This window comes from Roseibium sp. R5, assembly GCF_055755305.1.
This window is the reverse complement of record NZ_CM146910.1, coordinates 3701809-4624554: the sequence shown is the minus strand read 5'-3', so window position 1 is coordinate 4624554 and position 922746 is coordinate 3701809. Positions and strand designations below refer to the sequence as shown.

822 protein-coding genes and 7 tRNA genes (2 of these 829 cut by a window edge) are annotated in these 922746 nt (G+C 56.7%); 485 read left to right on the top strand and 344 right to left on the bottom strand.

All coding sequences use genetic code 11. The features are described from left to right. A protein-coding gene (ettA, locus tag AC0J4F_RS21545) for an energy-dependent translational throttle protein EttA (protein ID WP_133951076.1) crosses the window boundary here: on the top strand, positions 1–194 show its 3' end. Its footprint begins 1459 nt before the window's first position; 194 of the gene's 1653 nt are visible here — the last part of the coding sequence; its start codon lies beyond the left edge, outside the window; the stop codon is at positions 192–194. An 88-nt stretch (positions 195–282) separates the two neighbouring features. Here ettA and AC0J4F_RS21540 read toward each other — a convergent pair whose 3' ends face one another. After that, a complete protein-coding gene (locus AC0J4F_RS21540; RefSeq protein ID WP_473024643.1) occupies positions 283–849 on the bottom strand; it encodes a hypothetical protein in 567 nt (188 codons plus the stop codon). A 130-nt stretch (positions 850–979) separates the two neighbouring features. Here AC0J4F_RS21540 and AC0J4F_RS21535 point away from each other — a divergent pair, with 130 nt between their 5' ends. From AC0J4F_RS21535 to AC0J4F_RS21520, 4 genes are all read left to right on the top strand, one after another. Continuing rightward, on the top strand, positions 980–1630 hold the full coding sequence (locus tag AC0J4F_RS21535; RefSeq protein WP_473024642.1) for a DUF6338 family protein: 651 nt from the start codon (positions 980–982) through the stop codon (positions 1628–1630). A 3-nt stretch (positions 1631–1633) separates the two neighbouring features. Further along, entirely contained in the window at positions 1634–1849 is a 216-nt protein-coding gene (locus AC0J4F_RS21530; protein WP_133951070.1) for a hypothetical protein, read from the top strand. 224 nt (positions 1850–2073) lie between these two features. Then, entirely contained in the window at positions 2074–2877 is an 804-nt protein-coding gene (locus AC0J4F_RS21525) for a hypothetical protein (RefSeq protein ID WP_473024641.1), read from the top strand. A 152-nt stretch (positions 2878–3029) separates the two neighbouring features. Further along, positions 3030–4226, top strand: coding sequence for an extracellular catalytic domain type 2 short-chain-length polyhydroxyalkanoate depolymerase (locus AC0J4F_RS21520; RefSeq protein WP_473024640.1), 1197 nt, complete (start codon positions 3030–3032; stop codon positions 4224–4226). Between the two features lie 28 nt (positions 4227–4254). Here the strand turns inward: AC0J4F_RS21520 and AC0J4F_RS21515 are convergent, their stop codons facing one another. The 4 genes from AC0J4F_RS21515 to AC0J4F_RS21500 form a co-directional block, all read right to left on the bottom strand. Continuing rightward, the gene (locus tag AC0J4F_RS21515; protein ID WP_473024639.1) at positions 4255–4614 is read right to left on the bottom strand and encodes a hypothetical protein; all 360 of its coding nucleotides are present in this window, start codon (positions 4612–4614) and stop codon (positions 4255–4257) included. Positions 4615–4716: 102 nt separating this feature from the next. After that, positions 4717–4899: a hypothetical protein gene (locus AC0J4F_RS21510; RefSeq protein ID WP_473024638.1), complete on the bottom strand. Its 183-nt coding sequence runs from the start codon at positions 4897–4899 to the stop codon at positions 4717–4719. A 296-nt stretch (positions 4900–5195) separates the two neighbouring features. Next, positions 5196–5990 carry a substrate-binding periplasmic protein gene (locus AC0J4F_RS21505; protein WP_473024637.1) on the bottom strand — a complete coding sequence of 265 codons (795 nt, stop codon included), beginning with the start codon at positions 5988–5990 and terminating at the stop codon, positions 5196–5198. A 224-nt stretch (positions 5991–6214) separates the two neighbouring features. After that, positions 6215–6904, bottom strand: coding sequence for a substrate-binding periplasmic protein (locus tag AC0J4F_RS21500; RefSeq protein ID WP_473026457.1), 690 nt, complete (start codon positions 6902–6904; stop codon positions 6215–6217). Between the two features lie 316 nt (positions 6905–7220). Between AC0J4F_RS21500 and AC0J4F_RS21495 the strand changes: the two genes are divergently transcribed. Together AC0J4F_RS21495 and AC0J4F_RS21490 are read left to right on the top strand one after the other, a co-directional pair. Further along, positions 7221–7838 (top strand): MOSC domain-containing protein, encoded by a 618-nt coding sequence (locus AC0J4F_RS21495; RefSeq protein WP_473024636.1) that lies wholly within the window; start codon positions 7221–7223, stop codon positions 7836–7838. Between the two features lie 77 nt (positions 7839–7915). Further along, a complete protein-coding gene (locus AC0J4F_RS21490) occupies positions 7916–8290 on the top strand; it encodes a RidA family protein (RefSeq protein ID WP_133951237.1) in 375 nt (124 codons plus the stop codon). Positions 8291–8296: 6 nt separating this feature from the next. On the opposite strand, the gene AC0J4F_RS21485 is transcribed toward AC0J4F_RS21490, so the two are convergent. Then, complete coding sequence (locus AC0J4F_RS21485; protein ID WP_473024635.1) at positions 8297–8986, bottom strand: substrate-binding periplasmic protein; 690 nt, start codon at positions 8984–8986, stop codon at positions 8297–8299. 227 nt (positions 8987–9213) lie between these two features. Then, positions 9214–10464 (bottom strand): poly(ethylene terephthalate) hydrolase family protein, encoded by a 1251-nt coding sequence (locus AC0J4F_RS21480; protein ID WP_133951056.1) that lies wholly within the window; start codon positions 10462–10464, stop codon positions 9214–9216. A gap of 303 nt (positions 10465–10767) precedes the next feature. Here AC0J4F_RS21480 and AC0J4F_RS21475 point away from each other — a divergent pair, with 303 nt between their 5' ends. Beyond that, entirely contained in the window at positions 10768–11010 is a 243-nt protein-coding gene (locus AC0J4F_RS21475; protein WP_133951054.1) for a hypothetical protein, read from the top strand. Between the two features lie 3 nt (positions 11011–11013). Here AC0J4F_RS21475 and AC0J4F_RS21470 read toward each other — a convergent pair whose 3' ends face one another. Then, complete coding sequence (locus tag AC0J4F_RS21470; protein ID WP_133951052.1) at positions 11014–11331, bottom strand: DUF2293 domain-containing protein; 318 nt, start codon at positions 11329–11331, stop codon at positions 11014–11016. Positions 11332–11438: 107 nt separating this feature from the next. Here AC0J4F_RS21470 and AC0J4F_RS21465 point away from each other — a divergent pair, with 107 nt between their 5' ends. Beyond that, complete coding sequence (locus tag AC0J4F_RS21465; protein ID WP_473024634.1) at positions 11439–12065, top strand: helix-turn-helix transcriptional regulator; 627 nt, start codon at positions 11439–11441, stop codon at positions 12063–12065. Between the two features lie 13 nt (positions 12066–12078). Here the strand turns inward: AC0J4F_RS21465 and AC0J4F_RS21460 are convergent, their stop codons facing one another. Continuing rightward, on the bottom strand, positions 12079–14046 hold the full coding sequence (locus AC0J4F_RS21460) for a putative bifunctional diguanylate cyclase/phosphodiesterase (RefSeq protein ID WP_473024633.1): 1968 nt from the start codon (positions 14044–14046) through the stop codon (positions 12079–12081). A 427-nt stretch (positions 14047–14473) separates the two neighbouring features. Here AC0J4F_RS21460 and cyoA point away from each other — a divergent pair, with 427 nt between their 5' ends. The 7 genes from cyoA (at position 14474) to AC0J4F_RS21425 (ending at position 20981) form a co-directional block, all read left to right on the top strand. Next, on the top strand, positions 14474–15412 hold the full coding sequence (gene cyoA, locus AC0J4F_RS21455) for a ubiquinol oxidase subunit II (RefSeq protein WP_473024632.1): 939 nt from the start codon (positions 14474–14476) through the stop codon (positions 15410–15412). Then, on the top strand, positions 15412–17454 hold the full coding sequence (locus tag AC0J4F_RS21450; RefSeq protein WP_473024631.1) for a cbb3-type cytochrome c oxidase subunit I: 2043 nt from the start codon (positions 15412–15414) through the stop codon (positions 17452–17454). Before cyoA ends, AC0J4F_RS21450 begins: the two co-directional genes overlap by 1 nt. Continuing rightward, on the top strand, positions 17451–18065 hold the full coding sequence (gene cyoC, locus AC0J4F_RS21445) for a cytochrome o ubiquinol oxidase subunit III (RefSeq protein WP_473024630.1): 615 nt from the start codon (positions 17451–17453) through the stop codon (positions 18063–18065). The genes AC0J4F_RS21450 and cyoC overlap by 4 nt, the downstream gene beginning before the upstream one ends. A 9-nt stretch (positions 18066–18074) precedes the next feature. Continuing rightward, on the top strand, positions 18075–18389 hold the full coding sequence (gene cyoD, locus AC0J4F_RS21440; protein ID WP_473024629.1) for a cytochrome o ubiquinol oxidase subunit IV: 315 nt from the start codon (positions 18075–18077) through the stop codon (positions 18387–18389). A gap of 99 nt (positions 18390–18488) precedes the next feature. Then, positions 18489–19334 (top strand): helix-turn-helix domain-containing protein, encoded by an 846-nt coding sequence (locus AC0J4F_RS21435; RefSeq protein ID WP_209177321.1) that lies wholly within the window; start codon positions 18489–18491, stop codon positions 19332–19334. Between the two features lie 69 nt (positions 19335–19403). Next, a complete protein-coding gene (locus AC0J4F_RS21430) occupies positions 19404–20045 on the top strand; it encodes a DsbA family protein (RefSeq protein WP_473024628.1) in 642 nt (213 codons plus the stop codon). Positions 20046–20168: 123 nt separating this feature from the next. Beyond that, the gene (locus tag AC0J4F_RS21425) at positions 20169–20981 is read left to right on the top strand and encodes a substrate-binding periplasmic protein (RefSeq protein WP_473024627.1); all 813 of its coding nucleotides are present in this window, start codon (positions 20169–20171) and stop codon (positions 20979–20981) included. Between the two features lie 37 nt (positions 20982–21018). On the opposite strand, the gene AC0J4F_RS21420 is transcribed toward AC0J4F_RS21425, so the two are convergent. Beyond that, entirely contained in the window at positions 21019–22671 is a 1653-nt protein-coding gene (locus AC0J4F_RS21420; RefSeq protein WP_473024626.1) for an FMN-binding glutamate synthase family protein, read from the bottom strand. A 281-nt stretch (positions 22672–22952) separates the two neighbouring features. On the opposite strand from AC0J4F_RS21420, the gene AC0J4F_RS21415 reads away from it, so the two are divergent. Beyond that, positions 22953–23765, top strand: coding sequence for a substrate-binding periplasmic protein (locus tag AC0J4F_RS21415; protein WP_473024625.1), 813 nt, complete (start codon positions 22953–22955; stop codon positions 23763–23765). A gap of 17 nt (positions 23766–23782) precedes the next feature. On the opposite strand, the gene AC0J4F_RS21410 is transcribed toward AC0J4F_RS21415, so the two are convergent. Continuing rightward, complete coding sequence (locus tag AC0J4F_RS21410; protein ID WP_133951032.1) at positions 23783–25090, bottom strand: glycosyltransferase; 1308 nt, start codon at positions 25088–25090, stop codon at positions 23783–23785. A 211-nt stretch (positions 25091–25301) separates the two neighbouring features. On the opposite strand from AC0J4F_RS21410, the gene AC0J4F_RS21405 reads away from it, so the two are divergent. Continuing rightward, the gene (locus tag AC0J4F_RS21405; protein ID WP_473024624.1) at positions 25302–26078 is read left to right on the top strand and encodes a substrate-binding periplasmic protein; all 777 of its coding nucleotides are present in this window, start codon (positions 25302–25304) and stop codon (positions 26076–26078) included. A 53-nt stretch (positions 26079–26131) separates the two neighbouring features. Beyond that, positions 26132–26557, top strand: coding sequence for a secondary thiamine-phosphate synthase enzyme YjbQ (locus AC0J4F_RS21400; protein WP_473024623.1), 426 nt, complete (start codon positions 26132–26134; stop codon positions 26555–26557). A 9-nt stretch (positions 26558–26566) separates the two neighbouring features. On the opposite strand, the gene AC0J4F_RS21395 is transcribed toward AC0J4F_RS21400, so the two are convergent. Beyond that, on the bottom strand, positions 26567–27319 hold the full coding sequence (locus AC0J4F_RS21395) for an SDR family NAD(P)-dependent oxidoreductase (protein ID WP_473024622.1): 753 nt from the start codon (positions 27317–27319) through the stop codon (positions 26567–26569). 299 nt (positions 27320–27618) lie between these two features. On the opposite strand from AC0J4F_RS21395, the gene AC0J4F_RS21390 reads away from it, so the two are divergent. Beyond that, the gene (locus AC0J4F_RS21390) at positions 27619–27741 is read left to right on the top strand and encodes a hypothetical protein (protein ID WP_473024621.1); all 123 of its coding nucleotides are present in this window, start codon (positions 27619–27621) and stop codon (positions 27739–27741) included. 171 nt (positions 27742–27912) lie between these two features. Then, on the top strand, positions 27913–28470 hold the full coding sequence (locus AC0J4F_RS21385) for a hypothetical protein (protein ID WP_473024620.1): 558 nt from the start codon (positions 27913–27915) through the stop codon (positions 28468–28470). Positions 28471–29019: 549 nt separating this feature from the next. Here AC0J4F_RS21385 and AC0J4F_RS21380 read toward each other — a convergent pair. Beyond that, entirely contained in the window at positions 29020–29463 is a 444-nt protein-coding gene (locus AC0J4F_RS21380; protein WP_133951021.1) for a hypothetical protein, read from the bottom strand. Between the two features lie 157 nt (positions 29464–29620). Between AC0J4F_RS21380 and AC0J4F_RS21375 the strand changes: the two genes are divergently transcribed. Both AC0J4F_RS21375 and AC0J4F_RS21370 read left to right on the top strand, forming a co-directional pair. After that, positions 29621–30199, top strand: coding sequence for a hypothetical protein (locus AC0J4F_RS21375; RefSeq protein ID WP_473024619.1), 579 nt, complete (start codon positions 29621–29623; stop codon positions 30197–30199). Between the two features lies 1 nt (position 30200). After that, positions 30201–31472 (top strand): DNA-packaging protein, encoded by a 1272-nt coding sequence (locus AC0J4F_RS21370; protein ID WP_473024618.1) that lies wholly within the window; start codon positions 30201–30203, stop codon positions 31470–31472. A gap of 161 nt (positions 31473–31633) precedes the next feature. On the opposite strand, the gene AC0J4F_RS21365 is transcribed toward AC0J4F_RS21370, so the two are convergent. Then, a complete protein-coding gene (locus AC0J4F_RS21365) occupies positions 31634–32071 on the bottom strand; it encodes an SRPBCC family protein (protein ID WP_473024617.1) in 438 nt (145 codons plus the stop codon). A gap of 148 nt (positions 32072–32219) precedes the next feature. Between AC0J4F_RS21365 and AC0J4F_RS21360 the strand changes: the two genes are divergently transcribed. The 12 genes from AC0J4F_RS21360 (at position 32220) to AC0J4F_RS21305 (ending at position 38682) form a co-directional block, all read left to right on the top strand. After that, complete coding sequence (locus tag AC0J4F_RS21360) at positions 32220–33413, top strand: phage portal protein (RefSeq protein ID WP_473024616.1); 1194 nt, start codon at positions 32220–32222, stop codon at positions 33411–33413. A 13-nt stretch (positions 33414–33426) separates the two neighbouring features. After that, complete coding sequence (locus AC0J4F_RS21355; protein ID WP_133951010.1) at positions 33427–33624, top strand: hypothetical protein; 198 nt, start codon at positions 33427–33429, stop codon at positions 33622–33624. A gap of 28 nt (positions 33625–33652) precedes the next feature. Then, the gene (locus AC0J4F_RS21350) at positions 33653–33862 is read left to right on the top strand and encodes a hypothetical protein (RefSeq protein WP_473024615.1); all 210 of its coding nucleotides are present in this window, start codon (positions 33653–33655) and stop codon (positions 33860–33862) included. Continuing rightward, complete coding sequence (locus tag AC0J4F_RS21345) at positions 33862–34350, top strand: HK97 family phage prohead protease (protein ID WP_473024614.1); 489 nt, start codon at positions 33862–33864, stop codon at positions 34348–34350. Before AC0J4F_RS21350 ends, AC0J4F_RS21345 begins: the two co-directional genes overlap by 1 nt. Next, complete coding sequence (locus AC0J4F_RS21340; protein WP_473024613.1) at positions 34350–35672, top strand: phage major capsid protein; 1323 nt, start codon at positions 34350–34352, stop codon at positions 35670–35672. The genes AC0J4F_RS21345 and AC0J4F_RS21340 overlap by 1 nt, the downstream gene beginning before the upstream one ends. 148 nt (positions 35673–35820) lie before the next feature. Next, positions 35821–36390, top strand: a complete 570-nt coding sequence (locus AC0J4F_RS21335) for a head-tail connector protein (protein ID WP_473024612.1) — start codon at positions 35821–35823, stop codon at positions 36388–36390. Then, entirely contained in the window at positions 36387–36707 is a 321-nt protein-coding gene (locus AC0J4F_RS21330; protein WP_133951001.1) for a head-tail adaptor protein, read from the top strand. Before AC0J4F_RS21335 ends, AC0J4F_RS21330 begins: the two co-directional genes overlap by 4 nt. Further along, entirely contained in the window at positions 36704–37120 is a 417-nt protein-coding gene (locus AC0J4F_RS21325) for a DUF3168 domain-containing protein (RefSeq protein ID WP_473024611.1), read from the top strand. The genes AC0J4F_RS21330 and AC0J4F_RS21325 overlap by 4 nt, the downstream gene beginning before the upstream one ends. A gap of 25 nt (positions 37121–37145) precedes the next feature. Then, positions 37146–37559, top strand: coding sequence for a phage major tail protein, TP901-1 family (locus AC0J4F_RS21320; protein WP_133950998.1), 414 nt, complete (start codon positions 37146–37148; stop codon positions 37557–37559). A gap of 25 nt (positions 37560–37584) precedes the next feature. Continuing rightward, complete coding sequence (locus tag AC0J4F_RS21315) at positions 37585–37932, top strand: gene transfer agent family protein (RefSeq protein WP_133950996.1); 348 nt, start codon at positions 37585–37587, stop codon at positions 37930–37932. Then, positions 37932–38156 (top strand): phage tail assembly chaperone, encoded by a 225-nt coding sequence (locus AC0J4F_RS21310; RefSeq protein WP_473024610.1) that lies wholly within the window; start codon positions 37932–37934, stop codon positions 38154–38156. Before AC0J4F_RS21315 ends, AC0J4F_RS21310 begins: the two co-directional genes overlap by 1 nt. Beyond that, entirely contained in the window at positions 38149–38682 is a 534-nt protein-coding gene (locus tag AC0J4F_RS21305; protein ID WP_209002478.1) for a phage tail tape measure family protein, read from the top strand. Before AC0J4F_RS21310 ends, AC0J4F_RS21305 begins: the two co-directional genes overlap by 8 nt. A gap of 22 nt (positions 38683–38704) precedes the next feature. Here the strand turns inward: AC0J4F_RS21305 and AC0J4F_RS21300 are convergent, their stop codons facing one another. Next, positions 38705–38959, bottom strand: a complete 255-nt coding sequence (locus AC0J4F_RS21300) for an HP1242/YdcH family protein (RefSeq protein ID WP_040451743.1) — start codon at positions 38957–38959, stop codon at positions 38705–38707. Between the two features lie 98 nt (positions 38960–39057). Between AC0J4F_RS21300 and AC0J4F_RS21295 the strand changes: the two genes are divergently transcribed. The 8 genes from AC0J4F_RS21295 (at position 39058) to AC0J4F_RS21260 (ending at position 47854) form a co-directional block, all read left to right on the top strand. Further along, a complete protein-coding gene (locus AC0J4F_RS21295) occupies positions 39058–39693 on the top strand; it encodes a DUF2460 domain-containing protein (protein ID WP_133950992.1) in 636 nt (211 codons plus the stop codon). A gap of 15 nt (positions 39694–39708) precedes the next feature. Beyond that, positions 39709–40599 carry a DUF2163 domain-containing protein gene (locus AC0J4F_RS21290; protein ID WP_473024609.1) on the top strand — a complete coding sequence of 297 codons (891 nt, stop codon included), beginning with the start codon at positions 39709–39711 and terminating at the stop codon, positions 40597–40599. Then, positions 40589–41053 (top strand): C40 family peptidase, encoded by a 465-nt coding sequence (locus AC0J4F_RS21285; protein ID WP_473024608.1) that lies wholly within the window; start codon positions 40589–40591, stop codon positions 41051–41053. The genes AC0J4F_RS21290 and AC0J4F_RS21285 overlap by 11 nt, the downstream gene beginning before the upstream one ends. Then, entirely contained in the window at positions 41053–44940 is a 3888-nt protein-coding gene (locus tag AC0J4F_RS21280) for a baseplate multidomain protein megatron (protein ID WP_473024607.1), read from the top strand. The genes AC0J4F_RS21285 and AC0J4F_RS21280 overlap by 1 nt, the downstream gene beginning before the upstream one ends. Further along, positions 44933–45658 carry a DUF2793 domain-containing protein gene (locus AC0J4F_RS21275; RefSeq protein ID WP_473024606.1) on the top strand — a complete coding sequence of 242 codons (726 nt, stop codon included), beginning with the start codon at positions 44933–44935 and terminating at the stop codon, positions 45656–45658. The genes AC0J4F_RS21280 and AC0J4F_RS21275 overlap by 8 nt, the downstream gene beginning before the upstream one ends. A 60-nt stretch (positions 45659–45718) precedes the next feature. Further along, positions 45719–46609 carry a glycoside hydrolase family protein gene (locus tag AC0J4F_RS21270; protein ID WP_473024605.1) on the top strand — a complete coding sequence of 297 codons (891 nt, stop codon included), beginning with the start codon at positions 45719–45721 and terminating at the stop codon, positions 46607–46609. Between the two features lie 150 nt (positions 46610–46759). Further along, positions 46760–47140 carry a VOC family protein gene (locus AC0J4F_RS21265; protein WP_055671179.1) on the top strand — a complete coding sequence of 127 codons (381 nt, stop codon included), beginning with the start codon at positions 46760–46762 and terminating at the stop codon, positions 47138–47140. Positions 47141–47152: 12 nt separating this feature from the next. Continuing rightward, a complete protein-coding gene (locus AC0J4F_RS21260; protein ID WP_133950978.1) occupies positions 47153–47854 on the top strand; it encodes a helix-turn-helix transcriptional regulator in 702 nt (233 codons plus the stop codon). Between the two features lie 14 nt (positions 47855–47868). Here the strand turns inward: AC0J4F_RS21260 and AC0J4F_RS21255 are convergent, their stop codons facing one another. Beyond that, a complete protein-coding gene (locus AC0J4F_RS21255; protein ID WP_473024604.1) occupies positions 47869–48894 on the bottom strand; it encodes a LacI family DNA-binding transcriptional regulator in 1026 nt (341 codons plus the stop codon). Positions 48895–48979: 85 nt separating this feature from the next. Between AC0J4F_RS21255 and AC0J4F_RS21250 the strand changes: the two genes are divergently transcribed. Then, a complete protein-coding gene (locus AC0J4F_RS21250; protein WP_473024603.1) occupies positions 48980–50158 on the top strand; it encodes a phytanoyl-CoA dioxygenase family protein in 1179 nt (392 codons plus the stop codon). 20 nt (positions 50159–50178) lie between these two features. On the opposite strand, the gene AC0J4F_RS21245 is transcribed toward AC0J4F_RS21250, so the two are convergent. Further along, a complete protein-coding gene (locus AC0J4F_RS21245) occupies positions 50179–50928 on the bottom strand; it encodes a DUF1194 domain-containing protein (RefSeq protein WP_133950972.1) in 750 nt (249 codons plus the stop codon). 116 nt (positions 50929–51044) lie between these two features. Here AC0J4F_RS21245 and AC0J4F_RS21240 point away from each other — a divergent pair, with 116 nt between their 5' ends. The 13 genes from AC0J4F_RS21240 (at position 51045) to AC0J4F_RS21180 (ending at position 65195) form a co-directional block, all read left to right on the top strand. Next, positions 51045–52574, top strand: coding sequence for a glycoside hydrolase family protein (locus AC0J4F_RS21240; RefSeq protein WP_166672772.1), 1530 nt, complete (start codon positions 51045–51047; stop codon positions 52572–52574). Further along, complete coding sequence (locus tag AC0J4F_RS21235; RefSeq protein ID WP_166672771.1) at positions 52575–53330, top strand: HAD-IIB family hydrolase; 756 nt, start codon at positions 52575–52577, stop codon at positions 53328–53330. 69 nt (positions 53331–53399) lie between these two features. Then, entirely contained in the window at positions 53400–54725 is a 1326-nt protein-coding gene (locus AC0J4F_RS21230) for a glycosyltransferase (protein WP_209002477.1), read from the top strand. A gap of 141 nt (positions 54726–54866) precedes the next feature. Then, complete coding sequence (locus tag AC0J4F_RS21225) at positions 54867–55109, top strand: hypothetical protein (protein ID WP_133950970.1); 243 nt, start codon at positions 54867–54869, stop codon at positions 55107–55109. Between the two features lie 59 nt (positions 55110–55168). Further along, a complete protein-coding gene (locus AC0J4F_RS21220; protein WP_133950968.1) occupies positions 55169–55837 on the top strand; it encodes a response regulator in 669 nt (222 codons plus the stop codon). Continuing rightward, positions 55827–57257 carry an ATP-binding protein gene (locus tag AC0J4F_RS21215; RefSeq protein WP_473024602.1) on the top strand — a complete coding sequence of 477 codons (1431 nt, stop codon included), beginning with the start codon at positions 55827–55829 and terminating at the stop codon, positions 57255–57257. The genes AC0J4F_RS21220 and AC0J4F_RS21215 overlap by 11 nt, the downstream gene beginning before the upstream one ends. Positions 57258–57423: 166 nt before the next feature. Continuing rightward, a complete protein-coding gene (locus AC0J4F_RS21210; RefSeq protein ID WP_133950964.1) occupies positions 57424–57861 on the top strand; it encodes an RT0821/Lpp0805 family surface protein in 438 nt (145 codons plus the stop codon). 169 nt (positions 57862–58030) lie between these two features. Next, positions 58031–59512 (top strand): hypothetical protein, encoded by a 1482-nt coding sequence (locus AC0J4F_RS21205; protein ID WP_133950962.1) that lies wholly within the window; start codon positions 58031–58033, stop codon positions 59510–59512. Between the two features lie 112 nt (positions 59513–59624). Continuing rightward, positions 59625–60761, top strand: a complete 1137-nt coding sequence (gene ccmI / locus AC0J4F_RS21200; RefSeq protein ID WP_133950960.1) for a c-type cytochrome biogenesis protein CcmI — start codon at positions 59625–59627, stop codon at positions 60759–60761. Positions 60762–60824: 63 nt separating this feature from the next. Then, entirely contained in the window at positions 60825–61274 is a 450-nt protein-coding gene (ccmE, locus tag AC0J4F_RS21195; RefSeq protein WP_133950959.1) for a cytochrome c maturation protein CcmE, read from the top strand. 64 nt (positions 61275–61338) lie between these two features. Next, the gene (locus tag AC0J4F_RS21190) at positions 61339–63327 is read left to right on the top strand and encodes a heme lyase CcmF/NrfE family subunit (protein WP_133950957.1); all 1989 of its coding nucleotides are present in this window, start codon (positions 61339–61341) and stop codon (positions 63325–63327) included. 13 nt (positions 63328–63340) lie between these two features. Beyond that, a complete protein-coding gene (locus AC0J4F_RS21185; protein WP_133950955.1) occupies positions 63341–63832 on the top strand; it encodes a cytochrome c-type biogenesis protein in 492 nt (163 codons plus the stop codon). A gap of 127 nt (positions 63833–63959) precedes the next feature. Next, positions 63960–65195: a bifunctional alpha/beta hydrolase/OsmC family protein gene (locus AC0J4F_RS21180; protein ID WP_473024600.1), complete on the top strand. Its 1236-nt coding sequence runs from the start codon at positions 63960–63962 to the stop codon at positions 65193–65195. Between the two features lie 21 nt (positions 65196–65216). Here the strand turns inward: AC0J4F_RS21180 and AC0J4F_RS21175 are convergent, their stop codons facing one another. After that, positions 65217–66296, bottom strand: coding sequence for a DUF2336 domain-containing protein (locus AC0J4F_RS21175; protein WP_473024599.1), 1080 nt, complete (start codon positions 66294–66296; stop codon positions 65217–65219). A gap of 215 nt (positions 66297–66511) precedes the next feature. Then, entirely contained in the window at positions 66512–67513 is a 1002-nt protein-coding gene (locus AC0J4F_RS21170; protein WP_209173254.1) for a DUF2336 domain-containing protein, read from the bottom strand. A gap of 122 nt (positions 67514–67635) precedes the next feature. Here AC0J4F_RS21170 and AC0J4F_RS21165 point away from each other — a divergent pair, with 122 nt between their 5' ends. The 5 genes from AC0J4F_RS21165 (at position 67636) to AC0J4F_RS21145 (ending at position 75245) form a co-directional block, all read left to right on the top strand. Next, a complete protein-coding gene (locus AC0J4F_RS21165; RefSeq protein ID WP_473024598.1) occupies positions 67636–68280 on the top strand; it encodes a glutathione S-transferase in 645 nt (214 codons plus the stop codon). Between the two features lie 181 nt (positions 68281–68461). Continuing rightward, on the top strand, positions 68462–69991 hold the full coding sequence (locus tag AC0J4F_RS21160; RefSeq protein WP_473024597.1) for a Do family serine endopeptidase: 1530 nt from the start codon (positions 68462–68464) through the stop codon (positions 69989–69991). Between the two features lie 161 nt (positions 69992–70152). Further along, entirely contained in the window at positions 70153–70839 is a 687-nt protein-coding gene (locus AC0J4F_RS21155) for a response regulator transcription factor (protein ID WP_008190545.1), read from the top strand. Then, positions 70823–72280 (top strand): sensor histidine kinase, encoded by a 1458-nt coding sequence (locus tag AC0J4F_RS21150; protein ID WP_473024596.1) that lies wholly within the window; start codon positions 70823–70825, stop codon positions 72278–72280. Before AC0J4F_RS21155 ends, AC0J4F_RS21150 begins: the two co-directional genes overlap by 17 nt. Positions 72281–72302: 22 nt before the next feature. Then, positions 72303–75245, top strand: a complete 2943-nt coding sequence (locus AC0J4F_RS21145) for a bifunctional [glutamine synthetase] adenylyltransferase/[glutamine synthetase]-adenylyl-L-tyrosine phosphorylase (RefSeq protein WP_473026456.1) — start codon at positions 72303–72305, stop codon at positions 75243–75245. A 67-nt stretch (positions 75246–75312) separates the two neighbouring features. Here AC0J4F_RS21145 and AC0J4F_RS21140 read toward each other — a convergent pair whose 3' ends face one another. Further along, entirely contained in the window at positions 75313–75567 is a 255-nt protein-coding gene (locus tag AC0J4F_RS21140; protein ID WP_133950943.1) for a hypothetical protein, read from the bottom strand. Between the two features lie 123 nt (positions 75568–75690). Between AC0J4F_RS21140 and AC0J4F_RS21135 the strand changes: the two genes are divergently transcribed. After that, on the top strand, positions 75691–76575 hold the full coding sequence (locus AC0J4F_RS21135; protein WP_473024595.1) for an alpha/beta fold hydrolase: 885 nt from the start codon (positions 75691–75693) through the stop codon (positions 76573–76575). A 118-nt stretch (positions 76576–76693) separates the two neighbouring features. Here AC0J4F_RS21135 and AC0J4F_RS21130 read toward each other — a convergent pair whose 3' ends face one another. Both AC0J4F_RS21130 and pepN read right to left on the bottom strand, forming a co-directional pair. Further along, positions 76694–79066: a PAS domain-containing sensor histidine kinase gene (locus AC0J4F_RS21130; protein ID WP_473024594.1), complete on the bottom strand. Its 2373-nt coding sequence runs from the start codon at positions 79064–79066 to the stop codon at positions 76694–76696. 157 nt (positions 79067–79223) lie between these two features. Then, entirely contained in the window at positions 79224–81869 is a 2646-nt protein-coding gene (gene pepN, locus AC0J4F_RS21125; RefSeq protein ID WP_473024593.1) for an aminopeptidase N, read from the bottom strand. A gap of 266 nt (positions 81870–82135) precedes the next feature. On the opposite strand from pepN, the gene AC0J4F_RS21120 reads away from it, so the two are divergent. The 11 genes from AC0J4F_RS21120 (at position 82136) to AC0J4F_RS21070 (ending at position 95872) form a co-directional block, all read left to right on the top strand. Continuing rightward, entirely contained in the window at positions 82136–83134 is a 999-nt protein-coding gene (locus tag AC0J4F_RS21120; protein WP_133950935.1) for a hypothetical protein, read from the top strand. Between the two features lie 248 nt (positions 83135–83382). Further along, entirely contained in the window at positions 83383–84381 is a 999-nt protein-coding gene (locus AC0J4F_RS21115) for a hypothetical protein (protein WP_473024592.1), read from the top strand. A gap of 116 nt (positions 84382–84497) precedes the next feature. Beyond that, on the top strand, positions 84498–84995 hold the full coding sequence (locus AC0J4F_RS21110; RefSeq protein WP_133950929.1) for a class I SAM-dependent methyltransferase: 498 nt from the start codon (positions 84498–84500) through the stop codon (positions 84993–84995). A gap of 27 nt (positions 84996–85022) precedes the next feature. After that, complete coding sequence (locus AC0J4F_RS21105) at positions 85023–86201, top strand: CaiB/BaiF CoA transferase family protein (RefSeq protein ID WP_473024590.1); 1179 nt, start codon at positions 85023–85025, stop codon at positions 86199–86201. Between the two features lie 5 nt (positions 86202–86206). Further along, the gene (locus AC0J4F_RS21100) at positions 86207–86812 is read left to right on the top strand and encodes an NUDIX domain-containing protein (protein WP_473024589.1); all 606 of its coding nucleotides are present in this window, start codon (positions 86207–86209) and stop codon (positions 86810–86812) included. Between the two features lie 104 nt (positions 86813–86916). Next, positions 86917–88797 carry an adenylate/guanylate cyclase domain-containing protein gene (locus AC0J4F_RS21095; RefSeq protein WP_473024588.1) on the top strand — a complete coding sequence of 627 codons (1881 nt, stop codon included), beginning with the start codon at positions 86917–86919 and terminating at the stop codon, positions 88795–88797. Between the two features lie 190 nt (positions 88798–88987). Beyond that, the gene (locus AC0J4F_RS21090) at positions 88988–90874 is read left to right on the top strand and encodes an ABC transporter ATP-binding protein (RefSeq protein WP_209177379.1); all 1887 of its coding nucleotides are present in this window, start codon (positions 88988–88990) and stop codon (positions 90872–90874) included. Beyond that, positions 90871–92757 (top strand): ABC transporter substrate-binding protein, encoded by a 1887-nt coding sequence (locus AC0J4F_RS21085; protein WP_473024587.1) that lies wholly within the window; start codon positions 90871–90873, stop codon positions 92755–92757. The genes AC0J4F_RS21090 and AC0J4F_RS21085 overlap by 4 nt, the downstream gene beginning before the upstream one ends. A 254-nt stretch (positions 92758–93011) precedes the next feature. After that, positions 93012–94037: an ABC transporter permease gene (locus AC0J4F_RS21080; RefSeq protein ID WP_209173272.1), complete on the top strand. Its 1026-nt coding sequence runs from the start codon at positions 93012–93014 to the stop codon at positions 94035–94037. Next, on the top strand, positions 94034–95215 hold the full coding sequence (locus AC0J4F_RS21075) for an ABC transporter permease (RefSeq protein ID WP_473024586.1): 1182 nt from the start codon (positions 94034–94036) through the stop codon (positions 95213–95215). The genes AC0J4F_RS21080 and AC0J4F_RS21075 overlap by 4 nt, the downstream gene beginning before the upstream one ends. A gap of 60 nt (positions 95216–95275) precedes the next feature. Beyond that, positions 95276–95872 (top strand): class I SAM-dependent methyltransferase, encoded by a 597-nt coding sequence (locus AC0J4F_RS21070; RefSeq protein ID WP_133950913.1) that lies wholly within the window; start codon positions 95276–95278, stop codon positions 95870–95872. 59 nt (positions 95873–95931) lie between these two features. On the opposite strand, the gene AC0J4F_RS21065 is transcribed toward AC0J4F_RS21070, so the two are convergent. Together AC0J4F_RS21065 and AC0J4F_RS21060 are read right to left on the bottom strand one after the other, a co-directional pair. Then, a complete protein-coding gene (locus AC0J4F_RS21065) occupies positions 95932–96528 on the bottom strand; it encodes an SOUL family heme-binding protein (protein ID WP_447234478.1) in 597 nt (198 codons plus the stop codon). A gap of 92 nt (positions 96529–96620) precedes the next feature. After that, a complete protein-coding gene (locus AC0J4F_RS21060; RefSeq protein ID WP_133950910.1) occupies positions 96621–97994 on the bottom strand; it encodes a hypothetical protein in 1374 nt (457 codons plus the stop codon). Positions 97995–98143: 149 nt separating this feature from the next. Between AC0J4F_RS21060 and AC0J4F_RS21055 the strand changes: the two genes are divergently transcribed. Next, positions 98144–98380 carry a hypothetical protein gene (locus AC0J4F_RS21055; RefSeq protein ID WP_473024584.1) on the top strand — a complete coding sequence of 79 codons (237 nt, stop codon included), beginning with the start codon at positions 98144–98146 and terminating at the stop codon, positions 98378–98380. 115 nt (positions 98381–98495) lie between these two features. Here AC0J4F_RS21055 and AC0J4F_RS21050 read toward each other — a convergent pair whose 3' ends face one another. Further along, the gene (locus tag AC0J4F_RS21050) at positions 98496–98834 is read right to left on the bottom strand and encodes a DUF1330 domain-containing protein (protein ID WP_473024583.1); all 339 of its coding nucleotides are present in this window, start codon (positions 98832–98834) and stop codon (positions 98496–98498) included. Between the two features lie 39 nt (positions 98835–98873). On the opposite strand from AC0J4F_RS21050, the gene AC0J4F_RS21045 reads away from it, so the two are divergent. Next, on the top strand, positions 98874–99773 hold the full coding sequence (locus AC0J4F_RS21045) for a LysR family transcriptional regulator (RefSeq protein ID WP_473024582.1): 900 nt from the start codon (positions 98874–98876) through the stop codon (positions 99771–99773). A gap of 8 nt (positions 99774–99781) precedes the next feature. Here the strand turns inward: AC0J4F_RS21045 and AC0J4F_RS21040 are convergent, their stop codons facing one another. After that, positions 99782–100567: a helix-turn-helix domain-containing protein gene (locus tag AC0J4F_RS21040; protein ID WP_473024581.1), complete on the bottom strand. Its 786-nt coding sequence runs from the start codon at positions 100565–100567 to the stop codon at positions 99782–99784. 111 nt (positions 100568–100678) lie between these two features. Between AC0J4F_RS21040 and AC0J4F_RS21035 the strand changes: the two genes are divergently transcribed. After that, entirely contained in the window at positions 100679–101107 is a 429-nt protein-coding gene (locus AC0J4F_RS21035) for a hypothetical protein (RefSeq protein ID WP_133950901.1), read from the top strand. A gap of 240 nt (positions 101108–101347) precedes the next feature. Here AC0J4F_RS21035 and AC0J4F_RS21030 read toward each other — a convergent pair whose 3' ends face one another. Genes AC0J4F_RS21030 through nthA form a run of 4 tightly spaced genes read right to left on the bottom strand, consistent with a single transcriptional unit; the run spans position 101348 to position 103440 of the window. After that, on the bottom strand, positions 101348–101809 hold the full coding sequence (locus AC0J4F_RS21030; RefSeq protein WP_133950899.1) for a methyltransferase family protein: 462 nt from the start codon (positions 101807–101809) through the stop codon (positions 101348–101350). Beyond that, complete coding sequence (locus AC0J4F_RS21025) at positions 101806–102159, bottom strand: nitrile hydratase accessory protein (protein WP_473024580.1); 354 nt, start codon at positions 102157–102159, stop codon at positions 101806–101808. Before AC0J4F_RS21025 ends, AC0J4F_RS21030 begins: the two co-directional genes overlap by 4 nt. Continuing rightward, positions 102146–102805, bottom strand: coding sequence for a nitrile hydratase subunit beta (nthB, locus tag AC0J4F_RS21020; protein ID WP_133950897.1), 660 nt, complete (start codon positions 102803–102805; stop codon positions 102146–102148). The genes AC0J4F_RS21025 and nthB overlap by 14 nt, the downstream gene beginning before the upstream one ends. Beyond that, positions 102802–103440 (bottom strand): nitrile hydratase subunit alpha, encoded by a 639-nt coding sequence (gene nthA, locus AC0J4F_RS21015; RefSeq protein WP_133950895.1) that lies wholly within the window; start codon positions 103438–103440, stop codon positions 102802–102804. Before nthA ends, nthB begins: the two co-directional genes overlap by 4 nt. A 219-nt stretch (positions 103441–103659) precedes the next feature. Here nthA and AC0J4F_RS21010 point away from each other — a divergent pair, with 219 nt between their 5' ends. Then, complete coding sequence (locus tag AC0J4F_RS21010; protein ID WP_473024579.1) at positions 103660–104157, top strand: peptide-methionine (S)-S-oxide reductase; 498 nt, start codon at positions 103660–103662, stop codon at positions 104155–104157. Positions 104158–104263: 106 nt separating this feature from the next. On the opposite strand, the gene AC0J4F_RS21005 is transcribed toward AC0J4F_RS21010, so the two are convergent. From AC0J4F_RS21005 to AC0J4F_RS20975, 7 genes are read right to left on the bottom strand one after another with little or no spacing between them, the layout of a single operon-like run. Continuing rightward, positions 104264–104569, bottom strand: a complete 306-nt coding sequence (locus AC0J4F_RS21005) for a DUF3088 domain-containing protein (RefSeq protein WP_473024578.1) — start codon at positions 104567–104569, stop codon at positions 104264–104266. Then, the gene (locus AC0J4F_RS21000) at positions 104566–105378 is read right to left on the bottom strand and encodes a polysaccharide deacetylase family protein (protein ID WP_473024577.1); all 813 of its coding nucleotides are present in this window, start codon (positions 105376–105378) and stop codon (positions 104566–104568) included. Before AC0J4F_RS21000 ends, AC0J4F_RS21005 begins: the two co-directional genes overlap by 4 nt. Positions 105379–105395: 17 nt before the next feature. Next, entirely contained in the window at positions 105396–106196 is an 801-nt protein-coding gene (locus AC0J4F_RS20995) for a methyltransferase domain-containing protein (protein WP_473024576.1), read from the bottom strand. Between the two features lie 57 nt (positions 106197–106253). Beyond that, complete coding sequence (locus AC0J4F_RS20990) at positions 106254–107411, bottom strand: glycosyltransferase family protein (RefSeq protein ID WP_473024575.1); 1158 nt, start codon at positions 107409–107411, stop codon at positions 106254–106256. A gap of 5 nt (positions 107412–107416) precedes the next feature. Next, entirely contained in the window at positions 107417–108562 is a 1146-nt protein-coding gene (locus AC0J4F_RS20985) for a glycosyltransferase family 4 protein (protein ID WP_473024574.1), read from the bottom strand. Between the two features lie 26 nt (positions 108563–108588). Then, positions 108589–109809 carry a glycosyltransferase family 4 protein gene (locus tag AC0J4F_RS20980; protein ID WP_473024573.1) on the bottom strand — a complete coding sequence of 407 codons (1221 nt, stop codon included), beginning with the start codon at positions 109807–109809 and terminating at the stop codon, positions 108589–108591. A gap of 46 nt (positions 109810–109855) precedes the next feature. After that, positions 109856–111073 carry a glycosyltransferase family protein gene (locus AC0J4F_RS20975; protein WP_473024572.1) on the bottom strand — a complete coding sequence of 406 codons (1218 nt, stop codon included), beginning with the start codon at positions 111071–111073 and terminating at the stop codon, positions 109856–109858. A gap of 230 nt (positions 111074–111303) precedes the next feature. Here AC0J4F_RS20975 and AC0J4F_RS20970 point away from each other — a divergent pair, with 230 nt between their 5' ends. From AC0J4F_RS20970 to AC0J4F_RS20945, 6 genes are all read left to right on the top strand, one after another. Further along, the gene (locus AC0J4F_RS20970; protein ID WP_133950877.1) at positions 111304–113889 is read left to right on the top strand and encodes an ABC transporter transmembrane domain-containing protein; all 2586 of its coding nucleotides are present in this window, start codon (positions 111304–111306) and stop codon (positions 113887–113889) included. Positions 113890–113982: 93 nt separating this feature from the next. Further along, on the top strand, positions 113983–114441 hold the full coding sequence (locus AC0J4F_RS20965; RefSeq protein WP_166672764.1) for a cyclic nucleotide-binding domain-containing protein: 459 nt from the start codon (positions 113983–113985) through the stop codon (positions 114439–114441). A gap of 11 nt (positions 114442–114452) precedes the next feature. Then, entirely contained in the window at positions 114453–115277 is an 825-nt protein-coding gene (locus AC0J4F_RS20960; protein WP_133950873.1) for an MBL fold metallo-hydrolase, read from the top strand. 306 nt (positions 115278–115583) lie between these two features. Continuing rightward, positions 115584–116759 carry a helix-turn-helix transcriptional regulator gene (locus AC0J4F_RS20955; protein WP_473024571.1) on the top strand — a complete coding sequence of 392 codons (1176 nt, stop codon included), beginning with the start codon at positions 115584–115586 and terminating at the stop codon, positions 116757–116759. 77 nt (positions 116760–116836) lie between these two features. Continuing rightward, positions 116837–118192: an adenylate/guanylate cyclase domain-containing protein gene (locus AC0J4F_RS20950; protein ID WP_473024570.1), complete on the top strand. Its 1356-nt coding sequence runs from the start codon at positions 116837–116839 to the stop codon at positions 118190–118192. A gap of 166 nt (positions 118193–118358) precedes the next feature. Next, positions 118359–119126 carry an SDR family NAD(P)-dependent oxidoreductase gene (locus tag AC0J4F_RS20945; protein WP_473024569.1) on the top strand — a complete coding sequence of 256 codons (768 nt, stop codon included), beginning with the start codon at positions 118359–118361 and terminating at the stop codon, positions 119124–119126. A gap of 115 nt (positions 119127–119241) precedes the next feature. Here the strand turns inward: AC0J4F_RS20945 and AC0J4F_RS20940 are convergent, their stop codons facing one another. Next, positions 119242–119475, bottom strand: a complete 234-nt coding sequence (locus AC0J4F_RS20940; protein WP_133950865.1) for a hypothetical protein — start codon at positions 119473–119475, stop codon at positions 119242–119244. Then, entirely contained in the window at positions 119465–119854 is a 390-nt protein-coding gene (locus AC0J4F_RS20935; protein ID WP_209173297.1) for a VOC family protein, read from the bottom strand. The genes AC0J4F_RS20940 and AC0J4F_RS20935 overlap by 11 nt, the downstream gene beginning before the upstream one ends. 97 nt (positions 119855–119951) lie before the next feature. Here AC0J4F_RS20935 and soxR point away from each other — a divergent pair, with 97 nt between their 5' ends. Beyond that, a complete protein-coding gene (gene soxR / locus AC0J4F_RS20930) occupies positions 119952–120419 on the top strand; it encodes a redox-sensitive transcriptional activator SoxR (protein WP_133950862.1) in 468 nt (155 codons plus the stop codon). A 125-nt stretch (positions 120420–120544) separates the two neighbouring features. On the opposite strand, the gene AC0J4F_RS20925 is transcribed toward soxR, so the two are convergent. Next, positions 120545–120802 carry a YjhX family toxin gene (locus tag AC0J4F_RS20925; RefSeq protein ID WP_133950860.1) on the bottom strand — a complete coding sequence of 86 codons (258 nt, stop codon included), beginning with the start codon at positions 120800–120802 and terminating at the stop codon, positions 120545–120547. Between the two features lie 278 nt (positions 120803–121080). Then, positions 121081–121335: a hypothetical protein gene (locus AC0J4F_RS20920; protein WP_473024568.1), complete on the bottom strand. Its 255-nt coding sequence runs from the start codon at positions 121333–121335 to the stop codon at positions 121081–121083. A gap of 194 nt (positions 121336–121529) precedes the next feature. Between AC0J4F_RS20920 and AC0J4F_RS20915 the strand changes: the two genes are divergently transcribed. After that, positions 121530–121835 (top strand): hypothetical protein, encoded by a 306-nt coding sequence (locus tag AC0J4F_RS20915; RefSeq protein WP_209173301.1) that lies wholly within the window; start codon positions 121530–121532, stop codon positions 121833–121835. A gap of 177 nt (positions 121836–122012) precedes the next feature. On the opposite strand, the gene AC0J4F_RS20910 is transcribed toward AC0J4F_RS20915, so the two are convergent. The 3 genes from AC0J4F_RS20910 to AC0J4F_RS20900 all read right to left on the bottom strand — a co-directional run bounded on the left by AC0J4F_RS20910 (position 122013) and on the right by AC0J4F_RS20900 (position 124196). Then, a complete protein-coding gene (locus tag AC0J4F_RS20910; protein ID WP_473024567.1) occupies positions 122013–122528 on the bottom strand; it encodes a DUF3299 domain-containing protein in 516 nt (171 codons plus the stop codon). Positions 122529–122545: 17 nt separating this feature from the next. Next, positions 122546–123748: an agmatinase family protein gene (locus AC0J4F_RS20905; protein WP_473024566.1), complete on the bottom strand. Its 1203-nt coding sequence runs from the start codon at positions 123746–123748 to the stop codon at positions 122546–122548. 205 nt (positions 123749–123953) lie between these two features. Further along, a complete protein-coding gene (locus AC0J4F_RS20900) occupies positions 123954–124196 on the bottom strand; it encodes a DUF6455 family protein (RefSeq protein WP_420340627.1) in 243 nt (80 codons plus the stop codon). A 231-nt stretch (positions 124197–124427) separates the two neighbouring features. On the opposite strand from AC0J4F_RS20900, the gene fliK (AC0J4F_RS20895) reads away from it, so the two are divergent. From fliK (AC0J4F_RS20895) to AC0J4F_RS20870, 6 genes are all read left to right on the top strand, one after another. Beyond that, on the top strand, positions 124428–127091 hold the full coding sequence (fliK, locus tag AC0J4F_RS20895) for a flagellar hook-length control protein FliK (protein ID WP_473024565.1): 2664 nt from the start codon (positions 124428–124430) through the stop codon (positions 127089–127091). A gap of 8 nt (positions 127092–127099) precedes the next feature. Next, entirely contained in the window at positions 127100–127396 is a 297-nt protein-coding gene (locus AC0J4F_RS20890; RefSeq protein ID WP_422024488.1) for an EscU/YscU/HrcU family type III secretion system export apparatus switch protein, read from the top strand. A 230-nt stretch (positions 127397–127626) separates the two neighbouring features. Further along, the gene (gene gatB / locus AC0J4F_RS20885) at positions 127627–129108 is read left to right on the top strand and encodes an Asp-tRNA(Asn)/Glu-tRNA(Gln) amidotransferase subunit GatB (protein ID WP_133950842.1); all 1482 of its coding nucleotides are present in this window, start codon (positions 127627–127629) and stop codon (positions 129106–129108) included. Between the two features lie 456 nt (positions 129109–129564). After that, a complete protein-coding gene (locus AC0J4F_RS20880) occupies positions 129565–130173 on the top strand; it encodes an amino acid ABC transporter permease (protein WP_473024563.1) in 609 nt (202 codons plus the stop codon). Then, complete coding sequence (locus tag AC0J4F_RS20875) at positions 130170–130880, top strand: amino acid ABC transporter permease (protein ID WP_209002472.1); 711 nt, start codon at positions 130170–130172, stop codon at positions 130878–130880. The genes AC0J4F_RS20880 and AC0J4F_RS20875 overlap by 4 nt, the downstream gene beginning before the upstream one ends. A 37-nt stretch (positions 130881–130917) precedes the next feature. After that, a complete protein-coding gene (locus AC0J4F_RS20870) occupies positions 130918–131706 on the top strand; it encodes a transporter substrate-binding domain-containing protein (protein WP_473024562.1) in 789 nt (262 codons plus the stop codon). Positions 131707–131787: 81 nt separating this feature from the next. Here the strand turns inward: AC0J4F_RS20870 and AC0J4F_RS20865 are convergent, their stop codons facing one another. After that, a complete protein-coding gene (locus tag AC0J4F_RS20865; RefSeq protein WP_473024560.1) occupies positions 131788–132120 on the bottom strand; it encodes a MazG-like family protein in 333 nt (110 codons plus the stop codon). Positions 132121–132267: 147 nt separating this feature from the next. Between AC0J4F_RS20865 and AC0J4F_RS20860 the strand changes: the two genes are divergently transcribed. After that, entirely contained in the window at positions 132268–132723 is a 456-nt protein-coding gene (locus tag AC0J4F_RS20860) for a GNAT family N-acetyltransferase (protein WP_473024559.1), read from the top strand. A 117-nt stretch (positions 132724–132840) separates the two neighbouring features. On the opposite strand, the gene AC0J4F_RS20855 is transcribed toward AC0J4F_RS20860, so the two are convergent. Further along, positions 132841–133263: a DUF2147 domain-containing protein gene (locus tag AC0J4F_RS20855; RefSeq protein ID WP_133950830.1), complete on the bottom strand. Its 423-nt coding sequence runs from the start codon at positions 133261–133263 to the stop codon at positions 132841–132843. Positions 133264–133545: 282 nt separating this feature from the next. Between AC0J4F_RS20855 and AC0J4F_RS20850 the strand changes: the two genes are divergently transcribed. Together AC0J4F_RS20850 and AC0J4F_RS20845 are read left to right on the top strand one after the other, a co-directional pair. Next, a complete protein-coding gene (locus tag AC0J4F_RS20850; RefSeq protein ID WP_473024558.1) occupies positions 133546–134304 on the top strand; it encodes a substrate-binding periplasmic protein in 759 nt (252 codons plus the stop codon). Positions 134305–134733: 429 nt separating this feature from the next. Beyond that, positions 134734–134973, top strand: coding sequence for a hypothetical protein (locus AC0J4F_RS20845; protein WP_055671222.1), 240 nt, complete (start codon positions 134734–134736; stop codon positions 134971–134973). A 94-nt stretch (positions 134974–135067) separates the two neighbouring features. Here the strand turns inward: AC0J4F_RS20845 and AC0J4F_RS20840 are convergent, their stop codons facing one another. The 3 genes from AC0J4F_RS20840 to AC0J4F_RS20830 all read right to left on the bottom strand — a co-directional run bounded on the left by AC0J4F_RS20840 (position 135068) and on the right by AC0J4F_RS20830 (position 136159). After that, the gene (locus AC0J4F_RS20840) at positions 135068–135325 is read right to left on the bottom strand and encodes a DUF930 domain-containing protein (protein ID WP_473024557.1); all 258 of its coding nucleotides are present in this window, start codon (positions 135323–135325) and stop codon (positions 135068–135070) included. Positions 135326–135397: 72 nt separating this feature from the next. Next, a complete protein-coding gene (locus AC0J4F_RS20835) occupies positions 135398–135772 on the bottom strand; it encodes a hypothetical protein (RefSeq protein ID WP_473024555.1) in 375 nt (124 codons plus the stop codon). A 72-nt stretch (positions 135773–135844) separates the two neighbouring features. Continuing rightward, positions 135845–136159 (bottom strand): transporter substrate-binding domain-containing protein, encoded by a 315-nt coding sequence (locus AC0J4F_RS20830; RefSeq protein WP_133950822.1) that lies wholly within the window; start codon positions 136157–136159, stop codon positions 135845–135847. 371 nt (positions 136160–136530) lie between these two features. Between AC0J4F_RS20830 and AC0J4F_RS20825 the strand changes: the two genes are divergently transcribed. Then, positions 136531–136620, top strand: a tRNA-Ser gene (locus AC0J4F_RS20825). Positions 136621–136726: 106 nt separating this feature from the next. Here AC0J4F_RS20825 and AC0J4F_RS20820 read toward each other — a convergent pair. From AC0J4F_RS20820 to hsdR, 6 genes are all read right to left on the bottom strand, one after another. Further along, a complete protein-coding gene (locus AC0J4F_RS20820) occupies positions 136727–137728 on the bottom strand; it encodes a restriction endonuclease (protein WP_473024554.1) in 1002 nt (333 codons plus the stop codon). Continuing rightward, positions 137670–138293: a hypothetical protein gene (locus AC0J4F_RS20815; protein ID WP_473026455.1), complete on the bottom strand. Its 624-nt coding sequence runs from the start codon at positions 138291–138293 to the stop codon at positions 137670–137672. The genes AC0J4F_RS20820 and AC0J4F_RS20815 overlap by 59 nt, the downstream gene beginning before the upstream one ends. Positions 138294–138319: 26 nt before the next feature. Next, the gene (locus tag AC0J4F_RS20810; RefSeq protein ID WP_473024553.1) at positions 138320–138574 is read right to left on the bottom strand and encodes a winged helix-turn-helix domain-containing protein; all 255 of its coding nucleotides are present in this window, start codon (positions 138572–138574) and stop codon (positions 138320–138322) included. Then, entirely contained in the window at positions 138567–139901 is a 1335-nt protein-coding gene (locus tag AC0J4F_RS20805) for a restriction endonuclease subunit S (RefSeq protein ID WP_473024552.1), read from the bottom strand. Before AC0J4F_RS20805 ends, AC0J4F_RS20810 begins: the two co-directional genes overlap by 8 nt. Continuing rightward, a complete protein-coding gene (locus AC0J4F_RS20800; RefSeq protein ID WP_473024551.1) occupies positions 139898–141361 on the bottom strand; it encodes a class I SAM-dependent DNA methyltransferase in 1464 nt (487 codons plus the stop codon). The genes AC0J4F_RS20805 and AC0J4F_RS20800 overlap by 4 nt, the downstream gene beginning before the upstream one ends. Before the next feature lie 66 nt (positions 141362–141427). After that, complete coding sequence (gene hsdR / locus AC0J4F_RS20795; protein ID WP_473024550.1) at positions 141428–144841, bottom strand: type I restriction-modification system endonuclease; 3414 nt, start codon at positions 144839–144841, stop codon at positions 141428–141430. A gap of 270 nt (positions 144842–145111) precedes the next feature. On the opposite strand from hsdR, the gene AC0J4F_RS20790 reads away from it, so the two are divergent. The 6 genes from AC0J4F_RS20790 (at position 145112) to AC0J4F_RS20765 (ending at position 148523) form a co-directional block, all read left to right on the top strand. Beyond that, positions 145112–145600, top strand: a complete 489-nt coding sequence (locus tag AC0J4F_RS20790; protein WP_473024549.1) for a BRO-N domain-containing protein — start codon at positions 145112–145114, stop codon at positions 145598–145600. Positions 145601–145804: 204 nt separating this feature from the next. Then, positions 145805–146347, top strand: coding sequence for a recombinase family protein (locus AC0J4F_RS20785; protein WP_473024548.1), 543 nt, complete (start codon positions 145805–145807; stop codon positions 146345–146347). Positions 146348–146544: 197 nt separating this feature from the next. After that, positions 146545–146787, top strand: coding sequence for a hypothetical protein (locus AC0J4F_RS20780; protein ID WP_473024547.1), 243 nt, complete (start codon positions 146545–146547; stop codon positions 146785–146787). Next, positions 146777–146998, top strand: a complete 222-nt coding sequence (locus tag AC0J4F_RS20775; protein WP_473024546.1) for a hypothetical protein — start codon at positions 146777–146779, stop codon at positions 146996–146998. Before AC0J4F_RS20780 ends, AC0J4F_RS20775 begins: the two co-directional genes overlap by 11 nt. Before the next feature lie 66 nt (positions 146999–147064). Next, positions 147065–148069, top strand: coding sequence for an AAA family ATPase (locus tag AC0J4F_RS20770; RefSeq protein WP_473024545.1), 1005 nt, complete (start codon positions 147065–147067; stop codon positions 148067–148069). Positions 148070–148241: 172 nt separating this feature from the next. Continuing rightward, positions 148242–148523, top strand: coding sequence for a hypothetical protein (locus AC0J4F_RS20765; protein WP_473024544.1), 282 nt, complete (start codon positions 148242–148244; stop codon positions 148521–148523). A 29-nt stretch (positions 148524–148552) separates the two neighbouring features. Here the strand turns inward: AC0J4F_RS20765 and AC0J4F_RS20760 are convergent, their stop codons facing one another. The 8 genes from AC0J4F_RS20760 to AC0J4F_RS20725 form a co-directional block, all read right to left on the bottom strand. Continuing rightward, a complete protein-coding gene (locus AC0J4F_RS20760) occupies positions 148553–149839 on the bottom strand; it encodes a tyrosine-type recombinase/integrase (RefSeq protein WP_473024543.1) in 1287 nt (428 codons plus the stop codon). 257 nt (positions 149840–150096) lie between these two features. Next, positions 150097–150366 carry an amphi-Trp domain-containing protein gene (locus tag AC0J4F_RS20755; protein ID WP_133950820.1) on the bottom strand — a complete coding sequence of 90 codons (270 nt, stop codon included), beginning with the start codon at positions 150364–150366 and terminating at the stop codon, positions 150097–150099. Positions 150367–150381: 15 nt separating this feature from the next. Next, positions 150382–151662, bottom strand: coding sequence for a metallophosphoesterase family protein (locus AC0J4F_RS20750; RefSeq protein WP_133951209.1), 1281 nt, complete (start codon positions 151660–151662; stop codon positions 150382–150384). A 49-nt stretch (positions 151663–151711) separates the two neighbouring features. Next, positions 151712–152416: a histidine phosphatase family protein gene (locus tag AC0J4F_RS20745; RefSeq protein WP_133950818.1), complete on the bottom strand. Its 705-nt coding sequence runs from the start codon at positions 152414–152416 to the stop codon at positions 151712–151714. Then, complete coding sequence (locus AC0J4F_RS20740) at positions 152413–153486, bottom strand: HprK-related kinase B (RefSeq protein WP_473024541.1); 1074 nt, start codon at positions 153484–153486, stop codon at positions 152413–152415. Before AC0J4F_RS20740 ends, AC0J4F_RS20745 begins: the two co-directional genes overlap by 4 nt. Continuing rightward, positions 153483–154364, bottom strand: a complete 882-nt coding sequence (locus AC0J4F_RS20735; protein WP_473024539.1) for a GAK system ATP-grasp enzyme — start codon at positions 154362–154364, stop codon at positions 153483–153485. Before AC0J4F_RS20735 ends, AC0J4F_RS20740 begins: the two co-directional genes overlap by 4 nt. After that, positions 154357–155991: a phosphotransferase gene (locus AC0J4F_RS20730; RefSeq protein ID WP_473024538.1), complete on the bottom strand. Its 1635-nt coding sequence runs from the start codon at positions 155989–155991 to the stop codon at positions 154357–154359. Before AC0J4F_RS20730 ends, AC0J4F_RS20735 begins: the two co-directional genes overlap by 8 nt. Further along, a complete protein-coding gene (locus tag AC0J4F_RS20725; RefSeq protein WP_473024537.1) occupies positions 155984–156442 on the bottom strand; it encodes an NUDIX domain-containing protein in 459 nt (152 codons plus the stop codon). Before AC0J4F_RS20725 ends, AC0J4F_RS20730 begins: the two co-directional genes overlap by 8 nt. Positions 156443–156593: 151 nt before the next feature. Here AC0J4F_RS20725 and AC0J4F_RS20720 point away from each other — a divergent pair, with 151 nt between their 5' ends. Beyond that, a complete protein-coding gene (locus AC0J4F_RS20720) occupies positions 156594–157481 on the top strand; it encodes an NUDIX hydrolase (protein ID WP_473024536.1) in 888 nt (295 codons plus the stop codon). A 186-nt stretch (positions 157482–157667) separates the two neighbouring features. On the opposite strand, the gene AC0J4F_RS20715 is transcribed toward AC0J4F_RS20720, so the two are convergent. Next, a complete protein-coding gene (locus AC0J4F_RS20715; protein WP_473024535.1) occupies positions 157668–158657 on the bottom strand; it encodes an NAD(P)H-dependent flavin oxidoreductase in 990 nt (329 codons plus the stop codon). A 284-nt stretch (positions 158658–158941) separates the two neighbouring features. Here AC0J4F_RS20715 and AC0J4F_RS20710 point away from each other — a divergent pair, with 284 nt between their 5' ends. The 16 genes from AC0J4F_RS20710 (at position 158942) to AC0J4F_RS20635 (ending at position 176757) form a co-directional block, all read left to right on the top strand. Then, complete coding sequence (locus AC0J4F_RS20710; RefSeq protein ID WP_473024534.1) at positions 158942–160174, top strand: branched-chain amino acid ABC transporter substrate-binding protein; 1233 nt, start codon at positions 158942–158944, stop codon at positions 160172–160174. A gap of 82 nt (positions 160175–160256) precedes the next feature. Continuing rightward, a complete protein-coding gene (locus tag AC0J4F_RS20705; RefSeq protein WP_473024533.1) occupies positions 160257–161189 on the top strand; it encodes a branched-chain amino acid ABC transporter permease in 933 nt (310 codons plus the stop codon). After that, a complete protein-coding gene (locus AC0J4F_RS20700) occupies positions 161186–162448 on the top strand; it encodes a branched-chain amino acid ABC transporter permease (protein ID WP_133950804.1) in 1263 nt (420 codons plus the stop codon). Before AC0J4F_RS20705 ends, AC0J4F_RS20700 begins: the two co-directional genes overlap by 4 nt. After that, positions 162445–163224 (top strand): ABC transporter ATP-binding protein, encoded by a 780-nt coding sequence (locus tag AC0J4F_RS20695; protein WP_133950802.1) that lies wholly within the window; start codon positions 162445–162447, stop codon positions 163222–163224. Before AC0J4F_RS20700 ends, AC0J4F_RS20695 begins: the two co-directional genes overlap by 4 nt. Before the next feature lie 8 nt (positions 163225–163232). Further along, positions 163233–163928, top strand: coding sequence for an ABC transporter ATP-binding protein (locus tag AC0J4F_RS20690; protein WP_473026454.1), 696 nt, complete (start codon positions 163233–163235; stop codon positions 163926–163928). Between the two features lie 176 nt (positions 163929–164104). Next, positions 164105–164392, top strand: coding sequence for a GIY-YIG nuclease family protein (locus AC0J4F_RS20685; protein ID WP_133950800.1), 288 nt, complete (start codon positions 164105–164107; stop codon positions 164390–164392). A 298-nt stretch (positions 164393–164690) separates the two neighbouring features. Beyond that, positions 164691–166778, top strand: a complete 2088-nt coding sequence (locus tag AC0J4F_RS20680; RefSeq protein WP_473024532.1) for a 3-hydroxyacyl-CoA dehydrogenase NAD-binding domain-containing protein — start codon at positions 164691–164693, stop codon at positions 166776–166778. Between the two features lie 11 nt (positions 166779–166789). Then, on the top strand, positions 166790–167968 hold the full coding sequence (locus AC0J4F_RS20675; RefSeq protein WP_473024531.1) for an acetyl-CoA C-acyltransferase: 1179 nt from the start codon (positions 166790–166792) through the stop codon (positions 167966–167968). Positions 167969–167978: 10 nt separating this feature from the next. After that, positions 167979–169175 carry an acyl-CoA dehydrogenase family protein gene (locus AC0J4F_RS20670; RefSeq protein ID WP_473024530.1) on the top strand — a complete coding sequence of 399 codons (1197 nt, stop codon included), beginning with the start codon at positions 167979–167981 and terminating at the stop codon, positions 169173–169175. A 12-nt stretch (positions 169176–169187) separates the two neighbouring features. Continuing rightward, a complete protein-coding gene (locus AC0J4F_RS20665) occupies positions 169188–170321 on the top strand; it encodes an acyl-CoA dehydrogenase family protein (protein ID WP_473024529.1) in 1134 nt (377 codons plus the stop codon). Positions 170322–170324: 3 nt separating this feature from the next. Then, complete coding sequence (locus AC0J4F_RS20660) at positions 170325–171107, top strand: oxepin-CoA hydrolase, alternative type (RefSeq protein WP_133950789.1); 783 nt, start codon at positions 170325–170327, stop codon at positions 171105–171107. 61 nt (positions 171108–171168) lie between these two features. Then, the gene (locus AC0J4F_RS20655; RefSeq protein WP_133950787.1) at positions 171169–172689 is read left to right on the top strand and encodes a class I adenylate-forming enzyme family protein; all 1521 of its coding nucleotides are present in this window, start codon (positions 171169–171171) and stop codon (positions 172687–172689) included. Positions 172690–172861: 172 nt separating this feature from the next. Then, positions 172862–173929 (top strand): C4-dicarboxylate TRAP transporter substrate-binding protein, encoded by a 1068-nt coding sequence (locus AC0J4F_RS20650; RefSeq protein WP_133950785.1) that lies wholly within the window; start codon positions 172862–172864, stop codon positions 173927–173929. Positions 173930–173990: 61 nt separating this feature from the next. Beyond that, positions 173991–174488, top strand: a complete 498-nt coding sequence (locus AC0J4F_RS20645) for a TRAP transporter small permease (protein WP_473024528.1) — start codon at positions 173991–173993, stop codon at positions 174486–174488. A 50-nt stretch (positions 174489–174538) separates the two neighbouring features. Further along, entirely contained in the window at positions 174539–175879 is a 1341-nt protein-coding gene (locus tag AC0J4F_RS20640; RefSeq protein ID WP_133950781.1) for a TRAP transporter large permease, read from the top strand. A gap of 83 nt (positions 175880–175962) precedes the next feature. Next, complete coding sequence (locus tag AC0J4F_RS20635) at positions 175963–176757, top strand: IclR family transcriptional regulator (protein WP_133950779.1); 795 nt, start codon at positions 175963–175965, stop codon at positions 176755–176757. 50 nt (positions 176758–176807) lie between these two features. On the opposite strand, the gene AC0J4F_RS20630 is transcribed toward AC0J4F_RS20635, so the two are convergent. From AC0J4F_RS20630 to dctP, 5 genes are all read right to left on the bottom strand, one after another. Further along, complete coding sequence (locus AC0J4F_RS20630) at positions 176808–178331, bottom strand: malonate--CoA ligase (RefSeq protein ID WP_133950777.1); 1524 nt, start codon at positions 178329–178331, stop codon at positions 176808–176810. Continuing rightward, positions 178312–179589: a malonyl-CoA decarboxylase gene (locus tag AC0J4F_RS20625; protein WP_133950775.1), complete on the bottom strand. Its 1278-nt coding sequence runs from the start codon at positions 179587–179589 to the stop codon at positions 178312–178314. Before AC0J4F_RS20625 ends, AC0J4F_RS20630 begins: the two co-directional genes overlap by 20 nt. Further along, positions 179586–180902, bottom strand: a complete 1317-nt coding sequence (locus tag AC0J4F_RS20620; RefSeq protein WP_133950773.1) for a TRAP transporter large permease — start codon at positions 180900–180902, stop codon at positions 179586–179588. The genes AC0J4F_RS20625 and AC0J4F_RS20620 overlap by 4 nt, the downstream gene beginning before the upstream one ends. After that, entirely contained in the window at positions 180902–181450 is a 549-nt protein-coding gene (locus AC0J4F_RS20615; RefSeq protein WP_133950771.1) for a TRAP transporter small permease, read from the bottom strand. Before AC0J4F_RS20615 ends, AC0J4F_RS20620 begins: the two co-directional genes overlap by 1 nt. A gap of 68 nt (positions 181451–181518) precedes the next feature. Continuing rightward, the gene (gene dctP / locus AC0J4F_RS20610; protein ID WP_208326742.1) at positions 181519–182505 is read right to left on the bottom strand and encodes a TRAP transporter substrate-binding protein DctP; all 987 of its coding nucleotides are present in this window, start codon (positions 182503–182505) and stop codon (positions 181519–181521) included. A gap of 139 nt (positions 182506–182644) precedes the next feature. On the opposite strand from dctP, the gene AC0J4F_RS20605 reads away from it, so the two are divergent. Continuing rightward, positions 182645–183301 carry a GntR family transcriptional regulator gene (locus AC0J4F_RS20605; protein ID WP_133950769.1) on the top strand — a complete coding sequence of 219 codons (657 nt, stop codon included), beginning with the start codon at positions 182645–182647 and terminating at the stop codon, positions 183299–183301. 199 nt (positions 183302–183500) lie between these two features. Further along, a complete protein-coding gene (locus AC0J4F_RS20600) occupies positions 183501–184487 on the top strand; it encodes a GlxA family transcriptional regulator (RefSeq protein ID WP_473024526.1) in 987 nt (328 codons plus the stop codon). 113 nt (positions 184488–184600) lie between these two features. Here AC0J4F_RS20600 and yghU read toward each other — a convergent pair whose 3' ends face one another. After that, complete coding sequence (yghU, locus tag AC0J4F_RS20595; RefSeq protein WP_420338129.1) at positions 184601–185476, bottom strand: glutathione-dependent disulfide-bond oxidoreductase; 876 nt, start codon at positions 185474–185476, stop codon at positions 184601–184603. Between the two features lie 293 nt (positions 185477–185769). Between yghU and AC0J4F_RS20590 the strand changes: the two genes are divergently transcribed. Next, entirely contained in the window at positions 185770–186546 is a 777-nt protein-coding gene (locus AC0J4F_RS20590) for a DUF3108 domain-containing protein (RefSeq protein WP_473024525.1), read from the top strand. A 48-nt stretch (positions 186547–186594) separates the two neighbouring features. Here the strand turns inward: AC0J4F_RS20590 and AC0J4F_RS20585 are convergent, their stop codons facing one another. The 10 genes from AC0J4F_RS20585 to AC0J4F_RS20540 form a co-directional block, all read right to left on the bottom strand. Further along, positions 186595–187026, bottom strand: coding sequence for a universal stress protein (locus tag AC0J4F_RS20585; protein ID WP_133950761.1), 432 nt, complete (start codon positions 187024–187026; stop codon positions 186595–186597). Further along, positions 187023–189662 carry a TRAP transporter permease gene (locus tag AC0J4F_RS20580; RefSeq protein WP_133950759.1) on the bottom strand — a complete coding sequence of 880 codons (2640 nt, stop codon included), beginning with the start codon at positions 189660–189662 and terminating at the stop codon, positions 187023–187025. Before AC0J4F_RS20580 ends, AC0J4F_RS20585 begins: the two co-directional genes overlap by 4 nt. Before the next feature lie 182 nt (positions 189663–189844). Beyond that, positions 189845–190813: a TAXI family TRAP transporter solute-binding subunit gene (locus tag AC0J4F_RS20575; RefSeq protein ID WP_208326741.1), complete on the bottom strand. Its 969-nt coding sequence runs from the start codon at positions 190811–190813 to the stop codon at positions 189845–189847. Positions 190814–190865: 52 nt separating this feature from the next. After that, positions 190866–191729: a MurR/RpiR family transcriptional regulator gene (locus AC0J4F_RS20570; RefSeq protein ID WP_133950757.1), complete on the bottom strand. Its 864-nt coding sequence runs from the start codon at positions 191727–191729 to the stop codon at positions 190866–190868. A gap of 181 nt (positions 191730–191910) precedes the next feature. Continuing rightward, positions 191911–192288 carry a hypothetical protein gene (locus tag AC0J4F_RS20565; RefSeq protein ID WP_209177453.1) on the bottom strand — a complete coding sequence of 126 codons (378 nt, stop codon included), beginning with the start codon at positions 192286–192288 and terminating at the stop codon, positions 191911–191913. A 75-nt stretch (positions 192289–192363) separates the two neighbouring features. Then, positions 192364–192702 carry a slr1659 superfamily regulator gene (locus AC0J4F_RS20560; RefSeq protein ID WP_055671004.1) on the bottom strand — a complete coding sequence of 113 codons (339 nt, stop codon included), beginning with the start codon at positions 192700–192702 and terminating at the stop codon, positions 192364–192366. A gap of 31 nt (positions 192703–192733) precedes the next feature. Continuing rightward, on the bottom strand, positions 192734–193279 hold the full coding sequence (locus tag AC0J4F_RS20555; protein ID WP_286182966.1) for a slr1658 superfamily regulator: 546 nt from the start codon (positions 193277–193279) through the stop codon (positions 192734–192736). A 3-nt stretch (positions 193280–193282) separates the two neighbouring features. Continuing rightward, on the bottom strand, positions 193283–195679 hold the full coding sequence (locus AC0J4F_RS20550; RefSeq protein WP_209173348.1) for a SpoIIE family protein phosphatase: 2397 nt from the start codon (positions 195677–195679) through the stop codon (positions 193283–193285). Next, complete coding sequence (locus AC0J4F_RS20545; protein WP_473024524.1) at positions 195676–196854, bottom strand: methyltransferase domain-containing protein; 1179 nt, start codon at positions 196852–196854, stop codon at positions 195676–195678. The genes AC0J4F_RS20550 and AC0J4F_RS20545 overlap by 4 nt, the downstream gene beginning before the upstream one ends. Further along, a complete protein-coding gene (locus AC0J4F_RS20540; RefSeq protein ID WP_209173349.1) occupies positions 196851–197366 on the bottom strand; it encodes a hypothetical protein in 516 nt (171 codons plus the stop codon). The genes AC0J4F_RS20545 and AC0J4F_RS20540 overlap by 4 nt, the downstream gene beginning before the upstream one ends. Before the next feature lie 386 nt (positions 197367–197752). On the opposite strand from AC0J4F_RS20540, the gene AC0J4F_RS20535 reads away from it, so the two are divergent. Beyond that, entirely contained in the window at positions 197753–198685 is a 933-nt protein-coding gene (locus AC0J4F_RS20535; protein ID WP_473024523.1) for a PP2C family protein-serine/threonine phosphatase, read from the top strand. On the opposite strand, the gene AC0J4F_RS20530 is transcribed toward AC0J4F_RS20535, so the two are convergent. Together AC0J4F_RS20530 and AC0J4F_RS20525 are read right to left on the bottom strand one after the other, a co-directional pair. After that, complete coding sequence (locus tag AC0J4F_RS20530; RefSeq protein WP_133950743.1) at positions 198676–199119, bottom strand: ATP-binding protein; 444 nt, start codon at positions 199117–199119, stop codon at positions 198676–198678. The genes AC0J4F_RS20535 and AC0J4F_RS20530 overlap by 10 nt on opposite strands. 43 nt (positions 199120–199162) lie before the next feature. Next, complete coding sequence (locus AC0J4F_RS20525) at positions 199163–199519, bottom strand: STAS domain-containing protein (RefSeq protein ID WP_166672760.1); 357 nt, start codon at positions 199517–199519, stop codon at positions 199163–199165. Positions 199520–199739: 220 nt separating this feature from the next. On the opposite strand from AC0J4F_RS20525, the gene AC0J4F_RS20520 reads away from it, so the two are divergent. From AC0J4F_RS20520 to AC0J4F_RS20455, 14 genes are all read left to right on the top strand, one after another. Continuing rightward, complete coding sequence (locus tag AC0J4F_RS20520) at positions 199740–201476, top strand: TssA family type VI secretion system protein (protein WP_473024522.1); 1737 nt, start codon at positions 199740–199742, stop codon at positions 201474–201476. Positions 201477–201663: 187 nt separating this feature from the next. Further along, entirely contained in the window at positions 201664–202182 is a 519-nt protein-coding gene (gene tssB / locus AC0J4F_RS20515) for a type VI secretion system contractile sheath small subunit (RefSeq protein WP_473024521.1), read from the top strand. A gap of 80 nt (positions 202183–202262) precedes the next feature. After that, a complete protein-coding gene (gene tssC, locus AC0J4F_RS20510) occupies positions 202263–203750 on the top strand; it encodes a type VI secretion system contractile sheath large subunit (RefSeq protein WP_473024520.1) in 1488 nt (495 codons plus the stop codon). A gap of 81 nt (positions 203751–203831) precedes the next feature. After that, positions 203832–204245 carry a type VI secretion system baseplate subunit TssE gene (tssE, locus tag AC0J4F_RS20505; protein ID WP_473024519.1) on the top strand — a complete coding sequence of 138 codons (414 nt, stop codon included), beginning with the start codon at positions 203832–203834 and terminating at the stop codon, positions 204243–204245. Between the two features lie 22 nt (positions 204246–204267). Then, positions 204268–206016, top strand: coding sequence for a type VI secretion system baseplate subunit TssF (tssF, locus tag AC0J4F_RS20500; protein WP_473024518.1), 1749 nt, complete (start codon positions 204268–204270; stop codon positions 206014–206016). Next, complete coding sequence (gene tssG / locus AC0J4F_RS20495) at positions 206013–207122, top strand: type VI secretion system baseplate subunit TssG (protein WP_133950729.1); 1110 nt, start codon at positions 206013–206015, stop codon at positions 207120–207122. Before tssF ends, tssG begins: the two co-directional genes overlap by 4 nt. Further along, the gene (tagH, locus tag AC0J4F_RS20490) at positions 207119–209053 is read left to right on the top strand and encodes a type VI secretion system-associated FHA domain protein TagH (protein WP_473024517.1); all 1935 of its coding nucleotides are present in this window, start codon (positions 207119–207121) and stop codon (positions 209051–209053) included. The genes tssG and tagH overlap by 4 nt, the downstream gene beginning before the upstream one ends. Continuing rightward, entirely contained in the window at positions 209050–209541 is a 492-nt protein-coding gene (gene tssJ, locus AC0J4F_RS20485; protein WP_133950724.1) for a type VI secretion system lipoprotein TssJ, read from the top strand. Before tagH ends, tssJ begins: the two co-directional genes overlap by 4 nt. Positions 209542–209672: 131 nt before the next feature. Further along, positions 209673–211007 carry a type VI secretion system baseplate subunit TssK gene (gene tssK / locus AC0J4F_RS20480; RefSeq protein ID WP_133950722.1) on the top strand — a complete coding sequence of 445 codons (1335 nt, stop codon included), beginning with the start codon at positions 209673–209675 and terminating at the stop codon, positions 211005–211007. 11 nt (positions 211008–211018) lie between these two features. Continuing rightward, positions 211019–211942 (top strand): type IVB secretion system protein IcmH/DotU, encoded by a 924-nt coding sequence (icmH, locus tag AC0J4F_RS20475; protein WP_473024516.1) that lies wholly within the window; start codon positions 211019–211021, stop codon positions 211940–211942. 11 nt (positions 211943–211953) lie between these two features. Beyond that, positions 211954–215568, top strand: a complete 3615-nt coding sequence (gene tssM / locus AC0J4F_RS20470) for a type VI secretion system membrane subunit TssM (protein WP_473024515.1) — start codon at positions 211954–211956, stop codon at positions 215566–215568. Between the two features lie 54 nt (positions 215569–215622). After that, positions 215623–216360 carry a type VI secretion system-associated protein TagF gene (tagF, locus tag AC0J4F_RS20465; protein ID WP_473024513.1) on the top strand — a complete coding sequence of 246 codons (738 nt, stop codon included), beginning with the start codon at positions 215623–215625 and terminating at the stop codon, positions 216358–216360. A gap of 61 nt (positions 216361–216421) precedes the next feature. Next, the gene (locus tag AC0J4F_RS20460) at positions 216422–217117 is read left to right on the top strand and encodes a PP2C family protein-serine/threonine phosphatase (protein ID WP_133950715.1); all 696 of its coding nucleotides are present in this window, start codon (positions 216422–216424) and stop codon (positions 217115–217117) included. Continuing rightward, positions 217110–218069 (top strand): serine/threonine-protein kinase, encoded by a 960-nt coding sequence (locus AC0J4F_RS20455; protein ID WP_473024512.1) that lies wholly within the window; start codon positions 217110–217112, stop codon positions 218067–218069. Before AC0J4F_RS20460 ends, AC0J4F_RS20455 begins: the two co-directional genes overlap by 8 nt. 12 nt (positions 218070–218081) lie before the next feature. Here the strand turns inward: AC0J4F_RS20455 and AC0J4F_RS20450 are convergent, their stop codons facing one another. From AC0J4F_RS20450 to AC0J4F_RS20410, 9 genes are read right to left on the bottom strand one after another with little or no spacing between them, the layout of a single operon-like run. Beyond that, on the bottom strand, positions 218082–219848 hold the full coding sequence (locus tag AC0J4F_RS20450) for a hypothetical protein (RefSeq protein WP_473024511.1): 1767 nt from the start codon (positions 219846–219848) through the stop codon (positions 218082–218084). A gap of 17 nt (positions 219849–219865) precedes the next feature. Further along, complete coding sequence (locus tag AC0J4F_RS20445) at positions 219866–220216, bottom strand: hypothetical protein (protein ID WP_473024509.1); 351 nt, start codon at positions 220214–220216, stop codon at positions 219866–219868. 5 nt (positions 220217–220221) lie between these two features. Beyond that, entirely contained in the window at positions 220222–222108 is a 1887-nt protein-coding gene (locus AC0J4F_RS20440; protein ID WP_473024508.1) for a tetratricopeptide repeat protein, read from the bottom strand. 34 nt (positions 222109–222142) lie between these two features. Next, entirely contained in the window at positions 222143–222784 is a 642-nt protein-coding gene (locus AC0J4F_RS20435; protein WP_473024507.1) for a DUF3540 domain-containing protein, read from the bottom strand. Positions 222785–222809: 25 nt separating this feature from the next. After that, positions 222810–223886, bottom strand: a complete 1077-nt coding sequence (locus tag AC0J4F_RS20430) for a hypothetical protein (protein ID WP_473024506.1) — start codon at positions 223884–223886, stop codon at positions 222810–222812. A gap of 33 nt (positions 223887–223919) precedes the next feature. Continuing rightward, entirely contained in the window at positions 223920–225449 is a 1530-nt protein-coding gene (locus AC0J4F_RS20425; protein ID WP_473024504.1) for a type VI secretion system Vgr family protein, read from the bottom strand. Between the two features lie 31 nt (positions 225450–225480). Next, positions 225481–225885 (bottom strand): PAAR-like domain-containing protein, encoded by a 405-nt coding sequence (locus tag AC0J4F_RS20420; RefSeq protein ID WP_081450578.1) that lies wholly within the window; start codon positions 225883–225885, stop codon positions 225481–225483. After that, a complete protein-coding gene (locus AC0J4F_RS20415) occupies positions 225885–227006 on the bottom strand; it encodes a pentapeptide repeat-containing protein (protein ID WP_473024503.1) in 1122 nt (373 codons plus the stop codon). Before AC0J4F_RS20415 ends, AC0J4F_RS20420 begins: the two co-directional genes overlap by 1 nt. Then, positions 226999–230214, bottom strand: a complete 3216-nt coding sequence (locus AC0J4F_RS20410; RefSeq protein WP_473024502.1) for a DUF2169 family type VI secretion system accessory protein — start codon at positions 230212–230214, stop codon at positions 226999–227001. Before AC0J4F_RS20410 ends, AC0J4F_RS20415 begins: the two co-directional genes overlap by 8 nt. A 518-nt stretch (positions 230215–230732) precedes the next feature. Here AC0J4F_RS20410 and AC0J4F_RS20405 point away from each other — a divergent pair. The 4 genes from AC0J4F_RS20405 (at position 230733) to AC0J4F_RS20390 (ending at position 237500) form a co-directional block, all read left to right on the top strand. After that, positions 230733–231245, top strand: a complete 513-nt coding sequence (locus AC0J4F_RS20405) for an Hcp family type VI secretion system effector (protein WP_133950695.1) — start codon at positions 230733–230735, stop codon at positions 231243–231245. A gap of 215 nt (positions 231246–231460) precedes the next feature. Beyond that, positions 231461–234208: a type VI secretion system ATPase TssH gene (gene tssH, locus AC0J4F_RS20400; protein WP_473024501.1), complete on the top strand. Its 2748-nt coding sequence runs from the start codon at positions 231461–231463 to the stop codon at positions 234206–234208. Positions 234209–234325: 117 nt separating this feature from the next. Then, positions 234326–235945 carry a sigma-54-dependent Fis family transcriptional regulator gene (locus tag AC0J4F_RS20395; protein ID WP_473024500.1) on the top strand — a complete coding sequence of 540 codons (1620 nt, stop codon included), beginning with the start codon at positions 234326–234328 and terminating at the stop codon, positions 235943–235945. 106 nt (positions 235946–236051) lie between these two features. After that, positions 236052–237500: a serine/threonine-protein kinase gene (locus AC0J4F_RS20390; RefSeq protein ID WP_473024499.1), complete on the top strand. Its 1449-nt coding sequence runs from the start codon at positions 236052–236054 to the stop codon at positions 237498–237500. A 13-nt stretch (positions 237501–237513) separates the two neighbouring features. Here AC0J4F_RS20390 and AC0J4F_RS20385 read toward each other — a convergent pair whose 3' ends face one another. Beyond that, positions 237514–238287, bottom strand: coding sequence for a MinD/ParA family ATP-binding protein (locus AC0J4F_RS20385; protein ID WP_133950687.1), 774 nt, complete (start codon positions 238285–238287; stop codon positions 237514–237516). Positions 238288–238313: 26 nt separating this feature from the next. After that, the gene (locus AC0J4F_RS20380) at positions 238314–238739 is read right to left on the bottom strand and encodes a hypothetical protein (RefSeq protein ID WP_209173374.1); all 426 of its coding nucleotides are present in this window, start codon (positions 238737–238739) and stop codon (positions 238314–238316) included. A 149-nt stretch (positions 238740–238888) separates the two neighbouring features. Here AC0J4F_RS20380 and AC0J4F_RS20375 point away from each other — a divergent pair, with 149 nt between their 5' ends. Both AC0J4F_RS20375 and AC0J4F_RS20370 read left to right on the top strand, forming a co-directional pair. Further along, entirely contained in the window at positions 238889–239515 is a 627-nt protein-coding gene (locus AC0J4F_RS20375; protein WP_133950683.1) for a LysE family translocator, read from the top strand. A 158-nt stretch (positions 239516–239673) separates the two neighbouring features. Further along, a complete protein-coding gene (locus AC0J4F_RS20370; RefSeq protein WP_473024498.1) occupies positions 239674–240474 on the top strand; it encodes a hypothetical protein in 801 nt (266 codons plus the stop codon). A gap of 90 nt (positions 240475–240564) precedes the next feature. On the opposite strand, the gene metG is transcribed toward AC0J4F_RS20370, so the two are convergent. The 3 genes from metG to AC0J4F_RS20355 all read right to left on the bottom strand — a co-directional run bounded on the left by metG (position 240565) and on the right by AC0J4F_RS20355 (position 244718). Next, positions 240565–242085, bottom strand: a complete 1521-nt coding sequence (metG, locus tag AC0J4F_RS20365) for a methionine--tRNA ligase (RefSeq protein WP_209002468.1) — start codon at positions 242083–242085, stop codon at positions 240565–240567. A gap of 359 nt (positions 242086–242444) precedes the next feature. Continuing rightward, entirely contained in the window at positions 242445–243440 is a 996-nt protein-coding gene (locus AC0J4F_RS20360) for a YeiH family protein (RefSeq protein WP_473024497.1), read from the bottom strand. Positions 243441–243455: 15 nt separating this feature from the next. Further along, positions 243456–244718, bottom strand: coding sequence for a cytochrome c peroxidase (locus AC0J4F_RS20355; RefSeq protein WP_209002467.1), 1263 nt, complete (start codon positions 244716–244718; stop codon positions 243456–243458). A 57-nt stretch (positions 244719–244775) separates the two neighbouring features. Here AC0J4F_RS20355 and AC0J4F_RS20350 point away from each other — a divergent pair, with 57 nt between their 5' ends. Next, positions 244776–245270, top strand: coding sequence for a tetratricopeptide repeat protein (locus AC0J4F_RS20350; protein WP_473024496.1), 495 nt, complete (start codon positions 244776–244778; stop codon positions 245268–245270). Between the two features lie 50 nt (positions 245271–245320). Here AC0J4F_RS20350 and AC0J4F_RS20345 read toward each other — a convergent pair whose 3' ends face one another. The 7 genes from AC0J4F_RS20345 to AC0J4F_RS20315 all read right to left on the bottom strand — a co-directional run bounded on the left by AC0J4F_RS20345 (position 245321) and on the right by AC0J4F_RS20315 (position 251865). Further along, complete coding sequence (locus tag AC0J4F_RS20345) at positions 245321–246124, bottom strand: ORF6N domain-containing protein (RefSeq protein WP_133950673.1); 804 nt, start codon at positions 246122–246124, stop codon at positions 245321–245323. 141 nt (positions 246125–246265) lie between these two features. Further along, the gene (locus tag AC0J4F_RS20340) at positions 246266–247324 is read right to left on the bottom strand and encodes a TRAP transporter substrate-binding protein (RefSeq protein WP_133950671.1); all 1059 of its coding nucleotides are present in this window, start codon (positions 247322–247324) and stop codon (positions 246266–246268) included. 27 nt (positions 247325–247351) lie between these two features. Continuing rightward, the gene (locus AC0J4F_RS20335) at positions 247352–248641 is read right to left on the bottom strand and encodes a TRAP transporter large permease (protein ID WP_133950669.1); all 1290 of its coding nucleotides are present in this window, start codon (positions 248639–248641) and stop codon (positions 247352–247354) included. After that, positions 248641–249231: a TRAP transporter small permease gene (locus AC0J4F_RS20330; protein ID WP_133950667.1), complete on the bottom strand. Its 591-nt coding sequence runs from the start codon at positions 249229–249231 to the stop codon at positions 248641–248643. Before AC0J4F_RS20330 ends, AC0J4F_RS20335 begins: the two co-directional genes overlap by 1 nt. A 74-nt stretch (positions 249232–249305) precedes the next feature. Beyond that, on the bottom strand, positions 249306–249821 hold the full coding sequence (locus AC0J4F_RS20325; RefSeq protein WP_133950665.1) for a flavin reductase family protein: 516 nt from the start codon (positions 249819–249821) through the stop codon (positions 249306–249308). Beyond that, positions 249821–250711, bottom strand: coding sequence for an aldo/keto reductase (locus tag AC0J4F_RS20320; RefSeq protein ID WP_473024495.1), 891 nt, complete (start codon positions 250709–250711; stop codon positions 249821–249823). Before AC0J4F_RS20320 ends, AC0J4F_RS20325 begins: the two co-directional genes overlap by 1 nt. After that, complete coding sequence (locus AC0J4F_RS20315) at positions 250711–251865, bottom strand: LLM class flavin-dependent oxidoreductase (protein WP_473024494.1); 1155 nt, start codon at positions 251863–251865, stop codon at positions 250711–250713. The genes AC0J4F_RS20320 and AC0J4F_RS20315 overlap by 1 nt, the downstream gene beginning before the upstream one ends. A 146-nt stretch (positions 251866–252011) precedes the next feature. Here AC0J4F_RS20315 and AC0J4F_RS20310 point away from each other — a divergent pair, with 146 nt between their 5' ends. The 4 genes from AC0J4F_RS20310 to AC0J4F_RS20295 all read left to right on the top strand — a co-directional run bounded on the left by AC0J4F_RS20310 (position 252012) and on the right by AC0J4F_RS20295 (position 258065). Beyond that, positions 252012–252722 (top strand): GntR family transcriptional regulator, encoded by a 711-nt coding sequence (locus AC0J4F_RS20310; protein WP_473024493.1) that lies wholly within the window; start codon positions 252012–252014, stop codon positions 252720–252722. 38 nt (positions 252723–252760) lie between these two features. Further along, positions 252761–253885: a Gfo/Idh/MocA family protein gene (locus AC0J4F_RS20305; RefSeq protein WP_473024492.1), complete on the top strand. Its 1125-nt coding sequence runs from the start codon at positions 252761–252763 to the stop codon at positions 253883–253885. A gap of 261 nt (positions 253886–254146) precedes the next feature. Continuing rightward, positions 254147–256825 carry an SH3 domain-containing protein gene (locus AC0J4F_RS20300; RefSeq protein ID WP_473024491.1) on the top strand — a complete coding sequence of 893 codons (2679 nt, stop codon included), beginning with the start codon at positions 254147–254149 and terminating at the stop codon, positions 256823–256825. A 511-nt stretch (positions 256826–257336) separates the two neighbouring features. Beyond that, positions 257337–258065 carry an imm11 family protein gene (locus tag AC0J4F_RS20295; protein WP_473024489.1) on the top strand — a complete coding sequence of 243 codons (729 nt, stop codon included), beginning with the start codon at positions 257337–257339 and terminating at the stop codon, positions 258063–258065. Positions 258066–258296: 231 nt separating this feature from the next. Here AC0J4F_RS20295 and AC0J4F_RS20290 read toward each other — a convergent pair whose 3' ends face one another. Continuing rightward, positions 258297–258758 (bottom strand): Lrp/AsnC family transcriptional regulator, encoded by a 462-nt coding sequence (locus AC0J4F_RS20290; protein ID WP_055670961.1) that lies wholly within the window; start codon positions 258756–258758, stop codon positions 258297–258299. Between the two features lie 104 nt (positions 258759–258862). Here AC0J4F_RS20290 and AC0J4F_RS20285 point away from each other — a divergent pair, with 104 nt between their 5' ends. Further along, positions 258863–260344 (top strand): aminotransferase class V-fold PLP-dependent enzyme, encoded by a 1482-nt coding sequence (locus tag AC0J4F_RS20285; RefSeq protein WP_473024488.1) that lies wholly within the window; start codon positions 258863–258865, stop codon positions 260342–260344. A gap of 15 nt (positions 260345–260359) precedes the next feature. Beyond that, entirely contained in the window at positions 260360–261148 is a 789-nt protein-coding gene (locus AC0J4F_RS20280; RefSeq protein ID WP_133950653.1) for a class II glutamine amidotransferase, read from the top strand. On the opposite strand, the gene AC0J4F_RS20275 is transcribed toward AC0J4F_RS20280, so the two are convergent. After that, on the bottom strand, positions 261138–261518 hold the full coding sequence (locus AC0J4F_RS20275; RefSeq protein WP_473024487.1) for a SpoIIAA family protein: 381 nt from the start codon (positions 261516–261518) through the stop codon (positions 261138–261140). The genes AC0J4F_RS20280 and AC0J4F_RS20275 overlap by 11 nt on opposite strands. 281 nt (positions 261519–261799) lie before the next feature. On the opposite strand from AC0J4F_RS20275, the gene AC0J4F_RS20270 reads away from it, so the two are divergent. Then, the gene (locus tag AC0J4F_RS20270; protein WP_473024486.1) at positions 261800–262819 is read left to right on the top strand and encodes a hypothetical protein; all 1020 of its coding nucleotides are present in this window, start codon (positions 261800–261802) and stop codon (positions 262817–262819) included. 61 nt (positions 262820–262880) lie between these two features. Here AC0J4F_RS20270 and AC0J4F_RS20265 read toward each other — a convergent pair whose 3' ends face one another. The 4 genes from AC0J4F_RS20265 to AC0J4F_RS20250 form a co-directional block, all read right to left on the bottom strand. Beyond that, a complete protein-coding gene (locus tag AC0J4F_RS20265) occupies positions 262881–263504 on the bottom strand; it encodes an HD domain-containing protein (RefSeq protein WP_133950647.1) in 624 nt (207 codons plus the stop codon). A gap of 49 nt (positions 263505–263553) precedes the next feature. Beyond that, positions 263554–264126: a helix-turn-helix domain-containing protein gene (locus AC0J4F_RS20260; protein ID WP_473024484.1), complete on the bottom strand. Its 573-nt coding sequence runs from the start codon at positions 264124–264126 to the stop codon at positions 263554–263556. Between the two features lie 49 nt (positions 264127–264175). Next, the gene (locus tag AC0J4F_RS20255; RefSeq protein ID WP_473024483.1) at positions 264176–264538 is read right to left on the bottom strand and encodes a VOC family protein; all 363 of its coding nucleotides are present in this window, start codon (positions 264536–264538) and stop codon (positions 264176–264178) included. A gap of 631 nt (positions 264539–265169) precedes the next feature. Beyond that, positions 265170–265796 (bottom strand): DapH/DapD/GlmU-related protein, encoded by a 627-nt coding sequence (locus AC0J4F_RS20250; protein ID WP_473024482.1) that lies wholly within the window; start codon positions 265794–265796, stop codon positions 265170–265172. A gap of 385 nt (positions 265797–266181) precedes the next feature. On the opposite strand from AC0J4F_RS20250, the gene phnC (AC0J4F_RS20245) reads away from it, so the two are divergent. The 5 genes from phnC (AC0J4F_RS20245) to AC0J4F_RS20225 all read left to right on the top strand — a co-directional run bounded on the left by phnC (AC0J4F_RS20245) (position 266182) and on the right by AC0J4F_RS20225 (position 271671). Further along, a complete protein-coding gene (gene phnC, locus AC0J4F_RS20245; RefSeq protein WP_209173395.1) occupies positions 266182–267015 on the top strand; it encodes a phosphonate ABC transporter ATP-binding protein in 834 nt (277 codons plus the stop codon). Between the two features lie 55 nt (positions 267016–267070). Beyond that, positions 267071–267988, top strand: a complete 918-nt coding sequence (gene phnD / locus AC0J4F_RS20240) for a phosphonate ABC transporter substrate-binding protein (protein ID WP_306146715.1) — start codon at positions 267071–267073, stop codon at positions 267986–267988. A gap of 71 nt (positions 267989–268059) precedes the next feature. Beyond that, entirely contained in the window at positions 268060–268908 is an 849-nt protein-coding gene (phnE, locus tag AC0J4F_RS20235) for a phosphonate ABC transporter, permease protein PhnE (protein WP_133950635.1), read from the top strand. Positions 268909–268923: 15 nt separating this feature from the next. After that, positions 268924–270258 (top strand): phosphonate ABC transporter, permease protein PhnE, encoded by a 1335-nt coding sequence (gene phnE / locus AC0J4F_RS20230; RefSeq protein WP_473024481.1) that lies wholly within the window; start codon positions 268924–268926, stop codon positions 270256–270258. 213 nt (positions 270259–270471) lie between these two features. Beyond that, entirely contained in the window at positions 270472–271671 is a 1200-nt protein-coding gene (locus tag AC0J4F_RS20225) for a lytic murein transglycosylase (protein WP_473024480.1), read from the top strand. 19 nt (positions 271672–271690) lie between these two features. On the opposite strand, the gene AC0J4F_RS20220 is transcribed toward AC0J4F_RS20225, so the two are convergent. Next, positions 271691–273208 (bottom strand): diguanylate cyclase domain-containing protein, encoded by a 1518-nt coding sequence (locus tag AC0J4F_RS20220; RefSeq protein WP_473024479.1) that lies wholly within the window; start codon positions 273206–273208, stop codon positions 271691–271693. Positions 273209–273452: 244 nt separating this feature from the next. Between AC0J4F_RS20220 and parA the strand changes: the two genes are divergently transcribed. The 4 genes from parA (at position 273453) to AC0J4F_RS20200 (ending at position 283507) form a co-directional block, all read left to right on the top strand. After that, positions 273453–274094: a ParA family partition ATPase gene (parA, locus tag AC0J4F_RS20215; protein WP_040453249.1), complete on the top strand. Its 642-nt coding sequence runs from the start codon at positions 273453–273455 to the stop codon at positions 274092–274094. A 180-nt stretch (positions 274095–274274) separates the two neighbouring features. Then, on the top strand, positions 274275–279728 hold the full coding sequence (locus tag AC0J4F_RS20210) for an alpha-2-macroglobulin family protein (protein WP_473024478.1): 5454 nt from the start codon (positions 274275–274277) through the stop codon (positions 279726–279728). A gap of 24 nt (positions 279729–279752) precedes the next feature. Continuing rightward, on the top strand, positions 279753–281879 hold the full coding sequence (pbpC, locus tag AC0J4F_RS20205; RefSeq protein ID WP_473024477.1) for a penicillin-binding protein 1C: 2127 nt from the start codon (positions 279753–279755) through the stop codon (positions 281877–281879). A 452-nt stretch (positions 281880–282331) separates the two neighbouring features. Then, positions 282332–283507, top strand: a complete 1176-nt coding sequence (locus AC0J4F_RS20200; protein ID WP_166672754.1) for a porin — start codon at positions 282332–282334, stop codon at positions 283505–283507. A gap of 158 nt (positions 283508–283665) precedes the next feature. Here the strand turns inward: AC0J4F_RS20200 and AC0J4F_RS20195 are convergent, their stop codons facing one another. Next, positions 283666–284580 carry an alpha/beta fold hydrolase gene (locus AC0J4F_RS20195; protein ID WP_473024476.1) on the bottom strand — a complete coding sequence of 305 codons (915 nt, stop codon included), beginning with the start codon at positions 284578–284580 and terminating at the stop codon, positions 283666–283668. A 274-nt stretch (positions 284581–284854) separates the two neighbouring features. Here AC0J4F_RS20195 and dapA point away from each other — a divergent pair, with 274 nt between their 5' ends. Both dapA and smpB read left to right on the top strand, forming a co-directional pair. Beyond that, positions 284855–285733 carry a 4-hydroxy-tetrahydrodipicolinate synthase gene (dapA, locus tag AC0J4F_RS20190; RefSeq protein WP_473024475.1) on the top strand — a complete coding sequence of 293 codons (879 nt, stop codon included), beginning with the start codon at positions 284855–284857 and terminating at the stop codon, positions 285731–285733. Positions 285734–285775: 42 nt separating this feature from the next. Next, entirely contained in the window at positions 285776–286255 is a 480-nt protein-coding gene (gene smpB / locus AC0J4F_RS20185) for an SsrA-binding protein SmpB (protein WP_133950617.1), read from the top strand. 283 nt (positions 286256–286538) lie between these two features. Here the strand turns inward: smpB and AC0J4F_RS20180 are convergent, their stop codons facing one another. The 3 genes from AC0J4F_RS20180 to AC0J4F_RS20170 all read right to left on the bottom strand — a co-directional run bounded on the left by AC0J4F_RS20180 (position 286539) and on the right by AC0J4F_RS20170 (position 288654). Continuing rightward, positions 286539–286925: an acyl-CoA thioesterase gene (locus AC0J4F_RS20180; protein ID WP_473024474.1), complete on the bottom strand. Its 387-nt coding sequence runs from the start codon at positions 286923–286925 to the stop codon at positions 286539–286541. Between the two features lie 65 nt (positions 286926–286990). Further along, positions 286991–288154, bottom strand: a complete 1164-nt coding sequence (locus AC0J4F_RS20175; protein WP_473024473.1) for an iron-containing alcohol dehydrogenase — start codon at positions 288152–288154, stop codon at positions 286991–286993. A gap of 92 nt (positions 288155–288246) precedes the next feature. Then, positions 288247–288654, bottom strand: coding sequence for a DUF2000 family protein (locus AC0J4F_RS20170; RefSeq protein ID WP_473024472.1), 408 nt, complete (start codon positions 288652–288654; stop codon positions 288247–288249). A gap of 16 nt (positions 288655–288670) precedes the next feature. On the opposite strand from AC0J4F_RS20170, the gene AC0J4F_RS20165 reads away from it, so the two are divergent. Further along, entirely contained in the window at positions 288671–289552 is an 882-nt protein-coding gene (locus AC0J4F_RS20165; RefSeq protein ID WP_473024471.1) for an AraC family transcriptional regulator, read from the top strand. On the opposite strand, the gene parC is transcribed toward AC0J4F_RS20165, so the two are convergent. Next, positions 289549–291801: a DNA topoisomerase IV subunit A gene (gene parC / locus AC0J4F_RS20160; protein WP_473024470.1), complete on the bottom strand. Its 2253-nt coding sequence runs from the start codon at positions 291799–291801 to the stop codon at positions 289549–289551. The genes AC0J4F_RS20165 and parC overlap by 4 nt on opposite strands. Before the next feature lie 294 nt (positions 291802–292095). On the opposite strand from parC, the gene AC0J4F_RS20155 reads away from it, so the two are divergent. After that, positions 292096–294144, top strand: a complete 2049-nt coding sequence (locus tag AC0J4F_RS20155; protein ID WP_473024469.1) for a putative bifunctional diguanylate cyclase/phosphodiesterase — start codon at positions 292096–292098, stop codon at positions 294142–294144. 13 nt (positions 294145–294157) lie between these two features. On the opposite strand, the gene recO is transcribed toward AC0J4F_RS20155, so the two are convergent. From recO to rpoZ, 9 genes are all read right to left on the bottom strand, one after another. Continuing rightward, the gene (gene recO / locus AC0J4F_RS20150) at positions 294158–294913 is read right to left on the bottom strand and encodes a DNA repair protein RecO (protein ID WP_473024468.1); all 756 of its coding nucleotides are present in this window, start codon (positions 294911–294913) and stop codon (positions 294158–294160) included. Positions 294914–294974: 61 nt separating this feature from the next. Further along, entirely contained in the window at positions 294975–295874 is a 900-nt protein-coding gene (era, locus tag AC0J4F_RS20145; RefSeq protein ID WP_473026453.1) for a GTPase Era, read from the bottom strand. 120 nt (positions 295875–295994) lie between these two features. Continuing rightward, positions 295995–296702 (bottom strand): ribonuclease III, encoded by a 708-nt coding sequence (gene rnc / locus AC0J4F_RS20140; protein ID WP_473024467.1) that lies wholly within the window; start codon positions 296700–296702, stop codon positions 295995–295997. Positions 296703–296750: 48 nt separating this feature from the next. After that, positions 296751–297503 (bottom strand): signal peptidase I, encoded by a 753-nt coding sequence (lepB, locus tag AC0J4F_RS20135; RefSeq protein ID WP_473024466.1) that lies wholly within the window; start codon positions 297501–297503, stop codon positions 296751–296753. A gap of 113 nt (positions 297504–297616) precedes the next feature. Further along, the gene (acpS, locus tag AC0J4F_RS20130) at positions 297617–298048 is read right to left on the bottom strand and encodes a holo-ACP synthase (protein WP_473024465.1); all 432 of its coding nucleotides are present in this window, start codon (positions 298046–298048) and stop codon (positions 297617–297619) included. Positions 298049–298102: 54 nt separating this feature from the next. After that, on the bottom strand, positions 298103–298591 hold the full coding sequence (locus tag AC0J4F_RS20125; RefSeq protein WP_473024464.1) for a DUF2062 domain-containing protein: 489 nt from the start codon (positions 298589–298591) through the stop codon (positions 298103–298105). 149 nt (positions 298592–298740) lie between these two features. Next, entirely contained in the window at positions 298741–299322 is a 582-nt protein-coding gene (gene pyrE, locus AC0J4F_RS20120; RefSeq protein ID WP_473024463.1) for an orotate phosphoribosyltransferase, read from the bottom strand. A gap of 31 nt (positions 299323–299353) precedes the next feature. Then, positions 299354–301594 carry a RelA/SpoT family protein gene (locus tag AC0J4F_RS20115; protein WP_209173414.1) on the bottom strand — a complete coding sequence of 747 codons (2241 nt, stop codon included), beginning with the start codon at positions 301592–301594 and terminating at the stop codon, positions 299354–299356. A 103-nt stretch (positions 301595–301697) separates the two neighbouring features. Further along, entirely contained in the window at positions 301698–302099 is a 402-nt protein-coding gene (rpoZ, locus tag AC0J4F_RS20110) for a DNA-directed RNA polymerase subunit omega (RefSeq protein WP_133950589.1), read from the bottom strand. Positions 302100–302479: 380 nt separating this feature from the next. Between rpoZ and AC0J4F_RS20105 the strand changes: the two genes are divergently transcribed. Both AC0J4F_RS20105 and AC0J4F_RS20100 read left to right on the top strand, forming a co-directional pair. Continuing rightward, positions 302480–303070, top strand: a complete 591-nt coding sequence (locus tag AC0J4F_RS20105) for a LabA-like NYN domain-containing protein (protein ID WP_447234364.1) — start codon at positions 302480–302482, stop codon at positions 303068–303070. Between the two features lie 10 nt (positions 303071–303080). Beyond that, on the top strand, positions 303081–303740 hold the full coding sequence (locus tag AC0J4F_RS20100) for a uracil-DNA glycosylase (protein WP_473024462.1): 660 nt from the start codon (positions 303081–303083) through the stop codon (positions 303738–303740). Between the two features lie 6 nt (positions 303741–303746). Here AC0J4F_RS20100 and AC0J4F_RS20095 read toward each other — a convergent pair whose 3' ends face one another. The 4 genes from AC0J4F_RS20095 to hemB form a co-directional block, all read right to left on the bottom strand. After that, entirely contained in the window at positions 303747–304526 is a 780-nt protein-coding gene (locus tag AC0J4F_RS20095; protein WP_133950583.1) for an arginyltransferase, read from the bottom strand. A gap of 30 nt (positions 304527–304556) precedes the next feature. After that, a complete protein-coding gene (locus tag AC0J4F_RS20090) occupies positions 304557–306395 on the bottom strand; it encodes an SLC13 family permease (RefSeq protein ID WP_473024461.1) in 1839 nt (612 codons plus the stop codon). A 155-nt stretch (positions 306396–306550) separates the two neighbouring features. Then, on the bottom strand, positions 306551–307066 hold the full coding sequence (locus AC0J4F_RS20085; RefSeq protein ID WP_473024460.1) for an RDD family protein: 516 nt from the start codon (positions 307064–307066) through the stop codon (positions 306551–306553). Positions 307067–307329: 263 nt separating this feature from the next. After that, positions 307330–308325: a porphobilinogen synthase gene (gene hemB / locus AC0J4F_RS20080; protein WP_473026452.1), complete on the bottom strand. Its 996-nt coding sequence runs from the start codon at positions 308323–308325 to the stop codon at positions 307330–307332. Between the two features lie 267 nt (positions 308326–308592). Between hemB and AC0J4F_RS20075 the strand changes: the two genes are divergently transcribed. From AC0J4F_RS20075 to AC0J4F_RS20045, 7 genes are all read left to right on the top strand, one after another. Continuing rightward, entirely contained in the window at positions 308593–309732 is a 1140-nt protein-coding gene (locus AC0J4F_RS20075; RefSeq protein WP_473024459.1) for an isobutyryl-CoA dehydrogenase, read from the top strand. Between the two features lie 54 nt (positions 309733–309786). Further along, entirely contained in the window at positions 309787–310818 is a 1032-nt protein-coding gene (locus AC0J4F_RS20070; protein WP_473024458.1) for an enoyl-CoA hydratase/isomerase family protein, read from the top strand. Between the two features lie 18 nt (positions 310819–310836). Then, positions 310837–311256, top strand: coding sequence for a DUF6163 family protein (locus AC0J4F_RS20065; protein WP_133950576.1), 420 nt, complete (start codon positions 310837–310839; stop codon positions 311254–311256). Between the two features lie 115 nt (positions 311257–311371). Further along, entirely contained in the window at positions 311372–312262 is an 891-nt protein-coding gene (gene mmsB / locus AC0J4F_RS20060; RefSeq protein WP_473024457.1) for a 3-hydroxyisobutyrate dehydrogenase, read from the top strand. Between the two features lie 156 nt (positions 312263–312418). Further along, on the top strand, positions 312419–312934 hold the full coding sequence (gene ldtR, locus AC0J4F_RS20055) for a transcriptional regulator LdtR (protein WP_008190274.1): 516 nt from the start codon (positions 312419–312421) through the stop codon (positions 312932–312934). 384 nt (positions 312935–313318) lie between these two features. Then, positions 313319–314545 carry a L,D-transpeptidase family protein gene (locus AC0J4F_RS20050; protein WP_209177522.1) on the top strand — a complete coding sequence of 409 codons (1227 nt, stop codon included), beginning with the start codon at positions 313319–313321 and terminating at the stop codon, positions 314543–314545. Positions 314546–314657: 112 nt separating this feature from the next. Further along, positions 314658–314891 (top strand): DUF6898 family protein, encoded by a 234-nt coding sequence (locus AC0J4F_RS20045; RefSeq protein ID WP_133950570.1) that lies wholly within the window; start codon positions 314658–314660, stop codon positions 314889–314891. Between the two features lie 76 nt (positions 314892–314967). Here AC0J4F_RS20045 and AC0J4F_RS20040 read toward each other — a convergent pair whose 3' ends face one another. Genes AC0J4F_RS20040 through AC0J4F_RS20025 form a run of 4 tightly spaced genes read right to left on the bottom strand, consistent with a single transcriptional unit; the run spans position 314968 to position 318350 of the window. Continuing rightward, positions 314968–315789 (bottom strand): GGDEF domain-containing protein, encoded by an 822-nt coding sequence (locus AC0J4F_RS20040; RefSeq protein WP_133950568.1) that lies wholly within the window; start codon positions 315787–315789, stop codon positions 314968–314970. Then, the gene (locus AC0J4F_RS20035; protein WP_133950566.1) at positions 315786–316184 is read right to left on the bottom strand and encodes a DUF1987 domain-containing protein; all 399 of its coding nucleotides are present in this window, start codon (positions 316182–316184) and stop codon (positions 315786–315788) included. Before AC0J4F_RS20035 ends, AC0J4F_RS20040 begins: the two co-directional genes overlap by 4 nt. A gap of 18 nt (positions 316185–316202) precedes the next feature. After that, entirely contained in the window at positions 316203–316754 is a 552-nt protein-coding gene (locus AC0J4F_RS20030; protein ID WP_133950564.1) for a SiaB family protein kinase, read from the bottom strand. Between the two features lie 9 nt (positions 316755–316763). Continuing rightward, the gene (locus AC0J4F_RS20025; RefSeq protein WP_473024456.1) at positions 316764–318350 is read right to left on the bottom strand and encodes a SpoIIE family protein phosphatase; all 1587 of its coding nucleotides are present in this window, start codon (positions 318348–318350) and stop codon (positions 316764–316766) included. A 360-nt stretch (positions 318351–318710) separates the two neighbouring features. Between AC0J4F_RS20025 and glyA the strand changes: the two genes are divergently transcribed. From glyA to AC0J4F_RS19980, 9 genes are all read left to right on the top strand, one after another. After that, a complete protein-coding gene (gene glyA / locus AC0J4F_RS20020; protein ID WP_422024387.1) occupies positions 318711–320018 on the top strand; it encodes a serine hydroxymethyltransferase in 1308 nt (435 codons plus the stop codon). A gap of 28 nt (positions 320019–320046) precedes the next feature. After that, a complete protein-coding gene (nrdR, locus tag AC0J4F_RS20015; protein WP_133950560.1) occupies positions 320047–320523 on the top strand; it encodes a transcriptional regulator NrdR in 477 nt (158 codons plus the stop codon). A gap of 14 nt (positions 320524–320537) precedes the next feature. After that, positions 320538–321665, top strand: a complete 1128-nt coding sequence (gene ribD / locus AC0J4F_RS20010) for a bifunctional diaminohydroxyphosphoribosylaminopyrimidine deaminase/5-amino-6-(5-phosphoribosylamino)uracil reductase RibD (RefSeq protein WP_473024455.1) — start codon at positions 320538–320540, stop codon at positions 321663–321665. Position 321666: 1 nt separating this feature from the next. After that, on the top strand, positions 321667–322278 hold the full coding sequence (locus tag AC0J4F_RS20005) for a riboflavin synthase (protein ID WP_473024454.1): 612 nt from the start codon (positions 321667–321669) through the stop codon (positions 322276–322278). A 168-nt stretch (positions 322279–322446) separates the two neighbouring features. After that, positions 322447–322896: a 6,7-dimethyl-8-ribityllumazine synthase gene (ribH, locus tag AC0J4F_RS20000; RefSeq protein ID WP_133950554.1), complete on the top strand. Its 450-nt coding sequence runs from the start codon at positions 322447–322449 to the stop codon at positions 322894–322896. Between the two features lie 5 nt (positions 322897–322901). Next, entirely contained in the window at positions 322902–323435 is a 534-nt protein-coding gene (gene nusB / locus AC0J4F_RS19995) for a transcription antitermination factor NusB (RefSeq protein ID WP_473024453.1), read from the top strand. Positions 323436–323437: 2 nt separating this feature from the next. Continuing rightward, entirely contained in the window at positions 323438–324436 is a 999-nt protein-coding gene (gene thiL, locus AC0J4F_RS19990) for a thiamine-phosphate kinase (RefSeq protein ID WP_473024452.1), read from the top strand. Positions 324437–324571: 135 nt separating this feature from the next. Next, positions 324572–325795, top strand: a complete 1224-nt coding sequence (locus AC0J4F_RS19985) for an MFS transporter (protein ID WP_473024451.1) — start codon at positions 324572–324574, stop codon at positions 325793–325795. Between the two features lie 217 nt (positions 325796–326012). Beyond that, positions 326013–328151 carry a sodium-translocating pyrophosphatase gene (locus AC0J4F_RS19980; protein WP_473024450.1) on the top strand — a complete coding sequence of 713 codons (2139 nt, stop codon included), beginning with the start codon at positions 326013–326015 and terminating at the stop codon, positions 328149–328151. Between the two features lie 78 nt (positions 328152–328229). Here the strand turns inward: AC0J4F_RS19980 and AC0J4F_RS19975 are convergent, their stop codons facing one another. Next, positions 328230–328667: an outer membrane protein assembly factor BamE gene (locus AC0J4F_RS19975; RefSeq protein ID WP_008197254.1), complete on the bottom strand. Its 438-nt coding sequence runs from the start codon at positions 328665–328667 to the stop codon at positions 328230–328232. A gap of 114 nt (positions 328668–328781) precedes the next feature. Between AC0J4F_RS19975 and AC0J4F_RS19970 the strand changes: the two genes are divergently transcribed. The 6 genes from AC0J4F_RS19970 to AC0J4F_RS19945 all read left to right on the top strand — a co-directional run bounded on the left by AC0J4F_RS19970 (position 328782) and on the right by AC0J4F_RS19945 (position 333233). Next, the gene (locus tag AC0J4F_RS19970; protein WP_473024449.1) at positions 328782–329327 is read left to right on the top strand and encodes a ubiquinol-cytochrome C chaperone family protein; all 546 of its coding nucleotides are present in this window, start codon (positions 328782–328784) and stop codon (positions 329325–329327) included. Between the two features lie 25 nt (positions 329328–329352). Further along, positions 329353–329931: a YceD family protein gene (locus AC0J4F_RS19965; protein ID WP_473024448.1), complete on the top strand. Its 579-nt coding sequence runs from the start codon at positions 329353–329355 to the stop codon at positions 329929–329931. 204 nt (positions 329932–330135) lie between these two features. Beyond that, positions 330136–331200, top strand: coding sequence for a phosphate acyltransferase PlsX (plsX, locus tag AC0J4F_RS19960; RefSeq protein WP_209177536.1), 1065 nt, complete (start codon positions 330136–330138; stop codon positions 331198–331200). After that, positions 331197–332174: a beta-ketoacyl-ACP synthase III gene (locus tag AC0J4F_RS19955; RefSeq protein WP_133950538.1), complete on the top strand. Its 978-nt coding sequence runs from the start codon at positions 331197–331199 to the stop codon at positions 332172–332174. Before plsX ends, AC0J4F_RS19955 begins: the two co-directional genes overlap by 4 nt. Before the next feature lie 142 nt (positions 332175–332316). Continuing rightward, complete coding sequence (locus AC0J4F_RS19950) at positions 332317–332622, top strand: integration host factor subunit alpha (RefSeq protein ID WP_040451807.1); 306 nt, start codon at positions 332317–332319, stop codon at positions 332620–332622. Between the two features lie 8 nt (positions 332623–332630). Continuing rightward, on the top strand, positions 332631–333233 hold the full coding sequence (locus AC0J4F_RS19945) for a MerR family transcriptional regulator (protein WP_133950536.1): 603 nt from the start codon (positions 332631–332633) through the stop codon (positions 333231–333233). An 8-nt stretch (positions 333234–333241) separates the two neighbouring features. Here AC0J4F_RS19945 and AC0J4F_RS19940 read toward each other — a convergent pair whose 3' ends face one another. The 3 genes from AC0J4F_RS19940 to AC0J4F_RS19930 all read right to left on the bottom strand — a co-directional run bounded on the left by AC0J4F_RS19940 (position 333242) and on the right by AC0J4F_RS19930 (position 337175). Continuing rightward, positions 333242–334549, bottom strand: coding sequence for a hypothetical protein (locus AC0J4F_RS19940; protein WP_133950534.1), 1308 nt, complete (start codon positions 334547–334549; stop codon positions 333242–333244). A gap of 118 nt (positions 334550–334667) precedes the next feature. After that, the gene (locus tag AC0J4F_RS19935; protein WP_473024447.1) at positions 334668–335867 is read right to left on the bottom strand and encodes a glycerophosphodiester phosphodiesterase family protein; all 1200 of its coding nucleotides are present in this window, start codon (positions 335865–335867) and stop codon (positions 334668–334670) included. A 72-nt stretch (positions 335868–335939) separates the two neighbouring features. Then, positions 335940–337175: a cytochrome P450 gene (locus tag AC0J4F_RS19930; RefSeq protein WP_473024446.1), complete on the bottom strand. Its 1236-nt coding sequence runs from the start codon at positions 337173–337175 to the stop codon at positions 335940–335942. A gap of 276 nt (positions 337176–337451) precedes the next feature. Here AC0J4F_RS19930 and AC0J4F_RS19925 point away from each other — a divergent pair, with 276 nt between their 5' ends. After that, on the top strand, positions 337452–337637 hold the full coding sequence (locus tag AC0J4F_RS19925; RefSeq protein WP_133950528.1) for a hypothetical protein: 186 nt from the start codon (positions 337452–337454) through the stop codon (positions 337635–337637). Positions 337638–337698: 61 nt separating this feature from the next. Here AC0J4F_RS19925 and AC0J4F_RS19920 read toward each other — a convergent pair whose 3' ends face one another. The 3 genes from AC0J4F_RS19920 to AC0J4F_RS19910 all read right to left on the bottom strand — a co-directional run bounded on the left by AC0J4F_RS19920 (position 337699) and on the right by AC0J4F_RS19910 (position 340394). Next, positions 337699–338361 carry an SOUL family heme-binding protein gene (locus AC0J4F_RS19920; protein WP_473024445.1) on the bottom strand — a complete coding sequence of 221 codons (663 nt, stop codon included), beginning with the start codon at positions 338359–338361 and terminating at the stop codon, positions 337699–337701. A 135-nt stretch (positions 338362–338496) separates the two neighbouring features. Further along, the gene (locus AC0J4F_RS19915) at positions 338497–339657 is read right to left on the bottom strand and encodes a matrixin family metalloprotease (protein WP_473024444.1); all 1161 of its coding nucleotides are present in this window, start codon (positions 339655–339657) and stop codon (positions 338497–338499) included. Positions 339658–339947: 290 nt separating this feature from the next. Beyond that, positions 339948–340394, bottom strand: coding sequence for an ABA4-like family protein (locus AC0J4F_RS19910; protein WP_473024443.1), 447 nt, complete (start codon positions 340392–340394; stop codon positions 339948–339950). Positions 340395–340480: 86 nt separating this feature from the next. On the opposite strand from AC0J4F_RS19910, the gene AC0J4F_RS19905 reads away from it, so the two are divergent. Further along, a complete protein-coding gene (locus AC0J4F_RS19905; RefSeq protein ID WP_473024442.1) occupies positions 340481–340927 on the top strand; it encodes a MarR family winged helix-turn-helix transcriptional regulator in 447 nt (148 codons plus the stop codon). A 532-nt stretch (positions 340928–341459) separates the two neighbouring features. On the opposite strand, the gene AC0J4F_RS19900 is transcribed toward AC0J4F_RS19905, so the two are convergent. After that, a complete protein-coding gene (locus AC0J4F_RS19900) occupies positions 341460–342632 on the bottom strand; it encodes a trypsin-like peptidase domain-containing protein (RefSeq protein ID WP_473024441.1) in 1173 nt (390 codons plus the stop codon). Between the two features lie 758 nt (positions 342633–343390). On the opposite strand from AC0J4F_RS19900, the gene AC0J4F_RS19895 reads away from it, so the two are divergent. Further along, positions 343391–344580, top strand: a protein-coding gene (locus tag AC0J4F_RS19895; protein WP_473023626.1) for an IS3 family transposase whose coding sequence is annotated in 2 segments (ribosomal slippage) — positions 343391–343682 and positions 343682–344580 — 1191 coding nt in all. Because the reading frame shifts where the segments join, the coding sequence is not laid out codon by codon here. A 78-nt stretch (positions 344581–344658) separates the two neighbouring features. Here AC0J4F_RS19895 and AC0J4F_RS19890 read toward each other — a convergent pair. After that, positions 344659–345069, bottom strand: a complete 411-nt coding sequence (locus tag AC0J4F_RS19890) for a GIY-YIG nuclease family protein (protein ID WP_473024440.1) — start codon at positions 345067–345069, stop codon at positions 344659–344661. An 82-nt stretch (positions 345070–345151) separates the two neighbouring features. After that, complete coding sequence (locus AC0J4F_RS19885) at positions 345152–346624, bottom strand: hypothetical protein (protein ID WP_473024439.1); 1473 nt, start codon at positions 346622–346624, stop codon at positions 345152–345154. 379 nt (positions 346625–347003) lie between these two features. On the opposite strand from AC0J4F_RS19885, the gene AC0J4F_RS19880 reads away from it, so the two are divergent. Beyond that, entirely contained in the window at positions 347004–347693 is a 690-nt protein-coding gene (locus AC0J4F_RS19880; RefSeq protein ID WP_473024438.1) for a uracil-DNA glycosylase, read from the top strand. Between the two features lie 68 nt (positions 347694–347761). On the opposite strand, the gene AC0J4F_RS19875 is transcribed toward AC0J4F_RS19880, so the two are convergent. From AC0J4F_RS19875 to AC0J4F_RS19850, 6 genes are all read right to left on the bottom strand, one after another. Then, positions 347762–348661: a site-specific integrase gene (locus AC0J4F_RS19875; RefSeq protein WP_473024437.1), complete on the bottom strand. Its 900-nt coding sequence runs from the start codon at positions 348659–348661 to the stop codon at positions 347762–347764. A 217-nt stretch (positions 348662–348878) separates the two neighbouring features. Further along, positions 348879–348955, bottom strand: a tRNA-Pro gene (locus tag AC0J4F_RS19870). Positions 348956–349092: 137 nt separating this feature from the next. Then, entirely contained in the window at positions 349093–350361 is a 1269-nt protein-coding gene (locus AC0J4F_RS19865; protein ID WP_473024436.1) for an O-antigen ligase family protein, read from the bottom strand. After that, entirely contained in the window at positions 350358–351971 is a 1614-nt protein-coding gene (locus AC0J4F_RS19860; RefSeq protein WP_473024435.1) for an undecaprenyl-phosphate glucose phosphotransferase, read from the bottom strand. Before AC0J4F_RS19860 ends, AC0J4F_RS19865 begins: the two co-directional genes overlap by 4 nt. Next, positions 351971–353200 carry a glycosyltransferase gene (locus AC0J4F_RS19855; protein ID WP_473024434.1) on the bottom strand — a complete coding sequence of 410 codons (1230 nt, stop codon included), beginning with the start codon at positions 353198–353200 and terminating at the stop codon, positions 351971–351973. The genes AC0J4F_RS19860 and AC0J4F_RS19855 overlap by 1 nt, the downstream gene beginning before the upstream one ends. Before the next feature lie 105 nt (positions 353201–353305). Continuing rightward, positions 353306–353863: a polysaccharide biosynthesis/export family protein gene (locus AC0J4F_RS19850; RefSeq protein WP_040451812.1), complete on the bottom strand. Its 558-nt coding sequence runs from the start codon at positions 353861–353863 to the stop codon at positions 353306–353308. 196 nt (positions 353864–354059) lie between these two features. On the opposite strand from AC0J4F_RS19850, the gene AC0J4F_RS19845 reads away from it, so the two are divergent. Further along, a complete protein-coding gene (locus AC0J4F_RS19845) occupies positions 354060–356420 on the top strand; it encodes an exopolysaccharide transport family protein (RefSeq protein WP_133950514.1) in 2361 nt (786 codons plus the stop codon). A gap of 36 nt (positions 356421–356456) precedes the next feature. Here the strand turns inward: AC0J4F_RS19845 and AC0J4F_RS19840 are convergent, their stop codons facing one another. Further along, positions 356457–357659 (bottom strand): GNAT family N-acetyltransferase, encoded by a 1203-nt coding sequence (locus AC0J4F_RS19840; protein WP_133950512.1) that lies wholly within the window; start codon positions 357657–357659, stop codon positions 356457–356459. Between the two features lie 153 nt (positions 357660–357812). Here AC0J4F_RS19840 and AC0J4F_RS19835 point away from each other — a divergent pair, with 153 nt between their 5' ends. Beyond that, positions 357813–358886 carry a polysaccharide deacetylase family protein gene (locus tag AC0J4F_RS19835; RefSeq protein WP_133950510.1) on the top strand — a complete coding sequence of 358 codons (1074 nt, stop codon included), beginning with the start codon at positions 357813–357815 and terminating at the stop codon, positions 358884–358886. Positions 358887–358918: 32 nt separating this feature from the next. On the opposite strand, the gene AC0J4F_RS19830 is transcribed toward AC0J4F_RS19835, so the two are convergent. Next, a complete protein-coding gene (locus tag AC0J4F_RS19830) occupies positions 358919–359131 on the bottom strand; it encodes a DUF2842 domain-containing protein (RefSeq protein ID WP_040451813.1) in 213 nt (70 codons plus the stop codon). Between the two features lie 136 nt (positions 359132–359267). On the opposite strand from AC0J4F_RS19830, the gene AC0J4F_RS19825 reads away from it, so the two are divergent. Further along, positions 359268–360395, top strand: coding sequence for a COX15/CtaA family protein (locus AC0J4F_RS19825; protein WP_133950508.1), 1128 nt, complete (start codon positions 359268–359270; stop codon positions 360393–360395). 71 nt (positions 360396–360466) lie between these two features. Here the strand turns inward: AC0J4F_RS19825 and AC0J4F_RS19820 are convergent, their stop codons facing one another. From AC0J4F_RS19820 to AC0J4F_RS19805, 4 genes are all read right to left on the bottom strand, one after another. Continuing rightward, positions 360467–361747 carry an O-acetylhomoserine aminocarboxypropyltransferase gene (locus AC0J4F_RS19820; RefSeq protein ID WP_133950506.1) on the bottom strand — a complete coding sequence of 427 codons (1281 nt, stop codon included), beginning with the start codon at positions 361745–361747 and terminating at the stop codon, positions 360467–360469. Positions 361748–361887: 140 nt separating this feature from the next. Then, positions 361888–362040, bottom strand: a complete 153-nt coding sequence (locus AC0J4F_RS19815; RefSeq protein ID WP_209177551.1) for a hypothetical protein — start codon at positions 362038–362040, stop codon at positions 361888–361890. 759 nt (positions 362041–362799) lie between these two features. Further along, entirely contained in the window at positions 362800–363330 is a 531-nt protein-coding gene (locus AC0J4F_RS19810) for a CoA-binding protein (RefSeq protein WP_306147309.1), read from the bottom strand. A 5-nt stretch (positions 363331–363335) separates the two neighbouring features. Continuing rightward, positions 363336–364157, bottom strand: coding sequence for an enoyl-CoA hydratase (locus AC0J4F_RS19805; RefSeq protein ID WP_420338036.1), 822 nt, complete (start codon positions 364155–364157; stop codon positions 363336–363338). 102 nt (positions 364158–364259) lie between these two features. Between AC0J4F_RS19805 and AC0J4F_RS19800 the strand changes: the two genes are divergently transcribed. After that, positions 364260–365147 carry a DUF1194 domain-containing protein gene (locus AC0J4F_RS19800; protein WP_473024433.1) on the top strand — a complete coding sequence of 296 codons (888 nt, stop codon included), beginning with the start codon at positions 364260–364262 and terminating at the stop codon, positions 365145–365147. Positions 365148–365158: 11 nt separating this feature from the next. On the opposite strand, the gene AC0J4F_RS19795 is transcribed toward AC0J4F_RS19800, so the two are convergent. Continuing rightward, positions 365159–365500 carry a hypothetical protein gene (locus tag AC0J4F_RS19795; RefSeq protein WP_473024432.1) on the bottom strand — a complete coding sequence of 114 codons (342 nt, stop codon included), beginning with the start codon at positions 365498–365500 and terminating at the stop codon, positions 365159–365161. A gap of 217 nt (positions 365501–365717) precedes the next feature. Between AC0J4F_RS19795 and AC0J4F_RS19790 the strand changes: the two genes are divergently transcribed. Next, positions 365718–366404, top strand: coding sequence for a DUF2161 family putative PD-(D/E)XK-type phosphodiesterase (locus tag AC0J4F_RS19790; RefSeq protein ID WP_208326740.1), 687 nt, complete (start codon positions 365718–365720; stop codon positions 366402–366404). A 22-nt stretch (positions 366405–366426) separates the two neighbouring features. Here AC0J4F_RS19790 and AC0J4F_RS19785 read toward each other — a convergent pair whose 3' ends face one another. Then, positions 366427–368613 (bottom strand): putative bifunctional diguanylate cyclase/phosphodiesterase, encoded by a 2187-nt coding sequence (locus tag AC0J4F_RS19785; protein ID WP_473024431.1) that lies wholly within the window; start codon positions 368611–368613, stop codon positions 366427–366429. 305 nt (positions 368614–368918) lie between these two features. On the opposite strand from AC0J4F_RS19785, the gene AC0J4F_RS19780 reads away from it, so the two are divergent. Continuing rightward, positions 368919–369905, top strand: coding sequence for a calcium/sodium antiporter (locus tag AC0J4F_RS19780; protein ID WP_473024430.1), 987 nt, complete (start codon positions 368919–368921; stop codon positions 369903–369905). 15 nt (positions 369906–369920) lie between these two features. On the opposite strand, the gene AC0J4F_RS19775 is transcribed toward AC0J4F_RS19780, so the two are convergent. Then, a complete protein-coding gene (locus tag AC0J4F_RS19775) occupies positions 369921–371213 on the bottom strand; it encodes an MFS transporter (RefSeq protein ID WP_473024429.1) in 1293 nt (430 codons plus the stop codon). Between the two features lie 85 nt (positions 371214–371298). Then, positions 371299–372027, bottom strand: a complete 729-nt coding sequence (locus AC0J4F_RS19770) for a spermidine synthase (protein ID WP_473024428.1) — start codon at positions 372025–372027, stop codon at positions 371299–371301. A gap of 195 nt (positions 372028–372222) precedes the next feature. Here AC0J4F_RS19770 and AC0J4F_RS19765 point away from each other — a divergent pair, with 195 nt between their 5' ends. Continuing rightward, positions 372223–373206, top strand: coding sequence for a LysR family transcriptional regulator (locus AC0J4F_RS19765; protein WP_473024427.1), 984 nt, complete (start codon positions 372223–372225; stop codon positions 373204–373206). Positions 373207–373344: 138 nt separating this feature from the next. Further along, positions 373345–375780, top strand: a complete 2436-nt coding sequence (locus tag AC0J4F_RS19760) for a GcvT family protein (protein WP_473024426.1) — start codon at positions 373345–373347, stop codon at positions 375778–375780. A gap of 32 nt (positions 375781–375812) precedes the next feature. Here AC0J4F_RS19760 and AC0J4F_RS19755 read toward each other — a convergent pair whose 3' ends face one another. From AC0J4F_RS19755 to AC0J4F_RS19725, 7 genes are all read right to left on the bottom strand, one after another. Continuing rightward, positions 375813–377849 (bottom strand): ASKHA domain-containing protein, encoded by a 2037-nt coding sequence (locus tag AC0J4F_RS19755; RefSeq protein WP_473024425.1) that lies wholly within the window; start codon positions 377847–377849, stop codon positions 375813–375815. A gap of 121 nt (positions 377850–377970) precedes the next feature. Beyond that, positions 377971–378924 (bottom strand): methyltetrahydrofolate cobalamin methyltransferase, encoded by a 954-nt coding sequence (locus AC0J4F_RS19750; RefSeq protein WP_209173542.1) that lies wholly within the window; start codon positions 378922–378924, stop codon positions 377971–377973. Further along, positions 378925–379818, bottom strand: coding sequence for a methylenetetrahydrofolate reductase (locus tag AC0J4F_RS19745; protein ID WP_473024424.1), 894 nt, complete (start codon positions 379816–379818; stop codon positions 378925–378927). Then, on the bottom strand, positions 379811–380113 hold the full coding sequence (locus tag AC0J4F_RS19740) for a virulence factor (RefSeq protein ID WP_209173544.1): 303 nt from the start codon (positions 380111–380113) through the stop codon (positions 379811–379813). The genes AC0J4F_RS19745 and AC0J4F_RS19740 overlap by 8 nt, the downstream gene beginning before the upstream one ends. A 103-nt stretch (positions 380114–380216) precedes the next feature. Further along, a complete protein-coding gene (locus AC0J4F_RS19735) occupies positions 380217–380894 on the bottom strand; it encodes a DUF1638 domain-containing protein (protein WP_473024422.1) in 678 nt (225 codons plus the stop codon). A gap of 6 nt (positions 380895–380900) precedes the next feature. Then, positions 380901–381605 carry a corrinoid protein gene (locus AC0J4F_RS19730; RefSeq protein WP_133950482.1) on the bottom strand — a complete coding sequence of 235 codons (705 nt, stop codon included), beginning with the start codon at positions 381603–381605 and terminating at the stop codon, positions 380901–380903. Between the two features lie 210 nt (positions 381606–381815). Continuing rightward, on the bottom strand, positions 381816–383486 hold the full coding sequence (locus tag AC0J4F_RS19725; RefSeq protein WP_473024420.1) for a formate--tetrahydrofolate ligase: 1671 nt from the start codon (positions 383484–383486) through the stop codon (positions 381816–381818). 201 nt (positions 383487–383687) lie between these two features. Here AC0J4F_RS19725 and AC0J4F_RS19720 point away from each other — a divergent pair, with 201 nt between their 5' ends. Then, the gene (locus AC0J4F_RS19720; RefSeq protein WP_473024419.1) at positions 383688–384248 is read left to right on the top strand and encodes a helix-turn-helix domain-containing protein; all 561 of its coding nucleotides are present in this window, start codon (positions 383688–383690) and stop codon (positions 384246–384248) included. Between the two features lie 122 nt (positions 384249–384370). Here the strand turns inward: AC0J4F_RS19720 and AC0J4F_RS19715 are convergent, their stop codons facing one another. Beyond that, the gene (locus tag AC0J4F_RS19715) at positions 384371–384649 is read right to left on the bottom strand and encodes a hypothetical protein (RefSeq protein WP_473024418.1); all 279 of its coding nucleotides are present in this window, start codon (positions 384647–384649) and stop codon (positions 384371–384373) included. A 236-nt stretch (positions 384650–384885) separates the two neighbouring features. On the opposite strand from AC0J4F_RS19715, the gene AC0J4F_RS19710 reads away from it, so the two are divergent. Beyond that, the gene (locus tag AC0J4F_RS19710) at positions 384886–386073 is read left to right on the top strand and encodes a glycine C-acetyltransferase (protein WP_473024417.1); all 1188 of its coding nucleotides are present in this window, start codon (positions 384886–384888) and stop codon (positions 386071–386073) included. Next, a complete protein-coding gene (gene tdh, locus AC0J4F_RS19705; RefSeq protein ID WP_473024416.1) occupies positions 386070–387107 on the top strand; it encodes an L-threonine 3-dehydrogenase in 1038 nt (345 codons plus the stop codon). The genes AC0J4F_RS19710 and tdh overlap by 4 nt, the downstream gene beginning before the upstream one ends. A 204-nt stretch (positions 387108–387311) precedes the next feature. On the opposite strand, the gene AC0J4F_RS19700 is transcribed toward tdh, so the two are convergent. Both AC0J4F_RS19700 and AC0J4F_RS19695 read right to left on the bottom strand, forming a co-directional pair. Further along, a complete protein-coding gene (locus AC0J4F_RS19700) occupies positions 387312–387515 on the bottom strand; it encodes a YgaP family membrane protein (protein ID WP_040453271.1) in 204 nt (67 codons plus the stop codon). Between the two features lie 126 nt (positions 387516–387641). After that, positions 387642–388853 carry a winged helix-turn-helix domain-containing protein gene (locus AC0J4F_RS19695; protein ID WP_473024415.1) on the bottom strand — a complete coding sequence of 404 codons (1212 nt, stop codon included), beginning with the start codon at positions 388851–388853 and terminating at the stop codon, positions 387642–387644. 156 nt (positions 388854–389009) lie between these two features. On the opposite strand from AC0J4F_RS19695, the gene AC0J4F_RS19690 reads away from it, so the two are divergent. The 3 genes from AC0J4F_RS19690 (at position 389010) to AC0J4F_RS19680 (ending at position 391639) form a co-directional block, all read left to right on the top strand. Beyond that, positions 389010–389849, top strand: a complete 840-nt coding sequence (locus AC0J4F_RS19690; protein ID WP_473024414.1) for a substrate-binding periplasmic protein — start codon at positions 389010–389012, stop codon at positions 389847–389849. Between the two features lie 29 nt (positions 389850–389878). Continuing rightward, complete coding sequence (locus AC0J4F_RS19685) at positions 389879–390634, top strand: sulfite exporter TauE/SafE family protein (protein WP_473024413.1); 756 nt, start codon at positions 389879–389881, stop codon at positions 390632–390634. A gap of 150 nt (positions 390635–390784) precedes the next feature. Further along, positions 390785–391639, top strand: a complete 855-nt coding sequence (locus AC0J4F_RS19680) for a substrate-binding periplasmic protein (protein WP_473024412.1) — start codon at positions 390785–390787, stop codon at positions 391637–391639. 73 nt (positions 391640–391712) lie between these two features. On the opposite strand, the gene AC0J4F_RS19675 is transcribed toward AC0J4F_RS19680, so the two are convergent. Then, a complete protein-coding gene (locus AC0J4F_RS19675) occupies positions 391713–392747 on the bottom strand; it encodes a GlxA family transcriptional regulator (RefSeq protein ID WP_209173553.1) in 1035 nt (344 codons plus the stop codon). A 459-nt stretch (positions 392748–393206) separates the two neighbouring features. Here AC0J4F_RS19675 and AC0J4F_RS19670 point away from each other — a divergent pair, with 459 nt between their 5' ends. From AC0J4F_RS19670 to AC0J4F_RS19650, 5 genes are all read left to right on the top strand, one after another. After that, positions 393207–394019: a ferredoxin--NADP reductase gene (locus AC0J4F_RS19670; protein WP_473024411.1), complete on the top strand. Its 813-nt coding sequence runs from the start codon at positions 393207–393209 to the stop codon at positions 394017–394019. A 261-nt stretch (positions 394020–394280) separates the two neighbouring features. Then, positions 394281–396113 (top strand): N-acetylneuraminate synthase family protein, encoded by a 1833-nt coding sequence (locus AC0J4F_RS19665; RefSeq protein ID WP_473024410.1) that lies wholly within the window; start codon positions 394281–394283, stop codon positions 396111–396113. After that, positions 396098–397129, top strand: a complete 1032-nt coding sequence (locus AC0J4F_RS19660; protein WP_133950457.1) for a GDP-mannose 4,6-dehydratase — start codon at positions 396098–396100, stop codon at positions 397127–397129. The genes AC0J4F_RS19665 and AC0J4F_RS19660 overlap by 16 nt, the downstream gene beginning before the upstream one ends. A 21-nt stretch (positions 397130–397150) precedes the next feature. Then, positions 397151–397840: an acylneuraminate cytidylyltransferase family protein gene (locus AC0J4F_RS19655; RefSeq protein ID WP_133950455.1), complete on the top strand. Its 690-nt coding sequence runs from the start codon at positions 397151–397153 to the stop codon at positions 397838–397840. Between the two features lie 22 nt (positions 397841–397862). Next, the gene (locus tag AC0J4F_RS19650; protein ID WP_209002456.1) at positions 397863–398741 is read left to right on the top strand and encodes a methyltransferase domain-containing protein; all 879 of its coding nucleotides are present in this window, start codon (positions 397863–397865) and stop codon (positions 398739–398741) included. 8 nt (positions 398742–398749) lie between these two features. Here the strand turns inward: AC0J4F_RS19650 and AC0J4F_RS19645 are convergent, their stop codons facing one another. The 3 genes from AC0J4F_RS19645 to AC0J4F_RS19635 all read right to left on the bottom strand — a co-directional run bounded on the left by AC0J4F_RS19645 (position 398750) and on the right by AC0J4F_RS19635 (position 403502). Continuing rightward, positions 398750–400603: a tetratricopeptide repeat protein gene (locus AC0J4F_RS19645; protein ID WP_473024409.1), complete on the bottom strand. Its 1854-nt coding sequence runs from the start codon at positions 400601–400603 to the stop codon at positions 398750–398752. A 329-nt stretch (positions 400604–400932) separates the two neighbouring features. Next, a complete protein-coding gene (gene gph / locus AC0J4F_RS19640; protein ID WP_166672749.1) occupies positions 400933–401607 on the bottom strand; it encodes a phosphoglycolate phosphatase in 675 nt (224 codons plus the stop codon). A gap of 125 nt (positions 401608–401732) precedes the next feature. Next, the gene (locus tag AC0J4F_RS19635) at positions 401733–403502 is read right to left on the bottom strand and encodes a methyl-accepting chemotaxis protein (protein ID WP_473024408.1); all 1770 of its coding nucleotides are present in this window, start codon (positions 403500–403502) and stop codon (positions 401733–401735) included. Between the two features lie 240 nt (positions 403503–403742). Between AC0J4F_RS19635 and rpiA the strand changes: the two genes are divergently transcribed. From rpiA to gor, 3 genes are all read left to right on the top strand, one after another. Continuing rightward, positions 403743–404441, top strand: coding sequence for a ribose-5-phosphate isomerase RpiA (gene rpiA / locus AC0J4F_RS19630; RefSeq protein ID WP_473024407.1), 699 nt, complete (start codon positions 403743–403745; stop codon positions 404439–404441). 51 nt (positions 404442–404492) lie between these two features. Beyond that, entirely contained in the window at positions 404493–405005 is a 513-nt protein-coding gene (locus AC0J4F_RS19625) for a DUF2059 domain-containing protein (RefSeq protein WP_209002454.1), read from the top strand. 234 nt (positions 405006–405239) lie between these two features. After that, the gene (gene gor, locus AC0J4F_RS19620) at positions 405240–406616 is read left to right on the top strand and encodes a glutathione-disulfide reductase (RefSeq protein WP_473024405.1); all 1377 of its coding nucleotides are present in this window, start codon (positions 405240–405242) and stop codon (positions 406614–406616) included. 75 nt (positions 406617–406691) lie between these two features. Here gor and AC0J4F_RS19615 read toward each other — a convergent pair whose 3' ends face one another. The 3 genes from AC0J4F_RS19615 to AC0J4F_RS19605 form a co-directional block, all read right to left on the bottom strand. Continuing rightward, entirely contained in the window at positions 406692–408221 is a 1530-nt protein-coding gene (locus tag AC0J4F_RS19615; RefSeq protein ID WP_473024404.1) for a sensor domain-containing diguanylate cyclase, read from the bottom strand. A gap of 290 nt (positions 408222–408511) precedes the next feature. Continuing rightward, complete coding sequence (locus AC0J4F_RS19610) at positions 408512–410050, bottom strand: diguanylate cyclase domain-containing protein (RefSeq protein WP_473024403.1); 1539 nt, start codon at positions 410048–410050, stop codon at positions 408512–408514. Positions 410051–410216: 166 nt separating this feature from the next. After that, positions 410217–411404, bottom strand: coding sequence for an aminotransferase class V-fold PLP-dependent enzyme (locus AC0J4F_RS19605; RefSeq protein ID WP_133950440.1), 1188 nt, complete (start codon positions 411402–411404; stop codon positions 410217–410219). Between the two features lie 49 nt (positions 411405–411453). On the opposite strand from AC0J4F_RS19605, the gene AC0J4F_RS19600 reads away from it, so the two are divergent. After that, a complete protein-coding gene (locus AC0J4F_RS19600) occupies positions 411454–412047 on the top strand; it encodes a gamma-glutamylcyclotransferase family protein (RefSeq protein WP_473024402.1) in 594 nt (197 codons plus the stop codon). Between the two features lie 163 nt (positions 412048–412210). Further along, a complete protein-coding gene (locus tag AC0J4F_RS19595; protein ID WP_473024401.1) occupies positions 412211–413665 on the top strand; it encodes an alpha/beta hydrolase family protein in 1455 nt (484 codons plus the stop codon). Between the two features lie 59 nt (positions 413666–413724). On the opposite strand, the gene AC0J4F_RS19590 is transcribed toward AC0J4F_RS19595, so the two are convergent. After that, positions 413725–414459: a VIT1/CCC1 transporter family protein gene (locus AC0J4F_RS19590; protein WP_473024400.1), complete on the bottom strand. Its 735-nt coding sequence runs from the start codon at positions 414457–414459 to the stop codon at positions 413725–413727. 275 nt (positions 414460–414734) lie between these two features. Between AC0J4F_RS19590 and AC0J4F_RS19585 the strand changes: the two genes are divergently transcribed. The 5 genes from AC0J4F_RS19585 (at position 414735) to gltX (AC0J4F_RS19565) (ending at position 421330) form a co-directional block, all read left to right on the top strand. Further along, positions 414735–416117: a class II 3-deoxy-7-phosphoheptulonate synthase gene (locus tag AC0J4F_RS19585; protein WP_306146831.1), complete on the top strand. Its 1383-nt coding sequence runs from the start codon at positions 414735–414737 to the stop codon at positions 416115–416117. A 259-nt stretch (positions 416118–416376) separates the two neighbouring features. Then, entirely contained in the window at positions 416377–416850 is a 474-nt protein-coding gene (locus AC0J4F_RS19580) for a response regulator (RefSeq protein ID WP_133950432.1), read from the top strand. 119 nt (positions 416851–416969) lie between these two features. Continuing rightward, positions 416970–418637, top strand: a complete 1668-nt coding sequence (locus AC0J4F_RS19575) for an NAD+ synthase (protein ID WP_473024399.1) — start codon at positions 416970–416972, stop codon at positions 418635–418637. A gap of 24 nt (positions 418638–418661) precedes the next feature. After that, positions 418662–419885, top strand: coding sequence for an MFS transporter (locus AC0J4F_RS19570; protein ID WP_209173571.1), 1224 nt, complete (start codon positions 418662–418664; stop codon positions 419883–419885). Between the two features lie 83 nt (positions 419886–419968). Beyond that, positions 419969–421330, top strand: coding sequence for a glutamate--tRNA ligase (gene gltX / locus AC0J4F_RS19565; protein WP_133950426.1), 1362 nt, complete (start codon positions 419969–419971; stop codon positions 421328–421330). On the opposite strand, the gene AC0J4F_RS19560 is transcribed toward gltX (AC0J4F_RS19565), so the two are convergent. Together AC0J4F_RS19560 and AC0J4F_RS19555 are read right to left on the bottom strand one after the other, a co-directional pair. Beyond that, complete coding sequence (locus tag AC0J4F_RS19560) at positions 421293–422630, bottom strand: DUF2865 domain-containing protein (RefSeq protein WP_209002449.1); 1338 nt, start codon at positions 422628–422630, stop codon at positions 421293–421295. The two genes, gltX (AC0J4F_RS19565) and AC0J4F_RS19560, sit on opposite strands and share 38 nt — an antisense overlap. A 129-nt stretch (positions 422631–422759) precedes the next feature. Then, positions 422760–423224 carry a MarR family winged helix-turn-helix transcriptional regulator gene (locus tag AC0J4F_RS19555; RefSeq protein WP_473024398.1) on the bottom strand — a complete coding sequence of 155 codons (465 nt, stop codon included), beginning with the start codon at positions 423222–423224 and terminating at the stop codon, positions 422760–422762. A gap of 401 nt (positions 423225–423625) precedes the next feature. On the opposite strand from AC0J4F_RS19555, the gene AC0J4F_RS19550 reads away from it, so the two are divergent. Both AC0J4F_RS19550 and AC0J4F_RS19545 read left to right on the top strand, forming a co-directional pair. Further along, positions 423626–424849, top strand: coding sequence for an MBL fold metallo-hydrolase (locus AC0J4F_RS19550; RefSeq protein ID WP_473024397.1), 1224 nt, complete (start codon positions 423626–423628; stop codon positions 424847–424849). Positions 424850–424988: 139 nt separating this feature from the next. Continuing rightward, on the top strand, positions 424989–425504 hold the full coding sequence (locus tag AC0J4F_RS19545; RefSeq protein ID WP_040451832.1) for a CreA family protein: 516 nt from the start codon (positions 424989–424991) through the stop codon (positions 425502–425504). Between the two features lie 23 nt (positions 425505–425527). On the opposite strand, the gene AC0J4F_RS19540 is transcribed toward AC0J4F_RS19545, so the two are convergent. The 3 genes from AC0J4F_RS19540 to AC0J4F_RS19530 all read right to left on the bottom strand — a co-directional run bounded on the left by AC0J4F_RS19540 (position 425528) and on the right by AC0J4F_RS19530 (position 427968). Continuing rightward, positions 425528–425887 carry an ArsR/SmtB family transcription factor gene (locus AC0J4F_RS19540; protein ID WP_008188976.1) on the bottom strand — a complete coding sequence of 120 codons (360 nt, stop codon included), beginning with the start codon at positions 425885–425887 and terminating at the stop codon, positions 425528–425530. 64 nt (positions 425888–425951) lie between these two features. Then, positions 425952–426140 carry a sugar transporter gene (locus AC0J4F_RS19535; RefSeq protein ID WP_133950422.1) on the bottom strand — a complete coding sequence of 63 codons (189 nt, stop codon included), beginning with the start codon at positions 426138–426140 and terminating at the stop codon, positions 425952–425954. Between the two features lie 139 nt (positions 426141–426279). After that, positions 426280–427968 (bottom strand): L,D-transpeptidase family protein, encoded by a 1689-nt coding sequence (locus AC0J4F_RS19530; RefSeq protein WP_473024396.1) that lies wholly within the window; start codon positions 427966–427968, stop codon positions 426280–426282. Positions 427969–428244: 276 nt separating this feature from the next. Here AC0J4F_RS19530 and cysS point away from each other — a divergent pair, with 276 nt between their 5' ends. The 5 genes from cysS (at position 428245) to rarD (ending at position 433285) form a co-directional block, all read left to right on the top strand. Next, positions 428245–429672, top strand: a complete 1428-nt coding sequence (cysS, locus tag AC0J4F_RS19525; protein ID WP_473024395.1) for a cysteine--tRNA ligase — start codon at positions 428245–428247, stop codon at positions 429670–429672. A 79-nt stretch (positions 429673–429751) separates the two neighbouring features. Then, positions 429752–430231: a GFA family protein gene (locus AC0J4F_RS19520; RefSeq protein WP_166672748.1), complete on the top strand. Its 480-nt coding sequence runs from the start codon at positions 429752–429754 to the stop codon at positions 430229–430231. After that, a complete protein-coding gene (locus AC0J4F_RS19515; RefSeq protein WP_473024394.1) occupies positions 430228–430734 on the top strand; it encodes a GFA family protein in 507 nt (168 codons plus the stop codon). The genes AC0J4F_RS19520 and AC0J4F_RS19515 overlap by 4 nt, the downstream gene beginning before the upstream one ends. Continuing rightward, positions 430731–432326, top strand: coding sequence for a citramalate synthase (cimA, locus tag AC0J4F_RS19510; protein ID WP_473024393.1), 1596 nt, complete (start codon positions 430731–430733; stop codon positions 432324–432326). Before AC0J4F_RS19515 ends, cimA begins: the two co-directional genes overlap by 4 nt. A gap of 26 nt (positions 432327–432352) precedes the next feature. Beyond that, complete coding sequence (gene rarD, locus AC0J4F_RS19505; RefSeq protein WP_166672747.1) at positions 432353–433285, top strand: EamA family transporter RarD; 933 nt, start codon at positions 432353–432355, stop codon at positions 433283–433285. Between the two features lie 12 nt (positions 433286–433297). Here rarD and AC0J4F_RS19500 read toward each other — a convergent pair whose 3' ends face one another. Together AC0J4F_RS19500 and AC0J4F_RS19495 are read right to left on the bottom strand one after the other, a co-directional pair. Beyond that, positions 433298–434557 carry a GGDEF domain-containing response regulator gene (locus AC0J4F_RS19500; protein ID WP_473024392.1) on the bottom strand — a complete coding sequence of 420 codons (1260 nt, stop codon included), beginning with the start codon at positions 434555–434557 and terminating at the stop codon, positions 433298–433300. A gap of 159 nt (positions 434558–434716) precedes the next feature. Then, positions 434717–435352 (bottom strand): LOG family protein, encoded by a 636-nt coding sequence (locus AC0J4F_RS19495; RefSeq protein WP_235812920.1) that lies wholly within the window; start codon positions 435350–435352, stop codon positions 434717–434719. A 196-nt stretch (positions 435353–435548) separates the two neighbouring features. Here AC0J4F_RS19495 and AC0J4F_RS19490 point away from each other — a divergent pair, with 196 nt between their 5' ends. From AC0J4F_RS19490 to AC0J4F_RS19480, 3 genes are all read left to right on the top strand, one after another. After that, positions 435549–437192, top strand: a complete 1644-nt coding sequence (locus AC0J4F_RS19490; protein WP_473024391.1) for a LysM peptidoglycan-binding domain-containing protein — start codon at positions 435549–435551, stop codon at positions 437190–437192. 135 nt (positions 437193–437327) lie between these two features. Continuing rightward, positions 437328–437717, top strand: a complete 390-nt coding sequence (locus AC0J4F_RS19485; RefSeq protein ID WP_473024390.1) for an ArsR/SmtB family transcription factor — start codon at positions 437328–437330, stop codon at positions 437715–437717. A 40-nt stretch (positions 437718–437757) separates the two neighbouring features. Further along, on the top strand, positions 437758–439713 hold the full coding sequence (locus AC0J4F_RS19480) for an ABCB family ABC transporter ATP-binding protein/permease (RefSeq protein WP_473024389.1): 1956 nt from the start codon (positions 437758–437760) through the stop codon (positions 439711–439713). 51 nt (positions 439714–439764) lie between these two features. On the opposite strand, the gene AC0J4F_RS19475 is transcribed toward AC0J4F_RS19480, so the two are convergent. Then, complete coding sequence (locus AC0J4F_RS19475) at positions 439765–439947, bottom strand: hypothetical protein (RefSeq protein WP_133950405.1); 183 nt, start codon at positions 439945–439947, stop codon at positions 439765–439767. Between the two features lie 96 nt (positions 439948–440043). On the opposite strand from AC0J4F_RS19475, the gene AC0J4F_RS19470 reads away from it, so the two are divergent. The 5 genes from AC0J4F_RS19470 (at position 440044) to AC0J4F_RS19450 (ending at position 444129) form a co-directional block, all read left to right on the top strand. Beyond that, a complete protein-coding gene (locus AC0J4F_RS19470) occupies positions 440044–440994 on the top strand; it encodes a LysR family transcriptional regulator (RefSeq protein WP_133950403.1) in 951 nt (316 codons plus the stop codon). Positions 440995–441152: 158 nt separating this feature from the next. Next, positions 441153–441857 carry a phosphatidylserine decarboxylase gene (locus AC0J4F_RS19465; RefSeq protein WP_473024388.1) on the top strand — a complete coding sequence of 235 codons (705 nt, stop codon included), beginning with the start codon at positions 441153–441155 and terminating at the stop codon, positions 441855–441857. 69 nt (positions 441858–441926) lie between these two features. Continuing rightward, positions 441927–442739, top strand: coding sequence for a CDP-diacylglycerol--serine O-phosphatidyltransferase (gene pssA / locus AC0J4F_RS19460; protein ID WP_371932239.1), 813 nt, complete (start codon positions 441927–441929; stop codon positions 442737–442739). 21 nt (positions 442740–442760) lie between these two features. Further along, positions 442761–443267: a GNAT family N-acetyltransferase gene (locus tag AC0J4F_RS19455; protein ID WP_473024387.1), complete on the top strand. Its 507-nt coding sequence runs from the start codon at positions 442761–442763 to the stop codon at positions 443265–443267. 112 nt (positions 443268–443379) lie between these two features. After that, complete coding sequence (locus AC0J4F_RS19450; RefSeq protein ID WP_473024386.1) at positions 443380–444129, top strand: SDR family oxidoreductase; 750 nt, start codon at positions 443380–443382, stop codon at positions 444127–444129. A gap of 18 nt (positions 444130–444147) precedes the next feature. Here the strand turns inward: AC0J4F_RS19450 and AC0J4F_RS19445 are convergent, their stop codons facing one another. The 4 genes from AC0J4F_RS19445 to AC0J4F_RS19430 form a co-directional block, all read right to left on the bottom strand. Next, positions 444148–445101 (bottom strand): helix-turn-helix domain-containing GNAT family N-acetyltransferase, encoded by a 954-nt coding sequence (locus tag AC0J4F_RS19445; RefSeq protein ID WP_133950394.1) that lies wholly within the window; start codon positions 445099–445101, stop codon positions 444148–444150. Positions 445102–445227: 126 nt separating this feature from the next. Further along, positions 445228–448803, bottom strand: coding sequence for an efflux RND transporter permease subunit (locus AC0J4F_RS19440; RefSeq protein WP_133950392.1), 3576 nt, complete (start codon positions 448801–448803; stop codon positions 445228–445230). Continuing rightward, positions 448800–449903 (bottom strand): efflux RND transporter periplasmic adaptor subunit, encoded by a 1104-nt coding sequence (locus AC0J4F_RS19435; RefSeq protein ID WP_473024385.1) that lies wholly within the window; start codon positions 449901–449903, stop codon positions 448800–448802. The genes AC0J4F_RS19440 and AC0J4F_RS19435 overlap by 4 nt, the downstream gene beginning before the upstream one ends. Before the next feature lie 22 nt (positions 449904–449925). Beyond that, positions 449926–450483 carry a PadR family transcriptional regulator gene (locus AC0J4F_RS19430; RefSeq protein WP_166672746.1) on the bottom strand — a complete coding sequence of 186 codons (558 nt, stop codon included), beginning with the start codon at positions 450481–450483 and terminating at the stop codon, positions 449926–449928. A 271-nt stretch (positions 450484–450754) separates the two neighbouring features. On the opposite strand from AC0J4F_RS19430, the gene AC0J4F_RS19425 reads away from it, so the two are divergent. Then, positions 450755–451129 carry a hypothetical protein gene (locus tag AC0J4F_RS19425; RefSeq protein WP_133950386.1) on the top strand — a complete coding sequence of 125 codons (375 nt, stop codon included), beginning with the start codon at positions 450755–450757 and terminating at the stop codon, positions 451127–451129. A 574-nt stretch (positions 451130–451703) separates the two neighbouring features. Beyond that, the gene (locus AC0J4F_RS19420; protein WP_473024384.1) at positions 451704–451982 is read left to right on the top strand and encodes a hypothetical protein; all 279 of its coding nucleotides are present in this window, start codon (positions 451704–451706) and stop codon (positions 451980–451982) included. A 29-nt stretch (positions 451983–452011) separates the two neighbouring features. On the opposite strand, the gene AC0J4F_RS19415 is transcribed toward AC0J4F_RS19420, so the two are convergent. Next, positions 452012–453397, bottom strand: coding sequence for a mannose-1-phosphate guanylyltransferase/mannose-6-phosphate isomerase (locus AC0J4F_RS19415; RefSeq protein WP_473024383.1), 1386 nt, complete (start codon positions 453395–453397; stop codon positions 452012–452014). A gap of 160 nt (positions 453398–453557) precedes the next feature. Here AC0J4F_RS19415 and AC0J4F_RS19410 point away from each other — a divergent pair, with 160 nt between their 5' ends. Genes AC0J4F_RS19410 through AC0J4F_RS19400 form a run of 3 tightly spaced genes read left to right on the top strand, consistent with a single transcriptional unit; the run spans position 453558 to position 455667 of the window. Next, on the top strand, positions 453558–454436 hold the full coding sequence (locus AC0J4F_RS19410; protein WP_473024382.1) for an ATP-binding cassette domain-containing protein: 879 nt from the start codon (positions 453558–453560) through the stop codon (positions 454434–454436). Continuing rightward, a complete protein-coding gene (locus tag AC0J4F_RS19405) occupies positions 454429–455253 on the top strand; it encodes a metal ABC transporter permease (RefSeq protein WP_473024381.1) in 825 nt (274 codons plus the stop codon). The genes AC0J4F_RS19410 and AC0J4F_RS19405 overlap by 8 nt, the downstream gene beginning before the upstream one ends. A gap of 3 nt (positions 455254–455256) precedes the next feature. Next, complete coding sequence (locus AC0J4F_RS19400) at positions 455257–455667, top strand: Fur family transcriptional regulator (protein WP_306146869.1); 411 nt, start codon at positions 455257–455259, stop codon at positions 455665–455667. Here the strand turns inward: AC0J4F_RS19400 and AC0J4F_RS19395 are convergent. Beyond that, a complete protein-coding gene (locus tag AC0J4F_RS19395) occupies positions 455664–456149 on the bottom strand; it encodes a DUF3429 domain-containing protein (protein ID WP_473024380.1) in 486 nt (161 codons plus the stop codon). The two genes, AC0J4F_RS19400 and AC0J4F_RS19395, sit on opposite strands and share 4 nt — an antisense overlap. A 38-nt stretch (positions 456150–456187) precedes the next feature. On the opposite strand from AC0J4F_RS19395, the gene AC0J4F_RS19390 reads away from it, so the two are divergent. The 7 genes from AC0J4F_RS19390 (at position 456188) to AC0J4F_RS19360 (ending at position 462944) form a co-directional block, all read left to right on the top strand. Further along, on the top strand, positions 456188–456361 hold the full coding sequence (locus AC0J4F_RS19390; protein WP_473024379.1) for a hypothetical protein: 174 nt from the start codon (positions 456188–456190) through the stop codon (positions 456359–456361). A gap of 43 nt (positions 456362–456404) precedes the next feature. Beyond that, positions 456405–457538: a Gfo/Idh/MocA family protein gene (locus AC0J4F_RS19385; protein WP_473024378.1), complete on the top strand. Its 1134-nt coding sequence runs from the start codon at positions 456405–456407 to the stop codon at positions 457536–457538. 121 nt (positions 457539–457659) lie between these two features. Then, positions 457660–458235, top strand: a complete 576-nt coding sequence (locus tag AC0J4F_RS19380; RefSeq protein ID WP_473024377.1) for an NnrU family protein — start codon at positions 457660–457662, stop codon at positions 458233–458235. Positions 458236–458443: 208 nt separating this feature from the next. Continuing rightward, the gene (locus tag AC0J4F_RS19375) at positions 458444–459121 is read left to right on the top strand and encodes a tetratricopeptide repeat protein (RefSeq protein ID WP_473024376.1); all 678 of its coding nucleotides are present in this window, start codon (positions 458444–458446) and stop codon (positions 459119–459121) included. Continuing rightward, positions 459118–460470 (top strand): outer membrane protein assembly factor BamB family protein, encoded by a 1353-nt coding sequence (locus AC0J4F_RS19370; RefSeq protein WP_209002445.1) that lies wholly within the window; start codon positions 459118–459120, stop codon positions 460468–460470. Before AC0J4F_RS19375 ends, AC0J4F_RS19370 begins: the two co-directional genes overlap by 4 nt. A 160-nt stretch (positions 460471–460630) precedes the next feature. After that, positions 460631–462058: a ribosome biogenesis GTPase Der gene (der, locus tag AC0J4F_RS19365; RefSeq protein WP_133950366.1), complete on the top strand. Its 1428-nt coding sequence runs from the start codon at positions 460631–460633 to the stop codon at positions 462056–462058. Positions 462059–462143: 85 nt separating this feature from the next. Then, positions 462144–462944: an inositol monophosphatase family protein gene (locus AC0J4F_RS19360; RefSeq protein WP_133950364.1), complete on the top strand. Its 801-nt coding sequence runs from the start codon at positions 462144–462146 to the stop codon at positions 462942–462944. A gap of 22 nt (positions 462945–462966) precedes the next feature. On the opposite strand, the gene AC0J4F_RS19355 is transcribed toward AC0J4F_RS19360, so the two are convergent. The 11 genes from AC0J4F_RS19355 to AC0J4F_RS19305 form a co-directional block, all read right to left on the bottom strand. Further along, complete coding sequence (locus AC0J4F_RS19355) at positions 462967–463338, bottom strand: VOC family protein (protein WP_209173608.1); 372 nt, start codon at positions 463336–463338, stop codon at positions 462967–462969. A 165-nt stretch (positions 463339–463503) separates the two neighbouring features. Further along, positions 463504–464232 carry an SDR family NAD(P)-dependent oxidoreductase gene (locus AC0J4F_RS19350; RefSeq protein ID WP_133950360.1) on the bottom strand — a complete coding sequence of 243 codons (729 nt, stop codon included), beginning with the start codon at positions 464230–464232 and terminating at the stop codon, positions 463504–463506. Between the two features lie 16 nt (positions 464233–464248). Further along, positions 464249–465721, bottom strand: coding sequence for an amidophosphoribosyltransferase (purF, locus tag AC0J4F_RS19345; protein ID WP_133950358.1), 1473 nt, complete (start codon positions 465719–465721; stop codon positions 464249–464251). 84 nt (positions 465722–465805) lie between these two features. Then, on the bottom strand, positions 465806–466420 hold the full coding sequence (locus AC0J4F_RS19340) for a CvpA family protein (RefSeq protein ID WP_133950356.1): 615 nt from the start codon (positions 466418–466420) through the stop codon (positions 465806–465808). Positions 466421–466489: 69 nt separating this feature from the next. After that, positions 466490–467884: a DNA repair protein RadA gene (gene radA, locus AC0J4F_RS19335; RefSeq protein ID WP_209173612.1), complete on the bottom strand. Its 1395-nt coding sequence runs from the start codon at positions 467882–467884 to the stop codon at positions 466490–466492. Between the two features lie 15 nt (positions 467885–467899). After that, positions 467900–469042 carry an alanine racemase gene (alr, locus tag AC0J4F_RS19330; protein WP_473024375.1) on the bottom strand — a complete coding sequence of 381 codons (1143 nt, stop codon included), beginning with the start codon at positions 469040–469042 and terminating at the stop codon, positions 467900–467902. 177 nt (positions 469043–469219) lie between these two features. After that, positions 469220–470704: a replicative DNA helicase gene (locus AC0J4F_RS19325; RefSeq protein WP_306146881.1), complete on the bottom strand. Its 1485-nt coding sequence runs from the start codon at positions 470702–470704 to the stop codon at positions 469220–469222. Positions 470705–471061: 357 nt separating this feature from the next. Beyond that, a complete protein-coding gene (rplI, locus tag AC0J4F_RS19320) occupies positions 471062–471646 on the bottom strand; it encodes a 50S ribosomal protein L9 (protein WP_133950348.1) in 585 nt (194 codons plus the stop codon). Positions 471647–471776: 130 nt separating this feature from the next. Continuing rightward, positions 471777–472025 carry a 30S ribosomal protein S18 gene (rpsR, locus tag AC0J4F_RS19315; RefSeq protein ID WP_133950346.1) on the bottom strand — a complete coding sequence of 83 codons (249 nt, stop codon included), beginning with the start codon at positions 472023–472025 and terminating at the stop codon, positions 471777–471779. A gap of 6 nt (positions 472026–472031) precedes the next feature. Continuing rightward, on the bottom strand, positions 472032–472481 hold the full coding sequence (gene rpsF / locus AC0J4F_RS19310; RefSeq protein WP_133950344.1) for a 30S ribosomal protein S6: 450 nt from the start codon (positions 472479–472481) through the stop codon (positions 472032–472034). Positions 472482–472726: 245 nt separating this feature from the next. Then, positions 472727–473461 carry an MOSC domain-containing protein gene (locus tag AC0J4F_RS19305; RefSeq protein ID WP_473024374.1) on the bottom strand — a complete coding sequence of 245 codons (735 nt, stop codon included), beginning with the start codon at positions 473459–473461 and terminating at the stop codon, positions 472727–472729. 224 nt (positions 473462–473685) lie between these two features. Here AC0J4F_RS19305 and fabD point away from each other — a divergent pair, with 224 nt between their 5' ends. From fabD to gmk, 7 genes are all read left to right on the top strand, one after another. After that, complete coding sequence (gene fabD / locus AC0J4F_RS19300; RefSeq protein WP_133950340.1) at positions 473686–474630, top strand: ACP S-malonyltransferase; 945 nt, start codon at positions 473686–473688, stop codon at positions 474628–474630. A 78-nt stretch (positions 474631–474708) separates the two neighbouring features. Next, a complete protein-coding gene (gene fabG, locus AC0J4F_RS19295) occupies positions 474709–475446 on the top strand; it encodes a 3-oxoacyl-[acyl-carrier-protein] reductase (RefSeq protein ID WP_473024373.1) in 738 nt (245 codons plus the stop codon). 248 nt (positions 475447–475694) lie between these two features. Further along, entirely contained in the window at positions 475695–475928 is a 234-nt protein-coding gene (locus AC0J4F_RS19290) for an acyl carrier protein (protein ID WP_008194310.1), read from the top strand. An 89-nt stretch (positions 475929–476017) separates the two neighbouring features. After that, positions 476018–477283, top strand: a complete 1266-nt coding sequence (gene fabF / locus AC0J4F_RS19285; RefSeq protein WP_133950336.1) for a beta-ketoacyl-ACP synthase II — start codon at positions 476018–476020, stop codon at positions 477281–477283. Between the two features lie 112 nt (positions 477284–477395). Continuing rightward, positions 477396–478499 carry an endolytic transglycosylase MltG gene (gene mltG, locus AC0J4F_RS19280; RefSeq protein WP_133950334.1) on the top strand — a complete coding sequence of 368 codons (1104 nt, stop codon included), beginning with the start codon at positions 477396–477398 and terminating at the stop codon, positions 478497–478499. 69 nt (positions 478500–478568) lie between these two features. Then, a complete protein-coding gene (locus AC0J4F_RS19275; RefSeq protein WP_133950332.1) occupies positions 478569–479462 on the top strand; it encodes a YicC/YloC family endoribonuclease in 894 nt (297 codons plus the stop codon). Between the two features lie 7 nt (positions 479463–479469). After that, on the top strand, positions 479470–480165 hold the full coding sequence (gmk, locus tag AC0J4F_RS19270) for a guanylate kinase (protein ID WP_133950330.1): 696 nt from the start codon (positions 479470–479472) through the stop codon (positions 480163–480165). 40 nt (positions 480166–480205) lie between these two features. Here the strand turns inward: gmk and rsmA are convergent, their stop codons facing one another. The 6 genes from rsmA to lptF all read right to left on the bottom strand — a co-directional run bounded on the left by rsmA (position 480206) and on the right by lptF (position 487844). Further along, a complete protein-coding gene (rsmA, locus tag AC0J4F_RS19265; RefSeq protein ID WP_133950328.1) occupies positions 480206–481057 on the bottom strand; it encodes a 16S rRNA (adenine(1518)-N(6)/adenine(1519)-N(6))-dimethyltransferase RsmA in 852 nt (283 codons plus the stop codon). A gap of 15 nt (positions 481058–481072) precedes the next feature. Next, positions 481073–482107, bottom strand: coding sequence for a 4-hydroxythreonine-4-phosphate dehydrogenase PdxA (gene pdxA / locus AC0J4F_RS19260; protein ID WP_133950326.1), 1035 nt, complete (start codon positions 482105–482107; stop codon positions 481073–481075). A gap of 5 nt (positions 482108–482112) precedes the next feature. Next, positions 482113–483033 (bottom strand): peptidylprolyl isomerase, encoded by a 921-nt coding sequence (locus tag AC0J4F_RS19255; protein ID WP_209002443.1) that lies wholly within the window; start codon positions 483031–483033, stop codon positions 482113–482115. 154 nt (positions 483034–483187) lie between these two features. Then, complete coding sequence (locus tag AC0J4F_RS19250) at positions 483188–485560, bottom strand: LPS-assembly protein LptD (protein WP_133950322.1); 2373 nt, start codon at positions 485558–485560, stop codon at positions 483188–483190. A gap of 5 nt (positions 485561–485565) precedes the next feature. Then, positions 485566–486660 (bottom strand): LPS export ABC transporter permease LptG, encoded by a 1095-nt coding sequence (lptG, locus tag AC0J4F_RS19245; RefSeq protein ID WP_133950320.1) that lies wholly within the window; start codon positions 486658–486660, stop codon positions 485566–485568. After that, complete coding sequence (gene lptF / locus AC0J4F_RS19240; protein WP_133950318.1) at positions 486657–487844, bottom strand: LPS export ABC transporter permease LptF; 1188 nt, start codon at positions 487842–487844, stop codon at positions 486657–486659. The genes lptG and lptF overlap by 4 nt, the downstream gene beginning before the upstream one ends. A gap of 236 nt (positions 487845–488080) precedes the next feature. Here lptF and AC0J4F_RS19235 point away from each other — a divergent pair, with 236 nt between their 5' ends. The 5 genes from AC0J4F_RS19235 (at position 488081) to AC0J4F_RS19215 (ending at position 492381) form a co-directional block, all read left to right on the top strand. Next, complete coding sequence (locus AC0J4F_RS19235) at positions 488081–489580, top strand: leucyl aminopeptidase (RefSeq protein ID WP_473024372.1); 1500 nt, start codon at positions 488081–488083, stop codon at positions 489578–489580. A 458-nt stretch (positions 489581–490038) separates the two neighbouring features. Continuing rightward, on the top strand, positions 490039–490491 hold the full coding sequence (locus AC0J4F_RS19230; RefSeq protein ID WP_473024371.1) for a DNA polymerase III subunit chi: 453 nt from the start codon (positions 490039–490041) through the stop codon (positions 490489–490491). Beyond that, positions 490488–491198, top strand: coding sequence for a class I SAM-dependent methyltransferase (locus tag AC0J4F_RS19225; RefSeq protein WP_473024370.1), 711 nt, complete (start codon positions 490488–490490; stop codon positions 491196–491198). Before AC0J4F_RS19230 ends, AC0J4F_RS19225 begins: the two co-directional genes overlap by 4 nt. Before the next feature lie 318 nt (positions 491199–491516). Beyond that, positions 491517–491951 (top strand): peptidoglycan-binding protein LysM, encoded by a 435-nt coding sequence (gene lysM, locus AC0J4F_RS19220; protein WP_473024369.1) that lies wholly within the window; start codon positions 491517–491519, stop codon positions 491949–491951. 34 nt (positions 491952–491985) lie between these two features. Next, complete coding sequence (locus AC0J4F_RS19215; RefSeq protein WP_473024368.1) at positions 491986–492381, top strand: rhodanese-like domain-containing protein; 396 nt, start codon at positions 491986–491988, stop codon at positions 492379–492381. Between the two features lie 265 nt (positions 492382–492646). Here AC0J4F_RS19215 and AC0J4F_RS19210 read toward each other — a convergent pair whose 3' ends face one another. Beyond that, positions 492647–493351: an HAD family hydrolase gene (locus tag AC0J4F_RS19210; RefSeq protein WP_133950305.1), complete on the bottom strand. Its 705-nt coding sequence runs from the start codon at positions 493349–493351 to the stop codon at positions 492647–492649. A 393-nt stretch (positions 493352–493744) separates the two neighbouring features. Here AC0J4F_RS19210 and AC0J4F_RS19205 point away from each other — a divergent pair, with 393 nt between their 5' ends. Further along, positions 493745–494737, top strand: coding sequence for a hypothetical protein (locus AC0J4F_RS19205; protein ID WP_133950303.1), 993 nt, complete (start codon positions 493745–493747; stop codon positions 494735–494737). 220 nt (positions 494738–494957) lie between these two features. On the opposite strand, the gene abc-f is transcribed toward AC0J4F_RS19205, so the two are convergent. Then, a complete protein-coding gene (gene abc-f / locus AC0J4F_RS19200) occupies positions 494958–496844 on the bottom strand; it encodes a ribosomal protection-like ABC-F family protein (protein WP_473024367.1) in 1887 nt (628 codons plus the stop codon). A gap of 121 nt (positions 496845–496965) precedes the next feature. Continuing rightward, a complete protein-coding gene (locus AC0J4F_RS19195; protein WP_133950295.1) occupies positions 496966–497841 on the bottom strand; it encodes a DUF4344 domain-containing metallopeptidase in 876 nt (291 codons plus the stop codon). 233 nt (positions 497842–498074) lie between these two features. Between AC0J4F_RS19195 and ndk the strand changes: the two genes are divergently transcribed. The 6 genes from ndk (at position 498075) to AC0J4F_RS19165 (ending at position 504723) form a co-directional block, all read left to right on the top strand. Beyond that, entirely contained in the window at positions 498075–498497 is a 423-nt protein-coding gene (ndk, locus tag AC0J4F_RS19190) for a nucleoside-diphosphate kinase (protein ID WP_133950293.1), read from the top strand. A gap of 282 nt (positions 498498–498779) precedes the next feature. Continuing rightward, positions 498780–499913 (top strand): YHYH protein, encoded by a 1134-nt coding sequence (locus AC0J4F_RS19185; protein ID WP_473024366.1) that lies wholly within the window; start codon positions 498780–498782, stop codon positions 499911–499913. A gap of 86 nt (positions 499914–499999) precedes the next feature. Then, positions 500000–500437 carry an EF-hand domain-containing protein gene (locus AC0J4F_RS19180; protein WP_473024365.1) on the top strand — a complete coding sequence of 146 codons (438 nt, stop codon included), beginning with the start codon at positions 500000–500002 and terminating at the stop codon, positions 500435–500437. A 109-nt stretch (positions 500438–500546) separates the two neighbouring features. Further along, a complete protein-coding gene (locus tag AC0J4F_RS19175) occupies positions 500547–502643 on the top strand; it encodes a molybdopterin-containing oxidoreductase family protein (RefSeq protein WP_473024364.1) in 2097 nt (698 codons plus the stop codon). Between the two features lie 456 nt (positions 502644–503099). Then, positions 503100–503528: a hypothetical protein gene (locus AC0J4F_RS19170; protein WP_473024363.1), complete on the top strand. Its 429-nt coding sequence runs from the start codon at positions 503100–503102 to the stop codon at positions 503526–503528. After that, positions 503521–504723, top strand: a complete 1203-nt coding sequence (locus AC0J4F_RS19165) for an HlyD family secretion protein (protein WP_473024362.1) — start codon at positions 503521–503523, stop codon at positions 504721–504723. The genes AC0J4F_RS19170 and AC0J4F_RS19165 overlap by 8 nt, the downstream gene beginning before the upstream one ends. A 206-nt stretch (positions 504724–504929) precedes the next feature. Here the strand turns inward: AC0J4F_RS19165 and AC0J4F_RS19160 are convergent, their stop codons facing one another. Next, on the bottom strand, positions 504930–505355 hold the full coding sequence (locus tag AC0J4F_RS19160; RefSeq protein WP_473024361.1) for a DUF983 domain-containing protein: 426 nt from the start codon (positions 505353–505355) through the stop codon (positions 504930–504932). Between the two features lie 154 nt (positions 505356–505509). Then, positions 505510–506904 (bottom strand): aminotransferase-like domain-containing protein, encoded by a 1395-nt coding sequence (locus AC0J4F_RS19155; protein WP_473024360.1) that lies wholly within the window; start codon positions 506902–506904, stop codon positions 505510–505512. 177 nt (positions 506905–507081) lie between these two features. Between AC0J4F_RS19155 and AC0J4F_RS19150 the strand changes: the two genes are divergently transcribed. Beyond that, positions 507082–507969: an amidohydrolase family protein gene (locus AC0J4F_RS19150; protein WP_473024359.1), complete on the top strand. Its 888-nt coding sequence runs from the start codon at positions 507082–507084 to the stop codon at positions 507967–507969. 19 nt (positions 507970–507988) lie between these two features. Here the strand turns inward: AC0J4F_RS19150 and AC0J4F_RS19145 are convergent, their stop codons facing one another. The 4 genes from AC0J4F_RS19145 to purM all read right to left on the bottom strand — a co-directional run bounded on the left by AC0J4F_RS19145 (position 507989) and on the right by purM (position 510944). Continuing rightward, entirely contained in the window at positions 507989–508183 is a 195-nt protein-coding gene (locus AC0J4F_RS19145) for a hypothetical protein (protein ID WP_133950273.1), read from the bottom strand. A gap of 105 nt (positions 508184–508288) precedes the next feature. After that, positions 508289–508960, bottom strand: coding sequence for a hypothetical protein (locus AC0J4F_RS19140; RefSeq protein ID WP_473024358.1), 672 nt, complete (start codon positions 508958–508960; stop codon positions 508289–508291). A 205-nt stretch (positions 508961–509165) separates the two neighbouring features. Continuing rightward, positions 509166–509816: a phosphoribosylglycinamide formyltransferase gene (gene purN, locus AC0J4F_RS19135; protein WP_473024357.1), complete on the bottom strand. Its 651-nt coding sequence runs from the start codon at positions 509814–509816 to the stop codon at positions 509166–509168. A 51-nt stretch (positions 509817–509867) separates the two neighbouring features. Beyond that, positions 509868–510944, bottom strand: a complete 1077-nt coding sequence (purM, locus tag AC0J4F_RS19130) for a phosphoribosylformylglycinamidine cyclo-ligase (protein WP_473024356.1) — start codon at positions 510942–510944, stop codon at positions 509868–509870. 216 nt (positions 510945–511160) lie between these two features. On the opposite strand from purM, the gene AC0J4F_RS19125 reads away from it, so the two are divergent. The 4 genes from AC0J4F_RS19125 (at position 511161) to AC0J4F_RS19110 (ending at position 516967) form a co-directional block, all read left to right on the top strand. Then, a complete protein-coding gene (locus tag AC0J4F_RS19125) occupies positions 511161–512276 on the top strand; it encodes an AI-2E family transporter (protein ID WP_473024355.1) in 1116 nt (371 codons plus the stop codon). A gap of 10 nt (positions 512277–512286) precedes the next feature. After that, positions 512287–512967, top strand: a complete 681-nt coding sequence (locus AC0J4F_RS19120) for a P-loop NTPase family protein (protein ID WP_473024354.1) — start codon at positions 512287–512289, stop codon at positions 512965–512967. A 100-nt stretch (positions 512968–513067) separates the two neighbouring features. Next, entirely contained in the window at positions 513068–515290 is a 2223-nt protein-coding gene (locus AC0J4F_RS19115; RefSeq protein ID WP_133950261.1) for an RNA degradosome polyphosphate kinase, read from the top strand. A gap of 153 nt (positions 515291–515443) precedes the next feature. Further along, the gene (locus AC0J4F_RS19110) at positions 515444–516967 is read left to right on the top strand and encodes a Ppx/GppA phosphatase family protein (RefSeq protein WP_473024353.1); all 1524 of its coding nucleotides are present in this window, start codon (positions 515444–515446) and stop codon (positions 516965–516967) included. Between the two features lie 95 nt (positions 516968–517062). On the opposite strand, the gene rnd is transcribed toward AC0J4F_RS19110, so the two are convergent. Beyond that, positions 517063–518241, bottom strand: coding sequence for a ribonuclease D (gene rnd, locus AC0J4F_RS19105; protein ID WP_133950257.1), 1179 nt, complete (start codon positions 518239–518241; stop codon positions 517063–517065). 139 nt (positions 518242–518380) lie between these two features. Here rnd and AC0J4F_RS19100 point away from each other — a divergent pair, with 139 nt between their 5' ends. Next, positions 518381–519007: a nucleotide-binding protein gene (locus AC0J4F_RS19100; RefSeq protein WP_473024352.1), complete on the top strand. Its 627-nt coding sequence runs from the start codon at positions 518381–518383 to the stop codon at positions 519005–519007. Positions 519008–519056: 49 nt separating this feature from the next. Here AC0J4F_RS19100 and AC0J4F_RS19095 read toward each other — a convergent pair whose 3' ends face one another. Together AC0J4F_RS19095 and bktB are read right to left on the bottom strand one after the other, a co-directional pair. Next, entirely contained in the window at positions 519057–520385 is a 1329-nt protein-coding gene (locus tag AC0J4F_RS19095; protein WP_473024351.1) for an MFS transporter, read from the bottom strand. A gap of 291 nt (positions 520386–520676) precedes the next feature. After that, the gene (gene bktB, locus AC0J4F_RS19090; protein WP_133950251.1) at positions 520677–521858 is read right to left on the bottom strand and encodes a beta-ketothiolase BktB; all 1182 of its coding nucleotides are present in this window, start codon (positions 521856–521858) and stop codon (positions 520677–520679) included. A gap of 274 nt (positions 521859–522132) precedes the next feature. Here bktB and AC0J4F_RS19085 point away from each other — a divergent pair, with 274 nt between their 5' ends. The 3 genes from AC0J4F_RS19085 (at position 522133) to AC0J4F_RS19075 (ending at position 524905) form a co-directional block, all read left to right on the top strand. Further along, entirely contained in the window at positions 522133–522678 is a 546-nt protein-coding gene (locus tag AC0J4F_RS19085) for a heme NO-binding domain-containing protein (RefSeq protein ID WP_473024350.1), read from the top strand. Continuing rightward, positions 522675–524417 carry an ATP-binding protein gene (locus AC0J4F_RS19080; protein ID WP_133950247.1) on the top strand — a complete coding sequence of 581 codons (1743 nt, stop codon included), beginning with the start codon at positions 522675–522677 and terminating at the stop codon, positions 524415–524417. Before AC0J4F_RS19085 ends, AC0J4F_RS19080 begins: the two co-directional genes overlap by 4 nt. A gap of 104 nt (positions 524418–524521) precedes the next feature. Next, a complete protein-coding gene (locus tag AC0J4F_RS19075) occupies positions 524522–524905 on the top strand; it encodes a VOC family protein (protein WP_133950245.1) in 384 nt (127 codons plus the stop codon). 30 nt (positions 524906–524935) lie between these two features. Here the strand turns inward: AC0J4F_RS19075 and AC0J4F_RS19070 are convergent, their stop codons facing one another. Continuing rightward, the gene (locus AC0J4F_RS19070) at positions 524936–526093 is read right to left on the bottom strand and encodes a D-alanyl-D-alanine carboxypeptidase family protein (RefSeq protein WP_209002439.1); all 1158 of its coding nucleotides are present in this window, start codon (positions 526091–526093) and stop codon (positions 524936–524938) included. Between the two features lie 791 nt (positions 526094–526884). On the opposite strand from AC0J4F_RS19070, the gene AC0J4F_RS19065 reads away from it, so the two are divergent. The 5 genes from AC0J4F_RS19065 to AC0J4F_RS19045 all read left to right on the top strand — a co-directional run bounded on the left by AC0J4F_RS19065 (position 526885) and on the right by AC0J4F_RS19045 (position 533494). Beyond that, a complete protein-coding gene (locus AC0J4F_RS19065) occupies positions 526885–527697 on the top strand; it encodes a type 2 periplasmic-binding domain-containing protein (RefSeq protein WP_133950243.1) in 813 nt (270 codons plus the stop codon). Between the two features lie 101 nt (positions 527698–527798). Then, on the top strand, positions 527799–528608 hold the full coding sequence (locus AC0J4F_RS19060) for a type 2 periplasmic-binding domain-containing protein (protein ID WP_133950241.1): 810 nt from the start codon (positions 527799–527801) through the stop codon (positions 528606–528608). A 199-nt stretch (positions 528609–528807) separates the two neighbouring features. Then, a complete protein-coding gene (gene aspS, locus AC0J4F_RS19055) occupies positions 528808–530589 on the top strand; it encodes an aspartate--tRNA ligase (protein ID WP_473024349.1) in 1782 nt (593 codons plus the stop codon). Between the two features lie 326 nt (positions 530590–530915). Next, positions 530916–532685, top strand: coding sequence for an ABC transporter ATP-binding protein (locus AC0J4F_RS19050; protein ID WP_473024348.1), 1770 nt, complete (start codon positions 530916–530918; stop codon positions 532683–532685). Positions 532686–532909: 224 nt separating this feature from the next. Further along, entirely contained in the window at positions 532910–533494 is a 585-nt protein-coding gene (locus AC0J4F_RS19045; protein ID WP_473024347.1) for a hypothetical protein, read from the top strand. A gap of 66 nt (positions 533495–533560) precedes the next feature. On the opposite strand, the gene AC0J4F_RS19040 is transcribed toward AC0J4F_RS19045, so the two are convergent. Further along, positions 533561–534730, bottom strand: a complete 1170-nt coding sequence (locus AC0J4F_RS19040) for a hypothetical protein (protein ID WP_473024346.1) — start codon at positions 534728–534730, stop codon at positions 533561–533563. 426 nt (positions 534731–535156) lie between these two features. Between AC0J4F_RS19040 and AC0J4F_RS19035 the strand changes: the two genes are divergently transcribed. The 4 genes from AC0J4F_RS19035 (at position 535157) to AC0J4F_RS19020 (ending at position 541856) form a co-directional block, all read left to right on the top strand. Beyond that, entirely contained in the window at positions 535157–536800 is a 1644-nt protein-coding gene (locus tag AC0J4F_RS19035; RefSeq protein ID WP_473024345.1) for an EAL domain-containing protein, read from the top strand. A gap of 247 nt (positions 536801–537047) precedes the next feature. Then, positions 537048–537599, top strand: coding sequence for a TetR/AcrR family transcriptional regulator (locus AC0J4F_RS19030; RefSeq protein WP_473024344.1), 552 nt, complete (start codon positions 537048–537050; stop codon positions 537597–537599). Positions 537600–537610: 11 nt separating this feature from the next. Further along, positions 537611–538705 (top strand): efflux RND transporter periplasmic adaptor subunit, encoded by a 1095-nt coding sequence (locus tag AC0J4F_RS19025; RefSeq protein WP_209002436.1) that lies wholly within the window; start codon positions 537611–537613, stop codon positions 538703–538705. Between the two features lie 34 nt (positions 538706–538739). After that, positions 538740–541856, top strand: a complete 3117-nt coding sequence (locus AC0J4F_RS19020; protein ID WP_473024343.1) for an efflux RND transporter permease subunit — start codon at positions 538740–538742, stop codon at positions 541854–541856. Between the two features lie 107 nt (positions 541857–541963). Here AC0J4F_RS19020 and AC0J4F_RS19015 read toward each other — a convergent pair whose 3' ends face one another. Beyond that, complete coding sequence (locus AC0J4F_RS19015) at positions 541964–542176, bottom strand: hypothetical protein (RefSeq protein ID WP_473024342.1); 213 nt, start codon at positions 542174–542176, stop codon at positions 541964–541966. Between the two features lie 38 nt (positions 542177–542214). Then, positions 542215–542397: a YdcH family protein gene (locus AC0J4F_RS19010; RefSeq protein ID WP_133950226.1), complete on the bottom strand. Its 183-nt coding sequence runs from the start codon at positions 542395–542397 to the stop codon at positions 542215–542217. Positions 542398–542529: 132 nt separating this feature from the next. On the opposite strand from AC0J4F_RS19010, the gene AC0J4F_RS19005 reads away from it, so the two are divergent. The 3 genes from AC0J4F_RS19005 (at position 542530) to AC0J4F_RS18995 (ending at position 544769) form a co-directional block, all read left to right on the top strand. Continuing rightward, positions 542530–543465 carry a hydrogen peroxide-inducible genes activator gene (locus AC0J4F_RS19005; protein WP_133950224.1) on the top strand — a complete coding sequence of 312 codons (936 nt, stop codon included), beginning with the start codon at positions 542530–542532 and terminating at the stop codon, positions 543463–543465. Positions 543466–543541: 76 nt separating this feature from the next. Beyond that, complete coding sequence (locus tag AC0J4F_RS19000; protein ID WP_040453314.1) at positions 543542–543862, top strand: antibiotic biosynthesis monooxygenase family protein; 321 nt, start codon at positions 543542–543544, stop codon at positions 543860–543862. A 139-nt stretch (positions 543863–544001) separates the two neighbouring features. Continuing rightward, entirely contained in the window at positions 544002–544769 is a 768-nt protein-coding gene (locus AC0J4F_RS18995; RefSeq protein ID WP_422024154.1) for a substrate-binding periplasmic protein, read from the top strand. Positions 544770–544871: 102 nt separating this feature from the next. On the opposite strand, the gene AC0J4F_RS18990 is transcribed toward AC0J4F_RS18995, so the two are convergent. Then, entirely contained in the window at positions 544872–545582 is a 711-nt protein-coding gene (locus AC0J4F_RS18990) for a substrate-binding periplasmic protein (RefSeq protein WP_473024341.1), read from the bottom strand. A gap of 355 nt (positions 545583–545937) precedes the next feature. After that, a complete protein-coding gene (locus AC0J4F_RS18985) occupies positions 545938–547419 on the bottom strand; it encodes a protein adenylyltransferase SelO (protein ID WP_473024340.1) in 1482 nt (493 codons plus the stop codon). Between the two features lie 308 nt (positions 547420–547727). Here AC0J4F_RS18985 and AC0J4F_RS18980 point away from each other — a divergent pair, with 308 nt between their 5' ends. Together AC0J4F_RS18980 and AC0J4F_RS18975 are read left to right on the top strand one after the other, a co-directional pair. Beyond that, positions 547728–548717 (top strand): fatty acid desaturase, encoded by a 990-nt coding sequence (locus AC0J4F_RS18980; RefSeq protein ID WP_473024339.1) that lies wholly within the window; start codon positions 547728–547730, stop codon positions 548715–548717. A 122-nt stretch (positions 548718–548839) separates the two neighbouring features. Next, positions 548840–549184, top strand: a complete 345-nt coding sequence (locus AC0J4F_RS18975; protein WP_473024338.1) for a cupin domain-containing protein — start codon at positions 548840–548842, stop codon at positions 549182–549184. Between the two features lie 57 nt (positions 549185–549241). On the opposite strand, the gene AC0J4F_RS18970 is transcribed toward AC0J4F_RS18975, so the two are convergent. The 5 genes from AC0J4F_RS18970 to AC0J4F_RS18950 all read right to left on the bottom strand — a co-directional run bounded on the left by AC0J4F_RS18970 (position 549242) and on the right by AC0J4F_RS18950 (position 554837). Next, positions 549242–550066, bottom strand: coding sequence for an outer membrane protein (locus AC0J4F_RS18970; RefSeq protein ID WP_473024337.1), 825 nt, complete (start codon positions 550064–550066; stop codon positions 549242–549244). Between the two features lie 23 nt (positions 550067–550089). Next, positions 550090–551121: a formylglycine-generating enzyme family protein gene (locus AC0J4F_RS18965; RefSeq protein ID WP_473024336.1), complete on the bottom strand. Its 1032-nt coding sequence runs from the start codon at positions 551119–551121 to the stop codon at positions 550090–550092. A 121-nt stretch (positions 551122–551242) separates the two neighbouring features. Further along, complete coding sequence (locus AC0J4F_RS18960) at positions 551243–552928, bottom strand: alkaline phosphatase family protein (RefSeq protein WP_473024335.1); 1686 nt, start codon at positions 552926–552928, stop codon at positions 551243–551245. A gap of 8 nt (positions 552929–552936) precedes the next feature. Then, positions 552937–553173, bottom strand: coding sequence for a hypothetical protein (locus AC0J4F_RS18955; protein WP_133950206.1), 237 nt, complete (start codon positions 553171–553173; stop codon positions 552937–552939). 62 nt (positions 553174–553235) lie between these two features. After that, positions 553236–554837: an arylsulfatase gene (locus tag AC0J4F_RS18950; protein ID WP_133950204.1), complete on the bottom strand. Its 1602-nt coding sequence runs from the start codon at positions 554835–554837 to the stop codon at positions 553236–553238. A gap of 320 nt (positions 554838–555157) precedes the next feature. Here AC0J4F_RS18950 and AC0J4F_RS18945 point away from each other — a divergent pair, with 320 nt between their 5' ends. Both AC0J4F_RS18945 and AC0J4F_RS18940 read left to right on the top strand, forming a co-directional pair. Continuing rightward, complete coding sequence (locus tag AC0J4F_RS18945) at positions 555158–556534, top strand: cytochrome ubiquinol oxidase subunit I (RefSeq protein WP_133950203.1); 1377 nt, start codon at positions 555158–555160, stop codon at positions 556532–556534. Positions 556535–556540: 6 nt separating this feature from the next. After that, positions 556541–557551, top strand: coding sequence for a cytochrome d ubiquinol oxidase subunit II (locus tag AC0J4F_RS18940; RefSeq protein ID WP_133950201.1), 1011 nt, complete (start codon positions 556541–556543; stop codon positions 557549–557551). 18 nt (positions 557552–557569) lie between these two features. On the opposite strand, the gene AC0J4F_RS18935 is transcribed toward AC0J4F_RS18940, so the two are convergent. The 4 genes from AC0J4F_RS18935 to AC0J4F_RS18920 form a co-directional block, all read right to left on the bottom strand. Further along, on the bottom strand, positions 557570–559159 hold the full coding sequence (locus tag AC0J4F_RS18935; RefSeq protein ID WP_473024334.1) for a cation:proton antiporter domain-containing protein: 1590 nt from the start codon (positions 559157–559159) through the stop codon (positions 557570–557572). Positions 559160–559388: 229 nt separating this feature from the next. After that, entirely contained in the window at positions 559389–560204 is an 816-nt protein-coding gene (locus AC0J4F_RS18930; protein WP_133950197.1) for a type 2 periplasmic-binding domain-containing protein, read from the bottom strand. Positions 560205–560456: 252 nt separating this feature from the next. Beyond that, complete coding sequence (locus AC0J4F_RS18925) at positions 560457–561149, bottom strand: RES family NAD+ phosphorylase (RefSeq protein WP_473024333.1); 693 nt, start codon at positions 561147–561149, stop codon at positions 560457–560459. A gap of 3 nt (positions 561150–561152) precedes the next feature. After that, positions 561153–561566 (bottom strand): antitoxin Xre-like helix-turn-helix domain-containing protein, encoded by a 414-nt coding sequence (locus tag AC0J4F_RS18920; protein ID WP_473024332.1) that lies wholly within the window; start codon positions 561564–561566, stop codon positions 561153–561155. Between the two features lie 44 nt (positions 561567–561610). Between AC0J4F_RS18920 and AC0J4F_RS18915 the strand changes: the two genes are divergently transcribed. Then, on the top strand, positions 561611–561910 hold the full coding sequence (locus AC0J4F_RS18915) for a hypothetical protein (protein WP_473024331.1): 300 nt from the start codon (positions 561611–561613) through the stop codon (positions 561908–561910). A gap of 5 nt (positions 561911–561915) precedes the next feature. Here the strand turns inward: AC0J4F_RS18915 and AC0J4F_RS18910 are convergent, their stop codons facing one another. Further along, on the bottom strand, positions 561916–563631 hold the full coding sequence (locus AC0J4F_RS18910; protein WP_473024330.1) for an AIPR family protein: 1716 nt from the start codon (positions 563629–563631) through the stop codon (positions 561916–561918). Between the two features lie 14 nt (positions 563632–563645). Continuing rightward, positions 563646–567314: a vitamin B12-dependent ribonucleotide reductase gene (locus tag AC0J4F_RS18905; protein ID WP_473024329.1), complete on the bottom strand. Its 3669-nt coding sequence runs from the start codon at positions 567312–567314 to the stop codon at positions 563646–563648. Between the two features lie 641 nt (positions 567315–567955). On the opposite strand from AC0J4F_RS18905, the gene AC0J4F_RS18900 reads away from it, so the two are divergent. The 3 genes from AC0J4F_RS18900 to AC0J4F_RS18890 all read left to right on the top strand — a co-directional run bounded on the left by AC0J4F_RS18900 (position 567956) and on the right by AC0J4F_RS18890 (position 571121). Next, complete coding sequence (locus AC0J4F_RS18900) at positions 567956–568645, top strand: response regulator (RefSeq protein ID WP_428526161.1); 690 nt, start codon at positions 567956–567958, stop codon at positions 568643–568645. Between the two features lie 215 nt (positions 568646–568860). Beyond that, positions 568861–569247: an NADH:ubiquinone oxidoreductase subunit NDUFA12 gene (locus AC0J4F_RS18895; protein ID WP_133950189.1), complete on the top strand. Its 387-nt coding sequence runs from the start codon at positions 568861–568863 to the stop codon at positions 569245–569247. A 182-nt stretch (positions 569248–569429) separates the two neighbouring features. Further along, on the top strand, positions 569430–571121 hold the full coding sequence (locus tag AC0J4F_RS18890) for a hypothetical protein (RefSeq protein ID WP_473024328.1): 1692 nt from the start codon (positions 569430–569432) through the stop codon (positions 571119–571121). Here AC0J4F_RS18890 and aat read toward each other — a convergent pair. From aat to AC0J4F_RS18865, 5 genes are all read right to left on the bottom strand, one after another. After that, positions 571118–571804 (bottom strand): leucyl/phenylalanyl-tRNA--protein transferase, encoded by a 687-nt coding sequence (gene aat, locus AC0J4F_RS18885; RefSeq protein ID WP_473024327.1) that lies wholly within the window; start codon positions 571802–571804, stop codon positions 571118–571120. The genes AC0J4F_RS18890 and aat overlap by 4 nt on opposite strands. A 295-nt stretch (positions 571805–572099) precedes the next feature. Next, positions 572100–573443: an acetyl-CoA carboxylase biotin carboxylase subunit gene (accC, locus tag AC0J4F_RS18880; protein WP_473024326.1), complete on the bottom strand. Its 1344-nt coding sequence runs from the start codon at positions 573441–573443 to the stop codon at positions 572100–572102. Between the two features lie 15 nt (positions 573444–573458). Continuing rightward, positions 573459–573929 carry an acetyl-CoA carboxylase biotin carboxyl carrier protein gene (accB, locus tag AC0J4F_RS18875; protein WP_133950181.1) on the bottom strand — a complete coding sequence of 157 codons (471 nt, stop codon included), beginning with the start codon at positions 573927–573929 and terminating at the stop codon, positions 573459–573461. Positions 573930–574219: 290 nt separating this feature from the next. Next, complete coding sequence (locus AC0J4F_RS18870; protein WP_473024325.1) at positions 574220–574996, bottom strand: DsbA family protein; 777 nt, start codon at positions 574994–574996, stop codon at positions 574220–574222. Between the two features lie 53 nt (positions 574997–575049). After that, entirely contained in the window at positions 575050–576516 is a 1467-nt protein-coding gene (locus AC0J4F_RS18865) for a M48 family metalloprotease (protein WP_209002491.1), read from the bottom strand. A 205-nt stretch (positions 576517–576721) separates the two neighbouring features. Here AC0J4F_RS18865 and AC0J4F_RS18860 point away from each other — a divergent pair, with 205 nt between their 5' ends. Further along, positions 576722–577882 carry a pyridoxal phosphate-dependent aminotransferase gene (locus AC0J4F_RS18860; protein ID WP_473024324.1) on the top strand — a complete coding sequence of 387 codons (1161 nt, stop codon included), beginning with the start codon at positions 576722–576724 and terminating at the stop codon, positions 577880–577882. An 86-nt stretch (positions 577883–577968) separates the two neighbouring features. Here AC0J4F_RS18860 and AC0J4F_RS18855 read toward each other — a convergent pair whose 3' ends face one another. Beyond that, complete coding sequence (locus AC0J4F_RS18855) at positions 577969–580728, bottom strand: Rne/Rng family ribonuclease (RefSeq protein ID WP_473024323.1); 2760 nt, start codon at positions 580726–580728, stop codon at positions 577969–577971. 654 nt (positions 580729–581382) lie between these two features. On the opposite strand from AC0J4F_RS18855, the gene AC0J4F_RS18850 reads away from it, so the two are divergent. The 3 genes from AC0J4F_RS18850 (at position 581383) to prfB (ending at position 586584) form a co-directional block, all read left to right on the top strand. After that, the gene (locus AC0J4F_RS18850) at positions 581383–582690 is read left to right on the top strand and encodes an N-acetylmuramoyl-L-alanine amidase (RefSeq protein ID WP_473024322.1); all 1308 of its coding nucleotides are present in this window, start codon (positions 581383–581385) and stop codon (positions 582688–582690) included. 182 nt (positions 582691–582872) lie between these two features. Then, complete coding sequence (locus AC0J4F_RS18845) at positions 582873–585326, top strand: penicillin-binding protein 1A (RefSeq protein ID WP_473024321.1); 2454 nt, start codon at positions 582873–582875, stop codon at positions 585324–585326. A gap of 126 nt (positions 585327–585452) precedes the next feature. Further along, a protein-coding gene (gene prfB, locus AC0J4F_RS18840; RefSeq protein WP_473024320.1) for a peptide chain release factor 2 occupies positions 585453–586584 on the top strand; the annotation gives its coding sequence in 2 pieces (ribosomal slippage) (positions 585453–585521 and positions 585523–586584; 1131 coding nt in all). Between the two features lie 55 nt (positions 586585–586639). Here prfB and AC0J4F_RS18835 read toward each other — a convergent pair. The 3 genes from AC0J4F_RS18835 to bcp form a co-directional block, all read right to left on the bottom strand. Continuing rightward, positions 586640–587989, bottom strand: coding sequence for a M23 family metallopeptidase (locus AC0J4F_RS18835; protein WP_133950165.1), 1350 nt, complete (start codon positions 587987–587989; stop codon positions 586640–586642). 84 nt (positions 587990–588073) lie between these two features. Continuing rightward, positions 588074–588910, bottom strand: a complete 837-nt coding sequence (locus tag AC0J4F_RS18830) for a ferritin-like domain-containing protein (RefSeq protein WP_473024319.1) — start codon at positions 588908–588910, stop codon at positions 588074–588076. A gap of 43 nt (positions 588911–588953) precedes the next feature. Continuing rightward, positions 588954–589421, bottom strand: coding sequence for a thioredoxin-dependent thiol peroxidase (gene bcp, locus AC0J4F_RS18825; RefSeq protein ID WP_133950161.1), 468 nt, complete (start codon positions 589419–589421; stop codon positions 588954–588956). Between the two features lie 223 nt (positions 589422–589644). On the opposite strand from bcp, the gene AC0J4F_RS18820 reads away from it, so the two are divergent. After that, positions 589645–592935, top strand: coding sequence for an AsmA-like C-terminal domain-containing protein (locus tag AC0J4F_RS18820; RefSeq protein WP_473024318.1), 3291 nt, complete (start codon positions 589645–589647; stop codon positions 592933–592935). A 63-nt stretch (positions 592936–592998) separates the two neighbouring features. Here the strand turns inward: AC0J4F_RS18820 and tyrS are convergent, their stop codons facing one another. After that, positions 592999–594252 (bottom strand): tyrosine--tRNA ligase, encoded by a 1254-nt coding sequence (gene tyrS / locus AC0J4F_RS18815; RefSeq protein ID WP_133950157.1) that lies wholly within the window; start codon positions 594250–594252, stop codon positions 592999–593001. A 304-nt stretch (positions 594253–594556) separates the two neighbouring features. Here tyrS and AC0J4F_RS18810 point away from each other — a divergent pair, with 304 nt between their 5' ends. From AC0J4F_RS18810 to AC0J4F_RS18780, 7 genes are all read left to right on the top strand, one after another. After that, positions 594557–594826 (top strand): tyrosyl-tRNA synthetase, encoded by a 270-nt coding sequence (locus tag AC0J4F_RS18810; RefSeq protein WP_133950155.1) that lies wholly within the window; start codon positions 594557–594559, stop codon positions 594824–594826. A gap of 236 nt (positions 594827–595062) precedes the next feature. Continuing rightward, complete coding sequence (gene phnC, locus AC0J4F_RS18805) at positions 595063–595887, top strand: phosphonate ABC transporter ATP-binding protein (protein ID WP_133950145.1); 825 nt, start codon at positions 595063–595065, stop codon at positions 595885–595887. 23 nt (positions 595888–595910) lie between these two features. Further along, a complete protein-coding gene (gene phnD / locus AC0J4F_RS18800) occupies positions 595911–596918 on the top strand; it encodes a phosphonate ABC transporter substrate-binding protein (protein ID WP_133950143.1) in 1008 nt (335 codons plus the stop codon). 81 nt (positions 596919–596999) lie between these two features. Then, entirely contained in the window at positions 597000–597905 is a 906-nt protein-coding gene (gene phnE / locus AC0J4F_RS18795; RefSeq protein WP_133950141.1) for a phosphonate ABC transporter, permease protein PhnE, read from the top strand. Positions 597906–598011: 106 nt separating this feature from the next. Further along, a complete protein-coding gene (locus AC0J4F_RS18790) occupies positions 598012–598491 on the top strand; it encodes an ATP-binding protein (protein ID WP_133950139.1) in 480 nt (159 codons plus the stop codon). Positions 598492–598545: 54 nt separating this feature from the next. Next, positions 598546–599586 carry a DmpA family aminopeptidase gene (locus AC0J4F_RS18785; RefSeq protein ID WP_473024317.1) on the top strand — a complete coding sequence of 347 codons (1041 nt, stop codon included), beginning with the start codon at positions 598546–598548 and terminating at the stop codon, positions 599584–599586. Between the two features lie 94 nt (positions 599587–599680). Beyond that, the gene (locus tag AC0J4F_RS18780) at positions 599681–600460 is read left to right on the top strand and encodes a substrate-binding periplasmic protein (protein ID WP_473024316.1); all 780 of its coding nucleotides are present in this window, start codon (positions 599681–599683) and stop codon (positions 600458–600460) included. Between the two features lie 230 nt (positions 600461–600690). On the opposite strand, the gene glnA is transcribed toward AC0J4F_RS18780, so the two are convergent. Together glnA and AC0J4F_RS18770 are read right to left on the bottom strand one after the other, a co-directional pair. Then, a complete protein-coding gene (gene glnA, locus AC0J4F_RS18775) occupies positions 600691–602100 on the bottom strand; it encodes a type I glutamate--ammonia ligase (RefSeq protein WP_133950135.1) in 1410 nt (469 codons plus the stop codon). Between the two features lie 132 nt (positions 602101–602232). After that, positions 602233–602571: a P-II family nitrogen regulator gene (locus AC0J4F_RS18770; protein ID WP_008195509.1), complete on the bottom strand. Its 339-nt coding sequence runs from the start codon at positions 602569–602571 to the stop codon at positions 602233–602235. Between the two features lie 420 nt (positions 602572–602991). Here AC0J4F_RS18770 and AC0J4F_RS18765 point away from each other — a divergent pair, with 420 nt between their 5' ends. Continuing rightward, positions 602992–604503 carry an NAD(P)H-hydrate dehydratase gene (locus AC0J4F_RS18765; protein WP_473024315.1) on the top strand — a complete coding sequence of 504 codons (1512 nt, stop codon included), beginning with the start codon at positions 602992–602994 and terminating at the stop codon, positions 604501–604503. A 93-nt stretch (positions 604504–604596) separates the two neighbouring features. Further along, a tRNA-Leu gene (locus tag AC0J4F_RS18760) sits at positions 604597–604681 on the top strand. A 248-nt stretch (positions 604682–604929) separates the two neighbouring features. Here the strand turns inward: AC0J4F_RS18760 and AC0J4F_RS18755 are convergent. Both AC0J4F_RS18755 and AC0J4F_RS18750 read right to left on the bottom strand, forming a co-directional pair. After that, positions 604930–605688 (bottom strand): hypothetical protein, encoded by a 759-nt coding sequence (locus tag AC0J4F_RS18755; protein WP_473024314.1) that lies wholly within the window; start codon positions 605686–605688, stop codon positions 604930–604932. Between the two features lie 661 nt (positions 605689–606349). Next, a complete protein-coding gene (locus AC0J4F_RS18750) occupies positions 606350–607213 on the bottom strand; it encodes a hypothetical protein (protein ID WP_473024313.1) in 864 nt (287 codons plus the stop codon). Positions 607214–607515: 302 nt separating this feature from the next. Between AC0J4F_RS18750 and AC0J4F_RS18745 the strand changes: the two genes are divergently transcribed. Together AC0J4F_RS18745 and AC0J4F_RS18740 are read left to right on the top strand one after the other, a co-directional pair. Continuing rightward, on the top strand, positions 607516–608313 hold the full coding sequence (locus AC0J4F_RS18745; RefSeq protein ID WP_473024312.1) for an ABC transporter ATP-binding protein: 798 nt from the start codon (positions 607516–607518) through the stop codon (positions 608311–608313). Between the two features lie 8 nt (positions 608314–608321). Beyond that, complete coding sequence (locus tag AC0J4F_RS18740; RefSeq protein WP_473024311.1) at positions 608322–609860, top strand: permease; 1539 nt, start codon at positions 608322–608324, stop codon at positions 609858–609860. A gap of 102 nt (positions 609861–609962) precedes the next feature. Here AC0J4F_RS18740 and AC0J4F_RS18735 read toward each other — a convergent pair whose 3' ends face one another. From AC0J4F_RS18735 to AC0J4F_RS18710, 6 genes are all read right to left on the bottom strand, one after another. After that, on the bottom strand, positions 609963–610397 hold the full coding sequence (locus tag AC0J4F_RS18735; protein ID WP_473024310.1) for a hypothetical protein: 435 nt from the start codon (positions 610395–610397) through the stop codon (positions 609963–609965). Positions 610398–610613: 216 nt separating this feature from the next. Beyond that, the gene (locus tag AC0J4F_RS18730) at positions 610614–611438 is read right to left on the bottom strand and encodes a phosphodiesterase (RefSeq protein ID WP_473024309.1); all 825 of its coding nucleotides are present in this window, start codon (positions 611436–611438) and stop codon (positions 610614–610616) included. Between the two features lie 74 nt (positions 611439–611512). After that, a complete protein-coding gene (locus AC0J4F_RS18725) occupies positions 611513–612772 on the bottom strand; it encodes an extracellular solute-binding protein (protein WP_133950117.1) in 1260 nt (419 codons plus the stop codon). A 128-nt stretch (positions 612773–612900) separates the two neighbouring features. After that, a complete protein-coding gene (locus tag AC0J4F_RS18720; RefSeq protein ID WP_473024308.1) occupies positions 612901–613836 on the bottom strand; it encodes a carbohydrate ABC transporter permease in 936 nt (311 codons plus the stop codon). After that, positions 613833–614753, bottom strand: coding sequence for a carbohydrate ABC transporter permease (locus AC0J4F_RS18715; RefSeq protein ID WP_306146994.1), 921 nt, complete (start codon positions 614751–614753; stop codon positions 613833–613835). Before AC0J4F_RS18715 ends, AC0J4F_RS18720 begins: the two co-directional genes overlap by 4 nt. After that, positions 614753–615907, bottom strand: coding sequence for an ABC transporter ATP-binding protein (locus AC0J4F_RS18710; RefSeq protein WP_473024307.1), 1155 nt, complete (start codon positions 615905–615907; stop codon positions 614753–614755). The genes AC0J4F_RS18715 and AC0J4F_RS18710 overlap by 1 nt, the downstream gene beginning before the upstream one ends. Positions 615908–616022: 115 nt before the next feature. On the opposite strand from AC0J4F_RS18710, the gene AC0J4F_RS18705 reads away from it, so the two are divergent. Continuing rightward, positions 616023–616922 (top strand): LysR family transcriptional regulator, encoded by a 900-nt coding sequence (locus AC0J4F_RS18705; protein WP_473024306.1) that lies wholly within the window; start codon positions 616023–616025, stop codon positions 616920–616922. Positions 616923–617086: 164 nt separating this feature from the next. On the opposite strand, the gene AC0J4F_RS18700 is transcribed toward AC0J4F_RS18705, so the two are convergent. The 3 genes from AC0J4F_RS18700 to AC0J4F_RS18690 all read right to left on the bottom strand — a co-directional run bounded on the left by AC0J4F_RS18700 (position 617087) and on the right by AC0J4F_RS18690 (position 620957). Beyond that, entirely contained in the window at positions 617087–617284 is a 198-nt protein-coding gene (locus AC0J4F_RS18700) for a hypothetical protein (RefSeq protein WP_209175855.1), read from the bottom strand. 210 nt (positions 617285–617494) lie between these two features. Next, on the bottom strand, positions 617495–618031 hold the full coding sequence (locus AC0J4F_RS18695) for a hypothetical protein (RefSeq protein ID WP_473024305.1): 537 nt from the start codon (positions 618029–618031) through the stop codon (positions 617495–617497). Between the two features lie 496 nt (positions 618032–618527). After that, a complete protein-coding gene (locus tag AC0J4F_RS18690) occupies positions 618528–620957 on the bottom strand; it encodes a putative bifunctional diguanylate cyclase/phosphodiesterase (RefSeq protein WP_473024304.1) in 2430 nt (809 codons plus the stop codon). A 280-nt stretch (positions 620958–621237) separates the two neighbouring features. On the opposite strand from AC0J4F_RS18690, the gene AC0J4F_RS18685 reads away from it, so the two are divergent. The 8 genes from AC0J4F_RS18685 (at position 621238) to AC0J4F_RS18650 (ending at position 631453) form a co-directional block, all read left to right on the top strand. Beyond that, the gene (locus AC0J4F_RS18685; protein WP_473024303.1) at positions 621238–622023 is read left to right on the top strand and encodes an alpha/beta hydrolase; all 786 of its coding nucleotides are present in this window, start codon (positions 621238–621240) and stop codon (positions 622021–622023) included. Between the two features lie 249 nt (positions 622024–622272). Beyond that, positions 622273–623622: a trigger factor gene (gene tig, locus AC0J4F_RS18680; protein ID WP_133950099.1), complete on the top strand. Its 1350-nt coding sequence runs from the start codon at positions 622273–622275 to the stop codon at positions 623620–623622. A gap of 204 nt (positions 623623–623826) precedes the next feature. Next, the gene (locus AC0J4F_RS18675; RefSeq protein ID WP_209177711.1) at positions 623827–624468 is read left to right on the top strand and encodes an ATP-dependent Clp protease proteolytic subunit; all 642 of its coding nucleotides are present in this window, start codon (positions 623827–623829) and stop codon (positions 624466–624468) included. A 238-nt stretch (positions 624469–624706) separates the two neighbouring features. Next, positions 624707–625972 carry an ATP-dependent Clp protease ATP-binding subunit ClpX gene (clpX, locus tag AC0J4F_RS18670; protein WP_133950095.1) on the top strand — a complete coding sequence of 422 codons (1266 nt, stop codon included), beginning with the start codon at positions 624707–624709 and terminating at the stop codon, positions 625970–625972. 338 nt (positions 625973–626310) lie between these two features. After that, positions 626311–628740, top strand: a complete 2430-nt coding sequence (gene lon / locus AC0J4F_RS18665) for an endopeptidase La (protein ID WP_209175851.1) — start codon at positions 626311–626313, stop codon at positions 628738–628740. A gap of 187 nt (positions 628741–628927) precedes the next feature. Beyond that, complete coding sequence (locus tag AC0J4F_RS18660) at positions 628928–629203, top strand: HU family DNA-binding protein (protein WP_008192569.1); 276 nt, start codon at positions 628928–628930, stop codon at positions 629201–629203. A gap of 255 nt (positions 629204–629458) precedes the next feature. Further along, a tRNA-Val gene (locus AC0J4F_RS18655) sits at positions 629459–629534 on the top strand. Positions 629535–629788: 254 nt separating this feature from the next. Next, positions 629789–631453: a Na/Pi cotransporter family protein gene (locus tag AC0J4F_RS18650; protein WP_473024302.1), complete on the top strand. Its 1665-nt coding sequence runs from the start codon at positions 629789–629791 to the stop codon at positions 631451–631453. Between the two features lie 59 nt (positions 631454–631512). On the opposite strand, the gene AC0J4F_RS18645 is transcribed toward AC0J4F_RS18650, so the two are convergent. Continuing rightward, the gene (locus AC0J4F_RS18645; protein ID WP_209002432.1) at positions 631513–631887 is read right to left on the bottom strand and encodes a potassium channel family protein; all 375 of its coding nucleotides are present in this window, start codon (positions 631885–631887) and stop codon (positions 631513–631515) included. A 345-nt stretch (positions 631888–632232) separates the two neighbouring features. Here AC0J4F_RS18645 and AC0J4F_RS18640 point away from each other — a divergent pair. The 21 genes from AC0J4F_RS18640 to AC0J4F_RS18540 all read left to right on the top strand — a co-directional run bounded on the left by AC0J4F_RS18640 (position 632233) and on the right by AC0J4F_RS18540 (position 651672). Further along, positions 632233–632309, top strand: a tRNA-Asp gene (locus tag AC0J4F_RS18640). Positions 632310–632351: 42 nt separating this feature from the next. Next, positions 632352–632428, top strand: a tRNA-Asp gene (locus AC0J4F_RS18635). A 462-nt stretch (positions 632429–632890) separates the two neighbouring features. Beyond that, positions 632891–633256, top strand: a complete 366-nt coding sequence (locus tag AC0J4F_RS18630) for an NADH-quinone oxidoreductase subunit A (RefSeq protein WP_133950091.1) — start codon at positions 632891–632893, stop codon at positions 633254–633256. Beyond that, entirely contained in the window at positions 633247–633825 is a 579-nt protein-coding gene (locus AC0J4F_RS18625) for a NuoB/complex I 20 kDa subunit family protein (RefSeq protein WP_040451925.1), read from the top strand. The genes AC0J4F_RS18630 and AC0J4F_RS18625 overlap by 10 nt, the downstream gene beginning before the upstream one ends. Before the next feature lie 87 nt (positions 633826–633912). Beyond that, positions 633913–634518, top strand: a complete 606-nt coding sequence (locus tag AC0J4F_RS18620; RefSeq protein ID WP_473024301.1) for an NADH-quinone oxidoreductase subunit C — start codon at positions 633913–633915, stop codon at positions 634516–634518. 11 nt (positions 634519–634529) lie between these two features. After that, positions 634530–635714, top strand: coding sequence for an NADH-quinone oxidoreductase subunit D (locus tag AC0J4F_RS18615; RefSeq protein ID WP_133950087.1), 1185 nt, complete (start codon positions 634530–634532; stop codon positions 635712–635714). A gap of 81 nt (positions 635715–635795) precedes the next feature. Further along, positions 635796–637052 carry an NADH-quinone oxidoreductase subunit E gene (locus AC0J4F_RS18610; RefSeq protein WP_473024300.1) on the top strand — a complete coding sequence of 419 codons (1257 nt, stop codon included), beginning with the start codon at positions 635796–635798 and terminating at the stop codon, positions 637050–637052. A 9-nt stretch (positions 637053–637061) separates the two neighbouring features. After that, on the top strand, positions 637062–638363 hold the full coding sequence (gene nuoF, locus AC0J4F_RS18605) for an NADH-quinone oxidoreductase subunit NuoF (RefSeq protein ID WP_133950083.1): 1302 nt from the start codon (positions 637062–637064) through the stop codon (positions 638361–638363). Between the two features lie 26 nt (positions 638364–638389). Beyond that, positions 638390–640453 carry an NADH-quinone oxidoreductase subunit NuoG gene (gene nuoG / locus AC0J4F_RS18600; protein WP_133950081.1) on the top strand — a complete coding sequence of 688 codons (2064 nt, stop codon included), beginning with the start codon at positions 638390–638392 and terminating at the stop codon, positions 640451–640453. 16 nt (positions 640454–640469) lie between these two features. Next, on the top strand, positions 640470–641528 hold the full coding sequence (nuoH, locus tag AC0J4F_RS18595) for an NADH-quinone oxidoreductase subunit NuoH (RefSeq protein ID WP_133950079.1): 1059 nt from the start codon (positions 640470–640472) through the stop codon (positions 641526–641528). Positions 641529–641539: 11 nt separating this feature from the next. Next, positions 641540–641776, top strand: a complete 237-nt coding sequence (locus tag AC0J4F_RS18590) for a hypothetical protein (protein WP_133950077.1) — start codon at positions 641540–641542, stop codon at positions 641774–641776. A 20-nt stretch (positions 641777–641796) separates the two neighbouring features. After that, complete coding sequence (gene nuoI / locus AC0J4F_RS18585; RefSeq protein ID WP_008193406.1) at positions 641797–642282, top strand: NADH-quinone oxidoreductase subunit NuoI; 486 nt, start codon at positions 641797–641799, stop codon at positions 642280–642282. A gap of 91 nt (positions 642283–642373) precedes the next feature. Further along, complete coding sequence (locus tag AC0J4F_RS18580; protein ID WP_133950075.1) at positions 642374–642988, top strand: NADH-quinone oxidoreductase subunit J; 615 nt, start codon at positions 642374–642376, stop codon at positions 642986–642988. Between the two features lie 97 nt (positions 642989–643085). Further along, positions 643086–643394: an NADH-quinone oxidoreductase subunit NuoK gene (nuoK, locus tag AC0J4F_RS18575; protein ID WP_008192836.1), complete on the top strand. Its 309-nt coding sequence runs from the start codon at positions 643086–643088 to the stop codon at positions 643392–643394. A gap of 6 nt (positions 643395–643400) precedes the next feature. Continuing rightward, a complete protein-coding gene (gene nuoL / locus AC0J4F_RS18570; RefSeq protein WP_133950073.1) occupies positions 643401–645410 on the top strand; it encodes an NADH-quinone oxidoreductase subunit L in 2010 nt (669 codons plus the stop codon). Next, positions 645410–646927 carry an NADH-quinone oxidoreductase subunit M gene (locus AC0J4F_RS18565; RefSeq protein WP_209177719.1) on the top strand — a complete coding sequence of 506 codons (1518 nt, stop codon included), beginning with the start codon at positions 645410–645412 and terminating at the stop codon, positions 646925–646927. The genes nuoL and AC0J4F_RS18565 overlap by 1 nt, the downstream gene beginning before the upstream one ends. A gap of 24 nt (positions 646928–646951) precedes the next feature. Further along, the gene (gene nuoN / locus AC0J4F_RS18560; protein WP_209175843.1) at positions 646952–648391 is read left to right on the top strand and encodes an NADH-quinone oxidoreductase subunit NuoN; all 1440 of its coding nucleotides are present in this window, start codon (positions 646952–646954) and stop codon (positions 648389–648391) included. A 15-nt stretch (positions 648392–648406) separates the two neighbouring features. Beyond that, positions 648407–649192, top strand: a complete 786-nt coding sequence (locus tag AC0J4F_RS18555; RefSeq protein WP_473024299.1) for a biotin--[acetyl-CoA-carboxylase] ligase — start codon at positions 648407–648409, stop codon at positions 649190–649192. Positions 649193–649237: 45 nt separating this feature from the next. After that, positions 649238–650917, top strand: a complete 1680-nt coding sequence (locus AC0J4F_RS18550) for a ribonuclease J (RefSeq protein WP_133950065.1) — start codon at positions 649238–649240, stop codon at positions 650915–650917. 55 nt (positions 650918–650972) lie between these two features. Further along, a complete protein-coding gene (mce, locus tag AC0J4F_RS18545; protein WP_133950063.1) occupies positions 650973–651377 on the top strand; it encodes a methylmalonyl-CoA epimerase in 405 nt (134 codons plus the stop codon). A gap of 4 nt (positions 651378–651381) precedes the next feature. Further along, on the top strand, positions 651382–651672 hold the full coding sequence (locus AC0J4F_RS18540) for a DUF1467 family protein (RefSeq protein ID WP_133950061.1): 291 nt from the start codon (positions 651382–651384) through the stop codon (positions 651670–651672). A 76-nt stretch (positions 651673–651748) separates the two neighbouring features. Here the strand turns inward: AC0J4F_RS18540 and AC0J4F_RS18535 are convergent, their stop codons facing one another. After that, positions 651749–652780, bottom strand: a complete 1032-nt coding sequence (locus AC0J4F_RS18535) for a hypothetical protein (RefSeq protein ID WP_133950059.1) — start codon at positions 652778–652780, stop codon at positions 651749–651751. 947 nt (positions 652781–653727) lie between these two features. Here AC0J4F_RS18535 and proS point away from each other — a divergent pair. The 4 genes from proS to dnaE all read left to right on the top strand — a co-directional run bounded on the left by proS (position 653728) and on the right by dnaE (position 661193). Beyond that, a complete protein-coding gene (proS, locus tag AC0J4F_RS18530) occupies positions 653728–655056 on the top strand; it encodes a proline--tRNA ligase (RefSeq protein WP_473024298.1) in 1329 nt (442 codons plus the stop codon). 80 nt (positions 655057–655136) lie between these two features. Then, positions 655137–656441 carry a lipoprotein-releasing ABC transporter permease subunit gene (locus tag AC0J4F_RS18525; protein ID WP_133950055.1) on the top strand — a complete coding sequence of 435 codons (1305 nt, stop codon included), beginning with the start codon at positions 655137–655139 and terminating at the stop codon, positions 656439–656441. Between the two features lie 10 nt (positions 656442–656451). Next, positions 656452–657168, top strand: coding sequence for an ABC transporter ATP-binding protein (locus AC0J4F_RS18520; RefSeq protein WP_473024297.1), 717 nt, complete (start codon positions 656452–656454; stop codon positions 657166–657168). Positions 657169–657749: 581 nt separating this feature from the next. Continuing rightward, positions 657750–661193, top strand: a complete 3444-nt coding sequence (gene dnaE / locus AC0J4F_RS18515; protein WP_473026451.1) for a DNA polymerase III subunit alpha — start codon at positions 657750–657752, stop codon at positions 661191–661193. Positions 661194–661223: 30 nt separating this feature from the next. Here the strand turns inward: dnaE and AC0J4F_RS18510 are convergent, their stop codons facing one another. Beyond that, the gene (locus AC0J4F_RS18510; RefSeq protein WP_133950050.1) at positions 661224–661622 is read right to left on the bottom strand and encodes a VOC family protein; all 399 of its coding nucleotides are present in this window, start codon (positions 661620–661622) and stop codon (positions 661224–661226) included. A 314-nt stretch (positions 661623–661936) separates the two neighbouring features. On the opposite strand from AC0J4F_RS18510, the gene rpsB reads away from it, so the two are divergent. The 14 genes from rpsB (at position 661937) to lpxB (ending at position 676502) form a co-directional block, all read left to right on the top strand. After that, positions 661937–662746, top strand: coding sequence for a 30S ribosomal protein S2 (gene rpsB, locus AC0J4F_RS18505; protein ID WP_473024296.1), 810 nt, complete (start codon positions 661937–661939; stop codon positions 662744–662746). A gap of 154 nt (positions 662747–662900) precedes the next feature. Continuing rightward, positions 662901–663818, top strand: a complete 918-nt coding sequence (tsf, locus tag AC0J4F_RS18500) for a translation elongation factor Ts (protein ID WP_133950046.1) — start codon at positions 662901–662903, stop codon at positions 663816–663818. A 70-nt stretch (positions 663819–663888) separates the two neighbouring features. Beyond that, entirely contained in the window at positions 663889–664611 is a 723-nt protein-coding gene (gene pyrH, locus AC0J4F_RS18495; RefSeq protein WP_008192166.1) for a UMP kinase, read from the top strand. Between the two features lie 105 nt (positions 664612–664716). Continuing rightward, positions 664717–665280 carry a ribosome recycling factor gene (frr, locus tag AC0J4F_RS18490; protein ID WP_008196500.1) on the top strand — a complete coding sequence of 188 codons (564 nt, stop codon included), beginning with the start codon at positions 664717–664719 and terminating at the stop codon, positions 665278–665280. A 33-nt stretch (positions 665281–665313) separates the two neighbouring features. Continuing rightward, complete coding sequence (locus AC0J4F_RS18485) at positions 665314–666081, top strand: isoprenyl transferase (protein ID WP_133950044.1); 768 nt, start codon at positions 665314–665316, stop codon at positions 666079–666081. Positions 666082–666096: 15 nt separating this feature from the next. Continuing rightward, entirely contained in the window at positions 666097–666939 is an 843-nt protein-coding gene (locus AC0J4F_RS18480; protein ID WP_133950042.1) for a phosphatidate cytidylyltransferase, read from the top strand. 8 nt (positions 666940–666947) lie between these two features. After that, on the top strand, positions 666948–668159 hold the full coding sequence (locus AC0J4F_RS18475) for a 1-deoxy-D-xylulose-5-phosphate reductoisomerase (RefSeq protein ID WP_133950040.1): 1212 nt from the start codon (positions 666948–666950) through the stop codon (positions 668157–668159). Positions 668160–668258: 99 nt separating this feature from the next. Beyond that, positions 668259–669395 (top strand): RIP metalloprotease RseP, encoded by a 1137-nt coding sequence (gene rseP / locus AC0J4F_RS18470; protein WP_133950038.1) that lies wholly within the window; start codon positions 668259–668261, stop codon positions 669393–669395. 194 nt (positions 669396–669589) lie between these two features. Continuing rightward, complete coding sequence (gene bamA, locus AC0J4F_RS18465) at positions 669590–671947, top strand: outer membrane protein assembly factor BamA (RefSeq protein ID WP_209177734.1); 2358 nt, start codon at positions 669590–669592, stop codon at positions 671945–671947. A gap of 100 nt (positions 671948–672047) precedes the next feature. After that, positions 672048–673085 carry a UDP-3-O-(3-hydroxymyristoyl)glucosamine N-acyltransferase gene (gene lpxD / locus AC0J4F_RS18460; protein ID WP_473024295.1) on the top strand — a complete coding sequence of 346 codons (1038 nt, stop codon included), beginning with the start codon at positions 672048–672050 and terminating at the stop codon, positions 673083–673085. 66 nt (positions 673086–673151) lie between these two features. Beyond that, complete coding sequence (fabZ, locus tag AC0J4F_RS18455; RefSeq protein WP_008192525.1) at positions 673152–673616, top strand: 3-hydroxyacyl-ACP dehydratase FabZ; 465 nt, start codon at positions 673152–673154, stop codon at positions 673614–673616. A gap of 6 nt (positions 673617–673622) precedes the next feature. After that, entirely contained in the window at positions 673623–674411 is a 789-nt protein-coding gene (gene lpxA, locus AC0J4F_RS18450; RefSeq protein WP_473024294.1) for an acyl-ACP--UDP-N-acetylglucosamine O-acyltransferase, read from the top strand. 13 nt (positions 674412–674424) lie between these two features. Further along, on the top strand, positions 674425–675309 hold the full coding sequence (locus tag AC0J4F_RS18445; RefSeq protein WP_133950030.1) for a UDP-2,3-diacylglucosamine diphosphatase LpxI domain-containing protein: 885 nt from the start codon (positions 674425–674427) through the stop codon (positions 675307–675309). Then, positions 675306–676502, top strand: coding sequence for a lipid-A-disaccharide synthase (lpxB, locus tag AC0J4F_RS18440; protein WP_473024293.1), 1197 nt, complete (start codon positions 675306–675308; stop codon positions 676500–676502). The genes AC0J4F_RS18445 and lpxB overlap by 4 nt, the downstream gene beginning before the upstream one ends. A 64-nt stretch (positions 676503–676566) precedes the next feature. Here lpxB and AC0J4F_RS18435 read toward each other — a convergent pair whose 3' ends face one another. After that, positions 676567–677106 (bottom strand): helix-turn-helix transcriptional regulator, encoded by a 540-nt coding sequence (locus tag AC0J4F_RS18435; RefSeq protein WP_473024292.1) that lies wholly within the window; start codon positions 677104–677106, stop codon positions 676567–676569. 218 nt (positions 677107–677324) lie between these two features. On the opposite strand from AC0J4F_RS18435, the gene AC0J4F_RS18430 reads away from it, so the two are divergent. Next, positions 677325–678818 carry a multicopper oxidase domain-containing protein gene (locus AC0J4F_RS18430; protein WP_473024291.1) on the top strand — a complete coding sequence of 498 codons (1494 nt, stop codon included), beginning with the start codon at positions 677325–677327 and terminating at the stop codon, positions 678816–678818. Between the two features lie 50 nt (positions 678819–678868). Here the strand turns inward: AC0J4F_RS18430 and AC0J4F_RS18425 are convergent, their stop codons facing one another. After that, positions 678869–679762, bottom strand: coding sequence for a LysR substrate-binding domain-containing protein (locus AC0J4F_RS18425; RefSeq protein ID WP_473024290.1), 894 nt, complete (start codon positions 679760–679762; stop codon positions 678869–678871). 140 nt (positions 679763–679902) lie between these two features. On the opposite strand from AC0J4F_RS18425, the gene AC0J4F_RS18420 reads away from it, so the two are divergent. Then, a complete protein-coding gene (locus AC0J4F_RS18420) occupies positions 679903–680598 on the top strand; it encodes a type 1 glutamine amidotransferase domain-containing protein (RefSeq protein ID WP_473024289.1) in 696 nt (231 codons plus the stop codon). Between the two features lie 69 nt (positions 680599–680667). Here the strand turns inward: AC0J4F_RS18420 and AC0J4F_RS18415 are convergent, their stop codons facing one another. Beyond that, positions 680668–682560 carry a PhoX family protein gene (locus AC0J4F_RS18415; RefSeq protein WP_473024288.1) on the bottom strand — a complete coding sequence of 631 codons (1893 nt, stop codon included), beginning with the start codon at positions 682558–682560 and terminating at the stop codon, positions 680668–680670. 375 nt (positions 682561–682935) lie between these two features. Next, positions 682936–683478: a phosphoribosyl-AMP cyclohydrolase gene (locus tag AC0J4F_RS18410; protein ID WP_473024287.1), complete on the bottom strand. Its 543-nt coding sequence runs from the start codon at positions 683476–683478 to the stop codon at positions 682936–682938. Positions 683479–683739: 261 nt separating this feature from the next. Between AC0J4F_RS18410 and AC0J4F_RS18405 the strand changes: the two genes are divergently transcribed. The 4 genes from AC0J4F_RS18405 to AC0J4F_RS18390 all read left to right on the top strand — a co-directional run bounded on the left by AC0J4F_RS18405 (position 683740) and on the right by AC0J4F_RS18390 (position 687876). Beyond that, positions 683740–683931: a helix-turn-helix domain-containing protein gene (locus AC0J4F_RS18405; protein ID WP_008189317.1), complete on the top strand. Its 192-nt coding sequence runs from the start codon at positions 683740–683742 to the stop codon at positions 683929–683931. 192 nt (positions 683932–684123) lie between these two features. Continuing rightward, positions 684124–685143, top strand: a complete 1020-nt coding sequence (gene adhP, locus AC0J4F_RS18400; protein WP_473024286.1) for an alcohol dehydrogenase AdhP — start codon at positions 684124–684126, stop codon at positions 685141–685143. Between the two features lie 28 nt (positions 685144–685171). After that, positions 685172–686896 carry a cation:proton antiporter gene (locus AC0J4F_RS18395; protein WP_473024285.1) on the top strand — a complete coding sequence of 575 codons (1725 nt, stop codon included), beginning with the start codon at positions 685172–685174 and terminating at the stop codon, positions 686894–686896. Then, positions 686893–687876, top strand: coding sequence for a universal stress protein (locus tag AC0J4F_RS18390; protein WP_473024284.1), 984 nt, complete (start codon positions 686893–686895; stop codon positions 687874–687876). Before AC0J4F_RS18395 ends, AC0J4F_RS18390 begins: the two co-directional genes overlap by 4 nt. 47 nt (positions 687877–687923) lie before the next feature. Here AC0J4F_RS18390 and AC0J4F_RS18385 read toward each other — a convergent pair whose 3' ends face one another. The 3 genes from AC0J4F_RS18385 to gltX (AC0J4F_RS18375) form a co-directional block, all read right to left on the bottom strand. Continuing rightward, the gene (locus AC0J4F_RS18385) at positions 687924–688241 is read right to left on the bottom strand and encodes a hypothetical protein (RefSeq protein WP_473024283.1); all 318 of its coding nucleotides are present in this window, start codon (positions 688239–688241) and stop codon (positions 687924–687926) included. 199 nt (positions 688242–688440) lie between these two features. Continuing rightward, on the bottom strand, positions 688441–689733 hold the full coding sequence (gltA, locus tag AC0J4F_RS18380) for a citrate synthase (RefSeq protein ID WP_133950011.1): 1293 nt from the start codon (positions 689731–689733) through the stop codon (positions 688441–688443). A 233-nt stretch (positions 689734–689966) separates the two neighbouring features. After that, entirely contained in the window at positions 689967–691391 is a 1425-nt protein-coding gene (gltX, locus tag AC0J4F_RS18375; RefSeq protein WP_133950009.1) for a glutamate--tRNA ligase, read from the bottom strand. Between the two features lie 134 nt (positions 691392–691525). On the opposite strand from gltX (AC0J4F_RS18375), the gene AC0J4F_RS18370 reads away from it, so the two are divergent. Then, a complete protein-coding gene (locus AC0J4F_RS18370; RefSeq protein WP_473024282.1) occupies positions 691526–694018 on the top strand; it encodes a ComEC/Rec2 family competence protein in 2493 nt (830 codons plus the stop codon). A 69-nt stretch (positions 694019–694087) separates the two neighbouring features. On the opposite strand, the gene lexA is transcribed toward AC0J4F_RS18370, so the two are convergent. Next, entirely contained in the window at positions 694088–694801 is a 714-nt protein-coding gene (lexA, locus tag AC0J4F_RS18365; protein WP_133950005.1) for a transcriptional repressor LexA, read from the bottom strand. Between the two features lie 452 nt (positions 694802–695253). Between lexA and AC0J4F_RS18360 the strand changes: the two genes are divergently transcribed. The 3 genes from AC0J4F_RS18360 to AC0J4F_RS18350 all read left to right on the top strand — a co-directional run bounded on the left by AC0J4F_RS18360 (position 695254) and on the right by AC0J4F_RS18350 (position 697731). Beyond that, positions 695254–695673 (top strand): hypothetical protein, encoded by a 420-nt coding sequence (locus tag AC0J4F_RS18360; protein ID WP_473024281.1) that lies wholly within the window; start codon positions 695254–695256, stop codon positions 695671–695673. 77 nt (positions 695674–695750) lie between these two features. Then, positions 695751–696940, top strand: a protein-coding gene (locus AC0J4F_RS18355) for an IS3 family transposase (RefSeq protein ID WP_473023626.1) whose coding sequence is annotated in 2 segments (ribosomal slippage) — positions 695751–696042 and positions 696042–696940 — 1191 coding nt in all. Because the reading frame shifts where the segments join, the coding sequence is not laid out codon by codon here. A 311-nt stretch (positions 696941–697251) separates the two neighbouring features. Then, the gene (locus AC0J4F_RS18350) at positions 697252–697731 is read left to right on the top strand and encodes a hypothetical protein (RefSeq protein ID WP_473024280.1); all 480 of its coding nucleotides are present in this window, start codon (positions 697252–697254) and stop codon (positions 697729–697731) included. Between the two features lie 38 nt (positions 697732–697769). On the opposite strand, the gene AC0J4F_RS18345 is transcribed toward AC0J4F_RS18350, so the two are convergent. Continuing rightward, positions 697770–698660, bottom strand: coding sequence for an IS1595 family transposase (locus tag AC0J4F_RS18345; protein ID WP_473024279.1), 891 nt, complete (start codon positions 698658–698660; stop codon positions 697770–697772). A gap of 151 nt (positions 698661–698811) precedes the next feature. On the opposite strand from AC0J4F_RS18345, the gene AC0J4F_RS18340 reads away from it, so the two are divergent. The 13 genes from AC0J4F_RS18340 to AC0J4F_RS18280 all read left to right on the top strand — a co-directional run bounded on the left by AC0J4F_RS18340 (position 698812) and on the right by AC0J4F_RS18280 (position 714223). Next, positions 698812–700641 (top strand): two-component system sensor histidine kinase NtrB, encoded by a 1830-nt coding sequence (locus AC0J4F_RS18340; RefSeq protein ID WP_473024278.1) that lies wholly within the window; start codon positions 698812–698814, stop codon positions 700639–700641. A 4-nt stretch (positions 700642–700645) separates the two neighbouring features. Next, entirely contained in the window at positions 700646–701254 is a 609-nt protein-coding gene (locus tag AC0J4F_RS18335) for a response regulator transcription factor (RefSeq protein WP_473024277.1), read from the top strand. Between the two features lie 123 nt (positions 701255–701377). Further along, positions 701378–702190, top strand: a complete 813-nt coding sequence (locus AC0J4F_RS18330) for a neuromedin U (protein ID WP_473024276.1) — start codon at positions 701378–701380, stop codon at positions 702188–702190. A 60-nt stretch (positions 702191–702250) separates the two neighbouring features. After that, positions 702251–703834, top strand: coding sequence for an arylsulfatase (locus AC0J4F_RS18325; RefSeq protein WP_133949982.1), 1584 nt, complete (start codon positions 702251–702253; stop codon positions 703832–703834). Positions 703835–703917: 83 nt separating this feature from the next. Beyond that, positions 703918–705423, top strand: a complete 1506-nt coding sequence (locus AC0J4F_RS18320) for a DUF1214 domain-containing protein (RefSeq protein WP_473024275.1) — start codon at positions 703918–703920, stop codon at positions 705421–705423. A 110-nt stretch (positions 705424–705533) separates the two neighbouring features. Beyond that, a complete protein-coding gene (locus AC0J4F_RS18315; protein ID WP_133949978.1) occupies positions 705534–706073 on the top strand; it encodes a hypothetical protein in 540 nt (179 codons plus the stop codon). Next, entirely contained in the window at positions 706070–707794 is a 1725-nt protein-coding gene (locus tag AC0J4F_RS18310) for an arylsulfatase (protein ID WP_133949976.1), read from the top strand. Before AC0J4F_RS18315 ends, AC0J4F_RS18310 begins: the two co-directional genes overlap by 4 nt. Positions 707795–707933: 139 nt before the next feature. Continuing rightward, a complete protein-coding gene (locus AC0J4F_RS18305; RefSeq protein WP_133949974.1) occupies positions 707934–708221 on the top strand; it encodes an antibiotic biosynthesis monooxygenase in 288 nt (95 codons plus the stop codon). 90 nt (positions 708222–708311) lie between these two features. After that, positions 708312–709145 (top strand): MORN repeat-containing protein, encoded by an 834-nt coding sequence (locus AC0J4F_RS18300; protein ID WP_133949972.1) that lies wholly within the window; start codon positions 708312–708314, stop codon positions 709143–709145. Between the two features lie 80 nt (positions 709146–709225). Continuing rightward, the gene (locus AC0J4F_RS18295) at positions 709226–709606 is read left to right on the top strand and encodes a peptidoglycan-binding domain-containing protein (protein ID WP_133949970.1); all 381 of its coding nucleotides are present in this window, start codon (positions 709226–709228) and stop codon (positions 709604–709606) included. Positions 709607–709691: 85 nt separating this feature from the next. Beyond that, positions 709692–710012: a hypothetical protein gene (locus tag AC0J4F_RS18290; protein ID WP_473024274.1), complete on the top strand. Its 321-nt coding sequence runs from the start codon at positions 709692–709694 to the stop codon at positions 710010–710012. A 56-nt stretch (positions 710013–710068) separates the two neighbouring features. Beyond that, positions 710069–711490 carry an MltF family protein gene (locus AC0J4F_RS18285; RefSeq protein ID WP_473024273.1) on the top strand — a complete coding sequence of 474 codons (1422 nt, stop codon included), beginning with the start codon at positions 710069–710071 and terminating at the stop codon, positions 711488–711490. A 42-nt stretch (positions 711491–711532) separates the two neighbouring features. Then, a complete protein-coding gene (locus AC0J4F_RS18280) occupies positions 711533–714223 on the top strand; it encodes an AsmA family protein (protein ID WP_473024272.1) in 2691 nt (896 codons plus the stop codon). A gap of 408 nt (positions 714224–714631) precedes the next feature. Here the strand turns inward: AC0J4F_RS18280 and AC0J4F_RS18275 are convergent, their stop codons facing one another. From AC0J4F_RS18275 to AC0J4F_RS18265, 3 genes are all read right to left on the bottom strand, one after another. Next, on the bottom strand, positions 714632–715870 hold the full coding sequence (locus tag AC0J4F_RS18275) for an LssY C-terminal domain-containing protein (protein WP_473024271.1): 1239 nt from the start codon (positions 715868–715870) through the stop codon (positions 714632–714634). A 427-nt stretch (positions 715871–716297) separates the two neighbouring features. Next, the gene (locus AC0J4F_RS18270) at positions 716298–718250 is read right to left on the bottom strand and encodes a multiheme c-type cytochrome (RefSeq protein WP_473024270.1); all 1953 of its coding nucleotides are present in this window, start codon (positions 718248–718250) and stop codon (positions 716298–716300) included. 410 nt (positions 718251–718660) lie between these two features. Continuing rightward, positions 718661–718840, bottom strand: coding sequence for a hypothetical protein (locus tag AC0J4F_RS18265; RefSeq protein WP_133949958.1), 180 nt, complete (start codon positions 718838–718840; stop codon positions 718661–718663). A gap of 408 nt (positions 718841–719248) precedes the next feature. Between AC0J4F_RS18265 and AC0J4F_RS18260 the strand changes: the two genes are divergently transcribed. Further along, positions 719249–720001 carry a DUF1194 domain-containing protein gene (locus tag AC0J4F_RS18260; protein ID WP_473024269.1) on the top strand — a complete coding sequence of 251 codons (753 nt, stop codon included), beginning with the start codon at positions 719249–719251 and terminating at the stop codon, positions 719999–720001. A 32-nt stretch (positions 720002–720033) separates the two neighbouring features. On the opposite strand, the gene bchJ is transcribed toward AC0J4F_RS18260, so the two are convergent. Together bchJ and bchE are read right to left on the bottom strand one after the other, a co-directional pair. After that, entirely contained in the window at positions 720034–720627 is a 594-nt protein-coding gene (gene bchJ, locus AC0J4F_RS18255) for a bacteriochlorophyll 4-vinyl reductase (RefSeq protein ID WP_473024268.1), read from the bottom strand. A gap of 1 nt (position 720628) precedes the next feature. Further along, positions 720629–722284, bottom strand: coding sequence for a magnesium-protoporphyrin IX monomethyl ester anaerobic oxidative cyclase (gene bchE, locus AC0J4F_RS18250; RefSeq protein WP_473024267.1), 1656 nt, complete (start codon positions 722282–722284; stop codon positions 720629–720631). Positions 722285–722675: 391 nt separating this feature from the next. Between bchE and AC0J4F_RS18245 the strand changes: the two genes are divergently transcribed. The 7 genes from AC0J4F_RS18245 (at position 722676) to AC0J4F_RS18215 (ending at position 729800) form a co-directional block, all read left to right on the top strand. Continuing rightward, the gene (locus AC0J4F_RS18245) at positions 722676–724286 is read left to right on the top strand and encodes a glutamate synthase-related protein (protein ID WP_473024266.1); all 1611 of its coding nucleotides are present in this window, start codon (positions 722676–722678) and stop codon (positions 724284–724286) included. 31 nt (positions 724287–724317) lie between these two features. Continuing rightward, positions 724318–726294 (top strand): thiamine pyrophosphate-dependent enzyme, encoded by a 1977-nt coding sequence (locus tag AC0J4F_RS18240; protein WP_473024265.1) that lies wholly within the window; start codon positions 724318–724320, stop codon positions 726292–726294. A 422-nt stretch (positions 726295–726716) separates the two neighbouring features. Continuing rightward, positions 726717–726890: a hypothetical protein gene (locus AC0J4F_RS18235; protein WP_473024264.1), complete on the top strand. Its 174-nt coding sequence runs from the start codon at positions 726717–726719 to the stop codon at positions 726888–726890. Next, on the top strand, positions 726887–727954 hold the full coding sequence (locus AC0J4F_RS18230; protein WP_473024263.1) for a Rieske 2Fe-2S domain-containing protein: 1068 nt from the start codon (positions 726887–726889) through the stop codon (positions 727952–727954). The genes AC0J4F_RS18235 and AC0J4F_RS18230 overlap by 4 nt, the downstream gene beginning before the upstream one ends. Further along, the gene (locus AC0J4F_RS18225) at positions 727951–728712 is read left to right on the top strand and encodes a hypothetical protein (protein WP_473024262.1); all 762 of its coding nucleotides are present in this window, start codon (positions 727951–727953) and stop codon (positions 728710–728712) included. The genes AC0J4F_RS18230 and AC0J4F_RS18225 overlap by 4 nt, the downstream gene beginning before the upstream one ends. Then, the gene (locus tag AC0J4F_RS18220) at positions 728709–728957 is read left to right on the top strand and encodes a hypothetical protein (protein ID WP_473024261.1); all 249 of its coding nucleotides are present in this window, start codon (positions 728709–728711) and stop codon (positions 728955–728957) included. Before AC0J4F_RS18225 ends, AC0J4F_RS18220 begins: the two co-directional genes overlap by 4 nt. A gap of 51 nt (positions 728958–729008) precedes the next feature. Further along, positions 729009–729800 carry a hypothetical protein gene (locus tag AC0J4F_RS18215; RefSeq protein ID WP_473024260.1) on the top strand — a complete coding sequence of 264 codons (792 nt, stop codon included), beginning with the start codon at positions 729009–729011 and terminating at the stop codon, positions 729798–729800. Between the two features lie 161 nt (positions 729801–729961). Here the strand turns inward: AC0J4F_RS18215 and AC0J4F_RS18210 are convergent, their stop codons facing one another. Further along, positions 729962–731371, bottom strand: coding sequence for a nucleotide sugar dehydrogenase (locus tag AC0J4F_RS18210; protein WP_473024259.1), 1410 nt, complete (start codon positions 731369–731371; stop codon positions 729962–729964). A gap of 506 nt (positions 731372–731877) precedes the next feature. Between AC0J4F_RS18210 and AC0J4F_RS18205 the strand changes: the two genes are divergently transcribed. Together AC0J4F_RS18205 and AC0J4F_RS18200 are read left to right on the top strand one after the other, a co-directional pair. Next, entirely contained in the window at positions 731878–732720 is an 843-nt protein-coding gene (locus AC0J4F_RS18205; RefSeq protein WP_473024258.1) for a hypothetical protein, read from the top strand. Between the two features lies 1 nt (position 732721). Further along, on the top strand, positions 732722–733300 hold the full coding sequence (locus AC0J4F_RS18200) for an NUDIX hydrolase (RefSeq protein WP_473024257.1): 579 nt from the start codon (positions 732722–732724) through the stop codon (positions 733298–733300). A 33-nt stretch (positions 733301–733333) separates the two neighbouring features. Here AC0J4F_RS18200 and AC0J4F_RS18195 read toward each other — a convergent pair whose 3' ends face one another. The 17 genes from AC0J4F_RS18195 to pdxR form a co-directional block, all read right to left on the bottom strand. Then, complete coding sequence (locus AC0J4F_RS18195; RefSeq protein WP_473024256.1) at positions 733334–734854, bottom strand: sigma-54-dependent transcriptional regulator; 1521 nt, start codon at positions 734852–734854, stop codon at positions 733334–733336. Then, positions 734851–738351: a PAS domain S-box protein gene (locus tag AC0J4F_RS18190; RefSeq protein ID WP_473024255.1), complete on the bottom strand. Its 3501-nt coding sequence runs from the start codon at positions 738349–738351 to the stop codon at positions 734851–734853. Before AC0J4F_RS18190 ends, AC0J4F_RS18195 begins: the two co-directional genes overlap by 4 nt. A 133-nt stretch (positions 738352–738484) precedes the next feature. After that, the gene (locus AC0J4F_RS18185) at positions 738485–740389 is read right to left on the bottom strand and encodes a hypothetical protein (RefSeq protein WP_473024254.1); all 1905 of its coding nucleotides are present in this window, start codon (positions 740387–740389) and stop codon (positions 738485–738487) included. 13 nt (positions 740390–740402) lie between these two features. Next, positions 740403–741911, bottom strand: coding sequence for an MBOAT family O-acyltransferase (locus AC0J4F_RS18180; protein ID WP_473024253.1), 1509 nt, complete (start codon positions 741909–741911; stop codon positions 740403–740405). A 3-nt stretch (positions 741912–741914) separates the two neighbouring features. Continuing rightward, the gene (locus AC0J4F_RS18175; protein ID WP_473024252.1) at positions 741915–743141 is read right to left on the bottom strand and encodes an SEL1-like repeat protein; all 1227 of its coding nucleotides are present in this window, start codon (positions 743139–743141) and stop codon (positions 741915–741917) included. Further along, positions 743138–743353, bottom strand: coding sequence for a hypothetical protein (locus tag AC0J4F_RS18170; RefSeq protein ID WP_133949920.1), 216 nt, complete (start codon positions 743351–743353; stop codon positions 743138–743140). The genes AC0J4F_RS18175 and AC0J4F_RS18170 overlap by 4 nt, the downstream gene beginning before the upstream one ends. Continuing rightward, complete coding sequence (locus AC0J4F_RS18165) at positions 743346–744638, bottom strand: hypothetical protein (protein WP_473024251.1); 1293 nt, start codon at positions 744636–744638, stop codon at positions 743346–743348. Before AC0J4F_RS18165 ends, AC0J4F_RS18170 begins: the two co-directional genes overlap by 8 nt. A gap of 448 nt (positions 744639–745086) precedes the next feature. Next, on the bottom strand, positions 745087–746679 hold the full coding sequence (locus AC0J4F_RS18160; protein WP_473024250.1) for a glycosyltransferase: 1593 nt from the start codon (positions 746677–746679) through the stop codon (positions 745087–745089). Next, positions 746676–748196: a hypothetical protein gene (locus tag AC0J4F_RS18155; RefSeq protein ID WP_473024249.1), complete on the bottom strand. Its 1521-nt coding sequence runs from the start codon at positions 748194–748196 to the stop codon at positions 746676–746678. Before AC0J4F_RS18155 ends, AC0J4F_RS18160 begins: the two co-directional genes overlap by 4 nt. Positions 748197–748541: 345 nt before the next feature. Beyond that, on the bottom strand, positions 748542–750767 hold the full coding sequence (locus tag AC0J4F_RS18150; RefSeq protein ID WP_473024248.1) for a DUF4114 domain-containing protein: 2226 nt from the start codon (positions 750765–750767) through the stop codon (positions 748542–748544). Between the two features lie 262 nt (positions 750768–751029). Then, positions 751030–752325 carry an NAD(P)/FAD-dependent oxidoreductase gene (locus AC0J4F_RS18145; RefSeq protein WP_473024247.1) on the bottom strand — a complete coding sequence of 432 codons (1296 nt, stop codon included), beginning with the start codon at positions 752323–752325 and terminating at the stop codon, positions 751030–751032. 12 nt (positions 752326–752337) lie between these two features. Continuing rightward, positions 752338–753960 (bottom strand): GMC family oxidoreductase, encoded by a 1623-nt coding sequence (locus tag AC0J4F_RS18140; RefSeq protein WP_473024246.1) that lies wholly within the window; start codon positions 753958–753960, stop codon positions 752338–752340. A 12-nt stretch (positions 753961–753972) separates the two neighbouring features. Continuing rightward, a complete protein-coding gene (locus AC0J4F_RS18135; RefSeq protein ID WP_473024245.1) occupies positions 753973–754830 on the bottom strand; it encodes an ABC transporter permease in 858 nt (285 codons plus the stop codon). Positions 754831–754841: 11 nt separating this feature from the next. Beyond that, positions 754842–755708 (bottom strand): ABC transporter permease, encoded by an 867-nt coding sequence (locus AC0J4F_RS18130; protein ID WP_209175785.1) that lies wholly within the window; start codon positions 755706–755708, stop codon positions 754842–754844. After that, positions 755708–756829 (bottom strand): ABC transporter ATP-binding protein, encoded by a 1122-nt coding sequence (locus AC0J4F_RS18125; RefSeq protein ID WP_473024244.1) that lies wholly within the window; start codon positions 756827–756829, stop codon positions 755708–755710. The genes AC0J4F_RS18130 and AC0J4F_RS18125 overlap by 1 nt, the downstream gene beginning before the upstream one ends. 149 nt (positions 756830–756978) lie before the next feature. Beyond that, positions 756979–758055, bottom strand: a complete 1077-nt coding sequence (locus AC0J4F_RS18120; RefSeq protein WP_209175783.1) for an extracellular solute-binding protein — start codon at positions 758053–758055, stop codon at positions 756979–756981. Between the two features lie 497 nt (positions 758056–758552). Continuing rightward, the gene (pdxR, locus tag AC0J4F_RS18115) at positions 758553–760040 is read right to left on the bottom strand and encodes a MocR-like pyridoxine biosynthesis transcription factor PdxR (protein WP_473024243.1); all 1488 of its coding nucleotides are present in this window, start codon (positions 760038–760040) and stop codon (positions 758553–758555) included. Positions 760041–760169: 129 nt separating this feature from the next. On the opposite strand from pdxR, the gene AC0J4F_RS18110 reads away from it, so the two are divergent. Together AC0J4F_RS18110 and AC0J4F_RS18105 are read left to right on the top strand one after the other, a co-directional pair. Next, a complete protein-coding gene (locus tag AC0J4F_RS18110) occupies positions 760170–761276 on the top strand; it encodes a mandelate racemase/muconate lactonizing enzyme family protein (RefSeq protein ID WP_473024242.1) in 1107 nt (368 codons plus the stop codon). A gap of 2 nt (positions 761277–761278) precedes the next feature. Further along, the gene (locus AC0J4F_RS18105; protein ID WP_473024241.1) at positions 761279–762772 is read left to right on the top strand and encodes an aldehyde dehydrogenase family protein; all 1494 of its coding nucleotides are present in this window, start codon (positions 761279–761281) and stop codon (positions 762770–762772) included. A 78-nt stretch (positions 762773–762850) separates the two neighbouring features. Here AC0J4F_RS18105 and AC0J4F_RS18100 read toward each other — a convergent pair whose 3' ends face one another. Then, positions 762851–763717: a PPC domain-containing DNA-binding protein gene (locus tag AC0J4F_RS18100; protein WP_473024240.1), complete on the bottom strand. Its 867-nt coding sequence runs from the start codon at positions 763715–763717 to the stop codon at positions 762851–762853. Further along, positions 763714–765294 carry an acyl-CoA synthetase gene (locus AC0J4F_RS18095; protein ID WP_473024239.1) on the bottom strand — a complete coding sequence of 527 codons (1581 nt, stop codon included), beginning with the start codon at positions 765292–765294 and terminating at the stop codon, positions 763714–763716. Before AC0J4F_RS18095 ends, AC0J4F_RS18100 begins: the two co-directional genes overlap by 4 nt. Before the next feature lie 158 nt (positions 765295–765452). Here AC0J4F_RS18095 and AC0J4F_RS18090 point away from each other — a divergent pair, with 158 nt between their 5' ends. After that, positions 765453–766262 carry an alpha/beta hydrolase gene (locus AC0J4F_RS18090; protein WP_473024238.1) on the top strand — a complete coding sequence of 270 codons (810 nt, stop codon included), beginning with the start codon at positions 765453–765455 and terminating at the stop codon, positions 766260–766262. 3 nt (positions 766263–766265) lie between these two features. On the opposite strand, the gene AC0J4F_RS18085 is transcribed toward AC0J4F_RS18090, so the two are convergent. Both AC0J4F_RS18085 and AC0J4F_RS18080 read right to left on the bottom strand, forming a co-directional pair. Then, on the bottom strand, positions 766266–766616 hold the full coding sequence (locus AC0J4F_RS18085) for a PilZ domain-containing protein (protein WP_422023893.1): 351 nt from the start codon (positions 766614–766616) through the stop codon (positions 766266–766268). Positions 766617–766642: 26 nt separating this feature from the next. Further along, entirely contained in the window at positions 766643–767188 is a 546-nt protein-coding gene (locus tag AC0J4F_RS18080) for a hypothetical protein (protein ID WP_473024237.1), read from the bottom strand. A gap of 179 nt (positions 767189–767367) precedes the next feature. Between AC0J4F_RS18080 and flgB the strand changes: the two genes are divergently transcribed. The 30 genes from flgB (at position 767368) to AC0J4F_RS17930 (ending at position 792265) form a co-directional block, all read left to right on the top strand. Further along, positions 767368–767748, top strand: a complete 381-nt coding sequence (flgB, locus tag AC0J4F_RS18075) for a flagellar basal body rod protein FlgB (protein ID WP_040451983.1) — start codon at positions 767368–767370, stop codon at positions 767746–767748. 19 nt (positions 767749–767767) lie between these two features. Beyond that, on the top strand, positions 767768–768184 hold the full coding sequence (flgC, locus tag AC0J4F_RS18070; protein WP_473024236.1) for a flagellar basal body rod protein FlgC: 417 nt from the start codon (positions 767768–767770) through the stop codon (positions 768182–768184). Positions 768185–768186: 2 nt separating this feature from the next. Next, entirely contained in the window at positions 768187–768525 is a 339-nt protein-coding gene (gene fliE / locus AC0J4F_RS18065; RefSeq protein WP_133949892.1) for a flagellar hook-basal body complex protein FliE, read from the top strand. Positions 768526–768592: 67 nt separating this feature from the next. Further along, complete coding sequence (flgG, locus tag AC0J4F_RS18060; RefSeq protein ID WP_473024235.1) at positions 768593–769381, top strand: flagellar basal-body rod protein FlgG; 789 nt, start codon at positions 768593–768595, stop codon at positions 769379–769381. Between the two features lie 17 nt (positions 769382–769398). Further along, positions 769399–769857, top strand: a complete 459-nt coding sequence (gene flgA, locus AC0J4F_RS18055; RefSeq protein ID WP_473024234.1) for a flagellar basal body P-ring formation chaperone FlgA — start codon at positions 769399–769401, stop codon at positions 769855–769857. A gap of 3 nt (positions 769858–769860) precedes the next feature. Beyond that, positions 769861–770958, top strand: a complete 1098-nt coding sequence (gene flgI / locus AC0J4F_RS18050; RefSeq protein ID WP_133949886.1) for a flagellar basal body P-ring protein FlgI — start codon at positions 769861–769863, stop codon at positions 770956–770958. Positions 770959–771102: 144 nt separating this feature from the next. Further along, positions 771103–771654: a MotE family protein gene (locus AC0J4F_RS18045; protein ID WP_473024233.1), complete on the top strand. Its 552-nt coding sequence runs from the start codon at positions 771103–771105 to the stop codon at positions 771652–771654. A gap of 8 nt (positions 771655–771662) precedes the next feature. After that, the gene (flgH, locus tag AC0J4F_RS18040; protein WP_133951126.1) at positions 771663–772358 is read left to right on the top strand and encodes a flagellar basal body L-ring protein FlgH; all 696 of its coding nucleotides are present in this window, start codon (positions 771663–771665) and stop codon (positions 772356–772358) included. Between the two features lie 17 nt (positions 772359–772375). After that, positions 772376–772873, top strand: a complete 498-nt coding sequence (locus AC0J4F_RS18035) for a flagellar basal body-associated FliL family protein (protein WP_209002424.1) — start codon at positions 772376–772378, stop codon at positions 772871–772873. Continuing rightward, positions 772873–773613, top strand: coding sequence for a flagellar type III secretion system pore protein FliP (fliP, locus tag AC0J4F_RS18030; RefSeq protein ID WP_133951123.1), 741 nt, complete (start codon positions 772873–772875; stop codon positions 773611–773613). Before AC0J4F_RS18035 ends, fliP begins: the two co-directional genes overlap by 1 nt. A gap of 385 nt (positions 773614–773998) precedes the next feature. Beyond that, on the top strand, positions 773999–774913 hold the full coding sequence (locus tag AC0J4F_RS18025; protein WP_133949884.1) for a flagellin N-terminal helical domain-containing protein: 915 nt from the start codon (positions 773999–774001) through the stop codon (positions 774911–774913). 156 nt (positions 774914–775069) lie between these two features. Continuing rightward, positions 775070–776716, top strand: a complete 1647-nt coding sequence (gene fliF / locus AC0J4F_RS18020; RefSeq protein ID WP_133949882.1) for a flagellar basal-body MS-ring/collar protein FliF — start codon at positions 775070–775072, stop codon at positions 776714–776716. Then, positions 776716–777357 carry a hypothetical protein gene (locus AC0J4F_RS18015; RefSeq protein ID WP_473024232.1) on the top strand — a complete coding sequence of 214 codons (642 nt, stop codon included), beginning with the start codon at positions 776716–776718 and terminating at the stop codon, positions 777355–777357. Before fliF ends, AC0J4F_RS18015 begins: the two co-directional genes overlap by 1 nt. Further along, positions 777357–778781: a MotB family protein gene (locus AC0J4F_RS18010; protein WP_473024231.1), complete on the top strand. Its 1425-nt coding sequence runs from the start codon at positions 777357–777359 to the stop codon at positions 778779–778781. Before AC0J4F_RS18015 ends, AC0J4F_RS18010 begins: the two co-directional genes overlap by 1 nt. After that, a complete protein-coding gene (locus AC0J4F_RS18005) occupies positions 778778–780013 on the top strand; it encodes a chemotaxis protein (RefSeq protein WP_473024230.1) in 1236 nt (411 codons plus the stop codon). The genes AC0J4F_RS18010 and AC0J4F_RS18005 overlap by 4 nt, the downstream gene beginning before the upstream one ends. Then, complete coding sequence (fliK, locus tag AC0J4F_RS18000; protein ID WP_473024229.1) at positions 780010–781320, top strand: flagellar hook-length control protein FliK; 1311 nt, start codon at positions 780010–780012, stop codon at positions 781318–781320. The genes AC0J4F_RS18005 and fliK (AC0J4F_RS18000) overlap by 4 nt, the downstream gene beginning before the upstream one ends. Continuing rightward, positions 781286–781852: a transglycosylase SLT domain-containing protein gene (locus tag AC0J4F_RS17995; RefSeq protein WP_473026450.1), complete on the top strand. Its 567-nt coding sequence runs from the start codon at positions 781286–781288 to the stop codon at positions 781850–781852. The genes fliK (AC0J4F_RS18000) and AC0J4F_RS17995 overlap by 35 nt, the downstream gene beginning before the upstream one ends. A gap of 174 nt (positions 781853–782026) precedes the next feature. Further along, the gene (locus tag AC0J4F_RS17990; RefSeq protein WP_473024228.1) at positions 782027–783310 is read left to right on the top strand and encodes a flagellar hook protein FlgE; all 1284 of its coding nucleotides are present in this window, start codon (positions 782027–782029) and stop codon (positions 783308–783310) included. A 35-nt stretch (positions 783311–783345) separates the two neighbouring features. After that, on the top strand, positions 783346–784818 hold the full coding sequence (gene flgK / locus AC0J4F_RS17985) for a flagellar hook-associated protein FlgK (protein WP_473024227.1): 1473 nt from the start codon (positions 783346–783348) through the stop codon (positions 784816–784818). A 5-nt stretch (positions 784819–784823) separates the two neighbouring features. Then, entirely contained in the window at positions 784824–785870 is a 1047-nt protein-coding gene (locus AC0J4F_RS17980; RefSeq protein WP_133949870.1) for a flagellar hook-associated family protein, read from the top strand. Positions 785871–785919: 49 nt separating this feature from the next. After that, on the top strand, positions 785920–786270 hold the full coding sequence (gene flaF / locus AC0J4F_RS17975; protein ID WP_473024226.1) for a flagellar biosynthesis regulator FlaF: 351 nt from the start codon (positions 785920–785922) through the stop codon (positions 786268–786270). Between the two features lie 4 nt (positions 786271–786274). Beyond that, entirely contained in the window at positions 786275–786742 is a 468-nt protein-coding gene (flbT, locus tag AC0J4F_RS17970; RefSeq protein ID WP_209175761.1) for a flagellar biosynthesis repressor FlbT, read from the top strand. An 11-nt stretch (positions 786743–786753) separates the two neighbouring features. Then, a complete protein-coding gene (gene flgD / locus AC0J4F_RS17965; RefSeq protein WP_473024225.1) occupies positions 786754–787158 on the top strand; it encodes a flagellar hook assembly protein FlgD in 405 nt (134 codons plus the stop codon). Between the two features lie 15 nt (positions 787159–787173). After that, positions 787174–787440: a flagellar biosynthesis protein FliQ gene (gene fliQ / locus AC0J4F_RS17960; protein WP_133949862.1), complete on the top strand. Its 267-nt coding sequence runs from the start codon at positions 787174–787176 to the stop codon at positions 787438–787440. Between the two features lie 188 nt (positions 787441–787628). Continuing rightward, on the top strand, positions 787629–789719 hold the full coding sequence (flhA, locus tag AC0J4F_RS17955) for a flagellar biosynthesis protein FlhA (protein ID WP_473024224.1): 2091 nt from the start codon (positions 787629–787631) through the stop codon (positions 789717–789719). Continuing rightward, positions 789716–790492: a flagellar biosynthesis protein FliR gene (fliR, locus tag AC0J4F_RS17950; RefSeq protein ID WP_353621262.1), complete on the top strand. Its 777-nt coding sequence runs from the start codon at positions 789716–789718 to the stop codon at positions 790490–790492. Before flhA ends, fliR begins: the two co-directional genes overlap by 4 nt. 5 nt (positions 790493–790497) lie before the next feature. Next, positions 790498–790878 carry a flagellar biosynthesis protein R gene (locus AC0J4F_RS17945; RefSeq protein WP_473024223.1) on the top strand — a complete coding sequence of 127 codons (381 nt, stop codon included), beginning with the start codon at positions 790498–790500 and terminating at the stop codon, positions 790876–790878. Between the two features lie 102 nt (positions 790879–790980). Continuing rightward, positions 790981–791412 (top strand): rod-binding protein, encoded by a 432-nt coding sequence (locus AC0J4F_RS17940; RefSeq protein ID WP_473024222.1) that lies wholly within the window; start codon positions 790981–790983, stop codon positions 791410–791412. Further along, a complete protein-coding gene (locus AC0J4F_RS17935; protein ID WP_473024221.1) occupies positions 791412–791810 on the top strand; it encodes a hypothetical protein in 399 nt (132 codons plus the stop codon). Before AC0J4F_RS17940 ends, AC0J4F_RS17935 begins: the two co-directional genes overlap by 1 nt. Continuing rightward, positions 791807–792265: a hypothetical protein gene (locus AC0J4F_RS17930; protein WP_133949852.1), complete on the top strand. Its 459-nt coding sequence runs from the start codon at positions 791807–791809 to the stop codon at positions 792263–792265. The genes AC0J4F_RS17935 and AC0J4F_RS17930 overlap by 4 nt, the downstream gene beginning before the upstream one ends. Positions 792266–792359: 94 nt before the next feature. Here the strand turns inward: AC0J4F_RS17930 and AC0J4F_RS17925 are convergent, their stop codons facing one another. After that, a complete protein-coding gene (locus tag AC0J4F_RS17925; RefSeq protein WP_473024220.1) occupies positions 792360–793232 on the bottom strand; it encodes an ATP-binding protein in 873 nt (290 codons plus the stop codon). 86 nt (positions 793233–793318) lie between these two features. Here AC0J4F_RS17925 and AC0J4F_RS17920 point away from each other — a divergent pair, with 86 nt between their 5' ends. From AC0J4F_RS17920 to AC0J4F_RS17890, 7 genes are all read left to right on the top strand, one after another. Then, positions 793319–793450, top strand: a complete 132-nt coding sequence (locus AC0J4F_RS17920) for a hypothetical protein (RefSeq protein WP_473024219.1) — start codon at positions 793319–793321, stop codon at positions 793448–793450. 23 nt (positions 793451–793473) lie between these two features. Then, the gene (gene yajC, locus AC0J4F_RS17915; RefSeq protein ID WP_133949848.1) at positions 793474–793806 is read left to right on the top strand and encodes a preprotein translocase subunit YajC; all 333 of its coding nucleotides are present in this window, start codon (positions 793474–793476) and stop codon (positions 793804–793806) included. A 70-nt stretch (positions 793807–793876) separates the two neighbouring features. Beyond that, positions 793877–795487: a protein translocase subunit SecD gene (gene secD, locus AC0J4F_RS17910; RefSeq protein WP_133949846.1), complete on the top strand. Its 1611-nt coding sequence runs from the start codon at positions 793877–793879 to the stop codon at positions 795485–795487. Positions 795488–795504: 17 nt separating this feature from the next. Next, on the top strand, positions 795505–796455 hold the full coding sequence (gene secF / locus AC0J4F_RS17905; protein ID WP_447234087.1) for a protein translocase subunit SecF: 951 nt from the start codon (positions 795505–795507) through the stop codon (positions 796453–796455). Then, complete coding sequence (locus tag AC0J4F_RS17900; protein ID WP_473026449.1) at positions 796455–796844, top strand: Mth938-like domain-containing protein; 390 nt, start codon at positions 796455–796457, stop codon at positions 796842–796844. The genes secF and AC0J4F_RS17900 overlap by 1 nt, the downstream gene beginning before the upstream one ends. A 28-nt stretch (positions 796845–796872) precedes the next feature. Beyond that, entirely contained in the window at positions 796873–797724 is an 852-nt protein-coding gene (locus AC0J4F_RS17895; RefSeq protein WP_473024218.1) for a phytoene/squalene synthase family protein, read from the top strand. A gap of 30 nt (positions 797725–797754) precedes the next feature. Beyond that, positions 797755–798276 carry a GrpB family protein gene (locus AC0J4F_RS17890; RefSeq protein ID WP_473024217.1) on the top strand — a complete coding sequence of 174 codons (522 nt, stop codon included), beginning with the start codon at positions 797755–797757 and terminating at the stop codon, positions 798274–798276. 16 nt (positions 798277–798292) lie between these two features. Here AC0J4F_RS17890 and trmFO read toward each other — a convergent pair whose 3' ends face one another. Beyond that, positions 798293–799711, bottom strand: a complete 1419-nt coding sequence (gene trmFO / locus AC0J4F_RS17885; protein ID WP_473024216.1) for a methylenetetrahydrofolate--tRNA-(uracil(54)-C(5))-methyltransferase (FADH(2)-oxidizing) TrmFO — start codon at positions 799709–799711, stop codon at positions 798293–798295. Positions 799712–800180: 469 nt separating this feature from the next. Here trmFO and AC0J4F_RS17880 point away from each other — a divergent pair, with 469 nt between their 5' ends. Both AC0J4F_RS17880 and AC0J4F_RS17875 read left to right on the top strand, forming a co-directional pair. Then, on the top strand, positions 800181–800798 hold the full coding sequence (locus AC0J4F_RS17880) for a hypothetical protein (RefSeq protein WP_473024215.1): 618 nt from the start codon (positions 800181–800183) through the stop codon (positions 800796–800798). Positions 800799–800885: 87 nt separating this feature from the next. Continuing rightward, positions 800886–801527: a hypothetical protein gene (locus tag AC0J4F_RS17875; RefSeq protein WP_133949834.1), complete on the top strand. Its 642-nt coding sequence runs from the start codon at positions 800886–800888 to the stop codon at positions 801525–801527. Between the two features lie 116 nt (positions 801528–801643). Here the strand turns inward: AC0J4F_RS17875 and AC0J4F_RS17870 are convergent, their stop codons facing one another. The 3 genes from AC0J4F_RS17870 to uvrA all read right to left on the bottom strand — a co-directional run bounded on the left by AC0J4F_RS17870 (position 801644) and on the right by uvrA (position 805697). After that, positions 801644–801793: a DUF1127 domain-containing protein gene (locus AC0J4F_RS17870; protein ID WP_008194643.1), complete on the bottom strand. Its 150-nt coding sequence runs from the start codon at positions 801791–801793 to the stop codon at positions 801644–801646. 584 nt (positions 801794–802377) lie between these two features. Further along, a complete protein-coding gene (locus AC0J4F_RS17865; RefSeq protein ID WP_082429181.1) occupies positions 802378–802530 on the bottom strand; it encodes a DUF1127 domain-containing protein in 153 nt (50 codons plus the stop codon). A gap of 239 nt (positions 802531–802769) precedes the next feature. After that, entirely contained in the window at positions 802770–805697 is a 2928-nt protein-coding gene (gene uvrA, locus AC0J4F_RS17860) for an excinuclease ABC subunit UvrA (RefSeq protein ID WP_133949832.1), read from the bottom strand. A 504-nt stretch (positions 805698–806201) separates the two neighbouring features. Here uvrA and AC0J4F_RS17855 point away from each other — a divergent pair. Further along, positions 806202–806753: a single-stranded DNA-binding protein gene (locus AC0J4F_RS17855; RefSeq protein ID WP_133949830.1), complete on the top strand. Its 552-nt coding sequence runs from the start codon at positions 806202–806204 to the stop codon at positions 806751–806753. Positions 806754–807084: 331 nt separating this feature from the next. Then, entirely contained in the window at positions 807085–809061 is a 1977-nt protein-coding gene (locus AC0J4F_RS17850; RefSeq protein WP_133949828.1) for a L,D-transpeptidase scaffold domain-containing protein, read from the top strand. A gap of 220 nt (positions 809062–809281) precedes the next feature. Here AC0J4F_RS17850 and AC0J4F_RS17845 read toward each other — a convergent pair whose 3' ends face one another. Then, entirely contained in the window at positions 809282–810469 is a 1188-nt protein-coding gene (locus tag AC0J4F_RS17845) for a zinc ABC transporter substrate-binding protein (protein ID WP_473024214.1), read from the bottom strand. Between the two features lie 181 nt (positions 810470–810650). On the opposite strand from AC0J4F_RS17845, the gene AC0J4F_RS17840 reads away from it, so the two are divergent. After that, positions 810651–811496: a PaaX family transcriptional regulator C-terminal domain-containing protein gene (locus AC0J4F_RS17840; protein ID WP_166672734.1), complete on the top strand. Its 846-nt coding sequence runs from the start codon at positions 810651–810653 to the stop codon at positions 811494–811496. Positions 811497–811531: 35 nt separating this feature from the next. Here the strand turns inward: AC0J4F_RS17840 and AC0J4F_RS17835 are convergent, their stop codons facing one another. Continuing rightward, positions 811532–812437, bottom strand: coding sequence for a GGDEF domain-containing protein (locus tag AC0J4F_RS17835; RefSeq protein WP_133949822.1), 906 nt, complete (start codon positions 812435–812437; stop codon positions 811532–811534). A 266-nt stretch (positions 812438–812703) separates the two neighbouring features. On the opposite strand from AC0J4F_RS17835, the gene AC0J4F_RS17830 reads away from it, so the two are divergent. Further along, the gene (locus AC0J4F_RS17830; protein WP_473024213.1) at positions 812704–814755 is read left to right on the top strand and encodes a trypsin-like peptidase domain-containing protein; all 2052 of its coding nucleotides are present in this window, start codon (positions 812704–812706) and stop codon (positions 814753–814755) included. A 719-nt stretch (positions 814756–815474) separates the two neighbouring features. Here AC0J4F_RS17830 and AC0J4F_RS17825 read toward each other — a convergent pair. The 4 genes from AC0J4F_RS17825 to AC0J4F_RS17810 form a co-directional block, all read right to left on the bottom strand. Beyond that, positions 815475–816254, bottom strand: coding sequence for an IclR family transcriptional regulator (locus AC0J4F_RS17825; RefSeq protein ID WP_133949818.1), 780 nt, complete (start codon positions 816252–816254; stop codon positions 815475–815477). A gap of 9 nt (positions 816255–816263) precedes the next feature. Next, the gene (locus AC0J4F_RS17820; protein ID WP_473024212.1) at positions 816264–817622 is read right to left on the bottom strand and encodes a TRAP transporter large permease; all 1359 of its coding nucleotides are present in this window, start codon (positions 817620–817622) and stop codon (positions 816264–816266) included. Continuing rightward, positions 817622–818290 carry a TRAP transporter small permease gene (locus tag AC0J4F_RS17815; protein WP_209175743.1) on the bottom strand — a complete coding sequence of 223 codons (669 nt, stop codon included), beginning with the start codon at positions 818288–818290 and terminating at the stop codon, positions 817622–817624. The genes AC0J4F_RS17820 and AC0J4F_RS17815 overlap by 1 nt, the downstream gene beginning before the upstream one ends. Positions 818291–818404: 114 nt before the next feature. Beyond that, positions 818405–819634, bottom strand: coding sequence for a TRAP transporter substrate-binding protein (locus AC0J4F_RS17810; RefSeq protein ID WP_133949812.1), 1230 nt, complete (start codon positions 819632–819634; stop codon positions 818405–818407). Positions 819635–819743: 109 nt separating this feature from the next. Here AC0J4F_RS17810 and AC0J4F_RS17805 point away from each other — a divergent pair, with 109 nt between their 5' ends. The 4 genes from AC0J4F_RS17805 (at position 819744) to AC0J4F_RS17790 (ending at position 824943) form a co-directional block, all read left to right on the top strand. Continuing rightward, positions 819744–821354, top strand: coding sequence for a GMC family oxidoreductase (locus AC0J4F_RS17805; protein ID WP_473024211.1), 1611 nt, complete (start codon positions 819744–819746; stop codon positions 821352–821354). Positions 821355–821400: 46 nt separating this feature from the next. Then, positions 821401–823173, top strand: coding sequence for a sulfoacetaldehyde acetyltransferase (gene xsc, locus AC0J4F_RS17800; protein WP_473024210.1), 1773 nt, complete (start codon positions 821401–821403; stop codon positions 823171–823173). A 310-nt stretch (positions 823174–823483) separates the two neighbouring features. Beyond that, positions 823484–824119 carry a sulfite exporter TauE/SafE family protein gene (locus AC0J4F_RS17795; RefSeq protein ID WP_473024209.1) on the top strand — a complete coding sequence of 212 codons (636 nt, stop codon included), beginning with the start codon at positions 823484–823486 and terminating at the stop codon, positions 824117–824119. 545 nt (positions 824120–824664) lie between these two features. Then, positions 824665–824943 (top strand): hypothetical protein, encoded by a 279-nt coding sequence (locus AC0J4F_RS17790; protein WP_166672733.1) that lies wholly within the window; start codon positions 824665–824667, stop codon positions 824941–824943. 704 nt (positions 824944–825647) lie between these two features. Here AC0J4F_RS17790 and AC0J4F_RS17785 read toward each other — a convergent pair. Continuing rightward, positions 825648–826325 carry a LytR/AlgR family response regulator transcription factor gene (locus tag AC0J4F_RS17785; protein WP_473024208.1) on the bottom strand — a complete coding sequence of 226 codons (678 nt, stop codon included), beginning with the start codon at positions 826323–826325 and terminating at the stop codon, positions 825648–825650. Positions 826326–826357: 32 nt separating this feature from the next. Further along, the gene (locus AC0J4F_RS17780; RefSeq protein WP_473024207.1) at positions 826358–827452 is read right to left on the bottom strand and encodes a sensor histidine kinase; all 1095 of its coding nucleotides are present in this window, start codon (positions 827450–827452) and stop codon (positions 826358–826360) included. 293 nt (positions 827453–827745) lie between these two features. Here AC0J4F_RS17780 and AC0J4F_RS17775 point away from each other — a divergent pair, with 293 nt between their 5' ends. Further along, the gene (locus AC0J4F_RS17775; RefSeq protein WP_473024206.1) at positions 827746–834693 is read left to right on the top strand and encodes an autotransporter outer membrane beta-barrel domain-containing protein; all 6948 of its coding nucleotides are present in this window, start codon (positions 827746–827748) and stop codon (positions 834691–834693) included. A 169-nt stretch (positions 834694–834862) separates the two neighbouring features. Here AC0J4F_RS17775 and AC0J4F_RS17770 read toward each other — a convergent pair whose 3' ends face one another. Beyond that, a complete protein-coding gene (locus AC0J4F_RS17770; protein WP_166672730.1) occupies positions 834863–835606 on the bottom strand; it encodes an HD domain-containing phosphohydrolase in 744 nt (247 codons plus the stop codon). A gap of 297 nt (positions 835607–835903) precedes the next feature. Between AC0J4F_RS17770 and AC0J4F_RS17765 the strand changes: the two genes are divergently transcribed. After that, entirely contained in the window at positions 835904–836566 is a 663-nt protein-coding gene (locus tag AC0J4F_RS17765) for a GNAT family N-acetyltransferase (protein ID WP_133947522.1), read from the top strand. Between the two features lie 87 nt (positions 836567–836653). On the opposite strand, the gene AC0J4F_RS17760 is transcribed toward AC0J4F_RS17765, so the two are convergent. Then, positions 836654–842890 carry a DUF4347 domain-containing protein gene (locus tag AC0J4F_RS17760; protein ID WP_473024205.1) on the bottom strand — a complete coding sequence of 2079 codons (6237 nt, stop codon included), beginning with the start codon at positions 842888–842890 and terminating at the stop codon, positions 836654–836656. Between the two features lie 651 nt (positions 842891–843541). Between AC0J4F_RS17760 and AC0J4F_RS17755 the strand changes: the two genes are divergently transcribed. From AC0J4F_RS17755 to AC0J4F_RS17745, 3 genes are all read left to right on the top strand, one after another. Beyond that, positions 843542–843940, top strand: a complete 399-nt coding sequence (locus tag AC0J4F_RS17755; protein ID WP_473024204.1) for an MCP four helix bundle domain-containing protein — start codon at positions 843542–843544, stop codon at positions 843938–843940. Beyond that, complete coding sequence (locus AC0J4F_RS17750) at positions 843937–845535, top strand: methyl-accepting chemotaxis protein (RefSeq protein ID WP_473024203.1); 1599 nt, start codon at positions 843937–843939, stop codon at positions 845533–845535. The genes AC0J4F_RS17755 and AC0J4F_RS17750 overlap by 4 nt, the downstream gene beginning before the upstream one ends. A 301-nt stretch (positions 845536–845836) precedes the next feature. Next, positions 845837–846469 (top strand): tyrosine-type recombinase/integrase, encoded by a 633-nt coding sequence (locus AC0J4F_RS17745; protein ID WP_133949989.1) that lies wholly within the window; start codon positions 845837–845839, stop codon positions 846467–846469. A 282-nt stretch (positions 846470–846751) separates the two neighbouring features. On the opposite strand, the gene AC0J4F_RS17740 is transcribed toward AC0J4F_RS17745, so the two are convergent. Then, a complete protein-coding gene (locus tag AC0J4F_RS17740) occupies positions 846752–848677 on the bottom strand; it encodes a DUF3604 domain-containing protein (RefSeq protein WP_133949991.1) in 1926 nt (641 codons plus the stop codon). 572 nt (positions 848678–849249) lie between these two features. On the opposite strand from AC0J4F_RS17740, the gene AC0J4F_RS17735 reads away from it, so the two are divergent. The 3 genes from AC0J4F_RS17735 to AC0J4F_RS17725 are packed head-to-tail and all read left to right on the top strand — an operon-like array spanning position 849250 to position 852074. Further along, on the top strand, positions 849250–850188 hold the full coding sequence (locus AC0J4F_RS17735; protein ID WP_133949993.1) for a hypothetical protein: 939 nt from the start codon (positions 849250–849252) through the stop codon (positions 850186–850188). 30 nt (positions 850189–850218) lie between these two features. After that, a complete protein-coding gene (locus AC0J4F_RS17730) occupies positions 850219–851064 on the top strand; it encodes a peptidylprolyl isomerase (protein ID WP_473024202.1) in 846 nt (281 codons plus the stop codon). Further along, positions 851061–852074: a HupE/UreJ family protein gene (locus AC0J4F_RS17725; protein ID WP_473024201.1), complete on the top strand. Its 1014-nt coding sequence runs from the start codon at positions 851061–851063 to the stop codon at positions 852072–852074. Before AC0J4F_RS17730 ends, AC0J4F_RS17725 begins: the two co-directional genes overlap by 4 nt. A 79-nt stretch (positions 852075–852153) precedes the next feature. Here AC0J4F_RS17725 and AC0J4F_RS17720 read toward each other — a convergent pair whose 3' ends face one another. The 4 genes from AC0J4F_RS17720 to AC0J4F_RS17705 form a co-directional block, all read right to left on the bottom strand. Then, complete coding sequence (locus AC0J4F_RS17720; protein WP_473024200.1) at positions 852154–852426, bottom strand: hypothetical protein; 273 nt, start codon at positions 852424–852426, stop codon at positions 852154–852156. 63 nt (positions 852427–852489) lie between these two features. After that, complete coding sequence (locus tag AC0J4F_RS17715; protein ID WP_473024199.1) at positions 852490–852981, bottom strand: site-specific integrase; 492 nt, start codon at positions 852979–852981, stop codon at positions 852490–852492. Beyond that, positions 852978–853784, bottom strand: coding sequence for a DUF6538 domain-containing protein (locus tag AC0J4F_RS17710; protein WP_473024198.1), 807 nt, complete (start codon positions 853782–853784; stop codon positions 852978–852980). The genes AC0J4F_RS17715 and AC0J4F_RS17710 overlap by 4 nt, the downstream gene beginning before the upstream one ends. Before the next feature lie 171 nt (positions 853785–853955). After that, positions 853956–854029 (bottom strand) — tRNA-Gln (locus tag AC0J4F_RS17705). A gap of 661 nt (positions 854030–854690) precedes the next feature. On the opposite strand from AC0J4F_RS17705, the gene AC0J4F_RS17700 reads away from it, so the two are divergent. The 4 genes from AC0J4F_RS17700 (at position 854691) to AC0J4F_RS17685 (ending at position 859815) form a co-directional block, all read left to right on the top strand. Continuing rightward, complete coding sequence (locus tag AC0J4F_RS17700; protein ID WP_473024197.1) at positions 854691–856067, top strand: Ppx/GppA phosphatase family protein; 1377 nt, start codon at positions 854691–854693, stop codon at positions 856065–856067. Then, a complete protein-coding gene (locus AC0J4F_RS17695; protein WP_209175734.1) occupies positions 856064–856774 on the top strand; it encodes an RlmE family RNA methyltransferase in 711 nt (236 codons plus the stop codon). Before AC0J4F_RS17700 ends, AC0J4F_RS17695 begins: the two co-directional genes overlap by 4 nt. Before the next feature lie 188 nt (positions 856775–856962). Next, on the top strand, positions 856963–858465 hold the full coding sequence (gene guaB, locus AC0J4F_RS17690; protein WP_133947515.1) for an IMP dehydrogenase: 1503 nt from the start codon (positions 856963–856965) through the stop codon (positions 858463–858465). Positions 858466–858522: 57 nt separating this feature from the next. After that, positions 858523–859815, top strand: coding sequence for an RsmB/NOP family class I SAM-dependent RNA methyltransferase (locus AC0J4F_RS17685; protein ID WP_473024196.1), 1293 nt, complete (start codon positions 858523–858525; stop codon positions 859813–859815). A gap of 6 nt (positions 859816–859821) precedes the next feature. Here the strand turns inward: AC0J4F_RS17685 and AC0J4F_RS17680 are convergent, their stop codons facing one another. Further along, positions 859822–861078: a tetratricopeptide repeat protein gene (locus AC0J4F_RS17680; protein WP_473024195.1), complete on the bottom strand. Its 1257-nt coding sequence runs from the start codon at positions 861076–861078 to the stop codon at positions 859822–859824. 193 nt (positions 861079–861271) lie between these two features. On the opposite strand from AC0J4F_RS17680, the gene guaA reads away from it, so the two are divergent. Further along, positions 861272–862846 (top strand): glutamine-hydrolyzing GMP synthase, encoded by a 1575-nt coding sequence (gene guaA, locus AC0J4F_RS17675; RefSeq protein WP_473024194.1) that lies wholly within the window; start codon positions 861272–861274, stop codon positions 862844–862846. Between the two features lie 130 nt (positions 862847–862976). Continuing rightward, positions 862977–863429 carry a hypothetical protein gene (locus tag AC0J4F_RS17670; protein WP_133947507.1) on the top strand — a complete coding sequence of 151 codons (453 nt, stop codon included), beginning with the start codon at positions 862977–862979 and terminating at the stop codon, positions 863427–863429. Between the two features lie 4 nt (positions 863430–863433). On the opposite strand, the gene AC0J4F_RS17665 is transcribed toward AC0J4F_RS17670, so the two are convergent. Both AC0J4F_RS17665 and AC0J4F_RS17660 read right to left on the bottom strand, forming a co-directional pair. Then, the gene (locus AC0J4F_RS17665; protein ID WP_209181063.1) at positions 863434–863760 is read right to left on the bottom strand and encodes a TraR/DksA family transcriptional regulator; all 327 of its coding nucleotides are present in this window, start codon (positions 863758–863760) and stop codon (positions 863434–863436) included. Positions 863761–863872: 112 nt separating this feature from the next. Continuing rightward, complete coding sequence (locus AC0J4F_RS17660) at positions 863873–864592, bottom strand: class I SAM-dependent methyltransferase (RefSeq protein ID WP_473024193.1); 720 nt, start codon at positions 864590–864592, stop codon at positions 863873–863875. Positions 864593–864901: 309 nt separating this feature from the next. Between AC0J4F_RS17660 and AC0J4F_RS17655 the strand changes: the two genes are divergently transcribed. Continuing rightward, positions 864902–865270 carry a hypothetical protein gene (locus AC0J4F_RS17655; protein WP_473024192.1) on the top strand — a complete coding sequence of 123 codons (369 nt, stop codon included), beginning with the start codon at positions 864902–864904 and terminating at the stop codon, positions 865268–865270. 4 nt (positions 865271–865274) lie between these two features. Here the strand turns inward: AC0J4F_RS17655 and AC0J4F_RS17650 are convergent, their stop codons facing one another. Beyond that, positions 865275–865910, bottom strand: coding sequence for a MarC family protein (locus AC0J4F_RS17650; RefSeq protein ID WP_209175726.1), 636 nt, complete (start codon positions 865908–865910; stop codon positions 865275–865277). A 212-nt stretch (positions 865911–866122) separates the two neighbouring features. Between AC0J4F_RS17650 and gyrA the strand changes: the two genes are divergently transcribed. After that, a complete protein-coding gene (gyrA, locus tag AC0J4F_RS17645; protein ID WP_133947497.1) occupies positions 866123–868945 on the top strand; it encodes a DNA gyrase subunit A in 2823 nt (940 codons plus the stop codon). 79 nt (positions 868946–869024) lie between these two features. Here the strand turns inward: gyrA and AC0J4F_RS17640 are convergent, their stop codons facing one another. Together AC0J4F_RS17640 and AC0J4F_RS17635 are read right to left on the bottom strand one after the other, a co-directional pair. Beyond that, the gene (locus tag AC0J4F_RS17640) at positions 869025–869237 is read right to left on the bottom strand and encodes a hypothetical protein (RefSeq protein ID WP_133947495.1); all 213 of its coding nucleotides are present in this window, start codon (positions 869235–869237) and stop codon (positions 869025–869027) included. A 256-nt stretch (positions 869238–869493) separates the two neighbouring features. After that, positions 869494–869910, bottom strand: a complete 417-nt coding sequence (locus tag AC0J4F_RS17635; protein WP_133947493.1) for a phosphopantetheine adenylyltransferase — start codon at positions 869908–869910, stop codon at positions 869494–869496. Positions 869911–870070: 160 nt separating this feature from the next. Between AC0J4F_RS17635 and coaD the strand changes: the two genes are divergently transcribed. The 5 genes from coaD (at position 870071) to tgt (ending at position 874056) form a co-directional block, all read left to right on the top strand. Continuing rightward, positions 870071–870574 carry a pantetheine-phosphate adenylyltransferase gene (gene coaD / locus AC0J4F_RS17630; RefSeq protein WP_133947491.1) on the top strand — a complete coding sequence of 168 codons (504 nt, stop codon included), beginning with the start codon at positions 870071–870073 and terminating at the stop codon, positions 870572–870574. Positions 870575–870634: 60 nt separating this feature from the next. Then, entirely contained in the window at positions 870635–871171 is a 537-nt protein-coding gene (locus tag AC0J4F_RS17625; protein ID WP_133947489.1) for a peptidylprolyl isomerase, read from the top strand. Positions 871172–871224: 53 nt separating this feature from the next. Continuing rightward, positions 871225–871686 (top strand): peptidylprolyl isomerase, encoded by a 462-nt coding sequence (locus tag AC0J4F_RS17620; protein WP_085955881.1) that lies wholly within the window; start codon positions 871225–871227, stop codon positions 871684–871686. A 142-nt stretch (positions 871687–871828) separates the two neighbouring features. Further along, the gene (gene queA / locus AC0J4F_RS17615) at positions 871829–872911 is read left to right on the top strand and encodes a tRNA preQ1(34) S-adenosylmethionine ribosyltransferase-isomerase QueA (RefSeq protein WP_133947487.1); all 1083 of its coding nucleotides are present in this window, start codon (positions 871829–871831) and stop codon (positions 872909–872911) included. After that, positions 872908–874056 carry a tRNA guanosine(34) transglycosylase Tgt gene (gene tgt, locus AC0J4F_RS17610; RefSeq protein ID WP_473024191.1) on the top strand — a complete coding sequence of 383 codons (1149 nt, stop codon included), beginning with the start codon at positions 872908–872910 and terminating at the stop codon, positions 874054–874056. Before queA ends, tgt begins: the two co-directional genes overlap by 4 nt. A 25-nt stretch (positions 874057–874081) precedes the next feature. Here tgt and AC0J4F_RS17605 read toward each other — a convergent pair whose 3' ends face one another. Both AC0J4F_RS17605 and galU read right to left on the bottom strand, forming a co-directional pair. After that, the gene (locus AC0J4F_RS17605; protein ID WP_133947483.1) at positions 874082–874516 is read right to left on the bottom strand and encodes a DUF4864 domain-containing protein; all 435 of its coding nucleotides are present in this window, start codon (positions 874514–874516) and stop codon (positions 874082–874084) included. Between the two features lie 203 nt (positions 874517–874719). Continuing rightward, positions 874720–875613: a UTP--glucose-1-phosphate uridylyltransferase GalU gene (gene galU, locus AC0J4F_RS17600; RefSeq protein ID WP_133947481.1), complete on the bottom strand. Its 894-nt coding sequence runs from the start codon at positions 875611–875613 to the stop codon at positions 874720–874722. Positions 875614–875970: 357 nt separating this feature from the next. Between galU and kdsA the strand changes: the two genes are divergently transcribed. The 3 genes from kdsA (at position 875971) to AC0J4F_RS17585 (ending at position 879377) form a co-directional block, all read left to right on the top strand. Then, positions 875971–876822, top strand: a complete 852-nt coding sequence (kdsA, locus tag AC0J4F_RS17595; RefSeq protein ID WP_473024190.1) for a 3-deoxy-8-phosphooctulonate synthase — start codon at positions 875971–875973, stop codon at positions 876820–876822. A gap of 127 nt (positions 876823–876949) precedes the next feature. Further along, entirely contained in the window at positions 876950–878224 is a 1275-nt protein-coding gene (eno, locus tag AC0J4F_RS17590) for a phosphopyruvate hydratase (RefSeq protein ID WP_133947477.1), read from the top strand. A gap of 205 nt (positions 878225–878429) precedes the next feature. Next, positions 878430–879377, top strand: a complete 948-nt coding sequence (locus AC0J4F_RS17585; protein ID WP_209002220.1) for a hypothetical protein — start codon at positions 878430–878432, stop codon at positions 879375–879377. A 10-nt stretch (positions 879378–879387) separates the two neighbouring features. Here AC0J4F_RS17585 and AC0J4F_RS17580 read toward each other — a convergent pair whose 3' ends face one another. The 4 genes from AC0J4F_RS17580 to AC0J4F_RS17565 all read right to left on the bottom strand — a co-directional run bounded on the left by AC0J4F_RS17580 (position 879388) and on the right by AC0J4F_RS17565 (position 884868). Next, positions 879388–880062, bottom strand: a complete 675-nt coding sequence (locus AC0J4F_RS17580) for a DsbA family oxidoreductase (protein WP_473024189.1) — start codon at positions 880060–880062, stop codon at positions 879388–879390. A gap of 109 nt (positions 880063–880171) precedes the next feature. Continuing rightward, positions 880172–881194, bottom strand: coding sequence for a PleD family two-component system response regulator (locus tag AC0J4F_RS17575; RefSeq protein ID WP_473024188.1), 1023 nt, complete (start codon positions 881192–881194; stop codon positions 880172–880174). A 209-nt stretch (positions 881195–881403) separates the two neighbouring features. Next, positions 881404–883038 carry an AMP-binding protein gene (locus tag AC0J4F_RS17570; protein WP_473024187.1) on the bottom strand — a complete coding sequence of 545 codons (1635 nt, stop codon included), beginning with the start codon at positions 883036–883038 and terminating at the stop codon, positions 881404–881406. 24 nt (positions 883039–883062) lie between these two features. Further along, positions 883063–884868 carry an extracellular solute-binding protein gene (locus tag AC0J4F_RS17565; protein ID WP_473026448.1) on the bottom strand — a complete coding sequence of 602 codons (1806 nt, stop codon included), beginning with the start codon at positions 884866–884868 and terminating at the stop codon, positions 883063–883065. Between the two features lie 259 nt (positions 884869–885127). On the opposite strand from AC0J4F_RS17565, the gene AC0J4F_RS17560 reads away from it, so the two are divergent. Then, on the top strand, positions 885128–885832 hold the full coding sequence (locus tag AC0J4F_RS17560) for an invasion associated locus B family protein (protein ID WP_133947469.1): 705 nt from the start codon (positions 885128–885130) through the stop codon (positions 885830–885832). A gap of 150 nt (positions 885833–885982) precedes the next feature. Here AC0J4F_RS17560 and hspQ read toward each other — a convergent pair whose 3' ends face one another. From hspQ to AC0J4F_RS17545, 3 genes are all read right to left on the bottom strand, one after another. After that, positions 885983–886306: a heat shock protein HspQ gene (hspQ, locus tag AC0J4F_RS17555; RefSeq protein WP_133947467.1), complete on the bottom strand. Its 324-nt coding sequence runs from the start codon at positions 886304–886306 to the stop codon at positions 885983–885985. A gap of 104 nt (positions 886307–886410) precedes the next feature. Next, positions 886411–887454, bottom strand: coding sequence for an HpcH/HpaI aldolase/citrate lyase family protein (locus AC0J4F_RS17550; RefSeq protein WP_422023767.1), 1044 nt, complete (start codon positions 887452–887454; stop codon positions 886411–886413). An 86-nt stretch (positions 887455–887540) separates the two neighbouring features. After that, positions 887541–888437: an LpxL/LpxP family acyltransferase gene (locus tag AC0J4F_RS17545; protein ID WP_166672646.1), complete on the bottom strand. Its 897-nt coding sequence runs from the start codon at positions 888435–888437 to the stop codon at positions 887541–887543. A 259-nt stretch (positions 888438–888696) separates the two neighbouring features. Here AC0J4F_RS17545 and AC0J4F_RS17540 point away from each other — a divergent pair, with 259 nt between their 5' ends. Together AC0J4F_RS17540 and AC0J4F_RS17535 are read left to right on the top strand one after the other, a co-directional pair. Further along, positions 888697–889674, top strand: coding sequence for an AEC family transporter (locus AC0J4F_RS17540; protein ID WP_133947461.1), 978 nt, complete (start codon positions 888697–888699; stop codon positions 889672–889674). Between the two features lies 1 nt (position 889675). Then, the gene (locus AC0J4F_RS17535; protein WP_473024186.1) at positions 889676–890080 is read left to right on the top strand and encodes a DUF1801 domain-containing protein; all 405 of its coding nucleotides are present in this window, start codon (positions 889676–889678) and stop codon (positions 890078–890080) included. A 22-nt stretch (positions 890081–890102) separates the two neighbouring features. Here the strand turns inward: AC0J4F_RS17535 and AC0J4F_RS17530 are convergent, their stop codons facing one another. After that, positions 890103–891305 (bottom strand): UbiH/UbiF family hydroxylase, encoded by a 1203-nt coding sequence (locus AC0J4F_RS17530; protein WP_473024185.1) that lies wholly within the window; start codon positions 891303–891305, stop codon positions 890103–890105. A 215-nt stretch (positions 891306–891520) separates the two neighbouring features. On the opposite strand from AC0J4F_RS17530, the gene AC0J4F_RS17525 reads away from it, so the two are divergent. From AC0J4F_RS17525 to AC0J4F_RS17465, 13 genes are all read left to right on the top strand, one after another. Then, entirely contained in the window at positions 891521–892447 is a 927-nt protein-coding gene (locus AC0J4F_RS17525) for a DUF2182 domain-containing protein (RefSeq protein ID WP_473024184.1), read from the top strand. A gap of 183 nt (positions 892448–892630) precedes the next feature. Beyond that, positions 892631–893347 carry a CDP-alcohol phosphatidyltransferase family protein gene (locus tag AC0J4F_RS17520; protein WP_306147185.1) on the top strand — a complete coding sequence of 239 codons (717 nt, stop codon included), beginning with the start codon at positions 892631–892633 and terminating at the stop codon, positions 893345–893347. A 152-nt stretch (positions 893348–893499) separates the two neighbouring features. After that, positions 893500–894477: a quinone oxidoreductase family protein gene (locus AC0J4F_RS17515; RefSeq protein WP_473024183.1), complete on the top strand. Its 978-nt coding sequence runs from the start codon at positions 893500–893502 to the stop codon at positions 894475–894477. Between the two features lie 12 nt (positions 894478–894489). Beyond that, positions 894490–895440 carry a LysR family transcriptional regulator gene (locus tag AC0J4F_RS17510; RefSeq protein WP_422023755.1) on the top strand — a complete coding sequence of 317 codons (951 nt, stop codon included), beginning with the start codon at positions 894490–894492 and terminating at the stop codon, positions 895438–895440. Positions 895441–895541: 101 nt separating this feature from the next. Then, the gene (gene uraH / locus AC0J4F_RS17505; protein WP_473024182.1) at positions 895542–895892 is read left to right on the top strand and encodes a hydroxyisourate hydrolase; all 351 of its coding nucleotides are present in this window, start codon (positions 895542–895544) and stop codon (positions 895890–895892) included. 3 nt (positions 895893–895895) lie between these two features. After that, positions 895896–897377 (top strand): xanthine dehydrogenase small subunit, encoded by a 1482-nt coding sequence (gene xdhA / locus AC0J4F_RS17500; protein ID WP_473024181.1) that lies wholly within the window; start codon positions 895896–895898, stop codon positions 897375–897377. Next, positions 897361–899700 carry a xanthine dehydrogenase molybdopterin binding subunit gene (xdhB, locus tag AC0J4F_RS17495; protein WP_473024180.1) on the top strand — a complete coding sequence of 780 codons (2340 nt, stop codon included), beginning with the start codon at positions 897361–897363 and terminating at the stop codon, positions 899698–899700. Before xdhA ends, xdhB begins: the two co-directional genes overlap by 17 nt. Beyond that, positions 899697–900686: a xanthine dehydrogenase accessory protein XdhC gene (xdhC, locus tag AC0J4F_RS17490; RefSeq protein WP_473024179.1), complete on the top strand. Its 990-nt coding sequence runs from the start codon at positions 899697–899699 to the stop codon at positions 900684–900686. Before xdhB ends, xdhC begins: the two co-directional genes overlap by 4 nt. 62 nt (positions 900687–900748) lie before the next feature. Continuing rightward, the gene (locus tag AC0J4F_RS17485) at positions 900749–902308 is read left to right on the top strand and encodes an ABC transporter ATP-binding protein (protein WP_473026447.1); all 1560 of its coding nucleotides are present in this window, start codon (positions 900749–900751) and stop codon (positions 902306–902308) included. After that, positions 902308–903402, top strand: a complete 1095-nt coding sequence (locus AC0J4F_RS17480) for an ABC transporter permease (protein WP_306147192.1) — start codon at positions 902308–902310, stop codon at positions 903400–903402. The genes AC0J4F_RS17485 and AC0J4F_RS17480 overlap by 1 nt, the downstream gene beginning before the upstream one ends. Then, positions 903395–904309, top strand: a complete 915-nt coding sequence (locus AC0J4F_RS17475; protein ID WP_473024178.1) for an ABC transporter permease — start codon at positions 903395–903397, stop codon at positions 904307–904309. Before AC0J4F_RS17480 ends, AC0J4F_RS17475 begins: the two co-directional genes overlap by 8 nt. Positions 904310–904410: 101 nt before the next feature. Beyond that, positions 904411–905475, top strand: a complete 1065-nt coding sequence (locus tag AC0J4F_RS17470; RefSeq protein ID WP_306147193.1) for a BMP family ABC transporter substrate-binding protein — start codon at positions 904411–904413, stop codon at positions 905473–905475. A gap of 203 nt (positions 905476–905678) precedes the next feature. Next, the gene (locus AC0J4F_RS17465; RefSeq protein WP_473024177.1) at positions 905679–906632 is read left to right on the top strand and encodes a patatin-like phospholipase family protein; all 954 of its coding nucleotides are present in this window, start codon (positions 905679–905681) and stop codon (positions 906630–906632) included. An 18-nt stretch (positions 906633–906650) separates the two neighbouring features. Here AC0J4F_RS17465 and AC0J4F_RS17460 read toward each other — a convergent pair whose 3' ends face one another. Continuing rightward, on the bottom strand, positions 906651–908315 hold the full coding sequence (locus AC0J4F_RS17460; protein WP_473024176.1) for an alpha/beta hydrolase: 1665 nt from the start codon (positions 908313–908315) through the stop codon (positions 906651–906653). A gap of 278 nt (positions 908316–908593) precedes the next feature. On the opposite strand from AC0J4F_RS17460, the gene AC0J4F_RS17455 reads away from it, so the two are divergent. Then, positions 908594–910555: an EAL domain-containing protein gene (locus AC0J4F_RS17455; RefSeq protein ID WP_473024175.1), complete on the top strand. Its 1962-nt coding sequence runs from the start codon at positions 908594–908596 to the stop codon at positions 910553–910555. Between the two features lie 16 nt (positions 910556–910571). Here the strand turns inward: AC0J4F_RS17455 and AC0J4F_RS17450 are convergent, their stop codons facing one another. The 9 genes from AC0J4F_RS17450 to AC0J4F_RS17410 form a co-directional block, all read right to left on the bottom strand. After that, the gene (locus AC0J4F_RS17450; RefSeq protein ID WP_473024174.1) at positions 910572–911582 is read right to left on the bottom strand and encodes a HupE/UreJ family protein; all 1011 of its coding nucleotides are present in this window, start codon (positions 911580–911582) and stop codon (positions 910572–910574) included. Beyond that, positions 911575–912453: a hypothetical protein gene (locus tag AC0J4F_RS17445; RefSeq protein WP_473024173.1), complete on the bottom strand. Its 879-nt coding sequence runs from the start codon at positions 912451–912453 to the stop codon at positions 911575–911577. Before AC0J4F_RS17445 ends, AC0J4F_RS17450 begins: the two co-directional genes overlap by 8 nt. Positions 912454–912462: 9 nt before the next feature. Further along, entirely contained in the window at positions 912463–913071 is a 609-nt protein-coding gene (locus AC0J4F_RS17440; RefSeq protein WP_473024172.1) for a hypothetical protein, read from the bottom strand. A gap of 2 nt (positions 913072–913073) precedes the next feature. Further along, a complete protein-coding gene (locus AC0J4F_RS17435; RefSeq protein WP_473024171.1) occupies positions 913074–913670 on the bottom strand; it encodes a HupE/UreJ family protein in 597 nt (198 codons plus the stop codon). A 161-nt stretch (positions 913671–913831) separates the two neighbouring features. Continuing rightward, positions 913832–916072 (bottom strand): TRAP transporter permease, encoded by a 2241-nt coding sequence (locus tag AC0J4F_RS17430; protein ID WP_473024170.1) that lies wholly within the window; start codon positions 916070–916072, stop codon positions 913832–913834. 102 nt (positions 916073–916174) lie between these two features. After that, entirely contained in the window at positions 916175–917164 is a 990-nt protein-coding gene (locus tag AC0J4F_RS17425; protein ID WP_473024169.1) for a TAXI family TRAP transporter solute-binding subunit, read from the bottom strand. Between the two features lie 259 nt (positions 917165–917423). Next, entirely contained in the window at positions 917424–918767 is a 1344-nt protein-coding gene (locus AC0J4F_RS17420; RefSeq protein WP_133947419.1) for a sigma-54-dependent transcriptional regulator, read from the bottom strand. Next, complete coding sequence (locus AC0J4F_RS17415; RefSeq protein WP_473024168.1) at positions 918764–920644, bottom strand: ATP-binding protein; 1881 nt, start codon at positions 920642–920644, stop codon at positions 918764–918766. The genes AC0J4F_RS17420 and AC0J4F_RS17415 overlap by 4 nt, the downstream gene beginning before the upstream one ends. 30 nt (positions 920645–920674) lie before the next feature. Continuing rightward, complete coding sequence (locus tag AC0J4F_RS17410; RefSeq protein WP_473024167.1) at positions 920675–922288, bottom strand: FAD-dependent oxidoreductase; 1614 nt, start codon at positions 922286–922288, stop codon at positions 920675–920677. A gap of 279 nt (positions 922289–922567) precedes the next feature. Here AC0J4F_RS17410 and fumC point away from each other — a divergent pair, with 279 nt between their 5' ends. Then, positions 922568–922746: the beginning of a class II fumarate hydratase gene (fumC, locus tag AC0J4F_RS17405; RefSeq protein ID WP_473024166.1), read on the top strand. Its footprint extends 1219 nt past the window's final position; the window shows 179 of its 1398 coding nt (coding positions 1–179); it begins with the start codon at positions 922568–922570; the stop codon falls past the right edge of the window.

Genomic DNA, 922746 nt, shown 5'->3' with positions numbered 1-922746 from the left:
GCTGCGCCGTCGTGATCTCGCACGACCGGATGTTCCTCGACCGTCTGGCAACGCACATGCTCGCCTTTGAAGGCGACAGCCATGTGGAGTGGTTTGAAGGCAACTTCGAAGACTACGAAAAAGACAAGGTCCGCCGCCTTGGCGCCCACGCCGCTGACCCGCGCCGCATCAAGTACAAGCCGCTGACACGTTAAGTAGGCGCGGTAATTATAAAGCTTGTAGAGCTTGTTGAAGAAGGCGGGGCTTTGCTCCGCCTTTTTTGTTGCTGGGTCAAGGGCTTTTTTACTCCCATTCACACTCCGGTGGCCCCATGTCTGCGCGCCATTTTTTTACCGGCACTGACCGGAAATTGGTGCGGATTGGCTGGCCGTCCTTGAAGCCCTTGCCGGTCAGAAGATTGACGTCGCACTCTCCGGTCAAGACATCGCCATTCGGGTCAACAGCCAGCGTGTCATAGAAGGAGTAGGTGTAGCCGCCGACCACAAACCGGCCGTCGCGGTGAACAATGGTGAGCCTCTGCTGCCACCGGTGGCGGCCAATGGCAATGTTTTCGGATTGGAGCCGGAGCGCTCCATTTTCCGCCGTGGATAAGGACGCGTCAGTGCCCCCAATACCGGTCACTGCAATCCCGGGGGCATACGCTTCAAGAGTGAAATCCCAGCCATCCCGGCTGAAGAGATACAGATCTGCATCTTCTTCTCCCGTCACCAGCACAGCCTTGTAGTAGTTGCTGTCTTGATACCCGCTGACCGCGGACAGGACGCTCGCAACGCTCACTTTTGGCTCGTCTGCAGAAGCCCCAAAGGTGAGAAGAAACGTCGAAAGGATGATCGCTGATAGCTTGGCCATGATGTCTCTCCGATTGAGGCTGCACAAGTCTAATCCACAAAACTCAAAAGCGAAGCGTCGATTTACAGTGTCCAAAAATCCTTAAAATTGTTAATGTCGTTTCAAATCTCCCCTGGGTTGCGGGGTCGGCATGATTGACAGTTTCGAGGCGTTTTCCGTTCTGCTCCTGATCCTTCCGGGCATTCTGGGCTTTTTCGTCTACAATCAGGTGTCGGATTTCAAGGTGAAGGACACATTGCCGTCGGTGTCCTGGGTGATCTTCTTTTTGCTGGCAACGCAGATCACATCCATCGGGTTGTTCGGCCAGAGCTTCTTTCCCGATCTGGCTTCCGAAACCAAGCCGGGCGCGCAGCAGAAGATTACGGCCTATCTCGGCGACATCTCGGCAACGCCCCTGGTCGTTGCAGCTGCTTACGGCATCCTGTTCGGATTCTTGAAAAACTACTCCGTCAGCCACCGCATTCTCAAAACCTTGAATTTCTCAAAGCGGATCAGCAGCCGCCAGCCGTGGAACGAAGTGTTTCACCAGCGGCGCGGCGTTTGGGTTGTGGTGCGCTTCAAGGACGGCACGGCGCTCTCCGGCTGGCCGCATTATTACGCCGATGACCAGGGCGGGGAGACACAGCAACTCTATTTGAAGCAAGCCGTCTGGTTTATGCCGGTGGGTGAAAGCAAGACCTTCGTCCCCTCAGCCGGCACGCAAGTTCAGCAAGTTCCGGCTGGCGAAGTTCTGTTGCCGGACATGTCGAATGTCGTCGCGATCGAGTTGGAGGAGGACTAAGCCATGGTGGATCGCAAGAAACCGAAGGATGATCAAAAGAGGGTCGTGAACGAGCCAATTCCGGGTGGTGTTTTACCTGGGCTCGGTGGCGGGCATGGGCCGTCGCATGACGATGTGGCGCCCTTGAGTGTGAGTCAGGGAGATGCACCGAAGGGACCCAGAAAAGTGCCCGGCGGCGGGACGCCCTATACGCCGCCATCCGGAACATCGACCGAATAAGGCGTGAGAATTCTCTCTGCTGAGGACCGGCCAAGACGTAAGTAAGGAGCACGCTCTCCTGTGTCTCCTGCTGTGGGGAGCCTTTGGCCGACCTTACGAAATCTTCATCGCAGCGCCGTCTTTTCGGTGCAATTGGCGCAAAGAGTGCTCTCCATCACATGTACGCCAAAGGACATTTGCCACTCTGCTGGCAGGAACCAAAGGTGTTTCGATAGGAGGGTTACATGAAATTTGCTTTGCCCGTATCTGCCATGCTGGCGGGAAGTCTCTTTTGCGGTTTTGCGTTTGCCCAATCCCAGACCGCAGCGCCTGTTCAAGGCGATCCGGCGCCGCCGCCAGCTTATGATTATGTCCAGCAGGCCGGCGCCATGACCTTTGACGGGTCAACGCTAACCCTGAACGATGCGAACACAGGTGTCCTGTTCTTTTCCGAACGCCCTTATCGTCTTGGCGGTCAGGTCAGCAACGCTGATTTTTCTGAATACTGGAACGCGGGCAACACGTTTGCCGACGTGCCACCGAATGCGGTGGTCAGCGTTTTGAGTGAGACCAGCACGGCACCGGCGCTTGTTGAACTGACATCGGCGAAGACCGAAGGCTCGAGCGTTGTCTATGACGTGAAGGTCCTGCGCGGTGATTTGCCGGAAAGTGCGACCGGTGTGGCGCTCTTTATCGACCACGGACCTCGGCCGCATCATCACGGCACGACAGCAACCGCCCACGGCGCTGCGCCGGGCAGCGTTGGTTTTGAGCCCTATGGCCCCTATTGCTATCACGCACCGCAAGATCCGCGCTGCCGGGCCTGGCATCACCCGGTTCACCCGTACCATCCGTATTATCCGCCTTACGGCCCGTACTATCATCCGGGCGCAGCTTATGCAGCGGGTGTTGCAACAGGGGCAGGGATCGCGAATGCCAACAAGCAGCCGACCTACTACTATTACCCGATCCCGACAGGCGCGTTGCCGCCGAACTGCTGGATCAACTCGCAGCACACGCAAATGGTGTGCACGGTTCCGATCCAGTAGTTGAAACAAAACAGTTGGTGCAGATCGCCCCGCGACAGATTCCGTGGGGCGATCTTCTTATGCGCTGCACAAATATATTGTGCGCTGCCGTTGCGTGAGGGCGCCCTTCCTGCTAGCGTTCAATTCCTGATTGAGCGTGTCAGGAGGATACAATGCGGAAGTCCGTCTGCCGGTCCAAATTCTCTGCACTGTCTTTGCCGATCGTTCTCGCCCTCGGGTCGGCGGCGTTTGTAACGCCGTTCATGAATTCGGTGGCAACTGCAGACCCACTTCCCAAACTGACCCTGGCTGTGCAGGATACGACAGTTTCAGGGCTGTCCAGCGGCGCGTTCATGAGTGTGCAGCTGCAAACGGCCTTTTCCAGCAACATCTCCGGTGCGGGCATTGTCGCCGGCGGGCCCTATGGCTGCGCCGTTGTCCAGTCCTGGTGGAATGCGTTTGTCTATTATCGCGCGTTGAAGGCGGTTGGCGTTTGCATGGACAATGCTCCGTCAGCACCCGACCCGGCCGAGGCCCTGGAGGTGATGCGCGACAATTCCGGGAAAATTGATCCGATTGCCGGAATTGCAGATGACCGCATTTATCTGTTTCACGGCGACGCTGACGAGACGGTACATGGCCCGACGATGGATGCCTTGAGACAGGTCTACGCGGATCTCAATGTGCCGGCAGAGAGCATTCGCTATGTCGATGACATCAATGCAGGCCACGGGTTTCTGACAGCGGCCGATGCCGAAAACACCTGTCCGGCCGACCCTGACGCTGCAAAGGCGGATCTGACCTGCGGTGTGGTGGCCTGTTCCACGACCGCGCCCGACTATTTGAACAGCTGCGACGCGCCCCAGGGATCAACGGAGAAGATCGAGCAGGCGCGGGATATTCTCAACTGGCTATACGGCCCGCTCGCTCCGGCAACGGCGCCTGTCGATGCCAATTTCAAGACATTCGATCAGTCGCTATATACCAACGGCGCGGCCGGAATGGGAAATACCGGATTTGCCTATATTCCAACGGCCTGTTCTGAGGGAGAAAGCTGCCGACTGCATATCGCGCTGCATGGCTGTGAGCAGACCAGCGGCCAGATCGGTGAGAAATACGCCCGGCTCACCCAGTTCAACCGCTGGGCCGAGAGCAACCGCATTGTTGTGCTTTATCCGCAGGCGGAGGTCATTCCGGGCAATTTTTTCAACGGCTACGGTCTTGCGGGCGGCAACCCAAAGGGATGCTGGGATTGGTGGGGCTACAGCAGTTCTGATTTCTTGACCAAGGACGCGCCCCAAATGGCGGCAATCGCAAAGATGGCGGAGGCACTTGGCGCGCCGATTGCCGAAACCTCACCGCTCAATTGACGAAGCGTCGGTTGGTCCGCGATTGCTGTCAGGCGATGTTGAGAAACCGGATGATGTCTTCCGAGCTTTGTGTGATGTCGTCCGAGATCTTCTTGATTTCGTCCGTCAATGCCCGGAATTCTGAGCCATGAGATCCGGCCCTCGTGGCTGAAATCTTTGCGTTCAGCGCGATCATGCGGGATATCTTTGAGGCGCGTTGGATGTCCTCAACCGCAGTGCGGACCCGGTCAATCTCAAGTGTACGTTGTTCATCGCGTGTGGCTGTGGCTGCCTGGAAATCCGCTTCGAGCGCCCCGACGATCTTTTGCAAGATCGCGAGGGTGTCGGTCAGGACAAAAGTGGAAAAGTCTTCAAGCTCCTTCTGCCGCCGTGTTTTGCCAGCTTCCAACGTAGCTATGGTGTGCCGGGTCTCACTGACAAACCGGTTGATGACCGCGTGCCCTTCAATTCCGTCACGGCCATTCAGTATCGCGGCAACCTCCGCGCAGTCTCAATGGGGCAAACCGAGGTCTTTGTCACCCTCGCACAGGATCTTAAAACCGGTATCAAAGTCATCGGCGGCGGCCTTCAGCATATCCAGGTGATGATCAGAGGTGGTGAGCCTGTCCGATGGGCCATCCGTTTGCCGTGCGTTCAAAACGACAGACAGGAAACCAACCCGCTGTGACAACATCCGTTAGCGTCCAGCAATGTTGATCAGTCGTGCGAAGGTGTTCTCGTTGAAATCCGCCTGTGCCATGAAGAATGCTCAGCTTTGTATACGTTGACAAAGCGTACCGTCCTGACTTGTGCAGCGCGAAGAGGAAATCTTGTGCAGGTTGCATAAATGTTGACTATCAGCCAAGGGTATCAATCCAATGGCGTTGTCAAAACCACTTATGTTCAAGGTCTTAAGGGCTAGGTTTCTGCGCCAGTCCGGTTTTGTGAAAAACCGGGCAGTCGAACAAGATCGGGAAAAGTACGGCGGTGCTATATTGTGCCGTCAGTCCAGTTCATGATGATCTTTTGGATCGTGCCATCGGCGGTCATCTGTTTCAGGACACGGTCCATGTCGGCAATGAAGGTATCGCCGTCCTCCGCGCTCCAATGCTGGCTGTAGCCGATATGGGCGGTTTCCGTTTGGACTTCCCGGATCGGTTTGATCTTGTCGAAGTTGTTGGACTGGATGGAGATTTCGACTGCCTCTTGCTGTTGCACATAACAATCCGCCCGACCGAGCTGCAGAAGGCGCAGATTGGCATCGGTCGTTTGTTCTTCAATCAACTGTATTTTTCCAGCTGACACCATTTCAAAAAAGGCACTGCCTGGGGTGGCAAATCCGGCATTGTTGCTGAAGAGCAGCCCTGCGTAGTCCTTGGGGTATTCCCAATGGTCTTGAGCAACGCCTTCCCGGCAATAAACATAAATCGTTTCTGTCGCCATGGGCGTTGAAAAATGGCGGATCCACGGCCTGCGGATTGGCTTGTGATAGGTGCCGACCAGCCCATTCACCTTGCCGCTTTGCACGAGGAATTTGGCCCGTGTCCAGGGCGCAGACGTCAGCTCGATCTTGTAAGCCGGCAGCCGTTTGTCCGCCTCTTTGATAATTTCCGCGTAGATCCCGGCGGGTCCGGTCTCTTCGGCCGTCATGAAGGGGGCATAGTCCGCGTCTTGAACGAGCGTGACCAGCCGCACGTCATCATCTGCATCAGCATACACTGTGCCTGCGCACAGCGTCGCGACAGCGATACAAATGGTCAGAAGGCTTTGTCGTACGGTTTTCATAGGTGTTGAATGACCTGTGGTGCGTACGCAGGTGTCATTCTGGAGGTTCTCACTGGCTTTTTGTTGTTTTGACGTTGCAAAATTGCCGAGCCTGTCCCGTATGTCGATCAGTGTGATTACGTAGCGATAGTTTTTATTTCAAGAAATTACGAAACATCGTAAGTGTCAATTATCCATAAACGCGACCGTCTAGATGTGATGACATTGCGGTGAGGCCGGTGGTTTCAACTTCCTATGAATTTCGCGATGATCCGGTCAATCGTGCCGTCAGCCTTCATAGCCATCAGCGTTTCATCCATGGCCTTGATAAAGGCATCTGCGTTCGGCCCGGTCCACTTGTCGGAATACCCGATATAGGCAGCTTCCAAGGAAGCCGTCCCTGCAATCTGAACATTCTTGATGTTCTTCTCCCGGATCAGGACTTCCGTGGCGATGCGCTCCACGACGTAGCAATCAATCCGCCCGAGCGCGAGTTTGTCCAGGTTCTGCTCAGTTGTTTGCGCTTCTTCCAACTTGATCACGCCCTGCTCGACGAGCTCAAAGAAGCGGTCTCCGGGCGCCTTGTAGCCGGCGACATTGCCGAACAGGAGGCCTTTGTAATCGTCCGGATAGATCCAGCCGGGCTGCGCAATCCCGGAACGGCAAAAGATGCTGACTTCTTCAAAAAAGATGGGCACGGACCAATGGCGGATCCACGGCCTGTCCGTCGGCTTGTAGTAGCTGCCAACAAGACCTTGCGCATACCCGTTTTCGACAAGAACCGTCGCGCGCGTCCAGGGAACCGCCTGAACCGAAAGGTTGCTCGCGTCCATCCGGCGTTGCGCTTCGAAAAGGATCTCGGCATAGAGCCCCGCTGGCATACCGTTTTCGACGGTCATGTAAGGCGCGTAGGCATTGTCCTGCAAAAAAAGCACCTGATCGGCGGCGAAAGCCGGCGGTAAAGCAGCCAACAAGAAGCCCAACCCGCACATGAGAGCGCGGAAGAGATTTCTGCCGGATCGGCGGCACTGCAAGACGAGCAACAACAGCGGTTCCTTTCAGTTCGTCCCAGAAAACCACGGCGGTCTTATTTGTTCGTTACTTTCGCAAGTAGATCAGAAAATTGTCCCTGCGCAAGGCTGACCACCGGCTTCCATCAATCATTTGCATGAACTCATCACAGGCTTTTGCTGGCGGTCAACGTTCCATTCCAGTACGTAGCTGGCAACACATGATCGAAGGACTGACACCATGGCCGACCGAGATACCTGCCTTGCCGATACACTGGACGTTACCCGCAAGTTCAAGATTGCCGGGCACGTGGAAGGCGTTTTCGGTACCCCGGTGACGGAAGACTTTCAGACCGAACCGGTCGAGCGTCTGGCCCTGACATTCGAGGGAGTGCCAGGGGATCGCCATGCCGGGTTCACCCGCAAATCCGGGGGGCGGGAGCCGTGGTACCCGCGCGGAACCGAAATGTGCAACGAACGGCAGATCTCCATCCTGTCTTTAGAAGAACTGGCAATCATCGCTGAGCGCATGGAAATTCCCGAACTCAAGTCCGAATGGATTGGCGGCAACATTACGCTCTCCGGCATTCCCAATCTCTCGCTGATCCCCCCGCGCACACGTCTTGAATTTGAGGGCGGTGTGGTGATCCGGGTCGATGGTGACAACGCCCCGTGCCGCTTTGCCGGATCGGCAATCGATCGCCAGTTCCCTGAGCGCAGCGGTCTTGATCTTCTGTTCCCGCAAAAGGCCCGAAGGCTGCGTGGCTTGGTCGGATTTGTCGAAAAGCCGGGTACGATTGCTGCGGGAGCGGCGGTAACCGCGCACATTCCGGAGCAGTGGATTTATCCAAAGGCTTGAGTCTTGGTTGGCAATCCGCTTGTCTTCTCATTCCAGCCAATAATCAGGGAAGCTCAGCCGTGCTGCCAATTCATCACATGATCGATCAAGGACCGCGCCCAGTTGCGCCGTTTTCGCATGCCGTGGAAGCCGACGGTTGGGTCTTTGTGACCGGTCAGATGCCAACCGATCCAGATGCCCCGGATGCGCCTTTGCCGGCTGGCATCGAGGCACAGACTGCCCGGGTGATGGACAATCTGAAGATCGTGTTGGAGGGGCTCGGACTGGGATTGGAAAATGTGACCTTCGCCCGGGTCTATCTGACCGAATTCGAACGCGATTATGCGCAGATGAACGAAACGTACCGCTCCTACTTCGAGGAGGGCAAGTTGCCGGGACGGACCTGCATCGGTGTAACCGCGCTTGCTGTCGGCGCGTTGGTGGAGATCGACCTGGTCGTGCGTCGTCCGTGAGTCTTGTCAGGAGTTGATGTCGCCGGAGGCCGCTTCAGCATCGCGGCAGTCCGGCACCGCCGCATCGAACTTGGTCAGGAAACCCGGGTTGAGTTGAAGAAAGTCATTCGAAAAATAGACCGAAAGCGGTTTGTCCTGCTGCACCTCTGAGCGGAATTCGCTCAAAACTCCGCGGGTGTCCAATATGCTCTCCATAACCAGGTTGTTGGCGAGCACAGCGTCCACACGGCCGGCCAGCAGCATTTCCAGAAGAGCATTCGTGTCTCTGGGCGGAAAATCCGTTGTGCGATACCCGTTCCGGCGGAGCCACGTTTGCATGTTCGCGCCGAGAAAGCTCGACGTCAGCATGGACAAGAGATTGGCTGGATCTTTCGGACTGAGGATTTGATCTTTGAGGAGATACCACGTCCATGTCTGCCGGGCGATGATCGCGCTGGCCGTTGCATAGGCATCGCGCCGAGCATTTTGGGACGCCGCGAAAAAGCCGTCCGCATATCCGTTTTGAACCTCCAGCTGCGCGCGTTTCCAAGGCAGCACGTGGATTTCAAACGCACGATCAATTGCATCGAGAGCGCAGGAAACGACACGAACCGCGATCCCGTCAAAGCTCCCATCGGGCTGAACTGATCCGTACGGGGGAAGGTCGTGCGTCGTTAAGATGACCGGTCCGGTTTCGGCTGCCGATGGCCGAGGCATGACGCTTGAAGCCACCGCGCTGGTGAGCGAAAGCACCAAGGCCAAATGGCAAGCCCAGCAGATCCTAGCTCGAGTCCGGTAAGATCGGAACACAAAGTTCCCCGACGTTCGAATCTTCAAAAACCAAAGGATTTTTATCCTGATTGAACGTCAGAGTAAAAGGGGTGCTTGCATGTCAGGTTAACAAGCGGCGGCCTGTTCCGCACACCGCCTGTCAAAATCCGATGTTATTCGCCTTTTGAGCGGGTTTCGAACATCAGGCCCTTTGCGGACCTGTCCGGGAAGCCCTGCCAATAGGTGTGCTCCGGTTTGTCCGTGCCGTCGTCATTGCGGGCAAAAACGCCATCTTCTGCTGTCTCGATCAGGTCCAGATAGGCAGCCTTATCCGTGTCGTTCTTCACGTGGAGATCCATGAAGGCCGTCGCGAAGTGCTGCATGATGTTGTTCATCCGCACCGTGTCCCACACAGCATCTGCATAGTGTTCAAACGGCGCCCAGCCGAGTTCGTCGCTGAAGGGATAGGATTCCATCGGTGCGGGCATGGGAGCTGCCGCATTATGATTGGCGCTGAGGAAGGTCAGAAGATGCCGGTCGGTTCCACTGCTTTCCTCCCAGATCTTGCGGATGCCGGTTTCATACTGGGAAACATCGTCGACGCTGCCGGCAACATAAAGCGCGGGGACGCGCACACCGGAAAGGCCCTCAGCGTCCCAAAAATCCCGGTTTCTCCCCCATGGACCGATGGCGACAATCGCCTTGAGACGCGGATCGATCAGCGCTTCGTGCTCCGCGCTGCCAGCCTTGTGCATGCCCAAAAGCCCGTCCGGCGCGCCCCACTCATAACCGATGGATTTATCGGTTACACCGCCGCCGGCAGAGATGATCGCGCCATAGCCGCCCATGGAGTAACCGATGAGACCGGTGCGGTTGGTATCGATCAGACCTACAAGTGGCGAGTTATCGTCCTTGGCAAGCCGGTCCATCTCATTCAGCACGAACATCTGATCAAGCGGCCGGTTCACCAGCGTGGATCCAAAGGCCGCCTTGTCATGATATAGGCTGTCGGTGTGGTCGATTGAGACCGCGACATACCCTTTGGTGGCCAGGTTTTCCGCCAGATGGCTCATCAGGAACCGGTTGCCCGGATAGCCGTGTGAAATCAGTATAAGCGGGTAGGGGGCAGAGGCCTTGGCAGGTGTAGCATCCGGTTTGGAGATCCCGCGAATGTCGGCCTCGCGCTGTCCGTCCCGAAGGATGACCCGCATTGGTTCGGGGGCATCATGCGCTTCAGCCGGATAAAAGACCTCCACTGTCAACGGGCGGTCATACCGTTCCGGCGTTTCATCGGCCGCAATCCGGACGATGTCATACTGATCAGGATTGGTGAGCTGCAGCGTCATCCGCCCGACCTCGTACGCGCCATGAGCTGCAAGCTCCGGCGCATCAGGGCGGACGAGGTCGATTCTGTTTTCAGACATGGCTTCAGCCGAAACAAGACTTGTGAAAGTGGCGGCAACCAAAAGGGATTTTGGGGACAATCGGGGCACGGTGTTGGGTCTCCGGAGCATCGTAATAACTTACAATCTGCAACTTAAAGCCCAACCTATGAATGGCAAGGGTCATCAGCGTGCTGATAGTTCGCAGGCGACAAAAATTAAGGCAAGGAGAGGCATCGAAGCTGCCAGAATGCCGCAGCGAACGGGCGTTTTGTCACAGTGCGGGATCAGTCTGCCGAGCTTACGTGAAACCACGTACATAATGACAAGGAAGGGCCTGATCGCGTGTCTACAAAAACTGCCGAACAAGAACTGCTTATCATCCGCCTGCTCTTGATCATTCCGGTGCTGAACTGGTTTGTGAAGGACGCGATGTATGGCGAGGACGATGCCAAATACTGGTTCGTCGGAAACCTGGCGATGGTTTGGGCCGTCTGTATCTTTCTGTTCGGCTATCCAGCGATCATTCTCCCTGCACTGGCGATGGTTCCAATGGCGTTCCTCTGGATTCTCGACGTTTGCCGGTAGGAGCTACGCCTCGTCGTCCGCTTCCGCAGAGACCCGCTTCTGACTTCCCCAAGTCTCAAGCATGTCGTTCATGGCATCCAGTACGAAAAACCGGGCGGAGTCCCGGTCATATCCGTCATCGAGCAGGGCATCATAGTCCGTGTGCTCATGCCGAATGCGGCTGGTGGCCGCTTGCCACACGGCAATGGACGGCGGCAAGTGACGCAGATGACCGGCAAGGGCGCCCTCAAGAATCGCTTCCGCATCCGCCATCGGCACACGTGGCAGTAATAAGCGCAGTGCCTTGCGCATGTCTTTCTGTCGTTTTGTCCCGGCCACCATGCATGTCCGGTAGCACGTTTGGCCAAATACGAAAACGTGCGGTCCGGTTTGAAAGTTAGATAAGAGATCCTTTTCTTTATCTGAGTGCTGACTATATTCATGCCATCATGTCAGACCGCACCCGCATAAGACTGCTGAATGCATTGAAAGCTGCCGGACCCCAAACGGCAGCAGAGCTTGCCGAGGAACTCAACGTCACATCCGTTGCAGTCCGCCAGCATCTAGACGGCTTGCTGGAGGCGGAACTTGTTGAATTTGAGGACCTGAAAGGCTCGGTCGGCCGCCCGAAACGGGTTTGGTCCTTGAGCGCAAAAGGTCACGGCCAGTTCCCCGACAATCACGCAGCCCTAGTCTCGGGGCTTCTGTCCGGGGTGACCGACATCTATGGCCCGGATGGTCTTGAAAAGCTCATCGCCCACCGCGAAGACCAAAGCCGCAAACTCTATTCCGAGGTTCTCGGGCAGGAACAGGAGCTTCGGGGAAAAGTTGCCGCACTTGCCGATTTGCGGAGCAAGGAAGGCTACATGGCCGAGGTGCAGCGGGATGGCGATGCGTTTCTGTTGATCGAAAACCACTGTTCGATCTGCGCAGCGGCAACAGCCTGCCAGGAATTCTGCCGGTCAGAGCTCAATCTGTTTCAATCGATCCTCGGAGACGACGTTCAGGTTGAGCGCAGGGAGCATCTGCTATCCGGCGATCGCCGCTGCGTCTACCGGATTGCGGCTGCGTCCTAAGGTTTTGCCAAGGCTAGTTTGCGCTGGAGCGCAGCAGGTCGTTGTGTTCGGCGCTGATTATTGGAAGGCCGGCGATCATGCCAGTCTCATCAATGCTTTGCTTGATGTCGGCAAAGGGCTTCGGCGGGCAGAAATGATAGCCTTGAGCGAACCGGCACTGTAGCTGTTGAAGCGCTTCGGCCTGTCCCGCATCCTCAACACCCTCGGCAACGCAGGTGATCTGCATGGACCGGCAGAGGTTCAGGATGGATGCCACGACACCGCCTGTCATTGGATCATCAAGACACGCGACGAAGCTGCGATCGATCTTGACGCAATCGATCGGCAGGCGGTGCAGATATCCAAGACTTGAATATCCGGTGCCGAAGTCGTCCAAAGCCAACCGGCACCCGGCATCGCGCAAACGCGTCAAGCACGCTTCCGCCGCCTCGTAACTTCCAATGACCGAGGTCTCGGTGATCTCGAACGTGATCCGTGTCGGATCTACTTTGCGTTCCGCGATGATATCCAGCAGTTTAGATACCGTTTCATGGGACGTGATGTCATGCGCTGACAGGTTGAAGGACATGCGCAGCGTTTCGGGCAGCGCTTCGATCTGCCTGATCGCCATACAGAACAGCTGGATGGTCAGCCTTTGGATCTGACCGGTTCGCTCGGCCACTTGAATGAAAACATCCGGCGGGATGCGGCCAAGTTCCGGGCTGTTCCAGCGTGCTAGGGCTTCAAAGCCGATGATGGTCTGTTTCGAAAGCGCGACGAAAGGCTGGAAGCGGACCTCGAACTCGGCTGCAATATCGGCACATTGCAGAGCACTTTCGATGGCCCGTTCCGACCGGATGCGGGCTTCGTGATCAGCAGAATAGACGGTGACCGAACCGCGCGCCGTTGTTTTGGAATTGTAGAGCGCGTAGTCGGAGCGGTCGAACAGCATATGGGTGGTTGTGCCGGCATCCGGATAAAACGCGATGCCGCAAGAGGCTCCGATTGCAACGGATATCTCGCCAATCTTGAACGGCTGTTGCAGGCTCTCACACAGCGCCTTTGCAACATCTGCGGCGGTTTCCGGCGGTCCAAGATATAAAAGACCGAATTCATCCCCGCCCAGCCGGCTGATCTCCAGATCCTGTACCCCAAGCGCTTCCATGCGGTCGCCGACAGCCATGAGCAGCTGGTCGCCGACTTGGTGTCCGTAGGTGTCGTTGACCGGCTTGAACTGATCCAGGTCGATCACGCCGACGGCAAAAACGGCATCGGTCCCGGCAACGCTCTCGATCTGGCGGTCGAGCCGGTTGAAGAAATACCGGCGGTTGGGCAAGTTGGTCAGGAAGTCGGTTTGGGAGAGCCGCTCGTTCTCCGCATTGAGACGTTCCGTTTCCTGATGTTTGGCTGCCAGTTCGGATCGGGACTTGATCAGGTTTGAAAAGGCCTCGTAACCGTTGAGCAGCACTTTCAGAATAACCAGGCACACCAGAAAGATGTTCATGGCAATCGCCGTATAAACGTCCTGGCCTTTGCTCAGATAATAGACCAGATAAGGCGCCGTCACGATGAGCATCACCATGATCGCCGCTTGTGGCAAATGCATCAGACAGAAAATACAGCCGATCACAGTGATCGCGATGAAAAGGGCAACGTGACCCTGCTCAATCGCAGTTCCGTAGCTTTCAAGGCTCAAGGACCACGTGATGTAGACAATCGAGACCATGCTCCCCAAAACAACGGTTTGCCGCAACTTGCGCACCGCCTGTTGCGGTCCGAGTTCGATACCCCTGGACCGGACCCAGGAGAGCAGCCTGAATGTTGTTAAAATCAGCATCGGTATGAGAACACCGATTGTCACATAACCGGGGGCAACGTCGCGGTGCGTGTACGCAACGGCAATCGCGTTGACCATGAGCAAAAGATAGAGAAGCGGGATTTGGGAGTTCAGTTCCCGGCACTGGGCCTGCGCAAGTTCGGTGTCCCGGGGATCAATGGTCATCCAACGGGCAAAGTCTTGAAGTTTTTTCGTTATCGCCCGCAATGCATCGAAATCCTTGTGCCTGAAAAACAGCTCAAATCGGTCTCTTAGTAAAAACACAGAGGACCACCGTTATTCAGAAATGATTGATATAACGTAACGGTACTGATTCGATTATGCTTGATGAAATTAGAAGTTCAACGTCAAAGGTTCTTTCGGGAAGAAAAACTGTAAAAAGTACTTATAAGAACGCAGATTTGAGTTTGTTAGGTTCTTAAGATTTTGTTGACCTTGTTGACATGATGTTTCCCCAACATCGAAAAGGAACCTTCTCTCGCGTCAACGCCTTGCGCTGAAAAAATCTGCGGCATAGTCTTTTTAAATCAAATCGCTTTGCCTCAAGTCGTTGGTGCGCCATTCATTCATCAACCCGCCCAAGGACCCGGCAATGCCTGCGGGGGATGTTGGTGTGAGTGGATCTGGAACGCCTCTGCATTGGGCCCGGCAATTGGCAGCCGCGGCCGCCATCGCTTTCCTTGTTTCCGGTTGTGCGCTCTCCGAAGCGCCGATCCTTTATCCGCAAGGACCGATCGCTCTCGCGCAGCGGGATCTTTTGTTCACGGCCTTTTGGCTGATGATGATCGTTGCCATCCCGGCGATTCTCCTCACGCTCTTGTTTGTCTACCGGTACCGGTCGCGGCATCACAGCACCGCGGCCTATACGCCGGAGTGGGAGGGGTCCTGGAAAATCGAGGCCGTTGTCTGGCTTGTTCCGGCCGCGATCATCATTGTTCTCGGCACACTGGTCTGGCGCGACACGCACAAGCTTGATCCCTACAAGGAGCTTGCCTCGGACAAGCCGCCCTTTGAAGTTCAGGCAATCGCGCTCGATTGGAAATGGCTCTTTGTCTATCCGGAGTTGGGTGTTGCCAGTGTCAATGAGCTGGCCTTTCCGGCCGATCGGCCACTGTCCATCAAAATCACCTCCGACACCGTGATGAACTCACTGATGATCCCGGCGCTTGGAGGTCAGATCTATGCAATGGCGGGCATGCGGACGGAAATGAATCTGCTCGCCGATGGTCCGGGCACCTTCAAGGGCCGCAACACCATGTATTCCGGCGACGGTTTCTCAGACCAGCACTTTCTGGCGCATGCCCTGACGGGGGCGGACTTCACCGCCTGGAAAGACAAGGCAACCGGTTCGCCGGATGCCCTGGATGCCAAGACCTATTTGGAAGTCGCCAAACAGAGCGTTGCAAACCCGGTTGCCTATTATTCAAGTGTTGAGCCGAACCTATTTGGCCTGATCCTGCGCAAATACGCGCCGATTGTCGGCCCGCTGGAAAGCGAAGCTGCGGAACTGATTTGCCGGGGGGCTGCCTGATGCTGGGACGTTTGACGATAGACGCGCTGCCCTTTTACAGCTGGGTGGCCATGGGCGGGGCGGCCGTAACCGTTGGCGGCGGGATCGCAGCCTTTCTGTTGATCACGTACCTGCGCGCCTGGAAGGTTCTGTGGACCGACTGGCTGACAAGTGTCGATCACAAGAAGATCGGCATTATGTACGTCGTGCTTGCACTCATCATGCTGGTGCGCGGCTTTGTCGATGCGCTGATGATGCGCGCCCAGCAGGCGATCTCTCTCAACAACGAAGGCTATCTGCCGCCCGAGCATTTTGAGCAGATCTTCTCCTCGCACGGCACCATCATGATCTTCTTCGTAGCGATGCCGTTTCTGACCGGTCTGATCAACCTGATCGTTCCGCAGCAGATAGGTGCCCGGGATGTGTCGTTTCCTTTTTTGAATTCCGTCAGTCTCTGGCTCACGGCGGCAGGAGCCGCGCTGGTCCTGATCTCTCTTGTGGTGGGCAAGTTCTCTCAGGCCGGCTGGACGGGGTATCCGCCGTATTCCGGCATCGAATACAGTCCCGGCGTTGGCGTCGACTATTGGATCTGGGCGCTGACCTTAAGCGGCGTCGGCACCACCATGTCCGGGATCAACTTCATCGTCACAATCGTCAAGAACCGCTGTCCGGGCATGACCTATATGCGCATGCCCATGTTCACCTGGACGGCACTTTGCATCTCGATCCTGATTGTCTTTGCTTTCCCGGCCCTGACCGTGGTTGCCCTGCAGCTCTGGCTGGACCGGACACTGGGCTTCCATTTCTTCACCAATGGCGATGGCGGTAACATGATGATGTTCGCCAACCTGCTTTGGATCTGGGGACACCCGGAGGTCTACATCCTGATCCTGCCGGCCTTTGGAATTTTCTCCGAAGTGGTGGCGACCTTCTCCAGAAAAAGGCTCTTCGGCTACACATCGCTGGTCTATGCGACCGCCTGCATCGCCTTGCTCTCCTTCACGGTCTGGCTGCACCACTTCTTCACGATGGGGGCCTCGGCCAATGTGAATGCCATCTTCGGTATAGCCACGATGATCATTGCCGTGCCCACAGGCGTGAAGATCTTCGACTGGATGTTCACGATGTATCGGGGGCGGATCGAGTTCCATCCGGCCATGGTGTTCACCATCGGTTTCATGGTGACCTTCGTCATCGGCGGAGTGACAGGCGTGTTGCTGGCGTTGCCGCCCGCCGATTACCTGATGCACAATTCCACGTTCCTGGTGGCGCATTTCCATAACATGCTCATTCCCGGCGCTCTGTTTGGGTATTTCGCAGGGCTGAACTACTGGTTCCCGAAGGCCTTCGGCTTCAAGCTGGACGCCAAATGGGGCATCCGGTCTTTCTGGTTCTGGTTTATCGGGTTTTATCTCGCCTTCATGCCGCTTTATGCCCTTGGGTTCATGGGCATGTCCCGGCGGATGGAGCATTACGCGGATCCAGCCTGGCAACCCTTCCTGGTGGTTGCCGCGCTGGGCGCCGTCTTCGTGCTTTGCGGCATCATCTGTATCGGCATTCAGCTTTATGTTTCCGCGCGCCAATGGGGATCGTCCCGCGACATCACCGGGGATCCGTGGAACGGCCGGACCTTGGAATGGGCAACATCGTCCCCGGCCGCGCCTTACAATTTCGCGGTCGTTCCAACGGTCACCGATATCGATGCATTCCATGAGATGAAGATGCGCGGCACCGCCTATCAGAGGCCGGAGCGCTACGAGCCTATTGTCATGCCGAAAAGCACGGGCCTCGGCGTTGTCTTGGGCGGGCTCTCCTTCATTATGGGATTTGCTGCTGTCTGGTACATCTGGTGGCTGGCGGCGCTGATGCTGGTTTTGTGTTTGATATGCATCGGGATCCGGGCCTGCGATGACACCAGCGAGTATGTGATGTCAGCGGCCGAGGTTGAGGCAATTGAGACCGCCTGGCTCTCCGGGATCACACCGGCTGACATGCATGACATGCGTGATTTTGAACCGCGCGGGGCTGCGTCCGGAATGGCGCTGTCGGGGAGAGCGTTATGAGCGAGATGCTGACCATCAGGAACGACGCTGACCTCTTGGAGGAAGAAGAGCATCATTCGCTTCGCGGACGGGAGTTCGGCTTCTGGCTGTTCCTGATGGGTGATGCCGTCATTTTCGCGCTGCTTTTTGCGACCTACGTTGTCTTGTCCGGCAACTCGGCGGCCGGCCCGACCTCGCAACAGGTCTTCGACCTCAGCCACACGGCCATCGAGACCGCGTTGTTGTTGGTCTCCAGCCTGACCTTCGGCATTGCCAGTCTGGCCATGGACAAGGGGCATGGGCGCGCCGTCATCCTCTGGCTGCTGATTACACTTGGACTTGGGCTCGGGTTCCTCGCCATGGAGTTTCTGGAATTCCGCGGCATGATCCTGCAAGGGGCAGGGCCGGACGTCAGCGGGTTCCTCTCGGCATTTTTCACGCTCGTCGGGATGCATGGCGCGCACGTTGCCATGGGGGCAGTCGGCATCCTTGTTATGATCGGTCAGGTTATGACCAAAGGACTGACGTTGCCGGTCCGCTCCCGGCTCAACCGCTTGGGGCTGTTCTGGCATTTTCTTGATATCGTCTGGATCGGGATCTTCTCGGTCGTCTATTTGCCCGGTGTGATGTAGGAGGCTGACATGGACCACACGGACCACACAGAACATCGCAGCCTTGGCACCTACCTGACCGGCTTTGCACTTGCGATTGTGCTGACGGCGATCCCTTTCGGCCTGGTCTGGACGGGCGCACTCACCGGACCGGCGGTCTACGGTGTGATTGCAGCGGCCGCTGTCATCCAGGTGCTGGTGCACCTGGTGTTTTTCCTGCACCTCAATTTCAGGTCGACCCCGGGGGAGAACCTCTTCTTTCTGGCCTTCGCAGCCGTTCTGATCTGCATCATGGTCGGCGGCAGTCTCTGGATCATGTTCGACCTGCATCACCGGATGATGTGACGGTCTGAATTACGTGTTTGACGCCTGAGTTCGAACGACACTCTGTTGGTTTTTGCAACGAATGTGGTTTTACCTCAACAGCTGTGGTACCCACACCGCATGGATAAAAGAGACCGGGCCGAACTGTTTCGCGAGCGTTTGAGCGCGGCGCTCAGAGAGCGGGAACTGAACCGCTCAGACCTCGCGCGTGCAGCTGAGCTCGACCGGTCCACGGTTTCCCAGCTTTTGTCCGAAGAGAGCCCACGCTTGCCCAATGGCCAGGCGCTTGCGGCCATCGCTTCTGCCCTAAGTGTGTCCGCCGATTGGCTTCTGGGCTTGTCGGCGCACAAGGGCGCGGCTGCGGAAATCCTCGATCAAGCCGTTCAAGTGGCCGAAACCGAACGTCATCCGGTCGATGTGCATTTGCTCGCCTGGTACCGGGACGCGGTGGGCGCCAAGATCCGTCATGTTCCGGCGAACCTGCCGGATGTCTTGAAGACAGAGGCCGTTCTGGCGCACGAATATGCTGGTGAAACCTTTCGGACACCCGGACAGGCCATCACCGGTACACGCGATCAGCAGGCGTTGTTGAACCGCGCAGAATCGGACATGGAAATTTGTGTTTCGAAAGAGGCTCTGGAAGCATTTGCCCGGGGCGAGGGCATGTGGTCGGATTTGCCGGATGCCGTGCGCCGGGAGCAGCTGAAGGTCATGGGCGAAACCCTGGAAAGATATTACCCGTCTCTCAGGCTGCATCTTTTTGGTGCGAGCGACCGGTTTTCAGCCCCGTTTACGGTGTTTGGTCAAAAATGGGCTGCGCTGTATCTGGGTCAGCGCTATCTCACCTTTTCCAACACACGTCACGTGCAGCTGTTTTCCCGGCATTTCGATGATCTGGTCCGCCACGCTCTCGTGCGATCTCACGAGGCCAGTGACTTTGCAACGAAACTGTCTCTCGGGATTTGAACCGGAATTTAAGCACCAAAGGTAAATCCAGATTTTGAACCGCCTTTCGCGAAAGAAAGACCCTACGGCATGGCAACCATCGAATATGTCTATTCCGCGCATTCCGCATTTGCGTATCTCGGCTCCTCTGAGATCATGCGGATTTGCGCTGATCACAACGCGGTTTTGGTCCATCGGCCGGTGCTTTTGTCGCCTGTCGTGGAGGCTCAAAGAAGCCCGGCCTTCCGCCAGCGGACACAGGCGCATGTCGACTATTTCTTCGGTCGCGAAATCGAACGTTGGGCCGAGTACCGGTCCGTGCCGATCATCCGCAAGCGCCCGACCTTTCACGATGCAGACTACAGCCTGGCCTCGGGCATGATCATAGCGCTGGGCGAAACGGGCCCAGAGACCGACCGGATGGCTCACGGACTTTTGGAGGCGCATTGGAATGAGGATTTGGACCTTTCAGACCGTACGGCCCTTGAGGCTGTGGCGGTGAAACTGGGGTTCGCCGCCAAGGAATTGCTGGAAGAAGCTGCAAGCCCGAGCGTTCAGAACAAGCTCATGGAAAATTCCGAGTGGGCCAAGGAAAAGCAGGTTTTTGGGTCCCCAACCTACATTGTCGATGGTGATCCATTTTATGGTCAGGATCATCTCTCACTGGTGGAGCGCGCTCTTGAAAAACCCTTCGCGCCATTGGATTGGGTCAATCCGCCTGTTGATGGGTAGGACGCCGGTCAGACGAAAACTCTTTCGTAAATTTGCGCCGTGTTAAGTGTTTTGCCGTTACGTGAATTGTTTCAGGTCGTCTGTTGTGCGTTTGTACAGGCGTCCCTCACGCCGGAGACTGTCATGGTATCGGTCCGCCTCGGGCTGGTTTTATTCTTCGCAAGCATCTCCAGTGCATTGGCATCAGATCCAAACTGCACACGCGTAACCGCGTCTGCACACCCCGATTATCCGCCTTATCATTGGCGCGAGGGCGGGCGGATCGTTGGGGCAAGCGTTGACCTCAACAAAATGATCTTTCAGGAACTCGGTGTCTCGTTTGATGCGGTCTTCACCGGGCCCTGGAAACGCGTTCTGAAGACCGCTGAAAACGGCGATATCGATTTCTTGATGTCGCTGAAAAAAACGGATGAGCGATCAACGTTTTTGGACTTTACCGACACCCCCGCGTTCGAGAACCCGTTTACGGTGTTCACGTTGCGCAACCGGAGCTTCCCACTCACGGTATGGGAGGAACTGAAGGGCAGGTATGGCGCGAAAAACGCCGGAGACCGCTATGGAGAGCCTTTCGATTCCTATGTCGCCAATGTTCTGGAGTTGTCCGACAATTTCTCTTTCCAGGATAACGTCAACCAGCTGCTGGTCGGTCGGATCGACTACATTATCCATGGCCGCTACGTCGGCCAGGCGCAATTTGGCGCCATACAGGGCGGTGAGGACATTGTGCCGTTAGACTGGAACGTGATGAACGGCTTTGTGCACAGTGGTTTTACGCTGAGTTCTCCTTGTCGGAATCTGAAGAACAAGGTGAGCGAGCGGTATGGCGAACTGCTGGCCGACGGGACAGCGGACCGGATCATCTCTGAAAACATCGGCCGATGGATTCTCCGAAGCCGGAATTACGAGCTGCGAAAGAAAGTCGTCGATATCGACTAAAACATCCGGCTAGCCATGTGTCGGTCCCACCTTTTCTTTAGTGATGACCGAGGTGATGGTGATACTGCGCCTTGGCAACTTCCAAGGTTTTTGCGGGTTCGAAACTGCCGGCATCGGCCATCGCCCAATAAGTGGAATACCCCGCAATATCGTGGGTTGGGTCGAGCAACGCACCCGGTTTCACCCAGGTCAGCGCAGCGCTGGCCGGCAGGATTTCCCGCAAACCGGCTCGAAGATAGAAATGCTCCGGCTTGAAGTCCCGTGGATGAGACAGCCCGGCTGCAGCTGTGAACTCAACGAGCGACTTGATGGTATTGCGGTGAAAGTTCGCAACCCGGGTGGCCTTGTCCGGAACATCCAACGCCTGCTGGCGTTTCGGGTCCTGGGTTGCGACGCCTGTCGGACACTTGTTGGTATGGCAGCTCTGCGATTGGATGCAGCCGACCGCGAACATGAAGCCGCGGGCCGAGTTCACCCAGTCCGCGCCAAGTGCCATGGTTCCGGCGATGTCAAAAGCGCTGATCAGTTTGCCACTCGCGCCAATGCGGATGTCATCGCGCAATCCCGCGCCGACAAGGCTGTTGTGAACGAACGCCAACCCCTGGCGCAGTGGCGTGCCGAGCCTGTTGGCGAACTCGACGGGGGCTGCCCCCGTGCCACCTTCCGCACCGTCCACAACGATGAAATCCGGTTTGATCCCGGACTTGAGCATCGCTTTCACGACCGCCATGAATTCCCACCGGTGTCCGATGCATAGTTTGAAGCCGACAGGTTTGCCACCGGAAAGCTCGCGCAGGGTCTTGATGAAGTCCAGCAATTCCATCGGTGTCGAAAACGCAGAATGGCTCGCTGGTGAAATGCATTCCTTGCCGACCGGAATACCGCGGGCTTCCGCGATTTCCTCGGTCACCTTGGCGCCGGGCAGAACGCCGCCGTGGCCGGGTTTTGCGCCCTGACTCATCTTGATTTCGATCATCTTGATCTGTGGGTTGGCGGCCTGTTTCTTGAACTTTTCCGGATCAAAGCCGCCATCGTCGGCGCGGCAGCCAAAATAGCCGCTGCCCAGCTCCCAAACCAGATCTCCGCCGCCTTCGCGGTGGTAGCGGGAAACACTTCCCTCGCCGGTGTCATGGTAGAAGCCGCCCGTCTTGGCACCTTTGTTCAACGCCAGGATGGCGTTGCCGGAAAGTGACCCAAAGCTCATGGCGGAGATATTGAATATCGAAGCGGAGTAAGGCTGTTTGCACTCCGGACCGCCGATCTCGACACGCAGCTCTTCGACCCTTCCATGGGACTGCGGACAGACCGAATGGTTCACCCAACCGTAGTTGATGTCATAGACGTCAAGCTCGGTGCCGAAGGGGAGCACGCCTTCGATGTCCTTTGCCCGGTCGTAGACCATGGTGCGGCGCTCGCGGGAGAACGGCCGGCCATCCTGATTGCTTTCAAAGAAGTACTGCCGGAGTTCAGGTCGGATGGCTTCGAACATGAAGCGGAAATGGCCGGCAACCGGATAGTTTCTCAAAATCGCATGTTTCGTCTGGGTGACGTCCAGTATGCCGACAATGGTCAAGACGGCAAAAACCGCAAAAACCCAAAGGATATGAGGGTTGACTGCGAAGCTGAGGATGAAGGTCACAACTGCGGCGGCACTACAAAGCGCAAACACCGTATAGCGGGCTGGAAACAAGAGACATTCTCCCTCTGGCAATCCTGAGGGGCAGTCTAGTCAGTCTCCTTGTCAAAAGGAAAGGGGGCATCTCATCTTTGATGAGCTTGGCCGCACGATTCAGAACATGCATCGCGCGGCGAGGTTTATGTATTTAATGCCATTGAGAAATATGTCGATTGCGGGCCCTTGGCCGTGTCCCGAATAATCACGGAACAGATTTGAGCCCCGAAGCGCTGACTCATTCATTGGCGGTCCGTCACTCCGAATACCGGTTCGGGCAACGTTTGCGATGAGGTGACATGAAACGAGTGTTGGGCGCGATAACCGCAGCCATCTTGACCGTCAGTGCGTGGCAAGCTTCGGCACAAACACTTGTTCTGGACCTGGAAAACGTAGAGTACTTTCCCTGGCAACTGCCGGATGGGACCGGGGCCGACATTTTCCTCATAGAGACGGCGGCCCGAAATCTGGGTTATGCGGTTGATCTCCGGCCCGTGCCTTGGAGGCGCTGCCTCAACGAGGCCGGTTCGAACGCCATCGACGGTTGTTTTTCGGCCAGCTTCGAGGTGAGCCGCATGGACCTTGGGGTCTATCCGATGGTGGACAACCGTCCGGATACCTCAAAAGCTCTGCACGCTGACAGTTACTCGCTCTACGTTCCAACAGAATCGGATGTCCGCTGGACTGGGTCAGGGTTTGAAAATCTGTCCGGCGATATTGGTGCCATCTACGGCTATTCGATTGTGACAATGCTCCAAAATCAGGGCGTCGGGGTTTTCATGGCCGACCGGCTCGGTCAACTGTTCCAGCTCCTTTTGCGCGACCGCCTGGATGGTGTCGCGGCGCTTACCGCACACGCAGATCACTTGATCGAACAAACGCCGGAGCTGAATGGATGGGTTCGGAAAGTAGGACCGCCCTTGGACGAAAAACATTACTACCTGTTGTTTTCACATGGCTTTGCCAAGAACAACCCGGAGGTCGTTTTAGCCCTTTATGATGAGATCAAACGGGTTCGGAAATCCCCTAAATATCGGGAAAACTATGAGCATATCCGGCGCACGCATGTTGAGCCGCACACTTTGAATTACGACCCTCCCGGTGGCCTTTAAGCAGAGATCAGACGAAGTCAGGCGCTTTTTGCTCGTGCATGAACAGCCGGAACACGGGACATGATTTCCTCTGCCGCGCCCTCTGCGCCGGGCTCGAGCGCCATGATGCCGGCGGCGGCCTTGGCACCCATTGCGTAGGCCGGAGCATCCAGCGCATAGAGCGCCTTCACCAGCAAATCTGGCGTGAGTTTCTTTTGGCTGATCGGCGCCGGACCAGCGCCAGCTGCATGAACACGTTGCCCCCAGAAAGGCTGATCGGCAAAGACCGGGCAGACAAGGGAGGGCTTGCCCCAGCGCAAGGCTTCATGGGTTGTCCCGGCACCGCCATGGTGGATGATGCTGCTGCATTTTGGAAACAGCCAGCTGTGCGGGGCCTTGTCGATCAAAAATACCTTGTCCTTCAAGACCTCCGGCAGGGTGTGCCCGGTGAGGCCGCCCCAGCCGCGCGCCAAAATGGCCCTCAGTCCGGTTTGGGTGAGTGAGCGCATGATCAGCCGGGTCAGCTCTTCCGGGTTCCGGCTCGGCATGGAGCCAAAGCCGATATAGACCGGCGGCGGGCCGTCCTCCAGAAACTGCATCAGCTCGCGGTCTGGTGTGTAGGTGTTTGCGGGCCGCATGAACCAGTAGCCGCTCAGCCAGGACGTTTCCGGCCAGTCTTTCGGTCTCGGCACCAGCGCAGATGAAAACCCTTGCAGGCACAGCGCTTTGGAGCCATCCGGCATATGCCCGTCGATCATTTCGCCGGAGTGTTCGAATTCCGCGGTTGCTTCGGCGCGCAGCGGTTTCAGCATGGGAGACAGACCCAGCGACATAAGTTTGCGGGCAGCCAGATAACTGAGACGGTTTCCCAGTTTACCGAGTGCGGGCAATCCAAACAGGGAGACCGGAAAATCCCCTGTGGGCGCCACGACCGGTTGAAGCGCGGTCGGCAAAGCGGGGACATTCAGCCGCCGGGCCACCAGCGTCATCACCGTGGCCTTGAGATTGAAGAGGATCAGATCCGGTTTTTCCTCCAGACCGATCCTCCACAAACACCGGACGACCTTCTTCTGATCTTCCATGGTGGTGCGGGCGACCTTGATCTTGCCGCGGAAGGTAAACATCGCCTCGCGCGTCACCGGGTCACCCAAAAGGGCTTCAAAATCGATCGCAACCGCGCGCGGTTGCGCCCCCACCTTGCCGATCATCGTGTCAAAGCCGCGCCCCGTCGCCACGACGACATCGGCACCAAGACGCACCAGTTCACCGGCAAGCGCCACATAGGGCTGAACGTCGCCGCGAGTTCCGAGCGTGGCAATCAGGATTTTCGGCTTTGAAGCGTTCATTGGTGAAATTCCCAATAGGAAGGTGCCTCTTTTGGATGTTTTTTGGCCACTCTGCAATCAGGAAGAGGTGTAAAATCTTCAAAATATCTGGAAAGTGTCAGCTACCGTTGGGGCATTATCAAATCAATGACATGTTGAGGAATGAATTTCCGGTTTTGTTAAGGGCAGGGGATTTAGGGATTCTCTGAAGGACAAGCAGAAAAGGCAATGCATGGCCCTGGAACTGAGTTCGATGACAGCGCTGCGCTTCGCCCGGCGCGCAGTGACTGCCGTTGCGGTCGTGAGCATTCTTGCTTTTGCGGTGTCCGGTTCGGCACTGGCAACGCCGCGCATCGACATTGTCACCGAAGATTATCCGCCCTACGAAATGGCTGTGGAGCAGGACGGTCTGCGCGGTTTCGATTATGAGGTCGCCACCGAAGCCTTCCGCCGCATGGGCTATGAAGCCAACATCCTGTTCCTGCCCTGGAAGCGGGCGCTGAACGAAGCGGAGACGGGCCGGGCGGCCGGTATCCTGACTTGCGCCCATCATCCTGACCGGGAGCGGTTCATTCTTTTCTCGGAACCGATCAGTGTCTTCACCAACGGTTTTTTCGTCCGAAAAGCGCATGAGGGGCCGGACATTCAGACCGTTGAGGATGTGGTTGGTCAGCCGGTGGCGTCCATGGCGGGATATGAAAGCCTGGCGGTTTTGCAGAACCTGGGCGCCAAACCGATCGAAGCACAAACGACCGAGCTTGGCCTCAAGATGCTGGCGGCCGGCCGGTTTGATTATCTGATGGGCGCGCGGGAACCGACGGAGTACATCATCCGCCGCGAAGAGATGAGCGGTCAGTTTGAATTCATCGCGCTGACCACCCGGGATTTCCACTTTTGTTTTTCAAAGAGTTATGAGGGCGTTGAGGACCTGATCGGCCCCTTCAATGAAGCCTTGGCAGAAATGCGCGCAGATGGCACCTATGATGCCATCCACGACAAGTACCGGTAGGGGTCGGGTCAACCGTTCCGGCCACAACTCATTTGAAGACTTTGAAGGCTTCCATGCAGACCCTGTTCTCCCTGAAAACCTCCGGCCAGGGGCTTTTTGAGTTCACCCGGTCCGTCAGCAGCTGGCTTATGGAGGACGGCGCAGGCGACGGATTGCTGACCCTGTTTGTGCGCCACACGTCCTGCTCGCTCCTCATTCAGGAAAACGCTGATCCGGATGTGCAGGTGGATCTGAAAGCCTATTTCAGCCGTCTTGTACCGCCGGCGAGCGATCCTGCGATGCGCTATCTCACGCACACGCTGGAGGGCCCGGACGACATGCCGGCGCATATCAAGGCCGCCGTTTTGCCCGTCAGCCTGTCGATCCCGGTCTCGGGCGGCGAAATGCTGCTTGGCACCTGGCAGGGGATATATCTCTTTGAACACCGCGACCGGCCGCACCAACGCCAAGTGGCGGCGCATTTTCTGGGCGACCGGTAGCAACGCCCCCTATGTCCGCAGGGCGGGCAGGCCGACGCCGGTGCTGTCAAACCCGCCGTCGGACGCAATCACCTGACCGGTGACGTAGCTCGCCTCTTCAGAGCACAAGAAGGCGATGACAGAGGCGATTTCGGCCTCCGAGCCATAGCGGTTCAGCGGGATCGCATCGTGATAGGCGTCGATGATTTCCTGGGTGTGCACGGCCATGGCGAGCTTGGTGCGGACCGGACCGGGGCAGACGCAATTGGCGCGGATGCCGTATTCGCCAAGTTCGGCCGCCTGCTGCTTTGTCAGGTGAATGACGGCGGCCTTCGACGTGCCATAGGCCACCCGCAAGGTGGAGGCGCGGAGGCCGGAAATCGACCCGATATTGACGATCGCTCCACGCGTTTTTTTCAGGTGCGGGACAGCTGCCTGCGAGACCATGAAGACCCCGTCCAGATTGGTCGCCATCACCGTGCGCCACAGGCTCAAATTCGCCTCTTCGATCGGCCCGAAATTGGCAACGCCCGCATTGTTGACCACCGCATCCAGCCGCCCGAAATGTTCGATGATCTTGGTCATCATCTCATCGACGTCATCGGGGATAGAAACATCAAAGATGAAGGCCGAGCCCGCGTTGATCCCGGCAGACGCGGTCTTCAGCTCCGCCCCGTCGCGGTCGACCATCGCCACCTTCCAGCCCTTTTCGATCAGGAGCTTCGTGGTCGCCAAACCAATCCCGCGCGCCGCGCCGGTCACAAGGGCAATCTTTTCTGTCATTTTTTTGAGGCTTGGGTTTGAGGGAGCGGATAGGGCGGAGGACCGACGCTAGCGATGAAGAACGAAGTGGTCAAACCGCTAATCATTGGCGAGCGTCAAACGGCTAGCCTGCCGGCGGATTGACGATGCCGCAAACGCCTAAGTAGAAGGCGCGCAGGCTTCTACGTAAGCGCAAGAACAAGCTATAATTGATACGCGTCTCTGATTCGCAACCCACAAGCTTTTGACGGCTTGAAGCGCGTGGGGCTCTTCAGGGAGTGCGGCCCGGCCGCATGCCTAGGCAGAGAAGGAGACTTATCATGCCTAAGACGCAGAAGCGGGGACGCGATGCCAAGAACGGGAGATTCATCCCGGTCAAGGTTGCTGAACGCCGGAAGGCAACAGCTATCGTTGAAACCGTGAAAAGCAAAAAGAAGAAGTAGTTTCGGCTACCCTTCTTCCGGGCGGTGTTTCTTGACCGGATTGCCGCCCGGTTTCTTTTTTGGACTAGGAGTGGTTAACCAATCGTTAACTTTCGGTTCAGGCTGCGTCTTGAGCATTCGCTTTAGGATCTCATCGCCCTTTTTTGATCTGGCTTTTTATCGGTGTCTGACATGAATAATGAAATCTCATATGATGGCGACAACAGAGCTTATATTGCCTTGGGCCGCTTTATCTCCGTATTTGCAAACATGGACTTTCAACTCACTATTCACCTCAGTCTAATGACAAATTTAGGCGAGCAAAGTGCGAATGTCCTTCTCCAGGGTATGCGCATGTCCGTAAAGTTGCAAAAGTTAAAACAGGCCGCAAAGCTCGCTGATCCTGTTTTCAGAGAATATGCCCCGATCTATAATAAGTTCTCAGAATACAATGAGTTCCGAAATAAGATTGTTCATTGGTCTCACATTTTCGAGCAAGAAGGGCAGAGTTTTGACATTACGGACCCAACAAGAAACGCTCAAAAAACCCTTGCCGCACATCGGATATCCGTTAATCCAGATGATCTAGTTTTGATCGCTGAATGGATCTGGCAGTCTCTCAGCTTCTTTTACCCGTTCGTCTCTGGGAAGAAAGAACTGCTTCCAGAAGGTTATGATGTAGAGCGTCTGCTTCGGGACGCCCCTCCGGTCCCGAAAGACCGAGATACCAGTCTTCGTACGCTTTTATAAAAGCTTCTGCGATTTCGTCCTTCGAGTATTTTTGATCTGGCTCTTCTGCCTGTTTTTCTTCGTTTGCCATGTTTCCGCACGTCACGTTTAGAAATAGGAAAATATTCCTTGACACCGTACCGGTGATGTGGCATGGTTTTGTCATGATCCCAAAGTTGCGGATCGGTTGAGGCTTCCGGCGATTGGGTGGAGGCCTTTTTTGTTGGGCGCATCAGCCGAATGGGCTGAGGAAGCAAAACGAGCGGAGAGGGTCAGAGGATGGCAGATTATCCAGGTCCCGCTGCCGCAAGGCCGGTTTCAGTCTCATGGGCCTCAGTATCTCACAGGCGCGCTGGGCGTGGATAAGTTTTTGAGAGCGGCCCCGCTCGCTGCCGTACCGGCCCCGAGCCGGGACCACACGATGGGCCGGGAAAGCGACGAGGGCCCCGGATTAAGTCCTGGGCGGCAAAGGGATAGCAACGGGACGGGTGCCCAGACAGCAAACCGATCTGTGTCTGTATCAACCGCCAGCCGCCGGTTTTTTTTATGCCTTCGGAAAACCCGATTCGATCAGCGCATGGATACGCAGACCTTGATGATGCCTTTGTTGTCCCAAAGGGCAACGTCCTTGTCGTTGATCCGGAACGCATATGTGCCGGCAGGATCCCTCGTATTTAGCGCAAGGGCTGCAAACTCTGCGAAAGGGACGATCCGCCCGGCCTGGTCGCGCACCAGCATTTCGCCAAAGGCGTAAGATTGATCGAACTTGTAGCCGTAAAGCGGACCGAGCGCGGCAGCGTCCTTGCCGGAGTAACCGCGCGGGCCGACGGGTTTGTAGAGCCCGTTGATGACCGTCCATGAGCCGGAATAGGCAACCTTGCGGATTTTGCCGTTTGGCAGGTTAAGCGACTGCCAGCCTTTTTTGGAATTGACCGACGCACAATAATCGGCTGCCAGGGCCGGTGGTGCGGCAAGCAGGACGAGCGGCAAAAGAACAAGGACAGCGCGTAGCATCAAGATATGGTTCCGTTAGGGCATGCAATTTCACAATGGCCGAGGCCCGAGGCAATCGCAAGGGTCGGCTCTTGGCTGCCGTGACGACGATCAATGGAGTTTGTCAGCAGTCTGGAACCGGCATCCACCGGTTTTTTTGTGCCTGGAGGAAACTGGATTGAACGAATGCGGAGGATCGAACGTGAAGGCGCGGTTCTCAGGGCAGGGCCTCGCTGACACGCTGAAGCGCGAGAAAGCTCTGAACCGGAAACGGCAGAAGCAGTCGAAGCAGCAGGTGTGCACCGTCTCGGCAGTCTCCGGAGAAGGCGGTGGCCCCTCAGACTCCGAGGGGATGGGAAAATCCCGGTTCTCTGATCCCGGATCTCCACTTTGTTCCGTCCGGGAGGGCGAATGGGCGGTGTTGAAAGCTGACAGGAGTGAGCAGAAAACGCCGGAAAGCCCGCAGGACATGGCCGCGCGGCTCTACCGGGCGTTTGCGGGACAAATGGATCAGCTGGATGCGCGGCTTGCGTACCTGTTTCAAGAGGCTGGCGCGGGGCCGCCAACCGGCGGGATCCAGGAAATCGACAAGACGGTGAAGACCCTGGCAAGCCTTGCCAAGACCTTGACCGCCCTGATGGACTTGAAAACGGATGTGAAACCGGACGGGGAGGGCGATAACCTTGACGACCGGGAGGAGTTGCGCGCGGCACTTGCGCGCCGTCTTGAGCGATTGTGCGAGGCTGGGGCGGATTGAGGTGGTTCTCTCTGCGCTTTCGGCGGATGATCTGAAATTCCTGACCTACGACTGGCCGGTCTTTGCCCATGCGCACCAGTTGCCGCCGGAGACCGATTGGGCGGTCTGGCTGCTGATGGGCGGGCGCGGGGCCGGGAAGACACGGGCAGGAGCCGAATGGATCCGGGCGCGGGCGCTCGGGCACGGCTGGTGCGAACCGGGCTTTGCCGGGCGGATCGCGTTGGTCGGCGAAACCTATGCGGATGTCCGTGAGGTGATGGTGGAAGGGGTCTCCGGACTTCTGGCCGTGCACCCCGGTGCGGAGCGGCCGCAATGGACGCCAAGCCGCCGCCGGCTGGAATGGCCGAACGGCGCAGTGGCGCAGGCCTTTTCCGCTGAAGACCCGGAGGCCTTGAGGGGGCCGCAATTCGACATCGCCTGGTGCGATGAACTTGCCAAATGGACGTATGCCGAGGAGACCTTCGACATGTTGCAGTTCGGGCTGAGGCTGGGCCGCAAACCCCGCCAGTTGATCACGACAACGCCGCGGCCGGTGCCGCTCCTGAAACGGCTGATGAAACAGGCGGGCACCGCCATCACCCATGCCCCGACCAAGGCCAATGCGCTGTTTCTGGCGCCGGGCTTTCTGGAGGCGGTGGTCGGCCGATATGGCGGCACGCGCCTTGGCCGGCAGGAACTGGACGGCGAGCTTATCGAGGACCGGCCGGATGCGCTCTGGTCGCGGGATGGACTGGAGGCCGCAAGGGTCGCAGCAGCACCGGAGGATCTGACGCGCATCGTCATTGCGATCGACCCGCCGGTGACGGCAACGGCCAAGGCGGACGCTTGCGGCATTGTCGCCGCGGGGCTCGGCAGTGACGGCAAAGCCTATGTTCTGGCCGACCGCAGCCGCCGCCCGGCAAAACCCGCGGATTGGGCCGAGGCGGCCATCGGGCTCTGGCACGGATTGAAGGCCGATTGCCTGATCGCCGAGGTCAACCAGGGCGGCGACATGGTCGCACAAGTGATTGCGAGCGCCGATCCATCGGTGCCGGTGAAACAAGTGCGGGCATCGCGGGGCAAGTTCTCAAGAGCCGAACCGGTCGCCATGCTCTACGATCAGGGCAAGGTGCACCATGCAGGCACGTTTCCCGAGCTGGAAGACGAGATGGCCGACTTCGGCCCGGGCGGGCTGTCCAGCAAACGCTCTCCTGACCGGCTCGACGCCCTCGTCTGGGCGGTCTCAGACCTGATGCTGGGCCCCAGGGCCGAACCGAAAGTGCGCGGGCTTTAGACTACCCCACTCAGCCGCCCCGGACCTGATCCGGGGCCTGAGTTGCTCCGGATATGGTCCCGGATCAAGTCCGGGACAGTGGAGAGGCAGAGGTTATCCGGAAAAACAGACGTGGTTCCAAACGGCTACTTGAATAGTGGCATGCACTTTGATCTGCAACCTCACTTGCCGAGCAGCGTCAGGCAATAGCGTTCCAGGTTGGTCAGATGCATGGTCCAACCGGCCGCGTGGGCGTCACGCAAAGAACCGGACGCGTTTTCGGCAAGATCGTGCCAGCCGCTGTGGACGAGGGTGAGACGCGCCCCGTTGCGCTCAGCGAGGATCGACAGTGTCAGGAGCGTCGCCCCAGACCAATCGTTATCCGCCCAAGTCCAGGCGAGGGTCGTGGGCGGATCGAATGTGACAATGGTGCCGGAGGTGATCGTCTGGTGGCCCTCGTTGGTCCAGACTTCGCGGAACGCACCGCCCGCACGTGGCTCCAAAGAGATGTGAGGTCCGAACCAGGCGGACAGATGCTGAGCCTCGGTCCAGAGTGACCAGAGAACAGCGGGGGCGACCGGAAAACCGCGTTCGATCTGAATCACGTTCTGATTGGTCATCTCACGCTCTGCCTCCTGAGGGAGCAAAGAATAGCAGCTTTGGCGTCGGTGCGAAGCGGCGCGTTTGAATCCGTTTGCCAAGTCCCTGAATCGGTTTCTCAAAGCCTTGACTCAGCGCTTTAACAGGCGCGGAAAGGATCAATATTTCATGCGCTTAAGAAAGGCACTTGAATCACTTTGGGGTGTAGATCCCGCAGCGGCACTTGAGGAAAAAGCCTCCCGCACCGGGCCTCTGCTTGCGATCCAGGGGACTGCGCAGCCGGTCTGGAGCCCGCGCGATTATGCGGCTCTGGCGCGGGAAGGTTTTGCGAAAAATCCTGTGGTGCACCGCGCTGTCCGGCTGTTGTCGGAGACGGCCGCCGCTGTGCCGCTGCTGCTCTTTGAAGGGGATAAGGAGCTGTCGGAGCATCCGTTGCTGGCACTGCTCGCCCGGCCCAATGCCCATGAAACCGGCGCTGATTTTCTGGAGGCGCTTTACGGCTATCTGCTGGTCTCCGGCAACGCCTATCTGGAGCAGGTGCCGGTCGATGGTGTCCCGCGCGAACTTTATGCGCTGCGGCCGGACCGGGTGAAGGTGGTGCCGGGATCCCATGGCTGGCCGGAGGCCTTCGACTACACCGCCGCGGGCCGCACCGTGCGCCTGGCTGCAGAAGCGGACGCCGGAGAAGAGGCAGCCTCGGTCCGGCATTTGAAGCTGTTCCATCCGCTCAACGATCACTACGGGTTTGCGCCGGTTGAAGCTGCACAGATGGCGCTCGACATTCACAATGCGGCGGCAAGCTGGAACAAGGCACTGCTCGATAATGCCGCCCGGCCCTCCGGCGCATTGATCTATGGGGCGGGCGATGCGCTCAACCTGACAAGCGATCAGTTCGACCGCCTCAAGGCCGAGCTGGAAGACGGCTATCAAGGCGCGCGCAACGCCGGACGGCCCCTGCTGCTGGAAGGGGGGCTCGACTGGAAGCCGATGGGGCTCACCCCGAAGGACATGGATTTCATCGAGGCGAAAAACCAGGCCGCCCGGGAGATCGCGCTCGCCTTTGGGGTGCCGCCAATGCTGCTCGGCATTCCGGGCGACAACACTTACGCCAATTATCAGGAAGCGGGCCGGGCGTTGTGGCGCGGGGCGGTCCTGCCGCTGGTGCGGCGCACGGCAGGCCATCTTGCCAGTTGGTTGGGACCAGCCTTTGGCCAAGGGTTGCGCCTGGAGCCGGATCTCGATGCGATCGAGGCCTTGTCGTCGGAGCGGGAGGCCTTGTGGCGGCGCGTCGGTGCGGTCGCTTTCTTGTCGGACGACGAAAAACGCCAGGCCGTCGGCTACGGCGCACGGGCCGGCACATAAGGGGAGGCGCAGGATGATTGAAGACTTGACCGCTCACGTTATGGCGCGCGGGGATTTGGCCCATCTTGCGCTGTTTTTGTGGGCTGCGACGGCGACCTTGATAGGCCTCGTGCTCGTCCGCGAGCTCGCCCTGTCCAATCAGCGCTTTTCCGACTTCGTCAGCGAGGTCGCCCGGCTGAACCGTTATCTCGCCGAGCTCGGAACGCTTTAAGGCCAATACATCTTAAAAGGAGGGCGGAATGAGCCTTCAAAGCAACTCCCTGGACAGCGGGAGACCGCAGTGCCGTGCCCGCAGCTCGAAAACAACGCTGCTGCAGCGGTTTGGCGCCAAGGCATCCGGTCACCGGACCGAGCATTTGCCGGTTTTCCGGGATTTTTCGGGCCGTTTGTTTCATCTCGCCATTCAGGTGAGGGAAGACGTCAAACCCGCTCGTGGAGGCGGTGCTTGATGGCCGGAGCCGTAAGGGCCCCGGTGCGGATTGCCGGTTATGCCAGCGTCTTCGGAAAGCCGGATGGCGCTGGCGACACGGTTCTGCCAGGTGCGTTCCGGAGGAGCCTCCGACAGCGTCCGCCGGCACGCGTTGCGCTGTTGTGGCAGCACGATCCGGCCCGCCCGCTCGGCCGTTGGACGCGGTTGATGGAAACACAACACGGGCTATGGGCCGAAGGGGACCTTGCCCCGGGCGTTGTCGCAGCCTTCGAGGCGGCGAACCTGATCCGGGCAGGGGCTCTTTCCGGGCTTTCCATCGGCTTCAAGGCGCGCACCGCCCGCAGACCGCACCGCGGATCTGGCCGGGACCTGCAAGACATCGATCTCTGGGAGATTTCCCTCGTCACTTTCCCGCAAGTCGACGAGGCACGAGTCCGGCTTTTGACACCGCCTCCGAACACATCAACCCCACGCACACCGCACATTGGATCAAGGGAGTATTTGTGATGACAGGACCTTCAGACTGGACGCCCGATGACCTGCCGCTGGAAACAAAGGCGGACATGCCCGGCGGAATGCCGCCAGTTCCGGCTGCTCCAACCGCCGATACCTCAGGCGGAGATGACGTTGCCCGGACCTTTGACGTGTTCTTCCGGACTTTCGAGAGCTACCGGGCGGTCAATGATGCGCGCCTTGCGGAAATTGAAAGCCGGGGCAGTGCGGACGTGATCTCGCTGGAAAAACTCGACCGGCTGGATGCAGCCCTCGACGCCACACAGCGGCGTCTGGATGATCTGACCTTGAAAAGCCGCCGCCCTCAGATCGGCAGGCAGGGTCCGCGTCAGATGACATCGGCGGCCTTGGAACACAAGGCGGCCTTTGAGGCCTATGTGCGTTCCGGCCGGGAACAGCCCTTGCGTCCGCTGGAAGTCAAAGCCCTGTCGGCCGGATCTGATCCGGATGGTGGCTATCTGGTGCCGGAGGAAACGGAAGCCGGGATCATGCGCCGCCTGTCGCAGGTCTCTCCCATCCGGGCGATTTCCGGCAACCGGCAGGTCTCATCCTCAACCTACAAGAAGCCCTTCGCTGTAACTGGCCCGCAGTCCGGATGGGTTGGTGAAACCGCCGCCCGGCCGCAGACGAACAGCCCGCAACTGGCTGAACTGACATTCCCGGCGATGGAACTCTATGCGATGCCTGCCGCGACATCGACCCTGCTGGATGATTCGGCTGTCGACATGGATCAGTGGATCGCGGAAGAGGTGGAAGCCGCCTTTGCCGAACAGGAGGGAGCGGCCTTTGTCAATGGCGATGGCGTCAACAAGCCGCTCGGCTTCCTTCAGGCACCGCGTGTTGCCGAGAGCAGCTGGACCTGGGGTTCGCTCGGCACGATGCCCACCGGCACAGCCGGAGCGTTCCCGGCATCGGATGCCGGAGATACGCTCATTGACCTCATCTATTCCTTGAAGAGCGGCTACCGGCAAAACGGCCGGTTCGTCATGAACCGTAAGACACAGAGCGAAATCCGCAAGCTGAAGGACGGCGACGGGACCTACCTGTGGCAGCCGCCTGCCGGTGTGGACGGGGCGGCGACCTTGCTGAATTTCCCAATCACGGAAGCTGAGGACATGCCGGACATTGCCAATGACGCCCCCGCGATTGCTTTCGGCGATTTCCGGCGCGGCTATCTGGTGGTGGACCGTATGGGCGTGCGTCTGTTGCGTGATCCTTATTCCGCAAAGCCCTATGTGCTGTTTTACACCACTAAACGGGTCGGCGGCGGCGTTCAGGATTATGACGCGATCAAGCTTTTGATGTTCTCCGCATAAAACTGGTCACACAGGGCTCACGTTTTCTTGCCTTGTAAGTCCTACCTAGCAGACCCACATCCTTCAATGAACGATGAGGGTCGTTCCTCCCCAGACTTGGCGCCGCACTCCTTTGGACCTGCGGCGCCTTCTTTTTTGGGAAACGCCCATGACATCGATCCGTTTGAATGATCCGGCCATAGAACCTGTGGCGGTCGAAGAAATGCGCGCGCATCTCCGGCTGAACGGCAGCGAAGAGGACAGCAGCCTTTCAGGCTTTCTCAAGGCCGCCCGCACGCACATCGAACAAGCCACCCGGCGCGCTCTGATTTCCCAGTCCTGGCGACTTTACCTGGATGGTTGGCCGGTTGGCCGTATTGTCCGTCTGCCCGTGTCGCCGGTTCAGTCCGTTGATCAGATCACAGTCTATGACCGCGACGGCAATGCCTCCCAGCTTCAGTCTTCTGATTGGCAACTCGACCGCTCCACACAGCCTGAGCGCGTCAAAATAAAACTTGGGGTCGGGCTCCCCGCCTCAGACATGATGGCGGCTGAAATTGATTTCACAGCCGGATATGGCGCGGCCGCCTCCGATGTTCCTGAAAACTTCCGGCAGGCCGTGCGCCTTTTGGCCGGGCATTGGTTCGAACACCGGGAGGCCGGAACGGATCTGGCTGTTGCCAGCCTGCCGCAAGGGCTCGACCGGCTGTTGTCGACCGTCCGGGTGCCACTCTTATGAGGGCCGGGGCTTACCGTGTGCCGGTGATCTTGCAGCGGCCTTTGGAGACCCGATCCGCTTCGGGGGACACAACGACCACTTACGAAGCTGCCGGATCCGTGTTCGCCGCGCTTCGCCTGAAAAGTCAGAGCGAGCGCTTCGCGAACAGCCGGACGGCAAGTTCCAAATTCTGGGAGATCCGCTTGCGGCCCTTTTCCGGATTGGCTGGTGGCTGGCGGATCCTTTCTGGTACTCGCGTTTTCCGGGTTTTGTCGGTCTGCGATCCAACCGGCCTGAGACGGGAACTTCTATGTGAGACCGAGGAGGAAAGCCCATGAGCCTTTCCAGCGTTCAAACAGCGCTGCGGGCCGGTTTGTTTTCCCTGCTCAAGGCTGATGGCGTCCTGTCCGGTTTGCTGGGGCCGGACCGGATTTTTGAAACACCGCCGCGGGCAGATGCCTTTCCCTACCTCGTGCTGGAAAGCTTTGAGACCAGGCCGCTGCTTACGGAGATTGGCGAGGGTATGGTGCACTCACTGGCCCTAAGCGTGTTCTCCCGCAAGCTCAGCCGGGACGAAGCGGCCGAGGCTGCAGGCCGTGCGGCAGAGGTCCTGATGATTGGGCCGGTATCCTTGACCGGAAACAGGCTTGTGAACCTCACCATAACGAACGTGCTCAGCCGCAAGCTGCGCGACGGACGGGGATATCAGGCATCGAGTTCCTTAAGGGCGGTCACCGAGCCGCTTACCTGAGATGACCTTCTGACAGGAGAACGCCATGGGCGCACAGCGCGGACGTGATCTGCTCTTGAAACTGGATGCTGCATCCAACGGCACGTTCGTCACCGTGGCGGGCCTTCGGGCGCGGCAGGTGGCGCTGAATGCCACGACTGTCGACATCACCACATCCGACAGCGCGGGCCGCTGGCGCGAGCTTCTGGAGGGGGCCGGAACCCGAGCGGCAAGCCTGTCCGGTTCGGGTCTATTCCGGGATGCGCAGAGTGATACCGCCGTTCGCCAGCTCTTTTTCGACGGTTCGATCCGCCCCTGGCAGGTTGTCGTTCCGGACTTCGGAACGCTGGAGGGCCAGTTTCAAATCACCAGTCTGGAATATGCCGGCCGTCATGACGGTGAGGTGACCTTCGAACTGGCGCTGTCCTCCGCGGGGCAGGTGAGTTTTACCGCCGTTTGAGGGATGCAATTCGGGGAGAGAAAAGATGCCAAACAGATTCCGTGGAGAGATATCCGCTCAACTCGATGGCCGGACATGGACGTTGGTTCTGACGCTTGGTGCGTTGGCCGAGCTGGAGGCAGCCTACGAGTGCGAGAGCCTTCCAGCCCTGCTTCAGAGGTTTTCACCGGACAGCTTGTCTGCATCCGACATGATCGTTTTGTTGGGGGCCGGCTTGAGAGGTGCAGGCCACGATGTCACCAATGATCAGGTGGCGATGATGCAGGCCGCTGGCGGTGTCGCCGGATTCGCCGCGATCACGGCGGATCTCCTGACGGCCGCGTTTGGTGCCCCCTCTACGGAAGACGACGAACCGCGGGCGGAAGCATCTTAATGCTGCCCTGGGCGGATCTCTTGCGGATAACTGCAACGCGCTGGGCTTGGAAGCCGGCCGAGTTTTGGGCGGCGACGCCGCGGGAACTTGAGGCTGTGTTGGGCCTTGGCCACCCTGCGGATGGCCTCAAACGATCCGAATTGGACCAGCTGATCAGAACCCATCCGGACACAGCAACATGCGGCCGTGCCGGAGACCAGAAGGAAGGGAGATCTCATGACTGACCGTGATCTGGATCTTGATGTCCCGCTGGCGGACCTCGAGGAGTTCCGGACGAAGATGATGGAGATCGACCGCAGCGCTCAAAACATTTCCCGCAGTCTTGTCGGCGGCCTCAAGTCGGCCCTTGTGGATGGCAAATCGCTCGAAAGCGTCTTCAAGAAGATCGCGTTGTCCGCGTCCTCCCGGGTGCTGAATTCAGCGCTCGCACCTTTGGAAAAGGCGGCAGGCAGCCTCTTCGACACAATTATCCCGTTTGCCAAGGGCGGGGTGGTCGGCGCTCCGGCGCTGTTCAATATGGGAAATGGCGTGTCCGGTTTGATGGGCGAAGCCGGTCCGGAGGCGATTCTGCCCCTTGCCAGAGGAGCGGATGGGCGCTTGGGGGTCAGGTTCGCGGAGGGCGGCCGGTCCCCCATGCCAGCAGTGCAGGTAAATGTGACTGCGCAGGATGCCGAAAGTTTCCGGCGGTCAGAAGCTCAGGTCTCGGCGATGGTGGCCCGCGCCGTCGGACGGGGACGACGCGGGCTCTAACACCGGCCTGAAAAGGAGGGGCTCAGGAACCGGCGTTTGCCGCAGCCGCAAGCATGGCGGCAATCTGGTCTTTCAGGTGAAGGCGCTTCTTCTTCAGGTCTTCAAGAACTTCATCGGATGCAGGTGTCACATCGGTTTCGATGCGGTGCACTTCGCGGTTGATGGTGTGATACTCTTCGGCCAGGCGGGCGAAATGGGCATCGGTGGTCTTCAATGTGTGGAGCGCGTCTGCCGCGTCCGGGAATTCTTCATGCAGTTCGTGAGGAACGTGACTCATTCTATTTTGCCTCCTTTAGAGGCCCCCAAAGTGCCGCCGCCAGCTTCCAAACACCTTGAGACAGATCAATCAAAGTCCGATTTGCGACGGAGATTTTCATGGACGCCTTTCTGAATGAGAGTTTTCCGGGAAGTATTGCCTTTGGAGTGCTCGGCGGGCCGGAGCGCCGGACCGAAATTGTTCCGCTGGCGACCGGCTACGAGACCCGCAATGCGCGCTGGGCGGACAGCCGCCGCCGTTATGATGCGGCAACCGGTGTGCGATCGCTCGCGGACTTGAGGGCGATCCTGGCCCTGTTTGAGAAGGCCCGCGGCCGGCTATACGGCTTCCGCCTGCGCGATCCCTTTGACCATGCGAGTTCAATGGCGGGCAATCCGCCTCAAGCCGTGGATCAGTCCATCGGGGAAGGAGACGGCAGCACGGTCCGGTTTCCCTTAACCAAGACATACGGGAGCGGTGATCTGGCCTATCGCCGGGCCATCCGGTTGCCGGTTGCAAGCAGTGTGCGGGTAGCAGTGGCCGGGGTAGACCAAACCGCCGGGATGGACTTTGAGGTCGATGCGTCGACGGGCGACATCGTGTTTTCCGAAGCGCCGTCCTTAGGGAGTTCCGTCACAGCCGGTTTCCTGTTCGACGTGCCGGTCCGGTTCGACACCGACCGCCTGGACCTCAGCCTGACCCATTTCGAAGCCGGCGACATTCCCTCGATCCCTTTGGTCGAGATCCGGCTCTAAAGCCACGGGAAAACCATGAAAACTCTGCCGCCAAACCTGGCCGCGCATCTTGCGGGCCGGATTACCACTATTGCGACCTGCTGGATCGTCACGCGCGCAGATGGCGTCCGGCTCGGGTTTACCGATCATGACCGGGCCTTGAGCGTGGAAGGCGTTGTCTGCCAGCCGCAAAACGGCCTTTCACCATCGGCGATGAGCGATGGGCCGGAGTTCGCCACCGGGGGCGGGGATGTCTCTGGAACGCTGGAAAACTCGGCGCTTTTGGAGACGGATCTGGAAGCAGGCCTGTGGGATAATGCGGACGTCCGGGTCTTTCTGGTCAATTGGCAAACGCCGTCAGATCATGTCTTGCTAAGGCGCGCCCGCATCGGCGAGGTCGGCCGTGCGGGGTCGGTGTTCCGGGCCGAGCTCCGGGGGCTGGCGCATCTTCTGGAGAGCCGGCAGGGGCGGGTGTTTGCCCGCATTTGCGATGCGGATCTTGGCGACAGCCGGTGCAAGGTCGATCTGACCAATCCGGCCTATCGGGCAACGGCCACGGTGACAGTCGCACAACGTGAATGGCTCCGCGTCACCGGGCTGGAGACCTATGCAAATGGCTGGTTCAGCCGGGGCAGGGTGACGGTGTTGACTGGACCGCTTGCCGGATTTGCATCGGAGGTTGCCAGTCACCGGCAGGAAGGTGCCGTGTCGGTTCTGTCGCTGTTCCAGCCGGCACCCGAGGCACTTGCACCGGGAATGGAAGTCGAGGTCCGGGCTGGCTGTTCCAAGGATCTGGAAACCTGCCGGACAAAGTTTGCCAATCATCTGAATTATCAGGGGTTTCCGCATATGCCGGGGAGCGATTTCGCCTTGTCCTATCCAAACCGCAACACCGGCCTCAACGATGGCAGCGCCCGTGTCGAGTGACGCTATGGGGACCGGCCGGAGGGCGGTGCTTGCCGAGGCGCGCCGCTGGATCGGCACGCCCTACCGCCATCAGGCAAGTTGCCGGGGCGCGGGCAGCGATTGCCTGGGGCTCCTGCGCGGCATCTGGCGCGCGCTTTATGGGGACGAGCCGCAGGCCTTGGCGCCCTATTCGGCGGACTGGGCGGAGACCGGCGGGCGCGAAACGCTGCTTGAGGCCGGACGGCGTTGGCTTTTGGAGATCGCGCCGGAGGCCACCGAGCCCGGCGATGTTCTTGTGTTCCGCTGGCGGGACGGCATGCCGGCCAAACATGTCGGCATCCTGAGTGCTCCGCTTCAAGCCTCCCCCCGTCTCATCCATGCCTATGAGCGGGTCGGAGTGATCGAAAGCCCGCTGGTGCCGAGCTGGCAGCGGCGGATCGCAGCAAGTTTCACCTTTCCGAAGGAGACCGTCTGATGGCAACGCTTGTGCTTGCAGCTGCCGGAAAGGCCGCCGGGGCCGCCTTTGGTCTGGGCGGGTTTGGCGGGGTGATCGGCAAGGCGGCGGGCTCGCTTGCCGGAAATCTGATCGATCAGTCCCTGTTTGGCGGCGGGGCCTCACGGGACATTGAAGGCAGCCGGTTGGCGGATCTTTCCGTGCAATCGTCCAGCGAGGGCGCATCCATCCCGAAGGTCTATGGCCGGGTGCGCCTCTCAGGGCAGCTGATCTGGGCGACCAACTTCGAGGAAGTCGTCACCACGGAAGAGCAGGGCGGCAAAGCGGGCGGCAGCCGCAGCACCGCGACTGTCACCAGCTACAGTTATTTTGCCAATTTCGCCGTGGGCCTGTGCGAAGGAAAAATCGCCCGCGTCGGCCGGATCTGGGCGGACGGCAAGGAGCTCGACACTCGGCAAATCACATTTCGGCTCTATTACGGGTCGGATGATCAGATGCCCGATCCGCTGATTGCCGCGCTTCAGGAGCCGGCGCCTGCTTACCGGGGCACGGCCTATGTCGTCTTTGAACGGCTGGATCTGGAACCCTTCGGCAACCGCTTGCCGCAATTGAGTTTTGAGGTGATCCGGCCGGTCGAACCGCTGGAAAACCAGGTCCGGGCAATCACGATCATTCCAGGCGCCGGGGAGTTCGCTTACGCGCCGGGTGTGGTCTCCGAGGTGTTGGGCCCCGGCGAGCAGCGGCCCATCAACCGGCATATGGTTGCGAGCACCTCTGACTGGAACGAATCCATCGAGGAACTTCGGGCGCTGTGCCCCAATCTCAAGCGCGTTGCGTTGGTTGTCGCCTGGTTCGGCGATGACCTGCGCGCCGGATCCTGCACCGTCCGGCCGAAGGTGGAAGCCAATGGCACGGTCACTGTGGGCGATGTCTGGCGTGTTGCCGAGCTTGAACGGGACGAGGCCGACGAGGTGTCACGCATCGACGGGCGGCCTGCTTATGGCGGGACACCGTCCGACAGCAGCGTGATTGCTGCCATTCAGGATCTGAAGGCGCACGGTCTTGAGGTCCTGCTTTATCCGTTCATCATGATGGACGTGCCAACGGGCAACGGTCTGCCGGACCCCTATGGAGACACCGAGCAGGCACCTTACCCCTGGCGTGGGCGCATCGTTCCGGTGGGTCCGGTTGCGGCGGATGTTGCAAGTTTCACAGGGACGGCCTCGGCGGCGCATTTTTCCGTCAGCGGCGGCACGGTTACCTACAATGGACCGGATGAATGGTCGTTCCGTCGGCATATCCTCCATTGCGCGGCGCTTGCAAAGGCGGCAGGCGGGGTGGAAAGCGTTCTGGTCGGCACGGAAATGCGCGGCCTGTCCCGTGCGCATGCCGGTGGGGGCAGTTATCCGTTCGCCGACCAGCTGCGCTTGCTTGCGTCAGACGTCAGGGCGCTTGTCGGCAGCAACGTCAAAATCTCCTATGCGGCGGACTGGTCCGAATATGGAGCGCATCAGGTCTCTGATACCGAACTCCGTTTTCCGCTCGATACGGTCTGGGCATCGCCGGAGATCGACTATATCGGCATCGACAACTATCTGCCCTTGAGCGATCTGCGCGATGACGGCGATCCGGGCGGTGGTTTCAGTGGCTATGACCTTGCGAACCTGCGTGGTGGCATCAAGGGCGGGGAATATTACGACTGGTACTATGCCAGCAGCGCGGACCGGGCCACGGGCACCCGCACCGCCATCACGGACGGCGCCTACAACAAGCCCTGGGTTTTTCGGACCAAGGACATCTGGAGTTTTTGGCAAAATCCGCATTACGAGCGGGTGGGCGGTGTTGAGGACGCAGCCCCGACCGGCTGGGTGCCGCAATCCAAGCCTGTCCGGTTTACCGAGCTTGGCTTTCCGGCCATCGACCGGAGCGCCAACCAGCCGAATGTTTTCGTCGACCCGAAGTCATCGGAAAGCGCGTTCCCTTATTTCTCGCGCGGCTTTCGCGATGATGTCAGCCAGCGCCGGGCGCTGGAAGCCTCGCTCAGCTGGTGGTCGAACAGCCATCCGGAGTTCGAAGCGGGCGACAATCCCGTGTCTCAAGTATATGACGGGCCGATGGTGGATCCGGACGGGATTTATCTCTGGACCTGGGACGCGCGCCCGTTTCCGGCCTTTCCGATGTTCTCCAACGTCTGGGCCGATGGGGGCAACTGGCGGCTCGGGCACTGGCTCTCCGGCCGGCTCGGCGGCATCTCCATTCAAGGCCTGTGCAAGGCGGTGCTCGCCGACTACGGCGTCTTGGAAGAGGATGTAAAGGTCTTCGGTCTTGCGGGTGGTCTCGATGGATACACGTTGAGCGGCCCTGTCAGCGCGCGTGATGTACTGGAGCCCGTGCTGACCGCGTTCTCCGGACAGGCCTCGGACCGGGGCACGCATATCGAGCTTTCGACTGTTCTGCCGGAAACAGTGACCACCCTTCACGCGGACGGCCTTGCCGACCCGGGCCCGGAGGACAGCCTGCTCTCGCGGACACGGGCACAGGCGAGCGAACTCTCCGCTGAAGTCCGCTTCGGGGCAGATGATCCTGTCAGCGATTTCCGCCGCCGGGTTTCCGCGTCCCGCAGACTGGAGGGCGGCAGCCGACAGGTGGAAACGCAGATCCTGCCTGCATGCTCCATGCCCGAACCCTTGAGCATAGCGGCAGACCGGCGTCTCCACCGGATTTGGTCGGAACGCGAACGGCTGTCGTTTGCCGTTGGCCCTGACCGGATTGATCTGGAACCGGGCGACGTCGTAGCCTTGAGCGGCACGCCGACCGCCACATTTGACCCGCCGCTCACCGTGCGCGTGACATCGATTGAAGATACCGGGATCCGCCGGATCGAGGCGGTGCGGATAACGGCGGAGCTGTCGCCGGCTGCAGGCGGTCCGGATGCCCCCGGCGGCGGGTATCAGAATTCCGACTTGAGCCCGCCTTATGTCGTGTTTCTGGACTTGCCAAAACTTAACGCCGGCGATCCGGACGATGCCGTGCGCATTGCTGCATACGCCAAACCCTGGCCGGGCGGACTGACTGTGATGCGCAGCGCCTCGGAGGCCGGTTTTGCAGCCATCATCAGCATTCCCGCGCCAGCAAGTATCGGAACCTTGACCGCGCCATTGGCACAGGGGCCGATGTGGGTGTTTGACCGCGCAAACACTCTGGAGGTCACGCTCCTTGACGGCCAGCTGCAGAGCCGGAGCGAGAGGCAAGTCCTGGCGGGCGCGAACGCGGTGGCTGTGCGCTGCCAGTCCGGAGGCTGGGAGATCCTGCAATTTGTCACCGCCGAACTAATAGCGCCGAAGACCTACCGGCTCAGCACCTTGTTGCGGGGGCAAAGGGGCACGGATACCGAGATGCTGAGCGGTGCGGCTTTGGGGGGCGATGTGGTGTTGCTCGCAGAAGACAGGACACCGCTGGTGCCAATCTCCGGCGATCAATCCGGCCTGAGCCTCAACTATCGCATTGTGCCGGAGGGGCGGGCGCTGGACGATCCGGCTGCGGTGGCAGTGAGCCACGCGAGTACCCAGCGGGCGGCCAGGCCCTTGGCCCCGGTTCACCTCAAGGCCCGGCGGACGGGGAGAGGCATTGTCCTTAGCTGGATCCGCCAGACGCGGGACAGCGGTCTCAGCTGGGAACAGGCCGAAGTGCCGCTTGGCGAAGAGTTTGAAGCCTATGAGATTGACATCCTGACAGACCAGGGCGCGGTTCTGCGCACGCTGACCTCCGACAACTCAACTGCCCTTTATCCAGGCGCCGAAGAACTTGCTGACTTCGGCGGAACACTCGGTGAAATTCATTTTGCCGTTGCCCAGCTCTCCCAACGCACCGGGCGCGGTTATGAGCGAAAGGCTGTCCGTCATGTCTGAGACTTTACGTCTTGCCCTCCCGTTGCTGGCGGCCGCACAGGCCCAGAAACATGTCACCCACAACGAGGCGCTCCTGACGCTCGACGCGCTCAGCCAACCGGTGGTGCAGTCCCGTGACCTGACTGCGCCACCTGCCGCCAATGAGGGGGATCTTTATCTTGTTGCCCCGGGCGCTACGGGTGACTGGGCGGACCGGGACGGGGAGCTGGCCGAGTGGCGCAATGGAGCCTGGGCGTTTCATGCGCCCTTTGAGGGGCTCGCCATCCATGTGCTGGCGGAGGGGCTGGACCTGAAGTACCTCGCCGGGACTTGGCGGGACATGGGTGGCCCGCTCTCCGAAACGCGCATTCTGGCGCGCGGTAGCTTCGGGGCGCAAAGCGAGCACCGGGTGATCGAGGCAGAGCTGTCCGCGCTGTCCGGGGCCTTTGTCGAGACAGGGTTGATTATCCCAAGCCGGGCGATCGTCTTTTGTGTCTCTACCCGCACGGTGACCGCAGTCACCGGGGCATCGTCCTACGACTGCGGTTTATCAGGCGAGCCGTCCAAGTTCGGCGGTTCCTTGGGGATAGCTGCGGGCAGCAGCAATCTTGGCGTGATCGGGCCAACGGCGTTTTACGCCGATACCGCTGTCCGGCTTACGGCGAACGGCGGTGCGTTTGGCGGCGGCACAGTCCGCCTTGCGGTGCACTGCTTCTTTCCCATTGCCCCAGCTGCGTGAGCGATCACAGCGAACTCATCACCGCGTCTTTGACTTGAACATCCAATCCGGGAGAAACGCATGAAAGTCAGCGATCAGGGGCTCGCCTTTCTGGCGGCACATGAGGGCTATGTTTCGCGGGGCTATCTGGACCCCGCCGGTGTGGTCACCATTGGCTACGGCTTCACCATGCGCAGCCGGATCTTTGCCGGCTGGTGGCGCAAGCGGCATGGCCGAGGGCTGGCGGTCGGGGACCGGATCTCGCGGGATCAGGCCAACAAGCTGCTGCTGACACTTCTGGATGAGGAATATGCACCGCCCGTGCGCAAAGGTCTTCCCGGTTTGCCGCAGACCCAGTTCGATGCTTGTGTCTCGGTGGTCTACAATCTCGGCAGCCGGGCGCTTTCCTGGCGTTGGGCGCAGCAATTGAAGATGGGCAAGGTCTCTGAAGCCGCCCGCCTCCTGACGCAAACGGGCCTGACGGCCGGCGGCCAGCGCCTGAAAGGGCTCATCAAACGCCGAACGGCGGAAGCACGGCTCCTGGAACACGGCGACTATGGCCTTGCCTCGGCCGCAGCACCGCCAGCGCCGGGAAGCGATATCCTGGAGCTGCAGCGCTCCTTGAAGATGCTCGGCTTTGATCCGGGGCCAATCGACGGGTTTTTTGGGGCTCAGACAAAGGCAGCTGTCAAGGACTTTCAAAAGGCCTATCCGCCCTTGGCCGTTGATGGCATCCCCGGACCTGCCACCCGCTCCGCCCTGGAGCGGGCCATCGCCCTTCGAAACGGCACCGGCCTTGTCGGCATCCTGACACTTCTCACCGGCAGCGGGCTGCTTCTGGAAGATCTGTCTGGCGCACTAGCCGCGCTCATCCTCACTGGTGTTCCCAGCCTCAGCGCCATTCTCCTATGGCTCTGGCAACGGCGCGGCGCGATTTTTCTATGGCTCAAGGAAAACTTGAGCAGTTTTTGAACGCAGTCTGAGCAAATTCAAACGGCCGCTACCGAGTGCGGGTTGTGGCTTTCTAAGAGATGAGCAAAATTTCCTGAAACCTCCTGACAGGAAGCTGTCAGGAGGGGGCTGATAGGGTGCTTCCTGTTACCGCAATTCAGGAGCATTCCGATGACTTTCAAACCTCAGCATTTCAACGTCTGGATGGAAATTCCCGTTTCTGATCTGGACAAGGCGATTGTCTTCTACAACAACGTCTTCCAGACAGAATTGAACCTTGTCACTGATATGGGGCCAAATCCTTTTGCCATGTTCCCGACCAGCGAAGAAAACGGAGTTGCCGGGCATCTTTACCCGGGCACACCGGCTGAAAAGGGCACAGGTCCTACCATCCACATTGCCTGCCCGGACACGCTGGAGGAGACAATGGAACGGTTTGCCAAGGCAGGCGGTGAGGTCATTTCCGATCCGATCCCGATCCCGGCCGGCCGGTTTGCCTACGGCATTGATCCGGACGGCAATTCCATTGGCATGTTCGCCGTCAACAGCTAAGGCGGCACCCGCATGAGACGCGCCGACCGCCTGTTTCAGATTGTTCAGTATCTGCGCGGCGGCCGCCTCGTTCGGGCGCGCCAGCTGTCCGAATGGCTGGAAGTCTCTGAGCGGACCATCTACCGCGATATCGCCGACCTTCAGGCCTCGGGCGTGCCCATCGAGGGCGCGGCCGGGGTCGGCTATATTCTGCGCGATGGCTACGATCTGCCACCTCTGATGTTCACCCGCGATGAAATCGTAGCGCTTTTGGCCGGAGCCCGGATCATCCGGGCCTGGGGCGGGGCAGCAATGGCCCGCGCCGCCGAAGAGGCCATGGTCAAGATTGACGCCGTTATCCCCGAGCGGATGCGCGTGCGCCAGAACGAGATCGAAATCCACGCTTTCGCCCCGGAAATGACCGAGGACGTGCGCGCCCTGATCGACTTTCTGGAGCTTGCCGCCGACAACCGGAAACGCCTGTCGATTTCCTATTCGGACGCCAAGGGGCAGACCTCGGACCGTGTGCTCCGGCCCCTCGGCCTCTGGTTTTGGGGCAAAGTCTGGACGCTGGTGGCCTGGTGTGAACTGCGCAATGATTTCCGAATGTTCCGCCTGGACCGCATGGCGGATGTCAAGGACACAGGCGAAAAGTTCCGGCCGGAACCCGGCACGACCCTCAAGGATTTTTATCGCCTCATGGAGGCGGAAGGCCACGGCAAACCGGATCCATAGAAAAAGCGCGTTGCTTACGCATAGTCTGCCGGCAGGTTCATTGGGGTGACAATCTGGATGTCACTTTCCAGCTGCGATGGCGCCTCCGCGAGCCCGTGGAAGGCGAGACACTGCCGGAACGCCGCTCGCATGTCGCATTTCAAATCATGATAGAGCACAACTGACAGTCTGTTTTGGGCAAGAAGCTCAAGATTGTCCTCATCCAAATCATGCGCGATAAAGGTGGTTGGCTGGAGCCCCATGCCTTCCAGAGCGGCGAGGATGGCCCGGTTTCCGCCTCCCATGGAATAAACGCCATCAATCCGTTTCTGATTGAAAACCTGCCCGGTTACTTCCTTGCCGGTCGCCGGATTGTGTCCGCCGCCGCCGCTGGCATCCAGCAGCTGAATTGAGGGACGCAATGCGCGCATCTGGTTGCTGAACCCTTCATATCGGTGTTCTTCTCCCTGGAAACTGTGCTGGCTCAGTGTGGTCAGCACAGTGGCTGCGTCGGCCGGCAGCCACTTGTGCATAAGATAGGCGGCGGTTTGACCGGCCCGAATGTTGTTCAGACCGGCATAGGCCAGACGACCTGAGCCCGGATTGTCAGTGAAAATGGTGACCACCGGAATACCTCTGTCCGTCAGGGCGTTGATCGCCGCGCGAACGAGGTCGGTGTCGCGGGCCTTCAGGCACACACCCTGGCTTCCCCGCCGGGCGATCCTCTCCAGTTCCAAAGCGCAGTCTTCTGGTGTCATCGTCTCAAACAGCTTGAACCTTGGCCGGATTGCGATGGGTTTGAATTCTCTCAATACCGCTTCGCTGGCTCGTTGGATTTCGCGACTGAAACGCGTGGGAGCTTCCACCAGAACATCCAGAAAAATGCGTCTTCCACGGGCGGCCAGCTGCCCCTCCTGACGGCTGAGCTCCTCAATCGCATCCTGCACCCGGTGTCGGGTCTGCGGACTGACATGAGCCCGATTGTTGAGGACACGGTCAACGGTCGCGGTGCTCAAACCGGACTGAAGTGCAATCTCCTTCACTGGAAAGCGATGTGTCATTTGATGGATTCTTGATGGATTTCTTGTCCGTTCGCAAGTCTCATGACTGGTAAGCTCCTCAAAAGATCCAGTCAGGGAGGACACCATGGATCAGCAGATAACCCCTACCGGTTACTTCGACGAGACAAGCTGTGACTTGGACGCCTTCATCGCCTTAACCGGCCGTCAGCTTGACAAGGCCAACGTTTCACATGCGGATCGTGTTCTGAAGAATGTTCCCGTTTATCGGATCAATGACCTGCAGAATTCACTTCAGGGTGAGAGCAGCCGGCGCCGGCTGATGGCCGAGTGGGCGACAGTGCTCAAGGATCTCTCCGGTGTTCTTGTTCTGGAAGGGGCCTACCCCGACACGGGGCCGATTGACCAGGCAACAGATGTTTACAATCAGATCATTGCGGAGGAAAAAGCCCAAAGTGTCGGAGGTGCTGACCATTTTGCCGCCGCTGGGTCGAATGACCGGATCTGGAATTCATTGCAAAAACTGTGTCTGGCAGCTCCGGATGTCTTTGCGGACTACTTTGCAAATTCCGCGATTGATGCCGTATGTGAAGCCTGGCTCGGGCCAAACTATCAGATGACAGCACAGGTCAATCTGGTCCGCCCCGGTGGCGCTGCGCAACAAGCCCACCGGGATTACCATCTCGGATTTCAGACCGCCGCCGAGTGTGCCCGCTATCCGGCTCATGTGCATGATCTCTCACCGGTCATGACGCTGCAGGGGGCTGTTGCGCATACGGACATGCCGGTGGAAAGCGGGCCGACCAAACTCCTGCCGTTCTCCCAGCTCTACCGCCCGGGATATGCCGCTTACCGCCTGGAGGCGTTTAAGAGCTACTTCGAAGGCGCCCATATTCAGCTCCCCCTGTCGAAGGGGGACGCGGTGTTTTTCAACCCGGCGCTGTTTCATGCCGCTGGTGCCAACACAAGTTCAAACATCCAACGCATGGCAAATCTTCTGCAAATTTCCTCCGCGTTTGGCCGGGCCATGGAAAGCGTAGACCGTATGGCAATGTGCCGCGCACTGTATCCGGTGCTGCTGGATAAAGTTCTGTCGGGGACGATTGAACCGCAGGCCTTGGAAGCAACGGTTTCGGCCTGTGCGGAGGGATATTCTTTTCCCACCAATCTCGACCGTGATCCTCCCGTTGGCGGGTTGGCACCAGAAACCCAGAAACAGTTGATGTTGCGGGCCTTGGGTGAGAGATGGTCTTTCGCCAAACTTGAGAATGCACTGACTGAACAAGCAGGGCGCCGCCAGGCATAGCTTTGGTGAGAGGACTTGGCCTAGTCAGCCGACGCCAGACCGCTGCCGATGATTTCGCGGATGAGCTTGCGTTTCATCGCCTCGGCATAGTCATCATAGGTGCCGGCGACCTCGACAAATGCACCGGGGCCGCGGATCACCTCGGCGTAGTAGTAGTCGACCGGTACGGAATCCGGTCCGGCAATTACCAGGCCGTTGACCGTGATGCCGTTGAAGTCAAACGCCTTGTAGGCGCTGTCGGGGCCAAACCCGTCATTGTTGATGCCATCGCCAGCAACATCGATCACCTTCCGGCGGCAATGGGCGGGGGCCTGTTTCATCAAAACGGCCGCATGTCCCAGCGCATAACCAAGAGCGGTCGGAAACTCTGTGTAGCCGCGGCCGGCTTGCCGAAGAATGTTGGAAGCTGCAGACGCGCTGGCGCCGTCATTGATGAACCGCCAGCTCAGTTGCTCGACCTGTTGATAGCGGCCGCTCCACTCAAAAGCTGTGACATATATTCCGCCAACCACTTCGATGGCGTTGACAACATCCGGGTCCAAAAACGCATCGGCGAGCCCGTTAATCTGGAGTTGATGCTCCCGGGCGTCGACACTGGCGGAACTGTCCATTGCCAAAACAAGCGCCACGGAACATGCCTGCGCCACGCCGCCAGACGCAATTTGCAGGACGCCGGCGAGGCCGCAAACAATTCCGGCCTTTAGGACGGCTTTCAAACGGTGGCGCGTTTGTCCGAATGGCAATGCGCTTTTGAGATGAAGTTGGGCCATGGTTGCAGGGTAACTGGTTTTCCTGTTGCAAAGAACAAGCATTGTTTCATGTTGCGTTGCAAAATAAGTTCCGGCTACACTTGAAGAAATCAAAACAGCCGGGGTACGCTCGGGGCATGTATGCATCCCATGGTTTCTTGAGATCCGACATCGGCGATGTCGATGTGGTCTATCACGACGGCCTATTTCATCTATTTCATCTCGTTCTGCCCAATCACGACTTTATTGCACACGCCGTGAGCCCGGACGGGATGACGTGGCGGCGTGTCAAAAACGCGCTGTTCGTCGGGGAACCGGGCGATTGGGACGATGACATGCTGTGGACCATGCATGTGACCCCGGATCCCGAACGGCCCGGCAGCTGGCGGATGTTCTACACTGGTCTTGCGCGGTCGGAATTCGGGCGCGTGCAACGGGTTGGTCTTGCGCGGTCTAAGGATCTTTATCACTGGGAGCGCTCGACCTCGAAAACCTATCCGATCGAGGTGCCGGGGCCACATTACGAAAGCTCGATCGATGAAGGCCGGCAATGGGTCAGCTTCCGCGATCCATTCTATTTTCAGGATCCCGATACAAAAGAGCGGCTGCTTCTCGCCTCTGCTCGGATCAAGGACGGGCCGATCATCCGGCGGGGCTGTGTGTCGCTCGCCGTTGAGGAAGCGCCCGATCAGTTCGTTTTTGAAGCACCGCTTCACCGGCCCGGTTTGTATGATGATGTGGAGGTACCGAACCTCTTTAAGCTGGACGGCCGGTATTACCTGATGGGCTCGATCCGCGAGGACATCAAAATCCATTATTGGTATGCCGATCAGCTCCGCGGACCCTATGAAAACTTCTTCGACAATGTCTTGATGCCGTCGGGAAACTATGCGGGGCGCATCTGTAAAAACGGTGGCGATTTGCTGCTGTTCAACTTCTTCTCAAAGACGGAAGTCGTTTACGGCCGGGAGAGCGTCAAAAAGCTGCTGCCCCCGCCGAAGGAACTGGTGACGGATGCAGCTGGCCGGCTGAAAGCTAAGTCTTTTTCAGGCTTCAACGATCTGGTGACGCGCAGCGAGAGTGTAACCGCCTCCTATCAATGCAAAAAGCTCTACGCCAATCCGCATGCTTCGGTGATTGACCGCGAAGACGGCCTGCATCTGTCTTGCAAGAGCGGGTACGAGGCTTTTCTAATGCCCGGCCTTCACCAGGATTTCCGGCTGCGGGCCGAACTGACTCTTGAGGGTTTGGGCAAGACCGGTCTTGTCTTGCGCATGAATGATGAGGGGGACGGGTATTACCTGTCGCTCGATCTGGTCAACGGCATCGCCCAGATGCGGGCCTGGGGCGCCAATCCGACACCGGAGTTTGAGCACGCTTTCCGATATGCACCGCTGCAAGAAGCCCATTTCCGGGGCAACGCGCATGGGCCGTGGCAGGTCGAGGTGGTCGCTCACGGGATGTATGTTGAGTTTTCCGTCGACGGGTATGTGGTGTTGTCGCTGGTTGATGACAGTTTCGCCGAGGGCGGGGTCGGGTTTTACACCGAGAGCGCTGCGGTTTGCCTCAGCCATTTGACGATAGAGACGTTAAGCCGGCCCGTCACGGAAGCTGCGGCAGAGCAGGTTTACACCGCCACATATTTTGCCCCTGAAGAGGAGGCCTGAGTGCGCGCGGAAAATGACAATTCAAAACCGCTTCTACTGGTCTCGGACATCGATGACACGCTGACCGGGGACCCCGCCGCGCTTCGCCGGCTGTGGCAGGTTTTGGAGCGGCACCGCGGTCGGCTCAAGATCGCGTTGAATTCCAGCCGGCCAGCGCCCAGTGTCGATGAAACGCTCCGGTCCTATTTCCCGGCGACTTTCGCGCCAGATGCTGTGATTACCGGTTTGGGGACAGAAATCCGGTTACAGGGCACGTTGTTGTCCTCATGGTCGCAGCAGTTCGACGCCTGGCCGGATGTTCAGATCCGCGAATCGGTGCTCAAGATGGGCCATACGCCGCACGACGCGGTGTTTCAAACGCCGGGCAAGGCGAGTTTCGCGGTGCCCGGTCGGGAGCGGGCGGACTTGGTTATCCAGCGCCTCAAAGACGCCGGGTTTTCCTTCAAACATATTTTTTCCGGCAAGAGCGATCTCGACATTCTGGCGCCAGAGGCAGGCAAGGACGCCGCCATGCGCCATCTGGCAGACCATCTCGGGATCGCCTTGCAAGATACGATTGCAGCCGGAGATTCCGGCAACGATCTGGCCTTGTTTGAAGCCGCAGGTAAAGCCATTGCTGTCGGCAACGCCCGCCCGGAACTGTTGGCTGCGATGCCGAAAGACAAGACCTATCACGCCGCAGCCCATCATGCGGCCGGCGTTCTTGAAGGATTGGCTGCGTTCAATGCCATTCCACGGTCAGACGTTGAAAATTAGTTCGAGCCTTACACTTTACTGAAACAAACACGGCACAATCAAAAAGAACTGCCTGGGAAAGACGGAGACTTGAAACACAACAAAGGTTGGTACGACATGAACAAGCAGAACGTTGGTTCGCTTTTGATGATTTCCTTGCATGGCTATGTGGCCGGAACGCCGGAACTCGGCAAGCCGGACACGGGCGGGCAAGTGGTTTTCGTCCTCGAGCTGGCCAAAAGGTTCGCGCGGCTTGGCTACCACGTTGATGTGATGACGCGGCAATTTGAAGATCAGCCAGCCGAAGACATCATCAATGAAAACCTGCGCGTGGTTCGAATTCCCTTCGGCGGCAAAGACTTCATCCGCAAAGAGGACATGCACGACTGGTACGGTGATTTCGTCACCAACGCACTTGCCATGATCCGGCACCGCGGACTGCAGTATGACGTGATCAACTCGCATTATTGGGATGCTGGTGTTTCGGGTCAGAAGATTGCCGAAGAACTCCAGATCCCGCACATCCACACGCCCCATTCGCTTGGCTGGTGGAAACAGCACGACATGGAAGGCGCAGATGCTGCCGAGATGGCCGGATACCGGTTTGATGAGCGGATCCAGAAGGAGTTTGTGCTCTATCGCAATTGCGACCATGTGATCGCGACGACCGAACAGCAGGTCGATCTGATTGCCGAACACTATCAACTGCCCAAGGATCATATCTCGATGATCCCTCCGGGGATCGATGAGGCCCGCTTCACGCCTGCAACACCGTCACGCGTTGCCACCGTCCGGCAGAAACACGACATTCGCGAGACCGACATTTACGTTGTCGGGCGTGCTGCGGAGAACAAGGGCTATGATCTGATTATCGAGGCGCTCCCAAGCCTTTTGAAAATGCAACCGGACGCCCGGCTTGTGCTCGCAGCAGGTGCAAATTCCGACAGCGACAATGCGCTCTTGGGTCAGTGGAAACAGCGGGCGTCGGAGCTGGGCGTTTCGGACAAGATTAGCTGGCGCGGTTATGTCGCCGATGAAGACCTCGCCGATTTTTACCGCGCGCCTGGCATTTTTGCGCTGCCGTCCCGCTACGAGCCCTTCGGCATGACCGCTGTGGAAGCCATGGCCTGCGGGACACCGACAGTGGTGACTATTCATGGGGGGCTGTTTGAGCAGCTGGAGTTTGGCCGTCACGCTCTTGTTGCTGACCCAAAACGCCCAGAAGAATTTGCAACCATGTTGAACATGCCGATGCAGTATGCGTGGGTGCGGGAGACCTTGTCGGTGGAAGGGGCGCGGTTTGCCCGCCGCGTCTTCGGTTGGACCGGGATCGCCCGGCGTACACTCCAGGTGTTTGACCATTTCAAGGGGCGTTACGACGATCTGCAGACCGACGAACTCACCTTGGCGAACTGACCGCAGATTGGTTTGATGGCCGTGCAAGCTGATCCGTTTGCCAGTGATCTGAAAAACGGTTCAGCTTGCGTTCAGCTTGGTTTGGTTACACCTTGCGCATCAACTGCTGATGTCTTGAGGATTCGACTTTTGAAAGTCTTTGTGACCGCCCTGTTTTTGTTGTTGGCCGTAACTGGCGCCGCAAGCGCAAACTGCCTGTCGCAGGCCGAAGCGCGTGCCGTGGTGGCCAGCGGCCAGGCGCAGCCGCTCGGTGCGGTAGCCGGGCAAGCCGGCGGCGAAATCATCAAGGCGCAGTTATGCCGCCAGGGTGGTGGATATGTGTATGTCTTGTCTGTTTTAAAGAACGGACAGGTGACCAATGTCACAGTCAACGCGAACCGTTGACCGGTATACCCAGCGCTTATCAAACACCCGACACTCCCCCAGCCAGCAAATGAAGACCGATGCGCCTGCTAATTGTTGAAGACGACAAAGACCTGAACCGCCAACTTATGACCGCGTTGGAAGAGGCCGGCTATGTGGTGGACAGCGCATTCGACGGCGAAGAAGGACATTTCCTCGGAGACACCGAACCCTATGATGCGGTTGTCCTTGATCTTGGGCTTCCGACGCTGGACGGCTTGTCAGTCCTCGAAAAATGGCGGCGCGACGGGAAGACAATGCCCGTTCTGATCCTCACCGCCCGTGACCGCTGGTCCGACAAGGTGGCTGGAATTGATGCCGGTGCGGATGATTACGTCGCAAAGCCCTTTCATATGGAAGAAGTTCTGGCGCGCGTTCGGGCCCTGGTACGCCGGGCTGCCGGTCATGCCTCCAACGAGCTTACCTGCGGCAACGTCCGGCTGGACTTGAGAGCTGGCCGGGTCACGGTGGATGGTTCTCCGATCAAGCTCACCTCCCATGAATACCGGCTCTTGTCCTACCTCCTGCACCATCAGGGGAAGGTGATCTCCCGGACGGAGTTGACCGAGCACCTCTACGATCAGGATTTCGACCGTGATTCCAATACGGTCGAGGTCTTCGTTGGCCGTCTGCGCAAGAAGATCGGTGCCGACATGATCGAAACCATCCGCGGCCTCGGGTACCGTCTGGGAGAGGCCCGTGACGACTGAGAACGCGGAAGGTGCCGGTGAGCCGGCTCCGGAGCCCGTAAAGCCGCAGCGCTCCCTTGCGGGCCGTCTCGTTCTGGTGGCGGCCGTATGGTCGACGCTGGCACTTGCGATTGCCGGTGTGTTTCTTGTCAGCCTCTATCAACGGGCCAGCGAGCGCTCGTTTGATGCTCAGCTCGAAATCCACATCAAGGCCCTTGTTTCGGAAATGCTGGAGACCAGCGACGAGACTGTTTTGCGTGCAACGCCTCAGGTCCAACAGCCGACTTATCTTGGCGATCCGCGGTTTTCCTTGCCTCTGTCCGGCTGGTATTGGACCGTTCGCCAGGCGGATACAGGAACGGTCCTCTACGCCTCTGAATCTCTGGTTGGAGATCCACTTGCAGTGCCTGCATTGGGGGAGGCGGAGGCTGGAGCCGGTTTTGTTGCCGGACCGACAGGCGATGAAATCCGTGTTTTGCAACAGCGCATCGCCGTAGGGGAGACGCCGTACGTCATCGCTGTTGGGGCTGCGACTGCGGGCTTTTGGGCCGATATTCGCGAGTTCGCACGCCTCGCCGCACTGACGCTTCTCATCGTCGGGCTTGGACTGGTTTTGGCCACGTTTCTGCAGGTCCGTGTCGGGCTACGGCCGCTCGTTCGATTGCGGTCTTCCCTAAGCGCCGTGCGCCAAGGGGAGGTAGAGCGGATCGACGAAGCTTTGCCACGTGAGATCGCTCCGCTTGCTGTGGAGCTGAACTCGCTCATCGGCTCCAACAAGGAAATCGTTGAGCGTGCCCGAACCCATGTCGGCAACCTGGCTCACGGTCTCAAGACGCCTCTTTCCGTGATCTCCAATGAAGCCCGCGCATCGGAAGGCTCGCTGGCGGAGAAGGTCATCGAACAGACGGAGGTGATGTCGACCCAGATCCAGCATCATCTGGAACGTGCCCGGATGGCCGCACAACGTCGGGTGATCGGGGTGTCTTGTGAAGTGCAGCCGGTCTTGGACAGGCTCGTGCGGGCGATGAATAAAATTTACCGGGAGCGGGATGTTCGCCTTGATGGTCTTGAAGATGCCACGTTGCGGTTTCGCGGAGAGGGGCAGGACCTTGAGGAAATGTCCGGCAACCTCATCGACAATGCCTGCAAATGGGCAAAATCTGCGGTGCAGGTGACGGCAACACCCATCGCGGACGCATCGAGTGCCCGTGGGATGGTCGAAATCCGTGTCGAGGATGATGGCCCGGGCTTATCTGAGGAGCAATGTGCTGAAGCTGTCAAGCGTGGCCGCCGCCTGGACGAGACTGTCCCTGGAACTGGGCTCGGCCTCTCGATTGTGGCAGATTTGGCAGCGCTTTATGGAGGTCGGCTGGAACTTGGGCGGTCTTCGTTGGGGGGATTGAGGGCGCGGTTGATCCTGCCCTTGCTTGGCGACAACTGATGCCCTAACGGAATGGTTTGCAGATTTTTAAATCGCCTGTGATCAGATGTGATGCAGGTCACAGGCAATGTTTCTATATCGTGGCCAAGTTCGGCCACAAAGTCACGTTACCACTGAGTCGCTATCCGGTGACTTGGTCCACAAAGCCGATTTGGAGACTAGGTGCATGAAATTGCGCAGCGCCCTTTGTTTGCTCACAGCCACTCTTTTGGGAGGATGCTCCATCGCATCCGGCGCAAATGGCGTGGGCGGATGGGGTTCGTCTTTCGGTGATCCGAGAGGCAACGTCTCGGGCACGGAAGCAAGCGCCGCGATCTCCGTATTGGTGAACAATGAATTCGGTGAAGCGCTGGAGCCTTCTGACAGGCGTGCCGCGGAACAGGCACAGGATCGGGCTCTGCGAGCACGCGGTGTTGGTGTGTCGGTTGCCTGGCAAAATGACCGGACCGGCCGCAGCGGTCGTGTTCTCCCCGGGCCTGTATATTCCGTGAACGAAACGGAATGCCGTGAATTCACCCATGAAATGGTTCTCCAGGGTCGTGTTCTCCAGGCGCGCGGCACGGCGTGTGAGATGGATCGCGGTGACTGGAAGGTTATCGGCTAATAGCCGGGCAGACTTTCCGAAACACGCCCCTGAATTCTTTCAACAATCCTGAAATAGCAAGTGTTCGCTGCAATTCGTGTCGCGTAACGGCATCGTGTTTTCTACATACTTGTTTAAGGTTCGCCGTTTACCATGGATAAAGAAACATTGGCTGCCATAGATCTCGTGAATGACACAGCTGGACCAGCTACAGGCTAAAATCAGGACCTATCTTAGCAGCCTCAGTCCAAAGGCGATTGAGGCGCTTGTGCGTAATCTTGAGCGCGCGAAGGCCCAGGCCGATGCCGATCCGCACATTGAGCTGGTGCTCAACTCAGCCCTTGCGATCCTGCGCAAACCATCGACACACCCCCTCGATTCCGAAGGCAATGAACACCGCCGCGGTCAAATCCAGCGCATGTTCTTTACGTCCCTTGACGGATTCCTGATCGACGAGTTTTTGCCGAACCGTCAGGAAGGCCGCATCCATCGCGGCATGTTGAACAAGGTTTGGAAATGGCTCGGCCGGGACGTTATGCCGACAGACGTTCAGCTTGTGCTTGAGCAGGCGGGGAATGCCGCCGTCAGCGGCGAACGGGTTGATGGCTTGGTGCAGGCATTGAGAACCCGGTCGGCGGATGCGATCGGTGAAGCCTTGAGGCGCGGTGAAATCGATGAACGCGAACACCGCCGCATGGGGATCGAGCTTGGCGGTGAGCGCGGCATCTCCGAGCTTCGCGACATTCACAAGGTCTTCTCATCCGAGCGTTGGCTCATGCCGTTCCTGGAAGCCATGCCCGACCGGATCAACGAACGGCGCTTAAAGCAGGACCACGATGTCCTGCGCATGGTTGATAAGTGTTCGGAGCGTTTTCCGGACCATCTTCCGCTGGTCGCCGCCGCTCTTGTCGACCGTGCTGACAAGCCTTCAGCCTTGTGTGCATTTGCCGGCCGGCTTGCCGGGGATGATGATCCGAAGGTGATTGCAGGGTCGCAGTTTGCGCCGTTTGTTGATGTGGTCATGAGCGAGGCCGAACGCCTGAACATCCTTGCGGTGGATCACCGCAACAACAATCCCGATCCGGTGGCATTTTCAAACGCCTTGTCGGACTATAACTCGCTGGTCCGAGGGATTGAACGCGATGTCGATTTGACCGTAACGGGCAAGTGGCACAGCCGGTTAGCTGACACAAAGCGCAGCATTTCTGATGTCGTCACTCGGGAACTGCACAATGCCCACACGGCCGTCCGCCGGGCCCTTCAGGTTCCAAAGCTGGACGATGACGGTAAGTTGATCTTGGACCAGACGGCAATCAATGACGCCGTACGGGCTGTACGTGTTGTCAACATGGTGCGTCATGGATCTGAGACGTTCGCGGTCAATGATATCAGCAAACGCACGCGCCAGACGGTCGAGCAGACACTCGAAATCGTGACCAGATCTTTGATCACCGATCTTGGCAAGGCAAAAAGCCCGCAATTGGAAGCGCATCAGGCCGCCGCCGACGTAGCGATCATGTTGTCGGAGATCTATTTCGGGGCGGAGTATGCCGACCAATTGCGGCGAAGCCGCCATGCGGCCCTTGCAAAGGCCAAGACGCGCGCAGGCGATGAAGCCGCTGCCGCGTCGCCTGAACGCCGGTTGATCAATAAGGCATTGAAACGGGCTTGATTCCGAACCTCTGGATGGTGCGCTGAGTGCTGTTCGCAGGTTCTAAACCGCGACCGCCAGTCACACACGCATTTACTTGCATTTCGACACATTCGGTTGTCTATATGCATCCATGATTTTTTGGATCCTGATCTCAGTTTTGACCGCGCTGGCGGCCCTTTCTGTTCTTGTGCCGCTGACGCGGTCGCGGTCTTCTGTTGAGGAAGCTGCGGCACAAGCTGACGCAGCTGTTTACAAAGAACAATTGGCAGCAATTGATCGAGACTTGTCGGACGGCCTGATCGACGCAGAGGCCGCTGAAGCAGCTCGTACCGAAACAGCTCGCCGGTTGCTCTCCGTGCATGACCGGAAGGACGAGCCGCGCCCGGTCACTGTCTCAAAACTCCGGATCCGATCCGTTCAGGTCATTGCGCTTGTTGCGTTGCCGGCCGCTGCCCTTGGAACATATCTCGCTCTCGGATCGCCTGACTTGCAAGACCAGCCGCTTGCAGCCCGCTTGTCGGCCCCTGCTGATGAGCAACCGGTCGAACTGCTGGTTGCCCGGGTGGAACGCCACTTGGCGGAAGATCCTGAAGACGGTCAGGGCTGGGCGGTAATCGCGCCTGTTTACATGCGGATGGGCCAGCCGGATTCTGCAGCACGTGCCTATTCCAATGCGATCCGGATCCTTGGTCCAAGACCAGACTGGCTGACGGACATGGGTGAAGCCATGACCGTGTCCAATGAGGGTGTCATTACCGAGCTGGCACGGACGGCTTTCCAGCAGGCCGTCGATCTGGAGCCGACAGCAGTTAAACCTCGGTTTTTTCTCGCGCTGGCACTGACCCAGGAAGGGAAAACGGATGAGGCCGTTAACGCTTGGCAGAGCCTTCTGGAAGGAGCTGATCCTCAGGCAGCATGGGTGCCGGTTGCGCGGCGGGAATTGGCCGGATTGACCGGAGAGACACCAGAACTGCTTCCAGCTCTGCGAGGTCCAAGCAAGGCTGATGTCGAGGCCGCCGGTGAGATGAGTGATGATGATCGCCAGAAGATGATCACAACCATGGTCCAGGGCCTTGCTGCACGGATTGATGCCAATGGCGGAACTGTTGCAGAATGGGGCCAGTTGATGCGCGCTTACATGGTCCTAGGTAAACGGGACGAAGCGTTCGACACCTATCGGCGCGCTGAAAAAGTTTTTGCGGAAAGACCGGCCGAATTGGCCAGGATCAAAGACGCAGCAGTCACTCTGGGGTTGAGTGGGTCATAGAGATAGCAGCAAGGTCCTATAGGGGCAGGAGCTTGCGGGCAGGCAACGTTAGACGGAACTAAAATGACTCGGAAACAACGGCGTTTGACACTGATCGGATCCGCGGGGGCCGTTCTGGCTGTCGCACTTGGATTGATCCTGTTCGCGCTGAATGATCAGATTGTTTTCTTTCAAAGCCCAAGCGATATCGCGAGCCAGCAAATTCCTGAAGGACAGAGAATTCGTCTTGGCGGACTGGTTGAAGACGGGTCTGTCGAGCGCTCTGATGACGCAAACGTGAAGTTCCGCGTGACCGATACCGCGCATTCTGTGGCGGTGACCTATCAGGGCATTCTGCCGGATCTGTTTCGTGAGGGGCAGGGCGTCGTAACCGAAGGCGTTTTGACGCCAGACGGGGTTTTCGTTGCCGACAGCGTGCTGGCCAAGCACGATGAGAACTATATGCCCAAGGAAGTGGCGGAAGCTCTGAAAGGTCAGGGCCATTGGCAGGGCGGAGAGGGCGCTGCCAACTAATGCTGTCAGGCGCTCAGCCTATGACGCAGCCAAAGACATAACCTGAGGGACGGGACGCAGGACAATGTTGGTCGAACTCGGACACTACGCTCTGGTATTGGCGTTTGCTTTGACACTGGTTGTGTCGGTGGTGCCGTTATGGGGCGCCTTGAAAGGCGATGGCCGCCTGATGGCAGTCGCTACACCGGTCTCCGTGACCGTCTTCTTTCTCGTGCTTGTTTCGTTTGCGGTTCTGACCGTGGCTTATGTTGCTTCGGATTTTTCCGTCGTGAACGTTTATGAGAACTCGCACTCGGCAAAACCGCTTCTTTTCAAGATCACCGGTGTCTGGGGCAATCATGAAGGCTCCATGCTGCTCTGGGTGCTGATCCTGGTCTTCTTCGGAGCTCTGGTCGGGGTGTTTGGCGGCAATCTTCCGGACGACCTGAGAGCCACCACGTTGGCTGTTCAGGGCTGGATTTCCGCCGGGTTCCTGCTGTTTATGCTGGCAACGTCCAACCCGTTCAACCGGTATGAAAATCCGCCGATCGAAGGCAATGACCTCAACCCGATCCTGCAGGACATCGGATTGGCGATCCACCCGCCGTTGCTCTACGTCGGCTATGTCGGTTTCTCGATCACATTCTCCTTCGCAGTTGCCGCGCTCATTCTGGGGCGCACAGACGCGGCCTGGGCCCGCTGGGTCCGGCCGTGGACACTTCTGGCGTGGAGCTTCCTCACCCTCGGCATCGCCATGGGCTCCTACTGGGCTTACTACGAGCTCGGCTGGGGTGGCTGGTGGTTCTGGGATCCGGTTGAAAACGCATCTTTCATGCCGTGGCTTGCCGGAACAGCGCTGCTCCACTCCGCGATCGTTATGGAAAAAAGGGAAGCGTTGAAGGTCTGGACGGTGCTCCTGGCGATCTTCACCTTCTCGCTGTCGCTGCTTGGGGCCTTCCTGGTCCGCTCGGGCGTTTTGACCTCGGTGCACGCATTTGCCACCGATCCGTCGCGCGGCGTCTTTATTCTCGGGCTTCTGTGCCTCTTCATCGGCGGCTCGCTGTCTCTCTTTGCCTGGCGTGCGCCGATGCTGAAACAGGGCGGCTTGTTTGCCCCGATCAGCCGGGAAGGCGGGCTGGTTCTCAACAATCTCTTCCTGACAGCGGCCACCGCTGCAGTTCTGGTCGGGACGCTGTATCCGCTGGTTCTGGATGCAATCACCGGCGAAATGATCTCGGTCGGTGAACCGTTCTTCAATCTGACCTTCGGACCGTTGATGGTGCCGCTCTTGATGGCTGTTCCGTTCGGGCCAATCCTGGCCTGGAAACGGGGGGACCTTCTGGCAGCGTCCCAGCGGCTTTATGCGGCGTTTGGGCTCGCGTTGCTGATGACCCTCTTCACCTTTTGGCTCTGGGGCATGGAGCGGGTGCTTGCCCCTCTGGGTGTCGGATTGGCCGTCTGGGTGATGGCCGGGGCAATTTCTGAGATTGTCACGCGGGTCAAGTTCTTCGAAATCGGTCCGAAGCGCGGGTTTGCACGTCTGTATGGTCTTCCGGGCTCGGCCTGGGGAACCGCGACCGCGCACTTCGGCATCGGCGTCACCGTGCTTGGCATTGTGACATCCTCTGCCTTCCAGGAAGAGCAGGTCCGGACAATGCGGCCCGGCGATACGGTGAACGTGTCGGGATATGAGCTGACGTTTGACGGCGCGGTGCCGCGCCGCGGGCCGAACTTCGTAGAGGAAGTTGGGCACTTCACGGTTCGTGAAGGCGGTGCCTTCGTCGCCGAAATGGAACCGTCCAAACGGGTATATACCGCGCGCCAGATGCCGACCACCGAAGCGGCAATCCATACGATTGGCTTTTCGCAGGTCTATGTCTCCTTAGGAGAACGGCGCAATGACGGCGCGGTGGATGTCCGGGCCTATTACAAGCCGCTGATCACGCTCATCTGGATCGGCTGCGTGATCATGGCTCTCGGCGCGGCCTTCTCCATGGCGGACCGCCGCTTGCGGGTCGGGGCTCCGAAACCGGCTGCCAAACGCAAACAACCTGCCAGCGTTCCGGCGGAATAGGAGACTGATCCCGATGAAACGGCTCCTTGCCTGTCTTTCGCTGGTCTTATGTGTCCTGTCTGGGCCCGCGCTTGCCATCTCACCGGATGAAATCCTGGAGGATCCGGCGCTAGAAACACGGGCACGGGCTTTGTCGGCCGAGCTGCGCTGCATGGTCTGTCAAAACCAGTCGATCGATGACAGCGACGCGCCGCTCGCCAAGGACCTGCGGGTTCTGGTGCGCGAGCGTCTGGTTGCCGGGGACTCAGATGCGCAGGTCATCGATTTCCTGGTCGACCGGTATGGCGAGTTTGTTCTTTTGAAGCCGCGATTTGCCTGGCACACGTTCTTTTTGTGGGCCGCCGGGCCCCTTGCTTTGATTGCCGGTATAGTAGCCATCGTGATCACGCTGCGCCGCAGACAAACGACAGCTGCTGCGGTGGGAGCAAACCAGCCGGTGCCGAAATTGTCGGAAGAAGAGGAAAAGCGCTTGAAAGCGCTGCTGTCTTCAAAAGATCAGAATTGATCCGAACGGCATCCGCTCAGATCATCCTGTGTGAACGCACTGGTCACGGCCTTGACACCAAGGCGTGACTTGTTTGCCCTTAAGCTCTCCTTACCTGTGCAGGGAAACAAGACTGGAGGGCCGGGCGTTGGCACAACAAGCACAAAAACTGGAATTTGAAGGATCGCAGGGCGCACACCTTGCTGCGCGGCTGGATCTGCCGGCTGGGCCCATCCGCGCCTTTGCGCTGTTCGCTCATTGCTTCACCTGTTCCAAGGACATCGCTGCCGCACGGCACATCGCCGGCGCATTGAGCGCAGAAGGCGTTGCCGTTTTGCGGTTCGACTTTACCGGACTTGGCGGCAGCGGCGGCGATTTTTCCTCAACCGGGTTTTCCTCCAATGTCGAAGACTTGAAGGTCGCGGCTGATTTCCTGCGCAAGAATTATGAAGCTCCGCAGCTTCTGATCGGCCATTCGCTTGGCGGCGCGGCCGTTCTGTCGGTCGCCAAAGACATCCCCGAAGTGCGGGCGGTCGTCACGATTGGTGCGCCATCGGAAGCCGGTCATGTCGTGCATAATTTTGCTCATGCGATCGATGATATTAAGGAGCAGGGCGCCCTAGAGGTTGATCTTGCCGGTCGGCCCTTCACGATCCGGCGCGAGTTTCTGGCGGATTTGGAACGCCAAGCGGTGCTCTCACACACGGCAGAACTCGGAAAAGCACTTCTGGTCATGCATGCGCCGCTGGACGAAACGGTCGGCATCGACAATGCCAGCGAAATCTTTCTCGCCGCCAAACACCCAAAAAGCTTTGTGTCGCTGGACAAGGCCGATCACCTGCTGTCCCGCAGTCAGGATGCGGAATACGCGGCAAAAGTCATTGCCGGATGGTCCAGCGGCTATCTGGATCCGATTGTTGAACCGGCCGCCAGCGCAAAAGGCGACGGCGTGGAAGTCATCGAAACCGGGCAGGGCAAGTTTCAGGCACTCGTCGCCAGTGGACATCACCGGCTGATCGCCGATGAACCGGAAAGCTTTGGCGGCTTTGACAGCGGCCCGTCGCCATATGGTTATCTCTCCGCGGCGCTGGGAGCGTGCACGGTCATGACGCTGCGCATGTATGCCGATCGGAAGGGGCTGGACATCGACCGGATCGGGACGACGGTGCTGCATGACAAGGTCCATGCAGCGGAGTGCGAGGACTGTTCGGAAGAACAGAAGACCCGCGGTGGCAAAATTGACCGTTTTGAGCGGTTGATCACGCTAGAGGGCGATCTCGATGCAGCAACCCGGACACGGCTGCTCGAGATCGCGGACAAGTGCCCCGTTCACAGGACGCTGGAAGCCGGGGCAGCTGTCGTCACCCGCGAAGTCGAAACCTGAGCGCTGCTATGCCATTTCAAGTTACGCAGCCTCGACGTTAAGCGTGGCCAGCCGGATTTTCATGAACGACAACAATCGACGGGCGTCGCGCGATGACAGCGTTTGATAATCTGCAACCCAGTTGTCGACAGTGGTTGCCGGTTGTTTGTTTTGAACCGTCCTGGCTTTCGACACTGCCCTGTACTCGGCCTCAGTCAGATCAAGTGCCTTGCAAAGAACAGCTGCACCGGCGGCGTCGTAGCGCAGAAGCATGTTCGTCACATATTTCTGCTCAAGCCCGGCTATTTCGGACACAAGGAAACAGATCTCGAACAGATTGTTGGACAAGGCCAGTTGAGTGATTGCCTTGCCCAACGTCAATTCCTCGTCCCTGATGTCCTTTAGCATGACCTTGGCGTTGATCCGCGATGCCTTGCGCTGAAGTGTTGTTGCAGTGACTGCCCGGCTGGCTTTCTGGAAGAGCTCGTGGACAAGCTCCTCGTTCTGATGACGCAAGGCGTGAATGGCGTCTTGTTGTTTTGGTGGCATGTGGCTGATGAGTTTTTCCAAATCGGCTTCCGTGATATCTGATCGTTCGATCATGGATTCCCGGATGGTCTCATCGCTCTCGGCCAGTTTGACGAGGATACGGGCCCCCCACTTTGAAATCTCTGCACCAGAGTTGGCGGCAACGGATCGTTTGACTGGCTGCTCTCCGCGTTCCAGCAAGACATCCGTTACGTTGGACTCAAGATGGTGCCTTTGAGAGATTGCCAACAAATGATCTTGGCTCATGGTCTTGGCGAGCTTGAGAATATCGTCGGTCTGAAGGGCTGCTGATGTCGTAAGCATGGGCCGGGCAATGTCGATCTTCTCCCGCGCGAGCGATACCGCCAACCCGCGCGAGGCCTTGCGGACGGGTGCCAGCTTTTCTGAGATCTTTTTCTTCTGCTGCTGCTCCATCAACGGCAGCATGTTTTCCAGCAGGAGATTGAAAAGGGCGATCTCTTCGACCTGATAGCTGTCGGCGCCTTTGATAAAGAGCTCGGTAACATGATGAGCGAGCTTGTGTCGTTTTTCAGGTGTGGTGTTGTTGGCAAGTTCAATAAGTTTTTCAAGCATTGGGTGCGCGCCTACTGTGGGAGTAGGATAAATACCGTGCTGTGAGTTTATAGAACGCTAAGGCGTCTAAGTAATCGTGAGTGTTGATGGCTTAATCATAAATAACATTGAAATTAATCACGATCATCTATTGCTTGCGATCAAGCGGTAGAACCTAACCGTTCGGGTCCGGCCAATATAGATGCTCTGCAAAGGGAGACAGGAACTGAAGCAGGTCAGGCAGCTTCTGCGCGTTCGGTTGCCTTGAGCTTGATTTTCATCAGGTTCAACAGCCGGCGGGCGTCGGTATCATCCAGCATGTGGTAGTTTGTCAACCATTTGCTGCCGGTGCTCTCCGGAAACTTCAGGTGCTTGCAACGCTCCTTGCAGATTGCCTGGAACTCCTTGGCACCAAGGCCCGTTGCCCGGCAGATGGTCGCAATCCCGGTGCTGTCGAACCGGACCATCAGGTTGTGGACATACTTCATCTGCATGCCGGAGAAGAAGGAAAGCAGGGCGACCACATCGAAGAGATTGTGTTCCACACTGCACTGGTAGACCGCTTTGTTGAGTGTTGTCTTGCCCATCTTGATGCCCATGACCCAGGCTTTCGGGCTGATTTTTGAGGGGCGGCGCTGCAGTTCGCTGCCGGCTGCGATTTCACCATCATCCTTGAAGAGGTCTTCCAAAAGCTCTTCGTTGGACTTGCGCAGGTGGCGGATCCGGTCGCCCATCTGTTTGGGCATGTCTTTGACCAGCGCCTCAAACTCCGGCATCTCAATCTCTGCGCCAAGATTGCAGGCAACGGTTTGCTTGACGTCCTTGTCTCCACGCGAAATCAGGATCTTGGTCACGTCTTTACTGACGTGGTCGCGTTTGGCGAGCGCGAGGAGAAAGTCCTGGCCTTTGGTTTGGGCCAGCTTGACGATATCTGCTTCCGAAAGCGAGGTGGAGCGCTCCAGAACCGCCTGGGCGATCGGGATTTCCTCGTTTGCAAGCGCTGCGGCAAGGGTTGAGGACATGGCAGAGACGTCTGCCAGCTTGTCTGACATCTCCTGCTTGGCTTCATCGCCGAGAGAGGTATAGACGCCTTCCAGCATGGAATTCAGCAACTTGGTCTCTTCGGAGGTGGTGGTAGCGTCATCACGCGCTGCGAGCAGCCCGGTCATATGAGCTGCCAACTCGTGCTTTTTCTGCGAGGAGCTTGCCTTTGCAAGTTTAAGAAGCGAATCGTCCATAACAAATCCTACCAACAGCAAATATTGCCGGAAGTTGTAAAAAAAGATCTAAGCAAGGCGTTCCGCAAGGGCAGATCCGCGGGCTGCTTGACCGCGGGGAGCGGATGCGCGATGGGAACGTTATGACCGATCAGCCAATACTCTATTCTTTCCGGCGCTGCCCTTACGCGATGCGGGCAAGGCTCGCAGTGATGTCCAGCGGAATGACCGTGGAATTGCGGGAAATTGTACTGCGCGACAAGGCACCCGAGTTCCTGGAAACATCTCCTTCTGCAACGGTCCCGTGTCTGAAGTCGGGGACGCAGGTGATTGATGAAAGCCTCGACATCATGGTCTGGGCATTGGAGCAATCCGACCCGGACAATTGGCTTGAACCGGAAACGGGAAGCCTGGACGAGATGCGTGCCTTGATCGAAACCTGTGACGGGCCGTTCAAAACCCACTTGGATCGCTACAAATACGACACACGGTATGCAGATGCGGACAAGACGTCTGAGCGGTCCGCAGCGTCCGAGTTCCTGAAAGAGCTGGACCGTCGGCTTGACGGCTCCGCTTGGTTGTTCGGAGCGCAGCCTTGTTTGGCAGACTTTGCGATTTTACCCTTCGTCAGACAGTTTGCGAATGCGGACCGCGACTGGTTCGATTCTCAAGACTGGGACAACCTGAAAACATGGCTGGTCACTTTCGAGAAATCTGACGGGTTCGCGGCCATCATGCCGAAGTTTTCCAAGTGGGAAAACGGTGACACGCCAGTTCTTTTTCCGTGATTCGTCAGTTATTTAAGCCGTTGCCCGGCTGAGCTGCTAGCAACCTTACAAAAACGTAATCCATCCGACAGGCGCCTGTAAGGGAGCCTTTCCTATCTTCAGTATCGACCAGGAAACGCACGTCCCCGCGTGGTCCTGAATGAATTGACCTCCAGTCAAACTGTCGAAAAAGGAAGAATAGATGGAAAATCGTCGGTCAAGCTCCCCTTTGCGGTCTCGCCGCGCCAAACTGCTGGCCGGTGCAGTCGTACTTGGTGCGGCCGGTCTCATGACCGTGCAGACCATCGTGCCGGCGCAACTGGCACAAGCAACGCCAGTCCGGATCGATAACGCCGCACCTGCCGATTTCTCTGATGTCGTCGGAGCCGTGAGCCCGGCTGTTGTCAGTGTGCAGGTCAAACAGGCTGCAGAGCCCCGGATGATGAATTTCAACGGCGGCAACAACTTCCGTGACTTCTTCGAGGATCTGCCGAACGGCCATCCGTTCGAGCGTTTCTTCCGTGACTTCGGCGAACGTGGCGGCGAAGAAGGCCGGCCGCAACGCCGCGCGCCGCGCCAATACGGCATGTCCCAGGGGTCCGGCTTCTTTATCTCCGCTGACGGGTTTGTTGTGACCAACCAGCACGTGATCGACAAGGGTACTGAATTCACAGTGATCGATCATGAGGGCGAAGAGTATGACGCTGTCCTGATCGGTGCTGACAAGCGCACGGATCTTGCGCTTTTGAAAATCGAAGGCGGCAAGGACTTCACCTATGTTGACTTTGCGGACGAAGCTCCGGAAGTCGGCGAGTGGACCGTTGCCATCGGCAACCCGTTCGGTCTCGGTGGATCGGTAACAGCAGGTATCGTGTCTGCACGTGGCCGTGATATCGGGGCAGGTCCCTATGATGACTTCATCCAGATTGATGCTCCGGTGAACCGCGGCAACTCCGGTGGTCCGGCGTTCAACATGAACGGTGAGGTCATTGGCGTGAACGCTGCGATCTTCTCGCCGTCCGGCGGCAACGTCGGCATTGCATTCGCCATCCCGGCCTCCACGGCTCAGGATGTCATCATGGAACTGAAGGACGGTGGCACGGTCGTGCGCGGCTGGCTCGGTGTTCAGATCCAAAATGTGACGGATGACATTGCCGAAAGCCTTGGTCTTGATGAAGCGCAAGGTGCAATCGTTTCTGAAGCCCAGGAAGGCAGCCCCGCCGCCAAGGCAGGTCTGAGGTCCGGTGACACGATCCTGGAAGTAGAAGGCGCGAAGGTCGACGGCCCGCGTGATCTATCCAAGATCATTGCCGCCTATGACCCGGACACCACAGTGGAAATCACCGTTTGGCGCAACGGCAAGGAGCAGGACATCGATGTGACCCTCGGTCGCCTGCAAGATCAGCAGCAAGCTGCGGCCCAGCCGGAAGCTGTGGAACCTGAAAACACCAGCCTGGACGACATGGGTCTTGTCCTGACGTCCAAGGCAGATGCGGGCCTGGAAGGCAGTGGCGTCCTGATCGCCGACATTGATCCGGACAGTCCGGCCGCTGAGAAACGCCTCAGCCGCGGTGATGTGATCCTTGAAGTTGCCGGCATGCCCGTTAACTCGCCGGAAGACGTCATCAAGGCGGTCAAGAAAGCGGAAGAAGATGGCCGTAAGGCAGTCTTGTTCCGGGTCGAAAGCAACGACAACACCCGGTTTGTGGCCCTGCCCATGAACCTGGCCTGATCAGGGCCGGTCCTGCACCGGCATCTGAGAGCAAGACCGGTCTGCCCTCTGCCCCCAACCCCGACGGGCCGGTCTTGCAAATTGATGGCTGGCAACAGTGTTCACATCCGCATTGTTGCCAGCCCTTTTCTTTATCCTCTCACTCGCGGTAAAAGAGAGCCATGTTGCAGATTCTTGTGATTGAAGACGACCACGAAGCAGCCAACTACCTTGCCAAGGGGTTGAGCGAGCTTGGTCACAGGGCGGACAAGGCGGACGACGGGGAGACCGGTCTGCAAATGGCGCTTGATCGCGACTACGACATCTTGATCGTCGATCGCATGTTGCCCAAACGCGATGGCCTCGCCGTGATCGAGGAACTGCGGAAAAGCGGCAATCATACGCCGGTCCTGATCCTGTCAGCACTCGGTCAGGTCGATGACCGCGTCACCGGCCTGAAGGCCGGTGGAGATGATTATCTGCCCAAGCCTTATGCTTTCACAGAATTGCAGGCACGCGTCGAAGCGTTGGCACGGCGTCCGAAGTCTGCCAGCCAGGTGGAGACAACCTACACGGTCGGCGACCTGACGCTGGACCGAATGGCCCACTCTTGCCGCCGCGGTGACATGGAAATCCCGCTACAGCCACGCGAGTTCCGTTTGCTGGAATATCTGATGCAGCACGCGGGCCAGGTTGTGACCCGGACAATGCTTCTGGAGAATGTCTGGGAGTATCATTTCGATCCTCAGACCAATGTCATTGACGTCCACATTTCGCGTCTGCGCGGCAAGATCGACAAAGGGTTCGACGTACCGCTGCTCCACACGATTCGCGGTGCCGGATACACCATCCGTGACACGGCTCACTAGGTTTACCCGGACAACAGCATTCAAGCTGTCACTGCTTTATATCGCAGTGTTCACGCTGTTGTCGGGTTTCCTGCTTGTCTACATTTCCGAAAACACTGACCACCTGATGTCGGAACAGGTGGTTCAGACCATCGACGCCGAGCTCAAGGGCTTGTCGGATATCTATGTTCGCGGCGGTGTGCGCGATCTGGTGGAGACGATCGACCGGCGGTCGCGCCATCCAGATGCCAGCCTCTACCTTCTTGTTGATTTTGCAGGCAATGCCCTTGTTGGCAACATCGCCCGCCTTCCAACCACTGTTCTGGAAGAGGCCGACGGCGGTATCCGCCGGGTTCACTACACTCGCTTAGGCCAGGACAGCCCGGACACGCAACGCCAGGCAATGGTCCGGACCTTTGAGCTGCGCGGCGGATTTCGTCTGCTGGTCGGTCGTGACCTTGGCGAACAACTTCGGTTTTCTCACCTTCTCGGCAATGCACTTCGCCTTTGGCTGATCGTTGTCGTCGCCATGGGGGCGATCACATGGCTTTTTGTCAGCCGGCGCGTGATGAAGCGGATCGACGAGATCACCGACACCAGCCGGACGATCATGACCGGCGATCTGACCGGACGATTGCCGATTGCCGGCAATGATGACGAGTTTGACCGGTTGGCCGTCAGCTTGAACACGATGCTCGACCGGATCGAGCTTCTAATGCGGTCCATGAAGGATGTGACCGACAACATCGCCCATGATCTTAAGACGCCGCTCACCCGCTTGCAGACCCGCGTGGAGACAGCCTTGCGCCAAGCGGAAGGGCAGAACTGCTACAAAGGGGCCCTTGAAGAAACGCTCAGTGAAACTGACCACTTGCTGAGGATCTTCAACGCACTTTTGCGGATCGCCCGGATCGAATCCATGGCGCCTGGAGAGGTCATGGAGCGGACTGATATCAACAACCTTATCAATGAAGTCTCAGAGCTCTACGAGCCGCTGGTTGAAGATGAAGGGGGCGTGTTGGAGACCCAAGTGTCCGACGGTCTCGAAGCCATCTGCCAAAAAGATCTGGTGTTTCAGGGGCTGGTCAACCTGATCGAGAATGCTCTGAAATACGGACGCCCGAAGGATGGAGAGTTCCGGATCAGGATTTCTGCCGAAAAGCATGAGGGCCGTGTGGTGTTGAGTGTTTCCGACACAGGCCCCGGAATCCCTGAAAAGGATCAGGATCGGGTCAAAGACCGGTTTGTCCGTCTTGATGAAAGCCGCTCGGAGCCCGGAACTGGTTTGGGATTGAGCTTGGTCAAGGCCGTTGCCCGCTTGCATGGTGGAGAGTTGCAGCTCACAAATGGGGACCCGGGCCTTGTCGCCCGGATCGATCTTACCCGGGCCAAACCGGGAAGCAGCGGGAGCAGCAATGGGCACGGCGGAAAATCAGACGGGGCAGAGCCAAAACCGGAATGAGCCGGGGCAACACCAGCCGCTTATGGCGCGGATTTCGATCATTCCGCCCGTTGCAGACCCTGATCACGCGCAGCTTTTCCTGAACGATATCCTTGCCCAGCCCGAGGCCGGCGCAGATGTGAAAGCGCTGCTTGAGGACAAGCCCGATCTTGCGCGGCTGCTGCTTGGCGTCATCGGAAACTCGCCGTATTTGCGAGACCTGATGACGGCCAATGCCGCACGATTGCTGAGTATCCTCACCGATTCACCTGAACGGCGGCTCGCAGACTTGCTCGAAGCAGCGCAGGAAACGACCGCTGAAGACGAGGCCGGGATCACACGGGCGCTTCGCCTGTTGAAACAAGATCTGGCTTTGACGCTGGGACTGGCCGACATCGGGGGTGCCATAGATCTTGATCAGGTCACCCACGCACTTGCAGGCTTTGCAGATGCAGCGCTGACTGCATCGATTCGGTTCTGCCTCAATGACTTGACCCGGCGCGGCAAGTTTGAGCCTAAGGATCCGGAGAAACCGGAAGTCGACTCAGGCCTGATTGTGCTCGCCATGGGCAAGCATGGTGCAAATGAGCTGAACTACTCCTCCGACATTGACCTCATTGTGCTGTACGAGCCGGACAAGGCGCCAATGGCTGGATCCGCCGAGGCCCCGGTAGAGTTTGTGCGGCTGACCCGGCGTCTGGTGAAAATCATGCAGGACCGGACGGCGGATGGGTACGTGTTCCGCACAGACCTGCGTTTACGCCCGGATCCGGGGGCCACACCGCTCGCCATGTCGGTTCCCGCAGCTCTTGTCTATTACGAGTCGCTTGGCCAGAACTGGGAGCGCGCGGCGCTTATCAAGGCGCGGCCCTGTGCCGGGGATATTCCGGCTGGTGAGGCTTTCTTGAAGGAAATCGTGCCGTTTATTTGGCGCAAGTATCTCGACTTTGCAGCGATTGCCGACGTGCAATCGATCAAGCGCCAGATCCACATGCACAAGGGCCATGGCGCAATTGCGGTTGCTGGTCACAACGTCAAACTTGGCCGTGGCGGCATTCGCGAGGTCGAGTTCTTTGTTCAGACCCAGCAATTGATCGCCGGGGGGCGCAATCCGGAACTGCGAGGCCGCCGGACCCTCGACATGTTGCAAGGGCTGACCCAGGCCGACTGGATCCGCCCAAAGGCACGGGATGAACTCACCAGCGCCTACCGGTTTTTAAGAACCGTCGAACACCGCATCCAGATGCTCAATGACGAGCAAACCCAGCTTTTGCCCAAAGATATCGAAGGTTTGACCCGGATCGCGTCCTTGATGGGATACGACACGCTGGATGGCTTCAAGACGGATCTGCTTGGTCATTTCCAGAACGTTCAGCATCACTATGCAGAGCTGTTTGAAGATGAGCCAGGGCTCTCGTCCGAGACAGGCAACCTGGTGTTTACAGGCGATGACCACGATCCGGACACGCTGGAAACCCTGTCGAAGCTTGGCTTCCAGCAGCCAGCGGAAGCTGCCGTCATCGTCAAGGCGTGGCATTTCGGGCGGTATCCGTGTACCCGCTCGACAAAGGCCCGCGAACGTCTGACAGAGATGCATCCGGCTTTGTTGACTGCTCTTGCAGCCACGGACAACGCAGACGCAGCGCTCCGCGCTTTTGACAGTTTCATGGCCAAACTGCCGGCCGGGGTGCAGCTGTTCTCACTTCTGCGCTCCAATCCGCAACTCCTCACACTGCTCGCGACAACCATGGGCGCGGCGCCGCGCATGGCGGACACGGTGTCCAAACGGGTGCATGTCTTGGACGCGGTTCTGGATCCGGCATTTTTTGGTGCCATGCCAAGTGTTGACGAGTTCCGCTCCGGATTGGACCGGACATTGTCACAGTCGCAGTTCTATGAAGAGGCTCTTGATCGGGCCCGCATCTTCGCGCAGGAGCAGCAGTTCCTCATTGGTCTGCGATTGATCTCCGACACGCTATCTGCGGACCGGGTCGGTTTTGCGCTCGCTCGTCTTGCTGAGGTCGTGGTCGACCGGATCATGACGCAAGTAATCGCCCATGTTGGCGAGACCCATGGAACCGTGCCTGGCGGGGAGGTGGCTGTTCTTGCCATGGGCAAGCTCGGCGGTCGTGAAATGACTGCGGCTTCTGATCTGGACCTGATCCTGCTTTATGAAGCCCCTGAGGACGTCAAACAGTCTGACGGAAAACGGCCGCTTGCCATCAGCCAGTATTACACGCGCCTGACCCAGCGGCTGGTCACGGCCTTGTCCGCGCCAACAGCAGAAGGGTCCCTCTACGAAGTTGATTTCCGCCTGCGCCCATCCGGCAATGCGGGACCGCTTGCCACCAATCTGGACGGCTTCATTGCCTATCAGGAAAAGGATGCCTGGACCTGGGAACACATGGCTTTGACACGGGGGCGGGTGATCGCGTCGACGTCCGACGCTTTCAGGCAAAAGATCCAGGATAGCATTTGCGGGACATTGGTTCAGCCGAGAGACCTGAAAAGCCTGGCCGATGATGTCCGCTCGATGCGGGCGAAAATTGAAAAGGAAAAAGGAACCAACGACATCTGGGACTTGAAACAGGTCGCCGGCGGCCTGGTCGATATTGAGTTCATCGCACAGTTCCTGCAGCTCGCTAATGCACATGAGAGCCGAAGTGTTCTGGCTCAAGGAACCGAACAGGCTTTGGAGAACTTGCGGGACAGCGGCTTTCTGGAAAGTGGAGATGCCGGAAACCTTCTGGAGGCCTTGCGGCTCTATCACCGCCTAACCCAGGTTCTGCGGTTGGCTTTGTCTGGAAAATTTGTTCCTGCCGATGCCCCGCGCGGTGTGCTCGATCTACTGCTTCAGGCTTCGGGCAGTCCGGCGTTTGAGCGCCTGGAGGCTGAGTTGAATGAGATGCAGCAAGGTGTACGGGCCATCTTTGAACGGCTTGTTGGCCCGGTCGAAATCATCGAGGCCGCGCCAACATCGCAGTAAGTAAATACCCCTTTGCCGTGATCGCTGGTCATAGGCCGCGCTCAGAGGCAATGGGGCAGAATTGGTGTTATCCGCGGCCTGCGTTCATGCCGCCGTCGTGTTCCTGACCGAAGAAAGTGCCGCCCAGCTGGCCGCCAGTGCTCGAATTTTCCGCGACTTTCTTGATGCGCTCGGCTTCTTTTTTGATTTCAGCTTCGCGTTTTTCAAAGTCTGTCATCATGTCTCCTTTCAGTTTCATGGACTGAATAAACGCGCGAAGCCGAACTTCGTTCCAAAGAAATCCAGGGTGTGGCCTGTAGATGCCTATAAGTGGTGGTTTCATCTGGTGCACTTAAGGCTTGTTAGCGTGCGCGCGCTCGTGTAGGGACAGCATCGTCCGGCGGCCTCAGTCTCAGCGCGCATTAAAAATTTGCGTGATCCATTTGTAATTGCCGGAGTATTTCAATTGACTTTCCCGACATCTAACGCGATCCGCAATCCGGAGCGCACAGCGAAGCTTTCCTTGCAAAACGGCCGCAGACTGGCCTGGTCCGAGTGGGGGCCGGAGACCGGACAGCCGATCCTGTTCATCTCAGGGGCCGGAACTGCTGGGTCGCTTGGCTGTGGTGCTGACTGTCTCGATGAACTGAACATTCGCCTGATCGCTCCCGACCGGGCGGGCCTTGGCGGCTCTGACCCGGACCCCGGCAAAACCCTGCAAAGTGCGGCTGATGATTTTGCTGAAATGATCGGACATCTCGGCGTTGGTGCAATCCCTGTTGCCGCCGTCTCGCAGGGCGTGCCTTTCGCTCTGGCGCTTGCGGCCGGTGGGCCGGTCAGCCGGCTGGCAGTGGTCTCCGGGCAGGACGAACTGTCCCGGCCGGAGTTCTTCGGTAACCTGCCAGATCAGCTTCAGCAGATGGTGCGGGATGCCAAGCACAAACCCAAGGCATTGATTGCCATGCTCGAAGGCTTTGCCGATCCGGATACCTTTTTAGAGTTCATCATCTCAACCAGCTCTGAGTTGGATCAGGCGGTCTATTCGTCCGAACCGTTTCACTCGGCCTTCAAATCCGCTCTGCAACGTGGGTTTGCGCAAGGGCCGACCGGCTACGCCCTTGATACGGTTGCCGCGATGGGACCATGGACATTCAATTGGGACGCAATCAGCTGTCCCGTGGATCTTTGGTACGGCGGCAAGGATGCAAGCCCGGTTCACTCGCCTGATGGCGGAGCGCTGATGGCATCCCGCCTCAAGCACGCGAACCGGCATTTCTTTGAGGACGAGGGCGGTTCACTGCTCTGGACGCGATCACGGGATATTCTCAAAGCGCTCGTTTCGAAAAAATAGCCAGCCCAGCCGCTGACAAAAACCTAGACCGCGGAGACCGTCACGCTCTGCGGTCGTATCTTTCGGATAATCGGGCTGTTTCGTTGGCAGCCTAGGCTGGAAGATCCAAGGTCTTGGATCAGGCAGACTGTGCGATCTGAGTGCTGTCGGTGCGGGCCAGTGGCAGCGAGAAGCTGACGACCGTCCCCTTCTTGACCTCAGATTCAATGGCCAATTTTCCGCCGTGCAATTCAACCAGGGAGCGGGCAATTGCAAGGCCCAGTCCGGACCCCTGGTGGGTCTTGGTGAACTGGTTCTCTACCTGAACAAACGGCTTGGCCAACCGCTCGATATCGCGCTCCGAGATGCCAATTCCGGTATCGGCCACCTCAAAGCGGACCTTGTCGCCGCGCGGTCGGGCCTTCAGGGTGACGGTTCCATTGTCCGGTGTGAACTTGACTGCATTGGCGAGAAGGTTGAGCAGCACCTGTTTCAGCGCGCGTTTGTCGACATCGACGTGGAGATTGTCGGCAACGTCTGCAGAAATGGCGATGTTCTTTTCCGTAGCGGCGCCCGTGATGATCCGCGCCGCGTCTTCCGCAGCTTCGCTTGCGTTGACCACTTCGGTTTCGATCGACATCCGGCCGGCCTCGATCTTCGACATGTCGAGGATGTCGTTGATCACATTCAACAGGTAGGTGCCGGATGAATAGATGTCCTTGCAGTAATCCGCATACCGGTCTGTACCGAGCGGGCCGAACATCTCCTGAGTCATGATGTCAGAGAAGCCGATGATCGCATTCAGCGGAGTTCGCAGCTCATGTGAGATGTTGGCAAGGAATTCGGACTTCGCCTGGTTGGCGGCTTCCGCGCGCGTCTTTTCTTCCTGATACTTTTCGGCCATTTCGGAAAGTTGGCGGGTCTGAACTTCAAGGATCTTGCGGGAGCGCTGCAAGTCCGTAACCGAAGCTTTCAGGCGTTTTTCTGATTCCGTCAGGCGCTCTTCGTGCTTTTTCAGCGCTGTGATGTCCGTACCCACAGAAACGAAGCCGCCGTCCTTGGTCCGGCGTTCAGAGATTTGCAGCCAGCGACCGTCTTCCAGCTGTGCCTCATAAGATCCTTCTGGCCCGCCCTGACGTTTGCTGAGTTGGATTGGCTGCGGAGAAGCCGGCCCATTTTCGGCTGCGGCGAGAACATCCTTGTAAGGGGTTCCGGGCTTGACGGCGCTTGGCGGCAGATTGTGCAGGGACTGATAGTTGGAGTTGCAAATCACCAACTCGTTGCGGGTGTTCCAAAGGACAAACGCCTCGGAGATTGTCTCGATTGCATCGCGCAGGCGTAAGTCCGCCATCTGGCTCTGCTCTGCAAGCAAATGCTGCTCGGTTATGTCGAGGCAAATGCCGATAAGGTGCGGTTCGGCCCGGCCTGGATCAACCTGGATTTCGCCCCGGGCCCGCAGCCAAATCCAGCTGCCGTCAGCGTGGCGCATGCGGAATGTCTCGTCGACCAGCGTTTCACCGCTCTCCAGGAGGTGTTCGGCAAGTCCGAGAAGGTCGATGTCATCCGGGTGCGTTAGGTCGGAGACTTCCGAAAAGCTCAAAATGTCATCCTTGGGCTCTCGGCCGAGGAGTTCATAAAGGGACGAAGACCAGAACATGCGGCCGCGCGAGAGATCCCAATCGAAGAGACCGCAGCGGCCGTGGGTGAGGGCAGTGTCTATGCGGGCCCGTGTCGCCGCATAATTCTCGTCAGCCTGTTCGGCGCGCGAGGCTTGGCTAAAGAATCCATAGATAATGGCCAGAAGCACCAGCGATACGCCGACATACAAGGTGACATTCGCAGAAAGTGAACCGCGCCAGTCTGCGAACACGACCGACTCCGGCTGCAACACCGCAATCATGCCGAGTTGACCGTCGAGATGGCGCACAGTTGCAAGCACGGGTTCCGGGCCGTCACGGCCGGTCAGGTTCACCGGAATGGACAGAACGCCTGCGCGTTCGCCAAATACTGTCAGAGGTTGCGCCGGACCGAGCAGGTCGGTCAGCGGGCGGCCCTCCAAAGAAGGTTGGAGCGGTGCGGACGCTGCGATGTTGCCGTTCGTGTCTGAGATCAGGAAGATGCGGCCCTTGCTGGTCGCGCCAGTTGGCAAGCTGTCTGCAAGGATGCGCTTCAGTGTCGTCCGGTAGCCCGCCGCCGGAAGGTCTTTCCCAGATGCATTGAGCGGAGCTGCGACAACCGAAGCCATGAGGCTGAGGGTGGTCTCCGCGTCTGTGCGGGCGGCTTCATGTTGCCCGACCAGTTCGCCAGTCCGATACATGGCAAGGAAAACGAGAAACAGGATGGCGAGAGCGGGGATCAGCCGCCGCATCATGCTGTCAGAGCGTTCTAGGTGATTATGGGCGGAAGACACGAAGTTGCGCCAAAGCGCTCTTTGTGCGCCTGCGCTGGTTTTACGTCCTGAATCCTTAGCGCTGCGCCGCCCGGTAGCGGAGCCCGCAAATGCTCTTGACATAGGAAGTGTGCCTCAATTCCGCCGCTCCGAAGCCGAGCTCCGAATCACTTCCATTTGAATCAAATCGTCAGTATTTGTCTAGAGTCGCAGAAGAAGAAAATGGTTAACAAGGCGCGCTTTTACCAGAGCTCTTGTTAACGGTTCCAAATATAGCAACTTACTGCAATGTCCTGTCGACAATGTCCCGGCAGTCTCTCGACAGTTCTTCGCTTGAAGAAACCCTCAAGAGGGCAGATTCAGCAAGGGTTGATCTCCGGCCTTCCAAAGCTCTCCAGGAGCGGAAGCTTGTCAGTAATCGCGAGGCGACCTGCGGATTTCTTTTGTCAATCTCTAGAACTGATTCGGCAATAAGCATGAAACCCTTGCCGTCCGTGCGTGAGAACTGTGTCGGGTTGCCGGTGGCAAAGGAGTGCAGCACGGCGCGGACCCGGTTCGGATTGCTGGGCTCATAAAGCGGATCGGCGATCAAGTCTTGCACCACTTGAAGCGTGTCATCGCGCGGGGCTGTCGCGCGTGCGGCGAACCATTTGTCCATGGCAAGGGCGCTCGTCTTGTGGCGGGTGCGAAATTCTTGAAGGGCTTCTATTGCGCCATCGAAGCCGCGGTGCACGAGTAAGGTCAGCGCCATGATCCGGTCGGTCATGTTGTTGGCGTTTTTAAACCGGTCATTGGCCAGGGCAACAGCATCCGGGTTGCTTGAGTGGGCATGATAGTGCAGGGCCCGATTGGACAGGGCGCGTTTTCCGGCAGAGGCTGCGCTCGGGGAAAAGACGCTGTCTTTTGCGTGATCCCGCGCCAACGGCAACAGAAGGGATTGCAGCTCATCCGCGATTTCCGCAATCAAGCCGGATCGAGCGGTATGTATGGCATCCGGATCAACGTTGTTGCCGATCTCCTGGGCAGTGTCTGTTTCGCTTGGCAGCGTCAGCGCCTGGGCTTTGAGCGCAGGGTCGAGACGGTCATCCTCCAGCACGGTTTGCAAAACCGCGACAAGATCTGCAGCGCTTGCGAAATCCGTGTTGCGGCGGACAGCTTCAGTACGCGCAAGAAGGGTCTGTGTGGCCAACGTCTGGACGGCTTGCCAGCGATTGTAGGGGTCGCTGTCGTGCTTTGCCAGGAACGCCAAGTCGTCAGCCGACTGGTCCTGGGTCAGGCGGACCGGAGCAGAGAAGCCGCGTAACAGGGAGACCTCCGGGGCGTCAGGTACATTCTGGAAGGTGATCCTTTGCGTCGGTTTCTTAAGCAGAATAACGTCGTCAACGATATCCTTTCCATCTGCCGTCGAGACCTCAAGATCCTGACCATTGGGTCCAAGAAGACCAAATTTCAGTGGGATCGCGGCCGGCTTTGCCAATTTTTGTCCCGGCAATGGCGGGATCTCCTGGGAGAGAGTCAGCGTGAAGCTTTTGTTGTCTGGATTGTGGGCGGTTTTGACGGACACGGTCGGTGTGCCGGCCTGTTCGTACCAGAGTGAAAACTGCTCAAGATCAGTGCCCGTAGCATCTTCGAAACACTTCAAGAATGCTTCGATCGTGGTGGCTTCGCCGTCGTGCCGGTCGAAGTACAGGTCCAATCCGGACCGGAAGCCGTCTTCGCCGAGCAGCGTTTGCAGCATCCGGACGACTTCGGCGCCTTTTTCATAGACCGTCGCGGTGTAGAAGTTGTTGATTTCCTGATAGGAACGCGGCCTCACCGGATGGGCCAGCGGGCCGGCATCTTCAGGAAACTGGTGCATCTTCAGGAGTTTTACGTCCGCGATCCGTTTTACCGGACGCGAGCGCATGTCGGCTGAAAACTCCTGGTCCCGGAAAACGGTGAGGCCTTCCTTCAGGCACAGCTGGAACCAGTCCCGGCAGGTGATCCGGTTGCCGGTCCAGTTGTGAAAGTACTCGTGGGCGATCACGGCCTCGATGTTGGCGTAATCCTGATCGGTGGCCGTCTCCGGATCGGCAAGCACGTACTTGTCGTTGAAAATGTTGAGGCCCTTGTTTTCCATCGCGCCCATGTTGAAGTCCGACACGGCAACGATGTTGAAGACGTCAAGATCATATTCTCGGCCGAAAGCCTCTTCATCCCAGCGCATGGATCGTTTGAGCGAATCCATGGCCCAGTCGCAAAGCGCTTCCTTGCCATGTTCAACGAAGATGTTGAGCTCGATCGGGTTGCCGGACGCGGTGATAAAGCTGTCCGTGATCTTGGCAAGATCACCGGCCACCAGAGCAAACAGGTAGGCCGGTTTGGGGTGGGGATCGTGCCAGACGGCAAAATGCCGATCGGTGCCCGCAACCAAGCCAGTCTCAATCAGATTTCCATTCGAAAGCAGGATCGGACACGCATCGCGCGGGGCTTCCAGCCGGACTGTGTAGACACTGAGGACATCCGGGCGGTCCAGAAAATAGGTAATACGGCGGAACCCGTCGGCTTCACATTGGGTGCAGTAGGTGCCGGATGACCTGTAGAGCCCCATCAATTGCGTGTTCGCGTCCGGATTGAGTTCAGTGGTTATGGTCAGTGTGAACGCGTCACCGGTTGGCGGTGTCAGTTCAAGCGCAGATGGTGTTACGTCGTACGCGTTGCTTTGCAGAGCTTCCCCATCAACTGCGATCGACAGCAGTTTGAGGTTGTCGCCATCCAGGATGAGAGGCGTGCCGGGTTTCGTATCCGGTTGGCAGGCAATCTTGAGCTCAGAAATGACCTTGGTGGCCGTGGGATCCAAGAGAACATTGAGGTTTGCGGTTTCAATGCGATAGGCCGGCGGCTGGTAGTCTTCCAGCTTGATGAGTGTCGGCGTTTCAGATGGCATTCATGTCTCCGCGTGCGTCTCTGCCGGATCGGGAAGTTCAATATGCTCCCTTGCAACGTTCGCTTACGTTCGTCAATCGTCCGGCCTTGGCTCGAGACTGGATGATGTGTGGTCTATGTGCTAGTGTTTTAAAATAGTTAAGTAAAATCAATTGTTTCAATGTTGTTCTGAAGTCGATTGCGGTTTGCGGAACAATATGGGATTGCCGACGTGACGATCTCCGTGCCATCGTTTCCGCGGGCTGATCCTTTGCTGGGAGGTGTGCGGTGTCAGACGAAAACACAAACGATTCAGGATCTGACTCAAAGATCGATTACAACACCAAGCACGTCTACTTTTACCTGCCCAAAGTGCCGACAGAGGATGGGGAAGTTGCCGACAACATCGACCTTGGGGCGATGTTACGCCTCGGCGGGTATTGCGATCTGGAGCAGCAAGCTCACAAGCTTCCGGCAGACGAGCTTCATTACTACCCTCAAAAATATATCGATACGCAAGGGGCTGGCAGCGAAAACATCTTCAAGAAATCCGCCGGCAGCAGCACCGAGTCCAGCCACGGCATTCTAATGGCCTGTGACGGGCATTTTCTTTTGAAAGCTGCCGAAAAGATGTTCGTCGAAACCGGGGACCACCATCTGCAGGTCAATGGCGATTATGAGCACGACACCACCGGCAGCGTGAATGTTCAGTCCGGCGATATCATGACCTTGAAGAGCGGTACCAACAAGAAGCTGACGCTCAACGCAGGCGACAAATCCGGCGATATGGAATTGCTCGCCAACAACAAGACAGAAACGGTGCAGGGCGACAACAACAATAATACGTCGGGCAATAAAAGCGACTCTACGAAAGGAAACAACACGATCACCACGTGGGGGCTGACGATGACCTATAGTCTCGACGTGGCTTATTCCGCGTTTGCAGCGGGGCAGATCGTTACGTCCTCCTGGGGGCTCCAGCTTTATCTCGCAACCCTTGTCAAGGTTTATCCGGTTTCCGAAGTTGTACTTGCCGGCATGCGGTTTCAGGCAACTGGTCTTAATATGGCAAGTGTCCAGACCCAGGTCGGCTACAAGGCATTGTCGGTCGAAAGCCGTATCGCTAACCTTCGAAGTGATCTGACGAAACTCGATGGTATCGGAATGAAGATCCAGCAAACCGACCTGGAGGAGTCAGACCACATTCTCAAAGTCCGATCGGAAATCGCCCGGGTGAACAGCGGCGAAGTGGAAGCGAGCACGAAGGGTGTTGTGGTCTTCGTATAATTCAGGTTTCCCCATGAGAACATTTGAGACCGGTGCTTCGCTTGGCTTCATTGGTGCTGCCTGAAGCTCACTCCTGTCGTGTCGAAGTTGGGTTCGAACCTAGTTCGTTCTCAATTTTAGGTGGTCAAGCCAGTTGCGTTCTATCCATGCTGAATGCAGACAATAGCAGTATTTAATCGACCGATTGCTCGCACAACGATGCCTGTGCCATCGTCTCGGTGGGCTGTATCTAAGCTGGGAGGCATGCGGTGTCTGACGGAAACACAAACGATTCAGGATCTGACTCAAAGGTCGATTACAACACCAAGCACGTCTATTTTTACCTGCCGAAAGTACCGACGGAAGATGGTGAGGTCCCGGACAATATCGACCTTGGGGCGATGTTGCGGCTGGGCGGATATTGCGACTTGGAGCAGCAAGCCCAGAATGTCCCTTCAGATCAACAACATTATTATCCGCAAAAACACATCGAATCTCAGGGCGCCGGTAGTGAAAACATCTTCAAAAAATCAGCGGGGAGCAGCGATCAGTCCAGTCATGGCATTCTGATGGCCTGTGACGGGCATTTTCTTTTGAAAGCTGCCGAAAAGATGTTCGTCGAAACCGGGGATCATCATCTTCAAGTCAATGGAGATTATGAGCACGAAACAACCGGCAGCGTGAACGTTCAGTCCGGTGATATCATGAGCCTCAAGAGCGGCACCAACAAGACACTGAAGCTCAATGCAGGCGACAAGACCGGCAACATGGAATTGCTCGCCAACAATAAGACGGAAACGGTGCAAGGAAACCGCACCACAACAACATCTGGAGATAATTCCGACACCACATCCGGTAATGACAGCAAGATCACATGGGGGTTCACAAAGAAGATCAATGGCGGTGTCAACTGGACTGCGTTCATCGAGGGGCAGCTGGTCACGGCTACATGGGGTCTTCAGGTTTATTTGGGAACACTCATAAAGGTCTATCCGGTTTCCGAAGTCGTGCTGGCCGGGATGCGGTTTCAGGCAACCGGTCTTAATGTAGCAAGTGTTCAGACCCAGGTTGGTTATAAGGCATTGTCCGCTGACACCTTCGCGGCAAAGGTCAGTAACGTTCTTACTGGCTTGGTCGATCAGCAGATTCGGATCACTCAGGCGACGTTAACAACGCAGCAGCGAGCAGTGCAGGCCAACGTGGATGAGCTTCAAGCCCGGCAAGTCGAAATGGACGCGAACCTGGTCGGTGTCATCGCATTCCTTTGAGCCTCTCCATCCGACCCAGGGCGCCCGGCCGTTTCCAAGTCTGCCCGTTCAGCTTTGACCTTGCTGGCCAGCCGGTCTATGCAGTGCAAACACTTTGCACAGTCAGGACTTTTTGCATGAGCCGCTTGGACAGTTTTATCCGCCGGATGACCTCTCAGAAGATCATTCTTGAGTACCTTGTCGACAAGGTGAACGAGGTTGAAGGGCCCATTCTGGAACTGGGTCTGGGCAATGGCCGGACATACGATCACTTGCGGGAAATCTATCCGAACAAGGAAATTTTCGTTTTCGATCATGCCTTGACGTGTCATCCGAGCTGCGCACCGGATGCCGAGCACATGATCCAGGGCGACATTCGGGACACACTCGCGTTCTGCGGTCCACGCGTTGGCGGCAAGGCCTCTTTTGCGCATATTGATATCGGATCCGGCGACCCGACCACGGATCTGGCGACCGTTCATTGGCTCGCGCCGATGATTGACGAGCGGATGGCGGTTGGCGGTTACATCCTGACCGGTCTGGAGCTCAAACTTCCCAATTTCGAGTATTTGCCGAACCCAGAGGGGATCAAGGCGGACCGGAACTTCATCTACCGCAAGACTTCCGAAGCTTAATAACAGCGGACATCAAGGACATACCAAATGACTGCGCCGCTTAAAGGCATCAAAGTCGTCGAACTGGCCCGGATTTTGGCGGGGCCGTGGATTGGTCAGACGCTTGCGGATCTCGGCGCCGACGTCATCAAGGTCGAAGCCCCACAGGGCGACGACACGCGTGGCTGGGGCCCGCCGTTCCTGACCACAGAAGACGGTGAGCCGAGCGATGCGGCTTATTTTCATTCCTGCAACCGCGGCAAGCGCTCGATCACGGTCGATTTCCGGACCGAGGAAGGTCAGGAGATTGTCCGCAAACTCGTTGCTGATGCAGACGTCTTGGTCGAGAACTTCAAGGTTGGCGGACTGGCCAAATACGGCCTTGATTATGAGAGCTTGTCAGAGGTCAATCCGAAGCTGATCTATTGTTCTGTCACCGGCTTTGGTCAGGACGGGCCTTACGCCCACCGTGCCGGATATGATTTTATGATCCAGGGTATGGGCGGCATCATGGATCTCACCGGCGATCCGGATGGGTCCCCGCAAAAGATCGGCGTTGCCTTCGCTGACATCTTTACCGGCCTTTACGGTGTGATCGGCGTGTTGGCCGCGCTCCGACGCCGCGATGAGACCGGGGAGGGCGAATGGGTCGACATGGCGCTTTTGGACGCCCAGGTCGGTGTTCTGGCAAACCAGGCGCTCAATTATTTCGTGACTGGCAAAACCCCAAAGCGGCTGGGCAATGCGCACCCCAACATTGTGCCGTATCAGGTCTTTCCTGCCAGTGATGGCCACCTCATCATCGCGGTCGGCAATGACGGGCAATACAAGCGCCTGTGCGGTGTGCTCGGCCGGCCGGAGCTTGCCGACGATCCAAAGTTTGCAACGAATGCCGCCCGGGTTGCATCCAGAACGGAGTTGGTTGTGATCTTGACAGAAGAGACAGCGGCGCGGGCACGGGACGATCTCTTGGCAGCGCTGGAAATGGAAGGGGTTCCGGCTGGTCCGATCAACTCCGTGCAAGATGTCTTTGAAGACAAGCAGATCAATCACCGGGAGATGAAAGTCGATCTACCGGCAACGGATGTGGATGGCGGGTCTGTGACATCAGTCCGGACGCCGATCCGCTTCAAGAATGGATCGCTTGTTCTGGAACGGGCTGCGCCAGCGCTAGGTGAGCACACCGCGGAAATTCTGGCTGAGCTTGGTTTGTCGGACAAAGGCTGATCTGCATGAGTGTGCCGGTGAAGGGCTCTGACTTCCTCAAGATCATCGACGAAGAGCTTTTGTCGGACAATTGGGGCACGGTGACCAAGTATACGCTCGACTATCGGCGCCGGGACGGAACCTGGCAGCGGCAGACTCGTGAGGTCTACGATCGGGGCCATGGCGCGGCGTGCTTGTTGCACAATCCGGAAACAGGCTGTGTTCTTTTAACACGTCAATTCCGCTTGCCCGTTTGGCTCACTGATGGTTCCGCAGCGTTCATCGAGGCACCGGCCGGCCTGCTTGAAGGTGCGCACCCGGAGGAGCGGATGCGTGCGGAGTTGATGGAAGAAACCGGCTTTGAAGTGTCGGAGCTGGAACATCTCTTCGATCTGCAAATGAGCCCCGGGTCCATTACGGAGGTCTTGTCCTATTTCCGGGGCAGCTATCAGGAGCGCCACCGGACAGGCGAGGGAGGTGGTGCTGAAAGTGAAGGAGAGGACATCGAAGTGCTCCATGTTCCACTGGAAGAGGCGCTTCAGATGGTGTCCGATGGCTGTATCCGGGATGCCAAAACGGTGATTCTCTTGCAGGATCTGGCACTGCGTAAACTACGAGCCGCAAAAGACTGAAGCCGTTGGGGAAACAATCGGATGGTATTCTTCGCGGCGGCTGCCTTAATTTGAAGGCAACTGTCAGGCATTACGATCTTAAGGCAAACTCAGGACGGAGCCAGATGGCGCTGAATTTTCGCAAACCCCGGCGTGTCCGGCTGCAGCTGACGACGATCGTCGGGCTCGGCTTCGGTGGGTTTGTGGCATTGGCCATAGGGTTGGTCCTGGCCCTTTCGGTAGTCGCGAATTTCCAGAACACCTTCTCCTTGTTGAACGACAAAACGATCTTGAGCACGCAATCGCTTGAGACACAGGTGCGCACCCATTTCAAGTCGGTTGAAAATGCGGTGATCGGTTTGAAGCCTTTCTTCGAAGACGGCACTTTATCGATCGAGGATCGCAACCGGATCTACGAAGATTTTTCCATTGCACTGCAGACCAACACGGACCTGACCACGCTGGCGATCACTTATTCAGATGGCCGACGTCTCGGTGTCTATCGGGCAAAAAACGGCAAACTGTGGCGGATCAATTCGGACGCGCCGCCGCCCGGCATGAGAGATGAAGTCGTCCCGGTGCTCTCCGCTGACAGCCCACCGACATGGGGCCCGATCATGCGGCATGAAGTGGGGCTCTTTGCCAACGTCTCCGCGCCGTTGGTGCATGATGGTGAAATGTTTGCCGTGCTGACGGCGGCAACCACGATGGAAAACCTGTCGATCATCGTTGCCAGCCAGGATGAGGGCGTCAACAACACCGTCTTCATCCTCGATGGCAACGGAGATGTCCTGATGCACTCCGATGCGGACTGGATTCAGACCGGCGGCAGCATTTCCGAAAACCTGCCGGGGTCATGGGACACAATTGGTGACCCGGTCTTGGCTGCAATGGGCGATGAAACAAAACTCGAAGAGTTTGAGCGCGCTTCAGAGCTCGGGATCGACGTTTCAATCATTGAAGCGGCCGAAGATGAGTATTTGATGATGCGCCGGATAGTCCCTGGCTTCAGTGATCAGCCTCTGACGGTTGGGCAATATTATCTTGGCGCGACGGTTTCGCGGGAGGTGAGGCGATTGGCAGGATCCGGCTTTGTCGGACTGGGCGCTTTGGTCATCTCCGTCCTCATCGCGATCTGGATGGGACGCCGGGTCTCCAGACCGCTGCGCAACCTTGCGCGTCAATCCGAGCGGGTCGCGACCCTGTCGCTTCAAGACGTTGAGCCACTGCCGCGCAGCCGGGTCGTGGAGATGGATCAGGTTGCCTCTGCCTTCAATGCGATGGTGGAAGGCCTCAAGGCCATGAACACCTATGTGCCGCGGTCTTTGTTCATCAAGCTCATGCGTCTCGGCGGGCAAAAGGCAGCCGAGGCCCGCAAGGCGGAGCTGACGATCCTCTTTACCGACATCGTGGGTTTCACGGCGCTTTCTGAAAATATGAGCGCTGAACAGGCTGCGGCGCTTCTCAATCAGCATTTTGCGATTTTGGTCGATGCGGTGGAGAGCGAGGGTGGCACGGTCGACAAGTTTATGGGTGACGGGATGCTGGCATTCTTCGGCGCGCCGGATGACCAGCCGGATCACGCAGAAGCAGCCGTCCGGACAGCCCGGCGCATTGCAGCCGCCCAAATGCAGGCAAACGAAACGGCCAAAGCCGAAGGTGGTGTGACGCTGAGGATGCGGATCGGGATCCACACGGGACCGGTGCTGGTTGGCAATGTTGGCGCTCTGGACCGGTGGAACTACACGGTGGTCGGCGACACCGTGAACGCGGCGGAACGGCTGCAGCATTTGGGCAGGGAAGTGGCCGGTGAGCCGGAGATAACAATTCTGGCAAGCGCAGAAACCGTATGCCGGTTGCCGAATGAACACAGCCAGACAGAGGTCGGCGAACATTACCTGCGTGGCCGGTCCGGGCGGATGGAAGTCTACTGGCTTGCGCCAAGGGCGACCGACGTGTTGCCCGCAAATGAAGCATCGAAAGCGCCGGTTTCCGCAGCGGAGTAACCGCCTTCAATTCGTAACGTGTGTGTAAGTTGCGCGTATGATAGGCATTATCAGGTTGACGTGATCTAGATCACAGCACCGCTTCCGGATTATTGCGTTGCTAATACAGCGTAAATTTGGTTGTCTTTGTTTCGCAACACAGGCTGGGTAAGCATCAGTGCGATAACCTTGGCCCGGGAGGAATTTGACGGTGAATGTTCTCTCCATCGAGGGATTGACGGTAGAGTTTAATACTGCCGAGGGACGGACCAAGGCGGTCAACGATGTTTCCTTCGTGGTCCCGGAGAACAAGACAGTTGCACTTGTCGGGGAATCGGGTTCTGGGAAGACGGTTATCTCCCAGACAATTATGGGCCTTTTGCCGTCGATCGCTTCGGTGACATCGGGAAAAGTGATCCTGTCCGATCCGACAGGCGCAGAACCGCCGGTCGACATTGCCTCGCTGGACCGCAAGGGGCCGCAGATGCGCCATCTGCGCGGCAACCGTGTTGCGATTATCTTTCAGGAGCCGATGACCTCTCTGTCGCCGTTGCATACGATTGGCGATCAGATCGGCGAGGCCGCAAAACTCCACCGCGACGTGTCCGCACCGGAAGCGCGCGAACTGACCCAGGAAATGTTGCGTCTGGTTCAGTTTCCAGATCCCGCAAGGGCCCTGGACACATACCCGTTCGAGTTGTCCGGTGGTCTGCGTCAGCGTGCCATGATTTCCATGGCGATGATCTGCAATCCGGCACTTCTAATTGCCGATGAGCCCACCACTGCATTGGACGTGACGATCCAGGCGGAAATTCTCAAGCTTATCAAGGATGTGCAGTCCGAACTTCGAATGTCGGTTTTGATGATCACCCACGACTTCGGGGTGGTGGCCAATATGGCCGATGAAATTGCCGTGATTTATCATGGTCGGATTATGGAAAAAGGCACAGCCGAGCAGCTGTTTGGCAACCCTCAGCACGACTACTTGAAGGCGCTGCTGAACGCTGTGCCCGGATTCCATATGGACAAGTCCGAACGATTGGTCCCCATCAGGCCGATTGAAGTGAAGTCGGAAGACCTGACCCGAAACCGCCCAAAATGCGATGTCCTGCCGGGCGAGACCTTGATGGAAATGCGCGGTGTCACCAAGGAATTCACCCTGCGCAAGGGGTCGCTGTTCAGCGGCAAGCCAAAGACGCTCAAGGCGCTGGATAACATCAACCTGACCATCAAACGCGGCGAATGCCTGGGGCTCGTGGGCGAGTCCGGTTCGGGCAAGACCACGGCCGCAAAGGCGATCCTGCGTGCCCTTCATCTGGAACGTGGCGAAGTCGTTTATAACCGTGGCAAGGGCCTGGAAAACATAGCTGATCTCACCGGCGATGATCTGATGGACTACCGGCGGCGGGTTCAGCTGATATTCCAGGATCCGTTCTCGTCGCTCAACCCGCGCATGACCATCAACGATATTCTGGCGGAGCCGTTTGAAGTCCATGGGATCGGTACAGCGGAAGAGCGCTCTGAGCGTGTCCGCAGCCTGATAAGCCTCGTCGGTCTTGATCCGCGGTTTCTGCGGCGCTATCCGCATTCGTTTTCCGGTGGTCAGCGCCAGCGGATAGGTATTGCCCGAGCGCTTGCGCTCAATCCGGAGTTCATCCTGTGCGATGAGCCGACATCGGCCCTGGATGTGTCAGTGCAGGCGCAGATCCTGAACCTCCTTCAGGATCTGAAGCGCGATCTCAATCTGACATACCTGTTTGTCAGCCATAACCTTGCGGTCGTTGACTATATTGCCGACCGGATCGCTGTGATGTGCCGTGGACGGCTGGTGGAGCTTGGAGAAACGCGCGAAGTCGTGTCCAATCCGCTTCACCCTTACACAAAAGCCTTGTTGTCTGCGGTGCCCGAACCGGATTTATCGACGCCGCTTGATTTCTCGGCACTGGATGCCAATCGCGCATCCGAACCGCACCTGTGGCCGGAGCCATTCCGCGTCACCAATGAAGATGTTCCATCGTTATTTGAGATGGAACCAGAGCATTTTGTCTGTGCACCCGGTCTTAAGAATGCCGGAGCACTTGAGGGGACTGCAGCATGAAACTGAAACGCATTCTTGGTGGAGGTGTCTTCCTTGCCGCTTTTGCGCTGGCCGGGCCATCGTCCGCGCTGGATCTTGAAGAAACTCCTGGCCTGGATCCGAAGCTTCCGCCTGTGGCGGAACGGGTGCCATCAGAGCCGCTGATCGTGGATCTGGAAGCCAAGGGCCGGACGGTTGGCGAACATGGTGGCAAGCTGAACACACTGATTGGCCGGTCCAAAGACGTTCGCCTCATCAATGTGTGGGGCTATGCGCGTCTCATGGGTTATACCGAAGACTTGGAGCTGGTGCCGGACCTTCTGGAAAGCGTTGATGTGGAAGAGGGACGCATCTTTACACTGAATACGCGGGAGGGGCACAAATGGTCTGATGGCCACCCATTCGGTGCGGAAGATATCCGGTATTATTTTGAAGATGTTGTCAGCAATCCCGAGCTGACACCATCAGGCCTGCCGCCGTTCCTGCTGGCCGACGGAAAAGGACCAAAGTTCGAAGTTCTTGACGAAACAACTGTCCGGTTCACCTGGGATGCGCCGAACCCGCTGTTTCTGACAGAGCTGGCCAAGGCGCGCCCGCCGTTTATCTACCGGCCTGCGCATTATCTGAAACAGTTCCATGAAAAATACGGCGATCCGGAGACCATCGCGGCGGAAGCTGAGAAGGTAAAGGCCCGCAGCTGGGCACCGCTGCACAACAAGAAGGACGACATGTACAGCGCGCGCAACGTCGACCTTCCCAGCCTTCAGCCCTGGGTGCGCAGGGACGACAGCAGCGACCTTCGGTTCATTCTGGTGCGGAATCCATTTTACCACCGGGTCGACTCGACAGGACAGCAGTTGCCGTACATTGATGAAATCATCATGACGGTTGCCGACGGAAAGCTCATTCCGGCCAAGACACAGGCTGGGGAGACCAATCTTCAGGCACGGAACCTCAACTTCTCAGACATTACGGTGCTGAAAAAGGGCGAGAAGCTGAACGACTACATCACAGCGCTCTGGTCCAATGCCAAAGGCTCGGAGATGTCGATCCTGCCGAACCTCACGGTCAAGGATCCGGTTTGGCGGGAATTGATGCGCGACACCCGGTTCCGCCGCGCTCTATCGCTCGGTATTGATCGGGTTTTGTTGAATCGGGTTCTGTTCTTCGGGCTTGGAACGCCGGGCAATGACACGGTCTTGAGCCAGAGTCCGCTGCATCAGCCGGAGTTCACCACCAAGTGGGCGGAACATGATGTCGATCAAGCCAACGCCCTTCTTGATGAAATCGGTTTGACCGAGCGCAACAAGAATGGCATCCGGCTGATGAGCGATGGCCGTCCGCTTGAGATCATCGTGGAGACATCCGGCGAAGACGAAACACAGTTGGATGCGCTCGAGTTAATCGCGGAAAACTGGGCCGAGATTGGCGTCAAACTGTTCGCCAAGCCGAGCCAGCGTGACAACCTACGGGAACGCGCGATTACCGGCGAACTCGTGATGTCGGTCTGGTGGGGCATGGAGAACGGCATCCCGACCGCGGACATGAGCCCGAATGACCTGGCTCCGGTTCAGTCGGAGAGCCTGACCTGGCATGCCTGGGGCGATCACTACGAAACCAAGGGCGTGGGCGGCGAACCAATGGATTGGGCACCGGCGCAACGCCTGATGGAGCTCTATCAGTCTTGGCTGGTGTCGAAAACGAGCGAAGAGCGCGAAAAGATCTGGCAGGAAATGCTGCAGATCCATGCTGACGAAACCATTCGCATCGGCTTGGTGTCGGGAGTACGCCAGCCGGTCGTGATCAAGGGCGTTAAGAACGTACCCCTCGAAGGCATCTACGGGTGGGATCCGGGCGCACACTACGGCATTCATCGGATGGATGAATTCTATATGGACGAATAAGGTTTGCTGAAAGATGCCGGGCCGGTTCGATGGAACCGGCCCGGTCTAGAACAGCGCAAGAACAGAGCGCTGTTCTGATAGTTGGAGGCGGCAAGAGAGCCAGCGGAGTTGTCAAAGCACCGTTGTCAACGAACCGCCTCAATAACCGGCAGTTTGGCTTTCTGCTGGGTTGGCATTTGGGTCTTAAGCGTCGCCCGGCTCCCGGAACTTTTCGGAGCCATGAAGCGGAAGATCCGAGGCTGAGGGGAAATTAGGTGCTGTATTACATTCTGCGCCGGATCTTGATGATGATCCCGACTTTGTTCGTGATCAGCTTTCTGGTGTTCTTCATCATCGAGTTGCCGACGGGCGATTACATTTCGAACCAGATCGCCGCGCTGAAAACGTCCGGCGAGCAATCGTCTATTGCGAAACTTGAATTCCTGCGCAAGGAATTTTCCCTCGATCGCCCATTCTTCGAGCGGTACCTGATCTGGGTGGGACTTTGGCCAGGTCCACATGGGCTGGATGGCTTGCTGCAGGGCAACTGGGGCTGGTCGTTTGAGTTCGACAAGCCGGTGGCGGAAGTGGTTGGACCGACTTTGCCGCTGACAATTGTCCTGAATTTCGCGACCATTCTGTTCGTGTACGTGATGTCTTTTCCGATCGGCATTTACTCGGCAACGCGGCAGTATTCCTGGGGTGATTACGGTTTCACCTTTATCGGATATGTGGGCCTGGCGACGCCCAACTTTCTGCTCGCGCTGATCCTGCTTTACTTCTTCAATCAGTGGTTTGGCTTGTCTGTCGGCGGGTTGATGGCACCGGAGTACATCGACCAGCCTTGGAGTTTCGACAAGGCGATGTCAGTCCTGGCACACCTTATCGTCCCGACCATCGTGATCGGGACGTCGGGGACGGCCGGTATGATCCGGCGCCTGAGGGCCAATCTGCTCGATGAATTGCACAAGCAATATGTAACAACAGGCCGGGCAAAGGGCCTGAAAGAAGGCCAGCTCCTGATCAAATATCCGCTGCGGATGGCCATCAATCCGTTCATCGCGGACATCGGCAATCTTATTCCGTCGCTTGTATCGGGATCTGTGATCGTGTCGGTCGTGATGAGCTTGCCGACCGTCGGCCCGGTCCTTCTGTCCGCGCTGCAGTCTCAGGATCAGTTCCTAGCCGGATTTGTCTTGCTGTTCGTGGCTGTCCTGACCCTGATCGGCATGTTGATTTCCGACCTGCTGCTGGCCGTGCTCGACCCAAGAATTCGTCTCGGTGGGAGGGCCTCGTCATGAGCGACGACCTCAAGAACAAGACACCGGTGCGCGACGTTGAGCATTATGTGGATCCGGAGCCGTTCAATCCGGCTGTGGTCGAAGAGCTCAGTCCGGAACAGGAGCGGTTCTACCAAGCCTCCCAGTGGCAAATCATGTGGTGGAAGTTCAAACGCCACAAACTGGCTGTTTGGTCCGGCGTTGTCCTTTTGATTTTCTACCTCTGCGTCCCTTTTGCCGAGATCATTGCGCCCTATGCACCGGACACGCGGGACAGCTATCATCTCTATGCCCCGCCGCAGCCATTGCATCTGTTCCATGAGGGGCAGTTTGTCGGGCCGTTTGTTTATGGACTGAAATCTGAAATCAATATGGAAACGCTCCAGTGGGAGTATTCTCCTGATCTGGAAAAAGTGCAGCCACTCCGCTTCTTCTGTTCAGGGGACGACTACGAATTTTGGGGTTTGTTCCCGGCAACGTTCCATCTGTTTTGCCCAGCTGACGGCGGCACGGCATTTCTCCTCGGGACCGATCGGTTGGGCCGGGATCAGTTCTCAGGACTGGTGTATGGTGCGCGTCTGTCGCTGACGATCGGCTTGGTTGGCGTTACCATCTCTATTGTGCTTGGCCTGTTCTTTGGCGGTATTGCCGGCTACTTTGGCGGCATCGCGGACACGCTCATCCAGCGGCTGATCGAAATCATGCGGTCGCTTCCCGAGTTGCCGCTTTGGATGGCATTGTCTGCGGCCTTGCCCGTGACCTGGAGCCCTGTATGGGTCTATTTCGGCCTCACGATTATCCTTGGACTGCTCGATTGGCCCGGGCTCGCGCGCGCCGTCCGGTCCAAGCTTCTGTCTCTCCGCGAAGAAGAATACGCCAAGGCTGCGGTGATGATGGGAGCCAAGCCAAAGCGGGTCATCACGCGTCACCTCTTGCCCGGCTTCACCAGCCACATCATTGCCTCGGCCAGCTTGTCGATCCCGGCAATGATCCTTGGCGAGACGGCTCTCTCGTTCCTCAACCTCGGACTTCGAAGGCCGGCCATCTCCTGGGGCGTTCTACTGAACGAGGCGCAAAACATTTCTGTCGTAACCGTCTATCCCTGGCTGATGGCACCGGTGATCCCGATCATCATTGTGGTTTTGGCCTTCAATTTCCTCGGTGATGGTTTGCGCGACGCGGCTGATCCCTATAAGTGATCACGAGATAAATTATTATGCGGCGGGCCTAAAGGGTCCGCCCCGTCTATTGGAGCAATCATGTCGAATAATGCGAGCACCGCCGAAGGCTGGGATGAGGAATACGTCGCCGGGCGCTGGGCCTTTTTGCGGTCACTTCCCGAAAGCGGCCGGTACGGCATTATCGGCATGTGGCTCAACCTGACCAACTCGATTGAAGAGGTGCTGGACATCGGTTGCGGGGAAGGGCTGCTCTATGAACGGCTCCAGCCGATGGGCGTCAAGCGGTACGTCGGCATGGATCTGTCTCCGGCGTCGCTTAAGATTGCCAATGTCGATCCGGAAATCGCGTCCTTGCGCGCTGGCGACATGCACACTTTTGAACCGGAAGCAAATGAACGGTTCTCAGCCATTGTCTTCAATGAAGTCCTTCACTTTGCCGAAGATCCGGCGGCCGTTGTTGAGCGCTACCTGCCGTACCTCAAGGACGACGGCGTGATCGCGCTGTCGATGTACTCTCCGAACAAACCGAACTCCGGTGCCAACAAGCTCATTGCGAAGCTGTGGGATGCCACGGATGATGCGAGTAAATGGGACGTGCTTGACGATTATCGGCTGACGTCGGACAAAAAGGGCAGTGTGACCTGGCGTATGCGGTTGGTGAAACCGGTCGCCTGATCCGGATCCCATATGTTGAGAAACGAGAGCCGCTCTTGGAGACAGGGACGGCTTTTTTGCTATCCGGAGATCCGGATCTGCACCTCGTTGCGCCGGAAGGGCGGTGGGGTCAACGGATCGTTGAAAAACGCAAAGGTTGGCGGCCCCAGGGCCGTGAGCCCTTCTTCTTGCAAGAACGCTTCAAGTCTTGCCTGATGCTCTTTCAGATTTTGCGGAGACCATCGCCCGGAAAACCGGATCGTCGCAACCGTCGCATCCGAGATCGGGACTATGGAAACCCTAGAATCCTCTGGCTTCGGCGCAGTTTCTGGTGAAAAATCGGACGGCAGATAGAACGCGACCGTCCAGCTTTCCGCATTCGTTGGGCTTTGGATGACGGGTGCTGTCATCGAGATCTTGTCGGCCGCGCCGTTGTTTCCCGAGATGTAGCGAAACAGGATCCGGAATGCGTCTCGGGCCGCTTCGTCCCGGTCACCCAGGACAGTGACCTCTGCAGCGGCCGCTGATTTGTACTGCCGGATTTCAATTGGACCGTGGGACGCAACCAGTGTGAATTGCGGCTGCTCCAAAAACCTCGACATGTTGGACCAGAGCAGTGTTCCGATACCACCGAGTAGAAGGAGTGTGCCAAGCGTGATTGCAAAATACTTCAACATGGGATGTCTACGAGCTACGCGCCGAAAAGGACCACTTATTGATGGGTGCCGACCCGGCAATCCGCTCTGAACGAGTAGAAACGATCCTATTCTCAGTCCGGAGGTGACCATCCGGCCTGTTTGAGATAGCCGGCCACTCGGTCCGGGTGGGCTTGGTCCCGCATGATACGCGCAATGACCTCGTCGATCGGAATGGGCCAGGTGTCCATCAAGATTTTGGCATGTCTTTGCGCCGTCTCGGTGTGGCCCAGGGCTTGGTGTGCGGCAATCTTGAAGGCCAGCATGCCAGAGCTGACGGGCTCCCCTTGTTCGGCTGCAATCTGAAGTGCCTGAAGGGTCTCTGCGTAGTTGCCAAGAAAGAAGTTGGCGACTGCATAGACATTCCGATTCGCGGTGCGGTGGAGTTTCTCTTGAGCCTCAATGAGGGGCCGAGACAGGTCCAGCGCCAGCTGGAAGTCACCATTTGCCAGGGCCACCGTGCCATAAATCTCAAGAATATGAAGATCCGCTGGCGCCATAGCGTTTGCCCGCGCGGACAGCCGGCTTGCTTCTGCATAGTCCCCATTCGCCATGGCGGCCCAAGAGGCGGCAGACTGCGACCAGGGATCGGTCGGATCCAACGCCACGGCCTTCTCCGCATAGGACCGCGCTTGGGATTTGAGCGTTTCCTTCTGATCGCCGGCCGGGCTCAGCAAAGCAAGTGTCCCGGTGGTCTGGGCCGCGCCCGCATAGCCCCCCGTATAGTCCGGGTCGAGGCGGATAGCTTCTTTGAAAAAACCTAGCGACAGCCGCTGCCGCTCAACGTCGAAGATCGGAAAAATGAGAGCGCGCGCCTGCTCCGCCATATTGACGGCTTGCAGCGCAGCCGGAGACTTCTCCAGGATGGCTTGCCTCTCAACCAACCTGTCCGAAGACGCGCTGATCTCGCTCGAATGAGTGTGAAACCCATAAATGAAAAACGTTGCGCCAAAGGCCGTTAGCATAATAAGCGCTGCTCCTGCCACCCAGTATGGCAGTGCGCGGTGGTGCTGCGGTTGATCGGAGAGGAGAGGGCCGGGAGCGGGTGAAGGGGCGTCGGTTTCGACAAGCGCTGCATCGGATACTGTTTCGAACCGCGGCATGTATCCGCCACTGTCAATATGGATGCGCACCTTCGCATTCCGCCCTTCATCCTCATAATATTCGGCAAGCCGTCGGCGGAGCCGGCGTGCGTCGACCCTTACGACATTTTCAGGGTCCCCGTCGGTCTCGGCACGCCGCCCATAAACATCTTGAGCGATGGTTTTCCCCCGGATGCCATCGCCGCGTCCGTGAACGGTTTCAAGGACGACATATTCCAGGAAACTCTTGAGACGATCCGCGTTCCAAAAGGTGGCGCTCGCTAGGATCTCCGACAAAGCTGACAGAACCTGCGCCGAGTCACCGTGAAATTCACTGGATTCAATTGTGGGGTCGGTCTTTGCCATTATAGCGATATGTTTGCATCAAACGGCGTTGAATAACAATAGAAAATGACGTTGCGGCAGTTTCGCGTCACGGTTTATGTCACCGTGTTTCACTTGTCTTATGGGTTGTACACCGCGATCTTGCTCCACACAGGAGATTCCGGCGGTTCATGTCATATGCGGAGCAGATCAAATCGTTGTTTCCCGAAGATTGGCCCATTGTTCTGGAAAATTGTGCGGCCAATCCGGAGATCGAGGAGATTTGTTCAGACCTTGCCCGGCTCGCTAAGGACCTTGAAACGGCGGAAGACAACATTGCATTCATGTCGAGCAACCTGAAGCAGGATGTGCTGAAGACTATGGAAGCTCTGGCTCAGGAAATCAGGCAAAAACTAAACCTGAGCTGAAAAACAAAAAAGTGCGATTGTGGCCCCATCCTGACAAACGCATTCCTCCTGAGATGACTGCCGGGCATCTGCGTCACTGCAGCTGCCCGGCTTTTTTCATTTGTTTCCAAGCTCTTTAGTTCGGGATCACGACAATCGTGGATCTGCCACCCTTGTTCCGCAGGGCATGCACATCAGCGAGATCGGGGTCGTTGATCCATGCTTTTGCTGCATCCGCATCCGGGAACGATAGAAGTGCAGCGATATTGGGCGCGTCTCCAGCGGTCTCAAGGACGATCGGCTCCGGATCAACGGTTACCAGGGCACCGCCATGTCTGGCGAGCGCCGCCGGGGCCTTTTCGCGATAGGCGCCAAGGAGCTCCCGGTCGGTGATTGTGATCATGGCAAGGGCGTGGGTGGTCATGAGAAAGTCTCCGTTGATTGCGACACGCACAACATAAGAACTGTCGGTCATGATAAAAATTCTTCAATTGCAGACGCATGATGTGCAAAAATGCACGCCATGGAAAAGTGGGACGACCTGAAATTTGTTCTGGCGATTGCCAAGGCCGGGAACATCACCAAAGCAGCGCGCGGATTGAAAGTCACCCATTCAACCGTTTCGCGGCGCCTTGCAAGCCTGGAAGCAGAGCTTGGAACGCGGTTGTTTGAGCGCATACCTGAAGGGTTCCTGCCGACAGCGGCTGGGCAGGAGGCTTTGAACGTCGCTGGGCGTGTGGAGCGCGAAATGCTGGCGCTCGATACCAGCATCACAGCGCAAGACGCGGAACTGGAAGGCCCGCTTCGCATCACCGCACCGCAATTGATGTTCCAGGTTCAGCTTGCTGACATCATGAAGGCCTTTGCCGAGAACCATCCCCGGATCCAGATGGAGATGATTGGGGCCAACGAGATCCTGAGCCTTCACCGGCGCGAGGCGGATGTGGCGGTCCGGGTGACCAACAGGCCGGACGAAGCCTTGTTTGGCCGGCTCGCAACGCGTCAAAAGCGGACCTATTACATCTCAAGGGACCATGCGCGCCAATTCGGAGAGTCGCTTGCGGCCAATCCGTCAAACGCCGAGATCGGATGTCTCGTCTTCAAATGGGCCTCGCAAAGCGTGCCCAAGCGCATTCTCGCCCGATTTCCGAATTCCTATGTGAGTGTCATGGCTGATGACATGATCGCGGCCCACGCAGCTGCCCGCGCAGGCCTCGGCATGGTCCACATGCCATGCTTTATGGGCGATCCGGACCCGGATCTGATACGTGTTCCCGGTCTGAAACCCGAGCATTACCTTGATATCTGGTTGTTGACGCACCCGGACCTGAAAAATGTTGCCCGTATCCGGGCATTCATGCGCTTTGCGGCAGATGCGTTCGCCAAAAAGAGCCACTTTTATGAAGGTGACTGATGAGCGGGTCAGTGAGCCCGCGCCAGAAACCAGGTTCGTGTCGCATCATCCGCCGGTAAAAGTGTTTCGATGCGGATGTCATCGAGAGCAGCATCGGAACTCATTCCGATGGTCGCGATCATGGAAAACAGGCTGAGCTCCGCGCCGTCAACATCGATCTTGAGGGCAAGAACCGGCTCGGGCGGGCCATCAGGAACGGCCTCCATCGCCGCTCGGACACCGGGCAAATCCAAGAGGTCCTTCAAAAGGTCCTGGGCTTCCTGATCATTCGGCCGGCGGGCGGCCTCCATCTCGACGATGCGCAGCAGTGCCCGGGCGCTGTCGGTCCAATTGCGCAGACGGTGCTTGACCGGTCCGGGGCTTAATATGGCCCGCAGGATATTCATCTCGGTGGTGTTTCCAAGAAAGGCAAAGAAGGACTGTGCCGAGAGATTGGCCTTTTGCACCGTCCAGATGCGGTCAACACTGAACGCAGGAAATGGCTCATGACCGGTCAGAACATGATCGATGGAGGCCTGGACCGCCGCGCGGGTTTCTGCGCTCCATCTCTGGTCCATTGAGGGGGCGGCATATCCGGCAGACACCAGCATCGTGTCTACCTCCGCCACAGGCATGCCAAGCGCCAAGCCGAGCTGCGAGATGGCCATTCGGCTGGGTTTTGACCGGCCGGTTTCCAGAAAACTGATGTGACGCTGGGAAAGCCCGGCTTCCAGAGCAAGGTCAAGTTGGCTGAGCCGCCGCCGCGATCGCCAGGTTTTCAGGAGTTCGGGAAACTTCGAGGCTGTCTGTGTCATGCACTGACTATTCCGGTATGTCGGCGGCTTGTCCATTACCTCCAAGGTAATTGAGATCAGTCACGGCTTCGGCATCCTTTGGGGCGTACACGCTTACAGGAGACTGGAAAAATGACTGCAGAACAATTTGGAAAACGCGTTCTGGCCGCCAATGCCCTTTTTTGCGCGGCCTGTGGATTTGCCCTGATCATGTTGCCGGGCGTCTTGACGGAATTGATGTTCAACACCTCCGGCAGTTGGTTGTTTACTGGAGCGCTTGCCCTTGGGGCCGGTTTGGTGGCGACTGCTGCGGTTCTCCTTTGGGCCAGCCGGGACACGGCTCGAATGCCACAACGGCTCTATCTGTTTGCGGCCCTGGATGCGGCATGGGTGCTTGCAAGTGCCGTCATTCTTTTGGAGTTTGCGGCGGCATTCACGGCACCAGGCTGGTATATCGTTGCCGGCATCGCACTGATCGTTGCCGATTTTGCTGTGGCCGAGTTTCTGGCGGCGCGCAAACTCTCAACACCGGCGCATCGCTACCAACGCGCCGATGCATGACATTGCACTAAACAAGTTGACCGGGCCGCAGATCCCTGCGGCCATGGAGGCCAAGCAACCTGCCAAAGGAGCATTCCCGGACGCAGTGAAGCGGAGATCCGGGATCGAGATTACTGATACCTTTTCGAAAACAGGATCATGTTCGATAGTTGGCACCGGCTCGAGGCCGGTGCAGCACAGGTGCAGACCGTTGAAAAATGTTTCTCCACCCGCCTTGGCCGCAGATCCCTGCGGCCTTGATCAGATCCAACGGCGGACTTTTGTGAGATAGTCCAGATAGTCTTCGCCGAACTTGTCTGCCAGCCGCGTTTCTTCCGGTTTGATCTGAAACTCGGTCATATACCAGATGAAGAGCGGGCCGACCGCAATCAGGGTCAATGTGCCCCAATAGATCCCGGCCGCAAGCAGAAACAGCAGAAGGCCGAGATACATCGGGTTCCGGCTGATCCGGTAAAACCCACTCGTGACAAGGGTGGACGCTTCTTCCGGGTGCATCGGGTGCACGGTGGTCTTGGCCTTCAGAAACGCCAGGACAGCTTGAGCGCCCAGGAGGCCGCCCATGAGAATAATGATCAGAGCAATCGGTGTGTTGAATGGCGGTGCGACAGAGGCAAACGGCAGAACGATGTGTCCGGCGTAAAGAAGCCCGAGGCAGACAAGGAAAACGACGGGCGGCGGGACTTTCAGTTCCAAGGCACTCACCTCTTCAGCTCAATTTGCTCGCCATGTGCCGTAGTCCGCGCAGCCTGGTCCCAAGCATCCCGCAACCCCTGCAGCTGGCCCGCCGCGGCGATCCCCTTGCGGCTCAGCAACGTTTCAAAGGCGTTCAGCCAGTGATCATAGTAGCCAAGGGACGTGCCGCTGCCGTCGCCGTCCTTCGCAAGCTCCGCCCCAAGGGTTTCGGCCCATTCATTCCAGGAAAACATGCCGGTTTCATGTGCTTTCACTGTCATTGCAAAGACGCGGGCCTCCCAAGGCTCGGAAAAGACCGGTCCGCCGTCCTGATCGAGTGGCAGTTTCGGTGTCGCAAGCACGGGATCAGGCAAGGTCAAGATAGGGCTCCCACAGATCGATGCGCAGGGTGAGGCCCGGATCGCTGTCCGGCCCCCAGATGTCGGCGCCCTTGAACAGCACCCCGTAGAGCCATGTTGGCTGTTCGCCGCGCCCATGGGCGTTGGTGTCCGGGAAAACGTGAACACCATGCACGGCGTCGATGACTCCGATGGTGTCGCGGGCGTAGCGGGGCAGGCGGGTATGGCCTTCCGGGTGCATGCGCTTGGTGCGGATGCTGTCGCCGGTCTTGAAGCGCGCCGGTTGATGCTGCGGCCGGTCCGCCGGTCCGCCCTTTGCAAGAACCCCGGCGACGTTCCCGGCCTTCAGAACCTGTTTGACCGGTCTGGCCGGGGCTTCCATATGTCCGCTTATCAGCTCCGCCGCCGTGACTAGCCCCTTGTCGAGACAGAGCTTTTCAAGCCCCCGTGTCCAGATTTCGTAGTAGCTGGAAGTGAGATAGACCGGCGGCGGCAGGGTCTCGCGCGCATGGCGGGAAGTGTCGATGTTCCAGGTGCCCGTTGCGCCCATGGCAAGGGTGACGGCGAACGCCCGTTCCTCCCACTTGGCGTGGAAATTCGGCTCGTTTTCTTCCAGCTCGATGGGGCCGAAACCCATTTGCCCGCCAAGATCCTGGGCCCCGTTCATCGCGTTGCCTCCAGATCGGAAGGCACCAAGGCGAGGCCGGTGCCGATCATGCTGTCCCGGGTGACGAGTTCTGCCAGTTGCTCTTCGGACCAGCCGTCGGTTCCAGACGGGCGTTCGGGGATCACGAGATAGCGAATTTCAGCGGTGGAATCCCAGACACGGATCTCCTTGTCCTCCGGTAGACTGACGCCGAATTCGAGAAGAACCCCGCGCGGGTCGCGCACCGCACGGGAGCGGTAGGGGGCGGATTTGTACCAGACCGGCGGCAGGCCCAGAACGGTCCACGGGTAACAGGAACACAAGGTGCAGACGACCATGTTGTGGGTGTTTGCGGTATTTTCGACCACGACCATGTGTTCGCCTTGCCGGCCGGTAAAGCCGAACTCGGCAATAGCGGCGGTGGCATCTGCGCGCAAGCGCTCCAGATACGCCGGATCCGACCAGGCCCGGGCGACCACCTGCGCACCATTCTTGGGGCCGATCTTGGTCTCATAGGTCTCGATCAGCTCATCAAGGGCGGGCGGATCGACATACCCCTTTTCTGTCAGAAGCGTTTCCAGCGCCCGCACCCGGAGCTCAATCTCGGAAAGTTCGGAATGGTCGTGATCGTGGTCATGGTCGTGATTGTGCGCCATGAGGGCTCCATAACAAATGTGGTGCTTTACCGTTGAGAAGTTCCTGCGTTGGATCTGGAGCTTAAGGCGGTAGACGGAGAGCGCCAAGAGGGCATCAATCAAAATTCGAGGATCTCGATTGGGGGCAACTTCGTCACGGCGTTTTGCGTTTCTCCTTTTCCCCGGCAAAGTGGCCGTCATACGGGAGACGGAACCATTGCAGACACTGGGGAGACCTCAATGAAACTCGGGCTCGGCGGCGGGTGCCACTGGTGCACCGAGGCCGTCTTTCAGACCCTTGCCGGGATTTCGAATGTCGAGCAGGGCTTTGTCCACTCCGACCCGCCGAACCATGCCTGGTCGGAAGCTGTAATGGTGACCTTCGATCCGGTGGCGTTGCCGATGGAGGTGCTGATCGAGGTCCATCTGCGCACCCACTCGGCCACCTTTCACCACAAGATGCGCGGCAAATACCGCAGCGCGGTCTATACCTATGATGCGGGCACCGGTGTCCGCGTTTCCCAAATCCTGCACGACCTCCAGAAGCATTTTGAGGAACCGCTGGTCACCAAGGTGCTCACTTTGTCGGCCTTCAAGCCGTCTGATGAGCGCTTTCAGAACTACTATCTGAACGGCCCCGAACGCCCGTTCTGCAAGACTTACATTGACCCAAAACTCAGTCTCTTGAGACGCGACTACGCCGCCATCCTGCGCAAGGACGGCGAGGCGGCGGAGTAGGGGGGAACCACACACACTGTTGTCATCCCGGATCTTCGCTACGCTTGTCCGGGATGACGGCACAGAAAGAGCATTCTTATTCCTCCAGCTCCATCGCAACAATCGTCTACGGATGAGGCTCCGGAAATCCGTGACGTTCTGACAGCGCTTCCAGAATGGAATCCTTGTCGTCGATGAAACCGCCGTCGTCCAGGATCAGTACCGGCAGGCTCTGGTTTTCTTTGCCAAGAAGCTCAACGAGCTCCGCGCGCGGCCGTGGCCAGGCGATGCGTTTGACGTCCAGGTCCGCTCCAATTTCGGGGAAGGACGTCAACACACCTTCCATCAAGGCGCAGTGCCAGCAGTAGAAGGTCATGTCCGGATAGGCCGGATCTTCAAAGCCAGGGGTCAACAGGTACAGCGTGTCGGTCATGCGGCTGTGCCTTTTGATGGTTCAGCTAAGCGAGTGCAGCCAAAAAGATCTTTCACCTCCGGCCACTCAGCCCCTGGGTGATGCGCGGCAATGGTGAGGAACTCATGCAGGAAGTCCCAGCAGCCCGCGTCATGAACAAGGTGATGGGTCAGCAGGCCGAGCGGCTCGTCCGGGTTGGTGCGGCGGCGGCAAAGTTCCAGATCGAACTTGCGGAAGGCGCTGCCCCAGCCGATGAACCGGACTTCCCGTTTCCACTTGATTATGTCGACGTGGCACTGAACCTGATGGGCTTTCGGGAAATTGTGCCAGGTGAAGGTGGACAGTCCCGGTAGGCCGAGGTTGGGCAGGGCGCGTGAAACGGTCGGAGAAATCCGGTTCCAGGGCGGTACGATGGCTGGAATGAATTTCTCACCAAAGAGTAGTTCCAGCTTGGCCTTGCCTTCGGTCAGTTGTGCACCGAGTTCCTCAAGATCACGGCGGAAGCCAAGCTCGGCAGCCCGCTCGCCCAAATCCTTGCGCTGGAAATTCTTGTGCTGCCAGCCGTGTTGCAAAACCGGGGCGTGACGCTCGTCCTTCAGCCGGTCCGCCAGGGCCGCAGTTGCCTGTTTCGGGATCACCGCGAGGGCGACATCGACATCATGGGTGTTGGCAAGTTGGAGCAACTGCTCCAGCTGTGGCGTCGGCTCGATTGCATCATCATCGCGCCACCAGAACCGGACGGTGCGGCGACGTTCGGCAAACCAGTCGAGGTGAGCGGTCAAAGATGCCTTGAAGCGATCAAGTTCGGTGAGGGAAGAGGGAGCAGTCACAGGGTTTCCAAGTAGGTTCACGGCGCATCGGCGGTGAAGAGAAAATAGCTGATGGTCGCAAAGATCGCATTCTGCGTCTTGAGGTCATGGAGTGCGGTTTGCCAGGCCTCATTTTCGCTGGTGGATATCTTGCCGGCCTGACGGGCGTTGACGGCAAGGCTTGAGAAGTAGCTGGCGGCAAGCTCCTGGGGAAAGATCAGCGCACGCGATGAAATATCGATGTTGGCGAACCCGAGATCCTTTAGCGCCATAACCAGCGGTCCGGGCAAAAAGCTGTTTTCAACGGCGGTCTCAATCTCGTGGTCCAGAACACGTCGGGTGAGCGCCCGGTCCGATATGTTGATCGTGTTGGTGGAAAAGTCCGGTTCGATCAAGGCGATCTTTCCGGAGGGGTTAAGAACCCGGCGCATTTCGGAAAGTGCTGCCCTGAAATCGCTCAGATAAATCAGGATCCGTTCAGCGCGGACACAGTCGAAGCTGTTGTCGCCATAGGGCAGAGCGGTTGCATCGCCGGTCTGATAGGCGATTGACTGACCGGCAGCTTCGGCGCGCCGCTGCGCTTCCTTGATGAAGTCGGCGCTCTTGTCGAGGCCGGAAACAAAGCCTTTGGCCCCTGCCACATTGGCGAGACGTTGGGTTTCCAGACCAAAACCGCAGCCGACATCGAGGATGGATTTTCCTGCAGCCACACCGCCGCGGACCCTGGCGAGGTCCTTCAGCTCCTGCAGTTCGGCGATCCCGTCGAAGGCCTCCAAGGCGGAGATATAGGCGTTGACGCTGTCCACGTCGTTCAAGGCCTTGAATTTGCTCAATTCCATGACCTGTTCTCCTATGGGTGCGACGCTGTCAAAGGTGACCGGTTCACAAGGCAATGGTCAAGCAGCGCGTGCCTTGAGCAAATCCATCAGAATGTCCGCGCTTCGGTCGGCACCGCCCAAAAGCACCTTGTGCGAACTGCGCGGCAAGGCCAACGCATCGTCTGCCGCAGCCGCCAGCCGTTCCGGCGTCAGCATGTCTTCGCTGGCAACCACGACGCGGCCATGGTTTGCCAACGCCTTGGCGCGCTGCTCCTGTTCGGTTTCCGTTGCGAGCGCAAACGGCACGATCACGGAGGGAACCCCGGCTTCCAGAACATCCAGCACGGTGTTGTAGCCGCCCTGACTGATCGAAAGCCGCGCACGGTTCAAAAGGCCTGGAAAATCGGGACGAGCCCGTTCCACGATGACACCTTCGCCCGCGCGGGCCTTGTAGGCTTGGAATTCGTCTTCCGGCACATTGTGACCGGCGAGTATGCGCCAGGTACAGTCTTCGGCACGCCGGGACAGGGGGCGGGCATCAATGGCCGCGCTCAAGAGGCTCTCGGACATGGCTCCGCCGCCACAGGAGACAACAACCTCGTCCTCGCCGTCGCCTTCCGGCGGCTCCGGCCGGTCGCCTTCGCGCACGACATAGCCGGTGTAAGCCAGAAGATCCTCGATCTTGTGGGCGAACGGGAAACTGTCGGCCAGCGTGATGAAATCCGGGTCGGCGTGGATCAGCACCTTGTCGAAATAGTCGCGCGCCTTGTTGGCCATCCATTCCTCTTTCCAGAGCTGCTGCTTGGGGACCAGAATGTCGCGGATGGAGCTTGCGATGATTGGCGGGTTGGACCGCGCCTTGGCCGTGTCCATCAGGACCGAGAGCTCGAACTCGAACTGCCGGCGCCCAAAAGGATAAGTTTCGGTCAGGAGAAGATCGTAGGGCTTGGCCCCAAAGGCCTTAAGTGTTTCGGCCGTGCGCATGGCGCGCCACTCATCATCCAGATCCTTGCCGTCCAACGTAATCAGCCGGGAAAACTCCGCATTTGCCGTCTTGGCACCTGGAAGTTCCAGAACCTCCAGTCCTTCGACATCAAGGGTCGGCGGGATCTGGTTGCCGGAGGCGAGCGTCACGTCCACGCCGCGCTCTGCGAGTTTCTTGCCGATCGCCGTTGCCCGGACCACATGGCCCGTCCCCAGAAGATGTTGAACATAAATGAAAGCAGTCAGCGGCATGATGATCAAAGATCCCCGGATCGATCGGACGAACGTTTGTAGTGGTCTAGTGCGCAATTCAGAAAGGCGTCAAGGCGCCGGGCCCCTGCATCCAGAGAATGCGTTGCAAACATGCTGGCTCTTGCTGCTTGTCCGAACGCCCGGATACGGCCCGGATCGGTCAGCAGTTGGCGCAGTCTTTCAGAAAAGGCTGGCGCATCGCCTTCCGGAGCGAGCAGGCCGGTCGAGCCGTTTGCCACGATTTCCGGCACGCCAAGCGCATCGCCGGCAACAACGCCAAGGCCGGAGGCTTGGGCTTCCAAAAGCACGAAGCCGAAGCTCTCGCGGATCGCAGGCCAGACGAAGAGGTCGTGCTTGGGATATTCCGCTATGACTTGTTCCGGCGGCAAGGCTCCCAGCCAGGTAATTCTGTCCTTGGGAAGCTGGTCCAAAATCGCATCACGGTTTGGCCCATCGCCAATGATGGTCAGATGCCAAGGCAGGTCGGATAGCTGCCTGAGGGCAGCTGCCAGAACTTCGTAGGACGCCGTCTTGTCACCTTCGCGCATCATGCCGACCGCCAGCAATTTTAGAGGAGGCTGTGGTATTGGCCGCGCTGATTGGGACTCCGCAAATGCTGAAAGATCCAGAAAGGGAAGAACCGTGCGTAGGCGCTGCGCTGGATCGGTTCCCGTCTCTTCAAAAAAGGGCAGCAGCCGGTCCCGGTCCCAGTCATGAAGCGCGGCGATCCCGTCTGCGCGCGCCAAGGCTTCATCGGCCCCTTGAAATCCAATGGCCCAAGGGCCGGTACGCCGTTTGCGCGCCCGGCTCGCCTCGATCACCGCATAGGGAATTCCAAACCGGTCCGCCAGTATAGGTCCGATCCAGTCCGGGGCCTTGTGATAAAGGTGATAGGTCAGAAAAATGTCTGGCCGGTAGCCATGGGTTTCCCAGGCATCCCCAACGCGCTCTGCTTCTTGCAAGGCAGCCGATTTGACGGACAGAAGTTCGGCATCACCGCCGTTCTTGCGCCAGGCCCGAAAGCGGGTTGCCGTGCGAACCTCATGCCCGCCAAACTCCAGCGCCTTCACGATCAAACGGCCCATGGTGCGATCGCCGGACGGCGTTGGATCGTCCAACGGCTTCATCGGGGCTGTGAAGGCGATCTTCACGTGAAGACCTCAAATCTCATAATGCTCTACAATAACTTGCGGAACTTCTCCGCCAAATGATCGAGCCCTGGCTCGGTCGCAAAGTTGGTCCGAACATTGTTGGCCGAGGCTTTGCCAAGCCGGTCCCGCTCACCCGGGTTTTTAATCAGGTCTTCCAGTGCCTTGGCAAGGGTCTTGGGATCGGCAGGCGGGACAAGACGCCCTGTCTCGCCGTCGGTGATCAGCTCCGGAATGGCCGAAACGCTTGTCGACAGGCAGCAAATTCCCATGGACTGGGCTTCCACCAGCACGTTCGGAATGCCGTCCCGGTCACCGGATTTGGTGAGTTTGGAGGGCAGGACAAAAAGGTCCGCCTTCTGACAGGAACTGATGACTTCCTCACGCGGTTGCGCTCCGCGCCAGGTGATTTTGTCGCCCAACCCGAGACGGTCTGCGCGTTCCTTCAATTTCTCCGAAAGCGCGCCGCCGCCGATATGCGTGAAATGCCAGTTGAGGTCCGCAGGCAGTTTTGAAAGGGCAGTCAGAAGATCGTTGTAGCCTTTCTTTTCCACCGCACGGCCAACGGAAATCAGCTGAACCGGAGCGCCGCTGCCGTCCCTTGTGGATTGCTCCTCGGACGGCATTGGAAAGCAGCAAAAATCCAGGCCGTGATAAACCAGCTCAACCTTGTCCGGATTGCTGCAAAGGCTTTTCAGGTACTTCGCGTTGACGCCGGTACAGGTCACGCCCCACTCAGCATCATCAAGTTTCGTTCGCAGATCCCATTCCGGGCTGGTCCAGATGTCTTTAGCGTGCGCGGAAAAGGACCAGCGACGGCCGGACAAATGCGCCGCATAGCGCGAAGCCGAGCAAGGCGTGTGCAGATAATGCGTGTGGATCCAGGTGATGTCCTCGGGCAATTCATGTGCGAACACGCAACCCTGCGCCCATCGGCGTTGCCGGTTGGCGTTGCTTTCGCGGGCGAAATCCGCATCGAACAATGCCTTTGCCGCTTCATAGGTCGGTTGCGCTTCTGCCCACTTTTTGGCGCGGGCAACGCGCCCCGGATCGTCTTTCACGTATTCGGGCAAGTACATGACCTCTGCCGAGATCTGGCGGTGCAGGTCATGAATGTATGGGTCATAGGGCTGGCGAAGTGCGACGATCAGAAAGTCGATGCCCCGCCTTTCCAGGCCAAGAATTTCCTGGGCAATAAAGGTTTCGGAAAGGCGTGGATAGCCTTTCATCACAACAGCAATTCGGGACATTTGGTTGACTTCGGATCGACGGGATTAAACGGGGCGTGGGCAGCGGTTAGAAGTTTACCAGCTTGGGGGCAAGCGTTTCCTGCCGTTCAGCGAAAATGTCTCCAATACGTTGGCCGATGGCATCGAGACCGCCAAGCAGATTGTCGACACCGGCCGTGCTGGGCGGCGCCATTTGCGGCAACTCCGACAAGGCTTCGGCCATCAGGTCGACATCCGGATACCGCTCAATCGGCAGAACCTTCAACAATTTACTTTGCTCGGCGCGCTCCGCCCGGATGGCCTGCTCACGGCGTGGCACCACACGCGGAACCATCAAAGTTGGTTTATCGAAGGACAGGATCTCGCAGAAGGTGTTGTAGCCGCCCATGCCCACAATGGCCGTCGCGTTCGCGAGATACGGCTCAATCTGCGGCGTAAACCGCAACACTTCGACATCGCGAAGATGTTCTGCGCGTTCTGTAAAATCGGCCGCTGCCGCAGCCGGCATGAACGGGCCAAGCACAATTAGCGCCGGGAACAGAGGGCGTTGCCGTGCCTCATATGCACGCATGACCCAATCAACCATTTCAACGCCATCGCCCCCGCCGCCCGGCGTCACAAGGATGTAAGGCTCTTCTTCAAACGGCGCCGGTGCCGGCTGGTCTTCCGCCGACTTCGGCAAGCTACGCCGCAGGTAGCCGGTGTAACGGAGCTTGTCCGTGATCGTTGGCGACACTTCCATGCCGTCGAGGGGGTTACAAATGCCCTCAGGTCCATAGACCCAGATCTCGTCATAGAGATTTTCCAGGGCTGGATAGACGTTCTTGCGATCCCATTCTTCAGTGAGCGTCTCAGCGTCGTCCATGACGTCACGCAAGCCGAGAACGAGGCGTGTATCCGTTTTCTTCAAGGCCTCCAGAGTGCCGAGCACTTCACCGCGCAGGCCGGTCGGCTCTTTGTCGACAATAAAGATGTCCGGATCAAAAACTTCGGCTGTGTGCTCAATGATCGAGGAGCGGATCGCGAGCGTCTGGTCGATATTGATGTGCAAGGACAGAGGTGTGTATTCGCCGTTGCGCAGTTTGATGACACCGGGAATGCGGACGAAATCGACGCGGGAGCGGAACTCGAAGCTGCCGATGATCGGCGAGCCGGACAGGATCAGGACAGACAGGGTGCTGAAGTCACCAACGAGGGATTGGGCAATTGCGCGGCAGCGTCGGAGATGTCCCAGCCCAAACGAGTCGTGGCTGTAAATCAGGATCTTCGGTGTCGTGGAACTCATACTGCCCCTGGAATTGTAATGCGGCCCCGCAGGCTTTATGTCTCATAAGGACCGCGGTTGTCACGTCCAGATATCAGATCATCGGATGACTATCGACAGGAAGCGGTTCAAAGATTTAAAGATTAAGTGGCAGGGACCGATCAGGGTTGGCGCGTTAATTTATTGTTTTTTGGTGTATCAACACCAACGCGCCTGCCGTAATGTTGTGCCGGACCAAGTCGGATAAGCTGATGGAAAAAAGCCTTTTTAGCTTCATTTGGAAGTACAGCTCACGTCAGCAAATCTACATTCTCATGGTCACGGTGCTGACCTATCCCGTCATTTACATCCTTCTTGAACTGCCGAAACTGATCATCAACGACGCCGTGGAAGGGGACAATTTTCCGCGGACATTTTTCGGCTTCGACTTCGACCAGATCCCGTATCTGTTCCTTTTGTGCTGCATATTTCTGTTTCTGGTCGTTGTTTCCAACGGTCTGAAATTTTACCTCAACGTCTACAAGGGACGGCTTGGCGAGCGGATGCTGCGCCGCTTGCGCTTTGAACTGTTTCAGCGCGTGCTCAGGTTCCGGCTGCCGCACTTTCGAAAGGTGAGCTCCGGCGAGATCATTCCGATGATCACGTCAGAGGTGGAAGACGTCGGCGGGTTCGTCGGCGAAGCGTTTGCTCTGCCCGCTTACCAGGGCGGCATGCTGATTGTGCAGCTCGGCTTCATTTTCATGCAGGACCCGTTGCTTGGCCTTGCTGCCGTAGCGTCCTATCCGGTACAGGGCTATATCATTCCGATCTTGCAGCGGAAGGTTGCCCAGCTTTCCCGCAAGCGTGTGAAGAACATCCGGGTCATTGCCGACAAGGTGGGTGAGGGGATCACGGGCGTTGCGGAAATCCACGCCAACGACGCATCCGCCTGGCACTCTGCAGACCTCTCTGATCGCCTCTACGAGAACTTTAAGATCCGGTATGAAATTTATAACCGGAAGTATTTCATTAAGTTTCTCAATAACTTCATGAACCAGCTGACGCCGTTCTTCTTCTACATGATCGGCGGGTATCTTGTGATCCAAGGCGACCTCAGCATGGGCGCTCTGCTGGCGGTGATCGCGGCCTATAAGGACCTCGCTGGCCCCTGGAAAGAGCTGCTCGCCTACTATCAGATGACGGTTGACGTTGGCATCAAGTATCAGACCGTTGTTGAGAACTTCGACCCGGTCGACATTCACGACACCGATCGGCTGACCAATGATGAAACCGTGGATCTGAAAGGCGATGTGAAGTTCGAAAACGTCACGTTCTCTGGCGGCGCGGCTGGCCAGGAGGTGACAGATATTACCTTGAAGGTACCGGAGGGAACGGCTTGTGCGGTGATGGGGCCGGATGGCTCCGGGCGGGCCGAAGTGTTGCAGCTTGCCGCCGGATTGGTTTCGCCTTTGACAGGTAAGGTCTATATCGGAGACCACGACCTGGACAAGCTGACGGATTCCACACTTGGCCGGGAGATCGCCTATGTCGGTGGCGCGGTGCATGTGTGGACCGGGACGATCCGCGAAAACCTCTATTACGGCCTCCGTCACCGGCCGTTGACGAAAGTCGAGCGCACGGGTGAGGAACTGAAGGTTTACAAACGCAGTCTGAGTGAGGCGGCCGAAACCAAAAATCCGTCCTACGACCTCGCCGCGGACTGGCACGATCTCAAAAAGGCCGGTGTCACCGATATTGACGCGCTTGATTTGAAGGCACTTGAGCTGCTGGGCGCGGTCCAGCTGGATGCGGATATCTACCGTCTCGGCCTTCAATCGCGTTTTGATCCGTCCATGAACGATACGTTCGCCGAACGCATCTTGAATGTCCGTAAGGAATTGGTGGCCCGGATCGCGGCCGACCCAACCCTCGCGGGCCTTGTGGAGTTGTGGGATCCGTCCACCTTCAACGCCAGCGCCAGCCTTGCTGACAACCTGTTCTTCGCGGTGCCGTCCGATGCGGAAATCACGATGGATCAGGTGCCGGATCTGCCGGTCGTGAAGAGCTTCCTGTCGAGCAATGGATTCGACAAAAAGCTGCAGGATATCGGGGTCCAGATTGCAGAAACCATGCTGGAGCTCTTCTCCAACGTGTCGGGCAGCAGCGGCCTGCTTGGGTCGTATTCCTTCATCACGCAGGAAGAATTGCCCGAGTTCGAGCGCATGGTGCGCATTGCCCGGTCTGGACAAACCCGGCCCGGCCTCTCGGAAAACGACAAGTCACGCCTCACGGGCCTCGCGTTCAAACTGGTCCCAGCCCGTCACCGCTTGGGCGTGATGACCGACGAACTCAAGGCCGAAATCATTGCTGCCCGCGCAAAGTTCCTGGAGACCGTCGTCAAGGACAACGATGAGTTCCTTGCCTTCGATCCGGAGGTTTATCTGCCGCCGCTGACAATTGAAGACAATCTTCTCTTCGGCCGTCCACGTGTCGATCGGCGTGACGCGCGCCGGCGCATCGACGCCGTTATCCGCTCAATCGTTGAAGAGACCGGCCTACGCCAACCGATCATCTTTGCAGGCTTTGGGTTCCACGTCGGCGTTTCAGGCTCGCGGTTGTCTGCGGGCCAGCGACGGCGGATTGCGCTAGTCCGCGGCCTTCTGAAAAACGCGCCGACAACCATTCTCGATGATGTCGCGACCGGTATGACGGAGGAAGACAAGGCCTTGCGTGAAAACCTCAGGAGCATATTGTCCGGAAGGACGCTTCTATTCGGGACTTCCAACGCAGATATCGCCGCTGAATTCGAGCATCGCTACACCCTGGATCAGGGGCGGCTGTCGGAGAGTGAAACATAATAATAAGCCGAACAGGCAGTCATTCGGCTGAACAGGCCGGTACCAAGGGGAATAACACGAAAAGAGCCGCTCAACCGGCTCATGGAGACAAATGTGACGCTGGAAACCGAAGTCGAAGCACTGCGAAAAGTGCCTTTGTTTCACGGCATTGATGACACGAAACTGCGTTTGCTGGCATTCATCAGCGACCGAACCGAGTTTCAAACCGGTGAGCGCCTCTGCACACAAGGGGAGGAGGGTGACAGCGCCTTTATCATCTTGTCCGGAGACGCGGACGTTCTCGTCAACACACCTGCGGGGGAGAAAAAAGTGGCCCAGGTGTCGGAGAACTCGATCGTCGGCGAGATCGCCATTCTCTGCGACGTTCCGAGGACGGCAACCCTGGTTGCCGCCAACAGCATGGACGTCCTGATGGTATCCAAAGACGATTTCTTAAAGCTTTTGAATGAGTTTCCGGATATTTCTCTTGAGGTGATGCGGACCCTGGCGATGCGTCTGGAACGGACGACCCGGGATCTGGCTGAAGCCCGCCAAGGAAACAGCGGCGGGTAGGGAGTAGCAGGTTGGCAGAGAATTTTTCGCTTCGTTGTTGGGGAGTCCGAGGGTCCACACCGACACCCGGCCAGAAAACTCTGCGCTATGGCGGTGAAACTTCCTGCTTTGAATTGCGAGCAGGAGATGCGCTGGTTCTGATTGATTGCGGCTCGGGCGCCCGAAACCTCGGGATGGATCTCTGTTCTGCCGGTTCCAGATCCTTCGATCTCCTGTTTACGCACACGCATTTGGATCACATCTGCGGTTTGCCATTCTTCAAGCCCGCTTATGATCCGAATTTTTCTGTCACCGCCTGGGCCGGTCACTTTCAGGACGACACATGCCTGATGGATATCGTCAGCCGCATCATGTCGCCGCCGATCTTCCCCGTTGCTGCCAAGACCTTGAAAGCCGTGGAGTTCAAGACGTTCCGGGCAGGAGATGTGCTGCCGCGCCGTGATGAACTTGTGATCCGGACAATCCGCTTGAATCATCCTGGTGGAGCCTGCGGCTATCGGTTTGATTTCAAAGGCAAGTCCATTTGCATCATCACGGATCATGAACACGGAGATCCGGACGTTGACGCGGCGTTGCCTGCCTTCGTCGAAGGCGCGGATGTCATGATCTACGATGCGATGTACACCGATGCGGAGTATGAGAAGTTCAAGGGATGGGGCCATTCGACCTGGCAGAAGGCCGTGGAACTGGCAAAAATTGCGAAGGTCAAAACGCCGGTCCTCTTCCATCATGATCCGACCCGCTCCGACGAAGATCTAGATGAAATCGGCCTTGCGGCAAAAGCGGCCCATCCCGGCACACTTGTTGCCAGTGAGGGCATGATCCTGGCGCCCTGAAATCAGGTGTTCTGATTGTTCGTGTCCGAATAAAAAAATGGCGGCCGAAAAGGCCGCCAACTTCTCAATATGATTTGCAAGTAAGTGATCCGTACTTTTCAGATTTCGTGCCTGTGGGAGCACGAGTGAAATCCGGGACCACGAAACCTCGGGAAATGCCCCTTCAACAGCTACATGATCAACGAGATCATCTTCAATTTATACAACTGTAGATGTGACGGCATGACCCAAATGGGCTATGCAATAGAAAAAGTGTCATTGATAATATCGCGGCAGTCACTTGGGGAATGAGGGGGTGTGCGGCAGGTGTCTGTCACGGTAGAGCAGTTCGCGGAGTTGTCTAATCTGGTCATCGCCGCTGCGATGGAGCCGGGGCGCTGGCAAGACGTTGCAGATGCCTTGGGCCGGGCAGTGGGGCCGCAAGTCTGCACCCAGATCATCGGCTATGACACCCACACCAATTCGGCTCCCCTGGCCGTGGCTTCCGGCTATGATCCGGATATCTTGAAGCTCTACCAAGAGCATTATCACCTTCAAAACCCATACGCTGTCCGTTTTGAGGACATGCGCGTTGGTGACGTGGTTCCAGCCGCGATGCTTTGCAATCCGAACGACATGATTCGGACCGCGTTTTATTCAGACCTCCTGCGTCCGATGGAGGATATTTACTGTGGTGGCGGTACTCTTCTCTTCCGCGAAAAGGGACGGGTGTTTGTGTTCGGCGGCAATATGCGCGCAAAGGATCAGGATCGTTATGAGGACACCTGGTTGTCTTTGTGCGCCAATATTGCACCGGTCATGCGCCAGTCCTTGGAGGTCAACCGCATGATCGCCGGACTGTCCTTTGAAAACTGGGCTTTGAGCCAGCACAATCTTGGATCGCAGACCGCACTCGTCCTCATTGATCCGAATTGCCGGATCCATTATGCGAGCGCCGAAGCTGAACGCATTCTCCAAGCGGGCGACGTTATGAAAACCGGTTTGTCTGGCAAATTGCAGTTTGCATGTGAAGAGATGCATCACGCCATTACCCAACAGACGGGATCGCAAACAGCTCGTTGTGGTTCGGTTGTGCGAAGTTTGGCATTCGAAACGGATCGGGGGCAACGCTGGACTTGCCGGAGCGTCGGTGTGGACCTCAGCAAACTTGATTGGTCGCCCTTTGGCAAAGTTTTCAATCAGCAAGGCCCGGCTCTTCTGATCGCTCTTAAACCGGAGACCTGCCGCCTGGACGTCAACAAGATGATCCAGAGCGCGCTCGGATTGAGTGAGATGGAAGCAGACACGGCGCTTTATCTGGCCGAAGGGATGACAGCTGCGGAAATTGCGGAAAGCCGCGAAGTGAGCATCCACACCGTCCGGAATCAGATCAAGGCGGCGTTATCCAAATGCGGCTGCCGCCGCCAGGCCGACCTCGTTATTGCGGTTGACCGGCTCCGGACAACGGGCGCCCACACTGCACCCCTGTCGCCGATCACATAAGCTCACATTCCAGCGGTCACTGCTTGCCATCCTGACTGTCAGCGGCAACATTCAGGCCAGATACAATCGGACCGCTCATGGCAAGACTTAGAGAAACGATCAGATACATCCTGCGCGGCGGGCCGCCCATCGATGGCCTACCTGATCGAGTGCAAGCGGAAATCCGTGCCCGCGAGGCCGCATCTGAGCGGTTGATCGGCTGGGTTCAGCTGGCTTTGGTGCTTTTTTTTGCATCGCTTTATATGCTTGCACCGAGAGCTGAAGGGTCGGCCGGTTTTAATTTCGTCCCGATTGCGCTCGGCGCCTACTTCCTGTTCACCGTCACCCGCCTGGCGCTTTCCTACCGGTTCGAGCTGCCCGAGTGGTTTTTGTTGATCTCGATTTGCGTCGACATGGCGCTTCTGGTTGGACTGATTTTCTCCTTCCATATCCAATACGACCAGCATCCGACCTTTTATCTGAAGACCCCAACCTTGATGTATGTGTTCCTGTTCATTGGCTTGCGGGCACTGCGGTTCGATCCGAGGTTTGTTTTGACGACCGGCCTGGTGGCTGTCGTCGGTTGGATCGGGCTCGTGGCCTATGCAATTTTCTCCGACATGGGCGGGATGCGGGTCACCCGCAACTATGTTGAATACCTCACCGGCAACAGCATTTTGCTTGGGGCCGAGCTCGACAAGACCATGGTCATCCTGGCGGTGACGGTGCTGCTCTCCGCAGCGCTTTATCGTGGAAGGTCGATGCTGTTTGAGGCGACACGGGATCACAGCGCAGCCATGGATCTCAAACGTTTCTTTTCTCCCGAAGTGGCGTCCTCCATTACGGAAGCCCATCAGGCGCTGGAAGCGGGCGAGGGAAGCTTGCGTGAGGCGGCGATCCTTTACGCCGATATCCGCTCTTTTACGTCCACATCGGCGGTCCTGCCGCCTGAAGCGGTGCTGGCGGTTTTGGCCGAGTACCAGAACCTTGCGGTTGAGGTGATCACCCGGGAAGGCGGGCAGGTCGACAAGTTTTTGGGTGATGGCATTCTGGCGACCTTTGGCGCCGTCTCACCGTCGGAAACCTATGCGGCCGACGCCTTGCGCGCAGCGCAGGCGCTTGTGGCGGCGGTCACTGAGGCCCAGGACCGGTTCAAATCGGCGGGCTGGCCGTCCGATCTTCGGGTTGGCACGGCCGTGGCCGCAGGTCCGGTCACCGTTGGCGTTATCGGGTCGAAAAACAGGTTGGAATTCACCGTGATCGGCGATGCCGTTAATCGTGCCGCCAAGCTGGAAGATGCCAATAAGGCTCAGCAGAGCAGTGCCTTGACCGACTGTGTGTCGCTGGATCTTGCTCGGGCGCAAGGCTATGCCGGGGATGCCGTCGACATTCGTCCATCCAGCAACGTCGGCGGCGTATCCGGCCCGGTCGATCTTGCCGTGCTGGCAAGATAACCCGAAGTTCTGCAATCGGCTTGGTGCTGCTTCCCCAGTCTTCGAGCGCAAATCCGCTTGACGGACCGTTGAAACTCAGACACTTTGCCTTCCAAATTGACGTTTTCGTCAATCAAAGTAATTAAATCTGTTGAAAATCAATAGATTAAAGAATTGGAGGGCTTTGATGAAGCTGGATCAGTCTATGGCAGCGGTCGTCACTGGCAGCGCATCCGGTCTTGGCGCGGCCACTGCACGCATGTTGGCGGCCGAGGGCGTGAAAGTTACCTTGTTCGACCGCAACGGCGAGCAGGGTGCACAGGTCGCGAAGGAAATCGGTGGTGTTTTCGCCGATGTCGACGTGACCGATCAGGCGAGCGTTGAAGCAGGCTTCGATGCTGCCCGCGCCGCGCATGGCCAGGAGCGTATTTTGGTCAATTGCGCCGGGATCGCGCCGGTTGGCAAGACAACATCGCGCGGCGAACCGCACCCGATGGACATGTTTGAAAAAGTCATCTCGGTCAACCTGATCGGCTCTTTCCGGTGTATCGCACTGGCGTCGACTGGTATGTCCTCGCTGGACCCGGTGACTGCTGATGGTGGACGCGGTGTTGTCGTCTCCACGGCCTCTGTGGCAGCTTTTGATGGTCAGATCGGCCAGGTCGCTTATGCGGCCTCCAAAGCCGGAGTTGCTGGAATGACGTTGCCGGTCGCCCGGGATCTGTCCAAGCTGGGCATCCGGGTCATGACCATCGCGCCGGGGATCTTTGAAACGCCGATGCTGCTCGGGTTGTCTCAGGAGGTTCAGGACTCGCTTGGTCAACAAGTGCCGTTTCCGTCCCGTCTGGGCCGGGCGACGGAATATGCGCAGCTGGTCAAATCGATCTGCGAAAACGACATGCTGAACGGTGAGACCATCCGTCTTGACGGTGCCATCCGTATGGCGCCGCGATAAGCGGTCTGCCAAGCAAGATAAGCGAGAGGTCACAGCTCTGAACGACCGAGGTGTGACGATCTCAAGAGGTGCAGGGCCATTGCCGCTGGCCAAGTGCCAACGCAGCCCCGCAACGTTATATCTGGCGCACCTTTTTGAAGAGTGCGCCGAAAAGACTGCCGAAGGCCGCGGAAACGTGGCCGCCAAATCTGGCCTGAACGGTCTGAGAGTTCACCAGGTGGGGAACGAAATCACGGCGGATCTGTCCGTCTTCGAGAAACCCATCGGCCCGCAAGGCCGAGTAGGTTTCCGGTGAAAAAGCCCGCGGCACCGATGGTCCGAGCACGTGCCGGTCAAGCTCACTCCGCATAGCTGACCACCTCGAACTCGATGCCATCATCATCATCGAAGTAAAATCGGCGGCCAGGCTCATAATCGGCGTGGTTCTTGGTTTCGTAGCCCCCCGCCTTGATCAGGGCTTCGGTGGCATCCAGATCGTCGACCACGACCGCGATGTGATTGAGCCCACCACGGATGCCGTAGGTTTCGCCCGGCATGGCAGCTGTTTCCTTCGGCGGGTTGTAAGCTGCGATGTAACTGGTCTCATTGCCGATGTGGTAGGTGATGCCGCCTCCGAGGCTATCGCCCTTCCAGCGAACCTCCCAACCGAACCAGTCCTTGAGCCGCCTTGCTGTGGCTTCCGGGTCACTCACGGTGACATTCACGTGTTCCAGAAATGCGCCTGACATGGTGTGTCCTTTCACGTTGACTTGTGATGGACACCAGAGATAATTCCTCAAGTTAAGTTGAGGTCAAGAGGAAAAAGTCAATTTTTTGGAGAGGCTTGTGAAAGGCACAGATACGCTGTCCATCGGGGAGCTGGCAGAACGGACCGGATTGGCAGTGTCCGCAATCCGGTTTTATGAAACCAAGGGCCTGGTCGCGCCCGTCCGGACCGAGAGCGGGCAACGCCGGTTTATGCGGGCCGATATCCGGCGGTTGTCCTTTGTACTGGTGGCGCAGGAATTCGGGTTTTCGATTTCCGAGATCGCGGCGCAAATGGAGAAGCTGCCGGACAACCGGGCACCGACCAAGGCCGACTGGACCCGGATCAGCCGGGACTTTCGAAAACACCTTGATGCCAGGATCGAAGGCTTGACCGCTTTGCGGGACAAGCTGGACGGCTGTATCGGCTGCGGCTGCCTGTCGATGAAAAAATGCCAGCTCTATAATGCCGGCGACGCTGCCAACCGCCATGGCCGCGGCCCGCGCTATCTTATGGGAGACCGGCCGGACTTGCCGGAGGAGCTCTGAGCTCTTGCATGCCTTCTTGCACATGGTTTCGTTTGTCGTGGCTAGCTGTCCCGGACCTGATCCGGGACCTGCCTTGGGCCAGAGGGGTGGCCCCGGCGCTGAGGCCGGGGCGGTGAGGGAAGCGGTTACCGGTTGTCGAGCTGAGACCTGACACGTTTGAGGCCAAGGTTCGTGATCCGGTAGGGGCCGCTGTTTTTCGAAGAGATCAGACGCCGGTACTTCAGCTTCTGGAAAAGCTGCTGCGAGCAACCGCCCCAGAACCAGCCATCGCGTGTGATCGTCTCGTATTTCAGAACACGGCCGTCCTCGTCCTTCTCGGCAAGGATATAGCCGCCCTGAGCCAGCAGGTGCAGCACCCGCTGTTCGGCTTTGGAAATGTCCATTGATGTTGATTTTCAGTCTTTGAGCAAAAGAAACCTGTCACCGCAGCAAACGCATGCGGTGTGGTGCTTTTGTTGTCCCGGCTGGTTGGGAGCCTTCTGGTGAAAGTCGAAGGTCCTGAAACGAGCCGGGTTTACCGGGACTCGCGAGTTCCGCGCATAAAACCTCTCAAAGATTGCGCGCTGTCGATATCACGGTGACTATGCTGCAACAAGAGACTGAAAGAGACTGGCGGTCAGATGCCTGTCGTGTGTTGCAATCCTGCAAGCGAGCAGATTGCTCAGCTGCGTTCCGCCGGCCAGTAGCCGCTCTTTTCATCGCGCTCAATTGCGATCGCCTCAACCTCATCGGAACCGCAGCGGGAACACTTGAGGGATTTGGTGAGCGAGGAGAGTGTGTCTTCCAGCGCGTAGTTGGTGAGTTTCAGATAGCGAAACCGGCTGCAATGTGAGCACACGATGCCAAGCCGCCGATCGCTGGTTTCCAGCATCTCGACCGTTTCATCTGCATTGGCTTTGGCAGGGCTTGAGGTCATACAGTCAGATGTGTCCAATAGCTGCCGGAGGCTTCAAGTGGTCCGGGCGTGAAAGCGTGAGGGGTTACGTAACGGCTTTTCTTCGATTGTAAAGCTTTGCCGGCCATTTGGCCCAAACCACTACCCAACCGGAAAAGCTCGGCTGCGACGCAATTGCGCTCGCTTTTTGATGGCTGCACGGCTAAGACAGCGCCATGATGACGCTTTCTGATACATGGATCGATCTGTTCACGCTTTCCGGGCTTTTAAACCCGTTTGCGCTGTTGATCGGGGTTTACCTTGGCTGGCGCGCCGATCAGCCGGTGAAGCTGTGGATCGCCGGGTTTGCGGCTGCTGCCCTGTCGCTGATGCTTGAGACTGCGGTGGGTTTGCTGCAATTGCCGCAACCGATCTCCCAGGATGCGGGCGCCCTTGCCATGTTCCCGTTCCGGTTCATAGGCGGTGCGGCAGCAGGTGCGGTGGCCTATTGGCTCAACCGCCGGCGCCGGTCGGCTGAATAAGTCCGGAGAGCAGGTCCCGGCTCAGGGCCGGGACGGCGGAAATCGATACTCTCAGCTTTTTGAGTAGCTTGCGTCCAACGCCCAATTGGCGCCGCCCCGGACTTGATCCGGGGCCATTCTACGGCCGGCCTCGACCTCCAACAGCACGGTATGCCGTGCTGTCTTGGTATACGAATCTCAGTTGGTGGCGCTGACTTCGGGTATGGTGGCCTGTGTCACTGATGTGGCTTGAAGCGTGTAGTTTGCCGTTGCCAGGTGTGTCTTGGCCCGTTCGCGCCGCAACACGCCTGTCACCCAGACAGGGTCTGCATTCACGTCCAAACCGTCTGGAAAACGCACCGAAATCACCTGGTCCGGCAGGGGCGGCGGTGGATGTGTGCAATCCTGGCGGAGGGGCGGAATGAGCAGAAACTCCTTCACATCCTTGAATTCAAACTCCAGCGGATGCGCATATCCGGCAATGCGAACGGTTTTCCCGTCAAGGTCAGCCGATCCGGGCGCGCATTTTTCGTACTGGCGTGAGAGCAGTCGGGCGGAGGCCGCTTGCTGCGTGCATTTCTGCTGAGTCAGATAGTTTTCCAGCAATGCGCTGCAGGATGATGGCCGGTCTGCCCGCAGTTCATCCCAAGTGACGGTCATAGGCTCTGCCACGGCAGAGCCGCACCAAAGCCCAAGCAGAAAAGCTCCGGTCATGAGACGGCGATCAGTTCTCACCTTGCCCATGCGTGACCGTAAGCGGGCTGAGATAATGCGGGTCGGTCAGGCCTTGTTTGCGCATGGCAATGCCGGTCAGACACTCGCGGATGACCCTGTTTGCATTCAGTGCAGAGACGTAGGTCGGGTCCATCAAGGGGGGCGAGCTCGACCAGCTCGAAGCCAACCACATTTGATTCTGCGCACAGCCGCCGAACGATCGGGAACACCTCGCGCGGCATCAGCCCACCGGGTTCTGGTGTGCCGGTTCCGGGAACGAAGGCCGGATCCAGAGTGTCGATGTCGAAGGAGACAAAGATGTATTCCGGCCCGTCATTTGCCTCTTTGATCACGTCTTCCATGACGGCATCGAACCCGCGGCGTTCAATTTCGGCCATGGTGTGATAGCGGAACCCGTTGTCGCGCATCCATTCGAAAGCTTTTTCATCCGGATAGTAGCCGCGCAGCGCGACCTGGATGAAGTTCTTGCCCTGAACGAGGCCCTCTTCAATCAATCTGTAGACCGGCATCCCGTGATTGATCAGATGTCCCATGCCGTATTTGCCGGCATCATAATGAGCATCGAAGTGCACGACACCGACATTGCCCTTGCCGTAAACATCGGTAAGCGCGGCAACATCCGGATACATCAGTGAATGATCGCCGCCGATGATGAAGGGAATGACCCGGCTGCCGTCCTCATGCTGTACTTCAGCTGCTTGGCGAACAAAAGACCGGACTGCATGGATTGTGCGTTCCGTACTCATCATGTCATTGGGCGCATTGCCATAATCAACGACGGTCATGTCCGTGAGCGGGTCGACCATCACATGCATGTGTGGCTGACGTGCGCCGTACCCAAGATAGATCGACGAGTTCCGAACCGCATTGGGCCCGCGGGAGGCACCGCGGGCACCGCTGCCCATATCAGTGAACGCGCCCATGATCGCGACGTCAACTTCACCGGCAGCAAGATCTTCAGGGGTGAAAGCCAGCGGTTGATGCAGGAACGTCGGGAGTTGCATGTAGCCTTGGCCAAAGAAGCGCTGCGGATCGACAATTCCGGGTTCGCGATCTTCCCTTAGACCTTCATAGCTCGGGAGAGGCGTCCGCCAGGCGTTGAAGCTCGGGTCCTGTGTGTCCAGTGGGACGACCGGCTGTTCGCCTTCTCGAATGGGGGCCGCATTTTCCTCGTATTCATGGCCATAGACCTGAGCCAAGGCTGGTCCGCCCAATAGCGGCAGAATGACGAGGCTTGAAAGTAAAGACAGTCCTTTGCCAATGATGCAGCACCTCCCAGATAGCTGACGAAGCGTAACACGCTGAAAAAACAGCGCCAGTCGCTAAAAAGTCCAAAGTGCCGCCGGATCTGTCCTTCGCCAGGTTTCCATCGCCGAGTGGCGACGGGAAAGGCGCGCGTTTGGTTCAGATCTTCAGCCAACTTTCAAAGAGAACGGCGTTCGGGCAGTCCTTGAGCGGGGCTTTTGCGCCATCTTCGTGATGCTCCAGCCAATGGCGGCACTTTTCGGTTTCCTGACAGCTCATGCAACGGCGGGCAGCCGTTTCCATGTCCACATCGGCTTGCACACCCTCTGGCAAGCCTTTCATCGCGCCGATGGTGTCCAGCATGCGGCCCATCAATTCGGCGCGTTCGTTCAATCGGTCCATCCAGTTCACAGGGAACTCCTCTGTCCTCTGGGCCTGGCAGCTTATGCCGCTTGGCAAGCCCGTGAAGTTGTTGGCGGGATCCCGTCCTGATCCGATCCATTCTGAGGGCGAGGATGGAGACATCTTGCAGTCCCCGCCTTGATCAGGGTCAACTCTCGCCAAGCTTTAAGAAAGCAGCCATACTCGGCGCGTTAGAGTCGGTGTGCTCAGACTGACCCTGGAGACGGTGTCATGGTGGAAACGGTCAGCGCACAGCCGCTGCCAGCAAATACGCAAGGTGGAGCTGCCCCCCAGGCCCTGGAGCCGGGCACCGAACTGCGTGCGAAGGTGGAAGCCAATCTTCCGGGCGGTGTCGTCCGCTTGTCGTCTGATGCCAAATCGATCGATCTTCGCGTGCCGTCTCCCTTGCCTGTCGGAAGCAATGTTACGCTCTCGGTTTCCGGCACCCGGCAACAGCCCGCTGTTGTTCTAACGCCCGACGGCAGTACGGCGAAACCTGCAACACCAACGCCGCCGCAAAACACCGGTCAGACGGTCGCGCCCCAGCCCACAACAGCAAATCCGCAAACTCCGGCATCCCAACCGGCTGCATCCGCGCCGCTGCCTCAGGCAAATCCTCAGGTGCCGCAACAAACACAGCAACCAACGCAACAGCTGCCGCAACAACCGGCGCAGCAGACTGGCCAGCAGTTGCCGCAACAAGCGCCTCCACCAACCGGGCAGCCGACCTTGCCACGGCCCGCACCTGTTTTGGCTCAGTTCCTTCAGGCAACCGGCGTTCTGCCGCAACCCGCCCAACCGGGCGGTGCTGTTCAGCCCCAACTTCCCGGCCAGATCCTGACCCAGCCTGCCGCACCGGGCCAACCCGCTGTACCAAATCAGGCCCAGGTTCCCGGGCAATTGCCGGCAAGTGCGGTTCTCCCCCAACCGGGGCAACCAGCAACCCCTTCAGGCAGCGGACAGGCTCCTCTGCCGGCACAAGGGGCGGGAGCCGGTGGTCCGGTTGCCGGTGCGCCAATCATAAGCACTGGGCAGGGCACCGTCGTTCCGCCGTTGCCTTCTGGCGGTCCGGCCCCTGGAACGCCGGGCGCTCCAGTCAGCGCGCAATCCGGCCCACAGACTGCGGTCTCCGTGCCTTCCGGGACTGGTGGACCGACCCCTTCGCAAGGAGCCAGTGCGCCACTACTAGGAGGATTGGTATCCGGCGCGCAAGCGACCGCGGCGCAAGTCTCTGGCCCGCAAGCGTCTGGTCCGCTGCAAGCTGGTGCGACTTCGCCAACGCAGGTGCCAGCAGGAAGTTCGACGCTTGCCGCAGCACAGGCAGGCACCCAGTTGCCAGCCGCCGGCGGGGCTCCACTGCAATCGCCCGGCACTGGCCCGATACCGACCGCACCGGTGACACCGCAGACCGGGCAGCCGTTGCCCGCCGGTTTACCAGCTGGGGCGCCAACCGGTACAGGAGCGCCCGGCGTTCCCCCCGCTTCGGGCCGGCCTGCCGCGGGTCAAGCGATCCCGCAGACTGGTGCTTCTCCAACATCTGTGACATCAGCCTCAGCGCAAGCGGGCGTTTCCACCCAAGCGTCAGCCTTACCCCCGCAAGGAGCGCCGCCGGGTGGGGTGATCTCTCAAACAGTATCAACTGCAGGGCAGGGTGGCACTGTTGGAGCCGGATCCGTTCCACCTCCCGCCGCGGGCGGGCCACAGGGCGCGGTGCAGCCGGGCGGGCAGGCTTTGCCTCAGCCCGCAGTCAATCAGACTGTTGTGGCTCCTCAATCAAATTCAACGCCCGCATCTGGGACAGCGGCCCAGAGCGCCAATGTTCAAGCGGCTCCCCCTCCGCCGGTCAGCGCCAGTGCGCAATCGCAGGCACAGGCTTATGTTTCCGCAAAACCTGGCATGGCAACGCCCGGTCAACCGGCCATTGCCTCTCAAGGGAGCGGTCCGGCAGCTTCAACGCCGGTCCAGCAGGCCGCGGCGGCCTTGCGACAGCCTTTGGCAGAACAGCAGGCCAGCCTCGGCAATCTTTTTGCTCAAATCGGGTCCTTGATGTCGGCGCAGGCGGCCGGAAAGGCCTCCGTTCCTGACGCGGTGCAAAAGGCCATGCAGCAGATTTTGGGACTGCGCCTGAACTCCGGACAACCAATGACCGGACAGTCCTTGCAGCAGGCCGTCCGCTTGTCCGGTCAGGGCGGGGAGGGACGGTTGCCGTTGCCAGCAGGCGCGCAACAGTCTCCTGTGCCCGATCTGAAGACCGCTCTTTTGGCATTTCGCGGCTTGCTGCAAAGCCTGGGTGCGGAACCTGCTGTCCGGTTTCCAGCACGCCAGCCAGCTCCGGCCTCCCGCTCTTCTGGTCCCCAAGGCCAGGCCCCGCAAACCTCAAGTGGCTATTGGGCCGGGTCCGCGCCGCAAAATCTGCAGTCGCTGCTTCAGGAAACAGACGCTGCATTGGCGCGCATGCGTCTCACTCAATTGACCAACGCCGGTCTCGCAGGCGATGACGGCCCGCAGGCCGCAGCCGCCAAGCCCATGGACACCGTTCTGGAGTTGCCGCTGGCGCTCGGCCAGGACACGGCGGTCATGCAAATGCAGATTGGCCGCGATGGCGGGGGCAACAGCGCAGACGAGGATGAAGAACCGGCCTGGCGGCTGCGATTTGCACTGGATCTCACCGCAACCGGTCCGCTCGAAGCGGCCGTGAGCCTTCGGGGCGGTGGGACTTACATCTCCCTTTGGGTGGACCGCAAGGAGACACTTGATTTGCTGGCGGGTCTTCAGGAAACGATGGAGGCGGCCTTCGCCGATGCCGGGCTGGACCTTCAGGAACTGCGCTTCATCCGCGGCCTTCCGCCAAAAACTGCTGCCAAATATGGCGCCCTCATCAACCGCCAATCGTGAGAGTGTCCATGACCACGCCGACGAAACCCGAAAAAATCGCAGTTGCTCTGGAATATGAAGATGGCGGCGCGCCGGTTGTCAGCGCCAAGGGAACGGGCACGGCGGCCCAGCGGATCGAGGACATAGCCCGGGAGGCCGGAGTGCCGATCGAGCAGAACCCGATGATGGCCGAGGCGCTGTCGCAGATTGAAGTCGATCATGAAATCCCGATGGAGCTTTATCAGGCCGTCGCCGTTCTGATCGGCTTCATCATGCGCACCGGTCAAGCGCAGCACCCCAAGGCGCCGGGCGAGACAGAAACCTGATCACGACGACGCAGCGTCAATGGTCAAGCCGCGGTCAATTTGCTTAGGAGAGAGGCACCGACAGGCCTCGCTCTCCGCTCCTTGTGCGAAAGCGCCAGCTTCGGGCAAGGAAAGCCTTGCAGTAAAACCAATTCCCGACTAGGCATCAGGGCTGCAAAAACCAGCGCTCCGGCTGTCCGGCCGTGACCTTCCAAGCGAGCGCTTTTGACGAACACAGGATTGAACGCCCCATGACGATTGTCGACGTACGCACTCCCGACCCGAAGAAATTCATCAAGGGCGCGACCGGCGACTGGGAAATCGTGATCGGCATGGAAGTCCATGCCCAGGTCACCTCCGACGCCAAGCTCTTTTCCGGCGCCTCGACCGAATTCGGACAGGATCCGAACAACAACGTTTCGCTTGTCGATGCGGCGATGCCCGGCATGCTGCCGGTGATCAATGAGGAGTGCGTCCGCCAAGCAATCCGCACGGGCCTCGGCCTCAAGGCGGAGATCAACCTGAAATCCGTCTTCGACCGCAAGAACTACTTCTATCCGGATCTGCCGCAGGGCTACCAGATCTCCCAGTTCAAGCAGCCGATCGTTGGCGAGGGCAAGATCCTTCTGGATATGCCGGATGAGCAGGTCGAGATCGGCGTTGAGCGTCTGCACCTGGAACAGGATGCTGGCAAGTCCCTGCACGACCAGCACCCGTCCATGTCTTTTGTCGACCTGAACCGGTCAGGCGTTGCCTTGATGGAGATCGTGTCCAAACCGGATCTGCGCTCGGCCGATGAGGCAAAAGCGTATCTCACCAAGTTGCGCACCATCCTGCGCTACCTCGGTACCTGTGACGGCAACATGGATCAGGGTTCCATGCGCGCCGACGTCAACGTGTCGGTCCGCCGTCCGGGCGGCGAATTCGGCACGCGCTGCGAGATCAAGAACGTCAACTCCATCCGCTTTGTCGGCCAGGCGATTGAATATGAAGCACGCCGCCAGATGGCGATCCTGGAGGATGGCGGCACCATTGATCAGGAAACCCGTCTGTTCGACAGCGTGAAGGGCGAGACCCGGTCCATGCGCTCCAAGGAAGAAGCGCACGACTACCGCTACTTCCCGGACCCGGACTTGCTGCCGCTGGAATTCACGCAGAGCTTCGTCGATAAGCTGGCCGCTGACTTGCCAGAACTTCCGGACGACAAGAAGGCCCGGTTCGTCAAGGATTTTGGTCTGACCGCCTATGATGCCGATGTTCTGGTTGCCGAAAAGGCGTCAGCAGACTTCTTTGAGGAAGTTGCCAAGGGCCGCGATGCCAAATTGGCCGCCAACTGGCTGATCAACGAGCTGTTCGGCCGCCTGAACAAGGAAGGCAAGGATCTGGAGACCTCTCCAGTCTCAGCTGCTCAACTTGGCGGGATCATTGATTTGATCAAGGCGGGCACAATCTCCGGCAAGATCGCCAAGGACGTCTTTGAGATCGTCTGGACAGAGGGCGGTGACCCGGCCCAGATCGTTGAAGACCGCGGCATGAAGCAGGTGACAGACCTTGGCGCCATCGAGGCGATCGTTGACGAAATCATTGCCGCCAATCCGGACAAGGTCGAGCAGGCCAAGGACAAGCCGAACCTCGTCGGCTGGTTCGTCGGCCAGGTCATGAAAGCCTCAAAAGGCAAGGCCAACCCGCAAGCGGTAAATGATCTTTTGAAGCAGAAGATCGGCCTGGAATAAGGTTCGCTTTTTTCGGGAAAATGAAGAAAAGGCTCCGGATTTTCGGGGCCTTTTTTGTTTTTGGGTAGAACTACCGGCCGCGGCTGCCAATTCTCCTCGGAATCCACTTTAGTCGGTCTAGGCGATCTCATGGACATCTGCGCAGGCGGATGGTCCTTTGCACCGTCGCTGTATTCAACCTGAAAGAATATAGTATGACGATATTTGTTAAATTGTATGCAAAGTGATCACGTGTTGCCCAACAATTGGGCCAAACCTGTCAGCCCGATACCGAAACACTAGCAGAAACGCTTAGTCCTGCGGGTGGCACAAGTATTGCCAAGCGAACCGTATCCAAACGGGGGCGCTTGATGACAACGAGATACGGCGAGCCGGACCTGGATCATGTTTGATCTCAGGTTTTTCGAAATTTATCGCAATCCAGAATATTTGCTGCTTTTGGGAGAAGGCGCGGCCATGAGCGCCACGTTGACAATCGGCGGCGGCATGGCGGGCTTTCTGTTCGCGGCACTCCTGGCCGCCGTACGTCATTACAAGATCGCTTTTTTCGCCGAGATTGCCGCAGTCTATGTGGAGTTTATCCGCAACACGCCACTCATCGTACAGATGTTTTTTGTGGCCTTCGGATTGCCGCTGCTTCTTGGATATCAGTGGCCCTTCTGGGCCCATGCATTGCTCGCGTTGACGCTCAATTTCTCAGCCTATTTTGCGGAAATTTTGCGGGCCGGGCTTGCAGGTTTGGGGGCGGGGCAAGCGGAAGCTGCTGATGCGCTTGGGCTACCGAAATGGCTCGGGTACGTGAAAATCCTGTTCCCACAGGCGGTAGCGTCGATGTTCCCGTCGCTCAACAGTCAGTTCATCTTTTTGTTTTTGACAACCGGCGTGATCTCCGAAATCGGCGTGACCGATTTGACTTGGGCAGGGCTGTTCATCGACAGCCGCAGTTTTCGATCCTTTGAAGTCTTTTTCACCCTGACGATCATCTACATTCTGATGTCCTTGATGTTCAAAGGTCTGCTTGGGGTGCTTTACGGCCGCCTGTTCAAATGGAAGGTGGTCAGATGAAGGACGCTTTTGTCGCCGTTTTTGGCAAACCTTTCGGGATCGTCCTGTTTCAGCTTTTGGAAGCGACCCAGTTTACGATCTATCTGTCCCTGATCGCCTTTGTCGGCGGTGGCCTCATCGGGTTGGCGGTGACCGCCGCTCGGGTGTCGCCCTACAAGCTGATCGACCGGACTTTCATGGCCTATACGTGGCTCTTCCAGTCGGTTCCGCTCTTGATGCTCTTGTTCCTGCTGGGGCTCGGAGCCCCGCGGCTTTTTGAAATCCAGATCGATCCCTGGCTTGCCGCTGGCATAGCGTTGACGCTCTACACCAGCGCTTACTTGTCAGAGGTGTGGCGCGGGGCCATTACGGCTATTCCCGACGGCCAGCGGGAAGGAGGAAAGGCGCTCGGTTTGACGCTTTTCCAGATCATGCTTTTGATCATCCTGCCGCAAGCCTTCCGTCTGGCAATCGCCCCGACCGTCGGGTTCATGGTCCAGATCATCAAGGGAACGTCGCTCGCCTATATCATCGGGTTCCACGATCTGATGACCATTGGCAAGCGGTGGGCGAACTCTCCGGTGCCCGGCACTCAACCATTCATCATCTATCCGATGATGGCGATGATCTACTTCTCGCTTTGTTTTCCGTTGTCCTTGTGGGCCCGGCGTCTTGAAAAGCGCCTTGGGTCCGCATCGTCCAAAGGTGGGGCAACCGCTGCTGCCTAAAGCCTCCCAAATCACCACCAAACCAGGGAACTCAAACATGTTCAAGAAACTTGCAGGAGCGGCTGGTATAGCCATTACAGCCCTGACACTGGCAATTGCACCAGCGTCTGCCGAACTGAAGGACATTCTGGAAGCGGGTACAGTCAAAATAGCCATTCCTGAAAATTTTCCGCCTTTCGGTTCGCTCGGCGCGGAAGGTGAGTATGTCGGCTATGATGTTGATGTCGCAAAAATGATCGCAGAAGACCTCGGCGTTGAACTGGAACTGGTTCCAGTGACTTCAAAACAACGCATTCCGTTCCTGGAGACCGATCGGGTGGATCTGGTCATCTCCACTCTGGGCGCAAATCCTGAACGCGCCAAATCCATCTGGTTTTCTCATGCCTACGCTCCCTTCTTTTCGGGTGCCTTTGCACAACCGGATGTCAGCGTGACAACCATTTCTGATTTTGCCGGCAAGAAAATCGCGGTGACCGGCGGGACGCTCGAAGATCTCGCGATCACTGAGGACGCTCCGGAAGGGGCGGAGATCATCCGTTTTGGTGACAACGCCGCCACGATCGCAGCATACGTTTCCGGTCAGGCAGATGTCATTGTCACCGGTAACATGGTTGCTCTCGGCATCTCCAATGACAATCCGGATTTCGACCTCGAAACCAAATTCGTGATCGCGAACTCTCCGTCGTTTATTGGCGTGAAAACAGGCAACATCGACCTCTTGCAGTGGGTCAATGTGTTTGTTCTGCACAAGAAGCTGAACGGCAAATTGAATGAACTGTCTGAAACATGGCTGAAAACACCCCTGCCGCCGCTCCCGACGCTGTAAATTTCAGGCCAGCTATCAAAAAAAACGCGCGTTGCAAAGCGCGCGTTTTCCTTTGGCAATCTGCTCGGCGTTCAATTTCGTCTAGTCGGTAGCCGGCAACCGTGTTTCCAGTCCGTACTTTTTCGAGGTCGCATTGAATTTCCTCGTGACCGCAGCGCCAAGATCGATGCCCATCTGATCGGCGAGCAGATCGAGGGCAATGATTGCATCAGCCATTTCATTGGCGACATCTTGAAGATCTGCTGTGGAGCCCTTGATGCCACGGGTTCCGCGCAAATATTTCTTCAAGGCTTCCGCGACTTCCCCGAATTCCCCGGCAACTTCCAGCCCGCGAAAGGCGACGTCGGCCTGATCATTGCCGGGCCACTCTTTCTGGCGGGTGATGTTGGCCTCACGCAGATCGGAAAATTTCATGGGTTTGGCTCCAAGAGTGTGGGTAAGCAGATAAAAGAAGCGGCAGCGCACACCCCTTCGCAAGGCTCAAGCGACTTGTCAATTTGCCGGACATGGGAATCGGGGTACCAACGCCGCAGGTCTTTTTGCCAAACGCCAGCGATACCCATGATCAAAATTGAAAAAGCCACCCATAGCCACTTGGCCGATATTGTTGCCATCATCAATGCCGGGGCGACCAGCGTCCGGAAGGGCAAGGAGTTCGGCAATACTGAGGAGTATCGACCGGCGTTCGAGGCTATGCTGGCGGCTCCCGAAATGGACATCTACGTCGCGCTGGATGCGGCAGGCGAGGTGATCGGCACCTACCAGATCCATTTTCTCAAAGGTCTTGCGTTTCAGGGCCGGCCGCGGGTGGAATTGGAAAGCGTCCATGTGCGTGCGGATCAGCGGGGCTCCGGCGTTGGCAAGCTCATGATGGCCCATGCCGAGAGACTTGCTGTCGAGGCTGGGGCGTGTCTCGTTCAGCTCACGTCAAACAAGGAACGCGAAGGCTCCCATCATTTCTACAAGCGTCTCGGCTATGATCAGAGCCATTTGGGCTACAAGAAAATGCTTATCTGACCAGCGCTTCAAAAGGAAATGCCCGCCGCCCGGTCCGAAAATGCGCCACACATTCAAAAGCGGACAGAGCAAGCGGGCTGTGGCCAAACCTTTGAACTTGGCAAAGCAGTCGGCGTCTTACTTCACGCGGCTCCAGGTCTCGCCTTTACAGATCAAACCGCCCATGACGCAGCCTTCCAGCTTCAGCTTGTTGGCAGACGTCAGTTTGATGAAACCGGTATAGGTCTTGCCGTCTTCCGCGTTATAGACTTTGCCCTTCCACTGACCATCTGTACCGGTCGGCTTCATGGATTGAACGATCTGAACGCCAAGCAGCGGGCGGCTGCGTTTGGAAGCGTCGGGGTTTTGCGTGTCATTCCGCGGATCGCGCAGCCAGATGAGCTTGCCGCATAGCGCGCCACCGCAGGAGCTGATGCGGATTTTTGACGCTCCGTTTGGGCGTTCCCAGTCGCCCTTGGCATCGTCGGCAAAAGACGGTGCAGTGGTAGCTGCGAGCAGTCCGGCAGCCACAAGCGCGGCCGCGGCGTTGAATTTCAACATATGTTCCTCCCAAAGCGGAATAACTTCCGTTTACGGAAAGGGAATGTATCGTGGTATTTCCAGGTTGCATACCCGTAACGTAACGTCATATGCGCGACTTTTTGCAGTGCTGCGTACACGAGCACGCAATATTTTGGTCCAAGAGGCACGGGCGAAATGTCATGCAGCGCTATGGAAGCGTCCTGCTGATCTTTAAACTGGCTAATTTTAGCAGGATTGAAAACCGGGGGCGGGGACCATGTAATAGGGTATCAATCGTCCTCCGTAATTTGGGCAGGCAGCTTGTACATTCGAAATGCCGTCGGTCTTGTCGTCATAAGCCTGACCCTCTTCGGGGTCAGCACAAAACCCTTGCATGCCAACCCAATCCGAGCGGCCACCGACGAATGGCCGCCATTTCGCATTTTAACCGACGAGGGTTTTACCGGGCTGGACCTTGATCTCATCCACGAGGTCGGGAAACGGATTGGAACAGAGATTGACGTGGTGAGAATGCCGTGGGGCCGGGGGCTGGCGTCCATGCAAACCGGGGCGGTCGATGTCATGACCGGCTTGGCCTACCGCAAGGAGCGGGCCGAATACATCGCTTACACGGACACACCCTATTATGCGTGCGAGACGGCCTTTTATACGCCCGCGTCCCGCCCGGTCAGCATTACCTCTTATGAGGACTTGCGCGAGCATACGGTTGGGTTCGTCCTGCATTCCGCCTATTTCGAACAGTTTGATCAGGACACAACGCTCGACAAGCTGGGTGTTGCGGCCGAAAACATTCTTATAGATATGACCAAGCGCGGGCGCCTTGATGTGATGATCGGCACCGACTGCCAGGTGGACTATTACCTCAAGACCCAAGGGCTCGGAGACCGGATCGTCAAAACCGAGTACCGCCCGGGCAATACGGTCAATCTGTTTCTCGGCGTTTCCCGGCAATCTGAGTGGGCAGAGCGGGTGGATGAGCTCAATACCATCGTGAAAGACCTGGTCGATGAAGGCGTCGTCGATGCGTTTGCCCGCCGGTACTACGACAATCCGTCCTAAGTCGTCTCACTGATCACCATCACGACCTGATCCAACAGGGGCTTTTCCAGCGTGTGGGGCAATCCCTTTACGCCTTGAAGACAGCTCTCTTCACGGCTTGTGTTTCTCCTGTTGTTGGCTGAAAAAAATGCTCAATCGATCTTTTGGTGAATCCAATATGAATCCATCCTGTCAAATTTTGCGATAATGTTATTGAAAACACACAGCAATTCGTAACGCTATGGTTGTCATCCGGTAAATTTCAGACTTACTTAAATTATTGTTCGGATTTCATTAAATCTGTTTTTTAACTGCCTCTTTAAGCGCTCCTGATGAAGTAACCCTCATGAAACGGCGGGAAAAGCTTCAGATAAGCTTTCGTTTCTAGGGAAGTCTTTTAGAAAAAAAGGGGAGAGCGTTATGGCTCGCTATGAAATACATTCCGACGACATGGCCATCATGGGTGAAAAGCCGATGACGGCTGAAATTCTGTTCCAGATGGGCCTGGACAGCGCCTGTGGCCGTCACGGCACGACAGACCTCGTGACAGCGCACAAGTGGTTCAACATTGCGGCTTTGAAGGGCAACCAGGAAGCCGTGCGCTATCGCAAGGAAATCTCCGGTGAAATGAGTTCCTCCGAGATCGCAGAAGCGCAGCGCTCTGCGCGCGAATGGCTGTCGATGCATTGATTGCGTGCAAGGCTGCCGGCCAAACGGCACCTTCATCCAACGGTCTATCCTGACGCGGCGCAGATGTTATCGCCGCGTCACCACATTTCAGCACTCAATGAACTGCAGCCAGTCCATGGTCGGCCCAGAGGGTTTCGGGGACCGGCGGACCGAGGACAAATTGAAAATCCATCACCCGATCGCCCGCCTTGTTCAACTGGCATCGGTAGGTGAGTTCATACCAGTTTCCCTGGCTGCGCACAGCGCCCGCCGGAGCGAAGAGTTCCAGACCGTTTTGAACCGTAGCCTTAAGGGCATAGGGCACCAGCCGGTCTGGTCGAAGCCCTTGCGAATGCGCCCCCACTTGCTCCATCGCTTCCAGAGCGCAGAACTGAAGCCGTGAATTGCCAACACCATCAACATTCGATCTTTGCTAAAAGCGCCTTCAGTTCATGACCCGGTGGCGGTTGAGAATCTGTTCGTAAGTGCCATCCGCTTTGATTGCCTCAAGACCGCTCTTTAAAGACTGGATGAGCTCCGGGTCGCTGTCTTTGTTGATGGCCATGTAAAGACCGCCGCTGATATCGTCCAGCCGATAGATCCGATCAAACAAAGCCGGATCGATGTCTTCCAAATCGAGGTAGTACTGGAAAGCGGCTTCGTCGAAGGCGATAAGATCCAGCCGGCTGAGCGCCAGTTTCCGGATGTTCAAGACATCTTCACCCACGATATCGAGATTAGTGAAGTTCTGGCTCTTAAGATATTGGTAAATCACGTCTTCGACTGAAACGCCGATGCTGTAATCCTTTGCATCGGACAATGACTCGACCGTCAGATCCGTCCTGCTCGCCAGTTTGTAAAGGGACGTGTTGTAGGGTGCGATGACGCCGATCTACTCAAAAAGATCTTCCCGTTCCGGGATCCGGCCGATCGAAAAGATCACCGTGTTCTTGGTGTTCTGCGCGGTCAGGTAGGCCCGAGCCCACGGCAAAAACAGGAATTCGGCGGTCAGTCCGGCTTGTGAAAGAACCGCCTGGACAACCTCGCTGGAGAGACCTTGGGCAAGGCCATTGTCCGAATAGTTGTAAGGCGGAAACTCCTCTGTAACGATCGTCAGGTCCTGCGCCCGGACCGGGAGCGCAAAGCACATGAGGATCAAGGCCGCGCGCAGATGGCGCGCCAGTGAGGAAAGATACGCGGAAACCATGGCTCAATACCGCCGCAAATCTTGAACGCCCGCAAGCTGTGAAATCTGTCAGGAACCGCGGTTTTGGTATCGAGTTGGCACTTTGCGTGCCGGGATAATTCACGCGCAATCGAACCTGCGCGCGGCCAAAACCCCAAAATATCTTGAAACAAACAGGCGCGTCCTGGCGAAGTTGACCGCCTGAAATCAATCTCCCGGATCCGGCACTTCTAAGTTACCGTTGCAAGACTTTCGGGATTGGCGGTCAAACAGGCAGGAACCGCACCGTGTGTGCCGGGGGAAGACAGAACCGGTGTCTGTTCGTGGAAAAACTGGGCCAAGTCAAAAATCCCCTTGAACTCATGGATTTTTGTTCGTACACGGGGCCTACCGGAGAGGTGGCCGAGTGGTCGAAGGCGCTCCCCTGCTAAGGGAGTAGGCGGGCAACCGTCTCGAGGGTTCGAATCCCTTCCTCTCCGCCACTTTCGTTCGGTCTCTTGATTTTGTTAAAAATCAATCACTTAGACAGTAGTGATTTTGAGCGCCCACACACGTTTTCCCCACACGCTTTGGAGTGTCAGACCGGCTCTACCCGTCTTCTGTGAAGAAGTCCTCGTCCAGCCGCTGGATATGAATCGTTTGCTGCGTCCGTGTACCGACACCGTGTTCGATCATCAGGTCGGCCAGTCTATAGCCGTCGATCAGGATGACCCTCTGGGGCAGATTGTGGGCATACTCCACGGCTCCTCTTGAGAAGCCCGAGGTGGTCACGAAGACGCCTTTGGTCGCTCCGAGGCCCACCAGCGAGCCGACGAAGCCCTGCACTTCGGGTCGGCCAATGGTATTTCCTTCGGCATACCGCTTGGCCTGGACGTAGATTCTGTCAAGGCCCAGCCGGTCCTCGTTGATGATCCCATCGACACCGCCGTCCCCGGACCGGCCCAGCTGTTCGGCAGCGTTCTTGTGGGAGCCGCCATAGCCCATGGCCACCAGAAGGTCGACAATCAGCTTCTCGAAGAAGGCCGGAGTGTTCTCCCGGATGCGGTCGAGGAGATCCGCCCTCAAGGCGGCGTTTAGGGACCGGTAGGCCTCGCCGATCTGCTCTTCCGGTGTCGAGGATGACCCCGCCATCAGATCTGAAGAGGGCTCTTCCGTTGGCTTCCCGTCGTTGTCTCCGGAGGATTGTCCATTCCTGCCGTAGAACTCGGCAAAGACCGGGATCTGCATCAGGCTTTGCGTGTCCAGTTTCTCCGGATTGCTGGCCAGAAACCGTCTGCCCGCCTCGGAGGCAATGAAGCGGCCACGAGCGGGGCTGTCGATCAGACCGGCCTTGCTCATGTAGAACTTCGCCCAGTGGACCCGGTTATGCAGCACCCGTTGGCGGCCGCTTGTGAGCAGTTCCTCGCGGTCTTCCGCGCTCAGCCCGAAGTCATCGGCAATCCTGTCCGCCAGATCCGGCACCCGCTGTTCGCTTTCTGCCGCATAGCGTAGGACCGGGAGCATCAGCGATTGATAGTCGGGAATGGTCATCTCAGCGCCCTCTGGCAAGGCCGGGAAAGCCTTTATACCACTCGCTGTGTTCACCGCCATGGTTGTCCATTCCCGGCTTCGTCAGCGCCCCCCTTGGCGCCGCATAGCTGTCGATGCGCCGGACCGGGTTCTCCCGCCAGTTGAGGTTCACCGCCCACAGCCTGGGGAAGAAGTAGAGGGAGTTGTAGGGCAGATGGTCATGGATCCACCATGCCAGCTTGCGCCAGTCACCCTCCTCTTGATGCCGGTCCCACACCCACGGCACGACCACACAAGCCGTCGCGCCCATGTGACCATCTGCGTCCCGGTAATCCCAGATGTGGCGGGCATGGTTCGAAACGTTGCTGCCGCAGTTGTGGCCGTGGTCGTTGCCATAGCCATTCACTTCCGGAGACCGGTAAGCGGAGCGGATGGCGACATGGCCGAAGGTTGCACGGAGCGGCTCCAGAAGCTCATGGCAGAGCCTTGTGCCCGCCTCGATGGCCAGATCGGGATGATGGGGGATGTTCGGTATGCCGTAGAAACTGGAGATCTCCGAATAAAGAAAATCCCGCATGTAGAAGTTTTCAGACAGACGAACACGGCCCAAGTCCTCAAGAGCTTTCATCGAGCCCGGTTTTTTCATCCCCACCTCTTGTACATCATGTTTCATCAAGCCGTCTTTAGGGCCCAAGTGCCGCGCCTTGATCCGTCAATGGTTCCCTCGCGGCGCAGATCCCATCGTGCGAACCGGACTTTCTTTTCAAATAGAGGCTCACCATCTGGTGTGGTGCCATTGAGGTCCGTCTCAGGGATCGGACAATTGGATGCAACCCATGCATAGACCTGCCTCGGGGCGCTTGGCCCTAGTTGTGTGAGCGCGGTCACAACCCAGTCTTTATACGTTTCGCGAGTAACATCAGCCATTCGCCTTCCTCCGGCCCCGCTTGGGCTTGGGTTGAGCGGCGCGGTCGGCCTTGATGCGCTCAAGGAGGGTGCTGGCGGGTTCGTCGTTGGGGTCCTGGGGGACGAGTTCGCCCCGGAAGGCCTTGGCGAGGATGGCCTCGTCCAGCTTGTCGGTCAGCTCCAGCGCTCGTTTGGCCTCCGCCGCCAGCCGGTCGGCCTTTGCGAAGTGCTTTTTAATCACAGCAACACAATCCTGCTGGGTGCTCATTGACCATTGCGGAAGCTGTAATGCTTTGAACCGCTTTTGGGTAAGGTTTAGGCCACTATCGTTGCCACCTGTTTTGAGACGCTCGATTTCCAACATCAGTTCTGGTGAATTCATCAGAAACACAAAAAGCTCGGGATCAAAGTTTTCAGTCAAACGCAAGCGGTAGGCCTTGTCGCAGAGCATGAGATTTGGTCGAGTTTTAGCCACGTAGCAACATACGCCACATCGAACACGTGGCCCGGCGCGAGTGATCAGAATATCGCCTTCGTTAATTTGTAAGTGATGGCGGGGCTCTAGAAATTCCGGAAGAAGCTTGTTCTCCTCTGGGAAGAAGTCGATGGCCTGAATGGAAGTTGTCGTGATCACCGCCCATTGATCGTCTACAGTTGCGGGGACACGTTCACACTTCGGGCTCCAACCTTGGTCGAGTTCGGCGGTTATTGCATCGACAGAAACAACCTTGAGGGGTTCATCTGACTGTAGCTTCGTCAGCTCCCCCGAGAATGCCTTGGAGAGCACTGCCTGTTTGTAGCGGGTGACGAGGGTGTCGATGCGGGAAAGGTCCTTGCGGGCGCGGGCGGAGCGGGCGCTCAAGGCGTCCAGCTTGGCGACAATCCGCTTCTGCTCGGCCAGGGGCGGGAGGGGGAGCTTGGTTTCTTCGAACTTTCCCTTTGTTACATGGCGTAGTCCGACACCTCCGTGCGCCTTGCCAATCAGCTCTTCGAGCTTAAAATTTATCGCAGTCTTGAAGAACTGCCGATCAAGGTTCTCATCGTTGAAATTCACTTTGAAGATGTGCTGGTTGAGGACAGCTTTCCCCTTATTCCAGACATGCGCACCAAACGAGGTTCCGGGGGTTCCCGACCATGCGAAGAGAAGTTGGCCATCATCAATCAAAAACTTGGGCTCGACCTCGCCGCCAAAGTGATTGTAAGACGCATTAGGTTTATTGAGGTTTTGTATCCGTACAATTGGAAGGCCTTCAGAAGACCAATCACTTGGTTTAAATGCCTTTCCATTGATAAGGTCGCAAAGGCTGCCGACTTCCGCCTCAACCCACCCCCTCAGTAGCTCGCTCATTCCGCCGCCTCCGGCGTATCGACCGTGTCCACCTCTTCCAGCTCGGTACTCAGTGCCTCGATTTCCACCATGGCCGCCTGAAGGTGTCCAAGGATCGCCGCCGCGATGTCTTCCGGCTCCGTCAAGCCCTCCTCGGCTTCCTCTTCCGCCTCGCGCAGCCAGGAAATGTCCAGATTGTCGCCCCGGGCTGCTATATCTTCGCGTGAGAAACACCGCCAGCGGCCCTCTTCGCCCCGATCCTCGCCCCGTTCTTTCCCGTGAGGATCGGGGCCAAAGGCTGTCTCGAAGTCCTTGAAGTGGTTTTCTGTCAGCTGGTTGGTCTTGCCGAATTTAGGCATCTGGGCTCTGAGGTCATAGACCCAGACTTCGTCCGTGTTGCCGCTCTCGGTCTTGCCTCTGGTGAAGAAGATGACGTTGGTCTTCACACCTTGGGCATAGAAGATGCCGGTGGGCAGACGCAGGATGGTGTGCAGGTCGCACCAGTCCATCATCATCTGACGCAGCGCCTTGCCGCGTCCGTCCTCGAACAGGACATTGTCCGGAACGACAATCGCCGCCCGGCCGCCCGGCTTCAAGGACCGGATGCAGTGCTCAACAAACGGTAGCTGGTAGGAGGAAACGGCAGCTGTCACCGTCAGATCGTCCCGTGTCGGGGCTCCGCCCGCCGGGCCAAAGGGTGGATTGGTCAGGATCAGATCGGCCTTGCCCAGGCCCTTGCCCTTGTCGGACAGGGTGTCGCCAAGATCGACATGATCACTGTCGAGATTGTGCAGATAAAGGTTCATCAGGAGCAGGCGCAAGGTGCCCGGCACGTTCTCCAGCCCGTGAAAGGCCTGATGTTTCTGGAAGGCCTGTTCCTTTTCGGAGAGATCGAAATAATCGTCCGTTGCCGCCCGCATGTGCCTGTCGGCGGCGATCAGAAATCCGCCGGTGCCGGAGGCCGGGTCCTGAATGACCTCGCCGGGTTTGGGCTGCATCAGGCGGACCAGCACCTCGATCAGGACACGCGGGGTGAAATATTGTCCCGCGCCACGTTTTGTTTCTTCCGCGTTTTTCTGGAGAAGCCCCTCGTAGAGATCACCGAACTGGTCCCGTTCTTCGGAATACCAGTCAAGATCGTCAATGGCGGTGACGATGGTTGTCAGGTTCTGCGGCTCGCGGATGAAGGTAGAGGCGTTGTCGAAGATCGCCTGGACCATGCGCGGATGTCCGGCCTCCGGGTCGCCCAGTTTGGTCAGCGCTTCGCGGTAGACCCTGAGTTTTTGCAAGGGTTCGGCCTTGACCAGAGCGTCCCAGCGGTATTCTGGCGGTATGTTGCCGTCTTCGCGGTCGCGCTCGGCCATCATCTTCAAAAACAGGAGATAGGTCAGCTCGGTGACGTATTGCTGGTAGGTGATCCCGTCCTTGCGCAGGACCGCGCAGAGGCGCCAGAGTTTCTGGACGATGGCATTGGCGTTCATGGCTGTGTCATTCTTTGTTTGAAAGCGTTCGGGATGGCTTAGCGGGTCTCAAGGCAGCTGACCAGATCAGGCCGCCGGGTTCCCCCAGATGGCGTCGTTGAAGTCCTGAAGGACGCTGGCGAGATCGCCATCGAATTCCTTGGAAATGCGTTTGAACCCGCCCTTTTCAGAGAACTCTCCGGCGTCGAGTATCGACGCATCTGCGACTGGTTTGTATCGCAACTGCCGACCAATGCGCCGGAGCCAGTCCTTTTGACGTTTGGTCCAGTCGCGCGAGGCCTCGATCTTCTCGATGGCCGCATCCACCCGTTTCTCGTAGGGCACCAGGGGATCGCCCAGCGCGGCCTGGCGGACAAAGCCGATGATATGCGCCGCAATGTCGGCATTCCGTGCCTTGCCATAGGCAGCCCTTAGCATCCGCTCGGAGTAGTTCTGCTCGTCCAGCATGGCGGCGAGGTCGGAGAGTTCCTTGCGGGTGAGGTCCCGGGGCTTCTGGGTGACGGCTACCAGGGCCGGGATCTTGTTCATGTTGTCGCGCACATACCGCTCGAAGCCCTCGATGTAGTCTTCCGGCTTGGTGTTCTTGCCGAAAATTTCTTCGATGCGCTTGAGCTCGTCTTCATGAGGCGAAACCACAACAGGGTCTTGTGGTTGTTTAGCTTTCTTCTGGTTGCGCTCCAGCATTTCCAAAGCGCGAGGATAGGTTTTCAACCATTCCGACACCTCTGCGCCTGATCTGGTCGACAGATCATGGATGGCGGTGTCCGGATGCTGGCCGGTGTAATACTCGAAACTTTCCCGGGTTTCGTCATCAAGGCGGCTGGCGAGGCTACGCATCTTGACCACGACCTGTCCCGCAACCCACTTGGCATCCTCCTCGTCCGGAGCGTTAAAGAGGTCTGTAACCAGCTGGCTCAATGGAACATTCGGCTTAACCACTACGGGCCGCATGTCCGACATTTCTTGCAGTTCGGCGTATAGATCGACCGCATCGAAGATCTTGAAGTGGTCCTTGCCAATGTCGGAGCAGAGGCGCGTTGCGCGGCCAATCATTTGGTCATACAGGATTCGACTCTTGACCCGACGCAGGAACACGAGGTTGCAGATCGACGGCACATCCACGCCTGTCGTAAGAAGATCTACCGTGACAACGTACTTCGGGTAGGAATCATTTTTGAACCGGAGAATCCAGTCCTGGGCCTTATCGGTTTTTCCTGTAATCTTCTGAACCAGGCCTTGCGGAACGGCAGAGGTACCGTACTCGTCGATCAGCTGCTCAGTTAGGAGTCGGACCACATCATCTGCATGGTCGTCCCGCGCTGCGTAGATCAGCGTCTTGCCAGGAGCATCCGGAGGAATTTCTCGGGCGAGAGCCTGACAAACAGCACGGTTGAAGTTCTCCGAGTAAACTCGTCTGTTGAAGGCCGCCAGATCATAGTCAAGTGTTACTTCGTCTTCGAGAGTGAAAAGGTCGATCTCACCGGTCTTACGGTCGATAATCTCAACTTCCTCGCCGCCTTCGAAATGAATGCCTGCCTCAGAAAGAGCCGTGACAATCCGCCTAGGAGGCAAATGATCGATCAAATAGCCCTCAATGACCGCCTGACGATAGCCGTAGTGATAAACCGGGTGGCCGAAGATTTCCCGTGTGTGTAGTGCCGGGGTGGCCGTCAGCGCGACCTTCACAGCATCAAAGTAGTCGAGCACCTGCCGATAGGCGGACTGGTAGTCTTCCAAGGTGCGGAAGGTGATGTCCGCTTCCCGGAGTTCGGCATCCAGCGTGTAGCCTCTGTGGGCTTCATCAACGATGATGCAGTCATAGGTGCCGGGCGTGGGCCGCTTGGTGACATCGTCTTCATTCAGGATGCGGGCAATCAGCGACTGAACGGTCGCCACTTGAACCCGCTGCTCAGGCTCGGGCATCTTCTGATCCAGACCCGCGACACCATAGATCTGCGCGAAGTTGAGCATCCCTTCCAGCTCAGTGGTCTCCAGCGCATCTTCAGTCTGTTTTCCCAGCGCCTTTCGATCCACCAGGAACAGGATACGGCGGAAGCGGGAGTGCTTCAGCAGCCGGTACATGAGCGCGATACTGGTCCGTGTCTTGCCCGTCCCGGTGGCCATGGAGATCAGGACATCGCGTTGGCCGTTCTCGATGGCTTCTTCAATCGCCTCGATGGCCTCTTCCTGATAGGGGCGTAGCTTGCCCTTTCCGAACCTTTCCTCTGCGAGCCCTTGAGCTGCCGCGTCAACGTCCGTCTCTAGCTTATCCATGAGATCGGATGGCGAGAACCACTGTGGCAGAGCATCGGGCTGGTTTTTCTGATGGCGCAGATCGCAATGCCAGATGCCAGATTTGGTCTTCCATTGCCGGACAAACGGTCGGCCATTCGTGGCGAACGCAAAGGGGACCCGGTAGGGATCATCCAGTCCGTGCTTCCAGGGGGCACCAACCACCAGGTTCTCAGGATTGAGATGAATGCCCTTCGCATAACGCAGCGCCTGGGTCAGAACACCAGGAACATCCGCTGCCTCACGCTTGGCTTCGATGACACCGACACAGACTTCACCGACGAACAAGGCATAGTCCACGGGGCCGGTCTCGGTTGGCCATTCGGAGATGGCAAGGTTTCTGCCTTTCTCCGGACGTGCTCCCTTGGAATGGGTGAGGGTGTTGCTATCGGCTTCCCAGCCCATGTCGATCAGCTGGACATCGATGAGAAGGCGGGTGTCGGCCTCATCTAATTCCAGATTACTGGCGGCTTCCCGACCAGCCTGTTTGATCTCAAGCTGCAGTTGTTCAGGATCTGTCTCCGCCTTCTTCTGAAGCTCTGCGAGTTGTTTGGCGAGATCTGCTGCTGTGGCTTCCTGTTCCAGCGCTGACTGTTCCCAAACGGCGCTGTCCTCTGTGGCTTGGCGGGCCAGCTCTTCGAGAGCTTCGCGAGCTTTCTTGTGTTCTTCCGTCTCCTGCTGGGCAGATGCGAGCGCCGCTTCTTTTGCCCGGACTTCGTTACGAAGCTCTTCCAGGCTGGCCTTGAGGCTCTCATCTGCTTCTTTAGGATCGCGCGGAGGAACGAAAGGTCCTGGCTTGAACCCCGGATCCCGTCCAAAGGACCGGCGGTACCAGACGCCCAGCGCCCGGCAGAACTTAAGTGCGGAGAGAGCCTCTGAAGGGGTTCCGGCTAGATCGTGAGCAGCTACGTTGCCGCGTTTGCGGACAGCATGGAAGACATCAGCGACCTCGCGGGGCAACACCTGACGGGCCGTGAGCTTCCGCAGGAGGTCGTGCGTGGTCTCGCGCAGATCCGGCTCGTATTCACCGGACATCGCTGCGACTTCCTTGACCATGAACTCCGCGAACTGGCGGCTCTTGATCAAGGACGTGTTGGCGTCTTGTGCAAAGAAATGCTCGGCCAAAGTGCCCAGCTTGTGGAGCTGCGGGCTCAGAGCTTCAAGATGATCAAAATTCGTGGACGGCATCGAAGAACCAATTCAGAGCAATGAGTTACCATTGCCTGACCTTGAGGTGGTGTCAACACTGTCTTCAACCGTTGGCATTTATCCGGCGTTTGAATATTTCTCCCGGATTTGCGACCGCTTCTCACCGGGAGCGGAAACACAAATGCCCCCCGTACCCCCTTGTGCTTGAGCTATCCCACATCCGCTTGTTTCTGCAGCTTTCGATTAAGTCGGACGTACCGGCAAAAAAACCGCCATCCCCCAACTTTACGAAACACGACAGGAAACCCAATGATCGAAGTCTTCACTTTCAACTTCAAAGGTCACGACCTTCACACCATCGTTCAGAATGGTGAATATTGGCTGGTCTTTAGCAGCATTCTCGATGGTATGGGCATAGGCGATAGGGGGTTCGCAGGACTTCCAGAAGCGGAACTGCGCTACTTCGACCTGGAGGATATCTCGCAGGACTGGACTGAACCAATGACTGGAGAGTGGACTGCAGTCTCTGAATATGGCGCCTATCTTTTGACCCACCTCATGTGCCCAAGCAAGTCATGGGAATTTCGTCAATGGTTGGCGCGAGAAGTTACCAGCACAATGGATGCCTATTTGTCTTCGCACCACGAAACTTGCATTGGCGCTGACGTTTCCAACGCGGCCGGCAACTCAGATGTTCTCATGGACAAGTGCGAGAGAGATATACGGGCAGTGAAAGAGGCTTTCATTAAAACAGTACTCTCACAAAGCACTGAGAAGCATCTGACCACTCAGGTATGATGCATCAAGAAGCTGACCTCCGTCGCGAAACAGCGGCGGGGGAGGTTCCGGCTTGGAGCTGGCCTGAAGTCGGTTGAGATCTCATATGAGTGTACGCTATCGAGACGTCTGACTGAGACGTGAAACATGTACCAAAAGGGTTGACCTGAGGATTCTGAGACAATACCTAAATGACCTCTAGACGCTAATGAGACGGAGGTCGCTTTGACCAAGTACGGTTATGCACGTGTCAGCTCGACAGATCAGGACCTGACAATCCAAGTTGACGCTTTGAAGGATGCGGGCTGTTCGATCATCCGCGAAGAGAAGGTCAGCGGCACTACGAGAGCGGGACGGCAGGAACTCGAAACCCTGCTGGAGTTCCTCCGCGACGGTGACACCCTTGTGGTTACACGCATCGACCGCTTGGCACGTTCGATTGGAGATCTGCAAGACATGGTTCGAGCTCTGAAACAGCGCGGTGTCGCTCTTCAAGCAACCGAACAGCCCATCGATACAACGACAGCGGCTGGTAAGGCGTTCCTGGACATGCTTGGTGTGTTCGCAGAGTTCGAGACCAACCTACGTCGGGAAAGACAGCTTGAGGGAATTGCCAAGGCGAAGGCCAAGGGTGTCTACAAGGGACGGAAGCCGAGTGTCGACGCAGAGAGAGTAAAGGCCCTTCGAGCGGATGGACTTGGGGCGTCTGAGATCGCCCGACAACTCGGTATTGGACGAGCGTCAGTCTACCGAGCTCTGAGGCCATGATCGGAGCGTTATCAGGTTAATCACACTCGGGAAACGCCTGATTGCCTTAGTCGGTCCTTCCGAGAGAGCGGCCCGGCTTTTTGCAGCCGTTTTCTCAAGTCGACCACAAAGGTCATCTGATCCAATCCATTGGCCCCGTTGTTCTGCAGCGGGGTCTTTTTTGTGACCAGATTGGCCGAAACCACAAAGAGGACCTGATGAAGCCTTCCCGTTTCACGATCCGGGCCAGCGAAGTGATGTGTCAGCAGATCGAAGAGATCAAAGTGCTGATGCGATCTCTCCGGCCAGGGACATTTCCCACTACTGCAGATGCCATTCGCTTTGCACTCCGGCAAACGTCAGAACAAGTCGACCGCCCCGGCGTCACCTCAGACAGCAGCACCAACCCCTGTCATGGCACTGGTATTGTTCGAGTGCTCGTTGACTGCAATGCCAACTGACCCAAGGCATGTGGTCAGCATCTCCATGTACGCCAACAAGGACGGTCGGACTCTGGTGCACCTTGTCCGAGACACCTTGGAGACGATGACCAAAAAGAAGTGGTCACTCACAGAGACAGTCCGCTTCTGCGTTGAGGAGCAGGGACGACACCTGCTCTCCGATCTCGTCGACATTCTCAAAGAGCCGTCCAACAGGCCGGACAGCACATAAAAACCTCAAAATAATCAACCTTATGACCCTGCCTCACGGCGGGGTTTTTCGTATGGATCAGATGAAATGACAAAACGCGATCCCCGAGTTCGCCCAATCAGTGAGATGATGAAAGACTTACCACCACGCCCGGAACCAATACTGGGAACGTGGTTTGCCCCCGGACATCAAGTGATGCTGTACGCGCCATCTGGTGTCGGCAAGACCTTCCTGTCTATGTCGATTGCATTGGCAATATCCGGAGGTGGTTCATTGATGGACTGGGCTGCTGATCAGCCTCGACGAGTACTCTACGTGGACGGTGAAATGGATGTTCACGATCTCGCAGACCGCACACAACAGCTCGTTTCCGTGCTTCCTGGGATTGATAAAGAACAGGCGACGGCCAATCTGCAGCTCCTCGCCTTTCGCGATCAGTTCCCTGACAGCTGGTTTCCGGATCTCAACGAGACCAAGCATCGTGATTGGTTGATCGAGACAGCAGACGAGGAACAAGTGGATCTTGTCGTTCTGGACAACTTCTCCACCCTCGTGACCGTTGAGGATGAAAATGCTGCCAGTGCAATGAACCCGATCCTTGATGTCATGCGGCATTTACAGCGTCTAGGCTGTGCGGTGTTACTTGTGCATCACGCCCGCAAGAATGGCGGCGGCGACGGGTCTTATCGAGGTTCCCAAAAGCTCTCTGTTACGTGCAACACGATCATTCGCCTCGAACCATCTACGAGTGATGCAGTGGACGGGGCAGCTTCATTCAAGATGGTTTGGGAGAAGGTGAGAGCCCGTCGGACAGAAGAGGTGCAGGACCGTCAGGTTACTCTGAGCGATTTCGGCTGGACATATGAGATCTCCAACAAACCCGAACTCCTAGAATACGTCCGGGCGGTTCGTTCGAGAGAGCATCCAACTGCTGAAAGCATCGCTCACGCTCAGGACGTGTCAAAGGGCACCATCTCCAAACGGAAGAAGGCGGCAATCGCGGCCGGTTTGATCACGCTGGAAGAGATCACCAAGTGTCATGACGAGGCCCGCGAGCTGCTTGATGAAGAAGATGATAACGATGACTTCTGACCAGTGCGGTGATCCGTGAGGGGGGCGTAGCCCTCACTTATAGGCCATACGTTTCCAGTTTCTATGTCTTACTAGGTGTGGAAACTGGAAACCTCTTTTATTTACAATGTGATAGAGACGTCTTGGCGGCGGGGGTTTCCACTCCTTCCTCTCTTTTTTGGAGCAACATACTTTGCATAAAACAGTAATCGTCCCAACCAGTGTTGAAGGACGCACATTCCAGGTGAATGAAAGCCAGTTGAACCAACTGCGAAACGACGGTTGGTCGATGAGTTTCTACATCGCAGATAACGGCAAAGGCAGGAAATATGTTCGTGATTACCGTAAGGGCAATAGAAAGCCAGAGCTGGTTGCCAGGGCGCTTGTCCCAACATCCAATGGGCGCATCGTCTACCTGAATGGTGATAGCCTGGATCTGCGGCAGCAAAACCTAGTGGTATCTGGCGGATGGTAGGGGAACTCCAGTTCGTCTGTCAGACGATGTCATCGGGTTGCGGTCTTCTTTGGATACGCCAGCTTGGCAATGGCTTCGGTCAACGTCGAAAGCGAATTGCCGCCGGAGTAAAGGCCATAGGTAATGGTCTTCTTCTCGTGACCAACGATGTCAGCCGTCACGTTCTCAGGAACTCCTGCCTGTTCTAACTGCGTGATGACGGTTTTGCGAATTGAGTGAAACACATGCTCCGGACCGAAGCCGAGCTTGCGCTTAAGATTGCCGAACCGCTTTCCTATGGCGTTGCTCCGGTCTCCGTACTTGTTTTCAGTGAGACCTGATAAGACATAGCCGTCTGTGCTCGACTGCGTCAGGCGATCCAGTGCTGGTTTGAGCTTCGGATGGACAGGTACCTTACGTCGACCGGCGTTGGTCTTGTCCTCCGTGATCTGAATATGGTCATCGGCAACATGTTCGAGTTTTAGTGAGCATAGTGACTCGATCCGGCAACCGGTCCACATGGCCAGTCGAATAAGGTCTGCAAGGCTGTCATCTCCTTTGTGCATGGCAGCGTCAAGCAGCCAGGAAACCTCAGACGGTGCAAACGGTCGTCTGGATTTTTCGCTTGAGCGTTTTGAGTTGTTCTTGGTCGATAAGCTCTCGAATGGGTCTTTTTCAGCAGATACGAGCTCTATGTCTTGAAGGTAACCCCAGTACCCGCGAACTGCGCCCACGATCCTCTGCATTGTTTTGGGCTTCAAGCCTTCGGCGAGCCGCCCCTGATACCAGGCAGTTACAGAGCGTCTTTCAATGTCATTCACATACGTAAAAGCTGCGGCGAAGTTCTGAAGGTCGCTTCGATACATGTTGATTGTTTTTTCTTGAAGAGAGCTTCTGGTAGCCAGCCATTCTTCAATCTTCTCGTCTGTCCGAACGAGCTGGCCAGTCGCAATCCCGTAGAAGCGCCTGGAGTCATTGACCTCCTCCTGGTCCTCAAAGTCAGGATGCTCTGGATCCATTATCTTCGCGCCGAACCTATACTCATCAGCCTTGTCCGATATCAACCACTCAAGGTTGTCTTTCTCTTCCGGCTTAGCGTTTAGGAACTGATCACGCCAGTACAGTGCATCACGTTCAATTGCATCGGTGGAGTTTGATCTCGCCGTCTCAATCTGAAGTAACCACTTCTGCTCCAGCAAGGCAGCTCGACGTTGTGCTTCTCTGAGGTCTTCCGTCTTGAGCGAGGCGCAGAAGCGCGTTTTTTTGAGTGCCTCTTGTGCGTCTTTAGGGATGTCGTGCAGGGCATACCAGCGGCGGCGGCGTTGTTCTATGTACATAGTGATTTGGAGTGTCTAGACGGTGAGAAAATAATGCGCTGTGAGTGGTGCTTCCACACACGTTTTCCCCGCACATATGATCTAAAATAACAATAAAATCAATAGTGACAGGGCGTTATGTGCGGCCTTCTGATAGTCCCTTCCTCTCCGCCACTTTGTGTCCAGACCTACACGGATATTCGCGCGCCGCGCCCGAGGAAACGGGTGTAGGACGTTCATGATCTGTTGCTTATCGAGCGGGCGTCGGTTTTCAGCTCTTAGCGCACTTTCAGATCGCTCTTTGGCTTTGGGGTGTCGGCGGTTTCGGTCCAGGTGAGGCGGAGATCGATGCGGTTGGAGCCGCCGGAGCGCTCGGCGCGGACCCGCACCGTGATCAACCCGTCCGGTTCCAGAACGATCTCTTCATCGCCATCGCTCAAGGTTAGTTCGCCTTTGCCAATGCCCTTGGTCACCGCCTCCAAAAGCGCCTTGATGGACTTGCGGCTTTGAAGGGACTCGTGGCGGAAACTTCCATCACCGTTTTGCATCTAGGCACTCTTTTCTCAAAGATGATGTTCTGGCTTGAAATGTTTGACCCTTGGATAGTCGGAACTCAAGCCCACAACGTCGCCTGAGGGGAAAATAAGCGTTGCGCCCGCACCGATGCCGGTGAGGCCTTCCAGACGCCGGGAGGTCCGGTCCAGCGTGATGTCGCCCTCCAAGTGCAACAGCCCGTTCTTGGACAGGATCCGCTGGCCTTTATGGTTGTTGACGTGGCCCTGAACGATCATCTTGATGCCCGCCTGATGCAGAAGCTCAACGCCTGAGGCCGTCAGTTGTCCGTCAACCGGCCGGTATTTGGTGCGAACCAGATTGGCAACCGGGCCGGAATAAAAGGCAAATGGATCATCTTCGGCTTCCAGCCGGTAGCGCGCGTTGACAGCGGCGGGGCCGTCTTTGGCCAGCAGTGCGCACATGGTGTCATCGATCCCGGCATGCAGAAAGACGATGGATCCGATCTGTTCGACCACATCCATGGCCGAATAAAACCAGCTGTAGGCACCGTCCGGGCTCAAAAAGAGATCCCGGCACCGCAGGGACGCGGCATAGACCTCGCGCATGGTGAGGCCTTCCGTGTCCGCCTGTTTGGCAAACTGTTTTGCCTTTTTCTTCAGCTTCTTGAGCTCTTTTTCGATCCCCAAGGGCGTCAGATACGGCGCGGCCGCGGCGGGGAACGTTTCTTTCCAGCTTTTGGACGGAAAGATCCGCTCACGGCACTCCGCCTCGTCCGGCAGGTTTGCCAGGTCTTCCGGTGTCACGTAACGTGTGTTGATTTCGGCTAAGAGCGGCAGGATCTTGCGGCCCATGCGGACAAAAAGATGCTCGGTCAGCGGGGCCTTCGGCAGGGTCAGTGCCCGGATCGCAAGGCGCAGCCGGAGATCATGATTTCCCGCAAGCAGACGGACGTCGGCACCCAGATCAAACAGGCGTTTCAGCGCGTTCAGCATGTCGAGGTTGGACGGACCCTTATCGAGGCAATCGCCCCCGACGATGATTTTCGCCATCCGGCCGAAGGGCGTCAGGACAAACCCGTCGTTAAGGCGGCGGACCGCACCGGCTGAAACGAGGGAGCGCAAAAAGCCGTCGGCATCGGCATGCGGATCGGAGATGAAAACAACCGGTTTCTCCGGCCAGGTCCAGGTGCCGTGTGAGGCGGCTGCGATCAAGCTGTCGCGAACCGCGCCGGCATTGCCGCCTGAATGATCCTCATGGACCGGCCAGCGTTCAAGGTTGCGGGGAAGCGCTGCGAGTTCACCCGCATCATCGAAGACAGGGGGCAGCATTGGGTGCGATCTTGCTGCGCGACCGGTTTGTACTGCCATGATTGAAGGCCTAATCGAGCGTCTTATCCGTTAGCTGGCGAATCTTCCACGTGCCGCCAGTTTGGGCCCATGTACCATTTTCTATGTGACAGAGATGTAACGGCCGGGCGTGGTGCATGCTGTATTGAGCGATCTGGTCACGGGTCAAGACACCGAGCAGGTGCGCCGCGTGCCGGAAAGAAGCGCCATGGCCAAAATGCAGCGTCACCGTTCCAGCGGGTTGCTGAGCAGTTGTGCGGGTCAAATGATCTGCCACCCGCTGTCCCGCCATTATCAGCGATTCCGCACCTTGCAGCGGCAGGCAATAGTCGCTGTCCGATTTCCATGCCACGGGAGGCGTGTCAAAGCGGGGGTCTTCGGTAAGGATCGTTTCAATCTCCTCGAGCGTCAGGTTTGCTGCGCTGCCGACCGAGCGTTCCGCCAGGGAAGGTGTCTGCTCGATGGTCAAGGTGTGTCCGTGTTTGATCAGGACATCACACGCGAGCCAGGCCGTCTGCCAGGCCCGTAGCTGACAGGACGAATAGACGATCGGATTGAGTGTCAGGCGTTGGTCTGAAAGCCACGCGGCAAGATCTTCGCCGCAGACTTCGGCTTGCGTTTTGCCCTTCTCTGTCAGGGGAAAGGGCTGCAGGGCACTGGGCACATTCTTGCGCTGGTGGTAGTCTCCGTGGCGGATCAAAACCGCGAAGGGGCCAGTGGCAGCCGATCCGGTCATGCAAAGAGGTCCTTGCCCGCGGCGGCCAGTGCATCGAAATCGATGGCGCCGGTCGCTTCGCGAATCCGGACACTCTTGAGCTGCCGGAGATAAGCGTCCGGATCCAGCGGTTCGTCATCGCGCAGGAAGACACCATTGGCATCCTGAAAGAACGGACCGGCACTTTTCATGATCGCACCCAGGAGATCGGGCCGCTCTGTGAGGTCTGCATCCACGAGGCGCGTTGGCTCAGTCGAAGAGCGGCTCCAGTTCAACACCCAGAATTCGGTGAGGGGCGCCGTGAATGACATGCGGTCCGGGCCATAGACCTCGCTGATGAAAAGATCATGTTTTTCTTCCAGCTGCCAAAGGTCTTCCGGTGGCATCTGCTGCAGCTCTTTTTTTCGTTCCTCGGACAGCAAGGGGGCCAGGCGCGGATTGTGCAAGATCGTGCCGGGGTTGATGCGCGGATTTTTGGGAATGCCGAGACCTTCGGTGCTATTCGGTGTTGCGCGCACCATGAGCCTGTCGTTGGTGACAAAGCGGGTCGGTTCGAGATCCATCATGCGCAAGATGGCAGTGGATTTTCCACCACCGGACAGCCCGGCAATTGCCAGGCCTTGTCGCCCATCGGTCACCGCAGCGGCGTGGCAGATCTCCCAGCCGTCCCGCTTGCAGATGTTGAGGATTTGCGTGTTGATGAAGTTGATGACCTGATTGGGATAGGCGAGGCAGGGCCCGAACGCGATTAGAGCTTCCGAGGATTGCAGGAAGGTCATGCCCGAGCGGATCTTGTGCACCAAACGGCCGTCATCCAGATCGACATACGCGTCCTTGCGTCCGGTTTTACCCGGTTCGCGCGCCCAGTCGATCCAGTCCGGAGGGGCGTTGAGACTTTGTCCTTCCAGTACGTCGATTGTGGCTGCAACCGGCCCGGCTTCTGCGAGCGCTTCTTTCAGGTGGTGACGCAGCTCTACGGCCATCGGCACCTCGCAACGGACTGCAAGGCGCACCGGACCGGTTTCAAGATAAAGCGTTTCCGGCAAACCGTCGCGGTTTAGCTCAGCAAGAACATCGGTGGCAGTCCTCATTGCGTCACCTTTGCAATCACATGATCGGCAAGGGCTGCGGCTGCATCGACACCACAGCCTTCCTTGGCTCCGCGATAACCGCCGAAGGCAGACACTTCAAAGACGATTGGGCCATCGTCGGTCAGTGCGACATCGACGGTTGTGAAATCAAGGCCGAACGGCGCTTGTGCTTTTCTGGCAAGCTCGATCAGGTCGGCATTTGGTTCAAAAGGCGCATATTTGCCGCCGCTGTGGATCGTTGTGTTCCAGCTATCGGATTGGCTGACCCGAGCGTAGGTGCATAAGTAGTCGCCGCCCAGAAACACCATTCCGAGATCCTGGCCGGAAAGGTTCAGTTTTTGCTGGATGTACATCACTGGATGGTCTTCAGCGAACGCGGCGATCTCGGTCCGGGCGTTGGCGCCCGCTTCGATAATGCACATGCCGCGTGCCTTGGTGGAATACAGCGGCTTGAAGACGGCCGCGCCATAGCGCTCCACCGCAGCTTCAGCAGCTTTCAGATCTTCGGTCACAATCGTTGCCGGCATCGGCGCACCGGCCGCGCGCAGGGAAACCGTGCAGGCAAGCCGGTCGATCAGCCGCAATACGGCCTCAGGGCGGGAGAAGATCTTGACGCCGCGGCTTTCGGCAAAGCGCAGCAGCTCTAGCCGGTCAAGCGCATGGGGGCTGTAGATTTCGCTGATCTTCTTGATAATGAGCCCGTCAAGCGCGCAAAGATCCTGTCCCTGGTACATGACAGAACCGGTTTCCAGATCGAGCGTCACGGCTGCCATGTCGATCACCAGACGGTAGCCGGTTTTGGCCGCGATCACATCGGCAAGGGCTTCTGTGGACCATTTGCCGGGTATGCCAACGACCCCGATCTTGATGTCAGTCAACGAACAACTCCTTGATGGGCAGTTTGAACCGCTCTTCCTTGCCCTCCGGACACTCCAGCGCTTGTTCGAGCAAGAAACGGGCGCGGATGAACATGCGCCGCGCGTGGGATTTGTCGAACACGAACCGCGTGGAGGTGGCAAAGCTGCGCGCAAGGCCGAGGGCGAGGCGGTACTCATAGGTCCGGTCTTTCTGGGACCGGGCGAATTTTGCGGCGACCGATTGCAGGTCGCAGGCGACTTTGGCGAGTCGGCGGCGCACCGGAATGTCCTGGATTTGCAGCCGGTAGTTGGAAATCATGAAGACGGAGACGTCCTGAACGTAATCCATATAGCGGGAACGGTGCAGGTCGATGAAATGCAGCTTCTTTTCCGCTGGGTCATAGATGACGTTGTCGAGATTGAAGTCGCCGTGGATGTGCACGGAGAAGGCCGCTTCCAATTTGTCTTCGCGCTCCGCGGCTTCCCGGACAAGTTCGTCAAAACCCTTCAAACGCAGCCCACCGAAACGTTGCGGTTCAGCACGGAATTCCGGATGAACGCGGTAAACCTCGGGCAGGCGCCGGGACAACTGGCGCATGGAGGCCATGACGGCGGGTTCTTCCATGCGTGTGCTGCGCCAAACATCGTTCAGGGTCTTGGCCAGCTTCTTCTGGGCTTCCGCCAGAAGGGCGTCGTTTTCGTTGAGGACCAGCTGTTCGAATGTGTAGCCCGGCAGATGCTCGATCAAAAGGGCGGCTGACTGACCCCGCTTTTGATAGGACAGGATTTTGGGGGCCAGTCCCGGATAGATCGCGTGCCAGCTTTTCACGCCCGCCCGTTCTTCGCGCACCTTGCGCAATTCCCCGTCCTTGAAGACCGCATTGACGGGTTCCCCGTTTTCGCTGCGCGAACGCACGGAAGAGATCGCACTGCCGGACCGGGTTTCCGCCAAGGGGACCATGTCGACCGGTTCATCGTCCTTGGTCGATGGCAGGAGGCTTTTCAGCGTGAAATAGCGTTCGAACTGGACCGGTTGACCAAGATTGACCGACAGGATGGCTTCGGAGATCGACTGGAGCGCGTCACCGATGCGCCGGACTTCGTTGGCAACCAGCAGGCTATTGGCAAGATCGGCTGTGTGCTTGGACTTGCGCATGTCCTCGGTCAGTGTACGGAACACCCGGTCGTACAGGTCCTCCATCTTTTCACGGATCTGCCCGATCCGAACCGCGGATTTGCTGTCAGACCGGGCAAGGGCCGGCTGAATAAGTTTCAGGCTGTCGCGAACCTGTTTAAGCACTTTGGCATAGGTGTCGCCTCTCAAATACGCCTTGCGGTCCACAGTCTCAGCGTATGTCAGGCTGCGACGGGCAAGGCGGCTGATCAGGTCAAGGTTCTGCGCGATCAGTTCGACGTTCCGCAGCAGGTTCTGCTGTTCGGAAGTGACTTTCTTTTGAGACAGAATTTGCGTGCTGGCTTTGGTCAATTTCGAGGCGAGATTGTAGGAATAGCCCGCGCGCAAAATGACCTTTTGCGCGGCTGCCTGGTTTGGGGACTTGAAATAGTCCTGCATCCCGGCGAGCTGGCCATCGATCTCCACGCTCAAGAAATAAAGATTTTCGTCAATGGATCGGGGGAGTTTAGCCATCAAAAACTCCCAGATAGACCGGTGCCGTGGTGGTCAGCGCTGCAGCGTAAGCCGGGCGGAACTCCGCCGCTCTTGAAACCGGAGAGGCCCAGATCGTCCCGACCTGAGAAGGGTCGGGATGGGGACCCATGACCGGCATATAGTCGTCAGGAACGTTACACGCGAACAGCAGCTCCAACTGGTGCCGCTTCCCCTCCGTTTTGGCTTTGAAAACTTCGGCGACATGCAAAAGGGGGCCTACGGTCACGGTCGTACCGACTTCTTCAGCGCATTCCCGGATCAGAGCCTCTGCTGCCGTCTCGCCCGGGTCCTGCTTTCCGCCCGGCAAGGTCAGATAGGCCGCAGCACCGCGCTTTTGCTTCACCTGTACCAAAAGATCTCCGTTTCGATAAATGACGGCCCGGACAGTTGGGCGGATCGGTTCCAGAACTTTGGTCTGTTTCAGTTTCATGGCGGTGTACAGTGGCTCTGAGAAGGAAACGTGACAGCAATTCAGAACCGTTGATAACACCGAATCGTTGGGCTGGTCTAAATGGTTCAAGATCCTGTGCCAACACACCGTGATAGACTGATGGGCAGCCTGTCGGTGGAGACGATTTGAGATGACGAAAAACGCTACGGAGTTGTTGCTTCTCTGCGCCGGCGCTGGGGCCAAGGATCGGGACGGCGCAAAAAGGAGACGGCCTCTGCGCACCAAGGGAAAACGCCAGGCCCAGAAGATCGGCGCCTGGATGGGGCAGCACGGCTTGCGGCCTTTAAAAACTCTCACGACAACCGATGAACGCGCCAATGCGACCGCGCAAAAAGCGCTGAAGGCTGGCGGCTGGCCCGCGCAGGGGGTGGTTCAATTACCAGATCTCACGAAAGGTGTCATGCCGACGGTTGCCGATGACGACCGTGTGTTACTGGTTGCGCCCAAAAAGACGGTCGCAGATCTGCTCAACTCTCTTGGGGTTCAAGAAAACCTGTCTCCGGGCGTTCTTGTTCGCCTTGAGAAAACTCTTACGGGCACCGAAATCCGTCAGGTCATCGACCCGCAGGATTTGCCGGATCTCTTTCCCTATCCCGGCCCGGATGGTCCGGAACGCCGGGAGCGGCCGGCCTATTATTACACCCAGTCTGCCGTCATTCCGTTCCGCCGAACGCCGGAGGGCAAGGAAGTCCTGATAACAGGTTCATCGAGTGGACGGCATTGGGTCGTCCCGAAAGGCATTGTCGATCCGGGCCTAAGTCCTGCGGAATCGGCCGGAGTGGAAGCCCGCGAAGAAGCCGGTGTCGAGGGCAACGTCGGCGCTGGTCCCCTTGGAACCTTCACTTACGAAAAGTGGGGGGCGGTGTGCGAGGTTGAGGTCTATGCGATGGAAGTTACCCGTATCCTGCCGGCAGATGCCTGGGAGGAAAGCCACCGGCAACGCACATGGGTGCCAGCGGAAACGGCCGCAGCCATGCTGTATCAGAAGGCGTTCGGGCCGCTCATCGCGCAGCTCTGATTTGTCAGCGTGGTGCCTTGGCCGCGTTCTGATAGGCCTCTCGTAACTCCCGCTTCGGGTTCTGCCGATGTCGTTGCCCCACACACATGCGCAATGCTGTCCCGGCTTCGAACCGGGACCACGGTCTTCAGGCCCCGGCTCGGGGCCGGGGGCGGCAGCAGATGAGGGTCTGGGATCTGGACCAGATCAGGTGAGGTCCGAGCAAATCCGTTGTTTGGCTTCTCGGTATTCCTGTTCGATCCGGTCGACAACCTTGCCCGCCGGAACGATCGACTTGAGCGCCCCGATGCCCTGACCCGCGCCCCAGATTTCCTTCCAGGCCTTGGCCTTGGACGATCCGGAGCTGAAGTTCATTGATGAGGGATCGGCAGACGGCAAGTTGGCCGGATCGAGACCGGCACGGGAAATCGATGGCGCAAGGTAGTTGCCGGACACACCGGTAAAGAGCGACGATGTGACAATGTCTTCCGCGCCGCTTTCGACCAGCATTTGCTTGTATTCAGCCTGCGCGTTGGCTTCCTCGGTCGCGATAAAGGCGGACCCGATATATCCGAGATCCGCGCCAAGCGTCCGGGCGGCAAGCAGTGCTTCGCCTGTGCTGATGGAGCCGGACAGAAGTAGCGGCCCATCAAACCATTCGCGGATCTCACGGATAAGCGCAAACGGGGATTGCTGGCCTGCATGACCGCCGGCCCCGGCCGCGACGGCGATCAGGCCGTCGGCGCCTTTCTGGATCGCCTTCTTGGCGAAGGTGTTGTTGATGATATCGTGCAGCGTGATCCCGCCGCAGGAATGCGCTGCTTCGTTGACTTCAACCCGCGCCCCGAGCGACGTGATCCAGATCGGCACCTTCCAGCGGGCGCAGATTTCCAGATCGCGCTCCAGACGTCCGTTGGAGCGGTGCACAATCTGGTTCACAGCGAAGGGGGCTGCCGGGGTGTCGGGGTTTGCTTGATTGTAGCGGTCGAGTTCCTCGGTGATCTGCTTCAGCCAGATCTCCAGCATGATGGGCTCGCCATCCTTCTCACGGGCATTGAGCGCCGGAAAGCTGCCGACAATCCCGGCTTTGCACTGGGCAATCACGAGGTCCGGGCCGGAGACGATGAAGAGTGGGGCGGCCACGGCCGGAAGACGCAAACCTTGCAAGGCTTTCGGAAGGGTTTTGGATTTCAACATGCTTGGGTGTCACCTCGGTAGGACGGTTCTGCGACCGCTGATTTCGTTCTGCGTGAAGGTCATCATCACACCAAAAACGCACTGAAACAGTCTGCGTATGACGCCTTCCGTATTGGTCATTATTCCACATGTCAGAATAGAATTCTGTATTTTTCTTGACAAGTCTCAAGATTTCAATTTGCAATAGTCTTTGAGCACAAAATCAGCTTTTGCGTGCAGTGCAGCAAATTGTCTGGCCGTCAAAACAGGGAAAACCCGGAAGACGGCCGCTCAGGGAGGAAAGCATGAACTATCTGAAGTCACTTGTGGCGGCCGCAGCGCTTGCCACTTGCTCTATGAGCGTATCCAGCGCCGACACCGTGAAAATCGGCTATATCGATCCGCTGTCGGGCCATTTCGCCCTGGCCGGGGACACGGGATTGAAGCATTTCCGCTATGCCGCTGACCGGATCAACGAGGCTGGTGGTGCAGGCGGAATGACGGTCGAGATCGTACCATTCGACAACAAGGTCAATCCGAAGGAAAGCCTGGTGCAGCTGCAAAAGGCGATTGACCAGGGCATCCGCTATATTGTTCAAGGCAACGGCTCTTCCGTCGCCTCGGCACTGATCGACGCGATCAACAAGTACAACAAACGCAATCCGGGCGAAGAGGTTCTGTTCCTGAACTATGCTGCCGTGGACCCGGCTTTCACCAACGACCGCTGCAGTTTCTGGCATTTCCGGTTTGATGCGGACGCGGATATGAAAATGGCGGCGATGACCGACTGGCTCGCCAAGCAGGATGACATCAAGAAGGTCTACATCCTCGGGCAGGACTATTCCTTTGGCAAGGCGGTTGCCAATGCAGCCGTGACGATGATTGCCGAAAAACGGCCGGACATCGAGATCGTCGGCAACGAGCTGCACCCGCTCGGCAAGGTGAAGGACTTCACGCCCTATATTCAAAAGATGATCGCCTCTTATGCGGACGCTGTGATCACCGGCAACTGGGGGCAGGACATGACGCTGCTGGTTAAGGCAGCATCATCTGCCGGTCACGATGTACCCTACCTAACCTATTACGGCGGCGGGCTCGGAGCGGTTGCAACCATGGGCGAGGGCGCCATTGGTCTCGTCAAGCAGATCACCGAGTTCCATCAGAACATCGACACCAGCGAAGAGCAGTTTGCCAATATGGACCGCTTTCAGGCGCGCTACGGCACCGATTACTATTATCAGCGGGTGTTCACGCTGATGGAGATGTTCGACAAGGCGGTTGATGAAGTGGGCGAGAACGATCCTGTGAAGGTGGCTTTTGCCCTTGCCGGAATGGAGCATGAAACGCCCTATGGCCCGGTCTCCATGCGCGAGGACAATCACCAGCTGATCCAGCCGCTGTTCATCTCCACCTTCTCCGATGATGTGTCGCGAACGCTGGAGGGCACAGCCTTCGGGTTTACCACCGATCCGGACGGGATGATCGAGGGTGATGCGACCCGCACAGTAACCACCTGCCAGATGGAGCGGCCAAGCTGACATCAGTCGGCTGCAGCTTTCATCCATTCATTGACGCCGCGCGCTTTCCATCAATGCGCGCGGCCTTGAAGGCAGGACATTCATGGAAACATTCTTTTTCTCTCTGCTGAACGGGGTAATTTACGGGCTTTTGCTGTTCATGCTCTCCAGCGGCCTGACCCTCATTTTCAGCATGATGGGCGTGCTCAATTTCGCACATGCCAGCTTCTACATGCTGGGCGCGTATTTCGCCTATACGATCGGCTCGGTCACGGGCTTCTGGATTGCTTTATTCCTGGCACCGATCCTGGTGGGGCTGGCAGGGGCCGGTGTTGAGCGCTGGGGCTTGCGCAAGGTCCATACGAATGGGCACCTGGCCGAGCTTTTGTTCACATTCGGTCTGGCCTATCTGATCGACGAACTCGTCAAGATCATCTGGGGCAAGATCCCGGTTCCATATGAAATCCCAGCTGCGCTCGATTTTCCGCTGTTCACGCTGTTTGGCGCACAATATCCAGCCTACCGCATTTTCATGCTGGTTGTGTCGATCGCGATGCTGGCCGGGCTGTGGTTCCTTTTGAAACGGACCCGCGCAGGACTAATCATCCAGGCAGCGCTAACCCATCCGAATATGGTCGGGCACCTCGGCCACAATGTGCCGCGTGTCTTCATGATTGTGTTTGGCTTCGGCTGTGCGCTCGCCGGGCTTGCCGGTGTGATTGGAGGCAACTACCTCGTCACGGAGCCGGCTATGGCTCTATCCATCGGGCCGATCGTCTTTGTTGTGGTCGTAGTCGGCGGCATGGGCAGCCTGGAAGGCGCGTTCATCGCGTCCCTGCTGATTGGTCTTCTTCAGACCTTTGCAATTTCCATCGATACGACCTTCGCTGAAATCTTTGCCTTTACGGGGCTGAACCCGCTGAGCGATCTGGGCCGGATCTCGATTGCCTCGCTGGCCCCGATGCTGCCGTTCCTGTTGCTGGTTCTGGTCCTGATGATCCGCCCACGCGGTCTGATGGGGGAGCGTGAAATTTGACCGACACACTGTCCATATCCCTTGCGCCGTCACAGTCGGAGAAATTCCGCACACGTGTGCTGCCGTTCCTGATCATGGCGGCCGTTCTTGTGGCGATCCCGTTGACTGGGCCATCGCGCACGACCTATTCGCTGTTGAACGCGATCGGCATCAACATGGTGTTTGCCCTGTCCTACAACATGCTGCTTGGCCGCGCGGGGCTCTTGTCCTTTGGCCATGCGGTGTATTTCGGCCTCGGCGGGTATGCGGCGATGCATGCCATGCAGGCGATTGAAACCGGGACCGGCCTTTGGAGCATGTTCCCGGTCTTTGCCTTGCCGCTTGTTGGATTTGCAGGCGGCGCCCTTGCGGGGGCTGTCATCGGCTGGCCGTCGTGCCGGCGGGCCGGGATTCCCTTCGCGATGATCTCGCTAGGCCTTGCCGAACTGGTGGCAGCTGCCGGCTTCATGTTCACCAGCCTCTTTGGCGGCGAGGAGGGCGTATCCGGTGACCGCATGAACGGGCCGGAGCTGTTCGGTCTCAGTCTTGGCCCGATCAACGAGGTCTACTGGTTCATTGCCGCCTGGACGTTGATTGGAACCGTTGCGATGTTTGCCTTTACCCGGACACCGCTGGGCAAGATGGGCGAGGCGGTGCGCGACAATCCGGAGCGGGTGGAGTTTGTGGGCTATGATCCGCAGCGGGTGCGCTATCTGATTTTCATCTTTGCCGGCGGCTTTGCGGGCCTTGCGGGCGGCATGGCTGCGGTCAATTACGAGATCTTCACCCCTGAGACCCTGTCGGTGATCCCCTCCGGATTTGTCCTGCTGATGGCCTATGTCGGGGGCATCCGTTACTTCGCGGGACCGATGCTGGGCGCGGTTCTGCTCACCTACATGCAATCCAACCTCTCCGACTTTACCGAAGCCTGGCTTTTGTATCTCGGGCTCTTGTTCATGATGATCGTCATGTTCGCGCCATCCGGTCTTGCCGGTGTCCTGGTCTCTATTTCGCAGGGGCTGCAGAGCCCGGATCGCGGAGTGATCCTGAGGCGCTGGGCGCGCTATGCGGCCGGAGCTCTGCTCGCCTTTACCGGCATTGTGATCACCATCGAAGTGGCGGTCAGGGAATCCAGTAGTTTTGGCGAGGTCTTCGAACCGTTCGGCATCGCCCTGGCACCGGACAATCCCGTGACCTGGCTGCTTGCGCTTGGTCTGGTTGCAGCAGGGGGCTGGGTGATGCGGTCCAGCGGATCAGACAAAGAGGAGGCCTTGTCATGAGCACATCAGCCTTGTCGATCCGGGATCTGACCAAGAACTTTGGCCCCGCCGAGATCATCCGTGGGGTCACTCTGGATATCCCGCCGGGGGAACGGCACGCGATCATCGGGCCGAACGGGGCGGGTAAATCAACCTTGTTCAATTTGATCTCCGGACTGCACCGGCCAACGTCCGGCAGCGTTCATCTGGGTCGGCAGAAGATCTCCGGGCGCAAAGCCCATGAGATCAACCGCATGGGTCTGTCGCGATCCTTTCAGGTCTCCAACATTTTCGCCAACATGACGGTCCGCGAGAACGTCCGCTGTGCGGTCCTGTGGTCGCTCGGCACCGGCTACAGCTTCTGGCGTAACATCGGCAACTTGAGACATGTCCAAGACCGCACGGCGGAGGTTCTGGAGACCGTCGGCATGATCGATAAGGCGTCCTTGCCCGCGGCAAGTCTGCCCTACGCCGATCAGCGTACACTGGAGATCGCGATCACCATTGCAGGCGGGGCCGATGTCATATTGCTGGATGAACCAACCGCCGGGATGAGCCATTCGGAAACGGAGCGGGCCGTTGCGCTCATTGAGCGGGCCACACGCGGAAAGACACTCATTATTGTCGAGCACGATATGAGCGTGGTCTTTGGGCTGTCCGACCGCATTTCGGTTCTTGTCTACGGGAAGATCATTGCATCCGGGCCACCGGAGGCCATACGCGGGGATGCGAAGGTGCGCGAAGCCTATCTTGGCGACGAAGCCGAGGATTTGCCGATGGTTGAGGGAGCAGCGTGATGACCGGGATGTTGTCTGTTCGCGGGTTAAACGCCTTTTATGGCAAAAGCCACGTTCTGCGCGGTGTCGAGCTGGAGGTCGGCGAAGGCGAGGTGGTTGCGCTGCTTGGACGCAACGGTGTTGGCCGCTCGACCACCGTGAAGGCGATCATGGGCGAGGTCGCGCCAAAGGGCGATATCTGGTTCAAGGGCGAGAACATCTCGGGCCTCGCGAACCATGAGATCGCCCTGAAGGGTCTGGGCTATGTGCCGGAGAACCGGGACATCTTTCCGGGCCTGACCGTTCGCCAGAACCTTGTGCTCGGCATCAAGGACATGAAACGGCCGGGGCGCTGGGCAATCGAGGACATGCTGAAGATGTTCCCGAACCTTGCCGAGCGCGCAGATACACCGGCGGGCGTTCTGTCGGGCGGCGAAAAGCAGATGCTGACGATTTGCCGGACGCTGATGGGCGATCCGCAGCTGATCATGATCGACGAACCAACGGAAGGCCTTGCGCCGCGGATCGTGGCCCAGGTCGGGGAGCTTTTATCCGAAATTGCCCGCGCGGGGGTCTCCATCTTGCTGGTGGAGCAAAAGCTCTCCATCGCCCTGAAAATCGCTTCCCGCGTTTATGTCATGGGACATGGGGAGATCGTCTATTCGGGAACACCGCAGGAATTCCTGACCCGCGACGACATCCGCCGCGAGTGGCTGGAAGTGTGAGTCGAACAAACGGTTCCCCGTTTGCGTTGCGGCCATGAACCAGAACCAAGGGCTGCGCGGTTTTGCAGGTCCCGGATCAAGTCCGGGACGGCAGAGGGCGGCGGAGTAACTGAAGATCGCGGGATGAATTCGGTGCCTTCCCGGGCTTGAGCCGGGATCATTTTAGAGCAAAGCAAATGCCGTACTACGTTTATATCCTCGCGAATAAGCCACACGGAGCGATCTACATTGGTTCGGCGCGCGACTTGCGAAACAGATTGGAGCAGCACGCGGCGGGGATACCTGGTAGCCACACCCAAAAATATAACATCAAGACGCTCGTCTATTTCGAGGTCCACAATGAAGTCATCGATGTCGTGCATCAAGAGCGAAGGCTGAAACGTTGGCGGCGAGCTTGGAAGGAGCAGCTGATTGCCAAGTCAAACCCAGGCTGGAGAGATATCCGTGATCAAATCCCGTTATAGGTGTGTTTGAAGCTGGTCCCGGATCAGGTCCGGAACAGCGCGAAGTGTATAAGTCTGGAAGGGGAAGCTAACCTACTTGCCGTCCCGGCCCTGAGCCGGGACCAAGGGCTGGATAATTGGCAGGGTCCCGGATCAAGTCCGGGACATCAGCGGGAGATGGATGCTGCATTGCCGACGGCTCATCCAAGAGATGTTTGTAATTTCAATATAAAATATTGAATTCCACATATTGAAATTTCTTCAGGATGTGTTTAGGACTTTGTTCACGTACTAATCACTTGGACTGGGAGGCCTTGTGGTGACACAAAGCGTCAATCTGACACTCGAAGACAACATTGCCGTCATTGAAATCGCGAACCCGCCGGTCAACGCGCTCTCGCATGCGGTGCGCTCCGGACTTCAGGACGCGTTCCGCGACATCGCATCGAATGATGCGATCAAGGCCGTTGTGGTGTATGGTGCCGGACGGACGTTTGTCGCAGGAGCTGATATCCGTGAGTTCGGCCAGCCGCCGAAAGAGCCGTTCCTGCCGGAACTCATGAACGAAATCGAGGCCTGCACAAAGCCTGTGGTTGCCGCCGTTCATGGCACGGTTTTGGGTGGCGGGCTGGAGCTCGCTCTTGGTGCGCATTACCGGATTGCAGCGGCGAAGACCAAGCTCGGCCTGCCGGAAGTGTCCCTCGGCCTTCTGCCGGGGGCTGGCGGGACACAGCGCCTGCCGCGCCTGGTGCCGGTCGCAAAAGCCATCGATATGATCACCTTCGGCAAGCCGGTGTCTGCCAACCAAGCGCTTGAGCTCGGATTGATCGATCAGATCAGCGGCGAAGACGACATGCGCGCTGCCGGTCTCGCCTATGCAAAAGCACTTGTGAAAGACGGTGCCGCGCCGCGTCCGGTGAGTGGCCTTGCCTGCAATGCGCCGGAAGACGGTTTGTTCGACAAGGCCCGGGCGACGCTCGCCAAAAAAGCACGCGGTCAGATCGCTCCGCAAAAATGCATCGATGCCATTGAAGGTGCCGTCAATCTGCCATTTGCGGAGGGGCTGGCTCAGGAGCGGGCGTTGTTCCGCGAGCTGATGGACTCAGATCAGCGCGCCGCGTTGATCCATGCGTTCTTCTCTGAGCGCCAGGTCGGTAAATTGCCTGAGATTCAGGATGTTGAGCCACGCACACTTGAAATGGTCGGCATCATTGGTGGCGGTACCATGGGCTCCGGCATTGCGACCTCTGCGCTTCTGGCCGGGTTGACGGTCACGCTGATCGAGCGGGATGCAGAGGCCGTTGCCAAGGCGGAGGGAACGGTCTCCAGGAACCTCGCCGGTGCCGTCAAACGTGGCAAGCTCTCACAGGAAAAGTTCGATGCCATCATGGCTGGACACTTCAAGGCGGGCTCCGACTACGCCGCGCTCGCCGAAGCCGATCTTGTGATCGAAGCTGTCTTTGAGAGCATGGACGTCAAAAAAGAGGTCTTTGGCAAGCTGGACAAGATCTGCAAGCCGGGCACCGTGCTTGCATCCAATACGTCTTATCTGGATGTCGACGAGATCGCGGAGATCACCAGCCGACCGGCGGATGTGATCGGCCTGCACTTCTTCTCGCCTGCGCATGTCATGAGGCTACTGGAAATCGTTGTCGGCGCTAAGACCGCACCGGATGTGGTTGCGACCGGATTTGCGCTGGCAAAGCGTCTCGGCAAGATCGGCGTGCGCGCAGGTGTCTGCGACGGGTTTATCGGCAATCGGATCCTCGCAACCTACCGCAAAGCCATCGATGGCGCGGTGCTTGCCGGTGCCAGCCCGTTCGATGTTGACCGGGCTCTCGTCGACTTCGGACTGGCCATGGGGCCGTTTGCGGTCAGTGATCTGGCCGGCCTCGACATTGGATATATGACACGCCAGCGTTTGGCGGCGACCCGGGACCCGCGCGAGGTCTATGCGGAGTTTTCCGACAAGCTCTGCGAAGATGGGCATCACGGGCGCAAAACCGGCCGCGGATTTTACGACTACAACGGCGAACAACCGGTCCCGAACAACGCAATTCTCGGCTACATTTCCGAGGAACGCGCGGCCAAGGGCATTGAAAGCCGGAGCTTGAGTGATCAGGAGATCATTGACCGCTACATGGCTGCAATGGTCAATGAAGCCGCGCTCGTTGTGGAGGAGGGCATTGCACAGCGTCCGCTCGATGTCGACGTCACCTTGCTCAACGGCTACGGTTTCCCACGCTGGCGCGGTGGTCCGATGCAATATGCGGACACGGTCGGCGTCGACAAGATCTTGAACGATATCAAACGGTTTGCCGAAGAAGATGACTTCCTGTGGCAACCGGCTCCCCTGTTAGAAAAATTGGCAGCAGAAGGCAAGACCTTCGCCAGCCTGAACGCGTGAGGCCCCATTAGATGAAACAAGCAGTTATTGTCTCGACCGCCCGGACCGGGCTGGCGAAATCCTATCGGGGTGCGTTCAACGAAACCCACGGTGCGACCATGGCGGGTCATGCGATCCAGCACGCAGTGGAGCGTTCCAAGGTAGACCCGGCCATTATCGAAGACGCCTTCATCGGCTGCGGGTATCCGGAAGGCTGGACCGGCAGCAACATCGCGCGCCAGTCCGTTCTGCGCGCCGGTCTGCCGGTCACCACAGCGGCCGTCACCATCAACCGGTTCTGCTCTTCCGGCCTTCAGGCCGTTGCGATGGCAGCGCATGCAATCTCTGTTGAAGGTGCCCCGGCTGCGATTGCAGGCGGTGTGGAAAGCATCAGCCAGATGCCGCCGTCCCGCCCGCCTGCAGCGCGCGAGAAATGGCTCGATGAGCACAAGCCGGAAGTCTATCTCTCGATGATCGAGACCTCCGACATCGTCGCCAAGCGCTACAACATCAGCCGCGATGCCCAGGACGAACTGTCGCTGGTCAGCCAACAGCGCACCGCTGCAGCTCAAGCCGCCGGAAAGCTCGACGACGAGATCGTGCCGATCACCGTCACCCAGGCCTTCAAGGACAGGGAAACCGGGGAAGTGACCCGCAAGGAAGTCACATTTTCCATGGATGATTGCAACCGTCCGAACACGACACTCGAAGGCCTGGCCAAGCTGGAGCCGGTTCGCGGTGAGGGCAATTTCACCACCGCCGGCAATGCGTCCCAGCTGTCAGACGGTGCCGCGGCGCTCGTCCTGATGGACGCTGATCTGGCTGAAAAACAAGGCCTTGAGCCGCTCGGCGCACTGAAGGGGTTCGTCACGGCGGGCTGTGAACCGGATGAAATGGGCATTGGTCCCATCTATGCCGTTCCGAGGCTACTGAAGCGCCACGGTTTGTCGGTCGATGACATCGACCTTTGGGAGCTCAACGAGGCGTTTGCCTCCCAGGCACTGTATTGCCGGGAGCAGCTCGGCATCGATCCGGAAAAGTGCAATGTCAACGGCGGCTCGATTTCCATTGGTCACCCGTTTGGGATGACCGGGGCCCGCATGACCGGTCATTTGATTCTGGAAGGCCGCCGCCGGGGCTCTAAGCTCGGCGTTGTCACCATGTGCATTGGCGGCGGGCAGGGTGCTGCCGGCCTGTTTGAGATTTTCTAAGGGGGCTTTGATGGATCTGAGCTACACGCCTGAGGAAGACGCATTCCGCGCCGAAGTGCGGGCTTTTCTGAGCGAAAAACTGCCGCGCCATCTCTCCGAAAAGGTGCGCCTTGGCAAACGGTTGACCAAGTCGGACATGGAAAGCTGGCAGGCCATCCTGAATGCGCAGGGCTGGCTGGCTCCGAACTGGCCCAAAGAATACGGCGGCGCTGAATGGGATGCTGTTCAGCGCATGATCTTCGAGGAAGAAGCCTGTCTGGCCCATGCGCCCCGCATCGTGCCGTTCGGCCTTTCGATGCTGGCACCGGTGCTTATGGCGTTCGGATCGGAAGAACAGCGCCAGCACTACCTGCCGCGTATCTTGAGCGGCGAAGATTGGTGGTGTCAGGGCTACTCTGAACCGGGCGCGGGATCAGACCTTGCCGCGCTCAAGACCAAGGCGGTCCGCGACGGCGACCATTATGTCGTCAATGGCCAGAAAACCTGGACGACACTCGGCCAGCACGCCAACTGGATCTTCTGCCTGGTGCGCACTGACGCGGACGCCAAGAAGCAGGAAGGCATTTCCTTCCTGTTGATCGACATGAACACGCCCGGCGTGACCGTGCGCCCGATCGTGCTGATCGACAGCGAGGCCGAGGTCAACGAGGTCTTCTTTGATGACGTCCGCGTGCCGGTCGAAAATCTCGTTGGCGAAGAAAACAAGGGCTGGACCTACGCCAAGTACCTGCTCACCCACGAGCGGACCAACATTGCAGGTGTCGGTTTTTCAAACGCTGCGCTGGCAACGCTAAAACATGTGGCTGCCAACACCCAGTCCGGCGGCAAGCCTCTCGATCAGAACCCATATTTCGCGGCGCGCATGGCGCAGGCCGAAATTGACCTGATGGCCATGGCAACGACCAATCTGCGGGTCGTCTCCGCTGCCGCCAAGGGGCAGGCCCCCGGACCGGAAAGCTCGATGCTGAAGATCAAGGGCACGGTCATCCGTCAAGAACTGTCCTCGCTCCTGCGCCGGGCGGCTGGCCCCGATGCCATGCCGTTCCTGCCCGATTATCTGGATGGCGGCGACAACGTCCCGGTCGAAGGCCCGGAACACGCTCCGGCGGCTGCACCCAACTATTTCAACATGCGCAAGCTGTCGATCTTTGGCGGGTCCAATGAGATCCAGCGTACGATCATCACCAAAGCAATCCTGCAACTGTGAGGCATTGAGCAGATGGACTTTAATCTGACGGAAGAGCGCGGCTTGCTGCGCGACATGTTGCAGAAGTTTTTAGGCGAGAAATATGGCCACGAAGAGCGGCGCAAGCTGATCGCCTCCGGCAAGGCCTATGATACCGGTGTTTATGCCGAGATGGCTGAGTTGGGTGTTCTTGGCGCGATGTTCTCTGAAGAGGATGGCGGCCTCGGCGGTACCGGGTTCGACATCGCAGTCGTCTTTGAAGAGCTCGGCCGGGCCGGTGTCATCGAGCCGATCCTTGGCAACGCCGTCCTTGCTGGCAGCCTGATCGCGGACCTCGGATCGGACAGCCAGAAAGAGCTGATTGGCAGCGTCATTGCGGGAGAGATTCTCCTGGCGTTTGCCCATGCAGAACCGGCCTCACGGTACGACCTCAATCATGTCACCGCATCGGCGAAAACCGATGGCGGCCAGATCATGCTGAACGGCACGAAGGCGCATGTGCTGAACGGCGCGCAGGCCGGCATGCTTGTGGTGTCCGCCCGTGAGGCCGGAGCAGATTTCGACGATACGGGTATCTCTCTGTTCCTTGTCCCGTCTGATGCCAAAGGGGTGGCCATCGTCGATCATCCGAATGTGGACGGCACGTCGGCCGCGACCATTCGCCTTGAAAATGTGGTCGTGGACGAAGGCGCAAGGCTGGGTGCATCCGGTGAAGCTTTCGGGGCGATCGAGGCAGCTGTTGCGCGGGCAACCCTCGCGGTTAGCGCGGAAGCTCTCGGTGCAATGGAAGCGGCGAAGGCACTCACCATCGATTACCTGAAGGAGCGCAAGCAGTTCGGCATTGCGATTGGCAAGTTCCAGGCGCTGCAGCACCGCATGGCGGACGTCTTGATCGAGGTAGAGCAGGCACGTTCCGCAGTGATCAATCTGGCCGGTCATCTGGACGCGCCGCGCGCCCGGCGTGAACGGCATGTGAGTGCGACGAAGAACCTGATTGGCCGCGCGAGTGCCCTGGTTGGTGAGGAAGCTGTCCAGATGCATGGCGGCATAGGGATGACGGATGAATATGCCCTATCGCATTTCGTCCGCCGAATGGTGATGATCGATCATCTCTTCGGGGATGTGGACCATCATCTTGAGCGCTTCATTTCCCTGAATGCGGCCTGATCCATGAGCGGGCTCTTTCGAAAAGAAGTGCATCCGGACCATCTGGTCCTGCGGAACACCAACACGGCCCGGCGCAATGCTTTGTCGCCGGAGTACTATGACGGTCTTCTGGACGGATTGGCGGAAGCGGCGAAAACGCCTGAGATCACGGCTGTGGTACTCACCGGGGAGGGAGATTACTTCTGCTCCGGCGGCGATCTGAACCTTTTGAAAGAACGCCGCAATATGACGCTCGAAGAGCGCAAGGCCGCGATTGGCAAGCTCCACGACCTGATCCGGGCAATCCGGAGCTGCCCCAAGCCCGTCATCTGCGCGGTCGAGGGCGGCGCTGCCGGGGCCGGTCTGAGCATCGCGCTCGCCTGCGACATGGTCGTCAGCGCCAAGGGGGCGACGTTCACGCTCGCCTATGTGAAGGCCGGTTTGGTTCCGGACGGTGGCGTAACCCATGCACTGATGAATGCCTTGCCGCGCGGTGCGGTGTCCAAGATGGCCTTGCTGGGAACGCCGCTCACTGCAGAACGCCTCTATGACTTGGGCGTCTTGACCGAGCTGGCGGATCCCGGCGGTGCGCTGTCCGTGGCCCAGGCGCTGGTCGCAAAAGTCGCAGCCGGTCCGGAGCACGCCATGGCCGCCATCAAGGGGCTTTTGACCTCTGCGGAGACCGCAACGCTGGATGCGCAACTCAATGCAGAACGAGATGCCATGGCGGAAGCTTTGGGGGGCGAGGAGGCCCGCCGGGGCATTGCGGCCATTTTGAACAAAACCCGTCCGGTGTTTCGCGACTGAGGGGCGGACAATAAACGGCTGACAAACGCTGCCTGAAGAGCGGCGACTGGGAGGAAACGCAATGCACAATCGCATTCATGATTTTCTGGATGATGCGGCCGCAAACCGGGGCGATACCGTTGCCATTCACGACTATGCCGACCGGGCATTTACCTGGACCGAGCTGAAGGCGGCAGCGGGCGAGGCCGAGGACCTTTTGCGCTCATTCGGCCTGAAGGCCGGTGACCGTCTGGTGATGGTTTTCGAAAACTGCGTCTCGGTTCCGGCGTTCTTTTATGCCGCCAGCCGTATGGACGCCATCATAGTGCCGATCAACGCGCGCCTGACCGATGCGGAGCTGGAGCGGATTTTTGCGCACAGTGATCCGAGCGTTGTCATGTTCAGCTCGGATGTGTCGGAGGCAGCCAGTGCCCATGCCGATCACTTCAGCGCAGAGAAAGTGACCGGGAGCTTTGGCGAAGCAGCGCTCATGCGCCGCGACGGGGCGGATGCCGAACCGGTCTTTGCCAACGGCCGGGAGCAAGTAGCTCTGATGCTCTACACCTCCGGGACGACCGGAACCCCGAAGGCCGCCATGCTCACCCACGGTAATTTGAACAGTGCGGCGCTCGCCTCGGTAAAACTTCGCAGCCGCCGTGACGACGACGTGACTTATCTGGCGCTGCCCCTGTCGCACATTTACGGCTTTGTGGCTCTGCTGTCGGCAGCTGTCGCGCAAACCACATTGCGGCTTGAACCGAGATTCGATGTGGCCCGGCTCTATGAGGCTTTGCAGACGGATGTCACGCTGTTGCCCGGCGTGCCGCAAATGCATGCCCACCTGTTTCACTACGCCCGGGCCCACAACAAGGCGAAATACGATGCCGGCCACCTGAGATTTGTGTCGTCCGGCGGAGCCCCGCTCGATCCAGCCTGGAAACGGGAAGCCGAAGCCTTTTACGGATTGCCGCTTCAAAACGGCTACGGCCTGACCGAAGGCGCCGCTGGCGTCTGTGCAACCCTCAACGAGATCGGCGACCCGGATATCAGTGTGGGTCGGGCGATGGGCGAGTGTGTGTTGCGGCTGGATCTGGAGGCGCTGGGAGCAGAGCCGGACAAGGGGATTGGCGAGATCCTTCTTGGTGGCCCGCAAGTCATGAAGGGGTATTTCCGCGATCCGGAACGGACGGCGGAGGTCATGACGGCTGACGGTTTCTTCAAAACAGGCGATCTTGGCCGGTTCGATGCCGAAGGCCGCCTGCACATTGCTGGCCGGTCCAAGGAGCTGATCATTCGCTCCGGCTTTAACGTTTATCCGGTGGAGGTGGAGGGGATCTTGACCGACCATCCAGAGGTGATTGTTGCCGGTGTCGTCGGCCGTCCCGTGGAAGGCAATGAAGAGGTTCTGGCGTTTGTGAAGGTTGCCAAAGGCAGCCCCGTGACCGAGGAGGACCTGAAAGCGTTTCTCCACGATCGGCTCGCGCCTTACAAGCGGCCGAGCAAGATCGTGATCGCTCACGAATTGCCGGCCGCGGCCACCGGAAAAATCCTGAAATCCAAACTGATCGAGACCTTCGCGGACGATCTGGCTGAACCTGCATAAAACGCAGGCCCCACAAAGGGTTGATCGAAGAAGACTGTCACAGAAACCAGCCTGTTTGCCGGGTTTTACCGGTCCGGCGAACGGCAAGTTTGAGGGAGTGCACTTTATTCTTTCAAATGAAAAATAATTCCATATAGTGGAATAATCTAAGGTCGATGGAGGATGAGACCCTATGAAAGTTTTGAAATCTTTGCTCGCAGGAGCGGTCCTTGCCACAGGACTGAGCGCGTCCGCAGCCGTTGCGGAAACCACGATTTTTTATGGCCATGCTGGCCCGGCACGCGGCACGATTCCAACGGCGCTGGAGTGGTTCAACAACCGGATCGGTGAGCTGTCCGGCGGTGACATGAAACTGGACATCCAGTTCGGCGGCGCCCTGTTCAAGGCGAATGCGTCCGCCAATGCCATTGGGTTTGGTGTTGCTGACGCCGGATCGATCATCTCGGCCTATTTCCAGAAAGAAATGGCTGCCTACTCCATCGCTGATCTGCCGATCAGCGGGCCGAATGTCTGGGTAGGCCTGAAGGCCACAGACAAACTGATGCGCAATACGCCGGAAATCACCCAACATCTGGCCGATAAAAACTTGGTCTACATCGGGACCTTTACCGCATCAGACGTCAACGTGGCCTGCACGGGCGGTGAAATCGCCTCGGTGAAGGATATCGCGGACAAGCGGATCCGCGGCGCCGGTGTCTACGGCAAGGTGTTCGGCCAAATGGGTGCCACCATGGTTAATCTCAGTGTCTATGAGGCTTATCAGGCGCTGAACAATGGCCTGATCGACTGCAGCCAAGGTTACACCTACATCATCCCGGCTCTGAAGTGGCACGAAGTGATCGACAGCTTCACGGTCCTGAACTGGGGTCAGATCGGCGGCTTTGGCATGTTCATGAACAAGCAGTCGTTCGATGCGCTGAGTGAAGAGCAGCAATCGATCATGCTGCAGACCGGTGAAGAACTGGCGGACGAGTTCGCCCAGATCGTCATGAGCCGGAATGCCAAGGCGCTTGAGGCCATGAAAGCCGGCGAATTCGAGCGGGACATCAAGGTGCTCGAGCTGAGCGTTGAAGACCGTGCCGCGATGAACGCTGCGACCCAGCCGTTCATTGAGGAGTGGAAGGAAAACGCAAACAGTGTTGGGTTCGACGCTGACAAGCTGATGGCGACCTACACCGAAGCCGTTGCCGATTACACCAAGGAGTTCGAAGAGAAGGGATATCCTTGGGAGCGCAACTGATCGCTCAGACAAACAGCCGGGGCGGCAACCGCCCCGGTTTCTTCAGCGGGGAGGGAACTTGATGCTTGATCGGTTGGAGCGGATTTTTGTCGATGTGGCCGTGACCGCGACCATTCTGCTTGCATTGCTGATATTTGCAGATGTCGTTGCATTGAACGTCTTCAATGCGTCTGTGCCGGACACGATCATTATCGTCCGCGAACTCATGGTTCTGGCAATCGTCATGCCCTTGGCCGCAGCAACGGCCCGCCGGTCTCACATTGCCGTGGAATTCGTGACGAACTTTCTGCCCGACAGGGTTGTTAACTGGTTTGTCGTCTTTGGCGCAGCCTTCGGTGCGGTCGCGCTGATCCCGCTGATCTGGTCTGCAGCCCACGAATTCATCTATCAGTGGCAAACGGGCAATGCGTTTTACGGTGATCTTGGTCTGCCGCAGTGGCCAGGCCGCTTGGCGTTCGTTCTTGGGCTCGTTCTCTGCTGGATCCGGTTGGTGCTGATGCTGATCGGGGATGCGGTTTCGGCAATCCGCGGACGCGTGATCATTACCGGCACCCACTAAGCCACCTTCAGTTTTCAGTCTGACACTCAATACTTTCAGGGAATGTGTTTATGGATCCGGCAACCATTGGCTTGATTGCGTTTGCCTTCATGCTCATCCTGCTGGCGATGCGCGTGCCGATCGCTTTTGCTTTGATCGGCGTTGCAACGGCCGCTGCCTTTATGATCTTCGCCCTGCGCACGGGCACCTTCATGCCGGAGCGGGCGTTCCGGGCAACGTCGGCGATGGTGTTTTCCAATTCGTTCGACCTGATCCATTCTTTCGATCTGTCCATGATCCCGCTGTTCGTGGCGCTAGGAAACATCGCCTACAAGGCCGGGATCACGACGGCTGTCTACAATTCAGCGCGCGTCTGGCTGGTGCAATTGCGCGGCGGGGTCGCCATGGCGTCGGTGATCGGTTGTGGCGGCTTTTCCGCAATCAGCGGGTCCTCTGTTGCCTGTGCCTCGACTATGGGCAAGATTTGTACGCCTGAGATGTTGCGGCTCGGCTACGATCCGAAGCTTGCAACGTCAAGCGTCGCTGCCGGCGGCACCCTCGGGTCTTTGATCCCGCCGAGCGTCCTCTTTATCATCTACGCAATCTTCACCGAAACCTCGGTCAGCAAGCTGTTTGTCGCCGGTGTTCTGCCCGGCATCCTCACACTTCTCGGCTTTCTTTTGGTGATTGCTGTCTGGATTGCTATGGATCCGAAGGTGGCTCCGGCGAAGGAGGCACCGGCAAGCCGGGAAGAGAAGATTCAGGCCGCCAAGGAAGCCTGGCCGGCAGCGCTTATCTTTCTGATTATTGTTGTCGGGATCTACGGCGGCTTCTTTACCGCAACCGCCGCTGCAGCAGTCAGTGTGGTGGTCACGACCGCCATCGGTTTCATGCAACGCCGGTTGAGCCTGCCGGATCTGTGGCATGCAGTGCGCGATACCGTCATTCAGACGTCTTCGCTTTTTATCGTTGCTGCCGCTGCCAAGATCTTTGTTTCCGCCATTGCACTCACAGGCATTGCCCCGGCTCTTGTTCAGGCCGTGTCCGAGGCGCAACTCAGCCCGGCCATGCTGCTCTTCTGCATCTGCCTGGTCTACATCCTTCTTGGCATGTTCCTTGATCCGATCGGCATCATGGTGCTCACCCTGCCGTTGATGATCCCGCTGGTTGAAGCAAACGGCATGGATCTTATTTGGTTCGGCGTTGTCGTGGTCAAACTACTGGAGATCGGATTGATCACACCGCCAGTCGGTTTGAACGTCTTTGTTTTGGCCAACGTAGTTGGCAAGGAAGCGCCCGTTGGGACGATATTCGCCGGCATCTGGCGCTTCCTGGCTGTAGACCTGGTCGTGCTTGCGCTGATCGTCAGCTTCCCTGCCATTTCACTCTTCCTGTCAGAAGCTGTGAAGTAACGTGGAGTTTTCGGATCTGGGCTATGCAAAGGCCAAGAGGTATTGGATAGATACAAAGTGGGACACCAATAAAGCGACAAAATATGCCCGATCTTAAGGATGACAAACGCTACGCGAATACTCTGGCCCGCGGTCTGAGCGTGCTCAGAGTTTTCCGCCCCACGGACAACGGGCTTGGGAACCTTGAGATATCCGAACGCACAGGCTTGCCGCGTTCGACTGTGTCGCGCTTGACCTTCACCCTGTGCGCTTTGGGCTACCTCACGCATGGCCGTCATCATGACAAATACCGTCTCGGTCCATCGGCGCTGGCGCTTGGGAACATTGCGGCGGCCGCGTTCGGGTTTATCGAAACGGCAACGCCGATCATGCAGAAGCTTGCCAACGACACAAAGACCCTGATTGGAGTAGCCATTCAGGACGACGGCGAGATGCTGATGGTGAAAACCTGGCGGCCGGAAAACTCAGCAACGATCTGGCTGAATGTCGGGTACCGGATGCCGGTCCTGAAATCGTCGACAGGAGCCGCCTATCTGGGAGCTCTGACCGATGAGGAGCGGCGTAAGCTGGTGGCGCTCTTGCCCGGGGATCAGGCCGCTGAGTGCCGGTCCTTGTCCGTCAAATCACAGGACCATCTGCTGGCGAATGGGTACATGTACTTGACTGGTGATGACCGGTTCTCCGCCTCGATCAACGCTCTGGCAACGCCGTACCGCCCGTCAGAATTCAGCGAGCCGGTGACGTTCTTGAGCGGCGCTGCGGCCGATGTCCTCACTGTTGCAAGGATGAAAGAAAGTGTCGGGCCGAAACTCGCCGGTGCGGTCGAGGAGCTGCGCGGGATAACTGGCCAGCATTATTCGCTGCTGCTGCCCGTCTAGCAGCTGCCTCCCGTGCAAAAGCACGGCAGACAGTCATTGATTGTTGGGATTTATCCGGCTACCGGCGCAAAGAGATCCGCGTAGGTGTCCCGCAGTATGTTCTTTTGAACCTTGCCCATGGTGTTGCGCGGCAGAGTGTCAACAACGATGAGCTTCCGCGGGTGCTTGAAGCGGGCAAGGCCGTCACTCACGGCTGCCTGAATGGCATCAAGATCGGGATTTGTACCGGGCTCCGCGACAATCAAACCGACGACGGTCTCACCGAAATCGGCATGTGGAACCCCGATAACAGCACTTTCCAGCACGCCGGGTTGTTCATCGAGGATCAGCTCGATTTCCTTCGGATAAATGTTGTAGCCGCCGGAGATGATCAGATCCTTGTTCCGGCCAACGATGTGAACGTAGCCATCGGCGTCGACCTTGCCGAGGTCTCCGGTGATGAAGAACCCGTCGTCCCGCAGTTCCGCGGCTGTCTTCTCCGGCATTTGCCAATAGCCCTTGAACACGTTCGCTCCCCGGACCTCAATCTGACCGACCTCACCGTCCGGCAGGGTGGCGCCGCTCTCCGGGTTGGTGATTTTGAGGTCGACGCCGGGCAGGGGAAACCCGACCGTTCCTGCACGCCGCTCGCCGTCATAAGGGTTCGACGTGTTCATGTTGGTTTCGGTCATGCCGTAGCGTTCAAGGATCCGGTGCCCGGTGCGCTCTTCAAACCGCACATGGGTTTCAGCCAAGAGCGGCGCGCTCCCGGAGATGAACAGGCGCATGTGGCTGGTCAGGTCCTTGGTGAACCGGTCATCGTCCAGCAGCCGGGTATAGAACGTCGGAACACCCATCATAGAGGTCGCCTTCGGCAGGTTGGCGATCATGGCGTCCAGATCGAACTTCGGCAGGAAGATCATGGAACCACCGGCTGCGAGCATCACATTGGTCGCAACGAACAGACCGTGGGTGTGGAAGATCGGCAGGGCGTGCAGGAGCACATCCGTGTCGGAGAACTTCCAGTAGTCCGTCAGTGTTTCAGCGTTCGAAAGGAGGTTCGCCTGGGTCAGCATCGCGCCTTTGGAGCGCCCAGTCGTGCCGGAGGTATACAAGAAGGCTGCCAGGTCATCGGCGGACCGGTCGACAACATCGAAGGTGGCCGGCTTGCCTTTCGCAGTCTCGGTCAAAGACCCGGAGCCATCGGCATTGAGCGTTGCAATTTTGGCTCCAAGGCCGGTTGCGATCGGCGTGAGCGCGGCTTCGCTGCGCGCATCGCAGACAACAAGCGCAGCACCGCTGTTCTCAATGAAATAGGTCAGCTCATCGACCGTGTAGGCCGTGTTGAGCGGCAGGAAAATTACCCCGGCCTGCGCACAGGCCGCATAGAGAGCAAGTGCCTCGGGTGACTTTTCAATCTGGGCTGCGAGCCGGTCACCGGGCTTCAGTCCGAATTCGGTCAGAGCATGGGCAATCTGTGCTGCTTGTCCCAGGAACTCGGCATGGGTGAGGGTGGCTCCGCTTGCCAGATGCAGAAACGGCGTCGTCTTGCCGGCATGTTTGCCGAACAGCTGATCAAAGAGCGGGTTGGCCATCGGTCGGGCTCCTGTTGAGTGTTTTTTCAGCGGCCGCGCTGAGCGACTTGATATCCGAAGAGGCCGCAATTTCATGGGAGGTGGCGAAGCGCTCGTGGTTTTGCGAGACCTTCGAAAGATTGTAAAGGTAGTTGACCATCACGCCGGCGGATTGCTGTTGACCCTTTTCAGAAAGGTCGGCGTCCGCATGAACCTGATAGACCTGCGCGCCGTTGCCGAGATGGAAGCGGGCGACAGGATCAAGCGGCAATCCGTTCCGGCGCTTGGCTGCGATCAGATAGTGGGCCGCGAGCGCCTTGAGCTGTTTTGAATCGTCGGGAAGCGGATCGAGATCGTTATTCTCGATCCAGTTCCGGAAGCCAGGAATTGGCGACAGGGTTACGAAGGTTTTCAGGCTCGGCAATTCCAGGGAAAGATCTGCAGCAACCTGTTTGATCAGAGAGTTGCCGAAGGAAATCCCCGCCAGCCCCTTTTGGCAGTTCGAGATGGAATAGAAAACCGCCGTATTCGCGTCTTCTGCCTCGATATGCTCCCGTTCTTCGCTCAAAAGCGCTTGGATAGATGAGGGAACCCCCTTGGTGAGGGCGACTTCCACGAAGATCAGCGGTTCGTCCGGCATGGTGGGGTGGAAGAAGGCGAAACAGCGCCGGTCAGCGGGCTGCAAGCGCCGTCTCAGGTCATCCCAGCTGTCTATGGCGTGCACCGCTTCATATTCAATGATCTTTTCAAGGATATTGGCCGGGCTTTCCCAATTGATCGGTCTGAGCACGAGGAACCCTCTGTTAAACCAGCTGGCAAACAGATGGCCAAAGTCGACGTTGAGGGCTTGCAGTGCGTCGTCCTCCCTACTGAAGCGCAGGAGATCGGCGCGCATGGCCACCAAGGACCGGGTGGCGTCCGGTACCTGGTTGAGCCGGCGGATCAGTTCCTGCCGGCGTGGTTCGGCTGCACGGACCAAGGTTTCGTAGCTGGTTTTCGTTTGCCCCTTTTCATAGGTCTCAAGTGCTGCGCGAAGGTCTTGAGGCGAGACAGCCATATCTTCGGCCAAGTGCCGGAAAAAGGATAGTTTTTCGTCTTCCTCCGCTGTTTCATACCGGTCGAGGATGATCCGGGCGATGGTGCTGCCCGAAACTTCACCCGACGCACCCAAAAGCGCGGCGGTGAGTTCCTCCATGGGCCGGTTGTCGGAGCTTCCGGGAAGAAACGTCCGGTACCGGCGGTCAAAGATTGAAGACAGCAGATCAGCCAATAGGGTCATCGTGTTGGTCCCATCACAGCATCCGGCAACCATGTTGCCAGTCCTGGGAAGATGCATAACAGGATGATCGCGACGACCATACATCCCACAAAGGGTAAGGATCCCTTGAGAATGGTCTTCAGCGAGATATCCGGTGCAATGCCATTGATGACATACAAGTTGAGGCCGACCGGCGGGGATATCAAGCCGATCTCCATGTTGATCGTCAGGACAACCGCAAACCAGATCGGATCAAATCCGGCCGTGGTGATGATCGGCAACAGGATCGGTGCGGCCATCAGGATCACGGCAACCGGCGGCAGGAAGAAACCGGCAATCAGCAAGAAGATGTTGACTGCGCCCATCAGCACCCAGCGGTTCACATCCAAGGTGCCGATCCACTCGGCAATCGCCTGCGTGATGAACAACGAGGACAGCATGTAAGAAAAGACGCCAGCCGCTGCGATGATGAACAGGATCATCACGCTTTCCTTGGTGCTGTCGCGCAGGACAACCCAAAGATCTCCCGGGTTCCAGAGTTTGTAGATCACCATTGCGATGATCAGACACATCAACGCGCCGACAGCGGCCGTTTCCGACGGCGTCGCGATGCCGCCATACATGGCGTAGAGCACGCCGACGATGATCGCGAGGAAGGGCAGGACCCGAGGCAGGATTTCAAAACGCTGCTTCCAGGTGTAGCTGCCGGCACTCAAAACAGAGGCATCCCCGGAGCGCCAGGTGGAATAGAGTGACCATGCCATGAAGAGGCCAACCAGGAGAAGGCCCGGAATGACACCGGCAAGGAACAGGCGTCCAATCGAGGTTTCGGTCGCAATGCCGTACACGATCATCGTAACTGACGGCGGGATCAGGATGCCGAGTGTTCCGCCAGCTGCGATCGACCCGGCTGCAACGCCGTCCGGATAGCCGCGCTTGCGCATTTCGGGAATGCCCATCTTGCCAATTGCCGCACACGTTGCCGGGCTGGATCCAGACATGGCAGCAAACAGCGCGCAGGCGCCAAGGTTGGAGACAACCAGCCCGCCGGGAACGCGTGTGAGCCAACGTTCCAACGCTTCATAGAGGTCGGCACCAGCGCGCGTGGACGCGATTGAAGCGCCCATAATGATAAACATCGGGATCGAGAGGAGCGCGAAGTTGTCGAGTTTGCCGAACAGGATTTCCGGCATCAGTTCGAGGGACCGCATGCCGTCGAAGATGATCAGGAACCCGGCTGAGACGATCAGAAGCCCCAGCGCGACCGAGACACCGGAAAACAGAACGAAGATGGTGAAGAAGGCGACCAATGCGCCGAGGAGAAGCGGATCCATTATGCGTCCTCCAGGCCAAACGGGCGATCAACCCGGGTGATGACGGCGACCAGATCGGCAATCAGCTGCAAAAGAAGCAGGCCAAATCCGACGGGCAGAGAGAGGTACGGGATCCAAAGCCGGACGCCCCAAACCGTGTCTGAGCGCCAGCCGCGGTCCCAGGCAAAGTGCCAGTACTCAAAGCCGTAAAACAGCATGATCCCGACAATCAGGATCGACAACGAGAGGGTAATCAACGCGAGAAAAAACCGAGCCCGTGGCGGCAGGGACAGCGGCACCAGATCGACATTGACGTGGCCGCGCAACCGCTGGACATAAGGCAGCCCGACAAGCGTCGCGGCAATCACCAGATAGATGACCGCTTCCGTCTGCCAGACCGTCGAGCCATTCAGGACAAACCGGACAAAGATCATTTGGCAGGTGATCGCAACGGCGGCGACAATCATGGCTGCCGAGCACCAGCCTGCAACGGTCGAAATGGCCGCGACAGCGCGCAAAAAGGGGTTGTTACCGGCACGCGCAACGGCTGCCGAGCTGTGACCCGCCATGGGGAACTCCCGAAAAAGAAAAAGGGTAGCGAGAGGCGGGGCGGTGTGACACCGCCCCGGTCAAGGACTTATTGGACCGACAGTGCCATATCCAGGAGCTCCTGGCCGCCCGGAGTTTGCTCGATGAAGGCCTTGTAGGAGGTTTCTTGCGCAAGGGCCCGCCAGGCGTCGAACTCCTCCTGGCTCATCTGCGCGATCTCAACGCCATTTTCTGCAAAAATATCGGCAGACGCCGCATCCTGCTTCTTGGCTTCCTCCAGATAGAACGCCTCAGCCTTGGCGGCACCTGCCTGCAGCGCTGCTTTTTGGGCATCGTTCAGGCCGTCATAGGTGGATTTGTTCATCAAGAGCGGCTGATACATGAACCAAAGGGCAAAGTCGCTGGCCGGTGTGTAGCACTTGACCTGCTCGTAGATCCGATAGCTGACGAAGGATGAGGACGAGGTGTTCGCAGCCGTCAGAACGCCGGTCTGCATGGCGTTGTAGATTTCAGAAGACGCCATGGACGCAATAGAGGCACCGGCCCCTGCGAGCATTTGTTCAAATGCCTTACCCGCTGCACGGGTCTGTTGCCCCTTCACGTGTTCCGGGGCGGTGATGCATTTGTCTTTGCCGACAAAGCCGCCAGCGAGGTAGCCGTGAACCAGAACCATCACGTCATCGCCAGCCATGATCTCCTCGATCTTGCCCATGAACGGGCTTTCGTTGAGACGGGCTGCGTGGTCGTGGTTCTTCACCAGACCCGGCATCAGGGTGAGGTTATAGGCGGGCTGCTGGCCGCCGGCATAGCTCAGCGGGAACACGGTCATGTCGAGCTGACCGCGGCTGAGCGGCTTGTACTGCTCGCGCGGTTTAAACAGGGACTTTGACGGGAAGATCTTGATTTCAAGATCGACGTCGGCAGCGGCGACTTCGTTGGCGACGATTTCCGCCACCTTGTGGCGCACATCGCTGGTGGACCACTGGTGCGACAGGCGCAGTTCCGTGGCATTGGCGGCAAAAGCTGAACCGAGCAGCGCGGCAGCTGCAACGGCAGATGTCAGTTTCATGGTCATTGTTGTTCCTCCCAAAGAGCGTGTGACGTTTGGTCAAGCTCGGGAGGCATCCTTGCACCGAATGTATTCTCCGTCAAATTTTTTGTATACAAGATGGAAATTATTGCGTGCAGGGAATAGGTGTGTTTATGTCAGCGGCATGGATAGGAAACGTGCAGATCTGATCGCCGACGAATTGGAGGGCCTCATTTTAGAGGGCACTTACAAAGACGGCGCGCGTTTGGATGAAGTCCAGCTCGCCGAGCGGTTTGAAGTCTCGCGCACCCCGGTCCGGGAAGCTTTGCAGCGTCTCTCTCAGTCCGGCCTTGTGGAGCAAATCCCCCGGCGTGGCGTCTTTGTGCGACAACCGGGGCCGGTCGAGCTTCTGGAGATGTTCGAGGTGATGGCCGAGTTGGAGGCCGTCTGCGCGCGTCTCGCCGCAAGCCGCATTTCGGATCAAGCCTTGTCGGACCTTCATGCTGCCAACGCGCGTTGTGATGAAGCGGTCGCGGCTCAGGACACGGATGGCTATTACCTGGAAAACGAACGCTTCCACGCCATTTTGTACCGGCAGTCCGGCAACGGGTTTCTGGAGCAGGAATGCCTCCGGCTTTATCGGCGCCTTCAACCCTTCCGCCGCATGCAGCTCAGGGCAAGAGGGCGCTTGCCGCAATCCATGGCCGAGCACAAAGCTATTGTGACTGCATTGGAAAAAGGGGATGGCGAAGCCGCAGCTGCGGCCATCCGGGGCCACGTCGCGGTTCAGGGCGAAAAATTCCACCATCTGATGGCCAGCCTGAAACACGCAGCTGAATAAGTGAGATCAAGTTCGAAATTGATCTGTGTGGCTTTGGCCGAACGTGCCGATTTGGGTCCTCAAGCTGTCTGCGAAGCAGCGATGCAGGTTGGGAAACGCTGAACTCCCGAAATAAAGTACTTCGGACGGTCCTTGCTTTGATGTAGATGAATAATCTGAAGACCGAAATGATTTGGCTTGAGTTGCTAGCATCAATCACATGAACAAGAGAGCTGAAGTCCGAACCAAAGGCCCGCCGTACGAAGATGGTGAAAAGGTTGTTTTTGAGATCTTTGTTCAGCCAGGATTTTCGGACCTGGAACTTTCTGCCGTTACAACAGTACTGCGCACGGCAAACGATGTTCTAAACAACGATGTCTATTCATGGTCAATAGTCTCTAATGAACCGGGATTGGTGACCAGCAGCTCAGATTTGATCGTACGGGCGGCCCCCGCCATCAGCGGCCAATATTTGTGTGATTGCCTGGTGGTCATCGGCGGCCGTGCCAGCCCACCAGAGGCATGGCTGGCGCGCTTGAGGGCGATGCAACAATTGCAAAGAAGGGTCATTCTCCTCTCGGACGCGTCCCGTCAATATGTGAGGTCGGTCAATAACCTCGATGCGCAAACGACCGCGCATTGGCGTGACGTGTCTCTGTTGCAGGAAGTCGGCTCCTATCCGAAACTGACAGACAGTCTGGTGGAAACACATGGCACTGTCCTGACCTGCGCCGGTCACGGTCATACGCTCGAAGCGATGATCGGCGTCCTGGAAGGTCAATTGGACCGGCGGCAGTGTGCTGAGATCGCCAGTTTGCTTGTCCTGGATCGCGTCCGGGGGTTCTCATCGGAACAGCCCAAAGGCAGCAGTTACAGCTCCAGTTACTTTGAAAAGCGCTTGCAGAATGCCCTGCGGCTCATGGAGGCCAACATCGAACAGCCGCTGCGTCTGGCAGACGTCGCCAAGGAAGTCGGCCTGTCAACGCGTCACCTGGAGCGGTTGTTTACAGTCTACTTCAACACGACGCCGTCGAAACTCTATAAGAAAATTCGCTTGAAGAAGGCGCATGCGCTTGTCGTGGACACCCATCTGCAACAGATCGAGATCGCGCTTTCATGCGGGTTTGGCTCCGCGGGATCCTTTTCGCTCGCCTACAAGGCGGAATATGGAGAGACGCCGACGCAGCGCCGTAAAAGGATGCGATAGCTTCTATAGTGCTCTGCTTAAGCTGCCGCCGTTTGATCCCGGTTTGGTTTTGTTCGGATAATAAAAAGGCGGCCCGTTTGAGCCGCCTTTTTGCAAATAGCCTCTAAAGCCGTTTATTCAGCTGCGGCCTTGGCAATCTCCAACTGCGCGTCAATGTCGGAGGCATCGTGCCGTTCAGCGAGCTGACCGCTTTCGTCCCCAAAGACCCGGTTGACCATGCGCCCGCGGATTGCTGCCGGACGAGCGTCAATCTTTTCGGCCCAGGCAACGAGGTTCTTGTATTCATGCACGGATAGGAATTCCGCTGCACTGTAAAGACGGCCCAATACCAGGCCGCCGTACCACGGCCAGATCGCCATATCGGCGATCGAATAATTTTCGCCCGCGATGAAGGGCCGTTCGGCGAGTGCCTTGTCCAGCACGTCCAGCTGCCGCTTGGCCTCCATTGAGAAGCGATCGATCGGATACTGGAATTTTTCCGGCGCATAGGCATAGAAGTGACCGAAACCGCCGCCGAGATAGGGCGCAGAGCCCATCTGCCAGAAAAGCCAGTTGAGGGTTTCTGTCCGCTCAGGGCCTTCTGCCGGCAGGAATTCACCAAATTTCTCGGCGAGGTACATCAGGATCGACGCAGATTCGAAGACGCGGGTTTTGGCAGGAGTGCTGTGATCGACCAGGGCCGGGATCTTGGAATTGGGGTTTGCGCCAACAAAGCCGCTTCCGAACTGATCGCCGTCGCCAATCTTGATCAGCCAGGCGTCATATTCTGCGCCCTTATGCCCGAGGGCGAGCAGTTCCTCCAGCATCAAGGTGACCTTGACGCCGTTCGGAGTGGCAAGCGAATAGAGCTGCAAAGGATGTTTGCCAACCGGCAATTCCTTTTCATGCGTGGAACCGGAGACCGGCCGGTTGATGCTGGCGAACTGGCCGCCGCTCGGCTGCTCCCAGGTCCAGACTTTCGGCGGGGTGTAAGTGGTCGTATCGCTCATTTGGTCAATGTCTCCAGAACCGGATATTGGTCGATCTCGTCGCGACGAAACGGTGTGACACCTCAAGTCATCGCATTATTACGATCAGATAGGCGCCACCGGAGGTAATGCAACAGCATCCTTTCCAAATCCGCTTATCTTTGGAACGTTGTGCAACGTTCTTTGAACGATTGGGTGTATGGGGAGCGCTGGCAACATGAATGTCAGATGAACCAACTCTCCGTACTGGCGCCCAAATCATCGGGCAATCTCTTTTTCAGAAACGATGAGGAGCCGGAACCAAGGGAAGCCCGATGCACCTGAAATCATTTGCCGCAGCATTCTGCATTTTTGCCATGCCGGTCGAGGCGAGCAGCCTTTATGTGAAATACGACATCTCGCTGACGGGTTTGAAGATCGGCGAGGGCGCGCTTTCCGTGGATCTTCAGGATCAATCCTACAAGATCCACGGGCAGGGCAAGATGGCAGCCTTCGGCAATTTTGTGTCTGATGGCTCCGGCAATGTGCTCGCAACGGGTTCTGTATCGCCACAAGGGCTGAGTCCCGCTTCGTTTTCGATGCAGGCCGAAGAAGATGGCAAACCAAATACTGTTTCACTCTCGATGGCGGATGGCGCTGTCACGGGAACCAAAATCCACCCAGCCCAAGACCGGATGAACGAGCGGATCAAGGTGACCGATGCACATAAGCGCGGTGTCATTGATCCTCTGACTGCGGTTTTGTTGCCAGCTCCGAAGGGCCTGCACCCGGACAGCTGCAAGCGTACTATCCCGATTTATGACGGCCGCGACCGCTACGACCTCGTGCTCGACTACAAGACGAAGTATCAAAAACGCGGTGGCCGGAAGGGCTATTCCGGTGGCGTCCTCACGTGCTCTGCGCGGTATAAGGCGATTGCTGGTCACCGGCCGAACCGGAGGACCATCCAGCAATTGGAAGCCAATACCTCAATGGAGATCCACTTGGCCGAGGTGCCCGGGAAACCGTATCTTCTGCTTTACAGAGCCAGCCTTATGACACCCGTTGGGCCGCTCAACATCCAAAATGTCCGTTTCAAGAAGTTGAATTAAAAAAGGGCCGGAAAATTCCGGCCCTTTGTTTGTAGTTACACCGTCAGATCAGACCCTGACGACGTAGACCGAACACTTGGAATGCCGGACGACGCGGGCCGCGTTCGGCCCGAGCAGGAACTCACGCAGCTGTGGTTTATGGGCGCCAATCACGATCAGATCCGTGTTGGTGCGTTTGGCCAGCTCCAGGATCTCTTCGTAGATGGAGCCCGTCGCCACAACGTGACGGATCTCCTTGTTGCGCTCTTCGCCCAAGACACTGCCGACAATGTCGGTGAGCTTTTCCTGTGTCTCGTTGACGATCTGATCCTGGAAGTTCTCATCGAAATAAGAGCTTACAAGTGTCACGCCGAAATTCGGCACCACGGTGATCACGTCGAGCTGGGCGTTGTCGAGCCGGGCGAGTTTATCGGCCGTTTGAAGGACCTCACGGTCTTCCGGATGCGTGATGTCAACGGCGCAAAGGATGGTCTTGTTCATGCCGGAACTCCTTCCATTTCCTTGCGCTCGACACGGGCCCGCGGGCGTTGGAGCAGATAGATAAGACCAAGCAGCAGAAGGCCCGGGATGTAGATCAGCTCCTTCGGCATTTGCTCAAGAGACACCTGGGCTTTTGCGATCTGGACCGGGTCATCGCCGTAGAAATCGAAGTTGCCGAGTGTTTCGAAGAACGGTGTGCCCGGGAAGGGTTCATCCATTTTCATCACGCCGTCTTCATCAAAGACGGTCAGACCAACAGCGGACAGGCGGGCTTCTGCATCCGGCTCATCACCGACGGTCAGGATGAAGGTCGTTTCCGCCTGTGATCCTGTATCGAAATCAGGGCCGTTCACGGTGATGCGGATTTCATCTCCCGGGTTTGCCTTGCCGACGGCCTCAACGAAGCTGGTCGGTTGAACAATTTCGAACGGAGGCTGGATCCGGTTCATGAAGAAGTCCGGACGGAACAGGATGAAAGCAACAAGCACCAGAGCGATGCTCTCATAGATGCGCGAGCGGGTGACGAAATAGCCCATGGTTCCGGCCGTGAAGGCCAATATGGCTATTGTCGCCATTATGAAGACCAGAATGCCCTGTCCCCAGCCAACGTCGATCAGAAGCAGATCGGTGTTGAAGATGAAGACGAACGGCAGGGCGACGGTTCTGAGCGAATAGAAGAACGCCGTAAAGCCGGTCTTGATCGCATCACCACCCGACACCGCGGCGGCAGCAAAAGACGCAAGGCCCACGGGGGGCGTCACATCCGCCATGATGCCGAAGTAGAAGACGAACAGGTGAACCGCAATGAGCGGCACGATCAGGCCGGATTGGGCGCCGAGTTCAACGACAACACCGGCCATCAGCGAGGACACCACGATGTAATTCGCCGTGGTCGGAAGTCCCATGCCGAGGACCAGCGAGAGAAGTCCGACAAAGGCCAGCATCAGAACAAGATTGCCGCCAGAGACCAGCTCGACGAGGTCGGCCATCACTTGTCCAATACCGGTCAAAGTGACAGTACCAACAATGATGCCGGCGGTGGCTGTTGCCAGACCGATGCCGATCATGTTGCGGGCCCCGTCGATCATGCCCTTGGCGAGATCAACAACGCCTTCTTTGAACTCTTCGACCATCTTGTTTTCGCCGCGGAAGATCGCCTTGATCGGCCGCTGGGTCAAAAGGATGACGAAGAGAAGGGTGGTTGCCCAGAAGGCGGAGAGGCCCGGAGACTTCTGCTCAATCATCAGGAAGTAGACAAGCACAACGATCGGCAGGAGGTAGTAGAGGCCGGACTTGTAGATGTCGGCGATTTCCGGAAGGACGATGTCCTTGGCGTTTGGATCATCCGGGTGCAGATCGTCAACACTTGCTGCGAGCTTCAGAAGCACAAGGTACGCAACGAAAACCAAAACCGCGAGGATCCAGCTGGCGCCATCCGGTACAAGGGCCGTGATCCAGCCGATCGGGAACTTGATACCGTAACAAAGCGCAGCAAAGCCTGCGAAGAAGAAGAACATGCCCAGGACAGTTCGTAAGGTGGATACGGTTTTATGACCGATGGTCGGCATGTTCCGCTTCACCGCTTCCAGGTGCACGATGTAGACCAATGCAATGTAGGAAATAACCGCCGGCAGGAAGGCGTGGGTGATCACCTCGACATAGGAAATGCCGACATATTCCACCATCAGGAAGGCGGCAGCGCCCATGACCGGAGGCATGATCTGCCCGTTTACGGATGACGCAACTTCAACGGAACCGGCCTGTTCATTGGTAAAGCCAACCCGCTTCATCAGCGGAATGGTGAAGGTGCCGGTGGTAACAACGTTTGCAATCGACGAGCCGGAGATGAGGCCGGTTGCGGCTGACCCCACGACGGCCGCCTTGGCCGGGCCGCCTTTCAGGTGGCCGAGCGCTGCAAAGGCCATCTTGATGAAGTAGTTCCCCGCACCCGCCTTATCGAGCAGGGCGCCGAATAGAACAAACAGGAAGACGAACTTGGTGGAGACGCCAAGGGCAATCCCGAAGACACCCTCCGACGTGATCCACATATGGCTCATCGCCTTTTGCAGCGATGCGCCTTTCCAGCGCATGACTTCCGGGACCCATTGGGAGGAACCGAAAAAGACATAAAGGAGGAAGACGGTGGCGACGATGGCCATCGCAGGACCCAGGGTCCGGCGTGCAGCTTCAAACAGGATCAAGATGCCTGCGAGCGCAAACCATTTGTCGATGTCGTCGGCGAGGCCGCCGTTGTTGACGATTTTCTCATAGAAGAAGAGGCCGTAGAGCGCGAGAAACGCACCGGACAGGGCCAGAATCCAATCCTGGATCGGGATGTGATGGCGCGGGCTGCTTTTCAGAGCCGGGTAGGCCATGAAGGCGAGGAAGATGGCAAAGGCAAGGTGGACCTGGCGGCTGTTGTTGATCAGGTCGCTGGGCAGAACATAGTTGGCGAGAGGAGATGCAAGAAGAACCTGGAAAGCGGACCATGCCAAAGCGACAGCTGCCAGAAAGAGCCCAATCGGGCCGGCAGGGTTCCGCGAGCCGGAATCGGACGCTGCGACCAGTTCCTGAAGCTCTTCCTCAGACAGGCCACTCGACCCGGCCTTCTTGTTCGCCTGATACTCTTCAGACATCAAATGTTCCCCCGTTTGTCCGGCCCCCAATTTGCCGGTCCGATAATTCCCAAGATCCTATGAGCGAAGCTGCTCAGGACAAAGACATGTTTTGAAAACAGCACGCGATCTTCTGTGTGGTATGGCTGTGCTGACAAAAGGCCCGGAAGCTTGCTCCCGGGCCCATGTTTCAGAAGGTCGGATTAGTTGATCCAGCCTTTTTCTTTGTAGTACTTCGCAGCACCTGGATGCAGCGGAGCGGACAGACCGTCCTGAGCCATTTCTTCCGGCTTCAGGTTGGCGAATGCCGGGTGCAGCTTCTTGAAGGCATCGAAGTTTTCGAAGACCGACTTGACCAGGGTGTAAACAGTGTCTTCAGACACGTTGGAAGAGGTCACGAAGGTTGCGCCCACACCAAAGGTGCCGGTGTCAGCATCGTTACCGCGGTACATGCCGCCCGGGATGGTGGCGGTGCGGTAGTAGCTGTTGTCAGCAACCAGCTTGTCGACAGCGTCGCCGCCAACGGTCACAAGTACGGAGTCACAAGCAGTGGTGGCTTCCTGGATGGAACCGGACGGGTGACCAACGGTGTAGACCATTGCGTCGATCTGGTTGTCACACAGAGCTGCGGACTGCTCGGCAGCTTTCAGCTCGGTTGCGAGCGCAAAATCGTCCGCAGTCCAGCCTTTGGCTTCCATCAGAACTTCCATGGTACCGCGCTGACCGGAACCCGGGTTGCCGATGTTGACGCGCTTGCCTTTCAGGTCATCAAAGGTCTTGATGCCGGAATCTGCACGAGCCACAACAGTGAACGGCTCCGGGTGTACGGAGAACACGGCGCGCAGCTCTTCGAACGGACCTTTGTCTTCGAACTTGGATGTGCCGTTGTAGGCATGGAACTGCCAGTCAGACTGGGCAACACCAAACTCCAGCTCGCCTTCACGGATGGTGTTGATGTTGTACACAGAACCACCAGTGGATTCGACCGAGCAGCGGATGCCGTGGTCTTTGCGATCCCGGTTCACCAGGCGGCAGATTGCACCACCGGTCGGGTAATAAACACCTGTGACACCGCCGGTGCCGATGGTGATGAATTCTTCCGCGGCAGCTGCGCCGGTGAAGGCGATGCTGGTCGCAAGAACAGCACCTGCAAGGTTCAGTTTCATCATCATTTGACTAGGCTTCCCTCTATTTCAGTTTTTGTTCCAGAGCGGTCCAACCACCCTAGACATTTTCAAGTTCATCGAGCAAGCGATTGTGCCTGTCGACATTTTGGATCCGGGCTTCCGCCTCGGAACCGGCTCGCGCGACCAGCATGCCCGTAATGGTCTCAATGAGAACGAGCGTGGCCGCGTAAGATGAGAAAAAGTGTGGACTTTCAGTGCGCTGAATGAAGTGATGGTCTGCAAATTGCAACCCTGGAAACGCATGACTGTCGGTCAGGACGATCACTTTCGCACCATTTTCTGCTGCAAGTTCCGCCGCCCGGACCGAGCGGTGGGCATACGGGTGCTTGGAGACGATTACGATACAATCGTCCTTGGTCAGGCTTGCGAGCGCGCCGCCCAGGGATGCGCCATTGCGCCCCGCCACGATCCACCGATCATTGAACCAGTTGGCGAGATACGCAAAGTAATCGGCAAAGCCGGCTGAAGCGAGCGCCCCGACAACAACGGTTCTGCGCGCCTTTGACAGGCAGTCGACGACCTGCTCCAGCCGAACCGGATCAATGTCGTCGACGAGCGCCTTGATGTTGTCGACACAGGCAGCTGCCTGGCGGGGCAACAAGGGCTGATCCGCCTCGTTTCGAAGCTGCCGGGCCTTGTCCTGAAAACTGCTGCCGCGCTGGCTCAGTTCCATCCGCGCCTGTTCGCGCAAGGCTTCGTAGTCGGTAAAACCGATGGCCCGCGCGAGCCGGGTATAGCTGGCAGGGGAGACACCGCTTGCGGCGGCGATCGCCCGCAGGCTGCGCGTTGCGATTTCAAGCTGGTTGTCTGCAAGGTAATCCGCGGCCGTCCGCAAGGTCTCGCTGAGATCAGCGTAATTTGCTGTGATGGCAGCCCGGATTTGTGGTCGCGCAGATGTCATGCGCGCACTGTTTCATTTGTTTTTTTGATTGTCAATTTCTGAAACAATTGTTTCGTCGTATTCGAAATTTTGCATAGGAGATAAGTCGGGTCACGTTGGGTGACACAGCGTGCTTCAGGACCGGCAAAAGGGTGTTGAACCATAGGAAATGTAAAGGGAAATCGCTGAGTGCAGGTGCGGGCTACTCGACGATGGTTTCGCAGTACGCCTTCACCTTCTCAAGCGGCATGGAAGTGCTCTGGACTTCCATTCTGAGGATTTTGCCGTCAGCCCGCGTCAGGATCGCCAGATTGCATTCGTCTTTCAGCGGCTTCGGGTTCTTCTTTTCCGTATAGGTTCGCTCGTTGATGGACGACCAATAATAAACGAGCTCCTTGGGATCTCCGCCCGGGTAGTTGATCGGATCGGCTCCTTTCGGGATTGCATCATAGGCAATCACGTCGGATGGCGGGCCGTATTTGAGGAAGAAGTCTGCCGACGGTTTGCCGACATAAGTGCTTTTGAATTCGGGATTGGTCGAGGTCTGGCATGCGGCAAGCCCCAGGCACAAGAGTGCCATGAGGGCTTTTCCTGTTGCGGGAATGTGGCGTCCGCTGATCATGTCCGATTTCCCGGCCGCTGCGATGTGCAGCCGTCAGTTGATTTGCAACTCGAGAGACTTGTGCAGACGCTGAAGGTTACGCAGGGACTTGGACTGCCACGGAATGGCTTTGGAGCCGAGAACACGAACACCGATTTCCGGTTGCTTGCGGATCTCGATGGTGAACTTTGCAAGGAGGTTGATGCCGGAACTGTTGAGGAATTCCAGACCGGTCAGGTCAAGTACGATTTCTTCCGGTTTGGAATCGAGCACATTGTTCATAAGTTCCAGGATTGGCGCATACGCCTCCGTACCAGACAGACGCATCGTGCCTTCATAATGGATCTTCGACCCTTCTGCCCAGACACGGTAGTCGTTGGTGCTGATTTCCATTCTAATCGTTCCCTCGGAATTATGTATGCGCTCAGGAGAATGTCAGCGCAGCTACAGTTTTCAAGTTGACCGAACCATTACTGGCATCCGGCGTGAAGCGCCAGCCGAGTTTTGCATCATAATCGCTCATTAGCGTCAAAAGCCCAAGTCCGGACCCGGAAGAGTCCAGATCGGTCGCGTTGGCTTCAATGCGTTCCAGGAGAAGTTCGCCCGGATCTCGTGCCAGGATTTCCGTCAGGAGCTCCTGAAACTTCTCCGCCGTGGCCGGATCAATCACATTGGAAATCTCGGATTCGAAATGATTTCCGTCCAGTGAGCAGCTGATCTCGATGTTGCCATCGTGGCGGAACTTCACTGCATTCTCCAATATTTCGTTCAGCAAGTAGCCGATGCTGTGCCGGGCGTCGACCTGATCGACCCCCTTTGCACAGCATTTTGCAAAATAGTCGCCAAGAAAATCGGAGGTGGTTCCGCAGTGTTGCCAGCTCAGCTCCAGCGGTTCTGCGGCGAGGGTGATGTGGAGCGTGGTTGCTGACGGCCCATTCGTCAGCTCGGCGTGTCCGAATGTCACTGTCATAGCCTACCTGTGCTTCATCACCACAAGGGTAATGTCATCAAACATTTTTTGTGTGTCAATGTGTGCTTTAACTTCTGCCAGTATCGCCTCAATAATGGCTTTGGCTGGTTTGCCGGCATTGGCTTTGGCACAGGCGCACATCCTGTCGAAGCCGTAAAGAACACCGTCCGGGTTTTCCGCCTCTGTCACACCGTCCGTGTGCAGCAGAAGAACATCATCCGGACCGAAATTCAGGACTTCAGTTTGCACAAATGGTGCAATGTCCGCTTCCAGGCCAACCGGGAAACCAAGTTCGACCGTGTCGATCCGTTCGACATCGCCATTTGCCCGGATAATCAGCACTTCCTCATGCTGTCCGGAGAGCGTGACCTTGCCATCCTCGTAATCAACGAAGGCGAGGGTCATGTGCTTGTCGGAGTTGGTCCGCGCGATGTTCTTGTAAAGCGCCCGGTTGAGCACTTCGAGGAAAGCAATTGGGTCGTTGTCGCCTTTTTCCTGCAAGGCCCGGGCAACTGACTGCACCATGAGCATCAGGACGCCACTTTCCAGCCCGTGTCCGGTCACGTCGCCGATGCCGACTTTCACCCGGCCGCCGTCATGGAGAACGTCATAGTAATCGCCGCCGACTTCATCCGCCGGCTCCATGTAGGCAGCGATTTCAATCTGGGCGATGCCTTCCAGTTCACTGCGCCGCGGCAGCACCATCTCCTGGATCCGTTTCGCCACATCGAGTTCAGCGCCAAGACGCAGGTTTTCGTTCTGGAGACGCTTGTTGAGCGCAACGATTTCCTTGTTGGCGGTTTCCAGTTTGCCGGTGCGCTCTTCGACCAGTTTTTCAAGATTTTCCGTATGATAACTGATTTCCTCGGCCATCCGGTTGAAGGCCGTGCCCACGGCACCGACCTCATCCTTGCTCGGGATTTTCACCCGGACGGAATAGTCCTTGTTTTGAAGGGCGCGGGCAGCGTCAGCAAGGGCGCTTAGGCCAGCGGTAATCCGGCCAGAAATCGCATAAACGGCAATGAACACGATCACCAAGCTGATCAGCAGGGCTGCGATCTGCCATTGAACGATGCTGCGGGTGGCGTCGGAGATCTCCTCTTGCACCTCGCCAAGCGTTTCGTACATTTCCCCTTCAGAAACGAGGAAGCCGAGGGTCAGGCTCTCTGAGACAATTGTGGAGCCGTTCCAGAGGTTCACCGGATCCAGTCGTTTCAAAACAACGATAAAGTTTTCCGGACCATTGCCTTCATCAATTTCGAGGGTTTTGATCACCGTATTGGCGTCTTCCGGCAACAGAAGGTTCGAGATCGCGGGATACCGGCTTTGGTTCAAGAAGCGGTTAATCCCGGTTACGCCCTGACCCGTGGCATCGACTGAGATGAGGCCGAGCTTTTCTGCGCCAACTTCACTCACGGCAATGACATTACCGGCGGAGCTCGTCAGGAAGCCAAAGCCCGTGTCAGCAATCTGCACGTTCTCAACCAATTCGCCGAACTGGTCGAGCGTTACATCAACAGCCGCCATCCCGGCGACGTCAGACCGGTCCTGGGTCCATAGCGGTTCGAAAAAGCTGACAATTAGAGCACCGGTGATTGCGTCAATGTAAGGCTCTGTTGCAACGATGTTTCGGTCGACCGGACGGGAAGAGGGGTCGCTGATCCAGTTTTGCCAGCCCTCGTAAACTCCGGGAAAGAAGAAATCCCAAAAGTTCTCTTCGTTATGGCCCGGATACAGCCGATCAAAGGTTTGCGCCTGAGTGGTATAAGGCGTCGTCCGCATGATCGGCGTGTCTTTGGGGCCGACATAGTACATTTGCAGTTTCTGCGAACCCGATGACATCAGGGCAGGGGCCACCAGGTTGAAGGCGGCGCTGTCAATGACTTCCTCTCTGGCGCTGGGCAGGAGGTTGCCGTCATCATCAAGCAGATAGCCCCAGATGCTGACAACAGACGGACCAGCAAGGTTCTGAGCCCAACCGCCTTGCGGATCAAAGGTAATGTCCTGATCGCCCAGTTCCGGGTCACTTTCCACCGCTTCGCCGATCCGGATTTCCGTCTCCGGATGGTCGATCAAGGCCTGGAGCGAGCTGCCGAGGGTCTCAACTTCGGAGTATGTCTGATCAAGTAGGAGGTTCGTGCGAAGCGCTGTAGTGTCGATATAGGTGTTGAGGTATTCCTGCGTAGCTTCGGTCAAACCCTGACTAACAGTCGCGGTCGCATCTCTGGAAAGCCGTTGTACGTTCCAGATGGCAACACCGCCTGCAAGCATGATGTCGAACAACACGGCCGCCCCGACCACAAGCAGGAACTTGGCGCGAAAACTATGCCGGGAAAAACGGCCGATCTCTTCTTCCTGATCGGCCTTGTCCGCGGTCGCGGGAGACTGGGTCTGTGTCATAGAGGCTTCCGTCCAGAGGCAACCCAGATTGGCCAACCAGCGTAGCCTTTGGGGTGCAGGGCAGCGAAAATGTGATCCTGGAAACCTTGCCGGAAACGGGCAATCTGTTCCGGACTGTCACCACGTTCGACGGCCATTTGGCCGGCATAAACGTTTTCCCAGGATTGGATGATGTCTGCGAAGTCTTGTGGATTGCCGTCAAGGTTGGTGACCATGAAGCTTTCCATCTTGATGTCTTCAAACCCGCCGTCGATTAGATAGCGCCGGCTCTTGGGGCCGAGCTCGATATCCATATCGAAGTGGTCCCAAAGCTTGGCGACCTCGTTATAGGTCCACTGAATGGTTTCAGAGCGCGGTTCGCCAAGGCAGTGCGAGTTTTTCTCGTTGGTGATGTAGACCCGGCCGCCCGGTTTGCAGATCCGGTAGAGTTCTTTCAGGATCTCTTCCGGATGATCAAAAACCTGAAGCGCATGGCGGCAAGTCACGAAATCGAACTGGTTGCTTTCCAGAAGCATCTCGGAGGCATCGCCATAAACATACTCAATGCCCTTTACGCCAAATTCAGCGGCAACCTTACGCGCATAATCAAGGCTCGATTTTGAGTGATCGAGCGCGACAAGCCGGCCAAGTTCGTATTCCTTTTGCGCCAGAACAGCGAAATCACCAATTCCGCAACAGATGTCCGCCATCTGCATGCCAGGCTTCAGGCCATGGCGGCCGAGGATTTCGCGCTCATGGTGCCAGGTCAGCTTGGTTTGTGTCCGCAGGATCGGAATGAAACCACCTTCTTCCAGGAAGGTTTGGCCAGGATAAAAGTCGCTGTCGTACTCACTGACCGTAATGTTCTGGTTCGCGCTTTCCAAAGCCTGGAATTTACGTGTTGACCATCCAACACAGCTTGACGTCGTTACCTGGATGTTCAGGTCTGGCCGGTTAACGCAAGTATCGACCAAGTGCCGGGCAATCGCCTGAAACGCAACGTTGTTCATCCGCACGAGGCGGCGGACGTTCAGATAGAGCCGGCCTTTGACGGTGGACGTTGCAGAATCGAGGGCCTCCATGCAGCTATTGAGCTCATCGGCGGATTGCGGCCGCAAGCTGCCTTGCAGAGAGAATTCCTGATCGTTTTCATTGAAACGCCAATCGAATGCGTGGCCAGTCGCTTGGGAAGTCACGATGCATTATCCTCGAAAACAAGATCGGCCGTCAGGCAAATACGGTTGTTTGATTGGTCACGGGTCAGGTTGAACTCCGCCCCGTAATCGACGCTCAGCTCCAAAAGACCGAGGGATCTATCCGGGTTCTCTGCTGAGAAAAGGCGATCCAGATAGATGGCGTCCTTGTCTGGACGCTTGGTCAAGGCGACCGCGTCATCGTAAAAGCGCGCGATGTCTTCGCTGCCGGGCATATCGATCTCGATGCGGTCCGAATTCTCACGGCGTTTGAACCGGCACACGACCTTGCCGTCGTTTCCATGTCTGTGGAACGCTGTTTCCATCAGCTCATTGAGCGCGGATGAATAAAGATTGGCAAACAGCATGGAATCGAGACGGTTGTGACAAACCATTCGGGAGACGTAGCTCGAAACAAGATCGCAGTTGGCCCAGTTTGAAGAAAAATCGCGAACATCCAGATCGATCTCGATCATCGGCGTTTCGCCCGCTCCGCTGGCGTTCGAATATGACACGTCGCCCAAACTCCATTATTGACGCCGAAATTTGTGCTCAGTTTTAGTTTCCGAACACAGATGACTGCGGCTCCCTATCACCGCGGCAGGAAGTATGACGTCGAAATCGTTAAGCTAGATCCAACCAGAATGGTAAATATTAGCCCCATACCTAGTTCAACTGTTTGAACTTTGAGTGTCAACCAGTATGAATTATCACGGCTTTTGGCAGTTATTCTGATAGGTGACAAGATACGGGTCTGATCTATCCGCAAGCATCTGGGGAATGTTGATTTTTCGCTGCTTGTGGGCAGTGTATTTCCAAAACCAACAAACGCCGTTAAATGACTAGCGGAACGGCTGCGGGGAGCGCGGCGGAAAACTCTGACTGTTGTTAGAAACGGGAAATGGCGGATTCGTTTTCATCTGATTCTCAAACCGGCGGGTACAGCGCATCTATGAAAGATGAATTGGAAGCCCTGCGCGCCGAGCTGGCAGAGTTGAAAGCCGAGCAAGCGGATCTGCAGCTCCTTTATGAAGCGACCATCGAACACGGCGAGGCCGTGGAAGATCAGCTTGCCGAGAACAATCAGCTGCTTCTGGAAACCCAGCGCCGGCTTGAGGCCGAGTTGGCCGACGCGGGCCGGTATGTGTTGTCGATCCTGCCGGAGCCGAGGTCGGAAGGCCCGAAAGCGGACTGGCTTTTGGTTCCGTCAACGGAACTTGGTGGCGATTCCTTCGGCTATCATGACCTCGATAGCGATCATTTTGCCATCTACCTGATCGATGTCTGCGGACACGGTGTTGGTGCAGCTCTGCTCTCTGTGTCGATTATCAACGTGTTGCGCTCTTGCGCGCTGCCGGAAACAGATTTCCGGATCCCCTCCGATGTGCTGTTCAAGTTGAACAACGCCTTCCCGATGGAACGGCAGAACAACATGTTCTTCACCATCTGGTACGGCGTTTTTCAAAGGTCGACCGGTAAACTGTCTTATGCGTCCGGGGGGCATCCGGCAGCCGTTCTGTTGCCAGTGGCCAGGGACGAGGGGGCGTTTTCGCTCATTGGGACGAGCGAAGGCATGGTGATCGGCGCCATTGAAGATATGACGTTCGACCAGTCCGACGTATCGGTAAGATCAGGAGATCGCTTACTGGTCTTGAGTGACGGCACCTATGAGGTGGATGACCTTGAAGGCGATGTGTTAAACCTTGAGGGTCTGGCCAACGAGGCACTTGCCGCAGACGGCTCCATACCTTCACATATCCTGGAGTGGGTTCAGAAAAAGTCTGGTCAATCCGAGTTGCCGGACGACTATTCAATGATCGAGTTTCAGTTCTGATCGGTTCCGTTGGAGCTCAACCGCAAAACCACCCGAGTCGTATTGGTGCCGTCGTTCCGGGAATGCGACACCTCTTCAGACACCTGATGGACCAGAAAAAGACCTAATCCGCCAACTGACATGTCGTCGGCAGATGTCTCGGTCATATCGAGGATAGGGGCGGTTCCGGTGTCGAAGGCGGTCGCGTGATCTTTCAGGGTCAAGATGAGCCGGTCACCGTCTTTGGTGAGTTCGGTTTTGATGGTGTCAGCCACGGCCTCTGGATAGCCGTAGGAGACCGTGTTGGAGAAAAGCTCTTCTACGATCAAAGACAGATGACGGCGGGTATGGTCATCAAGACCGTGGCGTGCAGCAAGGTCATCCAGAAAGGTGTAGATCCTGGAAAGTTCGTCTAATTCGTTTGCAACTTCCAAAGTCCCGAGAACCGATGTCATCCGCCCGGTCTCCTTCTAGGGCGCAGAGCGCGCATAAAGTCAGCTAGCCCCTGATCTCTGCCAGAGCATCATCGCGCGCTTCAACCACGCTGAGGATCTTGAGGAAGCCGGAGATCTTCAGGACTTCATGGACCGATGGATTGACGCCGAAGAGGATCAGTTTGCGTCCTGCCGGGGCGATCTGTTTGGTGATGATCAACAAGGACCGCAGACCAAAACTGGTGACATAATCCACGCCGCTCATGTCGATCAGCAGGCTGGAATCGCTCTCTTGGGCGGCTGACTTGAGATGCGCTTCAAAGTCCTTTGCCGACAGGGTCTCCAGTTTGCCTTTGGGGCAAATGATCCGAATCCCGTCCACCGTTTCGTCGTCGATCGTGAGATGCGCCGCATCCGCCATTTGGACCATACCTTCCACAGGATTGATTAGGGGGGCTGAAACTCGCCAGTGCGTGGATTTCCCTTGAAGCATGAAAATCTTATGAAATGAAGAACGCAACAGGTGTTTCCTGTCAATGACGTGGCGGTATATGGTCCGAGCCTGGACCGGTGATCTGGCTGTGACGAAGTGGGATGCTGGAAGACCATGATGCTGCGGGCCGTGACAAGGGAATACTCCAATGGCTGAAGAGATTGTAATTCCTGAGTTGTCCGATCCGCGGGCAGAGGTCGGCAAGGTCGCACTTGCGAATGCGGATGGGCAGGAAGAGTTCCGCGACAGTCCCGAATTTGAGGAGCTTGAAGCCGAATTCCGGAAGATGGAGATCGATGGGCCATCCGCCGTCAATTGGAAGATGCTCAACGAGAAGACCGTCGATGTCTTGAAGGAAAATTCGAAGGATCTCGTTCTGGCGACACGGCTCGCCTACGGTCTTTTTCTGGAGGAAGATTTCAAGGGCCTCGCGATTGGCGTCAAGATCCTCGAAGACATGTCCAAGGACCATTGGGAAGACATGACGCCGCCGGTGCGCCGCGAACGCGGTCGGGCAGGGGCATTCGACTGGTTCGCAGAAAAACTCGGGTCCCTTGTCGAGGGAAAGACGCCAGAGGGCGATCAGGGACTGGCTGCGCTTCAGGCGCATGACTACCTGCTTGAACTTGATACCGCTCTTGAACAGAAATTCACCAAATCACAAGCGGCTCTTGGGCCATTAATCCGCGCGCTCCGCCCGATTGCAAAAAACGTGCGATCGGTGCTTGAGGAAGAGGCGCGGAAGAAAGCCGAGGCAGAAGCTGCGGCCAAAGCCGCAGAGGAGGCCAAAGAAGCGGGAGGCGAGGCTGCTGCCAACCCGGCGAGCGAAGCGGCGTCAGACAGTGCTGCGGCAACCGCAGCAGCTTCAGCGGAGCCTGCTGGCTCGGCTGCTGAACCGGTACCGGCTGCGCCGCCTGCGTCACAAACAGCCTCGCCAACCCCGAGCAGCGCACCAATTGCGGTGCCGGAGGTTGCCGTTGATGGCAACTCGGATGCAGCATTTACGTCTCTGTTCAATGCCGCCGGAAAGGTGGCGTCCAGCAGCCGGCAACACGCGCCGCAAGATCCAAGAGGGTATTTGAGTGCCCGATTTGCTGTCTGGGGCCGGATCACCGTGATGCCACCCGCCAACAGCGGGAAGTCCAGCCTGCCGCCACCTCAGAAAAACCGGATTGCCGAACTGCAAGCGCTCAAGGGTGCCGGAAACCATCTCGGGTTGATCCAATCAGCCGAAGGCGCATTCATGTCGTCGCCCTTCTGGATCGATGCGCATTTCATGATCTGCGAGGCTATGAGCGCGCTCGGCAGCGACTACGATGCCGCGCGTCTTTTGGTCGAGGGGGAGTTGGCCGGGTTCTTGAAACGCTTGCCGGATGTGCTGTCCCTGTCCTTCAGCGACGGAACCCCGTTTGCGAGCGGTGAAACGAAAGCGTGGATCAATGCGAGCGTTGCCGCCGGCGGCGGCGCAGGTGGTGAAGCGGATCCGCTTACGGGAGCCGCATCAACAGCCGCCAGCCTGGCTCAGGCCGGTAAGGTTGTCGAGGGATTGGCGGTCTTGAAAGACTATTGCGCCGGCTGCCGGGCGGAACGGGATTGGTTCCGTGGACAGTTGAAGCTGAGTGAATTGTGCCTGCAGTTCGATGTTCTCCAGCCGTTGGTTGCTCAATTGTCACGGCTTCGAAAGACGGCAGAAGATGCGAATCTGGCGGCCTGGGAGCCTGACTTGGTCGTCGAATTGGCCCGGCTCTCATGGCGTAGTCTCAACCATAAAAACATCCGTCAGGTCATTTCTGACAATGATTTGGTGCCTTTGAAGGCCTCCGTCATGGAAACTTTATCGATACTGGACCTTGGCGCGGCTGCCGAGTTGACGGGCAAGCGCTGACCGCGCAAAGTAGATTTGTCGTGTGCCTTTTGAAAAAAGTCATGTCTTTGAGGGGTCTTTTTTAAGACTCTTCTAGACAGATTTGACATGAAACAGTTCTAGAGTGCCCCCCGACAGGGGAACACCAGTTTTATAACATGATTTCCGTAAGTGACATCGGAAGCTCGACTGACGTTAAGGAGAAGGCATGTCCAAAGAATCCTCCGTCGCTCCCAAGGAGCGGGTGAATATCAAGTACAAGCCCGCGACGGGAGACGCTAAGGAAGAAGTTGAACTTCCGCTGAAGCTCGTCATGCTTGGGGATTACACCATGCGTCCCGACGACACGCCCGTCGAAGACCGGTCCCTGATCAACATCAATAAGGACAACTTCAACGAGGTGATGAAAAGCCACGAGTTGAAGCTGGACATGTCGACAGACAATAAGCTGGTCGAGCAGCAGGAAGGCGAAGAGCAGGAAAAGCTCTCCGTTTCTCTGAAAATCGAAAGCCTGGCCGATTTCTCTCCTGAATCCGTTGTGCGTCAGACACCGGAACTCAACAAACTTCTGGAGCTGCGTGAGGCGCTTGTCGCCTTGAAGGGGCCGCTGGGCAACGTTCCGGCGTTCCGCAAGGCAATCCAGAATGTTCTCGGCGATGAAGCTGCCCGCGAAAAACTTCTGGCTGAACTCACCAAGACGACCGGCAATTCTGGCAACGGCGAATAAGTGCCGTTCAAATCGGCGGCGCAACCGGCGCCCGCTGATTTCATCTTACCCGGACCACAGCAAGATCAGAGACCGTGAACATGGCTGACACCGAAAACCAGCAACAGGGCGCCGGCGCGCAAACCGAGGAACTCGACGCTTCGTTGCTTGACCAGATTTTGCAGGAAACCAAACTCGCTCCGAGCGACGATGGTTATGATGTCGCCAAAAAGGGCGTTGCTGCATTCATTTCCGAACTTCTGAAGCCGACCGACGGTCAAAGCCAGGTTTCTGGCGCTGCCGTCGACATGATGATCACCGAGATCGACAAGAAACTGTCGGATCAGGTCGATCAGATCATCCATAATGAAGACTTCAAGACGCTGGAATCCGCTTGGCGCAGCCTGAAGTTTGTCGTGGACCGGACCGATTTCCGCCAGAACATCAAAATCGAAATGATGAGCGTCTCCAAAGACGAGCTTCTGGAAGATTTCGAAGACAGCCCGGAAGTCGTTAAGTCCGGCCTCTATAAGCACATTTACACCGCTGAATACGGTCAGTTCGGTGGTCAACCGGTTGGCGCTGTCGTGACGAACTACGACTTCGGCCCCGGCTCACAGGACATCAAACTGGCTCAGTACTGCGCCAGCGTTGGGTCCATGTCGCATGCCCCGTTCATCGCGGCTGCGTCGCCGGCCATGTTCGGTGTGGATACCTTTGAGGAGATCCCGAACCTCAAGGACATGGAATCCATTTTCGAAGGACCGAAGTACGCGAAATGGAACTCTTTCCGCGAGTCGGAAGATTCCCGCTATTTCGCGCTGGCCATGCCGCGCTTCATGCTGCGCACGCCTTACGGCCCCGAGACCACACCGGTCAAGGCTTTCAACTACGAGGAAGAGTCTGGTTCCGAGAGCGAGAACTACCTCTGGGGCAACGCAGCGTTTGCTATGGCGACCAAGCTGACCGACAGCTTTGCCAAGTTCCGCTGGTGCCCGAACATCATCGGCCCTCAGTCAGGGGGGGCGGTCGAGGATCTGCCGGTCCACACTTTTGAGGCCATGGGGCAACTGCAGAGCAAGATCCCGACAGAAGTTCTGGTTTCCGACCGCAAGGAATACGAACTTGCCGAGCAGGGCTTTATCTCCCTGACCATGCGCAAGGGATCCGACAACGCTGCGTTCTTCTCGGCAAACTCGGTTCAAAAGCCGAAGTTCTTCGGCAACAACCCGGAAGCCAAGGATGCAGAACTGAACTACAAGCTCGGCACACAGCTGCCTTATATGATGATCATCAACCGCCTGGCGCATTACATCAAGGTGCTGCAGCGGGAGAACATCGGCAGCTGGAAAGACCGCAACGAACTGCAGTCCGAGCTGAACAACTGGATCCGCCAGTACGTATCTGACCAGGACAACCCGTCCGCAGACGTGCGTTCACGCCGTCCGCTGCGCAAGGCGTCGATCACCGTATCGGATGTTGAGGGCGAACCAGGCTGGTACAGCGTGTCGATGGCGGTACAGCCGCACTTCAAGTACATGGGGGCAGACTTCACACTGTCCTTGAAAGGTAAGCTCGACAAGGCTTAAGTCGGTCAGTGTCTTGACGAATGACCTTTCACAGGGCGCCAAACGTTTGGTGCCCTGTGTTGTTTCAAGAGGACTTCTGCTGTGGCGGTTTCCCTTTTTCAGCGTCTTGAAGGCGATGTATTGAAAGACGAGTTCAAGTCGCTGGATCAACATGAGGCGGCGTTGATGGACAGTATACTCGCCGACTTGCGCATCCTGTTGAACTCAATGGCAGGCTGCTGTGAAACGCGTCCTGACTATGGGCTTGCGGACTTCAACGCCGTCAACCAGAGCCACAAGGACACGGCTGCAGAGTTGTGCCGGGATATTGAACAGCAAATCATCAAATTCGAACCCCGATTGAGCAATCCGGTGGTCCGGACCATTGAGGATCCGAACCGTCCGCTGGAGTTTGTGTTCAACGTTGAGGCAGACTTGAAATATGGTGCGCGGCAGGTTCGCGTGCGTTTTGATTCTGTGCTGGACAGCTCAGGCAAGGTGCGCCTCACTGCTTGAGCCGTAAAAGGATACGTGCTGGATGTCGGTCAATTCCTACTACAGGGATGAACTCAGTTATCTCAAGGAACTCGGAGCCGAGTTTGCCAAGGCAAACCCGCGCCTGTCCAAGTACCTTGCCGATGACCCGACAGACCCCGATGTCGAACGGCTCATGGAGGGCTTTGCGTTTCTCGTCGGACGGCTGCGTCAGCGGCTGGATGCTGAAATGCCGGAAGTGGCGCATTCGCTGCTCAAGCTGATCTGGCCGCATTACCTGCGGCCTGTCCCGCCGATGACGACTTTGAAATTCCGGCACGCGCCGGATGTTTCTGAATTGGCCATTCGCGTTCCGAAGGGGACGTCGGTCAAGACCGCCTCCATGAACGGCGAAGCGGTGCCGTTCCGCACAACCCTGGACCTCAACGTTCTGCCGCTGGAAATCAGCGATACCAACCTGGACAACCGCAAGGACAGCGCGTCGCTCGAATTGTCCTTTACGAAAACGGCTGGTGCAGGTTTGGCTGCATTGGCGGCTGCACCGCTGACCCTTTATCTCGGCGGGCAAGGCGAGACCAACACGGCGCAACAGCTTTACCTCTATCTGATGAAGCGGTTGCGGTCGGTTCAACTGTTGCCAAAGGGACAGGACCCGATCACAGCGGACGTGGTTTTGGAGCCGGTCGGCTTTGAGCGTGACGAAGCGAGCCTGCCGTACCCGGAAGGCTCATTTGACGGGTTCCGGATCATGCAGGAGTACTTCTCCTGCCCTGAAAAATTCATGTATGTCCGCATCCGCGGCCTTGAGAAATACGCCCGCGTCACCGCGGACAGCTTCAAGCTGGTCTTTCATTTCAATCAGGGCTTTTCCAACCTCAGCCGGGTGATGCCGCACCAGATCCAGTTGAACACCACGCCCGCGGTCAATCTGTTTGAGGCCGAAGGCCAGGCCCTTCTGGTGTCGCATGATCGCAGTGAGTATCCGGTGCGGCCGCTTGGCGGCCGCGAACTGCGCAGCGTCCACGACGTGCTGTCCGTGACCGGGTGGGTGCAAGGCAGCAGCAAGAGAATTGATTATCAGGCGTTTGAATCCTTCTCGCATGATACGTCCGGGGCGGATCCGGACAAGCTCTACTACCGAGCGACCATCAAACCGTCGGTTCTCGGCAGTGGAATCGACCACTACATCTCGTTTGTGACCCGGTTGAACAAAGCCGGTGAACCGCTGACCGAAACGATCTCCCTCAATCTGCTCTGCTCCAATGGGGAACACGCCAGCAAGTTCGGCATAGGGTCGGTCAACCAGCCGACATCGGAGACACCGGCCAAACTTGTGTTCACAAACATCACCCGAATTTTGGGCGAGGTTCCACCGCCGCTTGATGACCGGATCCTGTGGACGCTGATTGCCAACCTCTCCCGCAACTATGCATCGCTGATCGACGTCGAAGCGTTGCGCACGGTGATCGGGGCCTATGATTTCCGGGCGAATGTGGACCGGCAGGCCGCGCTTCAGCGGGACCTGTTGCTTCAAAGCTTCAAGAGTTTCGAAAGGCGCAGCGTCGATATCTTCCGCAATGGCCGTCCCGTCCGTGCCTATGAACTTGTGCTTCGGCTTGCCGAAAGTGAAATGGGCGGAGAGGCGGAAATGTACCTCTTCGGCTGCGTCTTGGACCGCTTTTTGAAATCCTATGCCAGCATCAACAGTCTGCATCGCCTCTCGATCATCGGGACCGACAGCAACACGCTCTTGAGTTGGGATTCGAAGGAAGGGAGCGCGGCGCAGCTATGACGGAAGTTGTCGAGGCAACGGAAAAACACAAAGCTCTTGCCGGGCACCTTGCGCACAGCCAATTCTTTCAGCTGGTCTACCTCATCGGCCTGATGCATGCGGACGTCAACAAGATGGGTCCGGGCCACGCTCCGAAAGATGAGCCGATCCAGTTCCGCGCCACCCGCTCATTGAGTTTCGGTGCCAGTGATGTCTCCGAGATCTCCTATGACGAGGCGCGCGACAAATTTGATATCCGGGTGAATTTCCTCGGCCTTTATGGCCCGGCATCGCCTTTGCCGCCGAACGTCACGGAACGGATTATCGAGAGTGACGAAAACCCGTCTTCTCTTGAAGATCTTTTGGATCTGTTCAATCACCGTCTGACGATCCTCTTGTATCAGATTTGGCGCCGCTCACGGCACTACATCCGGTTTGAAGACCATGGCCTTGATGCGACGTCCAAGTGTTTCCTGGCTTTGTGCGGGTTTCCGATTGAGGACCGGGCGGAAATCGGATCCGTCGCAAGATCCGCGCTGTTGCCGCATGTAGGATTGATGTCGCTGTACTCGAACTCCGCCGAGGCCGTTGCATCGGTCTTGTCGAGCTTCTTCAAGGTGCCGTGCGAAATCATTGAGTATGTGAACCGCCACGTTGTGATGGGTGAAGACAGCCAGATCTCGCTCGGTGTTCGAAACACCCTTCTTGGCGGGGACATGGTGCTGGGCGAAGAGGTTGAAGACGATCTCGGCAAGTTCACCGTCCGGATGGGCCCTGCGCCTTATGAAAAACTCAAACCGTTCATGCCCGGAGGAGAGCGGCACCCAGAAATTGCCGAACTCTTGGCTATGGTCATGCGGGACCCACTCGATTGGGATCTGCAATTCGTCTTCAAGGAGGACACGGTGACAGCCGGACAAGTCGGCGATATCCGGCTGGGTGTTTCTTTGTGGCTCGATGCCGAGGAAGACAGCCAACTGGAAAATCCTGTGCAGTTGACGGGCCTGCCTTTGGGAAGTGGACCGGACTATACCGGTGAGCTGGAACATGCTACGCCGGATGCGAGCGGTCATGTGCCCGGGACGGGGCCTGCCGAAACACAATCCAACGGTCTGATGGTGTCATGAGCAGTGAGTTGATCCTGACCTGTGCGGCTTTGGGCAGTCAGTTCCGGTACGGTCCTTCCGGTGGAACATTTGGGCGCTCAAAGAAGTGTGACTGGGTTCTTCCTGATCCCAATCGGATCTTGTCATCTATACATGCGCGCGTTGTGTTTCAAGGCGGCGCATTCTTGTTGATTGACGAGAGCACAAACGGGACGTTTCTTGCTGGACAGGAGCAGCCAATTGGCCGCGGCCGGTCTATTCCGCTGGGGCCGGGGACTGTCCTGACAGCGGGTCCTTACGAAATAACGGCAGAACTCGTTGCGGCGCAGCAACCCATGCAATCCGCACCTGTTGCCGTCGCACAGCCACAGGTCCAACCAGCCGCTGCAGTGGAGCCGCAACCCGATTTTACTCCGGATGCGCAATTCCTGGCACCGGGACAGACCTATGGTGCACCTCCAAAGGGCAAGCAGTCTCTGGATCCGCTGGATTATCTTGGGGGCAGTGATCCAGCGCCTCAGCCGGTGAGTGCCGCACCGCAGGCATCCACGCAGCAAATCCCGCAGGACTTCATGCAGGCCGGCGCGCAGGCACCAACTGCAGTGCCCCCGGCAGCGCAAGTTCTGCCGCAGGCTACAGCCGCACCTGTCGCCCAACCGGCGCAACCAGTCGCCGCCAGCGTTCCGCCTCAACCGGTCGCGTCTCCGCCGGCCGAGCCGGCTCAACAACAGCCAAGTGTTACGTCTGCGCCAGCTGCCACGCCGGCAGCCTCCGGCGGCATTCCGGACGACTTCTGGTCGTCTCTTCCAGGCGGCCCGCTTCCAGGTTCACCCACTGCGCAAGAGGCGGCTCCGGTGTCGCCTCAATCGGCAGCTCCTCAACCGGCGGCGCAATCGACCATCCCAGACGATTTTTCTTTTGGAGCTCAGCAACCGTCTTCAGCTCCATCTCCGGCGTCAACACAGGAAGCTGCCCAGCCGGCTTCCACATCAGCGTCCCTTCCGCCAATGCCGCAGAGTGCTGGATTGAACGCACCCGTTTCTTCAATGATGCCGCCGATGCCTGGACCAGGTACGGCTGGCGGTCTGTCTCATCTGGACGCGCTAAAAGCTCGACGTGAACAACGGGTTGCAGCGCTTGATGCCAAGGCCAAAGGTGCGGATAAGGACGAAGCCCGGCTGGCCGGGGCGCCGCAACCGCTGCCCGCAGCCACCCAACAGCCACAAATGCCCGCGCAGGCAATGCCGCCGCAACCCATGCCGGTGTCTTCGGCTCCTCAAGAGCCGCAAGCCACTGCATCGGTTCAGGAGGTTTCGCACATCCCGATGCCGACCGGGCCGCGCAGTGACGAGGATCTGCAGATCCTGTTGAGGGCCATGGGGTTTCCGGAAGCAGAGGTTCCCGAAGCGATCCGGGATCAGATTCTTCAGGATGTCGGTGCCATGGTCCGCGAAATGGCATCCGGCCTTGTGTCGATGATGGCCGCGCGCAAGGTCGTGAAGTCGGAGTTCCGGATTGACGAAACCCGGATCGAACCGAAAGAAAACAACCCGTTCAAGTATTTCAAGGTCGGCGAGCTGGCCTTGGACGAAATGCTGTTGACGAGGACTGAAGGCTATCTGTCGCCCGCGCAGGCAACCCGTCACGCGTTTCAGGATCTGCAAAGCCATTCGATGGTGATCATGTCGGCCATGCAACGGGCGATGCGATTGATGTTTGAAAAATTATCCCCAGAAGCTTTGGCACAGGCCGGTGACGGCGACGGCGCATTGCGCCTAAGAAGTCTTGGGGGGCGTCGCGACAAGTGGGATACGGCGCGCAGCACATATGATCACATGCGCAAGGACTATGAGGCAGTCGTGCGGCAGATGATCATGGAAGCCTTCACGCAAGTGCAGGAAGAGCAGGCGCGGCGCATGTCCGACGATTATTGGAATAAGAGGAAGAAATGAGCCTGACCCGACGATCAGCGTGCATCGGACTTCTGGCTGCGCCCATTGCCATTTCTGCCGGGTGTTCGCGTGTCGCCAAGCCGACACCTATCAAGATCGAGCTACAGGCCGATGCCAACGTAAACCCCAATGAAAATGGCGACCCGGCACCGGTTGTGGTCCGGGTTTACGAGTTGAAAGAGCTGACGGCCTTTCAAAATGGCAGCTTTTTTGACTTTGCGGACAACGACAAGAAATTGCTGGGCGGTGACCTGGTCGGAAGTGCCGAATACGAGCTAACACCGGGACAGACCGTCGACTACAACCGCAGCATCTCCAGTGAAGCCCGCTACATCGGGGTTGTCGCTGCATTCCGGGATATTGAATCCGCCCAGTGGCAGGACTCCATCGAACTCGAACAAGAAAAGAAAAACGAGTTTGTCATCTATCTGACCACTCTTGCTGTTCGAATACAAAAGCTTCGAAACCGCCGGTTGGGCGTCTTTTAGGACCGATCCCGCAAGGGTTTCCTAACGAATTGAGTTTGCACAGCGGAATCAATTAGAAGATACTCCGCAACGTCGGTATTTTGCCGTTAGGTTCGAATCGTGAAACTTGGTGAGAAGCGCAGGGGAGTGCATTGAACGCAAGCGGCAAACCGCTCTGGCTTGAGGGAATGTTTCTCCGGCCCCAGCACCTCCAGCAATATGACCGCTGGATCGAAACGAATCTTGAGCACCGGGTGAAAGACCAGGCGCCCTACAGCTGGGGTGTGCGGAAACTTGAGTTTGATCCGGACGCCTTGCGGATCGGCCAGATTCAGATCGCGGACGCGGATATCGTCTTTCCGGATGGATCTGTCTTCAATACTTCGCTCTTGCACAAGGTTGCAGGCGCACGCGAAATCACATCGGAACATCAGGGCAAGAAGATCTATCTGGCAGTGCCGCTGAAGTCAGTCGGTGGACTGGAAGTCGGCGACGAAGCGCAAGGCAAACAGCGGTACACGCGGCATATGTCCGAGGCGCGCAACACGGCGGAAGCTGACCGGCCACCCGCCAATATCGCGGTTGGAACACTGACAGCCCGGTTGATCCTCGAAGGTGAAAGTCTTGATGAGACCGCCAATCTGCCGATCGCCGAGATTGAAGGTGTGGATGCGCAAGGTGCAGTCCAGCTGTCCGGCACCTTTATCCCCCCGGTGAATTTCGTCGCTGCAAGCAAGCCGTTGCTGGCGCATCTTGAAGAAGTGCGCAGCCTTCTGCGCAAGCGCGGCGAGATGATGGCCAGCAACGCGGCAGGGCAGGGCAGCAGCACACGCAACGGTCTCATGGACCTCATGATGCTCGGCGTCGTGAACCGCTACGAGGTTCTGATCGGTCATTTGATCATGTCCGGCCGGCACATGCCCGAGACAGTCTACCGGGACCTGATTTCGCTGATCGGCGAGATTTCCGCCTATGGGACCGACACCCGCAGGCCGCCTGAAATTCCGACCTACGACCATCGCGATCTGCGTATGACCTACCAGGGCTTGGTCGCCGTCCTGCGCAGCCTGCTCAGTTTTGTTGTCGAGCAAAACGCGATCAGCATCCCGCTCACGAAACGGGAATACGGGATCTGGCTGGGCGAAACCTCAGACCGGATGGTGTTCCAGGCACGCTCGTTTGTGCTGATTGCCTATGCGAATGTCGATCTGGAAACCCTGCGCAAGCAGATGCCGATCCAGATCAAGATCGGCCCGGTCGAAAAGATTCGCGAGTTGGTCAATCTGCAGCTGCCCGGGATTGCGATCTCGCCACTCTCCGTGGCCCCCCGCCAAATCCCGTACATCCAGAACGCGGTCTACTTTTCATTGGATACCGACAATGAACTTTGGCCGCAAATGCAGACCACAGCCGCATTCGCGTTACACTTGAGCGGCGACTACCCGGGGTTGGGGCTAGAGCTCTGGGCAATCCACAAAGGCAAGTGACTTAGCAGCTGATGACGAATGACGACCTGGACCAACCGACCGTAGCGCAGCGCTTGTCGCCGCGGGCACGTACGTCGATGGCGCAGGGCTCGGCTGGGACGGGCGATCCGGGCGATGAACCGACTGTTGCGTTCGTCAGCCAGCCTTCCGTTGCCCAACCCGCACAGCAAGCACAGCCTGACCCGGCTGCTCCGGTCTCGCAAAACGGCTCTTCTGTTGAATCCGCAACATCCATCGTCCGCCTGTTTGACCGAATCCCGGAACGGGTCCTGGTTCGTGCCGCTACGCCGTTGCTTTTGCTGATAGCGCACTTGCGCAGTGCGATTGACCGCGCCGATGTCGTCTCGCTCCGCCGCGAAGTTGTGGCTGAAATCGACAAGTTTGAGCAAACGGCTCAAAAGGAAGGCGTAGAAGCCGGTGACATCATTGCTGCGCGTTATGTTCTGTGTGCGACAGTTGACGAGACGGTCTTGATGACGCCTTGGGGCAGCCGCAGTGAGTGGAGTTCCAACAGTTTGCTGAACCAATTTCACAATGAAACCTGGGGCGGTGAAAAGTTCTTTGGCATTTTGGACCGGATTAAGGGCGATGCGCCGCGCAAGATGCCGTTGCTTGTCTTGCTGCATGCCTGCCTGATGCTCGGGTTTGAGGGCCGCTACCGGGTTCTGGAAGGCGGCCGGGATCAGCTGGAAGATCTGCGCAACGAACTGTCACGGCTGATCAAGCGCAACACACGCATCAAGCCAGACCAGCCGCTGTCAAAAGTGTCCGAAGGCCATAAGGGCGGCCGGAAAGTGAGCGTTCTGCCGCCTATTTGGATCATCGGTATCATTGCCGTGTCGATCCTGTTTATTGCCTGGGCCTACAGCGATTTCATGCTGGAAGGTGAAATCGTCCCCCCGTTGAGCGCCATTGAAGCGCTCGAAGTGAAATAGGGGCGGCGGGTATGATCAGGACATATTTCGCAAGCCTTTTGAGACCGGCAAGTCTGCTGATCCTCCTGCTGCTGATCATCGTATCGGTTGCCATCTATTTCTTCGGCGGCATCGTCACGATTGCAGGATTCACGCCGTTTGCGCAGACCGAGCCGCGGATCATTGCAATCGTCGCGCTCTTTGTCCTGTTCTTCCTGATTACATTCCTGCGCCATGTTCTGGCACGCCGGGCGAATGCCAAGCTCATCAATTCCATGCTCGCCAATGACGAATTGGTGTCCATGGGAACGGACATGTCGGCCGATGAGGTCGAGCTGATCCGGGAGCGCTTCGAAGCTGCCCTGCAAAAATTGCGCGACAACCCGCTGGACGGCAAACACCGCCGGAATTTCCTGTTTGAACTGCCCTGGTACATCATCATTGGCCCGCCCGGCACGGGTAAAACCACGATCTTGCGTAATTCCGGGCTGGAATATCCGCTCGCCGAGCATGGACAGGAGGCGCTGCAGGGCATTGGCGGCACGCGCAACTGTGACTGGTGGATTTCCAATGAAGCCGTGATGATCGACACGGCCGGACGGTACACGACGCAGGACGTCAACAAGGGCGTTGATGCCGCAGCTTGGAACGGTTTTCTCGAGCTGCTTCTCAAGTTCCGCAGACGGCGTCCGGTCAACGGTATCCTGCTGACCATCAGCATTGAGGATGTGGCCGTTGCGGACGAGGACAGCCGGAAGCGTCAGGCGGAAATTCTGCGCCAGCGCCTGCGCGAACTTCACCGAACATTCGGCATGCGCCTGCCGGTCTACGTCATGTTCACCAAGTGTGACCTGATCGCCGGGTTTGATGAGTATTTCGACGACCTGAAGCAGCGCGAACGGGATCAGGTCTGGGGCGTTACGCTGCCCTATGACCCGCAGCAGATCACCGTCGGACCGGCATTTGAGGCGGGTTTCACAGATCTTGTAGCGCGTCTGGAAAAGGACCTGCCGGGGACGCTAAGTGAAGAGCGGAACAACAGCCGCAGGTGCCGCATTTACGGCTTTCCTTATGAGTTCGGCTCTCTGTCTACGGTGTTGCGGAGCTTTCTGGCGGATGTTTTCCGCTCCAGCCGATACGAAGCGCAGCCTTTGTTGCGGGGCGTCTATTTCACGTCCGGAACTCAGGAAGGAACGCCATTCGATCGTTTGCTTGGCGCAATGGGCCGCAGTTTCCAGCTGGCCCCATCTCATCAGATGCCGCTCAGCGGGCAGGGCAAATCCTATTTCATCAAGAATCTGCTCTCCAATATTGTCTTTCCCGAGCAGAACCTTGTGGGCGTTAACACCGGTTTGGAGCGGCGTCTGGCAGCGCTCTACGCCGGCGGTCTGGCAGCGTTGTGTGCCTTCGTGATCGGCATGTCGGCCTATTGGCTCGCCGGCCTTAATCACGCTGAGCAGACGGCGGAGAAGGTTGAAGAGCTGTCCAACCGGGTGAGTGTTTTGCGCACGGAGGCAGACCAAAACCGCTCGCTCATCAGCATTTTGCCGACACTCAACGCAGCCAAGGCGCTGCGCGATGAAGTGATCGAGCAGGAGAATTGGCTCACGGTCACACCGTTTTCGATCGAGTCCCAATCCAAGTTGTTGCCGGCTGCAACGAAGACCTACGATTCTTATCTGACCGAGTATCTCTTGCCGTCGATCGCCTCGCGCCTGGAAGCGCAGATCCAACTTGTCTCGAACACCACGGGCAGCAATTCCGCGCTCCTGCGGGATCAGCTCGAAACATATCTCATGCTGACCACCGGGCAGAACTACAACGCCGACAAGGTCAGGAGTGCCTTCCGCTCGCAAAACGAAGCCGCATTCGTGCTCAACCCTGAAAACCGGGGCGCAATGCAGGAGCACATGAACAACCTGATCCAGCTTCTGCCGATAAAGACTGCGGTTGATCAGCCGATTGTTCAGGAAGCCCGCGACAGGATCCAGCGCGTTCCACAAGCAAGCGAAATCTATAACCGCATGGTGACGGATTCCGCACAGCGTTACCGGGTTGCGCCAATCAATCTGACGCGCTCGCTCGGGGCCGGTGCGCTGTTCATCGACAGTGCGACAGCAGGTGGCCGTAGCCTAATCCCGGGCCTTTACACCAAGAACGGTTTTTACAACTTCTTCCTGGCCCGGCTGCCGGAATACATCCGTTCATCGATCGGGTCTGACTGGGTGCTCGGGGATAGTGTCAGTGAGACGACTTACAACCGGCTCGCCCAGGAAATCGTCCGGATGTACACGCAGGATTACATCCAGGCTTGGCGTGAAGGGATCAGCTATATCCGCGTGGTGGAAATAGGCTCGCTCGGCCGGGCCCAGATTGTCCTGCAGGACTTGTCGAGCCCGGATTCGCCACTCACAAATGTTCTGAATATCCTGCGCGAAAACACCCAGCTGCCGCTTCCTGGTTCCCAACAAAACCAGGCAGCGACACAGGCCGCATCCGCAGCCTCGTCAGGTGCGGCAACCAGTCTCGCAGCCTCTGCCAGCGAAGCAGCTCAAAAGGCAGCCGTTGAAACCGCGTTCGGTGATGCGCCTTGGCCTGGACTTGCAATCGAAAATGCCTTCCGGCCGCTGAACAACCTGACCGATCCGACGAGCAGTCAGACACTCGACCGTGTTCAGCAGCTGTTCGGCGATCTTTATGGCAACGTGTCCGGCGTTGTGACGGCTCCGGACCCTACAAAAGCTGCTTACGATTTGGTCAAGGGAAGAGCGCAAACCCCGACCACCGATTCCTTCACGACCCTGAGGGCGGAAGCGTCTACCAAACCCGAACCGGTGCGGTCGATGGTCCTTTCGATCGTGAACCGTACTTGGGATCTTTTGAACAAATCGGCCTATCTCTATCTGAACGGCCGATGGAAAGATGAAGTCGTACCAGCCTGTACGTCCATCATCGCCGGGCGGTATCCGTTCGATCCGGATGCGCAAGAAGACGTCAGCCTGGAGGATTTCACGGACCTGCTCGGCCCGTCCGGTGTCATGGATGCGTTTTACAACGACTATCTGAAGCCGTTCATCGTGGTGCGCCGGCGCCAGTTCAGCCCGATCCAGACGCAAGGCGCGGGCCTGGGCTTGGCTCAGGAAACGCTCAACCAAATTTCCACGTCTCAGACAATCAAGGACGCGTTCTTTGCCAAAGGCGGCAGCAGTCCTGAGACCAAGTTCACCATCCGGCCATCCTTCCTGGACCCGGAAGCCCTGCGCTCGACCTTGAAAATTGACGATGACTCGATCGTTTACCGGCACGGTCCGGTACGCGGCAAGGATTTCAGCTGGCCGAGCCAGGCGGATGCGAGCACCGCGGAACTGTCGATCACCCTTCTGGACAATTCCAAGACCACGATCCTTAAGGAAGGCACCTGGGCGATCTTCCGGCTGTTGAGTGCCTCCGGCCTGTCTCGGGTCCGTGGCCGCGACCGGTTCGAGTTCTCTGTCGAAAAGGTTGTGAAGAAGGAACAACGCATCGACAACGGCACCAAGACGGTTGATGTCAGCTACAAGGGCAGCTTCGCCTTGAGCGCCGGCAGCGTTGTGAACCCGTTCAACCTAGGGCTCTATTCATCCTTCCGGTGCCCGCCAGCTCTTTAAAGCGGACCGGCCGGAAAACGTTTTGAACCATATGGACCAGGGAGGCTGGGGCGCATGCATATCTGCGGCTTTTTTGGCAAACGCCCCGCCGAACGAGATTTCGTCTTCGAGGGATTGCCGGCGCGGGTAACCGACGCTTGGGCAAACATCGTGAGCAACTGGCTTCATGCATGCACGGCCGCTGCGCCGCAGACTTGGCACAACGCCTACTTCAGTGCCCCGGTCTGGCGATTTGCGCTGCCAATCAATCATCTCGATGACCGTGCCTGGATTGGACTTGTTGCCGGATCCGCAGACACCATGGGCCGGACCTTCCCGTTGGCTGTTTTGATGTCGATGCATGTCGAGCAATTCAGCAACGGCATTATTTTCCAGATCGATGAAATCATGGATCGCCTGGAGCTTGACCTGCTGACGTTCCTTGCGGGCGAAAGCAATCGGCGCCATTTGCTCAACAGCGTCACAAATTGCTCAGCGGACATCAGGGCTGCGATAGATGAGCCGCCCTACAAGGTTTCGATGACGCTTCCCGACCTTGAGAGTGATGAAGCGGGCTTGTGCATCCCATGGACAGATCTGGTGGCTTCGAATGAAGTGCCAGCGCACATACTGGTCTGGCCGGAGACGGACAAAAAGAAGAAACGATCACCCGCTCCGGGATACTGGTGGCATGAAGGGTCGCCGGAACGGGTTAGCGAGGTGTGTGTGTTCTCAGCCATGCCCGAAGCGGACGCTGCCCGGGGAATTTTCATGGGGCATTGGGAGGCTCAGGGCTGGCGTGAGCGGACTTGAAACAGCATGCTGTTATTTCCGGATTACACGGAGATAGCGCCTCAAACGGCAAAACGAAGACATGGTCACAGAAAAGAAAAAGACCGGAACAGGCCTGGAGATCGAAACCGCCACCCGGCAAGGCACGCGCCACAGTCAGAATGAAGACAATCATGTGTCCAAGCCCGAACATGCTCTGTTTGCTGTCTCTGACGGCATGGGAGGGCATCGGGATGGTCACCTAGCGAGCCGCGCTTTTGTCGAGGAGCTGCAAGTGATCGAGTTTGCAGATGGCGAAGGCGTGAACGAACGGCTCCAACGCATCGAAGCGGCCTTTCATCGTGTGAACGACCAGCTCTACGGCAGTTATCTGGAAAACCCGGATGCGGACATCAGCGGATGTACCGGTTTGACCCTGATCATCCACGACGGATATGCCGGGTGCCAGTGGGTCGGCGACAGCCGTCTTTATTTGTTGCGCCAAGGTCATCTCTTTCTTGTATCTGAAGACCATAGTGATGATCTGGGGCGGCTGACCCGCGCGCTCGGCTCGCATGAAGAAATCCTGGTCGACAGGCGTGTGATTGAGTTCTTAAAAGGCGACTGTTTTGTCCTGTGCACCGACGGCTTGTTCAAGGGGGCCAGCGAAACAACGATCGCAGATGCGCTTGCAGATGGTAGTGCGGGTGTCGCGGACCGTTTGGTTACTCATGCGGTCGAGGGTGGTTCATCGGACGACGTAACACTGATCACGGTGCGGCTGAACGACAATGGCTGAAGCAGACACGGATCTTGGCTATAAGCTCGCCGTTGATACGATGGTGGAGACAGCCGAAACCATGACCCCGGTGCCGGGCCTTGTACTGAAAGACCGGTATTTGCTGATCAAGGAAATCGGCCGGGGTGGGCAGTCCCTGGTTTTCAAGGCGCGGGATCTTGTTGCGGCAAAAGCGGGATTGTTGAAAGCTGATGTTGCTTTGAAGATCATCACGGCGGGACCGGAGATAGAACCGGATTTTGTCGCCTTGATGCATCGGGAGGCGCGGCGCCTGCGGGATCTCGTCCATCCCAACATCGTTCGTGTGTACGACATGGACCGCGTTCAGAACCTGCATTTCATGGTGATGGAGTATCTGGAAGGGGACACGCTCTCCAGTTTCCTGCGCAAGGCGGAGGATCGCAAGCTGGAGCTCGCTCAGGTGATCCGGCTGGTGCAGGATTTGGGCTCGGCTCTCGAGTTTGCCCATGCCAACGGGATCATCCATTCCGACCTGAAACCCGGCAATGTTTTTGTGCAAACCGATGGCTCGGTCAAGCTGATCGACTTCAACATTTCCGCGCCCATTGCGCCGTCCTTGCGCAAGGATGAAGAAGACACGATCCGGATCCTCATCCGTCTCGGCGCAATTACTCCGAGTTATGCTTCGCCCCAGCGGTTGGAGGGCCACGAACCTTGCGCGGCCGATGATGTGTTCTCATTGGCGGTCATGGTCTACCTATGCCTTGCCGGGCGCCGGCCGTTCGGTCCCAAAAACGCGCTTGAGGCCATGGAAGCATCGGTTCAGCCAGAGAGGCCAGAGCATCTCTCTTCGGCGCAGTGGACAGCCTTGATGAAGGGCCTTGCATTTGACGATGCAGGACGGACACCCGAAGTCACGAATTTCGTAACGTCCTTCGCCGCGCAACGCCAATCTGCAGCCGATTGGATCCGGTCGCAGCTCAGTTGGTAGGTCAATGCCGGCTCAGATCCCGATCCTGAACCCGAAGGAACGGTCGCCCCGAGCTGAGCCTGTGAGCGTAGCATCGATATCAAGGACGTCCTCGTCCTCTTCAGATCGGGCTGCGCTCACCGAAAACTGGACAGCATTGAAAAGAGCGTCTGATATCTCGTCGAGCCGGGCTTGAAGATTGTTGGCAGACTCTTCTGGCGTCTTCGAACCTGAGGGAGCCGTTGAAAAAGCCACCTGAAGCAGTGTGTTGAGCCGGGCCATGGAAAGTGCGCGTGCAACACCTGCGTTCGGCTCGTCCGACTTGCTCGCCGAGACCGTGCGAGACCCGGCAAAATAAACCTCTGCCCGGTTGGCTTGGCCGCGCAGAACGTTGATCCCGGCTGAGGCAAGTGACAGAGCAGAGTCTTGCGAGACGAAAGTCATGACGCTGTCCGCCACCGGTTTTCCGGTATTGGTATGTTCCGCCGTTTCCAGTTGATCAATCGACAGTTTTTGACCTGCACCAAAGTCGGGCCATCCGTTTGCCGCTTGGGCGTGGAGAATGGACAGCAAGGCAACCCAGCTGGCGGGCAGACCAACATCGGCCAGACCGTCATCATCAGCAATGTGGCGCCCCTTGTTCCAGAACAAGGCAAGACTGTTCGACGCTGCAGATTGCCGGAGGCTTGCAAACTGTTCAAAGCCGATTTGATCCAGCATTTGGTGCGGCGTCTCCCGGCTGCCGACAGTGTCAGCGCTTTCTCCGGCAAAGTCCGGGGCGAGGGTGCCGAGCAGGCACGTCGCATTTTCCGCTGCTAACGTGGCCAGACGTTTGAAGTTGGAGGCGCCGTCCTTGGCGAGGCCGGATGCATTGGCGGCAAGAACCACATCGAATGCGGCATGGGCGAGCGCACCCTCCGGTTCTTCCAGGCTCGTCAAAACATCCTCGATCGCAGCTGTCGCGCTGACCTGAACGAGGAACAAGCGGATTGAACTTTCGCGCGGCAATTCAGCCAGCAACATCCGCAGTGCGAGCCAGTTTTCCAGAACCTGATGCAGGCGGCGGTCCTTGATGAACAGAGCGGCCTGGTCTTCGATCATTGCATCGAAAGAGGCGCCTCCGCCGGCAGGTGCAGGTGTAGGCGGCGCCGGTTTGCGCGGTTCACCGCTTGAGGTCTGGGACAGGAACGCCTGGACAGCGTGTTTGGCGAGATCCTGTGTGACTTCACTGTCTGCCGATCTCTTCGGTGCTTCGACCATCGAGAACAGAGCATCCAGTCCGTCGTCTTCGTCTGAAATCGGATCTGAAGCAGGAGAACCGGATGTCTGCGTTTTGGAAGCTGCGTCACGAGATGCAGGTGTTTCCGGAGCTGAATGCGCACTCAATGATTTGGCTGCGTCCAAGAGCAGATCGAACCGCTGTCCATGATCGGCCAGTCCGGACACACCGCCCATTGCCATGGCAGTCTTGATTGTGGTGCGAAACTCAAGCGCCTTGCTAACGGAAGCGGGTTTGAAGTCCCGCGGACGTTTGAAAGACACATCTTCGATCAAGGTGGCCGGGAGAGTCCCGAGGATGTTTTGGGCCTCTACCGTCAGGGCTGGCGAGAGCTCGCTGATCAGCTCCGAGATATCCTTTCCGGTGATTTCCTGAAGACCGGCAACGGACGTTGCGAAGTCACCAAAAATCAGAACACGGTAGGGCGGGGGCGGTTGCCTGTCCTGAGGCAGCGGCGTCCCATCGCCCAAGCCAACGGAAAACGACTTGATGCCGGTGGGGGTCTCATCGTCCTGAGCCATGGACCGGTCCTTTCCGGTTATCTGATATTTACGCGGGTCGGTGTCGCCTCAATCGCCAGGAACGCGAGGGTTCTTTGATCAATCACCACCCGTCCGTCGACACTATAGCCCGCCGCGCGGTCCGCGACATGTCCGGTCACTGCAAACTCGACGATAGGGCGCGAAGACCATTGACCGCTGCCGACCGGCGTCACGACGAGATCGAGCGTCAGCTTCTGACCGTTGCTCATAATCTCTGTTGTTTGTCCAAGTGATTTGGCTTCCGATTTGCCGTCCAGATAAACTTGCGGCGTGCGGTTGCGCAGGTAGTCGTAGATGCAGGCATGCAAGGCATCAGGCTCTTGTGTCGCAGGCCGCCAGGCACTCATGATGTTCACTCCGTTTGCCCGCCGGTCGACGCCAGCCGGTTGTCTATGCGCGCATGGATGTTATCCGTCAGCTCCGGGATGAGCGTTGCCCAATGGCCAAAGCGTGGTGCCTTCAGAACGTCCATGCTCGGATACCAAAGGCTTCGATCTGTTTCGGCGTACCAATACCATGGGGACATGTACTGCGCGATGACCAGTCCCGGTGTTCCGGCAGCCCCGGCACCATGCAGGATAATTCCGTCCGGCCCCACAACAAAATCGAGTGCGTGCAGCAGGGCTGCAAGATCGTCGAGGCGTTTGATATGCGCGCCCGCATCAATAATGCCTTGATGACCAGACAATTGTCTGCGGCTGTGATCCCAGACCGTGCTGACCAGAGTCCCTGGCAGGGACCGTATCGCAGGCAGCAAGGTATCAAGTGTCAGGCCGGGCTGCGCTTCGTTCCAGGCGATCCCGATCCACGGCTTCGGAAATTCAGAAAGGGCGTCCTGCCAACGCTTTAAAAGCTCTGGTTTGACCGGCAGATACGGACAGGGCCCGGTTACGCCACCCCGCAGATCATTCGGCAATCCGAGGATCTGGGAAATTGGAAGGGTCACCGGAGCAGCAGGTTGCTCAGCGTTGCCGTTCGGCGCGTCGTTCGGCAGAAAGTTGTTGTATCCGAAAAAGCCGGAGAGCTGGGACAAGGTCGAAGGACCGGCTAGCGGAGCAGATTTGTCGCGGTCCGCCTGGTCCAGAAAGCGTGCAAGCACCATGAATTCCAGATTGGACAGACCGGGATCAATGACCATGACGGCTTCACTGACCCGTTGCTTCAACACGTCAGGATTTGTGTCCCCACTTTGGCCGCCGTTCAAGGTCGCAACGACCGGCTGTTCCAGCGTTGACGGCACTTTTTCAATTTGTCCGGTCGACAGGAAGGCATCGCGCAAAATGCTGAAGAGCCGGCCCCGTACCGCATCCTTCATGCCTGCTGCATTGGCCATCAGTGGCTCCAGCAGCTGTATGGCTTTTTCCGGTTCTCCCGCCAGCCGATAGGCCGTGCCCAGCGTCAGCGTTGCTTCCATTCGGTCCTTGGCGCCCTTTGCGACTGGAGCAAACTCCCGCAAGGCTTCCAATGCTTCTCCGCGTTCCGCTTTGATCTTGATGTAGCTGAGCCAGGCGGGCATCAGATCCGGGAAAAGAGCCTTCGCGCGGCCGGCGATCCGCAAGGCTTCGCTCGATTGACCGATCGCGGCAGCATTGTTGGCAAGCGACAGCATGAATTCCGGGTTCGTCGGTTCTTTCAGATGCGCTGCTTCAAAAAACGATGTGGCTTTCCCGTGGTCGCCAAGCGCTGTCAGTATCTGGCCGACAAAAGCTGACAGGTTGCTGTCGTCCTGTGCATTGCTCAAGGCTTCCTGAGCGATCATCAGAGCCGGAGAGAACAGACCGTAGGCATAATAAAGACGCGATATGCCAAGCAGGATATCGGTATCGCCGGTGTTTCGGCTCCGAACGGTGTTCAGAAGGTCTTCCGCTTCCGACAAGGCGCCGGCTGACGCCAAAAACTCCGCTTTCAAGAGCGCTGCCTGAGCATGATACGGATCAAGAGCGAGAGCTCGTTCCACCAGTTTTTGAGCGTCTTCTGGCTTCTGGCTGATGATTGAGATCTTTGCGGCGAGTGTCAGAAAGCCCGGGTCCTGGCCGGTGACTGCGGTCGATTTCGACAACAGGGTTTGAGCCCCTTCCAGATCGCCGTTCGCCAGACGGGTTTCAATCAGACCGGACAAGGCCTCCGGATGGCCCGGCGAGACGTCCAGAACGCTCTCATACAGGAGCGCTGCATTGTCGTGCCGGCCGGCCAACGCATGGTCTTTGGCCGCTTTCAGCCTATCATCAACTAGGAGCATTCAATTTCCGCAATCTGCTATTCCGAACAGCACTTTAGCCCACGCTGACGCGTTTGGCATCAAACCGGACATCTTCTTCCGCCGTAATCATTGAGATGTCGCTGTTCTGAGTGGCGACGCTGTCAATATTCTGAACCAGAATACCGGCCTTGAGCGTTTCAGTCTCTTTGACCGAGCTGCTGCGGCTTTGCGCAGTCGTCGTGATGGTCCGGGCATTGACCATTTTGTCCACCAGCGTTTCCATTGAGCGGGTGAAGTTGGTGATCAATTGCTTTCCGGTCTGGGTCACGCTTTCCGCCAGCACGTTCATACGCCGCGCACTCACGTGAACATCCGGTGCGGATACGGTGAGGCGCCCCTCCGATTTCAGCGCGACTTCCTTTGCACCTGCAACTCCGATTTCTGCAGATACATCGGCGTCGCGGTTCAGCACAGATAGTATGAATGCCTGGTCAGCACCGCGGTAAACCAGAACCGTATCGCCGATCGCGGGCGCCAAAAGACAACCGGCCGCTTGGCTTGCATGGATTTGCTCACCGTCCGACAAGGTCACCATGGCGTCCTGTTCTGTGAGGAGCGCCTTGACGATGCCGGTTTCGAGGCCGTTACCGGGAGCGGGCGGCGGTGTCGCTGTTTTGGTTGTCGTGTCCGCCTTGCGGGATGTTTGTTTTTTCATAAGCGACTCTTTGGCGGTGGGATTGTCAGATCTGCGCCGTGCTGGCGATCTTTGCTTCCCACAATGATATCATGGACTTGACGTTTACATTCGCACATTCTGCGGCGATCTGTTCGGCAGTGATGCCGCCGGTGCTGGCTTTCACAGGGGTTGCGGTTGCTTCCGTCGCTGTCGTGTCTACCTTGACGGCTTTGGATCTGAACGTCGCCCCAAGCACCTTGAGTTCACCTTCCTTGATTTCGGTTTTCCAGGCAAGGATGTCTGTCTTCACCAGACCGATATCGGTCTTGAGCAAGTAAAAGGTAATCTTGGTGATCGGCTCGACATTGAGGCTAAAGGCTAAATTGAATATGAATTCAGCCGCGATTTTGACCTGAATATTGCCGCCGCAGAACATTTTGAAGTACGTGCCGTAATGCCGTGTATCGGTGTGGGCATGGACCTCTTTGTATGAATTCGCGTGATAGATTTCATACTTGTTTGCTTCGTAGTATTTGCGCGAGACACTTGAGACTTTCTCGTATTGCTCGCCGTCGACCGTCTTTGTGTCTTTCCTGACAGTGGTGTTGAGATCACCAAGTCCATTGGCGCCGGCGATCAAATTGATATCCTGTTCATTGCCGTTGGTGTCAGTACCGGACTGGATCGTGATCGCTCCTTCATCCGACTGGATGTGCATGGCACCTTTTGGATTCAGGTAGAATTTCTCGCCGCCCCGGATCAGGATCCGGCCATCGCAGGCCATGAGGATGCCTTTCCCCCCGCCAGCTGCATTTGTGTAGATCGCATCACCCGATTCATCGGCGATGTGTTGTGCCGGAAAATACGCGGAGTAGGTATCAGCGCCTGCATTGTAGGCGGTTTGTTCGACATCGGCGTATTCCCCAAGACGCAGCAGGGTGCCAAGGCCTGAGTCGTCCGCAGACGTATTCGCGGCACCTGGTGTGCTTGGGACATAAAAGTAGGTGTACGTGGTTTGGTAGTGAGTGCCCGTGTCGTCTTCGACAAGGGCGTCACTATCCGTCACATTGCTGAGGGAGGTGTTCAGATCGGACAAAGCCGCGGTCAGGGAATTGATCTGCGTATCATAGGCCGAAGACATTCTATGTCCTCCCAATGTGGGTCTTTGCAGACCCTACGCGGAACCGTCGCTGATCTGCATGATTATGCCGGAAGCTGTCCGGGTTCTGTGCGCGACATTCTGGTTTGTCGCCGTGACAGGGTTGACCTGCTCCCCGTTCGACACCGCGCCCAAAATGACCGGGCGGTCCGGATCGCCGTGCAGGAAGCCGAGCAACACCTCTGTGCCGATCAACAGTGTGGAGTGGGACCCGTAGCCGTCTCCGCCGCCATAAGGTTCCATTTTCCGAACGACATAGCTTGCTTTGCCCTGCGACAGGCCGCTTTCCTCGTCCAGAATCCGGACGCGGTAACGGCCAGCACTGTCGAGTTCAGCGCGCTTTCCTTCGGTCTCACCGTCGATCACTGCGGAAATGTACCCCGGGATAGATGGCTTTGGTGTGACAATGGACGGCCGGAAGCCATTGTCGAACGGAACACAGACAAAGCTGTTGCGATAGGGTTCTGGTGTCATGTGGGCCGAACTGAAGCCGAGCGGCGTTGTGTTGACGCAGCTGTGGGTGACTTCGGTCACGATGTAAAGACCGTCAAGATCCCGGATCGGGTGGTCCTTCAACTGAAAGAAGTATCCCGGGCGCAGGAGCGGAATGTTGCTTTCGCCTACGAATTGCTGGCGTTCCGTTTCAACGAGTTCGACCCGCCGCTTGGCGATGAAGTTGCCTTCTGAAACGGTCGCATAGTGCTCACCATAGCGGGTGGTGATGCCCTGGCCGGGGAAGCTGGCATGTTGAGAGACGAACAGGTCTACCTTCGGGGTTTCCTCGTTATATTCCCGCAAAGCCACTGTGCCGCTTTGGGTGATGAATTTCTGGTTAAACGACCAGATGCCGAAGTCGCCGGTGCCCATCACCTGTTCTTTGCTGCGATAGGACAGCTCTTCGGTGATCTGTTTGCCGGAGAGCTTTGTGAAATGCTCTTTCCGGTCGCCGAAGACAACCTTCTCCTTGTCACTGGAATGATCGAAGGAAAAGAAGATGCCGAACCGCTCACACATGCGCTTCAGGAAATTCAGGTCGTGCTCCCGGTACTGCATGACGAAATGCAGTTTCGGGTAATCCCCGCTGGACGGCAGCATGTCGTACTGGATCTGGCGCGGAACGCGGCTCGAACTGGTGTTCGAGTTCTTCTTGTTCGCATCGCTCAGCTCGCTCGTCAGGATATCAACAACGGTGACATCCTTGTCCGTGCCATACACCTGGTTTTGGGCGCTGTGCCGCAGCATGGAGAGTTCAGGTTCAATGACGAAGCGGTAACAGAACTCGCGGTTCGGTGTCGGGTCGCGTGTCTCTGCGCCTTCAATGACACCCTGCGCTTGCATCTTTTCTTCGCCCATCTCCAGTGTGAGCGTGGCGGCCTTGCCCATCATGTCTGGGAGCTTGATAGGGTCCTTCGAGACGATGTCAGTCGTGAACCGATACCCGTCGGTCAGGGCTTCAACACCGTGAAGGGCTTCGACATACACGTCGCTGCTCGATACGCCGGGCAGGGTGATCGACATTTTTCCCTGCATCGCTTCGCTGCTCATTGTCTGAACTCCTCTTCTGCCGTCGCGCCGTTTAAAGGCTCGGGTTCAGCAGACGTATTTGTGACGGTACCAGAGTGGTGCCGACAGAATTGGGTGAAACGCCGTTCTGCGCTGTCGGGTCTAAAAGTGCGCGGGTTGCCGGCATGCACTGAAGGAAAAGTTTGGTGGAGCCCTTCACGTTCCGGCTGTTGGAACACACCATCCCCGAAGCCACGCCGGGGCCGGGCCCACTGACCGTAACCGGTGCCAAGTTTGTCATATTATGCGCGGGCATGCACATGATGAGTGAGCGGAAACAGGTCGGGATTTCCGTCACCCGGAACCCCATGGAAAAGAGCGGGATCGGGACCGGGCCGACCGGTGTTGTCTGCAAGTAGATATCCGGAACCGAGAAGTCCATTCCGGGGATCGGGCCTTGTGAGTTTACAAACACCATCAGAGTGTCCCTCCTTGGCCCGCACCATCGCCGTCGAGGGCGACCTTGTCGGGCCTGTATAATTCTGCAATCGCACGATCAGTATCGGTCTCGATCCGGCTGCCGGATGTGCCGAGCATCACAGTCTGTTCGGTCTTGGCTGCATGAAATTTCGTAAGGTTAAAATTGCTTGCCGAGAGAGAGGCACCTGACAGGTCGGCATGCGAGAATTCGACCTGACGCAGATCGCATTGCTCAAATAGTGCTGCCCGGCAATCCGCTTCCTGGAAGACGGCTGAAAACAATTGCGAACTGTTGAACCGGGCTCCGGAAAGACCGGCACCTGCAAAGTTCGCCATGGTCAGCTGGCTGCCTGAGAGATCCACGCCGTCCAGTTTGCTTTTCGTGAAACCGGTCGTATTTGCCGTCACGCCGCGCAAACTTGCGCCTTCAAAATCACATTCGGCAAACACGGACGCGCTGAGGTTGGCACCGTTCAAATTGGTGCCTTTAAATTCGCCCTTGTGGAACGTGCAGTGTTGCCAGGATTGACCGGAAAGATCGAGCCCGGAGAGGTTCGCATCAGCAAATACGGCAATATCGATAAAAGTGCCGGTGATATCCACCGGCCGCAGATCGGCATCAGTCAGCATGAAGTTAGACAGAACCGCGTTTGCGAAGCTGGCGCCGGTCACGTCTGATGCCAAAACGACCGCCCGGTAGAAACTCGCTTTGGAAAAGTCGGCATCCATAAGGTCCGGCTGCGCAAAGGACACCTGATCGAACGTGCTGCCCGAAAAGTTGCAGTTGCTGGCGTTCCCGGCAACGATCTGTGCGCGCTCAATATACGTGTCGCGCATTTCCGACGCGTCCATGTCGCAGGACACGATCTGGGTGTTTTTCAAATTACAGCCATTGAAACGCGCGCCTTTGAGCGTGCATGAGACAATCTGGGCATCCGTTAGGGTTGCTCCGGAAAAGTCGCACCCGGTCAAGTCGCACTCGATAAACCTAATCCCGGCAAGGTTCATGTTTGCGAAGGACATTCCCGAGGCGATGCGGAGCATGATCGGTTGTTCATGGGCGTGGAACGCCATGACATCTTCGAACGTGATCGGTTTTCTGTCCGGCATCTTAGGCATGGGTCGGTTGCTCCAGAAGTGTCATGCCAAGGTTGGCGCCGGAGAAATCGCAGCTGGCGAGTTTGGCCTCAAGCAAGTCTGCAGCGAAGAGATTGGCAGCCCGCATCGAGCAGCGCCGAAGATCGACACCGGTGAGCGCAGCGGCAAAAAGATTGGCCCCGAAGAAATCACTGCCCGCAAAATTGGACCGGCCGAACAGCGAGTTGCGGAATGAAGACAACCTGAAATCATTGGCTTCCAGGTTACATGCGTTGAAGAAACAAGCGGTCCCGCTCGCCCTCAAAAAACAGCACTCGGGCATTTCGGCCGTGTTGAACGAGCTCTCGGTCGCACGAAGTCCGTCAAAGCGCGAGCCGGTCAGATCGCTTGCGCCCATGATACCAACGGACAACCATTTGCCGTTGATCGCGCGCATCCCCGGTGCCTTCACTTCCATAAAGCCAATGCGTTCCAGGTCGCTGTCGCTTAAGTCCAGGCCCTTCATGGATAGGGTCACGAACATGGTCCGGAGCAATTTGGAGCTTGTCGCTTTAAATCCGTCCGCCGATCCGGTCAGGATCTGACAATCGGTGATCCGGCTTTGCTTGAGCTGCATGTCGTTGATGTTGGATTCAATCAGGCGCACCTTCTCAAGATCTGCCCCGGTGCCTGTCGAGCCGGACAAGTCCGACTGAATGATCAGGAGGTCATGCAGTTTTGCCCGGTCAAGCGCCAGTTCCTGTGCGCTTGCCTTGTTCAGGTTGGCGCGAGTCATGTCGCAGTCTGAAAAGTCGACGCCCGTGAGCGTTGCCCCGGAAAAGACAGCACCTGTCAGGTTCGAGCCGGTGAACCGGGCGTCTGTCAGGTCTGATTGCTCAAAGAACGTACCGGAAAGATCCATGCCGCTGAAATCAACGCCGCGCAGATCTGCGCCAGCAAGATCGGCACCTTTGAAATCGTGGCCATCGCGCAGTTTTCCGGTGACAAACGCACCGAGACGGATCGGAACCCCCTCCGGCAAGGCCTCAAGTGGAAACAACGGGGCAGGGGATTGCTGGCGGGCTGTTGCCATGGAGTCTTCCATGGTCTCTTCCGCCTCGTCCATACGGTCCTTGGCCGTTGCCACCGAGGCCAGTGCCGTCTCAGACGGTGTTTGGCCTTCAGGCGGCTGCGGTCCGTCCGCTTGCATGCCCTCGACCCGCTCCAAAAGGGTTTCAAGCATCTCACCCGGCTTGTCTTTCGGAATGATGGGGGAGTCGAGTTTGGACAGCCCTTCTTCCAGTTCGGCAGTCAGGTCGTCCATCGGCATGTCATCTGGTTGACTCGCCAAGAGGTCTTTGAACGATGATTGTTTTGCTGCGGGCGCAGGCGTGGCTTCGGCCAGCTCCCCGATCATCGCACTGAACTGGTCGTCAATGGCGTCTGCTGGCGGTTTCATGGCCTCGTCCAAGCCCTCTAGCTGGGACAAGTCCATTTCGTCTATGGCCTTGCGGGCATCCGCAAGAATGCTGCCTTCCGGCTGCTTCATCGCCCGGGCAACCGCCTTGGTATACGCGAGCTCGATGTCCTCTTCCGATGGGGCTTCCGGTTCGCCGAAGATGCCCGCCAACGTTTCATCCAATGCCCCGGCAGCGTCGGGATTGTCGTCCAGTCCCGCAAACGGACCGGAGGGTGAGCGATCTTTCAGGGCCGTCAGTTGGCCTGTGACTTCCTGAAGGCCGGATGCCAAGTCCGGGTCGAGTTCAAGATCTGAAAATCGGGCTATGAAAGCGTCATCGACAATTGGTTTCTTGGCGTGTGGCGGCAGCAGTTTGGGCGGTGTTGCCGCGACAATTGCTCGCCGCTGAAGCTCTGCTTTGGCCATTTCGCGGTCGCGTTTTTCCAAAAGGGCGTCTTCAACCGCTTTGACGTCATCCAGAAGGGCGGCCAGATCCAGGTCGCCGTTTTCAAGTTCTTCCGGGGTGGGCTGGGCAACCAGAGGAATATCGTCGATGATGTCTGACTTGGGCGGCGGGACGAGGTCACCCGGCAAGCCCTCATCTTCCAGCATCTTGCGCGCTGCCCAGTTCTGGTTGTCCATGAACTTCTGCCGGTCGGCCGCAGCTTTTTCCAGTTTGGCTTCGCGCTTGGCGCTGAGGATTGCCGGATCGACATCCGGCATCAACTGATAGTCGGCCAGCGCATATTTGTGTGCTTCGTCTTTTGATGTCCGTTTCTGATAGACATCAGCGTAGTAGGCAGCATCCCGGCTGACGGCATCCGTCTCTTCCAGGCCAACCATGATGGCCGCAATGTCTTCTGCAAACCGGTCTGTGCCACGCAATAGGCCACGGAATGTCAGAACGGCCTTTTGAACATTCGGAAAAATCATGACGGTATCGCAGCGCATCGTTGTCTCGATGAGCTCATTTGCATCGGTCAGCTTGTAAAAGCACCGGGCGGTCAGGCGCGGCAGTTGTCCGCCAACGGATGCCTCACCGCGCGACATGCCGGTGATCGCAAATGTTTCCCCGCCTTCAAAGAAACCATCGAACCGTTGATCCTCTGGTGCCTCGCAGTGATAGAGCGGATTGAAGTCATCCGGTTTTAGTGGCGAGATATGGTCGATCCAATGCTGATCATACGTGCCGAGATACTTCAGGCGCGCGGCGTCATCCGCTGCGATTGGTCCGAAATGAGCTGGAACGGGTTGGTCATCCGGCGCCTTGATCAGCCTTGCGGGATCTTCAACATTCGGAAGCGGCGCATCATACCCGGCCTCCAGAATGCTCCTTGCCCCGTGTCCTTTGCCACGCGCATTCGGTGCGTAGTTCGGGCCGCCAAAGGCCTGCGCTTCGCCAATCGGCATTTTGAGGAACGGAACCGGCCGGCTCATTTGCACGCCCTGGTCCGTCAGCTGCCAAACGCGATCGCCGAAAACGGCGAGCTCTTTATGAAACCGGTCAAACCGAACAGAGACACGGATGCCTTCAATCGGGGCGTCTGTCGGTGATAGCGCATTGCCTGCAATAATCACTTCGCCCTTGGGCTTCAGTTGGCCCTTGTCGAAGATGGCACCGTTGGGCATTTGCTCCGTCACCATTGGCCAAAGCGCTTGCTCGGTCAAAAGCCGGCCGGGCTCCTCGAAGTCAAACAGAGCATAAGCCGACACTGTGGTCAGAGCTCCGTCCTTCGTGGGGTCCGTTTGGTGCGCTACCGAAACCCGGGATGGTTTAATGATAGCTGGCAAAGGCCTTCTCCGTTGCGTTTGTTACTTCATCGAATGAAGGGCCATTCGATCGATAGGAGCCTGTAATCTATAGGACGCAGACAGTGTCCCGCAAAAGTTACAATATCATCACATTCATACAGGTCCTTTCCAAGCAAGGTGAGGGACCGGCTACCTTGGGTCAATTGTCTAATATCTGCACATCTGGATTGAGAGTGCTCTAACGTTTTTTGGAAAAAGTGAATGATTTCAAAGAGCGTGTCGCGTGCGAATTGGAAGCAGGCCGTAAAACAGCGCGCGGAATGTGACGCAAATCACAAGGAGAATGTGCAGAGAATTGCACACCAGGTCCGGTACTGTGCAGTTTTCTGCACAGTTTAACACTCTCTTAAATCGGAAAATATCGAGCATAAGATATTGATAAATATGAAAAAATTTGACAAACCTCCGATTTGGCACGCTGCTTGCGATGTGTAGGGCGTTGGAGGCGAACATCCTCCTACCGGAATTTCGAAAGCTCACATACGGGAGACGGAAAAATGGCAAACGTAGCATACATGTCGATCAGCGGTTCCACCCAAGGGGACATCACCGCAGATGCAACGACGGCTGATTCCATCGGCAACAACTGGCAGGAAGGCCACGAGAGCGAGTCCCTGGTCTATAAGTTCGAGAGCAACGCAATTGTTCCGCGTGACCCGAACTCCGGTACCGCCATCGGCACCCGCCGCCACCAGCCGACAACCATCATCAAGCCGCTGGACAAGGCGTCTCCGCTGATGTGGCAGGCTTTGGCCACCGGTGAATCCCTGGAGATCACCATCAACTTCTGGCGTACATCGACTTCTGGCGTCCAGGAGCACTACTACACGATCAAATACACCGACGCGGTCCTGGTTGAAGGCAAGACCATTTTGCCGGATGTTCTGGATGATGCGAACTCGTCCCGTGGCGATCAGGAGCAGTGGTCCTTCACTTACCGCAAGGCGGAGTGGACACACGAGAAGGCCGGCACATCCGCTTCTGACGACTGGCGCGCTCCGGTCACCTGATTTCGGTGTCAGCATAGAATTGTTGATGGAATGCCGCTTCGGAAACGGGGCGGCATTCTTTTTAACGTTTGTACGATTAATTCAGCTCATTCCGCATTGTGCGGGAAACGTCTCTTTGCGTAAGCTTGAAGCGTTCTTATGACACGCCTGTCATTAAAGGCCGCTAACAGTTGGGAACAATGCACGTCCGTGCATAATTTTGGGGGTTGCTCACCGTGCTCGACCTTGATCTTCGCCGCCTCATCGGCCGTCTGAACGCCTATTCGAAACGCTCACTCGAAGCTGCTGCAGGCCTGGCGGTGACACGCGGGCACTATGAAGTCTCCATTGAACATGTGCTGCACGTCTTTGTGGAAGACAGCCAGCATGACGTTCAAAGTGCGCTGAGACACTTCGAGATTGATCCTGCTGTCATGCGCAAGGGGCTTCAAAGCGTCCTTGAAAGTATGAAGACCGGCAATCAGGGCCGTCCGGTGTTTTCCCCGCTCCTGGTCGAACTCATTTCCGATGCGTGGCTGGTGAGCTCCGTTGAGCTGGACCTGGATCAGGTCCGCTCCGGCAGCCTTCTGGCCACAATCTTCGCCCAGCCGAACCGTTACGGCGATGACCGCTGGCTGCAATACATGGAAGACATCTCGTTTGCCGGGTTCAAAAAGGACTTCTCCGACATCATCGGGAATTCCGAGGAAACCACTGCAGGCCTGACCGCAGCACCTGGTGGAGACGACAAGGCGCCGTCAGTCGCGCCTGGAATGAGCCCGGACAGCGCGCTCGCCCGCTTCTGCACGAACTTCACTCAGGCTGCCCGTGAGGGCAAGATTGATCAGGTGTTCTGCCGGGATCGCGAAATTCAGCAGATGATCGACGTTCTTGGACGCCGCCGGAAAAACAACCCGATCTGTGTCGGTGAACCTGGTGTCGGTAAGACCGCGGTGGTCGAGGGGCTTGCGGTAAAGATCGCCGAGGGCGATGTGCCGGACATGCTCAAGAATGTTGAGCTGATCGGCCTGGACCTCGGCATGCTGCAGGCCGGCGCCGGTGTGAAGGGCGAATTCGAAAACCGCTTGAAGGGCATCATTGACGAAGTCAAATCGTCGCCGAAACCGATCATCCTGTTTATCGATGAAGCGCATATGCTGATTGGTGCAGGAGGCTCTGCCGGTGGTGCGGACGCTGCAAACCTTTTGAAACCGGCTTTGGCACGCGGCGAATTGCGCACGGTCGCGGCGACGACCTGGAGCGAATACAAAAAGTATTTCGAAAAGGATCCGGCACTGGAGCGCCGGTTCCAGCTGGTGAAGCTGGACGAGCCAAGCCCGGAACAAGCAATCACGATCATGCGCGGCCTGCGCAGTGCTTATGAAAAGAACCACGGCGTCTACATTCGCGACAATGCCGTTGTAGCCGCAGCAAAACTCTCCGCGCGCTACATTTCTGGCCGGCAGCTGCCGGACAAGGCTGTGGATGTGTTGGACACCGCCTGTGCGCGCGTGAAGCTGTCCTTGTCATCGAAGCCGTTCGTGATCGAGCTGAAGGAGAAGCGGCTAGGTGAGTTGAACCGGGCGCTCGGATCATTGACCCGGGATTCGCAGGCCGATTTTGCGCCCGATGATCCGCAAGTTGAAGAGATCGACGCTGAGATCAAGACAGTCGAAGCGGAAATCGCTGAGCTGACGGCCCGTTGGCAAAAGGAGCTGGATCTCGTCAATCAGATCCTGAAACTCCGCCATGACCTCGGCCTCAGCCTTGAGGGGGACGAGCCGGCCGCAGAGGAAGAGGCGTCCAGCGAAGCGGGCGACGAGACCTCCGATGATGCGGAGGCCGATGCAGGCGACGGCGACGAGGCAGCCGCAGCCGATGACCCAGTTGACATCGAAGCCATGAAGGCGAAGTACGCAGAAATCGCCAAGGACCTGAAAGAAGCCCAGGACGGTGATCCGCTTGTGTCGTTTGAAGTCACCGAAGAAGCCATTGGTCAGGTGATTTCCGATTGGACCGGTGTGCCGCTCGGACGCATGGTTGAAAACGAAGCTGACTCAGTCCTGAAGCTCTCCCAGAACCTCCAGGCGCGGGTGATCGGTCAAGACCACGCCATTCAGGCTGTCGATGAAGCCTTGCGGACTGCAAAGGCCGGGGTTCAGAACCCTGATGCGCCGATGGGCGTCTTCCTGTTCGTCGGCCCATCAGGTGTTGGTAAAACCGAATTGGCAACGGCAATCGCGGACCAGCTGTTCGGCGGTGAGCGCTTCCTGATTTCCATCAATATGTCGGAGTTCCAGGAAAAGCACACCGTATCGAAGCTCGTTGGATCTCCTCCGGGCTATGTCGGCTATGGCGAGGGCGGTGTCCTAACCGAAGCTGTCCGCCAGCGGCCCTATTCTGTCGTGCTTCTGGATGAAGTTGAAAAAGCGGACCTTGAGGTGATGAACCTCTTCTACCAAGTGTTCGACAAGGGTGTTTTGTCGGACGGGGAAGGCCGCCAGATCGACTTCAAGAACACGATTGTTGTCCTGACCAGCAACCTGGCCACAGATGTTCTGACCGAGATGGGTTCGCTTCCGGAAAAGCCGGATGTCGATGAGCTGGTGGCGGCCTGCCGCCCGATCCTGAGCGCGCATTTCAAACCGGCGCTTCTGGCGCGGATGCAGATCGTACCGTTCTACCCGCTGATCGGTGAGCCGCTTGAAAAGATTGTCCGGTTGAAATTGAACAAGGTCGGCAAACGCTTGCGTGAAAACCAGAAGATGGAACTGGTCTATTCCGACGAGGTCGTCAAATCGATCGCCGCGCGCTGCACGGAAGTTGAAACCGGTGCCCGGAACATCGACCACATCGTCAACCGCACGATCTTACCGGAGCTTTCCACCGAGCTTTTGACAAAAATGGGGGGCGATGGAACAGACTTTACCAAAGCGACCATTGATGTTGGCGAGCCGGGCCACTTTACCTACAGCCTGAGCTGATGACCTTGCAAAGACAGGCTGGCAAAGGCGCCGCCTGCAAACATGAACACAAATTGCCTCCGGGCGGGCATACTGCTGCCCGGGGGACGAGTTCACATCTGTGCAGGCGGAAACCGAATGATACTCGATGACCTGTTGGATTTGACCGAGGCGCTGGCGGGAGCTGAGCAGGTGGAAACTGTTCTGGAGCTCGTGCTGGATTCGGCGCTCAAGATTTCGCGCGCCGAGGGCGGGTCGATCTATACCCTCGACACGCTGGGGCAGCATTTGCACCGCACGGCGTCCCGGTATCATGGTGTTGTCGCCACCGCGGCAACAGGCGAGCGTGTTTCCATCTACGGCGATGACATGATGCCGAACTTGCAGGCTCCAGCCGCGCTCGTCGTCTCCACCGGCACCGTAATCAACATCGCCGACATCACCTCAGCGGTCGGATACGACTTTTCCCGCATCGAGGAAGATGACCGGCTGTGTGGAACCAAAACACAGTCCTTGGTCATTGTGCCGATGACGGTTCTAAGGGACCGGTCCATCGGCATCTTCCAGCTGATCAACCCACGCAATGCGGAGGGCCAAACCGGGGCTATCGGCGACGAAGTTCTGAAGCAGCTCAAAGCACTGTCCATCCATGCGGGGATCTGCATCTGGAACACGCGCATGCATGAGGAAAACACGCGCCTCAAGAAACAGTTCGATCGCTACATGAAGGAGCTGCCGCGCCAGCTGACGAAAGACAAGGCGCAGCCGGCTCCGGTCAAAAAGCAGAAACCACAAGGGCTCGTTGGAGACAGCCCGCCGATCGAAAAGGCCATCAACCTGATTGGCAAGGCAGCCAATTCCGATGTCCCGATCCTGGTGCGCGGGGAAACAGGGACCGGCAAGGAAATGATGGCAAGTTTCATCCATCAGTCCAGTGACCGGTCGGACCAGGCATTTGTCGTGCAGAACTGCGCGGCGCTCCCCGAAGCGCTTCTTGAAAGTGAGCTTTTTGGACACGTCAAAGGGGCGTTTACAGGCGCGCAAACGGACAAGGCAGGCCTCGCACATGAGGCACACAAGGGTACGCTGTTCCTCGACGAAATCGGTGACATGCCACTCGCGTTACAGGCGAAGGTCCTGCGTTTGCTGCAGGAAGGCGAAGTCCGGCGGGTTGGAGCGACAAAAACTGAACATGTCGATGTCAGAATCGTCGGGGCGACAAACGTCAATCTGGAAGAAAAAATCGCGGAAGGCGAATTTCGGAAGGATCTGTTTTACCGCCTGAACGTCTTTCCGATCAGTTTGCCGCCCTTGCGGGAACGTCCCTCTGATATCCCAAAACTCATTGATCATTTCCTGAAAAAAGGCGCTGCCAAAGCGGGAACGGCCGTACCGATCGTGTCAGCCGACGCGATCGACGCGCTGTTGTGCTGGAGCTATCCCGGCAATGTCCGCGAACTAAAGAACATTTTGGACCGGGCCCGCTTGATGGCGGAAGCCGGTTATCCCATTCAGCTGGAGCACCTGCCCCTGGAGCTGACGGGGCCCATGAATGGCGGTGCAGCGCCGATGCCGAGCGGGATCCCGGAGGGGGATTTGAAAACCATTGTTGGCCAGTATGAAGCACTGGTCATCGAGGCAAAAATGCGGGAAGCTGGTTGGAATAAAACCAATGCGGCGCGTTTACTGAAAGTAAGCAGGCGCACCATTATTGAAAAGCTGAACCGCTACAACATTACCCGTCCGGCTGGCTTCTGACAGTGGTCGGGCCATCAGGAGACACCGCAGTCTGAAACTCTTTGGGTTTAGCGCGAAAAAACAGGATGCCGCTGGTGAAGGTCCCGATTCACTGGTCAAAGCCTTTGTGTCCGGCCGCTTGTCCTACGATGCGCTTCTTCACGGGCTGAAGGAGGTGTTTCATCGCTCTGATTCACATGCGGCCGACGTTCATGCAACCCTCGGACAAGCTGTTGAAAGCGGGCGTCTGCCCAACGACCTTGCCCAGATTATTCGGACACAACTGCCCCCAGGCGGCGGGTCAAACGGCTCCGATGGACCGGCAGCGCCCACAGACCCGGCTGCAATCGCGAGCGGAACCGCAAACCCTGCGGCCGAAGACGATCTGGATGAACCGACTATCCCCAATGGCGTGATCGGTCGGGCGTCTTCAACGGCTCAGTCAAAGCCTCCCGGGCAATCGCCGTACCTGCCTCCCTTGCCCTATCTGACTGACCCGCCGGCACAGGCGGGCGATGACATGCGCAACAAGGTCGATGATGTTGTCCTCGGGTCGATCGTCGACGGGTTCAAGGATTTCCGGAAAGCGCGGACCGGCGGCGGCGATCAAACTGCTGGCGAAGCGCAATCGGGGAAACTCGACCAGTTTCTGACAGGCTACACAAGTGCGCGCCTGCGCACGAATGCCCGTAAGGCGGCAGCCGGTCAGTCAGGAGGGGCGGCCGATCTGAACTCGCTCGCGGGCGCCGGAGCAGAGCGGGCGGGCGTGGGGACACTATTGCGCGACCGGTTTGTGCTCGACCGGGAGGTTGGCCGCGGTGCCATGGGCGTCGTTTATGCCGCCGTCGACCGGCGCCGCTTGGAGGCTGGGCACGACGAGCCATATGTGGCGCTGAAACTTCTGACCGATGAGATCCGGTCCGATACGGGCGCCTTGCGCCAGCTGGAGGCGGAGGCCCGCAAGGCGCAGGCGCTCGCGCATCCCAACATTGCCACGATCTATGATTTCGACCGGGACGGCGGTGAGGTCTTTATCGTGATGGAACTGTTGCGCGGGACCACACTCGACCGGAAGCTATCCGCAGCGCTGGGCCATTCGCTGCCCGCAAAGGAAGCCTTGCCGATCTTGCAAGGGATCTGCGACGGTCTCATTTATGCCCACAGCCAGAATGTCGTCCATTCCGACTTGAAGCCGGGGAACATCTTTGTTCTCGATAACAATGTGGTCAAATTGCTCGACTTCGGTCTCGCAGCCGTTACGACCGCTGACATGGCCGATAATGGCCTCGGCAGCGCATTGACCGCGTCCTACGCAAGTCCGGAAATGTTTCAAAAGGCACCGCGGGATCCGCGCGATGATGTGTTCGCGCTTGGCTGCATCGCCTATCAGGTTCTTGCGGGTCGCCATCCGTTCTCATTGAAAGGCTCGGATCAGGCTGCCCGGGAAAACATGGTGCCTGAGCCTTTGGAAGGGCTGGATGCCGACGTATGGCAGGCTCTTGAGAAAGCCTTGGCATTCAAGCGCGAAGACCGGCTAGCAGATGTCCGTGAGTTCCGGGCTGCACTCTTCGATTAATCCATAATTTGGATCATTCAATTGAGTCCGCAATCGTCTCGATCGACCGGGTGAATGCATGGTCCGGGTGCAGGGTGCGGATGAGCCCGGTGCTGCCGATCTGAATAAGGTCGGTCGAGAGCGGCAGGACTGCTGCAACAGGTGTCCGGTAATTTGAGAAGATCCGCTGGGACAGATCCTGGAAGTCGAAGGTTTCCAGGGCCTTGTTGACCACCAAAAACAACTGCGGCACTTCCAGCTTGCGGGCAAGCTCCAGTGTCACCGCGGTCCCTTGATAGTCCTGAATATCCGGACGCAAGATCAACAATAGCGTGTCGGAGATCGCTATGGACAGCAGGGTCTCTTCGTTCACGCCCGGATGGGTATCGATCAGAAGATAATCGAGATCCATGGTATCGCAGAATTCCATGAACCCGCGATTGAGGGCTTCCACATCATACATCTCCTTCACGATCCGCGCGATGTCCCCGGTCTTGATCGAGGAGGGAATGAAGAAGACCTTGCCCGGCCCGGTTATCGACGGCTCGCCGTCCGGTCCTTTGACACCGTCTGTGATGTCCAGAACGGTGTCCTTGATACCGCAGTAGCCCCACAGATAGTTGTTGAGCGTATGCGTCACCGTGTTCAGATCGACATGAAAGAGCGTGTGAATGCCCGGTGACTGGATATCCGTGTCCACGATCCCGACCTTGTGGCCGCGCAGGGCAAGGCTCGCAGCGATGTTCGCCGTCACGTTCGATTTGCCGGTGCCGCCGCGATAGGAATGGGTGGAAATGATTTTGGTCACAGGAATTCTTTCAGTCTAAAGAAGCCTCAAGGCTGCTTTTTATACTTTGATCTCATCGACTTTGCGCGGGCCTGAAGCGTGCGGAAGTAGTCGGTATCAGCAACTTTCTCCACCTCCATCTTGGCTTCTTCTTCGTCATAGGCGACTTCGAATTTGTCGAGGCGGACTTTCAGTTCCTGGTTCTCCTTCCGGAGCTGAGCTTCGGCGAGTTCCAGTTTACGCCGTGTTTCGGTCAAGTCCTCAATAAGCTGGCCGGAATGGAATTCCCTGGCCTCGACCTGCACCACCATGCTGGAAAACGTTTCGGCAAGCGCGCGGATGCTTTCAGGCACATGTTTATCCGTGATGATGTCAAAGAGGCCGTCCACATCATCATAGCGGCCGTTCGCGATTGCTTCGCACGTCTTTGCGAGGCTTGCGATGGCAGGCTGCATGGCGTCCGGTGAGCTCAAAAAACCTCCTGAAGATCGGCGGGTGCTGGACCGTCGCCCTTGAATACACCAACAGACGGGGGACCCAAAGGCAAAACTGTCTTTGTTTTCCCTGACCTTGACCGGTGAAGTTTAACCGGCGAAAGGTGAACGAACGATTGGAGACCCAAATGATTCCGGTAGATGTCCTTGGTGTATTTTTTGTCGCGGCCATTGCCTTGGGTCTGGCGCCGGGGCCCGACAATATCTTTGTTCTGACCCAATCAGCCCTTTACGGACGGCTTGCCGGCCTGGTCGTGACGTTGGGGCTGTGCACGGGTCTCATTTTTCACAGCGCAGCCGTTGCATTGGGTGTTGCCGCGATCTTTCAGACCTCTGCTCTTGCCTTTACGCTGCTCAAGTTCGCGGGAGCTGCCTATCTCGTTTACCTGGCAGTGCAGGCGTTCCGGGCCGGTAGCAGCAAGATAAACGGGAACAGTGCCCCCGAAATGTCTCTGCCAGCACTCTATGTGCGTGGCATCATCATGAACGTGACCAATCCCAAAGTCGCGATTTTCTTTCTGGCGTTTCTGCCGCAGTTTGCAGACCCTGCGCGCGGCTCTGTACCGCTTCAGATCCTCATGTTCGGCGGGCTCTTCATCATTGCCACGATCCTCGTTTTTGGCGGTGTTGCACTCGGAGCCGGCTCTCTTGGAGGGTATTTGAAACGTTCCCCATCGGCGCAGGTTTGGCTCAACCGGTTGGCAGGTGTTGTCTTCGTCGGTCTTGCCGTCCGTTTGGCAGTCGCGGAGCGCTGAGGCTGTGCGAGTATTGCTCGCCTGGAGCTTGCGTGAGTTTATCAACATCAAGTTGTAGACTGCTGCGGATTTTTACACAGCATTAACCATAGTGCGCGCACAACTGTAGGATGAAATCCGAAGGTGGCCTTCGGCAAATCCAAATGGCGTGTCAGCTCATGAAGACCAGTGTAGTTACAATTCTTTCGGCCTTTACGGCGGGCGGTTCTGCCATGGCTGCGGATCCTTTTCCATATGATCCAGGCATGTCAGGCGAGGTCTACACCGCATCGACGCTGCGAGGCTCCATCGGTCTTCGTTATTGGTACAGCCAGGGATCAAATGAGTTTAATGGGGCCTTGGGTTCGGCTAACGCGGAGAACGTGACTGGCCATACTGCTGAAGTGTTTGGTGTTCTGGAGGATATTTCGACCCGAACTTCCGCCAAGGCAATGGTCGGTTTTGGTAAGAACTCCAACGGTGATCAAACCTGGGTTGGGTTGGAGTCCAACGACTGGAACACAACCAATCTTGGATATGTCATGCTCGACGGCGGTTGGGAAGTCGCCAAATTTGCTGGAGGTAAGGGACGTATCAAGGCGCTGGTCGGTTACCACTATCTCAGCGATAAGACGTCGGCGACTTATTTTGGAACGCAAAAACGTGCTATGACCAACAAGTGGCATGCCCTTCGGCTCGGTGTTGCTGCCGATGGCGAACTGAGCGACAGAATTGGCTGGTCAGTTGATGCTGCGGCCGTGCCTTGGTCCTACAACCAGTTTGATGACGGTTTCAACACGCTTGAGAGCGAATACACCTACGGTTTTGAAGCAGATGCAACATTGAACGTGGCACTGACCAGCAATTGGGACATAGGTATCGGTGGCCGGTATTGGTGGCTGCATTCCGAGTATGAACTCGACCAAAGCCAGACCTATCAGCGTTATGGCCTGCTGATCGAGAGCAAATACAAGTTTTAGAAGGTCTCTCTCAACCGTCCAGAAATCACTTGTTTTCAAGAAAAACGCCGACCCATCAGAATCGGCGTTTTTTGTTTGGAAGCTTGAGCCTTATTGGACTCGGGGGAACAGGGCGTCGATCTCACCGAGTTCTGTGCCACCTGCCAGCTTGTCCAGCTCCGGCGCCCAGGGCGTTGCAGCCTGTGGCGCGTTGAGCATGCCAAGGGCCCGGGTGGCTGATCCCGGGATGACTTGGGTCAACGCCTCGAACAGGATACGCTGGCAATCGAGCGTGACATAGAGAACGGTTGCGCAGCGCTCGCGGGTCTCTTCGTTCTTGAAAAGAGACCAAGGAGCCTGTTGGTCGATATACTCGTTCATGGCCACTGCCGCATCGACGATTTGCTGGGCCGCTGCCGGAATATCCTGCAGATTGATCCAGCCGGCGAACGCCTTGCCAGCTTCGACAACGGTCTGGCGCAATGCCTCATCTTCGGCCGTCAGAGCGCCCGGCATCGGCACCTTGCCGTCGAAATTCTTGTTTGAGAATTTCGCAACACGGGACAAGAGGTTGCCGATCTTGTTGCCAAGTTCTGAGTTGTAAGCCTGGGTGATCAGATCGACCGAGATCTGGCTGTCGCTGTCCGCGCGCATGTGCCGGGCAAGATACCAGCGCAGCGCATCGACGCCGAGCTTGTCCATCACCTCGATCGGGTCAACCACGTTGCCGATGGATTTCGACATCTTGACGCCGCCAGCGCCCACCCAGTGGCTGTGTACCGAGAGCTTCTTCGGCAGCGGTAGATCAGCGGCCATCAGCATCAGCGGCCAGTAGACGCCATGCGGTTTCAGGATGTCCTTGCCGATCATATGCTCACATTCCGCCCACCAGTCCTGGTAACCGTCTTCCGGCCAACCGATGTTGGTCAGGTAGTTCGCAAGCGCGTCGAACCAGACATAGGTCACGAAATCCGGATCGAACGGCAGATCGACGCCGAGCGTGACACGGGTTTTCGGCCGGGAGATACACAGATCCTCCAGCGGCTCGGCCAGCATCTTCTTCAGCTCGTTTTTGAACGGCTCCGGCTGAACAAAATCCGGGTTGTCGTCGATGTGCTTCAAGAGCTTTTCGCGGAACGGTTCCATCTTGAGGAAGTAGTTGGTTTCGTCCGTCTGCTCGACCTTCATGGTCGGGTGCAGCGGACACTGGCCGTCCTCGGTGAGATCGCTTTCCTTTTTGAACTCTTCGCAGCCCTTGCAGTAGGTGCCCGTGTACTGCTTCTTGACGATCAGGCCCTTGTCGAAGATGCGCTGCTCCATCTCCGCAACTGCCGTCTTGTGGCCCTCGCGGCTGGTGCGCACAAAATAGTCGAACTCAACGCCGAGCTGCTCAAACACATCGCGGAATTCCTTACAGCGCATGTCGAGATAGTCGGTCACAGGCATGCAGAGATCCTCGGCCGCTTCCTGGTTCTTCTGGCCGTGTTCGTCGACGCCGGTGGACAGCATCATCTCATACCCCAGCGCCTGACGGTTCCGCTTCAGGATATCAGCCATGATCGAGGTGAAGGCGTGGCCGATATGCGGGGATCCGTTGACGTAGTAGATCGGAGTGGTGATGTAGCTTTTCATCAACATGCTTTCGAAATTTCTAGGCAGGGGCCGGGGTGCCTGTTCTTTCAAGGACCGGCCAGAAAATCCGCCGTGAAGAGGTGCGAGCTATATTTCACACTCGCGCCCCCAAGAAAAGCCCCGGCGGGGCAAAAGCGGATGGGTGGTTGCCCAGTAATGGGTGGTTGTCCGGAATATAGGGATTTGAGGCGGGCGAAGCTAGGGGGTGAGCACCGAGCGCTAGGCTGTCCGGGCCTTGCGCCGGGATCAATGCCTTTTGATGCGCATGACCCCGGCTCAAGGCCGGGGAGACAGATTTCGTCAGCGCTTTGCAAGGTGGCCGGAGTGCGACAGGCCACATTCAGGACCGTGCTGAAAGGTCACCCGATTAACCAGATCCCGGCAAGCACGAACAGGGCCAGGAACACTGTTTGCGTGACCACCATCCAGATCGCCGGCCCGCCGACTTCCAGGAGTTTCGGAATGGAGGTTTTCATGCCGACAGCGGCGATCGCTGCCAGCAGCGCCCAACGGGAAACCTGGCTTGCCCCATCCTTCACGAATTCCGGGATCAGTCCGAAGGAATTGAAGGTTGCAAGGATCAGGAAAGCGACGACAAAAAGCGGCATTAGAGGCGGCCGGGCAGCTCCAGGTTCCGATACCTTGCGCAGGATAAGCGCTGCGATCAACACGATGGGGGCCAGCAGGGTGACCCGGATCAGCTTCACCAGCGTTGAGAGATCACCGGTTTCTTCTGAAACGGAAAAGCCTGCGCCGACCACTTGTGCAACATCGTGAATGGTGCCGCCCAGGAAAACGCCCGTCGCATCCGGGTCGAGCCCAAGTGAGGCGGTCAGGATCGGATAGAAGATCATCGCGAGTGTGGACAGCACAGTCACTGTGATGACGGTAAACGCAAGGTCCCGCTCGGCATGCTCACGTTTTGGCAAAATTGAACCTATGGCCATCGCAGCCGAAGCTCCGCAAATTGCGACTGCACCGCCAGACAAGAACGAAAACAAGCGGTCCTTGCCAAAGAGGTTTCCGATCAGGAGTGAAAAGCCGATGGTCGCCAGGACCCCCGCAACAACGAGAGCCAGAAACGGCAGTCCAAGCGCCTGAACCATATCAACACTGATCCGAACACCCAGCAAGGCAACCCCAATCCGCAACAGCGTGCGGGCAGAAAAGGCAATTCCGTCTGCAGTGCGTTTTTCCTCCGAGAGAAAATTCAGCGGCATTCCAAGAAGGATCGCCATAAGCATCGCGGGCGCACCATAGTGCTCGTTCAAAAACTGCGCCGAGATCGCGACCAGGCCGGCAATCGCTATTCCCGGGAACAATTCGTGAGCCCGGTGTTTGATCTTGTCGATCATTTTTCGTCCTTGTTCTTATTTGTCGATCGGAAGACCGCTTGGAACGGAAGTTGGAATGCCAAAGGGCGGAAAGGCTACGGAATCTGCGCCTGTAAGCGCTTTCATAAAATCTACTATAGCATCAATTTCACTGTCAGAAAGGTCAATGGTCTCAACGTCGCGAAAAAGACTTTGGCGGGCCATTTCACGGCTGTCCGACCAAACGACAAAATCAATGGCTTCCAACCAGGGAGCTGAGGGAAGGGCGGCAAGTTTTGGGTCCCATTTCGCCAGCGTCCCGTCCGGATCAAGATGATGGCGTATGATCCCCTCCAGTGTAGGGTAGGCGCCGTTGTGCCCGTAAGGCGCGGTGAGCGCGACATTGCGCAGCATTGGCGTGCGGAACCGGTATGCGTCCTCCAGGATGTCGCTTTCGGCCATACGTCCCGTGTCCCGTACCATCGGGTCAAACCGGCGGGTCCGGCCCGGTCCGAAAGGCGGTAGCCCGAGCGCGTGGAACTTCTGGTCACTCAACAGACTTCCGGAATGGCAGCTTGAACAACCGGCTTTTCCGTAAAAAAGATCGAGACCCTGTATTTGTTTCGCCGAGAGCGCCTCTGTGTCTCCGGCCAGATAGCGGTCAAAGGGACTGTCGAAGCTCTGCCATTCGATTGCCTGAAAGGCGGCAAGAGCATTGGCGATCTCAACGATCGTAACGTCTTCGGCTGACTCAATATGGTCGAAAGCTTCGATAAACCTCTGACCGTATTCAGGAATTACGCGCACCCTTTTGGCGAGGATCGGCCAGGCCGCATCGATCCGGTCATGAACCGCGCCGGCAATCTCGTTTTCTTTCGGATTCCCGGACATTTCGAATTGCGCCACAAGGGGAAACACAGCCTGGGCCGCGAGCAGCGAGTTGAAGCCTTCCGGCAGCCATTCTTCGGCGGGTGAGTTGAAGCCGTTCTCATAGGTGTCGGCAATGGAAATACGGCCGTCGTGAAACAGGGTGTGAAGGTCTTTTGCGCCCAAATTCCAAAGGCCTGGCGCATTGCGCGGAATCCGTTTCTTAATCCGGCTGTCACCGGTTCCAGCCATACGGCCAGGTCCAAGGCCATTGCCGCCTTCGCCGATGCCGAGTGACAAGCCGTCGCCTGTTCCAAACTCTGGATGATGGCAGGTTGCACAGGCAATATTCCTGTTGCCGGACAGGATCTTGTCGTAAAAGAGAAGTTGCCCGAGCGCGGCCTGTTTGTGATCAAAGATCAGAAAGTCGGATTGGGTCAGAGGTGCTGGCAATTCGGCTGCGCCAGCTGGCAATACGCTGGCAAGCAGAAGTGAAGGAACGAGGAAAACATGACGCCACTTCGATCTGCGGTCGCCGCACTTTGCATCCTTGTCGGCACGGCAATGACCAGCCCCGCGCATGCGGAGATCGAAGAAGCGCGCGATCTGATGGAATCCGGGAAATTCGAAGAAGCCAAGGATGCGCTTTGGCCAGCGGCCCGATCCGGAAATGCCGACGCCGAAGAGCTGATCGGTGTCATGTATGCCATGGGGCTTGGTGTTGAACGGGACGATCAAAGGGCGTTTGAATGGTACCTCAGAAGTGCCATGAAGGGGCATCCCGGCGCGCAGTCCGGCGTTGGTTGGTACTACGAAATCGGACGTGGAATGCCGGCACCCGATCTTGTGCGGGCCTACATGTGGTACACACTGTCTGCCATAGGCGGGGATCCGGACGCGGCGATTTCGCTTGAAGAGGTGGTCAAAAGGATGACCGCGGAAGAGATCGAAAAAGCGCATATTCTTGTCGCCGACTACAAGGTCTGGATGTACCCGTTCCGTTGACCGCAGCTGGCGGCTTGTGAGAACGGATGTCCACCTCGTGCTCAACAGTTCTATCCTCCCAGGTCTTTTAGAACGGCCAAAAGACCGTCGACACTGCCGCTGTCCATGTAGCGCTGCACCTCAATCACGATCCTGAGCTGTTTGGCCAGATATGCCAAGCGCCTGTGGTCATTTTCGATATGTTTGGCGGTCACCTCGGCATCAATCGCTTCGGCTTCCTTCAAAAGTTTCTGGATTTCCGCCAAGGTCTTTTCGTTTTGGACGCCTTGCTTCCGCAAATGCGATTTCACAGCGTTGAGCCCCTCAAGCGCGATGGCCCGTGCCTCATCCCGGACAGTGGTGTCGGCGGACGGATCGGCAATTGCATCGAGAACCCGGCCAAGGGCACCGTCGAGTTTTGCCAGGAGACCGGGCCGTTCCGCTTCAGGGGCAGGAAGAGCAGCTGTTTTAATGGTCATTGCCTTGGATGCGGGCTCTGGCTGAACGCCAGCCTTGCGTGCCGCAACGAATGTCTTGATGATGAACCGGGTCGCCTCCACGGCCTCCGGCGTCCGGATAATGGTTGCCGCCATGGCGGCACCGTGTTCGGTAAAAACCCATGGAAGTTTCCGGCGTCCACCATGTCCACTTGATGTACCAGATTGGTATATCAAAATTTCTGCTTCACTTTCAGTGAGTTGAAACGCAAAGCCGCCCTCAAACCGCTCGAGATGTGCCTTGACACGCTGGTTGAATTTCGAGGTCGACAGTCCAAAAAGCCTTGCCAAATCCTCATCCAGAACGACGGCCTGGTCCCGGATTTCAAAGATTTGCGGCGGTTCGAGCTTGGTCAGTTCTGGAGATGGGGTGGCCATATGAATATCCAAAAAATCAACGATCTGAAACAGGTAGCATCAAGCGATGTATTGTATCCATGGTTGATTATCTGGATGAAAAAACAAATGCCAAGAACGAAGTGAGGAGCCAGAACGCGGCCCCTCACTTCTGGTGCTGTCTTAGTTCAGGTCTGCGTCGCGCGCGCCGTTCACGTCTGCCTCGGCAGCTGCCACGGCTTCTTCCAGCGCGCCGAAGATTTCGCCGCCCCGGTCAACGTTTTCCTTGAACCAATCGAAGACCGGGCTTGCAGCTTCTTTGAAGGCTGCCTTTTCGGCCGGAGTTGGAACGTAAAGATCACCACCACCTGCGACAAAGTCCTCATAGGCCTGGATCGACTTGCGTTTCGGAGACGCAAATGTTGCCTGTTGAAGGGCATAGAAACCATCAACAACCACGCGGCGCATGTCTTCCGGCATGGAGAGGAACTTCTCGTTGTTCATCCACCACAGAGCGCCCATGTAGGCGTGTCCGTCGAGGGTGACGTATTGCAGGCCGGCATCCGGGAATTTCATGCCCATAATGTCGGTGATGCCGTTCTTTGAGCCTTCAACCACACCGGTCTGGAAGGAGGTGAACAGCTCCGGCCACGGGATCGGGGTCGGAGACGCACCGAGCGCTTTGACAAGAACCTGCGGCAGATCAGCAACGACAGTGCGGATCTTCAGGCCTTCCATGTCAGCAGGTGCCGCAATACGGCGCTTTGTGTTGGCGAAGTTCCGCCAGCCGCCGGTGTTGCCGATGGTCATCAGGCGGATCATGTTGTCACTGTCTTCCAGCGCCATGTTGCGCATGGTGCGGGTGAAGTCACCGGACAGGACGTGTTCTGCGATCCGGTCATCGGACATCATGTACGGCAGGTCGAGAACCTGGACATACGGGAAGATGCCGGATGCGCCGCCGGATGTGGAGATGTAGATGTCGATGGCACCGCCTGCGACCCCTTGCAGGCACTCTGCGCCGTTGGAGCAGAGCTGCGTGCCGATGAAGAGTTCAACTTCGATGGCGCCGTTCGAGGCCGCTTCCACGAAGTTCTTGAATACGACAAGGCCATCATAGTCTTCATCGTTTTCGTTGGAGTTTGCAGTGGCACGCAAGGTGTAGTCGGCCGCCGTTGCACTCAATGCGGACCCGGCGAGCATTGCCGCGACCGTCAAGGATTTAAGGGCAGATTTGAGCATTGTAGTCCTCCCTAGGTAAAGCTCAGATCAGTTGGCAAATCCGGTCAGACGCGGGATCGTCATCGAAAGTGCCGGAATGTAAGTGATCAGGAAGATCACTGCGATCTCCACCGCCAGAAACGGCAGAATAGCCTTGGATATCGTCTCCACCCGTTCCTTGGAGACAGATGCCGCAACAAACAGGACCAGCCCCATCGGAGGCGTCGCCAGACCAATGGTCAGGTTGACGCTCATGATGATGGCAAAATGGATCGGATCAACACCCAGTTCGAGAAAGATCGGTCCAAGGATAGGTCCAAGAATGATGATCGCCGGTCCCGCATCCAGGAACATGCCCACGATGAACAGAAGAAGGTTGATCAGGAACAACAAGAGCAGCGGGTTTTCGGTGAGGCTGAGGACAAAATCAGCCATGATTTGCGGTGCGTAGCTGAGGCTGACTACGGTTTTGAAGGCCATGGCGGCTCCAACCAGCAGCAGCACAACGGCTGATGTGATGCCTGCCCGGTTCAAAACCCCTGGAATTTCATGCGGCTTCAAGGTTCTGAGAACAAACAACCCGATGAAGAGGGCATAGGCCACAGCAACGGCTGCCGCTTCAGTGGGGGTGAACACACCGGCCAGAATGCCGCCGAGGATGATCACCGGCGTCAAGAGCGGGAAAAAGGCCTTGAGAGACGCCTGGCCGCGTTCGCCCCACGTCGACTTCCGCGAAGCTACGGGGAAATCATACTTGTCGGCCATAAACTTGACCATCAGCATAAGGCCGACACCGACCATGACACCGGGAACAATACCGGCGAGGAACAGCGCTGCAACACTTTCGCCCATCACATAGGCGTAGATGATCATGATACCTGACGGCGGAATGATCGGGCCGATCACCGAGGAGGCTGCCGTGATTGCGGCGGCGAATTTGCGGGTGTAGCCCTGTTTCTCCATGGCCGGGATGAGCATGGACCCAAGCGCTGAGGTGTCGGCAACCGCCGAGCCGGAGAGGCCGGCAAACAGCATGGACGACAAGATGTTGACGTGCGCCAGGCCGCCGCGCAGGTGGCCCATCAGTGCCTGGGAAAATTCCACCAGCCGCATGGTGATCCCGCCTTTGTTCATCAGCTCGCCTGCGAGCATGAAAAACGGAATCGCCATAAGAGGAAAAGAGTCCATCCCGTTGTAGACGTTACGGTAGAGAAGGGTGATGTCCCGCTCTTGACCGTTCAGCCACAACAACATGCCGGGTGCTGCGAGCAGTCCGAAGAAGACCGGCAGCCCGATCATCAGGAAAACGAGGAAGACGGGAAGAAACCAGATCAGCATCAGTCTGCCCCCGCCATATCGATATCCGGAATGCCCGGAAGGTCATCCTTGCCACCGATCAAGGAGATCAGGCTGCGCAAGATGAGCTCAACATTGACCAGTGCGAGCAAGATGACGCCAACGAACATCGACATCATCATCCAGCTGCGCGGCACCCGGATCCACTCAGTCAACGTCAAATTGCCCGGAACGTAGAGAGAGGCGGTTGCGAATTTTCCTCCAAAACCGGTCACTTCAGCGTAGCCAATTTGAACCGCGACGATGAGCACCACGAACGAGACACACAGCAGGAAAAGAGACAGAACGCTTGCCAGGATCTTCGGCAACATGATCACCAGCGTGTCGATGGCCACGAACCCGCCGCGCCGGAAGGCGGTCGGCGCCATCAAGCCAGTCATCCAGAGCATACAGAAACGGGCGGCCTCATCAGGCCAGGGGAGCGCATTGTTGAACCCATAGCGGGCCACGACCTGTATCAGGATCGCAACCACCATCAACGCAACGGCGACGACGCCGATCCCGCGTCCGATCCGCAAAAGATGCGAATTGACGAAGGCAAGCGGTTTCAAAACCGCCAGCAATGCCCCCATACGGGCTCCTCCCTGGTACGTCCATTATGGCAGGGGCGATGTTCGTCCCGGCCTTTGCTTATCTGTGCACGCTCTTACTTTGGCGCGATTTGTCCGAGTTTGCCGGAAAAAAATGTCAGCGCATCCCCGGTGCGCATCTCAGCCTGCATCACTTGGCCCAGAACAATCAAATGATCGCCACCCTCGTAGGCCGCGAACCGCTTGCATTCGAAGCGCGCCAGGCAGTTCTCAATCAGCGGTACGTTGTTCTCGCAAAGCTGGTATGTCAGCTGATCAAAAGCATGTGCGTTCTTGACGAACCCGTTGCAAATCTCCGCCTGCTCGTGGCTCAGAACATGGATTGCATAGCGTTCGGCTTGCTCAAAGTAGCGGAACCGGCGCGAGCCCTTGTCCGGCATCCAAAGGACGAGCGGTGGGTCCATGGAGACGGAAGAAAAGCTGTTGGCGGTGATCCCGACCGGGCCGTCTTCAGAATGGGTGGTCACAACAGTAACGCCGGTCGCAAATCGGCCGAAGGCATCCCGCAAAAGCCGGGAGTTTTCCGAGTGCGGCGCGAACGTTACGGTGTGATCTGCATTTTGCATTGTCATCAGGGAACCTCGTTTCCAAGGGCTGCCTCGTAGAGGCGGTACCAGGTTTCGCGGTCAAGTTTGACTTTGAGCGCGTCCGAGATTTTCCCGATACGCTCCAGATTGTTGGTGCCCATGACCGGCATGAGGTGTGCCGGATGCGCCAAAAGGAACGCAACGGCAACTGCTGAGCGGTCAACACCGAAGGAACTCGCGATTTCGTCCATTACGGAGCCGAGCTTGCCGCCTTCCGAAATCAGAGATCCGCCACCAAGCGGTGACCAGGCCATCAGTTTTGTGCCGAGCCGCTGATGGAATGCGAGATCGCCATTGGTGAACGGAGATATCTCCTTTAGGGAGATCTCGATCTGGTTGGTCACCAGCGTGTTGGACATGGCGGATTGAAGCAGTTCCCAGTCCCACGGACGGAAGTTCGAAACGCCGATGTTCCGGACCTTACCGGACTTCACCAGATCATCCAGCGCAGCGCCCGTTTCTTGATGGTCCAAGAACGGATCCGGGCGGTGAATCAGAAGAAGGTCGACCGTCTCGATGGCCATTTCGGTGAGAGAAATCTCGACCGATTTCTCAATGTGAGCCCGCGATGTGTCGTAGTACTTCACCTTGGCATCGGCATACCGGCCACACGGAGCGACGATGTCACACTTGGTGACGATTTCCATTTTGTCGCGCAAGGACGGATTGGCTTTCATCGCGCCGCCCAGCACGGCTTCGGCACCGTAATCGCCGTAGATATCTGCCTGATCGAAGGTCGTGATGCCCTGATCAAGACAGGATTGGATTTTCCGCTCCACATGCGCCGGGGAGGTGTCCGCATCATCGCCCAGCCGCCACATGCCATAAATGAGGCGGGAAAATTCAAGCGTGTCGTTAAGTTTGACGCGATCCATTAGCGGCGGACTCCATTGCCGAGCGGTGTTGCAGGGGTTTCGGCCGGAACGCGGCCGTAAGCTTCGGGAAGCGAGCAGGTCTTCAGGTTTGGCATGACGCGGGCACCGAAGTGCTTGGCTTCTTCTTCGTGCGGGTAGCCAGAGAAGATGAACGCGCGGATGCCCATTTTCTGATAAGCCTCGATCTTGGACATCACCTGATCGGTGGAACCGACAAGCGCCGCCCCGCAACCGGAGCGCGCCCGGCCGACACCGGTCCAAAGGTTCGGCTCAATGTAACCGAATTCGTCCGCGATCTCGCGGTTCTTGGATTGGTGGCTTACACCAAGAGACTTTGCGTCCAGCGCCCGTTCGCGGATGGCGGTGCCTTTGTCATCGTCCAGCTTGGAAACGATATAGTCGGCGTATTCCTGCGCCTCCTTTTCGGTGTCGCGGACGATCATGTGGACGCGCAGACCGTAGTCGAGAGTGCGATCGTACTTCTCGGCGACGGCATGAACAGCCTTCATGCGGCCTTCCAGCTCTTCAATCTTTTCCGGCCACATCAAGTAGACATCACAGTGCTGGCCGCACAGGTCCAAAGCGTCTGGCGAATAACCGCCAAAATAAAGCAGGGGGCCGCCGGTCTGGTAAGGTCGGGCCGGATCCGTGGTCAGGCCTTTGAAATTGTAGATCTGACCCTCGTAGTTGATCTCGTCCTGCGTCCAGGCCTGCTTGAGGATTTCAACCACTTCCCGGGACCGCTGATAGCGGTAGCCGCTGTCGGTTTCTTCGCCCGGGAAGTTGGAGGAGATGATGTTGACCGTCAGCCGGCCTTCCAGCATGTGGTCGAGCGTCGCGATGGTCCGCGCCAGCATGATCGGCTGCATTTCGCCACAGCGGACAGCCGCCAGCAGATTGATCTTGTCGGTAATCGGCGCGCAGCCGGCGACGAAACTCAAGGTGTCCTGTCCAACCTGGTAGGAGGACGGGCAAAGAATGTTCCGGAAGCCCTGGGCCTCTGCTGTTTTGACGATGGAAGAGCAATGCTCCCATGAGGACCGCAAGTGGCCTTCCGGCACGCCGAGAAACTGATAGTCGTCCGAGCACAGCGCCGCAAACCAGGACACTTCAGCTGCATCTAGGTCCGGCGAAGTTACGGGAACAACGGTCATTTAAGGCTCTCCTCCCCAATATTTTTTGGGCATTTCGTTTGTTTTCGAAGGCCTTCATTTGGACCTTCACTTTTTCCTTGCTTATCACCCGCCTTGATGTAAATCAATAGTGTATCAATTTTCGAAAGACAGATCGCCGCACCGCAATGCCAACCGCCTCGCAGACCTCAAATGCCCTGCCTCTTTATGTCCAGATAAGTGAGCTTCTCATTCGGGATATCGCGGCTGGCCGCCTTCTTGACGGGGAGCGTTTGCCGCCGGAACGGGACATGGCGGAAGAGCTTGGGATCTCGATCGGTACGCTGCGAAAAGCACTGGCTGATCTTACGGAAAAAGGCCTACTGGAACGGATCCAAGGCTCGGGAAACTACATACGTCAGGGCGGAACGAACGAAAGCGTCTACGCCATGTTCCGTCTGGAGCTGCTGTCGGGCGGTGGACTGCCCAAGGCGGACATTCTTGAGGTCGACCGTGTATCCAAACCGGAAGATCTGCCGGCGTTCGGCACGAGTAGCGAGGGCACCCGCATCCGCCGTCTCCGGTACCTCAACGAAACAATTATCGCGGTGGAGGAAATCTGGCTGGATGGGGACTGCGGTTTTGTCCGCAAGGACCAGCTCTCAGATTCACTTTACCGTTTCTATCAAAAGCAGCTTGGCTTTTGGATCGTTCGCGCTGAAGACAGGGTGACGATCAAGGCCGTGCCGGACTGGGCGCCAGAGGTCTTTACCAAGGCACCCGGCATTCTCACAGGATACATCGAACGGTTCAGCTGGGCGGACAAGCCCGAGCCTGTCGAGTTTTCGCGCACCTGGTTCGATACCAACAGGGCGCACTACGTTCAGCGATTGAAATAGGCGGGCATCGAACGATCCGCCGACTTAAGGAGAGCCAAATGCCTGCAAAGGTAAAATACGGTGTCATCGGCTGTGGCATGATGGGTCAGGAGCACTTGCGCAACATCGCGCTGCTGCCGGACACTGAAGTGGTGGTCATTTTCGAACCGGATGTCGGGATGGCGGAGCAAGCCGCCCGGTTTGCGCCGCATGCCAAGCTCGTCGATTCCGTCGACGCTGTTTTGAGTGTTGATGAGCTGGATTGCATCCTGATCGCCAGTCCCAACCACTGCCATGTGCCGCAGATGGAGGAAATCCGTCAGAAACGGCCGCTGCCGTTGCTGGTTGAAAAGCCGCTGTTCACCGACCCGAAGGATATTGCCGCGCTCGAGGCCTTCAAGGCATCGTATCCGGCCCCGGTCTGGGTCGCGATGGAATACCGGTACATGCCGCCGATCGCAGCCCTGATCGAACAGGCGGAACAGGCAACGGGCGGCATCAAGATGCTGACCATCCGCGAACATCGCTTTCCGTTTTTAGACAAGGTCGGATCCTGGAACCGGTTCAACCGTTATTCCGGCGGGACATTTGTCGAAAAATGCTGTCACTTTTTCGATCTTATGCGGCTGATCATCAAGAGCGAACCTGTCCGTGTGATGGCCTCAGCGGGGCAGGACGCCAACCACAAAGAAGAGCTCTATGATGGCGAAACGCCGGACATCCTCGACAACGGGTATGTGATCGTTGATTTCGAAAACGGCGCTCGCGCAATGCTGGAACTATGCATGTTCGCAGAAGGCTCCCGTTACCAGGAGGAGGTATCCGCGGTCGGGCCGGCTGGCAAGATCGAGGCCTTGGTCCCGGGGCCGGGCCGGTTTTGGCCGCGAGATTTGGGCGAGCCGCCTGTTCCCCAACTGATTGTGTCGCCCCGCAATCCAAAAGGCCCGCGCCAGATCGATATTCCTGTTGATCCGACCATCCTGGACGCCGGAGACCACAACGGCTCGACCTTCTATCAGCACCAGCATTTTGTCGCTGTCGTTCGCGGCGAAAAGACCGACGTGGAAGTCTCTTTGGGAGATGGACGCAAAGCCGTCGAGATGGGGCTTGCCGCCCAGCAGTCCGCGCGCACCGGTCAGGCCGTTGCTGTCATCGGCCGGGCTGTATCTTCCATGGCCTGCTGAAGGCGATTGGAAAGACTTCATCCCGCCTGAAATTGTGTTTGTGCGTTCCCGGCGTTGAGCCGGGACCATTTGGTTTTGGCCCCGGCTCAAGGCCGGGGCGGCTACTACCAAAACATCTGAAAATGGCGCGCCGGCACTTTTTGATGAAGAATTTCAAAGATCACGGCTGACCCTGCTGCGAAAATGCCATAACGTTCGGGCTAAGGTATTGAGAACCCGCCGGAAGAAGCTGGGCTGTCCGATATTTTGGGAGGTTTTGCTGTGCGTAAAGTTATTTCCGTCGCCCTGTCATCTGCCCTTGTGCTGCAAACTGTTCTTTTGAATGGTGCTCTGGCAGCACCGGCTGTCACCACCGCCAATGTGAATTTCCGTCAGGGGCCCGGGACCGGGTTTGGCTCGCTCGGCACCGTACCGAACGGCACTCCCGTCGAACTTCAGGATTGCGACGACACCGGCGCTTGGTGCTCGGTGACCTACAACGGTCAGAACGGATTCGTCAGTGGCAATTACCTGCAACTCACTGAAGCCGAGGATACGACCGGCTGGCCGCGCACCTACGATACAGATGCCGGCGCGACACTTGTCCTCTATCAGCCTCAGGTCACCGAATGGACGGATTTCAAAACCCTGGATGCCCTGATAGCCGCGGAATACATCAAGGACAAGGATGCGGCCCCCGTCTTTGGCGTGATCGGCGTGAGCGGCAAAACCGCTGCCGATCCGGAAGCCGGCTTGATTGATGTCTCGAACATTCAAGTGACCCGCCTCGATTTTTCCGCGCTTGACCGGACGGCGCTGTCCGATCTGTCTCTGCAAGTGGGCAAGATCCTGCCGACCGGCGTGGTGACAGTGAAGGAAGACCGCATTACCGCAAACCTGGCGGAATATAAGCGAATGGAGGATGTGGATGGCCTGAACGCCGAGGCGCCGCCGCTCTTCATCTCCTATGAGCCGGCAATCTTGGTGCAAACAGAAGGCGAACCCATCCTTGCCCCGGTCAAGGGCGATCAGGGCCTGAGCTTCGTGGTCAACACCAACTGGGACATCCTGAAACCGGATGAAGGGTCTGATTTTTATCTCCGGGATGAAAAATCCTGGCTCAAAGCATCCGAGTTGACTGGCAACTGGGAAGCGGTGATGGACCTGCCGGACCCGATCACCAACTTGCCGGACGACGACAACTGGAAAGAAACCCGGGAGGCGGTCCCGCCACAAGCTTTTCCCGACGATAAAGCTCCCAAGGTCATCTATTCCGATAAACCGGCTGAAATGATCGTTTTCGAAGGTGAGCCGAAACTGGAGCCGGTGCCAGGGGGCGATCTGGAATGGGCCTCCAACACCGACCACGATGTCTTTTTCCTGAAAACCACATCGACCTGGTACATCCTCTTGTCGGGACGCTGGTTCAAGTCGGCGTCTCTCGACGGTCCGTGGGCGTTCACCACGCCTGACATGCCGTCGGACTTCCTGAACATTCCGGAAGATGCACCTTACTATTCGGTCCGATCTTCCATTCCCGGCACCTCTGAAGCCTCACAGGCCCGGCTGAAAGCCAGCATTCCAACGACGGCGCGCGTTGAGCTGGGCTCGGTCAGCGCGGATGTCGCCTATGCAGGCGATCCGGAGTTCACGCAGATCGAGGGAACCTCGATGTCCTATGCGGTGAACACCAACGATCAGGTTATTCAAGTCGACGCAAAATACTACGTGCTTCAGGATGGTGTCTGGTTTGTCGGTGACAGCCCGCAAGGACCGTTTGTCGTGGCGCAAGCCGTGCCTGAAGAGATCTACACCATTCCGCCATCCTCGCCGGTCTACAACGTCACCTATGTGCGGGTCTATGAGACCGAACCCAATGCCGTCTGGTACGGCTACACCATGGGATATGTGACCGGGTTTCTGGCGTGGGGCGTCTTTGTCTACGGCACAGGCTGGTACTACCGCCCATGGTACCGTCCGGGCATCCGGCCGATCTACTTCCCGCGGCCGGTGACCTACGGGATCGGTGCGTACTACAATCCGCTTCGCGGCACTTATGGCCGGTATGGCTATGCCTATGGCCCGCGCCGGGGCATTGCAGGCGGGGGCATCTACAATCCGCGCACGGGTGGCTATATCCGCGGCGGAGCAATCAGCGGCCCGCGCGGCAGTGCCGGTTTCATCTCCGCCTATAATCCCCGCACGGGCAATCGCGTCGTCGCAGGTGGTGCCCGCGGGATCTACGGCTCCTGGGGTGGGGCCGTCGTGTCCGGCCCGCAGTGGTCGCGCACCCGTGAAGTCAGGGCATCGGCGGCAAACCGGTGGCAGCAACAGGGCGGCCCGGGCCGCGCGGCAACGCTGAACCGGCGGGGCGGGGACGTCTTTGCGGGCCGCGATGGCAGCGTTTACCGTCGCGACGGACAGAACTGGCAGAAATTTGAGGGCGGGCGCTGGAACGGCGTCGACGCCCCTTCGCGCGATGCTCTTCAAAACCGGGCAAGGGATCTTGGGGCAGGGGCCGCGATTGGAGCTGGTGCGGGAGCCGCGCTTGCCAATCGGCCTGCCGGGGATCGGATCCAGAACAGGCCAAACGCCGGACAGCGTCCGAATGCGGGCCAAAGACCCAATGCCGGGCAAAGACCGAACGCGGGCCAACGTCCGAACCAGGGCCAGAGGCCAAATGCCGGCCAAAGGCCAAGTAATCAAAGGCCAAATGTCCAGCGGCCAGCCAACCGGCCGGAGACACGTCCGGCCCAACGGCCCGCTCAACGCCCCGCGACCCGGCCAGCACAGCGGCCGCAAGCACCGGCACATCTCAATCGGGACCGTGCTGCGCGTGAGGCCGGCAACCGTCAGGTCAACCGTCAGCGCAACGTGCAGCGGTCCCGGCCGCAACAGGCCCGCCCGCAACGGGGAGGCGGTGGCCGCGCCGCCCGCGGTGGCGGCGGCCGCCGGAGGTAAAAGGTCATGCAGTCTTGTTGCGGAAGACGAAGTGCCGATCACTGGTGCCGTCCCGGACGTGATCCGGGACCTTATCGGTCTTGTGAGCGGCGGTCCCGGCTCGGAGGCCGGGACGGCTGAGCACGGAAACACGCCCCTTCACCGCAATTCTCACTCCTTTGAGAGTGCTGGGTCAACAAACATGAGCCGAAATGCCTGCCAATAGGCGCCAAGTGGCTTCTCCCGCGGGGCGGTGGCGGCGTGTGTGCCGGGTGAGGGGAGTGCAGAGCAGAATTGAAGACCAAAACCCTGGGAACCGGTGCCGCCACCGTTGCCCGGTCCATCTGGGCGATGAGCGATGGGTTGGAAACTGTTTACACTTTCAACTTAAAGAATGGATTTTACGAACCTGCACTCGGTGTGAGGGCAGGCAGATGTTCCCATCCTATGAGACAAGCGTCTTGAATATACCCTTTCCAATGCATGGCAACCGACCCAAACGCCAGACGTTCGGCAAGCGCGGGAGGGGCTGATGGCTTATTTTTTGGAGATCGTTCGTCAATCCTGGTCCACGCCGCATTTCGACTGGGATGAGATTGGAGACGAGTACAGAAAATTCGGGAGCATTGCTTTTGGTCTCAGCGACGGGTTTTGGATAGACCCTAGGGCAGTTCCGAAATCAGGATATCAGACAACCACAAAAAAAGTCCCGGATGTCTTTCCGATGCCCGGCTGCAACGCTGTCAATCAGCGGTTCAAGGATCTGGTCGAAGAGTTCGAGCCCGGAGTGCACCAGTTCTTTCCAATTGAGCTCCGCAACAAGGCCGGAGACCGGCTCGCCGACAATTACTATGTGTTCAACTGCATGGTCTCGGTTGATACGGTCCTCGTTAATCAAAGCGGTGTGCAGTGGGAAGTAGATGACCCCTCAGGTCAGCCGCTCGCGCGGATAAAACCCTTCAAGCACGAGATGGTCTTAAGCCGCCCGGCGATCGGCGACCGTCATCTCTGGCAAGGTCTCTATCTACAGCCAATTAGTTCAGGCGGCGTCTTCTGTTCCGATGCGTTTCAAAAAGAACTGAAGAAACGCAAGATCCGGTTTCTTGATCAAAAACACTGCGCCGAAGTGGATGACGACTGGAAGCTGGAAGACAATATCCAACCGAAACTCGATTGGGAGGCCGAACACGGCCTTCACGAAGGCCACCGGTCCTGGAAGCGGGCACAAATCCTCAAGGAACGCGGACGATTGGAACTCTAGAGCTGCACCGGCAAGCTCAACAGCTCAGACTGTCACCCCGGCCAAGCGGAGCGTCGAGCCGGGGCCTACTCTCGGTGCCGCTTGCGGATGACGTCGTTGGGTACGGCACATGCTCTGGAAACGAGTAGGCCCCGGATCGCAGCGAAGCTGCGTCCGGGGTGACGGTTGAGGGCGACCGTCTACCCAAGGCATCAAACAGCCGTTCTCTGAAGTGCTATCGATAGAATCCTGTCAGATCGGCAGGTCGCGGGCGTCGGCGATGGCTTCCATGGTCATGTAGGAGGTGACCGTGTCGAGATCGACCTTGTCGATCAGCCGCTGATAGACCTGATCGAAGGCGTTCATGTCTTCGGCGACCACTTTCAACATGTAGTCGTAATCCCCGGCAAGCCGGTAGAAATCGATCACGTTCGGGATCCGTGTGACCTCGCTGCGGAAGGTCTCCAGCCACTCCTTGGAGTGGTGGCGCGTGCGGATCATGACGAAGACCGTGAGGTTCAGACCAAGCTGCGCAGGATCAAGGCGAATCGTGTGTCCTTCGATCAATCCGCTCTCATAAAGGGTTTTCAGCCGCCGCCAGCAGGCGTTTTGCGACAATCCGACTTCCTCGGCGAGCTCCCGCTGCGACAAGCGGGCATCCCGTTGCAGGGCTCTCAGAAGCGCGCGGTCAATTTGATCGAATTTTTTCACCATGTCAGATCAAATGACACGAAATAGGCCGTTCAGCAATCAAAATAGGTGCGGATTTCTGAAGATGTTTGGTCGTATGATCCGTTCAAAGACATTTGGAGCAGAACATGACCCAATCTCAACACCTCGCTTCTTCCGGAACTGCGCTCGAAACCTTTAAGAGCGCTTTGAAAGGCCCGGATTTGATCGAACGGCTGCGCGCTGGATTGATCGGAGACGGCATGGTGATTGAGGGACCGTTCGGTCCGAAAAAGATGATCTATGCCGATTATGTCGCCTCCGGCCGGGCCCTTCGACAGGTCGAGGACTTCGTCATGGAAGAGGTCCTTCCGGTATACGCCAACAGCCACACCGAAGCCTCTTATTGCGGGATGACCATGACCCGGATGCGTGAGGCGGCGCGGTCCGAGATTGCCCGGATCTGCCGGGCGTTTGACAGCTATGCCACGGTCTTTTGCGGGTCGGGTGCGACGGCAGGGCTCAACCGTCTGGTTCACCTGTTGGGTGTTTCCGGGGCCGCGGAACGGGGCGAAAACCCGTTGGTGATTCTCGGCCCTTACGAGCACCATTCCGATATTCTGCCGTGGCGGGAAAGCGGCGCCGAAGTCATCGAGATCAACGAGGCCGCCGACGGTGGACCGGATCTCGTCGAATTGGACGCGGTTCTCACCGAAAAGTCAGCTGGTCGTCTGACTGTTGGGGCGTTTTCGCTGATGTCCAATGTCACCGGCATTGTGACCGATGATGTGGCAGTCACGCGGATCCTGAAACGCCATGGTGCCTTGAGTGTCTGGGACTGTGCCGGATCGGGGCCTTATCTGCCGATCGATATGAAGCCGGGCACGGACGCAGAAAAAGACGCGGTTGTCGTTTCTCCGCACAAGTTCATTGGCGGTCCGGCCGCGTCCGGCGTCATGATCGTGCGGAAGCAGGCGGTCTGTATCAAAACCCCGGTGTTTCCGGGCGGCGGTACGGTGCGTTTTGTCTCCCCGTGGGGGCATGACTACTCCGAAAGCATTGCAGCCCGTGAAGAAGCCGGAACGCCGAATGTCATCGGTGATATTCGCGCAGCGCTGGCGTTCTTGGTGAAGGAAGCCATCGGTCAGGCCGAAATGGATGCCCGCAACGAAGCCTGGCGCGCCCGGGCCCTGGCGGCCTGGCAGAAAAACCCTGCGATCGAGATCCTCGGCAATCTGGAGGCCTGCCACACCATGCCGATCTTCTCTTTCCGGGTGAAGGATCTGGAGCGCGGTGGGTATATCCACCAGCAGCTGGTCACACGGATGCTGTCGGATGTTTACGGGGTTCAGGCGCGCGGAGGGTGTGCTTGTGCTGGGCCGTATGCCCACCGGCTGCTCGGCATCGACCGGTCGGAATCCGACACCCTGCGCGATGGCATTCTTTCCGGTGAAGAACTGAAGAAACCTGGCTGGACCCGGCTTAATTTTTCCGTTCTTTTGGATGACGTGAAAGCCGGTCAAATCATCCAGGCCGTCGACCAGCTGGCGCGTAAGCCGTACCCTGTCGCCGACAGCTATGCTTGCGATGAAACGACCGCAAGGTTCAAGGCCGCACAAAAAGCTGCATAAGGATTACGAGCGATCATGTGCCGATGGGCTGCCTGGAGCGGGGCTCCGAAGTATTTGGAAGAGGTGATCTGCGATCCGGAGCATTCGCTGATCGATCAAAGCCGCAATGCAACGTCTTGCAAAACATCGGTGAATGCGGACGGGTTCGGTGTCGCTTGGTATGGCGAGAAGGAAACAGCCTGTCTTTACAAGGATGTGCGCCCGGCTTGGTCGGACCCGAACCTGTTGCAGATCGCAAAGCACATCCGGTCGGGGCATTTCCTGGCCCATGTTCGCGCATCGACCGGTACGGCAACGACACGGGATAATTGTCATCCGTTTACCTTCGACCGCTGGACGTTCATGCACAACGGTCAGATCGGCGGCTATGACAAGGTCCGCCGGAGGCTCGACAACATGATCCCGGACGATCTTTACCGCGACCGTATGGGGGGCACCGACAGTGAGAGCCTCTTTTTGATTGCGCTCGCCTACGGGCTAAAACATCACCCGCGCGCGGCCATGGCCCGCGCGGTTCACGAAGCCGAAGCGTTGTCCAAATACTCCGGCTGCACGCCGCACATGCGGTTCGCCTCTGCCTGGTCGGATGGAGAGACGCTCTATGCGGCCCGGTACGCATCAGACAGCTATCCGCCGACCCTCTATTACCGCGAGTTCACCGACGGCGTCATGGTGGTCTCCGAGCCGCTGGACGAGGCGCGGAACTGCTGGATGGAAGTGCCACATGGGCACATGATCACGGTCTCCGGCGGCAAGGTCGAGCAATGTGCCTTCTTGAGCGACGAAGAGCTGCTCACGGCGTAGGCATCGTTTCCTCGATCCAGTCCCAGGCGGCGTCGAGTTCGGCAGTTGAAAAGTGTTTTTCCTTGATGCCGGCGAGGTTTGCAAAGGTGGCGTCAATGTCCACCAGCGCCGAGACAAACCTACTGTCCGTTACGACAGCAACCCGCGCGATCTTGTCCAGATGGGTTATGATCCATTTGATGTCGGACGCCACTGCTTTCAGTGAGACACCGACATGGTCGCCAAGAACCACCAGAAAACTGGCCTTGCCATAGGTTGAGACCAGCTCATCTGCCTTGGCAATCAGCTCTTTTTCTTCCTCTATCGTCAGCGTGCCAGAGACTTTTACGCCAAGAACGGCTCCGTCGCTGCGAGGCAAAATCTCGTACATTCCAGACCTCCCGAGTTGTTTGTAAGCACCTGAAAGTCTATTTGACGATCGCTGGACCCGCGTTCAAGGCGATCCGGGTTTGTGCTTATGGTTTGGGTTGAATGCCATCGCCATTGAATTGGTTAACGCTGTCTACCAATCTGGCGACAACTCGAGTGAAGCTGCTAATCCGCCTTTAAAATGCGCCCGTCAAACTGTCAGTCATGAAAAAGCGCGGCTGCCGAAAGGTGGTCGCGTTTGTTGTGATCCGTTGAAAACAATAAGAGACGTGGAGACGTTCAATGGCGCTGGCTGACTGGAATGGGTTTTACGACTCGAACGCAGCGAACCTGGACAACACAGCGGCAAGCGCTGCGAGCAATGCGGCCACGCGCATGGATTCAAGCCGCAGCTGTTACTTTTATGTGCCGTCAACGAGCTCAGACGAGGATGAACACCGCCTTGGAGCCGTCTTGCGTCTTGGCGAATATGCCGACATCGAAGAACAGGCGTTTCAGGCGGATGATCTCGACGAGTGGTATCCGCAACAGCACATAACTGACGAAGGCAGCAATGCGGATGCCTACAAGAATGCATCCGGTGGTGGTGACGGGATCCTGCTGGCCTGTGATGGCCGGATCCTGGTGAAGGCTGAGGAGAAGATGTATGTGGAAACCGCTGATTTCAGCCAGCAAGTCAACGGTGATTATACGCTCAATGTCGATGGCGCTGCATCGGTAACGAGCTCCGGAAAACTGGAAATGACCTCGTCCGCAGAAGTTGTTTCCATTTCCAGCGGGGCGGGCAAGGACATCACTTTGTCTGCTGGCGACGGCACTGGTGTCATCCAGACCAACGCCAAGGAGGAAACCAAAACGATTGCCGGTGACACGTACGAATATAATTCCGGCAACACCAAGAGTTTCACCGAAGGCAACAGCATCGATATGACCTTCGGCGGATCGCTCGCGATTTTCGGTGGCGGTGACCTGAGCATCGGGATGGGAGCCACAACCGAAATCAATGCCACCATTGCAGTGGGGGTTGCCGCAGTCACAGTCGATGTCGTCGGCGTCGCGGCCGAAGTGACAGGTAGTGAAGTTGATCTGAAAGAAATGGCGGTCAAGCTGAAAACCCTCGTGGTCAGCAACGAAACCATGGCTGCAAGGATCAAGCAGATGGTGGCAGAAATCGCGCAGCTGAAGGCGGAAAGCACCACTGTCAGCGCAGCTCAGTCGGCGGTGGCGGCCAAGTCCGAAACCGTTAAAGCCAAATCAGGCGGTGTGACGGCTGATACGACCGGGCTGGTGGTCAATATCTGACCGCACGCGGTGCATATCTGCCATGACTGGACAAGAGATAAGGATCTGATACCTACGCCACCTAAGCTTTTTGGGCGCTTTGACGGTCTTCTATGAGCTCTTTCGTTCGCGCGTCGATCCCTTCGCGGATCTGGCGGGTGAGGGGAAAGACGTCAGTCCGGTCTCGTCCGTAATTCAAATTGAAGGCATGGAAATCGGCATCGGCACCCGGCATGAGCTGGTGCTGCAACATGGTTTCCAGTTTGTCGAATGCTTTGGCAAGTTGCGCTTCCGGTGTCACGGCATCGGCGTATTCGTCCCAAAGCGCCATGAAATCATTGGCCACGTCATCAGGCAGGTCGGCACACAACGCTTGAAAGTCCCGTCTTTCGCGCTCCTGCCGGTTGTCGCCGTCCGATTGGTGCGGGGCCGGAACATCACCAGAGATTGCTTCGCCAAGATCATGAAGAACACACAGCTTGAGCAGCTTTTTGATATCGACACCAATGACGTCTTTCTCAAAGAGCAGAACCATCAAACACAGCCGCCAGCTGTGCTCCGCAGTACTCTCCGCTCGTCCGCTCCGGCTGGTGCCGGAGCGCAAAGTGTCCTTGAGCTGTTCGGCTGCCTGCAAAAAGGCAAGAAGACCGGTCAGCCGGCCATGGTCAATAAAGGGGGCGTGGTTGCCGTCGGTTTTGCTGTTCATGGGCGGAAGTTTACCCCGGCCAACACCGCGTGACGACACGCTGAATAATTTATGCAAACCGGTCAGGTTCGTCCCGCACAAGCCGGGCAAAGCGCCCGTCGGACAGGGCGAACCGCGTGATCCTGATCCGGCTTTCCGGGATCGTCATCTCCGGGAAATCCGCGCGCTCAGTTGAAAACACGATATCCGGTGCGTGCGGTTCGAACCAACCCTGGTCGCCAAGGCCCTGTTCGGCGGTCTGGATCCCTTCCGACGCATAAGGCCAAAGCGGTCGGTCCATCAGTTCCTGAACACCCGCATGCCAGTCCCGCGCGCGGGCAGGGGAGACGGCGAGCAGCCGGTGGCTGAGATCGCACACCAGATGAACCGGCGTGCTGTTGCTGCTCACAAGCTCCACCAAGGCCCGGTCCGCTGCACTGTTGGGTCGCGCGAGCAACAGCCGTTCCACTTTGGAGCGGTCAAGTCCGTCAGGCTCGGAAGCACCGCTCTCCCAGCGTGAGATTTTGGATTGCGACACTCCGAGCTCATCGGCCAGCGCCTGCTGTTTTACGCGATTCAGCACCCGCCAGCGGCGAAGGGAGGGGCCGAGGTTTCTTGAAAGCGTGGTGCCAAGATCGAACATGGCTCGTTCATAGCAAATGTCAGAATTTTCGGCAGCCTCTGAAATTGCGTCAGGAACCCCCAAAGACCCTGTTTGAGATGGATACTGCGTTGCCAGCCGGATCCTTGGTATTGGCAAATTGACATCCGTTGCCCTGATGGACCGGGCCGAATTCGAGCCCTTCTTTGGCAAAGACCGATTTCTCACAAACAACATCTTCGACTTGAAAAACCAGCTTAACGAGGGTTTGTCCGGCTTTGCGGCCCTTGGCTAAGGGATGCAGTAGGAGTTGACATCCTCCGTCAGGGTTTTGCAGCTCAATCAAACCGCCATCTGCAGGCCTCTCAGTGTAGCCAAAGTGCCGACAGTAGAATTCGGCAACGGCTTCCACATCGCGAACGTAGAGTGTCAGGCGATTGAGAAGAAGTGGCATGTGCAGCTCCAGAGTGTGTTGGCTAGAGTTTGGCCAAGGTTCCCCGGAGATCAAGCGTTTCTGTGAGGTGCTGTGCGGAAAAACAGAAAGGGTGTCGGCTTTCACCAACACCCCCCTGTTCAGGTCAAGGTTATCGGACCCGGAAACCTGCCGAAGCGGGATCGATAGTCCGTCTTGATCTCAACTCGACATCAGATCTCCGAAGACATCTGGTGCCTGCCGGCTCCTCATCCCCGAAGAGATTTGAAGCCTGCACCGGCATTGCAGATAACCCGCTGCTCACCGGAGAGCCGGGGCGCTGGCTGCGGAGCGCTCCGCATCAAGCGCAAACTGGGTGCCTCACAGCCGGTCCGCGAGAGCCGCAAGCGGCCCCTTGGGACTGTGCCCAGACAGCGATGACAAAAACCGTATGCTTTGGTTGGCGGTCCGAAACAGGTCTCTGCCGTGCTGTTGATTGAAGTTCACCACAGGAATTTGCTGCTGTCGAATCGCCCCTGTTAACCATTGTGACTTGTGGGGAAAGTCATCTCTTTCGTCTGAAAGTCGCAGAAATGCGGGCCTTGTAGTGAGTTGAGTTCCCTTACGGAAATCAAATGCAAGTTAAGAAATGATTTTCCGGCAAAATAATAGGTCAGCGATACTTCTCTATGAATCCATCGATCGGCAAGTTGCGAAAATCGGGCAAGCGATCCTTCAGCTGATCGTGGCTCCAGTCCCACCAGGAGATCGCCATCAGAGCTTCTTCCTGGGTTTCCGTAAACCGGCGTTTGATTGGTTTCGCCGGAACACCGCCGACAATCGTATAGGGCGGAACGTCTTTCGACACGACCGCGCCTGCGGCAACAATAGCGCCGGTCCCGATTGTAACTCCGGCCAGAACCGTCACATTATGACCGATCCAGACATCGTGCCCGATTGTGACCCAATCGTCCCTGCGCCATTGAAAGAACTCCTGGTCATCATCACCCAGCCCATAGGCGGCCGCCCGGTAGGTGAAGTGATGTTGTGACGCGCGCCAAGTGGCGTGATTGCCGGGATTGAGACGCACCCGCCGGGCAATCGAGCAAAACTTGCCAATCGTTGACCAGACCACATCCCCCTCCTGAACGATGTAGGAGTAATCGTCCATCTGGCTTTCGCGCATTTCGGTCAGCGCGCCGACTTCCGTCCACTTTCCGAGCTCACAGTTTTGAACGACCGCGTCTGGGTGAATATTGGGGGCTTCGGTCATGCCGGGTTTTTGGTGCGGTGCGGACATGTTCGGTTCCATTGGTTTGTGACAGGCGCAGATGGATAGCTTTGGTCACATCATGAAGCGTGACGCTTTGATGACGTATCCATGAACTCTTTCTCTTTTCCTCAGTTTCAGCCGGTTCGAAGCACCCTGACTAATATTTCAGACGGAAACACGCGACTCGGGCTTTGTTCTGCTCTTGCAACCATGATTTGCCGAGCCTTGCAGAACCCTCTGAGGAAGCAGGAAAATAAAGCCTTGTCCGGGTGCTGTGTGTGTCCCGGCAGGCTCTTGTCATTGAAATGTCATCGTTTCTTCAAGGGACTGATAAATAGCTGTCATCGCGTTGTTACGCTCGAATGGCTCTTGTCGCGCAGCAAATACGAACAAACACGGACAGGGCTGCCGCGTGATTCAATTTCAGGACGTCACCAAGACCTTTGGGTCCCGGACTGCGGTGAACAAAGTATCTTTCAACATCGACAAACCGCAGATGGTCGGCATTATCGGCCGCTCCGGTGCAGGCAAATCGACCTTGCTGCGCATGATCAACCGGCTGACGCCGGCGACCTCCGGTCAGATCCTCTTCAATGACCGCGATATTCTGAGCCTTAAAGGCGGCATGATGCGCCGTTGGCAGCGCGACTGCGCCATGGTGTTCCAGCAGTTCAATCTTGTGCCGCGCTTGGATGTGGTGACCAACGTGATGCTCGGCCGTCTGAATGGCCACGGCACACTCAAGAGCCTCTTTAATATCTTCGACCAAGACGATGTGAAAACTGCACTTGCCGCGCTGGACCGGCTTGGCATTGCTCAGGAAGCACCCAAACGGGCTGAAGAGCTTTCCGGCGGTCAGCAGCAGCGGGTGGCGATTGCACGAGCGCTCATGCAGGATCCGCATATGATCCTGGCCGACGAGCCGATCGCCTCTCTTGATCCGATGAATGCCAAGATCGTCATGGACGCTCTTCGGGAAATCCACGAACGCGACAACAAGATCGTCATCTGCAATCTGCACACGCTCGACACCGCACGCACGTACTGCGACCGCGTGATCGGCATGCGCGACGGCTTCATCGTCTTTGACGGGGCGCCAGACGCCCTGACCACAGATGTGGCGCGCGAGATTTATGGCGCCGATGAAAGCTTCAACGAAGCGGCAACATCAACCGCCATCGATGCCGGTAAATCCGGCTCTCAAGAATCCGCCGGTGTGATGACCCCGGCGGCAGCAGCGGGCTGACCGTCTGCTCCCAAATCATCGTCATCAATTGTGAACCCTCGGGGGAGTGTCCCAAATGAAACTGGTTTCCAAAGTTGCTGCGCTGGCTGCAGTCAGCATGATCGCTCTGAACGCAACCGCTGCCGTTGCTGAAGAAATCTCCGAATTCCGCATCGGCATCCTCGGCGGCGAAAACGCTTCCGATCGTCTGCGCGCTTACACCTGCCTTGAAGAAAAGACCGCTGACCTGCTCGGTGTTCCGGTCAAGCTTTTCGCACCGGCCGACTACAACGGCGTGATCGAAGGCCTGCTCGGCGGCAACCTCGACATGGCTTGGCTTGGCGCGTCCGGCTACGCAAAAGTGTACCTGACCGATCCGGAAGCGGTTGACCCGGTTCTGGTCAAGGTCAACGTTGATGGTGGCTACGGCTACTACTCCATCGGTTTTGCCCGCAACGATGCTGAAATCAACTCGCTCGCCGACATGAAGGGCAAGGTTTTCGGCTTTGGTGACCCAAACTCCACATCCGGTTACCTGATCCCGTCCATCGCCATCCCGCAGGAAGGCTACTCCATGGAGCCGGGCGACTACTTCGGCGACGTCAAGTTCACCGGTGGCCACGAGCAGACCATTGTAGCCGTGTCCAACGGCGACATCGACGCCGGTGTAACCTGGGCCGACGGTCTTGGTGAGTGGGAAGATGGCTACAATTCGGGCGCTCTGCGTAAGGCATCCGATGCTGGCCTGGTCGACATGACCGAATTGCGTGAAATCTGGCGTTCGCCGGTGATCCCGGAAGGCCCGATCGTTCTCTCCAAGAAGCTTCCGGAAGACGTCAAAATCAAAATGACCGCTCTGATGGCGTCCCTGAACTCTCTGGACCCTGAGTGCGCATACGGCGTTGCTGCCGGTGAGACCAAAGGTTTCATGCCGATCACTCACGAAGCTTACGTCAACATCGTTGAAGCTCGTAAGGCAAAGAGCAAGAACTAAGCGTTCTTGAATAGCGCGCGGGCCGGTTTCCGGCCCGCGTTTTTTTGCGTGACGTTTAAAGGACATTGAAGATGGCCGTCGCTGCAATGGAAGAGGAAATCCTCTCCTTACGCAAACGCCGTCAGCTCTATTCGCTGATCGGACTTTTGTTGGTCGTTGCCGTTATGGTTTCGGGATACTCGAAATCCAACGACATGAACTCCGGCGGTTTTCTGCAGGGCCTGAGCAAGTTTTTCGATTATCCAGGCGAGATCGTTGTCGAAGCCTGGGAAGCCGGGCCAGCGTTTTTCGGTCTGATCATCCAATATCTCCCAGCCATGCTGGAAACCTTGAACATCGCGGCCGTTGCGACGCTTCTGGGGGCTGCCATGGCCGTCGTCCTAGCCATGGCCTCCACGCGCAACGTTGACAGCTGGGGCCCGTTGATCCCGGTCGTCCGCCGCATGATGGACATCATGCGCGCCTTTCCGGAACTGATCATCGCGTTGTTCCTGATCTTTGTTCTCGGCTCCAGCCCGGTTCCAGCCATGATCGCCGTCGCGTTTCACACCGCCGGTGCGCTGGGTAAACTGTTTTCCGAAGTCAACGAGAACATCGACCGCAAGCCGATTGAAGGCTTGTCTGCCTGCGGGGCCAACTGGCTGCAGCGCATCCGGTACGCAGTGATGCCGCAAGTGGCGCCGAACTACCTGAGCTACTTCCTGCTGCGTCTTGAGATCAATGTGCGGGCTTCTGCGATTCTTGGCTTCGTCGGGGCCGGCGGGATCGGCCAGGAGCTGCGGCGCACCATCGGATGGGGGCAGGGCGCAGGCGATGAAACCGCCGCGATCTTCGTGCTCCTCTTCGTCACAATCATGATTATCGACCAGGCTTCGTCTTATCTGCGCGGCAAACTGGTTGGCGCCGGCAGAGCGCACTAAGAGGGATCAGCGAAAATGTCCACCGATACCCTCGAACAGGTTGTCACGCCGCAAGATGTCTGGTCGAAAGTGCGCCGCCGAGCATGGCTGACGATCCTCGTGCCGCTCGGAATTCTTGCCTATCTCACCTACACATGGTTCGCCTTTGGCGTGCCGGATCTTCTTGCGAAGGCTCAGCCGGAGCGGGCCGTTATTCTGGCCACAGATTCAGTTGCCTACAAAGTTCATGTCACCAAGTTGCTGCGCCGTGACATTCTCGAGGTCGCAATCGAAGGTGAGCGCCGCGCAACCTACGACGAAGCCGATCTGCCGGACTGGGTTGAAGTCGACGGCAAGGATGCGTTTGTCGACCTTGGTGAAGGGTATCTTGTCGAGATTATCGGCAACCGGATGTCGTTCACGGTCCCGGGCTACGGAACCATCATCGGCCAGGCTACCAACGATGGTGTCGATATCGAATTGCCGGAAGGTGAAGTTCCGGAGTGGCTTTTGACCAATCCGAAGAAACTCGACGCCCGTCCGACCCTTGACCGCCGGGTCCAGGTAACCAGGACAAAGATCGAGGTGCACAACTACTTCGGTGGTTGGGAAAACTTCTGGTTCCCGTTCGACTCGGAGTTTTACGGCAAGTCGTTCAGCCAGCTTTATGCGCTTGCCTTGAGCGCGGATCGGCTAAACCCGGACTACTCAAATCTCTGGTATATGGTTCACGACTTCCTGGAGAACCCGGACTGGCAGCATGGTGAGATTTTTGTAGCGCTGTTTGAAACAATCATGATGGCGGTGCTTGGAACAATCACTGCTGCCTTGTTCGGTCTTCCGCTGGCGTTCCTCGCCGCTCGTAACTTCACGCCCTCAATGTTCCTGAGGTTCGGGGTCCGCCGTCTCTTCGACTTCCTGCGCGGCATCGACATGCTGATCTGGTCACTGATCTTCATCCGTGCCTTCGGTCTTGGACCGTTGACCGGTGCGCTGGCGATCGCCTTTACCGATACGGGAACGCTCGGCAAACTCTTTTCCGAAGCCTTGGAAAACATTGACAACAAACAGGTTGAAGGCGTGCGGGCAACCGGCGCAAATCAGATCCAGCGGTACCGGTTCGGCGTAATCCCGCAGATCCTGCCGGTTTTTGTTTCCCAGGTGCTCTACTTCCTGGAATCGAATACCCGTTCGGCGACGGTTATCGGCGCGCTTGGGGCCGGCGGTATTGGCTTGATGCTGGTGGAAACCATGAAAACCTCCCGCGACTGGGAGAACACCAGCTACATCATCATTCTGACCATTGTTGTCGTGATCTTGATGGATCAGACCTCCAGCTGGCTGCGCCGTAAACTGATCGAAGGCAAATAATGGTTCTCCGCAGTCCCGGCCTTGAGCCGGGACCTACAGGGCAGAAAACAAGATCCCGGCTCCAAGCCGGGATTTTTGGTTTATCGGCCTCGAAAGGGCGCCTGTTAGTCTGATTTCCTTTGATAACGGCCAAGTTCATTTTCCTGCCGCATTTCGGTCGCGGTCCCGTGGCAGCGTTTCCGCAAGGTGATTCAAAAGCTGGCGGGACTGGGTATGCGGCGAAGATCTTCAGGTGTTTTCTCTTCGGTCATGATGTTGGCGGTTTTGGGAGCGGCCACCCTTGCAACGCCTGCCTTGGCCATTGAAAGCTGCGTTGCATCGCTGAAACAGCAGGCGATTTCGGCAGGCGTCAGGCCGGAAGTTGCCCAGAAGATGTTGTCCGGCGCGAAATACGACGAGAAAGTCATCCGCTTTTCAACGGCTCAGCCGGAGTTCAAGACCGAGATCTGGGACTACATGGCGTTCCTCGTTGATCCACAGCGGATCCAGGATGGCAAGGCAAACCTGAAAAAGCATGCCCGGACGCTGGACGCGGTCGAAAAACGTTACGGTGTCGACAAGCATATTGTCCTGGCGGTCTGGGGCATTGAGAGCGACTACGGCAATTTTCGCGGGGATTTTTATACGCCCCACGCTCTTGCCAATCTGGCGTGTGCCGGCAAACGCCGGCAAAAGTATTTCCGCGGCGAGCTGATGAAAACACTTCAAATTGCCTCGCGCGGTGATGTCCCGATGGAAGATTTCAAAGGGTCTTGGGCCGGAGCTTTCGGACAGACCCAATTCATGCCGACAACGTTTGCCAGTCTTGCGGTCGATTTTGACGGAGACGGGCGGAAGGACCTGGTGAACTCTGTCCCGGATGCTCTGGCATCCACGGCGAACTTCCTGAAAAATGCCGGATGGCGCAACAGCCGTTTGTGGGGTTTTGAGGTGAAGGTGCCTAAGGGCTATTCCGGCCCGTCTGGCCGCAAGAACTATGCCTCCATGAGTACCTGGACCAAGCGCGGTCTTAGAAACCTCGACGGCAGCACCTTCAAAAGCAAGGCCGACACGGCGTTGATCCGCCCGGCAGGTGCGAATGGCCCAGCTTTTCTCGTGACGCGCAATTTCAAGGCGCTCAGATCTTACAACGCGTCGACGTCTTATGGTCTCGCAATCGCGGTGCTGTCTGAGCTTGTTTCCGGCGGCGATCCGATCATGACGCCGTGGCCGACAGACAATCCCGGTCTTTCCAGAGCGCAGCGTTTGGAGCTGCAAAAGCTTTTGAACAGGAACGGCTTCAATGTTGGTGAGCCCGACGGCAAGGTTGGCCCGATGACGCGGAAGGGCATCCGGGCTGCGGAAGCGAAATACGGCATGCCCGTCACCGGCCGTCCCTCCTGGAATGTCTATTACGCACTCGGTGGGCGGTAAAAAAGAAATCAGGCGGACCTTATGAGCCGGTTTTTGCGGGAAACGGTTCCATGAACGCCTGATTTCGGCCAGAGCGTTTGGCGGCATACATCGCCTCGTCCGCTGCCTGAAGGAGGCTGCGTTCCAGATTTGGCCGGATCCTGGTAACGGAAATCCCGATACTCGCACCGACCGCCCCTTGATCGCCGGGCAAATCTATCGGCTGGTTGATCCGGTTAAGGATATCCTGCGCGAGCTCTGCCAGCTCGCCTTGATCCGTTCTTACTGTTGAGGCCACCAGAAACTCGTCGCCGCCCATGCGCACCAGGAGTTCTTGGTCAAGAAGCAACGTTCTCAATCGCTCACTGATGACCTTGATGACTTCATCGCCTGTTGCGTGACCAAACCGGTCATTGATGGATTTGAAGCCGTCAAGGTCGATAAGAAGGGCCGCAATTTCTTTAGCGCTGTTATCGGACTGTTCTGCCCGGCCGAAATACTGGGTCATCATGCGCCTGTTGCCGATGCCGGTTAGCGCATCGTGCAGGGCGTTGTGTTCAATGCGCCGGTTCAGCATCTGCAGCGTCTCATTGGCCTGGACCAATTCTGTATTCAGCCGGACGCTTTGATCGCGAAGCTCGCGTTCGTATTCCGCGCTGCGGCGGGCGAGCTGGTACTCCAATTGGCTGCGCAGTTCATAGCTTTGCCGGTGCGCTTCAACCTTGAACTGGGTCGCCTGCATCTCGGCATAGACTTTGAGATGTGCGAGCGCCTGCTGATACGTGCCCATAGCTTCGTGGGTTTGGGAGAGGTGCAGGTGAAAGTTCCGGATCCACAGGTGATAATCGAACGCGGTTGCTTCTGTAAGGCCCTGTTCGAAAACTTTCAGCGCGTCCGCCGTTCGTTTCTCTTTCAAATAGCTTGAACCGATTGCAAAATGCAGCTGGCAAGTGACCCGCGGATCGTCGCTGAAAACAGCCGCTGTCAAACCTTTTTCAGCTTCCGCACGGGCCTCTTCATAGTCTCCGCTGGCAACAAGCGCGCCGGCATAAACTTCCTCGGCATAGGGCAGCATGATCGCGTTCCGCCGCGACCGGTTCTGTTCGACACTTTGCCGGCCTGCATCGAGCGCAGCATCAATGTTTCCGGCAAGGCAATTGACGCGGCAAAGATTGTGCAACACGCGCCCAGGCTCGAAATAAAGACCGGCATCCTCTGCGATCTGCAAGGCGTCGCGAAGATGGGTCAGGGCCTCGTCATAGTTTTCCGAGTATTGGCGCAAGGTTGCCAGGATGGTCAGCACCTCAATACCGGCACCGCTCTCCGCATGCGGGCCAAGCGTTTCAAAGCCGTCCTTCAGGAATTCGTCTGCGAGCTTGTGATCACCGAGGCTGTAGGCGCAAACGGCCTTGACCACGAGAAGTTCTGCCCAACCTTCCGGATCGGACTGTTTTGACATGGACTGGAAGGCTGCATCCGCCAGCTCACCGGCGGTTTTGAAGTTGCCGCGCCAACGTTCCAGCCAGGAAAGATTGAAGGCCAGCGGCCGTCCATCCAAGGCCGGCACTGTCCGAGAATCGATGGCTCTGTTTAACAAAGCCCGGCAAAGTGCTGGGTTCCTCCAGCGCAGCGCCCATGTCCTGGCTTGCAAGCTTTTCAGGTTGAATCTCCGAATAGTTTCACAGCCTATGGATATAAATATCACTGGTACAAATGATATATGGGTTAACGAAACACGGTTTTCTACGTGTTGCAATGCGAAAGAGTGCGGCGCAATATGGCGGCGAAGCATGGAGGTGTTGATGTCCGGACGAATTCTTACAGTTGCACAACAAAAAGGCGGGTCCGGTAAGACAACCCTTGCAGCACATCTTGCTGTTGCACTGGCAGCCAAATCTGGGGAGCCGGTCGCCATTCTCGATGTGGATCCGCAAGGCTCGTTGGGCACGTGGTATGAGGCCCGCGAAGAAACGCTTGGGGAGGATGAGACCGGTCTGGAATTCCGGACTGCCTCCGGATGGGGTGCCCGCCGGGAAGCCCGGTCTCTGGCGCGCTCGCACGGCTATGTCATCATCGATACGCCGCCGAAAACGGATACGGATGCCAAGCCCGCAATTGATGCTGCCGACTTCGTGATCGTTCCGATCCAGCCGACCCCTGTTGACCTTTGGGCAACATCCCAGACCATCGATCTGGCGGCCCGGGAAGATACGCCAGCGCTCCTGGTCATGAACCGGGTGCCGCCGCGGGCCTCGTTGACGGGCGAAATGGCCGATGCCATTGCCGCATCCGGCTATGACACTTTGGGCGCACGCCTTGGCAACCGGACCGTTTTTGCGTCTGCTATGGGCCGGGGCGCATCCGTGACTGAAAACGCACCGTCCAGCAAAGCTGCTCAGGAGGTCAATCTATTGATCGAAGAGCTGGTCTCCCGCGTCGGCTGAACCTGCCTCCAGGTTTGTATTTCAGAAAAATTGCCTTGTCCTCGTCATCTTCCGGTGCCTTCATAACCAAAGTTATTCGGCCCGGGAGGACAGGCCATGTGGCGTTCTTTGTATTATTCTTATCAAAATCAATCAGATAGGTCTGTTTTCAGATTCTCTTTGTTAGTCGTCGGAGCACTCTTGACCGGCGGAATGGCACTCGGTGGGTTCACTGAAACAGCCGACGCCCAAGACAGACGGATCGTCACCATTGAGGACGCGGATTTCTTCGGCGGTGATTATCAGACGGTCAAGGATGTGGACCTTGATGGCTGCAAGTCGGCGTGTCTGAGCGACAACCAGTGCCAAGCCTTCACCTACAACACCAGTGCCGGGTGGTGTTTTCTAAAGTCCTCCGCCGGGCAGATGCAGAGTTTTGCCGGTGCGGTTGCCGGCCGCGTGGTGGAGGTCCAGAGATCGACCTTTGCGACCACTGGTGAAAGAAAGGCTGAGCTTGATTTTCTAAGCCGTGAGACCTTGGAAGCAGCGGAAACCTATTTGCAGCGGATCGAAGAGACGGTCCGGCCAAACAGCACCGATGCAGATGAAATCCGCCGCAATGGTTCAAACGCGCTTGCCAACAACAACAACGCTTTGGCCGAGGCTGACTTCCTCCAGCTGATCGCCTTGGACCCAACGCGGTTCGATCCGTGGGTTCAACTGTCGACAGCGCTCATTCTGCAAGACCCAAACGATTGGCAGGAGCGGGAAACGAAACGCAAGAACCTCGTCTCGGCCGCGGTCAACGCCTATTTGCGGGCTGGAACGCCTGAGGAACAGGCCTTTGCGCTCGAATATCTGGGTCGCGGTCTTTCCCTTCGACAAGACTACAAAGCAGCCATCAAGTCTCTTCGCGCCTCGCTTGCACTCGAAGAACGGGGCTCCGTCCGCCGGCGCTACGACAAGTTGATGGCGGAGCATGGCTTCCGGATCGTCGATCATCAGGTCGATTCGGACAGTGCAACGCCGCGGATCTGTCTGGTGTTTTCGCAGAAGCTGCCGGTCGGGGACGATTTGAGCCCGTACGTCTCGGTCCGGGGCGACGGCACCGTGTCGATTGAACCCGATGGATCTCAGGTTTGCGCAGAAGGTGTGCGCCACGGCGCGCGCTATCAACTGACTGCGAGGAGCGGCCTGCCGGCAGCTGACGGAGAAGTGCTCGAAAAGTCTTCTGATCTCTCGATTTACGTCCGGGACCGCAGTCCGTCGGTCAACTTCCTTGGCCGGTCTTATGTGCTTCCCGCAGGTGGGGATCCGACGATCCCGATCGTTTCGGTCAATACCAACGAAGTTGAGGCAACAATCTACCGGATCGGCGACCGGTCGGTGGCCGATGTGCTGAGAGACAACCGCTTCCTGCGCCAACTGGGCAGCTATCAGGCTGACCAGATCGAGGAAGATCTAGGAGAAAAGGTCTGGAGCGGTGTCGTCGAGACCGGCAATGAACTCAATCAGGACATCACGACGGCCATCCCGTTATCCGAAACCGGGCTTGAGATGAAGCCCGGGATTTACGCCATGACCGCAAGGTCAAAGCTGGACGTGAAGAACCAGTGGGGCCCGCTCGCAACACAGTGGTTCCTCGTTTCTGATCTTGGGCTGACCGCCATGTCCGGCACGGATGGAATTGCAGCGAATGTCCGGTCCCTGTCCAGCGCTGAAGCGCTCACAGGGGTCAGTGTCAGGTTGATCGCTGTCAACAACGAGATCCTCGGAACAAGTGAAACCGATGCGGACGGGTTTGCGAGGTTCGCCGCAGGTCTCACCCTTGGGCGTGGGGGCAGTGCGCCCGGCATTCTGATCGCAGAAACGGCAGAGGGCGATTACGGCTTCCTGGATTTGCGCAAACCCGCCTTTGATCTGTCAGACCGCGGCGTCGACGGACGCCCGGCACCGGGTCCTCTGGACGTCTTCGCCTGGTCTGATCGTGGCATCTACAAGGCCGGCGAAACTGTTCATGCGCAGGCTTTGCTAAGAACAGCGAAGGCCGAAGCCCAGACCGGTTTGCCGCTGACATTCATTGTCCGGCGCCCGGACGGGGTCGAACATGCGCGGTACACGCTGCAGGATGGCGGTCTTGGCGGATATGTTCAGGACATTGATTTGAGCTCGACGGCGCAGCAAGGCATTTGGTCTTGGCAGGTCCTGCTGGATCCAGACGGCGAGGCGCTGGCGGACAAGACATTCCTTGTCGAGGACTATCAGCCGGAGAGGGTCGATTTCACCCTGGAAACGGCCTCTGAGACCTTCAGCCGAACTGCACCGCTCGACGTCTCATTGTCTGCCAAGTTTTTATATGGATCGCCCGCAAGTGGCCAATCTCTGGAAGGTGACGTGATCGCGCGCCCGGTGCGCACGATGGAGGCGTATCCGGGATACCGTTTTGGTATTGAAGACTCGGACGCTTATTCTGAGCGCACACGCTTACCGTCCGGGCTTCGAACCGATGATCAAGGCGCGTTGACCTTCTCTGCTGATCTGCCGGAGTTGCCTGATACAACGGGCCTTTACGAAGCTGAGATTGTCGCCCGTCTTGTGGAAACCGGAGGACGTTATGTCGAGCGGACGCTGGATCTGCCAGTCAGCCTCGACAGGCCGCGCATCGGGATCCGGCCCGCCTTTGACGGCGGTGTCGATGAGGGTGGTCCTGCAGACTTTAAAGTAATTGTGATTGGCGAAACCGGCGAGTGGATCGCAGCAACCGGCTTGAACTGGACGCTGTCCAAGGTCGACCGGCGTTACCAATGGTACCGGCTGGATGGCCGCTGGTCTTACGAGCCGATCACCTCGACCCGCCGGATCTCGACAGGAACCCTGGATGTGTCAGAAGCCCAGCCGGCCAGTCTGTCGCTTCCTGTTGAATGGGGCGAGTACCGTCTGGACATTGAAGGCAGCGGCGCGCTGCAGACCGCAACACGGGTGGCCTTTCAGGCGGGCTGGTACACCGCCAATGCGACATCCGACACGCCGGACTATCTCGATGTCGGGCTCGACAAGGAAAATTACCGGCCGGGTGAAATTGCAAAACTTCGCTTGAAACCGCAAATGGCGGGTACAGCCGTGATCAACGTGGTGTCTGGCGGCCTTCTCTCCACCCAAACAATAGACGTCTCCGGAGAAGAGACGGAGGTCGACATTCCGGTGGACGCGGCCTGGGGGGCAGGGGCCTACATCACGGCCAGCCTCTACCGGCCGATGGACGTCGATCAAGCCCAGATGCCGTCGCGCGCCATGGGGCTCTCCTGGCTGCAGGTTGATCCTGGGGATCGGGATCTTGAAGTTGCGATGGATCTGCCGTCGATGATCCGGCCACAAACCCAGTTGGATGTTCCGGTCCAACTTGCCAATCTGGCCGCAGGTGAAGAGGCTTACATCACGGTTGCCGCGGTGGACGTCGGAATACTCAACTTGACGGCCTATGAAACGCCGGCCCCTGAAAAGTGGTATTTCGGTCAGCGCCGCCTCGGAAGCGATATCCGCGATCTTTACGGCCAGCTCATTGACCGGATGTCTGGCGCACGGGGCAAGGTTCGCTCCGGCGGAGACGGTATGGGCATGCGTTTGGACGCGCCGCCGCCGGATGATGAACCTGTGGCGTTGTTCTCCGGCCCTGTGAAAGTTGATGACAATGGCGAGGCGCTCGTTTCGTTTGATGTGCCTGACTTTAACGGTGCCTTGCGCGTGATCACCGTGGCCTGGAGCAAATCCGGTGTCGGTCATGGGGAACAAGAGATCGAGGTGAGGGCGCCGGTCGTTATGACGGCGAGCACACCGGCCTTTCTTGCCCCGGGCGATACATCCCGGCTGGTTCTGGAAATCGACCCGGTCGATGCCCCGTCAGGTGCTTACGATCTGGAGCTGACTGCAAGCAACGGGTTGAGCCTCGGAGACGGTCCGAGCGAGCCCAGAGTTCTCGATCTGGAGACGGGCAAGAAAGCACAAGTCATTCTGCCGATGGCGGCCGGCGACGCACTGGGAAGCGCCGAAATCGTTGCCTCCCTGACCGGGCCCGACGCCCAAACCGTCGTCAAGCGGATCAATCTCGATATCAAGGACACCCAGCCTGAAGTTCTGCGCAGTTACGCGTTCGATTTGGCGCCCGGGAGCAAGCTCGAGGTGAATGCCGCCAGCTTTGACGATCTGCGCGGAGACAGCGTGAAGGTCACGCTGACAGCGGGCGGGGCAGCACGCATAGATGTCGCTGGCCTTCTGGCGGCGCTGGATCGGTATCCTTATGGCTGTACCGAGCAGACCACCAGCCGGGCGTTGCCGCTGCTATACTTGAGCGACGTTGCAGAAGCAGCCGGCCTTGGCGGAGACGATGAAATTCGTGAACGGGTGGTCAAGGCGATTGCCGCCGTTCTTGCCAACCAGTCCTCTGGCGGATCCTTCGGGCTCTGGAGCAGCTATGGCAGCGGTGGAACCTGGCTTGATGCTTATGTTGCCGACTTCCTGACCCGGGCGCGGGAAAAGGGCTACCTGGTTCCAGATCTTGCCTTCACGTCCGCGCTCGACAATCTGGAAAACAGGCTTGCCTACGCGTCTGACTTTGAAAGTGGTGGTGAGGACATTGCCTATGCGCTTTATGTCCTGGCGCGCAATGGCCGGGCCTCCATGGGGGATCTCAGATACTATCTGGATGCCAAACTGCAGAACTTTGCGACACCGCTCGCCAAGGCGCAGCTTGCGGCCGGTCTTGCGCTCTACGGCGAAGATGAGCGGGCCGCAACCGGATTTAGTGCCGCTCTTGATGCATTGGATCGGACAGCATCCAGCACCTACCGGGAAGACTTCGGATCAAAGCTTCGCGATGCGGCTGGCGTCACTGATTATGTGGTGACGGCGTCTGTCAGCGAGCAATTGAACACCCGCGCGGTTTCAGAGCTGGCATCGGTGGACAGCAGCGCCCGGAGCCGGTCAACACAGGATATGGCATGGTTGCTGCTCGCAGCGAATGCGTTGAACGAGTCGGCGGAAGAGGCCCGCCTGTCTGTGGATGGTGTGGAAACACCGGGCCGGCTTGCCTGGACACTTGGCTTTGACGAGTTGAAGTCCGGCCAGGTGGATGTCCGCAATGCCGGCGAAAAGCCAACTGAAGTGTTGATGTCGATTGCCGGTCAGCCGCTCAGTCCGGAACCGGCTGGCGGCAAGGATTACGCCGTCGAACGGACACTCTATGACCTCGACGGCAATGTCATTGACCCATCCGCGGTGCCCGTGAATACCCGGATCGCCGTTGTCCTGACCGTACGGCCGCTCTCTGATCAGCCGGGCAGGTTGATGGTCGTCGACCGTTTGCCCGCAGGTCTTTCAATCGACAATCCGCGTCTGGTGCGTTCCGGCGATCTTGGAGGCCTCTCGTTCCTTTCAACGATCGACCAACCGGATTACAGCGCGTTCCATTCCGACCGGTTCGAAGTCTCAGTCGATGAGAGCAATTGGGGCAACCGAGAGCTGACCTTTGCGTATCTGGCGCGGGCGGCAACACCGGGGACGTTCACGCATCCACCGGCCTCGGTGGAAGACATGTACCTGCCGGACCGTCGGGCCATCACGGAAACCGCCCGGTTCGTGGTGCTTGGACCGACCAGGTAGAGAAGCTGTGCGGTGCGTGAGCGGATGAACAGACGGTCGCTGAAACGATGGGGGCTCATTACTGGCGCTGGTGGTTTGCTGGCACTTGGCGCCGCTGCCTGGACCGTTGTTACGGACTACCGGCAACTGCCGCCTCTGCCGAAGGCATCCGATCTATCTGTGTCGACAGTCGTTCTTGATCGTGAAGATCGCTTGCTGCGGGCTTTCACAAGCACTGATTCCAAATGGCGTTTGCCGGTCAGCCTTGAGGAGATCGATCCGCTCTATTTCGAACTGCTGCTGGCCTATGAGGACAACCGGTTCCGCCAACATGGCGGTGTTGATGTTTTGGCGCTGGGCCGCGCCGCTTTGCAGGCCATTGCCAGCGGCCAGCTTGTTTCCGGTGGCTCGACACTGACAATGCAGGTTGCCCGGCTTCTGGATGAGACGCCGACCAAGTCGCTGAAACGGAAGTATCAGCAGATCCTGAAAGCTGTTCAGCTGGAGCAGGTGGCCACCAAGGACGAGATCCTGCATCTTTATGCCTTGCGCGCACCCTTTGGCGGCAATCTGGAAGGGGTCCGGGCGGCAAGCCTCACCTGGTTCGGCAAGGAACCGCGGCGTTTGACCCCGGCCGAAGCGGCCCTTCTTGTAGCCTTGCCGCAAAGCCCGGAGAACCGGCGCCCTGACAGGCATCCCAAAAATGCACTGAAGGCCCGCAACCGTGTTCTGGCGCGTGCAGTCCGGGAAGGTGTGCTGGGTGAAGAGGAAGCTAGATCCGCAGCCAACGAACCACTTCGGGCCGAGCGGCATCCAATGCCGCTGCTCGCAGCCCATGAGACCCGGGAGGCAAGGGCCGCCTATCCTTCCGAGCCGGTTCTGCGTCTGACACTGGACAGGGACTTGCAACAGGCCCTGGAAGATCTCACTCGCCGGCGGGCGGCGGTCATGCCTGCACCGCTGTCGATCGCCATGGTGGTTGCGGATCATAAGTCCGGCGAGATCCTGGCAAGCGTTGGTGCACCCGACCTTCTGGATGATAGCCGGGAAGGACACGTGGACATGACCCGGGCAACCCGGTCACCCGGGTCTGCCTTGAAACCCTTTATATATGGGCTCGCCTTTGAAGAGGGGATTGGCCAGCTGGACAGCCTGATTGTCGACAGGCCAACCAACATCGCCGGTTATCGTCCTACCAATTTTGATCGGGGCTATCAGGGAACGGTCACTTTGGATGAGGCCCTGCAACTTTCCTTGAACACACCTGCGGTCCAGCTTCTGGAATCAGTTGGTCCGACCAGACTTCTTGCGCGGTTGAGACGGGCGGGCGTTCAACCGCAGCTGGAACCAGGCAGTTCGCCGGGGCTTGCCATTGGTCTTGGGGGAATCGGATTGTCGCTCCGCGACCTGACGCAGACCTATGCCTCACTCGCGCGGCGCGGAAAGCCAGTTGAGCTGCAATCCTGTCGAAACCCATGCAAGTATGGTTCGGGGGCTGCGCGGCAGGCCATGCCGGTTCTTACCGAGAAGTCGGCGTATCAAGTCACTGACAGTCTGTCCGGCTTGCCGCAGCCTCTCAATCCAGCAAAAGGGGCCATCGCGTACAAAACCGGCACGTCTTATGGCTATCGCGATGCCTGGGCGGTTGGATATGACGGCCGCTATGTGGTTGGCATCTGGACAGGCCGGGCCGATGGGTCGCCAGTCCCGGGCCAAACCGGTGCGTCGTCAGCGGTGCCAATCCTCCATGAAGCCTATCAGTCATTGGCCGCGGGGCGGGAACCTTTGTCCAAGCCGCCGGAAGACATCGCTAACGCCGCGATGAGGCCACTTCCCGAACCGCTCCGGTATGCCCGTGTCAAATCCCGTCCAAAGATGACCAGGACTGCCAGCCGTTTGGGAATCACCTTCCCGCCGGATGGTGCAAGACTGCAGATTGGCAGGGCCTCCTCTGAAGGCGTACATCCAATGGTCGTCAAGTTTGATGGCGGTCAACGGCCGTTCCGGCTTTTCATAAACGGAACACCAACGGGGAAGGCTACATATGAACGCCGATTCTTATGGAACGCGCCCGGCTCCGGCTTTGCCGACCTCATGATTCTCGACGGCAAGGGGCAGACGTCCAAGGTGTCGATCGTCCTTGAAGCAACCCAAAGCCCGGAAAAACCTTAGCGACTGGAACCGCAGTCAGCGGCTGTTCTCTGGAATTACGATCTACGGGCGCTCTGCGAACGGCGTTGAGGCGCGAAGCGATTCCTCGGCGCGATTCCGGTCTTTTGGGGCGTCGAAGCCATGCTGTTCTGTGGAGCAAGACCAGCTCAGAAACCCCTTTTAATCCCCTCAAACGTCTCTAAATCCTACCAAATCCTAAACGTCGGGGCTGATTTTGTGACATTCACGCAACACCGGTTTCTGAAAACCCTGCCCGGCGGCTCCAAACCGGATTTCTGAGTTGAACGGCAGATCGGGATGCGTATGGTCACAACTGCGAGCGGCTTCGGGCCGCACTGATTTGCATACCGCGGACGTCCAACCTCCGGCAGGAAGCAAATACAGAAATTATTCGCGGGGATAATGGCATCACTTTGATGCTGGCAAATTTGACTGATTTTTGGAGGTCAGACATGAAACTCTTTAAGGGCATGATGCTCGGCGCTGCAGCCGTTGCTACCGCCACAACTGCTCAGGCAGCTGATCTTCCGGTTGCTCCGGAGCCGGTTGACTACGTACGTATCTGTGACGCTTACGGCGCTCGCTTCTTCTACATCCCGGGCACCGAAACCTGCCTGCGTGTAGGTGGTCGTGTTCGTGCCGACTACGGCATCTCTGACTTCGGCAACTCCGGTCCGAACGCTTGGGATTCCAAAGCTGACAACAGCCTGCGTTTCCGTGCTCGTGGTTACATCCGCCTCGACGCTCGTACACAGACCGAATTCGGCCTGCTGCGCACTTACACCGACGTTTGGTTCACTTCAAACAACTCCAACTTCGGTTCTGCTGGCGGCAACACTGAGCTGTGGGACGCATTCGTTCAGCTCGGCGGCTTCACCTTCGGTCGTACCGGTTCTTTCTTTGACTACTGGACTGGTGAATCCTGGGGTTCCCGCATCGGTCAGGGTCTTGACTCCCGTGCAAACCTCGCAGCTTACACCGCGACCTTCGGTAACGGCCTGTCTGCAAGCGTCTCTCTCGAGTCCAACACCGGTGAGCGTTCCCCGAACACCTACATCGGCGGTTACAACCGCGGTGGCTTCCGCTACCCGGCTCTCGTTGCCAACGTGAACGTAGTTCAGGGTTGGGGCGGCGCTCAGTTGATGGGTGTTGTTAAAGCTAACCGTGCTTCCACAGCTCCGGTTGACTCTGAGACCGGTTGGGCTGTTGGTGCATCTGCACGCTTCAACCTGCCGATGCTCGGCTCCAACACTGGCCTCGGCCTGCGCGCTGTCTACGCTGACGGTGCAATCGGCTACATCCACGAAGCATACGGTTCCTACGACGCGACCCTCAATGCTGCTGGCAACGGCCTGTCCAACTCCACCGGTTGGGGCCTCGCAGCTGGTATCACTCACTACTGGACCCCGACCATCTACACCGCGGTTCAAGGTCAGTACTGGGATATCGACGCTCTGAACTCTGCTAACGACCTGTCCGCTTGGTCCGCTCACGCGACCCTTGGCTGGACACCGGTCTCCGGTCTCGTAATCGGTACTGAATTCGAATACCGTGACGAAGACTTCGGTGCTGGCGGCGTAGACAACCAGGACATGACTGTTACCTTCCGCGTACAGCGCACGTTCTAATCAATCCTTATCGTAAGGTTTGATGGAAAACCCGGCGGAAACGCCGGGTTTTCTTTTTGCTCGGAACGACCTGCGGCAAAGAAAAAAGCCGGGACCCAAACGGGTCCCGGCTTTTTCTCTCTTTGTTTGGCGCAACGGCCAGACAAATACGGGGATTGTCAGACCTTGCTCAAAAATTCTCCGATACGCTCATGCGTCTCGCTGTCCCACAAAACAGGCGCGTGACCCTGGCCTTCAACCGTGTGAAGCACAGCGTTCAAGTGGCTATCCACCATCCTTTGTGCAGTGTCTTCCCCCAAAAGGTCTGATTTTGCGCCGCGAATGACCATAACGGGCCGGTCTTTCAAAAACTCGTAAAGTGGCCAAAGGTCGGGAACCGGAGCGCCGTCATCAAGACTTGCAAATTGATGCCCAAGGGCCGGATCGTAGTCGAGCACAACCTTTCCATCCTTCTCAGAGGCAACCTGGCCCGCCATTTTCAGCCAATCGTCAGCTGAAAACACCGGAAACTGCATTCCGAGCATGTGCCGGAGCGAGCCGGCGACTTCATCAAGGGACGTATAAAACATGTTGCGGCCAAGTGTTGCCGCAATCCGATGGATGGCCCGCATCTCGATATGAGGCCCGATGTCATTGAAAATCACGGCGGCCAGCCGGTCGGGTGGGTACCGGTGGGCCATTGCGAGCGCATGCAGCCCGCCCCGCGATGTGCCCAGAATCGCAAAACGGTCGAGTTTGAACGCCTTGATCGCGGCATCGATGTCCTTTTCCTCGACGGGAAGCGCATAGTTCTGCCACTCCGGGTCCCAATCACTGTCGCCGCGTCCGCGATAGTCCAGGGCGATAACACGGTGACCCTGGCCTTGAAGAAAAGCTGCGATCTCATTGAAGTCGCGTGTATTTCTCGAAAGGCCGGGAAGGCACAGGACCGTGACTTTTTCGTCTTTTGCCGCGGACTGTGGCACGGGCCATTCTTTTGCCGCCAGCGTCAGCCCGTCCGGGCTTTGATAGGTCAAGCTGACCGGAGCGCTGGATGGGACAGCGTGCGGCGGTTCCTCTGGTGCAAGCGTCAAGGTGGTTCTCCCTAGGATATGTTGTGTTTTTTTGAAAGATAACTGGAGCGCGCGGCGGCTGCCATAGGAAGATTGCTTAAACGACACACCCACCAGGTGGGTGAAATCCGAACCAATGGTGCAACAGCCGCAAGAAAAGCGAAATTGAGCCTTCTAAACAGCAGTTGCAGGATTGCCGGAAGCGGGCCGGGTGAGTATGTTGCGCCTCCGTTAGAACTCTTTGGGCATTCGTCCCAAGCTTAGCCACGTACTGCCGATCCAAAAGGAAACCGAGATGTTTAAAGGCTCCATCCCAGCGCTTATCACGCCTTTCAAGGACGGTGCGCTTGATGAGAAACGGTTTCAGGAGTTCGTGGATTGGCAGATTAAGGAAGGCTCCACTGGCCTCGTTCCGGTCGGAACCACCGGTGAAAGCCCGACGCTCGGCCATGACGAGCACAAGCGCGTTATCGAGCTCTGCATCGAGGCCGCCAGCGGCCGTGTTCCGGTCATCGCCGGCGCAGGCTCGAACAACACGATCGAAGCGATTGATTTCGCCCAGCACGCCGAAAAGGCGGGTGCGGACGGGCTTCTTGTCGTAACACCCTACTATAACAAACCGAACCAGGCGGGCCTGAAGGCGCACTACAAGGCCATCAATGATGCTGTCGGGATTCCGATCATCATTTACAACATTCCGGGGCGGTCAATCATCGACATGACACCGGAGACCATGGCTGAGCTCTTTGAGACCTGCGACAACATCAAAGGTGTCAAGGACGCAACTGCGGACATGGCAAAAGTTTCGCGGCAGCGCCAGTTGTGCGGTCCGGATTTCATTCAGCTCTCCGGTGAAGACATTTCTGCGTTGGCTTTCAATGCACATGGCGGGGTGGGCTGCATTTCGGTAACAGCCAATGTCGCACCGCGGCTGTGTTCGGAGTTTCAGGCTGCGACACTTGCCGGTGATTACGCGAAGGCGCTGGAGTATCAGGACCGTCTCGCACCGCTTCATCGGGCCTTGTTCCTTGAACCGAGCCCAACAGGGGCCAAATATGCCTTGTCGCTTTTGGGTAAGATCGACGAAGAGCTGCGGTTGCCGCTCGTTCCGATTTCCGAAGGCACGCAGGCAGAGATCCGCAGCGCGTTGTCGCATGCAGGTCTGATCAACTAATACAAAGAAGGGCGTGCTGCGGCGCGCCCCAGGAATACGCTTATGGCTCCGAAAAAAGGAGGGCATCCGGGCCGGACCATCATCTCCGACAACCGGAAGGCCCGGTTCAATTACGAGATCGAAGACACGCTGGAAGCCGGCATCGAGCTGAAGGGGACGGAAGTCAAATCCCTTCGCACGGGCAAGGCGAATATCGGCGAGTCTTACGCTGCCGAGCACAAGGGCGAGATCTGGATCTACAACGTCTATATCCCGGAGTATCTACAGGGGAACCGGTTCAACCATGAACCGCGCCGTCCGCGGAAGCTGCTCTTGCACAAGCGCGAAATCGGCAAGTTGGCTGGAGCCGTTCAAAAAGACGGCAAGACGATTGTGCCGCTCAAGCTCTATTTTAATGAACAGGGGCGGGCGAAACTGGAACTGGCCCTGGCGCGCGGCAAGAAGCTTCATGACAAGCGTGAGACGGAGAAAAAACGCGACTGGCAGCGTGAGAAGTCTCGTTTGATGAAGAATTTTTCCTAAAGCGGTTGTTCATAAATTGAGTTGGCTCTCGGCCACGGCGTGTGGAACAGCCTGTCTATAACCTGTTGCTAGCGTGTGGATAAGCTGTGGGTAGACCACTGTTGATCACCTGTGCGCAGCTTGTAGAGATGTGGAAAATTCTGCTCAATCGAACGGCAACTCTGCTGGTGGTCTATAGCGTGTCGCGTTTAAATAAATTCAGGCTGCTTCAGGTTTCGCGTACGAGGTAAAGCCGAGTGGCAGCGAAACCTGAATCCGCATAAACGCGATTTGCTTATGAGCGCTAACACAGCGTTTCCAGAACCTTGCGGGTTTCGTCCGGAATTGGAAGCGGGCGCCGGGTTCGTCTGTCAACATGGATATGAACAAAGCGGCCGTGTGCGGCAGTCAGAAGGTCTTCGCCGGAAAAGAGACCGACCCGGAAAACCACTGAGCTCTTGCCGATTTGTTCTATTCTGAGACCCGCTGAAACAATGCTCGGGAACAACAGCTCCGCGAAATAGTTGCAACCCGTCTCAGCAACAAGAAACACGGTTTCTCCGCGCATCGGATCCAGCAGACCATTTTCGATATACCAGCTGTTCACGGCAGTATCGAAGTAACTCAGGTACTGGACATTGTTGACATGACCATACATGTCCACATCCATCCACCGGGTGGGGATTTCCAAAAAACTTCCGAAATCTGACCGTTGCAGTGGTTCTGCGCGCTCAGGCGCTGAAGTTTTGTTTGCCGTCATAGGGCCGCCGCGTAGATGTTGAAGGCATCCGTCTCGGTCACTTCACGCGGATTATTCACCAGAAGACGGGTTTGTTTCATGGCATCACTCGCCATTTTCGGCAGATCCTTTTCAGAGATACCAACTTCACTCAAACGGGTCTGCAGGCCGAGTTTTTCCGTAAGTGTGGCGAGACGCTTTGCAAAGGCGTCCGCACGCTCGTTGGCGCTGGGAAGATCAATTAGATCCGGAAACAGCGCCGGTGCGAGCTCTGCGTAGGTCGATGCAGCTACCGCATTGTTGAATGCAAGCACATGCGGCAGGACGAGCGCGTTCGAAAGCCCATGCGGCACGTGGAATGTTCCGCCGATCGGGTAGGCGAGGGCATGCACAGCTGCGACCGGGGAATTGGCAAACGCCATTCCAGCGAGTTTCGAGCCGAGCAACATGCCGCCACGGGCGCTCACATTGCCAGGATCAAACACGGCGGTTTCAATATTGGCGCCGAGCAGTTTCAATGCTTCGACCGCAAGCGTGCGCGACAATGGATTGTTGTTGGCGGACTTTGAAGCATAGGCTTCGATCGCATGCACCATGGCATCAACGCCGGTGGCAGCAGTCACATGGGCTGGCAGCCCAAGGGTCAAAAGTGGATCGAGAACGGCCAAATTCGGCAAGAGGTGCGGGGAAACAACGCCGCGTTTTTCATCTGCCCCAACCGTGATGATCGAGATCGGCGTGACTTCAGATCCGGTGCCCGCGGTGGTCGGGATCAAGATGAGGGGCAGGCGGGGGCCTTTGGCGTTGCCGATGCCCCAGGCATCATTCAGATCTTCACCGCTGCCGAGCAATAGGGCGACCAATTTGGCGACATCCAGAGAGGACCCACCGCCAAACCCGATGATTGAGGTCGCGCCGTGGTCCTTGGCCGCTGCGACAGCCTCTTCGACCAGTTTCTGCGGCGGATCGGCAACGACTTCGGAAAAGCGGCCAATCTGATATCCTGCGGCGGTCAGGCTTGCTTCACACGCTTCTTGCAATCCAAGGGAAACGATCCCCGGATCGGTGACCAGAAAGGGCCGGCTACCCAGAAAATCCGCTGCATGCCGGTCAAGCGCAGCTGCGGCACCATTTTCAAAAACAATCCGTTCGCTGGTATGAAAAGTAAACGCCGCGACCATATTCCCTCCCGATTTTTTGCAAGTGTGCAAAACAAAACCGGCCGCGTCGAGGGGCAATTGGTCGGGATCATGAAACGCCCGTGTAAAATGGTTTATCCGTGCATCTTCGCGCCTTTGGAAATCTTGTCTGCGGTCTTTTTGTCCGCGTGAAAAGCAATCCCGACGACCTTTGCGCTATCTGGAGTATGCTCTGCAAAGACCGCGCGGTTGGCGCTGTCGTGGCCGGTTGAGAACATTTCTTCGATGTAAAGGCTCGATTTGACTTGCCGCTCAAGCGCGCGCCGGTTGATCTTCTTCAACGTTTCTGCATTGGCAGCCAGAACGATCACAGGTTGGACGCTCATCGGATGATAGACATTGCCGTCAGCGTCTTTATAGGGCATTCCGATGATGTCCGGCTTGGCGGCGGCGACGCCGGTAGACAAGAATGCAGTGACGTTCAGCTTCTGCCACATGGCCAAGTCTTCGCGGACGACGATGACGAATTTGGTATCGAACATGAATGAAAATTCCAGAATGGGATTTGAGGAAAGGCGAGAGACGGCCAGCCTAGGCGGTGCGGCCGGAAACGGTCTTGAACGTTTGTGCAAAATCGGTCGGGACGGCATTCGCGTCGCGCCGACAGAAGCCGGGATTGAGCGGATCGAAGCCAATTTTCAGGGCAACGGCTTCTCGCCTCATCGTCATGATACCTATGCCATTGGCCTGACATTGCACGGCGTGCAGCGGTTCAAATATCGCGGTGCGGTGCGGGCGTCTTGCCCCGGCCAGGTGATCGTCATCCACCCGGATGAAGTTCATGACGGCGGGGCCGGAACAGAGACCGGTTTGCGCTACAGGATGATGTATATCCCGCCGGAAATGATTGCGGAGGCGCTTGGCGGGAAGGCGCTGCCCCACGTTGCAACTCCCGTTCTGACGGATCCAGTGTTTCAGAGAAGCTTGATCGAAGCCTTGCAGGATCTCGACGGTGCAATGGGGGACTTAAGAGTTTCTGATCTTCTGGCAGATCTGGCCAGCTGTTTGAGCCGCTTCTCAGATGATGCACGTCCCGTCCGGCGGACGCTCGACTGGCCGGTTCTGAAATCCTGTGCCGCGTATTTAAAAGAACATGCGGCCGATCCGATTGACTCAGGTGATCTGGAAGCAGTCTCAGGTCTGGACCGGTTTGCGCTGTCCCGACAGTTCCGGGCGGCTTTTGGAACGAGTCCGCACCGGTATCTGGTCATGCGCCGTTTGGAGCGGGTCAAGAGCGGCCTTGCGGGTGGCGAATGCCTTGCGGCAGCGGCCACGGCCGGCGGCTTTGCAGACCAAAGCCATATGTCCCGTCATTTCAAACGTGCGTTTGGCATGTCACCTGGAAAATGGCGGCAGTTGAATGCCGCCAGTTTGGCTTAAAGCTTCTTCGGTCCAAACTTGTTCGAGCGCGGGAACCCGGTCGGGGGCAAGCGGCCTGCTTGGCCGCGGTCACCGAGCCATTCGGAAAGCTCCTCCAGCGAGCGTGTGAAGCTGCGCCCGGAACTGTCGGTCCAGGTAAGACTGTCTTCGCCTTTGAACACGCGGATGTCAGAGACATTGCCATCCCGGTAGCGCTGCAGGCGGACGCCGCGGCCGCGCCCCATCTGAGCGATTTGCGCGAGCGGGAACACTAGAAGCTTCCGGTTCTCGCCAATGATCGCAACATGATCGCCGGTCGCATCGACACACAAAGCAGCTTCAGCCGGTGCTGTGAGGTTCAAGACCTGTTTGCCCTTCCGGGTGTTGGCAACGACATCATCTTCGCTGACGACAAAACCGCGGGCTTCGTTGTTGCTGAGGAGAAGGTTCCGTCCGGGTTTGTGAACGAAGGCGCTGACGACATCCTGTGCCTCGTCCATTTCCACCATCAAACGGATCGGCTCGCCATGGCCACGTCCGCCCGGCAGGCGGTCCGCACCGAGCGTGAAGAACTTGCCGCCGGTGGAGAAGACCAAGATCTTGTCGGTCGTCTCCGCATGGAAGGAGAGCTTCAGCTTGTCGCCTTGCTTAAAGGAAAGGCTCGAAAGGTCTGCCTGGTGGCCCTTGAGTGCCCGGATCCAGCCTTTTTCAGAGATGATGACCGTAATCGGTTCTTTTTCGATCATCGCCTGCTGGATGTCGACCAGATCCGCTTCCGGGGCTTCCGCCTTGTCTGTGCGGCGCTTTCCGATCTCTGTCTCTGGTCCATAAACCTTGGCGATTTCGCCGATTTCCTTGGAGATCTTGGTCCACTGGCGCGCATCGGATCCAAGCAGTTTGGTCAGCTGATCCTTTTCATCTGTCAGCTTGTCGTGTTCCTTGCGGATCTCAAGCTCTTCCAGCTTGCGCAAGGAGCGCAAACGCATGTTGAGGATCGCTTCCGCCTGGACGTCGGTCAGCTCGAAGGTGCGGATCAGCGATGCTTTGGCGTCGTCTTCCTCGCGGATGATGCGAATGACTTCGTCAAGGTTGAGATAGGCGATCAGGTAGCCGGCCAACACCTCCAGCCGGTGATTGATCTGGCCAAGCCGGTGTTCGGAGCGGCGAACAAGGACGACCTTGCGGTGGTCCAGCCACTCCCGCAGTACCTGCTTGAGGCCCATTACCATCGGGACCTTGCCCATGGATAGAACGTTCATGTTCAGCGAGAACCGGTTTTCCAGATCCGTCAGCTTGAACAGGGATTCCATCAAGATGTTGGCATCTACGTTCTTGGAGCGCGGCACCAGAACGATCCGGATGTCTTCCGCGGACTCGTCGCGCACATCGTCCAAAAGCGGGAGCTTTCGGGCTGTCAGCAGCTCAGCGATTTTTTCAATCAACCGGGACTTTTGAACCTGATAGGGGATCTCGGTGACAACAATTGCCCATTGCCCCCGGCCAAGCTCTTCCACTTCCCAGCGGGCCCGCACCCGGAAGCTGCCACGCCCTGTGGCGTAGGCCTCGCGGATAGAACCCTGATCGGAGACCAGCAGGCCACCGGTCGGGAAGTCCGGGCCTTTGATGTGCTCGAGAAGCTCATCGACTTCAGCATCCGGGTTCTTGATCAGAAGCTGACAAGCGTTGCAGAGTTCAAAGGCATTGTGCGGCGGGATCGAAGTCGCCATGCCAACCGCGATACCCGAGGAACCGTTGCCGAGAAGGTTTGGGAACCCGCCTGGAAGGACGATCGGTTCTTTGTCTTCGCCGTCATAGGTTTCGCGCCAATCGACCGCATCCTCGTCCAAACCGTCGAGAAGACGTTTGGCGGTGTCGGTCATGCGGGCTTCGGTGTACCGCATGGCCGCGGCGTTATCGCCGTCCACATTGCCGAAGTTGCCCTGACCATCGATCAGCGGATAGCGTTGTGCAAAGTCCTGGGCCAGGCGGACCAGCGCATCATAGACCGCTTGGTCCCCGTGGGGGTGATACTTACCGATGACATCTCCGACGACGCGGGCGCATTTCTTGAAACCCTGGCCTGGATCCAGCTTCAAAAGCCGCATCGCGTAGAGCAGACGCCGGTGCACCGGTTTCAGGCCATCACGAACGTCAGGCAGAGCCCGGTGCATGATGGTTGACAATGCGTAGGCCAGGTAGCGCTCTTCCAGCGCGTCCTTCAGGTTGATGCCTTCAATGCCGCTTGGCGGCGGTGTCACTTCTTGTCCCATACTTGCTTGCTACCGGCTTCCGCGAAGCAGTTCAATCAACCGGCGCGCACATAGGGATCAAAACCGCAGATTTTCAACGGTTTTCCGCATCATACACAGGCAGCAGCAGGTGCGGTTTGAGTTCAAATTCGAGCGCTCACCGCAACCCTGTCAGTTTGAGTAGGTGTTTCGGTTTTAAATGCGACCATTAGTTGTTCTTTTACCGTAAAAATAACAATGAAAAAGGCATTATGGTGTTTTTAACACCTCGGATCGAGGCTGTCTGAGAAGTTGCCCGAAATGTAACGAGCAGGATTGTCGACGATCATCGGTATGAACAGAGTTTCCAGCCCTTTTTCTGGTTTGAAGTCCGCACTGTCCACTTGGTTGCTGGATGACAGCCAGGACATTGAAGTTGCAAAAGCGCAGTATGAATCGACACGGCGCCAGGCCCCTTTCCTTTACATCATCCGGTTCATCTGCGCCTGGACCATTGCGTTCACGCAAATCAGTTACGCGCCGCTTTGGCTGGTCCTGATCTATCCAATTTGCACAACAGTCTGGTCCTATTGCCGTATTCGCCGTCTTTGGTCCGCACCAAAATCACCTCCGAGAACTTTGGAGGCCTTGATCGTCTGGCGGAAGAGAACACAGATCATCGCAGCCCTGGCCCCCTCCATTTTCACAATCTGGGCTCTGGTGCTGTTTCCCTATGGAACTGCGTTTTCGCAGGTTCAGATTTTCCTGGCGATCCTTGTCGGCAACCTGAGTGCCTTGTTCAGTCTGACGCATCTGCGCTCAATCGCGGTTACCAACGCGGTTTCCAGCACAGGCATCTACACACTCTTCTTCAGCTGGTACGGGGACCCGGCCTATCAACTGATGGCACTCTTTGGGGTGGCGGTTACATTCTTCGTGGCGCTCATAGAAATGAACACCTATCGTGACTTCATTTCGCTCATCAAAACCGGCACGCGCTTTAAAGAGCAAAGCCATAATCTTGAGCAGAAACATCGGGAAACCAAAAAACTCAACGCGTTGAATTACCAGCTCGCCACCACCGATCATCTGACCGGTGTCGCAAACAAACGGTTTTTCCGGCAAGAACTGGACCGGCAGCTTCGCGCCGCGAATGCATCGGGAGAGCGTTTCGGTCTGTGCATCTTCGACATCGGCGGCCTTAAATCGATCACTGAGATTTACGGACTGGATGCCGGAGACCAGGTGTTGAAGGAAGTTGCCCGCCGCCTAGCCGGCATGGAAGGTGAAGGGGTGTTTGTTGGCCGGGTCGGCGGCGACGAATTTGGACTCTTCGGGACCTGCGATCCTGAAAAGTATCAAAGGGTGGAAGCGGCGTTTGAGCGCCTGATCGAGCAACCGGTTGAAACGAAACAGGGCCGTTTCCGGCCCAACTATTCCGCCGGCATAGCCCACTCCAATGGGGCTGTGACATGTGCGACGGAATTGTTTGAACGGGCTGATTTTGCCCTTTCCACCGCTCGTGAAAACCGCAAGGAAACCTCTGTTTCCTATGATGCGTGCCTTGATGCCCGCCGGTCCCGGGACACCGAGATCCTGTCAGCGTTGCTCGATGAAGAGACCAGAGACGGTCTCCACCTTGCGTTTCAGCCGATCATCGATATTCGAAACAATTCAATCCTCGGCGTTGAGTGCCTCGCGCGTTGGCATCATCCCCAACTTGGCCACGTCGCACCGGTCGACTTCATCCCGCTCGCCGAACGGTCCGGTGTGATCAATCAGATCAGTCTCGATCTGTTCGAAAAGGCTTTGTCTCAGGCCAAAACATGGCCGGAGAGCCTTCGGCTGTCGTTCAACCTGTCGGCGTCCAACTTGTCTTCAAGACGTTTCATCGTTGAGTTTCTGAGGATCCTCAAACAATCCGGGATCGACCCTCAGCGGTTGAGCTGTGAAGTGACCGAAACGTCCGTCATGTGGGACTTCAAGGAAACACGCCGCGCGCTGGACACCTTGAAGGAAGCCGGCGTCCGGATTTCCTTGGATGATTTCGGAACCGGATACTCGAGCCTTTCCCACGTGCATCGCCTGCCGCTCGACTGTATCAAGATCGACCGCAGCTTTGTGTCTAACCTTTGTCCGGGAAGCACCGGCTATGGCATCGTGAAATCACTCCTGGCACTCAGCCGGGATATGGCAATCTCGTGTGTGGTCGAGGGCGTTGAAACGGAAGAAGAACTGTCAGTCCTGAAAGACCTTGGGGCATCATTCGTCCAGGGCTATCTCTTCTCAAAACCGCTCAATGCTCCGGAGTTGGCACAGCTTCTGGCAACGGGATTACCGGAGCGCTCAGCCCCTTCAATCGACGGGCTTCCAAGAGCCAGCTGATCTGGGCTCAGGGTCAAAAATTCCAAGGGAATTCAGATCTGTAGCGTTTTTCCAGCGCATTCGTCAGAAGCGCGCGCGTGCCGCTGTCAGTGATGTTACGCTCGCCAAGCTGCCGGTCGAGAAAGAAGCCGGTCAGTTGAAATCCTTGGGTGACATCTTGCCAGGTCAATTCGGTCCCGGCTTGCCGCTGCCCCTCCAGCAAAAACGAGGGCAGGGGGAGCAGCTTGTCATGATAGGGCCGCCCGGCCTCCCGGCTCACAGCGCGGGAAGAGCGCGGCGAGACGTAGGCAAGGTCATCGGTCGTTCCGGTCGCGGCACAGGAGGTCAGATCCAGACCGGCCCCCAGTTCCTGTAGCAATTCCAGCTCAAAGCGGATCATGAGAGCGGCAGCGGCATCGCTTGCATCAAGGTGATCCAGCACAACATTCAGCGCGCCATAGATGCGCGGATAGGGATGGCGTTCTGGGAGAAGCCGGACCAGCGCGGCAAGGTGTTGAACGGCAGCCAATCCAATTCCGCTGTTCATCAGGTCAGCAGCACGGGCCGTGTGTGGTTCTATCTGGAATTGCCCAAGGTGATCGGAGATCCGGGCTTTCCAGGTGAGAGACAATTCATTGCCGGGCTGCAATGCAGGGCGGTGGCGCTTTGATCGGCCACCACGAACAAGGCCGAGGTGACGGCCGCGATCTGCGGTCATCACTTCCAGTATGACGTCGTTTTCGCCGTGCTTGCGGGTGGTTAGCACCACACCGTGTCCACTCCATTCCAACGCGACTGTCCCTTGCTCAGGCCGACGCTAGACCGTGCCGGATTCGCTTGCACAAGGCCAACTACTTTGGAAACTCCAGCCCCATTTCCCGGTAGCGCTCGGGATCATCGGCCCAGTTTTCACGGACCTTAACGAACAGGAACAAATGCACTGGTGCTTCGATGATGTCCGAGATCTCGCTGCGCGAGGCCTGGGAGATCTGCTTGATCGTTTGGCCCTTCTTGCCGAGCACAATGCTCTTCTGGCTGTCGCGCTCTACATAGATGGTCTGTTCGATCCTGGCTGATCCGTCTTTCTTGGTTTCCCAGCGCTCGGTCTCGACCGTCGAAATGTAAGGCAGCTCCTGGTGCAAGCGCTCAAACAGCTTTTCGCGGGTGATTTCAGCCGCGAGAATGCGCAAGGGCAGGTCGGACGGCTGGTCTTCCGGATACAGCCAAGGGCCATCCGGGACCTTTGAGGAAAAGTAGTTCAGGATCTGCTGCGTGCCGTCGCCGGTCAGTGCGGAGATCATGAAAGTTTCTTCAAACTCAATGTGTTCATTGACCGCTTGCGCAATCTTCAACAGCTTCTCCCGATTGGCAACATCGGTCTTGTTCAGGATCAGCACCTTTGGTGCTGTCTGACCCTTGAGGCGCTTGAGGATGGATTCCACTTCTTCATCGATGCCCTTCCGAGCGTCGATCAAAAGAGCGATGACATCGGCATCGCGTGCACCGCCCCAGGCCGTGTCGACCATGGCGCGGTCGAGCCGCCGTTTGGGCTTGAAGATCCCAGGAGTGTCGATGAATACAATCTGGGCAGTGCCGTTCATGGCCACACCGCGCACGATGGAGCGGGTGGTTTGCACCTTGTGCGTGACGATCGAGACCTTTGTTCCGACCAGCTGGTTGATCAGCGTCGACTTTCCGGCATTCGGCGCGCCGATCAGGGCGACAAAGCCGGCCTTCGTGTCTGATGGCATTGCCCCCAGCGGGTCGGGCAGGGGAATATCGAAGCGGCCTTTCGGCGCGACAAACTCTGTACCTTCGTCGTCGGTCTCAAAGTCTTCTGGCTCGTTTGAGGTGTCGTCGCTCAACGTCGTTCAGTCCTTCCACACGCCTTCGCGGCGCAGCACCGCCTCGGCGGCGTGTTGTTCGGCAATCCGTTTCGACCCGCCTGTTCCCTCACCGTTCTTCAGGCCCTGCACAATGACGGACACTGTAAAGCTTGGTGCGTGGTCCGGGCCTTCCCGGCTCGCAACTTCGTAGCGCGGCGTTGGCAGGCTCTTGGATTGGGCCCACTCCTGCAACGTAGTCTTTGCGTCTCTCAAAGGGCCGGTCCAGGATAACATACGCGGCTCCCAAAGGCGCCGGACGAATGCATCTGCGGCGTCAAAGCCGCCATCGAGATAGATCGCGGCAATGATCGCTTCGCAGATATCTGCAAGAAGAGCGGTCTTCTTTCGCCCGCCCGTCTGAGCTTCGGCCTGACCGATCCGCATGGCATCACCGACGCCGAGTTCACTCGCGATTTCGGCACAAGTTTCCCGCTTGACCATGTGATTGAAGCGGCGGGCGAGTTCCCCTTCATCGGCTTTGGGGAAATGGTGATGCAGCATGGATGCCACGACCAGTCCCAAGACCCGGTCGCCCAGGAATTCCAGCCGCTGGTAGCTGCCGGTCACGGTATCAGCCGGATCCAAAGCGCTGGCGTGCGTCAACGCGACCCGGAGGAGCTCCAGATCCTTGAATTCGTAAGCCAGCGCGGCCTTCAGCGCTGCGATGGGGTTTTGTTTTTTTTCTTTTGTCATATCGTTGGTCCGGTGCTGGTCACCGGACACTGCCACTCAAGAAGAGCCTCAAAGGCCCCGGCCGATGCGGTCCCAACGGACTGTCCATGGCCATGTCCAGATTTGCCAGGCTGGCGTGCCGTCACCGATGGAGAAGAACAGGATCTCTGCCCGGCCGATAAAGTTTTCATAAGGAACATAGCCAACCCGGCTGAGGACACGGCTATCAACCGAATTGTCTCTGTTGTCACCCATCATGAAATAATGCCCTTCCGGCACCGTGTATTCACGTGTGTTGTCCAGTTGGCCGCGGTCCGTGATGTCCAGTGTGTCGTAGCTCACACCATTGGGAAGTGTTTCACGGTAGCGCGGAACCCGGCGCACAGCGCCAGAAGAGGACTCTTCGATGTAGTCGTCGATCCTGACCCGCGGGACAGCTTCCCCGTTGATATGAACGACCCCATCGATCATCTGAACAGTGTCGCCCGGCAGGCCGATGACCCGCTTGATATAATCAATGGAGGTGTCAGTCGGCAGCTTGAAAACCGCGATATCGCCGCGCTCCGGCTCAGCATCCCAGACGCGGCCGGAAATCGGCGCCAGACCAAACGGGAAGGAATATCGCGAATAGCCGTAGCTGAACTTGGAAACGAACAGGTAATCGCCGATCAGCAACGTGTCTTTCATAGACCCGGAAGGGATATTGAACGGCTGAAAGAGAAAAGTCCGGACGACAAGGGCGATCAGAAGGGCCTGGATTATGACTTTTACGGTCTCGTAAACGCCGCCTTCCTTATCTTTTCCGTTTTCGGTCACGCTCATGCTGTCCCTAAAGTTGTTCTCTAAAGTCCGCCGGAGCCGGTGCCCGGATATCGGCCACTCTTAGCCGGTTGCGGCCGGTGAAGCAATCAATAGCCAAAGGTTCGCTGTTATGCTCACGAGGAAGTTGTTGATGGGGGCTCCGGCCAGTCTTCCGGCCACGCAGAAATGACAACGAAGGCCTGCGCCAAAGGAAAATCGTCGGTGATGGTCAGGTCGATGGCTGCCTTGAAACCTTCCGGGACCATTGCGTTCAGCCGGTCCGAGGCTCCCCCGGTCAGGCTGATGGTCGGTTTTCCCGAAGGCAGGTTCACGACCCCCATTTCCCGCCAAGCAACACCCATGCGAATTCCGCTGCCCAGTGCCTTGGAGCAGGCCTCTTTGGCTGCAAACCGCTTGGCGTAGGACGCTGCCCTTTGTGCGCGCCGATCGGACTTGGCCCGTTCCACTTCAGTGAAGACCCGATTGGTGAAACGCTCGCCAAACCGGTCCAGGGTCTTTTCGATCCTGCGAATGTCGATGAGGTCACTGCCAATGCCCAAAATCATGTTTGGTCAATTCCGTTCGTTCCGTTCAGGCCGCTTATGTAAGGTGGGATCCCGTCAGCTGCCAGGGTCCTCGTCAAAGGAGCGGTTCGGCGGCGGGAACAGACGCTTGTTCCGGGCGTCAAGTGTGACTTTCCGGCGCCGCTGATACACCTCAACGCTCTTATAGACGATAAAATACGAAACCGTGCCGAGCACCAGACCCATGGGCACCGCGCCGATGAACATGGGTTTGACCATAGGCAACAGCGAATCGAGCGACTTTGCAAAGAGCGAGCTTTGGAACTGTGCATGGACCGCATGTGGGTCAGCATCCGGGGCCTGACCATAAAGCACCCACTGACCGATCTTGTAGGTAAACGCCCAAATGAACGGAAAGGTGAGTGGGTTGCCGATCGATGTGCCCAGCGCCGCCGCAATCATGTTACCGCGAAGGACCCAGGCCAATGCGAAAGCTGTCAGAAAGTGAAAGCCAATCAGAGGCGTACACGACGCAAATGCCCCGGCTGCAAAGCCAATGGCAATCGCATGAGGCGTTGCCGTCAACCGCAGGACACGCTTGCCGAAATAACGTGTCGACCGGGCCCAGCTGTGCCGAGGCCATACAGCTACCCGAAGGCGCTCGACATGTGTTGGTCTATTACGGCGGCGGAACAGCATGTGGCGGCGTCAAATCCTCTCAATCACACTTTTAATCAGGCGAGGCCCCGGCTGCCCGGTTTGACGGCCGGCAGCGCGGCAAGTTCCGGCGGCAGGTTGTCCGGTTCGTAGGCCGGAACCTTGTAATCCGCCAGAGCAATCACAGGAACCCCTGCATCTGCCTCACCGCCGGACCGGTCGATCAGGCAGGCAACAGCAAGAACTTCAGCACCAAGTGCTTTCAGAGACGTTACCGTTTCGCGGCTGGATAGCCCGGTTGTGACAATATCTTCAACAATGATAACCCTTGCGCCTTCCGGCATCTCAAACCGGCGCAAACGGAACTCACCGTCTTCCCGCTCGACCCACATTGCCGGCACATCAAGATGCCGTGCAGTTTCATAACCCGGAATAAGTCCGCCAAGGGCTGGGGAAACAACAATATCCAGAGGCCCGAGATCCGATGCCTTGATCTTCTCAGCAAGCGCCTTGCAGAGGATTTCCGTCTTGTCCGGGTACATGAAAACCCGCGCCTTTTGCAGGAAGATCGGGCTGCGAAGGCCGGAAGTCAGGATAAAATGTCCTTCGAGGATGGCACCGGCATCGCGGAAAACGGACAGCACGTCGTCACGTGTCATAAAGCGGGTCCTTTTGACTTGATCAGTCCGGTCAGCCGTTCACCCGGCTTACACTGGAGACATTCGGTTTGGAACGGAGTTGATTGATGATGCGGTTCAAATGTTTCAAATCCCACACTTCCAAATCAATCAACATTTGATGAAAATCCGGTGCGCGTTGAAGCATTTTGACGTTATCGATGTTGCCACTGTTCTCGCCAATGACCTGCGCGATCGTTGCCAGTGATCCGGGCTCGTTGGCAGCGGAGATATCAAGCCGCGCCGGAAACCGCTCCGGATTGTTGACGTCAATATCCCAGCGAACATCAACCCAGCGCTCAGTCTCGTCGTCATATTCTTTCAAGGCAGGCGATTGTATCGGATAGATGGTCAGCCCGCCGGATGAGGTCAAGATCCCGACAATGCGATCACCGGGCACAGCGCCGCCATCTGGAGCAAAGCTGACCGGGATATCGCCGGACAGGCCCCGAATTGGCAGAGCATTGTTATCTGACCAATCATCGCCGTCCTCAACGATTGCACCGGCAAGCCCTGTTGGAGGTATGCGAAATTTAAGACCATGGCCTTGTTTAAGGTCAAACCAGCCTTCGCCGGACGGTGGTCCGGAAATGGCGACACGTTCATCCTGATAATCGGGATGGGCGGTTTTCAATACGGTCTGGGCGCTGAGATCGCCCCGGCCTACGGCGGCCAAGAGATCTGCAACGCTGTTTTGGTGATGCGTGTCCAAGACCGCCTCGAGAAGGTCTTCCGAGTAGCTCTTGTCGGCACGTGCAAAGGCGCGTTTGAGAATGTGCTCGCCCAGCGCGCCGTATTGCTTGCGCACCGACTCCCGGGTTGCCCGGCGGATCGCGGCACGCGCTTTTCCGGTCACGGCAATCGCTTCCCAGGCCGGCGGCGGTGTTTGCGCCTGCGACCGGATAACTTCAACCTCATCGCCATTGTGGAGCGCGGTGACCAGCGGCATGATCTTTCCGTTGATCTTGCAGCCGACGCACGTGTTGCCGATATCCGTGTGCACCGCATAAGCGAAATCGATCGGCGTCGCGCCGCGCGGCAGGGCAATCAGGCGCCCTTTCGGTGTGAAGCAGAACACCTGATCGTGGAAGAGTTCCAGTTTCGTGTTTTCAAGAAACTCTTCTGGTGTGTCCCCTTGAGCCAGAAGCTCTGTGGTCCGGCGGAGCCATTCAAACGCGCGGCAATCCTCGGTGTGATTGGCAATGTTCCGCCCACCGAATTCACCGTCCTTGTAGAGCGCGTGTGCGGCAATCCCGTATTCGGCGACCCGATCCATGTTTACTGTACGGATTTGAAGCTCGACCCGTTGGCGGGAGGGGCCCACAATCGTCGTATGCAACGACTTGTAGTCGTTTTGCTTCGGTGTGGAGATGTAATCCTTGAACCGGCCCGGAACCGTCGGCCAGGTCGTGTGAATGACACCGAGTACCCGGTAACAGGCTTCTAGGGTGCCAACGGTCACCCGGAATCCGTAGATATCCGAAAGCTGTTCAAACCCGATCGCCTTGCGCTGCATCTTGCGGAAGATGGAGTAGGGGCGTTTTTCGCGGCCTTTGACCAGCGCGGCCATGCCTCTTTCCGACAGGCGCTCAGTCAGGGTCGTCTCAATGTCGAGAATCAGATCCTTGTTTCGCTCTCTGAGGTCTTCCAGACGTTCGTTGATCGTCTCATAAGCTTCCGGATTGAGCGTATGGAAGGAAATGTCCTCCAGCTCTTCCCGCATGTCATGCATGCCCATGCGGCCGGCGAGGGGCGCATAGATCTCCATGGTTTCTTCCGCGATCCGGCCGCGCTTGTGCTCCGGCATGTGATGGAGCGTGCGCATGTTGTGCAGCCGGTCGGCGAGCTTCACCAACAGGACACGGACATCATCTGCGATTGCGAGCAGAAGTTTTCTGAAATTCTCCGCCTGCTTTGCTTTCCTGGACACCAGGTCCAGGCGGCTGATCTTGGTCAGGCCATCGACGAGTTTGCCGATCTCCTCGCCGAACAGAGAATCGATCTCTGTGCGGGTCGCGTCCGTATCTTCGATGGTGTCGTGAAGCAGAGCAACGGCAATCGTCGCATCATCCAGGCGCAAATCCGTAAGGATCGCAGCAACTTCCAGAGGATGAGAAAAATAGGGGTCACCGGAGGCTCGCATTTGCGAGCCGTGTTTTTGCATGGCGTAAACGTAAGCCTTGTTGAGCAAGGCTTCGTCGGCATCAGGGTTGTAGCGGGTGACACGCTCAACCAATTCATATTGACGCATCATGGTCGAGACTGACCCATGCAACCGCCAACATACAAGGCGGAACTGATTAGCTGCGGCCAGAGCGCCAGGTCAGTCCAGCAACGCTCCAGCCATGAGAATGATATCAAATATCGTCGGTCCGCTCAGGCGGCACAAGGCCTTCCAGGCCGCGCAGAAGATCTTCTTCTGTCATGCGGTCGAACTCGACGGCACTGTCGTCAACGGTGTTAACCTGAGTGACCTGCTGTTGACCTGGAACGGCCACAACCGGAACAGATTCGGCTTCCGGCTCATCCACTTCAACGAATTTTTGAAGCGAGTGAATCAGATCTTCTTTCATGTCTTCAGGGCTGACGGTCTGTTCGGCGATTTCACGCAGAGCGACAACAGGATTCTTGTCGTTGTCGCGATCGATCGTCAACGGAGAACCACTGGAAATCATGCGAGCGCGATGCGCAGCAAGCAGCACCAGCTCAAACCGGTTTTCGACCTTGTCGATACAATCCTCGACGGTCACGCGCGCCATTCGACGTCTCCATAGCTTTAGGAACAAGAACTTCAAGCGTATAGTGATGCCCTTGGCAAAAAGCAACCCCTTGTCGAAAATCCGGGGAGACGGCGGAAATTATACAAAAATCAGGTTATTTTTTCACAGCCTGCGCGCCATAGCCGTTGCGGCTTGGAGAGGAGATAGTGTACGCCAGTCCTTAGCGCCCTATATCTAAAAAGGCGTTCTAGAAGAACTAAAAATAATCTGATCACGCGAATGGCGAGAAAGCAGCCAGTGATCGGAAGTTATATGCGGTCATTTTGTTTTTGTTCCGTGAGGTTCCTTTGGTGGGAAGGAAACTCGGGTCAGCGGCCTCAAACAGGATGCGCATACCACTTAGAAGGGTTTCAATATAAATGTTTGATGCACGAGAAAAGGTTGCCTTGTTCATCGACGGTGCAAACTTGTATTCGACTGCCAAGGCCATCGGCTTTGACATTGATTACAAGCGTCTGTTGAAGGAATTTCAAGGCCAGGCCTATCTGTTGCGTGCCTACTATTATACGGCGCTGATTGAGGATCAGGAATATTCCTCCATCCGCCCGTTGATCGATTGGCTCGACTACAATGGCTATAAGGTCATCACGAAGCCTGTGAAGGAGTTCGTTGACAGTGCGGGACGCCGCAAAGTCAAAGGCAATATGGATATCGAGCTTGCTGTTGATGCCATGGAACTTGTGGAATCCGTGGATCACATCGTGCTCTTCTCCGGTGACGGCGATTTCCGCTCACTGGTCGAAGCGCTTCAGCGCAAAGGCCGCAAGGTCAGTGTTGTATCGACCTTGAAAACACAGCCGCCGATGATTGCCGATGATCTGCGCCGTCAGGCCGATCACTTCATCGATCTGGCAAGTCTTGCCAACAAAATCGGCAGGGATCCGTCCGAACGTCCTCAGCGTCCTCCAATGCCGGAGGTCGATGACGAGGATGAAGACGACGATTACTAAGAGCGGTTAGATGCCGGTCCATGATGTTCAGGCTACGCCCGTCGATCCGCCTCTGGATTGCCGGGCGTGCCCTCGTTTGGTTGAATTTCGGGAAGGTCTTCAGGCCGAGCATCCCGAATGGTTCAATGCGCCGGTGCCGTCCTTCACGTCACCAGACCCGAGATTGCTTGTCATTGGACTGGCGCCGGGCATGCGCGGTGCCAATGCGACCGGGCGCCCATTCACCGGCGACTATGCCGGTGATCTCCTCTACAAGACCATGTTGGATTTCGGTTTCGCCGAGGGGACGTACAAAGCGCGGCCGGACGATGGATTGGTGCTGACTGACGCGCTGATTACAAACGCCGTGCGCTGTTTGCCGCCGCAGAACAAACCAACCGGACCCGAAATAAAGACCTGCCGACCTTACTTGTTGTCGACACTAGCAGCCAACCCGTCTATCCGGGCGGTCTTGGCACTTGGTCGGATTGCGCACGAGACGTTTTTGACCGCTTTGGAATTGAAACGGGCCCAATTCCCGTTTTCACACAATGGGCGTCATGAACTTCCGGGAACGGATCTTGTCTTGTTCGACAGTTACCACTGCTCCCGGTACAACACGAATACAGGGCGTTTGACCGAAAACATGTTCCGCGATGTCTTCACGTCGATCCGTCAGCACATTCCGTAGGAAGCGTCAGTCTTTTGTTGAGTCGCCGGGTCCACTCGGCGCGTCGACTGTCGTCCAGCCGTCCGGCCCAAGATGTTCTTGTGGCCGGAAGCGCGCCTTGTACGCCATCTTGACCGAGCCATCGACCCAATAACCGAGATAGATGTAGGGCAGGCGGAGTTTTCGTGCGCGCTCGATGTGATCGAGAATCATATAGGTGCCGAGCGCGGTCTCGGTGAAGGCCGGATCGTAGAAGGAATACACCATCGACAGGCCGTCGCTGAGTTGGTCGCTCAAAGCAACGCCAAGCAGCGGCCCAGTCCCGGCGCCTGTTATGAATGTATCCGGTCCGCGTTTGCGATACTCGATCACCATCGTCTCGACATGCGTATCCTCCACCATCATGGCGTAATCGAGGATACTCATCTCGGTCATGCCGCCGTCTTCGTGGCGCGCCTGCAGGTAATCGCGAAAAAGATCATATTGCTCGGCCGATGGACTCGGCGGAAGGCGCGCTCCGATGACATCCGCCCCGGATTTCCAAACCCTCTTGAGCGACTTTGTCCACTTGAAGTCGTCGACGCGAACACGCACGGAAACGCAAGCCTGGCAGTTCTCGCAGGCCGGACGATAGGCGATGTTCTGACTGCGCCGGAAACCACCTTGTGTGAGCACTTCGTTGAGCGCGGGGGCGCCGTGGCCGACGAGATGCGTGAACACCTTACGCTCCTGCAAACCCTCAAGATAGGGGCAGGGCGCGGGGGCAGTCAGATAAAACTGCGGATGGTCGGTCGGGTGGCGTGTCACCAGCTATTCCTACGGCGTAAAAGTCGTCCCTCACAGCCCATAGTACCATGGTGCGATCAGTGAGAAGGTCAACCATAAAACAAGCGCCAGCGGGACGCCAGCACGCAGGAAATCAGCAAAACGGTAATGTCCGGGTCCCATCACAATCAGGTTGGTTTGATATCCAACGGGCGTGGCAAACGACGTGTTCGCGGCAATGATCAGGCAGACAATAAAGGCTTCTGGCGGCTGGCCGATCTGATCAGCGAGATTGATGGCAATGGGTGTGAAGAGGACCGCGGCCGCGTTGTTCGACAGGAAGTTCGTCAGGATCATCACCATAAAGAACAAGGCGGACAGGACGACGCCAGGCGGGCTGCCGTGAAGGATGTCGGCAAGTGACATGGCAATAGCCGAGGCGCCCCCGGTGGATTCCAGGGCGACCGCCCCGGCAAGCGAGGCACCGACCAACATGAATATCCGGCTGTCGATGGCTCGCATGGCCTGACGGATGTTGAGGCATCCGGAGGCGATCATGGCAAAGGTCCCGGCAACGGCTGTGGACACAATCGGTATCAGGCCTGAGGCCGCGAGCGCGACAACGCAGGCAAAAATCGCCAATGCTCTCGGCGCATAGCGTTTGCGTGGAACTTCTGCCGTCGACCAATCAAGCAGCAGGACATCGCGGTTTCCGCGCAGCCGTGCGATATCTTCTTCAGAACCTGCGACTAGCAGAACGTCACCTGCTTCCAGGCGGATATCATTCATGGCCATGCGCGGCATGCGGCTGCGGCGCTGAATGCCCATCACAAGACAGCCGGTTTCTGTATAGAAGCCGGATTGCGGCAGTGTGCGCCCCATAAGGCGCGAAGCCGGCGCAACGACAGCTTCCGCAAGGCTGAGGGAACTATCCTGGTTTGGCGTGGCCTCACGGCCGGTTACATTGGTCTCGCCCCCATCGGTTTCCATCAACGGCTGGCGCCGTGCCAGAGCATTCGCAAGTGCGGTGCGGGTTGCGGCCACAATCACGGTATCGCCCGGAGACAGGATGACATTCTCAAAGGGCGGAAGAAGCGGTTGCTGACCACGCTGAACCAGGCGGACGGTCATGTCCTTGAGGCTTGGAAACATGCCGGAGACGGCTTCGGTGCCGACCAGCGGGTGCTCATAGGTGATTTCGATTTGGGCGATGAACTGCTTGCCGGACGTTGCCTGAAATTCTTCAGCCATGGTTTTGCGATTGCGCATCAGGTGCGGCATGACGAACAAAACGTAGAGGATACCGGCACCGGCCACCATGATCCCGATTGGGGTGAAGCTGAAGAAGGTCAGCTTCAGATCCGAGGACTGCGCCGCGTAATTGGCCACCAAGAGGTTGGTCGAAGACCCAATCAGTGTGGTCATGCCGCCCAGGATCGCGATGAACGAGAGCGGCATCAACACCCGCGAGGCCGATTGTCCGGCTGTTGCCGCGACAGCGGTCAGGATCGGCAGAAACATCACAACCACTGGCGTGTTGTTCAAAAACGCGCTGAGGACGGCGACGGCCAGCAGGATTGGAGCAGTCGCCCATTTAGACCGGCCGCGGGTCCAGCGGACGATGGCCTTGGCCGGGCCTTCCAGGGCATCTGTCTGGAACAGGCCCTGACCAATAACGAGGAGGCAGATGACAGTGATGAGGGCCGGATTGGCAAAGCCTTCCAGAAAATCGCCCGTTGAAACGCGCGATCCGTCGCTGTGAAAGACCGGTATCAGCGAAAATATTACAATGAAGCTGGTGACGGATCCGAGCGCGACCGTTTCGATCGGGTAACGCTCAAGCGCATACAAGACGACGGTGGCGGTCAGGACCACAAAGGTCAACGCCATCGCGATATCAACTGAGAGCATTCACCCGCCTAGATCCTAACTGCCCATTTCTTTTCGCAGTTTAGACCAGCCGCTTTGGGCTTTGGAAGGGCTCACCTTTCGAATTCACACCCGGAACGCTGCTCATATTTCATGCAGAGCATTGAAAAAAGATCATTTTTTCTTTGAGCAAGAAATCACGCAGCAGCGGAATGCTCGCGGGTGTAGGCCCGGTGGTAGGCCGAATTGATCACCACAGTCCCCAGGATCAGGTCATGCAACAGGCGCTTGCGGTCCGAGAACAGGGATACCAGCAGCACGAACGGCGTGAGCAGGGAGATGGAAAACCAGAACAGCAACAGGTGCACGGCGGCCAGCAGCGGGTAGGGTTTTGCGCCATACCAAAGCCGCATCTCAAGACCCATCGCGCGCATACCGATCGTGGAGGCGCTTGGTCCGCCCAGTGTGAACGCGACATAAATCAGCGCGACGGACACCGGCAGGATTGCGTAAAGCAGAAAGCCAAGACCCAGGGTGAAGACGCCGAGAATAAACACCAGAATGCCCGCCCCGAGTGTCAGCAGGGTGATCACGAACGCATCGATAATGAAAGCGAAAATCCGGCGGCTGCGCACGCCCTCAAACAGCTCCGGTTGCAGGAGCGGATCAAATGCGTCTTGCCTGGAGGATCGGGACGATGTGTCGGCGGACATGAAATAAGCTCTCCAATTCGTGATGAGCTGGATATGGGGATGAGCTCCGTGAATCGCAAATTTCTGTCTTTAAGGAGCAGACAATCAACTCATTGCTGTGATGACCACAGAGACTAGCAAGGTCCCTGCAGTATTCACTTTCTTGGTTGCCCCGCTTGAAAAGCCTTTGCCTGACTTGATCCGGAACCACCCATCCGTGGCAGGCTTTTTTCCAAAGTGGCCCCGGCTCGAAGGCCGGGACGGCAATTGCCTGTTAGCGGACCTCAGTCCCGACCCGCCAGCAACTTGGCGACGGTGGGCGCGAAGTAGCTGAGAATGCCGTCGGCGCCGGCGCGTTTGAAGGCGAGAAGGCTCTCCATCATGGCACGGTCGCCGTCGAGCCAGCCGTTGCCGCTCGCCGCCTTGATCATCGCGAACTCGCCGGACACCTGATAGGCATAGGTCGGCACCTGGAACTCGTCCTTCAGCCGCCGGACGATGTCCAGATACGGCATGCCGGGTTTCACCATGATCATGTCGGCGCCTTCGGCAATGTCGAGCTCTGCCTCGCGCAAGGCTTCGTCCGTGTTGGCTGGATCCATCTGATAGGTGCGTTTGTCGCCCTTCAAGGTGCCGGATGAGCCAACCGCGTCGCGGAACGGGCCGTAGAATGCGGAGGCATATTTGGCGGAATACGCCATAATCTGCGTACCACGATAATCTTGTGTGTCGAGTGCCTGCCGGATGGCACCTATCCGTCCGTCCATCATGTCGGACGGGGCAATCACATCGGATCCGGCCTCGGCCTGATTGAGCGCCTGACGGCAGAGTTGATCAACGGTCTCGTCATTCAAGATGCTGTCGCCGTGCATCAGCCCGTCATGGCCATGGCTTGTGTAGGGATCCAGCGCCACATCCGTCATCAGGCCGAGGTTCAGACCTTCGCGCTTGATCGCCCGGCATGCCTGACAGGTGAGGTTTTCCGGGTTGAGGGCTTCTGAGCCCTTGTCGTCGCGCAGGTCCGGGTCGGTGTATGGAAAAATCGCAATCGCCGGAATACCGAGCTCTGCCGCAAGATTGGCATCACGCACAGCCTCGTCGACAGAAAGGCGCTCCACGCCCGGCATGGACGGGACTTGCTGGCGAATGTTCTCGCCATCCACGACGAAGATCGGCCAGATCAGATCATCCACGGTCAAGGTGTTTTCCCGGATGAGCCGGCGGGACCAGTCGGTCTGCCGGTTGCGGCGCATGCGGGTGCCGGCAAGCAGCGAGTCCATATGATCGGATGTGATGGGCGGAAGAGAGCGGTGGGACGGCATAAAACGGGCCTGCACTTAGGTGACAAAATCAGATCGGATGTCCGCCGGACATTTGTGCCACATTATCACGCAGATTTCTGACGTCCAACATTCTGTAAAACAACTGAAATTAAATACAAAAAAGAGATTGTTTGACGTTTGCGTCAAATGTGGTTTTATGCGCGTCAGAAATCAAACACATCCTGTATGGCTAGAATCGGCCGTGCAGGCTCCCGGGAGGATATCGTGGACTTTCAACTGAACGAAGACCGGCGGGCAATTCGTGATATGGCGGCAAGCTTTGCGCGGGAAGAACTCGCACCGCACGCCGCGCAGTGGGATGAAGACAGCCATTTCCCAATTCCTGTCATGCGCAAAGCGGCCGAACTCGGACTTGCCGGGGTTTATGTCCGGGACGATGTCGGGGGCTCCGCTCTGACCCGTTTGGACGCAGCGCTTATCTTTGAAGAACTGTCGAAGGGTTGCACGTCGACCGCTGCATACCTGTCGATCCACAACATGGTCGCCTGGATCATCGATACGTTCGGCAATGAAGACCTGCGCCAGAAGTTTCTGCCGAAACTCTGCACCATGGAGCTGCTGACCAGCTACTGCCTAACCGAGCCGGGATCAGGCTCGGACGCCGCCGCCTTGCGGACCACAGCCAAGGATGATGGAGATCATTACATCCTCAACGGCTCCAAGGCCTTCATTTCGGGCGGTGGTGTCAGCGACCTCTATGCGGTGATGGTCCGGACCGGTGACGAAGGGCCGGGCGGGATTTCTTGCCTGCTCGTTGAAAAAGGCACACCGGGCCTCAGCTTTGGCGCGAACGAAGTGAAAATGGGTTGGAAGAGCCAGCCGACCGCGCAGGTGAACTTCCAGGATTGCCGTGTTCCAAAGTCCAACCTCATCGGTGTCGAGGGTCAAGGCTTCAAGATCGCAATGGCTGCGCTTGATGGCGGGCGTTTGAACATCGGTGCCTGCTCGATCGGCCCGGCACAGGAATGCCTCGACCAGGCGATTGCTTACATGCGGGAGCGCAAGCAGTTCGGCAAACCGCTGACGGCTTTCCAGGCACTTCAGTTCCGACTTGCCGATATGGCAACCGAGTTGGAGGCCGCGCGCATGCTTCTTTACAAGGCGGCAACCGAGGTGGATGCGAAAACGCCGGATGCGCCGAAGTTTGCGGCCATGGCCAAGCGCTTGGCAACGGACACCGGTTTCAAGGTGGTGAACGACGCGCTGCAACTGCATGGCGGCTATGGATACTTGCGGGACTACCCGATCGAACGGTTCTTGCGGGACGTTCGCGTGCACCAGATCCTGGAAGGCACCAATGAGGTCATGCGTTTGATCATCTCACGGCATCTCCTGAAAGACTGACCGTCTTCTCACGGCGAAAACACGACCACTTTTCCAGTTTCCTGAGGACATGCAGTGAGCGACATCCTGTTTGAAAAGCGCGGCAAGGCCGTATTTGTCACCCTCAACCGGCCGAAGGCGCTGAATGCGCTAACCCATCCGATGTGCTCTGCGCTGGCGGCTCAGCTGACCGCGTGGGCGGAGGATCCGGACGTTGCCCATGTGGTGATCACCGGGGCCGGTGAAAAAGCATTCTGCGCCGGCGGTGACATCCGCAGCATCTATGATGCGAAGATGGCCGGCGAGATGGAGGGGCTCGGAGAGTTCTTCAAGGAAGAGTACCTCCTCAACGCGCAAATCAAGGCGTATCCCAAGCCCTATATCGCCCTCATCAATGGCATTGTGATGGGCGGTGGCGTTGGCGTATCGGCTCATGGCAGCCACCGTGTCGGGACGGAAAAGACAATGTTCGCCATGCCGGAAACCGGGATTGGGTTTTTCCCGGATGTTGGCGGCACTTATTTTCTTCCGCGCATGCCAAAGAAAACCGGTGTCTATTGCGCCTTGTCCGCTGGCCGTTTGAAGCAGGGCGATGCACTGGCAACGGGTGTGCTGACCCATGCCGTCCAAGAAGAAGACTTGCCAGCCATAGAAGCCGCGCTGGCGGAGACCGCCGATGTAGACGCGGTTCTCAGCCGCTACAAGGTTGAGGCCGAACCTGGTCCCTTGATGGCGGCTGCGGATACGATTGAGCGCTGCTTTTCAGAAGGTAGTGTGAATGTAATTTTGGCGAAACTGGATGAGAGCGGCGACGAGTTCGCATTGAAGGCTGCTCAGGCAATCCGGCAAAAATCCCCGACCAGCGTGCTGATTGCCTTTGAGCAAATGCAGCGCGGCGGGGAGTTGAGTTTCAACGAATGCATGAAACTCGAATACCGTATTGTCTCCGAAATCCTCAAAGGCTCAGAGTTCTACGAAGGCGTGCGCGCGGTGCTTGTCGACAAGGATCAAGACCCGAAATGGTCTCCCTCAAGTCTTGATCAAGTGGACAAGGAAGACCTGGCAGCGTATTTCCGGGAACCGGCAGGCGGAGACTTGCCGCTCTAACGCACAAACGGACCGGCCATGATCACGAGCTTTCAGGACCTCTTCTATTCGCGCCCGCCCTGGAGCACCGTGCTGATCTGGTATCTGCGCGCGATGGCACTGCTTCTGATGGGCGGAGGCGTCATCTATTGGGCCCGGATCATTGGCATCGTTGAATGGCGCGGCATGTGGTTCTGGGAAATGCCGATTGCAATTCAAGGTGCCGTTGTTTTCTTCGCGGTGCTGGACCTTGTGGCGGCGATCGGCCTTTGGCTGACCGTATCCTGGGGAACGGTCATGTGGATCTTCCGGTGCTTTTGCCAGATCGTCATGCACACGGCTTTTTCTGATCTTTATGGCCGCCGTCCTTATGAGATCGCCTTCTACCTTTTGACCATATTGATCTTTGCGGGGCTCACCTATCTGATGCGCCGCGAGAACCGAACGGCAACGGCTTGATGCAGGGAGTTGTGCTGGCGCCAGCTGACTCAACTTTTGAAGGGCTTGGTCCGGAGCATCAACAAGCCGGCCTATAAATCTGAAAATACGAAAAGAATCGTCATGGGAGAAAACAATGGCAACCACGGTTGGCTTTATCGGTCTTGGGAACATGGGCGGCCCGATGGCCATCAATCTTGCAAAGGCAGGGCACCGGGTCCTGGGCTTTGACATGTCGAAGGCAGCCATCGACGCTCTTGTAGCCGAAGGCGGCGAGGCGGCATCCGATGTCGCTCAACTGGCCTCTGAGGCCGATGTCATTGTGTCCATGCTCCCGGCGGGCAAGCATGTCCGTCAGGTCTACATGGGCGAAGGCGGCATCCTGGACAACGCGAAGGCCGGAACCCTTCTGATTGATTCTTCCACGATTGACGTCGACAGCGCGCGGGCGGTAAGCGCTGCGGCGGCGGAAAAGTCCATGCCGATGGTCGATGCGCCGGTTTCAGGTGGTGTTGCCGGGGCCGCTGGCGGAACACTGACGTTTATGGTGGGCGGAGAAGGCAGCGCTTTTGAAGCAGCCAAGCCCTATCTCGATGTCATGGGTAAGACGATCGTCCATGCAGGCGGTGCAGGAACTGGGCAGGCGGCCAAGATTTGCAACAACATGATCCTGGGCATTTCCATGATCGGCGTCTCGGAGGCTTTTGTGCTTGCAGAGCGCCTTGGCCTTGATGCGCAGAAGCTGTTCGACATTTCCTCAACCGCATCCGGTCAGTGCTGGTCGCTGACATCCTATTGTCCGGTGCCCGGACCGTTGCCCACATCTCCTGCCAACCGTGACTACCAGCCAGGCTTTGCCGCGGGCATGATGTTGAAAGATTTAAAATTGGCTCAGGAGGCCGCGCATTCCTCGGGCGCAGCGACACCGATGGGTGCAGAAGCCGCGTCGCTCTATTCGCTCTTCTGCAACCAGGGCGGGGAATCCTTGGATTTCTCTGCTATTGTCAAATTTCTCAGGGGCTCATAGTAAATCAAATATTAAATCGGCCTCTAAAACACCTTGTGGAAGTTAATATTTGATTCAGTGTGTCTCTTAAGCGGATTTTAGAATCGCTTCTGTAGATTGTGCATCAAGGCGGGAAAATATCCGTCGAATGACAGGTACAAAAAGAGGCGCAATCACATGATCACCGCAAGTAGGGCAGTCGATGCTGTGTCACAGGGTGAAGAGGAAGAAGTGGCCATCAAGCCGCTCTACCTCGAGGCTCTTACACTTGTAGAACGTTTGCACCGGCGTTTGCTGGACGTCATCAAGGACGAGTTCGACCGCATGGGCCGGTCGGATGTCAACAGCGTTCAGGCGTTGTTGCTGTTCAACATTGGCGATGCCGAGCTGACCGCTGGTGAACTGCGGACCCGTGGATACTATCTCGGTTCCAACGTGTCCTATAATCTGAAGAAACTGGTCGAGACCGGTTACATTCACCACCAGCGCTCGCGCATGGACCGCCGGTCCGTCCGGGTCAGCCTGACCGACAAGGGCCAGGAAGTGGCAAAGATCGTCAATGATCTTTATGAGCGCCATATTCTGTCCGTTGAGCAGGTTGGTGAAATCGGCCCGCAAGACTTTGTTACACTGAACAAGTCGCTGCGCCGTCTCGAGCGGTTCTGGACCGACCAAATTCTATATCGCCTCTGATCAATTCACGGCGTATCCAGATGACAAAGCACCGCCCAAGTGGCGGTGCTTTTGTTTTTAGGCACTTAATCGGCTGACAAATTCGTGATCGGCTTGCGGTCGGCCGAATCCGACATCATGTGGACACAATGGAATGGCCATTGGGCTGTTAAATCGTGGCGGGTGAGCTGTCTTTGAATTTGTTAACTTTGCTGCAGTACCCATAATGGTCGTGAGCCGGTAATCTACCGGCGAGGTCAACGACCGTTGAACCGGATTGACGATGAATGCGCCGGATGGCGCCTTGTACACAGCACTGTGGGGTCGGCAATGACACTTTTTTCCGCTTCGGCTGGGACAAAGTCTTCTTTCAAGTTGAACGCCAAATTTTGGAAAAACGGGCTGATGCTCCTTGGTTTGGCCGCGCCAGTAGTGGTCACGGGATCTGCGTCTGCGCAGCAGTCTTTCCGGACTGCGGGGCAGGACCTTGAATGGGCCGACAGCTTCGATATCGCAACGGACAACATCACCGAGGTGAAGTCATACGCCCCGACCTTGTCTCCAACGACGGTCGACTACATCGGCGCTGCGATCACACGCTATCAGTCGATCGTGCAAATGGGTGGATGGGGCACGGTGGCCACGGGCGGCAAAGCGCTGCGCATCGGTATGAAAGACCCGCGCGTTGTGCAGTTGCGCCAACGCCTGATTATTTCTGGCGATTTGGAGCAGCAATCCGGGCTTTCCGACACATTCGATTCTTATGTTGATGCGGCGCTGCGGCGCTTTCAGCTTCGTCACGGTTTGATTCCGGATGGGGTGATGGGCGAGAGCACCGTTGAGGCGCTCAACATCCCGGCCTACGTGCGCTTGCGCCAACTCGAAACCAACCTGGTCCGGGTCCGGTCTATGTCCGGCAATCTCGGTGACCGGTATGTGATGGTGAACATTCCGGCGGCTGAGATCGAAGCGGTAGAAGATGGCCGTGTCCGTTCGCGCCATACCGCCGTCGTCGGCAAGATCGACCGTCAAACGCCGATCCTGAACAGTAAGATCTATGAGCTGAACTTCAACCCTTATTGGACCGTGCCAGTTTCCATCATCCGCAAGGACCTGATCCCGAAGATGAAGGAAGACCCGGAATATCTGTCTCGCAACAAGATCCGGATCTTCAACTGGCGCGACAACCAGGAAGTGGCGTGGCAGCAGATTGACTGGAATACGGACGAAGCGACTCAGTACCGCTTCACCCAGGATCCGGGACAAGAAAACTCGCTTGGGTCCGTGCGGATCAACTTCCACAACAAACACCAGGTCTATCTTCACGATACGCCGTCCAAGACCTTGTTTGGTGAAGACTACCGGTTCCACTCATCCGGTTGCGTGCGCGTTCAAAACGTCCGGGAACTGGTGACTTGGCTGCTGCAATCCACGACACCGGATTGGGACCGCACCAAGGTCGATTCAGTCATTCGGACCGGTGAACGGGAAGATGTGAAGCTGAAGCGCTCTATCCCGCTTTACATGACTTATGTTACCGCCTGGGCGAACTCAGACGGCGTGGTTCATTTCCGCGAAGACATTTACAATCGTGATGACCTCAGCGGCACTGGCGAGCAAGCCCGCCTCTAGGAACGTACGCAAGTCACGAATGGTTCTGGAACGCCGGTCTTGATGAGGCCGGCGTTTCGTGTCTATTGAGGCAGAAGAAGGACCTTTTGAACCAGCAAAGGATTCAGGCCGGATGAATCGCGGTCCGAGGGCAGGCGAAATCTATATCGAGTTCAGGCCGATGGGAAAGCAGGTGCAGGTCACGGCGATAGATGCTGCGACTGGCGTCGAAGTGTCGATGTTCGGCCCATCTTCTGCTTTGCAAAGTGACTTACAAAAGCTTGCCGTCCGCAAGCTAAAACGCCGGGTCGAGCAGGTGCGTGCAGCTGAACTTGCTAACAAGGACCGGGACCCGACACTGTATTGAAACGTGCAGTGGCGATACTTTTTGTGATTTGAAAACGAGATATCTGGACGGGCATTGGCCGCGATAGTGCATGCCGTTAGTCGACGGCTTCAGCGGTTTCCAGAAAACGGGCCTTAGCCGTAATAACCTTGTTCCGGCCTGCGCCTTTGGCTTCATAGAGCGCGTCATCTGCATCTTTGAACAACAGATCAATGGCGTCAGCGCCGGTCGCCTTGCATGCTGGATTGGGCCCTACCATGGTGGCTACCCCAAAACTCGCGGTCAAAGAGAAGCTCGTGCCACCTTCTTTGATAACTATCTCAGCGAGGGTTTTGCGCAGACGGTCCGCCAAACCAGAGGCATTTTCAGAATTTGTCCGCGGCATCAGAAGACTGAATTCTTCGCCGCCCCACCGGCACACGACATCGCTTTGCCGGAGACTGTTTTCAAGAGTACGCGCGACAACCCGCAGCGCTTCGTCACCGGCGGCATGCCCGTAGGTATCGTTGATGGACTTGAAATGATCAATGTCCAAAAGCGCAACACTCAGCGGTGCTTCGGTCCGGCTGCGCGCTTTAAGCTCGTGATTGCAGAGTTCCAGAAAGTGGCCGCGATTGAAAACCTGCGTGAGGCCGTCCGTAATCGCCTGCATGCGGAATTGCTCGGCGAGTTCCGCGCGGGCTTTGACTTCGCCTTCCAGGCGTTCCTTGACCGCGATCAGCTCCTCCTGCATCCGATCGCAGAGGCGCACCATCCGCTTCTGGTCTTTGACTGCCCGTTTGTAAGCCGTCGTGAGCGTTTTTATGAGGTCAGTCGTTTCCTCCAGGCCGTCAAGGATCGTGCTGGCATGTTCCAGCACGCGGTCTTCGCTGTCGAAGAGCGTGAAATCTGTTTCGGCTTTTCTGGAGGTCTCGGTCATGCGTCCTCTGTTTCCGGCTTCAAGTTGAATGTGGCATGTTCGAAGTCTTCCGCAAAGTCCTCGCCCATCTCCTCCATCATGTCGTCTTCAGGATCAAAGTACCAGTTGATGGTGATGGTTTTGCCGTCTTCAGCAGCCTCTTCCAGCATCTGAAAGAGGTTCATGATGGCTTTGGCGCTTGAAGAATTGAAATAGATGAACCGCATGTCGACCGTCAGCGCTTGTCCTTCAGAGGCAGCCACGTGTTCGGCAACGGCCTGAAACACCGGACCGAAGAAAGCGCTTGCATCTTCCGGGTAGCTTTCACCGGACATGGACAACGTGCCGTTTGCAGCATCCAAATGGACTTCCGGGGAGCGGGAGGTTGCTTCGATCTTAAGAGACGTATCTGTCATTTTGTTCTCGTTCTCTCTTTAGATGAATGCTTTGAGCACGAAGAATTTGCGATTGCCTTCGATTTCATGGAAATCGAACTCCAGCGGCTGGGTGGCCCGCCGTGCGATCTCCAGAAGGCCGATCGACCCACCTTCGCTTTGCTCTTCCGGTTCTTCGCGCAACTTCGTTCGATAATGCTTGCGCAAAGTCACTTCGTCCATGCTGGCAATTTCTTCAAGACGGGTTCGCAATTGGTCGGCCTCGGAGCCGGGCACCGGGTTGCCGCAAATCACGAAAAACCGCTCATGTTCATGGCCGAAGGCAACGACGCCGCCGGAAAGACGGTCGGCCTTGGTTTCTGAGAGGAATTCCTGCTCATCAGAATACCGAATGATGTTTTGGACCTGCTCCACAAAGACAGAAAAGACCCTTTTGGCCACTTTGCTTTCGGCGTTCTTCAACTCCATTTGCTGCTTGACGGAATTGCCGAGCGACTCAAGAAGGTGCTCCGAAAGGTAACCGGAGTATGCAAACAGCATTTTCCGGTCGTTGAGTTCCTGTTTGAATGAATACATGTCGTTTGCGAGCACTTCGGCCTCCTACTCAGCTGCCTGCTTGTGCGCTGGATTGTTTGAACGTGGCGTTACCGCCAGAACCGTGTAGTCGTCCCGTGCGGGCTCTGAGCCGCGATAGTCCTCCAGGACAGATTTCAGCTTTGAAAGTTGGGTTTCGAGGTCTGCGTAGGCATTGGCCTCCAGGACCTCGAACAAACGTTTCCGGCCAAAGGCGCGTTTGCGTTCGCCGCCAATGTGATCGGTTGCTCCGTCCGTCGCCAGATAGAAGGTTTCGTCTTCTTCGACGTCCAAATGATGCACCTTGAAGCTTTCCGGGCGGCGGAGGCTGCGATAACCGAGACGGTGCCGGTCGGCCGGGATCCGTTTGATGCCGTCCGAAGATTGAACATAGAGCGGAATACCAGCCCCGATGAAGGTGAGGGTGTTTTCGGCGGGGTCATAGATTGCCAAGGCGGCTTCAAAGCCATCATCGGACGTTTGGTTATCGTTCCCCGCATCCGAAGGCCGATCTTGACCGAGGCGTTGACGGACACCCCGATCGAGATCCAGCATCAATCGCTCAGGATCCGCGAGTTCTCCAAGGTCCAGAAGTTTTTTCAGCTCAGAAGAGACAACCATGGTCAAAAGTGCGCCGGGAACCCCGTGCCCGGTACAATCGGCAACGAAAAACACTGTTTTGCCATCGACTTCCGAAGACCAAACGAAGTCGCCGCTGACGACCTGCAGAGGCTCCCACAGCATCGCAGCATCCTTGACCGATGTGCGCATGTCCGTGACATCGGCAAGCACACCTTGTTGGATCTTGCGCGCGTAGTGGATGCTTTCCAGGAGCTGCTCATTGGCCTCTTTCAGCTCGATCCCGCGCTTTTCCGAGATGCCCAACGTCTTATGAAGTTGCGCCATCGTTTCGCGAATCTTCCGTGCCATCGGTTGGAAGATGAAGACAATTTCCAAAAGGATCAGAAGCAGTGTCAGAGCCCACATTGCGGTGATGAAGCGATCCAACGCATGAAGGGACTCCTCGCCCTCATCCTGAAACACACGCACAAGTGTGTTCAGTTTCACCGGCAGTTCCAGATTGGCCATCCGCACGATAGCGTCGATGTCTTCTTGCCGGGGCGGTTCTGATTGTGCAACAGAGACGGCCCGGTTGATGAAGTCCCGCAGCAAGGGGTCAAGCGGATAATTTCCGCCAAAAAACGCACCCTGGAGAGCCGGCGAGAGATCGCCTGTCGGAACATCTTCAGCAGCGCCGACATGGCAGCTGATGCCCTCGCCAAGTGCCTTCTTGATCCGGTCAATATCCGTTGAAAGAAGTGCGGTGTGCGCGCGCATCATCTGGTCAGCGCAACCGATCAACGTGAAACTTGGGCTGGCTCCGTTGACACGCTCGAACCGGCTCATGTCCTGAGCGACCATAGCGATGCGCTGGCTGAGCATGCGCTGCCGGCCTGCCAAGTTTACTTCGGCACCGATGCGATGCTGGTCAGCAAGAAACCTTGTATCCGCAACCCAGATAGCAGTCACGGCGAAAGCAATGAGACCCAACCCGAGGCTATAGGCCATGGTGGGCAGGTTCTGCTTGTCTTTCAGCCAGTCAAGTATCTTCATGTCCCCGGGCCCAATACAAGTTACTAAGTCGATCCCCTAGCTCGTATTAGTTTTCATATTCGTTTGGAAACAATTAAAGGACGTGGACCGGGCCTGGATAAAGTTGGAGGAAATTTATTCTACTAGTTAAATACATCAAGGGAGTCGATAAACTGAGAGTTTCCCCTAGGAGAAGTACAGGCTGCGTTGGAAACCGAACCATGCCGGTTTCAAGAAGCCCTGCGTCGCTGTTGCTCTTGGTTCCACCCCAAGGCTGTGTTACTCCCACGCCACACAGCGGTGAGAGGACCAAGGATCTGCAAAGAATCCGGCCTGCGAAACTGCGCTACGACACAGATACAACACAATAAGGATGGTGCTATGTCTTTGATGGAATCCTCCGATCAATCCGTTCAGTCGGACTTTTTCACCCGCGGTCTTGCTGAAGCAGATCCGGAACTCTTCGGCACCATCGAAAAGGAACTCGGCCGCCAGCAACATGAGATCGAGCTGATCGCGTCTGAGAACATCGTGTCACGTGCCGTTCTTGAAGCGCAGGGCTCTGTGCTGACCAACAAATACGCCGAAGGTTACCCGGGCCGGCGCTATTATGGCGGTTGTGAATTCGTCGACATGGCGGAAAACCTTGCCATCGATCGCGCAAAGAAGCTCTTTGGCTGTGGCTTTGCCAACGTTCAGCCGAACTCCGGCAGCCAGGCGAACCAAGCGGTCTTCCTTGCGCTGATCAAGCCGGGCGACACCATCCTCGGCATGAGCCTGGATGCAGGTGGCCACCTGACCCACGGCGCCAAGCCGAACCTTTCCGGCAAGTGGTTCAACGCTGTACAGTACGGCCTGAACGTTGAAACAGGTCTGATCGACTATGACGCAATGGCAGCCTTGGCTCGCGAAACCAAGCCGGCCTTGATCATCGCCGGTGGGTCTGCGTACTCGCGTCAGATCGATTTTGCCAAGTTCCGCGAAGTTGCGGATGAGGTCGGCGCGTATCTGATGGTCGACATGGCGCACTTTTCTGGTCTGGTCGCCGCTGGCGAGCATCCCAGCCCGTTCCCATATGCCGACGTTGCCACCACCACGACCCACAAGACCCTGCGCGGTCCACGTGGCGGCATGGTGCTGACCGACAAGGAAGAGATTTCCAAGAAGATCAATTCCGCGGTATTCCCGGGTCTACAAGGTGGTCCGCTGATGCACGTAATCGCCGCGAAGGCGGTGGCGTTTGGTGAAGCCCTGACGGACGATTTCAAAAGCTACATCCGTGCAGTTCGTGAAAACGCTCAGGTTCTGGCCGAAACTCTGCGCGAAGGCGGCATGGACATTGTCTCCGATGGCACCGACACGCACCTGATGCTGGTGGACCTGCGTCCTAAAATGCTGACGGGCCGCGATGCAGAGAAGTCTCTCGGTCTGGCAAACATCACCTGTAACAAGAATGGTGTTCCGAACGACCCGCAAAAGCCGATGATCACCTCTGGTGTCCGCCTCGGCACGCCTGCGGCGACAACACGCGGCTTCGGTGTCGCAGAATTCCGCGAAGTTGGCCTGTTGATCACGGAAGTGTTGGACGGTTTGAAGGCTGCAAACAGTGAAGATGGCAACGCGGCAGTTGAAGCAGCAGTCAAAGCCAAGGTAGAAGCACTGACAGCACGGTTCCCGATTTACGGGTAAGGACCGGCTCGTTCAGGAGCTTTGACATATGAAATGTCCGTTTTGCGGCGGCGAGGAGACCCAGGTAAAGGATTCCCGCCCCACCGAGGACAACACAGCCATTCGCCGCCGCAGGATCTGCAACACCTGCGGCGGCCGATACACGACATTTGAGCGTGTACAGCTGCGTGAGTTGATGGTGCTGAAGCGGTCCGGCCGCCGGGTGCCGTTCGATCGCGAAAAGCTGATGCGGTCCGTTCAGATCGCTGTGCGCAAGCGCCCGGTCGATCCAGAACGGATCGAGCGCATGGTGAGCGGCATCGTACGCCAGCTGGAAAGCTCCGGCGAAAGCGAGATCACTGCCGAGACGATCGGCAACCACGTCATGGAAGGGCTCAAGGGAGTTGATGACGTGGCCTATGTCCGGTTCGCATCCGTTTATAAGAATTTCCGTGAGGCCAAGGATTTCGAAGCTCTCCTCGATGAGCTGAGCGATCCAGTGACACCGGTCTCCGACAAAGACTGATTTCCGGCGCGCTTATGTCTTCAATTACAGAAACCGACAACCGGTTCATGGCGGCCGCTGAACGGCTGGCCCGGCGAGGGCTTGGCCGCGTTTGGCCAAATCCGTCTGTCGCCGCGATGATCGTCCAGGAAAACTCCGACGGCGTCCCTGTGCTTGTGGGACGCGGGGTCACGTCCCGGCCCGGAATGGCACACGCGGAAGTCAACGCCCTCAACCAGGCCGGTGAATTGGCCAAAGGCGCAACGTGTTACGTTACCCTGGAGCCCTGTTCGCATTACGGACGCACGCCGCCATGTTCGCTGGCGCTCATCGAGGCGGGTGTATCGCGGGTCGTTGTCGGAATGCTGGACCCGAACCCGCGTGTCTCCGGGCGGGGTGTCGGCATGCTACAGGATGCTGGCATTGAGGTTGTCACAGGCGTGCGGGAGCGAGCCCTCAAAGATCTGTACCGAGGTTTCACCTACCGGCAGCGTCGGCATCGGCCATCCGTTTTCCTAAAGCTCGCAGTGTCAAAAGACGGCTTCATTGGGCGGGAAGGGGAAGGTCAGATCAAGATATCCGGGCCGATCTCCATGCGCATGGTCCATGGGTTTCGGGCAGCATCAGACGCGATCCTGGTTGGCATTGGCACGGCGCTGGCCGATGATCCGCAACTGACCTGCCGGTTGCCTGGGCTGTATGCCCGCTCACCGGTTCGGGTTGTGGTCGATCGGCAAGCCCGGCTTCCGCTCAATTCCAAGCTTGTCCGGACCTGTGTGGACGTTCCCGTTTGGCTGATATGCGGAAACGGTGCGGATGCCGATCAGGTCAACGCGCTGGCCGCTGCCGGTGTCAATATCATCCGCGTACCGGCCACACCTTCCGGCATCGACCCGGATGTGATCTTGAGCGCTCTTGCAACGCGCGGCGTGACCCGGGTGATGGTTGAGGGCGGCGCACGGCTTGCCTCCTCTTTCCTGGACGCCGGGCTGGTGGACGATCTTTGTGTTGTCACCGGAGACATCGAGATTGGCGAGGGAGGCATACCTGCCTTGCATGACCTTGATCTTGCAAATGTCCTGACGGACCCCCAATTTGCCTCAATCGGAGCCGGGTATCTTGGGGCCGACCGATATACTTACCTCAGAAAGAGTGGAGCCTGACATGTTCACCGGTATTGTGACCGACCTCGGCGAGATTCAGTCCGCGTTGGACATTCCGGCTGGCAAGCGGACCCGCATCAAGACCGTGTACGACACGGACAGCTTCGATATCGGGGCGTCGATTTCCTGTGACGGCGTCTGTCACACGGTGACTGCCAAGGAGAACAGTTCAGGCGGAAACTGGTTTGAAGTTGAGTCTGCCGCCGAAACCCTGGCGCTGACGAATGTCTCCGATTGGAAAGAGGGGCAAAAGCTCAACCTGGAGCGCTCGCTGACCATGGGGGCGGAGCTCGGCGGTCACCTGGTTCTCGGCCACGTTGACGGTGTTGCCGAAATCACCAAGCGCGAAGATCATCCCGACAGCGTCTATTTCCAGTTTCGTGCACCGCAGGATGTCGCCAAGTTCATCGCCAAAAAAGGATCCGTGGCACTCAACGGTACATCGCTGACCGTCAATGAGGTCGACGCGCTTTTGTTTTCCGTCTTTCTGATCCCGCACACGCTGGAAGTGACCAACTGGTCAGAGAGCAAGGCCGGGGACCTCGTCAATCTGGAAGTGGATATGATGGCGCGCTATGCGGCACGTCTTGCGGAATTCACCAAGACCGGGTAGGGGACGGTCCCAACACTTTCAAGCAGATCTGAAGCCTGGACCCGAGCACATCGGATCGGCGGAACCAGATGGCAGCTATGCCGTCCGGTCTTAACGGTCTTGCAGGAATGACACTGGACAAACCGGGGCAGACGTGGTTCCTGTCGCGGCCTTACAAAGGATCAAGCTATGAGCGCTGCACCGAAACTCTTGATCATTGAAGCCCGCTTCTATGACGACCTCGCCGATTCCCTCGCCGAAGGCGCTATCGCAACGCTAGAAGCGGCGGGTGCGACTTATGAGCGTGTGGCCGTCCCCGGTGTGCTGGAGATCCCGGCAGCGTTGTCGATGGCCATGACTGCCATGGAGAACGAGGGCGCGCTCTATGATGGTTTTGTTCTTCTGGGGGTCGTGATCCGCGGAGAGACCACGCACTACGACATCGTGGCAAATGAATCGAACCGCGTGATCATGGACTTGATCGTCGATGCAGACCTTGCTGTCGGAAATGGTATTCTGACAGTCGAAAACAACGAACAGGCGTGGGCCCGCGCAAAGGTTGGCGACAAGAACAAGGGCGGAGCAGCGGCTCGGGCAGCTCTTGACATGATCGCCCTGCGCGAGCGCTTCGGAGTATAAGAAAAATGACCGGAAAGGCCGACCCGGACAAACCGGCACGACAAAAAAACGATAATGCAACCCGCCCCGCCAACAAGCGTGGCGTTGCCCGTCTGGCTGCCGTTCAGGCTCTCTATCAAATGGATATCGGCGGCGCACCGCTGACCAATGTTGTCAGTGAATACACGGCGTTTCGTTTGGGCAAGGAAATCGACGGCGAACAGTATCGCGACGCCGACGAGCAATGGTTCAAGCACATCCTGGCCGGCGTTGTTGCGGACCAGAAGTTGCTGGATCCCTACATCCATACTGCCTTGAAGGAAGACTGGCCGCTCAAGCGGATCGACAGCCTGCTTCGGGCCATCTTGCGCGCTGGCGGCTATGAGCTTCTGCGGCGCCGGGATGTGCCGGCCAAGGTGATCATCTCCGAATATATCGATGTTGCTAAAGCGTTCTTCGAGGATGATGAACCGGGACTGGTCAACGGCGTATTGGACCGGTTGGCCCACGAGCTGCGAAGCCCGGAGTTCGACGTCAAGGACGCGGACGGACAGGCCTGAACATGGCCGCCGACCGGCCCGGAGAGTTTGAACTGATCAAGCGGTTTTTTGCGCCTTTGGCAAAAGACCCCGGCAGTCTTGGCTTGACGGACGATGCTGCGGTTCTCAAGCCCCGGCCGGGTTTCGATCTCGTTCTGACGAAAGACGTTCTGGCGGCTGATGTTCACTTCTTTGCCGAAGATGCCCCGGAGGCCATCGCAGCCAAGTCATTGCGAGTCAATCTCTCCGATCTGGCAGCAAAGGGAGCCACGCCGCGCGGTTATCTTCTCGGCATCGCGCTGCCCAAAGGCTGGACAGCGGATTGGCTCGAGCGCTTCTGCAAGGGGCTGGCTGCCGATCAGGCCGCTTACGACATTCAGCTCCTTGGCGGTGATACCATACGATCCTCCAACGGCTTGCAGGTGTCTATTACCGCAATAGGTGAAGTTCCGAGCGGACAGGCCGTCCGCCGCTGCGGTGCCAAAGCCGGTGACATCTTGTTTGCAACGGGCACGATCGGAGATGCCGCTGCGGGATTGAAGGCACGGCTCGACAGAGGTTTTGCAGCCACAACCACTCTCGCAGCAAGTGACGAGGCGCACATCCTCGATCGCTATCTGCTGCCGCGGCCGCGCACCCGCTTGGCGCCGTCGATTGTCAAATACGCCAACGCGTCCATGGACATTTCTGACGGTCTCTTATCGGACGCTGGCCATATGGCCTCGGCAAGCTCATCGACCATCCAGATCAATCTGGAAACAGTGCCGTTGTCACCAGCGCTTGCGCATCTGAAGAGCGTGGCTCAGGACGTCTTTTTCGCGTGTCTCAATGGCGGCGACGATTACGAGATTCTGGTTTCGGTACCTGAAGCCGTCTCCCAGAACTTTTCGGCGGAAGCTTCACAGCTCGGGTGCCCAGTGACCCCCGTCGGCAGGGTCGTGGAGGGCGAGGGGAAAGTTGATCTGCTCGACAACGGTGTTCCGGTATCTGCTGATCTTCAGAACGGTTTCAGGCACTTCTAAGAGGTCCTGCTTCAACTTGATCGAAAAAGGCACCTCGGTGCTTTACGAGCTCTCGCGAGCGTGATAGGCAAGGTGTCTTTCCCACGCCAAAGGCGATCACGCCCTGTGGCCTTGTCCCGTTTGAGATCCTGATTGATGACTGCTGTTGCGCAAGACGCCTTTGTCGACGACCGTTTGGCCAAAAGAAATGCTGTTCTTCTTGCTCTGGCCCAGGCGCTTGGAGGGGCATCCGCCTCCATTGTAATCACGACAGGATCGTTGGTCGGGTACATGATGCTCGACGAAGACAAGGCGCTGGCGACTGTACCTGTATCCGCCATGGTTCTCGGAACCGCATTTGGCACGATTCCCGCCGGGATCATCATGCGGCGCTTCGGCCGCCGGGCCGGGTTTATGGGTTCCGCTATGGTGGGTGTTGCCTCTGGTCTGCTTGCCGCCTACGCGGTGCTGCTGAACCACTTTCTGCTCTTTTCCTTTGCTTGCGGTTTGGGTGGTTTCGCAGGAGCCTTCGTCCAGCAATACAGATTTGCCGCCGCCGATACGGCGAGCGATGCATTCAAGCCCAAAGCGATCTCGTGGGTCCTAGCCGGTGGGGTGCTTGCCGGTGTTGTCGGACCACAAACCGTCATTGCCACCAAGGACATGTTTGCGCCGATCCTCTTTGCCGGAACCTATGTTGCACAGGCTGGCCTCGCCTTGATCGCAATGTTTTTGCTGGCCTTTATCAAGATCCCTAAGCCGCCGCGTCAAAGTCACAAGCAGGCCGGTGGACGGCCTCTTGCGCAAATCATGAAACAGCCACGCTTCATCGTGGCGGCTGCATGTGGCATTTGCTCCTACGCTTTGATGAGCCTTGTGATGACCGCAACACCGCTTGCCATGATCGGCTGCGGACTGAGCGAAACGGACGCTGCGCTTGGAATCCAATGGCATGTTCTGGCCATGTTCGGTCCAAGCTTCTTCACCGGCAGCCTTATTGCGAGATTTGGCAAGGAACGCATCGTCTCGATTGGTCTGGCGCTTTTGGCCGGCTGTGCCGTCGTCGCCCTCATGGGGCTGGAGCTCGCCCATTTCTGGACGGCGCTAGTCCTCCTCGGCCTTGGCTGGAATTTCGGCTTTATCGGTGCAACGGCCATGCTGACCGATACGTATCGTCCGGAAGAGCGCAATCTCGTTCAGGCCGTTAATGATTTCCTCGTCTTTGGATTCGTTGCGGCCGCGTCCTTCTCGTCCGGCGCGCTCCTCAACGCGTTCGGCTGGGCGACGGTTAACATCCTTGTATTCCCGTTTGTTGTGCTGTGCATCGGTCTGTTGATCTGGCTCGCATTGGCAGAAAGAAAAGCCGTTACAACCGCTTAAAGTCTCTGCGCAAATTCACTTCGCCGTTGCAGCATAATTGCTGCGCTGCGCAAGTTAATGACGCAACGGCATATAGAAATAATACAATCGAAGTGCTTGACGCCCCGCGCTGCTTTGCTGCTATCGTGCAATTGCTTCACGCTGGGGAATTCAGGTGTGAGGCGATTTGGCGGGTAAAACTACAACAACACCGCCCGCCACAGCCTTGGGAGGAAGCATGATCGAGCTTGTCGTCATCATTATTTGTGGCCTCTTGTCCATTGCGTACGGCGCATGGGCAATTCAGTCCGTTATGGCAGCGGACGCGGGGAACGCCCGCATGCAGGAGATTGCTGGAGCGATCCAGGAGGGGGCCAGCGCATATCTTAACCGTCAATACACAACAATTGCCATTGTCGGTGCTGTTGTTTTTGTTCTTGCATGGATCCTGCTTTCCGGACCTGCTGCGATCGGTTTCCTCATCGGGGCCGTGTTATCCGGGGCCGCCGGATACATCGGTATGATGGTGTCTGTCCGGGCCAATGTGCGCACCGCCCAGGCAGCAAGCCAAAGCCTGGGTGCGGGACTGGAAGTTGCTTTCAAGGCCGGTGCTGTCACCGGCCTTTTGGTTGCCGGCCTCGCGCTTCTGGGCGTTGCTGTCTACTACATGATCCTTACCGGTCCGATGGGCTATGGGTCAGGTGACCGCGTTGTTATCGACGCCTTGGTCGCGCTTGGCTTCGGCGCCTCGCTGATCTCGATTTTCGCCCGTCTCGGCGGTGGCATCTTCACCAAGGGCGCAGATGTCGGCGGCGATCTCGTCGGTAAGGTTGAGGCCGGTATTCCGGAAGATGATCCGCGCAACCCGGCAACCATCGCCGACAACGTTGGCGACAACGTGGGCGATTGTGCAGGCATGGCGGCTGACCTTTTCGAAACCTATGCTGTGACCGTGGTCGCAACAATGGTTCTGGCATCCATCTTCTTCACGGGGGCTGAGGCAACCGAACTGATGCTGCTGCCGCTCCTGATTGGTGCAAGCTGTGTGGTCACATCCATCATCGGAACGTTCTTCGTCAAACTTGGCGAAAACAATTCGATCATGGGGGCTCTCTACAAGGGGTTCATCGCAACTTCGGTGCTGTCTGCGGTTGCCTTGGCCATCATTGTCTTTGGCTGGTTGGGTGCAGGCACAGAATACACCACATCAGGCGGCACAACGTTCACCGGATTTGATCTTTTTGTTTGCGGTGTTATCGGCCTGATTGTGACCGGCCTCATCATCTGGGTGACGGAGTACTATACCGGCACCGAGTATCGCCCAGTAAGGTCTATTGCCCAGGCGTCTGTAACCGGTCACGGAACAAACGTGATCCAGGGTCTTGCGGTCTCTCTGGAGGCAACCGCTCTGCCTGCGATCATCATCATCGTTGGTATCTTGTCGACGCACGCCTTTGCCGGTCTGTTCGGGATTGCGATTGCGGTGACGACGATGCTTGCGCTGGCGGGTATGGTCGTTGCGCTCGACGCCTTCGGCCCGGTGACCGACAATGCTGGTGGTATTGCCGAAATGGCAGATCTGCCGGCGGAAGTCCGGACCACTACGGACGCGCTTGATGCGGTTGGTAACACAACGAAGGCCGTGACCAAGGGCTACGCGATTGGTTCCGCCGGTCTCGGTGCCTTGGTCCTGTTTGCCGCCTACACGGAGGATCTGAAGTTCTTCAGCGCCAATGCCGAGGAGGGGTCAATCTTCTATGGCATCTCGGTGGACACCTTGTTCTCCTTGTCCAACCCGTATGTCGTTGCCGGTCTGTTGTTTGGCGGATTGCTGCCGTACCTGTTCGGCGGCATTTCGATGACGGCAGTGGGCCGGGCCGCAGGGGCCGTGGTGGAGGAAGTCCGCCGCCAGTTCAAGGAAAAGCCGGGCATCATGGAAGGCACGGAGCGGCCGGACTATGGCCGGGCGGTTGACATGCTGACCAAGGCGGCGATCAAGGAAATGATCATCCCGTCGCTTTTGCCGGTTCTCTCGCCAATTGTCGTGTTCTTTGTGGTGCGTGCGGTGGCAACACCTGCGGATGCTTTTGCGGCACTCGGTGCGATGCTGCTTGGTGTGATCGTCACCGGTCTCTTCGTGGCGATTTCCATGACCGCCGGCGGCGGGGCATGGGACAACGCAAAGAAGTCCTTTGAGGACGGTTTCACCGATAAAGACGGTGTGACGCACCAGAAGGGCGGCGAAGCGCACAAGGCGTCTGTCACCGGTGATACCGTGGGGGATCCCTACAAGGATACTGCCGGTCCCGCGGTGAACCCGATGATCAAGATCACCAACATCGTGGCGCTCTTGCTGCTCGCGGTTCTTGCGCACTGATCGGCATCGAAGCCAAGAAAACAGAAAAGCCCCGGTCGAGTGACCGGGGCTTTTTTCTTTATCCAAAAAGCGTGCGGCTTATAGACCCAGGCCCGGGTTCGCCGCGCCCTTGAGGATTTGGCTGAGGAAGCCGTAGTCCGCGCCGCCGGTGCGGGTTGTCCGGGTCACAATGTCGACGATCTTGCCGTCTTCAAGGGTGTAGTTACCCATGTCCTTCACAAAGCCATCTTCATCGAAGTAAACGGCAACAACCCGCTGTTCGACGATGTCGGGTGCCAGGAAGGCTGTCGTCGCGGTTTTTTGCGAGATGTAGTAGTACGCATCGCCGTCAAGACTTGACCTGGTCGACGGCGAACCCAAAACAAGTTCTACCTGTTCGCGGCTTGAGCCGACTTGAACCTGGCTCATCATGTTGGACGTGATGACATGGCCGTGCGTGTAGGTAGATGTGAAACAGCCACCAAGGGGCAGAGTTGCCATCAGGGGAAGTAACAGGGCGCAAGCCTTGAAGTTCATCTATGAAGTCCCGTAATGCCAGATCAGTCCGGCTGTATGTCAATTTCGTTGCTTGGCAAAGTCACTATCGTGGGATAGGGCACAAGGCAACACCTGAATTCTAAGGAGACCGCCATGATCCTCGGCTTGTTCCGCCGCAGATCTCGTGACGCCGAACACAAAACCTACTGTGAAATCGTGGCTCAAGCACGGCAGCCCGTTTTTTACACGGATTTTCTTGTTCCCGACACAATAGATGGGCGTTTCGACCTCATCGTATTGCACGCTGTCCTTTATTTTAAGCGCATGCAGGGTGAAGGCAAGAAGGTCGCCGAGTTCACGCAGGATGTCTTTGATCTCTTCTTTCAGGACATGGATGCGTCCTTGCGCGAAATGGGCGTAAGCGATACACGCGTTCCCAAGAAAGTCCGGAAGATGGGCGAGGCGTTTTTTGGCCGCGCGGACGCTTATATGGCAGCCGTTGAAGCGGGAAACGCCGAGGATCTCGCGCAGGCGCTTGGCCGCAATATCTACACGGACAACGAAGAGCCGATTGCTCAGGAACGTCTTGCCCGCTATGTCATCGCTGCCGCTGCAGAGCTGACGGGGCAAGATACGCAGGACCTTCTGAACGGTAACATCAGCTGGCCGGACCCTGCACCGTTCCTGTCTGAAAAATGAACAATAAAGACGAGCCTCAAAAGATATGGCCAATGAAACATTTCCTTACAGCCATAAGGTGAACGCGGCGCGGGTCGTGGACAAGGATGAGAAAGTAACGGTGACTGCAAACGAGGGGGAACGGGCTGCGATTGCGAAAGCCTATGACCTCGATGGCGTGAAAAGCCTAGTCGCAGATCTTGTTCTACAGCCGTACCGGAAAGCCGGGCTGCGGGTTGCTGGACACATCACGGCTGAACTGGAACAGACCTGCGTTGTTTCTTTGGAGCCGTTCGTCCAGGAACTGAAACTCGACATCGACCGGACGTTTGAGCCGCATTCCAGCCGGCCTCGGAAAATCCGCGATCTCAATGAGGACGGTGAAATCGAGATCGATCTTGAATCGCTGGATCCGCCCGATGTCATAACCGACGGCGTGCTCGATCTTGGCAACGTCATATGTGAAGAGCTTGCGCTTGCGCTTGATCCGTTTCCGCGCAGACCCGGTGTCGAGTTTGACGGCGGCGGCGAGGAAGACGCAGATCCGTCAGAACCAGTTGAGGAAACCGGCAAACCCTCTCCATTTGCCGCACTCAGCGCATTGAAAGAACCGCCCCAGAAATAAAGCCGAACGGGATGTGCCTGCGATTACCGTCGTGTAAGCGGGCGCTTTTTCGTGCAAGCTGCCATGCATTGGCAGGAAAACGGTTGTCACCTCAGCCAAAACCTTTATGTTCGCGCCCGGTTCGAGACCCCTTAGGGACCGGTTCAACATCTGTGACAGCGAGGCAATCTCCGCCTTGCCGGTAAACGTTTAAAGACTTTCTAAATGGCGAAAACGATTCCGATTTCACTTGATGTCATGGGAGGCGACCACGGAGCCGAGGTCGTGATCCCGGGCGCTGAAATTGCGCTTGTCCGGCATCCAGATATCCGGTTCCTGCTGTATGGCAATGAAAACGTCGTCCGTCCGCTTCTCGACAAATATCCGCGCGTGCGCGATGCCTCCGTTTTTCATCATTGCGAAGTCTCCATCGCGATGGACACCAAGCCCAGTCAGGCGCTGCGCCAGGGGCGGTGGAAGTCCAGCATGTGGAAGTCCATCGAGGCTGTGAAAACCGGCGATGCCGCCGTATCCGTTTCCGCTGGCAACACCGGCGCGTTGATGGCTATGTCCAAGTTCTGCTTGCGGACAATGGCCAACATCGAGCGTCCGGCAATCGCAGCCATTTGGCCAACCTTGCGCGGCGAATCCGTTGTGCTCGACGTTGGCGCGACCATCGGTGCAGATGCTCAGCAGTTGATTGATTTTGCCATCTTGGGTGGAGCCATGGCGCGAGCGCTGTTCGGCATTCAAAAACCCACTGTCGGCCTGCTGAACATCGGCGTTGAAGAGGTCAAGGGACTGGAAGAGGTGCGCACGGCGGGACGCCTGCTGCGCGAAACGCCGCTACGCTCCTTGCAGTACTCCGGCTTCGTCGAAGGCAATGACCTGGGCGCCGGCACGGTCGACGTGGTTGTCACCGAAGGTTTTGCCGGCAACATCGCGCTGAAGACGGCAGAAGGAACAGCCAAACAAATCGGCAGTTATTTGCGCTCTTCCATGAACCGCACTTTCATGTCGAAACTCGGCTACCTATTTGCCAAGGGCGCTTTTGACCTGCTGCGCGAGAAAATGGACCCGCGCAAGGTCAACGGCGGGGTGTTCCTTGGCCTCAACGGCATTGTCATCAAAAGCCACGGCGGAACGGATGCGGAAGGGTTCGCATCGGCCATCGATCTGGCTTACGACATGGTGAAAAACGAACTGACGCACAAGATCGCGCAAGATCTTGTGCATTACCATCGCGGGCGCTTCGCTGAAGCGGCGCCGACATCGGAAGGTGATTTGTGAGCGTTATCCGTTCAATCGTTACTGGTACCGGAAGTTATTTGCCGGAAAAAATCCTGACCAACAGCGATCTGGCCAAGATGGTCGACACTTCGGACGATTGGATCGTTCAGCGCACCGGCATTCAGCAGCGCCATGTTGCTGCTGAAGGGCAGGTGACTTCGGATCTCGCAGTCGAAGCCGCTTTGCGCGCCCTGGAAAGCGCTGGCCGGAAAGCCGACGACATCGATACGATCATCCTCGCGACAGCTACGCCGGACAATACATTTCCGGCGACCTCTGTTTCCGTGCAAGCCCGTCTCGGCATCAACCATGGCTTTGCATTCGACGTCCATGCGGTTTGCTCAGGCTTCGTCTATGCGCTCACGACGGCGGACGCTTATATCCGCGCGGGAATGTCCAAACGCTGCCTCGTGATTGGCGCTGAGACCTTTTCCCGAATTCTGGATTGGAATGACCGGACCACGTGCGTCTTGTTCGGTGACGGCGCTGGGGCTGTGGTTGTCGAAGCGTCAGAAGGCGAAGGCAATACGGCGGACAGGGGTGTTCTCACTTCGCATTTGCGCTCAGATGGCCGTCATAAGGACAAGCTCTTTGTTGATGGCGGGCCGTCTTCGACCCAGACGGTTGGCTATCTGCGCATGGAAGGCAAGGAAGTCTTTAAACATGCTGTTGGCATGATCACGGATGTGATTGAAGATGCATACTCCGCCACTGGCCTGACGTCCGAGGATCTGACCTGGTTTATTCCACACCAGGCCAACAAACGCATAATCGACGCCAGTGCGAAGAAGCTGAAAATCGCGCCGGAGAAGGTCGTGACCACCGTTCAGATGCACGGAAATACGTCCGCAGCCTCCATTCCGCTGGCGCTGGATTTGGCCGTTCGGGACGGACGTGTCAAAAAAGACGATCTCATCATGCTTGAGGCGATGGGCGGTGGATTTACATGGGGCTCTGTGCTTTTGCGCTGGTAAGTATTTCTGACAGTGTAGGCAACAAATCGCAGCCCTATCAAGAGTTCCTGTTGACCGGGTCCCCTTGAGGCAATACCGTGAGAGCCTGCTGCAGAGTTTCTGTGTAAAATCAGCCAGATCAATGGCGTCCTGAGGAGGGGTTATGGGCAACCGGACTATTACCCGAGCTGATCTGTGTGAAGCCGTTTATCAGAAGGTGGGTCTTTCGCGGACCGAATCTTCGGAATTGGTGGAGCGCGTTCTTTCCGAAATTTCCGACTGTCTCGTGACGGGAGAATCGGTAAAATTGTCTAGCTTCGGGTCGTTCGTCGTCCGTTCCAAAGGGGAGCGCATCGGCCGCAACCCGAAGACCGGTGAGGAAGTTCCGATTTCCCCGCGCCGTGTGATGGTCTTCAAGCCTTCGAATGTCTTGAAACAACGGATTAACGACGCCCTGACCGGCAGCTAACGGGTCGCATGAGCTCACAGGACAAAAGCCCAGACGCTTTTCGCACCATCAGCGAAGTCGCTGAGGATCTGGATTTACCTCAGCATGTGCTGCGTTTCTGGGAAACCCGCTTTTCGCAAATCAAACCGCTGAAACGGGGCGGCGGCCGACGCTATTACCGGCCGGATGACGTTGAGCTCCTCAAGGGAATCCGCCATCTACTGTATGGTGAGGGTTACACCATCAAGGGTGTACAGCGGATTTTGAAAGAGCAGGGTCCGAAGTTCGTCATGCAAATCTGGCGCGAGGATGCCGATCCACTCATCGTCAACCAGCAGAGCACGTCTTCAGCACCAGCTCCTTTAACAGAAGCAACAACACCCGGCGAAACGGCCAGTGGGGCAATGCCCTCAGGATCGGTGCCGCATGATGTCATCGACGATGAAGCCGACAAACCTGTTGACGGGCAGGGTGGCAGCGGATTTGGTATTTTGAGCCGCCTGCGGGGTGAAAAGCCGGAGAGCACGGCAGCTGGTCCTGCGAAAGCGATTTCGAAAGACGAGATCCGCCGCCTGCAGTCCACCTTGTTCGAGTTGCTGGAGTGCAAACGCACTCTGGACCGGGCGCGCTAACAGCTCCGCTATTTCCGCTTTAGAAACCGTCCAAGAAATCCGCCGCCCTTTGAGGGTTGATCGCTGGAGCTTGCCTGTTGCGCCGCAATCGCGATCTGACGGAGCTCATCCATCGACGAGCGTTTTCTCGGCCCAGCTTCTGATGCCCCACCAGACGTCTCATCGCCGACCACGCGTGGACCTCGGGGCTGTGTACCTGGCTGGGAAGATTCCGGCGAAGGTGCGGCTGGCGGCCGGTGAATTGGCTTTACGCGTTGTGCCGACGTGGCAGCCGAAGTCTCGCCAGTTTTTTGGCGGTTAAGTTGCTGTAGAATGGCCGCGTCGATCGGATCGTCGGGATCAAGAACAACCTCTTCTGCCCCGTCAATGCGTTCGCCAGTCAGGGCACCTTCGGTATCGTATTCCTTGTAGACCGTGGGGACAGGGTCTCGCTCGACACCAAGGGCCGGATTATGGACCACTTTCAGTTCAATGCGCGGCGCGCCGCCGTCTTGTGGAGGGTGGTGAAACACCTGAATTTTTTCGTTTTCGTCTGAACCGAAAACATCTCCACTTGGAAACACCTTCCCGCGTTTGAGTGTGAAGCCAATGAACGAATAAAGCCGTTCAATGAGGTAACCGGTTGGCAGTTTGGAAGGCGTGAATTCCACCGAATAACCGATGATAGACGGGGCTCCCGAGCCAATCACACCAATGAGCTGTTCACCGGTGAGCGGAGACGTTTCGCCGTAAAGGTGGGGGTGAACATAAAGAAGAAGTGGTGTGTCTTCATCCGCCACCAGTTTGAAAGTGTCTGGTGTCATCAGGAACAAACTGGGCATCCAGAAGATGGCAGTTGGAGAAGACGCATTTGCGATGCTGGCCGTGACAGACTTCACAATCGCCATCGCCATTTGGCTCTCGCTGCTGTCAGTGAAGGTCGCAACGCTTTCACCGATCTCTTGCAAAGCCCCTTCGGGAAAAGCACCGACTGGGATAAGCCCCTTGTAGACGGAGATTTGTGTGTAGGCTGTCGTCGCCTCAATGATGTCAGCAGCTTCCGGAAAACTTGACTTCACGGAGAAGCTGTTGAGCGCTGTTTCAAGCTGAGCGCTCGCTTCAAACAGCACTGTTTGCGTTACCAGAATGTGGTAGTTGCCGCAGAGAACCCGGATATCCTTCTCTGTTGATGTTTTGAGAAGTTTGCACTCTTCGGCAGGCAGCCCGGCGGCGACGGCAGCGCGCACGATCATTTCCAAGATGGCGTTACCGGACAGCGGTTCGTAACGCTCCATCAGCACCTGAGCATCAATGCTCGGGGTTGGAAAGATCTTCATCTGAAAACACCTTTGGACTGAAATCGCCAAAGGACTTTAGCAATGCACACGTAAAGAAGGACTTATCAATCTACGCGCGCATCGCATCTTGGTGGCTAGACACTCACTATTTACAAGGTTATTTCAGCCCCACGCAGGAGGCATAAAAGGTGGTTGTAGCGGGCCAGTCGGAGAAAAGACCGACAACACCGGCGTCCTGAGCAAGGACATCGACCACTTCATAAACCTTGCCATCACCGTCGATCGCATCCGAGACCGTCTGAAAGTACCAGCCGCCGCCCGTATTGAGCGGACCGGAGCGCTCCAGCGTCCAGGTGATCAGGTTAAGCCCTGCTTCGTTGGCGGCGCGCGCATAGGCAGAGGCAACAATTTCCCCTTCGTCCAGCGTCAACAAAACCCAAAGCGGGGGAGCGATGTAGTTAACACCCATTGCCTTCAGTTCGGTCATGGACGGCGAAAAGGTGCTCGGGTCGGACGGGTTCAGGTCCCGGCGGCCATCCAGATAAACAGCCTGCTTGCCGAATTCCGGCTCGTTCTCGATCCAGTACAGAACATCGTCGAGATTGAAGGACTGCGGGAAGACATCTGAGGCCGGAATACCGGCTGCCTTGTATTCGTCGATCAGTTTTTGCGCGTAGTCTTCCTGGCTAAACCCGTCAAAGGGCATATCCACCGATGGCGACTTGAGTTCGGGCGTGAATTTGACGCCCAGATCCTTGAACAAGGCAATCGATTCCGCGTGGGTCATCAAAGTGCCAGTTGTGGCATAAAGGTCAGTGCGCCATCCCGCCGTTCCATCCATGTAGGCTTCGACGGTCTTGGCGCTTCTGTCGGCTGCGTCCATTTTGCCGTTCAATGTCAGGAATTCGGCAAGCGTCAGGTCTGACGCCCGGCATTCCGCAGAGGCCTTTGAGTTGCCATCTGCAGGGCTGAACTCCTTCGTGCATTTACCAGCCAGATCTGTCGCCAAGATGTCGGTGGTTGTGTGGAGATCGTTCTGTGCGTGCCGGCAGACAAGTTCCTTGTCCTTGGTAAAGGTGACATCGCACTCCAGGATCCCTGCGCCCATCAAAGCAGCAGCCTTGTAGCTCTCTGCTGTATGTTCTGGGAACTGCAAAGGTGCGCCCCGATGGCCAATCGAGAAGTCGGTCTTTCTCAGCGGCTGACCGATGCAGGCCTCAAGTTTTTCCTTCAGCGGACCTTCGGCCATCTGGTCGATCAGATAATAGGGACGCGGTCCAAGCTCGATCGTGTCGGCAATGACGGGAGTAGACAACACAGCGAGTGCGGCAATCGAAGCTGCTTTGGTAAAGCGCATGAGGATGGAATTCTCCGTTGCAATAGGCGGCCTGGGTAACCTGCTTGAATGGCAATCAGATTACAGTTTTTGTCAGGACGGCGACCAGCGAATTTTCAGCGCTTCCGGTCCTCGGACCGACAAGCCACGTTTGTAGGGAACATCTTCTGCTGATAGTTCGATCCTGGAAAACCGGCGCAGCAGGGTTGAGAAGATGATATCCATGTCGAGCCGGGCGAGGTGATTGCCGAGGCAAAAGTGAGCGCCGCGCCCAAAGGCAATATGCCAATTCGGGGACCGGCCCACATCAAAGGTATCTGCGTTTGGAAACTGCTTTGGATCCCGGTTTGCGGAGCCATAGAGAACGCCGAACTTTGTGCCGCGTTCAAACCTCTGGCCGCAAACGTCCATCTCCTGTGTCACATAGCGATGGAAAAAGGGCAGGGGCGACTCATAGCGGAACATTTCTTGGACCGCCGTCTTCATCAGGTTTTGATCGTCCCGCAGCCGCTGCATCTGGTCCGGGAACTTCAAAAGCGCGTGCATGCCACTGCCCAGAACGTCAATGGTCGATCCGTGCCCGGCCATCAGGATAAGCATGGCGGTTGAAATGAACTCGTCCTCGTTCATGTGGCCGGCCTTTTGCGCCTCGATCATCACCGAAATCAGGTCGTCTTTTGGCGCAACTTCGCGCTGGCGCTTCAGGTCCGACAGGTAATGATAGAATTCGGTTGTGTTGCGTTCGGCGAGTTCCTTGCGCTTATCAGAGCGGTCAATGTCGAAGTACTGAACGATGTTCTCCGACCAAATGCGCAGTTGCGGGCAGTCCGCGTCGGGAACTCCTAGAATGCGACCTATGATGTGACCTGGAACATGGGCGGCGAGTTCCTCGATGAAGTCTATCTCTTGGCTGTCCGCCAGACGGTCAACGAGGCTGTCGACATAGGCCTGGATCTCGTCGCGCAGCTTGTTGACCATCACCGGAGTGAACAGCTTGAACACCTGCTTGCGCAGCCGGTCATGGACGTCGCCGTCGCTGTCGAGCAGTGAAAATTGCACGAAGCGGGAATGATGCGGCATGTCATGCCAGTTTCCATCACGCTTCTGTTTTGCAATCTCTTCTGCACTCGCGATGTGCTCCATGGACCGGACCATGTGTTCACTCATCACGATTTCCGAGACATCGTCAAAACGCGCGGCCAGCCAGACATCAAAATCCTCAAAATAAGTCAAACCTTCCTTCGCGCGCAGCGCCGCGTAAAACGGATGAGGGTCCTGCGCGAACGCATCAGAAAGGGGATTAAATTCAAGATCGGATGTGTGGCTCATTCTGGGCTCTGGGTACTTGGGGGGCGGGGTCGGCGCTTTTTACGATTCGCAAGGGCCGCACGGTATTTTTTGAGAAATACAAGCGAAAAGGGTTTCAGGCCACCCGCAGAACGGGTTTTCCGCAGGTCGAGGTTCTGTGTGAGGACATCGGCTGGGGATTGTGAGGAAAGGACAGTTTTGACAATGAGGCGAGGTGCGATCCCCCTCCTAAGATCGGCTCACACCTGCTAAGGGCGCTGTCTCAAAAATTTGGCGGCGGAAGAACAGGGGGCTGAGATGCAATTGCCGGAACGGTTTCATGAAGAATATCAGGGCTTTTTGCTGGAAACCGGCTTTGATGACCCGGATCCGCAAAGCCTCTTGATGGAGCTCGCATCGCTCAGCATGGAAGTTTATCTAAAGGAAATAGCGTGGCTGTCAGATTTTCTCGGGCGCCTGGAAAAAGGCCGTGAGGTGGCTTGAGAGTGACGGGTGTCTGGCTGATAGCGGGCCTGTTAAAAAACCGACGCAACACTGACAGATGTTATCGGGATAAGGGAATTTGAACTCCGTTCCTCCGGAAGGGAGGCAGTGTAAAGGGCGCATTGAAATAGGCGAAAACGGGCGCGTCAGCTGCCTCGAAGCCGTTTTTAGAGAGATATTCCTCTAGCGTCTGCAAATGCCGGTTGAAGTTTCGATCGGTCCACATGCCGGAAAACCGGATGGCGGCGACCTTCTTTCCTTTTACATTTACAATCCTGATCCGGTCATCATCCGGCCGTGGCGCAGTGCGTACCGTGTATTCTGATGGCAGGTAAAAAGCGACACGCCACTCTCCATTCCCAGCCTGCTGCTGCGTGACCGGGGCGGTCATTGCAATTTCTGCCGGCTCCGCTTGCTGGCGGATGGGGGCTGTCATCTCGATTTTGTTGCTGCCTTGATTATCGCCAGAGATGTAGCGGAACAGGATCCTGAAAGCCTTGCGGGTCGCGGCGCTTCGATCGCCCGCAACGGTCACCTCCGCGGCAGCCATATCCTTATACTGCCGGATCTCGATTGGGCCATCGGACGAGAGGACCTTGTAACTCGGCTGTTCAATTGCTGCGGCGGCAGAAGATAAAATGGCCAAAAGCGCGACAATTGCCGGGCCTGTGATCCCCAGCCATTTTGGTTTCTTGCGGAGAAACGATAGAGGTGTATGCGTCATGGACTGAATATGGGGCAATACCGAAGGACGGCCATAGCGCGCGTGTCATCTATGCCTGAATGCCAAGCAGTTGCGCCTCGGATCCAACCATGAAACCAGTTTCCCGTTCAGATATTCAAGGAGTCGATATGCCGCCTATGCGACATCAACATAGCCAACAATCCCCTCATAATTGTACTGGGACAGCGTGGCGATCACATTGTCTTTTTCGGCTTCATTCGCCGTATAGAAATGAGTGCCGGTGTCCGTATTGAAGAAACGATACAGCGCAATGTCGTCTGAATCCGCAGTGCTGTGAAGGTGATAGGCGACGCCCTCATAATTGAACTGAGAGAGCGTGGAGATTACGGAATCCCGCTCTGCAGCGCTTGCCGTGAAAAAGTGCGTCCCGGTTTCCGTATTGTAAAAACGGTAGAACTCGACCGCATTCGCATCGGTGCTGTTCACGCTTTTATAGGCAACGCTTTCATAGCTGTATTGCGCCAGGTTGGTGCTGATTGAAACGGCTTCAGTGTGATTTGCTGAGTAAAAATGTGTGCCGGTGGAGCTGTTGAAGAAGCGGTATACCCCCAAATCAACTTCGGGGATCGTAACCGTCGGAGTTGTTGGGGTCGTCGTCGCAGCGCCGTAGATCGCCTGCACGGCATTGATGTCATCTTGCGTCAGTGACGTGCCATAATTCTCGTTGACGACCACAGCAGCCATGATCGCGTTCGGATCCTCGCTGTGCCCAATGCCCAAGGCGTGCCCGATTTCATGGATTGCCGTACTCAAGAAAGCGGTGGTGGTCCAGTTTTCTGCCGTATCAAAAATCACTTGGACGGAATCGGTGGTGAACGTATTTCCGCCGTCCAGGCTGGAAAAGCGGGAGTCAGCGAACCCCAGCGTATTACTCACGCCGTCGATCGCGTCCATAGCAAATCTAATTTGCGCGGAACTCGAATCCGTGACTTCCCGGAAACTAATATTTGCGACCTGCGCCCAGACATCGAATGCCTGCCGGACGGCTTGTTGAAAATTCGGATCTGTAATCGCCGCGTCGGATGCGTAGGCGGTACCACCTGTTGTTCCAATAAGTGTCGTGGTTGCGAAACTCCAGGTTACTTCACCGCCGGCAGTACCAGGTGTTCCGCTCGTTCCCCATTTAGGGAGCGGGTTATACAGCACAAAATCGCTGACAATGTTGTAATCGCCTTCGACGCGTTCGGCGGTCCAACTCAAGCTGCCGGTTTTCTGCTCGTTAGATCCGTAGCTTAGTGAGAAGTCAGCCACCGGGCTGCCGCAGATAATGCACATGGTATCTCCCCTCGCGATTGCTTCAAACTAAGGGCCCTGAACATCTGGATGGGACACTTATTGTAATGTTTTCCATCCATATTCGGGACTGCGGTTTGAATATTACGCTTCAGACCGGATATTTAATTTTGTTGAAGCGTCGTAGCTGCCTTCAGGTCAATTGCATGAAAGCATGCTTGGACAGGCACGGCAATTCCGGAAATTAACGAACTGCAATGAGCCTTTCGGCAACTTCAGGATGAAGTAATCGCACAGATCTCTGGAACTGTTTGGTTGGCGAACAGCTGCCTTTATACAGCAGCGTCATTTGCCCTAGCATCAGCACCGACTGCCGATCGCAAAGTTCCCAGAGCGACGAACACCAAGAACCCGGCGGGTCCGAACATAAAGGTCACCGGCAAGCAGGGCAGAACCAACCAAAAGCTCATGTTTTTGGCACGGGCACTCCGACACATCCATGCACCAACAAAAAGGTCAAATGCCAGAAAGTGGATCCAGCCCGCAATAACTGCGTTTGGATTTGAAAACAGTTGAGCAACTGCGGAAAAACTCCCGTAGCCATCTTCAGAAACAGGGAAAAAGCCCACGATTGCGACGTAACTAACGGCAAGAAGTGCTGGGATTGCGTAGCCTGAAATACGGTCTGACCATTTCGGTATGAGCGGCGAAATCAACAACAATACCCAGCCGAGCATCGCCAATGAGCTCACACCGGAAAACATGGTTTCATAGTCCATTAGAAAACTCCCTGGTCACCATCTTATGAGGCAGTAATTATTGCAATATGCTTGCATATGCAAGCATATTGCAATAAAAAAGCCCAATGGAAGACATCTACACAATCAACGCACTGAGGCTTATGCAATCTGCAGATGAGTTTCGGGCAAAGCTCTCAGGTGAGTTCTCCGCTGTTCACGGTCTTTCCGTGAATGAGTATTTTTTGCTCATGCATCTTCAAAGAGCAACGCTCAATCGGTTGTCCCGTGTTGAGCTTGCCAAGCGCATGTATGTCAGTGCCTCCACGGTCACGCGGATGGCCGCACCGATGGAAAAGCTTGGGCTCGTGACCCGTGAGGCCGATATCCGGGATGCGCGACTAGCCTATGTCGTTCTGTCCAAAGCTGGGATCATCAGATTGGGTGAAGCGAAAGTGACCTTTGCAAAGCACGCGCGTGCAGCGTTCGGGGACCGATGGTCCAGGACTGAATTGGACAGCCTGTCCAAACTGCTCAATCGGCTTGTCGCTGGAACGCTTTCAAATTTGACATAAGTCAGCGCAATCAATCGCATCCGTCTTGTTTAGCTAAACAAAACCGAATTCAAGCTAGGTATTCAGAAAATAGTCTTGAAAATGTTGGTCGGGCAGGCAGGATTTGAACCGACGACCCCTTCACCCCCAGTGAAGTGCGCTACCAGCTCTCTGCCTTCGGCATCGTCATAAAAGACTGAACGGATTCAGCTGCTTAACGCAGTCTACGATCTTTTCTGGGCGTGCGCAACTACCCGAATATTTGACCGAAGAAGTGTGACCGTTGTGACCAGAGTGTGACCAGAACAGGGATCCCCGCTGGAATGGACAGCCAGCAGCCATGCTTGAAGATTTGAGTTTTTACCAATCGGACAAAAAGAATGGCCGCTAGAAGCAAGCTTCTGAGTTCTCGGGTCTTAGACCCTCCGGGGGGATGCTGCACCCCCGGGGGTGGGGATACGCGTAGTTGGCACCGACATGTTTTATGCTGATGGAGTTTGTCCAATCCACAATCACTAGAGGCTTTCTGATCCGTAAGCCGGAATTTTCAGCATTAAAGCAGCTCGACGTAATAGGCGACGCCTTCATAGGTCATATGACCTAACGTGTTTACGTACCGTAGCTCGTCTGAAGACGCAGTATAAAAATGAGTGCCCGTGTCATTGTTTAAATATCGGTGCAACGGAACTATGTCATTTCCAGAATGACTACCCTGATATGCCAAATTTATTTGTTTATCGTATGCTTGGTAGGTAACTCCGTCATACTTCAAGTTTGATGAACTTAGAAGATTTCTCGCTTCATCAATGTTTGCCGTGTAAAAATGTGCTCCGGTGTCGCGATTGAAAAATCTATGAACGTCAACGGTAAACTGGTTCGACTGGCTAGCCGCCGCAAAATTGAAACCTTCATAATTAAATACAGGTTGCGTCCAAATCAGCATGTCTCGTTCGTCTGGGCTATTTGTGTAAAAGTGAGCGCCTGTTAAATCATTGTAAAATCGAAAAATTGAGTTTGCCGGGCTTGAAGTGACAGGCACATAAGGTGTGGTGACGAACGAATCATTTGTATCTATCTGTTCGAACAGCCAATCAGTATGGCCGGAGACATTCGCTGCTGCTCCAGGCGTTGATACAACACCTACTACAAATGGGTTGCTACTGCTACCATTCCAAATCGGAGAGCCGCTTTGGCCTGAGCTCAGATCAAGAGAACTTGTGTATATGAAATTGTCTACGTAATCCCGATAAACAAAACCAGAATCATGCATCATATTCCAGTAAGACTTGGACGGATGCCCGGTCACATTTACATTTCCTGATGTAAAATTACCATCCAATCCAAACCAGCCGAAGGTATATCCAGCATATTTCTTTAGTGCAATTATTGCTATGTCGTTTTCTGATCCTGATCGAGTAGAGTAATATCCATCGCCACTATAAATTAGTCCGTCACTGTTGTTGTCGAAATTAATGTAATATTCCGCATAGGCAGCTTCGTAATAACCTGTGCTGAAATTAGTATCATCTGGATCATAAGAAAAATAAATCTTCACTTCATCCGCTAGGCCGCCCAATGAAGCATCGTAAATAAGATGTGCTGCAGTCAGAACATCATTTGGACCAACTAGTGCGCCAGATCCTGCCAGAGTATAGCTGCCCCATGTTGAAACAATCAAAGCGATGGCAGAATTGGGGTAAAGATCGTCGTTTATTTCTTGAAGCATATCATCACAATGCCAATTTCAGATGTATTTAACAATACTTTGCTTCTGGGAATTATGGAAAGCATATCTATTTTGAGTGGAAATTTAGCGCGCTTTTAGCCGATAGTGGAAAAAACGGTATCCAGAGCCGTGTGAATTTGAAAGATGATACCGAACAACGAACTCATCGTTTCCAGTTCCAGTAGGGGTGTATTTTAGGGAGTTCCGTCCCACGGTAACGCTACCTTTTTTTGGGCGCTGGACGAGTTTGACTCCCAATATCCGAACATGGCCACTTGTAACACTTGCACCAGCATTACGGCTTTCAGTGCAGGGCATTCCAGGCTTATATGAGCCATTCATGAGCGCTACTTGGACGCCATTGGGCTTGTCTGCGCGACCAGCATATCTGAAATTGCAAGAACTTGTGAACTGCGCCATGGCTTGTGTGGTAAGGATCATAGCCACTGTGCCCGCGGCTGCAAATAGAGCAAGTTTCTTCATTTTAGTCCTCAAAAAAATGTTATTGCCAAAATTATCATATTTGACAGGAAGTCTATAATTTTATCACTGTAACTATTGCGCAATAAAAAGGTGAGTAAATCTAGTATGCGAAGACTGTGGACGTTGAAAAATCAACTATGTTCGCTACCCGAGGGCAAAGTTTTTTGTTCGATAGTGTTGCTGTCAAATAAAGAGTGAGCTACCTCCCGAAATTAGGACACTGACGTAAGCTACGATTTGTTGTCTGCTGGTCTTCGAGAACAAGGAGATCAGAGATGTCGAAACGCAAGCAGCACTCGCCGGAGTTCAAGGCGAAAGTCGCCCTGGCAGCGTTGAAGGGCGAAGAGACGGTATCGGAACTGGCGAGCCGCTTCGGGGTTCATCCGACCATGATCCATCAATGGAAGCGTGCCCTGCTGGAAGGCGCCTCGGACGTGTTTGAACGTGGCGGCAAACGAAAGCCGGAGATTGACGAGGACCAGGTGAAGGAGCTGCACGCCAAGATCGGGGAGCTGGCCGTCGCCAACGATTTTTTGTCCAGAAAGCTCAAGCCTTGGGGCGTGAAGTGAGGCGCGGCATGATCGAGCTGGGACATCCCGAACTGTCGGTCGGCAAGCAGTGTTCTCTGCTGTCGATCTCGCGCTCGTCTTTCTATTACACGCCGAAGGGCGAGAGCGAGATGAACCTCGCGCTGATGCGCGAGATCGACGAGCAGTTCCTTGAGACGCCGTTTTTCGGCGTCCGTCAGATGACCTGGCACTTGAAGAACGAAGGCCATCCGGTGAACGAAAAGCGGATCCGGCGGCTGATGCGGCTTATGGGTCTGATGCCGATCTACCAGAAGCCCAATACAAGCAGGCCGGCCAAGGGACACAAGATCTGGCCATATCTGTTGAAGGGATTGCGGGTGGAGCGGCCGAACCAGGTTTGGGCGTCTGACATCACGTATTTGCCGATGCGCCGTGGGTTCTTGTATCTCGTGGCAATCATGGACTGGTTCACCCGCAAGGTGCTGGCCTGGCGGATCTCCAATACGCTGGAGGCCGATTTCTGCGTCGAGGCGTTGAACGAGGCGGTCCACAAATTCGGTGCACCGGAAATCATGAATACGGACCAGGGATCGCAGTTCACCTCGTTTGCATGGACAGACCGGCTGCGGAGGATCGGCGTGCGCATCTCGATGGACGGCAAAGGACGGTTCCTCGACAATATCTTCGTCGAGCGGCTGTGGCGCACGCTCAAATACGAGTGTGTTTATCTGCACGCTTGGGAAACCGGCTCACAGGCCCGGGACAGTGTCCGAAAATGGATGAATTTTTACAACCAGAAGCGTCCGCACACCGCCCTTGGCGGCAAACCGCCTGCCGTGATCTACTGGCAGCGCATTGAACAAAACCAACTCCCTCTCGGTGATGTGAACATCACCTGTCGGGCAATGGATCAGCAGGTGCAGAGAGTAGCTTAAATTACGCCAGATCCTGTCCAACGGATGGGGAGTAGCTCACAGCGGTGCGATGATTTTGCCCTGAGGACCAAACGAGTTTCAGCGGTTCAATCGAGCTCCTTCAACCACCCGGAAAAAACCCTCAATCGCTTTCCGCTGGCTCTTGTCATTCAGGTCGTAAGTCACGCCCATTATGTCAATTTCGAAGTCATCTGCGGTTATCCAGCTCACGCTGGCCCTCTGGTGGTGCGTAGCCTCTAACAACAGAAGGTTTATCCTGTTGTTGGTATAACTCGGGGGCTTGTCGTCTCGATATCGCCGGTAGTTTTTCCAGCGGCCACTCAGGCCGTTAGCCTCAGCTGTCTCACCGACATAGATTTCTCCGCCAACGTCCAGGCGGTAAACGCCTGGTGCTTTTGTTTCGACCTTCGGGAAAATCAGTCCCTCAGCGTCGTCCAATACAATCTGACCGCTATGTGGCCAGACAAAGCCAGAACTGATTGTAAACAATGATTGTTCCTCTTGTGGCGCTGCCGTGTAGATGGGGGAAGCTCCCCCGAGCCTTTCGACCCGGGGAAACCGTTGTTGTTGATCACTCCCAAGGGGCAGATGGTCTTTCGTCGTCACTATCAGAGTTTTCAAACATAGTGCTGATGCAAGCTGGCCGATCACTTGCGGGATCATCTTCAGTTGTGCTGGTCACCGACAACTGAATGCATTCGCTTCTCGCAGCTGCCAGGACTGTGGTCCGCAATATTTCCCAGCTGCGTCGACTCCCGTGAGATGCGGATGCTTGGAAACGTAGCCGAGACAACATCTGGCCAATACGCTGGTTGGAAATGTCCAAGTAGCTTCTTTCGCCGATATCTTGGCGCTCACAATAGGCAACGAAAGCGGATCGAATATCGTCCGTTGGCATCGTTTTTGAAGTTAGGCTTCTCAAAAGATCGTTCAGTACACGGATCACGATTTCGATTTCACTGGGGGGAGCCAGTGCCTGCTGCTGGTCCTTGTTTCGTATGAACAAATCGAGCAAACGATCGGCTAAACCATCGTTCCCGCCGCCAATTTCTGCAAGTTTTGCGGCGACCAACAGTGGCAACAGATTGTCCCTATCACGTCCATTCAGATCGATTTTTTCTTCTAACTCGGTACGGATTGCCTCGATTTCCGTCAGATAACGGACAGAAACCAACCAGAGTTGGTCCCGAAGCAATTCAGGGCTCACCAGCCAGTCCGCATCATTTGTAGGCGACCGTCTGGTTCTCTCTGTGTCATTTGACCGTTTGAGTTCCACGAAGATTGAACGAGATCGAAGCACATCATCCGGGCTGGAAATGGCGGAGAACAGTTTCGGACCGTAAACTGGAATATGTGCCGGCTGCCAATCGCCTTCTCGATCTCCCTGACGGCTCAGTGAAATTGTTGCGCCACGGGTGGTTCCGGAGAGAAACATGTTCTTTTTGTCCGGATCAAAGCTGCGCCAATTTTCGAAGTCATCACAACCGATCAACCCGCCTAGGGCCGCTGTCTCGCGAAGTGAGGCAAACGTTGATGTGCCCTGTGTGAAAAAGCCCAAGCTCGACAGTTTCGCTACTGCCAAAGACGCTTGAGTTTTGCCTGACCCCCGTTCACCCCCAAACCACAGATATGGTGTCGCGTGGAACTCATTGATCAGGTAGGTGCCAGCTACAAAGGCTGCCAGCATTTCGGACTGTTCGATCTGGCTTCCGGTTGTATCGTCAAATGCAATGAAAGCATCCAGATTGGTGACTACGTCATTGAATACGGCTGCGTAGGAAGGCAGCGGTTCCTTTTCGATCACGTACTTCACATAGCTGTCCGCCGACAAAAAACTTCCGGGGACAGGTGTACCTGCCAAGTCGAGTGTGAAAGGCAAATCTTCGATAAGTCCATGTCCGTCGAGGTCGTGATCGGACCAACAATTTTCAAAAGTGCTGTCGAAAACCACAGTGGCTTTTGTTCTTGTTCCTGTTTCATCTTCGACGTCAACCCAAGTGCAAGAATAACCTTTGCCATCGTGAAGAAAAAATGGTCGCTCCATGCGCTTATTGTTATTTGTTACAATTATCAGTGTATTATTCCTTTTCAAAAATGTGCAAAGCAACCCGTTGGTCTCAGTCGCCAAAATTGGACGGCTAGGACACCTCGGACGGCTCTACGGATAATGGTGTATGGAATTGCCGGTATACCGGCGTGAAGTAAGAGCAGGCTCAAGTTTTAATGCCCGCGTTACACCTAATACTACCACATAAAGTTGTATTTGTCAAGGAAAAAATCGATATTTATGTAGAAAATTCAATAAATACAAAAAGGAAATGATTTTTTGCCTAGTTTTTGATCACGATTTTCAACTAAGGATAGTTGGTAAGTTGTCGCATGAGGACCGAGCTATGTCGGCAGCACACTCATAGGCCGTGGTGATGGTTTTTGATATTTACGGGCAGGTCATCTTGATGGTCATATCCTCTGGTTCAGGCTTACCTGAGCGGAGATCATTGCTCTTTATCCTTTCCGATTGGCAAACTCCCCTTAGGTCATTGGATTATTTCATCATGTCAGACCCTAGACTGGAACTGCTTTCCGAGCCTCATATGACCCCTTTGATGGCTCTCATTGCTTTATGGCGTAACGCTGGATACGACGTCCCCAATCCAGATCCAAATGACGCGGGCATCAATGCCAAAGCCCTTTTCCTACTGGAATCCCCGGGCCCGAAGGCTGTAGGAACTGGATTTGTATCATGTGATAACCCTGACGCATCAGCACAAAACATGAGGAGATCTCTGGAAGAGGCCGGTCTGAAACGATCCGAAGTTATGCTTTGGAATGTCGTCCCGTACTGTGTTTCCAGCGCAACCAAGAATAAAAACGCCTCCACCAAAGATATCGAGAAGTCTGCGCCACTGACACAAGAGTTTGTTGGGCTTTTCCCGAACTTGCAGGTCGTGGTCTTGTGTGGAGGTAAGGCGGTTCAGGCACTGAAGTTTTTGTATTTTCCTTGCCGAGTTTTTGCCACCTACCACACAGGTGGAATGGCCTACAATCAGAAGAGCAAGAGGAAGAATATCCAGGAGACCTTTGCTGAGGTCCGACGCTTGATCAGCCGCTAGCACATCGTGCCGAACATAGTGGTTGATGCCTTGTTCCTAATGCCGTCCAAGCCGTCCTAGGTGTCCGTTCATTCTGCTGCCGCTAACTTCTTTGCCAGCCTCGTTGTGTCAGCATGGGCATACCGCATCAGCATTTTCATGTCCCTATGTCCAGAGATTGAAGCTACCTCCGGCACCGTCAAACCCATCTCGAAAAACCGACTGATTGCTTCGTGCCTAAGATCGTGGAAGTGCAGGTCTTCGATGTCCGTTGGCTTTAGCATCCGTTCCCATGCCATCCGGAGAGCATTTGCTGTGATAGGAAACACCTTCGTTGTCTGTTTGTTGGTGACCGATGAGCTCACCTCTCTCCAAATATCGTGCAACAGTGCAACAGCTGCGGGTGTCAGGGGAATGGTCCGTGAATAGCCGTTCTTTGACTCTAGGATGATCACTGAGCGTCGTTTGAGGTCCACTTGATCCCAGTGTAGCCCAAGGATCTCACCCCGCCTCATGGCCGTTTCTACGGCGAATATGACGATCCATTCAATGTACCGGCTTTGCCGTGTTCTGGCTGCTTCGAGGAGCTTTTCCTGTTCTCCATCTCGAAGGCGTCGCTCTCGTCTGTTGTCCCGTGCCTTCAGTCTCAAGCCTTCAACCGGGTTCTCCTTGATTGGGATGCCCCATTCGGTTCTGGCAATCTCAAAGGCATGAGAAATGGGTGCCAGTTGGCGCTTCAGGCTGTTTGCCGTGATCGTTTTAAGGCGTTCATCTCGATAGGAAGCAAAATCCGCAACTCGTAATCGATCGACACGTTTTGAACAGATCTTGTGCCTGAGGAATGCACCCAGAAATATGACTTCGTTATCGGCGGACTTTTTGGTCGGAACAATCTCGCTGATGTATTTCTTGATCAGATCCGCCAGTTTGATTTCTGGGGCAGGGAGCTCCCGTTTTGGCAACTCTCCCCTGTCAGCTTGGACCTCCATCCACCTTGACCATTCCTGCGCATCCTTTAGCTGATGGAAAGTCTTTGAAATGGGTCTGTGACCCTTCCTTCGTATCTGAACTTGGTACTTGTCTCTGTGTTTCCGAATTGTGGACATGATGAAACCCGCTGTGACCATAGTGTGACCAGCAGCTTGTCCAAACGGAATTTTATGACTTGAAGAGACTAATTTAGACAATAAAAACAATTGTCTATGTTGGTCGGGCAGGCCGGATTTGAACCGACGACCCCTTCACCCCCAGTGAAGTGCGCTACCAGGCTGCGCTACTGCCCGAACCCGACCTAACTATCGTGTTCGCAATCCCTGCGCAAGATGCTTGTTGGCGGGCGTCCCATGGTTTTGCCCAGCTTGTCACACGCACTAGCAGAAGCGTCAGGATTGGAGGGGTGAGCGTTCAATTGCTCTTGATGTCAGTCAGGAATGGGCGTCTGCAGAGCGCTGCACCGCCAACTGCGCCGTTCCAGCTTGTCTGCTGCGATTAGTCCCCAAGCGAGGCCATAAAGCATGAACAAATGCCGCCAGTGATCAGTGTCGATGACGACGGACAGCAACAAATGGGCGACAAACACCGCAAATACAGCTTGCACAAACGGGGTCCACGGGCGGGATTTGAAAATCAGCGGAAGGAACGCACATACGGTCCAAATTGCCATGACGATGTAGGCAATACCCCCCATCCAGCCGTAGGTGGTGAAGGCCTTCAGGTAAACATTATGCTCATCCTCACCGAAGGTTTTGCCGAACTCCAGGGCGCCAAGACCCAGAGGATGCTCCATCACAAGTTGGAAGCCGATGGCGTAGCGGGCAAAACGGCCAAGGCGTCCGCCGTCATAGTCCTGCACCAGACGGGCCCGCTGGGAGAACATGTCGGAGACCGCCTCAAACGACAAGGCGACTGTCATGAGAAGCGCACAGAAGAAGATGCCGGCCATGCCGATCAGGATAAGCCGACCACGGCGGGCAAGGTTCTGTTCGGTCACCAATTGGATCGTGTAAAGCAGCAGCAGTGACGCCAAGAGCACCCCCCAGGCGCCGCGAGAGAAACTCAAGAAAATGCCTAAGAGCAGGATGCTCAGTGGCAGCAGCACATAGAGATTGCGCAAGGTAGGGCCGCGCAAAAATCTCTGAATGAGCAGGAGGGTTGGCAGTACCAGAAACGGACCAAACACGTTCGGGTCCTGAAACGTTCCGCGCGCGCGGTCGAAGCGGGTAAAATACTCGGCTCCTGGAAACAGGTTGAAATAGCCGGCTATCCCAAAAAGGGCGGCAATTACCGCACCGATAATGTAGCCGCGCTCAATGATCCGGCTGCGTTCGGGTTTGTCGCTCAGAATCGCGGCGTAAAAGATCGCCGTGATCGCAAGAAATCCGGAAACGGCGGCATACATGAGCGCATCGCCAAAATCCTCTGCGAACGGCACGGACGCAAGGCCGCCGGCTGTAAACACCATCATTAGGACAATCAGCGGCGCAAACTCACGGCGCAACTTGAGCCCGCACGCGAGCCAGACGACGGTCAGAGCCACCATGTAGAGCTCGTAAGGAGCCGGTTCTTCGATCACGAAAGCTGACAGGAAGGCCGCAAGCCACAATGCGCCATTGCCCAGCGATCTGACCGACAGGCCGAACGGGGGCGGGGCCGTCAGCGCCCGCCCGTCATGGGCGGCCCAAACGGTCAATAGGCGTTCTCCGTGTTCAACAGCTTCAAGGGCGTCAGGAACAGGATCTTCAGATCAAACAGGATCGACCAGTTCTCGATGTAGTAGACATCGCACTCCACGCGCTTCTGGATCTTTTCAGGTGTATCGACCTCTCCGCGCCAGCCATTGATCTGTGCCCAGCCAGTTACACCCGGCTTGACCTTGTGGCGCGCGAAATAACCGTCAACCACGTCGTCCCAGGTCTCATTGTTGGTGTGGGCATTGACCGCATGGGGGCGGGGGCCAACGAGCGACAGGCTTCCGGCAAGCACGTTGAACAGCTGAGGCAGCTCATCGATCGACGTCTTGCGGATGATCCGCCCAACCTTTGTCACCCGGGGGTCGCCCTTGGTCACCACCTTCTTTGCGTCTGGGTCTGCCATATCCGTGTACATGGATCGGAACTTCAGTACCTCAATGATCTCGTTGTTGAAGCCATACCGCTTCTGCCGGAAGATAACCGGGCCCTTGCTGTCCAGCTTGATGGCAATAATGGTTCCAATCATCACCGGTGCAAGACAAACTATCGCGATCAGCGAGAACACAACATCGAAGATCCGCTTGGCAACCATATCCCAATCGGCGATCGGCTTTTCAGCGACATCGACGAAGGGGACCGTTCCGATGAAGGATGTGCCCCGATCACGGAACCGCACCTTGTCGGTATGTGCCGATAGACGGATGTCGACCGGCAGAACCCAGAGGGTCTTCAAAAGCTCCAGCACACGTTTTTCCGCGCGCAGAGGAATGCAAACAATCAGCATGTCGATGCGGGCAAGGCGCGCAAACTCTACAAGAGCGCTGATGTTGCCGAGTTTCGGGTAGCCGGCCACGACTGGCGGTGACCGATCGTTGGACCGGTCGTCAAAGATGCCGCAAATCCGAATATCGTTATCCGATTGGGCTTCCAGATCGTGGATCAGTTCCTGGGCGGCCGTACCGCCACCAACAATGATTGCGCGCCGTTCCAAGCTTCCAGATTTCGTCCAGCCCCGCACCAATCGCGAGAGCACGAGCCGTGAGATGCAAAGGCTGACGAGGCCCGTACTGTACCAGGCACCAATCCAGGCGTCAGAGACACTGGACCCAATACCAGTCGCACTTCGCAAAACGGCGAACATTGCAAAGACCAGTGTCCAACCCGCCGATACCCGGCCGATTTGGGCCAGGCGCTGACGCATGACCGGAACCTGGTAGACATCGGACGCTTGAAAGAAGGCGAGCGTGAAAAGAACTGCCAAGCCAGCGGCGAGCGCATGGATGCCGGTTGGGCTGCCAGCGCCGGGCCCGGTCAGAAGTACGATACCAGCTGAGGCAAGAATGATCAGAATATCAAAAAGACGAACCGAGCCACCGAGCACCGGAACCGAAATTCCGCGTGTTCCGAGATTTTTGGCAATATCCAGCGCATCAAGCGACAGATTGGTGTTCGCAAAATCTTCGAACGAGATCTTGGTCGCTTCTCTTGAGGCCAGAGGAGATTGGCGCAGCCGGTTCTCAAGGTGCCCCCTGACGCCCGGTTGGGCGGCAGGCGTTGGTGCGCTGGCCGCCGTTCCCTGTTCGGCTCTATCGTATGCGGGTTCGCTCATTATCGCTGGCTCGATCTCGCATAGACAGATGATAGGGAAGTGGCTTGATTGGCCGCGAGCTCGGGTTGTTGAACCGGGACGTCGCTTGGTGCAATCCCAAGTGCCTCCATGTAGACCGAATTGATGCGATCGGTCATCAAATCCGTGGAAAAGGTCTCCGCAAGACAGGGCCGCATTTCAATGGCTTCTGCCTGTTTCTTCTCAGGGGTTGCCAAGGCGTCTTCCATGGCAAGGGTCAACTGTGTGATGTGACCCGGCTCGATAAGGCGGTTGGCGAACTTGCCGAATATTTCCGGGATTCCGCCTGCGCGCGTTGCGATCAAGGGACGTTGGGCCGCGACCGTCTCCAGAATGATGTAAGGCATGGCCTCGGCCCGCGATGGGATGACGACCGTTTTTGCAAGTTTGAAGGCCTCGCGCGCCTTCATCGGACCTGTGAAGGTTACGGCCCCGGTCAAGCCGAGCTTCTCTACCATTTCGCGGTATCGCGCTTCGTCCGGACCATCTCCAACCAGGATAGCAGACGGAGCCCGCCCGAGCTTCAGGCGCAGATTGTAGAGTGCTTCGATGAAGAGGTCTGGCCCCTTGAGATCACGCAACATGCCGATGAAGACAAAGTCGGCTGCGTCTTCATTGGCGTTGACCGGCTCAAAGTCCTGTTTGGACAGTCCGTTGTAGACGATGCGGTTTGTAGCGCTTGCGGAGCCTATCTTTGTCTCATAAGCAGCGCTTTCATAATCCGAGACAAAAATCAGGCCGTCGGTTATCCGTCCCAGAAGGCGTTCGAGCGTGTGATAGACACGGCCCTCAAGCCTGTGCGGATGATAGTGCAGGCTGCCCCCATGTGGGGAGTAGATGCGTGCTGGTTTCTGGCCCCGCAGCCCGAGATACGTGCCGATCAGGCGGGCATAGGCACCGCCTTTTGCGCCATGCCCGTGCAGGACCGTGGGTTTCAGGTCCCTGATATGTCTGTATAGGGCGAGGGTTGCCGAGAAATCCTGAACCGTGAGTTGGCGGCGCATGGGAAACCGGGCGAGCCCCAAGGACAACGTCGAGCGCAGCTCTTCGATTTGGGCATCTTCAAAGGCGCCGCCCGTTGTGCTGTCGCATATAAGGCCAACCTTGTGTCCTAAAGCTTCCTGGCAGCGAGCCAGATCGCGGACATGACGGAAAATTCCGCCGACCGGCGCGCGGACGCAATGCACGATCCGCATTGGAGGCGTTGTCATGGTGCAATATCCCTGTTTTTGCTTTCAGGCTTCTTGTTGAGCCCGTTCAGCAGTCAGGATGCACCCTAGCAAAGGGAAATGAGTCCGCGGTTAACTCGCGGCTTGTCAAAAATACCGTTCCCGAACGTAAATCGTGTCCCCGGGTCGGACAGGATCCGAAATCGGAACGCGTCCGTTTAGAATTTCACCGTTAATCTGGCGGGTGATATCGACGTCTTCCTGGCGGGCCCGAGAGCTGAATCCACCGGCAGTAGCGATCGCGTTCTGGACTGTCATGCCGGCGACGTAGTTATATTGGCCCGCGTTTTGCACCTCGCCCATGACAAAGATCGGACGGTAGGTGTCCACCTCAACGGAGACGTCAGGATCACGGATATAGCCCTGGCGCAGTTTGGCAGAAATTTCAGCGGCAAGTCCTTGTTGGGTTTTGCCGCGCGCGGCGACGCTTCCAACAAGCGGGAAGGAAATATAGCCAGCCTGATCAATGACATAGGTGTTAGAAAGGTCGTCCTGACCGAACACAATGATGCGCAACCGGTCGCTGGAATCCAGGCGATACGGCTGGGTCAAAGTTTCATGAAACGCTGTCGGCGGTTGCCTGTACCCACTGCACGCAGCAAGTCCCAGGCACAATGCCGGTACCAGAAGCGCTCTCATTCGCATCAACGACTCTCCTACAATTCGGCAAGAGGATCGCAAGGTATGGTTAATTGAGGGTGAAGACGGATCAAGGCGAACAGATAGCCTGTCAATAATGCGTATACACAAATTAACGGCTGTTCCAGCCAGCTGTGTTGAAGCTTAACCGAACGCTTACCATAATCAGACATTATTCGCCGCGTATCTGGAGAGAAGCAATATGGAATCTGGGCGGCAGACCTACACAGACAACGATATGGCGTTGGATCTCGGCGGGCTTTTGAAGGCTTTGGCGCGGTCATTGCTGTGGCTGGTCCCTTTGACCCTTTTGATGACGTTGGTTGTTTTCATCGCCCTGCAATTCGTTGCACCCAAATATATGGGCGAGGCTCGGGTTCTGATCGAAAGCACGGAAATCAACATTCCAGGTGGGACACGCGGTGTTGAAGGCGAGCGTGCTTTGCTCGATACCGAGGGTGTTGCCAGTCAGATCCAGCTCTTGATGGCAACAGACCTTGCCCGCAAGGTCGTCCGGAAGATGGATCTCGCCGCCGTACCGGAGTTCGGTGCCCGCGGAGGAATGTCTTTTCTTGATAAGGTCCTGACAATTTTTGGATTTGATCGTGAGCCTTCAGGCGACTCTGCCGAAGAACGCGTGCTCAAGCACTACTACGAAAACCTGGAGGTCTACCGCCTCGACGAATCGCGTGTTATCGCCGTCGACTATGCGTCTGAAGATCCGCTTTTGGCCTCCGAAGTCGCAAACGCGATTGTCGACGAGTTTCTGGAGCTGCAGTCCAGCGCCAAGCGGCAGACGACAGAAATCACATCCGCTGCGTTGGAGCCGCAAATCGTTGAATTGCGGAAAAAGGTGCAATCGGCCCGCCAGGCCGTCGCAGACTTCAGGGCGCGGGCCGACCTGTTGATCGGTGCGGACAACATACCGCTCAATCAACAGCAACTGGCGGATACGAGCAGCGACTATTCCGCAGCGCAAGCTGCGAAAGCTGAAGCTCAGGCCAAGGCCGAACTGATCCGCGAACTTTTGAATTCCGGTGGATCCTTGGAGACTGCAACGGATGTCCTGAATTCTCAGCTCATTCAGCGTTTGCGCGAACGCCAAGTTGAAATCCAGTCCAACATCGCCGAACTGTCGATCACGCTTTTGCCCAACCACCCGCAGATCAAGGCCCTGCAATCTCAGCTCAGTGACTACGGCCGTCAGATTCGTTCTGAAGCGCGAAAAGTGCTTGAGGGGCTGGAAAACGATGCGCGGGTCGCGAGCCAGCAGGCCTTGGCCTTGGAGAGGCGTCTGGACGAATTGAAGGTCGCTGCCGCGAAATCCAATGCGGATCAGGCCCGCCTCAGCGAACTCGAACGGGAAGCCGATGCAAAGGCTGCGCAACTTGACCAGTTGTTGCTTAGTTTTCAGGAAGCCGATACGCGTTTACGCGCGCAGCTGCTGCCAGCTGATGCCCGAATTGTTTCCCGGGCCAATGTCCCGGTTGAGCCCTTCTCTCCGAAAGTGGTTTCCAGCACCATCATTGCAGCCCTGGTCACGTTCATCTTGGGAACGGCCTTTGTAATCATGCGCGAATTGCTCACGGGACGGGCTCTTTACTCACCTGCGCAGCCCCACGGAACTGCCAACCCGGGAACCGGATCAGCTCCCGTACCACCGGCGCGCGATGCCGGTGGGGCTTTCACATGGGGCCCGTCTTATGCAGGCGGATACCAAGGCTACAATTTCGGCAGTGAAATCGGAGCGGGGGCAGAGCCGAAGAAACCACGGGTGGAACCGGATCTCGACGATGACAGCACTGTTGCTCATATAGCTGCGCAGACGAAGGTCGGCAGTCCGCCAAACCGACGGTCGAAGCGCAAAGGCAATTATGACCAGGACGTCGCGCCAGACTGGCTCGGCGCAATGCGTTCGACCCCGAATGATCCTGTTGAGGAGCCTGAGGACGACGATGTCGCCAGACCCACCGCGGCGCCTCTTCCATCTAACGAGCCGCAGGCGGCTTCTGAAGTCGACCCGACCGGCCGGATCGTTGTTCTGAGCGTTGATGAGCCGGATCTTTCACACAGGCTCGCTTTTGACCTCGCCCGCCGGGCAGCAGACAAGGGCGATACAGCCCTGTTTCTGGAAGTCTTTCCGGAACAGTTCAATTCGCGAGGGGCGGAGGGCTTTTCAGACATTGTTTCTGGTGCGGCGCCGTTTGCGAAGGTCGTCTACCGGGATGCCGGGTCGAAGGCGCACATTATTGAAGCCGGCCGTGTCGAGATCACCGATGAAATGGTTGAGTCCGATCGCTTCAAGCTCGCGCTCGACGCAATCAAGAAGACCTACCACACCATCGTTGTGGATCTTGGGGCGATCGATGGAACGCTTGCCAGCGCCCGCATGCTAAGTTTTGCGGATCGTGTACTGATCGCCGCGAGTGGACCGGATCACAATCACGAACTCGAAAGTGCGGCTAACCTTCTGGCACATAACACCGGCGCGGATGTGGAGATCGTAATTGCAGGTGGACCCGGTTCCGGACCACGGCGCAATGGAGATGGACACGCTGCGTGAATGCGCGCCAATTTGTTGGGAAGGGGCTAAGGAAGCTTAGTTTCCAGATGCGCGCATCTGCCGGAGTTTTTTGACCATCGTCCACAGCCGATCGGAGTTGCGGATGCGCGATTTCAGGCGTGTTTTTGCCGTTTGGACTGCGGAATAGATCTTGCCCTTGGCTGTTCTGGCGTACCGGCTGTCGCACATCGGTTCTGGGCGGGTCCAGCTCGTCTTGTAGTGCTCTTCGCCGATGCCAAGGTCGAGTGTTTTCGCATCCGGGTCGGCGCAAATCTTCTCTATGATCTCTCGTATTAGAACCAGTCCCGGGCTGTTTTTCAAAAACTCATCATGCGCAACACTGTTCGAATAGGCGTGGAGTGTGCCCTTATCTCGCCCGCACAAATATGTTGCCCTGATCTGCCCTGAGACCGACAGGGTCCATATTTTGAGGGGCGCGCTCGTGGTGTCCGGCGTCACGGGTAGGGCGGTGCTTTGAGTTGCCTGACGCAAAAACGCCTTCGCCTCAGGGTCGGAAAAAGCATTCGGGATGCCGGTGATCTGAGCGCGCGCCTCGCGCTGCTCAAGAAATGCCTCAAGCCCGGCTTCTATTTCCGCCGGTTGCTGGCAGACCCGGATCTCATAATTGCCGGCTTCCTGGAGGTGTCGCTGTTTCCGGGTGAGGTTCTTGCGCGCAGACTTGCTATGCAGGGCTTTGAAAACGTCCTCGAATGTATCGGTGACAGATCCGCGGTACAACGGGTTGGGGCTTAGCTGCGCATTGTCCAGGACCAGAGGGTGCGGCCGGCCATTCCAGTGGCAAGGAACGTTTTGCAAGTCGATGCAATCGGCACTGCTCTCCTGGCAAACCCGATCAAGAACACTGCGGATAGTCTCCGGCCCAACTGCTTCATAGAAAGCCTTGTCCCAAAGCCCCGTGTTCTGATTGCCGAAGCGTGCGCCCAAAAAGGCGAGAACCTTGATACCGTTGTGTGTGAAAAGAGAAAACGGTAGCAGCAAAACCGGACGTCCCGCCGCTCGCAGCAGTGCAATCAATGGCCGACTGCGGTCTGCCGTTCCCAATGTGTTTTGGAAAGCCTTGCACCAGAGAAAACCGTGATAGGGATTTCCGATCCCTGCGCTCTCGAGCTGGGTCCACTCCGACGCCAGTTCTTCAAGGTCTTCTGTCAGTTGTAGATCGTCCTTCCCGGATCCCGATCCGGGGTGGGTGCCAGAGATATCTATTGCGGCGGCTGACATGGGAGATCACTCAATGAAACGGGATTGGTTAAACGGTGGTTAGCTATGTTTGGTGGTGCGCTCATTCGACCAAACTCTAGCGAGAAATATCAATAATTCTTAAAGAAAAGGTGCGCTAATGGACCGGTTCCAAACACACGGGCCGAGCGGCTGATGAGCATTCGCCAAACAGCAATTACCAACGCATTCCGGGTTCTGCAGACGACGGGACTGAGCCAACTCTTCGCACCTTTCACACAAGGCTGCGGCGCTGTGTTCATGTTGCACCGTGTTCGGCCGGCGCGCGCTGGTGGTTTTCAGCCCAACCGGCACCTTGAGATTTCCCCCGAGTTCCTGCGTGCAACGGTGGAGCGGATCAGGGCCAACGGCTACAAGATCATCGCTTTGGATGAAGCGGTTGACCTATTGAAATCCGGATATGGCCGGGAACGGTATGCGGTTCTGACTTTTGATGACGGCTATCGGGACAATCTGGAATATGCGCTTCCGGTCCTGAAAGAACTTGGTGCACCGTTCACCGTGTTTGTCGCAAGCGGTCTGGTGGACAGGTCGAGTGAGCTATGGTGGTTGGCGCTGGAGCTTATCATTGCCGCGAATGATCAGATCGTTTTCTCGTCTGACGCAGACGAGCCAACAGTCTGTGCAACTGCCGATGAAAAGTGTTCTTGTTTCAATCGCCTGATCGCTCATTTGAAAAACGATGTGAGCGAAGGGGATCAACGTGCAATCATCCGGGCCTTGTCGAGCCAGTATGGAATTGACCTCGCAGAGCTCGCGGACCAGGAGATGATGACCTGGGATGAGGTGCGGGAACTGGCGTCAGATCCGCTCGTCACGATTGGCGCTCACACGCACGATCATTTTGCCCTGGCGCGTCTCCCCGAAGATGCTGCACGGCAGGATATAGAAAAGGGTCTTGAACGTCTCGAAGCGGAATTGGGGCAGCGGCCCAAACACTTCGCGTACCCTTATGGGAAACACAACGCGGTTGACGCAGGCGCTGCCGAGGTTGTCGGCAAGTTCGGCTTTGCCTCCGCTGTCACAACATTTCCAGGTGTTCTGCAATCGGCAAGTGCGCGGGACCTGATGCTCTTGCCGCGTGTGTCGCTCAACGGGGTTTATCAGGACCCGGCCTTTATCGATCAGTATCTAACCGGCGCGCCGTTTGCGCTTTACCGGGCAGCCAAATGGTTGACGTCCGGTTTTGGTCTGCGCGCCCGAACTTAAAACGCGGGCCCGCACTTAGATCGTAATCGCAGTCAGCTTTTTTTGCCGCGTTCCATCCACCAGATGATGGCGCCTGCAGGGATGACCCAAGCAAGACCGGCAATGGCAAAGTAAGTGAACTGGATAAGCGTCGACGATTCCTGCAATCGGGGCGAGTCGCCGACCACCATTGCGGTCAGAGCGTAGACAATCACGAACAAGACGAGCGCGACCATACCGATAAACTTGCGGAGCGAGGGAACCATTCTTGACCCGTTCTGTAACCCAAAGAGCGATGATTTGCCGCGACCCGGCCACAAAGGCTTGCCGCTTTTCCCCAGCACCTATATCTCCCGATACCAAAGGTCAAACCGGTAGACGGATTTTGGAGACAACAGGGCAATGACAATGTCCACGGACAGCCTGGGAACGGCCGGCCAAACAAAAGACATCAAAGACCAGGAATTCATTCGCTCAAGCCGGGCGATGATCCGCTGGTGGCTCTACGGCGTCTGCTTTCTCATACTGGTGATGGTGGTCGTGGGTGGGGCGACCCGTTTGACCGAGTCCGGGCTTTCGATCACGGAATGGAAACCAATCCACGGCGTGATCCCTCCACTGACAGAGGCGGAGTGGCAGGTAGAGCTGGAAAAATACCGCCAGATTCCGGAATACCAGCTGATCAACAAGGGCATGAGCCTTGATGAGTTCAAATTCATCTTCTGGTGGGAATGGGGACACCGTCTGCTCGGACGGGTGATTGGCGTTGCCTTTTTTGTACCTATGGTCGTGTTCTGGGCGTCTGGGCGTATTGAACCCTGGCTGAAGCCACGGTTGGTCGTTGGTCTGGGCCTTGGCGGTCTGCAAGGGTTTGTCGGCTGGTGGATGGTCGCTTCCGGCTTGGTAGAGAGAACAGATGTCAGCCAGTACCGCTTGGCAGCACACCTGACCCTGGCCTTCATTATCTTTGCGTATCTCTTCTGGATTGCCCGACGACTGGCGCCACATGGTGCGCCGCCCGCTGATACACGCTCCGCGTTGCTACCGGTTGGCTGGGTGTTTACAGGCCTGCTGTTCTTGCAGCTGTTCTTTGGCGGCCTTGTCGCGGGTCTGAACGCCGGTTTCACCTACAATACATGGCCGCTGATGGACGGTCAGATGATCCCGTCGGGTCTGTTGATGCAGTCACCTGTCTGGCTGAATTTCTTTGAAAACGTCCTGACCGTTCAGTTTCAACACCGGATGGTTGCCTATCTTCTGGGTGCTGCTGCGATTTTTCTGGTATGGCGGACATGCGTTGTAACGGATGCCAAACGGATCCGTTTGCCGGCGTTTCACCTGGCGGCCTTTGTCTTCCTGCAGATGGTTTTCGGGATCGTCACGCTGCTGGGTTTTGGAAACTACACCGGGGAATTGTCCATGCATCAACTCGGTGTGGCGCTTGTCCACCAAGGCTTTGCTGTCTTTGTGATCGCGGCAACGATTGATTACATGGCGGCCTTGAAGGGCGAGTACCCGATCCGGAACTGACGGATGCCCAGGGTTTGAAATGAAAACAGCCCGCCAAACCGGCGGGCTGTTTTTTGTCCGTTAGCTAGTTGTTAGCCAGCGAGAGCCTGCTCCAGATCGGCAATGATGTCATCGACATCTTCGAGACCAACCGAGATCCGGACAACATCCGGGCCGGCGCCTGCAGATGTCTTTTGGTCATCCGACAGCTGGCGGTGAGTAGTGGACGCCGGATGAATGATGAGGCTCCGCGTATCGCCGATATTGGCAAGGTGTGAGAACAACTCGACCTTGGACACGAGGTTCACCCCGGCGTCGTACCCGCCTTCAACACCAAACGTGAAGACAGCTCCGGCACCTTTCGGCATGTACTTTTGCTGAAGCGCATGGTGCGGATCCTCCGGAAGGGCCGCATAGGACACCCACTTGACCTTGTCATGCCCGGACAAATGCAACGCGACTTTCTTCGCGTTGTCTGAATGGCGCTGCATGCGGAGCGGCAGAGTTTCGATACCCGTCAGGATCATGAAAGCGTTGAACGGCGAAATCGCCGGGCCCAGATCGCGCAGACCAAGAACACGGCAGGCGATCGCGAAAGCGAAATTGCCGAAGGTCTCATGCAGAACCATGTTCTGATATTCCGGACGCGGGGATGACAGAAGCGGATAGTTGCCAGATGCGGACCAGTCGAAGGATCCACCATCAACGATAATGCCGCCCATGGAGTTGCCGTGGCCGCCCATGAACTTGGTCAGGGAATGCAGGACAATGTCGGCGCCATGTTCGATCGGCCGACACAGGTACGGAGAAGCCATGGTGTTGTCGACAACCAGCGGAACGCCTTTTGCCTTGGCTATGGCGGCAATAGCTTCAATGTCAACGATGATCCCGCCTGGATTGGCAAGGCTTTCGATGAAAATTGCACGGGTCTTGTCATCAATCGCCGCTTCGAAGGACGCCATGTCTGATGGATCAGCCCATTTCACGCCCCAGCCGAAGCTTTTGAAAGAGTGGTTCAGCTGGTTGATGGAGCCGCCATAGAGCTTGTTGGCCGCCACAATATTGTCGCCCGGCTGCATGAGCGTATGGAAACAAAGAAGCTGTGCCGAGTGACCGGAAGCGGTTGCGAGCGCGGCCGTACCACCTTCAAGTGCTGCAACGCGTTCTTCAAGAACGGCAGTGGTCGGGTTTGTGATGCGGGTGTAAATATTTCCAAAGGCCTGAAGGCCGAACAGCGACGCAGCATGGTCGACATCGTCAAAGACAAATGAAGACGTCTGATAGATCGGTGTGACCCGAGCGCCGGTTGACGGATCTGGTGTCGCGCCTGCATGGATGGCCAGCGTGGAAAAGCCTGGAATATTTTCGCTCATAAAGAACCTCCCTTGGATATGTGGCGCGCAGTTTGGTCAAAGCCGTGCGGGAGGTCAAAGGATTGATTTCTGAAACCGCGAAAAAACGGAAAAAACGTTCTTTTTCTGAAAGATAATTGGGTCGGATACTGCTGCAACGCTTAGGGCGTTTTGACAAACCGCCGCGGCGAGCGTTCATCGCGCTCCAAATTCATGTCGGTTTTTATGACAAGATAGATGCCAAACATGAGAACACTGGCCGCAAGAGGCATCACCAAAGCGAGGAGGCCCGTATCTATAACTTCGTAAAGCATGGACTCGTCCGATCCCAACATGGAACTACTGTGATGCAATAAGGATAGACCCGTCATGTGCATGAATTGGTAACACCCGTTCCGAAATAAAAAATAAAATTTCCGGAAAATTGATGAAAATTCTAAATAATGACATGTATTCAGAGATTCAGATGCATTGACTATTTGAAGTCGAAGAATGACGAGCAAGGTGGCCAGCCCAACTCAGCCAATACTCATTACACGACCTGTCTTGCGACATCGCGTGTTTTGCCCGCTCTGGCTAGTGCGCTTAGGGAGCTTGCAGTTTCGTCACCGATATCAATCTGAAATAGCTCTGAAGATGAGCACCATGACGATGGCGACAACCACAACCAGGTGATAGATAGTGAACTGCGTGAACGGATCGACCATGAATGCCTCCTGCGGGAAAAGGTCAACAAGTCGTTAAAGTGTCTGTTCGGAAAATAAAGATTGGGCAAAGAATTTCGCTAACAGTTTAGTCAACTGTTAATCATTGCTGATCTCTTAACGATACCTTTGATTGGATCCCGAATGAAATGCAATCAGGGGGTGTTTTCTTGGTTACCTGTTTCTATACGGTTTGTCAGAAAATCGTTTGTTTTTGAAGCAAATAGACATTTGCACCGTCACTGTTGCTGCAAAAACAAAAATGGCCCGCGACTTTTTTACTGCCGTTCCAGATAGTTGTTTCTGAGGCCAAAAAATGAAATTTGGGCTTTCTTTGGTTATAAATTGTGCCCAATAGGTGCTGAGAACTTAGGTCTTTTTCGTAGGCGACAAGCCCCGGTGCTGGAAACCGGCTTTCAGGGCGGGGCGCTTTGAGGAGAGTGTCCGGGAATTGACACCGGCCCAGCCAATCTCCCCAGACAGCCGCCCATATTCGATCTTGGGGCAGCGGTCCATGACCACCTTGATACCCGCAGCTTCCGCTCGCTGCGCAGCCTCTTCGTGGCGCACGGTCAACTGCATCCAGATAACCTTCGGCAATTTGCCGCTTGCGATCACGTCATCGACAATTTGGCCCGCCGCCTCGGAATTCCGGAAGATATCGATCATGTCCGGCGTGTCCGGGAGGTCTTCCAAAGACGCGTAGGCCTTCTGTCCAAGGATTTCCTTGCCCGCTTGTCCGGGATTGATCGGCCAGACATCATAGCCTTTGGAAAGCATGTATTTCAGCACGAAGTAGGACGGGCGCACAGTGTTCGCGCTCGCCCCGATCATCGCGATGGTCTTCACCTCATCCAAGATGCCCTTGATGTAGGTGTCGGAATAGCTGTCGTGGTCCATCTGTATCAGCTGTCCGTCCATTCCGGTTTGCGCTTTTGCAGGAAAGCATTGATGCCTTCTTCGGCATCGCGGGCCATCATGTTCCCAACCATCGTCTCTGCCGCGAAATCGTAGGCTTCAGACAATGGCATTTCGAGTTGACGATAGAAGGCTTCCTTGCCGATCTTCACGGTATGGGCAGACTTGGAGGCAATGCTCTCCGCGTATTTCTGAACGACCTGCTCCAGGTAGTCGCGCGGGACGATCCGGTTGATCAGGCCAAAGTCCTTGGCGGTCGATGCGTCGATGCTTTCGCCGGTCAAAAGCATTTCCATCGCCTGTTTTGGAGCAACGTTCCGGCTCAGCGCGACCATCGGCGTTGAACAAAAGAGGCCGATATTGACGCCAGGCGTACAGAACGTGGCGGTATCTGTTGCAATTGCCAGATCGCAGGACGCGACCAGCTGACACCCGGCAGCGGTTGCAACACCTGTCACGACAGCAATGACCGGCTTTGGCAGCCGTACAATCTGCTGCATGAGGTCCGAACATTGGCGCATGATCCGCTCGTAGGTCGCCTTGCCACCGTCAGCTTCGGCCCGCGCACTCGTCAGTTCCTTCAGATCGTGGCCTGCGCAAAAGACCTTGCCCTCTGCGCCGAGGAGAACCACCCGTACATCCGGGTTCTCCGCCGCTTTAGTCAGTTCGGCGGACAAAGCGCTCATCATTTCGCTCGAGAGCGCGTTCATCCGTTCCGGGCGCTGCATGACGATCCGGTACACACCTTCATGCAGAAGCGTTGCCAGCATTGGTTTTTCGGCCATGTCGTTTGCAGCAGCGTCGGTCATGGAAAACTCCCTGAAGTCTCTATTTCAAAGCCTTATAGCTGAACTCCTGTTCGTCGGCGAGTACCCGAAACGTTGCAGTCAATATTCGTTCCTGACGATCATTTGACACAAAGCGGAGGATTTCCTCTGGTCGGCGGGCCTGACTGCATTATTCTCAGTTCTATGAAGAGCCTCGTCTCAACCCTGATCACCGCGATCGCCTTGTTAGTGGGGCAATTTGGTTCAGCTTCCGTCAAAGCGGCTCAACCCGTCGACGTCGCTCTTGTTCTGGCCGTTGATGTCTCACGGTCCATGTCGGCGGAAGAATTGGCCATTCAGCGGGACGGATATGCCGCTGCGATTTCGCATCCATCAGTCATTCGAGCTGTCGAACAGGGGCTTCATGGCCGGATTGCACTGACCATGTTTGAATGGGCCAACGATGCGCATATTCGCGAGATCGTACCCTGGACCCTCATTGAAACGCCGCAAGACGCAGAGGGTGTATCAACCATCATCAGCGAAGATCAGACCATTGGTCAGCGCAGAACCTCGATTTCCGGTGCGATCCGGTATGCGTCGAAGTTGCTGCTGGATGTCCCTTTTCAGGCGGATCGGCTGGTTATCGACATATCCGGCGATGGGCCCAACAATCAGGGCATCGCTGTGACCCGTGCCCGGGACCTGGCAGTGGAGGCCGGTTTTGTGATCAACGGATTGCCATTGATGACGACCGGCGGATTTGGTGGCCAGTTCAACATTCCGGATCTCGATGAATACTACCGCCGGTGCGTGATTGGCGGGCCGGGCAGTTTTGTTATTCCGGTAAACGATTGGGCCCAGTTTCCAGAAGCGGTTCGCCGGAAACTGGTCCTGGAAATCGGTGGGCGGGTTCCAGAAGAATCAGCACGCGTCTACCGGGCGCAGATCACGTTCGGCCAGCCTTATGATTGTATGGTCGGCGAGAAGATGTGGCGCAACTTGCGCGAAAGATTTTTTCTCGACCCTTGAATGTGTGGCCTTCAGATCCGTGGCCGACTTGCCCTGAACGCACGCTTTTCGCTGTATGCCTGTACAGCATAAGCTCCGGACATCGCGATCAAAGCCGCAGCTAGTCCGATGGTCACATCAACGGCGCCGGAAAAGGGCAGCCTGAACGCGTATATGAAAATTTCGATGTAGCTGACTGTGAAGCCAATCACGAGACCTATCGCAAGCAAGATAGAAATGCGGTCGCTTCCCCATCCTTTCTGATCGCGGGTCTCGCTCTGGAAGTGTCCGGAAACGCGAAAATATGCCCAAATGATAAACCCGAAGACCGCGGCAGAAAGGGCCATGACCGCAGCAGGTTGTATGATTTCCATTTTGTCTGGATCCCATTTTAGGAATGCTATCCGGGCCGGGTCGTCCGGGAGTGAGAACAACATGGGAATCAATTGCGGCAACGGCAAGAGGCCGCTCAAAATTTCCGGTTCTGGCATCTTCCGGTGTTTGCATCCAATGCAAGGAAGTCGTGGTCAACCTGCATCCGGCTCAGATCGCTGCTGGACCCGGTATTGGCGCAGCCATAGGATCGCATCCATGGCACGCATTCTGGAAACCGAGCTTTATGAGCCGGTCAAGGCATTCTTGGAAAAACAGGGGTATGAGGTGAAGGCCGAAGTAGGGTCGGCCGACATTGTGGCTTGCCGGGGTTACGACGATCCGGTGATCGTGGAACTGAAGACCGGCTTTACCCTTAGCCTGTTTCACCAGGCCGTTGACCGGCAAGGGGTGACCGACTCGGTTTATATCGCCGTTGCGCGGGGCAGCGGGCGCCGGTTTCAAGCGGCGCTAAAAAGTAATCTCAAGCTCGCGCGCAGGCTGGGGCTTGGACTTATTACGGTCCGGCTCGCCGATCAGCTGGTCGAAGTTCACGCTGATCCAGCGCCCTTCACACCGCGCAAGATGAAACCGCGGAAAGACCGGCTACTGCGTGAATTTGCCCGCCGTGTCGGAGATCCGAATACCGGTGGCTCGACGCGCGTCACGCTCGTCACGGCCTACCGGCAAGATGCCATGAGATGTGCTCAGTATTTAAGTGAAAATGGTCCAAGCCGGGGCGCGGAGGTTGCCAAAGCGACCGGCGTTGACCGGGCCACACGGATGATGGCGGATGATCACTACGGTTGGTTCGAACGGGTGGAACGTGGGATTTACGGTTTGACTCCGAAGGGCGAAAAGGCGAGGGAAAACAAGATAATTGAAGCATCTGAAAGCAAAAAATAAGGGGCAATTCTACATAGAGATTTCAAAACAGGGCGTTTGACGAAAAGCCTACGGCATCTCCGGGAACCGGATGGCCAATCAGGAAACCTTGACCGAACGCCACGCCAAGGTCTTGAAGCGCTGCAAGCTGTTCCTGTGTCTCGATGCCTTCGGCAACAATTTGCTTGCCAAGCTTGGCTGTGAGCTTTGCAATCGTTTCGACGATTGCCATATCGACATCGGATGTCAGCATTGAGCGAACGAAAGACACATCGAGCTTCACCAGATCAAATTCGGTTTCTTTCAAGTGCAATAAAGAGGCATGTCCGGTTCCAAAATCATCCAGCGCGACGGTAATGCCGTTTTCTCGCAGGTGCCGAAGTATACTGGAGACGTTTTCGCGCTTCCTGGTGAGAAGAACATCTTCGGTGACTTCTACTTGGATGTGGCTTGGCTTTAACCCCGCTTTGGTAATGGCCTCCATCAATCGATCGACAAATTGAGCATCACGCTGATAGGCCTGAAATTCGGGTGGAGAAATGTTGAACGCGATATGGCCAAAATCATGTCCCGCGTTGAGCCATGATGAGGCTTGATCGAGGGCGCGCAAACGAACCATCTCTCCGATACGGCGCGCGAGCACGCTGTCCTCGAACACCTCAGAGTAGCTGCTTGGCGGAACCAGCGTACCGTCCTCGTTGCTTAGTCGCAGCAATGCCTCGAATCCCGCCAGCTTTTGCGACTGCAAGTCAGCTTTCGGCTGAAAACACAACACAAAGCGTTCGTCGGTTAAGGCACGCCGTGCAGAGTTTAGGGTATTCGTTCGGTTCAGAGCTGCTGTGAGAAGCGCCTCCGAATAACAACGCACGGCATTTCCGCCCGACGCCTTTGCGTCATAGACGGCAAGGTCGGCTTGCTGAAGGAGGTCGTTTACATCCGAACCGTTGGTGTGTGTTTTCTCTGCTAGTCCTAGTGATGCTGAGCACTCGAACAAAAAACCTTTCCAGGCAATTGGCTTTGAAATCTCTTCAAGCAAGCGTTTGAAGTACTGAACAGCCTCCCCCCAGCTCAACTGAGCAGAAAAAATGACCGCAAATTCGTCTCCACCAAGCCTGATAACGATCCCTGTATCGCCTATGTATTCGACGAGCCTCTCGGCCAAGACGATGAGGGCACTGTCACCGGCAGGATGGCCGTGGCAATCGTTGATCTCTTTGAAGTCATCAAGGTCAATAATCGCGACCCCGCAGGACCGGCAATTGGATGAACTTTTGTGCAGGAGATCGTCCGCAATCCGCATGAAGTAGTGGCGATTGTAAAGACCGGTTAGCTGATCGCGTTCCGCATAGTACTGGGCAGTGTCCAGGAGCTTCCGATATTCGGTAATGTCACTGATCGTTCCGCCCATCTTGGTCGCGCGATTTTCATTGTTCCAAACGGCATGTCCGCGCGCGCGGACCCAAATCTGTTCGCCATTTTTGTGCAACAGCCGCAAGGATAGATCGAATGGAACGCGATCCTTGAGATGTTCTTTGAACACTTGTTCGACATTCGCCCGGTCTTCAGGATGAATGATTTTGATAAACAGGCCAGGTGCATTCGGAAGGGTTTCTTCGGTGTAGCCCAGCCGCAGTTTCCACTGTTCTGACATGTAATTGTGTTCGTCGTTGAGGTCCCATTCCCAGACGCCCTGGCTGGCCCCCGAAATGGCAAAAGCGTATCGCTCTTCACTGAGCCTCAAGGCCTTGGTGCGTTGTTCCAGTATCTCTTCCTGGCGCTGGTGCAAGTCGCGGAGTGCAACTTCGGCTGATTTCAGCGACGTGATATCCTGGATGAACCCGTAGGAGCGCAGATGTGTGCCGTCGACATCGACAACTGCAACGCCGCGTTCCCGGACGAAGATCTCTCCTCCGCCCGTTTTGATAATGCGGTACTCAAGCTCAACGATGTTTTTGGTTTCGCTTAAGCGGCGGGTCTGGGTCCTGTAGTGCTCCCGGTCATCTGGATGCACCCATTCCAGATCGGCATCCATTGAGGTCGCGCGGCGCATGAATTCTTCAACGGTGACACCATGCATGCGAGCAAGCTGCTCGGAACAATAGGTGCAGTTGTCTGTGATTTCGTCCCATTCCCAATAGCCGATGCCGGCAAGTGCTTCGACTTCTTCAAACAGCTCTCCCGGTCGCCGTAGTGTTTGAACCGGGTAGACTTTGCTGACCTTATTGTCCATCGAAGCTTGCGCTCACTGCAATTGTCAAAATCGAAAACAGTGAGCGGAGAATAGAAGCTTTTTGCTTCCAAATGCTTTGCTTTTTGTCAATTTCATGGAACATGAAAATTAGCTGATACTTATAACGATAGTCTTGGTGAAGAGTTGGGGTAGATAATTCGTAATTGTTCCAATTTCTTTCTGCTGCCGGGGGGGGCGAGCCGACAGCGTGTTGTTTTCTGCACCCTGCGCGGTTCGCCTCTTGTGGGCGGTCATGACAACAACCAGATGCAGATCTTGGTATTCTCGGGGTCATGGAGCTCCAGGTGTTTGAAATAGCGGTGCCGCTGATCGGCGGTTTATTTCTTTTGATCATAGGTGGAGAGTTCTTGGTGCGCGGGGCTGTAAATGCCGCGACGCATCTGGGGGTGTCGCCGCTCGTGATCGGCTTGACCCTGGTCGGGTTCGGCACCTCGACGCCAGAACTTGTTACCTCTGTGCATGCCGCACTTGTGGGTGCGCCTGGCATTGCTTACGGCAATCTTGTCGGATCGAACATCGCCAACATATTGCTGATCGGCGGTGTCGCGGCGCTGTTGTTTCCGATCGCCGTGTCGACCACGGCGCTTAAACGCGATGCTGGGGTGATGCTGGCCATGACCTTGGTCTTTGCGGGCGTTGTCACCGTCATGGATGCCAGTCGGTTGGTCGGCGGGGTCTTCCTTGCAGCTCTATGCACCTACATTTACATGGCCATCCGGCAGGAGCGGGCAGCCGTTCAGGAAAACCGTGGCGCCGTGCATGGAAAAAGTACGGCGTTGATCGAGACGGATCCGGTTTTGGACATTCCAGCACAGCCGAAAGGTGGTCTGGTGGCCGCGCTGCTGCTCGCGCTGGGTGGTTTGGCGCTGGTGGTGTTCGGCGGCAAGTTCCTGGTGGAGGGCGCTGTCAGCCTGGCGCGCAGTTTTCGAATTTCGGAAACAGTTATTGGCCTGACGATCGTCGCGATCGGCACCTCCATGCCGGAACTGGTGACATCAGTCGTTGCCGGCTTGAAACGTCAGACAGACGTTGCGTTCGGCAACATCATCGGGTCGAACATCTACAATATTTTGGGGATCGGTGGTGCAACGGCTCTGATCGCGCCGAGCGAAGTTCCGTCCCAGATCATCAGCTTCGACAATCCGGTCATGATTGGCGTTTCGGTGATCTTCGTGATTTTCGCAGCAACCGGCCTACGGATCGGCCGGCGCGAGGGCGCAGTGCTGCTTGGCGGATATCTTGTCTACCTTTATGCCCTTTGGCCGTCCTGAACAAAGGGTGTGCCGCTAGACCTGTTTGTCGTCTGAAGGGGGCATTCCCACATCGGCGTCTTCCAGCGGCAGAGCTTCGTCCTCGCCGGCCGCAAGTGTCGCGGTTTCTGGTGTGACCATACGGGCAGGGGCGCTGACCTGAAAAGCGCCCTTGTCTTCTTCGGCAACCGCCGCCCGCCGGGTCATGCGCCACAGCGTGAAGGCAATCATGACGACGTGAGCGCCGATGGTCGTGATGAACAGGCCTTGCGGGCCGATGCTTGTCATCATGACACCGGCAATCAGCGGTCCGATAATGGAGCCGATGCCGAACATCATCAAAAGCCCGCCTGACACCTGAATGGACGTTCCTGGAGGGGCATGGTCGTTGGCATGGGCAACGATCACAGGGTACATCGCAAAAATCGCTGCACCGAAGACGGCAACCAGCAAAAGGTTCGTGAGCTGGCTGTCGGGGAGCAGCACCACGAAGGCGATATCGGCAGCAAGTGCAACAGCGGCCACAACGGCCAAAACGATGCGGCGGTCCATGCGGTCGCTCAGATATCCGATCGGGATCTGGGCGACGGCGCCTGCAAGGACCGGGATGCTTGCAAAAAGCGCAATCGACGTCAGTTCAAGACCCACCCGCCCGGCATAGACGGCAGCCAGCGTCCCGAAGGCAGCGTTGGAGATCCCGACGAGAAACACGGCCGCAACGGCCACCGGAGAATTGTTCCAAAGGACGCGCATATTGAGCTGCACCGATGTCAGCGGAGCCGGCGAGGCGGACGTCGATAACGCCGTTGGCACAAGAGCCAGGCAATAGACAATGGCGCCAATCGCAAAGAACAGGAAGCTCATCGTGTCGCCGAGCGAGATGACCATCTGCCCGGCTGTTAAAGCCCCAAGATTGACCATCGTGTAGACACCGAAAATGGTGCCGCGTGTGTTGGCCTCGGACTTGTCGTTGAGCCAGGATTCCACGATCATCGCAGCGCCAGCAAAGCAGAACCCGGAGACGGCCCGGATCGGGATCCACGCCCAGGCCTCGACCAGGAGCGCCTGCAACAGCATCGAGACGGCGGCAAAGGCGCACATCACACCAAATGTTCGGATATGACCGACGGCCCCCACTAGCCGGGGAACGAAGATGCACCCGAGCACATAGCCGATCGCCCAACCGGTTCCCAAAAGGCCTAGCGAACTTGCGGAAAATCCCTCCGCAGCTCCGCGAACCGGCAGGATGAGGCCGTGAATGCCGCCGGCAAAGAGCAAAAGCGCGGAGCCGAACAAGAGCGCCGTAATGGGAATGATTTGTCTGATCATGCCCGCCACAGTACTGATTCTGAAGACAAAAGGGTAGCGGCGCGCCTGAGACCTCCCGGATGAGGGCGGTCTTTCTCACCGATCGTTATAAGCTATGTGCCTTCCGGCCGAGGTATACGGATTGCGTCACTTCGCGCCCGTCCTGAAGTGGGTTTTCGAACACCACCGGTTCCGCCCATGCCTCATCAAACGCTTCTGCAAGTTTGGCGGTGATGGCAGTATCCGGAGCTTCGTCCGACCAGAGGCCAATGACGCCACCGGGTTTCAGGAATCGTTGCACGCCAGTGAAACCTTCAAGGGTGTAGAAGCCCTTGGACCCTGAATGCAGCAACCGCTCGGGCGTGTGGTCAATGTCGATCAAAATGGCATCGTATTGGCGTTTCGGACGACTGGCATCGAAACCGTTCTCTGACACTGCGAGGCCAAAGAAGTCTCCTTGAACCAATTGGCAGCGCGGATCATCCACCAGTTCGGTTTGCATCGGGACTAGCCCCTCCTGATGCCAGCGGATGACCGGTTCCAGAAGATCGACGACGGTGAGGCTGGCGACCGTGTCATGGGCCAAAACCGCCTGTGCGGTGTATCCAAGGCCGAGCCCGCCGACCAACACCTCCAACCCATCGCCTGACAGAGCTTCCACACCGAGATCCGCCAGCGCCACCTCGGAGGCGGTGAACAGGCTCGACATCAGGTGCTCTTCTCCAAGAAGAATTTCGAAGACGTCGGTTTTCAGCGCCAGAAGATGCCGGCGGCGGAGAGACACGGCCCCGATCGGTGTCGGGGCATAATCCAGTTCTTCAAACATCTTACTCATGCTGCACCATGACGGTTGGTTGGTGATTTGGGAAGGGCGCGAACGCTCTTCCCCCAAACTAGACGCGATGAAGAGCCGCGTTTCTATGGCGCTATGATTTAGGTGAGTTTTTTATAGGTTCGAACTTATTGGACTTTTGTTTCGAGTTGATCGAAGTTCAGCCTGTTTCTCACGTCTATTGAGTTGATTAACCGCATGCCACGTTCATCTGCCCGCAAAGACCTTACCTTGAAAGCTCTGGAACTCTTTCAGATCTGCGCCCGCAAGTCGTCGGTTCAGGCGACTGCTGATGAAACAGGCTTGTCGATCAGCACTGTTTCGCACCACCTGCGCAGCCTTGAAGAACATCTTGGCGTAGAGCTGTTCGATCATGCTCGTCGCCCTATGATGCTGACGCCCAAGGGGCAGATGTTCTTGAAGGAAATCGACGTCGCCCTCGGGTCCATCCGCAAGGCGAAGGCGGAAGCTAGTGCCGGGAATGTCACGGAAACCAGTTATCTCAGGTTCGGCAGTATTGCCGACATGGATAGCGATATTACGCCTGACCTTGCGGTTTACCTTTCCAGAAAAATGCCCCAGTGCAATTTCGTTTTCCGGTCCGGATCCAGCCGCGAACTTCTTGACATGCTGCGTGACCGCCAGTTGGACATCGGCATAGCGACCACGCCGCCAGAGGGGGTGAATAACCTGCAGGACACCCCTTTGCTCCGTGACCCATTTGTGGTGGTGCTGCCAGAAGGGCGGACTGAGGAGACAGCAGATGTTCTGGCCGGCAAATCGGATCTGCCTTTTCTGCAGTTTACCAGTGACCTGCTCATAGCTCGGCAGATCGAAGCACAATTGCGCCGGTTGGGAGTGGCGATGCCCGACCGTTTCGAATGCGGCAACAACCAGACCCTCATGGCAATGGTGGCGGCAGGTGCTGGATGGACGATAACAACACCTTTGCTGTTCTCCAGGGCACGCCGGTTTCATTCAAAGCTTCGCATGCTCCAGTTTCCGGGAAAAAGCTTTGCGCGGACGCTGTCTCTCATCACCACGACGGATTGCGCTGGATCTGTGCGTGGTCTCATCGATCAGAATCTCCGCAAGCTGCTGACACGCCATGCGCTGACCCCCATGCATCAAAGCAACTCTTGGCTTGAGGACCGATTTTGTCTGGTCACGGGTGCTGATTGACCGGAATGCCTCGGTCAGTATTTCGTATCTACGAGTTTTTCGAAGTCCAATTTTGATATTTTGAAAAGTGCAGTCCGCCACATTGCCACTTTGTTCAAACTGCGGCACCCCGGAAAGAGGGGATGTCGGAGGTGTTCCATGAAAACGCGTACGCAAGTGGTTGTGATCGGTGGAGGTATCGCCGGGTGTTCGACGATCTATCATCTTACTCAGGAGGGGTGGACAGATGTCGTATTGGTCGAACGCAATGAACTCACGTCCGGGACGACGTGGCATTCTGCAGCCCAAGTAACCAACTTCGGCATGAATCAAACCATGGTCGGTTTGAAGAGCCATTCTATCCGGCTCTACAAGGAGCTGGCAGAAGATCCAGATTACCCGATCAACTATCACCATGCAGACGGTGGCATTCGACTTGCGAACACCGAAGCCCAGATGCAAGGCTACCGGCACTTTGCGTCAATGGCACGCGGCATGGATGTCGACTTCGAAGTCATTGATGCGCAGGAGTGCGCACGCCGCCATCCCTTGATTTCAACGGACAATCTGCTTGGCGGTCTTTGGGATCCGCTCGATGGCGACATCGATCCGGCACAGCTTTGTCAGGCGCTGGCCCGCCGTGCCCGCAAGGCCGGGGCGGCCATCTATCGCAACACGCCAGTCACGGGCCTGACACAGCACAAGGATGACACCTGGACAATTCAAACCGAGCATGGAGACATCGACTGCGACATTGTCGTGAACGCTGGTGGATACCGGGTGAACGAAATCGGGGCAATGATGGGGGTTCATCATCCCGTCGCCTCGATGGAACACCAATACTTTCTGACCGAGGAAATACAGGCGATCAAGGAGGCAGAGCACCGGATGCCGTTGCTCCGTTGCCCGATCAGCGATTACTACTGCCGTCAGGAAAAGAACGGTTTGTTGGTCGGCTTTTACGAGCAGGATTGCAAGACGTGGGGTATGGACGGGATCGATCCGCATTTTGTCAACGCGCTCTGTCCGGATGATCTGGATCGGGTAACCGACGTCCTTGAGGGTGCTTTTGCCCGCATGCCTGCATTGATGGACACTGGAATTCACACTGTCATCAACGGTCCGATCACCTATACAATCGATGGCGCACCGTTGGTCGGACCGATCCCGGGCAAACGCAATGCTTTTTGTATCATCGGGCTTAGGGCCGGCTTGGGCGAGGGGGGCGGACACGGTTGGCTGCTGGCGCAGCAAATCGTGCACGGCGAGGCGTGCTACGACACATGGTGCCTCGATCCGCGGCGCTTTACCGGCCACGCCAATGTCGAGCTCACCGCTCTGAAAGCCATAGAAGACTACCAGAACGAGTTCCGATTTCACTTCCCTCACGAACATCGCCCAGCCGGGCGGTCCGCCAAGACAACGCCGCTGACACCCGTGATGGCGGCCGAAGGGGCAGAATTTACGGTGGTGAACGGCTGGGAACGCGTGGATTACATCAAGCCGTCACCGGGGTTTCATCCAACCCTCGGATTTCATTTTGATGAGGCATTCGATGTGGTCGCCAGCGAGGTGCAACACATCCAGGCAAATGTGGGCCTCTGCGAGGTCAATGGCTTTAACCGGATTGAGATTACCGGTTCCGACCGGCACGCATTTCTCGATCGTCTGTTCTGTGGCACCGTCACGAAAAGGGAAGGTCGGGTCGGTCTCGGGTATCTGCTCAATCGGCATGGCATGGTCAAGGCCGAGGCAACAATCGCCAACATTCCGGCTTCGGATCGTGGGCCGGCGCGTGTCTGGTATGGGTCGGCAGCAACCTCCGAATATCATGATATGGATTGGCTAAAGTCCCATCTGCGTCCGGATGAAGATGTTGAGATCAGGAGCCTGACCAACGACCAAACCATTCTGGTTCTGGCAGGACCAAAGGCGCGGGTGGTACTGCAATCGGCCAGCCGGGGCGACTGGTCAAAGGAAAGATTCCCCTGGCTGTCGGTGCGCGAAACCTTCATCGGGTATGCACCGGCAACCGTTATGGGGGTCAGCTTTTCCGGCGAGCTTGCTTATGAGATCCATGTCCCGAATGCTTCACTCTATGCTGCCTATCTGGCGCTTAGGGAAGCTGGAAAGGCGCATGATCTGAGACTGTTTGGCGCAAGAGCGGTGGAGTCCATGCGCATGGAAAAGGGCTTCTTGCACTGGAAGGCGGATCTGATAACCGAATTCGATCCTTTTGAAACCGGGTTGGATCGCTTTGTGAAGCTGGATAAACCCGATTTTGTCGGCAAGGACGCCTTGATACAGCGCCTAAAGGACGGGCCGAGGAAGAAACTTGTGACCCTTAAAATTGACGCGACCCACGCACCCGCATATGGCGGGGCCTCGCTGATGCAGGGAGACACCGTTGTGGGGACGGTCACTTCCGGCGACTGGGGCCATCGCAGCGGCCTGAATCTCGCCTATGCGTTTGTCGACACTGCGCTTTCGGGAGAAGGAACGGTGCTTGATCTTGACCTTCTTGGAGCCAGGGTCAGCGTTGAGATCATCGCTCCGTCCCCCTACGATCCCGGTCATACAAGGATGCGCGGGTAGGGGCACGGGCCATTTCACTGAGACAAAACAGACTAGCCGCGCCGTCTCCGCCGTCGCCGGCCGTCGCCTGTGCCCTCCGCTTCGACCGGGTCCTTGCGTTCGGGGAGCTCGACCGCGGAGCGAAGGTTCACGAACGGATCGATCTTATTCGGCAGGGCCATGGCGTTGACGAAATGTTCCTGGAACTTGGGTTCCAGCGCTGTTTCGATCTTTTCGATGTTGTGAACTGTTTCTTCGATCTCGCGCCGGTAGCCCCGATTGAGCAGCGCCATGCGGGCGCCGGTGCCGGCGGCATTGCCGACGCCGGACACGCCATCCAGCGCGCAGTCCGGAATAAGCCCCAGGATCATTGCGTATTTCGGCTCAATGTAGCTGCCAAAAGCGCCTGCAAACCGGATGCGGTCGATGTGATCGCTGCCGAGCTTGTCCTGAAGCAACTTGATGCCGGCATAGAGCGCGCCTTTGGCAAGCTGAATGGCGCGGATGTCGGTCTGTAAGATCGAGATCTCAATGCCGTCTTCGGCAATGACATATGAGAATGTCCGGCCCTCAGAGCGGATCCGGTGCGTTTTTTGTGCCATGGAGCCGTCAATCACGCCGTCTTCGGTGATGAGACCAGCGAGATACATTTCCGCGACGGCCTCGATGATGCCGGATCCGCATATGCCGGTGACGCCAACGCTGTCGATCCTTTCTGAAAAGCCCTCTTCATCCGACCATTCGTCGACGCCGATCACCTTGAACCGGGGCTCCAGCGTGTCCTTGTCGATCCGGATGCGCTCAATGGCCCCGGGCGCTGCGCGCTGGCCGGAGGAAATTTCCGCACCCTCAAAAGCCGGACCGGTCGGGGAGGAGGCGGCCAGCAGTCGATGCTTGTTGCCAAGCACGATTTCCGCGTTGGTGCCGACATCCACAAGCAGTGTCGTTTCTTCGAGCGAATAGGGGCTTTCGGAGAGCGTGGCCGCGGCGGCATCCGCCCCGACATGTCCGGCGATACACGGCAACATGTAGACCCGGGCCCCCGGATTTAGATCAAGGTCAAGATCACGGGCGGTCAGTACCATGGCATCGGAAGCGGCCAACGCGAACGGCGCGCCGCCGAGCTCCACAGGATCAATCCCGAGGAAGAGGTGGTGCATGACCGGGTTGCCAACAAAGGTGGCGTCCAGCACATCGGCGCGCTCTGCGCCGACATCACCAACCAGCTTGCCGACAAGGGCATTGATCGCCTCGCGTACCGCCTTGACGAGATCCGGCAGTTTCGTCGGATTCATTTGGACATAGGAAACCCGCGACATCAGGTCTTCGCCAAAGCGAATCTGCGGGTTCGAGGTGCCGGCGGAAGAGACTGTACGCCCGTTTTGAAGATTGCACAGATGCGCGGCAATCGTGGTTGACCCGATATCAACGGCCAAGCCATAGACGGCCTGTTTTTCACCCGGCCACAGCGCCACCAGTGTTGGGCCGCTCGAAATGTCCGTGTGGATGGCGGCAGTGACCGTCCAGTGTCCCTTGCGCAGGATTGTCTGAACCTTTGGCAGCAGGACCGGATCGGTCGCCAGCGTCTCAACGCCGGCCTCTTTGGCGAGCGCCTCGCGCAGGCGGTCAATGTCACCGCGCGGGGTTTCCATATCCGGTTCGTCGATGGAAACAGTCACCAGCGAAATCGCACTGTCCGGTTCAATCGTCTTCGCCTCGGCCCGCTTGCGCACGACCTGCCGGTTCGTCTGGGCGTCGGTTGGAATGTCGACGACCAGGTCGCCGAGGATTTTCGCCTGACAGGAGAGGCGCCGGTCGTCCGGCAGATTGCGTAAGGTGGCGTAGCGTGTTTCCGCTTCTGTTGCACCCTCAAGGTGGTCTGCGGCGCTCGTCAGGTTTTCCTTGGCGAAGGTGCCTTCGGAGACGGAGATCTGGCAGCGCCCGCAAATACCGCGCCCGCCGCAGACCGATTCCACGTAGACACCAAGAGAACGCGCGGCATCAAGAAGCGGTGTTCCGACTTCAAATGTGCCACGCCGGCCACTGGGCTGGAAAACAACCTTGGCGAGTTTCGCGGTGCTCTCTGACATGTCCTATTTGTGTCCAAGCGGTTTTCGGTTCAGTTTTTCAATGATCTGGCGCGGTCATGGCAAGACCCGGGATCGGCAAGCCGCCCGGGTCTTGAATTGTGCGGCCGAGCCAGTCTGGCAATCAGCCGGCCCGCCGGGCAGCGCGGCCCCCACGGCGGCGTCCGCCGGAAGCTGCCGCCTCTGTTGGTGCAGCCGTCGCCGCACCGGCCGCCGCCGGCTTGTGGTCGCGGTAGGTCATGATCCATTCCTGACAGTTCGGATCGGTGCCGTTCAGGACGTTGGCAGCGCGGACCGCTTCCATTTCCTGTGGGCGGCACGGGTTCATGATCGCGGACGTCATGCCAGCGCCGATGACCATCGGGATGAAACCTGCGTTGATGCCGTGGCGGTGCGGCAGGCCGAAGGAGATGTTCGACAGGCCGCAAGTGGTGTTCACCTTCAACTCTTCACGGAGCCGGCGCAGCAGCGCAAACACTTGCTGCCCGGCTGTGCCCATGGCACCGATCGGCATGACGAGCGGGTCGACAACGATGTCGTGCGCGGGAATGCCGAAGTCCGCCGCACGCTCAACGATTTTCTTGGCGACCTCGAAGCGCACGTCCGGGTCTTCGGAAATACCGGTTTCATCGTTGGAGATCGCAACAACCGGCACGTCATATTTCTTGATGAGCGGCAGGATCGCTTCCAGCTTTTCCTCTTCACCGGTTACGGAATTGACCAGCGGGCGGCCTTTGGTGACTTCCAGGCCTGCCTTGATTGCCTCGGTGACAGAGGAATCGATCGAGATCGGGAGATCGCTCAACTCCTGAACGATTTCGAGGGTTTTGACCAGAAGCGGCGGTTCGGTCTCGTTCGGGTTCACCGCGGTAACGCCGGCATTGACGTCGAGCATGGTGGCGCCAGCTGCGGCCTGGGCCAAAACGTCAGCTTTCACGGTCTCGAAATTACCTTCAACCATTTCAGCAGCCAGCTTCTTGCGGCCGGTCGGGTTGATGCGCTCTCCAATCACGCAAAACGGCTGGTCAAAGCCGATCACGACTTCCTTGGTGGCGGAGGCGACAATTGTTCTGGTCATTTATGCGCTCTCGTTGGCGGTCAGAGATGTTGACGAAGTTTGAAAGGACCAGCTCCCGCGGCTGGTGAGCCACTCAGCTGTTTTGGCGACACCGCCGAATGGGTAAACGTGGATTTGAGCGAGCTGGCTGTCAGGCTGGCTGGTGACGCGGGCTTCCAGCGGCTCGACCATGGTGTTCGGGTCGTAGCCTGCAAGCATGGAGACAACCGCGCCGCCGCGTTTTTTAAGAAAGTTCAGCGAGTTTTCGACACCTGCGAAGGCCGCGAACTTCAAGAGCGTGGTCATCTTGGCTGGACCTGCAACGCCGATATGAACCGGGAACTGGTTGCCCCAGCTGCGGATCTCGTCGAGCCAGACACTGACCTGATGCGGATCGAAGCCGAACTGTGTGACAATCCGGAACTCCGCATCGCTGGCTGCGGCAAGCTCATGCTTGCGCATCAAGAACGATTTGATGACGTCCGGCTTGATGTCCGGTGCCCCTTCCGGGTGACCGGCTACGGCAATCTTTTGAATGCCCAGCTTGTCGAAAAGGCCTGTTTCGAGAAGGGCGACGGATGAGGTAAGCGGGCCAGCCTTGTCGGCTTCACCGGCAATTGCGAGCACTTCCTTGACGCCGGCTTCCTGGGTCAGGCGGGTGATGCGGCGCTCGAAATCGGCAGCGCTCGCATAGCGACGCGCGGCCATATGCGGTACGGCGGTCAGGCCCTTGTCGGTCAGGGTCTTGGCTGCGGCGACGATCGTGTCTTCCGGAGCATTGCCAAGATCGGTGACATAGACCTGGCTGCCAGCCGGAATCGCTGCCAGAAGCTCTGTCTTTTCGACTACCTGTTTGGGTGACATTTCGGTCGAGGCGGGCAGGCGGCCATTTGCCAAAAGGCTGCTATCAGTCATTTTCCAGGCCTCCATTCGCCATCAGGTCCATCAGGCGGTGTTTCGGGTAATCGGCAACAAGCGCTTCAAGCGCGGTGTCAGCTTCCTGTTCAAGGTCGTCGGAAACATCGACAGGATCTGCCCGGCGCCATTCGGCCATATAGGCATCACTGTCTTTGGCGCCGACACGCATCGCGCAGGCATCGATCGTTTCCATGAAGACAGCCGGCAGCTCCCGGCGGGCGGACTTGCGGCCCTTTTTCACCAGGATCTGTGCCGGGATGTCCCGCCAGTAAACGATTGTCTTTTGCGCCATTTCACGTCGTCCTCTTTCGAGCATGATTGCCGGAAAGCTCTTAATCCAAGTCGCTTGATAGCGGCATTGCACGGTAAAAAACCGACCCGTGCAGTGCCGCATGTCAGCGCGAAGGCATCGCAGGTTCTTTCGTCAGGAACGGCGCCAGCAAGCCATAGCCGGTGCGTTCAATTTCAAGTGGAAGCTGAAGACGTTCCGCTGCCCGTCTTGCGGCCTCTTCAAGGGCCGGATCATCTGTCTGCGCCAGGTAGAGAACCCGCGTGTAGTGGGCAAAGTACATGTCGCGCAGATGAGGGTGCCAATCGAGGCCGAGCGGTTCGATCACCATTGTCTGAAAGTGCCGGGCGAGGAAGTCGGTCAGATAAAAGCTGCCAAGCTGGTTTTCCTCGAATTGGTCGAATGTCTCCAGTCCGGCAAAGAACGCATAACAATGCGCGCCTTCGATCCGGCGGGTTCCGGTTTCTTCCAGAACCTTGTCGAGAAGACCGCCAGTGCCGCAATCGCCATAAGCAACCAGGATGTCGGAATAAATATCGCGGTTCTGGAGAATGACCCGCCGGACTTCGTCGGGGATCTTTTCCGGTGTGTTGTGCAGCTGTGCCGGGAGACAAGTCACATCAATGTGATCAAGCTGATTTAGATCGCGGATTGCGATGATCTCACGCGCCAATGCTCCGCAAGCAACAACAAGGACGCGGCCGATCCTGTCGTTCGCGTCCTCTTGTGTTCCGATCGGGAAAAGAGGCTCACCCGCCTGCATGTCGGGAGCCTCCTCAAACATGTTCCGTCAGCCCCGGTTGGCCAGCTGGTTGTGCCGCCGGGCAATCAGGTCTTTTGCCATTTCAACAGCTACAGCTGCATCGCGGCAGTAGCCGTCTGCGCCAACGGCCTGTCCGAACTCTTCGTTGAGCGGTGCACCGCCTACAAGCACGATGTAGTCGTCCCGCAGGCCCTTTTCCTTCATCTCGTCGATGACGACCTTCATGTAAGGCATAGTGGTGGTCAAAAGGGCAGACATGCCGAGGATGTCCGGCTGATGCTCTTCAAGAGCCGCCAGATAGTTTTCGACCGGGTTGTTGATGCCGATGTCGATCACTTCAAAACCAGCGCCTTCCATCATCATGGAGACAAGGTTCTTGCCGATGTCGTGAATGTCGCCCTTGACGGTGCCGATAACCATCTTGCCGACTTTTGGAGCTCCCGTTTCCGCGAGCAGCGGACGCAGGATGCTCATGCCCGATTTCATTGCGTTCGCGGACAAGAGCACTTCCGGCACGAACAAGATGCCATCGCGGAAGTCGACGCCGACGATCCGCATGCCTTCAACAAGGGCCTTGGTCAGGATGTCGTAAGGTGCCCAGCCGCGTTCCAGGAGGATGTTCACCGCATCCTGGATTTCTTCCTGCAGACCATCATAAAGATCATCATGCATCTGCTCGACGAGTTCATCGTCAGACAGGGCCGACAGGTCGATGTCGTCTTCGTCAGACATTGGGCAGCTCCAAAAAGGCTATCGTGACCGGTAAACGTTGAAAAACCTTATGCCTTAAGGGGAATTGCCCGATATCATCAATGCGACACGGCTAGTCGCTTTCGCGACAGAGGGCCTCTGATGGTTCGAATTGGTGCACTGCCATGACTTGAAAAGAAAAAGGCGGATCACTCGGATCCGCCTCAAGTTTTCTGTTCTGGTCCGGACAGATCAGAACAGACCCTCGATCAAGCCTTCATCGTTCAGCTTGATATGGTTTGCTGACGGCACGCGCGGCAGACCCGGCATGGTCATGATTTCCCCGCAGATTGCGACGATGAAGCCGGCGCCGGCAGATAGGCGGACTTCGCGGATCGGCACTCCATGGCCGGTCGGCGCACCACGCAGATTCGGGTCGGTGGAGAAGGAATACTGGGTCTTGGCCATGCAGACCGGCAGGTTGCCGAAGCCGTCTGCTTCCCAGCGGCGAAGTTGATCCCGGATGGACTTGTCGGCCAGGACCTCGTCGGCGCGGTAGATGCGCTTTGCAATCGTCTCGATCTTTTCAAAGAGCGGCATGTCGTCTTCGTAGAGCGGAGCGAACTGAGCTGCACCGCTTTCTGCAAGCGCTGCGACTTTTTCGGCAAGTTCCGCTGTACCTTCTGAGCCCTTGGCCCAGTGAGAAGCCAGAACGGCATCGACACCAAGATCAGCACAGAAGTTTTTGATCTCCTGGACCTCAGCGTCCGTGTCTGCGGTGAAGTGGTTGATCGCCACGACAGCCGGGACACCGAACTGCTTGATGTTTTCAATGTGGCGGCCGAGGTTGGCGCAGCCCTTCTGGACGGCTTCGATGTTTTCCGCACCAAGGTCTTCCTTAGCAACGCCGCCGTTCATCTTCAGCGCACGCACGGTCGCGACAATCACAACCGCATCCGGCGAAAGACCAGCCTTTCGGCATTTGATGTCAAAGAATTTCTCGGCGCCAAGGTCCGCGCCGAAACCCGCTTCGGTCACGACATAGTCGGCAAGTTTCAGAGCCGTTTGGGTCGCCATGACGGAGTTACAGCCGTGGGCAATGTTGGCAAACGGGCCTCCGTGAATGAAGGCTGGATTGTTTTCCAGGGTCTGCACGAGGTTTGGCTGGATGGCCTCTTTCAGGAGAACGGTCATGGCGCCGTCGGCTTCCAATTCGCGCGCGGTGATCGCGGTGCGGTCGCGGCGGTAGGCAACGATGATGTCGCCCAGGCGCTTTTGCAGATCTTCAAGATCTGTCGCCAGGCAGAGGATCGCCATGATTTCGGAGGCAACAGTGATGTCGAAGCCGCCTTCCCGCGGGAAACCGTTGGCAACACCGCCGAGTGAACAGACGATTTCGCGCAACGCCCGGTCGTTCATGTCCAGCACCCGGCGCCAAACCACCCGGCGCTGGTCGATGCCGAGCTCATTGCCCCAGTAGATGTGGTTTTCGATAAGCGCGGCAAGAAGGTTGTGCGCTGACGTAATCGCATGGAAATCGCCGGTGAAATGGAGGTTGATGTCCTCCATCGGCACCACCTGCGCATAGCCGCCGCCTGCTGCACCACCCTTCATGCCGAAACACGGGCCGAGCGACGGCTCGCGCAGACAGATCATGGCGTTCTTTCCGATCCGGTTGAGACCATCCCCCAGGCCGACAGTCGTTGTGGTTTTGCCTTCGCCGGCCGGTGTCGGGTTGATTGCGGTGACCAGGATCAGCTTGCCGTTTTCCTTGCCGTTCAGCCCTTCGATGAAGTCTGCGGAGATCTTCGCCTTGGTGCGGCCATAAGGCAGCAGCGATTCTTCCGGAATGTTCAACCGGTCGCCGATCTCCAGGATCGGCTTCATTTTCGCTGCGCGTGCAATCTCGATATCACTGGCCATGATGTTTCCTCGACATGTTTTGTTTCCCGGAAAAAGCCGGGCGTTGTCTTTGCCGCACGCTAGAAGAGAGGGCGGTGCAACAGATGTTCTGAATGCGACCTACTAAGTTTGGGATGCGACGATGGCGTTTCCGCTTCGATAATTGCGGAATGGCACTGGTTCAGAATTGCATTTTCTAGCCAAGCGGATTTTAATTCCGCCATGACAGATTCAGATATTCTCTCCCGTTTGCCGGAGCGGTTGAAAAAGGCCCGCCGGGCGCAAGGCTTATCGCTTGAGGCGGTTGAAAAGCTCTCCGGTGTGTCGCGCTCGATGGTTAGCCAGATTGAGCGGGGCGAATCCAATCCCACGGTTGCGACGCTTCTCAATCTTACCCGGGCGCTCAACGTCGACTTTGCCGGCCTGCTTGGAGAAGAGGCTGTCGAGGATCGGGTGGAAATTGTGAAGGTGAGCCAAACCCCGGCGCTCGATCGCGCGGGAGACGGATGCAGGATCCGGATCTTGTCCGCGCCTCAGGACACGGGCCGGTTTGAAGTCTATGAGCTCATCTTTGCTGATGGCGGCAAGCTGGAGAGCAAACCTCATGAGCGTGGAACCCGGGAGCAATTGATCGCCGAAGAGGGAACGTTGAAGGTCATGTCCGGCGTTGCAACGGGGATGATTGAAAAGGGCGATACCGCGCGTTACGCCGCCGATGTGGCGCACACAATCGAAGCGGTCGAAGGACCAGCACGGGCTATTTTGATGGTGGTCCGTTTCTAGTCGTCGTAATCAAGAGTGCGAGGCTTCAGCTGCTCAGTCGGTTTTGTGTCGCTGTCCAGATTTGAGAATGTGTGGCCCCTGATCAGGGGATGGATCAGGGCGCCACGAGGTCCCGGGAGGCGTCAGGTTGTTCCCGGGACAAAAAACGAAAAGCCGGCATCCTTCGGGTTGCCGTTTGCGTCTTGAATGTTCACCTGGCAGGTGTTTTCCGCAAAGATATTCAGGCCAACAGTGAGGCCATCGCCCCACACTGTGGCCTGTGCCCCGGTGACAGCCGAAAAATTGCTAGCATAATTCACCATGTAAGAGCCGGTGCCGGTGTGGTCGCAACTGGCCACATGTTGTGACGAAGTTAGGTTTCCATCGCTGCCGACAAGAGCTGATGCAAATGAAGCTGTCATGTTTGCCTCCCGGTTGTATTCAAAGGGTATGCGGCTCAGGGCGCCGAGTGTGCAGCTTTAGAATATCAACCAAAAGTAGATTCGTAAGTCTGATATAACCCGCAGGGTTGTGTTATTGTTGGGTGACATATTGTATCCGTGAAACTGCCGTCCTCTCCGTGATAATGGAAATTCAACTTTCGCAGGACATGAAAATCCGCTATTATGGATGAAATTCCAGATTATCGGAGGTTGTCGTGTCGCAGGCGTTCTTGGAAAACATTTCCACTACCTTGAAGGAAATCGAGGCAGAAGGGCTCTACAAGCGCGAGCGGTTGATCACATCACCGCAAGGCGGCCATATCGCCGTTGGTGGGCGCGATGTCATCAATCTGTGTGCCAACAACTATCTGGGGCTGGCCGATCATCCGGCCCTGATCGAAGCCGCCAAAAATGCAATGGATCCAAAGGGGTTCGGCATGGCCTCGGTGCGGTTCATTTGCGGCACACAGGACATTCACCGCGAGCTGGAGCAGCGCCTGGCAAGGTTTTTGGCTAAAGACGATGCCATCCTGTTTGCCGCTTGTTTTGATGCAAACGGTGGACTGTTCGAGCCGCTTCTTGGCCCGGAAGACGCGATTATATCGGATGCGCTCAATCACGCTTCGATCATTGACGGCATACGGCTTTGCAAGGCCAAGCGCTATCGCTATCAGAATTCCGATATGACGGATCTGGAGGCAAAGCTCCGGGAAGCCCGCGAGGCTGGTGCCCGTCACATTATGATCGCGACCGATGGCGTCTTTTCCATGGATGGATATCTCGCCAACCTGCCTGAGATCACCGCGCTCGCCAAACAATACGAGGCGGTCGTGATGGTTGATGACTGCCACGCCACCGGGTTCATGGGACCGAAAGGCGAAGGCACGCCGGCACATTTTGGCGTGGATGTCGACATTTTGACTGGGACGCTCGGCAAGGCGCTGGGCGGCGGCATCGGCGGTTATATCGCTGGACCGCAGCCGGTCATTGACCTGTTGCGTCAGCGGGCAAGGCCTTATCTTTTCTCTAACAGTTTGCCGCCGTCCATTGTCATGAGCGGTCTTGAGGCGATCCGTCTGGTGGAAGAGGGGGATGAGCTTCGGAGAAACCTTTTTGACAACGCGCGCTATTGGCGGGCCGGGCTGGAAGCTCTGGGCTTTACGCTGTTGCCCGGCGAACACCCGATCATTCCAGTGATGCTGGGAGAGGCCAAATTGGCTCAGGCCATGGCGGCAGACCTTTTTGAGGAAGGGGTCTATGTCTCAGGCTTCTTCTTCCCGGTTGTCCCGCGCGGCCAGGCGCGCATCCGCACTCAGATGAATGCGGCGCTGACACGTTCAGATCTCGACCGGGCGCTGGACGCTTTTGCGAAAGCCGGCAAGACAACAGGAGTGTTGTCATGAGCAATCAGATGAAGGCATTGGAAAAATCCGAGCCGCGGGAAGGGCTCTGGATGACCCGCACGCCCGTTCCGGAAATCGGTCCCGACGACGTTCTTATCAAGATCAACAAGACCGGGATCTGCGGCACCGACATCCACATTTGGAACTGGGACGATTGGGCGTCCAAAATGGTGCCCGTACCAATGATCACCGGACACGAATTTGCAGGTGAGATCGTCGAAGTCGGCCGCAACGTCGACGATCTTGAAGTCGGGCAGCGCTGTTCCGGGGAGGGGCATTTGATCGGCAAACATTCCCGACAATCCCGGTCAGGCAAGTTTCATCTGGACCCAGAGACACGGGGCATCGGTGTCAACGAGCAAGGCGCATTTGCTGAATACTTGCGGCTGCCTGCGTTCAACGTAGTGCCGCTGCCCGATGAGATTGACGACGAGATCGGGGCCATTCTCGACCCGCTCGGCAATGCAGTCCACACGGCCTTGAGTTTTGATCTGGTTGGCGAAGACGTGCTGATCACCGGCGCAGGACCGATTGGCATCATGGCAGCTGCCGTCGCGCGCCATGTCGGCGCCCGCAATGTGGTGATTACGGACGTCAACCAGGCCCGCCTTGATCTTGCAACGCGCGTTGTAGATGTCGTACCCGTCAATGTCGTGCGCGAAGATCTCAAGGGCATCGAGAAGAAGCTCGGTATGAAGGAAGGTTTCGACGTTGGGCTGGAGATGTCCGGCAATCAAATCGCGCTCGATCAAATGGTTGAGAACCTTGTTATGGGCGGGCGGATCGCGCTGCTTGGCATTCCACCTGGCAAATCACCGGTCGACTGGTCGCGGATTGTGTTCAAGGCGATAACGATCAAGGGCGTCTACGGCCGAGAGATTTTCGAAACCTGGTACAAGATGATTGCGATGCTGCAGAACGGCCTCGATGTGCGCAACGTCATCACCCACCGGTTTGATGTCGATGACTTTGAAAAAGGCTTTGCGGCGATGAAATCTGGCGAGGCGGGCAAAGTGGTTTTAAGCTGGCAATGATTGGAAGCTAAACGGCGTTGGCCTGCTGATGTACACAGACCGAGGCCCATGATTGGAAATCGGCATGCCGCGGCCGGTAGACATGGATACGGGTTTTTGAAGAACAAAGACCGGATTGCCCAAGTGTGGGCTCGGGCAATCCGGTGAGGCCAGGTCTGCCCGGTGGGCTACGGGCAGCTTGGCAATCAAAATTGCACGTGGGTGTCAGGAAAAACCGGGGCGTTGCGGCAGACCGAGTTTCTTCAAGGTCATGACCACCGGACAAAAGCCGGTGAAAGAGGCCTGCATCAAATGCACACCGAGAATGCCGGTCACCCAAAGCCAATTGATGTTCACGTAAACAGCCAGCAGCACAGTCGCCAGGACGAGCGCACCAACCACCAGAAGAATTCCCCGTTCGACTGTCATGATCTTCTCCATTAATTGGATAATTCGAACATTCGAAATAATGAGATTAAAAACATCCTGGCACCAGCCAAAATTGTGCGGCAAAGCGTCATGCGGCTTTGGTCGTAGGAAGCTCAACTGAGCGCTTTAAGAAACTCGCAGCCAGTCTGGCTCAAAGCTGACAGATCCGCAGTTCGCGAACCTGGCGATCCGATCGATTTCGCTTTCCAGTTTTCCAACCCGGCCCTTACCCATCCGGGTCTTTACCTCCGGCCAAAACGCTCTGACATGCAGTCGGTCATCGGCGCGGTAGGCCTTCATATCAATCCGGCCAATTAAACGGTTTCCCTCCAGAACGGGGAAGACGTAATAGCCGTATTGCCGCTTCGGCTCGGGAACGAAGACTTCGATCCGGTAGTAAAAGCCAAACAAGCGTTCTGCGCGCTTACGGTCCCGCAAGGCCGGATCAAAAGGCGAGAGAATACGCACCCTTGAGGGCAGAGGTGGCAGTTTGTCCAGTGTTGCCAGCGTTTCCGGCAGTAGGAAGCTTCTTCGAAGGGAGCCGTCGGCGCCTTCGATCAAAGTTTCAATAATGTCACCGGTTGCCAGCTTGGCCTCGCACCACGTTTTTGCTTCTGCAGGCGTGATCAGGTCCCAAAATGCCGCGATCTCTCCGGATGTTGCAAAGCCCAGCCGGTCCAGGGCCGACCGAGCGGCCCAATCGATTGTCTCGTCCACGTCGAAATGCTGTGTCAAATGCGCTTGGGGAATGACACGTTCGGTCAGGTCGTAGATTTTCTGAAATCCGCGCCGGTGACAGACAGACAGCTCACCCGTCCGCCACAGAAACTCAAGCGCTGTTTTCGACGGATGCCAGTTCCACCAACCACCTTTGCTGCGGGCCTCATCTTCTCCCACCGTCGAAGAAGAAACAGGTCCATGGTCGGAAACCTGTTTCAGGACCTCGTTGAATTTCTCTTCAAAACCGTTTTGTCGCCAGTTGCGCCAGCGCCCGATCAGCTTTGCCCGGTCACGGTCAAAGCGCAATCGCCAATGGGGAAAAGAGGCTGTAGGTATCACCGAAGCATCATGGGTCCAGTGTTCGAAAAGCTGACGGTCTTTCTCAAGCAACCGCTTGAGATGCGTTTCCTTGTAGCCGGGAAGGCGGGAGGAAAGGATCATGTGATGAGCGCGGGAAACCGTGTTTATGCTGTCGACTTGGACAAAGCCAAGAGCGGAAATTGTTTCGCTTACACGATCGGTGGTCGTGCGGCCCGAAAGAACCGCAAGACTATGGCGATCCAGAAAAAGCTGGCGTGCGGTTGTATTGTCAATAATCGGGGTGGCTGCACTCATCATGACATTATCTAACATTCCAAACATCGGTAATAAAACCCGATTTCAGCTCAGGGGGCTCAGAGGGGCTTACCAGCCCTTGGCAATTTTACTTGACCTACCGTAAGCTATGTGGGCACTGTTCGTGTTATAGGTGTGGCTGGGGAGTGTGCAATTAAAATGGGGCAAAGTATTAAGCCACGCAAGCGCGGGGGGCTTTTCGCATTTCTTGTTGCGTATAGTGTTGTTCTCTTCGCTGGCGGCCCTGCATATGCAAGTTGCGACGTTCTGAAGGTGAATGGCGCCAATGAATGGCGGCCCTTTTCCTGGAGGACACCCAACCTTGGCGAAATGAAAGGCATATTCCCGGCAATAACGCATTCCGTTTCCGAGCAGGCACCTGTCAGGAGCGAATATGGGCCGGACCTGCCATGGAACCGGCTGTTTGCGCTTTTGGAGCACGGAAGTATTGATGTTCTCGCGGGAGCCTATCTGTCAGAGGAGCGTCTTAAAAAATTTGAACTTAGCAACCCTGTTCACGAAGATGAGGTGACTGTCTTTATCCGGACGGGCATGAAGAAGAAACCTCGCGATCTGAATAGCCTCATAGGATTGCGCGGACGCGCGCCTTACGGGGTACATCTTGGCGAAGACAACAACAAATTCGCTGCTGATAACCTTATTATTGACAGCCAGTCGCTTGACGACATCGCCGCCGATCTGGAGATGCTGAAAGATGGCAGGTTCGATTATATCATGATGTCCCGCAGCTATGGGAAGAAAGCGGTGTCCACGTTTGGGTTCGACGGGCAGATCCAGGATGTTCCGTGGACAGCGGCGCGCCGTTCAGTGCATTTTATGTTTTCACGCAAATCACCCTGTGTTGATCTGCTCCCGAAGTTCAATGCGGTCATTGAAGAGCAGCTGCAGGCCGGTATCTTGGACGCGTATCAAGCCGGGTTTGAAACTGCAGGCGGGTACAAAAGCGCTGCGCCTCCGGCGGAAACCGTAGCAGAATGATCATCCGAAAGAGGGCCGGTCGCCAATAGATGAACAGCCCTGAACTTTATCTGATCGCAGCGGCCGTTTTTGTTCTGGCGGGGATTGTTAAGGGAACCGTTGGAATGGGGCTGCCGGCAATCAGCCTCGGTTTGATGACTGTGTTCGTCGGGGTTGAGGCGGCCATTGTCCTGATCCTGTGGCCCACTTTCCTGACCAACCTCTGGCAAGCGGTCTACGGGGGGCACCTGAAGGCACTGATCAGCCGGCTATGGCCGTTTCTCGCTGCGGCCTCTGCAACGCTGATGCTTGGAACTTTCATTCTGACAAAGGCTCCACAGGGTGTGCCGGATTTGATCCTGGGTGCCTTGATGATTGCTTATGCAGTGCCAATGCTCGCAGGTCTTCGCTTGCACATCCCGTTGGAATGGGAACGGTCCGTTGGTGTGTTTCTTGGGGCGTTGAACGGGATTTTTTCCGGGTTGACGGGGGCTTATACAGTCCCGGGAGTGATGTATCTTCAGGCTTTGGGCCTTGATCGCGACGAATTGGTACAGGCCATGGGGCTGTTGTTCTTGTCTGCAACGGTCATGCTGGCGCTCGCGCTGGGCGGCTTCGGCCTTCTCGAATTTGAGGGAGCGGTGCAGTCTCTGCTCCTGACTGTTCCAGCCCTTACCGGTGTATTTATAGGTCAGCGCTTGCGGGGGCGTTTGTCCGATGCTGGGTTCCGGCGCGCGTTCCTTGGCGCAATTCTATGCCTCGGGCTCTATTTGGTGCCTCTGGGCCTCTGGCGCATAACGGGTTGATCTCCCTGTCTCTACGTTAATGCAACCCGCTTGTTTTCAGAAGTTGTGTTTTGTGTTTTTTAGGAATGCATGCGCAGACTGTCTGAGTGTCACCAGAGATGCTTGGCGCTCTGGTTTTTAGAAGGCCGATAGGATCGAGGAACGGTATCTATGGTTCGATACCCCGGGTACATGTGTCCTAAATGTAATACTTCTCTTATATCCCGGCGTGGGTTTACTCGCCTGCTGGGAGTGCTGCTGGCGGCGTTGCTGATGTCTGCTGGCGGAGCAGGTATGGCCCAAGCTGCGGAACGCTGCGACAGAATCCGTGTGAATGGGACAGTGGATTGGTATCCGGTCATCATGCGACCTAGCGACACGGGCTTGGCGTCTGGAGTGCTGCCGGCAACAATGATCGAACTCGGGCGTCGCGTCGGGATCGATGTCGTCTTCCAACCTATAACGCCTTTCAAGCGGCAAATTGTTCAACTGGAAAACGGCAGTCTCGATGCTGTTCTCGGTGCATACTGGACAAAAGAGCGCGCAGAAAAATTCCGGTACTCTTCCAGTGTGTTAGATGACGAAGTTGCTATTTTTGTTTTGAAGGGCAAGGAGTTTCCCTTATCGAAGTGGTCCGATCTGGTGGGCCGGTTGGGCATCAGGCCGTTTGGCGGATCTTATGGCGAAGAATTCGACCAATATGCGCATGAACATCTCGCGATGCAGGAAATTGCTCCCGTTCCAACGGATTTTAGACGTGATATGCTTGCGATGCTGCTGAACGAAAACGCGGATTATGCCGTCCTCGGCCGATTTCACGGGTTGAAAATCATTGAGGAGGGTGAGGGGGCGGATCAGCTAATCGATCTGGAGTGGCCGGTTGTCTCCAATGGCGTGCATATTCTGTTCTCTCGGACATCGCCCTGTGCGCACCTTTTCGACCGCTTCGAAGAACAGCTTCAAAAGATTCGGGCCGAAGGATGGATCGAGACTGTCCTGGCAGACTACCGAAGGCCTGGACAATAAAGACCATCCCACTGGTTATAAATAGAAACGCCGCCCCAGTCGGAGCGGCGTTTGCAAGTTGGAATGGCCGTACTTACTTCGCGACAAGACGCATGGGGGTCGCCGTGCCAACATTCGATGTTGGTTTGGTATTGGCCCATTGATAGGACTGACGCTCTTCTGTCGGGGTGCACAAGAAGCGCTCCCGGTAGCACTTTGTGAAATGCGATGTGGATGCAAAGCCACAGGCAAGTGCGACGTCCAGAACCGGACGGCTCGTGCGCCGCAACAGATCGCGCGCGGTCTCAAGACGCAAACGCAGATAATACTGACCTGGCGTGCAGTTGAAGTGCCGGCGGAACAACCGTTCCAGCTGACGCGGAGACAGGTTCACCGTCATGGCAAGCTGCTGGCAGCTGAGCGGGTCTTCAATATGCAGATCCATAATCCGGATCGCATCGAGGATCTTGGCGTTGGAAATCCCGGTCCGGGCTTCAATGTCGTGGCGCTGGGCGGATTCGCCAGACCGCATGTTCTGATAGAGCGCAACTTCGGCCACTTCGTGCGCGAGGTAGGCGCCATGCTGAATAGCGATAAGCCGCAACATCATGTCCAAAGAGGCCATTCCGCCAGCGCAGGTGATGCAGTTGCGGTCAATCGAGAAGATATCTGATGTCACTTCAACGTCCGGGAATTCTTCGCGCAAGGAGCGGAGGTTTTCCCAGTGGATGGTGCAGCGGCGGCCATCGAGAAGATTGTAACGGGCCAGCAAATAGGCGCCGGTACAGATGGCACCGAATGTCCGGCCAAGGGCATTGAGACGGCGCAGTTTATTGCCGAGTTCCGGATCAAGAGGCAAGCGCTCGACATCGACGCCAGTACACAAAAGTGTAATGTCCGCATCGCCAAGGTCGCGAATAGATTTTTTTACGGAAATTTCGCACCCGTTGCTCGCCACCACGGGATTACCGTCAAGGGAATAAGTTTCCCAAACGTAATAGTCCCTGCCAAGCATCCGATTTGCTATGCGAAGTGGCTCGATGACACTCGCGAATGCATTCATGGAGAAACGCTCCATGATCACGAATGCTATTTTTTGACAGCTGTCGTCGTGCGCGCGTCCGGACATTTACTTTGCCTCATTGGAAGGTATTATTGAAGCTTATCTTTTGATTGCAGTAAGTTGTTGGTTTTTGACTTGGCTGTCAAATAAAATCCGACGTGAAGTCGAATGTTCGTGATTTTGTCGTAAACCATCCACGGGTAATGCTTGAGGTTTGATCGCATTGATCAATTTCTGGCCGTCACCTGCCCAGAAGCTGAGCGGCAATACAAGATTGGTCTTGTCGTGTGTCAGTAGTGGACATGTTGCGCTGCGGTATTGCTTTGACGGTCAGACTGGGAAGGTCGCTGTTCCCAAGCCCGCCGGGCATTGCCGACGCCAGCGGATAAACCGCATTACACCGCTTTTTTGGATGTTTTTTTTGCCGAAAGCGCATTTCGTGGTCCCATGTTGCTTCAAGTCAAGGTGCACTTGGTGGTACACGGGCTTTAATTGCATGTGCCAAGACCCACGGATCGATCAAATATGAACGTACTTGCCAAACCCGCAGATCTCGCAGACGCCGCCCCAGCCGGTGTTTTCGTGGAAGAGGTCAAGACTGTCCAGCACTACACCGACCGGCTGTTCCGCTTCCGGATGACCCGGCCGTCCAGCTTCCGGTTCCGTTCCGGCGAGTTTGTCATGATCGGTCTGATGATCGATGGCAAACCGCTTTACCGCGCCTACTCGATCGCAAGCCCGGCCTGGGATGAAGAGCTTGAGTTCTTTTCCATTAAGGTGCCGGACGGGCCCCTGACATCTCATCTTCAAAAGATCCAGCCGGGTGATGCGGTTCTGATGAAAAAGAAACCAACGGGCACATTGGTCAACGATGCACTCGTTCCGGGCAAACGGGTCTATATGTTCTCAACGGGTACAGGGATCGCGCCGTTCGCCAGCCTGATCCGGGATCCGGACACCTATGAGAAGTTCGATCAGGTGATCCTGACCCACACATGCCGGGAAGTGGCTGAGCTGAAGTATGGTGAGGACCTTGTTCAGGAAACACTCAATGATCCGCTGATCGGTGAGTTCGCGAAAGACAAGCTGATTCACTACACCTCGGTTACCCGGGAAGACTTCCCGCGCAAGGGCCGGATCACCGACCTGATCCAGTCAGGCAAGTTGTTTGAACACCTCGGCGTTACGCCGCTTGATCCGGCGATTGACCGCGGCATGATCTGCGGCTCCATGGACATGTTGCGCGACACCAAGGCGTTGCTGGAAGAAGCTGGCCTCACCGAAGGCGCCAACAACAAGCCGGCAGAATTCGTCGTCGAACGCGCATTCGTCGGCTAACGGACGTCTCCATTGACTGAGAATCACAAAGGCCGGGGCGACCCGGCCTTTTTTCTGCGCGGGGCATTCAGTTCGCCTGCATGCTATAACACCGTCAATTATCCTCAATACCATTTCAAATACAGAGTTAAGCTGTGGACGGCAGTGCCAACGCAAAGCCGGTTAATATCCACAGCGTGATGCATGCAATAACCTTGGCGCAAGCTTCACGGGTTTTCAGTAGGCGCACAAACAATCAATTCCGAGTCGGGATAGGGACGGATGAAGATTATTGCCGAACTCGGCATCAACCATCGCGGGTCATCACAGGTCGCAGAACAGCTTATTGATGTTGCCGCTTCCGCAGGCGCTTGGGGTGTGAAATTCCAGTATCGCGGTCAGGCCGGATTCTACCAGGCCGTGAGCGAGATTGGCGATGAGATCCTGAGCAAAGAAATCGATGAAAGTTACATACCGCCTGAAGACATCCTGGCGCTTGCCCAATACATCAAGAACAAAGGGATGGCTGCGGGCATCAGTTTCTTCAAATTTGAAGATGCCGATGATTTCGGGGATCAGCTGAATACGTTTGACTTTTTTAAGGTGCCGTCAGCGGAACTCATGAACAGCGATCTTGTGAGTTCAATGGCGTCGCTCGGCAAGCCCTTGATCTTGAGCACCGGTGGGCACACCGAAGAGGATATCTTCCGCGCCATAGACACGACCCGTCATGTGCCTGGTGTTTGCTATCTCCACTGCATTTCGAACTATCCGGTTCTGCTCGGAAACCAGCAGATGAAGTTCATTGAAACGCTGAAGCAAAAGACCGATGCGGAAATCGGATATTCAAGCCACGATCAAGACTGGGAAGTCTGCCTTGTTGCCGCGGGGAACGGCGCGACGGTGTTTGAACGCCATTTGACGATGGACAAGAACGGCAAGGGCATTGATGACAGTTCATCTTCTGACCCGTCGGAGTTCATCCGCATGTGCCAGCTTTTGAATGCTTATTCCACGGTCCAAGGGTCTGGAAAGCGCGAGATCAATCAAGGTGAACGCATAAACATGCAGAACCTTGGATCATCATTGTATGCCAACCGCGCAATTGAAGCAGGCGAGACACTGAGCGTGGCCAATGTCGTTGTTAAAGCACCCCGGAAAGGACTGACCTGGGCTGAAATAAAAAAACGCCAGCTTACAAACATCCGGCGGCCAGTGGCTGAGGGTGTAGCCATTTCAGAGCTGCATTTCACCGAACCGAAACCGCCGCTTGAGCCCGAATTGGTTGGATTCTGCGACGAGAAGCAACTGTCCATACCAATTCGCTTGCACGATGCTGCCGTGCTCCAATCGCGGTTTCCAATCAAAAACAATGAACTTCATTTGTCCTACGAAGAAGTTGCAAGGTTTGGCGCATCTATGGATGACGGGTTGGCTGGTTTGGATCTGAACCGCCATTACTCAATCCACATTCCGGATTACATTGACAGCAAAACTCTGATCGACCCACTGGCTGCGGATGCCGACACCCAAAGCCGCAGCCTGAAAGTAATCGAAATCTGTGTTGATTTGGCCTTGGAGCTTGAGCAACGCACAGGCGCCAGTGTTCCGATCGTTGGCAGCTTTTCCCGGGTCCTTCCGGAGGGCAAGGCCGCGACATATGATCAGTTGCATGCATCTCTTCTCAAGGCTGGCCGTGATCGTGGAGCTCCGATTTTTCCGCAGTGGCTCCCTCGGATTGCTTGGTATTTCGGCGGTGCTGAGGTCCTCGACATGTTCTGCGGTGAGGATGACATCGATATCATCACGTCTATCGGCATGGAGGTTTGTCTGGATCTGTCTCACCTGATCCTGTCCGCGAATTACTCGAAGGCGGATTGGGGCAATTGGTGCTCAAGGCTTCTGCCACTCTCCAGGCACATCCACATTGCCGATGCGGTGGGAATTGATGGCGAGGGCATTGAATTTGGCGAAGGGGACCTCGGAGACCCAACGCAATATATTAACGGACCAGGCCGCAAAGTCCTGGAAGTCTGGCAGGGACATCTGTCAGAGGGAGATGGTTTTGACAAGGCCATCCGGCAGTTAGGAGAAAAAAAATGGCTAAGGTGCTGATTACCGGGATTTCCGGTCAGGATGGAGCATTTCTGGCGCGTGGCCTTCTTGAAAAAGGGCATGAAGTCTATGGAGCAATGCGCCGGGGCAGCACATCCAAGACCGGCCGTCTGAACGAACTCGGCATCCGGGACAAGATCAAGTACTGCACTTTGGAAGTGACCGAATTTGCCAATGTTCAGAATGTTTTGAACGAGATCAGGCCGGATCAGATCTATAATCTTGCCGCGCAAAGTTTCGTAGCCGACAGTTTCCAGTTTCCGCACTACACCTCTGACGTGAACTATATGGGTGTGCTGAACATCCTTGAAGCCATGCGTATCTTGAAGCTGGATACAAAACTCTATCAGGCCTCCACGTCTGAGATGTACGGCGACGTTCTGGAGAAACCGCAGACGGAAAAAACGCCATTCAATCCGCTCAGTCCCTACGCTGTTTCCAAACTGGGGGCGCATTCTCTGGTAGTCAACTATAGGCAAGCGTATGATATGTTTGCAACCTCGGGGATCTTGTTCAACCATGAATCCGAACTGCGGGGGCTGGAGTTTGTCACCCGGAAGATCACAAGCTGGCTGGCGGAAATCAAACTCCAGGGCAAAGACGCATTGCCGCTCGGAAACTTGAGCAGTGTGCGCGATTGGGGATATGCGCCCGAGTACACGGACATGATGATCAAGATGCTGGAGCATGACCAGCCAGACGATTTCGTGATCTCGACCAACACGGAATACACGGTGCGTGACTTCCTCTTTATGGCTGCGCAGGAGGTTGGCTTTGATCTTCATTCGGAAGGCGAGGGCCTGGAAGAAAAGTGCTACGACCGGAAGACGGGCAAGTTGATTGCCTATGTCGATCCCCGATACTTCCGGGCATCCGACGTGGTGTATCTGCGCGGTGACAATGCCAAGGCGCAGGAAATGCTTGGATGGAAACCGGAGATCTTGGCCCCCGAGATCGCGCGCCGGATGGCCATTTACGATCTGAAGAAAGCGGCACTCAACACGCCAGGCCTTTGAAGTAAATCTGGAGGTCTAAGCATGGAAAGGGTCGCAGCGGTCATCCCTGCGCGGGGTGGGTCCAAGGGTATACCGGGAAAGAACATCAGGCCTTTCCTTGGGATCCCGTTGGTCGCTCACGCAATCAAAGCTGCGCTGTGTGCAAAAACGATCTCTGATGTCCTCGTCTCAAGCGACGATGAAACAATCCTAAGCGTTGCGCGTGAGTATGGAGCTGCAACCTTGAAGCGACCGGCAGATATCTCGGGGGATGAAGCCTCTTCTGAAAGCGCTGTCCTGCATGCAATCTCAGAAAACGATGCATGCCAAGCGGCGGACACGGTTGTTTTTCTGCAGTGTACTTCGCCACTAACGACATCTGAGGAGATCGATCAGGTCGTGACGGCTCGTGCGGAATTGGACGCGGATACGGCATTTTCTGTTGTCGAAGTGCACGCTTTTCTGTGGCTGATCGAGGCCGACGGTACGGGGAGGGGGATCAATCATGATGCCAGCAAACCGCGTCAGCGCCGTCAGGACCGTCCAAAAGAGTTTAGGGAAACAGGTGCAATATACGCACTTCGCAAGGATGCCTTTGTGTCCGCAGGTGTGAGGTTCTTCGGGCGCAGCGTCCCTGTCGTTCTGCCAGATGCGGTCGAGATTGATCTGGATACCCCACGGGATTGGTTGGCACTGGAAGCATATGCAAGGGCTACAGGACACCAGTCCTGAACGGAATGCTGAGGAACAGCTGATGGCAAGCATTTATGACACGCTGGCAGAACTGGGCGTCGCCAGTAAGGAGACGCAGGAGGTCTTTGCGACGCGTACCCGCGATCGTGAGGATGTCACCGTTTATCGCGACCAGCTTTCAGGGGTGATCTATATTGACGGGTATTACGGGGGCGATGAAGTCTATCAAGAGGGTGACTACCGGCAAGCAAATGAGGCTTTGATAGGCAAACGGGACTATGAAGTCACGGTAGATGCATCGCGGCGTGTTGAGGCCTACCGCCCCTTCGTGACTGGCAAGCACATCGTCGAATTTGGCTGTGGTGACGGCGCCTTTCTCCATTCTGTGTGCAATGAAGCTCAGAGCTGCTGCGGTGTGGAATTGCAAGAGGATTATGTCACGGCTCTAAATGCTGCCGGGATATTGTGCCACAAGTCCTTGTCAGCTTTGCCGGACGGTTCAATGGACAGTGTCCTGAGTTTTCATGTCCTGGAACATCTTCCCGAGCCCGCTCCCATTCTGCACGAGCTGTACCGTGTCTTGAAACCAGGCGGCGTGATGGTCGCTGAGGTTCCGCACGCCGGGGATGTTCTGCTAAACCAACTGAATTGCGATGAGTTTAAAGAATTCACTTTGTGGAGCCAGCATCTGGTGCTTCATACCCGTGACAGCTTGAGACGGCTGTTGGCGGCTTCGGGGTTCGCCGAGATCGTTATTGAAGGTGTTCAGAGGTATCCGCTGTCCAATCATTTGGGCTGGCTGTCCAGAGGGCGCCCCGGTGGGCACAAATCCACACTCGCGGCAATGGATACATCAGACCTTAGAAATTCCTATGAAGCGGCTCTTAACCGGATCGACGCCACCGATACCTTGGTCGCGATTGTGCGGAAACCCGCTTAAGCGCGGATCTAAAGTCCGAGGCGCTTGTTGCGTCGCTCCGGCGTCCAGTTTTCCAGCTGGCGGTCCATTTCCTTGATGATTTCCGGCACAAACTCCACACACGCCTTGTCCGTGTATGGATGCATGTAGGTCATCGAAGGATACCAAGGCGGATTTTTTTGACCCAGCAGAAGCGGAGGCTCCTGTTGGCCAAAACGGATTGCTGGCACGTCAAGAATGCCGGCCATATCCGCGACACTGGTATTCGCCGATACAACGAAATCACAGGCAGCTGTTAGTGCTGCAGCCCCCAGCAGATCATCAAACAAATCGACGTCATCGAAGTTATGGAAATGGTCTCCGGCTTGGTCTTTCAGATAATTGAGTTCTTTATCCAACGCCGCGTATTGGAGGTTCACGAAAATCGCATCTCTGGATTTCAATATGGGCGTGACTCCGGGCGCAGAAAGATAATACCGCGCTCTGTTCACGGCGAGGTTTTTGGAACGCCAAGAAAAGCCGATGACGGGTTTGTCTTGATAGCCCTTCAAACGCTTCAAATATTCGACTGCCCTATCCCTCTCGAACGAATAGACGGGGCAAGGGGCGGTCTTGAACGACTCAAGCGTCGGTCTGAAATGCTTTACGAGCTCTCCAATATTAACGTGCAGATCGTAATCAAAGGAGGTTTGAAAATTGTTTTCATCCATTCGTGCCAATCGGGACACGGCTTCTGGAAAACAATACTGCGTATATTTGGCGCCTTTCTCCGAGAGTTCGATAATTACCTTTCCAGCCAATTCGATTAACTCAGGCAACATAGTGCCTGCTTTCAGAGCGTCTCCGAGTCCCTGATCAGCCCAGACGAGTATCGTCTTGTCTGAAATGTCTTCGCCTTTCCATTCTGGGACCTCGAATGTTCGCCGCAGGATTTGGGCTGAAGGATCTTCAAATCGCGCAGTATGAAGTTCCCAGCCGTTCTTAAGGTCACCGTTCGCGAGATAGGCTAGTGCCAGGTTCCAATCCACAGTTCGATTATTTGGCGGCGCATGCTTTTTGGCCTTTTTCATGACCTGAAGTGCTTCTTTGTGATCACCGTGCATAAGCAAATTCACGCCATGCGTTACACATTTGTGGTAATCTGAAGGGTCAGCTTCGTGCGCCTGTTTTGAGTAGAAGACCGCAAGATTTGACTCGTTCATGGAGAACAAAAGGCGCGCCGCTTCATGTTTTACGTCGGCGTTTTCGGGGAACCGCTCAAGGGCCTCGGTTAGTTCGTACTGGCTTGGCTCGTATTGCTTGAGTTTGAGACGAGCGCGTGCTCTGAGCAAATAGTTTTCCGGATTGTCGGGCTCCAGCATTACCGCCTTGATAAAGAAGTTAACCGCGTGATTGGCGCGATTGGCATCCATCAATAGCGTTCCGAAATTACGATAGGCGTCCTTGTTGTCCGGGTCTTCAACGATGAGGCTCTGAAAGATCATCTCAGCCTCTTCGAATTCCTTCTTTTGAGTAAGAGCAATGCCCTTGATGTTCAGTGCCTCACGTTCACGCGGGTTTAGTGACAGGGCCTTGTTGCAGACTGCTAGTAGACTGTCGGGATCGGTCCCCAAATCGAGCATGGTTCGCGCCAGGTTCGCATAAAAGGGCGACTGGTTCGGATCGATGGTGATTGCTTTTTTGATGTACTCAAGCGCGCGTTTCGGATAGCCGAGTTGGCGGTATGTCACCCCGAGAAGGTGGACAGCATCTGCGTTGTTCGGAGCTTTTTTGACCGCTTGTTTGTAGATGCGCTGCGCTTTTTCGAACTCGCTGGCCTGTTGGAGAGCGATGCCCTTCAGCAATCTGTCTCGAATGGTATTCGGCGCTGTTTGCGTTGCCATCGTTTTCAGCCTTATCGGGAATCAGTCGTGCAAGATTAGCAGGCTGTGCAAATTGTGACAGTTGCGCTGATGAAACTGGTCAATTCCCTTGGGGATTGCCGCGGTTCAGAGGCGGGAGCGGGCAGCTAGTTGATGAAGTTGGCAAGAGTAGAAAGCGAAGTCAGGCGAATAGAGCCTCAGTGTGGTTGGAGATGCTAGGATTCAACCAGTGCCCCTTCCATGCGAAAGAAGTGCTCTCACGCCGAGCTAGTCGCCCTCAGTAATGAATGCACACGAGCCTAATCTGGCGACTTACGGGAAGGCAGAAGCTGTATCGTCCTTTCCGGGCATTATCCCTGATGCTTGGTTCGAAGGTCGGCGACTGCATCCGCAAGTTCGTCAAAATGGGAAATGATGCGATCCGGACCAAGTTCACTAACCGGTACAGGCGTATATCCAAAATCAACGGCCACAACGGGAATGCCCGCGGCGCGGGCAGCTTTGATGTCGGTTACACTGTCGCCGATCATGATTGAGCCCTCCGGGGTGCCGCCAGCGCGCTTTATGGCACCCAGGACCGGTTCTGCATGGGGCTTGGAAACGGCGAAGGTATCGCCTCCGACCACCGCATCGAAGTGATCTGTCATATTGAGCGCGGCAAGCAAGGGCAGGGTGAGGCGCTCGGTCTTGTTGGTGCAAACCGCCAGCTTCCAGCCATCGGCACGGAAACGGTCTAGTGTTGGAACAACACCATCGAACGGCCGTGTGTGAACAGCGATGTTGGCAGCGTAGTACTCCAGGAAGTCTTCATAAAGCGGTGTGATTGTCTCGTCCGACCAGGCAATTTCAAGATAGTCCAAACCGCGCTGCAAAAGCACCTTGGCTCCCATACCAACCATGTTGGCGACCTTGTCCTGAGGAACAGTCCCATGTCCCGCCTTGTCCAGAACCGCATTCAAGGTCGCAACAAGATCTTCCATGGAAGACACGAGTGTGCCGTCCAGATCGAACACAAGTACAGACATGAAACCCTCAGCTATAAGAAAACAGGGTTCTGCCTAGCTGTCTTTGTGGCTTCCCGCAAGATCCCGCAAGGGATTGGACGCCTGGCTTTGAAGCGAAAATCAAAACGTTACAAGGCCATCGGTTGTCACAGCTTATAGGCCGTGCGGAACCCGCCCCAATGGCGGCCTTGCACCAGGATCGGCGCATCAATTTCCTGCATCCAGATGATGTTTCCGCCCCCCATGTCCCTTGGATAGGACTGGACAAGATAGGGCCGCATGTTGCGGGCAGCGCTCAAGCCGGCCCGGTCATCAAAGATCCGTTTGTTCCGGCAGTTGGCAGTGTTCCAGGCGGGATCATCCGGCTTTTGCGGTTTTGAGAAGATGAGGTTGTGAACCGGTAGGTACCCGTTGCGGTCGACTGCTGCGCAAAAAGCCATACCAGAGCTGTTTTTCAGGATCTCCTCCTGAATATCCGGCAGCGCGCGTTCCAAGGAACTGAGCGCTCTTGTCGAAACCTGGAGAGGGTCGGTGCCGTCTATCGGCCGATAGTCCGTGTCAAAGAGAGCGTCCAGGGACAACGCGCCACTTTCAATCATGTGTTCCATTGCCAAGGCGACCCGCGCCGCACCAGATTGCGCTGTTTCAATCTGCTTGGCGAAGCCTTGCTTCAAAGACGCTATCCGTTGTTCTAGCGCGCTCCTGAAAGCCCCCGCCGAAGACGTGAAGGCGCAATGACATCCACCATCTGAAACGTTTACGACCTTTGCTTCCGTCGCGCCGATCCCACTCAAGTCAAGACGCAGCACAGCGCCTGTGTACGGGAGAGTGTCAGCGTCGGTAATGAACAAAACGCCGCCCATGGAAATGTCTCGCGTTTCGATCCGCATCGTGACATTTCCACTGGTCGCCGTTCCTGACAATTTCAGCGGCAATCGATCATCAACCCTACGGTCACCAACATCCGTCTGCCGGATCATCATGGCAAAGCGGGCCTGGAGCGCCTTGGTGCTGGCGCTCATATTGTCACCGGCATCGCGAACCAGCGTACCACTTTGCTCAGCCTCGGCGGCAGAGGCGTTAATCCGGTCGACGTGGCGCACGACGTCTTGAACGAAGCTTTTGGTATCTTCGGCTTGCCGGCTCACTGTTTCGGTGGTTTCGACCTGCGCCTGCACCGCTTGTTCGACTGCCGCGAAACTTGGACGAATTTGGCCGATCACGTCAATGATCCGACCAACGGATCCAATACTCATTTCAGCGGATTGGTTCAGCTTGTTGATATTGGCAACGATCTGTTCTGTGGCAGATTGGGTTTCCACGGAGAGCGACTTCACCTCGCCGGCAACCACGGCAAATCCCTTGCCGGCGTCCCCGGCACGTGCCGCCTCAATGGTCGCATTTAGCGCCAGAAGGTTGGTCTGCTTTGCGATGTCAGAGATGAGACCGACAACATTTGCGATATCTTCGATTGCGTTTTTAAGCTCTAGAACGCCTTGATTGGCTTGGTCGGCAATATCGCGGGCCTCAACCGCCAAATCATTTGAAACGCTGACCTGGGAGCCGATTTGTGCGCTGGCGGCGGAGAGTTCTTGAATGGAATGCGTCAGCTCGCCAACATTATCGTTGGCTTTGGCTGCTTGATCGGTCAGGACCTGGCTTTCAGATATGATGGATCCCAAGGTGCTGGCCTGCTCCACCAAGCGGTCCTGCACTTTGGTGGCCGCAGCATCAATACTTTTCGCCGCAACTTGAAGGTCATCTTCCAGACTGTCGAGGGCACGGCTCAGACCGCTGGATGCGTTCTCAGTTTTGGCGTCGCCATCTGAGACTGGATTCTCGTGTGCTTGAGTGTCGTCAGGCACCAAGTCGACTTCGCCAACAGAAGTCTTCCGCCGCATCTTAACACTGAACATTTGTCGCGCCCTTATAAAGTGTTCTGCGATTCAATCAGGCAATATTTCCAGAAGGGTCTGAACCTTACGTTAACCATGCCCAATATGTTGGCAGGCGCCGTTCTTGGTTGAAAACTGGAAACGATCTGGACCCGTGCTTGCCTGACATGCTAAGGACCGCGCGGCCATCTGAACTGATCGGAGGGCAAGCGCTGGAAATGCGGTGCTAAACAGCGACGCTGAGGCCGGAAAGGGCGAGGGATGAGCGACAACCTGAAACAGCAGGCAGCTGAACGCGCGGCAGAGGATGTCACCTCCGGCATGCGTCTTGGTATCGGCACAGGGTCGACTGCTGAGTTCTTCGTTCATGCCCTTGCAAAACGGGTCGCAGACGGACTGGACGTGATCGGTGTTCCAACATCTGAGCGCACAGCAGAGCTTGCTGCCAGTTTGGGAATAAAACTCACCACCTTGGAAGAGTTGCCCGAGCTGGATCTGACCGTTGACGGTGCAGATGAGCTGGATGCCAACCTGGCCCTGATTAAGGGCGGCGGCGGAGCCTTGCTGCGGGAAAAGATTGTCGCAGCTGCTTCCGGCAAAATGATCGTCATCGCAGATGGCACAAAGAACGTTGATACGCTTGGGCAATTTCCGTTGCCGATTGAAGTTGTGCCGTTTGGTCAAGAGGCCACGCGGCAGGCCATTCTGTCGCTGTTTAAGGAAATGGGCTTGCCTCAAGACCTACAGCTGAGAATGGCCGGGGGGCATCCTTTTGTCACAGATGGCGGGCATCACATCTTTGACGCCCATCTTCTGAAGATCGAAGAACCTGAAACGCTTGCACAAGCTCTGGTAAAGATCCCGGGCGTTGTTGAGCATGGTCTTTTCCTCAATCTTGCCTCCAAGGCTTACGTGGCCGGTGAAGATGGGGTAAAGACGATTACGCCTGCGTCGATTTAGCGAATTTTGGTTGCCGGATCGCCTCCGGAAAACCGCCAAGGAGTCAAGGAAATGAAGTCAGTGAAGTTTGCCGGTGTTGGTCTCGCCATGTTGGCGTGGGGCGCGATCTCCGGCGGTGCGGTTGCTCAGGACAGCTTTTCAGAAAGTCATTTGGAAGCTGCAAAAGCTGTTGCCTTGGAAACCAAAGTCTTGGAACCGTTTGACGCCATCTTGTTCGTAATGGCGGAACAGACCCTGTCCGCATTCACGCAGAATGAACCGACGCGTGCGGAAGAAATCGCAGAGGTCGTGGAACAGGTCGCGTTGGAGCTAGCCCCGCGCCGCGCCGTATTGAACGAGCAGATCTTCCGCATTTGGGCGACCGCATTCACCGAAGAAGAGCTGGTCCAACTGGCTGAATTCTATCGTACCCCGCTCGGTATGAAATTGCGCGACAGTGTCGCCGACATTACAGCTGCATCTGTGGAAGCCAGCCGCGAATGGCAGGATCGGTTGAGCGTCGATATCGTTGCGATGGTGCAGGAAGAATTGGACAAGCGCAGCGCTGCGGCCACAAACCAATAAGTGATCAAGGCGTGAGCAATGAGTTTGCGCATGCTTTTTCAGATCTTGAGACGGGGCAATCGTCCGCACTGTCTGCAAACCGGGCCGCGTAAGCGGCCCTTTGTGCAATAAGGTATGCGTTTCAGGACACCGAGCTGACCAAGGCCAAGCCTTGTGAATGGGGACTGAGAGCTTATCTGGGCTTCATGGCCGCGTCCGCTGGCCGTTCGAATACCAAATCCCGAGAGGCATTGAATGAGCGATTTTGACTATGATCTGTTTGTGATCGGTGGCGGTTCCGGCGGCGTTCGTGCGGCCCGGATTGCGGCCACACATGGCGCTCGGGTCGGTATTGCAGAAGAATACCGTTACGGCGGAACCTGTGTGATCCGCGGCTGTGTTCCCAAAAAACTGTTCGTCTACGCATCCAAGTTTTCCGAAGAGTTTGAAGATGCTGAGGGCTTTGGCTGGAGTGTCGGCGAACGTAGTTTTGCCTGGGACAAACTGATCGCGGCAAAGGATCAGGAGATCACGCGCCTGGAAGGGATCTACCGCCGGAACCTTGACAACACCGGCGTCGAAATTCACGACAGCCGCGCCGTTATCGAAGACGCCCACACGGTTCGTTTGTTGTCCACGGGTCAGACGATCACCGCGAAGTATATCCTTGTAGCGGTCGGAGCCTCGCCAAATGTCGATAACAGCTTGCCGGGCGGTGAGCACGTCATCACGTCAAATGAAGCATTTCACTTGAGCGAATTACCGAACCGTGTGGTGGTTGCCGGCGGCGGCTACATCGCCGTGGAGTTTGCCGGCATTTTCAATGGCCTCGGTGTCGACACGACCCTGATTTATCGGGGTCCTGAAATCCTGCGCGGATTTGATATGGACCTGCGCCGGACTGTGCGCGAGGAAATGGAAAAGAAGGGGATCAAGGTTGTCTTGAATGATACCTTCTCGTCCATCGATAAGCAGTCGGACGGCTCCTTGATCGGCTGCACCAATGGCGGCGAAAACCTGGCTGCGGACCAAATCATGTTTGCGATTGGCCGGAGCCCGCATACGCGGGAGCTCGGATTGGAAAAAGCAGGCGTTGAGACCGATGCGATCGGTGCGATCAAGGTCAATGAAGAGTCCCGCACAAATGTTGAGTCGATCTATGCCGTTGGAGATGTGACCAACAGGGCAAACTTGACCCCGGTCGCAATCCGGGAAGGCCACGCGTTCGCGGACACTGTATTCGGCAACAAACCCTGGACGGTGGATCACAGCCTCATAGCGACAGCCGTGTTTTCTCAGCCGGAAATGGGCACAGTCGGTCTGACACAGGAAGAAGCTCTGGAGCGCACACCAAACCTGGACATCTACAAGTCCAGCTTCCGGCCAATGAAGCATACGCTGTCTGGCCGTGATGAGAAGATGCTCATGAAGATGATCGTCGATGCGGACAGCCAAAAAGTACTTGGGGTTCACATTGTTGGCCCAGACGCTGGTGAGCTTGCGCAAATCCTTGGAATAACGCTTGAAATGGGCGCAACCAAAGCTGACTTTGACCGGACGATCGCGGTGCACCCGACCGCAGCGGAAGAGCTCGTCACAATGCGTGAGCCAACAGAACGCTTGCGCGGCTGATGAGGAAACCGCTGATGCCAATACGGAAAAACCGCCGCAAGAATTCGCGGCGGTTTTTTCTTGTTTATGCAAACATCAGGCTCTGAGTGAGGACAATCCGGTTTTCGCTGAAGCGACATCTTCCTGGATGAAGGTGTCCTTCAACAGATCCTCGTAGAACGCGTGTACACCGCGTCCGCGATCTTTTGCCCGGTAGAGTGCCGCATCAGAACGGGCAACCAAGTCTTCCGGTTCCGTACCATCCGCTGGGGCAACGGCTACGCCGATACTGAGCCCGACATGCGCCGTATTGCCGCCTTCGATTTGAATAGGCAAGAGCGCCTTGTTGATCAACGCGCGGCAAAGTGTGTCCAACTCTTTGCGGCTTGTGCCTCCGCGGTAAATCACCATGAATTCGTCACCGCCGATCCGGCAGACCAAACCTGGCTTGCCGACAGTTTCGTTGAGACGTTTGGCCATGATCTTGATCACGGTGTCACCAGCAGCATGCCCGTAGGTGTCGTTGACTGCTTTGAATTTATCGAGGTCGCAATGCAAGACAGCGAACCGTTTGTGCGGCAGTTCGGCAGCTGAGGTTTCGAGCACCCGGTTAAACTGTAGCCGGTTGGCAAGGCCAGACAGATTGTCGTGCAGAGCCAGGTAGCGGTTCTGCTCCTCGCTCTTTTGAAGTGACCGGGTCAATTGGCCGATCCGCCAGGCAATCCCGAACGCAAGCGCTCCCAAAGTCAGGCTGAGCATAGCAATGACCGGAATGACCGTCGGCCAGATCGAGTCGATAACAGTCTGGCTTTCCCATCGGAAAGAGCCGACATCAACGCCTTCCTCGCTTGTGACCAGATGCGAAGGGCCGTCTTCAGGCTCAAATGCCCTGGGCTCAAAACGGAGCCGGGCGAAGTTCAACTGCGAGTTCAGGCGTTCCAGAAGTGCGTCGTCAATGTATTTCACCGAGATCATCAAGGTCGGCCCACCGTCAGGTAGGGTCGCGGTGTACTCATCGGGCATGATGGGCATCGCGGAGAAAAGTGCCGGTTTGCCATCAAGCCGAATAACGCCCATCAATGCATATTGATCGGTGTCCAGGCCTTGAAGTGACCGGTGGCCAAAGCCGCCGGGCACGCGGACGCGATTGGCCGCGAACAGTGCCTGCGTCTTGCGGATGACCGGGGCCAAAGCAGGCGTTTCACTCGACGGGCGTTTGGTTATGTGGGTGTAGTCCTGGAAAGACTCGGCCAGAACCTGATTGTTTCCGGAGATCAGGATGACCTTGTTGTGCCGGTACCTGGACCAGAGCGCGTGAAAGTGCTGGCGGGCATAGACCGGATCGAACGTCCGGACCAGTTTGCGAACGGTTTCATCGGATACGGTCACGGTGCGTTGTTCACGGACAATGTCACGGAGTCGCTCCTCCAGGGCATTGCGGAAGAGGCGCTCTTCGTTGGCAATAGCTTGCTGCGTGGATGCATGAGAGGCGACAAAACCAACGAACACCAGTGAGGCCGATGTAACCGCGATCAAAAGAGCTGCCAGAAGAAAGGCAAGTCTTGAGATATGGATACGGGACTCACTGTCCGATTTGTCTGAGTATCTCCGTCGAAATTCCGCCAACGTTTGTTCTTCCCACCTTCGCCGGCCTTTTAAATGGCCACTAAACAACCGGCGGAGCACCTTTGTTTCGTTCGCCTTCCGTCAAGACAGTGCCCCTCCAAAGTTCCCTAGCGTTTAGCTTGCGGGACCCCGGCTGTCTCTGAGGCGTTCAGGCACTAATCCTAGCTTGGAAAGTGTTAATTAGTAGTGGTGATGACCCGAGAGAGTCGGGCGCAAATATTAAAAAATCGATTGTTCCAGAGTGACTTCTGATACGGCAGAGCAACTTTAAGTAAATTCTGAAAATAAACTCAACCCGCACTCTTCGCGCGGCGATCCGTTTCGCCTCGGCGATCGAATACAGTGTCAGGTTCCGCATGTGCAAAGGCAAAAGCGTTTCTGCCTGCATCTTTGGCACGGTAGAGCGCTGTATCAGCTGCCCGGATTAGATGTTTTTCAGACATCCCTGAGTCTGGCGCCAGCGCGATGCCAAGACTGATGCCGATACTCACACTTTGTTCTGGACTGATTTCAATCGGCTCTGCGACGGAAGCCAGAATCTCATTGGCAATTGTCTCAAGCTCAGCCTGATCCTGATACTTCATTAGCAAGATAACAAATTCGTCGCCGCCAATGCGCCCGACCACACCCTTGTCGCTGATAATGTCCTGCAATCGCGAGGCCGTCACGCGCAACACGATATCTCCGGCCTCATGACCATGTGTGTCGTTAACAGGTTTGAATTTGTCGAGGTCACACGCAATGACAGCAAACCCGTTTTCGGGAAGGCCATCGATTGCGTAGGCAAGGCGGTCAGAAAAGTGGTGCCGGTTCGGCAGACCAGTCAAGCTGTCGTGATGCGCAAAGTAATGATTGCGGCGTTCGCTTTGTTCCAGCGTTGAAGACAAGCGGCCAATCCTGCGGGCGACAATCACAGAAATTGCCGCAATCAAAACCGCCAGGATCACGATCAGTGGAAGGGCGCGCATCCAGACCCTCAAACCGGGTTTGGAATGGTCCCATTGAAAATAGCCGACAAGGCTGCCGTCCGGACCATAGGCCCGCAGTTGCGTCGGGTGTTCGCGGGCAGGGGCGCCTTCGGTGAAGGTCAGATCGCGAAACCCATAGTGATCCGACATCGACTGAAACCAGGCCTCCCCAAGGGAGTAGACGCTGACAAGCAACCGGGGATTGGCGTCTGAGAGTGCGGTCAGCGGTGTTTCCATCTCAACCGGAACCGCGCTCAGCAATGCGGGGGTGCCATCGATCACGGCCAGCGCCGCGATCGAGGCGTCAAACATGGCACGTGGCGGAGGGAAGGGGCCCTGAGGACGGTCGCGCCGCGGGAAACTTGGGGACCGGAAGGCTGCGGTGAAGAGCTCAGACAGTTTTTCGGTGTCTTCCCATGGGGCAGATGATCCGCTCTGATTGTGACCAACCGTTTCTGAAAGAGCCATGAGGTCACCGTTCTCTTCCATGAGATAGGTGCGCTCCAGATCACTGACAGCTTTGAAGCGGTTCAATATGGAGGTGGTGACGGCAGACCGGTCCATTGGGCCTGTCAGCATCTCTTGGACATCCTGATGCTGGATGGCGGTCATCTGGTGGCGGGCAATTTCCCAATACTGATCTTCCACAGTGTCAAGGAAACGCATTTGCGCTGTTTCAAGTGCATGCCGGTCGGCGGCCCGCCACGCAAACTGTGCGATCAGGGTGAGTGCGCCGCTGGACAAGACTATCAGTAAGGCTGCGAGCCCATAGACCCACATGGTGATTTGACGGCCGGATACGGTGCCGCTGCCGGAACCGGGGATAGGCCCGCGGTCAGGTTGCGCCTGTCGTGTCGTCATGCGTCCGGCACTCTCCTCCTGTCCGCAAAGAACGCTGGTCTTTCTCACTATCCAAGCGGATTGAACAATCAGCGTATATCCTATGGGAGATTCCTTACGGAAGAGTGCTTGGAACCCGATGTTTTCAACACTTTACGACACTGTTTGTTTAAGAATTGGGCCGCTTCTAATCTGCCAGGAGCTTTACCATAAGTTCCAGCTCACTCTCCGTGTTGAAAGCGTGCAGCGAGGCGCGAACCACGGCGTCCAGACCGCGCATCGGCAGGTCAATCCGGGCTGAGCTTGCCTGACTGACCGAGACATTGATCTGGTGATCGGCAAGCCGCGCCTTCGTTGCCGCTGGTGTCTCTCCATCAACAGCGAAGGTTACGATGCCGCCTTTCCGCGCGCCTTTGTCATGCAGCGAGATGCCAGGAACAGCGGAAAGTTCGGAGCGGAGCTGTGCGCCCAAGGCACAAATTCGGGCGCCGATCCGGTCCATCCCGAAACCGATCGCATAGCTGGTGGCAACGCCCAAGCCGACCTGCCCGGCGACATAACGTTCCCAGTTCTCAAAGCGCTGTGCGTGCGGAGCCAAACGATAACTGGACTCGTCCAGCCATTCGGTCGCCTGGAGATCTACAAAGGGCGGTTCCACCTGATCGAGAACATCGTCACTGACATAAAGAAAACCTGTCCCGCGCGGTCCCCGCAGATATTTGCGGCCGGTGCCTGAGAGCATCTGGCACCCGATTTCCTTGATGTTGAGCGGGATCTGTCCGGCAGATTGGCAGGCATCAAGGAGGTAAAGAAGTTTGTGCCGGGCGGCAATCTCGCCGACATCTTCTGCCGGATTGATCAGCCCGGAAAAGGTCGGGATATGGGTCAGGGCAATGAGGCGGGTTTTCGGCGTGACGGCTGCCTCCAAAGCCTTCAGATCAATCTGTCCGGTCTCGTCATCTTCGATGAGATCGATTTCAATACCCTTCCGCTTCTTCATCTGCAGAAGTGCCACGTAATTGGAAACGTATTCCGCGCGGCCGGTGATGACACGGTCACCTTCACGGAAGTCGATCCCGTAAAACGCCATATCCCATGCACGGGTTGCATTTTCGATGAAGGCGATCTCGTTCGGAGTGGATCCGATCAGCGCCGCAATCGATGTATAAAATGCGTTCGTTTCCGACTGCGCCGCCGCGGCTGCCTCATATCCACCGAGCGTGGCTTCCAGATCAAGATGGTGTTTGACAGCGTCCAATACCGGTGTTGCAGCAAGACCTGTTCCGGCATTGTTAAAGTGAATGCATCTGTTTACACCGGAGGTCTCCTCCCGCATCAGGTCTATTTCATTCTGGCTGAGGGAAGGGACGATCATGGGGAGCCTTTCCGGTCACGGGACGCAATCGATTGGATGTAAAACAAAAATGATCACAATCACATATTTTGGATATGGGTCCCTCGTCAACGCCGCAACGGTTCCTGATGGGGCCGAGATCGTTCCCGGGCGATTGAAAGGCTGGGTCCGGGAGTGGCGTGTGTGCGGCGTCTGGGAAAACGGTCAGGGCCGCTGTGCCTTGAGTGTGCGTCAGGAGCCGGGGTCGGAAATCCGGGGCGTGATGACCCGGGAGCAGCAAAGCCGGCTGCAGGCCCTGGAGCAGCGTGAAAGCCGGTATGAGAAGATCGGACAGATCGGCACGTCTTTCCGGTGTGAGGCGGAAAGCAAACCGGGGCCGGAAGAGCTGTTTCTCTTCAAGGCAACGCCGGAAAACGAACGCTGGGGATGTGACCGGCACCCGATCCTGCAAAGTTATCTCGACTGCGTTTTAGCCGGGTTTCATCAAATCTGGGGCGAGGAGGGCGTTAGCCACTTCTTCGACACAACCGACGGCTGGCATGTTCCTGTCCTTCAGGACCGGGCAGCGCCGCTTTACCCCAGAGCAGTCAGGATCGACACGAAGCTTTTGCAACTGTTCGACGACCAGATTGAACGCCAGAAGCTGACCCTGATATCTGTTTAACCTTTTGTTTTAACGAGAAATATCTTGGGGGGATGTCCCGATCCCAGGTGCCGCCATATCTGGCGGAGGTCTGCGCGCGCGTAAACTCAAATTTCCCTTTACGTAAACTAAAGGTCCTGATATTTGATTGCATACGAGAAAAATGCAATCTGGAGAGGAGTGTATGGGTTTCTTTGAGTACAAGGGGCAAGAGGCTCTGGATCTTGTGTCGGAAGCGCGGGATCTGATGATCTACAGTTATCACGGCATTGAGGACATCCTGCAGCCGGGCAACAGTGAGGAGGCTGCCCGGCAGGAAATTGAAGCCAAAGGGTGGACGGTGCTCACCCCTGATGATCTCGGTATACCGGCGGCAGACATTGACCGGAACGGCACATTTCAGGGCGAAACGACCCAGTTCAAGGATGCCCAGGCCGATGTGCTGGCCAGATTTGACGAGACCGGTGCCATGACCCAGATCGGTTTGGCGTTTCGAGGAACGACCGGCACGATCGACAACATCATCAGCGACACGGTCGGTGATGTTATCGATTATCTGGAATTCCTGAGCGCAGATCCGAATTATGCTTACGGGGCGTTTGCTGAGTTGATGGGGGCCATAAAGACGCTTCTGGAGTCCAACGGTCTCACTGCAGCAGACTTGATCGTAACGGGTCATTCGCTTGGCGGTGGTGCTGTCACCAACATGGCCGAGCGCAGCGATGATTTTTTCGACGGGTTTTACAAAGCCGCCGACTATATCGGTTTCGCAGCTCATTATACGCCGGAAGACGGCGCCTCCGTATTGGACAGCGGCGCGGAAGTGCTCAGCGTGGATATTGAAAATGATCCGGTTCCCTCGGTTATTGCCGAAGGCCAGATCAACCTCTTTGGCAACGATACAGACTACGCGTATGAGACGAGCAATCTGGTGCTTTTCAACGATTTCTACGCAACACCCGCCTATTGGGATGGCGGCAACATAACCAACCTGATCGCCTGGACTGCTCATTTGCCGTCCAACTACGAACAGGTTGTTGAGGCAATCGCCGGATCAGAGTTCTACACCGAGATGTCGCGTGACAGCGTCGTCATTGTCTCGGACCTGTCCGATCTCACGCGCGGCATTGTCTGGGTTGAAGACATAAACCCCTTGTTCGATCCAACGGGCCATCAGGGCGATGATGCCTTCATCCTCGGCTCCAACAAAGACGATCTGCTTGCGGGCAAGTCCGGCAAGGATGCGCTTGAAGGATTTGCGGGGGACGATCACCTGAAAGGCGAGGGCGGCGCAGACCGGTTGCTCGGCGGGGCCGGAAACGACACGCTGGAAGGCGGCACCGGGGACGATGTCATCGTCGGCGGTGCCGGTGCAGACACCCTTTATGGCGGGGCCGGTGCAGATATCTTTGTCTTTTCATCCGGTGATGGCGCAGACGAAATCAAGGATTTCGAGGTTGGGATCGACAAGATCGATGTGAGCGGTGCCGGGGTAACGCAATTCTCCGATCTTTCCATAACGGCCAATGGTTGGTGGACCGATGTCAGAGTTGCTTTTGGTAGCGAGACATTGCGCCTTGATACAGGCTGGCGTCCTTCCTTACCGGAACTGACGGCCGGTGATTTCCTCTTCGCCTGAGTTGAGCAGTACTCAAGATCGGTTTGATCAATTGATTGGGGTGGGCGTTCCTGCCTGCCTCACCCGCCGAACACTTGCTGCAGGCCATGGCCGGCAAGAAAAGCGATGGCCGCGGCCACCATGCCGATAGCCGTTGTTTCCAGCCCGCAGCCAACCCAGTGCCGCTGCGACCAGCGGGCTCTCAAAGACCCGATCGCGAAGAAAGCGCATGCGGTGAGGCCGGACGCTAGCGCGGCGCTTGCTTCAATGTCAGCGAGAAAGGGCAGGAGCGGCAGTGCACCGAATAGGACGAAGGCGGCGAAGGTATAGAGCGCTGCCTTTAGAGGCGCGCGACCTCCATCCGAAACGCCATACTCGGCCAGCATCATGGTCTCGATCCAGGTGGTCCGGTTGGACGTTACCAGGCGCACGATGTCTTCCAGATCATCGCCCTCGTACCCCTTGGCCTTGAAAATCTGTCTGATTTCCTCGCGCTCTCCATCTGGTTCAACCCGGATGTGTTTTTCCTCGATCGCACGAAGCCTTTGAAAGTCTTCATTCTCGGACTTGGACCCGCTATAATTGGCGGCGGCCATTGAAAAGCCGTCGGCCAAGAGATTGGCAACACCAAGGATCAAGATGATCCGAGTTGATAAGTTGGCTCCGACAGAACCGGCAACAATGGCAAAGGTGGTCACAGCGCCGTCGATGCCGCCATAGACCCAGTCGCGCAAATAGCTCGTTTCTGGCCCCCGCGCCAATCTGTTGGCGATATCGTGAGGCTGGTGGCTGTGTTCGAGTGGTCGGTTCGGCATGGCTGGTTTCCCTGGCTAGCGTCGGCCAAGTTTAGGGTGATCTGATCGTCAAAACCTTGATCCGCCGCAATCGCCCGTGGGCTTTGGGCAACACTATTTGGCCAGCGTTCCGCAAGGGGCATTTTTGCGATGAAGCGTGGGTGGCAATCAGGCTGAACGCCGTGTATAAGGCCGCACGTTTGCTCTGTTTGAGTGGGCGGAAACGAACAAAAATATCGCGGGACGTGTGTCTGGAGTTCGAATTGAACAGACCGTCCCGATGAGGAGTTGGTACTATGGCGGACAAGTGGAGCCCGGACAGCTGGAGATCAAAACCGATCCTGCAGGTCCCGGAATATCCTGATCAGGCAGCTTTGACAGATGTTGAGCAGCGCCTGTCGACCTATCCGCCGCTGGTGTTTGCCGGTGAAGCGCGGGCTCTGAAGAGCCAGCTTGCGGACGTTGCCAACGGCAAGGGGTTTCTGCTGCAAGGCGGTGACTGCGCCGAAAGCTTTGCCGAACACCATCCGGACCACATTCGTGACTTCTTCCGTGTGTTTCTGCAGATGGCGGTTGTGCTCACCTATGCAGCGAGCCAGCCGGTGGTGAAGGTTGGCCGGATCGCCGGTCAGTTCGCCAAGCCGCGCTCTTCCAATATCGAGAAGAAGGGTGATGTTGAGCTGCCGAGCTACCGCGGCGACATCATCAACGACATCAACTTCACCTCGGACAGCCGTATTCCGGATCCGACCCGTATGTCGATGGCTTACCGCCAGTCCGCGGCAACGCTGAACCTTTTGCGGGCCTTCTCGCAAGGTGGTTTCGCCAATCTGGACCAGGTGCATCAGTGGATGCTCGGTTTCATTACCGACAGCCCGCAAGGCCACCGTTACAAGGAGTTGGCGGACCGCATCAGCGAGTCGCTTGCCTTCATGCGGGCTTGCGGCATCAACAGCGACAGCGTCCCGCAACTGCGTGGCACCGATTTCTTCACCAGCCATGAAGCGTTGCTGCTGGGTTATGAAGAGGCCCTGACCCGTGTCGATTCCACGTCCGGTGATTGGTACGCGACTTCGGGTCATATGCTGTGGATTGGTGACCGGACCCGCCAGCCGGATCATGCCCATGTCGAGTTCTTCCGCGGCATCAAAAACCCGATTGGCCTGAAGTGTGGTCCGTCCCTGACGCCGGATGGCCTTTTGGAGCTGATCGATGCTTTGAACCCGGACAATGAACCCGGCCGCCTGACCCTGATTGCCCGTTTTGGCTCCGACAAGGTATTTGATCACCTGCCGCAGCTTGTGCGCGCTGTAGAGCGGGAAGGCAAGTCGGTCGTTTGGTCCTGCGATCCGATGCACGGCAACACGATTTCTGCCGGTGGTTACAAGACACGTCCGTTCGACCGCATCTTGAAAGAGGTCGAAGCCTTCTTCGCCGTCCACCGCGCTGAAGGCACCCATGCGGGTGGCGTGCACGTTGAAATGACTGGCCGGAACGTCACCGAATGCACCGGCGGTGCCCGGGCCTTGACCGAAGAGCAGCTCGGTGATCGTTACCACACCCATTGCGATCCGCGTCTCAATGCGGACCAGGCTCTTGAGCTGGCTTTCCTGATTGCTGAAAACCTCAAGAAAGAGAAAGACGGCAAGCAGAAAGAACCCCTGGCTGCGAGCGCTTAAGACCGCACTTTTCCGGTGTTTGATAATTTTGAGGGGCAGCTTCGGCTGCCCCTCATTTTTTTGTATCGATTTTTATCAATTCTGCCGCCGCGGTAACAGGCGGTTAAGGCTCCAGATGCATATGTGCGACGTGGGATATTTGTACCGCAGAGGGGGCGGTGCTCGTCAACCGGACGCTCTGGGTAGGGGATTTTGAAGCGTGCGCGAACCGTGGGATCTTTCTAAGATTTCGTGCCTGGTGGTGGAGGACAATCCACACATGCGCACGATCTTGCGCTCCGTTGTCGGAGGGTTTGGTGTTCGCACGATCTGTGAGGCCACCGAAGGGGCTGAAGCCCTTGAATTGGTCGTCGACCGTAAACCCGATATTGTCTTGTGCGATTGGAACATGAGCCCGTTCGGTGGCGCCGACTTCCTCAGAATACTGCGCAAGGATACGGACCCGATCATCAAGACAACGCCAGTCCTTGTGATCACAGCCCACGCGCGTCGTCCGATCATCCTGGAAGCGCTTAATATCGGTATTCATGGCCTTGTCGCCAAACCTGTGGCCCCCGCAGTTCTTTACCGGCACATTGGTGAGATCCTGCAGCGTCAGGAACTGCAGGGACGCAGCACGGGAATTTCCATGCCGGGGATGCCCGGCCAAACAGGCGGCAGTGTGCTGGACTTGTCCTCCATGGCGCCGGATCAGCCTGCTGAAGCCGAAGACCAGTCTCTCGCACTTCTTTGAGCTGACACACCTCGCTGTTGGTTGCGGCCAATCAGGGGCTAGTTTCAGCATTTGCATGATTGCAACCCATTGTTCTTGACGGTACATCTCGGATCTCCTCTTTGTCCGGCACGAGATTCATGACCATCAACTCCTTCCGCCTTGCCGTTGCTCAGCTTAATCCGACCGTAGGTGATGTCGCCGGGAACGCGGAGCTTGTTCGTCAGGCGCGTGCCGACGCAAAAGCGCAGCAGGCGGATCTGGTCTTGACCTCAGAGCTGATGCTGGCCGGCTATCCGCCGGAAGATCTTGTTCTGAAACCGGCCTTTGTCCGTGAATGCATGGAAACCGCGCGCGCACTTGCCGAAGAGACCGCCGATGGTGGACCCGCGGTGATTCTGGGAACGCCGTGGTATTCCGATGCCGGCGACCTCCACAACGCTGTCCTTCTCATCGATCAGGGCGAAGTGAAGGCGGTTCGCTATAAGAGTGATCTGCCAAACTACGGAGTTTTTGACGAAAAGCGCGTGTTCAAGGCAGGGCCGCTTCCTGGGCCCGTTGACTTCCGCGGTGTGCGCATCGGGTTGCCGATCTGCGAAGACATTTGGAACGACGAGGTCTGCGAGTGCCTTGAGGAAACCGGCGCGGAAATTCTGCTGGTTCCGAACGGATCCCCTTATTGGGAGAACCGGGCCGAAGAGCGCCTGCAAGTGGTCGTGGCCCGTGTGGTTCAGACAGATCTGCCGCTCGTCTATTGCAATCAGTTGGGCGGCCAGGACGAGCTGGTCTTTGACGGTGGATCCTTTGCGCTTCAGGCGGATCGGAGCCTTGCGTTCCAGATGCCGCAGTTTGAGACAGCGCTCGGCATCAGCGACTGGAAAAGGGACGGCGAAACTTGGGTTTGTACCAGCGGTCCGGTGGCAAAGCTTCCCGATCTTGATGAAGCCAACTGGCGGGCCTGTGTGCTCGGGCTTGGCGATTACGTCACCAAGAACGGCTTCCCGGGTGTGGTGCTCGGCCTTTCGGGCGGCATCGACTCTGCCATTTGCGCGGCAATGGCTGTTGATGCGCTGGAGGCAGATAAGGTGCACAGCATCATGCTTCCCTTTCGTTACACCTCGGAAGAAAGCATCAAGGATGCCGCGGACTGCGCCAAAGCGCTGGGCCTAAGGTACGACACGGTCCCGATTGCAGAGCCGGTCGAAGGATTTACCAAGGCACTGGACGGGCTGTTCGCAGGCACGGAAGCGGGTGTGACGGAGGAGAACCTTCAGTCCCGAACACGCGGCGTCATCCTGATGGCCGTCTCCAATAAGTTTGGCCACATGGTCATGACCACGGGCAACAAGTCGGAAATGTCGGTTGGCTACGCAACGCTCTATGGCGACATGAACGGCGGCTACAATCCGATCAAGGATCTCTACAAGACCCAAGTCTATCATCTGGCAGCCTGGCGTAACGCCAACAAACCGGCTGGTCTACTCGGACCGGACGGTGAGGTGATTCCGTCCAACATCATCACCAAGGTCCCGACGGCGGAACTACGTGAAAACCAGACGGACCAGGATTCCTTGCCGCCGTATGACGTGCTCGACGACATTCTGGAATGCCTGGTCGAAAAAGAGATGTCGGTCGGTGAAATCGAAAAACGTGGACATTCCCGTGACCTGATTCATCGCATTGAGCATTTGCTCTACATCGCTGAATACAAACGCAGACAAGCTCCTCCCGGTGTCAAGATCACGGAGCGCAATTTCGGCCGCGACCGCCGCTACCCGATCACCAACCGCTTCCGCGACCGGTCTTAGAGCTTTTCAATCCGGCGGAGACGCATGACCTATCTGACGTTTCTGCAAACCAATGCCCGCTGGCTCGCCGGCGGGTTTCTGCTGGCAGCATTTTCCGGGTTCGGACAGACCTTTTACATTGCACTCTCATCGGGACACCTGCGCGAAGAGTTCAATCTTAGTCACGGTGATTTTGGTCTTCTCTACATGGCTGCGACGCTAACCAGCGCGTTATCGTTGCCCTGGATCGGACGCAGCGTCGACGTGTTTCCCCTTCGCATTGTCGGGCTCGCAACATGCGTCACACTTGGCCTTTTCTGTCTGTCGATGGCTCTGGTGAATTCGGTCTTCATGTTGTTTGTGGTGCTGTTCGGACTACGGCTGTCCGGGCAGGGCATGATGACCCACGTCTCCATGACCGCCATGGGCCGCTGGTATTCAGCGCAGCGCGGCCGAGCGGTGTCTGTCGCGCAGATGGGATTTCCCGTTGCCGAGAGCTTGTTTCCGGCCAGTTTTGTGTTGATTTCGGCGGTCGTGGGATGGAGGACCAGCTGGGCGCTTTCCGCCGGCATCATGGTGCTTGGGGCGCTGCCTATGCTCGCCCTGTTGTTTGCCAAAGATCGCATCCCGCAATCAGACGAACAGGGCTCGGGGGCAATCGAAGGGCGTCAATGGACGCGCGGCGAGGCGCTGCGAGACCCGATTTTCTGGCTTTTGACAGCCGGTGTGCTGGCGCCGCCGTTCATCGGAACCGCCATCTTATTCAATCAGGTGTATCTGACTGAGTTGCGAGGCTGGCCGCTTGAGCTCTTCGCCTCCGCCTTTCCGGTCATGGCCGGCACTGCAATTGCCACGGCGCTGGTGCTTGGGCCGCTGATCGACAGGTATTCCGCGCGGGCACTGCTTCCGGCCGTGCTGCTGCCGCTCTTCTCCGGGTGTCTTGTGCTTGCATTGCTCCCGGCCGCACCAACAGCCTTTTTGTTCATGGGGCTTCTCGGCATCAGCAGCGGATTTACCGCCGCAATGTCCGGTGCGCTCTGGCCCGAGCTTTATGGCAGCCGTCATATCGGCGCGATCCGCTCTGTCGCATTTGCTTTGATGGTGTTCTCGTCGGCCGCTGGCCCGGGCTTGGTCGGCGTTCTTATCGATGCCGGTGTCGACTTTGATCGTCAGCTTCTGGTGATGAGCGGGTACTGCGCGCTCATGACAGGTGGACTTGCAATAGCGTCGCGCAAGCTTCGTGACCGACAAAACGGTCCGTTGGCTTGAAAAGCTGAAATCTGGCCCGGCCAAACGGGGTAAAATCACCATTTGCACTTGCAGAGCTCAAGGGAGGCGGGTACCTGAGGCGCATGACTGTTACTGTACGCTTCGCGCCGTCTCCGACCGGCCACATTCACATCGGCAATAGCCGTCCGGCCCTCTATAACTGGCTTTATGCCAAGAAGATGGGCGGGCGCTTCATCCTGCGTTTCGACGACACCGATCTTGAGCGCTCCAAAAAGGAGTATGCGGAATCGATCGAAACCGATCTCCGCTGGCTCGGCATTTCGCCCGATGTAATCGAGCGGCAATCCGACCGGGTGGCCGCCTATGAGGCAGCCGCGGAAAAGTTGAAAACTGCTGGCCTTTTGTATCCGTGCTACGAAACACCAGACGAGCTGGAGCGTCGTCGCTCCCGTCAGCGCGCGCTTGGCCGCCCCCCGGTCTATGACCGCGCCGGACTGAAGCAGACAGAGGAAGAGCGAGCTGCGTTTGAAGCGGAAGGCCGCAAGCCGCATTGGCGGTTTGTTCTGCCGAACCATGATGGCGATCCGTTCCAGACCAAACGCACCGAAGTGACCTGGAACGATCTTTGCCGTGGTGACCAAACGGTAGACTTGGCCTCAATGTCCGATCCGGTCCTGATCCGCGCAGACGGCTCGTTTCTCTACACGTTGCCATCGATTGTCGACGACATCGATATGGGTGTGTCCCATATCATCCGAGGTGAGGATCACGTTTCGAACACCGGTGTCCAGATCGCGATCTTCGAAGCGCTCGGTGCGACTGCGCCTGTCTTCGGTCACCACAATCTGCTGACCACGCGGGATGGCGAAGGGCTTTCAAAGCGCAAGGGGGCCTTGTCGATCGGCTCGCTGCGGGAATCCGGTGTAGAGGCGATGGCGGTCTGTTCGCTTGCTGTCCTGACCGGCACCAGCCAGGCCGTTGAAGCTGTTCCAAGCATGGACGCCCTGGTGGAGAAATTCGATCTGACCAGCGTGTCACGGTCCTCCGCCAAATTCGATCCGGAAGATCTCAAAGGCCTGAATGCGCGCATTGTGCATGAAATGCCGTATGCAGACGCCAAGGATCGGCTTGATGACATGGGTGTCGGCGGCGGTGAGGCCTTCTGGACCGCCATTCGCGGCAACTGTGAAACCGTCAATGACGCCAAAGGCTATTGGCAGATTGTCGGCGGTCCGGTTGAAAGCCGAATTGAAGATGAAGACCGGGAGTTCATCGCCAAGGCGAAAGAGCTTCTTCCGGACGGCGAGATGACCCTGGAGACCTGGGGGGCATGGACATCTGCGCTGAAGGCGGAAACCGGCCGCAAGGGGCGGGGGCTGTTCATGCCGCTTCGCCGTGTGCTCACGGGTCTCGATCACGGTCCTGACATGAAGGACATGCTGCCGCTTATTGGGCGTAAAAGTATTCTGGACCGACTACCCTAACAGGGACATCACGATCCGGGGCCGGACGGAACCCCGGGTCGTCCGACTTAAAGACCGGCGGGATCGAGGCTGTTTCAAGGTTCTCATCCCCCAGAGATCTACGCTTCCCCAGCAACGGCAGTTCACCAGGTTTGCCATTCGAACCGTTGTCTTCAGTGGCAGCCGGTTTAGGCTGTTCAGCGGCTTTCGCGATCAACGCTGTCACATCAAATCCCTTTTCGAGATTGGCGCGGGTGTCAGGGTCTTCATAGGCTGGCAGTTGCTCTTTGGTCAGCGGTGTCCGGGACAGCGTTGAGTTGGAATCAAGATTTACCGGCCTCGAAGTGCGGATGTTTTCAGCTGTGTAGCTTGGCGGCAGCCCACTGCTGATGTCTGAAAACGCAATTCGCCGTCCGGATGCGCCGGGGTTGCTGACTTCTGTCCAGCCAGAGCGGCTCTTCGCCTTCCCCGTCAGCCGGCAGCTGCATCCCTCGACAAACTCGCTTTTGTAACGATCAGCAAACGGTTGTTCGGAATAAAGATCACCTGCAAGCGACATCATGTTGGATCGGTCGCCGCCCGGGTTCTTGTAGACGTAGAGCTCGGTTTCAGAGGCCGGGCAAATCTCGTTGCAGCGGGCAGCATCATTGGCAAATTGCCGTTTTCCGGTCGCAAAACTGACCGGGAAAAAGTAACCATCGCACGTGCGTACACACAGGGTCCGAAACGTTCCTCCAGATGGGATCCTGCGCTTGCCGCTGGAATTGGTGCGTTTCTTGGTGCTTTGAGCAGACTTTTGTTGCTTGGTTTGAGCCGGCGTTTGCTGCGGGTTGAAAAGACGGGCCAGCAGCGAACGCGGCGCATCTCCAGAGTTCGGATTGGCGGCCGCATTGCGCGTACTTGCGGGAGCGCCGCAGTTTTGGCGCTTGAGGGCCGCCTGTACCTGCCGGATGCGTTTTTGATTGCTGGCGTTTCCACCACCAGCCTTTGCCAATTGACGATCGATGGCTCTTAAATTGGAACGCATGCGCTGAACTTTACCAGACAGTGCCTGGCACTGCGGACTGGCGCTGCTGTTGCAACCAAGATAGCTGAAGTCCCGCTCTGCCGCGCTGAGCGCCTTTTGCTGCTGGCTTTTAGCGGTTTGCCATTTTTGAGCACCCGCGGACGGTCGGTTACCGCGAGACTGAAGTTGCCGCAGTTCCGATGTCAAGCTGGCACAGCTAGCAGCCTCTGCCGGGACAGCAACAAGCAGCTGCACCGGCGCGAACGCCAGCGCGCATGACATTGCCAAAAACGCGGCATGACTGCGAAGCTTCATCACTTTTCCCCACCGGCGCATAACATCCCCGCGCCTTGCTGCTCAAACAGCCGGACCAGTATCCACTCGAAGCCAACCCATATCAAGGAAAGCTCTCATGTTCGGTTAATGGCGGGCAGGGCGGCAGGCTTATTTTTCCGCAGCGGCATGAAGACGTTGAAAGATCTCGTCCAGAGCGATGCGCTGCTCTTTGCTCAAGGCCGCTTCCAAGTGAAGGGAATAGCCCAACGCTTTTGGTACGAGGTCCTCATACATGGCACGGCCATTATCGGTGAGTTGCAAGAGTTGTTCGCGCTGGTCATCCGGGTTCGCGCCGCGGCTGAGATGTCCTTTTTTCTCCAAAGCGGCGACGGCGCGGCTCACCTTCGTTTTGTGCATGGACGTTGCCTTTCCGATGTCGCGCGCTGTCATTGCTACATGTTCGCCGAGTGTTGCCACCACGCGCCATTCCGGGATCCCGATCCCGAAATCATCCGCGTAGATCTTGGACAGCGACCGGCTGACGGTCTCTGCCAGATGGTTCAGCCGGTAGGGAAGAAACTCATTGAGTTTCAGCACTGCTGTTTCTTGGGGCGCATTGCTGGTTTTAGGCATGAGAACTCAGGTCTTGTTGGGACATGCTTCACGCAAGATACGGATCGCATGCTGGAGAGGCGCAGCACCCCGTCAAGCCGATTGGTTTTCGGTGATCAGGGCCTCAATGGTAACCAAGCAGAAGTATAGCTGGTCAAAACAGAGGGGAAAGCACTCGGCGGTCATTTTGCAAATCTACGGAGCGTTTGCTTCTCGTTGTTCGGTTCAATGCCATAGAAATGCCTGTATGAGGCGCAATTACTGGACCTATCTGTTGATAAGAAAGAAACGTTTAACGAAATAATGCACCAAAATTTGCGAATCGATGCCGTAACAAGTGACGCTGGTGTGGCAAGAACATATTCACACCCTGAGACCGGTGAATTGCTCATCGGGTTGGCTGGCAGGAAAGCGAGGCTGTCATGACTACGGCAGACACATCATCTGAACGTGAACTCGGACAAGACGCGAAGATCCATGACCTTGGATCCGGGTGCTATGCCATTTCTGCCGGAGGGTGTCCGAATACCGGTGTGATCGTTGGTGAGCGCGGTCTTCTGGTTATCGACGCCCAGCCGACGGAAGAACTCGGCCAGATTTTCCTCAAGAAGATCCGCGAGATCTCTGACAAACCGATCAAGGTCCTGCTGCTGACGCATTTCCATGGCGACAGCACGGCTGGTGCCGCAGCCTTTGAGGCTGGCGAGGTGATCGCGTCTGATCTGACCAAACGCATGATGGAAACCCGCGGTCTTGATGATTGCGAAGTTCTGAAAGTCCGGTATCCGGATTTTTACCCGGCAGGTCATGCGCTCCCGGCGCTGGCGATGCCGACCATGACGATCGCATCGTCGATGTCGATTGATCTTGGTGGCCGCGAAGTGCGTTTGATGCATCTTGGCCGCGGCCACACAATGGGAGATCTCGTCGTCTGGGTGTCCGATAGCGCCGTACTTTACGCCGGTGGCTTGGTGCAATCGAACACGGCACCTTATTGCGGTGATGCACATTTGGCAGATTGGCCGCGGGCTTTGGACCGCATCATGGCGTTCCGTCCGTCCGCGCTGGTCCCAGGCCATGGCCGTCCGGCCATCGGATCAGCCGCTGTCGCAACCGCGATCGAGACAACCCGCGACTATGTCGTGACATTGCGGGATGCAGCCGCAGCTTGTGCCGAGAGCAAGTTGGGCCTGCACGACACCTTCCAATCCCTCAACGATGCACTTCAGCCGAGATTTGGCAGCGCGCTCCTCTTTGATGCGCATCTGCCGTTCAACGTCGCCAGGGCGTATGATGAAGCGCAGGGGCTGGACCAGCCGCAGATCTGGACACGGGAACGTTGCGACGATCTGGAAGATGCGCTGACCCGCACATCGCCGGTTTCTCAAAAAACGGAAGTCGCGGTAGCAGAAGATGAGCCAGTGGCCGTCGACGAGATAGTTGCAGAAGACTCTGGTGCAGATGTTGAACAAGACACGGGCGAGACCGCAGAAGCACCTTCAGAAGCTTCAAATGAACTCGTAACTGACAGTGACTTTGCAGCGTCTCTGCTCGCTGGCGGTGAAGAGGCGGCTCCGGACGGCGAACTCCTTTTGGAAGAAGAGATTGACCAGGACGAGAAGGTTCTGGAAAAATCCGGCGCCTAAACTGCAGGCAATACTCGATAAACACCGCTCGGGTCCTATCATGGCCCGGGCGGTTTTGCTTTCTAAGGCCTGCGCTGCTTGATACCTTGCAGTCGGTTCCCACATTGAAGTCAACTTTTTCGACACTTGGAGTTTTATCATGCGGTTCCGCACTGCAGCCATCCTCTTTCTCAGCCTTTGCATGCAGTCCGCTGCCCCGGCACTTGCCAACGATGAACCGGATCTGATCTTCAAAAAATCGACCGTCTGGAAGTTTTTGACCCCGGACCACAAGCTGGCGACCTATGCAATCGATGACCCGCTGATTGACGGAGTGTCCTGCCACTTCACTGTTCCGGAAAAGGGCGGAGTTTCCGGTTGGCTGGGCGTTGCAGAAGAAGTCTCGGATGTATCGCTCGCATGCCGTCAGGTCGGCCCGGTGCAGATCAAGGAAAACTTCGAGCAAGGCGAAGAAATGTTCCGCCAAGGCCGTTCGTTCATGTTCAAGAAGATGCGGATCGTGCGCGGCTGCGATGTGAAGCGGAATACGCTCGTTTATATGGTTTATTCCGACAAGCTGATCGAAGGTAGCCCGAAGAATTCAACATCGACCGTACCGTTGATGCCTTGGGGAACCCAGGAACCACCGCGCTGTGGAGACTACTTGGAGAGCTAAGCCGGGAGGCCGCAGCTTGCGCCTTATTGGCGTGAGCCCGGCTTGTCGCCTTCGAGCGTTTCGAGATGGTGGGCGACTGGCAGTTCGGCGTCCGCACAAAAATGCTTGTAAAGCATGGCCATCACATCTTTGACCGGCTCGCTGGCCAGTCGGTAATAGATGGTGGTGCCTTCGCGCCGTGTTGAAACAAGCCCTTGCGCGCGTAACAGAGCAAGCTGCTGAGAGACGGTCGGCATACGCATACCGGTCTTCTCGGCAAGTTCGCCAACGCTGCGCTCTTCGTCCATCACATGGCACATCAGAAGCAACCGGGGCGCGGAAGCCATCAGCTTCATGAATTCTGCGGCGGTCTCCGCTTTTTCTTCCAGCGCTTTGTAGTCCATCAATAGATCTTGCCAAACTTCGTTGTGGGACGCAATCAAAGAACGTCCGTGTTCTTTGGCGCTTTTATATGCGGCTGGCAACGGTGACAACCAGGTTTCCGTTTCCACAACCGGTTCCGGTCATCAGGCAAACGCTTTTCTGTTGAACTTCGTTGCCGAATGCCTTTGTTCCGTCCGTAATCGCCAAGAGCGCGATGAACGGACCGCCGAGGACAATAGCCAGGAAGATGATCACAAAAAGGCGGTTCAACATTTTCTTTCTCCAGAAGGCAACGCTGTGTTGTTGATCCGGAGAATATGTTTTGCGCCTTGAACCCATGCTGAGTGGCGTATTCAGCTACCGTTCAGGTTTATGAACTTCACTCAAGCTATTGATAGATCTGAAGAAATCTCTACAGATTCTCTGTCATTGCGGTCCGTAGCGCGTCCAAAAGCTTCTCGTCCCGGCCATAAATGTCTTTTCTGAAGTGAGTCGAACCGTCCTTGTTCATCCATGCGGTCAGATAGGTGAGATGTACTTCGATCGGCACGCTGGGTTTGACGACGGTCCGCTTTTCTGAATCCCGGATTTTCTCCCAATGCCCTTCATCCGCATTCTTGTGGGCCAGCAGGACATCAGCGAGTGCAAAGGGATCTGATACTCGGATGCAGCCATGGCTGAAGGCCCGTTCGGCCCGAGAAAACAGGGATTTTGATGGGGTGTCGTGGATGTAAATATTGAATTCGTTCGGGAACATGAACTTGATCCGGCCGAGCGCATTGCTGTTTCCCGGATCCTGACGCAGCCGGAAGGGGAAATTGCCGCGGGCATAGCTGTTCCAGGCTACCTGCGTTGGGGCGATTTCAGTCCCGTCCCGGAACACCCGGATGTTTTTGCTCGTAAGGGCCGAGGGATTTTGCTTCAGCTTCGGCAAATACTCCGACGTGGCGATGGAATAGGGGACGTTCCAGAAGGGATTGATCTCCACGTAGTCGAGCGTATCGGAAAACACCGGTGTGGCGTGGTAAGGCTTGCCAACCACCACCGGCGCGGTGTGGATGGTCTTGCCTTCCTTGACCACTTTGAGCTCCTGGTCGGCCAGGTTGACGAACACATAAAAGCTGCCGAGATCGTCCCGCATCCAGCGCCGGCGCTCCATGTTGAGCTCCATCTGGACCAGTTTTTCTTCCAAGGGAATGTTCAAGCGGGCGAGGGTTTCCTTGCCGATGACGCCATCGTTGGCTAGGCCGTGGTGATCCTGAAAGGTTGTGACGGCTTCGATGAGAATATCGTCGTAAACATCGCCGCTGTGTTCGGCTGCTCCTGGGATGTCTTCTTCAATCAGCCGCTGCCGGAGCGCAGCAACACGCGGATCGCTCATGCCGGGCTTAAGCACATCACCGTCCGGAACAGTGGTGAAGGGGCCGCTGGCTGCTTTCTCGCGATATTGAGCAAGACGCCGTTTCAAGCGCGCGTAATTGTCAGAGCGGGGCGCAAGACCTTCCAGGAACACGCTGAAGTCAATCGCCTCTACGGCCTGTTCAAGCAGCATCGTCGGGTCCGGACGGTCCGGAAAGAGGTTCAGAGCCTTGTTGACCTTGTTGGGTTGAACGCGGCCGGAAGAAAGGTGCGTGGCATAGCGCAGATACTGCTTGGTGAGTTCCAGCTCAAACTGAGCCCAGTCGTCTGCGGTCTGGGCAGAGGAAGCCATATCCACAAGGCCGAGCGGATCATAGTTTTCCGGATTGAGCGCGTGCTCATTTGCCGCCGCCATGGCTGCAACGGCCAAATGGGCGTTTTCGCTCATGCCCTCGGCGGAAAACCAGATCGGGGCAAAAGCGCGCTGCCCGTAAAACAGGACTGCCTTTTCCGAGACATCCGGTGACATCGCCGCTTGCAGCGCCTTGGCGATTGGCGTTTCCGGTTCCAGGAAGACGGGCGCCGGGACTTCCACGTTTTCTGCGGCACGCTGCGGCTTTGAGGTTGGGGATGGCGCCGATTGGGCAAGCCCTGCCAAGGGCTGTATCGCGATCACCGCTGTTACTAGCGTGATCAGTGCTGCGTGTCGAATGTACCGGCTCGCATGATCTGTCCTGTGCATCGGAAAGCCCCTCCTTGATTCCCGCAGCGTCAGATTAAAGGTTCCCGGCCGGTGCGCCAACGCCAGAACCTGAAGGAAGGGCTGTTTGCATGAAAAAGTGATCTTGACCGCTCTGATGAAACCGGTCCATAACCCTTGCCATGATGACGGCCACACGGAACATCATTATCACCACCATTATTTGCAGCTAGCGACACCGCTGGCTGTGGCCGTTCCCTCTTGGCAAATTTCCTTGTAGACGGACCGCCCGGCCAGCCGGCCAGGAGACCGTTTGACATGAGCGCCGCTGACCCAGCGAAATCCGGCACCTTCAAGGGCTTGAAGCTCACCAACACATTGACTCGCCAGAAGGAAGACTTCTGCGCGATCGATGATAGCAATGTGCGTCTCTATGTCTGCGGACCGACCGTTTACGACTTTGCCCATATCGGCAATGCGCGTCCGGCGATTGTGTTTGACGTTTTGTACCGGTTGTTGCGCCATCTCTACGGCGCTGAGCACGTTACCTACGCCCGCAACATCACGGACGTTGACGACAAGATCAACGCACGTGCGCTGCGCGATTATCCGGATATGCCGCTCAATGAGGCGATCTCAAAGGTTACCAAAAAGACGGCGGATCAATACCAAAAGGATGTGGCATCTCTTGGCTGCCTGGAGCCGACGGTCCAGCCGCGGGCAACCGAGCACATCGATGGCATGGTCAAGATGATCGAACTGCTCATCGAAAAAGGGCATGCCTATGTGGCTGAGACCGCGGACGGCGGCGAAGTGCTGTTCGACACGGTTTCAATGCCGGATTACGGCGGTCTGTCCAAGCGCAAGCTGGATGAGCAGATCGCGGGTGCCCGCATTGCGGTAGATAGCCACAAGAAGAACCCGGGAGACTTTGTGCTCTGGAAACTGTCCTCACCCGAAGAGCCCGGCTGGGACAGCCCCTGGGGGCGCGGGCGTCCGGGCTGGCACATAGAATGCTCTGTCATGAGCGAGCACCATCTTGGCAAGGTCTTTGATATTCATGGCGGAGGGCTGGACCTCATCTTCCCGCATCATGAAAACGAGATCGCCCAATCGTGCTGCGCCAACGACACAAAGACCATGTCGAATTATTGGGTTCACAATGGCTTTGTGCAGGTTGAAGGCCGGAAGATGTCCAAGTCGGAGGGCAACTTCTTCACCATCCACGAGCTTCTGGAGACGGAGAATTTCGGCGGCCGCAAATGGCCTGGCGAAGTGCTGCGCCTTGCCATGCTGATGACCCACTATAAGGAGCCAATCGACTTTTCCGTCCGCAAGCTGGAAGAGGCAGAGAACCTGTTGGGCAAATGGCCGGATCTTGTCGAGACGGATGCGGCTCCAGCAGCAGACGTGCTTGATGCCATGAACGATGATCTGAATACGGCCGCCGCCATTCAGGCCTTGCATGGCCTTGCAGGCGAGGCGAACAAGGACCCGGTTAAACTGGCCGAGTTTTCAGCTTCTGCAGCTCTGTTGGGTCTCAAGCCTGTTGCAGCGGATATGTCCGGCATCGACGAAGCCGCAATCAAGGCTGCCATCACTGCCCGGCTGGAGGCGCTCAACGGAAAGAACTGGGCCGAAGCCGACCGGATCCGCGATGAACTGGCATCTCAAGGTATCGCGCTAAAGGATTCAAAAGACTCTGAAACCGGCGCCCGCGTGACGACCTGGGACCTTAAGCGGTGAACTGGGTTAGGGAAAGACAGGCCTAACGGTTCTTCGCAGTTCACGAAAAGCCGTTAGAGCAAAAGGGAGAGGCAAAAGGATGGCGGAAGAAACAGACATCAAGTCCGGCGGCTGTCAGTGCGGGGCGGTTCGGTACTGTGCTGAAGGGTTCAAACGGCCGTCGATCTGCCATTGTCGTATGTGCCAAAAGGCGGTCGGCGGACCGTTTGCAGCGCTCGTCGTCGTTGAAAATCTCAGTTGGACGCGTGGAGAGCCAGCTTACTTTCAGAGCTCAAACCTCGTTCGGCGCGGGTTCTGCCGGGACTGCGGCACACCGCTGACCTATGAGTTTGAAGGCTCTCATATCGACATCACGATCGCGAGCCTCGACCAGCCGGATCTTGTGGCTCCGGAAATCCAGTTGGGACTGGAAAACCGCTTGTCCTGGTGCGAGGGACTTGCGGATCTACCCACCCGAACGGAAGAAGCGGAGGCTGCGGCACAGGACGTGTTTTCCAACATCCGCAACCACCAGCATCCGGATCGGGATACGGATGCCTGGCCGGAGACCACCCGATGACTGAAACCTACACCGGGGGCTGCCAATGCGGCGCGGTCCGTTTTCGCATTGAGGGAGCACTTGGCGAAGCGAGCATTTGTCATTGCCGGATGTGCCAGAAGGCATTCGGCAATTTTTTCGCGCCACTTGTCGATGCGCGCCACGAAGATCTGACCTGGACCCGCGGGCAGCCAACTTATTACGCCTCCTCTGATGTGGTCGACCGCGGGTTCTGTAACCGGTGCGGAACACCGCTTGTTTTTGCCTATCGCGATTATCCATTGATTGGGCTGGCGATCGGAGCATTTGATGAGCCTGCCCGTGTCCCCGTTACGAAACAACACTGGAAGCGGGACAAGATCTCGGGCGTTGACACATTGCATGCGTTGCCGGGCGGGCCCGAAGATGACCCGGAATTTGCAGATGTGATCGCCGAAATTGACGCCAGCAACCACCAACATCCAGACCACGATACGAAAGAGTGGCCCTTAGCGCCGCAGATGTCCGACGGAACAGACAGATGACCAAAGACCGCCTCTACCTTTTCGACACGACCCTGCGCGATGGTGCGCAAACCAGCGGCATTGATTTTTCCGTAAACGAGAAGATCGTCATTGCAGAACTGCTGGAGCGGCTTGGGGTCGACTATGTGGAAGGCGGTTATCCTGGAGCAAATCCGGCCGATACCGAGTTCTTCTCTCAAAAGCGGACAAAAAATGCGACGTTCACTGCCTTCGGAATGACGAAGCGGGCAGGGCGGTCGGCGTCGAACGATCCTGGCCTCCAACAGATCTTGGCCAGCCAGTCGGACGCCTGCTGTTTTGTTGCCAAGGCCTGGGACTATCATGTGGATGTGGCGCTTGGTTGCACAAATGAGGAAAACCTCGAAGCGATCGAAGGTACTGTCACGGCTGCCGTTGCGGCCGGCAAGGAAGCCATGATCGACTGCGAGCACTTCTTCGACGGCTACAAAGCCAATCCGGACTATGCACTCGCCTGTGCTCGGACTGCCTATCAGGCCGGAGCCCGCTGGGTTGTTCTGTGCGATACCAACGGGGGCACATTGCCCGACGAGATCCATTCCATCGTGACGAAGGTTCAGGAGGTCGTACCCGGCAGTCAACTTGGCATTCATACGCACGATGACACGGGTCATGCGGTGGCCAATTCCCTGGCAGCCGTCGATGCCGGGGTGCGGCAGGTCCAGGGGACCTTGAACGGTTTGGGCGAGCGCTGCGGTAATGCCAACCTGATCACACTGATCCCGACCCTGAGACTGAAATCACAGTTTGCCGACCGGCTGGAAATCGGTGTCAGTGAAGACCAGCTTCAGGACATCACCGCGATTTCTCATGCCTTCGACGAGATCCTCAACCGCTCGCCCAACCGGCATGCACCCTATGTGGGGGAAACGGCATTTGCGACCAAGGCTGGCATTCACGCCTCGGCTATCTTGAAGGATCCGCAAACCTATGAGCATGTCGCCCCGGAGACGGTGGGCAACCAGCGCCGGGTGCTCGTATCCGATCAAGCCGGAAAGAGCAATCTGCTGGGCGAGTTGGCACGTGTCGGCATCACGGTTGACAAGACCGACCCCCGTCTGGACCGGTTGCTGGCCAAGGTGAAGGAGCGGGAGGCGCTGGGCTATGCCTATGAGGCAGCGGATGCATCCTTTGAACTGCTTGCGCTCCGCGAGCTCGGAGAGGTGCCGGATTTTTTCCAGGTAGATTCCTTTAAAGTCATGGTCGAGCGCCGGTTTAATGCCATCGGTGATCTGATCACGGTCTCCGAGGCGGTGGTTAAGGTCAATGTCGATGGGGAAACCCGTATGTCCGTCGCAGAAGGTAATGGCCCGGTCAACGCGCTCGACATGGCCCTGCGCAAGGACCTTGGAAAGTATCAGGCCGCGATTGAAGGGCTAGAGCTGATCGACTATAAGGTGCGCATCTTGAACGGTGGTACCGATGCGGTGACCCGGGTTCTGATCGAAAGCCATGATGCCAGGACCCAGCGGCGCTGGTTCACCATCGGTGTCTCCTCCAATATCGTCGATGCGTCCTTTCAAGCGCTGGTCGATTCCATCACATTCGCGCTTGTCAAAGCTCAGGAGAGCTAAGGTTCGGCGCCAGAAAGGCACGCGCTATGTCTGAGCCCGTGACACGCACCGAGGCGGAAAACGAACTCCGCCGTGGCCTCCTCTTTGGCCTTGCGGCTTACGGCATGTGGGGGTTCTTCCCGGCCTACTACAAGCTGACCGATACGGTTTCGGCGGACCTCGTCGTTGCGCACCGGATTGCCTGGTCCGTGCTGTTTGTCGGCGGCTTTTTGTATCTCCGGGGCCGCTGGCAGGAAGTTCTTGATGTCTTCGCTGACCCGGCAGTCTTGAAAAAACTCGCGATGTCCGCATCGTTCATTTCGGTCAATTGGCTGGTCTTTGTCTGGGCGATTGCGAACGAGCAGGTGCTGGACGTATCGCTCGGCTATTTCATCAATCCGCTCGTCAGCATTCTGGTTGGGCTGATCGTTTTGCGCGAACGCATGACGAAATGGCAGTACATTGCCGTTGCCATGGCCGGATTTGCCGTTGTCTTGCAGGCGGTACTGGCGGGTGGGCTGCCCTGGGTGTCTCTGGTGCTCGCGTTCTCGTTCGCAGGCTACGGCTATGTGCGGAAGGTGACACCGGTAAAGGCAACGCCCGGCCTGTTTGTTGAGACGGTGCTGCTGTTTCCGATTGCGATCGGATACCTGCTTCTCAGCCTTTCATGGGGTGTGGATGCGCTGATCCTGGATGATATTCCAGTCCTCATTGCGCTTGCAGGCACAGGCATTGTTACGGCGTTGCCGCTGATCTGTTTCAGCTCGGCCGCACGCCGTCTGCCACTCTTCATGCTTGGTTTGATGCAGTACATTGCGCCATCGATACACTTTCTGATGGCGGTCTATGTCTGGGGAGAGCCGCTGGATCAGGTCAAACTGCTCGGTTTTGTCATGATCTGGATTGCGCTCGTGGTCTTTACATTCGACAGCTGGCGGAATGCACGAAACGCCAGAAAAGCGCAGCAGGCGACGGTCTAATCTGCTGGTCTGTCATCCGTCGGAAGCGACGGCGAGCATTTCAAACCCATTCCGCTTGGAGGCGTAAAGATGTTTGTCGGCGATGCTGAGCGCGTCGGAGATCTCTCCGCCCTCGAGCTTTGCAATGCCGACACTTGTTTGGCACAGAAGGTCGGTTCCCGAATGGCGGATCGGGTGTGTGCTGAGGCTCTTCATGAACCCGGCTAGTTTAAGGGTTAGGCTGTCGCGTGTTTCCGATCGGAAGATCATGCAGAACTCGTCGCCGCCCAGCCGGATGATCATGTCCTCCGGTCCGGCGAGCGCTCGAAGCTGGCGCGCAAAACCCAGAAGGACACTGTCGCCGACATCATGTCCGTATTCGTCGTTGATCTGTTTGAATGAATCGAGATCAAACACTGCAATCCAAGACGCCTTATTGCCCGAATGTGCCCAGGACTCGATTTGCTTCACGGCCTTTGTGAATAGGAAGTGCCTATTGTGCACCCCTGTCAGCGCATCCTGCATGGCAAGGGTGTTGAGCTCCGCGATGCGGTCCATCATGTCCAGGTTCAACGAAATCCGAAGAAGGATTTCTTCCGGCGCGTAGGACTTGTCGATGAAATCGGCAGCACCGTATTTCAAGAAGCGGATACGGTTGTCTGAGTTCGACAGCGATGACATGCCAATGACGCTCAGGCGCTCGCGGCTGTATTTCCGCCGCACAGTTTTCAAAAATGCAAATCCATCTTCGTCCGGCATGTAATAATCGGCAAGAACAAGCCGGATGTGCGGGTGATCGCGCAACATCTGCAGGGCTTCAGCCGGAGTGCTGGCCTGGTAGGTCTGATAAAGGTGGTGCGATGTAATTTGGGCGACCCTCTCCCGATCGACAGAAGCATCATCAAGAATCAAGATGCCAATCTTGGGGTTGTAGGAGAGCCGCTTCAGAAGTTCGGCCACATAATCGAGGCTCGCCGGGGTGTCCTTGAGGACGTAGTCGATTACCCCTTTAGCAAGGGCCTTTTCGCGGACTTCGTTGTCGAACTTGCTCGTGAAAATGATTGTCGGGATGTTTCTGTTGCGGCAAAGGTCAACGATTTCGCCATTTGGCGCATCCGGTAGCGTCAGATCCACCAATGCAAGGTCCGGTTCACAGATCGGCATGTCGAGACAGCTTTCCGCTTCTCGATAATTCCGGGCGACCATGATCTGGTGCCGTCCGATATCTTGAAGCCGGTCAACGATCGCCTTTTCGAAAAACGATGCGTCTTCCACCAGAAGCATAGTGCGCATGAAAGCTGATCCGCCAGTGTGATTTGCTCGGTAAATCTACAAGGGAAGAAGCTTCCAAGACCTTAACCCGATGTTCAAAACATACCCACAAGACATGCGAAAATCGTCGTCCAGTCGCCGAACACCTAACGTTTGGAGAGTTTCGTTATTATTTGCTGGCTAAAGATCTGCCGCCGCCGCGCCACCTTCAAGCGGCGCATCAGAACCATCGCCGATACTTTTTTCCAGCATGGGGATGATCTGATCCACTTGTTTGGCAATCAGGTAAGGAACTTCAGTGTCTGGCCGGATGTATCCTTGCGCGCGCATGTGATCGAGCAACTCAAGAAGGGGAGACCAAAAGCCATTGATATTGGCAAGAACAACAGGTTTGCGGTGCTGCCCCAACTGAGCCCAGGTCATCATTTCAACGGCTTCTTCAAGCGTGCCAATCCCACCGGGCAGAGCGATGAAGGCATCTGATTTTTCGAACATCAGATGTTTGCGTTCGTGCATGTTCTGGGTGATGACGAGGTCTTCAACTGTGTCCAGCATTACCTCGCGTTTTTCAAGAAACTGCGGAATAATTCCGGTGACTCGGCCGCCGCATTCCATGGCTGCGCGCGCGACGGTCCCCATCAGGCCAACTGAGCCGCCGCCATACACAAGCCGCAGTCCGGATTCGGCAATCAATTGGCCAAGCCGTGCGGCTGCCGCCTCATGTGCAGGGTCCGACCCGAAGCTCGAGCCGCAATAAACACAAACGCTTTTGAGATGCTTAGGAGAATTTGTCGTCATAACGACATGATGTGGCATTGCGCCCTGCATAAGGTCAAGCATTCTGTTCGAAAGGCCGGTTGGTGATCCGCGGTTTTCTTGCCGCGGCACAAAAAGGCCGTTATGCATGGATGAAGAATATCCAATGGGGCAAGCAGACAAGTTCTGCCGTCTGCCAAGGGGAAGAGACGAAAGCAACGGCTGGTAAACCGCATTGCTTTCGATGGGAAGAGCAATGAACAAGCAGACCCTGATCCGGACTTTGATAATCGCCGTGCCTGTTGGCGTGGCGGCATTGATCACCGGTTACTTCTATCGTGACAGTGGCGGGATGCCGGTGGAGCAGGAGCGCGCAGATAGCCAGGTTCCTGGGACTACAAACGAGTCCTCCAAAGGCGATCAACAGGCAAGTGCTGCGCCGGACCAGCAAGAGGTCACATCCAAAACAGAAGTTCAGGAAGCAGAAAGCCCGGCCGCCACACCTGACGAAGCCGAGGCGTCTGAAACTGCGGCAGTGTCAGACAAGCCGAGCTTCGACGTGGTGGGTGTGGAACCAACCGGCGAGACGGTTGTTGCAGGGCGGTCGGAAGCTGGAGCCATTGTAGCGCTGACAGCAAACGGTGAGGTGGTTGGCAAAACCATTGCCAACCCGGCCGGCGAATGGACCATTATTCTAGATGAGCCGTTGAAGCCTGGCGACTATGACGTTGCTCTGGAAGTTCATGATCAGGGCGGAGAGCAGCTGTCCACGTCTGATGAACGGGTTGCCATCTCCATTCCGGACGGTGGAAAACAACAGCCGCTCGTGGTCCTGAATTCGCCTGATGGACCGTCCAATATCTTGCAAAAGCCGGAAGCGCCGGTCGCAGTCGCTGAAGCGCCAAAGGCTGAGGAAACTGTTGTGGCCGCGGCACCGACCTCTGAAGCAGCAGGTGACACACCGAGCTCTTCGCCATCTGAGAACGTGTCAGCTGAGGCTGGCGGTTCTGAGGGAGCTGCTCCGGCAGCCGCTGAAACGGCTGTGTCGGCAGCTGCATCGAGCACTGACGCTGACACAGCTTCGAACGAAACTGCGGCCGCAGACACACAACAACAAACTGCCGAAAGCGGTTCCCAAGCGTCTGAGCAGACGGCAGAGGTGGCCGCAACCAGCACAGCTTCGGAAACGGAAGCAACCACGGCGCCCGCAGAGACGACAACAGCCGCTGCCACGGACACACCGGCAAGTTCCGGTGATGCGGCTCCAACCGACACAAACCAGCAAGTTGCCGCGGCCTCTCAGGGCGAGACGAGTGCATCTGCCGAAACCGGCACTGAGGGCGGTAATCCGCCTGTTACGGTTGAAGCAGTGGAGTCTGAAGAGAACAAGGTCTACGTCGCCGGCACCGCGGAACCTGGATCGTCTGTCCGTGTCTATGTCGGTGATGATTACCAGGGCGAGGCCACAGCAAATTCCAGCGGCCGGTGGCTTCTTGAAGGCGACAAGTCGGTTGCGGAAGGCAATGTGGAAGTCCGGGCTGACATGATTGCCGAAGACGGAAAATCAGTGGATGCGCGCGCAGCCGTGACTTTTGAAAAACAACAGGATGAACAGATCGTCCTGACGAAGGTCGTTGCTAGCGGAACCTCCGGCTCGGCAGACGGTGATGGCGCGGACGTCAAGAAGGCGCTGCCTGTTGTGATCATTCGCAAGGGGGACAATCTCTGGCGGATCTCCAGGCGTCTTTACGGGGACGGTATCCGCTACACCACAATCTACCAAGCCAACAAAGGCCAGATCCGCGATCCGGATCTGATCTATCCGGGACAGGTGTTCCTCACGCCGGAAGGAGACCTGAACTGGCCCGCACCTACCTCGGATACCGGCCGGAACGGCTGATAACTGTAGGTTTTATTAGCGTTTATTGGGGCGGGCGCCGTTTTGGTGTCCGCCTGAATTCGTGTTGGACCTTGTCTTTTTGGGTATTGATCGCATATTTACGATTATTGGCGCCGCCCGAAAGGAGTTCCCCGCATGAGCGATCAGCTTTGCCCGCATACCGCAAGCGGCGAAAACGCGTCCGGTTTGTCGGGATGTGAAAGCCTGGCTGCACAGTTCCGGGCGCTTGGGCACCCGGCGCGACTTGCGATCCTGCGGCGTTTGGCCGGTGAGAAAGAAGCTTGCTGCGGCGAAATCGTAAGTGCCTTACCGCTCGCTCAATCGACCGTGTCTCAGCACCTTCAGGTCCTGAAAGATGCAGGGTTTCTGACCTGCGACACCCGTGGGCGCAATTGCCATTATGTTTTGAACTGGGATCAGATTTCAAAAACGCAGGAAGCGTCGGACGCATTCTGGAAGCTTTTGAACTCCGAGCACGACCACGGCGTTCTTGGCGCGGTGAACGAATTGGCGGCAAACGAATAAGTCACCGGAACGGCCCGCAAAGGGCATCGGGAGAGAATACTTGACGCAATCACATGGGACGTCGGCCGGTTCGGCCCCGTCAAACCCTGCTCATGCACAAAAAAACGCGCCCGCACAAAAGGCTGTTAGTGCGGATGAAGGTGACACGCTTTCAACGCTCAAAAACCTTTGGCCGTATATCTGGCCGGCTTCACGGCCTGATCTGAAAAAGCGGGTTTTGCTGGCAGTTGCTGCGCTTGTGGTGGCGAAGTTCATTACCGTTCTATCGCCCTATTTCTTCGCCTGGGCCACAGATGTCCTCGCTGGCGAAGATGTTGGCCTGCCAGCTTTCCTTTTGGCTCCGGTCATGCTGGTTTTGGCCTACAACGCGGCTCGTGTGATGGCCGTTGCGTTCAACCAGTTGCGCGATGCCTTGTTTGCCCGCGTCGGCCAGCACGCCGTCCGCCAGCTTGCCAAACTGACCTTTCGCCATTTGCATCAACTTTCCTTGCGCTTTCATCTGGCCCGGCGAACCGGTGGCCTGAGCCGGGTTATTGAACGTGGGGTCAAGGGGATTGAGTCGATCGTCCGATTCACAATCCTCAACGGGATTCCGACCGTTCTGGAATTCGCGCTTATGGCTGGTGTGATCTGGTTCCAGTTCGGCTTTGCCTATGTCGTGATCGTTGCCGTGATGATTGTGGCTTACGTGTGGTTCACGATTAAGGCCTCCAACTGGCGGATTGCTATCCGCCGGGAAATGAACGACAGCGACACGGATGCCAATTCGAAGGCCATCGACAGCCTGCTGAATTTCGAAACCGTCAAATACTTCGGCAACGAGAAGATGGAAGCCGAACGCTTCGATGTCTCGATGGCCAAGTATGAAAAGGCGGCGACAAAAACCTGGACGTCGCTTGCCTGGCTCAACTTCGGTCAGGCAGTGATTCTGGGGCTCGGAATGGCGGCCTGTATGGGGCTTTCCGCCCGCGCGGTCATGGCCGGCGAACAGAACATTGGCGATTTTGTTCTGATTAACGCACTGCTGATGCAAATCTCCATGCCGCTCAATTTCATCGGCTTTCTCTACCGTGAAATCCGTCAGGGGCTTGCCGATATTGAATCGATGTTCGATCTCCTGCTTGTGCCAGCCGAGATCAAGGACAAAGACGGGGCGGCTCCGCTGAAGGCCGTCGCAGGTACGATCCGCTTTAAAGATGTAGAATTCCACTACGATGCCGATCGGCCGATTCTAAAGGGCGTGGATTTTGATGTTCCGGCCGGCAAGACGATCGCCATTGTCGGCCCGTCCGGGGCGGGCAAATCGACGATCTCAAGGCTGTTGTTCCGGTTCTATGATGTAACCGGCGGCGCCGTTGAGATCGATGGACAGGATGTTCGCGATGTCACCCAGGAAAGTGTGCGCCATGCGATTGGTATGGTCCCGCAGGACACTGTCCTCTTCAACGACACCATCGCGTACAACATCCGCTACGGTCGGCCGGATGCGTCCGATGATGAGGTGAGGGATGCGGCGCGTATGGCGCAGATCCACGACTTTATCGAAAACCTGCCGCAAGGCTACCAGTCTGAAGTTGGTGAGCGTGGGCTCAAGCTCTCCGGTGGCGAAAAGCAGAGGGTCGCGATCGCCCGAACGATCCTTAAGGCACCACCGATCCTGATCCTGGATGAAGCAACCTCGGCTCTGGACACCCATACGGAACGCGAGATCCAGTCGGCTTTGGATCAGGTGTCAAAGAACCGCACGACGCTGGTGATTGCTCACCGTTTGTCCACGGTCGTGAATGCGGACCAGATCATTGTGCTCGAAGCTGGTGAAATTGCAGAACGGGGAACACATTCGGAGCTTCTGGCCAATGACGGACTGTATGCATCGATGTGGGCGCGCCAGCGCGAAGCCGATGAGGCGGAAGAGCGTTTGCGGGCAGCGCGCGAAAACGACGATCTCGGGATTATTACCCGAGGGCAACCGGCAGATTATGTGCCTACAAAATAGCCTTGTGATTGTGCCGCGTTTGCACTCTTCAAGTGAAAAGAACTCCCGCGCTTAAGCCGCGCGGGAGGTTGGAAAGTCCTTGTCATTGGCGCTTGTGAGCCGGTTCGGCATCTTGGCGGCTGTCTCGACAGTCCGGCCGAACAAAAAGCCGGACAGGGCATGTCTCAAGCGGCGCAGCTCGTAGTGACGTTCAATGCGGGCGCGGTTTTCAAATTCGTCTCCGGTGTGGAACATGGTGGTCTCCTTCGTTTCGGTGGAGACGTTGTCCCATATTGCGTTCATTTGAAGAATGTGGCTTATATCGGAAGGATATTTCGAAAGTTTGGTATAATGCGTCTGGACGATTTGGAGTTCTTTATCAGGGTCGCCGAGCTTGGCAGCCTGTCAGGTGCTGGCCGGGAGATTGGATTGTCGCCATCGGCAGCAAGCGCGCGTCTGACCAATCTTGAAAAGACGTTTGGAGCACAACTTTTTGCAAGAACAACCCGGAAGACAACACTGACTGAAGCCGGCCGCGTCCTTCTTGATCACGCGCGGTCTGCTGTTCATGAGTTGCAGCAGGCACGGCAAGCGCTCGAGGCGACGCAGGATTCGCCTCAAGGCGCGTTGCGCATTTCGTGCAACACCTTCTTCGGCCGGAAACACATTCTTCCGCATCTTGTCGAATTCCGGAGCCTTTACCCGGATGTCCAGATTGAAATGGATATCTCTGACCGGATGGTCGATGTGGTTCAGGAAGGCTATGACATGGCAATTCGGGGCGCACCGCTTGCCGACAGCTCACTTCTTGCCCGCAGGCTGGGCGGAAATCCGAGAGCGTTGTGCGCATCGCCCGATTACCTTGTCCGGAAAGGCCGGCCCAAAACCCCTGAAGACCTGAACAACCACGATTGCATCAGCATGGCGTCCGTCCCGGTTTGGTATTTCGATGGTCCGGACGGGGAGGTTGGTTTTGAATTGAAGAACCCGGTGATCAAGGGTGACAGCGGTGACCTGACATATGATGCTGCCATCCATGGCCTTGGACTGAGCCTGAAATCGTTGGCTCATGTGTGGGAGGATCTGCGGGACGGGCGTCTCGTGGCTGTGATGGAAGATTATCCGGTCGCCCGTGTCGGGGCAATTTGGGCGGTTTATCCGCCAACACGCTTTGTCCCGCCCAAGGTCAGTGTCTTCGTCGATTTTCTGATCTCCAAATACGGCAAACCAGCCTATTGGGAGAGTGATTACCGGGATGCGGGGGCATCCGGTATCGGCACTGCTCCCGCAAAAAGCGCTTGAACTGCCCCGAAAACGGTTCTCATTGAGAAAAAAAGCTTTTAGAAGCGGGGCAGTGGTCCTGCGCATGAGGTGCGCTCGGTGACCAATGAGCAATTTGCGGTGAGATCTTCGCCGCTCGAAAATGATCCTGCCCGTTTGTGGATGCTGAAAGCAGAACTATGTCGATTGTCGATTCCGTAACGAAATCCCTGGTCCCGGTTCATCGTGAAGGCTGGCCCTTTGTGGCCATTGCGCTGGTTGCGACCCTGGTTGTCGGCTGGTTCGTGGATCCCTTGTTTTGGATCGGTCTCTTTTTCACAGGGTGGGTCTGCTATTTCTTCCGAGACCCGCAAAGGGTGACCCCGGTTGGCGACAGCTTGGTGATTTCCCCGGCAGATGGTGTCGTAAGCCATGTAGGTCCAGTGCGCCCGCCAGAAGAGCTTGAGCTGGGCGCCGAACCTTTGGTCCGGGTCTCGATCTTCATGAATGTTTTCAACTGCCATGTGAACCGGGCACCGGTAGGCGGCAAGATTGTTCGAGTCGCATACCGGGCGGGCAAGTTCCTCAATGCGGAGCTCGACAAGGCCAGTGACGACAACGAGCGCAACGGTCTTGTGATCGATCACAACGGCACGAACATTGGTGTTGTGCAGATTGCAGGCCTGGTCGCGCGCCGGATCGTCTGTTTTGTGAAGGAAGGCGAAACCCTTTCCGCTGGCGAACGCTTCGGTTTGATCCGCTTCGGCTCCCGGCTCGATGTCTATTTTCCTGCGGGGACAGTGCCGAAGGTCGCGCTTGGTCAAACCATGATTGCGGGTGAAACAGTCCTGGCAGACCTCAACCAGCCGCAGGCTCCGGCACCCACACTAACCCGGGTGAGTTAAGGCGCAATCGTGATCGAGGATACTGGCCCCACATCCATCAAGACCAAGCGGCAGCCGCGTTTTCGCAGGGTGCCGCTGCGCCTGATCGTGCCGAACATGGTGACGCTCCTGGCATTGTGTTCCGGGTTGACGGCAGTCCGTATGGCGTTTGAGGGCCGTTGGGAGTTTGCCGTTGGCGCAGTTTTGATTGCCGCTGTTTTGGATGGGTTGGATGGCCGGGTTGCGCGCTTGATGAAGGGCACGTCGAAATTCGGCGCTGAACTGGATTCACTGGCGGATTTTGTCAATTTTGGCGTCGTGCCGGCGTTGATGCTCTACATTTGGATCCTGAATGAGGCTGGATCTCTCGGCTGGATTTCCGCTCTGATTTTTGCCATTTGCGCCGCTCTGCGTCTGGCAAGGTTCAATGTGGCCTTGGACGACCCGGATAAACCAACCTGGGCTTCTAGGTTCTTTACCGGCGTGCCAGCTCCCGCCGGTGCATTGACCGTGCTTTTGCCGCTTTATTTCGACTTTCTTGGCCTGTTTCCGCACTGGTTTGCAGACAGTGCCGTGGTCGCGGCATACACCATTGCAATTGCTTTCCTTCTGATCAGCCGGCTGCCGACATTTTCAGGCAAAAATTTCGGTACGCGGGTGCGCCGGGACTATGTTCTGCCACTGTTCGTCTTTGCCGTTCTGATTGTTGCGCTGACGGCCAGCTATCCATTCCGGATGCTGGCGGGCGGGTCAGTGCTCTATCTCTTGAGCATTCCGTTTTCCTGGCAGCAACATCGCAAACTCGTTTTGGCCGACACGGGCCAGAGCATCGATGAAGATGGCGATGAAAGCGACACCGACCTCGATAACATTGCAGACCGTGACAAGGACCACGGCAGCTAATCGCGATAAGGCACGGGCGATATGATCTTTCGGGAAAACACCAAAGGAGATCTGAAAAGCCTGGAGCGGATCTATCCGGCTGCATTTCCGGATGAGGATCTCTTGCCGGTGGTCCGGTCTTTGTTGACTGGATCCGTCGATGTTCTTTCACTCGTTGCGGAAGACAATGGCAAAGTCGTTGGCCATGTCGCGTTTACGATTTGCAGTGTTGGCGATGTGTCTGTCGGCCTCTTGGCTCCGCTTTGCGTGGATCCGGCTCAGCACAAACAAGGGATCGGCAGCGCGCTGGTTCGCGAGGGGTTCAAAGGTCTTCAGGAGCGCGCGATCGACAAGGTTCTGGTGCTTGGGGATCCGGCATATTATGGCCGTTTCGGCTTCGCGCCAGAGCGCACGATCCGCGCGCCTTATCCGATGCCTGAAGAGTGGGCGGATGCCTGGCAGTCCGTGTCGCTGGGGACAGGAGCGGATCAGATGGAAGGCCCACTGATCGTACCTGACGTTTGGCAGGATCCGTCCCTCTGGGGCTAGAACTCTCCGTCCGCTAAAACTGTAATCCAATAGAAAGGGGCTCGGAAATCGGGTTTCTCGGTGGAGAATTGTGCGTCAATTAGGCTCCCTCACGTCAATGAGGGACTTAAAAATGTTGCAAGACAAAACAATTCTTATCACGGGTGCCAGCAGTGGAATCGGCGCATCGGCTGTGAAGCTGTTTGCCGAAGTGGGAGCCAAACTGGTGATCACGGCAAGGCGAGCCGATCGTCTCGAAGAGGTCAGGAAAAGTGTGGGCGCTGACGCGGATCAGGTGTTGATTGTGCCCGGCGACGTAAACGATCCGCACTGCGCGAAAGGCCTTGTTGAGGCTGCAAAGGATCATTTCGGCGGACTTGACGGTGCATTCAACAACGCAGGGATCCTGGGCGATCTTGGTCCCGTTGAGGACATGCGTCAGGAAGCGTGGAACACTGTTTTGAATACGAACCTGACAAGCTGTTTTCTTGCGGCCAAATACCAGGTGCCCGCTCTTCGGGAAAACGGCGGAGGAGCAATTGTATTCACATCCACTTTTGTCGGACACACGGTTGGTATGCCGGGGATGGCAGCGTATGCCGCGTCAAAGGCGGGACTGATTGGCTTGACCCAGTGCCTCGCAGCGGAATGCGGCCCCGCCAATATTCGGGTCAATGCGCTGCTTCCTGGAGGGACGAAAACGAATATGGCTGGGGATGATCCCGAGTACCATGAGATCGTCAAAGGAATGCATGCGCTGAAACGTATGGCCGAGCCGGAGGAAATCGCCAGAGCGGCTATGTTCCTCTTGTCGGATGCGGGCTCGTTTGTCACTGGGTCTGCCATGTTGTGTGACGGCGGCAATTCCATTTCCAAAACATGATCCTGGCACTGGCCCGCACTAAGCGGGCCGCTTCCGGATGAATTTCTGTTCCATGACTTCCTGGCCCCACTGATCGCCAAGATATTCCTCGGCCAGGTCAAAGCCGTTCTTTTCATAAAGGGCCCGTGCGGCGTCCAACCCCTTCAGGGTCCAGAGATGAATTTCGTCGAAGCCGAGCCGGTCGCAATGCGCCAACGCTTTGTTGAGGAGCACTTTGCCGAGCCCCTTGCCGCGCAAGCGTTCAGACAGGATGAACCAGCGCAGGTGGGCAATGTTATTGCCCAGATCTTCGCCATCAATTGTGATGGAGCCGATCACGGCTCCATTTTCCAGAACGCTCCAGCTGTTGTTCATTGGACGCTCGACCCGCGGCATGAATTCCGCCATGGCTTGAGAAACAACACTTTCAAAAGCCGGTCCCATGCCGACAATCGGGCCATGTGTCCTGGCATGCAGGGCCGAAATGTCGCCGATCATGCCGGTCTGATAGGCTTCGATCACCGGATATTGTGTTCCGTCAGGCGCAGCATTGGAGGCGTCGCTGCCAAGGGCCTGGGCGTAAGAGGTGAGGGCGTTGGCGATTGTTGCCGTGTCGACGCCCGTGATGTTGGCAAGCGCGGTGCGGGCCTGGTTGTCTCCGAAGCGGTTGATCGAAATCCAAGTGTCTTTGCCCTTTGGTGTGAGGTGGAGCTGGAAGGCGCGTCCATCGGTCTTGGATTGGGTTTGAACGATTTCACCACGCGTTTCCAAGGATTTCAAAAGACGGCTGATCGTGGACTTTTCCAGCTTGAGCCGCGCCCCCAACTCCTTTGCCGTCAGGCCGGGGGTGAGGCCAATCTCTATGATTGCGTGAACGCCCGAGCCGGAAAGATCTGTTCCGGCGATTGTCTTTTCCAGAAAGCCAAACTCGCGCACCAACTTTCTGGATGCTGCGCGAATATCTTCGATGAGGTGAGGGGCTTGAGGGGTCATGGCTCTAACATCCAGAATAGTTGTATTAAGCAACTATATAGGTGGTGAGCGGTCAGACGGCAAGCTGAAAAAAGAAAAGGCCGCCGGAAACCGGCGGCCTTTCCACGAGCGGCGACTACTGGAGGTCTACTCAGCCGCGTGCGGGAGTTCTTCCTGGTTCGGAACCTTCGGCGGCGCAGGTTTTGGCATCGACACCACTTTGGCAGCCGGGCGTTCCTTCTCCTGTTCCGGATCTGTCCACTCCACATCCTGATCAGCGTCAGTGGTGGGTGCAGCAGCCGGAACAGGCTTGCGCTGGAACCGCTGTACGATGGACCGCGCTGAACCGACCCAGACACTTGGCAACGCAATCATGACCGGGATCATGATCAGTGTCAGGATTGTGGAGAAGGCGAGACCAGAAATCACCGCTGTCGACAACTGGACCCACCAAACGGCGGTGATGCCGCCATAGGCCGTAACCTGGTTGGCGAAGTCGAAGTTGATCTGTGTCGCCATCGGGATCAGACCGGCAATCGTGGTGATGGTTGTCAACAGGATCGGCCGGATCCGCTGCGCCGAGGTTTTCAGGATCGCTTCCAGCGGATCAAGCCCATCATCGATAAACCGGTTATAGGTATCGATCAGAACAATCGCGTTGTTCACGACAATCCCGGCAAGCGCCACGACCCCTGTCCCAGTCATGATGATCGAGAACTTCTGGCCTGTCACCATCATCCCTAGCAGCACACCGAAGACCGACAGGACCACCGTCGAGAGGGTCAGGAAGGTCTGATAGAACGAGTTGTATTGCGTCAGCAGGATTAGGAACATCAGGAAGAGCGATCCGACCATCGCCTTCATCAGGAATTCACCCGATTCCTTCTGATCCTCATCAGCGCCGCGGAACTGCAAATACACGTTGTCCGGCCAGGTTTGCGCGTCCAGCCACTTCTCCAGCTCGCCAACCTGTTCATCCGGTGTGGACCCGGAAGCGGGGTTGACGGTTGCCTTGACCATCATGGAGTAGAGGCCGTCACGGCGGACGATTTCCGAAACCTTCTGGGCCGGAGAGCGGTCGACGAAGTTTGCCAGCGGCACAAGGCCGAGCGACGTTTGAAGACGCAGTTGGTCAAACCGGTCGATCGTGCGTTCGTCTTCCGGCAAGCGGACACGAATATCGACCTCGTCTTCGCTGTCATTCGGACGGTACTTGCCGATCAACACGCCGTTGGTCACCAGCTGAACCATGTTGCCGACCGAAGCGATATGAGCCTGGTAACGGCCAGCCTGTTCCCGATCGATGGCGATTTGCCATTCGATGCCCGGCAGCGGACGGTCGTCTTCCTGGTCAATCAGCGCTTCGACGCCATTCAGATGATTGCGGACACGGGCAACGTTCTCAACAAGCGTATCGTAATCCGTCGACTTCAGCTCAAGCTGGATGTCCTTACCGGTCGGCGGGCCACCCTCGATCTTGCGGGTTTCCACCTTGATGCCCGGAATGGAGGACGTGCGTTCGCGGATCTCTGCAAAGATCTCCTTGGCTTCACGCCGGCAGCAGAAGTTTGCAAGTTCGAGCTGTAGCTCGCCCATGACATCGGCAGGCTTGTCCTGGACACCGCCAACAGACGGGCCACCCGAAGAGCCGCCCGGTGTAAAGGCGGTGGTGACGATGTGGGCCACACCTGCGACCTCCATCACTTCCGCTTCCACCTTGGCTACCTGCTCAAGCGCTTCCGCAGCAGACATGTTGCCTCGGCCGGAGATCAGAACCACAGCCTGATCCGGCTCTTCATCAACGAAGAATTCCACGCCGGTCGGATTGGAGACGAAGGACATCATGATGTAGCCGCACACGGCAATCATCGCGACGATCGTGACGATGTTGCCGATCGGGTTCCCGGCCAGCAGCTTCAGGAAGCGGACATAAAAGCCGGTGAAGCCTTTTACCTTCTTCACATCGAAGTGGGCCTTGCCGGAAAGGAGCTCCGCTTCGGCCCGGTCTTTTGCGGCACGAACAGCAGCCCGCTCCTGAGACCAGCGCACGAATGGGCGCAAGATCCGATAGGAAACATACCCAAGTCCAACGAACGTGACCAACCCGGCCAAAATGCTGACCAGCGGAACAATGCCCTCAGGAAGGGCTCCTGCCAGAAGACCCGGCACCAGTGGACCGCTTCCGATCGCAAATGCGCCGCCCGCCGCGATTGTCACGGCCAGCAAGGCAGCTGCGTGACGGCCGAGCCAATGCGAGACATCTGCCAGCACGCCACCGGTCACCGGCAGGAACACCATCGCCGTGACCAATGAGGCCGCCAGAACGATGATCACCATGATCGGTAGGTAGCTCATGAATTCACCGGCAACACCCGGCCACAAAAGCATGGGCAGGAAAGCCACCAAGGTTGTCGCGGTGGACGAGACAATCGGCCAGAACATGAGCTTTGCAGCACGGATATAGGCCTCACGGTCCTCCATGCCCTCATGCACCTTCCGGTCGGCATACTCCGTCATCACGATGGCACCATCGACGAGCAGGCCGACGGTCAGAACGAGGCCGAACATGACCATCGTGTTGACCGTGTAGCCAATGCCGCCGAGGATCAGGAAGCCCACCATGAAGGATGTCGGGATCGCGAGACCCACGAGCAGGGCGGACCGCATGCCGAGCGCTGCAAGAACCAGGATCATGACCAGGAAGATCGCGGTCAGGATCGAGGACTGCAGAGAGCCAAGAACCTCATAGATGTTGTCGGATTGATCGAGCAGGATGTCGACCTGGATCGTCTCCGGCCAGTCTTTCGAGGCTTCCTCAACAACAGCACGCACTGCCGCGTTGTTCTCGATGATGTTCGTGCCAATCCGCTTGGTGACTTCCAGCGCGATAGCCGGTTTGCCGTTCACGCGGGTGTAGGAATCTGCATCCTTGAAGGTTCTGCGGATCTCTGCAACGTCAGCCAGGGTGACGACGCCTTCACCGCTTTGTTTCAGCGGCAGACTGTAAACGTCGGCCGCGTTTTCAATGAGGCCAGGAACCTTGACGTTGAAGCGCCCTTTGCCGCCGTCAATAAATCCGGCTGGAACCAGCTGGTTGTTGGCGGTCAGTGTGTTCAGAAGCTCTTGCTGGGTGATTGCATAAGATTCCAGCTTCTGGGTGTCGATCAGGACTTCCAGAAGTTCTTCCCGGTGGCCGGAAAGATCGGCAGAGCGGACAGTGTCGACCGCTTCAATCTGGTCCTTCAGACGCCGGGCATGCTGATAGAGCGTACGTTCAGGCACATTGCCGGAGAGCGCCACGAACATGGTCGGGGCGAGGGCAAAGTTCATTTCCGTAATCGTTGGTTCTTCTGCGTCCGCGGGCAGCTCACCCTTTGCCTGATCGACTTTGTCGCGCACGTCGGCGAGGGCCTCGTCCTTGTCGAACGAAATGTCGAACTCCAAGACGATACCGGCATGGCTTTCAGAGGCAATCGCCGTGATTTCCTTCAGGCCATCCAACCCGCGCAGTTCGGTTTCCATCGGCCGCACGAGCAGACGCTCGGCATCTTCCGGAGAAATGCCCTGCTGGGTGATCGATATATAGAAGATCGGGAGATCGATGTCGGGGCTGTCTTCCTTGGGGATCGACACGTAGGTCATGACCCCTGCGGCCAGCAGCGCGAGCATCAGCACGAAGACCGTCTTTGGACGGCGAAGCACGCCTTCAAGCATGTTGATCATTGGCTGATCTCCGCGGTTTCAAACACCGGATCCACAAGAACGCCATCAGAGACATATTCCTGTCCGACCACGATTGCATTGACGGTCTCCGGAAGGCCACCGACCCACATCCCGTCCTGCTCTCCGCCGAGAACGGTGACTGGATAGAACACGGTGACATTGTCTTCGCCAACGCCGCGAATGCCGACCTGGCCGGTATCGTTCAGCGTCAGGATTGCCGGCGAGATCTTGTGCGCCTTCTCGACTGGCAATGGCAGGCGGCTAACGGCCGTCACACCATCACGGGCAACACCGTCTTCATTCGGGATTTCAACTTCGATCCGGAAGGTCCGCGTGTCGGGATTGGCAGAAGGCGAAATGTAACGGACATGACCCTCCAAAGTCTCGCCCGTAACAAGGACGACTTCAGCCGGCATGTTCAGGGAGATCTGGGCGATGTTCAGTTCGCTCACATCACCGATAGCAATCATCGGATCGGAATTCACGACGGTTGCGCAAATGCTGCCCTTGTCGAGTTGGGCACCGATTTCAGCCATCGGGCTTTCGATCACACCATCAATCGGAGAACGGATTACGGTCTGGCGCAAGGCTCGTTCGGCTTCTTCCAACCGAGCCTTGGCCGCATCATGTTGTGCCTGAACCGTCATAACCCGTGTCTCGGCAGTGAAACCCTTGCTACTCAGCTGCGTAGCTGCCTCTTTCAGCATCTCTGCCTCTGCAACTGCAGCCTTGGCTTCAAGAACCCGCGATTCCCGCGCGCCGCGGTCAAGAACACACAGGATGTCTCCAGCAGCGACACGCGCACCCTCCCGGGCGGGACGGTCGACCACGTCATCTGTAATGTGTGAGCGAACGGCAACCTTTGCCTCGGCTTCCGTCCGGCCACGCACTTCCAGAAGGGCTTGGCGTTCTTGCGCCGTAAGAGCCACAACCTGGACCTTGAACAGCTTGTCGGTTGCTTGCGCAACACGCTGAGCAGGAGAGGGCGCAGCATTTTCACCGTCGCCCACGCCACCGATCACCACGGTGCCGCTATACATCCACGCGCCAATACCGGCCGCAAGGCCGGCTGCAAGGATGTAGGAAAACTTGATACGCATTTCGGAGGTCTCCAAATCGGGCTTACTCGGCAGCGGCCTGGGAGGGGGCAGCTGCGTCTTCGGCGATCTTAATAAGGGCTTCCCCGTGGTCTTCGAGGTAGCGCAGTGTGAAATTCATGCAGGCAATCCCGTAATCGCGGGTCCAATCGGAGCCTGCATGTGTGCATCCGTTCTCATCATCAATTCCGCTTAACAAGCGGAGCTCTTCGTGAACCTGCGCCTTACGGCGTTCAAGGGCGCGGCGCAGCACATCCGGCGGAAGTTTGGCAGCATTCAAGGCAATCAAGAGAAAGGGGGACTTGAAGGTGTCCGGCGCTTGCGGTTCGCACAAGGATCGAATGAACTCGTCCCGCCCTGCCTGCGTTATGGAATAGACCTTGCGGGATGGTTTTCCAGCTTGCGGCTCTTCACGGACAGTCACCATGCCTTCCGCTTCCAGGCGCGCAAGGGCAGGGTAGATGGAGCCAAAACTGGCGTCGTCGAAATAGCTGAACCGGCCTTCTGTCGATTCTTTGCGTATTTCGTATCCGGTGGCGTCCCCACCGGACAGGATGGCTAGGCACAAACCGCGCACGCTCATGATTGGCTCCTTCAGCATCTGTCGATGCCGCCAATAGCAAATCCGCGAGTTGCTTTGCTCGCGGCATTCGCAAAACTGTCATATACCGGATCGATATATCGAACTAATATATATCAAACCAGCATTCCGCAAGGTGTACGCCTCGAAAAAGAAAGCGGATCCTTAATGGAACTTGTACGACACAGAATTACTGCGCGGATTTGACAGGTTGCGTTCATCGGGTCGGGCCCTAAACTTTTACGAAGGCGCCGAGAGACAAAGGGCTTCTGAAATGACCGTGAAAGTAGATGCAATCGCAAAACGGTTTTTGCCAAAAGATCCGTTTTTCCGGCTCTTGGTCGTAAACAGTTTGGCAGGTGTCGGGATTTCCGGCCTGGTCGTTGGCGGCATTTTTTATTCGAACATCGGCAACCTGACAGTTCTGATTAGAGGTGATGACAGCCCTCTGGTGCCGATACTTATGCTCGTCGCTGGACTGGTCATTACACTGGTGTCGGTTGTTGTCGGCTCCGCGATCATGCTCCTTGGGGCTGATCAAACAAAAGGCGGACCGGGTTCGAAATTGCCGGCGATGTTTGAGCCGAGACTTGAGCCAATCCCGGTAAAGGCAGATACGGCGCGAGCGCACCGCTTTGATGTTCGATAGGCTTGAAAAACTAGAGCTCCATCTCCGATTGACCCACCTATGGATCGGTCACATTGACTGCTATTCCGATCTGCCAAAAAAAGCGCCGACAGTCTGCGGGTCGACCTGATATTGCGGGCTTGGCTGAATAAACAGCGTCATGACACATGCTGCCAAAATGAGCAGCAAACCCAGTGACGAAAGTCTCATTTCGCCGCTCCTGTCAAACATGTGTATCTCCTTGAACTTCTGCCGCGTTGTAAGGGAACACTCCGTAAAACTACGGTAATTCTTCCTGTAAAACTTTATCGATCGGTAAATTGAGGTGAGAGCTCGCCTCTAGATTGCGTCTTTGTTTGTGTTCGGGATCGCCCGGCCGTTAACCATCACAGGGAAAATACCGGCGCGCAAACAGGTGGCCATCTTGCGTTTTATTGCTCCCACAATTACCAACAATCACGTGTTAATGAGTTGTTAACCTACCGTGGGGGTTGTGGTGGGATATTTCCTGAGAAATTTTCATATCCTTGTTTTTACGTTCATTTTTATTGCTGGTGCGGTTTGGGTCGGTCTTAATCCTGATCAGACTGTGACCATGATAAAGCCAATGGTTGAGGATGCTGAAGAGCTCGCTCAGATGGCTGAAACGGTCCATGTGGCGGTTGCCAGTATCAACTTTGAGGCGTCTGTGAATGAGGCGATCGTTGTCTACACAGCAGCTCTGCGCATGCCGAGCATGGTTCTGGAGCGCGTGGACCACAACCTGAAGAATGCGGCGGAACGTATCACAGGGCTCGGCAGCCATTCAGTCGCGCCGCCGTCCGCAGACAAGCTTACGCTTCGCGAAGTCAGTGCCAAGCTGAAAGACCTCTAACACCCATTGGTTGGAGGATCGCCGCTCCTTCAGGAATGACGAACGATATCGTCTTCCTGAAGATAGGTTCCGGATTGCACCTCGATCATTCGGACAGGAATGCGGCCGGGATTATGCAGAGTATGCTGCGCTCCGAGCGGGACATATGCGGACTGGTTTTCCGTCAGGAGGCTCACCTGACCATTGATGGTGATCTCCAGCGTCCCGGAGACGACGACCCAATGCTCGGCGCGGTGCAAGTGGCTCTGGAGGCTGAGGCGCTTTCCAGGTTTGATCATCATGGACTGAACGGCAAACCGGTCGCCTGCGTTGATCCGCTCTGTGTAGCCCCATGGCCGGTAGGTCCGCGGATGCCGCTCGGTTTCGCTGCGGCCCTCCGCTTCCAGCTGTTCGACCACCTTCTTTACATCCTGCGCCTTGTCCTTGTGGGCAACCAGCACACTGTCTGTGGTCGCAATCACCATGACATCTTCCAGGCCGATGACGGAAACCAGCCTTTGGTCGGCATAGGCAAGGCATTCCTTGCAGTCGAGGAATCGGGCATCACCGATCGCCGAGTTTCCGCTGCCGTCCTTATCAAGCACACCCCAGATCGCGGACCAGGAACCGAGATCATCCCAGTCCGGAGCCATCGGCGCACAAACAACGTTGTCTGCCTTCTCCATGATCGCATAGTCGATTGAAATGTTTTCAAGCGCTGCAAAGCCGTCCTCATCGAGGCGGGTGAAATCCAGATCGCCATGGCGGGTGGCCATCAGCGCGGTAATCGCTTCTGACAGGCCCGGCTGGTAAGTCTTGAAGGCCTCAATCATTGTCTTCGCTGAATAGAGAAAAATCCCGGCATTCCAGACATGGGCACCATCGGCCAAGAAGGCTTTTGCCCGCTCCAGGTCCGGCTTTTCAACAAAAGCTGCCACGCCGCGAACCGGGTCGCTGCCGGGCTCAAGTTTGATGTACCCGTAGCCTGTGTTGGGCTCTGTCGGCGTGATGCCGAATGTGACGATTTTGCCCGACAGAGCAGCGTCCCGCGCGTGGTGAACTGCCGTCATAAACACATCTTCCTTGCCGATCAGGTGGTCTGACGGAAGAAGCAGGATCAAGGCATTCGGATCCTCTTCATACGCCAGCAACGCGGCCATGAGGGCAGGTGGGGCGGTGTTCCGGCCCACCGGCTCCAGCAGGATCGTTGTGGCTGCAGTGTCGATCTCGGCAAGCTGTTCGCCCATCAAGAAGCGATGGCTGTCGCCGCCGATTACGATCGGGTTGGAAAATCCTTCGCCGGAGACTCGCTTGCAGGTTTTTTGGAACAGGCTCTCGCCGCCGAATATCGGCAAAAACTGCTTTGGGCGGTCTTTGCGGGACAGGGGCCAAAGGCGGGATCCAATACCACCAGACAAAATGCAGGGATAAATCATCGAGCCGATTCCTGATGTGAAATTCAAATGCTTGTTTGTAAGCGGATAGTTTGCAGGGAAGTGTTAACAGCGCAGCACAAGCTTGCAACCGGAGACATGAAACAGTACTTACGTAATAATATAACACTCTGGGGCAAAGAATCCCCAAAAGGCGAGTTGAATGAGCGAAGCAGCCGACAATCTGGTGCAGTTGACCCGGGCCGGGATCCAAAAGAGCGGAAGCTGGCTTGTGCGCGGTGTCGATTTGACCGTTTCACCCGGTGAAATCGTCACCCTCATAGGTCCGAACGGTTCCGGAAAGTCGACGACGGCGAAAATGGCGTTGGGGATCCATAAGCCAACAGAAGGCTCTGCTGTTCGGCGCAACGGTCTCTCTGTTGGGTATGTTCCGCAGAAACTGTCGATAGACTGGACGCTGCCACTGAATGTTAAAAGGTTCATGCGGCTCACCAACCCATTGTCCGATGCTGAATGCATGGCCGCGCTTGAGCGCACCGGTGCGGCACGATTGGTCGGCGAGGAAATGCGCACGCTGTCTGGCGGCGAGCTTCAAAGAGTGATGTTGGCGCGCGCTATCGCGCGGTCGCCGGATCTCCTTGTTCTGGATGAACCGGTACAAGGCGTCGACTATGCCGGTGAGATTGCGATTTACAGCCTGATTTCTGAAATTCGGAATACGGTCGGATGCGGCATCTTGATGATTTCACACGACCTGCACGTGGTCATGGCGGCGGCGGATCAAGTGGTGTGCCTGAATGGTCATGTGTGCTGCCGGGGCACTCCGTCCGATGTCAGTAGCGACGAGAATTACCAGCAGTTGTTCGGCACCCGGGCCGGTGGTGCGTTGGCGGTCTATGAGCACCATCATGATCATGTTCATCTCCCCGATGGCCGCGTCCGCCATTCAGACGGCACAGTCTGCGACCATTGCCCTGGAGAGCATGACCACACGCATGAGGCTGATGGGATATCTGGGGGCCAGCCTTCGGACGAAACAGCCCTTCATAAACGGGTTGCAGGCAGTGTGACCGATGCTTGATGATTTTTTCACACGGGCGTTGATCGCAGGCATTGGCGTGGCCTTGGTCGCTGGCCCCTTGGGGTGTTTTGTGGTTTGGCGCCGCATGGCTTATTTTGGCGACACCCTTTCCCATGCAGCACTGCTTGGCGTGGCGCTGGCCTTGTTGCTGGATGTCAACATCACGCTATCTGTCGGGGCGGTATCCATTGTGCTCGCACTGCTCCTTTTGGCACTTCGTCACGGAGACACCCTGCCGTCTGACGCGTTGTTGGGCTTGTTATCCCATTCTGCGCTCGCGATCGGCCTTGTCTGCCTGGCTTTCATGACCTGGGTTCGAGTGGATCTGTTGGGGCTTCTGTTTGGCGACATACTCTCGGTCACGCGGACGGACATCGCGATGATCTATGGCGGCGGTGCAATTGTTCTGGGCGGACTGCTGCTGATCTGGCGTCATCTTTTTGCGGCAACCGTCAGTTCTGATCTTGCCGGGGCTGAAGGATTGCGCCCGGACCGGGCGGAATTGGTCTTCATGCTATTGACGGCAATTGTCATTGCGATTTCATTGAAGATCATTGGCGCGCTCTTGATTACGGCGCTGCTGATTGTGCCCGCAGCCGCGGCCCGCAGGTGGGCAAGGTCACCGGAACAAATGGCCGTCATTGCAGCATTCGCCGGCGTGGTCGCTGTGGTTGCAGGGCTCAATGGTTCGCTTTATTACGATACCCCGTCAGGACCGTCGATTGTGGTCGCTGCCATGCTAGTTTTTGTGTTCAGCCTTTTTCCGGTTCGAAGGTTGATTCAGAAACTGACCGCTGAAAACCGGGAAGGGATTTAGGACATGGCGCATGCCCATCCGGATCTGACAAAAAACCAGGCGCTGGTGTTCGGTAAACTTTCCGACGCCAGCGGTCCGTTGACGGCCTATGCCCTTCTCGACGATTTGCGTGAGAAGGGGTTTCGCGCGCCGCTTCAGGTCTACCGGGCGTTGGACAAGCTGGTCGACTACGGTCTGGTGCATCGCCTTGAAAGCCTGAACGCCTTTGTTGCCTGCCGCCACAAAGGCTGTGCAGATCACAAGACCGCAGCGTTTGCGATCTGCGAGACGTGCGGCAACGTTCAGGAGTTTTCTCCGGATCGCGCGATTGAAGACTTGCTCAAGTGGACGAAGGAGCAGGAGTTTAAACTGTCGCGCACGACCATCGAACTGCGCGGGCTCTGCAAGGTCTGTTCAGCGTCTCAACAAGTTTAACCTGCTAGAACCGGCGCAATCAGCGAGACAACCACGGCAACAGTGACCGGAATGCGCAGTTTCGGATACCAGCGCGGTGCAGAATGCGACTGCGTTCGCCAGAGATCATATCCGAGCCATGCCAGGAAACAGGCGGTAAGCGCCAGCGCGGTCCACATCCCGCTCAAGAACAATGCGAGCCAGCCAAAGATGGATGGCAAGACGCCAATCACCAGCCGCACTGGCGACACCGGGCGCGACTGCACAAACGTCATGGCAAATTCCCACCCCCAATAAATCCCGCCGAGAAAAGACAGGATCACGGCGGCGTAGGCGTGCTGGGCCGGCAAGATCCAGGCCTGTGCCTCTGCCGGAAGAAACACGGCTCCGAACGACAGGGCTCCGAAGGGAAGAAACCCTGCGGCTGTGAGCAAAAAAACAGTCAGCGGCACATCATCATGTGAAACGATTGCGCGGGTCGTTGCTTCGGCGCTGTTTGCCATGAAGTCTTCTCCGGAAAAGCGTACCTCTGGCTTACGTGGTGAAAGGATTCCCAGATCAGGGGGGGCTCGGTTTCAAGCCGATTGAGCATTGGTTGCTTTGGCTGAGCAATAACGATCAAAGCCACGATCTTCTGGACTGTGTTTCGGATACAGACGACGGAACCCTCGTTGTTTTTGCCCGCCTTGTTGGGGAGCGCGTCTTCGGTGTCTAATTGAATTGCGAAAACGATAAAGAGAGCACCGGAGACCCCCGCCATGTCAGACGAGCTGGGTATCGGAATCCTGGGATGCGGCAAGACCTCGCGGATCTATTTTAACCTCATCCCGAAATTCAAAGGCCTGCAATTGCGTGCGTGCGCGGATCTAAATCGTGAAGTTGCGCTGGTCCGGGCAGATGAGTTCGATATTCGCGCTGAAACAGTTCATGACCTCTTCCAGGCAGAAGACATTTCCGTGATCGTCAATCTGTCGGCGCCCGATGCACATGCCATGATGAGCCGGGAAATATTGAACAACGGCAAGCATGTCTATTCGGAGAAGCCGTTTGCGCGCACCTCCGCAGAAGGGGCGGCTGTTCGCCAACACGCAGAAAAGCTAGGGCTTTTTGTTGGATGCGCGCCTGACACGTTTTTGGGCGGGGCGCCGCAAACGGCCCGAAAGGCCATTTCGGAGGGGCTGATTGGAGAGATCACCGGCGCAACGCTTCATGCGATGAACCACGGCATGGAAGCCTGGCATCCAAATCCGGAACTCTTCTACAAATCCGGCATTGGCCCAATGGCTGATTTCGGCCCTTATTTCGTTTCCAGCGTCCTCAATTTGCTCGGGCCGGTCGAGCAAGTGTCGGCGATGTCCAGCACGCCCAGCAAAACCCGAACAATTGGCCAGGGTCCACGCAAGGGCGAAGTCTTCGACGTGGAAACACCGACAACAATCCACGCTGCATTGTCTCTGAAGGGCGGTCCTTTGGTTGCGTTTTCCGCAAGTTGGGACGTCCAGGCCCATGCGCATTCCGCCATGGAAATTTATGGATCCGAGGGAACGCTCTTTTTGCCGGATCCGGTGTTTTTTGGCGGTGACGTTATTCGGGTATTAAAGGACGGAACACGGGAGGTCCTGAACCAGGACAACCATCCGTTTGGCCTAGCTAACTTCAAGATCCAGGGCCGCGAGCGGGCCAACTACCGGTCTGCTGGTTTGGCGGACATGGCCTATGCGGTGCGCCTCGGACAGGACTTTCGTTGTTCTATGGAGCGTGCACTCCACACTGTTGACGTTATCGAAGCAATCCAGACCGCAGCATCAACCGGCCAGCACGGAGAGATCAGCGAAATGCCCACACGGCCAGAGCCGCTCAGCCCGGACCAAGCCAAAGCGCTGCTGCGCTGACAAAATTCGCAATGAAACAATGGCAATTCCGGTTGCAGGCCTATGATGCCGCTCTTATTGTCCGGCTTTGAAGAGGCGCTGATGCGCCAAGTGGTGGCCAATGCCTTGAGGGAGAGCGGGCATGCTTTTGCTGATTGCCGGATTGATTCTGTTTTTGGGAATACACAGCCTGCCTATGTTCGCTGACAAGCGGTCGGCATTGGAAGAAAAGTTCGGTGTTCTTGGCTACAAAGCCCTGTTTGCTTTGGTCTCTGCGATCGGATTTGTCATGATCATTTATGGGTATGGTGCTGCCCGCGCCGCAGGCCCCGCGATCATTTATGACCCGCCATTCTGGTTGCGTCACGTCACCATGTTGTTCATGGTTCCGGTCTTTATCTTCCTTGTGGCTGCCTATGTTCCGTGCCGGATCAAAAAGGCCCTGAAACACCCGATGCTGGTTGCTGTGAAATTGTGGGCGTTTTCTCACCTTCTCACCAATGGCGATCTGGCATCTGTTCTGTTGTTCGGCAGCTTCCTGGTCTGGGCGGTGGCAGACCGTATCTCACTGAAGCGGCGCGGCCTTGGCGGCGGTGCGGTGATGGCAAAAGAGCCCGGCAAGTTCTCCGACATCTTCGTGATTCTTATCGGTCTTGGTCTCTATGTCCTGTTTGCCTTCAAGCTGCATGTGCTTTTGATCGGGGTGCCGGTTGCATAAGGCACGCGGAAGCGTGTAAATCGCACCCGGGTCGGGACAAAAACAACGAAAAACGGGCAGTTGCCCCACTTGCGCCACGAAGGGCGGTTTAAAGCCCGGTCGGGGAATTGCCCGAGCCGGATCAAATGGATAATGTGCGCCCCTTGATGGGGAGCCAATCCGGATTTCCGGACCGGCGCAGCAGAGTAAATTCAGGAACTAGCCACGTATGTCTGATATTTTTCGTGAGGTCGATGAGGACATCCGCCATGAGAAGTACCGCCGTCTCTGGGACCGTTTCGGGTCTTGGGTGATCGCGGTCGCTGTCTTGATCGTGGTTGGCACCGGTGGTTACCGGGGCTGGCTCTACTGGCAAGACACACAGTCTCAGTCAGCGGGTGACACATTCCTTGAGGCCATCAGCTTGTCGGAGGCTGGTCAGTACTCGGAAGCGGCGCAGCTTTATACCGAACTTGGATCTTCCATTGGCGGCTATCCGGCGCTCGCACAGATGCGCCAGGCAACCGACAAGGCAAATTCCGGTGACGCAGCCGCCGCCCTCGCAGAGTTCGATGCTCTGTCAAGGGATTCGAGCCTCGCACCGGCTCTGCAGAATGTGGCAGCTCTCCGCGCTGCCTACATTGCAGTTGACGGCGAACCATATGATGCGATTGCAGACCGGATCGAGAGCCTGACCGGCGACACAGATGCCTTCCGGGCAGCTGCTCGTGAACTGCTTGCTCTGAGCGCCTGGAAAAATGGCGATGCCGAGACGGCGCTTACCTGGATCACGGCATTGGAAGATGACGCCGAAACGCCTCAAGACATTCGTCAGCGCGTGACACTCCTGGGCGGACTGATCCGGGGACAGACCGGGACACCGGCTGAAGAGGGCACGGCACAGTGATCTGTTTTTTCAAAAACGTATCTGTCCGGCCATTGGTTGGCACGCTGGCACTGTCGGTCTTTCTGGCCGGTTGCGGCTCTGTCAGTGAGTTCGGCAGCTCGCTCAATCCGTTCAGCAAGGAAGAGATCTTGCCGGGCGAACGGCAGGCTGTTTTCGATGGTGTAGACCCGGCTGCCCAAGCTCTTGGCAAGGCGGCGAGCATTGGCGCTGCGACTGGCGGTCAGACCTGGACGAGTGCTGGCGGCGGTCCGGCCAACGATCCGGGCAACGTGGCCGTCTCCGTTTCCGGCAGCCGTGCCTGGCAGGCCAATGTGGGCAGTTCCGGCCGCGGCCTGACGTCGTCAGCCTTGCGGGTATCCTCCCGTCCGGTAAGCGACGGCAGCCGCATCTATGTCTATAAGCCGAATGGTGAAGTCGTCGCGCTGTCCACCGCCGGTGGCCGCCAGTGGACGCAAAACCTGCGCCCTGAAGGCGAACGCGACGTTGGTCCGGGCGGCGGTGTGGTAGTTGACGGCGGCGTTGTTTATGCTGCGACCGGTTACCGCCAAGTGGCGGCCCTTGAAGCGGGTTCCGGCCGGGTCATCTGGACCGCGGAGATGGACACTCCGGCGCGTGGTGCCCCGGCAGCCGGTGGCGGTCACGTTTTTGTCGTGAGCCAGTCCAACGAAGTCTATGCGTTTTCCAAGGAAGACGGCTCTGTAGCCTGGACATTTGCCGGGATCGAAGAGACAGCCGGTGTTCTGTCTGCCGCAAACCCTGCCATCTCTGGCAACCGGGTGATTGTGCCGTTCTCGTCTGGTGAAATCATGGCCATCAATATCAAGTCCGGTGAGCCGGATTGGATTGATGGTGTCTCCCGCGGCTTCCGGACACTGGCCCTGTCCGGTCTGGCAGATGTTTCCGCAAGCCCGGTTGTTTCCGGCAACACTGTTGTCGCGACCGGCGTTGCCGGGCGCACGGTGGCTGTTGATGTGCGCACCGGACAGCGTCAGTGGGATCAAAACCTTGGCAGCGTTCATACGCCGGTCGTCTCCGGAAACGCGGTGTTCATGGTGGATCTTGACGACCGCATGGTCGCGCTTGACCGCTCGAGCGGTGAAACCATGTGGGCGACACAGTTGCCGAAGCCGGAAAAGAAAAAGCGCCGCCGCAATTGGGCGGGCCCGATCCTGGCCAATGGCGCCCTTGTCGCCTTTTCCAGTGATGGCCAGATCGCCATGGTCGATGCCGCCTCAGGCAATATCATGACAACACAGCGCACCAACACCGATGTCTTCGTGACGCCGATTGCCGCCGGTGGCCGGGTGGTTGTCCTGACCGGCCGGGATGGCGTTGCCGCGTTTAACTGATCATTGGGCGCTGAGGCTCTAGTTGAGCCTCAACGTTTCAAAACTGGTCAAGCTATAGTATCTGAGCACCTTATCGTTGCCTGCCGGGCAAGGATGAGGTGCTTTGAGTTTGTTCAAGGGCGGGATCCTTTGGTTGATCCGCCTCTTAGGAGTGAATGCCGTGGGCGCTACCGTCGCCATCGTTGGACGGCCGAATGTCGGCAAGTCCACATTGTTCAACCGTCTTGTCGGTAAGCGCCTGGCGTTGGTCGATGACACGCCGGGTGTGACCCGTGACCGCCGTCCGGGCGAAGCCCGCCTTGGCGACCTGCGCTTTACGATCATAGATACTGCGGGTCTTGAAGACGCCGACAAGGCGTCCCTGGAAGGCCGTATGCGCCGTCAGACCGAAGAAGCGATTGAAACCGCTGATGCCGTGCTGTTTGTCATTGATGCGCGCGCCGGGGTTACACCGCTCGATGCGCACTTTGCAGATGTTGCGCGCAAGACCACCCGTCCCGTAATTCTTCTGGCCAACAAGGCCGAGGGCCGGGCTGGGGAGAGTGGGCTCTACGAATCCTTCTCGCTTGGGCTTGGTGAGCCGATCGCGATCTCTGCCGAGCATGGCGAAGGCCTGGCTGATCTCTATGATGCTCTGAAGCCCCATGTTGACCGGGTGAGCGAAGAAGAGGACGCAAAGCGCGAGGAAGCCGTCACCAACGTCGATGTCGACGAGGACGGTGAGATTGTCGACGATGAAGATCCGGTTGGCACGAAAGAGCGGCCTCTGCGCGTTGCCATCGTTGGCCGCCCGAATGCCGGCAAGTCCACGTTGATCAACCGGATGCTGGGAGAAGATCGCATGTTGACCGGTCCGGAGGCCGGTATCACGCGCGATTCCATCTCCGTCGACTGGACTTGGCATGACCGGCACATCAAGCTGTTCGATACGGCCGGGATCCGCAAGAAAGCGCGTGTTCAGGAGAAGCTGGAAAAGCTTTCTGTCGCCGATGCTCTGCGGGCCATCAAGTTTGCCGAGGTTGTGGTTGTCACCCTTGATGCGACGATGTCGTTTGAAAAGCAGGATCTGCAGATCATTGATCTGGTGGCCCGCGAAGGCCGGGCCTTGGTGATTGCCGTCAACAAATGGGATTTGATCGAAGACCGGGAAGAAGCCTGGAAGAAGATCCGGGACGCCAATGAACGGTATTTCAATCAAATCCGCGGCGTCCGGATTGTCACCTTGTCCGGTATTCAGGGGCAGGGCATAGACCGGTTGGTTGAAGGTGTTTTTGCCGCCTATGAGGCCTGGAATGCACGCGTGTCGACAGCTGGTCTGAACCGGTGGCTGGAGCGGGCAACCACGTCGCATCCACCGCCCGCCGTTGCAGGCCGGCGCGTTCGCATCCGCTACATGACGCAGCCCAAAACCCGGCCGCCGCACTTCGTGGCGTTCAGTTCCCGTCCGGAGCAGCTGCCGGAAAGCTACACCCGGTATCTGATCAATTCCCTGCGTGAGAAATTCGATATCCAGGGCACGCCGATCCGGTTGTCTTACCGCAAGGGCGACAATCCCTATGCGCCGAAGAAAAAGCGCAAAATCCAATAGCAGCTGCTGCGCAGCCTTGTCTCAGGTCCCGGTGGTCTACCGGGACCCTTTTGTTCAGATAAATTGATTTTCAAGGAGATCTTCCATGTCATCCGATCGGCTTGCCTTTACCGAAGCACTTGCACAAAAGGCCGGACTTGTCGCGCTGGATTATTTCAGAAAGCTCGACACCCTGACGATCACGCAAAAGGGTCATCAGGACCTTGTGAGCGAAGCAGACCAGAACGTTGAGACACTTATTCGCGACGCGCTGTCTGAAGCCTATCCGGACGACGGGATCCTGGGCGAAGAACATGGCATGGAAGAAGGCGAGAGCGGGTTCACCTGGGTGATTGATCCGATCGACGGCACGGCGAACTTCGTCACCGGCATTCCGCAATGGTGCGTCATCATCGCATGTGTTCAGCAGGGCCAGACCCTTCTCGGAGTGATCCACGATCCGGTCGCCGGGGAGACATTCTCAGCGTTGGCTGGCGGCGGTGCCTTTTTGAACGGCAAGCCGATCAAGGTATCGAATAGCGAAAGCGTGTCCGTCGGCTCCGTCGGCGTCGGCTTCAATGGCCGCACATCCGTGACCGATGCTGTCAATGCAGTCGGGGCGCTGGTGTCCAAGGGCGGGGTTTTCTTCCGCAATGCCTCTGGCGGCCTGATGCTCGCGTATACTGGAGCTGGACGCCTGATCGGCTATATCGAGTCACACATGAACGCCTGGGATTGCCTCGCCGGCATGCTGCTTATCCAAGAAGCCGGCGGAAAGGTTCTGGAGCAGGACGTCGCCCATGCCCTCTATCATGGCACCCGTGTGGTGACCGGTGCACCGGGTGTTTTTGCGGAGCTGACCGACATTGCCGAAAGCTCCTTCGCCCCGCTGCAAGCGGCGGAGTAGGAGGGTTTACTTAGCGAGACCGTTAAACATGCTGGTCGATCAGGATGGGATTGCCGTCCGGATCGACCAGCATCAAACTACCGGGGCCGGTTGTTGTCTCGTCCACTTCTTGGACGAAACTGTAGCCCTTGTCCTTCAGCGTTTTCTGCAGCGAGCGGATATCTGTAAACGCGTCGAGTTTTTTCGCGTCTTGGTCCCAGCCGGGATTGAACGTCAGGATGTTCTTCTCAAACATGTCCTGAAACAAGCCAATGACCGTCTCGCCATTCTTCAAAATGACCCAGCCGTCGGACCCGGACCCGCCTAGGTCGGAAAATCCAAGCCCTTCGTAAAATGCCTTCGACTTGGCAAGGTCTTTGACAGTTAGGCTGATAGAAAACGCTCCGAGCTGCATGGGTGTGGTCCTCCGTTTTAAAACAAGGGATCAGTTAAGCGAACTTTAGGGCGTCTTTCTACTTACAGCGTGTCGTGTTTATTTGAATTCAGGCTACTTTAGGTTTCGCATACGAGCCAAAGCCGAGTGGCATCGAAACCTGAATCTGTTTAAACGCGCTTTGCTTTAAAAGTTGACCCACTCGCGGCTGACGCGGTCGTAGAGTTTGCCGGTCTCATGGACATCGGTCTTTACGAGCTCGACCAGCTCGGGCGCGATGTCGCGTGGGTGCGGCAGGTTTTCCGGCGGCTCGCCCGGCATCGCCTTGGCCCGAAGTCCGGTCCGGACGGGGCCGGGGTCGGCGAGGTTGATCTTCATGTTGGTTTTGAGGCTTTCATTCGCCCAGGTACGGGCCATGGCCTCAACACCGGCCTTTGAGATAGATTGCAGCCCCCAGAAAGCCGGGCAGGTGCTGGCCTGCACGGAAGTCAGGAACAGAGCGCGGCCGGCGTCCGACTGGCGTAGCAGAGGATCCAGAGACCGGATCAACCGCCAATTGGCGGTTACGTTGACCGACATGACCTTTTCGAAGTCTTTCGGGCTGATATGGCCGAGCGGGGACAGGATACCCAGCATCCCGGCATTGCCGATAAAGACATCGAGTTTCTTCCAGCGCTCATAGATCGCGGCGCCAAGACGATCCAGGGCATCATGGTCCGTGAGGTCGACAGGAACAAGTGTTGCCTGGCCGCCTGCAGACTGGATTTCGTCATCGAGGTCCTCGAGACCACCAACGGTGCGGGCGATCGCAATCACATGCGCGCCGCGCGCTGCCAGTTGTTTGGCGAGTTGATATCCAATACCGCGCGACGCACCGGTCACCAGGGCGACCCGGCCTTCAAAATCCTGTGTCATGTTACTCGCTAATTCCTTAGCCGACTTCCACCAGACGCGGCGCACTGACAAAATCTTGATCTTCGGACAGATCGGTCAGCGGTGTCGGGTAGTCGCCAGTAAAACAATGGTCTGTAAATTGCGGGTTTTCGTTGTCCCGGCCGTCATAACCTGCGGCCCGGTAAATTCCGTCCACGGAGAGGAAGGCAAGGCTGTCGGCGCCGATGTAGTTGCACATTTCTTCAAGCCCATACTTCGCTGCCAGCAGCTTTTCACGAACGGGCGTGTCGATGCCGTAGTAGTCGGAATGCTTGATCGGTGGGCTTGCCAAGCGGAAATGCACTTCCTTGGCACCGGCATCCCGGATCATCTGAACGATCTTCACGGACGTGGTGCCGCGCACCAGGCTGTCATCCACAAGCACAACGCGCTTGCCTTCGATCTGTGATCGGTTGGCGGAATGCTTCATCTTCACGCCAAGCGCCCGGATTTGCTGGGTCGGTTCAATGAAGGTCCGGCCCACATAGTGGTTGCGGATGATGCCGAGTTCAAACGGAACGCCGCTTTCCTGACTGTAGCCGATTGCGGCTGGAACACCACTGTCCGGCACCGGTACGATCACATCGGCGTCCACGTGGGATTCACGCGCGAGTTCCCGGCCCATGTCCCGGCGCACATCATAGACGCTGCGGCCGCCAACGATGGAGTCAGGACGGGAGAAGTAGACATACTCGAAGATGTCCGGTCGGGCAGGGCGCTTGCCAAACGGGAAGAAGGACTGGATGCCGGTGGATGTGCAGACGATGACTTCGCCGTTTTCCACGTCCCGGATGAATTTCGCACCGATGATGTCGAGCGCGCAGGTTTCAGACGCGAGGATCGGAGCACCATTCAGGTCGCCCAGAACCAGCGGACGGATGCCGAGCGGATCCCGCGCGCCAATGAGTTTCTTCGACGTTAGAGCAACAAGGGCATAAGCACCTTCCATCTGGGTGATCGCTTCAACAAACCGATCGACGATTTTCTGTTCGCGGGACCGGGCGACCAACTGCAGGACAACCTCTGAGTCCGACGTGGACTGGCAGATAGCGCCGTCGCGGATAAGTTGTTGGCGCAAGGTCAGCGCATTTGTGAAATTGCCATTGTGGCAGATCGCGATGCCGCCGCCTTCTAGCTCGGCAAACAGCGGCTGCACGTTACGCAGGATTGTTTCACCGGTCGTGGAGTAACGCACATGGCCGATGGCGGCACGGCCGGTGAGGCGGCCGATCGTCTCTGCGTCGGAGAAATGGTCCCCGACAAGGCCTAGATGGCGTTCCGCCCGGAACTGCTCATTGTCGAAGGTCACGATACCGGCCGCTTCCTGTCCGCGATGCTGCAGGGCATGCAGGCCGAGCGCGGTCAGCGCGCTGGCGTCCTCATGGCCCAGAATGCCGAATACACCGCACTCTTCGCGCAATGTGTCGTCATTGATGTCGAACGGCTCATGGAAATCGGTTCCGCCAGTCATGGCGACCACTCCTTACATTCTGGCCGGTCTGCAGGCCGGTCCGGATATTGTGTCGTTTGTCTAAACGGGCGCCGGTTTTCGGCGTCAGTTGCTGTCCGTGGTCAGCTGTTCCAGGCCCTGACGCTCAGAGTCGCTGTATGTGGGCTCTTCGGCAGGCGCGCTAGAGCGTTGTCCGCCTGTTAGCTCATTTTCCCGGATCTTGTCCAGAATCGCTTTTTCCGGGTCTTCTGGCAAGACCGCGACCAATCGTTCGCCCACCGACAACAGGATCGGCAGTGATTTGGCGTTTTGCACCCAGCGTGGCTGTTGCTCCGGCTGGACGAACCAGTTGAAGAACATCATTGCGACAACGACCAGCAATAGGCCACGGACGGCGCCGAAAACAAATCCGAGCGTGCGATCAAGCGCACCGATGCGGCTGTCCAGAATGAAATCGGAAATCCGCATGGTGATGTAGCTGACAACGATCAGCGTCACCAGGAAGACGGCAGCCGCGGAAACACCCATCGCGACCAGATCTTGCGAGATGTACTGCTGGGTGTAGGGCATGACGCGCTCATAGAGCATGAACGCGGCAACGGCCGCAGCGACCCAAGAAACGATCGACAGGACTTCGCGGACAAACCCGCGGATCATCGCCAGAACCGCCGAGATGAGCATGATGACCAGAAGCAGTCCGTCCAGCAGCGTAATCGGCATGTTTCCGATAAGTCCTCTGTCTGGCGCCGAAGCGCGAAATTTACACTCTCTAGCGGGTCTGATGATGCGTCAGGTTGCCCCTTGTGCACCAGTCTCCGCTGTCAGTTTAGCGATGAAGTCCCCAAGTTCCGGCAATCCCGTTGCCTTGAAGGGAGACGCGGCGCCGTCCTTAAGGTTACCCTCTGGACAATAAGCCTGATCAAAGCCAAGTTTTTCGGCCTCTTTCAGTCTTGATTGAGCCTGCGCCACGGGCCGTATGGCCCCCGACAAACTGACCTCGCCGAAATAGACGCAATTGGCCGGAAGGGCAAGCCCGCTGAGCGAAGAGACAAGGGCTGCAGCAACGGCAAGATCGGCACCGGGCTCGTTGATTTTGAGCCCGCCGGCGACATTCAGATAGACATCATGCTGCGAAAACCGGACGCCGCAGCGCGCTTCTAGAACCGCAAGGATCATGGAGAGGCGCGCGGTGTCCCAGCCGATCACAGCGCGGCGGGGCGTTCCAAGGGAGGATTGTGCCACCAGCGCCTGGATTTCGATGAGGAGCGGCCGCGAGCCCTCAAGACCGGCAAAGACCGCAGCGCCGGGCGCCGTGGTGTTGCGGTCTCCCAGGAAAAGCGCTGACGGGTTGGGCACTTCCTGAAGACCCTTACCGGTCATTTCAAAAACACCGATCTCGTCGGTGGCACCAAAACGGTTTTTGACCGAGCGCAGGATCCGGTATTGATGGGCACCATCGCCCTCAAAATAGAGAACCGCGTCCACCATGTGCTCGACGACACGTGGACCGGCGATCTGGCCATCCTTGGTGACGTGGCCGACGAGCACCAGCGTGGTGCCATTCTTTTTGGCATAGCGCACCATGGCCTGAGCAGACGCCCGCACCTGCGTAACAGTGCCAGGCGGTGAGTCCGCCTGATCTGTCCAAAGCGTCTGAACGGAATCCAGGATCAACATCGCCGGGGCCGTGTCAGCTTCCAGGGTCGCCAGGATGTCTTCCACGCTGGTTTCCGCGGCGAGGGCGACCGGTGCTTCTGCCAGTCCCAGTCGCTCAGCGCGTAGGCGCACCTGGCCGATCGCTTCCTCGCCGGAGATGTAAACAGTCTTGTGACCGAGGCTGGCGAGTTGAGCTGCCGCCTGGATCAGGAGCGTCGACTTTCCGATCCCGGGATCGCCGCCGACAAGCAGGGCGGAGCCGCGGACAAAGCCGCCGCCAGTGACCCGGTCAAGCTCGGCAACCTTGGTTTGAATGCGCGGCGCTTCCTTGGTGTCCCCGGTCAGGCCGACAAGTGGAACAACACGGCCCTTGGACTTTGAGGCCCGGCTCGGGCCTCCGCCAATACCGCCGCCGGTCTGCTCTTCGACGATGGTGTTCCATTCACCGCAGGATTCGCAGCGGCCGACCCATTTCGCGGTGACAGCGCCGCAGGATTGGCAAACGAAAGATGTGGACCGGCGGGCCATCTAATAAAACTCCAATCAACCCAACGGGCCGTAGATGCGTTCAAAACGTCGTCCGAGGCTTGTCAGATATTCGTAGTCGATGGTCTCCGCATAGGCCGCCATGTCAGCCGCCGCAACATTCGGCCCCAGCATTTCCACAAGCCCGCCGCGCTGAACAAGGTGTTCTGGAATGTCGGTGACGTCGAGCGTGATCATGTCCATGGAGATCCGTCCAAGAATTGGGGCCTTATGGCCGCCAATCATTCCAAAACCGCCAGGACGGTCATCTGAGGAGCTGGCACGCCGCAACAACCCGTCCGCATAACCTGCCGCGACGACCGCATTGCGCAGCGCCCGTTTCGCTGTTTGGGTTGCGCCGTAGCCGATCGCATCACCTTTCGGAACATTTCGCACAATCATGATGCGGGCTTCCACTTTGGCGACCGGCTGCATCGGGTTGTCGCCATGATCAAAAGCCCGGCCGCCATAAAGAGAAATGCCGGGACGGACGAGATCGAAGTGATAGTCTGGTCCCATCAAGGCGCCAGCGGAATTGGCAAGGGAACGCGGAACACCCTTGAACGGGGAGGTGAGCTCGGTAAACCGGGCAAGCTGCTCCTGGTTCATCGGATGGTCCGGATCCGAGCCGCAAGCCAGATGCGACATGAAGAGGCTCGGTTTGAAGGGGCCCATAAGTTCTGGATCGGCGAGCGCTGTTCCAAACTCGTCGGCAGACAAGCCAAGCCGATGAATCCCGGTGTCGACATGGACAGCCGCTGGAAAACTCTTTCCGGCAGTCCTGCACAGTGCGGCCCACTCTTTCAGTTCGTCCAGGGACCCGAGGACCGGCCGAACATCGTGTTGAAGAAGCAGATCAGCCGTGTCGGGAAATAAGCCGTCGAGCGCATAGATGGTGGCACTTGGAAGCGTCTGGCGCAGCGCAATGGCTTCTGTTGGTACCGCCACAAAGAACGTCCGGCAACCTTCCTCAAAGAGCCTAGTTGCCGTCTCTGCTTGTCCTGTTCCATAGGCATTTGCCTTGATGGTTGCCGCGCATTCGCTGCCCGGCGCTAATCTGGATCTCAAAAGAGACCAGTTCGCGGCAATGGCGTCCAGATCAACGGTCAAACGGCCGCCATAAAGGGCGGAGGAGTAGGCATTCATGGGCGTTTCGGACACGAGGCTGACAGGTCTCCGGACAGAATCGGATTTCGCAGTGCATCAACCCGCCGACATTAGAAGGTTCGCCGCTGCCTGCAAAGCGTTTGGTTTGGGCAGAGTGTGCCCGTCCGATCGCCAAAACGGTCAAGCCGGCCTTGCTTGGTCAAAGATCCAACCCGGCCTGGAAGTGCAATCCTACTCGTAGCGCTCGGGCAGGTGGTCGTCCTCAGCCAAGTCGGAGAAGCGGGTGTACTGACCTTCGAAGTGAAGGTTCGCGGTTCCGGTTGGTCCGTGACGTTGCTTGGCGACAATGACTTCCGCCTTGCCTTTCAGCCGCTCCATATTGTCCCGCCAGATCTCATATTCCGGCGAGCCTTCATCCGGTTCCGTTTTGGAAAGGTAATACTCCTCACGGAACACGAACATGATCACGTCGGCGTCCTGCTCGATGGACCCGGATTCACGCAAGTCGGACATCATCGGGCGCTTGTCATCGCGCGATTCCACCTGACGCGAAAGCTGGGAAAGCGCGATGATCGGAACATTGAGCTCCTTTGCGAGCGCTTTCAGCCCGGTCGTGATCTCTGTGATTTCCTGAACGCGGTTGCCCTGGTTCTTGGCCGAGCCGGAAAGGAGCTGGATATAGTCAACGATGAGCAGATCAAGACCGCGCTGACGCTTCAAACGGCGGGCCTTGGCCACCAGCGAAGCGATGGAAATACCACCGGTCTGATCGACATGAAGCGGAACGGACTGCATGGTTTGCGCGCAAGCGGCCAGCTTTTCAAACTCGGCCTCTGAAATGTCACCACGGCGGATTTTCGAAGACGAGATCTCAGCCTGTTCAGAGATAATACGGGTCGCAAGCTGTTCGGCCGACATTTCGAGCGAGAAAAAGCCAACCACACCACCATTGACGGTCTTGATGGTTCCGTCCTGCTGTTCTTCGGCCTGATAGCTTTGCGCGATGTTGTAGGCAATGTTGGTCGCAAGCGAGGTTTTGCCCATCGCCGGACGCCCGGCGAGAACGATCAAGTCGGAATGCTGCAAACCGCCCATCAGCTTGTCGAGTTCGCGCAGGCCGGTGGAAATCCCGGACAGGGCGCCTTCACGATTGTAGGCCGCGTGGGCCATTTCAATGGTTTCCGTCAGCGCATCGCCAAAGGAGACAAATCCGCCTTCGCTGCGCCCCGTTTCGGCCAGTTCAAAAAGGCGGCGCTCGGCGTCGTCAATCTGTTGCTCCGGCGGGACATCGATCGGCGCGTCAAATGCGATGTTGACCATGTCTTCGCCGATCCGGATCAGGTTCCGGCGGATAGCTAGGTCATAAATGGTGCGGCCGTAGTCTTCCGCGTTAATAATGGACGCGGCATCGCCGGCAAGACGCAGCAGGAACTGGGTCGCGGACAGGTCGGCGATCTTTGCGTCGGCCGGATAAAACGTCTTGAGGGTGATCGGGGAGGCGGTCTTGCCTGCGCGGATCAGGTGGCCGATCTTTTCATAGACATCCTGATGCGGCGGCACGAAGAAGTGGTGCGATTCCAGAAAGTCGGACACGCGGTAGAACGTCTCGTTGTTGACGAGGATCGCGCCAAGAAGCTGCCGCTCGGCTTCCGCGTTATGCGGTGCCAGACGCTGGACGTCTTCTTCTGTCTCGACCTTCTGCAAAGTACCCTTCATGCCTGCCCCCGATGACCGTGTTGTCATCGGAAATAGCCTCAGACCGGTGTGGGCTCAAGCTGCAAAAAAGCTTGACGCAGATTCCCACCGGCGTCCACAGATCAACGGGGAAAGGTTGAAAACATACTTGACTCAAACAGCCTTTGAGGACTCAGGAGTTGGCTATTAGTCGTTGATATTCAATATGTTTTTAAATAGTTAACGATTAGCTAATGGAAAATCCAGCACTTTCAATGCGTTGGCTGGATATGTGAAGCTGGCACGCGAGGCGGCTTTCAAAAAGCAAGCTGGCAAAAGAAAACGGCGCCCGAATGAGCGCCGTTTCCGAGAAGTTTTTCAAAGGCTGGATCGAAGCAATTAAGCTTCTTCTTCAGCAACTGCTTCTTCAGTTGCTTCAGCTTCTTCGCCTTCGCCCTCTTCTTCGTCTTCTTCAAATTCGAAGACGTCCTGTTCCGGCGCGGTCAGATCTTCACCGGCTGCCTGACGAACGGCTTCGTCTTCAGAGCGTGCGACGTTGACGGAAATGCCAACTTCGACTTCCGGGTGCAGCTGAACGAGAACAGCGTGCATGCCGATGGTTTTGATCGGGCTGCGCAGTTCGACCTGGCCACGGGTGACTGAGAAGCCTGCAGTCGTCAGACCTTCAGCAATGTCACGTGTGGATACAGAACCGTAGAGCTGGCCAGTTTCACCGGCGGAGCGGATCATGACGAGAGCTTCACCGTCCATTTTGGCGGCAACAGCTTCAGCTTCAGACTTGCGCTCAAGGTTCCGGGCTTCCAGCTGGGCGCGCTCATTTTCGAAACGCTCCAGGTTGGCCTTGTTGGCGCGCAGAGCCTTGCCTTGCGGCAGAAGGAAGTTGCGTGCGTAGCCGTCGCGCACCTTAACGGTGTCGCCCATCTGGCCGAGCTTGGCGATACGCTCAAGAAGGATAACTTGCATGGATTTTCTCCTACTGTCCCGTCATCGTCTTTCATGTGTGATGACGGTTAGAAACCGTTTGCCCGCGGTCCCAATTCGGGTTCTGCCGGGCGGACCCGGCAGAAGGCATCTCCTGAAGTTGAGGAGGTGCTTAGCTGATGACGAACGGCAGCAGGCCGAGCAGGCGGGCGCGCTTGATAGCACGGGCCAGTTCACGCTGCTTCTTCGCGGAGACCGCGGTGATGCGGCTCGGAACGATCTTGCCGCGCTCGGAAATGTAGCGCTGCAGCAGACGGATGTCCTTGTAGTCGATCTTCGGCGCGTTGGCACCGGAGAACGGGCAGGTCTTCCGGCGGCGGAAGAACGGACGACGGCTTGGGGTCTGTGAAATGTCTACCATAATCTCTTACTCCCCTTCAGCCCGGCGCGGAGCGCGGTCGCCACCACGATCACCGCCGCGGTCACCACCACGGCCGCCACGATCACCACCACGGTCGCCAAAACGGCCACCACGGCCGCCGCGATCGTCGCGGTCACGCTTCTGCATCATTGCAGACGGCTCTTCGTCCAGCTCGTCGACCTTGAAGGTCATGAAGCGCAGAACGTCTTCGCTGAGGCCCATCTGACGCTCCATCTCGGCAACCGCTGCATGCGGTGCTGTGATGTTCATCAGGGTGTAGTGTGCCTTGCGGTTTTTCTTGATGCGGTATGCGATGGTGCGCAGACCCCAGTTTTCCACCTTGCCGACAGTGCCACCAGCGCCTTCGATGAGGCCTTTGTACTGTTCGACGAGGGCTTCGACCTGCTGGGCCGAAACGTCCTGGCGGGCCAGGAACACGTGCTCGTAATGAGGCATGGAAACTTGCCTTTCCTTCGGTTGACAACTCAGGTTTGGCGCAAAGCCTCCTCGTAAGCCCGGAAAGGCTACGAGAAATCTTACGGGAGTGGGAACACGGGAAGTCGGATATTCTTTACGATATCCTGGCAAACGCCCTTCCGTTCAGCCCCCGGCCAAACCCGGATGAAGCGCGGTGTATACTCCGATTTGGGAGAAATGCAAGGGCCTGACCCGGAAATCCGCCGCTTCAAGGCGTTGCGGCGTCAGAAACCAAATTCTTGCCGCCCAGACCTATCGCGCCCACCGACCTCGGCAGATATCTCAACGTCTTGCCCAACCTCAATTTGCCCCGGTTTCAAAACCGAAGCATAGAGGCCAAAATTGACGTTGTAGCCTTGGGAAATTGCTTTCAGGATCCGCGGTTCTGAAGACAGCCCGTCCTGTTTGGCTGTGACCATCACACAGCGTTCGGTCGGGTGGGTGATTTTGAGCCGGACATCACCAAAGGTGAGGACGCGACCCAGCATATCCTCTGCGCTCATGTGGTCTGGCGTGTTCAGCAAAAGGTTTGCGCGGAACCTGCGGGGATCGAAATCCAGATGCGGAAACCGCGCATGGAGCCGGTTTAGATCAGAGGACAAGATTATGTGGACAGCGCCGTCGTCAAAATGCGCCACGTCTTGGTCTTCAACGAGTGTCACCGGCTGTTCGAGATAGTCTGAGAGGCGGTTTGGCAAATCTCTGGAGCTGATCGGTTCCAAGGTCTCCCCGGGCAGTCCTATGTGAATTTCATTGTTCTGTGTTTCTGCCCGGAGAAACAGCAAGTTGTCGATGCGTTGGAAGTGACTGGTGGATTTGCCGCTGCCAAGTTTGCCGCTCGCGTCCGCCACGGCATACGCCCTGTCGCCTGACAAGCCGCGGTCTTCTATGAGCGCTTTATTCAAGGGTTCGCCCAAAAGGGATTTGACGGGATAGCGCCAGATGGACTGGATATTCATGCCTGCAGCCGCCACGTGCGCTTTTGGCTTTGAAGAACGTCCAATTCCCTCAAAACTTCCTTCATCGCTCTTGACACTTTACCCCCGTCCGTTTCATAGCCTGCCGCCAAGGCACGTGGGCTCTTTCTAAAAATGCCCGCTCAAAAACGCTCTTCCTTGTAGCAACAGCTCGCGGCAAAAACAAAAAACACCGCTGGCTGAGGCCAATTCGGAGACTTATCCAGATGACCACCGCATTCACATTCCCGGGCCAGGGCAGCCAGGCTGTTGGCATGGGCAAGCTTCTCGCCGACACGTTTCCAGAAGCCAAGGCTGTCTTCGACGAGGTGGACAATGCGTTGGACCAAAAACTTTCCGACATTATGTGGAACGGTCCGGAAAGCGATCTGACGCTGACCGCCAACGCTCAGCCGGCTCTGATGGCTGTCAGTCTCGCCACCATGCGGGTTCTGGAAGCCAAGGGCCTGGATTTGAAAGCGTCCGTTTCTTTCGTCGCGGGTCATTCGCTGGGTGAATACTCCGCTCTTGCGGCAGCTGGCAGCCTGGATGTGGCAACAGCTGCGAAACTCCTGCGCGTGCGCGGCAACGCCATGCAAAATGCAGTTCCGGTCGGGCAGGGCGCGATGGCAGCGCTTCTTGGTTTGGATTTCGAGGCTGCTGCCGAAGTTGCCAAGGATGCAGCGCAGGGCGAAGTTTGTCAGGCAGCCAACGACAATGCGCCCGGCCAGGTGGTTGTGTCCGGTCATGTGGCCGCCGTTGAGCGCGCCGTTGAGATCGCCAAGGCACGCGGTGCCCGCCGTGCAGTTCTTTTACCGGTAAGTGCACCGTTCCATTGTTCGCTGATGGGCCCGGCCGCAGAGGCCATGGCCGAAGCGCTGAACAACGCCGATATCAAGGCTCCAGTCGTGCCGCTCGTTGCCAATGTTCTCGCAGCGCCGATCACCGACCCGGTTGATATCCGCGATCGTTTGGTCGAGCAGGTCACCGGTACTGTGCGCTGGCGGGAGAGCATTTCCTGGCTCGCAGGAGAGGGCGTCGACACATTTGTTGAGGTTGGAACCGGCAAGGTCCTGACCGGCATGGTCAAGCGGATTGCCAAGGAAGCCGGCGGCATGGCTGTCAATTCGCCGGACGACATTGACGCGGTCATCGAAAAGCTGTCCAGCTAAGATCCAAAAACAACAACTAAGAACCCGGCCCGGCCAGGGCCTGTGCCATACGGCGCGAAACGCAAGGAAGGACGTCATATGTTCAGCTTGGAAGGCAAGAATGCGCTGATCACCGGTGCGACAGGTGGGATCGGGGAATCGATTGCCCGGGCGCTTCATGCGCAAGGAGCAACCGTCTCCCTGTCCGGTACCCGCGCCGAAAAGCTTGAAGCTTTGGCGGCCGATCTCGGTGAGCGCGCTTTCGTGACACCGGCGAATCTGTCGGATCGTGAAGCCGTTATGGCCTTGCTGCCGGCAGCTGAAGAGAAGATGGGCTCGGTGGACATCCTGGTAAACAATGCCGGGATCACCCGCGACAACATCTTCATGCGCATGAAAGACGAAGAGTGGGACCAGGTGCTGGAAGTTAACCTGACGTCCGGCTTCCTTCTGTGCCGCGCCGCGATCAAGGGCATGATGAAGCGCCGTACTGGCCGGATTATCGGCATCACCTCTGTTGTGGGCGTGACCGGAAACCCGGGTCAGGTCAACTATGCCGCGGCCAAATCCGGCATGATCGGAATGTACAAGTCTTTGGCGCGTGAAGTGGCTAGCCGCAACATCACCGTGAACTGTATTGCACCGGGTTTCATTGAAACCGCGATGACCGATGCGCTGAATGACAAGCAGAAAGATTCGATTTTGACCAGTGTCCCGGCAGGCCGTTTGGGCACCACTGCTGAGATTGCCTCGGCCGCAACCTACCTTGCCAGCGACGAGGCTGCGTATGTCACAGGGCAAACGCTGCACGTCAATGGCGGTATGGCAATGATTTAAAAGGATGATTTGCCGAGCAGGCAAAAATAATCCTGGCCGCAAAGAAGCGGCTCTGACCGGCTGGTAATGGTCAACAAAGTGTGTTACCTACCCGCCGATTGTTACAAATTGCACATCTTGGCCCGGTCTCAGGCCGGGGTGTGCAAAGACACACTTGAGTTCAGTGAGTTCGGTCCGCCGCGTTTCCAGTCAACCGGTCCGGCGCCGTGCCGCGAGTTATGAACAGACGAAAACCAAGGAAGTAAAAGATGAGCGATATCGCGGATCGAGTTAAGAAAATCGTTGTCGAGCACCTCGGCGTAGACGCAGAGAAGGTTGTTGAAGGCGCAAGCTTCATCGACGATCTGGGCGCAGACAGCCTCGACACCGTTGAGCTGGTCATGGCTTTTGAAGAAGAATTCGGCGTTGAAATTCCGGACACTGCAGCTGAAACCATCCTGACCGTTGGCGACGCTGTGAAATTCCTGGAAGCCAACAAGTAAGGGGTTTCCCCTTAGCTTGAACCTTATTTGAAGATCGGGCCGGCGGGGTAATGTATCCCGCCAGGCCCTTCTAACGTAAGTGCGGGTGTATGAGGCGAGTAGTCGTAACAGGGTTGGGCATGGTAACGCCGCTGGGCGGCACGGCCGATGTCACTTGGAAGAATATCCTGGCAGGAAAAAGCGGGGCCAATCAGGTCACGAACTTCAAAGTGGACGATCTGGCTTGCCAGATTGCTTGCCAAATCCCGCGCGATCCGGCTGTAGAAGGTGCGTTTAATCCGGACGACTGGATGGACGTGAAGGAACAGCGCAAGGTCGATGACTTCATCGTCTACGCGATGGCAGCTGCCGATCAGGCGATTGCCGATTCCGGTTTCAAAGCCGAAACTTACGAACAACAGGTCCGCTCCGGTGTTCTGATCGGGTCCGGTATCGGCGGTTTGCAGGGCATCGAAAAGGGCGCCCACATGCTCGTTGAGAAGGGGCCGCGCAGGATCAGCCCGTTCTTTATTCCGGGCCGCCTGATCAACCTGGCCGGTGGCTACGTTTCCATTCGCCATGGGCTCAAAGGCCCGAACCATGCTGTTGTGACAGCTTGCTCAACCGGCGCGCATGCAATCGGCGATGCCTCTCGTCTCATCGCATTTGGTGATGCCGACGTTATGGTCGCTGGCGGCACGGAGTCTCCGGTCGGACGTTTGGCGCTGGCTGGCTTTGCCGCCTGCCGCGCACTTTCCACCGGGTTCAACGATGCGCCTGAAAAAGGCTCCCGGCCCTATGACAAGGACCGCGACGGGTTCGTCATGGGCGAAGGCGCAGGCATCGTTATTCTCGAAGAATACGAGCACGCGGTGAAACGCGGTGCGAAAATCTACGCCGAAGTCATCGGCTATGGCATGTCAGGGGATGCCTATCACATCACGGCGCCGTCCGAAGATGGCGATGGCGCCTACCGCTGCATGGAAGCCGCGCTTAATCGCGCAGGCATCACGGCAGCTGATGTGGATTACGTCAACGCACATGGCACCTCCACGCCGCTTGGGGACGAGATCGAACTGGGGGCCGTAACCCGCCTTGCCGGTGAACACGCGTCTAACCTAACGATGTCCTCCACCAAGTCCTCCATCGGTCACCTGTTGGGGGCTGCTGGCGCGGTAGAGGCGATTTTCTCTGTCTTGGCAATTCGTGACGGAATGGCTCCGCCGACGATCAACCTTGACAATCCATCGGTTGAAACCGAAATCGACCTTGTGGCGCACAAAGCGAAACAAATGAACATTGATGTTGCCTTGTCGAACTCTTTCGGCTTCGGTGGAACCAATGCGTCGCTTGTTTTCCGTAAAGTTGCCGCATAACGCATTCACAGTTCATCGGGCCGAAAGCCGATTCGTTCGTTCGGCCCGTTTGTTTTACACGTGACTGCAGTTTGACAGGCCCGTGAGATCTTGTCAGGAGGTGCGATAGGCCATGGGCATTAAGCCGAAAAGTCCGCGCGAAGCGTTGCAACCCGAGCCGGCACCTGCGCCTCCGCAACGCTCCCGTCATGTGCGCAATCCGGTCGTTATCCTGATCAATATGGTGATTTCTCTGGCAGTCTTCGGGCTGGCAGCTGTTGGCGGCGCGCTTTATTTCGGCAAGCACATGTTCGAGCAGGCTGGCCCGCTCACAGAAAATGCGACGATCATTATTCCGTCAGGTTCCGGTCTGACCGGGATCACCGACCGCCTCGCAGCAAAAGGCGTGATCGACGACACCATGCTTGATGAGTGGGTCTTCCAGCTTGGCACGCGGTTCTACAAGAGTGCAACCAAGCTGAAAGCCGGTGAATACGCATTCGCGCCTGGCGTCTCCATGAAAGACGTGATGACGGATCTGGTCGACGGCAAAGCCGTGACGCACTCGGTCACGATCCCGGAAGGCTGGACCACCGCTCAAATCATCGAGCGGGTTCGCGAACATCCGATTCTCGTTGGAGAGATCACGGACTTGCCTGCCGAAGGCGCCCTTTTGCCTGAAACATATACCTTTGCACGGGGAGCAACCCGACAGTCAGTTCTGAACCAGATGCAGGCTGCACAGGACAAACTCCTGGCAGAAATCTGGGAGCGACGGGTAGAAGATCTGCCGGTGGATACACCGGAAGAACTGGTGATCCTGGCGTCCATCGTTGAAAAGGAAACGGCGCTCGCCGACGAGCGGCCGCGGGTCGCCGGGGTCTTTGTCAATCGCTTGAACCAGAACATGCGCCTGCAGTCAGATCCGACCATCCTGTACGGCCTTTATGGCGGGGAAGCGTGGCTCAAGGATCGGTCTGCGATCAAGCAGTCAGAAATCGACGCTGAAAACAATTACAATACATACCAAATTGACGGCTTGCCGCCGGGGCCGATCGGCAATCCGGGCCGGGCTGCCATGGAGGCCGTTGCCAATCCGTCCCGGACAAAGGATTTGTTCTTTGTCGCTGACGGGACGGGCGGACACATTTTTGCAGAAACATATGATCAGCACCGCGCCAACGTACGCAAATGGCGTGAGATAGAGCGGCAACGCCGTCAGGCGGAACAAAACTGACCGCACGCTGACACCTTTTGGGGTACCGCAGATTTAGCGGTCAAAACCGGCAGAGATCCGGAGGGGCATATGGCACTTGCCAGCATGACAGGGTTCGCGCGCGCGCCCGGTGAATCCGGCGTCGTTCGATGGACATGGGAACTGAGGTCCGTAAACGGAAAATCTCTCGACCTACGAATTCGCATCCCGACAGGTTTGGAAGCCCTTGAGCCAAAGATCCGGGAGCGGTGCAGCAAGGTACTGCGCCGGGGCAACATCTCCATCGGCTTGTCGATGCAGCGGGATCAGGCCGAAAATCAGCTTCAGGTGAACGAAGCCGCCCTGGAATCTGTCTTCTCCGCGATTAAACTGCTCGAAACCAGAATTCCAAATGTGGCTCCTCCCACCCTCGATGGTATTTTGGCGCAAAAGGGTGTTTTCGAGCTCAAGGAGCAGGAAGACGATGAGGCGGCGCAGCAAGCCTTGCACAGCGCTCTTTTGACCTCACTTGATGCGGCACTGATTGATCTTGTCGACATGCGCCATTCTGAAGGTGCAGCGATCGGCAAGGTCGTTCACCAGCAGATCGATACGATTGCGAGTCTGACACAGGCTGCAGAAGACCTGCCGGCACGCCAGCCGGAGGCGATTAAGGCTCGGCTGAAAAAAATGGTCGAGGAGCTCCTTGATGCATCGGAGACAAAGCTCGATCCGCAGCGTTTGCATCAAGAAGCGGTCTTCCTGGCGACAAAAGCCGATATCCGGGAAGAGCTCGACCGCTTGCATGCCCACGTGAACGCGGTGAGGGAGCTGCTCGACACCGGCGGCGCTATTGGCCGCCGTCTTGATTTTCTTGCACAAGAATTTAACCGGGAAGCCAATACACTCTGTTCAAAGTCCAATGATGTGGACCTAACGGCAATCGGGCTGGACTTGAAGGCCGTCATAGATCAAATGCGCGAGCAGATACAAAACCTGGAGTGAAATGGTCATGACGGACACGGCAGTTGGAACGCGTGTGAGTGCGGATGAAGCCGAGCAGCAGCGCCGCGGGCTGATGCTTGTATTGTCCTCGCCCTCTGGCGCCGGGAAGTCGACCATTGCCCGGCTGTTGCTGGAAAAGGAAAACAACCTCGAACTTTCCATTTCTGTGACTACCCGGCCACGCCGGTCGAGCGAAGTGGACGGGGTGCATTACCACTTCCTCGATCCAAACCGTTTTGAACAAATGCGGGCCCATGACGAGTTGCTGGAATGGGCGGAAGTCCACGGCAATTATTATGCGACGCCGCGCGGGCCCGTTGAAAACGCCATTGAAAACGGCCGGGACATTCTGTTCGATATCGATATCCAGGGCACGTTTCAGCTTTATGAAAAGATGCGTGACGACGTCGTCTCGATCTTCATTCTGCCGCCCTCCATCGCCGAAATGAAATCCCGTCTCTATCGCCGCGCGGAAGACGCGGATGATGTCATCGCCAAGCGCATGAAAACCGCCGTTGGCGAAATGCGGCATTGGTCGAAGTACGACTACGTGGTCGTGAACGACGATCTGGAGAGGGCCTACGAAAATGTCCGGGCGATACTGAAAGCAGAACGCCTCAAGCAGGCACGGTCTCCAAAAATCGGTTCCTTGATTCAAGGCATGGTTGACGACCTAGAAGTCGAATTGGACTCCAAAGGCTAACCCGACCGCAGCTCCAGCGCGCTCAGAAGCGCAAGGTACCTTAGAGTGCGCCTACCACATGAAACGTATTCGCCAGTTTGACAAAACCGGCAATGTCAATTTCTTCTGCGCGGGCGGTTGGTTTTAGCCCAGCCTCTTCTATCAAACGTTCAGCATCTGCAGACAGAGATTTCAGACTTGCGCGCAGCATCTTGCGGCGCTGCCCAAATGCAGCCGCAGTCAATTTCTCCAGGCTGGAAAGATCGCAGGGCAGGGGGGCCGGATTGGGGGTGAGATGCACGACCGCGGATGTGACTTTCGGCGGCGGGGTAAACGCCTTCGGACTGATGTCGAACAAGATACCGCCCTTGCAGCGCCAACCGGCAAGGACCCCGAGCCGGCCATAGGCTTTTGAGCCAGGTGCTGCGGCGATCCGTTCCCCGACTTCCTTTTGAAACATCAAGGTCAGTGATGACCAGAAGGGCGGCCAGTCGGGCGTGGTGATCCAGTTGATCAGCAGCTGAGTGCCCACATTATAGGGAAGGTTGGCCGCAATCCGCACCTTGTCTCCACCAGTCACAGCAACCGGATCTATTTCAAGAGCATCACCCTCGATGATTTCAAGGCGTCCTGGGTAATGATCCGCGATCTCGGCCAGTGCCGGAAGGCATCGGCTGTCTTTTTCGATCGCGACAACTTTTTTGGCACCCGCAGCCAGCAGCGCCCGGGTCAAGCCGCCCGGGCCTGGGCCAATTTCCAGGACCGTATGATCTTCCAGACTCCCAGCCGATCGGGCGATCCGGGATGTCAGGTTTAGATCTAATAAGAAGTTCTGTCCGAGTGACTTTTTTGCATTCAGTCCATGGGTCGCGATGACGTCGCGAAGCGGTGGAAGATCGTCGATTTGGGCCATGCCGCGGTTGGTGTCCTAAAGCGTTTCAGGATGCGCCAGCGCATGCGCCATGCGAATAGCTGCACAAAAGCTCTCGATCCGCGCCATCCCGGTGCCAGCCAGCGTATAGGCTGTGCCGTGGTCAGGAGACGTGCGGATGAAAGGAAGGCCCAACGTGACATTGACACTGTCATCGAAGCCGATGGTTTTGGCAGGTACGAGAACCTGGTCGTGATACATGCCGAGGGCGCAGTCATATTTCAGACGGGCTTCCGGGTGAAACATCGTGTCTGCCGGGTGCGGGCCTGAGGCCGAAATTCCCATTGCCTTCAATCGTTCAACAGCCGGTACGATGACATTCTGATCTTCCGTGCCCAAGGCACCATTCTCGCCCGCATGCGGATTGAGGCCGCACAAAGCGAGGCGCGGATATTTAAAGCCGAACCGGCTCGTCATATCGTTTGAAACGATTTTTGCTGTCTCGACGATTAAGTCTTCCGTCAAACGCTGAGGGACATCGGAAAGCGGAATATGAATGGTGACCGGTACAACCATCAGATCCGGCCCGGCAATCATCATGACAGGTTTGGTAGGCTGGCCGGGCCAAAACTCTTCGGCCAATGCACCCAGAAACTCGGTATGGCCGGGATGTTTGAAACCAGCCTTATAAAGCGCAGCCTTGTTGATCGGATTGGTAACGACACCAATCGCAGCACCGTCAAAAACATCTTGCACACACGCTTCAATCGAGTTGATGACGGAAGCGGCAGCCGCCGGATCCTCTTCACCTGGCATATCGGTTAGGCTGGCCCCCGTTTGAACCACGGGCAGGGCATGAGAAAACCGATCCGAAGCCTGGTCTGGTGAGCAGCTTTCGAAGTGGACCGGAAGTTCGAGTTTTTCCGCGCGCTGACTTAAGAGTTCGACGTCGCCACGCACGTAGAAGGCTGGAAGGCCCAGTTTTTTCCGATTGAACCAAGCCTGCAGTGTCAAGTCCGGGCCAATTCCCGCTGGTTCGCCGAGCGTGATGGCGACAGGTTTTCCTGAACTTCGCATCTTGGAGAGCGGCATATTGATCAACGATATATGATCGTTGACCGGCGCTTGGCATCCATCAACAAACGACGGGCTTGGCTCTCGCCTTCCTTGGCCCGCAGTTCGTTTTCCAGCTTGGTGCGCATGGCAATGTCGGACTGGATCTCACGTTTCCCGCAAATGGCAATCATTTCAAAGCCGACCGGGGTCGGGTTTGGGTTGGTTAGCTTGCCGGGCCCCAACTTTTTCACCTGATCAATGATGTTCGGCGGAATTTCGGTTTCAAGCCGCCTTCCGATAGGCTGGACAACAACTTCCTTATATTGACCAAGGACGGAGCCCATGTCCTCGCAGCTGGAGACAGCTTTGCGCATCTGAGCGATTTCCCGGCGGCGCTGGGATTTGAAACCGTTGGAGGAGTTCTTCGGAACAACGACGATCACGCGCTGAAGGTCATATTCAATGGACGTGGCCCGGTCTTCTTCATCGGTTTTGCGAAGGGCCGCGATGATATCGGACTCGTCCACATCGACACCGCCGCTGAACCGGGCCCGGACCAGCTTGCCCCAGATAAGCTGCGCTCGCAGGCGTTTCTTCAGGGTCTCCGCTCTGACACCGCCCTGTCCGAGCGCCTGCGTCAGTCTGGCAGGGGTAAGTTTCACGTTCCGGGCGATGTTTGCATAGGCGTTGTCGACTTCACTGTCGCTGACGCTCATGCCCATGCGGGTCGCCTCACCGACCTTGACTTGGTCGTCGATCAGTTCCTGCACGGCTTCACGCCGGGCAACAGAGGCACTTTTCCGCTGAGTGAGCGTAATGAGCCGGGCGCGCTGGGTGATGTCATAGTCGGTTATCGGCACATCGTTGACGATCACCTTGATTGCCGCATTGGCAGACGGTGCGATTGGCGCTGCCAAGAGTAGAGCCACGAGTGCGGACAAGATGACGAAGCGATTGCGCATGGAACTTCCGTGAGTTTTGGCCATGTTTGACGACACTGGATAACAAAGTGCACGTCAGAATAAAAGAGAAACCCGATGTTTCACAGCATCTGGTTTATTTGGGGCATTCTGGTGGCATGCCAGTGAAATAATAGCCGTTCTTAAAGCAAAATCACTAGTTGTTGATCGCGTTGCTTTGAATCTGAGTATTTCCGAGTGTTCTCAAGCCAACCCGGAAAAACAAGAGGCGATCGGTTGTGTCGCCATCGTTGCGGCTGCGGTCTTCCGAATAAGACAATGAAAGCGAGAAGCCCTCGTCGTCATAGCCGACACCGACGCCGTCCTGAACAATGTTGCTGTTCTGAAGATCGTAGCGCATGGAGCCGAACACACGCCAATTCTCCTGCAGCCGCAAGCTGGCTGAGCCGAGCAACTCTTCGCGCGTATCGTCAATGCCAACATTCGGCTGGGCATCGAGGAAGGCATAGGCGACCGATGAGACCACCGGCCCGTAGATAGCACTGGCTTGAGCTTGCAAACGGTTGATCGAGAAGTCGTCCTTATCGAACCGTGCCTGCGTGCCGAGTTTCACACCGTATTTGGTATCCAGGTACAAGCTGCCGACATAGTCGGACAGATCGGACTCAAGTCCGGAATCTTGTGTCGCGCCAAGAATATCCGGGACCTTGTAGGAGTTCTCGCCAGCGAGATGATAGGAGCGGCCGAAAAGGCCGGTTAGATAGTGGCCGCTGTTCAGTTGAAGCTTGTAGTTCAAGCCCACATTGAGGCGGGTGCCGCCTTCAGCGCGGTCGAAACCGGAAAACTTGTCCGTATCAAACAAGGTGGTTGTGTCGAAGACGATGCTCTGTGCGTCCTCGTTCGGCAGTTCGCCGATGCGCTGTTCGTTCGGGCGGGCGATGATCTGCGCGATCGGCTCGAAAATCTGGTTGCCGCCGTTGAAGCTTGCGATGATCGGATAGCTGTATTCCAGACCGACCGCCGGCATGGCACGGCCCACAAAACTCTCACCTGCGAGAGCTGTAACATCCGCATCCGGAGAGGCCAGGAAGAACAGATCGCCCTTCATATACGCGAACGGCGTAAATGATTGACCAAGTGGGTCGACAAAGGTGCGGCGCCAGGTGCCGTCGACCGACAGACGTGAGAATGTGCCGTCCACTCCGCGGAAGCGGGCATTGGTCCCACCATCAATGGAGAACGCGTCGGTTTCTTCGCGGGTCAAGGATGTGAAGTTCGCAGCGAGTGAAAGCTCGCCATCCAACACAGGGTCTGCAAATACGAAATCGTAGTCGACGACCGGCAGCACAAGGGGTTGTTTGCTCTGCAAGTTGCTTCCAACCGGCGAGAAACCATCCGCGTTGAAGTTGCTCGACGTATAATCTGCCTGAGCGATCTGGAAGCCGTAGGTGTTGAAACTAAGAGCGTTGCGCTCAGTCAGGCCCTCGAAGTAGATCCTAGAGGTTTCGTTCCCGCCCCAGCTTGTGAAGGAATAGTCTTCGAAGAAGGCCCGGTCACTCTTGTAGGTGACATCCCAGCCGAGGTTCCAGGCACCGGTTACATTGAATGTGCCCGTCGTGCGGAAAGCACCGCGCATGTCGCTGTCGGCGCGCTGGGTTTTGAACTGGTCAGGATCAAGCTGATAGATGCCGCCTGCTGACAGCGAAAAGTCGCCCCGCCGGAACTTCTGCCGGAAATCAACGTCGACAAAAAGCCCTTGCCTGGTCAGCGGAGTAAAAGTTGTTGTCAGATCGCGGTGCGGGCTCAAGGCCCAGTAGTATGGAATATTCGCCCCAAACCCGAGCTTGTCCGCAATCACCCAGTTGGGGATTAGAAAGCCGGAATGACGCTTGACGGTCGGGTCAGGCATCGACAGGAACGGCGCATAAAGGACTGGCTGTCCGTAGAACTCGAGCGACGGCTGCTCGAACCGGATCACCTTTTCCTGTTTGTCATGGACAATCGTTTTGGAACGGATGCGCCAGAGCGGTGCTTTGCCAGCTGGACGCGTCGGATTCGTGTAGACGGTGTACACACCATTTTCCACGACTGTGACGTTGCCGTCTTCACGAGTTGCCTGTTCGGCAATCAGCCGCGTTCTGTTCGGCATGTCGATCTGAAGCGAGCGGGCAAAGGCCTGCGCAAAATCTTCCGACATCTGCAATTCTTCGGTCCGAAGAATGTTGCCTTCGGTATCGAGGAAGATGACGTTGCCTGTAGCCGTTAGCTGATGCGTGCCACGGTTAAAAACGATCTGAGCTGCCTGAACCGTGTTGCCGTCGTAGTAGACCTGAACATCGCCGCGCGCGGTGATGATGTCACGGTCGAAATCGTAAGTGAGGTTGTTGGCCTCAAGGAGAAGATCTTCGTCAGCGGACGGGGCTTCGCTGTTGAAAAAATCAAGGTTCTGTGCAGATGCAGAATGCGGGGCCGTCAATATTCCAGCTGACACGGCAAGAGCGCTGACGGCTGCCAAAAGGCATGCACGTCCGGCCCAAGTCTCTGTGTTCAGAAAAAACGGAAACGTCATGCGCCTTACCCGTCTTCCTGATGCAAGAGAATTGTCAAACCCATAAGTACCCCAAATATTCCTGGCGCCCACGCAGCAACCAACGGAGGCACGATTCCCGCCCCTCCGAAGTCCTTGGCCAGTTCCGTAAGAACGTAAAGCACGAACCCGGACAGGATTCCACCCAGAATCATCCGTCCCAATCCACCAAATCGCGAAACTTTAAGGGAAACCGCCGCTGCGATCAGGATCATTGCAATCAACAACAATGGCCGCGCGAGCAGCGATTGATATTGTAGATTGTAACGATAGGCTGGCAAACCCGCGTTTCTCGCCAGTTCGATAAACCGGGGCAGGTTCCAGAATGAAATCGATTCGGGCGACCCGATGCTCTCTCGAACCTCTGTCGCTGTCAGGAACGTACTGATTTGATAGACGCTGTAAGACTGTGGATCGTTTTCGGTGGTGTAGACGATGGCATTGTCGAGATACCAGGTCTCGTTTCCAAGCCGCGCCTGTTCTGCTTCGATCCGCTCACGGAATGTGCCGTCTTCATCGAAGGTAAAGACCGTCACCCTTAAGAGACGTGTCCCGTTGTCCAGAAGCTGAGAAGCGCGCAGCACAGACTCTCCATCGAGGCCGTCTTGACGGACCCAGACCTCTCCGGAGCTCTGCAACAAGAAGGTCTGATCGGCCCCGAACAATCCGGCAGCAGCTTCCTCTGATTTTTGCTGAAGGTAGACCGCAGCGGGATTGTAGACCGTGATTGAGAACACCCCGAGGAAAAGACCAACCAAAACGGCGGGAGTTGAAAACTGCCAAACCGAAATGCCAGCCGCCCGGGTTACGACCAGTTCCAAGGCGCGGCTGAGTGTGACGAAGGCTGCGATTGCACCAAACAGAACCGTAAATGGGATGACCTGCTCCAGAAGGAGAGGGACCCGCAGGAGCGATATGTAGGCGACCCGCATCACGGTGAAGCCCTCTCTGTCGCTGCCGCGCCGGACAAGTTCCAGCACATCGAACAGGAAGAGCAGCACCGCGGCGAACAGGAAAAGGCCAAGGATCGCTTTGATAAAGCGGCCGGAGAAGTAAACAGAAAGGGTCCGCCCCAGGATCATGAAGCGCTCCCGGCACGGTTCTTGGTCAATTTTGCGGTGATTGCTTCAACCCAGTCTCCGATCATGAGCTGGAACCGTTGGAGGGCTTGAGACTGTTTGCCCTGGTGCCCGCGGAGGATCGAAACAAGGGCGATGCCACCGCCCAGAACCGGAACCACATACCGCATCGCATAAAGCACAGCGGTATCATTGGAGATAGCCGTAATGCCAAAGCCGGTTGTGCGCAGAAGAACGCAGCAGGTGATGGCGCCCACAATCGCCATGCCGCGCCCCTGCCGGGTCGTCCGTGCAACGCCTAGGAATGCAAAAACTATCAGAGCAAAGGACAAGCAATAGAGCGGCAAACTGAACCGCTCATGAATTTCTGCCCGAAGCCTCTCTGGGTGTGTGACCGCGAAGTAATCATTTCCGGGCGGGCCAAGGAGGTTTGCAGTGCTTCTCTCGCTCGGCTTGAAGACCGGTTCACTTGCTTCGGGGATCAGGTTGGACAAATCGAAGGCATAGGACTGAAATCGGACGATCGACATATCACCGACCTGTTTCGGCCGCCGCTGGATCGTGCCGTTCTGCATGACCAGCAATGTCCGGCCGGCTGCCTCGATGATATTTCCGGTATCAGCCTGATAGGTAAAGGCTGTGTCTGGGTCCCGCGTGTCATGCATCAAAAGACCATCGAGCGTTCCTTTGCCAGACCGGTTTCGGATGTGGAAGGTCAAGCCTTCCTCCACGTTGATGAAGCGCCCTGGTTTGACGATGTTGGCAACGAGATCTGCGCGCACACGCGTGATTTCCGTTCGAAGCTGGGCAAGGCCGGCGGGCGCGACATAGAGCGAAAAGGCAGACACCAGCAGCATGATGATTGTGGCAAACACAAGCACGGGCTTGAGCACCAGAAACCTGGATCCACCGCTTGCATCAATCACGATCAGCTCGCTGTCGCCGGAGAGCGCGTTTAGAACCAGTATGAGCGCGATCATGAGCGCAAAGGGCGCGACCGTGACAATCAGAAACGGCAACGCCAACATTGTGATGCCGATGAACTGGACGATTGTCTGCCCCTTGGACGTCACCAGGTCCAGCTGCCGGAGCGCCTGCGTTGCCCAAACGACCCCCGTCATGGCGGCGAGCGTGAGCGTGAACGCATAGGCGGTGCGCCGAATGATATAGCGTTCCAGCGTGTTCATGGCAGCTGCCGGATACTCCGTACAAATCTCATAAAATTTGACTTTATGCTCAATAACACGGGATGTGGTGAATGGCCCATGAAAGAAGATGGTTAATATACATTAATTTGCAACTGATCTTGCCGAAAACGCTTTAAAACGCCATCATTTAGCAATCTAGGGATATCTCCCGGCCAGGACACAACGCTGTCCTGTTTCACATCCTGATGACTTTGACCGACCTGCAAGGACAAACGATGACCAAGCTGAACAAAATCTCCTTTTCGAAAATCGACGCTCCGTCAAAGGGGATTGTGGTCGCTTTGGCAGGCGAAGCATTGGCAACTGGAGCTGCCACCTCAGGACTCGTCGGTGATTTGACGGGTGGTCTGGCGAATGTCGCGGAAATCGGAGGGTTTTCCGGAAAGAAAAAGACCAGCCTCGACCTTGTCGCACCCGGTGGTCTTTCACTCGACCGGCTGATCGTCTTTGGAACAGGTGCGATGGACGGGCTCACCCGCGATGACTGGCGCGCATTCGGCGGCGCGGTGTTTGCCGCCCTTAAGTCTGCCAAGGCAGAGGCGGCGACAGTCGTTCTTGAAGCCCCGGAAGGCAAGGAGCTGGATGCGGAGCTTGCAGCTGAATTTGCAATGGGTGCCAAACTGCGCGCTTACGAATTCGACAAGTACAAGTCCAAAAAGGACGACGACAAGGCGAAGAAAACGCTCAAATTAACCCTTCAAGTTGCAGATCCCAAAGCCGCGCGAAAAGCCTGGACCACGGCGGAGGGCATTGCCGATGGGGTGATCCTGGCCCGTGATCTGGTCAACGAGCCGGCAAACGTTCTTGGGCCGGTCGAATTCGCCGCCATGGCTTCAGAATTGGAAGCGCTTGGTGTTGAGGTCGAAATCCTCGGCGAAAAGGAGATGAAGAAGCTCAAGATGGCAGCGCTCTTAGGGGTTGCTCAAGGCTCGGTCCGTCCGCCGCGCCTTGCCATCATGCGCTGGAACGGCGGCAAGAAAGGCGCTGCTCCCGTCGCCTTGGTGGGCAAGGGCGTGGTTTTCGATACCGGCGGGATCTCCATCAAACCGGCTGGCGGTATGGAAGATATGAAGGGCGACATGGGTGGTGCCGCGGCCGTAATTGGGGCCTTGCACGCAATTGCGGCCCGCAAGGCCAAGGCAAATGTGGTGGGTGTCATCGGTCTTGTCGAAAACATGCCGGACGGCAACGCACAACGGCCCGGCGACATCGTGACCGCCATGTCCGGAACGACCATCGAGATCCTGAATACAGACGCCGAAGGCCGTCTCGTTCTGGCCGATGCCATGTGGTACACGCAGGAAAAATACAAGCCGGCAATCATGATCGACCTTGCGACACTGACCGGTGCGGTCCTGGTTGCACTCGGCAATTTGAACGCTGGTCTTTTCTCAAACAATGATGAGCTTGCCGACAACCTGTTGGATGCGGCCAAGGCCAGTGGTGAGCCGCTCTGGCGTCTGCCGTTGTCGAAGGATTACGACAAGCTCATCGACACGCCGAATGCTGACGTGAAGAACACCGGAGGGCGATGGGCCGGATCCATCACCGCCGCGCAGTTCCTGCAGCGCTTTTCCAACGATGTGCCTTGGGCGCATCTGGACATTGCCGGCACAGCATTTGGAGCGCCAAAGGATGACACATGCCAGAGCTGGGCGTCCGGCTACGGCGTTCGCCTGCTCAACCAGCTGGTGGCCGATCACTACGAGAGCTGATTGAAAAGAGCTGAAAACAAAGAAAAACCCGCCAAATTGGCGGGTTTTTCATGGACTGGGAAGTCCGGAAAATCAGCAGGTCTTATAGGCCTGACATGCGGTCGCAGGTTCGACCAGGAAACCCATGCCGACAGTGGCTCCAGCTACACAGGCCACCAATCCGCAAAACACAACTACTCGTGCAAGCATACACTATCCCCATCTTGGCCGGGTCGGGAAACCGTACCCCAGCCATAACGCCAGATCTTGAAAGATCGTCCCCGGCGGTAAGCCTAACGAACGGTTATTTTCGGAAGGTTAATGCAACGACTCGGCTAAGGTGTCCACGGTCGGTTTTGTGTGGATGCAATTTGCCGCCCCGCCTGTGGCCGAGCTGCATCACTTATGACCGCCAGCGCATGATAGTGCTGTGCATGGTGACTGATTGTGGGTCTTCAAAAAGGTGTTGTTGAAACCTTATGAGCGTTGAAGTTGTCTTTTATCATCTCCTGCACAAGCCGCTGGAGTTGGCCCTGCCGGAACTTCTTCAAAAGTGTCTGGACCGTGACTGGAAAGTGGTTGTGCAAACCGGATCCCAGGAGCGGTGCAATGCGCTCGATGCACATTTGTGGACCTATCAGGACGACAGCTTTCTGCCGCACGGCACCAAGGCCGATGGATATGCGGAACATCAGCCGATCTACCTGACCTTCGAGCAGGATAATCCGAACGAGGCGGACGTCCGCTTTCTCGTGAACCGGGCCGCACCACCAGCGCTCGACCTTTATAAACGCGCGATCTACATGTTTGACGGCAATGATCAGGGGGCGGTCGAAGAGGCGCGGATGCGCTGGAAGGAAGCCAAATCCTCCGGTTTCCAGATCGCTTATTGGCAGCAAACGGAAGCGGGCGGCTGGGAGCGCAAGGCATGAGCGACAAGACGGTTCACTCCGACAGTACATTCATGGCGCGCCGGGATGCGGCACGGCACCGGATTGATGAACTGACCGGTGCCAAGGGCGGCGTGGCCGATGACCGGCTGGGCTGGTTCCATTCGGTTTACCGCGAAGCTGGCGGCGATCCGGCCGCTGTTCCGTGGGCGGATTTGGCGCCCAAAGAGGCGATCGTTGAATGGCTTGCAGATAATCCAGGCGAGGGCAGTCGCGCCATAGATATCGGCTGCGGCCTTGGCGACAATGCCGAGGCGCTTGCAGCGGCGGGCTACAAAACGGAAGCGTTCGATCTGTCGGAAGACGCTATTTTGTGGGCGCAAAAGCGGTTTCCGGACAGTTCTGTTTCCTACCGTACCGCAGACCTCTTTCGGTTGCCGGACGGGTGGCAAGGCGCGTTTGATCTGGTTCAGGAGTGCTACACCATTCAGGCGCTCGATGGCGATTTGCGCACCAAGGCGGTTGAGGTCATGGCTGGTCTGGTCGCCCCGGGGGGACGGCTGCTTCTGATCAACCGCTGCCAGGATGAAGACGGAAAGGCGCAAGGTCCGCCATGGCCGATGAAACCATCTGAATGGCGGCGTTTTGAAACGTTCGGTCTGAAAATGGTCCGGGAAGAGTTTTATGAAATTGAGCGTCCGGGCCGGACCATTCCGCACGTCCGGGCAGTATTTTTTCGTACTAGTTAAACGAGTTCCTTAGTCCAGTTCTGGTAACAATGCTTCAGACCAAAGGGGTGTCTCTCAGTTCGCAGTTGACCGGATGAATTCCGGTCGATGCCGGATGATAGAATGCTTCCGGTGTTTCGATCAATTGAAGTGTGCAGTCTAAGGAAATAGTTGTCGCCGGTTTGTCGGCAAAGGCTGCAAGTATACTGCGCCATCATGTGGAAACTGCCTCAGAGGCAGGGAAATTCTTTGCATTGACCGCGTTGCTGCCGCTAAGTGAAGCGCTGCCGGGTTCATTGACGGTTGGCAGCTGGGTTAAGCTCTTTTAGGGGATGGGAAATGGGATTCTTTGATTTTGTGAAAGATGCGGGCAAGAGCCTATGGGGCGATGATGAGGCACCGGAAGACAGCGCCAAGGCGATTGAAAAGGAAGTCGCCGAACTTGGTCTTGATGGCGACGTAAAAGTCGAAGTCGAAGGCGACACCGTGAAAGTTGCTGGAGCTGCACCAACCCAGGAAGCGCGTGAAAAATTGATCCTAGCGGTCGGCAACGTACTGGGTGTTGCTAAGGTCGAAGAAGAGATCGAAGTGGCCACCGCCGAGCCGGAAGCCAAGTTCCACACGGTGGAAAAAGGTGACACGCTCTGGGCAGTTTCTGAAGAAGCCTATGGCAATGGTGCCAAATACGAGGCTATTTTCGAAGCCAACAAGCCGATGCTCTCTCATCCGGACAAAATCTATCCGGGTCAGGTCTTGCGCATTCCGGCACTTTAAGTCGAGACAAAAAACAGGTTGAGGAGATTTGCCCGTGACCCAAAAACTGAAAATCTCCTCAGCCGAGCTTGTCGCCCAGGCGCGGGCGCAAATCGAGGAAATCGAAGCGAAGGACGCCATAGAGTTTGTCGAGGATCCGCGCGTTCAGTTCGTCGATCTCCGGGACATCCGTGAGCGCAAGCACTCCGGCTACATTCCGGGCAGTTTTCACTGTCCGCGCGGCATGGCCGAGTTCTGGGTCGATCCGGAAAGTCCTTATTTCAAAGAGATTTTCGGAGAGGACAAGAAGTTCGTTTTCCACTGCGCCGCCGGCTGGCGCTCGGCGCTGACAGTTGCGACCCTGAAATCCATGGGCTTTGAAGCTGCCCACATCACCGACGGTTTCGCCGACTGGGTCAAACAGGGCGGTCCGGTCGAAAAGGACGATTGAGCTGAAGCGAACTTGTCACCTTCGACTCCAGCATCGTGCTTCTGCAGCGTTTGATTAGGCACAGTGCGATAACACAGCACACCGGTCATCCCCGATTCATTCGGGGATCCAATCCACTGCTCCGCGCATTCCGATTTATTGTTCGGATAAAGAATTGCCACTCGGTTTGTACGCGTTCCCGCGGACACGGGTGCCAATGGATCCCCGCACAAGGCGGGGATGACCGCAGAGAATAGGGGAAGGCTCTTTCAAAGGCCTTTGCCCGTCAAGCGGCGATTTTCGCCAGCAGTTCCGGCACCTTGCCGATGTGGTCGATCTGGTAAAAACGCTCGGAGGCCTCCGGAACATCGGCCTCTTCCAGCGCCCGGGTCTGGCCGAAGGGCACATGTGTTCCAAAAGAGCCCGCGGCGAGCGCCGGCAGCACATCGGACTTCAGCGAGTTGCCGATCATCATGGCCTCTTGCGCCCCCGTGCCGTGGCGCTGGAACAGTGTCTCGTAAGTTTCCGGTGTCTTTTCGGAAACGATCTCCAGAGCGTCGAAATAGCGGTCGAGCCCCGACCCGGTGGCCTTGCGCTCCTGATCGAACAGATCACCCTTGGTGATCATGATCAACCTGTAGCGGCCTTTGACCGCCTTCAGCGTCTCCAGAACATAGGGCAGGGGCGTTGCCGGTTCGCTCAAGATTTCCCGTCCGGCGTCCAGGATCTGCGCCACCACGTTCGCCGGGACCCTGCGGTCGGTGACCTCTATCGCGGTCTCGATCATCGACAGGGTAAAGCTCTTGATGCCGTAGCCATAGTGCAGGATGTTGCGTTTTTCCGCCGCCAGCAGCCGGTCCTTCAGGCCTTGCGGATCGGTGTACTCGGCCAGCAACTCGGCGAACCGGTCCTCCGTCAGCCGGAAGAGGTGTTCGTTGTGCCAAAGCGTGTCATCGGCATCAAACCCCAGCGTGGTGATTTTTTCGCGCACGGTTGTCTCGTCTCATCCCAAGGCCGCTTGGCAGCAGCCGTTCCCTTTGCGCGAGAACCATAAGGCAGCGCCGTCAAAATCATGTGTGCCGGGTGAGGAGGATTAAAGGCTTTGTGGCAAGGATTTGTTAGGGAGTTCGGGACCGAACAGCGATATTGGATAAGCCTGCACCATGTCACATCGGACATGGTCCGAGGGTTCATGACGTTTCGTTTCCAAACGCGGCGTCCTTAGGGTGTGTCACGGCAAGTGACCTGTGCCTCTCGCCGGTTGGTCCACAAAGTCTTAATCATGCACGTCATACTCTAATGGGGCTATCCAATATACCTCGGGTATTTGTGTCGCTGTTTCTGCAGATTCGCTTCCTGTCTCTTTCCTAGAAAAGGCCTGCCCATGTCGATTGAAGATGAGCCCGGCACTGACAGTCTTTACGACAAGCCGCACGTCTATTTCCTCGTACCATACAATGCCGACGTTGACGCGGAACAAGATGAACTTGGAGCAATGCTCCGCCTTGGGGAATATAGCGACGTTGAAGAAACTGCCCGATTGGACGGTTTTATTGATGAGTACTATCCGGATCAGCACATTCAAGATTCAGCGGCTGATGGCAAGACATCGACCGAAGTAGCCGCAGGAGAAAAAGACTATGCCAAGGGCATCCTTTTAGCCTGTGATGGGCGCATTCTATTGAAAACCCGAGAAAGAATGTACTCGGACACAGCGGATTTTCATCAAAGAACCCGTGGGACGTACAAACTGATCATTGACGATACATACACGGTTACCGTGTCCGGAGACGTATCAATCACGTCAACGACTGGTGATATCAACGTAAAGGCATCTGCTGGCGAGATTGTGTTTGAAAGCGGTACCGACAAAGACATCATCTTACGCGCAGGCACGAGCACAAATGGCGATGCAACAGGAATGATTTATGAATACTCAAAAGGTCATTACAAGAGCATTCTGGGGGAGGAGTACAAGGTCAGTGAAACAGAGAATACGTTCACAAAAGGTACATCCAACAATTTTTATTTCGGTGCAAAAAGCACGATCAATGGTGACGCCGACTTTACTCTGACGGTCGGCGCATCTGCCCTTGTGAAGCCTTTACTTAACTTAACGATTACGGGGATCGATATTTCGTTTGCGGCGTCTAAAACAGATCTCAAGAATGTCTATCTTGCAGTACGGGGCGTGCAAACAGAAAGCCAAGCACTAAAAGCGTCGATTAGAAGCTTGAAGTCAGAAGTGAACGCCCTTCACACCGACACTTCGGAACTGCGCAACGAAACGGCGATGCTGACAACGAGTGCAGAGGGAGTTGTTTCGAAAATCAACAGCATGGACGCCGAGATCACCGAATTGAAGGCGGTGATTTGACGGACGGATGGGCCGGGTGGGTGCAGCGCTTTTCTTCGGCTTCTGACAACACTCCTTATGCCCGGACACCGATCCGGGGATCCTTGTCGTTTCTCATCCGCCCGGTAAGCCATGCTGAGGGGGCAGAATTCACTGTTTGGATGCCCGAAGCAAGTTCAGAGATGACGAGGAAAGAGGCACCGGAACATTATTCACCCCTCGAACCAAAGCAGCGGAGAACTCACCCCGCCTCTTCAAACTCCGCTGACAGTTCCAGCCAGTCTTCTTCCGTTTTGACCAGTTTTTTCTCGCAAAAGGCGCGTTCCTTGGCGAATTTGGCGGCGCGCTCGGGATCTGTCTGGAAGAACTCCGGATCGGCAAGCATGTCGTCGATCTTGGCGATCTTTTCTTGCAGGCGTGCCATTTCCTTTTCCGCCGCATCGATCTTTTGTTTCAGCGGTTTCAGCTGGCTGCGCTTTTGGGCCGCTTCCCGGCGTTTTTCCTGGGCGCTGGCCGCGTCGGCCTCGGCCGCCACCGCCTTGTCGCGCGCCTTTTGTGCCGCTTCCGGGCCTTGCAGGATCAGCCGCTTGTAATCCTCCATGTCACCGTCATAGGGCTCGACCTTGCCACCCGCCACCAGCCACAACCGGTCGGCGCAGGCTTCGACCAGATGTCGGTCGTGGCTGATGAGAACGACCGCGCCCTGATACTCGTTCAAGGCCATAACCAGCGCTTCGCGGCTGTCGATGTCCAGGTGGTTGGTCGGCTCATCGAGAATGAGGAGATGCGGGCCGTCGAAGGTCGCAAGGCCAAGCAGCAACCGGGCCTTTTCACCCCCCGAGAGGTCCTTTGCCGGTGTTTCCTGGCGGTCGGTCGGCAAGCCAAAACGGGCAACGCGCGCGCGGACCTTGGCTTCCGGAGCGTCCGGCATCAGGGCGCGCACATGGGCCACCGCGCTTTCTTCCGGGCGCAATTCATCGAGTTGGTGCTGCGCGAAGAAGGCGATCTTCAGCTTGGTTGCCTTGGTGATTTCCCCGTCCATCGCGCCGAGCCGGTTGGAAATCAGCTTGGCAAAGGTCGACTTGCCGTTGCCGTTGGCACCAAGCAGAGCGATCCGGTCATCAGTGTCGATGTTCAGCGTCAGACGGGAGAGGATCTTGGTGTCGCCATAGCCGGTTGAGACACCTTCCAGCTTGATGATCGGCGGGGCGAGACGGCCTTCCGGATCCGGGAAATGGATCTGCTTGGAGCTTTCTTCCGTCAGCGCTGCGATCGGCTCCATCCTTTCCAGCATTTTCAGCCGGGCCTGTGCCTGGCGGGCTTTGGAGGCCTTGTAGCGGAAGCGGTCAACAAACGCCTGCATGTGCTTGCGCTGGGCGTCCTGTTTCTCCTTGGCCTTTTCTGCGAGGATCATCGCTTCGCGGCGCTGCCGGTCAAAGCTGTCATAGCCGCCGGAGTAATAGGTCATCTTGCCGCGATCGAGATGAACGATGCTGTCCACGGCCTTGTTCAGGAGATCCCGGTCGTGGGAGATCAGCAGTACCTGGTGCGGATAGCGCGCGACATAGTTTTCCAGCCAAAGCGTTCCCTCCAGATCCAGATAGTTGGTCGGCTCGTCAAGCAGCAACAGATCCGGCTCGGAGAACAGAACCGCAGCGAGCGCCACCCGCATGCGCCAGCCGCCGGAAAAGGCCGAGCAGGGCCGTTGCTGGGCGGCGGCGTCAAAGCCGAGACCGGACAAAATGGCTCCCGCCCGCGCTTCTGCCGTATGCGCACCAATGTCGGCAAGCCGGGTATGGATTTCTGCGATTTTCTCCGGATCGGTCTCAGTCTCTGCCTCGGCTAACAGTTTGGTGCGTTCCGTGTCGGCGGCGAGCACCACTTCCATCAAGGTGTGTTCCGTGCCCGGGGCTTCCTGGGCCACCTGGCCGATGCGGGCGCGTTTCGGGATCTGGACAGAACCGGTTTCCGACGAAAGGTCCCCGGTGATGATCTTGAAGAGCGTCGATTTGCCAGCCCCGTTCCGGCCGACAAGGCCAGTCTTGGCCTTGGCGGGCAGGGTTACGCTGGCTTTGTCGATCAGGAGACGGTCCCCGATCCGGTAGGTAAGATCCGATATTTGCAACATGGGCCGGATCAATGGCCGAGCAGCGCAGCGGATGCAAGCGGAAAGCGGATAAGGCGGGTCTGCAGGCTGCAACCTGTGGCAAAGCTGCAAGAGCACACAATAGGCGAGGACGGATTACTGCCTAATTGTCGTACTTCAGATCGGTGAGATAGAGTTCGGCCAGCCCGCCTAAAAACTCATGGCACAAGATTACTTCCCGCGTGTTCGGATCCCAGAAGGCATTTTCGACCCCGCAACTCGCCGCACGGAAGGTGACGCGTTCCGGCAGATCATAAAATGTGTCGAGTTCATCGGCGACCTGTTCCAGAATTTCCGCTTCCCTTAAGAACAGGGCCACGCTTTCCAGACCCTTGGGGGCCGGGTCGTGCACTATTGCGATCCGGCCGGCCGGTGTATCGCCATCGCGGAGATAGGGATCGGTAACGGCCTCCCAGGATGCAGCCGTTTGTTCATAATCGAAGGCGCAGGTCTCGATGCGCTCCTCCGGCAGATCAAGATCACGGGCAAGATCCAGGAATGCGTCTTCATCCGCGCCGACCATCAGGCACAAGATCCGGTAGCCGCGTTGTTCATCGAGATCATGTTCGCCGTAAAAGACAAGATCGTCGCTGCCGAGTGAGGCAACCAGGAACCAGCCGATCATCGCATTGATCAGCAGAAGATCCGTCTCGTCATCGTCAGCAGCCAGCATGGACAAGGTCGCGAGATTGTCGACGGCGTCTTCTTCCTGGCCAAGGACCGGGATGTTGAGTTCGGAAACCAGCATATGCCCGGCTTCGTGATAGGCTGCAAAGAGCGCATTGCCACCGACAAACACCAAGAGGTCTTCCAGATCTTCTGAAGGCAGTTCTGCCAGCCGGGCGTCCTGGGTGGCGAAGCTGTTGGCGTGGACCCCAGTGGTTGGCGCGACAGCTACAATCCCGCTAAGCAAAACCAATCCCGCTGTTGCGCGGCGCGCCCAAAGCAAAGGATGGAAACGGGTCAGAAACTGGCGCATTCAGCGAACCTTGTTTGGGCAGACACGATTGAGATTTCACCAGATTAGGCGGCAATCCAACTGATGGCCAGCGGGCAAAAGGCGCAGGCAATCGGTCATCGACATGAAAATGTCATGCCATGTCCCCCTTGCGGGCGGGGCAAGGCCCCGTTATTAAGGCCGCGAAATTTTAAAAAGATGCAGGATACGGCGGTGTTGCCGGTCCTTTCCTCAAAATCGAGAAAGACGAGACTATGGCGATTGAACGCACGTTTTCCATGATCAAGCCGGACGCAACCAAGCGCAACCTGACCGGTGCCATCATCAAGAAGTTCGAAGACGCAGGCCTACGCGTTGTTGCCTCCAAGCGCGTTTGGATGTCCATCCGTGAAGCAGAAGCGTTCTACGCTGTTCACAAAGAGCGTCCGTTCTTCGGCGAACTGACTGAATTCATGTCTTCCGGCCCGACCGTTGTTCAGGTTCTGGAAGGTGAAAACGCTATCGCGAAGAACCGTGAAGTCATGGGCGCAACCAACCCGGCAGATGCTGACGAAGGCACCATCCGCAAGGAATTCGCTCTGTCCATCGGCGAAAACTCTGTTCACGGCTCCGACGCTCCGGAAACCGCTGCAGAAGAAATCGCTTTCTGGTTCTCCGGCACCGAGCTGGTCGGCTAATTTCTCTTTAGCTGATTGAATTTGAAAGGGCTGGCCGCAGCAAGTGGCCGGCCCTTTTTGTGTTTGGGAAGCCTCCTGCCACTCCCACTGCGACGCCCTGGGCTTGATCCGACGCCATGCTTGAACGCTGGTCACAGGTCCCGGCGCAAGGCCGGGACGGCGGAGGCGTGAAAAACGCACCGATACATTCCGTTACACTTCCATACCGGTTTGGGACAGCATCTGCTTGACGATGCAGCCATATTGAGTGTGTCTTGGGCTTAAGACACGGGAGACAATGAAATGCGCAAGTCTGCATTTCTCATGTGTGCACTGGCTGCCTCACCAGCCGCAGCGCATGACAGTTCGGCGCCTTTGACAGGTGAAGAAGCGCTTGAACATCACCACCTCGGAGAAGATGTTTTGGAGCTTCTGATTCCGGAAGCCGAAGCCTCAGCGAACATCACGGTGGATGGCAACACACGGCGGATCCGCGCCAATGGTTATCCGGTCAAGAAACCGGGCACCTTCCCGAACCGCAACAATCCGCATTCAATTTCCAAAAAAAACTACAATCTGAAAGTCCCGCTCACTCCCCGCAAGACTGGCCGAGCATCAAACGCCCAAGGGGCTGTGTTCGGCATTGCGATCAACGGCGTGGTTATGGATCCCGGTACGGCGGAATACTGGCAGAATGATCGTCGTTCGGGCTGGAATTATGAAGCGCTGGGCGGGGCCTGCAAGTTGGGGCTCGACAAGTACAATGCCCATGTGCAGCCGGATGGGACTTATCACTATCACGGCATTCCGACCGGGGTTCTGGCCGCTGAAGGCGGTAATTCCGTTCCCGCGTTGATCGGATGGGCAGCGGATGGATTTTCGATCTACGGGCCGTATGGCTATTCGAACTCTGAGCAGAAATCGGCGGTGAAGAAGCTGAAAAGCAGTTATCGGGTTAAGAGCGGAACCCGTCCAAACGGGCCGGGCGGGCGTTACAATGGCAAATTCACCCAGGACTGGACCTATGTGCCAGGGGCGGGGGATCTGGACCAGTGCAACGGCCGTTTCGCCGTTACCCCGGAATATCCGAACGGTACCTATCACTACGTCTTGACCGACAGTTTTCCTTACATTCCCCGCTGCTGGATGGGATCTGCGGACAGCAGTTTCAAGCGCTTGAAACGCCGCGCGGATGGGGGAGTTGATGATGCCGAAAGCCAGTTTGCAGAGCTTGCAGCTGATCCCGAAAACAGTGTGCCGACAATCGATTTCACGGCAATGGCGGACAACAGCGGAGCGGCTCTGACACTAATCCAAGCACAGGGTGGCCACCGACCCCGGTTCCTTCAGGGCGGTCATCGCCCGCCACCCCCGGGGGTTGGGCCGCGTCATGGTCAGCGCCGGCAAGGTGGCCGCGGCCCTTGCAGTGGCAGCTGAATAAGGAGACAAGGGTGCGTGGGCATGCGCACCCTTGTCATCTTTGGACAGTGTGCTCTGCCCACGGATTGAAACTGGGGGCTTTTATGAAATCAATTTTTTTACCGGCACTCTTTGCGGGCGTGTTGGGCACAGCGCATGTTCAGGCGGCTGACAATGCCGGGGCCAGTTTTCTAGAACGATGGGATGTAAACAACGACGGCGCTGTCTCCCTCGAAGAAGCCGAAAAGCGCAGGCAAGCTCTGTTTGCAAAGCTTGATGCCAACAAGGATGGCTTTCTGGACAGCGACGAGTTTACCGTCAGCGCGGAAACCGGGGTAGCTTCCGGGGCCGAAGACACGTCCATGTTGATGGGGCTCGACCTGAACGACGTCGACGGCGACGGCAAAGTGTCAGCCGGTGAATTCATGTCGAATTCTGGCACCTGGGTCGACCTGATGGACGAGAACAAGGATGGTGTGGTCAGTGCCGAGGAATTTCAGACCAAATGGCACGACCGCGATGCACGCATCAAGTTGCGCTAACACATGCGGGTCTGCTCTCTCGCAAATGTCACCCGAACAAAGCTGTGCTTGACGGTTGTGCGCGTGAAAAGGGATAAGGATCGCTCGTGTTCAAAGACCGGAATGATCCATGACGCAGCAGCCGCCAAAATCTGCCTTTTCCGCCTGTCCACATGATTGCCCCTCCACCTGCGCGCTGGATGTTCATTTCTATCCCAATGGCGATGTGAAGCGGCTGAACGGCGCGAAGGACAATGCCTATACCGCCGGTGTTATCTGCGCAAAGGTCGCCCGCTACGCCGAGCGGCTTTATCACCCGGAGCGCTTGCTGAAGCCCTTGCAGCGGGTCGGCAAGAAAGGGGAAGGGCGGTTTGAGGAAATCTCCTGGGACACCGCACTCGAGCTGATTGCCCAAAAATTCCTGGAAGCAGAAGCTGAATTCGGCGCCGAGAGCGTCTGGCCGTATCACTACGCCGGGACCATGGGGCTGGTGCAGCGCGACAGCATTCACCGCCTGCGCCACGCCAAGGGCTACTCCCGCCAGTTCGACAGCTTCTGCACCAACATGGCCTGGACTGGATATGTCGCAGGCACCGGCAAACTGGCCGGGCCTGACCCGCGCGAAATGGCCGTCTCAGACCAAATCGTGATCTGGGGCACCAACGCGGTTGCAACGCAGGTCAACGTCATGACCCACGCGATCGCCGCTCGAAAGGCGCGCGGGGCGAAGATCATTGTCATCGACGTCTACAAGACCGAGACCATGAAACAGGCGGATGTTGGCCTGATCTTGAAACCGGGGACCGATGCCGCACTTGCCTGTGCAATCATGCATGTGCTCTTCCGGGATGGCTTTGCCGATTGGGATTATCTGAGCAAATACACGGACTTCCCGAAGGAACTGGAATCACATCTTCAAACGCGGACACCAGAATGGGCAGCCGCGATCACCGGTCTTGAGGTGGCTCAGATCGAAGAGGTTGCCCGGATGATCGGTGAGGTCAAGAAGACCTTCTTCCGTCTCGGCTACGGGTTCACCCGCGCACGCAACGGCGCGGTGGCCATGCACGCGGCCGCCTCCATCGCAGCGGTCACCGGCGCCTGGCAAGTTGCGGGCGGCGGTGCCTTTCACAACAATGGGGCGATCTACCAACTGAACAAGGAGATGATCGAGGCGAACAGCCTGATCGATCCATCTGTCCGGATGCTGGATCAAAGCCTGATTGGGCGTATTCTGACGGGTGATCAGGACGCGTTGTTGGGCGGGCCTCCGGTCAAGGCTATGCTGATCCAAAACACCAACCCGATGTCGGTCGCCCCGGAACAGGAGCTAGTGCGCAAGGGGTTCGAGCGTGAGGATCTCTTCACCGTCGTCCACGAGCAGTTTATGACGGAAACGGCCGAAATGGCGGATATCGTCTTGCCCGCAACGCAATTCCTCGAGCACGACGATATCTATAAAGGCGGCGGCCATCAGTATCTTTTGCTTGGTCCAAAGGTGGTCGAGCCGCCTGAAGGGCCAAAGGAAAACCTGTTTGTTTTGAATGAGATCGCAGTTCGCGTTGATTCAAAATCTCATGAAGGATTTGAGAAGAGTGCGCGCGACCATATCGCCTGGATGCTGGAAAATTCCGGCTATGGCACCTTGCAGAATTTGGAAGCAAACAAGTGGATCGATCTGCAACCCGATTTTGCCGAGGCGCATTACCTGAACGGCTTCGGTCATGCGGATCAGAAATTTCATTTTAAACCGGACTGGGGCCGCTCCGCTGCCCCCAACAAGCCAGCTGGCGATCCCTTCGGTCCGTGGCAGCAAATGCCCGAATTTCCAGATCAGTGGGATGCAATTGAAGCCGCAAACGAAGAATGCCCGCTACGGCTGGTGACGGCGCCGGCACGCTCGTTCCTGAATTCCAGCTTCAACGAGACCGACGGCTCGCGCAAAAAGGAGGGTCGGCCGGAAGTCTGGCTGCGGCCTCAGGATGCCGAAACGTTCGGAATAGCCGATGGCGCCATGGTGAAGATGGGCAATGCGCGCGGCGCAGTCACGCTGCACGCGCGGTTTGTTGAGACGGTCGCACCGGGCACGGTGATTTCGGAAGGCATCTGGCCGAACGAGGCTTTTGAGGATGGCCGCGGCATCAACACGCTTACCGGTGCCGACCCGGTCGCCCCTTACGGCGGTGCAGCCTATCACGACACAGCCGTTTGGGTGCGGGCGGTTTAGGGAAAGTCTCCAAAGGCTTTCGTCACGCAATCAGTGTTACTCCGGCCCACCTCGATCACCTGATAACACCTTTTTTGAGGTCAATGGAGACCGGATGGGTTTCTGCGCGCACATGTGGGCCGATGAGCGGGTCGTTGAACTTCAAAAGTGATCAAGGATGACCTTGATTTTCAAACTGTTAGAGTTTTTGTCTAGAAAGGCCCAGGGGCGCGCGGCTCACCGATTTCATACTGAACGTTTTTTATCTGATTGGAGTGGCAATATATGAAACCAAGCCAACTCATTTGCAGGACATTTTTTCTGCTTTTTATTGCACTTCTTTCAATTCCAGCCAGGGCATCATCGTCTGATGTCGCGGGGCAGACAGTTCCATGGTGGTCAAGCCCTGGTGAGACGGACACAACAGCGTTTTCTGCGCTCGTGCTCCTGTTTCTTTTGTTGTTTGCTGTCTTCCATATGTACGCGCGGTTCGATCGGTTCGCGGAGAAGCACAATGAAGGAACACCCCTTCAGACCACAATTCCGACCCTCCTGATGATTGCGTTTGCGTATGAGATTTTCCCGCCTTTGAGCCATTTCAGTATTCTCCTACCGCTTTCCTTGATTGCGACGGCTCTCGCACGGGATCTGATGCTCTGGTTTGAGCCGATGAAAGAACACACGCTGAAGGGGGAGCTTGAGGGAATCATGCTCGAAGAGCTGCGGCATGAGCATCTTGGTGAACACGACCGGGACGGCAAACGGGTCCGAACCGCACCCAAACAAGCCTCCGGCCAAATGGTGACAGCAGAGCCCGATAATCTTGAACCTGAACGGCCAGATACACCGCCCCCAACACCAGTAACACCTTCAGGTGAATCCAAAGGAGGAACTGGCAATGATTGAGTTGACCGTTACCTCAATCCCGTTCGTCCTGCGGATCCTTTATCTGCGCTGGCGCGGCATTCCGATCACACTCTACAATGTTCACATTGCGCTCTTTGCCTGGCTGGCATTGGCGTTCGCAGTGTTCTTCACCGTCTTTTATTATTATCCAAAGTCCTACACGGGGTTTGTACCGTTCCGCACAGTACCCGTTGTCAGCGAGAATGGCGGTACCGTGACCCAGATTTCCGTCGACAACGGAACCAGGGTGGAGCCGGGACAGGTTCTCTTTACCGTGAGCGACGAAACGGAACAGGCTGCGGTTCGGACCGCCGAGCTGAAGCTGGCCGAAATCGACAAGGCTTTTGCTCTTGCCCAAGCGCAGGTCCGGTCCGCGCAGGCTTCTCTGGATCGGGAAGAGGCTGTGTTGCAGCAGGCAGTCGAGGTTTTTGAAGACCAAGAGGAGCTGCGGGTCCGCCAGTCTGCTGCTTACACCGCGACCCGTTATGAAGCGGCTGTTGCTGATAGGGATGCGGCTCAGGCAAAGGTTTCCCAGGCACAGGCGATGCTTGATGAGGCGAACCTTCAGCTTGAAGAGGTTATCCCGGCTCAGCGGGCCAGTGCCGAGGCGGAGTTAAAGCAGGCGCAAGTGGAACTCGAGAAAACCGTTGTCCGCTCTCAGGTGGACGGAATGATCGATCAATTGACCCTGCATGTAGGAGCCAGAGCGTCCCAGATCGCGACAAACCCGGCCATGATCATCATTCCGGACCGGGATCCGGAGCATCCAAGGCGTGTCCTTGCGGGCTTCTCTCAGGTTGCTCGATCGGTCCTTTATGTCGGCATGCCGGCAGAGGTTGCATGTGACACGAACTTCAATGTTGCGATGGTTGATTCCGTTCTTCCCGCGCGAATTGCAGGGATCCAGCCGGAGATCGCTGCGGGTCAGATAACCGCGACCGGCCGTTTGCTGGAACCTTCCCAGTTTTCGGTCAGAGGTGAAGTTACCGTGCTCCTTGAAATGGTTCACCCGGAACACGAGCAGCTTCTGGTCAACGGCAGTGGATGTATCGTGCAGACCTATGATCGCAATTTTGGTCATGGTCTGGCCGGCCACGTGTTGAGCGGGCTCGGGATCATCAAGGCTTGGGGGCTGCGGATCAAAGTTTGGATCGCTTTGGTCACCGGTGTCGGACTGGCCGGCGGCGGACACTAGAGATTGGGCACCCTTAAATCCCGTCCGGCCCCCTCCCTCGGGATTGAGGGGTGGGGCGGGGCCGGATGGGCGGTGCAGCCGGTTCAATGCCTGTGGGAAGGTATCGAAACGGCATTCCCGATCGTGATGTATTCGAAGGAAACGCAGTTACATCGGCCGCATGGCCACCTTTGAATGCGGGAGGCTAAGCGCCGCTTTATATCTGTTTAGCTCGCGGCTTTGCTGGTCGAGCTGGTGTCTGGTTCGACGTCGTCGGCCGTCACCAGGCGGCCTTCCTGGGCCTTGTAGAAATACTGGCTTGCGATCAGCCAGCCTTTCAGTGGGCGCAGCATTGGAATGCAGGTCAACAGGATCAGCGGCAAGGTTGTGATGAGGTGCACCCAGTAGGGCGCGGTAAACGCGATTTCCAACCAGATGCCGAAAGCCACCGCGGGGATGCAGCCAAAGCAAATGACGAAAAAGGCCGGGCCATCGGCCGGGTCGGCAAAGCTGTAATCGAGACCGCACACCTTGCAACCCTTGGCCATGGTGAGAAAGCCGTCAAAAATTTTGCCTTCACCGCAGCGGGGGCAGCGGCCACGAATGCCGGTTTGAAGCGGGGGCAGTTTGGGCCAGTGTTGCTGTGTGCTCATGTTTGAAGCCTTTCCGGTCAGGTCTTCTCCTGTCCGCTATATGCAGTCAATTTTAAAATTGACGTCATTTTGTCTGCAGTCAATATCTCAAAAATGAACCTGTTTCGCAAGCAGGGCCGGTGCGGCATTTTGGTTCTGCCGGGAACTCGGCCAATCAGAAATAGGCGGACGCCTGTTCCGGGGAGCTGTCCAGGAGGCCCGCGATCGTCTCCAGTGTCGTGTTCAGATTGGCGCGCGCGATAGGGCCGCCCAGACACAGGCGTACAGCCTCTGCCGATGAGCCGGCGACTGTAAACGCATCACTTTCTGTCACGCCGATCTCGAGGCCGCGCAGCTGGCTTGCAAAGCTTGAGCGGGTCCAGCCGTTGGTAAGTGAGAGCCACAGATGAAAACCGTTCGGGTCTGTGCGGTGCGTCAGGTCCTGAAAACAGTGCGCGGCAAGCTTTTGCCGCTCCGCGCATTCTCTGGTGACGGCCGCGCAGATTTCTTCCGCTGTTCCGTCCAGGATCCACTGCGTTGCTAGCGCAACGGTGAGCGGGGCAGGCATCACCTGGCTTGTGCGCAATGCACGGGAGACTTGCCAACCGGCCTTCTTTGTCGGCGCTTGCACGTAGGCAAGACGAAGCCCCGCGCCGAGGGTTTTCGACAAGGAGCCGATGTACCATGTGTTCCGGGGGGCGAGTGCCGCCAGCGGCGGTGCAGCGGAGGGCAGCAAGGGGCTGTAAGGATCATCTTCCAGGATAGGCACACCATACCGGGCCGCGATATTCGCGATAGCGCGGCGCCGTTCCTCCGGCATCGTGTATGTGGTCGGGTTTTGGATCGTTGGATTGAGGTATAGCGCTCTCAGGTCACCTGTTTTGCATGTCTTTTCCAATGCATCCGGCACAATTCCGTCGTCATCCATGTCCAGACCGGTCAGATGCAGACCCATTTGGGCCGCGAGAGATCTTATGCCTGGATAGGTGATAATCTCGCACGCGATATGATCGCTCGGATTTGTCAGTGTCGTCAGGATCGCGGCAAGTGCTGCCTGGGCTCCGGGCGCAACCAGAATGCAGTCAGTGTCTGGCGCCAGGCCAGCCTGGCGCAGCCAGAGGCTGGCCGCTTCTACGTCTTGCTCTGAGCTCTCAAAGGTCTGATAGCGCATCAGGCTAGGAAGATCGGCAGAGAGCACGCAAAGGCTCTTCTGCATCTTCGCCTGAAGCTCGGGGGCATTAGGCTCAGGCGGCAGGTTCATGGAAAAATCAGGAGCAGCCATTCGCATGGGGTTTTGCGAAAGCACGCCGATCGGGAGCGTGTTCTTGTCTCCGGAGACAAATGTGCCGCTGCCGACGAGCGAGGAGATGACGCCTCTGCGGCGCGCTTCATTATAGCCCCGGGCGACGGTAGTGAAGTCCAGCCCAAGCTGAACGGCCAGCCGCCGCTGTGCAGGCAGCCGGTCTCCGGTTTTCAAGACGCCCGATGCAATGTCCTCCTCAATGCTGTCTGCAAGCGCGAGGTAGCGGGGCGCTGCGCTGCGGCTGAGGTCAGGGCACCAGTCGGTCATTGTCGATCACTTTCCAAATTGACTGCATATTGACTGTATAGTGCAGTCAATCAAACTTGTCATCCCGCGGCAGTTCGGTGAATCCGAGAGTGATGTTTTTCGAACGCGGTGCGCCTTTCGGCATTTCATCAGGCCTCTATACTGAAAGGCCAGATTGATAACGCCGGGAGAAGACGTTTGGAGTTCAAATCGATTGCCACTGCCATCCTGGCGCTCAGCGCGTTCTCAACGGCACATGCGGGCGGACCCGATGGGCTGCCAATCGGTGAAGCGATCAAGGATGTTCCGCTGTTCGATGCGCATGTCCATTACAAGGAACCGGCATGGCAAAGGTTTCCGGTCGACACCATCATCGAACTGATGGACGAAAACGGGGTCGCCATGGCTTTAGTGTCGTCCACTCCGGATGACGGCACGATCATGCTCTGGGAATATGCCCCCAATCGCATCGTCCCGGAGCTTCGGCCCTACCACGGCGCGGCCGGGTCTTCCAATTGGACCAAGACGGAGGGGATGGACGCCTACCTGGAGGCGCGTCTTGAAACCTATCCGCATGAGGGCATAGGTGAATTTCACATCCACCGTCTGGACACATCTGATGAACCGCTCTTCCGCAAGATCATCAAGATGGCGAAGGACCGGGATATCTACTTGCACGTCCACTCCGGCGCGGAGCCGATCCGCTGGCTCTATGCACTGGACCCGGATGTGAAGATCATCTGGGCGCATGCCGGCCTCTCCACGCCGGCATCAGAGGTCTACGCGCTGATGGAGGAATTTCCGGATCTTCTCGCCGACACCTCTTTGAGGGAATGGGAAATTGCCGGACCGGGCGACAAGCTCAGCCCCGAGTGGGTGGAGATCATTCTCGATTTCCAGGACCGGCTGATGATCGGCAGTGACACCTGGGTGAACAGCCAGTGGGAGAACTATTCGGCGATCATGGACATGAACCGCCTGTGGCTCTCCCAGTTCCCGCGCGAGATCGCCGAAAAACTCGCCTACAAAAACGCCGAACGGGCTTTCGGACGCGAGATTTCCATGAAGCAAATCGGGACGCGGTGAGGGGGCAGTCGTGCTGCGCCTAAAGCGCGTCTGTCAGGTATTGCGACTGATCGAGCGGACCCGGAACGGCATGGGTCCTCGGGTCAAGCCCGAGGATGACGCCTGAGGTGATGGAAGGGGTGGTCTTATCAAAAGTGGCCGGGATGGGTTTTAGGCGTTTTGTGTAGAGAAGCCGTATTATTTCGTCATTGCTGGACTTGATCCGGCAATCCATGCCGTTGCTTCCAGCCAATAAACCGGACAATAGAAAGACGAAAACGGATCCAGATCAGTGGCGTTAGCGTGATGCGGCTGCCCGGGACGGAATACTCAGAAAGTCTTACTGTTGTTTTTCGGCTTTTGCGATCTTGATCAAGCGGCGGGCGAGGTTGAGATGCGCACTGAGTATGTCGCTCTCTTCCTCAGGTTTGTCACGCCAAGTTCCGTCTTTCCAGAACTTCATCAGGACTTTTGTTATTTCGAGGAGATCGTAACCGTTATTCCGGAAATGGCTCTCTTGTATGGTGACGGGCATTGCCTCCCAGGCAGCGCGCGCTTCGTTTTCCAGCCGAGCATCTTCAACATCCCCCAATGATTGTCCATCGTCTGACCAAAAATAAGCAAGCTGCATCGCCGGAGCAATTTTGTTGGTCCAGATGTAATGCTCACCTATGTTTTCAACGTATCCATGTTCAGCAAGCAGTCTTAACATCGGCCTACACCGAGCAGGCGGAACGAATGGGTCGCGACTGACGGAGAGCTGATCATTGCCGCCAAAACCGTCTATAGCCACATATGCTGACAACGTATTCGTCATGAACCGCGACGGATCACCTTCGAGGTCTTCAAGGATTTTTTTCCGAATAACATCCGGAGCATCCACCCTAAAATACGGTGGCCTGATGTACTTGTTTGGAGCGGACATTTGGAGGTCGCGGAATGCTTCGTAACTCAATTCATTGTACGGGCTTTTGATACCGTAGCCCGCAACTCCGCAGGGCATCGCAACCAACGGTAAAATCTCCGCTGTAACTGTGTTCAAAGTAGTCAGGCAAGGCGTATTGCGACAGATCGCCATGCGCCAAGACGTTTTTCAATGATTGTGCAATCTCGACAGCAAGTTCAGCTAGAAGTTGTTTTGAATTGGAAGGCATAGCGTTCGATCCATTCTCGCTGAACAAAACAGGCGGCCTTTACGCCGAAAAATATATAGAAATTTACGGCCAAATCAGCGGTTTGGTGCCATCGTCCGCATCGCCGGTGGCGACTTTGGTGCCGCCTTTGATCTTGGCTTTTCCGGACGCGACGAGCTGCAGGGCTTTCGGGTAGATCTTGTGTTCCACGTCCAATACCCGAGCCGCGAGGCTGTCAGGCGTATCCTGATCGAGAACCGGCACAGCGCCTTGTGTGATGATCGGTCCGTCATCCATTTCAGCAGAGACAAAATGCACGGTGGCGCCGTGCAGTTTGACGCCTTCTTCAAGCGCCCGCTCGTGGGTGGCGAGGCCCTTGAAAGACGGCAGCAAGGCCGGGTGAATGTTGATCATCCGGCCCGCCCAGGCGTTGACAAGGTAAGGTGAGAGGATCCGCATGAAGCCGGCCAGAGCGACAAGATCGATCCTGGCGGCTTTGAGGACGTCATCGACGGAGCGCTCAAAGGCTTGCCTGTCACCGCCGAATTCCGTGTGGTCGACAACTGCTGTGGCAATCCCGAACTCTTGGGCCCGCTCAAGCCCCTTGGCGTCTGGCCGGTTAGAAATGACCAGCGAGATCTCTGCCGGAAAAGCCGGATCCATGGCCGCGGAAATCAAGGCGCCCATGTTTGAGCCGCGGCCGGATATCAAAATGGCGGTCTTTTTGCGGCTCATGATGGCAGGCCCCCGGTTTCGGATTATGGCTTTCGGATCAGTGTTGGCGAGTTAGAGCTTGAGTGCGCCGTCAAACAAGACGGGGCTGCTGCCAGCCGTTTCAATCCGGCCGATTTCGACAACGGTTTCACCGGCTGCTTGCAGCGCGTCCGAGACCGCTGCGGCTTCATCGCTTGCAACCACGACAACCATACCGATGCCGCAGTTGAAGGTGCGCAGCATTTCAGCTTCCGCAACTCCGCCCTTTTCGGCGAGCCAGGAGAAAACCGGCGGAACGGATATCTTGGAGAGGTCAATGCGCGCAGAAGACCCTTTTGGCAGAACACGCGGCAGGTTCTCCGGCAGGCCCCCGCCGGTGATGTGCGCGAGCGCCTTGATGCCGCTGGTTTCCTTCAAGGCGGCAAGCAGCGGTTTGACGTAGATCTTTGTCGGAACCATCAGCGCTTCGCCAAGGGTCTGGCCCTCTGCGAAGGGCGCCGCGGCTGACCATTCAAGCCCGGTGAGCTCTACGATCTTGCGCACCATCGAATAACCGTTGGAATGGACGCCGGAGGATGTGAGACCAAGCAGCACATCGCCGTCACCAACATCCTTGCGCGGCAGGATTTCGCCGCGCTCCACGGCGCCGACGGAAAAGCCCGCAAGGTCATAGTCGCCTGCAGCGTACATGCCCGGCATTTCCGCCGTTTCACCGCCAATCAGGGCAGCGCCCGACAATTTGCAGCCATCGGCAATACCAGCGACCACATCAGTGGCCGTGTCGACATCCAGCGCGCCAGTTGCAAAATAGTCGAGGAAAAACAGAGGCTCAGCGCCCTGAACGATCAGATCATTGACGCACATGGCAACAAGATCGATCCCGACGGTGCGGTGCTGGCCCGTTTCAATCGCGATCTTCAGCTTGGTTCCAACGCCGTCATTGGCGGCCACCAGAACCGGATCGGCAAACCCGGCGCCCTTAAGATCGAAGAGACCGCCAAAACCGCCAATATCACTGTCTGCACCGGGACGGGATGTTGCCTTGACCAGCGGCTTGATCCGATCGACCAGGGCATTGCCAGCGTCGATGTCGACCCCGGCATCGGCATAGGTCAAACCGTTGGAACCGGAAGAAGACGATTGGCTCATGAGGCGCTCCAAAGCTGGCTGCGGTTGGCTTTGCCTGCTGCGCTTACAGCCTGGGGCTTCAGAAAACAAGAGCCGGGCGGGTGAAGTCACCGGCAAATGGCGGGCTCTTGACCTCTCTACCCCTGGCATCCTAACTGCACACAACGAGAGAGTGCCGGGCACAGGATTGCTTACCGTGCGATCGGCGGGCCGTATTCGGAACAAGGAAACCGACACATGACATTGCGCCGTCAGATCCAGTTCTGGCTGATTTCCCTGTTCGTTTTCTGCGCGTTTCTCTATGTGTTTTCAGGGGTCTTGCTGCCGTTTGTGGCCGGCGCTGCCGTTGCTTACCTGCTCGATCCCGTGTGTGACCGGCTGGAAAAGCTCGGCATGGGGCGTCTTTGGGCAACCTTCACCATTCTGCTGGCGTTCGTCTTCTTGCTCATTCTGTTTTTTATCTTGCTGCTGCCGGTTCTTGGAAACCAGCTGGCATCGTTTCTTGAGCGCTTTCCGGAGCTGGTGCGCCAGCTTCAGGGGCTGGTGAACGAGCAAATGGGTCAGCGTCTTGCCGAAGCTGCCGGGATCAATCTTGCAGATCTTCAAGCAAGTATGGCCGAAATGGTGGGGCAGGGCGCGGCATTTGTCGGCAAACTGGCGCAGTCTGTCTGGAGCGGCGGGCAAGCGCTTCTTTCGATCTTATCTCTGTTCGTTATCACGCCCGTCGTAGCGTTCTACCTGCTGCTCGACTGGGATCACATGATCGCAAAGATCGACGGCTGGCTGCCACGCGATCATCTTGAGGAAATTCGCGGTCTTGCCCGCGAGATGGATGGCGCTGTTGCCGGGTTCGTTCGAGGTCAACTGTCTGTCTGTCTTTTGCTTGGCGCGTTTTATGCCATCGCGCTCGCCGTTGCCGGGCTGAATTTCGGTCTTTTGATCGGAATGGGCGCAGGCCTCGTCAGCTTTATCCCGTTTGTCGGTGCGGGACTGGGTTTCATTGTCTCCATGGGGGTCGGGGTCGTGCAATTCTGGCCGGAATGGCCCATGATCCTGGTCATCGGTGCAATTTTTGCCGTCGGTCAGTTTCTTGAAGGGAATATCCTCCAGCCGAAACTCGTTGGAAACAGCACTGGTCTTCATCCGGTGACGCTCATGTTCGCGCTGTTTGCCTTTGGATATCTCTTTGGATTCGTGGGGATGTTGATTGCTGTTCCGGCAGCGGCCATGATTGGCGTGCTTGCACGATTTGCGCTGAAGCAGTACCTAGCGAGCCCGGTTTACACCGGGAGCCGCCGATTGAGTAAAATCGGGCCTGAGGACACCGCCTCCCATGAGGGAGCCAACGAGTAGACGAGTAAAGATGGCGGAAACACCGCGCCAATTGCCCCTGGATTTGCCGCATGATGCTGCCCTTGGCCGTGAAGACTACCTTGTGGGCAAATCCAACCAGGCTGCGTTTGAGCTCCTGGAGCGCTGGCCGGATTGGCCGTCGCCCGTCATTATCCTCGCAGGTCCGGTCGGTTCGGGAAAAACACACCTGGTCGAGGCCTTCCGTGATGAAACCGGTGCGGAAGTTATCCAGGCGCGGGATTTGACCGAGGTTAGCGTCTCCGCGCTTGTCTCAGCACCTGCCTGTGTCGTTGAAGATGCGCATCGCGGCGTCAACAACACGGCCCTGTTTCATTTGCTGAACGCGGCGCGTCAGGCGGGCAAGACGGTTTTGATCACCAGCCGTACATGGCCGGCGTCCTGGAAGATATCCTTGCCGGATCTGATGTCACGGTTGCGCGCGGCAACACCGGTCGAAGTGCTTGAGCCGGATGACGATCTGCTGCGGCGGGTTCTGGTCAAGCTGTTTGCGGACCGGCAGATCGCCGTTGATATCGGTGTTGTGGATTACTTGGTCGTGCGCATGGAACGGTCGCTGGAGGTTGCTCTGAGGGCCGTGGACGCTATCGACCGGGAAGCCCTTGCCGGCCGGGTGAAGATCACCAAGCCGCTCGCGGGCCGCGTTCTTGAAACTGTCACAGGCTCCGATTAAAGGCCACACAGCCTAGGCCATTGAGCTTTCAGATGTTATGACCAGAAGCGACCCGGCAACATGCTGAGTTGAGCTAATGCTTCGCACCGGAGGAACCCTTATGACCGAGACTGTTGACGCACCTGACACTGCATCCTCAGTGCAAAAGGTGCCCAACCACCCGGACATCAAGGCGGCGCGGGATACGGCTGAGCATCTACCGACATCGACAGCCCGGTTCATGAACCGCGAATTGTCCTGGTTGCAGTTTAACCTCCGGGTCTTGGAAGAAGCCATGAACCGCAACCATCCGCTTTTGGAGCGGGTCCGGTTCCTGTCGATTTCAGCCAACAACCTGGATGAGTTTTTCATGGTGCGCGTCGCCGGTCTGCGGGGCCAGCAACGGGCCGAAGTGACTCATCTTTCCGACGACGGGCTGACGCCGACAGAGCAGCTGGAGAAGATCAGCGAAGCGGTTCATCAGTTGCAGGCAACCCAACAGCAGATCTGGGGTGAGTTGCGCGGTGAGATCGCTGAAAGAGGCATCGAGATTCTTCATGGCGACCTCTTGGATGCCAACGAAAAACAATGGCTGGAAGACCATTTTCTGTCCTACATTTTCCCGGTATTGACACCACTTGCCATTGATCCTGCTCACCCGTTCCCCTTTATTCCGAACCTCGGGTTTTCAATCGTCTTTGAGCTGGCGCCGACCGGTGGCGGGCGCAGCATGATCGCGCTGCTGCGCATTCCAAGTCAGGTCGCCCGCTTTGTTCAAATGCCCAAGACCAGTGACGGGGCTGAGCGGTTTATTGCGATCGAGAAGGTCGTCTCGCTGTTCATCGACCGTTTGTTCCCGGGGTACGAAATCCGCGGCAAAGGCGCCTTCCGGGTCATCCGCGACAGTGATCTGGAAATCGAGGAGGAAGCGGAAGATCTGGTGCGCTTGTTTGAAAGCGCCCTGAAACGCCGCCGGCGCGGGTCGGTAATCCGTCTGGAAATTCAGGAAACGACACCGCCCGCCTTGCAGGAGTTCGTGGCAGATGCCCTGGATGTGGACGGGGAGGAGATCTTCCTCGCCAAGGGGCTGTTGGCGCTGAACAACTTGTCCCAAATTGTGGATCTGGAGCGGCCGGATCTGAAATTTGAGCCCTACACGGCCCGTTTTCCGGAACGCATTCGGGAGCACGGCGGTGATTGCCTCGCAGCAATTCATCAGAAGGACATCATCGTCCATCATCCGTATGAGTCTTTTGACGTCGTCGTCCAGTATCTGCGCCAAGCTGCCAGAGATCCGGATGTGGTAGCGATCAAGCAGACGCTCTACCGGACATCCAACAATTCGCCGATCGTGAAGGCGCTGGCGGAGGCGGCCGAGGCCGGAAAGTCGGTCACCGCTCTGGTCGAGCTGAAGGCACGGTTTGACGAAGAGGCCAACATCAAATGGGCGCGGGATTTGGAACGTGCCGGTGTCCAGGTTGTCTTCGGATTTATCGAGCTGAAAACCCATTCGAAGCTCTCCATGGTAATCCGGCGGGAGCATGGGCAGCTGAAGACGTACTGCCACATCGGGACCGGCAACTATCATCCGATCACGGCGCGGATATACGAGGATCTGTCTTTCTTTACCGATGATCCGGGCGTTGCCGAGGATGCCGCGCGGGTCTTCAACTACATCACCGGTTATGCAGAGCCGGCAGAGCTCAATCACCTGGCTGTGTCTCCGGTCAATCTGCGCAGCCGTATGATCGAGTTGACCGAAGCGGAAATCGAACATGCCCGTGCGGGCCGTCCGGCACAGATCTGGATGAAGATGAACAGCCTGGTCGATCCGGAAATCATCGACACGCTCTACAAGGCGAGCCAGGCGGGTGTTCAGGTCGATCTGGTCATCCGTGGCATTTGCTGCCTCCGGCCGGGGATTGCCGGATTGTCCGACAACATACGGGTGAAATCCATTGTTGGCCGCTTCCTGGAGCACTCAAGGATTTTCTGTTTTGGCAACGGTCATGGCCTGCCGTCCCCGGAAGCGCATGTCTATATCGGCTCCGCCGACCTCATGCCGCGCAACATCGACCGCCGAGTGGAAGTGTTGGTGCCGCTGACGACACCGACAGTGCATGAGCAGGTCCTTGATCAGATTATGGTGGCCAATTTGAAGGACAATCAGCAAAGCTGGCGGATCCTTTCAAACGGCAGTCACGAGCGGATTGAACCTGGCGCCACTGACGAGCCGTTCAATGCCCATCGCTATTTCATGACCAACCCGTCTTTGTCCGGCCGCGGAAAGTCACTGAAAAGCGACCGCCCGAAGCCTTTCGTTAAGCGAAAAAAGAGAAGATGAACTGGCCGTTTCGCTGAGCGATCAGATGCGCGGCGGAAACTGTAATTCTGGAATTGACCCTGTGATCCGATGACGTTAAGTGCAGGCACATTCAAGATCGGTGGTCAGGAAAACTGCCCGCCGACAGGCCGCAAGGGCAAGGATTGACCTTTGATGTCTTCCCAACATCATCCGGCGCGTGGCCGGCTTAACGGCACCGGCCCTATTGCTGTGGTCGACATCGGATCCAACTCTGTTCGTCTTGTGATCTATGAGCGCAAGGCGCGCACGCCGACGATGCTTTTCAATGAAAAGATGCTGGCAGGTCTTGGGCGCGGCGTTGCGGCGACGGGGCAACTGGCGGACGGATCTGTAAAGGCCGCACTTGGCGAGTTGGTGCGCTTTCGTGCGCTCATTCGTCATACAGGCTGTCAGGACATCTATATTGTAGCAACAGCTGCAACCCGCGATGCGGAGAACGGGCCGGATTTTGTCCGCGAGGTCGAGGCGATCCTCGGTTCACCGGTGCGCATATTGGACGGCAACGAAGAGGCTTATTTTTCGGCCCTTGGCGTTACGGCAGGGTTCTGGCAGCCGCGGGGACTTGTCGGAGATATGGGCGGGGGGAGTCTAGAACTCGTCGAAGTCGATGACAAAGGCCCGGGCCTTGGCATGACATTCCCACTCGGTGGTCTGCGCCTTGCGGAAATGGCCGAGGGCAGCATCGAAAAGGCCTCTGAGATTGCAGAGGAAACACTGAAGGATTTCCATTGGCCGGATTTGCCGCCGGGCGAGCGGACGTTCTATGCGGTCGGTGGAACGTGGCGGTCTTTGGGCCGTCTTCATCTGATGCAGAAAAACTATCCGCTGCACGTGATGCACAACTATCAAATCAACGCAGATGAAGCGATTGAGTTCTGTCGAAAGATCGCGGTTCCGGATTTGGAAGACGTGGAACTTGCCGAAGTTGTTTCCAAGCAGCGCCGTCCGCTCGTTCCAATCGGTGCCGTTGTTCTGGAACGTGTCCTTACGGCCATGAAGGCGGAACGGCTGGTGTTTTCTGCAACCGGCGTTCGTGAAGGACTTCTGCATTCCAAACTGTCACCGGAAATGCAGGCGCAGGATCCGGTTATTGAGGCCGCCCGAGAGCTCTGTGTGTTGCGGGCGCGATCACCACAATTCGCCGAGGAATTGATTGCGTGGTCCGACGCCTTGTTCCAAATGCTTTCGATCGAAGAGACCGCCAACGAAACCCGGCTGCGGCATGCGGCATGTCTCTTATCTGATATTGGCTGGCGGGCTCATCCCGACTATCGCGGGGAGCAGAGCCTCAACATCATTTCCAACGCTTCGTTCGTAGGTCTTGATCACGCAAGCCGGGCCTATCTGTCCGCCGCTGTCTTCTACCGCCATGAGGGGCTCAGGGAAGGCGCTCTGTCGACCGTTATACGGGAGCTGTTCACCGACCGGCTTCGGATCCGCGCCAAGGTTCTTGGGGCGACTTTGCGTGTTGCTTCACTCTTGAGTGCCTCCATGGGCGGCATGCTGCCGAAAGTCGGTATCAGCAAGGAAGGCGAGGAGCTTGTGCTAGATCTTGGCACTGAGTTGGCTGATCTCGATGGAGAACGCCTGCGCAAGCGTGTTGGTCAGCTGTCCAAGGTCATTGACGCGCCGGTGAGTGTGCGCGTGAGCGCATAGTTGTTCACTTCGGCTTTCGATTGGTCTGCGGGTCTCAAATAAAAAAAGGTGCCTGAAACGGCACCTTTTATCAGATCTCTATATTGAGCCTGCAGTTACTCTGCCGCTTGTGTGGCCTGCTGAGGTGTTTGCTCCAGAACAGTGATCTGCCGGTTCTGGAATGCCAAGGCCACTTCGCCGCGCTTGAGCTTGAGCGCCGTTTCTCCAAACAGCTCCCGCCGCCAGCCTTTCATCGCCGCGACATCCGCGTTGTCATCAGCCGCGATCTTCTCCAGATCGTCGACAGTGGCAATCACCTTGGCCGCAACGCCATGGGCTTCGCTGACGAGCTTCAAAAGAACCTTCAGCAAATCGACGGCCGCGGCAGATCCATCCGGCGCTTGCCGGCCTTTCGGCAATTTCGGGAGCTCGGACTTTGGGATCTCCAGTGCCCGGCGGACCGCTTTCAGGATTTCGTCTGCATTTCGGGATCGCTCAAAGCCACGCGGGATTGTTCGTAGGCGGCCAAGCGCTTCCGCCGTCACCGGCTGTTGCGCGGCCAGCTCATAGATTGCGTCGTCCTTGATCACGCGGCTGCGGGGGACATCCCGGTTTTGTGCCTCGGTTTCGCGCCAGGCGGCGACTTCCATCATGACAGCCAGCTCAACCGGCTTGCGCACGCGAAGCTTCAAGCGTTTCCAGGCTTGGTCTGGATCCGTGCGGTAGGTCGCTACCGACGTCAGGACTGTCATTTCGTCCTGCACCCAATGGGTCCGGTTCTGTTCGGCTAGATTTGCTTTCAGGAACTGATAGGCATCGCGCAGATGGGTGACGTCGGCGAGGGCGTAATCAAGCTGCTTGGCGGTCAGCGGCCGGCGGGCCCAATCGGTAAACCGGGACGACTTGTCGATCCGTGCACCCGTGACCTTGTAGACAAGTTGGTCGTAGGAGATGGAATCCCCAAATCCGCAGACCATGGCCGCGACTTGCGTATCGAACAGCGGGGCCGGGATCAGGCCGCCCAAATGGTAGATGATTTCGATATCCTGCCGGGCAGCGTGAAACACCTTTGTCACACTGTCGTCGCGCATCAGGTCGAAAAAGGGATCTAGATCAAGGCCTTCAGCCAGAGCGTCAACGATAAAGGCCATGTCGGTTCCGGCCATCTGGATAACGCAGAGCTTCGGCCAAAATGTCGTTTCGCGGAGAAATTCCGTGTCGACGGTGACATAGTCGTTGGTGGCAAGACGCTGACAGGCAGCGGCGAGGTCTTCAGTTTTTGTAATCACTTCCATGGTGATCGAAAGCTATACCCGAGTTCTGCCAGCTTGTCGCCACGAAATGGTGCCGATTGGCGATGTAGATCTTGAAAAGGCGCAATATGTGCGCCTAGTGTGGGCGCAAGCAGATAAGACGTTTGAATGGGGAGCGGGAATGCGCAAGATCTTGGTGGTCAATTCCAAAGGCGGATGCGGCAAAACAACAATCGCAACCAATCTGGCGGTCGCTTTGGCGGTGCGCGGTGAGGACGTTGCGTTGGCCGATGCGGACCGGCAAAAATCGAGCCTTTCCTGGATCAAGCGCCGGCCGAGCAAGTTTGCCACAATTGACGGGCTGAACTGGACAAAGGAAAGCAGCATCGGTGACAAGACCAAGGGGTTGGACGCGATTGTTATTGACGGCCCGGGTGGTCTGCGTTCCGAACTCGCAAAGACATTGATCGCCGAAGCTTCCGACATTCTGGTTCCCGTTCTGGCCTCCGCGTTTGACTGGAATGCGACCTTGAAATTTCTCGACGGTATTTCGGAAATCAAACGCGTGCGGAAGGGCAAAGCGGATATTCACGTGGTGGCCAACCGGATCAATCGCAGATCTGCCCAAGTCGCTAAACTGGAACAGACTTTGGCCCAGAAGGGATATCCAGTTCTCTGCCGCATTTCCGACCGGGTTGCCTATGCAAAGCATGCGGCAGCCGGAACCGGGATTTTTGATTTTTCGGATGCGCAGTCCCATGAGGTGCGCGGCCAATGGCATCCTTTGTTGCAGGCAGTTGATACCTGAGGGCAGACAGAAGAACTGCGCAAACGATCGCCGATGAGCGCAGCTTAACTCATCGGTCCGGCCAATTCGGATGGAGGCCGTCGATAACGAAATCATGCCCGTGCCGGGTGCCATGGGCATTGACCAGATGCGGGTGATCGGGCGGCAGGTCCGGGTGATCGTGGATGAGGTATCTCGGATCGTCTTTCGGCCAGAGCCAGGCTGCAGCAAGGGCAGCGGGTGCTGCCACCAGCGCAAGGGCGGTCAAGGTTTGCGGTATCGAGGCGGTACTGCCGAGCCAGCCCGCCAGCGGATAGGTGATCAGCCAGCCCGCATGGGACAGCGCGAATTGTGCGGCAAAGACAAGCGGCCGGTCTTCAGCGTGCGCGGAATTCCGCAACAGGCGGCCAGAAGGGACCAGCACGGCCGACATACCGGCACCCGTGATCGCCCAGGAGACAAGCAGCGCGGGCCAGGTCGCCTGTTCAGGCAGGTTTGAATAAAGCGCTGCAAATACAAGAAGCAGTATTGGCAGCATCGCGCCACCGGAGAGCATCACGGAACGCTCCGGAAACCGTTTCAAGAGCTTGGGGACCAGAAACGCGGCAGCCATGGAACCGCCGCCATAGGCCGCCATGGAAAGAGCGAGATCGGTATCACTGAGGCCGAGTTCGGATTTGACTAGAACAACGCCGTTGACAATCACCATGGCGCCGGAGGCCGCGACCGTGAGATTGAGCGCCATGAGCGCGCGCAAGCGCGGGGTCTTGAGATAAATTTCCACCCCATTTTTGATGCGTTCTAACGGGGAAACGCTTTGTGCCGCCTTCATCGCTGGCAGCACGGTGCTGAACACAAGGGCAGCCGATATCAGGAAGCCTGCAGAGGTCCAGGTGAAGAGCCAATGAAAACCGATCGCACTAACAAGAAGCGCAGCGGCCATCGGGCTCAGAAGGTTTTCAAGATCATAGGCGAGGCGGGAGAGTGACAGGGCGTTTGTGTAGTCGTCATCGTCGGTCAGGATATCCGGAATGGTCGCCTGAAACGTCGGTGTGAAGGCGGCGGATGCCGACTGGAGCAGGGCGATCAAAACATAGATCTGCCAGACCGCGTCAACAAACGGCAGAGCCAGAGCGACCGATGCTCTGACCAGATCCAGGAAGATCAGAAACCCGCGTCTTGGAAACCGGGCTGCAAATCCGGCTGCGACCGGGCTCAAGGTCACATAGACGATCATCTTGATGGCGAGTGCAGTGCCGAGCACAACGCCAGCATCCGCGCCCGCAAGGTCGTAGGCAAGCAGAGCCAGCGCGACGGTCATCAGACCCGTGCCGAACAGCGCTACCACCTGAGCAAAGTACAGGAGGCGGTATGTTCGGTTTGAAAGAACGGAAAGCAATTGCGGAAGCTCCGGGGCCAGAATCTAGACCCGTTCTATAGGGTGTCGCACTTAATTGAATACAGGATGCTTCAGGTTTCGCATACGAGGCAAAGCCGACTGGCAGCGAAACCTATATCCACATAAGCGCGATTTGCTTTAGCAATCGCGTTTCATCGGTAAAAGAGGGGCAGCATTCTCCAGAGCTGTTTTATCCCGCTCCCAAGGGCTACGGCGCGCCAATTCAGCATGGTCTTGTGCAAAAAGAATAGGACGGCCACATGGGCCGCCCTAAGGATGCTTTGTCAGGCGTTATCCGGCGTTTTCGACGATGATCGCTATGCCTTGACCGCCGCCGATACACATGGTGGCAGCCCCGAGAGAACCACCAGTCCGCTTCAGCTCGTAAATGAGCTTGGTCATGATGATAGCGCCCGTTGCGCCAATCGGGTGGCCGAGCGCAATCGCACCGCCATTCGGGTTGACTTTTTCGCCCGGCAATCCGAGCAGATCGTTGACAGCGCAGGCCTGGGCGGCGAAAGCCTCGTTGGATTCCACCACATCCAGATCGGCCGCTGTGATGCCAGCGCGTTTCATCGCGATCTGCATGGCCGGGACCGGACCAATGCCCATGACGGCCGGATCAACACCGGCAACGCCATAAGCGCGGATTTTCACCAGCGGCGTGGCACCCAGTTCAGCGGCTTTTTCAGATGTCATGAGGGTAATCGCGGCTGCCCCGTCATTGAGCCCGGAGGCATTGCCGGCGGTGACCAGACCATCCTTCTTGAAGACCGGACGCAGTTTGGCAATGTCCTCAATCTTGGCATCGTGGCGGACATGTTCGTCCGTATCAAAAACGGTCTCCTTGCCGCGGCGGCCAACGGTCAGAGGGATGACCTGATCTTTGAAATGACCATTCCTGATCGCTTCGCTGGCACGGCGATGGCTTTCCAGCGCGAACGCGTCCTGACGTTCGCGGGAAATGTTATTCTGCTCCGCAACGTTTTCTGCCGTCACGCCCATATGTCCAATGCCAAATGGATCGTGCAGGGCGCCGGTCATCATGTCATGTGCGGTGGTGTCGCCCATCTTCTGGCCCCAACGGGCGGCAGGCATCAGATATCCGGATCGGCTCATGCTTTCCGCGCCGCCTGCGAGGGTAACATCGCCGTCGCCCATGGAGATGGCCTGGACCGAGGAGACAATTGCCTGAAGCCCGGATCCGCACAGACGGTTCATGGTCAGCGCGGGCGCATGGTCCGGCACACCGGCCTGACGGGAGGCAACACGCGAGATGTACATATCACGCGGCTCAGTATGGATGACATTGCCAAAGAAGGCCTGTTCGACCTGATCGGCCTGGATGCCGGCGCGCTCAATCGCAGCCTTTGCAGCCACAGTGCCGAGGTCAATCGGTGCCATATCCTTCAGGGAACCGCCGAAGCTGCCAACAGCCGTCCGCGCAGCACTTGTGATGACAATGTCTTTCATCTGAGTATCTCCAAATCTGACGTTGCATCTTTTTGGCAGTCCGCTGTTGCTACCGCAAGCGTCAACGTCATCAGGTACACCTTTCAGGGTAAGTCTGAGGCCGGTTTCCGTATTCGCAACCAAATCGGCTTAAGCTTGGCCAACTTGAATACCGGATTGCGTTTACGGGATCTGCAAAAACGTGTTGACCGGAGTGCCGGTCAAATTACGCTGCGGGAGAAAGTTCTGCGGTTGGTCAAAGAGACCCGAGGCATTCGGGTGAGGGGTGACAGAGATGCTTGGCGTGGTGTTCACCGAATTCATGGAGATGGTCGAAGACGAGTTCTCCTTTGATGTTGCCGACGAGATCATGGAAATTTCCGGGGTCGGTGTCGAAACCGGGTTCACAGCGGTCCAGGAATACTCCCACACCGACATGGTCAAACTGGTCGCAGCCTTGCACAAGGTTACGGGAATGGAGATCGACTCACTGATCACTGCGTTCGGCCAGCATCTTTTTCAGCGATTCACGGTGACCCATTCTCAGTTTTTCAGCGGGTCAACATGCAGTCTCGACTTTCTGGAGAACATTGAAGGCTACATTCATGTAGAGGTGAAAAAGCTTTACCCGAATGCTGAGCTTCCAACCTTCCGCTGCATCCGGCATGCACCTGACAAGTTGGAAATGAATTACAAATCGAAGCGGCCTTTCGGAGATCTCGCTCATGGGCTCATACGTGGATGTGGCGCGCATTTTAAGGACGATCTGGAGATCGAACGCACAGATCAAAACGGCCCGCACGAAGTACAGTTCATGATCAGCCGGGAGAGGCCGGTGTGAGCGATCATCCCGACGCGATAAAATGGAAACGGCGCTTTGAACGCGAACGCATGGCGCGCAAGGAAGCTGAGCGGCTCCTGGAAGACAAGAGCAGTGAGCTTTATGAGATCAATCAGAAACTGATCTCCACGCTCGGCGATTTGGAAGCGCAGGTTGAAGAACGCACTGCAGCGCTCAAAACAGCAATGTCGGATGCTGTGAAGGCAAATGAAGCCAAGTCCCAGTTCCTCGCAAACATCAGCCACGAGATCCGGACACCGATGAACGGCGTCATTGGCATGGCAATCTTGCTGCTCGACACTTCTTTGTCAGACAATCAACGGCATTACGCGACCACGATCCGGGAATCCAGCGATGCACTGCTGACGATCATCAACGACATTCTGGATCTCTCGAAACTCGAAGCCGGACGGCTGGAACTCTCTGACGAGGCGTTTCAGTTGGCGGACGTGATTGATGGCGTCCTGGAGATCCTGGCTCCGGCGGCAATTTCCAGATCGTTGGATCTTGTCAGTTTTTTGCCCATGGAGCTTCAAACCTGTGTGGTTGGCGATGCTGGCCGCCTGCGCCAAATCCTGCTCAATCTCGCTGGGAACGCTCTGAAGTTTACAGAAAAAGGCACCGTTGCCGTTCGGGTCTCAAAGGCGAAGTCTTCTGGCAAGATTCGGTTTGAGATTGAAGATACAGGGATTGGCATTCCGCAGGACCAGCTTTCAACACTTTTCGATAAGTTTGTTCAGGTCGATCCAAGTTCCTCCCGCCAACATGGCGGCACAGGCCTTGGCCTCGCGATTACCCGCCAATTGATCAGTCTGATGGGTGGACGGATTGGCGTGCAAAGCGAAGAGCGGGAGGGCAGTCTCTTCTGGTTCGAACTGCCACTGCTCAAAGACGACCAACAGCTCGGACAGAATGCCGAAACGACATCCTATGCAATGGCATCGAAAACAGTGCTGTGTCTGGTTGGAGAGCCTCTTGCAAGAACGACGCTCGTAGCGCTGGTTGATGATCTGGGTCACACGGTTGTCAGCGCATCAACCTCTGCCGATGCATTGCAGAAACTCTCTGCACATCGGACAGACACTATTCTGATCAGCGCAGTCTCAGAGGATCAAGCGTATGATTTCTTAAAACAGGCACGTATGGTGTCAGGTTACAGCAATGTGCAGGTCATTCTGGCGTCAAACCTTGTGTTCGACGCGGCGGATTTGGAACCAGCGGTTGCGCAAAACACGATTGTTCTTCCAAAGCCTTTGACCCGCGGCGCAATCCAGAACACGCTTCTTGGAAACTCGTTGCCGATATTTCACCGGGTGCAAGACACGAAACCCGAATTTGCGGATCAAGCCTCCGAAGCTCGCCACGGGTCTCTTCCGCGCCTGCTTGTTGTTGAAGACATCGTGACAAACCAGCTGGTTATCACTGGGTTTCTTCAGAAACTCGGATATGAGGCAGATATCGCGGACAACGGGCAGGAAGCGATCGATCGTGTGCAGTCGGCCGACTACGGCATGATCTTCATGGATATGCAGATGCCGGTTATGGACGGCCTCGAGGCAACGCGCCGAATTCGTCAACTGCCAGGTCCGGCCGGCCGTGTGCCCATTTTCGCGATGACCGCAAATGCCATGCAGCAGGATATGGACCTTTGCCTCCAAAGCGGCATGAATGGTTTTCTCACAAAACCGATTAGTCTGGACAAGCTGAAAACTGTCCTTCAAACAGAACTTGCGTCGTGACAGATCGCTATAGCGGCGACATTCCGCAATAAGCCATGGCAGAGACAGTTATTCCGCACTTCGTAAAAGCCTGCCAAATACCCAGTAACTGCAAGGATTTCAACATGCTGAGCGGTGTTTGCATCGGGACAAACGACATGGCGAAAGCGGCAGAGTTTTACGACGCTGTGTTTGCAACGATCGGTATGACGCCTGAATTTCAGGGCGAACATGAAAGAGGCTATGCGGAAACAGACGGACGGGTAACCGTGTTCATTGTAACACCTTACAACAACAAGCCTGCGACGTTTGGAAACGGCACCCAGTTTATCTTTCATGCTGCTGACAAGGACGGAGTGCACGCGTTTCATTCCGCGGCACTTAACAATGGTGGGACGGATGAAGGGGCGCCTGGCCCACGCGATTATCATCCGGATTATTATGGCGCTTATGTCCGGGATCCAGACGGCAATAAGCTCCACATCTCCATCAGCCTGACCGACACATAGGCAGTCGTAGTCCCAGGATGCCGTGATGGATCAGCCTCTTGGCAAGGGTGGTTTGCTCGGTGGTACGATCTCGACGGTAGATCCGCTTGCCGGTGGTGTGGCGATGAGCTCAACCGCTTGCACGGGCTTTGCGCTGGGCACGGGAACAAACTCGGGCTGGGGCACGAACCATGTCTGGAAGCTGTAGGTCGGGGCGGAAACAGGATCCTTGAGATAGCTCGGCGCTCCGGGGAGGCCCATCGGATAGCGCCGGTTTTGTCCGGCCTCATAGGCCGCGGTTTCATTGCTGCAAAGCCGCATGCGCATATCCTCGGGCCGTGTCTCTACAGCGTTGGAAAGTTCGGCGAGGGCTTGAGCATTTGCGGTGAGGTATCCGGCGAAGGCGTCGTCGAACAATTTGGCGGTACGTTCGGATCGTTCCCGGCCTGTTGTCGCGCCAAGAACAACCGCCAGCAAGCGTTTGCCATCCCGCTCTGCAATCGCCACGATGTTGCGGCCTGCAGAACAGACAAAGCCGGTCTTGAGGCCCAGCGTTCCGGGGTAGCGAGTGATCAGTTCGTTGTAAGAGATCAGTTCCTTGTCATCGATGGTGACAGCAGAGGTTCGAAACATCTCCTGGTATTGCGGATGCTTTTGAAAAAGGTGGCCGCCGAGAACCGCAAGATCGCGCGCGGATACGGTTTGTTTGCGATCGAAAAGGCCATTCGGGTTGGTGAAATGGGTTGCGGTCATCCCCAGACGGTTCGCTTCCAAGTTCATGAGGTCGACAAACGCATCCTCCGTTCCTGCAACGGTTTCCGCAAGCGCGACGGCCACTTCATTCGCTGATCCGACCAATACCGCATAGAGCGCATCTTCCAGCGTCATCGCACTACCGACCTTCAATCCGGCATATGCAGCGGACTGGTCCATCGCGTTGTGGGATAGGATGACCGGCGTTGAGAGATCAACGTCCCCGCGCTCAAGGGCCTGGAACGCAATGAGCGCGGTCATCAGCTTCGCTGTCGACGCCGGATACCAGGGATCTCCAGCCGCTTCGGCATGCAAGACAGCGCCGGTGTCGAGATCCACGACAAGGGACGGCGTCGTGAGTGTCTGATGTTCCTTTGCAACACCTGCACCGATACCGCCAATTGCTCCTGACAGGAGGCCAACTAAGAGGGTCGTGATGGCGGCAAAGCGAAGCATTGAGGGCCTTCTCGTCATTCCGTATCGCGGCTCAAGTGATCGGTGTGGTGAGTATCGTGCGCGCAATCGTCCGTTACAAAAACAATACGACCTGTTTAAGTCGTTTAAAGGTGTTCGCTAAAATTTGCCTCACCCCAATTGTCTGGGAAAACGAGATCTTTCAAACCGGAATAATCCGGATCGGTCGCAAGTTTTGTCTGAACTTAAAAAAGATACTGGGTTGCGACCGGAAGATGTCGATCAGAAGCCAAATGGCATTGTGACCGTTGCCGCTGTCTCTCTGCGGTTTTCTCCCTGGGAAAGCCAGGGCCATAAAAGTCGGTTATCGGCAGGACCGGGCCAGGGTTGGATACATCGGCGTGTCCGATGACCCTCATCTGCCACGACACTACCTCGGGGGCTGAGTTTCAAGTCGGAGAGAACCAACAGACTGGGGATGCTTGTAAGACTGCTGAATGCGTTTGATCTTGGACAAACATGCTGAACCGGTGGAGCAACAAGGTCTGTTCGCAACAAGGAGATGAGCCTTTGCGGTTGACCCCGCTGTATATCCACACCGCAGAGTCATTTGACGTGATTGTGCTTGGAACAACTTGAGCGGATAGAATATCTAATTGATTTAAAGAGTTAGCCCATCACTGCAAGCCGCAGTCAGCGGCGGTTATCCCAAATTGTGAGAAGATGGCTAGATTTATGGGTGACCTGACGCCCGGAATGCAATAGGAGGCTTCCGCAACGGGAGGTCAGAAATAGCTCTGCAGATACTGCAGGCCACTGGGTAGAGAGCGGTAATGCATTCGCTATACGGAAATTCCAAGCGTCTAATTGCTATTGTCTTTTTGGCGATGGGCTTGAAACTGGCGGGCCCTGTGGCGGCAGCTTATGCCGAAACGGATCTTCATTTGATCTACCTGCCGCACCGGCTGACGGAAACCAGCAACAAGCAGTATGACCGCCTGTTGGACGAGATTTTCGCCGGCACCGAGCTAACTGTTGCCCGCGAAGCGTCCCCTATGAAACGCGCGTTGACACTGTTCTTGTCCGACCGTGACAGCTGCCTCTTTCCGATCAGCGTCAAAGCACTTCACGCAGTCGCCGAGCCGGACGCAATTGTGTCTTCAGAACTGATCGACATCGTTTCCCTGCGGCTTTACACACCGACCGGAGATACGGAGAAAGCCTTCACATCTGTAGATGACTTTGACCCAAGACGGGTCGGCTACATCGCGGGGTCAGGGACTGTGCAAGGTCTCGGCCCCAAGCATAAACTCTTCGTTCCTATTCCATCGGAAGAACAGCTTATCCGGATGCTGGAACTCGGGCGTCTTGATGCGTTCCTGGGTCATCACCCGGACACAGCTTTGGCTCTAGAAGACCTGAACCGACCGGGTTTGTTGCGGGTTAGTCCCATCACGGTTAGCAATGTGCGTTTTCCAATCTCTTTTGTCTGCCACGACACGGCGGACGGGAGGCACTTCATCGAAGAGGTGAACGCGCGGATCCGGCAGTTCCACCAAGATGGAGACATTCGCCGGGTGCTTGGTCCACATGCCAATCTCCCGACTGATGCTGAAGATGCCATTGGCGCCCAAGTCTCTCAATGAGGATGACGTTTTGTCGGTCCGTTCTGACGGAGAACGGTCATCACGGGGTGTTTGATGAGGGTTAGGCTTGATCCCGGTGCGTTGCAAAGACAGAATACATCATGACCTGCAAGAAACTTAAACTTGGCCATGTCGGATTTATGTTCCTTGCGTCGGTCATTCTGTCGCCGGGCTCTGCAGGCGCGCAGCAGCCAGATACCGTTAAGCTCTATCTGAATTATCTTCCGCACAGGCTGACCGAAACCAGCGGCAAGCAATATGACCTTTTGCTGGACGTGGCGCTGTCTGGCCAACTTGCGCACGTGCCAAGAGGGGCTGCCCCGCTCAACCGTGCAAGGGCCCTGTTCCTCGGTGATACCGGAAGCTGTCTCTTTCCGACGAACATCATGGGGCTTGATGCCGGTGATCAAACGGCAACTCTGATCGCCTCTCAGCCTGTCGATATTGTGTCGCTCCGCGTCTACACCACGACCAACGGGGCGTCTTTCACATCTCTATCTGATTTCGACCCGTATCGGGTGGGCTATATCGAAGGGTCCGGCAGCATTCACGGCGTTGCAAACGCGGAGAAGTTCTATCCGATCCCGTCGGAAGAGCAGCTTATTGAAATGCTCAGTCTCGGGCGTCTGGATGCATTCCTGGGGCACCATCCGGATACGGCATTGGCGTTGGAGGAATTGGGCAAGCCGGATGCCCTGCGTGTCAGTCCGATCACGCTCCACAACATTCGCCTGCCCATATCCTTTGTCTGCCACGACAATGGGCCGGGGCGGGCGTTTGTCGCTGCCATCAACACCCGGATCACCGACCTTCAAAAGAGCGGTCAAATCCGCAACATCCTCGGGCCTCACGCCGAGCTGGCGGCCGAGGCGGTGGACCATGAGGAGAAACCGGAAGACATGATCCGATAGACCGGTTGGGGTCTGTCGCTTTTTTTCCCGCCTTTCGTATTGGTCATCGCTTCCCGTTCCCTTGACATTCCGCGCTGGGCATGGCTTGTGCAGCGCGCACGGCCTGCGTTCTGCGGGCCGTAATGGTTTTCTGTGTCTCGACATTGCGATTGGCTGTTTGAGGCGCTCTGCACATCTGAACAAGAATTGAGGAACGAGAATGCATCCCTACCGTAGCCATACTTGCGGTGATCTGCGTCTGTCCGACGAAGGCCAGACCATCCGTCTTTCCGGCTGGGTCCACCGGGTCCGAGATCATGGCGGGGTGCTGTTTATCGATCTGCGCGATCACTACGGCATGACACAATGCGTGGTCGATCCTGATTCTGCGGCCTTCGGTCTGGCTGAAACCGTGCGCTCCGAATGGTGTATCCGCATCGACGCGACCGTGAAGAAGCGGACCGAAGAGACCATCAATCCTGACCTTCCAACCGGTGAGATCGAAGTCTTTATCCGGGACATGGAAGTTCTTGGCTCCGCCAAGGAATTGCCGCTACCTGTTTTCGGTGAGCAGGAGTACCCGGAAGAGGTGCGCCTGAAATATCGCTTCCTGGATCTGCGCCGCGAAAAGCTGCACAACAACATGATCCTGCGCTCCAATGTCGTGCGCGATATCCGCGACCGTATGTGGGCGATTGGTTTCAACGAGTTCCAGACGCCGATCATTACGGCCTCATCCCCGGAAGGCGCGCGCGACTTCCTAGTGCCCTCCCGTCTGCATCCGGGCAAGTTCTATGCGTTGCCGCAGGCACCGCAGCAGTTCAAGCAGCTGCTGATGGTCTCAGGGTTTGACAAGTACTTCCAGATCGCGCCGTGTTTCCGCGATGAAGATCCGCGTGCTGACCGTTCGCCGACCGACTTCTACCAGCTGGACATGGAAATGTCCTTCGTGACCCAGCAGGAAGTTTTCGACACGATCGAGCCGGTGATTGCAGGCGTTTTCGAGAAATTCGGCAACGATCGTCCGGTCAACCGCAACTGGCCGCAGATCTCCTACAAGGACAGCGCTCTGTGGTATGGCACTGACAAGCCGGACCTGCGCAACCCGATCAAGATGCAGATCGTCTCCGAGCATTTTGCCGGATCTGGCTTTGCGATCTTTGCAAACCTTCTGGAGCAGCCTGGCACGGAAATCCGCGCCATTCCGGCCCCGAAAGGCGGCAGCCGCAAGTTCTGTGACCGTATGAACAAGTTCGCGCAGGGCGAAGGCCTGCCGGGCATGGGTTACATCTTCTGGCGCAAGGCCGAAGACGGGTCCATGGAAGCGGCCGGTCCGCTGGCGAAGAACATCGGTCCGGAGCGCACCGAGGCCATCCGCCAGCAGCTCGGTCTTGAGGTCGGCGATGCGGCCTTCTTCCTCGGTGGCAAGCCGAAGCAGTTCCAGGCCGTTGCCGCAAAAGCCCGTGTCACCATCGGTGAAGAGCTTGGCCACACCGACAAGGACCGGTTCGAATTTGCCTGGATCGTCGACTTCCCGATCTACGAGAAGGACGAAGAAACCGGCGAGATCGATTTTGAACACAACCCGTTCTCCATGCCGCAGGGCGGTATGGAAGCGCTGGAAGGTGATCCGCTCGAGGTCCTCGGTTACCAGTACGATCTGTCCTGTAACGGTCATGAGCTGGTGTCCGGTGCGATCCGGAACCACAAGCCGGAAATCATGTACAAGGCTTTCGAGATCGCCGGGTATCCGAATGACGAAGTCAACAAGCGTTTCGGCGGCATGGTCAATGCGTTCCAGTACGGAGCACCTCCGCACGGTGGCTGCGCAGCCGGTATCGACCGGATCGTGATGCTGCTGGCGGACGAGGCCAACATCCGTGAAGTCATGCTGTTCCCGATGAACCAGAAAGCTGAAGACCTGATGATGGGCGCGCCGAATGAGCCGGATACCGCCCAGCTGCGCGAACTTCATCTGCGGCTAAACCTCCCGGAAGAGTGATCTTTCCGGGAAAGGGTGCAAACGCCTGATAGAAGGCTCCAGTCCGCTGGAGCACAAAGGCCGGCTCTGCTGGCCTTTGTCGTATCAGACGGCTAGAAACCTCCGGTCGGTGATTAGCCGCTGATCGACTCGCAACAACGCAGTTCGCGAAATGCCTGTATCACCCATCGCTGCATGAAATCACAGATTTAAATGCAACAGGCGATGCTTCTGGTTTCAAGAATGCCGCAAAACGCGATAGATAGTGCGGGCAGGTTGGCGCAGGGAAGGACACAGGGTCCGGTTGCGCCGAAGAAAGGCATGAGTGGGTGCTCAATTTTCGGAAAGTGAACGCTGAGACGGATCCGAATGAAACCATTCCCTTGATCCGGCGTCTCTTCGGGGAAAACCTGAAGACCTATCTGCCGCAGTACGCGCTCGCATTCGTGTTCATGGGATTTGTGGCGGCGACCACAGCGGCCAGTGCCTGGATCATGCGCGATGTGGTCAATGAGGTGTTCGTCAACCGTGACCAGCAGATGGTCTATGTCATTGCCGGCGTGGTGATGCTGATATTCGCGGTCAAGGGCGTGTCCACCTATGGCCAGCTGGTGGTGCTTGCCCGGGTCGGCAACGCGATCATTGCCAGCCTTCAAAAGCGCCTGTTTGACCATATTCTGCAGCTCGACCAAGCCTATTATGACCGGAAATCGCTCGCCGAGATCAATGTGATTGTCACCCAGGGTGTGAACTCCGCCCGCATGACGATGGACATGGTCGTTGTCTCTCTCGGCCGGGATCTCCTGACCTTGATCGGTCTTGTCATCGTGATGGTCGTGCAGAACCCGCTGCTGAGTTTCTTTGCCTTCGTCATCATGCCGCCAGCGGTCATCGGCGTTGCGATCCTGATCCGGCGGGTCAAGAAGCATATGAACCGCCAGGTGGTCTCAACCGCCAAGATTACGGCAGCCCTGCAAGAAACCGTGCTTGGTGTGCGGGTGGTCAAGGCCTTCGGAATGGAAGACGCCATGCGGGACCGCATGGGCGACTCGGTAGAAGATGTCCAACGGCAGGCCAACAAAATCGCAACCTTGAGCGCCCGGACATCGCCCATGATGGACACGCTCGGCGGGTTCGCCATTGCGATGGTGATCTTCTATGGCGGGTATTCCGTTGTGGAGCTTGGTCAGGATCCGGGCGCATTGTTCTCCTTCATCACGGCTCTTTTGCTTGCCTACGACCCGGCACGACGTTTGGCGCGGCTCAACGTCAATCTTGGCCGTGAAATGGTCGGCCTGCGCTTGATGTACGAGTTGATCGATGAGAAAGCCGATCTCAAGGACCGCGACGGAGCCAAATCCCTTGCTGTTTCAAGCGGCGAAATCGTGTTCGACGATGTCCGGTTTTCCTATGGAGACGGTGCAGCACTCAGCGGTGCGTCCTTTAAGGCCGAACCGGGGGAAATGACCGCGTTAGTCGGTGCCTCGGGTGCCGGCAAGTCGACCGTGTTCTCGCTGATCGAGAGGTTCTATGATCCCCAATCCGGCGAAATCCGGATTGACGGTCAGCCGGTTCAGGAGGTTCAGGTCGCGACCTTGCGCCGGTCCATCGCCTACGTCGGGCAGGATGCATATCTCTTCAACATGAGCCTTCGCGACAACATCGGCGTTGGTGTGCCTGGTGCAACCGAAGCGGACATCATCGAAGCGGCGAAAGCGGCGAATGCGCATGACTTCATCACCGCTCTACCGGACGGATACAACACCAGTGCCGGGGAGGGCGGCAACAATCTCTCCGGTGGTCAGCGCCAACGGATCGCCATTGCCCGTGCGATGCTCCGGGACGCACCGATCCTTTTGCTGGACGAAGCAACATCGGCATTGGATGCAGAATCTGAAGCCAAGATCCAGTCCGCGCTGGAAACCTTGATGACCGGCCGGACGACACTCGTTATTGCACACCGGCTTTCAACGGTTCGCCACGCTCACCAGATCCATGTCATGGATCAGGGCAAGGTCGTGGAGAGCGGAACGCACGACAAGCTCTACGATCACGACGGCATTTACCGGCGGCTCTGTGATCTGCAGTTTCAGGACAAAACGGAAGCTGCGGAGTAGTTCTCCTTCTGCGCCGGGATTGCGGGTCGACAAAGCCTTTTTGCGACCCACTGATCAGTTTCCTCGATAGGGCGAATTCTAAAAAATTTGCAATCTTTGCGCTCATGAAAGAGCCGCAATTGGTTCAGATGTTTGCCGAGCGAAACCAGGGACATCGCTGATTAATCAGCGCGCGGCCTTGGCGTCATCGAAAACCTTGACCGATTTTGCAAAGGACTTTTCAAATGTCAGCACGTCCCCTCATTTCGACCATTGCAGCCGCAGCGCTGTCGGTGTTTGCTTTTTTTGGTGCCGCCTCGGCGATGTCCGAGCCAACCTTTGAGGAAGCCTTCGCAGCCGCCGAAACAGTGTCCTACAAAGCGCAGGTCGTCACGACCAACCCGGCCCGCAACGAGATCATCGTCAAGGCGAAGGACCGAAATGAATTCGCTGTGCCGGTTCAGGCCGGATTTGACATCGCATCGGTGCGGGAAAACCAGTTCCTGAACGTGACGTATCTTGCCGGTGTCGTCATCGACATCGAAAAAAGCAAAAACACCAAGCCTGAGATCGATGCCTCAAAAACGGTCGTTCTTGCCGATGAGGACCGGTTGCCCGCGGGCCTGACAGCCCGTCAGATGACCGTCACGGTCAAGATCCTGACCGCGGACACGGAAACCGGAAAGGTCCGTTTCACAGGCCCTGATGGCGAGGAACGCACCTACACAGTTCAAAACCCGGAAATCTTGAGTGATCTTAAGATCAAGGGTGGTGAACTGTTTGATGTTACCTTCTTCGACGCCATCGGCTTCGAAATCACCAATACCTGATCAAGCCTGATGAAAACAGAAAACGCGGCGGTAGGTTCCGCCGCGTTTTTGTTTTCGGAGTATGGATTACTGATTGGCAGTAATCGACACACCCAGCAACTGCGGAACCATTTGCGGGGCCATCATCGCCGCACCCATGATCTGGGCAAACGGGACCGGGTTTTCCGGAGACGCGTTGATTTCCAGGGACCCCGGGTTGGTCAGGTATTGTGTCACAGCTTCTGCGACCTGGCCTTCGAGGTCCTTGTTTTGAAGCATGCCCAACATCAGCGGCAAGCTGCCGGTCAGGCCAGCGACATACTGCTGGGTGTCGACGCCGGCCTTTTGAGCTTCCTGATCCAGCACCCGGCCGGTCAGAGACGCATCATCCAAACGGATGCGCACATTGGACACGGAGATGTTCTGAAGAAGGGCCATGGACTCTTCCGGATTATCGGAAGCCTTGTTCAGCTCCTCCACAACTTCGCGGGTTACACCGCCAAGTGAGAGCGACAGTGTCAGCGCGGCAGCGTCCTGGCCATCTATCTTAAGGTCCGGGATATTGATCGTAGCCGCATCCGGATCCCACTTGCCGGAGCCGGAAATGTTCATGTTGAGGGTTTCGTAGCCAAGGTCCTGCAGGGATTTGGCTTCTTCGGCCTGGATCTCTTTCACATCCACGACAATATTTGAGATTGCAAAGCTGCCGCTTGTTGGCTGATCGCCGTCCATTTCGTCGATGGACGAGGTGATTGTGTCGATTGTGGCGATCGTGCCGTCTTCGTCATTGATCTGGATGGTCGAGGCTTCGAAGGTCTTGTAGCTCGGATCAACGGTCGGGGCGCCGTTTTGAACTTCTTCAGCCGCTGGCAAGACAAGATCCGTTGCGGTCATGTTTGCCATGGTGAGGCCGCCGTCGTCGGCAGCAAGTTCCAGGTTTTGAAGCTGAAGGCCACTCAGTTTCAAACGGCCATTGTCCAGAATAGAACCGCCGGAGAGGGTCGTGGTGCCGATGGTGACAGTGCCATCGTCATCTTCGCTTTTGAGAACGAGGTCGGCGATGGTGACGTCACCGCCCGTTTCGTTGACGCTGCCATAGCTTTCCACGTCGCCGCTGTCTGAATCGAGGAGTTTCAAGAACGCATCGGCAACCGGTACGCCGCTCGGGTCGAATGCTAGGGCCGGTGCAGCCTGAGCCAAAAACAGACCAACTGCGGTTGAAAGGCCGAGGCCGATCCGGGACTTCTTGGAAATCATGATGTGTACTCCAAACGTGAAGTGTCAGGGCTGACGCGAGCCTGCGTCATAGCTTAATACCAACGGCGACAGATAGGGACCCATTTATTGCAGCTGGTGCGAATTGAAAAAGAGACCGGTTTCTTGACCTGCCTCGAAGGTTTTGTCACCCGATTGGTGCAGCGACAATGTGACGGTGATCACGCTCTTTGCGGATTTCCGCACTTGGACCGGTAAATGTGCGCCGAAAGGTTGTGGAAAATGAAAACAGCGGTAGGTGCAGCCTCAGCTTATGCAGTCGCAGTTTGGGTTCATCATAAGCTGTCAAATAGCCTGCTGGCTTAGTGAAATCGTCCTGTCAGGGTTAAGAAATGCTTCTGCATTCAGGGCTTGTTTACCCATTTCGCGGCATGGTTTGCGGGAGATGGTACTCAACGGGCTTGCGCATTGTCCTTTCGTTATTTCGGTTTTGCTAAGACGGTTCTGATCGCACTGGTGCTTGCGACAACGCCGCTGTTTGCGATCAATATTATCCTCAATCAATACGCCGAGAGCCGCGCCGTCAGCGAGATGGAAGCGATGGGGCAGGTGTCCATCCGCCGTGCGGAAGAGGCCATCACCACCACTGTTTCTTTCTTGCAAAGACTGGATCGCGATGACGTTGAAACCTGCGATGCAGCTGATCGGATCATCTACGAGCAGCAGATCATCGACCACGGCATGATCGACGCCATTGGGTTGGTGGATGCTGCCGGGCAGCGCATGTGCATCATTCCGGACCGTGAGCTGTCTGCAGAAGTGGTCCTTCCGCCCCTGCGTCCAGACGGCCCGCTGGTGGGTATTGGTATGCTGGAGCGCAGTTACCTTGGCGCCAGAGCCGCCGTGGTCAGTTGGGATCTGAAAAACGAGACACGGTTGTTTGCCGAGATCACCCCGGCTGTGATCGCAATGGATCCTGGCCCTGAGTATCTGAGATCCTACAGGCGGACAGAATTGCGCCTCGGCGACAATCTTCTCTGGTATCAGGTCGGTGGCTACAATTCGGAAGGCAACGATCCAAGTGAAATGCTGTCGGTTGAAGTTGCATCTGAGCTTTATCCGCTGATTGCCATTGTCAATGCGCCTGTTTCGGCGGCTTTGCAGGTCGTTCAGCAGTTGAAGGTCATTGCCGCGGCGGCCTGCGCAGCCATTGCTGTTCTGTTTGTCGCTATCGGTATCTGGTACTCTTGGCGGCCGGAGAGCGAGGCGAACGACGAGTTTGTGGCCGCGATCCGAAACGGCGAGTTCATTCCGTATTACCAGCCGGTCATGGATATCGAGACCAAGCGTGTTCGTGGCTGCGAGGTTCTCATGCGCTGGCGCCGCCCGAACGGCATGATTGTCTCACCTGGCCAATTCATGGCCTATGCCGAAGCCAATGGGCATATCTTTGACATGACCCGCCACATGATGCGGGTGGCAAGCGACGAGGTCGGTGCGCTCTACGGCGAGCATCCGGACTTCAAGCTGTCGATCAACCTCTTTGCCGGGCATTTCCTCGACCGTGAGATCGTGTCCGATATCAAGAACACGTTTGAGAACTCCGAGATCTCCTATCAGCAAATTGTTGTTGAGGTCACCGAACGCTATCCGCTTGAGGATATGGAACTGGCGCGCAAGATCATGGCCGAATTGCAGGCTCTTGGAGTCCGCATTGCGCTTGACGACGTGGGCACAGGCCATGGCGGCATGGCCTATCTGCAGAAGCTCGGCGTGGATATCATCAAGATCGACAAGATGTTCATCGACAGCATCAGTTCCGACGACAACTCCACGACCATTGTGGATTCCATGGTCGAGCTTGCCGACAATCTCGGGATGGGCATCATCGCCGAAGGCGTTGAGGAAGAAGAGCAGATTGACCGCCTGATGGAACTCGGCGTGACAGCTGCACAAGGCTATTATTTCGCAACGCCCATGCCGGCCAAAGAGTTTATCGAGTTTGCCGAGCGTGTTGAAGATGAAGCCCGTGAACGCGCACGGATCGCCGCGGAAGCGGCCGCTGCGGAACAGGCCGCAGCCGAAGCGTCCATGGAAGACGAAGCGGCCTGATCCGGGGCTTGGACCACTCATAGTGTACTTCGAGCGGTGATTTCGCCTTGCATTCCTGGGTTTTGCGGGTCTTTGAGAAAACTGCCAATCCTTTGGTTTTCGGTTCTTTTTTGTCGCTGTTCCTCAGCCTTCTGAATAAACGCCTTAAAATTTAATCGCCTCAGGGCTGCTATGAACTCCTTGTTTGTACCGGCTGGACGGTTTATATGGCTTGGAACTGTACTGACCAGACGGTTCAGAATCCGATATGTCGAAGACCACCAAAAACACAAAATGCCAGATCTTGACCGCAGCGCTTGAGGTCGTCCGCCGCGCAGGCACGCCAGCGTTGACGCTTGATGCTGTCGCAGAAGAAGCAGGGCTGTCCAAGGGCGGACTGCTTTACAACTTCCCCAGCAAGGATGCCCTCATTCGGGGTATGGTGGAATTTCTGGCCGGGAAATTTGAAGCCGAAATTGCCGCCGCGCGTGAAAATGCGACCGATGCAGATTCTCCGACGTTGGCCGCCATGGTGGATGTCACAGAAGGCTGGTTAAGTGAGCAGCGCGATGTTGCGCGGGCGATTTTGCCGGCGACCGCCGACAAACCGGACCTTCGGCAGCCATTTATCGACGTCAAGCTCCGGCTGCGGGCCGCGATACTGGAAGAAACCTCGCAACTTGGAGTAGCGTGGGTCATTTGGACCAGCCTCGAAGGATTGCATTTTTCCGAAGCGCACTGCGTTTCGACACTGACGGACGACGACCGGGCAGCAGTTTTCGAAGAACTGCGTGGCCGGCTCAAGGACCTCAACCAATAGGACGGAACTCTATGTTGGCATTGTTGAAGACGCCCGCCGCAAGGGTGGCAGCGATCGTTTTGTCGGCGGGTTTATTGGCCGCATGCCAGGACGATGCAATAGATCCGATCGCCGAGGCGGAGGCAAAACTTCACGCTGCCCCAAGGCCAGCCAAAATCTTTACCGTTTCCGATCAACTCGGTCTCTTGGAGCGTCGGTTTGCCGGACGGGTGGCTGCAGTGCAAACCGTCGATCTTTCCTTCCAGGTTGCCGGCCGGATCGTTGAGCTGCCGGTCCTGGAAAGTCAGCAGGTGAAGAAAGGCGATCTGATCGCTCGGCTCGATACCGCCGACTATGATCGCGCACTGCGTGAGGCGACAATCAACGTCGAGCAAGCCAAACGCGAGTTGGACCGCCTTGCGACCCTGCGCGACCGGAATGTGATCGCGGTTTCGGCCTTCGACGCTCAACAGGACAAGCATGACTTGGCTGTTGAAGCGTTAAAGGAAGCCAAGCTGGATCTTCAGTACTCCGAACTTCGTGCGCCGTTTGACGGCATTGTTTCCCTGCGCCTCATCGACAACTTTACAACGGTGAGCGTTGGAACACCTGTGGTGCGGATGCACGATGTGTCGGAAATCCAAGTCGATATCAATGTGGCCGAGGCCCTCTTCGGGCGGGTGAGGGACACGGAAGTCGTCTCGATCGAAGCCAAATTTCCAGCCTATGGCGACAAGTATTTCCCATTGATCTATCGCGAGCATTCTTCCCAGGTTGACGATGTCACCCAGACATACCGGGTCACGCTTGCAATGCCTCGTAAGGGAGCAGACCAGCTGTACCCGGGAATGACTGCGTCGGTCCGGGTCAAGTTTCTCCCGGAAGGGTTGTCCCTTGGGGAGATGTTCCTCATTCCGACCGGATCGATCGCGGTTGACGGCGATGGTCAGTCATATGTCTGGATCTATGATGATGGAAGCGATGCCGTCTCCAAACGCAAAGTCGAAGTCGGCACGGTCATGGGCGACTACATCCCGGTGAGTTCGGGCCTTGGTGCCGGCGAAGACATTGTTGCTGCCGGAGCCGCTTTCTTGAGTGATGGCCAGGTCGTGCGACCGCTGCGCTGATCTGACAGATAATACCGAACAAGGATCTGATCCCTTGGATATTGCACGTTATTCGATCCAGAAACCGGTCAACACCTGGATGATCGTCATCCTGTCTTTGCTCGGCGGTTTGTGGGCACTCAGCACCGTTGGCCGCCTCGAAGATCCGGCCTTCACCATCAAGGAAGCCCAGGTCATCACCAGCTACCCGGGCGCAACGGCTGCCGAAGTGGAGAACGAGGTCACCGAGATCCTCGAAACCGCGATCCAGCAACTGCCGCAGCTGAAGGAAATCACGTCTGTTTCCGAACCGGGCCTGTCGCGTATCCGTGTCGAAATCAAAGATACCTATGACGGCACCGAATTGCCGCAGGTGTGGGACGAGCTTCGCCGAAAGGTCGGTGATGAACAGCGCGCACTGCCTGCCGGCGCTGGAACACCGTTGGTCTATGACGATTTCGGCGATGTGTTCGGTCTTTTCTATGCCTTCACTGCAGATGGGTATACCAACCGCGATATCCGCACGACCGTCAAGCGTATCCGGCGGGAGCTGCTCACGGTTCCGGGCGTTGGCAAGGTTGATGTCTCCGGCGAGCCGGAGGATGTCATTTACCTGAATGTCGACCACGACAAGATGGTCGGCCTTGGTATTTCCATGACCGATATCACCAGCGTGCTCGATGCGGAAAACCGGATCCAGACCAACGGCTCCGGCATATCAGGAGACAAGCGCATCCGGTTGATGACGGCGTCCGCTTTTGACGACTTTACGGGCATTCAGGATCTGGTGATCGGCCGGCCGGGCACCACGGCGATGATCCGCCTGTCGGACATTGCGACACTGGAACTTGGTGAACCCGAAAGGCCATCCCGGCTGATCAGGCACAACGGACAAGAAGCGGTCACCATAGGTGTCTCGCAGATCGACGGTACGAACATCGTTGAGGTTGGTGGCCGTGTCATAGAAAAACTCGCGGAGGTCGAAGCCCAACTGCCGGTCGGGATGCAGATTCACCCGATCTACGAGCAGAACATCGTTGTCGACGAATCTGTGAACGGCTTCATCATCAACCTCGCGGCCTCGGTGGTCATCGTGATCACGGTCCTGGCGCTGTTCATGGGTTGGCGCGCGGCACTCGTGGTTGGAACCGTGCTTTTGCTCACGGTGATGGCAACGGTTCTGTTCATGCGGCTGTTTGCCATCGAGATGGAGCGGATTTCGCTTGGCGCTCTGATCATCGCGATGGGCATGCTGGTGGACAACGCCATCGTTGTCGCAGAAGGCATGATGATCAACATGCAACGCGGCATGCGGGCCATTGACGCCGCCAGCAAGGTTGTAAAACAAACCATGTGGCCACTGCTCGGCGCGACCGTGATCGGCATCATGGCGTTCTCGGGCATCGGCCTGTCCCCAGATGCAACGGGTGAGTTCCTGTTCTCGCTCTTTGCGGTTATCGGGATATCGCTGCTGCTTTCCTGGATATTTGCGATCACAGTGACGCCTTTGTTCGGAAAATACTTTTTCCGAACAGCTGAAGGTGTTGGCGATGATCATGACCCCTACAAAGGCATCCTATATACGATCTACCGGAAGTTCCTGATTGGAACGCTGCATGCCCGTCTGCTGACAATCGCGGTGCTGATTGGTGTGACAGTTGCCTGTGTGATGGCTTTCGGCAACGTGAAACAGGCGTTCTTTCCGGATAGCAACACACCGCTCTTTTATGTCCATTACTGGAAACCTCAAGGTACTGATATCCGGTCGACCGAGGCAGATCTGAAGGACATGGAGACCGTCGTCCTTGCAGATGAACGGGTCAAAACGGTCACCAGTTTTGCCGGCGGCGGGGCTACCCGTTTCATGCTTACCTACGCACCGGAAGATGCCAATCCGGCCTACGGTCACATGATCATCCGGACCCATAGCCGGGATGATATTGATGCTCTGGCGTTGGATCTGCGGGAACAATTCGGTGAACGGTTCCCGTCAGCCCAGATCATCACGAAACGCTTGGTCTTTGGCCCTGGCGGTGGAGCGAAGATCGAGGCACGGTTCTCCGGACCGGATGAGGACATCCTGAAGCGTCTCGGGGAGGAAGCCCGGGCCGTCTTCCAGCTGCCGGACAATCGCCTGGCTGACGTTAATACCGATTGGCGCCAGCGCGAACTGGTGGTTCGGCCGATCTTTGACGAAGACCGCGCCCGCATCTCCGGCATTACACGCGAAGAACTATCACTTTCTTTGCAGTTTGCCACTGAGGGTGTTCAGGTGGGCGCGTATCGTGACATTGACGAGAGCATTCCGATCGTCGCGCGAAAGGCCGGAACCGACGGAATTTCTGTGAACGAAAGCGTGTCGGACTCCGTTGTCTGGAGCACAAGCCAGCGCCGTTACGTGCCGGTTGACCAGGTCGTGCAAGAATTCGTCATGGAGCCGCAGGACACGTTGATCCAGCGCCGCGACCGTGTGCGGACCATCACAGTGGCTGCGGAAACCACGGGCGGCGAAACGGCAGCTGCAGCGCTTGCGCGTGTCCGGCCTCAGATTGAAGCCATTGCACTGCCGCAAGGCTACGCGCTGGAGTGGGGCGGCGAATACGAGAGCACCAACGATGCGCAAGCTTCTCTCGGTGCGCAGCTTCCACTCGGTTTCCTGGTCATGCTGATCATCTCGATCCTGCTGTTTGGCTCGATCCGGCAACCGCTGATCATCTGGTTGATGGTGCCAATGTCGATCAACGGGGTCGCGATTGCCCTTCTTGCGACAGATACGGCGTTTGGGTTCATGTCGCTCCTCGGCTTCTTGTCGCTCTCAGGCATGCTGATCAAGAATGCGATCGTTCTGCTCGAAGAAATCGATCTGATGATCCGGGAGGGCAAAGAAAAGTACCAAGCCATCGTTGAGGCGAGTGTCTCGCGTATGCGGCCCGTGATGCTGGCGGCGATCACGACCATCCTTGGCATGGCACCGTTGTTGTCGGATGCTTTCTTCCGCGGCATGGCGGTCACCATCATGGGCGGTCTGGCCTTCGCGACAATCCTGACATTGATTGCAGCGCCGGTCCTTTATGCGCTGTTCTTCCGTGTCCGGCCAACGAAAACAACGAATATACCGACCCCCAAAGAAGAAAACATCCCAACCGCTGCGGCACCCGTGCCGGGCGAATAAAAAACGCCACCTGCCGGGCGGCGGCAGGCGGCGTGACCAGAGCTGATCGCGCTCCGGCGGGCAACATCCCGGCCCTGGGGAGGGAGAGGGCCAAGATGTGCCGGGGTCTAGCTTAGATGTGCCAGTTCGCCGCGCAGGCGGGTCTTGCACTCTTTCACGTTGCCGAGCACACGGGTGCAGACTTCCTGTTTGTTTTCTTTCTCAACCAGGAAAGACTCCATGCGGGCTTCAAGATCCCGCAGGCGGGCGCGGCGGGCGCGGTGGGAGTTTGAACCGGACGGCAAAGCGCCAATTCCGTAGTAAGGCCCGAAAAGGGTCATATCGGGGGCTCCTCTGTTTCGGCAGGTCAGTTGGCGGATCAGGCGGTTTGGGCAGGGTTGAGCTTGCGTTCAACGCGCTGAATTTCGTCACGCAAACGCAGCTTGAATTTCTTGAGAGATCGGATGTGTTCCACGTCTGGGTAAGGGTGCAGTTCTTCCCGCTGGATCAAATTGTCCAGAGTGCCGTGCTGGCTGCGAAGTGATTTCAGACGTGCGTACATCTCCTAGGCTCCTCTCAATTTTTAACATCGTTGCACTTCCGATATGGGGAGTGGATTGAAATAGCGGAAATACATTGTTTCGATAAAATCGATAGAATATGTCTATGGGAGAATCTAAGAGGAAAAGCGGCCATGGGGTATCGACCGTCGGCGCGGCAACTGGAGTATTTTATTGCTCTGGCGGAGGAAGGGCATTTCGGCAAAGCCGCCAAGAAGTGCCATGTTTCCCAACCGACATTATCTAATCAGTTCAAGCTGTTGGAAGACAGTGTTCATACAACACTTGTGGAGCGCGGGACGACCGGCGTGCGGTTGACCGCAGCTGGAGAACGGCTATTGCCGCTGGCGCGCCATGCGTTGGAAGTGTTGGACGATTTTGTGACGGCAGCTGAAGCTGGGCGCGAAAATCTCGGCGGCTTGATCCGGTTGGGGGTGCCGTCCACATTCGGGCCATATTTCATGCCGTATCTCCTGCCGATTCTGAAGTCGAAATACCCGGAACTTGAGCTTTATATCCGGGAAGACCGGCCGATGGTTTTGGAGCAGCAAATCCTTGATGGCACGCTTGATTGCATCATATCCCCCGACTTGGCGGGTTCAGAACGGCTTCAGGTTTTGAAGCTGTGCCTGGAAGACTTGTCGCTTGCCGTGCCGCGGTCCCATCCGCTCTCAGGCCTTGATGTCATACCGGTTGAACTGCTTAAGGGCGAGAGGCTTCTCACGCTGAGCCAAGGGTTTCGGCTTCACGACGATGTTCAGTCCCTGGCGCGGGCGAGCGGAGCTGATTTCCGTCAGGACTATGAAGGGACGAGCCTAGATGCCCTGCGCCAAATGGTGTCAATCGGTATGGGCCTGTGTCTGTTTCCCGCGGCCTACATAGCGTCCGAGTTCGGAAAAGAACCGGATATCGTCTTGAAACAGGTCGCGGAAATGAAAACTCGACGAACGATTTGTATTGCCTGGCGCCGCGACAGTGCCCGGCACAATCATTTTCAAACACTGTATGATCTTTCTCTCGAAGCTGTTGAGAGCATGAATGTTCCCGGAGTGGAACCAACTTCGGGATGAATGCTGCTACACTGTCCAATGCCGTTGCCCAAGCGGGTGCTTCTTGCCAGCTTTCAAAAACGTGTTGGAGCAAGCCATGCCAAAGATATCTGAAGCAAGCGACTACCAAACCGTCATAACAACCTTTGAGATGACACCGGGAACGTGCCTGGATCTTTTGGAGGAGCTGAAAGACGCATATCGCGAGTTCATTCAGCACCAGCCCGGATTTATCGGTGCCGGTCTGCACGTCAACGATGCGCAGACACGGATCGCCAATTACTCCCAGTGGCGGCGGCGGGAAGACTTCCTGGCCATGTTGCGGTCCGATGAGATGCGCGAGCGCAACCGCCGGATCCATGCCCTGTGCAAGAGCTTCGAGCCGGTGATGTACGATGTGGCGGAGAGTTTCGCCTGACACTCATGCTGCTGGGGGCTAAAGAGCAAGCCGCCGTGACTTTGATAACAAGTGGTCCGGACAGTTCCAGTGTCGCGACAAGATCCGACAGGCGTTCAGGATTGCATCCACCGGTGGTTTTGCCGTAAGGTCATGCACCATGAGGATGTTTTTCGTTCAGCTGTTCATTATTCTGTTTGCGGCAACCGCGGTTGCGGATGAAAAGCCCACAAAGATACGACTTACCAATGGCGAATGGGCTCCTTATCAGTCCAAAGACCTGCCGGGATACGGTGTTTCGTCTCAACTTGTGACGAAGGCGTTCGAAGCGGTCGGCATAGAAGTCGAGTATGGTTTCTTTCCCTGGAATAGGGCGATGCTGCTCGTGGAGCAGGGCGCTTGGGACGGAACCTTCATGTGGGTGCTAACGCCGGAGCGGGAGCGCCTTTACCTTGCCAGCGACCCGCTGTTTGTCTTGCGGGAGGTGATCTTCTACTCCAAGGACAATCCTGTTGAAGCCAAGGAATTGGAGGACTTGAACGGTAAGGTCATGGGGGCGCTGGATTCCAGCGCGTTTGGCCAACAGTTCGCTCCCTTGATCGATGATGGATCGATCATCGTCGCGAGAGTGCCGAACAATCAGCAGCTGTTTCAGATGCTCGCCATGGGGCGGGTTGATTTTGTCCCTGAGCTGGAAACCAGCGGGTACGAGGCCGCCCTGGAGCATCTGACGGAAGACCAGCAAAAACGGATCGGTCACTTGGAAAGGCTGACCTATCCATGGTCCTACCACTTGTTGATTTCGCGGCAAACGGAGCATGGCCCGTATTTTGTCGACGCCTTCAACCGCGGTATGGAGATCATCCGAGCCAACGGCGAATTTGACCGCATTATCGGCCCGTACATCCGACCCAGATCGCTGAATTGAAAGAGTTTTCTGTCTTCGGCGCAGGTCACAGCAAAAAGACAACGGCCCCTGCATCACTGTGCAAGGGCCGCTTTTCTTATTCGGTTCAGATGACGCGTTTGCTTACTGATATTTCGCCAGGATCTTGGCTTGGGTGCCGTCATCGATCATGGATTTCAGCGCGTCCTGCATCTTTTTCACATTGTCGGCATTCGTGCCCGGATTACACGCCATCGACAAGACGGTCTCGGACAAGACAACCGCTTCTTCGACTGCAACACCGTCTTTCTTGAGGCTGTTGAAGAATGCTTCGGATACGGCGACCATGTCGATCCGGCCCGCTGCCAGCTTCTTGAGGGTTGTTTCCATATCCTTGGCGGCATCGATTTTCGGGAAACCTTTGTCTTTCAACAGAGCTTCCGTGTAGTCTTGGGACTGCGTGCCGACAGAGTAAGCCATGGCTTCGTCGATTGTTGTGGCGTTGATATCAGATCCGGCTTTCTTGATCAGCAGCGTCCGGTCAACATTCAGCGGCTCGACCCAGACGAACAATGGATCACGCGCCTCTGTGTGCGACGCTGTAAACACACAGTAGTCCGCTTCTTTTTCAGCCAGGCCGATAGCACGGGACCATTGCGCCATTTCGACCTCATAGGTCAGGCCTGCGCGGTTCATGATTTCAAAAACCTGTTCTGCACCAAAGCCGACGATTTTGTCGCCTTCCATATAGTTGAACGGTTTGTATTCCTCGGTGGTGAGGTTGATGTCTGCCGCGTGAGCAGGGGTGAGCACCGCAGCAGCGGCAAGGGCGATGAGGCCAGCAGCAAATTTCATGTCGGTTCCTTTCTGGAGCGATAGGACTGCTTATCGTTGTTTTGCAGCCGTCATTAGAAAGGGGAGGGACTTACTCTTGGTTATGAGTGAGGTGATTTTTGAGTGAAAGTAAGAATAAGGTTATCAAAGTATTTGAGAGAAGCAGTTCTATAAAAATTATCCATGTAAAATATTTCAGTTAGCTGCAAATCAGAGCGCGAAGTGTATTGTTCTTCGGTTTATAGTTGTTGGTTTTTAAATGAAGGCGGTAAGTAAATTAGGTCATCGGATAAGTTATCCGAACCTGTAAACCGCTCAGCGTTGAGCAGAACGGCTACTAGTCCAGCTTCAAAATTAACGACGCTGCCGATGAGGCTCAGGTCCCACAGAATGTTTGGTAAGGTCCAAAATCCTGTGGTGCCGGCTTTGCGTAAGCCTCCAATCCTTCACGTTCCTTATAAGGATCTTTCAAGACATCCAGCAGGTCTTCAACCAGACTATAATCTCCGGTCTCTGCGGCGGCCAACGCCTCTTCGACCTTGTGATTGCGTGGAATGTAGACCGGGTTCACACGGTTCATCTCGCGGCTGATTTCTTCGGCTGGACGCCCTTTTGCGGAGCGCCGTTGATCCCAGCGATTTACCCAGGCAGATATATCGGCCTTGTCTTCGAAGAGATCAAAAAGGGGAGCGGTGTTTCCGGAGACAGCATCGGCCAGGTGCCGGAAAACCAATGTGTAGTCGGCTTTGGATGCCGCCATCGCGCTGAGAAGGTCCTCAAACAGAGTGACGTCATCATCTTGCAGATCAGTCAGGCCAAGCTTTTTGGACATGCCGTTGAGCCATGCGGTTCGATAGAGATCCGGAAATTTGTTCAGTTCCTGAGTTGCAAGCTCTACGGCCCTGTCGAGGTCCGCTGGATCGAACAAGGGGAGCAGGGCTTCTGCCAAGCGTGCCAGGTTCCACTGCATGATGGCGGGCTGGCGGCCGAAGGCATAGCGCCCACCGTGGTCAATCGAGCTGAAAACAGCGGCCGGATCATAACCGTCCAAAAACGCGCAGGGACCATAGTCGATCGTTTCACCGGAGATCGTGGTGTTGTCTGTGTTCATCACACCATGGACGAAGCCGATCAGCATCCATTCGGAAACCAGCCGGGCCTGGCGGTCCACAACACGCGCAAGGAACTGAAGATATCGATCGTCAGCGTCTGGGAGGTCCGGGTCATGCCGCGCGATGGCGTAGTCCGCCAGTTGCCGCACCTTGTCTGTATCGCTTCGGGCCGCAAAGAATTGGAAGGTGCCGACCCGCAAATGGCTGGATGCTACACGGGTAAGGACGGCGCCAGGTTTCAGGCCTTCACGTTGGATCATTTCGCCGGTTGTCACGGCCGCAAGCGCACGTGTTGTTGGCACACCGAGCGCGTGCATGGCCTCGCCGAGGATGTATTCCCTCAGGACCGGGCCAATCACCGCTTTGCCGTCGCCACCGCGTGAGAACGGTGTCCGGCCGGAGCCCTTGAGTTGAATGTCGCGGCGATGACCTTCCTGATCGATCACCTCGCCAATCAATAGGGCCCGGCCATCGCCGAGCTGAGGCGAAAAACCGCCGAACTGATGACCGGCATAGACCTGTGCGAGGGGAGAAGCCCCTTCAGGACTTGCCGAGCCAGCAAAGACAGCCTCCATTTGGGGAGCAGCAAGCGCCGCGCTATCAAGACCGAGTTCACCGGCGAGCGAGGAGTTTAGAATGACCAGCTTCGGGTCCGGCACGGCCGCGCCCTGCCACTCGACGTAGAACCCGGGAAGTTCCCGGGCGTATGTGTTGTCGAACTGAAAAGCAGGTGGCTGTGTGGTCATTAGGGCGAAATCCGGTCGGTGAATGTCTACTGTCGCTATATAGTTTTTATCCCGCTTGCTTTCGACCCTTCAGCGCCAATTACCGAGGTTCCATTTTTTGAAGGAGATTCGCTGTCTGCTTCAGACGGACATGTGGAAAGGGTTGTTCCTCATTCCGAAGCGAACCTATCGGCGAAGAAACAGGAAATTGAAAACCATTTACTGAGCAAAAAGACGCATTAGTTGCCGTCTGCATTGACCCAGCACGCTCAGTCTGTCACCACGCACGTAAGGGAATACTCCCGAAAAGAAGAAAACGGGATATCCCAGTGCATCCGAGCCAGATTCAGGACCTTGTCGAACACTGCGAGCAGTATCGCACTCCGAACAATGCAACTGCTCTTTTCCAGGTTCTAACGACCTTGCCATTGTTCGTTGCTCTGGTTGCCGCCATGTATGCCGCGGTTGATATCAGCTATTGGATCACGCTGGCCCTATCTGTCCCGACCGCCGGGTTGATTGTCCGCTTGTTCATCATTCAGCATGACTGCGGCCACGGATCGTTCTTCTCGTCCAAAACGGCCAACGATACGACCGGGCGGCTGATGAGCATCCTGACGCTGACACCCTATGCGTATTGGCAGCGGGCGCATGCGCTTCACCATGCGACATCATCCAACCTTGACCGGCGCGGCTTTGGTGACATTGACACGCTGACGGTTGAGGAATTCCGGTCTCTGCCGCTGTACAAACGCATCTGGTACCGGATCTATCGGAATCCGCTTTTCATGACATTCGTCGGCGGTGTTCTGCACTTTCTGATTATCCAGCGGCTCCCGTTCACTGTTCAGCGTCCGTCCTGGAGGATGACAGCCAGCGTGCTCCTATTGGATCTTGCCATTGTCGCCGTCTACGGCACACTCGCGTTCTTCATGGGGTGGGTGCACTTCGTGCTCGTTTTTGCACCGATCGTGGTGCTGTCAGCCGCAGCCGGGGTCTGGCTCTTCTACATCCAGCACCAGTTCGAAGAAACACATTGGTCGCGCGATGGCGTTTGGGACCGGAAAACCGCGGCAATCCTCGGCTCGTCTTATTATGAGTTGCCAGCGATCCTCAATTGGTTCACAGGCAACATCGGGTTGCATCACATCCACCATCTTTGCAGTCACATTCCAAATTACCGTTTGCAGGAATGCATGGCGGGGAAGCCGGAGCTGGCCTCCATCAATAAGCTCACCATTTGGGAAAGCCTGAAAAGCGCGCATCTGGCGCTATGGGATGAAGACGCCAAACGGCTTGTACCGTTCTCGGCGGCTTGAACTCTGCGGAGCAGAACCCCGATGCGTATGCGCCGTTGAGTGACGGCTCGGATGAAGAAATCCGGGCGCACTGTTACCGGCCGGTGTATGAAATACGGGCGTTTGTTTGAAGGAAAGCTCCCGTGACCGACACTTTCTGCCGCTTGTCTCAAGATGCCGCCGCTCCAGAAACCGATGCTCCAGCGCCGGACCGGTTGATATCAGGATCACCTGAATTCACCACCTGGAACGTCGAAGAGCGAGATGGCCTTTATTGCGGCATTTGGCGCTCCACGCCGGAAAAATGGCGGATTCAGTATGACGAATGGGAATACTGCTGCATCCTCGATGGCCACTCTGTCCTGACAGACTCGGACGGGCAGAAGCATCACGTGAAAGCTGGAGACAGTATTATCCTGCGGCCAGGGTTTTCCGGCACCTGGGAAGTTTTGGAAACCACCACCAAGGAATACGTCATTCGTCTGTAAGACGGCCGGGATCGATCGACTGCGTGCAGTCGGCCGACAAAACTCTGCAGCGGTTGTCTAGAAACGGAAGGCGACGCCGGCCATCGGCCCGTGCGTGACGGTGTCATAGGAAAATGCCTCTGTGCCGGATTTTCCGTTGTCATAGTCCACGCCGGTCGCCTTGTAATGCAGATGCATCGCCCAACGCTCGTTGAAGTGATAGCCGACGCCGGCCTGCGCGCCCCATGTGAAGTCAGAGACCAACCCGAACCCGCCAACGTTGGCACTTCCGAATAGAGACCATTTGTCGTTCAGGAAATGCTGCCCGCGCAGCCCGATGACCGGATCGATCCATTGTTCGGTGATCGTCCTGGAAAAGGAATTGCGCGGCACGTTCGCGGTGACATCGATCTGATTGTACCACCAGCGTCCGCCCGCATAGGCTTCCAGCCAGCTTGAATCCTGTCTCCAGAAGCGGTAGCCAAAAAAGGCTTCGCTCACCAGCTGCTTGACCCCGGCACTGACAGTGCCTCCGACGCGCGGGAATGTTCGGCCAGACCCGAGATCCATATACGCAATGTCGAGGGTTGCACCGAACCGGCCGTCATACAGCGCTTCGAAATGTCCCATCGCGCCGAACTGCAAGTTCTCAAAGATGGTTCCAGGCGACACGTCAAGAGATGTATTCGGCAAGCGGCCAATCGTCGTGTCGCCCTGAATGGTCGGCGCAAGCAGATAAGGCGCAATCACGAACTCCCAGCTGCGTTCAACGCGAAGATCCGGTGTGGATGTGGCAGGGGGCGGCGAGGGGAGATCGGCAGCGGCGCTAGGATTGGCAAGTACAATGGCAGCTACCAATGAACAGGCCAGCAAAGCGCTGGAAAACAAGGTCGTTTGGATCACTCGGTGTATCGTTATTGACCCACTCATTTGAGCTGACCCTCTTTTGAGGCTTCTACATCTTTCACGATGCGAAACCCGATGTGGTTTGTGCCAAGGCTGCGTTCTGCATTCTGGCGGGCGGCGGGTCGGTATCTCAGGCAATAGGACGGAGCGCAAAGCCAGGATCCGCCTTTGACGACATTCATTGCTCCAACGCTTGAATGAGAGAAACTGGCTGCCAGGATCTCTGGTGGCCCGTCCGGGTCGGTTGCGGCAATTTCCGGGTGTCCAGGCACCCACCAGTCGGAGACATGCTCCCAAACGTTTCCGGCCATGTCGTAAAGGCCGTAGGCATTTGGCGGAAAGGAGCCGACGGGAGCTGTTCCGTGATGGCCGTCTTCCTTGGTGTCGACACTTGGAAAGAGGCCTTGCCATGTGTTGGCCTTCCAACCTTGCCCCGGATCATAACCGTCACCCCAGGTGTATTCCGCGCCCTCGATACCGCCGCGAGCGGCAAATTCCCATTCCGCTTCGGTCGGCAATCGGCCGTCGGCCCACTTGGCGTAGGCTCGGGCGTCTTCCGGTGAGATCTGAACCACCGGGTGGTCGTCCATGTTCTCGATTGAGCTGTTGGGGCCTTCCGGGTTTTGCCAGTCTGCGCCTGGGACATAGCGCCACCAAACGCGGAAGTCTGTCAGGTCCACCTTGCCGGGCGGCTGGGCAAAAACCATCGATCCAGCGCGCAGCAGGTCTTTTGGAAGGCTGGGGTTTTCTGCGGGGTCCAAGTCCCGCTCGGCGGTGGTGACATAGCCGGTCGCCTCGACAAAGGCCCGGAATTCGGCATTCGTGACTTCGGTTTTCTTGATTTGGAAGGGACTGACCGTGACTTGCCGCTCAATTGCCTCCTCACGGTAGTGCTCATTCGAGCCCATCGTGAAGGTCCCGCCGTCCAGAGAAATAAAATCACCGTTTGCCTGAGAAGCCGAGCTGATTGCCAGAGTAAGAGCGGTCAGTCCGAGGAAACTGGAAACTACCAGCCTCAAATTATTGCCTTTTTTCAGTTGCCTGGCTCCCATGGAAACACTGATCCCCGATCCTCATCCATTTTGGCCGATGATCGATCGCCGCTTGTAGATCCTTACGTCTCGGATAATTGGCAGTGAAGTTGTCATCGAGCAGTCCGCGTTTGATCAAAAGTTACTGAGAGTGGACGACCTCATCCAAGATCTTACCACGAGTGCCACTGGGTGCCTTGATCCTCAAGTAGGCGGCAACCGTCGGCGCGAGGTCGACTGTTTCAACCCGCGCCGGGATGCGGCTCGCTTTCATCCCCGGCCGGGAAAAGATGATCGGGACATGCGTATCATAGGTCCAGGGGGATCCATGGTGCGAGGCAACATGAAGCCCGTCAAAATCACCCACAAACCAATGCGGTTCAAATACGACGTAAACGTCGCCGGACCGTGAGGCATGAAAATTCGCCAGCACTGCATCGCTGACACTCGTCTTGGCAATCGCAGCACTTGCGAGATCCTCGCTGGATATCGCGTAGGCAATGGCCGGCATCTTTTGCAGTTCTCTGGCGAGAGCCCGGGCAACGTCCGCTTTTTCTAGTCCTTTGTCAGCAATCAGTTGTTCGTTGAGATAGACGTAAGGCTGGGAAAAAGAAGAAATGAGCTCCTGAGCGACCCCAAACTCAGAAATGAGAGCTTTCGCGGCAGGTTCCTTGTCTATGTCATCGAAAGTGAAATAGCCGGCCGGAATACCGAGATATTCCAGGTAACCCGGGACTTCCGCGCCGCCGTGGTCTGCGGACAAAACGACCAGGGTATGTTCCAAACCGATCTTTTGATCCACATGGTCCAGCAGCTGGCCAATGGTTTTATCAAGACGGCGCAGATTGTCCTCAGCTTCCAAGCTTGATGGGCCGAAAATGTGGCCAACATAATCAGTCGATGAAAAGCTGACCGAGAGATAATCGGTCACATCGTCTGCACCGATATCCTCTTTATCGATCAGTGTTTTGGCAAAAGATGCCGTCAACTCATCGCCCGCCGGGCTGAGCGTCAAAAACGTCGTATAGTACTTGCTGTCCCAAGCGCCGAATGGATGCGGAAAAGTGCGGCCAAATCCCGGAAAGTCGGTTTCCCACTCCGCATCATCGAAGGCAGCAAACCGATAGGTTTGTTCAGGATCAGTCAGCTCCCAATCTGTATAGGCGTAGGCCAGGACATGCCCGGCGTCGTTCCAGGCGTTAACCCAGTCTGGATAGGTGTCCATGTAGTAGCTCGACGTGACAAACCGGCCGTCGCTCTTTGAGAACCAGTAGGCTGTTCCGACGTGGCCGGCCATAGAGATGGCACCGCGATCCTTGACGGACACCCCGAATATCTTCGAAACCCCAGCATTCGCGATCGCGATTTCATCAGATAAGGTAGATGACAAGATCGACGCAGGGGAGCGTCCATCAGATGTCGCAGCCCGCTGTGTCGGATCGATTTCGGTAGCCTGATCGACACCGGACTTCGCCAGCAGCGGATAATTAGGATCCTGAACGTTGTAAAACGGCTTCCCGGTACCCCGGTCGAACCAGAGGTTGGCAACCATTCCGTGAACGGCGGGATCGGTGCCTGTTGCCAATGTGGTATGGCCGACAATTGTCTCTGTGTTGGCGTGCCTGTGATGGGCGTTTGTATAATAGATGCCGTTTTGAAGAAGGCGTTTGAACCCAGTGTCTCCAAAGTGCGCAATGTTCCGGTCGATCAAGTCACCACGCAGCTGATCAACGGTAATCTGCAAGACCAGCTTGGGCTGCTCCCGGGCTTCGGCTTGAGCCGATGTGGCAGCACTCAGCGCCAAGATCCCAACAAACAACCAACGCATTTGCATGGTCAAAGCGCAGACCTGATTTTCTTAAAGGCTTTGGACAACTCATCGCCAAGCAAGGAGGTGGCTTCGCTGATGTTCTGCGCGGATTCGCCGAGTTTTGCCTCAGCTTCGAAACTGTCCCACTTCTTTTCCAGCTCGTCCCATTCCTCCTGCAGCTCTTTGCTGCCCAAGTGGATTTTCAGTTTCACCTCGTCGCGGGTTTGCTTGAGTTCGTCCACGATGTCTTTGATATCTGGCATTTCTTGGCTCCGGAGACTGAGAATGGGGCATCCTATGATGCCCCATTTTGTCTATCTAGTTCTTATTGAGCGCCACTTGGCGTCGAGAGTTTATCCATCACCTGATCCAGCGAGAAGCTGGCCGCTTTCTGGCGCGGCGGGAATTCCTGGAAGGTGGCCAGGAAATTCGCAACGTATTGCTGTGCAGGCACAAGCAGATACACCCGGTCGATCAACCAGTCGTAGTACGTGTTGGACGTTCTGTAAGACCGTTCATACGGGTCGCGGCGCAGGTTGAAGATCAGCGGGACACGCAATGGGGTGAACGGCTCGATCCAGGCCCGCAGTGTCGTGTAGGCCTTCTGCTCCATGAAGATCATCTTCCAGTCGGCATACCGCAGAGCGGTCAGGTCCCCATCGTCAGAGAAATAGAAGATCTCCTGACGCGGTCCCTTGGCTTCTTCGCCAAGCAGGTGGGGCAAGAAGTTGTAACCGTCCAGATGGACCTTGTACTCGCGACCGATCGCTTGCACACCGCCATCCTTGAGTTGTTCCTTGATGTCAGGAACACCGGCTGCGGCCAGATAAGTCGGCAACCAGTCCATGTGGTGCATGATCTCGTTGGACACGGAACCCGCTTCGATCTTGCCCGGCCAGCGGACCATGGACGGAACACGCCAACCACCTTCCCAGTTGGTGTTCTTCTCGCCGAAGAACGGCGTCGCTGCGGCATCCGGCCAGGTGTTGTAATGCGGGCCGTTGTCGGTGGAATAGTGAACGATGGTGTTGTCGGCGATGCCAAGTTCATCGATCAGGTCCAGAAGCTGGCCGACATGCATGTCATGCTCGATCATGCCAGCGGTGTATTCATCGACTGTCCGGCCGGCAATGTCGCTCGCCTGATCCATCATTTCTGGCTTTACATGGGTGCGGAAGTGCATCCGTGTCCCGTTCCACCAGACGTAAAACGGTTGACCTTGCTCATGCGCCCGTTTGATGAAGTCCACAGCTGCGGCAAGTGTTTCCTCATCCACCGTTTCCATACGCTTCTTGGTGAGTGGGCCGGTGTCTTCGATTGTCCCGTCTGCCGATGACTTGATGACACCGCGGGGACCGAAGGTTTCCCGGAAGGTGCGCCCGTCCGGCATGATGACATCGCCCGGATAATCGGCGTTTTCAGGCTCTTCCTCGGCGTTCAGGTGATAAAGGTTGCCGAAGAACTCATCGAAGCCGTGATTGGTTGGCAGATGTTCGTCCTTGTCACCCAGGTGGTTTTTGCCGAACTGCCCGGTCACGTAGCCTTCGGCTTTCAAAAGACCGGCGATCGTCGGATCTTCTTCCTGCATGCCGAGATCAGCGCCGGGCAGGCCGACCTTCGACAGACCGGTGCGGAACACGCTTTGACCCATGATGTAGGACGAGCGGCCTGCCGTGCACGATTGCTCGCCGTAATAGTCGGTGAATATCATGCCTTCATTGGCGACGCGGTCGATATTCGGGGTGCGGTAGCCCATCAAGCCCATTGTGTAGGCAGAGATGTTGGACTGACCCACATCATCACCCCAAATGACAAGGATGTTGGGTTTGGTTTCCTGAGCCGATACCGGGGCAATCCCTGCCACCGCGAGGGAGGCGATTGAAAGTGCAATCACTTTTAATCGACTGGAGATAAATGAATAACGCATGAAGCCTCGCAATCTGTGAGGTGATGGGTACGTGCGGTTGTATTGCGGAAGAAAATTTCAGCATACGTGAACAGTCTATGCGCAATATCTGTTCACGGGAAAGTTAAAAATAACGCTGCGTTATTTGTTTTTGGCTTTGCGCAGGTTTTGGTGGCGCATCATCTGAAGGGGCGACGGCAGCGTTGAAAAATCGCATGTGACGGGCTGCCGCATGGCGTGTCGCCGCACTTCGCCGGTTTCACATTGAGTAAGTGGAATCCCTCATCCATATGTTGGCTCAGTAATCAACCACAACCAGGCCTTCGGGCCGGGAAAGAGCCATGGAAGAACTTCTTCTCAGCCGAATCCAGTTTGCGGCCAACATTTCGTTTCACATCCTATTCCCAACAATCACCATCGCGCTGGGGTGGGTGCTGCTGTTCTTCAAACTGAGGTTCAATGCGACAGGCGATGACCGCTGGATGGCGGCATACATGTTCTGGGTGAAGATTTTCGCCCTGTCCTTTGGCCTCGGCGTCGTAAGCGGCATTACGATGAGCTTCCAGTTCGGCACCAATTGGCCGGGCTTTATGGAAACAGTCGGCAATGTCGCTGGTCCGTTGCTCGCATATGAAGTTTTGACAGCCTTCTTCCTTGAGGCAGCCTTCCTTGGAATCATGTTGTTCGGTGCGTCGCGTGTTCCGAACTGGCTGCACACGCTTGCGACCTTCCTTGTTGCATTCGGAACCACTGTCAGCGCGTTCTGGATCCTTGTCTTGAATTCCTGGATGCACACACCGACCGGTTTTGAGCTGCGCGACGGGATTGTTCATGCCACTGACTGGTGGGCCATCATCTTCAACCCGTCCATGCCCTACCGTTTGGTGCATATGCTCCTCGCCAGCGGCTTGACCGTTGCATTCCTTATTCTCGGCATCTCGGCCTTCCGCCGTCTGATCGGCGATCAGTCCAAAGGCGTTCGCGTCACCTTCAAAACTGGCGCGTGGATGGCTGCCATCCTCATCCCGGTACAGATCTATGCTGGCGATCTGCACGGCCTCAACACCTTGGAGCATCAGCCGCAAAAGGTTGCGGCCATGGAAGGCAATTGGGAAACCTCGTCCCATGTGCCGCTGTTGCTCTTCGCCTTGCCGGATGAGGAGAAGCGACAGAACGATTTTGAGATCGGCATTCCGAGCGGCGCGTCGCTCATCCTGAAACACGATCCGGCTGGTGTGGTCCCAGGCCTGAACGATTTTTATGCCGAAGATGGGACCGCGCTTCATCCGCCGGTCGCGCCGGTCTTCTGGTCTTTCCGCGTGATGGTCGGGACAGGCGTGCTGATGCTCGCCATGAGCTGGGCGACTGTCATCATGATGCGCCGGAACCCCGGTGTGGACGGCTTGAACCCGTGGCTGCTGCGCGGCCTTGTGGCCATGACTTTCTCCGGTTGGCTGGCGACACTTGCAGGCTGGTACACAACGGAAATCGGCCGTCAGCCTTGGCTGGTCCAAGGCGTCCTGACAACCGAGGCGGCTGTTGCGGATGTCCCGGCGCCCATGGTTGCGACAACGCTTGCAGCTTACTTGATCGTTTATGCGGTTCTGCTGGTGGCCTATATCACGGTCATCTTCCGGCTGGCCCGCAAGGCGAGCAACCCCGAAGACACCAGGCCGCATTCCGGTGCTGCCCAAGTGGCCCTGGTCCCGGCGGAGTAAGACAACATGACCTATTTTGGTGATCCAACAGTCTGGCTTCCGCTGGCCTTCGCCGCTCTCATGGGCATCTCTATCCTCGTCTACGTTGTGCTCGACGGATTTGACCTTGGGGTGGGCATCCTTCTGCCCCTCGGGGATGAGGAAGAAAAAGACCGCATGATCGCGGCGATCGGCCCCTTTTGGGATGCCAACGAGACATGGCTGGTGCTCGCGGTGGGGTTGTTGCTCGTGGCATTTCCCGTGGCTCATGGCGTCATCCTGACCGCGCTTTATCTCCCCGTTGCTGTCATGCTGATCGGGCTCATCTTGCGCGGCGTTGCGTTCGAATTCCGCGCAAAGACCACCGGCAAGCAGAAGCATCGCTGGAATCAGGCGTTCTTTTTTGGCTCTGTATCAGCCTCGCTCGCACAGGGGTATATGCTCGGTCTCTACATCATGGGCCTGGAACACACACCTGCCACAGTTGCCTTTGGTGTTTTGACAGCGCTTTGTCTGACGGCCGGTTACGGCTTTATCGGTGCGACCTGGCTGATCATCAAATCCGAAGGCAGCCTGCAGATGAAGGCGATCCGTTGGGCCCGGACGCGGCTTTGGGGTGTGGTCTTGGGTTTCGGTGCGATCTCGCTGGCAAGCCCGTTGGTCAGCGACCGCATCTTCGAAAAATGGTTTTCCTTTCCCTCGATGATCCTGCTGGCGCCCCTGCCATTGATGTCGGCTCTTTTGGTCTTCATCCTGTACACAGCGCTGCAGCACCTGCCGGCCAGAGACGACAAGTGGGCGTGGGTGCCGTTCACCGCAACGGCCAGCCTGTTCCTTCTGGCATTCGCAGGATTGGCTTATTCCTTCTACCCCTACGTGGTACCGGAGCAGCTCACCCTTTATGAAAGCGCCAGTGCGCCGGAAAGCCTGTTTATCATCCTGCTTGGGGCCTTGTTCGTACTGCCGGTGATCATCGGCTACACTATCCTCGCCTACACCGTCTTCCGCGGTAAGGCGACCGAGCTGCGCTACGACTAGACCTTGGTTAGCGGGGGACTAGGCCGGTGCTGCCTTCTCTCCCTCTGCCGAGTTTTCGGAACCGGTTGTTTCAAGGGCATGGATGGCAAGGCTTTGCCCGGCTTCCTGCATGGTCAGGTAGGTTTGGTCGGCCCCGGCTTCGGTGATTTGAGCCACGTGATCGGCATGCAGGGCATGGCTGACGATCGTGCCGGAAAAGCCACTGGCCCGCAGCATGCGTGCTGCGATCAGTTTGGCCTCAAGATCATCCATTGCCAGAACTGCTGCGGTGATTTTGCTGAGGTCGACGCTGTTCCAGAAATTGCTGTCTTCTGCGTCCGCAAAGATGACATTGCGACCAGCTTCCGCATGGCCCTGGACCTTATAAATGTCTGCATCCAAACCAATGGGGCGGTGCTCTTTTTCAATCAGAGCATTGTAGGCGGCGGTCCCGGTGCGCCCCATCCCGAATACCAGGATATCCGCGTCTCCAAGGTCTTTGGGTTGTTCGTCCGGGTGACGCGTCGACAGTTCAAACCGTTGCAATTGAGGTTCGAACCGTTCGAAAATCTGGTGCGCAAAGCGATTGAGGGGCGCGGCTATCAGGAAAGACACCGACACAGCAATCGCAAGAGGGACGAGATAGTCCTGAGCGGCCGGGATCCCGGCCGCGACGATCAAGCCGAATTCACTATAAGCTGTCAGCGACAAGGCCGTGACGAAGGAGGTTCTTGCCCGGAGTTTGAAAGCGATCAGGACGGCAAAAAACAGGATGCCCTTCAAGGGCAACAGTGCTGCCAGAACCAACGCAAAGACGATCGCATTCGAGTCCGGGAGCCCGGACATTCCGATCGATAGAAAAAAGCCGATCAGGAAGACTTCTTTGAGCGCCCAAAGTGAGCTGGACAATTCACCTGCCCGGGGGTGACCGGAGAGCAGAAGCCCCATAACGAGCGCACCGATCTCGCCTTTCAATCCGATGATCTCGAAACCGACACCGCCGATGACCAGGCTGAGCATCATGCCGGTCAACAACAAGACTTCGTCGTGCCCGGCAAGATCCAGCAACTTGAACAGGACCGGCCTCAGCAGAGGCGTTGCGAAAATCAAAAGAGCCCAGGGACCAGGCAGTTTTCCGGCAAAGATTGCCAAAACCACCAGCGCGATAATGTCTTGCACGATCAGGATGCCGATGGCGGTCCGCCCATGAAATGTGCCGAGCTCGCGCTTGGCCTCAAGGATCTTTGCCGAGAGCACGGTGGAGGAAAAGGCGAGGGCGATGCCAACAAGCAGCGCACCCATCCATTCGGATGTGAAGAGCAGCCAGATGATCGGTGTGAACACGCCAATGGACACGATAAAATGGATCAGCGCGCCGCCAACCACTTGCGGTTCGGTTATCTGCCTGAGTTTCAGCTTCAAACCGATGGTGAACAACAGCATCAAAACGCCGAGTTCGGCGACGTAATCAAGGATTGGGCCCGTTTCGCCCGGCATTCCAAAGCGCGGTCCGATCAGGTTGATGAAAAAGCCAGCGGCCAGAAAGCCAACAAGCGGCGGGAGGCCGACCTGCCGGACAGCAAGCCCGAACACGAACGCTGTTCCGATCGCAAAGACTTCAAAGTGCATGCCGGTCTCACCTGTTGGTTCGTGCCCTAACGGTAGTCGTCAATTCTTGGGCGATTCCCTGCGCACATCAATCGTCTTGGGTCGATTCAATCACTGGGTCCGGGGGCGTGACTTCGAACCGATAACTTGGTCTTTCAAATTGAAAGACATCAGGCCCCTGGATTTGCCTTCAGTGACGAGAAGACAAAGGGTACAAAGACGCGTCACACTGTAAGGGATAGCAAACCCGTCAGTTCACTTCGCGTGTGGGTGTCTCACCTTTGGCCTGTTCTTGAAGCCCGAGAACCTCTTCGAGTGCTGTTTGAAAACGGTCAACGACGCCATCGGCCGTCTCCAGATTGAAGGCGAAGTTCAGACTTACAGTATCTGCCAGAAACACCGGTTCGAACTCGGCGGGATCTATTCCGGCCTTGGCCGCGAGCCTTGCAAAGTTTTTCCACTGGATCGGGATGAAGTCGATCCGGTCGGCGGCCAGCATTTTGACATTAAAAATGCCTTGGCTGTTGAACGTCGTATTTTCTTCCGGAATACCGTGCCGCTTTGCAAAAACCGCACTGGCCCCATCAATTACGACGCCGACCTTGTATTGATGGAGGTCTTCTGACTTTTCGATTTCGAAATTCCGCTCCTTTTTGCCGATGAAATAGGAGTCGAATTTGAGGATCGGGCCCGCCCATTTAAAAAGGCGTTCCCGTTCGGGCGTGCGGCCGGTGGAGAACAGAACCGTATTTGCATCAATCTGAGCTTGGTGAAAAGCTCGTGCCCAGGGAAGGAATACAATGTCCTCTCGAGTTTGGGTCGACCCGACTTTTTGAAGGATCTTGTCCAAGAGATCGGCTGTTTGACCTTTGACCACGCCATCTTCGACATAGTGGTAGGGCTTCCAGTCTTCGGAAAGAAGCTTGAGCTCTGGAAATGTGGTCTCGGCTTGAACAGGCTCCCTATAAGACGCTGCCGCTGTGAGAAGCAAACCTGCGGTAACAACCGCTCGCCATCGACGGGACAAGCCCCTCGCAATCCGCTTCACTGCTTTTGGATCTGACATCTACTGCTTTATCCAACCATGCTATGGAAGCATTACCCGGTAACACCTGTAGAAGTTAAAAGTCTGAGATTTAAAAAGTAAATAATATCGGCGTCACAAAGTCGTTTAATTTGAAGAAATCATCGGGGCAGATATTTGAAAAGCTGCGTGTATTTTAAAAATACATTACTCTGGGTGTAAAAAGCACCAATTTTAGGCAAAATGATTTGCCAATATCGCAAGCAAATGATGGCAGGTTTCGTCCGGGAAACTTCACGGGTCTGTCACTTCTAAGACTTCCCCAGTGTCCAGGCGTTTGACGAAATCAACCCGGTCTCCATTCCAGTGATAGCTGAAGTGCGAGGATTGGACAGGGATCGAAACCACGTCCGGCCAGAACGCCCCCAAACATTCACCGCCTGCACAACGGACGCTGTTCCAGATAAGGCCATCGTTGCCTGAGGCTCGGATTTCGGCGCCTGCCTTCTGGGAGAGGCCATAATCTGAGGCATGAAGGGCACCCGGCACATCATTGACGTCTGTCAGGTCCGCGTCGACAGACCCGACCAAAAGCCGGAACTGAGACGTCCATCCGGCGTCCTCGCGTGTTGAGGCCATGAACCTTGCATGGTGATAAATTGTCTCCGCGAGAGCCACGTTCTCTGAATTGCCCGCGTAGTAGATCCCGTAGCTGCCATCGGAAAACCGGCCGGGCCTCAGCGGAGAGCAATGGACAAACGGTGCCATGACATAGCTGGCGCCGGGACCGGAAACGCGTCGATGAACCGGGACTTTGCCAAGGTCGCCGATTTCGCCGCGCACGCGCGGGTTGGTTTTTGCCTCGACCGAAGCCAGAGCTTCCCAGTCTTTTGGGGCGGCGATGTCTTCAAACAAATCAATGGGAGGGTAGAGGGAGCGGATAATGCGAAAGGTCCGCGCCCACGTTACGCGCCGGATGTACGGCATGGCCTACCAAACCCCGCGCTCGGCGTTCAGCCAGCGGCGCAGGCTTTCAAGGTCGGACATTTCACCGCGCAGCATGACATCAAGGGCAGAATTGCCCTCAAAAGCGTCATTTTCCTTCTTCACCCAGGCGTATCCGCGCTTTGGCTCGTTGAAGAGGTGGCGGATGCCTTTGTGTATGCCCATCAGGAGCGCCATGCGCATCTTGCGGTCCCGGTCCACGCGGCCGATGTCGCCGCGTTTCCACCGGTCCCATGTGCTTTGTGACATGTCGCCCAGCAGCGTGCGGGATTGCGCATCGCTCAAGCCCCAGGCCTTGAAGAGGTTGACGGTCGCGCGCGCCAACGCGCCGGCTTCATCGTCCGTGATGACCGGGTTCTGTGCGTGCGCTGGCGTCGATGTTATCGGTTGCAAGCTCAACTCAAACTCCATCATTTGACGGTATTTTATCGTATATATGTCAAATGACAATCCTGTTGCCTGATTTCAAGAGCGCCGGTGTAACTGCTCTTTTTATTCACATGGGAGATCGATCCCCATCGCGCGTCCAGCATTTGAATCTCAAAAAACAAAACCCGCCCGATCGTCTCCGATGGGCGGGTTTTTTGTTCTGGGCGCCGGGAGCGGCGGTGGCCGGTCTGGGCGATCTGCTGGGCCGCTGTCTTGACCTGCGGAGCAAGGTAGACTTTAAATCAAATGAATTCCGAATATACTTACCAGTAGTTCAAAAGAGCGGTGTACAAAATGAAAAGAAACTATTTTAAGCTATTTATATGTCCGTAAGCCAATCAAGCTGACCAGAAATATTTCCAGTGGGCCCAGAATGCCTATCCAGAATTTTCAGAATTTCTGGTTTTGAATTTACTAATCGGAATGTTCTGTACGCAGCTTTGTTCGCTGTTTTTGAAAACTCATCTACTATTTCCACTGCAGAATCGAGAAAGTTTAATCCGGCTTCATAATCAGACAGGCTAACTTTCTGACGTTTCATTAATTCGGAAACGACAAACAACACGTGAAAATGACCTTCTACCAGCCAAGTTTCTTCGAAAGAGTTTTTGGCTAGTGACTTCTGCAATGCAAGGGCTTTTTCGCGCCTATTGGAAATTTCTCTATAGATTTTCAACATAGCCATGACTAGTTTCGCATCTACTCGAAACGGATCAAAGACTTGGGTATAGAATTCTCCGAATATATCTTGAGAATTTGTCTTTGCCTTAGTTGGTTCGCTGCAAGTATATGCAAGTAGCATTTGGCCGACTCTCAGTGCATCCACTGGTACGAGGCCGCTGGGCGTTTTGTTAGTACCTCTCTTTCTTATGTAATAAATTCCGTAAGACCGTAATTCTTCAGCCAGTTGAATCTGGAAGTCGTCGTTGGCGCGCAAATCTCTTAGACCTATCCTACTCTGAAGATTACTTGCGCGCGCAATCTTTTTTATCGATTCGGGATCGGTGGTTTGAATTATTCTGGCTCTAATACTTCCAGTGGATAGGTCTGCAATCGTGCCTTCTGCAACCGAATGGATCACTGAGACCGTTTGGCACCCGTTCACAACCTGAGGGTTAACCATTCTGATCGGGTGACACCCGTTTGTCATCGATAAGATCTGATCGCATACAATGGTTACACCGGAATTTAGAAACCAAAACTCCCCGACGTCACCTGCGAGAAGGCTCTCCTTGATCTCACGATTTACCTCGTTCTCGATGCCTAGGAAGTACCTAACATTTTCCCATATTAATCGATCATCGAAGTTGCCGTTTTTTGTGGAGCAGAATTTTACTAGTTCCATCAATGAAATTGTGCACTCAACCCCGCTGAGTGTCAGGGTTTTATGAGGTGCTCTGATGCCCTCGGAAATTGGGGTTAGTGATTTGGTAAAGCGCGGCTTAGCTTGACGTACTAAACCGTGGCAGAGATCGAATAGTCCGCTTTCGTAGAGCTTGACTTCATACCGGGCAAGCGCGTCGACTAAACGTTTTTTCGGTTCGGAGCTAAGATTCAATTGATTTGAAAAAAGATAAACAGAGATCTCGTATCGATCGATCGAAAAAATTTCCCAAATCTGACGGATTTTTAAAGCCAGTGCACCATTGACTGTATCAAGCATTTCATCCCGATGATGCATCAGGTCATCGATGAAAGAAGTAATGCAGTTAACTACGTCAGCGGGGAAATTTTTTTGAGAGTTTTTGTAATTTGATACAGTTTTGCAAGAGCCAATATTTATTCGTTTATTGCTGTGATCTATGTAAATTAGATCAATGCCTCTATCGTTTCCGCCATCTACTATGAACTCATCTGTTTCATCAGCAGAAAGATGAAAAAAGGTCTCAAGAACTAGACGCGAAAATGCGTGAGACCGCCGTTTGTTTTCAGGCAATTTTTCATCCGCGGCGCTCTCGCAGCCGCGGATTTTTTCTTCAAGAAGCCCGAAATCAGAAATTGTGGGCTTATCTTCCTGGGACTTCGCGAGGATCAAAAATTCCTCCTGTGTTAACTACATCCGGAAGTACTGCCGCAGGTGTCGCATTTCAGGCAGGTGCCGTTGCGCACCATGGTGAAGTTGCCGCATTCCGCGCAGCTTTCGCCTTCATAGCCTTTCATCCGGGCCTGGGCGATCTGCTGGGCAGCTGTCTTGACCTGCGGGGCAGGGGAGACTTCCACGGCAACCGCCGCTTCCGCGCCACGGGCAAAGGCCGTTGCGACGGCAGATGTCTGTGCTGCCGGGGTGCCGGCGAGCTCTGCGGTGATCGCCTGGGTGACTTCACCTGCCGGCTCATCGGAAACCAGGCGGAACCGCTCGGTCTGACCGCGGACGAGGCCATGGGAGACCATGCCGGTGTCCTTCTTGTCCTTCATGGTACCAGCCGAAACCTTGTCACCGCTGAAGACTTCCGGCGGGACGTGGGCCAGTTCGTGGCGGCCGAGATAGGACACGGCCAGTTCGCGGAAGATATAGTCGAGGATCGACGTTGCGTTCTTGATCGCATCGTTGCCCTGGACCATGCCGGCCGGCTCGAACTTGGTGAAGGTGAAGGCGTCCACATACTCTTCGAGCGGCACGCCGTACTGCAGGCCGAGCGAGACGGAGATGGCGAAGTTGTTGATGAACGCGCGCAGCGCCGAGCCTTCCTTGTTCATGTCGATGAAGATCTCACCGAGGCGGCCATCTTCATATTCGCCGGTCCGCAGGAACACGGTGTGCCCGCCGATCTTTGCCTTCTGGGTGTAGCCCTTGCGGCGGGTCGGCAGTTTTTCCTGCTCGCGCACCACACGTTCCACGATCCGCTCGACAATGCGTTCGGCAACGACCTCTGCCTTCGCAGCTGCCGGCAGGGCTGCGATTTCTTCCGCCGCATCCTCGGCTTCGTCGTCGTCGTCGCTGAGCAACTGGGAGTTGAGCGGCTGGCTCAGCTTGGAGCCATCGCGGTAAAGCGCGTTGGCTTTCAGCGCCAGCTTCCAGGAGAGCATGTAAGCTTCCTTACAGTCCTCAACGGTCGCATCGTTCGGCATGTTGATCGTCTTGGAGATCGCGCCGGAGATGAATGGCTGGGCTGCAGCCATCATGCGGATGTGGCTTTCAACGCTCAAGAAACGCTTGCCGATGCGCCCGCACGGGTTGGCGCAGTCGAACACCGGGTAGTGTTCTGACCGGAGGAACGGTGCGCCTTCCAGGGTCATCGCACCGCATACATGTGTGTTGGCAGCTTCGATGTCGGCCTTGGAGAAGCCAAGGAACGACAGAAGTTCGAACTCCGGATCTTCCAGCTGCTCGTCGGTTACGCCGAGTGCCTTCATCTGATCGTCGCCAAGCGTCCAGCGGTTGAAGACGAACTTGATGTCGAAAGCGGACTTCATGCCGTCTTTCAGCTTTGCAAGGCTTTCGTCGGTAAAGCCCTTGGTCTTCAGCGCGGCCGGGTTGATGCCAGGTGCCTGGTCAATGGAGCCATGGCCAACGGCGTAGGCTTCGATCTCGCCGATTTCACTTTCCGAGTAGCCGAGCTTGCGCAGGGCTTCTGGAACCGCACGGTTGATGATCTTGAAGTATCCGCCACCTGCGAGCTTCTTGAACTTAACCAGAGCGAAGTCCGGCTCAATACCCGTCGTGTCACAGTCCATGACCAGACCGATGGTGCCGGTCGGGGCGATCACGGTGGACTGGGCGTTGCGGAAGCCGTTCTTCTCGCCGAGCTCCAGAGCACGGTCCCAGGCTTTCGTGGCGCGGTCGATCAGGATCGGTTCCGGGCAAGACGCATGGTCGAGCGGCACCGGATTGGTGTTCAGACCCTCATAACCACCAGCTTCGCCATGGGCAGCAAGGCGGTGGTTGCGAATGACGCGCAGCATGTGCTTGGCGTTTTTCTTGTAGCCCGGGAAGGAGCCGAGCTCTCCGGCCATTTCGGCAGAAGTGGCGTAGGACACACCGGTCATGACCGCGGTGAGGGCACCACAAATGGCGCGGCCTTCGTCGGAGTCGTATGGAATGCCGGAGGTCATCAGAAGGCCGCCGATGTTGGCATAGCCAAGACCAAGTGTCCGGAACTTGTAGGACAGCTCGGCAATTTCCTTGGACGGGAACTGCGCCATCAGCACCGAGATCTCCAGAACAATGGTCCACAGACGGACGCCATGCTCGTAGTTGTCGATGGCAAACGAACCGTCTTCATTGCGGAACTGCATCAGGTTCAAGGACGCCAGGTTACAGGCCGTGTCGTCCAGGAACATGTATTCCGAGCACGGGTTCGACGCGCGGATTTCGCCATCGGCAAGGCAGGTGTGCCAGTCGTTGATGGTGGTGTGGTACTGAAGGCCCGGATCAGCAGATGCCCAGGCTGCGTACCCGATCTGCTCCCAAAGTTCCTTTGCCTTGACCGTTTTCAGGACCGTGTCGGTCTTGCGTGCGGTCAAGTCCCACTCTTTGTCTTCGACAACAGCGTTGAGGAAGCCGTCGGTGACGCGGACGGAGTTGTTGGAGTTCTGGCCGGCAACGGTGAGGTAAGCTTCGGAATCCCAGTCCGTGTTGTAGGTCGGGAATTCGATCTTGGTGAAGCCCTGCTTGGCGAACTGGATGACGCGCTGGATGTAGTTCTCCGGCACCATCATCTTTTTGGCGGCACGGATTTCGCGTTTCAGAGCCGGGTTTTTCGCCGGATCAAAGCAGTCACCGTTGTCCGCTTCGCAGTTGACGCAAGCGCGCATGATGGCGGTCAGGTGTTTCTGGCAGATCTTGGAGCCGGTCACGAGGGCCGCCACCTTCTGTTCTTCCTTGACCTTCCAGTTGATGTATTCCTCGATGTCCGGATGGTCAGCGTCGACCACGACCATCTTCGCCGCACGGCGGGTGGTACCACCGGACTTGATGGCACCCGCGGCCCGGTCACCGATCTTCAGGAAGCTCATCAGACCGGAAGACTTGCCGCCGCCGGAGAGTTTTTCACCCTCAGCGCGGACATGGGAGAAGTTGGAGCCGGTGCCGGAGCCGTACTTGAAGAGGCGCGCTTCACGCACCCACAGGTCCATGATGCCGCCATCATTGACGAGGTCGTCGCCAACGGACTGGATAAAGCACGCATGCGGCTGCGGGTGCTCGTAAGCGGTCTTGGACTTGGTCAGCTTGCCGGTCTGGAAATCGACATAGTAGTGGCCCTGGCTGGGGCCATCGATGCCGTATGCCCAGTGAAGGCCGGTGTTGAACCATTGCGGGGAGTTCGGAGCGACTTTTTGAGTCGCGAGCATGTAGCGCAGCTCGTCGAAGAAGGCCTGGGCATCGGCTTCGGTGTCGAAGTAGCCACCCTTCCAGCCCCAGTAGGTCCAGGTGCCGGCCAGCCGGTCAAAAACCTGGCGGCCATCCATTTCAGAACCGTAGCGCTCGTCCTCGGGAAGTTTCGCTAGAGCTTTCTCGTCTGCTTCCTGCCGCCACAGCCACGAAGGAACCGTATTCTCTTCCACCGGCTTCAGCTTGGCCGGAACGCCTGCCTTGCGGAAATATTTTTGAGCGAGGATGTCAGATGCGACCTGAGAGAATTGTGCCGGAACCTGAATGTCCTTCAGCTGGAAAACAATCGATCCATCCGGGTTCCGGATTTCACTGGTTGCTGTCCGGAAGTCTATGCTGGCGTAAGGCGATTGGCCTTCCTTGGTGTAGCGCCGCTCGATCCGCATTTTCTCAAGTCCCCTTTAAAATCCCCGACGGTTCGCCCCGAACCGATTGATCATTTCCACATGCGCCCGGCGTGGTGTCGTAACTGGCCTCTGCCGCCGGGTCTTGAGCCTGTATGTCACAGACTGGATGTCTGTATCTAGCGCCTTTTCGCTAATGATCCACTACATATAGTATTCATCAACAGGTTTGTCACGACATGTAGCCAGAAGCAGGACGCACGAAACCGCGCTCAGGATCGAGCTTTCGAATCCTGTACGGGTACGCTTAAGACTGGTGTTTCTGGATGACCGGAGCGCCCGGGAGAGCCTCCGATTACGCACATCGCAATGATTAGGAAACTAAAGTAAATGAATCCTTAAGGTCAACCCGCTGACGACAACAGGTAGTGCTCATGTTGTGGGCAAGCGCAAAATCTTGTGTGTCTATGTGGATAGCGGGGACCTTGGCACTCCGGCACTCCGGTGGCCCCGGGAAACTGCCGAAAGGGGCAAAGAGCCTTGATTATCGGCCGTGCAAAGTCTGTGGATGAAGATAGCTCAAATTTTATGAAACTTTTAAGAAAATGGCATCAGTGCACTTCAACGCGGTTTAAGCCCGGTCTGGTTTAGTGATCCTGCACAAGGGATCGAGGACCGCCTTTATGAAACATCATGCTGCCTTTGGCTTGGCGATGGATGACATTGACGTTGTTGTTGTTGAAGACAGCAAACCGATGCAAACCATCCTGCGCTCGACCCTTTTGAGCTTCAAGGTTGCGCGGGTGCGCACATTTGATTCGGTCGATGATGCTCTGGAAGCAAGCCTTGCCGAACCGCCCAATCTGATCATTACAGATTGGCGCATGGCCCCGACCACCGGATATCAGCTGTTACGCCTCATCCGGCACAAGCACATGGAACCGCTGTGTTTCGTGCCGATTCTCTTTATCACCGCCCACGGCACACGACCGCTTGTCGACAAGGCTCTGAGGGCAGGGGCGCATCATGTACTGGTCAAACCATTGTCGCCGTCGACGCTCCACAAGCGAATCGAGTGGGTGCTTCATGACGATCGGCCGATGGTTCTTGAGAACTCCGGTTTCTACAACATCTATGGCATCCAGAAGCTAATGGACCAGCAGGCGGAGAAGATGAAGTCGCTTGCTGCCGCCCGGGTCAACCACAGGACAGCTGTCCAAAAACGCGCCGAAGTCGACGACGTGGTTCAGGAAGCCTTCGACAAGAAGAAGCAGCAGCCCGAGGAACCAAAAATCATTGGACGCGGGTTTGCGCAGCGTGCAAAGAAACAGTCAGCCGCTTCGCGCCATATCAGGAACGGCAGATCGGCGTAGAGTTTGCCGTTGCAGACCGCCAAACCTTTCCAGCCGGAAGAGTTGCAAAGACGGGTAGGGTTGATGACCCCTGTTGCGATTCGTCGAATTTCCGGGGCTTGCGGCAATGCAGCACTGGACAGCAGCGGCACTTGACGCCATAGTCCGGCAAAATTCCGAAGGCGCTTATAAGCCTTTGTTGATGCGACTTGAGATCAAGGGACCTTTCAAGGGCCATGAAAAAACTTCTGCTTGAAATCTTCACCTGGTGGAACGGCCATACAATGGGTACGCGGTTCTTCACATGGCGGAAGGGTGAGTTTGTCGGCGAAGACGAGTTCGGCAACAAGTACTACAAGGAACGCGACGGCAAGAAGCGCTGGGTTATCTACAATGGCCTCGCGGAAGCGTCGAGCATTCCGCCAGGCTGGCACGGTTGGATGCATCACCGTGTAGACACGGCGCCGGTCGATGAAAACTATCACGCCAAGAGCTGGCAAAAGCCGCACGAGGCCAATCATACCGGCACACCGGAAGCCTATCGCCCTCACGGCTCGATCCTGACGCCGGAAAAACGCCCCGAAGTTACCGGCGATTATCAGGCGTGGACGCCGGGCCAGTAAGCCAGGTACCTATTTGTTTTTTAAGGGCTCGCTGACGCGGGTCCTTTTTCGTTTGGCCGTTTGGAAGCGTGCCGCCATTCGGTTGAAGCAGGTTGGTGTTGGACCCGGTTTAACGAACTGGCTCACAAATTGCCGTGTCATGCGTCTTTCGGACATCTCTTCTGATTTCGAGGGCAATCCGCATGATCATCACCTACTCCCGTTTGACAGATCCGCAAGCAAACCCGCAGGTCGAACAGGTCAATGCAGACTTTGTCGGCATACGAGAAAAACTACAGGCAGGTCTTCAGGACACGGCGGCTTTGTCGGACAACCAAGCCCATGCCCAAAATCTGACAGCGCTACGCGGCCGGCCTTGCCCACGGACAATGGTTGCCCCTGAACTGGCAGCGCAGCTGCAAACAATCAGTTTCGGTTTCAAGAAAAACAAGGATCCAGCGGACGTCTATCCGCTTCGGGCGATGGAGGCGACCGGGGCGCAGAACAGCAAGTTCCAGATTGGTCTGGAAACGGAGAGTGGAGATGTTGTACTCGGCGCGCCCGCTCTCAATCTCTTGGAGTTTCTGGAGATCACGGAACTGCGGACCTACTATTGCACAACACGGAAATCGGAAGGCAAGACGCAGGACCGCTATGGGACCCGGCTCGTCGCGTTTTTGGTCATCGGCCGGGACCAGCAAAACGAAGCCAAGTACGTTTATCTCGCGGCGGCATCCGGCACATTTTCATCAACGGCCCTCGCGGTTCCAGCGGTCGGGCAAGATCCTACGCAAATGATTACCGCCGTTGAGAGGGCCGTCTCAACGTTCAACGCCCCCAGAAAAAACGACTACTACATGTACTGGTCGATCAACGACACCGGTTTGCAATTGTCGGCAGCGGACGGCAAAGGCAATCACGTCATCAATATCCGGTATTCCAGTTTTGTTGGCAAAACCCGGAGTTACCTGGACAACTTCAGCCTGATTTCTGTGGTCGATATCAAAAACATGATTTCCGGGATGTTCGAAAACCTGGAAGGCCTCAGTTTTCAAATCCCGTTCAAGAAAAACCCGTCCGGCCTGTCAATGACCTGTACCTTCGGTCATGGAGAATCCCGGAAAAACGGCACCATCGATATTTTTCAGAAAACCAAGTCCAAGCAATACAGCATCCCGCAGGTGGGAATTGGAGACTTGTTCACGATCGGCTCGCCGTTTTCCTACACGAAGCAAACAATGGAGAGCCACCAGACCGAATTGGCCGTCACGACCGAACAAACCGACAGTGTGCAGCTGACCGTTCCGGCGGAGTGTTATGTGGCAAACAGCTTTCCGGCGACGCCGCTGGTCGATGCCGTGACGATTGTCCAGTTCTCTTACTTTACCGGAGAGTACGGCATGCAACTGACCTCCACGAAAACAAACAACGACAATGTCAGTACACTGAAAGTTCTGCGAAAAAGCGGCTACATCGAAGTGGAGCTGGTCGCCAATCCGGGAAATCCTGTGATCACTGTTGCTGGCCTGGGGAACAGGGGAGACAATGATGTCTACCCCGGTGGTGCGGATCTGGGGCAGTTTCACGATGTGCAGTTGCCATTCAGGGTAGCAAAACAGGACGGTGATTTGTTCGTCTTGAAGCAGGTTGCAGGTGGCAGCAATTGCTCATACAAATTTTCCTATAGTGAGGAAAATGAGCAGCTCACTTCCAGTCAAGAAGCAACAAACGAGATGAACTGCGCATGTGTTTATGTCAGTGGTAACGGCTTTGCGACCGCATCCAACTACACCATCAGCATTCCCATCAGCACGCCAGCTTTTCTGTCCAGCATGGATGGCGCGCAGGCTGAAATAAACAAGGCCCTCACTGAAACGATTATCGGGTTTGTCTAGAAGGACGCGTCTGTTTGGCCGTCCAGGATGCTGAGGATGTCAGCACCGGTTGCTTTTGTGGAAAGCGCGTAGAAGTCGGTTTCCCGTTGGAGGGCGGAGCTCAAAAGGACGTTGTATTCATCCTTCGGAACTTCGAGTGTGCCGAACTTGGCAAGGTGGCCGGTGACGAATTGTGTATCGAGAAGCGTGTATCCGCCCTTTTTGAGCCGGGCCACCAAGTGTATCAGGCAGACCTTTGATGCATCCGTCTTGAAGGAGAACATGCTTTCTCCGAAGAAAGCACCGTTGAGGCTCACACCGTAGAGCCCGCCCACAAGATCCCCGTCCTGCCAGGCCTCGACTGTGTGGCAATGGCCCATCTCAAACAGCTCGCCGTAGAGCCGGCGGATCTCCCGGTTGATCCAGGTCTTTTGCCGGCCCGGCATGGGCGCGGAACAGCCGTCAATGACGCCCTGAAAATCAGTGCTGATGCGGATTTCAAAGAGGTCGTTGCGGATTGTGCGTTTTAACCGGCGCGGAACATGGACAGTATCGAGCGGCAGGATGCCGCGCTGTTCGGGCTCCAGCCAGAACAAGCCCGGATCGTCGGCAGATTCGGCCATCGGAAACAGCCCGCAAGCATAGGCTTTCAGCAGCACCTGGGGCGTGATCTCGAAGATGACGTCGTTCTGGTATCCTGCCATGGATCCTCTTGGTTCCTCGCACTGGGACTGGCTTAAAGAATCCCGGTACAGACAGCGTTATGGGAAAACCGCCTCTATAACAAATTGGGGCATGGTCCCCCAACTTTCAAATGTAGTGTTTTCGAGTTCAAGGGTTTTGGAAACACCGAAAATCGAATCTTCAACCGGCAATTCTGTTTTTGGGTCCACGCACACGGTGTTCTGCATGTCGGAAAGTGGATAGTGGTGAGCACCGAACGGCGGGACTGGCGCTGACCCCTGCAAAGAATAAGGGGCGTTGCCGCCCCTTATGACTTTACTTCTTTTTGGCCAGGTACTGCTCAAGCCAGTGAATGTCATACTGGCCGTTTGCGATATCCTGGTTTTCAACCAGGTTCCGGAACAGAGGAATGGTCGACTTGATCTCATCCACGACGAACTCATCCAAGCACCGGCGCAGGCGCATCATGCATTCCACACGGTTACGACCATGCACGATCAGCTTGCCGATCAGGCTGTCATAATAGGGCGGGATCTTGTACCCCTGATAAACACCTGAATCGACACGCACACCCAAACCGCCCGGTGGGTGGTAGTAGGTGATCGTGCCCGGAGACGGAGCGAAAGTTTGCGGATCTTCAGCATTGATCCGGCACTCGATTGCATGACCGTCGAACGTGATGTCGTCCTGGGTCATATCCAGCGAGCCCCCGGCGGCAATCCGGATCTGTTCGTTCACCAGATCGATGCCGGTGATCATCTCGGTCACCGGGTGTTCCACCTGAAGACGGGTGTTCATTTCGATGAAATAGAACTCACCGTTTTCATACAGGAACTCGACCGTACCAACGCCGCGATACTTCAGCTTGCGCATCGCATTGGCAACAGTCTCGCCAATTTCCGCGCGCTGTTCGGGGTTGAGGGACGGGGACGGAGCCTCTTCCAGGACCTTCTGATGGCGGCGCTGCAAGGAGCAGTCGCGCTCACCCAGATGAACAGCATTGCCCTGTCCATCACCCAAGACCTGGATTTCGATATGCCGCGGCTTGCCGAGGTACTTTTCCATATAAAGGGCGTCGTCGCCGAAGGCAGCCTTTGCCTCTGAGCGGGCTGTTGACAGAGCGGTATCGAGTTCGGCTTCGGTCTGCGCCACCTTCATGCCGCGTCCGCCGCCACCGGCTGCGGCTTTCACGAGAACCGGATATCCGATTTCCCGGGCGATCGCATGCGCATCGTCTTGCGGCGTGACTGCACCATCTGATCCGGGGACCACTGGAATACCGAGATCCTTAGCCGTTTGCTTGGCCTGGATCTTGTCGCCCATGATCTTGATGTGATCAGAGGTCGGGCCAATGAAAACGATGTTATGCGCTTCCAGGATTTCAGCGAACCGGGCGTTTTCGGACAGGAAGCCGTAACCCGGGTGAACTGCGTCCGCGCCTGTGATTTCACAGGCGGCCAAAAGCTGCGGAATGTTGAGGTAACTGTCCCGCGCCGCCGGTGGTCCAATGCACACGCTTTCGTCCGCGAGGCGGACATGCATGGCATCGGCATCTGCCGTAGAATGGACCGCGACTGTGGAAATGCCGAGCTCTTTACAAGCGCGCAGGATACGCAAGGCAATTTCACCGCGGTTAGCAATGAGGATTTTGGAGAACATGGCCGGACCGGCTCCTTATTCGACGATAATGAGCGGTTCGCCGAATTCCACCGGCTGGGCGTCTTCCACAAGGATCTGCTTGACGGTGCCCGCCTTGGTGGACGGAATGTGGTTCATGGTTTTCATGGCTTCGATTATCAGGATCGTCTGACCTTCAGCCACCTTGTCGCCAACTTGAACGAACGGCGCTGCGCCCGGTTCTGCTGCCATGTAGGCCGTGCCGACCATCGGGGAAGCCACGGTGCCCTGTGCTGGTGCGGCGTCAGCAGGCGCTGCTGCCGGAGCCGCCGCCGCGGCCGGTGCTGCAGCCGGGGCAGGGGCAGCAGGCGCTGCAACGCTGACCGGTGCGCTGATGGAAATTTGGCGCGCGACGCGGATCCGCGTGTCGCCTTTTTCCAGTTCGATCTCGGACAGATTGGTTTCATCAAGCAGCACCGCAAGATCGCGGATCAGGGCCGTATCGAAACTCTTGTTATCTTTGTTCATGTCTTCTGGCTCTCGTACTCGGGCCGCAACTAGCGCAACGCTGACGGAAATCTCCCGGCGGAACCGGTCAATAAAGTTGTTGCCACACCAATCTCGGATTTAGACTGGACCGGCTTACTATTACCTGATCAACAAGACGCTCTTTGCTCCGCCGGATTGTATAGCGGATCTAGATACTTTGTCTGATTTCCTTACGAAACCGACACAGCTCCTTATAGGCATTCAAATCAGGCAGGAAAACCCCTGAAAACGGATCTCTCATAAAGAAATCCGCTTTCGGAAGCCGATCATTAACAGGTTGTTTCGCCGCAATTCTTCAGGTCGGAAAGCTTGGAGTTCAGCTGATCGTAGCCGACAGCTCCCATCACCACTTCATCGCCGATCACATAAGACGGTGTTCCCGTCAGTCCAAGACGGTTGGCCAGCGAGTAAACCTCTTCGATCGTCTGACCGGCCTCGTCGGTTGCCATCGCTGCTTGGAGATCTTCAGTCGATATGCCAGCGCCAGTTGCCGCTTCCATGGCACTGGCAAGATTGGCCTGACCGCGCCGGGTCATGAGCGCCTCATGGAATGCATGATACTTTTCCGGTGCAACGGAGTTGACCGCGATCGCGACCTGGGCTGCTTCGACAGACGGCTGGCCGAGCACCGGGAACTCTTTCAGAACCACTCGCAGATCAGGGTTCTCGTCCATCAAGCGGACCATGTCGCCGTAGGCGCGTTTGCAGTAGCCGCAATTGTAATCAAAAAATTCGACCAAAGTGACTGAGCCCTGCGGGTTCCCGAGCACGACCTGGCGGGTCGAGTTATAAAGAATATCCGCGCTGCTGGTGAGAACTTCACGGCGCGCAGCTTCTTCAGCTTCCTGTTCCCGGCGTTCCAGCTCTGTCAGAGCCTCGGTAATGATTTCCGGGTTTTTCAGAATGTATTCGCGGACAATCCTTTCAATTTCGCCCCGGTCAATGTCTTGCGCGATCGCAGGCGTACTGAAAACCGAGACGATCAATCCGAGTGCAGCTGCAAATCGGGCCATCGGCAAGCGCAGCAAATTTGAGAAAGGGGTCATGTCATGCTCCTGAGACTGATGGCATGGGCGCACCAGCCGTAAGGTCAAAATAATCAGCGCCGTTGTCCTGGCACGCTGGGTGGTTTGTAGGCGACAATATCATCTGCTTGCAGCCATGCAGCTGACCCGCGGTTCAAACTTTTTTGAGCGCGGGCGGCGTACCGTTTGGCAGCCTCGAATTCCCCTCGCACCATCAAGCCCTTGGCTGTTGCAAGATCGGCTTCTGCCCGTTCTCCTTGGCGCCCGTGCGCGATCGCAAGCTGTGCGTAGGCGGTTCCTGAGTTGGAATCGCGCTGTATGGCGCGCTTCAACACGCTTTCCGCTTCAGCAAGATTGGCCGGATTGTTGGATGCAACCAGGGCATAGCCAAGCCAGACCATGAATTGCGGCTCGTTTGGCCGAATCGAGAGCGCTCTGCGGAATGGGGCGATCGCGCTTTTCGGATCACCGCCTTCAAGAAGGGCCTGACCCTTCAGCTCATGAAAATAAGGGTTTGTCGGATGTTGCCGGATCAGCTTGTCGATCTCGCCCACAGCGCCCTTGCCACGGCTCTGCATGGCTGCAATGGCCCGTGCATACTGCGCAGGCAGGCTCTTGTCCTTGCGCGGATAGGTGCGCAAGGTTGCTGACGGATGGCTGGTGAAGGCAAACAGTTTTGCCTTCGCCATATCGTGCCGGTGCTGCAGGACGTAATCCTCAGGCTTGTCAAAGTGCTTTGACTCCTGAGCTTCCCGCAAAAGCCCATTGAAGCGGTCTTGGGCCATCGGGTGGCTGATCGCATAAGGGTCTGCAAACTGTTTGGAGAACATCTGCTGCTCTGCCATGCGTTGGAAGTTGCGCAACAGTCCGCGGGCGCTTTGACCGGTCTGATCCAGATAGCGCAGTGCCGCGCGGTCGGCTGCCGCTTCTTCGCTGCGCCGGTAGGCAAGGAACGATCGTTGGCCAAGAGACCCGGCGCCGACAATGGCCGCCGCACCGCCGCTTGTGGCCGAACCGGAGCCGCTGGCAGCACCAGCTGCTGCGGCGCCAGCCCCCAAGATCATGGCGATAACCGACATGATCTGGGCATTTGAAGCCGCGGCCCGCATGCGAACGAGGTGGCGGCCTGCAATGTGGCCGGTCTCATGCGCCAGAACGCCAATGACTTCGCCAGGTGTTTCCGATTCCAGGATCACGCCGATGTTGATGAACATCCGGCGGGAATCAGGAACGAAGGCGTTGAATGTCTTGTCATTGACGAGAATGATCGTGGGTTCGGAACTGCCGATACCGGCCACGCGGAAGATCGGTTTCGCATAATCGCGCAAGAGACCTTCCACTTCCGCATCGCGAACCAGCGGCAGTTTTCTTTGTGCGTGGGCAGGAGAAAGCAACACGGGCAAGACCAAAGCGGCAGCGCAGGTCAAGGTCACCGCTTTTCGCGCGGTTGCAGCAGGCGTTTTGATCAGGCAAGCGAGACCGCGAACAGGCGCGGCAAGGACTTCTGTGAGGCCTTTTGGGCGATCGGATGACAAGGGCATTCCAGAGCGTTGAAACATGTTTGTGGCGAAGGTATGGGCCGGAACCCTTGGGGTCAAGAAATGCCGGATGCAATAAAGAAAAATTCAGCGTCAATTGTTTCTGCGGTGGCGTGGCCTTTGTGAGGCACTTGCGCAAAGGTTCATCCGCGTTTAGGGGCAGAGGCTAATTGGCCTTAAAGGCGCTTGCAATTCAAAAGGATCAGACATGGCATCGGACCGTTTTCAGCCGTCAAAACGCAGTGATGTTGCACCGTTCATTGCCATGGATGTGTTGTCGGAAGCGGCCAGTCTGGAAGCCGCCGGCCGGTCCATCATCCACATGGAGGTAGGGCAACCATCTGCTCCGGCACCAAAAACGGCCCTTGCGGCTGCGGATGCAGCACTGAAACACGGCAAGTTGGGGTACACGGAAGCTCTCGGGATCAAGCCGTTGCGGGAGGCTTTGTCCGCTCATTACCGGAAGGCTTATGGGGTGGATGTGCCGTCTGGCCGGATTATGGCAACGACCGGATCTTCCGCCGGGTTCAATCTGGCCTTCCTGGCAGCGTTTGATCCCGGCGACCGCATCGTCCTGACTGCTCCGGGGTACCCGGCCTATCGGAATATCATCAAAGCCTTGGGCCTAATACCCGTCGAAGTCGAAGTGGGAGCGGAGACCCGTTGGAGCCTGACGCCAGACCATTTGGATGATGCGCAAAAGGACGGTCCGGTGCGGGGTGTTCTTTTTGCAAGTCCGGCAAACCCGACGGGCACCATGATGACCGCGGAAGCCTTGTCCGATTTGATCGCATATTGTGATCAAGCCGGGATCTGGTTTATCTCCGACGAGATCTATCATGGTCTGGATTATGCCGGGGAGCAGAAAACAGCTCTCGAAACATCGCAAAACGCCATTATCATCAATAGCTTCTCGAAATATTATTGTATGACCGGCTGGCGGATTGGCTGGATGGTGCTGCCCGAACAACTTGTCAGGCCAACTGAACGCATTGCGCAGAGCCTTTACATATCACCACCGGAGCTGTCCCAGATCGCAGCCGCGTCGGCGCTGGATGCTGTTCAGGAACTGGAGGCTGTCAAAGCTGGCTATGCGGCAAACCGGGAATTGCTGGTGAAGGGATTGCCGGAGATCGGACTTGACAAACTGCTGCCGGTGGACGGCGCATTTTACATCTACGCGGACATCAGCCGTTTCAGCGATGACAGCCTCGATTTTGCAAAACGGATGCTTCATGAGGCCGGGGTCGCAGCGACGCCGGGTGTTGATTTTGATCCGGTCCATGGCAAGGAGTTCATGCGTTTCTCCTTCGCCGGCGCTCATGACGACATGAAAACCGCTTTGCAGCGTTTGAAGGACTGGATCTGATAAGCGCCAGCGAAGCCCGGTTTTCAAACAAAAAAGGCGGCCACGACGGCCGCCTTTAATTTTTTTGGCGTGATGCTGAGCGATCTTTAGAAGAACGATCGTCCGCGTTGCCACCAACCGCCGCGTTTCGGCTTGTCAGCTTTTTCTTCGCCAGACGTTTCACTCGTCACAACAGGTTCGGCTGGAGCAGAAGGCTTAATCGGCTCTTCCGGCTCTTCTGCAACCGCTTCAGCTTCGACCGGCTGCTCGGAGACTGGAGTATCGATGACGATGTCTTGCGGTTCATCCGCTTGAGCGACCCGTTCCTCAGTGCTTTCCGCAGTTTCACTCTCCGCTGCCTGTAAAGGTTCTACAGGTTCAGACGGCTCCGATGCGCTTGCATCGACGCCATTAACCGGCTGATTCGGGGTGCCGGGGTCGGCAGCCGCGACAGTTTCCGATCCCGGTGCATCGGATACCGCGGTTACTTCAGTCGGTTGAGCGTCCGAGCTGTCGTCAGAGACAGGTGCATCAGAAGAGTCACCGTCAGCATCGTCCGCCCGATTTTCCATCTCGTCGTCACGGCGCCCACGGCGACCACCCCGTCGGCCCCGGCGCCGTTTGCGGCGCGGCTCATCGTCGTTGTCGTCGTCCGAGCCGCGCGCTTCGGCCTGTTCAGCATCAGCGTTTTCGCTGTCGGCATTTGCCTCTGAGGTCTCGTCGCTTTGAGCGTCGGAACCACCCCGGCGGCGCTTGCGGCGACGGCGGCGGCGGCGGTCGCCATTGTCATCGTCCTGCTGAGCTTGTTCTTCAACAACCGGCTGCTCGGTATCTTCGTCGATGATATCGATCATGTCCGGCTGGACAGTCGCTGTCGGCATTGGTTGACGATCGCGATCAATCAAGGCACCGCGTTCTAGAACATACAGCTGCCCATTGACCATGTGGTCTGCCTGGACCTCGATCCCGACCAGGAACCGCACCTCAAGATCGAACAGGTTCGAGCGTTTCTGATTGAGGATATAAAGAGCGACTTCTGCCGACGTTCGGATGATCAGATCGTGCGTTGCGCCCTTCAGAAGATTGTCTTCGATGGACCGCAGTACGTGGAGTGCTACAGATTCCACCGACCGGATCATGCCCGTGCCCTGACAATGCGGACAGGGTGTTGTGGAGCTCTCCAGAACACCGGTGCGCAGCCGCTGGCGCGACATTTCCAGAAGACCGAAATGGGAAATCCGTCCGACCTGGATCCGCGCGCGGTCGTTCTTTAGGCAGTCCTTCAGTTTCCGCTCGACTGCCCGGTTGTTTTTCGATTCCTCCATATCGATGAAGTCGATCACAACAAGTCCGGCAAGGTCGCGCAGGCGCAACTGCCTTGTCACTTCCTCGGCGGCTTCCAGATTGGTCTGAAGGGCGGTGTCCTCAATGTTGTGTTCGCGGGTCGACTTGCCCGAGTTCACGTCGATGGAAACCAGAGCCTCGGTCTGGTTGATCACAATGTATCCGCCTGACTTCAGGGTCACGTGCGGCGAGAACATGGCATCAAGCTGCGGTTCCACGCCATAGCGGATGAACAGCGGGGAGGGGTCGCGATAGGGCTGGACATTCTTGGCATGGCTCGGCATGAGCATGCGCATGAAGTCTTTTGCTTCCCGGTAGCCTTCGTCGCCTGCGACCGAAACCTCGTCAATGTCCTTGTTATAGAGATCGCGGATCGATCTCTTGATCAGGCTGCCTTCCTCATAAACGAGGCTCGGCGCGCTCGATTTTAAGGTCAGCTCGCGCACATTCTCCCAGAGCCGCATGAGATATTCAAAGTCGCGCTTGATCTCTGCCTTGGTGCGGCTTGCACCTGCAGTGCGCAGGATAACGCCCATGCCTTCCGGCACATCCAGCTCGGTCGCTATTTTCTTGAGCCGCTTGCGGTCTGTTGGCTGTGTGATCTTGCGGGAGATACCACCACCACGGGCGGTGTTCGGCATCAAAACAGAATACCGGCCTGCCAAGGACAAATAGGTGGTTAGAGCCGCGCCCTTGTTGCCGCGCTCTTCTTTTACGACTTGCACCAGGATGATCTGGCGGCGCTTGATGACTTCCTGGATCTTGTATTGCTTGCGCATCGGAGCGCGGCGCTCCGGCACTTCTTCCAGAGCGTCTTCTGCGCCAACCGATTCAACTTCGTCGTCGCCATTGTCGCCTGCGTCGTCGCTTGCTGCTGCTTCGACATCAGACTTGCGGCGCCGCCGGCGGCGCGCACGGGCCGGTTTGGCGTCATCTTCGTTTTCATCAGACGCGGTCTCTGCGTCCGCGTCAGCAGACTGAGCATCGACGGTGTTCTCATCAGCTGTTTCGCCATCGGAGACGGCATCAGCATCGGCTTCGTCGTTGCTGTCGGCAACTAGCGATTCCGTAGCTTCTGAATCACTGTCGGCATGCGCTTCTGGATCAGACCCGTCTTCGTCTGCGGCCTCGACCTTTTCACTGGCAACAGTATCGCCATCTGACTCGTTGCGCGCTGCCCGTGACCGGCGCCGGCGTTTCGGCTTTTCTTCCTGTTCGGTTTCGTCGGGTTGGCGCTCAGCAGCTTCGGCCGCGAGCAAAGCCTCCCGGTCGGCAACCGGGATTTGATAATAGTCCGGGTGAATTTCGCTGAATGCCAGAAAACCGTGCCGGTTTCCGCCGTATTCTACAAAAGCTGCCTGAAGGGAGGGTTCGACCCGTGTGACCTTCGCCAGATAAATGTTTCCACGCAGCTGTTTGCGATTCGCTGCTTCAAAATCGAATTCTTCAACCCGATTGCCGCGGACGACGACGACCCGGGTCTCTTCCGGGTGGCCCGCGTCGATCAGCATCTTGTTTGCCATTATTGAATTTCTCCACGGCGGCGCTCATGTGCGCGCATCTGGAGCGCGCATCGCCCGAAAGGAGGATGGCCGCCGTACTTGTTTTGCTGTTGTGAGCAAGGGCGTCTGCGCCCGGCGCGTTTGGCTGATCAAAACAAGCGGCCGCACCTAAGGCGGGGGCTTGTTCGATGTTGATCAGCATTTGCATCACGCGGGTCCTTCGGGGCAACGCAAGCCCTTGAGTTAAGTCTATCAATCTGTGTTCCGGCTCAGCTGGCCTCGTGGCCATGGGTCTGGTCCCGGTCGGGTCAGGCTGGTCTGGTTATCCCCTTCGACCCCGAAAGACTGCACGTTCAAACGTTTGCAGCGCCAAGGGGCGATGGATCGTCAGCAACCGCCGATATGCTGTCCATTTGAGGTTTCGGATCGCCCGTGATACGGCAGAACGGCCTCTGTTCTATCGTTTTATGGGCCCGCAAACCGATGGCATTGTGGATATGTCCATCCTTTTGCCACATCGGACAGTATCGGTTTCAAACCTGAATCCGTAAGGTACTTTTACGATCCGCGAACAAGGTTTGCAAGCAAACTGAACAGCCTAAGGCATTTTCCCTATCGAATAGGGGGCGAATGGCATAAAACCTCGAAGGTTCAAGGCGATCTGATTTGATGAGAATGGCTGATAACATAAAAGTGCTGAAATCACCGGCGTTAAGCGGCTTTGTCGATGTGTTGGCGATTGTTCCGGCGATCCAATGGGTTATTGCGCTCGCGGTCATTTCACTTGCGCTCCTTGTATCAGCATATGGGGCGCCGACACTGGCGGCTGACAAACCTGTCATCTCAGCCGCGCGCGTCGCCGGTGACGAAGACCGGACACGAATCGTTTTTGAACTCAACACGCAGGTCACCCCTGTGATTTCCGCACTTGGAACGCCCTACCGGCTCATTCTGGATCTGCCGGAAGTGACCTTTGCGTTTGATAAGAGAGCGCAAAATGCGGAGCAGGGGCTCGTTCGTGACTGGCGGTTTGGCCTATTCGCCGTCGGAAAGTCTCGCGTGGTTGTGGACTTGGCTGCACCGATCCGGGTGGACAAGACACTGTTTTTGCCCTCGATCGACGATCAGCCATCGCGCCTGGTGATCGATCTTGTCCGGGCCAGCGATGAAGAATTTGCGGAATTTGTCTCTGAAACCCGGTCAAAGCGCACAGCCAGCCGGGAGGCCGCTGCACCCAAAACCGATCTCCTGACCGCGCAACGCGCGAACAGCAAACCAGTGATCGTGCTGGATCCGGGGCATGGCGGCATTGACTACGGAGCGATTGGTGTCGGCGGAACTTTGGAAAAGGCGATCGTTCTGGAGTTTTCCAAATTGCTTCGGGACAAGCTTTCAGAAGGCGGTCTCTATCAGATCCATTTGACCCGGGATGATGACACATTCATCCCACTGGGAGAGCGTGTCCAGATCGGTCATGATTTGGCGGCTGATCTCTTTATTTCGATCCATGCTGATTCGGTGGTGCGCGGTAAAAAACTTGCGCGCGGAGCGACTGTTTACACCTTGTCAGACCGGGCATCGGATGACCTTGCCGAGGAGTTGGCCGCCAGCGAAAACATGTCGGACATCATCGCGGGTGTTGAACTCGAAGAAGAGCCGACTGAAGTGACCGACATTCTGCTTGATTTGGCCCGCCGCGAGACCCGGTCGTTTTCCGTCTATTTTGCCAAGACCCTGATTGGCGAATTGCAGAGCGCTGTTCGATTGATCCGAAACCCGCACAGATCAGCCGGTTTCCGGGTTTTGAAAGCGCATGATGTGCCCTCGGTTTTGGTCGAACTCGGCTATCTGTCGAATGCGCATGATGAGAAACTCTTGATATCTGAAGAGTGGCGGGAGCGGATGGCGGACGCCATGACAGAGGCCATCCACAGTTTCTTCAGGCCGCGTCTGGCCGGACGGGACGGGGCGGTATCGCAATAACCGGTGCAACCGGCGAAAAAACATTCGGAAACCTTTAGCTGGTATTTGCCTCAGCATCGCCATAAATGTGCACGACTTAGGCAAACACTGCTATTGTCGCAATTGGCACGGATATGTGCCTGCCCTTAAAAGCGTGGTAAGAGACGTTAGGGCATGCTGGACGGGGAAAGACGAGCCCGCATATGAAATTCTTAGTGAAGTTCTTTGGTTATCTATTTGGGATCGGCGCGGCCTTTGCCTTGCTGATGGCCGCTGGGGTGTGGATGTATCTGCAACACCTCAATGATGGATTACCGGACTACAGTGCTCTGAAGAACTATGAGCCGCCGGTCATGACCCGTGTTCATGCCGCAGACGGCAGCCTCATGGCGGAATATGCGACCCAGCGCCGGATGTTTCTGCCGATCCAGGCAATGCCCGACCGCTTGAAACAGTCTTTTATATCTGCCGAGGACAAGAACTTTTACACTCACCTGGGTGTTGACCCGGAGGGCATTGCCCGTGCGGCTGTGCGCTTCATCCAGAATTACGGATCAGGCCGCCGTCCGGAAGGCGCGTCGACGATCACGCAGCAGGTCGCAAAGAACTTCCTTCTGACCAACGAGTTGCGCGTTGAACGGAAAATCAAGGAAGCCATTCTCGCGCTGCGCATTGAGCAGGCCTACACGAAGGACGAGATCCTTGAGCTTTATCTCAATGAGATCTACTTCGGGTTTGGCGCATATGGTGTTGCTGCGGCCTCGCTCATCTACTTTGACAAGTCCGTTCATGAGCTGGCTTTGGAAGAGGCCGCCTATCTGGCAGCGCTCCCCAAAGGGCCGAGCAACTATCACCCCTACCGGAAAACCGACGCTGCTATTGCGCGCCGCAACTATGTGATCGACCGCATGGTTGAAGACGGTCATGTGAGCTTTGAGGACGGCGAAGAAGCCAAGGCTAAGCCCATCACGGTGAAGCTCCGTGGTCACGGTTCCAAGCTTTTTGCTGCAGAATACTTCACCGAAGAAGTCCGCCGGGAAGTGGCTGACATCTTTGGCACCAAGCGCCTTTATGAGGGCGGCCTTTCCGTGCGGTCCACGCTCGACCCGGAAATGCAACAGATCGCGCGCAAGACCTTGATGGACGGCCTGATCAAGTTCGATCACCAGCGCGGCAGCTGGAACGGGCCGATTGACCGCATCTCCACAGGCACCGATTGGGGCGTGGAACTTGCTAAGATCGAGGCGCTGAGCGATCTGCCGGAATGGTCACTGGCTGTTGTTCTGGAAAGCGGAACCAGCGAAGCGCGCGTTGGTATTCAGCCGAAGCGGCTTCAAAGCGGGCAGCTCGAGGAAGACCGCAAGGCGGGCCCGCTGTTTCTGGAAACCATGAAGTGGGCACGCGTCAGCGGCCGGGCACCGTCAGCCGTCTCGGACGTGCTGGCGCCGGGCGATGTGGTCTATGTTCAGGAAAGCGCCGTCGCACCTGGCACTTATGAGCTTCGCCAGATCCCGAAAGTATCCGGCGCCCTTGTCGCGATGGACCCCTACACCGGCCGTGTTCTGGCGCTGGTTGGCGGCTTCAGCTTTGCCCAGAGTGAGTTTAACCGGGCGACACAGGCTTGGCGTCAGCCGGGCTCGTCCTTCAAGCCGTTCTTGTATGCTGCAGCCCTCGACAATGGGTACACGCCGTCATCTGTGGTGATGGATGCGCCGCTTGAGATTTCACAAGGCCCAGGCCTTGGGACCTGGCGGCCGCAAAACTACGGCGGCAAGTTCTACGGTCCATCAACCTTGCGCACCGGGATTGAACGGTCCAGGAATGTGATGACCGTGCGCCTTGCGCAGGACATGGGCATGCCGCTGGTGGCCGAATACGCCAAGCGGTTCGGCATCTACGACAACATGCTGCCGGTTCTGTCCATGTCGCTCGGTGCCGGGGAAACCACGGTCCTTCGAATGACCGCAGCTTATGCGACCATTGCCAATGGCGGTCGGAAGCTGCGTCCGACCTTGATCGACCGGATCCAGGACCGCTACGGCCGTACAATTTATAAGCACGACAGCCGTATCTGTGACGGGTGTACCCAAAATGCCTGGGATGGTCAGAGCGAACCGACTTTGATCGACAATCGTGAGCAAGTGCTTGACCCGATGACCGCTTATCAGATCACCTCCATGATGGAAGGTGTGGTCCAGCGCGGAACCGCGACATCCGTTCGTGCTGTCAATCGTCCTGTCGCCGGCAAGACCGGCACAACGAATGACGAAAAGGATGCCTGGTTCGTTGGTTACACCCCGGATCTCGCAGTCGGTGTTTTCGTCGGTTTCGACAATCCCAAGCCGATGGGCCGCGGCGCGACCGGTGGACAGGTGGCTGCACCGATCTTTACCGAATTCGTTAAGCAAGCACTCGCCGAAAAGCCGCCGGTGGAGTTCCGGGTCCCGCGCGGGCTGCAGCTGATCCCGATCAACAAGAATACCGGATTGCGGACAGCAGGCGGAACGCCGGGCGCGATCCTTGAGGCTTTCAAACCGGGCATGGCACCGCCGGACAGCTATTCCGTTATCGGGTTCCAGGATACCATGGGTGTTCCAACCTATGTCTCTCCTGAAGCTGGACAGGCTGTTCTGCAAGGCACCGGCGGACTTTACTGACGGTTGCCACAAACGCCGTTCGTGGTGGTTTACAGGAAAGTTGCGGAAAGCTAATCTCCCGCTCCAAATTCAGCCCGGATCCTGAATCAAGGCTCCGGGCTTTTCACCAATTAAGAGAGGTATCCGATGCGCGCCGAGATGGAAGCCATCGTTGATGAAATCAAGCAGGCCATAAGCCTGCTGAGGAGGCATCTTTGACTGGGATCAAGCCCTGGTAAGACTGGAGGAGCTGAACGCTCTTTCTGAAGATCCCGAACTCTGGAGTGACCCGGCCAAAGCCCAGAAACTGATGCGCGAGCGTCAGCAGCTTGATGACGGCATCAACGGCGTGAAGGGGCTGGAACAGGATCTGGCGGACAACATCGAGCTGATCGAGCTTGGTGAAATGGAAGACGACAAGTCTGTTGTCGAGGACGCCGAAGAGGCACTGCGCGGGCTTAAGGACAAGGTCAATCAGCTTCAGCTGAATTCGCTTCTGTCCGGTGAGGCCGACGGCAACGACACCTACCTGGAAATCAACTCCGGGGCAGGGGGCACGGAGAGCCAGGACTGGGCCTCCATGCTGCTGCGCATGTACCGCCGTTGGGCGGAAAAGCGCGGCTACAAGGTTGAGCTACTGGAATACCATGATGGTGAAGAGGCCGGCATCAAATCGGCAACGCTGCTTATTAAGGGCGAGAATGCCTATGGCTGGCTGAAAACTGAATCTGGCGTTCACCGTCTGGTCCGGATTTCGCCTTATGACAGCAACGCGCGCCGGCACACCAGCTTCTCCAGTGCCTGGGTTTACCCGGTGATCGATGACAGCATAGAGATCGATGTCAACGAGAGCGATTGCCGGATCGATACCTACCGTGCATCTGGCGCTGGCGGCCAGCACGTCAATACGACCGATTCCGCTGTGCGCATCACCCACCAGCCGACCGGTATTGTCGTGCAGTGTCAATCGGAGCGCTCCCAGCACAAGAACCGGGCGACTGCCTGGGGCATGCTGAAGGCGCGTTTGTACGAAGCTGAGCTGAAAAAACGCGAAGAAGCGGCAAACGCAGAAGCAGCGTCCAAGACCGACATCGGCTGGGGCCACCAGATCCGTTCCTACGTTCTACAGCCCTATCAGCTGGTCAAGGATCTGCGGACCGGAGTGCAAAGCACATCGCCGGATGACGTGCTGGACGGTGACCTTGATTCCTTTATGGAAGCAGCGCTTGCACAGCGGGTCTTCGGCGGCGACGAAGTCGTTGTTGAGGATATTGAATAAGCTGATCTCTTCCGGAGACCACATTGAAAGCGGCGCTTCGGTGCCGTTTTTTTTGTTAGAGCGACAGTTTCGCCAGTCTCTCGCCAGCGCGCAGGAAGGTAGCCGGATTGGTCGGCCGGTCGTTCTGGCGCACCTCATAATGAAGGTGCGGGCCGGTTGAGCGCCCCGTTGAGCCGATGTTGCCGATCACATCTCCGGCCACAACGTGACTGCCATCAGACGTCCGGATCTTGCTCAGGTGTGCGTAGCGGGTGACGAAACCGTTGGCGTGGCGGATTTCAACCATTTTGCCGTAGCCGCCTTTCCAGCCAGCGAAAATGACGGTGCCCGGTGCCGCAGAATAAACGCGCGCGCCATAGGGGGCTTTGAAATCAAGACCGGAATGCATTGCGAGCCGGTTCAAAAAAGGATCCATACGCGGACCGTAGCCGCTTGAGAGCGTCCCATTCCGTACCGGGCGTTTGACGGGCAGACGGAGCGCTGCAAACTTTACGCGCTTCAGGGTATCGAGCGCGGTATTTGCCCGGTGCAGCCGATCGGCAAAACTCGTTTCACTGAGCGGTACGAAGGGCCCACCAAGACTGGAGGACCTACGAACAGCCTTGTTGAGGTTGGGGACGATTGGTTTGGTAATGCCGAGAATGTCTTCGATCCGGCTTTCTGTCGCGACCGTGATGGCGTCGACGGCAGCTGTGCTTTCCGTGCCCATCTCCGAAATGTCGGCTTTCAGGGCGTCTAGGGCTGCGCGTTTTTCAGTCTTTTTTTTTAAGGGCTCGCCGGTAGATGCGTCAGTGTCCTGAAGAATGGATAGCGGATCAAAGGGCTTTCGCGAGGCATCCCTGAGGCCTAGCGCCTTGACCGGTTCGGAGATCACTTCGTTTTCGCCGCCCATGGCCGTGCGATCGCCTTTGGGGGCGGCTGCAATCCGGCCTTCATCTATCGCTGGCTTTTGGGCAGGAACCGGCTTGCCGGTGTTGAGGTAGATCCCGACGCTCTCAGCGCGGGCCATCAGGTCGGCGACAATCGTGTGGCGTTGATTGAGATCTTGCTGGCGGCGCAGAACATCCATCACCTGGATTTCAACGCTTTCCCGGTCAACAAGCTGCCGACTGTTCAGCCGCTCAATCTCGGCGCGGAGGCGCGCAATACGGTCCTGATACTGGAGTGCGACCTCGGTGCGCTCTGCATTGACTTCCGCGACCATGCCGGATCGCATGACCTGATAGCTGATGGCACCGGTTACGATCAGGGTCGCCGCGATGCAAGTCAAGGCGCCGGCAATCAGATGAACCGGGCGGAGGATGTAAGTGGTCGTTCTCAAATCGCCTTTCAAAGACTCCCGGTGCGGTGCCTCTGTGTGGGGCACTTGGTAGGTCCGCGTCATTTCTGGGCGCTTTTGGGTCATCACTCGATCACTGCTGCATTCTGCATTTCACCTGTGATGATTAGAATTCCTTAAGGTTAACAATTCGTCTTCAAATGCGGGTTTTCAGCCGGTTAACCTAGCAAGAGGCTTGTAAAAACCGGGGGTTAAGCCTGCCTCGGATCGCGCGCGATCGTTGAAGGGCGGTTTCAAAGCGCCACGAAAATGCTTGCGTACATAGCTGTGAAACGCTGGTTCTGGGCGAATCCCCTGCCGGTCACACAAGAATCGGAACCACTTGGCGCCGAACGCAACGTGGTTCTTTTCGTCGCGGTAAATCACATCCAGGCATTTGGCTGTGTCTTCATCTCCCAAGCTCCGGGCCTTCTCGATCATTGGCGGCGTGATATCGAGCCCGCGGGCTTCGAGGACGAGGGGAATGATTGCAAGCCGCGCTGCCAAATCGTGACCGGTGTCTTGGGCTGCCTGCCAAAGACCATCATGGGCGGGCATGTCTCCGTAGAATGCGCCCAGTTGACCGAGGCGGTCCTGCAACATCGAAAAGTGTTTGGCTTCCTCAAGCCCCACCCGGACCCAGTCATCATAATATGAACGTGGCAGCCGCACATGCGCGAACCGGCCGATCAGATCCCAGGTCAGGTCAACCGCATTGAGTTCTATGTGGGCGAGGGAGTGGATCAGGGCCAGCCGGCCGGCGGTTCCCGACAGCTTGCGTTTCGGCATGTCGCGGGGGGCGAGCAGTTCCGGCTTGTCCGGACGTCCGGGCCGGTCCGGCATATGGCCGTCTTTCGACGGTGAGCCGAGTGCCATGTCGCGTTTGAACCAGGCCTTGGAAACAGCATAGGCGAGCCGGACCTTTTCGGCTGTATCGGCCGCTTCGACAATGGCGCGGGCGCCGGCAACAAGGTTCGCCGGCACCGGCAGAGTTTGTGTGTTTGTCATCTGAGCGTCCGACTTCATTATCAGCGCGCCGGGGGATGCGAATCTAGAGGGCCTTTACAGCCTCAAGAACGGCTTCTGCATGTCCGGGCACTTTCACTTTGCGCCAGATCTGAGCGATTTTTCCGTCTGCGTCCACCAGAAATGTAGCTCTTTCAACGCCCATGTACTTTTTGCCGTACATGGCTTTTTCGACCCACACGCCATACGCCTCGGCAGTTGCGTTGTCGGTGTCGGCACCGAGGCGTACCGCAAGATTGTGTTTGGCAATGAAATTGTCGTGTTTGCGGGCACTGTCCGGTGAAATCCCGACAATCGTTGCGCCCAGTTCCTTGAAGGCGTCGATGTTGTCGGTAAAGGCAATCGCTTCTTTGGTGCAGCCCGGTGTGTTGTCCTTCGGGTAGAAATACACAACGACCGGTTTGCCCTTGAGGTCGCTCAAGGTGATACGGCTGTCGCCGTCTGCCTCAAGGTCAAAATCAGGTGCAGCATCGCCTATGGCCAGATCGCTCATGTCGCCATCCTTCTGTCAAGTTTTGTGCGTTAATGCCGAATTCGGCAGCTGGGTGGGAAGCGGCTATCGCTTTTGGTGCTTGTTTCACATTATCATATGCATTGATACGACTCGTTCAATGCAACGGATGTGCGGGCTTCTTGGAATAGTACGCAGTTGAAGAGATATCCCGCGGGTTGCCCGAGGGACAACGGACGGAATGTAATTGTCGCAACCGGACGGAATGAAAGACGAACTGCCCAAACCGGCCCCATGGAAACGCCGCAGACTTCTGCGTTTGGCCAGTGGTCTGGTCTTTGTCGGCCTTATCGTGTTCATGGGCGCGATCTTTGCCTCAGGCCCGGTCACTGTTCCTTTGCTTGGAAATCTTCTGGCATCGCAGGGAACGCGCGGGCCCGTCACCCTTTCGGTTGAAAGCGCCAGTGTAGACTTTACAGCCGATGACGGGATCCGGATCGTCATTGAAGATGTGCGTGTTGATATCAGCGGTGGCGCACCGGTCACACTGGAGCTTCCACGGCTAGAAGCGCCGTTGACCCGATCCGCCCTTTGGTCGGGGGAAATCCGATTTGCGTCGCTTCATCTGGATGCACCGCAAATTACGATCGCCTTGAAGGGCGGACCGGCTGTGGTTCCCGAGATCAGCCAGTTGTCGGAAGCCGTCAATCGCATCGGAAACGTGATCGATGATCAGTTTGTCCGCCGGGGTCTCACGTCGGTCACGGTCTCCGATGGGGCTTTCGACATTACGGGACCAACGCCGCGATCCTTCACGAACATCAATGCGGATGTGTTCCGGTCTCCTGACGGTGAAATCTCTGCGAGCGCCCGCGTTGGCGGGCGAGTGACCTCTTGGCGATTGGATTTCCTGAGAGCGCCGTCCAAGACCGGGCCCGGCACACGCATGGCGGCCGTCGTCAACGGGATTACACTTGCCGAACTTCTGGGGCCCGGCGCGTCAACAGCCTATGGCAAAGGCTTGAGACTGCCGGCGTCGGCGAAACTCGACAGCGTTTTGGATGAAAATGGGGAACTGATCTCTGCGAACGCCGTTGCGAGGGTCCAAAATGGCTGGTTCCAGATGGGACGGACGCTGGTGGCTTTCGATGATGTCGCGTTGTCTGCAGTATATCGCGGGCCAGACAAGCCGATTGATATCCAGACGTCCCATTTTATCCGGGGCAATACGCGGATCTTCTTTTCTGGACAGATTGATCAACCTACCAGCGATGCGCCGGTGTGGGACTTCCGTCTTGAAACTGAGCACCCACAGGTCGGGCCGTTGGATGTGCGTGAACCGCCGCAAATGCTGGATGGTGCCACTGTCCAGGGCAGGTTCAACTTGGCTGAGAAGCAAATTGATATCAACCGCTTTTCGGTGCGCTCGGGCAAGGCAAGCGCAACGGGTGTTGTGAACATCCAAATCGGTTCGGATGGGCCGTACTTGGCGATTGCCGTTGATGGCGAACAGATCCCGATCTCCCTTGCGAAAAAGGTTTGGCCGATCACATTGGTGCCGCCGGCACGCAAATGGATCATCGAGAGGATCAAGGCAGGTCTGATCGAAACAGTGTCCTTCACAGCCGCCATACGTCCACCTGCGTTCAATCACCTCGATCCGGACGCAGGCTGGTCTGGCGACGATATGGCAATGACCATGAGCTTCGTTGACGGTGCTGTTGCGCCTGTCGGCGATGTTGCCGTGGTGGATGGCCTGTCCGGAACCATGACCATCGAAAACGAGATCCTGACCGTCAAGGCCAGCGGCGGCACAGCCGATCTGCGCGGGGAAGATGATGTCGTCGTTCCGGAAACGGTTTTTGAGATCCACAACCTGCCTCTGCGTGTTGGAAAGATCGCAAAGGTCGAGACGCGCCTGGAAGGCGGGAACGCGGAAATCGGTGCATTGTTGAATGCAAAACCGTTTGAGGTTCTCGATCGTGCGAACTTGAAAACCGGTGGTGTGACAGGGAGCGGCGTTGTCGATATCACCGCGAGTTTCCCGATGGAACGCGTGATCGACATGGATGATGTCACCTGGAAAGCGGTTGGCCGATCGGAAGACTTCTCTGATGAGAACCCGATCATGGGCCACCAGATCCAAAATGCTGATCTGTCGATTGAGGCAGATCGCAGCCAAATCGTGATCTCCGGCAACGGTGAGTTTGACGGTCTGAACGCGGATATCAACCTGGTGGTCCCGCTATCTGGAGCAGGCGACCCACGGCGTCAGGATGTCGTGGCGTCCGTGACAGCAGATCAGCTGAAGGCCCGTGGAATTGATCTGACAGCTTTCCTGGACGGCCCGATGACGGTCAGCGCGGGCAAGGCCGAGGGCGGTCAGAACATCAGCATCGACCTTCAAGAGACGGAAGTCCGGCTTCAGGCGCTTGGTTGGCGAAAGGCAAAGGGCGTACCGGCGTCCGCCTCCTTCAAGCTGATCGAAACCGACGACAAAAAAGTTGTCCAGGACTTCGAGCTGGTTTCGGAAGGCGCGGATATCTTTGGGCAAATTCACCTGTCAGCGACTGGCGAGCTTACCGAGGCATCCTTTCCGCGGTTCCAGCTGCGGCCGGGCGATGATGCCCAGATCGACATCACCCGGGCGGACAGCGGCCGGTATGACATTATCTTTTCCGGCAAGAATTTCGACGGTCGGGGCCTGATCCGGAGCCTTAGAAGCCCCGGAGGAAGCCAAGGTGCCGGCGATTTCGCCGACGGGGCCCGAATTGCCGTGGATCTTGACCGTATGACCGGGTTCAACAAACGCTGGATGGGGAACGTCCGGGGCCGGGTGGATACCGGAGCCCGCGGCTTGATGGCCGCCGATATCAGCGGGCTCGTTGGCGGCAGCTCAGACTTCCGCTTTACGTTGACGAGCAATGGCGGTGCGCAACAAGCAGACGGACGCTTTGACGATACGGGCGCCATGCTGGCGTTTCTGGATCTTTATAAACGCATGCGCGGTGGACGCGGTACCTTGAGTGTTGCCATGGCCGACGCCGACAGTTGGGTGGGCGATTTTAAAGTGCGTTCGCTGGTCATTACGGAAGATCCGGCCATTGAGCGCATCAGCACGACCAACTTGAACACGCGCGATGAGGCAAGCCGCGTGATCGTGCGCCAGCCCCAGGTCAACACTGCGGAAGGCGCGCGCGGCACCGCTTCATTTGAAACGCTCGACATCAATTTCACCCGGGAAGGGGACCAGATGACGATCAGCCGCGGCGCGTTGCAGGGCAACGCGCTTGGCGGCACGGTGGCCGGCACGGTGGATCTCAAACAGCAGACGCTCAATCTCACCGGAACATTCGTGCCGATCTATGCGCTGAACAATTTCTTTTCCAAGATCCCGCTCTTGGGGTTTGCGCTTGGCGGCAGCACGGGGGAAGGGTTGATCGGTGTGACCTATCGCTTGTCCGGGTCCTTGTCCGACCCGGTGCTGTCAGTCAATCCGATTTCCGCGATCGCGCCCGGTATCTTCCGCCGGATGTTTGAGTTCCAGCCGGAATAGCAACCTGACAATAAAAAAGCCGGGCAGGGAGCGCCCGGCTTTTCATGTCGGTCAATTGACCGATCAGACCGGCTTCAGGAGAACGTGTTTCTTCTTGCCAAGCGACAGCTTGATGATGCCGTCCTCGGTCACATCCGCCGGGGTGAGCTGACGGTTGGCATCCTGCTCACCCTTGTCGTTGATCTTGACGGCACCGCCCTTGATGTTGCGGCGGACATCGCCGTTGGATGCGCACAGCCCGGCCGTGACAAAAGCGTTCAAAACACCCAGCCCGGCCTCAAGATCGGCACTTGCCACTTCGACAGTCGGTAAGCCTTCCGCGGACTGACCTTCCTCGAATGCCTTGCGGGCAGTTTCGGCGGCCGCTTCCGCTTTTTCCCGCCCGTGGATCATCGCGGTGGCTTCGGTGGCCAGCACCTTCTTGGCCTCGTTGATGCCAGCCCCATCAAGGGCTGCCAAACGGCTGATCTCGTCAAGCGGCAGGATTGTGAAGAGCTTCAAGAATTTCTCGACATCCGCATCTTCGGTGTTGCGCCAGTACTGCCAGTAGTCATAGGCCGACAGCTGTTCTTCGTTGAGCCAGACTGCGCCGGCCGCCGTCTTGCCCATCTTGGCGCCGGAAGAGGTGGTGAGAAGCGGGGCGGTGAGCGCGAAGGCTTCCTTGGATTCTTTCCGGCGGATGAGATCCACACCGGACAGAATGTTGGACCACTGGTCAGATCCGCCCATTTGCAGGCGGCAGCCGGTCTGCTGGTAGATCTCCAGGAAGTCATAGCCCTGCAGGAGCATATAGTTGAATTCCAGGAAGGACAGGTGCTGCTCCCGCTCCAAGCGCAGCTTGACGGAATCGCGCTGGATCATCTGGTTGACCGAGAAATGCCGGCCGATGTCGCGCAGGAACTCCATGTAGTTCAACTTGAGCAGCCAATCGGCGTTGTCCATCATCAGGGCATCCGTCGGGCCGTCGCCGAAGGTAAGGAGCTTTTCAAAGACCTTCCGGATGCCTGCCTTGTTCTCTTCGATGGTTTCATCGGACAGAACCTTGCGGCTTTCATCCTTGCCGGTCGGATCGCCGACCCGTGTTGTCCCGGAGCCCATGAGCGCGATCGGCCGGTGGCCGGTCTGCTGGAACCAATAGAGCATCATGATGGTCACAAGGGACCCGGCATGCAGGCTCGGCGCCGTGCAGTCGAAGCCGATATAGGCGGTCACGGTTTCCTTGGCACAGAGCTCGTCGAGACCTTGAGGATCCGAGATCTGGTGAACAAACCCGCGCTCGGAAAGAACTTTCAAAAACTCTGACTTGAACTCGCTCATGTGTCTGCCCGTTAGATGCAACTGTCGTGTGGCCATTCGCCTGTTGGGCATGGCTCTATACCGGCAAAGCAGTGATGTAAATTGCACAGGGTCTAAAAGTTCGGTCTTCAAAGGTTTGGCGAGCTTCGTTTCCTGCGCAATTTCCATGACGAAGGGTCGCAGATCGGGGCTGGAGACGGCGCGGTGAGCAATCCTGAGCAAAAAACAGCAAGCGTGACCCCAATCACAGCTGGAAGGGCGGTCTCATCCTAGGGTGTGGGTGTTGGCGCTGAGGAGCGCATGTTCATCCTGAGGAGGAGTTGGAATGTTTAGGAAATTCGCAATCGCAGCAGTTGCAACTGCTGCCCTCGCCACGGCCGCAGTCTCATTTTCGCCGACTGAAGCCCATGCCGGAAACCGGGCTGGCGCTGTTGCTGCCGGGGCCATCATAGGGCTTGCTGCGGGCGCCATTATCGCCAGCCAGGTACAGCCCAGATATGTCGCGCCCGTCCGCTGCCACAACCAGGCCGTCCGCCGGTGGAGCCCTTATGAACACCGCTATGTTGTCGTCGGTTACCGCCGGGTCTGTTACTGATCAAGCAGATACAAGAACTTAAAACGAAGGCCTCCAATCGGGGGTCTTTCGTTTTTTGGATAAGCTTTTGTTTCCCAACACTGCTCCCTAGGCCGTGTGGACGAATTGGAGATGCATTTCGTCCACACGGCCTAGTGCGCAGGTCTTGAGCGCGGCAGATTTCATCAGAATGACACCAATCCTTCACTCACGCAGTCGGCGCTTTTGTTACGACCCTCCCAGTCAAGGAGGCGTTGATGTCTGCGATTACGGTAAAACGATTGTCCAAAACGTTCCGGGGTGGCATCCGCGCCTTAGATGGCGTCGATCTGACGGTCGCCGATGGCGAGTTCGTTGCGCTGATCGGCGCGTCCGGCTCGGGAAAATCCACCTTGATCCGCCATATTTCCGGTCTGGTGGCTGGAGACAAGAATAGCGGCTGTTGTCAGATCTCGATCAATGGGCACCCAGTTCAAGACAGCGGCGCCATCTCCAAAAACATCTCGGCGACGCGAACCGGCATTGGTGTCGTGTTTCAGCAGTTTAATCTGGTGCCGCGACTGAGTGTCTTGACCAATGTCCTTGCAGGACTGCTTGGAAAAGTGCCGGTTTGGCGCGGCCTCTTTGGTTTTTTCTCATCAGAAGAAAAGCAGCTTGCAATGCGCGCCCTGCAGCGCGTCGGCATTGAGACAAAGGCGCGCCAGCGGGCGTCAACACTGTCGGGCGGCCAACAGCAGCGCGCGGCCATTGCCCGCACGATTGTTCAGGGGGCTAAAATCATCCTGGCCGACGAGCCGATTGCGTCATTGGACCCGGCCTCTGCGAAGCGCGTCATGGGGATCCTGTCCAGGATCAACGAGGAAGACGGTACGACCGTGGTCGTTTCCCTGCACCAGGTCGAATACGCCCGCAGGTACTGCAAGCGGACGATTGCCATGCGGGCCGGACAGATCGTCTACGACGGTCCGAGTCATGCACTGACGACCCAGTTTTTGCGCGAAATCTACGGTGAGGCCAGCGAAGAACTTGTGCTGCCGGATGCCGAAGACTTCGGGACCGCGCCAATCCCGGCGACGGCCTGAATCTCTCCAGGGGAGACATCGTGATGAAATTGATTACTCGCATTGCTGCGTCTGCAGCGATTATGGTTGGTTTGAGCGGCCCGGCGCTTGCCGAGCGTGAAAACCCGGAAGAACTCTACTTCGGCATTCTGTCCACTGAATCCAGCTCTGCGCAGCGTGAAAAGTGGGGCCCGTTCCTGGAAGCCATGGAAGCCTCTCTTGGCATGCCGGTGAAGCCGTTCTTTGCTGCTGACTATGCCGGTGTGATCGAAGGAATGCGCTTCGACAAGGTCGACGTTGTCTGGTACGGCAACAAGTCTGCAATGGTTGCCGTCGACCGCGCTGGGGCCGAGATTTTCGCTCAAACGACCGAAGCGACCGGAGATCGTGGTTATTGGTCGGTGATGGTGACCCACAAGGACTCCGGTCTCACTTATGAAGATGTAATGGCGTGCAACAAGGATCTGAATTTTGGCATCGGCGATCCGAATTCCACGTCCGGTTTCCTCGTCCCCTCCACCTTCGTTTTCGCCAAGGAAGGTGTGAACCCGAAGGACTGCTTCAAGACCCTTCGCAACGCCAACCACGAGACCAACCTGATTTCGGTTGCAACCAAACAGGTTGATGCAGCTGTTGCGTCCTCCACCGGCATGTATTCCCGCCTGAAGAACGCCAAGCCGGAACTCTTTGCCGAACTGAAGGAAATCTGGCGCTCTCCGCTGATCGCGTCTGATCCGATGGCCTGGCGTCCGGAGCTCGATGAAAGCATCAAGTCGAAGATCATGTACTTCTTCATGACCTATGGCCGTCAGGGCACCGACGAGGAAGTGGCCAAGGCGCGCGAGAACCTGGCCATGATCGACATGGGACCGTTCATTCCGTCATCCAACGCCCAACTGTGGCCGTTCTACGAGATGGATCAGATCCGTCAGCGGATGTCCATCGAGGGTGACGACACCTATTCCGACGACGAGCGAACCGCGAAAATCTTGGAAATCAACACCAAGATCGAAGAAATCCGCGCAGCTGCTGCTGCCCGCCCGCGCAAGTAATCAGCGCAGCACACAGGCATGAGGGGAGGCATGAGGGCATTCCCTCATGCTCTTGTTTGATCTCCGCACAGGACACTTTCCATGACCAGTAATGTAAACGTGCTCAACACGGGCGAGCCCGTTCTTGAAGTCCCGGGTCGAACCACTCAGGAGAAGGTCTTTGACGTTCTGATCTGGGGCGGTTTGATCGTCATGCTGGTCTGGAGTTTCCATCCGGCGGACATGCACCGCATGGGCCAGGTATTCACCGGCGGTGGCAACATGGCCATGCTGCTGGAAGACTTTCTCAAGCCGAACTTCCGGTATTGGCACAGCTATTTCGACTTGATGCTTGAAACCGTTCAAATGGCTGTCTGGGGATCCTTTCTGTCGGTGATCTTGGCGGTTCCCTTTGGTTTGCTGTCTTCGTCCAATATTGCGCCTTACTGGATCGTGTTCCCTGTGCGCAGGCTCATGGATGCCTTTCGGGCGATCAATGAACTGGTATTTGCCCTGATTTTTGTGGCGGCTGTTGGTCTTGGACCACTGGCAGGTGTTTTGGCGCTGACGATCCACACGACGGGCACGCTCGCAAAACTCTTTTCAGAAGCCGTGGAGGCGATCGATCCGCGTCCGGTTGAGGGCATCAAGGCAACAGGCGCTCCGGCTATTCAAGAGATCGTCTACGGTGTCGTGCCGCAGGTCCTGCCGCTCTGGATTTCCTATTCCCTTTACCGGTTTGAAGCCAATGTTCGCTCTGCGACCGTGCTGGGCATTGTCGGCGCGGGCGGTATTGGCATGTCGCTCTCAGAAGCCCTGCGCGGCTTTGACTACTCGGCTGGCGCTGCGATTCTATTGATCATCCTCGTAACGGTTTCCTTGCTTGATATCTTTGGGTCGCTGTTGCGCAAGGTCGTGATCGATGGCACCGACCACGGCCGGTTTGCTGCCTACTTCCTGTTCTTGACCCTTCTCGTGATTGGCCTGGAGACGTTGCTGGCGCGCTGATAAAGTGCTCCAAGCATAAGCCGTCGTTGCGAATCTGCTGGTCTGGTGCCACTTTCGTGGCCTCAAATGACAAATATCCGACCGGCGGGTTCCAACAGGCTTCTCCATGACACCCGGACATCTCCACATTCTGTGCGGCAAGATCGCATCTGGAAAGTCAACGCTTGCCGGTGAACTCTCCAGCCAACCGGCAACGGTTTTGATAAGCGAAGACATTTGGCTGGCCGAATTGTTCGGGCCTGAAATGTCGACAATCAAAGACTATGTGCGTGTCTCGGCAAGGCTACGAGCCGTCATGGAGCCCCATGTCATTGGGCTTCTGAAAACCGGCGTGTCCGTGGTTCTCGACTTTCCGGCCAACACGCCGGAGACGCGCCTCTGGATGCGGCGTGTGGCGGAAAATAGCGGCAGCGACCACACGCTCCATTACCTCAATGTTTCCGACGAGATCTGCAAGGAACGGCTGCGGGCGCGCAATGCCAGTGGTAGCCATCCGTTTTCTGTGAGTGATGAGCAATTTGAAGCAGTTACCAAACACTTCGTCCCGCCAACTCCGGATGAAGGCTTTGACGTATTGGAACGCTAAGTCTCCGGATATTGGCCGACATGTTTTCTACCCGCTGAAGGGAGCAAAGACCTTATGAGGCCGACAAATGCATCGCCAGCACGTGCCCGCGGTCTGATCTGCGGGACCATGCAACCCGGGCCCCGAAACCGGATCACGGATATCGCGGGCATCACGGTTGGGCACAAGACTATCATCGATGGGGACCTTCGGACGGGGTTCACGGCCATCGTCCCGCATCCGGGCAATCTGTTTTTGGAAAAGTTGGCCGCATCCAGCGACGTCATAAACGGCTTTGGCAAAAGCGCGGGCCTGATCCAGGTGGAGGAACTCGGAACCCTGGAGACCCCGATCCTGCTCACCAACACTTTCGGGGTGGCAGAAGGCATTCACGCCTTGATCCGGAGGGAGCTGAAACAAAACCCTCAGATTGATCGCGCGAAAGGGACCGTCAATCCGGTCGTCATGGAGTGCAATGACGGTTACTTAAGCGATATCAATGCGATTGCGCTGACCGAAAAGGACGCAAACGCCGCACTTTCGGTTGCGGCTACAGATTTTGAGCAAGGCAGTGTCGGGGCAGGGACCGGTACCAGCTGTTTCGGATTCAAAGGCGGGATTGGGTCGGCATCCCGCCAGTTTAAACTGGAGGACAGGACCTTCACACTGGGCGCCTTGGTGCAGGCAAATTTTGGCAGGGCCGGGGATTTGGTCCTTCCGGATGGGCGCAGGCCATCTCCTGAGGGAACAACACCTCAGGAAGAGCGCGGATCTGTCATCGTTGTTCTGGCAACGGATGTGCCACTGGAAAGCCGGCAACTGAAACGGATTGCACGGCGTGCAGGCGCCGGTCTTGCCCGACTCGGCTCATTCTATGGCAATGGCAGTGGCGACATCGGTTTTGCGTTCTCAACAGCTCACAAGATACCGCACAATCCAGAAGGCGATCTGATCGCCCGCGATTATATGCATGAGGGTAAGATCGATCTTCTGTTTCAGGCCGCCGCGGAAACCACCCAGGAGGCGGTGCTCAATGCAATGATTGCGTCTCCCGCCATGTACGGGAAGGGGGCGAGTTTCCGGCCATCCTTGAAGGACTGGCTGAACCAAAATTGAGATGATTATCTAGATCGTTTGATATCTCACTCAAGCAAATTGTAAGACTTCGCTGGATAAATAGCATCGGAAAGAACAGGACTTGATCATTCTGATGTTGACCAGTGGATTGAAACCTTTGCGGAATGCGATCAGCTCGTTCGGCTTGATCTGCGGTTTATTAGCCGTGGTAGAGCAGGCGCAAGCGACCGAAATTCGTCTTGTGACGGAAAACTATCCGCCCTTCAATTTCATGCAGGACGGAGAGATCGTGGGGCTTGGCGCGGATCAGGTGCGTGAAATCATGATCCGGGAAAGCATTGAATTCACAATGGAGATGCTCCCATGGTCCCGGGCCTTTTGGTTGGCTGAAAACAGGAAAAACCATTGTGTCTTCACCACCGCCTATACACCGGCAAGAGCCGAGACCTTTGCCTGGATATCGCCGCTCGGCGGCGCTGAACTGTTCCTGATCAAGAAGGCCGGATCGCAGATCCCGTCAGACTTGGCCGATATTGTTGGCGAATTTTCCGTCGGCACTCAGCGGAGCGACTACGCCGAATATGTCTTGAAAACCCAGGGCTTCGGCTCCATCGACTATTTTGATGATGTTGAAACGGTAATCCGCCAGCTTGTTCAAGAGAGGCTGCACCTTGCCGCGATCTCCAGCATGACGTTTCACACGCTTGTGCAGCAAGGTGTTGAGATCGAACTGGTTCATGGATTTGGTGACATCATCGGAAATGCGCTCGCGTGTAACCCTGAAACCGATGAAGCATTGCTCCAGCGTATGCAGAACGGCCTGGACAACATCATCACAGACGGTTTTCAAGCCGACATTTTGAAGAAATACACCGGAGCTGCTCCGCTCAGCGCTCTTAAGGATGAGAACTAGAACAAATCGCGTTTAATTGACTTCTGAATGTTTCAGGTTTCGCGTTCGAGGCACCACCGAGAGGCGGTGAAACCTGAATCCGTGTAAAACGCGATTTGCTATAACACGCGGCCAGCGCAGTAAACTGTTGGCGAGGGTCCGGACCTGCCTTTTTAAAGGTTTCAACCGCTTAACAAAGAAAAACCCCGGTCGAGAGACCGGGGTTTTCCGTGTTTGACGCCGAATCTGTCTTAGACAGAGTAGTACAGGTCGAACTCGACCGGATGCGGGGTCATTTCGTAGCGCTCGACTTCTTCCATCTTCAGTTCGATGTAAGCGTCGATCTGGTCGTCGTCGAAGACGCCGCCGGCTTTAAGGAACTCGCGGTCTGCATCAACAGCTTCCAGAGCTTCACGAAGGGAACCACAAACCGTCGGGATCTCGGCCAGTTCTTCAGCCGGCAGATCGTAGAGGTTTTTGTCCATTGCATCGCCCGGGTGCAGCTTGTTCTTGATGCCGTCAAGGCCAGCCATCAGCAGGGCAGAGAAGCAGAGGTACGGGTTTGCAGTCGGATCCGGGAAGCGGACCTCAACGCGTTTCGCCTTGGGAGAAGACGTGAACGGGATGCGGCAAGACGCAGACCGGTTACGCGAGGAGTAGGCGAGAAGAACCGGTGCTTCGTAACCCGGGACCAGACGCTTGTAGGAGTTGGTGGACGGGTTGGTGAAAGCGTTCAGGGCTTTCGCGTGCTTTAGGATACCGCCGATGAAGTACAGGCAGGTCTCGGAGAGGTCTGCGTACTGGTTGCCGGCGAAAGTCGGCTCACCGTTGTTCCAGATGGACAGATGGCAGTGCATGCCGGTGCCGTTGTCGCCGAAAACCGGCTTCGGCATGAAGGTTGCGGATTTGCCATATGCGTGTGCAACCTGGTGAACAACATACTTGTAGACCTGCATGTTGTCGGCGCAGGAAGTCAGGTTGTCGAACTTCATGCCGAGTTCGTGCTGGGCAGCCGCCACTTCGTGGTGGTGCTTTTCAGTCGGAACGCCCATTTCGCCCATGACGGACAGCATTTCGGAGCGGATGTCCTGTGCGCTGTCGACTGGCGGGACCGGGAAGTAGCCGCCTTTTGTGCGCGGGCGGTGGCCCATATTGCCGGTCTCATACTCGGAGCCCATGTTGGACGGCAGCTCGGAGCTGTCCAGGATGAAGCCGGTGTTGTACGGGTCGGCGTTGAAGCGGACGTCGTCGAACATGAAGAATTCGGCTTCCGGGCCAACGTAGATGGTGTCGCCGAAGCCGCCGGACTTGACGTAGGCTTCTGCCTTCTTCGCGGTCATGCGCGGATCACGGTTGTAAGCTTCGCCGGTGATCGGGTCGATGATGTCGCAGAAGATCGCCATGGTGGACTGGGCAAAGAACGGGTCAATGTGAGCCGATTCCGGATCCAGGATGAGCATCATGTCGGATTCATTGATGGCCTTCCAGCCGGCGATGGAAGAGCCGTCGAAGGCAACGCCTTCAGCGAACATGTCTTCATCAACCAGTGCAACGTCCATGGTGACGTGCTGCATCTTGCCGCGCGGGTCAGTGAAGCGCAAATCGACGAACTTGATGTCTTTTTCCTGAATTTGCTTCAGGATATCAGCAGCGGTGGTCATTATGTCCATCCCTTTGATTTTTCGTGTGAACGTTTGGGTTTTGGTCCCGGTCCGGCAGAGTGTTTAAGATGTTTGTCTCGGCGCGGATAGTCCGGAATTGGGTGTGCGGCGAAATGCCGGAACAGGTGAGGGTTAAATGGCGTCGGTGCCGGACTCGCCGGTCCGGATGCGGACTGCCTCTTCGATGTTTGAGACAAAAATCTTGCCGTCGCCGATACGACCGGTCTGGGCAGCATTGCGGATTGCCTCGACTGCCTTATCCACCATGTCCGATCCAAGCACGATTTCGACTTTGACCTTCGGCAGGAAGTCGACAACGTATTCAGCGCCACGGTAAAGTTCGGTGTGACCTTTCTGACGGCCGAATCCCTTGGCCTCGGTCACTGTGATGCCCTGCAGGCCGACTTCTTGAAGAGCTTCTTTGACCTCATCGAGTTTGAAAGGTTTGATGATCGCTTCGATCTTTTTCATCACCGTATGTCTCTCTCCACATGTAATGGCAGGGTCTGCCCGAACGCTCTTCTTTCGGACCGTCACCAGACTAAAACGCACTGGTTCGGGTCAGCTGAGAGCTGTTGCCATGCAAAAGCACGAAGCGTGCCAATTGTCGGTCTGTTTGTCAGAATTTCCATCCCGGCGGGATTCCGCCGCTATTTTTAGCAAGTTATCGCGAAAGTCGTCGTGACAGAGTGATGTTGTCCGACTGGTATGCATAAAAAATAGACATAATGATTATTAATTATGCAAATGGGTGGATCCCGATGTCTGTTCTTGCCGGAGGTCGCTCAATGCCGGGCGTCTGACTGATCTAGTTCCGGGGTGAATTGCCGTTAGAGATGCGTATGATAACGCCGAACAATCTCCCTTTTGTTGGGCACACGAAGGATGGTCATGACGGCAGCGCTACTCACTCCGGACGAAATGGGTCAGGCAGACCGTTTGACGATCGAGAGTGGCCTTCCGGGCTTGGATCTGATGGAGCGCGCCGGATCAGCGGTAGTCGGTATGGCCGCAAACCACGCACCGGCGGGAGGGCGCATTCATATCCTTTGCGGGCCAGGCAACAATGGGGGCGACGGTTTTGTCGCCGCACGGCTCTTGGCAGAAAAGGGGTATGATGTCCGGGTCGATCTCCTCAAATCCCCGTCCGGCTTGAAGGGGGACGCTGCTGCGGCCTTTGCGGCTATGACCCTGCCATTCGAGATCCTCACATCCGGAGATCAGCTGATCGGGAATATGGCAGACCGGTTCACTGGGGCCGATGTCATCATAGATGCCTTGTTCGGAGCGGGATTGGATCGTCCACTGTCCGGTCCAGCGGCCGAGCTGGTTGAAGCTGTAAATGGATCAAGCGCTGCAATCATAGCGGTGGACCTGCCATCCGGCGTCAACGGTGCGACCGGAGAGATGATGGGGAGTGCGATCAAGGCGCATGCGACCGTTACATTCTTTCTGAAAAAGCCCGGGCATCTGCTGTTCCCCGGCCGCGGATTATGCGGTTCGGTCACGGTTGCTCAGATCGGGATTGAAACAGACGTGCTCGATACAATCGGGCCAGCGACGTTTGAAAATATATCGGACCTCTGGCTTGCAAGCTGGCCGCGCCCGGCAGTGGATTGTCACAAATATTCAAAAGGCCACGCCGTCGTTTTCAGCGGGCCAATGGCCAGTACCGGTGCAGCGCGGCTTTCAGCCATGGCTGCGCTTCGGACCGGGGCGGGGCTCGTCACTCTGGCATCGCCGCCGGACGCCATGATGGTCAACGCATCGCACTTGACGGCAGTCATGCTGAAAAAGATCTCCGGTCCTGAAGCGATACCTGAGTTTCTGTCGGATCCGCGTCTGAATGCCGTTTTGATCGGACCAGGATACGGGATCGGAGAGGACACACAGGCAGCTGTCGAGGCCATTATCGCGACAGGGCGGTCCTTGGTACTGGACGCTGATGCCTTGACCAGTTTCTCAAAAAACCCGCAGAAGCTGTTTGATTTGATCAAAGAAAACGCATCGTCAGCTATCCTGACGCCGCATGACGGCGAGTTTCAGCGTCTTTTTCCGGATCTAACCGGCCTCGACAAGCTTGCTCGGGCGCGGGAGGCCGCACGCCGCTCTGGTGCAGTAGTCATATTAAAAGGCCCCGACACAGTCATTGCAGCACCGGACGGCCGGGCCGCGATCAACTGCAATGCGCCGCCGTTTCTGGCAACTGCCGGGTCCGGTGATGTGCTGGCAGGCATCGCGGCTGGCCTGCTGGCGCAAGGTGTTCCGGCATTTGAGGCAGCCTGTCAGGCGGTCTGGTTGCATGGAGAGGTTGGCCGGACCGTTGGCCCTGGCCTTATTGCGGAAGATTTGCCGGCAGCGTTGAGGGAGCCACTCCGCCACTTGTGGACAAGTCTTGCGTGATAATTGGCTCAAGCGTTATTTTTCCTTTGACCGAAAAAGTCGGGGTGTTATAGAGGCCCCGCTTCACACGCGGAGTGTCCAAGCTCCTGCGACGCGGATGTGGTGAAATTGGCAGACACGCCAGATTTAGGTTCTGGTGCCGCAAGGCGTGGGGGTTCAAGTCCCTCCATCCGCACCAATACTCAAACAGCAAGTAATTGAGTTATTTACGATGCTGGCCTCTGGCCGGCTGTTTTATTTGTGAAATCGCGGATTTTACCCCGCAATTTGCCCCAGTTTTACCCCTGATGCGTGTGAGGCGAATACGTGTGGTAGCAACGACCTGATCATAAAACACCTCCAAGCGGTGGAATTGGTTGTTGCCAAGTCTCAAGATGGCTGCAAAGATTTGGTCTAGGAGGATCTACGATCCTGGCATTTGCACTCTTAATGCTGAGTTTGACCGTTTGGTATGGCTCCTGTTTGCTTGAACAGATCTAGCTTGTCAGCATCCTCAGCCGACGAAAGCCCGCAGTAGTCAGTGATGGCATCCAAGACTTCCGTGCAGACAGTTCGCAGCTCTTCCATGACTTCAGGCCCGGCAGTTGATTGTGCTGCGAGCTGCGGCCGGGCCGATCGTGTGCGAAAGTCAATCACTTCGAGGGTTCCAAGGGTCCCGCGCGCGTGGGAGTAGGCCGCATCAAAATCGTAGAAATATGCCGCGGGGTCTGAAGAACGTTGCGGGACCACTCTTAAATGGCCGAACAGTTGACCCGGGCCGAGTGTCTCGGCGATGTCCCTCGCGCTCGATAGCTCATACCGGAACCGCAAGGGAAATGCCGTTGAGATCAGGGCGTTTTCAACATCTGCCTTGAAAAGCCGTTCACAGTCCTCTGGCGATAGCCCTAGATGGTGGAGGGTGACGGATGCCGCCATTTCGGCACCGTCAATGAGCGCACGATGGTCCTTTTCCGACGCCGGTTCGATCCGGCGCCCCAGTCTCGGCACAAAAGCGACCTTTAGCGCGTCGAGATCTGGATTGATGACATAAGTGCCGCCAGCGAAATTTTGGTCGACATGGATCTCGCCAATCCCGTCAAAGACTTTGAGTGCCTCCGCTGCAGCCTCAACATTCAGACACCGGCAGATGACGCCGCGAGACGGCTCAAAGGCGATAAACGGCCCGCGGTCGAAAAGGCTCAACATATGTGTCTGGCTCCTTTCAAGGGCGGCCGATGAAGCGTATGCGGCTCGCTAACGGCAGGCTGGGGAAATCTCCTTGTATTTATCGTGTCGAGTACCGCATTTGGGTGCAGGTGAACCCGACCTGACACTGAGGATTATCTTTGGTCGGAGCAACAACAGGTGTCAGGGAAACCGCTCTGTCGGCGCAGTAATTGACCCCGGCCTTGACCTGGGTCCAGCTGTTCGGCCCTGTAGCAAAATTAACGGTGCCTTGTTTCTGCACAAGGGCTTTTGCTTGGCTGCAGGTCATCGACCGGACATCAGGCCGTTGTGTTTGCGCGTCGGCGCGTGAGCTTTCCAAGATGATAAAACCCGCCGCCATAAACCCCAAGGCGATGATCCACGGTCCTGTCTTCAAGATTTGTATCCTTTTTTGTTTGGCTCAATACTGTTTTGATTCTGGCGAAGGTCTCACAGAAGCCTGATACTGCCAGAACGTTTCCAACCACGAGTGTAGTTAGGGCGCTCTGTTCAAAGGATCCAGCCATCTGCCGTGGCCCGCCGAGACTGCCGGATACGTTCGCCTGACGTGGCTCTGCTGGTATCGAAGAAAACACCTTTCAATGACCGGCCTGAGACGTTGTTGTGGCGCTTGATGGGGTTTTACAACGAGCCGCTGTCGTCAGATGGGCCGTACCATGTATCCGCGCGCCGACACAGTTCCCGACATCGAATAGGAGCTCCCATCCCGCTTCTCGTCAACGGGTTTGCTGGTGCTTAACCTGTATGTCTTCCTCGATGTGTCTGCGGTAATGGTCGCTCCGACCTCCAGGTTGGTGTGATGGTCGCCAAGGTCTTGCCCCATCAGCCCGTGCTGGTATCGATCGGCAAGCGTTTCGGGCAGGTCAACCAGCCAGAAATTTGTATCCGATTGGAACGACAGCAAGATTGTGTAGGGATCAATCCCGTGCTCCTTGATCATGACTTCAAGCAAAATGGTGGGGTCGGCACTAGAAAGACCCAAGGCCGCGCGAACATGGGCTGGTGCTAGTGTGTATCGGTAGGCGGGCGGCGCCCGTCGCGGTAGGCGGAAAAACAGCGGTGGTTTTTCAAGCAAGCTCGGACACAATGCGCCAACCCTTTCAACGAAGAGTTGACCAATACCGAATTCATCGCCGTGAAAGGCCATCATTTGCTCGGCGGTTTTGTAGGCAACGTGTTCATGCCCCGCAAAATCAGCCGATGTTTCATCTCCGATCCAAACGTCGTTCTGGTAATCGACATCCAGAAGCGCAAACACGCATCCCGTAATCCCGATGCTGAAATTCCAGGCGTGCTCGATGTACCGGCCAGAATCACCGGGGTCAGACACGAGTATCTTCAGACCGATGACACCAAATGGAGCTTGGCGCGAGATCATTTTCTCGACCGCGCCATCCTTGATTTCAAGGGATGTAGACGTGTTTCGAAGGTCTAGCAGATGGGACTGGAACTCCGTCGCGATTGCATCAATCAGGCGCTCAATCCGGCCCTTGCTTGGTGACACGTTCTTCTCCAGTCCTTGTTGCCGACCTTTGCTCCGTGTTGCCAATATAGGCCATGCCGGTCCGGCTCGGAACTCCCCTACAGCTTAAGAATGGCGGTATTGAAAAAGAGGCCCATAAATCACGGTGTTGTTGGAGACACTTGTTGAGCGCGCGCTCCACGGCTTTACGTACATGTTTTCGGTTACTTCTGTGAAACGTCCACGTCAATTGGGGCTGTCGAGTATGGCAAAGGGACGGATTTTACTCTCGAGAAAGGTCCAGCCAGTAGTCTTGGAAAAACCCGCCGATCGACGAGAGACAGATGCCATCTACCAGTGCTGCCGCCCTTGAGATTCTCAATCTTTACAAGTGCTTCAAAGAACCTGCCGTTGATGATCTCTCGCTAACGGTGCGGCGTGGTGAATTTTATGCCCTGCTGGGCCCGAATGGTGCTGGCAAGACAACGACGTTGCGGATGGTTGCAGGGTTGCTCCAGGCTGATGCCGGTGCGGTCAAGATCTGCGGGATCGACGCATTTGCGGATCCGATTGCCGCCAAAAAAGTGCTGGCCTGGGTTCCAGATGATCCGATGGTTTATGACAAGCTGACACCGCTTGAATACCTGGAGTTTGTTGCAGGACTCTGGAACATGCCGCCGGATTTTGCGCGGTTCAAGGCGGACAACCTGCTCGACTCTTTTGGGCTCGGGGCCCATGCAAATGAACGCTGTGGCGGGTTCTCCAAAGGAATGCGTCAAAAGGTGGCGCTTGCCGGAGCTTTGATCCATGAGCCGCGTTTGATCATCCTTGATGAGCCTCTCACGGGACTGGATGCAGGTTCTGCACGGCAAGTCAAAAGGGTGCTGTCCGGACTTGTTGCGCAAGGTGTGTCGATTGTCATGACGACACACATTCTAGAAGTCGCGGAACGCATGGCGGACCGGATCGGAATAATCGCACGCGGACGTCTCGTTGCCGAAGGAACGCTGGAAGAGTTGCGGGAACGCGCGAGCGCAAATGGCAACACTTTGGAGGACATTTTCCTCGAAATTCTTGGTAGTGAAGCCGGCAGTGAACCGCCTGCGCAGGAGGCAACAGGCTTCCACGAGAAGGTTGCATGAGACAATTCATGGCAAACTCCGCATTGATGCGGTTTTCGCATCATGAATTAAGGCTGGCCTGGCGCGACTGGGCATGGATGTTTTCTGGCAGGCGCAGCAAAAGCTTGTGGCGCGCCCTAATCGGCATCAGCATCTTTTACGCGGTTATTATGCATCTGATCGCGTATGCAGTTCTGGGCGCCCATTTGACCGCTGCATCTGTGCTCGATCAAACCACGCTTGCGGTGCTTTCGGTCACGGTCTTGCTAAGCTTCACCATGATGCTGTCCCAGGCGATGGAGTCGGTGACACGAGCGTTCTATGCCCGTGACGATCTCGATTTGATCCTGTCTTCACCCGCGCCCTCCCATGATTTGTTTCTTGTGCGCATCACAATCATGGCTCTGACAAGCTGGGCGATGTCGGCGCTGGTCGTTTCGCCATTTATCAACGTGGCAATGGCCCTCGATGGGCTTCGCTGGCTTTCAGGATATGTAGTTCTTCTGGCGGTATCTCTGACGGCAACCGCAGGCGGGATCCTCATCACGCTTGCACTCTTCCGCATGGTTGGACCGCAGCGGACGCGGCTCTATGCTCAAATTCTTGCGGCGATCGTGGGAGCTGCCTTCTTAATTGGAATGCAGGTGGTTGCGATCCTCTCCTTCGGGTCAATCTCCCGGTTCGCCTTATTTAATCCGGTCTTTCTCGCAAACCATGCGCCAGTCACGGGGTCCATGTTGTGGTTTCCTGCCCATGCTGTAGCCGGGCAAACCAATGCTGTGGTGTTTTTCCTCGTTGCCTCAGTTGTGTTCTTTTCGGCGGCGGCTTTACTAGGTGCCAGGCAGTTCCGCCGCATTGTCGTGTTGGCACTTGGTGTCACAGAAAAGACGGCGCGTGGAGGCACATCAAAGCGGGCATTTCGGGGCCATTCGCCCCTCGGGGCACTCATTCAAAAAGAACTAAAGCTCATTGTCCGCGATCCCTGGCTTATGTCCCAAACGTTGATGCAGGTTCTCTATCTCATTCCGCCCGCTGTGATGCTCTGGGTCAGTTTTGGCCAAGCGGCCGAAGCGTCCGTCATTATCGCTCCCGTTGTCGTCATGGCCGTGGGTCAGCTTGCCGGTGGTCTTGCTTGGCTGACGATCTCCGGTGAGGATGCCCCCGAACTGATTGCAACAGCACCCATTTCGGCATTTATGCGGCTTTGGGCGAAAGTTGCGTCCGTCCTCTTACTGGTCACGGCAATTATACTGCCGGTCAGCTTGGCCGTGGCGTTCATGTCGCTCTGGGGGGCAGCCGTTACCGCTGCTGGAGCATTTATTGCAGCAGCCAGCGCAATCCTGGTTCAACTTTGGTTTCGCGCTCAAGCCAAACGCACGACCTTCCGGCGCCGGCAGGTTGCTTCAAAGGCCTCAACGTTCGCGGAGGCGGGAGCGTCTATTTCCTGCGCAGCCGGCACAGCCCTCATCGCGGCAGGGAGCCCGCTGGCCCTTCTCCCAATTATTCTACTCGCTAGCGTGCTCGGGATCTCCTGGAGTATCCGTCCAAAACAGATCGCAGAGGTTTAGTGTCCGTGACGCTCGGCCTGGCCAAAAGACAACGATGTATACTGAGCAGCTGTCGCCGCTTTTGAATACGCAAGTAGACCGTGACCTACTTCAAAGCAGCTGTCAGACGCCCAGGCCCGATGCGCAGGCGCGAAACTCACGGACTTCGGGGGCTGCGCCATCTAGCGGTATCTGAACGGCCTGATCGCCCAGCAATGCCGTGGCGGTGAAGTTGAATTCCAATCCATCCAACACATTGTCAAAGCCCCGATCGGTGACGGTCAGCGTTCCTCCACCGGGCGTGATGATGTGCCGGTCGGTGGCGATGGTGTTTGAAAGTGGTCCGTCGAAGCGCATGGAAAAAACCGGGCCGGGTGTCCAGGGGCGGTTTGGTGTGATGGCGATGAAGTACTCAGGTACTGCTGGGTCGAAGACTACCCGAACGGACGCAGTCTCATCCTTGTGACGCAATTCGCAAACACGGCTGGCGCGGAACTCCCAAGCTAATGCCGTGGAGGTGAACAGCACGAGAAGTAAGACAGACAGAGCCCGCAACATGCATTTCCCCTTTATGTTTTAAACAGCTCTGGCTGTCGAAGAACTGAAGGGCATCTTGCTATGGAGACTGCTGGGACCGCAAATGCTTTCCTGTCGAGCGTTTTGGGCACGTTGGTGACACCATCAATTTGCGGCTGACGGTCCAGGACCGAAAAGAGTGGCCGTTTAACTTCATCAAGACAAACGGCCGCTAGTACTATTTCTCTTGGTAAGGCGCTAACGGACCATGGTTAGGCGATCCCAGTCTGCGTAATCGGGAGACCCCTCTCGGCGAACGGTGCCCTCATATCCATATTCGATCATGTGGATCATGGTCGAAGTTTCCTCTGCGAGGACGACCGCATAACTTTCCGGCAAGTCCGATCCTGCGAGGTTGCCCTTATTAGTAAAATCCGGCCATCCGGCATGGTTGGTACCGCGCGGTGCACTAAAGGGAACTCCGTGCAGAGAACCGGCCAGAGGCAGATGGCAATGTCCATGGAAAATATGCCGGATCTTGGCCGCATGCCGGGAAACGACTTTGCCAAACCCGTCTGCGTCCTGGAGCATGATCTTGTCCATGGGAGCGATGCCGATCGGGACAGGGTTGTGGTGCATGAACAAGAAAACTGGGGCCGTGGCGTTGAAAATCTCCCGATCGAGCCAGTCATGCCGTTTGGAGCAAAAAAAACCGGCATGAGTATCCGGTCCCCAGGTGTCCAACAGAATTGCCGTGCCTTCGCTCAACGGAACAACCTTTTGAACAAAGCCGCTTTCGTCCGCGCCTTCCGGAAAAACAGACAAAAAAACGTCCCGCTCGTCGTGATTGCCAATGCATAGATGAATAGGAAGCGGGCACTCGGCGATTTCCGCTTTCAGGCGCAGATAATCGTCTTTGTCGCCCCAATCAGAGAGATCACCGGTGATGAAAATAGCTTCGGCGTCGGGATGATGGGTTATGGCGTGACGAAGGGCTTTACGGAAATTCTCATTCGGATCCCGTCCGGCAATCGTGTCCCCCGGTTTGGTCAAATGAATGTCCGTCAGTTGGAGAAGTTTCATGTCTTCCTCCTTGGATTATTTTTGTGATGAAAAACGCCGCCCGGTAGACCGGGCGGCGCAATAAGGAAAGTTGATCAGTTGGACGGCAGAAGATCTGTAACTTCTTCGTCCAGCTGTTCTTGCAGCTCGGACATGTCGTCGAATTCGCCGGTCACAATGCCTTCGATCCCGTCGTAGATGACCTGAGTGATCGCCAAGCCATTGTCACCCGGGTAAGCCTGCCAGTCGCGCAGCAATGGCAGCTGGCGGACAGCGGTCTCTTTGTTCGGGTTCTGTTGGTAGAAATCCGCCAGGATGACTTCGTTGGCAGCCTTGTTCGGCGGCATGTAGCCTGTTGTACGGGCAACGTCGGCAGCACCTTCACCGGAGGTGATGAACTTGAGCCATTCCCAGGCAGCGTTCAGGACCTTCGGATCTTCAGAAGAAGACACCAGCATGGCCGCGTTGCCGCCGGCTGGCAGGCCTTTCGGGCCAGATGCTTCGATGCCCGGATATTCGTTGGTCTTCAGCTCAAAATCGCCTTTGGCACGCTCAACGGCACCGAGCGCAGATGTCGACCAGAACATCATGCCGATTTCACCAGCGGAAAAGGACGCAAGAGCCGCTTTCCACTCAATGTTCTGCATGTCGCAGCCGCGGAAGATGCCTTTCATGGTTTCCAGTGACTTCAGACCTTCGTCGGAAGAAATCTGGAACGCATTGCCTTCCATTGTGGCTTTGTCCTGCGACCACATCAGAGCCTGCAGGAACCAGTTGCCGGTGATGTTCCAGCCCCAGAACATCGGATTTTTGACGCCTGCCTCATGGAGTTTGCCGCAAACCTCAACAACTTCATCCCAGGACTTCGGCAGGTCGGCTGCAGACGTGATCCCGGCTTTTGCCATAACGTCCATGTTGTAGTAACCGACGGGCAGGGAGACAGAAAACGGCAGGCCGTAGATGTCATTGTTGAACGTGCCGAGCTTCAGCATGGCATCATGGTAGCCGTCTTTTTCGAACGTCTCTTCCTTCAGGATGAAAGGCTCGAGCGACTTGGCAATACCCTTTTCGACCAGAATTGCCTGACGGTTCAGACCCTGCATGGTGACGTCCGGGAGCGTCCCGGCAACCGCTTCACGCAAGATGGTGTTGGTGCCGTCTTCGTAAGATTCGTATGTTGCCCGGATCTTCACTTCGATGTTCGGAAACTGTTCGTTGAACTTCGGCAGGATTTTCTCGTAGGTCACATCAAAAAGATGGGAGTACGGGTAAGCGAATTCGATCGTTACTTTGTCGTCTGCATGCGCAGCGGAGGCTGACAGCAGTAGTGCTATTGCGGTGAGGGTCTTTTTCATGGAACTCTCCGTCTGTTGCCGTGGGAGTGGCTGGTCGCCAAACTCGTCCGCTCCCGGTTGATCCCCTCGCGGGATTTCGGTGATGGGGCTGCCCTTGGGCGGCCCCGCATGTTTCTGAGCTCTTAGGTCTATTTCATCCCGCTGAGCGTGATGCCTTCGATGAAACGGCGCTGAGCGATCAGGAAGGCCACGATCAGTGGCGCCACGATGATCGTGGCGGTCGCCATCATAGGGCCGAAGTTGTCGCCGTCCGCGTCGCCCTTGAATTCGCGCAAGCCAAGCGGTGGGGTGAACAGAGATCTGTCGCCGGTGATGACGATCCGTGGCCAGAAGTAATCGTTCCAATGCGCAACGACCGAGAAAATCGCAAAGGCCAAGAGGGCAGGGATCGCGGTCGGCAACATGACGTTCCAGATGATCGAGAACTCGTTCATTCCGTCCATCCTGGCGGCGTCGATGAGATCATCGGGGACGGTCATGAAGAACTGGCGCACCAGGAAAATGCCGAACACGGAAATGGTCCAGGGAATGACCAGCGCGGCATAGGTGTTGGTAAGCCCCACCTTGGCCAGCATGATGTAGAGCGGCAGCGCGATGGCGTGGACCGGGATGAGCAGGCAGAACAGAACCAGTCCGAAGACAGCTTCGCGCCCCCAGAACCTGAGTTTTGCCAGCGCATAGGCGCAAGGCAGTGCGACAAGAACCTGAATGAAGAAGATGGACGCCGTAACGATCACGCCGTTGAGGAGGTACCGGATGAGCGGCGCTTTCTCAAAAGCCGTGGTGTAGTTATAGATGACCGGTGTCACCATACAGTCGGCCACATCCTTGCCGAGCTTGATGCAGTAGTCGTCCCGGAATGCTTCCTGCGCGCCGAAGAACCCACCGATGTTCTGCATGATTTCAGCCGGGCTTTTGAAGCTGTAACTGACCATCACATAGAACGGCAGCAGCACGATCAGGCTGCCGAAGATCAAGACCACATGCTTCAGGGTTTCTGCCGCTGAAAACCGGAAGGCCGGCAGGCCAACCGCGGTGGAAGAGGAAAGAGTTGTGTCGCTCATGTGTAGTGAACCCTTCTTTCCACCAGCCAGCGCTGGACGAGCGTGAGAAACATGACGAAAGCCAGGAAGACGACGGTTATGGCCGCGCCAATTCCCATGAGGTTTTGCTGGATCGCTTTTTCGTAGATGGCAAACATCATGACGTAGACCGATTTCGACGGTCCGCCGCCTTGCGGGTAAAACGCTTCGACCGTGTCAAAGACCTGGAATGAGCGGATGAACGAAATGGTGACGACGAAGACCGTGGTCGGGCCCAGCATTGGCCATGTGACAAGTCGGAACCGGTCCCAGGCCGACTTTGCGCCATCCATTTCGGCCGCTTGGTAAAGCTCTCGCGGCACAGAGGTCAGACCCGCGAGGTAGAGCACCATATTGAAGCCAAAGCCTTGCCAGACCCCGATGAAGGCGACTGTCCAGATGGCATAGTCGCGGTCTGTCAGCCAGAGCGGGAAGCCCCGCTCACAACCGTGTGCGTACCAACCCCAGACTTCCAGAACAGTGCCGCAACCGCGCTCCAATGTGGAATTGACGATCCCGATGGTCGGGTGAAAGGCGAACTCCCAAACGATGGCCATCGCAATCAGCGCAGCCATCACGGGCAGGAAGTAGATGGTCTTGTAAAGATCACCGAACCGCTTGGTCGAATTTATGAGGAGCGCGGCGCCGAGGCCCAGTCCAACGGAAAGCGGAACAACCACAAAGACATAGCGGAAGGTCGCGCCAAACATCTTTTCATAGGTGGAACGGGTGAAGATCTTCTCATAGTTCTCGAGGCCGACGAATTCAGCGCCGGAATTGCCCAAGCTGTAATTCGTAAAGCTCATGATGGATGCGATGCCAATCGGCAGAAGCAAAATGACAAACATCAGGAACAGGGCAGGCCCGACAAACCAATAGTGCGCCTTGGAGCGGGGCATTACGCCACCTCCGCAACGGTGGTGCCGGCGTTGTTATCAAGGCCGATCCGTTTGCCGCCCGCTTCAAAGACCATGGCGGCACCGTGTTGCCGCTTGAATGCCACGTCCTGACCAATGGACACGGCAACACCATCTACGGGCGCCGCGCGGACCACGAGACGATGCGCGCCATCTTTCATGCTTATATGCAGGTAGATATCGGCGCCGAGGTTTTCCTTGTGAACCACCCGGCCTTTCAAAGCCTCCGGATCCGTGTCCTCACAAAGCGTCAAATGTTCCGGGCGCAGTCCGATCACAATTTTGTCTGCAGAGGTGGCTGCGACCCGCGTCAAGACAACATCGCCGCAGCGGGCGTGGCCATTGCTGTCCAGGTGGCCGGGCAAGAGGTTGATCTTCGGCGCTCCAACAAACTCAGCCACCCGGATGTCCTGCGGATTGTTGTATATCTCGTCCGGCGTGCCGAGCTGCAGGATGTTGCCGTCCATCATCACGGCCATCCGATCAGACATCGTCAGCGCTTCGGCCTGGTCATGCGTGACGTAAACGAAGGTCGTTGCAAGAGACCGATGAAGTTCGGCCAGTTCTGAGCGCATGTGAATGCGCAGCGCCGCGTCCAGATTGGATAGAGGTTCGTCCATAAGAAAGCCGGCCGGTTTGCGAACCATCGCCCGGCCCAGAGCTGCACGTTGTCTTTGACCGCCTGAGAGTTGGCCTGGTTTGCGATCGAGAAGATGATCGATCTGCAAAATTTTCGCCGTCTCGGCCACCTGCGCCCAAAGCGCCTTGTACTTGGACTTTGCGAGCAGCGGGCCGGCGAAAGGAAGCCGTTCGGCAAACGACAAGTCCCGGAGCCGCAAGGGCGTCATCATGTTCTGGCCGACGGTCAAATGCGGATAGAGCGCATAAGACTGGAAGACCATCGCTAGGTTCCTATCAGCCGGGCGGACCTGGTTGACTTTCCGGCCGTCGATCAGAACGTCACCAGAGCTTGGTGCTTCCAGTCCGGCCAAAATCCGCAGCAAGGTCGACTTTCCGCATCCAGAAGGTCCGACAAGCGTCAGGAACTCTCCCGGTGCGATATCGAGATTGATCCCTTCAAGAACCGACGTGTCGCCGAAACTCTTTTCGATCGCTTTTAAGGAAATGGCCGCCATATGATCGCCCCTTTTGTTGCGATCACCGTAGAGAGCGTGATTGAACCATCTGTGACGTAATATTAGCGTCGCTAATGGCCGCTAGTGTTTTTCATGCAGACAACATGGAACTGTCATGAACGCTTCGCCCAGTCCCTACCAAATCAAGGCTTTTACTTATGTAGCGCGGGAACGCAGTTTCTCCCGCGCTGCGCAGACACTCAATGTGACGCAGTCGTCTGTAACCCAGCATGTGGCCAAACTGGAAAACCTGATGGGGACCCAGTTATTTATTCGGCGCCGCGACGGTCTGGAGCTGACGCGTGCGGGCATAGAGCTGTTTTCAATCACCGACCGATTGGCGACGCTGGACCAACTGGTCACGGAAAAAGTGAACGACTACAGCGCTCTAACGGACGGCAGTATTCGACTGATTGCCAACGCACCCCGGCCTGCGATGCCCATCATTGCGCGGTATGGAGAGCTCTATCCCAAGGTTCAGATCGATTTCACGCTCTATGACTGGACCACGGCCATGACGCTCTTGAACGAACGTCAGGTGGATATGGCGATCGTGACAGAGCCTCAGGAAAACCCGGCGCTCGTGACACATGAGCTCCGGCGGTCCAAATATATGGTACATATGCGGGCTGATCACCGGCTGGCGAAAAAGCCGGTCCTTTCGCTTGTTGACCTTCAAACGGAAACACTTGTCTTGCCCGAGGACGGGTCGCTGACACAGCGAATTGCCAATCGAAAGATCAAAAAGCATGATCTAACTTTTCAGCGCATTTTAAAAACCACGACCTTTCCCATGGTCAAGGAAGCTTTGCTGCATGGTCTTGGCGTCGGTCTCCTTCTGGAAAACAGCCTCTATCCATCAGACAATCTGGTCGCCATTCCAGTGCATGAAATGCCGGAAGAATACCGGGATTGTGTCGTTATCCCCCGAGACAAAAAAGACCTGCGGCTTATTCAAAGCTTTTTAGGTGTCTGTATAGACGGGACGGTTGCCGAGCCTCAGAAATCAGCCTGAGATCAATATGGACGAAACGACAGAACTCATGCGCTGAACAAAGTCCAAAGCGAGAACTGATGACCGCGTAACCCGTTTTTAGCCGAACGCTTTATGGCTACCGCTATTTCGCGAAAACCATCTATCTGCTTCTACCTTGCTGAATAACCCTCTGCTTGGGCGGTTCAGCGTCCAGCACGCCCGCCGGATGCGTCCGCTTCGTTGTAAAGGCTCGCATAGATCGCAAGTGCCATCGTCGGATTGCAGACGGTTTTCGGAAATTGACGTGGTGACGGCTTTTGCTCCGTTTCCAGTTCATTCGCAGTCATTGCCAAGCAAAGTGTTGGGTTTAATGCTTCGGCGGTGCTGTCTTTTGCGGCCATGAGATCATCTCCTGTGCTCATTGGGTTGCGTTGCAGATGATTACGCAAGATGGATGCCAGAATTAGAGACGTCTCAGGTGTGTATTCGAGGCTCGGCAAGGTCAATCTGACTATGAATTGTGCAGTGTGGCGCAATCATAGGCGAGGTCGGGCTGAAAACGGCCGAAAGTTCTGACTGTCTACAGACGCCTATGGCAATTCAAACCGGGGTCATCCTTTGGCTCGGTGGGGCGGTTTGCGGAGACCTGTCTGCCGAAAGGTTTCAAGGCAAATGAGTGCAGAGGTCCCATCGGGTGTTGGAACCTGTGGTGACCGGTCCACACCTGACAAAGCCTTCGGCGCAGGCGTTTGGGCAGAGGAAAGCATATTAGTTTGTTTTTGCCGGAACTGATCGTACATCCACGCATCAAGAACAATATGTGGCCGTCCGGCCTGATCAATGATCGAGCCGCACCAATGGCTGATGAGGTTCTCAAGATCTTCGATTGATGTGCCAAATCGCGTGGAGTGGGTCGGATAGCTGCTGATATCGATGAGCCAGGCAAGCGGATGCTGCCCATGAACGATCAAGTCTTCAAACCGGCTTTCTGACAGAATGAACAGGCGGCTGCCGGACAAATCAACGGCGACGTCGCGGAACTGGGCCATGTCCAGATAACGTTGAACGCGGCCTAAGAAACTGGCTGCTTCTACAATCGGTCCGTCGAACGCCGGCGGTTGATCTACAAAAACGTCACGTGACACCATCGATCTCCCTGATCTACGCGGCAAGTTTACACTGGAAAGTGCCAAGAAATACGCACAGTTAGGGTGGAAAATTCAACGATTGCGGTAACTGATTGTTCAGAGAGATTTCCAGGTGGTAAGCGTTCTGACAGACGAACTCTCGGCAATTCAATCGGATACTAATTCAGAGCACAAAGATCCAAACTGTGTGTTCCTTTGACGGCCTTTGGAACCGCATATGTGCGAAAGTCGAATGGTTCCAGCAAGCCTGATCCAAGAATATACCGTTACGTAAAACGGGGGAGTGTCGGCTACTCTAAAGGATACTCATGCAGAAATCAGAGCGCGTCAGGCAGGCTGTTATATTATTTGTGATTGGTCTTGCGTGCCTGAGCGCAGTCCTGGTGCTCAGCGCTCAATTTGTTTTTGCTTCTTAGGCTGATTTCAAGTCACTGACCCACACGTATTAAAGTTTAAGTTTTGTGTTCCGTCAGCAAGTTCAGCTGTCTGATCCAGCTTAAGACGCTGCGGCGGATCTGTTTCCGGGGGTGATCGCGTCGCCATCGAGATAGGTTTTCAGGTCCTTCAAGGGCATCGGTTTCGAAAAATGATAACCCTGAACCGTGTCGCAGCCGAGAGCCGCGAGGCGGTGAGCGTGCTGTGCCGTTTCCACGCCTTCAGCAATCACCTGCAGACCAAGGCTTTGGCCCATTGTAATCGTTGCCGCGACCAAGCCTTCTGCAGCCGGATCTTCGCCGAGCGGGAGAATGATGCTCCGGTCGATTTTCAATGCGTGCGGGCGAACCTGCATGACGCTCTTGATCGACGCATGCCCAGACCCGAAGTCGTCAATGTCCAGCTCGAACCCAAGTTCACGGAGCGTGTCCAGGGCGAATGGAATGGTGTCGTCACCATCTTCCAAAGAGACGGACTCCAGGATCTCGAAGGCAACCGGCGCCTGCCACCGCTTGAACAGGTGTTGTGCGAACTCCGGAAAGTCCGGATCGATCAAGGTTGAGGATGTTACATTGAAGGCAAGACGGGGCAGGGCACCCGTCTTGGCAAACAGAGGGCCGAGGTCTTCGGCCGCACGTGTCATGATTGCAAGGTCAAGGTCACCGTCGAGGCCCAGTTGATGGGCAATCGGGAAAAACAAGGCTGGTGGGAGAAGGCCGAACTCTGGGTGCTGCCAACGGGCCAGCACTTCAATTCCGGTGACTGCGTGGGTGCGGGCATCGTGCTGGGTTTGATAAAACGGCACAAGTTCCCGGCCTGCAAAGGCCTCGACCAGGTCATCAGCCAGCCGCCGGTCGCGTGAAATGCGTTGTTCAAGCGGTCCGGTGAACACTCTCAAGCTTGCCCGGCCAGCGGCCTTAGCTTCATACAGTGCGGCATCGGCATTGCGAAGGATTTCAGATGGATCATCACGTGAAATTTCAGCAACCGCGAGCCCGAGGCTTGCGCTGAATACGCATTGTTTGTTGCGATAGAGAATGGGCTCCAGGGTGCGTTCCAACAGACGTTGGCCAATGTCTTCTGCGCGTTCCAATTCTGTGCCTGGAGCACACAGGACAACAAATTCGTCCCCGCCGACACGGGCCACCAGATCGTCTTCCCGGGTTGCGGTCAAAAGCTTGCGGGCAACCGTCTTCAGAACGTGGTCGCCGGCATCATGCCCCAAGACATCATTGACTTGCTTGAAGCGGTCGAGATCGATCCGGATCACAGCCCGTTCGCCGCGTCCACCGGCAGCTTTCAATGCATGGTCGAGCTTGCGCCGGTTGGAAAGACCCGTCAGCGCGTCTTCAAGGGACCGGCGCCGGTAATGGGCCTTCGCCGTCTCAAGGTTTTCGGTCAGGTTTTGCAGTTTGCGGTTGGACTGTACGAAGTCACTGACATCGGACCGGATGACGACCTTGTCGCCATGCGCGCTTTCCGTCAGTTTCACCTGAATGTACCGCTCGCCTTGAACAACAAGGCTGACCTGCGAGCCGTCCTGTTCCAACTTGTTCCGGAAATCGAGAATGAACTTGTTCCGGTCTTCCTCTGAGATGTCGGGATAGTGTCCATGTTCCATGGCATCTTGGAGAATTTCCGCGCCGGTCATACCGAGTTTAACCCGTTCAGGGACTGGATGAGCGAGCTGGCGATACACTTCGTTGCAGGTGATGAGGCGGCGCTTTGAATCAAAGACCGCAAAGCCGTCCGGGATTGCTTCCACGGCTGTGGCAAAGCGTTCATTGACCTCATTCACGTGCCGTGCGGAGGCCGTGAGCGTGGACCACACCTCGCGCATCGTCCGGGTCAAGAACATCATGATCATGAGCAAGGCGAAGCTGACGAGCAATGTGCCCCCGATGACCAGGTTGACGATCCGATCCTCAATCGTCTGAACCTGAGCATGAAAACTGGCGCTGTCTGCCATCATTTTATCAAGCGCCGCCTTGATTTCAAGACCTTGGGCAAAGCGGCTGCTTTGTTCTGAGTGGCGTGCAAGAGGAGCCGCGCGCATGAGTTCCAGCTGCGCGATGAGATCGTCGGTCCTGGCCACCTCAGCCCGGCACATGGCGAACGCGGCGCCTGCACCAAGCCGTTTGACCACCTCATATTCAGGGACAGTCAGATTCTGCGTACACCAAAGCGCTTCTGCTCGCGCACTTGAGAGTGAATCAATAAGTTGGCCGATGTCCGAATCCCTAAGAATCGGCGATTGGACAACAAGGTCGTGGGCTTGTTTGATGTGCAGAAAATGCTGGAAGTTGCGCGCGCGATATTCGCCAGCCAGATAGAGATAATTGTAGCCCAGAAATGAGACGACCATGGACATCATCAACAGTCCGATAGCGATCGCTGGCGCAGCCCGTTTGGTCTCGCTTGGAGCGCCCTCAGAGGCTGGTCCCCTCAGGAAATCTCCGGTCTGGTCATCGGTACTTAAACTGTCTCGCATTCGTAGTCTGGCGCGCCCCCGGTTGCGTTGTTGGACGTTTTCTCGCCCTTCCGCAAAGTCAGAGATATCGCGTAAAGGTATAAAAAAGCGTTTCCTTCCAGTGATGTGCGGGAAAATGTCAAAATACTCCTCACCGAAACCGCAAGTATTTTTTGGTCAAAATCACTGACGACTGGCCAGCACTGAGTAAGATCTGGTTCAAGCCGTTCGGTTGCAGGAACAGAGCTTTAGGCAAGCAATGCAATCACCGGTAGTTAACAAGAACTCTTAGTGGGGCACCATGTCTGACATCCCAGTGGTACTTTTGCATGGCACGAATGCTGGTCCCTGGACGATGGCGCCCTTCAAAAAGTTCTTTGAAGAAGCTGGCTTTGCGTGTCATGCGCCGACATACCGGTTCCATGACCTTGCGGACGGCGAAGAACGCCGGAAAGCACTGATTGGAACCAGTATTCAAGACTACGTCTCGGATACCGTTGAATTCATCCGAACTCTCGACAGGCGGCCCATCGTCATCGGGCACTCCCTTGGCGGGCTGATCGCACAAATTCTGTCCGGACGCGGTCTGATCGAGGCAGGTGTTCTGATCAACAGCAGCATTATGGCAGGCACAACACCGACCACGGACATGGAACGTGCCCTCGGCAAGATGTTTATGTCGGCCGGTGCCTTTTGGCAGGAGGCTCCAGGTCAGGACTTTGAATTGCTTGCGGCCTATGGTTTGAACACCATGCCGGAAATTCAGCAGCACGAAATCTGTGACCGTTTGAGCACTGAATCTGGAGAGGTTTTGTTTGAGCTGTTTTTCTGGATGTATGATCAGAAACAGGCAACGCAGGTGGTGTTTGATGGGCGAAATGCGCCAATGCTCTTCCTGACAGGGGGAGAAGACAAGGTCGTCCCGCCATCAACGGCCCGTCAGATGGCGGCGCGGTATGGCGATTTGGCCACTGTTCAAGAGTATCCTGGCAAATGCCACTACATGCAGCTTGAAGACGGATGGCAGGAGCTCGCGTCAAACAGTCTGGTGTGGATCCGGGAAACAGTTTCCCGCAAGAATATCTAGATCCGGACCCGGTTCGCTTTTTGGTGCGAACCTTGCGCTTTAGACCCAATTTCCCGGCTCCACCCTTGACACTTTCACCCCCAACCTTTATCGCGCTCCCATCGTGCGTCTTGGGTTCCGCCCAAGGCGAGCGCTGCTATTTGCAATGCTCCTGCAAAAAGGGGAGTGGGCGGCGCGGCACACGGAAATTTTGATAATCAACACCTCCGGGGCGGATTGCCGCTCAGGACCGAGGACGAAGCAAAACCCATGCAGGTAACCGAAACCCTCGCTGAGGGCCTCAAGCGCGAGCTGAAGATTGACATTCCGGCCGGCGATCTGGCTGTGAAGCTCGATGACTATCTGAACGACATGAAGTCCAAGGCCAACATCAAGGGCTTCCGTCCGGGCAAGGTGCCGGTCGCGCACCTGAAGAAGATGTATGGCCGTCAAGCCATGGCCGAGATCCTGTCGAACACCATCCAGGAAACCACACAAAAGGCTGTTGAAGAGCGTTCCGAGCGCCCCGCTCTGACACCGGAAATCGATCTTCCGGAAGAAGACGCTGAAAAGATCCTGGCCGGCGACGCCGATCTGTCCTTTAAGATGACCTACGACGTGCTGCCGGACTTCGAAATCGTCGATTTCGGCGGTTTTGAAATCGAGCGTCCGGTTGTCGAGATCGCGGAAGAAGAAGTCGACACTCAGGTCTCTGACATCGCCAAGAACAATACCCCGTTCGAAGCCAAGGATGGCGCTGCTGAAGACGGCGACCGCGTCACCATGTCTTACCTCGGCAAAATCGACGGCGAGCCTTTTGAAGGTGGTGCGGACGAGAACGGCCAGCTGGTTCTGGGCTCCGGTCAGTTCATCCCGGGTTTTGAAGAGCAGCTGATCGGCACGAAGGCTGGCGACGAAAAAGTCGTTGAAGTGACTTTCCCGGAAGAGTACCCGGCAGCACATCTGGCCGGTAAAGCCGCGACTTTCGACGTCGTTGTCAAAGAGGTCGGCGCACCGGGTGAAGCCGCGATCGATGATGAGTTTGCGAAAGGCCTTGGCCTTGAGTCGCTCGACAAGCTGAAAGAAATCGTTCGAGGCCAGATCGAAGGCCAGTTCGGTCAGATGACCCGTCAGCGCGTCAAGCGTCAGCTTCTCGACAAGCTGGACGAGCATTACTCCTTCGAACTGCCGGAAAAACTGCTGGAATCTGAGTTCCAGATCGTTTGGCAGCAAGTCGAAGAAGACATGAAGCGCAACGAAAAGACCTTCGAAGACGAAGAGACAACGGAAGAAGAGGCGAAAGCGGAATACCGCAAGATCGCCGAGCGCCGTGTTCGTTTGGGTCTGGTGCTTTCCGAAATCGGTGAAAAGAACAACATTCAGGTCACCGACGAGGAAATGCAGCGGGCGCTCTACGACCGTGTCCGCCAGTTCCCTGGCCAAGAGCAGCAAGTGTTTGAGTTCTACAAGAACAACCAGCAGGCACTGGCGTCTCTGCGCGCTCCGATCTACGAGGAAAAAGTCGTCGACTTCATGCTCGAGCTTGCCAAGGTGACCGACAAGACGGTGACCAAGGAAGAGCTGGAGAAGCTTGTCGCCGAGGACGAAGACGCCGCTTGACGGTGAGTTTTTCCCGGATAATCAACAGATGCGGCGGCAACTTTAACTTTGCTTTCATGCCGCATCTGCGATGACTTTGCGTTGAGGGCGGCATCCCTATATATGGGGGTGTCGCTTTTTTCGAGTCAGGCCTTGGAACGATGCGCTTGCAAGGCCTGTTTCCAGCCCAAATCCTGGGTAACATCTCAAGCATATGGATGAGGTATGAAGGATCCTGTCGATATCTACATGAACACTCTCGTGCCGATGGTTGTCGAGCAGACAAACCGGGGCGAGCGGGCCTTCGATATCTACTCGCGCTTGCTGAAGGAGCGCATCATCTTCCTGACCGGTCCGGTCGAAGATCACATGGCAACCTTGGTCAGTGCGCAGCTGCTTTATCTGGAAGCTGACAATCCTTCCAAGGAAATCGCGATTTACATCAATTCGCCCGGCGGGTTGGTCACATCCGGCCTGGCGATTTACGACACGATGCAGTTCATTCGCCCGGCCGTGTCGACCCTCTGCATTGGTCAGGCAGCTTCCATGGGCTCACTGCTTCTGGCTGCTGGCGAGAAAGACATGCGCTTCATTTTGCCGAACGCGCGGGTTATGGTTCACCAGCCATCCGGTGGTTTCCGTGGTCAGGCAGCCGACATCATGCTGCACGCCCAGGAAATCTTGGCGATGAAACGCCGGCTGAATGAAATTTACGTGAAGCACACCGGACGGAGCCTTGATCAGGTGGAAGAAGCGCTGGAGCGCGATAACTTCATGACCGCTGAAAAGGCCAAGGAATTCGGGATCGTCGACAATGTCATCACGGATCGGTCCAGCCTTGGTGGTGAAGCCGAGTCGAAAGGCTAAGGTTTTCTGCGGAGAGCCACGGGTTGAAAATCCGTGGCTTTACCGTGAAAATCCCAAGGTATTCCAAGGTTTCCACCTTCGCCTTAAACCTATATTGATTTTTACCGGCGAAGCATGGTGACATCCTATAGGAAAGTGCGGCACCTTAGGCGCCTAAAACTTTCAAACCGGGAGCCTCAATTTGGCCTCACCCGGAGAGATAAGGGGTTAAGCACCCCAAAAACGCGAGGTTGACTACATGACCAAGGCCAGCGGCAGCGATTCAAAGAATACGCTCTACTGCTCCTTCTGCGGCAAAAGCCAGCACGAAGTCCGCAAGCTGATCGCCGGCCCGACTGTTTTCATTTGCGATGAATGTGTCGAGCTGTGCATGGATATCATCCGCGAGGAGAATAAATCCTCGCTGGTTAAGTCCCGGGACGGGATCCCGACTCCTCAGGAAATTCGCGATGTTCTCGATGATTATGTCATCGGGCAGGGCAGTGCGAAGAAGGTCCTGTCGGTCGCCGTTCACAACCACTACAAGCGTCTGAACCACGCGTCCAAGAACAACGATGTTGAGCTTGCAAAGTCCAACATCCTGCTGGTCGGACCGACCGGTTGCGGCAAGACACTGCTGGCGCAGACGCTTGCCCGGATTCTGGATGTGCCGTTCACAATGGCAGACGCAACGACCCTGACCGAAGCCGGTTACGTCGGTGAAGACGTCGAGAACATCATCCTCAAGCTGCTGCAGTCCGCGGACTACAACGTGGAACGCGCGCAGCGCGGCATCGTTTATATCGATGAGATCGACAAGATCAGCCGGAAGGCCGACAACCCGTCGATTACCCGCGATGTCTCGGGTGAGGGCGTGCAGCAGGCTCTGTTGAAGATTATGGAAGGCACTGTGGCTTCCGTGCCGCCGCAGGGCGGCCGCAAGCATCCGCAGCAGGAGTTCCTGCAGGTGGACACCACCAACATGCTCTTCATCTGTGGTGGCGCATTTGCCGGGTTGGACAAGATTATTTCCGATCGCGGTACCCAGACTTCCATCGGTTTCCAGGCACAGGTTCATGCGCCGGAAGACCGCCGGATTGGCGAGCTGTTCTCCGAGCTGGAGCCGGAAGATCTGTTGAAGTTCGGCCTCATTCCGGAATTCGTTGGCCGTCTGCCAGTCATCGCGACTCTGGAAGATCTCGACGAAGATGCCCTGATCACCATCCTGACCGAGCCGAAAAACGCACTCGTCAAGCAGTATCAGCGTCTCTTCGAGATGGAGCAGGTTGAACTGTCGTTCCATGAAGATGCACTGCGGGCGATTGCCAACAAGGCGATTGAGCGGAAAACCGGTGCACGTGGCCTTCGGTCCATCCTTGAGTCGATCCTTCTCGACACGATGTACGAACTGCCGGGCCTGAAGGGCGTCAAGGAAGTCGTCATTTCTCCGGAAGTGGTCAAGGGCGAAGCGCGTCCCCTCTACATCTACGAGGACCGCGAAGAGACGTCAGCGACAAGTGCGTAAGCTAGCGGCAAGCGCATAGAGTTATCGTCAGACAAATGCCGCTCTGGAGTGAGCGGCATTTTGCTTTTTGCACACCTGATTTTATTCGAGGTGCGTTATCCACCGTGCTGGTGAGTCGTCAACAGACAAGTCCCTTTGTTAATGTTTGATCGCCTTGACACCGGCCTGACAGGTAGCCACCTAATAGGACGTAAGGACGGCTTGTGCGGATCGTCAACGCGCCCATCCGGGGTGTTGCGATCCGGCCCTCGGCAGACGATCGCCGAAAGCCGTTTTCCAGTGTCTCTGGCTGCCTTTATTTGTGAGTGGGGCCGGAACACGCCGAGAAAGGAAAAAGAATGAGCGACGCAGAAATCCGCGCCACTGATCCGGACAGTACGTCTGTGTATCCTGTATTGCCCCTGCGCGATATTGTCGTCTTCCCGCACATGATCGTTCCGCTGTTCGTGGGTCGTGAAAAGTCGATCAAGGCGCTTGAAGAGGTGATGACCACCGACAAGCACATTCTCCTGGCGACCCAGATGAATGCCGCCGACGACGATCCGAACCCGGACCAGATCTACAACGTCGGTACGCTGGCAACCGTGTTGCAGCTGCTGAAACTGCCGGACAACACCGTGAAGGTGCTTGTCGAGGGCGGTGCACGCGCGCAAATCGGCAACTATTCCGACCGGACCGACTATTTCGAAGCAACCGCAACCGTTTTGCCGGAAAAAGACGGTGAGAACATAGAGGTTGAGGCACTGGCCCGCTCAGTGGTCGCCGAGTTTGAAAACTATGTGAAGCTCAACAAGAAAGTGTCGCCGGAAGTGCTCGGTGCGGTCAATCAGATCGACGATTACTCCAAACTGGCTGACACGATTGCTTCTCACCTGGCGATCAAAATCCCTGAAAAGCAGGAAATTCTTGGCGTCGTCTCTGTCGCTGAGCGTCTTGAGCGTGTCCTGGGCATGATGGAAAGTGAGATTTCCGTCCTGCAGGTGGAAAAACGCATCCGCTCCCGCGTCAAGCGTCAGATGGAGAAGACCCAGCGCGAGTACTACCTGAATGAGCAAATGAAGGCCATTCAGAAGGAACTCGGGGACAGCGAGGACGGCAAGGACGAAGTTGCCGAACTCGAAGAGAAGATCAAAAAGACCAAGCTAACCAAGGAGGCGCGCGAACGCGCTGCTGCCGAGATCAAGAAGCTGAAACAGATGAGCCCGATGTCCGCGGAAGCGACCGTCGTGCGCAATTATCTGGACTGGCTGATCGGCATTCCGTGGTCGAAGAAGTCCAAGGTCAAGCACGACCTGAGCTTTGCCGAGAAGGTTCTCGATACCGATCACTATGGCCTTGAAAAGGTCAAGGAGCGGATCGTGGAGTATCTTGCTGTCCAGAGCCGGGCGAACAAGTTGCGTGGCCCGATCCTCTGCCTAGTTGGACCTCCAGGTGTTGGTAAGACCTCGCTCGGAAAGTCGATCGCGAAGGCAACGGGACGTGAATTTGTCCGCATGTCGCTGGGCGGTGTGCGCGATGAAGCGGAAATCCGCGGCCACCGGCGGACCTATATCGGCTCCATGCCGGGCAAGGTCATTCAGTCAATGAAAAAGGCGAAGAAATCCAACCCGCTCTTCCTGCTCGACGAGATCGACAAAATGGGCATGGATTTCCGGGGTGACCCGTCATCTGCGCTGCTTGAGGTGCTGGATCCGGAACAGAACTCCTCCTTCATGGACCACTATCTGGAGGTCGAGTATGACCTGTCAGACGTGATGTTCGTGACAACGGCGAACACGCTGAACATTCCAGGTCCGCTGATGGACCGTATGGAGATCATCCGGATCGCTGGTTACACGGAAGAGGAGAAGGTGGAAATCTGCCGCCGTCACCTCATTCCGAAAGCCGAGAAGGATCACGGTCTGAAAGACGGTGAGTTCTCCATCGAAGACGATGCACTGCAGTTTGTAGTGCGCCGCTACACCCGTGAAGCCGGTGTGCGGAACCTTGAGCGTGAAATGGCGACTCTGGCCCGGAAAGCGGTCAAGGACATCCTGATGAGCGACAAGGAAAGCATCACGGTGACCCAGGAGATCGTCGAGGAATACCTTGGTGTTCCGCGGTACCGTTATGGGGAAGCTGAGCTGGAGGATCAGGTCGGTGTGGTCACCGGTCTTGCCTGGACGGAAGTCGGCGGCGAACTCCTGACCATTGAAGGCCTCATGATGCCTGGTAAGGGCAAAATGACCGTAACCGGCAACCTGAAGGATGTGATGAAGGAGTCCATTTCGGCTGCGGCGTCCTACGTTCGCTCCCGCTCGATCGACTTCGGCATCGAACCGCCGCTATTTGAGAAGAAGGACATTCACGTCCACGTTCCAGAAGGCGCAACCCCGAAGGACGGGCCATCTGCGGGTATTGCCATGGCCACGGCCGTGATCTCGACCATGACCGGTATTCCGGTGCGCCGGGATGTCGCCATGACGGGCGAAATCACCCTGCGTGGCCGCGTCTTGCCGATCGGTGGCCTGAAGGAGAAACTTCTTGCGGCTCTGCGCGGCGGCATCAAGCTTGTGATGATCCCGGAAGACAACGCCAAGGACCTGGCGGACATTCCGGACAGCGTGAAAAACTCGCTCGAGATCATTCCGGTTTCCGGCATGGATGAGGTGCTCAAGCATGCTCTGACACGCCAGCCGGAGGCCATCGAATGGGATGAAAGTGCTGCGGAAAATGCAACCAAGGCGAGTGCTTCTGATGATGACACAACAGGTGTCGTCGCCCACTAATCCGCCCTTGACATTTGCGAAACAGTCAAGCCCCGGGAAAACCGGGGCTTTTCTTTTGAATAATTGGTCAAAACGGCTGTTTTCTGCGAAAAAACCACTTGCGTTTCAGCTCAAATCTCGCGAGTTTCGCGCAACGGCGCTGACAGGAATCGTCGGCATACGTCCGTTTCTTAGAAAGGTATCTGCTATGAATAAGAACGATCTGATCGCAGCTGTCGCAGAAAAGACCGGCCTGACAAAGGCACAGGCAGGCGAAGCAGTTGACGCAAGCTTTGAAGCTGTCACTGAGACGCTGAAAGGCGGCGGCGAAGTCCGTATCATCGGTTTTGGTAACTTCACCGTTTCCGAACGGGCTGCGACCGAAGGCCGGAACCCGCGGACTGGCGAAACGATCCAGATCCCGGCTTCTAAGACGCCGAAATTCAAGGCTGGTAAAGGCCTGAAGGACGCTGTGAACTCCTAATTGCGAGTTTGCATCGGTCCATGGACTGAAAAAACCCCGTTCTCGAATAATCGAGGACGGGGTTTTTTGTATGCGCACTTGGCGGCCATAGAGAAGGCTAAGTTACTCGTAGCAACTGACTTTGGCTGGAAAAGGCGAGAGAACGGGTGCCGTATGAAACGGTCATCCACAGGCAGAAACGCCGATGGCATTTTTTTAGAAAATAGGTCTTGCCAAGGAGAGAGGGAGCCCATAAAAGGCAATTCACCTCGTTGAGGGCGATTAGCTCAGTTGGTAGAGCGCTTCGTTTACACCGAAGATGTCGGGAGTTCGAGTCTCTCATCGCCCACCATTCCCCCACTTAATATCGATGACTTGCGCAGCTGTTTTTGAACCGAATGCTATACATTCGGTGTTCTATCGTGAGCGTTTCTAAATCGTTGTTGCCGCTGCCTTATTGGGGGGGGCGGCCTTTTTATGTTTTTCATTCGACTTTTTAAGAAAAGTGCACTGTGTGCATAAATTGCTGGCGTTTGGCAGGGGGATGTGTGTATCAGAAACTTAGACGGCAAAATATAAAGTCACGATAAGTCAGAAAATTACGCCATGCTTGCAATCGGAATCCTCAAGCTCCTTGGAGCGGTTATGCTGCTCCTTTATGCCGTCCGCATGGTGCGGACCGGGTTTGAGAGAGTGTCGGGCCCAAGTATCCGGCGCACGATTGGGCGCGCGTCTGCCAATCCGTTGATTGGTATTGCCTCCGGTGGGGTGGTTGCAATCCTGCTTCAAAGCGCGACGGCCGTTGCGATGCTGACGACCGGCTTTGCCAGTTCAGGCTTCATGTCGACATCGGCGGGTCTAGCAATCCTTCTGGGTGCGGATCTCGGCTCCGCGCTGGTGGTCCAGTTTCTGTCGTTTGATTTAGGTTGGTTGATCCCCTTGTTGCTCGCAGTCGGTGCTTGGACCTTCCTGAAGCTTCAATCGCGAACCGCGAAGCAAATTGGCCGGATCCTGATTGGGATCGCCCTGGTTTTGATTTCGCTGCAAATGATTGCAGAGGCGACCGATCCACTCAAACAAGCATCCTTTATGCCGGCGGTTGCAGCGCACCTTGCCGCAGACCCAGTGACTGCTTTGCTTGTCGGGGCGCTGTTGGCCTTTTTGGTTCACTCCAGTGTGGCTGCCATCTTGATGATTGCGACGGTTGCGGATCAGGCCGGATTGCCCATGATGGCCGCTGTTCCGCTGGTCCTCGGCGCCAATATCGGGGCTGGCGTGGTGGCCATATGGCTGACCCGTGCCCTAGATCAAAAGGCGCGCCTGCTTCCGATTGGCAATTTCTTGTTCCGGACAACCGGTGCGCTGGCAGCGCTGGTCGTCTTCATCGCGCTTGATGAGCTGCCGAAGGTTCCTCTGTTTGGCAGCAGCCAAGGGGCGCAATTGGTTGCCTTGCATGTGCTCTTCAACATGACACTGGTTATCATCTGTTTGCCGTTTCTGAAGCCGGTCGCATGGGTGCTCGATACGTTTGCAGCCAGTGCAGCGGAGCGCGAGACGGAAGGCTTTGCCGAGCAGAGCAGCGCCCTGGATAAAAACGTCTTGTCATCGCCGCGTCTGGCGCTGGCAAGCGCGACACGTGAGCTGTTGCGCATGGGGGAAGTGGTGGAAGCCATGACGGCCCCGGTCATGCTGATGCTGGAACGCGGTGATCCGGAGGCGATTGAGCGCCTCCAAAAACGAGACGCTGTGGTGAACAAGATCCATGGCGACATCAAACTCTATATCGCAGAGATGAGCCGGAACGAGCTGAAACAGGAAGATGCCGAGCGGAGTATGGAGCTCGTCAGTTTTTCAGTGAACCTGGAACGGGCAGGGGATTTGGTGTCAAAGAACCTCTATGCGCTTGCCTTGGAAATGCGCGAACGGGATTTGCGGTTTTCTGCAGAAGGGCTCCGGGAGCTGTCGGATATGCACGGCCGCGTCATGGCAAACATGCAACTTTCTATGAACGTGCTTGTGTCCGGCGATGCGGAATCCGCGCGGGAGCTGATTGCAGAAAAAGACCGGATGCGGGACCTTGAAAAAACCAGCCACGCCCGGCACCTGGAGCGTTTGACATCCGGGACGCCTGACAGTCTCGGGTCCAGCAATGCGCATCTAGAGGTTATTCGGAGCCTGAAGGACATCAACGCGCTCTTTGCAGCGGTGGCTGTGCCGATCCTTGCGGAAAAAGGGCAGCTGCGGAACACCCGCCTTGTTCCGGCAGAATAGATCTCGATCAGTCCGGGGGCGCGCTAATTGATTGTGCACCCGACCAAATTGGAAGACCCTCAAGCCTTATTTGCAGGGTCGTCGGATTTCGAATTCTCAGCCAAATCGACTTCCTGTTCGATCTGCAAAAGTGCACGGGCGAATTGGGCAAACAACGCCACAAACACCCCGACGCCGACAAACAGATAAAGCACCGTGAACAGCCTGCCGGCAACGCTCTGCGGGGCAAGATCGCTCACGCCGACGGTCGCCAGCGTCATGGCGCTGAAATAGAGCGCATCCACCCAGCTCCAGCCTTCCACTGTCTTGTAAAAAACGGTGCCGGAGAAAAGGATCAGCCCCGCGAGGAGAAACCCGGAGCGGAAATGCGGCCGGTTCCATGATCGCAGAATGGCTTTCAGCAAACGCACCAGTGTGAGAACGGTCGACAGCATTCCAATGTCCTTTCTTGAGCCGGGGCGGTGTGCAATCAATATGCATCAATGTTTCGATTGATTGTTTTTCGCTGTGAGTGCTGTAGGGCTTGAACTTACTCACCGCACCTTAAGGTATTGAATCACTGATGAAAAAATCACATCGTCTTCGAGATTTCAGGTGGCGAGTTCCGATCTGGCAAATTGAGTTGTCCACAACCTGAACGCTTTTGGTGCGTTGGCAAAATGGCTCAAACAGAAGGCTTTTAAAAAAACGACATAATTGTCCGGCCAGAGCGCTTGACTTCATGTCTCAGCCGCCGTACATCAGCGCCACTTCGCGACGACATCACGTCGCCGCGCGAAGCGGGTGTAGCTCAGTTGGTTAGAGTGCCGGCCTGTCACGCCGGAGGTCGCGGGTTCGAGCCCCGTCACTCGCGCCACTTTCCCAAATTGGGTTTGTGGCGAATATAAACCGTGAATGTGCGGGTGTAGCTCAGTTGGTTAGAGTGCCGGCCTGTCACGCCGGAGGTCGCGGGTTCGAGCCCCGTCACTCGCGCCACTCACGGTTCCCGATTTTTCCGAGAATTTGGCAATTCAAGTTCAACCGGCCGACGTCGGTGCGCGTTGCGGCGTCCAGGTGCGTTTGAATGTCGTGCCTGATGAGCCGGGTTTCCGCTAGAGCGATGCCAAATGCAGGCGATTCTAATGATTGGTTGGATTGGTCATGGCGTGCGGCCAATTTGCCGCGCCGGTTGTGCAGAGAAAATCCTGCCTTTCAAACCCGCCGAATTATGCGCTTTGTAGCGTTCTGTTATGGATTTGGTTTAAATGTGGCAATAGCTTGACCGGGTTAGGGTCTTGCGTTGCAGCAATACGTGGGCTAGGTGTGCGCTCGCATGTTGGATTAGTGAAAAAACCGACGGGCCACGCATGACCTGATGGTACTATCCGGTGCAGGACAGGGCAGGGCTGCGGTACGGATCGCCTCCCGGTCCGCCTCCAAATGCAAGGACGCGAAAACATGGAAGAACTTCTGCGGGAATATGTCCCGATCGTCGTGTTTATCGGCATTGCGCTGGTCATTGGCCTTGCGCTGCTGATCTCGCCCTTCCTGCTTGCTTACAAGAACCCGGATCCGGAAAAGCTGTCCGCCTATGAGTGCGGCTTCAACGCTTTTGACGACGCCCGGATGAAATTCGACATCCGCTTTTATCTGGTTGCGATCCTTTTCATCATCTTTGACCTGGAAGTGGCCTTTCTGTTTCCGTGGGCGGTCTCCTTCGGAGAGCTTGGCTGGTATGGCTACGGCTCGATGATGGTGTTCCTGGGCGTCCTGACGGTCGGATTTATCTACGAATGGAAAAAAGGAGCGCTGGAATGGGATTGACCACTGCCAAGCCGCTCATCGCGGAGCAGCCGAAAGGCATTATCGACCCGAATACCGGAAAGCCGGTTGGCGCGGATGACCCGTTTTTCCTGGAAGTCAATGACGAGCTTGCCGACAAGGGCTTTCTCGTCACTTCCACCGACAACCTGATTCAGTGGGCCCGCACAGGCTCCTTGATGTGGATGACGTTTGGTCTGGCCTGCTGCGCCGTTGAGATGATGCAAATGTCCATGCCGCGTTACGACGCCGAGCGCTTTGGCTTTGCCCCGCGCGCATCCCCGCGCCAGTCGGATGTGATGATTGTTGCTGGGACGCTGACCAACAAGATGGCGCCTGCGCTGCGCAAGGTCTACGACCAGATGCCGGAACCGCGGTATGTCATCTCCATGGGATCCTGCGCCAATGGTGGTGGCTACTACCACTATTCTTATTCAGTAGTACGCGGATGTGACCGCGTCGTCCCGGTCGATATTTACGTTCCGGGATGTCCTCCGACAGCCGAGGCGCTGCTTTATGGTGTCTTGATGCTGCAGAAAAAGATCCGCCGCACAGGCACGATTGAACGTTGATTGCATTCGCCGCTTTGAATGGCGGCGGATTTGAGGGAAGAGGGCCAAAGCGGCCCAAATGAGAGCTCCGAAGGAGTGAGGTCGAACATGGACGAAACGTTGAAGGAACTCGCCGAGCATATCGAGCTCGGTTTGTCAGAGTCCCTCGTGTCCTGGAAGGTCGAATACGGCGAGCTCACACTGGTCGTGAATGCGTCCGACATTCTTGATGTGGTGCGGTATCTTCGCGACAACGCCTCCTGCAAGTTCGTCAACCTGACGGACATTTGCGGCGTTGACTATCCGGCGCGCGAGAAACGTTTCGACGTTGTGTACCACTTCCTTTCCCCGTTCCAGAACCAGCGCATTCGCGTGAAGCTCGAAACAGATGATGTGACGCCGGTCGCGTCTCTGACGTCTCTGTTTCCGGGAGCCGAATGGTTCGAACGGGAAGCCTACGACATGTACGGCATCTTGTTTTCCGGCCATCCGGACCTGCGCCGGATCCTGACGGATTACGGTTTCGACGGTCATCCGCTGCGCAAGGATTTCCCTGTTACCGGGTTTGTCGAAGTCCGCTATGACGACGAAAAGAAACGTGTCGTTTATGAGACGGTTCGCCTGAACCAGGAAATGCGCACCTTTGATTTCCTCTCGCCATGGGAAGGCACGGATTACGTGCTGCCGGGCGATGAAAAAGCAACGACGAATTAAGGCGGATCCCGATGGCTGAGGCTCAGGTTCGTAACTTCAACATCAACTTCGGTCCGCAGCACCCGGCGGCGCACGGCGTGTTGCGTCTCGTGCTGGAGCTGGACGGCGAGGTGGTCACGCGTGTCGACCCGCATATCGGCCTTTTGCATCGCGGCACGGAAAAGCTGATTGAGCAGAAGACCTATCTCCAGGCTGTTCCGTATTTCGATCGGCTTGATTACGTTGCGCCGATGAACCAGGAGCACGCGTTTGCTCTGGCCGTTGAGCGTATGCTCGGCATCGAAGTGCCGAAGCGCGGGCAGTTGGTACGTGTTCTTTATTCGGAAATCGGCCGGATCCTGTCGCACCTTTTGAATGTCACTACGCAAGCGATGGACGTTGGCGCGTTGACGCCGCCGCTGTGGGGCTTTGAGCCGCGTGAAGAGCTGATGGTTTTCTATGAGCGTGCCTGCGGCGCACGGATGCACGCTGCCTATGTGCGCCCGGGCGGTGTTCATCAGGACTTGCCGCGCGATCTTCTGGATGACATCTGGGACTTCTGTGATCCGTTCCTGCAGACGCTGGATGATATCGAAGGTCTTTTGACAGACAACCGCATCTTCAAGCAGCGGAATGTTGACATCGGTGTTGTCGATCTGGACGACGCCTGGGCGTGGGGCTTTTCTGGTGTCATGGTCCGGGGATCCGGGGCGCCTTGGGACCTGCGTAAATCGCAGCCTTATGAGTGCTATTCCGAACTCGACTTCGACATTCCGATCGGTAAGAACGGCGACTGTTACGACCGGTATTTGATCCGTATGGATGAAATGCGCCAGTCGATCCGGATCATGAAGCAGTGCCTGGAGAAGCTGACGGTGGAAACCGGTCCAGTATCGTCTGCTGACGGTAAGATCGTTCCACCCAAGCGTGGTGAAATGAAACGCTCGATGGAGTCGTTGATCCACCACTTCAAGCTCTACACGGAAGGCTATCACGTACCGCCGGGCGAAGTTTATGCGGCCGTCGAAGCGCCGAAAGGCGAATTCGGTGTGTATCTCGTGGCTGACGGCACCAATAAGCCGTACCGCTGCAAGATCAAGGCACCGGGCTACGCCCACCTTTCGGCGATGGATTTCGTCTGCCGTGGCCACCAGCTTGCCGACGTTTCAGCGGTGCTTGGATCCATGGACATCGTTTTCGGCGAGGTTGACCGCTAATGCGGGGCATCCTCCACACAATTTCGACCCAGGCAGCCGCTGTAGCGGCGCCGGGCAGCTGATAACAACGGGAATTACCTCATGGCAGTTCGCAGGCTTGCGGCGGAACAACCTGATAGCTTTGAGTTCACCGAGGAAAACCTCGGCTGGGCGAAGAAGTTGATCGACCGCTATCCCGCCGGCCGTCAGGCGTCAGCGGTCATCCCGCTTCTGTGGCGTGCGCAGGAACAGAACGATGGCTGGGTCAGCGAACCGGCGATCCGCTATATTGCTGATCTCCTGGAAATGCCGAACATCCGCGTTTTGGAAGTTGCGACCTTCTACACCATGTTCCAGCTTCAGCCGGTTGGAAAGAAAGCCCACATCCAAGTGTGCGGCACGACACCTTGCCAGCTGCGCGGTTCGGAAGATCTGATCAAGATCTGTAAGTCCCGCATCGCCAAGCACATGCACGAGATCTCCGAGGACGGCATGTTCTCCTGGGAAGAGGTTGAGTGCCTGGGTGCTTGCGTGAACGCGCCAATGGTGCAGATTTTCAAGGACACATATGAAGATCTGACCGAAGAGAGCTTCAACAAGCTTCTGGATGATATCGAAGCCGGGAACGAAGTCACGCCAGGTCCACAAAATGGCCGCCGTTTCTCCATGGCTGAGGGCGGGCAAACCAGCCTGACCGAGATTGAAGACAACACCACGGGCACCCTGCCTGTCCCGCATGTGGTCGATGGGTCAGAAAAGGCGTCTCATCATTTTGCAGGCGCTGCCATCAACACCGGCGGAAATGACTACGACGGCGTGCCGACACCGGCCGAAGATGCTGTTGCCAAGGTAAAGGCAGCTTTCGCGGCAAAAGCCGAAGCGCCAGCCGACGCTCCTGCTGAGAAGAAAGCTGAGGCGCCGAAAAAGGCTGCACCGAAAAAGACGGCTGCCAAAACAGCTGACAAGGTTGAAAAAGCGGCTGAAAAGGCCAGCGAGCCGGCTCCTGTATCCAAGGCCAAGCCGGCAGCGAAGGTCGAAGCTGCTGAAACGGTTTCTGAAAAGGCACCGGAAACCTTGAAGCAAGCCCGCGACGGCAAACCCGATGACCTGAAAAAGCTCAAGGGTGTTGGGCCGAAGCTGGAAGCGACGTTGCATGAACTCGGCTTCTTCCACTTTGATCAAGTCGCGAGCTGGGGGCCGGAAGAGGTTGCCTGGGTCGACAGCCGGCTGAAGTTCAAGGGGCGCATCGAGCGTGACGGCTGGATTGAGCAGGCCAAATTGCTTGCGTCCGGCGGAGAGACCGAATTTTCCAAGCGTGTGGAAGCAGGCGAAGTCGCTTCCTCCAAGAGCGAAGACTAAGGGGAAGAGATGCTTCAGGATAAGGATCGTATCTTCACCAACATCTACGGCCTTCACGACTGGGGTCTGGAAGGCGCGAAGAAACGCGGCCAGTGGGACAACACCAAGGGGTTGCTCGACAAGGGCCGCGACTGGATCATCCAGGAAATGAAGGACAGCGGTCTCAGAGGCCGTGGCGGGGCGGGCTTCCCGACTGGCCTGAAATGGTCCTTCATGCCCAAAGAATCAGATGGCCGTCCGGCGTATCTCGTCGTCAATGCCGACGAATCCGAACCGGGCACCTGTAAAGACCGTGAAATCCTGCGCCACGATCCGCACACGCTGGTCGAGGGCTGCCTGGTTGCCGGTTTCGCCATGGGGGCGATCGCGGCCTACATTTACGTGCGCGGCGAGTTCATACGTGAGCGCGAGCGCCTGCAGGCAGCGATCGATCAGGCATATGACGCCGGTCTGATCGGAAAGAACAACAAGAACGGCTACGATTTCGACATCTACGTTCACCATGGCGCAGGTGCTTACATCTGCGGTGAAGAAACAGCGCTGCTGGAGAGCCTGGAAGGCAAGAAGGGCCAGCCGCGCCTGAAGCCGCCGTTCCCGGCAAACGTTGGTCTGTACGGTTGCCCGACAACTGTGAACAACGTGGAATCGATTGCTGTTGCGCCGACCATTCTGCGCCGCGGTGGCGGCTGGTTTGCGAGCCTCGGCCGTCCGAACAATACCGGCACGAAGCTCTTCTGCGTCTCAGGTCACGTCAACCAGCCGGCAACCTTTGAAGAAGAGCTCGGCGTTCCGTTCTCCGAGATGATCGACAAGCATTGCGGTGGCATTCGCGGTGGTTGGGACAATCTCCTGGCGGTTATTCCCGGCGGATCTTCTGTCCCGTGCTGTACGGCTGAGGAGATCAAAGACGCGCCGATGGATTTCGACACACTGCGCGGCATGGGCTCCGGCCTTGGCACTGCGGCGGTGATCGTCATGGACAAGTCGACTGATATCATCAAGGCAATTGCACGCCTCAGCTACTTCTACAAGCACGAGAGCTGCGGCCAGTGCACGCCGTGCCGGGAAGGTACCGGCTGGATGTGGCGTGTGATGGAACGCATGGTGAAGGGCGAAAGCTCCTATGAAGAGATCGACATGCTCTTCAAGGTCACCAAGCAGGTCGAAGGCCATACAATTTGTGCTCTTGGAGATGCGGCTGCTTGGCCGATCCAAGGCTTAATCAAGAATTTCCGGCCGGTTATCGAACAACGCATCGATGACTATGTCGCCAAGTCGAGAACGTCTTCGACCATGGTGGCGGCTGAGTAAGCGGAACGGAATTTGGAGAGCAGCGGATGACGAAGCTCATCATCGACGGCAATGAGGTAGACGTCCCGGCGGACTACACCCTGCTTCAGGCTTGTGAAGAGGCAGGCGCCGAGGTTCCGCGGTTTTGTTACCACGACCGCCTGTCGATTGCCGGCAACTGCCGCATGTGTCTGGTTGAAGTAAAGGGCGGACCGCCCAAACCGACCGCGTCTTGCGCGATGGGCGTGAAGGACCTGCGTCCGGGACCGAACGGCGAGCCGCCGGTCGTTGAAACCAAATCCGAAATGGTTAAGAAGGCCCGCGAAGGGGTGATGGAGTTCCTGCTCATCAACCACCCGCTGGATTGCCCGATCTGCGATCAGGGCGGGGAGTGCGACCTTCAAGACCAGGCAATGGCCTATGGTGTCGACACCACGCGCTTCGATGAGAACAAACGCGCGGTTGAGAACAAGGAAATCGGGCCGCTCATCAAGACGATCATGACCCGCTGCATTCACTGCACGCGCTGTGTTCGTTTCACCACGGAAGTTGCCGGCGTATCGGACATGGGCCTGATCGGCCGCGGGGAAGATGCCGAAATTACAACCTATCTGGAAGCGGCGCTGTCCTCAGAAATGCAGGGCAACGTGGCTGATCTCTGCCCGGTTGGTGCGCTGACCCACAAGCCTTACGAGTTCCACGCCCGTCCTTGGGAGCTGACCAAGACCGAAAGCATCGACGTCATGGATGCGCTTGGTTCGGCTATTCGCGTTGATACGCGCGGCAAGGAAGTCATGCGCGTGATGCCGCGGCTCAATGAAGAGATCAACGAAGAGTGGATCTCCGACAAGTCCCGTTACATATGGGATGGGTTGAAGACACAGCGTCTTGATCGCCCTTATGCGAAGATTGACGGCAAATTGCAGCCGGTTTCTTGGTCTCAAGCGTTCCAGATCATTGCGGACAAGATCAAAGCGACATCAGCCGACAAGGTTGGTGCGCTCGCCGGTCAGTTGGCCGGTGTGGAAGACATGTTTGCGCTTAAGAGCCTGATGGAAAAGATCGGCTCTGCCAACATCGACAGCAGGTTTCCGGGCTCACCGTTCCATCCGTCGAATGGCCGCGCGAGCTATCTCTTCAACTCCACAATTCAGGGAATTGAAGAAGCAGATGCCATCTTGCTGATCGGCACCAATCCGCGCGTTGAGGCACCGGTTCTGAACGCCCGGATCCGCAAGCGTTGGGCACAGGGCGATGTGACCGTTGGTGTGATCGGCGAAAATGCTGATCTGACCTACCCGGTGACTTATCTTGGGGCCGGTCCGGACAGTATCAAGGAATTCGTCAAACACGCACCGGCCAAGGCCAACAAGCCGATGTTCATCATCGGGCAGGGCGCTTTGAACCGGGCCGATGGCGCAGCTGTTCTTGCGAACCTTGCAGCAGCCGCAAAATCCCTTGGTGTGATCAGGGACGGTTGGAACGGCTTCAATATCCTCCACACCGAAGCTTCTCAGGTCGGGGCGCTCGATATCGGGTTTGTCCCGGGCGACGGCGGCAAGGACACGGGCGGCATGCTGGAAACCGGCGCGCTGGATGTTCTCTTCCTGCTTGGCGTTGATGAGATTGAAGTTCCGGAAGGTGCGTTTGTGGTTTACCAGGGCACTCATGGTGATCGCGGCGCACACCGCGCCGACGTGATCTTGCCGGGCGCAGCTTACACCGAAAAATCCGCCATCTACGTGAACACGGAAGGCCGGGTTCAAATGGCGGACCGCGCCGGTTTCCCTCCAGGAGATGCGCGCGAGGACTGGGCAATCCTTCGGGCATTGTCCGCCGTTCTCGGTCAGGCCTTGGAATTTGATTCCCTGCCGCAGCTGCGCTCTAAGCTCTTTGAAGCCGTTCCGCATATGGCAGCGATCGATTCCATTGAAGCCGGCGATGCGGCAGATATTCAGAAGCTGGCCAATGGCAAAGCCAAAATGGACAGCGCCGGGTTTGCAAACGTGATCCGGGACTTTTACTTGACCAACCCGATCGCACGCGCCTCCAAGGTGATGGCCGAGTGTTCGGCGCTCGCGAAAACGCGTGCCGCAGAAGCTGCGGAATAAGGGGTAGGGGACCGAAATGGCTGAGTTCATGACCACCTACGGCTGGCCGTTCCTCTGGATGGTATTCCAGAGCGTACTGTTGCTTGTCGTGCTTTTGGTGATCGTCGCCTACGTGCTTTATGCGGACCGCAAAATCTGGGCGGCTGTTCAGATCCGCCGTGGTCCGAACGTTGTCGGGCCCTGGGGGCTTCTCCAGAGTTTTGCCGATCTTCTGAAGTTTGTTTTGAAAGAGCCGGTGATCCCGTCGGGGTCTAACAAGGTTCTCTTCCTGCTGGCGCCGCTGGTGTCCGTGCTGCTTGCCCTGGTGGCCTGGTCAGTCATCCCGGTGGACTATGGCTGGGTGATCGCGAACATCAACGTCGGTGTCCTGTTTGTCTTCGCTGTATCCTCCTTGGAAGTCTATGGCGTGATCATCGGCGGTTGGGCGTCCAACTCCAAGTACCCGTTCCTGTCAGCCCTCCGGTCCGCAGCGCAGATGGTGTCTTACGAAGTCTCCATCGGCTTCGTGATCGTCACGGTTCTCTTGTGCGCAGGCACCTTGAACCTGACCGGCATCGTATTGGCGCAGGAAACCGGCCTTGCGGATATGCTGGGCGTGCCGTGGCTAAATATCCTGAACTGGTACTGGCTGCCGCTGTTCCCGATGTTCGTGGTGTTCTTCGTGTCGGCATTGGCTGAGACCAACCGTCCGCCATTCGATTTGGCCGAAGCGGAATCCGAACTGGTCGCCGGCTTCATGGTTGAATATGGCTCCACACCGTACATGATGTTCATGCTCGGCGAGTATGTCGCGATCTGCCTGATGTGCGCTCTGATGACCATCTTCTTCATGGGGGGATGGCTGCCGCCGTTCGACTTCGCACCGTTCACCTGGGTGCCGGGCGTCATTTGGTTCATCCTGAAGTGTCTGCTCTGCTTCTTCATGTTCGCCATGGTCAAGGCGATGGTCCCGCGCTACCGCTATGACCAGTTGATGCGCCTTGGCTGGAAAGTATTCCTGCCGCTGTCGCTCGCCATGGTATTTGTGGTCGCAACTGTTCTGATGATCACAGGCTGGGCGCCGGGCGCGGCGTAAGGGGACGGTTTATGGAAGTGTCGCTCCCCGGAGTGATCGGAGCAGCAGTTGGACTTTATGTCGGCTGGCTCGATTGGAAGATCCTGAAGGGCATCCTTCAGGCGGCGGAGACGAAAAACAGACAAGCTGGCGGCGACGGTGGTGTCGTTGCCAGATACCGGGCACCAATCGGTGCACTGATTTTTGGTATTCCGGTGATCGGCTTTCCGATTGTCGGCTATTGGGCCGCCAGCCTGCTGGCTGGCTGAGGTAAAGAGAGGCTAACGCGATGGTTGGACAAACCGTCAAATCGCTGTTTCTGCAAGAGTTCGTATCGGCATTTTTCTTGGCGATGCGCTACTTCTTCAAACCGAAGCCAACGGTCAATTATCCGTTCGAGAAGGGCCCGGTAAGCCCGCGGTTCCGCGGTGAGCACGCGTTGCGCCGCTATCCGAACGGGGAAGAGCGCTGCATTGCCTGCAAGCTGTGCGAAGCGATCTGTCCGGCTCAGGCGATCACCATTGAAGCAGGCCCGCGCCGCAACGATGGCACCCGACGCACGACCCGTTACGACATCGACATGGTGAAATGCATCTATTGCGGTTTCTGCCAGGAAGCGTGCCCTGTGGATGCAATCGTTGAGGGTCCAAACTTCGAATTCGCCACCGAAACCCGTGAAGAGCTTTACTACGACAAGGAAAAGCTGCTCGCGAATGGGGATCGTTGGGAGCGTGAAATCGCTCGAAACATTGAAATGGATGCTCCTTACCGTTAGGAGCTAACCGCACACTCCAAGTTCAGCCTGGCAATCCGGCCGGGCCCAGCATTTTCTGGCCGAACGGCCACACGACAGGCAGGTCTTTGAAATGATCCTGAAAGCCCTCTTTTTCTACCTGTTTGCAGGCGTCACAGTCGCGTCTGCATTCATGGTGATCGCGGCACGGAACCCGGTGACCTCGGTCTTGTTTCTGATCCTGGCCTTCGTGAATTCCGCGGGACTGTTCATCCTGCTTGGTGCTGAGTATCTGGCGCTGTTGCTGGTGGTTGTCTATGTCGGCGCGGTCGCCGTTCTGTTCCTGTTCGTCGTCATGATGCTGGATGTGGACTTTGTGGAACTGCGCCAGGGCTTCTTGCAGTATCTGCCGGTAGGTGGCCTCGTTGGGCTGATTCTTCTGGTCGAGCTGCTGATGGGTCTCGGAGCCTGGGTCATTCTGCCGGAGCTGACGGCGAACACCGTGGAGCCAACACCGCCGCTGACCGAGATGACCAACATCGAGGCGCTCGGTTCGGTGCTCTACACCAAATACATCTATTTCTTCCAGGTCGCCGGTTTGATCCTGCTGGTGGCCATGATAGGCGCGATCGTTCTGACACTGCGCCACAAGCCGAATGTCAAACGTCAGGACATTCCGACCCAGGTTGGCCGCACGCGCGAAGCTGCTGTCGAGGTCCGGAAGGTCGAAACGGGCAAGGGTATCTGACGCGAAAGGTTCGCGTCGTTCGATAAGTCCTGCAACCGGCACGCTCCTCCGTGCGGTTCAGGGTTGGGGTAAATGAGGGGAGCACGGCGAGGCGCCCATGGAAATCGGTCTGTCGCACTATCTGTCGGTCGCGGCGATCCTGTTCGTGATCGGGATCTTCGGGATCTTTCTGAACAGGAAAAATGTGATTGTCATCTTGATGTCGGTTGAGCTGTTGCTGCTCGCCGTGAACATCAACTTCGTCGCCTTTTCGTCGTTCCTCGGCGATCTGATCGGGCAGGTGTTCACCATGCTCATTTTGACCGTCGCGGCTGCAGAAGCTGCGATCGGACTTGCAATCCTGGTGGTCTTCCACCGGAACCGCGGCTCCATCGCCGTGGAAGACGTCAACGTGATGAAAGGGTAGGGGCTGATGTACGCTACAATCCTGTTCCTACCGCTGATTGGATTTCTGATTGCCGGTCTATTCGGCCGCTCAATTGGGGCCAAAGCTTCCGAGTATGTGACAAGTGGTCTGCTGATCCTGGCGGCACTCCTGTCTTGGATTGCATTTATCGGGTTCTGGCTCGGTGGTTCCGAAGCCCAGGTTGTTCACCTGTTCCGCTGGATGAGCGCCGGCGATCTCAATGTCGCCTGGTCAATCCGCGTCGATACGCTGACAGCGGTCATGCTGGTCGTTGTCAACACGGTGTCTGCACTGGTGCATGTCTATTCCATTGGCTACATGCATCACGATCCGCACCGCCCGCGCTTCTTTGCTTACCTGTCGCTCTTTACTTTCGCCATGCTGACGCTGGTGACCGCTGACAACCTGCTGCAAATGTTCTTCGGCTGGGAAGGTGTGGGTCTTGCGTCCTATCTGCTGATCGGCTTCTGGTACAAGAAACCGTCCGCCAATGCGGCGGCGATGAAGGCGTTTGTCGTCAACCGTGTCGGTGACTTCGGGTTTGCGCTCGGCATCTTTGGCGTCTTCTACCTGTTCGGCAGCATCGACTTCACAACGATCTTCAACGACGCCCCGTCCTTCATTGAAGAGCAGGGCGAAGTCATGAACTTCATGGGCTATCATCTTGATGCCCAGGCAGCGATGACCGTTATCTGTCTGCTCTTGTTCATGGGGGCTATGGGCAAGTCGGCGCAGTTCCTTCTGCACACCTGGCTGCCGGATGCGATGGAAGGCCCGACCCCGGTGTCTGCGCTCATCCACGCCGCGACCATGGTCACCGCGGGTGTCTTCATGGTGGCGCGCCTGTCGCCGCTGTTTGAGTTGTCCGATTTCGCCCTTGCTGTGATAGTGTTCTTCGGTGCGACCACTGCGTTCTTTGCCGCAACGGTGGGTCTTGTTCAAAACGACATCAAGCGTGTGATCGCATACTCCACCTGTTCACAGCTCGGATACATGTTCGTGGCACTCGGCATTGGAGCTTACTCCATCGCGGTGTTCCACCTGTTCACGCACGCGTTCTTCAAGGCGCTGTTGTTCCTGTGTGCAGGTTCGGTGATCCATGCCGTGTCCGACGAACAGGACATGCGTAAAATGGGCGGTCTTCGCAAACACATTCCGATCACCTATTGGACCATGATGCTTGGCACGCTGGCGCTGACCGGTGTCGGTGTTCCGCTAACTCATATCGGATTTGCCGGTTTCGTCTCAAAGGACGGCATCATCGAGGCTGCGTTTGCAGCTGGCGGCGGAGATCATCCGAACCCGATGGCGCTGTATGGCTTCTGGCTGACGGTGATCGCGGCTGGCCTGACGTCCTTCTACTCGTGGCGTCTAACCTTCATGACCTTCCACGGAAAACCACGCGCTTCTGTTGATGTGATGAAACACGTTCATGAATCGCCGCTGGTGATGACGGTGCCGCTGTTCGTCCTGTCCGTCGGCGCGGTTCTGGCCGGCGTGGTCTTCTACGGCCCGTTCTTCTACGACGAGGCGGCCTATGAAGCCTTCTGGGCGGGCTCGTTGCCGGCGTTTGACGACAGCCATGTCCTGCATGACATGCACTACGTTCCGACTTGGGTGCGTCTGTCGCCATTCGTCATGATGGCAGCTGGTCTACTGGTGGCCTACCAATTCTACATCCGCTCGCCGGAAATGCCGAAGCAGTTGGCCGAACGCCATTCTGCGCTGTACCAGTTCCTTTTGAACAAGTGGTATTTCGACGAGCTCTACAATTTCATCTTTGTCCGTCCCGCAATGTGGCTTGGCCGTGTTCTTTGGAAGAAGGGCGATGGCACCGTGATTGACGGCTATGGGCCGAACGGAATCGCCGCGCGGGTGCAGGGTGTCACGACCTGGGTCGTTAAACTGCAAACCGGATATCTCTACCACTATGCATTTGCGATGCTGATCGGTGTGGCGGCCTTGATCACCTGGTCGATGTTCACCGGTGCGGGCACCGGCGGGGGTGCACACTAATGATTGACTGGCCAATTCTGTCACTCACGACATTCCTGCCTTTGCTGGGTGTCGTGTTCGTCCTGCTGGTGCCAGGCAATGACGACCACGCAAAGCGTCAGATGCGCATGGTGGCGCTTGTCACCACATCGATGACGTTTGTCCTCTCCCTTATGATCTGGGCCTATTTCGATTACTCGAACCCCGGGTTCCAGTTTGTCGAAGAGCGGGACTGGCTTGGCTCGAACATCACTTACAAGATGGGTGTCGACGGCATTTCGGTTCTCTTCGTCATCCTGACGACGTTCCTGATGCCGTTCTGTATCCTGGCGTCCTGGGAGAGTGTTCAAAAGCGCGTGCGCGAATACATGGTCGCGTTCCTGATCCTGGAAACGCTGATGATCGGCGTGTTCTGCGCACTCGACATCGTTGTCTTCTACGTCTTCTTTGAAGCTGGCCTTATCCCGATGTTCCTGATCATCGGCGTCTGGGGTGGGGCCCGGCGCGTCTACGCGTCTTACAAGTTCTTCCTATATACGCTGCTCGGATCGGTTTTGATGCTGGTCGCGATCATGGCGATGTACTGGACGGCCGGCACGACGGACATCCAGGAACTTCTGGCCTATCCGTTCCCGGCTGAAATGCAGACCTGGCTTTGGATCGCGTTCTTTGCAAGCTTTGCAGTGAAAATGCCAATGTGGCCGGTGCATACCTGGTTGCCGGATGCCCACGTTGAGGCGCCGACAGCCGGATCCGTGATCCTGGCGGGTGTTCTTCTGAAACTCGGCGGGTACGGGTTCCTCAGGTTCTCCCTGCCGATGTTCCCGCTTGCCTCCGATATGTTTGCACCACTGGTGTTCACATTGTCGGTCGTTGCGATCATTTACACCTCCTTGGTTGCGCTGGCTCAGGAAGACATCAAGAAGCTCATTGCCTATTCCTCGGTTGCCCATATGGGCTACGTGACCATGGGGATCTTCACCATGACGCCGCAGGGCGTTCAGGGTGGCATCTTCCAGATGCTCTCGCACGGCATCGTGTCGGGCGCGCTCTTCCTATGCGTTGGGGTCATTTATGACCGGATGCACACACGGGAGATCTCGGCCTACGGTGGCCTGGTCAACCGGATGCCGAAATATGCTGTTGCGTTCCTCATCTTCACGATGGCCAATGTCGGTTTGCCTGGCACCTCTGGCTTCGTCGGTGAGATTCTCGTTCTGATGGGAGCGTTCCAGGTCAACACATGGGTTGCCGTGTTCGCGACAACGGGCGTGATCCTGTCGGCGTGTTATGCGCTATATCTCTACCGCCGGGTCGTGTTCGGCTCGCTGGACAAGGAAAGCCTCAAGTCGATCCTCGATCTGGATCTTCGCGAGAAGGTCATCCTGGTCCCGATGATCATCTTGACGATCTTCTTCGGTTTCTATCCGATGGCGATCCTGGATGTGACCCAGGGATCCGTCGATAACCTGATCAATCAATATACCGCGGCCCTTGAAGCTGCTGGGGTCACCCAGCATGCGGCCACGGCGCACTAAGAGTTTCGAGGGCGAGACAGAGCTATGTCAGACGTGACCCAACTGCCAGATCTCATGCCGGCCTTGCCGGAAATCATTCTGGCGATCGGAGCGATGGTGCTGTTGATGGTCGGTGCCTTCGGCGGCCGGAACATCAGCTACGCGGTCTTTGGTGGAGCGATGGGGCTTCTTGGCGGTACGTTCCTCGTGCTGCTGCTGGTCCCAAGCTTCGGTGAAACATTCGGCGGTTCCTTCATCCTTGATGACTACGCCTACTTCTTGAAGCTGGTGGTTCTTGTCGGATCGTTCTTTGCGATCGCCATGTCGTGGGCGTATGCAAAGAGCCAGTCGTTTGACCATTTCGAGTATCCGATCCTGATCGTCCTTGCGACGCTCGGCATGATGCTGATGCTGTCGGCAAACGATATGATTGCGCTCTATATGGGTCTCGAACTCCAGAGTTTGTCGCTCTACGTTGTGGCTGCGATCAACCGCGACAGTGTTCGGTCAACAGAAGCTGGTTTGAAGTACTTCGTTCTCGGCGCGCTGTCCTCCGGCATGCTGCTTTACGGCATGTCGCTGGTTTACGGCTTCTCCGGTCAGATTTCCTTCGCCGCAATTGCCGAGTTGATTTCGCAAGAAGGCGCGTCCATCGGTCTGATCATTGGTTTGACCTTCATTCTTGCAGGCCTTGCCTTCAAGATCTCCGCAGTTCCGTTCCACATGTGGACACCGGACGTTTATGAAGGTGCGCCAACGCCTGTCACCGCATTCTTCGCAGCAGCTCCGAAGGTTGCTGCCATGGGGATGCTGGTGCGGATTGTCATTGATGCGTTTCATCCGGTCACCAGCGATTGGCAGCAGATCATCGTCTTCGTATCGATTGCCTCAATGGCGCTCGGTGCGTTCGCCGCAATTGGCCAGACCAACCTGAAGCGCCTGATGGCGTATTCGTCCATCGGCCACATGGGTTACGCGCTGGTCGGTCTTGCGGCCGGTACGCAGACCGGTGTTGAAGGTGTGATCTTCTATATGGTCGCCTATCTCGGCATGACGCTTGGTGTGTTTGCCTGCATCTTGTCCATGCGGCGTAAGGACGGCATGGTTGAAGAGATCTCCGATCTTTCCGGCCTTTCTCAAACCAATCTGCCGATGGCGGTGATCCTTGGTTTGCTGATGTTCTCGCTTGCAGGCATTCCGCCGCTGATCGGTTTCTTCGGAAAGTGGTTCGTGTTTGCAGCCGCTGTCGAGGCAGGCCTCTATCCGCTAGCCGTTATCGGCGTGCTCGCGTCCGTGGTGGGCTGTTACTACTACTTGCGCATCGTCAAGGTGATGTTCTTTGACGAACCGGCGGAGGCTTTCCAGCCGATGCCGACCGAACTCAAAGTCGTCCTTGGCCTGTCCGGGGTGTTCGTGGTCTTTTTCTGGGTCATGCCTGGTCCGGTCGTAACGGCTGCAACCGCTGCTGCGCAGTCGTTGTTTTGATACGCGGTTTGGCGATTGAACAGTCCCGCACCACATCTTGAGACGAAAGGTCCGGCGCCCGGAGCGCCGGATTTTCTCTATGAGGCCTATGAGACGGTCGGCTCGACCAACGCTCTGGGTCTGGAGCGGGCCGTTTCGGGGCATCCTGGAAACCTCTGGATCCGGGCTGGCGTTCAGACTGCTGGCCGGGGCCGGCGGGGGCGGGCCTGGACTTCTCCGCAGGGAAATCTCTTTGCAAGTGTCCTTCTGATCGACCCGTCTCCCTTGGCCCGGATTGGCGAATTGCCGCTTTTGTCGGCTGTTGCGCTCGCCGAAGCCGTTGACAAGGCGGCCGGTACGCTCCAATTGGTGTCGTTGAAGTGGCCGAACGACCTGCTGGTCGACGGAGCCAAACTCTCGGGCATCTTGCTGGAAGCCGAGACACTAAAGGACGGAAGGCTGGCTGCGGTCATGGGGTTTGGGGTCAATTGTGTGTCCCATCCTGATCCGGCGTTGTATCGGGCAACCGATCTGCGCAGCCTAGGCTATCAAGTATCGGCCGACAGCTTGTTCGCAGCGCTGGCGGAAACACTGGCAAAGTATTTGGCAATCTGGCACCAACCGGACGGTTTTGATCGCATCCGGCGCCAATGGTTGAAGCGGGCGGCGCATTTGGGACAAAAGATCACTGTCCGGGCCGCTCAAGAAGAAATAACCGGCATTTTTGACGATCTGGATGCGTCCGGCCATTTGGTCTTAAGACTGGATAACGGCCAAAAACGCACTGTCTACGCCGGTGACGTATTTTTATCCGGCGAATGACGGCCGGACAGTTCCCTCGAAAAATGTGAGGGGTAGGAGAATTTGATGGCTTCGGCCAAGGATAAAGAAAACGACATTGTGTTCCTGCCGCTTGGCGGTGTTGGCGAAATCGGCATGAACCTCGGCCTTTACGGCTTCGGGCCGGAAGGAAATCGGAAATGGTTGATCGTCGATTGCGGGGTTAGCTTTGCAGGTCCGGAACTTCCTGGCATCGATCTGGTGATGCCGGACATCAAGTTTCTGGAAGACGAGGTCAGCAACATTGTCGGCATGGTCATCACCCATGCTCACGAAGACCACTATGGCGCGATCCTGCACCTGTGGCCCTTCCTGAAGGTGCCGGTCTACGCAACGGCCTTTACCGCCGGTCTGCTGGCGGCCAAGACCGAAAGTGAGCCGGGCGCAGAAGAGGTTCCCGTGACAGTGGTCCGCCAGGGCGAGCGCCACACGATTGGTCCGTTCGACGTGGAATTCGTTGCCATGGCCCACTCGATCCCGGAGCCGTGTGCCTTGGCCATCCGAACCCCTGCAGGTTTGGTGCTGCATACCGGCGATTGGAAAATTGATTTGTCGCCTGGCATTGGCCAACCGATCGACCTCGACCGGCTGGCAGAGCTGGGCCGCGAAGGGGTTATGGCGCTGGTATGCGACAGCACCAATGCGGTTCGTGATGGCGTCAGCCCAAGTGAGGCCGATGTCGCTGCTGAACTGACCAAGGTTATTGGCCGTGCCAAGCACCGCGTTGCCGTGACAACCTTTGCTTCCAACGTTGCCCGCATCCGGGCCATCGCGCGTGCTGCGGCTGCGAATGAGCGGGATGTCGTGGTGGTTGGCCGGTCGATGCATCGGGCCATCGAGGTGGCCAACGAGCTGGAATACATGGATGATCTCCCGGCCTTCCATGACGAAGAAGCCTATGGCTATCTGCCGCGTGACAAGGTGGTGTTGTTGTGCACCGGATCACAGGGCGAAAACCGCGCAGCGCTTGCACGGATTGCTGCCGGAGACCACCGGAATATTGCGCTTGCACAAGGCGACATGGTGATCTTTTCATCCCGGACCATTCCGGGAAATGAAAAAGAAGTCGGGGCTGTCCTCAACAACCTGGCGGACAAGGACGTTGAAATCGTCACCGACAAGGATGCCTTGGTCCATGTTTCGGGACACCCGCGCCGCGGCGAGCTGGAGCAGCTCTACAAACTGGTACAGCCGAAAGTCGTGCTTCCCGTCCACGGGGAACCATTGCATCTTGCAGCTCATGCTGCGTTTGCGAAGGAGCAAGGCGTTCCGGAAGTCATTCGCGGCAAGAATGGGGACATCATCCGCCTTGTGGCCGGCCGGGCTGCAATCGTCGATGAGGCGCCGTTTGGCATTCTGGTGAAGGATGGCCGGATCCTCGATGATCCGGAAGTCACCGGGGTCAAGGAACGGCGGAAGCTGTCCTTTGCGGGCGCTGCGATCATCACACTGGTGGTCAACCGGTCCGGTGAGCTGCTCGACGATCCACATGCCGTGCTGCTTGGACTGCCGGACACGGACGATGATGGCGAGCCGATGGAAGACATCGTTCAAAAGGCTGTCATTGGCGCTGTGACGAGTATTCCGAAAGCCCGGCGCAAGGACAAGGATCTGATCGCGGAAGCGGCACGCCGTGCGGCCCGTTCCGAAATCCTTGATGTCTGGGGCAAAAAGACGCTCTGCAAGGTGGTGGTGACCCGGCTATAAGTTATACCGCAAATCGTGCTCAAAGCACGGTCTGCCTGTTTGTGGAGGAATTGGAATGATCGGTCGGCTTAATCACGTGGCCATTGCAGTGTCGGATATCGAGGCGGCAACCGCCGTTTATCGGGATACGCTTGGTGCGGATGTCTCTGCCAAGGAAGCGCAGCCGGACCACGGTGTTTCGACCGTGTTCATCAACCTGCCGAACACCAAGATCGAGTTGCTCGAACCGCTTGGCGAAGATTCGCCGATCGCCAAGTTCCTGGAAAAGAACCCGTCCGGCGGCATCCACCACGTCTGCTATGAAGTCGATGACATCATCGCGGCGCGAGACAAACTGGTGGCGGATGGCGCACGTGTTCTTGGCAGCGGCGAACCGAAAATCGGTGCCCACGGCAAACCGGTGCTGTTCCTGCACCCGAAGGATTTTCTCGGCACCTTGACGGAATTGGAAGAGGCTTAATCACATGTCTTTGGCGTTCAGCCTGGCAATCTTTTTCATGATGTGGTGGATCATCCTGTTTGCGATGCTTCCGTTCGGCATGCGCCGGACACAAGAGGAAGCAGGCGAGGTGATACCGGGCTCTGAGGCCAGTGCCCCTGAACGCCCCCGAATGTTGCGCGTGCTGCTGATGACAACAGTTGTCACCTGCGTGCTCTTTGCCGGGTACATGTGGCTGCGCTCCAGTGGCTTCGGCTTGGATGATATTCCTTTCTTTATGCCTCCGAGCGAGAGTTACTCCACGCCTAGCGGGTAAAGCCCGGTGTGAATGGAATGAAAAAGGGGAGCCGCTGTTGCGGCTCCCCTTTGTTTTTCCGCTCATTTTTCGGTCGCTAAAGCACGCATTCGATCCCGACCAGGCGAGCGCCGGTGCCGTGGTTTTTCAGATCCACGCTGCCGCTTTGCACGGCCAATTCCTTGCGCTTTGCTTCCAGACGTGTGGCCTCTAATTTCAGCCCTTCCAGGCCGACCACAATTTCTTTGAGCTCAGCTGTGCAGTCCGTTGCGCCGAACTTGGCCGTGAGCTTTTTCATCACAATGCCCTTCAGATCGATCTGGGTGCCCTTCCAGTTGAAAGACACCCAGTCGGACATGAAATTGAATTTGTCGAACTGCATGCGGATGCCATAAACGGATTCCATGATCCCACCGTAAAAAGTGGTCATTGAAAATCCATAGATGCTGTTGAAGTCCCAACCGAACTTATGGCTCTCGTAGGAGTCCTTGTACTTTACCGTGTGCCATTTGTGGTAAGTGTGGTCAGACTTGCCCTGGATGTTTTTCGATTCAGCCTGCGACTTGATTTCAAGGCGCCCGGTGCCGTCGCCCGCGTTGATTTTGATCTGCTGGTTCCGGCCGCTTGTTACGGTTATGCCGCCATTTTCGGTCGACATATCAATACTGTCTTCGACTGCGGCCGTGTAGTCGCCATCGACGTCCAATGTGTAGTCGCCGTTCGCCTGCTGGTGATAGTCAGCAGTCTCGAGATACATCTTTTCAGCGGCTTTGATCAGGATGCGGCCATCGCAGGCGAGAAGAATGCCTTGTGAACCGCCTGCAGCATTTGAGTAGACAGACGTATCGTCGCCTTCATCGGAAACATGTTGAGCCGGGAAGAGCTCATCATGATGGTCATTCTCAAACGCGGTCCGCTCAACCTCGGAGTATTCGCCCAACCGGAAGAAAGCACCGATATCGTCTTTCGTATCGTCGGTAGAATCTGACGGAACGAGGTAAAATACGTTCCGGTTGAGATGAACTGGCAGGCAAGGCTCTGACGGCAAAGGCGGCACTTGCTGAGGGCGGGAGAGCCGTTGTGTCGGTGCCATAGGGTTCCCCGGAAGCGCCCAATCGTGCAAAGCCATTTTGTTCTCCAGTTTTGTTCTTCGTTATTAATGTCCCGGCACGCGGGTAGCTTTGAGCGCCGTCACACTTCGTGCGTAGCCCGGCACGTGACTGCTACACTGTGTTCTGTGTCACAAAAACGTAACGTTAGAAATGACTATGTTGCAAGAAGGGTTAAGGAGAGGAATATGCCGAAAGTTTATTTCTTCATGTTTCCTGGCAAGGTCCTAATCTTAAAGCCGGATTTCTGGTGTCCGAAATAAAATGGGCATTGGGGCTATGTCTAATCTGCGGTGCTTCTTGGCCGAAATAGCGGTGTTCGATTCGTCATAATTCGCTAGGAGATAGGCGCGGCCAGTTATGCTCATCCGGCATGGCAGAAATGCAGGCAGCAAAAATCGCAGTGGACCGCCGCTGTGTGCGAGGGAAAAGGCCGCGTCCAACGTCAAAGCCACTCGAAATTCCGAGTGTTCGAATTATCGCAGACAAAGAAAAAAGGCAGAGCCTGAAGCTCTGCCTTGATAAAGTTCCGCGTCTAAATTGACTCCGTTCCCTCGCGTGCCGGTTTTCCGGTTTGACGGGGCGGCTGCTGCCGTAAGGCGCGCCTGGTGTCCTTCCTCCCAAGACTCAGACCGCGATGTCCGTAAGCTCCTGACATTTCTGCCTAGGGCCTTCTTATTATGGGAACGGAACCTAACTGATTGTTTTCGCCTTGTCACCTATTTGTCTTGGAGAGCCTACATTTTTTGCTTGCCTATTTCCGATGCGTCAAAAAAACACACGTGGAACCCGGAAAACGGCGCTGCAAACTGAGCTGGCTAAGTCCTGCAATCCAGCTGGCGACCCGCTGTCTACCTCCAAATCCTGCAAAACTCGGCCATAAAATGCGATTGCTCTTGTGTTTAGGGTCAGCTTGCGCTTTGACTGCGCACAAATCCGGCAATGCCACAGTTTTGAGAGTGCATAAATGCGTCTGTCCCGTTACTTCCTGCCCATCCTGAAAGAAACTCCGAAGGAAGCGGAAATCGTCTCCCACCGGCTCATGCTGCGTGCCGGCATGATCCGCCAGCAGTCGGCCGGCATCTATTCCTGGCTGCCATTGGGATTGAAGGTGCTTCGCAAGATTGAGCGGATTGTGGAAGAAGAGCAGGCACGGGCAGGGGCAGTGCAGCTGCTGATGCCGACCATCCAGCCTGCTGACCTGTGGCGCGAAAGTGGGCGCTACGATGCCTATGGCAAGGAAATGCTGCGCATCACCGACCGCCATGAGCGGGAGATGCTTTTTGGTCCGACCAACGAGGAGATGATCACCGACATTTTCCGCAGCTATGTACGCTCCTATAAAGACCTGCCGCTAAACCTTTACCACATTCAGTGGAAGTTCCGGGATGAAGTCCGGCCGCGGTTCGGCATCATGCGTGGGCGTGAATTCCTGATGAAGGACGCCTATTCCTTCGATCTCGATCAGGAATCCGCGCGTCATGCGTACAACCGCATGTTCGTTGCTTACCTGCGCACTTTTGACCGGATGGGCCTGAAGGCGATCCCGATGAAGGCCGACACGGGCCCGATTGGCGGCGATCTTAGCCACGAGTTCATCATCCTTGCGGAAACCGGCGAGAGCGAAGTGTTCCTGGACAAGTCACTTCTTGAAATGCCGATCCCGGCCAAGGACACAGATTTCTGGTCGGACCTGTCACCGATCGTTGAAAGCTGGACGACCCCTTACGCAGCGACCGACGAGATGCATGATGAAGCAGCTTTCGGCGCATTGTCAGAGGACACACGCGTGTCTGCGCGCGGTATCGAGGTCGGACACATCTTCTATTTCGGCACAAAATACTCCGACGCGATGGGCGCCAAGGTCGCCACCGCTGAAGGAACGGAAGTGCCGGTTCACATGGGCTCCTATGGTGTCGGCGTATCCCGTCTTCTTGGTGCCTTGATTGAAGCCAATCATGATGGGGATGGAATCATCTGGCCGAAATCGGTGGCACCGTTCCATGTCGGCATCATCAACATGCGTCCGGGCGATGATTTGACAGACCCGGTGTGTGAGGATCTTTACGCCAAGCTGGAAGCTGCCGGTATTGAGGTTCTTTACGACGACACGGACAGCCGGGCAGGGGCGAAATTTGCCACCATGGATCTGATCGGTCTGCCGTTCCAGGTAGTGGCCGGTCCGCGCGGGCTGAAAGATGGTGTGCTGGAGGTCAAGGACCGGGCAACTGGGGAAAAGGAAATGCTGACCCCTGAGGCGACCTTGAACAAGCTCACCGCGGCATTGACGGACTGATCCAGTCCGGTGATCCTCTGGGGCGGGGAATCGGCTGCGGGAAACAGCGGCCACCGGGGCATTGCTGAATTGGATGGAAAATGACAGCAGTAGACACTGCCCGCGAGGGCGCGGACCGGGAGACGGCAGAGCCGACACGCCCCTTTGCGCCCTTTGAATGGATGATCGCCGGCCGCTACTTACGCTCGCGCCGCCGGGAAACCTTCATTTCAGTGATCGCCGGATTTTCTTTCGCAGGCATCATGCTGGGCGTTGCAACGCTTATCATCGTCATGGCGGTGATGAACGGGTTCCGCTCTGAGCTCTTGGGCAAGATCCTCGGGATCAACGGTCACATGCTGATCCAGCCGATTGACCAGCCGCTCACCGATTATGATCCGGTGTCCAAGCGCCTTGAGGGCGTGCCGGAGGTCATCAGCGCCATTCCGTTCGTTGAAGGTCAGGCGCTCGTCTCCGGTCCTGCCGGAAACCTCGGAGCATTGGTGCGCGGTCTTAAGGAAAGTGACTTGCGCCGGATCCCGTTGGTTGCCAACAACTTGCGCGCCGGGACGCTGGATGGTTTTGATGCCGGTCAAGGCGTTGCCATCGGTTCGCGCATGGCGCAACAGCTCGGCATCACGCTTGGTGACAACATCACCATCATTTCTCCGCGTGGCAGCGTCACCCCGATGGGCGTGACCCCGCGGGTCAAGGCCTATCCGGTGACCGCGATCTTCGAGATCGGCATGAGCGAATATGACGCGACTTTCCTGTTCATGCCGCTGCCCGAATCCCAAGCCTATTTCAACATGGACGGCATCACGACCGGGATTGAGCTTTACGTGGTCGATCCGGACAATGTCGGAACCATGCTGGCTGCCGTTGAAGAGGCCGCTGGCCGTCCGGCGTTCGTGACCGACTGGCGGCAGAGGAATGTGACTTTCTTTTCCGCGCTTGAGGTTGAACGGAACGTGATGTTCATCATCCTGACGCTCATTGTCCTGGTTGCTGCGCTCAACATCATTTCAGGCCTGATCATGCTGGTGAAGGACAAGGGGCATGACATTGCGATCCTGCGGACCATGGGCGCAACGCGCGGATCCATCATGCGGATCTTTTTGATCACCGGCGCCAGCATTGGCTGTGTCGGCACGCTGGCGGGTTTTTTCCTTGGGCTCATCGTGTGCCTCAACATTGAGAGCATCCGGCAATTTGTTTCCTGGCTGACGTCGACGCAGCTGTTTGATCCAACGCTTTATTTCCTGTCGAAACTGCCGGCGGAAATCGACAGCGGCGAGACTGTAACGGTTCTGTTGATGGCGCTTGCCCTGTCCCTTCTGGCGACGCTGTATCCGGCGTGGCGGGCGGCCCGGCTCGATCCGGTCGAAGCCCTGCGGTACGAATAGGAGAGGGCAGATGAACCAGGCTGTAGATCCGCGCCGGGCTCCCGGCCTTCAACCGGCTGCCATCGAACTGTCCGGGATTTCACGTGCGTATGATGAAGGCGACCACAAGCTTCATGTGCTAAATGGTGCGAACCTGCGCATCGAAGCCGGTGAAATGGTGGCGCTCGTTGCTCCGTCCGGAACCGGTAAATCGACGCTTTTGCATATTGCGGGGCTCTTGGAGCAACCCGATGGCGGCGATGTCTATCTCGGCGGCGTCAATTGCACGGATTTGTCGGATGATGAGCGGACCGCGATCCGGCGCAACGACATCGGCTTTGTCTACCAGTTTCATCATCTGCTGCCGGAGTTCACCGCGCAGGAGAACATCATGATGCCGCAGATGATCCGGGGGTTGCCGAAAAAGGTGGCGGCCGACCGCGCCGCTGAGCTGCTCGCCTATATGCGCCTTGCCGATCGGGGCAGCCACCGTCCCTCTGAACTTTCCGGCGGTGAACAGCAGCGGGTTGCCGTTGCCCGCGCAGTTGCCAATGCGCCGCGGATTCTTCTTCTGGATGAACCGACCGGCAATCTTGATCCCAACACTGCGAACTATGTCTTCGATGCGCTGTCAGCGCTCGTCCGGGCCTCCGGTGTTGCCACGCTCTTTGCGACCCACAATCTTGAACTTGCCGGACGGATGGATCGCGCCATCACGCTGGCAGACGGTCTCGTAAAACCCCGCTGATCTGGCTAACCTAGGCGTTCCGGTTTTTGACGAAAACGCTTTTGGTGAGACTGGAACAAAGCAAAAACACAAAGGTTTCTGCGGGTTTTATACAAATCAAATCAAGGAGAACAAAAAAGGCTTGCAAAGAGAACAAAAATGGAACATGCTCTAGATATCGAACAAGATGTTGGAGGGTGGTATGTTTTATTTCGCTCGTGACTGTGCAGCTTTTGCATCCCTTGTTTCCTTCTGTGCGACGCTCGCTGTTTGGGGCGATGTCATTCTCTCTGCTGGCTGAACCGCGAAGTCTCCAACCTGCAGTCCGGCACGTGGCAGTCGGGCAGCATGCCCTCAAGTCGATACCGGATTTGAGGTGTGGTCGGACTAGCGAAGGCAATTGGCAAGACACATGGCGCAACATGGTCTGGCAGAGATGCTTTTAGCCCTTTAAAGAACAGCGGTGACAACCGCACTGGCGGCTGGACGAAACGCCCCCGAGGCGTTTCACTTTGAAGTGAAGATTCGCGCAAGCCATTGAGTATGCCGCCATGACGAATGTAGACAGCGATATGAGCTCCGTGTCTGGAGCCCCCGTTCCAATGGGGAGCGGTCCGGGTTTCGTGCACTTGCGCGTCCATTCCGCGCTCTCGCTCCTGGAAGGGGCGTTGCCTATCAAGAAGCTTTTGGATCTCGCCAAGGCAGATGAGCAGCCGGCGCTTGCGATCGCCGATACCAACAATCTTTTTGGCGCGCAGGAGTTCTCGAGCAAAGCCTGGGGCGCCGGCATCCAGCCGATTACGGCGTGCCAATTGTCAGTGTTTTTTGATGATGGTCTGGACAGCGGTCGGCGCGGCGAGCCGGCACTTGCAGATCTCGTCCTGATAGCGATGACCGAAACCGGTTACGGCAACTTGATGGAACTGACGTCAAGGGCGTTTCTCGACACGGAAACGGGCCTGAGGCCGCATGTCTCGATCAGCTATCTTCTTCAAAAAGCGCAAGATGTGATTGTCCTGACCGGTGGAAGTCTGGGCGCCATTGGCGTGCCGCTGTTGGCGGGCCGGAAAGATTTGGCGAAGAGCCGGCTGAAAACACTCGCCGATGGATTTGCCGGACGGTGTTATGTCGAGCTTCAGCGCCACGGCATGGAGAGTGAGCGCAAAACCGAAGAGGCATTCCTTGATCTTGCCTATGAGATGGGTTTGCCGCTCGTTGCGACCAATGAGGCTTTCTTTCCAGCGCGCGATGATTACGAGGCGCACGATGCGCTGATCTGTATCTCGGAAGGCCGGGTTCTGATCGAAAGCGACCGGCGGCGGTTAACGCCGGAGCACTATTTCAAGACGCGCGCAGAAATGTGCGCTCTTTTTGCTGATTTGCCCGAAGCACTGGCTTCTACGATTGAGATCGCGCAGCGCTGTTCGTTCCGGCCGATGAAGCGGGCACCGATCCTGCCTCGGTTTGCCGGCGCCGATGCGGACCCGGAAGAAGCCGAGCGCGCCGAATCGGAAGAACTGAAACGCCAGGCCCGCGAAGGGCTTCAGGCCCGCCTCGATGCCCATGGCCTGGCGCCGGGCCTTGAGGAAAAAGACTACTGGGAACGCCTCGATTATGAGACTGGCATCATCGAACGGATGAAGTTTCCGGGTTACTTCCTGATCGTTGCCGACTTCATCAAATGGGCCAAGAACCACGACATCCCGGTTGGACCGGGCCGCGGCTCTGGCGCGGGCTCCCTGGTGGCCTGGTCCTTGACCATCACCGATCTTGACCCGATGCGGTTCTCGCTTCTCTTTGAGCGGTTCTTGAACCCGGAACGTGTCTCGATGCCGGATTTCGACATCGACTTCTGTCAGTCCCGGCGTGAAGAAGTCATTCGCTACGTCCAGGAAAAGTATGGCCGTCAGCAGGTGGCTCAGATCATCACCTTCGGGTCCTTGCAGGCGCGTGCGGTGCTGCGCGACGTTGGCCGTGTGTTGCAGATGCCGTATGGCCAGGTCGACAGGCTGTGTAAGCTCGTGCCAGCTAACCCGGCCAATCCTGTCACCCTTGGCCAGGCGATTGAGGACGAGCCGCGCCTGCGTGAAGCAGCCCGCGAAGAAGAAATCGTCGAGCGGCTTCTTGGCATGGCTCAAAAGCTTGAAGGGCTTTACCGGCATGCGTCTACCCACGCAGCCGGTGTGGTGATCGGCGACCGGCCGCTTGAGCAGCTCGTCCCGCTCTACCGCGACCCGCGTTCCGACATGCCGGTTGCCCAGTTCAACATGAAGATGGTTGAGGATGCCGGCCTTGTAAAATTCGACTTTCTCGGCCTGAAAACACTGACCGTCATCGACACGGCGGTGAAGTTGATCGAGCGGCGGGGCATCAACGTGGATGTTGCCAGCCTGCCGATTGACGACAAGAAGTCCTATGATCTTTTGACCCGCGGTGAGACGTTCGGTGTGTTCCAGCTGGAAAGTCAGGGCATGCGCCGTGCCGTTGCCGGCATGAAGCCGGACCGGTTTGAAGACATTATTGCGCTCGTTGCGCTGTACCGTCCGGGCCCGATGGAAAACATCCCGGTCTACAATGCGGTGAAGCACGGCGAGCAGGAGCCGGATTGTCTGCATCCGCTGCTCGAACCGATCCTGATGGAGACGAATGGCATCATCGTCTACCAGGAGCAGGTGATGCAGATCGCACAGGTGCTTTCAGGTTATTCGCTTGGGGAAGCGGATCTTCTGCGCCGCGCCATGGGTAAGAAGATTGCCGCGGAGATGGAAGTCCAGCGCGCCCGCTTTGTTGACGGCGCCGTTGAGCGGGGCATCAACAAGACCCAGGCCGGAACGATTTTCGATCTTGTGGCGAAATTCGCGAACTACGGCTTTAACAAATCGCACGCAGCCGCCTATGCGCTGGTTTCCTATCATACGGCCTGGCTCAAGGCGAACCACCCGGTCGAATTCATGGCAGCGTCCATGACACTTGATATGGGGAACACCGAAAAGCTCGGAGATTTCCGTCAGGAAGCCCGGCGGATGGGTATTGAGGTGGTGCCGCCGTCTATCAACCACTCGCAGGTCTATTTCGACGTATCGGACGGCAAGATCCTCTACGCCATGGGAGCCGTAAAAGGTGTTGGGGAACAGGCGGTGGAACATATTGTAGAAGTTCGAGGCCAAGCACCGTTCAAGAGCCTCGGCGATTTTGCCCGGCGGATCTCGCCGAAGGCCTTGAACAAGCGCACGCTTGAAAATCTGGTCGCTGCCGGCGCGTTCGATGAGCTGGAGCCGAACCGGGCTCGTGTTTTCGAAGGTCTTGACCGCATCATGGGGCTCGCGCAGCGCACGGAAGAAAACAAGACCCTCGGTCAAGACGAACTGTTTGGCGGATCTGACAGCGAAGAACCCCTGCAGCTTGATGAGGTTCATGGCTGGACGTCTGAGGAGAAGCTTCAGCGCGAGCATTCGGCGATCGGCTTTTATCTCTCCGCGCACCCAATCGATGAATATGCCTCTGTTCTAGAAAAGATGCGCGCCCAGCCGTGGGCGCAGTTTGCCGAAGCGGTGAAAAAAGGGGCATCGGCTGGCCGTCTTGCAGGGACCGTGATTTCTATGCAGGAACGCAAGACCAAGTCCGGAACCCGGATGGGCATAGCGCGCTTGTCGGATTCCACTGGCCAGTATGAAGCGCTGCTCTTCCGCGAAAAGCTGGAGCAATTCCGCGATGTGCTTCAAACCGGGCGTTCGGTGGTCGTGCTCGTTGGGGCCGACATGCGTGACGATGAACCGTCGCTGATAATTGAGCAGGTCGACCCGATCGACAAAGTTGCCGCGCGCCTTCAAAAGAGCATGCGGGTGTTTGTGCGCGACGAGCGGCCGATTGCAAGTCTCGCAAAGCAGCTGACAGTGCGCGGCGAGGGGGACGTTACGGTGATCGTGCTTCTGGAGAACGGAGCGCGTGAAGTCGAGGTGAAATTGCCCGGCCGGTTCCGCCTGTCTCCGGAAATCGCCGGGGCGCTCAAGGCAGTTCCCGGGGTCACTGACGTTCAGATGGCTTAACGTTTCGTCTGACCGGATCAGCTGGCCGGATCAGCTGGCAGGCCAGATGATTTCCAGGCGAATGCCGCCCGGTTCTGAAAACATTGTGTGCATCCGCGGACCGGCGCCCATGAGTTCCGGGTTAAATTCCATCTGAACGCCGGGCCAATTGCGGACCTTTGCCGCCAATTCGTCGAGTGCATCCCGGCTTTGAACTTCGAGGGCGAGGTGATGCAGGCCGATGTTGGTTTTGCGGTTAAAGTCTGTGATCGCTTGGGTTTTGTCCGCTTGCCACAGTGTCAAACGGCAAGCGCCATCAGAAACGGTGGTGCGCGGGTAACTGTCGTCACGGGCCAAGAGTTCCCAGCCGAGGCAATCTGTGAAAAAGGCTGTGGTCTGGTCCAGGTCGCGGACGGTGAGGCCGAGGTGATTGATGCCGATTGTGGCCAAAAAGCTCTCCTTGAAATGAGATGTAGTCCGGCGCAAGGGGCGCCTTATAAGTATTGATGAGGTCGGTGCGGGCTGGCGGCCCCGTGACGGACGACGATAGGGCCGCAGGATAACGGCTGATAGAAGCACTTTCTGCGTATAAAACCGTCTCCCGGCTCTTGAAATAAAATTTCTCTCCCACTATAAGGCGCCCATCCCACACGCAAGGGGCGGAAACCGAGCTTATCGGGGTCCATCCGGTGGCCGAAAGGAAATCTTCTTCCGGCCCACACCCTCTTGCGGAGGTAAAACCGGAAAACTCAGGAGTTATAGGCATGGCATTGCCTGATTTCACGATGCGTCAGCTGCTGGAAGCTGGCGTCCACTTTGGTCACCAGAAACACCGTTGGAACCCGCGCATGGGTCAGTACATCTTTGGTGTACGCAACGATGTTCACATCATGGACCTGTCCCAGACCGTTCCGCTTCTCCACCAGGCACTGAAGGCTGTCTCTGACACCGTCGCCGGTGGTGGCCGCGTTCTGCTCGTTGGCACCAAGCGCCAGGCTCAGGAAGCTGTTGCAACGTCTGCCCGCAATTCCGCGCAGTACTTCGTCAACGCCCGCTGGCTCGGCGGCATGCTGACCAACTGGAAAACCATTTCCCAGTCCATTCAGCGCCTGCGCAAGCTTGAAGAGACCCTGAACTCTGACGCTGCAAACGCTCTGACCAAGAAAGAGCGTCTGTTCATGGACCGCGAGCGCGAAAAGCTTGAGCGGAACCTTGGCGGTATCAAGGACATGGGTGGTATCCCGGACCTGATCTTCGTCATTGACACCAACCGCGAAGCAATTGCCATCCAGGAAGCCCGCCGTCTGGGTATCCCGGTTGCTGCGATCCTGGATTCCAATTCCAGCCCGGAAGGCATCACTTACCCGGTCCCGGGCAACGATGACGCTGGCCGCGCGCTTTCCCTGTACTGCGACCTCATCGCACGCGCTGCCATCGATGGCATCTCCCGTGCGCAAGGCGCGTCCGGCATGGACGTCGGCGCTTCTGAAGAAGCTCCGGTCGAAGAAGCGCTTGTTGAAGCGGCTGCAGAAGAAGCTCCGGCTGAAGCTGAAGCAGCGGCTGCCCAAGCTTGAATTGATCTGATTTCTACCGCGCGGCGAGCCGCGCGGTAGAAACATGTTGAATTCGCAAGGCGGGTTGCAAATTGTTGCGGGCCCGTCATAAAGGCGCGGAAAGCCATCGGCTAAACCGTGTCTCATCTGAAACCCCCCATCTACGAGGCAATCGATGAGCATTACTGCCGCGATGGTAAAAGAGCTCCGTGAGAAATCCGGCGCTGGCATGATGGACTGCAAGACCGCCCTGACTGAAAACGGCGGTGACATGGAAGCAGCTGTTGACTGGCTGCGCACCAAAGGCCTGGCAAAAGCTGCCAAGAAGGCTGGCCGCGTGGCCGCCGAAGGCCTGGTTGGTGTTGCTGCTGAAGGCACCAAGGCTGCTGTGATCGAGCTGAACTCCGAAACCGACTTCGTTGCCCGCAACGAAGGGTTCCAGGAGCTGGTCGGCAAGGTCGCAACCGTTGCCGTTGGCACCGACGGTTCTGTCGACGCAGTGACTGCAGCTAATCTGGACGGCAAGTCTGTTGCTGATTCCATCACCGACGCGATCGCCACAATCGGCGAGAACATGACCCTCCGCCGGACCGCGATCCTGTCCGTTGGCGATGGTGTTGTGTCCACCTATGTCCACGGCGCTGTCGCCGATGGCCTCGGCAAGATCGGCGTTCTGGTTGCACTGGAATCCTCCGGTGACAAAGACAAGCTGAACGCGCTTGGCCGCCAGATCGCGATGCACGTTGCTGCAACCAGCCCGCTGGCTTTGAACACTGAAGAGCTGGATCCGGAAGTGGTCGAGCGCGAAAAATCCGTGTTCTCCGAACAGGCTCGTGAATCCGGCAAGCCGGAAAACATCATTGAGAAAATGGTGGAAGGCCGTCTGCGCAAGTTCTACGAGGAAGTTACCCTCGTGAAACAGGCATTCGTGATCAATCCTGATCAGACGGTAGAGCAGGCCGTTGAGGCGCTTGCCAAAGACCTCGGCACCGAGGTCAAGCTTTCCGGTTTCGTCCGCTTCGCACTCGGCGAAGGGATCGAGAAGGAAGAGCAGGATTTCGCCGCGGAAGTGGCGGCAGCCTCCGGGCAGTAAGGTCCCAAGAAAAGCGCCGGTTAGTCCGGCGCTTTTTTTTTGAAGGCTTAATTTTACCCAAGGTACACAGATGACATCTCCTTTGCGTTGGAAACGGATCCTCCTCAAGCTCTCCGGCGAGGCCCTCATGGGATCGCAGGCTTTCGGAATTGACCCGGCGATTGTGCAAAGGATTGCAAAGGAAATTGCGGACGCCGTGGCGCTTGGCGCGCAGGTCGGCGTGGTTGTCGGCGGCGGCAATATCTTCCGCGGCGTGGCAGTGGCTGCCAAGGGCGGCAACCGGGTGACCGGTGACCACATGGGCATGCTTGCAACCATCATGAACAGCCTGACCCTTGCCGATGCCTTGCGCCGTCTCAAGGTCAACGCGCGTGTCTTGTCCGCCGTCGCGGTCCCATCCATCTGCGAGACCTTCTCTCAGCGTGTGGCGGATCGTTACATGGAGGACGGTGATGTGATCATTTTCGCTGGCGGCACTGGAAACCCGTTTTTCACCACCGACAGCGGGGCGGCCCTGCGTGCTGCCGAAATGAAATGTGATGCCTTTTTGAAGGGCACGCAAGTGGACGGCGTTTATTCAGAGGACCCCAAGGTCAACCCGGATGCAGAGCGGTATGAAACTCTCGGCTATGACGAGGTCATCAGCCGGAACCTGAAGGTCATGGATACCACCGCGATTGCCTTGGCCCGGGACAATTCCATCCCGGTCATTGTCTTCTCGATCCATTCACCGGGCGCGCTGGTCAGTGTGTTGCAGGAAACAGGAACCTACACAGTCGTGGGTGACGAGTAGTTTTTCGGCGCCTAACAGGCTGCAGCACTTGTGTTTCGGTGCGGTTGTGCCATGTTGGCGCGCCGGATCTGATTTGGCTTAAGCAACAAGAACAGTGAGGACAAAATGTCTGTAGAAGGTGTCGACCTGGATGACTTGAAGCGGCGCATGCAAGGCGCGCTTTCTTCTCTGAAAACTGATTTCTCAGGTCTGCGGACAGGCCGCGCATCCGCAAGCATGCTCGATCCGATTTCTGTCGACGCTTATGGCCAGTCCATGCCGCTGAGCCAAGTTGGAACGGTTTCCGTACCAGAGCCGCGCATGGTTGCGATTCAGGTCTGGGACAAGTCCATGGTTGCCGCTGTCGAAAAAGCCATTCGCGAATCAAACCTCGGCTTGAACCCGGTTGTGGACGGTCAGTTGCTGCGTCTGCCGATCCCCGAGCTCAACCAGGAGCGCCGTCAGGAGCTGATCAAGGTTGCGCACAAATATGCCGAACAGGCCAAGGTTGCGATCCGTCACGTACGCCGCGATGGAATGGATGACGCCAAGAAGGCAGAAAAAGACGGCGAGATCTCTCAGGACGACAGCCGTGTTGCATCTGACGAAGTGCAAAAACTCACCGATGGGATGATCGGCGAAGTGGATGCGATGCTTGCGAAGAAAGAGGCGGAGATTTCGCAGGTTTAAAGGGCGGCTTTGGGCCAGCAGTCGAGGACTAGGATGAGCAGCAACCTGGAACGACAGGCAAATGCAGAGCCGGTTTTGGCTGCGCCTTCGCATGTGCCAAACCATGTTGCGTTCATCATGGACGGAAATGGCCGGTGGGCGTCTTCCCGCGGCCTGCCGCGTACCGAAGGCCACCGTCAGGGGCTGGAGGCGCTCCGTAAAATCATCCGTCATGCCGCTCTGCGGGGCGTCGGGATAGTAACGATCTACAGCTTCTCGACAGAGAACTGGAGCCGGCCGGAGCCTGAAGTCAGATTTCTGATGGGGCTGCTGCGCCGGTTCGTGCAGCGTGACTTGAGTGAGTTGCACCGGGAAAACATCCGCATCCGCATTATCGGTGAGCGTGATAATCTCGACGCTGGGATCCTCAAGCTTTTGCTCGATGCCGAGGAGCTGACCCGCAACAACACGGGCATGGAACTGGTTGTTGCCTTCAACTACGGCGCACGGCAGGAGCTGACCTCTGCAGTGAAGAAGTTGTGTGAGAAGGTTGCGCGCGGCGAAATCGAACCAAGTGCCGTTACGGAAGCTCATGTTTCCGCCGAGCTCGACACAGCGGGTCTACCTGATCCTGATCTGATCGTGCGCACAAGTGGCGAACTCCGCCTCTCAAATTTCCTCTTATGGCAGGCGGCTTACACAGAGTTCTATTTCTCGGATCTCATGTGGCCCGATTTCGATGAAGCTGCTCTGGATCAAGCGCTTGAGTGCTTTGGCAACCGGGATCGGCGCTACGGTGGTGTCACCGCGCAGGCACTTTGAGGCCGTTAAAAGGTAATGCCTGATCAAGACCTTCCAGCCAAAACGAAAAGCAATCTGCAGCTGCGGGTTCTGTCTGCAGTGGTTTTGGGGCCTCTGGTTCTTGGGCTGATTTATCTGGGTGGATGGGCCTATGCGGTCCTTGTGTTGGCGGCTGCCATCCTTTTCCTGTCAGAGTGGTTTACGATCACCGGGACCAAGCAGACATCAGTTCCCGCGATCGCCGGGCAAATAGCCCTCGTAGGGGCATGTGGTCTGAAGCTTTTCGGTTTTCATGTTGAGGGACTGTTGGTCGTCGCTGCTGGCGCGATCGCGACACTGGTTTTGTCCGGTTTTTCCAGGGAAGGGCGCTGGGGGGCGGAAGGCATCGTGTACAGCGGCCTGGCCCTCACCGCGCTCTTGTCCTTGCGGGCAGGCACTGGCGGTCTGGTCTTCACTTTCTTTTTGTTCTTTGTGGTTTGGGCGACAGATATCTTTGCATACTTCACCGGCCGGGCAATTGGCGGCCCCAAACTCTGGGCAAGGGTGTCGCCTAAGAAAACCTGGTCGGGTGCAATCGGCGGCCTTACCATCGCAATCGTTTTCGGTGTCGGCGTCGCGGCAATAAGCGGAGCCAGTCAACTTGTGACCTGGGCCGTGCTTGCGGCTATCCTGTCAATCGTTTCACAAGCCGGTGATTTGTTGGAATCTGCGATCAAACGCCGATTTGATGTTAAAGACTCCAGCCAGCTGATACCCGGACATGGCGGGATCATGGATCGGATTGATGGCTTGGTCGCCGCTGCTATCTTTGCGGTGCTGATCGGTCTGATCGCCGGTGGCACGTTTGCCGATCCTTTAAACAGCTTGGCTCTATTCTGAGTGGGAGAGTGCCGTTGACGGCGGAACAAGAGCAAGACTATCCGGCAAAAACGGTTCGCGTTACGGTTCTTGGTGCGACCGGATCAATCGGCCAGAGCGTCGCAGATTTGATTGCTCGCAATCCAGACCGCTTTGAAATTGTTGCTTTGGTTGCCAATTCAAGCGCTGACGCCTTGGCGGAAATGGCGCTCCGTTTGAAAGCCAAATCCGCTATTTTGTCCGATCCGAGCAATTGTGAGGACCTGAAAAACCGGCTTTCTGGAAGCGGGATCGAGAGCGCGTCCGGTGATCAAGCTGTGCTTGAGGCGGTCGACCGGGATACAGATCTTGTCATCGGCGCAATTGTGGGCGCCGCCGGACTTGTGCCGACCATGGCAGCTATTAAGCCCGGGCGGCGAATTGCGCTGGCCAACAAGGAGTGCCTGGTGTGCGCAGGGGACCTGTTCATGGGCAAGATTGCGGCAGAGGGCGCCGAAATCCTGCCGGTCGACAGTGAGCACAACGCAATATTCCAGGTCTTCGAGGCCTCTCACCCGGACAGCATAGAAAAGGTCATTCTGACTGCGTCTGGCGGCCCGTTCCGAACGATGGCGTTTGAAGATATGGTGCGGGTGACACCACAGCAAGCGCTCAAACACCCGAATTGGGATATGGGCGCGCGGATCTCCATCGACAGCGCTACGATGATGAACAAGGGTCTTGAAGTTATTGAGGCTCATCACCTTTTTCCAGTGAGTGCTGATCAGTTGGATGTTCTTGTCCATCCGCAATCTGCCGTTCACGGGCTTGTCCAATACCGCGACGGATCGCTTCTTGCGCAGCTCGGCAGTCCCGATATGCGCACACCGATTGCGCATTGCATGGCCTATCCGCGCCGGATGAAAGCACCGGTCGAGCGCCTGGATTTGGCGAAACTAGCGTCGCTCACATTTGAGGCACCGGACATGAAGCGGTTCCCGGCACTGCGGATCGCGCTGGAGGCGCTGCGGTCGGGCGGTACAGCGCCAGCGGTTCTAAATGCCGCCGACGAAACAGCTGTTGCGGCCTTTTTGAAGGGCGCGATCGGTTTTATGGACATCCCGGCAGCCGTCGAAGAGGCGCTATCGGCGTTTTCTGCCAAAGGAAAGCTTGCACCAGCTGCGACGGTAGAAGACGTTTTGGCGCTGGATCAGGAAGCTCGTGTTTGGACAGGGCATTGGATTTCAAGCCGCGCTGCCTAATTTATCCGGTGCGAAACGAATGCTGGATCATTAACGTGCCGTAATTCCATTGCTATTAAGGTAGCGCTTAAGGACTGTGCGGGAACAATCGGAAATCTCATGGAAATATTTGGCTCTGCCTACGACCTTCTGATCGGCTATATGGTGCCGTTCCTGTTTGTTCTGACGATCGTCGTCTTCTTTCATGAGCTCGGCCACTTTGCTGTTGCGCGGTGGTGCAATGTGAAGGTGGATGCTTTTTCCGTTGGTTTTGGGCGGGAATTGTTTGGCTGGTACGACAAACACGGCACGCGCTGGAAAGTGTCGCTTATTCCCCTTGGCGGCTATGTGAAATTTGCCGGTGACGAGAATGCCGCGAGTGTTCCGGACCGGGAGTACATTGCCAGCATGAGCGAGGAAGAGCGCAGAACGGCTTTCATCGCAAAACCCGTGTGGCAGCGTGCAGCGATCGTGGCTGCCGGTCCGATCGCCAATTTTATCCTGGCGGTCATCATTTTTGCCGGGATCTTCATGGCTTACGGAAAGCCGCAGCTCTTGCCGGTCGTCTCAACGGTAATCGAGGGTTCAGCTGCCGAAACAGCCGGCATTCAGACAGGTGACCGAATCCTGTCGATCAATGACAAGCCATTGTCTTATTTTGAAGATTTGAAATGGACAGTGCGCCATAATCCGGACCAGCCGCTGGTCCTCGGGATTGAGCGGGACGGGGCCGAGCTCACAGCGACAGTGGTGCCCGTTTACGTCACCGACGTCAATCAGTTCGGTGTTGAGTACCGGGAGCCGCGCATTGGCGTGGCAATCGCAAGTGACGAAAATACCCGCATCTTGAAGCAGCTCGGTGTTGGCGGCGCGCTTTGGGAAGGTGTGCTGCGTACCTACAAGATCATCTACGATACCGTGAATTTCATCGGCGAGATCTTTGCCGGCGAGCAATCGGCAAAACAATTGGGTGGGCCGATACAAATTGCGCAGGTGTCCGGAACGGTCGCTCAGTTCGGCTTGATTGAGCTCATCAGTCTCGCTGGTTTTCTGTCTGTGTCGATCGGTTTCATCAACCTGCTTCCAATCCCGATTCTCGACGGTGGCCATCTGGTGTTCTACGCGGCTGAAGCTATCCGTGGAAAACCGCTCAACGAGAAGGTGCAGGAAGTCGGATTTCGCATCGGTTTAGGCCTCGTACTAATGCTGATGGTGTTCGCGACTTGGAACGATATCTGGCGATTAATGAGCCTTTAAGCGGGGAGCCGTGACATTGACGCAACGTCCTCTGACTAAATCGATTTCGGCGGCCAACTGCTGTTGCGTTATCGGTAAAAACCTATAAAACATGGATCGATTTTTGGGATTCTCCGGGGGTGATCGGATGAATTCCGAGACGGGGTTTTAAAAAACAAAGGCATAGCGCACTGATGCAGCGATTGCAGAAACACTTGAGAGCCGCAATTTTGGCGACCGCGGTTCTCTCAGCCGGATCGTTTGTTCCGGGCAACTTTGGTCCGTTCGCGGGGGCAACGCAGGCGGAAGCCGCTGTCGCGCGCAACATCGAAGTTCGCGGCACGAGCCGGATCGAGGAAGATACGGTCATCAGCTACATGACCATCGTTCCCGGCCGCTCCTATGGGGCGGCTGATGTCGATGAGTCTTTGAAGGCGCTGTATGCAACCGGTTTGTTTGCCACGGTAGAAATCACCCCGCGTGGCAGCACCGTCATCGTGACAGTGACCGAGAACCCGATGATCACCCGCGTCTCCTTTGAGGGGAACCGGAAGATCAAGGACGATGCGCTTGCTACGGCTGTTCGTTCCCAGTCGCGGTCCATGCTCTCTCGCGCTAAAGTCCAGTCCGACGTCCAGAGCATTTTGGAAGCTTACCGTCGCAGCGGCCGTTATGGCGCAGCCGTTGAGCCGAAGATCATTGAGCGCGGTCAGAACCGGGTCGATCTGGTCTTTGAAATCAATGAAGGTGCGAAGACCGGTGTGGAGCGCATAAGCTTCATCGGCAATAACTCGTTCAGCGATGGCCGTCTTCGGGATGTAATCCGGACCCGCGAGAGTGGGTTGCTGAGCTGGTTGCGCAGCACTGACACATACGACCCTGATCGTCTGGCTGCGGACGAAGAGCTGCTGCGCCAGTACTATAACAACAAAGGCTATGCGGACTTCCGTATTGTCTCTGTAAGTGCTGATCTCGACCGCGAGAACAACATTTTCTACGTGACCTTCACGGTGGATGAGGGTGATCGCTACGACGTCGGCAACGTTGAGGTGGTTTCCACGATCGCCGAAGTTGACCCGGAAGATCTGCGCCGGCTGGTGCGGACCCGCAGCGGCCGGACATTCAACGCCCTGCGCGTCGAGCAGTCCGTTGAAGACATCACGCTCCGTGTTTCTGAAGAAGGTTATGCGTTTGCCCGTGTTCGTCCGCGTGGTTCACGGAACTACGAAAACAACACGATCGACCTGATCTACTACATCGAAGAAGGCCCGCGGGCGTATGTTGAGCGCATCAACATCATCGGCAACGACCGTACCCGTGAATATGTTATCCGCCGCGAGTTTGATGTTGCTGAAGGCGACGCGTTCAACCGCGCCTTGATCGACAAGGCTGAGCGCCGCTTGCGGAACTTGAACTTCTTCGAGCGTGTTTCCATCACGACCCAGCAGGGCAGTGCACCGGATCGCGTAATCGTGAACGTGCAGGTCGAAGAAAAGCCGACCGGTGAAATCTCTTTCGGTATCGGTTACTCCACGACCGATGGTGTGGTCGGTGACATCTCCCTGACCGAGCGCAACTTCCTGGGCCGTGGCCAGTACGTTAAAATCGGTGTTGGTGGTGGTTCCGATACCCAGACTTACGAGTTCCGGTTCATCGAGCCGTTCTTCATGGGCCGCCGGGTCGCGCTGGACCTCGATGTCTACCGTCAGGTGAATGATGCCAACAGCTACCGGTCTTTTGACGAAGAGCGGACCGGCGGTGGCTTCGGCTTTACCCTGCCGCTGCGCGAAGATGAGACAACGCTCCGTCTGTTCTATGCAATCTATGAAGAAAAGAACACCGACGGCAAATATGGCTCGACCGGGATCAATAACTGTAGCACTGCCAACCTCTCGCTGGCTGTCTGTGACTCCCTTGGAACATACCTCACCTCGCTGGTTGGTTATGAGCTGCGCTACAACACTCTTGACCGCAACCTGAACCCGACGGACGGCATCTACGCCTCCTTCAGACAGGAGTTTGCCGGTGTTGGTGGCGACAGCCAGTACATCAAGAGTGAAATCCAGGCACGTGCCTACAAGGAAATCCTCGCTGACTATGGCCTGGTCGGCAGCGTTCAGTTCCGTGGTGGTAACATCATCGGCCTCAATGAGCGTCTTCGTGTGTCCGAGCAGTTCATGCTTGGTGGCAACCTGATCCGCGGCTTTGAAAACCGGGGTATCGGCCCTCGCGATGCGACGTCTGATGACGCGATCGGCGGCCGTTGGTACTTTGCGGCGACAACTGAAGCACAGTTCCCGATCCCGGGCATTCCGAAAGAACTGGGTCTCGGTGGTGCACTGTTTGCCGATGCCGGCTCTCTGTGGGATGCTGACAACGAATTGGTCGATATCGTTGAAGCTGGCGGCGGCCGGATCCTTTCCAATGGATTTGACCTGCGTGCTTCAGTCGGCTTCGGTATCCGGTGGCAGTCGCCATTCGGTCCGCTCAAGGCAGACTTTGCTTACCCGCTCCTGAAAGAAGACTCTGACCGCACCCAGGTGTTCCGCCTGAGTGGTGGCACCACCTTCTAAGAAGCGGTTTCTACCCAAAAACCGACGGCCGCCGCATCAAACGGCGGCCGTTTTTGTTACGGTCAAACCGGACCGCAGGTGTTCAAAAGAGGATATGCCGATGTCCGAGCCGAAATTCTTTCACTTTCCAGAAGGTATACGCCTCGGCGATATCGCCGGTTGGGCAGAGGCCGAACTGGTGAACGGTGCACCGGAAACCGAAATCACCGGAGTTGCCCCGCTTGAAGACGCCGGTCCGGGCATGCTGGTGTTTTTCGACAATACGGCCTACCTCGACGCGCTGACCACCACTGCGGCAGCCGGCTGCCTGGTCAGCACACGCCACAAGGACAAGGTTCCCGCAGGCGTTGCTGCGCTTGTTTGTAAGGACGCCTACCGGTCTTGGGCCAAAGTGCTGGCTCAGCTCTTTCCTGAGGCAATGGTTCCGCGTGATCATGGTATCGAAGGCGTATGCGAGCGCGCATCGGTCGATGAGACTGCAAGTCTTGAAGACGGTGTGTGCGTTGAACCTGGGGCGGTTATCGGTGCAGGCGCAGAAATTGGTGCAGGGACTGTCATTCGCAGCAATGCGGTGATCGGGGCTGGCGTGCGTATCGGCCGTGACTGTGTCATTGGTGCCAATTGCTCCGTCCAGCATTCAATCTTGGGCAATCGTGTTTATCTTCACCCTGGTGTGTGCTGCGGGCAAGACGGCTTTGGCTATGCCATGGGACCGGGAGGACACTTGAAAGTGCCGCAAGTCGGGCGAGTCGTCATACAGGATTACGTTGAGATTGGGGCCAATACCACCATTGACCGCGGGGCCAACCGCGACACCGTGATTGGTGAAGGCACGAAGATCGATAACCAGGTCCAGATTGGCCACAATGTCGTCATTGGCCGTCATTGCGTCATCGTCTCCCAGGTCGGCATCTCCGGCAGTGCGACGCTGGAAGATTATGTGGCGATTGGCGGACAAAGCGGTGTGGGCGGGCACGTGACCATCGGCATGGGCGCCCAGGTTGCGGCGGTCAGCGTTGTCAGCGAAAGCCTGGACGCCGGGGGGCGCTACGGCGGAACGCCCGCAAAACCTGTGAAACAATGGTTCCGCGAAGTTGCAGCGGTCAGAAAACTTGCAGAACGCGGCGGCAAATCGTAAACGGACAGCAGTTCACACATCCAATTACTTGAAGAGTTTTGGCGGACCTCCGCCAAGGGGCGAAGAATGGACGAAACAGAAAAAACAACGCTCGCAACAGCGGACATCATGAAAGTCATGAAGCTGTTGCCGCACCGGTATCCGTTTTTGCTGATTGACCGGATCATCGAGATGGACGGCGACAACAGCTGCATCGGCATCAAGAATGTCACCATCAACGAGCCGCAGTTTCAGGGCCACTTCCCGGAACGGCCGATTTTCCCGGGCGTTCTGTTGATCGAAGCCATGGCGCAAACGGCAGGTGCCTTGTGCGTTCATGCGCGCGGTGCCGATGCCCCGCCGCAGCTGGTCTATTTCATGACCATCGATAGGGCGAAGTTCCGCAAACCTGTGGAGCCGGGCGATCAGGTCCATTTTCACGTCAAGAAAATCAAGCAACGTGCGAACATCTGGAAGTTCGATGCGGTTGCCATGGTTGACGGCGCAAAAGTCGCCGAAGCCGAGGTCAGCGCGATGCTGGTAGACGCGTGAGGAATTATGGCTGATATCCATCCAACAGCGATCATTGAAGACGGCGCAACAATCGGCGCCGGCGTGCGCATTGGCCCTTATTGTGTCATTGGGTCTCAGGTGACACTTGGCGACAACGTTGAGCTGAAGTCTCATGTTGCGCTTGCCGGTGACACGACCATTGGAGCTGGCACTGCCATCTTCCCTTTCGCATCGGTTGGTCATCAGGCACAGGACCTGAAGTTCCGTGGCGAGGCCGCCACCCTGACGATCGGTGAAGGCTGTATCATCCGGGAAGGCGTGACCATTAATCCGGGCACCGAGGGCGGCGGACTGAGCACGACCATCGGTAACAATTGTGCGTTTCTTGCTAATTCCCATGTCGGGCATGACAGTCACCTCGGTGACCGGGTTATCTTGTCCAACAACGTGATGATCGCAGGTCACGTAACCGTCGGCAGCAACGTGATTTTCGGTGGTGGGTCCGCTGTTATTCAGTTCACACGGATTGGCGACAATGCCTTTGTCGGCGGCATGGCCGGCCTTGAGAACGACCTCATTCCGTTTGGCATGGTGACCGGTAACCGGGCGAACCTTGGCGGACTTAACCTGATCGGATTGAAACGCGCGAATTTCCCGCGTGAGCAAATTCACGCCTTGCGGGCGGCCTATAAGGCGCTGTTCGAGAGCAACGAGGGCACTTTGCGCACGCGCGCCGAGGCGATTGCAGAAACCTCCCAAGATCAGCCGCTTGTAAAGAGAGTGACCGACTTCATCCTTGTAGAGGAAGACCGGCGCTTCTGTACACCTGCTTAAGCGGGCATTGGACATGACATTGGCCGAAACCGCCTCCCATGCTCCGGTCGCATTAATTGCTGGCAATGGCCGAATCCCGCTGCAGGTTGCCAATGCGTTGGCAGCCGCCGGACGGGAGTGCAAGGTGGTTGCGATCCGCGGGGAGGCCGATACGGCAACACGGTCGCTCGCCTCTGCTGAGCTTGGCTGGGGTGAAATTGGCCGACTCTATGCATTTTTGAACAAGAGCGGTTGCCGAGAAGTGCTGTTGATCGGCGGTGTCTCGAAACGCCCGGATTTTGCGTCCATTCTGGGTGATCTGGGCACGCTCCGCCGGTTGCCGACCATTATTCGCGCGCTTGCCGGCGGCGATGACAGCCTGTTGACCAAGGTTATTGGTCTTTTCGAGGTAGAGGGATTTCGCGTGGTGGGGATCAAGGATGTTGCACCCGGGCTTCTCGCAGCCAGCGGAGTTTTGGGAAAGACGCAGCCGCGCGACACCGATTGGCAGGATATCCAGCTTGCCTTGACCGCGACCCAGAAACTGGGTGAACTCGATATTGGACAGGCGGCTGTGGCCATTGGCGGCCGGGTTGTCGCGTTGGAAGGCGCGGAAGGCACCGACGCGATGCTCGAACGCTGCGCAGATTTGCGTGGCAGCGGCCGGATCCGGGCAAAGAACAAGACCGGTGTTCTGGTAAAGACCGCCAAACCCAATCAGGATCTGCGGGTGGATCTGCCCACCATCGGGCCACGAACGATTGAGCGGGCCGAAGCCGCAGGGCTGGCAGGCATAGCGATTGAAGCGGGCGGTGCCTTGATTTCTGATCGGGAGGAAACACTGGCGCAGGCAGATCGTGCAGGTCTGTTCGTCATCGGCATTGACCAGTCTGCCTTGTCTCAAGGTCCCGCCGAATGACAACGCCTGAGGCCAACGCCATGCCCACCGTTTGCATCGTTGCGGGTGAGGAATCCGGCGACCACCTCGGGTCGGAACTGATCAAGGCGCTGAACGAAAAACTCGGTCCCGGCGTGCGGTATTGTGGTGTCGGCGGCGAGCGCATGACGTCTCTCGGGCTCACCAGTTTTTTTAACATGTCCGATGTGTCGGTCATGGGACTGTCTGCGGTGCTCGCGCGCTTGCCGTTGATCGTTAAGCGCGTCTATCAGACCGTCGACGCTGCCATCGCTGCCAAGCCCGATGTTCTGGTCATCATCGACAGCCCGGATTTCACCCACAACGTTGCAAAACGCGTGCGCAAACGGGCGCCGCACATTCCTGTTGTCGGTTATGTGTCTCCGTCGGTTTGGGCCTGGCGACCGGGTCGGGCAAAAAAAATGAGCGTCTATGTCGACGAGTTGCTAGCGCTTTTACCGTTCGAACCGGCAGTGCATAAGAAGCTCGGCGGACCGCGCACGCATTATGTCGGTCACCCGTTAAGTGAGAACGCTGAACTCTTGCGCCCGTCTGAAGGGGAACGTGCGCCGTTGGAGGCTGACGAGAAAGTCCTGTTGGTCTTGCCGGGCAGCCGGGGGAGCGAAATCACACGGCTTCTCGACGTCTTTGGCGAGACGGTTGCGCGGGTGAAGGCGGATATGCCGGAGGTGAGGGTGGTCCTGCCTGCGGTGGCCCATCTGGAAAACCGGATCCGGCAGGGCGTTGCCAACTGGCAGGTCCAACCGGACATCGTGACCGGTCTTGACGCAAAACGCGCGGCCTTTCGAAGTGCGCATGCCGCTCTGGCAGCATCCGGCACTGTGTCACTGGAACTGGCGCTTGCCGGTGTGCCGATGGTTGTGGCCTACAAGGTGGATTGGTTCTTCCGCAGGCTCAATGACCTCAACAAGATCTTCAAATTCGCCAGCGTCGATTCCTTTGTGCTCCCGAACATCATCCTGGGCACGAAGGCGATCCCCGAATTTCTTGATGATGAAGTTCAGCCGGATGTGCTTGCACCTCTTCTTACGAGCTATCTCACGGACAGTCCTGAACGGTCGGCACAGGTCGCTGAACTGAGCCGCCTTGATGACGTCATGCGTTTGCCGGATGGATACAGCCAAAGCGCGGCCGCAGCAGACGTCGTTATCGGGTGTTTGAGCAAAAACAACTAAGAAACATGGGGCCCAGTCTTTAAGACTGCGTTGAGAACGCTTCTAACGCGGCCTGGCATACCCCCTATGACCCGCGAATTGGTGGCGCGTCCAACATGTCCTCGAAAAACCAGGCCGTCAGCTCGTTGCGGCTGTTCACGCCAGCCTTTCGATAAACTGATGTTGCTTGTTGGCGAACGGTTTTTTCGCGGGTCTGTCTCAGTTCTGCGATCTCTCTGAAAGACAAGCCTTTCAACATACCGATTACAACGTCCTGCTCGCTTGCCGTCAAACTCCAGGCATCGAACTGCTTCTGCATGACCGCGCGATACTGTCCGGCAAGCTGAGGAGAGCGGGCATCGAGCTTCGCGAGTTGCCCGCGGGCGCTTTCCAGTTTGCCTCGAAGGTCTTTTAGCGCTTTGTGTTGGGCATGCCGCTCAAAGGCAAAGCCCATGAGCACAAGGGCGCTGACTGCCACACCTGACATGTCGTCGACCATGGTGATCAACGTCTCTCCATTCATGAACTCCGTGACAATCTCAACGACGCTGGTGCCAAAAACGATAAGCACGAACACAACAAAGATGGTTTGCCGGTAACGGAATTGCCCCGAGGCATCTATCATTTGAATTTCCTTGATCGATGGGGCGTCCAACATAGCAAAACCGGGTTTGTTCCCAAAATTGACCCTTTGCCGGATATCTGAACCCTTTGATCCGGCATTTGTCCGATGGATTCCAAGCGTCGGCATCATCACACATTTCAGGCATCACGGCGGCGATCCTGCTTGTCTCCTGGATGGCCGCAAACAATCCTGGTCGTATCTTTGGTTTGAGGACCTGAATGTCACTTCGCTTATCTCGCCGACAGCTTCTTGCCGGTTCCGCGTCCTTGTTCGGGGCTTCCCTGATCAGCCCTGCCTGGTCGACAACAATTCCAGCAAAACTTCCGATACCGCCCCTGGCAGACGGCTCCAATGAAGAGCCGGTTGATCTCAGAATTCGGGCTGGCGAACACACCTTTCTGGCTGGTGTGAAAACACCGACGCTCGGCATCAACCAGGATTTTCTCGGTCCTACGATCCGGACACGCCGGAACACCGAACTCAACTTGAACTACCTGAACACGCTAGAGGAGGGCGTTTCCATTCATGGTCACGGGCTCCACGTGCCAGGTGATGTCGATGGCGGGCCCCAACTGGAGATGGCACCGGGCGAAGGCTGGAAGCCGTCCTTGTCCATTGTCCAACCGGCAGCCACCTGCTGGTATCACTCACACACCCATGGCAAGACAGGGGATCAAGTCTACCGCGGCCTGGCTGGCATGATTATCATCGACGATGATGAGAGCGACGCAATGGACCTGCCAAACCGCTACGGTGTGGATGATTTGCCGATCATCATTCAAGATCGAACCTTCGATGGTGAGGGCCGTTTCGTCTATTCCCTCAATGATGCGGATGAAGGCGGTTGGTTTGGGGACACTGTGGTCATAAACGGCGCCGTCGCGCCTCTTATGGCAGATGTCCCCGCAGGCAAGGTTCGTTTGCGGCTGCTCAACGGCGCAAATGCACGGTTCTACGTGATCGCTTTTTCGGATAATCGCGTCTTTCACAAGATTGCGACCGACGGCGGCCTGTTGCCTACTCCTATTCCCATGACAACAATGGAAATGTCCCCCGGTGAACGGTGCGAGATCATTGTCGATCTGGAGGACGCCAACCCTGTAGAACTTTTGACCTTCTTTGAAGATGATGTCGATGACGAGGGTGAGGGCATCGTCGGTAGCCTGAGCACTTTGGTGGGCGGATCGGATGCCGCGCCACCAAGAGCATCTTTGACCTTGCGTCCGGATGCTCTTTTGGTTGCCAACAACGCGCCTTTGCCTGAAAAACTCATCGCTATCAGTCATCCCGAGGAACATGAGATCAAGAACGTTCGAGAGTTTGTTCTCGAAATGGATCACGGTGGTGATCACGCGGGCCATGACGGTCATGGCAAGATGGATATGACCATCAACGGTGCCGTAATGGATATGTCGGTGATTAACGAGCGCGTTGGACTTGGGGTTTGGGAGCGCTGGCGCATCCGATCAGATCAGGGCGCTCACCCCTTTCACATTCATGGATGTTCTTTCCTGATCGAGCAGATGGAAGGAGAGGTCGTTCCGGCAGACCAGCTAGGCTGGAAAGATACAGTGGTGCTGGATGACGACGATTGGTCGGAGATCGTGGTGCGGTTTGATCACGTGGCGACAGAAAAATATCCCTACATGTATCACTGCCACATCCTCGAACATGAGGATCGCGGAATGATGGGGCAATTCACAGTCACCTAAATCAGGCGTTCTATGCCGAAAAAGCTCATTGTTCCTTGATGGGCTGAGGATCAGTTGGTCTGAAAAGCCTGCTTTGTGAAATCGAGCAGAAGGCGGAGGTTGCTGGACATGGCAGCTCCCGGCGGAAAGACGCCATAGATGGCGATTTCCGGCAGCCGTGTTCCCGGAAGAACCTCCTCCAAGAGGCCAGCGCGGATTTTCGGATCCGCATCATAGCGCGGGATGCGTCCGATGCCGTGGCCTGCCTCCACAAAGGCTGTCCGGGCAACGGCATTGTTGGTGGTGATGCTTCCCTCCGGTTCGAAGACTTTCGAGGCGCCTCCGGGGATGAGAATCTCGACCTTTTGCTTGTTCATATGCAGCACCCATTGATGGTCACTCAGATCAGCAATGGTCTTGGGCCGGGACCGGGCTAGAAAATAGCTGGGGGCCGCACACAGGCAGGTCGTAATCGTTGCAAGGCGTGTGGCTTTCAGGTCTGAATCGGGCAGCGGGGCGCCACGGATTGCAAGATCAAAGCCCTCTTCCAGAATGTTGACGACCGTGTCTGAGAAACTGACATTGAGCTTGATCTTTGGGTAGAGCTTGTGAAAGGCGCCGAGAACCGGAACCATGTGATTAAGGCCCACGCTCACAGGGCATGAAATGCGTAAAACGCCCTCCGGCTCCTGCTTGTAGCGCTCTATTGCCCGCTGAGCGGCCGCGGTCTCATTCATGATGACCCGGCAATGGCCGAGCAGTTTCGCTCCGGCTTCGGTGATCTTCAGACTGCGCGGTGCCCGGTGAAAAAGACTGAGCCCGTAGGCGTCTTCCAGTTTGTTCACGTGATAGCTAACGACTGCCCGGGTGAGGCCGAGATGCCGACCGGCAGCGCTGAACGACCCGCTGTCTGCCACCTGCGCAAAAACCATAAGGCTCTTGAGGTGTTCGATTGACGCCTCCATGCGCACCATTCTCCCAATTTTGTATCAATATTTATGACACTAAGGCCAATTTATTTGCCATTGGTATTACTTCATGAGCGAATTAAATCAAGGTCACGCCGGACAGATTGTCCGTCCATTTTTGACAACGGAGAATTTTAATGCCGCAGGTATCTGACAAAAAAGTTCTGATTGTTCTGACCAGCCATGAAGATCTTGGCGACACCGGTCAGAAAACCGGCTTCTGGGTCGAAGAATTTGCCGCCCCTTACTATGCCTTTAAAGATGCTGGTGCGGATATCACGCTTGCTTCGCCGAAAGGTGGCCAGCCGCCGATCGATCCAAAGAGTTCCGATCCGTCTGCGGCAACCGACGCAACCCGCCGGTTTGATGCTGACCCGGAAACCCAGAGGGCTTTGGCAAGCACCCTGAAATTGGATGACGTAAACGCTTCGGACTATGACGCGATCTTTTACCCGGGCGGCCATGGCCCTTTGTGGGATCTCACCAACGACACGACGTCCATTGGCCTGATCGAGTCCTTCTTTAACGCCGGCAAACCCGTTGGCGCGGTCTGTCACGCACCCGCAGTGCTTCTCAATGCCATGACACCAGACGGAGCACCGCTTGTGAAGGGCCGAAAGGTTGCCGGTTTCACAAATGCCGAAGAAGACGCTGTCGGCCTGACCAATGTGGTTCCATTCCTTCTGGAAGATGAGTTGAAGGCAAAGGGCGGCGCATATGAAAGCGTGGCCAGCTGGTCTTCATTTGCGGTCGAAGACGGCAATTTGATCACCGGCCAGAACCCGGCAAGTTCTGAGGCTGTTGCTGAAAAAGTGCTCGCCCAGCTCGGATAAGCACGCACAAGACCGAAATGAAAAAGGGCGCCGCTTGGCGCCCTTTTGTTTTGCTCCAGGGAAACAGCGTTAGCCGACGAGGCCGCCATCTTCACGGGTCACTGCGATGATTGCGGACCGTGGAACAGACGTGCCACCAGCCGGCCAGTGGCTGTTGCCGCGCTCGCCCGGGTGCTGGATGCCGACAAACATTGTCCGGCGATCCGGGCTCCAGGTCAGACCGGTGATTTCACACTCGTTCGGACCAACCATGAAGCGGCGGATTTCACCGGTAACCGGGTCGCCGGCAAGCATCTGGTTGTTGCCCTGACCGGCGAAGTCGCCTTCGTTCTTGTAGTTGCCATCCGTCTGGATCCAGACCAGTCCGTTGGAGTCGAAGGCCAATCCGTCCGGCGAGTTGAACATGTTTTCTTCGTTGATGTTCGCGGAGCCGGCATAGGCATCTGAATGGACGGATGGGTTGCCCGCAAGAACATAAAGATCCCAGGTGAAACCCGGAGCTGTATGGTCGCCGCCATCCGGGCGCCAGCGCACGATCTGCCCGTAGTTGTTCTTCTCGCGCGGGTTCGGACCGTTGACGGATGTGTCATCGCCACCGGCATTCGGCTTGACACCACGGTTCTTGTTGTTGGTCAGGCAGCAGTAGATTTCCGGAGCCTTCGGATTGGCGGAGATCCATTCCGGACGATCCATGGTGGTCGCGCCGACTTTGGAGCCTGCCTGGCGGGTATGGATATGGATTTCAGCCTGATCCATGCCGGTTGTTTCCGGGGTCAAGGCGACCCATGCGCCGGTGCCATTGTCGCTGAACTTCGCAACATAAAGAATGCCGTCGTTCAGGAGTTCGTCAGTCGAAGCACCCGGTGCGTAAACACCGTTGGAAACGTAGCGGTAGACAAACTCGCCGCGTTCATCATCGCCCATGTAAACGACAATGCGGCCATCATTGTTGACCACGGCTTCGGCGTTTTCGTGTTTGAAACGGCCAAGTGCAGTGCGTTTTTTAGGTGTAGAGGTCGGGTCGGTCGGATCGATCTCGACAACATAACCGGCGCGGTTCGGCTCGTTCGGATGCTTGGAGACATCGTAACGATCTTCGATTACAGCCCAGTTGTAACCCCAGTCCGTTGCAGACACGCCATACCGAGCAAGTTCCGGAGTCACTTCGTGGTCCGGATTTTCCGGAGCGGAAAAATAGCCGTTGAAGTTTTCTTCGCAGGTCAGGTACGTGCCCCATGGGGTGACGCCGTTGCCGCAGTTGTTCCAGGTGCCGAGAGACTTGGTGCCGGTCGGATCGGCTTCGGTCTTCATCAAGTCATGGCCTGCGGCCGGTCCGGTCAGCTCCATCTCGCTTTGCGGCGTGATGCGGCGGTTGTACGGGCTGTCCTTGACGATTTTCCAGGTACCACCGTCATTGGCGATTTCAACAACGGAGATGCCGTGGGCCATCATGCCCTTGGCAATGTCGTCTTCCGCCATGATGCGCTTGTCTTCAGCGCTTAGAGCGATGATGTCGCGGTTGGTGTACTCGTTGTTGACGACGAGGAGCGTTTTGCCGTCATGAGAGAACACGTCCATGCCGTCCGTATTGTCGCCGAACGCGCGGGCCTGGCTATCCGCCGTGCCGCGGGTCGCATCATCAAACTCGGGAACATCGGACCACAATGGATCGCCCCACTGCACCAAGATTTCCGACTTGTAGCCTTCCGGGACAATCACTGCATCCGCGGTCGAGGTCGGGATCTGGGTGAAGGCAAAGCGGCCGTCCGCAGCTTTTGCACCAGTCGGTACAAGGCTCGTGCCAAGGGCGGTAAAGCTGCCAAATGCCAAAACGCCGCCCAGAAAGCCGCGTCGGCTAAGAGCCGATTCAACGATCCGGTCAAAATCATTTTCTTCGGGACGGGGATTTACGACCTCGTCAAATTCATCGAACGACAAATCTTTGGTGTCGATGTTGGCCATTGAAGGCTCCTCCAGGCTAGCGACCGTTCTCGGTCTTGGCTAAGAATTTTTGGTTGGCACCCGCCAGGGTCGCATTGACTATAGCTGCAACTAATTAGCTGTCAAAGCGATGATCCGAACGACCGTTTCATCGCTTTGATTGAAACGCCCGTACCCATCGGATCTATGCAAATTTAGATTTCAAATGGATGACGCTTCCCGCCGTCATTCATTCCAAAAGATATGAAATTTGTACGGGTTTGTTCCGGTATCGCGGCCCCGTTTGAGCGAATCTTGATCAAGCCGGACACTGTGAGGCATGGGTTGGAAAACACGTTGGGAGGCTTTGGCGCACTGCCAACGCCTCCCAGAGTGTTACAGGGTCTTTTGCAGCTCTCAGCTCGGCGAAAAAGGAACAGATGAGTGGTGCAGCACGATCTTCAGATCGCCATCTTCCATCCGCTCAACACCGAAGGTGTATTCAACCTTCACTTCAGTGCCATCAGTGGTCATGAAGTAGTAGTTGCCCATGGTCATGGCGGTTTCGCCGTTGATCACCGTGCCCTCCGGTTCCCAGCGGACATTGGTATAAGGCGCGATCGCAAAGCCATTGTCCTCGGAGATATCGCCGCCCACAAAATAGGAGAGGGCCGCGTCAAAGTCTCCCCGGAACTGATCTTCACTGGCGAGCGTCGGCTTGAAAAGGACAGGGCGGTCGCCGTAAGCATAAAACTGCTCGATATGGTTTGTTGCCGCCGCTTTATAGTCTCCACCGTCCGAATTCACCTTGCCGATGTTGACGATGCCTTCGCCCCAGGCGGTTTTCAGGGCAGTGACCTCCTTCTCCGTCAGTTCAGCAGAAGGCTTTGTCGCCGCGGTGGCGGACACGGCGGTCGCTGCGAGCGCGGCAGCAATGGCAAAAGCGGCAGGTCTCAACATACTTCTCTCCTCCAGGAAATGGCAGGTTCATCCAAAGACAACCTGGAGATGGGAGGTCGGCAATCACGTTACCAATTAAAAGAATTTAATGTTTGAGCCGGGCAGCATGCCATCTACTGGCCTGCCAATTGATCTTTTCTCTTGGCATGTGAGCCTTACCGATGTCGTTTGAGCGGTTTTGAAAATAGTTGAGAGTGTTTGACGAGGATCAATGGCTGTTGAACTGCCTGCAGATACGGTGAGCACACATCGGAGCCGAAGATGCTGAGCAAACCTTTTCTGACAACGCATGAAATCGCTGAACTCCTGAAGGTGCGGGAACCAACGGTAAGGACCTGGATCCATCAAGAGGAGCTGCGGGCCGTAAAGCTCGGCCGGGAGTTTCGCGTGGCGGTCAAAGACCTGGAGGCCTTTGTCAACGAACACGCGACCAGAGCTCCCAGTTGGAAATAAGCCAGTCGGCCCATGCTTTTAGTTACTGCTGCACAGTCTGTTTAATCGGCGAACGCCGAAAATTGCCCGCTGATTAATTGGCGCAAACAGTCATACGAACGAACAAAACGCGCGAACCGAAGGCACACGCATTTGAGAGCTTGTGCACCGAAGGCACGCAAAAACTTCCACTCAAAATCACGAGGACAAGCAATGCCCAAAATGAAAGCTGCAGTGGTCACGGGATTTGGCAAGGCACTGGAAATCAGAGAGGTCGAAAAACCAGGCGCTCGAGAAGGCCACATCGTGGTCAAGATCGAAGCCAGCGGTGTGTGCCATACCGATCTCCATGCCGCCAAAGGCGATTGGCCCGTCAAGCCTGAACCGCCCTTCATTCCGGGCCATGAGGGTGTGGGCTACGTTGCCGAGGTCGGACGCGGTGTGACGTCTGTGAAGGAGGGTGACCGTGTTGGGGTGCCCTGGCTTCATCATGCTTGCGGCCACTGCAACTCATGCATAACCGGATGGGAAACCCTTTGCCGGACCGATCCGCAATACACCGGATACACAGTCAATGGCGGGTTCGCCGAATATGTCGAGGCTGATCCGGTCTATGTCGGGCATATTCCGGACGGGGTCGACTTCGCGCCGGCCGCGCCGATCCTGTGTGCGGGCGTCACGGTCTATAAAGGCCTGAAGGAATGTGACCTCCGCCCGGGAAAAAGTGTCGTCATATCCGGTGTCGGTGGATTGGGGCACCTCGCGGTGCAGTATGCCAAGGCAATGGGGCTGCATGTCATTGCCGTGGACGTTGCTGATGACAAGCTGAGGCTTGCGTCCGATTTGGGCGCCGAAGTCACGATCAATGCCAAGACGCAAGACCCAGTGGCTGAGCTGACCCGATTGGGCGGCGCAGACGGCGTTTTGGTAACGGCCGTCTCGAATTCAGCTTTTTCTCAAGCGGTTGGCATGCTGGCTCCCGGCGGGACCATGAGCCTTGTCGGTCTGCCGCCCGGTGATTTCCCGCTTAACATCTTTGACGTTGTTCTCAACCGGAAAACCATCCGGGGCTCGATCGTTGGAACACGGGCGGATCTCGCTGAGAGCTTGGCATTTGCAGCGGAGGGAAAAGTTGCTTCGCATTACGCCATAGAGTCGCTCGACAACATCAACGACATCTTTGGCCGGATGGAGCAGGGCAAAATCGACGGCCGCATTGTGATGACGTTGTAACCGGCGGCAACCAGAGAGGATTTCAATCATGGCAGCTGCGATTGAGGGCTATATCTTTTACGAAATCGCAGCTCTGCTCGTTCTTGCGGCAAGTGTCGGTTTTGTGGGGCTGTTGTTGCGGCAGCCCCTGATTGTCAGCTTTATCGCTGTTGGCATCCTCGCCGGTCCTTCGGTTCTGGGAATAGCGCAGTCAGACGCCCAGATCGATCTGCTGGCGGAGCTTGGAATTGCGGTCCTCTTGTTTCTCGTCGGACTGAAACTGGACTACAATCTTGTCCGAACTCTCGGTCCTGTCGCATTGGTGACCGGACTGGGGCAGGTGCTGTTCACGACCGTCTTCGGCTTCCTGATCGCGCTTGCGCTTGGCATGACACCAACCACCGCGATCTATGTCGCCATCGCGCTGACCTTTTCGTCCACGATCATCATTGTGAAGCTTTTGTCGGACAAGCGTGAGATCGACGCGCTGCACGGCCGGATCGCCCTTGGTTTCCTGATCGTTCAGGATGTCGTTGTCGTTGTTGCCATGATCACGCTTTCCGCGATTGGTGTCGGCAGTGCGAGCGGCAGCGACAGCGCCTTTGCCGATGTTTTGCGGGTCTTCGGCTATGGATTGGCGACGCTGGCGTTCGTTGCGTTCTTCATCCGCTTTGTCGCCAATCCGCTCGTTGAAAAATTGTCCACGGCGCCGGAACTGCTGGTGTCGTTTGCCATTGGCTGGGCAGCATTGCTCGCAGCCGTTGGCCATTACCTCGGATTTGGCAAGGAGCTGGGCGGTTTGCTGGCCGGTGTGTCACTGGCATCGACCCCCTTTCGCGAGGCAATTTCAGCGCGTCTTGCCAGCCTTCGTGACTTCTTGTTGCTGTTCTTTTTCATCGCGCTCGGTGCATCGCTGGACCTGTCGGTCCTGGGCGCGAGTGTGGGGCCTGCCATCGTGCTCTCCTTGTTCGTTCTGATTGGCAATCCCCTAATCGTTCTGGCGATCATGGGGGCCATGGGGTACCGCAAACGGACAGGTTTTCTTGCCGGCTTGACCGTGGCCCAAATCAGCGAGTTTTCCCTGATCTTCATGGCGATGGGGTTGACGATAGGCCACGTGGATGAACGCGCGCTTGGTCTGGTGACACTTGTCGGGTTGGTCACGATCGCAGCATCGACCTACATGATCACCTTCTCGCATCAGCTCTATGCCGCGCTCGAACCTTTTCTTGGGGTCTTCGAACGGCGCAACACGGCCGCCGAACCCGAAGGCAGCAGCGTATCTGCAAAGTCCTATGACGTGATCCTGTTCGGCCTCGGCCGGTATGGCCTCGGGATTGCCAGCGCTTTGAAAGAGGATGGCAAACGGATTCTGGGGGTGGATTTCAGTCCAGGTGCTGTCAGGAATGCCCGGGCGCTTGGCTATGACGTGTTGTTTGGGGATGCCACGGATCCGGAGTTTCTTGCTCATCTTCCACTTGGTAATGCGGAATGGCTCGTTATGGCTGTTCCGGAACACGACACCGGTGTGACACATGATGACCCGCGCTTTGCTTTGCTGAAAGCTGCCCGTGATCTTGGGTTTGAGGGACGTGTTGCGGTTGCCGCACACCGCGAGGTCACTGCGGAGGCTCTCTCAAGGATAAACGCTGATATCGTCATGATGCCGTACCGTGACGCAGCTTATGCGGCCGCAAACATGATAGCCGGGCGTGCGGCTCCCTCTTTGCCCGGTCTGCAAGATCCGGAAGGTCAAAAGGAGCTGCCGGCATGATTGGGGAGCTCGGGCGTCCAAAAAAAGTACTCGCCGTAATCGATGACACCGATACGCAAATAGCACTCAAGAGTGCAGCCGGGTTGGCAAAGGCGTATGAGGCCAGTTTAGAGGTGATCGCTTGCGTGGATCCACCGCAGGACATCGCAATTATCGCCCGGTTGGCCGGACGCGATAAAGACGCGATCATTGAAGAGATGGTGATCCGCGCCCAAAGGTCTGCGACAGAGAACCTGAGAAGGGTTCTGCCGGATCAAGCGATCGAACCTCAAGTTGTTGTCGGGAAAGCTTATCTGAACATCATCAGGCATGTTGCTGAAACGGGCTGCGATTTTGTGGTGAAAGCAGCTGAGCCGTTGACCGGCGTCAGTGGTTTCCTGCATGCAAGCAACGACCAGCATCTTTTGCGAAAATGTCCCTGTCCGGTCTGGCTGCAGTCCGGAACCGCTGAGCCGTCGCCGCGCCGTATCATTGCGGCGGTGGATTTGGACAACTGGGATGCGGCGGAACCGGACACTTTGGACATGCTGAACCAGCGCGTTGTCGAAGCTGCGGCGCTTGTTGCGTATGCGCCAGGGTCAGAAATCATCATACTTCATGCCTGGGACGCGGTAGGCGAGGGCATGGTCTGGGCTTTTTCGGACACCGGGGATGCGCGCAAGGCAGCCAACGACTATGTGCGGGAGACGTTGAAAATCCGCGAAGAAGCAATGCACCGGTTGCTCGAAACAATGCGTGAGCGATTGGCGAGTTCGAACGTGGTATTACAGCCACTTCTTGCCCGCGGCGCAGTGGAACGCGTAATAGAAATTCAGAGCAACATTCAAAACGCGGATCTCGTGGTTATGGGAACTGTCGCGCGGACCGGGCTCAGCGGCGTTTTCATTGGCAACACGGCTGAGAACATCGTCAATAGCCTTCAATGTCCGGTGCTTGCCGTCAAACCTGAAGGGTTTGTCAGCCCATTGCTGGCACCCTGACATCGAAAGAGTGTTGCCGCCGGGTCTCGAGCTGGCCGGTTGGAGGCCTAGCGAATGCCTGTCGGCGGCGCGGCGGCCCCGTGATGCAAGTTGAACGGCAGCGGAGCACGCTGATACCGTTCGCAGGTGTCGCAAGGGCTTGTAAACTGGGTATGGACCGGAAGGCGGCGGCGTGCCCGATCACTCCGGATACGCGGTACATCTTCAAATCGCGATTTGGAGTTACTCAAGGGCTCCGGTTTTTCGGAAAGCCTGGCCGCAAAGCGTTTGTGCAGCTCTTGGGCGACGCGCGGGATCAGATCATTGACCAGCACGTCTTCGTGCGGCGATTGCAGTCTTTTCGACTTGTGACGTTGGTCATGCATTGATGCTCCTCCATCCCAGAAAATTACAACATGCGGGTCTTGCACGCACAAGCTGTGGCGACTGCGTAAGTGCTTTTAGGTAGATGAGACCGGTGATGCGAGAGCCTGATGTTTTCTGGGAGGCGCCATTTTCCCTTCAGAAACAAAAAAACCCCGGATCAGCGATCCGGGGCTTTGGTCTGGTTGGTACCTGAACTAATCAGCGGCGCTGATCAATCGGCACGTAGTCGCGCTTGGTAGCACCTGTGTAGAGCTGACGCGGGCGGCCGATGCGCTGAGACGGATCTTCCACCATTTCCTTCCACTGGGCGATCCAGCCGACGGTCCGCGCAAGCGCGAACAGCACGGTGAACATGGTTGTCGGGAAACCGAGCGCACGGAGCGTGATGCCGGAGTAGAAGTCGATGTTCGGATAGAGCTTCTTCTCGACGAAATACGGATCGTTGAGGGCGATCTTTTCCAGTTCCATCGCAATGTCGAGGAGCGGATCGTCCTTGATGCCGAGTTCGCCGAGCACCTCGTGGCAGGTTTTCTGCATGATCTTGGCGCGTGGATCGTAGTTCTTGTAGACCCGGTGACCGAAGCCCATGAGACGGAACGGATCGTTCTTGTCTTTCGCGCGGGCAACAAATTCCGGAATGCGGTCAACAGAACCGATTTCGGACAGCATGTTCAGCGCTGCTTCGTTGGCACCGCCGTGTGCCGGGCCCCAGAGACAGGCAATACCGGCTGCAATACATGCGAACGGGTTCGCACCGGAGGATCCGGCAAGACGCACGGTCGATGTGGACGCGTTCTGCTCGTGGTCAGCGTGCAGGATGAAGATACGGTCCATGGCGCGCGCCAGAACCGGGTTCACCTTGTACTCTTCACACGGAACGGCAAAGCACATGTGCAGGAAATTCGCTGCATAGCCGAGGTCGTTGCGCGGATAAACGAACGGCTGACCGACGTGGTACTTGTAGGCCATTGCAGCCATCGTCGGCAGTTTTGCGATCATGCGCAGCGACGCGACCATCCGCTGATGCGGATCGGAGATGTCGGTGCTGTCATGATAGAACGCTGACAGGGCGCCAACGGTGCCGCAGAGGATCGCCATCGGGTGGGCGTCGCGGCGGAAACCGGAATAGAACCGGTTCATCTGTTCGTGGATCATCGTATGATAGGTCACACGGGTGACGAAATCGTCTTTCTGCGCCTTGGTCGGCAGTTCGCCGTAAAGCAGCAGATAGCAGGATTCCAGGAAGTCACCATGGTCGGCGAGCTGTTCGATCGGATACCCGCGATACAGCAGCGTGCCTTCGTCACCATCGATGTAGGTGATTTTGGATTCGCACGATGCGGTTGAGGTAAAGCCCGGGTCGTAGGTGAACATGCCCGTGTCCTTGTAAAGGGACGAGATGTTCACAACCGACGGTCCGATGGATCCGTCAAGGACGTCGAAATCGTGGTCGTTGCCACCGACGTTGAGCTTGGCGTTGTTGTCGGCCATTCAGAAAACCCCCTATTTGTTACCCTTGCACTGCCGAGCCACGGGCCTTGGATGCAAGACCCAAATGAGGCGGCCAGACTGTGCTGGAGGAATGGTCGCGTCTTGCCTAGCCCATTTGCCGCACTGCCGCAAGCAGCAGCGTATAACGCTTTGGTCAAAGGCCGACATGTTGATGTTTGACAATAAACCGGCGCGCTGCAGCAAAACGCGCCTGTCCTTTGCTCGCCCTTGCGTCAGGCAGCCTGATCGGCAATCCGGGCGAGGGATTCGTCGCGGCCGAGCGCAACCAGCACGTCATAAATACCAGGGGAGGTGCCCCGGCCGGTGAGAGCAGCGCGCAGTGGCTGGGCGACTTTGCCGAGTTTCAGATCCTTGTCTTCCGCATAGGCTTTGACAGCCGTCTCCAGCGGTTCCGCTTGCCAGTCAGCAACGCCAGAAAGCACGCCGTTCAGATCGCCCAGAATCGCCCGGGCGTCGTTTGTGAGGATCTTGATCGCCTTCTCGTCATTCTCGAGCGGACGCTGGCGCCACAGGTAGGAGGCGCTGTCAGTCAATTCGACAAGTGTCTTTGCGCGTTCCTTCAGGCCGGGAAGGGCGGTCAGAGCCGTTTGGGCATTGGCCGCGTCCGACACCCATTCCAAGACAGCTGCCCCATCGTCCGCATGGGCAAGGTAGACCTTCCAATGCTCCAGCAGTTCAGCATCGTCGGTTGCACGCATGTAATGGCCATTGAGATTTTCCAGCTTCTTGAAATCGAAGCGCGCTGCCGACTGACCAACGGCATCCATGCCGAACCATTTGATCATGTCCTCAAGTGACATGATCTCTTCATCACCATGGCTCCAGCCGAGGCGCGCGAGGTAATTGCGCATGGCTTGCGGCAGATAACCGAGGGCCCGGTAGGCCTCGGCTCCGGTCGCGCCGTGGCGTTTGGAAAGTTTGGCACCGTCCGGCCCGTGGATCAGCGGGATATGCGCCATTTTCGGCACGTCCCAGCCGTTGGCATTGAAAATCAGCGTCTGACGGGCGGCGTTGGTCAGATGGTCGACACCGCGGATGATATGCGTGATGCCCATGTCGTGATCGTCGACAACCACGGCCAGCATGTAAGTCGGCGTGCCGTCAGATCGCAGGAGAACAAAGTCATCAAGATCCTTGTTCGGGATCACCACACGGCCTTGAACCATGTCGTCCACGACCGTTTCGCCGTCTTGCGGAGCCTTCAGCCGGATCACCGGATCAATGCCTTCGGGGGCTTCGGACGCATCCTTATCGCGCCAGGTGCCGTCATAGCGCGGCGGGCGTCCTTCGGCGCGGGCCTTTTCGCGCATGGCCTCGACCTCTTCCGGGGTTGAGTAACACCGATAAGCCGTGCCGTTTTCCAGCATCTGGTCAACAACTTCCTTGTGGCGGTCGACCCGGGAGAACTGGGAGATCGGTTCGCCGTCCCAGTCAAGACCAAGCCACGAAAGGCCATCCATCAGCGCATCGACCGCTTCCTGTGTGGAGCGGGCCCGGTCTGTGTCTTCGATGCGCAGCAGCATCTTGCCGCCGTGATGCTTGGCGAAGAGCCAGTTGAAGAGAGCGGTGCGGGCGCCGCCAATATGGAGAAACCCGGTCGGGGATGGGGCGAAACGCGTGACGATATCTTGTGCCATGGTGCTTTTTGAAAGTCTCTGTCAGAATGAGGCGCGGGTCTGCGCCTGACGGATAGTGGCGCGGTCTTAGCATAGGCAAGCCTATGGCAAAATAGGCTTTGCTGCGATCGTTAAACCCGGCAGAAGGAGCGCGGGTGGCACGGGAGGCGAAACCAGACGCTGATGATGACAACTGGGCTGTCCCCGGCGCTCCGGTCAGTGACCCTTCATTTATATCGTCAAACACGGATAGCAGGCACCTGCCCGCCGAGGCGTCGCCCTGGATCGCGTTTCTGAGAGCCCGGAGAGAATACAAAGACCGGTCAATTGATCAGCGCACCGGTTGGACGGGAACGGCGGACGATTGGGAGCAGTTTTGGCAAAAGCAGGGTCTTTTGTGGACGGGCTTTTCCTTCAGCGCCGGGATTTTCCTCTACAGCTTGTTGCCTGAGGAGCCGAGTTGGCTCGTTCTTGGTGTGCTATTCGTTTTATCAGCTGGTTTTGCTGGCTCCCACGCTATCCGAACGGGGCTGCCGCGAATTTTGACCCTTTTGCTCGCCCTTTTTGCAGGGCTCAGCATTGCAACACTCCGAACAGCTGCAGTGGACGCACCCCGGCTGGCGGAGCCGATGACTGTTCTGTTGCGCGGTGACGTCCTGAAGGTGCAGGAAACCCGGTCCGGCAAGCGGCTTGTGGTCCGCGTCAGAGAAGTTGATGCCAGAGAAAATACTGAGGGGCGGTTTGCAAACCGGGTCCGGCTGCGCATACCGGCAGATACGGGCATTGCGCCCGGCGACTGGATCAAAGTCCGGGCCCGGTTGTTTCCGCCTATGGGTCCTGTGGTGCCCGGCGGATATGACTTTTCCTTCCGCGCCTATTTTGACGGTATAGGCGCAAGCGGCTTCAGTTACGGCGCGCCAGAGATCGTCGCGGGACCTCCGAAATCTCACGTTCTGCAGCTGGTTCGCAAAGTAAGTGCTTTGCGCCAGCACTTGGCAGCGCGGATATCTACGCTTTTGCCGGAAGGCCCGGAAACGGCTCTTGCGGTTGCACTCTTGGTGGGCGATCGCAGCAGTATTGATGAGAAGACCGAAGAGAGCCTTCGGGCTGCCGGCCTGGCACATATTCTGGCAATTTCTGGCCTGCATATGGCGCTCTTTGCAGGCGGTGCTTATGCTGTGTGTCTTGGCGCCCTAGCACTTATCCCAGGCCTTGCGTTGCGCTGGCCGATCCACAAGGTTTCAGCCGTTCTCGCCCTTGTCGCGGCAGTTTTTTATCTTCTCCTGTCCGGGGCTTCAGTCGCCACGCAAAGATCCTTCATTATGATTGCGTTGGTTTTTTTGGGGATCATGACCGGACGCCGGGGTTTGACGCTGCGATCGGTCGCAATCGCCGGCCTGTTCTTGCTTCTACTCGCGCCGGAGCGCCTGTTTTATCCAGGTTTTCAGATGTCGTTTGCGGCCGTGATCGCACTGGTCGCCGTTTATGATCTTTGGCGGTCGCATCAAAAGAGAAGAAGGTTGCTTGTCTCATCAGCAAACGGGCTCTCTTGGTTATTGTCCGGCGCACTAAAATGGGCCACCGGTTTGTTCGTGACGGCCCTCGTCGCCGGGATCGCAACCGGCATTGTCGGTGCATACCACTTTTCCCGGATCGCGCCCTTCGGACTGGTCGGCAACATGCTGGGCATGCCGGTCTTTTCGATCATCGTGATGCCAATGGGCGTGGTGGCACTGGTCCTGATGCCGTTCGGTTTGGCGGCAATCCCGCTCAAGGTCATGAGCGCTGGTCTGGCGGTGCTGATCCAGATAGCGGAGTTCACAGAACAGATCGCGCCTGACTTCGGCCGAATGGGAAGTCTGACCGGACTGTCTGCCGCTGTTTTATTGGCCGGTTTCTTTGGCCTGCTGCTCGCCCCGGGCCGTTTCCGGATGATCGGTTTGGGTCTCGCACCTGCCGGAATTGCGCTCGCGGTAATATCGCGCCCGCCGGATGTCTATATTCCGGCAGCAGGGTCTCAATTGGCTGCCCGGGATATCGACGGGACCTTAGCGTTATCCAACGCCAGAAGTTCTTTTGCCACTGAGACTTGGTTCGAAGGGGAGGGAGTTTCGGTCGAGACGATTAAATCGCACAAGATGAAAGACGATCAGCGCGCTTGTGACCCTTTAGGCTGTGTTGTCCAGGCGTTCGCAGCAAGGGCAGAAGTTGGTGAGGAGCGGATTCCAATCACCATCGCCCTACCGAAGACCCGGAATGCCCTTTTTTATGATTGTCAAAAGGCAGATATGATCGTGACCGATATGATCGCGCCAGAAACCTGCAACGTAGCCGTTTTCGACCAGGATATCAGAAAGGCGCGCGGTGCCATTTCCATCTGGCTGGACCAGGCGTGTCGAACAGGCACCTCAACAAAAGACCAGATGATCGAAAACGGGGTGAGAATAGAATCTGCAGTTCAAAGAAAGAGTGAGGTGTTGCCGCCGATAACGCAGCCGCAAACCACACCCGCACGGACCAGAGCTCCCAGCGCAGCTGTTTGCCAAACGCAAATAAAATCAGTCAAATACGCCAAGCCAACGCCTCCGCGGCCGTGGCACAAGCAAGGCACAGTCACACGCTCAAGCTTGCGCGCATCTGCTGACTAGAGCTGATGGTAGTACCTACAAACCCGCAGTAGCAGGCAACTCTTGAAAATGCCTGCCAGTCTCGAAGCTTCAGTATCGGCGGAACAGGGAAACAAGTTTCCCTTGCACACGGACACGGCCCGGTCCGAAAATACGCGTCTCGTAGGCGGGGTTGGCGGCCTCAAGCGCGATCGACGCGCCTTTTTTACGCAGCCGTTTGAGTGTCGCTTCCTCATCGTCCACAAGGGCCACGACGATGTCGCCGCTGTCCGCGCTTTCTGTTCGGCGGATCAAGACGGTGTCGCCGTCCAAAATGCCGGCCTCAATCATTGAGTCCCCGCGCACTTCCAGAGCGTAATGCTCACCCTTGCCAAGGAGTTCTGGCGGGACGCTGATGGAGTGGCTGTGGGTCTGGATTGCCTCGATCGGAACACCGGCCGCAATCCGGCCCATGACCGGTATTTCCGTCGATGCTGCATCAGGTTCTGGCGCGGGGGCAGGGGCTGGCGCCGGTTTGCCGAGCGATCCTTCAATCACCTCTGGCGAGAAGCTCCCCCTTGGACGCGGCGCACCCAGGCCCGGCGCGATTGAATCCGGCAAGCGGACCACTTCCATGGCGCGGGCTCTGTTGGGAAGCCGGCGTATGAAGCCGCGTTCTTCCAGGGCGGTTATCAGTCGGTGAATGCCGGATTTTGAGCGGAGATCCAGGGCATCTTTCATTTCATCGAAAGACGGCGGAACCCCCGTTTCCTTCAGTCTCTCGTGAATGAACATGAGCAGTTCGTACTGCTTGCGCGTCAGCATACTGCGGTTCCTCGCCCTGAGTTTGGTTTCGCCTGAGAATCGCTCAGTACAAATCGAGAACATTCTACCTGTTCTCATTGTGTTCTGCAAGGGTAAACGTTCTCTTACTGTTCTGCTGTAGCTGTTAGGGAATGTAATCCCTTGAGACATGTGTGAACAAAACATGATTCTCAAATTTGGTGTAAGGTGCTACAATTGGTTATGACGGCATTACCAGCTCAACCGCAAATATCTGCTACACTTTTTAGTGTTGTTCTGCTCCAATGCGCTCGAGGCGTGTTGGAGGTCTTTATGAAGTTGTTTTATTCCGTCTATCGCTAAAGGCGGGGCGGCAAAAGGATGCATTTGAACGCAGAAAGGTAGATGGTACAGAATTTAGTAGGGAATAGTGGCTTCGGGACGTTTTTTCCAAGCAATTCACTTTTGATCATCGAAGCAATGATTTCTTTTTCGTGCCAGAAGACAGTGGCAAAACAGGATTGCCGGACTTTTTGATAACCGGTTGGATCGCCCGCGACAAAGAAGTAAAGGAGCGGACCGCTCCGTGGGAAGGGTTGGCGCCAACTAAACACGATTCTTGGCAAGCATCACTTATACTCATCGACCCCCGTCATCATGATGACGGGCAGAAAGTTGCGTTCGAAAACCGTCCAGCAGATGTTGGCCAGCCTGTACCTATTCTGGCATCACTTGCTCGATATCTCTCAGATAAAGGGCCTGAAGAACCATTCACTGTTGATGCATTTCCTATTATTCAGGCGCGGTCGTTTTCACGCTTCGCCGCTGATCATCAGGGGCAAATCAAATACATTTCATATGATGTGGCCGTTCCAAATATGTTTGGAAGCCCCGACGATTTTTCGAAGGAGTGAGCTACCTCCCGAAATTAGGACACTGACGTAAGCTACGATTTGTTGTCTGCTGGTCTTCGAGAACAAGGAGATCAGAGATGTCGAAACGCAAGCAGCACTCGCCGGAGTTCAAGGCGAAAGTCGCCCTGGCAGCGTTGAAGGGCGAAGAGACGGTATCGGAACTGGCGAGCCGCTTCGGGGTTCATCCGACCATGATCCATCAATGGAAGCGTGCCCTGCTGGAAGGCGCCTCGGACGTGTTTGAACGTGGCGGCAAACGAAAGCCGGAGATTGACGAGGACCAGGTGAAGGAGCTGCACGCCAAGATCGGGGAGCTGGCCGTCGCCAACGATTTTTTGTCCAGAAAGCTCAAGCCTTGGGGCGTGAAGTGAGGCGCGGCATGATCGAGCTGGGACATCCCGAACTGTCGGTCGGCAAGCAGTGTTCTCTGCTGTCGATCTCGCGCTCGTCTTTCTATTACACGCCGAAGGGCGAGAGCGAGATGAACCTCGCGCTGATGCGCGAGATCGACGAGCAGTTCCTTGAGACGCCGTTTTTCGGCGTCCGTCAGATGACCTGGCACTTGAAGAACGAAGGCCATCCGGTGAACGAAAAGCGGATCCGGCGGCTGATGCGGCTTATGGGTCTGATGCCGATCTACCAGAAGCCCAATACAAGCAGGCCGGCCAAGGGACACAAGATCTGGCCATATCTGTTGAAGGGATTGCGGGTGGAGCGGCCGAACCAGGTTTGGGCGTCTGACATCACGTATTTGCCGATGCGCCGTGGGTTCTTGTATCTCGTGGCAATCATGGACTGGTTCACCCGCAAGGTGCTGGCCTGGCGGATCTCCAATACGCTGGAGGCCGATTTCTGCGTCGAGGCGTTGAACGAGGCGGTCCACAAATTCGGTGCACCGGAAATCATGAATACGGACCAGGGATCGCAGTTCACCTCGTTTGCATGGACAGACCGGCTGCGGAGGATCGGCGTGCGCATCTCGATGGACGGCAAAGGACGGTTCCTCGACAATATCTTCGTCGAGCGGCTGTGGCGCACGCTCAAATACGAGTGTGTTTATCTGCACGCTTGGGAAACCGGCTCACAGGCCCGGGACAGTGTCCGAAAATGGATGAATTTTTACAACCAGAAGCGTCCGCACACCGCCCTTGGCGGCAAACCGCCTGCCGTGATCTACTGGCAGCGCATTGAACAAAACCAACTCCCTCTCGGTGATGTGAACATCACCTGTCGGGCAATGGATCAGCAGGTGCAGAGAGTAGCTTAAATTACGCCAGATCCTGTCCAACGGATGGGGAGTAGCTCAGAGCTCACTGAACTGCGGGACACTGCAAATGTTGCTCGCGTGCGAACAAAACTGGAAAGTGACGACGCTATAAATACAGAAGCTTCCCAACTTGATGAAATAGCATCGCACGTTGAAAGAGGCGGGGGGAAAATCGTGGCTCAAACTAAAGACGGTCAGAAGTACAACTCAGATGATCACGCGGCCTCAGAAGAAATTGACACTGAAGGAGCAGAAGCCGAAACACCTTCCTTCTGGGAGCGTATAAAGCAATCACTTGATCGGATCTTCTAATGACCAGATCTTTTGCGTATACAGTATTATTCGTAACTACAGTTGCCTTAGTTGTGCTGTCGGTTGCTAAACCTGAGTATCTTTCGGACAGCAATGATTTCCTAAAAGAATTTGTAAATCATGAGTTCTTGAACATTCTTGGAGTTATATTGGCAATAACTCTAGCTTCAGTTGCAAATATACATCTAGCTTTCAATAGAATTGAAGAGCGTTACAACAAGAAAAATTCCTTATCTCGATCACGTCAGAATCTAAAGAAGGCAACCTATTGGCTAATAGGTCTTTTTATATCTGGTGGTATAGTTGTCATCGTGAAACCAATTGTGTGCAATTCTCAGATATCTGATGCACTATTTAATTCAGCGTCTTTGGTAATACTTCTTTGGCATATTCTGATCCTCATCAGTTTAACTGAATTAGTTTTCAGAATTGAACCAGAGTTCCCAAAGGATGGTGGGTCCGATGACAAAAGCAAGTGAAACCGAAGTAAAGTTTGATCAGCTTCTCGGAGCTATGCTCACCCGTCCGCCTTTGACGGACGGGGGAAAGCCTGCAGAAGAAGGTCAAGCATTAGATGAGGATGCTTCCGAAGGTTCTGGCGAAACTCAAACTCCCAAAGGTAAGTCTGAAGCCATTTCGGAGAAACGTTGACATAGGTGCCCTTGATTGAGCGCTTTACGTGACCCCAAAATGCTTCAATGTTATTCGTGTGCGCATCACCGTAGGTCCACTGTTTGTCACTGTGATTTACGCTGCTGTGATCATAACCGAAATCATCAAGGCTCTTAAAAGCCCAAGCTTCATCGGTCGCGATTCTTGAGCCGGGTTTTACCCAACGAGTAATCATCGGAATAACGGACTTTGCCTTACGGTCGGGAATTACGCGTGTAATTGTTTCGCCGCCACGTTCAGTCATTCCCAGCACAACTACCTTGTCATCTTCTCCACGCTTGTCGTAACCGCCAAAGAAAGACTTATCGGCTTCAACCATGCCACCGCCAGAGCCGCCTAGTGGCGAATTGCCGTCAACATAGCCCATGTAATGACGAATTAAATTACACATCCGCCAAGCCGTTTTGTAGGTAACACCAATAGTGCGCTGAACCTCTTTAGCCGATACCCCGTTGCGAGAGGCGCAGAACATGAACATGACGTGGAACCAATCACGCAATGGAGTGCGTGTGTTCTCAAACGGTGTTCCTGCTGTTGGGTAGACTTGATTGCCGCAATGCTCGCACTCAAAAGCGCGCCGTGACTTTACGCGGTAATAACGCGCATCCTTCTCGCACTTCGAACAAGTGAAACGTTCGCCGTAGCGTGTCCGCATCAAATGATCCAAGCAAGTGTCATCATCAGGGAACCGGTCTAGAAACTGGCGGATAGTGGGTAATTTGGGTGTTTTGCTCATACAATAGGATATGGGAATTCATGTTACATGTTTCAGGGGGATACATCCCGAACAATGACCATCTGTGCAACAAATCAACAATTGCATTCTTATGGGGGCAATCGGCATATAACCACATTCTGAAAAGCACAGAGGCAGGGCAACGCGACAGATGAGCTTTATCACGATTGCATGGTCTTTCGTCTCCGCGATGGGTGTGACGGTCTTCTTCGTTCAGCTGGCCCTATGGCGGTCACAGAAAACCAGCCTGACCCCGTTGCTTGCGGCTATCATGGCCTTGGCCGCTTCCTGCAGTGCCATGTGCGAACTGGTCATGGCAAAGACGTCTTCCCTCCAGGTCTTTCAGGTCGGTTTGCTTTTAACCAACGTGATGGTCTTTTTTCTTGTTGTACCCATGGTGTGGTTTGTCCGATTGCGCCTTGGCACGGGACCGGTCCTGATTGCAGGGGCTATTACCGCGCTTTGGGTGTTCGGCCTTGCAGTCAACCTGTTTCTTCCTGGAGATTTGACTTTCAGCTCCATCAACCGCTTGGAAACGCGGACAACATTCTGGGGGGAGACCTACAATACCCCTGTCGGCACGGCCAATCCGTTTCGGATCGTCAGTGAAATCGCAACCTTGCTCATCATTGTATTTGCAGCGTGGGCAAGTTTTTCCGCGTTCCGCCAGGGGCGCCGATATGACGCTATACGAACCGGCGGACCTGTACTTTTATTCATTGTTGTCGCAGGCATCCACACGGTTCTTGTCGACCTTGCCCTGGTCGGAACGCCTTACATGATATCTTGGGCCTTTATGGGTATCGCAATCGCGCTCGGTTCTGAAACGGTCGGCGACGCAGCATCTGCCGCGCGGTTGCACAACGAGTTGCAAGAGAGCGAGAGCCGCTGGCAAGCGCTTTTCGACAATGTGGCTTTGGGCGTCATCGGTGTTTCGGCCTCAGGCACAGTTACATACGCAAACCGTGCAATCCTCTCATTGCTTGGCCGTTCGGATGGGGAAGTCATTGGCCAACAATTGACGGAATTTGTGCCACCGGCTCTTAGAAGCGAACTGGCGTCCCGTATCGCAACTGCGGGACAAGTCGGACCCCGCGCAAAAACAGAATATCCATTGCTCAGTTCTGATGGTCATCAGTGTGATGTTGTCTGGTCAATCGTGGCCGTTCATGACCACCAACGCAACGTGGCCAGTTTCATGGCAATTTGCGATGACATCACGGAAGTCCGAAAAACGCAGAATGACCTGAACGAAACGCGCCGGGCAATTGAAAAGCTGGACCGGTCCGCAGCATTGGCGGAAATTACCGCTGGTATTGCCCACGAACTTAACCAGCCTCTCGCCGGCATTTTGAGCAACGCTCAGGCTGCGCGTCGCTTGATTGCGAATGATCCATCACCGACTTCCGACATTGCCGAGATCCTTGACGACATAATCAGCGATGATAAGCGGGCAAAAGAAATCATCGTTGGTTTACGGCAGTTGCTTTCGCCCCAAGTTGGATCTCGAAAGCGCGTTTCCATGGTGGCAATTGCTGACGATGTCCGCCGCCTTCTCCAAAGCGAGTTGACGTCGCGTGGCATGACTCTGGCAATTCACGACATGCGACTGGCTCCGGAGGTACACGTCAACAAGGTTCAAGTGGAGCAGATTTTTCTCAACCTTGTGTTGAATGCTGCGCACGCCCTGTCCGAATACAATACACCCGATCCGGTGATAGAAGTCCGGTGGCGGGTTCGCGGTGATGCTGTCGCCGTCTACGTGATCGACAACGGCCCCGGCATCGATGAAGACCTTCACGATGCCATCATGGATCCGGGTATCACGACACGGAAAGAAGGACTCGGGATGGGGCTCACCATTTCCAAGCGGATTGTCGAAAATCATACCGGGCACTTGAGCTTCAAGAGCTGGAGTGGCCGAGGCACGGTCTTCCGGTTTACTGTTCCAATATCAAAAGAAGACTCGAAGGCGGCGTAAGCCAATGTTCAACGTTTGCATTGTTGATGATGATCCCTCGACCTGTCGCGCCCTCAGGCGTTTGTTGAATGCCGCCGGATATCAGACCTCGTCGCGAGCGTCAGCCGTTGACTATCTGGAAGACATGCCCGATCCCCAACCGGATTGCCTTTTGCTGGATATGCACATGCCTGAAATGAGCGGGCTTAATCTTCAACAGCACCTGACGGATCAGGGTAGTACGCTCCCGATCGTGTTTTTGACCGGGCGCGGCGACGTGCCGATGTCCGTTCAGGCAATGCGGGCGGGCGCCGCCGATTTTCTTCTAAAACCTGTTGATGAACAGGATCTGTTCGCTGCCATTGACCGGGCCATCAGCGAAGCCCAAGCGCGTCAAGAGCAAGACCAGGAACTGGAAGAAACGGCAAGAGACCGCCAAGCCCGATTGTCCCTCTTGACGGGCCGGGAGAAAGAAGTCCTGGACGGCATTTTATCCGGGGGGCTCAACAAGGAAATTGCGGCGGCACTCGGCATTGCGGAGCGCACGGTGAAAATGCATAGATCCCGCGTGATGCGCAAGCTCCAGGCGAAGACGCTTCTTGATCTTGCCCCTTACCGAAAGAGTGGTGACTAACCACTGGAATGTTGGTGTTTTTTGATCTCTACGAATTAATACGTAGCACCTGAGGACAGCTAGTCAGCTCTTAAAACCCAAGTCACTCTTTTTGCGATGAAATCAGCAAAGAGCGATAAGGACATGAGGTACACACTGGCAGGGGCGGCTGCGGCTGTACTGATGCTTTTACCCTCGGCGCAGGCGCAAGATGGATCTGACGATCTCGCGGCGAAGACACAAAACCCGATCGCGTCGATGATCAGCCTTCCTTTTGAGAATACCTTCGACTTCGGAGCAGGCAATGGCGATGCCTGGATCATGAATGTTCAGCCGGTGATCCCGGTGACCGTTGGCGACTGGAACCTCGTCAGCCGTGTCATAGCGCCGATTGCCGACGCGCCCGGCGGTTTGCAGTCCACCGGCAATCCGAATCCGATCGGGTCCGGCCGGGTCTTTGGACTTGGCGACATAAACTATTCGTTGTTCTTGTCACCCGCGGATGCGGGCCCGTTTATCTGGGGGGTCGGGCCTTCTGTGACTTTTCCGACGGCAACAGATAAACGCCTTGGATCGCAAAAGCTGTCGATGGGGCCAACCGCAGTTGTCCTCACCCAGCCGAAACCCTGGTCGCTCGGCGTGCTTGCCCGCCAGCTTTGGTCCGTTGCAGGACCGGACGGACGCCAGGATGTCAATCAGTTCATGGTTCAGCCCTTCGTGAACTACAACTTCGGGGAAGGATGGTACGCCTATTCCGATCCGGCGATTACAGCCAACTGGAACGCGGATTCCGATCAGATGTGGACGGTTCCGGCAGGCGCGGGGCTGGGCAAGATCTTCAAGATCGGCAACCAGCCGATGAACGTGCGTGCCGGTGCCTTTGCCAATGTGGTCAAGCCGGATGCGGCCCCCGACTGGTACGCCAAGCTGACCGTTCAATTTCTTTTTCCGAAATAGATCCGGGCCGCGGGGCGGTTCGGGTTTTTTGTTTGTTTCAGCTTAAGGGAGGTTTTCGGGATGAAAACACTGCGATCTTTGACCATGGCCTGCGCAATGGCTTTGCCGTGGACAGGGCCAGCATCCGCGCAAGATGCGAAGCCGAACATTCTGCTGATCATGTCCGACGATGTGGGTCTTACCAATGTCAGCGCGTATGGTGAGGGGATAGTCGGATACGAAACGCCGAACATTGACCGCATATTGAACGGCGGGATGAAATTCATCGATTACTATGCTGAGCAAAGTTGCACAGCGGGCCGCTCTGCCTTCATAACAGGGCAGTCACCGATCAGAACGGGTCTCCTGAAAGTCGGTCTTCCGGGGGCAGATCTGGGCCTTCGTAAGGAAGACCCAACACTCGCCACCATGTTGAAGTCTCATGGTTACGTATCCGGCCAGTTCGGTAAAAACCACCTGGGTGACCGGAATGAGTTTCTGCCGACGGTTCACGGCTTCGACGAATTCTTCGGCAATCTCTATCATTTGAACGCGGAAGAAGAGCCGGAAGAGTACCTTTACCCGACCGACCCGGCCTTCCGGGCCGAATTCGGACCGCGCGGCGTACTGGACTGCACCGCCTCCGACACGGAAAGCGATATCGACGACCCGCGTTTCGGACCGATGGGCATGCAGGTCTGCGAAGACACCGGCCCCCTTACTCGCAAGCGCATGGAAACGGCGGACGACGAGTTTACCGATCGGGCCGAGGCCTTCATCCGCAAGCATACCGCCGACGGAACGCCCTGGATGGCTTGGGTGAACACCTCGCGTATGCACCTGTGGACGCATCTGAAGGAAGAAAGCCAACGCGTGACCGGCAAGGGCCTTTATGCCGATGGCATGATAGAGCACGACGCCCATGTCGGTCAGCTTCTCGATGTCCTTGACGAGCTTGGCATCGCGGAAAACACAATGGTTGTTTACACGACGGACAACGGCCCGCATTTCAACGCATGGCCAGACGGCGGCAACACGCCTTTCCGCGGCGAAAAGAACACCAATTGGGAAGGCGGCTACAGGGTGCCTGCGGGCGTTCGTTGGCCGGGCGTGATCCCGGAAGGCCAGAAGACTATTGAAATGACCGCGCATCTCGATTGGGTGCCAACCGTCATGGCTGCCGTTGGCGAACCGGATATCAAGGAAAAGCTGATGGCCGGGCACGAGATCAATGGGACCGAATACAAGGTTCATTTGGACGGTATGAACCTATTGCCACTGCTGAAGGGGGAAAGCGACACCTCGGGACGTCAGGAGTTCTTCTATTGGAATGACGGCGGGCAGTTGGTCGGCCTGCGCCGCAACGACTGGAAAATGGTCTTCATGGAGCAGCGCGCCAAGAAGTTCGCGCTCTGGGGCGAGCCTTTTGTACCGTTGCGCCTGCCAAAGGTCTTTAACCTGCGCATGGACCCGTGGGAGCGCGCGGACCTGAACGCCAATGGCTATGACAACTGGCGCATCCGCCAGCTTTACACGCTGGTGCCCAGCCAGGTCATTGTGCGCGAGTTCCTGTCGACGCTCCAGGATTTCCCGCCCCGTCAGTCGCCCGCGAAGTTCAACGTGGATGACGTGATCGCAGCCATGTCCCAGGGCGCGGCCAACTGACTTGAAATACGGCGGCGCCCGGCCGGTTCGGGCGCCGCATCTGTGGGCCGGGATGTCAATAAATCAGGGAGATCGAAAGACTCATGCTCAAGACCATTCTTACTGCTGCGGCGGCTGCGATTGTCGCGCTTCCTGCGCTGGCTCAGGACACCTTCAAGGATCTGGCGCTGCCGGAAGTCTGGCAGGGCGAGAAGGCGACTGTCTTCGGGCCGATGCAATTCGACCACGGCATGCCGCTGCGCGAGAGCGCCGAGATGCTGTATGACAAACTCGACGCCTACCGCGCCACCGAATTGTTCCTCTGGTCCCAACCCATTGTCAGTTTCGCCATCTGGCGCGATCAGGCGCGTGAGAAACACGAGAACTTCCAGAACCGCTCGACCCTGCACGTCAAAACCTATGACGATCGGGTGGGCGTGCTGACCATCAACCAGTCGTCGGAGTATTTCTTCACCTTCGTCAACACCGATGACGACGCGACCATCATCGAGATCCCGCCGGGGATTGTGGTGGGCCTCGTCACCGATTTCTGGCAGCGCGGGCTGACCGATCTGGGGGTCTTCAGTGTCAACGCGGGCGGCGGCGGCACCTATGTGCTGCACGGCCCCAACACGCCGAAGGACAAGATTCCCGACATCAAGGGGGCGACTGTCCTGTCGTCCGAGACTAGCAATGCCTTTATCCTGATGCGCTTCATCAGCATTGAGGACCAGACGCCGGTCGAAGAGCTGCAGGCAGCGGTCAAAATCTATGCAGCCAGCGAAGAGCCCGGGCTCGACCTTGTGCCGGGCGGTGACAAGCCGCTGCAGGGCTATCCGCCGCGCGATATGGGTTATTGGGAGTTGTTGCACGAAGTTCTTCAGGAAGAGGACACGGCCGAGCGTGACCGCTTCATGATGTACATCGCGCATACACTGGGCATTGAGCGGGGCAAGCCGTTCGAACCGACCGAGGCGCAGCAGGCAGCCCTGATGGCGGGACTTGTCTCGGGCGAGGCTGCGGCTAAGACGCTGGTCTTCAACGAACGCCTTGAGGGCGTGCTGCGCAAGGACGGCTGGCGCGTGATCCTCAGCGGCGAATTGCCGGATGCGTTCGAGCACACCCAGCGCGTCCGCGATTTTGACATGCTCGATCCAAGATCGCGTTTTACCTATGAGGCGATCACCTCATCGCCGCGCATGGGGCATCCGGTCCCGGGCAAGGGGCAAGCCTATGCCGGGATGTTCGAAGACAGCGACGACAACCGTCTGGTCGGTGACCAAAAATACGTGATGCGTTTCGATCCGCCGCCACCGGCCGAGCTCTTCTGGTCCACGGTAATCTACGATGTCGAAAGCCGCACATTGATCGTCAATGAAACGCAGAACGCGACGGTCGGCTCGCGGGCGACGCCCGATCTGCAGACCAATGAGGACGGCTCTGTCGATATTTATGTCGGACCGACTCCACCACCGGGCAAGGAAAGCAACTGGGTGCAGTCGGTCCCCGGCCGCGGCTGGTTCCCTTACGTGCGCATGTACGGCCCCGGTGAGGACTGGTTTGACGAAGACGCCTATGCGCTGCCGCAAATCGAAAAGATCGACTGGTGACAACACCGGCGCCGCGCTTCGGCGCGGCGCCATTTCTGCTGACGTTTTGATGATATTGAAGAGGTCCGGAGGCCATGAATACCGAGACATGTAGCAAAGGAGGTCTCGCGGTGGCGCTCGCGCTGGCTGGATGCAGTGCTTTCAGCGCTCCGGCCGCAGCCGAAGACTATTGGGCTGCGGATCCGGTCACCGGCTGCCAGATCTGGAGCGACAGTCCGGCGGACACGGCCATCGCCACCTGGTCCGGCGCGTGTGTTGACGGCAAGGCGTCCGGGATCGGCTCTCTGGTCTGGGTGGAGAACGGGCTTCTTGTCGGTACTTACCGGGGCGGCATGGCGGGCGGCAAACTCAACGGTCCGGGTGTCTTGCAGGTGAAGGCCGAAGACGGATCCGGTTTTGATCAGGTCGAGACTGTTTTCGCAGATGGTGAACCGGCTGGTCCGGGGGCAGCGGCGAGGAACTCGGAAAAGTGGTTCTTGGCAACAGCCCAATATTCAACACGGCCGGTGGATTTTTCATCCCCCTCAATGAAGACGAGATCTACGTCACCGGCGTTTTTGGGCCGGTCAAGATCTCGCGCCCGAAGTGATATGCCTCGCCCGGTCCACCGGGCGCAGCGGTCGTTATTAAATGGAGGTTGCCCGACATGAAGGCAAGCAAATACCTGTTTACGGCGTGTAGCCTGACCCTGGCGGGCACGGCTCCCGGACTTGCACAGAACGATGCACCCAACATCATCGTTTTTCTGGCCGATGATATGGGCTTCAGTGACATTGGGTCCTACGGCAGCGAGATACAAACACCGAACCTTGATCGGTTGGCGGCGGAAGGCATGCGGTTTACGAACTTCCATGTCGGCGGCGCCTGTTCGCCCACACGCACGATGCTGATGACCGGAGTTGACAACCATCTTGCCGGCCTCGGGAACATGCTGGAGATCCAGGCAGACAATCAGTTTGGAAAACCGGGTTACGAAGGCTATCTGAACGACCGTGTGGTCACTGTTGCGTCCCGACTTAAGGAGTCCGGGTACAACACCTACATGGTCGGGAAGTGGCACCTTGGAAAAAAGAAGGACAAGCTTCCGAGCGCGCAAGGCTTTGAAAAGACGTTCACACTCATGGAAAGTGGGGCGGACAACTGGGTCGAACAACCTTATGGGCCGATGTACGAAGCCGTGCACTATTATGAGAACGGCAAACCCATCAACCTTCCGACCGACGGGTATTTTTCAACCGACTATTATACGGATCGCGTCCTTGAATTTATCGATGCCGACAGGTCGGCAGGAAAACCGTTCTTTGCTTATGTTGCTTACCAGGCCGTTCACTATCCCTATCAAGTGCCGCAAGAGTATAGCGACAAGTACAATGGCGTATATGATGACGGCTTTGAAAAATTGCGAGAACGCCGTCTGGCCGGTTTGAAGGATCTTGGCATTGTCTCTGCCGATCTCGAGATCGATACGAAGCTCGATAAAACGACTTATGGTCCGTGGGTGTATCCCGACTGGGATGCCTTGAGTGAAGAAGAAAAAAAATTCAACGCACGCCGGATGCAAACCTATGCCGGCATGGCGGACAACATGGATGTGAACATCGGCCGGGTCCTCGACTATGTTGAGGAAATAGGAGAGGCCGACAACACACTGGTGTTGTTCTTGTCGGACAACGGCGCGGATCCGAACCAGTTTCCGAATGCTTCACCGGCCCATCGCACGTGGTACGAAGAAAACTATGAGCTGACCTACCTTGAGGACTATCAGGGGGATTACTCAAAGATGGGGACCAAGGGGTCCTATGCCGACTATGGTCCGGGATGGGCAGCCGCGTCCAACACGCCAAACAGTTACTACAAGCTGTTTTCTACCGAAGGGGCACTGCGGGTTCCATTTATCGCATACTACCCGAACAACATCGGTGCAGGTGAGATTTCCCGGGCTTTTGGCTTCGTGAAGGACATTGTTCCGACGTTGCTCGAGGTCGCCGGTGTCGAAGAAAAAAATGCTGAGAACATCCATCCCATCAGCGGCAAGAGCATGTGGAGCGTCCTGACCGGAAAAGCCAGTCAGATCCATTCAGAAAACGACACCATCGGCTATGAGCTGGCCGGCAGCAGTGCGTTGTTCAGAGGGAAATACAAGCTCGTGAAGAACCCGCCTCCAAAGGGAACCGGAGAGTGGGAACTCTACAATATCGAAATAGACCCCTCAGAATTGAACGATCTTGCTAAAGTTGAGCCGGACATTACCGCCGAGTTGGTGGAAGCGTACGCGCGTTACGAACAGGACAACGGGGTTGTGCCGATCCCTGAGGGGTACAATCCGTTCGAGCAGATCGCCAAAAACGCGCAGCGGAACAAGGAAAAATGATCGGCTCAGACCCCAAGCTGTCTTATCGCCGGAGCCTCCCCTTTGCCGGGGAGTGCTCGGCAGATTTCAAAGCAAGTGTTCCAGGATACCGGTTTTCCAGCAGCAGCCGAATGGAACAGTCCCGACTTGGAGGTGCGAGATGTCGATAGTCGTTCTGCTGACAGCAAAAGCAAAAGAAGACCAGTATGACAATCTGGTCACGACGATGAAGACAATTCTACCTGACACTGCGGCCAGAGACGGTGCAGAAATGATCTGCGCTGCTGCCAATCCCGAGGATAAGTCCGTCATTGTCTACGAAGTTTGGGACAAGCCGGAAAACCAACAGGCTTACCTCAAATGGCGCGCCGAACGAGGCGACTTGGAAAAACTTGCAGCTTTGTTACGGGAGCCTCCCACCTTCGAAAAACTTGACCAGGTGGTTTGACGATCAGGGCGTTTCAATAAATCGGTGAAATGGCTGCATGCGCGCAGGTGGTCGAAGTATTTCTTTTGGCGAAGAGGTTTGGAGAGAGCGATGCCCAGGATGTTAATCGGCACAACAGCTGTCGCGATGTTGGCTCTAACAGTATTTGCGCACGCCGCAGAAAACTATTGGGCTACCGACCCAATGACCGGCTGTGAGATTTGGTCCGACACGCCGACAGAGGCCGTGATCGCCACCTGGTCCGGTGCGTGCGCCGATGGCAAGGCGTCCGGGATCGGCTCTCTTGTCTGGGTGGAGAACGGGCTTCTTGTCGGCACCTACCGTGGCGGGATGCTCGGTGGAAAACCAAACGGTCCGGGGATCATGCAATTCAAAGCCGAAGACGGGCAAGGGTTTGACCGTTTGGAAGCTGTGTTCATCGACGGTGAACCAACAGGCCCCGGTTCGACGCTTTCTGCAAATGGAGATCGGTTCCAGGGCACATTTACCGGAGGTGCGATGGACGGGTTTGGAAGTCTGACAGATGCTGCCGGCAACGTTTATGAGGGCACTTTCAAAGCTGGGCAGCCAGATGGATTTGGCTATCTGAAGGGCGTTGACGGAGAAACCTATCTGGGCGAGTTGGCCGCGGGTGCCTTTGAGGGGGAAGGTCTGCTTCTCCATGCCAATGGCGAGTTTTACTCAGGTGGGTTCACGGCGGGTCTGGCGGATGGCATTGGCCGTTATGAGGACCTGTCCGGAGGCATCTATGCCGGCCAATTCAGCGGCGGTAAGCCAAATGGCATCGGCAATTACCTGACACCCGATGGCACCGCTATCCAGGGACAGTTTGTCGATCAAAAACCGGACGGCATGGTTCTGGTCACAGCGCCCGACGGCACTCAGACGGTTGAAACCTGGGCAAACGGGGAGAAGATGCAATGATAACCGGCGTTGAAAGAACTCACTCCGCATTTCGGCTCCGTATTGCAGTCTGTGCACTTTGTGTATCGCTGCTCACGCCTATGCCTGCGCTGGCGGATCCGTTCAAAAGTGGTGTGATTGGCGGCATTGGCGGGCTTGCCATTGGCGGCATCATTGGAGGTGGCCGCGGTGCGGCCGTTGGCGCTTTGGTGGGCGGCGTAGGTGGTGCAATTGTGGGCGCCAACGACCAAAAGCGTCAACAACGTGCTCTGCGCCGCCCTGCCGCGCCTGTGTCCGCGTCCAGTCCGCTCGTTTCCGGGATTCAAGGGGCACTCGCTGCAAAGGGATATGATCCGGGCGCTGTTGATGGACGCATGGGTCCCGGGACGGCTCAGGCCATCAGCGCCTATCAGCAGGCCAACGGTTTGTTGGTCACCGGTCAGCCCTCACAGGCGCTTTTGGATCATATGCGGGGCGGATGACCGGTGTGCTTCGGTCCTGTTCACAAGCAGGCGAGGTCATGAAGGCTCGTTGCCCCCGGCACCTATCACTTGGAGGACACCGCTCTTGTACCGTTGGAAAATCAAAGATCTGAGGGTTTATCTGGTCATTGGAGCGCTTGCTTTCCTGGCACACCCTCCATCAATCGGCCATGCCCAACGGGCGCCGGACACAATCTCCATGACATGTGAGGCTGCGCAGAATTACACGAAATCGCAGGGACGGACCAATTTCAGGACTGGAAACCAGGCCTTTGAGCAGGTCGTTGCCAGTGTTGAACAATGCGTTGATCCACAAGTCGCTCTCATCCCGGTTACAGCGCCAACCAAAGACAACAAGAGTTGCGTCGTCGGTTACGAATGTGTGCGCCAGCGAGGTGGCCGGTAAACACCCTTCGGCGATTGAACGGAAGTCCGCAGGATAAGCTTTGTGGGAGGAACGATATGATACTTCGCGGTCTCTTTGCAGGTATGCTCGCCGTAGCAAGCATCGCTCCAGCGCAGGCATTGGAGCGCGGTGAACAAATGATCCGCGCCGTTCAAGAGCCTTTCCTTGGCGATTTTGACGAGATGAAACAGGACAAGATTGTCCGTGCACTCATTTCGTATTCCCTAACGGATTACTTCATATCAGATGGCGAGGAACATGGTCTCGCCGTGGAGTTTTTGCGCGCCTTTGACACTCACATCAACAAGGGCATCAAGAAGGAAACGGACAAGATCGCTGTCGTGCTCATTCCGACGAGACGGGATCGTTTGTTGCCCGATCTGGTCGAGGGAAAGGGCGACGTGGTTGTTGCCAACCTAACGGTGACACCGGAACGTCTGGAAACTGTCGACTTTGCAGATCCACTCCATACCGGTGTGAGCGAAGTCCTCGTAACAGCCGCAGCAGGTGAGAAACCAATGTCTGTCGAAGACATGGCAGGAATGGATATTCATGTCCGGGCCTCTTCCAGTTATTTTGAGAGCTTGGTGCAATTGAATGAGGCGTTAGCGGCAAAGAATCTTGAGCAAGTGGAAATTATCGAAGTCTCGGAGTTTTTTGAAGACGAAGACCTTCTGGAAATGGTCGATACAGGTTTGATCAAGGCTACTGTCGTCGACGACTACACCGCGGCCCTATGGGCACCGGTTTTCAAGAACCTTGTCGTGCACGAGACCGCCCCTTTGCGAGAAGATGCAGAGATTGCCTGGGCCATCCGCAAGGACAGTCCCTTGATGAAGGCCGAGGTCGACGGCTTCATGAAAACTGCGAAAGTCGGCACGGAACTCGGCAACATTCTGACGAAACGCTATTTTTCAGACACAAACAGGATCGTGAACCCGAAGATCGAAGCGTACCAGGAGAAACTGGAACAGCTCATGGTCCTCTTTGATGAAATGGGCAAGAAATACAACATTGACCCTTATCTGTTGGCGGCGCAGGCGTTCCAGGAATCCCGATTTAACAACAATGCCAAAAGCCATGCAGGCGCCGTGGGTATCATGCAGCTCTTGCCATCCACTGCAAAAGACAAAAGCGTCAACATCAAGAATTTTCGGGATCTTGAAGGCAACATAGAGGCAGGTGCAAAATACAATCGGTTCGTTGCAGACACCTACTTTCCCGACGCAGATATCCCGGAATTCCAAAAAATCCTGTTCGTTCTTGCGTCCTACAATGCTGGACCAAACCGTGTTGCCAGGGTCCGCAAGAAAGCAAGTGACCCCAACACCTGGTTCGACAGCGTCGAATGGGAAGTTGCCAAGGCAGCGGGTGTAGAACCGGTAAAATACGTCAAGAACATCTACACCTACTATGTGGCGTTCAAGGAGTTTGCAGCGTTTGATGAAGCGCGTGCAAAACTGGCCGACGAACAGTAAACGCGGCTTGGCAACCATGCCTGAGAACCAGGGACGCCGACCATGCTGATGCCGAGCCTCAAACGAACCCTTGGTGCAGGGCTGCTCGTATTCTTTATCAGCATCGTGTTGGTCGCAGCGGTTCTGTATACGCCATTTGCAAGTGGACTTCGAACCACCGTCGCAGCCTATGCCCTGACCGAAGCTCTCGAACGACAAGTCGAAATCGGCGGTGATGTGACGGTCGGTCTCGGGCCGTTGATTGGTTTTTCTGCAAGCGACATCCGGCTCGTGCGCCGTGATCCAGCCGCGAACGAAACGCCATGGCACGCTGTCGACCATGTCGATGTCAAAATCCCGTTTCATGCGCTCTTGTCCGGAGACCCCAAACCATCGGCGATCCTGTTGCGTGGGGCGACGGTGTATTTGGCTGGTGAGCTGCCGGAGAATGCCGAAGGCGGTGCAGTTTCGAACCTTGGAAACTTTGCCGGTCTGCCGACCCGCCTGCTGACAGATCCGATGTCGGAGGACCTCGTTTTGGAAGACATTGTCCTGATAGATCCGGACAAAGGGAACGGATGGGGATACGAGATCGTCGTCGACAAACTGTCATCACAGGCAAGCGCGTCTCGCTCAGACTTGGTCCTTGAGGCCGAACTAAGGGTCGACGACACCCCGGCAACTCTATCGGCCGTTTTTACCAATCCGCACAACAGTGCAGAAGACAGCAAAACCGGACCCTTTGAGTTGCAAATCGGATTGCCGGGGGGCGAATTGCGCACATCCGGCTATCTGGACATTCGTCAGCCCATAGCCGCGGTCGCAGCAAAGCTTGAAGTATCTGTTTCGTCATTGGGTAACCTGCTTGACCTTTTGGATTTGAGACGTGTGATGGAGGGAACGGCGTCCATGAGCGCAAGTTACACCGGGTCAATCGATGCGCTCGCCATGACCGAACTCCAGCTTGACTTGCAGCTTGAAAACATTGCATCGGTCTTAATATCGGGGGCAGTCCAAAATATAGTCAGCGGTGAAGGCGCGGATCTCGAATTTTCGGTCGATGTTGAGACGGGCCGTTCTCAAGACATTGCGCCTCAATCCGTTTTCCAGGTGGATGTTGAACGGTTTTCGGGCGCGATCAAAGGAGACCGGGAGCGCTTCTTTATTGCTGACCTGACAGTTCAGACCAACCTGGCGTCCGGTGAACTTCAGAAGATTGGACCGGTTCAGGTCGAGCGCATTGTGCGGGACCCAGACGGCAAATTGGCGCTATTGGGTGTATCTGTGGTTGCTGGACAATCGGACCCTCCGGTTTATGCCTTTGACGGCAACATGCGTGACGCACTTCAGTTGCAAGGCATAGATGTTGAGGGGCGGTTCAATCTGGATACTGCGCAGCTGCTAGGCTGGCCCGATCCGGATGAAAACGGTGATTTAGGCCGGTTGCAGGGAACGCTTTCGCTGAGTGACGAGAGCGGGACCTTGTCGATGACGCGCCTGAAACTTGCAGCGCAAGAGACCAGCTTCTTTTCGTTGGCTTTGGATCGTGAGGATTTTGAGAAAGGTGGCGCCATTTATCCGGCAATTCGTGCAGCTATTAATGTGCCCGACCTTGCAAGCCTTGGAAACCGATTGGGTCTTGAGGCAGTCACACAAGGACAAGCGGATTTTACCGGTCATGCGTATTACGGCAGTGAGGAGGTCGGTTTTTCAGGCGAGCTGGCTGTGGACGAAACACGTTTATCAGGTGATTTGAGTGCCCGGCAGGTCGATGGCTATATTGCCCTTAATGGCGGTATTTTATCTGAGCTTGTCCACCTGAAGGACATCCAGAGGACTGTTCGTACAGCGTTGTTCCTGTCTGGAGGGCAAGACAACCAAGGCAACGAGATCTCGGTTGAGATCGATACTGATTTAATGGATGCCTTGAGTGCAGAATTGACCATTCAAGTCGATCGCATTGCGGAAGCCGGAGACGCCGCAAGCGGGTTGGAGGCCCAGCTCTCCTACCGCGAACGGTTGGTGCGGCTCGATCCGGTTCGGTTTCAATTTATTGGCGGCTCCGCGGAAAGCAGTCTGGATGTTGACCTGAAATCGGAGGCTCCCAACTTCTCCCTTGATGGCCGGATCGAAAAGTTAAAGCTTGGGTCATTGCTCGGATACTTGGGACTGGATCCCATCGTCACCGGCAGTGTGTATGCAAGCTATGAAATTAAAGGTGCTGGCGGTTCTTTCGATCAAATCATCCAGTCGATGAGCGGCAAGACGGCTCTTTCGGTCTGGGGTGGTACTGTTGGTTCCCGGATCATTGACCTGAGTGGGATGAGCCTGATCCGATGGATGTTTGGCTCCGGGAACGAGGATGGGACGGCCAAACTTGTGTGTGCCAAGGTGCCAATGTCGTTCGAGAGCGGTGTTGGATCCTCCAGGTCGATGGTGATCGAAACAGACAATGTTCAGATCGTTGGTGGAGGATCCGTCGATTTGAAAAATGGAACCATCGCCCTGGAGTTTGTTCCGAGGGCAAAGCGTCCTGAATTGGTCGAAATCGTAACAACATTTGCTGTACGAGGACCTTTGGCAGGTCCCGAGATCGTCGTTTTATCCGGCGGGGGTGCCGGACGTGCGGTCGCTGAAATCGTTTCAACACCGTTGAATATCCTCGGCGCTGTTTTTGGGGCCGGGGGGGCTGCGAATGACAACGCAGGCTTGGAAAAACCGTGCGTTATCCCAAAGGCCAGCGGCCCGGAATAGACTTTTCTCAGCCATCGCCGGAATAGGTCCGCGTTCGCCAGATCCCATTCCGGTTCCCGGGTTGTTCCAGTATCTGCGCCAAGTGAAAAGCCTGTGCGTTTCCAAGTCAGGGATGGCACAGATTAACTATTGGATGTCATCCAACCTCTTTGGCTGGAACTCACCAGTATAGACGGATGCGCATTGTGCTTCTTCCGAACAAGCAAACGTATCGATTTAGGGTGCGTAACACCTTTGACCGCTGCCGAATTCGTAGAGAGTGGCAGGATGTTTAAACCTGCACCGGATGCGGGGAGAGAGAAAGATGTGGGATCTCGAGCACGCTGGTAAACCAAAGCGTCAACTTCTTGGCTCAAAGCGGGTGCAGAATTCATCTACGGGCCAGCCTCAGCAGTCCTTTACCTGTATCTAGAACGGAACTTCCCAGTCTAACATTTTGATTTCGTTGAACCGTCTCTGGCCTTGTCGCTCAAACAGAACTAGCCGTAGTCCGTCGGAAAAATATGGGTCATCGGTATAGTTTGTCGCTGGTCTATCTGGAGTTAATGCGTCTTGTCCATAAGCATAAGCGAACGTTTGGAAAACGCCGGTTTCAACTGCTTCAAACAACAAGAAGTCTCGCGCCTCATCGACAGCCGGGCTGATCTTGTGCGTTACGAAAGTTTTTGAATTGAACTTCACCCCTATGTCTCGGCTAATCTGGCCGACCCACACCTCCTGTTGACCGTAAAGAAACGGTGCGCGCCAAAGTCGCAAATGGTTTCGTTCATCGACTGTGCGACGTGCTTTCTGTAGAGCCAAGTCCTGCGGGCGGCCGAAGAAAAAGAGTTTTGAGACCGGTGAAGTCCGATACGTCGATCTAAACACAGACGAGACAACTGTTCTTAGAATGGCACTTCCGGTCTTCGTTTCGGTGAGATCCCAGCCGCTTCCCACCAGCCCCGCAAGGATGTGGCTCATCGAACCGACGAGTACCAGATTGATAGGATCACCGTTGGTTTGCAGGTCTGGCCCAAGAGCGCAGCATGGAAGTTCATTTATTTGACGTCTGAGTTGATCCAGAGAGAGGGAAGGAATTTTTTTTCCATCGTATTGCTGATCGAAATCGACAGTCAGGTAATCAGCCTTGAAGCCAGGGATTTCTTGCGCAAATTCAAATTCACGTGTCTGGCTGTCGCCGAAAAGGGTCACTCGAAAGACTTTTGCCCCCTCTGTAGCCTTTGCATACACAAAGCCTTGGGCACGTGTCCTTGCAGGAATAAACATAGGCAGATGATCTTCATCAAATGCGGCTCTGGCCGCTTTGAAACTGTCTGCCCTGTTTCGTGCCCGCCAGGCGATCTCATCCGGCGCAAAATAGTCAGGATCAAAAGCTACAGGGGAGAAGAGCAGCTTTTCTGTCGACTGATTATCGATCGACACCCAAACGGGGCGGACCTCCTTAAGAGGAATTGTTCCTGAAAACAGTCTTACGGTTTCAGCGTTACTCAACACTGCGGCCGATACTGTAACGTTATCCTTACTCTCGACTTCAGCACGTTCGATGTATCCAGGCCCCTGGAAATCTCCAGCTGATCCGACAGCGCAGGCCGCTACAAAGATCGCCAAAAAGAGGCCGGATAATACTTTTATTATTCTTGAAGCCAAACAGTGCCCCTTAAAATTCATATTGATCAGATTACGACTAAGTTTGCTTCAGCCATTTACCATCATTTTACATTTCCAGATTTCTCGATTTTCAGCAGCAGTCAAGCGTCGGCATGGAGAAGCTGTAACGTATTCAATCGTTTGCTAGATAAAGAGAAGACCGGATGCCAGATCTTGGTACTTATGCGTGCCGGTAAGGAAAATCTCCCGTTTCCAGTGCAACTCAGAAAACTTGCTGGGCTTGAACACCGCAAGCATCATTTGATTGTTCACGGCGTTCTGTCATTTCCATACCGATATTCGCGCTGAATTTTTATTTGCTGACAAGGCGTCCCGTAGGGCTACGTAGGATTGCCTAAGAGAAACCAAAATACAGTCGGGCATTGAACCGTGACATTCTGAGTGCACTGACAACAGATCCTATGCTCTAATTGCGAAAAGCAGAAACACGCAGCTCTTGAAGCTCCTGAGAGTCAGGATTGTTCAGGAGCGCTTTTTGAAGTGCAAGCTGGGCCGCGGCTGGGTTTTGAAGCGCGAGATTGAGGCGGACAAGAAACACCCAGGCTTGGACCAATTGCGGATCCAGGCGCGTGACCTCTGTAAAGGCGGCAATCGCTGCCGGCCAGTTGCGCATCGCGAGGCTGGTCCCTCCGATGACCATATGCGTTTCCGGGAAATCTGTCTTGTTTGCGAGCGATGCTTGCCATTCCCTGGACGCAGAACGGGCGCTTGCAATTGCTGTTTCAGGCAGACGGGCGGTTTGCAGACCAAGCAGTTGGCGTGCCGCCTCGATCCGAACGGCCTTTGATGGATCGTCCAAGGCCTTCAGCACCGGATCCAATCGGGCTTGAGGTGGCAACCTCTGAAGCAGTTTCAGCGCAGCGGCCCGAACGATCGGACTGTCATCTTCAAGAAGCGTATCCGTTTTGCCGGTCAGATCCGAGCCAGGACTGGTACTCAGCAAGTCAAGCGCCGATGCCCGCACGATTGCTGGAAAAGCGGCATGTTGGGCAATCTGGAGAAGATCGGGCTCAACCCCGGAGGCGCCTGTTCTGGCGGCGTGGAAGGTCTCCCCAAAATGAGGGCCGCGGTGCGGGCTGTCCGGAAAGCGCGTTTGGAGCTCTGCTGCTGCCCATTGCGGTGTCTTGTCGGTATGGCAATCGGTGCAGGCGTTGGGCGTGCCGATCGTGACGGAGAGATCCGGGCGGGGGACCCGGTAGGAATGATCCCGGCGTTCATCGATGCCCATGTAGGTGCGCTCGATCATGTGGCAGGACACACATTGTGCGCCCGCGGTGTCTGTTTCATGGAAGTGATGAGAGGGATTATCGTAATCCTTGAGCCTCAAACTCGGAAAGCGTGCGTTGCCAGCCTCTGAATGACATTGGGTACAAATGGCATTGCCTTGCGCGCGCAGTGCTCCGCTGTGCGGCTCGTGGCAGTCGGAGCAGCGCACACCCTTGTCATACATTTTTGACTGGAGAAACGAGCCATAAACATAGACCTCATCCAGGATTTGCCCGTCAGCGTGATACAGGCCGTCCCTCAAAAGCGCGAGCCGATAGGCATCGTGGAAAGGTGTTCCGGGGAGTGGATTGCCGTCTTCAAAGGCTTCCCGGCGTGCATGGCATCCGGCACATTGCTGGATTTCCGTTTCTGCATTGTCTTCGCCATACGTCACCAGCAAGCCGGTCGGCCCAAGGCTGGGAAAGAGGCTCTTGACCGCGCCATCCTGGTGTTCCGCCCAGGCAACGTGGGCCGCGCCGGGGCCATGGCAGGCCTCACAGCCAACGCCGACTTCTGCCTGTGTGCTTGCATAGGTGCGGTCCCGGGCACTGTAGTTTTTTTGAAAGCCCGTTGCATGGCATTCAGCGCAGCGGGCGTTCCAGTTCTTGTAAGGTCCGCTCCAGTGAAAGCCGTCGTCCGGTTTCAGCTCCTGATCCTCGTAAATGTGGTACCAGGTCTTCAGGTCCTGATCCCAGGCGACATCAAGCGATTGCAGGCGTCCAGGTTCGGTTTCGATCAGGTATTGTTGAAGTGGATAAACGCCCCCCACACCGACAACTTTCAGAACCTTTGGTCCGCCGCGAATGTCGGTTGTTTCGATGAAATAGTCCCCGTCCTTTTGGAAGAACCGGGTGGTTCTGCCCCGGTGCGTGAACTCAGCGTCTTCAAAATCGCCGTCGACGGTTGTTTCAGAAGGCTCCATCCATGCTTTTGCATGATGAGACGTTGCCCAGGATTCAGCCTCTGCTTCATGGCAGGTGGTGCAGGTTTTGCTGCCGACATAATCCGGATGTGCGTTCGTTTGCGCTGCCACAGACTGAAATGTCCAAAAGAGCACGACAAGCGCGGTCACCAGTATGGCAGTGGGGTTCATGAAGACTTCCCAAGTGGCTGGCCGACATGTCCGGCGCGGCTGAGGTAAAGTGGCGTTATCAAGTGTCGTCGCTCCCTTGCATCTCACTACTAAATACCGATTTGACCTCTCAGCCAATGATGTTGCGCAAACCGGACACTGGGGACGTGGCCGTCGGGCAAGGCATATGGCAACGTGCGGCGACGGGATTGTCATCCGCATGGGGCACACGATTCAATTGTCCCCGCGGATCATAATCGGTCGGCTTGGAACCCTGGTTGCCCTGCTGATCGAGGCGCTGTTGCTGTACCTAGTGACACAGCAGCCATTCGTTCCCTCCGTAACAAAAGTCTGCTTTCCGCCCATTCCGCCTGTTGCTCTGCCACGCATCAACGCTCTAAGCGGGTGCGTTTATGAGCCGCGTCCGCGTTTCAAGCCCAGCCGGGATACCCGTCTTCCAGCATTTTTTGCACCCGCGTGCGGGCGGCTTCTTCGGCCTCGAGCTGTGCAAGCTCGGTTTCGAGGCGCATGAAAGACGGCAGGTAGTCGTCGCTACATTTCTGGACCAGTAGGGCCGTGGTTTTTAGGAAGAGATCATTTCGAAGCACCATTAATTGCTTTCAAGCAGTTTTATGAAGCCAGAACCTTAGATGCGCAAAACCTGATGTTTCAGGAGTTTTGGAAGCGGGAGAGAGTCTGGCATCACCTATACGCGGAGTTTGGTTCCGCTGCTCTTGAAAACTCTAAACCGCGAAATCCCGCATTTTCCCGGCTAAGACTTTCTGGTGCCGATTTATTACGGCCAGTGCCAATTAATTCTGACAAGTACAGTTCTGAGTTTGAAACCCGCAGATGCTTTAAGGCGCTGAGAAAAAGCTTGTTTTATTCGTAGTGCGGTTGAACAACCGATATTTGCCGAAGGGAACAAGACCGGGACCTGCGCGAATGTTGTGAGCCGGGCTTTCTGATCCGCTAACAGGCTCTAGCTATCTTCTGAGTTGTTGCGGAGGAAGCAGACCATGCGAATGATTGTGATCGTTGCTGTTTTGTTGCAGAGCTTGCTTGTTTCTGCGGCATCATCAGAGGAACTTGATCTGGAACTTGTGCTTTTGGCAGATGCTACCGGGTCCATTGATGACGCGGAAATCAGGTTCCAGCGCCAGGGTTATGCTGAAGCGATCACCGATCCGCAGGTCCTGAACGCCATCGCGGACAACGCTTATGGCAAGATCGCCGTGACCTATGTCGAATGGGCGGACATGTTTTCCCAGGACGTCGTGGTTGACTGGATGGTGATCGACGGACCGCAGTCGGCGCAGCTCTTTGCAGAGCGTTTGATGGCACCGCCCCGTCAGGCCTATGGCCGCAACGCGATTGGCGCAGCTCTTCTAAAGGGCAAAGAGCTGATCGACACCAACGAATACAAGGGGCTGCGGCGGGTGATTGATTTGTCGGCGGACAGCGCCAACAATTGGAATGGGCCAAGCATCACCGAGGCAAGAGACGCTGTTGTGAATTCCGGCATCGTCATTAACGGCCTCGCGGTCTTGTGCCGACACTGTTCGGGCCGTCCCGTGTCTTACAATCTGGAGGACCGGTTTTTTTCCGAGATCATAGGTGGTCCGGGATCCTTTGTTGTGACAGCCGACAGCGCGGATACCTTTGCGGCGGCCGTTCGCAAGAAACTTATTCTGGAAATCGCGGACAAGCGGTCTGCGCCGGATGCCCGTGTGAGGTTTGCAGCGATTGAAGGCAACGGGGCGGCGAACTGATCAGGGCAGATCCCGTCCGGGAGTACCAATCCTTAGATATTGAACTCAAACCGGCAGGCATCCGCCCCGCAGGCCCCGCATTCTGTCTCGGTGACACGGACTTGCGGGCCTATCAGCTCCTGGAACAACCGCTCGAAAACAGCCACATGCCAATGGCAAATCGGGTGATCGGCGTGTTCTCCTGCGATTAACGGATTGTCCTTCAGGATAAAGACGAGGGGGGTGCGTCCCGCGATTTCGAACTGTCCGGATCCTGCAAAGGTCCAGGCGTTTTTTGAAATGGCGTTCGCCAAGAGATGTTTAGAGACGCGTGCGGGAAGCACTTTCAAAAGCGTTTGCGCCAGACTTGGTATCCGGTGTTTCAAGACATAGTCGGCCGTGCCAACACCGGCGGCCCTGGATATCTGCGCTGAAAGATCGGGCAGGGTGGCCCGCACGGTCTTGTGAAACCGTGCAACGGGGCCTTCCGGGATCAGGCCGCTCATATCTGGAAGGCTCGCAATGCGGGCGTCCTGCAAGAGCGTTTCGAAAAGGTCCTGACCGCCCTGTTCTTCCAAGGGGGAGCGGAATTGGGTCAAGGCATTCGGGCCGATCATGCCATCGGCCTGAAGGCTCTGCCGGTCCATGTCAGGCGTTCTCCGCCAATTGTTCCGTGCTGCCGCCGCAGGCAAGCGCTGCCGCGGCTGAAGCTTTTTTGCGGTCTGCCGCCCGCTCCTTGCCTTGTAGCCGCAGGGCTTCGCGGCGCTCGGCTGCCCGCGCGGCACGATCGGCCGCCGATTCCCAGTCCGCCACTTGGGCTTCTGCCAAGGTGCGGTTCTCATCGAAGTCGAAATGCACCTTGTCCTTGGACTGCGGGCCCCAGTAGCCGGCCTTGCCAAGATCGTAGAACGTGCGCGCAAAGCCGGCCTTCAAGAAGGCTTTCAGGCAGCCCAGCAGATAGCGCCGACGAAAGCCTGTACCGCGCCACGGGTAATGGAACAAAGCCTTTTGCATGTAGAAGCGCCGGTAGTTCTTCATGACGCCGTTCAAAAGTTCGCCGCGTGTCATCGCCTCGGGCTTCATGATCGGTGTGACGAAGTTGTATTTTGAAAAATCGAACACCTCGACCTGATCGCGGATTTCCTGGAAGAGCGGTGTGAACGGCCAGGGCGTATACATGGCCCAGTTGGCAAGGTCGGGCTGCCAGTCCCACGCCATCTTGTAGGTTTCTTCCAGGGTTTCCTCGGTTTCATTGTCGAGCCCGACGATGAACTGGGCTTCCACGAAGATATCGGCCTCCCGAAGAAGCCGGATGGCTTCCTTGTTATCGTTGACCTTGGTTTCCTTGTTGAACTGGTCGAGTTTGAGCTGCGCCGCCGCTTCCGTTCCAAGGCTCACGTGGACCAGACCGGCCTCGCGGTAGAGCGGCAAGAGGTCCTTGTCGCGCATGATGTCGGTCACACGGGTGTTGATGCCCCACTTGATTTTGTCGGGTAGCCCGCGTGCGATCAGCTCGTTGCAGAATTCAACGAACTTCTTGCGGTTGATGGTGGGCTCTTCATCGGCAAGAATGAAAAAGCCGACGTTGTGCTCGGTGACCAGCTTTTCGATTTCATCGACAACCTTCTTGGGATCGCGCACCCGGTAATCGCGCCAGAATTTCCACTGCGAACAAAAGGAGCAAGTGAACGGACATCCCCGGGCAAAGTTCGGGATGGCGACGCGGGTACCGAGAGGAACATAGGTGTATTTGTTCCATTCCAGAATGTTCCAGTCCGGCTCGATCGCGTCGAGATCCTTCACGGTCGCAGCCGCATGGGTCGCAACGATCTGGTTGTCTTCCTTGAAAGCTATGCCCTTGATCGTTCTGCGGCCTTCCGGCCACCGTTCCTCGTCGATTGCCCGCATCAGCTCAATGACGATTTCTTCGCCTTCGCCGCGCACAATGACGTCCACCCAGGGCGCCTCGCTCAAGACCTGCTTGTACATGAAGGTGGCGTGGACGCCGCCGAGAACCCGAACCGCATGCGGATGTTCGTCTCTTGCTATCTCAAGAATGCGCTCGGCTGCGTAAATCGACGGTGTGATGGAAGTAACGCCAATGACATCCGGTGAGATCCGGCGGATTTCTGAAGCAATTTCCGCGTCAGATAGGTCATTGGTCATGGCATCGACGAAATGGATGTCGTCAAAGCCCGCCTTCTTGAGGCTTCCCGAGAGGTAGGCGACCCAGGCCGGAGGCCAGCTCCCGGCGATTTCCGCGCCACCAGAGTGGTAGTTTGGATGAACGAACAGGATGCGCATGGGATCACCTCTCATATGTGTCAATTAAAGTTGACACATGCATCGTCTCAGAAAAATGACGCAGATCAATCGGGCGAATTGCGTATTTTTGGCAGGTTGAGCGGCGGTGTCGTTTGCAGCTCAATTATCTTCCCTTGCGGTATTTCACGATTGCCACACAGCACTGTCATCTGCTTATGATTTGAGACTGCAGGGCTTTCCAGACCTAATCCTGCAAGCAAACCATCTATTGCACGCCCATTTTTCAAGGCGCGCCTTCAGCACATGCTGATCATGGAGACAGGAGATTTAAGAACGACAGTCCGCAATCAATTGCCGACTGTTTTGGAGCAATCAGAAAATGCCAAGGCCCAGTAGAACAAACGCTGTGCCACTAGCTGGGGAAGACAAAATGAAAGCACACGCCGTCGCCAAGTGGAGCGAGTTGCCAGATCGGGATCCGCAATATGCTCTCGTGGAAGATGTCGATCTGGTGGTTGTTCGCTTTGATGAAACGGTGTCGGTGATGTACGGGCGATGTCTTCACCGCGGGGCGCTGATGTCCGACGGCTATGTGGATGGAGATAACCTTATTTGCGGCGTTCACTACTGGGACTACCGCATTGATACAGGCGTTTCTGAGTACAACAACTCGGAAGTCCTGAAGAAATTCAGCAGCTGGGTCGAAGACGACGAAGTGCGGGTGGATGCGGAGGAGATCGCGGCCTGGGCCAAAGACAACCCGCAACCGTTCCAGCGCGATGGCTATCTCGGTCTATATGCAGACACGTCCCACGGCACTGAGGAAGAGCCTTATACCAAACTTATTCAGGGGTATGCCAAACACGGTCTTTCCAAGACCGGTCACCATGGCGTGGTGGATGCCATGGGGGTGCCGCGTGTTGACTTGCCAGATTGGGACGACATCCAGATCCTGACTGCGCAGCTCCAGCGTTTTCCGTTGCTTGATGATGATCCGGTGGGGACCGACGTTGTCATCGGGCCGAATGCGCAAAAGCCGCTTCACCTGAAGATCCCGCTGTTTGTCTCAGACATGAGTTTCGGCGCCTTGTCCGAACCGGCGAAGGTTGCGCTTGCGCGGGGGGCGGAGCTTGCTGGAACCGGTATCTGTTCCGGAGAAGGCGGGATGTTGCCGGAAGAGCAGGAAGCTTGCTCACGTTATTTCTATGAGCTGGCCTCAGGACGCTTCGGGTTCGACTGGGAGAAGCTGAACAAGGTTCAGGCGTTTCATTTCAAGGGTGGTCAGGGTGCCAAGACCGGAACTGGCGGCCATTTGCCGGGATCCAAAGTGCAAGGCAAGATTGCCGAAGTGCGAGGCCTGAACGAAGGCGAGTCGGCGATTTCCCCGCCGCGCTTCCCCGACTGGACCGTTTGCGAACAAGTCCGGGATTTCGCCGATGAGGTGCGTAGCCGCACAGGTGGCATTCCGATTGGCTACAAGCTCTCTGCTCAGCACATCGAAAAAGACATCGATGCGGCCTTGGAGATTGGGGTTGATTACATCATCCTGGATGGCCGCGGCGGGGGCACTGGAGCTGCGCCGATCATTTTCCGGGACAATATCTCCGTACCGACAATCCCCGCGCTCGCCCGGGCCTGCCGGCATCTGGACACGTCTGGGCGGAGCGACGTTTCGCTGGTGATCACCGGAGGCCTCCGTAAGCCTGCTGACTTCGTTAAGGCGATGGCCCTGGGCGCCGATGCGATTGCCGTATCCAACGCCGCTATGCAGGCGATCGGCTGCATCGCCATGCGCGCTTGCCACACCAACAATTGCCCCGTCGGGATCGCGACCCAGAAACCGCATCTCGTGAATCGTCTGGTGATCGAGAAATCCGCCCGCCAGCTCGCCAACTTCTTCGAAGCGTCGGTTGAGCTGATGCAGGTGATGGCGCGCGCTTGTGGCTATTCGCATTTGAACCAGTTCAACCAGCACGATCTCACAACGTGGAAGCGGGAAATGGCGGACCTGTCCGGTGTTGCCTATGGTGGTGTGGCCTGATCCGGGCCGATCAGTTTTGAGGGAGGAATTCATGGACGCTCAAAATCTCGACTGGATCAAGGTCGGCCATGTGAATGATTTGCCGGAGGGGCGCGTCAAGACGGTTACGGCGCGCACCACATCCATTTGCCTGTCGCACTTCGATGGTCAGTGGGCCGCGATGGACAATCACTGTCCGCATCAGCGTGGGCCCCTCGGAGAAGGCTCAATAGAGAAGGGAGTGGATGGCAAGTGCTGGATCCGATGTCCCTGGCACGGATGGGACTTCGACCCGCTGACCGGAAAACCGCCCGGAGGCCACGAAGACAGCGGACAGGAGCTTTATCCCCTCAGGGTCGAAAACGGGGAGATTTTCGTTGGGCTGGAACCAGAGCCGGAGCATGAACGCACCGTGACCGATGTCATGGCAGAGACCATGGTCAATTGGGGTGTGAAACGTATCTTCGGGATGGTCGGTCACTCGAACCTTGGGCTTGCCGATGCCATCCGGCGTCAGGTCAACAAGGGCAAGCTCGGCTATGTCGGGATCCGGCACGAAGGCGCTGCCGCCTTTGCCGCCTCCGCCTATGGCAAGTTGACGGGCAAACCCGCCGCCTGTCTGACGATTGCGGGACCCGGAGCCACCAATCTTCTGACCGGTTTGTGGGACGCCAAGGTGGACCGGGCGCCTGTGCTCGCTTTGACAGGACAGGTGCAAACGCAGGTTTTCGGACCGGGTGCCTTTCAGGATATTGATCTGAAGTCCGCATTTGAGTCCGTATCAAGATTTTCGCAACCGGTTCTTAGCACCTCCAAGCATGCCGAGCTGATGTCCCTGGCGCTGAAAACGGCACTGGTTGAGCGCGATGTTGCCAACCTGATTTTCCCGGATGATGTGCAGACCCTGCCCAGCGCCAAGGAGGCCGGACATCCGCAAGGCCGGTTGAGCCGGATTGAAGTCACGCCGTCGTCCGAAGACCTAGAGGAAGCTCTCAAACTGATCAATGGCGCCAAGCGTCCGGCCATCGTGCTTGGTTACGGGGCGAAGGATGTACGGGACAAGGTCATTGCGCTTGCCGAAAAGATGGATGCGCCGGTGCTGACAACATTCAAGGGTAAAGGCCTCATTCCGGATACCAATCCCTTGTCCGCCGGTGTCCTTGGCCGATCAGGCACACCTATTGCCAGCTGGTTCATGAACGAAGCGGATCTGATTGTCTCTCTTGGGTCCTCGTTTTCAAATCACACAGGAATCGCACCCTACAAGCCGATCATCCAGGTGGACTTCGAGCGGATGCAGCTCGGCAAGTTCCATCCCGTCACGTTGCCCGTCTGGGGAGAGATTGGAACCTTCTGCGACGCTGTGCTGGGACAGGTTCAACGGCCCGCGGATGCACCGGATCAAAAAGCGGAAGTTGCGGAACGCTGGGCTATTTGGCGCGAAGAAAAGGAAAGACGCCTTTCGGAAGAGCGGACAGGGGGGATCCACTCGGCCGCCGTCTTCAAGGCGCTGACGGAGTTGTGCCCGGAAGATGCGATCATTCCGGTGGATGTGGGCAACAACACCTATTCCTTCGGCCGGTATTTTGAGCCACGTGGCCAACGCATCCTGATGTCAGGATATCTAGGTTCGATAGGTTTCAGTCTGCCGGCAGCGCTGGGCGCCTGGTGTGCTACACAGGACTTTGAGGAATACAGGGGCCGCAAGGTCATCTCGATCTCTGGCGACGGCGGGTTCGGCCAGTATGCGATGGAGTTCACCACGGCCGTGAAATACGGCATGAACATCACGCACATCCTTCTCAACAACTCTGAACTCGGTAAGATCTCCAAGGAACAGCGGTCGGGCGAGTGGCCGGTCTGGGAGACGAGCCTCACCAACCCGTCTTTTGCGGCCTTCGCAAGGCTTTGCGGCGGACATGGGAATCGGGTCACGGAAGCCGCAGAGCTCCATGCCGCTATCGCCGAGGCGATCGCTCATGACGGGCCGTCTTTGGTTGAAATCGTGACCGACGCCGATCTTGTGTAAGGCGAGATGAATTAGGTACGGCGTTCTTGGGAAGGATAGAATGCTTAATGGTAATGGACTTGCCGGCACATGCTGTGCCGCCCCGGACTAGATCCGGGGTCTCGGGTTCAGTGCCTGGGGCGGCTTGGGGTCCCGGCTCAAGGCCGGGAAAGCGCTGATTAGCTGGCGCCAAGAAGCGTTAGATACTTGTGTAGGGGGAGAACATTGGAGACAGCTTCATTTCTGATCGAACTGGGCCGTTACTACCTTTATGCGGGTGGGATTGTTGCGGCTTTGTTCCTGGTGATTGGCATTGACCGGATAGAGCCGTCGGCCAACGGCTCTTATGCATTTCGTCCGCTTTTAATCCCCGGCATTTGTCTCATCTGGCCGTTGGTTCTCTATCGGTGGGCTGTTCTGGAAAGGACAAAGGGGGACAAACCATGAAACGGGCCCACCGGACCGCGCACGCCCGGATTTGGACGTTGCTTGGGATCGCACTGCCTCTGGCTTTCTTCACCATCCTTGCCTTGCGGCAAACCCCGCCCGCGGACCGGCCGGCAATCCTGATTGAAGCGCCTGTAAATCAGGCAGCAACCGGGGAGGGGAACCAATGAGTGTTCAGTACACTCCGGTTCTTTGGAACAGGAACAAGCTGGTCTATGACGGCGTGCTGCTGATCGCGGTCGCGCTCTATCTCTATGTCTTTATCCGCTATGCCCCGGCCTTTGAGGATGTGACCAAACCGATTGACGGGGCAACGTTGCGCATGCGCGCCTTCGGCAGCTGCGCGTTCTTGATGCTTACCGTTATCCTGTGCATCGGACCGCTCGCCCGGCTCGACCGGCGCTTCCTGCCGCTTTTATACAATCGGCGGCACTTCGGGGTCATGACGGCCGGGATTGCCGCTGTCCATGCCAATTATGTGCTCGGTTGGTATTTCAATTTCTCGCCGACGGACAAATACGTCGCGTTGCTGTCGTCCAACACCAGTTACGGTCAGATCCTTGGCTTTCCCTTCGAGGCGCTGGGCATTGGGGCGCTGCTGATCTTGTTCGTGCTGGCCGCCACCAGCCATGATTTCTGGCTGAGTTTTCTCGGAGCCCCCCTCTGGAAAGCACTGCACATGTCGATTTACATCGCATACGCCTTTGTCGTGCTGCATGTGGCGCTGGGCGCGCTTCAAGGCCCCGGGGATCCGATACTGACAAGTCTGGTCACGGCGAGTGTTGTGATGGTTTGCGGCCTCCACTTTGCGACCGGGCGGATGGAAGCAGCGCGCGAGCGCGGCGAAGCCACGGCAAAGGCTTCGCTTGAGCAGGCGGGCTGGGTCATTGCCGGCGAGGTAGACGAGATCGATGAGGATTGCGCCAAGGTGGTGACGCTGGACGGCGGCGAGCGTGTCGCGATCTTCAAGTATGACGGCAAGCTGTCTGCGATCACAAATGCCTGCGCCCACCAGAACGGGCCACTCGGGGAGGGAAAGGTCCTGTGGGGCTGCATTACCTGCCCGTGGCATGGATATCAGTACAACCTCGCCGACGGGCGGGCTCCGGAACCGTTTACCGAGAAGATCTCGACCTACCGGCTAAAATTGATTGGATCGACGGTGCTCCTGGATCCGAAAGCCTTGCCGCCCGGAACGCATGTTGAACCGGTCAAACTGGGAGAGGGCGCATGAGCTGGAAACAAACCAAGGACGCGCCGTTTTTCGTTGGCTATCTGAACGCGGTTCCAAAACCGCTCGCCGTGTTCGCTCTGGTCTTTTCACTATGTTTTGCGGGTGGCATGGCGCTGGCCGCCCTGGCGTTGTCCTCAACCCAGAACGATCCGGGCAATGGCGGATTTCAATGGGGGAACCGCTTTGAACAGGCCGGATTGCTTGAAATGAGGCCGTATCCGGTGTTCCGGGTGCCCGGCGACGAGGAGAGCGGGCCGCGGACCTATATGCTGTCCGGTCAGGGAAAACGCGGCGTCTTCGGTCCGGCAGAGGCGAATGCAGGGACACCGGTCACCTTGCGCGGCGTTCCTGTCAATCGAGGCGATCTCACCATGATCCAGGTTGGCAAGGTCGAGGCAACGGAGGGCGGCGCGGGCAACTTTACGCCAAGCGACGGTGTGCCGCTTGGGCGCTGGAAACTCGCTGGAGAGATCTGCGACGGCAAATGCTATGCCGGTGCCATGCGGCCGGGGCAGGGGCTTGCCCACAAGGCCTGTGCCGATCTCTGCATCACCGGAGGCATCCCGCCGGTTTTTATCTCCTCTGGTCCCGTTGAGGGTCGCAATTTTTTCCTGATGGCGGACAAGGATGGCAATCTCTTGGGGGACGAGATCCGGGATCTGCTTGCGCTTTTCATCGAAGTGGAGGGCGAGGTGGAGCGCCTGGACGATCTTCTGGTGTTCAAAGCTGATCTATCAACGGCGAGGATCCTGAAATGAGCGACAATCCCAAACGCCCTTCGGTGCAAACGATCGCGATTGCTCTGGTTCTGACCGGCGCTGTGACAGCTGCCGCCTATTACGCCTGGATCTATGCCAATATCGGCGCGCGCACCTATGCCAGGGGAACCCTTCTCACCGACATGCGGTTCTTCGTAGGGCTTCTAGCTGTCTTCGTTGTGCTGACGTTTGCGGATCGGATCATCGGTTTCATTGCGGCCCGGATCGGGAGGCGAAAGACGTAACTGGAATGATGTTTTTTGCTGTTTAGGATACTGCGTTACTTGGAGAGGCGGATGCGGGCAGGGCTAAAAACGTTGGTCTTTGTTCTGGGGCTATCGCACTGGCATGTACCGTCATCGCAAGCGCAGGACACATTGACGTTCTCTATGGCCCAGAACGCTGCACCGGTTGCACTGGCCGTTCGCATCGTTGAAAGCGCATATGATCAGTTGGGCATTTCAATAACCAAACTGCCCATGGCTCGGTCCCGAAATATCCTTACCGCATCTTCCAATGAGGTAGATGGCATCATCGCCGGGCCAAAACTGTTTGATCAGGAGTTTCCGTTTCTGACGCGGATCGACGTGCCGATCTTGCAGATCGACATCAGGATATTTTCCTGCAATCCCGACTTGTTAGATGGCAATTCCGTCCAGCAAAAACGTTGGGGCCGGATAAACGGCGCGCGGCTACTATCGAAATACACTGAGGGGTATGACGATGTGTGGTTGGGAGACACCTTTCATGAGCTTTTCGGAATGCTCAAATTGGATCGACTGGACGCCGTGATCGGTCCTCAGATTGCCTTGGACATCTATTCCAAACGCGAGGATCGCGGATGCATCGAAGCCGTCGGCGGCTCCTTGGGGCAGGTCGATTTTTTCCATTACCTGCATTCAAAAAACGGCCATTTGGTACCAAGCGTAATGCGCGTTTTGCGAGACATGCAGGATGCCGGGAAAATCAAGGAAATCACTGATGCTTTCTTCGGCCTAAATGCAAGGAAACGCCCTGTGCCGGGTGAACTAGAAGAAATGCCGGATAACCCACCTAGCTCCGATAGTGCGACGCAAGGTTTTAATTGAGATCGCTGCCAATACTATGTGAAAGCAGAATAGTTTATCTAATACGACCATTTCTTCTTTGAGCCAGCGCCTGTGACTGGTTCCTGAATTAATTGAGGTGTCCGCCCCCTCCCATCTCTTAAGATGGGGCCACGGGAGGGAGCGGACGGGAGTGGATGGTCCTACCAGCCGATCCCCGCATAGCGGGAGCATGCCGGCGGTTCAGCGTGCAGGCGGACCAAATCCACCACTGCCGCGTCTTCCTTTTTGGATCTCATCACACTCCGAATGGCCGGACCGTTTTGCGAAACGATGATTGCATCAGCGTCCGCGATGGCCTCTTCCGGGGTCTGTTTCAGGAAGTCGGGCAAGGCATCGACAACAGCTTTGAGATGCGGCGAAGCGTGCTGCATATATTCAAACTGTTGTGCGATATGCGGACCAGGCACGATGGCCGGGTCGTAAGCGGTGACCTCCACGCCTTCAGCGCGCAGGGCCGCAATCACTTCCAGAACCGGGCTTTCGCGCAAGTCGTCCGTGCCCGGCTTGAACGCGACGCCCAGAATGGCGGCTTTCTTGGCACCGGTCTTGCGAACCATCTCGATTGCCTCTTCGACTTGCTGGTCGTTGGTCGGGATCAGCGAGTCGATGAGCGGAACGTTGACGTTCAGCTGTTCTGCAAGATGCGAAACGGCGCGGACTTCCTTCGGCAGGCAAGAGCCGCCAAAGGCAAAACCAGGTTTCAGGTAGTAAGGCGACAAGTTCAGCTTCGTGTCCTGGACGAAGATGTCCATGACCTTGTGACTGTCGATCCCCATCGGCTTGCAAAGGCGGCCAACTTCATTGGCAAAGCTTACCTTCGTGGCATGCCAGACATTGTCGACATATTTTACCAGCTCGGCGACATCGACAGAGGTGACAATCGGGTTGTCGTCAACGGGTGCATAGATCTTTTTCAAGATGTTCGCGGTGCGCTCATCCGTAACACCGATGACTGTTTTTGGCGGTGCATGGAAATCGGCAACAGCCGTACCTTCCCGCAAGAACTCCGGATTGAAACATACGCCGAAGTCCTGTCCGGCCCGCTTGCCGGACACTTCCTCGATGATCGGGGTCATGATCTCGAGTGTCGTTCCCGGAGGAACGGAGCAGCGCAAAACGACGACATGGAATTCGTCCTTGGCCGCGATTGCAGTGCCGATAGACCGGGCAACCGCTTTAATGGCGCGCGTGTCGCAGCCGCCGTCTTCGCTTGTCGGAGTGCCAACGGAGACGAACGTTACGTCTGAGTCCATAACCGCTTGCGCAACATCGGTGGTCGCGGTCAGCAGCTCGTCATTGACACCCGCGGTCAGCAAGTCGCCGAGCTGGTCTTCAACGATCGGGCTCTGGCCCCAGGAGATGGAATCGACTTTCTTGGCATCAATGTCGGCGCCGATGACCTTGTGGCCAAGCGAGCTCAGGCAGGCGAGGGAAACGGCTCCAACATATCCCAGGCCGATGACGCTGATGGTGTCTTTGGTTTCAATGAGGCGCCAGTCAAAAGCGTCGAGAGTTTGAACGGCTTCGAATTTTCCTACATGCATTTTCATTTCACTGCTCCCAGTGTGATGGTCCTGGGACGACAGTTACAAGCGCCGTGCCAAATCGAATTGGCATGGAAAAGATAAGTAAAAACAGTAATTTACAAAAAATCTCACAAAAACTCCGGGTCTGTTGATCTTTCGATTTTGAAAACAAAAATTCAAATTCGGACAAACAAAATTCGGGTTTTCGGAAATACGCAAGTGTGTGGTCAATCCCCCGAATTTCTCAAACCAAGAGCCGATGAAACACTGCCTATATAATAAAGCCTGATAGCCGGATTTTTGGACACACCAAATTTCGTAACAAACAACAGTTCGGATTTCGCGAATTCAAAAAGAACGCTTCCGGAAATCAGAAATGATAAATGGCATATTCGTTATCCGGTAGTTTGAAAATTCAGATAGGTGCCTGTATTTATTCAGTAAATCACCCAACCGGACACGGCCGTTCCATTTGGCAAGCCTGTTGCAAAGCTGTCTGCAACTAAAATTCTCGCAAAGGAGAGGCTGTCATGTTTCCACAAGCGGTATTCGCCCCAGTCGGACAAGTCACCGGCCCCATTGGCTGGACGGACCCGGTCCCGGTAAATGACGTCTATCTGTTCGATCTTGATGCGCTCGTGCCAAGCCCGAAAGGTCAGATGGATCTGGAATTCGCGCGGTACTTGAGCGCATTTGCGCGCAAACGCGCATGCTACATTCTGTCCAACACCAGCATCACGGACATGATGACCCGTATCCCGGCACCGGTCCGCGCTGCATGTGCCGGTCTGTTCGCAGCCGGAGGCACGGAACTCTGGGTCGGTGAAGATCTCGTCGTGCAGCATGAGCATGAGTTTTCCGACGATCTTTATGAGTTCATGGTCAAGGTCGTTCAGAAAAGCACGTACCCGGAAAAACAAGCGCCGATGCTGGAAAGTGGTTCCGCGTCTCTGCGTCTCTGCATCGCGGGTTATCAATCAACGCTTCGCCAGATAAAAGACTATGCCGCATGGGAGGAAGAGCATTCTGAGCTCGCGACCATTACCCATGAATTCAAAGCCCGGTTTCCGGATCACGATGTTTACCGCGACACCGATACAAGCCTGATGATCGTCCCTCGGACGTTTTCATCAGCTCTCGTGGTCAGCCATCTGCTCAAGCGGCACAAGAATGCACGCCTGATCGGCTATGTGACACCGCAAGCCGCCGGATCCTACGCCAGTCCGCTCTGCGATGCTTTTGGCACTGCAGACGTTCTCTCGACAATCAAAGGGCCGGGCGATGTCAGTCAGCTGCTGAGCTATGAGTTCCGCCGTCTCACGCAACAAGAAGCCGCCGTGAATGAGCGGGCCGGCGAACTGGTCGAGGCGTGAGATGGGATTGCCAATCATACCTCTGGAACAGACGTCCTGGACGCTTTTGGGCAGTGAAAAGGTGTTTGAAGCCGGAGATCGGCTGAAAGTCCTTCGACAGACAGTCGAGTTGCCTGATCATACCCGTGTGGAGGATTATTATCAGATAGACCTGCCGACCTATGCGACAGTCTATGCTGTTACGGAGAAAGACGAAGTTCTGCTTCTGGAGCAATACAAGCATGGTGTTGGACATGTGTGTCTGACACTCCCGGGCGGGCAAATTGATCCTGGTGAGAACCCTGAGTTTGCTGCCCGCCGGGAGCTTCTGGAAGAAACGGGCTATGGCGGTGGCCGCTGGACCGCAGGACCGGCCCTGGTGCTTCACGGAAACCAACGGGTCGCGCTCGGACATATCTTTGTCGCCCGCCATGTCATCCAGCTCAGTGATCCATGTCCTGGCGATCTGGAGGAAATGCAACTCAGGCTGCGGTCCCGAAAACGGGTTCAACAAGACCTTTTGAACGGCGCTCTGCCAATTACATCCCACGCAGCCGCGGTCGGGATTGCCGAGACCATGATCAGGGCGAGTGGTGCCTAACAGAAATAGCAAGTGGGCTGTCGGCAGAGGCTGTCAGGAATTGACAGCCATATCGTCCTCGTCCGGTGCGGAGCCGGCAACGCCGGTGTCGTCCCCGTCTTGGGCGGCCCAGATTTCCTTCTTGCGGTAAAGGGTTGAGGGACTGACTTGGAGAATACGTGCGGTTTTCGGCAGGCTTCCTCCGCAAGCGTCAATCGTTGCTTCGATGATGCTGCGTTCAAGCGTTTCGAAGGGTTGACCGAGAGACAATGTAATCTGCGGCCAAACATCGCCCGTGTCGCTGACAACCGTTGCAGCCGGGCTTGCCGCCTGAGGCACACTGAGGGGAACGGCTTGTGCGGGTTTGGGCGCTGAGGGTTGACGTCCCTGAAGCGTTGCCAGCATGTCCACCTCGACAATCGGGCCTTCATTCAAAACAACCAGATTGCGGATCGTGTTTTGCATTTCCCTGACGTTGCCGGGCCAGGGATGGCGCATCAAAAGCTCTTCGGCTTCCACTGAAAAGCCTTCAAACGTCTTGCCTTCTTCGTTGCCGAACTTGGTTAGAAAATGCCGGGCTAGTTCCAAAATGTCGGCGCCGCGAGCGCGTAAGGGTGGCAGTCCGATAGGCAGGACATGAAGACGGTAATAGAGGTCTTCGCGGAAGCGGCCAGCTTCGACTTCTTCCTGCGGATCCCGGTTCGTCGCGCAGACGATGCGCACATCGACTTTGGTCAGCTTGTCGCTGCCAACTTTCTGGACTGTGCCGCTTTGCAGAAAACGCAGCAATTTGGCCTGCAGGCTCAGTTCCAATTCACAAATTTCGTCGAGGAAAAGGGTGCCGCCGTCCGCGCGGGCAGCCGCTCCATCCCGATCCCCCGTCGCCCCGGTAAAAGCGCCTTTCACGTGGCCGAAAATCTCAGATTCGATCAGATCTTTCGGAATGGCCGCGCAATTGAGCGGCACAAATGGTTTTTTTGCGCGGGGGCTGGATTTGTGGATGGCTTCTGCGCAGACCTCCTTGCCGGTGCCGCTTTCTCCTGTGATGAAGACAGACGCATTGGATCGGGCGACGCTTTCGATCATTTTGTAGACAGCGGTCATGGGCAGGGACGAGCCGACAAAGCCGTGATTGGCTTTCCCGCCGGACGGTTTTCTGACCTCTGCAACGACTTCGGTGAGGGTTTCACGCTCCAGCGCGTTACGGGTCGTTGTGATCAGGCGCTCTTCGGCAACCGGTTTGACGATGAAGTCGTAGGCGCCGGCCTGCATGGCGTCGACCGCCGTCTTGATGGATCCGGAGCTGGTTACAACCACGACCGTCACCGGCAACTGTTCCTCCCGAACGGTCGCCAGGACTTCAAGGCCATTCATGTCGGGCAGTTGCAGATCGAGAAGTACGACGCTGATGCCGCCCTTGCGGATCTTGGAAAGGGCCGCTTGACCGGTTTCCACATGGGTCGTTTCTATCCCGGCACGGGACAGATGGTGCTCATAAACGGTTGCAAGAGACAGCGTGTCTTCGACAATCAGAACTTTCAAATCAATTCCCTCAAAGTCTTGCGGAGCTATCATGGATCAGAGGTCAAGTTGATCCCCATCTCGCCCGCCAAAGCTTTCACATCTGCTAACGTATCGTCACTTATTGATTGGAGTTCGTCCACCCGTGTAAGGGCCGCAGCTGTTTTTTCTTCGCGGACCAGAGTGTTGATTTCCGCCGCAATCGTGGTCAATCGCGTTGCTCCAAAGGTGCCCGCAACACTTTTCAGGGCGTGTGTGGCGCGTTCCAACTGGGTGAAATCATGCGTTTGAGCCGCAAGGCGTGCCGCTTCGCTTTTCTCACGAGTGTCGGCTTCGAATTGATTTAGGAGCTTTTCCTGTAATTCCGGTGGCATGTCCGCGAGGAGGGTGCGGGCTTCGCCGAGTTCCAGAGACGCATCCTGCGGCGCGGCATGGTCCAGCTTGGGAGCATGGTGTCGGACATTGCGGGCAATGCACGCCAAAAGATCCTGCTTCTCTACAGGCTTTGACAGGAAATCGGACATGCCGGCTGCGAGGAACCGTTCTCTATCGCCGCGCAAGGCATAAGCGGTTAGGGCAATGATGGGCGTTTTTGCGTTCCGCCGCCCGTTTTGAATGTGTTGAGCAGCTTCGAGGCCATCCATTTCAGGCATCGAGATATCCATCAAGATGCAGTCATAATCGCGGTTCTGGGCAGCGATGACCGCCTCCTTGCCGTTGTTGGCAATATCAATGTCACAGCCAGCTCGTTCAAGCGCGTGCGAGACCACGATCTGATTGGTCGCGTTGTCTTCGGCAACCAAGACGGTCAAACCGTCTGGAATGTGTTCCTCCAGCATGGCGACTTCAGGTTCGGGCAACTCGATAGCATCGTCGGCACGCTCAAGAGGAACGCAGAAATGGAAGGTGCTGCCCGCGCCGGGCAGGCTCTCCACGTGGATCTCCCCGTCCATCAAGTTGGAGAGGCGTTTGCTGATGGCCAGCCCAAGCCCCGTGCCACCCTGCTTTTTGGTATAGCTCGTGTCGACTGTGACGAAATCTCCGAACAGTGTCTGGTGCTTGTCCTTTGCGATACCAATGCCCGTATCCTTGACGGTAAAACGGAACACAGGCTGAACCGGATCGTCCTTGTCGAGGGAAACGCTGATATCGATTGACCCGATTTCGGTAAACTTGACCGCATTGGACACCAGGTTCAGCAACACTTGCCGCAACCGGCCTGAATCACCGCTTACCACCTGTGGAACGTTGGCCGGATAGTTCAGGTCAATTGTCAGCCCCTTTTCCTGGGCAATCGGCATGAACAAGTCGGCAATGCTCTTAACGACGGTCTTGAGCCGGAAGGGCGCTTTTTCGAGCTCGGTCCGTCCTGCTTCAAGTTTGGAGAAGTCCAAAATATCGTTGATGAGTTCCAGCAAGGAGCGACCCGATTCACGGGCCGTTTTCACATATGCTTTTTGGCCGGGGTCAAGATCGGTATCCCGTAGCAAGCTCAAGATACCCAACACCCCGTTCATTGGGGTGCGGATTTCGTGGCTCATCATGGCGAGGAATTGTGCCTTGGCCTCGTTCGCGGCTTCTGCCTTTTCCTTGGCAATCCGAAGGGCCTCTTCAGCGGCTTTGCGTTCCGTGATGTCTCGGACATAGCCGAGGAACAGTGGTCCCTTCTCACCGCGCGTGTGGCGGATTGCGAGTTCCACGATGATCTCATGTCCTTCCTTGTGAAGGCCCTCGATCTCGATCCGCTTTCCGAGAACCGGCCCTTCTCCGGTTTTCAGGAACTTCTCCAGACCGGCATCGTGCATTGCGCGGTATTTGTCGGGAATGATGTAGTCGGACATTTTTTGCCCAACGAGTTCAGTGGCAGTCCAGCCAAACACCTCTTCGGCGGCTGGACTGAAGTCGAGAACGGTTCCGCTGCCATCCATGACGATGATGCCGTCGAAGGAGGCGGAGACCACATTGCGCAACAGGCCCTGGCTGCTGACCAGTTCCTGTTCGCGTTTTTTAAGTTCCGTGATGTCGACACGGAAACCGACCATGCCGCCTTCGCTTGTCCGCGATTCAATCACGCGCAACCACCGACCGTCGTCCAAATGCTGTTCCATGGGAGCACCCGGGTTTCGGTGGTTCTGCATCCGCAATTCAATCCAGTCCTCCAGGACTTGTCCCGAGACTTGATATTGGCCGCGTTGCGCGCCTTCCCGGATGATTTCTTCGAACGTTCGGCCAGGCCGGATCAGATCGGCGCTGCTGCTGTAGAACTCCTTGTACTTGCTATTGCACAGAACCAGCCGGTCTTCGGCGTCATAGAGAACAAAGCCGTCGGGTAGTGACTCAATGGCATCCACGAGGCGGGTTTCTGCTTGCTGCAATTTCGCAGCCGCGGCTTTTTGCTCGGTGAGGTCGCGCAAGATTGCGGTGTAGGTGTCCTGGCCCTCGACGATGGTTTTGGAAAGAGACAGTTCGACAGGATAGAGACTTCCGTCAAAACGGCGGCCTGTGACTTCAAAGCGGTTCTTGTCTGTTGCAAGAGGCGCAGACTTTCCCGAGCAACACGCGAAGGGCAGGACATGTGCATCTTCTTCTGGAAGAATGTCGCAGATCCGTTTGCCGGACAGATCTTCTAAAGATTTAACACCGAACATTTGCAGCGCCGCCGGATTGGCACTCAAGAGATCGCCGGATGGAGACAACGTCACAACACCATCCAGCATCGTTTCCAAGACGGCATTGACTTGCGCTTCGCCGGTTTCGGCGCGGATGATGGCCGCTTCAAGGGCGGCATTTTTTTCCCGCTCCGCATCGGCAAGATCATGCACACGCGTCAGAGCTTTCTGGCGCTGTGACGAAAGCACAAAAGTCAATGCAGCTGCCGCCAGAAAGGCGATGCCCAACATCACGATCAGGCTGTTGATCGATGTCAGGCTGCCGCCGTAAAGCGCGCTCGCCGGGAGCACGACTTCCTGAATGCCACGAATGTCACCAACTTCCCAATCGGTCTTGGGTGAGTCTGGATGTGTGTTGTGGCAAGCGACACAGCTTCCTTCCATACGAACGGCGGTGGCGCTGCGGAAAACGTTACCATCTTCGCGCTGTTCAAGCCGTTGAAACGGCTGTTCCGGGTTCGCTACCAGGGCTGTCAGAGCTTCACGCTCGAAATCATCGATTTCCCGGTCATGGCGCCAGGGCCAGGGATGATTGGATAACATCCGGATCCGGCTCTTCGCACCAAGAAGCGCCAGTTCATTTTCCAGCGCCAACGTCATGGAGACGGGAGCAGGAATTGTCAGTTCGTTCCCATGATAGTCATGACTAACGGTGACATCTTGGGAAGAGTAGAGTTTGTCGACCACTTCGCGTGAATAAAAAGAGCGGGTCGCGGTCAGCAGTTCATTCTGCGCTTGGGCGGCTGCGGAAAGATCGGCGGTACGCGCCTTTTGGCCAAAGTCGACCGCGATGACGTATGCCGAAATTGCAGATGCACATATGAATACGAGGACCAGCCAGAAAGTGGCGTCCTGCGCGACATCAGATATCCACTTCCGCATGGATTTGTCCCTGGCTGGTGCGTTTTGCGAATTCAAAACACTTCGGCTGTTCCCTGTGGGTAGTTTGGCCATAGGATGTAAAATTTCACTTTATAGAAAAACGTAGGATTCAGGTCTTGGTTGCAGCCGGGCTTTAATCCGGCTGCAATTTGAAGAACGGATTATCTCCCATGAAGGCCTGCCAGCTTTTATAAGTGTAAGTGCGGTGCGGCTCGCAGCTGTCTGTGCAACTGTGAACTTTGAGCGTGAGCTGGAAGTCCGCGTCAGGATCAAAGAGGTTTGCATAGGCGAAGACCGTATCGGCCGACTGAACGCCGGGGACTGGCCCCGCAAATCGTTTCTTGAACGCTTCAGACGGTATGGAAGACCAGCCGCCTGCCGGGAACCAGCGGGGCCCGATCGGTCCGGCGCCATCCAGATCACGCGGGGTTTCAGCACCGAATGTGAGCAGGAAGTCTTCCCGGCTTTTGAGCGCGGCCACATGGTCGCTGGTCATCAGATCCGGGAATTCGGCTGCACTCAGCAGCGATATCCCGGCATGACCTGTATCTTCGTAACGCTCGCCGGCACGTTTTGACGGTGAGCCGTCACGGTCTTCAAAAGCCGCCTTTGGCCAGTAGCGGAAAAGGGCGCCATTTTCGTCCGCACTCCATTCGTCATAAAAACCTTCCATAATGGATGTGCTTCGGGCTGTGAGGGCAGGATCTGGAAGGTCCTTCAGCAATCCGGCCATTGTCACCTGCCAGTTCCAGGGAGCAATGCTGCCCTTGAACCTGAAGTCGATGTCTCCGTTGATCCGGTAGAGCCCGGCGCCCACGTCGAAATCCGGTTCGTATGTATTAGCAAGGCAGGCCTGTGTTTCGGCAATCTTGCCTGCCAGATCCTCCGTGCATCCTTCGCCAAGGATTTTGCATGCATTTGCAAGACTGTTGGCAATCATCGCCTGATTGATCATCAGGGTCATCCGATCGTCGGTGTTCGTCGCGTAGATCGTTGAACTCCAGCCACAAGAAGGGTTTTGATCTGTGGTACGTCCGTTGACGCCGTCCTGAGCGGCAAGGGTGAGGCGGATCGACTTGCGGGCAAGCGCCGCAAAGACAGGATCTCCGGTTTTTTCGTAAAGGGCGGCGAGGGCCCGAAGCCGGTAACTCTGGTTCCAGCTTTGCAATCCTTCTGCATCCGATGAGCAGGCCCGCACCTCACCGGTCTGAGCGGCAAGCAGCCCGGTGGATGCGTAGTAGAAGTTCATACCGGCAGGCGAACCAGAGACTGTCAGAACGGCTTCCCCGTCAGGACGGTCTGTGCGTGGAAGCGTCATGAAGGCCGCGGTTTCGCTTGTCATGACGGGCGCTTCAATGGACCCTGTGGTAATGTCTATCCGATAGATCCCGGCGGTATCCGTGTCTTCGCATTCCATGCGGGCCCAGAGCACATCGCCTCGAACCACGACGCGTTCGGGCGCGCAGCCAGCGAAATCCAGCAGAACCTCCGGCTCCGCTGATATGTGGCCATCGGTGTCACGTTTATGACGGATGAGCTGCGCCGGTTCGCCTTGCCGGGTGACCAGCAAAAGCGCCTGGTCCTCGGTAAAGCGCAACAGTTTCGCGAGTGTGCCGCGCTTGAATGTGAGCCTAACCACGCCGTCCTGAAGCAGTTCGGTCTGCTTGTCGCCGGTTTTCCAGGTTCGCATGTGGACCAATGATCCATCGCGGGCGAGGCGAATGGTGCCAAGGCGCGCGCCATCCTGATCAGGGCCACCGAGCTCCCGGATCATGCCATCCACCGAGACGGTCGGTTTGTCATCGCCAGGGGTCTTCGCGACCACCAGAAGGTTGGACCCGGCCTTCGATACGGTTTCAAGGCACTGGCCGGTCACGCCCTTGCGGGTCACATCTCCGCTTTTCAGATCCACTTCGAGGCCTTGAGCAGGGAGAACAAGAAGGGAGTTTTGAGCCGCAGCCTCCGGTGCGGCCCAAGTTATTGGTGATCCGGCACAAAGGGCCGTTGAGAAGGCGAGTGTCAGAAAAAGCGAGCGCATCAGCTGTCTCCGCTCAGAAGTTGAAGTAGATGAACTCGGTCATTTCTGCGAGCCGGTAGGTCTGGATCAGCGCCATTCCGAACAGGACCGAGACACCAAGGGCCCAGCCTGTGGTTGGCTGCCAGCGCACCGGCAGGAACCCTTCAGAACGGCGCTGTGCCACCAGCTTCTTCAAGCCAAGCACCGGGTTGTACTTCTCGGTGAACTCGATGGCGTTCGGCAGAAGGAAGACGATAGCGGCAAGAGCAACCATCATGGCCCAGACCTGCATGGTTCCGCTCAAGGCGCCTTCCCAAAGCTTCGGCTCATAGACCGTGGAAAAGCCGGTCATGCCGTGGATGATGTTGCTTGCGCCGGTGAAGCTTTCGGCACGGAAGAACACCCAGGCAACAACAACGGCAAGGAGTGTGACGCCGCGGCTCAGAAAGTTGCCGACCGGACGGGGCAGGATGTTCGGCACATAGCCTTTCTTTGACAGGGCATCCCAGCCGTGATTGATCGCAAGATATGCGCCGTGCAGACCGCCCCAGAAGACGAAGGTCCAGCTTGCTCCGTGCCACAGACCGCCAAGAAGCATGGTGATCATGAGGTTGGAATAGCGGCGGATCGGGCCACTGCGGTTGCCGCCCAGCGGGATGTAGAGATAATCCCGCAGGAAGTGCGACAGCGTGATGTGCCAGCGGCGCCAGAAGTCGGAAATGCTGGTTGCCTTGTAAGGCGAGTTGAAGTTGACGGGCAGGCGGATGCCGAACAGGCGGGCGAGTCCAAGCGCCATGTCGCAGTAGCCGGAGAAATCGAAGTAGAGCTGGAAGGTATAGGCAAGCGCGCCGATCCAGGCAGCTTCAAGCGGAACGCCGTTGGTGGCCTCGGCAAGGGAGAAGACCTGGTTGGCATACGGTGCGATGCCGTCCGCCAGTACGATCTTTTTGAAGAGACCGATCGCAAACAGTGTGCCGCCAATTGCCAGGTTGAGTGCCAATTTGTTGCGGAACACCGGCAGCTTGAACTGCGGAATGGTTTCCTTCTGCATGACGATCGGACCAGCGATCAACTGTGGGAAGAACACCACGAACAGCATGTAGCGGCCGAAGTCGCACTTGATGATATCGCCCTTGTAGGTATCGATCAGGAACGAGATCTGCTGGAACGTGAAGAACGAGATCGCCAGAGGCAGGACCAGGTTCAGCATCGGGATGTCCGTACCGGCCACCAGGTTCGCATTGCCGATAAAGAAGTCGGCATATTTGAAGACGGCAATCAGCGCGAGATTGAAGACGATACCCGTGATCAGGATGAACTTGTCGCGAACCTGCCGGAGCACCCGGTGAAAACCGTAGTTGATCACGACGGAGCCCAAAAGAAGGGGTAGATAAACCGGGGTCCACCAGGCGTAGAACACCAGCGACGCAATGGTCAGCCACCAGATGATGCCGTTTTCCCAGCCCCAATGACGGAGCACGAGGTAACCGATGAGGACCGGCGGCAGGAACAGGTAGATGAATTCCAGGGAACTGAAAACCATGACTCAGCCCTCCTTGTTGCTGGTGTCTTGCGGAGCGGTCCGCAGAAGAATGGTGAGATTTGCTTCGTCTGTTTTCTGAAGCTCTTCGAGCAAAGTGGCGCTGCCCTGGTGGCCACGGTCGGCGCCTTTTCGGGCCAGTTCGAACGCCTTGGTCCGGTCCTGCTCCACGAGCTTGCCTTTCGCATAAAGACGGCCCAGCTCTTCCATGGCACCCGGGTGGCCAGCAGCTACTCCGCGCTCTAGGAGCTCGATAGCTGCATCGGCAGCGAGGCCGTGTTTTTCCTTCAAATGCAGGCGGGCAAGGCCGGTGAGAGCCCCGCCGTGTTCCGCTTTTGCAGCAAGGCGAAGCCATTTCAGCGCTTCTTGAACAGTGTCCTTGTCGTCAGAGGTTGCCAGCAGCATCAGCGCCAGATCATGCATGGCGCCAGCATCGCCGAGGTCGGCAGAGCGCAGGAACCAGTCGCGGGCAAGTGCCCGGTCGGCCGTCATGAATTCACCGTCCCGGTAGAGCCTGCCCAACGTCTTGGCCGAGCTTGCAGAACCGTCTCGGGCTTTCTTTTCAAGACCGGAAATGGCGCGCTCAGCCCAAAACAGAGCCTGTTCGGGGTTGGGGGTGGAGCCGTAACGGCCGTTCAAAAGGATCCGGGCGTAGTTGATGGTTGATGACGGATATCCGGCAATCGCTGCTTTCTCGTAATGATGAAAGGCGAGGGTCAGATCGCGCTCTGTTCCGATGCCGCGCTCATGGTGCTTTGCAAGTTGAACGTGCGCTTTCGGGTAATCCCAACCAAGGGCTTTTTGGAACCACTGCAAGGCGATTTCCGCACACCGTTCGCCGGATGAGCGCTGGAACAGGCGGCCGAGCTCATAAGCTGTTTCGCCGCGATAGGCGAAGGAGTAGCGCACGGCTTCCATGAAGATCAGGCGTGCTTGGTCAAGGTCCGCGTCAACGCCCCAGCCGTTCTTGTAGGCCCGGCCCAGGTGATAAAGGGCAACCGGATGACCATCGCTGGCAAGCTGGGTCAGGAGATCGGCGGCAGCTTCCCAGCGGCCGACTTTCTGAAGACCGCGGGCCTGTTTGATCATCTCCTCGATCGTGGGATCGATCCGCTCAGCCTTTGCTGTCGGGCGAACTGCATCGCCGGAGAGTGCGACAGCACCCGCTCCACCGATAATCGCGGCGACAATGGCTGCTTTTAGAATGTTTCGGTTCAATGGCTTGCGGGTCATTTCAGCAACTCCATTTCAAAGACCGGCTGTTCTCCTTCGGTCGACGTTTGCCGGTACATGGGCTCAGCATGATCAAACAGCCAATCAATGCGGTTCGGTTCCACTGCAGTGGTTACAGGCATCGGGGTGAAGCTTGAGGCGGCGATGGCGCCAATCACGAAACCGGTTACGCAGATCAGGGCTTCTTCCAGGGTCTTGTTCGACTTAGCCATTGATTTGCCTCCAGATCCTGCAGGATGTGCCCTCAATCAGTTGAAGGGGGCCTTCGTTGTGGGTTTGGGTGATGTCGTCTGCACGCACCGGGCAGGCGATATCAGCCCGGCGGTCCATCGCCGTCTTGACCCGTGCCTTATCGCCATCGATGACTTGCAAGAGTTCGCCTACGATTTTGCGGGCCGGGTTGGACCCAAAGTGATAGGCGTCGGTGAAATTCTTTAGATCCCGGGTAAATCCGGTGTCGAAATCCATGTCTACGATGGGTGCAAGTTTTGAGAGCCGGTCACGGAACTTGTGGTTTGCGGCAGCAAGTCCGAAGTCATTGATGCGTTGCTGCATCTCGGAGATCGTCGGTGGAATGAAGAAGATGAGCTCGACTTCGTTTTCGTCGCACCAGGCGGCGATCTCTTCGACCATCGCCCACAGGTCTTCTGATTGCTTGAACCGCCGCCAGTCAGCTGCACCATTGGTGCCAACCTGCTTGGCGAACAGAGACGGGAGATCCCGGTCAATTGCAATGTCCGGCCAGTAGCGTGCCCAGTGGCCCAGACCGAGTCGCCGGCCGTGATAAACAGCCGGCAGGATCAATGTGCCGTTCGGTGTCTGCAAGATGCACTCGTCGCATAAAGCAGGATCTAGCAGTGCGTCGACGGAGAGCGTTTCAAGACCGCTGAGTTCAGCAGCCTTCGCTTCAGAAATGGGGGACAGCGCCAGCTTCTCGACCGCTTCGAAGACCTGCGGGTAGCGGTCCTGCAAAAGCGCCCAACCGATCTTGGCAACAAACCAGTTCGTGTAATAGCCGAACGGATCATTTGCGAGCGAGATCGCTTCCGGTACGCGGTTCATGCCGCCCTTGAACCGGGCATCCATGGACCGGAGCGGTAGGCTGACGATCAATGTTTCCAGTTCCGCGTTTTCCTTCAGATATTGGAAGGTGTCGTAGATCTCGAAAACGGTCGCCCCGCCATAGGCGAAATTGTAGACGTCGTCGCGGCCGAGCTCCTGCCAGTACTTGTCCTGAAGCGCACGCGCGCGGCTGTCACCCAGAACAACCGTCGGCGCCTTGATGCGCGGATACTCGATCATCTTGTAGAGCGGATAATGCGCCTTGACGCTGATTTCCGTTTTGTCGAGACCGAGATCGACGATTTGGTTGTGGTTGTAAGCGTCAACCACACCGTTGAACGCAACCGGGGCCAGAGCGAGGCACGCGGTCAGAGTCAATGCAGCAGTGTAGAGTTTCGGTTTCAGCTTCATAGCTGTGGCCCTCGTTTGATCCATTTGGCTGGATCCTTTCAAGAGCTGGGCCAATTCATTTTTGATTTAAATATGTAACAAAAACAGAAACTTGTGGTGATTTTGCATTTTTGGAAACAGGTAGGGCTTAGCAATTGTGCAAGACCGGTTTTGCAAATTGAAAAGGTCTCTGAGTGCGTTGGAGTCCTGGGTGTCGAATACCCTGTAAGTGTCACCCCGGACGGAGCGGAGCAAAGTTCCGGGGTCCACTCGCAGTGCTGCATGGCAAAGCCGGAGTTCCCTATCAGTCGATCGGCATCCGCTAGTTATTGCGCGCTAGGCTCTGCAAATGAGTGGGCCCCGGGTCTCACCTCGTTCGCCCGGGGTGACCGCAGTGCCGGGAACAGTTTCTCCAGCCGTATTTCTGCCTCGGAGAGTGGAACATTTCCCGTCCCCCCGAAAACAGTTGCATTGTCCGGGAACAGCCGGCCACTCAGGCCGGCAGTCCGAGAACGTTGGCGATCATAAGGCCACTCGGTGGTTCGATCAGACCAGCCATCAAGCACACACCGACAAACAGCATCGTCACATAAAGAAGTGTGAGATAAGTCGCCATGAGGTTCTGAAGAGTGGCGATGAGCCCGTCGCCTTCACCCGCACGTTGGTCACCGCGGTTGGACCAGCGCTGTTTCGACAGACGGAAGATGCAGTAGACCTTCACCGACGCGTTTATCAGCTGGTTGAAATAGAGAATAAACGGATAGCTGAGGTCGACTTTCCGGGCGTACTGGTAGAGAAACAGCGACAGCAGCATGCGGGTTATGCAGATAAAGACCACATATCCGAAGATGTAGAAGGGGTCATAGAGAAACGTGGTGCAGACAGCAAGCACCGGGCTCACCAGCATGGTCCACATGGAAACGCGCTGGTCCAGAAGGCACCACCAGATAAAGAACGGCATCCGGCCCGGCCCCAATGCCAGAGCGCGAGAACCATTGCGCAGCATGTTGCCAGACCAGCGGCGGAAGTTCTGAACCATCCGGTCCATGCCCGAACCTTCAATGACTTCAACCGTGTAGCCCATGGCATCGGGCACATAGAGCATGCGGCAGCCGGATTGGAGCATGTAGTACCAGGTGCTCTTGTCATCTCCGGACAGGAAGCGGAACTTGCCCCACAGCCAGTGTTCCAGATGGTCTGCCTCTAGAAGACGGATAAACTTGAGTTTGGTCAGGTGGTTCGCCCGGAAAACGGACATCCGTCCGGTCAGGGTCAGAACCCGGCCGGAGAGCGAGTGGGATTGCATGGCCAGCCGGCGCTGCGCAAAGCGCATGGTCAGCCAGTTGGCAATCCAGCGCGGGCCGATGCAAAGCACTTCTTCATCCGTCGTGCAGGCCTGCAGATCCGGGTAGAGTTTGAAAAGCGGCAGGCATGCACCAACAGCGTTTTTGGCCAGGATGAAGTCGCCATCCATGAAGATGATCAGGTCGTCGTCTTCCACATCACCCCGGCTCATCGCACGCAAAACGAGACCAATCGCCAAACGCTTGCCTGGCTGGTTCTGCCGGACGACATGAAGGGTCACATCGAGGTCGGACCATTCGCGGGCCAGAAGATTGGAAATGAGGTCTTCGTCATACCGGTCGCCGGAGCCGAGCCAGATCGTGCCCGGAACACCGGCGTCTTGGATTTCGCGGCAGATCGACCGGATCACCTTTTCCGTGATGTCCCGGTGTTCCTTATAGGTCGTCATCATGAAGTGGAGGTGGCGGGGACGCCAGCCGTCATCCCACACCTTCTTTCCGGCATCCCGCATGGAGGGGTAGACAAACCTGCCATAGATCCACGCCCGTACAGCGTGAGTGAACCACCAGCCATAGCGCCAGATGCCAAGGATCCCGATGACAAAGGTGATCTGTTTCGTCGCCGGGCTGAAGAAGACGTTTTCAAAGGTGGTCAACCCGACAAAGCAAAGGCCGAAGTAAAGGCTGATCTGGAACAGCGCAAACGGTGTCCATTTGGCCAAACCCTTCGGTTGATGCGTGATTTCATCGACGTTGAAATCTTGTTGCAGGGACCGGCTCATGTCGCGTCTCCGATGTAGCCTGAGATCAGCCGCAAGACCTTGTTTGCGCGGTACCGCTCAAAGTAGACGGTGACGGGTGTTCCAGACTGGGGAAGGGCGCCCTCTTTTGCGACCAGATCGACCTTTGCAGAGCGCGCATCTGGTGCCCTGAACCGGTGCATTTGTGTGGTCTCATCGATGAAACCGTCTGTGCGGCTGATCATGTCCACTGTTGCTTCAATCCAGCGGTCTTCTGCTGGCACATAAATGCGAGCTGGGCTGCCCTTGCGGACCTGAGTGATTTCTTCCTGGGTCAGGAAGGCTGTGATGACCCGGTGATCGCTTTCTTCCAGAACCATTAGCGGGGCACCGGCTTTGAGCGTTTGACCATCGGCTGCAATCACATCCACAACAGCGGCATTGGAGCCAACCGTCACCGGCATCATTTCCGGTTGAGCGCGCAGCTCTTCCAAAAGCTTGGTGCGGAAGTCGACTTCCTGCTGCCAGCGGGCCACTTCGGCAATGCGTTCGGCCTTGAGGCCGCTGAACTTGTCGCCGTTCAGGATGCCGATGTTCCCGCCTTCAGCGCCCAGTTTTTCCAACTCGGCAACGTGAATGATGTGCTTTTCAAGCGCGCTCTTGGCTGTAGCCAGCTCAAGCTGTGCCGTCGCGAGTACATCCCGTTTCAGATAGCCCTGTTCAAACAGGGTTTCATATCTGTCTAAACGATCACGTGCGGTCTCAACCGCAAGGTCCAGTGTGACCGTTTCAGCGCGGGCCTGGCGCAGATCATTGGCTGCAACGAGGCTGTAGCCATTTTCGCGATCGGCTTCGACTTGCAAATAAAGCTTGTGCTCGGAGAGTTCCACTTGCGCCTGCATAAGCGCGGTTTCGGCTTTCCGGATTTCGGAAATCAGAGCATCGTTCTCCATGAAGGCGATCGGAACTCCAGAAGCTGCAATATCACCGGTGCGCAGGTTCAGACCTGTAAGCCGTCCGGTTGCTGGTGCCGTGACCTCATAACGTTCTGCACTGACGACTGCGGTCGAGATTTCCAGACGGAAGAGCGTTGCGAAAATGTAGATCCCGACATACCCGAAGACTGCAATGCCAAGGACGAAATAGAAGAGCGTCATGACGATCTGCTTGATCGGCCTGCGGCGGACAGGGATTTCTTGTGCTGGATTTGGGTCCGGTTTGGTCGGCACCGGCGTGACCGGTGTATCGATGCGAACAATTGTGTCGGTGACGTCTGTCATCTTGCCGCGGACGAGATCCTCGACAAAGTGTTGCATCAAAGCGGTTTCCCGCTCGCCTAATTCCACGAAGCGAAAAGCGACTTCTTTGGTGTCTTCACTCGAACGAACGACTTCGGCACTCGCCTTCAAGGTGATGTTGAAGCCTTGGAACGGCAGGGTGCACAAGAGAGTGTGGTCCGATCCGACCTCAGGAAGCGGTGCCGAAAGGCCGGAGATCCGGCAACCGCCGAGCCCCCAATCCGCAGCATCAAAAGTCTGATCACCAAGGGTGACGCGCATCGGCGCTGTTACCCTGTAGTGCAGCCTTTGGCTGGGCCTTTCATGAATGATGTCCACTTTTGCAACCTTTGATCTCAACGACACCCATCTGTTCGCAAGGGCGATGCCAAACTGTTGGAGGGACGATCAGAGGCGATGTCTATTTTGGAGATATGAATTAACTAATTGAAAAATATACCTAAAAAAAAGAAGTTCACTTTGGGCGGAAAGCCGGGATTTGCAAAATGGGAACCTTGGAAACCTGAGCGCGGTCCTTTGGCGCTTCCGAATTTGCAAAAACCGTACAGGACCAAAAACAATAAGGGCCGCGTTTTTCTCAAAACGCGACCCGGTCTTTTGATTTGCTTAGAGGATGAAGCAGTCGTTGTCGTGCAGGGCCGACACTGTCTGATTACCGACACCGATCAGCGTGCAGACCTCCTGATAGGCATCGTTGCCCTGGCGGTCGACCAGGAGGGTCAAGTCTTCACCAGCCACATCGACGTCCAGGCGCGCAAGCGCGGCTGAATAGTCGATTGTTGTCGTGCCTACCTCGCTTGAACCGCCGCTACCTTCACCGTCCTCGCCATTCACGGCTTCGGTGACATAGGAGATCAAGGAGTGGAGCATCTGGCTCAGGTCGATCTTGTCAGTGCCGATCAGGAAATCCGTGATCGTGTCTGTACCACCTGACAAATCGTAGGACCGGTAGACAAACGTATCGCTGCCTTCGCCGCCTGTGAGTGTGTCAGCGCCCTGGAGGGAGCGGATGGTGTCGTCACCGGCACCGGCTTCGATCACGTTGGCGTCTCTCGAGCCCTTCAGGATATCATCTCCGCCACCAGAGACGATGTTGTCGATGAACTTGATGGTATCGGTGCCGATCTCAAGACCATGAGCCTTCTTGTTGTGAAGGGATATGGAGAGATCCACGTCAAAGGCGGAGTAATCAACGGTGTCGTTGCCCCGGCCGCCATGCATCATGTCGTTCCCGGCATCGCCATAGAACGTATCGTCCCCATGACCGCCGTACAGTTCGTCGTTATGGCTGCCACCACTCAGTTCGTCGTTGCCGGAGCCGCCTTTCAGTACATCCGCGCCAGCACCTCCGGTCATGATGTCATCGCCTGAGCCACCAATGAGACTGTCATCTCCATGGCCACCATCCATGGTGTCGTTGTCGGCACCACCTTTCAGATCATCATTGCCGTAGCCGCCGATCATCGTGTCAGCACCGGAGCCGCCAACCAGAACGTCGTCATCGTTGCCGCCATCGAGCGTGTCGTCGCCAGCACCACCTTTGAGTTCGTCATTGCCGTAGCCGCCACTGAGGTTGTCGACGCCCGAGCCGCCAATGAGGCTGTCATCGCCGTTACCACCGTCTAGCATGTCGTCACCGGTGCCGCCGATCATCTCATCGTTGCCGGCTTCCCCGTACAGGGCATCATTACCGTTGTTGCCGTTCAGTTTGTCGTTGTGGTTGCCTCCGTTCAAAGTGTCGTTGCCGGAGTTGCCATAAAGGTCATCCTCTCCGGAGTTTCCCCTCAGGTTATCGTCCCCGGACCCGCCATGCAGATCGTCGTGGCCATTGTTGCCGGACAGATCGTCGTTGCCGGACCGGCCGTGCAACTCGTCGGAACCGTCGCCGCCGACAAGGATGTCGTTGTCAGACCGTTCGATTTCGACAACTTGGCTGCCGACACCTTCATGGCTTGGGTCCGGATCGGTGCCGCTGTCGTCCTGCTGATAATGCGCATTGAGGACCAGTGCGTTTTGCACCCCGATATCCACGGTGAAGACGCTGTCGTCAAAATCCCGGTCGCCGCCGTTGTAAAGGTCTTCAAACCCGAGCGTGATTGTTCCGGCATCGGCTTTCAGGACGCCGGTGGTGTGCAGTATGCCATCCGGGTTCAAATCAACGGTCTCGCCGAAAGCCGCGGTATGATACGGGTTGGTCCGGATCATCGTCTCTGTGCCGTCCGCCGCGATATGATACAGCCGCGGGCCATCACTGTGGATGGTGGCTTGGTTGCCATCCGCATCCTTGAACATCAACTGCGGGGCGTTTTCACCGTCCTGCCGAACGTCCAGGTCCAAGCCCTGATAGCCATTGTTCAGGCTGTAGCCATTGGAGATAATGAAGAAACCGAGCGTGTCACCGGCCTGGACATCCAGGTATTCCCGGCTTTCACCTTGGATCAAATTGCCGCCGCTTCCTTGCAACGAGGCATTGGGCCACAAGATCTCGACGTCTGTGATCAGTCCATCTTCCTGGATCTTGTAGTCGCCGAAAGTGTTTCGATAGCCGGCTGTTTCACCTTCGAACACGACAGACACCGGATGATCATCCACGATCTCGATGCCGGTAACTTCAACTAGATCCGGTCCGCCGGAGCCGTAGAGGATGTCGTTGCCGTTGTTGCCGTAGAGGATATCGTCCCCGGTGCCACCCCAGACTTCGTCATTTCCGTTGTTGCCGGACATCACATCATCCCCAAAGCGACCGGACATGACGTCCGAATGCCGGGTGCCGACAAGTGTATCGTCTTCATCCGTCCCGATCATGGGACGCGTTGCGGGCAAACTTGCCATTTCCTGTCTCCTTATTTCTTACGAAGGATGCAATCGAAGGAGGCAGTTGCAGGGAATGGGCCACTTACCTTACAGAATGTTCATGTAAGAAATTAGTTATTTCAATGAGATAGCCGCAGTATCGATGTCGATGCAAGCGGTGTTACAGTTTTGCATGAGCCCGTTTTCGATTTTGAGAAATCCGCTCCGGAAAATGCAAAACTTCAATTCTGGGCCAATAAGCGTTGCCGACAGGGTATAACAGCGGGGATTATTGACCTCCCTAGAGACCCAGCCGGTCGCGGATCCGGTAGACCATGACCGAGGGTGCCAGAAACCAGGGATTCCCGGTGTAGAACGGGCGTGTCGGGTTGGGGATCATCTCAAAGGCCGACGGTGTAGTCTCCCGCCCGGCGGCCTTTTGGCCAATACGCATGCCCAGATAACTCGCCATGCCAACACCCGACCCGCAGTAGCCGTTCGCGTAATACAGACCTTTATCTTCGTCGCAATGAGCGAGCGTGTCGAACGTATAGCCGACAAAGCCCATCCAGCCGTGGCTGACCTTGAACGGCCGCAGTTCTGGGAAGAGGGCGCACATGTCCTGGTGCAGCTTGACCGCGCTGCTGCGGGGATCGGTTTCGCTCAAGGAGACGCGGCCGCCAAACAGAACGCGCTTCCGGTCCGGCGACAGCCGGTAATAATAGACCAGCTTCCGTGTATCAGAGAGGATCCTGTCCGTTGGAAACAGACGGTCCACGAGCTCTGTTGGCAGCGCTTCGGTCGCAATGACATAAGACCCGATCGGGATAACCCTACGCTGATGCCATGGCGATAGGGGACCGGAATAGCCGTTTGTGGCCAGAATGACCTTCCCGGCGCGGATCTCGCCGCGGTCGGTCAGCACCTTGAAACCAGATCCGGTCCGCTCCAGGGACAAAGCCCGGCAATCGCCAATGACGTGAGCGCTGGTTTCCAGGACCCGCTTCAGTAGCGCTGGATGATATTTTGAGACATCAACGCTGCAATGATGCGGGTAGACGATGCCGCCGTGATAGGCCTCCGTGCGGAGCTCAGAGGCCATGTCTTCCTTTGAAACCATGAAGGCGTCTGGCTTCCAAACCGGATGCCCCGTTGCAGCTTCCTTTGCGAGCTTGTCGTAAAGACGCGGCTTGTGGGCCCCGTGAAACCGGCCGACCTCCTTCAACCCCATATCCAGACCGTCTGCTGATAGCTGATGCATGTAATCCAGAGACGCTTGGCCTTCCTGGCAAAGCGCGGTTGCCAGTTCCTTTCCGTAGCGTCCCGACAATGCGCTAAATGAGGGCTTCAGGCTGGTTGAGAGCTGGCCGCCGTTTCTGAGACTGCAGCCCCAACCGGGGTGTTCGGCATCGATCACCAGCGTGCCCAGCTCCTCGGAGGCGGTCTGTAGTGCCGCATTCAAGCCGGTGTAGCCAGCCCCGATAATCAGGACATCGATTTCATCTGGAAGTTCCTGCTCGGGCAGAGAAACCTTGGGCGCAATGTCCTGCCAATAGGGCGTTGTCTTGTAGTGCGCCGCAAACACATCGCTTCCCATGCTGCTCGTTCCTTATGCTGACCTGGCGTCTTCCAGAATAAGATCTGCACCTTTTTCGCCGACCATGATCGCCGGGGCATTCGTGTTGCCGGATGTGACTGTCGGAAAAATAGAGGCATCGACAACACGCAAGCCCTCAACACCGTAAACCCTCAAACGCGGATCTACGACGTTGTCCGATCTGTCCGGTCCCATCCGGCATGTGCTGACCGGGTGGAAGACTGTCGAACAGCGGTCGCGCACATCGTCCAACATCTGTTCGTCTGTCTGAACCTCCGGGCCGGGGGTCATTTCCGTCTCGATGACTTCCTGAAGTGCCGGGCTCGCCGCGATCCTCCGCAACAGCCGGCATCCCTCGATCATCTCCTTGCAATCATGATTTGTGCTCAAGGAATTCGGGTGGATGGCCAATCCCTCATAAGGATCTGAAGACATCAGCTCAACATACCCGCGGCTTGTCGGCCGGGTCGGCTGCATTCCGAACAGGAAACCAGCGAAAGGATCCGGGTTCATAAGTGGGCGTTGTCCCTTTGGCGCCTTTGTGTAGCTGACCGGAGAGAAGTAGAGCTGCATGTTCGGCCGTTCGCACTCCGGATTGCTCTTCACAAACCCGCCGCCCTGATTGAGGCTGATAGAGAGCGGACCGCCGCGGGTCAGAACATACCGGATGCCCTGGGCCAGCTTGCCCCACCACGGGTAGAGCTGCTGGTTCAGGGTCGGAACCTTGGACTTGTAGAGATAATCAAGGCCGAGGTGGTCCTGCATGTTTTTGCCAACGGCTGCGCTCTGGACTTTGGGCTCTATACCCTTGGCTTGAAGCTCTGCGCCGTCTCCTATACCCGAAAGCATCAGGATCTGCGGCGAGTTGATGGCTCCCGCGCTCAAGATGACCTCGCGGCGCGCAGTGACTGTCCGCTCTATACCATCCTTGTCATAGATGACGCCAGTTGCCCGGTTGCCGTCCAGAAGGACACGCTTGGTGAGGGCTTTTGTCAGGATGGTGACATTCGGCCGCTTTTTCGCCCGGGACAGGTACGCCCGGGCTGTCGACATGCGAAAACCGCCTTTGGTCGTGATCTGGTAGTGACCGACACCGTCCTGGTCCGCGCCATTGAAATCCGGATTGAACTTGAAACCGGCCTGTTCGCTGGCCCGGAAAAAATTCTGACACAGAGGGTGTGCGTGCTTGTCCACGCTGGAAACATGCAGCGGGCCGTCACCGCCGCGGAACTCATCCGCGCCGGCATCGTTGGTTTCGGAACGCTTGAAGTAGGGCAGAACATCGTCCCAACCCCAGCCCGGATTGCCCATGGCTTTCCAGTCTTCGAAATCTGCGTGCTGGCCGCGGATATAGACCATGGCGTTGATCGAGCTGGACCCGCCAAGCACCTTGCCGCGCGGCCAATACCCTTCGCGGTTGTTCAAGCCCGGATCCGGCTGGGTATGGTACATCCAGTTGATGTGCTTGTTGTAAAACGCCTTGCCGTAACCGACCGGCACCCAGATCCAGAAGTTCAGATCCGAACCCCCAGCCTCCAGGACGCAGACCGAATACTTGCCGCTTTCGGACAAGCGGTCTGCTACGGCGGCACCGGCAGAACCGGCGCCGACGATGACAAAGTCAAACTCAGCCATGATGTCTCCGCCTTACGCGTTCTTGTCGCGCTGGATCAGGACGGTCAGCAGAGCCAGCAGCCCGGACCCGACCATCAGGAAGAACGACACGGCGTTCAAGACCGGCGTCGAGCCGACCTTGGCCATGCGGTCATACATGGTGATGGTGAGCGGAGCCTCGGAGCCGACCAGGAACAGTGTCGTGTTGAAGTTTTCAAACGACACCAGGAAGGCAACGATGCCCGCTGCGATCATCGCCGGACGCAGAAAGGGCAGGGTGATCGTGCGGAGCACCCGGGCCCGGCTGGCGCCGAGATTGAACGCGGCCTCTTCCATGGTTTCGTCGAATTTCTTCAACCGGGCGGTGATCACAAGAGAGGTGATGGTCGCAATGAAGGAGAACTGGCCCAAGACCACCAGAAGCATGCCTGGGCGCAGGAACTCCAGTTCCAGGTCGAACCGGTTCTCAACGTAGTTCGCCGTGTCGCTGGCAAGCACCAGGATGGAGATGCCAAGGATAACGCCCGGGATCACCAGCGGAACGACCATGAGAATGTAAAAGAAGTTCTTGGCTGGAAAGTCTCCGCGAACAAAGAGGAACGCATTGGTCGTGCCAACGAACACCGAAAGTGCGGCCACAAAGATCGCTATCACGAACGAATAGTAGAGACCTTGAAGAAGCCGCCGGTCATGGAACATGCCGAGCTTTGGCTCCGTGTCGGAGAAAAACCAGTCCAGGGTAAAGCCTTGCCACGGCAACGCCGGGAACAAGCTGTCGTTGAAGGCAAAGGCGCCGGCTGAAATTAGCGGAGCAGCCAAAAAGATGAAGAAGGCCAGTACGTAAAGCCGGTATCCAACGAGGAACGGCGTTGTCTTGTTTGTCGCAAGCATGATCGTCCTCCTCAGCTCTTGGCAACAGTGTTGGCCAGCGTCTGACCACTCAGCTTCAAGCCGAGCCAGATGACGATGGAGGTGAACAAAAGCAGCAACATGCCGAAGGCCGCGCCGCCTTCCCAGTTAAACCGGGTGATGAACTGGTTGTAGATCTGCTCCGTGAACCAGCTGGAATTCTTGCCGCCAAGCAGGATCGGCGTGAGGTAAGACCCAGCCGTCAGCATGAACGTTACGATGCAGCCGGCAACGATCCCTGGCATCGCATATGGCACGATGATCTTGCGCAGCACCGTGAAGCCGTTACCGCCAAGATTGTATCCCGCCTCGATCATGGAATTGTCCATCCCGTCGAGCGTAGAGACAAGCGGAACAATCATGAACAAGATGACGGTGTAGACGAGACCGATAATCACCGCGACGTCGTTGTAGAGGAACTCCACCGGGCTTCCGATAACACCGGTCCAGACAAGAAAACTCGAGATCACGCCGGTTTCCCGCAGTAAAAGAATCCAGCCGAACGAGCGGATCAGGTCACTCACCCAAAGCGGGATGAGGCAGAGCAAAAAGAGCCCGCCGCGCGCCCGTGGCCCTGCGATTTTTGCAATGTAGTAGGCGATTGGAAAGCCGATCAGCAGCGCCAGCGCTGTCACCAGGAGTGACATCGATCCAGTGCGCAGAAGCGTGTTCCAGTAGATCGGTTCGTTGATGAACTCAAGGTAATTGGCGAAGCTGTATTCGTAGACACGCGGCGCAACCTTTTCCTTGAGAGACAGGATCACCATGCCAATGTGTGGCAGAATGATCAAAAGAATGATCCAGAGCGCAAAGGGCGCAAACAAGAGGATCAAAGAGAGGCGTTTGATGTCCTTTTGCATCAGGCACGCTCCTCGTGCGCAAAGCACATGGCCTGCTTCGACGACCAGATCAAGCGGACCTCTTCACCCGGTTTGATGTCATTGTGGCCGGTCAGCGTGACATCAGATTCAATCAACTCCCCGTTGCCGGAGCGGACCAGAACCCGGCTGTTGGCGCCGTTGAAAAGAAGGCTGTCAACGACACCATCCATCTGATTGTCGCCTTCCATGCCACCAGATCCAGTTTCCGATGCCCGGACCGTGTGGATGAATTCCGGCCGCACGAAGATGTCGACCTTGGAGCCTTCCGCGACCGTGTTCTGGCCAGCTGCGGAAAAGCTCATCGGCAGGCCTTGGGAGGTTTCGACCTTTCCGCCGCTGCCGTCGCTCGATTTGACGGTGCCGGACCAGCGGTTGCTGTCACCAACAAAGCCCGCGACGAAAGCCGTCTTTGGCTTGTGATAAAGCTCTTGCGGGGTGCCGATCTGTTCGAATTCGCCCTGGTTCATGATGGCAACGTTGTCGGACATGACCAAGGCTTCGGACTGGTCGTGTGTGATGTAGATAAACGTGGTGTTGAACTGGTGCTGCAGCAGCTTCAACTCGATTTTCATGGCTTCGCGCAGCTTCAGATCGAGCGCGCCCAGCGGTTCATCGAGGAGCAAAACGTCCGGGTCGAGCACCATGCAGCGGGCAATCGCGATCCGCTGCTTCTGTCCACCGGACAATTGATGGATTTCGCGTTCCGCGACATCTGGAAGCGCAATTCGCTCCAGGACATCGTGTACTTTCTTTTTGATGTCCGCGTTGTTCATGCCGGTACAGCGCAAACCGTAAGCGATGTTTTCATAGACGTTCATCATCGGAAACAGGGCCAGATGCTGGAACACCATCTTGACGTTCCGCTTGTTTGGTGGCGTTCCGAGAACGGACCTGCCCTTGATCTTGATGTCGCCTGATGTGGGCTCCTCAAATCCGGCAATCATACGCATCAAAGTGGTTTTGCCACAGCCAGATGGACCAAGAATGGAAAAGAACGAACCGCTTGGGATGTCGAAGGAGACGCCTTTGACAGCCTGGAAGGACCCGAAGTTCTTGGTCACACCGGCGCATTCAAGGTCGTATTGGGGAGTATTTGTCATTGTTTTGGACGCTTCTGGAGAAGTGAAGAAAGGTGGGGGGACACCGTATGGCGGCATCCCCCGAGAATTAGGCCTAGGCTCTACGGCAAATTGGCCAATTGGCGGCAGCATTTGTTCTGTTGCCGCCAATATTTGGAGTGGCCGGTTGCTTAGCCGCCTGTAGCTGCCTTGATTTTCTCCAAGGTTTTACCTTCCATGTCTTCCACACCCGGAGGAATGTTGGCGAAGAACTTCAGGTTGTCGATGTCGGCATCGGTGAAGGCCGCGTTCACAGCTGCTTTCTTGTCTTCCGGCAGAAGATCCTTGCCACCCTTTACAGCTGCAATCGCACCGGTGCTTGCGGACATCAGGGTCACGTTTTCCGGGCGCAGCACAAAGTTGATCCACTTATAAGCTGCATCATCGGCCTTGCTCTTGCGCGGCAATGCGAACGTGTCGATCCAGGCCAAAGCACCTGTTTCCGGCGGAATGAAGGTGATGTTCGGGTTCTGGTCAAACAGCTTGTAAGCAGTGGAGTCCCAGGTTTCCGAGGCCACGATTTCGCCAGACAGCATCATAGCGCTGAGGTCATCGCCGCCCTTCCAGTAGGCTTTGATGTTGGCCTTACATTCGATGAGCTTGTCGGCAACCTTGTCGAGAATTCCCTGGTACTTCTCAAGATCGGAGTAAGCGTCGAACGGGTTTTCGCCCATGGAGAACGCGGTGCCGAGCAAGATCGTGCGCTTCAGGCGCATGGACGTCTTGCCCTTGTAAGCCGGGTCACAAAGATCGCCCCAGCCTTTGAAATCCGGTGCTTTGGTCTTGTCGGCCATCAGACCGGATGTGCCCCACTGGTGCGGAACAGCATAGACTTCGCCGTCAATAGTCGTGTTTTCCTTCACGCCATCGAGAAGCTTGGCTTCCATCACGTCCGTGTCGATCTTGGAAAGATCAAGCGGCTTGTAGATGTCGTATTCCAGCTGAGCCGCGTAGATGCGGTCATGGCTCGGCTGAGCAAGGTCAAAACCAGCGCCGCCGGTGGCGCGCAGTTTGGCGATCATTTCCTCGTTGTTGGAGAAAGTCACCTCGACCTTGATATCAGGATACTCGGCTTCGAATTTCTGGATGAGTTCATCCGGAGCATAGGATCCCCAGGTCAGAAGCCGGAGTGTTTCAGCTTGTGCCGTGCCTGCGCTGGCAAGCATTGTTGCCGCCAGCAGGCCGGTTAGAGTTGATTTGAATTTCATTACATCCTCCCTGGATTGGTGATGGTTCCGTTTGAGGCATCCGGCCTCTGTGGGATCCTGGAATATGCTGCCAGCGCATGGGTTTACTGGCACAATTGCGGCGGAGCATCGATAATACCCGCCACCCTTCATATTGCTAAATATACCTATTCACCAGTGACCCCTCGGGTTTTCTTAGAAGCTAAGGCCCAAATGTTGTCCAATCGGAAAAGCCTCTGGTGCGGTATATTTCACTGTTCAATTCAGCACGAAAATGGGTTGTCCTGGCATGACCTGTTCGCTCTTTAAACGCAGGTTCTTGCTGGCTGTCCCCTCTGCGAAAATCCCGCATTCAGACAAATGAAGACTTGCCGGAAGTGCCGGAACTGCAGATTTCAGCCGCGCCTGACGTCCCCTCTACGCGCTGAAGTTCCTAGGGAGAGACGGTAAGTATCAATTGGACTGCAAAATATATCCATTGCAGATAATTTTTCAGACCAATTGATAAAAGTGGTCTGCTATGCGAGGCGGCATTTCGGCAAGACGTCCTTAAGTGCCTGAATACCCTTTCGGATGTCGTCCGGGCTTGCACTGCCAAAACCGAGAACCAGGCCACGCTGTTGAATATCCGCCAGAGCATAACGGGAGAGCGGGGCCGTTGTGATTCCGCGTGCAGCAGTTTCAGTGACGATCTGCTGTTCATCCAGATTGGGGTTGGTGAGGCCGACAGCATGAAAGCCGCTACTTGTCGGCTGCAGATCTATGTCACCGGAAAGGTTGTCGGCAGCAGCCATCAACGTATCGTGGCGCTCTTTGTAAACCTGGCGCATTGTCCGGATGTGTGTAGCGAACATACCCTCATCCATGAAATCGGCCACCATGGCCTGGGTGACTGTCGGAACACCACTGAGCCAAGTGAGAAAGATTCGCTCGAAGCTTTCCACCAGCCCCTCGGGCGCAAGAAGAAAGCCCACTCTTAAGGCTGGGAACAGAGATTTAGAGAACGTTCCCACATAAATAACCCGGTCATGGGTATCGATGCTTTTCAGCGTCGGTGGCGGCTGATCTCCGTAGTAAAATTCTCCATCATAATCGTCTTCAACGATCATGGCGTCTGCTTCACTGGCAGCTTTCAGCAAAGCGAGCCGGCGCGAGAGGCTCATGACGTTTCCAAGTGGCTGCTGATGCGAGGGGGTCACAAAAGCCAAGCGAAAGTGCGGGGCTTTTTTCAGCCCGTCCTCTACGCACAAGCCTTCTGCATCGACATCAACGGGGATGGGGTGAGCGCCGATGGCAACGAAGGCGTTGCGCGCTCCGATCGCGCCGGGATTCTCGAACCAGATCGGTTCACCCGGATTGACCAGCATGCCGCCGATCAGGGAAAACGCGCGTTGTGCGCCGTTTGTTATGAAGATCTGTTCCGGGGCGCATTTGATTCCACGTGAGGCGTTCAGCTGACGTGCAATTGCCTCCCGCAACGGAGTAAATCCGAAAGGTTCGCCGTAGCCCGCAATATCGTCCCGGTCTTTCCGCCAATGCCGCGCAGACAGCTTCGCCCATTGCGCCATTGGAAACGCGTCTAGCGCGGGGAGGGCCGTGACAAAGGCTTGGGATTTGTGCGGCAGCCGCGTGCGGACCTTGAAATCGGGGATCGCATGTTTGGAGGCGTGGGACAGGCGCGGGACGGCCTTGATGTTGTCATTCGACGACGGCTTTGGCCTCGGCTCAAGCCGGGCGTGCAACGCGTCGCTCACGAAAGTGCCGGCGCCCACACGGGCTTCCAGAAGGCCTTCTGAAATCAATCGGTCAATCGCATCAATCACCGTTGTCCGCGAAACGCCGATCTCCTGGGCAAGGGTTCGTGTCGCCGGCAACCGGTCACCAGGCGTCAAGGCGCCGGTCAGCAAAAGATCCCGCAAAGCCATGTAGAGTTGGATCGAAATTTTCTTATCAGCGTGCTTGTCAATCTTGATCGATGACAGAACCGCCCCGGCATGCCGTTTCATCGCAATTCTCCAATTGGTCTGGGAGATTGCGCAAAACGGACCTTCTATCAAGTCCAATTCTGAATAACTTGATAGTCCAATTACAAGAAAACTGCGCTCAGGGAGCCTCGTTCAAGGACCGCAAGCCCCATGAAAATACAATCAATCGAGACATTTACCAATGAATTTGTCTGTTTCACCCGTGTCACGACTGACAGCGGTGAAACGGGCTGGGGACAGGTCGCACCTTACTACGCCGACATCACGGCCGAAGTTGTGCACAGGCAAGTGGCGCCTTACGCGCTTGGAGAAGACGCGCTTAATATCGATCATTTGATGGACATCATCCCCGATCGCGAGCACAAGTTCCCGGGATCCTACCTGCGGCGCGCGATGGGCGGGCTGGATACGGCCCTTTACGATCTGAAGGGCAAGCTTGAGGGCAAGCCGGTGTGCGAACTGCTGGGCGGAACTCCGGGCAAGGTTCGCGCTTACGGGTCTTCCATGAAGCGTGACATCACGGCTCAGGATGAAGCGGACCGCCTGAAGCGCCATCAGGACGAATGCGGCTTTACAGCGTTCAAATTCCGGATCGGCGCCGAGTGCGGCCGGGATCAGGATGAGTGGCCAGGCAGGACGCAGGAAATCGTGCCGCTGATGCGCAAAAGCTTCGGCGATGACACCGCGCTGCTGGTCGATGCGAATTCCTGTTATTCACCTGCGAAAGCGATTGAGGTTGGCCGGTTCCTGGAAGCCAACGGCATTTCTCACTACGAGGAGCCGTGCCCGTACTGGCATTATGACCAGACAAAGCAGGTAACAGACGCGCTCGACATTGACGTTACCGGCGGCGAGCAGGACTGCTCGCTAGTAGACTGGAAACGCATGATCGATGAGAAAGTCGTCGACATTATTCAGCCGGACATTTGTTATCTCGGCGGTATGGTGCGCACGATGAAAGTCGCGCAAATGGCTCAGGAAGCAGGCATTCCGTGCACCCCGCATGCGGCCAACCTGTCCCTGGTGACCCTCTTCACCATGCACCTGCTGCGCGCCATTCCGAATGCCGGAAAGTATCTGGAATTCTCCATCGAGGAGGAAGATTACTACCCGTGGCAGTATGACCTCTTCATCAAATCGCCGTTCGATATTGTCGACGGCAACGCGATTGTGACGGACGCACCGGGCTGGGGCGTTGAGGTCAATCCGGAATGGCTCGCCAAATCCACATACAAAATCAGCTCTCTGGAAGGCTAATCATGGCGTCTCAACAAGACCTGATCGCCGAATACGAAACGACCGGCACCCTTTCTGCGTTGCCGCTTGGCCATTTCATCGACGGCGCGTTTTCGCAGCCCCCGCACAACCGCACCATGGAAAGCTTCGACCCGGGCAAGGGCACAGCCTTTGCGCGGTTCACGGCTGGAACGTCTGAGGATGTTGACGCAGCTGTTGTTTCCTCCCGGAAAGCATTCGAAACGGTCTGGCGCGATATGGCGCCGGTAGAGCGGGCGCGTATTCTGACCAAGACGGCCGAGCTTATTCTCGCCAACCTCGATCTGCTGGCGGTGGTGGAGAGCCTCGACAGCGGCAAGCCTTTGCAGGAGGCGCAAGGGGATGTTCGGGGTGCTGCGCGGACCTTCGAATACTACGCGGGCGCCTGCGACAAACTGCAGGGCGACAGTTTCCCTCTGGCGGGCGATTACATTGGCTATTCGATCCATGAGCCGGTTGGTGTGACAGCTCACATCATCCCGTGGAACTTCCCGATTTCAACCGCAGCCCGTGGTTTCGCACCAGCACTGGCCGCAGGATGCACGGTTGTTGCAAAACCGGCCGAGCAAACGCCGTTCACCGCGTTATTGTTGGCAAAAATCCTGTCGGACGCCGGTTTGCCACAGGGCGTGTGCAATGTGGTAACCGGGACGGGCGTTGAGACCGGTGCACCGCTGACCCAGCACCCAGGTGTCGATCACATCACCTTCACCGGATCGGTTCAGACCGGCAAGGCCGTGATGAAGGCTGCAGCCGATGATGTCACCCGTGTTGTTCTGGAGTTGGGCGGCAAATCGCCTGTAGTTGTGCTTGCCGATTGCGACAAGGAACAGGCCTTGAACGGGGTCATGGGTGCGATCTTCGAAAATGCCGGTCAGATCTGTTCAGCGGGGTCGCGCCTTGTGATCGAAAAATCGATCCACGAGGAGTTTGTCTCCGAACTGGTCAAGCGCACAGAGGCGCTGAAGATTGGTCATGGTCTTAGCCAGCCGGAGCTTGGACCTGTGAATTCCGCCGAACACCTTGAAAAGATCGCAGGCTTCATTGACCGGGCAAAGGACCGGGGTGCAAAGATCGCTGTTGGCGGTAACGTCACAACGGACCCGGCCACGGGCAACGGCTGGTTCTTTGAACCGACCATCGTCGATGCAGTTCCGGCCAAGGATGAGCTTTCCCAGGAGGAGATCTTCGGCCCGGTGCTGACCGTGCAGGTGGCAGACGATGCAGACCATGCGCTGGAACTGGCCAATGATTGCCAATACGGCCTGGTTGCCGGCATCTACACATCGAACTTTGCCAAGGCGCATCAGCTCGCGCGCAAGATTGATGCGGGCCAGATTTACATCAACGAGTATTTCGCAGGCGGCATTGAAGTGCCGTTCGGCGGCAACAAGAAATCCGGTTTTGGCCGGGAGAAGGGCATCGAAGGTCTAAAGAGCTACTGCAAGACCAAGAGCATTGCGGCAAAGATCAGCTAATCCGTCACCTTAGCGATCGCGGTTCCGCGAAGGCCGGTTTTCCGTTCCCCGGATCCGGCCTTTTCTTTTTTTGAGGTCTCAGTCTTGCGCGACAAGCAGCAGCTCGTTGGTCACGAGGGTCGGACATTTTCCCGGCGTCGCATGCCCTTGAAACAGGCCCTTGTTGAGATCGACAGTCCGCAAGGGCAGGGACAACTTCCCGTTCTGCGGCATTCCGGCACCGTTCTGGAGCAGGATTTCTGAGATCAGGCCGGTCATCGGTGGGCCGTCTTCAAAGTGCGCCCCTGCAAGGCTACCGAGACCATGAACCGAGTAGACGGCTCCGGGAAGCTGATTGCCGAGTTCGGTGATCCCTTCATGAAGATCTGTAAATGGCGCAAGGGTGGTGATGAGCGCGTTGGCAGTCTTCCCAGACATCGCGTCCCGGTCTGGCGTCACACGGAACAGCGTGAATTCTGTTTCCGGGTCAAACGATGCTTCGAATCGTGCACCAACGAGCCCGTAACCGGAAATGTTTGCACTTGCGGCAATCGTGAGAGTGTCCGGTAGGAGATGCCCGAGGTGCCAGGCGCCATTTTCGCGCCAATAGGCGTGAATGTGCGCAAACCAAGCGCCATCGCGCCAGCCGAGGATGGCAACAGCCTCCTCAAGTTCAGTACCTTTTGAGGAATGCGTATCGCTGTACCAGGCCGCGTGGCGGTCATCGACGGCCCGGTCGGGCATGACATAATCAAAGGCAGCCAACTGAACGCCGGAAAGATCGAGAACGGCCGAGGAAAACCCGGTGGAATCTGCCCAGCGCCCCAATGAATTCAGTAACGACTCGCCAGCTGAAACCTGACACGCAATCTTGGTGGCGTGGCACGGCGCATATGGCATGCGGTCCTGTGCCTTTGGGCCGGGATGCCGGATATCGCCCAGCGTCTGTGGAGCAGGGCGCCTCATAGCAGACCTTTTTCGGTCAGGAATTCGCGCACGAGTTTCTTCGTGATCTTGCCATAGGCACTCGTCGGCATTTCCTCGATGAACAGATAACGGGCCGGCATCTTGTAACGGGTGATTTTGTCCTTCAAAAACTCGCTGAGTTCGGCGGCGTCTGCTTGTTGGCCAGTCTCCCTTACACAGACGGCAAGTCCAACCTCTCCCCATTGCGGATCAGGGATGCCCAAAATCGCGACCTCGGAGACCGCCGGATGGGTCAGCAGGATCTCTTCGACCTCCTTGGGGTAAACATTCGACCCACCGGAAATATACATGTCTGACGCCCGCCCGGTCAGATAGAGATAGCGCTGGTCGTCCATGTGGCCGATGTCGCCGGTGCGGAACCAGCCATCCCGGAAGGATTTGGCGTTGGCGCCATCATCGTCGAGATACCCGGCGCAGACGGCTGATCCGACGACGCAGACCTCGCCAGTCTCATTCGGCCCGAGGATCTTGCCTGTCTCGTCCTGAATGCTGACTTCGATGCCAGTTCGTTCTACCCCGCAGGTTCCGACCCTGGCGTTTGGTCCATCATCAACGCTGTGTTCATCCGGCCGCAGCACCGTGATGTTTCCTGTGACTTCTCCGAGGCCGTAATACTGGACCAGAACCGGTCCAAGTGCTTCCAGCGCCCGCTTCTGGTCTTCGCGGTACATCGGTGCCCCGGCATAAATGAGGTGACGGAGGCTGGAGTGATCGAATTGGTCGACGGCTGGATCCTCAACAAGTCGCTTCACGATGGTTGGCACGGTGAACATGTTCGACACCTTGTGCCGTTCAATCAGCTGGAACGCGTCATGTGGCCGGAAGCCGCCCTTCGGCATCAGGATGTGCGCCGACCCGCAAGAGAGTTGGGCAATCAACTGAAGGCCTGCCCCATGAGAAAGAGGTGCGATCACCAGCGAGGCGTCGGTTTCGCTGGTGCCGGGCAAAAGATCGGCCATGTAGTTGACAACGACAAACCCGATTTGCCCGTGTGTGAGGACGACCGCTTTTGGCCGCCCCGTCGAACCGGATGTGAAGAAGAACCAGCATGGGTCATTGTGAACGACCTCCACATTGGGTCCCGGCGCGCCGGCATGCTTTTCAAGCAAGGCCTCGTAAGACACGCCGAACGCGCTTTCACCAATCGTGACGATGCCTGAAAGATCCGGACATGCGGCTGCAACGGCCTCGGCTTGGGCCGCATACTCCGCATCGCAAAGGAAGACGGTCACCTTGGATTTTTCAGCCGCATAAGCGGTTTCGCCAGGCGCCTGCCGGAAGTTACACGGCACCCAAACAGCCCCGAGCCGGAAAGCCGCCAGCATGATCTCGATCATCTGATGCGAGTTTTGCGCCTGAACCAGCATCCGGTCGCCCTTGGCGATACCGAAATCCGATGAAAGCGCGCTGGATAGGGCCGAAACACGGCGATCAAGGTCCTGCCACGACCAGATTTGATCTTCCCAGACAATCGCGGGACGGTCTGGCCACCGCTTGGCGTTGCGTGTCAAAAAGTGCGCAAGGTTCGCCACGCGATTGGAACAGCGCTCAATCATCAGATGAGGTCCTCCCTGGAAATCTGTGCTGACAACCTAGGGCGCAGTGGTCTGATTTGACAAGCAATATGAATGGTCTATCGGCCATTTCAATTCCCGCCCAAATTATGCAAGGATGCGCGCCGGTTTAATTTCGCATGCAGTTGCAGGACGGTTTTATGACGACTTCGCCCGACTTTGATTGGAATAATGCTTACGAAAACGGCGCCTATATTGAGGACGCTCAAAGCTATCCGGCGCGGTGGGCCGATGAAGCCCTCGAATTCCGGTCGGGCTGGATCAAAAAAGACATCGACATCATCTATGGCGATACGGACCGTCAGCGTCTGGACCTTTTTCACTCTGAAGACAAAAGCAAGGGTCTGGTGGTCTTTGTACATGGTGGCTACTGGCGCCGCTTTGACAAATCCTACTGGTCGCATTTGGCGCGGGGCGCGCTTCGAAGCGGTTGGTCTGTCTGTTTGCCTAGCTATGAATTGGCGCCAGACGTTCGTATCCCGCAGATTACGGCGCAGATCGGCACGGCACTCAACAAGGCCGCGCGGCGGGTCGAAGGACCAATCCGTCTGTCGGGCCACTCTGCTGGCGGCCATCTTGTCAGCCGCATGATCTGTGCAGACACACCGCTCAATCCGGACGTGCTGGAGCGCATCGAAAATGTTGTCTCCATCAGCGGCCTGCATGATCTTCGGCCTTTGATGAAGACGTCGATGAATGATGACTTTTTGCTCACCGAGGCTGACGCGGTGAAAGAAAGCGCTGCCTTGCAGAAACCTGCCAAAGACTGCCCTGTGACGGCCTGGGTTGGTGGTGACGAGCGGCCTGAATTTATTCGCCAGTCACAGCTGCTGGCGGAGGCCTGGGACAATGCCAAGGTGTTTGTAGACGAAGGCAAGCATCATTTTGATGTCATTGAGGGTTTGATCGACCCGGCAAGTCCGCTGACAAGTGAGCTGCTTTCGCAATAACATCTAGTCTTCAACGGCATAAAACCGTTGTGCGAGGCGGCGGACACCGGTGTTTTCGTAGTAGCTGATCGAGGCTGGGGGAACCAGATAGGCAACCCCGGCCTCCAGTCCGTCGCGCCAGCTTAGGCGGACTTCCGCGATCGTCCGCTCGTTCACATCAAAAACATAGAACTCCTTCGGCAGGGGTATGTCTTCATTCAGCAGGATCCGAAGGCCGCCCGCGGAGATGTCTCGCGTGGTGCAGTCGCAGATGTATTCGTTGGTCAAGCTGGCGAGTTTTGCGGGCCGCAGGCGAGTGCGCCGGCGCGGAAACAGCCGCTTTTGAACGGCATCCATTGTTGCTTGCCGATTCAAGCATAATCCTTTGAACATCTGAGACCTCAGCGGCGGGGAGATGCCGCAGGCGGCATGGGCGGGGGCGGCGCAAGTTCAGGCCGTGGCTCCAAGGCCGCCGGCGGTTCCTGACCCCGGATGAGGGGGCGACCATAATAGTTGGGATCGCCGAGCGTTGTCGGCCGGTGGGTAACGCCCGACTGTTCGTTGGCGCAGCGTTGATAGGCAAGATCATATAGGCTTTGCCAGCCCGCCGGGTAACTTCCCAGATTGTCGAGAACACTGAGCGCTCCGCCAATGGCCGCACCCCGGCGTGCGCCGCTTGGACCATCCCAAATTCCTCCGGCCACGGCTCCGCGTGCTCCGTTCTCATAGATGTTCAGATCAGCCGGATCGGGATTGACGTGGGCATTCGCGTAAGAGCGCGCATAGGCATCACAATTGACCGGTTGGGCATTTGCTGACGATACCACAACTGTGCTGGCAAGTGTCGCCAACCCCACAATAGCTGGCTTCAGGACACGCTTTTGAAGGCGATGACGAAAAGGGCTTGCTGTCAATGAGGTGCCGATCGGGCGCCAGCGTTGGGTCATTGGGATCTCCGGTCATTCCAATCCGGGTGCATGTAAGTGTGCCGGTTTCAAATCTTGAAGCACCATCGGTCACCCATGAAGGTTGTGCGGGCCTTGCGGCGCGGATTGGCAAAGGGCCAGCCCCAGACAAGCTTGGACATTTAGAACTGGCACCAATCCCGGCTGAATGGAGGTATTCGATGGAACCGGTGTTCCTGAACAAACTGGTCTCGCAAAACAACGAATGGCTGTCTGTCCGTCAGGCCGCGATTGCTGAGAACATCGCCAATGCCAACACCCCTGGTTTTGGTGCCAAAGATGTTGAGCCTTTCGTTTCGGTGATTAGCAAAACTCATCTTGCCATGACCGCGACCCATGGAAGCCATCTGGGCCAGACCATGGAGGCAGCCAAAGCCTCAGACATGGAAAAAGCTGACAGCTGGAACGTCACCCACTCCGGCAACTCCGTGAGCCTGGAACAGGAGTTGATGAAAGCCGGTGAGGTCGCGCGCGACCATTCGCTGAATGCCAGCATCGCCAAGTCGTTTCACAAAATGTACCTCGCAGCCGTTCGTCCCTAAGCCAAAGTGATCTGAACTCATGTCCGACCCCCTTTCTGCCACACTGCAAATTGCCGCCTCCGGCTTGAAGGCTCAGTCCGACCGGATGCGGATTGTTTCCGAAAACCTCGCCAACGCCCGCTCCACCGGTGAGGTTTCCGGCGATGATCCCTACCGGCGCAAGACGATTACCTTTGAAAGCGAATTCAACCGCGCAACCCAGGCCAATCTGGTCGCAGTCAAAGGGATTGGAACTGACAAGGCGCCATTCACCGTTGAATACGATCCGGGTCACCCTGCGGCGGACGTTGATGGCTATGTGAAAATGCCAAACGTCAACACGCTGATGGAACTCGCGGACATGCGCGAAACCAATCGGTCCTACGAAGCCAATTTGAAAGTCATGACGCAGGCCCGCGAAATGGTCATGCGCCACATAGACCTGTTGAGGAACTGATCATGATCAACGAAATCTCCGCGCTGACATCTGCGGCCTCGAGCGACGGTATTCTAAAGTCCTCGTCGACCACCCGCTACATGAACTCGACGCCTGAGCTGGGTGGCACGGAAGCTGTCTCCGGCCCGTCCTTTTCGGACGCTATGGCCGAGGTCTCGCAATCAGCCATCGATAAAGTGAAAAACGGAGAAGCAGCCGCAATCGCCGGCGTCGATGGTCAAGCTTCCGTTCAGCAAGTTGTTGAAGCTGTCATGCAGGCGGAATCCACGCTGCAGACCGCCATTGCCATTCGCGACAAGGTCGTGAACGCCTATCAGGAAATCAGCCGGATGACGATCTAGGCGAGCGCGCTTCTATCGAGAGCGATTTAATCGTCAGTCAGATTTGGCGAATTCAGGAGACGTAAAAATGAAAGCCCTTGCCATCGCTGCAACCGGCATGAGCGCCCAACAGCTCAATGTTGAAGTTGTTGCCAACAACATTGCCAATATGAACACGACGTCGTTCAAACGGGCGCAGGCGGAATTCTCAGACCTTCTTTATCAGGCAGAGCGTCTTCAAGGCGTGCCAAACCGCGGCGGCGAAGATCCGGTTCCTGAAGGAGCGCAGCTGGGTCTTGGAGTAAAAACCGCCGGTATTCGCAAACTGCATATGCAAGGCCCGCTGACCAACACGGGCAACCAGTTCGATATCGCGCTGGACGGCCGTGGCTGGTTTGAAATTACCGGCCCGGACGATGAAACCCTTTACACCCGGGCCGGCTCTTTCAACAAGAACGCGGATGGCCGTCTGGTGACCATCGACGGTTATACAGTTGAACCGGCAATTATCGTTCCGGAAGAAACCATCGAAGTGGTGATCAACGAAACCGGGCAGGTCTATGCCAAGATCGATGGCGAGATCCAGCCACGTGAAATCGGCCAGCTGTCTCTTGCAAATTTTGCAAATGATGTCGGTCTCGAACCGGTTGGTGGAAATCTCTTCCGGGAGACGCCGGCCTCCGGTGCTCCGGTTGCCGGTGTTCCTGGTGATCCTGGCTTCGGTGTTGTCCGCCAGGGGTATCTGGAATCGTCCAATGTCGATCCTGTGAAGGAAATCACGGCGCTCATTGCCGCACAGCGCGGGTATGAGATGAACTCAAAGGTCATGAAAGCGGCGGATGAAATGGCCAATACCGTGACCAATGGCATCCGCTAGAAAAGGCGGTTCACGAAATGACCAAAGTCCTTAAACGCGTCGCCTTCTTTTTGTTTGTGCTAACCGCAGCCCCTTCGGCACACGCAGCGAGCATTGAATTGCCGGTTGCCCGCCAAACGATCCCAGCTGGTAGTGAAATCGGCCATCGGGACTTGGTGGAGCGCAAGTTCCCCAGCCGCACTGCTACACAGTTCGCGGTTGCCTCACATCGGAGCCAGCTGGTCGGACAGGTGACCCGGCGCACACTGTTGCCCGGCCAGCCGATCCCGATCAACTCGGTCGAAAAACCGTTGCTCGTCAAACGGGGCGAACCGGCCCGGCTGGTGTTTCAGGAACAAGGACTGGTCATCATCATGCAGGTCGAGGCGTTACAAAACGGGGGCGCAGGCAGTTTCGTACGTGTTCGAAACGTCGACAGCGGTTTGGTCGTGTCCGGAAGAGTTCAGCAGGACGGCACGATCCGCGTGGAGAATTGATTTATGTTCCGTATTTTCATTTGCCTGTTGGCGGTTTTGACCGCTGTACCGGCGACCGCGATGGTGCGGATCAAGGATATCGCCACGTTGCAAGGTGTGCGTGACAACCAATTGGTCGGTTACGGCCTGGTTATTGGTCTGAAGGGGTCTGGCGATACACTGCGCAACTCTCCTTTCACCGAGCAGTCTCTTCAGTCGATGCTCGATAGTCTTGGGGTGAATGTTCGCGAAACGCGGCTCAGGACGAGGAATGTCGCCGCTGTCGTTGTGACGGCTGAAATGCCGTCCTTTATCGGCAAGGGATCGACCATCGATATCAGCGTTTCTTCCTTAGGCGATGCCACATCATTGGCAGGCGGTACGCTGGTTGCCACACCATTGCTTGGTGCGGATGGTCAGATTTACGCTGTAGGTCAAGGACCGGTCGCAGTGTCCGGGTTCGCAGAACTGGGTGCTGCGGAAAGCTTGACCCAGGGAATTCCAACCGTCGGCCGTATACCGAATGGCGGGCTTATCGAGCGGAACCTGCCGGCGAAATTCTCGCAAATTCCCGATCTTGTGCTGGAACTGTCCAATCCGGATTTCAAGACGGCTGTCCGCATCACCGACGCAATCAACCGGTACACCCGGGAGCGCTATGGAGTGCGGGTCGCTATGGAACGCGATTACCGGTCCGTAGATTTGACGCCACCACCGAAGGTGAGCTTGACCCGTTTCATCGCGGAAATTGAATCCATCCGCGTCCGGCCGGACCAAAGCGCCAAGGTCGTGATTGATGAGCGCACGGGAACCGTTGTGATCGGCAAGGACGTTCAGATTTCCACAGTTGCCATCACCCATGGAAATCTGACAGTCCGGATTTCCGAAGCACCGGAAGTTTCCCAGCCGGCACCGTTCTCTCAAGGGGAGACTGTTGTGGTCCCACGGACTTATGTGGATGCGCAGGAAACCGGCGGGCGGCTTGCGGTTGTCGGTGGAACGGATCTTCCGACATTGGTGCGGGGGCTCAACCGGATTGGCCTACGCCCGACCGGGATCATTGCAATCCTGCAGGCGATCAAGACAGCCGGGGCACTTCAGGCAGAACTGGTTGTTCAATAAACCAGCAGGCCAAACAGGTCAGCAATCTCGAACAAGGCGCCGCGGTTTTGCGGCGCCTTTTGTTTTCAGGGCATCAACAGCCTCGCGCAAGCTCGATCGGCGAATGTCCAATCAAACGGGTCACTCGCAAAGGACAATGTGTTCATGTCTAAATTCGTGGATGAATGCCGAAAAGCCGGCGTTCTGACATGCCTGGTTCTTCAATTGATCTGCGCGGGGAGCGCGGCGCAGGCACAAACACCGCCGCAAAAGCCGCAAGAGGCGGCAGCCGCCCCGGCGCAACCTGCCATACCGTATCGTGACAGCCAGCTTTACTGCAAGAACATCGCCGAAGCGGCGAGCGACGCCCGGATCCAATGGCAGACTTGGAAGATGATTGCCCTGGAAGGGCGGCTTCAGGCGCGGATTGCCGAGTTGCAACGCAAGGAGCGCGAGTTCGAGGCCTGGGTTGAACGCCGGGAACAGCTTCTGGAGCAGGTCGAGGACCAGGTCGTCAGCATCATTGGCCGGATGCGTCCGACCGCCGCCGCAGAACAGCTTTCCACCACCGAAGAAGAAGCTGCGGTTGGCGTTCTTTTGAAGCTGAAAGCACGTGTTGCCAGCGCGATCCTGGATGAAATGGAGCCCGCAAGGGCAGCGCAGCTGACGCAGACCATGATGGGCTTCACCGACCCCGAAATACAACGGAGATTTTGATGCGCCTGATGCTTGTTTCTTTAGGGGCCGTATTGCTCTCCGGCTGTGCCGGGCAACTGGAAGATATCGGCCGTGCCCCGGAAATGACCCCGGTCGGCTATGGGTTGGCCAATCGGCCAGCAACCGTTTACCCGCTTGGCACGTTCAACAAGGGCGGGATAAAGGACTACAATTCGCTGTGGCGCAATGATCGTGAGAATTTCTTTGCTGATCCAAGGGCCAAGAAAATCGGCGACGTCCTGACTGTTGTCATCCAGATCGACGACCGTGCAGAACTCGACAACACGTCTGAGCGCGGCCGGTCTGCCGACATCGGTATTGGCGGTTCCTATTCAGCCGGCAGCAACAACAGCACATCGGGCGGCCAGGCAGAGCTCAACGGCAATTCCGGGTCTTCGTCTGCAGGATCCGGGTCTATCGACCGGTCTGAGGAGATTGAGCTCTCTGTTGCTGCCATCGTGATCGACCGGCTTCCCAATGGGAACATGGTGATTTCCGGCTCACAGGAAGTCCGTGTCAACTACGAGATGCGCATCCTGAATGTCGGAGGGATCGTCAGACCGCGTGACATCGAGAGCAACAACACCATCCCGTACGACAAGATCGCAGAGGCCCGCATTTCCTACGGTGGCCGCGGCCGGATCTCCGAGGTCCAACAGCCGGGTTGGGGCCAGCAGATCTATGACATCGTCACACCGTTCTAGGCTGGAAGGGATCGAATATGTCTAACAGTCTTGTGCCCTATGAAGGGCAGGAAACCGGTGACGCAAAATCCAATTTCATGGCAGCGCTTATCCTGATTAGTTTGATTGGTGCAGGCGCCGGTGCCGGACTTGCGAAAATCGTCTCCGACATGACCGAAACTGCGGTCCATGGCCGGATCCGGGACGCCCAAACCTTCAGTCAGACCTTGCCGTTTTCACCTTCCACCCGCCTGCAGCGGCTTGAGCCCCTGGTGACCAACCTGGCAACACCGCCCAGCACATGGATCCGGGTTCAGGCAACGCTTTTGCTGGAAGACGAGCCGGATACGGACGTGTCTGTTCTGCGCAAGCGGATCGAGGACGATTTTCTGAGTTTCCTGCGCACATTGACCCTGGCGCATCTGGAAGGCGGGGTTGGCTTGCAGCACTTGCGCGAAGACCTGAATGAGCGCGCCAAGGTGCGCAGCAAGGGCAAGGTTCGCGAAGTAATCCTGGAGTCTGTGGTTATCCAATGATGAGGTTGTTTTTAACCGTTGCCGCTTTGTTTGCTCTGACCGGAGCCGCAGCGGCGCAGGTGCCGGACTTGTCTGCATTGCTGCCGGAAGGCGAGGGCAGCGCGTCGGGCCGCATCATCCAGATGATCATCTTGCTCACGGTGCTGTCTTTGGCACCGGGCATTTTGATCATGGTCACCAGTTTCATCCGGTTCGTGATTGCTTTTTCGTTTCTCCGGTCCGGTATTGGCCTGCAGACGACACCCGGCAATCTCATCCTGATTTCGCTTGCGCTTTTCATGACGTTTTACGTCATGGCGCCAACCTTCGACCGGGCATGGGAAGATGGTGTCCGGCCATTGATGAACAACGAGATCACCGAGGAAGAGGCCTATGTGAAGATCACCGAGCCATTTCGCGAGTTCATGCTGAGCCAGGTGCGCGAAAAGGATCTGGTGCTCTTTGATGATCTCGCGGCCGGCCGGGTGACCGACGGATCGGCGGCCTCAGCGGAAGAGGTGGAGCTGCGCGTCCTCATTCCGGCCTTCATGATTTCCGAATTGCGGCGGGGATTTGAAATCGGGTTTTTGATCGCGCTGCCGTTTCTCGTGATCGATATGATCGTGGCTACTATTACCATGTCTATGGGCATGATGATGCTGCCGCCAACCGTGATCTCCCTGCCATTCAAGGCCTTGTTCTTCATCCTGATCGACGGATGGAACCTGCTGGTTGGCAGCCTTGTGCGGTCTTTTTTCTAGCGGGAGTAATAGTCAAGAATTTAAACGGGCGGGGCCATCGGCTCCGCCTTTGTCATTTTGGCGAGGGACTGAACCACGCAAAGAAATAACTCTTGGCCGCCAACGAACACGACTGTTTATGGGTATTCCAAGACCAAAACAGATTTTTGGGTTTCGAAACTCGCGGATAAATCCGCTTTGTGTCGTTGCTCTGTTTGAAATGCTGAAAAGAATCAACTTGAAATGATCCGTGTAAGCTTCGCGCAAGGTTTGTGCGCTAGCTTTCAAATCACACGACGGGTTGAGCAAATCCTACCAACGCTCAAAAGCATGATGCTGCCCCGCCGTCCCGGTGTAACTCCGGAATGTCCCATCCTCAAAACTTATGATTTGAAAGGGACATATCATGTCTAGCTTGCTTACTAACAGCTCCGCAATGACCGCTCTGCAAACGCTGAGCATGACCAACAAAAACATGGCGACAACGCAGAACCGTATCTCTACCGGTCTCCGTGTTGGCGGTGCGGAAGACAACGCAGCTTACTGGTCCATTGCAACGACCATGCGTTCCGACAACATGGCTCTGAGTGCCGTTAACGACTCTCTTGGCCTGGGCGCTGCGGTTGTTGACACCATGTATACCAGCATGAACAGCACTGTTGATGTTCTGAACGAAATCAAGTCCAAACTCACCACCGCTTCTGGTGCTGGTGTTGACCGGGCGAAGATCCAGTCCGACATCGACCAGCTGCAGGACCAGCTCGGCACAATCGCATCGTCTGCTGTGTTCAACGGTGAATCCTGGTTGCAGGAAGACTCTGCAACTGCGAACGCCACAAAAAGCGTCATTGCTTCGTTTAGCCGCGATGCCGCTGGTCTGTTCACACTGGACAGCATTGATATTGACGTGACCAATATCCGGCTGTTTGATACCACTGCTGACACCGGTCTAATGGACCGTGATTACACAGCCGGTGGTACCACTGTCGCGATCGAAGACATTGACGTATCAGCTCTGACCGACTCCGTTGCTGACCGCACGACGATCCAGGAAACCATTGCGGTGGTTGACTTGGCCATAGCGGAAGTAACCGATGCGGCGACTGACCTTGGTTCCGTCAAGAAGCGCATCGATCTCCAGCAGACGTTCGTATCCAACCTGACTGATGCTGTTGATCGTGGTATCGGCCAGTTGGTGGACGCCGACATGAACAAAGAGTCGACCCGCCTTCAGGCTCTGCAGACACAGCAGCAGCTCGGCATTCAGGCTCTTTCCATCGCTAACCAGGGCGCACAGAACATTCTGTCCCTGTTCCGTTAATCTTCACCGATTTCCGGATGAGAGGCCGCGCCCTTTTGGGCGCGGTCTTTTTTTTGTTTTGGAATCAGCCCCTTCGCCAAAACATGACAGGCTCGCACAAGCTCCGGATCCGATAGTGCAGGGAACTTGAGACGAACGTGCATGAAGGGGTTATGCATGCCGGGCCGTGAACACGCCGAAAAACTTTGGGCCAACTTGATGGAATTGGGCATGCGCCGATTGATTGCGCTTGCTCTGATTGGCCTTGCGACCATCGCCACAGTTGGTGCTGGCGCATTTTATTTGAGCCGGCCGGAAACGACGCCGCTTTACACAGGCCTAACCGGCGAGGACGTGTCGCGGATCGGTTCCGCCTTGCGCGACGCAGGAATTCCGTTCGACGTCAACTCTGAAGGCGATGCGGTTATGGTCAGTCATGGCCAGACGGCCAAAGCAAGGATGCTTCTTGCTGAAAAGGGACTGCCACGCGGTGCGAACTCCGGCTACGAGCTGTTTGATGATCTCGGGTCCCTGGGCCTGACATCCTTCATGCAGGAAGTGACGCGGGTTCGGGCGCTGGAAGGCGAACTCGCGCGCACAATCCAGCTGATGAAAGGTATCCGTGCCGCGCGTGTCCATATCGTCTTGCCCGAAAAAGGCTCCTTCCGGCGCGACCAGCAGCCGCCATCGGCCTCTGTCGTCATCCGGTCTGATATCCCGGATGATGTGCGCACCGCCGACGCGATCCGGCACCTTGTCGCGGCGGGCGTTCCGGGTATGGAAGCCGCAAAGGTTACCGTGCTGGATACGACCGGCGGCATACTCGCGGCTGGAAAGGACCCGACCAAAGCGTCTGCGGGCCAAATGGCAACCCTTGAAACGGCCGTCAGCAACCGGATCCAGGAAAACGTCCGAAAGACGCTGACACCCTATCTTGGTCTCGACAACTTTCAGGTTAGCGTTGCAGCAAAGCTCAATACCGACCGGAAGATGATTGCCGAAACCATCTTTGACCCGGATTCGCGGATCGAACGGTCCGTGCGCACAATTCGTGAAAACGAAAATGCGGAAAACTCCAGCGCGGCAACGCCAGTGACTGCGGAACAAAACCTGCCGGATGAAAATGTCGAAGCGGATGGCGGAGAACGGTCTCTAGAGGAAGCGGAACGGCGCGAAGAGACCGTGAATTATGAAATCTCGTCCAAACGGATCGAAACATCCCAGGATGGTTACCGCGTTGACCGCTTGTCCATTGCCGTCCTTGTCGACCGTGCGCGCTTGGCGGCTTCTCTTGGCGGATCACCCACACAATCCCAGATCGAAGAACAGGTTCGTGAGATCGAAGCGTTGGTGGCATCTTCTGCAGGCGTCGCTGAAGAGCGGGGCGATCTTGTAAAAGTCTCCGTTGTCGACTTCGTCGATGGCGGCCGGGATCTGGAGCCGATCCCACCTATCGGTGTCACCGAATATCTGCTCCGTCAATCCGGCAACATCATCAACGCACTGGCGATCCTGACGGTGTCCATGCTGGTGATCTGGTTCGGGTTACGTCCGGCTGTTGCTGCCCTCGTGCCGCAAGTGAGCAGCGAGCAGGCCGAAATGGCAGAAATCGGTCTTTTGCCGGAGGGCGCAGAAGATGCCGCAGATCCCATGGATGGCGAGACCGGTTTCCTGATGCCGCCGGACCATTCCGATCTGCTGCAGGACCTCAACAGCAAGCGGAACAAATCCGCCCTGAAGAAGCTGGAATCCCTTCTGGAGTTCAACGAAGAGCAGTCTGCCGCGATCCTGCGCCAGTGGCTCTATGACACGGAGCGCACCTGATGACCGCATCTGCAGCCGCACATATTCCGGTTTTTTCAGCCCCGACTTTCAAGTCTTTCGATCCTGAAGACGCCCTGATGGTTGACGTGATCATGCCGGATCACGAACCGGAACCTGTTCTGAGCGAAGAAGAGCTCCGGCGCGCGGAATATGAGCGTGGATTGAGTGAGGGAGACGAGCGTACCCGTCATCACTACGAGGCCCTCCTTGAACAGGAGCGCGAGAAACATGCAAGGGATCTGGAGGAAGAGCAGATCCGCTTTGAGATGAGGGAATCTGCAAATGTCGCAGCCGCGATCGATGGCTTTCTCGAGATCACGGAAAAACGTCTGTCCTATTCGGTTTCCAAGCTACTGATGCCTTTCCTAAAGCAAAACGTAGTCGACCAGCTGGTCAGGGCCTTTGCCGAGCAACTGACACAACTGGCAGAGGTACCTGGTGGAACATCTATCCGGATGCGTGGACCGGAAACACTTGTCGCTCAGGTGCTCCAGCAGCTACCGGACTTGAAAGAACGTATTCAGGTTCAGCCAGCCGACCAGGTCGAGTTGGAAGCGATTTTCGATGAGACCGTTATCGAAACCAGGCTGGAAGACTGGTTGGGCCAGCTCGACGCGTTGCAGCTTGAGGAGACGGTCTGATGGACAATATGCCGAATGAAATTGTGATTGTCCGACGCCGCAACAACTGGGACGATGACGAAAAGCCCCATGGCGTTTGGAAAATTGCCTATGCGGACTTCATGACGGCATTGATGGCGTTTTTCCTGGTAATGTGGCTGATCAACGTGACCGACGAAAGCGTCCGCCGCGGTGTCGCGCAATATTTTAATCCGGTCAAACTGGCCTCGACAGCTCCCAACCGGAAGGGCCTCAATGACCCGATCGTCAATGGTGATACGAACGAAAACGGCACCAAACTGTTTACCGGAAAGCTCGGTGGAACGGATGCGCAGGAAAGCACCCTGGAACGGTCCGGAGAAGCGGACGTGGAAACGGAAGGTGTGAGTGCTTCGGATGCTGATGAGATAAAAGCAACGGCGGGCGCTCAGGCGACCTCTGGGGAATTCACCCAATCTCATCCAGAGTCCATTTTGTTCACTGATCCATACGCGGTGCTTGATACGCTCGCCCAGAAAATTAATGTCGCCCGGACGATGGAATCCAATCCGGAGGGCATTGGTTCAGGCTTGGAGAAGGAACAAGGCGCCCTCGGTGGTGAAGCCTACCGGGATCCGTTCGACCCGCAGTTCTGGCAATTCCGGCCGGGCCGCGGTGTTGACGGCGCAGCTGCCGAAACAGCTGGTTTGCCGACGCGGCCGGGCACCGGAAACGGCGCAGGCCAAAGCGGGGATCAAACAGACGGTGACCAGTCCTGGAGTGCGCCCTTCGAAACCGATGGCACCACAGAGCAGGCCCAAACTGAAAGCGGAACCGGACCAACCAGCGAAGCCGGAACTGCATCGGGCGATGGTCCTTCCGAACTTAACGGAACTGCACAGAACCAGATCGTTGCGCATGTAAGTCGCAGAGATCAGGAAAACGCTGTTCCGGCCGAGACCGAAGGTGGAGCAACTGAAGCCGAGCCTGTACCCGGAGCTCGTTTGGTCGCCGAACTCTTGACAGTCCTGGAGGCTGCGGAAGGTACACTATTGGAAAACACCGCTGCGCAGATCACAGTCGTCCGGCAAGACGATGGGGCGCTTATCAGTCTGACCGACGATCAGAACTTCGGCATGTTTGCCATAGGCTCGGCTGAGCCGCGTCCGGAACTGGTGAGCTTGCTTGAACGCCTTGGCAAGGTGATTTCCAAAACCGAAGCGCAGATTGTCATAACCGGCCATACAGATGCCCGACCGTTCAAAAGCAAGACCTATGACAACTGGCGGCTTTCTTCGGCTCGAGCTCATATGGCGCTGTATATGCTGTCGCGCGGCGGGGTTGGATCGGACCGGTTCGTGCGCATTGAAGGCGCCGCCGATCGGCACTTGAAAAACGCGGAAGATCCGTTTGCGGCGAGCAACCGGCGGGTGGAAATCTACTTGCTGGAGGAGGCGGCGGAATGAACCAGTACAATTGTTCAACTCAGTTTCGGTGGGTAAAGCATACTACTGCCACCGTCGCCGCGCTCCTTGGAGCTGTGGTGGTCTTCGCGGGCCAGGCAACAGCAAACCCAATTGCCAAAGAGCCATTTGAGATGGTGCGCGCGCTTCAAAGCGCACAGGAGCAGGTTGCTTCAGGCAGTGATTCAGCTGCGGCCATGCAGCGGGCCTTGCTCGAAAAAATGGATGAGGCATTTCTGCAGTTACCGCCGGAAGCCTGGCAGGATCCGCGCAATGCCCGGGCATCGGTCATTCATCTTCTGAGCGGCGGTAATCCGGAGGTTATACGTCATTTGCTGACGTTGACCCCGGCGCCAGTCATAGACTTGAACTTGATGGAAGCGTCCTTGGCCTATGTTGAAGGCCGCGAAGAGGACATGCTGACTCGCCTTGCCGATGTGGACCCGCTAAATCTTCCGCCGAGCCTTGGCGGGCACATAGCTTTGGTAAAAGCGGTTCCCTACATCCAGACCGATCCGGTCCGGGCGATGGAGCTTTTGCAGATCGCGAGCCTCTTGATGCCAGGAACGCTGGTTGAAGAAGCTGCGCTTAGGCGCGAGGTCTTGGTCGCCGGACTGGTCGGGGACATTGAACGCTTCCGGACGCTTTCGATCCGCTATCTGCGTCGGTATCGGGCCTCGGTCTATTCCGGTGATTTCCGGCGCCGGTTCGCCATTGCCCTCGACACGCTCGGTTTCGTGGAAGACCAGGACAAGTTTGATCTGCTTTACGGCGTGCTTGAAGAGTTCGAGGACGACAGCCGCCGGGGGCTGTACATGCGGCTTGCGCGCTCGGCCTTGTTGGGTGGAAACCTTCAGATCGCTTCTAAGGCGACCGATCAGGCTCAAATGCTGGCCGTTGCAGGAACCGCGGAATACGAACTTTTGAAAATCTATCAGGTTGCGACCCGGCTGAACCGGGCGGCGGTCAAACCCAACCGGGATCTCTTGTGGACGGTGAACAAAGCTGCGCTAACTCTTGAGGATCTGGATTTTTTGTATGCAGTGAACACCGTTCTCAACTCGATCCGTCATTTCCCGGATCCACCCGACAACTTCATTGGGGCCTTCAATTCCGGCGGCACACTTGGAACGCCCGCGGAACGTGAATGGCTCACGGCCGACATGGAACTTGCGGAGTTGTTGTTGCGCCGCACCGAAACAATGCTGGCGCTGGCTGGAGACGTAAAGAAATGACTGTAACAACGCATGCAATGATCCGCACGCCCTCCAAGGCTCCTGTCGGCGGAGACGGGCACCAGGGCGAGGGCGGCAAGAACACCGGAAAAGATGTCGCGGATCAGTTTCGGGCCATGATGTCAGATTTGAAGGTTGTCGATGGCAACGCAAAGGATGGCGACCGGCAAGCGGCAACCACTCAAGGTCCGGAGCAGACAGATACAGCGACAAGCGAAGATACTGGAAACACAGTCAAATCAGATGCCGCTGGCAAGCCGGAACCGTCTTCCTTTAGCGTGGCCAACTTGACGGATGCCATCCGAAAGGCGTCCCAGACAGTCTTGGGTGCCCAACCCGCCGGAAAAGAAAGCGCTCAAGGGCAAGACGCTGCTGAAACCCAGTCTACTCAGCACGCCATGCCGGCTGCTGCCGCGTTGCCTCTTGGAACCGTCCTTGCCGCGCGTGCCGGGCAGGGGACGCCACAACCAGAGCAGGGCACTTTTCCAGGAACGGCAAAGCAGAATACCGCTGGTCAGCAGACTATGTTGGCTCAAAATGCAGCGAACGGCGCACAGGTTGCTGCTGGCGAAGCTGCAAAGACCGGGACATCATCGCTTTTCGCTCAGTTCGGTATCGAACCCGAACGTGTTGGCGAGGGGGCAACAGGTACGGCCGCAGCCCGCAATGCCTTGCCGGAAGAAGCCGCCGGAACGGTCAAGGTTCTGCGCCAGGAAACGCATTTTGCGCCGAACATGCGGCTTTCACCTGCACAACAGGTGGGTGAGCAGATCGCAACGGCCCTCAAGGACATGCCGGTCGACACTGGCCGTACTCAAGGTGGGCTGACCCACAAAGCCGAAGGGCCGGTTCTGAAGACTTTGGAAATCCAGCTGACCCCGCATGAGCTCGGCACAGTCAAAGTCTCGCTTCGTATGGTCGGCGAGAATGTTGAAGTAACCTTGGCGACCAGCAAGGCACAGACAGCCGAGCTCTTGAAACAAGATAGGCAACTGCTGGATCAGATGCTTCGGACCACAGGGTTTAAAGCCGACACGATCACGATCCAGGCCGCCGATGACCGTGCCACCGTGACCACCAACGTCTCCAACTCCAACTCCAGCTCCACGCAAGGTCAGCAAGGCACAAACGGTGGCGCGTTCGGGGACCAGCAGAACCAGAACGCACCCGGGAATGGCACAGGCGGCCGCGGCGAACAGACTGGTGGCCATGATGAAAGCAGTGCCTTCCCCGGTTTTGAACCGGCACGGGAGCAAAGCGATGAAGACGGCCCTGGCAACCGCCTTTCTGACGGCATCTATATGTAGTGTCGCAGTCCTCCAACCGATCCCGGCGTTCGCGGAAATTCAAAACGTCTGCGAACGCGAAATGGTGGCGGCATCACGCAAATATCAGGTCCCGCTCGGGATCCTCTACGCTGTTGGTCTGACCGAGACCGGCCGGCGCAACTCCCTTTATCCGCATGCCTTGAATATTGAAGGCAAATCGGTATTTCCGCCGAGCCGGACAGCTGCGCGCCGGGATATTGAGGCTGCGCGCAAGAAGGGCAAGAAGCTGATCGATATCGGCTGCATGCAGATCAATCATCATTACCATTCGGATCAGTTCCGTTCCGTGGATCACATGCTCGATCCGCGGGCAAACGTGCAATATGCCGCCCGGTTTTTGAAGGAGCTGCGTGGCCGCCAAGGCTCATGGACCATGGCGGTTGCCCGTTATCATGCCGGTCCAAACAATGATCCCGCCCAGAAGCGCTATGTCTGCACGGTGATCCGCAACATGGTTGCATCGGGTTTCGGCAACTGGACCAAAAACTCCAAAGCATTCTGCGGCGCTTGAACGTCAAAAACCGTCGCCGCGTGCGTCCTGTGGTCCAGTTCGTGATCCCGATATTTAAAGTTTAAGATAAATAAGTTTTTGTAATAATTGATAAAAACCGATCCTTGGCTACAGCTTCGCGCAAGCTGGAACGGTTTGACTGTCACCAGTTGAATTGGAAACTGGAGACATTCCATGGGTCTTTCTGGGATTATGCGCACCGGTGTGTCCGGCATGAACGCGCAATCGAGCAAGCTCGGCGCAGTCGCCGACAACATCGCGAACTCAAGCACCACCGGATATAAGCGGGCGGAAACCGAATTCGCGTCCCAGGTTCTCGCCCACGGTGGTGGATCGTACAATTCCGGCGGCGTTCAAGCGCATACCAAATACGCCATTTCCGATCAGGGCTCCATGAGCTTCACGACCTCGAAGCTTGATCTGGCAGTTGACGGGAATGGGTTTTTCATTGTGTCCGACAGCACCGGTGCAGGCGCATCTCAAGCCCTGACGCGTGCAGGGTCCTTCGTTCCGGATGGCCAGGGGTATCTCGTCAACACAGCTGGCATGTATCTGCAGGGCTATCCGATTACCAACGGCAATGCACCGTCTGTGGTCGCAAATGGTCTGGGCGGCCTGGAGCCGGTCAACATCACACAAAATCAGCTCGAAGCAACTCCGACGAGCACGGCGACTTTGCATGCCAACGTTGATGAAGATTCTGCAATTGTTGCTGCTGCCAACTTACCGTCAGCGAACGCTGCGACCGCCGAGTATTCTCACAAGACATCCTTGGTCGTGTACGACAATCTCGGCAATGAAGTAACGTTGGATGTCTATTACACCAAGACGACGGACACGCCGCCGACAACCGACTGGGAAGTGACCGTTTACAACGCGGCTGACAGGGATCCGGCCACGGGTGGTTTCCCTTATGGTGCTGCCAACATCGGGACAAGCACCATTCAGTTTGACACAACGACCGGTCAACGGACAGGTGCGGTGACTGCAGTCAACATTACGGTGCCGAATGGTGGCACCTATGACATTGATCTGACCAACTCCACCTACACCGATGCAGGGTTCACGGTGACCAATGTGGACGCTGATGGGAACGCGCCGAGCTCCGTTGAGAAGGTGGAATTCGGTGAAGACGGGACCTTGTACTCGATCTACACAAACGGCGACCGCCGGCCGATCTACAAGATCCCGCTCGCCGATGTGCCGAGCCCGGACAAGTTGGATCCGGTGTCCGGCAACATCTACCGCCCGTCGATTGACTCAGGCGATGTCCGGGTGGGTTTCCCGGGTGACGGCGGTCTTGGTGAGCTGGCTGTTGGCGCGCTCGAAGGCTCCAACGTGGACCTCGCCAACGAACTCACATCGATGATCGAATCCCAGCGCACCTACACGGCCAATTCGCAGGTCTTCAAGGCCGGCTCCGACTTGATGCAGGAACTGGTGAACCTGGTCCGCTGATGCCGTTCAGCATTGAAACTTGAAAGTATTAAGTCATGAGTTTGTCCGTCGCCCTGCAGGTGGCCCAGTCAGCGCTGGCTGCCCGTCAGACAGAATCTTCGGTGATCGCCCGTAACATTGCGGGCGCTCAGGAGCCGGGGTTTTCGAAAAAATCCGTGCAATTGAGCACGATGTACACCTCTTCCGGCCAAGCCGGTGGGTTGAAGGTCAACGGAATTGCTCGCCTTTCCGACAGTGCTTTGTATTCGTCACTTCTTTCATCAACGTCGGTTGGAACGTCTCAGCAAACAGTCCTGGACGGAATGACGCGGCTTGCCGAAACAATCGGTGATACTGAGCTGGAAACGTCACCTGCGGCAAAGCTCGGGCAGTTGAAACTGTCTTTGCAGAACTACGCGTCAGATCCGAACAACGTTGTCATGGCGCAAGATGCGCTGCTGAACGCCAAAAATATGGCGGACAGCCTCCGCTCGAGCACAGAACTGGTTCAAGATGTCCGGGCAACGGCGGACGCTGACATGGCGACGTCCGTCCGTGAAATAAACTCACTGCTCGGAAAGCTTGAAGACCTCAACTCTGTGATCGTGAAGGGCACCCAAAGCGGAGCAGATGTTACCGATGCCCTGGATAGCCGGGACCAGGTTCTGTTGTCGTTGTCGGAAGAGATCGGCATCAGCACGCTCAGCCGGGCGAACGGGGATGTTGTGGTCTACACAGACAGTGGCGTCACGCTGTTTGAGACGACTGCGCGGTCGGTGACTTTCGCGCCTACCATCACCTATGACGCCAACACATCGGGAAATGCTGTCATCGTTGACGGCGTCCCGGTTGCAGGACCGGGCGCGGTCATGCCGATTTCTTCAGGTCGCCTGCATGGTTTGGCTGAACTTCGAGACGACACAGCTGTAACCTATCAAGACCAACTGGATGAAATCGCCCGAGGGCTAATTGAAGCTTTCCAGGAAGAAGATCAAACAACTCCTGGTGTTTTCCAGCAAGGGCTGTTTCTGGGGACTGGGACACCGATCCCGCCAAGCACTGTGCCCATCGGAATTGCAGCTGATATCAGAGTGAATCCAAACGCAGATCCCGATCAGGGCGGCAGCCTTGATGCCATCCGCGATGGCGGGTTGGCGGGCGCGGCCTTCAACTACAACCCGGCAGGCAATGCTGGGTTCTCCGACCGCCTACAGGAACTTGTAACGGCGTTCGACACACCGCGGACTTTCGCGTCCTCCGTCGAGCTTGATCCGGATGCCAGCCTATCCTCTTTCGCCGCATCGTCAGTGAGCTGGCTGGAGAGTGGCCGCAAGACCATGACCAGCAATGTTGAAATCCAGTCCGTCATTGTCGGGCGGACAGCGGAAAATCTCAACAACACCACAGGTGTCAACATTGATGAAGAGATGACGCTGCTGCTCGAGATCGAACGGGCTTATTCGGCGGCATCCCGCCTTATCACCGCAGTTGATTCCATGCTCGACGATCTCTTGATGGCCACGAGGTAACAGCCATGAAAACCACCTTTATCTCTACCTTCACACTGGCAGACTCGTCGCGGCGCAACATCCTGAGCCAGTCCAATTTGGTCAACAAGCTTGGGGTCGAATTGTCGTCGGGCCGCAAATTTGATGTGGGCTTGGATCTCGGTACGCGAACGGGTGAGAGCGTCACGCTGCGTTCTCAATTCCAGTTCTTGCACGGGATCATGGATACCAACGCGCTGGCGAAGTCCCGTCTGGACGTCAGTCAAGCGGCGATGGACGATATCCTCACCACAGCGCAAGACTTTCAAGCGACCCTTGTTGCGCTCAAGGAGAACCCGCAAAGCGCGGATATCATCAAGGCCGACGCCGAAGGCAAATTGGGATTGATGGTTTCACGCCTAAACACCCAGCTAAACGGTAGCTTTGTCTTTGCTGGGATCAACGCGGATGAATTGCCGTTTGCAGATTATTCTGATCCCGCTTCTCCGAACAAAGTTGCCGCAGATGCGGCCTTCTTGGCCGAGTTCGGTTTCAATCAGGCTGATCCAAATGTCGCGACGATTACGCCGGCTGCAATGTCCGCATATCTCGGCGGTAACTTTGACACGATGTTCCAGGATCCAGCCTGGGGCACCACTTGGTCGACTGCATCGGACACGCCGCTGGCAAGCCGGATTTCGGCAAGTGAAACGGTAAGTTCCTCCACCAGCGCCAATGAGCAGGCTTTTCGGGATTTGGCCAAGGCCTACACCATGATGTCCGATCTCGGCAATGAGACCCTGTCCGATGAAACTTTCAAGGTCGTGGTCGATGCGGCGATCGAAGCACTGAGCAAGGGCATTGGCGGTCTGACAACGGAGATGGGCAAGCTCGGCACCGTTCAGCAGCAGGTCGCTCAGGCTAATGAGCGTCTCACCGTTCAAACGAGCATTTTGAACACCCGCATCAACGACCTGGAACTCGTTGACAAGGAAGAGACGGCAGTTCGCCTCAACACAGCGCTGACCCAGCTTGAAACGACTTACTCCGTGACCGCGCGGATGCAGGGCTTGAGCCTCCTGAACTACATCTGAACCGGCAAGTGGCTCGCCACCTATTTCAACTGAGCACCAGAGAGGGGCCATGTACAATTTGTCTTACGCTGAGGTGATGGATGACCTTTGCAGTGATGAACGGCTGAACGAACATGAGGCGATGTGCATCATCATCGGAAAGCTGACCACCGCACAGGAAAAAGGCGTCCGTTCCCCGGAAGCCATCGATGCGCTGTTCTACACGCGCAGGGTCTGGGGGTTCTTCATGGAAAACCTCGCGGATGACGCCAATCAGCTGCCGGAAGAAATGCGGGCCAACCTGATATCGGTCGGTATCTGGGTGCTGAAAGAGGCGGAGGCTTTGCGTCAATGGGAGAAGGAAGATTTCTCCGACATCATTGAGATCAATTCCATCATCCGGGACAGTCTGGCGGGGTAAGCTCATGAAGATTGCACTCAAATCAGGGGAACGTCTCTTTATCAATGGCGCGGTGATCCGCGCTGAACGAAAAACATCGATCGAGTTGATGAACGATGCCGTGTTCTTGTTGGAGTCTCATGTGCTTCAGCCAGAAGAGGCCACGACGCCGCTGAAACAACTCTATTTCATCCTGCAGACGATGATCATGGATCCCGCGGCAGCGCCTGCGGCCAAGGATATGTTTCACGTCGTGCTGGCCTCAGTCTCAGGCGCTTTCTCAAGCACAGAGGTCCTGGAGAAGCTGGATGAAGTCGGTCAACTGGCCCGCAAGGACCGTTGGTTTGAAGCCATGAAAACAGTGCGTGCACTGTACCCCTTGGAAGCCCGTCTCATGGCTGCAGACCATAGGGCCAGGCAGGAGGAAGAAAAAGCCTCAGGGTTTTCTGCCAGGCAACCTGCGTACTCTGAACCCCACCTTGAACTGGTATAAGGACACCTGCCATGACAAGCGTAAATCCGGTCGCATCGGCGGCCGCCGCGAACGAAGCCGGCGGCGCTAGAGCTGCTCAGGAGCAGCTGACCGTTGATTACAATGCGTTTCTTCAATTGATGATGACGCAAATGAAGAACCAGGACCCAACCAAACCGATGGACGCGTCAGAGCAGCTGACGCAATTGGCGACCTTCTCGCAAGTCGAGCAGGCGATCCAGACCAATTCCAAGCTGGAGACAATGCTGACCAACATGTCCTTTGGCCAGGTTGATGATCTGATCGGCCGGACGGTCACGGACAGCAACGGAACAACCGGAGTGGTTGAGAAAGTCGAAATCTATTCCGACGGAACCATTCTCGGCCTTGATAACGGCAAAGGCGTGCTGCTTGGACCTGGTATTTCCATCTCCTAGAGGCTGTAGGTTGCCATGAATGAAGTTGACGCCCTGGATTTGGTCCGGACCGCGATCTGGACGATTCTCATCGGATCGGCACCTGCGATCATTCCTGCAATGATCGTTGGGATCGTAATTGCGCTCTTGCAAGCCCTTACACAAGTTCAGGAAATCACTCTGACCTTCATTCCAAAAATTGTCGCCATTCTGGTGATGATCGTTATTGCAGGGCCGTTCATTGGCGGCCAAATGTATGCCTTGACCACGGTGATTTATAGCCGGATTGAAAACGGTTTCTGATCGCTAGCAACTGCGGAAACCTAGAGACGTCATCAGCGCATCCAAACATGAGGCGGTGAGCAGGTCATTCGACCGGTCGCCGCCTTCTGCTTTTTCGGTGCCTGACCGCGTGATCGCTGACCGAAAAAAGCCTCGCGCAAGTTTGAGCAGCGATTTTGCCATCAGCTGACACGCGCAAGAGAGCAGGCATGACAGACACATCCATCACTTCCAGCGTCAACGGGGCTCCGGAAAGCCGCCGCGATGTTGGGTTCGCGTTCGGGATCGTGGTGATCCTCGCGGTTCTGTTTCTTCCCATTCCGACCTTTTTGATCGACGTTGGCCTCGCCATGTCGATCGCATTGTCTGTTCTGATCCTCATGGTGGCCCTGTGGATCCAGAAACCTCTCGATTTTTCGTCTTTCCCGACGATCCTTCTGATCGCCACGATGCTGCGCCTGTCGTTGAACATAGCGACAACCCGCGTGATTCTCGCAAATGGCCACGAGGGTGTTAACGCAGCTGGCTTTGTCATCAGTGGCTTCTCGCAGTTCGTTATGAGCGGCGACTTTGTGATCGGTCTGATTGTCTTTGCGATCCTGATCACGGTGAACTTCATGGTGATCACCAAAGGCGCAACAAGGATCGCGGAAGTGGGAGCCCGCTTCACCCTCGATGCGATCCCGGGCAAGCAGATGGCCATCGACGCCGATCTGTCCGCAGGTCTTATTGACGATAAAGAAGCCCAGCGCCGCCGGAAGGAACTGGAAGAGGAAAGCTCCTTCTTCGGATCAATGGATGGTGCTTCGAAGTTCGTCCGCGGCGATGCCATCGCCGGCTTGATCATTACTGCTGTCAACATTCTCGGCGGCATCGTCATCGGTGTTACCCGCTATGACATGTCGGTGTCTGATGCGGCTGATGTCTTTACCAAACTGTCCGTCGGGGATGGTCTGGTCTCCCAAATTCCCGCACTGATTGTCTCGCTCGCTGCCGGTCTCTTGGTGTCCAAGGGCGGAACACGTGGGTCTGCCGACAAGGCGGTCCTTGACCAGCTGAGCGGCTATCCTCGGGCCTTGTTCGTGGCCGCTGTGCTGATGGGTGTTTTTGCACTTATGCCGGGCCTGCCGATGCTGCCGTTCTTCATGCTTGCGGCGATCCTCGGGTTTATCGGCTACTCGATCCCGAAACGCCAAGCTGCGCGGCAGGCAACGGAAGACAAAAAACGTGCCGATGCCGAGCGCCAGGCGAAGGAAGAGGCGAAGGATTCGGTCAAGGAGTCGCTAAAGACCGCCGAGATCGAGCTGGTGCTTGGCAAACAGCTTTCAGCCGAGCTGGTGGTCAATCATGGCGAGTTGTCCCGCCGGGTTGCCAAAATGCGCCGCAAGTTTGCCGAACAGTATGGCTTCGTCGTCCCAGAGATCCGTGTATCGGACAGCCTGACGATCGATCCGAAAAGCTATCAAATCAAGATCCACGGCACGATCGTGGCGTCCCAGCAAATCAAGGTCGGCGAGCTTCTGGTCATCCCAAATGGTGACGAGCGATTGCCGGTGCCGGGCGATGAGACCCGCGAGCCCGCATTTGGCATGCCCGCCATCTGGGTGCCAAACGCCTACGGGGATGAAGTGCGGCGTCACGGTCTGGAACCGGCAGAGAACAACACGGTGGTGCTGACACACCTTAGTGAGGTAATCCGCAACAACCTGCCGCAACTCTTGTCCTACAAGGACATGCGGAACCTCTTCAACCGGCTGGATCCGGAGTACCAGAAACTGCTGGATGACATCTGCCCGGCCCACACGTCCTTCTCCGGCTTGCAAGCCGTGATGAAGCTGCTCCTGGCTGAACGGATTTCCATCCGGAACCTCAACCTCATTCTGGAAGCGGTTGCCGAAATCGTGCCGCATGTCAGACGGTCTGAACAGGTTGTGGAGCACGTGCGTATGCGCATCGCCCAGCAGATTTGCGGCGATCTTGCTGAAGGCGGCCCTCTGCAAGTGTTGCGGCTCGGCAATCGTTGGGATCTTGCCTTCCACAACGCGCTCAAGCGCGATGCCAAGGGCGAAGTGGTGGAGTTCGATATCGAACCTCAATTGGTGGAAGATTTCGGCACGCAAATGTCCGAGGCCGTCAAGAAACACATGAAGAGCGGTCAGAGGTTTGCCATTGTCGCCGCGCCGGATGCCCGTCCTTACGTGCGCATGATCGTGGAACGCATGTTCCCGACGCTTCCCGTGCTCTCGCATCTCGAGATTGCCCGCGGTGTTGATGTGACCGCGCTAGGGACGGTGTCGTGATCTCCGGAGGTCTGCTGTTCAGCACCTACGGCTCATCTCTGGTACTGGCAACGTTTCTTCTGTTTTGCCGGATCGGAGCCTGCTTAATGGTCATTCCCGGTTTCGGCAGCAATCGGATCCCGATGCGGGTCCGGCTGTTCATCGCACTTGCCATCTCCCTGGCATTGTCGCCGCTGCTGGTGCCGGACATTCAGCAGGCGTTGCCGGATGAAGCGCTTGGTACTGTCTCCTTCTTCATTGGGGCGGAGCTTCTGACCGGCTTGTTTATCGGGTTTCTCGGGCGGATCTTCATTGCAGCCCTTGAAACACTGACAACATTGGTTTCCATGGCGATCGGCTTGTCCAACATGCCCGGCATGCCGATCGATGGTGTTGATGCGCTTCCGCCGGTCGCAAATCTCTTCACGCTGACCGCAACAGCCATGATTTTCATTGCCGATCAGCATTGGGAAATCCTGCGCGGCCTTGTGCAGTCTTACGAAGTCATCCCGCCAGGGCGGCCCTTGGCGGCGATGGCAAGCCTGGAACAGTTTGCAGAGCAGCTGGCGCGAACCTTTGTCCTGGCGCTCCGGGTGGTCAGCCCGTTTGTCGTCTACACGATCGTCGTGAACCTCGCCGTCGGGCTGATCAACAAACTGACACCACAGATCCCGGTCTACTTCATCTCACTGCCGTTCGTGATCGCGGGCGGTCTCTACTTCCTTTACCTCGTCGCAGCCGAAGCAATCATGATCTTCCTCGACGGGTATTTCACCTGGCTTCAATTGGGTTAGCGCACATGGCACGAAACAGTCGTGAAATCGAACGCATGTTCAAGATGCAAGAGCAGATCTTGAAACTGTCGTCCTGGATCCTTCAGGATCTTGATACACAGGCCCACAAACTGAACGAAAAGGAACGCCGGATCCTGCTGGCGCTTTCAAACGGTGATCTCGCGCAACATGACAGGTTCATCGCCAATGCCGCAGAGCGCCTGCGCCGCATCATTGAGGAAATGGCCCGCATCACTGCCGCCCGGGAAAAGGTGAACGCCGAATTCGAGCGCCAGCGTCACATGCTCAAAACCATGTCGGAACGTTTGGCGGTCATGCGCGGTGAAGAACAGCGCGCGAACGACGAACGGGAACTGCAGGAATATCTGGACCGCCGGTATGGCTGACGGGCTGCCAACCTGGCAGGGCGCAAGCCTGCCGCAAGCTCGGCCGATTAAACCGGATAACACGATTTATGGCGGTGTTGCCGCAAACCAGGGAGATCGGCGATGGCCATTTCGCCTCCTTCAGATCTGATCCTAGACGTCGCCAAGGCGGCAGATCCGACGGAAATTCGCGAGGTGTCGAACCGTTTGAAGTCCATCGCGGCTTCCGGCGACGGCTCCGGCTTCAGTCTTGCCTTTGATAGCGCACGCTCCGGTGCCCCAGCGGGGACAAGCTTCGACATGTTCCGCTCTGGCAGTGCCGACGCCGGTGCATCGCAAAAATCACCGGCGGAAAAATTCGAGGCGATGATCCTTACCCAATTCGTCGAAACCATGTTGCCCAAGGATGCGGAGATGGTTTTCGGCAAAGGAACGACCGGAGAGATCTGGAAGTCGATGCTGGCTGAGCAAGTCGCCGGGCAGCTGGCGGCAAGCGGCGGCATTGGTGTCGCCGATCTGATCTCAGATACATTGAAACAAGGAGCAAAAGTCTGATGGATGCCGGACAGGATCTTGTCGTGCATAGCCCGGTGGTGAACCCGGCCGTATACGGACCCCTGGTCATTGCGATTGACCGCGCCATAGAGGTCGTGGAAGCGGAGACCCAGGCGCTGCGCGCCAATCCGACCACCGATCTCAAACCGTTTGAGTATCGCAAGAGCCAGGCACTTCTGGATCTTACCCGCTCGCGGTCCCTTGTTCCGCCGTCAGCTTACACTGAAGACGTCAAGGACCGTCTGGTGGACTTCAAGGACGTGCTCAAGGAAAACGTCGACCTTTTGACGTTGCATATGAATGCCGTCTCCGAGGTCGTGAAAATGATGTCGCGCACCATGCTCGACCAGGAATCCGACGGGACCTATGCTGCACCGTTCCCGGAGCCCGCGCGATGATCAAGATGCTCGTGGCTGGTGTTTGGATGTCGATTGCGATGCTGATCTCGGGGTATGGAACAGCCAAGTTCATCGCGGCTCAAAACCAGACCAGCAATCAGGAAGAAACAGCGTATGTCGGCCTCGACTATGAGACGTTGAAACCGGTCAATGTGCCGATCCTGTTTGAAGGCGCCTTGCAGGGCTATGTGGTGGCCAAATTGGTGTTCACCGCGGACGGTGACACCTTGCGCAAGCTGCCAGTTCCGCCGCATCCGTTTCTGGTCGATGAGGCGTTCCGGGCACTTTATGCTGATGAGACCCTCGATTTCCGGAACCTGGAACGCTACGACCTCGACGGTCTCACGGAGCATCTAAAAACGGTGACCAATCAGCGCATTGGCCAGAAGGTCGTGCAGGATGTTCTCGTTGAGGAGTTCAACTATTTCGACAAGGCGGACGTCCTGAGCCACTGACAGCTGAGCGTCCGGCTTGCCGCCCCATCTTTATGCCGCCTCCCTGGCAATCTCACCGGTGCTTGTTTTCGAACAGGCGCCGGTTTTTTTGTCCCTAGTCCAATGACTTTCCAAGACGGCCGGCAAGATCCTGAATAAACTGGTACGCAACGCGGCCGGAGCGGCTGCCGCGGGTCGTGGACCACTCCAGCGCTTCTGCGCGCAGGGTCTCTTCAACGACATCAAGGCCATAATGGGTTGCATAGCCGCGGACCATGTCCAGGTAATCGTCCTGGCTGCATTTGTGGAAGCCAAGCCACAGGCCGAAACGGTCGGACAGCGATACCTTTTCCTCAACTGCCTCAGACGGATTGATGGCGGTCGACCGTTCGTTTTCCATCATGTCGCGCGGAAGTAGATGCCGGCGGTTCGAGGTCGCATAAAACAGCACGTTTTCTGGTCGCCCTTCGATGCCACCTTCAAGGACCGCTTTCAGCGATTTGTAGGACGTGTCGTCATGGTCAAAGCTGAGATCATCGCAGAAAACAATGAAGCGGTAAGGCGCCGGCCGGATCTGGGCCATCAGCTTGGGCAGCGATTCGATGTCTTCACGGTGAATTTCGATCAGTTTGAGCGTGCTGGAGCCAAGTTCTGTGTTCACGGCAGCTTGGGCTGCCTTCACCAAAGAAGATTTCCCCATGCCACGTGCGCCCCACAGCAACGCATTGTTTGCTGGCAGACCTTTGGCAAAGCGGCGGGTGTTGTCGAGCAGAAGATCGCGAACATGTGAAACCGCGCAAAGCAAGGCGACATCCACACGGTTTACCTTGGCGACTGGTATGAGTTCGCCGGGATTGGGCGACCAGACAAAGGCATCGGCTGCTTCAAAATCGGCCGGTGTGGGCGCGGCCGGGACAGCCCGGGAAATAAGATCGATCAGGGAATCGAGCTTTTCATTCAATGCGGCAATGTCACTCGGCGCGCTCATGATGTCTTGCAACCCTTACAAAAAAGGCCCACGTGGGGGCCGGAAACCATGCGGCGGAGCAGTATCATGACGGGCAGGGAGCGCAAATGGCACTTATTCCCATTCCGGTACGCAGCTATTTGCCGGTTATGCTTGAAAAGAAGCGCGCCAACGTTATAGTCCGCGCCACCAGAATTGAGCGTTTTGCCGAGGGCCGGAAGACTGCCTGCGGCAAATAAAAAGCGCCCCTTAGGAGAGTTGAATGTTGATCACCCCAGCCTACGCGCAAGGTGCCGGAGCCGCCGGACCTGATTTCCTTATGTCCATGCTGCCGTTCGTGGCAATCTTTGCGATCATGTACTTCCTGATCATCCGTCCGCAGCGCCAGCGCATGAAGCAGCATCAGGAAATGGTATCCAACCTGCGCCGCGGTGACACGGTCGTGACAACCGGCGGTTTGATCGGCAAAGTCTCCAAGGTCGTAGATGATGGGGAAATCCAGGTGGAGCTGTCCGAAGGCGTGAAGGTCCGCGTCGTCCGCTCCATGGTTCAGGAAGTCCGTTCCAAGACCGAACCGGTTAAAGAAGGCGCTTAAGCCTAACACTGCCAAGACCAGTATTGATGGGCCGAAGGTGTTTCGGCCCGTCCGCTTTTAAGGCTAGACCATGCTCTATTTCGCACGCTGGAAAATTGCGCTGATCGTCCTCGTCGTTGCCGCTGGCATCGTGACGACTCTGCCGAATTTCTTTTCTGCAAAAACTCTCGAAAGCTGGCCGGATTTCCTGCCGAAGAACCAGATGGTTCTGGGTCTCGATCTCCAGGGCGGTGCTTATCTGCTCTATGAAATCGATCAGCAGGACTACATCGAAAAGCGCATGAAGGCGCTTGTCGGCGATATCCGTGCAGCGCTCCGTGAAAACCCGCGCATTGGGTACACCGGCCTAGGTGTACAGGGCGATTCCGCGCAAGTTCGGATTCGCGACCTGACCCGCCTGGCTGAAGCCGAGGAACGGTTGGAGCCGCTGGTCAATCCGCTTGTGTCCAACGTTTTCAGCGGCCAGCAGGTTGATGAGTTTGAGTTGTCGGTCAGCGATGACGGTCTGGTGCGCTTTACGTATTCAGAGCAAGGTCTTGCCGACCGGATGACGAACATCGTTCAGCAGTCCATCGAGGTTATCCGCCGCCGTGTTGACGAACTCGGCACGACCGAGCCGAACATCCAGCGTCAGGGGACAGACCGTATTCTTGTCGAAGCACCGGGTGAAGACGATCCGGAGCGTCTCAAGGATCTCGTCGGTCAGACGGCCCAGCTGACGTTCCATATGGTCGATACATCCATGACCGGCGATCAGGCCATGCAGAGCCGCCCGCCTGTTGGAACTGTTGTCATGATGTCTGTTGACGATCCGCCACTTCCGTACCTTCTGGAAGAAACGCCACTTCTCGCTGGTGAAGATCTCGTGGATGCGCAGGTTAGCTTTGATCAGCGGTCCAATGAGCCGGTCGTGAATTTCCGCTTCAACACCTCCGGTGCCCGGAAATTCGCAACCGTAACCCAGCAAAATGTCGGTCGTCCGTTTGCCATCGTGCTCGATGAGGAAGTCATTTCCGCACCGGTCATCCGCGAGCCGATCACAGGCGGTTCCGGTCAAATTTCCGGAAACTTCACTGTTGAAGGCGCAAACGACCTTGCAGTGTTGCTACGGGCTGGTGCGCTTCCGGCAAAGTTGACTGTGATCGAAGAACGGTCTATCGGTCCGGGCCTTGGCGCGGACTCCATTGAGGCTGGTAAAATGGCCTCGATCATCGCCGGCGCGCTTGTGATCATCTTTATGATCCTCGCCTATGGCCGCTTCGGTGTGATCGCGGATGTTGCGCTTGTTGGGAATATGTTCCTAATTTTCGGCGCGCTCACGTTCCTGCAGGCAACGCTTACGCTGCCGGGAATTGCGGGTATCGTGTTGACGATTGGTATGGCGGTCGACGCCAACGTTCTGATCTTTGAGCGCATCCGCGAAGAAGCCCGGGCAGGGCGGTCGGCCATTACGGCAATCGACGCGGGTTACAAGCGGGCGCTTGGAACCATTTTGGATGCCAACATCACGACGCTGATCGCAGCCGTCATCCTGTTCCAGCTTGGCTCTGGGCCGGTGCGCGGCTTCGCGGTGACCCTGGCGATCGGGATTTTCACCACGGTCTTCTCCGCCTTCACGTTCAGCCGGTTGATGGTGGCCCTCTGGGTCCGCTACCGCCGTCCGTCCGTCTTGCCGATTTGATCCGGGAGTAAACAAAAATGTTGCTGAGACTCGTTCCGGACAACACGAAATTCAAATTCATGTGGCTGCGGAAGATCAGTTTTCCGCTGTCCATCGTCCTTGTCGTTGCATCGCTTGCCGGTTTCTTCACTGTCGGCATGAACTACGGCATCGACTTCAAGGGCGGCACGATCATCGAGATTAAAACCGATGGTCCTGCCGATATCGGCTTTATCCGGTCCGAATTGTCCAGCTTGCAGCTGGGTGATATTCAGGTTCAGGAATTCGGTGCGCCGGATGATATCCTGATCCGGATCGAAGAACAGCCGGGCGGCGAACTGGCCCAGCAGGCCGTTGTCGCAAAGGTCCGCACGATCTTTGCAGATGACAATGTCGACTTCCGCCGGGTGGAAGTGGTCGGACCGCGGGTCTCCAGTGAACTGGCGCGGGCCGGGGCGATTGCTGTGGCGGCGTCCCTTCTGGCGATCATGTTCTACATCTGGTTCCGCTTCGAATGGCATTTTGCCGTCGGCGCGATCCTGACGACTGCCAACGACGTTGTCGTTACAATTGGCTTGTTTGTGCTGTTGCAACTCGACTTCTCGCTTTCGAGTATTGCAGCGGTCCTGACGATCATCGGTTACTCGCTCAACGATACCGTGGTGGTCTACGACCGGATCCGGGAGAACTTGCGCAAATACAAGAAACGCCCGCTGACCGAGATCCTCGACCAGTCGATCAACGAGACCTTGTCCCGGACGACCATGACCTCTGTCACGACGTTGTTGGCGCTCCTGGCGCTCTACATCTTCGGTGGTGAAGTGATCCAGTCATTCACGCTGGCGATGATCTTCGGCATTGTGATCGGTACCTATTCGTCGATCTTCCTGGCCGCGCCGTTCCTGATCCTGCTGAATCTGCGTCCGGACGCCCTGTCGTCCAAGGATGACGATGGTGGGAAAGGTGAAGGCACGGAGGCGACAGCCTGATCGTGAAGGGTCTCGAAATCCGCGATGCCCATTTCCCGGGCCGGGCCCCGCTGGACGCTTATGGCGACGGCGGGTTCCGGTTTGCGGACATGTCGCATCGCGGCTCTCTCTTGTGCGTGCCGAGCGGGATCTATGGCTGGAACCTGACAACGCCGTCTGAGTTCAGCCTGGAGGCTTTTGAGCGGGTCTTTGAAGAACAGCCCGACATCGAGGTTCTGCTGGTCGGGACCGGAGCGGATCTGATGCCGCTCAGCGCCGATCTCAAGGCCGCGTTCCGCGAAGCCGGCATTCTCGCCGATCCGATGTCGACTGGCGCAGCCGTTCGGACATTTAACGTCCTTCTGTCTGAGGGACGCGCTGTTGCTGCTGCTCTTTTGGCGGTGGACTAAACCCTCTCTCAATTCCATATGAGCCCTTATGGCCGAGGACTTTGAACACGCTGCGGATGTCGTGCGTCAATACGACAAGGACCGCTATCTGAGCGCATTGCTTGCACCGGAAGACCATCGCCCGGGCCTGATGGCGCTTTATGCCTTCAATGCTGAGATTGCCCGGATCCGGGAAATCGTTTCAGAGCCTTTGCCGGGGGAAGTTCGGCTCCAATGGTGGCGGGACTTTCTGGAGGGTACATCCCATGGCGCTGTCGGCGCCAATCCGGTTGCCTCCGCGCTCGCTCAGACCATTGATCGCTACAAACTTCCTAAAAACGGCCTGATCGCCATGACGGAAGCGCGGATTTTTGATCTCTACAATGATCCGATGCCGAACCTGAACGATCTGGAGGGCTATACCGGTGAGACGGTGTCCGGCCTAATCCAACTTGCCTGCTGGGTGCTCAACAACGGTGAAGATCCTGGTACGGCAACCGTGGCGGGCCACGCGGGGGTAGCGTATGGCATGACCGGCCTCATGCGTGCGTTGCCCTGGCACGCCTCCCGCCAACAAATGTACGTGCCGAAAGACGTTTTGGAGCGCCACGGTGTTGACCTGCAGACCGTATTCAAAGGCGAGGCAACCCAGGAGCTTGCCGCAGCTCTGTCCGAGATGCGGGCGCATGTGCGCCATCACATGTCCCGGGTTAAACAAGCTGCGAGCGATGTTCCCGATACCTGCCGGGCGGCGTTCCTCCCGCTGTCGTTGGTTGAACCTTTCTTGAAAAAGATGGAAGCTGCCGACTACAATCCGTTGAAGGACGTTGCGGAACTTTCGCAACTGCGCCGTCAGTGGATTTTGTGGCGCGCAAGCGGCAAATCGGTCGCCAACCTTTAGGCAACGAAACGCGCGAGCTTGGTGAGGGACATGGTCGAACTGACGGAGCATGCGCCGGAATGGGCGAATCAGTTTGAGGACGAGGCGTTTCGGATCTCGCGTGTCCTCGGAGACAATCTCACCAGCATCCATCATATCGGCAGCACGGCTGTACCCGGGCTGGTCGCAAAACCCATCATTGATCTGATGGCAGAAGTGGCAAGCCTTAAGGCCTGCGATCAGGCTCAGCCGGCGATGCAGTTGCTCGGCTATGAGGCCATGGGCGCTTACGGCATTCCAGGACGGCGCTATTTTCGCAAATTCAACGCGGACAGGCGCCGGACCCATCACCTTCATGTCTTTTTGAATGGGTCGGATCACGCGATCCGGCACCTGGCTTTCCGGGACTACCTGATTGCGCATCCCGAAACAGCTGATGAATACGGCAATTTGAAGCGCAAACTTTCCAAAATCGATGGCGGAGACTGGGACAGTTATGTCTCAGGCAAGGACCGCTTCTTTCAACGGACCGAGCCATTGGCTCTGGACTGGTATGCGGGAAGGGGCGCCTGACGCGCCCCACTACTGGTTATTCAGCTGCTTCGCGGACGGGGCCGATCTGCGCTTGCCAGGCGGCAAAGTCTGTCTTGGCCCGCTGCGTCATCGCCAGTTTTTTGGCTTTCGACTTTTCCTTGCCCTTGATGCGCTTGCCGTCAGCGTCTTTTGTTGGCGCTTCGACCAGCGGGAAAAGGCCGAAATTGACGTTCATCGGCTGGAATGAACGTGGTTTTCCAGCCCCGTCATCCCGGCTGATATGGCCACCAGTGATGTGACCGAGCAAAGCGCCCATGGCTGTTGTTTCCGGCGGCGTGATGATGTCCTGCCCTTTGGCTTCCATAACCGCAAACAGTCCGGCCATGCAGCCAACAGACGCTGATTCCACGTAACCTTCACATCCTGTGATCTGGCCGGCAAAGCGCAGACGCGGATCCGCCTTCAAACGCAGGGTGCCGTCCAAGACTTTCGGTGAATTCAGGAAGGTGTTGCGATGGAGACCGCCAAGCCGGGCAAACTGCGCATTTTCCAGCCCCGGGATCATCTTGAAGATGTCGCCCTGGGCACCGTATTTCAGCTTCGTTTGAAACCCAACCATGTTGTAGAGCGTGCCGAGGGCATTGTCCTGGCGCAGTTGGACGACCGCATAGGCTTTGACGTCGGGATTGTGCGCGTTGGTGAGACCCATCGGCTTCATCGGTCCGTGCCGCAGCGTTTCCCGGCCGCGCGCCGCCATCACCTCGATCGGCAGGCACCCGTCAAAGTAGGGGGTGTTTTCTTCCCATTCCTTGAAATCGGCGGTGTCGCCCTCGATCAAGGCGTCGATGAATGCCTCGTACTGCTCCTTGTCCATTGGGCAGTTGAGATAGTCCTTGCCGGTGCCGCCCGGGCCAACCTTGTCGTAACGCGACTGGAACCAGGCTTTGTCGAGATCGATGGAGTCAAAGTGAACGATCGGCGCAATGGCGTCGAAAAAGGCCAGCGCATCTTCGCCGCTTTTCGCAAGTACGCCTTCCGACATTGCAGGTGAGGTCAGAGGGCCGGTTGCGATGATGACTTTTTCCCAGTCTTCCGGCGGCAAGCCGGCGACTTCATCTCGCGAGATCGTGATCCGGGGATGCTCTTCCAGCGCCTTTGTAACGGCATCAGAAAAACCATGCCGATCAACGGCAAGCGCGCTGCCGGCCGGAACCTGATTGGCATCGGCAGAGGCCATGATGAGCGAACCTAGCTGGCGCAGCTCATGGTGGATCAACCCAACGGCGTTTTGTTCGGAATCATCTGAACGGAAGGAGTTGGAACACACAAGTTCGGCCAATCCGTCCGTCTGATGCGCTTCTGTTTTGCGAACCGGCCGCATTTCATGCAGCACAACGTCAAATCCGGCTTGGGCGATTTGCCAGGCAGCTTCAGACCCGGCAAGGCCGCCGCCAATCACGTGGATGGGGGGCATGACACTATCCTTCGGAATTTTGCGCCTTGGAACGTTCTTCGGGCCCGATTCGTGTTCTCGGGTCTCCGTGCATCTGCAAGGCAACTCTCTTGCGCCCTGATTACAGGGAAAACAGATCCATCGCAACGGTCCGGGTAAAGTGGTTCGCAAACACTGTTGAACAGCCGAATGCGATCTTGAAGTCGGCAGGTCCTTGATAGGTAGCCGCGATTTTCGATAGCTAGCCGGCTGATCTTTTATGCGGTGTGACAAGACGTTAAATACTTTTCTGGCAAAGGAAAAATAACGCTACAATAACGCTTGCAGCCTCCCGGCTTATAATGACAGCTTTGTGAAAAGGCGCAAAAAGTGCGCCTCAGCTGTGCGCGGAGGTATCCCTATGTGGAAGGCATCTCGAACCGGAATTGAATCAAATACACCGACAACGTGTCACGCCATAGCCAGCCGTATTCCTATGGAACGATGGTCCATGTTTGGGTTTGGACTGATGATGGCGTCGTTGGTCTTCTTTTTCATGCCTGGACAAGCAAAGGCTGTCGAAATTGAACGCTTTGCCAACCATCTTGTTCTGAGTGGCGAGATTGCGGATTATAGCCCGGGTGCCCTGAACCGGAATTTGGTGGAAGCTCTGCTGGATTTGGCATTGGCCGGTGATCGCAAATTGCCAGTGTATCTGCATCTCAATCTTCCCAAGGGCGGTGATGCTGCGGCCTCTTTTCGTCTGGTTGACATCATAAGATCGGCGCAGGACCAGGGCACCCACGTCGTCGCACAAGTGTCGGCCGGAGACACCTGCATGTCAGGCTGCACCTTCTTGTTCCTTGCCGCAGACGAACGCTGGATGGCCCCTGAGGGTCGGCTGGTGTTCCATGGATTCACCCAAAGGAACGCTGCGCGGCCAGTCCCGGTTCCAGAGCGGTACATTCAGACCTATTACAAGCTTCTTGCCGCCGCCAATCAGACATTCTTCGAGTTCTTCAAAGCCGCAAGAATCATTGAGGATGACCGCAAGGTCGGTTTTACCGGACAGACACTGTTTGACGAGCGCGCATTTGCTGGTTTGGTCACTCGGCTGCTTATGCATTGATTGCTGCAGAAGAATCACCGCAACATCCAAATGAATCAAGTCGCCAGCGTATCCGGCAAGTGAATCATTCTCGTCCGAGGAACGCTGATGACCTCTCCGCTGTCGCCAGTCGGAATCACTGCGGTTGCCGCACTGTTGATAGTCACTGCGTGTGCCAGCCAGTCGACCAGCGAGGCGACCGGCTGGTTTGGCACACATGATGGTGTCCCGCCAAAACCGAATAAGGTTTACATTTGCCACGGATTTGGATGCGCCTACAAAACGCCTGTGGAGTATTCCCGTCAGGATCTGACTCGGCTGCGCGCGATTCTGGCATCCGGCCGGGCGTCGCCAGATGCTGAACGGCAGGCAATTGCAAAGGCGGTTGTCTGGCAAGAGCGCCGCGTTGCCTCAACTGTCGGGTCTCAAGAAGATATCGGTGGTTTTGATATCGAGAATGCTGGCGTTTCCGGTCAAATGGACTGCATCGATGAGAGCACGAACACAACGTCTCTTTTGTTGGTTGCCCAAAGACACAAGATGCTGAGGCATCACCGTGTGAGCTCTCCTGTTGCGCGCGGTTTTTTTCTTGATGGCCGCTATCCTCATGCGACTGCGACAGTCACCGAAAAGAAATCCGGTACGGTCTATGCCGTTGACTCCTGGGTTCATAAAAACGGCAAACGGCCAGATATCATGCCAATCGAGCGTTGGCTGGCCGAGGGTGACCGCTGGTTCCAGAGCTCATAAAAAAACGCCTGCCGGTGGGAGGAGGATCCGGCAAGCGCTTTTTGAGGTCTGCGGGAAACCCGCAGAGGATCACGGTCATTGGCTGGGAGGAGGATGCCTTTGACCGCGAAACTGAATTACTTGATGGCGGCGCGGGCGTAGCGCGCGATGTCCGCACGCGCAATGCCCAGGTCGTCCAGCTCGCGGTTGGACAGGTTGGACAGTTCGTCGTAGGTCCGGCGGTAGCTTTTCCAGTTGTTGAATTTGCGTACAACGTTATCGATCATGGCTCTGGCCTTTTATATCTAGTGGCCATGACACCGCGGATCGGCGACTGGCCCGTTCATCTCGTTACAGCGGGGAAATAGGTGTTTTGTGCGCTGCGAGGTAGAGGGGCAAACGCGAAGCTGATATGCAAAAAATGCAGGTTTATGAAGGGTTAACACCTATTGGGTGGCGTTCAGCGCATAGCGGTGCTGAGCGCTGCGGCACGGCAGTTCGCTGAGCAGCCTCTGGTCATGGCAGCTGTATCGGGGCTGGATTTCCTGCCGCCAAACAAAAGAGCCGGATCTCTTTCGGCTCTCCTCAGTAAGGTCTTATCGAAAACGCGGAAGACATGGCTCAAGGGCATGGAGGCCACAGGACGACCAATCACGCGCAGAAAATGGGGCCTGAGCCACAACGCTTGAGGTTGGGAGAGCGGAATGTGTTTGGGAAAACCGGCCGCCAGACAAACAAACACCCGCCAGTGGGAGGAGGTACTGGCGGGCGTTGTTTCGACGTGACAGGGCTGGGAGGAGGATGCCCTGCGTGTCACACGTCCGTTGGCTGGGAGGAGGAGTGCCTCGGGACGCGATCTCTAAATTTTCAATCAGCCTTCCAGGCTGCGGCGGGCAACAAACTTGATGTCGCCCCGGCTGATGCCGAGATCCTGCAGCTCGCGGCTGGACAGGCTGGAAAGTTCGTCAACCGCGCGGCGGTAGGATTTCCAGTTGTTGTATTTGCGTACAACGGTATCGAACATTTTGTTTTTCCTTATTGGCAGAGGTGTTGTCGCCAACCCGCTGCGCCGTTGTTGAAATCATATATATTTCACCAGCCGAATTTAAAGAAGTGCCGCGTCTGCATGCCTGACATGCATTTTGTGCATTGCAAAAAATGTAATCAGTATAATCGATTTAATCTATCGGAATAATAAGAGAAAACAATTGCTTGAGATTTTATGTTGCGGAGCAATGCAGCTCCGCAACTCAGATTGCTGATTTATTCAGCAGCATCCGGGGCGCGATGCGGTCTGCGGTGTAATAATTCTGCAAGAAACTGGCCTGTGTAGCTCTCTTTGACAGACGCCACATCCTCCGGTCGGCCGGCCGCAACGATCGTACCGCCGCCATCGCCGCCTTCTGGTCCAAGGTCAATGATCCAGTCTGCTGTCTTGATGACTTCCAGATTGTGTTCGATCACCAGAACGGTGTTCCCCTGATCGACCAGTTCGTGAAGCACATCCAGAAGTTTGGCAACATCATGGAAGTGCAAACCGGTGGTCGGTTCATCCAGAATATAGAGTGTTCTGCCGGTGGAGCGTTTCGACAATTCCTTGGCAAGCTTCACCCGCTGCGCTTCACCGCCGGAGAGCGTTGTGGCCTGTTGACCCACCTTTATGTAGCCCAGCCCGACGCGCGCCAGAGTTTCCATCTTGTCGCGCACGGCAGGGACGGCGGAGAAGAAACTTGCGGCTTCTTCAACAGTCATATCTAGGACATCGGCAATGGATTTGCTCTTGAATTCCACTTCCAGGGTTTCCCGATTGTAGCGTTTCCCCTTGCAGACGTCGCACGTAACGTAAACGTCCGGCAGGAAGTGCATTTCAATCTTGATGACACCATCGCCCTGGCAGGCCTCGCATCGGCCGCCCTTGACGTTGAACGAGAACCGGCCAGGCTGATAACCCCGGGCCTTGGCCTCCGGCATTCCGGCAAACCACTCCCGGATCGGGGTGAAGGCCCCTGTATAGGTCGCAGGGTTAGAGCGAGGCGTCCGGCCAATCGGCGACTGGTCGATGTCGATCACCTTGTCCAGAACTTCAAGGCCCTCGATGCGGTCATGCGGTGCCGGATTGTCCCGTGCGCCATTCAAACGGCGAGCAGCCGACTTATAGAGCGTATCAATCAGGAACGTGGATTTGCCGCCACCGGACACACCGGTGACACATGTAAATGTGCTGAGCGGCACGTCGACATCGACGTCTTTCAAGTTGTTGCCACGCGCGCCTTTTACGGAAATCTTGCGCTTCTTGTTGATCTTGCGCCGTTCTGCGGGCAGCGGAATCATTTTTGCGCCGGACAGATACTGACCTGTCAGCGAGTTGCCATTGGTCATGACTTCCTGTGGCGTGCCCTTCGCAACGACCTGGCCGCCATGAACCCCGGCGCCGGGGCCGACATCAACCACATAGTCAGCGGTCAAAACGGCATCCTCGTCATGCTCGACCACAATGACCGTATTGCCGAGATCCCTGAGGTGACGGAGCGTCTCCAGCAGACGGGCGTTGTCGCGCTGATGGAGCCCGATGGAGGGTTCATCGAGAACGTAAAGGACGCCAGTAAGGCCGGAGCCGATCTGCGAGGCGAGACGAATGCGCTGGCTTTCACCGCCGGACAAGGTGCCGGAGGACCGGGCCATTGAAAGGTACTCAAGGCCGACATCGTTCAGAAATTTGAGCCGTTCGCGGATCTCTTTCAAAATACGCCCGGCAATCTCGGTCTGCTTGTCGTTGAGTTTTTCAGGCAGCGCGTCGAACCAGAGTGCGGCTTCCCGGATCGAAAGTTCGGTGATGTGGCCGATGTGCCGGTCTGCGATCTTGACGGCCAGGGCCTCCGGTTTCAGACGGAAACCCTGACACGAGGGGCAGGCGTGATCCGATTGAAAGCGAGCCAGTTCTTCGCGCACCCAGGTCGATTCCGTTTCCCGCCAGCGCCGTTCAATGTTGCCGATGACGCCCTCGAACGGTTTTTCCGTCCGGTAACTACGCACACCATCGTCATAGACGAACTCAATCGCTGTTTTCCCCGTGCCATGCAAAACGGCGTCCTGAACTTCAGGGCCAAGGTCCTTCCAGGGCGTTGCCATCGACACATCATAGTGCCGGCACAGGGCCTCCAGGGTCTGCGTGTAATAAGGCGAAGTTGATCCGGTCTTCGCCCATGGCAAAACCGCGCCTTCCCGCAAAGACAAGGTGTGATCCGGGACAACGAGGTCTTCTTCAAAGGCAAGCGTTGTGCCGAGGCCGTCGCAGGTGGGGCAGGCACCAAACGGGTTGTTGAACGAAAAGAGGCGCGGCTCGATTTCCGGGATTGTGAAGCCGGAAACCGGGCATGCGAATTTTTCGGAGAAGATCATCCGCTTCGGATCACCGTTTTCTTCCGTTTCGCCCGCAAACTCTGCAATGGCAATCCCGTCAGCAAGTTTCAGCGCTGTTTCAAGGGAATCGGCCAAACGGCCCGCGATATCATCGCGCACGACAATCCGGTCCACGACAACGTCGATGTCGTGCTTGAATTTCTTGTCCAGCGCAGGAGCCTCGGAAATCTCGTAGAAGGTGCCGTCAATCTTGACCCGTTGAAAGCCTTTTTTCATCAGCTCCGCAAGTTCCTTGCGGTATTCCCCTTTGCGGCCGCGAACCATCGGCGCGAGCAGATAGAGTCGGCTGCCTTCGTCCAGATCCATGATCCGGTCCACCATCTGACTGACGGTCTGGCTTTCAATCGGCAGGCCGGTCGCCGGTGAGTAGGGGATCCCGACACGGGCGAACAGGAGACGCATGTAGTCGTAGATCTCGGTGACCGTGCCGACGGTGGAGCGCGGGTTGCGGGAGGTAGTCTTCTGTTCAATGGAGATCGCCGGGGACAGACCATCTATCTGGTCGACGTCCGGCTTTTGCATCATTTCCAGAAACTGACGGGCGTAAGCGCTCAGGCTTTCCACATAACGCCTCTGGCCTTCTGCATAGATCGTATCGAAGGCAAGGGAAGACTTGCCCGAGCCCGACAATCCGGTCATCACGATCAACTTGTTGCGTGGCAGATCGAGATCGACGTTTTTCAGATTGTGTTCACGGGCACCGCGGACGCTGAGCACCTTGGTTGGGTCGTTCTTCCAGCTGTCGGTGTCAGGGGCCTTCGGCGTCGTCATATTACGTGTCTTTCTGGTCTTGTGCAGGCCGCCCAATCTGGGCTCATGAATGAATTTGGTCCGGCTAAGCGGGCAGGGCGGGCCACTCGGACCCGATATAGCAGTTTCCAGTTGGGCTTCCAGATGGGCATTTGCGGAAAATGCTGTTGAAGGTCACCAGGAGACCAAAAAGGGGCCTGCGGAAATTGCGCCAAGGATACGAAACTGATAAGAACAAAACAAGTACATATATGCCGAATGCAGACCAATTTGCGAAATGGGATCTGGCGCGGCTGGATTGCCCTGGTTCTATCGAAGCTTTGGCAAGTGTGCAGATGCGGTGCATTCGGGAACCGGTAAGTGCTCAACATTGTGGAAAATGGGGGGCATGCGGAAAAAGTGGCGGCGATCAAGCGAGGAGATCGTTAGGGTGTGGCCCAACAAAGCTGCGCCGCGTCAGGGCGTCAAACCGTGCTGCTGCCAAAAAAGCTGGGCCGGAAGCAAAAAGACAAACAGGAGCTGAGTATGGCGGGAAGTGTCAACAAAGTCATTTTGGTTGGGAACCTTGGAGCGGATCCGGAAATCCGGCGCACCCAGGATGGCCGGCCGATTGCCAATCTGCGGATTGCAACATCCGAATCCTGGCGGGACCGCAATTCCGGCGAGCGCCGCGAAAAAACCGAATGGCACCGTGTGGTCATCTTCAATGAAGGCCTATGCAAGGTGGCGGAAAACTATCTTCGCAAAGGCTCCAAGGTCTACCTGGAAGGGCAGCTGCAAACCCGTAAATGGCAGGACCAATCCGGGCAGGACCGGTATTCGACCGAAGTCGTGCTGCAAGGGTTCAACTCCAATCTGACGATGCTTGACGGACGCGGCGAAGGCGGCGGTCAGCCCGGCGGATTGCCGGACTACGGCAATGACCAGGGCGGCGGCGGATTTGGCGGCGGGTCTTCCGGTGGCGGTGGCGGCAGCTTCGGCGGCGGCGGCGGTTACGGCGGTGGATCTTCTGGCGGCGGATTCGGTGGACCGTCCGGCGGTGGCTCCGGCCCAATGGATGATGAAATACCGTTTTAAGTCATGAAATTTCGCGTCTGGCGTGTGTCGGGATGCCGGCACGCCAGGCGGAGACGTGCAAATACGTCACACTGACGTGAATTGGAAACCCGCACCTTACCTACGCACTTAACCTTACGTATGGGCTTGGTGTAGTATTCTTCTCTAAAATGACACGAAATTGCGGTCCACGCCGGATTCCCGAAAGGGTCGGCTTGAAGACCGTGCGGGTGATCATGGACTGCTCATATTCCCAAGAGCAGCGACCGGATGACCAACGAGGCAGGAACAATGACCAGGGTCTTGGGCGCTCCTGGTTTGTGTTGGACAATTTGAAATACAGGTTTTGACAATGCGAACGAGCATGATGGCACACGGCAAACCGGCCTCCGGCTACAAACTGTCTTTCGGACAAAAAATTGGCGCCGGCCTCAAGGCAGGCTTGATGGCGAGCGTTCTGGCAACGGGTTTCACCGCGCTGCCGGTTGCTGATGCCGAAGCCCAAGGCTTTTTCCAGCGCCTTTTCAATCCTGAAGCCCAGCAACGCCAGCGTCAGCGAGAACTTCAGGAGCAGCGCCGCAAGAAAGCGACCAAGGTTCGTGTGTCTGCCCCGCGGTATCTGACTTACAAGCCGGACACCTTCAAAGCCGTCTCGCTTGCGCCTTTGTCGGAAAAGAAAACCGCGGAAGTCACGCCGTCCACGGCCGACGGCAACGCAGCGTCCATCAATGATGCTGACATCAGCACGTCCACACCTGTTGTTTTGACCCCCTTCGATGAAGCCCGCCCGGCACTGAAAGACATCAAGCTGACGGTGTTGCCGGAAGTCGGCGATGCGCTGATCGCGTTTTACCGGGAGTACCCGGATTTTCTTTGGGTCAAAGATGGCAAACCGACGGCCAAGGCTGCGCAAATGCGCCGTGCTTTGAGAAACGCTGCCGCTTATGGCCTCAACCCGGCAGATTATGTCGTGGCCCTGCCGGCAACCGCCTCGCTGGACGGGGATGACCTTGATGCGGCGGTCATGCAGTTTGAAATGGAGCTGAGTGCAGCCGCGCTAACCTATGTGCTTGATGCGACCCGCGGCCGGGTCGATCCGAACCGGATTTCGCAATATCACGATCTGCCACGGCATGATGTTGATCTTGTCGCCGCGCTGGAAGAGTTTACGGCATCTGGCAATGTGGCGACCGCGCTGGAAGCCCATCAGCCGCAAAGTGATCACTTCAAGAAATTGACCGCTGAGCTGGTTCGTCTCAAGGCCGAAGATGAAGAAGCAGACCAGATCGTGATCGCGCCTGGTACGTTCCTCAAGGCGGGCAAATCCAGCCCGGAAATGAAGAATATCGTTGCTGCAATTTCCAAACATGGCTCTGAGACGCTGAAAACGGACCATGCAGCGACGCTTGCAGCCTATGACGGCTCCGATCTTTACACGCCTGAGCTTGTAGCTCTTGTAAAGAGCTTTCAGAAGGAATCGAAGCTCACGGCAGATGGGATTGTCGGCAAGAACACGATCAAGGCCATGGTCGGTGAGACCAATGCGGCCAAGATCGCCAAGGTCGAGCTTGCAATGGAGCGGAGCCGCTGGCTTCCGGAAGAGCTGGGCGAGCGGAAGGTGTTCATCAACCAGCCGGCGTTCACCGCAACATACTATGAGCCGGGCACTGACCCGATGTCGATGCGCGTTGTCGTCGGCAAGAAGTCCAACCAGACCAACTTCTTCTACGACAAGATCGAGATCGTTGAATACAACCCGTACTGGGGCGTGCCATATTCGATCATCGTCAATGAGATGATACCGAAGCTTGCTGCCAATCCGTCCTATCTGGATCAGGCGGGCTATGAAGTGACGACGCCGGGCGGCCGCAAAGTGTCCTCCGCGTCAGTCGACTGGTATGCGGTCGCCAACAAACAAAAGTCGATCAATGTGCGCCAGTATCCGGGCCGCTCCAATGCGCTTGGCGAGGTGAAAATCCTGTTCCCGAACAGGCATCACATCTACATGCATGACACGCCGTCAAAGAGCCTGTTCAACAAGGATACGCGCGCATTCAGCCACGGCTGTATCCGTTTGCATGATCCAAAGGGCATGGCAGCGGCAGTTCTTGGAAAATCGACGGATTATGTGTCCTCTCGGATTGCTGCGGGTCAGAACGCCCAGGAAAAGGTGACCGGTGATATCCCGGTCTACGTGTCTTATTTCACGGCATGGCCGGAAGCTGACGGCTCGATCGGGTTCTACACGGACGTTTATGACCGCGACCGTTACCTGCTGAAGGCGCTGGAGAAAACCGAAGAGGTTCGTGCCAAGGCCCGCGCTTCTTGAGACTGGTTCCCGTAAAAAATGAAAAGCCCGCCGAGTGTATCGGCGGGCTTTTTGCTGGACGAGTGCAGTTGGCTGAGGTCGTCGTTTCAGCTGTGCCACCCGGGATCTAATCGGGCAAGAAAAAGCGCCCGGTCTTCATAGCCGAACGGCTGCCGGCCTCATTTGTCGATCCAGCTGGCTGAGCCCGCCTGGTGGGCGAAAGCGGGCCCAGAATTGTCAATCAAGACTTGAGGCAATCCGCCAGAGAGTCTGCCAGGCTTGTCAGCAGAGCCGGGTAAAGGTCCCGGCCGTTCGCAAGCTCAGTGCCAAGCGGATCCAAAACGCCGACTTTCGCATCGCTGCCCTCGATCACGACGTTTACCAGCTTGGAATCGAATTGCGGTTCCTGGAAAACGCAGACAACGTTCTGGTCACGAACACGGGATTGAATGTCCGCGACTTGTTCAGCGCTTGCCAAAGCCTCTGGCGTCACTGTGATCGCACCGCTGGCTTCGATGCCGTAGTGGTGTTCAAAGTGATGATAGGCGTCATGGAACACGATGAATTTCTGACCTTTCACCGGTTCCAACTTGGCGGAAATCTCTGCTTCCAGGCCAGAAACCTTCTCAGCAAAAGCCTTGGCGTTTGCCTTGTAGGTATCGGTGTTGGCTGGATCAACTTCTGACAATGTGGTGGCCATCGCATTGGCAATCGCAATGCCGTTTTCCGGGTTCAGCCAGATATGTGGATCGTTGCCGCCGGCATGATCGTGCCCATGGTCATGCCCGTGATCATCATGTTCGGCATGCTCTTCTTCATGCACGTGTTCGTCATGATCATGTGCATGTTCTTTGTCGTGATCATGGTCATGCCCATGATCATCGTGCGCAGCATGCTCTTCATGGTCATGATCATCGTGGCCGTGATCATGCTTTTCAGCCGTCTTGTCATGATCGTGGTCATGATCATTGTGTGCGTGGTCGTCGTGCCCGTGATCCGCGTGATCGTCATGACCATGATCGTCATGGTCGCCATGATCATGGCTGTCGAATTGGTCACCCTCACGCCATTTCAGCTGTTCAATACCCTCGACATCAAGAAGTTCGACGCGGGCAGCTTTGTCCGCCATCGATGAGATGGGCTTTTCCAGCGAAGAAGTTAATTCAGGACCAACCCAGAACACGACATCGGCCCCTTCAAGGAGAAAGGCCTGGGAAGGTTTCAGAGCAAACCCGTGGGGAGAGGCTGCACCGTCAATCAGGATGTGCGGTGTGCCAACACCTTCCATAACAGCGGCTGCGATAGAATGAACCGGCTTGATCGTGGTCACGACATTTGGTCCATCCGCAAACGCAGGAGCCGACAAGGCAGACCCGGCAAGCACGGTCGAGGCAGCAAGAGCAAGGCGAAGTTTTCGGGCGTTTTGCATGGCGGTTTATTCGGTCATCCAGAGGAACAGGGAAATTGATCTCATGTTACTTTGTAACATGTAACGGTATAACGTTCATGGATTTGGCGTGCAAGCGATGACTTTCACTGGTTCAGGCGGATTGCTTGGAATGCCGCGCTGTCAGGTCTATGGTGGCGCCTCTCAGACAAACGACCAATCAATGACTTCACAAGCGCCAACTCTTCTCCCGAAACTCCTAACATCTTATCCGCCCAAAGCCGGGCCTTTGATCGTCACCATCTATGGTGACATCGTGGAACCGCGCGGTGGCACTTTGTGGATGGGTGATCTGATCACGCTGTGCGGACAGTTTGGCGTCAATGAGTCGTTGGTGCGGACGGCCGTATCCCGCCTGGTCGCAAGGGGGCAGCTTGAAGGCGAGCGCAATGGGCGGCGCAGTTACTACCGGCTCACCGATGCCGCGGGAATAGAGTTCCAGTCAGCATCGGAACAGATTTTCGGTCCGCCGGACACCGACTGCGGTTTGTTGTTCATCGTCCAACCGGACCGAACGGATCACCAATGTCTCGTCGATCAAGGTTTTGGGGCCGTTTCCGAAACACTGTTTGTTGGAGCAGACCGGCCAACCAGGGTTCCATCAGGCGCCTGTTTCAAGGCGTGTCCTGATCAACGAAGCACAAAAGAAGTTGCCGAGATGCTCAACAAAGTTTTCGGACTGGAGCAATTGGCAGGTAGGTACGGGTCTTTTTTTGAAAAATTTCAGGCGATGGACTGCGTTGGTTTGTCGGGTTTGGAGGCCGTCACCATAAGGCTTGCCATGGTTCATGAATTCAGAGCCATCCGGCTGAAAGACCCCCGGCTTCCGCCGTCAGTCTTGCCGGAAAATTGGGATGGCTTCACTGCGCGCCGATTGTTCGCAAACCGGTATCTTGAACTGTCAGAAACGGCCGATCCTTTCATTGGAGCAAGCCTGACAGGGCAGGGCGGAGCTCTTGAGGGTAGGACCGGGCCGATCCTCAAACGGATTTCTGATCTACAATCTTGAAACCGCGAAGTTGCGGGAACAGTTTGATTGCCGCACTACATTTGAATGACGAGGCGGTCCCGTCCGGCCTGTTTGGCCTTGTAAAGGAGCCGGTCCACACGCTCCAGAGCCGTGTCGAAATCATCGTCCGGCTCCACAAGGGCCAGACCTGCGGACAGAGTCACGGATCCGATCGTTTGACCTTGTTTCCGGTTGACCAGTTTGTGCTTGGTGACGCCCAAGCGGACCCGCTCAACGACATCCTCGCATTCTGTTTCATCCGCACTGTCGAAGAGGATCGCAAATTCTTCACCGCCATAGCGGCAAAGCACATCCTGACTGCGGATGAGGCTTTTGATGGCGGTCGCAACCAGTTTCAGGACCTGATCGCCGATAATGTGACCGTAGGTGTCGTTGACGTTCTTGAAGTGATCGATGTCCAGTAATGCCAGGAAGTATTTTGGACTGGGGCGTGCTTGTCTTGCGGCAAATTCAGCTTCCAAGTAGCGTCGATTGTAAATGCCGGTGAGCGAATCCGTGAAGATCTCGCTCTGGCTGGCCGCAAGTTCCTGCTCTAGCTTCGCGGTGCGGGAGAGTATTTCGGCCATGTTGTCGGACAAGGCCTTAATGACATCGTCTTTTGTGCTTTTGCGTTTTGCATCCTTGCACAACTCAGCGGATGTTTCGGCGGACGACCGGATCGCATCAAGGTGTCCTTGTGAGCGTTTCATCGACTCGAATTGTTTTTCCGAGCTGACATTTGGCTGCACGAAGTTTTCGTAGACGAAAAGCAACGCTTTGGCCGTCAATCCCTCTTCGCTCGCAATGAGACGTTGAACTTCCCGTGCAACCGGAGAGCCCGGTTCTGTCAGAAAGAGATGCAGGACATGAAAAATACGCGGGTCGCAATTCAGGTCGTGACGATCAATTTCCGACACAACCTGTTCGCACAAAAACGTCATGAGCACGCACACCAGGACAATGATTCTTTTTCTAAAGCGAGAGTAGTGAGAATAGGGCAGGATCTCTAGGCGAAATCGAATTAGCTGCGGAATTACGTGAATAAAATCGTTGTAAAAACAATTCAAAGGCGTGGCGCTGAGATCTGCCTAATTCAGGTTGTTGCGATTGGTTGAAAATTACGGGATCGTTATCCAATCCCGATCGGGCTTGCGTCCGTATGCAGTCCGAACTGATGACATAGACGGCTAATTTATCGGAGGGGGAAGTGGCCCGTTTCATCTCGTGTCTCCTTGCAGCAATCGCAGCGGCCCTTCTGGCGGGGGCGCCAGCGAAGGCCTCTCCCTCTGTTGCGCTTGAACATGTGGTCTCCGTTCTGCCCGTTTGGCCTGGCCATCAACAAGGTGGTTCGGGAGCCCGGCCGGGGCGGGCTCCGGAAGGCAGCGGAGTGGTTATCCGCGAAGGCATAATCGCAACTGCTTGGCACGTGATCGAACCCGCAACACGCATCGATGTCCGGCTCTCAGATGGCCGTATTCTGCCAGCGCGGGTGGTGGCGCAAGACACGTCCACCGATATCGCGCTTTTGAGGATCGATGAGCCGGTCGAGCCGATCGAAATCGCCGAAACAGCAACGATTGCTCAACCTGTGTGCGCAATCGGAAATGCCTTTGGTCTCGGTTTGTCCGTAACCTGCGGTGTGGTTTCGGCCCTGAATGTCAGCAATGCCGGGTTCAACACTGTTGAAGACTTTGTCCAGACGGATGCCGCCGCAAATCCAGGGTCGTCAGGCGGGGCGCTGGTTGACCAAGATGGCCGCTTGGTCGGCATGGTCTCTGCCATTTTTGCCTCCGATGCCGATGCCAACATAGGCGTCAATTTCGCGGTTTCATCGCAGCTCCTTCTGCGGGTAACCGATGCTTTGATGGCAGATGGGAGCGTCACCTATCTGGAGCCCGGCTGGCGCCTCAATAGAGCGCGCCGGTCGCAACTCGCCGAAATCGCAGCGCCCGCAGTTGTGTCCGTTGACAGCGGTAGCCCGGCAGACAGAGCGGGGATAAAAGCTGGAGATCAAATTGTATCCATTGGCGCGCGGCGCGTTTTGAGCCCACGAGATGCCGCATCTGCCATCGCAGTTCTGCCGGAGACAACTGGCGAGGTCAGCCTGACGCTACGAAGGTCTGGCGAGACAAAAACCGTTTCATTGTCTTTTGCGGAAGAGACAACGCAGGTCGCCTCTCAACTGGAAACGGCTAAAGATCCTGACTGCCCGCATCCTGAAGACGTCTGTCAAATGCGTCAGATTGTTTTTCCGGTGTCCAGTTTTGATCCCGTGGGAAGCGCGACACGCATCGCAGACGATTTGTTGGTGACCAATCGGCATGTAGTTGGCAATTCGAAGACCGCGACGGTGCACACGCCCTCTGGGCCAAAGACGGCGACAGTGATCCCATCGGCCTATCAGGGAGACCTTGTCTTGCTGCAGGTTGACGGATTGCCCGACGGGAGTGTGATCCCGGCTCTGAACGCTTCGCCAGTAGCGTCGCCTGAAAGCAAAGGTGCCTTTTACGCGATTGGTGCAGACATTGCGCGTAAGCAAGTCCGGGTATTTGATCCGGGCGAATTGCTGTCTCCTCCGGCAAGAGATAGCGTGTTTGGCCGTCTCCACGTCACGGCTCAAATGCAACCAGGCGTCAGCGGCGGGGGACTTGTCGACACAGCCGGCCGCCTGGTTGGCATTGCCGTTGGTGGAGGTGACGGCCGATTTGAAGCCATCCCCTTTGATGACGTGGCCAAACTTCTCGATCTGCGCAGCGACCCGCAAGCGGACCAAGTGACCGAAGAACTTGGGAGCGGGTTTGAAGCCTGCGCGGCATTGCTCGATACGTCAGGGGGAGCGCTGCCCGGTACGACTGAAGCTACCGACCTAACATCGATTTGTAGTAAAGCTGCGAACCATGGTCAGTTGCTCAAAGCGGGGCGCATCTTGGCCCAGGCCGGTCAATTCGATGATGCAATCAGGATGCATGGGCAGGCTGTAGAGCAGGTTCCGAACTCCATCAACTCCCGCATGTCATTGCTGGTATCACTTCAGCTCGGCGGCCGCTTTGATGAAATGACCGGACATGCGCGCAAGCTTATGGAGCTTGCCCCCAACGACCCGCAAGCGCTTCGGTTCTCAATCCAGTCCGGTGTCTGGGGCGGCGATCCGGAACTCGCTGAAGACGGCTATGCCGCGCTCCTAAAAGCCGATCCACGCCAAGCACAAGCCGCCAGACGTTTCATCGACGCTGCCCCTCCTGCTCCACCACGCCGGTAAAACGTTAGAGTGAGGCTAAGTGCCATTTTGCTTGTAAAAACAGTGAACAGAGGTTTGGCTTTATTTTTCCTGTTTCCACATGGCCTGACAATTCTGCGATTTCGTTTGTGAAGTGGATGTCGGATTGACGCTCTTTAGCCAGAGTTGTCTTCAAGAACCTCAGTCGACCTTATTAGCGCCTGGTACCAAATCTCAAACATGCCTTGTGAGCTGAAGCATTTGTGACGAAAACAAAAAGATCGGCTGTCTCATCAAGCGGTTAAAGGCGGAACACAGACCAGCGTTGAGGCGAAGTCTGTTCGCCCGTTCACGCATTGAACCGAATACCAACGTGGCTCGTGTGTATGTGAGAGCTATCAAAGTCTGCAACTGATATTCTGTTCGCGGCCCAATGAACCGATCCAACTTTTGGCCTTGAACCGAAGCACTGCCCGCCAGGAGCGCATATCCATGCCTAAATAAATCAAGCCGGAAAATCGGCCTGATTGAAGTTTGGGATCACTACGCAGCGCAGCTGACTTGGAGGCCTCATTGAACCATTGCTATCGGTTCGGTGATCGCGGTTTTTAGGCAGTGTTTCTGGAAGCGGGTGAGAGCCTTTCTCCACGCCCAACCTTAGGTGACCTGCTTCGGCGGACGTCACGTGCCGGCGCATTTGCGGGACACAACCGTGCAGACTTCGCTTGGGCCCGCGGATACCATCGTTTGCGGGGCGTGGATCAGTTCAGCGCGAGTTCCTCGATTTTGGCGGCTGCCTCCCGCAAAGCTGGCAACACCGACACAAGGTTTTCGAAGGACAAACGTTGAACGGGTGCGTGTATGGAGAGCGTTGTAAGCAATCGTCCTTCGCTATCCTTCAGTGGCACTGCAATAGCAGCCATGCCTTCCAACAATTCTTCATTGTCGGTCGAATAGCCCCTTGTCCGGGTCGTTGCGAGCTCCTCACGCAGAAGGTTTTTATCGGTGATTGTCTTTGGCGTGTGTTTCTCGAACTCCATCCAGGACAGCAAGCGGTCCAGCTTCTCCGTTCGCAATGACGACAAGTACATCTTGCCGCTTGCCGTACAATGGAACGGGACATGAGACCCGATGCGCAGCTGAATGCGCAACGGCCAATGCGTTTCGACCCGGTCAAGATAAACCATTCCGAACCGGCCTGGCGCAGCGAGGTTGCACGTCTCGCCCACTTCTTCAGCCAAGGCTTTCATCACGATCAATCGCTCGGTCCTCATCCGTTGCGATGACAGCGTGTTGCCTGCAAGGTGGCGGAGCCTGCGCCCCGGCCCAAAGGACTTACCGTCGACGTCGCGCTGGAGAAACCCTTCTTCTTCTGCTGTTGTCAAAAGCCTGTAAACAGTGGGTTTGGGCAGGTTCAGTGTCTCGGCCAATGTGGCGCCAGTAACCGGAACCCCGGAGCGTGCGACCTCTTCGAAGATCAGCAAGAGTCTCAGGTTCGTCGGAATTTGTCCCTTTGCATCCGCTTCTGCGTCTACCGACATTCAGTTTCCCTATCTGTCTGGAAGCAAGAATAGCGCGACCTCTGGTGTGAGAGAAACAAATATCCATACCCCGATCAGCGCTACCAGATAAGGCACCGTATAGCGCAAGAGCCGGAAATATGGCACTCCCGTTACGCCAGATGCCACATAAAGGTTTAGCCCATAAGGCGGTGTAATAAACCCGATAGAAGCGCCAACGAGAAAGATTACCGAGAAGTGGATCGGATCGACACCCACACTTGCAGCGATCGGGGCAAGGATAGGCGCAAGAATGATCGTGACCGGAAGGGATTCCAACACCATGCCGGAGAAAAACACGATGATCATCGCGGTAAACAAAACCGCATAGTAACCGCCCATGGAGGTTACGAAATCGCCGATAACCTGCTGCGCTCCGAGAAGCGACAGGATCTGCTGCATTACCACAGAAATCGCGATCAACGGCGCAAGGATGCCGGTGATCTCGGCCGACCGCATCGTGATCCCTGGAACCTGCCAGAGAGTGAAACCCTCGACGACCAGCATTTCCGCATAGTTCTTTTCCTGCCAAGTGCGATCGCGGTTCTGGCGCGTAAGGCGGCTGATGAGCCAGGAAAGAAGCCCTGCGATGATACAGAAGCCGACAGTGACACCTGCGGCTTCGGTCGGCGAAAATTTTCCGGTGTAGATGCCCCAAAGGACAAGACCAATTGCAAAGAAGCCAAGCCATGCACCGAAAGCGGTTTTAAGCACCCGGTTCAACTGGAGTGGGATCAGAAAGCCCCATCCGTTGAGGCGGCAAATAATCCAGCAGGCGAATTGCATTCCGATGACCATGAGTGCGCCGGGCACGATACCCGCAACGAACAGGTCCGAAATCGGCAAATTCATGAGAAAGCCGTAGACGATGAAAATAATCGACGGCGGGATAATGATGCCGACAGTTCCGCCTGCAGCCGCTGTTGCGGCAGAAAAGCGCTCGTCATAGCCGCCTTTGACCATCTCGGGATGCAACATCGAACCGATCGTTGCGGTGGTGGCGGAGTTTGAACCTGAAATCGCGGCAAACAAACCGCAAGCACCGAGTGAGGCCATGGCCAACCCGCCTCGAAGCCACCCAAGACAAGCATACGCGAAGTCCGACAACCGCCGCGCAATTCCTGACTTGTTGATCAGGTCCCCAGTTAGAATGAAAAGCGGCATCGCGAGAAGCGCGAAGCCCTTGTTGAAGACGTTAAGGATCTCGGCGCCCATGTTGTCGAGGGTCAGCCCAAGAACGAATGAGCAGCCAACCACCCAATAGGCAATCACCAAAAACACCGGGACGCCCAGCATGAAGAGTATCGTGACTCCGACGGAGATCAGCGTGACAAGGGTTCCATCCGTCATCAGGTATCTCCTCCAATAACCGCCTGCCGGAGGAGGGGCTTGCCAGCGCGCATGTTTTTTATGTCATCTTCGATGTTTTCAACCGCACGCGCCGCCATAAGCGTCGCGGCGATGGGAGCCGACAACAGGAACCACCATTGCATGGTATTGTCTGTGCCCAGAACGATTTGAAAGTTCGAAGCGGACAGCGCAACCACGCGCAGGGTTGTCACGAGAAGAATAAGCGCGAAGCCAAACCAAAGAACGAAATCGAGAAGCAGACAGGCGAACTGTGCCGTCCGCGGCATGATCATTCGAAATTCAGAGAAGCTGAGATGCGTCCGCATCCGGATATTGTAGGCTCCCCCGAAGAGCGCCATGATCATGAAAAGAAACGGGGGAATGGTGGTTGACCAGGGTTGCTGATTTGAGAAGACGAAACGGTCAATAACGCCCCAGAAGATGATGGCTGCCGTCAAAAGATAGCAGGTGACCATAACGGTTCGTTCGAAGTAGCGTTCAATGACGGGGACATGGTGGTAAATCCAGGCAAGTAGAATCCCCGAAAGTGCGAGGAACACGGCACCGAAAATGTAGACCGTATTAGGTGAAAGCGCCTGCCGGATCGTCCAAGAATCTTGACTTCCCAGCGCGCTGATGAGCGCAGCCAAATCGGACCAGAGCTCCATCGGCCGTCCTCCCTGTTTCCTATTGTCGCCGGGATTATCCGGTCATTTATTCTTTGCCGGAGGACCTCACACACTGCTTGCAGAGGCCCTCCGGCAATAGGCATTGGGATTTTATCAGCCTTTCCACCAACGGCGCGGTTCGACATTTTCAGCGAGAGTGTGCGGGTTGTTGCGCACCTCGTTGTAGATGTCCTGGTAGGTGTCAATGCCACCGGCCCAGCCATTGATGCGTTCGCGCCATTGCTCCCACAGCTGCGGCTGGAACTCCGGCGAGCACATTTCTTCGGCCTTGCGAATTTCGGCATCCGACAGAGACGCAACCCGAACATTGTTCTGGGCGAAGATCGTGTCCGGCAACTGCGGGTTGGAGAAACCGACGGTATTGACGAGAGCGGCCTCGTTTGCTGCCTGCACGTGAACTTGGGTGAGGTATGAGGATTCCATAACGGCATCCTGCAACTCGCCACTCAGGCTGTCGAAGGTTGATACGGTCATCGCCGTGTGCTCGGTACCGCAGAAGAACCGCAGGTCGACACATTGGCTTACAACCGGTGACATGTTGGCGTAGGCCACGGCAGAAGCCCATGTCTCAGCACCATCGATCAACCCTTGCTTGAGGCCGTCAAGTGTCTCTTCCCACGCGACAGGCACGGGGTTCAGGTTGAGTGCATTCATTGCGATCCGGCCAAGCTGCGTTCCCGTAACGCGGTTCTTGGTGCCTGCCAGTTGATCAATCGATGTGACCGTTTCCTTGTCTTGCCAGGACAGACCGAGCTGAATGCCCCGAAGTTCAGCGTGTGTGAACAGGAACTTCAGTCCGTGACGCTTCTCGAACGGTTCACGCAGTATCCGCTGCGATTCCGGTGAGTACATGAAGTAGTACTGATCAGCGCGGCTGCGGAACATATAGGCATAGTCAAGGACGTTGAGGTAGGGCGCGCCACCGGCTGAATTCTGGGTCGACGCGGCGTAGAGATCGATGATCCCCTGCTGTGCTTTCTCGACGCACGAGAGCTGGCCGCAAATCTGGTTATTGCCGATGAATTCGATGCGGATTTCTCCGTCCGTACGCTCCTCCAAGTCACGGGCGAACTCAAGACAGCCGGCCCGCTCGATCAACAAGTTTTGCGGGTTAAATCCGGCTGCGCCGAACTTCAGAGTGTGCTTGGCGTCCTTTGCGAAGCGCTTGTTGTAAGTGGACTCTGCCGCTCTGGCGAGGTTCGCCGCCGTCATTACACCGCCGAACGCGCCTGCGGCAAAGAGCGTCGAGCTCATGCCGTAAGTGCCTGCAATTTTGAAGAAATCTCGGCGTGAGACACCCTTTATGCGATCATAAATTCCCATTTATTCCTCCCATTTTGTGAATTAATGATACTGAATTTATCAAAAAAAGCTAGATTAGTATTGGTAACTTGCATAGAGATAATTGCATCTGATGGAGGGTTTTTTGAAGATGGAAGCAGATTTTGTGGTCGTCGGCGCCGGTTCGGCGGGATGCGTGATCGCAAATCGGCTGAGTGCGAGTCCGAACACCAAGGTCATCCTTCTGGAAGCGGGCGGCGCGGATCGAAACCTGTGGATCCACATTCCGGTCGGTTACTTCAAGACCATGCATAACCCCAGTGTCGACTGGTGTTACAAGACAGAGCCAGATCCAGGATTGAATGGCCGGCAACTTGACTGGCCGCGAGGGAAAGTGCTCGGAGGGTCTTCGTCTCTCAACGGCCTTCTTTATGTTCGCGGGCAACCGCAGGATTATGACCGCTGGCGTCAAATGGGGAACACAGGCTGGGGTTGGGACGATGTCCTCCCACTTTTCAAGCGCTCGGAAGATCAAGAGCGTGGCGCTGATGCATTCCATGGACAGGGCGGTCCGTTGTCGGTATCGGACATGCGCCTGCAAAGGCCCATCTGCGATGCCTGGGTGGAGGCAGCCCAGGCTGCAGGTTATCCTCTCAATCCCGACTACAATGGCGCTGAACAGGAAGGCGTTGGGTATTTTCAGCTCACGACGCGGAATGGACGGCGATGCTCCTCTGCCGTTGCTTTCCTGAAACCGGTTCGGTCGCGTTCGAACCTTCAGATTGTGACCCGGGCAGCAACGACACGCATCCTTTTTGAAGGGCGCCGCGCAACAGGTGTCGTCTATCGCGACACTGAGGGGCGCGAGCACACTGTGAAAGCACGCGCAGAAGTCATTCTGTCGGCAGGTGCAATCGGCTCACCGCAGCTTTTGAAGGTGTCGGGTATCGGAGAGGCCCAACACCTGAAAGAACACGGTATTGATGTTGTTGCTGACCTGCCGGGCGTCGGCAAGAACTTACAGGATCATCTACAGGCGCGCCTGGTCTTTAAGTGTAACGAACCAACTTTGAACGACGAAGTGCGGAGCCTACTTAACCAGGCACGTATCGCGTTGAAGTATGCGCTGTTCCGCGCCGGACCGATGACGATGGCCGCCAGCTTGGCGACGGGGTTCCTGCGCACAGGTGATCACGTTGATACGCCGGACATCCAGTTTCACGTTCAGCCTTGGTCAGCCGACAGTCCTGGAGAAGGCGTTCACCCATTTTCAGCCTTTACGATGTCGGTATGTCAACTTCGCCCGGAAAGTCGTGGTGAAATCCGCCTCGCGTCGCCGGATGCCAGCGTTTATCCGAAAATACATCCAAACTACCTGTCGACCGAGACCGATCGCCGGACGATCGTGGCCGGTATCAACATCGCCCGGCGCATCGCTCAGCATGCTCCGCTGAAGCATAAGATTTCAGAAGAATTCCGGCCGGACGCCTCGCTTGATATCGACGACTACGAAGCCACGCTCGACTGGGCGCGGAATAACTCGACGACAATCTATCATCCAACAGGCACCTGCAAGATGGGCAAAGGCGAAGGCTCAGTTGTCGACGAGCGACTGCGCGTTCACGGCATTGAGGGACTGCGTATCGCTGACTGCTCGATCATGCCCGAAATCGTCTCGGGCAATACCAACGCTCCAGCAATCATGATCGGTGAGAAAGTGTCCGACATGATCCTGGAAGACCAGAAAGTTGGCGCAATGTAGCGCCCCGAATTCCAGTTCTAATGTACATCTCCAAGGGAGTAACGGCATGAAAATGACGACTGAAGAAGCCTTCGTCAAAGTTCTCCAACGCCACGGAATCAAAAATGCTTTCGGCATAATCGGATCTGCCATGATGCCGATCTCTGACCTTTTTCCGACTGCGGGCATTACCTTCTGGGACTGCGCGCACGAAGGCAGCGCTGGGATGATGGCTGACGGCTACACGCGCGCTACCGGCAAAATGTCGATGATGATCGCGCAGAACGGCCCGGGCATTACCAACTTCGTAACTGCAGTGAAAACCGCCTACTGGAACCACACACCGCTCTTGCTAGTTACTCCGCAAGCAGCGAACAAGACCATAGGACAAGGCGGCTTCCAGGAAGTAGAGCAGATGAAGCTTTTCGAAGATATGGTGGCATATCAAGAAGAGGTTCGTGACCCGACGCGCGTCGCCGAGGTTCTGACGCGTGTGATCTCGCAAGCCCGCCGCCTGAGTGGCCCGGCCCAGATCAATCTGCCGCGGGATTTCTGGACACAGGTCATCGACATTGAGATCCCCGACCCGATCGTTTTCGAAGCTTCGCCGGGCGGTGAAAACTCGGTTGCCGCGGCAGCCGAGCTTCTGAGTTCCGCCAAGAGTCCTGTCATCCTGAATGGTGCGGGGGTGGTCCTCTCGGGCGCAATTCCTGCATCTGTTGCGCTGGCTGAGCGTCTTTCGGCGCCCGTTTGCGTGGGGTATCAGCACAACGACGCCTTCCCAGGCTCGCACCCGCTTTTTGCCGGGCCACTGGGATACAACGGGTCGAAAGCCGGTATGGAACTGATCAAGGAGGCCGACGTCGTTCTCTGTCTCGGTACGCGATTGAACCCGTTCTCAACGCTCCCCGGTTACGGCATGGAGTATTGGCCAACGGATGCGAAAATCATTCAGGTCGATATCAATCCAGACCGGATCGGTCTAACCAAGAAGGTTACGGTCGGTATCGTCGGTGACGCGAAAAAGGTCGCGGAGGGTATTCTGGAGAACCTGTCGGATACTGCGGGCAATAATGGACGCGAGGAACGGTTGGCTCGTGTTTCGCTCGTCAAGTCCCGTTGGGCGCAGCAATTGTCTTCGATGGATCATGAAGATGACGATCCAGGAACAACATGGAATGAACGCGCACGTGCGGCTAAGCCGGATTGGATGAGTCCGCGAATGGCATGGCGCGCAATCCAGGCAGCGCTGCCGAAAGAGGCGATTATTTCGTCCGACATTGGTAACAATTGCGCAATTGGCAATGCCTACCCGTCCTTCGAAGAGGGCCGCAAATACCTCGCGCCAGGGCTCTTCGGGCCGTGCGGTTACGGCTTGCCATCAATTGTCGGAGCCAAGATTGGCTGCCCGGATGTGCCGGTCGTGGGCTTTGCCGGAGACGGTGCTTTTGGCATCGCCGTCAACGAACTGACCGCGATCGGACGCGGCGAATGGCCGGCAATTACCCAGATCGTCTTTCGCAATTACCAGTGGGGCGCGGAAAAACGAAACTCGACGCTCTGGTTTGACGACAACTTCGTCGGCACTGAACTTGATGAAGGGGTCTCTTACGCAGGGATCGCCCAGTCCTGCGGGTTGAAGGGCGTTGTTGCCCGCACCATGCAAGAACTGACCGACGCTCTGAATCAGGCACTTGAAGATCAAAAGGCCGGAAAGACTACGTTAATCGAGGCGATGATCAATCAGGAATTGGGAGAACCCTTCCGCCGTGACGCAATGAAAAAACCGGTTGGCGTCGCCGGCATCGATCCTGCGGATATGATGGAGCAGGCGGTCTAACCCGTCGCGAACAAGTGGCAGAAAAGGCGCGCGCTAACAGAAAATCTGCGCGCGCCGCCATTTTAAGGTTTACAGCTCCCAGCTCGGGTTTTGAAAGCGCGCAAACCGCTTTGTCTGGGTGTTTGTACCCCAATCAAATCAACGGGTCTGGTCCGGTGGCGGTGGAACAGCTGTCTGGAACCAAGAGGTTGAAGACAGGATAGGGAGCCTTTTCGTGGAAGTAAGTCACGCACTGGACGCATTCTTATTGGCAAATTGCGCCGTCGTGATCGCCGCTTTGGTCCAGACTTCCACAGGCATGGGGTTCGCGATGATTGCCGCGCCGTTGCTGGCGCTTGTGAGCATCAGTTTCGTGCCGGGGCCGATGTTGTTCATCAATCTCTTTTTGTCTGTCTTCATGCTTGGTGATGGACGTTCTCATGTCGTTCGCCGCGAGATCTTGGCGCTTGGTCCGGCCATTCTGGTCGGCACACTCATCGGTGCTGCTATCCTGAGCCGCATTCCTGGGGACAGGCTGGCCGTGGTGTTCGCAAGCTTGATACTGCTGGCCGTCGCAATTTCGATTTTTGCAAAGGCGCCGCCATTCACACCTCGAAACCTCTCGATATGCGGCGTGGCCGTCGGCATCATGGGATCAACATCAGGCATTCCGGGTGCCCCGCTTGTTATCATGTACCAAAACGAGCCATTGGAAAAAACGCGCCCGACCATGGCTTTGGTTTTCACGTTTTCCTACATCACCTCTCTTTGTGCGCTTGCTTATGTGGGGGTGTTCAATGTCCGGCTGGCATTGGATGGCCTGATGCTATTTCCGGGGCTGCTAATCGGGTACGGTTTAGGGCGTTGGGCACGAAGGTTCATGACGCAGGCGGTGGGGCGCGTTCTGATGCTTTCTATCGCTTCCTCCGGATCGGTGCTGCTAATTGTCAAGTCGGTGCCGGGCTGATCTTGGAAGCAGAGTTTTTTCTGCGGACATGACCGGTAACTGGCGTGCACTTCGGGTCCTACTGAAGGGCACATGTCTCTACATAACCGTCTGCTTTGCGTACTGAAATTAAAGAGCACGACTGTTTAATGCTCAATGAAAGCGTGTGGTTTGGATCTTAGTTCGAAAGTAAATCATGAAAGTGTGGTCGCCGGTACCAAGCCTTGCCACCACGCATGAGATTCTGAGAGTTTTGCCGACGGGACCATTGCCCAATGCCCCAACAGCGATGCTATGACAAGACGCAAAACTTCTGGGGTCTGGTTTTGTGTGCCAGTTGAATAAATTACCGAAATTCGATCCGGAACAGGGTAGAATAACGCTACATCAATGACTTACAGAATAATTGGCTGGGGAACCTGGATTCGAATACTCTTTTTCAAAAGACCTAAAATATTGATATTATGGATAAAAGTTTTTCATAAGATATCGGATTAACCCCACAATTTACCCCAAACTTACCCCAAACTTATCCCAAAAGATTTTTGTTAGATTGCGACAGTGCGATGAAATCAGAGCTTTTCAAGTCGTGCTGTTTGAGAGTTTGGGAGACCGAATTGCAAACCGGCGGTCTTGCCGTGGCTGATGTTGGAGCATCACCCCATGCCAATACAGATTGGCATGCCATGCCAACCACAGTGGGCATGCATAAGAACAGTATATATAAAACAACATTGTCTGATGAAAACGAGCCCAATCGCTCAAGCCATGGCTACACTCCTCGTGATCGAAATGGGGGCTCGGTTAGAGCTGTTCTTGATCAGTTGCAGGATGGTTTTGCATGAAATTGCTTTGACGCGAATATGGCTGACTTCAATGTGAGTAGGCATGTATCTTAACAATCGCAAAGGCTTATGCCGTAACTCTCAAAGATCGCATCAATTGTCAAACCTCTGCACAACAAGGATGTTAAACGCGACCAGAAACAAATTTTTGATTGGTTCGGATTTCCTGAATGCGAGGAAAAAGATACAATATTTCAACTGCATGCAACGTGGAGCAGGCCGTTAGAACGCAAGTATGAAGTCGCTTCAAATGGCTAATGCACAGCTATTGGGGGATTTGAGGGTTGATTTAGTGCGACACTAAACGTTAGAGTTTAGTCACTCTCACCAAGTGCGCCACCGGGCAACCGGGCGGCGCATTTTTCGTTCTAGTTCATTAGTGCCGGGGAGGCGGGAATGTTGGATCAATCTCAAAACCGACATTATTTAGGCAGCATCGGGCAGAGCGAGCACATGAGATGTAGCCAGAAAAACGCGCGGGTCCTTTCAGGTCGTTATCTGTCCCACGAGGTCATTCGCCATCCCAGGACACCGACGCACGCGGTGTTCGCCGAAGTGTCAGGTTCATGGTCAGGGTCATGTTAATATTGATTGGGATGCGAAAAGCCTTAACGAGTAAGTGCAGTGATGACTTCGAATTCCTTCCCGGCTCCGGCGCTTCTTCCATCTGATCGCAGATATCCTAAGACACTTAGATATAGGGTTTATTGTTTAGACCAAGCGCGAAGACGCCGAGCGGCGGCACGGCCGACGATGATCGGTTCGTCTTGACCCTTTAGGGTGACCGCCTGCTTTCCAGCCTCCGCGTGCCTGATCGTTCTGATGGCAGCGCGGTTCATGATTAAGAACCGGGAAATACGCACGAAATCAGGATGCTCAATATCCGCTTCAAATTGTCCCAACCTCTTGCTCACCAGTATCTCTCTCTCGTGGGTGAGGTGAATACGCGTGTAATCGCCCTCAGCCTGAAGCATCGCAATATCGCGTAGCGCCAGGAACTGAATTGTACCATCCACACGGATCGTGACCCGTTGTTCGTCACTAGCAACTGCCTTTGCTTCCAAGTGCAGTTTGTTCAACCTGAGGCGATCAATTGCCCGTTTTAACCGTTCTGGCTCGACCGGTTTTAAAAGGTAATCGACAGCGCCATGGTCAAAGGCCTGGACAGCGTGGTCGGCATGCGCAGTCACAAAAACGATTTGGACTTGGCTCTGCTTGCCATCCAAGAGTGCAAAACCATTTGAGCGATCCTGTCCGAGGTTTATGTCGAGGAAGACTGCGTCGGGGGAAAGGGCTTTGAGTTGCGAACTGGCTTCTGCCAGGTTCGCAGCCGCTCCGACGACCTCCACGTCGTCGTGTGAGGCGCACATACGGCTGAGCAACCGTCGGGCTGGGGGCTCGTCATCCACGACTATTAGGCGAAGCATGGTTCACCTTGGAGTTGGAGCTCAACGACCACGTCGTCTTTGTCAGGTCGGAGCCGCAGTTGATGACGCGATGGAAAGTGTACATCAAGCCGACGGCGAAGATTAGCAAGGCCAATACCGGTGTCAGTCTTGCCCGGGACCAGTTGTCCCTTGTTTTTTACTTGTAGGATCAGGACCTCGTCATCGCTCAGGGCTGACACCCGAAGTTTTAAATCCGAGGAAGCGCCGTGCTTAAACGCATTTTCGACCAGAACCTGGAGTGTCCAGCGAGGTAAAAGGTGTTCAGCAGCAGAGCCCGAGACATCGAGCTCCATCCGAAAAGGCAATTCAAAGCGGCCTTCCTGGATCTTTAAATAGGTGTGTAGACTATCGATCTCCTCACCCAAAGAGCAGACTGGGTGCTGATGCTGTTCCAGGTTATGGCGCAGAAAAGCAGCTGTGTTGCGGGTCATGTCTAGCGCAACTTCAGGATTGTCGTGAATCTCCGCCGCAATGGTGTTCAGTGCATTGTACAGAAAATGTGGATCTAGTTGTGTGCGCAGATGATTCAGTTCAGCGCGTGTTGCATTGTTTTCAGCGAGAATGCGCCTTGTTTCGGCTGCTCGGGCTCTGCTCCACGACATCGTCCAGGCATAGAGCGATACCCAACTTACCAGGATCGCAAAATAGTAGGCACCGGGAATCGCTGCCACATCTCCGTCGCGCCATGGGAGAGTCTTTCCAAAACCCGCAAGGATTCCACCACCAATTGCGGCCAGCGCGATAGCCGCAACGATACAAAACATCAAACCCAATACTGCGAAACGTGGGCCGAATATCTTAACACCCAAACGGGACACAGTCAGATGAAACCCGGCTGTGATGGCGTATGCGAGGGGGTCGAGCACCAACGTCATTGTCGCGGCAAGTGCCGTATCATTGAACAAAATAACGCGCGCGCCGAACCCGAATGTGGCCAGGAAAATCCAGACGGTCGTGTGTGCCTTCAGCAGAGGAAAGCCAACATCATCTGGGGTCAGGCCAGTTCCGTTGAGTGCCCCGTGTTCAGCGGAAGAACGCGGATCAAGCTGAAACGCGCCCATGGGGTTCTCGGTGCGCGTTATTAGGTCTATCAATTTCATAACAAAGGTTGCTGACCTTCGCGGTTCTGTTTCTCACCAATGACCTTGCGAGTCCTTCGCACAACAGTCAATGGTGTCTGCAACCTGATGTGCGCATCGTCCCGGCCCAGTATGCTAGTTCATCGAGTGTTTTTGCCGTTTCATCGAACGTAACTTGCGATGTCTCCGGTGCGGCTGAGAAGGTCGACCCTGCAAGTCAGGGGTGGGCCAAGTCTTCGCCCCGTACGACTGAAAGTTGCTTGGGGGGCGCTTGGATGACATATCGCGTGTTGACGGCTGGCCATAGGCAGGACCGTAATGGGTTCGGCTTGGTCCTTTGCCTGGGTGCAGCCAAGGTGGGATTGCTCGTCTCAACATCCGCACTCGCCCTGCTCATGTCCAGCCCGCTCCTGGCCGATGACTGTTCGGGATCTGTCACCTACGGCGATGCAAGCTGCACACTGAATGCTGGGACCACCGACGGCGTTTCCATTGTCCAGTTCGGTTTCCAATCCGGAAACACAATGACCTTGGTCAACAACGCAACACTTTCGCAAAATACGGACACAGCAAACCACAACGAGAACAGCAACGAGCTGTTTCTTGATTTCTTCGGGTTGAACGGCACGACCGATGACGGTGTCAACGGCACTCAAGGGCCGCAGATTTCGGTCACGAACAACGGGGACATTACAACCTCGGGCACCTCGTCTCAGCAGGATACGGTGACCGAAGTCGCGCCAATCGAAATCTTCAGTTTTGGTGGCAACGGTGCCGAGCCGGGTAACAATGCAACCGGTGGAACCGGTGCCGAGGGCGGCATTGTGAGCGTCACCAACAATGCGAACATTCTGCTTGAGCAATCCGCGACCCTAGACGTTTCCGCGCAATTGAGGGGCATCCGGGCACACAGCGTTGGCGGAGATGGCGGTGATGAAAACCCGAGTTATGTCTTTGGAGATCAGCTTGGCGGCCCGGCGGGAGATGGAAACCAGGTCACCGTGACGAATGCGGCCGGCGGCACAGTTACGCTCGGCAGTGAGAGTGCGCCCGTGTTCGGCAGCAATCTCGGCCGTGGGATTGAGGCGGTAAGCCAGGGGGGCACGGGCGGCCAGGACAATGGTCCAGGCGGAGCCGGCGGGACGGTCACACTCACCAACAATGGCTCCGTCAGCGTGTACTACAGCGAACTGGCGGCCGGAAACGACGGGGTGTCTGGACTCTACGCCCGCAGCGATGGGGGGGATGGCACAGCGTCGTTTGACAACGATGATGACGGCGGGGACGGCGCATCAGCCGGGACGGTTACTGTCACCAACTCAGGGTCCGTCCGCGTGGATACGTCGGAAACGGCAAATGCGATTGGGGGCTATCAAGCCGGGATCTTTGCCGAGTCGATTGCTGGAAACGGCGGCGCGTCGTCCAACAAGGCTGCCGGTGGCGTTGGTGGCGCAGCCGGATCGGTCACCGCCGGCAATACGGGTTCTATCGTGACGATAGGGTCCGGGGTGGCCGGTGTCATGGCCCGGTCTGTCGGCGGCGTCGGCGGGAACGGCAATGGCGATTCAGATTCGACCGGTGGTGCCGGGGGAACCGGCGGCAATATTCAGGTGAACCTCGGCGGATCTGTCTCGACTGGCGGGCGGGAAGCCTACGGCGTGATTGGTCAATCGGTGGGCGGTCTGGGTGGCGGAAATGCCGGTACCGGTGGCCGCGGAGCAAATGGTGGGACGGTCGGCCTTTTCAGCAACTCGGGGACTGTCACAACCAGCGGCGATCTTGCGTCGGGGATCACCTTGCATTCGATCGGCGGTGGCGGCGGCACCGGCGAGGACTTTACCGGGGTGCTGGCCGGATCCGGCGGCAACGGGGGCAATGGGGGCAACGCTGGCAAGGTGGAAATAACTTCTGCCACCGGGGTAACAACAAGTGGTGACTACGCAACTGGTCTGGTCGCGCAATCCATCGGTGGATCCGGGGGGACGGGCGGCATCGGCGCGGGGCTTGTGCTTGGCCTTGGCGGTGATGGCGGCGGAGGTGGGGCGGCCGGAAATGCCATTGTCAACAACACTGGCAATCTGGTCATGACCGGATACGGATCGGGTGCCATTGTGGTCCAGTCGATCAGCGGCGGCGGCGGCTTAGCCGGCATGGACGGCGGCGCATTGTCAATTGGCGGTCAGGCGGGCAGCGGGTCGAATGGCGCGCGCGCGTATGCCACCAACAATGGCGATATCACAACCAGCGGCGATGCCTCTACCGGGATTTCTGTCCAGTCCATCGGGGGCGGCGGAGGCTCGGCGGCAGGCAGCGCCGGTATATTTGTCGTTGGCGGTTCAGGCTCTGCCGGTGGCAACGGCGGCGAGGCTGAGGCCTATCACGTCGGGGGGCAGATCACGACGGCGGGCGAGTTCTCCCACGGGATTTCAGTCCAGTCCATCGGCGGCGGCGGCGGCTCCGGGGGTAACGTGTTCGATCTGTCTGTTGCCAATGTCGGCCGCGGCGGTGTCGGGGGCGATGGCAGCGTCGGTGGCAATGGCGGATCGGTGTGCCTTACCGATGTGTATGACACGAGCATAGGCTGCTCGACTGCGCCCAGCGACAGCGGATCGAAAGCCGCTCAAGCGAGTTCTTCCGGCATCCTTACGACGGGCGATTTCTCCGTCGGGGCGATGGCGCAATCCGTTGGCGGTGGCGGCGGCAACGGCGGGTCCGCGACCGGGGTCGACATTGCGTCCATTACAAATATCCAGATCGGAGCGTCCGGCAGCGCGGGCGGTAACGGCGGCACGGTTCGCATGGCGTTCAACCAGCTGCAGCTGGAGACCAGAGGAAACAATGCGCAGGGCCTTATCAGCCAATCCATAGGCGGAGGTGGCGGAAACGGGGGCAACGCCTTGAACGGGGGAGCCGTGACGCTTGTTCCGGTTCAGGTGGGCGGCAGTTCCGGCATCGGCGGTGATGGCGGAGAGGTGACCACAGTGCTCGATGGCTCGTTTCTCGTGACCCGGGGTGCTAGCTCGGCGGGGGTCGTCAGCCAGTCCGTCGGTGGCGGCGGAGGCACGGGGGGCTCGGCAACCGGCTATAACGGCAGCATCGGTGTCAGCATAGATACAGCAGTTGGCGGCACGGGAGGACCGGGTGGCGACGGGCAGGCCGCAAGTGTCGTAGTGAGCCAGACCACCATTGGAACCGGTTTCAACTTTGCACCAGGCGAGCCGATGCCCGATAAATCGGCAACAGACTCCCATGGTATTGTCGCCCAGGCCATTGGCGGCGGCGGTGGTGTCGGCGGAACGGCAACGGCCGATGCCGTCACTTTGGCCGCCCCCACTGGGGAGGACGTCTCCTTCGCAGTTTCTATTTCGACCGCCGTCGGCGGCTCGGGTGGCGTCGGCGGCAATGGGGCGTATGTCGGTGTTGGTCTCCGAGGCGGCAGCTCCGTCCTTACTGGAGGGGACGGCGCCGTAGGGATCCTGGCCCAGTCGGTGGGTGGCGGCGGCGGTGATGGCGGCGGCGCGTCCTCGCTTTCAGATACAATCGGAGATGCCAATACGATCTCGCTCGATATAAGCACCAGCATTGGGGGTGACGGCGGAACCGGTGGAAACTCCGACGTCGTTGTCATCGGCCTCGATGAAGATACATTTGTCGAAACGTTTGGCGACCATGCCAACGCGGTTGTGGCCCAGTCGATCAGCGGTGGCGGCGGCAATGGCGGGGTTGGCAGCGCCTCCAGCAACAAGATCGGAGGCGGGTTTAACGCGTCCCTGGACATAGGCCTGGGCGGGTCTGGGGGAACCTCCGGTTCAAATGACACCGTCACTGTCGAACTTGCATCCGGCTCATCTATCCGCACGCATGGAGCCAACGCCCACGGTCTTGTGGCCCAGGCCATTACAGGCGGTGGCGGCACCAGCCAGGGGGGCAATATCGGACTGTCGGCTTCTGCCGGTGTTGGCGGCGAAGGAGAAGGCGAGGGTGAAACCGGTGGTGAAGGCGACGATACCGAGATTTCCGGAAGCGTCAATGTCAGTGTCGGTAGGACCGGTGGCGGGAGCGTGGCCGCCGGGTATGTCGATCTGGCAACCGGTGGGATGATTTCAACAGACGGAGGCGATTCAGACGGCATCATTGCGCAATCGATTGGCGGATCCGGCGGGATCGGGGGATCTGCCGGAAGCGATGCGGGCGATGAAGGCGACGACGGCAACGGATTTCTTGGCGGTGACGATGAAACAAGCTACGCGTTTACAGCCTCTGCTGGCGGCACAGGCGGTACCGGCGGGGACGGTGGCGATATCGGTCTGACCCACACCGGAACCGTAACCACGCTGGGAGACTGGTCTGACGGGATCGTCCTGCAATCCATCGGCGGCGGCGGCGGCACGGCCGGAACCGCCACCGCGGCGGGCAGCGATGCAACCGCCACGGTGGATCTTGCCATTGGCGGTACCGGCGGAACAGGCGGAAGCGGGGGCGCGATTACGGCCAGTTTCACGGGTGGCAGTTCAGCGGTTTCCACGAAAGGTCACGCTGCGCACGGCGTTCTCATCCAAAGCATCGGTGGCGGCGGAGGTCACGGCGCTGACGGATCGGATTCTGCAAATGCGACGATTGCTGTCGGCGGCGGACTTGGCGGTGGTGGAGGTGCATCCGGGCATGGCGGCGAGATCACCGTGACCGGGGACATGCTCACGGTCTCCACACAGGGCAATGATGCCTTTGCACTTGCCGCACAGTCCATCGGGGGTGGAGGAGGCACCGCTGGAGCGGGCAGCAGCAAAGCCTCTGATGACGATGACAGCCACAGCTTCGAGCTGTCCGTGGGCGGCAATGGCGGCGGCGGCGGCGGTGGCAACACGGTCAGCATTGACAGCGGAGTCACCCTCTCAACGTCGGGTGACCGGGCATTCGGTATTCTAGCGCAGTCGATCGGGGGCGGAGGCGGTGTTTCCGGCAGCGCCGATGGCGCCAGTATCAAAAAACTGAACATCAACGGCACCAGCGGGGCAACAGGTGACGGTGGGGCCGTTTCCATCACCCTGGAACAAGGATCGGGCATCACAACGGCCGGGCGCGGGGCGCATGCCATCGTCGCCCAATCGATTGGCGGCGGCGGCGGTATCGTGGGAGACACCAGCCGGGCATTCACAAATGGCGCTATCCTGATCAACCCCGGTGACGGGATCGGCGGCGCAGTGACTATGGATGTCAATGCCGATATCACTACGACAGGGAACGGCGCATTCGGCATCTTGGCTCAGTCGATTGGCGGCGGGGGCGGCCTTGCCGGAGACAGTAACGGTGTGTTTGCCGGCAGCAGCGCGTCTGGCACCACAACCGGCAGCGGCAGCGGCGGTGCGGTTTCGGTCACCCAATCCGGAACCATCACCGCAAGTGGCGCGGGCTCAATCGGTATCTATGCCCAAAGCACGGGTTATGGCGAGAGCAGCCAACCCATCAGCATTCAGATCAACGGCACCGTAACCGGTGGCACGGGCGACAGCTCGAGCGCGACGCAGACGGTTGGCGGTACATCCGCCAACACGCTCCAAGTGACGGCCGATGCCCTGGTGGTGGCTGGCACCGGAGGTCATGCCATCCGGCACGAAATCCGCGAAACGGGCGGGGCTTCGGCATCGAGCACACTGCTCGTGGACAACACCGGCACCATTGACGGTTCCATCTCACTGCATGAGGCAAATGGCCCGGTCCTGGGCCTCATACGAAACCACGCAAGCGGGACCTTGCGGGGAGCGACGCAATATGCCGGTCACATGACCAATGCCGGTATCGCTCAAATCGGCGATAAAGGTGCGAATGGGACGACGCGACTTACCGGCAACTTCAGCCAGGAACAGACCGGTACATTGCAAGTCGGCGTGGACTTCGTCGGCGCGCGCAGCGATATCTTTTCGGTCGAAGGGGACGCGGCTCTCGCCGGATACCTGTCTGTAAACCCGGGCAGCTTGGCGCCTAATGTCGAGCTGGACGTGGTGACTATTGCCGGGACGGTCACGGGGGACGTTGTAGCCGCCGAAAATCCTGCGGTGATCTACAATGTTCGCAGGGAAAACAACACCATCAAGGTATCGGCAACGGATACGCGTTTTGAAAGCGCGTTTGCCGCCATCAATGGTAACCAACGCAATGTCGGTGCCTATATGGATACTCTCTTCGATACCAGCAGCGGGACTTATGGAACGCTGCTCGCGGACCTTGACCGACTGGCGCAAGGCGATGCCACAGGGCAAGCCTATGCCAGAGGCTTGTCCGTCCTGTCTTCTGGTGGTTCGCAGGCAGCCGTGGCCGCACAAACGCAGCTGGCTCAGGGCCGCCTCGGAAAAGTGTTGAGTTGTCCGCAATTCTCTGGCGATGCATCCATTTTGAAAGAACAACCCTGTACTTGGGGCACCTTAGGGGCCGCAGCGGTCGATCAGGACGGCGCACCCGGATATGACGGTACGGTCTATGGTATGGCCGCCGGAGGCCAGTTCGAATTTCACCCCGACTGGTTCATAGGTTTCGCAGCGGGCTATGAGAATTCCTCCTATGACGGCGACTATGGCCTATCGAGTGTGGACGGTGATACGGGCTTCATTGCCGCCGCCTTGAAGCGGCAGTGGGGCGCATTGCTTCTATCGGGCGCAGTGTCAGGCAGTTACGGCACATTCGAGACGACCCGCTTGATTGATTTACCGAGTTTCAATGGGGTGGCCCGGGGAGACATGGATGTTGCAACTATCTCCAGCCGTGTGCGCGCTGCATATACTATCGGCAGCCAAACAGCCTATGTGCGCCCTTTTGTGGATCTGGACGTTATCAGCACATATGCCAGCGGGTACGAAGAAAGCGATGCCGGTGTCTACAATGTAAAGGTGGCCAGTGAAAGCCAGACTGCCTTTATCGCAACCCCTGCGTTGGAGGTGGGAACGCACCTAGAACTTTCAGACAGTTGGGAAGCTCGAGGTTTTGTTAGGGGTGGCGTGAGCATTTCAAGCGAGGACGAGTGGACGACTTCTGCTTCCTTAAGTGAAGCGTTTGCGGGGTCTGGTACATTTGATAGCGCAATTCCAATAGCTGACGTCGTTGGTCGGGTAGCAGCTGGCGCACAGCTTACACATGAAGCCGGGTTTAACTTGATCGCGGAATATGAGAGCGCATTCGGCAGCGGCTATTCCAGCCACAGCGGCACACTGAAATTCTCCTACAAGTTCTGACACAGGTCTGTCGCAATGAAAAATGGGTGAAGCACAACAGAGCGAAGTGTTGTGGTGTATCGTTCAACTTCAGGAGGAATCCGGCCGGAAAATTCCGCCTCAATAGGTAGAAATTTTAGCAGCGCTCGAACACAATGTGACCGAGGTTTCATCCGCGACCGCGCTCAGGTCAGGCTCTTTGAACCCGGCCAAATCCTTCCCGGGGCAGAATCAGGGACCGGAATGTGCGATAGAGATCCTGATCGATCTTCCTGTCCATCTTGTTCATCACGGCAAAGGCCTGCCGCGGGGACAGTGTTTCCTTGTAGGCACGTTCTTCGGTCAGGGCCGAATAGAGATCGCAGATCGTCACAAGGCGCACCTTCAAACTGATCCTGTCCGCGGACAAGCCGAAGGGATATCCGGAGCCATCCAGGAGCTCGTGGTGAAAGAAGACAATTTCCTTTGTCACGTTGTCCACTTCCGTTCGATGCTTGATGATCTGATAGCCGAATCCCGCGTGTTTGCGCACCAGGTCTCTTTCCGCCTCGTTCAAGACGTCCGGTTTGTCGAGCACGGCCAAGGGAATCCGCGATTTGCCAATGTCGTGAAGGAGACCGCCAGCGGTGACTTGAAGGCACTCGGATCGCGTCCAGCCGAGCTCGTTTGCAAACCAGCCCGCGAGCCCGGCCACTTCCAGAGAATGGCCAAAGGTGGGGCTGTGATGTGTCTTGACCGCCTTTAGCCAGGCGTGGACCCTATCGCTCTCCAAGACATTCAATAGGTCGCGCGCTGCTTCCTTGCTGCGGTCCACTGGCATGGGGCTGTCCGTGATGCTGGCAAGGTGCATGTCCTCCAGGACGGCACTGGTTTTTTCATAGGCTGCTGCCAAGGGGCGGGAAAGGCCGGCCAATACGTCCGATCGATCCGTCAAGCGCATATTCTTGCGCTTTTAGCTAGTCAATAGCCGCCTACGTTCAGTACCCCTTTGCTAATTGGCAGCTAAGATTCTTCAATGCAGCAACAGGTTTTTCAAAGTTTTATGTCTTAAGCTGGCGTTCATTCGTAACATAGGGAAATGATCGGTTGGGCGGAAAACGGACGTTCGCCGCACAGGCACCGAATGACTGACTTGCGGACGTCGATGTCATTGCGAAGTCCTGTCATTTTTGGCATCCGAAGGGGTCAGAAATCCGCAAGAAGCTGTGCTGCTGTGTCATTGGGTAAAGCAATGGATCGTGGGAAATGGAGTTTCCCTGAAAAAACGGCCCTCTCCGGGCGGTACATCGAGTTGCAGCCACTTTCAGCCCTGCACCTGGATGACCTCTGGATGTGTGCCAAGGATGCCCCGGACAGCTTTACCTATTTGCGCTATGGCCCCTTCGACGACCGCGAAGACCTGAAATCCCTGATCGCGGACTTGAGCTCTCGCGATACCCAGCCGTTCTGGGCTGTCATTGGACCGTCAGGCCGAGCCGAAGGCTGGCTTTCGATATGCGACGTTTATCAAGATTATGGTGCGTTCGAGATCGGTAGCATCTGGTTTTCACCCGCTCTGCAAGGATCGCGGGAGGCGCGGGAAGCCATCTTCCTTCTGATGTGCCTGGGTATGGATGGTTTACAGTATGAGCGGCTTGTGTGGCGATGCCAGGCGCAAAACGCCAGGTCGTTTCGTGCTGCACTCAACCTTGGCTTTACGCACGAAGGCACCTGGCGGCGTGCAATGATCATCAAAAACTGGCAACGGGACGTTGCCTGGTTTTCCATTGTACGGGACGAATGGCCGCTGTGCAGAGATGCCTTCGAAAAATGGCTGAACCCCGAAAACTTTGACGCGCAGGGGCGGCAGATCGTCCGCCTTCAAGGTTTTCGAAGCGGCGCAGACGATGGGTAATTTGGACGTCACCGACTTGGTCTGCGTTGAATCGGAAGATCCACCAACGTACGCCCGGCCAGTGACACCGGCCGGGTTGTGAGGGTCTTATGCGAGCCCTTCAGAGGTAAAATCCGCGGCAGTTGGTGCCGTAACGCCCTGCGGCAGGCCGATCAGCAGGAAATGCTCCAGGGCACTTACATCACTGCCAAGTCCTTGCTCGGAGCGGTAGGTGGCCGTGTCGAAAAACACGGACGCAGCCCGTCCCTCCTGGTCGCCGTAAAGCACGAAGTGATGGTAGGCGCTTTCAAAAGCCCCTGAAGTCACCGCATTGGCAACATCCTCGTTTTGCGTGAGATAATACTCACCATCAAACAGCGGATTGAGCGATCTGTTTTCTGCAGAGCCGTGGAGCTCATAGTGCTCGGAGGCCGAGGCAAAAACACCTGCCGTCACCGCAGCCGCAACATCCGGATTGTCGGCCAGATAGAACTGCGCATCGAACACAAGATCGACAGCACGCCCCTCAGCCTGACCGAACAGAGCGTAGTGCTCCGCCCCGCTGGCAAAAACACCGGCAGTGACCGCCGCCGCGACGTCCGGATGCGCATTAAGATAGGCTGCTTCATTGAAACCGTATTGCCCGGCTACGGGTGCCTCGTCTTGGAGCAGCACGGTCACCCGATCCTTGCCGGTCGTGTTTTCACCGGTAAAGACCACAAGTTCGACACCGATCAAAGTGTCGGTTCCACCGGCATCGACAGCGGTTGCTGCGCCGCGGCTTCCAGACACTGTGACGCCATCTTGTGTCACACCGTAAAGCGCAGCATCCCGGTTTGCACCGCCGTTCAGCGTGTCGTTGCCGGTGCCACCAAACAGAAGATCATCTCCGGCTTCGCCGAAGATCTGATCATTGCCGGTGGTGCTGCCGATGGTATCGTTGCCGCCGCCGCCATAAAGCTGGTCATCCCCTTCCCCCAACAGGATAAACTGGTTTTTGTCGTCGCCTACGACAAAGTTACTGCCAGCGCCGCCGGTGACCCTCGTCGGGCCCATGATCGACGCGAACTCGATGTTGTCAATTTGCAGGGTCGAGCCGCTTGGCAGATCCCGCAAATCAATCACGAAGGCTTCCGATTGGCTGGAGCCTCCGGATGCCGAAGTTCCGGTTATAACGATCGGCTCCGACAAACTTGTTTGGGTGGTCGTCGGGATGATTGTGCGCACATCCAGTGTGGTGGTTTGCGGAAGTTGATTGAGAAATGTCTGCGCGGCAATGATCTGTTCGTTTTCGGCCTCGGAATTGCGTTCATCCACTGCATTTACCAGAGAGATCAGCGCATCTGCTGTCGACTGCGCAGTACTCGGCCCGCTGGAGGTAATCGTCGTACTGGCCGGCAAGGTCGCGGTCACAACGTTGCCGTTGTTGTTGGTGTTTTGAACGATTGCGGCCGACCCACCACTGGTTCCGGTGCTGACCGTAGTCGTTGTCGTCGGAGTTCCACTGTCGTCAGTTCCGGTTTCGGTTTCAACGGTCACCGGCCCCGTCGATCCGCCGCCGCCGGATGGGGGGGCGGCAACGCTCAGAGTGACCGTTGCCGCTGAGGAGGTGCCGCCATCGCCATCGGTGAGGGTCACGGTGAAGCCATGGGACCCGGCGTCACTGCTGGTGTAGGTCAGGGCCTGAAGAAGCGTTTGAACCCGCGCCGGTGTCGCATCAGCCGAATTGAATGTGATCACAAGGTTGTTCGCCCCTTGCCCATCCGTTGTGACAGTCCCGATATTGGTCCCGCCAACAGCAACCGTTTGACCAGCACCGATCGTGCCGTCGCCGCCGGATGTGGCGTTGGCATCGTTAAGAGCAAAGTTGCCTTCCAGCGCGCCGGTTCGGGTGATGGTCAGAACCCCGGTGTTCAAATCTGCCGAATCAGCGTCCGTCACCGTGGCGTTGCCGCCGGCATCAAAGGCAATGGCTGTATTTGGTGCCCCGGAAGGTGTATCGCCATCGAGGTTGGCGAACACCGGCACGTCGTTGGCCGCGGTGATGGTGACTGTGATCGAATCGTCCGTATCCGATCCGGCCCCGCCTGATCCTTGCGTCCCGCCGTTGCCGTCATTGAACGTGTAGTTGATCTGGACATTCGCCGGCGGGGTGTCGTTGCTGTTCGAATATGTGATGTTCTGCAACACATTGTCGACCAGCAGCGATGTTGCACTTGCGTTGAACGTGAGCACCAGAGTGCCACTCGAATTGGTCGTCACCGTGCCAACAGTCGTGCCGTCGTAAGTCAGATTGCCGCCTTCGGTGAGTGCCCCCAGCAATCCGTTGTTTGCAAAGACGTCTTCCGCATTGGCGCCACCATTGCGCGCCAGTGTCAACGTTGCCCCATTGTAGTTGCCGTTGCCGCTGTTCAGAGCATCGAGTTCGGCATCGGCAACGGTGGCATTGGCATCCAGCACCACGGCAGCGCCGTCCTCGGTGAAAGCGGCCGCGTTGTCCACGCCTGCGAATACAGGGGCATCGTTGACGTTTGCCACCGAGACCGTGCTGGTAACGCTTGATGAGGTCAGGCCGTCATTGTCGGTCACCGTCACCGTGATGGTTCGGGCAGTGAGATCAGGGGCATCCGAGACGTTGTCGTAAAAAACGTTTTGCAAAAACGTCTGAACTTCCGCCAGGCTCGCTGTGGCGCCGGTGATCGAGATTGTGTCCTGGCGGGTGATGTCCGCAGCGCCCGCAATGCCCGTGAGCGCGTTCTGGGCCGCGGCGCTGACGGTCAAACCTTCATCGGCCCCGTTCTGGTCGTTGGTCAGGGTGATGGTGATCGCTGAAATCGTTGCGCCCGCATCGGAATCGGTCAGCGCGACATCTGTATCGGCGATCGCGATCGGGGTGCTCTCCGTGAAGGCTGCTGCGTAGCCGCCGGAGCCGGTTCCCGCGCTGTCATTGCCGTCCAGATCCAGAACCGGCGTATTGCCGATTGCAACACCGACCTGCTGTGTAACGGACTGTGCGCCGCCTGAGCCTTGCGATCCGCTGTTGCCATCATTGAAAGTGACGTCAATTGTCACCGTCCCGCTCGCAGCACCGTTTGTGTTTGTATAGCCTATGGATTGGAAGAACGTGTCAACCAAAGCCGAGGTTGCACTGCTGTTGAGCGTAATCGTGACGGTCCCGCCTACAGCGCTTCCAGCGGTCACCTGCCCGATATTGGTAACGCCGACCGTGACGGTCGACCCGTTGTCGAGCGCAACCGTCCCGCCCGAAATTCCAAAACGGTCCGTGGCATCTGCGCCGCCATTGCGAACCAGGGTGATGGTGGCCCCGTTGTAGTTCCCGTTGCCCCCGTTGAGCGCATCCAGTTCGGCATCCTGAAGGTTGGCGGCAACGCCTGAGTCAAAAGCCGTGAAGGTCGTCGCACCCGCCGTATAGGCGACGTTTCCCGCATCCGGGCCAAAATTGCTCAGTGTTGGCTGATCGTTCACAGCAGCAACGGTCACTGTCGAACTCAGGTTCGGAGCTGAGCTTTCCGCGCCGCCATTTGCGGTTCCACCGCTGTCGGTGATGCCGGTTATGGTCACCACCCGGTTGCCCGTTGACGTCGGGGTGTCCGACGTGTTGCGGTAGGTCAGGCCGTCCACCAGCGTCTGCAGTTGCGCGTTGGAAAGCGTTGCACCCGTAAAGGAGACGGTTGCCGTCGTTAAGGTGACAGACACGTTGACGGTCAAACCATTGGTCGCGGTGGTAACCGAATTGCCGTTGGTCAACGCCACGTCCGAGCCATCGAATGACAGGATTTCCAAAGCGCCATCAGACACATTGGTCACGGTTAGGGTCAACGCGGTGAAGGTCTGCCCCGTTTCGATCGTATCGGCGCTGACGGTGTTGTAGAGGTCCTGGGCTCCACCGCCTTCGGTGAAGGTTGGATTGCCACCGGTGGCCGTCAGGTTCGGGGCATCATTGACATCCGTCAGAGTGACGGTGACCGAGCCCGTGCCATTGGCGGCGCCATCGGAGAACGTCCAGTCAAGCTGAGGATTGGACGTCTGGTCATTGCCGGTATTTTGATAGGTGATGGCTTGCATCACCTCATTGACCAGTGCGGTCGTCGGCGCGGTACCATTATCGGCAAAGGACAGCTGGATCTGGCCATTGCCGGTATTGGCTATGGTGGCAATCACATTGCCGCCTGCCGTGATCGTTCCCCCACCATTCGGGCCGCCGGCGACGGTCAGATTTCCACCGGTCGGAACCGAAAAGACATCGACGGCATTCGCGCCGCCATTGCGGGCAATGGTCAGGCTGGCACCCGAATAGTCGCCGTTGCCGCCATTCAGCGCGTCCAGTTCGACATCTGCAACCGTGACATTGGCGTCCAGCACCACGGCTGACCCGCCCTCGGTGAACGCGGGCGTGCCGTCGAGGCCCGTGAAGGCCGGTGCGTCATTGACCGCGTTGACCGTGATCGAAGCCGTGTCCGAGGCGGTTGAAAACGGCGTTGCATTGCCGGTCGTGGATGCATCGGCGGTCCCGCCTGCAGTCCCGGAGGATTTGTCCCAGGCATGGAATGTGATGGTGGCAGTGCCATTGTAGCCCGCATCCGGAACGAACCGGACGAGTTGTGTGCTGGCCCCACTCAAGCTGCCATCAAGGAGCCGCGCCGTCGATGTAATGTCGACAGACGATCCGGTTGTCCCGGAAAAAGCATTCCAGGAAGTGCCGTTGTCGGTCGAGTATTGCCAGACGCCGTTGGTGTTGTCGACGGTGGTGATGGCAATGGCCTCCACCGCGCCGCCGTCCGCATCCGTAATCGACCCGTCGACCACGAGCGTAGCCACGGAAGTACCGCCATTGTTGGCATTGTTCGCGCCATCGTCATCGCCGTCCGCGCCGGACCCATCATCGTCGCCCGCATCTTCGTCGATGGCCGTCAGAACAGGCGACTGCGCGGCGTCCAGGACCGGCGCGTCGTTCACCGCCGAAATCGTGATGTTGACCGTATCCGCCGTGCCGTTCACGGTGCCATCATTCGGCGTGACCGTCAGAACAGCTGTGGTCGTATCGTTGGAGGCTGTGGTGTAGGTAATCTTGGATGTATCGTTGAGATACGTATTGAGATTGGCAGCCGTGCCCTGAAGGGTCATAGATCCGGTGCCGGAATTGGCTACCGTGACGCCGGCTGTGGTCCCGTTGCCATCTATCGAGGCAACTGTGCCCCGGTCGACAGCCAGCGTCAGCGTGATTGTATCGCCATCTGCATCGGACACATTGTAGGCCGACAGGTCGATCGCAGTAGCCACATCTTCCGTCGCTGTGTCATCGGCAGGTGTCCCTCCGAGTTCGGGGGCGGAATTTGCGACGGGAATTGTAAAGTTTATAGAATCGAAACTTGGTTGAAATCCTGCAGTGCCAGTTGCCGTGGCTGTAAAGGATGTGACATTTGTCCAATCAGTTGGATCAACAGTTAGTGCGTTATTTCCGTTAAAATCGCCAGCTACATAAGTAAGTGTTGTCCCGCTTCCCCCTGTAACAGTAAACACCCAGGAAGAGGTTCCCGATGTGCTATTGTCGCCTTCGAAATAGTAAAAGTCCTCTATGTTGATTGCAGAGTTAAATGAAAACGTAACCGTGTAGTTTATGTTGCTGCTGCCAGCAGCAATAATATCAGCTATCGATCCTTGGAGCCCGCCGCCATCCGCAATGATCCAGTTTGATCCCTGATCAAGTGTAACGGTCATTGTGACGCCGGATTCGGTTTCAGTTCCGGTTGCTGTCCCATTCCCTGTTGCGCCGGTGAAATCAAACGTGGGCAACACACCTGCAAAAGCGTTACGTTTTTGATCCGAAAAGCCGATTTCAGTAGTAGTTTTGCCGCATGAGAAACCGAATTCCCAATCCCCGCCGAGATTTGCCGCACCGGTCAGCGTTTGTGACGCTGCGATGTTGGCGCCTGTTGCTTCCGCGAGGTCCGCAACAAACGCTTCGCCTTTTTCCGTTTTGGCTATCTCACAGCCATAAAGAAGCATGTCTGCGGATTCGTGTAGGGCCCGGTTGAGCACCATCAATGCGTCTGAGTGTTTGTGCAGCGTCTCACGCGACAACACATCAGTTCCCAACACCAGGACGCCATCCCGGCCATGAGAGACAATGTGCACTTCTCTGACACCAGTTCGACCGACAAACCCATCGGCAAGCTGCCCGAGACCGCCGCGCATTCCATCGATCAGGAGCACATCTGCCGGACGCTCGATTCCGGCGAGCAGGTCCTGGTATCCATCAACTGCAGTGTCAAAAACATACACAACGTTATTGTGGCGAACCGGGAGAGAAGGGACTTTCGGCATAAAGTGATATTCCTGATAGCTGCAGACAAGGTTGTTTCACTGAGTCGCAATCATCCCGCAGCCAAGTGTTAAAAATCCTTAACGTTTTCAGAGCTCGCAAAAAAATCTGGCCAAAACCAACAGCTTTGTGACTGAAGCCCTCAATTGCAATCTCCCATTTTGGTGCCGGCATTTTGCCCTAGGCTTTCATCGTTACTTTTCAAACCGGTTTGATCCGAAATGTCCTCTCGGACTTCTTGGCGGGGCGGTTTTCGGGCCTTCGCTGCAGAGGGAACGAATGACCAGAAATTACGGCTCAGCGATTTGGCCGTTAACTGGCTTGAATGCGATTTGCACCATCGGCAGCACATCGGCATTGTCATTCCATCTTTCTGGCTCGTATGGAGCGCTACCGGATCGACACCGCCCCCACTAAATTTCGCAAATCTGCCGTTATTCTATACATTAGACGGCTAAATACTTTACTTCTGTCTCAGTGTTATTTGAAGTCATTCGCATTGCACTCTTCCTATCTTTACATCGATAATTGCAATCAAAGGTAAGCAGTTCAGCATTTTGAATTTTGATAAAATTACGTAAAAATTACTTTAAGTAGTTTTAAAGCTTGAGGACTTACTAATCCCCCGGAAAGGGATGAGGGGTTCTTAGCTTATGACTGTACAGCAACGAATCGTGTTTGGTTTTGGTCTTCTCGCGCTCTTTGTCGCCTCGTTGGGCGCGTGGGCATATATCAGCCTAGCCGTTGTCGTCGAGGATATAGCAGCTTTGGAGGATATGAGCGGCGACGCGCTGCTAGCGTCCGAATTGAATGCTGACATGGCGAAGGTCCTGTTAAACACGAACAACTACATCAGGACGCGTTCCGATGAGGCGCTTCAGTCAGCGGGCGAGTTCATCCGCCAGATGGGTGAGGGCATCAAGGTAGCCGAGGATGAGATCCGCAATCCGGCACGGGTCGAACTTTTACGCAAGATCAAGACCGGTATGGCGACTTTACCGTCGGTCTCGAAAAGGTGGTTACGCTTTACAAAGAGCGCGACGCTCTCGTGACCGAAAAGCTCGATGCAATCGGACCCAAGGCGCGCAAGAACCTGTCTTCGATCAACGAGACAGCGACCCGTGACGGCGATTACGAGACCGCCAACCTAGCGGCGCGCACCGCTCAGGACTTTCTGCTAGTCCGCCTCTATGTCCTGAAGTATCTGGCCTCCAATAAAGACGCCGATTTCGACCGCGCCAAGGAAGAAATGGCCCATGTGGAGCGGGAACTTGGACAGCTGGATGCCAACATAGGGAATTCTGAACGCAAGGCGCTTCTAAAAGACACGATGCCGATGATTGCCGAATATGGTTCTGCCGCGCAACGGGTTCACGACATCATTTCGGAGCGCAACGTGATCCGGCAGGATATTCTCGACAAGACCGGCTATGACGTCAACGGCTGGGCGGCCGAGATGAAGGATAGCGCGGTCGCTGACAACCGGGCTCTCGGGCAGAGGACGATTCAAGAAGCGGGCATGGCGGAGTGGCAGATCGCCGGAGCGTCCGCTTTCGCCTTCGTGTTGGCGGTTGGCCTGGCCATCTTCATCTCCTTCGGGATTACCCGTCCGCTGGCCCGTCTCGTCGGCGATGCCCGTCGGCTAGCCGAGGGCGACACGTCGGTCGAGTTCGCCGAAGCGCAGCGGTCGGACGAAATCGGCGCCGTTGCCAAATCCGTCGCGGGCTTCCGCGATGCGGTGGTCGAGCGCCAGGACCTGGCCGCGCGCCAGGAAGCGGAACAGGCGGAGCGCGAGCAACGCAACGCGCGCATTGCCGGGCTTCTGACAGATTTCGGCGACCAGATCAGCGCAATGCTGGACACGGTCAAGACCGCTACGGTCTCCATGCAATCGACCGCCACCCAGATGACCCAGACAGCCCAGGACACCAGCGGCCAGGCCAGCGACGTGGCCGCGGCCGCTGAGGAAGCGACGACAAACGTCCAGACGGTCGCCAGCGCGACAGAGGAACTGGCAGCCTCGCTCCAGGAGGTCAGCCAGCAGGTCGCCCACTCGTCGGGTATTGCCGACAAGGCTTCGTCCGAAGCGAAGAAGACCAATTCCCAGATCGGCGGACTGGCGACCGTGGCCGAGGATATCGGCGAGGTGATCAACCTGATCCAGAACATCGCCGAACAGACGAACCTTCTTGCGCTGAACGCCACGATCGAGGCGGCGCGTGCCGGAGAGGCTGGCAAGGGCTTCGCGGTCGTTGCCGCGGAGGTCAAGGAACTGGCTAGCCAGACTGGCAAGGCCACGGAGGAGATCTCGCAAAAGATTTCCGCGATCCAGTCCGAAACCCGCGACGCGGTCGGCGGCATCCAGGCGATCGGCGAAATCATCGAGGAAATGAATACCGTGGCCTCGACGATTGCCGCGGCGGTGGATCAGCAGACCTCCGCCACCGGCGAGATCGCCTCTAACGTGGATCAGGCGTCCCGGGGCACGACTATTGTGAGCGAACAGATCACCAAGGTGTCGGGAGCGGCCAAGGAGACCGATACCGCCGCGCACAGCGTGCTTCAGGCCTCGGCGCAACTTGCGCGGCAGGCGGAAGATATGCGCGGAACAATCGAGACCTTCCTATCGGAAGTCAGGGCAGCGTAGTCTTCAAGACAATATTGATGGGATACCGAAAGGGGCGCAGGATTGCGTCCCTTTTCGATATACAAGGCATCAGCTGAGCCGACCTTAGATCCCTTCTGTTTTTTCGTGACGGTAACAATTTTATTTCACGTTCAACTGAGCAGCGAACCATAAGGCATTCGGTGTAAAGCAGACGTTCGCTGCACCCGGCACTAATGGCGGCAATGGGCCGAAATTTTCAATTCTGGCGGCGCTTTTTGTATGCTCGGTCGTTCAAATGTCTTGAACGTTGAGGCGGGATGGAGCGGTCAAGGAGACAGCTATGTCCTGCTCAAATCTACCCATGATCATTCCGGCTCGGAAGACATGGAACAAAGGTCGGCTGCTAGGTCAGAAGCGCCCGCTTCTGCCAAAACACGTTTGGGCCATTCGGGTACGTTTGGAGTTGGCGGGGGCCGTCCGCGATTTGGCGCTCTTTAATCTCGCCATCGACAGCAAGCTGAGAGGATGCGACCTGGTCAGTCTCCGGGTTGTGGATGTCTTCGCTGCAGGCGCAGTCAAAGAACGGGTGTCGATTGTTCAACGCAAAACGAAAACACCTGTCCGGTTTGAAATCTGCGATGGGACCCGAAAATCCCTCCTGCAGTGGATCTCTCACCCAATGATGATCGAGCATGAGTATCTATGGCCCGGCCGGTTTCATGACCGCCCCCATATCTCGACCCGGCAATATGCGCGTCTGCTCAAAGACTGGGTGAAGTCGATCGGATTGGAACCCAGTGCCTATGGAACCCATTCGATGCGTCGAACCAAGGTTGCTCAGATATACAAGAAGACCGGCAACTTGCGGGCCGTCCAATTGCTTCTTGGCCACACGAAGATGGATAGCACCGTACGTTACCTTGGCGTTGACCTTGAGGATGCGCTTTCGATCTCGGAGGGCGTTGAGATCTGATCAGAAGGGCCGGTTAAAACCGGCCCAAACACAAAGTGTATCAAAACAAACAAGATCGTTTAGAGGTAAAAACGGCCCGAAGCCGACATTTAATCGATTGGAGAGGAGTGGGCACTCCGACTGGCCCCAACTTCAGAGTGTTCTGGAAGCAGACGTTAAACTCCAAAGCAGTAAAATCTGGAAAACGTCAGCAATCCGTAATTCGAGCGTCTGTCTAAAGCCCTGCTTACGACCCTAGCGGCAGCCAGTTAATCCAATGCGGGCCCACTGAAACGCGCGCTGTTATCCTTCAGGCGTGTACCAGATGGGGGACGAGTAGGCCCGTTCCTGGTGCGTCAGCCTCGCATCCTGTGGCAAGTCAATGCCGAAGCGGACCTTGTCATAGACCACCCACCGCGGGGTCGGAATTTCAAGAACACGAACGTAATAGAACGCGCGCTCCGCGGGATCGAAATCCGGGTCGGTCCAGACCGTCGCGAGTTCCGAAGCCCCGATGGTGTTTGTCCAGCTCGCTGTCTCAAGATCTACTGTCGTCCCAACGGCAGGAACATTCCCGTCTGCATCGGCATCCCGCTCGCCCGACCAGGCCACGTCGTAGACGTTTTCCTGAAGTAGTCCGTCACTGTCCAGCCATCCTTTGACAACCTGAAGCCGGTCCAGATTGGCACCGACAGGATCGCGCAACGCATAGATCATGAAACTCGGCGCGCCATCCCCCGTTCGAAGGCGCAAATCGCCGCCCATCGGAACACCCTTGGCGTATCCAGCCTCGGCTGGCATGCGCGTGCGCAAGTCATCGTCGGTATATTCCCACCCGCCAAAGAACCGCAGACCGATGCGCGGTCCCGTCGTGGCATAGGTTTCGCGCCGTTTGAATGCATCGAAAATCGCCGCCCGGGTGTTTTCTGTCGCCCAGACTGCTGTGTATCCCGATGCCACCATGAGATGGCCCGGGATCTCCCCCAGATCACTTTTGACGAAGGGGTGCTGTATGCGGGTTGGCGACGGTTCCACGCTGACCGATTTGCTGAAGAAATTCTCTTCTTCGGCCGTTGCCAGGGCCGTGTGACTGTCCGTGGCACCGCCCATGCCGAACTTGTAGGGGTTTACGCCGAATTTCTCTTCCAGCATCAAACCGCGTTTCAGCGCCTCGCGGGCATATTCACCGGCCAGCATGTCTTCGGTTTTCAACTCGGTCAGATCGAGATTGCCAACATCCCAGTTTTCATAATCGGCGAAAGTGTCCTCCGGGCTCAGCGCCGGATGCGCTTCGCCATCGCCCTTGATCTGCGTGACTTCGTAGTGGGGTTCCCACTTCGCGCGCCGCTCAACATAATCCTGATCAACTGTTCCGCCGTGGTAGGTATCTGCGGTCGGGAACATCCAGCCATTTGAAAGGTTGCCATTGTGGGCAAAGGCGACGGCGCGTCCGCCGGTTTTTGCCTGATACATCTCCAGCCATTCGTAAAGGCTTTCAGGATTTGTATCGCCATAGGGAGGTTGAGTGACCGGAGGCACGACCTGTTTGGCCCGCACCGGTCCATCGCGCAGCATCACGTTGCGGTGCAGGTTGAAACCCTTGGGAACAGATGTCCATTCAAAGCCGATAAAGGCCGTGAAGGTGCCCGGATCGTTATGCCGCTCCGCCGCATCGACAATGTGTTCCCAGGTGAAGGAAAAGGCATCCGCGCCCGGACTGTAGGATTCCAGCAAAAGTTCCGGAAGCGTCATCTGCGAGAAGTTGGTAATCAGGTCAAAGGCGGCCTTTCCAGCCGCCGCTCCGCCCTGCGAATAGCCTTCATACCATTCGCGACCTTTCGGATCGGCGAGCACTCCAGGTTTGCCGGCCTGTAGGTCCGGTGCAAAGCCCATCAGATCCGTGTGGTCGGTCAGAACCATCCAGTCGAGCGGACGCGCCAGCCGAACCGGCTGACCTGTCGATGAAATCACCTGTTCGCCCTTGGCAAACCGCCAGGCCGTATCGGGCAGCAAAGTGTTGCCAAATGCGCCTGCATCCAGTGAAAGACCAGTGTGGAGATGCGTGTCGCCCCAAAGAGGCCGTTCCGGGATTGTGCGGTTGGCGTAAGGCGAAAAAGGCGGCGCCTTGAACGTGCCTTCCGCAGCTTCTTCGCTCGGTACCCCGTCTGTTGCCCAAGCGGACCCAGCAAGAAAAGCCAAGGAAACGGTCGCAAACAGTGTGGCCTTCATATCGGTCTCCTACCGGAAGCTTACTTCTGAAATAAAACCGTATCACAGACTGGGTGTTGGTCCAGGGTTTTTGGACCACGGCACCGGGTACGACGTCGGGCCCCCAATGACTTCTGGTTTTGAGGAGCGTGTTCAAGTCTTGTTTGGTAACACGGATGCCTATGGTTTTTTGCCTTCCATGCCGCACCATGGAGTGTGTGTGGGTCTTTATGCGATACGGCGATGTTTCAGTGCTCAAACCAATCCGAACACGTAATAGTTGACGGATGCTGTGCGTGTCTTTTCTGCATAGCAACGGTCCAAGAGGTGACCGGTCGCGTAGTGCAGAAAATCCTTTACCGGGTTTGCTTGGACGATCCACGGTTGGCGTAGTAGGATTTCAATCCGGTTTGATCTTGGCATTCAATATGAACACCAGAGGCACATTTAGAGTGACGGTGGGTGAGAGACACAAGGCGTGTGCGAAGTCGCTCAGAGCAGGGTTGCTTGCGGTCTTGGCTTTCCTGGCTACGGCACTTTCTAACCCTGTGGTCGCATGTTCCTTCCATACCTATAAGCCTGTCAGAACCCTGGTGGACAAAATACTGGAGAGCGAGACGCTGGTTCTTGCCCGCCAGAGCCAGAACAATGCGCACCGTTTCAAAATCGCAAATGTGCTCCAGGGAACGGCGCATTCAGAGCCAATCCCTTTTCTGGTTGATACGGCCACGCGGCGGCGGCTCGCGACCAACGCGGATCATGGTGTCTTGCTCTCACTCGATGGGCAGGGGAACTGGCGGTATTTGTCTTATGTCGATCAGAATTGGCAGGATCTCGTCAAAATAGTAATGCGTCAGGCTCCGATGTGGCGCGACCAGATACATCACCCGGATCGGTTCGCGGCCCTGTCTCTCTATTTGAACCACAAAGATCCAAGGCTTCACTATCTGGCGCTGCAGGAGATCGACCGTGTACCCTACGAGACACTCAGAACACTCCGCGTTCCGGTTTCCGCCGAAACACTGCTGGAGGCTCTTGGGTCCTGGAGAGACGCGCAATATGAGCCTATCAACATGTTGCTCCTAGGTTTGACCGACGCTCCGGAGGCTGGCCCTTTTCTGCGTCAACAGGTTGGTCGACTGCACCAGTCTTCAACACCGGGCAGTCTGGGCGCTGCTGCAACGGCCTTGATTGAAGTTGACGGTGAAGACGGTATCAAACACCTCAGCAGGCTCTTATTGTCGGATAAAGACCAACCGATGGCCAAGGTGGCGGCGGTTGTGGAAGCGATGGCGATCCACAGCAATTTGGGATCCGATCACCTTCAGCGGACTATTGAAGAGACATTGATCGGATTTGTCCGAAACCGCCCTGCGGGCGCGGCCACGGTTGCACGCCAGTTCTCACTCCAACGCAATTGGAGCATCGGTCCGCACCTGGAAGCCATGATGGACGACGCCTTGCACATGACACCTGCCGCTCGATTGCAAGTCGCCATCTACGTTGCCCAGTCAAAAGCCGGTTCCAGATAAACTTCAGACCAACCACATATCCGCGCAGTCATGATTTTGAAAAGTTTTGCCAAGCAGCCCCTCGTTCATTTTATCCTGATCGGAGGGTGCGTATTCGGGCTTTATTCGCTCGTATCGGACAAACGTCCGGACGTTCCGGCTGCAACAATCGTGGTTGACGACACCGATCTGGACCGCTTGTCTTTGGGCTTCAAGACAGTCTGGCAGCGCGCGCCGACCGAGACCGAGTTGAAGCAACTGATCGATGCGCACATCAGGGAGGAGGTTCTCGTCCGCGAGGCCCTGGCACTGTCTCTCGATCGCGATGACACGGTTATCCGCCGGAGGCTGCGGCAGAAGATCGACTTTTTGACCAGGTCAGCGGCCGCCGGTCTCGAGCCGTCTGACCAGCAACTCATGGGCTATCTGGACGCCAACGCCGAGCGGTACAGGACGGAACCGTCCTTGGGTTTCCAACAGGTCTATCTTGGCGAAACAGCGGGCCATGACGCGATCAAAGAGGCGCGAGACGCGCTGAACAATGGCGCTGCTCCTCATTCTGAGGGAAAGGCCATCATGCTTCCTATGCAATTGCCACTCACACAGCGGGCCGCCGTGGACCGGATGTTTGGGGACGGCTTTTTTGACCGGATCGAAATGCAGGATCCTGGTGCCTGGAGCGGGCCGGTTCAATCGGCGTATGGAATTCATCTGGTCAAGGTTTTCGAACACGAACCAGCTGCAACGCCCGCCTACGAAGCGGTCCGCGAACGCCTGATACAGGACTGGAAAGAAGAGCAAGCGGATGCCTTCGTCGAAGCGCACTATCAACGCTTGCTGGCGCAATACTCAATTGCCTATCCAGATGACATCAGGGCGGGAGCCGCACCGAAATGAGGGCCGTGCTGTATTGTCTCTTTCTGTTGCTGGTTGGAGCGCTGGAAAGCGGGCCGGCGCAAGGGCATGCTCTTCAACCCGGTTATCTCGAACTCCAACACCAGGGCGGTGACAGCTGGCGTGCGCTGTGGCGGAAACCGGATGTCGGCGGACGCCCAATGGAGATCAGCGTTACGCTTCCAGACACCTGCGAACACAACACGGCACCGGACGCAGTGTTCGATGGCGCGGCATGGGTCGCGCAGTGGGTGACTTTGTGCCCTGGCGGGCTTGCCGGCGGCAAAGTGGCCATACCGGGCCTTGAAGCGACCCAGACAGATGTGCTTGTCCGTTATGAGATTTCATCGGGCAAAAGCGCGGCGCATCGCCTGACGGCCGATGCACCAGCCTTCTCCATTCCTGCCGATCCTGGTGCCCTCGACATACTGGTCAGCTATTTCAACCTCGGCGTGGATCACATACTGGAGGGGATCGACCACCTTCTGTTCGTCTTTGCACTTCTACTCCTCATTGAGGGCAAGTGGAAGCTGCTCGGGGCGGTGACCGCCTTCACGATCGCACACAGCATGACAATGGCGATATCCACGTTTGGCGTTGTCGCTCTGCCCGGGCCTCCGGTGGAGGCGGTCATCGCCCTGTCGATCATGTTTCTGGCATCAGAGCTTTTGCAGCGGAACAGCAGCGAGAACCGTCTCACCGAACGGTTTCCCTGGCTCGTGTCGTTTACCTTCGGATTGCTGCACGGCTTTGGCTTTGCCGGCGCGCTTGCGGAAATCGGACTGCCGGAAGGTGATGTCCCATTGGCGCTCTTGTCCTTCAACTTCGGTGTAGAAGCGGGGCAAATTCTGTTTATCGCGGTTGTCCTGGTGACCGCGGCATTCTTGAAACTGTTTGCGCCGGCCTTGGTCAAGGCGATCCGCACGCCGGGACATATCGGCTCTGTCGGCGCCGCTTACCTCATCGGCAGCATTTCCGCAGTCTGGTTCATCGACCGGATTGCAGCCTTCTAAGAGTTTTTTGGCTCTTCAGATCCTTTGACGTTGTCCTACTGTGGACCCATCTTTGTCACTGTTCCGGTCAACATCTTCTCTATGCCAAAGGAGGAAATCGCATGTTGCCTACCAGTGTCCGCTTGTCTGTTCGCTTGCTGTAAGTCTGTCGTCTCGCGGCCTGTGCACTGCCGACATTCGTTGCCAGTGCAACGAAAGTCCGCTTTCCGCCCATTCCGGCCCCAAGCCGATCTTGGTGCGGAGCGCGGAAAAGGTCCGGGTCCTCCAGGCCTTTATTCGCCGCAGACATCAGATAGGACGGCAAGCGGATCCGCGCCTTGTAGCCCTGAACCCGGCTGGCGGTCTTGAACACCAATGGCCCTTCCGCCCGGTAGGGACTGGCCGTCGACCGGTCGCAGGTGATAGCGAGCCGCTGTTAAACGCTAACAAAGAAAGCCAGTTTTTCGACCACCTTCTTCTTATGTTCCAATGTCGGGCCGGTGCCATAAACGGGCCGGTCGAATTTGTGGCCCATAAGCTCGGTTTGCATCCGGTCGGGAACGTCCAGGGCCGTCAAGCCGTCCTGGAACGTGTGCCGCAAACTGTAGAAGCTATGGTTCGGGGTTTCGCGCAAATTGTGATCGGACAGGTACTTGTTGACCACCGCCGAGAGGGAAGATGTTTTGTCCATGTAGCGGCGTTTTTTAAGCCCAACCAAAAGCCGCGCGCCGTCCAGGGCGGACCCGCACAGCGGCACAATCCGTTTTGAATATTTGGTTTTGATCTTCACCTTGTCGGCGGGCTCAATGATCAAATGTGGAATGTCCGCGTCCAGGCGGAATTTCTCATTCGGTGCGCGGGCCGGTTCCGATGGCCGCGCGCCGGTGCTCGCAACGATCATGAGAAGCGCCCGCGCTTCATCGTTCATGGACGCGATGCCCGGTAAGATCCTGTTTCGATCCAGTCCCGCGAAAAGGGGTATTTTTCGCCTTCAATCCCTTCGGAAAAGTAGGTGTCCTGGAAGGGCTTGATATGATCGATGCGATGAAACTTGCACACGACCCGGTGCATTTTGTTGAGATGCGAAAGATCCTTGTTGGCCGATCCTGGTTTTAGATTTCCAACTTCGATCCGCTCTAACCACCAGTCGCGGAAATCCAGGGTTTGATATTGCGTAATGTCATCAATGTCGCAATCACTGACAACCTTGATCCAGTTGGCGACAGCGCGTTTCCTAGGGTTTCGCCAAACCCGCAATTGATCGGCGTTTTTCCCTGTTGTTTCGTCTTTGGCGATCTTCTCATATTCCGCCAAGAGGGTGCTCATTTTGATCCGGGGTTTGTCTTCGGTGCCAAAGATCGCTTTGAAATGCGCAGGGTTTTCCGGGTCTTGATCGGCCAGCAAACTCGCGCGTTGCACAAATTCTCGCGGTGGCAATTGGATCACTTCGGAAAAGGGCCGGTATTCAATGCCAAACACCGACGCTAGATCGATGGCCGCGCGGTACCGGTCGTTGCTGTGTGCGCTGCCGCTTTTGACAAGGCTTGCCCAATAGGCCGTAACGCGGCGGTTGACTTCACCGGCCCGAACCACGGCTTCAGCATAATCTCGGGTTTTGAGGGCCTGGCGCACCCAGCGGCGGCGGTCCACGGACTTATAAGCGGCCGGTACGGCACGTTGGGAGTGATACCAGTCACCCCGTTTTACGACATATCGCTTGTACCCGGTCATGACTGCGCCGATCAGATATGCGCGGCGCGCTTACCCCAAATTTACCCCAATTTTTACCCCGTTCTTACCCCGAATTACGGGATTTCAACCGGAGGTAAAAGATTCGAGCAAGATTATTGGCGGAAAACAGCCGTTTTTGTCAAGTTGTGTATTTTGAGACATGTAATTGATTGGCTGGGGAACCTGGATTCGAACCAGGACTAACAGAGTCAGAGTCTGCGGGTCTACCGTTAACCTATTCCCCAATCCGAGCCACGCGGGTAGGTGCGGGCGGAAGCGCACGGTGAGCGCCTTAATTGGTGAGGGGCGTATACATCCAACCGCCCCTCAAATGCAAGAGTAAGTTTTAGCCTTTTTGATCACAAAAGTTCGCGGACCTTGCACATCTGCAGAACAGCCTGCCGTCTCTTAGAGAATTTGCCAAGCGGGGTTCTTTTCGAGCGGCGGTCAACCTGATACAGTTTTCCCAACTAAAGGACTTGCTCCGGGTGCGTGGCGCGCTGAAACGCGCATATACCTGAGGCATCGAAAGGCAAAAACGTGACTCATTCAGGTCAGGAACCGCCCGAATCCGGGCGACGTGCCCCTGATGTGTCCGGACAAAACGCAGCGCTCAACGAGCGCAAGGGACGAAACCGACGGCGCCGGAAAAACCGGTCCGGTCAGGGTTCAGGAGCACAGGGTCGGGAGGGCAACAGGCCCGACGGCCAAGCTCCTTCGAGTGGATCTGACGCCACAAGTGTCTCTCAAGCGGCCGGGCAGACCAGACAAGCTGACGCCAACACGGCGAACGGCATCAAAGATGCTGGGACGGTGAACCCGTCTCATCGGAAGAAAAAGCGGCGCGGCCGCCGGCGGTCGGCGCAAAGCGGGACTGCGAATCCGGAAGCGCAAACAAACGCACATATGAATGCAGCCATCGCTGGGAAAGATGCGCCGCTGTCCGAGGGGGCTCCCTCTGCGAAGGGCAAAAAAGCTGCCAACCGGCGGGGCCGCAAACGTTGGCAGGCTAAAAAGAATCGTGGCCAAGCTGCGCACACCGACCAGGAAACACCGGCTGTTGAAACTGAGACCGGAGCGGATCCGCAGCTTACCAGACCTTTGAATGGCGTGCCCAAGCCGGACGGAGGACCGCGTCCGCCAGAACCGTCCGGACGTGAGCAGCAACCTATTCGTCGTCCGCGCACGCGCGGTCCGGAAGGCCTTCGGAACGGACATCGCCGTCATCCAGTGCACACATCCGGCAATGCGCCTCTTTATGCTGCACTCGATCTTGGAACGAACAATTGCCGGTTGCTGATCGCGCGTCCCGAAGAACGTGGTTTTCGCGTCGTCGATGCCTATTCCCGGATCGTGCGGCTCGGGGAAGGGGTCGGCGCACACCGGCGGCTTGGCGATGCGGCCATGGACCGCGCCATTGATGCGTTGGCCCAGTGCCATCGCAAGCTGGCGGAACGCGGCGTCGAACGGTCCCGTCTGATCGCAACGGAGGCCTGCCGGGCGGCCGAAAACGGGGCAGACTTTATTTCGCGTGTTCAGGCTGAGACCGGCCTCGCGCTGGAAATCGTCAATCGGGAAACCGAAGCACGGCTTGCCGTGGCAGGATGTGCATCCCTGGTTGATCATGATGCCGACGGTGTCATTTTGTTTGATATCGGCGGTGGCTCTTCTGAAATCGTCTGGCTCGATCTGCGCAACAGATGCGGCGCGCGCGGATATGCGCTGACGCGGTTCATCCGGTCCTGGATCTCCTTGCCGGTTGGTGTTGTCAATCTGGCCGAGCGTCACGGCGGCGTTCATGTCACACCGGACATCTTTGAAGCGATGGTGGACGATGCCGCTGATCATTTGGCCGAGTTCAACCTTGCAGATGATCTCTCAGAAGCAATCTCCAGCGGCAAGGTTCATATGCTTGGAACCTCTGGTACGGTAACAACTCTGGCCGGGGTACATCTTGGGCTCCGGCGCTACGACCGCCGGCGCGTCGACGGCACCTGGCTGGAAGACACGCAAGTCGGCGGTATGATTGATCAGCTGCGCGACATGCCGTATGAGGCGCGCGTCAGCAATCCTTGCATCGGCGAAGACCGGGCCGACCTGGTGCTTGCCGGCTGTGCGATTTTGGAGGCCATCCGGCGGCGCTGGAGTTGCCCGAGATTGCGCGTTGCGGACCGCGGGTTGCGCGAAGGCATCTTGACCGAGTTGATGGCGGCCGACGGTGTGTGGGCGCGCAGGAAAAACGGGCCGCGGCAAGGACGTGGCCGTCCAAGGAACAGACAATGAGTGGATCGAAAAAACGGGGATCTGGCGATCGCGGTATGCACGTCAAGGTCAAGACGGCGGCCGGGCGGCGGGAATCGTCGACCCGCTGGCTCTCGCGGCAACTGAACGATCCGTATGTCCGGCGCGCCAAAATTGATGGTTACCGGTCCCGTGCCGCTTACAAGCTGATCGAGATCGACGACAAGCACAAGCTCTTGAAACCCGGGTACAGGGTGGTGGACTTGGGCTGTGCGCCGGGCGGCTGGTGTCAGATTGCGGTCGACCGAGTGAAGTCGACGGTCGATTCTCCAAAGGTCGTCGGGATAGACTATCTGGATATGGATCACGTGCGCGGCGCGGTATTCCTCAAAAAGGACTTTCTGGATGACGACGCGCCGGCAGCTTTGATGGAAGCGCTCGGCGGACACAAACCGGATGTTGTCCTGTCGGATATGGCGGCGCCGACAACGGGTCATAAACAAACTGACCATTTGCGTACCACGCATCTCTTTGAGATCGCGATTGACTTTGCGCGCCGAAATCTCGTTCCCGGTGGGTCTTTCTTGGCCAAAGTGTTCCGTGGTGGGACCGAGAACGCCATGCTTCAGGAGTTGAAGCGGGAGTTCAAATCCGTTGCGCACCTCAAACCTCCGGCAAGCCGGAAAGAAAGCCCGGAACTTTATGTGATTGCCAAGGGTTTTCGCGGCAGCGACCTGCCTGAAGACTGAACTCAAGGGCAGTGTTTGGAAACAGCGGAGATGGAAAGTGCAGGGCCTGTTCGAACAGGCCCTTTTCATTCTGTCACCTGCATGTTATTCACCCGCGCCAACTTCTCCGGCACAGCCGAAGCGACTCGACAAGATGCAGGCTCTCCTAAAAGCGTGCGTCTCAATTTGTATTTACAGGGGAATTGGCAATGGCATCCTTCTTTGTCCCATCGACCGGGCAGCAAGCCCTTACCTTCGACGATGTGCTGCTGATCCCCGGTCACTCGGAAGTCATGCCGGGTGAAGTTGATCTGCGCACGAAAGTCACGCGCGAACTTGAGCTGAACATTCCGATCCTGTCGTCGGCCATGGATACGGTCACCGAAGGCCGTCTGGCGATTGCCATGGCTCAAGCCGGTGGCATCGGGGTCATTCACCGGAACCTCTCCCTTGATCAACAGGCCGAAGAAGTCCGCATGGTCAAGAAATTCGAATCCGGCATGGTAGTGAACCCGCTGGTGATCGGACCGGATGCCAGCCTTCAAGACGCGCTTGATCTGATGAAACGGTTCGGGATTTCCGGCGTTCCAGTCGTTGAGAACGGCGGGACCGGCGGCCAGGTGACCGGAAAGCTCGTTGGAATTCTGACAAACCGCGATGTGCGTTTTGCATCCAATCCGGACCAGAAAATCCGTGAGCTGATGACCAGCTCCAATCTGGTAACGGTCAATGACAACGTCAAACAAGACGAAGCCAAACGCCTGCTCCACCAAAACCGCATTGAAAAATTGCTGGTTGTTGATGATGCCGGCAACTGCACCGGCCTGATCACGGTCAAGGACATGGAGAAGGCCCAGCTCAACCCGAATGCGTCCAAGGATGCCCAAGGGCGTTTGCGCGTTGCTGCAGCGACCAGCGTTGGTGAAGAGGGATTTGCCCGCGCCGAGCGGCTGATCGATGCCGGGGTCGACATGGTGGTGGTCGATACGGCCCACGGCCATTCCCAGAAGGTTCTTGATCAGGTTAACCGCGTCAAAAAACTCTCTAATTCGGTGCAGGTTCTGGCCGGTAACGTGGCCACTGCCGAAGCAACAAAAGCGCTGATAGATGCCGGGGCGGATGCCGTGAAGGTCGGAATTGGTCCTGGATCCATCTGTACAACGCGGATTGTGGCGGGGGTCGGCGTCCCGCAGCTGACCGCGATCATTGAGTCGGTCAACGAAGCCAACAAACAAGGCGTTCCGGTCGTCGCCGATGGCGGCATCAAGTTTTCGGGCGACCTGGCCAAGGCAATTGCAGCCGGTGCAGCTTCCGTGATGGTTGGCTCACTGCTTGCCGGCACCGAAGAAAGCCCGGGCGAGGTCTACCTGCATCAGGGCCGGTCTTACAAGTCTTATCGCGGCATGGGTTCCGTAGGCGCTATGGCACGCGGTTCGGCCGACCGTTACTTCCAGGCCGAAGTCCGCGACAGTCTGAAGCTGGTCCCTGAAGGCATTGAAGGGCAGGTTCCATATAAGGGCATGCTTGGCAGCGTCCTGCACCAATTGGCGGGCGGTCTGCGTGCAGCCATGGGCTATGTCGGTGGCAAGACCATTGAGGACTTCCAGGAAAAAGCGCGCTTTGTCCAAATTTCTGGCGCAGGTTTGCGGGAAAGTCACGCGCATGACGTGACCATCACGCGCGAGAGCCCGAATTATCCATCAAACGTTTGATCGACTGTACATATCGAAGGAGCCGGTCTGATATCGGCTCTTTTCAAAGGGTAAGCAATGAAAGACGGCGGACGCCTCGCGGCGGCAATTGAAGTCCTGGACGAAGTGGAACGCCGTCATCGGCCGGTCCAGGTTGCCTTGAAAGAGTGGGGATCTGCGCACCGGTTTGCCGGGTCGGGAGATCGCACAGTCATCGGCAATCTCGTCTTTGACGCTCTTCGCAACCGGGCCTCTTTGTCAGCTCAAATTCAGGACGACAGTCCGCGTGCACTGGCACTGGCGACCTATGTGTTGACCTGGGACAAAGGTCTTGAAGCGCTGACCACCGTATTGAGTGAAGACCGGCATGCGCCCGAGCCATTGACCGACGCTGAGGCAGACCGTCTTGCCGCGCCTGTGCCGGACGATTTGCAGCCGTGGCAGGCGGCTGATGTGCCGGAATGGTTGTGGCCGAAATTTACTGCCGTTTTCGGCGGAGACGCGGTTACGGAAGGCCGGGCTCTGGCGCAGCGTGCACCGGTCGACATGCGGGTGAACACCCTGAAATCGGATCGCGAAAAACTTCTGAAGAAGCTTGGCCACACAGGCGCTCAAGGAACCGGACTTTCGCCGCATGGAATGCGCATTGAAGCAAAGCCCGGTCTTGGCCGGATGCCGCATGTTCAAGCAGAAGAAGGCTACCGCAAAGGCTGGTTCGATCTTCAGGATGAGGCCAGTCAGCTGGCAGCCTTGCTGGCGGGGGCGCAGCCGGGACAACAGGTACTGGATTATTGTGCCGGCGGTGGCGGAAAGACGCTGGCGCTGGCAGCTGCCATGCAGAACAAGGGTCAGCTCTACGCCTATGATGCAGATCGTTTGCGTTTGGCTCCGATCCATGAACGGCTGCAGCGGGCCGGTGTCCGCAACATACAGGTTCGTGATCCCGCGAGCTCCACGCTGGACGATCTGAAAAGCCAGATGGATCTTGTCTTCATTGATGCGCCATGCACGGGAACCGGTGTCTGGCGCCGCCGGCCGGATTCAAAATGGAAACTGACGGAAAAGGCGCTCAACGATCGCATGAACGATCAGGTGAAAGTTCTTGATAATGCAAAAGAGTACGTGAAGGTTGGCGGACGTTTGGTCTACGCAACTTGCTCGTTGCTCCCAGAAGAAAATGCCGACCAAATCAGCCGGTTTCTCTCCGAAAATTCGGACTTTGCGTCTGTCTCTGCACTGGATGCCTGGACTGCAATGCTTCCGGGCAAGCCAGTTCCAGCCTATGTCACCGAGCGTGGTGACCTGACCTTGACGCCTGCATCCACCAAGACGGATGGCTTTTTCATCGCGATCCTGGAGCGGACTGCGTAAAGACCTTTAGGACACGTCTCTGCGGCTGAGCCCGAGCACATTCGGCAAGGGTTCGTCCGGGCCTGCGCCGAATTTCGGTTTTTCACCGTCTCCGGACGACTGAATTGCTTCGGTCTTGTTTCCGGCTTCCGTTTGTTTTGCTTCCGTATCATCGACGACAACGCTGTTCGCGGCCGTCTCTGTTGCGTTGTTGATTTCCGCTGTTTCTTGATCGGGCTCCGGGCTCTGCGCTGCATTATGGCCGGAATTGCCGACACTGGCCGACGTGCTCTTGGTTGATTTTGCAGCACCCTCCGATGCCTTGATCAATTTTTCAACCAGCGCACGTATTTCCGGATCCAGGTCTTTGCCGCTGCCCGAAGTCAGAACCGCGCGGGCTTGGTTCGGGAACTTCAACGCGGCAAGCGCCGCGCCAAGCGCATTTGCCGGGCCGCGGCTTTCCGGATTTGCGTCAAACGCCTGCAGAGCGTAACGAAGCGCTGCGCCGAACTTACCGAGCTTGCGGCAAATGACGCTGAGACGGGTCTGTAGATCTGTATTATCTGGTGCGAGGCGAAGTGCTTCCGAAGCGGCCTCAAGAGCATCTTCCAAATCGCCGCGGCCTTCCAAGGCCTGGCTCAGCATGTCAAACGCATCGGAATTGTCTGCGTCTTGCTCGGCAGCCCTGACCGCCAAAGATATGACGTCATCGAAGCGCTTTGATTTTAACAACGTACGGGCAAGGCCAAGCAGCGCGGGAATATGATTTGGCGCACTCTTTAGGAGTTTCCGATACGCAGCCACTGCCTGCGGTGCCTGTCCGCCCTTCTCCAAAACCTCAGCCACAACAGTCTGCGCTGCGGGGCTGTTGGGTAACAGTGCTGACAACCTCTGCGCATACGGTGCTGCAAGCCGCGCCTGTTCACGTTTTAAAAGAAGATTGGACAGTCCGAACAACGCGTTCTTATGGTCCGGGTCTCGATCCAGAACCTCCCGAAAATTGCTTTCGGCCAACTCCAAATCGTTCATAAGCAACTGGCAATTGGCAAGGCTGGACCGGGCATTGATATGGCTGGGGTCGGCAAAGATGAGCCGGCGCAAACGGGATTGCGCTTCTTCAAGCTCGCCGGTCCGCAGCAATGCCGAGGCCGCCCGATAGGCTATATCGGTGTCATGCGGCAGGATCTCACTGGCGCGCAAATAGCCGGTCTTGGCTCTTAGGAGATCACCTTTTGCTTCAAAGCCAAGGGCCTGATCGTAAATTTCGCGGGCAGCTGCGGTCATGATGCTCGGTTGGGCTGGTTATTGATTCATTAACCTAGGGCAGGCGGGGAGTCCGGAGCAAACGCCAAATCCAACCGTACACAGCTTCTCCCAGATCGGTGCGCAGTACAGTCAGAGGCAAAATGTTGTGCGAGAGCGTTTGCGGCGCAAGAATCGGGTTCAATTTCGGCGAAAAGGCAGGTAGAAGCGCGCCATGACACATCATCACGACCGCCTCCTTATCATCGACTTCGGTTCGCAGGTGACCCAACTGATCGCCCGCCGTTTGCGCGAGCTGAATGTCTACTGTGAAATCCACCCGTATCAGAACGTCACCGACGCGTTTTTGGCCGAGTTCGCGCCAAAGGCAGTGATCCTCTCCGGCGGGCCGGATTCCGTAACTAGGGAAGGCTCACCGCGGCCACCGGAGAGCGTATACAGCATCGGTGTTCCGATCCTTGGTATCTGCTATGGCCAGCAAGTGATGATGCAGCAGCTGGGCGGCGAAGTGCACGGCGGCAAGATTTCCGGCGGTGGCGGCACCGCGGAATTCGGCCGAGCCTTCGTGACACCTGCCGGATCAGATCTGTCGATCCTTAACGGCTGGTTTTCCTGGGGTAAGGAACAGGTCTGGATGAGCCATGGTGATCATGTTGCCAAGCTTGCCCCCGGTTTCGAGGTGTTCGGCACCTCGCCGAACGCACCTTACGCGATCACCGCGGACACGGACCGGAACTTCTACGCCGTTCAGTTCCACCCGGAAGTGCACCACACGCCGAACGGCAAGACGCTTTACGAGAATTTCGTCAAGCTCGCCGGTTTCACCGGTGACTGGACCATGGGCGCCTACAAAGACGACGCGATCGAAAAGATCCGTCAGCAGGTCGGCGACAAGAAAGTTATCTGCGGTTTGTCGGGTGGTGTCGACAGCTCCGTTGCCGCTGTCCTGATCCACGAGGCCATCGGCGATCAGTTGACATGTGTCTTCGTCGACCACGGTTTGTTGCGGCTGAATGAGGCGGAAGAAGTGGTTTCGATGTTCCGGGACAACTATAACATTCCGCTGATCCACGCCGACGAGAGCAGTCTGTTCCTTGGCGAACTGGACGGCCAGTCCGATCCGGAAACAAAACGCAAGATCATTGGCAAGCTGTTCATCGACGTGTTCCAGAAACACGCCAATGAGATTGAAGGCGCGGAGTTCTTGGCTCAGGGCACGCTATACCCGGATGTGATTGAAAGCGTCAGCTTCTCAGGCGGGCCGTCGGTAACGATCAAATCGCACCACAATGTCGGTGGCCTTCCGGAAAAGATGGGTTTGAAACTGGTCGAACCTCTGCGCGAATTGTTCAAGGACGAGGTGAGGGCACTCGGCCGTGAGCTTGGGTTGCCGGAGAGTTTCATCGGTCGTCACCCGTTTCCAGGACCGGGCCTTGCCATTCGCTGCCCGGGGGAGATCACCCGGGACAAACTGGAAATCCTGCGCAAGGCGGACGCGGTCTATATCGACCAGATCCGCAAGCACGGCCTGTATGACGAGATATGGCAAGCGTTTGTAGCGATCCTGCCGGTGCGCACGGTCGGCGTGATGGGCGATGGCCGGACTTACGATTACGCCTGTGCGCTCCGTGCCGTAACCTCCGTAGACGGCATGACCGCTGACTATTATCCGTTCAGCCACGAGTTTCTCGGTGAAACCGCGACCCGGATCATCAACGAGGTCGAAGGCATCAACCGCGTGACTTACGACATCACGTCAAAACCTCCGGGCACGATCGAGTGGGAGTGATCTTGGCAGACCGCGGTTTGGAAACAAGCTGCGGTCGATTTGTTTCTAGCTGAAGTAAAGGGCTTTTGTGCCAGTGGCGCCCATCGACCTTGAACCGGATTGCACAAATTGCGCCGCGTTATGCTGCGTCGTGTTTGCGTTCGATAAGTCCGAGTCATTTGGTCTGGACAAGGCGGCCGGTGAGGAATGCCCGAACCTCAAAACCGACAACACTTGCAAGATCTTTGAGGAACGGGTTGAGCGCGGATTTCCAGGCTGTGTGAGCTACACGTGTTTCGGAGCAGGGCAACGGGTTACTCAAGAGGTATTTGGCGGCGCAAGTTGGCGGGACGAACCGGCGCTAAAAGCCAGAATGGGCGCGGCGCTCTCTGTTTTGCGGCGGATCCATGAACAACTGGTTCTCTTGAAAGCTGCTCGGCAACTGCCGCTGACGCCGGAACAATGTGCGCAAATACAAACCTTCGAAGCAACACTGTGTTCAAATGACACGTGGAGCGAAGAGCCGCTCTCCCGGTTTCCGATCGATAGAGTTGCCAGCGATATCAGCAACTGGATGAAACAACTGCGCGGACTGGTATCCTGACGCGCTATTTCGCGCAGCGGATACAAAAGGCCGCAGCCGGATCGACCTCAAGACGTTTTGCAGCAATGTCTTCACCGCAGTCGACACAGTAACCGTAATCTCCGTCATCAAGGCGCTTTAGCGCAGCCTCAATCCGTTGAATATCGGCGCGGCGCTGACGCTCGGAGGCTTGCGCCATGGCTTGTCCCTGGAGAGCGTCCATGCGCGAGAGCCGTCCAACGGCCTGTTGGTCAAGCATGACGGTCGCGCGCGCGTCCTCGGAGATCTCGCTGAAGCTCTCGAGCTCTGCCTTCAGCCTGACCAGCTTTTCTCGCACCGCTTCATCGTTCATGGAGGCCCCTCCTGTCCTTGCGGACAGTTTGACAGATCAGGGTACGGCATCACAAGACACAGAGAAATTAGGGGCTGTTACCGAGCGGGCTATGTACTACCGGATCAGCGAATTAGGCCACGTGCGGTTTTTGCGCCGCGACAAAAATGTTTTTGCCCAGCAAGTGCCGGGCTCCAACAGCGTCGATTTTCTTGCTTAGGGGAAAGACGTACTTGTTGTAAAACTCATAGGAAGACGCTGAGCCGAGACCGCCCTCGACATCATAGCCGACAAGCTTCACCACGAGGCTGGCAAAGAACCCCAAGCTTTCAACATAGTGGCAGTCTTTGATGGCGAAGCCGGAAGATCGGAGTTTGTGGATGAGGTCCCGCTTCGAATAACGGCGATAATGTCCGACAGACCTATCCAACCCAGAAAACAGCAACTGAAACGCTGGAAGGTAGAGGACCAAGGTTCCGCCAGGCCGCAAAGCTTCAAAACAGTCCTTGATAGCTCCACGGTCATCTTCGATATGTTCGAGAACGTTGGAACTGTAAATGCCGCCAACCTGTTCTGAAAGATCGAGAAGACTGTTAGAGACCTGATACCCTCGATGGCGAAGAATTGACTGTGCGGTTTCGTCGATTTCGATGCACCGCGGACGCACAGCTGTCTGCTTGTGTACAACGTCCGCCAATGTTCCGATTCCGGCACCGAAGTCTACGATAGATTCGCAATCATAAAGTGCTCCGGAAATGAGTTTTACGATATGCTCATTGTATTCCGGCATGGATTCTTCGACAAACGCGAGTTCTTGAAGACCAGAATATGTCGTGTTGGCAACGGACTGCATGGCATGCTCGCAAGAATAAATCAGCTGGAGCTCAGTAGAGCGCGAGAGTTCTAAATAAACACTAAAGTCTGGGCTGTTCGGCGGGATCCAAAAATGAACCCGAACGGTTCAAGGGTTTCGTGGTTCCAGCAGTAAGATTGCGCTTCAAAACGTGCTGAACAGTCAGACGGGGTTTGTAAACCCTTCAACTCAGCCTTTCCGCAACACGCGTCTGTCATTAAGTTAACTCCCGGTGACGCAAGTTTGACTGTTTGTGCTCTCGATTTCCCGGCAAACTGGCCGCATTAAAAAAATGATTGGAGCATTTGAATGCTGGAAATAAGAGCCATCTGCATCGCCGCAATCATCAGCGTGCTCGTCTCTGGCGCAAGCGTCGCTGGTGACGTGGAGATCGTTGATGCAACGGCGAAAGAGGGGGCCGGCGGGTGGACGTTTTCTGTCACACTCAAGCACGGCGACACAGGCTGGGACCACTATGCGGATCTTTGGGAGGTCTACACGCCGGAGGGCGAACTTCTCGGCAAAAGGGTCCTGGCGCACCCGCATGTCAACGAGCAACCATTTACCCGGTCGTTGTCGGGCGTTCAGATTCCGAATGGTGTTACAACGGTGATTATCCGCGCAAGGGACAGCGTGCACGGTGTCTCGCCGCAGGAATTCCGTTTGGAGCTTCCGTAACAGGTTACGCGAGGAACGCCAGGATCCCGTCGGCGACAAATTGCACCGAAAGCGCTGCAAGTAGGACGCCCAGCAGGCGGGTGATGACCAGCTGAGCCGTATCCCCCAGCGCGCGCTCTATGCGTTCTGCCAGCAAGAAGGCGCCGAGACAACTGACCAGGATGATCAAGATCACGCCGCCAAGACCGGCATAGGTCAGGGTGTCCGGGGCCTGGCTGGACAAGAGAATGATTGCAGAAATGGCAGCCGGGCCGGAAATCAACGGAATGGCCAGGGGAAAGATGGCGAGTTCGTTGATGGTCGCATGATGGGCCTCAGCGGATTCCATCGCCTTTTCAGCTGTTTCGCTTTTGCGTTCTTGGCGTTTGCCGAAAATCATCTCGATGGCGATCAGGAACAACAAAATGCCGCCCGCGACCCGGAAGGCGGAAACCGAGATCCCCAAAACATTTAGCACCGTCTGACCAGTGAAATAAAACAGGCCGAGAATACCTGCCGCGGTGATGGTGGCTCGGACGGCAACCCGGCGCCGGTCGGCAGAACTCATACCGGCCGTTATCGCCAGAAACATCGGCGCCAATCCGACGGGATCGATAGTCACAAATAGCGTGGCGAAGGCATTGATGTAAAAGTCGATCATCGCGTGTCTCCGACAGGCTGAATGGGCGTTTGACGTGCGTTTTACAGGGCTTTTGGCCCTTACGCGACCAAGCCTTGCGAAATGTTTCTGTGTGCCTGTGTATATGATTTATAAGGTATTGAAATTACGAGATTATTAGCAAGCGTAAAAACGCATGCAAATTTGGTCCCGCGAATTGAATCGGATATAAAGACACCAGCAATAACAAACAAATGAGTGTCTCCTTGGCTGACCAGGACAACAGCACCCCTTCAGGCGGGCTTCCGTCGGACATCAAGCCGGTCTCCATCGTCGATGAAATGAAGCGCAGCTACCTCGATTACGCCATGAGCGTGATCGTGTCCCGAGCGCTTCCGGACGTCCGGGACGGCTTGAAGCCGGTGCACCGGCGTATTCTCTATTCGATGCACGAAAACGGCTATGAGTGGAACAAGCCTTACCGCAAGTCGGCCCGTGTGGTCGGCGATGTTATGGGTAAGTACCACCCGCATGGTGACAGCGCGATCTATGATGCCCTTGTCCGCATGGCGCAGGATTTCTCCCTACGCTTGCCGTTGATAGACGGCCAGGGCAACTTCGGCTCCATCGATGGCGATCCTGCCGCGGCGATGCGGTACACCGAGTGCCGCCTGGAAAAGGTTGCGCACCGGCTTCTCGACGACATCGACAAGGAAACGGTCGATTTTCAGGAAAACTACGACAACTCTGAATCCGAGCCGGTCGTCCTTCCTGCAAAATTCCCGAACCTTCTGGTCAACGGTGCTGGCGGTATCGCGGTCGGTATGGCCACCAACATCCCGCCGCACAATCTGGGCGAAGTGATCGACGCCTCCATCGCGATCATGGAAAACCCGGCGATGACGCTGGAAGAGCTCATGCAGATCGTACCCGGACCGGACTTCCCGACCGGCGGCATGATCCTCGGCCGCTCTGGTATCCGCAGCGCTTATGAAACGGGCCGCGGGTCTGTGCCGATGCGGGCGAAGGTGGACACAGAAGAAATCCGCAAGGATCGCTGGGCCCTGATCGTCTCGGAAATACCCTATCAGGTTAACAAATCCACGATGATCGAAAAGATCGCCGAGATGGTTCGGGACAAGCGCGTCGAAGGCATCTCCGACATTCGCGATGAAAGTGACCGCTCCGGTATGCGGGTCGTGATTGAGCTAAAACGCGATGCCGTGCCGGATGTGGTTTTGAACCAGCTTTACAGGTTCAGCCAGCTTCAAACGTCCTTCGGGGCGAACATGGTGGCACTTAACGGCGGCAAGCCGGAACAAATGAACCTCACCGATATGCTGAAGGCTTTCGTCGCTTTCCGCGAAGAGGTCATCCAGCGCCGGACTCGGTACCTGCTGAAAAAGTGCCGCGACCGGGCCCACATCTTGGTGGGACTGGGTATAGCTGTCGCCAACATTGATGAGGTGATCAAACTCATTCGAGCCGCTCCGGATCCGGCGACTGCGCGCGCACAATTGATGGAACGCAACTGGCCGGCAAGGGATGTTGAGGATCTGATCCGGCTGATCGACGATCCGCGCCACATGGTTCAAGAGGACGGCACTTACAAGCTGTCCGAAGAACAGGCTCGCGCGATCCTCGATCTCCGGCTGCAGCGCCTGACGGCCATGGGCCGGGACGAGATCGAGGAAGAACTCAACAAGATCGGCGCTGAAATCAGCGACTATCTCGACATTCTTCGCTCCCGGGCGCGGATCCAGGAGATCGTCCGTAACGAGATGCTGGAGATCAAGGAAGAATTCGCAACCCCGCGCCGGACCGAGATTATCGAGGGCGGAGCGGACTTTGACGAAGAAGACCTGATCCAGCGTGAAGACATGGTCGTAACCGTGTCTCACGGCGGCTACATCAAGCGTGTCCCGCTTGCGACTTACCGCGCACAACGCCGCGGCGGCAAGGGCCGGTCGGGCATGGCGACCAAGGATGAGGATTTCGTCACCCGTCTCTTTGTTGCCAACACGCATACGCCGGTTTTGTTCTTCTCCTCCCGTGGCATTTGCTACAAGATGAAGGTTTGGCGTCTGCCGCTCGGCGGCCCGACCTCGCGCGGCAAGGCCCTGGTCAACATGCTGCCGTTGGAGCAAGGCGAACAGATCACCTCAATTCTGCCTTTGCCGGAAGACGAGGATACATGGGCAAACCTCGACGTGATGTTTGCAACAGTGCGCGGCACCGTGCGCCGTAATAAGCTCTCCGATTTCGTCAACATCAACCGGAACGGCAAGATTGCCATGAAGCTGGAAGATGGCGACGGCATTGTGGGGGTCGACACATGTTCTGAGCATTCGGATGTCATGCTGACCACGAATTCCGGCCAGTGTATCCGGTTCCCTGTGACAGACGTTCGCGTATTTGCCGGACGGAACTCAGTAGGTGTTCGTGGCATCCGGCTTGCGGACGGCGATCGTGTCATCTCAATGCAAATCCTGCATCATATCGACGTCGATGCCGAGGAGCGCGCCGCATATCTGAAGCTTTCCCGGGCCATGCGCGGCGAAGCCGATGAAAACGGCGGGGCTGCAGACGAGGATGGTGTTGTTGCTGGCGAGTTGTCTCAGGAACGCTATGCGGAAATGAGCGCCGCGGAACAGATCATCCTGACTATCTCCGAAAATGGATATGGCAAACGGACATCGTCTTTTGAGTACCGTGTTACCGGCCGCGGCGGCAAAGGCATAACGGCAATGGCCGTCAACAACCGGAATGGCGGCTTGATAGCCTCGTTCCCGGTTGAGGACAGTCATCAGATCATGCTGGTGACGGATGGTGGCCAGTTGATCCGCTGTCCGGTCGATGGAATCCGTATTGCTGGCCGCGCGACCCAAGGGGTGATCATATTCAAGACGGCCGAAGACGAGAAGGTCGTCGCCGTTGAAGGGATCTCCGAGGTTGATGAGGATGAAGAGCTCGTCGAAGGTGAACTGCCAGAAGGTGGCGCAGCCGAGGGCGACGCTGGATCAGGCGAGGGGGGCGTTGGTGATGCTCCGGACAGCTCCTCAGGTTCAGATGAGTAACACTTAGAATTCGGGCGGCATTTCAGAGATGAATTTGCCGCCCTTTTCTTTGTCAGATTCAGGGTGTTCTGTTGCCAGATCAACTCTCTGCAACGCCTGCAAGAATGCCGGACATGTTCGGGGCGCCATGCCAAGTCGAGGCTAGATTGGCGGCTTGTGCCGGTGAACAAAAATTCTTGCATACCAGCGCCGCATGCAACGCGGCGATACCTAGACCCTCATAGTGTTTGATTTGTGCAGTCCGGGCCCATGTAGTGGCTCGAGGGCGGCGTGTTGCGTGGGTCTTCGTCATCGTTCTGCTCCCTGTGATACTGCGCTAAAGCGCTGATATGGCTGATGGAGCAAACTCTTTGCCAAAGCTTCTTGATCTGAAATAAGTCAATTAAAACAGACGCGATGATGTATCTGTTGCTGATCCTGTTCGGTCAGGATTTGCCGGATTTGGAGAGTTTCTTCGCAATTTGGGAAACCGAAAACGACAACAGCGGCCAGGGTGGAACCTGAACCGCTGTTTGCCGTTGGGGATATTTGGTTTTGGAGGTTGTAGATCAGTTGGTCGATGGGTAACGGGCCAAAATGGTCTGGTTGACGGTGTTCGGCTGTTTTTCGATCGTTACGTAGGAAACGGTGCGAACCTTGGAGGCACCGGTCAGCTCTGCGGCACATTCAGCGCTCCAAGCGCCCCATGTCTGGCTTTCACAGTTGGCAGCCTTAGCCGGGATGACAGCGCGGTCAGTCTTGGTCGCCATCATGCCCTGCGGTGCTGTCTGACCAACTTCTTGTGCCTGTGACGCGTTGCTTGCGTTCATGCTGATGATGCCTGCGATCAGGACAGTCAACAGGGCCAGGATGAAGATCGAGGCCAGTTTGAAATTTGCAATCGGGTCCATGGCTTTGGTTTTCGCTGTAAAGGGACGGGCAACCTGGTGATGACCGGTTGTTTTGTAAAAACTGCTGCTCCTCATCGTCTTGGCTCCTGCTCACGCCGTTTGTTGATGAGGCCACCTTGACCCATGTCCGGCAAGAAACCTGTGACCGCCATCACACAATGTCGCATGGCGGAAATTGTCTTTCACGGGCCCGGATGCCTTGTGATGCGGCGAGCGCCAGAGTAAGGATGAGCCCATGACACGTATCGCGCTTTACCCGGGCTCTTTTGACCCGGTAACAAACGGCCATATGGACATCTTGAGACAGTCGCTTGCACTGGCGGACAAGGTCGTCGTGGCCATTGGCATTCATCCGGGAAAGAAACCGCTGTTTTCGTTCGAAGAACGGGTTGAGCTAATCCACACATCAGCGGTGGCCGAATTCTCCGAGGCTGAAGCGAGCCGGATCGAGGTAATCGCGTTCTCCGATCTCGTGATCAACACAGCACGCACCCAAAAAGCCGATTATCTGGTGCGCGGGTTGCGCGATGGGACCGATCTTGATTACGAGATGCAAATGGCTGGAATGAACGGAACATTGGAGCCGGACATAAAAACCGTGTTCCTTCCGGCATCTCCGGCAGTGCGGCACATTACGGCCACTTTGGTGCGCCAAATCGCGCAAATGGGCGGGGAAATCTCCGCTTTTGTTCCCGAGCCGGTTGCAGACCCCTTGCGCCGGCGTGCAAGACCGGACTGACACTTTTCTAGCCGAACCCAATTCACCCCATATCAACGACGTGAACTGCGGGAGTAACCAATGTCACGAATTCTCACAGCCCTGGCTGTCCTGGCGTCCCTGATCTTCATGCCGGCTATGGCCGCTGCACAGCAGGATCTGGAAAACACGCTTTATCTGGATCTGAAAGATGGCCGTGTGGTCATTGAGCTGCGCCCGGATCTCGCTCCGAACCATGTTGCGCGCATCAAGGAACTGACGCGTGAAGGTTTTTATGACGGCATCGTCTTTCACCGTGTGATAGATGGGTTCATGGCGCAAACTGGCGATCCGACAGGAACCGGCCGCGGCGGATCTGACAAGCCGGATGTGAACGCCGAATTTTCGTCCGAGCCATTTCAGCGTGGAACGCTTGGCATGGCCCGGTCCCAGAATCCGAACAGCGCCAATTCCCAATTTTTCATCATGTTCAATGATGGTGACTGGCTGAACGGTCAATACACCGTATTTGGCAAGGTCGTCGAAGGTATGGACCTCGTCGACAACATCACAAAGGGTGAGCCACCCGCGAACCCAGATAAAATCATCAAGATGCAAGTTGCTGCGGACGCCGGCTAACCGGAGCTGCACCAACTGGCCCCTGAATACCCAAGGAGAAAACCATGGCTGACATCAAAGACGCCGAAAACACATTGATCATGGACACCACCCAAGGCGAGGTCGTGATCGAAATGCGCCCGGACCTTGCGCCCAACCACGTTGCGCGCATCAAGGAATTGGTCCGTGAGGGTTTTTATGACGGAATCGTCTTTCACCGCGTAATCGAAGGGTTCATGGCCCAGACCGGGTGCCCGAATGGCACAGGCACTGGCGGTTCCGGCACTAAGTTGAAGGCGGAATTCAACGCCGAACCGCATGTGCGCGGCGTTTGCTCCATGGCGCGTGCTCAGGATCCGAATTCCGGTGATAGCCAGTTCTTCATCTGCTTCGACGATGCCACCTTCCTTGACCGCCAATACACGGCCTGGGGCAAGGTGATCGAAGGCATGGAAAATGTCGACAAGATCAAACGCGGTGAGCCTGTCCAAAATCCGGACAAGATCAATTCAATGAAGGTTGCCGCAGACGCTTAAGTCTCGACTTCAGCTCTGACTATTACAGCGCGGGTGGCAACATCCGCGCTGTGTTTGTTTTCACCTCCGGTTGACCTAATGCCAAACCGGCATTATCAGCCCCAACCGAACACCCCGAAAACCGGATCAGTTAGCCTTCACCATGCGTGTCGATCAGTTTGACTTTGAGCTTCCCAATGAACGAATTGCCTTGCGGCCTGCGCGGCCACGCGATGCCGCGCGCATGCTTGTTGTGCGCCCTGGTGAAACACCTGAGCTGAGCGACAAGGGCGTGCGCGATCTTCCTGCTCTTTTGGAGCCGGGCGACGCGCTTGTGTTCAACGATACAAAGGTCATTCCGGCGCAGCTGGAGGGTAAACGGCGGCGCGGCGACATTGAAGCAGGGATCAGTGTCACTCTGCACCTGAGATCTGCGGCTGACAGGTGGAAGGCCTTTGTCCGCCCGGCCAAAAAACTCCAGGTCGATGATCTTGTTGTATTCGAAGGCAACGGCGCCCGGTTGACGGCGACGGTAACGGAAAAATCCGACGGCGGCGAGGTTCTGCTGGTGTTCGACTGTTCCGGCCCGGATCTGGATGTTGCAATTGCACAGGTCGGTCACATTCCGCTGCCACCTTATATTGCGCAAAAACGCGGCGAAGACGAGCAGGATCGGCAAGACTATCAGACGATCTTTGCGGAAAAGGATGGCGCGGTCGCAGCGCCGACAGCGGGTCTTCATTTTACTCCCGAGTTGCTCGCGGCCATCAAGGACCGCGGGATCGAGATGCACCGGGTGACGCTGCATGTCGGGGCAGGGACGTTCCTTCCGGTCAAAGCCGACGACACAGATGATCACAAGATGCATGCCGAATGGGGAGAAGTGTCGGAGGAAACCGCTGCAGCTCTTCAAGCCGTCAAGGCCCGGGGCAACAAGGTGGTTAGCATTGGAACCACGTCCTTGCGTATTCTTGAAAGCGCAGCCCAGGCATCCGGGACGATCGTCCCGTTTGCAGATGAGACATCGATCTTCATCACGCCTGGCTACAAATTCAAGGCCATTGATGCGCTGATGACGAACTTCCATCTACCGCGGTCGACACTTTTCATGCTGGTCTCAGCGCTTTCAGGTCTTGAGACCATGCGGGCTGCTTATCAGCATGCCATCGACACCGAGTACAGATTTTACAGCTATGGCGATGCGTCTCTGCTGTTTCCAGACGCAAGCCAGGACGCATCCTCATGACCGACCCCAAGAAATTCGGCTTTAAACTGATCACTACAGACGGTATGGCCCGCCGCGGTGAAATCACGACACCGCATGGTGTTGTTCGCACGCCGGCCTTCATGCCTGTCGGGACACAGGCAACGGTGAAAGCCATGTTCACCGATCATGTCCGTGAAACCGGCGCTGATGTGGTCCTTGGCAACACCTATCACTTGATGCTGCGCCCGACCGCCGAACGGGTCGATCGGCTCGGCGGCTTGCACAAATTCATGAACTGGCCGCATACGATCCTGACTGACAGTGGCGGATTTCAGGTGATGTCTCTGGCTCAGCTGCGCAAGCTGGATGAGGATGGGGTCCGGTTCCAAAGCCATATCGACGGCAGCAAGCATAATCTGACACCGGAGCGGTCTGTCGAAATACAGGGGCTGCTCGGCTCTGATATTCAAATGCAGCTTGATGAGTGCATCAAGTTGCCAAGCCCGCGCGAGGAAGTTCAGCGAGCCATGGAATTGTCGCTGAGGTGGGCAGAACGCTCGCGGACCCAATTTGAAAAGATGGGCGGCCCAGGCAAGGGGCAGGGGCTTTACGGTATTGTTCAGGGCGGTGATGTTCCCGAACTCCGCATTCGCTCAGCCGAAGAGCTCGGCAAATTGCCGATGGAAGGCTATTCCGTTGGTGGCCTTGCGGTCGGAGAGCCGCAAGAGGTGATGCTGAAAATGCTCGACATCACCACTCCAGTCATGCCGGTCGACAAGCCGCGTTATCTCATGGGCGTCGGCACACCAGACGATCTTTTGGAAAGCGTGAAACGCGGGATCGATCAGTTTGATTGTGTCATGCCAACCCGTGCCGGACGGCATGGATTGGCTTACACCCGGTTTGGCAAGGTCAACTTGAAGAACGCCCGGCACCAGGACGATCCACGCCCCTTGGACGAAGAGAGCGCATGTCCGGCGACAAGCACGTACAGCCGCGCTTACCTTCACCACCTGTTTCGCGCAGGAGAAGCTCTCTCCGGAATGCTGCTGACTTGGAACAACATCGCTTACTATCAAACGCTCATGCAGGGCATGCGGGACGCGATTGAAGAGAGCCGGTTCGAGGATTTCTACGCCAAAACCAAGGAAGACTGGGCGCGCGGCGACATTGCCGCGCTGTGATGTCCTTCAAACTTGCCCTGGTCTTCTAAGCTGCGAACCCGTCCGACTTTGTCAGATAGCATCCTGAGATCCGCCACGACCCATCTGCTTGCTCTTCAAAACTGTAGAGGGCAAGCCAATTCTGGCCTTTGGGGCCGGTAACGTAGACTTCCTGGGTCGGGCCGAATTTGGTCATTTTGGACTGCCCAAATGTCACGTCTTTCGGCCGGTAGACCGGCTGATACCCGCTTTTGACCATCTGCATGAAGAATTCAGGGGTCTGGAACCGCTGCTGCAGAGACCTTGTTGCAAAGGAGAATGCCGTTTTGGCATCGTCCGCAGCAAATGCGCTCATCTGGTTCTTGATGATGGACTGAAACACGCTGGTATCTGCGGCAAGGCTTGGTGAAACCGTGCCAATTGCCAGGGCAGCGCCAAGGACGGCGCCGGCCGCGTATTTCCGGAAATAAGAGGCTGCCATAGTCGGTGTCTCCTTTCTCGAACACTCCAACTATACGCCGGTATTTCCTTTTCAGTTCTTAAATAGCTAAGAATCCCCTGCGGAATGCATCTGGTGGGGATAAGTCAGCTTTTTGCGGCCACTTCGGAAGGGTCGCGACGCCGTGAAACATAAAACCCGCCACGGTTCGTGACGGGTTTTGATCAGACTGCAGTTTCGAACAGTTACTCAGCTGCCGCCGGTTGGTCGATCATCTCACGCATGAACGGCAGGATTTCGCTGGCGAGTTTCGGGTCATCCAGACCGAACGCAATGTTGGCGCTCAAGAACCCCGCCTTGGAGCCACAGTCGAAACTCCGGCCTTCGAACTTGATCGACGAGAACGGCTGGGTTTCCATCAGCTTCAGCATGCTGTCCGTCAGCTGGATCTCGCCGCCAGCGCCGGTATCTTGTTTCGACAACAGCTCGAAAATCTGGGGCTGCAGAATATAGCGTCCCGTGATCATCAAATTGGACGGGGCGGTTCCAGGGGCCGGCTTTTCCACCATGTTGGAAATGTGCGCTGCGTTTTCGTTTATCTTTTCAGCAAGCTCCACAATACCGTAGTTCTGGGTCTGATCCTCTGGCACTTCCTCGACCGCAATGACGTTGCCGCCGGTTCCCTCATAAAGGTCGACCATCTGTTTCAGGCAGCTGACCTTCGATTTGATAATCACGTCCGGCAAAAGGATGGCAAATGGTTCGTCGCCGATGATGTCGCGTGCGCACCAGATGGCATGACCAAGCCCTAGCGGTGCTTGCTGGCGGGTGAAGCTGGTTGATCCGGGTGTCGGGCGATGTTTTTCAAGAAGATCCAGAGCCGCTGTCTTGTTGCGGGCTTTCAAGGTGTCTTCAAGCTCATAAGCCACGTCGAAGTGATCCTCGATCACCTGTTTGTTGCGGCCGGTCACAAAGACAATGTGCTCAATGCCAGCAGCCCGTGCTTCATCCACTACATATTGGATTATCGGCCGATCGACGATCGTCAGCATTTCCTTCGGCACAGCTTTGGTTGCCGGCAAAAAGCGGGTGCCAAGACCGGCAACGGGAAGGATGGCTTTGCGGATCGGTTTCGTCATGCCTGAAATTCCAACTCTTGCAAATTCCGCCACGCAGGTGGCTCTTATCAACGTGTGCTCACATCCGACCGCGCATTACCGCAACACGCTCCCGGACGTAACGTTTCTTTTGTATGGGCAATACCCCGGAGAGTATTAACACTGAATGTATCTCTTATCTGCGTGAAACGGATGTGGCGTAAATCACACGTCTGGAGCTGCCTGCTTTTTAAATCGATTAAAATGAATTCCGTGTTCCGAGCCGCCTGATATTGCAGGTTCTGGAAAAGAAGGTTATTGAACACGCGAATTCACATCACCCCCATTTACCCGCTCAATTGAGCTGGCCGCTGTTACCCAGCAGACAAAGGATCCTTGATGACTGAAGCCAACCGCACTGTGAACGTGGGGAGCGTTTCCTTCAATAATTCCGCGCCCTTCAGCTTGATTGCCGGGCCATGCCAATTGGAAAGCCGCGACCATGCGCTGGAATGTGCGGCAGCGGTGAAGGAAATTGCGGGCGGTTTAGGAATCCCGGTTGTCTACAAGAGTTCGTTCGACAAGGCGAACCGGACGTCCCTGTCAGCAACCCGCGGCATCGGTTTGAACGAAGCCTTGCCAATTTTTGCTGAAATCAAAGAGAAATTTGGTCTTCCGGTCCTGACTGACATTCATAACGCAGAGCAGTGTGCTCCAGTCGCTGAAGTGATCGATGTCCTCCAGATCCCGGCCTTTTTGTGCCGCCAAACAGACCTTCTGGTCGCAGCTGCTGAAACGGGTGCTGTGATCAACGTAAAGAAGGGGCAGTTTCTGGCTCCTTGGGACATGAAGAACGTCCTCCGGAAAATAACGGATTCCGGCAATCCTAATGTGCTCTTGACCGAGCGTGGCGCGAGCTTCGGCTACAACACGCTGGTGAGCGACATGCGCGCGTTGCCGATCATGGCCCAGACCGGAGCACCGGTGATCTTTGATGCAACCCATTCAGTCCAGCAGCCAGGCGGTCTTGGCGGGTCTTCCGGCGGTGACCGTGAAATGGTTGCTGTGCTGGCGCGCGCAGCCGTTGCGGTCGGTGTTGGCGGGGTCTTTATTGAAACGCATCCAGATCCTGAGAACACGACATCATCAGATGGCCCGAACATGATCGCGCTGCGGAACCTTGGGGCTCTTCTGGCTGAACTGAAAGCCATTGACGCTGTTGTAAAGAAATCCGCCGGTCCGCCGGCTTGATCGATTGGGCCGCGAGTTTGCGGCCCGTTTTGCTTGGGGGAGGCGGTGTTTGAAATCGCTACCCCGGACTTATCGCGGCGGTTCTTCAAAATGCTGGGAACCGATTAGCGCAAACGAGGAGTAATTCATGACCGCCATTATCGACATCACCGGCCGTCAGATTTTTGACAGCCGTGGCAACCCGACCGTGGAAGTCGACGTCTTTCTGGAAGATGGATCTTTCGGCCGCGCGGCTGTACCGTCCGGTGCATCCACCGGCGCTCACGAAGCTGTCGAACTGCGGGACGGCGGCGACCGCTACATGGGCAAGGGCGTCCAAAACGCCGTTGATGCTGTGAATGGCGAAATTTTTGAGACGATCGGTGGCCTGGAAGCCGAAGACCAGCTCCAAATCGACCGCGCAATGATCGATCTGGATGGAACCCCGAACAAGGCACGCCTTGGTGCAAACGCGATCCTCGGTGTTTCACTTGCTGTCTCACGCGCTGCAGCGCAGGCAACCGGTTTGCCGCTCTACCGCTATGTCGGTGGAACCTCGGCCCGCACCCTGCCTGTTCCGATGATGAACATCATCAACGGCGGTGAACATGCTGATAACCCGATCGATTTCCAGGAATTCATGATCATGCCGGTTGGCGCGGAAAGCCTCAGCGAAGCTGTCCGCATGGGATCAGAAGTTTTTCATACACTGAAAAAGGCTCTGTCTGCCGCTGGTTACAACACCAATGTCGGAGATGAAGGCGGCTTTGCCCCGAACCTGGCATCAACCGATGACGCGATCGGGTTCGTCATGAAGGCGATCGAGAGCGCGGGCTACAAGCCGGGTGAAGACATGTTCCTGGCACTCGATGCTGCGTCGACCGAATTCTTCAAGGACGGAAAATACGTTCTGGAAGGTGAGGGCAAGACCCTGAATCCTGAGGAAATGGCGAAGTATCTGGAAGACCTGGTCAACCGTTACCCGATCATTTCCATCGAAGATGGTCTTGCGGAAGATGATTGGGATGGCTGGAAGGCTGCGACCGATCTAATCGGCAGCAAATGTCAGCTGGTTGGTGATGATCTCTTCGTGACCAACTCAGCGCGTCTGCGTCAGGGTATTGAGAAAGGCGTTGCCAACTCCATCCTGGTGAAAGTCAACCAGATTGGCACATTGTCTGAAACACTCGATGCTGTTGAGACGGCACACAAGGCGTCTTACACAGCCGTGATGTCGCACCGTTCTGGCGAGACCGAAGATGCAACAATTGCAGATCTTGCGGTCGCAACCAATTGCGGTCAGATCAAGACCGGTTCCTTGGCGCGCTCTGACCGGCTTGCCAAGTACAATCAATTGATCCGTATTGAGGAAGAACTCGGTCCGCAAGCTTTCTACGCCGGCCGGTCCATTCTCAAAGGCTGATCGTTGTATTCACGCTATTCGATACCCCGCAAAATTCTGCGGGGTATTTTTTTACCATTGAGATAACGGTGTTTTGTTGTTCCAATTGGCAAATCACTGGACTAATGGTTAATGCATTAACCACGAGTACAGCGTCAATATTTACAATATATTGAAGTTGTTCTTATACATAGTCAGCGTTCAACTCTGGATGATTGGCTGCGTTATGAATGCGATTTCCCAAACCCAAGATGTCATTGCCAATTGGCAAGATCAACACAGTGCGCTGTTTGACCGTCAGAACATCAAGCTGAAGCATCGGCTCGCGGAAACTGGATTATTTTCCGAGGAAGCTCTTGGAAAGCTGATCGACAAGCTTGAGCCGCATCAATACACCTTGAACACCATGGGCCACGACAAGAATGTCAAAGAGTGGCGACATGGGGAAATCGGCAGCACAAGCGGGACCGAAGTGATCAATTGCATTCGCAACGGCCGTTTGTGGATGAACGTTTTCCGGATCATGGACATCGATCCGCAATATGATCGCGTACTCAACCAGATTTTCTCAGAGTTCGAGTCCCGTGTTCCGCACTTGAAGACCACAATGCGCAACATGTCCCTTCTGGTGTCCTCGCCGAAGATCCAAGTTTATTATCATGCTGATGTGCAGGGGCAGAGCCTCTGGCAACTGCAGGGAAAAAAACGGGTCTACGTATACCCGGTCAATCAAGCGTTCTTGACCGATGAGTCGCTTGAAAAGATCTTGATGCAGGAAACGGAAGAGGAAGTTCCGTATCAGCCGTGGTTTGACGAGTATGCCGAGGTGCACGACCTTGAGGCCGGCGAGATGATGCACTGGCCGCTCTATGGCCCGCACCGGGTCGAAAACCATGATTGCCTGAACATCTCCGTCACCACGGAACATTGGACGCGTGACATCCGCCACGAATTTGCTGTTCGCTATGGCAATGGTGTCTTGCGCCGGACACTGGGTCTTGAAAATTTGTCGACGGCACCCCGAGGCTTCCACGTTTATCCGAAGGCGGCTGCCGCGCTGGCTTGGAAACGCTTGAAGATGGAAAAGAAACGGCAGGTCCGGCGGATCGTCGACTTCCGTCTTGACCCAACGACTGAACTCGGATTCGTCGATATCGCGCCTTACGAAAAGTAAGCCAAACCAATCATGACGCGGTTTCTGCTTCCACGTCGGTGCGTGTCGCATCGGCGTGCATGATGCCTGCTGCAATTGTTTCGGCCTTTTCGGCGCCAGCCAGCACAAAACGTCCGTCGATGATAAAGCACGGAACACCGGTCACGCCTGATTCCTGGGCTTTGCCTATCTGAGTAATGATTTTGTCGAGGTCGGTCTCGGTCTCGAGCAGTTGCTCGACGAGATCCGATTGCATTCCCGCTTCTTCTGAAATGCGGACCAGAAGTTCGGACTTTGTCAGGTCCTCGCCATCGACAAAATAAGCCTTAAACAGGCGCTCCACCACATCATTCTGAACATCATCGGCTCGGGACCACAGAATGAGCCGATGGCAATCGAGAGTGTTCGGCGACAGTTTGATGGCGTCAAAGTCGAACGGGATACCTTCTTCCGTACCGGCCGCTTTGATTTGGGAATAGAAGGCATTCGCCCGCTCCATTCCTCCAAACTTGTCACTCAGATACTGCTTCCGGTCCTTACCGGTTTTGGGAAGCGTTGCATCGAGCTGAAACGGGTGCCAGCGGACTTCGACAGGAATGTTAGGCACTTGTTTGAGCGCTGCTTCGAGCCGGCGTTTGCCGATATAGCACCAGGGGCACATCACATCTGAGACGATATCGATGGTGATTGCTGGGGTGCTACTCATTCGGGAGACCTTGGGTTTGTTGCAGTTTTTATACTCTCACTGCCAGACTAGCAGGATGAGCTCGCCGGGGAAATGCCCCGAGGTCCGATCTACACATTGTGAACTGGGTTCAGGGCGCCATTACCGTGTGAGCGAGAATGGAGTTTATCCGTTTTTGAAGGCGCAAAGTTCCGGCTTCATTCTTCAAGACAGCCACAGGGCCAAGACCGCGGACCAGGCAAACCAGATCTTCATCCCGGCTTGTGGCATCCGCAACGGACAGCAAAGTACCGTTCAGTTCCGCAAGATCGTCTGCTGTCGAAGCCGGTATATTGAAGTTCTCCGGTGACAGGCGCATTTCCCAAAGATCAAGCCCGCGGGCGGCCATCGCGTTGGCTGTCGTCTCCAGATAATGCTCATACCGATCTTGATCGAGGCCTCCGACGGTAATTTGTTGTTGAAGCCACATATGGCTTTCTGAGAGAATGCGGTCGGCGAGACGGCGCCGTTTGCCAAGCCGAATTGCTGACGCCAGCCTCCGGTTGAGTGTTTCGGGGCTGTTTCTTCCGAGAAGGACGTCGGAGGCTCCATTCCGGAACAAGGTAACGACATCTTCTGGATCTTCACACACAGCCAAGACCGGTAAGCTGGCAAAACGGGCGTCCCGCCTGATTTGCTGCATGTAGTCGATGGTGTCTTCGGACGTGCTGTCGATGACAACCGCGTCAAACGCCCGCTGTGCCATGAATTCGGTGGCCATGCCCCCATCAAACGCGCCGACAACTTCCACATTGTGGCTGCTTGCCGCCTGCCACTCCAGAAAACGTCCGCTCACCCCGACAACCATCAAGCCGCTGCCGCCGGTGTAGTGCGGCGCCGCGCCAAACCCGGGGATTCTGCCGAAGATGCGCCGGCGGATTCTGGCTTCTTCCGAACGAATAAGGGCCCGTTGATGAATGCAAATCAGCATCACCAGGATGTCATCTGGAACTGACCGTTCCAAGATCGCCATCGGTCGGAGCCCGTCGACCGGCTCATCTTCGCTTCCAGTTAGAATGTAAAGCGGAACATCGCAGGGCAGAGTTCGGATCTCTTCTGCCAGCCAAAGAAAAAATGGGCGCCTTTTTTCGGTAGGGATATCTTGGATGTCCACGATTACCGCCGCCGGCAGCTGCTGTGGTGGCGAGAGTGAACGGTCAAACAGCCCCATTAGAGAGACATCTTGATCGTTCTCAGCATGGGAAGACGCTGGACGGAGAGGGCACCGTCCCACATACCAGTAAGGTCCGCGCCAAGAGAGCGAGGTTTCTACGTCCATCCCGTTTCCCACCATCGACCTGCCTTCATCAGGTCCCTCTTATATTACGCGACAGCCGCAGGCAGCCTTTGTGTGCGGAGTGTCAATCGGTCCCGGCACACGGTACCGTCGTCGTTTCGCGGCAACGATTGCAATATCAACACTCTGTGAGGGATTTTGGCAAGGTCAACTCCCTCAGCATCAAGATAGGCGAAAAACGCACCAGCATCGGGCACGTGGCCCGGTTCTGGTACAAGGGCCGCGTACATGCGCGCACCAAGGACCGGGTCTTCGACAGCGAACGCGGCCGCTTCCCGTATCCCGGGATAAGACGAATAGATAACGTCAATCGTCTCCAGGTTTCCGGTGCCCAAGGCATAAAGACCAGGCACGCCAAAACCATTCAGCCCTTCATCGGTGACGGAGACCTTGATATTTGTATTCAGATATCCGTTACCTTCCCACCGCACGCGGCGCTGATTGCCGTTTAGGGTCCGCCACCCGATATCGGGCACCATTGGACCACGCACCAGCAAGGTCGGCATTTGGTCTTCAAATGTCTCAGAGACGGAGATTTCAACTAGGGCTGGCCCGCTTTCACACCCCTCTGGCCCCTGATGCTTTCCCAAGGGTATGGGCCTTGATTTCGCACTCGGGCCCCGCGCATGGGCCGTCAGGGCAAATTCGTCTGCGATATTGAGATCAACCATTCGCCTGCGCGGTACGAACGTTGTTGGCTGCGGCGAGGAGATGTTCCAGGCAGCCAGGAGGGTCGTGTTCACATCGCCAAGCTTACGGTCCAGTGTCTGCGCAAGTGGTCCCGGTGCGAGAACAACATCCGCTTTAACGGCTTTGGCGTGGTCGGCAAGATTAGCAAGCGACGTCGGGTGATGAAGATGAAGCGTTCCTGCCGTCATCAGCCAGGGCACAAACCCGCCGCCAAGACCCGTCAGCCCGCTGAGGGAATAGGGGAGGACAATATTGCCCGCTTCCTTGATATGCGCTTCGTTGATCACCAAAGTGCCGCAGGACGTCCAGTGATTGTGGCACCGGCTGACCGGCATGTTTTCTTCGCCGCTCCGGCTCCAGCAGATGGTCGCCGCATGATCCGCGGGATCCGGGCGCGGTTCGCTCCGCTCGAACTGCAGCTCATCTCCCATTTCGGCAAGCATTGGTCCAAGTTCGATCAAGCCGTCTGGGATGTCCTTTCCAAGACCGAATACAAAACGCAGCGAAAACAGTTCCGCGGCCACATCCCGCGCGGCTGTGCCAACATCCCGGGTTTCAATCCGGTCTGCCGCAATCAGGCCCTTTGCACCGATCGAATTAAGCGCATCCAGAACGTTCTTCTGCCGCCAATGAAGGGGCAGCGGGGAAACGATCAAATCGGCACGCAAGGCGGCCAATATTGCAATGACGGTGTCTACGGTGTTGGGGGACTGGACACCAACCACATGGTCTTGCGTAAGCCCGACTGCGCCATAAAACGCGGCAAGCTTGTCGATCTCGCGATCCGCTTCAGCATAGGTCAGTCGGCGTGGTGCGCCACCTGTCCAGGTTGCGCGATCCGGCGCATCGACAATGGCGACACGGTCGGGGTGGGTTTCGGCGGTTTGGCGGAAAATTTCATCAAGCGGCAAATCGGACCAGGCTCCGCTTTCATGATGTTCCTGCACCAGGCTTTCAGGCGTTACTTTCATTTTTCAAGTCGTCCGTAGGTCCGATCAGTTGAGTGAGGTTGACCACCACGTGTCCAGTTCATCCCCATAAAGAGAATGGTGGCTCGGCGGCGAAACGCGTTTCCAGTGTGCGGCCCAATAGTCGGGCAAGTGATAAAGCGGTACCGAGTAGGCCCCTGAGATCAAAACCCGGTCGAAGGCGCGCACCGCATCGACAAAGTGTTCCCTGGACCGGGCACCGACGATTTCGTCGATCAAAGCGTCAATCGCCGGTTCGTTGGCCCCGACGAAGTTGAAGGATCCCTCAGTTTCAGCAGCTTGCGATGACCAACGCCCGTACTGTTCCGCGCCCGGAGACAGCGAAGACGTCCAGGTGTTGAACACCATGTCGAAATCGCGCCGTGTCCGCCTGTCTTCGAACTGGGACGGATCTACACTGCGAACCGTTGCCTCTATTCCAAGCAATTCCAGGGTCCGGATGTAGGCAAGAGCCAGTTTTTCCTCGTCTTCGTTCTTGGACAGGATTTCGAAACTGAGCGGTTCGCCTGTTTCCTGATGGATAAGCTTGCGGTCTTGAAGCGCGTATCCGGCTTTCTTGAATTCATTCAGGGCCGCACGGAGAACTTTCCGGTCCCTGCCGGAGCCATCCGCATCTGCCGGCCGCCACGTGCCCTCCAGAACGTTCGGGTCAACAGCATTGGGGAAGGGGGCAAGCAGCTCGCGTTCTCGTGCGCTCGCAGGCCGGCCGATCGACGACAGTTCGGAATTGTCCCAATAACCGGCTGTCCGCCTGTAGAGCCCATAGTAGAGATTGTCGTTCACCCATTTGAAGTCGAACAGCATCCTGAGTGCTTTTCGGGTCATCCGGTCGGAAAATTGGTCTCGCCGGGTGTTGAACGCCATCCCTTGCGTGGGCGCTGGAACACCACGTGGGATCTCCAGCTTAATGACATCGCCATCCTTGGCGGAAGGAAAGTCAAAGCCTGTAGCCCAGCGAACGGGATCACCGAATTTCAGAAAGTCGATGAGGCCTTTTTTGAAGGACTCCTGGAGCGTGGTTTCATCGCGATAGTATTCAACTCGGATCTCATCGAAATTGTCGAAACCCCTTTTGACGGGTAGGTCGTTCGCCCAGTAGTCCGGATTTTTCTCGTAAACCACAAGCCGGCCCGGCTCGATGGTTTTGAATGTGTAGGGGCCGGAGGCAACAAGCGGTGTGAGGGTCGAGCGGTCGAACGTCTCGGCATCTGTGTGTTTTTTGGAAAAGATCGGGGCAAGGGCAACCAGCAGGGGCAGTTCCCGGTTGTCGCCGTTTTCAAAGACCAGTTTCAGCCGGTTGGGCGCAGTGACACTCTTTTCCTTTATCTGCGCATACCAATTACGGAACGGCGGACGTCCCTTTTCTTCAATGATTTCAAGGGAAAAGATCACGTCTTCAACTGTTACCGGCGAACCATCTGAGAATTTGGCGTCCGGATTGAGCTCAAACTCGATCCATTCGCGGCTATCTGGCATTCGAACGCGCTGTGCGATCAGCCCGTAAAGGGAAAACGGCTCTGCATAAGACCGAACCAGCAGGCTTTCAAAGATGTTGTTGCCGAACTGACGTTCCCGCATACCCCGGGCAGACGTCCATCCGCCTTGAACGATGAAAGAATTCAGGCTGTTGAAAGTCCCTTGAACACCCAAAGTGATGGAACCGCCTTTAGGTGCATTAGGATTTGCGTATGGAAAAGGCGTATCAGGTGGCAGGGCCGGTTCGCCATGCATCGCAATGCCATGAGACCATTCGACCGAGTCGTCGGCCGAATATGCAGCGGGTACTAAAAGTGTCGAAAGCACAGCGGCCATGCCGAGAGAAACGGCAAACAGCAACGCCTGTGCGGTTTTCGCACAGCTGCTTTTTTCTGAATGTCGCGGCCAGTTGAACATAACAAATACGGAAAACCGGTTGATTCTCATTTCAAAAGCGTACCACAAGGAAATAACGGCAGCGCGCCGAACAAGCAGGAAACTGTTGGATATTCAGAATTGTTTCGCAGATCGGAAAGTGCGTTGCATATCGGTCACCCTCTTGCCCAAATTGGATGTCTTACCATGGAAAACCGACATGAAAGCGCGGCCGGGTCTTGCGGTTGTATGCGGAATGTCACAGAACAGCGCAAAGATTTGCACATCCACGATTGAGGACGTTTCGATGAAGAGTGTTTTGAAAAGAGGATTGATCGCTGGCGCCGCCGCCGCGCTCGTGACCCTGTCTTCTTTCGCAAGTGCTCCCGCAATTGCCCAGGAAGAAGAGAGCCCTTGGACAAAGGCGTGTAACAAGAACGAGCAGACCAATAACAAAGAAGTCTGCTTTATTTCTATTGAGTTGCGGACGAATACCGGTCAGTTCCTGAGCAACGTCGCCATTCAGGAAGTTGAAGGCGAAGCTCGGAAGAAGCTCCTGGTGGCTGTGCCGACCGGCGTTCTGATTCAGCCAGGCGTTCGCATCCAGATCGATGACAGCAAGCCGGTTCAGGGCAAGTACAGCATCTGTGCGCCGAATGCGTGTTACGCCGAGTTGGCAATCGACAACAACTTCGTCAACGCGATGAAGCAGGGCGGTGGCATGCGGGTTATCCCGTTCAACCAGCAGGGCAAGGAAATCGCTTTTGACGTCACGCTGATTGGCTTCACCAAGGTCTATGACGGCGCGCCGATGGATATTGCTGAGCTGCAAAAGCGTCAGGAAGAACTGCAGAACGAGTTGCAGAAACGGGCTGATGAGGCACGTCAGAAGCTGATCGACGCACAAAACGCAGCCAACCAGTAAGATCTCTTCTTAGTGATAATATCCGATCAGGCCGGAGCAAAAATGCTCCGGCCTTTTTGTTTGTGTCGAAAAAACAGGGGTGTGGCCAACAAAAAAGCCGGACCTAATAACCCGGCTTTCAATCTTCGGAGCTGCTAGTCATGAAGATCTTCAGTGCATCTCCACAGACCGCGGCAGATAAGACCCATCTGACTGTTCTTCGAAGATCTCAGCAACCTGCGGATGGCGCACCGGCTCACCTGTCATGTCGGGAACAAGGTTTTGTTCGCTGACATAAGCGACGTACTCGGTTTCATCGTTTTCGGCGAGCAGATGATAAAACGGCTGGTCGCGTTTCGGACGAACGTCTTCTGGAATGGCATCCCACCATTCTTCGGTGTTGCTGAAGGTCGGGTCGACATCAAAGATTACCCCGCGAAAGGGGTACACCCGGTGCCGAACCACCTGACCTATTTTGAATTTCGCCGTACGCATGATTACTCAATCGCCAACTGCTTGCATGTGCAGGAAGTAGCTTTCCTATTGTGCACATGCAAGGGGTCTAAGTGTCAATATTACCTCGGCAAACTTGCCGAAATCTAAAGACCGTACACTTCTGCAAGTTCTGCATCCTTGGATGCGACAACTTTAGCCAGGTCAACAATCACCTTGGCCTGCTTCCAGGTGGCGTCATCCTGCATTTTTCCATCGATCATGACTGCGCCCGTTCCGTCCGGCATGGCCTCCAGGATCTTCTTTGCAAAGGCCACTTCGCCGGGATCTGGCGAGAAGACGCGTTTGGCAATATCGATTTGTGTCGGATGCAGAGACCAGGCACCAAGGCAGCCCATCAGGAACGCATTGCGGAATTGGCTCTCGCACGCATCGGTATCGGAAAAATCGCCAAACGGCCCATAAAACGGCTTCAATCCATACGATAGGCAGGCATCCACCATCTTTGCCACCGTGTAATGCCAAAGATCTTGCTGGTAAGCCGTTCGTGCCGCGCCTTCGGTTGGATCTGCAAGAACTGCATAATCTGGATGTCCGCCGCCAACCCGGGTGGTTTTCATGCCACGTGAGGCTGCAAGATCAGCCGGACCCAGGCTCATGCCGTGCATCCGCGGACTTGCAGCGGCAATCGCCTCCACATTCTTCACCCCTTCGGCGGTTTCAAGGATCGCGTGAATGAGGATCGGTTTTTGAATGCCCGCCTTCGCTTCAAGCTGCGCAAGAAGCTGGTCGAGATAGTGAATGTCCCAAGGACCTTCGACTTTCGGCAGCATGATGACATCGAGTTTCTCACCAACTGCCGGAACGATTTCCATCAGATCATCCAAAAACCAGGGGCTGTTCAGGCAGTTGACCCGTGTCCAAAGCCCGGTCTGGCCGAAGTCGTTGTCTTGGGCCATCTGGATGAAGCCACGGCGTGCGTCCGTTTTGGCATCGGCGGGAATTGCGTCCTCGAGATTGCCGAGGACCACGTCCACCTTGGCAATGAGATCCGGCACCTTGGCGCGCATTTTCTCAATATGCGGTGGAACGAAATGGATCATCCGCTCCAGGGTAACGGGCAGTTCACGGAAGGGATCCGGCGCGCCAATCGCAAGGGGTTTGTAGAATGCGCTCGGGGTTTTGGTCAAAATGCTGTCCTCCACAATTGTGGCCCTAGCATATCTTCCAAATGTTGCACTGCAACTGCTCCGAAAGGCGGAAGGGCGCGGCCCGCTTACGCAGCGTCCTTCGCCGGAGCTGCGCTTCCAGCTGCAGCCCATTTCTTATGGATCCACATCCATTGCTCAGGATGCTCACGAATCCATTCTTCAAAAATCTCATGAATACGGATAGTCGCCGCTTCAATGTCCGCTTGCCGGTCTTCTGTGACGGGCACCGAGATTGCGCGCCCTTCTATGCGGAAGTTCACGCCGTTCTTGCGGATCACCCGTCCAAGGACAATCGGCACACCACAGGATCGGGCCAAAGAGGCGGGAATTGGGTTTGCATAAGCCATCTGACCGAAAAACGGGACCTGAATTCCCCGGGTCTCGCGGAGATCGCCCATGATAGCGACAATCCCGCCAGCTTTCAGAGTCGACAAGATCTTTCGCGCTGTCTGGTGACCTTTTGACAACAAGCCACCCTTGTAAAGATCCTTCCGCAACGAGCGGAGCGCCTTGTCGGCCTCCGGATTTTTCAAAGCCTGATAGACCCCGGTAATCTCAAGGCCGCCCATCACCGCGGGCTGAACGCACATTTCCCAATTGCCACTGTGAAACGATACAAACAGTGCGGCCTGTTCCCCGCGGAGAACCGCCTGCGTGATCTCGTCGGCATCGGCCTCGAACCGATGATCTTGATGCAGGAGCCGGTCGATATGGAAGGTCTCGGCAGCAACACGTCCGAGATTATCCCACATCCCCAGGACGATTTTTTCCCGCTCCTTGAGTGGCATGTCCGGATAAGCGTTTTTCAGATGCGTCAGCGCTCGTTTGTGGCGCGCATTCAAAGGAGCAATCCAGCGCCAGCAACGTCCCATCAACCAGGACGCAAAATCCACCGGGAACAACCGGAAAAGGCCAATCGCTGCGGAAAGCAGAAGGCTTTCAAGGTGGTTTCGAAACGTCATAGAAGCTGTGCTGGTCACTGATGGTGGACAGTCCCGGTCCACACGGCCTGAATTGGTCTCACCGTTCCGCCAAAAGCACACGGGACAAGCGGCATACGGAACGTTATGGCCTTGCGGTTCACCTCAAGACCTGTTTGGAATGCGATCCGGCGCGCCGTCTTGCATGTTGGGGTCCTTATCGAAGGCAGCACGATTATGCAAGCGCTCAGCCGCGTATCACCGCAACCGGCCTGCCAAACGCAAGTATTTTGAACTCATTATGCAGAACGTCATCTCGCTATCTCTACCGTTTTTCGGGCTGATTTTCCTAGGCTACGCGGCCGGCAAAATCAAACAAATCCCCGAAGCCGGTTTGAGTTGGATGAACTTCTTTGTCGTCTATCTGGCTCTGCCGGCATTGTTTTTCCGGCTGTTGTCCGGAACCCCTTTTGAGGAATTGGCGAATTTCGCGTTCATCGCGGCCACGACCTTCACCACTTACATCGTGTTCGCGGTGGCTTTCTGCATCGGGGTGGTCGCCACACGGGGCAGCATCGCCGAATCGACGATTCTGGGCATTGCAGGAGCGTATTCCAACGTCGGCTATATGGGGCCGGGACTGACGCTCGCGGTCCTCGGAGAAGAAGCGACGGTGCCGACAGCTCTTATCCTGTCGTTCGATAATGCCCTGATGTTCATTCTGGCGCCAATGATGATGGCGGTTGCAGGCGCCGAAGATCAAAGCATCGCAGATACTGTCAAAAGCATTCTTTGGCGGATCTTCAGCCATCCTTTTATTCTGGCGACCATCGCAGGGGTGTTGGCCGCTGCCTTTGAGTTGCAGCAGCCTCAGGCGTTTTCGACACTCCTGACCTACCTGAGCAACGCCGCAGCGCCGTGTGCGCTCTTTGCCATGGGAGTCAGCATAGCCATCCGGCCAATTGGCCGGATCCCGATCGAACTTCCGATCGTACTGGCTGTGAAACTGATCGTGCACCCGTTGCTGATCTTTATGTTGTTGATGTGGCTTGGCAATATCGACCCGGTCTGGATAGCGACGGCCGTGCTGATGGCATGTTTGCCACCGGCGACAAACGTGTTCGTCATCGCCCAGCATTACGGGACTTACGTGCAGCGGGCCTCGAGCTTTGTCCTGATAGGCACGCTTGTTTCAATTGTCACTGTGACCACCTTCATTTGGGCTATCACCACAGGCGCACTCCCGACCGGGTTCGCGGAAGTCATGCGGGGAGGGTGATGTGCCGGACAATGACGTATTGTCCATTATCGAGCGAGAGCCACCTGACATCCGCGCTGGATTGCTGGAGCTGCGCCGTCTGATCCTCGAGACGGCAGTTGAAACGGACGGTGCCGGCAAAATTGTCGAAACGCTCAAATGGGGCCAGCCGAGCTACCTAACGGAGAATCCCAAATCCGGAACAACGATCCGCATTGCGAAAGATGGTTCTGATCTGGGCGATATTGCCCTTTATGTTTCCTGCAACACCAGTCTTGTGTCGGAATGGCGGGGTCTCTTTCCAGACCTTATCTTCGGCGGTGACCGCAGCCTGCACCTTTCCCTCGCCAAACCCCTGCCTCTGCCGGAGTTGCGGCAGATGATTGGAATGGCCTTGACCTACCACAGCAGAAAGACGTCGCGCTGAAGCACCTATACTGAGGCAAGAATTACGGGCGCAGCTGAAACCCGGTTCCCGGCGCCATCCCTTCGCGCATGAGCAAACGCCGGAAGGGGCCAATCTTGCCCGCCAGATACATGCCTGCGCTACGGGCGGCCTGAACGGGAAGGAAATCTGTCAAAAGGGAGCGGTTCAGCATATCGACCGCATTGGTCCGAGACCGGATATCGGTCATTCGCTTGTGCTCAAAAGTTGTCAGGGCTTCCGGGCTACCGATGTCCTGTCCCTTCGCTTGAGCCGCTGCCACAGCCGATATCAAATCGGCAATGTCACGCATGGACAGGTTCAGGCCCTGCGCGCCAACTGGTGGAAAGACATGCGCCGTTTCCCCGACCAGAGCCAAACGATTTGAAATCACCGACTGGGCCGTCATGCCAGACAGGGGGAAGGTCTGCGGTTCGGAAATCACCGTGAACTTGCCGAGAATGGAGTGTGCCCGGTCTTCCAACTCCCGGGCGAGCAGCGTCTTGTCCATGGTTTTCAACCGGTCCGCGGTTTCTGCCGTCTCGACACAGACCAAAGAAGACTGCCGGCCGGGCAGCGGAACAAGCGTGAACGGTCCGGTTGGGGTGTGGAATTCGGTTGAAATACCGCCGTGTGGCAGCGTGTGCTCGAGATTGAGAACAAGGGCGGTCTGTGGATAAGACCAGCGCTTGACTTCTATCCCGGCCGAAGTCCGCAGAAGCGAGTTCCGGCCATCGGCTGCAACAGCGAGATCTGCAGAAACGGTTGTGCCGGTATTTGTGGTGATAACGGCTCTTTCTCCGGAAAAAGCAGCGTTTTCAGCGAGGTCATCGACGCAAGTGAGGTTGTCCTCAGCGGAACAGGCGGCTGCCAGCACCTTGTTCAGTTCGGCGTTGATGATGTTGTAGCCAAACTCTTCAACGCCAAGTTCCGCGCTTGCAAAGAGGGTTTCGGGCGAGCGGATCAGCCGTTTGGATCCATCGATCATGCGCATCGTTTTCAAGGGTTCTGCCGTTGGCTGAATGTCGTCCCAGATGCCAAGGTCCTTGAGGAGATCGATCGATTTTTGCCAGAGGGCTGTTGTCCGAGCATCTTGAGGCGCGTCAAAAGGGGCGACCAAAGCCGTTTTGATGCCGGTCTTCGCCAGGGCCAGCGCCGTGATCCGCCCAGACGGTCCACCACCGACAACAACTGCATCACACGTGATTTCTTTCTTCGCCCGGGCCATGATCGTTTCCGCACTTAAAGACTTGTTGCAACTTGACTTACGATGTTGGGCTATACCTCAGAAAGATCAACGGGACCAAATCACGCAGGTCGGCAATTGGATCGTCAATGCGCCGAGGGTGTGGTCGGCTCTATGAGAAATATCAATTCGTTGAGCTGAATTCCGCGGTAGGTTCTGCTCGAAATTGGCAATGAGACCGGCCCAAGACAACAAATATGACTGTTTTGCATTCTCCTGATGGCCTGAAACCGCAAATCGGCGAACCACAGCGTGGATGGCCGCTTGTTCTTTTGGTCGTCGCGGCACTGACAGTGAGCGGCTGGTCGTATCTGATTGTTATGGTCGCAGCCATGGTTCCAAGCATGGACATGGCGGAAGCCGGTCCAGGTATGATTCTGTTCAATCAGTTCAATTTCATGCGCGGTTTGCCGGAAGAGGCCAGGGCAGCACTTGCAGCCCTTTGTTTGCCGGCCGGCGCGACGTTCGGCATGCCCAGCGTTGCATTGACGGGTGTCGACATTGCCAAGATTTTTATGATGTGGGCCATGATGGCACTGGCCATGATGCTGCCGTCCGCGACGCCCATGGTGAAAGCCTTTCACCAGTATGTGTCTATTGAGGGCACTCAGACCAAATCAGCCTTTTCTGTGACCGTTTTCGTCGTGATTGGATATCTCGCTGTTTGGATCGGCTATGCGGTTGTTGCGACTACCGCGCAGGTTGGTTTGTCCAAGCTTGGTGCATTGTCTGACATGATGGCGCCGGTCAGTATGGCACTCACCACGTCTGTCTTGCTTGCCGCGGGCCTGTATCAATTCACGCCTGCCAAGCGCGCCTGTCTTGAACGCTGTTGGTATCCCAGATGGTCCTTTGCCCGGAAGAAAGGCGATTATAGCGCCCATTCTGCCTTTCGTGAGGGACTGGCACAGGGTTGGATCTGCCTTGGTTGCTGCTGGGCCGTGATGACGGTGATGTTTGCGGTCGGGTTGATGAACATCCTTTGGATTGCATTGCTTGGCGCGGTAATGGCTTTGGAAAAAACATTTCCCAGCCGGGCTTTCCCAATCGGGATCGGGATATTTTTGCTGGTGTGGGGCGGTGCGCTTGCGCTAGGAATGGTTCTCGGCCAAGGCGCTTCTTAGAAACATTGCAGTTTGAAGTGTTTCTCTGCTTTTGCGGTTCACACTGTCATCGATTTGCAATACAAATAGAAGCTGTTGACTCCTTAGCACTCTTATCAGGGCGAAGAATTGGGAGCCGCCGCGCCACGGACATAGAAATGCAACTCCGCGCGGATTTTATTGTTTAAACGAGGACCTAGGCCCGTGACGGACGTAACGCCTGGCAAAGTCGCGCCGGAACCCGCGCTGTTTTTGATCCATATTCTGACAGCTTCCGGAGCCCCGATTGCGTTGATTGCGCTGCTTGCTGGTGCACAGGGCAAATGGGACGAGATGTTTGCCTGGCTTGGACTGGCACTTTTCGTCGACGGCATTGATGGTCCACTTGCGCGCAAGTACAACATTGCGGAACGCCTGCCGCGCTGGTCGGGCGCGTCCCTCGATTTTGTCATCGACTATGCCACCTATGTGTTCCTGCCCGCCTTTGCACTGTCCTGGAGCCTGATGCTCTCAAGCCCGTGGAACTGGATCTGCGGCGGCCTCGTTGTGTTCACCGGTGCGCTCTATTTTGCAGACAACGGCATGAAAACGCCGGACGGCTCCTTCAAGGGCTTCCCGGCAGGCTGGAATATGGTGGTGTTCGGTCTTATGGTGCTGTCGCCGTCCGAAGCCTTTACAATTGCCGCTGTCATCGTGTGCTGTGTTCTCACATTTGCGCCGATCCGGTTTGTTCACCCGGTCCGCGTCAAACGCTGGCGCTGGCTGACCCTCCCAGTCACGCTTGTCTGGATGGCGCTGGCTGCGCTCGCGATCTGGGATGGGATGGTGTTGAGCACCTGGGCAGCTGTCCTGTTTACAGGTGCCAGCCTTTACCTCTTCTCAGTGTCCGCGGTTCAGCAGCTGATCGATCGCGTGGATTGATCGAACATTTCCCGGTTCTAGCTTCTAATGCACTGTAAACAGTGTGTTCTTCGTTTCGCGCTGGCATCGTTGCGACGGGCTGGATATGGTCTTTGCAAGGATCTGCACCAGTTGTTTGCGTGCAATCATGATGAAAATCTGTGGGAGTTGATATGGTACAGGCAATCCGCGTGCATGAGACAGGCAGCGCCGATGTTTTAACCTGGGAGCATGTAGAGGTGGGCGAGCCGGGCCCTGGTGAAGCGCGCATCCGGCACACGGCGATTGGCCTCAATTTCATCGACACCTATTTCCGGTCCGGCCTTTATCCGGCACCCGATGGGGTGCCGTTTATTCCAGGAAATGAAGGCGCGGGTATTGTTCAGACAGTCGGTGAGGGGGTGTCCCACATCAAGCCGGGTGATCGTGTGGCCTATGTCGGTCCGCTTGGCGCCTATGCTCAAGAACGGATCATACCGGCGGACCGCCTTGTGGTCGTTCCTGACGGCATTGATGACAAGGCTGCGGCCGGCATGATGCTGAAAGGAATGACGGCCCAGTATCTGCTCCGTCAGACCTTCAATGTCGGCCCGGAGACAACCCTTTTGTTTCATGCCGCAGCTGGGGGAGTTGGCCTAATCGCAGGCCAATGGGCAGCCCATCTTGGGGCAACGGTGATTGGCACTGCAGGGTCGCAGGACAAAGTCGATCTGGCCAAGGCCAATGGCTACCAGCATGTCATCAACTATAGAACCGAAAATTTCGTCGAACGGATCAAGGAGATCACCGACGGTAAGGGCTGTGACGTTGTCTATGATTCTGTGGGCAAGGATACCTATCCGGGATCACTGGAGTGTTTGAAGCCGCGTGGGCTCTGGGTCAGCTTCGGTCAGTCCTCCGGTCCAATCCAGGACTTCAATCTTGCTTTGCTTGCTCAGAAGGGATCCCTCTTTGCAACCCGGCCTACGCTATTTAGCTATATCGCGACCCGCGAACAGCTGGAGATGACGTCCGGCGATCTGTTTGATGTTGTCTCGAAAGGCATTGTGAAGATCGCGGTCAACCAGGAGTACCGTTTGGCCGACGCGGTCCAGGCGCACACCGATCTGGAAGGCCGGAAAACCACCGGCACGACGGTTCTGATCCCGTAAGGACGGTTGAGAATGCGTTCAGCGCGCGCACAGGAGCTGGCCCGGAACCTCTACAGCCCTGCGATGCGGTATTTTCTCGCCGCTGCCGAGGCTGGGTCTATCCGGGCCGCATCGCGTGAGCTGAATGTTGCCTCGTCCGCAGTCAACCGGCAGATCTTGTGGCTTGAAGAAGCCCTTGGCCTGCAGCTCTTTGAGCGCGTGGGTCGGCGGATGCGGTTGTCTCAGGCCGGCGAGGTGCTGCTGGCGCACATCCGGCGGACCTATTCCGACTTTGAAGGCACGGTTGCTGAACTGGATGCGTTGAAGGGATTGCGCCGGGGAACCGTCTCCATCGCGTCCGTGGAGAGCGTTGCAGAGCGGTTGTTACCGGCGGTGATCAGTTCGTTCCGCCGGACGTATCCGGGCATCCATGTCAATGTTTCGGTTTCCTCTTCGCAGGAAGCGGCCAGGAAGGTGGAAGCGGCCGAAGCGGATGTCGGGTTCACCTTTGATCCTCCCGACATGTCGACCCTGACCGCGGCCTTCCATCATGATCTGGTAATTGGTGCGGTGATGGCCCCCAACCACCCTCTGGCGGGAGAAAACGGACTGAGTCTTGCCGACTGTCTCCGCTATCCGGTTGCCCTTCCGGCAGAAGGTTTGTCGATACGGGCCCGGATTGATGTCATCCGGAGCCGAATTCCTGGTGCATCCATGACCTATGTTGAGGCGAATTCCTTGCGGTTGATGCGAGCGTTGGCGCGGGATGAGAACGTCATTGGCTTTCAAACGCAGATCGGCTGCGAAGAAGATATTGAAGCCGGGCATTTGATCTTTAAGCCTTTGAAAGATGAACCTCTTCAGGCAGATCGTCTTTGTGTGGTAACATCGTCTCTGCGCGCCTTGGCATTGGCCCCGGCGATGTTTTTTGATCACGCAGTGTTCGCCTTGAAAGAGCGGCTAGCATCCATTGATGCCAATTAGGCATCATTAAGTACGCAAATGAGCGCTTTGGATCTGCGTCTATTTCAGGCACATTTTTAATCTGATGGATTTTGCGGCACTGCCGCAAGAGGGAGATACTGATGGGGCGTTTGACAACGCACGTTCTGGATACCGCTTTGGGGGTCCCTGCAAAGGGCCTCAAGATAGAGCTTTGGTCTGCGAAAGATGCGCCGGCTCATATTTCAAGCCATGTGACCAACGACGACGGCCGGGTCGACGGTGCAATTCTCACCGACGATGTGTTTGAAACCGGAACCTACGAGCTCCGCTTCCATGCAGGTGAATATCTGAAACGCACCAATCAAACCCTCCCGGATCCGCTCTTTCTGGATGTTGTTCCAATCCGCTTCGGAATCGCCGACGCAAACGCGCACTACCATGTGCCGTTGTTGCTTTCGCCCTTCGGCTATTCAACCTATCGGGGGAGCTGAGCAATGAGGGACACGATCCGGTTCATCAAAGGCGGTGAAATTGTCGAGCTCCACGATGTCGGGCCGACCGAGACACTTCTTGACTATTTGCGGCTCCGCCGAAAGGAAACCGGCACGAAGGAAGGGTGCGGAGAGGGCGATTGCGGCGCCTGCACCGTCGCGCTTGGCCGGGTCATAGATGGCAAGCTGACTTATCAGCCTGTGAACAGCTGCATCCAGCTCTTAGGCATGGTCGACGGCGCTGAACTGGTGACCGTGGAAGACCTTGCGCAAGACAAGCGGCTTCATCCGGTTCAGCAGGCCATGATGGAGCTTCACGGGTCGCAATGCGGGTACTGCACTCCGGGTTTCATCATGACGCTTTTCACCCTGTATCACGCAGAAGGTGAAGCAAAATCCCGCAAGACGGTGACGGAATGGCTCGCCGGTAACCTTTGCCGGTGCACAGGATATCGTCCCATCGTCGATGCTGCGCTGGAAGCCTGTTTCAACGTTGCGGATGACGCCTTTACCTGGCGGTCGAATGAAACCCGTGAGCAACTGAAGAAACTCGCTGACAGCCGGGATATTTTCCTTGGAACCAGTGACAGGTTTTTCTCCTCGCCGGCATCTTTGGATGGCCTGGCTGCGCTTTACGGTCAGCATCCGGATGCCACCCTGGTCTCTGGCGCGACCGATGTCGGCCTCTGGATTACAAAACACCTCCGCGATCTTCCCAAAACCATCTGGCTCGGCCGGATCGAGGGCCTGGACAGGGTCGAGGAAAGCGAGTCCGGTATTTTGATGGGGGCGACGGCGACCTTTGCCGCGACTGAGGCCGCGATGACGCGGATCTCACCGGATCTGGGCGAACTCTGGAAGCGGATTGGGTCCAAACAGGTTCGCGCGTCCGGAACGGTTGGCGGTAACATTGCTAACGGATCGCCGATCGGAGATTCGCCTCCAGCGCTCATTGCACTTGGCGCCACTTTGGAGCTTCAGTCAGCAGATACTGATCGCGCCCTGGCATTGGAAGACTTCTTCATCGACTACGGGAAACAGGATCGTCTTCCCGGGGAATTCGTGACCGGGCTGTTTGTTCCGCGCCCCTCCGCCAATCAGGTCTTTCACTGCTACAAGATATCTAAGCGCTTCGACCAGGATATCTCATCCGTCATGGCCGCCTTCCGGTTTACCATTGTTGATGGCCGGATCATCGATGCACGGATCGCCTATGGCGGTATGGCCGGAACTCCGAAGCGGGCCAGCGGAGCAGAAGCGGCATTGAAAGGAGCAATCCTGGAGGATGCATCGACCTGGGCTGCCGCCATTGACGCACTCAACACCGACTTCACGCCATTGACGGATATGCGGGCAAGCGCGGAATACCGCATGGAAACGGCGCGGGCCTTGCTCGCGAAAGCCTTGATGGAAACCGATGGGACAGACGCGGAAAGCGTCCGGGTTTTGGCAAAGCGGGAGGCAGATCATGACCGCGCCGCTTGATCAGAGCAAAGTGACCGCCCCGCTGAAGCATGTACGCAAACCATTGGCTCATGACAGTGCAGAAATGCATGTCACGGGCACAGCACCTTACATTGATGACCTTACGGAGGCCGTTGGCACGCTGCATGTCGTCCCTGGCTGGGCGCGATCTGCGGTCCGCGGCAAGATCAGTTCCATCGATCTGACCGATGTCAGCTCAAGCGACGGTGTCGTTGCCGTACTGACATCTGAGGATATTCCGGGAACCAACGATTGCTCATCCGGTTTCGGTGATGATCCGGTTCTGGCTGATGGAGAAATCCTGTTTTACGGCCAGGTAGTCTTTGCCGTTGTGGCAGAAACCCGGGATCAGGCGCGCAAGGCAGCCCTGAAAGCCAAAATCGAGGTCGCACCGATCCCACCAATCCTGACGCAGGAAGACGCGGAAGCTGCGGAAACAATGGTGCTGCCGGACTACCAGTTCCGGCGTGGATCTCCTGAAACAGGCATGACAGCGGCAGAAGAGGTCTTGTCCGGCTCGTTCCGCATTGGCGGGCAGGAGCATTTCTACTTGGAAGGCCAGATCGCCATGGCCGTGCCGCAGGAAGCGGGCGGCATGCTGGTTCATACGTCGACGCAGCATCCGACGGAAGTTCAGCACACCGTGGCCAAGGTCCTCGGGGTTCCGGATGCCTTGGTCACCGCGGAAGTGCGGCGCATGGGCGGTGGCTTTGGCGGCAAGGAATCCCAGGCGAACCAATGGGCGAGCTTGGCCGCGCTTGCCGCTCACGCTACAGGCCGGGCATGCAAGGTTCGGCTTGACCGGGATGACGATATGATCATGACCGGCAAGCGGCATGATTTCCGCGTTGACTGGACCGTTGGACACGATGGTACCGGCAAGATCCGCGCGGTCGATATGGAGTTTCTAGCCCGGTGTGGCTATTCGGTCGATTTGTCTCTTGGAGTCAATGACCGTACGCTGTTTCACGCCGATTCCAGCTATTTCTATCCAGATGCGGCCATCCGGTCTCGCCGTTTAAAAACGGACACGTGCTCAAACACTGCATTCCGCGGATTTGGTGGGCCGCAAGGTATGTTGGCGGCAGAACGCATGATTGATGCGATTGCCATCAAAACCGGCCAGGATCCGCTTGATATTCGCAAGCTGAACTTTTATGACGGCGAGCGCAATATAACACCCTACGGCATGCCGGTCGAAGAATATGCGGTGATGCATGATCTCATCGCCCAGCTGGAGAAGACCTCTGATTACTGGTCCCGGCGGGATGATGTCCGTGATTTCAATGCTGTAAATGCCGTCCTGAAAAAGGGGCTGGCCCTGACGCCAGTGAAATTCGGCATTTCCTTCACGCTGAAACACCTCAACCAGGCTGGCGCGCTGGTCCACCTTTACACCGACGGTTCGGTTCATTTGAACCACGGCGGCACCGAGATGGGGCAGGGGCTCTACCAGAAGGTCGCCCAGGTTGTTGCCGAAGAATTTGGGGTGACACTGGAGAAGGTGCGGATCACCGCAACCAACACCTCAAAGGTACCGAACACCGGCCCGACGGCGGCGTCTTCTGGAACTGACTTGAATGCCATGGCTGCAAAACTAGCAGCGCAGGAAATCAAGGGCCGCTTGATCTCGTTCCTGTGCGAGCAGCACCAGTGTGGTCCGGAGGCTATTCATTTCGGAGACAACAAGGTCCTCATTGGCGATCAGAGTTTCACTTTGGCGGAAGTGGCCAAACAGGCGCACATGGCGCGGATCCAGATGTCTCACGCCGGTTTCTACGCGACACCTGGCATCACCTGGGACCGGGAAAGCATAACAGGCCGGCCATTTTATTACTTTGCCTTCGGCGGCGCCTGCGCTGAGGTCACCATCGACACCATGACCGGTGAAATGACGGTCGACCGCGTTGATATCCTGCACGATGTCGGCCATTCGCTGAACCCGGCGATTGACCTCGGCCAGATCGAGGGCGGGTTTGTGCAGGGAATGGGCTGGCTGACCACTGAAGAGCTTGTCTGGGATGAAAAAGGCCGGCTGCGCACCTACGCCCCGTCGACTTACAAGATCCCGACCGCGTCGGACATTCCCGAGGAGTTCAACGTCAGCCTCTATAACGGCAACGGCAATCCTCAGGAGACTGTCTACCGGTCAAAGGCGGTCGGTGAGCCACCGGTGATGCTGGCAAACGCTGTCTTCTGCGCCATCAATGACGCGGTGGCGAGCATCGCGCCAGGCCAGGTCCCCAACCTTGATGCGCCGGCAACGCCCGAAGCGATCATGAAGGCTGTCCGGGATTTGCGCTCACGAAAGGTCTCGGCATGAAGGTCTGGGGGCACATCGCGAACTGCCTGAAAAGCAGCGGTGCCTGTGCCCTCGTCACGGTCGCCGAAACTGGCGGGTCGACACCACGGGAAACCGGCGCACGGATGATCGTACGGCCGGACGGCGGGTTTTACGGCACGATCGGCGGCGGCACCTTGGAATTTGAAGTGATCCGCCAGGCAGCAAGGGCTGCATGCGGCAAGACGGCCAGTTTCGAACTAAAAACCGTTTCTCTCGGCCCTGATCTCGGCCAGTGTTGTGGAGGCCGGGCCAAAATCGCGATTGAAGTCTTCGGTGCGGAACAATTGGTAACCGCGGAACGGTTGGCACTGGAAGAAAGCAAACCGTTTCCGTTTGTAACGCATGCGATTATCGAAAACGGCTCCGTTGGTGAACGGGAAATCTTGGATCAAGTGCCTGAAGACGCATTTCAAATCGTCGAGGAGAATGGTCAAAAGCGGCTCATAGAACAATTCGGCGAAACTCGGCGGATACTGTATCTCTTCGGTGCCGGGCATGTCGGAAAGGCACTCGTTCTGGCGTTGGCGCCCTTGCCGTTTTCGGTCGTGTGGATCGACAGCAGAGCGGATCAGTTTCCGTCCGCTGTGCCGGCCAATGTTACGAAGGTCTGCACTTTGGACCCCGCAAAAGAACTCGAGGATGCGCCGGATGGTGCCTTCGTTCTTGCCATGACCCATTCACACGGCCTCGATGAAGAAATCATGGCCCGTACGCTCCTCGCGCAGCGCTTTGACTATTGCGGTGTTATCGGTTCCAAAACCAAGCGGGTCCGGTTTTTAAAACGTCTTAAAACACGCGGTCTGAGTGACAGCGTTCTTTCGACCATGGTCTGCCCGGTCGGGGTGACAACGATAAAATCAAAACACCCGGCTGCGATCGCAGCAGGAATAGTTGTCGACCTGATTGTCCGGGACGAGGCCTGTTATCAACAAGCCGCTGCAAGCGGGAGGCTTGCACACAAATAAGACATGAATAATAAGGCGGCATCCAACCGGGGGACAGTGTGGGTACAGAAAACCATTCAGAAGTGGACACGGCAGCTGCCCCGTTCGCGAGATCCGGCAAAGACAAGTTGCTGGACGCGCAAGGGCTGACCAAGCGGTTTGGTGATATCCTTGCCAACGACGCCGTCGATCTGACGATCAACAAGGGTGAAATTCACGCTCTTCTTGGTGAAAACGGCGCGGGAAAGTCCACGCTTGTCAAGATGTTCTACGGGTCGCTCGAGCCGGATGGTGGTGAGATCTGGTGGGATGGCCAAAAGGTTGCGATAGACAATCCTGCAGCGGCCCGCGAACTCGGCATTGGGATGGTGTTCCAGCACTTTTCCTTGTTCGAGGCGTTGAATGTGGTCGAGAACATAGCGCTCGCACTGCCAAATCCCGGCAATATGAAAGATCTGGCCAAACGGATCGAAACAGTCTCCCGTGAGTATGGTCTTCCACTGAACCCCAGTGACATTGTCGCAGACCTTCCGGTTGGCATCCGTCAGAGGATCGAAATCGTCCGGTGTCTCCTTCAGGAACCCCGTCTGATCATCATGGATGAGCCGACGTCTGTTTTGACACCGCAGGAAGCGGATCAGCTTTTCCTGACCCTGCAACGGTTAGCGTCCGAAGGCTGTGCCGTCCTTTATATCAGCCACCGTTTGGAAGAAGTTCAGCGGATCTGCCATCACGCGACCATCTTGCGCCACGGTCAGGTTGTCAATGAATGTGATCCCACGAAGGAAACACCAGCAACACTCGCCAGCATGATGGTGGGCGCTGAAGTGATCGCGGTAAACGCGGCAGCACAAAAACCGGCTATCGGAGATGTCCGGCTTGGGTTGAACAAGTTGTCCGCGCCTGCGGCCACACCCTTTGCAACGGCGTTGAACAACATTTCGCTGGAACTCCGTGCGGGTGAAGTTGTGGCGATTGCGGGCGTTGCCGGAAATGGGCAAGGGGAATTGTTCGACGCAATCTCCGGTGAAATGCGAGTTGGTTCCAATATGATCCTGCTGGATGGAGCTCCCTGCGGCTCCAAGGGGATCAATTGGCGCCGTAAGAAAAACGCCGCCTTCGTTCCCGAAGAGCGGCTCGGTCATGGCGCCGTTCCAGGTATGAAGCTCTCCCAGAACATTGTACTTACGCGTCACAGCACGGGCGATAAGCTGGTCAATGGCGGGATGGTGTCAACGGCCAATGCCGGACAGATGGAACAGCGGATCAAGCAAGACTTTGATGTCCGTATGTCGCATGACGATCCGGAGGCACGGTCGCTGTCAGGTGGCAATCTCCAGAAGTTTGTTGTCGGACGCGAGCTCGACCGGCAACCCGGCGTCCTGATCATCAATCAACCGACTTGGGGCGTCGACGCGGGGGCTGCGGCGCTGATCCGCCAGGCGATCATTGATCTCGCCCGAAGCGGATCTGCGGTTCTGGTCATCAGCCAGGATCTCGATGAAATCTTTGAAATTGCCGACAAGATCGCGGTGATCTCCAGAGGCTATCTGTCTGAACCAGAGCCGGCCGCGGATATGACCCGCGAACGGGTCGGACTTCTCATGGCAGGTGGAGCCGAGACACAAGGGGAGGTCGCCTGATGCGGATCGAACTCGTCAAGCGTAAGGAACACAGCGAACTGATGTCGCTGATGTCGCCACTGATTGCAGTCGGCCTGACAGCTCTGTCCGCTGCGATCATCTTTGCCATTTCCGGCGTTAATCCCGCCCTTGGCCTCTACAAGTTCTTCATTGAACCCTTGACAGAACAGTGGTCGCTGGAAGCAACGATCGAAAAAGCAACACCGCTTATTCTGATCGGCTGCGGTCTGGCGGTTTGTTACCTCTCGAACAACTGGAACATCGGTGCCGAAGGGCAATTTGTGGTCGGGGCAATGTTCGGCTCCATCCTGCCGGTGATGTTCCCGAGTTTTGAAAACAGCCTGACTTTGCCGCTGATGCTGATCTGCGGCGTGATCGGGGGCGCGCTTTGGGCGATGATCCCGGCGCTGTTAAAGACCCGGTTCAACACCAATGAAATCCTCACAAGCCTGATGCTGGTTTATGTGGCCGGGCTTCTGCTTGATTATCTCGTTCGCGGTCCGTGGCGGGACCCGGACGGCTTCAACTTCCCGGAATCGCGCATCTTTTCTGATGCTGCGACCTTGCCGGAAGTCTTTGGCGGAATGATGAGCCTGGCGACGCCCATCACCATCATTGTGGCGTTGGTGCTTGCGCTCGTTTTGGCAAAAACCATCAAGGGCTTTGAAATCCGCGTAATGGGCGAAAGCCCGCGCGCAGGCAGCTTTGCCGGGTTCTCAGCAAAAGGGTTGACCATTTTCTCGTTCGCCTTGGCAGGCGGGTTGGCCGGCCTTGCCGGCACCATGGTCGTCTCAGGGTCCCTGAACCAGCTTCTGCCGTCCATTTCTCCGGGCTATGGCTTCACGGCGATCATCGTGGCCTTCCTGGGCCGCTTGAACCCGATCGGCATCATTATCGCCGGGTTTGTCCTTGCCTTGTCCTACATTGGCGGGGAGGGCGTACAGTCTGGACTTGGCGTCTCCAACAAGATCGCAAGCGTGATCCAGGGCTTGCTGCTTTTCTACGTACTCGCTTGCGACACGCTTATTCTTTATCGCATCCGCATGGTCTCCCGCCGTGCTGCCAATCCGGCCGGGGAGGTTTCTCATGTTTGAGGCTGTTCTGCTCACAGTCATTACGGCGGCAACCCCGCTTCTCATTGCGGCAATTGGCGAATTGGTGGTGGAGCGCTCCGGCGTCCTCAATCTGGGCGTTGAAGGCATGATGATCATGGGGGCGGTGATTGGATTTGCAGTCGCTAACCAGACCGGCTCTGGAACACTCGGGGTTATCGGTGCAATCGCGGCCGGTATGGCCATGTCTGCCTTGTTTGGTTTTTTGGTGCTGGTTCTGGTCGCCAATCAGGTTGCAACCGGTCTTGCACTGACGATCCTCGGTCTTGGGCTCTCCGGGATGATTGGAGAAGCCTATATCGGGGTGCCGGGTCTGCGGATCCCGGAACTCTACATCCCGATCTTGTCGGACATCCCGTTCATTGGACCGGTCTTCTTCCAGCAGGATGCCATCGTTTATATCGGCTTTACACTTGTCATCGGGGTGGCCTACTTCCTCTTCCGAACCCGTGCCGGCCTGATCTTGCGCTCTGTTGGTGACAATCACGGATCCGCACATGCGTTGGGGTATTCAGTCCTGAAAATCCGGTTCATGGCGGTGTTGTTTGGCGGGGCCTGTGCGGGTTTGGCCGGCGCTTACATGTCGCTGGCTTATACACCGCAGTGGGTGGAAAACATGACGGCCGGCCGCGGCTGGATTGCGCTTGCTTTGGTGGTGTTTGCATCCTGGTTGCCGTTCCGTGTCATCATTGGAGCGTACCTGTTCGGCGCGGTCAGCGTTCTCAATTTGCATGCCCAGGCAATCGGCCTTGGGGTTCCATCACAATTCCTGTCCAGCCTGCCATATCTTGCGACCATTGGAGTACTTGTGCTCATCTCCGCAAACCGCAGACTGACGCTCGTCAATACACCGGCCTGCCTGGGCAAGCCGTTTGTTCCGGACCGATAGCGCCTCCCCGTTACCGGTCGGGTCCAGCCTGCAGCGATCAGGGCTGGATCAAAACAAAAAGATCGTACACAAAGAGAGATCAAACAGAGGGGACCAAACTGATGAAATCTCTATTGAAAGCAACCGTGGCTGCCGCTGCGTTCCTCGCAGCAGGAACCGCAGCAAACGCAGCCGATGTTAAGGCATGTTTCGTTTACGTCGGACCGGTCGGTGACTTCGGTTGGACTTACCAGCACGACCAGGGCCGCTTGGCCGTTGAAGAGCATTTCGGCGACAAGGTCGAAACCGCGTTTCTTGAAAGCGTTGCGGAAGGCCCGGACGCAGAGCGCGCCATTGAGCGTTTCGCGCGTGAAGGCTGCAACATCATCTTCACGACATCGTTCGGCTACATGAACCCGACCATCAAGGTTGCCAAGAAGTTCCCGGATGTGAAGTTCGAGCACGCCACAGGCTACAAGACCGCCGACAACGTCGCGACATATAACTCCAAGTTCCACCAGGGCCGCTACATCATCGGTCAGGTCGCGGCCAAACAGTCCAAGACTGGCGTAGCGGGTTACATCGCCTCGTTCCCGATCCCGGAAGTTATCGCCGGCATCAATGCGTTCATGTTGGGCGCACAATCCGTCAATCCGGACTTCCAGTTGAAGGTAGTTTGGGTGAACACCTGGTTTGACCCGGGCAAGGAAGCAGATGCTGCCAAGGCGCTGATCGACCAGGGCGCTGACATCATCACACAGCATACTGACTCCACCGCACCGCTTCAGGTAGCTCAAGAGCGCGGCGTTCACGGATTCGGCCAGGCATCCGACATGGTCGCCTTTGCCCCGGACGCGCAGTACACCGCCATCATTGACGACTGGGCGCCGTACTACATCCACCGCGTTCAGGACGTACTTGACGGGAAGTGGGAAAGCCACTCCTCCTGGGAAGGTCTTGCCGAGAAACACGTAGTCATGGCCCCATACACCAATCTGCCAGCAGATGTTGTTGAAATGGCCAAAGCAACGGAAGCCAAGATTGTCGATGGTTGGGAGCCGTTTACCGGTCCGATCACCAAGCAGGATGGTACCGTTGCAGCTGAAGATGGTGTGCGTCTCGACGACGGCGCGATCCTCGGCATGAACTGGTACGTTCAGGGCATAGACGACCAACTGCCGCAGTAATTCTGCCCTCTGAGAGCCGGAGTTTCCGGCTCTCGAATCAAGGATTAGGCCGGAGACAGGCAATCACCTGTTCCCCGGCCTTTTTCTTGACCGGAGGGGTCTTACAGTTTTCCCATACTCTCCGATAGACTTGAGCCGCCTCGCACTGTTCTATGTACAGCTCGCAGGGCGCGTGTCGTCACGACAGAAGGAATGGATCCAGTATGGAACGCCGCAGTTTTTTGACCGGAGCCATTGCCAGTGGCAGTACAGTCTTGGCATCAGGTGCGAACGGCCAAGCCGCGTCTTCACAGGCCTCACCGGAAAACACCGCGGCAAATCCGGCAAAACGCACTGATGGCTTTCACCTGGCCCTCGGCGGCGGTGCGGCCAAGGCGTTTGCGCATATACCCGTCTTAGAAGCGCTTGATGATCTGGGCGTGAAACCGGAAGCGATCGCCGGGACATCCATGGGCTCCATCCTCGGCGGCTACTATGCAAGCGGCATGAGCGGCAAGGATATCCGGAGCTTTACGGTCGATCTCTTCACCCAAAAGGGTCAATTGCTTCAAAAGCTGTTTTTGACTGATGGCCGGACCTGGGGATCGCTTCTGAATATGATGCGTCCGTCGATCATTGATCCGCTGGTTTTGTTCGAGACGCTGTTTCCGGACGGGCTGGCGGAGAACTTTGAAGATTTACAAATCCCGATGAAAGTCGTCGCAACGGATTTTCATCGCCAATCCCAGGCAGTCCTGACCGAAGGCGCTTTGCTGCCTGCGATTGCGGCTTCATCAGCGCTTCCGATGTTGCTGACACCAGTCCAGATTGATGGGCGCGTCTTGATCGATGGCGGCTTCGTCAACCCGACGCCTTTTGATGTCTTCGACGATACGGATTATCCCGTGATGGCCGTTGATGTGACCGGGGCAGATTTTTCAGCGATCGATGGTCTGCCAAGCGGTATGGAAACCTGGATCGGCTCGTTTTCAATCACGCTTCATTCCCTCGTTGCAGCGAAGTTAAGCTGCGCCCAGCCGGATCTCCTCCTGGAACCGGCAATCGGTCATTTCCAAACGATGGATTTCTTCGAAGTTGAGGCCATTTTGGACGCAGCCGATCCGATCCGGGAAGATGTCAAACGTGGGTTGGACCGGCTGCTGGGTCAAAAGATCTGAAGCAGCTGTCTTTACAAGCTAGAACGACCCACCGCGTCTGACGAAGATTTCCTTGAGGCGGTCTGCACGGTCAGTATTCCATCCTTCTGGATCAACGGCCGCGGCCCAGGCGTCGATGTAGTCCCGGGCAATGTAATAATGACCAAAGCCCGAGACATTCAGCGAAAACGCTGAATCAAGCGCGAGCTGCAGCATGGTGACGACGGGAAACCACCTGAGTTGAGGCGTAACATCCGGAGCGCGTGGAGGTGACAGCCAGCCGGGCTCAAAGATGGAACTGTCGTAAGTGAAGTTCACAATCGGATCGCTGCCGTAGTTGAGAAACACCATTCGGATCGGACCCCAAGGCGTAAATTTACCTTCAAGTCCACCATACTGGTCCAAGACGCGGATCAGAGACCCGTTGCCATAGGTTGGCCGCCAGGCGGGACTGTCCGGGTTTCGATGATCGCGAACTTCTGACCAGAATTTTGAGAAAAACGGGGACCCGGCCCACATCGCTCCCTGGATGGGGTCTCCCAGCATGTCGAATAAAGGGATCGTGGCTTGAGAGTTGAACGCGCCTTGGCTCAGACCATGCACATAAAACTTTGGCCGGTTGTCTTTTGGCAACGTTGTCCAATGGTCATAAACTTTCTCAAAAAGAACACGTGCTTGATTAACGCCATAGTCCGGATGTGCGAGCAGCGACAAAACACTTGTGAGATACGAGTATTGAGCGGCGACTGTCGCCACATCTCCGCCAAGCATGAAGTCGAGTGTGTCATGAGCGCCCGGATCCATCCATCCACTTCCAACCGGCACTGCCACAACAAGAGTTGAGCGCGAGAAGGCATCCACGCGCTTCAATTCTTCCAACGCGATTTCGGCGCGTTCTTCCGCTGTCTCGGCCGACAACCGGCCGACATAAATCCGGATCGGGTTTTGAACCGGACCCTCAAAGAATTCCCCAATTTCATCTGATGAGGGGGCCGTTGCAACAAAAGCCCGGCCGTGCCGCCCCATTTCCTTCCAGCGGATGAGGGACGCTGCACTTCCTGTCTTTTGCGGATCGGATGGCTGTTCAATATCCGGCTCCATGAGAAGGTCTGCAGCCATAAAGGACGCGTCGGCTGCTTTGAACGCATTGCGGATCAATGCGCCATCGACCAACGCCCAGAAGAGCCAGCCAACAGCGGCAATTGAGACCACGATGCCGACACGACGCGGCACCAAACGGTCCAAAATCCGCTCCATCCGGCGGCGGGCGATCCCAAGCGCTCTGAAAATTAGCCACAGAACCAGAAAAACGGCGAGGGATACTCCTAGGATGAAGAATGGCGCGGCGCTTTCCAGCGGCTCCAGTCCAACGGACTCGCGGGTAGCATTTTGCCAGTTTGCTGCTCTTGAAAGGGAATAGGCAAGAATACCGGCACACGCGGCCAAACCACCAATAACCCAAACTGTTCGCAAGCGCCCCCTTAGCCACGGAATTTCCATGTAGCACCAGGTTGCCCGGACAAGAAGTGCCGCTTCATAACCCAGGCTTGCAACAATTCCTGACAAGAGGCTTTGCACTAAGGGGTCGCGTGGCATCAAAGATGGGGTCAGCGAGGCACCAAACGCGCTAATTGCAACAATTGCAGCAAACGTGGACATGTTGGACATCATCCAACCGGGCAGGCGGTTTTGAGAATGCGGCATCAACGTCTCCGGAAGGGGCAGTCGGATTTTCTATGATCGGTTTAACATGCCATTAGTAGTACCGCGTTTTGTCAGGGATAATATCCTTGGTGAAGAAAATGCCATTTAATGGATTCAAGTGCAGTTAACTGTCTGCGCTCATTGTCTCCCAAACGACGCTTGGAAATTCACTGCCTGGCTTCCACCAGGACTGCACCCGGGACGGTGTGACTCTGTCTCCCGGCCGCGTACCAGCGTTGTTCTGCCTGAATACACGTAAGTTTTGTAGGACAGTTAGCATGACGGGCCGGCCTGGTTATAGCCGATATATTCTTCCATTGGTCGTGATTGCGATGACGTTTGCTCTGTCGATCAGCGCAGTCGAGATGGTCCAAAAACGGCAGGATGCGAAGGTAAAGGACGACGCTCTGCACGCGCTCATTACATCTTCCAGCCTGCTCAACACGCATCGGCTGGAGAGCCTTTTGACGAGTGCGCTTTACAACTCCGACTTCGAGTATCAAGCCCGGGTCACCAGAGCTTTCGTCCGCTTTCAGAATGCCCTGAATTCCTGGCACGTGAACCCGTTGCTGGAACTTGGCCCGCAAGCGTCTCTCATAACGCGCAGGCTTGCGGACGCTAAAGAGATCGCAGGGTCAATTGAACCTCTGATCTCCAATCTGGACGACAGAAGCTCGATTGAACAGGCGCTGGCAAAAGTCCACCAGATCGGAACGTCGTTGAACCAAGTCCGGCATTTGGCTGAAAACCGTATGTCGTCAATTGCTCAGGAAAGCAACGCGGCTCTTAATCGCCAAGCCCGTATTCAATCGCTTCTTGGCGCTGGATTGATTGCAAGTCTCAGTGCCTGGGTTTTCTTGCTATTCCGGAGATTGCGGTACTTCGCCAATGAAAGAAAACGCCACGGGTTCAATCTCGCTCGTGCAGCCGCCGAGTTGAGGCACGATCCGGCCACGGGGCTGATGACACAAAAGGTCTTGATCGAGAAGATCGAGGAAATGCAGTCCAAGCGTCGCGACGACCAGGATTTGATCGTGCTGTATTTTGATCTGGTCATGCCCTGGACCGGATCCGGATCTGCAAGCGAGACTGATCGCAATTCCATACTCGCGGCCATTGCCGAACGGATCCAGCACCAGATCAATCTTGGGCCCGAGCCAGCATGTCTGGCGCGGGCAAGTGGGAGCGGTTTCTTCGTTGCCTTGAAGATGGATCGGGAGAGTGGAACAACGGCCTTAGAGATCACTAGTCGCCTGCGCGGCCATATTCACAGGCCAGTGGCAATTCGCTCCGGTATCTATCCAGTAAACAGTATTGCGGGGATCGCCTTTGTCGACCAGGAAGAACGAGACCCGGGCGCAGGTCTGCAAAACGCAGTGTTGGCTGTTTCGGAGGAAATAAGGACAGGCCGCCGGGATGTCGGAACATATAAACCGCCCCTGCGAGCGGTTGCGGAGCGGCAATCCGGCATTTCTCGAGCATTGCTTCAGGCACTCGAACAGGAAGATTGCCTGCCGCATTTTCAGCCGCAATTTAACATGAAGACCGGTCAAATTGTTGGGATTGAGGCCTTGGCCCGCTGGTATCATCCGCAACTCGGCTGGATTGCACCTGCAGAGGTGATTCCGATCGCCGAGCAGAACGGCTTGATCATCCCATTGGAACGCAAAATCATTGAAACGGCCTGCGCCCAAGTACAGCTGCTGCCCGGGGACGTGGATCTGGCGGTCAACCTGTCTGTGCCGCACATGCTCCATGGGGATGTTGCTCCGATGATCGAAGATTGCCTGAGCAGCACGGGCCTCCCCGCCGAACGGCTGAAGGTAGAGGTCGCAGCAGGCCGGCTCCTTAACACGTTCGACCGTGTCCATGGTTGCCTTGAGGATCTGCGTTCAATGGGTGTCACCCTATCCTTGGACAACTTTGGCACGCCAGCCTCCGCCTTGTCCGGCATCCTTCAATACAAATGGGATGAAGTGAAAATCGACACGTCTCTGACAAAGATCCTGCGGGACGGTGACGCGGGGCATGGCCTGATAGCGATGGCGTTGACCATGGTGAAGACCCTTGAGTCCACGGCGCTCATCGAAGGAATAGAGACCATCGAACAGCGTGATATGCTAACTGCGCTTGGCTGTGAACTGGGGCAGGGGTATCTCTTCGGTGGCCCCATGGCGATCGACGATTTGAATGCGCTTTTCTTTTCCGAACAGCCAAATCTTGCGCGGATGCTGATGTAATTCCCAACGCGATCAATCAAAGACCGGCAATTGCCGCTGTTCGCTCCAGGGTCCAGTACATCGCAAGCGTTCCTATTACATAGGTTGGAACAAGTTCCGCCCATCTTGGAACTCCGAAGCGGAGGGCCGTGAGCAGGTTCAGCACGATCAAGATCACGAACACAAAGGCCAGTTGCCCCAGCTCCACGCCAATGTTGAAGAACAAAAGGGCGATCGGGATCTCGTTTGGCGGCAGGCCGATTTCCGAGAGCACCCCGGCAAACCCGAGGCCATGCAAAAGGCCGAAGGCAAAGGCAACGATCCAAGGATACCGGTAGGTTAAACTGATCCGGCCACGGGCCGCATGGACGATCTCGACACAAAGAAAAACGATCGACAGCGCAATCATGGCCTCAACCGGTGCGGACGGCAAGTTGACATAGCCGAACGTTGCCAGCGCCAGAGTAATGCTGTGCGCGATGGTGAAGGCGGTGATGGTCTTGACCAAACGCCAACCGTTGCGCACGACAATCATCAGCGCGAACACAAACAGAAGATGGTCCAGCCCTTCGAGGGTGTGCTCAAAACCGAGCTTCGTGTACCGGGAGGCTGCCTTCACGATGGATCCGGACCCGGCAAGATACTCCTCAAGATCAACGACAATGGCATCGCCCTGGCGAGAGGCGAGCCTGGTGAGGGGCTCTTGCTCGAACCAGCGCACAGTCAGCAAAGCGCCATCGCGTTTCCAGGGGAGGATGAGCTGGTCGGCAGACGTCAGAGCTGTTTCGCAAGTGAATCGGAACAGCACCAGATAAGACCCACGTTCTCCGCGCGGCGATCCCTCAAAGGCGCACCGGTCCGGCAAGATGGGTGTCGTGATCGCACTGGAAAGGCGCTGTGGAACCTTTGAGAGGAGCTGATAAGTGCCTGGAGCTGTTTCGATCAGCTCGGCTTTGTCGACACCCAGCGAGTGTGCTGATGCCTCTGCCGGCCACAACCAAGCCGCCAATACCAACACAAGCGCGGCAATCGGGTGTGCCTTAGTCATTCGGCCCGCCCTCAACCGGCTCGACCACAACTAGATAGTTCTGCCGCATGTCGTCCAGCGCTGCATCGAGAAGCTCGTTGGATTTTGCCGACAACCAATGCGTTGAAATCCAGTCTTGGGCCAATTCATAAGTTGGCGTGCGCGGCGGGTTCCGGTTGATCACGCGAAGAAAATGAACGGATCCCGTTGGGGATACATAAGGACCGCGCCAGTCCTGGTCGTCTTCGCTGACCGAGAGCAAGTCCTTGGCAGGTTCGGTGCCAAAGAGGCCGACAAGCCGACGTTGATCAATAAACCGCAAACGGTACCCGAGCCGGGTATCAAAGTCCCCGAGAGTGGAGGGATCTTCGGCCTGATTGAGCGCGTCCAGAATGCCATCTGGTATCGTATCAGGATCTGAGAACATGACATGGTTCAAATCGAGGCTCGGCGGACTGGTAAAGGCGTCCTGGTTGGCCTCAAAATGGGCGCGCAAGTCGTCTTCGGACGGTTCGGGTATATCGCTTCCAATAAAAAAGCGCATGTTTTGCAACAGCAACGCCCGAACCCGGGAGCTGTCGGTGAACCCACGGGCTTTTGCTTCCCGCACGAGGATTTCCTCCTCGATGAAAGCGTCGACAATTCGCTGTTTGTCGTCATCGCTCAACGAGCGAAGGCGTAAGTCTTCTTCTTGGGAAAAGAGGTATCTTTGGGCTTCCGCATCAACAACGATCACCTCCCGCTCATCTCCGCCAATGATGCCTTGCGCAACAAAGAGCCCAGCTGCCAGAATCAGGAAATGCAATAAAGGTTCGCGGAAAAACCGCCGAAGAAGCGAGACTTCAGATGGGTTGTCTTCTTGAGGGATTTCGGAAGAATCTTGTGAGGTCATGCGTCTTCCTTAGAGCGTTGCCACAGTGGAAGCTGGTGCAAACTGTATCGCGAGCATCATGGATGAAACAGCCGCAATCCAGGCGGCTGCAATCCGGAACGCAACCGGCAACATGGCCCATTGAACCCGCTCTTTGAGTACGACGACACATCCGGATAGATAGAGCATCAAGATGTTGAGCCCCGCCAAGGAACCGCTCATCGTCACGAAACGGTCCCACCACAAGCCGCTATCGGGCACAGACATTGCCCCGAGAATAAGGCCTGCGATCGCAACACATCCAACAGCGGCAGGAAACAGCCGATTGGCAGAGGCCGCTGCCAAGGCACTGGTGGCGATGACGACGGTGTAGGCCAGTGTGTCTGACACATCACCGCCGGACCAGAAAAGACCGGCGAAGGAACAGCCGAGAAAGGCTGCCAGCAACCAACGCACCCTGTCCCTTGGAAACCCGCCGATCAAAAGCCCGGCACTGAGGATCAAAAGGGTCTGTGCGGGTGATGAGAAGGGATGCAGCAAGCCAATATAAAAGCCTTCAATCCCGGGAACCGGGCTGTGGGCTTGCGCCGCCCCGGTTGAGACAAAAAGGATTCCAAGACCAAGTCCGGCTGCCCGCATGCTCAGACGGCACCCACCAGAAAGGCGACGCCGGCCAGCGATATAATACCGCCGGCACCTCGGACAGCGATCCGGCCCGCCGGCCATTTGACGAGAAGACCGAATGCGATCCCGATCATGTGCAGCATGCCGGTCGCAAGGACGAACCCGATCGCGTAGGCAAAGACATTGGCAGAGACGGGCAGCTCTGTTCCGTGGGCATAGCCGTGGAAGATCGCAAACAGGCCGACCAGGACGGCAGAGACCCAAATCGGCGCTCGAACTGCCAGCGCGATCATGAGGCCCAAGACGACAGCTGAAAGGGCTATCCCGGTTTCAACGGCAGGGATCGGGACGCCGAGAATGCCAAGCACCGCCCCGAACGCCATCACGAGGGGAAAGACGATCGGCAGGATCCAAATCGAGGGAGATCCGAGAAAGGCACCCCACAACCCGACGGCCACCATGGCCGCGACATGATCCCAGCCCAGGATTGGGTGCGCAAACCCGCTGATGAACCCGCCACCATATCCATGACCGGTATGCGCCAGCGCAGGCGCCGCCAACGCCACAGAGACAAGAACAAAAACGCTAGAAAAAACAGTGGCTCTGGAACGCATTGATTCACCCTATACAAAATTGGATTGGTATCTGCGTCTTGCAACTCTAACCGATGGTTGATCCGTCAGATAGGGCCGGCACAAACTAAAAAAGCCCGACCAAATTGGCCGGGCTTTTGTCTTGAGTTTGATGTTCGGATTTTGGCTTAACGCCTCATCCGTCAATCCGCGCCGCGGACCGGGATCGCTGCATCCGGTTTTGGATGAAAGATCCGCTGTACTGCGAAGACAGCCGCTGCGATCCCGACACCAATCAGGTCGGAGATGAGCCCGCCTTCGATCATCAACAGAGCCGCTGCAATCAATCCGATCCTCAGGAACCAGGCGGCCACCGCGCCGAGGAACCAGCCTTGAACGGCAGACGACAACAGGAACACGCCGACAACCGCAGTGAGAGCCGCGCGGCCGATATCGAGCACCGAGCCGTCCATCAACAATGCGGAATTGTAGAAGAACATGAATGGCACGATGAAGGCTGCGATGCCGATCTTGAACGAGGCGACCGACGTCTCCATCGGATTTGCCCCCGATATCCCGGCTGCCGCGTAACTGGCGAGGGCCACGGGCGGTGTGATCGCCGACAGAACCGCAAAGTAGAACACGAAGAAGTGCGCGGTCAGAAGTGGAATGCCGAGTTGAACAAGACCAGGTGCGACCACGGAGGCAGCCACCGCATAGGCGGCGGTCGTCGGCATGCCCATCCCGAGCAGGATCGAGATACACATCGCAAAGAACAACGCCAGAAGCTGGCTGGTGTCGGCAAGGCTGAGCAGCAGCGACGAGAACCGTGCACCAACACCGGTCAGCGAGATCACCCCAACAATGATACCTGCACAGGCACACACGGCGATGATCTGAACCGACATTGTTCCGGCTATTTCAAAGGCCCTGAAGATCGACCTGGGACCCATGCGATAGGGCGTGAGCCAGGAAACAACGGCTGCAGATATTGTTGCCAGAGCGCCAGCCCTAATGACGGAATACCCCATGAAAAGCGCGTAAATCAGGATAATGATCGGCAGGAACAGATATACCTGTTTAACCATCTGCGCGAACTTCGGCAGCTCTTCTGATTTCATGCCGCGCATGCCGAGCTTTGCAGCTTCGAAATCGACCATGAAGTAGACCGAAACGAAGTAAAGGACGGCCGGGATCAGGGCGGCGATGGTGATTTCCGTGTAAGGAATGCCCGTGATTTCCGCCATGATGAATGCGCCGGCGCCCATGATCGGCGGCATGATCTGGCCACCGGTTGAGGCAGCCGCTTCAACAGCGCCTGCGGTCTTGCGGTGATAGCCAACCTTCTTCATCAACGGAATGGTCAGGGAGCCGGTGGAAACCACATTACCGGCGGACGTTCCGTTGATCATGCCCATCAGACCGGACGCAAAGATCGCCACCTTCGCCGGACCGCCGCGGGCGCGGCCTGCGGCTGCGAAGGCAAAGTTGACGAAGTAGTCGCCCACTTTGGAGGCCTGCAGGAAGGCTGCGAAGATGATGAAGAGAATGATGTAGGTCGACGAAACAGCGGTCGTCGGGCCGAGAATGCCAGCATCGGTATAGACCTGGCTGAAGAAGCGCTGCCAGGTAATTGGCGGTGAATTTAGGAAGCCGGGCAGTTTGTCGCCGATGAAGACGTAGCCGAGGAAGACAGCGGCGATCACCACAAGGGCCATACCGGCGACGCGCCGGGTTAACTCCATGATGAGTGCGGTACCGGCAACCGCTGCGATCGAGATCCCGATCGGCGCAAACGGTGTTCCGGTCGAATTCCGCATCAAGGTGCCGTAGATTGTGATCAGGTAGGCCGCAACAGCTGCCCCACACACAGCGAGAACGACATCCGGAGCCGCGAACCCTGTTCGGACGCGTTGATGGAACCAGGAGAGGATGATGCCACCGGCCGTTGCCACGATCAGCGGCAGGCCGAAGAGGTAGGTTTCGCTGAACTTGATGCCTTCATCAATGCCGTTCCACATCTTGCCATTGGAAATTTCAGCGGCGAAAGAGAAGGCCATGCCGAGCGAGAACAGGGCAGGGATCATCAAGGCATAAGCGGCATAACCAAGAATGGGTGTTTCCTGCCCCTTTTCAGGAAAATCAATCCGGCCTGCGAACAAAAGAAACCCAAGCGCGAGCGCACCGGCAACGTGAACAATGCGGAAGTTCCAGGTTTCCATCGGGAACGTCGGAAGGAACGGGATGACAATGCCGGTCCATTCGGAGATCGAGAGACCGTTCAAGGCCGCCATGTGAAATGCGGCATAAAGCGCAGCGAAGGACGTAATGAACATGAGGGATTTACCCTCAAACAGGCGCCGGTTTACCTCAACCGGTTCCTCATCGACGCCGTGCGCGATCAGATGATCGTCGTCTTCGGCTGGTGTTGTCTTGTCGGTCATAGTCCCCCGCGCCTCCAGCTGCGTCAGCCAGAGTTTATCTTGTCGTTGAAGCAAGGGCCGCGCAAGTCCCGCGGCCCTCCTTTGGTTTTTGTGAAGACGGTCTTAGTTGCCGTGGATCATGTCGGCCGGAATGTCGGCACCAGCATTTTCCGTGAACCACTCAGCTGCACCCGGGTGCCACTTCAGAACGGTGTTCTTGGTCCAGTTTTCAGGCAGCGTGGAACGTGCGGCCTTGTGGATGTTCACCATACGGTCGTTGTCGGACATGACGACGTTGACTGCTGCCTTGACGAAGGACGCCGGCAGGTCGCAGTTGGCGACAGCGAAGTTCCACATGGAGACAGAGCGCGCGTCGTTTTCCAAAGTGGTGTAGGTGTCAGAAGCGATTGCGAACTCTGAAACAGGGAAGGCTTCCAGGATCTTCGCACGCTCTTCTTCGGTGAATTCGATGATGTTGATGTCGGTCTGGACTTCGAGCTGGCTAACGGCCGGAACCGGTACCCCTGCTGCGAATGCAATCACGTCAAGAAGACCATCCTGGAGCTGGCCGCCAAGATCGGACCACCCGCCGTTGCGGCGCTCAAAGTTCACGCCAAGCTCTTCCATCATGCGCGGGAAGTAGGTGTCGGACGTGGAACCTGCCGGGCCGAAGCCGATCTTGGCGCCATCCGGAATGTCCGCAATAGACGTGATGCCGGAGGAAGACAGAGCCGTGATTGAGAACGGGGTCTGATACATCGGGAACATGGCGCAGGCGTTGGTCATCTGCAGGCCCGGTGCGATCGGGTTGGTGCCGCCGAGCGATTCCGCTGCCGGGCCCATGGTGGTCATGCCGAACTGAGCGTCACCGGTGTGAACCAGGGCCATGTTCTGCATCGGGCCGCCGGTGACTTCACCGCCGCCGGAAATGCCGAGTTCTTCAGCAACCAGGTTTGCCCAGCCAGAACCGTAGGCGAAGTAGGTGCCGCCCTGAGACGCGGTGCCAACTGTGAAGCTTTCAGGCCAGCCAGTGCGATCCTCATCCTGAGCAAAAGCGGACGTCGCGGTCATAGCTGCGATTACAACCGCGCCAGTGATCATGGTGAATTTCATGAGTTCCTCCAAAGATTATTGTTCCGAGCGGAACGGGCACGGAGTTTTTGCGGATTCCTGCTGACCAAATTGAACTGGACCTGCGCTCCTCCCAAAGCGTGCCGCCCTGTAATCAAGTGCGAACGGATAAAAAGGCAAGCTTCCGCGCCCCAAGAAATGAAGTTTGTCGTTGGGGAAGGGGGTATTTGGGTGGAGACGGTGACAAAGCGGTCAAGTTGTGTCCCGATTAGGTGACACATCTTGGGGGGCAGTTCAGAATTTAGATTTCTTCAGAATAGGCTTTCCGGGAGAGATCGTATTTTTGCATCTTCTCATAAAGCGCCTTTCTCGAAATCTTGAGCGCCTCATAAGTCTCCTTGATGCTGCCACCATGGGCCGCAAGCGTTGCCGCGATCAAAGCCTTTTCATGTTGGGCCATGTGATCAGCAAGACCGAAGTCTAGGTGTTCATCGCCGCCATGATCAATGCCAGAGGCGAGCCCCAGAACAAACCGGTCAGCGGCGTTGCGCAGTTCGCGAACATTTCCTGGCCAGTCCTGACTGACGACTTTGGCCAAAACACTATCCGGTATCTCGGGTAGCTCCCGCTTGAAGCGGGTTGCCGCGTCTGAGACCAGTTTGGAAAACAGGAGCGGGATGTCCTCGCGGCGGGAACTGAGAGGTGGCACGGTAACCGTCACAACATTGAGCCGGTAGAGGAGATCGGACCGGAATCGGTCGGCGGCCGCTTCCGCAACAAGATCCTTTTTTGTGGCTGCGATGAAACGGACATCCAATTCCACCGGTTCATTTGACCCGAGCCGTGTGACCACCCGGTTTTGGATGGCATGCAGGAGTTTTGTCTGCAGCGGGAGTGACAGGCTGTCGATCTCATCGAGAAGAACCGTTCCACCGCGGGCGGCCTCAAAGCGCCCGGTTCGGGCCCGCATAGCGCCCTGATAGGCTCCTGCCTCATGTCCGAAAAGTTCGCTTTCAACAAGATTCGCAGGCAGGGCACCGCAATTGATGTGAACAAACGGCATGGAAGCCCGCGAACTAGCTTCGTGGATTGCCCGGCTGGCGACTTCCTTGCCGACACCGGTATCACCCGTTATCAACAAGTCTACATCGGCAGCCGCGACAGCGCTAACCTGATCTCTCAAGGCGCGCATAACCGGGCTGCGACCGTGCAAAACCCCTTCGACCGCATCCCGTGCGCCGACCTCCCGGCGAAGCGACCGGACTTCGACGGTCAAACGGCGTTTGTCCAGTGCGCGGCGCACGGTTTCGACCAGGCGGCTCGGCGGGAACGGCTTTTCAATGAAATCATAGGCTCCGTCACGCATCGAACTCACGGCGAGTTCGACATCTCCGTGGCCGGTCACCAGAATAACCGGAAAACTCGGGTCGATTTCCAAGACCTTGCGCATCAAAGTCAGCCCATCGGTTCCCGGCAAACGAATGTCGGTCACGAGAATACCGCGAAAGTCGCGTGTTACGTGCTGCAGCACTTGGTCGGCATTGGGGAAGCACTCAACCTCAAGGCCTTCCAGCTCCAGGCTTTGTTTGGCGGTGAAACGCAGATGTTCTTCGTCGTCGACGAAGAGGATTTTTTGAGCACTCATTCGGCGGCTGTTTCCTGCGCGCGGATTTCCTGGTTTTCGTTGGCGGTCTCGCTAGCCAGTACGAGATCAATCGAAAAGACGGCGCCGCCCTCATCATGATTGGAAACCCGAAGCGTACCGCCGAAATCCTTGACGATGTTGTATGAAATTGAAAGGCCCAACCCCATGCCTTCGCCCGGCTGTTTGGTTGTGAAAAAGGGGTCAAAAACCTGGCCCATCTCCTCTTCCGAAACGCCGGTTCCGTAATCCCGGACCGACAGTACACAAGTGTCGGCATCTGTTTGAAGGGCAATATCGATTTGGGCCGGTTGCCGATCCTTCATGGCGTCAAGCGCATTCGTCAGGAGATTGACCACAACCTGTTGCAGGCGGATATGTCCGCCCATGACCCAGACCTCGTCATCCGGCTGAGCGAAATTGAGCTTGGCGCCGCTTCCCCGGAGCCTTGGTTGCAGGAGACCAATCGCGTCGTTGACGATCTGTACCAAAGGGACCGGCCGGACCTTTTCCATCGGACGGCGTGCAAAGTTGCGCAAATGCTTCGAGATTGACGCCATCCGATCTGTCATTTCAGAAATACGGCTGATGTTTTCCCGGGTTTCGGGTGTCCTGTTCCTTTCAAGAAGCTTCAAAGCGTTTTCCGCGTAAGATTTTACGGCGGCAAGCGGTTGATTGAACTCATGGCTGAGCGCTGCGGACATCTGACCAAGCGCTGCCAGCTTGCCCGCTTGCACCAACTCGGTCTGGGTTTTCCGCAACCGGGTTTCAGCTGCCTTTCGTTCGGCAACTTCTTCCAAAAGCTGTGCATTCGTCCGGTTGAGATCAGCGGTCCGTTCTTCCACCCGGACTTCGAGCTGTTCCTGTGCAGCCTGCTGCGTCAGCAGCCGTTCAAGAAGCTGCGCGCGCCGCTGGATGTAAAAAGCGACGGCCAATCCAATCAGCATGATCCCGAGGACAAGGATCAGAACCGCCGCAAAGGCCTGTGTTCTCGCTCTGGTGGCGGAAACCAGGATGCGGACATTCCACCCGGCATCGGAAATATATTCCGAGCTGCTGATATAGCGATAGCCACTTGGTTCATCCTCAATCTTGATGAGATTGAGATCCTCCGTGAGTGGTTTAACCGTGTTGACAAGGGGAAGAAGCCCATCCGCCGGGTATTGCCGGTTCGCCCGAATTTCAGCGATTTCAGTCCTAGTCAGCGGACGCAGGGTTCGGAAATGCCAATCCGGCCGGCTCGCCATGAAGACGACACCGCGCAGGTCAGACACGATGATCTGATGATCAGCGTTGCGCCAGGCTTGTTCAAACCCATCAACAGTGAACTTGACTGCGACCACGCCTATGACGCGCTCATTGTCTTCAATGGGAGCCGCGAAGAAGTATCCACGTTCCCCGGATGTTGTACCAAGTGCAAAGAAGCGGCCGGTTCCGCCCTCGAGGGCCTGCGTAAAGTAGGGCCGGTAAGCAAAGCTTCGCCCTACGAATGACAGCTCCTTTTGATAACTGCTGGCAGCGAGCGTCATGCCGGAGACATCCATCACATAAACATCTGAAGCTTTCAGCCGGTACGCGGAGAGCCGGAGGTCTTCGTTGACCCGCTTTAAAAGTTCAGGGTCTGTCGGAGACTTTAAGAGAGCAACCAGGCTCGGGCGCTCGGCAATCAGCGAGGGCAGGGGTTCATAGCGCTGCAACGCGCCTTTCAACCCTTCGACAGTCAGTTTCAGGGTTGCTTGTCCCCGCAGGCCAGCCTGTTTTTGAAAATACGTCTCAATGACGGGTTCGGACAACACGGCAACGATCGCGGACAGCAGTACAAACCCGGCGAGCACACGGCCGGACGTTATTTTGAACAGTTTCGACTGTCGTCTTGGCATTCCAAGAGCTTTCCAATAAAGGCCTACGCTTCAATTACCTTGCACATGTTGCCATACGTGGGAAATCACAACAGATCCTTCACCAACGGCCGAAGCAACACGTTTTACCGAGCCGGCTCGAACATCACCAACGGCAAACAGACCAGGACACGATGTTGCGTATTGCGATTGTTCGCCAACTTTATCGCCTGTGAGCACGAAGCCGCGTTCATCCAGATCGCAGGTTTCCGACAGCCAGTCTGTGTTGGGGGCCGCACCCACCATGATGAAGGCAGCGGGACAGTCCAGGTTCCAGTCCTCGCCGTTCCGGTCGATCACGACTTTTTCCAGCGCGTCGTTTCCTTCTAGCGCCTTGATCTGGGACTTGTAATGGATTGTTACAGACGGGTCAGCTTCGAGCCTTGAAAGAAGGTAGTCCGACATGGATTCCGCCAGGCTGTCGCCCCTGATTAACATATGGACATGGCACGCTGCTCTGGACAAATACATCGCCGCTTGCCCGGCGGAGTTGCCGCCTCCCACCACGACGACATCAGCGCCGCGGCAATAGCGGGCCTCCATGTCCGTTGCGGCATAATAAATACCGGTGCCTTCAAATTCTTCCAACCGGTTGAGCGGCAAACGGCGATACTGGACACCGGATGCAACGACAACAGCCTTGGCACAAATTTCCTTGCCATTGTCCAACGTGACACAGAATGTCCCATCGGCCCGCCGTTCCAGTTTCTCCGCCCGCCGGGGCCGCAGAAATCGTGTGCCGAACTTGAGCGCTTGCACTTCGCCCCGCCAAACGAGATCAGACCCGGAGATCCCGGTCGGAAAGCCCATGTAGTTCTCGATCCGGCTGGACGTTCCGGCCTGCCCCCCAATGGCCAGATCCTCGACAAGCACCGCAGAAAGTCCTTCCGCTCCTGCATATACGGCGGCAGCAACGCCTGCCGGTCCGCCACCGACGATAAGAACATCTACGGTTTCATGGCATTCAAAGTGTTGCGCCAGACCCAAGAGTTTTGCCACCTTGGCAGGTGTGGGTTGGTCGACAACCCGGTTTTTGCCGAAGACAACGGCCGGCTGCCGCCCACGGAGCTTGCAGCTCTGCGCGATTTCATCCGCGTCTTCAGACCCGAGATCAATCATCTGAAACGCGATCTTGTTCCGCGCCGCAAATTCCGCAACCCGCCTGACATCGCGGTCAACATCTGCACCGACTAGCTTCAACGACGTGTCGTGCTCTTCAACCTGGCGGCGCCGGCGCGCAGCAAAAACCGAAATGATGATGTCCGACATCTCGGGTATTCGCGACATGGCCGCAAGCATGTCTTTCCGGGAGACAGAGATTAAAACCGTGTCTTCCTTGGCGCGCAGCGGCAGCGTATAAGCCCCGCCATTCAAAAACGTAATTTCTCCAATGAATTGATCCGGTCCAAGCGAGGACGGCAGGTAAGCCTCCCGCGTGTAGGTGTCGATTATCTCGACACGCCCTTCCAGGATATAGAGGAACCGGTCCATCGGGTCGCCAACTTCGGCGATCATTGTGCCCGCATCAAAGCGGACTTCCGTTCCCAGATCCCGGATTGCCTGGACATGGCTTTGGTGAAGAGGCGTTCGAGCCATTTCCCTCAAGTCACCAGCAAAGCTTTCCATATTCAGGTCCTTCGATTGCAGCTCGGGAGTGGCGTGCCTTCAGCACTACCCCCCGAAGAGAAACCTTTCAATATGCAGAACGGCTATCAGTGGTTGTCATTGGATTTCTGGTACCTGAAGTTTTCTGTGCGTGTGAGCCACTGGTTGCCGCCATAAACTGGATCTGAGTCGAACGTCGTCCGACACACACCCCAAAACCATATTTGGCGCAGTCTCTGGAAACTGTTCACCAGCGAGACCAACTAAACCCAACAGGCAGTTGCGATTAACGAGGTGAACATGTCTCACAATGTCCGGACCGAAACAGACTCTTTTGGGGCACTGGAGATACCCACAGACAAGTACTACGGCGCCCAAACAGCCCGCTCCTTGATCAATTTTCCGATCGGCGGGGAGACGATGTCACGTCCCCTCATCCATGCGCTGGGTGTCATCAAGCAGGCGGCCGCCCGTGTGAA

Coding starts and splice junctions, on each gene's coding strand:
- AC0J4F_RS19380 (WP_473024377.1), top strand. CDS start 457,660: ATGCTTTTGCTGATTGCCGGATTGATTCTGTTTTTGGGAATACACAGC.
- AC0J4F_RS20820 (WP_473024554.1), bottom strand. CDS start 137,728: ATGGCGGTGAACACAGCGAGTGGTATAAAGGCTTTCCCGGCCTTGCCA.
- guaA (WP_473024194.1), top strand. CDS start 861,272: ATGACACATCATCACGACCGCCTCCTTATCATCGACTTCGGTTCGCAG.
- ccmI (WP_133950960.1), top strand. CDS start 59,625: ATGATTTTTTGGATCCTGATCTCAGTTTTGACCGCGCTGGCGGCCCTT.
- AC0J4F_RS20535 (WP_473024523.1), top strand. CDS start 197,753: ATGGCGGATTCGTTTTCATCTGATTCTCAAACCGGCGGGTACAGCGCA.
- ribH (WP_133950554.1), top strand. CDS start 322,447: ATGAGCGCTGCACCGAAACTCTTGATCATTGAAGCCCGCTTCTATGAC.
- AC0J4F_RS20940 (WP_133950865.1), bottom strand. CDS start 119,475: ATGCGGAGTGAGCTTGACCGGCACGTGCTCGGACCATCGGTGCCGCGG.
- AC0J4F_RS21280 (WP_473024607.1), top strand. CDS start 41,053: ATGGCAACGCTTGTGCTTGCAGCTGCCGGAAAGGCCGCCGGGGCCGCC.
- accC (WP_473024326.1), bottom strand. CDS start 573,443: ATGTTCTCCAAAATCCTCATTGCTAACCGCGGTGAAATTGCCTTGCGT.
- pdxR (WP_473024243.1), bottom strand. CDS start 760,040: ATGAAACGGCATGCCGGGGCGGTTCTGTCATCGATCAAGATTGACAAG.
- AC0J4F_RS19765 (WP_473024427.1), top strand. CDS start 372,223: ATGCCACGTTCATCTGCCCGCAAAGACCTTACCTTGAAAGCTCTGGAA.
- AC0J4F_RS20005 (WP_473024454.1), top strand. CDS start 321,667: ATGTTCACCGGTATTGTGACCGACCTCGGCGAGATTCAGTCCGCGTTG.
- AC0J4F_RS18240 (WP_473024265.1), top strand. CDS start 724,318: ATGGACGCTCAAAATCTCGACTGGATCAAGGTCGGCCATGTGAATGAT.
- AC0J4F_RS18895 (WP_133950189.1), top strand. CDS start 568,861: ATGAAAAAACTTCTGCTTGAAATCTTCACCTGGTGGAACGGCCATACA.
- AC0J4F_RS21310 (WP_473024610.1), top strand. CDS start 37,932: ATGCTGCCCTGGGCGGATCTCTTGCGGATAACTGCAACGCGCTGGGCT.
- AC0J4F_RS21050 (WP_473024583.1), bottom strand. CDS start 98,834: ATGACCGACAGTTCTTATGTTGTGCGTGTCGCAATCAACGGAGACTTT.
- AC0J4F_RS18120 (WP_209175783.1), bottom strand. CDS start 758,055: ATGAAATTCAAATCAACTCTAACCGGCCTGCTGGCGGCAACAATGCTT.
- AC0J4F_RS21040 (WP_473024581.1), bottom strand. CDS start 100,567: ATGACACAGACAGCCTCGAAGTTTCCCGAACTCCTGAAAACCTGGCGA.
- AC0J4F_RS19175 (WP_473024364.1), top strand. CDS start 500,547: ATGACGCAGCAGCCGCCAAAATCTGCCTTTTCCGCCTGTCCACATGAT.
- AC0J4F_RS18890 (WP_473024328.1), top strand. CDS start 569,430: ATGATCATCACCTACTCCCGTTTGACAGATCCGCAAGCAAACCCGCAG.
- AC0J4F_RS18220 (WP_473024261.1), top strand. CDS start 728,709: ATGAGCGACAATCCCAAACGCCCTTCGGTGCAAACGATCGCGATTGCT.
- AC0J4F_RS19550 (WP_473024397.1), top strand. CDS start 423,626: ATGACTACGGCAGACACATCATCTGAACGTGAACTCGGACAAGACGCG.
- AC0J4F_RS20575 (WP_208326741.1), bottom strand. CDS start 190,813: ATGATGATGAAACTGAACCTTGCAGGTGCTGTTCTTGCGACCAGCATC.
- tagH (WP_473024517.1), top strand. CDS start 207,119: ATGAGCAGTGAGTTGATCCTGACCTGTGCGGCTTTGGGCAGTCAGTTC.
- AC0J4F_RS17790 (WP_166672733.1), top strand. CDS start 824,665: ATGAAATCAGAGCTTTTCAAGTCGTGCTGTTTGAGAGTTTGGGAGACC.
- AC0J4F_RS17825 (WP_133949818.1), bottom strand. CDS start 816,254: ATGTCGGTAGACGCAGAAGCGGATGCAAAGGGACAAATTCCGACGAAC.
- AC0J4F_RS21355 (WP_133951010.1), top strand. CDS start 33,427: ATGATTGAAGACTTGACCGCTCACGTTATGGCGCGCGGGGATTTGGCC.
- AC0J4F_RS17570 (WP_473024187.1), bottom strand. CDS start 883,038: ATGAAAGTAACGCCTGAAAGCCTGGTGCAGGAACATCATGAAAGCGGA.
- AC0J4F_RS20260 (WP_473024484.1), bottom strand. CDS start 264,126: ATGTTCGATCTTGGCACCACGCTTTCAAGAAACCTCGGCCCCTCCCTT.
- hspQ (WP_133947467.1), bottom strand. CDS start 886,306: ATGCGTACGGCGAAATTCAAAATAGGTCAGGTGGTTCGGCACCGGGTG.
- AC0J4F_RS20810 (WP_473024553.1), bottom strand. CDS start 138,574: ATGGCTGATGTTACTCGCGAAACGTATAAAGACTGGGTTGTGACCGCG.
- AC0J4F_RS19180 (WP_473024365.1), top strand. CDS start 500,000: ATGAAATCAATTTTTTTACCGGCACTCTTTGCGGGCGTGTTGGGCACA.
- AC0J4F_RS21330 (WP_133951001.1), top strand. CDS start 36,387: ATGAGGGCCGGGGCTTACCGTGTGCCGGTGATCTTGCAGCGGCCTTTG.
- radA (WP_209173612.1), bottom strand. CDS start 467,884: ATGGCCCGCCGGTCCACATCTTTCGTTTGCCAATCCTGCGGCGCTGTC.
- AC0J4F_RS20430 (WP_473024506.1), bottom strand. CDS start 223,886: ATGTCTTCGGCCTATGATACGCAGATCAATTCCCTGACCGCGGCTTTG.
- AC0J4F_RS18160 (WP_473024250.1), bottom strand. CDS start 746,679: ATGAGCCGGTCCCTGCAACAAGATTTCAACGTCGATGAAATCACGCAT.
- AC0J4F_RS19125 (WP_473024355.1), top strand. CDS start 511,161: ATGACATTGCGCCGTCAGATCCAGTTCTGGCTGATTTCCCTGTTCGTT.
- AC0J4F_RS18620 (WP_473024301.1), top strand. CDS start 633,913: ATGGACGAAACGTTGAAGGAACTCGCCGAGCATATCGAGCTCGGTTTG.
- AC0J4F_RS18260 (WP_473024269.1), top strand. CDS start 719,249: ATGCGAATGATTGTGATCGTTGCTGTTTTGTTGCAGAGCTTGCTTGTT.
- fabG (WP_473024373.1), top strand. CDS start 474,709: ATGTTCAGCTTGGAAGGCAAGAATGCGCTGATCACCGGTGCGACAGGT.
- AC0J4F_RS17455 (WP_473024175.1), top strand. CDS start 908,594: ATGACGGGCCGGCCTGGTTATAGCCGATATATTCTTCCATTGGTCGTG.
- AC0J4F_RS18270 (WP_473024270.1), bottom strand. CDS start 718,250: ATGAACCCCACTGCCATACTGGTGACCGCGCTTGTCGTGCTCTTTTGG.
- AC0J4F_RS20050 (WP_209177522.1), top strand. CDS start 313,319: ATGCTCCTTGGTTTGGCCGCGCCAGTAGTGGTCACGGGATCTGCGTCT.
- AC0J4F_RS20455 (WP_473024512.1), top strand. CDS start 217,110: ATGGCTGAAGCAGACACGGATCTTGGCTATAAGCTCGCCGTTGATACG.
- AC0J4F_RS18565 (WP_209177719.1), top strand. CDS start 645,410: ATGATTGACTGGCCAATTCTGTCACTCACGACATTCCTGCCTTTGCTG.
- AC0J4F_RS20615 (WP_133950771.1), bottom strand. CDS start 181,450: ATGGCGGGTCACAGCTCGGCAGCCGTTGCGCGTGCCGGTAACAACCCC.
- AC0J4F_RS21300 (WP_040451743.1), bottom strand. CDS start 38,959: ATGAGTCACGTTCCTCACGAACTGCATGAAGAATTCCCGGACGCGGCA.
- AC0J4F_RS21350 (WP_473024615.1), top strand. CDS start 33,653: ATGAGCCTTCAAAGCAACTCCCTGGACAGCGGGAGACCGCAGTGCCGT.
- AC0J4F_RS18215 (WP_473024260.1), top strand. CDS start 729,009: ATGCGGGCAGGGCTAAAAACGTTGGTCTTTGTTCTGGGGCTATCGCAC.
- AC0J4F_RS20720 (WP_473024536.1), top strand. CDS start 156,594: ATGACGAAAAACGCTACGGAGTTGTTGCTTCTCTGCGCCGGCGCTGGG.
- AC0J4F_RS18195 (WP_473024256.1), bottom strand. CDS start 734,854: ATGATAGCTCCGCAAGACTTTGAGGGAATTGATTTGAAAGTTCTGATT.
- AC0J4F_RS20170 (WP_473024472.1), bottom strand. CDS start 288,654: ATGTTCGATACCAAATTCGTCATCGTCGTCCGCGAAGACTTGGCCATG.
- AC0J4F_RS19570 (WP_209173571.1), top strand. CDS start 418,662: ATGACCTATCTGACGTTTCTGCAAACCAATGCCCGCTGGCTCGCCGGC.
- tssM (WP_473024515.1), top strand. CDS start 211,954: ATGATCAGGACATATTTCGCAAGCCTTTTGAGACCGGCAAGTCTGCTG.
- lptF (WP_133950318.1), bottom strand. CDS start 487,844: ATGAACACGCTGGAACGCTATATCATTCGGCGCACCGCCTATGCGTTC.
- AC0J4F_RS19805 (WP_420338036.1), bottom strand. CDS start 364,157: ATGACCGACGCTGCTGCAAACGACATGGCCGAAAAACCAATGCTGGCA.
- AC0J4F_RS20790 (WP_473024549.1), top strand. CDS start 145,112: ATGATCGAAGTCTTCACTTTCAACTTCAAAGGTCACGACCTTCACACC.
- AC0J4F_RS20980 (WP_473024573.1), bottom strand. CDS start 109,809: ATGTCCCGAATTGCTGTTGTGATGAAAGGCTATCCACGCCTTTCCGAA.
- AC0J4F_RS19900 (WP_473024441.1), bottom strand. CDS start 342,632: ATGCTTCAAGAAATAAACGACGATCTTTACCCCAATTCTGCCATCGCT.
- AC0J4F_RS19400 (WP_306146869.1), top strand. CDS start 455,257: ATGGCGCATGCCCATCCGGATCTGACAAAAAACCAGGCGCTGGTGTTC.
- AC0J4F_RS17775 (WP_473024206.1), top strand. CDS start 827,746: ATGACATATCGCGTGTTGACGGCTGGCCATAGGCAGGACCGTAATGGG.
- AC0J4F_RS18610 (WP_473024300.1), top strand. CDS start 635,796: ATGGCAGTTCGCAGGCTTGCGGCGGAACAACCTGATAGCTTTGAGTTC.
- tssF (WP_473024518.1), top strand. CDS start 204,268: ATGTCGGTCAATTCCTACTACAGGGATGAACTCAGTTATCTCAAGGAA.
- AC0J4F_RS19435 (WP_473024385.1), bottom strand. CDS start 449,903: ATGCGTATCAAGTTTTCCTACATCCTTGCAGCCGGCCTTGCGGCCGGT.
- AC0J4F_RS20295 (WP_473024489.1), top strand. CDS start 257,337: ATGGCTTATTTTTTGGAGATCGTTCGTCAATCCTGGTCCACGCCGCAT.
- AC0J4F_RS20435 (WP_473024507.1), bottom strand. CDS start 222,784: ATGAAAAAACAAACATCCCGCAAGGCGGACACGACAACCAAAACAGCG.
- nuoG (WP_133950081.1), top strand. CDS start 638,390: ATGACGAAGCTCATCATCGACGGCAATGAGGTAGACGTCCCGGCGGAC.
- AC0J4F_RS19430 (WP_166672746.1), bottom strand. CDS start 450,483: ATGAGCGTGCGCGGTTTGTGCCTAGCCATCCTGTCCGGTGGGGACGCC.
- AC0J4F_RS17530 (WP_473024185.1), bottom strand. CDS start 891,305: ATGGCCCGGGCGAAGAAAGAAATCACGTGTGATGCAGTTGTTGTCGGT.
- AC0J4F_RS20605 (WP_133950769.1), top strand. CDS start 182,645: ATGGATAGGAAACGTGCAGATCTGATCGCCGACGAATTGGAGGGCCTC.
- AC0J4F_RS19375 (WP_473024376.1), top strand. CDS start 458,444: ATGTCTGATATTTTTCGTGAGGTCGATGAGGACATCCGCCATGAGAAG.
- AC0J4F_RS19025 (WP_209002436.1), top strand. CDS start 537,611: ATGTTGGCATTGTTGAAGACGCCCGCCGCAAGGGTGGCAGCGATCGTT.
- AC0J4F_RS19760 (WP_473024426.1), top strand. CDS start 373,345: ATGAAAACGCGTACGCAAGTGGTTGTGATCGGTGGAGGTATCGCCGGG.
- AC0J4F_RS18950 (WP_133950204.1), bottom strand. CDS start 554,837: ATGCGTTATTCATTTATCTCCAGTCGATTAAAAGTGATTGCACTTTCA.
- cimA (WP_473024393.1), top strand. CDS start 430,731: ATGACCAAAGACCGCCTCTACCTTTTCGACACGACCCTGCGCGATGGT.
- AC0J4F_RS19490 (WP_473024391.1), top strand. CDS start 435,549: ATGAACAAGCAGACCCTGATCCGGACTTTGATAATCGCCGTGCCTGTT.
- AC0J4F_RS21275 (WP_473024606.1), top strand. CDS start 44,933: ATGTCTGAGACTTTACGTCTTGCCCTCCCGTTGCTGGCGGCCGCACAG.
- AC0J4F_RS19600 (WP_473024402.1), top strand. CDS start 411,454: ATGATCACAATCACATATTTTGGATATGGGTCCCTCGTCAACGCCGCA.
- AC0J4F_RS18190 (WP_473024255.1), bottom strand. CDS start 738,351: ATGCGGAAGTGGATATCTGATGTCGCGCAGGACGCCACTTTCTGGCTG.
- AC0J4F_RS18185 (WP_473024254.1), bottom strand. CDS start 740,389: ATGCGCTCGCTTTTTCTGACACTCGCCTTCTCAACGGCCCTTTGTGCC.
- tgt (WP_473024191.1), top strand. CDS start 872,908: ATGACCGACCCCAAGAAATTCGGCTTTAAACTGATCACTACAGACGGT.
- AC0J4F_RS20375 (WP_133950683.1), top strand. CDS start 238,889: ATGATTCCGGTAGATGTCCTTGGTGTATTTTTTGTCGCGGCCATTGCC.
- AC0J4F_RS18995 (WP_422024154.1), top strand. CDS start 544,002: ATGAGGATGTTTTTCGTTCAGCTGTTCATTATTCTGTTTGCGGCAACC.
- AC0J4F_RS19820 (WP_133950506.1), bottom strand. CDS start 361,747: ATGAGCGAAAATATTCCAGGCTTTTCCACGCTGGCCATCCATGCAGGC.
- rnd (WP_133950257.1), bottom strand. CDS start 518,241: ATGGAAGTGATTACAAAAACTGAAGACCTCGCCGCTGCCTGTCAGCGT.
- xdhC (WP_473024179.1), top strand. CDS start 899,697: ATGAAGGTCTGGGGGCACATCGCGAACTGCCTGAAAAGCAGCGGTGCC.
- AC0J4F_RS18405 (WP_008189317.1), top strand. CDS start 683,740: ATGCTGAGCAAACCTTTTCTGACAACGCATGAAATCGCTGAACTCCTG.
- AC0J4F_RS18745 (WP_473024312.1), top strand. CDS start 607,516: ATGCCATCTACCAGTGCTGCCGCCCTTGAGATTCTCAATCTTTACAAG.
- AC0J4F_RS18210 (WP_473024259.1), bottom strand. CDS start 731,371: ATGAAAATGCATGTAGGAAAATTCGAAGCCGTTCAAACTCTCGACGCT.
- AC0J4F_RS19530 (WP_473024396.1), bottom strand. CDS start 427,968: ATGCACAGGACAGATCATGCGAGCCGGTACATTCGACACGCAGCACTG.
- nuoF (WP_133950083.1), top strand. CDS start 637,062: ATGCTTCAGGATAAGGATCGTATCTTCACCAACATCTACGGCCTTCAC.
- AC0J4F_RS20440 (WP_473024508.1), bottom strand. CDS start 222,108: ATGCTCCTAGTTGATGATAGGCTGAAAGCGGCCAAAGACCATGCGTTG.
- xsc (WP_473024210.1), top strand. CDS start 821,401: ATGAAAATGACGACTGAAGAAGCCTTCGTCAAAGTTCTCCAACGCCAC.
- AC0J4F_RS18550 (WP_133950065.1), top strand. CDS start 649,238: ATGGCTTCGGCCAAGGATAAAGAAAACGACATTGTGTTCCTGCCGCTT.
- AC0J4F_RS19385 (WP_473024378.1), top strand. CDS start 456,405: ATGTCAGACGAGCTGGGTATCGGAATCCTGGGATGCGGCAAGACCTCG.
- AC0J4F_RS21400 (WP_473024623.1), top strand. CDS start 26,132: ATGCAGACCCTGTTCTCCCTGAAAACCTCCGGCCAGGGGCTTTTTGAG.
- AC0J4F_RS20705 (WP_473024533.1), top strand. CDS start 160,257: ATGGAAACATTCTTTTTCTCTCTGCTGAACGGGGTAATTTACGGGCTT.
- AC0J4F_RS20395 (WP_473024500.1), top strand. CDS start 234,326: ATGATACTCGATGACCTGTTGGATTTGACCGAGGCGCTGGCGGGAGCT.
- AC0J4F_RS21130 (WP_473024594.1), bottom strand. CDS start 79,066: ATGTCAAGAGCATTTGCGGGCTCCGCTACCGGGCGGCGCAGCGCTAAG.
- AC0J4F_RS20890 (WP_422024488.1), top strand. CDS start 127,100: ATGACCACGCCGACGAAACCCGAAAAAATCGCAGTTGCTCTGGAATAT.
- AC0J4F_RS19500 (WP_473024392.1), bottom strand. CDS start 434,557: ATGCGCACTATGCTTCTGGTGGAAGACGCATCGTTTTTCGAAAAGGCG.
- AC0J4F_RS20830 (WP_133950822.1), bottom strand. CDS start 136,159: ATGGTTTCCGCGTATCTTTCCTCACTGGCGCGCCATCTGCGCGCGGCC.
- AC0J4F_RS19420 (WP_473024384.1), top strand. CDS start 451,704: ATGATAAAGCCAATGGTTGAGGATGCTGAAGAGCTCGCTCAGATGGCT.
- AC0J4F_RS21185 (WP_133950955.1), top strand. CDS start 63,341: ATGAAACGGCTCCTTGCCTGTCTTTCGCTGGTCTTATGTGTCCTGTCT.
- AC0J4F_RS17805 (WP_473024211.1), top strand. CDS start 819,744: ATGGAAGCAGATTTTGTGGTCGTCGGCGCCGGTTCGGCGGGATGCGTG.
- AC0J4F_RS17685 (WP_473024196.1), top strand. CDS start 858,523: ATGAAAGACGGCGGACGCCTCGCGGCGGCAATTGAAGTCCTGGACGAA.
- aspS (WP_473024349.1), top strand. CDS start 528,808: ATGCATCCCTACCGTAGCCATACTTGCGGTGATCTGCGTCTGTCCGAC.
- AC0J4F_RS21335 (WP_473024612.1), top strand. CDS start 35,821: ATGACATCGATCCGTTTGAATGATCCGGCCATAGAACCTGTGGCGGTC.
- AC0J4F_RS20760 (WP_473024543.1), bottom strand. CDS start 149,839: ATGTACATAGAACAACGCCGCCGCCGCTGGTATGCCCTGCACGACATC.
- AC0J4F_RS20745 (WP_133950818.1), bottom strand. CDS start 152,416: ATGACCGGATCGGCTGCCACTGGCCCCTTCGCGGTTTTGATCCGCCAC.
- AC0J4F_RS21245 (WP_133950972.1), bottom strand. CDS start 50,928: ATGGCCCAACTTCATCTCAAAAGCGCATTGCCATTCGGACAAACGCGC.
- AC0J4F_RS21290 (WP_473024609.1), top strand. CDS start 39,709: ATGAAAACTCTGCCGCCAAACCTGGCCGCGCATCTTGCGGGCCGGATT.
- AC0J4F_RS19595 (WP_473024401.1), top strand. CDS start 412,211: ATGGGTTTCTTTGAGTACAAGGGGCAAGAGGCTCTGGATCTTGTGTCG.
- AC0J4F_RS18430 (WP_473024291.1), top strand. CDS start 677,325: ATGTCACTTCGCTTATCTCGCCGACAGCTTCTTGCCGGTTCCGCGTCC.
- cyoA (WP_473024632.1), top strand. CDS start 14,474: ATGCCTGCGGGGGATGTTGGTGTGAGTGGATCTGGAACGCCTCTGCAT.
- AC0J4F_RS17425 (WP_473024169.1), bottom strand. CDS start 917,164: ATGAAATTCACCATGATCACTGGCGCGGTTGTAATCGCAGCTATGACC.
- secD (WP_133949846.1), top strand. CDS start 793,877: ATGCTCTATTTCGCACGCTGGAAAATTGCGCTGATCGTCCTCGTCGTT.
- AC0J4F_RS21260 (WP_133950978.1), top strand. CDS start 47,153: ATGAGACGCGCCGACCGCCTGTTTCAGATTGTTCAGTATCTGCGCGGC.
- AC0J4F_RS20370 (WP_473024498.1), top strand. CDS start 239,674: ATGAAGACCAGTGTAGTTACAATTCTTTCGGCCTTTACGGCGGGCGGT.
- AC0J4F_RS20620 (WP_133950773.1), bottom strand. CDS start 180,902: ATGGATCCGCTTCTCCTCGGCGCATTGGTCGCCTTCTTCACCATCTTC.
- gph (WP_166672749.1), bottom strand. CDS start 401,607: ATGTCTGTACTTGTGTTCGATCTGGACGGCACACTCGTGTCTTCCATG.
- AC0J4F_RS20670 (WP_473024530.1), top strand. CDS start 167,979: ATGGATCTGAGCTACACGCCTGAGGAAGACGCATTCCGCGCCGAAGTG.
- AC0J4F_RS21165 (WP_473024598.1), top strand. CDS start 67,636: ATGACCGATCAGCCAATACTCTATTCTTTCCGGCGCTGCCCTTACGCG.
- AC0J4F_RS21360 (WP_473024616.1), top strand. CDS start 32,220: ATGCGCTTAAGAAAGGCACTTGAATCACTTTGGGGTGTAGATCCCGCA.
- AC0J4F_RS18140 (WP_473024246.1), bottom strand. CDS start 753,960: ATGGCTGAGTTTGACTTTGTCATCGTCGGCGCCGGTTCTGCCGGTGCC.
- AC0J4F_RS20565 (WP_209177453.1), bottom strand. CDS start 192,288: ATGGCACTCTTGTGCCTGGGGCTTGCCGCATGCCAGACCTCGACCAAT.
- AC0J4F_RS18005 (WP_473024230.1), top strand. CDS start 778,778: ATGAACCAGTACAATTGTTCAACTCAGTTTCGGTGGGTAAAGCATACT.
- AC0J4F_RS19745 (WP_473024424.1), bottom strand. CDS start 379,818: ATGACTGATAGCAGCCTTTTGGCAAATGGCCGCCTGCCCGCCTCGACC.
- AC0J4F_RS18960 (WP_473024335.1), bottom strand. CDS start 552,928: ATGCGTTGGTTGTTTGTTGGGATCTTGGCGCTGAGTGCTGCCACATCG.
- AC0J4F_RS18755 (WP_473024314.1), bottom strand. CDS start 605,688: ATGTTGAGCCTTTTCGACCGCGGGCCGTTTATCGCCTTTGAGCCGTCT.
- AC0J4F_RS21265 (WP_055671179.1), top strand. CDS start 46,760: ATGACTTTCAAACCTCAGCATTTCAACGTCTGGATGGAAATTCCCGTT.
- AC0J4F_RS19555 (WP_473024398.1), bottom strand. CDS start 423,224: ATGCCTAAAACCAGCAATGCGCCCCAAGAAACAGCAGTGCTGAAACTC.
- dnaE (WP_473026451.1), top strand. CDS start 657,750: ATGGGGAGCGGTCCGGGTTTCGTGCACTTGCGCGTCCATTCCGCGCTC.
- AC0J4F_RS20115 (WP_209173414.1), bottom strand. CDS start 301,594: ATGATGCGTCAATATGAATTGGTTGAGCGTGTCACCCGCTACAACCCT.
- rplI (WP_133950348.1), bottom strand. CDS start 471,646: ATGCAAGTTATCCTTCTTGAGCGTATCGCCAAGCTCGGCCAGATGGGC.
- AC0J4F_RS18845 (WP_473024321.1), top strand. CDS start 582,873: ATGAAATTCTTAGTGAAGTTCTTTGGTTATCTATTTGGGATCGGCGCG.
- AC0J4F_RS18855 (WP_473024323.1), bottom strand. CDS start 580,728: ATGGCAAACAAGATGCTGATCGACGCGGGCCACCCGGAAGAGACCCGG.
- bktB (WP_133950251.1), bottom strand. CDS start 521,858: ATGAAAGACATTGTCATCACAAGTGCTGCGCGGACGGCTGTTGGCAGC.
- AC0J4F_RS20250 (WP_473024482.1), bottom strand. CDS start 265,796: ATGTCCGCACCGCACCAAAAACCCGGCATGACCGAAGCCCCCAATATT.
- AC0J4F_RS21295 (WP_133950992.1), top strand. CDS start 39,058: ATGGACGCCTTTCTGAATGAGAGTTTTCCGGGAAGTATTGCCTTTGGA.
- AC0J4F_RS20660 (WP_133950789.1), top strand. CDS start 170,325: ATGAGCGGGCTCTTTCGAAAAGAAGTGCATCCGGACCATCTGGTCCTG.
- AC0J4F_RS17580 (WP_473024189.1), bottom strand. CDS start 880,062: ATGAGTAGCACCCCAGCAATCACCATCGATATCGTCTCAGATGTGATG.
- AC0J4F_RS18295 (WP_133949970.1), top strand. CDS start 709,226: ATGCCTGCGCTGGCGGATCCGTTCAAAAGTGGTGTGATTGGCGGCATT.
- AC0J4F_RS20730 (WP_473024538.1), bottom strand. CDS start 155,991: ATGGCTAAACTCCCCCGATCCATTGACGAAAATCTTTATTTCTTGAGC.
- AC0J4F_RS18835 (WP_133950165.1), bottom strand. CDS start 587,989: ATGACCCAAAAGCGCCCAGAAATGACGCGGACCTACCAAGTGCCCCAC.
- AC0J4F_RS20105 (WP_447234364.1), top strand. CDS start 302,480: ATGTTTGATGCACGAGAAAAGGTTGCCTTGTTCATCGACGGTGCAAAC.
- phnE (WP_473024481.1), top strand. CDS start 268,924: ATGTCCACCGATACCCTCGAACAGGTTGTCACGCCGCAAGATGTCTGG.
- AC0J4F_RS19580 (WP_133950432.1), top strand. CDS start 416,377: ATGCGCACGATCTTGCGCTCCGTTGTCGGAGGGTTTGGTGTTCGCACG.
- phnD (WP_306146715.1), top strand. CDS start 267,071: ATGAAACTGGTTTCCAAAGTTGCTGCGCTGGCTGCAGTCAGCATGATC.
- AC0J4F_RS20165 (WP_473024471.1), top strand. CDS start 288,671: ATGGGATTTGAGGAAAGGCGAGAGACGGCCAGCCTAGGCGGTGCGGCC.
- AC0J4F_RS19545 (WP_040451832.1), top strand. CDS start 424,989: ATGCGGTTCCGCACTGCAGCCATCCTCTTTCTCAGCCTTTGCATGCAG.
- AC0J4F_RS20950 (WP_473024570.1), top strand. CDS start 116,837: ATGGCAAGACTTAGAGAAACGATCAGATACATCCTGCGCGGCGGGCCG.
- parA (WP_040453249.1), top strand. CDS start 273,453: ATGTCCGGACGAATTCTTACAGTTGCACAACAAAAAGGCGGGTCCGGT.
- AC0J4F_RS19155 (WP_473024360.1), bottom strand. CDS start 506,904: ATGACCGACTGGTGCCCTGACCTCAGCCGCAGCGCAGCGCCCCGCTAC.
- AC0J4F_RS18705 (WP_473024306.1), top strand. CDS start 616,023: ATGAACGCTTCGCCCAGTCCCTACCAAATCAAGGCTTTTACTTATGTA.
- flgA (WP_473024234.1), top strand. CDS start 769,399: ATGACCAAAGTCCTTAAACGCGTCGCCTTCTTTTTGTTTGTGCTAACC.
- pdxA (WP_133950326.1), bottom strand. CDS start 482,107: ATGCCGCTCTCCAAGATGCGAAGTTCAGGAAAACCTGTCGCCATCACG.
- AC0J4F_RS17850 (WP_133949828.1), top strand. CDS start 807,085: ATGCGAACGAGCATGATGGCACACGGCAAACCGGCCTCCGGCTACAAA.
- flgH (WP_133951126.1), top strand. CDS start 771,663: ATGCTTGTTTCTTTAGGGGCCGTATTGCTCTCCGGCTGTGCCGGGCAA.
- AC0J4F_RS20855 (WP_133950830.1), bottom strand. CDS start 133,263: ATGTTGAAATTCAACGCCGCGGCCGCGCTTGTGGCTGCCGGACTGCTC.
- phnC (WP_133950145.1), top strand. CDS start 595,063: ATGTCTGCGATTACGGTAAAACGATTGTCCAAAACGTTCCGGGGTGGC.
- AC0J4F_RS20360 (WP_473024497.1), bottom strand. CDS start 243,440: ATGATCGACAAGATCAAACACCGGGCTCACGAATTGTTCCCGGGAATA.
- AC0J4F_RS18850 (WP_473024322.1), top strand. CDS start 581,383: ATGGCTGATAACATAAAAGTGCTGAAATCACCGGCGTTAAGCGGCTTT.
- AC0J4F_RS20325 (WP_133950665.1), bottom strand. CDS start 249,821: ATGACAATGCAAAATGCAGATCACACCGTAACGTTCGCGCCGCACTCG.
- AC0J4F_RS19860 (WP_473024435.1), bottom strand. CDS start 351,971: ATGAGCGAACCCGCATACGATAGAGCCGAACAGGGAACGGCGGCCAGC.
- AC0J4F_RS18630 (WP_133950091.1), top strand. CDS start 632,891: ATGGAAGAACTTCTGCGGGAATATGTCCCGATCGTCGTGTTTATCGGC.
- purF (WP_133950358.1), bottom strand. CDS start 465,721: ATGACTGGCGGAACCGATTTCCATGAGCCGTTCGACATCAATGACGAC.
- eno (WP_133947477.1), top strand. CDS start 876,950: ATGACCGCCATTATCGACATCACCGGCCGTCAGATTTTTGACAGCCGT.
- parC (WP_473024470.1), bottom strand. CDS start 291,801: ATGGGACAAGAAGTGACACCGCCGCCAAGCGGCATTGAAGGCATCAAC.
- AC0J4F_RS21160 (WP_473024597.1), top strand. CDS start 68,462: ATGGAAAATCGTCGGTCAAGCTCCCCTTTGCGGTCTCGCCGCGCCAAA.
- AC0J4F_RS20175 (WP_473024473.1), bottom strand. CDS start 288,154: ATGGTCGCGGCGTTTACTTTTCATACCAGCGAACGGATTGTTTTTGAA.
- AC0J4F_RS17660 (WP_473024193.1), bottom strand. CDS start 864,592: ATGCAGTCCGTTGCCAACACGACATATTCTGGTCTTCAAGAACTCGCG.
- AC0J4F_RS19485 (WP_473024390.1), top strand. CDS start 437,328: ATGAGCGATCAGCTTTGCCCGCATACCGCAAGCGGCGAAAACGCGTCC.
- AC0J4F_RS18905 (WP_473024329.1), bottom strand. CDS start 567,314: ATGCGGATCGAGCGGCGCTACACCAAGGAAGGCCAATCGCCTTACGCC.
- AC0J4F_RS20710 (WP_473024534.1), top strand. CDS start 158,942: ATGAACTATCTGAAGTCACTTGTGGCGGCCGCAGCGCTTGCCACTTGC.
- AC0J4F_RS19060 (WP_133950241.1), top strand. CDS start 527,799: ATGACCTGCAAGAAACTTAAACTTGGCCATGTCGGATTTATGTTCCTT.
- pyrH (WP_008192166.1), top strand. CDS start 663,889: ATGACATCTCCTTTGCGTTGGAAACGGATCCTCCTCAAGCTCTCCGGC.
- AC0J4F_RS21495 (WP_473024636.1), top strand. CDS start 7,221: ATGGCCGACCGAGATACCTGCCTTGCCGATACACTGGACGTTACCCGC.
- AC0J4F_RS17815 (WP_209175743.1), bottom strand. CDS start 818,290: ATGGAGCTCTGGTCCGATTTGGCTGCGCTCATCAGCGCGCTGGGAAGT.
- AC0J4F_RS19925 (WP_133950528.1), top strand. CDS start 337,452: ATGCAATTGCCGGAACGGTTTCATGAAGAATATCAGGGCTTTTTGCTG.
- AC0J4F_RS18720 (WP_473024308.1), bottom strand. CDS start 613,836: ATGAGCGACACAACTCTTTCCTCTTCCACCGCGGTTGGCCTGCCGGCC.
- AC0J4F_RS19935 (WP_473024447.1), bottom strand. CDS start 335,867: ATGCGCTTTACCAAAGCAGCTTCGATTGCCGCACTCGCTGTGTTGTCT.
- AC0J4F_RS21415 (WP_473024625.1), top strand. CDS start 22,953: ATGAAACGAGTGTTGGGCGCGATAACCGCAGCCATCTTGACCGTCAGT.
- AC0J4F_RS21405 (WP_473024624.1), top strand. CDS start 25,302: ATGGCCCTGGAACTGAGTTCGATGACAGCGCTGCGCTTCGCCCGGCGC.
- AC0J4F_RS18710 (WP_473024307.1), bottom strand. CDS start 615,907: ATGGCGGCCATTTCCTTAAAAGCGATCGAAAAGAGTTTCGGCGACACG.
- AC0J4F_RS20780 (WP_473024547.1), top strand. CDS start 146,545: ATGAAGCCTTCCCGTTTCACGATCCGGGCCAGCGAAGTGATGTGTCAG.
- AC0J4F_RS21530 (WP_133951070.1), top strand. CDS start 1,634: ATGGTGGATCGCAAGAAACCGAAGGATGATCAAAAGAGGGTCGTGAAC.
- AC0J4F_RS20910 (WP_473024567.1), bottom strand. CDS start 122,528: ATGACCGGAGCTTTTCTGCTTGGGCTTTGGTGCGGCTCTGCCGTGGCA.
- AC0J4F_RS18045 (WP_473024233.1), top strand. CDS start 771,103: ATGTCTAAATTCGTGGATGAATGCCGAAAAGCCGGCGTTCTGACATGC.
- gyrA (WP_133947497.1), top strand. CDS start 866,123: ATGAGTGTCTCCTTGGCTGACCAGGACAACAGCACCCCTTCAGGCGGG.
- flhA (WP_473024224.1), top strand. CDS start 787,629: ATGACAGACACATCCATCACTTCCAGCGTCAACGGGGCTCCGGAAAGC.
- AC0J4F_RS18765 (WP_473024315.1), top strand. CDS start 602,992: ATGACGGCAGCGCTACTCACTCCGGACGAAATGGGTCAGGCAGACCGT.
- AC0J4F_RS19015 (WP_473024342.1), bottom strand. CDS start 542,176: ATGACCCTTTTCGGGCCTTACTACGGAATTGGCGCTTTGCCGTCCGGT.
- AC0J4F_RS21270 (WP_473024605.1), top strand. CDS start 45,719: ATGAAAGTCAGCGATCAGGGGCTCGCCTTTCTGGCGGCACATGAGGGC.
- tssG (WP_133950729.1), top strand. CDS start 206,013: ATGACGGAAGTTGTCGAGGCAACGGAAAAACACAAAGCTCTTGCCGGG.
- AC0J4F_RS19255 (WP_209002443.1), bottom strand. CDS start 483,033: ATGCGCAATCGCTTCGTCATCTTGTCCGCACTCGTGGCTCTACTCTTG.
- AC0J4F_RS19360 (WP_133950364.1), top strand. CDS start 462,144: ATGTCATCCGATCGGCTTGCCTTTACCGAAGCACTTGCACAAAAGGCC.
- AC0J4F_RS21430 (WP_473024628.1), top strand. CDS start 19,404: ATGGCAACCATCGAATATGTCTATTCCGCGCATTCCGCATTTGCGTAT.
- AC0J4F_RS20695 (WP_133950802.1), top strand. CDS start 162,445: ATGAGCACATCAGCCTTGTCGATCCGGGATCTGACCAAGAACTTTGGC.
- AC0J4F_RS21385 (WP_473024620.1), top strand. CDS start 27,913: ATGAATAATGAAATCTCATATGATGGCGACAACAGAGCTTATATTGCC.
- AC0J4F_RS18035 (WP_209002424.1), top strand. CDS start 772,376: ATGTCTAACAGTCTTGTGCCCTATGAAGGGCAGGAAACCGGTGACGCA.
- AC0J4F_RS19590 (WP_473024400.1), bottom strand. CDS start 414,459: ATGCCGAACCGACCACTCGAACACAGCCACCAGCCTCACGATATCGCC.
- AC0J4F_RS19735 (WP_473024422.1), bottom strand. CDS start 380,894: ATGTTTGAGGAGGCTCCCGACATGCAGGCGGGTGAGCCTCTTTTCCCG.
- AC0J4F_RS18335 (WP_473024277.1), top strand. CDS start 700,646: ATGTTCAACGTTTGCATTGTTGATGATGATCCCTCGACCTGTCGCGCC.
- gor (WP_473024405.1), top strand. CDS start 405,240: ATGAGCGATTTTGACTATGATCTGTTTGTGATCGGTGGCGGTTCCGGC.
- AC0J4F_RS19250 (WP_133950322.1), bottom strand. CDS start 485,560: ATGACGTTTCCGTTTTTTCTGAACACAGAGACTTGGGCCGGACGTGCA.
- AC0J4F_RS20750 (WP_133951209.1), bottom strand. CDS start 151,662: ATGCTGCCCCCTGTCTTCGATGATGCGGGTGAACTCGCAGCGCTTCCC.
- AC0J4F_RS20065 (WP_133950576.1), top strand. CDS start 310,837: ATGATCACGAGCTTTCAGGACCTCTTCTATTCGCGCCCGCCCTGGAGC.
- AC0J4F_RS17845 (WP_473024214.1), bottom strand. CDS start 810,469: ATGCAAAACGCCCGAAAACTTCGCCTTGCTCTTGCTGCCTCGACCGTG.
- AC0J4F_RS18915 (WP_473024331.1), top strand. CDS start 561,611: ATGACAATCCTGTTGCCTGATTTCAAGAGCGCCGGTGTAACTGCTCTT.
- xdhA (WP_473024181.1), top strand. CDS start 895,896: ATGAGGGACACGATCCGGTTCATCAAAGGCGGTGAAATTGTCGAGCTC.
- AC0J4F_RS19560 (WP_209002449.1), bottom strand. CDS start 422,630: ATGAAGCTTCGCAGTCATGCCGCGTTTTTGGCAATGTCATGCGCGCTG.
- AC0J4F_RS18395 (WP_473024285.1), top strand. CDS start 685,172: ATGGCAGCTGCGATTGAGGGCTATATCTTTTACGAAATCGCAGCTCTG.
- AC0J4F_RS19425 (WP_133950386.1), top strand. CDS start 450,755: ATGACCGTGAAAGTAGATGCAATCGCAAAACGGTTTTTGCCAAAAGAT.
- metG (WP_209002468.1), bottom strand. CDS start 242,085: ATGAAAAGCTACATCACCACTCCGATCTACTACGTCAACGGATCCCCG.
- AC0J4F_RS17450 (WP_473024174.1), bottom strand. CDS start 911,582: ATGACTAAGGCACACCCGATTGCCGCGCTTGTGTTGGTATTGGCGGCT.
- AC0J4F_RS17715 (WP_473024199.1), bottom strand. CDS start 852,981: ATGAACGATGAAGCGCGGGCGCTTCTCATGATCGTTGCGAGCACCGGC.
- fliK (WP_473024565.1), top strand. CDS start 124,428: ATGGTGGAAACGGTCAGCGCACAGCCGCTGCCAGCAAATACGCAAGGT.
- purN (WP_473024357.1), bottom strand. CDS start 509,816: ATGAGCCGCAAAAAGACCGCCATTTTGATATCCGGCCGCGGCTCAAAC.
- AC0J4F_RS20040 (WP_133950568.1), bottom strand. CDS start 315,789: ATGACCGAGACCTCCAGAAAAGCCGAAACAGATTTCACGCTCTTCGAC.
- AC0J4F_RS18955 (WP_133950206.1), bottom strand. CDS start 553,173: ATGCCAGATATCAAAGACATCGTGGACGAACTCAAGCAAACCCGCGAC.
- AC0J4F_RS19725 (WP_473024420.1), bottom strand. CDS start 383,486: ATGGCCAGTGATATCGAGATTGCACGCGCAGCGAAAATGAAGCCGATC.
- yghU (WP_420338129.1), bottom strand. CDS start 185,476: ATGAGCGATACGACCACTTACACCCCGCCGAAAGTCTGGACCTGGGAG.
- AC0J4F_RS17710 (WP_473024198.1), bottom strand. CDS start 853,784: ATGACCGGGTACAAGCGATATGTCGTAAAACGGGGTGACTGGTATCAC.
- AC0J4F_RS19145 (WP_133950273.1), bottom strand. CDS start 508,183: ATGGATTGCCGGATCAAGTCCAGCAATGACGAAATAATACGGCTTCTC.
- AC0J4F_RS17585 (WP_209002220.1), top strand. CDS start 878,430: ATGAATGCGATTTCCCAAACCCAAGATGTCATTGCCAATTGGCAAGAT.
- AC0J4F_RS20970 (WP_133950877.1), top strand. CDS start 111,304: ATGGAAAAAAGCCTTTTTAGCTTCATTTGGAAGTACAGCTCACGTCAG.
- flgB (WP_040451983.1), top strand. CDS start 767,368: ATGGAACCGGTGTTCCTGAACAAACTGGTCTCGCAAAACAACGAATGG.
- AC0J4F_RS21540 (WP_473024643.1), bottom strand. CDS start 849: ATGGCCAAGCTATCAGCGATCATCCTTTCGACGTTTCTTCTCACCTTT.
- AC0J4F_RS18725 (WP_133950117.1), bottom strand. CDS start 612,772: ATGAAAAAGACCCTCACCGCAATAGCACTACTGCTGTCAGCCTCCGCT.
- AC0J4F_RS20555 (WP_286182966.1), bottom strand. CDS start 193,279: ATGACAGTGACATTCGGACACGCCGAGCTGACGAATGGGCCGTCAGCA.
- AC0J4F_RS17510 (WP_422023755.1), top strand. CDS start 894,490: ATGCGTTCAGCGCGCGCACAGGAGCTGGCCCGGAACCTCTACAGCCCT.
- bchJ (WP_473024268.1), bottom strand. CDS start 720,627: ATGGACCGGCAGAGCCTTCAGGCCGATGGCATGATCGGCCCGAATGCC.
- AC0J4F_RS20840 (WP_473024557.1), bottom strand. CDS start 135,325: ATGGAGCAAGTGGGGGCGCATTCGCAAGGGCTTCGACCAGACCGGCTG.
- AC0J4F_RS20025 (WP_473024456.1), bottom strand. CDS start 318,350: ATGAAGATACTTGACTGGCTGAAAGACAAGCAGAACCTGCCCACCATG.
- AC0J4F_RS20625 (WP_133950775.1), bottom strand. CDS start 179,589: ATGACCCTATTGGCTGATCTGCTGTCTTCAATCTTTGACCGCCGGTAC.
- AC0J4F_RS20255 (WP_473024483.1), bottom strand. CDS start 264,538: ATGCCACTTCTTCTCAATCGCCTGACACTCTACGTTCGCGATGTGGAA.
- AC0J4F_RS17545 (WP_166672646.1), bottom strand. CDS start 888,437: ATGACGTTTCGAAACCACCTTGAAAGCCTTCTGCTTTCCGCAGCGATT.
- AC0J4F_RS17420 (WP_133947419.1), bottom strand. CDS start 918,767: ATGAGTGCTCAAAAAATCCTCTTCGTCGACGACGAAGAACATCTGCGT.
- AC0J4F_RS21085 (WP_473024587.1), top strand. CDS start 90,871: ATGAAACTGAAACGCATTCTTGGTGGAGGTGTCTTCCTTGCCGCTTTT.
- AC0J4F_RS21425 (WP_473024627.1), top strand. CDS start 20,169: ATGGTATCGGTCCGCCTCGGGCTGGTTTTATTCTTCGCAAGCATCTCC.
- smpB (WP_133950617.1), top strand. CDS start 285,776: ATGGCTCCGAAAAAAGGAGGGCATCCGGGCCGGACCATCATCTCCGAC.
- kdsA (WP_473024190.1), top strand. CDS start 875,971: ATGACTGAAGCCAACCGCACTGTGAACGTGGGGAGCGTTTCCTTCAAT.
- AC0J4F_RS21145 (WP_473026456.1), top strand. CDS start 72,303: ATGGCGCGGATTTCGATCATTCCGCCCGTTGCAGACCCTGATCACGCG.
- AC0J4F_RS17835 (WP_133949822.1), bottom strand. CDS start 812,437: ATGACGTTTTTGTGCGAACAGGTTGTGTCGGAAATTGATCGTCACGAC.
- AC0J4F_RS19440 (WP_133950392.1), bottom strand. CDS start 448,803: ATGATCAACATGCTTGAAGGCGTGCTTCGCCGTCCAAAGACGGTCTTC.
- AC0J4F_RS18900 (WP_428526161.1), top strand. CDS start 567,956: ATGAAACATCATGCTGCCTTTGGCTTGGCGATGGATGACATTGACGTT.
- nuoK (WP_008192836.1), top strand. CDS start 643,086: ATGGAAATCGGTCTGTCGCACTATCTGTCGGTCGCGGCGATCCTGTTC.
- lptG (WP_133950320.1), bottom strand. CDS start 486,660: ATGATCCTGGGGCGGACCCTTTCTGTTTACTTCTCCGGCCGCTTTATC.
- AC0J4F_RS21105 (WP_473024590.1), top strand. CDS start 85,023: ATGACTGCGCCGCTTAAAGGCATCAAAGTCGTCGAACTGGCCCGGATT.
- AC0J4F_RS18940 (WP_133950201.1), top strand. CDS start 556,541: ATGACCTATTTTGGTGATCCAACAGTCTGGCTTCCGCTGGCCTTCGCC.
- AC0J4F_RS19670 (WP_473024411.1), top strand. CDS start 393,207: ATGAACGTACTTGCCAAACCCGCAGATCTCGCAGACGCCGCCCCAGCC.
- AC0J4F_RS20290 (WP_055670961.1), bottom strand. CDS start 258,758: ATGGTGAAAAAATTCGATCAAATTGACCGCGCGCTTCTGAGAGCCCTG.
- AC0J4F_RS20925 (WP_133950860.1), bottom strand. CDS start 120,802: ATGGACATTTCCAAAGCCGAACAGCGGGTGCTGCACCTGCTGGCTCAG.
- AC0J4F_RS21010 (WP_473024579.1), top strand. CDS start 103,660: ATGAAACTCGGGCTCGGCGGCGGGTGCCACTGGTGCACCGAGGCCGTC.
- AC0J4F_RS19495 (WP_235812920.1), bottom strand. CDS start 435,352: ATGCCACATCATGTCGTTATGACGACAAATTCTCCTAAGCATCTCAAA.
- AC0J4F_RS18870 (WP_473024325.1), bottom strand. CDS start 574,996: ATGACCCCTTTCTCAAATTTGCTGCGCTTGCCGATGGCCCGATTTGCA.
- AC0J4F_RS18700 (WP_209175855.1), bottom strand. CDS start 617,284: ATGGCCGCAAAAGACAGCACCGCCGAAGCATTAAACCCAACACTTTGC.
- nrdR (WP_133950560.1), top strand. CDS start 320,047: ATGAAATGTCCGTTTTGCGGCGGCGAGGAGACCCAGGTAAAGGATTCC.
- fliF (WP_133949882.1), top strand. CDS start 775,070: ATGCCGGGCCGTGAACACGCCGAAAAACTTTGGGCCAACTTGATGGAA.
- AC0J4F_RS21510 (WP_473024638.1), bottom strand. CDS start 4,899: ATGTTGTCACAGCGGGTTGGTTTCCTGTCTGTCGTTTTGAACGCACGG.
- AC0J4F_RS18485 (WP_133950044.1), top strand. CDS start 665,314: ATGAGCAGCAACCTGGAACGACAGGCAAATGCAGAGCCGGTTTTGGCT.
- AC0J4F_RS17445 (WP_473024173.1), bottom strand. CDS start 912,453: ATGACCTCACAAGATTCTTCCGAAATCCCTCAAGAAGACAACCCATCT.
- AC0J4F_RS20685 (WP_133950800.1), top strand. CDS start 164,105: ATGCCGTACTACGTTTATATCCTCGCGAATAAGCCACACGGAGCGATC.
- AC0J4F_RS20860 (WP_473024559.1), top strand. CDS start 132,268: ATGATCAAAATTGAAAAAGCCACCCATAGCCACTTGGCCGATATTGTT.
- hemB (WP_473026452.1), bottom strand. CDS start 308,325: ATGGACTCGCTGCTTGCCGGCACCCGCATGCGCCGCAACCGGCAGACC.
- AC0J4F_RS19750 (WP_209173542.1), bottom strand. CDS start 378,924: ATGACCAGAACAATTGTCGCCTCCGCCACCAAGGAAGTCGTGATCGGC.
- AC0J4F_RS20445 (WP_473024509.1), bottom strand. CDS start 220,216: ATGAGTGCCTGGCGGCCTGCGACACAAGAGCCTGATGCCTTGCATGCC.
- flgG (WP_473024235.1), top strand. CDS start 768,593: ATGAAAGCCCTTGCCATCGCTGCAACCGGCATGAGCGCCCAACAGCTC.
- AC0J4F_RS17795 (WP_473024209.1), top strand. CDS start 823,484: ATGATTGCCGCGCCGTTGCTGGCGCTTGTGAGCATCAGTTTCGTGCCG.
- AC0J4F_RS18520 (WP_473024297.1), top strand. CDS start 656,452: ATGAACCAGGCTGTAGATCCGCGCCGGGCTCCCGGCCTTCAACCGGCT.
- AC0J4F_RS18740 (WP_473024311.1), top strand. CDS start 608,322: ATGGCAAACTCCGCATTGATGCGGTTTTCGCATCATGAATTAAGGCTG.
- cysS (WP_473024395.1), top strand. CDS start 428,245: ATGAGCGCCGCTGACCCAGCGAAATCCGGCACCTTCAAGGGCTTGAAG.
- AC0J4F_RS20520 (WP_473024522.1), top strand. CDS start 199,740: ATGGCTGAAGAGATTGTAATTCCTGAGTTGTCCGATCCGCGGGCAGAG.
- AC0J4F_RS17440 (WP_473024172.1), bottom strand. CDS start 913,071: ATGCGGGCAGCCGGACTTGGTCTTGGAATCCTTTTTGTCTCAACCGGG.
- AC0J4F_RS19115 (WP_133950261.1), top strand. CDS start 513,068: ATGACCGAGACTGTTGACGCACCTGACACTGCATCCTCAGTGCAAAAG.
- mltG (WP_133950334.1), top strand. CDS start 477,396: ATGGGCATTAAGCCGAAAAGTCCGCGCGAAGCGTTGCAACCCGAGCCG.
- AC0J4F_RS17460 (WP_473024176.1), bottom strand. CDS start 908,315: ATGCCGCATTCTCAAAACCGCCTGCCCGGTTGGATGATGTCCAACATG.
- AC0J4F_RS21410 (WP_133951032.1), bottom strand. CDS start 25,090: ATGAACGCTTCAAAGCCGAAAATCCTGATTGCCACGCTCGGAACTCGC.
- AC0J4F_RS20285 (WP_473024488.1), top strand. CDS start 258,863: ATGACCCAATCTCAACACCTCGCTTCTTCCGGAACTGCGCTCGAAACC.
- AC0J4F_RS21155 (WP_008190545.1), top strand. CDS start 70,153: ATGTTGCAGATTCTTGTGATTGAAGACGACCACGAAGCAGCCAACTAC.
- AC0J4F_RS21240 (WP_166672772.1), top strand. CDS start 51,045: ATGTATGCATCCCATGGTTTCTTGAGATCCGACATCGGCGATGTCGAT.
- AC0J4F_RS20740 (WP_473024541.1), bottom strand. CDS start 153,486: ATGAGGACTGCCACCGATGTTCTTGCTGAGCTAAACCGCGACGGTTTG.
- AC0J4F_RS17925 (WP_473024220.1), bottom strand. CDS start 793,232: ATGAGCGCGCCGAGTGACATTGCCGCATTGAATGAAAAGCTCGATTCC.
- AC0J4F_RS21490 (WP_133951237.1), top strand. CDS start 7,916: ATGATCGATCAAGGACCGCGCCCAGTTGCGCCGTTTTCGCATGCCGTG.
- AC0J4F_RS17765 (WP_133947522.1), top strand. CDS start 835,904: ATGGATCGTGGGAAATGGAGTTTCCCTGAAAAAACGGCCCTCTCCGGG.
- AC0J4F_RS17745 (WP_133949989.1), top strand. CDS start 845,837: ATGTCCTGCTCAAATCTACCCATGATCATTCCGGCTCGGAAGACATGG.
- AC0J4F_RS19305 (WP_473024374.1), bottom strand. CDS start 473,461: ATGAATATCCAGTCCATCTGGCGCTATCCCGTCAAATCCCTTTTGGGC.
- AC0J4F_RS18135 (WP_473024245.1), bottom strand. CDS start 754,830: ATGCTTGCGACAAACAAGACAACGCCGTTCCTCGTTGGATACCGGCTT.
- AC0J4F_RS21305 (WP_209002478.1), top strand. CDS start 38,149: ATGACTGACCGTGATCTGGATCTTGATGTCCCGCTGGCGGACCTCGAG.
- icmH (WP_473024516.1), top strand. CDS start 211,019: ATGACGAATGACGACCTGGACCAACCGACCGTAGCGCAGCGCTTGTCG.
- era (WP_473026453.1), bottom strand. CDS start 295,874: ATGCCATCAGACACGAAGGCCGGCTTTGTCGCCCTGATCGGCGCGCCG.
- AC0J4F_RS19445 (WP_133950394.1), bottom strand. CDS start 445,101: ATGACCCCTCAAGCCCCTCACCTCATCGAAGATATTCGCGCAGCATCC.
- AC0J4F_RS18245 (WP_473024266.1), top strand. CDS start 722,676: ATGAAAGCACACGCCGTCGCCAAGTGGAGCGAGTTGCCAGATCGGGAT.
- AC0J4F_RS19815 (WP_209177551.1), bottom strand. CDS start 362,040: ATGCTTTACGAAGTTATAGATACGGGCCTCCTCGCTTTGGTGATGCCT.
- bcp (WP_133950161.1), bottom strand. CDS start 589,421: ATGAGCGATCTGGCCATAGGCGATGCTGCACCTGATTTTGACCTTGAG.
- AC0J4F_RS19405 (WP_473024381.1), top strand. CDS start 454,429: ATGCTTGATGATTTTTTCACACGGGCGTTGATCGCAGGCATTGGCGTG.
- yajC (WP_133949848.1), top strand. CDS start 793,474: ATGTTGATCACCCCAGCCTACGCGCAAGGTGCCGGAGCCGCCGGACCT.
- AC0J4F_RS19085 (WP_473024350.1), top strand. CDS start 522,133: ATGCTTGGCGTGGTGTTCACCGAATTCATGGAGATGGTCGAAGACGAG.
- AC0J4F_RS20310 (WP_473024493.1), top strand. CDS start 252,012: ATGCCAACCGCCTCGCAGACCTCAAATGCCCTGCCTCTTTATGTCCAG.
- AC0J4F_RS18320 (WP_473024275.1), top strand. CDS start 703,918: ATGCTCAAGACCATTCTTACTGCTGCGGCGGCTGCGATTGTCGCGCTT.
- AC0J4F_RS19770 (WP_473024428.1), bottom strand. CDS start 372,027: ATGAGTAAGATGTTTGAAGAACTGGATTATGCCCCGACACCGATCGGG.
- proS (WP_473024298.1), top strand. CDS start 653,728: ATGCGTCTGTCCCGTTACTTCCTGCCCATCCTGAAAGAAACTCCGAAG.
- AC0J4F_RS21340 (WP_473024613.1), top strand. CDS start 34,350: ATGACAGGACCTTCAGACTGGACGCCCGATGACCTGCCGCTGGAAACA.
- AC0J4F_RS20725 (WP_473024537.1), bottom strand. CDS start 156,442: ATGAAACTGAAACAGACCAAAGTTCTGGAACCGATCCGCCCAACTGTC.
- AC0J4F_RS21380 (WP_133951021.1), bottom strand. CDS start 29,463: ATGCTACGCGCTGTCCTTGTTCTTTTGCCGCTCGTCCTGCTTGCCGCA.
- AC0J4F_RS21100 (WP_473024589.1), top strand. CDS start 86,207: ATGAGTGTGCCGGTGAAGGGCTCTGACTTCCTCAAGATCATCGACGAA.
- AC0J4F_RS21190 (WP_133950957.1), top strand. CDS start 61,339: ATGTTGGTCGAACTCGGACACTACGCTCTGGTATTGGCGTTTGCTTTG.
- AC0J4F_RS18390 (WP_473024284.1), top strand. CDS start 686,893: ATGATTGGGGAGCTCGGGCGTCCAAAAAAAGTACTCGCCGTAATCGAT.
- AC0J4F_RS17810 (WP_133949812.1), bottom strand. CDS start 819,634: ATGGGAATTTATGATCGCATAAAGGGTGTCTCACGCCGAGATTTCTTC.
- AC0J4F_RS19790 (WP_208326740.1), top strand. CDS start 365,718: ATGGCACGCATTCTGGAAACCGAGCTTTATGAGCCGGTCAAGGCATTC.
- AC0J4F_RS20920 (WP_473024568.1), bottom strand. CDS start 121,335: ATGACCTCAAGCCCTGCCAAAGCCAATGCAGATGAAACGGTCGAGATG.
- AC0J4F_RS20990 (WP_473024575.1), bottom strand. CDS start 107,411: ATGCCGCTGACTGCTTTCATTTATGTTCAACATCTTCTGGGGACGGGC.
- galU (WP_133947481.1), bottom strand. CDS start 875,613: ATGACGAAACCGATCCGCAAAGCCATCCTTCCCGTTGCCGGTCTTGGC.
- AC0J4F_RS18105 (WP_473024241.1), top strand. CDS start 761,279: ATGGCGTCTCAACAAGACCTGATCGCCGAATACGAAACGACCGGCACC.
- AC0J4F_RS20585 (WP_133950761.1), bottom strand. CDS start 187,026: ATGAACAAGACCATCCTTTGCGCCGTTGACATCACGCATCCGGAAGAC.
- AC0J4F_RS17560 (WP_133947469.1), top strand. CDS start 885,128: ATGAAAGCGCGGCCGGGTCTTGCGGTTGTATGCGGAATGTCACAGAAC.
- AC0J4F_RS19070 (WP_209002439.1), bottom strand. CDS start 526,093: ATGCTTCGCTTTGCCGCCATCACGACCCTCTTAGTTGGCCTCCTGTCA.
- AC0J4F_RS21450 (WP_473024631.1), top strand. CDS start 15,412: ATGCTGGGACGTTTGACGATAGACGCGCTGCCCTTTTACAGCTGGGTG.
- phnE (WP_133950141.1), top strand. CDS start 597,000: ATGACCAGTAATGTAAACGTGCTCAACACGGGCGAGCCCGTTCTTGAA.
- AC0J4F_RS18695 (WP_473024305.1), bottom strand. CDS start 618,031: ATGGTGTCACGTGACGTTTTTGTAGATCAACCGCCGGCGTTCGACGGA.
- phnE (WP_133950635.1), top strand. CDS start 268,060: ATGGCCGTCGCTGCAATGGAAGAGGAAATCCTCTCCTTACGCAAACGC.
- frr (WP_008196500.1), top strand. CDS start 664,717: ATGTCTGTAGAAGGTGTCGACCTGGATGACTTGAAGCGGCGCATGCAA.
- AC0J4F_RS19840 (WP_133950512.1), bottom strand. CDS start 357,659: ATGTCAGCCGCCGCAATAGATATCTCTGGCACCCACCCCGGATCGGGA.
- bchE (WP_473024267.1), bottom strand. CDS start 722,284: ATGCGCATCCTGTTCGTTCATCCAAACTACCACTCTGGTGGCGCGGAA.
- AC0J4F_RS19010 (WP_133950226.1), bottom strand. CDS start 542,397: ATGTACGCACGTCTGAAATCACTTCGCAGCCAGCACGGCACTCTGGAC.
- AC0J4F_RS19970 (WP_473024449.1), top strand. CDS start 328,782: ATGATCCTCGGCTTGTTCCGCCGCAGATCTCGTGACGCCGAACACAAA.
- AC0J4F_RS20880 (WP_473024563.1), top strand. CDS start 129,565: ATGAGCGCCACGTTGACAATCGGCGGCGGCATGGCGGGCTTTCTGTTC.
- AC0J4F_RS19100 (WP_473024352.1), top strand. CDS start 518,381: ATGCGCAAGATCTTGGTGGTCAATTCCAAAGGCGGATGCGGCAAAACA.
- AC0J4F_RS19515 (WP_473024394.1), top strand. CDS start 430,228: ATGACTGAAACCTACACCGGGGGCTGCCAATGCGGCGCGGTCCGTTTT.
- AC0J4F_RS20225 (WP_473024480.1), top strand. CDS start 270,472: ATGCGGCGAAGATCTTCAGGTGTTTTCTCTTCGGTCATGATGTTGGCG.
- tssC (WP_473024520.1), top strand. CDS start 202,263: ATGGCTGACACCGAAAACCAGCAACAGGGCGCCGGCGCGCAAACCGAG.
- AC0J4F_RS20035 (WP_133950566.1), bottom strand. CDS start 316,184: ATGACAGATACGTCTCTTAAGATCGAAGCAACCTCCCGCTCCCCGGAA.
- plsX (WP_209177536.1), top strand. CDS start 330,136: ATGGCGAAAACGATTCCGATTTCACTTGATGTCATGGGAGGCGACCAC.
- AC0J4F_RS20550 (WP_209173348.1), bottom strand. CDS start 195,679: ATGACACAGACCCAGTCTCCCGCGACCGCGGACAAGGCCGATCAGGAA.
- rseP (WP_133950038.1), top strand. CDS start 668,259: ATGGAAATATTTGGCTCTGCCTACGACCTTCTGATCGGCTATATGGTG.
- AC0J4F_RS18810 (WP_133950155.1), top strand. CDS start 594,557: ATGTTTAGGAAATTCGCAATCGCAGCAGTTGCAACTGCTGCCCTCGCC.
- AC0J4F_RS19690 (WP_473024414.1), top strand. CDS start 389,010: ATGGGGCAAAGTATTAAGCCACGCAAGCGCGGGGGGCTTTTCGCATTT.
- AC0J4F_RS20415 (WP_473024503.1), bottom strand. CDS start 227,006: ATGCCTAAGATGCCGGACAGAAAACCGATCACGTTCGAAGATGTCATG.
- AC0J4F_RS21065 (WP_447234478.1), bottom strand. CDS start 96,528: ATGTTGAAGTATTTTGCAATCACGCTTGGCACACTCCTTCTACTCGGT.
- AC0J4F_RS20450 (WP_473024511.1), bottom strand. CDS start 219,848: ATGGCTCAGGACGATGAGACCCCCACCGGCATCAAGTCGTTTTCCGTT.
- AC0J4F_RS20280 (WP_133950653.1), top strand. CDS start 260,360: ATGTGCCGATGGGCTGCCTGGAGCGGGGCTCCGAAGTATTTGGAAGAG.
- AC0J4F_RS18415 (WP_473024288.1), bottom strand. CDS start 682,560: ATGGCCAACATCGACACCAAAGATTTGTCGTTCGATGAATTTGACGAG.
- tdh (WP_473024416.1), top strand. CDS start 386,070: ATGAGCAATCAGATGAAGGCATTGGAAAAATCCGAGCCGCGGGAAGGG.
- AC0J4F_RS18525 (WP_133950055.1), top strand. CDS start 655,137: ATGACAGCAGTAGACACTGCCCGCGAGGGCGCGGACCGGGAGACGGCA.
- AC0J4F_RS18385 (WP_473024283.1), bottom strand. CDS start 688,241: ATGCATGACCAACGTCACAAGTCGAAAAGACTGCAATCGCCGCACGAA.
- AC0J4F_RS17605 (WP_133947483.1), bottom strand. CDS start 874,516: ATGGCAGCCTCTTATTTCCGGAAATACGCGGCCGGCGCCGTCCTTGGC.
- lexA (WP_133950005.1), bottom strand. CDS start 694,801: ATGCTGACGCGCAAGCAGTACGAACTGCTCATGTTCATTCACGAGAGA.
- AC0J4F_RS20775 (WP_473024546.1), top strand. CDS start 146,777: ATGCCAACTGACCCAAGGCATGTGGTCAGCATCTCCATGTACGCCAAC.
- AC0J4F_RS20320 (WP_473024495.1), bottom strand. CDS start 250,711: ATGGATCGCGTCAAACTTAACGACACGCTTGAATTTTCCCGCCTCATT.
- AC0J4F_RS21470 (WP_133951052.1), bottom strand. CDS start 11,331: ATGGTGGCCGGGACAAAACGACAGAAAGACATGCGCAAGGCACTGCGC.
- AC0J4F_RS19980 (WP_473024450.1), top strand. CDS start 326,013: ATGATCGAGCTTGTCGTCATCATTATTTGTGGCCTCTTGTCCATTGCG.
- AC0J4F_RS20330 (WP_133950667.1), bottom strand. CDS start 249,231: ATGGGGGCATTGCTGGCGGTTTTGAAACCGCTTGCCTTCGTCAATTCG.
- AC0J4F_RS19230 (WP_473024371.1), top strand. CDS start 490,039: ATGAGCGTTGAAGTTGTCTTTTATCATCTCCTGCACAAGCCGCTGGAG.
- AC0J4F_RS18590 (WP_133950077.1), top strand. CDS start 641,540: ATGGAAGTGTCGCTCCCCGGAGTGATCGGAGCAGCAGTTGGACTTTAT.
- AC0J4F_RS17990 (WP_473024228.1), top strand. CDS start 782,027: ATGGGTCTTTCTGGGATTATGCGCACCGGTGTGTCCGGCATGAACGCG.
- AC0J4F_RS17665 (WP_209181063.1), bottom strand. CDS start 863,760: ATGAACGATGAAGCGGTGCGAGAAAAGCTGGTCAGGCTGAAGGCAGAG.
- lpxD (WP_473024295.1), top strand. CDS start 672,048: ATGTCCGAGCCGAAATTCTTTCACTTTCCAGAAGGTATACGCCTCGGC.
- AC0J4F_RS19700 (WP_040453271.1), bottom strand. CDS start 387,515: ATGACAGTCGAACGGGGAATTCTTCTGGTGGTTGGTGCGCTCGTCCTG.
- AC0J4F_RS18350 (WP_473024280.1), top strand. CDS start 697,252: ATGACCAGATCTTTTGCGTATACAGTATTATTCGTAACTACAGTTGCC.
- AC0J4F_RS21250 (WP_473024603.1), top strand. CDS start 48,980: ATGGATCAGCAGATAACCCCTACCGGTTACTTCGACGAGACAAGCTGT.
- AC0J4F_RS17880 (WP_473024215.1), top strand. CDS start 800,181: ATGTTTGGGTTTGGACTGATGATGGCGTCGTTGGTCTTCTTTTTCATG.
- nuoI (WP_008193406.1), top strand. CDS start 641,797: ATGGTTGGACAAACCGTCAAATCGCTGTTTCTGCAAGAGTTCGTATCG.
- AC0J4F_RS18735 (WP_473024310.1), bottom strand. CDS start 610,397: ATGTTGCGGGCTCTGTCTGTCTTACTTCTCGTGCTGTTCACCTCCACG.
- acpS (WP_473024465.1), bottom strand. CDS start 298,048: ATGATTTTGGGCATTGGCAGTGACCTCATCGACATTCGCAGGATCGAA.
- AC0J4F_RS17895 (WP_473024218.1), top strand. CDS start 796,873: ATGGCCGAGGACTTTGAACACGCTGCGGATGTCGTGCGTCAATACGAC.
- AC0J4F_RS18580 (WP_133950075.1), top strand. CDS start 642,374: ATGATCCTGAAAGCCCTCTTTTTCTACCTGTTTGCAGGCGTCACAGTC.
- AC0J4F_RS18130 (WP_209175785.1), bottom strand. CDS start 755,708: ATGCAAAAGGACATCAAACGCCTCTCTTTGATCCTCTTGTTTGCGCCC.
- AC0J4F_RS19535 (WP_133950422.1), bottom strand. CDS start 426,140: ATGTTGAACCGCCTTTTTGTGATCATCTTCCTGGCTATTGTCCTCGGC.
- AC0J4F_RS19350 (WP_133950360.1), bottom strand. CDS start 464,232: ATGACACAGGATTTTGAAGGCCGGGTCGCCCTGGTGACCGGTGCGTCG.
- AC0J4F_RS18095 (WP_473024239.1), bottom strand. CDS start 765,294: ATGATTGAGCGCTGTTCCAATCGCGTGGCGAACCTTGCGCACTTTTTG.
- accB (WP_133950181.1), bottom strand. CDS start 573,929: ATGAACAAAGATAACAAGAGTTTCGATACGGCCCTGATCCGCGATCTT.
- rpsR (WP_133950346.1), bottom strand. CDS start 472,025: ATGGTAGACATTTCACAGACCCCAAGCCGTCGTCCGTTCTTCCGCCGC.
- pyrE (WP_473024463.1), bottom strand. CDS start 299,322: ATGACACGTGACGACGTGCTGTCCGTTTTCCGCGATGCCGGTGCCATC.
- AC0J4F_RS17640 (WP_133947495.1), bottom strand. CDS start 869,237: ATGACGAAGACCCACGCAACACGCCGCCCTCGAGCCACTACATGGGCC.
- AC0J4F_RS18285 (WP_473024273.1), top strand. CDS start 710,069: ATGATACTTCGCGGTCTCTTTGCAGGTATGCTCGCCGTAGCAAGCATC.
- ribD (WP_473024455.1), top strand. CDS start 320,538: ATGTCTTCAATTACAGAAACCGACAACCGGTTCATGGCGGCCGCTGAA.
- AC0J4F_RS18340 (WP_473024278.1), top strand. CDS start 698,812: ATGAGCTTTATCACGATTGCATGGTCTTTCGTCTCCGCGATGGGTGTG.
- AC0J4F_RS20335 (WP_133950669.1), bottom strand. CDS start 248,641: ATGCTGATCTGGTTTCTTCCCGTCTTCCTCGTTTTCCTGATGATCGGG.
- AC0J4F_RS21175 (WP_473024599.1), bottom strand. CDS start 66,296: ATGCTTGAAAAACTTATTGAACTTGCCAACAACACCACACCTGAAAAA.
- AC0J4F_RS17465 (WP_473024177.1), top strand. CDS start 905,679: ATGGAACGCCGCAGTTTTTTGACCGGAGCCATTGCCAGTGGCAGTACA.
- AC0J4F_RS19165 (WP_473024362.1), top strand. CDS start 503,521: ATGATTGAGTTGACCGTTACCTCAATCCCGTTCGTCCTGCGGATCCTT.
- AC0J4F_RS20770 (WP_473024545.1), top strand. CDS start 147,065: ATGACAAAACGCGATCCCCGAGTTCGCCCAATCAGTGAGATGATGAAA.
- AC0J4F_RS19000 (WP_040453314.1), top strand. CDS start 543,542: ATGCCAAAGATATCTGAAGCAAGCGACTACCAAACCGTCATAACAACC.
- AC0J4F_RS20090 (WP_473024461.1), bottom strand. CDS start 306,395: ATGCTCTCAGTTGATATCGCGATGGCGTTGACCTTTGTGGTCCTGACC.
- AC0J4F_RS18985 (WP_473024340.1), bottom strand. CDS start 547,419: ATGACCACACAGCCACCTGCTTTTCAGTTCGACAACACATACGCCCGG.
- AC0J4F_RS21480 (WP_133951056.1), bottom strand. CDS start 10,464: ATGTCTGAAAACAGAATCGACCTCGTCCGCCCTGATGCGCCGGAGCTT.
- uraH (WP_473024182.1), top strand. CDS start 895,542: ATGGGGCGTTTGACAACGCACGTTCTGGATACCGCTTTGGGGGTCCCT.
- AC0J4F_RS18945 (WP_133950203.1), top strand. CDS start 555,158: ATGGAAGAACTTCTTCTCAGCCGAATCCAGTTTGCGGCCAACATTTCG.
- AC0J4F_RS19120 (WP_473024354.1), top strand. CDS start 512,287: ATGGCGGAAACACCGCGCCAATTGCCCCTGGATTTGCCGCATGATGCT.
- abc-f (WP_473024367.1), bottom strand. CDS start 496,844: ATGTTGCAAATATCGGATCTTACCTACCGGATCGGGGACCGTCTCCTG.
- AC0J4F_RS21220 (WP_133950968.1), top strand. CDS start 55,169: ATGCGCCTGCTAATTGTTGAAGACGACAAAGACCTGAACCGCCAACTT.
- AC0J4F_RS19715 (WP_473024418.1), bottom strand. CDS start 384,649: ATGACAGCTTCATTTGCATCAGCTCTTGTCGGCAGCGATGGAAACCTA.
- AC0J4F_RS21390 (WP_473024621.1), top strand. CDS start 27,619: ATGCCTAAGACGCAGAAGCGGGGACGCGATGCCAAGAACGGGAGATTC.
- AC0J4F_RS18235 (WP_473024264.1), top strand. CDS start 726,717: ATGAAACGGGCCCACCGGACCGCGCACGCCCGGATTTGGACGTTGCTT.
- AC0J4F_RS17740 (WP_133949991.1), bottom strand. CDS start 848,677: ATGAAGGCCACACTGTTTGCGACCGTTTCCTTGGCTTTTCTTGCTGGG.
- AC0J4F_RS19410 (WP_473024382.1), top strand. CDS start 453,558: ATGAGCGAAGCAGCCGACAATCTGGTGCAGTTGACCCGGGCCGGGATC.
- AC0J4F_RS21345 (WP_473024614.1), top strand. CDS start 33,862: ATGGCCGGAGCCGTAAGGGCCCCGGTGCGGATTGCCGGTTATGCCAGC.
- AC0J4F_RS18770 (WP_008195509.1), bottom strand. CDS start 602,571: ATGAAAAAGATCGAAGCGATCATCAAACCTTTCAAACTCGATGAGGTC.
- AC0J4F_RS21070 (WP_133950913.1), top strand. CDS start 95,276: ATGTCGAATAATGCGAGCACCGCCGAAGGCTGGGATGAGGAATACGTC.
- AC0J4F_RS17525 (WP_473024184.1), top strand. CDS start 891,521: ATGACTGTTTTGCATTCTCCTGATGGCCTGAAACCGCAAATCGGCGAA.
- AC0J4F_RS19635 (WP_473024408.1), bottom strand. CDS start 403,502: ATGTTCAGTGTTAAGATGCGGCGGAAGACTTCTGTTGGCGAAGTCGAC.
- AC0J4F_RS19645 (WP_473024409.1), bottom strand. CDS start 400,603: ATGGCAACGCAAACAGCGCCGAATACCATTCGAGACAGATTGCTGAAG.
- queA (WP_133947487.1), top strand. CDS start 871,829: ATGCGTGTCGATCAGTTTGACTTTGAGCTTCCCAATGAACGAATTGCC.
- AC0J4F_RS18345 (WP_473024279.1), bottom strand. CDS start 698,660: ATGAGCAAAACACCCAAATTACCCACTATCCGCCAGTTTCTAGACCGG.
- AC0J4F_RS19170 (WP_473024363.1), top strand. CDS start 503,100: ATGTACGCGCGGTTCGATCGGTTCGCGGAGAAGCACAATGAAGGAACA.
- AC0J4F_RS17755 (WP_473024204.1), top strand. CDS start 843,542: ATGACTGTACAGCAACGAATCGTGTTTGGTTTTGGTCTTCTCGCGCTC.
- AC0J4F_RS21095 (WP_473024588.1), top strand. CDS start 86,917: ATGGCGCTGAATTTTCGCAAACCCCGGCGTGTCCGGCTGCAGCTGACG.
- AC0J4F_RS18025 (WP_133949884.1), top strand. CDS start 773,999: ATGTCTAGCTTGCTTACTAACAGCTCCGCAATGACCGCTCTGCAAACG.
- AC0J4F_RS20640 (WP_133950781.1), top strand. CDS start 174,539: ATGGATCCGGCAACCATTGGCTTGATTGCGTTTGCCTTCATGCTCATC.
- AC0J4F_RS17695 (WP_209175734.1), top strand. CDS start 856,064: ATGAGTGGATCGAAAAAACGGGGATCTGGCGATCGCGGTATGCACGTC.
- AC0J4F_RS18090 (WP_473024238.1), top strand. CDS start 765,453: ATGACGACTTCGCCCGACTTTGATTGGAATAATGCTTACGAAAACGGC.
- AC0J4F_RS17930 (WP_133949852.1), top strand. CDS start 791,807: ATGATCAAGATGCTCGTGGCTGGTGTTTGGATGTCGATTGCGATGCTG.
- pepN (WP_473024593.1), bottom strand. CDS start 81,869: ATGCCATCTGAAACGCCGACACTCATCAAGCTGGAAGACTACCAGCCG.
- AC0J4F_RS18625 (WP_040451925.1), top strand. CDS start 633,247: ATGGGATTGACCACTGCCAAGCCGCTCATCGCGGAGCAGCCGAAAGGC.
- AC0J4F_RS19235 (WP_473024372.1), top strand. CDS start 488,081: ATGACCAAGCTGAACAAAATCTCCTTTTCGAAAATCGACGCTCCGTCA.
- AC0J4F_RS18425 (WP_473024290.1), bottom strand. CDS start 679,762: ATGGAGGCGTCAATCGAACACCTCAAGAGCCTTATGGTTTTTGCGCAG.
- AC0J4F_RS17945 (WP_473024223.1), top strand. CDS start 790,498: ATGGCACGAAACAGTCGTGAAATCGAACGCATGTTCAAGATGCAAGAG.
- AC0J4F_RS19835 (WP_133950510.1), top strand. CDS start 357,813: ATGAGCATTCGCCAAACAGCAATTACCAACGCATTCCGGGTTCTGCAG.
- lpxB (WP_473024293.1), top strand. CDS start 675,306: ATGACAACGCCTGAGGCCAACGCCATGCCCACCGTTTGCATCGTTGCG.
- AC0J4F_RS20845 (WP_055671222.1), top strand. CDS start 134,734: ATGGCCATCATGGGTGAAAAGCCGATGACGGCTGAAATTCTGTTCCAG.
- lon (WP_209175851.1), top strand. CDS start 626,311: ATGAGCGACGCAGAAATCCGCGCCACTGATCCGGACAGTACGTCTGTG.
- AC0J4F_RS19195 (WP_133950295.1), bottom strand. CDS start 497,841: ATGCGCCAGTTTCTGACCCGTTTCCATCCTTTGCTTTGGGCGCGCCGC.
- AC0J4F_RS18410 (WP_473024287.1), bottom strand. CDS start 683,478: ATGTTGAGACCTGCCGCTTTTGCCATTGCTGCCGCGCTCGCAGCGACC.
- AC0J4F_RS19950 (WP_040451807.1), top strand. CDS start 332,317: ATGGGCAACCGGACTATTACCCGAGCTGATCTGTGTGAAGCCGTTTAT.
- AC0J4F_RS18675 (WP_209177711.1), top strand. CDS start 623,827: ATGAAGGATCCTGTCGATATCTACATGAACACTCTCGTGCCGATGGTT.
- AC0J4F_RS19340 (WP_133950356.1), bottom strand. CDS start 466,420: ATGCCGATTACGCTGCTGGACGGACTGCTTCTGGTCATCATGCTCATC.
- AC0J4F_RS19610 (WP_473024403.1), bottom strand. CDS start 410,050: ATGACGACACGACAGGCGCAACCTGACCGCGGGCCTATCCCCGGTTCC.
- AC0J4F_RS19945 (WP_133950536.1), top strand. CDS start 332,631: ATGAGCTCACAGGACAAAAGCCCAGACGCTTTTCGCACCATCAGCGAA.
- rnc (WP_473024467.1), bottom strand. CDS start 296,702: ATGACAAAAGAAAAAAAACAAAACCCCATCGCAGCGCTGAAGGCCGCG.
- AC0J4F_RS18100 (WP_473024240.1), bottom strand. CDS start 763,717: ATGAGGCGCCCTGCTCCACAGACGCTGGGCGATATCCGGCATCCCGGC.
- fabZ (WP_008192525.1), top strand. CDS start 673,152: ATGGACGAAACAGAAAAAACAACGCTCGCAACAGCGGACATCATGAAA.
- AC0J4F_RS19625 (WP_209002454.1), top strand. CDS start 404,493: ATGAAGTCAGTGAAGTTTGCCGGTGTTGGTCTCGCCATGTTGGCGTGG.
- AC0J4F_RS20590 (WP_473024525.1), top strand. CDS start 185,770: ATGCACCTGAAATCATTTGCCGCAGCATTCTGCATTTTTGCCATGCCG.
- AC0J4F_RS18615 (WP_133950087.1), top strand. CDS start 634,530: ATGGCTGAGGCTCAGGTTCGTAACTTCAACATCAACTTCGGTCCGCAG.
- AC0J4F_RS17650 (WP_209175726.1), bottom strand. CDS start 865,910: ATGATCGACTTTTACATCAATGCCTTCGCCACGCTATTTGTGACTATC.
- AC0J4F_RS19470 (WP_133950403.1), top strand. CDS start 440,044: ATGCGTCTGGACGATTTGGAGTTCTTTATCAGGGTCGCCGAGCTTGGC.
- AC0J4F_RS19450 (WP_473024386.1), top strand. CDS start 443,380: ATGTTGCAAGACAAAACAATTCTTATCACGGGTGCCAGCAGTGGAATC.
- AC0J4F_RS18990 (WP_473024341.1), bottom strand. CDS start 545,582: ATGAAATTTGCTGCTGGCCTCATCGCCCTTGCCGCTGCTGCGGTGCTC.
- ndk (WP_133950293.1), top strand. CDS start 498,075: ATGGCGATTGAACGCACGTTTTCCATGATCAAGCCGGACGCAACCAAG.
- AC0J4F_RS17980 (WP_133949870.1), top strand. CDS start 784,824: ATGAAAACCACCTTTATCTCTACCTTCACACTGGCAGACTCGTCGCGG.
- AC0J4F_RS19730 (WP_133950482.1), bottom strand. CDS start 381,605: ATGTCTGACGAAGACGACATCGACCTGTCGGCCCTGTCTGACGATGAA.
- AC0J4F_RS21315 (WP_133950996.1), top strand. CDS start 37,585: ATGCCAAACAGATTCCGTGGAGAGATATCCGCTCAACTCGATGGCCGG.
- AC0J4F_RS21045 (WP_473024582.1), top strand. CDS start 98,874: ATGCACGCCATGGAAAAGTGGGACGACCTGAAATTTGTTCTGGCGATT.
- tssJ (WP_133950724.1), top strand. CDS start 209,050: ATGAGCCTGACCCGACGATCAGCGTGCATCGGACTTCTGGCTGCGCCC.
- AC0J4F_RS19680 (WP_473024412.1), top strand. CDS start 390,785: ATGGTTCGATACCCCGGGTACATGTGTCCTAAATGTAATACTTCTCTT.
- AC0J4F_RS20975 (WP_473024572.1), bottom strand. CDS start 111,073: ATGAGTTCCACGACACCGAAGATCCTGATTTACAGCCACGACTCGTTT.
- AC0J4F_RS18125 (WP_473024244.1), bottom strand. CDS start 756,829: ATGACAAATACTCCCCAATACGACCTTGAATGCGCCGGTGTGACCAAG.
- AC0J4F_RS18925 (WP_473024333.1), bottom strand. CDS start 561,149: ATGCCGTACATCCGGCGCGTAACGTGGGCGCGGACCTTTCGCATTATC.
- AC0J4F_RS17540 (WP_133947461.1), top strand. CDS start 888,697: ATGCAGAACGTCATCTCGCTATCTCTACCGTTTTTCGGGCTGATTTTC.
- AC0J4F_RS21255 (WP_473024604.1), bottom strand. CDS start 48,894: ATGACACATCGCTTTCCAGTGAAGGAGATTGCACTTCAGTCCGGTTTG.
- cyoD (WP_473024629.1), top strand. CDS start 18,075: ATGGACCACACGGACCACACAGAACATCGCAGCCTTGGCACCTACCTG.
- AC0J4F_RS18445 (WP_133950030.1), top strand. CDS start 674,425: ATGACATTGGCCGAAACCGCCTCCCATGCTCCGGTCGCATTAATTGCT.
- AC0J4F_RS19825 (WP_133950508.1), top strand. CDS start 359,268: ATGACAATGTCCACGGACAGCCTGGGAACGGCCGGCCAAACAAAAGAC.
- AC0J4F_RS21055 (WP_473024584.1), top strand. CDS start 98,144: ATGTCATATGCGGAGCAGATCAAATCGTTGTTTCCCGAAGATTGGCCC.
- AC0J4F_RS19920 (WP_473024445.1), bottom strand. CDS start 338,361: ATGACGCATACACCTCTATCGTTTCTCCGCAAGAAACCAAAATGGCTG.
- AC0J4F_RS20900 (WP_420340627.1), bottom strand. CDS start 124,196: ATGGACCGATTGAACGAACGCGCCGAATTGATGGGCCGCATGCTGGAC.
- trmFO (WP_473024216.1), bottom strand. CDS start 799,711: ATGCCCCCCATCCACGTGATTGGCGGCGGCCTTGCCGGGTCTGAAGCT.
- guaB (WP_133947515.1), top strand. CDS start 856,963: ATGGCATCCTTCTTTGTCCCATCGACCGGGCAGCAAGCCCTTACCTTC.
- AC0J4F_RS21395 (WP_473024622.1), bottom strand. CDS start 27,319: ATGACAGAAAAGATTGCCCTTGTGACCGGCGCGGCGCGCGGGATTGGT.
- AC0J4F_RS19650 (WP_209002456.1), top strand. CDS start 397,863: ATGGCAAGCATTTATGACACGCTGGCAGAACTGGGCGTCGCCAGTAAG.
- AC0J4F_RS17655 (WP_473024192.1), top strand. CDS start 864,902: ATGCTGGAAATAAGAGCCATCTGCATCGCCGCAATCATCAGCGTGCTC.
- AC0J4F_RS20580 (WP_133950759.1), bottom strand. CDS start 189,662: ATGTCTGAAGAGTATCAGGCGAACAAGAAGGCCGGGTCGAGTGGCCTG.
- purM (WP_473024356.1), bottom strand. CDS start 510,944: ATGAGCCAATCGTCTTCTTCCGGTTCCAACGGTTTGACCTATGCCGAT.
- AC0J4F_RS21205 (WP_133950962.1), top strand. CDS start 58,031: ATGACACAGCTGGACCAGCTACAGGCTAAAATCAGGACCTATCTTAGC.
- AC0J4F_RS19875 (WP_473024437.1), bottom strand. CDS start 348,661: ATGGAGGTCCAAGCTGACAGGGGAGAGTTGCCAAAACGGGAGCTCCCT.
- AC0J4F_RS19540 (WP_008188976.1), bottom strand. CDS start 425,887: ATGGACTACAAAGCGCTGGAAGAAAAAGCGGAGACCGCCGCAGAATTC.
- tyrS (WP_133950157.1), bottom strand. CDS start 594,252: ATGAGCGAGTTCAAGTCAGAGTTTTTGAAAGTTCTTTCCGAGCGCGGG.
- AC0J4F_RS20805 (WP_473024552.1), bottom strand. CDS start 139,901: ATGAGCGAGCTACTGAGGGGGTGGGTTGAGGCGGAAGTCGGCAGCCTT.
- AC0J4F_RS18010 (WP_473024231.1), top strand. CDS start 777,357: ATGGACAATATGCCGAATGAAATTGTGATTGTCCGACGCCGCAACAAC.
- AC0J4F_RS21525 (WP_473024641.1), top strand. CDS start 2,074: ATGAAATTTGCTTTGCCCGTATCTGCCATGCTGGCGGGAAGTCTCTTT.
- lysM (WP_473024369.1), top strand. CDS start 491,517: ATGGGATTCTTTGATTTTGTGAAAGATGCGGGCAAGAGCCTATGGGGC.
- AC0J4F_RS19810 (WP_306147309.1), bottom strand. CDS start 363,330: ATGGACCACGACAGCTATTCCGACACCTACATCAAGGGCATCTTGGAT.
- AC0J4F_RS20655 (WP_133950787.1), top strand. CDS start 171,169: ATGCACAATCGCATTCATGATTTTCTGGATGATGCGGCCGCAAACCGG.
- AC0J4F_RS17935 (WP_473024221.1), top strand. CDS start 791,412: ATGGATGCCGGACAGGATCTTGTCGTGCATAGCCCGGTGGTGAACCCG.
- nuoH (WP_133950079.1), top strand. CDS start 640,470: ATGGCTGAGTTCATGACCACCTACGGCTGGCCGTTCCTCTGGATGGTA.
- AC0J4F_RS21110 (WP_133950929.1), top strand. CDS start 84,498: ATGAGCCGCTTGGACAGTTTTATCCGCCGGATGACCTCTCAGAAGATC.
- thiL (WP_473024452.1), top strand. CDS start 323,438: ATGGCCGCCGACCGGCCCGGAGAGTTTGAACTGATCAAGCGGTTTTTT.
- mce (WP_133950063.1), top strand. CDS start 650,973: ATGATCGGTCGGCTTAATCACGTGGCCATTGCAGTGTCGGATATCGAG.
- glyA (WP_422024387.1), top strand. CDS start 318,711: ATGTCTTTGATGGAATCCTCCGATCAATCCGTTCAGTCGGACTTTTTC.
- AC0J4F_RS19855 (WP_473024434.1), bottom strand. CDS start 353,200: ATGACAACGCCTCCAATGCGGATCGTGCATTGCGTCCGCGCGCCGGTC.
- AC0J4F_RS18150 (WP_473024248.1), bottom strand. CDS start 750,767: ATGGCAAGTTTGCCCGCAACGCGTCCCATGATCGGGACGGATGAAGAC.
- AC0J4F_RS18865 (WP_209002491.1), bottom strand. CDS start 576,516: ATGCCCTTGTCATCCGATCGCCCAAAAGGCCTCACAGAAGTCCTTGCC.
- AC0J4F_RS18325 (WP_133949982.1), top strand. CDS start 702,251: ATGAAAACACTGCGATCTTTGACCATGGCCTGCGCAATGGCTTTGCCG.
- AC0J4F_RS19160 (WP_473024361.1), bottom strand. CDS start 505,355: ATGAGCACACAGCAACACTGGCCCAAACTGCCCCCGCTTCAAACCGGC.
- AC0J4F_RS21075 (WP_473024586.1), top strand. CDS start 94,034: ATGAGCGACGACCTCAAGAACAAGACACCGGTGCGCGACGTTGAGCAT.
- AC0J4F_RS17435 (WP_473024171.1), bottom strand. CDS start 913,670: ATGCGTTCCAGAGCCACTGTTTTTTCTAGCGTTTTTGTTCTTGTCTCT.
- AC0J4F_RS20265 (WP_133950647.1), bottom strand. CDS start 263,504: ATGAACAGCAAAACCGACGGCAACCACGCCCCCTTTATTGACCATGGC.
- AC0J4F_RS20870 (WP_473024562.1), top strand. CDS start 130,918: ATGTTCAAGAAACTTGCAGGAGCGGCTGGTATAGCCATTACAGCCCTG.
- AC0J4F_RS17875 (WP_133949834.1), top strand. CDS start 800,886: ATGACCTCTCCGCTGTCGCCAGTCGGAATCACTGCGGTTGCCGCACTG.
- AC0J4F_RS19685 (WP_473024413.1), top strand. CDS start 389,879: ATGAACAGCCCTGAACTTTATCTGATCGCAGCGGCCGTTTTTGTTCTG.
- AC0J4F_RS20875 (WP_209002472.1), top strand. CDS start 130,170: ATGAAGGACGCTTTTGTCGCCGTTTTTGGCAAACCTTTCGGGATCGTC.
- AC0J4F_RS17870 (WP_008194643.1), bottom strand. CDS start 801,793: ATGATCGATAACGTTGTACGCAAATTCAACAACTGGAAAAGCTACCGC.
- AC0J4F_RS19795 (WP_473024432.1), bottom strand. CDS start 365,500: ATGGAAATCATACAACCTGCTGCGGTCATGGCCCTTTCTGCCGCGGTC.
- AC0J4F_RS19940 (WP_133950534.1), bottom strand. CDS start 334,549: ATGAAGATCTTTCCAACCCCGAGCATTGATGCTCAGGTGCTGATGGAG.
- secF (WP_447234087.1), top strand. CDS start 795,505: ATGTTGCTGAGACTCGTTCCGGACAACACGAAATTCAAATTCATGTGG.
- AC0J4F_RS20315 (WP_473024494.1), bottom strand. CDS start 251,865: ATGACCGTTGTTCCCGTAACTTCGCCGGACCTAGATGCAGCTGAAGTG.
- AC0J4F_RS18225 (WP_473024262.1), top strand. CDS start 727,951: ATGAGCTGGAAACAAACCAAGGACGCGCCGTTTTTCGTTGGCTATCTG.
- AC0J4F_RS19675 (WP_209173553.1), bottom strand. CDS start 392,747: ATGTCCGGACGCGCGCACGACGACAGCTGTCAAAAAATAGCATTCGTG.
- AC0J4F_RS17415 (WP_473024168.1), bottom strand. CDS start 920,644: ATGCCAAGACGACAGTCGAAACTGTTCAAAATAACGTCCGGCCGTGTG.
- AC0J4F_RS21035 (WP_133950901.1), top strand. CDS start 100,679: ATGACTGCAGAACAATTTGGAAAACGCGTTCTGGCCGCCAATGCCCTT.
- AC0J4F_RS18280 (WP_473024272.1), top strand. CDS start 711,533: ATGCTGATGCCGAGCCTCAAACGAACCCTTGGTGCAGGGCTGCTCGTA.
- AC0J4F_RS20525 (WP_166672760.1), bottom strand. CDS start 199,519: ATGGCGGATGCGGCGCATCTCACGATCGACGACGAAACGGTGGACGGG.
- AC0J4F_RS17480 (WP_306147192.1), top strand. CDS start 902,308: ATGCGGATCGAACTCGTCAAGCGTAAGGAACACAGCGAACTGATGTCG.
- AC0J4F_RS20665 (WP_473024529.1), top strand. CDS start 169,188: ATGGACTTTAATCTGACGGAAGAGCGCGGCTTGCTGCGCGACATGTTG.
- AC0J4F_RS19040 (WP_473024346.1), bottom strand. CDS start 534,730: ATGATTTCCAAGAAGTCCCGGATCGGCCTCGGCCTTTCAACCGCAGTT.
- AC0J4F_RS19985 (WP_473024451.1), top strand. CDS start 324,572: ATGACTGCTGTTGCGCAAGACGCCTTTGTCGACGACCGTTTGGCCAAA.
- AC0J4F_RS18435 (WP_473024292.1), bottom strand. CDS start 677,106: ATGATAGATGCCTCGGGGCAATTCCGTTACCGGCAAACCATCTTTGTT.
- AC0J4F_RS21320 (WP_133950998.1), top strand. CDS start 37,146: ATGGGCGCACAGCGCGGACGTGATCTGCTCTTGAAACTGGATGCTGCA.
- AC0J4F_RS18535 (WP_133950059.1), bottom strand. CDS start 652,780: ATGGCTTTGCACGATTGGGCGCTTCCGGGGAACCCTATGGCACCGACA.
- AC0J4F_RS20100 (WP_473024462.1), top strand. CDS start 303,081: ATGCCGGTCCATGATGTTCAGGCTACGCCCGTCGATCCGCCTCTGGAT.
- mmsB (WP_473024457.1), top strand. CDS start 311,372: ATGGCAACCACGGTTGGCTTTATCGGTCTTGGGAACATGGGCGGCCCG.
- nusB (WP_473024453.1), top strand. CDS start 322,902: ATGACCGGAAAGGCCGACCCGGACAAACCGGCACGACAAAAAAACGAT.
- AC0J4F_RS17410 (WP_473024167.1), bottom strand. CDS start 922,288: ATGGAAAGCTTTGCTGGTGACTTGAGGGAAATGGCTCGAACGCCTCTT.
- nuoL (WP_133950073.1), top strand. CDS start 643,401: ATGTACGCTACAATCCTGTTCCTACCGCTGATTGGATTTCTGATTGCC.
- flgC (WP_473024236.1), top strand. CDS start 767,768: ATGTCCGACCCCCTTTCTGCCACACTGCAAATTGCCGCCTCCGGCTTG.
- AC0J4F_RS17475 (WP_473024178.1), top strand. CDS start 903,395: ATGTTTGAGGCTGTTCTGCTCACAGTCATTACGGCGGCAACCCCGCTT.
- fabF (WP_133950336.1), top strand. CDS start 476,018: ATGAGGCGAGTAGTCGTAACAGGGTTGGGCATGGTAACGCCGCTGGGC.
- AC0J4F_RS19660 (WP_133950457.1), top strand. CDS start 396,098: ATGGCTAAGGTGCTGATTACCGGGATTTCCGGTCAGGATGGAGCATTT.
- lepB (WP_473024466.1), bottom strand. CDS start 297,503: ATGAGCGTGACCGAAAACGGAAAAGATAAGGAAGGCGGCGTTTACGAG.
- AC0J4F_RS18330 (WP_473024276.1), top strand. CDS start 701,378: ATGAGGTACACACTGGCAGGGGCGGCTGCGGCTGTACTGATGCTTTTA.
- uvrA (WP_133949832.1), bottom strand. CDS start 805,697: ATGACGACGCCGAAGGCCCCTGACACCGACAGCTGGAAGAACGACCCA.
- AC0J4F_RS18780 (WP_473024316.1), top strand. CDS start 599,681: ATGTTGACCAGTGGATTGAAACCTTTGCGGAATGCGATCAGCTCGTTC.
- AC0J4F_RS21535 (WP_473024642.1), top strand. CDS start 980: ATGATTGACAGTTTCGAGGCGTTTTCCGTTCTGCTCCTGATCCTTCCG.
- nthA (WP_133950895.1), bottom strand. CDS start 103,440: ATGGCGCACAATCACGACCATGACCACGATCACGACCATTCCGAACTT.
- AC0J4F_RS20305 (WP_473024492.1), top strand. CDS start 252,761: ATGCCTGCAAAGGTAAAATACGGTGTCATCGGCTGTGGCATGATGGGT.
- AC0J4F_RS21325 (WP_473024611.1), top strand. CDS start 36,704: ATGAGCCTTTCCAGCGTTCAAACAGCGCTGCGGGCCGGTTTGTTTTCC.
- AC0J4F_RS19205 (WP_133950303.1), top strand. CDS start 493,745: ATGTCGATTGAAGATGAGCCCGGCACTGACAGTCTTTACGACAAGCCG.
- AC0J4F_RS19355 (WP_209173608.1), bottom strand. CDS start 463,338: ATGCAGCTCGGAGCGTTTTCTATCAGCCTAACTGTCAAAGACCTTGCC.
- AC0J4F_RS19475 (WP_133950405.1), bottom strand. CDS start 439,947: ATGTTCCACACCGGAGACGAATTTGAAAACCGCGCCCGCATTGAACGT.
- AC0J4F_RS17855 (WP_133949830.1), top strand. CDS start 806,202: ATGGCGGGAAGTGTCAACAAAGTCATTTTGGTTGGGAACCTTGGAGCG.
- AC0J4F_RS19185 (WP_473024366.1), top strand. CDS start 498,780: ATGCGCAAGTCTGCATTTCTCATGTGTGCACTGGCTGCCTCACCAGCC.
- AC0J4F_RS20755 (WP_133950820.1), bottom strand. CDS start 150,366: ATGCAAAACGGTGATGGAAGTTTCCGCCACGAGTCCCTTCAAAGCCGC.
- AC0J4F_RS19415 (WP_473024383.1), bottom strand. CDS start 453,397: ATGATTTATCCCTGCATTTTGTCTGGTGGTATTGGATCCCGCCTTTGG.
- AC0J4F_RS19225 (WP_473024370.1), top strand. CDS start 490,488: ATGAGCGACAAGACGGTTCACTCCGACAGTACATTCATGGCGCGCCGG.
- AC0J4F_RS17840 (WP_166672734.1), top strand. CDS start 810,651: ATGACTTCACAAGCGCCAACTCTTCTCCCGAAACTCCTAACATCTTAT.
- AC0J4F_RS21060 (WP_133950910.1), bottom strand. CDS start 97,994: ATGGCAAAGACCGACCCCACAATTGAATCCAGTGAATTTCACGGTGAC.
- AC0J4F_RS20865 (WP_473024560.1), bottom strand. CDS start 132,120: ATGAAATTTTCCGATCTGCGTGAGGCCAACATCACCCGCCAGAAAGAG.
- AC0J4F_RS20270 (WP_473024486.1), top strand. CDS start 261,800: ATGGCGCTGGCTGACTGGAATGGGTTTTACGACTCGAACGCAGCGAAC.
- AC0J4F_RS20945 (WP_473024569.1), top strand. CDS start 118,359: ATGAAGCTGGATCAGTCTATGGCAGCGGTCGTCACTGGCAGCGCATCC.
- tig (WP_133950099.1), top strand. CDS start 622,273: ATGCAGGTAACCGAAACCCTCGCTGAGGGCCTCAAGCGCGAGCTGAAG.
- AC0J4F_RS17890 (WP_473024217.1), top strand. CDS start 797,755: ATGGTCGAACTGACGGAGCATGCGCCGGAATGGGCGAATCAGTTTGAG.
- AC0J4F_RS20530 (WP_133950743.1), bottom strand. CDS start 199,119: ATGACATCGGTTCTCGGGACTTTGGAAGTTGCAAACGAATTAGACGAA.
- AC0J4F_RS19785 (WP_473024431.1), bottom strand. CDS start 368,613: ATGGACAATAAGGTCAGCAAAGTCTACCCGGTTCAAACACTACGGCGA.
- AC0J4F_RS19605 (WP_133950440.1), bottom strand. CDS start 411,404: ATGATCGTCCCTTCCCTCAGCCAGAATGAAATAGACCTGATGCGGGAG.
- AC0J4F_RS20200 (WP_166672754.1), top strand. CDS start 282,332: ATGAAACTCTTTAAGGGCATGATGCTCGGCGCTGCAGCCGTTGCTACC.
- rpoZ (WP_133950589.1), bottom strand. CDS start 302,099: ATGGCGCGCGTGACCGTCGAGGATTGTATCGACAAGGTCGAAAACCGG.
- AC0J4F_RS19930 (WP_473024446.1), bottom strand. CDS start 337,175: ATGAGCCACACATCCGATCTTGAATTTAATCCCCTTTCTGATGCGTTC.
- AC0J4F_RS17430 (WP_473024170.1), bottom strand. CDS start 916,072: ATGACCGACAAGACAACACCAGCCGAAGACGACGATCATCTGATCGCG.
- AC0J4F_RS21365 (WP_473024617.1), bottom strand. CDS start 32,071: ATGACCAATCAGAACGTGATTCAGATCGAACGCGGTTTTCCGGTCGCC.
- AC0J4F_RS19275 (WP_133950332.1), top strand. CDS start 478,569: ATGGCACTTGCCAGCATGACAGGGTTCGCGCGCGCGCCCGGTGAATCC.
- AC0J4F_RS17920 (WP_473024219.1), top strand. CDS start 793,319: ATGGCACTTATTCCCATTCCGGTACGCAGCTATTTGCCGGTTATGCTT.
- AC0J4F_RS17725 (WP_473024201.1), top strand. CDS start 851,061: ATGAGGGCCGTGCTGTATTGTCTCTTTCTGTTGCTGGTTGGAGCGCTG.
- AC0J4F_RS19395 (WP_473024380.1), bottom strand. CDS start 456,149: ATGGCAAACAGCGCCGAAGCAACGACCCGCGCAATCGTTTCACATGAT.
- hsdR (WP_473024550.1), bottom strand. CDS start 144,841: ATGCCGTCCACGAATTTTGATCATCTTGAAGCTCTGAGCCCGCAGCTC.
- AC0J4F_RS19845 (WP_133950514.1), top strand. CDS start 354,060: ATGGAATCTGGGCGGCAGACCTACACAGACAACGATATGGCGTTGGAT.
- AC0J4F_RS18180 (WP_473024253.1), bottom strand. CDS start 741,911: ATGGTTTTCAGTTCCCTGGAATTCATCTACCTGTTCCTGCCGCCGGTC.
- AC0J4F_RS19325 (WP_306146881.1), bottom strand. CDS start 470,704: ATGAAGGGTACTTTGCAGAAGGTCGAGACAGAAGAAGACGTCCAGCGT.
- tagF (WP_473024513.1), top strand. CDS start 215,623: ATGCATATCTGCGGCTTTTTTGGCAAACGCCCCGCCGAACGAGATTTC.
- AC0J4F_RS18175 (WP_473024252.1), bottom strand. CDS start 743,141: ATGACCCGCAAGCCATTGAACCGAAACATTCTAAAAGCAGCCATTGTC.
- AC0J4F_RS20085 (WP_473024460.1), bottom strand. CDS start 307,066: ATGTCCGCCGACACATCGTCCCGATCCTCCAGGCAAGACGCATTTGAT.
- AC0J4F_RS20800 (WP_473024551.1), bottom strand. CDS start 141,361: ATGAACGCCAATGCCATCGTCCAGAAACTCTGGCGCCTCTGCGCGGTC.
- glnA (WP_133950135.1), bottom strand. CDS start 602,100: ATGACCACCGCTGCTGATATCCTGAAGCAAATTCAGGAAAAAGACATC.
- AC0J4F_RS17635 (WP_133947493.1), bottom strand. CDS start 869,910: ATGAGGAGCAGCAGTTTTTACAAAACAACCGGTCATCACCAGGTTGCC.
- AC0J4F_RS18155 (WP_473024249.1), bottom strand. CDS start 748,196: ATGCGCGTCACCCTTGGTGATCAGACTTTTGATGCTGCGGATTGGGGG.
- AC0J4F_RS20460 (WP_133950715.1), top strand. CDS start 216,422: ATGGTCACAGAAAAGAAAAAGACCGGAACAGGCCTGGAGATCGAAACC.
- AC0J4F_RS17865 (WP_082429181.1), bottom strand. CDS start 802,530: ATGTTCGATACCGTTGTACGCAAATACAACAACTGGAAATCCTACCGC.
- flgD (WP_473024225.1), top strand. CDS start 786,754: ATGACAAGCGTAAATCCGGTCGCATCGGCGGCCGCCGCGAACGAAGCC.
- AC0J4F_RS19455 (WP_473024387.1), top strand. CDS start 442,761: ATGATCTTTCGGGAAAACACCAAAGGAGATCTGAAAAGCCTGGAGCGG.
- phnD (WP_133950143.1), top strand. CDS start 595,911: ATGAAATTGATTACTCGCATTGCTGCGTCTGCAGCGATTATGGTTGGT.
- fliQ (WP_133949862.1), top strand. CDS start 787,174: ATGAATGAAGTTGACGCCCTGGATTTGGTCCGGACCGCGATCTGGACG.
- AC0J4F_RS19110 (WP_473024353.1), top strand. CDS start 515,444: ATGTCTTCCCAACATCATCCGGCGCGTGGCCGGCTTAACGGCACCGGC.
- AC0J4F_RS19575 (WP_473024399.1), top strand. CDS start 416,970: ATGACCATCAACTCCTTCCGCCTTGCCGTTGCTCAGCTTAATCCGACC.
- AC0J4F_RS18420 (WP_473024289.1), top strand. CDS start 679,903: ATGCCGCAGGTATCTGACAAAAAAGTTCTGATTGTTCTGACCAGCCAT.
- AC0J4F_RS19290 (WP_008194310.1), top strand. CDS start 475,695: ATGAGCGATATCGCGGATCGAGTTAAGAAAATCGTTGTCGAGCACCTC.
- AC0J4F_RS18715 (WP_306146994.1), bottom strand. CDS start 614,753: ATGCCCCGCTCCAAGGCGCACTATTGGTTTGTCGGGCCTGCCCTGTTC.
- AC0J4F_RS18730 (WP_473024309.1), bottom strand. CDS start 611,438: ATGAAACTTCTCCAACTGACGGACATTCATTTGACCAAACCGGGGGAC.
- AC0J4F_RS19965 (WP_473024448.1), top strand. CDS start 329,353: ATGGCCAATGAAACATTTCCTTACAGCCATAAGGTGAACGCGGCGCGG.
- fabD (WP_133950340.1), top strand. CDS start 473,686: ATGACCACCGCATTCACATTCCCGGGCCAGGGCAGCCAGGCTGTTGGC.
- AC0J4F_RS17780 (WP_473024207.1), bottom strand. CDS start 827,452: ATGGGCGCGTTTCAGCTTGATCCGCGTTCTTCCGCTGAACACGGGGCA.
- AC0J4F_RS20690 (WP_473026454.1), top strand. CDS start 163,233: ATGTTGTCTGTTCGCGGGTTAAACGCCTTTTATGGCAAAAGCCACGTT.
- tsf (WP_133950046.1), top strand. CDS start 662,901: ATGAGCATTACTGCCGCGATGGTAAAAGAGCTCCGTGAGAAATCCGGC.
- AC0J4F_RS20350 (WP_473024496.1), top strand. CDS start 244,776: ATGACGCCACTTCGATCTGCGGTCGCCGCACTTTGCATCCTTGTCGGC.
- AC0J4F_RS20600 (WP_473024526.1), top strand. CDS start 183,501: ATGAACAAGAGAGCTGAAGTCCGAACCAAAGGCCCGCCGTACGAAGAT.
- AC0J4F_RS18300 (WP_133949972.1), top strand. CDS start 708,312: ATGCCCAGGATGTTAATCGGCACAACAGCTGTCGCGATGTTGGCTCTA.
- AC0J4F_RS17625 (WP_133947489.1), top strand. CDS start 870,635: ATGTCACGAATTCTCACAGCCCTGGCTGTCCTGGCGTCCCTGATCTTC.
- AC0J4F_RS17680 (WP_473024195.1), bottom strand. CDS start 861,078: ATGACCGCAGCTGCCCGCGAAATTTACGATCAGGCCCTTGGCTTTGAA.
- gltA (WP_133950011.1), bottom strand. CDS start 689,733: ATGGCCGACAACAACGCCAAGCTCAACGTCGGTGGCAACGACCACGAT.
- AC0J4F_RS20420 (WP_081450578.1), bottom strand. CDS start 225,885: ATGGTGTTTGTAAACTCACAAGGCCCGATCCCCGGAATGGACTTCTCG.
- AC0J4F_RS20570 (WP_133950757.1), bottom strand. CDS start 191,729: ATGACATCTGCGCGACCACAAATCCGGGCTGCCATCACAGCAAATTAC.
- clpX (WP_133950095.1), top strand. CDS start 624,707: ATGACCAAGGCCAGCGGCAGCGATTCAAAGAATACGCTCTACTGCTCC.
- AC0J4F_RS18305 (WP_133949974.1), top strand. CDS start 707,934: ATGTCGATAGTCGTTCTGCTGACAGCAAAAGCAAAAGAAGACCAGTAT.
- AC0J4F_RS18935 (WP_473024334.1), bottom strand. CDS start 559,159: ATGCACTTTGAAGTCTTTGCGATCGGAACAGCGTTCGTGTTCGGGCTT.
- AC0J4F_RS18820 (WP_473024318.1), top strand. CDS start 589,645: ATGAAAGACGAACTGCCCAAACCGGCCCCATGGAAACGCCGCAGACTT.
- AC0J4F_RS19005 (WP_133950224.1), top strand. CDS start 542,530: ATGGGGTATCGACCGTCGGCGCGGCAACTGGAGTATTTTATTGCTCTG.
- AC0J4F_RS19075 (WP_133950245.1), top strand. CDS start 524,522: ATGCTGAGCGGTGTTTGCATCGGGACAAACGACATGGCGAAAGCGGCA.
- AC0J4F_RS18080 (WP_473024237.1), bottom strand. CDS start 767,188: ATGACCCAACGCTGGCGCCCGATCGGCACCTCATTGACAGCAAGCCCT.
- AC0J4F_RS18860 (WP_473024324.1), top strand. CDS start 576,722: ATGGCATCGGACCGTTTTCAGCCGTCAAAACGCAGTGATGTTGCACCG.
- AC0J4F_RS17940 (WP_473024222.1), top strand. CDS start 790,981: ATGGCCATTTCGCCTCCTTCAGATCTGATCCTAGACGTCGCCAAGGCG.
- flgK (WP_473024227.1), top strand. CDS start 783,346: ATGAGTTTGTCCGTCGCCCTGCAGGTGGCCCAGTCAGCGCTGGCTGCC.
- AC0J4F_RS19465 (WP_473024388.1), top strand. CDS start 441,153: ATGTCGATTGTCGATTCCGTAACGAAATCCCTGGTCCCGGTTCATCGT.
- AC0J4F_RS18015 (WP_473024232.1), top strand. CDS start 776,716: ATGACCGCATCTGCAGCCGCACATATTCCGGTTTTTTCAGCCCCGACT.
- dapA (WP_473024475.1), top strand. CDS start 284,855: ATGTTTAAAGGCTCCATCCCAGCGCTTATCACGCCTTTCAAGGACGGT.
- nthB (WP_133950897.1), bottom strand. CDS start 102,805: ATGAACGGGGCCCAGGATCTTGGCGGGCAAATGGGTTTCGGCCCCATC.
- pbpC (WP_473024477.1), top strand. CDS start 279,753: ATGAACAGACGGTCGCTGAAACGATGGGGGCTCATTACTGGCGCTGGT.
- flbT (WP_209175761.1), top strand. CDS start 786,275: ATGAAGATTGCACTCAAATCAGGGGAACGTCTCTTTATCAATGGCGCG.
- AC0J4F_RS19775 (WP_473024429.1), bottom strand. CDS start 371,213: ATGATCAGACAAATCATTCCCATTACGGCGCTCTTGTTCGGCTCCGCG.
- AC0J4F_RS20650 (WP_133950785.1), top strand. CDS start 172,862: ATGAAAGTTTTGAAATCTTTGCTCGCAGGAGCGGTCCTTGCCACAGGA.
- AC0J4F_RS21460 (WP_473024633.1), bottom strand. CDS start 14,046: ATGACCATTGATCCCCGGGACACCGAACTTGCGCAGGCCCAGTGCCGG.
- AC0J4F_RS17470 (WP_306147193.1), top strand. CDS start 904,411: ATGAAATCTCTATTGAAAGCAACCGTGGCTGCCGCTGCGTTCCTCGCA.
- AC0J4F_RS19905 (WP_473024442.1), top strand. CDS start 340,481: ATGGAAGACATCTACACAATCAACGCACTGAGGCTTATGCAATCTGCA.
- AC0J4F_RS17760 (WP_473024205.1), bottom strand. CDS start 842,890: ATGCCGAAAGTCCCTTCTCTCCCGGTTCGCCACAATAACGTTGTGTAT.
- flaF (WP_473024226.1), top strand. CDS start 785,920: ATGTACAATTTGTCTTACGCTGAGGTGATGGATGACCTTTGCAGTGAT.
- AC0J4F_RS18540 (WP_133950061.1), top strand. CDS start 651,382: ATGTCTTTGGCGTTCAGCCTGGCAATCTTTTTCATGATGTGGTGGATC.
- gltX (WP_133950426.1), top strand. CDS start 419,969: ATGACTGTTACTGTACGCTTCGCGCCGTCTCCGACCGGCCACATTCAC.
- AC0J4F_RS20405 (WP_133950695.1), top strand. CDS start 230,733: ATGGCAAACGTAGCATACATGTCGATCAGCGGTTCCACCCAAGGGGAC.
- AC0J4F_RS18170 (WP_133949920.1), bottom strand. CDS start 743,353: ATGGCTAAGTCGAACAAGACCCTGGAAGAAGCCCTGATCTGCGTAACC.
- AC0J4F_RS18965 (WP_473024336.1), bottom strand. CDS start 551,121: ATGGGAGCCAGGCAACTGAAAAAAGGCAATAATTTGAGGCTGGTAGTT.
- AC0J4F_RS18685 (WP_473024303.1), top strand. CDS start 621,238: ATGTCTGACATCCCAGTGGTACTTTTGCATGGCACGAATGCTGGTCCC.
- AC0J4F_RS21465 (WP_473024634.1), top strand. CDS start 11,439: ATGTCAGACCGCACCCGCATAAGACTGCTGAATGCATTGAAAGCTGCC.
- AC0J4F_RS18930 (WP_133950197.1), bottom strand. CDS start 560,204: ATGTCAGATCCAAAAGCAGTGAAGCGGATTGCGAGGGGCTTGTCCCGT.
- AC0J4F_RS18645 (WP_209002432.1), bottom strand. CDS start 631,887: ATGCTGTCGACCGTTCTCACACTGGTGCGTTTGCTGAAAGCCATTCTG.
- AC0J4F_RS21435 (WP_209177321.1), top strand. CDS start 18,489: ATGGATAAAAGAGACCGGGCCGAACTGTTTCGCGAGCGTTTGAGCGCG.
- fliE (WP_133949892.1), top strand. CDS start 768,187: ATGATCAACGAAATCTCCGCGCTGACATCTGCGGCCTCGAGCGACGGT.
- AC0J4F_RS18200 (WP_473024257.1), top strand. CDS start 732,722: ATGGGATTGCCAATCATACCTCTGGAACAGACGTCCTGGACGCTTTTG.
- AC0J4F_RS20340 (WP_133950671.1), bottom strand. CDS start 247,324: ATGCTCAAATCTGCCCTTAAATCCTTGACGGTCGCGGCAATGCTCGCC.
- AC0J4F_RS18165 (WP_473024251.1), bottom strand. CDS start 744,638: ATGGATCAAACGAGGGCCACAGCTATGAAGCTGAAACCGAAACTCTAC.
- AC0J4F_RS20815 (WP_473026455.1), bottom strand. CDS start 138,293: ATGAAAAAACCGGGCTCGATGAAAGCTCTTGAGGACTTGGGCCGTGTT.
- nuoN (WP_209175843.1), top strand. CDS start 646,952: ATGTCAGACGTGACCCAACTGCCAGATCTCATGCCGGCCTTGCCGGAA.
- rpsF (WP_133950344.1), bottom strand. CDS start 472,481: ATGCCTCATTACGAGCACGTGTTCCTGGCCCGCCAGGACGTTTCGGCC.
- AC0J4F_RS19850 (WP_040451812.1), bottom strand. CDS start 353,863: ATGCGAATGAGAGCGCTTCTGGTACCGGCATTGTGCCTGGGACTTGCT.
- tssB (WP_473024521.1), top strand. CDS start 201,664: ATGTCCAAAGAATCCTCCGTCGCTCCCAAGGAGCGGGTGAATATCAAG.
- AC0J4F_RS18265 (WP_133949958.1), bottom strand. CDS start 718,840: ATGGTGCTTCGAAATGATCTCTTCCTAAAAACCACGGCCCTACTGGTC.
- AC0J4F_RS17565 (WP_473026448.1), bottom strand. CDS start 884,868: ATGGCCGCTGTGCTTTCGACACTTTTAGTACCCGCTGCATATTCGGCC.
- AC0J4F_RS18690 (WP_473024304.1), bottom strand. CDS start 620,957: ATGCGAGACAGTTTAAGTACCGATGACCAGACCGGAGATTTCCTGAGG.
- AC0J4F_RS17730 (WP_473024202.1), top strand. CDS start 850,219: ATGATTTTGAAAAGTTTTGCCAAGCAGCCCCTCGTTCATTTTATCCTG.
- AC0J4F_RS19665 (WP_473024410.1), top strand. CDS start 394,281: ATGAAGATTATTGCCGAACTCGGCATCAACCATCGCGGGTCATCACAG.
- gmk (WP_133950330.1), top strand. CDS start 479,470: ATGACGGACACGGCAGTTGGAACGCGTGTGAGTGCGGATGAAGCCGAG.
- AC0J4F_RS18205 (WP_473024258.1), top strand. CDS start 731,878: ATGTTTCCACAAGCGGTATTCGCCCCAGTCGGACAAGTCACCGGCCCC.
- rarD (WP_166672747.1), top strand. CDS start 432,353: ATGTCTGAGCCCGTGACACGCACCGAGGCGGAAAACGAACTCCGCCGT.
- AC0J4F_RS19830 (WP_040451813.1), bottom strand. CDS start 359,131: ATGGTTCCCTCGCTCCGCAAGTTTATCGGTATGGTCGCGCTCGTCTTG.
- AC0J4F_RS19755 (WP_473024425.1), bottom strand. CDS start 377,849: ATGTCAGAGAGCACCGCGAAACTCGCCAAGGTTGTTTTCCAGCCCAGT.
- AC0J4F_RS17515 (WP_473024183.1), top strand. CDS start 893,500: ATGGTACAGGCAATCCGCGTGCATGAGACAGGCAGCGCCGATGTTTTA.
- AC0J4F_RS19975 (WP_008197254.1), bottom strand. CDS start 328,667: ATGAACTTCAAGGCTTGCGCCCTGTTACTTCCCCTGATGGCAACTCTG.
- AC0J4F_RS21170 (WP_209173254.1), bottom strand. CDS start 67,513: ATGGACGATTCGCTTCTTAAACTTGCAAAGGCAAGCTCCTCGCAGAAA.
- AC0J4F_RS20935 (WP_209173297.1), bottom strand. CDS start 119,854: ATGTCAGGCGCATTTCTGGAACACGTGAATGTCACCGTGAGTGACCCG.
- fliP (WP_133951123.1), top strand. CDS start 772,873: ATGAGGTTGTTTTTAACCGTTGCCGCTTTGTTTGCTCTGACCGGAGCC.
- AC0J4F_RS20915 (WP_209173301.1), top strand. CDS start 121,530: ATGATGACGCTTTCTGATACATGGATCGATCTGTTCACGCTTTCCGGG.
- AC0J4F_RS21485 (WP_473024635.1), bottom strand. CDS start 8,986: ATGCCTCGGCCATCGGCAGCCGAAACCGGACCGGTCATCTTAACGACG.
- AC0J4F_RS20275 (WP_473024487.1), bottom strand. CDS start 261,518: ATGTACGAGATTTTGCCTCGCAGCGACGGAGCCGTTCTTGGCGTAAAA.
- AC0J4F_RS19885 (WP_473024439.1), bottom strand. CDS start 346,624: ATGGAGCGACCATTTTTTCTTCACGATGGCAAAGGTTATTCTTGCACT.
- AC0J4F_RS19880 (WP_473024438.1), top strand. CDS start 347,004: ATGGTTTTTGATATTTACGGGCAGGTCATCTTGATGGTCATATCCTCT.
- aat (WP_473024327.1), bottom strand. CDS start 571,804: ATGGCAGGATACCAGAACGACGTCATCTTCGAGATCACGCCCCAGGTG.
- AC0J4F_RS20630 (WP_133950777.1), bottom strand. CDS start 178,331: ATGGCCAACCCGCTCTTTGATCAGCTGTTCGGCAAACATGCCGGCAAG.
- AC0J4F_RS19915 (WP_473024444.1), bottom strand. CDS start 339,657: ATGTGCATTATCTGCGGCAGCCCGGTGGCTGACTTCTCACTAAGCTAC.
- AC0J4F_RS20995 (WP_473024576.1), bottom strand. CDS start 106,196: ATGGAATTGAGCAAATTCAAGGCCTTGAACGACGTGGACAGCGTCAAC.
- AC0J4F_RS20345 (WP_133950673.1), bottom strand. CDS start 246,124: ATGGCCACCCCATCTCCAGAACTGACCAAGCTCGAACCGCCGCAAATC.
- AC0J4F_RS21005 (WP_473024578.1), bottom strand. CDS start 104,569: ATGACCGACACGCTGTACCTGTTGACCCCTGGCTTTGAAGATCCGGCC.
- AC0J4F_RS20675 (WP_473024531.1), top strand. CDS start 166,790: ATGAAACAAGCAGTTATTGTCTCGACCGCCCGGACCGGGCTGGCGAAA.
- AC0J4F_RS20045 (WP_133950570.1), top strand. CDS start 314,658: ATGAATCGCGGTCCGAGGGCAGGCGAAATCTATATCGAGTTCAGGCCG.
- AC0J4F_RS18480 (WP_133950042.1), top strand. CDS start 666,097: ATGCCTGATCAAGACCTTCCAGCCAAAACGAAAAGCAATCTGCAGCTG.
- AC0J4F_RS18110 (WP_473024242.1), top strand. CDS start 760,170: ATGAAAATACAATCAATCGAGACATTTACCAATGAATTTGTCTGTTTC.
- AC0J4F_RS19030 (WP_473024344.1), top strand. CDS start 537,048: ATGTCGAAGACCACCAAAAACACAAAATGCCAGATCTTGACCGCAGCG.
- AC0J4F_RS19520 (WP_166672748.1), top strand. CDS start 429,752: ATGGCGGAAGAAACAGACATCAAGTCCGGCGGCTGTCAGTGCGGGGCG.
- AC0J4F_RS20635 (WP_133950779.1), top strand. CDS start 175,963: ATGCCCGATCTTAAGGATGACAAACGCTACGCGAATACTCTGGCCCGC.
- AC0J4F_RS21505 (WP_473024637.1), bottom strand. CDS start 5,990: ATGAAAACCGTACGACAAAGCCTTCTGACCATTTGTATCGCTGTCGCG.
- AC0J4F_RS18310 (WP_133949976.1), top strand. CDS start 706,070: ATGAAGGCAAGCAAATACCTGTTTACGGCGTGTAGCCTGACCCTGGCG.
- AC0J4F_RS18230 (WP_473024263.1), top strand. CDS start 726,887: ATGAGTGTTCAGTACACTCCGGTTCTTTGGAACAGGAACAAGCTGGTC.
- AC0J4F_RS19045 (WP_473024347.1), top strand. CDS start 532,910: ATGTCAGCACGTCCCCTCATTTCGACCATTGCAGCCGCAGCGCTGTCG.
- AC0J4F_RS19740 (WP_209173544.1), bottom strand. CDS start 380,113: ATGGCGCAAAAGACAATCGTTTACTGGCGGGACATCCCGGCACAGATC.
- adhP (WP_473024286.1), top strand. CDS start 684,124: ATGCCCAAAATGAAAGCTGCAGTGGTCACGGGATTTGGCAAGGCACTG.
- AC0J4F_RS17700 (WP_473024197.1), top strand. CDS start 854,691: ATGAATGCAGCCATCGCTGGGAAAGATGCGCCGCTGTCCGAGGGGGCT.
- AC0J4F_RS19695 (WP_473024415.1), bottom strand. CDS start 388,853: ATGATGAGTGCAGCCACCCCGATTATTGACAATACAACCGCACGCCAG.
- AC0J4F_RS19720 (WP_473024419.1), top strand. CDS start 383,688: ATGACAGATTCAGATATTCTCTCCCGTTTGCCGGAGCGGTTGAAAAAG.
- AC0J4F_RS19585 (WP_306146831.1), top strand. CDS start 414,735: ATGGCGGACAAGTGGAGCCCGGACAGCTGGAGATCAAAACCGATCCTG.
- ldtR (WP_008190274.1), top strand. CDS start 312,419: ATGATCACCGCAAGTAGGGCAGTCGATGCTGTGTCACAGGGTGAAGAG.
- AC0J4F_RS18790 (WP_133950139.1), top strand. CDS start 598,012: ATGACACCCGGACATCTCCACATTCTGTGCGGCAAGATCGCATCTGGA.
- AC0J4F_RS20715 (WP_473024535.1), bottom strand. CDS start 158,657: ATGTTGAAATCCAAAACCCTTCCGAAAGCCTTGCAAGGTTTGCGTCTT.
- xdhB (WP_473024180.1), top strand. CDS start 897,361: ATGACCGCGCCGCTTGATCAGAGCAAAGTGACCGCCCCGCTGAAGCAT.
- rpsB (WP_473024296.1), top strand. CDS start 661,937: ATGGCATTGCCTGATTTCACGATGCGTCAGCTGCTGGAAGCTGGCGTC.
- AC0J4F_RS21210 (WP_133950964.1), top strand. CDS start 57,424: ATGAAATTGCGCAGCGCCCTTTGTTTGCTCACAGCCACTCTTTTGGGA.
- rpiA (WP_473024407.1), top strand. CDS start 403,743: ATGAGCGACAACCTGAAACAGCAGGCAGCTGAACGCGCGGCAGAGGAT.
- AC0J4F_RS18650 (WP_473024302.1), top strand. CDS start 629,789: ATGCTTGCAATCGGAATCCTCAAGCTCCTTGGAGCGGTTATGCTGCTC.
- AC0J4F_RS19655 (WP_133950455.1), top strand. CDS start 397,151: ATGGAAAGGGTCGCAGCGGTCATCCCTGCGCGGGGTGGGTCCAAGGGT.
- AC0J4F_RS20645 (WP_473024528.1), top strand. CDS start 173,991: ATGCTTGATCGGTTGGAGCGGATTTTTGTCGATGTGGCCGTGACCGCG.
- AC0J4F_RS20560 (WP_055671004.1), bottom strand. CDS start 192,702: ATGGAAATCAGCACCAACGACTACCGTGTCTGGGCAGAAGGGTCGAAG.
- AC0J4F_RS21140 (WP_133950943.1), bottom strand. CDS start 75,567: ATGAAACCACCACTTATAGGCATCTACAGGCCACACCCTGGATTTCTT.
- lpxA (WP_473024294.1), top strand. CDS start 673,623: ATGGCTGATATCCATCCAACAGCGATCATTGAAGACGGCGCAACAATC.
- AC0J4F_RS18785 (WP_473024317.1), top strand. CDS start 598,546: ATGAGGCCGACAAATGCATCGCCAGCACGTGCCCGCGGTCTGATCTGC.
- AC0J4F_RS18830 (WP_473024319.1), bottom strand. CDS start 588,910: ATGACAAACACACAAACTCTGCCGGTGCCGGCGAACCTTGTTGCCGGC.
- AC0J4F_RS17820 (WP_473024212.1), bottom strand. CDS start 817,622: ATGACGGATGGAACCCTTGTCACGCTGATCTCCGTCGGAGTCACGATA.
- AC0J4F_RS19065 (WP_133950243.1), top strand. CDS start 526,885: ATGCATTCGCTATACGGAAATTCCAAGCGTCTAATTGCTATTGTCTTT.
- rsmA (WP_133950328.1), bottom strand. CDS start 481,057: ATGGCCCAAATCGACGATCTTCCACCGCTTCGCGACGTCATCGCGACC.
- gltX (WP_133950009.1), bottom strand. CDS start 691,391: ATGGCACAAGATATCGTCACGCGTTTCGCCCCATCCCCGACCGGGTTT.
- dctP (WP_208326742.1), bottom strand. CDS start 182,505: ATGACCATGAAACTGACATCTGCCGTTGCAGCTGCCGCGCTGCTCGGT.
- AC0J4F_RS21520 (WP_473024640.1), top strand. CDS start 3,030: ATGCGGAAGTCCGTCTGCCGGTCCAAATTCTCTGCACTGTCTTTGCCG.
- AC0J4F_RS20425 (WP_473024504.1), bottom strand. CDS start 225,449: ATGAGCAGCGAAGCGATGCAGGGAAAAATGTCGATCACCCTGCCCGGC.
- ccmE (WP_133950959.1), top strand. CDS start 60,825: ATGACTCGGAAACAACGGCGTTTGACACTGATCGGATCCGCGGGGGCC.
- AC0J4F_RS18660 (WP_008192569.1), top strand. CDS start 628,928: ATGAATAAGAACGATCTGATCGCAGCTGTCGCAGAAAAGACCGGCCTG.
- AC0J4F_RS19910 (WP_473024443.1), bottom strand. CDS start 340,394: ATGGACTATGAAACCATGTTTTCCGGTGTGAGCTCATTGGCGATGCTC.
- coaD (WP_133947491.1), top strand. CDS start 870,071: ATGACACGTATCGCGCTTTACCCGGGCTCTTTTGACCCGGTAACAAAC.
- flgI (WP_133949886.1), top strand. CDS start 769,861: ATGTTCCGTATTTTCATTTGCCTGTTGGCGGTTTTGACCGCTGTACCG.
- gatB (WP_133950842.1), top strand. CDS start 127,627: ATGACGATTGTCGACGTACGCACTCCCGACCCGAAGAAATTCATCAAG.
- AC0J4F_RS18145 (WP_473024247.1), bottom strand. CDS start 752,325: ATGGGAAGCGATGTGTTTGCGGCGCACTACAAGACAACGCCCTATTGG.
- cyoC (WP_473024630.1), top strand. CDS start 17,451: ATGAGCGAGATGCTGACCATCAGGAACGACGCTGACCTCTTGGAGGAA.
- fliK (WP_473024229.1), top strand. CDS start 780,010: ATGACTGTAACAACGCATGCAATGATCCGCACGCCCTCCAAGGCTCCT.